A 922,746-nucleotide genomic window follows, 5' to 3' on the forward strand; every position below is an offset into this window, starting at 1 on the left:
GGCAAGACCGAGATCGCCGGTCTGATCGGCCCCAACGGCGCCGGTAAGACCACGGTCTTCAACCTGCTCACCAAGGTGTACCAGCCCACGCACGGCACCATCCTGCTCGATGGCGAGGACACCTCGGGTAAGTCGGTCTATCAGGTCAACCGTATGGGCATCGCCCGTACCTTCCAAAACATTCGCCTGTTCAACACCATGACGGTGGAGGACAACGTCAAGGTCGGCCTGCACAACCAGGAGCGCTACTCCGGTTTTGAGGGCGTGCTGCGCCTGCCGACGTACTGGAAGCACGAGAAGGCCGCCCACGAGCGCGCCATGGAGCTGCTGTCCATCTTTGACATGGAGCACCTGGCAAACGAGCAGGCCGGCTCACTGCCTTACGGCGCCCAGCGTCGTTTGGAGATCGTCCGCGCCCTTGCGACCAATCCCAAGCTGCTGCTGCTTGACGAGCCTGCCGCCGGCATGAACCCGTCCGAGACCGCAGAGCTCATGGAGAACATCGTCAAGATCCGCGACACCTTCGGCATCGCCATCATGCTCATCGAGCACGACATGTCACTCGTCATGAACATTTGCGAGGGCATCTGCGTGCTTAACTTTGGCAAGGTCATCGCCAAGGGCACGGCCGAGGAGATCCAGAACAACGACGCCGTTATCGAGGCGTATCTGGGCAAGCAGGATAAGGGGGAGAACTAAATGGCAGAGCCGATGCTTTCCGTCTACAACATCAACGTCTGGTACGGCGCTATCCACGCCATCAAGGACATCTCCTTTAACGTCAACGAGGGCGAGATCGTGGCCCTGATCGGTGCGAACGGTGCCGGCAAGTCCACAACGCTCAAGACTGTCTCGGGCCTGCTGCGCTCCAAGACCGGCTCCATCAAGTTTATGGGCGAGGACATTACCCATACGCCTGCCGACAAGCTGGTGGGCAAGGGCCTGGCTCAGGTCCCCGAGGGCCGTCGTGCCTTTTTGCAGATGACGGTCGAGGAGAACTTGGAGATGGGCGCCTACACGCAGCCCAAGTCCACGGTGGCTCCGGGCCTGGAGCGCGTCTACGAGCAGTTCCCGCGCCTGAAGGAACGTCGTCGCCAGGTCGCCGGCACCCTTTCAGGCGGCGAGCAGCAGATGCTCGTTATGGGGCGCGCCCTTATGAGTAACCCCAAACTGCTCATGCTCGACGAGCCTTCCATGGGTCTGGCACCGATTCTGATCGAACAGATCTTCCAGATTGTCGAGGACTTGCACAAGGCCGGTACCACGGTGCTTCTGGTCGAGCAAAACGCGCAGATGGCGCTTTCCATCGCCACACGCGGTTACGTGCTCGAGACCGGCAAGATCACCATGACCGGCACTGGTCAAGAGCTGCTGCACGACGATAACGTCCGCAAAGCCTACCTCGGAGGCTAACCCACCTAACAAAAGGGGCGCTGACTATCTCAGTCAGCGCCCCTTTTTATTTGCGGTGAAATAGGGACTGAATACGGGCTCCAGAGGCCAAAAGAGTCCCTATTCCACCGCAACTTCATGGGGATGTGTGACAATGCCCGTCGGAAAACATCTGCTGTCTTTGGGGGTCTATCTATGGTGTACGAGTTTTGTGCCGAGAACTTTGAGCGGGTGCCGGCGGCTATCGATGCCGGTGCAAGGCGTATCGAGCTGTGCGACAACCTTGCCGTTGGTGGCACCACGCCTTCGGCCGGCGTTATCAGCGCTACGACCAACTATGTCCACGAGCACGATGCACGGGTGATGTGCATGATTCGCCCGCGTGGCGGCGACTTTCACTACGACCAGGACGAGCTGCGTATGATGGAGATGGACCTGGGCCTTGCCGTAAGCGCCGGCGTTGACGGCTTGGTCTTTGGCTGCTGCAAGCCCTGCGCTGGCGGATGGGCGCTCGACGAACTTACGCTTGGCGCCCTCGTGATGGCTGCGGGCTGCGCGACCGAGGAATGTAAGCGTGAGCCCATCGACATCACCTTCCACATGGCATTTGACCAGCTCTCGCCCGAGGCTCAGCTCGATGCGATTGATACACTTGCCGACTGCGGCGTTACGCGCATCCTCACGCATGGCGGCGCTGCCGGTACGTCGATCGAGGATAATTTCGATCACCTGGCTCGTTTAATCGAGTATGCGGGTGATCGTTTGACCATCCTTCCCGGCGGCGGCATTTCCACGGCCAACCGCGATACCGTGGCGGCGGCACTGGGCGTCTCCGAGCTCCATGGCACCAAGATTGTGCCGCTGGAGGTATAACCCGTGGCGCTGGTATTTGACGTTCAGCAGGCGAACGGTAAGCCCGACGACAACCGTCGTCCCGGCACCGCGTGCCCTTTTTGCGATACAGAAGGGCTCACCGACATCATTCGCCGTGATGGCGATTGCATTTGGCTCGAGAATAAGTTCAAGACCCTGCGCGCCACCCGTCAAACCGTGCTGATCGAGTCGGCCGATCACGATGCCGACCTGGTGACCTACGAGCCGGATGAACTCCACCATGTGATGCGGTTTGCCCTGGGTTGCTGGCAGCAGATGATCGATTCACAGCAGTATCGAAGCGTGCTCATGTACAAGAACAAGGGTCCGCTCTCGGGCGGTAGTCTCGTGCATCCGCACATGCAGATTGTGGGTTTGGAGCAGGAAGACGGCTACACTTCGCTGACTTCTGCCAATTTCGAAGGCATCAATGTCTGGCAACAGGGGAGGATCTCGGTCAATATCTCAACCGAACCGATCATGGGGTTCTTTGAGATCAACGTTTCAGCCCCGCAGGGAATCGCCGCCAGCGATGACACGAGAGACCAAGCCGAGGCGGATCTCTTCGCCGATGCAATCCAGGTAGCTCTGCGCTATATCTTGCACGAGCACCATGGCGGTCGTGCAGAGTCGTACAACCTGTTCTTCTATCACATGAGCGACCGAACCATTGCCAAGGCGCTTCCACGTTGGGTGGTTTCACCCTACTTTGTCGGGTATCGGCTGGCTCAGGTCAATGCTGAGACCACGCTCGATGTCGATGCGGAGCGACTCCGCGCACATCTGGAGGCGCTCACATCGTAAAGTGAGCGCCCGCACACTGCGGACGGTTTAGCGCGCCATTGCATCGCGGCCGGCCTCGACGCGCTTGCGCTGGGCGGCGCGCTCCTCGCCGGTCAGACGCTCAAAGAAGTGCCCGATAAGCGAGGCGAGCACCTGCTGAAACAACGTTCCACACATGACGGGAAACACAACTTCGCCCGGAAAGTATTGCGTGGCGATGACGGCGCCCGAAGAGATATTGCGCATGCCGCAGGTAAAGCACATGGTGGTCGTTTCGCTATATGGCAGATGCAGCGCGCGGGCGACCAGAATGCCGACGACAAAGCCGCTGATGGCGAAGACCAAAATAAAGAGGGCGACTTCCAAGCGCACCGCGTTCATGTGCAGCACGTACTCGCTCATGGCGGTGGAGTTGGAGGCGATAACGCCCATCATCATGAACTTGCAGGCGGGCGAGAGCGCGGGGGAGAGCTTCTCGTGTCCCCATCCGCGCGTGAGCTCGTTGATCACGATGCCGAGAACGGCGGGGATGGCGATCATAAAGGCCATGTTCTGCATCATACTCGGCACATCGATCGAGACGGTGGCGCCTAGCAGGAGTTTGAGCGTAAGCGGAATCGTCACCGGGGAGATGACCGAGGACGTCAGGATGATGGTGAGCGCGAGCGGGCCGTTGCCGCCGAACATGCTGATCCACATAAAAGCGGTGACTGCCACGGGCACACTGTATTCGAGCACGATGCCGCAGACAAGGTTGGGGTTGGAACCAAAGAACAACGATCCCATGGCATAGGCCGCGATGGGAATAAGCGCCGCCGAGACCAACAATGCCACAATCAGGTGCAGCGGACGGTGGAACACCTCGGCTACCTGGTGAAAGGTGTTGCTGAGCGCACCTTGGAACGTCATAAAGGCAAACAAGGTGGGAACGATGGGCTTGAGAACGCCGATCTGTTGAGGAAAGAGCACGCCGAGCGCCACGCAAATCGGAACGATGATTTGCATGTGCCCCGCGAGAAACTTGCCCAGTCCAACCCATTGCTTCATATGCTCTTGTGACTCCCTTTGCTCGTGAATCCGTTTTGACTGGATATGCTAGACGCTCACATGTGTCCGTGCGGCTGAAACGCTCGATTATTTCGAGGGCATTACCGCCATCGTTTGCCGAAACCGCGGCGCACCGCGGCGTTTTGCGTCCGCGCTGCACGGTATAATAAATCCGTTCAACAGATCTGCCTGCCGAAGCGGGCATACACAGAGGACTCATCGCTATGAACCGTGAGAGGTATCGCGGCGACCTGCCCCTATCGGGGGTGGGTGCCTATGTCATCGCTTAAGACGACGCATCGCTGGGCGGTCGCTCAGCAAAACCCCGAGCTCGAAAAGGAACTTTCGGCTGGTCTGGGCATTCCTGGGCTGGTGGCGCGCATTATGGTCGCGCACGGCATTGGCTCCATCAAAGAGGGCCAATTGTTTTTGACGCCTTCGCTCGATCGCGACTGGGCCGACCCACTCATTATCCCGGGCATGTCGGTCGTTGCCGACCGCGTCGAGCGTGCTATTCGCAACCACGAGCACATTGCAGTCTTTGGCGATTTTGACGTTGACGGTATTACCTCGACCTGCCTGTTGACCGAGGCGCTGCGCACGTTTGGCGCCGATGTCACGCCGTTTATTCCGCATCGCTTTGATGAGGGCTACGGTCTTTCGCGCGCGGCGCTCGACCGCGTTAACGAGCTCGCTCGCCCCCAGCTGATCGTGACCGTCGATAACGGCATTGCCGCCAAGGAAGAGGTTTCCTACCTGGAGAGCCTGGGGATCGATTTGGTGGTCACGGACCATCACGAGTCCTCCGACCAGGTGCCGCAGGGTGTGCCCCTGACTGACCCCAAGCTCGAGGACGAGGGCCCCTCGCGTGAGCTTGCCGGTGCTGGTGTGGCGCTCAAGCTGGTGCAAGTCCTGGGTGAGCGCCTGGGCAAGCCGTCGTATTGGCGTTCGCTAATCGAGGTCGCGGCGCTGGGCACCGTGTCCGACATGATGCCGCTCACGCCCGAGAACCGCGCGCTGGTTGCCGAGGGCATCCAGCAGATGCGCGTAACCGCTCGCCCCGGCTATATCGCGCTTGCCGCGCTCGCCAAGGCGGACCTTTCGAGCATTACGGCGGATGGCCTGTCATTCTCGCTCATTCCCCGCTTAAACGCTGCCGGTCGCATGGCCGATCCCAAGCTGGCGCTCGACCTGCTGCTTGCCCGCGATCCCATCGAAGCAAGCGCACTGGCGGCTGAGCTCGAGGAAATCAACCGCCAGCGCCGTGAGATCGAGGCGGAGCTCACGCGCGATGCCATGGCAAAGGTCGAGGAGACCTATGACGGCGGACGCGCGATCGTCGTGGGCGGCGAAGGCTGGCACGAGGGCGTCAAGGGCATCGTGGCAAGCCGTCTGACCAACCGCTACCACGTGCCGGCGCTGCTGTTCTCGATCGAGGACGGTATCGCGCGCGGCTCTGGTCGCTCGGTGGGCAAAGTTAACCTGTTTGACGCCATCGAGCGCTGTTCCGACCTGATGATTCGTCGCGGCGGACATGCCGGTGCGGTGGGTGTGACCATCGAGGCATCCAAGCTCGATGAGTTCCGCCGTCGCCTTTCAGCCGTGTTGTCCGAGCTTCCCGCCGAGGACTTTGAGGACACCGACGAGGTTGCCGCCACGGTCGACCTTTCCGAATTGAATATCGAGACCATCGAGCAGATTTCCCGCCTTGAGCCGTTTGGCCAGGGTAATAAGGTGCCGCTGCTGGCTGCCGAGGGCGTGACGATGTGTGATCGCGCCGTGGTGGGTAAGACCGGCGAGCACATGCGCTTCGTGGTGACGGATGGCGCCGCAAGTGTGCCGGCCATCATGTTTCGTGTACCGCAGATCGACAAGCTTATCAATTGCGACAGCGCCGTCGACTTGGTGTTCGAGGCCGTTGCCGAGCATTGGCAGGGTCGTGTGAAGCCCAAGCTCATGGTCAAGGATGTTCTGGTCCGCGGTACCACGCTGCCCAGCGTCGACGATCCGGCATGCGAGCTTCGTCGTGGCGTGCAGCCGGCGGATTCCGGCCTGCGCCTGGAGTCGCGCAAGCGCGAGACGCTCGCCCAGCTTTCTTATACCGAGCTGACACGCTCGCTTATCCATAGCTTTATCGGCTCGAACCAGCCGCACCGCGCGCAGGTCGAGGCGCTCGATGCCCTGGCCGATTACCAAAGTGTTCTGGCCGTTATGGGAACGGGGCGCGGCAAGTCGCTCATCTTCCATGTGCATGCCGCGCGTGAGGCGGTGCTTCGCGGACGTGCGAGCATCTTTGTCTATCCGCTGCGTGCGCTTGTTGCCGACCAGGCCTATCACCTCTCGTCGACGATGGCATCGCTTGGCATTGGCGTTGGCGTGCTGACCGGCGAGACCGTGGAGGCCGCACGCGATGACGTGTTCGCCGGCCTAGCTTCGGGCCGCACCGGTATCGTGCTCACGACGCCCGAGTTCCTGTCTATCCACCGTGACCGTTTCGCGCGTTCGGGCCGCATCGGCTTTGTCGTTATCGATGAGGCGCACCACGCCGGCCTTGCCAAGGGCGGCGACCGCAGCGCCTATCTTGACATGCCCGATATCCTCAAAGCCCTGGGCGACCCGGTCGTTATGGCTGCGACGGCCACCGCGACGGCTCCGGTTGTGGCCGAGCTTGCCCGCATGCTGCCGATCACTCGCACGGTGGTCGACGAGACGGTGCGCGAGAACCTGCAGCTCGAGGACGACCGCGATCTTGCAAGTCGCGAGAACCGTTTGGTGTCGATTGTGGCGACGGGGGAAAAGACCGTCATCTACGTCAATTCGCGCGACCAGTCCGTGGCGCTCGCCAAGACGTTGCGCAAGCGTGTGCCCGATTGCGCAACCCATATCGCGTTCTATAACGCGGGGCTTGCGCGTTCCGATCGCCGTCGCGTGGAGGAAGCATTCCGAGACGGCAGCCTCAGCTGCATCGTCTCGACATCTGCCTTTGGCGAGGGCGTCAACCTGCCCGATATCCGCCATGTCGTGCTCTATCACATGCCGTTTGGCGGCATTGAGTTTAACCAGATGAGCGGCCGTGCCGGTCGCGATGGCCAGCCCGCCGTGATCCATCTGCTCTATTCGTCGCGCGACGCCCGCATTAACGAGCGCCTACTCGACTGCTATGCGCCCGAGCGCGACGAGCTCGTCACGCTCTATCGCGCGCTGCAGACCATGTGGCGCTCCAACCGCGGCAAAACCGGGGACGATTCCTTTAGCGCGAGCGATATCGACATCGCGCAGATGTGCCTTGCCATCGATGCTCGCACGCCGGTCGACGAGCGTTCGGTGGAAAGCGGCCTGGGAATCTTCGAAGAGCTTGGTTTTTGTCGAGTTTCGGGGTTTGACGACACCCGTCGCATCGCGATGGCCGAAAACCCCGGCCGCGTGCAATTGAGTAGGTCAATTCGCTATTTGGAGGGCTTGCGCTCGCGCATGGAGTTTTCGGCTTTCCGGAGCTGGGCGCTCGATTCGTGCGCTTCTGATATGCTAGCCAAAGTTAACCGCCCGATCGTACCGCGGGCCTAGGGGAAGGGGACCTCGATGGATGCCGCAGCCCGTACCGCCCATGATTCCACCCTCCAGCCGTTTTCGGAGATGGAGCACTATAAGCATGCCGATGAGCTGCCGCCCGAGATTATGGCGGACAGCTACGACAAGCTGGAGCGCCTGTGCCTCAAATATATGAATGAGGATGACTTCTCCAAGGTGGAGCAGGCCTACTGCTTTGCTGCCGAGAAGCATTGCAACCAAAAGCGGCGCTCGGGCGAGATGTACATTAACCATCCCGTCGAGGTTGCCATCATTTTGGCCGATCTCAAGATGGACTGCGATGTGGTGTGCGCCGCGCTGCTGCACGATACCGTCGAGGATACCGAGACCTCGCTCGCCGATGTTTCCGGCCTGTTTGGCGATACGGTGGCCGAGCTCGTCGATGGCGTGACCAAGCTCACCAATATCGAAGTCGACAGCATGGACGAGAAGCAGGCGCTCACGCTGCGCAAGATGTTCCTCGCCATGTCCAAGGACATTCGCGTCATCATCGTTAAACTTGCCGACCGTCTGCACAACATGCGAACGCTGGCAGCCCTGCGCGAGGATCGTCGCCTGTTTAAGGCTCGCGAGACCATGGACGTGTACGCGCCCTTGGCCGACCGCCTGGGCATGAGCTCTATTAAGTGGGAGCTCGAGGACCTGTCCTTCTTCTACCTGGAGCCCGATGCCTACCAGCGCATTGCGCGCATGGTGGCGGAGTCGCGCGAGGTCCGTGAGCGCTATCTGGCTGAGACCATCAAGACACTCACCGACGAGCTCAACCGCATTGGCCTGGAAGGCTTCCAGATCAACGGCCGTTCCAAGCACTATTGGTCCATCTACCAAAAGATGAAGCGCAAGGGCAAGGAATTCTCCGAGATCTACGACCTGGTGGCACTGCGCGTCATCACGCATTCGGTGCGCGATTGCTACTCCACGCTCGGCGCGGTGCATACGCTGTGGCACCCCATGCCCGGTCGCTTTAAAGACTATATCGCCATGCCCAAGGTCAATAACTACCAGTCGCTCCACACGACGGTTATCGGCCCCACGGCCCGCCCACTCGAGATTCAGATTCGAACCTACGAGATGCATGAGCAGGCCGAGTACGGCATTGCCGCCCACTGGCTATATAAGAAGTCGGGCGGATCGTCTGCTTCCAAGACCAATGACGCTCAACGTTTGGACGACCAGATCAACTGGCTCAAGCATTCGCTCGATTGGGCGGCTTCCGACGAGATCACCGATGCCAAGGAATACCTTCACTCGCTGAAGGTCGATCTGTTCGATCAGGAGATCTTTGTCTTCACGCCCAAAGGCGAGGTCATGGCGCTTCGTGCCGGCTCCACGCCGCTCGACTTTGCCTATGCCGTTCACACCGAGGTGGGAAACCACTGCGTCGGCGCCAAAATCAACGGTGCGGTGGCTCCGCTCACGCACGAGATCAAGACGGGTGACCGTGTCGAGATCCTGACTAACAAGAGTTCCAAGCCGTCGCGCGATTGGCTCAAGATCGTTAAGACACCTTCCGCCAAGTCAAAGATCCGCCGCTATTTTGCCGCTGCGACCAAGGACGACGACGCTGCCGCCGGTCGCGATATGCTGGCCAAGGACCTGCGTAAGCGTGGCTATGGCATTTCTACGCCGCGTTCGACGCGTGCACTCAACGCCGTGGCGGAGCAGTTTAACTTCAAGCAGCTCGAGGACCTGTTTGCCGCCGTCGGCGCCGGCAAGGTTGCCCCGCGCGCTGTGGGCAATAAGGTCGAGCAAATCTTGGACCCCAAGCCCGAGGAACAGCTCACCAAGGCCGAGGCTATCGCCGAGGTCGTGAAGCAGCCCGCTCGTGGCTCCAACCGCAAGCCGCAAAAGCGCGGCAAGAGCGCCAGTAACGGCATTATCGTCAAGGGCGAGAGCAACAGCGGCCTGCTGGTCCGTCTGGCTCATTGCTGCAACCCCGTGACGGGCGACGACATCGTCGGCTTCATCACGCGCGGTCGCGGCGTTTCGGTGCATCGCGCCAACTGCCCTAACGTCAAGGGTCTTATGGAACATCCCGAGCGCATGATCGATGTGGAGTGGGACGGCGCTGCCGACACCCTCTTCCAGGTCGAGATCGTGGTCGAGTGCCTGGACCGCATGGGCCTGCTCAAGGATGTCACCATTGCCATTGGCGATGCGGGCGGTAATATCCTTTCTGCCGCCACATCGACCAACCGCGAGGGTATTGCAACCCTGCGCTTTATGGTCGAAATCTCGGACGCGAGCGGTCTGGATCCGCTGCTGGCTTCCATCAGCAGTGTCGATTCGGTCTACGACGCTCGCCGTCTTATGCCCGGCGAAGGCGGAGCTCAGCTCAAGCGCCGTGTGTAGGTGCGAGAGCCTCTCAGCATCATAGATATTGGTTACGTTCGAGGCATCGTGTGGTGCCTCGAACGTATTTTAGAAGGAGGGTATGCGCATGGGCGATATGACTTTGGACCTGACACCCCGAGGTGCGGCTTCGATTGAGGCGCTCGTCAACGGCCCCATTCAGACCAACAGTTACGCCGTGATTTCGAATGACGAGTGCTTAATCGTCGATCCGGCGTGGGAGGGCGAGCGTCTTGTGGAGCATATCCGCACCGCGCATCCTGAGGTGCGCGTACTCGGCTCTGTCTGCACGCACGGTCATGCCGACCATGTTGGCGGGGTTGCCGGGGTTCGAGCTGTCGTTGGCGACGGCGCGCTATATGAGTTGTGCGCTAAGGACGTGACGGTACCTCGCGCAAATATCGAGGAGCAGCGCACCATGTGGGGTATCGAGACGCCCGATCCGGGTGAGCCGACGCGTTTGCTTGCCGAGGGCGATACAATCGAGGTGGGCGACGTCTGCCTGCAGGTGATCGAGACGCCGGGGCATACGCCGGGCGGCATCGTCCTGTTCGCCGCGACCGAGCAGAGGAACATCGCCTTTGTGGGCGACACGCTTTTCCCGGGCAGCCACGGTCGTACCGATCTTTCCGGCGGTGACGAGGCGGCGATTATGCGCTCGCTCTCCAAACTTGCCAAGACGCTTCCGCCCGATACCGTTTGCTTGACGGGCCATGGCGATTCGACCACGATGGCGCGCGAACTTATGCAGAACCCGTTTATGCAGATGTAGGCTCGAAGCCGTCTTTCGAACCACGAAGACCACTCAATCGTCAAGCTATTTTCCCCAGTGGGTCGATTCTGTGGGGCAAACGGTCAAAATTTGTCCAATCGGATGATATTCGTGAACAAACGAACGTTTATGCTGCGGTATGCCGTGGTAAAATCACAGGCGTTATCGGAGCAACCTTACAGGAGGTTTCTTTTATGCTCGTCAACGCAGCAGACATGCTCAAGAAGGCCGAGGCCGGCAAGTACGCTCTCGGTGCCTTCAACACCAACAACCTCGAGTGGACCCTGGCTATTCTCCAGGCCGCCGAGGAGGCCAAGTCTCCGCTGATCCTTCAGTGCACCGCTGGTGCCGCTAAGTGGATGGGCGGTTTCAAGGTCTGCGCCGACATGGTTAAGGCTGCCGTCGAGGCCACGGGCGTTACCGTTCCCGTCGCGCTTCACCTCGATCACGGTTCTTACGAGGACTGCTTCAAGTGCATCGAGGCCGGCTTCACGTCCATCATGTATGACGGCTCTCACGAGGAGACCTTCCAGCTTAACCTCGACCGCACCAAGGAGCTCGTTGAGCTTGCCCACTCCAAGGGCATGTCCATCGAGGCCGAGGTCGGCGGCATCGGCGGCACCGAGGACGGCGTGACCTCCAGCGGCGAGCTCGCTGATCCTGCTGAGTGCAAGCAGATCGCTGACCTGGGTGTCGACTTCCTCGCCTGCGGCATCGGCAACATCCACGGCGTGTACCCCGCCGACTGGGCTGGTCTTTCCTTCGAGCGTCTGGGCGAGATTAAGGCCCAGACCGGTGACCTGCCCCTCGTTCTGCACGGTGGCACCGGCATCCCCGAGGATCAGATCAAGAAGGCCATCTCCCTGGGCATCTCCAAGATCAACGTCAACACCGACCTGCAGCTCGTCTTCGCCAAGGGCGTCCGCGAGTACATCGAGGCTGGCAAGGATCAGCAGGGCAAGGGCTTTGACCCCCGCAAGCTCCTCAAGCCTGGTCGCGACAACATCGTTGCCCGCACCAAGGAGCTCATGGAGGAGTTTGGCTCCGTCAACAAGGCGTAAGCGTCGCTAAACTTCCCGCCGGAAGCCCCGTCCCCCTACACTGTTTCCTTTGCGCTCACCTGGCTTCGCCAGAAGTCGCGCCAAGGAAACAGTTCCGGGGGACGGGGCTTCCTTCGTTTAACGCCGCAGGGTTACGAGTCTGAATTCATTTTTAGAGGTACCGTTTATCGGTGTTGAGGGTTCCTTTATTGGGGCTTTCTTTTTTATCTCGCTACAATGGGCTTCAAGGGTTTTGATGACTTGGAGTTTGGTATGGCTGTTATTGATGTACTGCCTTCGGATGGGAAGGTTGTTGACGAGGGTCCTGTTGGGTGCTCTGTTGATGTTTGTTGTGATGACTTTCGTCATCTCGATATTGGATTGCCGCCTGAGATTCTTCGTCTCAAGGATGCCGGGTATCTGACGCAGGCTATTGCGGCTTGCGACCGTCTTTTGGAGCAGGACCCTGAGCCTTCTCTTGCTGCTTGTGTCCGTGCCGAGCGGTATCGCATGCTTGAGACGCCGCTTCATTTTTCGGTGTCGCGCGCTCGGGCTATTGCGATGATTCGCGAGGAGTGGCCTGAGTTTACCGAGGAGCAGTTTGACGATTTGATTGACCGTAAGCGTATTGACTGGCGCTTTATCGATGGCGAGCTGTTCGTTCTCGACAACTTCCTCGATTCGCTTCGCGTATATCCCAAAGAGGTCCCCGGCATGCGTCCCGATTCTACGGACGGAATAGCACTGCGCAACGAGATGCTCAAGGAGATGGAGTCGCAAAACGGATTGACTCGCGTTATTACGCTTCAGGCGTCCTTGTCTGTCCCCGGCGCTCTAGAGGGGGAGACCGTTTGCGCTTGGCTTCCCGTCGCGGCTGCCTGCCGTCAGCAGTCTCGGGTCGAGATTCTCGACATGACGCCGGAGGGTACTGTTGCTCCCGCGAACGCTTCGGCGCGTACCGCCTCGTGGTCTTCTTCGAGTGAGCGCTCATTCTCGGTGACCTATCGTTATCACATCGATGCCGCTTATCGCGATATCTATGGGGGTGCGCTTCCGGCGCATCCGTGTATGGACGCGCCGCTGTCCGAGGATATTTCCGAGGACCGTCCGCACATTGCATTCACGCCGTATCTGCAGCAGCTGACGGCCGGTGTTGCTGACGGACTCGAGGATCCGCTCGATCGCGCTCGTGCTATCTATGATTACCTGACACAGCATATCGACTATCGCTATCAGCCACCGTACCTGCTTTTGGGATCTATTGCCGACGACTGTGCGCATTCGCTCCGCGGCGATTGCGGCGTTATGGCGCTCACGTTTATCACCATGTGCCGCATCGCGGGGGTGCCTGCTCGTTGGCAGAGCGGCCTGTATGTTGCGCCCGATTCGGTGGGGCCGCACGATTGGGCTGAGTTCTATACGCCACAGACCGGTTGGCTTAACGCCGACGTATCGTTTGGTTCCTCGGCACGCAGGATGGGGGAGGAGTGGCGTCGTCGTCACTACTTTGGCAATCTCGACCCGTGGCGTATGGTGGCCAACAATCGATTCCAGGCAGAGTTTGAGCCCTCTTTCGACGGCATGCGCGAGGACCCTTACGATAACCAGATGGGTGAGGCTTCGGTCGACGGTCGCGGATGCCGTCAGCGCGAGATGCTCCGCACGGTCGAACTCATCGAAATGCTCGAAGTTCCATTTTCGGACTAATCAACAGAAAGCTGTGATAAACTAACTCACGCATTACGTGCCCGAGTGGCGGAATTGGCAGACGCAGTGGACTCAAAATCCACCGTTGGCAACAACGTGCGAGTTCGAGTCTCGCCTCGGGCACCATACACGCAAGTGAGCGTTCAAGGGGGTCAAGGCCCCCTTTTTCGTGCCGAACTCGCGTGAGCGCGCGGAGCGTTAAGCAAACAGGCCTGTGGCCTGTTTGTAGCGGAGCGTGGCGAGGGCGCCATGCGCCCGAAGCCCGGGGCTTCGCGAAGCGAAGTCCCTTCGAGTCTCGCCTCGGGCACCATACATGCACCTGCGCTTCAAGGGGGTTGCGGCCCCCTTTTTCGTGTACGTAATGTGATAACGCGCTGTACGTGTTATTATTCGCAAGGCGTTGTTTCCGCAATGCCCTAAAGAGGAACCCGAGGGTTCCCACCTTTTGGCGCCAATGAGCAGCTGACTGGTCATACAAATTAGATTCTCTTCCTCAAATCGAGGATGTCTATGTGTACGACCTGGTTGCTGAGAAGCGCCGGGTTATTTTTTTATGAATGGAGGTAGGGAAAATAGCTAAGTCTGATGACACCCGCATCAACGACGAGATTACTGCATCTTCGTGCCGTTTGATTGGCGTCGATGGCTCTCAGCTCGGCCTGTTCGCCATCCGCGATGCTCAGCGTGTCGCCGACGATCAGGGTCTCGACCTGGTCGAGATCGCTCCCAACGCGGAGCCGCCGGTCTGCAAGGTCATGGACTACGGTAAGTTCAAGTACCAGCAGGCCATGAAGGCCAAGGCTGCTCGTAAGAACCAGTCCAAGGTCGAGGTCAAGGAAATGAAGTTCCGACCCAAGATCGACGTTGGCGACTACGAGACCAAGAAGGGCCACGTTCTGCGTTTCCTCAAGAAGGGCGCGCGCGTTAAGATCACCATCATGTTCCGCGGCCGTGAGATGGCTCACCCGGAGCAGGGCCTTAACGTTCTCGAGCGTCTCGCCGAGGATCTCAAGCCTTACGCTACGGTCGAGTCCAAGCCTAAGATGGAAGGCCGTAACATGCTTATGCTGCTCGCCCCGATTAAGGGCGCCTTCGATGAGGATAAAGCGGCAAGCGATACCAAGTAACTAGTGTTCTGTAACCGATTAAGGAGTATTTCATGCCTAAGATGAAGTCCCACAGCGGCACCAAGAAGCGTTTCCGCAAGACTGGTACCGGCAAGCTTATGCGCGCCAAGGCTTTCAAGAGCCACATCCTGAGCAAGAAGTCCACCAAGCGTAAGCGTGGCTTCCGTCAGGAGACCGAGATCGCCGCTGCCGACCGCAAGGTCATCAAGTCGCGTCTCGCCTAAGTTCGCGTTCCCGTTTTTCGTTTTACCGTCTAGGAGTTGATAGAACATGGCACGTATTAAGCGCGCTGTTGCCGCCAAGAAGAAGCGCCGTACCGTTATGCACCGTGCGAAGGGTTACTACGGTGCCGCTTCGCGTACTTACAAGCATGCTAAAGAGCAGGTCCAGCACTCCCTGCAGTATCAGTATCGTGATCGCCGCAACAAGAAGCGCGAGATCCGTTCTCTCTGGATCACTCGTATCAACGCTGCTGCTCGCCTGAACGACATCTCTTACTCTCAGTTCATGCACGGCCTGAAGGTTGCCGGCATCGAGCTCGACCGCAAGGTCCTGGCCCAGATGGCTTACGAGGACATTGAGTCCTTCAACGAGCTGGCTACCATCGCCAAGAAGGCTCTCGAGGCCTAATAGATTCTCTTGAATCGCTAGGGGAGTGTCGCGTTGTGCGCGGCGCTCCCTCTTTTTATCTGAGGCGCGGTTTACATTGCTAAAAGCGCGGGTAGATAAACACTTACAGGTGACCGATCTCTATATATTCCTGAACCAAAGGGTCATCATCTGATACGTGCGGAAGATCCGCACCAGTCTTTCTATTACCTATAGAAAGCAATATGTTGTGTAGGACTTGTGAAGAGTGGAATTGACGTCCCACAGGGCTTCGCGGTCTGGCAATATATCTCCTTGCCGCGCGGCCCGGTCGGACCGGATGGACCGCGGGGCGTGCACCTTGAGAACCGGATACTGCGAGGATGGACACTTACTTCAGTGTCGCATCCGGGCAGACATCGAACCATTTGAAATGGTCTAACTTGGATTTGTTTTTCGCAAGGCCGCCGAGAGGCGGCCCCGAGAAATTCCTTTTCCTATACTAAAACCATATGAATCGAACGGAACCGATCAGCGTAACAGTTGTGAGGACCGGACGGGCTCGAAGCCCATATATTTTGGACGGAGAGTTCGATCCTGGCTCAGGATGAACGCTGGCGGCGCGCCTAACACATGCAAGTCGAACGGCACCTATCTTCGGATAGAAGCGAGTGGCGAACGGCTGAGTAACACGTGGAGAACCTGCCCCCTCCCCCGGGATAGCCGCCCGAAAGGACGGGTAATACCGGATACCCCGGGGTGCCGCATGGCACCCCGGCTAAAGCCCCGACGGGAGGGGATGGCTCCGCGGCCCATCAGGTAGACGGCGGGGTGACGGCCCACCGTGCCGACAACGGGTAGCCGGGTTGAGAGACCGACCGGCCAGATTGGGACTGAGACACGGCCCAGACTCCTACGGGAGGCAGCAGTGGGGAATCTTGCGCAATGGGGGGAACCCTGACGCAGCGACGCCGCGTGCGGGACGGAGGCCTTCGGGTCGTAAACCGCTTTCAGCAGGGAAGAGTCAAGACTGTACCTGCAGAAGAAGCCCCGGCTAACTACGTGCCAGCAGCCGCGGTAATACGTAGGGGGCGAGCGTTATCCGGATTCATTGGGCGTAAAGCGCGCGTAGGCGGCCCGGCAGGCCGGGGGTCGAAGCGGGGGGCTCAACCCCCCGAAGCCCCCGGAACCTCCGCGGCTTGGGTCCGGTAGGGGAGGGTGGAACACCCGGTGTAGCGGTGGAATGCGCAGATATCGGGTGGAACACCGGTGGCGAAGGCGGCCCTCTGGGCCGAGACCGACGCTGAGGCGCGAAAGCTGGGGGAGCGAACAGGATTAGATACCCTGGTAGTCCCAGCCGTAAACGATGGACGCTAGGTGTGGGGGGACGATCCCCCCGTGCCGCAGCCAACGCATTAAGCGTCCCGCCTGGGGAGTACGGCCGCAAGGCTAAAACTCAAAGGAATTGACGGGGGCCCGCACAAGCAGCGGAGCATGTGGCTTAATTCGAAGCAACGCGAAGAACCTTACCAGGGCTTGACATATGGGTGAAGCGGGGGAGACCCCGTGGCCGAGAGGAGCCCATACAGGTGGTGCATGGCTGTCGTCAGCTCGTGTCGTGAGATGTTGGGTTAAGTCCCGCAACGAGCGCAACCCCCGCCGCGTGTTGCCATCGGGTGATGCCGGGAACCCACGCGGGACCGCCGCCGTCAAGGCGGAGGAGGGCGGGGACGACGTCAAGTCATCATGCCCCTTATGCCCTGGGCTGCACACGTGCTACAATGGCCGGTACAGAGGGATGCCACCCCGCGAGGGGGAGCGGATCCCGGAAAGCCGGCCCCAGTTCGGATTGGGGGCTGCAACCCGCCCCCATGAAGTCGGAGTTGCTAGTAATCGCGGATCAGCATGCCGCGGTGAATGCGTTCCCGGGCCTTGTACACACCGCCCGTCACACCACCCGAGTCGTCTGCACCCGAAGTCGCCGGCCCAACCTTATCTGGGGGGAGGCGCCGAAGGTGTGGAGGGTGAGGGGGGTGAAGTCGTAACAAGGTAGCCGTACCGGAAGGTGCGGCTGGATCACCTCCTTTCTAGGGAGATACATTCTTAGAGAGACAAACTTTAACTCGAATGGAGGGCAGGAGCCCGTCCGGTAGATGTCGGCCCGGAGGAAGTCCCCGCAGCACCCGGTCCCCGGGGTCGCACCCGCGTACCTTGAGAGCCGCATAGCGATAGGAGAGAGATGGAAGATCCAAATCTTCCAGACTCGATTCTTTTCTGCGATTAAACAGAAGAATGATAGCAATCATTCATCCGATCCAAACAAGAAGAATTCACTTATAAATGAGTGAGGAGCATCTGATCGCGAGCACAGTCAACTACTGTGCCGCGGTATGAGATACCCGAATTGCGACATACGAGCGCTATTCATGATATCGATTAATTAATTTTAGCGACACGTGGATATCCCGCGGGCCCGAGAGCGGTCCCGCAAGATACCACGGGCGCACGGCGGATGCCTTGGCACAGGGAGCCGATGAAGGACGCGGCAAGCTGCGATAATCCCCGGCGAGGAGCACACATCCTTCGACCCGGGGGTCTCCGAATGGGCGAACCCATCCGTAGCAGTACGGATATCCCGACCCCGAACACATAGGGGCCGGGAGGACAACCCGGGGAACTGAAACATCTAAGTACCCGGAGGAGAGGAAATCAATCTCGAGACTCCCCGAGTAGCGGCGAGCGAAAGGGGACCGATGGCCAAACCGGCGAGCGGGCATACCCGGCAGGGGTTCCGCCGTCGGGGTTGCAGGGCCGCGCATCCGGGGGCTGCCGCCCCCGGGCGCAGGTCCGGCTGGGGAGCGGAACGGCATGGGAGGGCCGGCCGCAGCGGGTGACAGCCCCGTACGCGAACCCAGACCGGACGGCGCGACGCGGTCCCTGAGTAGGGCCGGGCACGTGAAACCCGGTCCGAACCTGGGTGGACCACCATCCAAGCCTGAGTACTACCCTGTGACCGATAGCGCACCAGTACCGTGAGGGAAAGGTGAAAAGCACCCCGGGAGGGGAGTGAAACAGTACCTGAAACCGTGCGCCCACGAGCAGTCGGAGCACCCTTGTGGTGTGACGGCGTGCCTTTTGTAGAATGAGCCAGCGAGTCGCTGGCGCGGGGCGAGGTTAACCGAAAGGGAGCCGGAGCGAAAGCGAGCCTTAACAGGGCGACTTGAGTCCCGCGCCGCGGACGCGAAGCCGGGTGAGCTATCCGTGGGCAGGCTGAAGCGGGGGTAAGACCCCGTGGAGGGCCGAACGCACGTCGGTTGAAAACGGCGGCGATGACCTGCGGATAGGGGTGAAAGGCCAATCAAACCCGGAGATATCTCGTTCTCCCCGAAATAGCTTTAGGGCTAGCGTCGCGCGTTCACCGCCGGAGGTAGAGCACCGGATGGACGAGGGGGCTTCGCCGCCTACCGAATCCAACCGAACTCCGAATGCCGGCGGCCCAGAGCGCGGCAGTCAGAGCATGTGGGCTAAGCTGTGTGCTCGAGAGGGAAACAGCCCGGACCGCCCGCTAAGGTCCCCAAGTTCCAGCCGAGTGGCAAAGGATGTGCGTCCGCCCAGACAACCAGGATGTTGGCTTAGAAGCAGCCATGCATTCAAAGAGTGCGTAACAGCTCACTGGTCGAGTGGACATGCGCCGACAATACACGGGGCTAAGCTGGACACCGAAGCGGCGGGATTTTAATTCATTAGAATCGGTAGGGGAGCTTCCCATGGGCGGCGAAGCCGGAGGGCGACCGACGGTGGAGCGCATGGGAGTGAGAATGCTGGCATGAGTAGCGAGAGACGAGAGAGTAACTCGTCCGCCGTGAACCCGAGGTTTCCTGGGCAAGGCTAATCCTCCCAGGGTCAGTCGGGGGCTAAGGCGAGGCCGGTAGGCGTAGCCGACGCGCAGCAGGCAGACATTCCTGCACCGCGCACGCGGCGCTACGACCGACGGGGCGACGGATGGGGGTGGCTCGGCGGGGTTCTGGACGTCCCCGTGATGGAGCGCGGCCCGCGGACCAGGGAAATCCGGTCCGCAGAAGGGCGAGGCTCCGGACGAAGCGACTGAGCGAAGCGAGTGAGCCCGAGGTCCCTAGAAAAACCCCTAGGCAGGCGCGTGCGCGCCCGTACCGCAAACCGACACAGGTGGGTGGGTAGAACATACCGAGGCGATCGGGTCAACCATGGTCAAGGAACTCGGCACAATGGCCCCGTAACTTCGGGAGAAGGGGTGCCCGCGCGTACGTGAACCGGCTTGCCCGGGGAGCGGAGGCGGGCCGCAGTGGAGAGGCCCAAGCGACTGTTTACCAAAAACACAGGACTCTGCAGAAGCCGCAAGGCGACGTATAGGGTCTGACGCCTGCCCGGTGCCGGAAGGTCACGCGGAGGAGTTAGCCGTTAAGGCGAAGCCCCGAAGCCAAGCCCCGGTAAACGGCGGCCGTAACTATAACGGTCCTAAGGTAGCGAAATTCCTTGTCGGGTAAGTTCCGACCTGCACGAAAGGCGCAACGACTTGGGCGCTGTCTCGACCATGGACCCGGTGAAATTGCACTGGTCGTGAAGATGCGACTTACCCGCGGAAGGACGGAAAGACCCCGTGAACCTTCACTGCAGCTTGGCATTGGCCGCTGGTCCCGCGTGTAGAGGATAGGCAGGAGGCTAAGATCCGGAGGCGCCAGCCCCCGGGGAGCCGCCCTTGGAATACTGCCCTCGCGCGACCGGCGTCCTAACCCGAGGCCGTCAACCGGCTCGGGGACCGTGCCAGGCGGGCAGTTTGACTGGGGCGGTCGCCTCCTAAAGGGTAACGGAGGCGCGCGAAGGTCCGCTCGGGACGGTCGGCAACCGTCCTTTTGAATGCAAGAGTACAAGCGGGCTTGACTGCGAGGCCCACAAGCCGAGCAGGTGCGAAAGCAGGCTCTAGTGATCCGGCGGCCCCGAGTGGGTGGGCCGTCGCTCAACGGATAAAAGGTACTCCGGGGATAACAGGCTGATCTTGCCCAAGAGTCCACATCGACGGCAAGGTTTGGCACCTCGATGTCGGCTCATCGCATCCTGGGGCTGGAGCAGGTCCCAAGGGTACGGCTGTTCGCCGTTTAAAGCGGTACGCGAGCTGGGTTCAGAACGTCGTGAGACAGTTCGGTCCCTATCCTCCGTGGGCGCAGGAGAATCGATGGAGGCTGCCCCCAGTACGAGAGGACCGGGGTGGACGCACCTCCGGTGAACCGGTTGTCGACCAACGGCACGGCCGGGTAGCCGCGTGCGGCGCGGATAACCGCTGAAGGCATCTAAGCGGGAAGCCGTTCCAGGGATTAGTTCTCCTTCCGGTAAGGGCCCAGGTAGACTACCTGGTCGATAGACGGCAGGTGCAAGGCTGGCGACAGCCTCAGCCGAGCCGCACTAATCGCCCGAGCTCTTCCGGAACTGCACCTCGCGGCCCGCGGGACAAGCGCTCACGCGCGGTCCGGGCACGAGGATGCCCCCGAGTCACCTCCCCTATGCGCCATGCGGCCCCCAGGGCACGTAGATGAGACCCAGGACACCGTAACGGTGGGCGCCGCCCACCGGTCAGCGGCCAGAGCATGGGGGGCACGCCCGGTCCCGTTCCGAACCCGGAAGCTAAGCCCCATCGCGCCGAGAGTACTGCGGGGTCAGCCCGTGGGAGGCCAGGGCGCCGCTGACCGGTGGACGGCACCGAGCCGTGCGCTTGAACTGAGAAGGGGGAGGCCTCGCGGCCTCCCCCTTTTTTGCGTTGTATATACGTTGTACTTTGGGACCTAGCTCCCCCGTATGTGCTCTTACTGTTTGGCTGTATTTTGAGTCCATCTAGTGTATTTGAGCGATAATTACTCGCATTGGCGTTAGGGAGGGCTTGATGTTTACCGTATTTGTCTTGGGCAATATTGCTTCGGGTAAGTCAACTGCCTGCCGCTATTTCGAATCTCGTGGCGCTATGCTTATCGATCTGGATGAGCTTGCAAAATCGCTGTATGTGCCGGGCTCTGATATCGTCAATACACTCGCGGATGAATTCGGTTGGGACATTTTGGATGAGGAAGGCGGCATTCGCCGCGGCATCCTCGCTTCTCGAGCTTTCGCTTCTCCTGATTCGGTCGCACGGCTCAATGACATCGTGCATCCCATTCTGATTGAACAGCTTTCGCTTAGGATTCTCGATCCGGTTTGTTGTACGGTTTCATCTCCCCGTTATCCTTTTGCGGTGGTCGAGGTTTCTGCTCCGACTGGTTTTGAGGATGCATTTGGCTTGGCTGATGAAATTTTGGTCATCAGCGCCCCTTTGTCAGTTCGTCGCGAGCGCGCTATTCAACGTGGCATGGAGCCATCTGATTTTGATGCCCGTTCTGCTTGCCAGCCCGAAGAGTCTGCGCTGTGCAATCTCGCTACAACTGTGATTGACAATGCGGCAGACGATAACTCGCTCTTTGAACAACTGGACGCATGGCTTTCGCGCCATGGGTTCGGGGATGTAGTGGATAAGGAGGAGGCCGATGCCTAAGACACGTTTCCTTACGTGGTATCGCCTTATACCGCTGGCTGCCGTTTTTGCCTTCGGCCTTATCTCATTCGTTTACTCATATGCTCCTGCCGCTTTCTTTAAGCCGCTGTATCCGATTGACTACGAGGCGTATGTAAAGCAATCCAGTATTTCGCATAATCTGGATCCGTATCTGGTGTGCGCTGTCATTAAGTCTGAATCGAATTGGGATCCCGAGGCCGAGTCGAATCAGGGTGCTCAGGGATTGATGCAGCTGATGCCCGAGACTGCCCAGGATATGATCGCCAAGGGCCTTGTCGACGGTGGCGAGTATTCGGCCGACAACCTTAACGATCCGGCTACGAATATCGAGTTTGGCTGTGCGTATCTTTCGTATCTTCTAGCGTATTTTAACGGGTCGACTGACAGTGCCATTGCCGCCTATAACGCCGGCATGGGCAATGTCGACGGATGGGCGCAGCAGAGTACGTCGCTTCATAATGCAATCACCTTTCCCGAGACGCAGGCGTATCTGATTCGTGTCAATAATGCCTGGGTTCGCTACAAAACCCTCTATCCCGATCGGTTCGTATAGGACTATGCCTGCCGCCTGCGTATACTGCAGATATATGAGTTAGGAGTATCCATGGCGGAATTTGAAGTAGAACGCGTTGGTGGTGAACTTAAGCGCTTTGGCGTTGAAGGCTCTGACGTGCCGTTTAAGGTCGTGTCTCCCTATGACCCTGCAGGCTCTCAGCCTAAAGCCATTGAGTCGCTTGTGCAGGGTGTGAGGGACGGAGACCGCTATCAGGTTTTGCTGGGCGTGACTGGTTCGGGCAAGACCTTCACGATGGCAAAGACTATTGAGGCCCTGGGAAAGCCGACGCTGGTCATGGCTCCGAATAAAACGCTCGCCGCTCAGCTTGCGAGCGAGCTCAAAGAGTTCTTTCCCAACAACGCTGTGGTCTACTTCGTCTCGTACTACGACTACTATCAGCCCGAGGCGTATGTGCCGCAAAGCGATACATATATCGAGAAAGACTCCTCGATTAACGAAGAGGTCGAGATGCTGCGCCATCAGGCGACCGCGTCACTGCTCTCTCGACGTGATGTGATCGTTGTCGCATCGGTCTCGTGTATCTATGGCATTGGCTCTCCTGAGGACTATGCGGGTCTAGCTCCAAACGTCGACAAGAAGGTGCCGCTCGAGCGCGATGACTTTATCCATGCGCTTATCGACATTCAATATGATCGCAATGACTATGACCTGGCGCGTGGCACGTTCCGCGTGCGCGGCGATGTTGTCGACGTGTATCCGCCTTATGCCGAGCATCCGTTGCGGTTTGAGTTCTTTGGCGACGAGGTCGAGCTGATTGCCGAGATCGATGAGGTCACCGGTGAGATGCTTCGTGAGTACGAGGCCATCCCCGTATGGCCGGCATCACACTACGTGACCGAGAAGCCGAAGGTCAAGGCTGCTCTGAAATCGATCAGCGAAGAGTGCGAGAAGCGCGTGGCGGAGCTCAAGGCGACCGACAAGTTGCTCGAGGCGCAGCGTCTGCAGCAGCGCACCGATTATGATCTTGAGATGCTCGAGACGATGGGCTTTTGCAACGGCATCGAGAACTACTCGCGTCATCTGGACGGTCGCAAGCCGGGTGAGCCGCCGTTTACCCTAATCGATTACTTTCCCAAGGATATGCTCTGCATCATCGATGAGAGCCATGTGACGGTGCCGCAGATTCGCGGCATGCACGAAGGTGACCGCTCGCGTAAGGTGACGCTGGTGGAACACGGTTTTCGCCTGCCCTCGGCGCTCGATAACCGCCCGCTTCGTTTCGATGAGTTTGAGGCAAGGATACCCCAGTTTATCTATGTTTCGGCCACGCCGGGCGACTACGAGCTGCGGGTGAGCCAAAACGATGTGGAGCAGATTATTCGTCCGACTGGCCTGCTCGACCCCAAGATTGACGTGCGTCCAGTTCGCGGCCAGATTGACGATCTTGAGGACGAGATTCGCGAGCGCGTTGCCCGCAAGGAGCGCGTGCTGGTGACCACGTTGACCAAGCGCATGGCCGAGGACCTGACCGACCATCTGCTCGACGCGGGCATTAAGGTCAATTACATGCACTCTGATACGGCGACAATGGACCGTGTCGAGATCCTGCGAACGCTGCGCGAGGGCAAGATCGATGTTCTCGTTGGCATCAACCTGCTTCGCGAGGGCTTGGATCTCCCCGAGGTCTCACTGGTGGCAATTCTCGATGCCGATAAGGAAGGCTTCTTGCGCAACCGCCGTTCGCTGATTCAGACGATTGGCCGTGCGGCCCGTAACGCCGATGGTGAAGTCATCATGTATGCAGACGTTGTGACCGATTCGATGAAAGAGGCCATCGAGGAGACGCAGCGCCGTCGCGAGATTCAGATGGCATATAACGAAGAACATGGCATTGTGCCCAAGACAGTGCGCAAGGCCATCAACGACATCTCAAGTTTTATTGCCGAGGCCGAAAAAACTGTGGGCTCCAAGGGACGCTCGAAGGGCGACTCTCTTGGTCATGGCGCATTCTATACGCCCGATGAGTCGGGCGAGGGCGGCGTGCCGGAAACGGTGGCACCCGAGCAGACACTTGCGGAGCAGTTGGAAGAACTGCCGCATGACGAGCTTGTGCGGATTGTCGAAACCATGGAAGAGGATATGCGTAACGCTTCTGCCGCCATGGACTTTGAGGAGGCGGCGCGCCTGCGCGATGCCGTCGTTCAGATTCGGGCGATGCTCGAGGGTGCGTCTGAGGACGAGACGATCGAGCGCTTGCGTTTGCAGGCCCGCAAGGGTTCCACGTTCGCATCGGGCAGAAAACGCCAGGGTGCACGGTTTAAGAAATAGCGAACAGGCCCCGAGTTCCCTGTGGAGCTCGGGGCCTATGTCTTTTGCGCGCTGGAATTCGTGCGTTAGAGGTCCGCGATCAGGGCTTCGGCACAACGAATGCCGTCGGTGGCCGCGCTCATGATGCCGCCGGCATATCCAGCTCCCTCACCACAAGGGTAGAGGCCCGGGGTCGACACGGCATGGCACGTTCGGTCTCGGGTGACAGTGACCGGTGAGCTCGAACGAGTCTCCACGCCGGTAAGAACGGCATCGGGACGGTCGTAACCTCGTAGCTTTTTTCCGAGTAGGGGAAGTCCCAGGCGGAGCGACTCGACGATATGCTGCGGCAGGGCTTCGTCAATTGCCGTCCAGGTCACACCGAGCGGATAGGTGGGCTTTACCTTTCCGGGCGCCTTGCTGGCGCGTTCTGCGAGGAAATCTCCGACGAGTTGTGCCGGTGCGTTCCAGTTGGAACCGCCCAGGCGATAGGCGGCCGCCTCGCAGGCACGTTGGAGCTCGATGCCGGCGAGCGGGTCATCGTTGGGAAGGTCCTCAGGCGTGACGTTAACGAGCAGGGCGGCGTTTGCGTTGCGTCCGTCGCGGGCATTGAGGCTGGCGCCGTTGACGCACAGGTGGCCCTGCTCGGAAGAGGCGGCGACAACCTGCCCGCCGGGGCACATGCAAAACGAGAACACGCTGCGGCCGTTGGGAAGATGGGCGACGAGCTTGTAGGGGGCTGCTCCGAGGGCAGGATGTCCCGCCAAGGCTCCATATTGGGCTCGGTCGATGTCGCGCTGCGGATGCTCGATGCGAACGCCCATGGCAAAGGTCTTTTGTGCGAGGGCCACGTTGTGGTCCTTAAGGAGCTCAAAAATATCGCGAGCAGAATGCCCGCAGGCGAGGATGAGGTGCTTTGTCTCGATTGGCTCGTAAGTGGCGTCTTGGGACGATTGGACATCAATACCGGTGATGGCGCCAGACGCGTCGATGTGAATGTCGACGAGCTTTGTTCGATAACGGACGATACCTCCGAGCTGCTCGATGCGCTGGGATATAGCGGTGACAACCGTGGGAAGGATGTCGGAGCCAATGTGCGGCTTGGCATCCCACAGAATATCGCGGGGCGCACCCGCCTCGACGAAGGTTTCGAGGATAAGGCGATGGGCGGGATTTTTTGTTCCCGTATTGAGCTTGCCGTCCGAGAAGGTCCCCGCGCCGCCCAGACCAAACTGGATATTACTCTCGGGGTCGAGGATGCGCTCCTTTAGAAAGAGGTCGATCGCATGCGAGCGGCGAAATGCCGGGTCGCCGCGCTCGATGAGCAAGGGCTTAAGACCTGCTTTGGCGAGCGTTAGCGCGGCGAAAAGGCCAGCGCATCCGGCGCCGACAACGACAGGGCGTTCTTGAGGTGCGTCGGAGACGGGGGTGGGGAATGAAGACCCATCGTCTTTTATCGCGCGTACGCGCGAGCGGTCACGCTCGGAAACGCTGTCGACCGCTTCTCGCTCGAGGTGGGGACTGGTCAGCTCAACACGAAAGCTCAGGATAAAATGGACGTCTCGTTTTTTGCGAGCGTCGATTGACTTGCGGTGGAGCTCGATGGACTTGATCTCGGAGTCTTTGCAACGTAGGACGCGCTTGGCGACTCGCTTGCCAACAATGAGGCAGGCATTTTCATCGCCGGCTTCATCGAGCGACGCGTTGACTTGGGTGATTTCAATCATCGAGGTCTCCTTAGAGGCAAGAAAGAGGCCGTCCGGTATCCCAGACGGCCCGAATGCGTTTTTGATTATAGACTGCGCGGCTACAGGCTGCTTGCAGCGCGAATGCCCGAGAGCCATGCCCACGCAAGGTTAAAGCCTCCGCAATCGGCGTCGATGTCGAGCGCTTCGCCGCAGACGTAAAGCGGGGTGTCGACAACGCTGCGCGCGCGTAGACTGGGTGTTGAGATGCTCTCGACAGATACGCCACCACGCGTGACCTGCGCCGAGCGCTCCTCGGCGGTTCCCTTGACGAGCAACTTAAAGTGCTTGAGGATCGAGACCAGGTGGATGACATCGTTGGAGCCTGGATGGCACTGCTCGAACGCTGTGCAGACGACGCGGGAGAGTTGCGGGGCGAGCATGCCGTCGAGCCAACGGGGATCGCGGGGCGAAAAGCCGCCGAGCAGCTTAACGCGCCGGTTAAGCATATCGAGCAACTCGTCTTTAGAGAGGTCGGGGAAAACGTCGAGCAGGATCGTATCGCCGCGCTGGATACGACGGGAGAGGTTGAAGACAGCGACGCCCGAGATACCGAAGGTTCGAAACAGGACTTCACCGTCTTCGTGCCAGAGCTCATTATGATTGCGGGCGAGCGTCAAGCGGGCGCGGACGCGCAGGCCGTCCAACGTCTTGAGTGCCGCCCGATCGCCGACGACCGTTGCCGATACGGGGCAGAGGATGGGGCGCAGCGAAGTGAGGGGGAGGCTAAACGTATCGGCGATACCGGTGGGGTTGCCACCCGTGGCGATAATTACGGCATGTGCCTCCAGGGCCTCGTTCTTGCGAGGGACATCGGCGAGCGCTTTCCGAAGCGAGCGGAGCTCCGATTTTCGGTCGTCGTGCTTTTTTGCCTTGAGCGCCCGCGCTGGACGGTCTATTTGGAGTGTCCAGCCTTCGGAAGCTTTGTGCGCCGAGGCAACGTTGGCTCCGCAGATTAAGGTAATACCTAGGCGGTCGCAAACGTTGAGAAGCGCGTCGCGCACCGATTCTGCGCGAAGGGAGCGCGGGTATAGCCGGCCTTCCTCGGAGGTTGTCATGATGCCCAGCGAGGAGAAGAAACCCATAAGCTCTTGTTCGGGTTGGGGGCCCATAACGGATTCAACGAATGCGGGGTGATTATACCGCTGTGGATCAATCGATTCGTTGGAGAGGTTGCAGCGGCCGTTACCGGTCGCAAGGAGCTTTAGGCCGCAGGCGACATCGCGCTCAACGATGCAGACGCTTTTGCCAGCACGTGCGGCCGTAATGGCGGCGGCGAGGCCTGAAGCCCCGCCGCCGATTACCAGGACGTCATAGAAGGCGCTCGTGTTCACTTAGGCCTCGTCGGTCTCGTGCGGGGTAATAGCCTCGACGGCAGAGACTGCCTTGGGCAACATGCCATCGGGCAGCGCGGTCTCAACCTCGCCCTTATCGCAGGCCTCGGCGAGTGCCGGATTAATGGGAAGCGTGCCCAAGATGTCGAGGTTATAGCGCTCTGCGACCTCGGGGAGCTTGCTTTTGCCAAAGACCTCGATCTTCTTGCCGCAGTCGGGGCACTCGATATAGCTCATGTTCTCGACGATGCCCAGAATGGGGACGTTCATCTTCTCGGCCATGTTGACCGCCTTGGCGACGATCATCGAGACCAGGTCCTGCGGGCTCGTGACGATGACGATGCCGTCGACGGGCAGCGACTGGAAGACGGTGAGCGCGACGTCGCCTGTTCCCGGAGGCATGTCGACCAGCAGGTAGTCGATGGGGCCCCACGAGGTCTCGCTCCAGAACTGCCTAATGGCGCCTGCGATGACCGGACCGCGCCAAAGGACGGGGTCGGTCTCGTTTTGGAGCAGAAGGTTGGAGCTCATGACCTTGACGCCGTGCTCGGAGATTTCGGGCAGCATGAGGTTGCCAAGGGCATGGACGTGGCGTCCGCTCATGCCGAACATCTTGGGGATAGAGGGACCGGTGATGTCGGCATCGAGGACGCCGACCTTGTGGCCGTGACGGGCAAGCTCGGTGGCGATGGCACCGGTGACAAACGACTTGCCGACACCGCCCTTGCCGGAAAGCACGGCGATGACGCGTTTGACCTCGGACAGCGTGTTCTCCTCAAATTGCGACGGCGACGTTTGTCCGCCGGCGGCCTGTGCGTGCTCGCAACCCATGTATGACTCCTTTGTATATGTTGGGGCCGGAGCCCCGTGATGTGACACGAGCGTCATTGTACCCTCGTTTGCGAGCGGGAGTCATTTGCGATGCATTTGGGCCGAGCGTGCTTGCAATACGATGGGCCCAAGCGAATGGGCGGGCTTACTGAACTTTGCTGGCGAACTCGAGGTATTGCATGCGCTGCAGCTTGTCGATCGTCGAGGTGTATGGGCTGTCTTCAGATTCCAAGTTGTAGCGCAGCCCGTCGGCACCGAGATAGCCGGCGACATTGATGGTGGGCACATCTGACCTTGTTGCAAGCAGGGCCTTTTGATAGTCGGTGAGCGGGGCGCCGATCTTATTAAGGGTAATGGCTGCAATCTCGTTTGCCCCGACGGTGTCGTAGACGTTGAGCTCGGTATTGCCGGCGATTTCATAGTTAGCCCAGACGAAATAGGTTGACTGATAGACACGGAAAGCGTGGCTTGCCGTATCTTCCTGAGGGTACAGCTCGTCGTTGAGAGTCGTTGCGGCGCTCGGCTGATGGTCGCCAAAAAAGACAAGAACAACCGGTCTGCCGATATTGCGGAGCTCGTTGATAAAGTACTCGAGGTCCCGGTCGGATGCGTTGATGCAGGTGAGATAGGTGTTGAGCGCGCTATTGGCGCCCTCGCTGGCTCCCTCGACCCAATAGTTTGTCAGCTCTTCGGCGGGAACGGTGCCATAGTCGTAGCCGCCGTGATTTTGCATCGTGACGTCAAAGATGAACTGCGGCGCTTCGTCGGTTCTAAGCAGGTCGAGTATCTTGTCGTAGGTGGCGTAGTCGCATACGCCGGCATGGTAACAGGGCGCACCTTCGAAATCGCCGATTGAAAGAAAGTCTCCAAAGCCCAGCTGCTGATAGATCTTATCTCGATGGTAGTTGACGGGGTTTTGCGGGTGCATAGCGGTAGCGGTATACCCAAGCTCTTTAAGGTCCTTTGCCAGGCTGTTGACGCCATTCATCTGATACAGCTGATAGGGGATCTTGCCTAATCCGACAAAGGCCGTTGTCGCTCCGGTCAAAAATTCGAATTCGGAGTTTGCCGTTCCGCCACCGGTGACCGAAGCGAGCATGGTGCCGCGAACAAGTGTGTCGGGAAGCGAGTTGTAGAATGCGGGGCCGGTGTACCCGGCCGCCTGGAGCTGCTCAAAGCACGAAAGGTCGCTAAAACTCTCGTTCATGACGGCAACAATCGTCGGCTTGATTTCATTGAACTGGGCAACGGCAGCCGCGCGCTGCTCGCTCGAGCCATACGTGCTGTCGTAGGCGGCGGCGAGCTCCTGCTCGATGCTCTGCGCCTCATCGGGCGTATAGCCTTCGGGCTTCTCAATGGGCAACTCGTTGACCATTTCGGTGAACGAAGTGATAAAACCCTGAGACGTATATGTGGTGATGGGCTGCCAACGGTCAAATCCAAAATCCAGCGCCTGCTCCAAGTCGATGCTGGAAAAGCCTGAGAGCCCCACAACGGTCACTAGCAGAAAAGCGCAGAGGTTAGCGGCGATTGCGGGGAAGACATGGGTGGGCGTACGGAGCTTTCGCGGTCGGATAAGCGAAAGAAGCCCCAGGGAAATCTCCAGCAGGGCGAGAGAGGTTACGATTCCGGCGGTAAAGGTAAACTCGTATCCCTCGCTCACTTCCATTGCGGTGCCAAGGGCCAAGATATCGCTTGGCAGGATGGCTTCGCCTTTAAACGTTATGACGAAGTGCTCGGCAATGCCAAGGATGCAACAGGCGACGGGCACGAGGGCCATGACGCCTCCATGACGCTGTCCCAGCAAATAAAGGGAGAGCAGAACCGTCGCGAGCAGCCCGACGGAAAACCCGAATGAGTTGGCGGGAATGCGATAGAACGTTTCGTTACAGGCAATTTCGAGCGAAACGAACGAGAGCGCTGAAACAGCGGCGATGACAAGGATGTCACGGCAAATACAGGCAACCGTTCCCGTCGCAAGATCGGTTTGGTCGATAAGTCCCGAAACCAAGGGCTCGACAAGAAGTATGACGGCGGTAGCACCGAGCGCCGAATAAGAAAGGACCCATAGGGAATTGTCCTCATTTACGAGCAATTGATTCGTAATCCATGCAGCTACCATGCCGAGCGGGATGAGGAGCGTCGCGCACCAAAAGACGCGGGCAATGGGCGGCTTTTCATTGTGTTTGATTGAAAAATACACGCGCACGACGACGGTGGCCACGATAAGGACGGCGATGAATATGGGCAGATTGGCCATGTCGCTCGAAGTGATTTCAAGGGGGATATCTTCGGTCATGGACGTTCCTCTGTTACAGCAAATTAAGTTCAGTAGTAGATTACTGTAACCTTTCCACGGCATTTCGAGAAACAAAGCACCCGATACGCAAAGCTAAAGGTCTGCGAATCTTGTATTACGAACATCTGTGCGCGTCGAGTGCGCTAAACTCATCGACAGTATGATTCGATGCAATAGGAGGCAAGGAGCTTCCATGTCTGATTCTTCTATCGTTATTCGCGGCGCTCGTGAGCACAACCTCCGTGATATCGATGTTTCCATTCCGCGTGACCAACTCGTGGTCATTACCGGTCTTTCTGGCTCGGGCAAGAGTTCGCTGGCATTTGACACTATCTATGCCGAGGGCCAGCGTCGATACGTCGAGAGCCTTTCGAGCTATGCGCGCCAGTTCTTGGGCCAGATGGACAAACCCGACTTGGATTCAATCGACGGCCTTTCGCCGGCGGTGTCGATCGACCAAAAGACGACGTCTAAAAACCCTCGCTCGACGGTTGGCACCGTAACCGAGATTTATGACTATCTGCGCCTGCTGTTCGCCCGTGTGGGCACCCCGCACTGTCCCGAATGCGGCCGCGTCATTGAGCGTCAGACGACCGACCAGGTTGCCGACAAGGTCTTGGCGGCGGGGGAGGGCCGCCGCGCGTTTGTGCTGGCACCGGTGGTGCGCGGGCGAAAAGGCGAGTACACCAAACTGTTTGAGGACCTTCGCGCCGAGGGCTTTAGCCGCGTGCGTGTCGACGGTGAAGTGCGCTCGCTCGACGATCCGATCGATCTGGACAAGAAGTTCAAGCACGATATCGAGGTCGTAGTCGATCGCATCGTGATCCGTGAGAACTCTCTGGGCCGTATCGCCGAGTCTGTTGAGCAGGCGACCGCGCTGGCTCACGGCAATGTAAACGTGTACATGCTGCCCGATCGTGATGCTCCCGAGGGGACCGAGGGCGAGCTGCTGGAGTATTCGTTGGCCTTGGCGTGCCCGGAGCATGGTCACTCCATTGACGATCTTCAGCCGCGTGATTTTTCGTTCAACGCTCCCTATGGCGCATGTCCTGAGTGCGACGGCCTGGGCTTTAAGAAAACCGTTGATGCCGAGGCGCTGATCGAGGACCCCTCGAAGTCCATTGCCGACGGAGTCTTTGGTAGCCTGTTTGGCAACTCGAACTACTATCCGCAGATTTTTGCTGCGGTCTGCAAACACTTTAAGGTGAGCACCGATACGCCGTGGGAGGACTTGCCCCCTCGCGTGCGTCGTGCATTCTTGGATGGCCTGGGCGATACGAAGATCTCGGTCGACTACCAAAAGCTCGACGGACGTCGCAGCCAGTGGGATACCAAGTTTTCGGGCGTTCGCAACATCCTGTACGAACGCTATACCGAGACGACGAACGAGAACACCAAGGCGCGCCTGGAGAAGTACATTCGCGAGGAGCCGTGCTCGAGCTGCCACGGCGCTCGTTTGCGCCCTGAGATGCTCGCCGTCACCGTGGGCGGCAAGTCCATTTACGAGGTTTGTTGCCTGTCGTGCCGTGAATCGCTCGAGTTTTTTGAGGGCCTGGAACTCACCGAGCGCCAACAGTTTATCGGCGGCCGTATCGTCAAGGAAATCCTGGAGCGCTTGCGTTTTCTGGTCGATGTTGGACTCGACTATCTGACGCTCGATCGTGCCTCGGCGACGCTTTCCGGTGGCGAGGCGCAGCGTATTCGCCTGGCAACGCAGATCGGCGCGGGTCTCATGGGCGTGCTCTATATTCTGGACGAGCCCTCGATCGGTCTTCATCAGCGTGACAACGAGCGCTTGATCAAGACGCTCGAGCGCCTGCGCGATATCGGCAATACCGTTATCGTCGTCGAACACGACGAGGATACAATTCGTGCCGCCGATTACGTGATCGACATGGGGCCCGGCGCCGGCGTCAACGGCGGACACGTAGTCGCGGCGGGAACGCCTGCCGATATCATGGCGTGTCCTGAGTCGATGACGGGCGCATATCTGACCGGCAAACGAATGATCCGGGTGCCTGATGAACGGCGCAAGCCCGGTCGCGGCTGCCTTAAAATTACGGGCGCTCGAGCCAACAACCTCAAAAACGTTACTGCCAAGATCGAGTTTGGTACGCTTACGGTTGTTACCGGCGTGTCAGGATCGGGCAAGAGCTCCCTGGTTACCGATACCATTGCGCCTGCCCTTACGAATGCCATTCACCGTTCGACGCGCCCTGTGGGTCCATATAAGAAAATCGAGGGCATCGAGTGTATCGATAAGGTTATCGATATCGACCAGTCGCCGATTGGCCGCACGCCGCGTTCCAACCCTGCTACCTATATCGGCCTGTGGGATGATCTTCGCGCGCTGTTTGCGAGTACGCCGGAGTCGAAGGCGCGCGGCTACTCGCCGGGTCGTTTCTCCTTTAATGTGAGTGGCGGGCGCTGTGAGGCGTGCAAGGGCGACGGGCAGATCAAGATCGAGATGCACTTCCTTCCCGATATCTACGTTCCCTGCGAAGTTTGCGGCGGTAAACGCTACAACCGCGAGACACTCGAGGTCACCTACCGTGGCAAGACCATCTCGGACGTGCTCGAAATGAGTGTCACCGAGGCGCTGGCCTTCTTTGGGAATATCCCGCAGATTAAGCGCAAGCTCCAAACGCTGTACGATGTAGGCTTGGGCTACGTGAGCCTGGGCCAGCCCGCCACGACGCTCTCGGGCGGCGAGGCGCAGCGTGTGAAGCTCGCCAAGGAGCTTCATCGACGCCAGACGGGCAAGACGTTCTATATTTTGGACGAGCCGACGACCGGCCTTCATTTTGAGGACGTCCGCCAGCTGCTCGATGTGCTGCAGCGCTTGGTCGATGCGGGCAACACGGTGCTGGTGATTGAGCACAACCTTGATGTCATCAAGGTTGCCGATCGTCTGATCGATATGGGTCCCGAGGGCGGTAACGGCGGCGGAACCGTTGTGGTTTCGGGCACACCGGAGCAGGTTGCGGACTGTCCGCAGAGTTATACGGGCAAGTTTTTGGCGCCGTTGCTCAGGCGTGACCGGGAGCGTCAGGCTCAACTTGATGCTCAATAAATAGGCGATTCAGTTTATGGGCGCCATCGACTCCTTGTGATTCGATGGCGCTTGCTGTGTCGAAGTGACGTATGCAGCCGAATTGGACATATACTTAATCTTTGCGTCCGAATGCGAGGGAAAGGATATGTCATGGCAAAGGCTGTAAAGACGCCAAAAACCAATGCGATGCGCGAGCTGGAAAGCGCCGGCATTTCCTATGTTCTACATACGTACGAAGACGATGGTGATGAGTCGGTGGGCCTGGGGGTCGCGATTTCGGAGCAGCTTGGCGAGGAGCCCGGTCAAGGATTTAAGACTTTGGTCTGCGTGACACCGTCCAACGACTATGTCGTGTGCTGCATCCCTGTTGCCGACGAGCTCGATCTAAAGTCCGCCGCGCGTGCCGCGGGGGAGAAGTCCTTGGCCATGATGCATGTGAAGGATTTGCTTGCGGCGACTGGCTACGTTCGCGGCGGCTGCAGCCCGGTCGGTATGAAAAAACGCTACCGGACGCTCATTGATGAGACATGCGTCCTTTGGGATACCATTTTTATTTCGGGAGGCAAGCGTGGTTATCAGCTCGAGCTTGCACCCGATGATTTAATTGCATTTTGCGGGGCGACGGTTGCCGCGATTACGAGAGAGGACTGAGCGATGCCGCAGGAAGAATTGAAGCGCGGAGCTCATTTTGCAAAAGAATCTGCGCCTCAGACACCCTCATCCGAAGCTTCTTCGTCGCGAGATGACACTGACGACATGGGCTCGTCGGACTACTCCACGGTTGGTCGTTCTGCCGGGCTTATGACCATCCTGACTATCGTGTCTCGCGTCACCGGTTTTATCCGCACGTGGGCAATGGCGGCCGCTATCGGCATGTCGCTGCTCTCGTCCTCCTATCAGGTCGCCAACAACCTGCCCAATATGCTCTACGAACTCGTGATGGGCGGCATGCTCGTGACGGCGTTTTTGCCCGTGTACATGGGCGTGAGGCGTGAGCAGGGTCGCGAGGCCTCGAACGAGTACGTGGGCAACCTGCTCGGCATTCTGCTTTTAGTGCTGGGTGGCATTTCGTTGCTGGGGACCGTGTTCGCCCCGGGCTTTATCTGGACGCAATCGTTCCTTTCGGGTGACGGTGGCAGCATGGATACCGCTGCGTTCATGTTCCGTTTCTTTGCCATCCAGATTCTGTTTTATGGTTTGGGCTCGGTGTTCTCGGGCGTTCTCAACGCACACCGCGACTACTTCTGGTCGACGTTTGCCCCGGTCCTCAACAATGTGATCGTCATTGCGAGCTTTATGGGTTTTGCGCCCGTGTCCGCACAGTTTGGCGAACGTGCCGGCATCATCTTGATTGCGGCCGGTACGACCCTCGGTGTCTTTGTTCAGATGGCATGTCAGATTCCCGCGCTTGGCAAGCACGGCGTGCATCCCCATATCCATATCGACTTTAAGGACCCCGCGCTGCGCCAGACGATTGCGCTCGGTATCCCGACGCTGCTCGCCACGGTGTGCATGTTTGTCTCGACTTCTATCACCAACGCTGCCGCGCTGGTGGTCCAGCCCGAGACGGGTCCTTCCGTCATCGCCTATGCGCGCCTGTGGTACACGCTGCCCTACGCGCTGATTGCCGCCTCGCTTTCGACGGCGCTCTATACCGAGCTCTCTCATGACGCACAGGAGAAGGATTACGACAGCGTTCGCACGGGCATTTCGCGTGGCGTCGCCCAGATGCTGTTCTTCCTGATTCCGTTCGCACTGTACCTGATTGTCTTCGCACGTCCGCTCAATATGATCTACTGTGCTGGCAAGTTCGATGAATCCGGCGTGGCTCTGGTGTCCGAGTACCTTGTCTACCTGGCGCTCTCGCTGCCGCTCTACGGCGTGGTCGTGTTGATGCAGAAGAGCTTCTCTGCCTTGCTCGACATGAAGCCCTATAGCCGCTATTGCCTGTATTCCGCCATCGGCCAGGCCGGCTCGGTTCTGCTGTTTGGCGTTGTGCTGGGCTTCGGTATGCCGGCAATCGCGCTTTCGTATGTCGTCGACTACGTGATCTTGGTCGGCTGTTCGCTGTGGTGGCTGCGTCGTCGCCTGCGTGGCCTTCAGGTCAAATCTATCCTACATGGCGGTTTCTTTGGCCTTTTGCTCGGTGGCCTAGGTGCTGCCGCAGGCGCCGGCGTCATGTGGGCGCTTGAACACTTTGTCGGGGCACTTGGCGGCTCGATTCTGATTACTCTTGGCTACGTTTGCGTTGCGGGTGTCGCCTCGCTTGTTGTTACCTTTGGCCTTGCCGTCGTCCTTAAGATGCCCGAGGTCTCGGCGCTGCTTCGTCGCAAGTAGGTGCGCGTGGCCGGTCACGACAACATACCAACGCTTGCCGAGCAGGTTTCGCGCGTTCCCACACAGCCCGGATGCTACCTTTGGAAGGATGTCAAGGGCGATGTCATCTACGTGGGCAAGGCGAAAAACCTGCGCGCCCGCATGCGTCAATACGTGACACTGCAGGATGAGCGTCAAAAGATCCCGCTGATGATGCAGCTGGTGGCGAGCTTTGACTACATCGTTGTCGAAACCGAGCATGAGGCGCTTGTACTCGAGCGCAACCTGATCGGCCAGTACCATCCGTACTTTAACGTCGACCTCAAGGATGACAAGAGCTACCCCTTTATCGCCATTACAAAGGGCGACCTGTATCCCGCGATCAAATACACGCGTGAGCGTCATAAGCCGGGAACGCGCTATTTTGGACCCTATACCGATAGCCGTGCGGCACGTGAGACGATAGATACGCTGCGCAAGGTTATCCCCATCTGCTCTGCATCCTGTGCGGAGTGGCGTCGTTGTCGCCGTACCATCGAGTCCCACAAGGGCGAGGAAGACATCGTCAATATGATTTGCGCACAAAACGGGCGTCCCTGCTTTGACTACCATGTCGGGCGCGGCCCGGGTGCGTGTGTCGGCGCGATTTCCCCGGCAGACTATGCCAAGAACGTTAAGCGCGTCGAGCGCTTTTTGTCTGGCCATCGCAAGGATGTCGTCGACGAGCTCACGGCCGAGATGACGGATGCCGCCGAGGCGCTCGACTTTGAGCGCGCGGCACGCGTCAAACGTCGTTTGGAGGTCATCAGGGGTCTGGACGATCGTCAGCAAGTCGTTTTTCCCTCCAGTGTCGATATCGATGTCATCGGGTTCTATCGCGAGGAGACCATCTCCGCCGCTTGCGTCTTCGTCGTTCGCGAGGGCCGAACAGTTCGCACCTGCGAGTTCATTCTCGACAAGGGTCTTGATGTTGACGAGGAAGAGCTCCAGTCGGGCTTTCTTAAGCGCTATTACGACGAGACGGCTGATATTCCAGCTGAGGTCAACCTTTCCGTCGAGCTTGAGGATGCGGAGGCGCTGGGGGAGTGGCTTGCGGGCAAGCGTGAGCGTTCCTGCCATCTCCATAGGCCGCAGCGTGGCGAAAAGCACCGTCTGCTCGATATGGCATCCAAAAATGCGCGCCATGCCCTCATGCGCTACATGATGCGAACGGGGTACGCTGACGACCGCACCAATCAAGCGCTCCTGGAGCTCGAAAGTGCGTTGGCGCTGCCATCGCCGCCGTTGCGTATCGAGTGCTTCGATATCTCTACACTGCATGGCACCTTTACGGTCGCCTCGATGGTGGTGTTTACCAACGGGCGCGCCGACAAGAGTCAGTATCGTCGTTTTAAAATTCAGGCCGAATTGGACGAGGCAAACGACTTCGTGTCGATGTCCGAGGTTTTGGGACGACGTTATGCTCCCGAGCGCATGGCCGACGAGCGCTTTGGTTCGCGCCCCGATTTGCTCGTTGTCGATGGCGGTAAGCCGCAATTGACCGCTGCAATCAAGCAACTTGAGGCTCTTGGGCTCGATATACCAGTTTGTGGCTTGGCAAAGGCCGATGAGGAGGTTTTCGTGCCTTGGGACGAGACTCCCATCGTGCTGCCGACCGGGTCCGCGTCGCTCTATCTAATTAAACAGGTGCGCGATGAATCGCACCGTTTTGCCATCACGTTCCATCGCGAATTGCGCGATAAAGCCATGACGGTTTCGGTACTCGATGACGTTCCAGGCGTGGGACCCACCAGAAAACGTGCCCTTATGCGCCATTTTGGCTCGATGAAGCGTTTGCGCGCGGCGAGCGAGCAAGAGATCGCGGAAGTTCGAGGCGTTCCTGCCGATGTCGCCAAAGCGGTTCACGAGGCGCTCGTTGCATGGAATGCCGAGCGCGCCGAGGCGGCGGCAAAGCAATCCGAAAACTAAACACGCCTCTAAACAACTGATATACATGATTGCGTGATTTTCAATCATTTATTTCACGGCGATTACCAGCCGATTTCGGGTTTAATTAACGCTAAAACGTTTGACTAGCCATGGTGAACAACCCTGCTATCCTGCGGGTTGACGAAGACTGATATCTCACCTCGTCGATACATACTGTCTGGCGAATCGTTTGTCAATGAATTCGGTGAACGGTAGCAAATACCGTTCAAGCGTATGTATGTATCGGTCGCCGAGCGCGGCACCTCAGTTGGGTTCGTCGGTAGGTAAGGTATATATCGTCCGCAAGTTGCGCGGGGGCACGTCTAGGCGCTCCCGGGTAAGATTCTCTATTGATAGGAGAAGACATGGCCATCATCAACAAGGGTATGTCCAGGCGTTCGTTCCTCGGCCTCACCGGCAGCGTCGCTGCTGTCGCAGGGCTTGGTCTCACCGGCTGCGGTGGCAGCTCTAGCGACGAGGGTTCCGCTTCCGGTTCCACCGATTCCGCCAACCGTGGCGGCGGCGTGATCACCGCTGGTTCCGCTTACGCTCCGTCCAGCTTCGATCCCGCCAGCACCGGCTCCGCTGTGGGCCTGGGTGCTAACTGGCACGTCGTCGAGGGCCTCTACGGCATCGATTACCACGACTACAGCACCTTCAAAGAGCTCGCCACCGACGATCCCAAGTCTGTGGACGACACCACTTTCGAGGTCACCATCCGCAAGGGCGCCAAGTTCTCCGATGGCACCGAGGTCACCGCTGACGATGTCGTTGCCTCCTACACCGCTTGCGCCGCTTCCGCTACCTATGCTCCGTTCTTCCAGCCCTTCGAGTCCATCGAGGCCAAGGACGCCAGCACCGTGACGGTCAAGACCAAGGTCCCCAACTTCTCCCTGCTCAAGGATCGTCTGGCCATCGTCCGCGTTACCCCGGCCACCCAGACCGAGGAGGATCGCGCCAAGCAGCCGATCGGCTCCGGCCCCTGGATGTACGACTCTATCTCCGATACCGAGATCACCCTGGTTCCCAACCCCGAGTACAACGGTGAGTATGCTGCCGAGGATAAGAAGATCCAGTACAGCATCCTGACCGACCCCACCGCTCGCGTTACCGCTCAGCAGGAGGGCTCCACGCTCGTTATGGAGCTCGTTACCGCTGACGCCGTCGACCAGCTCGAGAGCGCCGGCTGCAAGATCGATAACGTTCAGGGTTTCGGCACCCGCTTCATCATGTTCAACGTCGCCAAGGAGCCTTGGAACAACGTCAAGGTCCGTCAGGCTGTCATGTATGCGCTCGACACCGAGAAGATGGTCAGCAACACCTTCGCCGGCCTTGCCACCGCTGCCAGCTGCTACCTGCCCAAGAGCTTCACCAACTATCATGAGGCTTCCACGGTGTACAAGACCGACGCCAAGAAGGCTAAGAAGCTCATCGAGGAGTCTGGCATCACCCCGGGTGCCATCACCCTGCGCACCACCGACAACGAGCAGATTAAGGGCATGGCCGCCCAGGTCAAGAATGACCTCGACGCTCTCGGCTTCGATGTGACCATCCAGACCGATACCTCGCCGGCCACCTACGCTGCCATCGACGGCGGCGAGGCCTACGATATCCTCCTTGCCCCTGGCGATCCTTCCTGCTTCGGCGCCGACCCCGACCTGCTGCTCAACTGGTGGTACGGCGACAACGTCTGGATGCAGACCCGTTGCCCGTGGAAGGAGTCCGCTGAGTGGCAGAAGCTCCACGGTCTCATGGACGAGGCTCTTGCCGCTGAGGGCGATGAGCAGCAGAAGAAGTGGAACGAGTGCTTCGACATCATTGCCGACAACGCCGTTCTGTACCCCGTTGTCCACGTCAAGACCGTCTCCGCTTCCTGGGACGATCCGTCCACTGCGCCCAACGGCGAGGCCCTCGATGGCTTCAAGGGCATCGGTACGACGAGCATGTCCTTCAGGGGCGTTGCGACCGTCAAGGCGTAAGACTCGCTTGAGTCTGTATGCAGGATGTCGGTCGTTGGGACCGTATCCTCATAGTTGAAACAAAGACCCGGGCGACTTCGATGTCGCTCGGGTCTTGTAATGAGTATCCGTACTCATATACCAGTTGGTCCTACCGACAAAAGAAAGGGGAGAGAACGTGAACAACTTGCTACGTTTGATTGGAAGGCGTCTTGTGGCGCTGCCGATCATGGCATTGGGCGTCACCGTCCTGGTGTTCTTCCTTATGTCGTTCTCCAAGACCGACCCCGCCTACACGGCGTTGGGTGACGGTGCCTCGCCCGAGGCGGTTGCCGAGTACCATGAGAAGTATGGTCTGGACGACCCCTGGCCTGTGCGCTACGTGCGCTATATGGGCGATTTGATCCATGGTGACATGGGCACCTATGGTGCTGCTCGCAACTCCGTTGCCAAGCGCATCTCCACGGCCCTGCCCGTCACGATGCAGCTGACCTTCATCGGCCTTGCCATCGGTGCGGTCGTTTCGTTTTTACTCGGCGTCATCGCGGCACTGTATCGCGACAAATGGCCGGACCAAGTGATCCGCGTCTTTTCCATCGCCGGCTTGGCAACCCCGTCGTTCTGGCTTGCCGTTCTGTTGATCCTGCTGTTCTCTTCCTACCTTAAGGTGCTTCCGGCATCGGGTGCTCTGCCTCACTTCACCACGAATCCGGCTGGCTATCTGGGACGTATGATCATGCCCGCTATCGCCTTGGCATTTCCGCTGACGGGCCAGATGACTCGTATCGTGCGTACCGCCATGGTCGAGGAGCTCGATAAGGATTATGTCCGTATGGCTCGCGGCGCCGGCGTTCCCGAGAAGGTCGTCGTCGGCATCAACGTTCTTCGCAATGCGCTGATCACCCCGGTCACCACCCTCGGTCTTAAGATCGGTTACCTCATGGGCGGCGCCGTCGTCATCGAGGTTATCTTCAACCTCCCCGGCATGGGCACCGCGATTCTGCAGGGCGTTCAGGGCAACGAGGCGAACCTGGTTCAGGGCGTCGTTATCGTCGTTGCTCTTGCCTTCATCATCATCAACATCGTGGTTGACATGCTCTACCTGCTCATCAACCCGCGCATCAGGACGGTGTAGATTATGGTAAAGATTCGAGAGAAGCAAACCGAGCAGCTCGAGAAGGCTGCCTCCAAGGGGCTCAAGCTCGGTGGCTGGAAGAAGATGACGCTGTCTTCTAAGATTGCCGCCGTCGTGTTGGTGCTGGTCGCCCTGACTGCGATTCTGGCGCCCCTTCTTGCCCCCTATAGCCCGGTCGAGATTTTTACGGCTCGCCAGGCTCCCGGCAACGGATTTATCTTCGGTACCGACGATAAGGGTCGCGACATTCTGTCGCGCATGCTCTACGGTGGTCGTTACTCGCTGATTATCGGCTTTGGCGCCACTGCCATGGCTCTGGTCTGCGGCTCGGTCGTGGGCGCCCTTGCGGCGGTTTCGCGCAAGGCCGTTTCCGAGACGATCATGCGTATCCTGGACATCATCATGTCCATCCCGGGCATCGCCCTCGCGGCCGTCTTCGTCTCCATCCTGGGCAACTCCGTGCCGTCGATCATCTTCGCCATCGGCTTTATGTACACTCCGCAGATTGCCCGTATCGTGCGCGCCAACATCGTGTCCGAGTACGGCGAGGACTATGTCCGCGCGGTCATCGTTTCCGGCGCCAAGGCTCCGTGGATTTTGATCAAGCATGTTCTGCGTAACTGCATCGCCCCGATCATGGTCTTCACCGTTACCCTGGTCGCCGACGCCATCATCTTCGAGGCCTCGCTGACCTTCATCGGCGCTGGTATCCAGGAGCCCACCGCTACCTGGGGCAACATCCTCGCCGACGCCCGCGGCGGCGTGCTCGCCGGCCGTTGGTGGCAGGCGCTGTTCCCGGGCCTGGCCATCATGATCACCTGCCTGGCGCTCAACATCCTCTCCGAGGGCATTACCGACGCCATGGCCGCTGCTCCCTCCGCCGCCCTGGATCCGACCGATTCCTCCAAGCGTCGCGAGGCCGACCTGCTGGTCTCCGACCCCGTTCGCGCCTACAAGGAGCAGGCCCAGTCCCTCTCCGCTCGCCTTGGCGCCCTGCGCGATGTCGAGCTCAAGCGTGACGATCGCCATGTGCCCGACGAGTCTGTCGAACCGATTCTCTCGGTCCGTGACTTCTGCATTCAGTTTGAGCATCACGGCGATATCAACGTCGTCGACCATGTCAACTTTGACGTCCGTCCTGGTCAGACCATGGGCCTGGTGGGCGAGTCCGGTTGCGGTAAGTCCATCACCACGCTGGCCATCATGGGCCTGACCGACGATGACGAGCACCTTTCCGGCGAGGTCCTCTGGGAGGGCCGCGACCTGCTCAAGATGAGCAAGAAGGAGTGGTTCGGCCTGCGCGGTACCGATATCGCTATGGTCTATCAGGACGCCCTGTCCTCGCTCAACCCCTCCATGCTCATCTCTGCCCAGATGAAGCAGCTCACCAAGCGCGGCGGCACCCGCAGCGCCGAGGAACTCCTGGAGCTCGTGGGCCTCGACCCCAAGCGTACGCTCGAGAGCTACCCGCATGAGCTTTCCGGTGGCCAGCGTCAGCGTGTCCTGATCGCTATGGCCCTTACCCGCGACCCCAAGCTGGTCATCTGCGACGAGCCCACGACCGCTCTGGACGTTACCGTCCAGAAGCAGGTCATCAAGCTGCTCAACGACCTTCAGGCCAAGCTCGGCTTTGCCATGATCTTCGTCTCGCATGACTTGGCGCTGGTCGCCGAGGTCGCCCATAACATCACGGTTATGTACGCCGGTCAGGTTATCGAGCAGGCGCCCACCAAGGAGCTGCTCACTAACCCGATCCACGAGTACACCCGCGGTCTTCTGGGCTCCGTTCTGTCCATCGAGAGCGGTTCGGGCCGTCTGCACCAGGTGCCCGGCGCCGTTCCGAGCCCGCGCGATTTCCCCAAGGGCGATCGCTTCGCGCCCCGCTCGAGCCATCCGCGCATTGGCCTGGACACCCGTCCGGTCTTCAAGCGCGTGCCCGGCACCGAGCACTTCTATTCCGAGCTCCCCGACGAGGTGCTCAAGGCAAATGGTTTGACCCCTCACGCGGAGGTGATGTAGATGAGCGAGACCGCAGTCAACGGCGTCGAGCCGATCATCTTCCTTGATGACGTCCACGTCACCTTTAGGACCCGTACCGGCTCGATTCTGCACCCCAACCTGGTTCACGCCGTCCAGGGTGTAACGATTAGGCTCATGCCCGGTCAGACGATCGGCATCGTCGGCGAGTCCGGTTGCGGTAAGTCCACCACCGCCAACGTCATGTGCGGCCTGCAGGCCCCCACGAGCGGCAAGGTCTACTTTAAGGGCAAGGACGTAACCAAGCGTACCGCCGAGGACCGTCGCCACATGGGCCGTGTCATCTCGGTCGTGTTCCAGAATCCGGCTACGGCGCTCAATCCCCGCATGGTCGTTCGCGAGCAGCTGCTCGACCCCATGCGCGTCCATAACCTGGGTACCGAGGCCGAGCAGGAGAAGCGCGTCAAGGAGCTCCTGGAGCTCACCGGTCTGCCCAGCTCCGCCGCCGAGGTTCTTCCCGGCCAGCTTTCGGGTGGCCAGCGCCAGCGCGTCGCAATTGCCCGTGCCCTGTCGTTGAACCCCGATGCCATCATCGCCGACGAGCCCACCTCGGCTCTGGACGTTTCGGTCCGCGCGCAGATTCTGAACCTGCTGACCGACCTTAAGAAGGAGCTCGGCCTGGCCATGGTGTTCATCAGCCATGACATCCAGACGGTCCGCTATATCTCTGACGACATCATCGTTATGAATGGCGGCAAGATCGTCGAGCAGGGCGAGGCCAAGCAGGTCTTCCAGCACCCTCAGGACCCCTACACCAAGATGCTGCTCGGTGCTGCGCCGTCGCTGCTGCATCCCAAGCTCGGCGAGTAGCCTCGCTTTCCCTCCCGTGCGCCCGGTTCCCTTGCCGGGCGCACCTCCGTTGCGATTTCGAAAGGTTGGGTTCACGAGCCATGCCAAGTGCTCAGGAGCTACAACAGCAATTTGGTGGGTATCGGGGCGCCATGCCCCGTCCATCAGATTTCGATCTCTTTTGGAAGGACCGCATGGCCGAGGCCGACGCCGTCGGGCTTGACTATGCGATCGAGACGGCATCGGTCACCGATGCCGTGACCTGCCAGCTTTTCGACCTCTGGTATACCGGCATGTGTGGCGCTCGCCTGCATGCCAAGTACCTTAAACCCGTCTCGGACGAGCCCGTGCCATTGGTACTTCAGTTCCATGGGTATCCGGGTGCAAGCCGCAGCTGGTTTGAGCAGGCGTCGTTTGCGGGCATGGGCATGGCACTCATCGCCCTCGACTGCCCCGGCCAAGGAGGTCCCTCCGAGGACATTGGTGGATTTGAGGGCACAACGGTCGCGGGCCATATCGTCGCCGGTATCGACGGCGATCCGGCCAACCTCTACTATGTCCGCTTGCACCAAGATATTCGCATCCTGTGCCGCATCGTTCGCGAGCTCGAGGGCATCGATCTTGCCCGTGTGTTTGTGAACGGCGCGTCGCAGGGCGGCGGTTTGGGCATTGCGACCTGTGCACTTAACAGCGAGCTTATCAATCGCGCCGCCATCCTCTATCCCTTCCTGTCGGATTTCCGCCTGGTCTGGGATTTGGATGCCGACGACATTGCCTACGAGGGCCTGCGCTATTGGTCTCGCTGGTTTGACGAGGACTCGACTCGTATCGACGAAGCCTATGCCAAGCTGGCGTACTTCGATTCCAAGAACTTTGCCCCTATGGTCAAATGCCCCGTGCTGTTTGGCACCGGCACAGCCGATACCGTCTGTCCGCCAGCGACGCAGTTTGCGGTCTATAACAACCTGACCTGTGAAAAGCGTCATGAGTTCTTTGAAGGCTTTGGCCACGAGGAGATTCAGGATTTTGACGATCTGATCATTCCGTTTTTCTGCAAGGGAGGGGAGGCTCATGTCTAAGTGCGAGAGCAATGTTGACGAGCTGATTGTCCCCGGACTCGTGGGAATTCCTGGAACGGTTTCGTCAAGGCTCGCAGAATATCGGGACTGGCGCGGTGATGTCCAAGCAGATGTTTCTGATTTAGAGATATGCGCTTCGAATCTTAAGATTCAAGGCCTGGCCATTACGGCGATTGACTTTGTTAACCCCTGCGCCCGTTACTCGGAGGTCTCCTTTGAGCTCGGTGACGATGCGATTCACGCTCGTTTGATCGAGCCTGTCGGTCGTGCCCGAGTATCTGAGCGTGTGCCGTTGTGCCTGATGTTCCACGACATCGATCGGCCTGTGCGCGGCTGGCATCACATGACGAGATTTGCCGCCATGGGGTATGCCGTCCTCGCGCTGGATGACGATGTTGCTGGTGCGGACGACCTGCAGCGGGGGATTTCTTCGCCCGCTTTTGTCGAGCGCGTCCGTTGGGGTTGCGCGCTGGCGAAGGTGGCGCGCAATCTTGATGGCATGGACCCCGACCGCATCTTTGCATGGGGCGAGGGTCTTGGCGGCGGAGTCGCGCTGGCGGTTTCTGCTCTGGACGAGCGGGGCCTCGCCTGCACGGCGGTTGCCAATCCGCTTCCTGGCGGCCTCGAGGCGCTGTCGTCTCGGGTGCGCGGATCGGTGCTCATGGGCACATCGCTTATGGATACCGTGAGCGATCCCAAGGATCAGTTTGCCGTATTCAACGGTCTTGAGTGTGACCGGAGGCATATCATCTATGCAAAATACGCTCACGAGCGCATCAATGCGTTCGAAAACGAAGTCGTCGACTTTTTTAACCAAACGTTCTACTCGTGTTCTTTGGCCTAGACGGCCTGGACACTGCCAACAAGAGTGGGTGGCATAGGGTCGCCCGCCAGACAGCTAAGGAGATTCTTGTGGCAACTCAGAAATTCACCGGCGTTATCCCTCCCGTCGTAGTTCCCGATACCGAAGATCACCAGCTCGACGTTGCCTCCTTTGAGCGCAGCATCAACCGCATGATCGACGCCGGCGTCGATGGCCTGTTCTTCTTGGGATCCTCGGGCGAGGTCGTCTTCTCCACCGACGAGCGCCGTCGCCAGATTATCGCCGAGGCCGTTCGTATCGTCGACCACCGTGTGCCTGTTCTGGTCGGCATCATCGATACCGAGACCGAGCGCATGATCGAGCACGGCAAGGTCGCCCAGGAGCTGGGCGCCGATGCCCTCGTCGCCACCTGCCCGTTCTATGCCCTGCAGGGCATGACCGAGGTCGAGGAGCACTTCCGCATCCTGCACGAGGAGCTCGACCTGCCCATCTTTGCCTATGACATTCCCGTCTGCGTTCACACCAAGCTCCCCTGGAAGCTCCTTGCCAAGCTCGGCGCCGAGGGCGTTCTGGCCGGCGTCAAGGATTCCTCGGGTGATGACATCTCGTTCCGCTACCTCGTTCAGGAGAACGAAAAGAACGGCCATCCGATGAGCATTCTCACCGGCCACGAGGTTGTTGTCGACGGCGCCTACCTCGGTGGCGCCGACGGTTCCGTCCCGGGTCTCGCCAACGTTGAGCCCGAGGGCTACGTGCGTCAGTGGAAGGCCGCTCAGGCTGGTGACTGGGCTACCGTCAAGGCCGAGCAGGATCGCCTCAATGAGATTTCGCACATCTGGGATGTCACCTCGGGCGTCCAGGGCTATGCCGGTGGCGTCGGCGCCTTCAAGACCGCTATGAACCTCATGGGTATCTTCGACAGCCCGACCATGCCGCGCCCGGTGAAGGCCATGACCGGCGAGAACGTCGAGGCGATTAAGAAGGTCCTCCAGGACAACGGTCTCCTGTAAAGCTTCCCCGGGCACTCGACCTCGCCGTTCAACCGTGCGGCCATGACCCATTAGGTCAATGGCCACACGGTTTCTCGGCGATCTCGGGCATCTGGAAAACCTTTACCGCGCTGTGACGGCTAGCCTGACGGCGCATTTCCTGTAGTTGTTTTTTATCTCCTAAGGAGAGCGACATGGAGAACAAGTACGTCTGCTCTGTCGATATCGGCGGAACTAAGATCGCGACTGCCATCATGGAGTACCCGGCTGACGGTAGTGTGCCCCATCCCGTTTTTGAGGCCGAGGTTCCTACCGAGGCCCAGGAGGGCGGCGAGGCCGTCTTCCAGCGTATCGAGGCGTCCATCAAGGCTGCTCTCGAGGCGAATCCCGATGTCGAGGTCCTTGGCGTCGGTATCGGTGCCGCCGGCGTCGTCGATCCCAAGACGGGCGCCATCGCGTATGCCAACGAGATCATGCCCGGCTGGTCCGGCGTTCAGTTGGGGCCGCGCCTGCGCGAGGACCTCGGTCTTCCCGTTGCCGTTGTAGGCGACGTGCAGGCTCATGCTCTGGGCGAGGCCCACTGGGGCGTCGGCAAGGGCAAGTTCTCCGTCTTGTGTCTTGGCATCGGTACGGGCATCGGCGGCGCATATGTCGAGAACGGCCGCGTGATGCAGGGTTTCCATGGTGCTGCCGGCCATATGGGCCACATCGAGTGCTCGGCTGCCGCCGGCATTCCCTGCGCCTGCGGGCGTTCCGGCCATCTGGAGTCGGTTGCTTCGGGCACTTCCATTGGTCGAATGTACGATGAGCGTTTTGGCCGCGTCGACCCCAGCCGTCCTTCGGTCGGTCGCGATGTGAACGATTTGTGCCGTGCGGGCGACGCAAAGGCGACCGAGGTCATCCATGACGCCGGCTTTGCGCTGGGGGCCAGCTTGGGCTCGCTCGCTAACATCCTGGACCCTGAGGTCATCGTGCTTTCGGGCGGCGTGATTCACCAAGGTCCCGATTGGCGTTCGCAGACGTGGAAGGATTCGGTGCACGAGGGCTATGCCAGCCAGGCGCTCGATCCGCTTCAGGACACGCCGATCCTCATCGGTTCTCTGGAGGGCGATGCTCCGCTCATCGGTGCCGCCGAGCATCTTCTTGCCTCGTTGAAGTAAAAGTATCTGCTGTAGGAGCCTCCCGAGACAACAGGCCTCGGGAGGCTGTTCTAAGAAAGGTTGCAGCCTTATGACCGTCGATCCTTTGATTCAATCCCTGAAGGGCAAGCTCGTCGTGAGCGTTCAGGCGTATATGGGCGAGCCGCTTCGTACGCCCGAGACCATGGCGCAAATGTCTCGCGCTTGCGAGCTCGGCGGCGCCGCCGCCATTCGCTGCCAGGGCCTTGCCGACATTGCCGCCATTAAGGGTCGCTGTGAGGTTCCCGTCATCGGCCTGTGGAAGGATGGGCACGAGGGCGTTTACATCACGCCGACGCTGCGTCACGCTCGCGCCTGCGTTGCTGCCGGTGCCGATATCGTGGCGATCGACGCCACCGATCGTCCGCGCCCCGATGGCAAGACGGTCGAGGATACCTTCCGCCCGCTGCACGAGGAGGGTGTGCTCCTGATGGCGGATTGTGCCACCATCGAGGATATTCGCCGTGCTGTTGATATGGGCTTTGACCTGGTATCCACCACGCTTTCTCACGGCGTCGCCGCCATCGACTGCACCATGGCCGATGGCCCCGACCTGCCGCTCCTGCGTCAGGCGACTGAGGAATTCCCCGGCCTTCCTATCATTTGCGAGGGTCGCGTGCATACGCCCGAGGAGGCTCGCGCCGCGATCGATGCTGGCGCCTGGGCCGTTGTCGTCGGCACCGCCATCACGCACCCCACGAGTATTACGAGTTGGTTCAAGGCTGCACTTGAGGCGTAAGACAGGCCTCGTATCCGCTCGGGGCGGTATACTCAATATAGGCAATTGACCGCGCGGGATCCGGGTTGCTGGGTCCCGCGCTTGTTTTCGGGAGGCAGCACATGCAAAAGGGAGATGCCATGGATGCGGCGGAGCGCTCGGAGCGCATCCCCGATATCGTCATCATCACCGGAATGTCCGGATCGGGCCGCACACAGGCCATGCACGTGTTCGAGGACATGGGCTATTTTTGCATCGATAACCTGCCTCCGCGTCTCATCGCCCAGCTTGCCGAGCTCGTCGGCATCAATACGGGCGTGGGCAGGCATCTCGCCGTCACCTGTGACCTGCGCAGCCAGGGCTTGTTCGATGAGCTGCTCGATGCCGTTGCCGCACTCGAGGAGCGCGAGATGAGCTGTGACATCGTGTTTCTCGAGGCCTCTGACGAGGTGCTGATCCGTCGTTATAGCGAAAACCGCCGCCGCCATCCCATTGCCAAGCCGGGGGAGACTACGGCCGATGCGATTCAGCGCGAGCGCCTGCAGCTGCAGGGTGTGCGCGACCGAGCCGATATGATCATCGACACGAGCCGCCTGCGTACCTCTGCCCTGCGCAACAAATTGCGCATGGCGTTCTCCGAGTTGTCCGACCAGCAGCTCATGGACGTTCACGTGTTCTCGTTTGGCTTTAAGCACGGTATGCCCGTTGAGGCGGACATTATGATCGACGTTCGCTTCCTGCCCAATCCGTTCTACGATCCCGAGATGCGCACCATGACCGGTCTCGATAAGAAGGTCTCCGACTTTGTTCTGGACCATCCCAAGACCCAGGAGTTCTGGAAAGCTTGGACGCAGCTGCTCGATACGGTGATGCCGGGCTATATCGCGGAGGGCAAGCCACAGCTTTCTATTGCCATCGGCTGCACGGGCGGTCAACACCGCAGCGTTGCCATCGCCGAGGCCACGGCACGTTATTTGGAAGGCGCTCAATATCACGTGAGCATTTCCCACCGCGACCTGTCGCGCGCCAACACGAAAGCATAGGCCTGCATGTCGTTTACCGCCGAGGTGCGTGACGAACTCGCGCGCTGCGAACCCGAATGTGAATACTGCGATTTGTCGACGCTTGCCGCCCTGACGCGTGTGAGCGGTACACTTTCGCTGGCCGGCTCCGGGCGGTATCGTTTGACGGTCGCGACCGAGACGGGCGCCGTCGCGCGCACAATGATCACACTGACGCATCGCATCCTTAAGCTCAAAACGGAATTCACCGTTCGTAAATCTGTATTGCATAAGGTTCGAAACTACCTCATCACCTTGCCTGATCAGCCAGATCTGGATAAGGCTCTGGTGCTGCTGGGCATCCTCGACCGCAGGGGAGGACTTGTCGCCGGCGTGCCCCGACATATCGTTGCCCGTCCCTGCTGCAGGCTTGCCTATATCCGCGGCGCGCTCATCGCGGGCGGCTTCGTGGCCGATCCACGCGGCGATTTTCATTTGGAGATCGCGGTGCAGGGCGAGCAATATGCCAAGGGGCTTTGCGATCTGTTGGAGCAGATTGGGGTCCATGCTCGTGTTAATGCGCGGCGGGGGTCATATGCCGTGTACATTAAGAGCGCCGAGGAGATCGAGCAGCTCCTAAAGCTGGTCGGCGCCAAGCGCAGCGTTGCCGAGATCGAGGAAGCGCGCGCGGTCAAATTGGTTAAGAACGACGTAAACCGTCGCGTGAACGCCGAGCTCGCCAACCAGACCAGAAGCGCCGGTGCCGCCCAGCATCAGCTTGCGTTGATCGATGAGCTCGAGCAGCATGGCCTTCGCGATGCGCTTCCGGATGCCTTGGCGGTCTTTTGCGACCTGCGCGAGCGCTACCCCGATCTGTCACTGCGTGATTTGGGGGAGATGGCTGACCCTCCCTTGTCGAAGTCGGCCCTCTACCATCGTGTTTTACGGCTTGAAAAGCTCATTGAAGCAAACAGGTAGGTTAAAGTATCGACTTATATACGGATTTAGCTGCTATTTTATTCTTTAAAGCGTTTTAACGCAAATTTGATTTTCAATTTCGAGCATTCTCGTGAAATTCAAGTCAAAAAAAAGGTATATTAGGCGAGTGGTTAGTTTGTGGGCCTCAACGGCAGGCGCTGTAGCTTGCGGGGGCCTTACGAAAGGAGACACAATGGCAGTAAAGGTTGCTATTAACGGCTTCGGTCGCATCGGTCGTCTGGCCTTCCGTCAGATGTTCGGTCATGAGGGCTCCGAGATCGTCGCTATCAACGACCTCACCTCTCCCGATATGCTCGCTTACCTGCTGAAGTACGACTCCACGCAGGGCAACTACGCTCGCGATCACGAGGTCGTTGCTGGCGAGGATTCCATCACCGTTGACGGCAAGGAGATCAAGATCTACAAGGAGGCCGACGCCAACAACCTGCCTTGGGGCGACCTCGACGTCGACGTCGTTCTCGAGTGCACCGGCTTCTACACCAGCAAGGCTAAGGCTCAGGCCCACATCAACGCTGGCGCCAAGAAGGTCGTCATCTCCGCTCCGGCCGGCAGCGATCTGCCCACCATCGTGTACAACGTCAACCATGAGACGCTGACCGCTGAGGACAACATCATCTCCGCTGCTTCCTGCACCACCAACTGCCTCGCCCCGATGGCCAAGGGTCTGAACGACTTCGCTCCCATCGTGTCCGGCATCATGACCACCATTCACGCCTGGACTGGCGACCAGATGCCGCTCGACGGCCCGCAGCGCAAGGGCAACAAGCGTCGTAGCCGCGCCTGCGCCGTCAACATCGTCCCCAACACCACCGGTGCTGCCAAGGCTATCGGCCTGGTTCTCCCCGAGCTCAACGGTAAGCTCATCGGTGCCGCCCAGCGCGTCCCGACGCCGACCGGCTCCATCACCAACCTCTACGCTGTCGTTGACAAGAAGGTCACCGTCGACGAGGTCAACGCTGCTATGAAGGCCTACGCTGCCACCATCTCCGAGACCTTCGGTTACAACGAGGACGACATCGTCTCCACCGACATCATCGGCGAGACCCACGGCTCCATCTTCGACGCCACTCAGACCATGTGCTCTGACCTCGGCAACGGCCAGACCCTCGTTCAGGTCACCTCTTGGTACGACAACGAGAACTCCTACACCTCTCAGATGGTCCGCACCATCAAGTACTTCGAGAAGTTCGTTGCTTAATTTAGCTTTTAACGAATAGCTCGTTGAGCGTCTAAAGAAGGGCGCGGCCTTATAGGGCTTACACCCTAGGGTCGCGCCCTTTTTATAAGAAATCGTCTGCCGTAATGGGAGGCAGACACGTACGAAAGGTAGAAGCAAACATGGCCTTTACCAAGAAGACCGTCCGCGACATCGATGTCGACGGCAAGCGCGTTCTCGTCCGCGTTGACTTTAACGTGCCTATCAAGGATGGCGTCGTTGGCGACACCACCCGTATCAAGGCTGCCCTGCCCACCATCAACTATCTCGTTGAGCACAATGCTCGCGTCATCCTCATGAGCCACCTCGGCCGTCCCGATGGCACCGGCTTCCAGCCCGAGCTGTCCCTCGAGCCCGTCGCCAAGAAGCTCGCTGAGCTCTCTGGTCTCGACGTTGCCTTTGTCGCCGACACCTACGGCGAGAAGGCTGCTGAGGCTGTCGCTGCCGTCGAGCCGGGCAAGGTCCTCGTTCTCGAGAACGTCCGTTTTGACAAGCGTGAGAAGAAGAACGATCCCGAGATCGCCAAGAAGCTCGCTTCCTATGGTGACGTCTTCGTTCTCGATGCCTTCGGTACCGCTCATCGCGCCCAGGGTTCCGTCGTGGGCCCCGCCGCTTACCTGCCCGCAGTCGCTGGCTTCCTGCTCGAGAAGGAGGTCGACACGCTGACCGGCATCTTCGCCGAGCCCGAGCGTCCCTTCGTCGCTATCGTCGGCGGTTCCAAGGTTTCCTCCAAGATCGGTGTTCTCGATCACCTCATCGACTCTGCTGATACCCTGATCATCGGTGGCGGCATGGCCTACACCTTCTTCCTGGCTCAGGGCCTGTCCGTTGGTCAGTCCCTCAAGGAAGAGGACTGGGTCGAGCGCGCTGGCGAGATGCTCAAGAAGGCCGAGGAGAAGGGCGTCAAGATCCTGCTCCCCATCGACAACCGTGTTGCCGATCACTTTGGCGAGGACGCTGTCCCCGAGGTTGTCGCTTCCGACGCTATCCCCGACGATCGTGAGGGTATGGACATCGGCCCCAAGACCGAGGAACTCTACGCCGAGGCCGTCAAGGGCGCCAAGACCGTGTTCTGGAATGGCCCCATGGGCGTCTTCGAGTTCGATAACTTCGCTCACGGCACCCAGGCTATCGCCGAGGCTGTCGCCGAGGCCGACTGCACCTCGATCATCGGTGGTGGCGACTCTGTCGCAGCTGTCAACAAGTTCAACCTGGCCGACAAGATGAGCTGGATCTCCACCGGTGGCGGCGCTTCCATGGAGCTCGTCGAGGGTAAGGCCCTGCCCGGAGTGGAGGCGCTTCTCGATGCCTAATCGCACCCTTCTTATCGCTGGTAACTGGAAGATGAACAACGACGTCGCCGAGGCTGCCAAGCTCGCCGACGAGCTGGCCCAGGCTCTGCCCGAGGTTCCGGCTGGCGTCGAGGTGCTCGTCTGCCCTCCGACCATCGACATCACCACGGTTCATGACCGCATTCAGGCTGCCCCCATCGCCCTCGGTGCACAGAACGTGTACTGGGAGGCCAAGGGTGCCTTCACCGGTGAGTCCTCTTGCGACATGCTCAAGTCCGCTGGCTGCACCTACTGCATCATCGGTCACTCCGAGCGTCGCGACTACTTCCACGAGACCGACGAGGACCAGAACAAGAAGGCCAAGGCTCTCGTTGCCGCCGGCCTTGTTCCCGTCTTCTGCTGCGGCGAGTCCCTCGAGGTCCGCGAGGCCGGCACCTATGTCGAGCACGTCGTGAACCAGGTCAAGGCTGGCCTTGCTGGTCTTGAGATCACCTGCCCCAAGCAGGTCGTCGTCGCCTATGAGCCCATCTGGGCCATCGGCACCGGCAAGACCGCTACCGCCGAGGACGCTCAGGAGGTCTGCGGCGCTATCCGTGAGACCCTCAAGGAGATGTTCGGCGAGGAGCTCGCCAACGGCATCCGCGTTCTCTACGGTGGTTCCGCCAAGCCCGGTAACATCGCCGAGCTCGTCGCCAAGCCCGACGTTGACGGCGCCCTCGTGGGCGGCGCTTCGCTCAAGGCTGCCGACTTCGCCTCTATGGTCGTCAAGGCAGGCGAGTAGGACATATGGCACAACGTCATCTTCCTGCGCTCCTGATTATCATGGACGGCTGCGGCCTGGCTCCGGCTGATGGCGAGAACGCCGTCGCCGCTGCCAAGACGCCCTTCCTTGATGGCCTGTACGAGAAGTATCCTCACACCACGCTCGGTGCTTCGGGCGAGGACGTGGGCCTTCCCGACGGCCAGATGGGCAACTCCGAGGTGGGTCACCTCAACATCGGTGCCGGTCGCATCGTGTTCCAGGAGCTTTCGCGCATCAACAATGCCATCAAGGACGGCTCCATCGCCAAGAACGAGGTTTTCGTCAAGGCCATGGACGATGTCAAGGCTGACGGCAAGACTCTCCACCTCATGGGCCTTATGAGCCCTGGCGGCGTTCACTCCCACATGAACCACGTCGAGGCTCTGGTCAAGATGGCTGCCGAGCATGGTGTCAAGACCGTTCGCGTCCACGCCTTCATGGATGGCCGCGACGTTGACCCGCAGTCCGGTGCCGGTTACATGAGTGAGTTCTGCGCCTTCCTGGCCAAGATTTCCGAGGAGACCGGTTGCGACGCTCGCGTTGCCACCGTCTCGGGCCGTTATTGGGCGATGGACCGCGACAACCGTTGGGAGCGCATCCAGCGCGCCTACGACGTCATGGTCAACGCGTCCGATGCTGATACCGACCCCGTTGCCGGTATCAAGGCCTACTACGAGAAGGACCCGCGCGGCGACGAGTTCGTCGAGCCCTTCGCTGCCCACAACGAGGGCATCCACGAGGGCGACGCGGCTATTTTCTTCAACTTCCGTCCCGACCGCGCACGTCAGATGACCCGCGTGTTCACGGACAAGGAGTTCGACGGCTTTGAGCGCGAGCAGATCAAGCTCTCGCACTTTGTGACGATGACCGAGTACGATCCGACGTTTGACGTCGAGGTCGCCTTCCCCAAGACGTTCCCCGAGAACGTCCTGGCCGACGTTATCGCCGCCAATGGCCTGAAGCAGCTGCACACCGCCGAGACCGAGAAGTACGCCCACGTGACGTTCTTCCTCAACGGTGGCATCGAGGAGCCCAAGGAGGGCGAGGAGCGTGTGCTCGTCGCTTCCCCCAAGGTCGCTACCTACGATTTGCAGCCCGAGATGAGCGCTCCCGAGGTTACCGAGAAGCTTGTCGCCGCCATCAACGAGGATCGCGCTGATTTCTACATCGTGAACTTCGCGAACTGCGACATGGTTGGTCACACCGGTGTCTTCGACGCTGCCGTTAAGGCCGTTGAGGCTGTTGACGATGCCCTGTCCAAGGTTGTCCCGGCGATTCTCGCCAAGGGCGGCTTTGCACTGATTACCGCCGATCACGGCAACGCCGATCACATGTTTGACGTTGCTTCCGACGGTTCCAAGCATCCGTTTACGGCGCACACCACCAACCGCGTGCCGTTCATCATCGTTGATGAGAAGGCACAGCTCACCGGTATCGAGGACGGTCGTCTTTCCGATATCGCCCCGACTATGCTCACCATGGCTGGTCTGGAGCCTTCCGCCGAGATGACGGGCCGCGTGCTCGCCACCGAGGCCTAAGAGAAAACAAATACCGTTTTCTAGCAAGGGGGTTGTCCACAATCGGACAATCCCCTTTTTGGTATTTCTGCCATTTCCGCCCCGTCCCCGAGTGGCAGGTAGGGGAGAACGGGGGATTGTGGTACAGTACTGGAGTTTGAACTGTTCTATTAAGGAGCTTATCTATGGGTCCGTTCCAGATTCTTCTGTTTGTCGTTTGGGCTGTTTCTGCCGTGGCGCTGACGATTCTCGTCCTGATGCATTCCGGTAAGGGTACCGGCGTTTCGGATATGATTGCCAGCTCGCTGTATAACTCCAGCTCAGCCACAGGCGTTATGGAGCAGAACCTTGACCGCCTGACCGTCATCATGGCTGTCGTGTTTGCTGCGTGCGTCGTGCTGTGCATGTTCTTCTTCCCGCAGGGCATCGTGGGCTACTAAGCATCGGCGTATATACGTTTGCAATGGGTCTCGCATGTGCGGGACCCTTTTTGTTTACATATTTGTAACAGAGTCAAAATATCCCCACATACTTCGCCCAACTAAAGAAATTCTCGACCGTTAACCGGAATTAGCCCCAAATCGTGCATAAAATGCGCTACTGTATTGCAATACGTTGGTCCGCTTTGTATAACCAGCCAAAACGGCGGACCGCGTTTGAATGGTTCGATTGGGCTGTCTTGACGTTGCCCGACCGAACTTACTTTGTCCTATCTCATAAGGAGGATGGCATGGCTGATTCTATGTTCCACCAGCCCGTTATGGGTCGTCGCGCCTTTGTCGGCGGTACCCTTGCTGCGAGCTCCATGGCTTTTCTTGCCGCATGCGGCAAGAAGGGCGGCGACGCTTCCGGTTCTGAGTCCGGTTCGACGCTGAACTTCTACATCAACAACCCGGTCTGCATCGACCCCTATAACGTCCAGGAGGACCAGGGCACTCAGGTCGAGTACCAGCTCTTTGATGCTCTGACCTCTTATGACGCCGAGAAGGGCGAGATCGTTCCGCTGGCTTGCGAGTCCTTTGAGGCCAACGACGACGCCACCGAGTTCACCTTCAAGATCAAGAAGGCCAAGTTCCACAACGGTGACGACGTTACCTCCAAGTCCTTCAAGCTCGGTTGGGAGCGTCTGGTCAACACCAAGTCGGCCATCGCTACCGAGTACGGCCCTTCCGAGGTCTCCTATCACCTTTCTATGGTCGAGGGCTATGACGACCTGCTTGCCGGTAACGCTACCGAGCTCAGCGGTGTTACTTGCCCCGACGATGAGACCCTCGTCGTCAAGCTGTCTTCCGCTTACGCCGACTTCCCCTTCGTCGCCTCTCACCCGGCTCTGGCCCCGGTTCCCGAGTGCGCCGAGTCCGATGTCAAGAGCTTCTATCTTGCACCGGTCGGTAACGGCCCGTTCATGATGGACGGCAAGTGGGAGGATGGTCAGGAGATCAACCTCAAGAAGTTCGACGATTACTATGGCGACAAGGCCAAGATCGATGGCATCCACTTCCAGGTCATCAAGGACATGGAGACTGCTTACAAGGAGTTCCAGGCCGGTAACCTCGATGTCTGCGACGTTCCCGTTGCTCAGATCGATGCCGCCAAGAAGGATCGCGGCGTGTCCAAGGACGGCTACACCATGGGTGACGGCGAGCGCATGCTGCTCGGCGCCGAGCCTTCCACGTACTATCTGACCTGCAACACCACGGCCGAGCCGTTCAACAACGCCGACCTGCGTAGGGGCATCTCCCTGGCCATCAACCGTGAGGCCATCTGCAAGACCATCTTCAAGGGTACCCGTACCCCTGCCGACGGCATTGTTCCTCCGGGCATCGATGGCTACAAGGAGGGCGCATGGGAGTTCTGCGCCTACGATGTCGACAAGGCTAACGAGTACCTCGACAAGGTTGCTCCCGCTGGCGCTAACGGGGATCGTGGCATTAGCGTGACCCTTTCCTACAACCAGGACGGCGGTCACAAGGAGATCATGGAGTCCATCATCGGCGACCTCGCCAAGGTTGGCGTTACCGCTGTCTCCGATACCCCCGAGTGGTCTGCCCTGCTCGAGCAGTATCAGAACTTTAACTATCAGTTCGGTCGTCTGGGTTGGATTGCCGACTACCCGATCATGGACAACTTCCTGTATCCGCTGTTCCACTCCGACTCCCTCGGTGGCGACAACCGCTCCGGTTACAACAACCCTGAGTTCGACGCCAAGGTCAACGAGGCTCGCACCACGGTTGACGACGAAGAGCGCGTCGCTAAGATGCAGGAGGCCGACGCTATGGTCGCTGCCGACTGCCCGGTCATCCCGGTGATGTTCTACACGCACACCATCGTCGGCTCCGATCGCATCAAGCACCTCTATGTCGATCCGCAGAAGCACGCCGAGCTGGGTACCGCTGAGCTCGCCTAAGAGTTTGCAGCTTCCGTGAGGGTCAAGTATTTACGTAGACCTCATGGGAAACATACAGTTCTCCCTAACCTGGGGTAAACTGGCTGATGGTAATTTTGGGATGCCGGTCTGGCGATCGGCATCCCATTTAGGTTAATCCCTAGATAGGGGAGTGGTATGGGTAAGTACATCGTTAAACGTGTGCTTCAGTTCATCCCGGTATTTTTGGGCGTTACGCTGATTCTGTTCGCCCTCCAGAATATCGTGCCGGGAGATCCGATCAAGCTGATCGGTGGAGACAAGGCTCTGTCCCCCGAGGTGGAGCTTCAGCTTCGCGTCCGCTATCACCTAGTCCAGTCGGACGAGGACGGCAACGCGATCCTTGACGAGAACGGCGATCCCGTTCAAACGTCGCTCGTGGACCGTTACTTGTATTACATGAACGGCCTGCTGCATGGCGATCTGGGCAATTCGTATCAGCGCAAGCTGCCGGTTACGGATATCTTTGCCCAGAAGTATCCGTATACGATCAAACTTGCCGCGTGCGCCATCGTGCTCGAGGCAATTATGGGTATCGGTGCGGGTATCATTTCGGCGGTAAAGCGTTATTCCTTCTGGGATATTTTGGTAACGCTCACCACGTCGATCCTCGTTGCGGTCCCGGCCTTCTGGCTCGGTATGTTGCTGCAGCTGTTCTTTGGCGTCATCCTCAAGGACGCCACGGGCGGTGCAATCTCCATGCCGATCTCGGGTGCCGGCGGTTCCAGCTCTCAGTATCAGGATTGGATGCACTATGTGCTTCCGACCATTACGCTGGCTTCGGTTTCGACCGCTTATGCTGCGCGCATCATGCGCTCGCAGCTGCTTGACGTCATGAACCAGGATTACATCCGTACGGCAAAGGCCAAGGGTCTCTCCAATCGCGCGATCATCGTCAAGCATGCGCTTAAGAATGCACTCATCCCCGTCGTTACCTATATTGGTGTCGACTTTGGCGGCATGCTTTCGGGCGCCATCCTGACCGAGACGGTCTTTAACTGGCCCGGTATCGGCTATGAGGTTTATCGCGCCATTAGCATGCGTGACTGGCCCATCGTTATGGGCGGCGTTACGCTCATTGTCGTCGTCGTCATGGTGATCAACCTGCTCGTCGACATTAGCTATGCATTCCTCGACCCGCGCATCCGCCTTGGCGGTCCGTCGGATAAGGCCTAAGGGAGGTACGTCTCATGCAGGAAACTGATTCTCAGTCTCAGGAGCAGGTTACCGCCACCAAGGCCGCCTCTGCTCCCGCCAAGTCCCGCACGCTGTGGGGCGACGCTTTTAAGCGTCTTCGCAAGAACAAGCTCGCCGTTATCGGTGTCTGCTGGATCATCATCGTCGTTGTGGTTGCCCTGACCGCAGATCTGTGGGCTAAGCCCTGGCTCGGTTCGCCGACGGCTTCCGACTCGACCACCATGGCCGAGACGTCGCTGCTGGCTCCGTGTGCCGAGCACCCGTTTGGCACCGACGCCCTTGGTCGTGACATTCTCGTCCGCGTTATCTACGGTGCGCGCGTTTCGCTGTCCGTCGGAATTATGGCCACCGCGATCTCCACGCTGATTGGTCTGGTCATGGGTGCTCTGGCCGGTTTCTACGGCGGCATCTGGGATACGATCATCATGCGCTGTGCGGACATCTTCCTGGCGTTCCCGTACGTGCTGTTCGTTGTCGCCATGATCGCCGTTATCGGCCGCGGTCTTCAGAACGTCTTTATCGCCATCGGTATTCTCGGCTGGCCTTCGATTGCGCGCGTCTTCCGCTCTGCGATCTTGACCGTCAAGGAAAACGACTATGTTGATGCTGCGCGCGCGATGGGTGCATCTGATGCTCGTATCGTCGTGCGTCACATCTTCCCGAACTCCGTCGCCTCCATCGTGGTCTACGCGACCATGAACATTGGTGGCGCCATCCTGACCGAGTCTGCTCTGTCCTTCCTCGGCATGGGCGTTATTCCGCCTACGCCTTCGTGGGGCTCCATGATTCAGGACGGTCAGCAGTATCTGCTGACTGCTCCCTGGATGATGATCATGCCCGGTCTGGCAATTCTCTCGACGGTGCTCGCCTTCACCCTGCTGGGTGACGGTTTGCGCGACGCCCTCGACGTCAAGATGAAGGACGCATAAGGATGAAGAAGAACAAGAACTATGTGGACCTGAAGGACCAGCCGGTTCCCGAGGGCCAGCATCTGCTCGAGGTCGATGACCTTAAGATGTATTTCCATACCGAGGACGGCGTCGTTCGCGCTGTCGACGGTGTGTCCTACACGCTCGATCGCGGCGAGACCCTGGGTGTCGTCGGTGAGTCCGGCTCCGGTAAGTCCGTGACCGCCATGACCATCATGGGCCTCATCTCGATGCCTCCGGGAAAGATTGAGGGCGGCGACGTTCGCTATCGCGGTCGTTCTATCCTCGAAATGACCGAGGAAGAGATGCAGCACATTCGCGGTAACGATATCGCGATGATCTTCCAGGATCCTATGACCTCCTTGAACCCGGTCTATAAGATCGGCAAGCAGGTGGGCGAGGGCCTTCGTCTGCACCGTGGCTACTCCAAGCAGGAGGCGCTCAAGCGCGCCACCGAGCTTTTGGACCTCGTTGGTATTCCCGAGCCCGAGAAGCGCGTCAATGAGTATCCGCACCAGTTCTCTGGCGGTATGCGTCAGCGCGTCATGATCGCTATGGCTCTTGCCTGCGATCCCGATATCCTGATTGCCGACGAGCCCACGACGGCTCTGGACGTTACCATTCAGGCTCAGATTATCGAGCTCATGCAGGAAATGCAGGAGAAGAACGGCAACGCCATCATCATGATTACCCATGACCTGGGCGTCGTCGCCGACATGGCCGACAAGATCATGGTTATGTACGCCGGCCGTCCCGTCGAGTTCGGTACTGCTGAGGAAATCTTCTACGAGAGCCGCCACCCCTACACCTGGGGCCTTATCCGCTCCATCCCGGAGCAGGCCATCGAAGAGAAGAAGCCGCTTACGCCGATTCACGGCAACCCGCCTTCGCTCATGAACCTGCCCGAGGGCTGCGTGTTCTCGCCTCGTTGTCCCTATGCGACCGATAAGTGCCGCAAGCAGCGCCCCGAGCGCGTTGTCACCGAGTCTGGTCATTACTCTGCGTGCCACTACTCCGGTGACCCCGAGTTTCTCAAGAACGCTCCTGAGACGTCCCGTACGCGCAAGGATTCCAAGAAGGGAGGCGAGGCGTAATGGCAGATACCAACGAGCGTACTCCTCTGCTGAAGGTCGAGCACCTCTCTAAGGAGTTCCCCGCTGAGTCCGGCATGTTCGCCAAGCGTTTTTCCAAGCGTGTCGTCTCTGCTGTAAATGACATCTCTTTTGAGATTTATCCTGGCGAGACCTTTGGTCTGGTTGGTGAGTCTGGTTGCGGTAAGTCCACGACGGGTCGCACCATCATGCGCTTGACCAAGCCGACCGCCGGTAAGGTGTTCTTCCAGGGCAAAGATGTTGCCGAGATGAGCAAGCATGAGATCAAGGACATGCGTCGCGAGATGCAGTTTATCTTCCAGGATCCTTATGCTTCGCTCAATCCTCGTATGACCATCGGCGAGATCGTCTCCGAGCCCATGACCATTCACGGCGTGGGCACCAAGGAGGAGCGCATTGAGCGTGTTCGCGAGCTTCTCGACGTTGTCGGACTGAACCCCGAGCACATCAACCGCTATCCTCATGAGTTCTCCGGCGGTCAGCGCCAGCGTGTCGGCATTGCCCGCGCATTTGCGTTGAAGCCCAAGCTGATTATCTGCGACGAGCCGGTTTCCGCTCTGGATGTGTCCATTCAGGCCCAGGTTCTGAACCTGCTCAAGGAACTCCAGGACAAGTTCGGTACCGCATATCTGTTTATTGCCCACGACCTGTCCGTCGTGCAGCACATCTCCGATCGCGTTGCCGTTATGTATCTGGGCAAGATGGTCGAGGTTTCGGACTGGAAGACGCTCTACAGTGAGCCGCACCACCCGTACACGCAGTCGCTGCTGTCTGCTGTGCCGGTGCCCGATCCTGATATCCAGAAGACCCGTAAGCGCATCATCCTTGCCGGCGACCCGCCGTCACCGCTGGATCCGCCGACCGGTTGCCGTTTCCACACCCGCTGCCCGATTGCGCAGGGCATCTGCTCCGAGAAGCTGCCTGAGTTTAAGGAAGTTGCCCCGGGCCACTGCTGTGCCTGCCACTTCGCGGAGCCGTTCCCGATCAAGGAATCGCACATCGACCTGTAGTCGGTTGTTCTCGTCCGGGCCCGTGCTGGACTTAGTTTTCAGAACGTCCTCGACCATGGAAACCCCCTTATCCTGCTCCTTCGGAGCTGCGGATAAGGGGGTTTCCTGGTCTGCGGAATGTTCTGAAAACTAAGTCCAGCACGGGTCCTGCGGCAACGCGGCAGGGAGGGGTGCGATTCCTTGGTCGCTCACTTAATCTAATAGGAAAGTTAGTGAGGCCGGAGCTTTAGCTCCGGCCTCCTTATATAAGGGCTCGGCAAAGCCGAGCCACAAACTTCTAATCAGCCCCAGAATATGTTTGAGAATCGTACTTGGAGTACGTGGCTGTAGGGGCGGAATGGGGGTAACTTCCCAACGCATTCCGCAGGGGGCGGTACATTTTGTAGCGCGAAGCGCGAATCAAAATGTACCGCATGCCCGAGGACGCGTTGGGAAGTTACCCCCATTCCGACCCGGACGTATAGATCTACCAGCACATTTACAAATTCGTAAACTTTTTTCAAAAAAGTGCTTGCGCAGTTCTCGAATCATAGGTTATTATTTTCCTCGTTGAACGCGCGGGTCTAACAAAGCGAACTGCGAATCAACAACATAGCATGTCGGAGTGGCGGAATTGGCAGACGCGCTAGCTTGAGGTGCTAGTGACCGCTTTTTGGTCATGCGGGTTCAAGTCCCGCCTCCGACACCATCGCATTTGAGAAGCCTCTTTGGAGGCTTTTTTGTTACCGATAGACGGTGGGGTCCACGATGGAAACGCTTGAACGCAACGAGTGGGCAGACGTTGCCCAGCTAGTCGAGATCACGAGCGATGCTGTCATCATTTGCGAGCTCGACGGAACCATTCTGCATGTGAATAATCGCTTACTTGGTTTGATGTGCGAGGAACGCGCCGACGTCATCGGTGGAGATGTTAAAGACGTCCTGTACTCGTCCGCTTTTGAACGTGCGACGGAACATCGTCTGCCATTTGAAACCGATTGCTCCGAGAACGAACTGATGCTCAAGCTGAGTGACGGCTCCTTTATCCCCGTCTTGGTTCGTGCGGGCTCCGTAACGCCTCCACGCATCTTTGGGCGCCGCGCACCACGTGTCCTTGTGGCGCTTCACAGTATCGAGGAACAGTATTCTCACGACCGTCAACTCAAGCGTGCGTTATCGGAGCTTAGAGTGGCGAACAAGCGTCTCTCTGGCACGCTCTCGGTCATTATGAGTACCGTGGGCTCCGATGAGCTACCTAGCCTGCTTGATACCGTTTTGAACCAGCTTGTAGGAACGCTTGGTGCTTCGGGTGCCGCTATCTATTTTTCTGAGAGCGGCGGTTTTAAGCTTCGTGGTGTTTCCAAGGAGCTGTACGACAGCTACCTACCTGAGTTTTTGCCGTATGGCGCTGGCATTCCGACGTATGTTCTTCGTGAGTCGCGTGCCTGTCGCTTGTCGATTCAACAGGACCTTGAGGGCGATAGGGCCGCCTCCGGTATGTTCATGGACCTGGACAATCGTTCTAAGCACCTATTGCGCGTGCAGGATATGCCTCCGTATCGCAGCGAGATCTGTCTTCCCGTTTTTTACGGTACGCAGATCCTTGGCGTGCTGGAAGTTGGTTGGAAACGCCCTCAGGCACCGCTCGCCTATGACGTTAATGTGCTCGAGGTCATTTGCGATTACCTATCTATCCAGCTGGTCGGCATGGCATCGAGTCTTCGCTCCCGTCGCACGGCCGAGCTTGGCCGCTCGCTCAATGTCTTGCGTGATGAGTTGTTTACCTTTCTAGACGATTCCGCCGCGGCTACCCAGGCGGTATCGTCCGAGATCTGCAATATGCTTAACTGCCATTTTTGCCCTGTTGAGTATGACGCCAGTCTGGATTCCTACGTCATAGATTTTGAAGGCGGTAGTCGCGTTGCTTTGCCGGACGATCCCGAGAGGCTTTTCTTTTCCACGACGGCGCCAGCGGCACGTCTGGGGGCTGGCCCTGATGGCTTTGAGGCATCTGTTTTGGGAGGTACGAGTGCCGAGGACCTTAAACACGTCCGTATAACTCGCGTTGATGAATCGATGCCTATGGGAGGCTGGCTTAGGGCGCATGGCCTGCCTTGTCAAGGTCTCTACGTCGACTCCGGCATCGAGGCGGGGCGCCCGCGCTCTGAGGGTGATGGCAAGCACAGTAACGACGCGATTGTTCCTGCTTCTGTTGCGAAGAGCCCGACGACGCGCGCGCTGCTGCTTCGTGATGGTAGCCAAGAGCCGATTGATGATCTTGAATATGACTACTTGGTGCACTTGGCGCATGACTTTGAACTGATCTACGAAGGCGAATCTCAAAAGCGCGAGGAGCGCCATATCGCTCAGACCCTTCAGATCGGCATGAGAAATTCCCTGGGGGATGTTCCGGGTATCGCAACCGATTCGGTGTACCTGTCTGCCACGAACTCGGCGTTGGTCGGCGGCGATTTCTATACGCTCATCCGTCTTCCCGACGACTGCGCCGTCATGATTCTGGGTGATGTGTCTGGCAAAGGCATTGAGGCCGCATCGATGTCCGCGCTCGTCAAGACGGCCCTGACGGCATATGCGTGGGAGGGCGCTGGACCGGCCCGCATGGCACGCTCTCTTAACAGTATGCTCATGGGCTTTTCGAGGGTCGAGACGTTCGTGACGGCCTTTATCGCCAAGATTGACCTTAAAGCCGGACGCGCAACGTATTGTTCGGCGGGCCATCCTCCGACCATGGTCATTAGGCCAGAGTCGATGCCGCTGGGTGGCGGCGAGGCCCGTGGGGGAGAGGTCGAGCTGCTTGGATGCCAATCGGGCGTAATCGGTGCCTTTGAGAGCATGGTGTACGAGACAGGCGTGTTTACGTTCGCTCCTGGCGACATGCTCTTCATGTATACGGACGGAACGATTGAGGCCCGCGACCGCACCGGAGCGTTCTTTGGTGAGCAGCGCCTTCGTGACCTTCTGCTCTCTGTCTCGGGTGAGGGCGTATCGGGAATCTGCGGCAAGGTCTTGGGCGAGCTTGACCGATTTACCGAATCGGCGCTGGACGATGACATTGCATTGGTGTCCCTTGAGTTTTTACGGGGTCGTTCATAGACGACGCTGGGCGGGCTGAATCCGTACGGTTGGGGAAACGAATGCATCGAGTGGGCTTTTTTGGGGAACCATGGTCGTATGAATGAGTGGAATGACATAGCGGTTTTGACGCCACCAGGCGATATCGACATCGCCACGGTGCCTGCGCTGCGTCGGCGGTTGGATGCTTTGATTGGCCGCGGCGTGCGTCGTGTTGTCATCAACTGTCAGGCTGTTAGCTTTATCGATTCGACGGGCTTGGCATTCCTGCTTACGCGCGCTCGTGAGCTCATGAGGCGAGAAGGCCTGCTTTCGCTCGTCAATGCATCGGGTGAAGTTGTTCGCTTTTTGGAGATTGCTCGTCTTGTCGATATCCTTCATGTCGCGGGGCCGGCACGGGAGTCTATTCCCGCCATTCCGGTGGGGGAGCTGCCTCGCTGGAGTAAGAGCGTCGAGGTCCGTCAGGGTATCGAGAATCTTCCATACTACCGACATCGCATCGTCGAACTCCTTGAATCGCTTCCGTTGCGCCGTGACGAGCGCTACGATGTCGCATTGGCGTCGGGGGAGGCGCTGGGTAATGCCTATGACCATGCGGGCGGTATCGGGTGCGTCCTGACGGTTCAGGCCTATGGCGATCGCGTTGTGGTTGAGGTGCTTGATCGAGGTGCCGGCTATTCTATCGATGAAACGAGCGAGCCGGTCGCATCCGAGGAGCGCGGCCGTGGCATCAAGCTTATGCGTATGCTCGTCGATAACGTGGAGGTTGCTCGTCGTACGGACGGCGCCGGCACGCGCGTACAGATGGTGAAGCTGTTTAGCGGAGCGCTGGAATCGTGTGCCTAGCCAATCGCTTTAGCGCGTTTAGCTACTAAGAACATGCGGCAGACAAGTTTTTTGAAAAAAGTACTTGCGTCTTTTGGACAACTCGCGTAAATTAATAACCCGCAAGCGGACATGGCTCAGTTGGTAGAGCACAACCTTGCCAAGGTTGGGGTCGCGGGTTCGAGCCCCGTTGTCCGCTCCATTGCATTTCCGGACCGTTTAGGCGGTCCTTTTTCGGCGAAGTGGCCAAGTGGTAAGGCAGAGGCCTGCAAAGCCTTTACCCCCGGTTCGAATCCGGGCTTCGCCTCCAGGCAACATCCGGGCGCTCCGGCGCCCGTTTTGTTTTACATATGCGGACATGGCTCAGTTGGTAGAGCACAACCTTGCCAAGGTTGGGGTCGCGGGTTCGAGCCCCGTTGTCCGCTCCAAACGCAACAGCCCGACTACTACGGTAGCCGGGCTTTTTTGTACCTATCTCCTAGGCTCGAACCCGAGAGGGGGCGAGCGTTTTGGGGCGTGGCTGTGGCGTTGTTTGTCGCGAATGTCCGCTTTGGGCGTATCATCGTGGGCATCTAGCAAAACCTCGTTGCAAGGGAGACTCATCACATGGCTACAGAAAAGTCCTCTTTGCGCTCATGGATGTCCGACGCTGCGATCTATCAGATCTACCCGCGCTCGTTTAAGGATTCGACTGGTTCGGGTCTGGGCGATATCGCGGGCATTACCCAGAAGATGGACTATCTTGAGCGGCTGGGTATCGAGGCCATCTGGCTGAGCCCGTTTTACCCATCGCCTCTTGTCGATGGTGGCTATGACGTGGCGGACTACTGCGATGTCGACCCACGTCTCGGCTCGCTTGACGACTTCGACGACATGATCGCTGCGGCTCACGCGCGCGGCATCAAGGTCATCGTCGACATCGTGCCCAACCATTCATCCAACCAGCACCCCTGGTTCAAAGCCGCTCTTGCCGCCGGCCCCGGTTCTCCCGAGCGCGCCCGTTATATCTTCCGCGATGGTTGCGGCGAGCATGGCGAGCTGCCTCCCACCAATTGGAATGCCAACTTTGGCGGCCCCGCCTGGACGCGTGTTGCGGACGGTCAGTGGTATCTGCACATGTTTACGCCCGAGCAGCCGGACTTTGACTGGTCATGTCCTGAGGTTCACGCGCTCTTTTGCGACGTCCTGGCGTTTTGGAGCGATCGAGGCGTCGACGGCTTTCGCATTGATGTGGCGCAGGGTCTCGCCAAGGATCTCGACCGCGATGACCTCGACCGGTGGCATCTCGCCGAGGGCGATGACATGGTTGACGACGGCACCCATCCGCTGTGGGACCGCAATGAGGTCCACGAGATCTATCGCGAGTGGCGCCGCGTGTTCGACCGCTATAATCCGCCGCGCAGTGCCGTTGCCGAGGCGTGGGTGCTGCCCGAGCGCCAGTATCTCTACGCGCGTCCCAGCGAGCTTGGCCAGACATTCAACTTTGAGTTTGCCAAGGCCACTTGGACCTATGATGACATGCACACTGCAATCGAGAAGGGCTTGAAGGCAGCCGTCGAATCCGATTCCGCCTCGACCTGGGTACTCTCCAACCACGACGTGCCGCGCGTGGCGACACGCTATGCCCTGCCGCAAATCAAGGCGACGCGCTACCACCAGATTGCGCTCGACTGGCTCTTACGCGACGGGTCGTCTTATGACGAGGACCGTGAACTTGGCGAGCGCCGCGCGCGGGCGGCCCTTTTGCTTGAACTGTCGCTTCCGGGCTCGGCATACGTGTATCAGGGTGAGGAGCTCGGCCTTTTTGAGGTGGCTGATATCCCGTGGGCTGCACTCGAAGACCCTACTGCGACCAATACGCACGGACCGAAGCGTGAGAAGGGGCGCGACGGCTGTCGTGTGCCCCTGCCGTGGGCGGCGGCGGACGATCCCGCGCATGGCGGATCGTTTGGGTTTTCGCCGGCAGACGCCGATGCGGCGCCCCATCTGCCGCAGCCTGCATGGTTTTCCGATTATGCTGCCGATAGGGAAGAAGTGGACCCGACATCGATGCTTGCGCTCTATCGTGACGCCCTCTGGCTGCGGCGCAAGCTGCGCGGGTGCGCCAACGATCTTGCGTGGCTCGATCTTGACGGGCGCACCGGTCTTGCGGATGGTGCCGAGGGCGCTGAGGGCGGCGTCATCGCCTATCGCCGCGATAACGGCTGGGCGTGTGTGACGAACTTCGGTGCAGCACCCGTGGAGCTGCCGGCGGGCAGGGTCCTGCTCACCTCATCACCGCTTGCAGACGGCAGGCTCGCACAGGACAGCTCTGCCTGGATCATGCTCGGTGAGATGTAGGGGCATCTCGCTGCGAGCCTGCGTTTGTCCACGCCTTTCGTGACGACTGATGCCCTCGCGAGAGCGTCGCAAAACTTTTCAAAAAAAGTTCTTGCATAGGATGCGGGCATCACGTAAGATTAATCCTCGTAAGCGGACATGGCTCAGTTGGTAGAGCACAACCTTGCCAAGGTTGGGGTCGCGGGTTCGAGCCCCGTTGTCCGCTCCATTTGGGCGTTTAGCTCAGGGGGAGAGCGCTTCCCTGACACGGAAGAGGTCAGAAGTTCAAATCTTCTAACGCCCACCAAATGATCGCAGCTCAGAGGCTATGTCCTCTGGGCTGTTTTGTTTTGCCACCAAGCACGCCGCCAATATAAGCCACCAAATATTGATCCAAGGTCTGTACGCGATGGTCTTCGCATCCCGTAGAGGTGCCGGCAGATTGCATACGTCCTGGCCGATCGTGACCGCAACATGTTGGTCAAGCATAATCTTTTGGATTCTTTTGGCGCGAACGGCTTGGTTTTGGTAGGATTTGTCGGCAACTTGACCAAGGGTGTTTCAAAACTGCCATGCAGGTAGCCGAGTTGGTAATGGTTTAGCAGGCTACCAAGAACCCCCTCGTTTTTAATGCGTCTGCAAATTGACCAATTGCTTTGACCTGCTGAAACACTATATGTTGTGTTTGACCTAAAAAAAGAATACAGGATATAGATGCATCTTTGTCGTATGATAGATGGCGGACAGAGAACGAGAACCCTACTTACCTCATTCGGATAGACCTTTGGGCCGCCTGATCGGCTATGAAGATTGTCCGCATGAAGACTTATGGTTATCGAGAACACAGATTGCGCAGCGGCGCCGCAAGGCAGGGGCAAGCTCTGTCGGGCATCGTTTGGCTCTAAAGCGCAATGAGGCCATGACGCGAAAGAGGCAAAGGAGAGGCAAGAGGATGAAGATCATCAAGCGCAGCGGTACCGAGGTTACCTTTGACATCGATAAGATCGTCAATGCGATCCGCGCCGCCAACTTGGAGGTCCAGGAGGGCTTTCGCCTTACCGACCGTCAGGTGATTTACGCGGCGCAAAACGTCGCCGAGGCATGCGAGAACGCCGGCCATACCGTTTCGGTCGAGGAGATCCAGGACCTGGTCGAGGACGAGATTATGCGTCTCGACTGCTACGAGGTCGCCCGTCACTACATTATCTACCGTTATGTTCAGAGCCTGAAGCGCCAGAAGAACACGACCGACGACAAGATCCTGTCGCTCATCGAGTGCAACAACGAAGAGGTCAAACAGGAGAACTCCAATAAGAACCCGACCGTCAATTCCGTCCAGCGTGACTACATGGCCGGCGAGATCTCCAAGGACCTGACCCAGCGCGTGCTGCTGCCCCAGGATATCGTGGATGCCCATAACGAGGGTCTCATTCACTTCCACGATTCTGATTACTTTGCCCAGCACATGCACAATTGCGATTTGGTGAACCTGGAGGACATGCTCCAGAACGGCACCGTTATCTCGGGCACGCTGATCGAAAAGCCCCATAGCTTCTCGACGGCCTGCAACATTGCTACGCAGATTATCGCTCAGGTCGCTTCCTCCCAGTACGGCGGCCAGTCCATCTCTCTGACGCATCTTGCTCCGTTTGTCGAGGTAAGCCGTCAGAAAATTCGCGGAGAGGTTGCCCGTGAGCTCGAGGAGCTCGGCGTCTCTGCGTCTGCCGAGAAGGTGCGCGAGGTTGTCGAGGACCGTCTGCGCGATGAGATTCGCCGCGGCGTCCAGACGATTCAGTACCAGGTCGTCACCCTTATGACCACCAACGGACAGGCGCCGTTCGTGACGGTCTTCATGTACCTGAACGAGGCGCGCTCCGCCCAAGAGAAGCACGACCTCGCCATGATTGTGGAGGAGACGCTTCGCCAGCGCTACGAGGGCGTTAAGAACGAGGCCGGCGTGTGGATCACCCCGGCGTTCCCCAAGCTCATCTATGTGCTCGAGGACGATAACGTCCGCGAGGACTCGCCGTACTTCTACCTGACGCAGTTGGCCGCCAAGTGCACCGCAAAGCGCATGGTGCCCGATTACATCTCCGAGAAGAAGATGCGCGAGCTCAAGCTGTCGAAGGGCGAGACCGCGGGCAACGGCGACTGCTATACCTGCATGGGTTGTCGCAGCTTCCTGACGCCCGACCGCTCCGGTAACGGATTTAACAACGTGGCCAACGCGCTGAACTATGACCCAAACAAGCCCAAGTACTACGGTCGCTTTAACCAGGGCGTTGTGACCATCAACCTGCCCGATGTCGCCCTGAGCTCGCATCAGGACATGGACAAGTTCTGGAAGATCTTCGACGAGCGCCTTGAGCTGTGCCACCGCGCCCTGCTGTGCCGTCATGAGCGTCTGATGGGTACGCTTTCGGATGCCGCACCGATTCTTTGGCAGTACGGTGCTCTCGCCCGTCTGAAGAAGGGCGAGACGATCGACAAGCTGCTCGTGGGCGGTTACTCCACCATTAGTCTGGGTTATGCCGGCCTGTATGAGTGCGTCAAGTATATGACGGGCCACAGCCACACCGAGAAGGAGGGCACGCCCTTTGCCATGGCCGTCATGCAGCGCATGAACGACAAGTGCGCCGAGTGGAAGGCCGAAAGCGATATTGACTTCTCGCTGTACGGTACCCCGCTTGAGTCGACGACCTACAAGTTCGCCAAGTGCCTGCAGCGTCGTTTTGGCATCATCCCGGGCGTGACGGACAAGGGCTACATCACCAACAGCTACCACGTCCATGTGTCTGAGGAGATTGATGCTTTCGATAAGCTCAAGTTCGAGGGTATGTTCCAGCAGCTTTCGCCGGGCGGTGCCATCTCCTACGTCGAGGTTCCCAACATGCAGGACAACCTCAAGGCTGTCATTCGCGTGATGCAGTACATCTACGACAACATCATGTACGCCGAGCTCAACACCAAGAGCGACTACTGCCAGGTGTGCGGCTACGACGGCGAGATCAAGATTGTCGAGGATGATGGCAAACTGGTGTGGGAGTGCCCCAACTGCGGCAACCGCGATCAGGAGAAGATGAATGTTGCCCGTCGCACGTGCGGCTACATCGGTACCCAGTTCTGGAACCAGGGCCGAACCGAGGAGATCCGCGACCGCGTGCTGCATCTCTAATAACCATCCCAGGCCGCCCCGTAGCGAGGCCCCGGACCTTTACTCGCTATTTCGGACAGTCCTGGCTCACGACGGAGGCGCCACTGGCGCCTCCTGTTCGTGCGGAACTCATATCGAGCAAAGGTCCGGGGCCTCGCTACGGGGCGGCCAAGTTGACGTAGCTGAGATGCGGCATGCGGTCTGCTCACTCCTCGAAGTTCTTAGCGGAGATAATTCGAGCTGCAGCTGCGATTTACTTGCGATGGCGGTTGAGCCGCAACCCAGTTTTTATTAGATCTCGAACCCTATGCTCGATGTTCGCTTCGTTCATTGAGTTACCCTTTGCATGAGGCCGGGACATATCGTCCCGCCCGCAGTTTCGCAGGCCGCAGGCCGAGAATGTTTGAGGACGGGATGATATGTCCCGGCCTCCCGGGAGAGTTACCTATGAACTACGCGAACATTAAGTATTTCGACATTGCTGATGGGGAAGGTGTTCGTACTTCTCTGTTTGTGAGCGGGTGCCGTCGTGGGTGCAAGAACTGCTTTAACTCTGTCGCGTGGGACTTTGCTGCGGGCGAGCCGTTCGATCGTGCCGTCGAGGACAAGATTATCGAGAGCCTCGATCATCCCTTTATTGACGGCCTGACGATTCTGGGCGGCGAGCCTATGGAACCTGAGAATCAGGCGGGACTCGTTGAGTTTGTCGAGCGCGTTCGTGCCGCGTATCCTGCGGGGTCAGGAAAGACCATTTGGTGTTTTACCGGCGACGTGCTCGAGGAGCTTATGCCGGGCGGTCGCCACCATACCGAGGCGACGGACCGTATCCTTGCCTGCCTCGATATGTTGGTGGATGGCCCGTTTGTTCAGGATCTGTACGATATCTCATTGCGCTTTAGGGGCTCGAGTAACCAGCGCGTGATTGATATGAACGCCACGCGTGCCCGTGCCGAGCGTGAGGGCGTTACGCTTTGTGATGCGGTTGAACTTTGGCGTGATGATCCGGTCTATTCGACCCATACTATGTAGCTTGTGGTCGATGCCGAAGAGCGTGGTACCATAGCGCGAACGTGAAATCGGAAAAGTGAGGCCCAGATGGTCGATCAGGAAAAAGTCGAGGCCGCCATTAAGCTGTTGCTTGAGGGCATAGGCGAGGACCCAACTCGTGAGGGCCTGCTGGAGACCCCGGCGCGCGTTGCCCGTATGTATGGTGAGATCGCCGGCGGTATGGACCAGAGTGCCGAGGAGCACCTGTCCAAAACCTTTGCCGTCGCCTCGAACGACTTGGTTATCGAGCGCGACATCACGTTTTACTCGCTGTGCGAGCATCATCTGCTGCCGTTTTATGGCAAGGCTGCGATCGGCTATATCCCTAACGGTCGCGTGGCGGGTCTGTCTAAGCTCGCTCGCACGGTTGAAGTCTATGCCCGTCGTCTGCAGCTGCAGGAGCAGCTGTGTGCGCAGGTTGCCGACGCCCTCATGGATTATCTCGCTCCCCAGGGAGCGATTGTGCTCATGGAGGCTGAGCATATGTGCATGACCATGCGCGGCGTGCAAAAGCCCGGCACCAAGACCGTGACGCTCACTCGCCGCGGCGTCTTTGAGACCGATCCCGCGCTCGAGGAGCGGTTCTTTAGGATGCTGGGCCGTTAGCATGAGGGTCGTCAACGACTTTACATCGAAGACCGATGAGGGGACGTCGCGTCGCGGCTTTATGGCTTCGGGCCTGGCCCCCTTTGGTGCCATGCCTCGCGTTGATTACATTTGTGCCAACGGGCTTTTCCGGCGGCACCTGGGCAACATTGCACAGTTGGAATCGGGGCGCATCTTCTGCCGCCACGGTATTGACCATCTGCTCGATGTCGCTCGCATTATGTGGATCAAGAATCTCGAGGAGCAGCTCGAATTTGACCGCGAGGTTGTCTACGCCACGGCACTTCTTCACGATATCGGCAAAGATGAACAGTATGAATCGGGTATATCCCATGATGTTGCAAGCGAGCGCGTCGCTGATGCAATTCTCGGCGGCATGCCCGATGACGTGGCGTTTGAGCCGGCCGATGCCGCAGCCATTAAGACGGCCATTCTGGGCCATCGAAAGCTGCGCGTGAACAGCCAACCGCTTGAGCGTCTGCTCTATGCGGCCGACAAGGCCTCGCGCGCCTGCTTCGCATGCCCCGCGCGCAATGCTTGCAACTGGAGCGATGATAAAAAGAACCTGTCGATTCGCGTGTAGTTAGTTTGCGCGGTCGGGGTTCTAAACGAAGGAGACGATCGCGATGAGTAACAAAAAGCTGCCCGAGAATGCAACCAAGACTGAAGGCGCCGAGCTCGCCCGCCGTGGCAGGGGCGAAATATCCACCGCAACGGCGGTGCCCCACGTGAGCTATGACGATCTGCGCCATGCCGACCGTATTGTCATTGACGGGCTTGAGGTTTTTGCCAACCATGGTGTGTATCCCGAGGAGAACGCGCTGGGCCAGAAGTTCATCGTGTCCTTGGTGCTCTATGCCGACCTGCGCGCTGCGGGGGAGCACGATAACCTGGACGCCTCGATTGACTACGGCTCGGTGTGCCACGATGTCGATGGCTATCTGCGCGAGCATACGTTTAAGCTCATCGAGGCGGCGGCTGAGGGTACGGCCCAGATGCTGCTGCGCCGTTATCCCTCGCTGCTTGGTGTGCGCATCAAGCTCGATAAGCCTTGGGCGCCCGTCGGTCTTCCCCTGGCAAGCTGCGGTGTCGAGATCGAGCGCGTGCGCTAGTCGACGCTAGAGCTTGTTGAGGGGTGGCTGCTTGAGCCGCTGCGACAGGGCTCTATTGTTGGGGCAGTACGTGTCGAGCAGGGCGTGAAACCGCTGATTGTGGCTTGGCTCGAGCAAGTGGACGAGCTCGTGGGCGACAACCATGTCGAGGCATTCGACAGGGTAGGCGGCGAGCTCGCGCGCGATGCGAATGGCGCCGGTTTTGGGTGTGCAGGAGCCCCAACGCGTTTTCATGCTGCGCACGGAGACGCGGGCCACGGTGACGCCCATTGCGATTTCGTACGCGTGCACGATGTCGCGTAGCGCTGCGGTGACCTCGGACGCGTAGAGCTGGTCGATGTGGGCTTGGAGCTCGTCGGACGTTAGGCCGTCGAGGATTGCGTGCCGCTTGGCCTGCGGGCCTTCGTCCGATTCATCGGTACCCATAAAGCTTGCGAACGTGGCTTGTTTGGGCCGCGGTGCGGGGGGATCAAAGTTGTGGTCGAGTGCATCCTGTACCGTGATGGGCTTGCCCCAAAGTGCAATGATGGACGAGGGGCTGAGCGACTCCTGTGCCGTCGTCTGACGTTGCTCGCGCTGGGCAAGTCGGCTGATAATCCAGGCGCTGTTGCGCTTCACAAACGCTTCGATATGCTCGCGGCTGGCGCCGAGCGGTGCGCTGGCGTGGACCTCGCCGCTCGATGTGACGCGTAGGTTGAAGTTTTTGACGCGTTTTTTGGTAACGACGACGGAGATGGGCGTCCCATCCGGTCGGGATACAGAAATCGTAAACTGCTGCGTCAAAAGCGGTCCTTCAGATTGGGGACGGGCCGGCATGTCGACCGTTCGGCATGCCGGCCCGCTCAAGGGATGTGAAATTAATAACGCTCAAAGAAGGCAAGCGCGTTGTCGCTGCAGAGCTTCTGCATCACGGTCTTGCCAAAATGCTTGGAAAGCATGTTCTGGAACTCGGGCATCTTGCTGGCATCGGAGAGGAAAGCAGGCACCGTGGCGCCGTCCCAGTCGCCGCCGAGCGCGATGACGTCCTCGCCGCCCAGGTCGAGCCAGTGCTCGATATGTGCCGCTAGCTGGTCGAAGGTGACGTCTGCGGCGGTCTTGTCGGTTGCGTCGTTGGATAGGAACTCGCTGCAGTAGTTGAGGCCGACGATACCGCCCATGTCGCGAATGGTGCGGAACTGGTCGTCGGTGAGGTTGCGCTTGACGCCGCAAACCGCGCGGGAGTTGGAGTGGCTGGCAACGAAGGGGCGCGTGGCGTGGGCGACAACCTCGTCAAAGCACTCATCGTTGAGGTGGGAAACGTCGAGCACCATGCCGGCGTGCTCCATCTGCGTAAGCGCCTCGATACCGGCGGCGGTGAGGCCGGCGTGGGTGTCGTGGCCGCTCGCGAGCGGTCCCTGCGCGTTCCAGCTGAGTGACGACATAAGCACGCCCAGGCTCTTGAGCACCTCGATCAGCGCGGGGTCCTCGGCAAAGAACGTGGCGTTTTCGATGGTGTGGATGCAAGCGACCTTGCCGTCTTTGAGCGCAGGGCGAATGTCTGCGGCGCTGCGTACGTTGACCATGCGGTCGTGGTTGAGCATTGCCTGGCCGCTCATATGCGCCATGATTTGCGCCTGGAAGCGCGCGGCGTGGGCGGTGGGAATCTCGTCGGGGACAAACGTGGCGAAGCACTGTGCCCACGGCGTGTTGCCGATCTTTGCGAGCGAGATGGCGCAGGCGTTGCCCTCGATGAGGTCGAAATCTTGCGGATGCGTTTCGTCGCCGGGGAAATAACCGTCGGTGCCGGCGGTAAAGCGCAGGTCGAGATCGAGCGTGGCCCAGCCGATGCGGTCGGCGGTGTCGCAGTGTAGGTCAAATACGGGATATGCCATGGTTCCTCCGGTTGCAGCGTTTCTTTGCAAACTGTCATTGAATTGTATGACTAGGGTATAGTTAGCGCCATATGTTCACGGCGGCCTGCGTTGTGCGCCGCCCTTATCACGGAGGTTACCATGTCCAACCAGGGCAAGAAGGTCAAGACCCATTATCGCGGCACGCTCGACGACGGCACGCAGTTCGATAGCTCCTACGATCGCGGCGAGCCGCTGGAGTTCACCTGCGGTGCCGGTCAGATGATCAAGGGCTTCGACGCCGCTGTTGTCGACATGCAGGTGGGCGAGAAGAAGACCGTGCACATTCCTGCTGCCGATGCCTACGGCGAGCACAATCCCGAGATGGTTCTGACCTTCCCGGCCGAGCAGGTTCCCAACATCGAGCAGATCGAGAAGGGCATGAAGCTCTTCCTGTCCACGCCGAGCGGTATGCCCGTCCCCGCCGTCGTCATTGACGTGACGCCCGAGGCTGTGACGCTCGACGCCAACCACGAGCTGGCCGGCAAGGACCTCAACTTTGATATCGAGCTCGTCGAGGTCGAGGGTTAGAGTATGCCTGAACGCTTGGTTTCGACGACATGCTTGGGAAATCTCAACGATCCGTCCTATGAACTCCTGCTTCGCCGGAAGTTGGGCGGCGTCTTTGAAGTTGACGAGCTACTGTTCGATTGGGACCGGGCTGATGTATGCGCGTTTGCGGGCGTGACGGAGCTGGGGCGCACGATCGATGTTCGGCTGGATGCTGCCGACGGCGGTCGTCTTGCCGATGGCGACGTGCTCGCCATCGACCGTTCGGGCATGGTGCCCGTGGCGGTTGTCGTGCGCCTGCGCAGCGCCGAGGTTTATTTGGTCGAAGTCGACCGCACGGATCCGATTGCGCTCGCGCATGCGTGCTGGGAGATCGGCAATATGCACGCGCCGCTTTTCCGAGGCGATTCGGACGAGCATACCGTGCGCATGTATACGCCGGTGCAGCCTGTTTTGGGCCGCATGCTCCGGGGCGTCGAGGGTGTTCGGCTCTCGGTGGTTACCCGTGAACTCGATGCGGACCGGCGCTTTGCATCGAGTACGGCGGAGGTCGTCGTGAGCATAGCTCCCGACTTTGCCATCGTAAAAAAGACGCGCGGCTAAGTGCGCGTATGCGCAAGACGGGCTTTGAGGGGCGACCAATCAAAGTCCGTCTTGCTGTTGATAAGAGGCTTTGGGGGAAAGCATATGGGTCTTGAGGGAATCAAGCTGATTGCATGCGATTTGGACGGCACGTTGCTGCATCCGGGGGAGCGCGAGCCGCGTTCCGAGGCCTTTGAGCTTATCGATGAGCTGCATCGTCGCGGTATCGTGTTTATGCCGGCGAGCGGCCGTCAATATGCGAGCTTGCGCTACCTGTTTGCCCCGGTGGCCGATGAGCTCGCCTACGTATGCGAAAACGGAGCCCTGGTGATGAGCGAGGGGCGTGCCGTTGTCAAGCGTTCCATGGAGCGTTGCCTTGCTATGGATATCGCGAATGCCGTGGTTGCGTATCCCCATGCCGACGTGACCCTTTCGTGTGAGGGGCGCCTCTACACCATGAGCGGCAACGACGCGTTTGTTGAACACCTGCGTTATGAGGTCCACTGCGATGTGGCGGTGGTCGACCGTCCCGAGGACATCGACGAGGACGTCATTAAGATTGCCTTCCAGACGCCCGAGGCAGAGCAGCCGGCGGCGCTGGAGTATTTCGAGCGCCACTTTAGCGACTGTGTCGACGTGATGACGTCGGGAACCGAGTGGACGGACTTTATCGGCTTTGATTCGGGTAAGGGTTCCGCGCTTGCCGATTACGGTCGTGCCCTGGGAATTTCGCCCGATGAGATGATGGCGTTTGGCGATAACGAAAACGACCGCGACATGCTCAACGTAGTGGGCCATCCCTATCTAATGGAGAGCTGCAATCCCTCTATGCGTGGCATCAACGACCGCGTCCGTTACGTACGCACGGTCGAAGAGGAGCTGCGTCGCCTGCTCGCCGAGTAGATATTTGGGACATGCCTAGAAATGTACTGTTTGCTGTAGCGGATGGGCAAGTAGATTTGCAGGCATGTCCCAAAGGCTACCGGCAGTCGGGACAGAGACCCTCGAAGATGGTGTAGTGCGACGTGACGTGCCAACCGATTTGCTCGGACGCCTTAGCGTCGAGCTGGGCATCGAAGGGGAGCGGTACGTCGATGACGCGGCTGCACGAGGTGCAGATGATGTGCGCATGAGGCTCGACGGTACGATCGAAGCGGCTGCCGCCCGGCGTCTTGATGGAGAGGATCTCGCCGGCATCGGCCAGGAGGTTGAGGTTGCGGTAGACCGTGCCGCGGCTGATTTTGTCATCCTGCTCGCGCACGACGTTGTAGATCTCATCGGCGGTGGGATGGTTATAGCTTTGGCGCACGGCGTCGAGAACCAGCTTTCGCTGCTTGGTATTTCTTCTTTGCACCGCCATGCGCCTCGCCTCTTCTCTATCAACGGTTCGTAGATAAATGATACCGTATTTAGCACACAATACTAATAACGAGGATTGAAACCGTCTTCATCGGCAAGCGGGGCTCGCGCCTGGGCATCTTTGAGGCGAAAGCGCGTCCCCATGCGCTCGTAGGAGGCATGAAGCGCCTCGAGCTGAGACAGGATGTTTGCCGGCGCCCCCTGTATTTCCATCTCGACTGAGCCGTCTTCCATATTGCGCACCCAGCCGGTGAGCGCGCGTGCCTGAGCGAGGTTGGTGTTGGTAAAGCGAAAGCCAACGCCTTGGACCTGCCCTGTCCAATGCAGGAAATAGCGCAGGGGAGTGTCTTGAGTGGCCTCGTCGCTTGCGAGTACGGTAAGCCTGCGGCGCAGCTCGAGCTCGACGTTTGATGGTTTTTGAGGCTCTCGACTGCCGCCGGTGACGCTGGAGAAGAACGTATCGAAGAGGCCCATCGCTATGCCTGCTTGCCTGCGTCGGCCGGGAAGGTAATGCCGGCCTGCCGGCGCACGGCATCCATGATACGCAGTGAGACGAGCGTGACATCGCGGTAGTGGCCAAGCTCGTGGCGTCCTGCCGGGGTCTCCCAAATTTCTTCCTTAACGTTATCGATGCCGCCGATGGCGGTGATAAAGTCTGTGAGTTCGTATTCCATAGTGTTGCTCGATTTGGGCAGGTCGAGCACGCGGCCGTTCTCGCCCTGTTCGCGCGGTGCCTCGGTCGCCGAGCCGCGTACGACGTCGCCGCGATAGTCGATGCGGACGTTGCGGGGCGTGGACAGATGGTCGATCTGGATAGTGCCACGCTCGCCTTCTATCTGCGAGGGCAGCAGGTCATTCGTAATTTTGGAGTGCGCGAGCTCGACGGAGATGCGGCCACCGCCGTAGCTGGCGAGGATGGAACCGCAGCCGTCGATGGGGCCGTGCGTGAGCTGTCGCGTGGTGGGGTCGAGCAGAGTAGTCATGCTCGTAAGGCCGGAGGGCATGCCGAAAATCTCGACCATGGGCTCGACGGTGTAGACGCCAATGTCCATGAGGGAGCCCGAGGCCATGTGGCAGTCGAAGATATTGGTGGCGCGCCCCGCGAGAACCTCGTTGTAGCGCGAAGAATACTTGCCAAAGCGCAGTGAGGCGCGACGAATGGGCGCAATCTCGCCCAGGGCGTCCTCGACGGCGTGGAAAGCGGGGTCATGGAGCGGGCGCATGGCCTCGAGGGCCACGACACCTGCTGCTTCGGCAGCGCGGAAGACTTCCAGCGCCTGCGCTTCGGTGGCGCAGAAGGGTTTCTCGACGATGACATGCTTGCCACCGGCGATGCAGGCAAGGGCCTGCTCGTGGTGAAGTGCGTTAGGGCTGCCGATATAGACGGCGTCGACGTCGACGGCGGACGCAAGCTCGTCAAGTGCGGTGAAGTTACGCTCGCCGCCGTGTTCGGCGGTAAAGGCGGCGCCGCGCTCGGCATCGCGCGAGAGCGTGCCCACAAACGCGGCTTGGTCGTTGGCGTTGACGACTTGGATAAAGTCGTCGGTGATCATGGATGTGCCGATGGTCGCGATGCGCAGCATACGTCCCCCTTGCGTTGTTTGGTCTACAGGATGAGTGTAGCGCGTGGGGATATAAAGCCGCGCGAAAACGCTATTACAGGTCGCTCTCGTTAAAGCCGGTGTCGATATCGAGGTTGCTGCCGTCGGCCGCCGTGGTGGCGAGCTCATCGCAGCGCTCGTTGAGCTCGTGGCCGGCGTGGCCCTTAACCCAGATGAACTCCACCTTATGCTTGCTCTTTGCGGCAAGCAGGCGCTCCCACAGGTCACGGTTCTTAACGGGCTGCTTGTTGGCAGTTTTCCACCCGCGCTTTTTCCAGCCGTCGATCCAGTGCTTGTTAAAGGCGTTGACGACGTACTGCGAATCGGAATGGACCTCGACCTCGCAGGGGCGGTTGAGCGCCTCGAGCGCCACGATGACCGCCATGAGTTCCATGCGGTTGTTGGTGGTCTTGGCGTAGCCGCGTGAAAGCTCGGAGGTGAAGGTCTTGCCGGCGGGGTTGGTGTATTTGAGTACGGCGCCGTAGCCGCCGCGTCCCGGATTTGATCGGGCCGAGCCGTCGGTATAGATGATGACCTTCACGGGCTTCCTTTCGTTGGGTACGTTTCGTGTGAGTGACCATTGTAGCGCCATGCCCGCCGGGGGCTAGCAATCTACGATTTCTACCCCGTCTTCCGACGGTTAGTTGGCATGGATGATGCGGTTGAGCTCGTCGAGGTATTGCTGCAAGAGGGAAGAGGGCTTGCGCTCATTGTGCATGATATAGCCTACGTGCATCGTTGGGGCGTCTGCTAACGGGATCGATGCCATACCCCATTGCATTTCATTGGAGAGGACACCGGTCGACAGGGTGTAACCGTTCGACGTGATAAGTAAGTTAGTAAGTGTTCCGCGGTCCGAGATTCGTATGTTGCGGTCGCAAGGGATATAGCTAAAAGGTTCCTCGGCGTAATAGAAGGAGTTCGAGGTGCCTTGCTCAAAGCTGTAGCGCGTATAGGGTGTAAGGTCGGCAAGGGACAGCTGAGGGCGGCGTGCGAGCGGGTGGCGCTCGCTAACGAAGACGTGGACCGTCGCGTCGAAGAGGGGATGGAAGCTTGCGCGGGCATCGGCGAAGGCCTTCTGCAGAACGCGGGCGTTAAAGTCATCCAGATACAGAATGCCGATATCGCTGCGAAACGCACGGACGTCATCGATGATCTGCGATGTGGTGGTCTCGCGCATGATGAACTCGAACTTGCTGTCGCGGCAGCGCTCGACTACGTTGACAAAGGCCTCGACCGAAAAGGCGTAGTGCTGGGCGGAAATGGCGAGGCGGGCTTGCGGGGTGCCACCGTCCTCGTAGCGTGCCTCGAGCATGTCGGCCTGCTCTACGACCTGGCGCGCATAGCCCAAAAGCTCGGTGCCGTCGTTGGTGAGCGTGACGCCGCGGCTGGAGCGCGTAAAGATCTCCAGATGGAGCTCTTGTTCTAGGCTTTTGACGGCGTTTGAGATGTTGGACTGAGCGGTATAGAGGCGCTGAGCTGCGGCGTTGATTGAGCCGGACTCTGCCACGGCGATAAGAAAACGAAGCTGCTGGAGTGTCATCGGTGCCCGTCCTTTCGATAGCTATCTAAAAAACCGATAACAGGTTAGCGCTTTTAAGTGATTGACCGAGTGAAACAATGCTCGTACTATTCAAAACACACAAAGGCGGTAGGTAATTAAGCCGACCACGGAACCGGGATGTCAAAAGGAGGACCGCATATGAACTGCTTACCAAGACGAATGCCGGGCTCCTGTTTGCGCCCGTCGGCGTGATCAGGAGACAGCGACTTACTTCTCTCTTATTTATTTACTTTCGTTCGATCAAGGAGATCATCATGAGCCAGTTCATCAACAACCCCGAGCACACCTTTGGTTTCGATACCCTGCAGCTTCATGTTGGCCAGGAGAGCGCCGACCCCGCATCCGACTCCCGCGCCGTGCCTATCTACCAGACCACGAGCTATGTGTTCCGCAACTCCCAGCACGCCGCCGATCGCTTTGGTCTTGCCGACGCCGGTAACATCTACGGCCGTCTGACCAACTCCACCCAGGGCGTCTTTGAGGACCGTATCGCCGCGCTCGAGGGTGGCGTGGCCGGTCTTGCCGTCGCCTCCGGTGCCGCTGCCATCACCTATACCCTGCAGGCTCTTGCCCAGGCTGGTGACCACGTGGTGGCTCAGAAGACCATCTACGGCGGTTCCTACAACCTGCTCGAGCATACGCTCTCCCAGTTTGGCGTCGAGACCACGTTTGTCGATGCTCATAACCTGGAAGAGGTTGAGGGTGCCATCAAGGACAACACCACGGTCATCTATCTCGAGACGCTCGGCAACCCCAACTCTGACATCCCCAACATCGACGTCATCTCCGAGATCGCCAAGAAGCACGGTCTGCCGGTTGTCGTCGACAACACTTTCGGCACCCCGTATCTGTTCCGTCCGCTGGAGCATGGCGCCAACATCGTCGTCCACTCCGCAACCAAGTTCATCGGCGGCCACGGCACCTCGCTGGGCGGTGTGATCGTCGACGGCGGTAACTTCGATTGGAAGGCGAGCGGAAAGTACGCCCAGATCGCTGAGCCCAACCCCTCCTACCATGGCGTCTCGTTTGCCGAGGCTGCCGGTCCCGCCGCCTTCGCAACCTATGTCCGCGCCATCCTGCTGCGTGACGAGGGTGCCTGCATCAGCCCGTTCAACGCCTGGGTCCTGCTCCAGGGCACCGAGACCCTGTCGCTGCGCGTTGACCGTCATGTCGAGAACACCAAGAAGGTCGTTGAGTTCCTTGCCGGCGACAGCCATGTCGCCAAGGTGAACCACCCGAGCCTGCCTGAGCACCCCGATCACGAGCTCTATCAGAAGTACTTCCCCAACGGCGGCGCTTCGATCTTCACCTTTGAGATTAAGGGTGGCCAGGAGGCTGCCTGGAAGTTCATCGATCATCTGCAGGTGTTCTCGCTGCTCGCCAACGTGGCCGATGTCAAGTCGCTCGTCGTGCACCCGGCTACCACCACGCACTCCCAGCTCTCTGCCGAGGAGCTCGCCGAGCAGAACATCACGCCCTCCACGATCCGTCTTTCCATCGGTACCGAGAACGCCGAGGATATCATTTGGGATCTGAAGCAGGCCTTCGCCGTGCTGGACGAGTAAGGCGACTTGTGCAAGGACCCCTTGCGACTCGATAGGTATAACTGCATAAATGCCTGCTCAAGACGCCTGCGCAAGCAATGGTTGCGCAGGCGTCTTTTTTGCATAGGAAGGGCGCTATTACAGGGTTTTTGGCATGCTTTATGCATTTGAGTTGTGGAAAACTCCTGTTGAGAGGATGTGAGTTTTACGCAATTGACGTGCGCCTTTTGAGTAAAACCGCAGGTCGCGATTTGCTCGAGGTACTATGCAGCGCGATCGAATCACACGCAGCTCAAACGCAGCAAAAACGCACTACGGAGGTTTCCAGCTACATGAGGATCGATTCACGAAAACCGAAAGCCGCTGCCCTTTCCGCCGCTCTGACCGTGGCACTTTTGACAGGCGCCGGCGCAACTGATGCCCACGCGGCAACACTGTCCGATACGGTTGGATCTACGCCGTCCGAGGCGACGCTGGTACAGCCCGTTGATTATCGCGGCGATGGTTATGGTTCCATGCAGGAGTGGAACGCCTCGATGGAGGCCAAGCGCGATTCCCTTGAGATGCGCGCTCAGATCATTATGAATATGTATGGCGACTATGCTACCGATGACGAGCGCGCTGTGCTGCAGGGTTGTATCGACGGTGCGGGTAGTCTGTTGACGATGGGGGAGGTCGACACGAAGTCGACCGAGCTCGATGAGCTGCGCACTGCGCTTGAGAATGCCAAGCGCGAAGCGCTCGAGGCCGCCGCAGCCGAGGCCGAGGCCGCCGAGGCCGTTCAGGCTTCGTATTACAACGCCGGCTCCGGCTTGTCTTACACGTCTGCTGCGTATTACGCGAACGGCTCGGGTCTGACGCGCTCGAGCGGCGTCAATAACTATAACGGCCGCCGCGAGACTTATTACAGCAGCAACGTGTTGTATCACCACCGCACGGGCGAATGGACGCAGGATTCCGAGGGCTTTTGGCGCGATTCCGACGGCTACTACGTCGTTGCCGCGGGCGATAAGGCCCAAGGCTCCACGTTTACCGGTTCCAAGGGCGAGTGCAAGGTCTATGACTCCGGCTGTGCTGCCGGAACCACCGACTACTATACCGGTTGGTAATCTGCCATCAGAGCAAAATAGGCACATGATGGGCGGGCGTCTTTGCTGAGCTTTTAGGCAACGTAAAGCCGCCCTTTCTTTATGTGCGTTTGAGTTAACAGAGCCCTTACCGTGGCGGTACGCTGGGCGTATGCATGCGGGGCACACTGGTTCATGAGAAATAAGGTCTTTCTCGTGGAGGAAGTGGTCTCATGAACGCTCGAGATATCGCTATCGCCGCCGTCGCATTGGTACTTGGCTGTCTTGGCCCTACAGCTGCGTTTGTCGCAGGCATGCAGGGCTCGTGCGGGGCTGCTCCTATTGTGGTCGGCGCGCTCATCGCAGCAGCGCTGCTGGGAAGTGCGGGCGTGACCCTTTGCCGCGATGACGAGGACGAGACGCCGCAGGTGCGGCGCTAGCCGTTGTGAAGCTGGTTTTGCCCATAGATGAAGAAGGAAGCCGCCGCAAGGGGAGTGCCCTTTGCGGCGGTTTTTGCTATTGAGACTGTTGGATGCGGTGCGGCGGCGTTACCAGCTGGCCTCGATTTCGCGGATGCGCGAATAGAGCCATTCGTTTTGCGGCACCTGGATACCGTGCTTGGCCGCGAGGCGGCAGATGGTACCCGCAAATTCCTCGACCTCGGTTCTGCGTTGAGCGATGCGGTCTTGCGCCATCGAGGGCATGCCGGCGGGATCGAGCCCTTTTATGAGACGCACCATCTGCGTTAGGTCTGCCTCGGTGAGCTCGATGCCCTCGGCATTGGCGACTGCAAGCGTCTCGCGCATGGCGGAGACAAAACTGCGGAGCTGCTCGGAGCCCTGCTCCGTAGCGCTTCCGTAGGTGCCGCCGTAGGCCATACAGGTCTGGTTGATGCCGTCGTTGAGCATGAGTTTGGCCCACATGCGATGTGCGATGTCGTGCTCGACGGTATGGGCGATGCCGCAACGCGTGTAGAGCTCGTCGATGGCGATAACGGTTGCGGGGTCGGTGCCCGCTGCCGCATCAAAGCGGATCTCGCCGGCATTGGTATAGGTGAGCTCCCCGTTGAGGAATACGGCGTCCATGCCCTGGCAGATACCAAGGACGGTGTGCTCCCAGCCAAAGCGCTCGGCAATCTTCTGCTCGCTCGTGATGCCGTTGCACAGCGACGCGATCAGCGTGTCGGGTCCCACGACGCTTTCCAGAGTTTTGAGCGCCACATCGAGCCCGGTTGTCTTGACCGTGAGGATGACCAGGTCGACGGGCGTCGCCTCGCTCGCGCGGACGGACTTGAGCGCGCAGGGCTTGCCGTTGACGGTGAGCGCATCACCCGCGTGGCGCTCAAAGCGCGCGTCGTCCATAACGTATTTGACGGCGTCGTTGCCGAGTGCCTGGGCGATCATACTGCCGTAGAGTAGCCCGACGCCGCCCTTGCCGATAAAGGTGACCTTGTTGATCTGCATGTGAATTATCTCCCCATATAAAAGGGGCCCGCGTAAGGGGCGCCTGATGGATTGTATGCCGCCAGCGCACCTTGTGCATGCAGGGTGGCGATTTTTAAATGAATGGATGCGTGGAGCTTACGCTGCGGGGCAGACCGCGAAAACGCGTGCGGGGTATCCGACGCCATCGCGGACCTTGGGGAAGGTGCAGAAGATGACCGCGCCTGTGGCGGGAAGCTCGTCCAGATGGTCCATGACCTCGATCTGATAGCGGTCGACCGAGAGGATGTATTGCTCGCCGGGGTAGGGGTAGGCGTCCTCACGCGTGGTCACGCTCGTCTCCTTTCATCGGGCTTTTTGCTGATGTTAAAGCGGTGCCGTGACAGCTCGATTTCTGCTGCGTTACGATACGTTCTCGATTGCGATTCCACGATGTTTCGGCTGCGTGACCATTGTGTTTCGCCTTGCCGGGGTGCTGATAGCGAAGGGAGGGGCCGTGCAATATCGCGTTGACCCCAAAAGCGGCAACCGTATCTCGGCGTTGGGGCTGGGCTGCATGAGGTTTCCCGGTGCGCCGGGACGCCCGGATGCGAAGACCGCCGACGCCATCATCTCCCGTGCGGTGGAGCAGGGGATTAACTACCTGGACACGGCCTATCTCTATCCCGGCAACGAGGCTTGTGTGGGCGCTTCGCTTGAGCGCCTAGGCCTACGCGACCAGGTTTTGCTCGCGACCAAGCTGCCACATGCTTCGTGCAAATGCGCGGAGGATTTCGATCGGTTCTTCGACGAGCAGCTGCGTCGCCTGCAGACCGACCATATCGACTATTACCTTATGCACAACATCACCTCGCCTGCGCAGTGGGAGCGCGTGGTGGCACTGGGCATCGAGGACTGGATTGCGCGCCAAAAGGCTTCGGGGCGCATTCGCCAGATCGGTTTTTCATACCACGGCAGCGCGGCGGACTTCCTCACGATGCTCGATGCGTATGAGTGGGACTTTTGCCAGATCCAGTACAATTACGCTGGAGAGCGCTATCAGGCGGGAACGGCGGGGCTCATGGCCGCCGCCGAGCGCGGGCTCGCGGTGTTTGTGATGGAGCCGCTACTGGGCGGGCGTTTAGCGGGCAAACTGCCGCCACGGGCTCGCGCTGTGCTCGATAGTGCCCGTGACCCGCATTTGCGCACTCCTGCCGCCTGGGGTCTTTCGTGGGTGTGGAACCATCCTCAGGTGACGATGCTGCTTTCGGGTATGACCGATACCGCGCAGGTGGATGAGAACGCGGTGTTGGCCGATCGGGCTCTGCCGGATTCGATGACAGCTACTCAGCTCGATGCCATCGCGCACGTGCTGACGGAGTTTGAGAAATCGAATCGCGTGCCCTGCACGGGATGCGGCTACTGCATGCCATGTCCCAAGGGCATCAATATTCCCGGCTGCTTTGCCGCCTACAACGCGAGCTATGCGCACAGCTGGTTTACGGGTCTATCGCAGTACTTTACGGCGAGCGCGGTGCGCACAAGCGAGGCCAAGCTGGTGAGCAATTGCGTCAAGTGCGGTAAATGCGCGCGCCACTGCCCACAGCATATCGATATTCCCGAGCGTTTCGACGATGTGCGCCGACGTTTCCAGCCTGGCCCCGTAACGGCTGCGCTTAAAGCCTTTTGCAAAACGCGCTCCTCATGACCCTTTTATAACTTGCGGTGGAATAGTTCCTGTTTGCGGCAGAATGGGGCTTAAACAGGAACTATTCCACCGCAACTGAAGGGGGCTGTCGTGGGCCATCGGGATTCATGTGATGATTTGCGCGAGGTTCGTTGGGGCGTTTTGGGCGCTGGGCACATTTCGCATCGATTTGCATCGTCGCTCAAGGAGGTGGACGGGGCGCGGCTTGTGGCTGCCGCCGGTCGCGCCCCTTCGCATGTTGAGGAGTTTTGCGGGGCGTTTTCGATTGATGCCGCGCACAGCTATGCCACGACTGACGATAGCGGCGATGCGGCTTATGATGCGCTGATTGCCGACCCCGATGTCGACGCAATCTACTTGGCTCTTCCGCATGGCATGCATACGCGTTGGGCCTGTCGCGCGCTGCGTGCCGGAAAGGCCGTGCTGTGCGAAAAGCCGGCCGTTTTGAGTGAGGAAGAGGCTCTCTCGATTGCCTCCACCTCTCGCGAGTGCGGCGTGCTGTTTATGGAGGCGATGAAGAATCGGTTTTGCCCGATGCGCACTCGCGTGAAGGACTTGTTTGCGTCGGGTGAGCTTGGCCGTATTGTCTCGATTGAAAGCGTGCAAAAGCTCGATTACGGCGAGTCTCCTTCGGGCTATCTGCTTGATCCGTTGCAGGGCGGCTGTCTATATGACATGGGCTGCTATGCGGTCGGTTGGTTTGAGGATTTGCTCGCGGGCGCTTGCGAGGTTTCGTCCCGTGAAGTTCGCTGGCGTGACGTATCGGGCGGTCGCGTCGATTGGGCCGACGAGATCCATATGAGCGTCGGCGGTATACCCATTCATATGGTGTGCGACGGCGAAGCAACATATGAAAGCCGCTTAACGATTGCCTGTGAGCGGGGCTCGTTGGAAATCGAGCGGCTCCATCGCCCCGAGCTCGCTCATGTGAAGTATTCCGACGGTCGAGTACTCGAAATCGATGCACCATTTGAAGTCGATGATTTTTACGGTGAGGCGTCGCATGCGACGCAGCTCATTCAGGCGGGGAAACTCGAAAGCCCCATCATGTGCCTAGCCGCCACACAGCGCTGTGCGCACATCATCGATGCGATTCGCTTGAAACTTTAGGGCGTGGGGGCATGGCGCCAGCGCTTGGAATGCCTGGAGGCCTTTGCTCTTGATGCCCCTTTTATAACTTGCGGTGGAATACGGTCTGTTTGCGCCAAAATAAGGCACCAATAGACCGTATTTTTCCGCAACTGATGAGGAGGGAGCTGGAGATGCTGACGATCGGGTGCCATCTTTCGACGACGAAGGGCTATCGGGCAATGGGGGAGACAGCGTTGTCCATTGGCGCCAATACCTTTGCATTCTTTACGCGCAACCCGCGCGGCGGCAAGGCGAAAGACCTTGACATGGATGACGTGGCGGCCCTGCGCGAGCTTATGGAGCAAAACGACTTTGGCCAGCTCGTGGCTCATGCCCCGTATACCTATAACCCCTGCTCAGCCAAAGAGCGGGCGCGCGAGTTTGCCCTGGAGGCCATGGCAGAGGACCTGCGGCGCATGGAGGCGCTGCCCGGCAACTACTACAACTTCCATCCCGGTGCGCATGTGGGGCAGGGCTCCGACGCCGGCATTCAGATGATTGTCGACACCCTGTGCCAGGTGATGTTTGAGGGCCAGCAGACGACGGTGCTGCTCGAGACCATGGCCGGCAAGGGTACCGAGGTGGGCCGCAGCTTTGAGGAGCTGGCGTGCATTATCGAGGGCGTTGCCGCCAAGTGCCCAGAGCTGTCCGATAAGCTGGGCGTTTGTTTGGACACCTGCCATGTGAGCGATGCCGGCTACGACATCATCCATGATCTGGACGGCGTACTCGACGAGTTCGACCGCGTGGTGGGTATCGATCGCTTGCATGCCGTACACATCAACGATTCGAAGAACCCTTGTGGCGCCCATAAAGATCGTCACGAGTGCATCGGCAAGGGATATCTTGGCAGCGAGGAATTTGGTGGCGGTATGCAGGTTATGCAGAATATTGTATCGAATGGCCACTTGCGTTCGCTGCCGTTTATTTTGGAGACTCCGAACGAACTTGCAGGTTATGCAGCTGAAATTAGACTATTAAGGTCATTGCAGCAGTAATGACTGTCACAAAGTAGAGTATTCCATTCACGTTATGGGTTTGTTTCAATCAGTTTTCTCATTGCAGATTCGTAATCCCGGGTGCATAATAGCCAACAGTTTTTGCAGACCTCTGAATCAAACGAGGTCACCGGAAGGAGACTGATTATGAAGCTGAAGAAGCTTGGCGCATTTGCCGCCACGGGTGCTATGGCGCTCGCCCTTGCTCTGACGGGCTGCGGTTCGTCCAACGCCACCTCTGGTTCTGATGCCGGTTCCAGCAGCTCTGACGACGCTAAGGTCGAGAAGGTCGACGGCTCCAAGGAGTACGCGCTCGTCAAGGACGGCACGCTGACCGTCGGCACCTCTGCCGAGTACGCGCCGTTTGAGTACAAGGATGACAACGGCGACTACCAGGGCTTTGACCTTGAGCTCATCAAGGCTATCGGTGACAAGCTGGGTCTGGATGTCGAGTACGTCAACAATGACTTTGACACGCTGGTTCCGGGCGTCGCTTCGGGCGCCAAGTATGACGTTTCCATCGCGGCTATCACCGACACGCCCGAGCGTGAGAAGGAAGTCACTTTCTCTGATTCCTACTACATGGACGATCAGGCTATCGTGACCAAGGTCGATAACACCGACATCACGGCCGACAACTACAGCGAGAAGCTCAACAACGCCGACGCTACCATCATCGTCCAGTCTGGCTCGACCGCCGAGGCCTTTGCCCAGGAGAACTTCCCCAAGGCCAAGATCGTCCCCTACAAGGACGCCACCGAGTGCTTCAGCGCCCTGCAGTCCGATAAGGGCGACGCCGTAGTCACCAACCGCTCCGTTGCCAGCCAGCTGACCGCCGAGCAGTTCAACACCTGCCAGACCATCAAGCAGATCAGCACCGGCGAGGAGTACGCCATCGCCATCAACCAGGGCAACACCAAGCTCAAGGACGACATCAACCAGGCTATCAAGGACCTGACCGACGACGGTACCGTCGACGCCCTCATGGCTAAGTACAATATCAAGTAAAATAACTACTTGATTGCGCGCGGGCCCTTTCCGTTTTGGCGGAAAGGGCCTTTGCGCTTCTCTTGACGGAGAGCGTTTCCGTCTCGTTTTGCCGGCAACTTCTACGATAGGAGCCACCTTGTCTCGACTGAACAAAGGGGCCGCGGAGCAGCGTTTTCCACTGCCCTCGATGCTCCAAAAGCTGGCCTGTGCCCTGGCTGTGGCGCTCGCCCTGGTATGCGCGGGGGCCTGCGTGCCCACGACCGCCCAGGCGCTTGAGACCGCAAAGATCACCGCCCGACCCAATACCGGTTCGGGTAGCGATGTGGTCGGCGGCACCGAGACGCGCATCACTTGGGAAGTTCAGGCCGATGCCGACGAGGAGCTGAGCGGTCTTTCGCTGACGTTTGTCGACGGCACGACGTTTGGTACCGATGACACGCGATTGACGATGCTCTCGGGCGAGGACCTCATGGATCGTACGCCCATGAAGCCCACGTGCAAGGCTGACGGCCAGACGCTCAAGATTGACTTTGGCGAGACGGCGCCTGCCGGCGGCTATTTCCGCGTCGAGGTTTACGGTGTGACGTTTCCCGTCGAGGGCGGCGATGAGGCCTTTAGCGGCACCTATACGCTCGCCGACGGTTCGACCAAGAAGATCTCCAAGATTCCGTCGGTGGAGATCAAGGGCGTGACGGCCTTCGATAACTTCCTGGCCGACCTTAAGGAGCAGCCGTGGGTCGAGGCGTGGAACTCCAATATGTTCCTGCGCCTGTTCCTGAACCCGGTCATTTTGGTCCAGAGCCTGCCGATCGTCTTCAAGGGCTTCCTTATGTCGCTTTCGATCGTGCTCGTGGCGTTTCCGCTGGCAATTCCCTTTGGCTTTGCCCTGTCGCTTATGCGCATCTCCAAGTCGCGCATCCTGCGCTGCCTCGCCGGCATCTACGTGAATATCATTCGCGGTACGCCGGCGTTCCTGCAGATCTATATCGCGTTCTTCGGTCTGCCGTTGGCCGGCGTCAAGGTGGACGACTATGTTTTGGGCGTTATCGTCATGGCCATGAACTCGTCTGCGTACCTGTGCGAGATCTTCCGTGCCGGTATTCAATCGATCCCCAAGGGCCAAAACGAGGCTGCTCGCTCTCTGGGCATGAATGCCTTCCAGACGCTGCTCTACGTTATGATTCCGCAGACGTTCCGCAATGTTTTGCCTACGCTGACCAGCGAGTTTATCTTGCTTTACAAGGATACGTCGCTGCTTGCCGCCGTGGGTGTGGTCGAAATCGTCATGAACGCCCGTACCATCGTGGCCACGACGGGCTCCATTACACCGTACGTGGTTGCCGCCCTGTTCTATCTGGTCATCACCCTGCCGCTCGCTCGCTTGGTGAGCGGTCTTGAGGCGAGGCTTTTGGGTACGACCGAGACCAAGAAGAAGCGTCCCGCCAAGAGCGCCGGACAGGTTGTCGCGACGCCTGCCGATCACATCGCCGGTCTGTAAGGAGGTCCTATCATGAGCGAAACCAATAACTCGAACGAGGTCGTCGTCAGCATTAAGAACCTCCAGAAGGCCTTTGGCGATAACGTGGTCCTGCGCGACATCGATCTGGATGTGCACAAGGGTGAGGTCGTTGTGGTCTTGGGCCCCTCGGGCTCGGGCAAGTCGACGATGCTTCGCTGCATCAATCGTCTGGAGCATCCCACGAGCGGCTCGATTGTCGTTGAGGGCGTGGATGTGTGCGCCAAGGGTGTCGACCTCAACAAAGTGCGCACGCACCTGGGCATGGTGTTTCAGCAGTTCAACCTGTTCCCGCACCTGTCGGTCAAAAAGAACGTCATGCTTGCGCAGCAAAAGGTGCTCAAGCGCAGCAAAGAAGAGGCCGAGAAGATCGCCATCGAGGAGCTGACCAAGGTCGGCCTGGCCGAGCGCATCGACTTTATGCCGAGTCAGCTTTCGGGCGGCCAGCAGCAGCGCGTGGCCATCGCCCGCGCCCTGTCGATGAATCCGCACGTGATGCTCTTTGACGAGGCCACGTCAGCGCTTGACCCCGAGCTTGTCCGCGACGTTCTTGGCGTCATGCGCGACCTGGCACGTGACGGTATGACCATGATCGTGGTGACGCACGAGATGGGCTTTGCCCGCGATGTCGCCGACCGCGTGGTCTTTATGGACGGCGGCGTTATCGTGGAAGAGGGTACGCCGAGCGAGGTCTTCGACCACCCCAAGAGCGAGCGCACTAAGGCGTTCTTGGGCAATATCTCGTAGCCGGTTGATGTAACTGCCGTTATAAAAGAGCGGGGGCTGGACTTGAATCCAGCCCCCGCTCTTTTGTAGGGATGAGGATGCGCTTTGATGCAGGCTCTTTTGGAGGCCCTGGGTTCGTTACGCGAGCTCGGCTCCGAGGGCCTTGCAAGCGGTCTCGCCCTCATCATCGGGCGCATCGTAGCAAATGACGGAATCGACGACGTTGACGCCTGCCTCATCGGCATCGGCCTTCCAGTTGTCCATCCACTCGCCCTCGGCCCACGAATAAGAGCCAAAGAGGACGACCTTCTTGTCACCGAGGGTCTCCTTGACCTCGTCCCACATAGGCTGGAACTCGTCATACTCAAGCTCCTCGGAACCCATGGCGGGGCAGCCGAAGGCAATGGCGTCATAGTTGGCGGCCTTGTCTGCGGAGAAGTCGGCGCAGGAGATGACCTCTGCCTCGGCGCCGGCACCGGTTGCGCCCTCGGCAACGAAGTTTGCCATGGCCTCGGTGTTGCCCGTGCCGCTCCAGTAGACGACGGCGATCTTGCTCATGTGTTTTCCTTTCGGTTGTGCGGCGTGCGGCCGCGTTTTGTATGCTCTATCGGGTTGCCTGGACAAGTTGTCCCAGGGTGCAGCCCTGTTGATAGATGTAGGTAAGGTATTGCGTGCATGCGCGATAGGAATCGAAGGTCGTGAGCGCCTGCTCAACGTTTGTGTATACCTTCCATGCGCCAAAGACCTTATAGTTTTCGCCGTGCTGGACGATAAACTGATGGACATCTTCGTAGGGATAGCCCAAAAAATAGCCAATTTCGTGGGGGAACTCGCACATGCACCCCGTATCGCAGTGCCTATTTCGCGCGAGTGCGCAGACGCTGCCGTCATAGGCGCTTTCTGCGGCATTTCTGCTTGCCAGCGTGATGCGCGCGGCGAGATGCACCAGTGATGCGGGCAGGTTGTGGACATCGTAACCTTCGGCGGCAAGCGCCGTCGTGGCGCGGGGGTCGGAGAGGTATCGCATGAGGTCCGCAGGGCGGTACACATAGATGAGCGCTCCGCAGGGGCGCCAGACTAAAACGCTCATATGGATCCCGAGTGGCTGGAGCTCGCGGTTGCATTGGGCTATGACGGCGAGCAGGCGAGAGCGTCGCCCTTCGATATGGGCGGCGCCGGGTTTTCCGTTTTGGTTGGCGTAAACGCCGGGATAGGTAAAGAGCGATGCCGGCTTGATACCTGCGAGCGTAGGGGAGCAGTTGCGCACGACAGCCGTTTGGTATGTTGGGATGTCAATGGTTCGAGTCACGATGCTCCTTTCGGGTCCTCAGTTGTTAGCCTAGGAAAACTTATACACGAAAGTAAGCCATGGTCAACAAAAAAGTTTGAAGAGGGAAACTAATTGACCGAACGGACACGATTTTGGGTTAAGATGAGGACACCCCATGGGGGTATCTAGATAGTGCTACTTGAAAGGGGAACGCATGAGCGACTTGCTCAACCCTGCGAATCTCATCGTGTTGGCCGTCATTGCCGTCGGCATGTTTTTTGGACTGCGTCGCATTGTCGCTTCGACACACGGAAAGAGCTGCTGCAGCGATGGCGCGAGCGGTAAGAAGGCCAAAAAGGTTGTTGTGGTTGATACCGATGCATCGCACTATCCCTATAGCGATGAGCTACTCATCGGCGGCATGAGCTGTGACGGCTGCGCTCAGAACGTAGCCAATGCCCTCAATGCGCTGGATGGCGTGTGGGCAACGGTGACGTATGCGGACCACACAGCGCGCGTGCGCTCCAAGCGGCCGATCGATCGCGGTGTCCTTGAGGCTGCCGTGAGAGATGCGGGTTACTACGTCATGACGCTGTAGGCCTTGCCTTGGATGCGCGTCCTTGTCTAGGCTCGTCCGCGTAGCTCGATGTCCTGGATGTCGTCGAAGTCGATGGCGATATCTTTGAGCTTGAGGAGTTTGAAAGCAGGGAGCGCCTCGTCGAGGATGCCGGTGCGGCTGCGATAGCCGTATGTATCGTAATAGGTGACACGAACCAAGTCGCCGCGCTTGAGGCCCTCGAGCTTTTTCGAAAGTTCGAGGGCTTTTTCTTCTGTGAGTTCGCATTTTGGCTCGGCGGTGATCTCTTGTTTACGCACGAGCTCGTAGTATCCCGTGAGGGCGGCAAAGGGCATAAACTGCGCGGCACGGCCGGCACGGACGGTGCCGTTGGCGGTGAGCCTGGGGTCGGCGGAGCGACGTCTTCCCTCGGGGTCCGCTAGGCGTTCAAAAGGTGTCGGTGGCCGCATCGGCTGTTGTTGGGACTTAGGCACGATGTCCTCCTACCTGATCGTTGCGTTCGCGCGCGGTGGCGCCGGCGGTAAAGCTCAGCCCCTTAACCAGCGCGTTCTTGCCGTATTTGCCTTTCACGGCCAGCACGGCGCGTGCCAGGTCGCGCTCGCGCTCATCGGCCTCGATATCGCTGAACAGATCGATGGTGGCAAATTCCTCGGGCATGAGGTTGCCAAATCCCAGATTGATGCGCTTGACCGGTCGTTTGGGATCGACAGTCTGCGCCCAGAGCTCATCGAAATAGCCCATGATCTTCTTGAACGAATTGGTACGCTCGGGCAGCTTTCGCGAGGCGTTGGAGTGCGCAAAGAGTGCGGCATAGCCACCGCGCGGTTTGCCGCCATGCTCTCCCACAAAGATGCCATCGATTGCCTGCGCTTCGCGCACCAGGCGACGCCGTTCGTCATCGCGCTGGACGGGCTTGGGCGCACGGGGCGCGAGCTCGGGGCCGGCGGTTGCGGTGGGTTCGATACTCGATGTGCTCGAGCGCAGGTGCCCGCATCCGTCCACATACTGCGCTGTACCGCTGGCGTCGAGGCGGCGTATGTCGGCGCGTTCGCTCGCGTAGCCCACAAAGAGCGAGATGCTGTCGCAGACCACGTGCTTATCGACCAAGTCTAAAACGGCGTTGTCGACCATCTCGCGCAAGACGGTATAGGCCTGTTCGTAGGCATAACCCTTCGAGAGCACCTGTCCTGTGGTGGTCGAAGTTGCTTGCGGGCGATAGGCTTGGATATCGGCGATGGTTGTCGGCTCGCGCCCGAAGGCATGGTCGATGAGATATTCGGCATTGACGCCGAGCTCGTCGTAAAGCAGGTTTTCGTCGAGCGCCGCGACGCCCATCAGATCGTAGACGCCGTATTTCTCGAGGCGGGCTGCCACGCCGGGACCGATGCCCCAGATATCGGTGATGGGACGATGGGGCCAGATCTCCTTGCGAAAGGTCTCGTCGTCGAGTATGCCGATGCGGCTGGGTACGTGCTTGGCGGTAATGTCGAGCGCTACCTTGGCCTGGAATAGGTTGGGGCCGGTGCCGACCGTCGCCGTGATGCCGGTGCGCGCGAGGACCTCGTCGCGCAGCGTGCAGGCGAACCCTTCCGCATCGGTGTGATAGAGGTCCAGATAGGGCGTCACGTCGATAAAGCACTCATCGATGGAGTAGACGTGCACGTCCTGGGGGCTGACGTATTCCAGATAGATACCGTAGATTTTCGCCGACACCTCCATGTAATGCTGCATGCGCGGTACGGCCGTGATGTAGTCGATGCCATCGGGAATCTCAAATAGGCGGCAGCGGTTGTGAATCCCTAAGTCCTTCATAGCCTGTGTGATGGCGAGGCAGATGGTCGTGCGCCCGCGCGATTCGTCGGCAACGACCAGGTTGGTGGTGAGCGGATCGAGCCCACGGTCGACGCACTCGACGCTGGCATAAAACGTCTTGAGGTCGATGCAGATATAGGTGTGCTGCTCGTGCGCCATCCGTGTCCTTTCATCAAACACATGTTCTTATCGAATATCTGTTCGATAATACCCGCTCATCTGGACATCGTCAAAACCTGTCAAAAAGGGACTGGTTTGTTTTGGTAGGTATGGTCGTGCGGTTGGATTGGGTTTTAACGCAGCTCTAAAGAGCGCGAAACAGCTCGGAAAACCTCGCTTCGTAGCATGAGCCTAACGATTGATACCGCCTATACGCACGGAAGGGTTGTGGAAAAGATGGTCAATTATGGGTTTGGTATGCCGACGCGCCTTGTTGCGGATGGAGACGTGGCTCGCTGGTGCGGACGATTGGTCGCTCACTACGGTGGCACCAAGGCGCTGGTCGTGTTGGGCGGTGACAAACATACGCACGATGAGCTCGTCTCGGCGGCGCTCGGCTCGCTTGATCGAGCCCTACTCGAGCGTGTGCTTTTCCACTGCGGCTCGTTTGAGGGCGACGGGGGAGACGAGCTGATCGACGAAGCCGTGGCCTTGGCGACCGACGAAGGCGTGGACTTTGTCCTGGCGATTGGCGATGCCGATACTGCTGGCTTTGCGCGCGAGCTCACGCATCGCATGGCGGCGCTCGATGCCGGCGAAGACGGCTTTGTGCCTTATGGATGCATTGTCTCGGAGGGCAAGGTGCCTGCTGCCGTGGGCACCGGCGAGGTTCCCGTTTTTGCCATTATCGCGCCCGAACTGCTGGAGGGCATCGGGTCTCCTCTGCGTGAGTTGCTCGGTAGCGTCTGCGCCGCGGCCTAATATTTGCCATAAAAGGACGGGTTTTTGGTTGGTAAAGCGTTTGACCTGCCAAAATAAGCCTGTCCCTTTTTGATCGGCTGCCGTTTGGGGGCGGATTAGCAACGCTCGCTGATTGTAGTCTTGACCTGCGCTAGAATAGTGGCATCTGAATGTCCGGGCGCATGGAGGCGTGCGCCCGTATGCTGAGGAGGACTCTATGGCAACTGTTGCCGCACCTATCGACGCTACGTCGACCGCCGCTTGGAAGGCGCTCGAGGCCCATCAGGAGAAGCTCGAGGCCGAGGGTATCGACCTTAAGGCATGGTTCGCTGCCGATGCGGAGCGCGTGAACAAGCTGAGCTTTGATGCCGGCGACCTGCACTTCGATCTGTCCAAGAACCTGGTGACCGATGAGACCGTCAAGCTGCTGTGCGATCTTGCCCGCGAGGTGAAGCTCGAGGAGCGCCGTGACGCCATGTTCTCCGGCGAGCACATCAACACCACCGAGGACCGCGCTGTTCTGCACACTGCGCTTCGCCGTCCGGCAAGCGAGAAGGGCCAGCTCATCGTCGACGGTCAGGATGTCGTCGCCGACGTGCACGAGGTCCTCGATCGCATGTATGCCTTCGCCGAGCGCGTGCGCTCCGGTGAGTGGAAGGGCGTTACCGGCAAGAAGATCGAGCACCTGGTGTCCATCGGCATCGGTGGCTCCGATCTGGGCCCGGTCATGGCCTACGAGGCTCTGCGTCCCTATGCCGACGCCGGTATCGACTGCCGCTACATCTCCAACATCGACCCCAACGACCAGGCCGAGAAGCTTAAGGGTCTGGATCCCGAGACCACGCTCGTGATCATCGTCTCCAAGACCTTCACCACGCTCGAGACCCTCACCAACGCTCGCGAGGTCAAGACCTGGATGCTCGAGCAGCTCAAGGCTCAGGGGGCTATCGATGGCTCCGATGAGCAGAACGCCGAGGCCGTGGCAAAGCACTTCGTCGCCGTCTCCACCGCACTCGAGAAGGTTGAGGCCTTCGGTATCGACCCCGCCAACGCCTTCGGTTTCTGGAACTGGGTCGGCGGCCGCTATTCCGTTGACTCCGCCGTGGGCCTGTCGCTGATCGTCGTGCTCGGCCCCGAGCGCTTCCAGCAGTTCCTCGAGGGCTTCCACGCCATCGACGAGTACTTCTGCAACACCCCGCTCGAGAACAATGCCGTCGCGCTGATGGGCCTGCTCAACGTCTGGTACGTCAACTTCTTCGGTTCCAAGAGCCACGCCGTGCTGCCGTACTGCCAGTACCTGCACCGCTTCCCGGCCTACCTGCAGCAGCTCACCATGGAGTCCAACGGCAAGCATGTCCGTTGGGACGGCAGCGCCGTGACCTCCGACACCGGTGAGATCTTCTGGGGCGAGCCCGGCACCAACGGCCAGCATGCCTTCTACCAGCTGCTGCACCAGGGCACCGTGGTGGTCCCGGCCGACTTTATCGCTTTCGCCAACACTGCCAACCCCGCAACCGATAGCGGCCAGGATGTCCACGAGCTGTTCCTGGGCAACTTCCTGGCCCAGACCAAGGCACTCGCCTTTGGCAAGACGGCCGACGAGGTTCGTGCCGAGGGCACGCCCGAGCAGATCGTCCCGGCTCGCTGCTTTGAGGGCAACCGCCCGACGACCTCGATCTTCGGCGACACGCTGACCCCGTTTGCGCTCGGCGAGCTCATTGCCCTGTACGAGCACATCACGTTTGTCGAGGGCACGGTCTGGGGCATCGACTCCTACGACCAGTGGGGCGTCGAGCTGGGCAAGCAGCTTGCCAAGCAGATTACCCCTGCCTTCCACGACGACGCCGCCAAGGCCGAGCAGGACGCTTCGACTCAGGCGCTCATCGAGTTCTATCGCGCGCACCGTAAGTAGTCGCTGCTGTTAACGCATCGCGCCTTATAGTCAGGGGCCCGTATCCTATCGGATGCGGGCCCCTTTGCTTTGCCGTGGTCCCGGGGCGCACGGCCTTTGTGGAACATCGCCGGGGCGTCGCGCGCTGCGAGAACCCTGCGCCTAGATCTCGGCCTCCGCATGGCCTCGCTGCGCCTCGGGCAGCTCCCCGTAGAGCGGATGGTCTTCGAGCCTAAAGCGCTCGACCTGTTCGGGAGTGCGACCGCGTACAAAGAGCCACGAGCGATCAATCGGCGTCGCCATGAGCGTGCTGGGCAGCGCGTCGGCGCGGTCGGAAAACACCCGGGCACTCTCGGGATCCTGGAACGCCAGCACCAGATGCGTGTCGCAGTTGCCCATGATGGAGCGTGCGCGTGCCTCGCCATAGAGCGCATCGAGCTGGTTGGTCGACTGCAGCAGCAGCGTTGCCCAGATGTTGCGGCTTCGGATAATCGAGAGCACGTTGTCGATCTGGGGGATCTGCAGATTTGCGAAGTCATCGAGCATAAAGCGCACGGGCACGGGCAGACTGCCGTCGGGCTGCCTATCGGCCTCACGAATGAGGCCCATAAACGCCTGCGAAATAAAGAGGCCGGTCAGCGGATCGAGATTGCGGTCAATATCGCTCACGGTTACAAACAGGGCGCGGGGGGTGTGTCCCATGGAAGCGAAGTCCACCTGATGGCACTCACGATAGAGCTGTGCCGCACCGTCGAATCCCAGACACATGACCTTTTCGGCAAGGATGCCGACGATGCTCGCGTGCATGCGCTCGGCATTTTGCGTAATGGCGTAGCGCCGCCATAGCGAGAGGGCATAGCTTTGGGGGTCGGTCGTGATCAGGTCGTCGAACAATCGACCCGTGGCACCGTCCTGCAGGTGCTCGATCAGCTTGATGACCGAGCTGATCGTCTGCTCGTCGGCGGGTAGCTGTTCGGTGACGTAGGCGATAAGACACGACAGCAGGTTTGCCGCCGCATGATCCCAAAAAGGCTGGTTGTTGTCCTCGATGGGGCAGATGGCCTTTGCCACCGAGAGGATGTCCTGCTGGTTGGGCCTGCCGTCCGCCTTGCGGCGAATGTGCCTCAGGGGGTTGTAGCCGCAGCGCTCGATGCCGGGCGCAGGGGCCGGGACGGTGTTGAGGTCGGCGAAGTTGAGACATTGCACGCGGTAACCGTGGGCTGCCAGCACGGGTCCCACTTCGCGACAGAGCGTGCCTTTGGTGTCGAGCACGATGTAGCTTGCGTTCATTTGCAGCAGGTTGGGCTTGAGGACGTTTCGGGTCTTGCCGGCTCCCGAGGGGCCGATCACAAGTGCGTTGTTGTTGAGTCCCGTTTGGCGGGTGTCGCAGGAAAGCGTTCGATCCTTGGCGAGGATGGTGGACGATGCGGACTCAGATGCGGCGAGGCGGCTGGCGAGGTTAGACATGGGCGACCTCCTTGGTGGTCGAGAGGATTTCGTGGGCAAAGCCGAGCTCGACGGCGCGCTCGGCCGAAAGGTAGGTGTCTTTTGCAGTGAGGGACTGGATGCGCTTGGGCGTGAGGCCGCTGCGGTCCGAGAGGATTTGCGTGAGGGTCTTGCGGGTCTGCATGAGACGCCGGCTGGTTTCCTGCAGCGCAAGTGCCGAGCCGCCTGCCCCCTGGGGGATCAGCGGGTCGTGAATCATGAGCTCTGCATGGGGCGCCATACGGCGATCGTCGCCGCCCATAAAGATCACGGCGCCCATGGACGCGGCGAATTCCAGGCAGACGGTGCGGATGGGGCACGATGCGAGGCGCATGGCGTCATAGATCGCAAGACCCGATCGCACGCTTCCGCCGACGCTGGCGACAAATATGGTGATGGGGCGGCTGGGGTCGGTGGCATCGAGCAGGCGGATCTGCTGGCATAGGTCGTGGGCCATCGGGGTTTCGATGTTTCCCATGACGGAGAGCTCGCGACGGGCGAGCATCTCATCGTAAATGCTGGTGAGCGTGATACCTCGGGCGGATTCACGCATGGTGAGGGGGCTGATGATGGGGGAATGATTGGTGTCCATGAGGACTCCTTTCTGTTGGTTGTGTTGTGGAATAGGATTGTTGCCCGCGGAGGGGCTGGCGGGCTACAGGGTTCGTCCGAGCCTGAGATCGAGCTCGGTTGTGGGGCAGGCTGCCTGTTCGTGCGGCTCGCAAGCGCCAAGGACTCCAAAGCGATGGAGCGTTGCGACGGGCGTGGTGTAGGCGAGCCGCAGCTGATGCTCGACAGGGGCACATCCGTCATTTTTGTAATGAGCCGCGTAGTACTGCGCGATGCTGGCGTTCATCTCGCTGCCATTGCGATGGCGCTCAAACTGGCGTCTGCAGGTTTCGATGATCTTTGCTACCGACTTGGGTGCCGTCGCGGGAACAAGGGCGAGATAGCCCTCAAATAGCTCGTTGATGCTCAGAAGGCACAGCAGGTCGATCAGCGTCCTTATGGCTGCTCCCTCGGCGGAAAAGTGCGCGGTCATGCGGTTATATCGGTTGCGGTCGACGATGGCCGCATGGGGTCTTGGAGTTTTCTGCCCCGTGGTCCCGGGCTTTTGCCGCGCCTGTGTATTGAGCTCGACGTTGCAGCGCTTGAGGCCGTCCAACGGAAGGAACAGTGCGGTGCGCAGGGTGTTCCGCTTACTTTCGAGTTCATGACGCTCGTCGGGTTCCCATTCGAGCTTGAGTTTCGTGTCGAGCGCCGTAAGCATATGGGCTAGGCAGCCTACGGTAAGAACGTACGAATCGTTGTCGCGTTTTGGGGCATAGGGGTCTGTCAGCTTGCGAATGTCGGGGTCGCCCATGATCTTTGTGCAGCGCTTCAGCAGTTGAGGGTGGTCGGCCAAGATCGTCGCGAGCGGTAGCGACGCGTAGTTCTTTATGGTCGCGGCGGCAAAGGCGGCGTCATATTCGTTTGCATATGCTCGCTCAATGCGGGCATCCAGAATGCTTTTCTTATCGCCGTCTTCAGCGTGGTGGTTTGTCATAGCTTCTCCAATCGGTTGATGTTCGTGCTGTTTGTTGATGTGTTGGTTGTCGTGAGTGATGTGCTTGCCGTGGGTGATGTGCTGACGTTGGGGTGCTATGCGGTTTTCAATGAGCCCGTGAGGCAGTTGCTGCAGGGGCGGGATGGAACGGCCCATGCAAGGCGGAAGGCATCGTGCTCAAAATCGAGACAGCAATGCCCTGGGTGCCTCACATGTGGCAGTTACCTCATTAAGTTGTCATTGCGTTTGGGGTTGTACTTTGCCGATCTTCCTTCTCTTACACGCTGAAAACTGAAACTTCATATGCTCGATCTACTTAAAACCGCAACGGCGGTCTTTTATCAACTTATATGTCGGAACGTGTCTTTGCAAGTACTTTTTTGCGTTTGTTTCAAATGGGGTGGTTTTGCAACCGTCACGCGCCACGCTATGCGAACGTGCCCCGGCTCGGATAAGATGGTGCGATCGAGTTCTACCGCGCTCACTGCAAGTAGTCTTTGTTGCTGAGATAGGTCACGGCCGAAAGGGGCCCGTATCCCAACAGATACGGGCCCCTTGCTATTTAAATGGGCATGAGGGTGTATTGAGGGGGGATGTCTTGCTGTCGGCATCCGCGTGCGGTGCCATTCGCTGTCCGTAAATTATACGTTTACGGCTAATTTCATACCACTTGTCGGAATGCGGACGCTGTCCTTGCATGCCGGGCGTACATTGAACGTGGTTTTTCGCGTGAAGCCACGAATCGGTTGCCAGCCCTGAACAAGGAGGCCCAGCATGACGCTTGCCAAACCCATCAATAAATACATCGACTATATCGATGCCCCCGAGGACACGTTTGAGCAGTATGTCGAGAAGGCGTTAAAGTACAACTTTCGCTGCGTATTTGCGAACCTGCAGGAGTACGAGACGGGCCGCGCCATGCTCGAGGGCTCTGACATCATCCTTGCCGGCGCTATCGACTTTCCCCAGGGCACTATGACGCTTGAGGAGAAGCTTGCGAGGTTTGAGGAATACGCTGCGTGTGGCTTTACCGAGATTGACTACGTTTTGAATCAGGGGTCGATCGAGAACCGCGATTTTGATGCCATCGAGCGCGAGATGACTACCATTGCTGATTTTTGTCGCGCGCATGGCATCACTGACAAGGTAATCGTCGAGATGTGCAAGCTGGACGGCGACGACGCCGCCAAGCGCCGTGTATGCGAGATCGCGCTGGAGGCCAAGCCGGGATTCCTTAAGACATCGACCGGCAGAAGCTTTGGCGGTGCTAAGCTCGAGGACGTGCGGCTGATGCACGAGGTGCTCGGCGATGCCGTGGCAATCAAGGCGGCGGGCGGTATCCATAATTACGAAGAGGCTTGCGCATTCATCGAGGCCGGCGCCAGCGCGTTAGGTGCATCGGCGGGCATCGCGATCGTCGAGGGCGCACCGACGGATGAGCGTCGCTAGCAGACGTATTTGACCTGAGCGATAAAGCTTCACGACCACACGCCGTTCATGTTCGAGACAATATGACTTTTTGCCCGTTGTAAACGGAGTCGCGATGGGTGTTCTGTATGATGGCTCAGACAAGGTTGTTCAATGACAGGGAGGCATATATGGCAATCAAAGCCATCGCGATGGATATCGACGGTACGCTCACCAACGATCAGAAAGTGATTAGCCCGCGTACGCGCGAGAAGCTGCTCGCGGCGCAGGAGTCGGGCATTAAGCTCATTTTGGCTTCGGGCCGTCCCGCATGGGGGCTCCACGCCTTGGCGCAGGAGCTCGACCTCCAAAACCATGACGGTCTGCTAGTTGCCTTTAACGGCGCACACGTCGTCGATGCCCAGACCGACGAGGTACTGTTCGATCAGGCTATGCCTGCCGACGAATTGCATCGCCTGATTGATCACCTGCGTAATTTTGACGTGATCCCTATGATTTCGCTCGGTCGCGATTTGCACGTCGAGGACTCGTACCGCTGCATGATCACGCTGCCTGACGGCTCGCAGAAAAACATCGTCAAATACGAGCGCGATGCGTGCGATCTTAAGATCCGCGAGGTCGAGAGCCTGCATGAGGTCGCTGATGCTTATCCCGTGGACAAGCTGCTGACGGCGGGCGATCCAGCCTACCTGCAGGCGCATTACGAGGAGATGTATGCGCCCTTTAAGCAGACGCTTTCGGGCATGTTTACGGCCGACTGGTACTTTGAGTACACGGCGCCCGGTATCGACAAGGCCCGTGCGCTCGAGGGTGCCCTGCCCAAGCTCGGCATCGATGCCAGCGAGGTCGTTTCGTTTGGCGACGGCCAGAATGACAAGTCCATGATTGAGTGGGCCGGCACCGGTGTTGCCATGGGCAACGCCGTCGATGAGGTTAAGGCAGTTGCCCAGATGGTGACCGCCAATAACAACGAAGACGGTATCGCGGTGGCGCTGGATAAGCTGCTGGGCTAGAATCGCCGATAATGCATAGTTCGGGCGCCTGTTTACAGGCGCCCTTTTGTTAGGGAGAGTGCCGTGTCCGCATTTCCGTTCGACGCCGTTATCTTTGACATGGACGGCGTCATTGTCGATACCGAGTATTACTACCTGGGCGAGACTGCCGCGTTTGCCAAGGAGCTTGGGCTTAACCTAACCCAAGAGGAGCTGAACGGGCAGGTCGGTACCTCGCATCAGTTCTTTCTCCGCATGCTGGTCGATTGGTTTGAGCGTGCCGGTAAGGGGCATTTTACTGGCGAGGAAGCGTTGGCCCGTTGGGATGAGTGGGCGCATAAACGTCCGCGCGACTATCAGGCTTTGATTAACCCAGGCGCCGTGGATACGATTCGAGAGCTGCCGCGCCGCGGCGTTCGCGTGGCGCTTGCCAGCTCGTCGCCCATGGATAGCATCGAGGAAGTGCTCAACGCATGTGGGCTGTCGGATGCCTTTGAGTATGTGGTGAGCGGCGAGCAGTTTAAGGAGAGCAAGCCCGAGCCCGACATCTATCTGCATGCGCTGGACCTGCTGGGGCTGCCCGCGAATCGCTGCTGCTGCGTTGAGGATTCGGTGCCTGGCATCACTGCCGGCAAGCGCGCCGGTCTGACAGTCATCGCTAAGCGCGAGGAGCGCTTTGGCTTTAGCCAGGATGCCGCGGACAAGATTATCGACCAGCTGCCGGAGCTGCTGGAACTCGCGTAGATTCTGGGCGGTACTGCTGTCACAACAGTGGTTCCGTTGGCATAAGAGAGAGGGGCGGCGTCATGGCATTTAACGTGAGCGCACTGGGGTTTGGCGACAACGTCGTCGACTGCTACGAGCATATCCACACAATGTATCCGGGTGGCAATGCGGTGAACTTTGCCGTGTATGCCAAGAAGTGCGGCGCCGCGCGCTCCGCGTATATGGGCATCTTTGGTAATGACGCTGCTGCTGAGCATGTGATTGCGAGTCTTGAGGATGAGGACGTTGAGCTTGCCAAGTGCAAGCAGCTCATCGGCGAGAACGGTGCGGCACGCGTGACCGTCGTTAACGGCGACCGTGTTTTCCTTGGCTCCAATGAGGGCGGCATCCGTGGTGATGCGCGCTATGTGCTCGATCGCTTTGACCTTGCGTACGTGAAGCAGTTCGACGTAGTCCACTCGGGCAACTATTGCTTTACCGAGCGTGAACTTCCCAAGTTGAAGGCCGCGGGCATCACGGTTTCGTTTGACTTCTCGGACGATTCGACCGACGAGTACTACGAGCAGATTGCTCCCTACGTTGACTTCGCGTTCTTTAGCGCGGCAGACGCCGCGAGTGAGGATGAGATTCGCGAGCGTCTGGCATGGGTGAGGAGCCTAGGTCCGCGTTTCGTATCGGCAACGGCTGGCGCTGAGGGCTGCATTGCCTATGATGGCGATCGTTATTACCGCCAACTGGCTAAGCCGGTAACGGATATGAAGGACACCATGGGTGCGGGCGACTCATTCCTGACTTCGTTCCTGATGTGTTATCTCGATTCCGTCAAGCGTGGCGAGGATGGTGCCGAGGCCATCGAGCGTGCACTCGACTTTGCGGCGGGGTTTGCTTCGACCGTATGCGGCATGGAAGGCTCCTGGGGCCATGGAGTGCCGATTTCCGAATAGGTGAGCAGTCCCGGGGAGTCGAATTGTCGCCCCCCGGGACTCCATGGACAAAAAATGCTAAATATGAGTGCTGTCACTAATTTAGTAACAGCGAAATTAAGCTATTGAGGGCCTAGTTGGGTGTCTGCGAGTGATTAAAACCTGCTAAAAATGACTTTAACCACCTTAAAGTGCCTTGATAATGGATAGCTGTACATTATCAAGGCACTATTTTGCCGTAAAATAATGTGACTGGATTTGCAACAGTACTCATATTTGGCATTTTTTGCCCACCGGGGCTAGCGAAGGTCAAAAACAGAGTGCGCATTTGCTAAAACTGCCGACTCGATGCACTCTGCGTCGCGGTTTTTGAGTGAGACGATGCGTTCTGAGGTCCATGTGAGCGATCTGATAAGCGACTGTGCGCTTGTTTCGGTGTTTGCCTCCGCCGGCGCATCGGTCTCGAGCAGTAAACGATCGAGTGGGATCTGTCGGGCGTATTCGCGACCGCGCTTGGTGGCGAGCATCCGCTCGTTCACGGAAAAATAACAGCCCGCATTACGCGCGCGGACGAGTTCGTCCGAAGTACCGCTAAACCAGTGGAAGATGATAGCGGGGGAGTCGGGGTTTGGGATGAGTAGTCCATGCGATTCGAGGACGTCCAGTACGGCTCCTGCCGAACGAACGTCGTGAATTGATATCACACGCCCGGTAAGAGGATGTTGCGCGAGAGCCTCGCAGAGCCGGTCAAGTGCCTGTGTTTGCAGCGGCTCGCTTCCGGCAAAGCGCGCAGAAAAGTCGAGTCCCACCTCGCCGATGTAGCGCTCTTGGGCTGCAACTTCGCAAAGCAGATTGATTTCGGCAGGACCGCAGCGACCGTCGGCAAGCCACCAGGGGTGAAGCCCAATGCCGGCGATGATGCTTGGTTGGCGATGGGCGCGCTCGTTTGCGGCCGAAAAGTCACGTGGATCGACGCCGCAATCAAATAGGCCCAAGCCCAGTGCCGTCGCCTCATCGGCAACGGCGTCCGGGTGAGCCATCAAATCAAGATGGCAGTGTGCATCAAATAACCGGGGCTCCATCTCGGCGCACTCCGCTAGTCCAGGCGTTGGCCGTCGGCGCGCACACGCTCGGTGCCGCGTCCACTGATCTGGCGGATAACCTCGCCGGCAATCATCTGACCCATGATGGGCGGCATAAAACTAGCGGTACCCAACTCGGTACGCTCGTGGATGTTGGACGGGTCGCGGGGTTGGGTCTTAACCGATTCCTCGCAGCTAAACAGCACGTGCAGACTCTTGATTCCGCGCTTCTTACATTCTTTGCGCATGATGCGGCTCATGGGGTCACGTACCGTATCGAAAATGTCGGCAAAGCGGAGGCACTCGGGATGGAGCTTGTTGGCCCCGCCCATGGAGCTAACCAAACGAATGTCGTGGTCCTGAGCATATTTGGCAATGGTGAGCTTGGCCGAGATGGTGTCGATGGCGTCGACGACGTAGTCGAGCTTGCCGTCCGTCTGCTCCAAAACGCTCGCGAAGAACTCGTCGATGTTGTCGCTCAGCAGGTATTCGGTGCGTTTGATAACGGTGGCGGTGGGATTGATGTCGTGGATCATGGCTTCCATAACATCGACCTTGCGCTTGCCGATGGTGCTGTGAAAGGCGATAGCCTGGCGATTGATATTGCTGGGCGCGACGATGTCCTTGTCCAGAATGACGAAATGACCAATGCCGCCGCGGGCGAGTGCCTCGCAGCAGTTGGAGCCCACGCCTCCGCAGCCGAGCACCAACACCGTAGCATCGGCGAGCTTATCGAGTGCCTCGCGGCCCATGATGATCTCGAGCTTGGTGTCGCGTGTCTCGACGAGAGCGGCAGCGGTTTCGGTCATAGACATCCTCCGATGGGGAAGCGAATCGTGTTTTAGCTATCGCCATTATAGGTGTTATCGCGATTCCATTTGAGCCCTTGGGCTTGTTGAAATGGGATCGGGGTTCGCATAAGATTGAAGCAGATGGCACCCGTTGCAGCGGGTTGGCCAACTCCAAAACACGTTTGTAGCGTGAGAAGTGGCCGTCTTCGCATTACGCGGAGGCGGCTATTTTTTTTGAGTACAAGATTAGATAGTTAGACAAACATCTAAATATCGAGTATAGTGTGCGCGTTATGAGAGATGATGAGAGGAGGTCTTATGCCGGGAGAGGGTTTTAAGGCGCTTGCCGATCCAACGCGACGGCGCATTTTGGAGTTGCTGCGCGAGGGCAATTGCACGGCGGGGGAGCTTGCCGAGCATTTCGATATCAGTAAGCCGTCGCTGAGCCATCACTTGGCGACGCTCAAAAACGCCGGGTTGGTGACCGACGAGCGCCATGGCCAAAACATCGTATACAGCTTAAACACCACCGTCATGCAGGATTTGATTGGCTGGTTTATGGGCTTTACAAACACGGAAGGTGATAAGGATGAATAACGAAAACAAGGGCATTCACCCCACGGGGGTATCGTCGCGCGTGTGGATTGCGCTGGTCGCTCTGTGCGTCGCCAATGTCGTAGCGCATCTCATGGTGATGCCGAGCTTGCCTGCGCAGATTCCCACGCACTGGGGCGCGAACGGCGCCGTTGACGGTTGGGGTCCTAGCTGGATGGCCTCCGCGCTCGGCGTGCTGCCTCTGGCGCTTCTCGCAATGTTCTGCGTGGTGCCGCGCATCGACCCCAAAGGTGAGGCATATCGAACCTCGGGCAAGTTCTACCAGGGCTTCGTAATCGCCTTCACCTTGTTCATGTGCGCCATAAGCTGGCTGGGAGAGCTTACGGTCTGGGGCGTGGTGCCGGCGGTCGGTTCGGTCAACGTGCTTATTTCCGGTGTTGTCGGTTTGCTGTTCATCGGCGTAGGCAACTACTTGCCGCGTGTGAAGCAGAACTATACGCTCGGTATCAAGACACCTTGGGCGCTTGCCGATCCCGAGAACTGGCGCCGTACGCAGCGCTTTGGCGGTGCCTGCTTTATGGTGCTGGGTGTCGGCTTGATAGTGATGGGCGTGGCAGGCAGCGTGCTTTCGAGTGAAGTCGTCGCCGCGGTGATTGCGGTCCTGGCGTTTGGTTCGGTCGGAGCCGTCTACGTCTACTCGTATCTGCTGTGGCGCAAATCTCAGCGGGCTGTTCGTTAAGGTTGCGGAAAACTAGCGTACGCAGTTCATAGTGTGTCCCGGGGGACTTTTCCCAGGTAGTATTAGGGGGTGTGGGCAACCATGCCCCTTTTTCGCTAAGTTTCAGAGCCGGTTTCCTCATTTCGTTTCCACTAAAGCGAATCAAGAATAGGGAAACAGCAGGTAGAAAGGATAAAACAGACAAATGGCGGAGTTTATCTACCAGATGTATCAGGCTCGCAAGGCTCATGGCGATAAGGTAATCCTTGACGATGTGACCTTGAGCTTCTACCCCGGTGCCAAGATCGGCGTCGTGGGCCCCAACGGCATGGGTAAGTCGACCCTGCTCAAGATCATGGCCGGCATCGAGGAAGTCTCCAACGGCGATGCCAGGCTCACTCCCGGCTACACCGTGGGCATCCTGCAGCAGGAGCCGCCGCTCGACGACGACAAGACCGTCATCGAGAACGTGCGCATGGCGTTTGGCGATATGATCGCCAAGGTCGATCGCTTCAATAAGATCGGCGAGGAGATGTGCGACCCGGATTGCGACATGGACGCCCTCATGGCCGAGATGGGCAAGCTCCAGGACGAGATTGACGCCGCCGACGGTTGGGATATCGATTCCAAGCTCGGCCAGGCCATGGACGCCCTGCAGCTGCCCGATTCCGACATGCCGGTCAACGTGCTTTCCGGCGGCGAGCGCCGCCGCGTGGCCCTGTGCAAGCTGCTGCTCGAGGCTCCCGACCTGCTGCTGCTCGACGAGCCCACGAACCACCTGGATGCCGAGTCGATCCTGTGGCTCGAGCATTTCCTGCACAACTACCAGGGCGCGGTGCTTGCCGTCACGCACGATCGCTACTTCCTGGATAACGTTGCCGAGTGGATCTGCGAGGTCGACCGCGGTCACCTTTATCCCTACAAGGGCAACTACTCCACGTATCTGGAGACCAAGGCCGCCCGTATCGAGGCTCAGGGTAACCGCGATGCCAAGCTCGCCAAGCGCATGGAGGCCGAGCTCGAGTGGGTGCGCAGCTCGCCCAAGGCTCGCCAAGCCAAGAACAAGGCCCGCCTGGCTCGCTACGAGGAGATGGAGGCCGAGGCCCGCGCAAGCCAGAAGCTCGACTGGACCGACATCCGCATCCCTGTGGGCCCGCGTCTGGGCAACAAGGTGCTCGAGGCCCATCATCTGCACAAGGAGTTCGATGGCCGTGTGCTCATCGACGACCTTTCGTTTACCCTGCCGCGCAACGGCATCGTGGGCGTCATCGGCCCCAACGGTGTCGGTAAGACCACGCTGTTCAAGACGATTGTGGGTCTGGAGCCGCTGACTTCGGGCGAGCTTGAGGTGGGTGAGACCGTCAAGATCTCCTATGTCGACCAGAACCGTTCCGGCATCGACCCCGATAAGAACTTGTGGGAGGTCGTCTCGGACGGCCTGGACCACATGATGGTCGGCGAGACCGAGGTTCCGAGCCGTGCTTATGTGGCGAGCTTTGGCTTTAAGGGCCAGGACCAGCAGAAGCGCGCTGGCGTACTCTCCGGTGGCGAGCGCAACCGTCTGAACTTGGCGCTTACGCTCAAGCAGGGCGGCAACCTGCTGCTCCTCGACGAGCCCACGAACGACCTCGACGTCGAGACGCTGTCCTCGCTCGAGGCGGCGCTGCTCGAGTTCCCGGGCTGCTCGGTGGTCATTAGCCACGATCGTATGTTCCTGGACCGCGTTGCCACGCACATCCTGGCGTGGGAGGGCACCGATGAGAACCCGGGCAACTGGTATTGGTTTGAGGGTAACTTCGAGGCCTATCAGGCCAACCGCATCGAGCGCCTGGGCGAGGACGCAGCCCAGCCGCATCGTATCCACAGGAAACTTACCAGGGACTAGTTTGATGTGGCAAAGGGACAGCCCCTTTGTCACACGAACTTATGCTCAACCTGGGAAAATAAAAAAACGCGGCGAACGTTTTTGTGACGTTCGCCGCGTTTTGCTATTCGTTGGATTCTTCAACCTTGTCGACGGTCCAGGTGGCTCCGAGGCCTCCGGTGGTGTTGCGGCGGATGCGCACGGTGACTTCGTGGCGCTCGCCGGCCTGCGTGTAGCGCAGGGGGAAGATTGCGCGGTTTCGCGCGGCCTCGATGGTGCCGCGTTCGCGGGCGATCCAGTAGTACTCGCCGACGATGCCGAGCGTGTCGGCGCCGTAGGGGAGATAGGTCGACAGCTGGTGTAGCAACGGGCCGGGGCAGAAGACCTCGGTTGCGAAATCGACGGGGAAGTCCTCGGGGATGGCGGGCGTTGCGGGTGCGGGGGCCGGTGCTGCTGCGGGTACCGAAGCCGGTACCGGTGCGGGAATTTGGTCATAGACAGGTGCGGATGCGGACTCGATGACGGGTGCAGACTCGGGCGCCGGTTCTGGCTTAACTGCGAAATCTGTCGGTTCCACGGAGACGGATGTGTCTTCAGTCTCGGTTTTGGCGTCGGCTTGCGGGGCGTCCTCTGCCTCGACAGACGGCTTTGCCTCGATTGGTGTGGAGGCCATGGTGGTGATGCCGGCGTTTGCGTTCTCGGGGTCATAGACGACCGTAAGCGAGATGGCAGGCTGCGGCGTCTCGGGCTCCGGCGCCGACTCGGTAGCGTCTTGATCGTCGGGCTCGTCGGGCTGATTGTCCTCGGCCTCGTCGCCAAAGACATCGCTGTTTTGGAACGCAGACGTCTCGGGTTGGTTAGCGGCTTCTTCGGTTGCCGACTTGGGAGCCTCGTTGAGCTCCGCAGCGGCCTCCTGCTCTGATATGACTTCGGGATCGGACGTGGCGGCGATTTCGGTTTCGGCTTCTGCTGTTACCTCAATAGTGACTTCGATCTCTGTCTCGGGGTCGGGCTCCGGAGCGACTTCGGGCTCGGGCTCGGGACGCTTGACGTGCTTGGGGCGCACGGCCTTGAGGTCCTTCTCGCCGCGCTTTTTCTTTTTGTAGGACTGCTTGGCACCCTTGGTGGCCTTGGGCTTGTCCTCGCCCTTGGCAAGGGCGGCATCCCAGGCATCGTTGGCGATGACAGTGGCATACAGGCGACCGCCCTTAAAGACGGTCAGCTTAATACAGTCGTCGAGTTCCTCGAGCAGCTCGCGCGTGGACTCGAAGCCCAGGTCATAAGCAGTCATATCGCCAGCGGCGAGCGCCTCCTCGACCTGCGTCATAAACGTTTGCTTGCCGCATCCAATCGCATCGCGCAGCAGGCGATACAGATAGATGTGGTTGCCCAGCGAAAGCGTGGGCTTAACTATTGTCTTGCTCATGGCAAATCTCCTCTTTACACACCAAAGCATCTTACCATCGCACAGGCCTTGCCATCTCGTCGCCCAAGGCAAACGGGCGCGAACCGCTGTCGATTCGCGCCCGTTGTACAGGTTGCCTATCTGAGGATGCAGTGCCTAGTTGCCCGATGTCGTGCCTTGGCTTGAACTGTCAGATGTTGTGCCCGATGTGGTGCCGCCCGAGCTGTTAGTGCTGCTGTTGTCGGTAGATCCTGTGCCCGATGTATTGCCGCTCGTCTGGTCGCCCGTGCTCGGCTGCGAGCTGTCAGTCGTTTGGCTTGAGTCGGTCGTGCCGGATTGCGTACCGCTGTTGGCCGTAGAGGAATCGGTGCCCTGCGATTGGTTTTGGGTGTTCGAGGACGAATTGGCAGAGGCAGAACTGTCTTGCGTGTCGTCCGTCTGTGCCTGCTGATCCTGCGACTGGGTGTTGCCATTTGCATCGCTCTCGGTCGTGCGCGACGACAGGATTGGCTCGGGACGCTCGCCCAGACCCTCACCGGCAGTGGTGATAAGGATGGCGCCGGCGCAGGCGATGACCGCGACGATGGCGATGGCGATCGAGAAGACGATGACCTTCTTTTGCGTCTGGCTGCGCTCTGCTGCCGCCTTGGCGCGCAGGCTGTTGGGGGCGACGCGCGCCGTGGTCGCGCGCCCCGCAACCTGGCGCATCTCCTGCGTAGTCGCGGCGCCGCCCAGGTGCTCCTCGGCATTAAGCTCAACGGGCTCATAGGCGCCGGCGGGGTAGTCGACGTCGGCGTGCGTACCTTTGAGGGCTTTGGCGCTGGCAGAGATAAAGTGGCGGTAGACCTGCGAGGACACAACGGTGATGACCGAGCTCACGGCGGCGCCAATTACTGAACCAGCGATGCCAATCTTGGAGGCAAGCGCGACGCTCGTGGCAGCAGCTGCGGCGCCGGCGATGATCTGGGGAATGGAAATGTCATCGAACAGGCCCTTTTTGGGCGCGATGGCCATGGTCTGTCCGATGGAATGGTTCTCGTGCACGCCGTTGTTGAGCGATGCCGGCGTCATGACGCGTGTACGTGGCGCGTCGGTGTACTTGGATGTCATACGGGGTCCTCCCGGTTCGTTTAGTGCTATGACAGGTTGTCTAGCCCCAAGGGTACCCATCTCGTGTGGACCGAAGATGGACTCGCCCGCAACACCACCAACTCACCAAAGCCATGGGGCTTCGTTTCGTCTGCCTTTTTAGCGTTGGGCTCGGTGCCCGTTTCGATATGCGGTAATTTCGCACGGAATCTGACCCAGAAACGTACGAAAAGAGTGTGCAAAGGCGGCCTATTTGTTCTTACGAGAGTTGTGGAGCACTTCGATGACGCATTTTGATCGGGCAATATCATCGATTAATATGTCCTGGTCCGCTCGCGCTATTTCGTCAAGGTTGGCGTCCCACTCATCTAAAAGAACCACGTTGCAGTTCTCTTCTAGATAGCCAGACTCCAAGAGTTTGAGTATTCGAGTGACCGCTTGTCCGCTTGATGCCTCTTGTGTGTCAAGTTCTGTGAAATAAAGCATTGGGTGGGCGGGAAGAAGAAAAGCCCTATCTCCCAATCTTTCTTTGAGCAGTGCTAAGAGTGTGCTTTTCCCGCTGCCATTGGCTCCTCGTAGCGTCGTTCTCCCTGGGGAGAAATTTCGAGTGGCGGTTTCAATATCGGACATATTCTTGGGAACAACGCTGCTCTCTACCCCTTCTGCTGGGATAACCCGTAGCTTGTCCCACTTAATGAGTCCATGTTGGCGTTTTTCTTCGTTGGTGAGAATCAGGTTGTCTCGAACTAATGCTGTCCTCGTTGTCCTTTCGGAGAGCTGGATTGCATATACAACTATTACGTTGATGTTTTGAAGAATCGATACCTGCCTTGGAAGAATGGCTATAAGGGTTGTTAGCGGGGCGGGGCTGCCTGCATGGACCAAACAGTAATGGAAAATCGCAACGATAAACGGGATAGTGCTTGCCACTGTTGCGAGGGTAGAGAGTCCACCTCGAGCGAGCGTAAGGCTGATCTGTGCCCGCTTCGAGGTGTTTTCTCTTGCGAGATAATACGTGCTCCAATCTCTAAAGCAACGGGAGTTTCCGATCCACGAATTCGGGATGCACTTTCGTATTGCAGAAAAAAGGCGCGACCGTGCAATTTGCGATTCTGATGCTGGTTTCCTTACTAAACGAAACGAAATCAGTGCTGTGGATAGAGATATTCCGCCCGACAAAACGATTGCCACGGCAAAGGAGCTGTCCAATACACTGGCTGTCGCCGCTGTATTAAAAATGATATTAATTAAGGTCGTAAATGCATCAGCCGCATAGGCGACGTTATCTGAAATGACGATCCAGAGCTCCGTGTCGATATAGGGCTCCTTTTCCGTTTTAATGCGCTTGTTAAAGAAGGCGCTAGTTGCGCCATAGTTTGAAGTCGCGGCATGACTTACGGCCTTATTGAGAAACCAGTACTTTGACCGTTCTTTTTCGAATTCAATGAACATCTCGGGGATGCTGACGGAAGCCAACAGGACGCAGAACACGATAATCGAGCGAGTGGGGTCAATGCCTGAGGATACGTCGCAGGCAGCACTCGCGATGGCGATGGTGGTAAGAGCGACCATTCCCTGCTGGGCAAGGATACCAATGATACAAAGGACTACCGGCACGGCTGAGAACCTCCAGAGGGATTGCAAAGCAGCTCGTGGATTCGCGGTATGGCTACGCAATCAACGAACTTCAGAAAGTTAGTTAATTCATAGTCACAAATGGCTTCGGCGGATTTGAAGTGCCTTTCAACTTGGCATCCGCCATTGCAGTAACCGCCAATTGGACATTGCAGGCACTTCTCACTACGATGCTCGATGGGGTTGAGCCATGAATGTGACGTGTTGACGGACTGCTCATTTTCAGGAAGCCTGAATTTGTGGTTTCCGACTGTTGTCGTGCAACGATAGCGCTGCATATCGGGGCTTAAGTAGTATCCGCGAATAATGTTTGAGGTGGCCCAGCAGTATGCGAATCGTTCTTTACCGTATTCATTCTGTCCAAAGTCAACTCCGAGAATCTTAGACGGAAATTCGGTTGACTTCATAAATCCCGATATCAACCACTTCGGCCGATAGTTTTCGAAAATTTCGATTAATTTACGCTGTATCTCGTATTCATAGACTTCGTTGTTTCTATTTGTTGCATATCGGTCGTAAACTCGTCCAATTTCAAATTGAAAGAACGGCGATGTAGTCCATCCAGAGTTTTTAACAAAAAGAATCAGCTGTTCAAGTGAATCTATTGAAAGTTTACTGACATTGCTGCACACGCGGATGGGGAGTCGCAGTTCTGTCATGGCATCAACGGAGCGTTTAATTGCTTCGAATGATCCTTTTCCGTTTTTAGTTACACGGGCCGTGTTGTGAATTTGTGCCGTTCCGTCTAGGGTGACGCTAACGCTCTTCAATACGTCCCTAAACAAAACGAACAGATCTAAAAACGAGAGGAGGTCGTAGCCATTCGTAACTATCGAAACTCCAACACTCTCTTCGCGAGCAAGTTTGAGGACATTGGAAACAAAGTTCCTGGTCTTGTGCTGCAACGGTTCTCCGCCGAATAGTTCTATAACGGTTGGGTTGTTTGGGTATAGACGCTTCGCTTCCTGAACGAAAACAGCTGCCTCTTCAAGCATCGACGACATGTTATTTTCGGCGCTTTGTGGTTCTTGCAGGTCGAAGGCGCGTTCGAAGCAATACGTACACGCCAAATTACAAGAGAAGGTCGGACAAAGTGATATGACGTTAATTCCGCGTTGAAGTTCATGGTATTCGGAGTCGAAAGCAATTGACTCTAGCTCGGATTTAGAATCATTTGTTTTCGGAAAATATCGACCCGCTATCCTGCATAGGCGCGTTGAAGGATCGATTGCATCTTTCGGGGCTATATCGATGATATTGTTCCATGAATCTATGACCAGAGAATTATTGTCATCAAATGGTCGAATGAAAATATTGGGGCCAAGATAGAAGGCTTTTGCCTGCTTTTGGACATCGACGCGTTTCGGATGTTCATCAATGAATGTAGTGATTTCCATGGTGTCTTCCCGTAATAGGGGCACGACGACAATAGGCTCAAATCGAATGAATGGCTACTTGGACAGCGGTGTTAGTAGCGGATGGGAATCAAATCCTGTTCAGCCTTATGCTCCTCGGCATAAGATGTTTCAGGAATGCTATTGATGAGAGAATCAGATGCATCGATTCCATATTTAGACAAAATAGAGCGCAAATCATCAGTTGACATAATAAAACCTCCCTGTGGGGGCCTATTATCGCCGTGCCGAATGGACTAGCCTTTTTACGGCTTGAATTGAATTGCCGAATTGTCTAATGGAAAACTACAATGGACTAGTCCAATCTGCGAGAACTAAATCTGAGCATCTTATAGTGCATTTTAGTTTTTAAGCGAGATTCTTCAAGAGAGATTTTCAAATTCTGTCGCCGGTTCACGTCTGTTGTCCAGATTGTCTATCTGGGGATGCGGCACCTAGTTGGCCGATGCCGTGCCAGATGCGGAACCGCTCGAGCTACTGTTGCCGCTGTCGGCTGTGCCCATTTCCGGCGCATTGCTGTTTGCCTTGCCGCCCATGCTCGGCTTCGAGCCATCGGTTGTCTGGCTGGAGTCGGTAACAGATACCATCAACTCATCAAGGGGGGCTTGCTGTCTTTGGCGAAATAGCTTGATGCTAAACTGGACTTACGATTGCGAGGTGGTTTACGTGATGTACCCGTATATGACATTCGAAGACGGTACCGAGGTCATTCATTCTGACCTGATTACAGATGGCGATACCGAAAAGGTTATCGTGCATTTTGAGCGACCGACGGCAGAGGGCTTCGACTCCGCTCGTTGTGAGTTGCCTTCTTACAATTGGACCATGTGGGAGGGGCATTTCACCGACGAGGAGAAGCGGGGATTTGAGACTTTTCTGAGCAATAACGCCCATCTGCTGTATCGCTACGCCGCAAACGGAGGAGCTAAAGTTGCCTAGCCTTTTTCTTATTGGCGGCTATAGGGTCTTCTTTTGGTCCAACGAAGCGGGCGAGCCAATCCATGTCCATGTTTGCAAGGGGGCGCCTTCAGATAACTCGGCCAAAATCTGGCTGACTCGCAGGGGAGGTTGCATTGTCGCTAATAACAAAGCGAAAATCCCTTGGAGCACGCTTGACGACCTCTGTGAAATTATCGCCGCTCAGCATGAATTGATCTGCTCTAAATGGAAGGCATTTTTCCTTGTGGACGAGATCTCGTTCTACTGCTAAACGCCGCCCTTGCTTCCCTTTTTCAGTTTTAAGCATGAGCCCGTCCCATCAGCACTGATTGAACTTGACAGTACAATGGAAGCGGACTTTATCGCCGCCGCTCACCGCGGCTAAACGGATATGTTGGAGCTCGCATGAACGATTTTCTAAATGGTCAAGTTAAGAACGATGGCTTTTTGCGTGTGGTGGCGGCCTCACCGCGGATTCGCGTGGCCGATGTCGAGGGCAATGCCGAGGTTGCGCTGGCGGCTGTTCGCGATGCTGCCGAGCGCGGCGTTCGCGCGCTGGTGTTGCCCGAGCTTAATCTGACTGGCTATACCGCGGCTGATCTGTTCCATAATCGCACGCTGCTGCATGCCTGCGAGGCTGCTCTGGTGCATATCCTCGACGAGACTCGTGAGCTGCCGATTGTCTTTACCATCGGTCTTCCCGTTGCAGTTGCCGAGAATATCTACAACTGCGCCGCCGTGTGCTGCGCGGGCGAGCTTTTGGGCCTTACGGCCAAGAAGTATCTGCCCAACTATGGCGAGTTCTATGAGCGCCGTTGGTTTGCTCCGGCGCCTGCGGATCCCGTGTGGGTTGAATTTGCCGGTCAGGGTCCGGTTCCGCTGGGTTCGGGGCTTGTCTACCGTTGCTGTGATGAGGGCGCCGAGGACCTGGTGCTGGGCGTTGAGGTCTGTGAGGACCTGTGGGTGCCGGCGCCCCCTTCGACCGAGATGGCGCTTGCCGGTGCCACGGTGATTCTCAACCCGTCGGCCTCGGACGAGATTATCGGTAAGGCAGATTACCGCCGCAGCCTAATCTCCAATCAGAGCGCGCGCCTGTACTGCGCCTATGCCTACGCGGACGCGAGCGAGGGCGAGTCCACGACCGACATGGTCTTTGCGGGCGAGAACCTCGTCTACGAAAACGGCTCCAAGCTCGCCGCGACCAAACTGCTTACCTGCGATATGGCCATCGCCGACGTTGACCTTGACCGCCTGGTTGCCGAACGCCGTCGCTCGACGACGTGGACGCGCACCGACGATGCTCCGGAGGCCACGACCGTTGAGTTTTCGTTTGAGGGCGTGCTGGCCGAAGAACCTGTCCTGCGCGATGCCTGCGATATCGACCGCGTTTTCCCGCGCGCGCCCTTTGTGCCGGTCGACCATGGTGACCTGGCCGAGCGTTGCGAGACCATCCTCGACCTGCAGACCGCCGGCCTCAAGACCCGCCTTGCCCATACGGGTACCAAGGCTGCAGTCATTGGTCTTTCGGGCGGCTTGGACTCCACACTAGCGCTGCTTGTGACCGTGCGTGCCTTCGATGCACTGGGGTTGCCGCGCACGGGTATCACGGCCGTGTCCATGCCTGGCTTTGGCACGACGCACCGCACTAAGTCCAATGCCGAGTCGCTCGCTCGTGACTTGGGTGTGAGCTTCCGCGAGGTCTCGATCCATGCTGCCGTGGAGCAGCACTTTAAGGATATCGAGCATGATCCGACCGTGCAGGACGTGACCTACGAGAACAGCCAGGCGCGCGAGCGTACGCAGATTCTGATGGATCTGGCCAACCAGGCTGGCGGCTTTGTCATCGGCACGGGCGACCTGTCGGAGCTGGCGCTCGGCTGGGCTACCTACAACGGCGACCACATGAGCATGTACGCCGTCAACGCGAGCGTGCCCAAGACGCTTGTGCGCCATCTGGTGCGCTATGCCGCCGATGTCTTTGGCGGGCGCATTGCCGAGGTCTTGCTCGATATCCTCGATACGCCGGTGTCCCCCGAGCTTCTGCCGCCCACGGGCGACGGCGAGATTGCGCAGAGGACCGAGGATTTGGTGGGCCCGTATGAGCTTCACGACTACTTCCTCTACTACCTGCTGCGTTTTGGCTTTGAGCCTGGCAAGATTTACCGCATGGCGCTCAAGAGCTTCAAGGGCGTCTACGACGCTAAGACCGTCCACACGTGGCTACGTACGTTCTACCGTCGCTTCTTTGCCCAGCAGTTTAAGCGCAGCTGCCTGCCCGATGGTCCCAAGGTGGGCTCGGTGACGCTCAGCCCGCGCGGCGATTGGCGTATGCCGAGTGACGCTAGCTCGCGTCTGTGGCTTGCGCAGATCGACGCGCTCAATCCAGTTGACTAAGGTTGGCTAAATTGAACCAATACGGGGGTTGCAAGCGTTACACTTTTGCAATCTGATGGCCCGTATCGCGCGGCGCTCTTGTCGGAGCGCCGCGTTTTTTATATCGAAAGGTGGCACCATGCAGGCATCGCAGCGTCTCGACCGCTTTGGCGCGGAGGTCTTCGCCTCGCTCAACAACAAGCTTCTCGCGCTGAAGGCTCAGGGCAAGACCATTTACAACATGAGCGTGGGCACGCCCGATTTTAAGCCGTACGACCATGTGGTCGAGGCGCTCACGCAGGCAGCCCAAGATCCCGAGATGTGGAAGTATGCCCTGCGCGACCTGCCCGAACTCAAGCAAGCCGTGTGCGATTACTATGAGCGCCGCTTTGGCGTTTCGGGCATTACGCCGTCTATGGTGCAGTCGTGCAACGGCACGCAGGAGGGCGTGGGCCATTTGGGCCTGGCCCTGCTCGATCCGGGTGACACCATTCTGGTTCCCGATCCGTGCTACCCGGTCTTTGAGGCGGGTGCCAAGATCGCCGATGCCAAGCTCGAATACTATCCGCTGGTTGCCGAGCACAATTACCTGCCCTATGTGGCGGGTATCGATCCCGAGGTTGCCGATCGTGCCAAGTACATGATCGTGTCGCTGCCCGCGAACCCGGTCGGCTCGGTGGGCACGCCCGAGGTCTACGAGGAGATTATCGCCTTTGCCCGCGAGCATGATCTGTTGATCGTCCATGATAACGCGTACTCCGACATCGTGTTTGACGGCGAGCCCGGCGGCAGCTTCTTGCAGTATCCCGGCGCGCTCGAGGTGGGCGTTGAGTTCTTCTCGCTCTCCAAGTCGTTTAACGTCACCGGTGCCCGCATCGGCTTTTTGGTCGGTCGCGAGGATGTGGTCTCTGCCTTTGCCAAGCTGCGCGGCCAGATCGACTTTGGTATGTTCTTCCCGATTCAGAAGGCCGCCATCGCTTGCCTGAACGGTCCGCGCGATGAGGTCGAGGCGCAGCGTCTGAAGTACCAGGAACGCCGCGATGCCCTGTGCGACGGTCTTGAGGGCCTGGGCTGGGAGCGTCCCAACGCGCATGGCTCTATGTTTGTGTGGGCCAAGCTTCCCGGTGGTCGCACCGATTCCATGGCGTTTTGCGAGGAGCTCATGGAGAAGGCCGGCGTTGTGGTGACGCCGGGCGCGAGCTTTGGCCCTTCGGGCGAGGGGCACGTGCGCATGGCGCTGGTCCTGCCGCCCGATCAGATCGCTTTGGCTGTCGAGGCCATTCGCGAGGCGGGCCTGTATTAGAAACCTATTTCGACTCGTCAATAGCTCGAAACCGATTTCGTGCAGTTATTTTACGAATACTGCAAACAATTTCGGTAAACGGTCGATTTTTGGCTGCGAATAGGAGCATAATCAAAGTCCCGATTGGATGTATTGGGATTACGGCAAGCCGCTCGGGTCGTTCCCGGGCGGCTTGTTTGTGGAGAGAGATGGGAGTTTCTAATGGTTAACGAGAAGAAGGTCGCTATTGTCGGCTGCGGCTTCGTCGGTTCGTCTTCGGCGTTCGCTCTGATGCAGAGCGGTCTGTTCTCCGAGATGGTCCTCATCGACGTGGACAAGAACCGCGCCGAGGGTGAGGCTCTGGATATCGCGCACGGCATGACGTTTGCCGAGCCGATGAAGATCTACGCCGGCGATTATTCCGATGTCGCCGACGCCGCCATGATCGTCGTCACCGCTGGCGCTGCCCAGAAGCCCGGTGAGACCCGCCTGGACCTGGTCAACAAGAACGTAAACATCTTTAAGTCCATTATCCCCGAGATTAAGAAGTCCGGCTTCGACGGCATTCTGCTAATCGTCTCCAACCCGGTCGATGTTCTGACCTACGCTGCCATCAAGATGTCCGGCCTGCCCGAGGGCCACGTCATCGGTTCCGGCACCGTGCTCGACACTGGCCGTCTGCAGCAGATGCTTGGTGCCCACGTCGAGGTTGACCCGCGCGATGTCCAGGCCTATGTCATGGGCGAGCACGGCGACTCCGAGTTTGTCGCTTGGTCCAGCGCTCAGGTTGCTGGCGTTCCGCTGAACACCTTCTGCGAGCTTCACGGTCATCTGGAGCATGAGGCTGCCGAGAAGCGTATCGCCGAGGACGTCAAGAACTCCGCCTACACCATCATCGAGAAGAAGCACGCCACCTACTATGGCGTTGCCATGGCCGTCAAGCGCATCTGCACTGCCGTCATGCGCGATGAGCAGACCGTTCTGCCTGTCTCCTCGCTCATGGTGGGCGAGTATGGCCTGTCCGATCTGGCCATCTCCATGCCGACGGTCGTTGGCCGCGATGGCGTTGTCTGCCGCGTACCCGTGCCGCTGAACGATGACGAGCAGCATGAGCTCACCGCCTCCGCCAAGGCCCTCAAGGACATCATCGACAGCGTCGACTTCTCCTGCTAAATCAAGCTCTTTTGGGCAACAGGCTACAATGAAAGGCGTCCGGGCCACACGGTCCGGGCGCCTTTTTGGTGCGAGGGGGTTAGGTTGCTTTGCACCACCCCAATGCACCATAGTTGATGGGAGGGCCATGTCGGATTCGCCTAATTTTTTGACCTATGCCCAGACGGCGTTTGATCCGTTTGAGGAATGGCCGTTCTGCGCGGTGGATAGCCTGGTCTTTGCGTGGTTGTCCTATTTGCGTTTGCCGGGTGATATGGCGGAGCTGACGAACTGGCAGGGCCTAGACGTACGCGAGCTGCTGCGCGCCGAGTGCTACCAAGACATGATTGGCGACCTGTGGGATCCGGAGGGGAGCCGTGCCCTGTTGGAGGCTGTGGCAGCAAGCCCTCGCTACCGTGGCGTTCGTGTTTGCGGCTATCGTAGCGTGAGTGATGCCGAGACAACGGAGCAGTTTGCAGCCATGGCGTTCCGGTTTCCGGCGGGGTTTAGCTACCTTTCCTTCCGAGGGACCGACAGCACGATTGTGGGCTGGAAAGAGGACTTTAACATGGCGTTCCGGTGTCCTGTGCCGGCCCAGGAATCCGCGGCGCGTTATGTGGACGAGGCGGCGGATGCGATTGACGGGCCGCTTTTGTGCGGAGGTCATTCCAAGGGTGGAAACCTTGCGGTGTACGGTGCGGCGATGTGCTCCGATGTCGCTCGTGAGCGAATCGAACGGGCGTATTCCCATGATGGTCCGGGCTTCGTCGAGGAGTTTCTGAACGGCAACGCCTTTGCCGATTTTTCCGGTAGAATCGACAAGACGCTACCTCGGTCGTCGATTTTTGGCATGATGTTCGAGACACAGGAGGACTATGCCATCGTCGAGAGCACTGAGTTCAGCCTGCTGCAGCACAATCCCTTTAGCTGGGTGGTTGATGGTCGCGACTTCGTGTACTGTGAGCGCCTGTCCGCCGGTGCTCGATACGTTGATGGCTCCATTCGCGAGATGCTGCTTGCGGTGTCGCCTAGCGAGCGCGAGCGTTTTGTAGATGCGTTGTTCTCCGTGTTTGAGGCTACGGGTGCTGAGCGGTTTGCGGATATCGCTGGGAATCTGCGCGAGAGCCTGCCCGTGATGCTCCAGGCTGCGCAAGGCTTTGACAAGGATACGCGACGCTTTGTCTCGCAGACTATCGTTGCGATTCTTAAGTGTGCGCTTCTGCCCAAACGTCCCCAGATCGACATGCCCGCTGCCGGCAAGAGCTTGGCAGAACAGCTCGAGGCTTGGCAGTCCGAGCTCCTGCGCTAACCATTGGTGCAAAGCAACCTGTCCCCGATGCACCAATCTTCGATGCGCCTGGGGCGGGCTCGACAGCTATACTGGTTCGTGCTCAATTCGATCTAGAACGGAATGCCGTATATGAAAATCAATCACGCGATTCTGCATATCCTGGACTTTGACTCTGCCGTCAACGTTATGAGCCAGCGCGAGCTCGATATCGAGAGCCGTACCGTGCGCAATTTCGTAACCACGCATCTGCGCCGCGCACGAACCTCGGCCGACAATAAACGCGCCACGTTTGCCGAGAACTCTGCGTTTGGCGGCGAGCTCAAGGGCTATTTCTTTGGCGAGCGCGAGTTTGTGGACCTGTCGCAGCAGATTGCGGAGTTTATCTCCTCCGAGCTCACCAAAGCCGAGAAAGCCGAGTCCACCGACGTGCTGGTGGCCGATTTTGACGACGATGAGGATGCCCGCTGGTTTGCCGTGATGCTGCTGGGCTCTAAACAGGCTTTTATGCACGAAGTGGGCCGCGAGGAGGGGGAGGTGCGCAACGACATCGCGCGCCATTACGCCATTTTGCCAAATCCCTCGCAGAAGGTGCCGAGCTATGCCATCGTGCGCGCGAGCACCATGGAGATTGGCTATGTGGACAAGAAACGCAAGATTGCCGGTGAGGACCGTATGCTTATCCCCGATGGCCTGCTGCAGTGCGACACGGGCGTGTCGGGCAAGGAAGTCATCGATACCGTGACGCGTGTGGTCGAGGAAGTCGCCGAGGAGCACGGCGCCAACACGGCCGTGGCGCTCGCCAAGGTTAAGGCCGCTGTGGCCGAGAAGGTCGAGGATGACGAGGAGCTGCCGCCTTGGGATATCGTCGACGAGGTCTTTGAGGACGAACCGGTTATCAAGGAGAGCGTGCGCGCGGCACTGACTGAGGAGAAGGTGCCTGAGCTTGTGCCCGTGGAGCGCAAGCAGGTCGAACGCGCGGCGGTGCGCAATCATAAGATCCGTACCGATACGGGTATCGAGATCAGCTTCCCGGCCGAGATGGGTTCGAACTCCGAGTACATCGAGTTTGTCAACGAGCCCAACGGCCTCATCTCCATCGAGCTCAAGAATATCGGCAGCATCGAGAATCGATAGGGCTTTTTTCTTTCGAATAAAAGTCTGGATTATATTTTGAAGTATACTTTGAAATATAATCCAGATTATATTTTGGAGGTCAAAATGTCCCCACTTGTTCTGGAAAAACCGGTGTTTACAAAGGACCAGGTTGTTTCGGCTACCGAAGCAAGCAAGTCTTTATCTGCCATTCGTAAACGCGCAAAACGCGCACCACAGTTCATTGCCGATCATAACGATATCGATACCGTGATTATCGACTATGCCGCCTATGAGGAAATGTACGGCGCGCTGCAGTATCTGCGTGAACTTGAGATAAATCGCATCGCTGCGGATCGAGTCAAGCATGGTCCGCATGAATTTGTTCCGTTTGAGGACGCCCTAACTACCGAGGAGCTCGCGGAGTTTGAATCGATGGATCCGGACGCGATCCCCGATGAGGATCTTTTCGAATGAGTGGGCATTTTGTCGTCGGCTTTTTGAATCGAGACGTCGAGAAGGAATATCAAAAACTAGATGGATCTCAGCGAAGACTCGTCCGTATTGCAGTCGCGAAATTAAAGACGCGCGCTGATGAAATTGGAACGCCGCTTCACGGTGAGCTTGCCGGCTGCAAAAAGATCAAATGGCGGAATGCAGGACTCCGAATGGTTTTTCGAATCCGGGAGGACGGAACGGTTGAGATTGCCGAGATCGTGGCAATAGGGCGGCGCGACCGTTCCGAGGTCTATAAGACGGCCGCAGGGCGCCTGTCAAAGCGACCCGCCATGGTTGAATACGACGGAACCCTGAGATGATGAAGGCCGAAGCCCCGATGGTGCTTCGGCCTTTTTTGTTTTCGGCTTGGTTGCTGACATTGCGCCGGAGGTTGAGCATACGTCAGCGAAAACGCCCCTAAGCGAGCAAGGTGACGTGAAAGAGGAGGGAAGCGTATTTTGTACGCGACCGACGATTGAGCGCCAGATTGCCGCTTAGGGGCGTTTGCAGCGTCGAGCTGTTGCGCGGTTTGGCAAAACCGCGCAACTCTACAGCTGGCGCAGACCTTCCTCGAGGCCGGTCTTGCTGTCGGTCTTCTCGTCGCGCATCTTGATGACGCGGGCGGGGACACCGGCCACGACGGCACCGGCGGGGACGTCCTCGACGCACACGGCGCCGGCGGCAACAACAGCGCCCCTGCCCACGCGCACGCCCTCCAGGACCACGGCGTTGGCGCCAATCATAACGTCGTCCTCGATGATGACGGGCGTGGCGCTGGCGGGCTCCACGACGCCTGCCAGCACGGTGCCGGCGCCGATGTGGCAGTTCTTGCCCACGGTGGCGCGGCCGCCCAGCACGGCGCCCATATCGATCATGGAACCCTCACCAATGACGGAGCCGATGTTGATGATGGCACCCATCATGATGACGGCGCGATCGCCGATCTCGACGCGGTCACGGATGATTGCGCCCGGCTCGATGCGGGCGTTGATGCCCTTAAGGTCGAGCATGGGCACGGCAGAGTTGCGGCAGTCATTCTCGACATCGTAGTAGTCGATGGAGTCGGCATTGGCATCGAGGATGGCCTTGAGCTCATCCCAGTCGCCAAAGACGGTCTTGCCGCGACGGCCGCCGTAGACATGTGCGTCGCCCCAGGCAACCTTCATGCCGGGCTTCTCGCGCACGTACAGCTTGACAGGTGTCTTTTTGGGCGCGGTGGCGATGTAGTTGATAATCTCCTGGGCATCCATCTCGGCTGCGTTACTCATATGCTGTTTCTCCTTTTCGTGGATACGGTTGATACCTGGTTAGGCAAACATGACCTGGTCGAAGGTGTAGAAGCCGGGGTCGCGGGTGACGAGCTTCTGAGCGGCGGCCAGGGCGCCGTTGACGAAGATCTGACGGCTCGTGGCGCGGTGGGTGAGCGTGACCTCCTCGTCCTGGCCAAAGAAACTCACTTCGTGGACGCCGGCGACAGTGCCACCGCGCAGCGAGTGCATGCCGATCTCCTTGGGATCGCGTGCTCCGCACATGCCCTCGCGGCCATAGACGGGGTGGTAGCCTGCCTCGGGCTCGGCTTCGACGACGGCGTCGAGCAACAACTTGGCAGTGCCGCTGGGGGCGTCGACCTTTTGGTTATGGTGCGTCTCGACGATTTCGCAGTCAAAGCCGGGCAGCTCGCGTGTAGCCTGCGCTACCAGATGGCGCAGGGCTGCGATACCGATGGAGTAATTGCCCGAGTGCATAACGCGGGTGTTCTGGCCCAGCTCACGCAGGCGGTCCATCTGCTCGGGGGTGTAGCCTGTGGTGCCTGAGACCAACGCCGCGCCCGTGCGCTCGACATAGGCGACGACGGCGTCGAAGGTCGCGACGTTCGAGAAGTCGATAATCACATCGGCAGCCGGTGCGTTCTCGAGCTCGCTCAAATCGAAGCCAATCTGGGCCACGAAATCAAAAACGGGCTGCCCGGCGGCATCGACAATGCTTTCGGCGGTGGTGCGGATGAGCGAGCCCATGCGGCCCGTTCCCATAATGACGGTCTTAATCAAGCAGACCAGCTCCCTTCAGAGCATCGGTAAGTGCGGATCGCGTGTCGTCTGCCATAGGGCACAGCGGCATACGGTAGTTTGCCTCGATCATGCCCATCTGGGCGAGCGCTTCCTTAACGGGGATGGGGTTGACCTCGCTAAAGAGGGCATTGATGAGCGGCTGACCGGCAATCTGGATATCGCGGGCGCGCTCCACGTCGCCGTCCAGATAGGCGCGGCACATGTCGTGCACGAGCTGCGGCTGAACATCGGCCCACACGCTGATGGTGCCCGAGGCGCCCAGGCTCATGAGCGGCACGGTAAGCGCGTCCTCGCCCGAGTACATGCGGAAGTCATCGGATAGCAGGTGGGCGATCTTGGCCGCGTAGGCGACGTTGCCCGAGGCCTCCTTGATGCCCATGATGTTGGGGTGCGCGGCCAAGCGCTCTACGTTGCGCTCGCTGATGCCGCAGCCACAGCGGCCAGGGATGTTGTACAGAATGCAGGGGATGTCCACGGCGTCGGCGACGGTCTTAAAGTGCTGATAGATACCCTCTTCGTTAGACTTGTTGTAGTAGGGGGTAATGAGCAGCAGACCATCGGCGCCCAAGCCCTGGTAGGTGAGCGACTTGGTGAGCATGGTCTGCGTGGAGTTGGAGCCCGAGCCGGCGATGACGGGGACGCGTCCTGCAACATGCTTGACCACGGCGGCGACGACGGAGTTGTCCTCGTCATCGGTCATCGTGGCACTCTCGCCGGTGGTGCCCAGGGTGAGGATGGCGTCGGTGCCGTTTTGCAGGTGGAAATCGATAAGGCGCTCGAGCGCGTCAAAGTCGACGCTGCCGTCTTTTTTAAACGGCGTAACCAGGGCGACGATTGAGCCCTCGAGATTGCGGATGTCCATGTTCTTCTCCTTCGCCTCCGCGATCTGGATGCGTTTGTTCCATTGAGCTGCGACTGCTAGGCGCTCGTCTTGGGCGCGACGGCGGGCACTTTCGGCGCGCGACTTGGCCAGCAGCTCTCGGCCGCACGGCAGCACGTCGAGCGTGGCAAAGTAATCGCCCGGGCGCTCGGCGCGGCGGATAAGGCCGGCCGAGCCGTCGGGGCGCAGCAGCACCTCGGCGGAGCGCAGGCGGCCGTTGTAGTTGTAGCCCATGGAGTAGCCATGCGCACCGGTATCATGGATTACAAGCAGGTCACCCATGTCGATATGCGGCAGCTCGCGATCGATAGCGAACTTGTCGTTGTTCTCGCACAGATTGCCCGTGATGTCATAGGTGTTCGTGACGGGCGCTGTGGCCTTGTCGGCGCCGCCCGGCTGACCCATCACCGTGATGTGGTGGTAAGCGCCATACATGGCGGGACGAATGAGGTCGACGGCACTGGCGTCTACGCCGATATAGTCCTTGTAGATCTGCTTCTCGTGGATAGCCTTGGTGACCAGGCAGCCGTAGGGACCCATCATAAAGCGGCCCATCTCAGTGCAGATGGCCACATCGCCCATGCCGGCGGGAACCAGGATCTCGTCGTATGCCGCGTGTACTCCCTCGCCGATGGCGCGAATGTCGTTGGCCTGCTGCTCGGGCAGGTAGGGGATGCCGACGCCGCCGGACAGATTGATGAAGGCGACGTGTGCGCCGGTCTCGCGCTCCAGGCGTACGGCAAGCTCAAAGAGGATGCGCGCGAGCTTGGGGTAGTAGTCGTTGGTGACGGTGTTGCTGGCAAGGAATGCGTGGATGCCAAAGTCCTCGGCGCCCTTGGCCTTGAGCATGCGGAAGGCCTCGAAGAGTTGCTCGGTGGTCATGCCATATTTGGAGTCGCCCGGGTTGTCCATGATGCCGTTGGAGAGCTGGAACAGGCCGCCTGGATTAAAGCGGCAGCTGACCGTCTTGGGGATGGGCCCCGCAACGCGCTCAAAGAACCCGATGTGGCTGATGTCGTCAAAGTTGACGATGGCACCCAGCTTGTCGGCGAGCTCAAAGTCGGCAGCCGGTGTGTCGTTGGACGAGAACATGATGTCGTGTCCCGTGATACCCAGTGAGCGGGCGATCATGAGCTCGGTATAGCTCGAGCAATCGCAGCCGCAGCCGTATTCGTTGAGAATGGAGATGAGCGCCGGGTTGGGGTTGGCCTTGACGGCAAAGTATTCCTTAAAGCCCGGGTTCCATGCAAAGGCGTCGCGCACTTCTTGCATGTTGCGGCGGATGCCCGCCTCGTCGTATAGATGAAACGGCGTGGGGAACTGCTCGACGATATGCTCGAGTGTCTCCTTGTCCACAAACGGCTGCTTGGCCGCATATGCCTCGTTGGGGGTCAATGCCATGTCCCGTAAACCTCGCTATCCAGACGGCGCCATCTGCGCATCGAATCCGCATAGCGTGGACCCAATGTCCGGATAGCGCTCCCGCATTGCTGCAGACAGTCCTGTGGGTGTTTCCCACAGGCCCACCAGGTTGTTCGTGCCCGAAAAGCCCAGTTCGGCGGGTTTCGCCTCTCCACGGGGTCAAAGCCTGCCGGCTCGCCCGCGGTTCTTCGTGCCCGCGCCTCTATCAAGTGGTAACGACCCTACCACGTTGCACTTTACCAAACAAGAGTATTCGTATATAACGTTTAAAAAATGCAGGGATATGCTGGAAACATGTGCGCCACAATCCTGTATCACAATAAGTTGCAACAGATGTGCCTCACGAAGGGATCCTCTATGACCGAGCTCCAAGAACTCCGTCGCTATCGCCGCGATCTCCATCGCATTCCGGAGCTCGATTTCGATCTTCCGCAAACCATTGCCTATATCGAGGGCGTGCTGGCACCGCTCACCTGCGAAGTGACCCATCCGTGCCCCAGCTGCGTCTGCGCTTTCTTCGACGCCGGCGTTGATGCCGCGCATGCCACGGCGATTCGCGCCGATATGGATGCGCTGCCCATCGCGGAAGCGACGGGAGCGGCCTTTGCCTCAACCCATCCCGGCAAGATGCACGCTTGCGGACATGACGGACACATGGCCATGGCGCTTGCCGCCGCGACGTATGTCGACCGTACGATTCGCGAGCATCCGGGCGCCATTAGGCGCAATGTTCTCTTTGTGTTCCAGCCGGCCGAGGAAACGACCGGTGGTGCCAAGACGGTATGCGAGAGCGGTGTGTTCGAGCGCTATGGGGCCGACCGCATTTTTGGCTTCCATGTGTGGCCCGATCTGCCCGCCGGCACGTTAGCGAGCTGCCCCGGTCCGCTGCTAGCGCGTTCGAGCGAGACGCATGTGCACATTCACGGGGCGAGCATCCATATCGCCAAGACCTACGGCGTTCCCGTTAGCGAATCGCACGATGCGGCATTGGCGGCTGCCAAGTTCTTGGTTTCCGAGCGCGAACTCATGGACGAGCTGGGCACCGACGAGCCCTGTATCGGTAAGTTTGGTCTGCTGCAGGCCGGTACGGTTTGCAACGCGGTGGCGGGGGAGGCCCATGTGGCCGGCAGCCTGCGTGTGTTTACGGACGACATGTTCGACCGGGCGCGCGAAGGCGTGCGCCGCGTGCTGGACGATGCCTGTGCCGCAACGGGCTGCACGTACGATCTCGACTTTGCCGAGGGTTATCCACCGGTCGATAACGACCCCGAGTTGTTTGCCAACATCACGCCTGCCTTGCCCGGGCTGCAGCTTGTAGAGGAGCCGCTGTTAATTGCCGAGGACTTTGCTTCCTATCAGCGCCATCTGCCGGGCGTGTTCTTCTTGCTGGGCACGGGTATGCCAGAGGACCAAGACAACCCGAGTGATTCGGATGGCTGCCCCGCCTATGCCACGAGCGCTCTGCATACCGATACCATGCTCTTCGACGAGGAAATCCTTCTCAAAGGCCTCGATGTCTACAAACGATTGCTTGTGATGGAGTGACGATGAGGCGACGCCGACAGTCTTCCGTATATAGTCCGGGTGGATGCGGGTGCGGTTTGCTGCTGCTTCCGGTCATCGCTGTGAGCATTGGCGTGATGTTTGCGCTTGCTGGGCTTGCCGCGGCGGCGCTCGTGCTGTTTATCACTGCCATCGGCGTGACGATTTGGCTCTGCCGCAATCGCGAGCAACGCCGTGCCGACGGTAAAACCAATGTCGGCTGGGTCGTCTTCCTGATCATTGCGTACCCGCTGAGTGTCAGCTACCTGGTGTTCTTTGCCCTGTTGATGATCAGTGCCTTTACCGGGAAATCCGTCACGGTGGGTTGATGCGCTGCCAGCAGACGGTCGCGCAAAGTGCGTTTGCTCGGCGTTTGGATAACTGCATTGGTCGTTTACCGCAACCTTAGCTCTCAGCTAATGAATTCAAGTTTAATCCTTTCTACGATGTGCTGTGTGCCGGCGCGGTAGCCGGATCGTAGGAAGGATGCATAATGGAAAAGCTCGAAAACGAAGTGCTGCTGAGCCGTCGCGCTGCACTGGGCGCATTCGCCACCGTCGCCTTGGGGACTGCCGGTCTTCTTGCCGGTTGTGGTAGCGATAAGGCGACCGTCACCGAGGACGCTGGCGATGGCGACAAGAAGGAAGAGGCGAAGAGGGAAGAGCAGTCTACGACTGACCTGGCGGTTGGTGCGACGGTGACCACGGCTGCCGGTCTTTCCGTCGTTGTCGATTCCGTCCAGCCCGGCCTCACAAATTATGACGGTTCGACCATGACGGGCATTCACGTCACGTACGTCAACAATGGCGATGAGGGCGCAGATTACAATATCTACGACTGGAAGGGCGAGGACGCCAACGGCGCTCAACAGAATCAGGGTTACTACAGCGAGGGCTCCGATGAGCTGCAGTCTGGTACCCTTTCCGCCGGTGGCTCCGTGGCGGGCAATATCTACTTTGATGGCGATATCAAGAAGGCACTGTATTTTGCCAACATGTTTGATAAGTCTGCCACTGCAAGCTGGGTGCTGGCCTAGCATGTCGCTACCGTTGCGCCGAATGGGAGGTGAAGCCGTATGCCCGATAAAAAGCTGACCGAGGAGTTGCTCAATGAGCTTCTCGATGCGCCGAACATCGATGGCTATATCAGGGAGCACGACTTTGCCGCCCCGTCGCTTTCGGACTACCTGAAGCAGCTGCTGCAGGAAAAGGGCTTGGAGCGCTCGCGCGTGGTTCGTATGGCCGATCTCAATGAGACCTTTGGCTATCAGATTTTTACCGGTGCGCGGCATCCGAGCCGCAATAAGGTGCTGCAGATTGCCTTTGCGATGGCGCTGACGCTCAAAGAGACTAACCGTGCGCTGACGGCTGCCGGGGTAAGCGTCCTTAACTGCAAGGACCGCCGCGATGCGATTATCATCTTTTGCATCGATCGCGGGTGCAGCCTCCAAAAGGTCAACGAGGAGCTGTATCGCTTTGGCGAGGAGACGGTGAGTTAGCGGCTGATATCTGAGCCGGCGGAGCTGCCGAACAACGATGCAAGCGAACGGGGCGCGGATGCCATGGGGTGTCTGCGCCCTGCGCTATGATGGAGGCTATGGATACTCAGACCCCAACATATTCCGATGACGAGCTGACCGCAGCGCTTGCCGAGCACCTGGCGTCGCTCGATTGCGACGACAGCTATCGCGTGGAGCGTGTACTTAAGCGCTCGACCGTTGAAACAACCGAGCTCGTGTACTTTGAAGGAACCGGCGGTGGCTCGCTCGGCCCCTTTGTCCGTAAACGCATCGATGCTTCGGCTCAAATCGGCGGGGCATACGAGCGTCTGTTTGCCGTTCAGCGGGCAGGCAGGCGTTTTGAGCACCTGCCCAGAATCGTCGATTGTCGTCGTGTGGGCGACGAGCTCAACGTGGTTATGGAATACATCGAAGGGGAGACGCTCGGGGCGCTGGTGGACCGTCTGGGAGCCACCCCCGATTATGCGCGTGAATTGTATCCTGTCCTTTGCGACGCCGTGGGCGAGCTCCATGCCGGTTTTGCAATGGCGGGGGAGACGTCGGCGCCGGTGATCCATCGTGACCTCAAGCCGTCGAATATCATCGTGACAGGTGCCAACTATACGCCTGATGACGGCCTGACGTTTTCATCGCTGGTGATTATCGACCTGGGGATCGCGCGCGTATGGCACGATGGCGCCGATGCCGACACCGTCAAGTTTGGCACGCGACCCTATGCGCCGCCCGAGCAGTATGGGTTTGGGCAGACGAGCGTGCGAAGCGACGTCTACGCACTTGGCGCCCTGTTGTTCTTCTGCTTGACGGGAGTCGACCCTAAGCCAGGGCTCGACATGCGCGAGCAATGCGAGGCGCGCGGCATTCCCACTCCACTTGCCGATGCCGTCTGCATGTCGATGGCGCTCGACCCGGCCAAGCGTTTTGCGAGTGCGGAAGCGTTGGGACGGGCGACGCGCGCGGCATACGATCTGAGTCGCCCCGTGCGGCCTCCTGCGCCGCCTGTCCGAACTCCGGCCTCGGAGACGGTGTTGACGCCCCAAGGGCTCCAGAACCCCGCAGGGCCTCCTGGCCCTGCCGCCTCCGCTGCATGCGGCCTGCTCTCTCGCGTTCCGGAGTCTCTGGGTCGCATTTGGAATACGCTCGTCTGCTTCTCGCTGCTTGTGTTCTTTGCCGGAAGTCACTTTGCCGTCTTTCACCCCACCGGAGCAAACCAAAGCTACCCGACGTGGCTTCTCATAATCGAGTATTTTTTCTTTGTCGATGGCCTTATGGTGCTTATGCATTTCGCACTGCTCGATAAGCGCCGTCTTCGTCGGCGATTCGCACTGCTCGACAGCTATCGCGGCAAGAAACTCGCGAAACTCTGGCTCAAGGCATTGGGTGTGCTGCTCCTATGCATGATTGTCATAGTCGCGGTTGCCAATGCGACCGGCGTCGTCGATACCTCCGCTACCTAAAAGAAAAGGACCCCATTGGGGCCCTTTGCAGTTGCACTTAGATGCGGTTCATCTGAGCGGCGACTTTGTTGTACCAGTCCTGCCACGTGGGCGGGCAGTACTTTTTGGCCGCTGCCGGGGTAAGGGTGGAGCCGTAGTTGGCGCCCAGATAGGCAACGTGAGCGGAGATGCCCTCGCTCCAGCTGCCAAAGCTGCGCCAACCGCCGCCACGTGCACTCCAGCCCCAGGCGTTGTAAGAATTGGCGCAATAAGCACCCTTGGTGCTCTCGATGCAGGCGATGGCGGGGGACCAACGGGGGTCGACACCGGTATTCCAAGCGGCGACGGCAAAGTTATAGCCCTGGCCTGCCATGGGGGAGCTGGCGAGATAATTGTCGATGCGGCCTGTCCACTCATTAATGAACGAATCGTAATCGGAGCTACCAGTATTGGAGCTGTTCACCGTGGTGTCGATGGTGGTGTTGGTGTTGGTGGCCTGGCTGCTGGAATTGCTGCCGCTTACGCCCTCGCCCGAGAGCTTCTCGGCGGCAGCGGCCTTATCGGCCTCAAGCTTGGCAAGCTCGGCGGCATTTTCCTGCTCGGCTTTTGCCTGTGCCTCGCTGCGGAGCTGCTGGGCCTGTGCCAGCGCATCCTCGGCGTTTTTCTGCTCTGCCTCAAGCTGAGACTTGGCCTGCTGGAGCTCAGCCTTGTTCTGCTCGAGTTCGGTTTGCATGTTATTGAGCTGTTCGATCTCGTCGACGCTCGAGCTCGTGATCTGGTTGGTGTATTTGCAGGTCGTGATGAACTCACCCAGGCTCTGTGCGTTGACCAGGAAGCTCACGATGGGATTGGTGCCCTTCTGATACTTGTACAGATCGCGCATGGCGGAGCTTGCCTTGGCCTGCTGCTCGGGAAGCTTGGCCTCGATTTCCTCGATGCTTGCCTCATTGGAGTCAATCTGCTTTTGCAGGTCATCGAGTTTGGTGCGGGCGTCGTTGTAGGCGCTCGTGGCGGCTTCGATCTTCTGCTGGGCTGCGGAAAGCTGGTCCTGCGTTGCCTGCGAGGCGGCATACGCCGCAACGGGGGAGAGCATCGGCGTGGCCGTCAGCGCAACGGCGAGCACGGCGCTCGTGATGATACGAGCCGGCTTCGACGCAATGAACACTGCGGTGCGATGATTCGAATGCTGCATCCAGTCCCTCTGCAATCAATCGTAGGTTATGGTTCGAACGGTATTCTACTACTGCTTTCGACCTCAACTTGAACCTTAAAGGTTCCAAAGGGTCAAGTTGAACTTGAGGCTTTGGCTTTGACCTGCAGTTATGATGAATTGTTGAGAAACCATAGAGTTCAACTTTAACGTTACAGAGCTCTGTTTGAGAGGAGTTTTGGGCTGTAAAAGCCATCTCAACGTGGGGTTTTATAACTACAGCGTGCCCTTCTGGCGAGCCTGCTCAATCTCTTCGAGGGCCTCGGCGGGGGTGAACGAACAGGTGCCGTCGCCGAGCTTGACTACCTGGATTTCGTCACCGGCGTTGACCTCTCCGCCCTTTAGTACCACGCCGAAAACGCCCTCGTGGGGAAAGATGCAGTCGCCGGCGAGATAGTAGATGGCGCAACGGGTGTGGCAGACCTTGCCGATTTGGCTGATTTCGACGAGCACGTCGCTTCCAAGCTTGAGCTGTGTGCCCAAAGGGAGCGAGAGCAGGTTGATGCCCCGGGTTGTGAAGTTCTCCCCAAAGTCACCCTCGTGTACGTCGAGCCCGCGTGCCTGCGCCGTCTGGATGGACTCCGCGGCTAAAAAGGAAACCTGACGGTGCCAATGTCCGGCGTGCGCATCGGTGGCGAGGCCAAATTGCTCTATAACGGTGTCGTGTCCATCGGCGACGGGCGACTTGCGCGTGCCCTTGTGTACCGACGTGTTGATTGAGACGATGCGGGCAGGCCCGTTGTAAGCATCGTTTGCCGTTCGTAGGGGAACGGCCGATTGTGCGCGTTCCTCCAGCTCGCGCTTCGCGGCATTGAGGATGGGATTATCGGTCGGATGGTCTTGGGGCACGTGCGCGCCTTTCGCTCGAGGATGTCAATACACTGAATCCTACAACAATGGTAGGTTCATTGCCCATTGTCATACAACGGTGAGCGCCGTCTTCGTGCTGGACGATTACGTCGATTGCCATAGATACGGTGGAGCTTTGGGCGCCGGCGGCTTGGCACGCTAGAATGAATCAGTTGCGCAAAGACCGCCCGTTGTGTGGGCAGTTCATGATAGGAAGTTTCCATGGCATTGCAGTTTACAGAGCGCGAGTTCATTCCCGTGCTGCTTGGTGGCGACATCAACGCCTATTCGGTGGCGCGCGCCTTCTACGAGGAGTACCAGGTCAAGAGTCTGGTTTTTGGCAAGTACCAGACGGGTCCCGCGTACCGCAGCCAGATTATCGACTACACGCCCAACGTGGATATCGATACCATGCCCGTGATGCTCAAAACCGTCAACGGCATTGCCCAAGCGCATGCCGATAAGACGATTGTCCTTGTGGGCTGTGGCGATAACTATGTCGCTCTCGTGGCTCAAGCCAAGGATGCCCATGAGTTGGCGGATAACATCGTCGCGCCTTACGCTCCCTATAGCATGCTTGAGCAGTGTCAGAAGAAGGAGATCTTCTACGAGCTGTGCGAGAAGCATGGCGTGCCCTATCCACACACGTTTACCTTTACCAAGGCGATGCTCAATGCTCAGGGTGAGGCGCCTGCCGAAGTGCTCGACCAGATCGATTTTCCTTACCCGATGATTCTGAAGCCTTCTGACGGCATCATGTGGTGGCAGCATGAGTTCGAGGGCCAGAAGAAGGCCTATGAGATTGCCGACCGCGCCGAGCTGGAACAGGTCATTCGCGATTCGTATGCCAGCGGCTACACCGACGATCTGATCTTGCAGGATCGCGTGCCCGGCAACGACGAGTACATGCGCGTGCTCACCAGCTATTCCGACCGCAACGGTAAGGTCCGCATGATGTGCCTGGGCCATGTGCTGCTCGAGGAGCATCAGCCCCACGGTGTCGGCAACCATGCCTGTATCATTACCGAGCCCAACGACGAGCTCATGGGCGGCGTGCGCAAGTTGCTCGAGGACCTTCACTTTGTGGGCTATTCCAACTTTGACGTTAAGTACGACGAGCGCGATGGCTCGTTTAAGTTCTTCGATTTCAACACGCGCCAGGGTCGCAGCAACTACTACGTTACCAACAGCGGCTTTAACGTTGCCAAGTATGTGGTGGACGAGTATGTGCTCAACCGCCCGTTTGAGCCGGAGTTTGTGACGGCGCAGGACGAGGCCCTGTGGATGGTCGTCCCCATGGGCGTCGTCGACAAGTACGTCAAGGATCCCGAGCTGCGCGCTAAGGTGCATCGCCTGGACAAGGAGGGCAAGGGCGCCGACCCTTCGTTTATGAAGGGCGACTTTGTCTTTAACCGCTGGCTGCGCATGTGGCACACCAAGCTGCGCCACTTTAAGCTGTTCAAGACGTATTACAAGTAGATGAGCGCGGCGCCCGTCCGGTTTGCATCGGGCGGGCGCGGGTATGATACGCGCAATTGCGCAAGCGTCACCAAGGAGGCGGCGATGGAAAAGCTGGGAGTTATCGGCGGCATGGGCGCCGAGGCCACGTCGTATTACTACGACCAGGTGGTGCGTCATACGGCTGCTGCCTGCGATCAGGAACATATCGACATGGTGGTACTCTCCAAGTCGACCATGCCCGACCGCACGCTGGCCATTAAGACCGGCGAGCATGCCAAACTGCTGGCGACCATGAAAGAGTGCGCCCAGGCACTCGAGTCGCTGGGCTGTGCACACATTGCCATTCCCTGCAACACGTCACACTACTTCTATGACCAGATCCAGTCGTTTACGAAGGTGCCGATTATCCACATGCCGCGTGAGTCGGTGCGCTATGCTCTGGCCGGTGCGGTGATGGGGGAGTGCGAGTTCGACCCCAACCTGAGTATGCCGGCCGAGCCGGTGCATAAGATCGGCATCATGGGAACCGATGGCACCGTGGGCGCGGGCGTCTACGGCCGCGAATGCGAGGCCGCGGGTGTCGAGGTTGTCTATCCCAGCGAGAAACGTCAGAACGATGTGATGTCGCTTATCTACGATGATGTGAAGGCCGGACGTGAGCCCGATATGGATAAGTTCGACCGCGTGATGTGGGAGTTCGCCCGTAGCGGCTGCGACCGCGTCATTCTGGCCTGCACCGAGCTCTCGGTGCTGCAGAAGTACCGAGAGATGCCCGAGATCACCCTCGACGCCATGGATGTCCTGGTGCGCGAATCCATCATCCGCAGCGGCGCCCCCTACCGCCTCTAGCTTCCGACCTGCCAAAAAGGGACAGGTTTATTTTGGTAGGTTTTATCTGGTGAAACAGTAAAGGCCTCGGCTCGTTTGGTGCGAGCCGAAGCCTTTTGCGTTGGGGCGGTTGCTGTCGGTGGTGAACTAGAACAGGAAGCCGATGACGATGAGGGCGATGCTGACGATGAGCACGGCGATGTCCAGGCCCTTGATGGGGTAGCGCTTGTACGAGCTGGCGCGCGTACGCAGATAGAAGCCGCGCTGTTCTGCCGCCAAGGCTGTGGCATCGGTCTTGCCCACACTCGAGATGAGCAGCGGCACGCACAGTGGCAGCATGAGCTTAAGCTTCTTGATGGGGTTCTTGGTGTCGTACTCGACGCCGCGTGCGGTCTGCGCCTCCATGATGGCGTTCATCTCCTGACCAAACACCGGCACAAAGCGCAGCGCCGTGGTAAAGGTGAAGGCATAGCGATACGGTACGTGCAGCACCTCGACGCAGGCGTTGGCAAGGTCGTTGAGCTTGGTCACCATGAGCATGAGGATGAGTGGTAACGCCACACCCAGCAGGCGCAGACAGGCCTTCGATCCCGTGATGAGGCCCGTGTCGGTGATAAAGCTCCACACCACGTTGCCATCGCGCATAAAGGCCAGCTGGAGCACCAGCATGATAAGCGCGAGCGGAGTCAGCAACTTGAGCAGCGAGAACAGACGGTCGACGACGCCGGCATAGGCACCCAGTGCAAGGGTGAGTGCCAAAAAGCCCAGCAGTGCCACGTAGGTGTCGGACAAAAAGATGCCGACGATGATGGCGGCGGCGAGGCCCAGTTTGACGACGGGGTTCAGGCGATGCAGCAGCGTATCGCCCGGCATGTAGTCGATGACGTTAACCACGGTGGACCATCTCCTTGGTAATTCGAACGACATCGGTGACCTCGCTCACCTGCGCAAAAGCGGGCGAGACGGAAGATGCCAGACGGCGCGAGAGTTCAATAACCTGGGGAGGCTCCACGTAGGCACGCCGCATGAGATCGATGTTCGAGAATAGCTCGTGCGTGCGGCCGCGGTCGAGGATGCGACCGTCGGCCATTACCACAATGCGCTCGGCAAAATCCGAGACGACTTCCATATCGTGGCAGACCATGATAACGGCGCAACCGCGCTCGGCCATGGTGCGCACTGTTTCCATGACGGTCATGCACTCGCGGTAATCAAGGCCGCTCGTGGGCTCGTCGAGCACGACGATCTTGGGCTCAACCACTACGACGGAGGCAAGCGCCACCATTTGTCGCTGACCGCGCGAGAGCGAGAAGGGCGCCTCGTCGGCCGGCAAGCCAAAGCGGTCGATGATGAGCTGGGCGCGACGCAGCGCCTCGGCACGGTCGATGCCGGTAAGCTCCAGGCCAAAGGCGACCTCGTCGAGCACGGTGTCCTTGCAGATCTGGCGGTCGGGGTTTTGGAAAAGGGTCGCGACCTCGCGAGCGATGCGGCTCGTGGGAACGGCTGCGGTATCCAGTCCCGTGACGCGCACGCTGCCCGAGGCGGGCTTAAGCAAGCCTGTGAGCAGTTTGGTGAGCGTGGTCTTGCCGGCGCCGTTTTGGCCGACGATGCCCACGAGCTCGCCAGGATAGAGCGTCAGGCTAAGGTCGTGTACGGCGGCTCCGCCATTGGGATAGGCAAACTCAACATGGTCGAAGGTGAGTACGGGTTCGGCGTCCTTGGCATGAGGGCGCAACGACGGTGCATGCGGGGAACCGGCGGGCGTCTGGGCTTCGATGGCCACGTGTGCGGGGTCGACTATGCCCGAAATCAGGCGCTCGGCCTCATCGACATCCAAGCAGGGGGTACCGCTTACCAGGCCATCGGCCTCGAGGCTATTGAAGATGCGCGTGACGCGAGGGCAGTCGACGCCGATGGCACGGAGCTCGTCGGTATGCGCGAAGACCTCGTGTGGCTCGCCCTGCAGCGCAATTTCGCCATGGTTGAGCACGAGCACGCGGTTGCAGTACTCCGAGAGCAGGGCGACCTTTTGCTCAACGACGACGATGGTGATTCCAAGTGTGCGGTTTGCCTCACGCAGCGTCTCGAAGACCAACGTGGAGCTGGCGGGGTCGAGTGCCGCGGTGGGCTCGTCGAGAACCAAGACGCGCGGACGCATGGCGAGGATGGCGGCGATGGCTACCTTTTGCTTCTGTCCGCCCGAGAGGGTGGCGATCTCGCGGTCGCGCAGGTCGCTGATGCCGACGGTCTCGAGCGTTTCGCTCACGCGCTGCTCGATCTGGTCGTGGGGAACGCCAAAGTTCTCGAGGCCAAAGAGCATCTCGTCCTCGACGACCGAAGCGACCATCTGCGTGTCGATATCCTGCAGCACGCTGCCGACGATTTGCGACACGTCGGTCAGCGAGACCTCGCAGGTGTCGTGGCCGTCAACCATGACGGACCCAAAGAACGTGCCGGTGTAGTGGTGGGGCACGGCACCCGACAGGCAGGCAGCAAGCGTGGACTTGCCGGCGCCCGAGGGCCCGATGATGCCGATGAAATCTCCCTTGCTCACGTCGAGCGAGATGTGCTTAAGCGCCTGCTCGGTCTGCGTGCCATAGGAGAACGAGACATCGTCGACGTTGATGATCGTTTTCATGGATACCTTTCATAGTCATTGGACGTTCTTACATGACCAGTCGTTTAAGAACGTCCCCAAAAGCTAGTCGTTTGGGACAGTCTTTGGTGGTGAAGCACGGAGACGGCTTTACGAGGGGCCCCAGGTTGGCGCGAGAAAGAGGAGCGAAGCGTACTTGGGTACGCGAGCGACGAATGAACGCCAAGATGGGGTGGCTCGTAAAGTCGAACGGGCTAGTTGAGCTTCAGGGCCTTCTGGATGGGCAAGTAGAGGGCGCCGACCAGAATGGCGTTAAAGACGGCAGTCATGGCGACGACGGGCAACATGGCGGCGGCGAGCTCGCCGACCACGCCGAGCATGGCCATCTTGATGACCATGAAGATGACGCCGGAGACAAAGGTGGTCAGGAAGGTTGCGACAATGGCGATTGCGGGCTTGACCTGACCGTCCTTGCCGGCGGCGTTGACGATGCCGGCCATGAGCATGGCGGCGATGCCCTCGGCGGCAAAATCGACGAACGGCGAAGTGGTGGTGATCTGGATCACGGCAGCCGAGATGAGGCCAATGACGAGCGCCTGGCCGATGTTGGGGCGAACGACCAGGATGGTGAGGCAGAAGGCCGAGATGATGAACTCGGGGCTGATCATGCCGCCCGAGATGCCTGAGATGGCCTTGCCGACGGTGAAGTTGAGGATGAAGCCGGCGGCGAGCAGGATGGCGAGCAGGACGAGAGCGCGGACGTCGAGTTTGCCGCGGTCGGCGGTCTGGACGGTGCGGGGCTGGGTGGCGGTGGTGTTCTGAGACATGGTGAAAATCCTTTCTGAAGGGAAGCGCAGGGGAAAAGCGGAGGCGCGTGATGCGAATGCGATCGGGCTCGAGATAGAAAAAGGCCCCCGGTCGAAACCGGAGGCCTTCCAATCACCTAGAGCGCAAAAACAGGCGTGAGGGACTCACTGTCGACCGATCGTATTCGCATCACGCCACCACCAGTTGTTGAGAGACTTCATCGTGTTCTTCATCTTGGTGGCTCCTTTCGTGATGCCGTGGCGCGGTCGCACCTTGTTGCTGTTGCGCTGCACTATAGCACAGCAAAGTGTGTGCGGGGAAATCTTTTTTGAAAAGATTTCAGCGGTGTTTCCCGCCGGTCAAAAAGGCGGGCGGGACGAACCGTGCCATCCCGCCCGCACCAGTGAGGGATTACTCCTTGTTGCGGCGATAGAGGATATAACCGCCTGCGGAGATGACGGCAACGCCAGCGATGGCGAATGCGGCCACCATGCGGCCATCAAAACGATCGCCAGTGGTGGGCAGGCCGCCCTTGGTGTTCGTCTTGTTGGTGGTTACCGTGGTCGTGGTATCCGACTTACCAGGCTTCTCGGGCTTAGCGGGCTGCTCAGGCTTGCTGGGCTGATCCGGGGTACCGGGCTGTTCGGGCTTACCGGGCTGCTCGGGAGTGCCGGGCTGATCCGGGGTGACCGGGTCGGTGGCAAGGGCGTCCTTGGCGTAGGTGATGGACTCCTTGAGGCCCTTGGTCTCGGTGTTCAGGTCGCTCGGGGTGAAGCGCTCGTCAAAGTTTCCGGCCTTCTGATAAGCGCGCATCTCCTGGAGCAGGGCCTTGCACTTCTTGTAGGTGTTCTCGGTGGCAGCCTTGCCTGCCTTGTTGGCCAGAGCGGTGCGACCCTCGGTGGTCGTCTCGGCCAGCATAGCGGCGTCAACTTCCTTGTTCTGCTCGATGAGCTCGTTCTGGAGCGCGTCGAGGTAGGTGCGGACACTGGTACCAAGGGTGTCAGGGTTCTCAAAGCAGAGCGAGCTGATGTCCATGAGGACGTAGTTAATGGAGTTCTCGGGCTCCTCGTTGTACACGACGTCTTTCGCATTGCAGTGGTCGAAGGAGACGGTCTGATCGCTGAAGTAGGGGCTAACTTCAGTTATCAGAGCGGAGTACAGCGGGATGGCGACAGAGTACGCGGCACGGGAGAGCATTTCCCACTGGATGGTAGCGACTTCGGGATCATACCCGCGACGAATCTGGAAGAGATTGATCTCGGTGTTGCGCTCGCTGCCGATGCAATAAACGCCATCAGTGTTCGCGTTGAGACCAGGGACGTTCTCTCCGCGGTTGCCGAAGGCACGAATCAGCTCAAAGGTGCTCCAACCAGACTTGCCAGGCTTGAAGAACAGAGGCTGGATTTCGCTGACCATAGCTCCCTTTTGGACGGGTTTTCCATCCTTATCGGTGATAGTTTTAATTTCGTAATCCGTGCCTTCGGTCAGCTGACTAGCAAAATAATGGCGGCCTTGCACATAGCGGGACCATTGGTTAACGCCAGAATCGGCGAGGCTTTCGCCATACGTTTGGGCGACATCGAATTTACCGTCAGCGGAGTATTTGGCGAAACCCTTCTCCACGGGCATGGACTCGATGTCCTTGGAGTGCAGGCAGTTCTCAGTATCGTTCAGGTCGACATCGTAGTTGAGGCTGCCGATGTTGGGGTTGAGTGAGGCGACGTCGTCGGCCAGCTTCATGGCAATCCATTGATGGGCAGAAAGCGTGGCGAACAGCCAGGTCTCGTTGTTGTCGGCGATAATGATCTGGTCGTTAGTGCAAGTGCCCTGCTCGTCGATCAGGCGGCCGAGGAGCTCGACGCCCTCGCGGGCATTGGCGCTCTGGCCCAGGATGACGCTGCCGTAGCTGTACTCGCCGATGCCGGTAGCCTCATCGATTGGGTCTGCTGCTTTGGCATCCTCGTTATAGGAGGTGCTCAGCGTAGCGGAGCAAGAGACACCCTTCTCGTTGATACCGGCTTCGGAGTAGGCGTCGGTGTGGCCCTCCCAATTGGAGGGATGGTCACGTACGTAGCTGTAGCGATATGTAGGCTTATTCGAAGTGTATTCGAAAGCAGACTCATTCGAGCTGTACGTAAAGCCAGCTTCGTGGGCAGGTTCGATGCCGAAGTGTTTGAGGTAACGCGCACCAAAGTCCTCGGCACGGCCGTAGTACGTGTTGCCATCGGCCGTTAGGTTTTTGCCCATGTAGATCTGCGTGCAGGCGAGCGCAGAGGTCGGCATGGACATGATGGTTGCGGCTCCAAAAGCAAGGCCAATGCCAAGCTTTTTGAGCGCGTTGACGGGGTGAGTTTTCCTCATAATCCCTCCCAGCGTGCGAAAGCCCTCTGTCGCCAGAGGGCTTCAGCCAATAAAGACACTCCATTAGCGTAACGAACTGGAAACAATATTCATCTATGAAAATAACTTACTCGATAAGCGTGATGAAATATGCGATGAGCGGCTAAATATACTCAGTTTGTAGCTTTACTTTAATAAAGACTCCCTGCAATTACTGCATCTCAATAAAGCGTCTGGAAATACCGAAATGAAAAATCCCCCGCTGTTTGGCAAATGCATAAACAGCGGGGGAGATGATATTCGGATGAATATCATACCAATGTGGAATTACTTCTTCCGGCGGTGAATCACGTTGATCGCATAGCCGACGAGCATGGCCAAAACGATGACGATAAAGCCGAGCAGGGGATTGTCGTTCATGGGGTCCTCCTATTTACCGAGCGGTGAGAATTCGTCGACGATGAGGTCGAGGCATTGCGGAAGCGCGCGGGCGCCAAAGACGCCGGAGTTGCTGGAGATAATCTCGCCATCGAACTGCATGCCCAGCGACGGTGTACAGGTAATCTTAGCTTCCTTGGTCTGGATGATCTTGAACTGCGGGCGACCGAGCACCTTGCCGGCGGGGTCGAGTGCGGCGGTGATCACGGTGGGCAGCAACTGCACGGTTTTTACGGGCTCGATGACCGCGATGTCGACCATGCCGTCGTTCATGCGGCAGTCTGGGAACAGGTTGATGTCGTTTTGGATGACCGAGGTGTTGCCTGCCATGCAGCAGATGCCGTCGAGCTCCTCGACAATGCCGTCATGCTCAATCGTAAAGCGCGCCACTGTGGGATTGGGCGTGGCAAGCGCCGACAGGAAGTAGGCGATCTCGCCGATGTCGTTTTTGGTGGGGGCGGCCTTCATCATGATCTCGGCGTCGAAGCCCGAGCCGGCGATGATGATAAAGCCGTGGCGCTTCTCGTTGCCGTCCTCGTCGAGCCAAAAGAGCTCACCCATGTCGACCTTGACCGTGCGGCCGGCGCGGCAGGCCTTGGCGAGTGCCGCCGCCTCGGGGGCATTGCCTATGTTGTTGAAGAACAGGCATGCCGTGCCAGAGGGGAAGACGAGTGTGGGGACGCCGCATCCGCGCATCTGGTCGAGCACGTTGGAGACGGTGCCGTCGCCGCCCGAGACCACCACGCGATCGAACTCGCGCACGTCCGCCACGGCGTCCTCGGGCTCCATGCCATCGCCGATAAAGCGCATCACGACCTCGTCGCCGCCCTGCGCGAGGGCGTGCGTGAATGCGAAGATTTCATCTGAGCTGGGGCCCGATGCCGGGTTGTGGATGATAAGGCAGCGCATACTTACGTTCCCGTTCTGTGACTAACCGAGTATAGTTGTAAGGCAATGCCGATATCCTACCCGTGTTTTTCGGGCCTAACCTTATTCGATGGGTTGATATGTACATTTCCACACATCAGGCTCTACTCGACTTTTGCCAGCGCGCCCGCGAGTTCGACGCGATTGCCGTCGATACCGAGTTTTTGCGCGAGCGCACGTTCCATCCGCGTCTGTGCCTGGTTCAGATTGCCACCCCTGCCGAGAGCGTCGCGGTCGACCCCCTGGTGATCGACGACCTGTCGCCGCTCGCCGAGCTTATGGCCGATGAGAGCGTAACCAAGGTGTTCCACGCCTGCTCGCAGGATATGGAGGTCATGCTCCATACTGTGGGCGTGCTGCCGCGTCCTATTTTTGATACGCAGGTGGCCGCCGCCTTTTTGGGTGAGCGCCAGCAGATTTCCTACGGCGCGCTCGTGCAGACGTTTTGCGGCGTCTCGCTGCCCAAGACTGAGTCGCTGACCGATTGGTCGCGCCGCCCGCTGACCGACAAACAAATTGAGTACGCGATCGATGACGTCAAGTACTTAATCGTGGCCTATACCGAGATGATGAGCCGCCTGCGCGAGCTGGGCCGCGTGGACTGGGTGCTCGACGAGCTACGCCCGCTGGCCGACGAGTCGCATTATCGCGCCGACCGTCACGAGGCATTCCGTAAGGTCAAGCGCATCAACTCCTGCAGCCGCCATCAGCTGGGCATCGCGCGCGAGCTCGCCGCCTGGCGCGAGGACCGCGCCGAGCGCCGCAACATCCCGCGCAAGTGGGTCATGTCCGACGATACGCTGCTGGCGCTCGTCAAGCGCAATCCCGTGCGTGTCGAGGAGTTCCGCAGTATCCGCGGCACCGATCAGCTGGGGGAGCGCGACGTGGACGGCGCGCTCATGGCCATCAAGCGCGGCGCGAGTTGCCCGCACGATCGCCTGCCGCTCATGGTGCGCGGACACCGCCAGATCTCGCCGGAGCTGGAGAGCGTGACGGATCTGATGTATGCGCTCATTCGCCTGGTTGCCGAGCGCTCGGGCGTGGCGACCTCGGTCATTGCCTCGCGCGATGACTTGGCCGACTACATTGAGCATCCCGAGCAGAGCTCCCTGCGCGAAGGCTGGCGTTTTGAGCTTGTGGGCTCGCGCCTGGACGATCTGCTTTCCGGCAATATGGGGTTGACGGTGAAGGACGGCAAAATCGAGCTTTTATAGTTACGCGGTTTTACCAAACGCTGCAAACGTTCTAGAGCAGCAATGCCAAAACATCGATGGCGTCTCGTTGGCTGGGCGAGTGGGTAGAATGCCTCCAACGTGTAACTCGATTCGGAGGAATTCGCATGCCCTATTACTATGGATACGGCTTTGGCATTGACCCGCTGTACCTGCTGGTTGTTCTTGTCTGCACGGTGCTTGGCCTTGTCGCACAGAACTATATCAACTCGACGTACAAAACCTGGTCCAAGGTTCGCTCGGACGGCGATACGGGTGCCACGGTCGCTCGCCGCATGCTCGATGCCAACGGTTGTAGCGCCGTGGGTATCAAGGGTGTCGCTGGCGAGCTCACCGATCATTACAACCCGCAGGACAACAACCTGTATCTGTCGGATGCCAACCGTTCGGGCGGGTCGGTCGCAAGCGTTGCCGTCGCCTGTCACGAGGCGGGCCACGCCGCCCAGCGTCAAAGCGGCTACGCCATGATGAAAGTGCGTACCGCCCTGGTTCCGGTTGTCAACTTTACCCAGAACACTTGGACCATCGTGTTGCTCTTGGGCCTGTTTATGAACATTGCCGGGCTCACATCCCTCGCGTTGATCTTCTTCTCGTTTAGTGTACTGTTTCAACTCGTTACGCTGCCTGTCGAGATTGACGCCAGCCGACGCGCCGTGGCGTACATCGAGCAGTCGGGTATGAGTTCCAAGCAGGTCAACGGCGCCAAGAAGGTGCTGACGGCCGCCGCGCTTACCTATGTTGCTGCTGCGCTCACCTCGATTATTCAGCTGCTCTATCTTATGGCTCGCTACAACAGAAACTCCAACCGATAACAAATTGGGTCGCTGGGCGCCGCGGGGATTCGTGTCCCCGCGGCGCTGTACTATGTGTTGGACTTGAATTTGCGCAGGGCCGAAGCCCTTGTGCACGATGACGAAAGGAGGCTGCGTGGCAGGCTGGAATCTAACCGGCAATGCCGTTTCCGCCGAGTTTGACGGTTCGGATGAGCAGGAGCGCAAGGAGCTCAGCGTGAGCCAGGCGGTAGAAATCGCTGCCGGTGCGCTCGATGCCATTCCGCAGCTGAGCGTTTTGGGCGAGGTCACGGGTTTCCGTGGTCCCAACGCCCGAAGCGGCCACTGCTACTTCCAGATTAAAGACGACTCGGCCGCCGTCGACTGCATCATCTGGAAGGGCGCCTATCTCAAGCGTACCTTCGATCTGCGTGACGGCATGCAGGTGAGCTTTAAGGGCAGCTTCAACCTCTATAAGCCCACGGGTCGTATGAGCTTTGTCGCTCGCTCGTTTTCGCTGGCGGGGGAGGGTCTGCTGCGTCAACAAGTGGCGCAACTGGCCGAAAAGCTACGCCGCGAGGGCCTAATGGACGAAGCGCGCAAGCGCCACATCCCGGTGTTCTGCTCCCGCGTGGCGGTCGTCACCTCGCTTTCCGGTGCGGTAATCGACGACGTCAAGCGTACGCTGCGCCGACGCAACCCGCTCGTCGAGCTCGTCTGCGTGGGCGCAAAGGTCCAGGGCGAGGGTGCGCCGGCAGAGCTTATTGAAGGCTTGCGCCGCGCTGCTGCCATTACGCCGGCGCCCGACTGTATTTTGCTGGTGCGCGGCGGCGGCTCCTTTGAGGACCTCATGACCTTTAATGACGAGGAGCTTGCCCGCGCGGTGGCGGCTTGTCCCGTGCCCGTGGTGACCGGCATTGGCCATGAGCCCGATACTTCGATTTGCGACATGGTGAGCGACCGTCGCGCCTCCACGCCTACGGCGGCGGCCGAATCGGTGGCGCCGGCTATGACGGAGTTGGCCGATGTACTCGAGGCGCGCCATCAGCGCCTGGGTGCCGCGATGGCATCGATGATTGGGTCGGCCCAGGTCGACCTGGAGATGCTCGATCAGCGCGGTCGCCGTGCCTGGGATACCTATTCGGCTCGCTTGGGCGATGCACTCGATGCGGCTGCGTGCCGCCCGTGCCTCAACGACCCCACATTTATGGTTGAGCGTCGCGAATCGGAGCTTGCGCTGACTGCTGATCGCCTGTCGGGCGCCATAGTACGCTCGGTCGGGACATTCCGCTCCAACTTTGAGCGCTTGCCCGAGCGTCTGGTTACAAGCACCTCGGGGCTCGATGGCAAGCGCCATGCGCTCACGCTTGCGAGTTCCCGTCTGGAGCATCAGGGACGTTCGATGCTCAGCAAGCCCGCGTCCGACCTGGGCCGAGCTGCCGCGTCGCTTGATGCCCTGTCGCCGCTCAAGGTGCTTGCCCGCGGCTATTCCATCGCGTACAGCGATGATGGGGTGGCCACGAGCGCCAAGACCTTTAAGCCCGGCGACGCCATCCGCGTGCGCATGGCAGACGGTAACGTTGCGGCAACGGTCGATACGGTCGAGTAGACCGCGTTTCATAGCGATAAACCTTTAGGAAAGGAAGCAGATATGGCAGAGAAAACCCCGGTCGAGCAGCTTACGTACAAGCAGGCCTCGCAGGAGTTGGAGCTCATCATTCGCAGCTTGGAGTCGGGCGATATGGAGCTCGAGGAATCGCTCGAGAGCTATACCCGCGGCGTCGAGCTCCTCAAGAGCCTGCGCACCCGCCTGTCCGATGCCGAGCAGAAGGTCTCGGTGCTTCTTAAGGACGTCGACGGCAACGACGTGCTCGCCGACGGCGAAGCCGCCAACACCGACGACAATCTCTCGTTCTAGCCATCCCGACCAAATATAATTACCTTGGTCTGTGAGAAAGGAACCAACTATGTGCGATTGCATCTTCTGCAAAATTGCCAACCACGAGATCCCCTCGACCGTTGTCTATGAGGATGACCAGGTCATCGCCTTCGACGACCTCAATCCCCAGGCGCCGGTCCATACGCTCGTGATCCCCAAGAAGCATTACAGTGACATCGCCGACAACGTACCTGCCGAGACCATGGGCGCCATGGCTCACGCCATCCAGGAGGTCGCTAAGGCCAAGGGCTTGGAGGACGGTTTCCGCGTCATCTCCAACAAGGGCGTCAACGCCGGCCAGACCGTCATGCACTTCCACATGCACGTTCTCGGTGGCAAGAACCTGGGCGAGAACCTCATCTGAGGGCGCGTAGGCCGTCGACTTGGCTGCCTTTGGAGTAATCTATGCAGCTTTCTCAACTCGAATACCTTCAAGCTGTAGCGAACTATGGCGGCGTGCGCAAAGCAGCTCGCGCCGTTCACGTGAGTCCGCAGGCCGTTTCGTCGGCAATAAAAAAGTTGGAATCTGAGTATCAGATTGTTTTGCTCGACCGATCGGCGGGGGAGGCTGTTTTGTCTCCGGCGGGCAGAGAATTTGCGCGTCGTGCACGCGTGATCCTGGCGCAAGTCGACGATCTCAAAAAGTACGCTCAATCGGGGAACGGCGGCGTTTCGCCCGACGGCCATTTCCGTCTTTACGCCCCCTGTCTTCACGGGCGGGGGCTCCTTTTTTCCGAAAACTGGTACGACTCGTTTGAAAGCTCGCGCCCTCAGATTCATCTTGATGTGTGGCATCAGCCAACGGCAACATGCTTTGAATCACTTATACTTAGAATTTCGGACGCGGCTATCTCGTTTGAGGAACCACGGGACAGCGTCCTTTCTTCAAAATATATGGGTGAAAAGGAGCTCAGGGTTCTTTCATGCCCAGCTGGTCATCAATCTGTTGACGCTATGACCATTCGTGAGTTACTGGGCGGCAGGCTCGCTGTTCCCATTAATTTGTCACCCTGTCTCAATGCAATCAATCAATGTCCCGAAGCTCAGCTGGTTAATTTCCGCTTTCGCGATGTCGAATACGGAAGCAGGGCGCAGGCTGAGTTTCTTCAAGCCGGGGGATTGATATTGAGTTTTTCTGGCTCTTCTCTCGCATCAGATGGATTGGAAGTGAGCGAGTGCTCTATTGAAGGCTCGCATGACGTAGCCTTGCCCATCTACTTTTGCTATCGACAAAATGCCTGGACCGATCGACACCAGACGGTATTTCTTCACCTATTGCGTCATCTTGCTTCGTGAGGCCATTTGGCCTCGTGTTGTCAAGTGAATGTTGACGCCTTGTAACACATGACTGACGGCTTTGCCCTCATGCTTTTCCAAGATTCCGATTCAGATTGTTGACTCTTGGAGGGCGGAGCATGAAAAACCGTACGGTTTTGCTTTATATGACGTTCGTTTTTCTGTCGAACTTCAGCACCATTTTGTATTTTCTGACGGTTTACCTTGAATTCGTCGGATTCTCGATAGTGGCGATTTCTAGCATGATGATTGCATATCAAGTGAGCAAGTTCATCCTCGAAGTTCCCACTGGCTATATTGCTGATAGGTTTGGACGAAAGACAAGCGGTCTCGTTGGCGTCGTGGGGATGCTTGGATACTACGCTGCCCTGCTTCTCGTCCGTTTCCCTCTGCTTTTAATCGGTGCGTTCGCTCTCAAAGGTTTTGCCGTTGCATGTCTGAGCGGATCCATAGAAGCGATTTACATTGACAGCGTCTCTCAGGACCAGCTCGTAAGACTTAATGTCGTTGAGCGATTTGTTTTCTATGCCTCTTATGCCATCTCCGCTTGCGTGGGTGGTTTCATTTCGTCTGTCGGTGCATATCTCATTGGTCTTTCGGCAGATATCATCGCAATGGTGTTGACGTTGGTTGTCGTTGTCTGCATTCCTGAGATGCGAAGAGGGGGCACTGCGGGGGCACCTGAGCGTGGAATTAGCCCGAAGATGATCGGTGCCGCTATTGCGTGTAATGGCATTCTTCGTTCAGCGTTCATCATGGACTGTTCTCAGGCATTTGCTTTTGTCGCCCTGGAAGACTTTTTCTCACTGCTGCTTGCGGGCCGCGGAATGAATTCCGTCGCTTCGGGTGTGACCATTGCGGTCCAGCTCCTTGCCTCGGCCTCCATGGGGCTTATTGTGCCCAGTGTGATTGCTCATGTCGACAAGGGCCGTTTTGCGCGTATTTGCGGCATCATTCGCTTAGTATTGACAGCTTTGTTTTTGATCCCCCTTACTCCGGCTAATTTGCTGCCCGTGTTCTATGTGCTGCAGACGGTTGCGTACTCGTTGTTTGCCCCAATCAAATACTCAGTTTTCCAAAATGCTGCCGACTCATTGATGCGCTGTTCACTGATTTCGGTTCAAAGCCAGATGGTAGCGGTAGGTGCTGTTCTTTTCTATCTGCTCAACGCTGTGTTGAGTAGCGTTGCGGGCATTCGAGTCGTATTGCTTGTTGCGCTCGGGATTTCTTCCCTGGTGTATATCCCCGCGCTATTTCGTCTTACAAGTCAAAGGCCATGAGTATTTAGGCACCGATAACTTATATATCAACGCAACAATAAACCTGAGCGCGAGGGCGTTTGGGTTTATTATTGAAGCGTATGTAACCTGGCGGCGCCACACCGCCTGTTAGTAGGGAGACACATGAACGTTCTGGTCGTCAACGCAGGATCTTCGACCCTTAAGTATCAGGTCATCGATACCAAGTCCCACAAGGTGTCCGCAAAGGGCTCCTGCGAGCGCGTCTGCTTTACCGGCGGTACCTTCACCCACGCTGCCAACGGTTCCAAGAAGGTGACCGAGAACATCGAGTTCCCCGACCACAAGGTCGCCATCGAGGTCGTCCTGAAGGACCTCGAGGCCAACGGCGTCAAGATCGAGGGCATCGGCCATCGTATCGTTCAGGGTGGTTGGTACTTTGGCGACTCCTCCCTCGTCGACGAGGACGTCCTCGCCAAGATCCGCGAGGTCGCCCCGCTGGCACCGCTCCACAACAACCCCGAGGCCAACGTTATCGAGTTCTGCCTGGAGCAGTATCCCGACCTGCCTAACGTCACGGTCTACGACACCGCCTTCCACTTCAACATGCCCGAGGTCGCCAAGACCTACGCCCTGCCCAAGGACGTTTGCGACAAGCTTCACATTCGTAAGTACGGCGCCCACGGTACCAGCTACCGCTACATCTCCAAGAAGGTCGCCGAGATGACCAACGGCGAGGCCCGCAAGGTTGTCGTGTGCCACATCGGTTCCGGCGCTTCCTTGTGCGCCATCGAGGACGGCAAGTGCATGGACACCACCATGGGCCTCACCCCGCTCGACGGCGTCATGATGGGCACCCGCTGCGGCTCCATTGACCCGGCTACCGTGTGCTACCTGCAGCGCGAGGGTGGCTACACCTTCGACGAGGTCGACGAGATGATGAACAAGAAGTCCGGTCTTTTGGCTGTGACCGGCGGCAAGACCAACGACTGCCGCAACGTCGAGGAGCTCGCCGCCGCTGGCGACCCCGAGGCTCAGCTCGCCTTCGACATGTTCGTCTACAAGATTGCCGCCAAGGCTGCCGAGATGGCCACTTCCATGTGCGGCATGGACACGCTAGTCTTCACCGCCGGCATCGGTGAGCATGCTCCGGCCGTTCGCGCCGGCGTTGCCGACCGTCTGGCCTTTATGGGCGTCAAGATGGACCATGCCCGTAACGCCCTGCGTGGCGACGGCGCTTGGTGCCTGTCTGCCAAGGATTCCAAGGTCAAGATCTTTGTCATCCCCACGGACGAGGAGTTCATGATCGCTTCCGACGTCGAGCGCATCGTCAACGGCAAGTAATTGCAAGAGGGGAGGGGCTGGACGACCAAGTGCCGTTCAGCCCCTCTTTTGCGCTCGTTGGGCGATATGCCTGATAGTTATTTATTAAGTTGTGATAACTTCTTATTAACATGCGGCCGCCTTAAGGGGTCTGCGTCGACCGTATTGCACTGCAAAGGAGTCTCATGAACGTACTTGTTGTCAACGCCGGCAGCTCAAGCCTTAAATATCAGCTTTTGGATACCGATACCCGCGAGGTTTTCGCCAAGGGCAACTGCGAACGTATCGGTTCGGACATGGGCATCTTTGGCCACTCCGAGAACGGTGGCGCCAAGCAGACCGAGGAGGTCCCTTTCCCCGATCGTCGCTCTGCTATCGCTCGCGTGCTCGAGGAGCTCGAGAAGACCGACTTTACGATTGATGGCATTGGCCATCGTATCGTTCAGGGCGGCTGGCACTTCGATGATTCCGCGGTCGTCGACGATGAGGTCATGGCTAAGATCCTTGAGGTGGCCCCGCTCGCTCCGCTGCACAATTACGGCGAGGCCGCGGCAATCGAATATTGCCGCGAGAAGTATCCGGAGCTGCCCAACGTGGCCGTCTTCGACACCTCGTTCCACATGACCATGCCCGAGGTCGCCTACGCCTACGCGCTGCCCAAGGACGTGTGCGACAAGTACCACGTGCGCAAGTACGGCGCACACGGTACGAGCCACCGCTACGAGTGGATGATGGCCAAGGAGATCCTGGGCTCGCGCTGCCACCGTCTGCTTTCGTGCCATCTGGGCAACGGTGCTTCGCTTGCCGCCATTGAGGACGGCGTGTGCCGCGATACCACGATGGGCCTCACGCCGCTTGACGGCCTGATGATGGGCACCCGTTGTGGTTCCATTGACCCGGCCACCGTGTGCTACCTGCAGCGCGAGGGCGGCTACAGCTACCAGGAAGTCGACGACATGATGAACAAGCAGTCCGGCCTGCTTGCCATTTCGGGCATCTCCAACGACGCCCGCGACATCCGCACGCGCGCCTCCGAGGGAGATGAGCGCTGCCTGCTCGCCTTCGATATGTTTGCCTACAAGGCTATGCAGCAGGCCGGCTCCATGATCGCCTCCATGGCGGGCGTGGATACCATCACCTTTACCGCCGGCATCGGCGAGAACGACTGGTCGATTCGCAAGGCCTTCTGCGACTGCTTTGAGTGGCTGGGCGTACGCATCGACAACAATAAGAACCGCGAGGCCGTGGGCAACGGCCCGCAGGTCATCAGTGCCGCCGGTTCCGCCGTCACGGTCATGGTCATCCCTACCGACGAGGAATACATGATCGCCCGCGACGTCGAGCGCCTGACCAAGAACAACTAACGCGCGCATTTGCAAGTAAACGAAAGGCCTCCAGAGCAACAGCTCCGGAGGCCTTTTTACTATCAGGCGGAAATCCCATCCCATTCCGAGCTCAGAGTGGGACACACTTTCCCAATGAAGTTCTAACGGAAACCGCATCCCACAATCAGGCAAAATTCCGTCCCGCAGTTTCCCAAACAGGCCCCAAACGAAAACCGCATCCCAGAATCCGCCTCCAAACCGGGACAAACTTTCCGGTTGAACAGTCGCAGACCACACAAGCCATTTCAAATCCAAAGTGACCATATCCGCAACGCCCACGCTCTCAACAACGGCACCCAACCATTCAGATTTACAGCCCCAGCTCGTAGCCAAGCCGCCGTCCACCCCAGATTCCCTGAGCATCACGTAGCGGCAGGGCCCCTACAGGGTAAAGCTCTGAAAACATCCCGCAGGACGGAGGAAGCCCCCGCCGCACGTAGTGCGCAGCGGGGGCTCCCGACATGTCCGAGGACGTTTTCAGAGCTTTACCCTGTAGGGGCCCGAAGGGATACGTCCGCTACTCAGCCATCTGAGCCTGGACGGCGGTGATGGCCACGACACCCACGATGTCGTCGGCAGAGCAGCCGCGCGAAAGGTCGTTGACCGGCTTGGCGATGCCCTGCAGGATGGGGCCGTAGGCGTCGGCGCCGGCGAAGCGCTGGACCAGCTTGTAGCCGATGTTGCCGGCCTCGAGGTCGGGGAATACGAGCACGTTGGCCTTGCCGGCGACAGAGGAGCCGGGAGCCTTGAGCTGGGCGACGGTGGGGACGATAGCGGCGTCGAGCTGCAGGTCGCCGTCGATGGCGAGCTCGGGAGCCTTCTCCTTGCAGAACTTCACGGCCTCTTGGACCTTCTTGGCGACCTCGCCGCCAGCGGAGCCCATGGTGGAGTAGGAGAGCATGGCCACGTGCGGCTCAACGTTGCCCATGAAGGTGGACCAGGAGTGAGCGGAGGCGATGGCGATCTCGGAGAGCTCGTCGGAGGACGGGTTGATGTTGAGGCCACAGTCGGCGAAGATCAGCGTGCCGTCGGTGCCGAACTGCGGGGTGTCGGTGCACATCACGAAGAAGGCCGAGACCAGCTTGGTGCCCGGGGCGGTCTTGAGGATCTGAAGCGCGGGGCGCAGGGTGTCGGCGGTGGAGTGGCAGGCGCCGGAGACCAGGCCGTCGGCGTCGCCCATCTTGACCATCATGGTGCCAAAGTAGGTGGCGTCCATCACCTGGGCGCGAGCCTGCTCGATGGTAACGCCCTTCTTGGCGCGGAGCTCGGCAAACTTCTGCGCGTACTCCTCGTGCTTCTCGGCGTTGCGCGGGTCGATGACGGTGGCGCCGGGAACATCGATCTCGTCGGGGTTGCCCAGGATGACGAGCTTTGCCAGGCCCTCCTCGATGATTTTGTTTGCCGCGACGATGGTACGCGGATCCTCGCCCTCGGGCAGGACGATCGTCTTAAGGTCGGCCTTGGCGGCAGACTTCATACGGTTAAGGAAATCGCTCATGTTACTCCTTACAAGCGTTTAACTAAGCTCCAGGCGCCCGGCTGTTCACGAATAAACCCGCTGCTAGCGGGTTTACCTTTCAATAATGTACGCCGCGGTGCTTGAGCTTTCCTTGTGTGGCAAGCTCATTATAGGACGCATTAGCGCTATAATCGCTCTGATAAATATGTCTCGACGTATGTTCGAGAAAAAGCCCAGTTAAAAAGCGTGTGGCTTTTGACAAGGAGTATCGATGCAGATTACCTCAGGCCTGCCTGAAGGCTTTAATGCCGGTGCGTACGACATGATCGTTGTCGGCGCCGGTTATGCCGGTGCCGTTTGCGCCCGCCGTCTTGCCGAAACCATCGGCTATCGTGTTGCCGTTTTGGAGCGCCGTAGCCACATTGCGGGCAATGCCTTCGACTGCACTGACGAGGCGGGAATCCTGGTCCACGAGTATGGTCCGCACATCTACCATACCTTTAACGAGCGCGTCCACAATTTCCTGTCGCGCTTTACCAAGTGGACGGACTACCAGCACAAGGTGCTCGCCAACATCAACGGTACCCTTATGCCCGTGCCCTTTAACCATGCGAGCCTCAAGCTCGCCTTTGGCGATGAGCGCGGCGAGGAACTGTACCAAAAGCTCGTGGAGACCTTTGGCAAGGACGTCAAGGTGCCCATCATGGAGCTGCGCAAGAAGAACGACCCGGATCTTGCCGAGGTCGCCGATTACGTCTATGAGAACGTCTTTTTGCATTACACCATGAAGCAGTGGGGCCAGACGCCCGATCAGATCGACCCTTCGATCACCGGCCGCGTCCCCGTCTTTGTGGGCGATGACGATCGCTACTTCCCGCAGGCTCCTTTCCAGGGCATGCCGCAGGACGGCTATACCGCGCTGTTCGAGCATATGCTCGATCACGATCTGATCGACGTATTCTGCGACGTGGACGCCCGCGACCTCTTCGAGATCGACGAGACTACCGTCAAGATCGACGGCAAGGTCTATGGCGGCGAGATCGTCTACACCGGTCCACTCGACGAACTGTTCAACCTCGATCTGGGCGCGCTGCCGTACCGCACGCTCGACATGAAGTTCGAGACGCTCGATATGGATCAGTTCCAGCCCGTGGGCACCGTCAACTACACCACGAGCGAGGACTATACGCGCATTACCGAGTTCAAGAACATGACTGGTCAGGTCCTGCCCGGCAAGACCACCATCATGAAGGAGTACTCCAAGGCCTATACGCCCGGCTCGGGCGAGACGCCGTACTACGCTATCCTGGAGCCCGAGAACCGTGAGCTCTACGAGCGCTATCTTGAGCGTGTCCAGAACCTGACGAACTTCCACCCGGTGGGTCGTCTGGCCGAGTATCGTTACTACGATATGGACGCCGTGACCAATTCTGCCCTCGATCTTTCGGATGAGATTATCGCCTGCCATGCATAAAGTCATAACATTCGGTATTCCCTCGTATAACGCCGCCAAGGACATGGACCATTGCATCACTTCCATCTTGGAGGGGAGCAATTACGCCACCGATATCGAGATTATTGTGGTGAACGACGGCTCCAAGGACGAGACGGCCGCCAAGGCCGACGAGTGGGAGGCCCGTTATCCTGGAATCATCCGCGCGGTTCACCAGGAGAACGGCGGCCACGGTATTGCCGTCCTTTCGGGTCTGCGTGAGGCGCAGGGCACCTACTACAAGGTTGTCGACTCGGACGACTGGCTCGACGGTGCGGCGCTTTCGACCATGCTGTCGATTCTGCGTGGCTTTGAGGAGCGCGACCAGCGCGTCGACCTGTTTATCTCGAACTACGTGTACGAGAAGGTTTACGAGGGCACGCATACCGCTATTGGCTACAAGTTTGCCCTGCCGCGCAAAAAGATTTTCTCTTGGGACCAGATCGGACACTTCCGTCCCGATCAGAACCTGCTCATGCACAGTCTGTGCTATCGCACCGATGTGCTGCGCGAGTCCAATCTGCCTATGCCGGCACACACGTTCTACGTGGATAATATCTACGCATACGTGCCGCTGCCGCGCTGCAAGACCATGTACTACGCCGACATCGACCTCTATCGCTACTTTATCGGTCGCGAGGGCCAGAGCGTCAATGAGGCCACGATGGTCAAGCGCCTGGGTCAGCAGTTCCGCGTAACGCGCATCATGATGGAATCGTTCCACCTGTACCAGGACGTTGAGTCCTCGCGTCTGCGTTCGTACATGATGGGCTACTTCACCATGATGATGGCGATTTGCTCGGTACTCACCAAGCTTTCCGAGGAAGATTGTGCCGATGAGCGTCTGAAGACGCTGTGGAAGGACCTGAAGGAGTACGACGAGCGCATGTATCGTCGCGCTCGCTACGGCGTGGTCGGATTCTTTACCAACCTGCGTGGACGGGCCGGAGACAAAACCACACTCGGCCTATACCATCTTGCCTCAAAGATCTTCAAATTCAACTAGTGCAGAAACGCTCGGGTAACGGGGACCCCTGGCCCTTAACTTGCTACTTCGAACAGTCCTGCGCAAGACGGAGGCGCCACTGGCGCCTCCTTTGCGTGCGGAACTCGTATCAAGTTAAGGGCCAGGGGTCCTCTGCTATGTCTCGCTTTATGTCAGATAGTCGAATTTGAAGATCTTCGACGCGCGGTACAAAGGTGCCTGGGCTGAAAAGAAATAGGTCGGAAGTCGGTCGGAGGCGGGCGGGCGTTACGTTTGTCGCGAGTTCCGCATGCAAAGAAGGCCACTTAATGTGGCCTTCGTCTTGCATAGGACTGTAGAGCAGCAAACGTAACGCCCGCCCGCCTCCGACCGACGGTCGAGTGAGGCTACTTCGCGGCGCCGGGGATGCCGTGGGAGGTTTTGGCGGTTTTGGCTCCGTTTACGATGGCGGTCTGTAGGGCCCTTACGGCGAGCATGCCCAACAGGTCCAAGGGAACGGCGGCGCTTGTCTGAGCGTCTAGTTTGCCGCTGGCGAGGGTGTAGATGGTGTCGCCGTCGTTGGTGGTGTGCGTGGGGCGAATGGCGTGCGCGTAGGCATCTGCGGCCATTTGGGACACCTTGGTGGCCTGAGCCTTGGTGAGCTCAACGTTGGTGACGATGCAGCTGATGGTGGTGTTGGTGCGGTCGAGCGGCATTTGCATGGAGCCGGCGGCGGCAAAGGCTGCGAGCTCCATGTCGACGATCTGGTCGCTATCTGCTGCAGCGCGCATGCCAGCGACCCATTCACCGGTGAAAGGGTCGACGACATTGCCACAGGCGTTGACCGAAACCACGGCGCCTACCTTAACAGGACCGAGTGCCACGGCGGCAGCGCCTAGGCCGGCCTTCATGCAGGTGGCGGGGCCCATGAGCTTGCCCACGGTGGCACCGGTGCCGGCACCTACATTGCCCTGCTCGAGCATGGTGGGGGTGTTGTCGAGCGCCTCGCGCACGGCGGAGATGCCAGCCTCAATGTCGGGGCGTACGGTGGGGTCGCCAAACGCGAGGTCGAAGATGCAGCTAGAGCACACGATGGGCACCTGAGTGGGGCCGACGGGAAGGCCGATGCCGCGGCTCTCGAGCTCGCGGGCGACGCCGCTTGCGGCCTCCAGACCAAAGGCCGATCCACCCGAAAGGCAGACGGCGTGGACCTTGTCCACGGTGTTCTCGGGACGCAGCAGGTCGGTCTCGCGCGATGCCGGTGCACCGCCGCGAACGTCAACACCGCCGGTGGCGCCCTCGGGTGCCACGATTACGGTGCAACCGGTGCCGGCCTCCTCGTCCGTATAGTTGCCAAAGCAAAAGCCATCGACATCGCAAACGTCAATGGCCTCAAGCAGTGTATCCATGTTTTACTCCTATCGGTTTTCCGCTGGGCCTTATGCCCGGTCGGGATCCGTACGGTACGCCGAAATTGTAGGCGCTGGGGGATACCCAGCGCCAGATGCAATTACGATAGTTTTTGAATCGCGCGTGCGACGCGTGCGATGGGCAGGCCCACCACGTTGTAGAAGTCGCCCGAAATATCATGCACGAGCATGCGCCCGCCTGTGCCCTGGATGCCGTAGGCGCCTGCCTTGTCCATGGGCTCGCCCGAGGCGACGTAGCGCTCAATCTGCTCGTCGGTGAGCTCATAGAACGTCACGTCGGTCACATCGACAAACGACAGGCTCTCGGCGGCGTGCGGGGCTGTTACGTCTCCGGCTCTAACGATGCAGGCGCCGGTTGCGACCTGGTGCGTGCGCCCCGAGAGCTCGTGGAGCATGGTGCGGGCTTCGTCCTCGTTTGCCGGCTTGCCCAAAAGCTTGCCATCGAAGGTGACGATGGTGTCGGCCGCGATGGTCAACTCATTGGGCTCGGCGTGCTCGGTGGCAACGGCGGCAGCCTTAGCGCGAGCTAAGCGCTCGACAAGCGTAAGCGGGGTTTCGTCATCAAAAGGAGTCTCGTCGATGTCAGCGGGAATGACGCGGATGTCGTAGCCCGCTTCGCGCATCAACTCGATGCGGCGCGGTGATTGCGAAGCCAAAATCATAGCTGAATGCCCTCGGCAACCTTCTCGACAGCCTTGTCGCCGGCGAGCGTACGCAGCAACTCAAGCGCAAAGGGGAGCGACTGGGCCATACCGCTGGCGGTGATGATGTTGCCGTCGTGCGTGACCTTGTCGCCGGTATAGGCGCCCTCGGGGAAGCTCTTCTCAAAGCCGGGGAAGCACGTGGCGTGGCGTCCCTCGAGTAGGTCAAGCTCGCCCAGGATAAACGGGGCGGCGCAGATGGCGGCAACATGCTTGGTCGCGGCGAACTCGCAGACTACGTCGCAGACGCGCTGGTCGGCGCGCAGGTTGGTGGCGCCGGGCAGACCGCCGGGCAGCACGACGCAGTCGTACTCGTCAAAGTTAATCTCGTCAAAGAGTGCGTCGCAAGTTACGGGAATCTGCAACGAGCTTACGACCTCGCGCGTGGGCATGATCGAGACGAGCGTGGCACGCACACCGCCGCGACGCATGACATCGACCATGGTCAAGCATTCAATAGTTTCAAAGCCATCGGCGGCGAGAACGGCAACGCTGGGCATGAGGGTTCCTTTCATAGGCGGCATACAATTAGCCGTCTTATACCCCGAAGACCTCCGCTTGCCACGCTCGATTTCCCAATGATTTTTCTGAGCAATGATTAAGTGGCTAGTTGCGCCTGAGGTGGACGACGGTCTCGCAGTGGAAGGTTTGTGGGAACAGGTCGACTGGCGTGATCTTTACGGGGGAGAAGGTGCTTTCTTCGACAAAGCGTTTGAGATCGCGCGCCAGGGTGGCCGGGTCGCAGCTCACGTAGGCGACATCGCGAGCACTCGTGCTGGCGATAAGGTCGATCGCCTCGGGGGCGAGGCCTGCGCGCGGCGGGTCGACCACCAAGACGTCGGCATCCTGGTCGGGGAACTCGCGCACCGCGTCTCCGCCAATGACGTCGACGTTATCAAGCTTGTTGATTTCCAGGTTACGGCGCAGGTCGCGCACGGCGGGGCCGTAGGCCTCGACGGCGGCGACAAAGTCGCAGCGGCGGGCGAGCGGCAGGGTAAAGGTGCCGGCACCACAGTACAGGTCCACGGCAAGCTCGTCTTCCTGCGGGTCGAGCGCTTCCATGACAAGCTCGATCAAAATCTCGGCACCCTTGGTGTTGACCTGGAAAAAAGACGGGGCAGACAAGCGCATCTGGCCGTCAGCGATATTCTCGGTCCATGAGCCCTCTCCGGCGAGCATTTCGACCTTGGAGACACGGCGGGCCTTCTTTTCACCCTTGCTCATCACGCGCACGATGCTCGTGGGATGAGCGGCGTCCGCCAGCACGCGGGAGACCTGCGAGCGCGGAAAAGAGCCCGTGGGCGTCCAGAGTGCGACCTCGAGTGCCTTGGTGCGGCGCGATGCGCGAATGCCCACGCGTTCGAGCCCCAAGTCATGGCTGCCGCTTAGATAGTTGAGTGCGCCGACGACCGATTTGAGCGCCTTCGGGAAGCGCTTATCGAACAGCGGGCACGTATCGACGGTCACGATTTTGCTGGGGTCGACACCGTGCATGCCAAGGCGCACGCGACCGTTGACGACGGTCGGTTCGAGCTCGATTTTATTGCGGTAGCCCCAGTCGTCCTTGGTGTGGCGGATGGGCTGTATCAGCTCATCGACCTGCTCAGGAGCGAACTTGCCGATGCGCTCGAGCGTGGAGCGCAGGTTTTGCTCCTTGGCGGCGAGCTGTGCCGTGCGTGAGAGATTGCCCCACGAGCAGCCGCCGCAGATGCCCACGAAGGGGCAGGGAGGCTGAATGCGATCGGGGCTTGGCTCCAGAATCTCGGTGGTGCGGGCACGCATGAACGACTTGCCGTCCTGTACGACCTCGGCCTCGACGGTGTCGCCTGCCACGGCGCCCTGCACAAAGACGGCCTTGCCGTTGTCGGCATGTGCCAGCCCGTCGGCGCCGTAGGTCATCGATTCTATAGTGAGCTTCATATCCCTGCCTGTCATTCGCGTTGTTATTCGCACCATGGTAGCAGGGAAAAGCGCCCCGCATCTGAGGCTTTCCTCAAATGCGGGGCGCTTCTACAAACTGCTTCTACAAACGACTATTTCGTCTTGCCGGTAATGAGCGTCTTAAGACCCAGGCCGATCAGGCCCAGGCCCATGCGCACGCGGCCGGGGCGATGGCGCTCGATGGCCTTGGTCTTGCCGGCGGGCTTATCGCGACGGGCACTCGTCTCGGGTGCGGGCTTGGTGACCTGCGGCTCGGGCCGAGGTGCAGGTGCAGGCTCGGGCTCAATGACGGTCGCCTGGACCTTCTGAACCTCGGGTGTGGTCGGCTGCGGCTCAGGAGCAGGGGCGGGCTTTGCCTCGGCGGCCTCGGCATTACGATACGCGCGCTCCAACAGGGCTTCCTGCGAGTTGAAGGGCTTCTCGCCTTCCTTGCGCTCCACGGGAACCCAGGTGCCGTCGCTCGTCAGGCTGCGGGCCTTCACGTTGTCGCGCAACTGCATGCCCATGTACTCGTGCACCAGGGCGCGGCAGGTGGGGTCGAGCACGGGGAAGGCGATCTCCACGCGGTGCTCGGTGTTGCGCGTCATCATGTCGGCCGAGCTCAGGTAGATCATGTCCGAGTCCACGCCAAAGGCGTAAACGCGGGCGTGCTCCAAAAAGCGCCCGACGATAGAGCGGACGTGTACGTTCTCGGTCTTGCCCGGAACGCCCGGCTTAAGGCACGAGATGCCGCGGATGATCATGTCCACGCGGACTCCTGCACACGATGCCTCGGCGATCTTGTCGATAACCTCGCGGTCGGTGAGCGAGTTGAGCTTAAAGAACACACGGGCGGGCTCGCCGGCAAGGGCGCGCTGAATCTCGCGATCCAGGCCGCGCATGATGAGCGGCTTGAGGCCTACGGGCGCCACGCCCAGGAAGCGGTAATCGCCGCGCAGATTGCCCAGCGACAGGTTGCGGAAGAACAGGTTGGCGTCCTCACCGATGCCGGGATGGGCGGTCATGAGCATAAAGTCGCTGTAGAGCTTGGCCGTCTTTTCGTTAAAGTTGCCGGTGCCCAAAAGCGTCAGGCGCGTAAGCGCCATGCCCTCGCGATAGGTGAGCTGGCAGATCTTGGAGTGGCACTTAAAGCCCTCAGAGCCGTAGATGACGGTGCAGCCGGCCTCTTCCAGACGCTCGGCCCACTCGATGTTGTTCTGCTCGTCGAAGCGGGCGCGGAGCTCCATGAGCACCGTGACCTCTTTGCCGTTCTCGGCGGCGTCGATGAGCGACTCGCACAGGCGGCTCTGCTTGGCCACGCGGTAGAGCGTGATGCGCAGCGAGATACACTCGGGGTCGTAGGCCGCCTCGTGAACCAGATCCAAGAACGGGTTCATGGCCTCATAGGGATAAAAGAGCAGCTTGTCGTGCTGCAGTACCTGCTCGCGGATGGAGCGGTTCATGTCGATGGTGGGGTTGGGCTGTGGTTTAAACGGCGTAAAGAGCAGCTCGTTGCGCAGATGCTCGGGAATCTTGCCCTCAATGCCAAAGACATAGCCCAGGTTGAGCGGGATATCGCAGGTAAAGACTGAGCGGCGCGAAAGCTCGAGTGCCTTGCGGATGGTCTTGAGCGTTTGCTTCTCGAGCGAACCCGAGACGGCGAGCACTACCGGCTGCAGGCGCAGGCGCTTCTTGAGGATGCGCTTCATGTGCTGGCGGTAGTCCTCTTCCTCCTCGACGCCTTCGCCGTCCGGATCGATGTCGGCGTTGCGGGTGACGCGGATGAGCGCGCGGTCGAGCGGCTTATAGGAGCCAAAGCAGCTGTCTAGGCAGGCGAGGATGACGTCCTCGAGCAGGATGTAGGAGTAGGTGCCGGTGGGCGAGGGGATCTCGACCACGCGGTTCATCGAGGCGGGAATCTCGATAAGGCCCAGCAGACTCTCCTCGTCGGTGACGCCGTCTAGGCCGCAGGCCAGGTAGAGAGCGCCGTTGCGCAGGTTGGGGAAGGGGTGGCGCGGGTCGATCACCAGCGGCGAGATGACCGGCGAAACGTAGGCCTGGAAGTAGCGGGTGACAAAGGTGCGCTCCTCGGGCGTGAGCGATTCGACACGCGCGCGGTGGACGCCCAGGGCGTCGAGCTTGCCCTCGATGCTCTTGAAGATGGACTCCCAGCGGTCGAGGAGCTCGGGCAGCTCCGCTACGACGGCTTCGACCTGCTCGGAGGCGGTCATATTGCTCTTGTTGTCTACGGGTTGTTTTTTGAGCTCGGCCAGGTCGGATAGGCCGCCCACGCGCACCATAAGGAACTCGTCGAGGTTGGACTCGAAGATCGAGACGAACTTGAGGCGCTCGAACAGCGGCACGGACTCATCGAAGGCCTCGTCGAGCACGCGGTTGTCAAAGCGTAGCCAGCTGAGCTCTCGGTTCTGCGTGTACGAGAAGTCGCGCGGCGGTTTGCGCAGCTTTGCGGCGGCTTGCTTCTTTTCGATTTTGCTCGGCATATGCATCTGTCCGTTCAGTCCCCGTAGAGGACGGTAGCCTAACTCTAATTCACTATTGTCTCAATTTAGTCGACCGCTGGCACTGACGTATCGCGTGAACGGTATCTTTACCTACTTCTTACGCTGACAAGTTATAGGACTGACGCCCTGCTCGTCTGCAAGCGGTCTATATCCTCACTCAACTGGTACGTAAGTGTGAATAAGAATGATGGATAGCTGAATATCATTGAATGCAGGCGGAAACGTAAACAAACATCATTTATATACATAAAACCGATTTAGCTATGCAATTTTGAATCAAAAGTTTAGAGATGCAATTGCAAATAGTTTTTAGGAAAAAAGAGCGTTTACCTTAGAAAAGTTACTTTAGAACGCCGAAGTACATTATGGGGGAATCTCATGCGATATACCGTTCATCGCACTTTGTTGACCGTTCGGGGGCGAGGTGGAATTGCGGGTGGAATTTGGATATAACTAGAGCTGTCAGCAAGCAGTGCCCGTTACGGAAGGGCGCTGAGAGATTCGGCCGAAAGGCCCGAAAGAAAGGTAGGAGGCCATGACGAAAGGTCTGCACGTGCCTTCCGAGATCGGCAAGCTCAGGAAGGTCTGCCTGCACCGTCCCGGCGACGAGCTCCTCAACCTGCCGCCCGACGAGCTCGAGCGACTCCTGTTCGACGACGTCCCGTTCCTGGAGGTCGCGCAGCAGGAGCACGACACCTTCGCCCAGATCCTGAGGGACCAGGGCGTGGAGGTCCTCTATCTCGAGAACCTCGTCGCCGAGGTGTTCGACCAGGTCCCCGGCGCCCGCGCCGAGTTCACCGACCAGTACATCGCCGAGGCCGGCATCCGCGGCCAGCACATGCCGCAGATCGTCCGCGAGAAGCTGGACTCCATCGAGGACAACCTCGAGTTCGTCAAGAAGACCATGGCCGGCATGACCAAGTCCGAGATCGACATGCCCCTCACGGCGTCCACGACCCTCGACTCCCTGGTCAACTCCGAGTCCGAGTCCGACCTGATCATCGACCCGATGCCCAACCTCTACTTCACCCGCGACCCGTTCGCGGTCGTCGGCGAGGGCGTCAACCTCAACCGCATGTACTCGGTCACCCGCAACCGCGAGACCCTGTACGGCAAGTACATCTTCAAGTACCACCCCGACTACAAGGACGTCTCGCTGTACTTCCGCCGCGACTGCCAGTTCCACACCGAGGGCGGCGACGTGCTGAACATCAACGAGAAGACCCTCGCCGTCGGCATCTCCCAGCGCACCCAGGCCGCCGCGATCGACGTCATGGCCCAGAACATCTTCTGGAACTCCGACTCCAAGGTCGAGCGCATCCTGGCCTTCGACATCCCGGTCTCGCGCGCCTTCATGCACCTCGACACGGTCTTCACCCAGATCGACGTCGATAAGTTCACGATCCACCCCGCCATCATGGGCACCCTGCGCGTCTACGAGCTGACCGCCGGCAAGAACCCGGGCGACGTGAACATCCGCCTGATCGAGGACACCCTCGAGCACGTCCTGGAGGACGCCACCGGCGTCGACCAGGTCAAGCTGATCCCCTGCGGCGGCGGCGACCCGATCGCGGCCTCCCGCGAGCAGTGGAACGACGGCTCCAACACCCTGTGCGTCGAGCCCGGCAAGATCTGCGTCTACGCCCGCAACACCGTCACCAACGACGTGCTGTACAAGGAGGGCCTGGACCTTCTCGTCGTGCCCTCCGCCGAGCTCTCCCGCGGCCGCGGCGGCCCGCGCTGCATGAGCATGCCCTTCTGGCGCGAGGACCTCTAAGGTCTTCAAGGACCCGTACAGGTCATAATACATACATCTAGCTGCCATTAGATGTCTCCCATTGGGGCGGTGCGGGTTTTCGCACCGCCCCAATCTTGTATGAGGAACGTCAACACGGTTGGATGACTGCTTTTGTAAGGAGCTTGGCCATGGACATCAAGACGATTGGCGTTGAGGAATGGCTCAACGTTTGGGAGAAGAGCGCCACGTGGGACATCGCCCAGTCGACGATCTCGTCGCTCACCATGGGCGAGCTACGCGCGCTCGATGAACAGGACGGCGCCACGTTCTACGAGCGCCTGGACCGCGAGAAGATGAACTACGGCTGGATCGAGGGCTCGCCGGAGTTTAAGGCCGAGGTTGACAAGCTGTATCGTCGCGAGGTCAATCCCGATCACATTCTGCAGACCAATGGCTGCACGGGCGCTAACCTCAACGCCATCATGGCTGTGGTCGAGCCCGGCGACCATGTTATCGCCGAGTGGCCCACCTACGCGCCGCTCTATGAGATCCCACGTACGCTCGGCGCCGAGGTCGAGTATTGGGAGCTTTGCGAGGAACTCGGCTGGAAGCCCGATATCGAGGAACTCAAGCGCTTGGTGCGCCCCAACACCAAGCTTATCTGCATAAACAACGCATCGAACCCCATCGGTACGGTGCTCGATACCGATATGCTCGGCCAGATTGCCGAGATCGCCCGTTCGGTGGGCGCCTACGTGCTGTGCGACGAGGTGTATCTGCCGCTCGAAAACACTGAGTCCTTTATGTCGATGGTCGACGTGTACGAGAGGGCCATTGTCACCAACTCGTTGTCGAAGACCTATTCGACGCCTGCGGCCCGCGTGGGCTGGGTCGTGGCCGACGAAGAGGTGTCCAACCGCATCCGTACCTATCGCGATTACACCATGATCTGCGGCGGTGTGTTCAACGACGCCTTGGCGACCTATGTGCTTGAGCACAAGGACAAGATCCTCGAGCGCAATCGCAAGATCGTGTTTGGCAACCGCGATATCGCGCAGGCTTGGATCGATACGCAGCATCGCGTTTCCTGGACGGCCCCACAGGGCGTGTCTACCTCGTTTATCCAGCTGGATATTCCCGAGGACGACGAGGAGTTCTGCAAGCGCCTGCTGTCCGAGAGGGGAGTGCTGCTGGTACCCGGCAGCCGCTTTGAGCTTCCCTGTGGCGCACGCCTGGGCTACTGCGCGAGCGAGGACGTTCTGCGCGAGGGCCTGAGGCTTTTGGGCGAGGCGCTGGCGGAGTTTGATCGCTAGGATTCCGATGATCTTCGAGGGCGTTATCTAAATTGGCCGAAGATAATCGAAAACGGACCCGTTTCCCTAGTGAAGCGGGTCCGTTTTTCTATACCGAGAAGTCAAGTTGTTACAAATGGGGCCGTAAAGCGAGCCGGTATCCGCTGGGCCTTATACTGAGTTTCCGGTGAACGGTATCAAGCGTCTGGTAAACGGTAATTTATTTACCAGAAATGAATAGGACAAACTTTTTTCTGAATAAAAATGAAAATGGTTGAGACGCGGTATGAACCGCTAATTCTATTCATAGCTTTAGTGGAAATATGCAATTTGAGGATGGTTTAACAAAGTTAAGTTCCATTTGATTTTAGGATTGAAAACGCGTTTAAGCACGTAAATACGCTTTATTAAGATGAAGTGTGCCATGCGTGAAGTATATGTGTATGCCGTTCACCCCCTATAAAAAACCGTTCGGGGGCAAGGTGGAAGTATGGGCTGATTTTGGATATAAATATGTCGTCAGCAATAACGCCTCACACGGAGGGGCGCTAACGAATCGGCCCTGACAAGGGCCCGAAAGAAAGGTAGGAGGCCATGACGAAAGGTCTGCACGTGCCTTCCGAGATCGGCAAGCTCAGGAAGGTCTGCCTGCACCGTCCCGGCGACGAGCTCCTCAACCTGCCGCCCGACGAGCTCGAGCGACTCCTGTTCGACGACGTCCCGTTCCTGGAGGTCGCGCAGCAGGAGCACGACACCTTCGCCCAGATCCTGAGGGACCAGGGCGTGGAGGTCCTCTATCTCGAGAACCTCGTCGCCGAGGTGTTCGACCAGGTCCCCGGCGCCCGCGCCGAGTTCACCGACCAGTACATCGCCGAGGCCGGCATCCGCGGCCAGCACATGCCGCAGATCGTCCGCGAGAAGCTGGACTCCATCGAGGACAACCTCGAGTTCGTCAAGAAGACCATGGCCGGCATGACCAAGTCCGAGATCGACATGCCCCTCACGGCGTCCACGACCCTCGACTCCCTGGTCAACTCCGAGTCCGAGTCCGACCTGATCATCGACCCGATGCCCAACCTCTACTTCACCCGCGACCCGTTCGCGGTCGTCGGCGAGGGCGTCAACCTCAACCGCATGTACTCGGTCACCCGCAACCGCGAGACCCTGTACGGCAAGTACATCTTCAAGTACCACCCCGACTACAAGGACGTCTCGCTGTACTTCCGCCGCGACTGCCAGTTCCACACCGAGGGCGGCGACGTGCTGAACATCAACGAGAAGACCCTCGCCGTCGGCATCTCCCAGCGCACCCAGGCCGCCGCGATCGACGTCATGGCCCAGAACATCTTCTGGAACTCCGACTCCAAGGTCGAGCGCATCCTGGCCTTCGACATCCCGGTCTCGCGCGCCTTCATGCACCTCGACACGGTCTTCACCCAGATCGACGTCGATAAGTTCACGATCCACCCCGCCATCATGGGCACCCTGCGCGTCTACGAGCTGACCGCCGGCAAGAACCCGGGCGACGTGAACATCCGCCTGATCGAGGACACCCTCGAGCACGTCCTGGAGGACGCCACCGGCGTCGACCAGGTCAAGCTGATCCCCTGCGGCGGCGGCGACCCGATCGCGGCCTCCCGCGAGCAGTGGAACGACGGCTCCAACACCCTGTGCGTCGAGCCCGGCAAGATCTGCGTCTACGCCCGCAACACCGTCACCAACGACGTGCTGTACAAGGAGGGCCTGGACCTTCTCGTCGTGCCCTCCGCCGAGCTCTCCCGCGGCCGCGGCGGCCCGCGCTGCATGAGCATGCCCTTCTGGCGCGAGGACCTCTAAGTCTTTCCGTTTCCGGTGCGGTCCCCCTACAACCGCACCGGCTTCGCCCGTTAAACGGGCAACACTAATACTTACGTAATTCATTTCTTCGAAAGGAATCGAACCATGGGTGTTAACCTCTCCGGCCGTAGCTTCCTCAAGCTTCTCGACCTCACCACCGAGGAGATCGAGTACCTGCTCAAGCTTTCCAAGAACTTCAAGGATATGAAGCGCGCTGGCGTTCCGCACCGCTATCTCGAGGGCAAGAACATCGTTCTGCTCTTCCAGAAGACCTCCACTCGTACCCGCTGCGCCTTCGAGGTCGGCGGCATGGATCTGGGCATGGGCGTCACCTACCTCGATCCGGGTTCGTCGCAGATGGGCAAGAAGGAGTCCATCGAGGACACCGCCCGCGTTCTCGGCCGCATGTATGACGGCATCGAGTTCCGTGGCTTTGCCCAGGACGACGTCGAGGAGCTCGCTGCTAAGTCCGGCGTGCCTGTCTGGAACGGCCTGACCACCGAGTGGCATCCCACCCAGATGCTCGCCGACATCCTGACCGTCCAGGAGAACTTCAATTACGACATCAAGGGCAAGACTCTCGTCTTCATGGGCGACTGCAAGAACAACGTTGCTCGCTCCCTCATGGTCGTCTGCTCCAAGCTCGGTATGAACTTCGTGGCCTGCGGCCCCGAGGAGTGCATGCCCGCTGACGACGTCATCGAGGCCTGCAAGCCCATCGCCGAGGCCAACGGCTGCACCATCAAGCTGACCACCGACGTCAAGGACGGCGTCACCGGTGCCGACGTTATCTACACCGACGTGTGGGTCTCCATGGGCGAGCCCGACGAGGTCTGGGCCGAGCGCATCGCTCAGCTTACCCCGTATCGTGTTACCTCCGAGGTCATGGCTATGGCCAACCCGGGTGCCATCTTCCTGCACTGCCTGCCCAGCTTCCACGACACCAACACCACGATTGGCGCAGAGAAGTGCGAGCAGTTCGGCATCACCGAGCAGGAGGTCACCGACGAGGTCTTCGAGAGCCCCGCTTCCAAGGTCTTCGACGAGGCCGAGAACCGCATGCACACCATCAAGGCTGTCATGTACGCCACGCTCAAGTAAGAGCATCTAGCATCTCGCTCGGGGTGTCTTGCTGCACACCCCGAGCGGCTTTGTCTGGTAAATATCTCGCGTCGGGCGGTGGGCACGGCACGGAAGATCCGCTTAGCGCGAGAAAGTTAAATGATTTATGAAGGGGGGATGAGAACCATGACTGAGACCGCTAAGAAAAAGCGCGGTATGCCTTCATCGTTCACCATTCTTCTAGCTCTGCTGGCAATTGTTGCAGTGATTACCGTTATCGTCTCCGGCACGTCCGGCGGCGCGGTTACTGCAGCCCGCTTGAGCGATTTCTGCACCGCCCCGATCCTGGGCTTCGCTGACGCTCTGCCCGTCTGCCTCTTCGTTATGATCCTGGGCGGCTTCCTCGGTATGATGACCGAGACCGGCGCTCTGGACAACGGCATCGCCGTTCTGGTGCAGAAGCTTAAGGGCAACGAGATCATGCTCGTTCCTGTCCTTATGCTCATCTTCTCCCTCGGTGGTACCACCTATGGTATGTGCGAGGAGACCGTTCCCTTCTACGCCCTGCTCGCCGCTACCATGATGGCCGCTGGCTTCGACCCCATGGTCGGCGCCGCTACCGTCCTGCTCGGCGCTGGCTGCGGCTGCCTGGGCTCCACGGTTAACCCGTTCGCCGTCGGCGCTGCCGTCGACGCTCTGACCGGCGTTGGCATTGAGGTCAACCAGTCCATCATCATCGGCCTCGGTGCCGTCCTGTGGATTGTCACTACCGCTATGTCCATCGTTTTCGTGATGAACTATGCCAAGAAGGTCAAGGCTGACAAGGGTTCCACCATCCTGTCGATGCAGGAGCTCAAGGACGCCGAAGAGGCTCACGGCAAGGCTGCTTCCGAGGTCCACAAGGAGGTCAAGCTCACCGGTCGTCAGAAGGGTGTTCTGATCGCCTTCGCCTTCACCTTCGTCGTCATGATCGTCGGCTTCATTCCGCTGGCCGATCTCAACGAGGGCGTCGCCAACTTCTTCGACGCTGGCGCTGTCTACGACGCCGATGGTAACGCCGTCGTCCAGGGCTGGTCTGCCCTGATCACCGGCCTGCCCATTGGCCAGTGGTACTTCGACGAGGCTTCCACCTGGTTCTTCCTCATGGCCGTCCTGATCGGTATCATCGGTGGCCTGTCCGAGAAGCAGATCGTCAACACCTTCATCACCGGCGCTGCCGACATGATGTCCGTTGTTCTCGTTATCGCCCTCGCCCGTGGTATCTCCGTCCTCATGGCTAACACCGGCCTCGACGTCTTCGTCCTCGACGCTGCCGCCAATGCCCTGGCTGGCCTGTCCGGCGTGATCTTCGCTCCCATGAGCTTCCTGGTCTACTTCGGCCTGTCCTTCCTGATCCCCTCGACCTCCGGTATGGCCACCGTCTCCATGCCCATCATGGGACCGCTGGCTGTTAAGCTTGGCTTCTCGCCCGAGGTCATGGTCATGATCTTCTCCGCCGCCATCGGTGTCGTGAACCTGTTCACCCCGACTTCCGGCGCCATCATGGGCGGTCTCGCCCTGGCCAAGATCGAGTGGACGACCTGGCTCAAGTTTGCCCTTAAGCTCATCGTCGCGCTCTCCGTCGTCTGCGCCGTCATCCTGACCGTCGCCTGCGTGCTGCTCTAAGTACCCAACGGGTACCCCACGGAAACCTTGACGATCCTGTAAAGGATCACCTGGTCATCGTCTGTCCGGTGGGGTAAACCCACCGGTAGACTCCTACCTTTAGCCCCCTTCCGTTCCGTGCGCGGGAGGGGGCGCACTTATGTTGCGCGGTTCTACGAACCGCGCAACCAGTCGACGCTGCGCGCCGCCCAGGACGACAATTTGTCATTCAAAAGGCAAGGCATGACCAAAAGGTCTATGCCTCGCCTTTTTCATGCCAACTTGTACGTCCTGGACGGCGCTCGCTGTCCGTCCTCTGCCTGCGGCGCTTTCCATTGTTGGTGCAGAGGGCGCTTTGCCTACTCTGGCGGGCTTTCGCTGGCTTATGCTCAACCTGCGACGTTTCCATTATTGATACAAAGGCCAGGTTTGTTTGAACCAAAAAGGGGAAGTTGCGGTGGAATAGTTCCTGTTTGGCCGTCTTGAGGGGTTAAACGGGAACTATTTCACCGCAACTTATCGATGGCGTGTTTGGTTGGTGCCAGTTGATTGCTTGGGCGTTGGGGAGGGTCTGCTCCGTTATAATCGCCTAGAACATTAATTGGAAACGGGACGGGAGCCATACATGCGCCAGGGTTTCGACAACGCGAAGTATATCGAGCTGCAGGCTGCTCACATTAAGGAGCGCATCTCGCAGTTTGGTGGCAAGCTCTATTTGGAGTTTGGCGGTAAGCTGTTCGATGACTATCATGCGAGCCGCGTGCTGCCGGGTTTTGAACCGGACAGCAAGTTCCGCATGCTCAAGAGCATCGCCGACGATGTCGAGGTTATCATCGCGATCAACGCGAACCACATCGAGAAAAACAAGGCTCGTGGTGACCTTGGCATTACCTATGACGAGGACGTTTTGCGCCTGGTCGATCTGTTCCGAGGGAATGGGTTTGCCGTCGCGGCTGTGGTCATCACCCAGTATGCCGGCCAGCCTGCTGCCGATGTGTTCCGCAACCGCCTGAACGCGCTCGGTATTCCCGCCAAGCTGCACTATCCCATCGAGGGGTATCCGCACGATGTCGATCTGATCGTGTCCGACGATGGCTACGGCAAGAACGAGTTTGTCGAGACCACGCGTCCGCTCGTTGTCGTGACGGCACCCGGCCCCGGCTCGGGCAAGCTCGCTACTTGCCTCTCGCAGCTGTATCACGAGCATAAGCACGGTACCGCCGCCGGCTATGCCAAGTTCGAGACCTTCCCGGTCTGGAATCTTCCTCTGACGCATCCGGTCAATATTGCCTACGAGGCCGCCACGGCTGACCTCGACGACGCCAATATCATCGATTCGTTCCACCTTGAGGCCTACAACAAGACCACGGTCAACTACAACCGCGACGTCGAGGCCTTCCCGGTAGTCCGTGCCCTGATGGAAAAGATCCTGGGCAAGAGCCCCTACCAGAGCCCTACGGACATGGGCGTCAATATGGTCGGCTTTGCCATCACCGATGACGATGCCTGCCGCGACGCTTCCAAGATGGAGATCGTCCGCCGCTACTTTACCGCGGTCGAAAATGTGCGCCGTACTGGCGTGGGCGATGAGCAAGTCGACCGTCTCAAGATTATTATGAAGAAAGCCGGCATCGATAAGAACTACTCACCGGCGCGCTCGGCGGCCCTCACCAGGGAGCAACTGACGGGTGGTCCCGTGGGTGCCATGGTCATGCCAGACGGCTCCGTGGTGACCGGTAAGACCTCCACGCGCCTGGGCGCCGCAAGTTCGCTCATTATGAACGCCCTCAAGCATGTCTCGGGCGTCGACCTTGAGCTCGAGGTCATTAGCGATGAGGCGATCGAGCCCATCAGCAAGCTCAAGACGCATTTCCTGGGAAGCAAAAACCCGCGCCTCCACACCGACGAGACGCTTATGGCGTTGTCGATCACCTCGGCCACGAGTGAGACGGCCGCTCGCGTCCTTTCGGGCCTGGAGCAGCTGCGCGGTTGCGATGCCTTCTTTAGCGTGATCATCTCGCCGACGGACGAGACGGTACTGCGCAAACTGGGTATCAACGTGTGCTGCGAGCCCAAGTTTGAGCGCCGCGGTTTCTTCCATCGCTAAGTTTGAAGCACCGCGGTAATTGCATTGCATTTTGGCCGTATCGGGTTAGCGCCCGGTACGGCTTTTTGATCAATAAAGCGCCTATTTCGGCGAAAAATAGCTGTTTACCTGCCTAGAAACAATTTGAGCGGTATACAATAACCGTAACTGTTTCATCCTTAGCGGGATGCCACATGATGGATATTACCTGCCATCGTGAGGTGTGTCGGTCGCGCACGGCGCGTTAGATGCTCGTGCTCGGTTTGAGGAGGCTGCTATGGCGGGCAAGGGTCGTGCGAGTGTCAACGATATGAAGCGTGTCGAGGTGCTGGTGTTGATGGAGATTGACCAGCAAACCGAAGACAATGGCGGGCCGTATGGTTTCTCGCGCAAAACGCTTGCCGAGCGCGTGGGGGTTTCGCCGTATCGTGCCCGCGCCGCAATCGATCGCTTGGATTCCGAGGGCATGATTGATGTCGTCTCGCGTTATAGCGACGACGGCGGTCAGCTTGCAAATGGCATTTGCCTCACCGAACGTGGCGAGTGGTATCTTGAGGGCGTCCGTACTGGCATGCTCGTTCAAGAAATGCTTGAGGACGCGGTTGCTGATCGATAGCAGCATGTAACCCTTGCCATAGCGACGCCGCCTGGGCAACCGGACGGCGTTTTGTTTCGAGATGGAGAAATGCGATTGCGCGTAAGAAAAAATGCGTGCGGCGCGCGTCGCGAGTATTACAATGAAGACCCGTAAGATGTGTATGGACAACTTCTACGGGAAGCGCAGGTAACTCAATATGACCAAGCATGTGTTCGTGACCGGCGGCGTGGTTTCGTCTCTGGGCAAGGGTATTACCGCGGCCTCGCTGGGCCGTCTGCTCAAGTCGCGCGGCTACAAGGTAACGATGCAAAAGGCCGACCCGTATCTGAACGTCGACCCCGGCACCATGAGCCCGTTCCAGCATGGCGAGGTCTTTGTGACCGAGGACGGCTACGAGTCCGATCTGGACCTGGGCCACTACGAGCGCTTTATTGACGAGAACCTAACCCGCGATTCCAACTTTACGACTGGTGCCATCTATAAGAGCCTGATCGCCCGCGAACGTCGCGGTGACTTTTTGGGCGGCACCGTGCAGGTGATCCCGCACGTCACGAACGCCATTAAGGATAAGTTCCGTCGTATTGAGGAACAGACCGGCTCCGACGTGGTCATCACTGAGTTGGGCGGCACTATCGGTGACATCGAGTCGCAGCCGTTTGTCGAGGCCATCCGCCAGTATCGCAAGGAGGCCGGCCCCGAGAACGTCTGCTACATCCACGTGTCGCTCGTTCCCTATATCGCCGCCGCCCACGAGGTCAAGACCAAGCCGACGCAGCACTCCGTCAAGGAGCTCCGCAGCTTTGGTATCCAGCCCGATATTATCGTTCTGCGCTCCGATCACCATATCGACGATGCCATCCGCGGCAAGATCGCAAGCTTCTGCGACGTCGACACCGACTGCGTCTTTACCAACGAGGACTGCGCGAGCATCTACGATGTTCCGCAGCTGCTCGCCGAGCAGGACTTTGACCTGCGCATTTGCGAGCGTCTGGGTCTGGACCCGCGTGAGCGCGACATGAGTCAGTGGAACGAGTTCCTGCGCAAGCAGAACCATGCCAACCAGCACGCCGACAAGGTGAAGATCGCCGTCGTGGGCAAGTATACGCAGCTGCCCGATGCCTACCTGTCGGTTATCGAGGCCCTGCACCACGCGGGCGTGTTCTACGATCGCCACGTTGACGTGCAGCTGGTCGATGGCGAGAGCCTCGACGAGCAGAACGTCTCCGAGGTCCTGGGTGACGCCTCGGGCATCTTGGTCCCTGGCGGCTTTGGCAAGCGCGCCCTGGAGGGCAAGATCCTCGCGGCCGAGTTCGCCCGCGAGCACAAGATTCCGTATCTGGGCATTTGCCTGGGTATGCAGGTAGCCGTGTGCGAGTTCGCCCGCAACGTGGTCGGCCTTGCCGGCGCCAGCTCTTCCGAGTTCGATCCGGACGGCCCGTATAGTGTCATCGACCTGATGAGCTCGCAGGAGGACGTGACCGAGAAGGGCGGCACCATGCGCCTGGGCGCCTATCCGTGCAAGCTCGCCGCCGATACCCTCGCGCGCGAGGCATACGGCGAGGAGCTCGTCTACGAGCGTCACCGTCACCGTTTTGAGTTCAACAACGCCTTCCGTGACCAGCTCGAGGACGCCGGTCTGGTTATATCGGGTCTTTCGCCTGACGAGCGCCTGGTCGAGATGGTCGAGCTGCCGCGCGACGTGCATCCGTGGTATGTGGCAACCCAGGCTCATCCCGAGTTCAAGAGCCGCCCGACCAACCCGCAGCCGCTGTTCCGCGAGTTCGTACGCGCTTCGATCGGCCAGCACGAGGGTGTCGACCGTCTGCAGGTGACGCCCATGAACCTCGCTACGGACTAAGGGTGCCGGCGAATAAGGAACATACCGAAGCTACTCCCTCGTCGCTCGCCGTGGCGGCGGGGGAGTATCTCGATTACCTCGCGGTCGAGCGGGGTTTGGCGCGCAACACGATTGCGGCCTATCGTCGTGACCTGACGACGTACTGCGCCTATCTGGAGCGGGCGGGTATTGTGTCTTTTGAAGAGGTGACCCGTCGGGTCGTGGAGGGCTTTGTCGCCGACCGTCGCGATGGGGGCTATTCCGATGCCTCGGTGGAGCGTGCGCTTGCGGCCGTGAAGGGCCTGCATGCCTTTTTGGTGCGCGATGGGGCTGTGGCCCAAAATCCAACGGCGGCGTTGCGCCTGCCTAAAAAGGCTGAGCGTTTGCCGGAGTATCTATCGGTGGAGGATGTCTCGGCGCTGCTCGATCAAGACTTCCCCGAGGGCGAGATGGGCTTGCGCGACCATGCCATCTTGGAAGTGCTCTACGGATGCGGCTTACGTGTGAGCGAGTTGGTGGGGCTCGATGTGGGCGATATCCATATCGACGATGGCTTTGTGCTCGTTCGCGGTAAGGGCTCAAAGGAACGCCTGTCACCGCTGGTGGGAAGCGCGGCGCGAGCTCTGACGCTCTATGTAACTGAGGGGCGTTCTCGCTTGGCGGTCCATGCCCGCGGAACCGAGACCTCGGCGGTCTTTTTAAATAAGAACGGCCGCCGTCTGTCGCGCCAGGGCATCCATGCCATCTGTGAGCGCTACGGGCGCCAGGTGGGACTGGTGGGGCTCCATCCCCATACGCTGCGTCACTCCTTTGCCACCCATATGCTTGCGGGCGGTGCCGACCTGCGTGTGCTGCAGGAGATTTTGGGCCATGCCGATATTTCGACCACGCAGGTCTACACGCATGTCGACCGCACGCAACTGACCGAGGTCTATCTGGCGGCGCATCCACTGGCACATCGCTAGCACCTCGTTGACCTGCATATTTATAAATATTAAATGGGACGGGCCCCAGATTGCCGAGACGCACTTTTGCGCGCATGGGCAATCTGGGGCCCCGTCCCATTTTTCGCCAGACACCGACGCGGTGGTGGGCCGTGTGTACCGTGGGTGGGGGAGTCTGGGGGCGATGTGAACGGTGTGTAAAGGGACGTAAAAATCGCCTCAAGGTCAACTTGAAGGTTGAGGTTCGCGGGCGTGGTTCTACAGGTGGCATCCCGCCTTTGCTGTAAACACAACATATTGTGTTTTCGAACATATGCTCGGGGGTGTTTTACAACATATTGGGGGTGAAGTGGTGGGGTGGGGTGGGGGAAGGGGTGGGGAAAGGTGTTGAAAAATGGGGCGGTTCCCCATATTATTGATGACGTCGACAGGCGGGGTGGTTCCCCGCGTACGTGCCATCTGAGTAACCGAGGGGAGGGCGCACATGGGAATGACGGGTGCATACGAGCGCAATCTCGATGCAAAAGGTCGTCTGTCCCTGCCTGCACCCCTTCGCGAGGAGCTTGGAGAGCACGTTCGCGTGTTCAAAGCCCTGGATGTCGATGCTCTGTACGTGTTCTCTGCCGAGGCCTTCGATAAGTGGGTCGAAGGACTCTTCGCGGGTCGTGAGGGCCACGAGGGTTTTAACCCGCGTGACATTAACGACCAGAAGCTCATGAGGGCGATCAACAAGCGCACCACGTCGATGGATGTGGACAGCGCAGGTCGTATCGGTCTTTCTGAGTCTCTCCGCAAGCAGGCGAACCTCGACCGCGAGGTCACGGTTGTGGGCAACTACGACCACCTTGAGGTTTGGGACCGCGCTACGGCCGATGAGGACGATGACGACGAGGCCCTGCTGGACCTCTTCTTCTCGTAAGGGCAAGGCACGAGTAACGGATGGAGCGTGGGATCTTGACACAAGAATATCGGCATGAACCTGTCATGCTCGGCGAAGTGCTTGAGTCGCTGCGGCTAAAGAGCGGCTCCGTTGTCTGCGATTGCACCCTTGGCGGTGCCGGCCATTCGGTAAAGATGGCCGCGCAGGTGGGGGAGACGGGCCTTTTGCTCGGCGTCGATCAGGACGACATGGCCCTCGAGGCCGCTGGCGCCCGTCTGGACCGCGAGGTTCCCGGCGTTCCGCACCAGCTGCTGAAGGGCAACTTCGGCGACTTGGACGAGCTGCTTTGCTCGGCCGAGGTGCCCGGGGTCGATGGCTTCCTGTTCGATTTGGGCGTTTCGTCGCCGCAACTCGATATCCCTGGCAGGGGCTTTTCGTATAACGAGGACGCCCCATTGGACATGCGGATGGATCCGGGTAATAACACCTTAAACGCAGCTGAGGTCATCAACACCTATAACGAACACGACCTCGCCCGGATTCTACGCGTCTACGGCGAAGAGAAGTTCGCCTCGCAGATCGCGCGCGAGATCGTGCGCCGCCGCGAGCAAGAACCGATCGAAACCACCGGCCAATTTGTCGAGATCATCAAGGCGGGTATCCCGGCTGCCGCTCGTCGGCATGGTGGACACCCGGCCAAGAAAAGTTTCCAGGCCATTCGCATCGAGGTCAATCACGAGCTCGATGTGCTCGAACGAGGGCTTGATGCCGCCACCAGGTGGCTCAACCCGGGCGGACGTATCTGCGTCATCTCGTATCACTCGCTCGAGGACCGTATCGTAAAGAACCACTTTAAGGAGATGAGCCAGGGGTGCACGTGTCCGCCGGAGATTCCGGTGTGCGTGTGCGGCAACGTGCCGATACTCAAGGTCATCACCCGCAAACCCTTGGTTGCCCAGCCTGATGAGGTTGAGCGCAACCCTCGGGCGAGATCAGCCAAAATCCGCGTGGCGCAGCGTCTGTAGACGCGACCGCGCGATATTGGACCTCCCGCTCGCACCATAAACGAAGCTTAAACACACTACCAACGTACTCGGGATGGGAGGCGGCATATCATGGGCTACAACACTTCAAGCGCAGCACTCGCCTATGATATGAACGCCATGCCCGCCTATCGTGAGACGCCGCAGGCCCCCGTTGCTCCCCGTGAGCAGCGCGCGCCGCGCTTTGATGTCTACACGGGCGCGGGCCGTCAGGCAAACCAGGTGGTAAGCCCGGTTTTCATGAGCGTTCTTAAAACGTTTTGCATCATTGCGGCTATCTTCATGACGATCGGCGTCGCCCGCGTGGCGCTTGCCGGCGTTACGGCCCAGGTGCTCAACAGCAACGCCGAGCTTACCAACACGCTCGAAAAGGCGACCGATGAGAGCTCCGACCTGGAGGTCATGCATTCGGTCTATGGCGCCGACACGCGCATTCGCGACCTTGCGGGCGCTTATGGCATGGTGGAGCCCAGCGAGAGCGTTACACTTGACTTTTCGCAGGATGCAGCCGCGGGCGCCAACGCGACCGCGACCGCTCAGTAGCAAGACGGTAGCTGAGTATGACAAATGACTATCGCCGCGGTTCCGATGGGGGCCGCGGTTCTGGACGTCCCTCGTCGCGGGGACGTTCTGGTTATCAAGGAACGGGTCGGCAATCTTACAACGCCGGGCAGTCCCGTGGCAACGACCCGGCGTCGCGACTTCGTGGCTCGGGCGGCCCTCAAGTGCATAACACCAGGTCGCGCAAGAGTTCGTCGACCGAATGGCTCACAGGCGCGCCTCTGCCTCGCCGCAAAGCCGTCATGGGATTCATTGGGCTTGGCTTGGGCTCGGGCGTCTTTCGCCTTGCCGACTATCAAATTGTCGAAGCCGATAAACTGCGCGAGCGTGCCGATGCGCGCCGCCTGCTTGCGCAGACCCTCTATGCCAAACGCGGCACCATCTACGACCGCAACGGTAACGTGCTGGCGTCGTCGGTCGAATGTCGCAACATCGCCGTGAACCCGCAGCTTGTCGAGGATGTTGACAAGACGGTGTCGGCGCTGGTCAAGGCAACTGGAATCGATAAAAAGACCTGCCGCAAGCTCGTCGAGTCCGATGGCACCTGGGTGTATATCAAGCGCCAAGTTGACGAAGACGATGCTGCGGTGCTGGAGAAGAAGAACCTGCCCGGCGTGCTTTTTGAGCAGGCCATGAAGCGTGTATATCCATACGGCAATCTGGCATCGCAGGTGCTGGGTGTAGTGAATGTAGACAACGACGGCTTGACGGGTCTCGAAAAGCAATACAACAAGCTTCTGACCGGCACGAACGGTTCTCTCGTACGCGAGCGCGCGAGGGACGGCAGCTATATCGCGGGCGGTGCCTATAAAAAGGTGGCTGCGGTCGACGGCGTTGATATCGTGACGACGCTCGACGTCAATATCCAGCGTGCGGCCGAGGATGCCCTGGCAGAGGCTGTCGAGAAGACAAAGGCCAAGAACGGCTCGGCGCTGGTCACCGATCCTACGACAGGCGAGATCTTGGCAGCCTGCTCGTATCCGACTTACGACCAGACCGATCTGGAAAACGCCAAGACCGAGGATATGAACTTGCGCCTGGTCACCGACGCCTACGAGCCCGGCTCGGTCTTTAAGACGCTCGTGGCGGGCGCCGGCTTCGACTTGGGTGTCGTGCGATCGAGTACGTCGTTTGAGGTGCCGGCGAGCATCAAGGTGGGCGACGATACCGTCACCGATGCCGACAAGCGCGACTACGCCATGACCATGGATGTGCGCGAGATGATGCGCCGTTCGTCCAACGTGGGCTTTGTCCTGGTGGGGCGCAAGATCGGTGCCGACGACTTTGCCACCTATGTGGACAAGTGGGGCATCGGTCACAGCTCTGGTGTAGATTTTCCGGGCGAGAGCCTGGGTATCGTCAAGGAGCGTGACCAGTATGACGGCGCCACGCTGGGCTCGATGAGCTTTGGACAGGCACTGTCTGTCTCGCCGATTGAGATCGCACGTGCCGTGGGCGGCATCGCCAACGGCGGCGTGATGATGACACCGCACTTCTATAAGTCCAGCAAAGGCGACGAGAAGGACTGGGGCGAAGGCGAGCGCGCGATTTCGGAGGACGCCGCATCCCAGGTGACATCGTGCATGCAGACGGTCGTGTCCGAGGGAACGGGCGTTGGCGGCGCGGTTGACGGCTATGACGTGGCGGGTAAGACCGGTACGGCCGAACGTGCCGACGAGAACGGCGGCTACCTCAAGGAGAACTACATGTCGTCCTTTATGGGCTTTGCACCGGCACAATCGCCCAAGGTGCTGTGCTATATCACGCTCGACGGAACGCCGAGCGGCTCAGATGCCGCTGCGGTGCCGTTCCAGTCCATTATGGCCAACGCGCTCGACGTGCTGGGTATCCCGCACACGAAGTAGGGGGTTACAATCTTTGGGGCGTGGTTTGTTGTCCCATATGAGGGTGTTCACATGCCCTGCACCACGCATGCGCGGCGCTGGGATACAATACGCCGATAGCATTATTAGGTTTACAGGGGAGCTGCAATGATAGAGATCGCCGTCAACAACCTCGCGGCCGCAACAGGGGCCCGAACCGTGACGGGAGAAGCCGATCGGGTATGCCGCGGGTGCGTTATCGACTCGCGCCAGGTCGAGGAAGGGACGATTTTCGTCACCTTTCCCGGTGAAAACGTCGACGGCAATGATTTTGCTTCCCGTGCCGTCCAGTCGGGTGCCGGCGCCGTCGTGATGACGCGTGAGCCCGAGGCCGAGCTGGTCTCGCTGGCGCAGGACAAGGGGTGCGCCATCCTGCTGACCGATGATCCCGAGGAGTTTCTGCTGCGTTTGGCGCACACGTATCGCCTGGAGCTTGGCTGCCTGGTCGTTGGCATTACCGGTTCCATCGGCAAGACGACGACCAAGGACGTGCTCGCCGCCGTGCTCGCCAAGCGCTATCGTGTCTGGGCCACCAAGGGCAATTTCAATAACCTGATCGGCATGCCGCTCACGGTGCTTTCCGCTCCGGCCGATACCGAGGTCCTGGTGCTCGAGATGGGTATGAACCATTTCCACGAGATTGAGCGCCTGTCCCAGTCCGCCAATCCCAACCTTGCCATCGTGAGCAAGATTGGTACCTCTCACATCGGCATTTTGGGCAGCCGCGAGAACATCGCCCGCGCTAAGGCCGAGATTGTCCAGGGTATGTGCGCCGCCGGCGACTTCTTGCCGTTGCTGGTTTTGGGCGGCGAGGACGACTTTACACCGTTCATTCGCGATACGTTCGCCCAGCCTGCTGGTATCGACGTGATGCTGGCCGGCGTCTCGGACGATGATGAGGTCCGCGCCCGCGACATTCGTGTTGATGACGAAGGCCGTCCGGTCTTTACGCTCGATTTTGGCCAGGGTGAGACGATCGATACCATGCTTGCCATCCCCGGCGTGCAGTCCGTCCCAAATGCCGTTAAGGCCGCCGCAGTTGCCTATCGCCTGGGCGTGACGCCCGAGCAGATCGATGCTGCCTTTAGAGGCCTCACGATCACCGGTCACCGCCAGGAGATCAAGCGCGCCAAGAGCGGCGCCCGCGTCATCGACGATTCCTATAACGCCAGTGCCGAATCCATGGCTGCTGGCCTCGATCTGCTGTGCTCGCTTTCGTGCACGGGGTCTCGTATGGCGATCCTGGGCGAGATGGGCGAGATGGGCGATGAGGCTCCTCGCATGCATGAGCTCGTGGGCGCCTATGCCGCCGCCAAGAAGCTCGACATGCTGGCGTGCGTGGGTGGTGAGCTGGCCCAGCTTATGGCCGATGCCGCGCGCATGATGGGCATGGACGAGGACCGCATCCAGGTGTTCTCCGATTATCAGCAGGTGCTCGACCGCATGGGCGGCGCGCTTGAAAAACATGATGTTGTACTGGTCAAGGGTTCCCGCTTTGTTGAGCTCGACCGCTTTGTGGAAGGTGTGTGCTAGCCCATGTTCGGAAATCCCTCGTATCCAACGTATCAGGCTTTTTTGGGGCTTGGCATCGCCGCCGCCATTGCGCTGCTGCTCATGCCGTGGTGGATCAAGCTGCTGAAGGTCGAGGGTATCGGCCAGCAGGTTCGTGCCGACGGCCCCAAGCGTCATTTGGTTAAGCAGGGAACGCCCACCATGGGTGGCGTTGTCATCCTCGTCGCGATCTCGCTGACCTGCCTGCTGATGGGCAAGCTCACCACCGAGCTCGTACTCGTGCTGCTCGCCACGCTGGCGACCGGCGTGCTGGGCCTGATCGACGACCTGACCTCCGTTACGCATGGGCGCTCGCTCGGTCTGACGCCCCATGCCAAGATGATCGGCCTAACCATTATCTGTGTCACCTTTACGGTACTTGCCGTCAACTGGTGCGGCGTCGCCCCCGAGATTCGTTTTCCCGGCGGCCTGACGATTGACCTCGGTGTTCTTTCGACCACCATCTGCGGCCTTTCGTTCCCGTGGCTCTACATTGTCTTTTGCTGGCTGATGATCGCCGGTCTTTCTAATGCCGTGAACCTGACCGATGGCCTTGACGGTCTTGCTGGCGGCACCTCCATGATCGCCATGCTCGCCATGGCCGCCATGGCGTTTTTGCACGGAGACGTGAACCTGTCCATCTTCTGCACCGCGTGTGCCGGTGCCTGCTTGGGCTTTCTGTGGTTCAACTGCTATCCGGCGAGCATCTTTATGGGCGATACCGGCTCGCTTGCCCTGGGCGCCGCGTTTGCCTGCACGTCCATCATGACCAACACCGAGGTCGTCTCCCTCATCATCGGTGGCCTGTTTATCGTTGAGACCCTGTCGGTCATGATTCAGGTTGTCTACTTCCACTTTACGCACAAGCGCGTCTTCCTTATGGCGCCCATCCATCATCATTTCGAAAAGAAGGGTTGGGCCGAGACCAAGGTCGTCATCCGTTTTTGGATTATCGCTGCGGCCTTTGGTGCCGTTGGCCTTGCTCTGTTCTTCCAGTTGGGATAGTGGTCTTTCATGTCTCTTGCTGATGTCTTTAGCCTGCTCGTTTTGGGTCAGGGCAAATCCGGTCTCGATGTCGCCCGCTGGGCGCTGGCACATCCCGAGCGCGTAAGTGCCGTTACCGTGTATGGCGGTGGCACCTCTGAGCCCAATGACGCCACGCGTGCGCTCGAGGCTGCTGGTGCGTCGTTTGTCTATGGGACCGAACAGGTCGAGGGCGCCTATGACGTATGCGTGACGTGCCCGGGCATCTCGGAGTTCTCGGGCTTCTTTAAGGCCGGGCGCGAGCATGCCGCCCAGATTATGGGTGAGCCCGAGTTTGCCTATCGCCTGTCGCCCGATAACTGGATTGCCATCACGGGCACCAACGGCAAGACGACCACCACGTCGCTGACTGATTATCTGCTTAAGGCTGCCGGCGAGGCCAGCGTTGCTGTCGGCAACATCGGCGAGCCGCCGGTCAACGAGATTGACGGCCGAGCCCATAACGAGTGGTTTGTGGCTGAGCTCTCGAGCTATCAGATTGCTACGACAACCGAGCTCCACCCCCGCGTGGCGGTGCTGCTCAACATCACTCCCGACCACTTGGGCTGGCATAAGAGCCATAAGAACTATGCGCTTGCCAAGATCAAACTGTTTGACAATATGGCCGATGACGATCTGGTGGTTGTCGACGTCGAAGACGCCGGCATTCACGAGTTCGATGAGTACATCTACACGCCGGGTCGTCGCATCTGCAAGGTTGCCTTTGACGAGCCTGAGGGCGAGGATGCCGCCTTTGTGCGCGATGGCAAGATGATCGTGCGTCTGAAGGGTGTCGAGACCCCGCTCATCGCTATATCCGAGCTCAAGATCTCGGGCCATCACAATGTTATCAATGCCCTATGCGCTGCCACGGCTGCCTTGGCGGTCGGTGCCGATGTCGATGGTGTCTGCCGCGGTCTTGCCTCGTTCCAGCCGCTCGAGCACCGTGTGGAGCCGTGTGGCGAGATTGACGGCGTGCGCTACGTCAACGATTCCAAGGCGACCAACACCGATGCGGTCGAGAAGGCACTGACGGCATTTCCCGATGACGACGTGATCTTGCTGCTCGGCGGCCACGATAAGGGCACGCCGCTCACGGACTTCGCGCGCGTCGTTATGGATAACGTGCGCTCGGTCGTCTGCTTTGGCGATGCGCGCGAGCGCTTCACCGCCGCTATGGACGAGGCTGATGTCGATGGCGATGTGGATATCGCCCAGGCGGATGACCTGCGCGACGCCGTGGACGTTGCCCGTTCGCTTTCGAGCCGTGGTGACGTGATCTTACTTTCTCCTGCCTGCTCTTCGTTCGATGAGTTCTCGGGCTATGAGGAGCGCGGCCGCGTGTTTAAGGACTACGTGGCCCAGCTTGCCGCTACAGCGAAATCACAAATGGAATAGGGGTTGCGGTGAGAGAGGAGAGCCCCCGACAAGGTATGAGGAGGCCCGACTCGGACCGTGCTTCCTCACGTCGCACCACACCGCGTTCCAGCCGCGGCGGGCAGTCGTTTAGCGAACGCTATATTGCCGGCGTTCCCGCCCGTATCATGCGCCCCCGTTTGATATTCATGGCCTGCTTGTTTACCTTGGTATGCTTTGGCCTGCTGATGGTGTACTCGGCGTCTTCGGTCGAGGCGCTGCACGAGAATGGCTCGGCGACGTTTTTTCTGGGTCGACAGGCCGCGTTTGCCGTGGTCGGTGTTCTGGCGCTGATTGCCATCGTGCGCGTTTTGCCGGACAGCTGGTTTGGGGAGGATGTGCTCAGGATCTTCCTCATAGGCATGATAGGGCTACTGTTTCTGGTGTTCTTGGTGGGCAGCGGCAGCCGTGGCGCCACGCGCTGGCTCAACATCGCCGGCATTCAGTTCCAGCCTTCCGAGTTTTTAAAGCCATTTGCCATTGCGTATTCGGCCATCATGCTTGATCGCTTTTTTTCGCCCAGTGGCAACATCAACGAATTCCTTCGCAAGATGGGCATCTACCTGGGCATTTCGCTCTTTCTGATCTTTATCCAGCCCGATTTCGGTACTGTCCTGATCATCCTGTTGACCCTCATGTGCATGGCGTTGTTTGCGGGTCTCGACCCCAGATTTATCATCGGCGTGCTAATCTTCGGCATTCTCGTGATCGTGATTGCGCTTGTCGCAGAGCCGTACCGTATGGTGCGTATTCAGGTTGCCTTGAACCCTTGGGCCGACGAGTATGGTGACGGCTATCAGGCCACGCTTGCCATCATGGCCTTTGCCTCGGGCGGTCTGTTCGGCCGTGGCATTGGCAACTCAACCATGAAGTACTCGTATCTGCCCGAGGCACACAACGACTACATCTTGGCCATCATTGGCGAGGAAGTCGGTTTTGTCGGAACCGTGCTGTTCTTCTTGGTGTTTGCGATGCTGATCTACTCGGCGTTTCGCATTGCCGAGCAGGCGACCGATCGTCGGGGCGCGCTCATGGCGTCTGGCTCCGCGGTCATTCTCGCGGTGCAGTTTTTGATTAACGCGTTGGGCATCCTCAACGTGTTTCCCATGACGGGCAAACCGTTGCCGTTTATTAGCTACGGCGGTTCGTCGATTATTGTGTCGCTCATGCTTGCCGGGTTGATCCTGCGCGTTTCGTACGAGAGCGCCCGCCGCGATGAGTATGACCGCCGCCGTGAGAGCTTTGCCGTTATGGATGAGAGTACCGCCGGCGTGCCCCACGTGCGCGGCGAGCGATCTTCGCGTAACGGTTTTACCGTCCTGGATGGCTCTGCGACCGAGCCGGCAGCCCGCCCGCGTCAGCGAACGGCGCCGCAAGGTCGTCCTCAGCGCCCCACTCCTCGCAATGCGGGCGGCGGATATAATCGAATTGATTTGAACTCGGACCCGTCGGCGCGTCTGCGTACCGACGACCAGGGACCGCGTGTACGAAGGGACTACCATGACCGATAAAATGACCGTTGCTATTGCAGCCGGCGGCACGGCAGGGCACATCAACCCCGCCCTCGCCTTGGCCGAAGAGCTGCGTGACCGTGGCCACCACGTTGTGTTCGTGGGCCAGTCGCGCAAGCTCGAGGGTCGTCTGGTCCCCGAGGCTGGGTTTGATTTTGTGCCCATTACGGTCACGGGCTTCGACCGCTCCCGTCCTTGGACGGCGCTGACCTCGCTGTGGCGCGTCAACAAAGCCAAGCGTGCGCTCGCCAGTCATTTCTCAAAGGTCGGCAAGCCCGATGCCGCCATTGGTTTTGGTGCCTATGTCGAGGTTCCGCTGCTGGGGTGGTGCAAGGGCGCGGGCGTTCCGTATCTGCTGCATGAGCAGAACTCTGTTCCGGGCCTGGCCAACAAGATGATGAACTCCCACGCCGCCCGCGTGTGCATCTCGGTGCCGGCGGCGCGTTCGGTCTTTGAGCGCGAAGGTGACCCTGACCACGTGCTCATGACCGGCAACCCCGTACGTCGCTCGGTGATCGAGGGCGATCGCGCTCGCGGCCGCAAGGCACTTGGCGTTCCCGAGGACGCTACGCTGCTGCTCGTCTTTGGCGGTTCACTTGGCGCCCAGCACCTCAACGAGCGTGTGGCTTCGCTCAAAAACGAGCTGCTTTCGCGCAAGAACCTCTATGTGTTGCATTCGACGGGTGCCGACGGCTTTGAGGAGACCGAGCGCGCTTTGGCGCTGACGCCCGAGGAGGCGAAGCGTTACCGCGTCCAGCCTTACATCGACAACATGGGCGATATGCTGGCTGCTGCCGATTTGGTGCTCTCGCGTTCGGGCGCATCGAGCGTGGCCGAGATCGCTGCACTCGCCGTGCCTTCGGTGCTCGTGCCGTACCCGCATGCGACGGCCGACCACCAAACCACCAATGCCCGTTATCTGGTCGACGCTGGGGCCGGCGTGCTCTGCGCCGATGCCGATATCGACGGTTCTGCCTTTGCCGATGAACTGCTGCACCTGGTCGATGACGCGGCGGCGCGCGACGCCATGCGTCAGGCGGCGCGTGGTCTGGCTCAGGATAGGGCCGCCGCTCTTCTGGCGGATGCGGTAGAGGGTTTGCGTTAGTTAGACGGGATATCGTCGGTCGCCCTCGCGCTGATGCGGTAGGTGCGGTACAGTTAACGGGTTACAGGCAGTGTTTACGCAAGGAGTACACGAGCACATGGCTGATTCCCAGACTGCAACCTCCGCGCCCGAGTTTAAGAGCGCCCACTTTATCGGTATCGGCGGCGCCGGCATGAGCGGCATCGCCCTCGTTCTTCACGAGCGCGGTTATGCCGTTACCGGCTCCGACCTTAAGACGTCACGTTATATCCGCCAGCTTACCCGCGCTGGTGTGAAGGTGCATGTGGGCCATGAGGCCGCCACGATCGACGAGGTCAAGCCCGACGTGGTTGTTGTCTCCACCGCTATTCCGGAGTCCAACCCCGAACTCGTGCGCGCTCGCGAGCTTGGTATTCCCGTGTGGCCCCGTGCCAAGATGCTCTCTGCTTTGGGCCACGGCTACACCACCGTCGCTGTTGCCGGCACGCATGGCAAGACCACCACGTCTTCGATGTGCGCCACCATGCTCGACCGCATGGGTCTGGATCCGAGCTTCTTGATCGGCGGCATCGTCGAGGGCTATGACACGAACGGCAAGAACGGCTCGGGCGACTATTTTGTCGCCGAGGCCGACGAGTCCGACAGCTCCTTCCTGTTCCTGAACCCCAACGTAGTCATTGTGACCAACGTCGAGGCCGATCACCTTGATCACTACTCGGGTATCGAGGAGATCGAGGCAACTTTCGCCAAATTCATGAGCCTGGTGGGCGAGGACGGCACCGTCATCGTCTGCGGTGAGGACCCGCATCTGGTCGAGCTCGCCAAGTCGACGGGCCGTCACGTGCTTTCCTACGGCTTTGCCGAGAGCAACGACATCGTCTGCATGCACCCGGATGTCAAGGGTATCCAGAGTGACTTTATCGTTCGCTTTGAGGATGGCACTGAACATGCCGTGGAGATCAAGAGCAATCCCGGTCGCCACAACATGCTCAACGCCACGGCGGTGCTCACCGTCGCCCATGTCCTGGGCCTTGACATCGACGCCGCCGCCAAGGCGCTCTCGAGCTTTGAGGGCGTTCGCCGCCGCTTTACCCACGTGGGCGATATCGATGGCATCACCGTGGTCGATGATTACGGCCATCACCCCACCGAGATCAAGGCGACGCTTGCTGCCGCTTCGTCGCTGGGCTACAAGCACGTCGACGTCGTGTTCCAGCCGCACCGCTATTCGCGCCTGCAGGCCCTGTGCGACGACTTTGCCGATGCATTTGCCAATGCCGATAAACTGCTGCTGATTGATGTGTTCTCGGCTGGCGAGATGCCCATCCCGGGTGTCACCTCTAAGATGCTCGCCGATACCGTGCGCGCCAAGCATCCTGGCAAGGAGGTCGTGTACTGCTCCAGCCGTCTTGAGCTCAATCAGGAGCTCGAGCAGATGGTGGGCGAGGGCGACCTGCTGCTCACTATGGGTGCCGGTGACGTTACGACCGTCGGCCCCGAGTTTATCGAGTATTTGACTGCCAAGAAAGACGCTTAAGTCTAATGGGTCTGTTTAACGCCGTCATGGCGCTCTCGGGCATGATCGACACGGATGTGATCGAGGACGAGCGCCTTGCGCGTCATACGAGCTATCGTATCGGCGGCAAGGCTGACCTCTTTGTGACGTGCCATAGCTATCATGCCCTCCGCCGCGCCGTGGCGGTGCTCGATCGCGAGCAAGTGCCGTGGGTCATCATCGGCAAGGGCTCCAATCTGCTGGTTGCCGATGGCGGTTATCGCGGCGCCGTCATTTCGCTCGGACGTGAGTTTCAGCGCACGGTTGTTGCCGATGACGGTTGTACGCTGACGGTCGGTGCGGGCGTGATGTTTGCGCGCCTGGTCAACGATGCCCTGTCGCGTAGCCTCTCGGGCCTTGAGTTTGCCGTTGGCATCCCTGGCTCGGTTGGCGGTGCGATATCTATGAATGCCGGCACACGGACCGAGTGGATTGGCTCGCTGGTTGAGGATGTCGTAACGTTTGACCCGGCATCCGGTATCAAGCATTATGCGGGGTCCGAGATCACTTGGGGCTACCGCGAATGTAGCCTTCCCCGCAATGAGATCATCCTCGAGTGCGTGCTCAAGCTTAAACCGGCGCCCAAGGCCGACATTCGCGAGCGCATGGAACGGTACCTGACGAGGCGCAAGCGTACGCAGCCCATGGGTCGCGCATCCTGCGGGTCGGTCTTTCGTAACCCGCCCGATGCGAGTGTGGGCAAGCTTATCGAGGATTGTGGATTAAAGGGTTTTTCGATTGGCGGCGCGGAAGTTTCGCCCGTTCACGCTAATTTTATCGTTAATAACGGAACTGCCTCGGCCGATGACGTTGCCGCGGTTATCAGACATGTGCACGGAAAGGTGAGGGAGGCGTATGGCATCGAGCTCAGACCGGAAGTTAAATTCCTCGGCTTCTAGAGCATCGAAACCCACCTTCCGCCGCGCCGGAGGGCGTTCCGGCGCGCCTGCCAAACCTCAACGCAATACCGTCGCGCACTCTAAGTCTGTCGGGCATGCTCGACAGACCAGTCGTCCGGTTGTCGGCTCGCAGCTCGGTAATCGTCCGGCCGCAAAAAAGTCCTCGCGTCCCTCGGTGACGTCAAAGCCTGTTATGGGCGCCAAGCCTGCCCGTCCTATGGCAACTCCTAAGCCCTCGACGGGAACTAAGGCGGCGCGTCCGGGTCGCACGCTGGGCGCATCGAAACCGCGCTCGCTGACATCGGTGCCGGCTACCGCCAAGAAGCCTTCGGGTAAAAAAGGCGTCAACCCGTTGTCTTCACTTAGGGCGATGGCAAATAAAACATCAGACGCCGCTTCTGTCGTTACAGGCAAAGGCAAAATCGTGGGCGGCGTTTTGGCCGTCTTGGCCGTGCTCGTCGTCGTTGCTATCGTGGTGATTAACTCTGGATTGTTTACCGCCACTGATATTGAGATTCAAGGCAGCGAGCATGTGACGAAGCACGATGCTATCCAGCTGATCGATTTGCCCGAGGGAACGTCGCTTTTTAACGTCGATCCCGACCAGATTACCGAGGACCTCAAGCAGAATCCGTGGGTCTCGGGCGTGGATGTCCAGCGTCAGTTCCCGCATACGCTCATCATTACGCCGATGGAGCGCAAGGTCATCGCAATTGCCTATATCAGTTCCGATGACCTTGCCTGGGCCATCGGGGATGATGACACCTGGATCGCCCCACTGTCGACGTCGGTCGAAGTGGACGACCAAGGCAACGTCATCACGACAGGGCAGGGCTCAAATACCTTGACCGGAATCGATGCCGCGCTGGCGCTCGCTAAGCACTATGGCGCGGTGTTGTTGACTGATGTCTCGGCGGATGTCGCTCCGGTTTCCGGCCAGGCAGTGAGCTCCAAGGCCGTTAAGGCTGGCTTGGATTATGTGCGTGGTTTTTCGAGCGAGTTCTTGGGACAAGTCAAGGATATTTCCACGCCTTCGGTCGAAGCCATCTCGGCAAACCTCAATAACGGCATTGAGGTGTCGCTGGGCGATTCGAACGATATCGTCAAGAAGGAGCGCGTAGTCACCAAGCTGCTTTCGCAGGTAGAGGGCGTAACGTATATCAATGTGCGCTCTCCGGGTAACTATACATTTAGGAACGCTCCGACCTCGTAGCGCTGGTTGATGCTTTGTTGAGGGGCCATACCACGCCGTTTATCTGGTTTGTTTGGTTTTCACGGTCAATTATTTGACTGATACGTTCATAATGTGCAAACATAATACGGTTTACCTTTGCATTTACTTTCAACCTGAAGGTTAATGTGCGCAGGGGTCGACCCATGCTATGGCTATAACCTTTGTTCGGAGGACCGACATGCACGAGACAGAGATCAACAACTACCTTGCCGTCATTAAGGTGGTCGGCGTCGGCGGCGGCGGTACCAACGCGGTCAATCGAATGATCGAAGAGGGCATCCGCGGCGTCGAGTTTGTTGCCATCAACACCGATGCTCAGGCACTCGCGATCTCTGATGCCGATATCAAGGTGCACATCGGCACCGACCTTACCCGCGGCCTGGGCGCCGGCGCCAACCCCGAGGTTGGCCGCAAGGCTGCCGATGAGTCCCGCGACGACATTGCCGAGGCGCTCGCTGGCGCCGATATGGTGTTCATCACCTGCGGCGAGGGCGGTGGCACCGGTACCGGCGCTGCTCCCATCGTTGCCGATATCGCGATGAACGAGGTCGGTGCGCTGACCGTCGCCGTCGTGACCAAGCCCTTCACCTTCGAGGGCCGCAAGCGCAAGAAGAGCGCCGAGGAGGGCATTAAGACCCTCTCCGATTGCGTCGACACCATGATCGTCATCCCTAACGATAAGCTGCTCGACATCGCCGAGAAGAAGACCACCATGCTCGAGGCCTTCGCGATTGCCGATGGCGTCCTTTCCCAGGGCACCCAGGGCATCACCGACCTCATCACCGTCCCCGGTATCATCAACCTGGACTTCGCCGATGTTAAGACCATCATGAAGCAGGCCGGTACCGCCATGATGGGTATCGGTACCTCTTCTGGGGACACCCGTGCCGTCGACGCTGCCCAGCAGGCCATCTCCAGCCCGCTGCTCGAGAGCTCCATCGATGGCGCCACGCGCGTGCTGCTCTCCATCGCCGGTTCCAAGGACCTGGGCATCCAGGAGATCAGCGACGCCGCCGACGTTGTCGCCAACGCCGTCGACCCCGAGGCCAACATCATCTTCGGTACCGTTGTCGACGAGTCCCTGGGCGATCAGGTGCGTATCACCGTCATCGCTACGGGCTTCTCCGACTCCAACGTCAACCGTCAGGACGAGCTCTTTGCTGCTCAGCAGTCTCAGAGCAAGGCCGCTGCCTCCGCTGAGCCGCAGCGCACCGCTCCTGCCACGAGCCCGGCTCAGGCCGCTCCGACCCGCAACGTCGGTGGCACCGAGCTTCCTAACTTCGGCAACGATCAGTTCGAGCTTCCCGACTTCCTGAAGCGCGGTAGCTTCTAAGTCGTTCTTTGCATTGTTGTGCACAGGGGCGTGTCCGTATGGACGCGCCCTTTTTATTTCGACTTTGTAAACTAGAACCTCCAATCTCTTTACGTTCCCTTTACGATTGCCTCCAGCGCAGCAGGTATCCTTTTAGAGAAGTATGACAGCCGTATAAACGCGGGCTGTAGCGGCGATGCCGCGGTACTTGTGTTATTAGGAGGCTTTAGTATGGCAGCACGTGCGGACAAAGTTTCGCGTGTCGACCATGATGGAGTTACGTTGGTGGAGGGCGCGACATCCGATGTTCGCTTTGCCTTCACCGAGCGTGCCGGTGGCGTTTCCGAAGATGCGTACTCCTCACTCAACTTGGGCTCGCATGTTGGCGATGACCCCTTTGCTGTTCAAGAAAATCGTCGTCGTGCGCTCGAGGCTATGGGTGCCGCCGAGTGCGAGCACAACCTGCTCGTTCCCAATCAGGTCCATGGTGATCATATCGTTGCGGTGACCTCGAACGGCGCCGATGACCTTGAGGACGTTCGCGAGCAGATTGCCGAGGGCTGTGATGCCATCGTCTGCACGGCGCATAACGTGCCCGTGCTGCTCTGCTTTGCCGACTGCGTTCCCGTGGTGCTGGTGGCCCCCGGCGGATTTGCCGTGGTGCACTCCGGTTGGAAGGGCACGATTGCACGTATTTCTGCCAAGGCGTGCCAGGCGCTTTGCGATGCTGCCGGCTGCGATGCGAGCGACGTTTCCGCCTATATCGGGCCCCATATCCTGGGTGACGAGTACGAGGTTTCCCAGGAGCTCATGGATCGCTTTGCCGCCGAGTTCTCTTGCATCGATGCGAGTGCCTCTCGCATGCTCGATCTTTCCGCTGCCATTTGCGAGGCGCTGGTAGATGTCGGTGTCGACGCGGATAATATCGTGGATACCCAGCTTTCGACCGTGCGTCAGAACGACCGCTTTTATTCCTACCGTAACGAGGGCGGCACCTGTGGGCGCCATGCCGCGATCGGCGTGATGCTATGAGAAAGATCGTATCGGTCCTGAGCGCCGCTGTGCTTACGCTTACGCTGTGCGCCTGTTCTTCGGGATCTTCTACCTCTTCCATTACCGTGGCCGGCTCCACGACCTGCCTTCCTATCGCCGAAATTGCGGCAGAGGGCTTTAAGGAGGAGACCGGCATCGACGTGCTCGTTTCCGGTTTGGGCTCTTCCGCTGGCATCGAAGCCGTCAGCGCTGGCACGGCCGATATCGCCAGCTCCTCCCGTGGACTCAATGCCGACGAACAGGATCTGGGCCTGACTCCCATCGTCATTGCCCACGACGGTATCGCGGTCATCGTGAACGAAGACAACCCCGTCGATAACCTCTCGACCGAGCAGCTCCGCGATATCTATGCCGGCAAGATCACCAACTGGAAAGAAGTCGGTGGCGAGGACCTGAGGATTCAGGTTATCAACCGAGATGAGGCGTCTGGCACGCGTGAAGCCTTCCGCACCATCGTGATGGACGGCACCCCGTTCGATCGCCGCTCCGCCGTTCTTTCGGGCACGGGCCAGGTGCGCGACGTGGTATCTCGTTCGCGCGGGGCTATCGGCTACATTTCGCTGGGCTTCGTCGATAGCCTCAACGCCAAGACCTCGGTCAAGGCCGTCTCGGTCAATCATGTTGAGGCGTCCGAGAAGACGGTCGCGAGTGGCGGCTATCCCATCTCGCGCGACCTTTACTTCTTTGTGAAGGGTGCGCCTTCGCAGCAGGCGCAGGATTACATCGACTACGTGACGTCCGAAAAGATGGACAAGCAGATTCGCGAGGCGGGCTTTATTCCCGTCACCAACGACGAGAAGGGGAGTGAGTAGCATGGAAGCACAGGAAAACTCCCAGACTGAGCAGAATGCTCAGGCGCCCAAGAAGCGCGAGCTGGCGCTCGTATCGCGCAGCACCTATATCAAGGAGAAGGCGCTGCAGTGGATTTTCTTTGCCTGCGCGTTCTTGGCGGTTGTTACCGTCATCCTGATTTTTGTCTTTACCACGTACTCGGCGCTGCCCGTCTTTACCGACATCGGTCTGGCGGACTTCTTTAGCTTTACGTGGGCGCCCTCTGAGGGCCACTACGGCATCGTGTCGCTGCTTGCCGGCTCGGGTCTGGTGACCGTCGGTGCGCTCGCCATGGGTGTGCCCCTAGGCGTGGGCACGGCCGTGTATCTGGTCGAGATCGCCAGCAAGCGCGTGCGCAAGCTCATCAGCCCTGCCGTTGACCTGTTGGCCGGCATCCCTTCTATCATCTATGGCTTCTTTGGCATGATCATCATCCGTCCGTTTATCGCGCAACTGACCGGTGGTCTTGGTTTTGGTGCGCTGACGGCGTGGTTCGTGCTTGCCATCATGATCGTCCCTACCATCACCACGCTCACCATCGATGCCCTCAATTCCATTCCCATGGGTATTCGCGAGGCATCGTATGCCATGGGTGCTACTAAGTGGCAGACCATCTATAAGGTCGTGCTACCTGCCGCCAAGCTGGGTATCGTGGATGCCATCGTGCTGGGTATGGGCCGTGCCATCGGCGAGACCATGGCCGTGCTCATGGTCGTGGGTAACGCCCCGGTTATTCCCGACAGCATTGCGAGCCCCATCTCGACGCTCACGAGCCAGATTGCGCTCGACATGAGCTATTCCTCGGGTCTGCATCGCTCGGCGCTGTTCGGCATGGGCGTGGTCCTGTTTATCATTTCCGCCACGCTGGTGGGCATCGTCCGCCTGGTTTCCAAGAAGAAGAGGGGGTAGGCTATGTCCGATTCCGTTGACACGACGGTCGATACGACCTCGTCGCGCGAGCGCATCAAGCGTGCCCTTTCCCACGGCAAGAAGGGCCGCATCAACAAGGACCTGTCCAACAAGATCATGCTTGGCGTGTTCCGTGCCGCGGCATACATCACCACGCTGGTGCTGGTCGCTATCATCGCCTACGTGGTCATCAACGGCCTGCCACACATCTCGCTCGACTTTATCTTCGGTTGGCCCCAGGGCGTCAACGCCGAGGGCGGTATTTGGCCCACGATCGTCTCGACCGTCTATGTGACGGCGCTCGCCATGCTTATCTGCACGCCGATCGCTGTGCTGGCAGCCGTCTATCTGGCCGAGTACGCCAAGCAGGGCAAGATCGTTGAGCTCATTCGCTACGCTGCTGACGCTTTGGCCTCGGTGCCCTCCATCGTTATGGGCCTGTTTGGCTACGCCTTGTTTGTCGAGGCTATGGGTCTGGGCCTTTCGATGGTCTCGGCCGCTCTGGCGCTTGCGCTCTTGATGCTTCCCATCGTCATGCGCACCACCGAAGAGGCCATTCGCGCCGTTCCGCGCTATATCCGTTGGGGCGCGTATGGCCTGGGCGCCACCAAGTGGCAGGTTGTCTCCAAGATCGTGCTTCCTTCTGCCTTTGGCCGTATTGCCACGGGCATTGTCCTTGCCATCGGCCGTGCCATTGGCGAGACCGCCGTGGTGCTCTACACCATGGGCCAGGCCATCAATCTACCTATCTCGCCGCTCGATTCCGGCCGCCCCATGACCGTTCACCTGTACCTGCTTGCCAACGACGGCATCAACATGAACGCAGCCTACGGCACCGCGCTATTGCTGATGGTGATCATTCTGGCCTTCAACCTGTTTGCGCGCTTCCTGTCGCGCAAGCGTCGCTAGTTAAGGAGTCCCATGTCCGTTTATCAGTCCGCTCCCACGCTGGAGCAAGCGGCCATTACGGCCAAGGATTTCAACTTTTGGTACGGTGACTTTCATGCGCTGACGGGGCTTGACCTCAACATCGCCAAAAACGCCATCACCTCCTTCATTGGCCCTTCGGGCTGCGGCAAGTCGACGTTTTTGCGCTGCATCAACCGCATGAATGACCTGATTGAGGGCACGCGCGTCGAGGGCACCATGACGCTCGACGGCAACGATATCTATGCCGAGGGTGTCGATCCGGTCGATCTCCGTCGTCGCGTGGGCATGATCTTTCAGCAGCCCAACCCGTTTCCCAAATCCATCTACGAGAATGTCGCCTTTGGCCCTCGTCTGCAGGGCGTGACTAGCAAAAGCGACCTCGATGACATCGTGGAAGAATCGCTCAAGCGCGCCAACCTCTGGAAAGAGGTATCCAATCAGCTCAACAAGGATGGTTTGGCGCTCTCGGGCGGTCAGCAGCAGCGTCTGTGCATCGCGCGCGTGCTTGCGGTGCAACCCGATGTCCTCCTGATGGACGAGCCCTGCTCCGCCATCGACCCCACTTCCGTCTCTAAGGTCGAGGATCTGATGGCCGAGCTGGCGCCCGAGATGACGATTATCATCGTCACGCATTCAATGCAGCAGGCAGCTCGTATCAGTGACTACACCGCGTTCTTCTTGCAGGAAGTTGCCGGCGAGCCCGCTACGCTCATCGAGTATGGTCAAACCGACGCGATCTTCACCAGCCCGGTGGACTCGCGGACGGAAGACTATATCACCGGCCGCTTTGGCTGATCGGTGCGACTAGTCCCAAGCCGATCGGATCTGGTCCGGTGCGTATTCACTGTGCGGGCGGCATGACCGCACCCAACTGATTGGAGTGAACCATGCGCAAACTGTTTTCCCGTCAGCTCATCGAGGCCCGCCACGAGATGCTGAGCATCTACGAGGCCGTCGATCTGGCCCTCCACGATGCCGTGAAGGCCTATGTGACCGACGACCGCAAGCTCGCCACCAAGACCAAGAAGCGTACGCTTTCGATTGACGCACGCTGCGCCAACCTGGAGGCCGTCTGCTACAACCTGATTGCCACGCAGTCACCGGTCGCCTCCGACTTCCGCTTGCTGCAGACGATCATCTACGTCGACTTTAACCTGCAGCGCATGACCGATAAGGTTCGCCAGATCTGCCGCGCCACGCGTCATATGATCAAGGCCGACATCTCGCTGCCCAAGGAGCTTGTCGGCACGGTCGAGGCCGAGGCTGAGGCCGTCTACCAGGTGCTGGGCTCTTCGCTTTCTGCGCTCGTCACCAACGACATGTCCATCATCTGCAACTTGGCCGTCGAGGACGAGCCAGTGCACGCCGCCTACGAGAAGTTCTTCCGCACCTTTAACCGCATGGACACGGGCGATTTTATGGACGACGACAGCAACTATGACGACCTGCGCCGCGCCATCATGGTATCGCGCTATCTCGATCGCATCGCCTCGATTTCCATCGATGCCGCCTGCCGTCTGACCTTCCTGTTGACCGGACAGCGTATGACTGCCGGTGATATCGCCTGCACTGATGAGGATGAGCTCGAGAGCATGCGCGTGCCTTCGGGCGAGGGTGTTATCATGAGGCCCGCCGTCGATGCACGCTACGTTGCCAAGGTGCCCGTTAACGAGGTCAGCGAGGGTCTTCGCTACCTGCTCGATCATCTTGAGGATGAGGACGATGGCGAGGACGACGAGGAGTAAGTAACCCCGTTCGTCGAAAGATTGTAAATACCTAAGTGAGCGCGGCCTTGCACATGCGGGGCCGCGCTCTTGCGTTAGCATGGGACTACTTGTTTGGCTGTCAGCGGAGGCGATTGGCAATGGATAACTATTTGGACTTGATGCGCGCTCGCCGCGAGCAGATTCTGGAACGTTTTTATGCGGCGCTCGATCGCGCGGGCCGTCCCCACGACGCCGCGCGCCTCATTGCCGTGTCCAAGACCGTTGGTGTCGATGAGACCGTTGCCGCCATCCAGGCGGGGTATCGCCATTTTGCCGAGAATCGCCCGCAGGAGCTGGTTCGCAAGCTCACAGGTTTGGCGGAGCATCCGGAGCTGCCCGAGGTGCGCTTCGATATGATCGGCAACCTGCAGACCAATAAGATCAATGCGGTGCTGGGCTCAGCCGAGCTGATTCACTCGGTGGGTTCGCTGCATCTGGCGCAGGCGATCTCGAGCCGTGCTGTCCGCAAGATTGAGGCAGGCGAGCTCGCCGGCCCCCAGCGTATGCTCATCGAGGTCAATGTGAGTGGTGAGGAGTCGAAGGGAGGCTTTTCGCCCGATGAGATTCGCGCCGCCGCGGGTGAGCTTGCGGAACTTGAGGGAATTTGCGTACAGGGGCTTATGACTATGGCGCCCCGGGGGAATAAGGACGTGGCACGCCGCACCTTTGCGGGGCTTCGTGAGCTGAGGGATGAGCTGGAGGCGGCGCATCCCGATTTGAACCTGCCTGAGCTTTCCTGCGGCATGAGCGAGGACTTTGAGCCTGCCCTTGAGGAGGGCTCTACGCTCGTTCGCCTGGGCAGGGTAGTATTTAGCCCGGAGTTTGCAGTAAAATAAGGCTCTGAAGTGCGCACTGATTATCGGGGCGCCTGCACTAAACCGCGAGAGGACACAACCATGGGCTTCCTTGACGAGATTAAAAATAAGATGCACCTGGGCGGCCAGCAGGGTTACGACCAGGGTTATGGCCAGGACGACGACTACGGCTACGATGACGGCTATGACGATAGTTATCAGGGCAACGGCTACAGCGGTGCTTCGGGCGAGGGCTTCTACACCCAAGACGAGCCGAGCAACGGCCTGCTTGGCCAGACGCGCCGCGGTGAAGCTGAGTCGGTTGCCGTGTATACGCGCTCCGGTCAGCTGGTCGGCGATGACTCCCGCCATGCCACGACGTATAACCCGCCTTCGCGCTCGCAGGACAGTGTTGCGAGCGGTTATCGTCCTGGTGCCTATGACACGCCGTCGAGCTACGCCGAGAACACCCGCGCCCGTGCCGCCGCTGCGCCCGCGCCTGCACCGAGCGATGCCTCGGCCTATGCGAGCAATATCATCAACGCCACACCGCAGCTGCCGGCCTATGTCCTGCGCCCCGAGAGCTATGACGACGTGGAGACCGTGGTGCGCCGCGTTCGCACCAAGCAGCCTGTCGCACTGATTTTTGTGGGCGTACGCACCGAAGTTGCCAAGCGCGTCTTGGACTTCTCTTACGGCTTTGCCTGCGGTCTGGGTGCCACGGTCAAGGAGGTGGGCGACCGCGTGTTCATGGTGCTGCCCGCCGGTTGCGAGGTCAAAGATTCCGATCTCAAGAAGCTTCGTGCCGACGGCTACCTTAAGTAAAGACAAGACGAGGAGATTCCCATCAACATCTACACTATCGTCCAGCTGGTCAACACGCTGTTCAACTTCTATTCCACGCTCATTGTCGTCTACTGCTTTATGACGTGGATTCCCATGAAGCAGGGCGGTTTGCTTCAGGATATTGCCGCGGTGCTTGATAGCGTGTGCGGTCCGTGGCTCAACCTGTTCCGTCGTTTCATCCCGCCGATGGGCGGTATCGATTTTTCGCCGGTCGTTGCGATTATTGCGTTGCAGTTGGTGCAGAGGCTGGTTCTGCAGCTTCTTATAGGTATACTCGTGTAGAACTGTCTTAGTAACTTACGTCGGGCGTGTAGCGCCGAGGCGATGAAAAAGGAGACTTGTTATGGCTATTACCCCTGCAGACATCCAGGCTCAGACGTTCTCTGAGGCCAAGCGTGGCTACGATCCTGCTGAGGTCGACGTCTTCTTGGAGACGCTGTCCTCTGAGGTTGACGCTATGCTCGCTAAGATCGTCGACCTTAAGGGTCGTCTGACTGCTACCGAGCAGCAGCTTGCCGATGCGCAGGCTCAGCTTGCCCAGGCTCAGGATGCCCCCGCCCAGGCCGTTCCTGCCGCCCCCGTGGCTGCTCCCGCCCCTGACTTCTCCGCTCAGGAGCGCCAGATTTCCGCTGCCCTGATCGCTGCCCAGCAGACCGCTGAGACCATCGTCAACGATGCCAATGAGAACGCTGAGCGTATTCGCAACGAGGCTGACGCCAAGGCCCGCGAGGTTATCCGCCAGGCTCTGACCGAAAAGCAGGCTGAGCTCGAGGAGATCGATCGTCTCAAGGCTTCTCGTGAGGAGTTCAAGGCCGAGTATCTCAAGCTCATCCAGCACTTCATGGACGATGCCCAGAACTCCTTCCCGGCCGACCTCATGGCCTCCACGCCGGTCGGTTCTGCCGCTTCTCCTGCGGTGACTGTTCCCGCCGAGCCGCTGCCCGTCGCTGACCCGGTTGTCCCCGTGGCCGATCCCTTCGCCCCGATCGACAACTTCGCTGCCGACGACCTGGACTAACATTCGGCCTACAATTTAGTGCCTAGAAAGGACCCGCAGCTTGCGGGTCCTTTTTTATGACTGTACCGGGGCGCGCAACATAAAAAACCGAGCCCTGCACATAGTGGCGCAGAACTCGGCGAACCGGTGAGCGGTCAAGGATAGGTTTTAGGGCATGTCCCAAAATCTACTTGAGGAGGAAGTCGGAGAGGAGAATGGTGCGGGCCTCGCGATGCTCGGAATCGGCGATGTGGTCGGCAGGATATCCGCAGACGAGCATGTGATAGGGATAGACGCCCTCGGGCAGGTTGAACTGCTCCTGTGCCACCTCAGGCTTAAAATGGCATACCCAGCACGTTCCCAGGCCCTGCTCGGTGGCCTCCATCATCATCTGGTCGCACACGATGGACGTATCGATTTCACTGGAATTCATCTGGTCATACGGGCGTACCCAAGCATCATCGGTAACGCTGCAAATAAGGAAGACAAGCGGAGCCCCAAAGATGGACCCATCACGAGCAAACCGAGGCTGACAAGCAGCAGCCTTCTCCAACAGCTCAGGCGTATCCAGCACCATCACACGGGCTGGATGATTATTACAAGCAGAAGGAGCAATACGCCCAGCCTCAACAATGGCATCCACAACAGCTTGCTCAACAGAACGATCCTGAAATTCACGACAAGAATACCGACCCCGAGCCAGATCCAAATAAGACATACAAGCCCTCCAACAATTAAAAATCAAACAAACCCAAAGTAACCCAAAGAGTACCCAAAGCGGCAATCAGCCAATCGCTCATCGAATACCAAAGTAAAACCCCGAGCAATCAAGGGCCATCACAGCAAAGGCCCCACCACGCTCAACCCCTCAGCCAAAGTTCCCAATGGTGGTACGTAAGGGAGCGGGCCCGACCACTAATACCTTTTGAACGACTCTGCTTGCAGCCGGAGTGAAAAAGGTATTAGTGGTCGGGCCCGCGACCGGTGGGATACGTACCCCCAATTAACTGTTCTTCATGACAATCGAATCCACAACATCGGCCACATTCTCACAGCAGTCAGCGCAGTACTCCAGGAAGGCGTACACGTCACGCCAGGCGATGACCTCGAGCGGGTCCTTGCCGTTAACGTGCAGGTTGCGCATGGCGTTGATGTAGAGCTCGTCGGCCTCGGACTCGATGGTGTTGATCTGGATGACGAGTTCGCGCAGCGTTTTGGACTTGCGGTAGTTGGGAAGCTCGACCATCAGGTCTTTCATGGCGCGGCAGGCGTCAGTCACCTTGTGGGCGATGACGATGGCGTCGGGATGGATGCTCTGGATGTTGGTGAAGTAGACGCGCTGCACGACGCCCTCAATACGGTCGAGCACGGTGTCGAGCGCGCAGCTCATCAGATCCAGATCCTCGCGCTCGAGCGGGGTGATAAAGGCGGTGAGCAGGGCGTCTTCGAGCTCGTGGTGCTTCTTGTCTGCCGCATGCTCAATCGCATGCATCTTATTGAGCATGTCGTGAATCTGCGCGGGATCGAAGTTCTCAAAAATCTTGGTGAGCAGCTCTGCGGCCTGGACGGCGAGGTCGGCGCAAGCGACGTAGTTGTCAAAGTAGAACGAATCGGGTTTCTTTGCCATGGGTGGGTCCTTTCGAGGCGAAGACGGGTGGGCGAAGTGTTGCGGTCCGGATGGACGTTCGGTTTGATTAGAGGAACATCATGAACAGCTTGGCCATGACAAAGCTGATGAGTCCGCAGGCGGGGAAGGTGAAGAACCAGGTGAACATCATGTCCTTGACGACTCCGAAGTTGATGGCCGAGAGGCGCTTGACGGCACCGACGCCCATGATGGCGCAGGTCTTGATGTGTGTGGAGGACACGGGGATGCCGGTAAGGGTGGCAAGCAGCAGGTTCGCGGCGCCCGCGAGGTCGGCGGAGAAGCCCTGATACTTCTCGAGCTTAACCATGCTCTGGCCGACGGACTTGATGATGCGCTCACCGCCCACGCTGGTACCGATACCCATAGTGGCCGAGCACAGCAGCATAATCCAGATGGGGATGCCGGCATCGCCGACGCTGGTCTGGCCGTTTGCGAAGGCCACGCCTAAAAAGAGCACGCCGATGAACTTCTGTCCATCCTGCGCGCCGTGCATAAAGCTCATGGCCGCGGCGCTCGCGATCTGAGCGTATTTAAAGAAGACATTGGCACGTCGCCTGTTGGCGGCGGCGAAAAGAATCGAGACGAGTTTGCACAGGACCCAGCCCATGACAAAGCCCAGGCCGATGGAGAGCGCCAGGCCGTAGATGACCTTCATCCACTCGTGGACGTTGACGCTGCTCGCGCCGCCGAGGGCGATAGCGGCACCGGTCAGGCCGGCGATAAGGCTGTGGCTTTGCGAGGTGGGGATGCCAAAACGCGACGCTGTGGCACCGTAGACGACGATGGAGAACAGCGCCGCGCACAGACAGGCGAGCGCCATGGTGCTGTTTCCGCCAAAGTCGACGATATGTGAGATGGTGTTGGCGACGCTCGCATTAAAGTGCGTCATGATGAGCACGCCGAGGAAGTTGAATGCGGCGCTCATGAGAATGGCGGCGCGGGCGGGCATGCAACGCGTAGTGACGCAGGTCGCGATGGCGTTGGGCGCGTCGGTCCATCCATTGACGAAGATGGCGCCCAACGCGAGGATCACGGTGACGGCAAGGACTGGGTTCGACACAATTTGGCCGAGGAAGGTTGAGAACGTTACGTCCATATATGGGCTTTCTCGAAGTTTGCAGACACGTTACAAAAACATGATAAATCGTATCACCTCCTGCGGGTCTCTTTACCGAGTTCTGATGGGAGAAGTGAACTTTTTGGCACTAAAATTGAATATTAGCCCTGTTGACCGCGGGTGTTCTTTTTGCTAGCACGCCATGCGGACACGTGCGATTACTACGACACTCCAAAACCACAGTCTGTTCGCTTTACAACATGCAAACATGCGTTCGATAATAGGAGGCATGGAATATCGACAGACAGACGGCAAAACTCGGCGCGTACACAAGCAGTATGTGGACGTCGTGGCTCGCATCCTCGCGGGAGGACAAGTCGTGCCGGTCACCGTCTGCTGGGTCGACGGCCGTTGTTTTACGATCGACGAAATTATCTCGACCACCGGGTTTGGCCTGATGGTCCACGGCATCCGTACGGCAACATATAAGGTGCGTTTTGGCGGGCACGCGACCGAGTTGTATCTGGAGGACCAGACGCGCGAGCGGGCAGACGGCTCGCAGACACACGTGATGCGTTGGTGGGTCTGGGCCTTTGATCGTACGCTTGAGGGCGAGCGCCGTAGGTAAGGACGTGCGGCATTCGGGTACAATGGCAGGAATCTTGTTACCTACGGCGCTGTCGTGCGCTTTTTGAAAGGACGAAGTATGAACGATATCCAGGGCTATCAGAACGGCCCCGTCGAGAGCGGCGCAAGCCGCGCCAAGGAGATGTCGCCGCGCGCGTACAATCTCGCCATGTCTGCCCTGATCTTCTTGGGCTTTTGCGCCATGGGCGCCGGCGCCTACTTTACGAGCACCATGTCGTTTGCGCGCATGATGATGAGCGGCGCCGCCTTGCCGCTGGTCTTTGGCTCGTTTATTTTGACCATCGTCGGCATGGTCATGATGTCGGCCGCCGCCAGCAAGCAGTCCGTGGGCCTGTCCCTTGTGGGCTACGTAATCTTTGCGAGTACCTTTGGCCTGACCGCGTCGTTTGGCCTTGCCAACTATGACCTGCCCACCATCAACACCGCTTTTATCGCCACGGCCGCCATCACCTTTGTCTTTGGCGCGCTTGGCGTGACCTTCCCCAAGTTTTTCCAGCGTGTGTATGGCATCGGTTTTGGTATTCTGCTCGCCACTATTCTGGTTGAGATCGTGCTGATGTTCATGGGCGTTTCGCAGTCCATCACCGACCTGATCGTGATTGTGGTGTTCGCTGGCTTTATTGGCTACGACACCTATGTTGCCACGACGGTGCCGCCTACGCTGCCCAACGCCGTGCTCATGGCCTCTAACCTGTTCGTGGATATTATCAACGTGTTCCTGCGCATCCTGAACATCCTTGGCCGTCGCGACTAGTGGCGAATTGCGGCGGTGCTTGCCGTGCGTGCAAATCGATGCGAAAGGCGGTCCTTCGGGGCCGTCTTTTTTGTACGCGGCGGGGTATCATGGATGGGAAAAGCCGATAGCGGCAGAGACCGAGAAAGGTGACCACTTATGGCAGACGTCGACAACAGGAACCGTAACCGCAGGTCCAACCGAGCGGGTCAGCCCAATCCCAAGCGCGAGGCCCGTGCCAAGGCCGCCGAGCGTCACGTGTCAACTGTGTCCGAAGCGTGCGCCAAGGATATCGAGCGTTCGCTTGCCGGTGTTCGCGAGTTTGACGGTATGCCTGCCGGCTTTGTCGCGGCGATGAAGGCCAAGGTTCAGACTGCTGTGGCCACCGAAGAACAGGTTGCCGAGGACGTCGAGGGCGCGGAGGCTGCCGAGGTCGAGGCAGCGCTCGAGCCCGTCGAGGAGCCTGCCGAGGAAATCGCCGAAGCTGAGTCCGCGCCTGCTGAGGAGCCCGCTCCGGTTCTGCCCGAGGTCACCGTGCTCGATGCCTCCACCACGCAGGCCATCTTGGACAACGGTCGTGGCTATGCGCAGTTCTGCGACATGGCCGTGCTCGCCTTTGCCTCGTTCACCAATCCGGGCGGTGGCTATATTCAGGGTTATCTGGGCCAGGAGGCCACGCTGTGCGCCGATTCGTATCTGTACAACGTTCTCGATAAGCAGCGCAAATGGTACGGCGAGAACCGTCGCCGCAACATCAACTGCGAGCTTTACCGAAACCGTGCGCTGGTGGTGCCTGCGGTGCGCTTCGACCGCAACCACGTGCATGCATACGCCGACGTGATCGTGGCCGCCGCGCCCAACGTTAAGCGCGCCCGCCAGGAGTATCGCGTGAGCGACGATGCTCTGCTGGACGCCCTGCGCGACCGCATTCGCTTTGTGCTTGCCATCTGCGACGAGCTGGGTCGCGAGAAGCTCGTACTGGGCGCTTGGGGCTGCGACAACAACGGCTTTGACGCCGAGGCCGTGGCCGAGCTCTTCCGCAAGGAGCTCGCGTCGGGCGACTTTAAGGTCAAGCAAGTCTTCTTTGCCGTGCCTTCTACGCGCTGGGATGAGGATTTTGCCAAGTTCGAGCACGTGCTGGCAAACTTCCCCGAGCGCAACGAGGAGTCCTATGCCCAGGTTGCCGCTCGCGCTGCGGCAGCTCGCGCCGCCGAGCAGGCCCAGGCTGCTACCGAGGATGATGAGAACGAGGACGATTGGCGCAAGTACCTGTAATTGGTACGTGCTGACAGATAGGTCGAGCCGGCGGGAGAGGCTGCTTCCGTCGGCTTTTTACTGAGCGAGGGGCTTACGATGAAAAACGTTCTATGCTTTGGCGACAGCAACACCTATGGTTACGATCCGGCGGGCATGCGCGACGGCACCGCGGTGCGCTATGCGCAGGATGTGCGCTGGTGCGGCGTGGCCCAACGTGACTTAGGCGAGGGCTGGCATGTAATTGAAGAAGGCCTCAACGGCCGCACGACGGTACGCGACGACATGTGCCATCTGGACACCAATCTTAACGGCATCCGCGCACTTCCGATGCTGCTCGAGGCCCATAAGCCGCTGGACGCCATTGTGATCATGCTGGGCACCAACGACTGTAAGACGGTCTTTAACGTGACAGCTTCCGATATCGCCCGTGGCGCCATGGCGCTGATTCGCGCCGTCCGCGCGTTTCCGTGGACCGACGCTGCGCCTTGTCCGCGCATTCTGCTGATGGCGCCTATCAAGATTAAGCCGCAGATCGCCGACGTATATATGACCGATTTTGACGAGCATTCCGTAGAAGCCTCGGAACATTTTGGTGAGTACTACGCGCATGTGGCTGAGCAGTTTGGCTGCGACTTTTTGAATGCAGCCGACTTTGCCGAGCCGGGCGATATCGACTATCTGCATATGATGCCCGAAAGCCACGAGAGCCTGGGTCACGCCGTGGCAGCCAAGCTCCAAGAGATGCTCGGTGAGTAGCGCGACCCCAAACCACCGCAAAGGTGCCTGTCCCCTTTGCGGTGGCTTGGGCTGCGAATCTTAATACTGCCACATGTGGTTGACGGGGCCGGAACCTTTGCCCATGTCAAGGCCGGCGGCGAGGGCGCCCGTTAGGTAGGCCTTGCCGGCGTTGACGGCATCGGCAAGATCCATGCCCTGGGCCAGCGCGCAGGCGATGGCGGACGAAAGCGTGCAGCCGGTGCCGTGTGTGTTGTCGGTCTCGATGCGCTTGTGGCGGAACCACGTGGTGAGCGGATCGCCCAGATGGCTGCCCTCGTCATCGAGCGGCGCGGGTTCGGCCAATACATCGTTGGCCTCGTTGACAAGATGCCCACCCTTAACGAGGGATGCGCAACCAAAGCGGCGGGTGAGGAGCATGGCAGCATTTTGCTGTGTGCGCTCGGAGTCGACCTCGTAGTCAAGCAGGGCCATGGCCTCGGGAATATTGGGCGTGATGACGGTTGCCAGTGGGAACAGGCGGCGGGTGAGCGCCTCGGCGGCATCTTCGGCAATCAGCCGTGCGCCCGAGGTGGCTACCATGACGGGGTCGACGACCACGTTTGTCGCGTTCCAGGCGCTCAGGCGGTCGGCGATAACCTCGATAATCTCGGCAGAGGAAACCATGCCGATCTTGACGGCGCTGGGGCGGATATCGTCAAATACGGCGTCGATCTGCGCAGCGACGATATCCGGGGAGATGTTCTGTACGGCGGTGACGCCTAGGGTGTTCTGTGCGGTGATAGCGGTGATGGCCGTCTCGGCATACAGGCGGTGCGCCGTGATGGTCTTGATGTCGGCCTGAATGCCGGCGCCACCGCTGGAATCGGATCCTGCGATGGACAGAACGGCAGGTACCTTACTGCGATCCATGTTTGCTCCCTTGTTCGGTCGGAATCAAATGGGTCTTTAAGCCAGCATTATAAAGATGCCCGGGCCGACTCTATGTCGAACCCGGGCGGGCGATGCAATCTTTACGCAAATGTAAGCAAATGTTCACACGTCAACAATTGACGAACACCATGTTACCGATTGTGGCTCCGGTGACGAGTTAGTCCTCCATGCCGAGGTCGATCGTCGTGCCTTCGAACACCTTGTTAACGGTGCGGACGGCGCACATCTTGCCGCACATGGTGCAGGTGCCCTCGGTGGCGGCGGGGGATTCTTCGTAGCGTTTCTTGCCGGTGACCGGGTCGAGGGCACACTTCCACATGGCATCCCAGTCGAGCTTGCGGCGTGCTTGGCCCATCTTGTCGTCCATGTCGCGGGCGTGCGGCACCTTCTTGGCGATATCGGCGGCGTGCGCGGCAATCTTAGTGGCCATGAGGCCATCGAGCACGTCCTGGGCGTTGGGCAGGCACAGGTGCTCGGCCGGCGTCACGTAGCACAGGAAGTCGGCACCGGAGCTGGCGGAGATGGCGCCGCCGATGGCAGCGGTGATGTGGTCGTAACCCACGCCGATATCGGTCACCAGCGGCCCGAGCACATAGAACGGGGCATTGTGGCACAGGCGCTTCTGCAGTTTCATGTTGGCGGCGATCTCGTCGAGCGCCATGTGACCCGGGCCCTCGACCATGACCTGGACGCCGGCGGCCCAAGCGCGCTTGCACAGCTTGCCCAGCTCGATCATCTCAGCGGTCTCGGTGGCATCGTTGGAGTCGTAGAGGCAGCCCGGGCGGCAGGAGTCGCCGAGCGAAATCGTCACGTCGTACTCGTGGCAAATCTCGAGCAGCTCGTCAAAGTACTCGTAGAACGGGTTCTCGTTACCGGTGACCTCCATCCAGCCAAACAGCAGTGAGCCGCCGCGGCTCACGATGTTCATCAGGCGGCCGGTCTCCTTAAAGGTCTTGGTGACCGACTTGTTGATGCCGCAGTGAATGGTCATAAAGTCCACGCCGTCCTCGGCATGCGCGCGCACGACTTCGAACAGGTCGTCCTTGGTGAGCTTGACCAGCGGCTTTTCCATATAGCCGATGGCGTCGTACATGGGGACGGTGCCTACCATGAGCGGCGTCTCGTCGATGAGCTGCTGGCGGAACTGGCGCGTCTTGCCCGAGTTGGAGAGGTCCATGATGGCGTCGGCGCCAAAGTCCTCGGCGATCTTGACCTTCTTCCATTCCTCGGTGGCATCGGCCTTGTCGCCCGAGATGCCCAAGTTCACGTTGACCTTGGTGGATAGGCCCTCACCGACGCCAAAGGCGCGCATGCCCTTTTTGATGTGCACAATATTGGCGGGAATGGCGATGCGGCCGTCGGCCACGCGCTCGCGGATGTACTCGGGGTCGCGATGCTCGCGCTCGGCGACTTCCTTCATCTGCGGCGTGATCTGCCCGGCACGGGCGAAGTCGATTTGCGTGACGAGCTTGGGCTCGGTCTGTGTGCTCATTGGCACGGCTCCCTTCGTTGGCATTACCCATATCAGGTTTGCGGGTCAGGGCGGGCGCGCCCAATCTCAGCCTGCCGTCTTGTCCCGCAAGCTCCCCGTTATGTCATGGGCTCAAGTATAGCCTGAATGGGTACGATTGGGCCAACGAGCGTGCCTGTGGGGAGGCGTACATGGAAGACAAGCATCTATATCGAGAGACACAATGGGACATATCGGCCGAGGAGGGCCGTGCGCACCATGGGTTGGTCGCGATTGGCTTTGCGGTGCTTGCCGTGCTGGTGATTGCCTTTTGTATTTGGACGTTTGGCGGTCGCGGCGGCGCTGCCTGGGAGTTCGAGGCCGACGATGCCCTGCCGATCATGACGGTGAAGGTCGCTGGCGGTAACACGGTGGCCGCACCGGGCGACTACTGGTATCCGCGCGACGAGTTTGTGCAGCTGCAGTTGAGCGGCGGGTCTATTCCGGGTGAAGAAATCGAACGCGTGACGTTTGATGAGGCACTCAAAACACTCACGGTGAAGCTCAAAGATCAGGGCGATGTGCCTACGACCATGGATATCGCTCTGACGGAGTGGCGTCTGGAACCTCCGTCGGGCGTTACGGTATCCGACGTAGAGCACGTTAAGATTACCTACCAAGATGGCTCGACGAGCGAGATTGCAAAGGCCGATGGCTTGGCGGAGTAATGGGGTGTTTGGAAACGGCGGGCCTATTGTGCCTGCGCGTTCATGAAAACCAGGGTGTTTTTGTCTGAAAGCTCGGGGATGTGCCGATAGCCGATGTTGAATGCGGTAAGTTCGCTTGCATCCTCGAGCTTGTTTTCTGCCATCCACCGCACCATGGAGCCGCGCGCCTTTTTGCTGGCGGTCGACCGTTGGATGGGCTTGCCGTTGCGGATACCCTCGCCAAAGAGGCATGTGACGGCCGTGGCGTCGTCCGCGAGGTGGGGCAGAACGGCTTTGGCATACTCTACGCTGGCGAGGTTGACGATCGTGGTGTTTGAGCCTGCCGGGGCGGTAGCCCGTGCGAGCTTGTCGCCCCAAAACGCGTAGAGGTCTCGGGCATCGTCGACGGCGAGCTTCGCGCCCATCTCCAGCCGATACGGTTCGACGGCATGAAAGGGACGAACGCACCCGTAGAGGCCGGAGAGGATCCACAGGTGGCTTTGCAGCCAGGCGAGCTGTTCGGCATCCATTACCTCGGGTGCCATGCTCTGGTACTGAATGCCGTGATAGGACATGATGGCAGGGGAGAGGTGACGGGCGAGTGCGGGATTGTCGAGATCGCCGTTCCCCAAGATGGGCTCGAACTCATGCAAAATGTCGAGACAAGGGGCCAGCAGCTTGTCGCTGACGTTCCACAGAGCTTGTAGGCCGCTGTCGCCTTCGGTTCGTTCGATGTCCAAGAGCGCATGGTGCAGCTGAGCGGTCTCGCGCGCAAAGGGCGGAATCCCCTGAACTTCAAAAGCATCTTGTGCCGCGCGCATTTGCTTGGCGGGTGAAACGATGACCTGGAGCATGAACTCTCCTCTGCCAAAAAAGTCGCGGCGGAATACGGTCTGCGCGAGCCGGTTGAAGGCCAGGTTAGTCCGTATTCCACCGCAAGTTATAAAGGGCTGGTTTGGTGCGCCTTACAAGGGTTGGTTAGGCGCGCTCGAGGAAGGCTTTGTACCCGCGATAGGCCTCGTAGATATCGGCCTTGTTGGCGACCTCCCACAGGGCGTGCATGGACAGGACGGCAACGCCGGAGTCGATGACGTTCATGCCATACTTGGCCATGATGTAGGCAATGGTGCCGCCGCCGCCCGCGTTGACGCGACCGAGCTCACAGGTCTGGAAGTCCACGCCGGCCTCGTCCATGATGTCGCGGACGAGGGCCACGTACTCGGCATCGGCGTCGTTGGAGCCGCCCTTGCCGCGGCTGCCCGTGTACTTGTTAAAGCACAGGCCGCGACCCATAAAGGCCGCGTTCTTGGTCTCGAACTTGCCGGCATAGCCCGGGTCGAAGCCGGCGGACACGTCGGAGGAGAGCATGCGGCTGCGGGCGAGTGCGCGGCGCAGGGCCAGCGGGCTATCCTCGCCGGCGAGCGTCATGATCTCGGCGACGGTGTTCTCGAAGAAGCGGCTCGTCATACCGGTGGCACCCACGGAGCCGATCTCCTCCTTGTCGACGATGAGCGTGATGCTCGTGCGCTCCACGTTGGCGACGTCGATCTGGGCGAGCATGGAGGGGTAGGCGCAGACGCGATCGTCGTGGCCATAGCCCAAAATCATGGAGCGGTCGAGGCCCATGTCGCGGGCGGGGCCGGCGGGCACGACCTCGATCTCGGCGGAGAGGAAGTCCTCCTCCTCGACGTCGTACTGCTCCTTGAGGATGTCCAGGAACATCTGCTTGACGGGCTCCTTGGGGGCGTCCTTGTCGTCCCCATCGAACTTGACGGGACGACCGCCCACGATCACGTCGAGGATCTCGGCATCGACGGCGTCCTTGGCAGGCTTGGACATCTGCTCGCTCGAGAGGTGGATCAGCAGGTCGGAGATGGTAAAGACCGGGTCGTCCGCCTTGTCGCCGATATTGATGTCGACGGTGGTACCGTCCTTTTTGCAGATGACGCCCACGAGTGCGAGCGGGGAGGCTACCCAGTGGTAGCTCTTGACGCCGCCGTAGTAGTGCGTGTCGAGGTAGGCCATGTCGCCGGCCTCGAAGGCGGGATTCTGCTTAAGGTCCAGGCGCGGCGAGTCCACGTGGGCGCCCAGGATGTTAAAGCCCTGCTCGAGCGGGGCGGTGCCCAGGTTGACGAGCATAAGGTCCTTGCCGTGGTTGGCGGCGTACACCTTGTCGCCTGCCTTGAGCTCGCGGCCCTCGGCGATCACGGTCTCCAGGTCGACGTATCCCGCCTCCTCGGCCATCTTGATGCCGGTCTTGACGCACAGGCGCTCGGTCTTGTTCTCGCTCAAAAACTGCTTATAGCCGCGGCAAAGCTCCTCGAGCTCCTCGACTTGCTGTGGCGTGTACTTTTTCCATGCGCAGGGACGCTCCATGACGCAGGCTCCTTTCGGATCGATCGTGCTGGTTGATGTACCGTGAGCCATCGTATCACGCGCGGGCCCGCGGCGGCAGGGAAGCCTGATGTGCGGTGGCCGCGGGGCGGGGAGCGTGTAAACTGGTGTGAGCAAACCGTGCCCAGCCCAAAGCGAGGTATTCAATATGTCTGACAAGCGCCGCACCTTTGCCGTTATCGACGGCAACTCGCTCATGCACCGCGCCTTCCACGCCGTGCCGCCCACCATGAATGCGCCGGACGGCCGCCCCACCAACGCGATCTTCGGCTTTCTGAACATGTTTCTCAAGATGATCGATGCCTTTAACCCCGACGGTGTGGTCGTGGCGTTTGACAAGGGCAAACCGCGCGTGCGCATGGAGATGCTGCCGCAGTATAAGGCGCAACGCCCGCCCATGGACCCCGATCTGCATGCGCAGTTTCCGATGATCAAGGAGCTGCTCACCGCGCTCAACGTGCCGATTCTGCAGTCCGAGGGCTGGGAAGGCGACGATATCCTGGGAACCATGGCGCGCCTGGGTGAAGAGGCCGGCTGCGACATGCTGCTGGTGACCGGCGACCGCGACATGTATCAACTCGTGACCGAGCACGTCAACGTGGTCTCGACCCGCAAGGGCCTGTCCGACGTGGCGATCATGACGCCCGAGAGCGTGGACGACCTGTATCACGGCATTACGCCGGCGCTCGTGCCCGATTTTTACGGTCTAAAGGGCGATACGTCGGACAACATTCCCGGCGTACCGGGCATCGGCCCCAAAAAGGCGAGCGCGCTCATCGCACAGTACGGCAGCTTGGACGAGGTCATCGCGCATGCCGACGAGGTCAAGGGCAAGATGGGCGAGAACCTGCGTGCGCACATCGACGATGCGCTGCTGAGCCGCAAGGTCGCAACCATTCGCACCGATGCGCCCGTCGAGCTCGACTTTGACGAAACGTCCTTCCCGGCGTTTTCTGCCGACGAAGTGTCCGCGGCGCTGGGCACACTTGGTATCACCGCCATGCAGAACCGTTTCTTGGCGCTGGTCGGCGGCGAGGGCGGGGCTGCTGCTGCCTCCAGTGTGGTTGAGATACCTGCTATGGTTCGCGCAGCCGCCGGCGATGCCGACGCGCTTGGTGCCGTTGCGGCTGAGGTCTCCCGCGCGATTGATGCCGGCGAGTGGGTCGCCGCCGTGGTGGACGACGACAAGGAAGAGGGCGCGCTCTTTGGACTGACGCGCACGCTGTGGTTGGCGACGTCCAAGGGCCTGTTCGCGCTCGAGGAGGGCGACAGCTGTGCGGCGGCTGAGGTTGAGGGCTTCAACTTCGTTCACGGCGTGATTGCCGGCGTGCTCGCGCGTCTGTTTATGGAGGGTCGCGTGGCGAGCCCGGATATGAAGGCGCTGTTGCACGAGCTTTCGCCCGTCGATTCTTCTGAGCCCGAGCTCATGGATCCGCTCGCTACCGATTCCACGCGTATCTTCGATACCGTGGTCGCTGCCTATCTGCTGGATTCCGATCGCTCCGAGTTCGATGAGGCATATCTTGCCGATACGTATCTGCAGATGGCGCTGCCTGCGGCGCGCGGCGCAGAGGGTGCCGGTGAGGACGCTCCGGCGCCTGCCGCCCGTACTGCGGCTCTGACGCTGGCGCTCGTGGCACCGTTGCGCGAGTGCATGGCCCGTGAGAATGCCGCCAACGTGTTCGATGGCATCGAGATGCCGCTCGTTCCGGTACTTGCCAAGATGGAGCGCGCGGGCATGCTCGTGGACCCCGACCGTCTGCACAGTCTGTCCGAGGGTCTGGCGACCCAGATTACCGAGGTTGAGCGCAGTATTCGCGACCTGGCGGGTGATGAGACCTTTAATATTGGCAGTCCCATGCAGCTGTCGCACGTGCTCTTTGATGTGATGGGGCTTCCGACCAAGGGCCTCAAGAAGACTAAGCGCGGCTATTATTCGACCAACGCCAAGGTGCTGAGCGACCTTGCGCGTGACCACGAAATCGTGCGTCTGATCTTGGACTGGCGTGAGAAGTCTAAGATCAAGTCCACCTATCTGGACACGCTGGGCCCGCTACGCCGTGGTGACGGTCGCGTACACACTACGTACAACCAGACCATCACGGCAACGGGGCGTCTGTCCTCGAGCGACCCGAACCTGCAGAACATCCCGACGCGCTCGGAGCTGGGTCGTACCGTCAAGACGGCGTTTTCGGCAGGCGAGGGAAGCGTCTTTTTGGCGGTGGACTACTCGCAGATCGAGCTGCGTCTGCTGGCGCATCTCTCAGGTGACGAGCACTTGGTGCGCGCCTTTAACGAGGGCGAGGACTTCCATGCCGAGACGGCGGCGCGCGTGTTCGGTGTGCCGGTGTCCGAGGTAACGCCCGACCTGCGCAGTCGCGCCAAGGCCGTGAACTTTGGCATCGTGTATGGCCAGCAGGCCTACGGCCTGTCGCAGTCGCTGCATATCTCGATGGCCGAGGCACGCGACATGATCGACCGCTACTACGAGGCCTACCCGGGCGTGCGCACGTTCCTCGACAACGTGGTAGCACGTGCCAAGCAGACGGGCTACGCCGAGACCATGTATGGCCGCAGACGCCATATTCCCGAGCTCAAAGCCAAAAACCCGCAGCTCCGCGGCTTTGGTGAGCGCACGGCCATGAACCACCCCATGCAGGGAACCGCCGCCGACATCATCAAGATCGCCATGGCCCGCGTAAGCCGTCGCCTGGAAGAAGAGGGCTTTGCCGCCCACATGATCTTGCAAGTGCACGACGAACTGGACTTTGAATGTCCCGTCGACGAGGTTGAACGCCTGACCGTGATGGTCCGCGACGTCATGGAGCACGTCGTGGAGCTGCGTGTTCCCCTCATCGCCGAAGCCAGCACCGGCGTAACCTGGGCCGATGCCAAATAAGTTAGAGCCCACAATCCCAAAGTAACCAAAAACAGAGGGGAGCCCCTTGCCAACAAGGAGCTCCCCTCATCCAAAACTATCAGCCAAGTATCTAGGCACTCAAGACGCCATCGAGGCGGTAAGCAAGGCAACCTAGGACCTGGCCGGGCGACGCGGGTGAGTTTTTCGTAGATTCCGCACGAGCCGAAGAGCACTTAATGTGCTCTTCGAGCGAGCCCAGGACCTGACCGAACGAAAAACTCACCCGCGTCGCCCGGCCAGGTCCGACAAGCTGTGTTAACGAGCCGCCAAGATGGCGTCGATGAGCGTCAGTACGCCCCCGTCGTTGTTGCTCGGAATGCGCCACTTGGCATGCGCGTTCATGTGCTCCTCGGCATTGTCCACGATAAAGCTGTGACCGACGCGCTCGAGCATGGGGATGTCGTTGTAGGTGTCGCCCACGGCGGCAGCATCGGCAATATCGATGCCCAGGTGCTCGCACAGGTGAGCGACGCCGGCGCCCTTGTCGACGCCCAGGTTCATAAAGTCGATCCACTCGCGCCCAGCGTTGGTGACGTAGAGCTTGTCCGAGAACTCGGGGCTATAGGTCTCGCGGAAAGCGGGCTCGGCGTCGTAGCCTGGGAAGAAGACCGAAATCTTGTTGGACTCGAAATCGATGCCCTCAAAGCTGTCGACGTAGTTGATTGTGTTGTAGTAGACGCTGATCTCGTCGTGGTATTGATGGTCGCGGGCAAGCACGTAGAACTCGTCGAAGCAGCACAGGACGGGGACAGCGCGAGGATCCTCCGAGGCACGGTTCAAGACCTGCTGATACAGCTCCACGTCAATATTGCTCTTATAGATATAGCTGCCGCGATAGATCACGCAAGCTCCGTTGTCGGGACAAAAGGCGAGGCGGTTCTTGATGCCCTCGAACATCTCCTCGAGCTTGGGGGCGGGACGTCCGCTGGCGGGGCAGAATACGATGCCGGCGTCGGCGAGCTTGTCCAGGCGCTCATCAAGACCCTGGGGCAGCACGCGCTCGTCGGTCAGCAGCGTCTTGTCCATATCGACGGCGAGAATCTTAATGTTTCCGATATTGGCGTCCGATTCGTAAGTTTGCATAAAAATGCGCCTTTCGTTTCGAGATTGTTTCAGACGTTATAACCATCAACTAGTAGTCGAGCGTATTTTCGCAGGAATGGTGCGTATTTGCACCACGCTTCACAAAGTAATGAAAAAACTTTTCAGAAATTTGAATTTGTCGCTTGTGCTGCGGGCACTTTAGCGTAATATAGCGACCATCGAAAACGGAGACGGAAAACAACCGCTTACCGAGTAAAAGGTACCGTTTACGATATTTGAATTGCGCCCGGCGATACGTGAAAGGAGAGGCAGATGCAGTTCGTAAAGATCATCACCACTGCAGATAATGCCATCCGACGCCAGCGCGCAATTTCCCGACGACGATAACAATCGTCTCTGTCCGCATGGGGCGAATTGCCTCAACAGAGTCATTTTGAGGTCGTTGGGTCTTAGCACGACATAGCCGCATGTTTCTAGGGCATGCCTGTGATGCATTCTGCTGAATAACCTGATATTGCACGGTTTTTGACCTCAAGGTGACTTGCAACTGACCGATGTTCTAACTAGCTACCAAGGGCGAAAGGAAACAGCCATGAGCAAGGAAAAAGTCGTTCTCGCATATTCCGGTGGTCTTGATACATCCGTATGTGTCAAGTGGCTCCAGGACGAGAAGAATCTCGATGTCGTTTGTGTCTGCGGCAACGTGGGCCAGGAAGAGACCGGACTGGATGCCAAGAAGCAGAAGGCGCTCGACCTGGGCGTTCTCGATTGCCAGGTGCTCGACCTGCGCGACGAGTTCTCCGATGAGTTCCTGACCAAAGCCATCGCAGCAAACTCCATGTACGAGAACAAGTACCCGCTGCTCTCCGCCCTGTCTCGCCCGCTGCTTGCCAAGAAGCTTGTTGAGGTCGCCCACGAGTTTGGCGCGACCTACGTCGCCCACGGCTGCACCGGCAAGGGTAACGACCAGGTCCGTTTTGAGGCCGCCGTCAAGGCCCTCGACCCCGAGCTCAAGGTTATCGCCCCGGTTCGCGAGTGGGACCTGAAGTGCCGTCCCGACGAGGTCGCCTATGCCCACGCCCACAACGTGCCGGTTCCCGAGGGTGCCAACGACAACCCCTACTCCATCGACGACAACCTGTGGGGTCGCGCCATCGAGTGCGGTCACCTGGAGGACCCTTGGAATGAGCCGCTCGATGACGCTTGGGTTATGACCAAGAACCCCGAGGACACGCCTGACACCCCGACCTATACCGAGATCGAGTTTGAGGCCGGCAAGCCTGTCGCCGTCGACGGCAAGAAGATGAAGCTCTCCGAGATCGTCATCGCCCTCAACAAGATTTCGGGCGACAACGGCTTTGGCCGTCTTGACCTGGTCGAGGATCGTCTGGTGGGCCTCAAGAGCCGCGAGTGCTATGAGGTTCCCGGCGCCCTGACGCTCATCACCGCCCACAAGGCGCTCGAGGACATCTGCGTCGAGGGCGACCTGCTCAAGACCAAGATCAAGCTCGAGCAGGATTGGGCCACCGCCGTGTACAACGGCCAGTGGTACAGCCCGCTCAAGAACGCGCTCGACGCCTTTATGGCCGATACCCAGAAGTTCGTGACCGGCACTGTCCGTCTGAAGTTCTTTAAGGGCAACTGCCATGTCGTCGGCCGCAAGAGTCCCTTCAGCCTCTACGACTACGGCCTGGCTACCTACGACCGCGACACCACGTTTGACGAGAAGGCCAGCGCCGGCTTTATCGAGATCGATACGCTGTCGCTCAAGACGTGGGCAAAGGTCCAGGGCCCCAGCTCTGCTGCCGCCCAGGCCTAGCGCCTCCTTCCCTTGGTATCCGCGCGGCCCATCCGCGTGATACATAACGGGCGCACGGGGTCCCTACCTTTCGTTATGCTTGCTGACACTTCTTAACATCGGTGGCCCCTACGTTCCGCCCGCATATATGATGCCGCGACTGTGGCTGAGTCCGAGCCCCGCCGGGGTTGTCCGGCGGGGCTCCTTCTATCAATTTGGCGGCTCTGCGCCTATATATATGAGGAGTATCCATTATGTTCAATGCTATCGCGCATGCTTTACTTGCCCTCGCGCCCGAGTTCGATGCCGCAAGGGTCGAGGACGTCCCTATGAGCCTGAAGGCCTGGATCGATGGTTCGCAGGGCAACATCCGGAGGGAGACGTTGGGCGCCAAGTGCATGGCGCGTCACTTCTTTGCAAATTAGCTACATGGTTCCGCACACGGTGGGGAATGTGTAAAACTAGCGGTTGAAAAATCGCTTTAGCGATATGGCGCATTGCTTTGGGCGCTTGTTTTGGGATTTGATGAAAGGGGACGGTTCCATGGCTCTTTGGGGCGGTCGTTTTGAGGCAGGCGTGGCCGAGGTCACGCAGGAGTTTGGCGCGTCGCTGCCGGTCGACAAACATCTCTATAAGCAGGATATCGCCGGCTCTAAGGCGCATGCCAAAATGCTGGCGGCCCAGGGCATCATCAGTGCCGAGGACGAGCAGGCGATTGCCAAGGGCCTGACCGAAATCGAACAGGATATCGATGCCGGCAACTTCACCTTCGACATCAACGACGAAGACATTCATATGTCCATCGAGAGCGAGCTGACGCGTCGCATCGGCGAGGCCGGTAAGCGCTTGCATACCGGACGTTCGCGCAACGACCAGGTGGCGACCGACACACGTCTGGGCGTCAAGGCGCTGGCCAAGGAGCTCATGGGGGCCAATCTTGAGCTGCGCCATGTGCTGGTGGATGCGGCTAAGAAGTACGACAAGGTGATTCTGCCGGGCTACACGCACATGCAGCACGCTCAGCCCGTGCTGCTGTCGCATCATCTGCTGGCGTATTCCTGGATGTTCGCGCGCGACTTTACACGCCTGAAGGCAGCCTTTGATGCCGCCGACAACTGTCCGCTGGGCGCTGCCGCGCTTGCCGGCACGAGCTATCCGCTCGATCGTCAGATGACGGCTGCCGAACTTGGCTTTGCGGGCGTGATTCCCAACTCGCTCGATGCGGTTTCCGACCGTGATTTCCTCCTCGACCTGCATTACGCCGGCTCCGTCATGGCGATGCACCTGTCGCGTCTTTCCGAGGAGATCGTGCTGTGGTCGAGCTCCGAATTTGGCTTTATCACGCTTTCCGACTCTTACTCCACCGGTTCGTCCATCATGCCGCAGAAGAAGAACCCCGACTTTGCCGAGCTTATCCGCGGCAAGAGCGGCCGTGTGTATGGCAACCTGGTGCAGCTGCTCGTGACCATGAAGGGCCTGCCGCTTGCTTATAACAAGGACTTGCAGGAGGACAAGGAGGGCGCGCTCGATACCGCCCATACGCTCATGCAGTGTCTGTCGGTTATGGCCGGTATGATTTCGACCTGGACTGTCAACGAGGATGCCATGGCGCGCGAGTGCGGCGTGGGGCACCTTGCCGCTACCGATGTTGCCGATTACCTGGCCAAGCGTGGCCTGCCGTTCCGCGAGGCACACGCCGTGGTGGGCCATTTGGTCCTGATGTGTGAGAAGCGTGGCTGCAATCTTGAGGACCTGCCGTTTGAGGTGTTCCAGGAGGCAAGCCCGCTCTTTGAGCACGACATTACCGAGGCGCTCGACATCCCGTCGATTGTCGCCGCGCGCACGACCGAGGGCGGTACCGCCCCTGCCGCCGTTGCCGTGCAGCTGCAGCGTGCCGAGGCACAACTCGTTGCCGACGAAGGCGTGTTTGGATCGCTGACCAAGGTCGTCGAGATGGGCCACGGGATAAAGTAAGGGTTTGGCCGAAGCCGTTTTTGCCATTTATTGAGGAATCGTTTTTTGCTTTACGGGCGTCTGCTGATGTGGGCGTCCGTATTTTGTTGCTATGGGGGAGAGGCTTGTCGAGAAGTTCTGTAGGACCTTTGGGTAGGTTGTGAAGGGGGTACGTTCGCGGGCGGCAACCGACCGTCTGCTCTGCTCGATGCGGTTGATGGGCAGTCGGATGGTACTCTAATCGAGCTTCGAAACAGAAGTGACACATATGGAACGCTTTAATAAATTGCAACGTTTCAATAAACAGCTTTTTGTTTAACTGCAGCTAAAACTCTGTTACGATGCAGTCCAGGCGGGTGCCGGAATGGGACTTGGGCACGCGCGAACCTACTTGAAAGGCTACCTTATGGCTATCGAGAAGACCTTCATCATGATTAAGCCCGACGCGGTGCGCGATCGCAAGATCGGCGAGATCGTTGCTCGTATTGAGCGTAGCGGCCTTGTCATCGAGCGCATGGAGATGACCACGCTCGAGCGCGCTACCGTCGAGGAGCACTACGCCCATCTGGCCGACAAGCCCTTCTTTGGCGGTCTCTGCGACTTTATGACGAGCGGTCCGGTCGTCAAGATGGTCGTTTCCGGTCTCTCCGCTGTTTCCAAGATGCGCACCCTTATGGGCGCTACCAACCCGCTTGATGCTGCGCCCGGCACCATTCGCGGCGACTTCGCTGTCGATGTCAACGCCAACGTGATCCACGGCTCCGACTGCCTGGAGAACGCCGAGATCGAGATCAAGCGCTTCTTTGGCTAAACCAGCTTTGACTCCTTAAAGCTGTTAGCGTGTGGCTTGGGCGCCGCGGAATTCCAACCGCGGCGCCCTTTTATTCCGGTAGATTTTTGGTAAACGCATAGAAAACTACTAAAGAGCCCCCGTCCGGATGTTTCTTCCGGGCGGGGGCTGGCGCTAGCGTATGGCTTTGTAAGTCTTTAGGCCTCGTCGACGATCTTAAGGCCGCGCGTGTGGTCGATCTCGTTGAGGAGGTTAACGCGACGCTCGTGACGGCCGCCCTCAAACTCGGCGTCGAGCCACTCGTCGACGATCATCTTGGCGAGCTCGGAGCCAACGACGCGGGCGCCAAAGGCGAGCACGTTGGTGTTGTTGTGCATGCGCGAGAGCTTGGCGCTGAAGGGCTCGGAGCACACGACGGCGCGTACGCCCTCGACCTTGTTGGCAGCCAGGCTGATCCCGACGCCGGTGCCGCAGATCAGGATACCCAGGTCAACGTCGCCGTTGGCAACGGCCTTGCCCACTTTGTAACCGGCGATGGGGTAGTCGAAGCTCTCGGAGGTGTCGGTGCCAAAGTTCACGACCTCGCAGCCGCGCTCCTTCAGGTGCTCGGAAATGATGTTCTTGAGCTCGACGGCGGCGTGGTCGTTACCGATACCGATCTTCATGGATGGTTCCTCTCTGGTCTGTGCGGCGCAAATGCTAAAGGTGTTTACCGCGTTCGACTGCATGATAGCGCGACTTTTGCGTAAACGCTCGGGCGTTTTTTGGTCAAACGCTTTAGCAGGCAACAAGACTAGCTTTTCATGAATGAATGCCGTCAGATTGCGCTTGAACGCCGTCCGCCGGAACCGTGGTTGCGGTTTTTGATGCATTGTTATCAAATAAAGGAGCCAACTTTTTTGAGAGTCCAGCCCGTTATGCAAGCAGGAGATACCTATGCCTACCGATTCCATCCGTGATGCCGCGTTTTGCGATGTTTTGAACCGCGAGCTTGTCTGTGCACTCGGCTGCACCGAGCCCATTGCCGTTGCCTATGCAGCGGCGCTGGCGAGCCAGACGCTCGGTTGCGAACCCGATCATATGGATGTTGCCTGCTCGGGCAACATTATCAAGAACGTTAAGAGCGTGACCGTGCCCAACTCGGGCGGTATGCACGGTATTGAAGCCGCGGCCGTGCTGGGTGCCGTGGGCGGCGACGCTAAGAGCGCGCTCGAGGTGCTCGAGAGCGTTAACGATGAAGACCGCGCTCGCGTGGCCGAGCTCCTTGCCGACGCTGGCTACTGCGATGTGTCGCTTGTCGAGGGTGTGCCCAACCTCTACATCAAGGTGACTGCGACGGCCGGGGGCCATACCGCGGTCGTCGAGATTACCGATCACCACACTAATGTCACGTGCCATACACTCGATGGTATTCCGGTATGCGGCAAGTCGGCGGGGGAGTGCGCCGCCTGCGCCGAGCGCGTGGTGGCCGAGCGTGCGGCAGATAACGCCGATACGCCCATGTCCATTGATTCCATCATCGACTTTATCGAGGACGGTGACATTGAGGGCGCCCGCGCTGCCGTTGAGCGTCAGATTGAGCTGAATGGCGCAATCAGTGCCGAGGGCCTTGCGCACGCTTGGGGCGCCGAGGTGGGTCGTACGCTGCTGGGTGCTCGTGCCGATGACGTCGCCTGCCGTGCCCGTGCCCGTGCGGCCGCCGGGTCCGACGCCCGCATGAACGGTTGCGCGCTGCCGGTCGCCATTGTGTGCGGCTCGGGCAATCAAGGCATTACCTGCGCATTGCCCGTCATGGAGTATGCCGAGTACCTGCGTTGCGACCACGAGCGTCTGGTGCGCGCCGTGATGCTGTCCGATCTTATCGCCGTGCATATCAAGAGCTATATTGGTGCGCTTTCGGCGTTTTGCGGTGCTATTTGCGCCGCGTGCGGCGCCGGCGCTGCGATTACCTGGCTGTGCGGTGGCACGCGCGAGCAGATTGGCGCGACGGTCTCGAATACGCTCGGTAACGTGGGCGGCATCGTGTGCGACGGCGCCAAGGCGAGTTGTGCCGCCAAGATTTCGGCTGCCGTCGATGCGGCGATTCTGGGACATGACATGGCCATGCAGGGGCGTGGCTTCCGTGCCGGCGAGGGTTTGATCCAGGATACCGTCGAGCAGACGATTGCCAGCATGGGCTACGTGGGCCGTGTGGGTATGAAGGACACCGACGTCGAGATCCTCAACATCATGATCGGCAAAACCCAGGTTTGTTAGTTACGCGGTTTTACCAAACCGCGTAACCAGTCGACGCTGCAAACGCCCCTAAGCGGCAATCTGCCTTTCAATCGTCGGGCATGGCCAGAAGGCCTATGCCCTCCTCTTTCAAGGCACATTGCTCGCTTAGGGGCGTTTTCGCTGACTTATGCTCAACCTGTGGCGCTTTTTTTGGAGCGAGGGGTCCTACGACAGTTCGTCGGCTACTTGGTGCTCGTAGAAGGCCTCGATTACGGCGTTAAAGTCGCGGGCGAAGCCTTCCATGGTTCCGCGCCAGGTGACTCGGTTGGGCTTGCCCTGGCCTACATAGGCAGTCTGAATGCCGCAGGCGGGTTTAGGGAAGTCGCGTTTGGGATCGTTTCCCACCATAAGGACCTCGTGCGGTTCGAGCCCCATCACCTGAAGCTGCTCTAGATAGTAGGTGGCATCAGGCTTGCAGCGGGTGGCGTTTCCCATGTGCGTGACGAGCTCAAAGGGGGCGTCGGCCAGGTCGCCCCAACCCATGCGGCACTCGATGGCCCCCTGCGGAAAGCTGGGGTTGGTAAAGAGCGCGCAGCGCAGCCCTGCGTCCTGTACGGCCTGAAGCGCGGCGTGTGCGCCCGGCATGGCATGGGCGTTGATGAGTTCGTCATTCTTGTACGGAAGAACTTCGCGGTCGTAGTAGGTAAACGCCTCGTAGATTAGTGGGTCCGAGAGGCAAATGCCGCATCGGCGCTCGACCTCTTCTTGGTAAAACTCAAGATTGGTGCGATTGTCCGTGCTGCTGCGGCGATTGGCGTTGAGGTCGACCAGGATGGTGCCGAGGCGTGCCATCGTGCCACCGCGGCTGCGGCGCCCGATATCCGCGAGCATCGAAGAGACATCCTTAAAATAGCGAAGGATGAACGCGTTGAGGTTGATGCTAAGAAGCGTTTCGTCCATATCGAAAACGACTGCTTTGAGCACGCGGGCACCTTTCTCGAAAAATCGATCTAGAATCGTTGGCTCCGGATACTTTACCCCAAAGCCGAATGCCTGGCTGGTTATCGTCAAGTTGCGGAGACGTGTGTTCATAAGATTACGAAAAAGTCTCCACACGAGTAAAAAATCGCAGTTCACGCTTGAAATCGAACTCATTTCCCCGTAACCTATACGAACGTGATTGCATAAGCGTCACATTAGTATCTGTCGGCTCCCGAGTGTTCCTAAACGTTGTGTGCTTGTCGCACCCTTCTGTAGGTCCTAGCAATCGGGGCCCCGTAGTTCGAAAGGGGTCCACCTTTGAGTGAGATTCAGAACTCGTCCATTTTCTCTCTTGACGATGTCAACGAGGAGGAGATGAACAACCTCATCGACGGTACGATTACCGACTTTGATGAGGGCGATCTCGTTAACGGCACTGTCGTTAAGATCGAGCATGACGAGGTGCTCGTTGACATCGGATTCAAGTCCGAGGGCGTTATCCCGGTCCGCGAGCTGTCCATCCGCAAGGACGCTAACCCTGCAGACATCGTTGCACTCGGTGATCCCATCGAGGCTCTGGTTCTCCAGAAGGAGGACAAGGACGGTCGTCTGGTCCTGTCCAAGAAGCGTGCCGAGTACGAGCGTGCTTGGAACCGTATCGAGGAGAAGTTCAACTCCGGCGAGAACGTCGAGGGCGAGGTTATCGAGGTTGTCAAGGGCGGCCTGATCCTCGACATCGGCCTGCGTGGCTTCCTGCCCGCTTCCCTCGTCGACCTCCGTCGCGTCAAGGACCTCACCTCCTACATGGGCACCCGCATCGAGGCCCGCGTCATCGAGATGGACCGTAACCGCAACAACGTTGTCCTCTCCCGTCGCGTCGTGCTCGAGGAGTCCCGTAAGGCCGAGCGCTCCGAGATCCTGTCCAAGCTCAAGTCTGGCATGCGTCTCCAGGGCACCGTTTCCTCCATCGTCGACTTCGGCGCCTTCGTCGACCTCGGCGGTATCGACGGCCTCATCCACATCTCCGAGCTCTCCTGGAACCACGTCAACCATCCTTCCGAGGTTGTCAAGGTCGGCCAGGAGGTCGAGGTCGAGGTTCTCGACGTCGACCTCAACCGCGAGCGCATCTCCCTGGGTCTCAAGCAGACCACCGAGGATCCGTGGCGCGCACTGGTCAAGAAGTACCCCGTCGGCGCTATCGTCGAGGGCACTGTGACCAAGCTTGTCCCGTTCGGCGCTTTCGTCGACCTGGGCGAGGGCATCGAGGGCCTGGTGCACATCTCCGAGATGGCCAACAAGCACGTGGACCAGCCTTCTCAGGTCACCCACGTTGGCGACAAGGTTCAGGTCAAGGTCATGGAGATCGACCTCGACCGTCGTCGTATCTCCCTGTCCATGAAGTCTGCTGCTGAGACTCTGGGCGTCGAGATCGAGGTTACCCCGCTGCCTTCCGAGAAGAAGGACGAGGAGACCGACGCCGAGTAAATCGGTTTGACGATCACTTGTTTTAAGGGATCCGTCCGTAATGGACGGGTCCCTTTTTGCATTTGGCACCGAGATGCGCAATGCTGCCGGGCTGTCCACAGGCTATTGGATTGTCGGTGCATGAAAAAAGCCGACATCCCGCCTCGGGGAGGAGGCGGGAACACACCGAGTAGACGGAGGGGTGCGGAGCGCGGTCGCGTCTCGACTGACGACGTTGCCCATCGACAGGATCATTGTAACGCATGGCGGTTCTTGGTTTATCGTGTCGAGCGTTTGCGTTGTGCCATTGCCTGCGGTAACGGTGTGTTACACTCTTGCACTGCTGAGTGGGCCAGACGGTCGCGCGATGTGCTGCTTGCAGTACGCGTGAGGAAAGTCCGGGCTCCAGAGGGCGGGATGCCGGCTAACGGCCGGGCGGAGTGATCCGACGGAAAGCGCCGCAGAAAAGAAGACTCCCACCTGCGCCGCAAGGCGTAAAGGGAAAAGCTGAAACGGTGGTGTAAGAGACCACCAGCGTCGTGGCAACATGGCGGCTTGGCAAGCCCCATCCGGAGCAAGCGCGAATAGGAACGCTATGGGCCGGCCCGGTCCGCGTTCGGGTAGCGTGCGTGGAGCTGCACGGTAACGTGCAGACAAGATAAATGACCGTTCACGACAGAACCCGGCTTATAGGCCCACTCAGCACTTTGTTGACGCTGCGAACCCGCCAGCGCGGCAATCTGCCTTTCAAGCCTTCGGGCATGACCAAAAGGTCAATGCCCTCGGCTTTCAAGGCACCTTGCTCGCGCTGACGGGTTCTCGCCTTCGACGGCGTCAGCTGGCCGATTTGGCGCTCATTCGTCGGTCGCCGCCATAAGGCGTGCTCCCTCCTCTTTCGGGCCAAATCGACTCAGCTGACGCCGTCTCGCTGTTTTTGCCTGTTCATCGGCGTTTCCGTTCTATTTAGGCGGTCAACCGATGTGCCCTTTGCCGTATTATTGAGGCTGTTTGTTGCTTTGCTTGTTGTTGAGGGGCTTTGTTGGACAGCTATTTTACTCTGCAATCGAATATTGAGGCTTCGGGCGAGTTTGTGGACCGCAAGAGCCGGTTTATTGCCCAGCTGGTCCATATTGAGTCCGAGGATGAGGCGAATGCCTTTATCGAGATGGTTCGCAAGCGTCATTACGACGCTCGACACAATGTTCCCGCGTGGATTTTGGTCGATGGACGCGAACGCCAGAGCGATGACGGTGAGCCGAGCCGCACGAGCGGTATGCCGACGCTCGAGGTGCTGCGCGGCGCGGGGCTCAAAAATGTTTGCTGCGTGGTGACGCGCTATTTTGGTGGCACGCTGTTGGGGCCTGGTGGCTTGGTACGCGCCTATACCGCGGCGACGCAGGCGGCGGTGGCCGCGGCTCAGGAGGCCGGGCAGATCGTTGAGATGACGAGCGTCGTGCCGGTTGACGTGTATGTTGCCTATCCGCAGTACGAGCAGGTGCTTCGTTTGGCGCAGGATTCGGGTGCCAAGGTTTCGGATACCGATTACGCGGATGCCGTGACGATTCACTTGGTGTTCAAAGCGGGGGAGCAGGAGCCGTTTTGCGCTAAGATGCGCGAGCTTATGGCGGGGCGTGAGGAGATTGAGGTCGGAGCTCCCGAATTTGCCGAGTTCTAACGGCGACGGCCGGCGTGCTTTTGGATGGATTCCAAGCGCACCGGCCGTCGTTTTGCTGTTGCTGTCGATTACTCGGCGAGCTGCTTTAGCACATCACAGGCAATCTCGACGGCATCGTCGATGCAGCCGGGGCAGCTGCGGAGCGGACCCTTATCCGATCCGATGCCCTTGAGCGTGCCGCAGACGGTTGTCGTGTTCTTCTCGCCAAAACGCTTGGCGATTTCGCGCGACAGCTTGTAGGTCTTGCCCTTGGTCTTAGGGTTTTCCATGCCGTCGCTCATTACAAAGCCCATGATGGCCACGGCGCCCGAGATGGCGCCGCAGGTTTCGGTCATGCCGCCCATGCCGGCGCCAAAGCCCTCGGTGAGGGTAAAGGCGACCTGGGGGTCGAGCCCGACGGCGGGCGCGAGCGTGCAGGCGACGGCCTGGGCGCAGTTAAAGCCACGGGCGTGATATTCGGCAGCCTGAGCCTGACAGGCGGTGATGTCGAGCTGGGCCGTATCGATTTGCTTCATCGTTGTCTCCTTGGTCACGGTGTACCCGCCTATGGTACCCGTGACGGGGCATGTAATCATCGAGAGCTTCATGTATGCCTCGTTTTTATCTATCGAGCAAATGCCCAAGGCTTGAGATAAATACCCCTGATCAATTTGTCCCATAACCTACCTTGGGGATGGGTTGAGAGGGGTCCAGGGTAGCGGTATCGTGAACCGAATAAAACTAAAACCCAGGCAAGGGAGCTAGATATGAGCGAGCAGACCATCGGTACTACATGTGTTCAGGGCGGCTATCACCCTGGAGATGCCGAGCCGCGCCAGGTGCCCATCTACCAGTCCACCACGTGGAAGTACGACACGTCGGAGCATATGGGCAAGCTGTTTGACCTGGAGGAGTCGGGCTACTTCTACAGCCGCCTGCAGAACCCCACGTGCGATCTGGTTGCCGCCAAGATCTGCGAGATGGAGGGAGGCACCGCCGCGATGCTCACGAGCTCGGGCATGGCTGCGAATTTCCTCGCGATCTTTAACGTGGCCGGTGCCGGCGATCATGTGGTCGCAAGCTCTGCCATTTACGGCGGTACCTACAACCTGCTCGCCCACACCATGGGCCGCATGGGCGTGACCTGCACGTTCGTCGCCCCCGACTGCACCGATGAGGAGCTCGAGGCAGCCTTTGAGCCCAATACCAAGCTCGTCTTTGGCGAGACGATTGCCAACCCCGCCCTTGCCGTGCTCGATATTGAGCGCTTTGCCAAGGCCGCGCACGACCACGGCGTGCCGCTGATGGTCGACAACACCTTCCCGACGCCCGTGATGTGCCGTCCCTTTGAGTGGGGCGCCGACATCGTTACGCACTCCACCACCAAGTACATGGATGGACATGCGGCCTACCTGGGCGGCGTGATCGTTGACCACGGCCAGTTTGACTGGAGGGCCCATGCGGATAAGTTCCCGGGTCTCACCACGCCCGACGAGAGCTACCACGGCGTGACGTATGCCGAGAAGTTCGGTCGCGAGGGTGCCTTCATTACCAAGGCAACCGCTCAGCTCATGCGCGACCTCGGCCCCATGCAGAACCCTCAGGCGGCTTTCTTCCTGAACAGCTCGCTCGAGAGCCTGCATGTGCGCATGCCGCGTCATTGCGAGAACGGCCTGGCCGTTGCCAAGTTCCTGCAGAGCCATCCCAAGGTGCGCTTCGTGAGCTATCCGGGCCTGGAGGGCGACAAGTACTATGACCTGGCTCAGAAGTACATGCCCAACGGTACCTGCGGCGTCGTGAGCTTTGGCTTTAACGGTGGTCGTGCGGCGGCCGAGACCTTTATGAAGAGCCTTAAGCTCGCCCAGATCGCCACACACGTGGCCGACGCCCGCACTTGCTGCCTGCATCCTGCCAACGCCACGCATCGCCAGATGAACGATGAGGAGCTTATCGCCTGTGGCATCTCCGCCGACATGGTGCGCCTGTCGTGCGGCCTCGAGGACACGGCCGATCTGATTGCCGACCTTGAGCAGGCGCTCGAGCAGTGCTAGGCTAGCGTGCGTGCGAGGCGTGGGACGGCTTTTCGGCTGACGACGTCCTCATAGTTCCGATTCCGTAGGCGGGACCCCGATCGTGTCCGTTTGTAGGCGATTGGGGTCCCGTTTTTGCGTTGCACGATAGAAAGGATATACATGGAGAAAACTGCCGAGCAGCTGCGCCGCGAACACATTGCCCTGGAGGGCGACACCCACGGTAAGAATAAATGGGCGATTCTGTTCACCGTGCTCGTCATGACCTTTATGGCGTGTCTGGATGCGAGCATCGTGACGGTGGCGCTCCCAGTGATGCAAAAGGAGCTGGGGGTGGGTCTCGACCGCATTCAGCTCGTGAGCTCGGTGTATCTGCTCGCGACGTGCGTCGCCATGCTGCCGTTTGGCCGCTTGGGCGATGTGCGCGGCAAGGTCGGCGTGTTCCAGCTGGGCGTCATCGTCTTTTCGGTTGGTTCGCTGCTGTGCGGCCTTTCGGCTTCGCTCGAGGTGCTTATCTTGGCGCGTTTCGTGCAGGGCATTGGCTGTGCCGCCGCGATGGCCAACAATATGGGCATCATCACCGAGTCGTTTCCGGCGCGTGAGCGCGGCCGTGCCATGGGTATTCTGGCGACCTTTGTGGCTCTTGGCATGATGTGCGGCCCCGTGCTCGGCGGCGTGCTGGTGGCGAGCTTTCCCTGGGAGAGCATCTTCCTTATCAATCTGCCCATTGGCGTAATCTCGTTTATCGTGGGACTCTATACGCTGCCGCATGTGAAGCCGGAGGCTGGCGAACGCCCTATGCCGTTGACAGAGGCGGCGCGTCGCTGCTTTGCGAGCTCGGCTTTCACGATTAACCTGGCTTGCATGCTTATCGTGTTCGTGGGTATCGGTGCCTCCGAGTTTGTGCTGCCGTTCTACTTTCAGGATGCCCACGGCTTTAGCTCCGATATCTCCGGCCTGTTGTTTTTGGCGATGCCGGTCATGAATGCCTTTGTGGGCCCGCTTTCGGGCTCGGTGTCCGACCGTGTTGGTTGTGAAGCGCCCACGGCCGTTGGCCTGGGCGTGTACGTGTGCGGTCTCTTTGCGGTGAGCACGCTTGACGAGCACTCTTCCATCTTGATGATCGTGTGCTGCGTTGCGTTTATGTCGTGCGGCACGTCGATCTTCCAGAGTCCCAATAATTCGCTGTATATGGGTTCGGCTCCGCGTGAGGCGCTTGGCTTTGCGGGCAGCTTGAGCAGCTTGGCGCGCTATGCGGGCATAGCGCTGGGTATTACGGCGGCGTCGCGCATCCTGTATGGACAGACGAGCGCGGCGATGGGCAAGACGGTCACGAGCTATGTGGCGGGTCGTCCGGACGTGTTCCTCTTTGGCTTCCGTTTGGTATTCTACGTGCTGATGGCCGTTGCTACCGTGGGCTTTGCGCTCACATTGGTACGTTTGGTGAGGACGCGCGCCCGGCATTAGCGTGTTGGGAGGCTGTCTGCCACGAATCGGGCCTGTCTACTGGTCTTGCAGCTTTATGGTGCGATACGGCTTGTGGGGCGGTCGGGGGTCGGTCCGTGGTAGACTATCGAACAACGTTTATTAATCGCGCGGTATCGTTGCCGCGAGAAGGGGTTGCGCCATGCAGGAGCTTGAGGATCGTATTCGCCATGACGGCATCGTAAAGGCCGGTAACGTCCTTAAGGTTGATGCTTTCCTCAACCACCAGTGCGACGTTGAGCTGTTCGACCACATGGGCGCCGAATGGGCCCGTCTGTTCGAGGGCGTCGAGATCAACAAGATCCTGACGATCGAGGCTTCGGGCATTGGCATGGCTTGCATCGCGGCCCAGCATTTTGGCGGCGTGCCGGTTGTCTTTGCCAAGAAGGCGCAGTCCATCAACCTCGACGGCGAGCAGTATGCCACGACCATCTACTCCTTTACCAAGCAGAAGGAGTACCCGGTCATCGTTGGCAAGCGCTTCCTGTCCGAGGGCGACAAGGTCCTGATTATCGACGACTTTTTGGCCAACGGCTGCGCGCTCGAGGGTCTTATCAAGATCTGCGAGGCTGCGGGTGCCGAGGTATCCGGTATTGGCATTGCGGTGGAGAAGGGCTTCCAGGGCGGTGGCGATAAGCTCCGCGAGCGCGGCTTCCGCGTCGAGAGCCTGGCCCGTATCGCCGATATGGACTGCGAGACCGGCGAGATCACCTTCGCCTAAGTGCGCAACACAAGCGATTGGTATGCGATGTGACAAAGGGACTGTCCCTTTGTCACATTTTTTGTATGAGGGGAGGTGTTGATATGGATGAGAACAAGATGGGATGGCGTGAGTATGCGCACTATGCCGAGATGTCGGTCGAGGAGTTGGCACGCGATTGCGAGGTTCAGGTGTTTCGCGCGTCGGGTCCGGGCGGACAGGGCGTGAACACGACAGACTCTGCTGTGCGCATGAAGCATGGGCCCACGGGGATTACCGTGACGGCGCGCGAGAGCCGCAGCCAGTTCCAAAACCGCAGCAGCTGCCTGCGTAAGCTGCGCGCTGAGCTTGAGCGTCGCGGGCGTCCACCGCGCCGACGCGTAAAGACCAAGGTGCCTCAGCGCTCTCGCCAGCGCAGGCTCAATGATAAGCACTTTAACGCGATTAAAAAGGCCAACCGTCGCAAGCCGGGCGGGGAGGAATGATCTTCTCAATAAGTTGCGGTGAAATAGGGACTGTTTTGCGGCTTTATCTGCATAAACAGTCCCTATTTCACCGCAACTTAGGGATGGCTAGTGGGTGGGGTGCCAGACGTGGAGGGCGCCGGCGAGGATGTCGACCTCGATGCGCGAGGCGACAACGGGCTCGCCGTCGGCCTGGATGGGGTAGTCGGGCTCCTCAAAGGTAAGCTCGGCATGGCGACAGCGGCGCATGCGAACCGGTGGCAGCTTGGTATGGTGGCCATCTTTGGCCGAAAGGAACATGGGAAGCGCGACCGCGCGCGGAACGGGGCCGCAGGCGTAGCAGACGTCGAGTATGCCGTCACAGGGGTCGGCTTCGGGACAGATACGATAGCCCGAGCCATAGGTAGGACCCAGCTGAATCGCCATGACGATCGCCCTTACGCGCTCGGCGGGCGCGCCGTCAAAGCTGACTGTCATGGGGTAGTTGCGATAGCGTAGGCCAAACTGTTCTAGTCCCGAAAGAGTGTAGAGCGGCGCGCCGGTGAGACCCGTCTTTTTGCGCAGCTCGGTGGTGCCCAGGCCGATGGCGGCATCAATACCGACGGAGACCGTCTGGTCGTAATACTCGACGATTGCCTCGCCACTGCCGCTTGCGGGGTTCCATGAGCGAATCCGCCCGATGTCCTGACGCTGCAGCTCGCAGGTAAGCAGCGCACCAAAATCCTTGCCGTAGAAATCTTCGATGCCGAGCGTCTGGGCAAAATCGTTGCCGGAGCCCACGGGCAGGACGGCAAGAGCGGGGCGGGCGTCCGCCTTTTGCGTCATAAGCCCGTTGACGACTTCGTGGATCACGCCGTCGCCGCCGAGTGCGATAACAGTGCGATAGTCCGTTGCCTGGGCGGCAAGCTCCTTGGCGTGTCCCATGCGCTCGGTTAGCACCAAGTCAAACTGGGATGCGCGCGCGGTCATATCCAAAAAGCGCTGCAGGCGCTCGGCAACTTCGCGCGCCGCGCCCGACTGGGCGGCTGGGTTGGCGATGATGAGCGTGCGACCAAAATCAGTTGCGTGCATGGGGCGACTCCCGGCGTGTGACATGGCAGTGCGGTCGCGCTCAGGTCGAATTGCCCCCGATTGTGGCTGCACGGCGATTATTACATCTACTCTATCAGGTCGTTGTGGCGCTCGATAGCATCCGCTACCGTACCGCCCTCATCCACAATAAGCGAACGGCGCTTGGGTGAGATGATGCGCTGGGCGGGGTACACGCCGCGGTGTCCGCCGGTTAGGTAGCTGATAAAGGCCACGATGACAAAGAACCCGGCGGCTGTGCCGTGGAACAGGTCGATGGCCATCATGCAGGTGGTGATGGGTACGTTGAGGCCGGCGCAGAACACGCCGAGCATGCCGAGAGCCGCCAGAAAACTGGGGTCGAGCCCGGTAAGGCAACCGATCCAGCCGCCGAGCGCCGCACCGATGCCAAACAGGGGCGTGACCTCGCCGCCTTGGAAGCCCGCACCCAGGGTAAGCGCTGTGACGACCAACTTGATGACTGCGTCCGCCAGGGTGGTGTTGCCGGCAAATCCGGCGCCGGAAAGCCACGTGGAAAGGCCGGCGTAGTCCCAGGCGTCGAGGAGGGCATAGGCGGCCAAAACCACGAGTGCGCCTATGAGTGCGCGAACGAGGTAATTGGTGATAAAGCGACCGTACAGGCTCTTGACGGTTCGAACTGACCAGGCAAAGAGGCGTGCCGTCAGACCGAAGATAATGGCACTGATAACAACGATGACAACCGTCCGTGGTGTCATGTTGGGAACGCTGGCGATAACATTCGCCTCGTACTCGGTACCTAGGGCGAGTGATGTAAAGTAGCCGGTAAACGAGGCGACCAGGCAGTAGATGCCCGCGGTGTAGTCGATCTTGCCGATAAAGCACATCTCCATGCCAAAGAAAGCTCCGGCAAGGGGCGAACCGAATACGGCGCCAAAGGCCGACGAGATGCCGGCGAGCATGAGGTCGTGGTGGTCATGCTTTTTAAGGTGGGCGAGGCTCGAGATGTTGCTGGCGATGGTGCCGCCAATCTGAACCGCGGCTCCCTCGCGACCGGCCGATCCACCCGTTAGGTGCGTGAGCGTGGAGCAGACGAAGGTGAGGACGGCCATGCGCATATGGATGAGGCGTGTGCCCAGAGCGGAGTCGATGACCAGGTTGTTACCGCGTTTGGCGGCAAGACCGTGGTTTTTGTACACCCATGCGGTGGCAACGCCCACAACGGGAAGCAAGGCGTAGACCCACACATGGTGCTCGCGATAGTCGGTGGCGATATTCAGCGAGGCCAAAAACGCCCAAGCGGCGACGCCCATGGCGAGCGAGACAATGACGACGAGCGCGAGCAACTTGGCGCTCGCGAGTAGGTTGCGGGCGTTGCGGCGCGTGTCGGCAGCCAAGAGATGCTCGGAGCGGGTAAGTTGATGCCTGCCTGCCGTGATGACGTCGTTCAGGGAGAAAAAGCCGCCATCGTCGAGCGGCTGGGAATGATCCTGCGTTTCGTTTGCGCTTTCGGGTTTGTCGTTATGAGCCATACGTTCCTCTTTTAGGTTGCAACGCAAGCATTATAAAACGCGGCAAACGCGACGAGCCGGTGGGTTGGTTTCCATTCTGTTTCGCGGCTTGCGGCCGACAGGTGTATTTACTGGTACAGGCAAAGTCGCGGTCGCGCGTCGGGGGATTATACTGAGACAAGCATAAAGAATCGGCGCCCCTGTTGTGCGCCGTGGCATTAAGAGGTGCATATGGCAGAGAAACTCATTCCGCTGGAGGACGCGCAGTCGATTGTTCTGTCGCATGTTGCTCCGACCGATCTCGTCGAGATTCCCGTGTGGCAGGCCGCCGGCCTTCCCTTGGCCGAGGATGCGGTGGCCGATATCGACATCTCACCGTTTGCCAACAGCGCTATGGACGGATATGCCGTGCGCGCAGCCGATCTTGCTGCGGCCACCGGTGACACTCCGGTGACGCTCTCCGTCGTAGGGCACGAGGCCGCGGGCCATGTGTTTGAGGGCGCTCTTGGCCCGGGCGAGACGGTCCGCATCATGACGGGCGCGCCGGTACCCGAAGGTGCCGATGCCGTGGTGAAGTACGAGATCGTCGAGGTGCTTGACGGTGACGGCAACGAGGGTTCGCACGTGAGCTTCTCGATGCCCGCCAAGGTGGGGGAGAACGTTCGCTCTGCCGCCGAGGAGGCCCATGCCGGCGATGTCGTGATGCACGCCGGCGAGGTCGTGGCTCCGGCGGGCGCGGGTCTGCTGGCAAGTGCCGGATACGCGAGCGTGAAGGTCCATGCCGCTCCGCGCGTGGGCATTATCTCGCTGGGGACGGAACTGGTCGCGCCGAGTGAGCTGCCGGCGCGCGGGCAGATTCGCGACTCCAACTCGTCCGCGTTGATGGCCGAGGCACTCGATGCGGGAGCCGAGCCGGTGTTCTTTGGCATTGCGCCCGATGATGAGCAGACGATTGCCAAGCTGGTGCATCGTGCCGTGCAGGAGTGTGATTTTGTCATTACGAGCGGTGGTGCCTCGGCGGGCGACTACGACTATGTGACGGCTCTGGTCCAGCGCGAGGGTGAGGTGCTCTTCGACCGCATCTCGATGCGTCCCGGCAAGGCCATCACGTTTGGCTTGCTCGGAGGTAAGCCCTACCTGGGGCTTTCAGGCAATCCGGCCGCGGCGTATGTGGGCTTTGAGATGCTCGCCCGTCCGGCGATCCGCAAGATGCGCGGCTTTGCCGAGGGGGCGCGTCCCGTGCAGCAGGCGACGCTCACGCACGGCGTGAAAAAGCGACAGGACCGACGCTTCTTCGATCGCGCGACGGTTTTGCGCGACCCCGAGACCGGTGAGCTGTTGGTGACCGAGGCCAAGACGCAGAATTCGGCGCTGCTTGGAACCATGCAGCGTGCGAACTGCCTGTTGCGTATTCACGAAGGACCGTGCGACCTTGCGGCGGGCGACGTCGTGGATGTCGTGCGTGTCGACCTGCCTGAGGGAACGGTGCTATAGGAGGAACGCTATGGAGTTGAAGATTTCGATCGTGACGTGCTCGGATACGCGCGGCCTTGCCCAGGACGAGGCGGGTGCCGCGCTCGAGGAGCTCATCGAGGCGCAGGGGTGGACGGTCGCCTCACATGTGGTCGTGCGCGACGACGTTAGCGAAATCGGTGATGCCATCGTGGAAGCTGCCGATGCGTGCCACGCCAATGTCGTGCTCACCTGCGGCGGCACGGGTCTTTCGATGCGCGACGTGACACCCGAGGCGACGCGTGCCGTCTGTGACCGCGATGTGCCGGGTATTGCAGAGGCGATTCGCGCGTACTCGATGACCAAGACGCGCCGCGCCATGCTCTCGCGCGCTATTTGCATGCAACGAGGTCATACACTTGTCGTAAACTTTCCCGGTTCTACAAAGGCCGCTCGCGAAAGCTGGGAGGCCATAGCGGACCAGCTGGAGCATGCGGCTCAGATGACAGCGGGCGGCGGACATACCAACTAAGCGGTTTACCTGCGGCGGGGCGACCTGAACGGCTGCTCCGCTTTTGTTTTCCACCGAAGCGACGCCGAGGTGCACGGTAACTCGAAACTATATTCTCTGACGAGAATAATTTCTCACTATCATTATTCGCGCGAAAGTATAATCTGATTGCAGATTATAGCCCGCGGTGGGGTACCCGGGCACAAGGTCCGAAAGGGTTGAATATGTTCGATATGGTTTCTCGCCGCGGATTCGTCTCGCTTTCTGCTGTCGCCGCTGCCAGCCTTGGTCTTGCCGGCTGCTCGGGCAGCAAGACGTCTGAGCCCGCTGGTTCCGATGCCGGCTCCGCCAAGTCTTCCTCTAAGGAGAAAGCTGTCGAGCTGCAAGTCTTTGCTGCCAACTCGCTCGAGAAGGCTTTGCCCGAGGTCCAAGAGCTCTACACCGACCAGACCGGTACTACCTTTGCCGACACGCAGTTTAAGGCGTCTGGCGACCTTGTCGAGCAGATGCGCGCCGGTGCAGCCGTCGACGTGCTCATCACGGCCTCCAAGGGCACCATGGACGACGCCGAGACCGCCGAGCTCGTCGACGCCGATACGCGTGAGGACATGTTCGTCAACGACCTTGTGATCATTGGCGCCGAGGGCTCCGACACCAAGGTCGAGGCCATCGCCGACGTCGCGAATCTGGACGGCAAGATCGCCATTGGCGACGCCAAGACCGTTCCCGCCGGCAAGTATGCCAACCAGGCCCTGGCCTCCGTGGGCCTCTACACCGGCACCGAGGGCGACGATGGCGAGTATGCTCCCGAGATCGCCGACAAGGTCGCTCTGGCCGATAAGGTCGGCACCGCCGCCGCCTATGTCTCTACGGGCGACTGCGTAGCCGGTTTTGTCTACAGCTCCGATATCTTCCGCTACGATGGCATCGAGGAGGCCTTCGTGTGCCCCGAGGATTCGCACAAGCCCATCGTGTACCCGGGTGCCGTTGCCGAGAGCTCCGAGCACGCCGACGAGGCCAAGGCGTTCATCGATTTCTGTCTGACCAACAAGAAAGCTCAGAAGATTTGGGCTAAGTACGGCTTTGAACTTTCCGAGTAGTGCGGCTTGGCGCGATAATTCCATCGTTTTGTGTTTCACTCCGTCCTTGTATTCGCTTGGAGCTTTTCGTGCTTAATAGATTCCGCATGCTTGTCGCCTGTGCTTTGACCTTCGCGCTTTGCTGGGTTCCGGGATTTGCGTTTGCTGGGGACACTGAGGACGGGGCCCAGGTTGCTGCGACCGCTCATGGGCTTTCCTATGGGATCGAGGGTTTTGAGCGGTTGGCCAAGGGTACCGCCCGTACCATGGAGGGCCAGCCTGAGGGCTACCGGTTTCCCGTTGACGAGGACGTGGACCTTGTAGTGGCGCCTGCTGCCGATCGCGTTGTGGTGTGGATATCGCCCAAGGCGGTTGAGAAGTATGGATTGGATCCGCAGGATAACGAGTGCGTATCGGGTCTCAAGGCCCTCGTCTGTGAGCTCGACAGCGCAAACTGCATGGGAGGTGCGCAGCTAGGGGACGTGGATCTTCCTTGGTATGTCACGGCGGAAACAACGTTTGATGCCGGCGGGTATACCTATGGCTTTGACGAGCGCGGTGCGGATGGGGACCGCTATGTGGTGATTGCATCAGCCTCGGGTGATGCCAAGGGCGGCGCGCGTTGGCTTGATAGCGCTCAAATGGTAGAGGCATCGTCTGTCGCGTTGCGGGATGAGCAGGGGCCCTTGACCTTTCTGGCCTCCTTTTTGGGCGACATCGACTATCGCCCGTTTTGGGTGTCCATAAAAACGAGCGGCCTTGCCCTGCTGATCTCCTTTGCGCTGGGCCTGTTCGCCGCGTGGAAGACTATGGGTACCTCGAGCCGCATCAAGGGTCTGCTCGACTCGGTCTTTACCATCCCTATGGTGCTGCCGCCTACGGTCTGCGGCTTTCTACTCCTTATGCTGTTTGGCCGCTCGACCGGGGTCGGTCGGTGGCTTATCGCGCACGGCGTTTCGATCGTCTTTACCTGGCCCGCGGCGGTCATTTCGGCCGTCGTTGTGTCGTTTCCGCTGGTCTACCGCACGGCGCTCGGAGCCTTCGAGAGCCTCGACACGCAGATGCTCGACGCCGCGCGAACCCTGGGCTGGTCCGAGCGCCGCATCTTTACCAGGCTTATGATGCCGCTCGGCTGGCCCTCTATTGCCGCCGGCACGGTGCTCGCCTTCGCGCGTGCAATGGGCGAGTTTGGCTGCACCCTGTTCTTTGCGGGCAACTACGCCGGCATTACGCAGACCATCCCCATCGCCATCTACTTTGAGTGGATGGGCGGCAACACGTCGGTGGCCCTCTTTTGGGTCGTCGTCGTGATCGCGTTCAGTTTCCTGGTCATTCTGTTCATCAATATGTACACGGCGCATTCGCAAAAGTATCGCGAGCGCGGCCTGTCCCGCGCGGAGCGCAAGCAGGCCAAGCAGCTGGGCGGCCAGACCGATTCACTCGACCCAGTCGGCGGCGATGCGCTGCGTATCGATCGCGAGGCGCTGGCCGAGCTCATGCGCGATGACACGGTCGCAAAGGGAGGTCGATAAGCCATGTCGCTTGTTCTGGATATCAAAAAGCGCTATCCGGGGTTCACCCTCGACATGCAGCTTGAGGCCGGCGAGGAGCGTGTGGCGCTGCTGGGCGCCTCGGGTTGCGGCAAGAGCTGCACACTGCGCTGCATCGCCGGTGTGGAGACGCCCGACGAGGGCAAGATCGTCGTCAACGGCGTGACCTTTTTTGACTCGGCGGCGGGCATCAACCTGTCGCCCCAGGAACGAAAATGCGCCCTACTGTTCCAAAACTATCAGCTGTTTCCCAACATGACGGTGGCCGATAACGTATGCGCCGGTGTTAAGGATGCGGGCGACGCCGCCGCGCGTAGGCAACTTGCCGAGCGCTACCTGGGCATTTTCGGTCTGGCCGATTTTGCCGACCGCTACCCCGCGCGACTCTCGGGCGGGCAGCAGCAACGCGTGGCGCTTGCCCGTATGGTGGCGGCGCATCCGGGCATTTTTATATTCGACGAGCCCATGAGCGCACTCGATTCCTATCTTAAGAGCGCGCTCGAGCAGAACATGCTCGACCTGTTCGACGTGTGCAACCGCACCGTGCTCTACGTGAGCCACGACATCGACGAAGCGTGCCGCCTGTGCCAGCGTATCTGCGTGATGCACGACGGGCATGTTGAGGAGATCGGCTCCGTCGAGGACGTGGTCCGCCGTCCGCAGACGCTGGCGGCACTGCGCCTGACGGGCTGCAAGAACACAAGCCGGGCACGAAAGATCGGCGACGAAGAAGTTGAGGCCCTCGACTGGGGCATGACCTTTAACGTGGGCCATGAGGTTCCCGATAACGTGACGTACCTCGGTATTCGTGCGAGCTACTTCCATGTTGACAATCGCGCGGAGCGCGGTCGCAACAGCTACGATTTGCACGTGGCCCGTGTGAGCGATTCGCGCTTTGAGCGGCTGGTGCTGCTGGACGTGCCGCGTGCTGATGCGCCCACGCGTCTGCAGTGGAAGGTGAATAAGGTGAGTGTACCCGTGGAAGAGCTGCCGCAGGCGGGTGAGACTCTGCGCATGCATTTTGATGCAAGCAGGATTCATCTCGTTTGCCGATAATGCGGGTGCGATGCGGTCGAGGAGGTAGTCCTCGACCGCTTTGTTTTCACTTCGCCGTTCGCCGATTTCTACATGACTAAACCTTATCAGTCTGATAATTAATTATCAGACAGCGAGATGCTCACATCCCAACGTTGTCGTACGCGTGTCGACGGTGTTCGTCTTGACGACAACCGTTGATATAGTTACCTTCGACGAGAAAAGGAGGGCGCGCCGATGCTGCAGAAGACATATTCGCGTCGCGTTGCCGCGCGCGCCCTGTATATGGCTCGGAGCCGCATATGAGCAGGTATGTTCACGGCTCCGGGAGAGACGACGCACAACTAAATAATCGACCGCAAAGCGGGTTCCCCAAAATTCCGGGTTTGAGCACGGCTGGGTTTTCGCCACCCACCGTGCAGAAATACCGTAGCTATTCATTTTTGGTTCGAGAGGGGAACCGTCATGGCTGAAGAATTCGATTTCCATCCGATGTGGGAGAGCCTCGGCATGAATCTTGCCGACCACGACATGCTGCTGGGCGCCGTGGGCCAGATGTACGGCGATGTGTTCCTGACGCAGAACAATCGCCCCAAGTCTACGTCCTACCTGAATTTTGTCGCCACCAACATCCACAGCGGCCGTATTAAGGAGATGCTCGACAAGAAGGAGGCCGGCGAGGCCACCAAGATCGTCGGTTCGTTCTGCGTCTACGTGCCCGAGGAGATCGTGCTTGCCTGCGATGGCATCCCCGTGGGCCTGTGCTCGGGTGCCGACTGGGCAACGGACAAGGTCGAGGAGCACTTGCCGCGCAACACCTGTCCGCTCATCAAGAGCTTTGCCGGCTTTAAGCTGGGCGAGGTCTGCCCCTACATTGAGTCGAGTGATCTGGTGGTGGGCGAGAACACCTGCGATGGCAAGAAGAAGGCCTACGAGTTCTTTGCCACGCAAAAGAACATGTACGTCATGGATATCCCCAACGTGCACGACGAGTCGACGCTCGTGACCTGGAAGGCCGAGGTTAAAAAGCTTGCCGCCAAGATCGAGGAAGAGTGCGGCGTCAAGATTACGCCCGAGCGCCTGAAGGCTGCCATCCACGCCGTCAACGAGAAGCGTCGCGCCCTGCAGCGTCTGGCTGCCACGCGCGCTGCCGATCCGGCGCCCATCAGCGGTCTCGACAGCCTGCTGACCGTTCAGGCCGCCTTTATGGACGATACGCCGCGTCTGACCGGAGCCATCAACGAGATGGCCGCCGAGTGCGAGCAGCGCGTTGAGGCCGGCGAGGGCGTGGCGCCCAAGGGGACCAAGCGCATCCTGTACACCGGCACGCCCATGGCCGTGCCCAACTGGAAGCTGTTCAACCTCATCGAGAAGGCCGGCGGCGTTGTGGTAGGCGAGGAGTCCTGCACGGGCTCGCGCTACTACAAGGACCTGGTCGACGAGTCCGGTGAGACGGTCGACGAGATGCTCGACGCCATCGCCGAGCGCTACTTTAAGATTAACTGCGCCGTCTTTACGCCCAACGATCAGCGTATGAAGGACATTGTCCAGATGGCCAAGGACTTGCATGCCGACGGCATCGTCGACGTGGCCCTGCAGTTCTGCACGCTCTACGAGATGGAGTCGTTTGCCGTGGAGAAGGCTGCCGAGGAGGCCGGCATTCCGTTTATGCACATCACGACCGACTACGCCGGCGAGGATGCAGGCCAACTGCAAACCAGGATTGAGGCTTTCTTGGAAACCATTTAGGACTATTCGTCCCGGCGGCTTCCCCAGGCACCCGATCTTGCCGTTCAAACCGTCGCTTGCGTACCAAAGTACGCGACGCTCCTCTTTCACGGCAACCTCGGGCACCTGGGAAAGCCGTTTCCTTGGTTGGTTAAAAGGTTTGTTAAGGAGTTATATGTCGGATAATATTGAGCAGCCGTTGCCGTCCACGTTTGAGGAGTTCAACGAGCAACGCAAGGCGGCGTTTATTCGCGTCAAGGATTATAAGCAGGCGGGTAATCGCCTGGTCGGCTTTTTGTGCAGCTATACGCCGCTCGAGATTATCGATGCCGCGGGCGCCTCGAGCGTGGCTCTGTGTGGTACGTCCGACGAGGTGATTCCCGAGGCCGAGAAGGTGCTGCCGGCAAACCTGTGCCCGCTCATCAAGTCTACGTATGGTTTTGCCTATTCGCAAAAGTGCCCGTTTACGTACTTTAGCGACATGATCATCGGCGAGACCACCTGCGACGGCAAGAAGAAGATGTACGAACTGCTCAACGAGCTCAAGCGCACGCACATTCTGCATCTTCCGCAGGGTCGCGATCGTGCCTACGAGCGTGAAGGCTGGTACGAGGAGTGCCGCCTGCTCAAGGAGGAGCTCGAGGGCTTCTACGGCATCACGATTACCGACGATGACCTGCGCGCTGCCGTCCGTCGTCGCAACCGCTTGCGTGCGGCCCAGCTCGAGATGTTTGCACTGCAAGCCAACCAGCCGGCGGCCATGAGCGGCGTCGACCTGATGAGCACCATGTTTGCCGGTACGTTCAGCTTTGATATCGAGGCCTATACGCAGCAGCTGGAGCAAAAGGTCGCCAAGCTGCGCGAGGCCTACGACGCAGGCGAGCGCCCGGTTGCAGCGGATGCCAAGCGCATTCTGATCACTGGTTGCCCGGTGGGCGGCGTGATCAACAAGATCGGTCGTACCATCGAGTCCAATGGCGGCGTGGTCGTGTGCATGGACGATTGCTCGGGCGAGCGCACGGCGGCCATGATGATCGATCCGGAGGCTCCCGACATCCTGCGTGCCATCGCCGACCGCTACCTGGACATCAACTGCTCGGTCATGACGCCCAACGATGGTCGTATGGAAAACACGCTGGCCATGTGCGAGAAGTATCATGTCGATGGCGTGGTAGAGAGCGTGCTACAGGCCTGCCACACCTTTAACGTGGAGAGTGCGCGCATGCAGGAGGCTGTCGAGGGCGCGGGTATTCCGTATATGAAGATTGAGACCGACTACAGCAACGGTGACATGGGCCAGATCGAGACCCGAATCGCCGCCTTTATCGAGACGCTCTAGCTTCCTCAGGCACCGGATCTTGTCCCTCAAACCGTCGCTTGCGTACCAAAGTACGCTGCGCTCCTCTTTCGGGGCAATCTCCGGCACCTGAGAAACCTAGAGCTAAGGCGCCTGAACGCGCCACTGTCTTTGATGTTTAGATTGGGAGAGAGCCATGATGGGGATCGGGATCGATATCGGGTCTACGGCGGCAAAGGCTGCTGTGGTCGATGGAGAGGGTTCGGTGGCGTGGACGTGTGTGCAGCCAACCGGGTTCTCCTCGGTCGATGCGGCCGAGCGCCTGCGCGCAGAGCTTGCTGCGGCTGGTTATGACGTGGCGGCCGATGACGTGCGCGTGGTCGCGACTGGCTACGGCCGTGTTGCCGTGCCCTATGCGCACAAGGTCGTGACCGAGATCACCTGCCATGGTGCCGGCGCGGTCCGCCTGTTTGGCGAGCAGGGCACGGTGATCGACGTGGGCGGCCAGGATACCAAGGTCATCCAACTCAAGGGCGGCCGCGTGGCCAAGTTCGCCATGAACGACAAGTGTGCCGCCGGCACGGGGCGCTTTCTGGAGATCATGGCCGACCGCCTAGGCATTTCCCAGCAGCAGATGGCCGACCTGGCACGTTCCGGCGAACCCACCAAGATCAGCAGCATGTGCACGGTGTTTGCCGAAAGCGAGGTTATCAGCCTGATTGGTCGCGGTGAGCCGCGCGAGAACATTGCGCGTGGCGTGATCGACAGCGTGGTCTCGCGCGTGGCGACCATGGCCGGGCAGGCCGCGGGCGCCCCGTACTACCTGACCGGCGGCCTGTGCGAGAACGCCTTCGTGGTGGAGCGGTTGGGCGAGCTACTGGGGTCGCCGGTGACCACCTCGCCCCAGGCTCGCTTTGCCGGAGCGATCGGCGCGGCTGTCCGCGCCTCCGCCTTGGCCTAGGGGTGTACCGCGACATGCGCATCCTCAACATCTCGGCCCAAAAACCAGATAGCACCGGCAGCGGCACCTACCTTGCCGCGCTTGTGCGCGAGCAGATCGAGACGGGGCATCGCGCCGCCGTGCTTTGCGGCGCGGCACCGGGTGATACCCAAGGCGAGCTGGATCGGCGTGCTGCCGTGTTTGCCGTACCGTTCGAGTCGCCCGAGCTGCCGTTTCCCATCTGCGGTATGTCCGATGTCATGCCCTATTCCTCTACACGCTATCGTGACCTGACGCCTTCGATGCTCAGGGCATTTGAGCGGGTATTTGCTGCTGCTATCGATCGGGCGGTGGCTGAGTTTCGGCCCGATCTGGTGCTCTGTCATCACCTGTATCTGGTGACCGCATTGGCGCGCGAGTGCGTCCGGGGCGTGCCGGTTGTTGCCGTGTGCCATTCGACCGACCTGCGCCAGCTGCGTTCGCATGCGCTCGAGCGCGATCGCATCGTAAGTGCGGTTCGTCGGCTCGATGCCGTCTTTGCGCTCCATGCTGAGCAGGCTGAGCAGATTGGCCTGGTGTGCGGCGTCGATGTCGATCGCATCCATGTGATCGGGACGGGCTACGACCATCGCGTCTTCTGCCGCGACGCGAGCGTGGCGAGGCAGCCGGGATCGCTTGTGTACGTGGGCAAGATTTGCTTTAAAAAGGGCGTCGAGTCGCTGGTTCGAGCCGTGTCATTGCCGATTGACGATGGCGTCCGCCCATCTGGCTTGGTACTTGTGGGCGGCCGCGGGGACGATGCCGAGTACGCGCGTATCGAGCGCTTGACCGCGGCCTCGGATGTGCCGGTGACGCTGGCGGGGCGCCTGGATAGCGATGGGCTCGTGCGTGCCTACCGCAGTTCCGACGTCTTTGTGCTGCCTTCGTTTTACGAGGGTCTGCCGCTCGTGACGATCGAGGCCCTCGCGTGCGGCTGCAAAGTTGTGGCGACCGATTTGCCCGGCGTTCGTCCCTGGATGGAGGCGATGCTTCCCGGTGCTCCCGTGACGTGGGTGGCGTCGCCGCGTATGACGGATGTCGACACGCCCGTGGCGGCCGACCTTCCGTTGTTTGAGCGCGCACTGGCAGATGCTATCGCGCAGGCGCTTGCGGCGCCGCTTTCGACGTTCGAGCCGTCGGCGGTCTCTTGGAAAGCGTGCCTGGCGCGTATACTTAAAGTCGTTGATTTGTTGGAAGGGGGTTCGTATGGCTAAGGACACCATGAGGCTCACGTCTATGACGGCCGCGAGCGGTTGAGCCGCTAAGTTGGCCCCCGGAGCCCTCGCCCAGGTCCTGGGCGATTTACCCAATGTGCATAACGACAACTTGCTCGTGGGGTTCGATACCTCCGACGATGCGAGCGTCTTCCGCGTAGGGGAGAACCTTGGTCTCGTGCAGTCCATCGACTTCTTCCCGCCGATGGTCGACGACCCGTTCCTGTTTGGCCAGATCGCCGCGGCCAACTCGCTGTCGGACATCTACGCCATGGGCGGGCGGCCGAGCCATGCCATGAACTTGCTGTGCATCCCGAGCTGCCTGGGCATCGAGGTCGCCGGCCAGATTCTGGCGGGCGGCGCCGACAAGTGCGTCGAGGCGGGTTGCTCCATCGCGGGCGGCCATACCATCAACGATGACGAGCCCAAGTACGGCCTGTCCGTGAGTGGTTTTGTCGCGCTCGACCGCATGCTCGCCAACAGCGGCGCACGCGTGGGCGATGTTCTGCTGCTGACCAAGGCGATCGGCTCGGGCATCATCACCACGGCCATTAAGGGCGAGCTCATCGAGCAAGACGAGGCCGCAGCCATGTTTGACTCGATGTGCATCCTCAACGAGGCGCCGATTCGTCTGGCCGAGGGACTTGAGCTTCACGGCTGCACCGACATTACGGGCTTTGGTCTGATCGGGCATGCGTGCGAGATGGCCGAGGGCTCGGGCGTGCAGGTTGAGCTTGCCTCGGGAGCGGTGCCACTCTTTGATCAGGTGCTCGACATGGCGCGTCTGGGCATTATCCCCGCGGGCTCCTATCGCAACCAGGACTTCTTTGGCCCGCGCGTGGCTGCCGACGAGGACCTGGAGCCAGGTATGCTCGACGCGCTGTACGATCCACAGACGTCTGGTGGCCTGCTTATCGCGGCGCCTGCTGCCGATGTGGATGAGCTTGCGTGCCGTCTGCATGCCGAGGGGCGTGTTGCCGCCACAATCGGCCGCGTGTGCGAGCCGGTGCCGGACGGTCCTGCCGTCCACGTTGTCCGTTAACGACACGTTTATTGAGCTATGTACAGTTCTAAAACGATTTATTCGAAAGGAAAAAATATGTCTACCAAGATTGAAGTCAATGCCATGGGCGATGCCTGCCCGCTGCCCGTCGTCAAGACGCTCAAAGCTCTGAAGCAGCTCGATGGCGAGGGCACCGTCGTGACCTCGGTCGATAACGAGACCGCCGTCAAGAACATCTCCAAGATGGCGCAGGAGAAGGGCTGCACGGCCTCGGTCGAGAAGGTTTCTGACGCCGAGTGGCACGTGACCGTGGCGACCTCTGGCGCCGTTGCCGTGGCCGATCCCGAGCAGGATGGCACTGCCTTCTGTGATGCCAGCGCCGGCAAGGGCAAGCTCGTCATCTCCGTCTACACCGACTGCATGGGCCGCGGCGACGACGAGCTGGGCCACAAGCTCATGAAGGCCTTCATCTTTGCCGTGACACAGCAGGAGGAGCTGCCCTCGACCATGCTGTTCTATAACGGCGGCGCCAAGCTCACCGTCGAGGGCTCACCGGTGCTCGACGACCTGAAGGGTCTGGCCGAGCAGGGCGTCGAGATCCTTACCTGCGGCACCTGCCTGGACCACTATGGCATTAAAGACCAGCTTGCGGTGGGCGAGGTCACCAACATGTACGTGATCGTGGAGAAGATGGAGCAGGCCGTGCGCGTCGTGCGCCCGTAGCGTATTGGTTGGAGTTGCCATGAGGGAGAAGCGCCCGGCGCTTGTCATCACGTTTCCCACCACGGCGGCCGCCATGGGCTGCGAGTCCCTGTGCGTCGAGCGCGGCCTTCCCGGGCGAACGATTCCCGTGCCCGGGGAGGTCGCCGCTGGCTGCGGTCTGGCGTGGAAAGCCCTGCCTGCAGATGAGGAACTGCTACGCGGCGAGCTTGCCGCGGCAGGCGTTCCCACCGAGGGCTTTACCGTGATCGATATGTGGGAGGTCGTGCGATGATCTACCTGGATAACGCGGCGACGACCATGCACAAGCCGCAGACGGTCATCGATGCGGTGACGCAGGCGATGTGCTCGCTCGGCAATGCCGGGCGCGGTGCCACGTCGGGTGCCCTCGATGCCGCTCGTACGATTCACGCTTGCCGCGCCAAGCTTGCGCGCCTTTTTGGTTGCCCGAGGGCGGACCATGTGTGTTTTACGCCCAACTCCACGGCGGCGCTCAACACCGCCATCAACGGGGTGGTGCGCCCCGGCGACCGCGTGGTCACGACGGTGCTTGAGCACAATTCCGTGCTGCGTCCGCTCAATCGCTTGGCGACGGAGCAGGGTGTGACGGTTGAGCATGCGGGTTGCGATGCGAGCGGCGTGCTCGACTACGACGAGCTCGAGCGGCTGGTCACGTCCGGTACGCGCGCCGTGGTGGTGACGCACGCCTCCAATGTGACCGGTAACGCGGTCGACATTGCGCGCGTGGTGGCCATCGCGCATGCGGCCGGCGCGCTGTTGATCGTCGATGCCTCTCAGTCTGCCGGCACGGCGCATATCGATATGCAGGCCATGGGGCTCGACGTCGTGTGCTTTACCGGCCACAAGGGGCTCATGGGTCCGCAAGGGACCGGCGGGCTGGCCGTGGCGGAGGGCATTGACGTGGCTCCGTGGGCCATGGGCGGCACGGGTGTGCACAGCTTCGATGCACTGCAGCCGCTTGAGTGGCCCACGCGCCTTGAGGCGGGCACGCTCAACGGTCACGGCATCGCGGGACTTTCTGCCGGCCTCGACTTTATCGACGCCCAGGGTGGGGTCGAGGCGATTGCTGCCCACGAGCGTGCGCTCGCTGATCGCTTCCTTGCCGGTGTGCGCGAAATCCCCGGCATTGCGCTCTACGGTGCGTTTGATCAGCCCGTGCGCTCGGCGATCGTCTCACTCAACGTGGGCGATATCGATTCGGCCGAGATCTCGGACGCGCTCATGCAAGGGTGGGGGATTGCGACGCGCCCCGGCGCCCATTGCGCTCCGCTCATGCACCGCGCGCTGGGAACCGAGCGCCAGGGTGTCGTCCGATTCTCGTTTGGCTATTTCAATACGGCCGAGGAAGTCGACACCGCGATTGACGCTTTGCGCGATTTAGCCTGCTAGAGCGTATATACTTGCGGGACGGGTGTTTTTGCCCGTCCCGTTTTTGTTTCGACCCGAAAGGTGTGCCCATGGCCTCATCCGCCCCGCGCGGCCTGCGCTCCGACCATGTCGTTACCGTCGGCATTGCGCTGTTCTCGATGCTCTTTGGCGCCGGTAACCTCATCATTCCGCCGTTGCTGGCACTTCAGGCCGGTACCGCCACGCCACTTGCCATGATTGGCTTTTTGATTGCTGCCATCGGCCTGCCTGTTATGGGCTTTATCGCCGTGGCGCTCGCCGGAACGGCGCGTGAGCTTGCCGGCCGCGTGCACCCCAAGTTCGGTGAGTTCTTTGTCGCGGCGGTGTATCTGGCCATCGGCCCGTGCCTGGCTATTCCGCGCACGAGCTCCACGGCCTTCGAGATGCTGGTGCCGCTGCTGCCCGAGGGCGTCTCGCTCGGTACGGCTCGCCTGGTGTTTGCCGTTGGCTTCTTTGTCGTCGCGTTTGCGCTCACGCTGCGCCCGGGTGTCATCACACGCGTGCTCGGCCGCATTACGGGCCCCGCGCTCATTGCGCTCATTGTGCTGGTCGTGGGTGCTGCCGTGATCTCGCCGCTGGGACCGGCTGCCGCGCCTCTGGCTCCTTACGATGCAGGCGCCGCCGTGCAGGGCTTTCTGACTGGCTATCAGACCATGGACCTGCTCGCGTCGCTCGCCTTCGGCATCATCATCGCCGAGACCATCCACGAGTTGGGTGTTACCGATGACAAGCGCGTGGCCTTTGAGATTTCGCGCTCCGGTGTGATTGCCGGCGTACTCATGGCCATCATCTACTGCGGCCTGGCGCTTGCCGGCACGCAGCTCGGCACCGTGATGCCCGACGCTACCAACGGCGCCGCCATCCTCGCCCGTTCGGCCTCCATGCACTTTGGCCTTGCCGGCACGGTCGTGGTCTTTGCGATCTTTTTCCTTGCCTGCATGAACGTGTGCATCGGTCTTATTAGCTGCTGCTCGCGTTACTTCTGCGAGACGTACGTGGTTGAAGGGGGAGTGGAGGCCTCCGAGGAGGCCATGCGCCGCCCCTTCGCGATTCTCGCCTTTGTGTTCGCGGCGTTTTCGTGCGTACTCTCCAACGTGGGCCTCGACGTGATCCTTATGTTCTCGGTGCCCATGCTCAACGCCTTGTATCCCGTTGCCATCGTGCTGGTGCTTATGGGCCTGGTGCACGGTTTTTGCGACGCGCATCCGCAGGTGTGGGTTTGGGTCGGCGGCGTTGTCGCGGTGCAGAGCGTGATTACCTCGGTTCGAGACGCGTTCTTTGCGGGTGCGTGGCTGCCGTTCGATGCGCTGCCGCTGGCGGACATTGGAGCCGCGTGGGCGCCGGTTGCCGTGGTGGCGTTTGTGATCGGTCTGCTCCATAGTCGTTTTGTCGCACATTCGAGGAGCTAAGGCATCAATGCTTGCACAGGCGGGGAGTCTCCCCTATAATTTCCTTCGCTTTGGGACACGCAAGGTTTAGACCTTAGCTGCTCAACACCTTCGGGACGTGGCGCAGTTTGGTAGCGCGCCTGCTTTGGGAGCAGGATGTCGCAGGTTCAAATCCTGTCGTCCCGACCATATCTTGCGGGCGTAGTTCAATGGTAGAACCCCAGCCTTCCAAGCTGATGACGCGGGTTCGATTCCCGTCGCCCGCTCCATAAGAATTGTTTTAACGGCTTTGGTTTCCTTTGGGGATCAGAGCTGTTTTTGTTTACGCGCCGGGCGACGGGAATCGAACCCGCTCCGCGCCCACCTAAGTTGCGGTTAAATACGGACTGTCTTTTGGCTTTTGCGAACCCATTGAAGTCCGGGGTAGCTAATTTGGAGCGGGTTTTTGACTGCTCTAGCGATCGGCTGGCAAATGTGGCAAAAAAAGCCCTGCCCCAAAATGACTGGTCTGGTGCTGAGCCACGAAAACGGCCCATTTACTACGTTTGGCCCGCAGGGGTCGACCATAGCAGCATTTTCGGAAAATCAGCAAGCCGTCTACCAGCGGTTTTGATTATTCTGATTTTGGTATGGTCGAGGGCAATCGGTTAAACGTAGTAGATGGGTCCATTTCGTGGCGAACGGTGGCATTCGCGGTCCAAAGCTGCCGGTTTCGGATGGCCAACCTGGAAGTTGCGGTGAATTAATTTCTGAAAAGCTCGAATAAGCCTAAATCCAGGAACTATTTCACCGCAACTTAAGAGGGGATGGGGCTGAGTGGCGGGCGATGCCGTTGCCTGTCGGTTAGTGGCGGGATTGGTGGCGGAGCTTGTCGATGGTGGAGTCGGTGCTTCGGCTGCGGGCTTCGGCGGCGCGGTCGCGGGCGTCGGCGGCGGTTTGGCGCTGGCGGCGGTAGTCGATCATGCCTTGGATGATGGGCTTGCCAAAGCTCACGACATCATCGTTGTAGATGGCGGTTCGGGCTGCGAGGAGGCAGTCGGTAAAGTCCATATGGGTCTTGCCAAAGAGTTTGACGGCAAGGGCGACAACGGTGGGCTCGTCGACCATGACGTCATCGAGCAACCTCTTCATGGCCGCAGTAATCTCAACGCGGGGAACCTTATAGACGTCGCGCAGTGTGACCACGACGCGCGTGATGATTTCGGGGTAGACGCGAGCGGTGCGCGTGGCGATGACCTTGGCGGCGCGCGGTGACAGAACCTCGTCGTCGTCAAGCAGGTAGCGCAGGATGACGGTCTCGTCGATGATGGTGCTACTCATGGATATCTACTTCCTCGGGACCCAAAATCGAATCGTCGCTTTCTGTGGCAAGGTACTCAATCCAGGCATTGCGCTCTTCGGAGCGGCGATTGGGGTCACCATATGCTTTGAGCGATCCATAGGCGGCGGTGCCGTTCTCTGAGCGCACGGCGACCGGCTGAAAGGGGAGCTTGCGCATCAAAATGCTTTGCGCGACAAATAAGCGGACAGCCTCGGCGAGCGATGTGCCCATGGCATCGTAGAGATGCTCGGCATGCTGCTTGTCTTCCTCGCGAATGCGCACCTGCAGGATGGCTCTTTTTTGAGTCGATGACATCACTGGCCCCCTTAATGAGCGTGCAATATAGTCGGTCAAATGCGGCATGTGCCGATACTTGAGCATCTTATAACGATTACTTTATTTCACTCAAGTTGATAACCATAAACACGAATACAAGCGTAGTACATCCAAAATGAGAGCGCATAAAAATCTCTGAGGCGTACGCATGTAATACACTTACCTTTATAGCTTCTAGAGAATAATTCCAACCTGCCAAAACCCCTGCAATACACCCGTATTGCAGGGCCTATGCTCAAGTTTGCCACCTGCAACTGCGTATATTTAACCTGTATATCGTTGGAGGAATTCTATCGAAGTGCCTGTTTCGCCGCATGCACTCGATACGCCGATGCCGGACCACGGGCGGTCCGGGGCAACGTCGACAGGGTCTCTCCGGCATGGGATTCAGGAGGGAGTGAACAACATGGGCAATAAACGAGTCGTAGCCGATTCCTCACGCTGCATTGGGTGCCAAACCTGTATGGCGGCGTGCATCGAGGCGCACGACATCCCCGGCAACATCGCCGCGCCGCGCCTGCGCGTGACGCGTACGTACGAGATCTCCGCACCGGTGGCTTGCCATCACTGCGAGGATGCCCCGTGCGCGAAGGCCTGTCCTACGGGCGCCTTGTTCTTTGATCCAAAGAACCATCGTATCGGCGTCAACGAGGACAACTGCATCGGCTGCAAGAGCTGCGTCATGGCATGCCCCTTTGGCGCCGTGAGCGTGGCGACCACGCAGGTTCCGGTCTTGATGGGCGACGTTCGCGTGGGTTCGCAGACCAAGAGCTTCGTGCTCAAGTGCGACCTGTGCGTGGACCGTCCCGGCGGTCCGGCGTGTGCCGAGGCGTGCCCGACCAAGGGCCTCACCCTGGTAGACGAGGAGCGCCTGGCAGAACTGACTGCCGAGCGTGCCCGCGCCACCATCGAAAACGAGGCGTAAGCGTTGGGGCGACAGGCCCAATGATTGTCAAATAAGTACCGAGTAATCGGTAGCAGAAAAAGGAAGGAGGGTGTCATGGAGAAGCATAAAGTGATCTGCCCGTACTGCGGCGCCGGTTGCCAGTTTAACCTCCTGGTCCAAAACGGCCAGGTCGTGGGCACCGAGCCGCTCAACGGCATCACCAACCAGAGCGAGCTGTGCCTTAAGGGCATGAGCGGCTATGACTTCATCAACGACACCAAGATCTTGACTCCTCGCGTACTGCACCCGATGATCCGCCGCACCAAGGGCGCGGATCTTGAGCGCGTAAGCTGGGACGAGGCACTGGATTTCACCGCATCTAAGATGCAGGCCATAATTGACGAATATGGTCCTAACGCTGTCATGACCACCGGCTCTTCGCGAGGCGGCGCAATGAGGCGAACTACGTCATGCAGAAGTTTACGCGTGCGTGCATCGGCACCCACAGCGTAGACAACTGCGCCCGTACTTGACACGGCCCTACTGTCCTCGGTCTGATGGACACGGTTGGTTCAGGTTGCATGTCATGCTCCATCCCCGGTATGGAGGATGCGGGCTGCATTTTCCTCTTCGGCTATAACCCTGCCGATTCGCACCCCATCGTCGCAAGGCGTATCGTGCGAGCCAAAGAAAAGGGTTGCAAGATCATCGTCGCCGACCCGCGCCATATCGAAACCGCGCGTATCGCCGATCTCTACCTTCCGATCAAGAACGGTTGCAACGTCGCGTTCCTCAACGCCTTTGCCAACTGCTTGGTCAACGATGGCCTCTACGACAAGGAATTCGTCGCCGAGCACACGAACGGCTTTGACGAGTGGTGGGAGACCATCAAGAACTACACTCCCGAATCCGTACAGGACATCACGGGTGTCGAGCCCGCGTTGATCCACCAAGCTGCCGAGATGTACGCCACGGCGAAGCCCTCCGCCATCATTGGCTGGGGCATGGGCGTATGCCAGCAGAAGCAGAACCTGAAGACGGTGCACACCATCGCCTCCATCGCCTGCGTTGCCGGCCAGATCGGCAAACCCAATTCCGGCCTCGCGCCCGTGCGTGGTCAGAACAACGTCCAGGGCTCCTGCGATATGGGCATGCTGCCTAACCTGTACCCTGGCTACCAGAAAGTCACCGACCCCGCCGTGCGCGCCAAGTTTGCAAAGGCTTGGGGCGTGCCCGAGGAAAAGCTCCCGCTCGAGGAGGGCTACAAGCTCACCGACCTGGGCCACCTGGTCGACGAGGGCAAGGTGCACTGCTTCTACAACTACGGCGAGGACCCGGTGCAGACCGAGCCCGATTCGGCCGGTATGCGCAAGACGCTCTCCGAGCTGGATCTGTTCATTTGCCAGGACATCTTTATGACGCAGACGACCATGCTCGCCGACGTCATCCTGCCCGCTACCTCTTGGGGCGAGCACGAGGGTGTCTTTACCGCATCCGACCGTAGCTTCCAGCACTTTGACGCGGCTGTTCCGCCCAAGGGCGAGTGCCGCCACGACTGGGAGATCTTCGCGGACCTGTCCACGCGTATGGGCTATCCCATGCACTACGACAACACCGAGCAGATCTGGAACGAGTGCATTAGCCTGTGCCCCAACTTTGTGGGCGCGACCTACGAGAAGATGGCTCCCGAGGGCGGTTACGCCCAGTGGCCGGTCAAGAGCACCGATGTGAACGACCACGGTACGCCCGACATGTTCGCTGGTGGCAAGTTCACCACCAAGGACGGCCGCGCCAACCTGATGGCGCACGACTGGGAGGCGCCCTCCGAGCTTCCCGACGATGAGTACCCGCTCATTCTGTGCACCGTCCGCGAGGTCGGTCACTACAGCTGCCGCTCGATGACCGGCAACTGCAAGACGCTGGCGCTGCTCGCCGACGAGCCCGGCTTTGTCCGCATGAATCCCGCGGACGCCCAGGCGCGCGGCATCAAGAACGGCGACATCGTCTCGATTCACAGCCGCCGCGGCCAGGTATACAGCCGCGCCGACGTGAGCGATCGCATCAATAAGGGCACGGTCTACATGACCTACCAGTGGTGGATCGGCAAGTGCAACGAGCTGACCATTCACAAGGTCGACCCGGTCTCGCATACGCCCGAGGACAAGTTCTCCGCCTGCCAGGTCGACGCCATTGCCGACCAGGTTTGGGCAGAGGGCGAGGTAGAGCGTCAGTACACCGAGCTCAAGCAGGCTCTGGTGGACGCCGCTGCCCCCCAGGACGTTGAGCCTGGCGCCGCCAAGTTCGACGACGAGACGCACGTGAACCAAATCGTGTAGTCCCGTTCTCGTTGGCTTTTTGGGCCGGGCGTCCCGTACGTTCGGGAGCCCGGCCCGTTATTTTGAAAGGAAGTGGGGATGAACCGCTTCATCGACATCAACCCGGAGAGGTGCATCGGCTGCGGAACATGCCAGTCCGCCTGTGCCGACGCCCACCGGATGCAGGGTCTTCAGGATACGCCGCGCCTGGCGCTCGTGAAGACCGGCGGTATTTCGGCCGCCCTTGCCTGCCACCATTGCGAGGGTGCTCCCTGCGCCGAGGTTTGCCCGGTGAATGCCATCGAGCACGATGGCGATCGCATTCACGTCAAGGAGCAGGAGTGCATCGGGTGCAGGCTGTGCGCCATCGCGTGCCCCTTCGGAGCCATCCATCCCGATGGCACGTCTATCGCCGGTGTCGCAGGCATGTGCGACCCGACGCCTTCGTATCCTAAGTCCCTGAGCAGCCTGCTTACGTGGGCTCCTGGCCAGTACACCTGCGCCGTCAAGTGCGACCTGTGTGCCTTCGATCCGGACGGCCCGCATTGTGTGGCGGCGTGCCCCACCAAGGCGCTGACCGTCATGGGCGGCGCGGCCGATCGCGAGCTCGACGAGGCCAAGCGCCTGCGCTCGATTGAAAACGGTCCGTCCGTTGACGTTACCGCTGTGGCCCAGGGCCTGTCCGAGAAAGCAGAAGGGAGCGTAAACAATGGATAGCATGACGCTGTTTATCGCATCGCTTGCCGTCTCGTGCATCGGTGCGCTCGCCTCGGTTCTGCTGATCAAGGCCGATAACGCCGCCAAGACCGCCGGCTGCCTTATCGGCGCCGTCGCCGCGGTGCTTTCGTTTGTGGCTGGTATCCAGGCCGTGCTGGGCGATGTCACGTCGGTCGACACCATCGTGTTCTTCCCGTTTGCCCATTTCCAGCTGCTGCTCAATCAGCTGTCCGGTCTGTTCGTGGCGCTCATCTCGGTGCTCGCGTTTGCCGGTTCGATCTACGGTCTCAACTACTTTGATGAGTACCCGGGCAAAAAGGGCCGCGCCGGCTTCTTCTTTAACACCTTCGTGGCGTCCATGATGCTCGTCATCACCGCCGACAACGTGTTTTGGTTCTTGGTCGCCTTTGAGCTCATGTCGCTGACCTCGTACTTCCTGGTCGTGATCGAGGAGAACGAGAACTCCATCCACGGCGGTTGGCTCTACTTTGTGATCGCGCATGTGGGCTTTGTGCTCATCATGGCGAGCTTCCTCACCATGACCAACTTCGCCGGTGGCTCGTTTGCCTTTGCGGATTTCCGCGCCACGCAGTTTAGCCCCGCGGTCGCATCCGTGTGCTTCGTGCTCGCCTTCTTTGGCTTTGGCGCCAAGGCCGGTATCATCCCGCTGCACGGCTGGCTGCCCAAGGCACATCCCGAGGCGCCGTCCAACGTGTCTGCCCTCATGTCCGGCGGCATGATCAAGATCGGTATCTTCGGCATCCTCAAGGTTGGTCTCGACCTGCTCTCCGCCTCGGGCGTTCAGGTCTGGTGGGGCCTTATGGTCATGGTCTTCGGTGCGATCTCGTCGGTCCTCGGCGTGGCCTTCGCCCTGCAGGAGCATGACATCAAGCGCCTGCTGGCCTATCACTCCGTCGAGAACATCGGCATCATTCTGCTCGGCGTCGGCGCTTCCATGGCCGCCATGGCGCTCAACTCTGTCGGCATCGCCGTCCTGGCTTTGATGGCCGCCCTCTACCACACGTTTAACCACGCGATGTTTAAGGGCGAGCTGTTCTTGGGCGCCGGTGCGCTGCTGTACTCCACGGGTACGCGCAATATGGAGAAGATGGGCGGCCTGTTCCGTCGTATGCCGGCAACGGCCATCTGCTTCCTTATTGGCGCGCTTGCCATCTCGGCCATCCCGCCCTTCAACGGATTTGTGTCCGAGTGGTTTACCTACCAGTCGCTGTTTAACGCCGCCATGCAGGGCGACAAGGCCGTCATGATCGTGGCCGTGTTCGCTGCCGTCGCGCTCGCAATTACCGGCGCACTGGCCGTCACGTGCTTCGTCAAGGCCTATGGCGTCTCCTTTGCCTCCGCGCCCCGCTCCGAGGCCGCGTCCAATGCCAAGGAGGTTCCTGCCCCCATGGTGTTTGCACAGGGCCTGCTCGCGGCCATCTGCGTCGTGCTGGGCATTGGCGCTCCCGTGATCGCGCCCGTGCTGGTCGATGTCGCCGCGTCCGTGCTGCATCCGTACGGTGGCGTGTTTGCCGCCGAGGGCATGGAGCTCATGAACCAGTACTCCGGCGCTGCCACCTCCACGCCCGCGATCGCCATTGCGCTCGTGGTGCTCGTCGGCCTTGCCTGCGGTTATCGCAAGCTCAAGACCGTCGGCAAGGTGCAGAAGTCCCAGCCGTGGGCATGCGGTTATGCTCCCAACGAGCATATGCCCGTCGTGGCCACGACCTTTGCCTCCGAGGTGTCCTGGTTTATGCAGCCGCTCTACACGCTGCGCGACCGCTGCACGGCCGTCTGCTGGTCCATCGCGCACTTCTTCCAGAAGCTCATCGGTGTGGCCGAGGCTGTGGAGCCCGTACCCGACAAGGTTCTCGTCGATGCCCCGCATAAGGGTGTCGAGAAGCTCGCCGACCTCGCGACTAAGCTCGAAGGCGGCAACTACAGCATCTATATCTGCTACATCGTCGCGGCACTCGTGGTGTTCCTCGTGCTCGCCGTGCAAATGGGTTAAGGAGGGGAGAGCATGAACAACATCGTACTTGCCGTTCTGCAGGGCGTGGTCGTTATGGCCGTCGCGCCGTTCTTCTCCGGTCTCGGCCGCGTGATCCGCGCCAAGATGCACAACCGTCGCGGCCCCAGCATCATGCAGGACTATCGCGACCTGGCCAAGCTCTTTGCGCGCCCCGAGTCCCAGAGCGAGGACGCGAGCTTTGCGCTGCGCATTATGCCGCCGCTGTTCTTCGCCGTCGCCTTTATGCTCGCGATGGGCCTGCCGCTCTTTACGGCACAAAGCCCCATCCCGGTCTTTGGTGACGCCATCACCATCATGTACAGCCTGGCGCTCGCCCGCTTCTTCTTCGCCCTCTGCGGTGTGGATTCGTCCAACGCCTACGCCGGTATCGGCGGCGTCCGCGAGCTGCTCATGAGCGTGCTCATCGAGCCGTCCATGCTACTGGCGCTGTTTGCCGCCGCCCTGGTGTGCGGCTCCACCGACATCGCCACCATGGGTCAGCACATCATGACGGGCGCCGTCGACGCGCCGGTCGCCGTGATCCTCGCCGGCATCGCCTTTGCGATTGCCTGCTACATGGAACTCGGCAAGCTGCCGTTTGATCAGGCCGAGGCCGAGCAAGAGCTTCAGGAAGGTCCGCTCGCCGAGCTTTCCGGCCCGTCGCTCGCCATGGCCAAGCTCGCCATGTCCATGAAGCAGGTCCTGGTCGTCGCCTGGTTCTGCGCGATCTTCGTCCCCTGGGGCGAGCCCGCGACTGTGGGCGCCGCCGCCGTTCTGGGCGCGGTCATCTTCCTGGTGAAGTGCCTTATCGACTTTGTCGTATGCGGCGTGATCGAGAACTCCTGCTCGCGCTCGCGTTTTAAGGTGCTCGGCAATCAGACCTGGGCCGTCGTGGGCATCGCCGTTCTGGCGTTTGTCTTCGTGGTCGTCGGCGTGTAAGAGAAGGGAGAAACAATGTCATTTGCAGTCAGTCTGTCCCTTCTCGGCTTGGTCGCTATCGCGGCCCCGATGGTGGCTTCGGTGCTCGTCGCCCTGTTCCCCCGTCCGTACGCCAAGTGGTTCAGCGTTTTGGGTGCCGCCGTCTCGACGGTCTGCACCATCGCCCTCGCCGCGAATTTCGCTGGCGCCGGCATGCCCGACACGCAGGTCCCCCTGATCTCGTTTGGGCAGACCCTCGTCATGGGATTCACCTTCGATCGCATGAGCACGCTGCTCGCGCCCGCCTTTGTGGGTATCGGCCTGCTTGTCGTGATCTATTCGATTCCCTATATGAGCGAGAATAACCGTGAGCATCCCGACGCGCCGCGTCGTCGCTTCTACGCGTACCTCGCGACCTTCATCGGCGCCATGGCCGGCCTCGTGTACAGCTCGACCCTTTTGGGGCAGCTCGTGTTCTTTGAGATCACGGGTGCGTGCTCTTGGGGCCTCATTAGCTACTACATGACGCCTACGGCCAAGAAGGCCGGCATGAAGGCCCTGATCATTACGCATATCGGTGCGCTCGGCCTGTATCTGGGCGCCGCCATCGTGTTTGCCCACACTGGCACCTTCGCCATTACCGCGATTGCCGGCCTCGACGCCAAGCTCAAGGCTATCGTCCTTTTGCTCGTGCTGTTTGCGGCCTGGGCCAAGTCCGCACAGGTTCCCATGTACATGTGGCTGCCTTCGGCCATGGAGGCGCCGACGCCTGTTTCGGCCTACCTGCATGGTGCCTCGATGGTCAAGGTCGGCGTGTGCGTGTTCGCGCGCGCACTCGTCTCTGCCGGCGAGGTTCCCGAGATCGTTGGCTGGGTTGCCATTATCGACGCCATGGTCACCATGCTCTTTGGTTTCCTTATGTACCTGCCGCAAAAGGACATGAAGCGCCTGCTGGCCTTCTCCACGATCGCCCAGCTCTCCTATGTGTTCTTTGGTCTGGGCCTTTCGGTCTTTGGCAGCCAGCTGGCCTTTGATGGCGCCGTGTGTCACATCTTTAACCACGCTTTCGCCAAGACGCTGTTCTTCCTGATCGCCGGTTCGTTCTCCTTCACGCTCGGCACGCGTATGCTGCCCAAGCTTCGCGGCATCGTAAAGAAGTACCCGATCTCGGGCGTGGGCTTTGGTGTCGCCGCGCTCGCCATTGCCGGCGTGCCGCCCATGAACACGTTCTTCTCGAAGTTCCAGATCATCGCCGGCGGCTTCTCTGTTGGTGCCGGCAACGTTGCGATCCTGGTGCTCGTGTGCATCATGGTTGCCGAGACCGTCGCCACCTTCGCCTGGTTCCTCAAGTGGATGGGCTATTGCCTGCCCGGCGAGCCGAGCGACGAGGTCGCTGCGGGAGCCCCGCTTCCCCGCGCGATGGCGTTCGTGTTCATCGTGCTCATCATCATGGTTATCGTCAGCGGCCCGCTTTCGGCCAGCTGGATCGGTTAGGAGGTAGAACGACATGGGTTATTCGATCGTCAACATCCTTGGCGGCCTTCTGATCGTCACGTCCACCATGGTGGTCGTCTCAAAGAACATCAAGCATGCCATCAGCTGGTATGCGGTGCAGTCGCTGGTGCTCGTGGGACTGCTCGCCACGCTCGGTGCCACTACCGGTGCGCAGGAGCTGCTTATGTGGGCTGGATCTGCCTTTATCACCAAGGTCGTCCTGGTCCCTTATATCCTTAACCGCGCATACAAGAAGATGGGCGAGCCGAGCGACGCATCGCTCAAGGCCGGCCTTAAGCCCGCGTGGGCCATCTGCATCATCGCCGTCGAGGTCGCGATCTGCTTTGCCGTCGTGACGCAGATCAGCCTGCCCACGGCCGAGGTCGCAACGCCTGCGCTCGCTATTAGCTTCGCTCACTTCTTTGTGGGCCTCACCTGCATCATCTCGCAGCGCAACATCATGAAGCAGATCTTTGGATACTGCCTTATGGAAAACGGCAGCCATGTGACGCTCGCGCTTTTGGCCCCCACCGCTCCCGAGATTATCGAGATCGGTATCGCCACCGACGCCATCTTTGCCGTCATCATCATGTCCATCGTCGTGCGTCGCATTTGGGACGACTCCCACTCGCTCGATGCGCGCGACCTGTCCGAGCTGAGGGGGTAGTCCATGGAAACGTTGATTCTCGCCCTGCTCGCGACTCCTTTGGTGTTCTCGCTGGTCATGGCATTTTTGCCCAAGAACACGTCCTATAACGTGTTTGCCGGTCTCAACCTGGTCTCCGTCGCAGCCGTCCTGGTGCTGTCGATTATGACGGCCGGTGACGTCCTTATGAGCGGCGAAACCGCGAGCGCTCTTGGCCTGTGGTTCCACCTCGATTCACTGGGCGCCATCTTTGTGCTGCTCATCGGCTTTATTGGTTTTCTTACGGGGCTGTTCTCGCTGCCCTATGTAAAGGCCGATATCGAGGAGGGCTCCATGCCCGCCGAGCGCGCAAAGCAGTATTTTGCGCTGTTTAGCCTGTTTGTGTTCACCATGCTGCTCGCGTGCCTGTCCAACAACATGATCCTCACGTGGGCCGCCGTGGAGGCAACCACGCTTTCCACCGTGTTCCTCGTGGGTATCTACAAGAACAAGACGGCCCTCGAGGCTTCTTGGAAGTATGCGATGGTCTGCACCGCCGGCGTGGCCTTTGGCTTGTTCGGTACGCTGCTGATCTACGCCAACGCCGCCGACGTGATTCCCAATGCCCACGAGGCCGCATTCCTGTCGTGCGTGCTGCCGTATGCCGACCAGTTCGACCCGACGCTCATGCGCCTCGCCTTTGCGTTTATCGTGATCGGCTTTGGCACCAAGGCCGGTCTGTTCCCCATGCACACTTGGCTGCCCGATGCCCACTCCCAGGCCCCGAGCCCTGTCTCGGCCCTGCTCTCGGGTGTGCTGCTTAAGTGCGCCATGCTCGTGATCATGCGCTTCTACGGCTTTACCATCCAGGCCGTGGGCGCCGAGTATCCGCAACTTTTGCTGCTGATCGTCGGCACGCTGTCCATTTTGGTGGCGGCACTTTCGATGTTTCGCCAGGACGACCTCAAGCGCCGCTTTGCGTACTCGTCTGTGGAGAACGTGGGCGTTATCGCCCTGTGCCTGGGTATCGGTGGCCCGCTGGGTATCGCCGCGGCCCTGCTGCACTGCGTGTTCCACGGCTTTACCAAGACGCTTGCCTTCTGCGTGTCCGGCAACATTCAGCACGCCTTTGGCACGCGTAGCCTGGCTAAGATCCAGGGTGTCGTCGAGGTTGCCCCCGCAACCGCCGCGCTCGCCGTCCTGGCGCTGCTCGGCCTTGGTGCCTTCCCGCCCTTCGGTATGTTTATCTCCGAGTTCCTGACTTTTGTCGCCGGTGTTACCGCCGGTCCCATGTGGCTGGTCGTCGTGGTCGCCCTCGGTCTTACCGTGGCCATCTCCGCGCTCACCCGCATCGCACTCAAGTCGGTATTCGGCCATGCACCCCAGGGCATGGGCAAGCATGAGGCCCCGGCGCTCATGCTTATCCCCGAAATCATCCTGGCTGTCATGATCTTGTGGTTTGGCATCGCCACCCCGCTGCCTCTCGTACACGGTGTGGAGACCGCGACCGGCATCGTGCTCGAGCAGAGCACCGAGGAGCTTCACGCGACGCCGATGTACCGCGCTGTGTTCGGTACCGAGACCGCTCAGAGCGAGGTGGAGTAACGAATGATTGAAACTGAGAACAAGGTGTATGCCCGTCGCTGCGAGAGCCATGTCGAGGCCCTGCGCCGCGCCGTTCCGGGCTGCATCGAGAAGGTCGAGTGGCAGTGTGAGGACCAGCTGACGATTACCGTTAAGCAGGACAAGCTGCCCGAGGCCGTCCACTACCTGTATTACGAGCGCTACGGCTGGATTCCCGTGATCATCGGCAACGACGAGCGCAGTCTGTGCGGCCGTTACGCCGTGTACTACGTCATCTCCATGGAGGGGGAGGACCCCGGCTGGGTGACCGTGCGCACCGAGGTCGATCCCGCCAAGATGACGTTCCCGTCCGTGACGCCGTTCGTCCCCGCCTGCGTGTGGGGCGAGCGCGAGCTGCGCGATATGTTCGGCCTGATTCCCGAGGGCCTTCCCGATCGTCGTCGCCTGGTGCTGCCCGACGATTGGCCAAGCGGCCTGTACCCGCTGCGCAAGGACTCCATGGACTACCGCTTCCGTCCCGCTCCCGCGAGCGACATGGAAAACTACGAGTTCTTGGCCGATACCAAGGGCAAGGAGACGACGCTCGTCCCCATGGGCCCGTTGCACATTACCTCCGACGAGCCCGGCCACTTCCGCCTGTTCGTTGAGGGCGAGACGATCGTGGACGCCGACTACCGTCTGTTCTACGTGCACCGCGGTATGGAGAAGGTCGCCGAGACGCGCCTGAACTATGACGCCGTGACGTTCCTCGCCGACCGCATCTGCGGCATCTGCGGCTGCGCCCACTCGGTGGCCTATGCCGAGGCCGTCGAGCGCGCCCAGGGCATTCATGTCCCGCCGCGCGCCCAGTACATCCGCGCTATCATGCTCGAGGTCGAGCGCCTGCACTCGCATCTGCTCAACATTGGCCTGGCGTCGCACTACACAGGCTTCGACTCCGGCTTCCAGCAGTTCTTCCGCGTCCGCGAGAAGTCCATGGACCTGGCCGAGAAGCTCTCCGGTCACCGCAAGACCTACGGCCTCAACGTGATCGGCGGCGTGCGTCGCGACATTTTGGCCGAGCAGAAGCTCTCCACCCTTACGACCATCCACCAGCTGCGCTCCGAGGTTCAGGAGCTCGTCGACGTCTTGCTCTCCACGCCCAACTTTATTGAGCGTACGAGTGGCATCGGCATCTTGGACCGCAAGATCGCACGCGATTTCTCGCCGGTCGGCCCGCTCATGCGTGGCTCGGGCTATGCCCGCGACGTGCGCTTTGACCATCCCTTCGACGGCTACGCCGATCCGGACGTCCAAAAGATGCACGCCGCCACGGCCGACACCTGCGATGCCTTCGGCCGTACCGCCGTTCGCATCCAGGAGGTCTACGATTCGATCGACATGATCGAGACCATGCTCGAGAACTGCCCGTCGGGCCCCATCCTCACCACGGATTGGGAGTACACCCCGCACAAGTACGCCATCGGCGCCACCGAGGCGCCGCGCGGCGAGGACGTGCACTGGGCCATGCTCGGCAATAACCAGAAGTGCTACCGCTGGCGCGCCAAGGCCGCCACGTACAGCAACTGGCCGGTCCTGCGCTACATGTTCCGCGGCAACACCGTGGGTGACGCGGCGCTGATCGTCGGATCGCTCGACCCGTGCTACTCCTGCACCGACCGCGTGACGGTGACCGATGTCGCCGCCAAGCGCGACCACGTGCTCGACAAGGAGCAGTTCGAGAACGTCTGGCGCGACAAGTCGCCGCTTGCGGGCGAGGGCACCATGGCCGCTCCGCTCGATGAGGAGGCGCTCTAATATGCTGAAGCTTTGGAAGGTTAACGCCAAGGCCGGCGACGCGACGGTCAAGTACCCGTTTGCGCCGTTTCCCACCAACAAGGACATGCGCGGCAAGCCCGAGCATAATGCTGAGCTCTGCATCGCCTGCGGTGCCTGCGGCGTGGCGTGCCCGGCCGATGCCATTCGCATGGACACCGACCTTGCGGCCGATACCATCACCTGGTCGATCGACTACGGTCGCTGCATCTTTTGCGGCCGCTGCGAGGAAGCCTGCCCCATGGAGGCCATCAAGCTCACCGAGGAGTTTGAGCTGGCCGTCATGAGCAAGGACGACCTCACCAGCAAGAGCGTCTATACGCTCGAGCACTGCTCGCGCTGCGGCAAGCCGTTTGCCCCGCACAAGGAGATCGACTACGCCAAGCGCCTGCTGCAAAAGGCCGGCGGCATGGAGGCCATCCAGGCCGCCCGTACCGTCGGTATGTGCCAGGAGTGCAAGCGCGAGCTCGACGCCCTGCGCGCCGCCTCGGCCGTAAAGACCGGCAACGCGCACGGCATGGCTGCCAACGAGACGCTTGCGTCCGGTGAGCCCCAGGGCCCCGGCATGGAGTATCTGGGCGGCCACGGCGTGAACCCGGAGTATATCGACCGCGAGCTCAACCCCGATGCGCCCGAAATTCCCGCCGGTCCGGCGCCGGTCGAGGGCATCATCATGGATTTTGATACGAAGGAGGAGTAACCATGGCCGAACCCACGCTTTTGCCCGAGCGGCTTCAGTACCGCCCGACCAAGATCGAGCTCGACGAGAGCATCGAGAAGGCCAAGGCGACCCTTCTTAAGAAGATTAAGCGCTCGGTGTACGTCTACCGTGTTGACTGCGGCGGCTGCAACGGCTGCGAGATCGAGATCTTCGGTTCCATCACGCCCGTCTTTGACGTCGAGCGCTTTGGCATCAAGGTCGTGCCCTCGCCCCGTCATGCCGATGTGCTGCTGTACACCGGCGCCGTGACGCGTGCCATGCGCATGCCGGCCCTGCGCGCCTTTGAGGCCGCACCCGATCCCAAGATCGTGGTGTCCTATGGCGCGTGCGGCTGCACCGGCGGCATCTTCTACGACAACTACTGCGTCTGGGGCGGCACGGACAAGATTCTGCCGGTCGATGTCTACATCCCCGGCTGCCCGCCCAGCCCCGCGCAGACCATCTACGGCTTTGCCATGGCACTTGGCCTGCTGGACCAAAAGCTCCATGCCGAGACCACGGTGGAGGCCGCCGGCGAGCAGGCCGATATCCTGCACCCCGGCGTGCCGTACAAGCTGCGTGTGGCCATCGAGCGTGAGGCTCGCGCCATGAGCGGCTACCGTTACGGCCGCGACCTGGCCAACGAGTTTATGGACACGCTCGAGGGTGCGCCCAAGGGCGATATCCGCGGTGCCATGGCGCTGCTCATCGACAAGCAGGACGATCCGCGCCGCGTCGAGGTGTACTCGGCGCTGCAGGATCTGGTGCTGGCCGGAGGTCGCTAGATGGAGCTCACGGACCGCTCTGGTTACTTTGCGGGCCCCGGCATGCTCGGCGGCTCCTTTGGCGATGCCTCGCGCGCAAGCGACGAGGCCGCCGAGGGCGTCGCCGACCCCTGCCTGGGCCACGCGCCCGACCAGGTGGTCTTCTACGAGCTCACGCGTAAGTTTGTGGAGACCGAGGAAGACGTTCCCCAGGAGGCCTGCGACGTGCTGTACTACACGCTCGCCGTGGGCCACCACACCGGTGTGCTCGACTGCTTTGAGCCGCGCCTGTCGGTGCCGGTGAACGTCTTCTATTCGCTCGTCGACGCGCTGCCGGAGGGGGAGGCCAAGACCAAGTTCGAGGCCATCCGCTCCTTTGGCGAGTGCCAGCTCGACAAGGCGGCGGTGCCGTCGCTGCTCGAGGCCTGCGATGCGCTGCTCGACGAACGCGGTTTTCGTGGGTCGGCCAAGGCCGGCATCTCGGTGTTCGACGACGACTTTGGCCTGCATGCCCAGCAGGTCGCGTTTCTGATGAAGTTCCGCGATCTGGTTGAGCGCGTGCGCGATGTGTCGGGCGTGTATCTGACGGGGAGGTTGCAGTAATGGGTTGCGTTGTGGATGGACGTGTGAACGGCGCCCCGTTTGCGGGCATTGTGCTCACGGCGGGAAGCGTGCTGCGTGCTGACGATGCCGCCGGCCCCGTGCTCTCCAAAAAGATGGAGGACGCGCCGCTTGCCGGCTGGTACACCATCGATGGCGGTCAGACGCCCGAGGATGACATCATCGAGGTCAAGCGTGAGCGTCCGCCGCGTTTGGTTTTGGTCGATGCCGCCGATATGGCGCTGCCCGTCGGCGCCATTCGCCTGCTCGACAAACGTGATGTGGCCCGCAAGTCGATGTTCACCACGCATTCGCTCCCTTTGTCGATTCTGATCGAAGAGATTGAGCAATCGTGCGAAGATATCGTCTTCGTCGGAATTCAGCCGGGCGATACGGAGTTCTATAACCCCATGTCCCCGGAGGTCTTTGAGGCCGTCGACGCCGTGTACGACGCCGTGGCCGCCAACGACTTTTCCCACTTTGTCCGCTTGGGGCAGGAGCTATAGCAGCGCTTGCCTCTGCTGAATAGGAAAGAAGTGATTGACATGGCAGATTCCAAGGTGGAGTACCCCGCTCCCGATTGCCTGGCGCCCGCCGCGATCGAGGCCAAGACCGAGACCGCCGGCGTGACCAAGGCTAACCTGCCGGTCGCAAAGGCCTTTGTTTTGGCGATGTTCGCCGGTGCGTTTATCGCCTTCGGCGGCCTGTTCTTTACGGTGTTTTTGAGCGACAGCACGCTGGGCTGGGGTGCCCAGCGCGTCGTGGGCGGCCTGTGCTTTTGCCTGGGCCTGGTGCTGGTGCTGGTTTGCGGCGCCGAGCTGTTTACCGGCAATTCGCTTATGGTCTGCGCGCTCAAGAGCAAAAAGATCACTCTGGCCCAGATGCTCAAGGCCTGGGTCGTCGTGTGGGTCGGCAATTTTGTCGGTGCCCTGTTCATCGTCTTTTTGGTGTACATGGCCGGCATCTATAAGCTCAACGGCGAGGCGGTCGCCAACTCCATGGTGAGCGTCGCCGCCGGCAAGGTGACGATCGACTGGGTGACGATTTTCTTCCGCGGCATCCTGTGCAACATCTTTGTGTGCCTGGCCGTGTGGATCGGTACTGCCGGCAAGACCGTGGTCGATAAGGTCGTGGGCATTCTGCTGCCCATCGCAGCCTTTGTGGCCTGCGGTTTTGAGCACTGCGTTGCCAACATGTACTTTTTGCCCATGGGCGCCGTGATGCATGCATGCGGTTATGGTGCCGACGTCGCCGGCGCCGATGCGCTCAACGCCGCGGGCATTGCGTTTAACCTGTCCGCCGCCACGCTGGGCAACATCGTGGGCGGCGCGGTTCTAGTCGCGCTCGGCTACTGGTTTATCTATGCCAAGAAGTCCGAGGCGTAAAGTACCGCCTGTTTGACGTTGGCCTCCCGCGGGGCGTTGCCGTACGGGAGGCTTTTTGGGTCTGGGGCTCGTTGCCGGGCTGTTGGCCTGTTGTGTTTGGCTGATGAAAGGGGTAATCGAGATGGCATCTGCTGTGAAGCGTGACGGTCGCGCCGTGGTGACCACATGCGGGGGATGCTATGCCGATTGTGCCTTTGTAGCCCATGTTGAGGATGGGCGTGTGGTGGCCGAGTTGCCGGTGCCGGGGCATCCGTGCGCGGCGCGTGCCCTGTGCGCCCGCGGGCGCCATCGTCTGGACATGCCGTTTGACGAGCGCGATCGCATTGTGCACCCCATGCGACGCCGCCGGGATGGCTCGGGGTTCGATGCGATTACCTGGGACGAGGCGTTCGCGCAGATCGCTGCGCGCCTTGGGGGGATTGTTGACGGGCATGGTCCGCGCGCGCTGGGCATGACGCTCGGCGTGCCCTCGTTCGACCGCTACTGGGCCTATCGCCTTATGCACGCGCTGGGTTCGCCCAACGTGTACGGCGCCGATGGTGCCTGCGAGGTAAGTCGTCTCACCGGATGGGAGCACAGCCTGGGCTACAGCCCCGCCTCCGACCTAGCGCATACCGACTGCATCATGTATCTGGGGCGTTCCATCGTCGATTCATCGACGATGGGGGCCGTCGATGCGCTCAACGATGCCCGTCGCCGTGGGGCGAAGATTATCGTGGTCGACCCCCGGCGCAGCGGCTCGGCTGCGCTTGCCGACCGCTGGCTGCGCGTGCGCCCGGGCTGCGACCTGGCCTTGCTGCTGGGCATTGCGCATGTGCTCATTGCCGAGGACTTATACGACCACGAGTTTGTTGCCCGCTATACCACGGGTTTTGATGAGCTGGCGCAGGCGGCTGCTGTTTGGACGCCTGAGTGGGCCGAGTCGATGTGCGACGTGCCGGCCGCAGAGATTGTCGCCACGGCGCGCGATCTCGCTGCCGCCGCGCCTGCCGCCGTGGTAGATGCTGGCTTTCATGGCGGCATCGGTATCGCGTATGCCAATAGCACCCAGACCGCGCGCGCTATCTGCTTGGTCGATGTGCTGCTGGGCTGTATTGGACATGCGGGCGGCGCGCTCAATCCACCCACACCGCTTGCGCTGGGCGACCTTGATCCCGCACGCTTTGCGACGCCGCCGGTGCCGCGCATGTCCAAGCTGGGGTCCGAGCGCTATCCACTGGTCGATCCGGTGCGCGGCCTGTGTACGACCATCGGTCAGTCGATTCTTGCCGGCGATTTGCGTGGGCTCATCGTCTATGCTAGTAACCCCGGTGCGGGCTATGGCAATGCACAGGCTTGGTTGAGTATTTTGCAGCAGCTCGACTTGCTCGTGACGATTGATATTCGCTGGTCCGAGACGGCGCGTGCTTCTGACTTCGTACTGCCCGACGTGACGTATCTGGAGGCCGACCGCGGCGTGGGTACGGTCGTGGGCCGCAACGACGCGCGCGTGTTCTACCGCAACGCCGTGCTGCCTGTGCAGCATGACGACACGCGTCCCGGTCGGGAGATTTTTGCTGGTCTGGCGCAGGCGTGTGGCGTGGGCGAGTACTTCCAGTTTACGTCTGACGACCTTGCGGCTGCCCAGGTGGCGCCGTTTGGGATCAATCTGGACGAGCTCAAGGAGCGCGGTTGGGCCGATACGGGCGTGGCGCTGCCGTCGCGTACGGGCGAGCCGGTGATTCCGCTTGCCGGCGGCAAGATCGTGCTGGCAAGCGACGTATGGGAACGAGCCGGCCTGGGTCGTGTACCCAACTGGATCGCGCCCATGGTGGAGCCCGGTCCGCGGATGTTTCGCCTCATTAGCGGCAATCGACCCTTTGAGTCGCATACCTCGCGCAGGCTCGCGGCCCAAGGTGCCGCCGAGGCTGGATCGGACCTGGATGCCGTGCAGATGAATGCTGATGTCGCCGCTCGCATGGGTATCGCCGATGGCGAGGTCGTTGAGCTCGTGAGCGATATGGGCCGCGACCGCGTGCGCGTGGAGACGACGCCGTATCTGCATCCGGCGTGCATCTTCACCTCGGCCGCCCCCGGTGGGCGTTCGTTTGGCCGCGATGCCGGTGACGCTCAAGCCTTGGGCGTGGGCCCGCTCGACCATACGCCGCTGCGCTGGGATCCCATTACGGGCGCCGCACTCACCCAGGAAAACGCCGTTCGCGTGGAAAAGATCGCCGCGCATGGGGATAATGACGAGTAATTGACTCAGCTGATGTATTCGACTGATCCACGTTTCTTTTGAAAGGCCGCACATGAGCGATAGCCAGAACATGTCCGATGAGGTACGCGCCCGCCTGCGCGCCATTCCTTCCGTCAACGAGCTGCTTGCCGAGTGGCCGGTGGTGAAGGCAGCGGGGGAGACCTGCGACGCGGTGGTGCATGCCGCCGTCACGGCCGAGCTCGACGAGGAGCGCGCCGCGATTCGTGCCGGTGCCGATCCGCGCTCCAAGCGCGAGCTGGCATCGGCCATTGAATTTCGCGCACATCGCTCTGCACTGCCGAGCCTGCGCCCTGCCGTTAACGCCACAGGTGTGGTCATCCATACCAACTTGGGTCGCGCCCCGCTCGCGGAGTCGGCCGCCAAGGCCGTGGCCGAGGTTGCGCGCGGCTACAGCACGCTCGAGTACAGCGTCGACACCTGCTCGCGCGGGTCGCGCAAGGAGCATGCCGCGCAGCTGATCCGCTCACTCACCGGTGCCGAGGACGCGCTCGTGGTCAACAACAACGCCGCCGCGGTGCTGCTGGTGCTGGCGACTCATGCCGCGGGCAAAGAGGTTATCGTCAGCCGCGGCGAGCTTGTCGAGATTGGCGGCAGCTTCCGCATCCCCGATGTCATGGCGGCCTCGGGCGCCAAACTCGTCGAGGTCGGCGCCACCAACCGCACACACCTGGGCGACTACGAGCGCGCCATCACGCCCGAAACGGCCATGATCTTGAAGGTCCATCCTTCCAACTATCGCATCGAGGGTTTTCACGAGGAAGTGAGCTCAAGGGAGCTCGCCGCTCTGGCCCATAAGCACGGCCTGCTGTTCTATGAAGACCAGGGGTCGGGCGCGCTGCTGCCCGATGACATCCTGGTGCGCGGCGGCGAGGAGCCCACGCCGGCTTCGGTCGCGGCGGGGCTCGATCTGGTGTCGTGCTCGGGCGATAAATTGCTCGGTGCCGCGCAGGCGGGCATTATCATGGGCCGTCGCGATCTGGTCCAGGCCTGTGGCGCACATCCGCTCATGCGCGCTCTGCGTCCGGGCAAACTGGCTCTGTCGGCGCTCGAGGCCACGCTGCGTATCTACATGGACGGTGCCGACGTGGCCCATCGTGATATTCCGGTGCTCAGCATGCTTACGCTGCCGCAGGCCCATTTGGAGCGACGTGCCCGCAAGCTGCGCGAGCTGATGGTGGCGGGCCTCGATAAGGCTGGCTGCCCGTGTGCCGTGAAGGCGGAAATCGTCGAGGAGTCCTCGACGCCCGGCGGCGGCTCGCTGCCTACCGTGGAGCTGCCCACGATGTGCGTTGCCGTGCGTCTTGTTGACGAGCGCCTGACGGTCGACGCGCTCAAGCGCTCGCTTGTCCAGGACTTCGACACTCCGGTTGTCACGCGAACCTCGCACGATCGCATTTTGTTTGATGTGCGCACGCTCGTGGGCGACCGCGATATCGAGACGGCGGCGTCGACGCTTGCCGCATGCGTTGAGAAGGCGGTGCGCCGATGAGTGGGGCCGAAGCGTTGGTGGAATGCCCCGTTATCGTAGGTACGGCGGGACATGTCGATCACGGTAAGTCGGCGCTCATCGAGGCGCTGACGGGTAAAAACCCCGACCGCCTGGAAGTTGAGCGCCGTCGCGGCATGACCGTTGAGCTTGGCTTTGGCGAGCTGGCGCTGCCGAGTGGCAAGATCGTTGGCCTGGTTGACGTGCCGGGCCATGCGCATTACTTGCGCGCCATGGTGCAGGGTGCCACAGGTATCGACGTGGCCGTGCTGGTGGTTTCGGCCGTCGAGGGCGTGATGCCGCAGACCCGCGAGCACGTGCATGTGCTGGAGCTGCTGGGCGTCACGCATATGGTGGTGGCGCTGACTATGTGTGATCTGGCCGACGCCGAGATGACCGAGCTTGCCGAGCTCGATGTCGATGACTTTTTGTCGGGTACCGTGTTTGCGGACGCGCCGATCGTGCCCGTGTCGTCCAAGACCGGCGCGGGGATCGATGACCTACTGGTTGCGCTTGACGAGCAGGTTGCCGCTTGCTGGGATTCCTGCCGCGACCGTGCTGAGCTCACCGATGCCGCACCGCGTCTGCCAATCGACCGCTGCTTTACGATCAAGGGCGCCGGTACCGTGGTGACGGGAACGTTGCACGATGCGCCCGTCGCGGTGGGGGATGAGCTCGTCGCGCTGCCGTCGCGTACGGTCTGTCGCGTGCGCGGGATTCAGGTGCATGGCGATACGCCGCGAGCACTGCCCGGGCAGCGTGTGGCGCTCAACTTGGTGGGCGATGGTGTCGCGGCGCTTGATCGTGGCGAGATGCTGGGCGTGGCGGACCGCTTTGGTCAGACGTTGCGCTTTATGATGTCGTTTACGTATTTGGGTCGCGAGGGAGCCAAGCCGCGTGTGCTCGAGTCGGGTGCGCGTGTGCACGTGATGGCGGGTACGGCCGAGGTAGTCGGTCGCATCATGTTCATGGAGGGCGAGGTCCCCATGGCGGTGGGCGAGACGCGAGTTGTGCAGGTACGCTTGGAGGAACCGTTGCCGCTGCGCGCCGGCGACCATGTCGTGGTGCTGTCCTATTCACCGGTCATGCTTATTGGCGGCGGGCGCGTGCTGCTTTCGCGCTGCCGTCGCTCGCGCGAGCTTGTTGAAGGGGGGCGTGCGCTGTACGCGGCGCTCGAGTCCGGCGATATCGCGGGCGGTGTGGGCGCTTGGTTGGCGCTGCAGACGCTGCCGGTTGCGGCGATTGATGTTGCCGAGGCTTTGGATCTTGGTATCGGCGAGGTCGATGCCGCACTGCGCGGGTTGGTGGCGAAGGGCGCTGCTCGCGCGCTAGCTGGCTCGGATGGCTCGCTGTATGCAGATGCTTCCGCGCTCGACGCCGCGATGGATGCGCTGGCGGCGACTTTGTCAGCCATGCACGCGGCGGCTCCCAAGGAGACGGGCTTTACGCCCGGCGCCGTTGCCCATGCTGCGTGGCCTGCTGCTGATGAAGACGTTGCCGCGGCTCTGATTGCCGAGGGCTGCTCGCGTGGCGTTTGCGCCGCCGAGGGCGCCGAAGTGTTCGACCTGCACTCCGCTGCCGCCGCGGCGCGCGTGGTGCACGAGGCTTGCGAGCGCATCGTTTCCTTGCTGGATGAAGCCGGCCTCGATGCACCGACGTTGCCCGAGGTGGGCGAGCAATTGCAGCTCGATCGCGACACCATGACGCGTGCCCTGCGCGAGCTTTCGCTCAACCGCGCGATCGTTAAGGTCGAGCGCGACGTTGCCCTGTCTGCTGCTGCCGAGGCCCATGCGCGTGAGCTCGTCGCCGCCGCCATTGAGGCAGCCGGCGGTGCTGCCACCACGAGCGCTCTGCGCGAGGCCCTGGGCGTGTCGCGCAAGCGCGCCATCAGCATCCTTGAGCATCTAGATGCCGTACGCTTCACAGTCCTTGACAAGGATGCCGGCGGCCTGCGCTCCCTGCGCTAGGCCGGTCACCTGCCCCCGTCTCCTCTGTTGCGGTGAAATAGTTCCTAGTTGGGGGCTTTGGCAGCAAAAACAGGAACTATTCCACCGCAACTTCTTGCTCGTCTTTTTGGGATGGAGCCGTTTCGGTTTGGTAAAATACCGGCGCACTTGGGAACGGATGGGCTCCGGTGGGCTCCGCGGTCCTCAAAACCGTTGCGAGGCGTGCAAAACGTCTTGGATGTGTTCGATTCACATACGTTCCCGCCATACGCTACCAGCGCTTTTGTGCTCGCGGTCTTGCTGCGTGCCGCAAAGGCGCTGTTTTGTTTTTGCACGAGCTTTTCGTAGCGCTGCTATTTCGGTGGCTGTATTTAGCTTCGTGCACCGGGTTTCGAGCATGCCGATGGAGGTGTTTTGCCGTATGACTACCGTAAGACGTGCCGATCTTTCTTGTGTCGTCCAAGCGGGCGGGCTGTCCTCGCGCATGGGCTGCGATAAGGCTCGCATGGCGTTTTGCGGCGAGCCGCTCATCGAACGCGTGCTGGGTCGGCTGGCGCCAGTTGCCGGCGAGTTGGTCGTGACGACTTCGCGTCCCAGCGAGCTTGTCTACCTTGAGGAGCGCGCGTTTGGCGGCCTGGTGCCGCGAATAGTGTCGGACCTTGAGGGGCCGGCGGGCGCCATGCGCGGCATCGCGAGCTCGCTGGCTGCGGCTCGGCTTCCTCTCGTGGCGATCGTCGCCTGCGATATGCCGTTTGTCTCGCCGGAACTCATCGGCGCGCTTGCCGATCGTGTTGAGGCCGAGGCACTCGATGTGTCCGTGCCGCGCGAGGAGCGGGGGATTGAGCCGCTTTGCGCCGTCTGGCGCCGTGACGCGTGTGCGCCGGTCGCTCATGAGCTGCTCGCCTGCGACCGCCAGCGCATTCGCTGCCTGATCAATCGCGTTCAGGCTGGTTATATGGATGAGCCGCAGATCGTTAAGGCCGCGGGCTCGACGCTCTGCTTCGAGAACGTCAATACGCCCGAGGAGTTTGCGGCGGCCGAGTTACTCGCCTAGACGATTGGAGTTGCCATGTCTCACGATATTTGCCCCGACACGGGAGAGCCTTGCACTTGCGATGGTTCCGAGCCCTGTACCTGCGGCTGCGGTGGCTGTGGACATACTGCGGAAGAGGAAGCGGCCGCCGCGGCGTATCGTGAGGCGCACCGCGAAGGCCCGTCCGGTGATGCCCTCGACCACGAGCGCAAGATTATCGTGTCGTTCGACAGCACCTTCGATGTGATGGAATGCGAGCAGCTGTGCCTGGATGCCGATGTGCCTGGGCGCATCATGCCGCTGCCCGGCTCCATCACCGCCGGCTGCGGGCTGTGCTGGGCCATGCCGTTCTCCGGCGATGCCCTCGCCGCCTTCCGCGCTGCCACCGAAGGCCGCATAACCCCCGCAGACTACCATCAGCTCGTCCTGTAACCACCAACACCACCACAAAGGTGCCTGTCCCCTTTGTGGTGGTTTGGAACACGTGGACGAAACAGGTTTGAAACACGGGTTTTGCACGTCAGACTCTCAAAAACGCTTCTACCTGCATCGTAATCAAAACGAAACATCTGCTCGTCGGCTTATACGTAACTTTGCTGCAACAGTGCGATATTATTCATACTCGATAAAGCTCGCGGCGCATGGGGCGCCGCGAACGACACCTTTCTTTTCCATCAATTGGAGGAAGCATGAGCTACACGCAGAAAGTTCTCGAAGAGCTCAAGGCCCGCTATCCCGAGCAGCCTGAGTTCATCCAGGCCGCGACCGAGATCCTCGGCACCATTCAGCCGGCGCTCGACGCCCACCCCGAGTACGAGGAGGCCGCCCTGCTGGAGCGCCTCGTCGAGCCCGAGCGCATCGTCATGTTCCGTGTTCCCTGGGTCGACGACCAGGGCAAGGTTCAGGTCAACCGCGGCTACCGCGTCGAGTTCAACTCTGCCATTGGACCCTACAAGGGCGGCCTGCGCTTTAACCCGACGGTCACCCTGGGCATGCTCAAGTTCCTGGGCCTGGAGCAGATTCTCAAGAACAGCCTGACCACCCTTCCCATGGGCGGCGGCAAGGGCGGCTCCGACTTTGACCCCAAGGGCAAGTCCAACAACGAGATCATGCACTTCTGCCAGTCCTTCATGACCGAGCTCTATCGCCACATTGGCCCCAACACCGACGTTCCCGCCGGCGACCTGGGCGTTGGCGGCCGCGAGGTTGCCTACCTGTTCGGTCAGTACAAGCGCCTGACCAACGAGTGGACCGGCGTCCTTACCGGCAAGGGCCTCTCCTTTGGCGGCTCGCTCGCCCGTACCGAGGCCACCGGCTACGGTCTGGTCTACTTTGTGGACGAGTACCTCAAGAGCCGCGGCGACTCCTTCGAGGGCAAGAACGTCGTCGTTCATGGCTCCGGCAACGTCGCTATCTACGCGGTCCAGAAGGTCGCCCAGCTCGGCGGCAAGGTGCTTGCCTGCTCCGACACCCACGGCTGGGTCGAGGATCCCGACGGCATCGACTACACCGTGCTCGAGCACGTCTACAACAAGAAGCGCTCCGGCCACGACAAGGGTGTCACGCTCGCCATGTACGTTGACGAGAAGCCCAACGCCGTGTGGCACGAGGGCGACGGCCGCGGCGTGTGGCAGCTGCCCTGCGACATCGCGCTGCCCTGCGCTCGCGAGAACACGCTGCTGCTCGAGGACGCCCAGGCGCTCGTCGCCAACGGCTGCAAGGTGGTCGGCGAGGGCGCGAACATGCCCACGACCATCGAGGCCACGACCTACTTCCAGGAGAACGGCGTCGCCTTCATGCCCGGTAAGGCTGCTAACGCCGGCGGCGTGCTCGTGTCCGGCCTTGAGATGAGCCAGAACGCCGAGCACCTGTCTTGGACCTTCGAGGAGGTCGACGGCAAGCTCGAGCAGCTCATGCGCGGCATGTTCCACAACGTGGACGACACCGCCAAGGAGTATGGCCAGGAGGGCAACTTTGTCATGGGCGCCAACATCGCCGGCTTCCTGAAGGTCGCCGACGCTATGCTCGCCCAGGGCGTCTGCTAAATCTTCGCTCGACATAGCATGTGATGAGGCTCCCAGCTATTCGGCTGGGAGCCTTTTTCTATGGTGACGATGGCGGCGCCCCCTCGTTTGGTACACTTAAAAGTACTGGACAAGTGGAGAGATGGGGGAGAACGTGCTCAAGTTCGGTACCTACGTCCGTGTTGGAAACGCGGCCGAAGCCTATGAGCTCTTGCAGAAGAACCGCAACAACAAGATTGTGGGCGGCGGCATCTGGATGCGTCTGGGTTCGCGTCGTGTGGCGACGGCGATTGACCTTTCGGCCTGCGGACTCGATCAGATCGAGGAGACCGAGACCGAGTTTCGCATCGGTGCCATGTGTACCCTGCGCCAGCTCGAGCGTCATGCCGGGCTCAACGCGCTTGTCAACAATGTCTTTGAGTTCGCCGTCCACGACATCGTGGGCGTGCAGCTGCGCAATACCGCCACGGTGGGCGGCAGCATCTACGGCCGCTTTGGCTTCTCGGACGTGCTCTCTGCCTTCCTCGCGCTCGATTCCTATGTTGAGCTGACGGGTGCCGGCCGCGTGCCGCTCGCCGAGTTCGTTGACATGGGCTACGTGCGTGACGTGATCGAGCACGTCGTGGTCGTTAAGCACGACTACCGCGCGAGCTATGAGGCCGTGCGCAAGGCCGCGACCGACTTCCCCTCGCTCAATGTCACCGCCGCCTGGTGGGACAACAGCTGGCATGTCACCGTGGGTGCCCGTCCGCTGCGCGCGACCCTGCTGCAGGGCGAGGCATGCGGCTTGGTGAACGAGCAGCCTTCCGAGGATGAGCTGCGTGCCCTTGCCGCGTCCGTGCACGCGCTGAGCTACGGCACCAACCTGTGGGGCTCAGCCGAGTACCGCCGTCGCATCTCGGCGCCGCTTGCCGTGCAGGCCGTGCGCCGCGCCGCCGGCATCGAGCTTTCGGCCGCGCTTGCCCGCGAGCTCGAGACCGTGCAGATTCCCAAGTTTGCCACGGACGAGTATTCCTGCCGCCGCGTGCCCGGCGTCGATTCTAGCGAGGTGCGCTAATGGCTGCCAAACTCATCGATCTTTCCTTTACGCTCAACGGCCGCAAGGTCAAGGTTCAGATTGCCCCCGATACCATGCTCTTTGCTCTGCTGCGCGAGCAGGGTTGCGCGTCGGTGCGCTGCGCCTGCGAGACCACCAACTGCGGCCTGTGCACGGTGTGGCTCGACGGCGACCCGGTGCTGAGCTGCTCGGTTCCCGCCGCCTGTGTTGAGGGACACACCATCACTACGCTTGAGGGCCTTAAGGCCGAGTCCGAGGCTCTCGCCCGTGCGATGGCTGCCGAAGGTGCCGAGCAGTGCGGTTTTTGCGCCCCCGGCCTCATCATGAACGTGCTGGCGCTTGCCCGCGCCGCCAAGGAGGACCCAAGCCTCGTCGCCACGCGCGAGGAGCTCTCGCGCCAGCTCGCCGGCAACCTCTGCCGTTGCAGCGGCTACGAGAGCCAGCTGCGCGCCATCGTCCGCTTCCTTAACGAGTCCGGCGTGCAGGTGGGCTTCGAGATGCCCGAGCTGCCCGTCAACGACACGAGCTCCGACGGTGTCGCGTACAAGCAGATTACCCACAAGCAGCCCAAGAAGGACTCGAAGGCCCTGCTCGAGGGTCGTCCCGTCTACACGGGTGACCTTGTGCCCGCCGGCGCCCTGATCGTCAAGCTCAAGCGCAGCCCCTATGCCCGCGCCAAGATCCGCTCCATCGACACGTCTCGCGCCCTGAAGGTGCCCGGCGTCGTGGGCGTCTATACCTACGAGGACGTGCCCAAGCGTCGCTTCACCATCGCCGGCCAGAGCTATCCGCAGCCGAGTCCCTACGACCGCCTGATCCTCGAGAACCTCGTGCGCTATCAAAACGAGGAGGTGGCGATCGTCGCCGCCGAGACCGAGGAGGCCGCCGACAAGGCACTCAAGCTCATCAAGGTCGACTACGAGGTGCTCGAGCCGCTGCTCGACTTTACCCAGGCACTCGATAACGACATCGTGGTCCACCCCGAGGGCGACGTGACCTTTATGTTCCCGCAGGGCGGCGACGTCCCGCGCAACTTGGTGTGCAGCGGCACGAGCGACTTTGGCGACCTGGACGAGGCCTTCGCCCAGAGCGACATCGTCTTTGAGCGCACTTACACCAGCCAGGCCACGCAGACCGCGCCCATGGAGACCTTCCGTGCCTTCGCGACGACCGACGCGTTCGGCCGCATCTCGGTGACCACCTCTACGCAGGTGCCCTTCCACGTGCGTCGCATGGTCGCGCAGTCGCTCGACATTCCGCAGTCGCAGGTGCAGGTTATTAAGCCGCGCATCGGCGGCGGCTTTGGCTCCAAGCAGACGGGTTGCTGCGAGATCTTCGTGGCGTTCGTGACCCAGCAGACTGGCCGTCCGAGCTATTGCTGCTACACCCGCGAGGAGACCATCACCGCGGGCAACTCGCGCCATCAGATGCAGATGACCGTCAAGCTGGGCGCCATGAACGACGGCACCATCACGGCCATCGACCTGCATACGCTGTCCAACGCCGGCGCCTATGGCGAGCATGCCACCACGACGATCGGCCTTTCGGGCCACAAGAGCCTGCCCATCTACAACCATGTGAAGGCGAGCCGCTTTAGCTGGGACGCCGTCTACACCAACACTAACCGCGGCGGCGCGTATCGCGGCTACGGTGCCACCCAGGGCCAGTTTGCCGTGGAGAGTGCCGTCAACGAGCTCGCCGACATGCTGCACATGGACCCCGCCGACCTGCGCCTTAAGAACATTGTGCGCGAGGGCGAGGTCATGCCACAGTACTACAACGAGAAGCTCAACGCCTGCGCACTCGACCGCTGCCTGCTGCGCGCGATGGACATGATCGGCTGGCGCGACAAGCCGCTGGCCGTGGACTTGGGCGACCGCGTGCGCGCCCTGGGCTGCGCGCTCACCATGCAGGGCTCGGGCATCTCCAACGTGGACATCGCCGGCATCGACATGCGCCTGGAGGAGGACGGCTTCATTACCATCGGCACCGGCGCCACCGATAACGGCATGGGCGTCGATACGATTCTGGCGCAGATTGCTGCCGAGGAGCTGGGCGTGGAGAGCTCGCAGATCGTGGTGCGCGGCGTAGACACCGATGTGTCGCCGTTCGACGCCGGCTCGTACGCGAGCTCCGGTACCTATGTGACGGGCCTTGCCGCCAAGAACGCCGCGACCGAGCTGCGCGAGAAGATTTGCGCCAAGGCCGCCCAGATGTGGGACGTGGACGCCGCCGACGTGGTCTTCGACGGCCAGTACGTGCGCCTGTCCGACGAGCGCGTCGCGCGTGAGCAGAACCGCTACCTTACGCTGCGCGACTTTGCCAACCTGTGTGTCAAGAACATCGAGGGCGGCGACGCGCTGACCTCGCACGCTTCTGCCTGCCTGCCCGTTTCGCCTCCGCCGTTTATGGCCGGTATTGCCGAGGTCGAGGTCGACAAGGCCACCGGCAAGGTGACTGTGGTGGACTACGCGGCGGCCGTCGACTGCGGCACCGTGATCAACGAAGCGCTTGCGCGCGTCCAGGCCGAGGGCGGCATTGCCCAGGGTATCGGTCACGCGCTCTACGAGATCGTCGAGCACGACGACCGTGGCCGCCTGCGCACCGGCAACTTTATGAGCTACAAGCTGCCCACGCGCCTGGATATCGGCAGCATTCGCGTGGCCTTTGAGCCGAGCTACGAGCCGACGGGTCCGTTTGGCGCCAAGTCGATCGGCGAGGTCGTCATCAACACGCCGCTCGCCGCAGTGGCCTCGGCCGTGGCACACGCCACCGGCCATCAGGTTCGCTCGCTGCCCATCACGCCGGAGAAAGCACTGCTGGGGGAGTAGCGGGTCAGCGAACAAGTCGTAATTGGCGGGGCGGGGCAACTCGCTCCGCCTTTTGCACTCGTGGTGAGGTCGTGAGCCTGTAAAACGTGTGCGTGCGCTTGCCGTTCGTATCTGCTATCATTCCTAGTCTGTGCGCTCATGCGGGCGTGGCGGAATTGGTAGACGCGCCAGATTTAGGTTCTGGTGGGATTCCCGTGAAGGTTCGAGTCCTTTCGCCCGCACCAACGCACCTGCGTCGGCTCCCGCCGTCGCGACTCTTTGTTGCATAAAGGTACCAGCACCTCAGATAAGCTGGGCAGTATGAGGAGGAACGTGTTGAACATCACCGCTTCTGACGTCAAGGACGCCAAGCTCACCGCTACGGTCACCATCCCGGCCGCCGACGTCGACGCCGCGATCAAGAAGGCCTACAAGGACACCGCCAAGAAGTACCGCTTCCCGGGCTTCCGCGCCGGCAAGGCTCCCCGTCCGGTCATCGACTCTGCTCTTGGCGCCGAGGCTACCCTCGCTCAGGCCACCAACGACCTGATTGCCGCCAACGAGCCCGTCGTCCTCAACGAGCTGGACATCGTCCCCACCAAGAGCGGTGACTACAAGGAGCTCGACCTCGCCAAGGATCACGAGGACTACACCTACACCGTCGAGTTCTCCCTGCGTCCTGCCGCTGAGCTCTCCTCCTTCGACGCCGTCGAGATCGAGATGCCTCCCGCGGAGGTCACCGATTCCGAGATCAACAACCAGGTCGAGATGCTCCTCAACTACCGTGCCACCTTCGAGGACGTCGAGGGTCGCGCCGTCGAGGCCGAGGACTACGTTACCGTCGACCTCAAGGCCGTCGAGAACGCCGACAACTTCGCCGCCGAGGGCCGCATGCTCATCGCCGGTAGCGACAGCAACCCCAAGGAGTTCAACGAGGCCCTGATCGGCGCTAACGTTGACGACGTCAAGACCGTCACCTGGACCGACGAGGTCGAGGAGGGCGAGGAGGCTGAGACCCACACCGTCGAGGTCACCGTCAAGGGCATCAAGGTCCGCAACACCCCCGAGCTCACCGACGAGCTCGTCAAGTCCGACTTTGGCTTCGACAGCATCGACGCTATGCGCGACGCCATCAAGATTGAGATCGAGCAGGACAAGGCTTCCCGCCTGCCGGCCGAGAAGGAGAACCGTTGCGTCTCCGCTCTCGCTGAGCGTCTGCAGCTCGAGGAGATGGACGCCGACTACGAGCAGTCCGTCTTTGAGGAGCTTGGCCAGAACTTCCTGTCCAACCTTGCTGCCCGCGGCATGACGCTGGACACCTGGCTGCCCGCTTCCGGCCTGACCATGGAGCAGTTCATCGGCGACCTGCACAAGCAGGCCAACGACGTTGCCCGTGAGTCCCTGGCTCTCGACGCCCTCGCCCGTGAGCTAAAGATCGAGGTCACCGAGGACGACATCAACGCCGAGTTCGAGAAGGCCGGCGTCAAGGACGTCGAGGCTTCCAAGGCCGAGTTCATCGCCGATGGCCGCATGCCTGCCGTCCGCGAGTCCATCCGTCGCTCCAAGGCCGTCGATCACCTGGTCGAGAACGCCAAGGTGACCGAGGTCGACGAGACCGCCAAGGACGCTGAGTAATTCTCGCCACCTTTCTTGCGAGCGCATGGATGCGCTCGTGATGGGGTAAAGTTATAAGCCGGTTATCCGGTTGCTTCGTACGGTGCCAGCCAATGCATAGCATGCGGGCACCGTACGTTTGTCTAGAACCACTATTGGTCCGTAAGAGAAATGGAGATGCGTATGATCGCTAAGTTCGATTCCGCCCTCGTGCCATACGTTATCGAGCAGACGCCGCGCGGCGAGCGCAGCTACGATATCTATTCGCGCCTGCTCAACGACCGCATCATCTTTTTGGGCGAGGAGATCAACTCCGTCAGCGCCAACCTGGTCGTTGCCCAGCTGCTGCATCTTGAGAGCCAGGATGCCGAGAAGGATATCTCGCTCTACATCAATTCGCCCGGTGGCGAGGTCTACTCCGGCCTGGCGATTCTGGACACCATGAACTTCATTAAGCCGCAGGTCTCCACCATTTGCGTGGGTATGGCCGCGTCTATGGCTGCCGTGCTGCTTTCGGCCGGCGCCAAGGGCAAGCGCTTCTGCCTGCCGCACTCCAAGGTCATGATTCACCAGCCCAGCGGCGGTGCCCAGGGCCAGCAGACCGAGATCGAGATCGTGGCCGAGGAGATCAAGAAGACCCGCCGCGAGCTCAACCAGATCCTGTCCGACGCGTCGGGCCAGCCCATCGAGAAGGTCCAGGCCGATACCGAGCGCGATAACTACCTGACCGCTGCCGAGGCCCTCGACTACGGCCTGATCGACCGTATCGTCACCTCGCGCGATCTCGCCGCGAAGGACGCCTAGGATGGCAGGTAACATGCAGGACAACTTTGACGAGAACGGCAACCCCATCCGCTGCTCCTTCTGCGGAAAAGAGCAGGGCCAGGTTCGCCGCCTTGTTAAGGGCCCGACCAACATCTTTATCTGCGACGAGTGCGTCGCCGCCTGCTCCGAGATCCTTGAGGAGTCGCTGGCTTCGGACTTTATGGACGCTGCCCGCAACGGCAATCTCCCGGGTTTCCTCAACGACCACGGCCAGGCTGCCTCTCAGCCCGCCGTTGACCCCGAGACGGAGGGTTTTGAGCTTGAGGACGACCGCCAGGTCATCACGCACGTGCCGACGCCGCACGAGATCTATGACGAGCTTTCGGCCTATGTTATGGGCCAAGAGGACGCTAAGCGCGCTATGTCGGTGGCCGTGTACAACCACTACCGTCGCGTGATCGAAGGCGGTGCCGCGGTGTCCGCCCTTGACGAGGCATCGGGCATGGGCGCCCAGTTTGACGACGATATGGACGAGGTGGAGCTCGCCAAGTCCAATATTTTGCTGCTCGGTCCCACCGGTACCGGCAAGACGCTGCTGGCCCAGACGCTCGCACGCATCCTCGAGGTGCCGTTTGCCATCGCCGACGCCACCGCGCTCACCGAGGCCGGTTACGTGGGCGAGGACGTGGAGAACATCCTACTCAAGCTCATCAACGCCGCCGATGGCGATATCGAGCGCGCGCAGGTGGGCATCATCTACGTGGACGAGATCGACAAGATTGCCCGCAAGGCCGAGAATCTCTCTATCACTCGCGATGTTTCGGGCGAGGGCGTTCAGCAGGCACTGCTTAAGATTCTTGAGGGCACGGTGGCCAGTGTTCCGCCCACCGGCGGCCGCAAGCATCCCCAGCAGGAGCTGCTGCAGATTGACACGACCAACATCCTGTTCATCTGCGGCGGTGCCTTTGTGGGTCTGGATAAGATCATCGCCGACCGCGTGGGCAACAAGGGCGTGGGCTTTAACTCCGAGATCGCCGGCCCCACCTCGGTCGACGAGAACGACCTGCTGCGTCAGGTGCTCCCGCAGGACCTCAACGCCTTTGGCATGATTCCCGAGTTCGTGGGCCGTACGCCCGTCGTCACCCAGACGCAGGCGCTCGACGAGGACGACCTGGTGTCGATCCTGACCGAGCCCAAGAACGCTGTGGTGCGTCAGTACCGCAAGATGTTCCAGCTCGAGGACGTCGAGCTTGAGTTTGAGGACGCCGCCCTGCACGAGATCGCCCGCATGGCGCTTGCCCGCAAGACCGGCGCCCGCGGTCTGCGCGCCATCTGCGAGGACGTGCTGCAGCAGACGATGTTCGACCTCCCCAGCGAGGAGGGCGTTGCCAAGGTCGTCGTAACCGAAGCGGCCGTCAAGGGCGAAGAGCAGCCCCAGCGCATCTACGGCTAGACCGGCCTTAAACGTGTTTGCAAATAGCCTCCGACCACCCGCGGTCGGAGGCTATTTTATATATACGCAATAACCCCAACTACCTGTGTTATTCTGTGTGTTTGTTTAAGCCAAAGCGAAGTCAATTCAGACTGAAGTAATCGATACCTAAGGCGCGTCCGCCTGCTTGGTTTTCGTAGATTCCGCACGAGCCGAAGAGCACTTAATGTGCTCTTCGTGCGAGCCAGGACCTGACCGAGCGAAAACCAAGCAGGCGGACGCGCCGGCGGGACAGGGAGAGATATATGGAAGAAATGCCCAAGAACTACGATCCGTCGACCAACGAGCCGGCGATCCTGCAGAAGTGGCTCGACGGCGGCTACTACAAGCGCCGTGAGGGCGTGGGCGACTGCACCGTCACCATTCCGCCTCCCAACGTGACTGGCAAGCTCCACATGGGCCATGCCACCGATGACTCCATCCAGGACGCCATCGTCCGTATGGCCCGCATGCGCGGCAAGTCCACGCGCTGGGTGCTGGGCACCGATCACGCCGGTATCGCCACGCAGACCAAGGTCGACAAGAAGCTCAAGAGCGAGGATATCAGCCGCCTGGAGATCGGTCGCGACAAGTTTGTTGACGCCTGCTGGGACTGGACCCACGAGTACGGCGGCATCATCGTCGAGCAGATCAAGCGCATGGGCTGCTCCGTCGACTTCGACAACGAGCGCTTCACCATGGACGAGGATTACGCCCAGGCCGTGCGTAAGGTCTTCTGCGACTGGTACCACGACGGCCTGATCTACCGTGGCAAGCGTATCGTCAACTGGTGCCCCAACTGCACCACCGCCATCTCGGACGACGAGGCCGAGTATAAGGACGAGAAGGGCCACCTGTGGCACCTGCGCTACCCGCTGACCGAGCCGGTCAACGGCCAGGACTACATCGTCGTCGCCACCACGCGTCCCGAGACCATGCTCGGCGACACGGGCGTCGCCGTCTCCCCGAAGGACCCCGAGAAGGCCGCCTTCGTGGGTAAGACCGTCAAGCTCCCCATCGTCGACCGCGAGATCCCTATCTTTGAGGATTGGCATGTCGACGCCAACTTTGGCTCCGGCTTCGTCAAGGTCACCCCTGCTCACGACCCCAACGACTACGCCATGGGTCAGGCCCACGACCTGCCGCAGATCAACATCTTCGACGAGCACGCGGTGGTCGTCGAGGGCTACGGCGAGTTTACCGGCATGAACCGCGACGAGTGCCGTGAGGCCGTCATCAAGTGGTTCGAGGAGCACGACCTGCTCGATCATGTCGAAGAGCTCGACCACTCCGTCATGCACTGCTACCGTTGCGACTCCGCTCTGGAGCCGTGGCTGTCCGAGCAGTGGTTTGTGGCCGTCGACAAGCTCAAGGGGCCGGCGCTCGAAGCCGTCAACTCCGGCAAGGTCACCTTCCACCCCGCGCGCTGGACGCAGACCTACACCACCTGGATGGAGAACCTCAAGGACTGGTGCATCTCGCGTCAGCTGTGGTGGGGCCACCGCATCCCCGTGTTCTACTGCGAGGACTGCGGCTGGGAGGACGCCCTGACCGAGGACACCGACGTGTGCCCCAAGTGCGGCGGCCATCACGTGCATCAGGACGAGAACGTGCTGGACACCTGGTTCAGCTCGCAGCTGTGGACCTTCGCCACGCAGGGCTGGCCGCAAAAGCCGGAGCTGCTCGAGGGGCATCACCCCACGACGGCGCTCGTCACCGCGCGCGACATCATTGCGCTGTGGGTCGCCCGCATGGTTATGAGCTCGCTGTACTTCTTGGACGAGGTGCCGTTTAAGGACGTCGTCATCTACCCGACGATCCTGGCCAAGGACGGCAGCCGCATGTCCAAGTCCAAGGGCAACGGCGTTGACCCCATGGATCTCATTGGCATGTACGGCGCCGACGCCATGCGTTACAACCTGCTCACGCTGTGCACCAACAACCAGGATGTTAAGTTCGACGCGAACATCGATAAGAAGACCAAGAAGCTCATCGACAGCCCGCGCACCGACCAGGCCAAGTCGTTTGTGACCAAGATCTGGAACGCCAGCCGCTTCCTGCTTATGAACATGGAGGGCTATACGCCCGGCGAGCCCGTCGTGGAGACGCCGGCCGACGCCTGGATGTTCAGCCGCCTGGCCAAGGCCGTGAAGATGGTCACCGAGGGCATCGAGAACTACACCTTTGGTGACATGGCCCGCGGCGTGCAGCAGTTCTTCTGGAACGAGGTCTGCGACTGGTACGTTGAGGTCACCAAGGCCCGCCTGAAGGGCGAGGGCCGTCTGCAGGCTCAGCGCAACCTGATCTTTGTGCTCGATACCTCCATTCGCCTGATGCACCCGCTTATGCCGTTTGTCACCGAGGAGATCTGGGACAACATGCCGGCGAGCGTGCTTGACCTGGACGCCGAGGGCAACGTGAACCGCGCCGAGGCGCTCATGATCGCCAAGTGGCCGGAGCCCGCCGACTACGCCAAGTATGTCGACGAGGACGCCGAGCGCGCGTTTGAGCTGTGCCGTACCGTGGTGTCTGCTGCCCGAGCCACCCGTTCGCGTTATCGCTTGAGCCCCAAGGCCGAGCTCGACGTGGTCGTGCGCGCCGGTGCCGAGGATATTGAGAAGCTCGAGAGTCTGCGCTCGACCATCGAGCCGCTGGCCAACACCGCTTCGCTGGTTATGGGTACCGACGTTGAGAAGCCGGCTGCGAGCATTGCCGTGGTCGATAGCGGCGTCGAGGTCTTTGTGGTGCTCGAGGGCAAGGTTGATCTTTCGGCCGAGAAGGCGCGCCTGGAGAAGGAGATCGCCGCTGCTCAGAAGGAGCTCGCCGGCTGCGAGAAGACGCTGGCCAATGAGGGCTTTGTGGCCAAGGCCGCGCCCGCGGTGGTCCAGAAGAAGAGGGACCGTGCAGCTGAGCTCAAGGAGATCCTGGCGGCGCTGACTGCTCAGGTTGCTGACTTCTCGTAAGGGTTACTCGGGGGCGCGTCCCGACGCTTTGCTCTCCGCTGCGGACAGTCCTGCGCAAGACGGACAGCACATTAAGTGCTGTCCTTTGCGTGCGGAACTTGCGGCGAGCAAAGCGTCGGGCCGCTCCTGGTGCGGTTCCGTGGCGTCCGCTGTCTGCCTGATAGGGCCACATGGCTGATGTCTTGATTCTGCTGCAAGCGGGTAGTGGCTGATATTTTTGAACGCGAGGGGCTCATTCTATTTAATGGGCCTCTTTTTCTGTAATTGGAGACTTTGGTTATGGCGAAGCGTATTGGCTCTTATGTCGTCCCTTTCTCGTTTGATTTGCTTTCGTTTGGTGAGGCTGTTGGGCTGGCTGCTGATACGGGGCGGATTTCTGGGGATGCTGGGCCGTTGTTGGAGACGGTTGTCGACATGCTTGATGAGCTGGGACGTCCGGACGAGTATTTCGATTGCATTCAGGTTGCCGGTACCAATGGCAAGACTTCGACCACGCGTTTTTCGGCTGCCATCCTTCGTGGTGAGGGGTTAAAGACCGCGCTGTATACGTCGCCGCAGCTGGTGCGCTATCCCGAGCGCATGGAGGTTGATGGGCGCGTTGTGAGCGACGAGGCCTTTGCCCGTGGTGTTTCTGCTGCTGTTGAGGCGGGACATCGTGTGAATGCCCGTCGTGTGGCGGCGGGGGAGCGCGCCTATACCATCACGCCGTTTGACCTGCTGACGGCTGCCGCACTGGTGGTGTTTGCCGAGGCCGCGGTGGATGTTGCCGTGCTCGAGGTCGGCATGGGCGGCCGTTGGGACGCTACGAGTGCGACCGATCCCGTCGCCGTTGCCATTACAGGTATCGGACTCGACCATACACGCATTTTGGGCGACACGCTCGAGGCAATTGCGGGGGAGAAGGCTGCGGTTATCAAACCCGGGCGCTTGGTTGTTTTGGGCGAGGGCACACACGAGGCGAGCGTTCAACGCGTGATGGATGCCCGTTGCCGCGAGTGCGGTATCGTGCCGCTTGTGGTGAGCCACGCCACGACTAAGGTGCCGGCGCATGTGGGCGATACCGTGGAGTTTAGCTGTACTACGCCGCGTGCCATCTATACGTCGCGTATGGTTAAGCCGGCGTATCAGCCGCAGAATGCTGCGTGCGCGATTATGCTGTGCGAGGGGTATCTGGGTCGCGAGCTCGATCATGACAAGCTTGATGCATCGCTTATGGGCTGTCCCACGCCGGGCCGTTTTGACGTGCTGGGAACCGACCCGCTCAAGTTGATCGACGCCTGCCATAACCCTCAGAGCTGCGAGAACTTTGTGAGCGCGCTGGACGAGATCGATCCGTGCGTGGAGAATCGCCCCACGCTGCTGTGCGCCGCGCTGGCCGACAAGGACGTGGCAGGTATCGTTGACGTTTTGGTTCCGGCGTTCCCCCGCGTGGTCGTGACCCAGACCGATTCCGATCGCGCCCTGCCGGCAGAGGAACTCGCTGCCCTGGTGGGTGCCGATAAGCTCGCTGGCGTTTACCCGAGCGTGTCCGAGGCCCTCGCTGCCTTCGATGCCGCGGGCGAGCCCTTCGTAGCAGCCGGCACCATCACCCTAGCAGGCGAAGTAGCGGGGCTGCTCCGTTAACCCATCCCCTCATCAGTTGCGGTGAAATACGGACTGCTTTACAACCCAGAAGCCTCAAACGGTCCGTATATTACCGCAACTCAAAAGCAGTCAATTTGGGACAGGGCTATTTTGACTACCCTGCTCCTCGAGTTGACTTGCTCGCCACGAAATGGGCCTATTTACTACGTTTGGCTGGTAACCCTCGACCATACCGAGAATTGCGAAATCAAAATCGCAGGTAAAGGGCTTGCCATTTTTTAAAAAAGACCCGCATGGTCGACCCATGCGGGTTAAACGTAGTAGATAGGCCGTTTTTGTGGCGCGGTGTTGGTGGGATGCGGCAAAGGGACTGTCCCTTTGGCGCATTGCCTAGTCTAGACGGACCGGATCGTGGGGGTAGGCGTTGAGAATCTCGACGCCGTTCTCGGTCACCAGGGCCAGGTCCTCGATGCGGACACCGGTGCGGCCGGGGAGGTAGATGCCCGGTTCGATGGAGAACGTCATGCCTGGCTCTACGACCTGCTCGTTGACCAGCGAGACGTCGCCCGGCTCGTGGTCCTGTAGACCAATCGAGTGGCCCAGGCGATGCGTAAAGTATTTGCCGTAGCCCGCATCCTCAATCACGTCGCGTGCGGCGCGGTCCAGGTCGCACATGCGCACGCCCGGTGCGATGAGAGCCTCGGCGGCCTCGTTGGCGCGGCGCACGATATCGTAGATACGCGCCGTCTCTTCGTCTGGCTCGCCCCAAAAGAACGTGCGCGTCATGTCCGAGCAATAGTTGCAGCGGCGTCCGCCAATGTCGAACAGCACCACGTCGCCGCGTTTAAGCTCGGTATCGTCGGGCTCGTGATGCGGGTCGCCGGCGTTGGCGCCAAAGCTCACGATGGGCGGAAAGCTAAAGCCCTCGCAGCCGTGCTTGCGATACAGACTGAGCATCTGGTCGGCAATTTCGCGCTCCGTTACGCCCTCGTGGACGAGCTTGATGGCGTCGGCCATCACGGCGTCGTTAGCGGCCGAGGACGCGCGCATTAGCTCCTGCTCGGCTTCGTCCTTGTGGGCGCGTGCGACGGTGACGGCAAAGTCGCCCAGGAAGAACTCGCTTGCGGCGTGACGATCCATAAGGGGCATCAAAAAGCCGGAGCGCATAACGGTGTCGATGCCGAGTGGTTTGGTCGGATCGACCTCGCGAGCGATGGCGTCGGTCACGACGTCGGTATCGGTGTGGTACGCGACGCGGGCATTGTCGTACTCGGGCAGCTGATGCAGGGCGTTGACCAAGATCACGGGCTCGCAATTGCGTGCGAGCAGCACGCCACAAAAACGCTCGAACATATCGGCATAAAAGCCGGTCAGGTAGTAAATCGACCACGGATCGTTTACGAGCAGCTGTGCGCCGGGGTGCTGGGTCTCGAGCGTATCGAGCACGCGCGCCACACGCTGGTCATCGACATATGCCATGAAACATCCTTTCGCTAGGGTGCCACCATGGTATCCCAAGCCCGGCAGATAGGGACGTTCCTTTTATGCCGGCACCTTGGGACACTCCTTTGCATATCCCATGCGGCCCTCATAAGTTGCGGTGAAATACGGACTGTTTAGCGGCTTGAAGCCATAAAACAGTCCGTATTTCACCGCAACTGCGGAGGAGGACCGGGCGGATGGTGGAGTAGCTAAAAGAGCCCCGTCCCTAATTAGTTACTTAGGCTGGGTCGATGTCCATGCTGGCGATGAGGTCGATGTTGGTGTCTAGGAGGTTCTCCAGCACGACGTCGCCCATGCGGATGGGGGCGTCGATGACTAGGCCTCGGATGAGGTTCATGGCTTGGGCGTGGAGTGCCAGCGGGATGGCTTCGGCCGTGCGCACAGGCAGAAGCGCTTCGTCGCCGCCGGAGGCGGCCACGGTCGTCGTGAGCACGCGCATGGGGCAGGTGAGCTCCTGATGTGCGAACTTATCGCCGCGCGGGCAGTTGTTGCCGGTTACGGAGCGCACTTCCACCACGGCGCCATTGGCGACGCGCTCCACCTCTACGGTCAGAAGGCATTCGGATGGGCAGGTCGTGCAGTTGAACTGCAGCGTTTCGGTCGCATTGGTGCTCATGAGCTATGCCTCCTCAACGGGGTCGACGGACAGGACAATCTCGCTGACACCCAGGTCGAGTATACGTTGAATCACCTTTGCCGGGAGTGGGAAGCTTTCCATAACGCTTGGCTTAAACGCGCGGACCTTGCCGGTGAACAGTTCCTCGCCGTCGGCCAAGATTCTCACGCGGGCGGCGTCGACGGGTCGGCGCACGCGGAAGTTCAGCTTGGTGAGTGCTACAGCCGTAATGCGTCCCGGCAGCGCGTAGCCCGCAATGCCGGCAGGGGAGACCGTGAGCTGGCAACCCGCGCCCGGAGCGCCCGCCTCGGCATCCGCGCCGCCGCCCAGCGCGTACGCCGCCGCAGCTGCGCCAACTCTCTCGGACTCACACGTCACGTTGTCGGCCAAGTCGTGCACGTGCAGGACGTTGCCGCAGGCAAAGATGCCCGGCACGCCCGTCTGCAGACTCTGGTCCACCACGGCGCCGCGCGTGCGCGGGTCAAGCTCTACGCCCGCGGCAACCGAAAGCTCGTTCTCGGGAATCAAGCCCACCGAAAGCAGCAGTGTGTCACACGGAACAATGCGCTCGGTTCCCGGAATGGGCGCCAGGTGCTCGTCGACCTGGCTCACCTCGACGGCTTCCACGCGGTCGTGCCCGATCACGCGCGTCACCGTGGTGGACAGGTGCAACGGGATGCCAAAGTCGTCCAGGCAGTTCTTTACATTGCGGCGCAGTCCGTTGGCGTACGGCATGAGCTCGTACACGCCCTCGACGGAAATCCCCTCGAGCGCGCAGCGACGTGCCATGATCAGCCCGATATCGCCCGAACCCAAAATGACGGCGCGCGAGCCGGGTTTGAGGTTCTCGATATTGATGTATCGCTGCGCAAGGCCGGCCGTAAACACGCCGGCGGGACGACTGCCGGGGATCTTGATCTCGCTGCGGGTGCGCTCACGGCACCCCATGGCAAGGACGACCGCACGCCCGGTGAGCCGCAGCATGCCTGTACGGCTCATGAGCGTGACGGTATGTGCCGAGGTATCGCTTGCCGCGTCACTTACGCCCGTGCCCGGGCCGCCTTCGCCCTCGCTCGAATCGATCCCAATCACCATGCTGCCCAAGAACAGTGCAATATCGGTCGCGCGGACCTGGTCAATAAAGCGCTGCGCGTACTCGGGACCGGTGAGCTCCTGTTTAAAGTGCGAAAGGCCAAAACCGGGGTGGATGCATTGGCGCAGGATGCCGCCCAGATGCTGCTCGCGCTCCGCGATGGCCACGCGCGCGCCGGCCTTATGCGCGGCAAGTGCGGCAGCCATGCCGGCAGGTCCGCCGCCGATAACGACTACGTCGAACGCCTGCGTCGACACCGAAGCTACAGTTCTGGCCTCCGCGCGTCTTTCGCGTATATCAAACGTCGCCATGCTAGCGCACCCCCTTCAGCGGTCCCTCAACCAGCCAAGATCCGGCATCCTCTAACAGCACCTCGCTGGGGTCGCAGCCTAGCTCGCGCGCCAGGATCGCCACCACGCGGCTCTGGCAAAAGCCACTCTGGCACCGACCCATGCCGGCGCGGCAGCGGCGCTTGACGCCTTCTGCCGAAACCGCGCCCGGGCGGCGTCGGATCGCTGCCACGATCTCGGCCTCGGGTACTGTCTCGCAGCGGCAGACGATCTGTCCCCACGCGGAGTCAGCCTCAATGAGCTCTTCCTTGCGCGTAAGCGGGGCGCGGTCAAAGTCGTCCGGCGCGCGGCGAATCGGGTCCCAATCGTCCCGTTCGCGCAGGGCCACGCCTGCATCGCGCAGCGCCTGCTCCATGCGTTCGGCAATGGCCGGCGCGCTTGCCACGCCCGGCGACTGAATGCCCGCCGCCTGGAACAGCCCCGGCACCACGGCCGACTGTCCGATAAAGAAGTCGTTCGTACCCTGAATGACCGGACGACCGCCGGCAAATGCGCGCACCACGCGGCGCGTATCCAGATCGGGCACCAGCTTGCGCGCGCCGGTCAGCAGCGCGTTCACATCGCTCGCATAGGTCTGCGTGTCACCCGGCTCGCGCACAGCGGCGGTTGCGGTGATCACGGTGTTGCCGTGCACGGTGCCCGTCACGATAACGCCCTTCGACACCGGCGTAGGCACGGGGTAGAGCGGCATGAGCGTGCGCGGCTCCTTGTCCAGCACCACGATGTTGCCCTGACGCCAGACCATCTGGAATTCCTCGGCTCCGGCCATATGCGAGATTTCGGCGGCGCCGTTGCCCGCGGCGTTGATCAGGTAGCGGCAGCGCACGTTGCCAGCGGGGGTCGCCAGCGTAAAGCGTGCGTCACCGTCTGAGCCCGCGACTTGAATCGCTTCTACCGACGCGGACCGCATAAACGTCACGCCGTTGGTCACGGCGTTCTCCAGCGCGGCGATGGCAACCTCAAACGGGTCGACGTAACCGGTCGAAGGGCACCACAACGCGTACGTCGCCTTAGCACTCGCGCGCGGCTCCAGCTTGTGGATGCGCTCGGGGCCAATGATCGCCAGTTCGGGAACGCCGTTGGCCAGGGCATTCTGGCGCAGCTTCTCCAGGTGCGCGCGGTCTTCATCGTTGAAGCCCAGCACCATCGACCCGGTTCGGCAAAACAAAAATCCCAGCTCCTGGGCCCACGTGCCATATAGCTCGCAACCACGGGCGTTGACCTGCGCCTTTACGGTGCCCGGCGCCGGATCGTAGCCTGCGTGCACCAGGCCGCCGTTGGCTTTCGACGCTCCCAGTGCGATGTCGTTGCCCGCCTCGATCGCGCAAATGGACAGGTCATAGCGCGCGAGCTGCCTCGCGATGGCGCATCCCGTGATGCCTGCGCCTACAATCGCGATATCAAACGTTTCTGCCACGGTGCCTCCCAGACAAGTTGACAGGCTGTCAATAGGACTATCCTACGGTCTGCACACCCCCGGTGCGGCGGCAATGCGGCGAACAGCCCCGCTGTATCCGCCAACGGCAGGCGATGGGAGACTCAGGACCATCGGTGACCTTGTCTGTCGCTCCTGGTGTCAGAGGTTTGTCTCGTTCTGTAACAGTAAGCAGAAGAACTGGGTTCTAGATGTTACAGATCGAGATGTTTGCCAGACGGCCCCTCCGTTTGTCTTGATTTGTAACAGTAAGAGGGGGAAATCGGGCCTACGTGTTACAGATTGAGATTCAAAGTCAGGGAGAGATCTTCTGTCTCGATCTGTAACATCTAGGGACCGTTTTGGGGTCTAGATGTTACAGATTTAGATGAACCTATCAGTCGGTTTCGAATGTCTAAATCTGTAACATCTGGGACTGTCTTTGCCGAGTAACTGTTACAGATTGAGACATTCGGCCTGGACGTTTTCTTTTGTCTCAATCTGTAACAGTTAGCCGATGATTTGGGTTGCAGATGTTACAGATCAAGACAAATCTTCCGACGGATTTTGAATGTCTCGATCTGTAACAGTAAGAGGGGTTTTGGGGCCCATGATGTTACAGATCGAGATTGAAATCGGGGAGGGATCCCTGTGTCTCAATCTGTAACAGCAAGATGGGAAATTTGTTCCCAGTTGTTACAGATTGAGACGTTTGCTCGGCGGCCCTCCCGTTCGTCTCGATCTGTAACACCTAGACCCTTATTTGCCGAGTAACTGTTACAGATTGAGATGTTTGTGTCCGCGCCAGCCCCGTACCCAACCGTAGTCCCATATAAACAAACCCCGTGGTAAACTTGACCGGACTGTTAATATTCCGAAAGGTACCCCTAATGTCCAAGTACATCTCCGAGCTCATGTCGCCGCAGCTTATGGGCGTCATCTACGCCTTCATTGGCTTTATCATCGCCCTGTATGTGCTGTCGGTCGTCTATGTGTTCATCGACGCTCGCCGCCGCGGCGCCAGCGCCTACGTTGCATGGGGCATCATCGCACTCATCCCGTTTGTGGGCCTCATCGCGTACCTGGTCCTGCGCCCGCACTCCTACGCGTCCGACCGCGAGGAGCAGGAGCTGGACATGGCCCTGCGCGAGCGCCAGCTTGCCCAGTACGGTACCTGCCCGCAGTGCGGCGCGCCCATCGAGAAAGACTTCGTCGTCTGCCCGGTGTGCGACACCCAGGTTCGCAACGTCTGCCCCAGCTGCCATCGCCCGCTCGATGCGCACTGGAAGGTCTGCCCCTACTGCCGAACTCGCATCCAGTAACGCATCCATCGCAGGGCCGGCCGCAAGCCCCGGGCGCCGCGCATCCCGCGCAAGCGCCCCGCACCCCGCCACCACACGATGAAGCATGCGTAAAAAAACGCCCGCCGTGCCATTAAGGTTCGGCGGGCGCTTGTATACCAAGGCAACCTGCCTATAATGATGCAAGTTAAAACGCCGAGCGCATCGCACGCACTTGCATCAGGCATCCGAGAGGAGAAAACATACCCATGAAGGCACTCTACAATGACGGTTCGGTGGCCGAGCTCCCGCAGGACGAGGTCACGCACGTCATCCGCCACTCCGCCGCGCACATCATGGCGCAGGCCATCAAGCGCCTGTACCCCGAGGCCGACTTTGCCTACGGCCCCGCGACCGACAACGGCTTCTACTACGACGTCGACCTGCCCGAGGGCGTCAAGATCAGCGAGGACGACTTCCCCGCGATCGAGGCCGAGATGAAAAAGATCGTCAAGGAGAACCTCAAGTTCTCCGTGTACGAGAAACCCCGCGCCGAGGCCATCGCCCTTATGGAGGAGCGCGGCGAGAAGTACAAGGTCGAGCACATCGGCGACCTGGACGACGACGCCCGCATCACCTTCTACCAGCAGGGCGACTACATCGACATGTGCGTCGGCCCCCACATCTGCTACACCAAGGCCCTCAAGGCCTTTAAGCTCACCGGCGTCTCGGGCGCCTACTGGAAGGGCGACAAGGACAACAAGATGCTCACCCGCATCAACGGCGTCGCCTTTGCCACCAAGGAAGAGCTCGACGAGCACATGCACATGCTGGAGGAGGCCAAGAAGCGCGACCACCGCAAGATCGGCCGCGAGATGGACCTCTTTATGATGCGTGACGAGGCCCCCGGCTTCCCGTTCTTCCTGCCTAACGGCATGATCCTTAAGAACACGCTGCTGGACTACTGGCGCGAGATCCACCACAAGGCCGGCTACGTGGAGATCTCCACGCCGCTCATCATGAACAAGCAGCTGTGGAAGACCAGTGGCCACTGGGACCACTACAAGGACAACATGTACTCCACCGTCATCGACGACGAAGAGTACTGCATTAAGCCCATGAACTGCCCGGGCGGCGTGCTGGTGTACGCCTCCAAGCCGCACTCTTACCGCGAGTTGCCCATCCGCGCCGGCGAGATTGGCCTGGTACACCGCCACGAGCTGCGCGGCGCTCTGCACGGCCTGTTCCGCGTGCGCTGCTTTAACCAGGACGACGCCCACCTGTTTGTGCGCCCCGACCAGCTGACCGACGAGATCGTGGGCGTGGTCAACCTCATCGACTCCGTGTACCAAAAGTTTGGCTTTAAGTACCACGTTGAGCTTTCCACCCGCCCCGAGGACTCCATGGGTTCCGACGAGGACTGGGCGCGCGCCGAGGAGGGCCTGCGCACCGCTCTGGAGCAGCTGCACATGGACTACGAGGTCAACGAGGGCGACGGCGCCTTCTACGGCCCCAAGATCGACTTCCACCTGGAGGACTCGCTCGGCCGTACCTGGCAGTGCGGTACCGTGCAGCTCGACTTCCAGATGCCGCTTAACTTTGACCTGGAGTACGTGGACGCCGACGGCACCAAGAAGCGCCCCATCATGCTGCACCGCGTATGCTTTGGCTCCATCGAGCGCTTTATCGGCATTTTGATTGAGCACTTTGCGGGTAAGTTCCCCACCTGGCTGGCTCCCGTGCAGGTCAAGGCCCTGCCCGTGTCCGAGAAGAGCCGCGACTACGCCCACGAGGTGTGCGCCAAGCTGGAGGAGGCCGGCATTCGCGTGGTCTGCGACGACCGCGACGAGAAGATCGGCTACAAGATCCGCGAGGCCCGCAGCATCGACCGCGTGCCCTACATGCTCATCCTGGGCGAGAAGGAGGTCGAGGCCGGCAACATCTCCGTCCGCGATCGCTCCAACGAGACCGTCCAGATGGGCGTTGACGAGTTTGTTGCCAAGGTGCTCGAGGAGATCAAGACTCGCGCCTAAGGCAAGCTGCACAACAATTAACAAAGGCGACCGTCCACGAGGGCGGTCGCCTTTTTGTTAGCTATAGAAGAAAAGCCGCTGGTTAGAGCGGCTTTTTTGTTGTGCAAAAAGGTACAGGTTTTTGTATCTTTCGACGGAGTTCATTATACGAGCAAACTGCTCGCGTTTTCCCAGATTGCACAAAATGCGCCGCGAATGGGTGCATCTCCATACGCCTCTACAAAAACCTGTACTTTTGCGACTGCGCCTAGCTGCGAGCGAGAAGCCTGTTCTTAACGCCCCTGCATCCGCGTGCGTCGCGGAGACAAGAAAAGGGGGCTAGAGATGGAACAGACAATGCGGCGCCAAGAGCAGCTGCCCGGTGCCTTTAACGGTGCCACTACCAACAGCCAGCATGGCCGCGTCCGCTGGTATCTGGTTCACACCCCCAACGGTAAAGAGCGCGAGACCTGCGAAAAGGTCCGCCGCATTATCCCGCATGAGCTGATGCAGGACGCTTTTGTGATGCAAAAGGAGTTCTGGTTTAAGCGGGACGGTGCCTGGTCGCTCCAAACCAAACCCATGTACAAGGAATACTTCTTCGTCGCCACGCGCGATGCCGCCCTGCTCGATAAGGCTTTGGCCCAGTTGAGCTTTGGCTGCCGTATTGCCGGCAGCAGGGAGCGCGCCTATGCGCCCATGCCGGACGATGCGCAGGACTGGTACCGCAGCGTACTCGACGACGACGGCGTGGTGCGCAACAGCGTAGCCCGCATAGAAGACGGCGTGCTGCACATAGAGCAAGGCCCGTTGGTGGGTCAAGAGGCTCGCGTGCACAAGATCGATCGTCGCAAACGTTGGTGCTTGGTAGACGTGGGCGAGGGCGATTTCCGCTTTAGGGAAGTTCTTCCGCTCGACGTGCCGATCAAAACGTAAGGGGCGTTGCACCGGCAATTCATTCGCATTTTGAATTCATCGATGGGGGGGGGATCCCTGTAATCAGGGACGTGGATTTGAACTTGACTACTAAAGAGATGACTGAATGCAGTGCTTCTGTGGGGGAGTCGCTAGCCGTTCAGAAGATACAACCGAGCGGTACGCTGGCTTACCGTTTTTTGAAGAGGCTGTTTGATTTTGTTTTTAGCCTTTGCGTGAGCGTTGTGCTGGTAATTCCAGTGGCCATTGTCTGCGCGTTCATTTGTCTTGAATCTCCCGGAAACCCGCTGTATGCACAGGAGCGCGTCGGCAAGGGCGGTAAGGCTATCAGGATCCTTAAGCTTCGCAGTATGGTCGCCGACGCCGGCAACGTGCAGAAGTATCTGAGTCCTGAGCAGCTACATCAGTGGGAAGTCGAGCGCAAGGTCGATGACGATCCTCGCATTACCAAAGTCGGCCAGTTTATCCGTAAGTGCTCGATTGACGAGATGCCGCAGTTCCTGAACGTTCTGAACGGCGACCTTTCCGTCATCGGACCGCGCCCCATTACAAGAGACGAACTTGAACAGCACTTTTCCGATGAGGAAAAGGCTGAACTGCTTTCTGTCCAGCCCGGCATAACGGGCCTGTGGCAGGCGACTGACCGCAACGCTGCGACCTTCGAGAGCGGCCTGCGTCAAAAAATTGAACTTCATTACGTGCGCAACCGATGCTTCCGTATGGACTGGAAATGCTTTACCGGCACCTTTGGTGCCATGTTCGGCAAGAAGAGGACGGGACGATAGATGGCTAATCCTATTCGTGTCGCACAGATAGTTGGAAAAATGAACGGCGGCGGCGTCGAGGCTGTTGTCATGAATTACTACCGCCATATTGACAAAAGCAAGGTGCAGTTCGATTTTCTTATTGATTCAGACTCGACCCTGGTTCCGCGTGAAGAGATTGAATCGCTCGGTGGCAGGGTCTTTGAGATTCCGCCCTATCAGCATGTAATTGAATACCAGCGAGAGCTTCAACGTATCTTTAAACAAGAGGGCTGGAAGATTGTGCACAGTCACATTAATGCACTTTCGGTCTACCCTCTTCGTGCCGCTGCGAAGGCCGGTGTTCCGGTGCGCATCGCCCACAGTCATTCTACGAGTGGTAAGGGTGAGTATGCCAAGAATGCTCTTAAGGCTGTGCTGAAAACGCAATCTAACCGGTATCCGACGCATCGCTTTGCATGTAGCCGGTTTGCCGGTGAGTGGCTTTTCGGCAAAGATGCTAACTTCGAGGTTGTATACAACGCTATTGATTTGAACAGCTTCCGCTTCAATGCAGAGGCTCGCGAACAAGCACGAACCGACCTGGGCCTTGTTGGCGGTCAGTTTGTAATTGGGCATGTTGGTCGGTTTATGGCGCAGAAGAATCATCCGTTCTTGATTGATGTTTTCGCCGAAGTCGCAAAACGCCGCGACGACGCCGTCCTGTTGCTTGTCGGCTCCGGTGAAGACAAGGACTCCATAAAGGCATTGGTGGATGAACACGGCCTTTCAGACTGCGTTAAATTCTTGGGACAGAGAAACGATGTAAATCGACTATACCAGGCATTTGATGTGTTCGTTCTTCCAAGCCTTTATGAAGGTCTGGGCCTCGTTGGTGTCGAGGCTCAGGTGTCTGGTTTGCCATGTCTGCTAAGTGATGTTATTCCGCGTGAGGTGGATGTAACAGGGGAGTGTACGTTTCTGCCCATTGATACTCCTGTCGAATGGGCTGATGCGATTTGCTCTCTTTCAAAAAAGTCTTATGAGGGACGTAAATCCACTTCTCTTGATTCATTTGCAAATTACAACATTGATCAACAGGCTGATTGGCTTTCAAGGCGATATTTGCAGCTAGCAAACGGAGACATAATTTGATGGACAAAAGAGTCAAAAACGTCATTATTGTTGATGACACTGCTGATAATTTTGGTGGAACTGCCCAAATCGCCTATATCACTGCCGTGGTTCTTCGTGACTGCGGATATAACGTTGTTTACTTTGCTGGTTGCGGGCCAATACATAGCCGCCTTAACGGTTTTAGGGTTGTTGTCGCAAATGAGAGGCCGTTTCTCGAATCGGCTAATAAGGTTTCCGGTGCCATTAACGGACTGCACAGCGGTAAAACTTATAAGAAGTTTTGCTCTCTATTAAACGAATTTAATCCTGATGACACTGTCGTGCATGTTCATTCATGGACTCATGCGCTTTCATCTTCAATTTTTGATGCTATTGCCGATTTAGGCTTTAACGTGCTCGTTACGCTCCATGAATATTTTCTTGTATGCCCTAATGGTGGGTTTTATGATTTTAAGAAGCATGAAATCTGCCATTTGAAACCATGTTCCGCAAAGTGCATCCAATGCAATTGTGATAAGAGAAGCTATGGACAGAAGCTGTATCGAGTAGCTCGCATTGCTCTTCAAATTCGCTCAATCAGGCGTGCTCATCCAAAGTTCTGTTACCTTTCGGATTTTACCTACGATATTATGCGCGGGAGTGAATTCGATGATGGTATGCCATGTATTCTTCCAAACCCTATTTCTGTTGAAGGGGAGTTTTCGCCTGGCATACCGTCTGAAAAGTTCGGCTACTTGTTCGTGGGCCGTTTCGATAAGGAGAAGAACCCTGAGTTGTTTTGCAGAGCTCTCACTTCGTTGGGTTTGCCAGGAACGTTATGCGGATCTGGTCCTGAGTTCGAGAGGCTAAGAGACGCTTATCCAAATCTAAATTTTTTGGGTTGGTGTGATAAGGATATTCTCGCTGAACAGTTCAAAACAACTAAAGCCTTGGTGATGACTTCATCTTGGTATGAAGCTTCGCCTTTGGTGTGCCTTGAAGCCATGCTCACCTCTGGTATTCCATCAATCGTTCCGGATACCTGTGGAGCTATTGCATATATCAAGGATGGTGAAAATGGTCTCCTATTTAAAAATGGCGATGTTTCCTCTCTTTGCGAGGCGATTTCCAAGCTAGAAGACAGCAGATACTACGAAATGCTTTGTGAATCAACCAGCCTCTCGGTGCCTTCTCTCCAAGAAGACCGAAGCTATGAGACTTACGCAAAGAGGGTTATCAATCTTTACGAGGGGTTATATGTTTAAGAGGATTATATATATCGTTAAGTCGGACTTAGCGTTCTATCCCCCCTGCATGTCACAAATAAGAATGATTAAAGATTTGGGCGTGCAGATTGAAGTCTGGTTTGGTTCCAGCAAGGATACGGCTAAGGAAATTCTAAAAGGCGAGGGCATTCCTTTTACAGAGCTCGTTGATCCGCATCTGAGCGTTGGCGGAAAACTGGATACGTTGAATAACTGGACTCATTTCCGCAAAGCCGTTCTCGCCCGCCTAAAAAAAGAGCCAATGGATTATCTTATCTGGTTTGGAACTGCTGAATCTGCGCTTCCGCTTTACGGGGCACTTTCCGGTATTCCCTATGTGGCCACGGCGCTTGAGCTGTGTGATGATCAACCGACAAAAGAACGACTATTTGCGGCGGTTTGTCGCAAGGCTCTTGCAGTTACGTGTTGCGAGTTAAATCGTGCCTACTATATGAAAATTAAATGGGGGCTGAATTCGCTTCCCTCAGTTTTCCCGAATAAGCCTTACGGGCTAAAAGCGGGTGAAATCCCCTCTGTTTCGACAAACGTCACAAAGCAGATCTTGGATGAGCTTGACGGAAGAAAGATCCTTCTTTACCAGGGGCTATTCCAGCGTCCTGAATATGTTGCGCCCATCGCTGAGGCTCTTCGTATGATGGAGTCTGATTACGCTTTCGTTCTTATGGGAAAAGATCGCTACGGTACGACTGAACGAATGAAGGAGATTTACCCGGATACTTTTGTGTATGGTTTTGTTCCAGCGCCAAAGCATTTGGAAATTACTGCAAGGTCGCGAATTGGCGTCGTGCTTTATGATGACACATCGCTTAATAAGGCCTTTTGCGCGCCTAATAAAATATATGAGTATGCAGCATTTGGCCTCCCTACGCTTGCCAATCGTTTGCCGGGCTTGGTTACAACTGTTGAGGCCAGCGGCAGCGGTAAGTGCGTTGACTTTGAACCCGAATCAATAGCCGATGCTATTAAGCAAATCGATCATGAATATAGTCAATTTAGATCTTGTGCATATGATTTCTTTAATGGAACAGATAATCTTGCTGTTATGAAATCGCTGCTGCAGAGTCTTGGTGCATTTGATGAGGCGGACGATTAATGGAGCTTTGGCGAGTTGCCCTTGACTGGATGCTGATCCTGCTTTCTTCATTTTATTTGTGCGTAATTTATAATCGATTAATTATGAAGCCGCAGGTTTCTATTGCAAACTATGTATATTTAATTTTATGGGCGTTCTGTTGTCTACCTATTTTGCTCGATTATGCAATTGGTAGGCCAAGTTACCAGACAGTTTACTGGTATAAACCTTTTATAGCCCCAATGGCCAATGACTATGTGTCGGCCATTTATGACCTCTTGCTTATATCGGCCTGCACTTCATTGTTTTTCTACTCAAATTACTATCAAAAAAAGAAGATTAAAGTTCAAAAAAAATGGGGAGGGGTGATATTTGACAATAAAGTTGTAATGTGTTTGTTTATTATCTCTCCATATTTATATATTTTGCTTACCGGCAATGTCAGCTCTTATCTAACTTATGGTGACTCGGTTTCTCGTGGAGTTGCGTCTAGCGGCGTGAGTATGATCGTTGCGGAGCTGCTTCTGCTAAGTGTAATTTCTTTTTGCTCCCTGTTCTTTCGTCAGGACAGGCTGGGGACGGTTGCCAATTTAGTTCTTATTGTCTGTTACTCGATTGTTACTGGTTGGATTTCTGGCAAACGATTCATGCTTGCGATATTAATCGTCCTGTATTTGTTTTTCTATCTAAGAAGAAATCCTGCTCTTGAACAGAGAAAAAAGTTGAGGGTCTTCTTTCCGCTCGTGCTTTGCGCGCTCCTTTTCTTCTCATCCTTTTATCTAATTGTTGTTCGACCGTTGCGGGATACGGGTTTCAATAGCGTCTATGAGATGCTCCGCGTTGATTTTGGCAGAGATGATGTTACAAAATATGTAATCTATCATGAGTTCTTTTTAGGTGATCATATACTCGATTATTACGGTCAGTCGTTTCTCTCGACTCTATTTATTTGGGTCCCTAGATCAATTTGGCCTAGCAAACCATATCAGGATTACCAATACCTAACATCTTCTATTCTAGGATTGCCAATATCCGAGCTTCCGGCTGGCACAACGCCATGCTGGTTCGAGATGTGCATCATTAACTTCTCATATTTTGGTCTTCTCTTGAGCTGTGTGCTGATCGTTGCTCTTTGCCATCTTACGGACTGTGTTAAAAGCGCTTCGACAGAAGCGATGCTATTCGTTGTCATTCTTGCCTTGCTCACGCAGAGCATTGATGTATATCTCGTTTTTGTTTTCCTCATTTTCCTCCAAAAAGTAATTAGTTTCGTTATGCCGACAAACAACACGCGTCTTAGGAGTGGGTATGGACATAAAGGCTGCAGTACTGCCTGCATACAATAAAATTCGAAGAATGTCGTTTGCTGTTAAATCGAATCGCTTGCTTGCTTGCGAAGACTTTAGGTCTTTAGACACCTTGTACAGAGACTCTCTTCTTATTGCTCATTCTTTCGAGAAGGCTCTTTGTATTGAAAGCTGCCGCGATGATTTCGGAACACAAAAGGCCGACCGTCTTCTTGATTATTTAACACTTGCAGCAAAAGATCCTTCTTTTGATAATCATTCGTATGCTTTTGTTGAATCTATGGCGGCACTTGAGAATTGGCTTTCTCGTAGAGCCCGACTTGGACTTGATTGCTCTAAATGGCAGCATGATTTTGAATCGCTAGCTAAGCAGGCTTCATATGAAGTTGGCCGAACTGACATGAGTGATAGGTCTGGAATTGTTTCTGATTCTTTTGCTTCTGTCTCTGATTGCGATAAGAATGCGATCAATTTTATTAACGGGAGACATAGTGTTCGGTCATTTGATTCAACCCCTGTTCCTCAGGAAACGCTGACGCAAGTTGTTGAGCTTGCGCAGAGCGCGCCTTCGGCGTGCAACCGCCAACCAAGCCGCGTGTATTTTTCCGGTCCAAAATCTGCTCAGGTTGTTTCTGCTGCCGTGCGTGGCAATAAAGGGTTTGAGCGATCAATTTTCCAATGGGCCGTTATTACTGCTGACACTTCTCTGTTTTCCTGCGCCGAATATGACCAATGGTTTATCAACGGCGGTATCTATCTCCAGTCCTTCGTTTTGGCCTTAAAGGCCTATGGGATTGGTTCATGTATTTTCCAGTGGGTTGTCGGTGACTTTGGAAAAGAAATGCGTTCGTCCTTAGGCATTTCAGCAAATGAAGTGATCATTGCGGTCGTCGGATTTGGCTATCCAAAAGAAACGTTCGCGAGACCTGTTGCTCGGAGAATGCCTGTTTCCGAAGTCGCGAGTTGGGCTGATTAACGTTGAAATGCTCGCTGGAGTATTATTTGATTGGAAATTAACAAATGAAAATTGGAATCATTACTTACCATTTTGCCCGCAACTACGGTGTGATTTTGCAGTGCTACGCGCTACAAGAGCAGCTTCGCTCTATGGGTCATGATGTTTGGGTGCTTAACTTCCAAAATGATCGTCAGGAGCGCAATAACTCCCTTCATCACAAAAGGGACGGTTTTCTACCTAATTTAGCGGTTAATGTCGCGTTGCTTCCTTTTGAAGGCAAAAGGCGTTCTAAGGAGCGCAAATTTGCTGAATATGAGTCGTCTCACCTTCACTTGACGCCTCGGTTTTACGCTATTGAAGAGATGCGAGACTTTGTTAATAAGGAAGGTTTTGATCTTCTTATCTCTGGCAGTGACCAAGTATTCAATCCTAATATTGCCGATTTCGATGAAGCATTCCTTTTTCCCTTTGAAACATCAGCTCGTAAGGGTAGTTTTGCGGCAAGTCTTGGCAGCGCGACCGAAACCGATCTAATTCCTTTCTCTGACGACTTGACTTCTTTTGATGTCCTCTGTGTAAGAGAGAATACTGATGCGCCCGTGGTTAATCGCTTATGCGGGCGGTCGCCTGAGGTGGTTGACGACCCTGTGTTCCTTTTGGATTCAAAGCGTTGGGCGCAAGCTGTTGATACTTCGGTTGAAGACCGTGGGTATGTTTTGGGCTACTACATTAATAAAGAGGCTTCTGTTCGATATTTAGAGCTTACTGAGCAGGCTGCATCTGAGCTTGGATTGCCATTGAAGGTTATAAATGTGCGTTATGGGCGGGACTCATTTAAGCCCGAGATGATTACTGATGCTGGCCCTGAGGATTTCCTTAAGCTGTTCGCGGGCGCTTCTTTTGTCTGTACGGACTCTTTCCATGGAACGGCGTTTTCGCTGCTATTCGGAAAGCGTTTTGTATCTTTTGAACCCAAATCAAATTCTAGTGACTTCCGCAAGAGGGATCTATTAAGCAAGGTAGGAGAACCTTGGAGAAGCGTTGCGGTCGATTCTACTTCTGCGAGCGCCCTTGTCAGTGAGTTGTGTGGGCGTTCTGCTCCCGCTGCTCAGGAAGGAATCGGGCGTGTTCGCGAGGCACAACTGCTGTTCCTCGAGAAGATGACGAAGGAGAATTAGTTTGGCTTTTAAAGAGAAAAAGCTTCTTCAGAATACTGGCTGGCTGCTTGCGTTACAGGCAATTAACATTGTGTTGCCTTTTGTTACGGTGCCTTACGTTACCCGTGTGTTTGGTGCTGAGCGGTATGGAGTATTCTCTATTGCTCTTAATTGGATAACTTATTTTCAGCTTGTTGTCGAGTTTGGTTTCAACCTGAGCGCAACGAAAAAGGTCGTTGAGGTTAAAGATGGGGAAGAGCTTAACGACCTCGTGTCCGCTGTCGTTATTGCACGACTGGGACTTGTTGTCGCCTGCTTTGTCGTAGTAATAATTCTCGGTATTACGTCGGCTGCAACCGGGGACCAGCTATCCTGTATGCTTGCGTTGTTTTCTATGCTTGTTGGCATTGCTTTACAACTTAACTGGCTTTTTCAGGGTTTGCAGGATATGAAGGTCATCACTATTGCCACGGCGGCTGCGCGAGGGCTTTCTGTCATCCTTATTTTCCTCCTTATAAATAACCCCGGTCAATTGATGCTTTACTCGTTCCTGTATTCAATTACTTTCCTTGCTTCGGGTGTTATTACTCATGTATTTGCTTGGAAGCGCTATGGGATCAAAATGGGTTTTGCGTCTATAAAGCAGATACTATGTGAGATGCGAGACGGAATGCCGATTTTTCTTTCATCTGCCGCCGGCAAGATAATTGGAAATGTTGGCGTTACGGTGCTCGGCGGTTGCCAGCCAAGTGCGGTCGTTGGCTCGTATGCTGCCATTTTGAAGGTGCCGCAAATGGCGAGCCTGATGTTTACTCCTGTTGGCCAAGCGCTGTATCCGCGTGTAAACGAAGAACGAATGAAATCTCGGCGCTCCGCGGCGCGGCTTGTTGCCAAGTTTGGTATTCCCGTGGTCGTATTGTTTGCGGCTGGTTTATTTGGCATGGCGATCCTTCGCAATCCAGTAGTCGAGATTCTCTATGGCAAAGAGTATCTAGTTTGCGCCGATACACTCATTCCGCTTGCCATTTGGGTGTTGCTGGGCATCGTAAACAATTTTCTCGGTGTTCAGCTTCTCATTCCTTTTGGGTATCAATCTCTTTACAGCCTGCTCATGATAGTCGATTCCATCCTTTCCTTGGTGCTCAACGTTTGGCTTGGTCATGGTTGGGGCGCTATGGGCGTGGCATCGGCGATTGCGATATCCGAGGCCGTCCTAACGATAGCCTTGTTTTTAGCTCTTCTTTCTGTAGTGAGGCAATCGTCCGCTGTTTCTTATAGCCCTCATGCCCATAAGGCTCAGCACATGAGAAAGGACCGATAATGAAAAAAATCATGCTCGTCTTCGGCACCCGCCCGGAGGCCATCAAGATGTGCCCGCTCGTCAACGAGCTGAGGGCGCGCAAGGATGAGTTCGAGACCGTCGTGACCGTGACGGGCCAGCACCGCGAGATGCTTGACCAGGTGCTGCGCGTCTTTGACGTAAATCCCGACCACGACCTGGCGATCATGAAGCCGGGCCAGACGCTGTTCGACGTGACGTGCGACGTGCTGCTCAAGCTCAAGGCCGTCCTCGAGGACGAAAAACCCGACGTGGTCCTGGTCCACGGCGACACCACGACCAGTTTCGCGGCGGCGCTCGCGTGCTTCTACCTGCAGATCCCCGTGGGGCATGTGGAGGCCGGCCTTCGCACGCACGACATCTACAGCCCCTGGCCGGAGGAGTTCAACCGTCAGGCGGTTGACATCGTGAGCGAGTACTACTTCGCTCCCACGGAGGCCAGCAAGCAGAACCTGCTCGATGAGGGCAAGCCCGAGTCCAGGATCTGGGTCACCGGCAACACCGGCATCGACGCCCTACGCACCACCGTGCGCGAGGGCTACTCCCACCCTGAGCTCGCTTGGGCCGAGGGCTCCCGCCTCATCCTCATCACGGCGCACCGCCGCGAGAACCTGGGCGAGCCGATGCACCGCATGTTCCGCGCCATCCGCCGCGTGATGGAGGAGCACCCCGACACCAAGGCGATCTACCCCATCCACATGAACCCGCTCGTCCGCAAGGCAGCGCACGAGGAGCTCGACGGCTTCGACAGGCTCCACATCATCGACCCGCTCGAGGTGCTCGACTTCCACAACTTCATGGCCGCGAGCCACCTCATCCTCACCGACTCCGGCGGCATCCAGGAGGAAGCCCCGAGCCTGGGCAAGCCGGTGCTCGTCATGCGAGACACCACCGAGCGCCCCGAGGGCGTGGCCGCTGGCACACTGAAGCTCGTCGGCACCGAGGAGGACGTCATCTACCGCGAGTTCAGCCGCCTGCTCAGCGATCAGGCCGAGTACGAGGCCATGAGTCATGCGTCGAACCCCTATGGTGATGGGCATGCGAGCGAACGCATCGCGGACGTGCTGGCGCAGTAGTTTTCTCTGAGCTGTTTTATGAAGCTGCTTTTTTGGAACATAAATAATAAAGACAATGCCGACCTTGCCCTCGCGTGCATGCGTGAGGATGAGGTCGGCATTGCGGTTTTTGCTGAGTTTTGGAACTGACTTCTCAAATGAGCTGGTAAATAGAACTGCTGTGTTCCAAACAGTTCGATCATCAGACTACCGTTTGGCGGAAAAAAATAGACTGCTGCGCTCTTCTAAAGTGTCGGGGAGTAATATTGTTTCAGGCGTTCACTGCCTGGTGCATGACGTTAACATCCACTTGTTGACCATTGAATTTGGTCGACTGATTAATGAGGGTTGTCATGTTGTTAAACAATAGAGCTATACAAAATACCGGAAGTAATAAGTTGGTTGCCGGCTCGTCCAATTGATTGCGCAGATTGTCACACTTTTTTCTTTTGAAATTGTGGTCCGGCATGCTTGTGCTTTTGAGAGGCGCGTTACTCATATTGTTTGTTTTGCGTTAGGGGATACAATGGCTGATAAAGATTCCAGCACTAGAGAGTCCCGATTTTATGCTAATCATCCGATTATTTTCGGTATATTATTTGCAATAATACCGTGCCTCCTGTCGGCGTATCTTGGTGATTTGCATGGTCAGTCTGCTATGGTCGGCGAGTTGTCTAAGCGCTTTGATTCCGTAGAAGAAAGCATGAGCCTTAACGAGGCTCTTGAAAGCGCGTATAGAGATTATGCTAACGCCGAGGCGGAACTCAATGCCCTCAAGGATGAGGAAGCGGGTAAACAGGTTCTTGCTGACGCTACCGCTGCCTGGGATTCCGGTAAACATGAGGAAGCCTTGACTTCGCTGTCAAAGGCTTCTAAGAAATCTGGAGACTGCGCTGTTGCATTTGCTGAATACTCGTCTACTTACACTGAAGAGGTCTTAGCCAAAGCTAACAAGCTGGTGTCATCTAAAAAGTATGATGATGCGAAAAGTGTTTTGAAAGCTGCTTCGAAGATTGTGAAAGATCCGGCAAGAATCAATGACCTCTTGGATGAACTTGAAGGCGTTTCTGAAGTGGCGTTGACCTCTCTTACGGTTGCTTCTTCCAGCCGTTTTGAGTTGATTGAAGGCTCTCAAAAAGACACTGCTGGCAATAGTTATTCAAGTGACGACACTTGGGTTGGTCGTCCTAATAGTGCTGATTCTCCTTCGGTTATATCATTTTATATCGTCAAGAAGTACCGTTCGTTGAATGGCAAAATTGCTGTTGAATACGTAGAGGACACGAGCATCTTGAAGGACTATGAGGCGAGACTTGAACTAAGGGGCTCTGTCGACGGGTCCGATTCAAAAGTAATTTGGCAAAAGGACCACATTACGATGAATACCGCACCTACTGACATTCCGTCGAATGAAATTGATCTATCTGATTTCGATTGGCTTGAGTTCAGGGTTTACTCCACTAAGGGATATACCGGTAATGGTATTCCGGTTTTGCTTAGTAACGTCAAGCTGATTAAAGAGTGAGTGGCCGCTTGAGCTGGCATTGCGTATTTGTTTATTTAAGGAACGCACGTTATCGGATGCAGCATTGTCGGTATTGCTTATGGGCACTGGGGCTAATGCGGGCCCCAGTGCCCTTTTGTTGTTCTAACTCATTTCGACCATGTCGGCCGTGGTCCTACTTCAGATTATTGAATGGTTCGGTGTGCTCCTGTTCATTATTGTGCTCTAAACGATGGGCAATTCGGGTCAATCAATGGGGCTATATAAATCAGCGCATACGCATGTCCGATTCAATGCTTCGACGCTCCCTTCGCCTGCCGGGCGGACTGATTGAGTACGGCCCCCAAGTCGTTTTTCGACAGTTTGATTTACAGACTACCGTTTGACGAAAAGAGTTAGACCGATGCCCTCTACAAAAGTACCGGGGAGTACTATTACTTCAAACATTCACTGGCTGGTGCATGACGTTTTTCGTAGACACGGGTTCCTTCCTGCCGAGGGGATCAGGACTCGTGTTTGTATCGGCAACGAGTACGGAGTCGCGTACTCATTACCGCTAGATGGTTTAAGCATTGAAGTGGAAATAAAGCTCGGGGTTGATCCGATTTGGTTGTAAGGGGATTTGCGTGATGAAAACTCAGATATTGGTATTTAATAAATCAAATTGCGGTTTTACGGAAACAAGTGACTTGACGATAAAGGAATTCGGTAAAGCAATCGCGTTCGATGCGTTCGAACTTACGGTCATTGACTTGCAGGATAGATATTTATGGAAAAGCGATTTCTCGAACGATAAGATTCTGCAAGATCATGCAGACATTTCCTCTATCCGACAAATGATGCTGCAGTCAAATAGTGCTAAATGCATTGTTGTGCTCCCTCAAAACTACTTGTATTCCTGTTCTTATGGATATAATTCAGAGACTCATAAGATGGGATACAAGAATAAGAAGCCTCTAAAGGATTTTATTAAAGATTTTGCTGTCTCTCCGATAGGCGAGCTGTTTTCCTTCTCACTTCGTATTTGTTTTGGAAAGTCGATAACTCTTGTTTCTAATAAAGAGCTTCACTCTGATTTTTCTTTCAGCATGCCAATTACCTCTCCCCTCAAGCCGCTATTAACTTCGAACGCTTCTACGATCTCAACGGTACAGATATCTGTGACCCTTGCAGCTACAACTCTTGAGATTAACAACAATGAGGATTTATCGGCGGTTATTGATGCTATTTTCCCGTCTGCAGTTCAGCGCGCTCGCATGCCTGTTTGGCTTGATGAGGTTAACTATCATGATGAAGCGGCGCAAAGGGCGCGAATAAGAGAGATAAACGAAGACATGGGTCTTCTGGATAAGGAAAAGAAAGAGATCGAGGGTGTCCTCTCTGATTATCAAGATATTAAATCAGTCCTTTGCTCCAAGGATTTTGAACTTGAAAATATGACTCGCCATCTTTTGGCAAAGATCGTTGAGGTAGATGAGGACTTTGAAGACTGCAAGGAAGAGGATTTTAGGTTCTCATACAATGACACTCTCTATTTAATTGAAATTAAAGGCAGTAAGGGCGGGCTGAAGCGGCAGCATGTTTCGAAGACATACGATCATGTCCAGATAAAAGCGGACGCGATGGAAGACGAAGGCAACACATGCAAGCTAAAAGGTGTCCTTATCTTTGCCTCACAGATCGAATTAAAACCTGAAGAGCGAGATCCTTTCCCTGAATCCCAGATTACCATTGCCCGTAAAAACGACATTGCAGTTCTTTCGACTGAGACGTTGCTTCGTTGCTATGAAGCCTATATAGAGAAACGTTTGACTTCGGCTTCTTTTAAGGAGACCTTGCGTCAAACGTCTGGCCTTGTAAGTTTGGATTTGTTTGGCTTGGATGTTTAGCCTCTTAACTGAAGCCGTAATAGAATGCGGCCTTACGAGCAAAGATGTCCTTGTGACGGCCTTTGCGCGAGTAATAACGTACATCTGTCGGTGTCCGCTTAGCACAACACGGGACGTGTTAGATTGTTGAAAGCCATAAAACCTTAACGGTTGGGAGGCTACATGAGGATCTCTAGACTGAGGATTGAGAACTATCGGAATCTCGATGGCGTAGCGATTAGTTTTGACGAGGACGTGACCTATATTGTCGGCGAAAACAACCTCGGCAAAACGAATGTGCTCGACTTGCTCAATACAATCTTCAATCAAGCGACGATTAGCGAAGAGGATTTCGCTAACATTGAAAAGCGCTCAGGTGCTCTAGTTACTTTAAAGTTGGACGAGGACGAGATCGGAATAACGGGGCTCGACATCGATCCTATGACCGGAAACACTATTACCATCTGCGCTTTTGCTGACGACCCGGATTCTCGAATTGAATTTAAGGTCGAAGGGAGCGGAGAAAGTATTTCACCCTCTCTGATGCGATGCGTTCACGTGTTCAGGTACTCTACTGCATCCTTTAATAGGGGAGACCTGGCGTTTGATGGTACCCGAGGTGTCGGCAAAGTTCTCTCCAAGGGCATCGCTCTTTACCTAGAGAAGGAGGGCAAAGGGGTCTCCGACTTTCTGGATGGGAGCGAGCTTAAAGGTCTGGTTGCAGATCTCGGCTCGATCGTCAGTGACGTTCCCATCTTGTCATCATATGGCGTGAGGCCGGGAGTCGACTCATCGGACGGCGGAACGCTTGGAACCTTGGTTACCTTGCTTGACAAGAGAGGCGTTCATTTTAAAAAGGCAGGTGTGGGCTTGCAGTATCTTGCCATTGCCTCGCTCTCAATAATCGAGAGCATTATGCGTCTTTCGCCTAAACGCCTTCAAGAGAGCCTCTGCTCGGATGACGATGGCAAGTGCGTGCTGCACGCTGTGCTGGCTTATGACGAACCCGAAGCTCATCTTCACCCGTATATGCAGAGGCGCCTCTCGAAGAGCTTGCATAGGATTTGCGATGGGAGGGACGACGGATTCAATGCTCTTCTAAAGGACTATTTCGGGATTGATTCAATCAAAGCTCAGCTAATCATGGTGACGCATTCGCCAAACATTCTGGCTCGCGGCTATAAGAACATTGTGCGATTCGGGCAGGGCGAAGATTCGCCGAAGGTCGTGTGCGGTAGGGATATTGACCTGTCCGACAAGTTTGAAAAGCATCTTATGTTGAATTTTGAGTCAGTACGTGAGGCTTTTTTCGCTCGGTCTGTTTTGGCTTTTGAGGGGCAGACGGAGTCCGGTGCCATTCCGGTGTTCGCCCGCAACCTTGGGATGGATCTGGATGATTATGGAGTTGTGCCAATCAGGGCTGGCGGGAAAAAGAACGTTGAGCCACTCTGTGAACTTCTGGGCAAGTTCGAGATTCCAAATTATTCCATTGTCGACAGGGATGATGAGCTGCAAGAAACTTCTGGAGACCATATAACGACAACCGGACGGGATTTTGAAGCTGAGGTTGTTGACGCGTTCTTCACTAGCGATAACCAGGGTGCGTTTATTGCGCTTCTTGAGTCAATTGACCCTTTTCAGAGGGCAACTAGCATCAAGGGGAATTGCAGAGCCCTGAAAAACGCCCGAACTGTCTACGGCGTTAGCTTGCCGGGCGCTGAGTACGATTTCCGGGGGCCGGAGTTTGACGGGCAATTCGCCGGCAAGCCTGAATCGCGTGCGCTTATGTATGCATGGCTTTCATCGAACAAGGGCGTCGCGTCTGGCGTTGCCCTCGCGGAGGCTCTTGGTGCCGAAGGCGTTCCCGACTGTTACAAAAGTATTATTCGCAAGGCCGTGGGGCTTGAATGCTGATGAGCCAGACTGACTTGCTGGATAGCGTTGGGACCGCGATTGAGGCACGCTGTGGTGTAGATGCGTCGCAGCGCTCCGCGATTTTTTCACCATCGAAGAGAGTGTTCGTGGAGGCGCCGGCAGGCTACGGGAAGACCACGGTGATGACTGGGCGGGCTTGCTGGCTGCTGGCATCCGGCGAAGTCCGGCCGCCAAAAAAGATTTTGGCCCTGACCTTCAGTGTCGCCGCTGCGCGGAGAATGCGAGCGGATTTGGGCGCCACTATGTCGGCGCTTCCGGGTTCCGTGACCAAGCGTTTTGAGGACAGCGTCATGGCGACCAATTTCCACGGCTTTGCTTGGGCCCTGCTTCGCAGGTACTGGAGATCGCTCTCGCTCCCAGTGAACGTTGACGAGCTTTCTATGGTCGATGATAACCACGCCGTTGACGAGCTGGTTTCGCGAGGCGGTAAGCTTTTCTGGGATGAAAAGAATGTTTTCAGCAGCTTCCTCCGCTCCATGAGAAATGGTCAAGACGAAGGCCTGAGACACGGCATACGCCCTTTTAATAGGATAATTAAGGATAGGTTCGCGTCGAACGGTCTCTTACCGTACTCTGGAATGATCTCCCTTGCAATTGAATTGCTTGCCGATTTCTCAAAGTTGAGGTCCTATCTGTCGACGGCGTTTCCTGTCGTACTCGTCGACGAAGCGCAGGACACGAATGCCCTGTGCTACATCTTTTTAAAAGGCCTGCTTTCCGATGAATCAGGAATCTGCATGTTCGGCGATCCTATTCAGCGTGTCTATGGTTTTATTGGCGCAATGGAAGGCTTAAAGACAAGGGCCACTACCGACCTGTGTCTATCGCAGCTGGAGCTCGAACATAATCATAGGTTTTCTAGGGGATCTATTGTCGGGGAGCTCGGTGCTGCGATTCGCTCCAACATGAAGGGTGCCATTGCCGGCGGTACGCCCCGACTTCCCATATATGTTGGCGCTGCACAGCAAGACGAAGCGACTGCCATCGTTTCAAAGGTCGCCACTCTCGCTCAAGGAGGTAGCGGTAGGATTGCGATTCTTGTTCGTAAGCGCGGTGCCCTGGCCAATCTCATCACTGACGAGCTGACTAAAGAGGAGATGCCATACTTCAACGGGCTTTTCTCGGATACAGATCCAGAGTTCGTTGAATTCAATGCATTTGCTTTATCCAGGATTACCGATGCAGCGTCTGGAGAAAAAGGCGTCAGCCGGTCTGCAGCGGACAAAATAATCGGCTCCATCTCTGATGAACTGCTGACTGACTCCAGGAGATTAATGTATGGGCGGTCCTATGCCATGCTTCTTGGAGCGCTGCGGAAACACCTCAAAAATGACTGCGTCTCGATGGGCCCTTCGGAGCGCTTCGACTATATCGTAAGTATCTTTTCCGAGGGCTCCCTGCGGCGTTTCTCTGATTACCTTGATGCAGATATCTCGATCATGACCATTCACTCTGCTAAGGGACTCGAGTGGGACACCGTTTTCATACCGGGCGTTACGCGCTTCGATTGGCCTGGAAGGATTTGCTCTCGGTGCGAAAGTGCTGGCATGTGCTCGCGTTCTGCGCGTGGATGCCGGATTGTGGATGCGAAGAAATTGCCAGACGGGCTTATTGAGGAAATGGGCCTGCTGTACGTCGGTGTCACTCGCGCCCGCAAAGCGGTATATGTCTCCGCCTCTATGCAGCGCAGGACAAATAACGGGAACTATCAGGTTGCTTGCCCCTCTTGCCTAACGTCTCTTCCGGGTATTGAACCTGTGAGCTGGTCGGTCATGGACGGAGAGGGGTGATTTGTGGCGCCGCGTAAGAGGCGGATGCCATCGTTTAATCACGATGAGTTTTGTGGTGCAACTCGTACCCGGTTTGATAATGACGGGCAGTGGGGCAATAGGGGATCGCCTAACATGTTGGTCAAGCAAAATCTTTTGTTAATTTCGAACAGGTATTCGATATGTATGGGCTTTCGCCGTGTGTAAATACGTGGAACCTAGTTTGAATTTATGCAGGCCAACGAAGCTGCCTCTAGGGTGGATTAGACGGCCCACTTATTGCTGTTGATTTATGCTGCAAAAACTTTAATCGTATCTACCTGCTAAAACACAACATGTTGTGTTGAGCTTCAAAAAACAATACAGGATATAGATTGCGTTTGCGGCTACAATTAATTTAACGTGAAACGTCGTTTCCCCACTACAACTTAATTGTTCGAAAGGAGCTGGATGGGATAGCTGTCAAAATCGAGGCCATGTTGATGGCCCACTAAGATTCTTTGGGGGCGCGTGCGCTTATAGATCAACAGCAGTATGCGCCCCCGTATGCTCAAATCATTTCCAAATAGCTTTTCTTCAAGAACCTGTCACTTGTGTGGCAGGGCGGGTTAGTCCGTAAAAAATTCGAGGGATGGCTCTTGGATTCTTGGAGGTGCGTAATTTTTGGCCAATAACTATCTAGATATTCTTCTTGGGAAAATCTCTGCGTACGATCTGTTCAATGTACTCATTCCGGGCGCACTTGTAGGTACCGTCAAGATTCTTTCGCAAATTGATTTAACCGTCCTCGGCCCCGTCCTCTTCTAGCCCTCCGCCTTTCCCCTCAGCTCGTCCATCTCCTCCAGCTTCGACATGTCCAGGTACCTCCTCTTGCCCCACTCGTGCTCCACTATGTACTTCAGCCTCGCCGTCACCAGCATGAGGGCCGAATTGCCGTCCGGGAAGGTCCCGACGACCCTCGTCCTCCTCCTGATCTCGCGGTTGATGCGCTCGATCCCGTTGTTCGTCCTGATCCGGCGCCAGTGCTCAGGCGGGAATTCCGTGTAGGCAAGCGTCTCGGCGAACCCGTCGCGCACCGTCCTCGCGGTCGCCCCGAGCCGCATCGACTCCAGCTTCTCCGCCACCTCCTCGGCCTTTCTGGCGCATGCCTCGCGCGATTCCTGCGCGTGGATTGCCTTCAGCATGCGCGCCGCGGCCTTCCGCCTGGTCACGGGAACCCTTCCCAGCACGTTGCGGTAGAAATGCACCGTGCAGCGCTGGTAGCGGGCCCCGGGGAACACCTCCTCGAGCGCACCGAGCATCCCCGCGCACTTGTCGCCGGTGACGAGCCGCACGCCGGAGAGCCCGCGCCCCTTGAGCCAGGAGAAGAACTCGCGCCAGGACTCCGCGGACTCGGTGTATCCCTCGGAGCAGCCGATGATCTCCCGGTCGCCGGCGGAGTTGACGCCGATGGCGACCAGCACGGCCACGTTCTCGTAGGACCCTCCCCAGCTGCGCTTGAGGTAGATGCCGTCGACGAAGACGTAGGGGTAGCCGCCATCGAGCGGCCTCTGCCGCCAGGCCTCGATGGACGCGAAGGCCCTCTCGTTGAGGTTGGAGACGGTGCCGGAGGACACCGGCGCTCCCCACAGGAGCTCGGAGACGTCCTCGATCCTCCTGGTCGAGACGCCCGCCAGGTACATCTCGACGATGGCCTCCTCGACCGGGGTCTCGCGCCTGCGGTAGCGCTCGATGACGGCCGTCTGGAAGGTCGCCCCGCGGAGCTTCGGCACGCTGAGCTCGACTTCCCCGGCTCCCGTGACGAGCCTCCTCGTGTAATGGCCGCTGCGGTAGGCCTCCCGGCCCGCCGTCCTCTCGTAGCGCCCGGCCCCGACGAGCTCCGACGCCTCCTCGTCGAGCAGCGCGTTGAGCGTCTCCTCTACGGTCTTCCTCACCAGATTCTTTATGTCGTTGCGCAGCGACTCCTCGTCGACTGATACGATGTTCGCAGACACGGCCCGTGCCCCCTTCGTCGGTGATTTGTTGTTTAGTCGCTAGAAATCATATGACGGGGCGCGGGCCGTGTTCCGCTATGCGGTTGTCAATTTGCGAAAGAAATTATGCGTCACCCACTTGTAACATATTCCGTCAGCCAGATGCCGTTAGGCAGTTGTATTGACTGCTCCAACTGGCTGTCACTATTTGTGATGAGTTATGTTCTCGGTCTCATTGCGTCGCGGATTGGCTCTCTCTGTATTGAGCCGTTGGCTCGTAAGCTGAAACCGGCCAGAAAACGAGACTATTCTGCCTTTGCGTATGCTCAGAAACGCGATCCAAAGGTCGAGCAGCTCTTAATGATTTCAAACATGTATCGCAGCCTGTCGGGGGCTGGTGTTCTGCTCGTCATTATCCTGCTTGCGTCATTGTTGCCGGAATCACATCGGCTTCCAGCGGCGCTGTGCTCTTTTATCGCCTTATTTGTCGCTTCCTGGGTCAAGCAAGAGCGGTATGTGGAAAAACGAATCAACTTCAATCTTGAGGAACGTGATAACCATAAGCGAGATTAAGTCTCTGTCCGTTGGTAACGGCGACATGTTTTATATCAATCACAACTCCGATAACTTCAGCATGATCGACTGCAATATCGCCGATGATCGTAAGTCGGAAATCCTTGATGAGGTCAAAAACCTCGCAGGTGATAAGGGTATCGTGCGTTTTATTAGCACACATCCGGACCAAGATCATATTCAGGGTATTGAGTATCTTGATGAGCTTGGGCTTATCCCGAATTTTTATTGCGTCGACAATAATGTCTCCAAGTCCACGGAGACTAAGAGCTTTAAAAAGTATAAGGAGCTGAAGGAGTCGCCGTGTGCTTACAAAATTAGCAAGGGGTGTAAGCGCAAATGGATGAACCTCTCTGATAATGAGCGCGGTCCTGCTGGGATTAGCGTCCTCTGGCCCGACGTGACAAACGAGGCATTCCAGAGTGCTTTGCAGGATGCTGAAAGCTCGGATAATCCCAATAATATTAGCCCCGCGATTGTCTACTCGCTAGAGGAAGGGGTCCGTGCGCTTTGGCTTGGTGACATGGAGAATGACTACATGGTGGCGATCGAAGATGACATTGCGCTTTCGCCTGTGGACATTCTATTTGCGCCGCATCATGGACGGAAGTCCGGTCGCGTTCCTAAGACATGGCTAGATAAGTTGGAGCCTCGGTTGATCGTTGTGGGAGAGGCCCCGTCAGACGAGCTTGAGTATTACTCGAACTACAACACTCTGACGCAAAACAGCGCTGGCGACATTTTGTTCTGTTGCGAGGCCGGTAAGACTCACGTTTACGTTGGATCTCCTTCTTACAGCGTCAATTTCTTAGACCGAGACCCTAATGCTTCGGTTGTGAAGGGTTCGCTGTATTATTTGGGCTCTTTTGATTGCGGTGATCGCTAGTCCTGCTGTTGCCTCGTTCAATCATGGCCTGTCTGTGCGTTTACCTTACAGGCCATGATACGACCTTCAGTCTCCTTGAGATAACGTAGAATGTCGTCCTGATATACAAAAGCTCTTTGGGAGCTTTAAGGGTGACGCTTTCTGTTAGAGAGTGTCGCCCTTTTTTCATGCATGTAATGCGTGACGTGCTAGCAAAACGCCATTCCGGCAAGGGAACGGTCGAGTATGGGCGGTTTGCACCTTGCGCCTGCTGTCATTGGTGTAGCAAGCACTTGATTTAGCCTACATAAAGTCTATAATCAAAGAAAAACTCTGATATATCTTTTCAAAACAATGAAAGGAATGTTGAGTACCATGCTTTGCCAGTTCACCTTTAAGAACTATCGGTCCTATCGCGACGAGGCGGAGCTTTCTATGCAGGCGACGCCGATGAAGGAGTTCGAGCGCTCTCTCATAGCGTGCCCTGATGGGCAGGGCTTTCTCCCGGTGGCCGCGGTGTACGGACCCAACGCTGGCGGTAAGTCTAACCTGCTCGAGGCTCTCGATTACGTTCGCTCGGCTGTAGCCAGACCGATCAGGCTGCTGTCTGCCAGCGCTGATGCGCCAGGGGGTGATCGCCCTTCGATGCCCCGTTGTTCTGCGTTCGGGTTCGATGACGTGTCGGCTACAGAGCCCACCGAGTTCGAGCTCTACTACCGCGCTGGCGACCACGAGTACCGCTATGCCTTGTCCGTACACGCCGACGAGATCGTGTCCGAAGGGTTGTGGCGGCGTAAATTGGGAGCGTCGCGTACGGCGATGCTGTTCGAGCGCGAGGGTGCAAAGGTTGAGCTCGGTCCCACGCTGCGTAAGCTTGTGACGGCCGCGAGATTCAATCCGAGCCTGCCGTATCTATCGTTTCTTTGCATCAACTTCGATGCGCCGGTGGTCCAGGAGGCGGCCAGCTGGTTTCTCGACACTGTGTTTCTCAACTACAACAGTTCCTACCTGGAGCGGATGCTCGAGCAAATGCTCGACGAGGGTGACTCGCGGGAGGTCACGCGTTTCCTGCGCGCCGTTGATGTGCGTATCGATGGCTTCAGAGTGGAGAGGGCGCCGGAATGGCGCGGCCAGCGCGTCTTCGTGAGGCACGAGGTGGGCGGCAAGGCGTACGAGTTGCGTTTATCCGAGGAATCTGCCGGCACCCAGAAGCTCATGGGGTTGGCTGCGTATCTGATGACAGCGCTTGAGCGTGGAGGCACCGTTGTGGTAGACGAGCTCGACGCCAAACTGCACCCGAAGCTTCTTCGCTATGTGATTCTGCTGTTTAAGGATCCTGAGGTCAACAAGAGTGGCGCGCAGCTCATCTTCTCGTCTCAGGACGTGTCAACCATGCGAAACGACGTGTTCCGCCGCGACGAGATATGGTTCGCTGCGCGCGGCGAGGGGGAGGCGAGCCAACTGTGGTCTCTCGCCGACATCCACGAGGCAAACGGTAATCTGGTAAGCAAGAACGCGGCTTTCGACAAGCAATATCTGTCCGGTCGCTACGGCGCCGATCCGTATCTCACCCGCATCGAGGAGTGGGATTAGCATGGTGGCGAAGAAGTCGAAGGGCTGGCGCAGTGGCAAGCGCGAGGGCCGCTCGCGCATGGTTCAGATGACACGTCATCTCGTAGTGAGCGAGGGCAAGGAGACCGAGCCTCGCTACTTTGAGGGTGTGCGCGCGGCGTTGGGCGAGGCGAATGAGCGCAAGGTTGCCATTGTCGTTAAGGGAACCGGCAAACACACGCTTGACCTGTTTGACTTCGCCGTCGAACACTGCCGCTATGCGCCCGAGACGTTCGATCACGTGTGGCTCGTGTATGACAAGGATGACTTCCCTGCGTCCGACTTTGATGCGATGGAGCGCAAGTGCAACGAGCTCTCTGATGGTTCGAGGACTTTCCACGCGTTGTGGTCCAACCCCTGCTTCGAGCTGTGGCCTCTTCTGCACTTTCGCTACACGACCGCGCATATGTCCGCGTCCGACTGCCAGCATGCCCTCGCGCAGGAGATGTTGAAGAACTTGGGTATCGAGTACCGCAAGAACCTGGACGGGATGTTTGGGGCAGTGGATGATAGGCGTGGCGAAGCATTGCAGCGTGCTGGGCGCCTCGTCACATACCATAGGGGGCTGGGTAACGTTAAACCATCTGCGCAAAACCCTGCAACCAAGGTGGGCGAGATATTCGATGTGATTGGGCCGTATCTGGTTGGATAGCCGAGTTCGATCGGGCTCGATAGGACTGGAGATTCATGAAAGATGTTACATGCTGACTTGCTGTCTTGAATTGACCCTTTGGGACACGGGTATTAGAGTGAGGCCGGCGGTACTGACGTAGTCAACCTACGGGCCTGCGTTGTGCGAAGAGGCGGCTATTCCCTTGGATGGTCTTCTCTCTTCATGGTGCTCATGATGAGAGACTTTATTGAGCCAAGGATGGCGGACGTAAATACGTTTATTACATCCTAATGGTCTGGATGCCTGAGCGTTATCTGACTGAGAATGAGTTTAAACGGTGTATTAAGGACTAATGTGAGTACAGAAGACATCAGGCTTACCGGCGAGGATGATGGGAAGAGATGTCGCAATCACCACCTTATAGTGATTGGCAACGGCTTCGATCTTTCCTGCGGTTTGGCGTCTTCGTTTAAAGACTTCTTTGAGCCTCGGATGAGAGTCATCGACTCACTTGTTTCGGAAAAGGGCTCTTGTGATTATGAAGCCATCAAAGCGAGAGGCCTGACTGCCTGGGATCTGATTCTTAGAAGCCGAAAGGACATGGAGGCAAGAGCCTTCAATGTGAATTGGTGCGATGTCGAGACGGCTATTGCCAATGTGTTCGGCATCAACCTGCCCGAGGACGGCATCGACGATGAGGGCGTTATGATATCCGATTATGCCGTCTCGTTCGGTTCTTTGCAGGACTACTTTTATCTAGTAAATGAAGCGAACACCCTCAATGCAAGTGACTACATCGAGAATCGGGTCGACGAAATTGAACGGCTCAGAGACAGCATTTACGCTGGCGATCAAGGGGTTCTATCTGAGCTGGGCATTGAAGATTCAGAGAGTTCGGATGACTCAGAGGCAGATTTCGAGTTATTCAGAGAGGGCTCTCGCCTTTTGGGACATAAGCCCAATCCTTGGACCGAACGTGTTGGGCATTACCTCGCTTCTGGGTTCCCTCGGGTCCTTGAGGATCCCGAGGGGCGGTTATCTTCCATTCTCATGTCAGAACTCGAGCGTATGGAACACTACTTTAATTGCTATCTCAAAGATGAGGTTGCCCGCAAAGATGGCTATTTAGATTGTTCGGACAACTTAATGCGCAAGCTGATTGAGCATACCGTGGTGGCCGATGGTATGCCCGATGATGCGGTGACTGTTCTCAACTTTAACTACACGTCTCCATATCGGTGGCTTAAACAGCGGTTTGGGGATGCCCATCTTGTCAATATCCACGGCACGCTTGATGGTGAATGCATTTTTGGAATCGACGGTTCCGGCAATTTGGATAATCGGGATATCCTCCCATTTACCAAGACATATCGTGTTTTGAAGTCTGCCCGAGGGGTTCCAAGTGGCTCGATTGCTTATCCTTCGCAAAAGGCAGGGGATGGTCTTAAGACATCTTCGATAGTCTTTTTTGGCCATTCGCTTTCGCGAGCCGATTATTCGTACTTTGAGTCCATTTTTAGCACGGTGGATTTGTATAACGGGCATACCAGCCTGGTCTTCTTATACTCAAACTACGCCAAGGGTGTTCGCGAGTCAGAGGTGGCTAAGGTGCTCGCCCTCCTCGATTACTATGGCGCTTCGTTTGGTATTGCTGGACGTAGTAACAACCTCGCGCACAAGCTCATGCTCGAAGGCCGACTTGTCGTTCGGGAGATTTAGGTCGATCTGCTTATGTCGGAAATAGGTCGCCTCTGCTAGCAGCCGCTGCGGCATGATGTCCTAAATGAAAAACGTAAGCCTGCTATAGGCCATCGTTTTGCACGGGGGTTTCTTCCATTCTGAGGGTATCCCCTAGTTTAATTAAGATGGAAATTGGGGACGAACCCTTGCTTCGGCAATCGTCGCCTTGTTTGGTTGATGGACATTACGGTAAGATTTTCTCAGTGATACAGTCGTCGCGGACTCTACGTGAGGCGATGACAAAGAGGGGTCGTTGTTCGGTTTTCCGGCAACGGCCCTTTGATGTTTCCGCGACAACTGGATGTTGTCGCGGAAGCCGTTTTTTGTTGCAAGAAAACATGATGCAGGGCCTCGTTTTCCGGAAGTGCGGAGAAAAGTTGAAAACCGCTGAGCACAACCTGATTTTCGGCAACAAAACCGCAGGTCACAGAACTCCGAAACCTGGGCCTGGTTGGTTGATTTTGGTTCTTCCTCGCACTTCCGGTATCGCTGCGCAGAAGTATACGGCAAATTCTGGAACCCTCGAGCGCACCACCCTTCTCGGGAAAAGACACCGCAGTTGGAAGTCATGCTGCTTTCCGGTCTGGTCAACATGTTTGGAATTTGCCGCATACTTCCGTTTTGAAATCACATCTGGTTGGAATTTATATCTAGTGGGGCTGTGGAATCTAGCTTAAGCGTTGAAGTTCGTATTTAAATAGTTACACTTAACTTACAAGTTAAGTGTAACTAGAAATGGGAGGTGGCGTTTGGTTGATGGATATGATGTTGTCGAATATAGGGATCCCAGGGGCCGTCCGTTTTGGGAGCTAACGACTTCTCCCGACAACTCTCAATTCCAGAAAATGTTGACAGATCCTAAAAGGAAACTTGCCGCCCGTAAAATGATCGACCAGATTTCAAAAATCTATGATTATGGCTTAAAGGTTTCGAGCGGGACCTCAAAGCTACGCTGTATTGATTCCAAGCTTGGTCTCTATGAACTAAAAGGGTTTGACGGGGCAAATCGAGAGATGATTTATGCCATATGTCAGGGCGCAGACAAAATTGTTCTACTGTTTTGGTTTAAAGGGCACCAGGGATCGGGAAATATCAGTAAAGAAATCGAGCGGACCAAGCGATTAGCCGTGATAGCACGTCAGCTTTTGGAATCTGAGCGCTGACTTTTATACTTGGCTTTCGAAACGGAGAAAACAATGAACAAAGTAAATTTATCTGATTTTTACGCCGAAACAGAAAGTAGCGAAACGCGCGCTTATGAACATGCACTAGACATCGAGTTTATTGTTCATCGCGAGATGCTGCATCAGGGTTTGAGCAAAAGCGATTTAGCGAAGCGCATGGGCGTGAGTCTTCAGTCGCTTTCAAAGCTGCTTAATACGCAACCTAATATGACGCTGAAGACGATCGCCAAGTTCGAGCTCGCTTTGGGCATCAAAATCGTTCCGCAGGTTATCGCCAATCATTCCAAAGAGCTTCCGTTTCTTTCATCCGATGATTCCGTGCGAGAGCAATGTGCATTGCCGGCGATCCTTCCTGCAGAGCTTTCGGCCGATTGCGATGTGCCTTTTCAGGGTGAATGAGCCGTCCTTCTTCGCTGCCGAATCGAGTATTACGTCACGCCTCCCCTCTAAAGATGTTCTTAAAACAGCCTTAAAGATTTTGGACATATGCGCTGGCAGCGTACAATACGCATGTTTGGCATGATTGAGTTCTAAAGGGAGGGGAGCGCGCCGTGGAAGTGCTGGTTGTTGGTAATACTTCGTATGTCGATGACGACTTTTGCGTCAAGGCGTTCCCGGGCGACCATGTGCAGGTTGTAGCTGCGAGCGACGTGCAGCGCGACGGATCGTCGGCTCCCTCGTCCTGGAACGAGTTGCTGCAGCATCTGGACCAGGCCTACGAGTTCGATCGCGTGGTCTATCTTTCCACCTACCTCACGCCGCATACCGAGACCTTTGGCGATATCGAGCTGCTGCGCTCGGTGTTTCGCGCGTGCCTGGGCCGCCAGATCCAACTGCTGTTTGTGACGGGGCCGGCGGGCGCCGAAGGCGACGTCGATGCCGCCGGCCAAACCGGCAAGGGCATCATTGCCCACGCGGCCAACGACCTGTGCCGCTACTATGCTGGCCGCGACGGCATTCAAGCCAAGATTCTACGCGTGCCCTATCTCTATACCGCCTCGCCGGCGCTCAATGACCCGTTTTTGGTGCCGTTGTTCCAAGCCTGCTCGCACGGCTCGCTCGTGCTCAAGAACAGCGCGGATGCTCCGCTTCAGGCCCTATGCGCCGAGGAGCTGGCTGTCTTGGTGCGCCGCATCTTCGATAGCTGGGATCCTGCGTTTGAGGAGCTCGGCGTTGCGGATAGCTTTGCGCACACGCTGGGCGATCTGGCCGAGGCCCTAAAGCGCCTGTTCCCGGTGCTCCAGGTAACCTTCGGCGACGACGCGGAAGCTTCCGTGTCGCCGAGCGATGCCGTCCGCAAACGCTATGGCTGGTTCCAGCGCTACGACGTGCTCACCGATCTTTCGACCATACATGCCCGCTGGGAGCAATCCCGCGCGGGAAAGCGTCATCCGCTGCACTATGCCATCGACCGCATGCGCGAGCATACGCTGCCCGTCATGTGCATGGAGACCGCGCTCGCATGGGTGCTCTTTGAGTGTCTGGAGCGGGTGTTTTCGCAATCTGCTCAGCTTAATGTGCTCGACTATCGCCTGCTGTATGTGGTGCTGATCGGCACGCTGTATGGCCTGGATTTTGGCCTGGTCGCGGCGCTGCTGGCCTCGATTGGCCTGGCTGCGAGCTACTTTACCCAGTATGGCTATACCTTCCAGGGCCTGTTCTACGAGCCCTCTAACTGGCTGCCGTTTATCGCCTACTTTGTGGTGGGCGCCGTGTGCGGCTATGTGCAGCTGCGCAACCGCGAGGCGCTCAAGGCCGAGCGCGCCGAGAACGAGCTCGTGCGTAACCGTAACGACTTTTTGGGCCGGCTCTACCACGACGCCATCGAGGATAAACAGGCATACAAGCGCCAGATCGTGGGTCGCCACGACAGCTTTGGCAAGATCTTTGCCGTGACGCAGGAGCTCGACGTGCTCAATCCGCGCGATATCTATCGCAAGTGCTGTGAGCTGCTGGGCGAGATCCTAGAGAACGACTCGGTGACGATCTACCACGTTTCGGGCGGGGCGTTTACGCGCTTGGTCGCCGCGAGCCCGGCAATTTCGGCCGATGCGCTGCGCTCGTTGGCACTCGACGATCTTAAGGCCATGATGGAGGGCGTGGACCATTCTGGCCTGTGGGTGAACCGCAAGCTAGTGCCGGGGCTGCCCATGTTCGCCTACGTGATGGAGCGCGACGGGGCACCGTCGATCTTTATCTTTGTGCGCCACGTGGCCGAGAGCCAAATGACCCTCTATTACCAAAACCTGTTCCGCATTTTGTGCGGCCTGGTAGAAAGCGCGCTGGGTCGCGCCTTCGATTACGAGGCCGTGGCGCAGGATAAGCGCTGTATTGCTGGCACGCGTGTGCTTAAGCGGGATGCTTTCGGCCGCGAGCTTGCCACCGAGCAGGCGCTCGCAGACAGCAAGATGGGGAGCTATTTGCTCCTGCGCGTGGTGCCGGGGATGGAGCCCGTCGGCGAGCTGGTCGGGGCGATTGGATCGGCGATTCGCGAGAGCGATGCCGCGGGCCTGGTCGACGACACGCTGTATTTGCTCATGCGTCAGGCCATCGAGGCCGACCTGCCCGTCATTTTCAAGCGCATGGCCTCCAAGCAGATTACCGTTGAGCATGTCGACGGTGAGGGCGCTGTGGCACTGCTGCGGCAGATAGATCCCGCCGGCTCCGATGGCGAGGGGGATGCTGCTTGATCTCGCTTGTTGTCGCCGTGCTCGTATTGATAATCCACGTGCTGGTGTGCCTGGTGCTCTGGACGCTCATGAAGTTGGGCCTGCTATCGGTCCGCGGGCATATGCTTGCCGTAATAGTGCTCGTTCCGCTGTGGGGCCCGTTGCTGGTGGTGCTGCTCTGCGCGCGCGACCAGGCATGTGGCGATGCGTCTTGTGCCAGCACGTTGGAATCGTTGCGCTTAAAGGACGATATACGTCGCGGCGTGCAGGTTCAGCGCCGCGAGGCCGATGCCGGCGTGGTGCCGCTCGAGGAGGCGCTCATCGTCAATGACGCGGGCGACCGCCGGCGCCTTATGCTTTCTATGCTCACCGAGGACCCGGGCGCTTATCTGGCACAGCTCCAGGCCGCTAAGCTCAACGATGACGTCGAGGTCGCGCACTATGCCGCGACGGCCGTGGCGCAGATCTCCAAGGAGTCCGACCTTAAGCTGCAGCAGTTGGAGCGTACGTTTAAGGCCGATCCCAGCGCGCAAAACCTGGATGAGTACTGTGACTACCTTGGCGACTATTTGGCCTCTGGCCTGGCCGAGGGCCGTGTGGCGCAGATTCAGCGTCAGCAGTATGCTCGCCTGCTCGCGCGTCGTTGCGAGCGCGAAGACGGGACGTCGCTGCGCATTCGCTACGCTACGGCGCTGGCCGATGCCGGCGAGCTGGACGAGGCTGAGGCCGTGACCGCGCAGCTTGTGGCAGATGCGCCGGACGAACAGGGGGCCTGGATGCTCTGCCTGCGTCTTGCTGTGGCACGCCGCGACGGCGAGGGCGTGCAGCAGGTGATCGACGCGATTGACAACCAGCATGTGTATTTGAGCGCCGACAACCGCGAGAAGCTGGCATTTTGGCGCGATGGGGAGGAGGCCCGATGAGCGTGGTGCAACATGTCCGCGACCGTGCGGGCCATTTTCGCTGGATGGGGCTGCTCGTGGTGTGGGCGGTCTTTATCGCCATGGCCGCTGTCCTGTTGATTGAGCGCGCCGGCGTGCAGTATGGCGCCGGGCAGTACAAGCTGGGCATGCTTGCCGCCACCGATGCCACGCCCGCAAGCTCGGCAATCTTTGGCCAAAAGCCTACGTGTCTGGTTATTAGCGACTCGGACCAGGACGGCGTCGAGGACGTCAAGGAGCAGTTCGACCAGATCCTGCTCGATATGAAGATCGCACATCGCGACGTGGATATCGCCACCGATGGCGCGGACGCGATCCCCTCGCTTGCGTCGTTCGACCGCGTGATCGTGCTAATGTCCTCACTCGATGCGCTGGGCTCGCGCCTCGCCGACCTTATGAGCTGGGTGAGCGCCGGCGGTTCGCTCATGCTTGCCATGACCCCGGAGAACTCCGGCTACCTGCAGGCGATTGCGCCCAGGCTTGGTATTGAATCGGCTGGCTATGATTATGTGACGGCCGAGAGCATCGTTCCGAGCGAGGACTTTATGCTGGGCGGGGGCCAACGCTACGTGTTCTCGGATCCTTTTGATTCGTCGCTTTCAGTCTCGTTGCGCGAGACAGCGCACGTGTGGGCTAAAACCGGCGATTCGGAGGCCCCGCTCATTTGGTCCAACGAATTTGGCAGCGGACATACCGTGGTGTGCAACATTGGCATCTACGACAAGGTCATGCGTGGGTTCTATGCTTCGGCCATAAGCCTGCTCGGCGATGCCACGGCCTACCCGGTCATCAACAGTGCCGTGTTCTACTTGGACGACTTTCCCAGCCCCGTGCCTTCGGGCGACGGTACCTACATCAAGCGTGACTACGGCCTTTCCATTGCCGATTTTTATGCCAAGGTATGGTGGCCCGATCTGCAAAAGCTCGCGCAGAAGTACGACATTCGCTTCACGGGCGTGATGATCGAGAACTACGAGGACGTTGTCAACCAGGTCGAGCCGGTGCGTCAGGCGGATACCACGCAGTTCCGCTATTTTGGCGGCATGTTGCTGCAGATGGGTGGCGAGCTGGGCTTTCACGGCTACAACCATCAGCCGCTGGCGCTCTCGGATACCGACTATGGCACGCTGTATGACTACAATACGTGGAAGAACAAGGACACGCTCGTCGCGGCGCTCAACGAGCTCATCGCGTTCCAAGACGAGGTCCTGCCCAATGCGCATGGCTCGGTGTATGTGCCGCCGTCGAATATCCTTTCGGCCCGCGCGCGCAAGATCATCGGCGAAGACGTGCCACGCATCAAAACCATCGCCAGTACGTATTTTGAGGACGGTACCGACCTGCCCTACGTGCAGGAGTTTGGTGTGGCAAGAGATGGCATCGTGGAACAGCCGCGCATTGTCTCGGGCGGCATGGTTGGCGATTCCTACATGCGTCTGGCAGCAGTGTCCGAGCTCAACATGCACTATGTGAGTACGCATTTTATGCACCCGGATGACCTGCTGGATCCCGATCGAGGCGCCAAGGAGGGCTGGGAGGTCTATAAGGGCGGCCTGACCGACTACCTGGACTGGCTGACCACGTCGGCGCCCGACCTGCGCCACCAGACGGGCTCGGAGTGCTCGGGCGCCATCCAGCGTTTTTCGTCCGTGACGGTGAGCGTGGATACGAGCGACGATGCCTGGACGCTCAGCCTGGGCAATTTCCATGACGAGGCATGGCTTATGTTCCGTGCCAATAACGGCGAGCCGGGCAAGGTGACGGGCGGCGAGATAACGCATCTGACGGGCAACCTGTACCTGGTTAAAGCGGCGGACAAGACCGTGACGATCGAGCGCAAGGAAGGTGGCGACCGATGAGAATCTGCTTGGTGCTCGAGGGTTGCTACCCCTATGTGCACGGTGGCGTGTCCACCTGGATGCACGGCTACATCCAATCCATGCCCGAGCACGAGTTTGTGCTGTGGGTGATTGGCGCGCATGCCGCCGATCGCGGTAAGTTTGTCTACGAGCTGCCCAAGAACGTCGTCGAGGTCCACGAGGTATTTCTGGACGACGCCTTGCGTCTTACGGGCGAGCAGCACGAAGCCAGCTTTAACGACCGCGAGCGCGAGGCGTTGCGCCGCCTGGTGTCGCTCTCCAATCCCGACTGGGATGTGCTGTTCGATATCTTCCAACGCCGTCGCGTGCATCCGCTCTCGTTTTTGCAGAGCCGTGCGTTTATGGACATCTTCCGCGACGTGTGCTTGGCCGAGTACCCGTATACGCCTTTCGCCGACGCCTTCCACACCATGCGTTCAATGCTACTGCCCGTGCTCTATCTGCTGGGTAACGAGGTGCCGGTGGCCGATGTGTATCACGCCATCTCGACCGGCTACGGCGGCCTGCTCGCGAGCCTGGGCTCCAGCGTTCACAACGCGCCGGTATTGCTGACCGAGCACGGCATCTATACGCGCGAGCGCGAGGAGGAGATCATTCGCGCCGACTGGGTGGTGCCGTCCTTCAAGGACCGTTGGATTCGCTTTTTCTATTTGCTTTCGGAGGAAATCTATCGCCGCGCCTTCCGCGTGACGAGCTTGTTTCACAATGCGCGCAAGACGCAGATCGACATGGGCTGCGACGCGTCCAAGTGCTTCGTCATCCCCAATGGCATTCAGTTTGATCGCTTTAAGGACATTCCGCTTAAGCCCGACGACGGCTGGGTGGACATTGGCGCGGTGGTGCGCCTGGCGCCCATTAAGGACGTCAAGACCATGATCTACGCCTTCTTTGAGCTGCATGAGCGCCTGCCACAGGTGCGTCTTCACATTATGGGTGGCGTTGACGACGAGGAGTATGGTGCTGAATGCCATGCGCTGTTGGAGACTCTGGGCGTGCGCGACCTGATCTTTACCGGCCGCGTGGACGTGGTCGAGTACATGCAAAAGCTCGACTTCACCATCTTGACGAGTATCTCCGAGGGTCAACCTCTGAGCGTGCTGGAGTCGCTGGCCGCCCGTCGCCCTTGCGTTACGACTGAGGTGGGCTGCTGCCGCGAGCTGCTGGAAGGCGCCCCCGGCGATGACTTTGGCGTGGCCGGTTTTGTGAGTCCGCCCATGTATCGCAAGGGCTTGGCCGATGACATGGAACGCATGTGCGCAAGCCGTGCCCGCCGCCTGGAGATGGGGGAGCGTGGCCAGCGTCGCGTGGCGACCTATTACCTGCACGAGCAGATGCTCGCCAACTACCGTGCACTCTACGACGAGACGGCCCGCGCGTTTGACCTGCCGCGGAAGGAGGTGTAGCCCATGGCCGGAATTGGATTTGAGCTCAAGCGTCTGTTTAAGCGCAAAGGCCTCTTTGCCACCATGCGCGCCTATGGCTACGCCGGCATCGTGTGCACGGGTCCCATGCTGCTGGGCGTGCTGCTGCAGGTGGGCATTCTGGTGCTGTGCGGCCTGTGGGGCGTGGGTCGCGCCAGCCAGGATTTGCTGGTGTGCATGGTGACCTATACGCTGCTGGCGTCGCTCACGCTCACGAGCTTTTTCTCCATGCCCGTCACGCGCTTTTTGGCCGATATGCTGTTTGCCGAGCGCGAGGAGGAGGTTCTGCCTTCGTTTTGGGGCTCCAACGCCATTATGCTTGTTGCGGGTACGGTGTTCTATGGCGTCTTTTTGCTGTTCTCGGGCGCCACGCTGCTGCAGGGGCTGCTGTGCCTGTGGCTGTTCAACATTATGATCGTCAACTGGAACGGCATGAGCTTCCTCACCGCCATCAAAGACTACCGCGGTATTCTGTGCAGCTTTGCGGCTGCCATTGGCGTGGCGTGCGCGTGCGCCCTGTGCGCGCTGGCGCTGGGCCTGCCGCCGGTCGAGGGCCTGCTGGCGTCGATCGCCCTGGGCTACGGCGTCATGCTCGCCTGGGACGTGGTACTGCTGTACCGGTATTTTCCGCAGAGCGATCGCAGCCCCTGGCTCTTTTTGCAGTGGCTCGACCAGTTTATGCCGCTGGCACTCACGGGTCTGTTTACCAACTTGGGACTCTTTGCTCACCTGGTAATTATTTGGGCGGGGCCCATCGGCGTGCAGGTCAAGGGCTTGTTTTACGGTGCGCCCTATCATGATGTGCCGGCGTTGCTTGCGTTTTTGACCATCCTGGTCACGACCGTCAACTTTGTGGTGTCGGTCGAGGTGAACTTCTATCCGCGCTACCGCGACTACTACAGCCTGTTTAACGACGGCGGCGTGGTGGGCGACATCGTGGTGGCCGAGGAGGAAATGCTCGCCACGCTCAACCGGGAGCTGCGGTTTTGTGCGCTCAAGCAGCTGTTTGTGACGGCAGCAGTCATCTCGCTCGAGACCACGGTGCTCTCGGCCCTGCCGCTGGGCTTCAACAACCTGATGCACGGGTATTTCCGCACGCTGTGCGTGGGCTATGGCCTGTATGCCGTGGGCAACACGATTCTGCTGATCTTGCTGTACTTTACCGACTACAAGGGCGCCGTGCTTGCCTCCGGGCTGTTCGCGGGCGTGGCGGGGCTGGCGACCATCGTCTCGCTGTTCTTTCCGCAGCAGTTTTATGGGTTTGGCTTTTTGCTCGGCGCGGCGGTGTTTTTTGTTGTGGCGCTCATGCGGCTCGATACCTATACCGCCAACTTGCCGTATCGTATTCTGAGCCAGCAGCCCATTGTGGCGACCGACAAGACGGGTCGCTTTACGGAGCTGGGCCGCTGGCTCGACCGTGCCGAGCAGCGCTACGAGGAGCTGCGTCTAGAGGGCGAGCCGCATGGTGCGTTTGAGCGCACGGTGGTCCGTGTGTATCGCAATCGTTGGGGAGGTCCTGATGACCGATAGGATGATATCGCGTCGCCGCTTGATTGAGGCGGCTGCCGGCACATTGCTGCTTTCGGGCTGCTCTTCGCAGGACGAATCCTCGGCAAAAAAGACCAAGAAGCAGGGCAAGATTAAAAAGGCCGATGCGTCTAGCGAGACCAAGCACCTTCGCGACAAGGATGAGCTGTACGAGGTCTACGACGACTCGGGCATCGTATGCATGTACCTGACAGTCTCTCGCGGCAACAGCTCCGAGAATACCGACCATAGCTGGGCCGAGATCAATACGTACTCAGTCTACGACTATGCCGACATGGGCGTGACGCGCTATCAGGTTATGGGCCTGCTGCAGCCTGGCGATGATAAGGGGCCCGTTGCTGGCGAGGTCGGCTATGGAGAGGAGGCGCCCAACGCCACGGTGCAGGTGCGCGGTCAGACGTCGAGTACCTATACGCAAAAGAACTACAAGGTGGAGCTCAAAAAGGGCAAGGGCACGTGGCACCAGCAGCGCGCGATTGCGCTTAACAAGCACATGGGCGAGGGCATGCGCTTTCGTAACAAGATGGCTTACGATCTGATCCGCGGCATTCCCCAGATGATGGGCCTGCGCACGCAGTTTGTACACTTGTGGGTGTGCGACCAGACCGAAAAAACTAACGACACCTTTGAGGACTACGGTCTGTTTACGCAGGTCGAGCAGCTCAACAAGACGGCGCTCAAGGCCCACGGTCTGGATAAGAGCGGGCACCTGTATAAGGTTAACAGCTTCGATTTCCATCGCTTTGAGGACACTATTAAGCTCACCGATGACCCCGACTATAACCAGACGGCGTTTGAGGGCATGCTCGAGATTAAGGGCGACTCGGACCATACCAAGTTGATCGAGATGCTCGATGCGCTCAACGACGATTCGCAAAAGATCGACGATGTGCTCGATACCTATTTTGATACCGAGAACCTGGTCTATTGGATGGCGTTTCAGATTTTGACGGGTAATTGCGATACGCAGAACCGTAACTGCTATCTGTACAGCCCACTCAACTCCAAGGTCTGGTATATCTTGGATTGGGACAATGACGGCATGCTGCGCAAGCTTGAGTTGAGCCTGACCGGATTCTCGGATTATGCAAGCTGGGAGCGCGGCGTGAGCAACTACTGGGGCAATGTGCTGTTTAATCGCGCACTGCGCAGCAAGTCGTTCCGCAGTGAACTCGACCGCGCCGTGAAGGACCTGCGCTCGTACCTGACCGAAGAGCGCCTGACCAAAATGATTAAGCACTACCGCGAGGTTACCGAATCGCTGGTGTTTGCGTCGCCCGATATCGATAACCTGCCCGTGACCAAAGACGAATACGAGCAGATTGCGGCGGCGATTCCTTCCGAGATCGAGGAGAACTATAAGAGCTTTCGCGAGAGCTATAAAAAGCCCATGCCGTTCTACATTGGCGTGCCGCAGATCGATAACGGTAAGCTGCGCGTGAATTGGGACGCGTCTTACGACTTTAAGGCGCGTGACATTCGCTATACCGTGGAGCTGGCGCGCGACTATGCCATAAGCGACGTGCTTTTTAAGGCCGAGGACGTGCTACTTCCCGAGGTGACCTGTGATGCGCCCGATGCCGGCCAGTATTTTGTGCGCGTGCGCGCCACCAACTCCGACGGCTATACGCAAGATGCGTTTGACTACTATGTGACCGACGACGGCAAGCACTACGGCATGAAGTGTTTTTACGTGCAGGACGGCGGTAAGGTCGTGGAGGATACGTATGAGGAGGGCTAGCGCGCTGCTTGAGCGCTTGGCAGCTCCGCCTGTGCGTGCCACGCAGGAGCGTTACCGCCACGAGCTCAAATATCTCATTAACGAGGGCGAGCACGCCGCGCTTGCCTGTCGCATGGCGCCTGTGTTTAAGCTGGACAAGCATGCGCAGGCGGGCGGTTATACCATTCGCAGCCTGTACTTTGACGACTACTGCAACTCGGCCTACGAGGAAAAAGACGCCGGTATTCTCATGCGCAAAAAGTATCGCGTGCGCATCTATAACGGCAGCGACAAGGTGATTAAGCTCGAGCGCAAAAAGAAGTACGGCAGCTGGATCTACAAGGAGGACGCGCCGCTCACGCGTGACGAGTTTGAGCAGATCCTGGCCGGCGATTACGACTTTTTGCTGCACAGTCCGCACCAGCTGTGCCGCGAGTTCTACATCGAGTGCATCTGCAATATGATGCGCCCGCGCACCATCGTTGACTATGAGCGCGAACCGTGGGTAATGGACGAGGGCACCGTGCGCATTACGTTTGACATGAACGTTCGTGCCGCGGTGGGTAGCTTCGATATCTTTGATGCGACCTTGCCCGCGCTGCCCGTGCTGGAGCCCGGCAAGCTGGTGATGGAGGTCAAGTTTACCGAGTTTTGTCCGCAGCTGGTGCGCGATATGGTGCCGCCGGGCGCGGCCGAGCTCACGGCGGTCTCCAAGTACTGCCTGTGTTACGAAAAGACCGCCTACCTGCGTGGTTTTAACTACTGGGAATCGGATTTTGAGAACCGAGGGGATATTTAGACCATGAGCACCAGGGACTTTTTTAAGAACTCCGTCTTGGAGGCGTTTGGCCAGGTCGACCCTGCCAAGATTGGCCTCTCGCTGCTCGTGGCGCTCGCCATGGGCATCCTGATCTATCACGTGTACAAGCGCTTTTTTACCGGCGTGGTGTATTCGCGCAGCTTTGCCGTGACGCTCGTGGGCATGTGCGTGCTCACTTGCATGGTTACGCTCGCGATCTCGACGAACGTGGTCATCTCGCTCGGTATGGTCGGTGCCCTGTCCATCGTCCGCTATCGTACGGCGGTCAAGGATCCGCTCGACCTGTTGTATCTGTTTTGGGCCATTACCACGGGCATTACGGCAGGTGCCGGCATGTACGCGCTCGTGGGGCTGACGGCGGTGGTCATCGTGGCGATGATCGCCGGCTTTGCTGCGCACCAGGATAAGGCGCGAGTGTACATGATGGTCATCCACTACACGGGCCAGACCACGGGCGACGACATCGTTCGTGCCTTTGGCCGTACCAAGTTCACGGTGAAGTCCAAGACCATGCGCGGCGATAAGGTCGAGATGGCCGTGGAGGTGTTCTCGGACGGCGTGGATATGCCGTACGCCGATGCCATCCGCGCGCTCGACGGCGTCGAGGACCTCACGCTCATCCAGTACAACGGCGAGTATCACGGTTAGAACCCTAGCGAGCAAATTGCACAAAGAGGGGCGCTCCTGGTCGAGCGTACGTCAGCGAGCGGGCAGCTGCCGTGGCGAGGTGCCACGAAAGAGGAGCGACGCGTACTTCATGTACGCGAGCGGCAGATCGCCCGGCAGATGCCCGCGCAGCGTCGAGCAGTCCGGCGTTCGTCAGAACGCCGGAACGAACAGGTATCATGGTGAAAGCGATTTCAATGACAGGGGTGCTCGTGGTAAAGATGAAAGATGTGGCCGAGCTGGCGGGCGTTTCGAGCGCCGCCGTCTCGCGCTACCTCAACGGCGGATATATCTCGGCGGACAAGGCCGAGCGCATTAAGCAAGCGATTGAGCTGACCGGATACGTGCGGTCCAGCCAGGCTCGCGCGCTGCGCACCGGCTCCACCAAGCTCATCGGCGTCATCGTGCCCAAGATCAACTCGGAATCCGTGAGCCGCATTACCGCCGGCATTGGCCAGGTGCTCGGTCGTCGTGGCTACCAGATGCTGCTTGCCAATACTGACAACGCGCCCGAGCGTGAGCTCGAATATCTCGATTTATTCCAAAACCACCCGGTCGATGGCATTGTGCTGGTGGCAACCATGATCACCGACGAACATCGTGCGGCCATTACGTCTTGCCGTGTGCCCATTGTGCTAATCGGCCAAAACGTCGAGGGCGCGGCTTGCGTCTACCATGACGATTACGAGGCTGCCTTTGAGCTGGGCCAGGCGCTCGCGAAGCATGTTGGGGGCAAGATTGCCTACATTGGAGTTACCGAGGAGGACCGCGCTGCTGGTTATGACCGCCGTCGCGGTTTTGAGGCCGGCCTGCGCGCCGCGGGTAACCCGCTCGATGCCGCCTTGATTCGCCTGGGCTCGTTTACACTCGACTCGGGCTATGGCGCGGCGCGTGAGCTGCTCTCCGTCGCTCCCGATGTTTCGTTTATCGCCTGCGCGACCGACACCATGGCGGCGGGCGCGCTTCGTGCCATCGATGAGGTTCGCGGTATGGGCGAGGGCATACACCGCGTGAGCGGTTTTGGCGACAACGCGTTTTTGCGTGCGCTGACGGGCGGCATTCCCACCGTGCATTATGGGTATCTGACCAGTGGCGTCGAGGCCACCAGCATGCTGCTCGACACGCTCGATGGCGTGGAGGGGAAGCGCGGTCTCAAGACGATCAAGCTCGGCCATCAGCTTATGAATGTCTAGGCTCTGGGCACGTCTGCCTGCCTCTGAGGCCCCTGTTTTTGCCATAAAACTACCATTCGCCGGCTTTTTCCTACCGTTCACCCTACTATGAAAACGATTACAGACATATGAAACTGAAAACGATTACAGTGTAAGTGTCAAAGATGGCCGGGTGCACATGCGCCCGTTGGAGGAAGGGGAAGTCATGGACTACCGCAAATCAGCGCAAGAGGTGCTCGACAACATCGGTGGCGCCGGCAACGTTGTTTCGGCCGCGCACTGCGCCACGCGTCTGCGCCTGGTGATTGCCGATAACGCCAAGGTCGACAAGGAGGCCCTCGAGAATATCGACGGCGCTAAGGGCGTCTTTGAGGCCCAGGGCCAGCTCCAGATTATTTTTGGCACTGGCACCGTCAATAAGGTCTACGAAGAGTTCATCGCGTTCAGCGGCGTCGAGGCTGCCACCAAGGCCGAGGTCAAGGAGGCCGCGGCTCAGCAGCAGAACATCTTTATGCGTGCCATTAAGGTGCTCGGCGACGTCTTTGTCCCCATCATTCCCGCCATCGTGGCCTCGGGCCTGCTGCTGGGCATTATGAGCGCCCTCAACTTTATGGCCTCCAACGGCTTTATCGCGCTCGACACCAATAACTTTATTTATAAGATCGCCGACCTGGTCTCGGGAACGTCCTTTGGCATTCTGCAGATCCTGATCGGTTACTCCGCCGCTAAGGCCTTTGGAGCCAACCCGTATCTGGGCGCCGTCGTCGGTGGTGCGTTCATCAACTCCTCGCTGCAGAGCGCCTATACGGTTGCCTCCGAGGGCGTTCAGACCATGGTCACCGTCATCCCCGGTGTGTACAGCTTTGAGTGGGTTGGCTATCAGGGTCATGTGATCCCCATCGTCATCGCCTGCGCCATTCTGGCCTTCCTCGAGAAGCGTCTGCACAAGATCGTTCCCGAGATGTTCGACCTCTTTGTGACCCCGCTCGTCTCGGTGTTCGTGACCGTGCTCGTGACGCTCGTTGCCGTCGGCCCCATCTTTGTCTGGGCCGAGAACGCCATCCTCGGTCTGATCCAGGCCCTGCTCACCCTGCCCTTCGGCATCGGTTCCTTTATCGTCGGCCTGTTCTATGCCCCCACGGTCGTTACCGGTATCCACCAGATGTACACCGCCATCGATCTGGGCCAGCTCGCCCAGTACGGCATGACCTACTGGCTGCCCATCGCCAGTGCCGCCAACATCGCCCAGGGTGGTGCCGCGCTCGCCGTTGCCTTTAAGACCAGCGATGCCAAGATCAAGGGCCTGGCGCTTCCTTCGGCCCTGTCCGCCTTCATGGGCATTACCGAGCCTGCCATCTTTGGTGTGAACCTGCGCTTCTTTAAGCCCTTCATCGCCGGCTGCATCGGCGGTGGCTGCGGTGCCCTGGTCTGCGCGCTCACTTCGCTTGCCGCTTCTGGCACCGGCGTTACCGGCATCTTCGGTATCCTGCTGTGCCTGGCCCAGCCCGTGCAGTACGCGATCATGTTTGCGGTCGCCGCGCTGGTTTCCTTTGCCGTCTCGTTCGTCCTGTACAAGGACGAGCCCAAGACTTCCGAGCAGGCCTAAGAGCTTTTGATTGAGGGGCGCCCGCGGGCTGTATGCCCGTGGGTGTTTCCCGTATTTGACGCCGATCTCTGGCGCCTTGTAACTTTCGATCCGTTAGGACTTTGATATGTCTAATGCACTTGGTCGCGACCTTGCAAAGCTGGTCGCCGCTGTTGACGCCGCCGCCTCTGAGTGCGGTCATGGCGCGTATGGCCAGCGCTTTCATATTATGCCGCCGGCGGGCTGGCTCAACGACCCCAACGGTCTTTGCCAGGCAGATGGCGTATTTCACGCGTACTTTCAGTATGCCCCGTTTGACGTGAACGGCGGCGTCAAGATGTGGGGCCATGCCACGAGCCGCGACCTTATGAAATGGGAATATGTTGGCGCGCCGCTGCTTCCCGACGAGCCGTTCGACTGCCATGGCGTGTATTCAGGCTCGGCATTGGTCGAGGACGGTCGCATTCGCGTGCTCTATACCGGCAACGTTAAGCTCCCCGATGCTGACGGCGTCTTTGACTATGTCAACTCCGGCCGTCGCGCCGACACCGTGTATGTCGAGAGTGTCGATGGACAGACGTTCAGCCAAAAGCGCGTGGTGCTGGCGTCTGAGGATTATCCCGAGGATTTGACCTGCCACGTGCGTGACCCCAAGGTATGGCGCGATGATGATGGGCGTTACCACATGGTGCTGGGCGCGCGTCGTCGCGTAGACGGGCCGCATGTCGAGAGCCGTTTTTGTGCGATGCACGGCGAGGGTGCCGGGCGCGATGTGGGCGAGATCCTGGTGTATGGCTCGGCCGATATGCTGAGCTGGAAGCTCGAGAGCCGTGTGTCTGCGCCCGAGCGCTTTGGGTTTATGTGGGAGTGCCCGGGATACCTTGAGCTTGAGGCCGATGGCGGTGTACCAGCGAAGTGGCTGTCCTTTTCGCCCCAGGGGCTCGAGGGCGGTCGTTGGGACCGCGGCAATGTGTATGCAGCGGGCTACATGCCTGTAACGGGCGACATTACGGGTGGTGACGGTGCCTATGAGCTGGGCGAGTTCCGCCTGTGGGACGCCGGTTTTGACTTCTATGCTCCGCAGGAGTTTACGTCCGAGGATGGTCGCCACATTCTGATCGGCTGGATGGGCATGCCCGATGAGCCGACCTATGGCAACGCCCCCACCGTGGTGTGCGGCTGGCAGCACTGCATGACGGTACCGCGTGAGCTTACAGCCGGTGCAGGCGGCGTGGTGCTGCAACAGCCGGCGCGCGAGATTGAGCACCATTATGCCTCGGTGCGTGTGGGGGAGGGCTCGTTGGAGGTTGCCGGCGATACCTGCTTTGACGTTGTTGTTGACGGTGTCGACGGCGCGTTTACCGCGATCGTTGATGGCGAGCTGAAGCTGGCGTTTGTGCCCGCCGAGGGCGAACTGCCCGCGCGCTTTGAGATGCGATTTATCGATGAGAGTCGCGCTTCTGCCGGCTGCGGTCGTACTGTGCGCTGGGAGCCCGTCGACGAGGTTCGTAACGTGCGCATTGTTGGCGATGTCTCGTCGGTCGAGGTGTTTGTGAACGATGGCGCGCTCGTGTTTTCGACGCGCATCTATCCCGAGGCCTATGGCGTGACCGTTGACGCTCCGGGTGCGAGCGTGACCTGTCACACGCTCAACATCTAGGTGCGCGATCGCCCATCGGCGCTATACTGCAGCCGTTGCCCACGATGCGGGGAACATCCGCATCGTGGGTTTTTGTTTTGAAGGGACGGTGCCGTATGGGCGTACAGCAGCTAGAAGAGGCCTGGGCTTTGAGGGCCAGCGCGCGTGAGGCGTGTCTTGTTGCGGCCCCGCATGTGCCGGCGGCGCTTTCATTGCTGGGTATTGTGCGTCCCGGTGACCGCCTTGTGGCCTTTGCGGATGACTTTACCGAAGCCTTTGCCCGCGGCTTTGATGGCTGCGATGTTGTGCTGGTGGGGGATTCGTGCGCCGAGGTATTTGTTGCCGCGTCCGAGGGCTTTGATGCCTCGCTTGATGCCGAGGGGCCGCACCTGTGGTGGTTCGTCAATTCTATCGGCGGGTTTGGTCTGCGTGTGCCCGATCTGCGCGCGCTGGGTCGGGCGGCGCGTGAGGCCCATGCACTGCTGGTTGTGGACAACACCGTGGCTGACGTCTTTGGCTGCGATCCGCTGCGGCTGGGTGCCGTGCTGTCGCTCGAGGCACTCGACCGTGCGTGCTCCGGTGAGGCGCCACGCAAGCTCGTGGCGGCGTCGGTCGCGCGCTCGCAGCTTAAGCGCCATCGCGTGGACGCCGCTGCCGAGTGCGCGCATGCCCTGCTCGAGGGGTGCGGATTGGTCGCGCTCGACTTGTCCTCCGATGAGGCTGAGGTTCTAGAGCACGGGCTCGATACGCTCGACGCTCGCATGCAGGCACACTTCGACCGCGCCCGCGCGCTGGCCGAGTATCTGGCCGCCAACGAGATGGTGCGCAACGTGCGCTATCCCGGACTGAGCTCGCATCCCGACCACGCGGTTGCAACGGGAATCCTCGAGCACGGCTTTGGCCCGGCAGTTGAATTTGACCTGATGGACTGCACCGCGGGCGAATTCTTCAGCATACTGCCGGACGAATTCCGCACATCGCCCGCCGGCGGCCCAACAACGCGCCTTTCGGCCCCACGCGGCAAGCAGGGGAGCACCATCCGCCTCTTCGCCGGCACCGACAATCCTCTGGTAGTAGCGTCCACCCTAGACAACGCCCTTCGCAACTAGCTAAATCATCCTCAACTCCATAAGTTGCGGTGAAATAGGGATTGGTTTACGGCTTTATCGGCATAAACAGTCCCTATTTCACCGCAACTTATGAGAAGGGGTTGTGCAGCTAAAAAAGCCCCGTCCCAAATTAGCTACTTTTTGATGCTGGCGATGAGGGCGTCGGCTTCTGTGGCGATGATGTTGTTGATGTCGGCCTGGAGGGTTTCGTAGACTTCGATGGCTCGCTCGCCGGCTTGGGTGAGCGATGATCCGCGGGCTCCGTCGCGCTCGATGAGCTTGCAGCCCAGCTGCCCTTCGGCCTCGTTCACAATGCGCCAGGCCTTGGAATATGCCATGCCCATGCTCTTGGCGGCGCGGTTGAGCGAGTGCTCGCGGGCAATACCCTGCAGCAGCAAGACGCAGCCGTGGCCGAACACGCCCGGCAAATCCTTGTCGCACGCTTGAATGACCAACTTTGCCGTTGTCTTGTACTTCATACGCTCCACGTCTTCCCGCTAAAGTGTTTGCTGGGCAAACGCAAAGCCTGCGTCAAACCCTCGTGTGCTCTTCTTAAATCATGCATTGTAGCAGTCAAAGTGCGTTAAGATACTTCCCCAGTATTGGGCGCCCAAGGTTGGGCTGGGTCCTACGAGGCCTGCAGCCGACCGGTCGCATGGAAAAAGGAGAAACATGGCTACGTTCTTTCCCGGTGAGTCCCACACGTTTTCGGAGTATCTGCTGGTCCCTGGCTACTCGTCCTCGCAGTGCATCCCCAACAACGTCTCTCTTAAGACGCCGCTAACCCGCTTTAAGCGCGGTGAGAAGCCGGCAATCACCCTGAACATCCCCATGGTTTCCGCCATCATGCAGTCCGTCTCGGGCGTCGACATGGGTGTCGCGCTCGCTACCGAGGGTGGCCTGTCCTTCATCTACGGTTCCCAGAGCGCCGAGTCCGAGGCCGCTATGGTCAAGGCCGTCAAGGATCACAAGGCCGGCTTCGTTCAGTCCGATTCCACGCTGACCCCCGACATGACCATGGAGCAGGTCATTGAGCTCAAGGAGAAGACCGGCCACTCCACCATGCCGGTTACCGACGACGGCACTCCCAAGGGCAAGCTCCTGGGCATCGTCACCAGCCGTGACTATCGCCCCAGTCGCGATGACCACCAGACGAAGGTCTCCGAGTTCATGACCCCGCGTGAGCAGCTCATCGTGGGCGACAAGAACATCAGCCTCAAGGTTGCCAACGACGTCATCTGGGATAACAAGCTCAACGCTCTGCCTATTGTCGACGACAACGATCACCTCATGGGCATCGTCTTCCGCAAGGACTACGACAGTCACAAGACCAACCCCAACGAGCTGCTCGATGGTGACAAGCGCTACATGGTCGGCGCCGGTATCAACACCCGCGACTATGCCGAGCGCGTGCCGCTGCTCATCGAGGCTGGTGCCGATGTCCTGTGCATCGACTCTTCCGAGGGCTTCAGCGAGTGGCAGAAGCGCACCATCGAGTGGATCCGTGCCAACTATGGCGAGGACGTCAAGGTCGGTGCCGGTAACGTCGTCGACGCCGAGGGCTTCCGCTTCCTGGCTGACTGTGGTGCCGATTTCATCAAGGTCGGTATCGGCGGCGGTTCCATTTGCATTACCCGTGAGACCAAGGGTATCGGCCGTGGCCAGGCCACTGCGTTGATCGACGTCTGCCGCGCTCGCGACGAGTACTACGAGGAGACCGGCGTCTACGTGCCCGTGTGCTCCGACGGCGGTATCGTCTACGACTACCACATGACGCTTGCCCTTGCCATGGGTGCCGACTTTATGATGCTGGGCCGTTACTTCGCCCGCTTTGACGAGAGCCCGACCGAGCGCGTCAACGTCAATGGCCAGTACATGAAGGAGTACTGGGGCGAGGGTTCTGCGCGTGCCCGCAACTGGCAGCGTTACGACCTGGGCGGCGCCGCAAAGCTCAGCTTCGTCGAGGGCGTCGACTCCTACGTTCCTTACGCCGGCTCCCTCAAGGATGGTGTGGGCGGCACGCTCTACAAGGTCAAGTCCACGATGTGCAACTGCGGTGCCCTCTCGATCCCCGAGCTCCAGGAAAAGGCACGCCTGACCCTGGTAAGCTCCACCTCCATCGTCGAAGGCGGCGCTCACGACGTAGTCGTCAAGGATTCCCAGCAGAGCGTCAGCTACCGCTAAGCGGCTTTCCCAAGCACCGCACCTTGCCGTTCAAACCGTCGCTCGCGTACCAAAGTACGCGTCGCTCCTCTTTCACGGCAATCTGCGGCACTTGGAAAACCCGACCATGCTTGGGCTGGTAACAATTAGCGGTTGATTCACAACCACGTTATTAAGATAAAGCGAGATGCCTGCAAGTTGCAGGCATCTCGCTTGTTGTATTTGCTATCATCATGCGAGTTAACGATGTGGCGGGGCGTTCTTACCTTTGCTCGCTGCAAGTTCCGCACGAGCCGAAGAGCACTTAATGTGCTCTTCGTGCGAGCAGGACTGTCCGCAGCAGCGAGTAAAGGTAAGAACGCCCCGCCCCAACCCAGCTAACAAAGGAGCTGATATGTGCGATTGCACAGATCATAAGGACGAGATCCCTGTCTACGACGCGCAGGCCATTGAGTCCCGATGGATGAAGGCCTGGGAGGACTCCAACCTCTTTGCCGTCGACACCGACGACAGCAAGCCCAAGAAGTATGTGCTCGAGATGTTCCCGTATCCGTCGGGCGACCTGCACATGGGCCACGCGCGCAACTACACCATCGGCGATGCCATGGCCCGTCAGGCCCGCATGCGCGGCTACGACGTGCTGCACCCCATCGGATTTGACGCCTTTGGCCTGCCTGCCGAGAACGCCGCCATCAAGCACAACACGCAGGCTGCTGCCTGGACGTATAAGAACATGGACCAGGCGCTCACCACGATGAAGCGCATGGGCTTCTCCTACGATCTGGATCGCATGGTCAAGACCTGCAGCCCCGACTACTACCGCTGGGGTCAGTGGATCTTTGAGAAGATGTGGGAAAAGGGCCTGGTCTACCGCAAGAAGAACCCGGTCAACTGGTGTCCCACCTGCAAGACCGTTCTGGCCAACGAGCAGGTCACCGAGGGCAAGTGCTGGCGCTGTGGCACCGAGCCCGAGAAGCGCGACCTTGAGCAGTGGTACTACAAGATTACCGAGTACTCTCAGGAGCTGCTCGACGACCTGGAGAAGCTCCCCGGCTGGCCCGAGCGCGTCAAGCAGATGCAGGCCAACTGGATCGGTCGCTCCGAGGGCGCCGAGGTCGACTTTACCCTGTGCGACCAGGATGGCGAGCCCATCGAGGGCGATGAGGGCAAGATCACCGTCTTCACCACGCGTGCCGATACGCTTTTTGGCGTTTCCTTCTTTGTCCTGGCTCCCGAGTACGCCGGCCTGCACGAGCTCGTCGAGGGTACGGAGTACGAGGAGGCCGTCACCAAGATTGTCGAGGACTCCAAGCATATCTCTGCCGTCGAGCGTGCCCAGGGCACCCTCGAGAAGCACGGTGCCTTCACGGGCCGCTATGTGGTAAACCCCGTCAACGGCGAGAAGGTCCCCGTGTGGGTTGCCGATTATGTCGTTGCCGACTACGGTACCGGTGCCGTCATGGCCGTTCCCTGTGGCGACCAGCGCGACTTTGAGTTCGCCCGCAAGTACGACCTGCCGATCGTACCGATCATCCTGGACGATGGCGATCGCGCTGCCGTCGAGGACAGCGGCGAGACCATCGATACCTTCCATGCCGAGACCGTCGACTGGGATTGCGCCCACGCTGCCGAGGGCACGCTCGTCCAATCCGGCAAGTACACCGGCATGCGCGGCGGCAAGCACTCCGAGGGCGAGGCTGCGATCGTGGCCGACCTCGAGGCTATGGGCTGCGGCCGTCGCAAGGTTGAGTTCCGTCTGCGCGACTGGCTTATCTCCCGCCAGCGTTATTGGGGCAACCCCATCCCGGCTATCCACTGCGAGCACTGCGGCATCGTGCCCGTGCCCGAGGACCAGCTGCCGGTGACGCTGCCCGAGAACCTGGACCTGGGTGCCGGCGAGACCCTCGCCGAGTGCAAGGAATTCTACGAGACCACCTGCCCGGTCTGCGGCCGCCCGGCCAAGCGCGAGACCGACACCATGGACACCTTCACCTGCTCCAGCTGGTATTACCTGCGCTATACCGATCCGCACAACACCGAGCTGCCCTTCTCCAAGGAAGCCGCCGACCGTTGGATGCCCGTCGATAACTACATCGGCGGCATCGAGCACGCCATTCTGCACCTGCTCTACAGCCGCTTCTTTACCAAGGCGCTGCGCGACCTGGGCCTGCTGAGCGTGGATGAGCCCTTCACCAACCTGCTGTGCCAGGGCATGGTCAAGGACGAGAACGGCGACACCATGTCCAAGTCCAAGGGCAACGTCGTGCCTCCGAGCTCGGTCATTGAGCCCTACGGCGCCGACACCATGCGTCTGGCGATCCTGTTTATCGCCCCGCCCGAGAAGGACTTCGACTGGGATCCCAAGGCCGTCGAGGGCGCCAACCGCTTTATCAAGCGCGCCTGGCGTATCGTGTGGCAGCTCGTCCAGTCCGGCGACGCCAACGTGGCCTTTGACAAGTCCGTGCTCGACGAGACCGCGATGAAGCTCTATCGCGAGCGTCACCGCACCATCGCCAAGTGCACTGAGGACTTTGACCGCGGTCAGTTCAACACCGCGATCTCGGCCGTCATGGAGCTCGTCAACGCCGCGAGCGCCTACCTCAACGCCACCGACGGTGCATCGCGTGACAAGGCCCTGTGCTACGGCGTGGCCAAGGACATCGTGAGCGTCCTTGCTCCCATCTGCCCGTTCTGGGCCGACGAGCTGTGGCACGAGGCGCTCGGCTGCGAGGGCAACGCCTACACCGCCGCCTGGCCCGAGTTCGACCTGGCCGAGTCCATCGAGGACACGGTTCAGATTGTCGTCCAGGTGCTCGGCAAGGTCCGTGGCCGCATCGACGTCGCCCGCGAAGCCTCCAACGAGGAGATGCAGGCTGCCGCCGAGGAAGCCGTTGCCAAGTGGCTCGAGGGCAAGACGGTCGTCAAGGCCATTTGCGTGCCCGGCAAGCTGGTCAACCTGGTGGTCAAGTAAGCGCTGCGCACATAGCTGACTCGTAAAAGACGAGGGGCGGTCCGGTTGGATCGTCCCTCGTTTTGCGTTGTGTGCCCTGCTCGGCCTATGCCTCGCGTCGCCCCCTACGGAATGTGCACCAGGTCCCTAAAGTAGACGTTGCCCGTTGCCTCCTCGAACATCCAGATGTTGAGGTAGATGTCGTTGAGGTCGTTGTTCACATCAAAGTCCGGATCGTCGAACGTGCCGACGAAGGTGAGCATGGCGCGCGTTTCCTCGCCCGCGGCGACCGGCTGGCGCATGCGCACATCGCGGACCTTGCCGTTGACGTAGGCATAGGCGTCCACATCGCCAAACATCATGTCGACACCGGTGTTGTTGATTACCGAAAAAACCAGCACGGCGTCTCCGTAGCCATCCGTGTCCTTACCAACGCAGGCGACATGGATGTTCTCATCCGCTTCAAGATCGATGGGGAACTGTTCTTGGGGTTCGGAACCCAGGCCCTGTGGATCGACTTCGTCTTCGTTGATGTTGTCGAAGCTCTCCGATGTCGTCGTTTTCTCGATGGCTTCGGTGCTTCCAGGGTCCAGCTCACTTGGCTCTGTTTTGCCGTCCGTATTGCTGCAACCCACGAGGGCGAACGAGCACGCTGCAATGACGAACACGGTTGCGCAGAGGGTGCCGAGACGTTTCATGATGCCTCCTTGTCGTAGAGGTCCTGGTAATGCTTGGCGTTGTACGGGCAATCGACTGGCTAGTTACAGAAATACCCTTAGCGTTAGTCTGATCGATAGGGGCTATGTGAGGAACGCCCTTGAGGCCCGAACGGATCGCCGGATTGGGACGCATGGCCCGTTCTTGCGCTTTGGGACGCGCTCCGCACGGCGCTTTCGGTCCAATTGTCCTATTCTTGTGGAGAACCTGTGCGCACGCTGACCTGCGGATTTGTACGACGCTTGCACGTTTGCGCAGGTATTGCTATAGTTTGCTTGCAAATGAAGTTGTAATTGAAAGAAGTGGGGTTTCGGCCCCGCTTCTTTTTTGTATGGATGGAGGTGCCGCAATGGTCAAGACCAAGACCGAGCAGGCGATCATCGACGCGCTCGAGGCCGTCGCTCCCCAGCATGATGTTGACATCGTCGACGTTGAGCTCGTGGGTGCCACCAAGGCCCCCTGCGTGCGTGTGCGTATCGAGGGTGCCGAGGGTCAGAGCCTGTCGCTCAACGACGTCACGGCCAACACCAAGTGGGTTGGCGACGTGATTGAGGAGCTCGACCCCATCTCTTCGAGCTATACGCTCGAGGTGTCGAGCCCGGGCATGGCGCGTCCGCTGCGCCGCCCGCGCGACTTTGCCCGCTTTGTGGGCGAGAACTGCGAGCTCACCTCCACCGCCACCGAGGGCCGTCGCAAGTACGCCGGCAAGATTGCCGCCGCGACCGAGACGAGCGTGACCCTCGAGTTCGAGGACGGCGAGTCCGTTACCCTCGATTTCTCTGATGTTAAAAAGTGCAAGTTGAAGCCCACCTACGACTTCAAGCCCGCGAAGGAAGGAAAGTAAGATGGCAGCATCCGACATGATGTCCGCCCTGATGGAGCTTTGCCAGGAGAAGCACATCGACCAGCTCTACCTGATCGACCGCCTGGAGCAGTCGCTCGCCAAGAGCTATGCCGAGATCCTGCATCTTGAGTGGGGCGCCAAGGTGACCATCGACCGCACCACCGGCAAGATCTACGTCTACCGCCTGGAGCCGATCGACGATTCCATGGACGAGGAGGGCAACTTCACCGAGTTCGAGGAGATCGACGTCACCCCCAAGAACACGAGCCGTATCGCTGCCCAGCACGCCAAGGCCGAGATCAACGCCATCGTGCGTAACTCCGCCCGCGAGCAGATCTACGAGGAGTTCTCCGGCCGCATCGGTGACCTCATCAGCGGTACCGTGCTGCAGTCCACGCCCGACTTCACGATCGTCAAGATTCGCGAAGGCGTCGAGGCCGAGCTGCCGCACTTCGATCAGCGCCGTTACGAGAACGAGCGCAACGAGCGCCCGATGGGCGAGCGCTACCTGCACAACCAGCATATCAAGGCCGTGATCATCGACGTTCGCGACCCCAACTCCAACCTGCAGCCGGTTCGTGGCGAGCACAGCCGTCCGCCGATTGTCATCTCCCGTACCCACCCCGAGCTCATGCGTCGTCTGTTTGAGCAGGAGGTGCCCGAGATCTATGAGGGCACCGTCCAGATCAAGTCGATCGCCCGCGAGCCTGGCCAGCGCTCCAAGGTCGCCGTCCACTCGCTCGACGACCGTCTGGATCCCGTGGGCGCCTGCGTCGGCCCCAAGGGCAGCCGTGTTCGCGCTGTCGTGGGCGAGCTCCGTGGCGAGCGCGTCGACGTCATCCTGTGGGATGCCGATCCTGCCGTCTACGTCGCCAACGCCCTGTCGCCCGCTAAGGTCACCCGCGTCCTCATCGACGAGGAGAAGGCCTACGCCGGCGTCATCGTGCCCGACGACCAGCTGTCCCTCGCCATCGGCAAGGAGGGCCAGAACGCCCGCCTCGCCGCGCGCCTGACCGGCTGGCACATCGACATCAAGTCCGAGACGCTTGCCGCCGACATCCTCAAGAACGTTCCCGTTCACGAGGAGCCCGCCGCCGACCTGATCGGTGACGAGGAGGACGAGGACGTCCGTCGCTGCGAGTACGTGTCCGAGGACGGCATCCAGTGCCGCAACCAGGCTCGTCCCGGCTCCCGTTTCTGCGGTGTCCACGACACCGACGCCTTCGATGATGCGGAGGACCTGATCTAGCGCGCGGTCGCGCCGGGCGGGTCCCGGCGCGTCTCCCACGCTCGTTCAGTCTCTAGGCACCTAAGGTGCCAGAAAGGGTAGGTGAAGTCATATGGCAAAAGTCCGTGTGTCCACCCTGGCCAAAGAGTTCGGCATGACCTCCAAGGAACTGATGGGTCATCTCGCCGATATGAAGATTCCCGCTAAGTCCGCTTCCTCCACTTTGGAGGACGCTTATGTCGCCATGGTCCGCAAGCAGCTCGCCTCGGTGATCGAGGCCCGCGCTCAGGAAGTCGAGGCCGCCAAGCAGGCCGAGGAGCAGGCAGCTGCCGCCGAGGAAGCCGCTCGCGCCGCCGAGGCCGAGCGCGAGCGCATCGCCGCCGAGAAGGCGCGCGAGGAGGAGCGCCGCCAGTTTGCCGCAGCCCAGGCTGCCGAGGAGGCCGCCCGCGCCGAGGCTGAGGCCAAGAAGAAAGCCGAGCAGGAGCGCCTTGCCCGCGAGAAGGAGGAGGCTGCCCGCGAGGCCCAGCGCCGCGCCGTTCCCGCTTCCGACTCCGGTTCGCGCTTCCGTTCGCTGCTCGACCAGATCGCCGCACAGGAGACCGTGCTCAAGGAGAAGAAGGACGCCGAGGACAAGGCCAAGGCCGAGCGCGCCGCCGAGCGCGGTAACCGTCGTGGCGGCAACAACGACCGCCGCGGTGGCCGTCGTAACGATCGCAACGCTTCCGACAACAACTCCGAGCGCAACGCCTCCGAGAGCCGTCCGCACAGCCATCGCACCAACGCCAGCAACAACGTCGCTGCCGGCATGGACTTCCCCAACCCCGATAAGCAGGGCAAGGGCAAGAAACGCAAGGGCGGTCACAACAACGAAGAGGACCACTATAGCCGCATGGCTCGCGAGGCCGAGGAGTACAGCCGCGAGAAGGTACTCGAGGAGGCTCGTGCCGCCGTCGAGGAGGCCTCTCGCGAGTCCACCGGTCGCCGCAAGAAGCGCAAGGAGAAGCGCGAGCGCGAGGCTGCCAAGGCTCAGGAGGAGCGCAAGATAGAGGAGGCGTTGGCCCAGGGTGTGAACCCCGAGGAGCTCGACGCCATCAAGGTCTCCCAGGGCGTTACCGTCCAGGAGCTTGCTGAGGCCCTCGACGTTCCGGCCAACGACATCATCAAGCGCCTGTTCCTGCTGGGCACGCCGCTCACTATGACGCAGTCCATGTCCGACGACCTCGTCGAGCTCGTTGCCGACGACCTGGGCCGTCAGATCAAGATCATCACCCCCGAGGAGGAGAACACCTTCTCGTTCTACGACGATCCCGCCGACCTTAAGCCGCGCGCCCCGGTCGTCACCGTCATGGGCCACGTCGACCACGGCAAGACGAGCCTCCTCGACGCCATCCGTCACACCGGTGTCGCTGCCGGCGAGGCTGGCGGCATTACGCAGGCCATCGGTGCTTCGCAGGTCATGATCAACGACCGAAAGATCACCTTCATCGATACCCCGGGTCACGCTACCTTTACGGCTATGCGTGCCCGTGGTGCCAAGGTGACCGATATCGTCATTCTAATCGTGGCTGCCGACGACGGCGTCATGCCACAGACCGTCGAGTCGATTAACCACGCCAAGGCCGCCGGCGTACCCATCGTCGTCGCCGTCAACAAGATCGATAAGCCGGGTGCCAACCCCGACCGCGTGCGCCAGGAGCTCACCGAGTACGGTGTCATCCCCGAGGAGTGGGGCGGACAGAACATGTTCGTCAACATCTCGGCGAAGCAGAAGATCGGTATCGACGATCTGCTCGAGACCGTGCTGCTCCAGGCCGATGTACTCGAGCTCAAGGCCAACCCCGACACCTTTGCCTCCGGCAACGTCCTCGAGGCCAAGCTCGACAAGGGCCGCGGCTCGGTCGCTACCGTGCTCGTGACCCGCGGTACCCTGCATGTAGGCGATACACTGGTCGCCGGCCTTACCTACGGTCGCGTCCGCGCCATGCTCGACCCCAAGGGCCGCGCCGTCACCGAGGCCGGTCCCTCCGACGCCGTCGAGATCCTGGGCCTGCAGTCCGTGCCCAACGCCGGTGACGAGTTCCGCGTGTTCGAGGACGAGCGCGAGGCTCGCGCCTTGGCCGACGAGCGTTCGCTCAAGGCTCGTATCGAGGAGCAGAGCCGCGTGAAGCACGTCACGCTCGAGAACCTCTTCGAGACCATTGCCGACGCCGAGGTCAAGGAGCTCAACCTGATCATCAAGGCCGACGTCCAGGGTTCCATCGAGGCCCTTCAGGACTCGCTCGACAAGATGGATCAGTCCGAGGTTCGTATCAACACGATCCACTCCGCCGTTGGTGCCATCAACGAGACCGACGTCGTCCTGGCCGACGCTTCCAACGCCATCATCATCGGCTTTGGCGTCCGTCCCGACGGTAAGGCGCGCTCCGCCGCCGAGCGCGAGGGCGTCGAGATCCGTTGCTACGACGTCATCTACAAGTGCCTCGAGGAGCTCGACGCTGCCCGTATCGGCATGCTCAAGCCCACCGAGGTCGAGGTCTCCACGGGTACCGCGACCGTCCTGGACACCTTCAAGGTGCCCAAAGTCGGTATCGCCGCCGGTGTCCGCGTCGAAGAGGGCGAGATCGCCGCGACCGATTCCGTGCGTCTGGTGCGCGACGGTATCGTGGTCTTCAACGGCAAGATCGCCTCGATGCGCCACTACAAGGACGAGGCCAAGAGCCTCAAGAGCGGTTCCGAGGGCGGCATTGGTCTGGAGAACTTCCAGGACATCAAGCCCGGCGACCAGATCGAGGGTTACCGCATCGACCAGGTTGCCCGTACCGAGTAGGGGGTAGCGCTATGAAGCAAACGCAGGCAACCCGCCGTCTGGGCGAGCAGCTTCGCGAGAAGCTTGGTTATATCCTGCTCTTTGAGGTTTCCGATCCGCGTCTCGACCTGGTTACTTTGACCGCGGTCGAGGTCGCGGTGGACCGTTCGTTCGCGCGCGTGTACGTGTCGTGCGATGCGAGCCGCTACGACGAGGTCATGGAGGCGCTCGCAAGCGCCAAGGGCCGTATTCGCAGCCTGTTGGCTCGCTCGCTCGATTGGCGTGTCACGCCCGAGCTCGATTTTCGCATCGATCGCTCGACCGATGAGGCCGAGCGCATCACGCGTGCGCTGGAAAACGTTCCCGCCACGCTTGCGATCGAAAAGGACGAGGACGGCTATCCGATAGCGGATGCCGCCCAGGAGGCAGCTTTAGATGACTAATTCCGCCGACCTCGCCTCGTGCGAGTCTGCAGATATTCAGCGACGCATCCTCGAGCTCATCGAGGGTGCGTCCTCCATTGCGATTTCGGGACATACTTCTCCCGATGGTGATGCCTTGGGCTCCGTGTTGGGTCTGGGCCTTTCGCTCATGAAGTTTTTCCCCAACAAGGACATTGCGCTGCTGCTGGCAGACGATGACCCGGTTCCGCGCATCTACCGCTTTATGGAAGGCTCCGATCGCCTGGTACCGGCATCTGCGTATACCGGCAATCCGGACCTGTTCATCTCGGTGGACGTGCCGGTCGTCGAGCGTCTCAATAATTCCGCCGAGGTGCTTCGTCGCTCCAAGCATGTGGTGTGCTTCGATCACCATCCGGCGCGCGAGGAGTTTGCCGAGCTCAGCCTGAGGCGCGTCGAAGCTGCAGCCTGTGCCATGATCATCGACCGCTTCTTGGACAATTGCGGCATTGTCGCACGTGATGGCGTTGCGACCTGCCTGCTGTGTGGCTTGGTTACCGATACCGGCCGTTTCCAGTACCAAAACGCCGATGCCGCCGCATTCCATGCAGCCTCGCGTCTGGTTGCCCACGGTGCCGATCCGGCGCGTGTGGCACTCGAGGTCTACCAGAGCATGCGCGTTGAATTTTTACACCTCAAGTCCATCGTTATGGGCCGCATCAAGACGGTGGCCCACGGGCGCGTTGCGTATAGTTACGCGTACCAGAGTGACCTTGAGGCTTGCGGTGTCACCTCGGATGAGTGCGACGGCCTAGTCGATGTGGTGCGCTCGGTGATGGGCGTCGAGGTCTGCCTGTTCCTGAAGGGCATTGAGGGCGATACCAAGGTGCGCGGCAACCTGCGCTCCAAGGGCGACCTCAACGTGTCCGAGATCGCTGCTGCTTTTGGCGGAGGCGGACATCCCGCCGCCGCCGGTTTCTCCAACAACGGAACGATTCTCGAGACGCTCACCGTGGCACTTCCCATGCTGGCCGAACTGGTAGGGGAGGATCCCGCTTCGGTGACCGTCGAGCTTTAACTTTTTGGATGGTACATGGCTCGTCGTACGCCTTCTCAACTGAATATGCTGCTCGCCGTCGATAAGCCGGTGGGCTGCACGTCCCACGACGTGGTTTCGCAATGCCGACGCGCCCTCCATGAGCGGCGCGTCGGCCATGCCGGCACGCTCGACCCCATGGCATCGGGTGTCATGGTGGTGGGTGTTGGCCAGGCCACCCGTCTGCTGGGCATGCTAACCCTCGATACCAAAAGCTATGTCGCCGACATCTCGTTTGGCGCCGAGACCAATACCGATGATTCGGAGGGCGAAGCCGTCCGCACGGTTGCCGTTGCTCCCGAGTTGCGCGATCCCGCCTATGCCCGCGAGCGCTTGGCTGCCATGCTTGGCCCACAGATGCAGGTGCCGCCGGCGTTTTCGGCCATCTCGGTCAACGGCGTTCGCGCGTACAAGTCTGCTCGCGAGGGCAATGCTGTTGAGTTGCCCGCGCGCCCCGTCGAGGTCTATGCCGCCGACCTGATCGCCGTGGGAGGCGAAGGTGATACGTGTGTGTGGACCGTGGCGTTCTCGGTGAGCAAGGGCACCTATATCCGTGCACTCGCTCGCGACTTGGGCCGCGCCTGCGAGAGCGCCGCGCACATTTCCGCGCTGCGCCGCACGGCCTCCGGTGTTGTTTCTATTGGCGCATGTCATGCGGTCGAGGAGCTTTCTCCCGATTCCGCGGCTGGCTTTGCTCTGGATCCCATTGCAGCCCTGGGCGCCACGCGTGTTGACGTGCCTGGCAATCTTGCCGACGATCTGCTCTGCGGCCGACGCATTCCCGTTGAGCGTGCGCTTGCCGATTTCGATACCTCGAAGTCGCCTTTTGCGTTGGTGCTCGATGGGGGACTCAAGGCGCTAGCCCGCATTGAGAGTGGCCGCTTTGTCATGGAGCACGTGTTTCCGCAGGCAATCGGCGGTGTTCGATGATGTTGTCCGCTCGCGAGCTCGCGCGTATCTTTTTCGCGGGCGAGTCGGACGAGGCTCGCATCGTTACTGCCGATGCGTTTGATGAGTGCGAGCACTTGGGTGCCGCATCGATTGCCATCGGCGTGTTCGATGGTGTGCACCGTGGACACCAGGAACTCATCGAAGCGCTTGTCCGTGATGCCCGTGCCCATGGCTGCAAGGCGGTCGTGGTCACTTTCGATCCCGACCCGGACGTTGTGGTGAGCCCTTCGCCCGCTCAAAAATTGATGACGACGGCCGACCGTCTACATGCCTTGGCTCAGACCGGGGTCGATACGGTGGTGGCCGTTCCCTTTACGCCTGAGGTTGCGGCACTCGACCATGTCGGTTTTCTCGCACTGCTGTCACGCGTGGTCGACATTCGTTCGATTCGCGTTGGCAGCGACTTTAGGCTGGGTCGCGGCGGTGCTTCTGGTGTTGCCGAGATGCGCGCCTGGGGTTCCGAGCACGGCGTTGACGTGTATGGTCACGACCTGCTTTGCGAGGGCGGTGAGGCCATTTGCGCCACCCGCATTCGTCATGAGCTGGGACAGGGCCATGTGGAGCTTGCTGCTGAGTTGCTCGGCCGCCCGTATATGCTGCGTGGCGGTGTTGTTCGCGGCCGTCATGAGGGTTCTGGCATGGGCTTTCCCACGGCAAACCTGCAGGTTCCCGACGGCATTCAGGTGCCTGCCGATGGCGTGTATGAGGGCCTGGTGCTCGTCGATGACACCGTATGGCCTGCTGCCGTTAACGTCGGCCTGCCGCCGACGTACGCCGATGATGCCGCTTCATCGCATCTCGAGGCTAACTTAATTGGTTATACGGGCGACCTGTACGGCGCTTCCGTTTCGCTGGCGTTTACGCGCTGGCTGCGTCCCTCGCGTGTGTTCGAATCGCTGGATGAGTTGATTGCGACCGTCGAGGGGAATATCGAGGACATTCGTCACAACTTGGGTGAGCAAGGGGTGGGCATCCGTGATTAGCGATGAGGAAAAAGATCAGGTACGCGCTGCGTCCGACCTGGTTGCCATCGTGCAGGAAACGGTTGAGCTCAAGCCCCGCGGCCATGAGTTTTGGGGCTGCTGCCCGTTTCATGGCGAAAAGACTCCGTCCTTCCACATTATTCCCGCCACGCAGGTGTGGCATTGCTTTGGCTGCGGCGAGGGTGGCGACGTCTTCACCTATATCATGAAGCGCGAGAACCTGAGCTTTCCCGAGTCAATCCGTTACTTGGCCGATCGCGCGGGTATTGAGCTGCATGACACCGGAGATCGCCGCGAGCGCGGTACCAAGCGTGCCCGCATCTACGATCTGTGCGCCGAGACCGCCCTGTTCTATCACACCATGCTTATGCGCGGTAAGGACGGTCGTCCGCGCGAGTACTTTGCCAGCCGCGGCATGGGTGGCGACGTCTGCCGCCGCTACTGCCTGGGCTTTGCTCCGGGTCGTAACATGCTGGTAGCTCATCTGTCGCAGGCGGGCTTTACTCCGCAGGAGATGATCGACGCCAACGTGGCTGTGAGCCGCGGGCGCGGGCAGCTTGCCGACCGCTTCTACGACCGCGTGATGTTTCCCATCTTTGATGAGCAGGGTCACAACATCGCCTTTGGCGGTCGTATCATGGGAGACGGCCAACCCAAGTACCTCAACACCGCCGAGACGAGCGTGTTTCATAAAAAGCGAAACCTCTATGGCTTTAATTGGGCCAAGGAGTATATCGTCGCGCAGGATACCGCCATCGTGGTGGAGGGCTATACCGACTGCATCGCTTGTTGGGAGGCGGGGATTAAAAACGTCGTCGCTACGTTGGGCACCGCGCTCACGGAGCATCACGTCAAGACGCTCACCCGCTTTGCCAAGCGCATCGTGTATATGTTCGACGGCGATGCCGCGGGCCAGAAGGCCGCCCGTCGCGCGATTCAGTTTATCGAGCAGGATTCGATGGACCTTCGCTGCGTGGTGCTGCCCGACGGCAACGATCCCATGGAGTTCATCACGGCGCATGGTGGACAGGAGCTGCAGGCGCGCATCGACGCTGCCGAGCCCCTCATGGACTTTGTCTACCGTTCGCTGCAGGAGTCGAGCGACATCACCACGCCGGGCGGTCGCGCCAAGGCGCTGGAAGATGCACTGACGCTTATCTATCCGCTGCGCGATAGCTATATGATCGATACGTACTTTATCCAGATTGCCGATCTGCTGGGTTTGGATCTGGAGACAGTGCGTGCGAGCTCGGGCCGCGTGTTTCGCGATGTCGCCAAGCGCGAGGATGCGGAGCGTCGCCGTGAGCAGAACTATGAGCGTCAGCGGGCACAGGCTGAGCGGTCCGGCGGGACGGGCAGTCGGGCGTCGAGTTCTCGCGATGCCGGTCGCGGTGCTTGGGCATCGGGCGCGACGCCGCCGGTGTCCGCGCCGGTCGAAGAAGAGCCGTACGACTACGTCCCGCTCGATGTCTACGGTGCCGCGCCCGTGGAGGTCGTCGACGATCTGCCGCCGATCGATGTGCCTGATGGTATGGGTGCTGTGCCTGTGGCTGACGGTTCGGGCGCACCGGCTGCCATGGCGCCGATGGTTCTTACTGATCTTGAACGCAAGTCCTTGGCAGGGGAGCGCGAGCTGTTGACGATGCTTACGAGCTACCCCGACCTGTTCCGAACGTATGCCGACCGCATCTGCTCTATCGAGTGGGTTGATCCACGTCACGAGTCCATCGCATGGGCCGTGCTGGCAACGCCGCCGGGAACCGATCCTGCAGCCTGCATGGATGCGGCGCGCTCGGTGTGTCCCGAGGCGGCAACGCTTGTGAGTGCCGGGCGCATCTCGGCGACGAGCAAGCACCCCACCGAGACAAACATCGTGTTCATGCTCGATACGCTCGAGCTCTACACCATCAAGCGCCGCATGCGTGCCGCACAGGCCAAGCTGCGCCAGGACCGTTCGCTCGATGATGAGGCCCGTCACGCGCTGACCGTGCAGGCCGCGCAGGATTCGCAGCGTCAACGCGAGCTGCAAAAGTCTATCGGCGGCGTGGCGGACCCGTTCCGTTTGATCGGTCTGGAGGCCGTAGGCACCGAACAGGCCTAGATGTTGTGGTCAACCAGCGTATTCTCGCCTATATCCAGTCCTCTTTTTGGGTATAGACGCCTATGTGTGTGCTAAAGTATTGAGTCCTGTGGACTATGAAGGGAGAATCTGTGCCAAAAAAGACTGAGAGCACGGGTACTGGGCTGGAATCCTACGTTGCAAAGCTCATGGGCAACGGCTCAAACAGGACTTCGGTAACCGAGGACGAGATTCAGGTCGCCCTGAAGGATATCGATGTTTCTGACGAGCAGCTCACCGCGGTGTATTCCGCGCTGCGCAATAGTGGCATCCAGATTATCTCCGCGAGCGGAAACGACGACGCCCCCATGGACGTCGACGATGACGACACCGATAACGATACTGACGATTTCGATGACGACGACGAGCACGATTCCGGCTCGCTCGACGATCACGAGCTCAAGATGGCCCGTCAGGCCGACGCCGAGATGGGTTCTTCCAAGAGCAAGAAGAAGCGCACCGTGCGCACGTCCCGTTCACGCTCGCGCGTGCGTGGCATCGATGCCTCCACGGTGATGCTGACCGGCGATCCGGTTCGTATGTACCTCAAGGAGATCGGCAAGGTCGACCTGCTGACCGCTTCCGAAGAGGTCGATTTGGCTATGAAGATCGAGGCCGGTCTTGAGGCCACCGAGAAGCTCGAGGCCGCCGAGGCGGGCGAGATCGAGCTTACCCGCGCCGAGATACGTCGCCTGACCCGTATCGAGAACGTGGGTCTCGAGGCCAAGCAGGCGCTCATCAGCGCCAACCTGCGTCTGGTCGTCTCCATCGCCAAGCGCTACGTCGGTCGCGGCATGCTGTTCCTGGACCTGATCCAGGAGGGCAACCTCGGTCTGATTCGCGCAGTCGAGAAGTTCGACTACCAGAAGGGCTTCAAGTTCTCCACGTACGCCACGTGGTGGATCCGTCAGGCCATTACGCGCGCCATTGCCGACCAGGCCCGTACCATCCGTATTCCCGTACACATGGTCGAGACCATCAACAAGCTCGTCCGCGTGCAGCGCCAGCTCCTTCAGGACCTGGGCCGCGACCCGACCCCCGAGGAGATCGGTGCCGAGATGGACATGAGCGCCGACCGCGTCCGCGAGATCCAGAAGATCTCGCAGGAGCCCGTGTCGCTCGAGACCCCCATCGGCGAGGAAGAGGATTCCCAGCTGGGCGACTTCATCGAGGACTCCCAGGCCATCGTTCCGCCCGATGCTGCCAGCTTCTCCATGCTGCAGGAGCAGCTCACCCAGGTGCTCGACTCGCTTGCCGATCGTGAGCGCAAGGTTATCGAGCTGCGCTTTGGTCTTGTCGACGGACATCCCCGTACGCTCGAGGAAGTCGGCCGCGAGTTTGGCGTCACGCGCGAGCGTATCCGCCAGATCGAGTCCAAGACCTTGGCCAAGCTCCGCCACCCCAGCCGCAGTAGCAAGCTGAAGGACTACATCGAAAGCTAGTCAAGCAATAAGCGCCCTCAAGCACATTCGCTCGGGGGCGCTTTCATGTAGTCGTTGGGGACGTTCTTAAACGACTAGGTCGGAAAAATTCTCAAAAAAGTTCTTGCCCTGAGCTGATTCGTCCGTATAATAAATTTCGTTGCTTGAGAGCACGCACCTATTCCTCGGTAGCTCAATGGTAGAGCACGCGGCTGTTAACCGCGCTGTTGTAGGTTCGAGTCCTACCCGGGGAGCCAGAATTTCTCAGCCCATTCCGCTGGGCTTTTTAATTCCTCGGTAGCTCAATGGTAGAGCACGCGGCTGTTAACCGCGCTGTTGTAGGTTCGAGTCCTACCCGGGGAGCCAGGTTGTAAAACCCGTCGCTTATGCGGCGGGTTTTTTCATGCCGCGATCGCCGTTCGCGAACGTTGCCATATCAACATTTCGTGTCGAGGATGTAATCCCGCGACCCATCACCTCAACATGGCGCGGTCGTTGTAGAATATTGCAATGATTGCTCCCACGACATGGTGCCGTGAGCACCAGATAAGGAGATTCTTGTGTCTGAGACCATCAACGGCAGCCTGAGCGTCTCGAACGACGTTATTGCCGATATTGCCGGTTATGCCGCGATGACGTGCTATGGCGTCGTCGGTATGGCTGAGCAGCTCCAGGGCGCCGAGAGCGTGCGCCTGCTTGCCGGTCAGCGCCTCCGCAAGGGCGTGCTTGTCTCCGCCGACGAGAACGGCCTTACGGTCGATCTTCACGTCGTGCTCGAGAACGGCGTCAACATGAAGTCCGTCTGCCACAATCTTTCGAGCTCCGTTGCCTTCACCCTGCAGGAGATCGCCCAGATCGATCCCGCCAGCCTTAAGATCGGCATTCACATCGACGCGCTCAAGAGCCGTCTGAACTAGCATCCGAAAACGGAGATTCAAATACCCATGATTGCAAAGACCATTCGCACCTGTTTTCCGATCGCTGCGGCTGCCGTTTCCGACAAGGCCGAGGAGATCAACAAGCTCAACGTCTTCCCCGTACCCGATGGCGATACCGGCACCAATATGTCGCTCACGCTCGCCTCGGTGACCAAGGAGCTTTCCGCCCTTCCCGCCGATGCCGATATGGAGGCCATCGCCGGCGCCATCACCCACGGCTCCCTGATGGGTGCCCGCGGCAACTCCGGCGTCATCACCTCTCAGATCCTGCGCGGCGTGGCCGAGGGTCTCGTCTCTGCTGATGAGCCCATCACGTCCGCCAACATCGCCTATGCGTTCCGCCGCGCCGTCAAGGTTGCCTTCCAGGCCGTCCGTAAGCCCATCGAGGGCACGATTCTCACGGTGCTGCGCGATGTCTCGACCAAGGCCGACGAGTGCGAAAAGAAGAAGTTCTCGGCCGAGGACGCGCTCGACGCTATCGTCGTCGAGGCATATCAGTCTGTCGCTCGCACGCCCGACCTTCTGCCCGTTCTGAAGGAGAACGGCGTGGTCGACTCCGGCGCCTTTGGCTTTGCCATCTTCCTGGAGAACTTTGTTGCCGCCGCGCTTGGCCGCAGCACCGTTGTCGAGGATTTCTCCGCCACGTTTGATTCCGCTGGCTCTGCCCGCGACGCGGCCCTCAATCGCGTTGAGATCGAGGCCAACGACGACTGGGAGGGCTCGGAGTTCCGCTACTGCAACGAGTTCCTCTTTAAGGCTGACGCTCCCTTTGACGAGGATGAGTGCCTTAAGTTCCTGGGTTCCATGGGCGACTGTGAGCTACTCGTGGGCGCCTACCCCGATTACAAGATCCACGTGCACTCCAACACCCCCAACCTGGTGCTCGAGCACATGCTTCAGCTTGGTCAGATCTACGAGGTCTTTATCCACAACATGGAGATGGAGGCCCACGACCGTACCGCCAAGATTCATGAGGACCAGGAAAAGGCCGCCGAGCCCGCCAAGGCGCTGGGCTTTGTCGCCGTTGCCGCTGGGTCCGGCGAGGCAGACATCCTCAAGTCCCTCGGCGTCGACGTGATCGTGTCGGGTGGTCAGACCATGAACCCCTCGACTGCAGACCTGCTGGGCGCTGTTGACCAGGTCAACGCGACCTCGATCATCATTCTGCCCAACAACGGCAACATCCGCATGGCCGCTGAGGCCGCTGCCTCAGCCTGCACCGACAAGAAGGTCGCCGTCGTTCCCACCAAGACCGTTCCGCAGGCCTTCTCCGCGCTGTTCGCGGTCCTGCCCGATTCCGAGCTCGAGGATGCCGTCGCCGCTATGGTCGACGCCATCAGCGAGGTCCGCGATGGCGAGGTCACCCGCGCCGTGCGCGACTCCAGCGCCTCCGACGGTTCGCCAATTCACTCCGGTGACGTCATGGGCATCATTGCCGGCTCCATCGATGTCGTCGGCTCCGACGTGAAGCAGGTCACGCTCGATTGCATCAACCGCATGCAGGAGGAAGAGGAGGGCGACGCGCTGACGATTCTGGCCGGCGAGGAGCTGTCCGATGAAGCCTTCCAGGAGATCGTCGACGCTATCGAGGAGGCTCAGCCCGACCTGGAGATCGACGCCCATCGTGGCGAGCAGCCGCTCTATCCCGTGATCTTCTCGATCGAGTAGGCATCTGCCTATGTCCGAGCTCTGCTCCGTGCCGCGCGTCTCGGATCGCTTTGCCCAGAGCAATGCGCTCGACGAGGATATCGCGCGACTCAAATATGTTTCGGGTAAACGTGAGGAGGCCCTTCGCCGTCTGGGAATTCGGACGGTGGGGGACCTCCTTCTCCATATCCCTCATCGATACCTGGACTTTACGCGCTCCTGGTCCATCGAGATGGCGCCCATCGGTACCGTGTGCACCATCATCGCCACGGTCGACCGTATCGTTCAAAAGAAGCCGCGTCCGCGCATGCAGGTGACCGAGGTCTCACTCGTTGATGAGACGGGCGTGCTGCAGGTCGCCTTTTTCCGTCAGCCTTGGATTGCCCAGCAGCTTAAGCAGGGCGACCGCCTGGCCGTGATGGGCAAGGTTGAGTTTGCCTACGGTTTTAAGCAGATGGCCTCGCCGCACTTTGAAAAGCTCGATGAGGGGCGTGCTGCGGGCACCATTTTGCCGGTCCATTATGTGAGTGACGGCGTGAGCCAGGCGTGGATGCGCCGCATCGTAAGTGGCGCGCTCGAGGTCGTCGGCAATCCCTTCGATCCGATTCCCGCACGCTTGCGCGTCAAGCGCCGCCTGATGAGCAATGCCCGTGCGCTTCGATCGATCCATTTTCCCTCGAGCATGGCTGAGCGCGATATCGCGCGCGCACGGCTTGCCTACGAGGAGTGCCTCTACCTGCAGCTGGCGCTGCGCCTGCGCAACGACGGCGGCCTGGTCGATGTGGTACCCTATGCCCACGCCGCGGGCGAGCACCTGGCCGCGCTTAAGCAGGCCCTGCCGTTTTCGCTGAGCGACGAGCAACAGGCCGCGTTCCAAGATATCCTGCGCGATATGTGCGATGGCGGGCGCGTGATGAACCGCCTGCTGCTGGGCGATGTCGGTACCGGCAAGACCGCTGTTGCCGCCTGCGCGCTGGCTGTGGCTGCCGATAGCGGCACGCAGGCCTGCGTTATGGCGCCCACGGGCGTGCTGGCGCGTCAATATGCCGATAAGACCGGCCCCTTGCTCTCGCAGGCTGGTATGACCTGGGCGCTCCTGACGGGCGCCACGCCGGCCGCAGAGCGCGAGCGGATCCATGCCCAGCTGGAATCGGGCGAGCTCGACGTGCTCTTTGGCACCCACGCGGTGCTTTCGGATAATGTGGCGTTTAAGCATCTGTCGCTCGTGGTCATCGATGAGCAGCACCGGTTTGGCGTCGGCCAACGCAATGCCTTGCGCGCGAAGGGCCCCGGTGCCGATCTGCTCGTTATGACGGCAACGCCCATCCCGCGTACGCTGGCGCTTTCGGTCTACGGCGATCTGGACACGAGTATCATCCGCCATCGGCCCGTCCCTGGCGCTGGCGTGACGACACGCGTGCTTACCGAGTCGAGTCGCGACCTTGCCTATGGCGCCATCCGCGAGGCGCATGAAAAGGGTCAGCAGGCCTACGTGATTTGCCCGCTCGTGGAGCCGAGTGACTCGGCCGATGATCTGGAGGACGTGCCCGGTATCGCCCGCGACGACGAGGGCCGCGTGACGGTCCCCGTGCCGCTGCACGATACGGCGACCGAGCTCGATCGCCTGCGTCTGGCGTTGCCGGGTCTTGCCATCGAGCGCCTTCACGGCCGCATGCCAGCGGGGGAGAAGGACCAGGTTATCGATGCCTTTAAGCGTGGCGAGATTGACGTGCTCGTCTCGACTACGGTGGTCGAGGTGGGCGTCGACGTGCCTAACGCCACCGTCATGGTCATCGAGAACGGGGAGCGCTTTGGGTTGGCTGCTCTGCACCAGCTGCGCGGTCGCGTGGGCCGTGGCAGTGTGTCGGGCACGTGCCTGGTCATGACGCACTCCAAGGGCAACGGCGGCGCTTCGGCAGCACAAGATCGCCTGCAATCGCTCGAAAAAACCTCGGATGGCTTTACGCTCGCCCAGATGGACCTGCGTCTGCGCCACGAGGGCGAAATCCTGGGGTACCGCCAGCATGGCGGAGTGACCCTGCGCTTTGTCGACCTGGATGCCGACGAGGAGCTGATCGAGTGGGCCCATTTGGACGCGGTCGAGCTCTTGCGGTATGCTTGCAACCTTGACTCCGTGGCGACGCGCCCCCTGCGCGATGCGGTCGCCATGCGATATCGACACATTTTTAAGGAGGTCAGCGGAGGATGAGAATCATCGGCGGCGAATGGCGCGGTCGTAAGATCGAGGAGCCCCGTGGTCGCGATGTCACCCGCCCCACGACCGATCGCGTGCGCGAGGCATGCGCATCTATGGTCATGTCGGCATTCGACTTCGATCTGGACGAGGTCCGCGTCCTGGACGCCTTTGGCGGCTCCGGTGCCTTAGGGTTAGAGATGCTCTCACGTGGTGCCCGCTCGCTCACGACGTTCGAGATCGATCGGAATGCCGCGCGGCTCATTACCAAGAATATCGAGTCGCTCTGCCGTGACCGTGCGCGTTGGCGCGTGATAACGGGCGACATGCTGGCGAGTGCCTCGCGCGGTCGTGTGCCGGGCGGCCCCTTTGATCTGGTCCTGCTCGACCCGCCCTATGCTTTTGGTGCCGAGCCGGTCGAGGAGCTGCTGCAGAAGCTGGCTCAGCAGGGTCTGCTTGCACCTGGCGCTTATGCCCTGTTTGAGCATGCCGCCGCCGATGCGGGCGCGCATCCGGCAGGCTTTGAGATCGTGCGCGAGAAGCGCTACGGCATTACCTCGGTCGACCTGCTTCGTTGGGTCGGCGATAACGATGGTGAGGAAGATTGCGCTGGCACCGATGCTCACAACAACGATGCCACGACGTTTCAGGAGGACGACCATGAATGACACCATCAACCGCGTGATCGTCCCGGGCACCTTCGATCCCATCACGTTTGGCCATATCGACGTCATCCGCCGCGCCCGCCGCATCTTTCCCAGTGTGATCGTCGCTGTTGCCGAGTCGCAGGGTAAAAACGGTGTGGGTACCACGTTTATGCTCGATGAGCGCGTGGCGCTGGCCCGCGAGGCGCTCGGTGATATCGACGGCGTCGAGGTCCTGCCCTTTACCGGCCTCTTGGTCGACTTCGCTCGCGAGCAGGGGGCGGGGGCCGTGGTCAAGGGCCTGCGCGCCATGACCGACTTTGAGTACGAGCTGCAGCAGGCAGATCTCAACTATCGCTTGGATAACGAGCTGGAGTCCATCTTTGTCATGAGTGCGCCGCAGTACGGCTATATCTCGAGCTCGGTCGTTCGCCAGATCGCCTCACTCGGCAGCGATGTATCGACGTTTGTCCCGCCCAACGTGGTCGAAGCGCTCAGACATCGCTTTTCGTGACGTTTTTTATTGCCTGGTGGCATGTGGTAAACTAGCACGATGATATGTTACCTATGAAAGGAGACCGGATGCCGGGCGAGAATTTTCCTGGCGATAGGATCGTCAGCTTGGTCGATGAGCTCGAAGGGCTGATCGAGGAAGCCAAGCCGCCTTTCGGCAAGAACGCTCAGTTCAAGGTCATCGACGCCGACGTGTTCTTCAACATCCTCGACGAGATCCGCATGAGCTATCCCGAGGAGTGGCAGAAGTCCCGCCGTATCCTTAAGGAGCGCGAGGAGCTTATGGCTTCCGCCGCCGCTCAGGCCGATTCCATCATCGCCGACGCTCAGCAGCAGGCCCTCACCATTGCCGGTGAGCAGGAGATCGTCCGCTTAGCGCAGCAGCAGGCCGACGACATCCGTGATCGTGCCCAGCAGTACGAGCGCGAGACGCGTTATGCTGCCGAGGACTACGCAGAGCAGGTCTTTACGCACCTGGAGGAGAACCTCAAGAGCCTGACTGGCACCGTTACCCGTTGCCGTCAGCAGCTCAACGAGGGTGCCGCCCAACAGAATGGTCAGTGGTAATGGCTGAGTTCCCGAGCGTTACCGTCGATCTTTCCGAGCAGCTTGAGTTTCCCGGAGATTCGTATCCGCTGACCGGCAAGGTCGATGTCGCCACCTACACGGTGGGCGAGAAGGAGTACCAGCTACAGGACGGCATCGACTACGACGTTGTCTTTACCAATGCCGGTACCGGTGTCTTGCTCACGGGCATGGTCCGCGCGCACGCCACCGGCGAGTGCGACCGTTGCCTGGAGCCCGCTTCGTTTGATATCGCCGGCGAGATCGAGGAGTTCTACCTCTTCGAGGAGCCCGAGGATCCCGAGGCCTTCGAGGACGGCTACGAGCTCCTGGGTGAGGACCGCATCGTCGATCTGGGTGAGCCCATCAACGACGCGGTCGTCATGGACACGCCGTTTGTGGTGCTCTGCAAGCCCGATTGCCGCGGTCTGTGTCCCACTTGCGGTTGCAATCTCAACGTCGAGCAATGCGATTGCGCCGCACAGGCAGAGGCAGAATGGGCCGCTGCCACGGAAAATCCATTTGCAGCATTGAAGAATCTCAAGCTCGATGAGTAAAACTGTGGTAGTATCGCTACTTGCGCGTAATCGCCACACTGGATAGTTCATAAGGAAGGTCACTATGCCCGTACCTAAACAAAAGCAGGGTCGTATCCGCACTCACACCCGTCGTTCCGCCAACATGAAGATTTCGGCTGCGGCTCAGTCCACGTGCCCCCGTTGCGGCGCTGTCAAGCTTCCGCACCACGTGTGCCCCAGCTGCGGTTTCTACAAGGACCGCGAGGTTATCGTTACCGAGTAACGGTATACTCTGGATGCGATGCCGTTCCAAATGGAACCACAATGGCCGGCTCAATGAGTCGGCCATTTTTGTATAAGGAGCATGTATATGAGTAACGTTCGCGTTTGTGTAGACGTTGTGGGCGGAGACGAGAAACCTCAGGTTGTTCTCGATGGTATCGAGGCTGCGCTTGCCGCCGATCCCGATATCGAGGTCTTGGCAGCTGGCCCCGCTGAAATCGTCAATCCCTTTGCTGCTTCCCATGCACGTGTTGAGGCTCTTGAGGCACCCGACGTTATCGCCATGGATGACGATCCCATTCGCGCCGTGATGACCAAGCGTAAATCGTCGATCGTGCTTGCCTGCCGCGCCATCAAAAAGGGCAACGCGGACGCGTTCTTCTCCGCCGGCTCGACCGGTGCCATGACCGCTGCCGCCACCGCCTATGTGACGCCGTTTAGATATATGGCCGAAGGCAAGAAGCAGCCGGTGCGTCCCTGTCTGACCAATGCGCTGCCCAATCGCGCCGGCGGTCTGACGGTGCTGTGCGATATGGGCGCCAACCCCGATGTCGAGGTCGATGACATGGTGCGTTTTGCCCAGATGGGTAGCGCCTATGCCCGCGTCGTCCTGGGCATCGAGCATCCCCGCGTGGGCCTGCTTGCCAATGGCACCGAGGACGAGAAGGGTTCCAACTTTACCAAGGCCTGCTTCCCGGCCATGAAAGCCGCCGTTCCCGGCTTTGTGGGCAACTGCGAAGGCACCGACCTCACCTCGGGCAATTTCGATGTCGTCGTTGCCGATGGCATGTCGGGCAACATCGCGCTCAAGGCCACCGAGGGCGCTGCCAAGTTTTTGCTGCAGGAACTCAAGGGTGCCTTTATGGCCTCGCTCGGCACCAAGATCGCCGCGCTGCTCATCAAAAAGCAGATGCGCGAGATTAAGGCCAAGCTCTCTGGTGATGCCAAGGGCGGTGCGATTCTTTTGGGCCTGCGTGGCGTGGTCCTAATCGGCCATGGCGCCACCTCGGTCGAGGCTGTTAAAAACGGTACGCTCGCGGCGGCCGAAGCCGTGCGCGCGGGGCTGGTCGAGAACGTCGCCAACTCCATGGACGGCATCGTTTTGTAAGAGCGAGTTAGAGCGCTGTTATGTGCCTCGCGGCCTGCTTCGTGGGGTAGAATCAGAACCGTGTCTTGGTACCGCCCGGGCGGTACCATTCTTTTGGTATTCATTCACTATGAGAGGAAGCGCTATGGACCGCTCCGAAATCTTCGACAAGATCGCCGAGGTCGCTGCTGACGTTCTGGGCGTCGATGTTGCCGAAATTAGCGATGAGGCCACCTTTGACGATCTCGATGCCAACTCGCTCGAGCGCCTGCAGCTGGTTACGGCTATCGAGGACGAGTTCAACCTCGAGATCGATGACGAGACTCTGCTCTCGCTCAACTCTGTCGCCGACGCCGTCGACGCGATCGAACACGCCAGGGAGGCCTAGGTCTTGGCTTTGTCTGAACGACTTACGCGTGCCCAGGAAATCCTGGGCCACGAGTTCAATAATAAGGTACTGCTGCGCGCGGCGCTTACGCATCCCTCGGCAGTCGAGGGCCAGCCGGTTTCTGCCAGCTATGAGCGCCTTGAGTTCTTGGGCGATTCCATTTTGGGCGCCGTCGTCGCCCGTTCGCTCTTTGAGTCCTATCCGGAGTTTGACGAGGGCAAGCTCACGCGCCTGAAGGTGTCGCTTGTCTCGGGCGCCACGCTGTCCGAGGTTTCTCACGAGTTGGGCATCGACGACATCATCATCTTTGGTGCCTCCGAGACAGGTACCGGTGCGCGCGGCCTGCATTCGGCGCTCGAGAACGTCTACGAGTCGCTCGTGGGCGCGCTGTACCTGGACGCCGGCTGGGATGCCGCAGCGGAGTTTATCCACCGTACGCTTAAGCCGCATTTGGCTTCCGAGCGTGCCGAGCACCCCGCGAACCCCAAATCGTTCTTGCAGGAGTGCGTGCAAGCCGACGGTCACGAACCCCCGGCGTATAAGCTCGTTGGCTCCGAGGGCCCGGCGCATGCGCCCACCTTTACCGCCGTGGTGTTGATCGATGGTATTCGCCAGGGTCGCGGCTCCGGCTCCTCAAAGAAGGAAGCCGAGGGAGCCGCTGCACTCGAGGCACTTGACCGCATGGGCTACACCACCAACGGCGTGATTCTCAACAAGAAGCCTGTTTAAGCGAGGAACCGTGTATCTCAAGTCCCTCACGCTCAAAGGGTTCAAGTCGTTTGCCGACCGCGCCCATATGACGTTTGAGCCGGGCCTGACCGTCATCGTCGGTCCCAACGGCTCGGGAAAATCGAACATCTCTGACTCGATTCTGTGGGTCCTGGGCGAGCAGAGCGCCAAGCAGCTGCGCGGCCAGGCCATGGAGGATGTCATCTTCTCGGGCTCGTCAGCGCGCAAGCCGGTGGGTGTCGCCGAGGTCACGCTGGTGCTCGATAACTCGGACCATATGCTGCCCGTCGACTTTGACGAGGTCGCCATCACCCGTCGTATGTATCGCTCGGGCGAAAGCGAGTACCTCATCAACTCGAGCCCGTGCCGCCTGATGGACATTCAGGACATCCTGCACGATTCGGGCCTGGGTAAGGATACGCATTCCATCATCAGCCAGGGCAAGCTCGACGCCATTTTGCAGAGCCGCCCCGAGGAGCGCCGTGCCCTCATCGAGGAGGCCGCCGGCATCTCCAAGCACAAACGCCGCAAGGAGCGTGCGCTCAAAAAGATTAAATCGATGGACGAGCACTTGACCCGTGCCCGCGACATCAATAAGGAAATCGCCCGTCAGCTGCGGCCGCTGGAGCGTCAGGTCGATCGCGCGCGCAAGTACAAAGAGCTGTCCTCGCGCGCGAACGAACTTACGCAGATGCTGGCCGTCGACGAGCTTCGTTCGCTGCAGTCGCAGTGGAACGACTTGGAGAGCCGCTCCAAGGAAGGCGCCGCCGAGCTGGAGCTTGCGCAGTACCGCATGGGCGAAAAGGAGCGCGAGCTCGAGAAGCTCCAGGTTATGCTCGAGGAAAAGGGCCTGTTTGTGGGCGACCTGGGCGAGCAGCGCCGCCATATGCAAGACGTGGTCGGCCGCATTAACTCCGATATGCGCCTGCTCGAGGAAAAGGGCCACAACATGGTGTCGCGCCTGTCCGACATGCGTGGCCAGATCTCGAGCTCCGAGCATCAGCGTCGTCGCGTGGTCGAGGAGCTCGAGGACGCGCGTGCACAGCTTGAGGAAGTGACCGGCGCGCACATGCAGGCCCAGGAGGACGTTGACGCCGCTGGTCCTGCCGCCGCTGAGCTCCACGAGCGGCGCGTGGCGCTCGACAATCAGATTTCGCAGCTTACGCGTGAGCAACGCGATGTGCAGCGTGTGGCCGATAACGCGGCGCTCGAACTCGCCAAGGTGAAGGACTCGCTGAGCAACGCCGAGGTCGAGGACAACATGTACGCCTCGCGCCTGGAGCAGATTGATGAACAGCTCGAGGAGGTTACAGCATCGCTTGATAGCCGTCGCGACCGTGCTGAGGAGCTTGAGAGTGCCCTTGAGGCGGCTCGTCAGGCCCAGAACGATGCGCGCGAGGCCACCGAGGTCGCCCGTGCAGCCCTGAAGGACTTGCGTAATCGTGAGAGCGAGGCGCGCAACAAGCTGTCCGAGGTGCGCTCGGAGCTTGCCAGCCAAAAGAAGCTTGATGCCCGCATGGCCGACAGCTCGCCGTTGGTGAGCCGTCTGGTGGGCGCGCTGGGCGACAATGTTGCTGGTCGTCTGGGTGATGTGCTCGAGGCTCCGCGTGAGCTCGAGGGTCTGGTTGAGCAGCTGCTCGCCGGCGATATCGATGCCCTGCTGTTCGATGATGCCGCCGCACTGGAGCGCGCCGGTCGCGCCGCTCTGGACCAGAAGAAGGCCTCGGGCGAGGCACTGTTGGTGGCGCGTGGCGTGAGCGGATCTACTGCGGCCGAGGGTGCTGCCGGCACCCGTCTGGTCGACCGCCTGTCCGTGCGCGCGGACTATGGTCCGGTCGTCGAGGCCCTGCTCGGCGGCTATTACGTTGTCGATGATTTGGCTGCTGCGCTGGCGGGTCCGGTCGTGGACGGCGTGACCTATGTGACTCCCGATGGCGCCCGTGTTTCCTGCGGCGGCCTGGTGCGCGTAGGGCTCGATGCCGGCGAGGCATCGGGTGCCTTGGAGCGCAAACGCCGCATTCGCGAGCTCGAGGGCCTGGAGCCCGATCTAGCGGCTGCGTTCGAGCATGTTTCGGATCAGGTCATCGAGGCCAATGCTGCCGTCGAGGAGGCGCGTGCCGCCGAGGGCGATGCCGCCGGCGAGATTGCCCGCCTTGAGGGCGAGCGCCGCTCGCTGCTCTCCGAGATCGGCCGTCTTGAGCAGAGTGCCAACAACGCTGAGGTCGAGCGCGTGCGCATTTCCAAGCGCCGTGAGCAGGCTGCCGAGGCCGTTCGCGCTGCGCGTCCGCGCGTGGACGAGCTTACTCGCTCTCGTGATGAGGCTCGCGCTCAGGCAAGTGACCTGGGCCTGCAGATTGCCGAGGCCAATGACGAACTCGATCGCGTGCGTCGCGACGACTCCGAGGCCGCCGGCAAGCTCGCCGATGCCAAGGTGCGCCTGGCCCAGACGAGCGAGCGCCTGCGTTCGCTGAAGGGCCGTGTGCCCGATTTGGAGCATCGCTTGGAGGGCATCGATCGCCGCATCCGCGGAACGCGTCAGGCCTCGCGCTCGCTTGAGCTGCTGCGCCTGCGCGTCGATCCCATGCACGAGCGTTATTCGGCCCTGCTCGAGCGTGCCTCGGATTGGGCGGCACGCCTGCGCGACCAGGCCTCTCTGGAGGAGGCGGACTCGGCTTCGCTCAAGAAGACCATCGAGGACGCCAAGGCCGAGGTCGCCCGTGCCAAAGAGAGGGTCGATGCTGCCACCGCAACGCAAAATGAGTTCAAGGTGGCCCGCGGCAAGCTCGAGGTGCAGGTGGAGGCCGCGATCAAGGCCATCACCGCCGACGGCACCACGGTGCTCGAGGAGGCACTCATGCTTCCCGCGCCTACCGACCGTGACGCCGCCGAGCGCGAGCTCAACCAGCTTGTGCGCCAGATCAACAACCTGGGCCCTGTGAACCAGGTGGCCATGGAGGAGTACGAGCAGCTCAAGCGCCGTGCCGACTACATCGAGGAGCAGCTGGCCGATCTGGAGAGCGCGCGCAAGGCGCTCACCAAGATCACCGTGGCGATCGACCGCAAGATGCGCAAGGCGTTCCTCGTGACCTTTGAGAAGGTCGATGCGAACTTCCGCGAGATCTTCGCCATGCTCTTCCCGGGCGGTCAGGCTCATCTTGAGATGACCGACCCCGAGCATCCGGCCGAGACGGGCATCGAGGTCGTGGCGCAGCCGCGCGGCAAGCGCATCACCAAGATGATGCTCATGTCGGGTGGCGAGAAGAGCCTGACGGCGCTCGCCCTGCTCTTTGCCGTGTACCGCACGCGCACGGTGCCGTTCTATGTGCTGGACGAGGTCGAGGCGGCGCTCGACGACGCCAACCTGTCCAAGCTTATCGGCGCCCTCGATGTCCTGCGTTCCGATACGCAGCTCTTGGTCATTTCGCATCAGCGCCGTACTATGGAGGACGCTGACGTCCTCTATGGCGTCTCGATGCAAGCCGACGGCGTCAGTCGCGTCGTCTCGCAAAAACTCGATCGCGAAACCGGAAAGGTCGTGAATGCATAATGGGATTCTTTGACGCTCTCTCGCGCGGACTTGAGCGCAGTCGCGAGGCCCTCAACGAGGTCTTTTACTTTGGCGGCGAGGTCGACGAGGATTTTTGGGAGGACCTGGAGGACACCCTCGTTATGGGTGACATGGGTGCCGAGGTCGCCATCAAGGTCTCCGATGACCTGCGCGAGACGGCCGCCAAGAAGAACCTCAAGACCGCCCCGCAACTCCGTCGCGCCCTGGCCGAGCAGCTTGAGCAGCACTTTGTGCCCATCGAGCGCGATCCGTTCTCCGATACGCCGAGCTGCGTGCTGTTTGTGGGCATTAACGGTGCCGGCAAGACCACGACGGTCGGTAAGATCGCGAGCGCCATGGCCGCCCGCGGCAAGAACGTGGTGATCGGTTCGGCCGATACCTTCCGTGCCGCCGCCATCGAGCAACTCGATGTGTGGGGCCAACGCGCCGGCGTTCCGGTCATTAAGCGCGACCGCGGCTCCGATCCGGCGAGCGTGTGCTATGACGTGCTCGACGAGGCCGACAAGCGCGGCAGCGACCTGGTGCTCATCGATACCGCCGGTCGTCTGCATACGAGCCCCGAGCTCATGCGCGAGCTCGCCAAGGTGGTCAACGTGACCCGTAAGCGCGCCGCCAATATGGCCGCAGGCCCCATGCCGGTCTCGGTCGTGCTCGTGATCGATGCCGCCACCGGTCAGAACGGCCTGAATCAGGCGCTCGAGTTTAACGAGGCGCTGGGTCTGGACGGTATTATCATGACTAAGCTCGATGGCACGGCGAAGGGCGGTATCGCCATGGCCGTGGCCGAGAAGCTCAAGCTCCCGATCCTGCGCATCGGCGTGGGTGAGCAGGTCGATGACCTGCAGGAGTTTAACGCCAAAGATTTCTGCCGCGCCCTGGTGGGCGAGTCCAACTAAGGAGTAGCTAGTGTTTGATTCCCTGAGCGATCGCCTCAACGACACATTTGACCGCCTGCGCGGCAAGGGCAAGCTGACCGAGGCCGATATCACCTCGGCCATGCGTGACATTCGCATGGCGCTGCTCGAGGCCGACGTCAACTTTAAGGTCGTCAAGGAGTTCGTTGCCAAGACGAAGGAGCGCTGCATGACCGCCGAGGTCATGGAGTCGCTCTCGCCGGCGCAAAACGTCGTCAAGATCGTGCTCGACGAGCTCACCGAGATGCTCGGCTCCACCGAGAGCAAGCTCGTCTTTAGCAACCGCATTCCCAACGTCATCATGCTTGTGGGCCTGCAGGGCTCCGGTAAGACCACGGCGGCCGTAAAGCTGGCCTACCTGCTTAAGAAGCAGGGCCGCTCGCCACTGCTCGCCGCGTGCGACGTCTACCGTCCCGCCGCAGCCGACCAGTTGGCCACGCTCGGTGGCGAGATCGGCGTGCCGGTCTTCCGCGGCGACGGCGTGCATCCGGTCGACATCGCCAAGGGCGCTATCCAGGAAGCCGTCGACCACCTGCGCGACGTGGTCATCGTCGATACCGCCGGTCGTCTGCAGATCGATGAGCAGATGATGCAGGAGGCCGTCGACATCAAGAAGGCCGTCAAGCCCGACCAGGTGCTGATGGTCGTCGACGCCATGACCGGCCAGGATATCGTCAACGTCGTTTCGACCTTTGCCGAGCGCACCGACTTTGACGGCGTGATCATCTCCAAGCTCGACGGTGACGCCCGTGGCGGCGGCGCGCTTTCGGTGCGTCAGGTGACCGGCAAGCCCATCAAGTTCGTGAGCATGGGCGAGAAGCCCGATTCGCTCGAGCCGTTTTATCCCGACCGCATGGCCAAGCGCATTCTGGGTATGGGCGACGTCGTCGGCATCATCGAGAAGGCCCAGGAGGCGGCCGATGCCGAGCAGCTCGAGGCTGCCGAGCGTATGCTGCGCGAGGGCTTCACCATGAACGACATGCTCGACCAGATGAAGGCCGTCAAAAAGATGGGCGGTATGAAGGGCATCCTGGGCATGCTTCCCGGCGGCCAGCGCGCGCTCAACCAGATGGGCGGCAACCTGGACGAGGGCATCTTCGATAAGAACGAGGCCATCATCATGTCGATGACCAAGGAGGAACGCCTGCGTCCCTCCATCATCAACGGCCAGCGCCGTGCCCGCATTGCCAAGGGCGCCGGCGTTACCCCCACCGAGGTCAATAGCCTTATGAAGCAGTGGGGCGAGATGAACAAGATGATGGGCCGCATGCGCACGATGGCCAATCAGGCACAGGCCGGCGGCAAGAAGGGCAAAAAGGGTAAGAAGGGCAAGAAGCTGCGCATGCCCAATATCCCTGGTCTTGACGCTATGGGTCTGGGCGGCATGGGTGGCCTGGGTACGGGCGGCCCCAAGTCCGATATGGACCTGCTGCGCCAGATGGAAGCGCAGATGCGCAATAAAAAGTAACAGCTCATTGAGTCGTGTATGGCGAAGGCCGCCCGGATTGAGTTCCGGGCGGCCTTCGCTGCTTTTATTTGATTGAGCGGCCTGAGATTGCGGTGCCGTGTCGTTAGTGGCAGCCACAGCCCTCGTGGCCCTCGTGGTCGTGATGGCCGTGGCAGCCGCAGGGCTCGCCGTGTTCGTGGGTGTGATCGTGGTCGTGGCCATGGCAGCCACACGTGGCCTCGCCATTCTGCGCGAGCGTGCCGGCGATGAGGGCCTCGACGCAGGCGTCGCAGCTGCCCTGGGCGCCGGCATAGACGGTGACGGCGGCCTGGGCGAGCGCGTTGATGGCGCCGCCGCCGATGCCGCCGCAGATGAGCGTGTCCACGCCGCCGTTGGCGAGCAGGCCCGCCAGGGCGCCGTGACCGGTGCCACCGGTGCCCACGACCTGCTCGTTGAGCACCTTGCCATCCTGGATGTCGTAGATCTTAAATTGCTCGCTGCGGCCAAAGTGCATAAAGATGTTGCCGTTGTCGTACGTCGTTGCCACCCTCATGGTGCCGACCTCCTTTGCTGGCCATGCGGCCGTCGTTGTAGTGATGGGGGAGTACGCGATATTGCCGCCCTCGATGACGAGTGCCCGCCCGTTAATCAGTGCGTTTGCCACCTTACGATGTGCGCGGCTGCAAATGGCCGCCACGGTGGCGCGGGCGATGCCCATCTGCTGGGCGACCGCCTCTTGGTTGAGTCCTTCGAGGTCGCAGAGGCGCAGCACCTCGAGCTCGTCGACGGTCATGTCGATGGCGTCTCCGCTGGCTAGGCCGTCGGGGGTAAAGCCGCGGTATTCGGGGATGATTCCGACGCGGCGAAGTTTTTCGCGTCTTCCTGCCATGCACACTCCTTATCTGGCATATGTCAACAATAGGATAACTCGTTAATCGATGGACGCAAGGTATTTTGGGCATATGTCAGAAATGGCGGCTTATGTTAGGGCTGTGGGGTCGAGCGCGCCTGGGCTACAATAAATCTCGCTTATAGGCGACTGACAGGAGGGTCAATGAGCAAAGCTGATCAACAGTTTGTAACCATGTGCCGCGATATCTTGGACCATGGCACCACTACCGAGGGTCAAAAGGTCCGTCCGGTGTGGGAGGACGGCACCCCTGCCTATACCATTAAAAACTTCGGCGTCACGGCGCGCTACGACCTGCGTGAGGAGTTCCCCGCGCTCACCCTGCGTCGTACGGCGCTTAAGTCTGCCATGGACGAGATCCTGTGGATCTATCAGAAGAAGTCCAATAACGTGCATGACCTCAACAGCCATATCTGGGATGAGTGGGCCGACGAGACCGGTTCGATCGGCAAGGCCTACGGTTATCAGATTGGCCAGAAGAGCCATTATGCCGAGGGTGACTTCGATCAGATGGACCGCGTGCTGTACGACCTTAAGCACACGCCCTATAGCCGCCGCATTATGACGAACACGTACGTGTTCAGTGATCTGTCCGAGATGCACCTGTATCCGTGCGCCTACAGCGTGACCTATAACGTGACGCAGCGTCCGCAGGACGATAAGCCGACGCTCAACATGATTCTCAACCAGCGCAGCCAGGATATTTTGGCCGCGAACAACTGGAATGTGTGCCAGTATGCCATTTTGCTGATGATGGTCGCGCAGTCGGTGGATATGATTCCCGGCGAGCTGCTGCATGTGATTGCCGATGCCCACATTTACGACCGTCATGTCAATATCGTCCGTGAGCTTATCGAGCGTCCGCAGTTTGCGGCGCCTAAGGTAACGCTCAACCCCGACGTCCATGACTTCTATGCGTTTACGACTGACGACCTGATCGTCGAGGGCTACGAGCACGGCCCGCAGGTCAAGAACATTCCCATCGCGGTGTAGGTGATCTGGTTGGCTTGCAAACTTTCCGCCATCGTCGCCGTGTGCGATGACTGGGGTATTGGCTGCGAGGGCGACATGGTGGTGTCCAATCGCGCGGATATGCGCCATTTCGTGGCGTGCACCAAAGGCTGTCCGGTCATCATGGGGCGCAAGACGCTGTTGAGTTTTCCGGGCGGGCGTCCGCTCAAGAACCGCCGCAACATCGTGCTCACGCGTGACGAGGACTTTGCGCCCGAGGGTGTCGATGTGGTGCATAGTGTTGACGAGGCGCTGACTGCTGTGGCCGATGAACCCGTTGCGTGGGTGATCGGCGGCGGCGAGGTGTATCGGCAGTTTTTGCCGTATTGCACCGAGGCCGAGGTTACGCATGACCACTGTGTGCACGCCGTGGATACGTACTTTCCCGATCTGGATGCCGATCCTGCGTGGGAGATTGCGCGGCGTGGCGGTGTTGCCACGATTGCCGCGGGCGAGGGTGACGAGGGTCTCGATTATGAGTTCGTGACGTATCGTCGCGTTGAGGCGTAAATCGTCTGGCGTGAACGGTATCATCGGGTTATTTGAATGCATGGGGCGGCGCTTAGCGTCGCCTCGTTTGGTATAGATGTGCTGTAAAGAAAGGTGCGGGCAGGCTGCTATGACTGATGCCGTTGAGGTGCTGCGAATTGATTCGCTCGAGGACGAGCGGCTCGATGCCTATCTGCGACTGACCGAGCGCGAGCTGCGCTGCGTGCTGGAGCCGCAAAAGGGCATCTTTATCGCCGAGAGTGCCAAGGTCATCGAGCGTGCCGTGCGCGCCGGATATGAGCCGGTGAGCTTTCTTCTGGGCGAGCGCTGGCTCGACCAGATGATGCCGCTGTTTGACCAGCTTGTCGTGCGCGAGGGAGCGGGTCCGGTTCCCGTGTTCGTGGCCTCCATGGAGCTCATGGAGCAGTTGACGGGCTTTAACGTGACGCGCGGCGCGCTGGCGGCGTTCCGTCGCCCGCGTCAGATTCCGGTTGATGAGTTCTTGGGCGGCGTCGTCGAGGCGGCGGGGGAGCGCCCGGTGCGCGTGTGCGTGCTCGAGGGCATTGTCGACCACACCAACGTCGGCGCGATTTTCCGCTCGGCGGCTGCGCTGAACGTCGATGGCATTTTGGTGAGTTCTACGTGCTGCGACCCGCTGTACCGTCGCTCGGCCCGCGTGAGCATGGGCACCGTGTTTCAGGTGCCGTGGACGCGCATTGGCAGCGAGGCTCGTGTGTGGCCGCATGATGGTCTGAGCGCGTTGCACGATGCCGGTTTTTCGTGTGCCGCTATGGCGTTGACGGACGATTCCGTATCGCTGGACGATCACGTGCTGCAGGAGATTGACCGCTTGGCAATCTTTATGGGTACCGAGGGTGCCGGCTTGGGCGCCAAGACCATTGCCGGCTGTGACCACGCGGTGCGCATTCCGATGGCGCACGGGGTCGATTCGCTTAACGTGGCCGCGGCGAGCGCCGTCGCCTTTTGGCAGCTGTGCCCGCACGTGAGCAATGAGTATCACTACCAGCCGGGTTTGTATCACTAGGCAGATATTTCGCACCTGGCTCTGATTCGGGGTGTTTCGGTCGACGCCAGTCGGTGCTAAGCTGATATTGGCTTTGGTCTTAAATTGCCGTTTTGTTGTTTAACATACGTTGGCGGGGAGGGCGTGTGGCTAAGAAATCTACGGCTATCGATGTAACGCAGGGTGTCATTTGGCAACAGCTGCTGTCGCTGTGCGTCCCCATCTTCTTTAGTTCGTTTTTTCAACAGGCTTACACGCTTATCGGTACGTATATCGTTGGCCAGTTTGGCGGCAAGCTCGCGCTGGGCGGCATTCAGGCCACGATGGTCCTCACCGAGCTCTGTATTGGCTTTTGCGTTGGTGTTGGCGCCGGCTGCGCGGTCATTACCGGTCAGTATTTTGGCCAGCACGATGATGAGCGACTGAGTCGTTCGGTCCATACAGCCATGACGCTCGCGCTGGTGGGCGGTATCGCTTTCTCGATTCTTGGCATAGTGTTCGTTGAGCCCATGCTGGTGCTTATGAACACGCCGCATGAACTATTGGCCGAGGGTGTGGCCTATGCTCGCTGTTATTTTGCCGCGATGGTTGCGGCACTGCTGCTGAATATGGGAACCGCACTGCTGCGTGCCGTGGGCGACACGCGCGGGCCCGCCGTGATCATTGCCTCTGGCTGCCTTGTTAACGTGGTGCTGGATATCATCTTTGTCGCTGTGTTGCATATGGAGGCGCTGGGCTGCGGCATCGCAGTGGCGCTGACCATTTGCTCCAATGCAACGATGATCGTGTTGCGCATGATGCGCGCTCCGGGTGCATGGCGTCTTTCGCTGTCTAAGCTCGGTATCGATCGCGGTATTTGCAAGAGTATGATCTCGTGTGGTCTGCCACTCGGTTTTCAATCGGCTGCCTATTCGATCTCGAACGTGCTGATCCAGGTGTCGGTTAATTCGTTTGGCGCCGATGTCACGACTGCTTGGGGTCTATCTGGGCGCCTGGATGGCATTATCTGGATGGTGACCGAGGCGCTCGGCGTATCGATCACTACGTTCTCGGCGCAGAACTTTGGCGCGCGCAACTACGAGCGCATGCGCAAGGGCTACCATACGTCGCTCGTGCTGTCGTTTATGCTCATTGGTGGCCTGTCTGCCGTGCTGCTGGTGTTCTCGAGCCCGCTGTCGCGTTTGTTTGTCGACGATGCTTCGATTTCGGCGTACACCACGACTATCCTCCATTTCATTGCGCCGTTCTATGCGATTTTCTCGATTATCGAGAACGCCTCGGGTTCCATCCGCGGCGCCGGCGTGAGTTTGCAGCCTATGATGCTCACCATCTTTGGCACCGTTGTCTTGAGGGTGATCTGGGTGTTTGCGATCATGCCCTTCGATCCGTCGCTCGAGCATCTACTGCTGGTCTACCCCGTAACCTGGCTCATTACGGCCACGATGTTCACCATCTACCACCACAGCGGCAACTGGCTAGGCCGCGCCACCGCCTAATGATCCCTTGGGGTGGAGGAAAACGGATCATTGCTCTCCGTCGTGATGTCGACGATCCGTTTCTCTTCGTCCCCTTCGGATCAATTAGTATTCGATGCCTTGGCGGGCTAGGAGACCTTCATCGTAGTAGTGTTTGACGGGGCGCATTTCGGTTACTAGGTCGGCAAGGTCGGCGAGGGGTAGCAAGCCGCGGCCGGTGAGCACGAGCTCCGTGGTGGCGGGCTTTATCGCAATCAGTTCCTCGACATTCTCTCGCGCCCCAAAGCAGCCGTCGTCTTGCCCTTGCCGTCGCCTGTATAGATTTGAACCTTGCCGACTTCCAGTGATGCCATCTATGTCCTTTCGTGCCCGGCGTCGGTTTATCGCCGGCCGGGTTGGGTATTCTAGTTAGCATTATCAACCCCAGTAGATGGAGTTCAAGCAGATGGAGATGGATGACAACAAACGTAGACGGAATATGATTCTCTACGTGCTCATCGCCTTCGTCGTCTACCTCGTGCTCTCGACCGTTCTGTTCCCTAACATCGGTCACACGCAGCAGATTACGAAGACCGATTACTCGACGTTTGTCAAAGCGCTCGATAAGAAGAGTGTCGACAAGGTCGAGTACAACACGGACGATTACTCGATTTATTACACCAAGAAGGGCGAGGACGAGAACATCGCCTATAAGACGACCGGTGTGCCGAACGATGCGGGCTTTACCGATCGCGTGCTTGAGTCTGGCGCTTCGCTGGAGTCGGTCGTTCCCGATAAAAACTCGGGTTTGATGACCTACTACCTGCTTACGCTCATCCTTCCCATGGCGATTTTCTTCCTGATCGGCTGGTGGCTCAACCGCCGCATGAAGAAGGCCATGGGTGATGACGGCCCGTCGATGAACTTTGGCGGCGGCGGTTTTGGCGGCGGCGGACTGGGTAAGTCCGGCGCGCGTGTGATCGCCTCCAAGGACGTGGGCGTGACCTTTAAGGATGTCGCCGGCCAGGAAGAGGCAAAGGAGTCCCTCAAGGAGGTCGTCGACTTTCTGGAGAAGCCGCAGCGCTACGAGGAAATCGGCGCAAAGCTGCCGCGCGGTGCTCTCCTTGTCGGCCCTCCGGGTACCGGTAAAACCCTGCTTGCCAAGGCTGTTGCCGGCGAGGCCGGTGTTCCGTTCTTTAGCATTTCGGGCTCTGAGTTCGTTGAGATGTTCGTCGGTCGCGGCGCTGCAAAGGTTCGTGACCTGTTTAAGCAGGCCAAGGAAAAGGCCCCGTGTATCGTCTTTATCGATGAGATCGATACCATCGGTAAGAAGCGCGATGGCGGCGGCTTTAGCGGCAACGACGAGCGCGAGCAGACGCTCAATCAGTTGCTGACCGAGATGGACGGTTTCGACAACCATAAGGGTATCGTCGTCCTCGCCGCAACCAACCGCCCCGACAGCCTCGACCCGGCCCTGCTGCGCCCCGGTCGTTTTGACCGCCGTATTCCCGTCGAGCTGCCCGACCTGACCGGCCGTAAGAACATTCTCGAACTGCATGCCAAGAGCGTGAAGACACAGCCGCCGATTGACCTGACCGCTATTGCCCGCGCCACTCCCGGTGCCTCGGGTGCCGACCTGGCCAATATCATCAACGAGGGCGCTCTGCGCGCTGTCCGCGAGGGTCGCAAGCGTGCCACGCAGGACGACTTTGAGGAGTCGGTGGAGGTCGTCATCGCCGGCCAGCAGCGTAAGTCCACGGTGCTTTCTGACCACGAGAAGCAGGTCGTTTCCTATCATGAGATCGGCCACGCCATCGTTGCCGCCCGCCAGAAGGGCTCCGCTCCGGTTACGAAGATCACCATCGTGCCGCGCACGAGCGGTGCTCTTGGCTACACCATGCAGGTCGAGGAGGACGAGCGCTTCCTGACCACGCGCCAGGAGGTCCTGGACAAGCTCGCCGTCTACTGCGGCGGCCGTGCAGCCGAGGAGCTCATCTTTGGCGAGATGACGACCGGTGCCGCCAACGATATCGAGCAGGCCACCAAGCTCGCCCGTAACATGGTGACGCGCTTTGGTATGTCCGACGAGTTTGGCATGATGGCGCTCGGTACCGTTCAGAATGCGTATCTCAACCAGGACACGTCGCTTACCTGCGCTCCCGGTACGGCCGAGCGCGTAGACGCAATTGTCGCCAAGCTGATCGAGGACGCGCACGATCGCGCCCTGCAGATCCTGAAGGAGAACAAGTTCAAGCTCCATGAGCTTGCCCGTTATCTGTACAAGAAGGAGACCATCACGGGCGAGGAGTTCATGAACCTCCTCATGCGCGAGAATCCGCTGATGCCCAAGCAACAGTAAAGCCGCGGTCGAGCCAGTAAACGCCGACGCCCCATTTGAGCAGCTTTCTCAAATGGGGCGTTTTGCTTGAGAGGGATGGAAATGAAGATCGTGGTGAGCGCCTGCTTGATGGGCGAGAGCTGCAAGTATAACGGGCTCGACAACTACCACCGCGCGTTGGTCGAGGCCTGCGAACGCACGGGGACTGAGGTCTTGTTGGTGTGCCCCGAGGTCTTTGGCGGCCTGCCCACGCAGCGAAAGCCGTCTGAGATTGTGAGCGGCGAGGTCCGTACCTGCGAGGGCATCTCGGTCGATCGCGAGTTTCGCCTGGGTGCCCAACGTGCGCTTGAAATGTGCGAGCAGGCGGGCGGCCCGTCCGAGATCGCTGCGTGCGTCTTGCAGGATCGTAGCCCCTCGTGCGGTGCGGGTCGCGTCTACGATGGCACCTTTAGCGGTACGCTCACCGCGGGCAACGGTATTTTTGTCGATCTGCTGCTGCGTCACGGGTACCGCGTGATTCCGGCTAGCGAGTTCGATCCCAGCATGTTGGAACATTGTCCACAGCACTCGAACCGAACACTTCCTCACGGGTGACCGTTTTGGCATCATCTGTGAAGTCGATATTGAGTACGACCCGGTCATCAAAGACGTAGACCGAGTTGACAGGCGCCGTACCCAGGCAGTCCCTCCCCGCGGCCCTCGCGCAGGAACGCGTACAAGGCCCTCCCGTCTCTTGCGCCCCTCCTGCCCCAAACCCTGCCAGGAGCGAGTGCAGCAAACTGGAAGTTTAAATTAGTCTTTGCCAATAACCTTTGAACCTTCACCATCAATTACAATTCCCTGACGATTGTTAATTGGGCATAGATTCAAATCCGAAAACTCAGTTATTATTTTCTCGGTAACTTTCTTAAATGGTGCTGTAAGAAAATGCGGAAGAACATAGAAATCAATCAAATTAAGCCCTGCATCATCTTCTTGTGAGTAGTCCTCCGGCTTTTCATCCATTTGCTCGATATATTGGATGCTTGGAGCGCATACAATCGCACCTGCCGATTCACCAATCATCAGTTTTCCCTTTGCCAATTCTTTCTTCAGCAGCTCATCCGTTCCCGTTTTACGGAGCTGGTCTATAAGGAAAAAAGAATTTCCGCCGGTAAAATAGATCACATCCGCATCTTCAAAAAGAGACTGTATCGTTGAATAAGCCTCCGTTGAAATATCAATTTCAGTTACGATTGCTCCCAACTTTTTGAATAATTTTCGAGCCGAGCCGACATAACCGGTGTAGCCTTCACGCAGCGAAGCTGTTGGAATAAATGCGACTTTTTTATCTTCAATTTCTTCCTTTATCAGACTTCCTACACTTGAAAAGTGCGAACATAAAAACAGTTTCATCAATATTCTCCTTTATATATAAATTCTAATTTGTTGAACTAAGCCGTGTATACCATACGTTCCAATGAAAGAACGCCCTGATATAGCGTAATTTGCTGTTTTCCTGCGTATGTGCGTACACGCTCCACAGGAATTCTAAGGGCCCTGCCCCCTTAGCACACGGACTTTGGAACAAAGTCTAGTGTGTTACGCCTTGCCAGAGGTGTACAGGCTCCCGGTACGCACGTACGCAGCAATTGCCATCAATGCGCCATATAAGTGGCGATTAAGTTCGCATAAAGCGACCTTGGTTCCGCAAAACAAAAGGCAGGATACCATCACCACGATGATACCCTGCCTCTGTTCGTTCCTGTTTACCGTTCCGAGTAGTCCTTCCGCAGAATTACCGATAAACAAAAAACGTACCCGAACCCTTTCTCGTAAAGAATCGGGTTCGAGTACGAACAGAATGCTGGAGCAATAAAAAACCACCACAAAGGTGCCTGTCCCCTTTGTGGTGGTTTTGGGCTAGACCTAGAGGGTGTGGCCGTAAGCGTCGGCGGCCTTGATGGCGGCGGCGAATTTTTCGTCCGTGAAGGGCTCGGGGTTTCCCTGCTTCCACTCGTTGGTGGCGTGCGCGTACTCGCACAGGGCCGGGATGTCGGCCCCGGAAAGCCCGACCTGCTCCAGCGTCACGGGCAGCCCCATCTGCTTGTTAAAGGCGGCGTAGCGCTCAAGGTTCTCGGTATCGCCCGTATAGGCAAACAGCACCAGCACGCCCAGGCTCACGACCTCGCCGTGTAGGTAGGAGCCCTCGCGCGGAATGCTGCAGGTGGCGTTGTAGAACGCGTGCGCCACGCTCGAGTTGTAGTAGTAATCGTTTTGGTTGGTCAGGTTGGAGACGTAGCCCGTGTTGACCACGATATCGAGCGCGATCTGCTTGACGGCCTCGCTTGACAGGTCCTGGCGCACGTCCTCAAGACCCTGCACGCCGTAGGTAAACAGCGGCTCGGAGCAGGTGTGGGCGAGTGCCAGACCAAGGCCTGCCGTGTGCTCCAAATTACCGGCGCTCGTGGCGTACTCGACCTCGGGCTGCTTAGACAGGGCATCGCCTACGCCGGCCCAGAAATACTCTGCCGGTGCCTCGGCGATGATCTTGGGGTTGATGAAGATGTGCGCCGGTCGGTTGGGGTACGAATAGCCCTCGAGTGAGCCGTCGTCGTTGTACACGACGGCAATGGCGGTCGCGGCGGAGCAGTTGGAACAGATCGTCGGGACCGTAAAGACGATCTTCTTGAGCTCGATAGCTGCGGTCTTCACGGTGTCGAGCGCCTTGCCGCCGCCGCATGCGATAAGCACGTCAGCTTCCTGGCAGGCAGGGGAGTTCACGACCTTGGCGATATTGGCACGCGTACTGTTGGTGCCGTAGACGCGCGTCTCTAGAATCTCGACGTCGGTACCTTCAAGCGCCGCCTCGATGCCCGGCAGCGCCGCAGCCAGGGCTCGCTTGCCACCGATGATCGCGACCTTCTTCGCGCCGTACTCGGCCAGCGCGCCGGGCAGCTCGTCAAAGCAATCCTCGCCAACGGTGTAGTCGCTCATTCCAATCGTGCGCATAGCAACCTTCTTTCGTTCGATAAAGTGCTTTCAGGTATTTTGCTCCAAGAGAAGGTCCACAGCCGCGAGAAATTTCGAACGTATAAAACCAGTGTTGAGGGTTTTTCGCCGGCGCTGAACGTGCTAGCATACTCCGCATAAGCGTTGATGGGGACGAGTAGTCGGCCGTCCGCATGCTACAGAGAGCGGGGATCGCTGAGAACCCGCGCATGCGACCGATGAAAATCACCCCGGAGCTGCGGTCCCAACGGATATGCTGCACAGGCACGTCTTAGTAGATATCGCCGAGATGGTCGTCGATACAGGCCAGCCGAGTAACGGATGCGAGCGCGCGAATACGCGGGCGAGGGCATCTAAGCTGGGTGGTTAAGCGAAGAGCTTTTGCGGGCGTACAGCCCGTTTTTGTGGCGCTTCGTCCCAGCTTGCAGGGACGGGCGCCTTTTTGGTGCCCAACGGGCGTGCGCGCCCACGACATGAAAGGGGTACCGTGGCAAACGAGTACAAGCAGACGATGAATCTGCCCAAGACCGGTTTTCCCATGCGTGCCGGTCTTTCCAAGTCTGAGCCCAAGCGACTCAAGGACTGGCAGGACAACAAGGTCTACGAGCAGGTTCTGAAGAAGAACGAGGGTCACAAGAAGTTCGTGCTGCACGATGGCCCTCCGTACGCCAACGGCCCGATCCACATCGGCCACGCCATGAATAAGATCTCTAAGGACATGATCAACCGCTACTGGATGATGCAGGGCTATGAGGTTCCCTATGTCCCCGGTTGGGACTGCCACGGTCAGCCGATTGAGCATAAGGTCGAGGAGAAGCTCGGCACCGAGAAGTTCAACCAGACCCCCACGGCCAAGATTCGTGAGCTCTGCAACGAGTTCGCTGTCGAGAACATCGAGCTGCAGAAGGCCGGCTTCCGTCGTCTGGGCGTGCTCGGCGACTGGGACAACCCCTATCTGACGCTCTATCACCAGCATGACGCCGCCGACATCGAGGTCTTCAAGGCCATGTTCGACAAGGGCATGATCTATCGCGGTCACAAGCCCGTCCACTGGTGCAAGCACTGCCACACCGCACTCGCCGAGGCCGAGATTGAGTACTCCGATGAGACGAGCCCGTCCATTTTCGTGCGCTTTGAGATGACCTCCAAGCCCGCCGGCCTCGAGAACTTCGACGGCCCGGTCGACTTTATCATCTGGACGACTACGCCGTGGACCATCCCCTCCGACCAGGCTGTTTCCCTCAAGCCCGGCGCCGCCTATGTCGCCGTCGAGCACGATGGCCGCGCCGAGGTCATGCTCGAGGACCTGGCTCCCAAGTGCTGCGAGGAGTTTGGCTGGGAGTACACCCCGGTCATGGTCGACGGCAAGCCCTACGTGGTTCCCGCCGAGACCTTCCACCACATCCACTACAAGCAGCCGATCTTTGACGGCGTTGAGGGCGTGGCGCTGCTGGCCGATTACGTCGGTGTCGATGACGGTACCGGTATCGTCCACAACTCGCCCGGCCACGGCGTCGACGACTACTTTGCCTGCCTCAAGGAGGGCATCACTGACATCTGCATGCCGGTCGATGACGACGGCAAGTTCTACACCGGTGAGGAGTTTGGCACCGGTGGCCCCTTCAGCGGTATGGATACCGATGAGGCCAACCCGCACATCATCGAGTTCCTGCGCGAGCGCGGCACCCTGGTCCTCGAGAAGAAGATCACGCACAGCTATCCGCACTGCTGGCGCTGCAAACATCCGGTGCTCTTCCGTGCTACCGACCAGTGGTTTGTCTCGATGGACAAGACCGGTTTGCGCGAGCAGGCTGGCAAAGAGGTCCGCGAGAACGTCAAGTGGTATCCGGCCCACGCGGCTAACCGCATCGGTGCCATGGTCGAGCAGCGTCCCGACTGGTGCATCAGCCGTCAGCGCAACTGGGGCGTGCCTATCCCGAGCTACACTTGCGCCGACTGCGGCGAGAAGGTTATGAACGACGCCACGCTCGACGCCGTCATCAAGCTCTTCCACGAGAAGGGCTCCGACGCCTGGTTCACCGACGCTCCCGAGAGCTACCTGGGCGAGGCCTGCGTTTGCCCCAAGTGCGGCGGCCATCACCTCAAGGCCGATAAGGACATCCTCGACGTGTGGTGGGACTCCGGCGTGTCCTGGAAGGCCGTCTGCGAGTACCGTCCCGAGCTGGAGTATCCGGCGGATGTGTATCTCGAGGGCTCCGACCAGCACCGCGGTTGGTTCCAGAGCTCGCTGCTCACTTCGGTGGGCGCCAATGGCCATGCTCCGTACAAGGCGGTCGTCTCGCAGGGCTTCACGCTCGACGGCCAGGGTCGCAAGATGTCCAAGTCGCTCGGCAACGTCATCGACCCCAATAAGGTCTGCGACGAGATGGGCGCCGACATCATCCGTCTGTGGGTCGCCTCGGTCGACACCAGCTCCGACGTGTCCATCGACCACGAGATCCTTGCTCGTACGTCCGATGCCTACCGTCGTTTCCGCAACACGCTGCGCTTCCTGCTCTCCGAGCTCGAGGGTCAGTTTGAGCCCGAGACCGACGGCGTCGCCTTTGCCGACCTGCTGCCGCTCGACAAGCTCATGGTTGCCCGTCTGACCCAGGTCCAGGCCGAGGTCGACGATGCCTACGCCAGCTACGAGTTCCCGCGCGCCTACCGTGCGCTCTACGACTTCGTGGTTACCGAGCTCTCCAACGTGTACCTCGACGCCCTGAAGGACCGTCTGTACTGCGACAAGCCCGGCTCGCTCGAGCGCCGCAGCGCCCAGACCGTGCTGGCCGAGCTCTTCTCGATGCTCATGCGCGACCTGCAGCCGATCCTGTCCTACACGGTCGACGAGGCCATGGCCTATGCACCCGCCGGCTGCGTCGATCACCAGAAGTACGCCGCGCTGCTCGATTGGTACAAGTCGCCCATCACGGTCGACGAGGCCAATGAGTTTGAGGGCGTGCTCGAGGCTTCGCTCGAGCTCCGTAGCGCCGTGACCAAGGCCCTTGAGGATGCCCGTTCTGCCGGCACCTTCACCAAGAGCCAGCAGGTTCGCGTCAAGGCGGTCGTTCCTGTCGAGATGTACGCGCTGCTGACCGGCGACAAGGCCGTCGACCTGGCCGAGTTCTACATCGTCTCCGATGTTGAGCTGACCCAGGGCGAGGAGCTTTCCGTTGCCATCGAGGCTGCCGAGGGCGAGTGCTGCGATCGTTGCTGGAACTACCGCACCACCGTCGGCGAGTACAACGGCCACGCGCATATTTGCAAGCGCTGCGCCGGTGCTTTGTAGGTTACGGCGTTCGTAGAACGCCGTAACCTACCGACGCTGCAAACGCCCCTAAGCGGCAATCTGACGTTCAATCGTCGGTCGTGTACCAAAGTACGCTTCCCTCCTCTTTCACGTCACCTTGCTCGCTTAGGGACGTTTTCGCTGTTGGTGACGATAGCGTGGCGTTTCCATTGCTGGAGCTAAAGGCTTTCTTTCGCTTTCGCTCTTTGTCGAAAGCTATCAAGCGACATTCCGTTATTCGGAATGTCGCTTTTGTTTTGTGCTGGTTATTTCGCTAGCGTTGGTGAATATGCTGCGGGTTTGGCGTTTGTCACTATAAGATGATTACTTGCGTTAAATGTAATTCGATGTTCTTGAGGGTAGGGGATTGATTTGGGCCGTGCTGGGGATATGACGCCGCCTTTGCGTTGGCGGTTGGGTGTTGCTGGTGGGGTGGCGCTGGCTGTGTTGCTTGTTGACCAGCTGACCAAGCTTGCGGTTCGTGCCGTGGGCGAAGCTTTGCATGTGACTGTCATCCCCGGTGTCATCGACTTTATGTTTGTCCGCAATATCGGTGCTGCCTTTAGCATGGGCGAGGGGCATGGCATCGCGTTTGCCGTGCTGGCGTTGGCGGTCATTATCGCTATTGCCGTGTACCTCGTTCGTGCACCCCAGCTCGCCCATCTTGAGGTTGTGGGCATGGCGATGGTTGCGGGCGGTGCTATCGGCAACGCTATCGATCGTTTGGCCTTTGGCTTTGTGACCGATTTTATTGCCACCACTTTCATCGACTTCCCTGTCTTTAACGTGGCCGATATCGGCATTACCGCGGGCGTCGTGCTCGCCCTCATCGGCTACATGTTCTTGAGCCCTGCGGCCCGCGAAGTTGATGCGACTGCCGAGCTCAATGCCCGTGATGAGGCACGCGCCAAGCGCAAAGCCAAGCAGCGTGGGGAGCGTGCCCGTAAGATTCGCGAAAGGAATGAGCGTTAATGGCCGACATCCATATTCTTGTTGCCGACGATTGCTCTAGTCAGCGTCTCGACGCCTTTCTTGGTGCCAACGACGGCTGCCCCACGCGCTCTGCCTGTGCGCATCTGATCGAGGGCGGTGCCGTTGCCGTCAACGGCGAGACTTGCCTGTCCAAAAAGTATGCCGTGCGCTCCGGTGACCGCATCTCGGTCGACTTGCCCGAGCCACATGATCCGACCGACGTAATTCCCGAGGCCATTCCCCTCGATATCCGCTACGAGGACGACTACCTCATCGTGCTCTCCAAACAGCGCGGCCTGGTGTGCCATCCCGCCCACGGCCACGAGAGCGGCACCCTTGCGAACGCTCTGGTCTACCACTGCGGTATCGACCATCTTGGTACCGTGCAGGGTGAGGACCGCCCCGGCATCGTGCATCGCCTGGATCGCGATACCTCGGGCCTTATGCTCGCGGCAAAAGACGACGACACCCAGCGCGCGCTTCAAAATCTTATCCGCACGCGCACGCTCGACCGTCGCTATATCACGCTCGTTCACGGTCACATCGCTATGGATGAGGGCACCATTAACACCGGCATTGCCCGCTCTACGCGTGACCGTGTCAAGATGGCGGTTTCGGACGATCCCTTTGCCCGTCAGGCCATTACGACCTTTAAAGTCCTCGAGCGCTTTGATTCCACGCGCTTTGACGATGGTTATACGCTCGTTGAGTGCCATCTGTTTACCGGTCGCACGCACCAGATTCGCGTGCATATGCGTCATATCAACCACGCCTGCGTGGGCGATCCACTCTACGGCAAGTGCGATGCGCGCGCCGACCAGGGCCTGACCAGGCAGTTCCTTCATTCCTGGCGCGTGGCGTTCGACCATCCCGTGACGGGGGAGCGCATTGAGTGCCGCGACGAGTTGCCGTGGGATCTCGCTGCGGTTCTCGACGATCTGGCCCCGCGTTCACTCGGTCGCACTGCCGTTGGAGATGAAATCGTTCCGCAGCTCGGTCTTCTCGAAGCCTAGCCAGTATTAGGTGGTTTCTTGAACTCGGTAAGCCTGCGGTAAGATATACGATTGTTTACGTTACGCGTTGCTGGGAGCCTGCATGCTCGCCTTTTTACAAACCAACACACCCATCGTGATCTTCAACCAGATTGTCGTCACGCTGCTCACGGTCTGCTTTCTGTACCAGGTGGTCTTCTTTGTCATTGGCGCTCTTCGTGGCGAGGTCGCGCCTCCCAAGGCCAAAAAACTCCATCGCTATGCCTTTTTTATCGCGGCGCATAATGAGGAGGCCGTGATCGCCAACCTCGTTCGCTCCATCAAGGACCAGGATTATCCGTCCGAGCTCATCGAGGTTTTCGTGGTCGCCGATGCCTGCACCGACAACACGGCGCAGCTCGCGCGCGAGGCCGGTGCCATTGTTTACGAGCGCAATGACCTGGCCCGCAAGGGCAAAAGCTGGGTCATGGACTTTGGCTTCGACCGCATTCTCAACGAGTATCCCGACACGTTTGAGGGCTACTTTATCTTCGATGCCGATAACGTTATCTCCCGCGATTACGTTTCCAAGATGAATGATGCCTTTGACCAGGGCTTCCATGTGGTCACGAGCTATCGCAATTCCAAGAACTTCGGCAGCTCGTGGATCTCGGCTGCTAATGCCACGTGGTATCTACGCGAGGCGCGCTTCCTCAACAACGCGCGTAATATCTGCAAGACGTCCTGCGCTGTTTCGGGTTCGGGTTACCTTATCTCGTCAAGCGTTATCGAGGGCATGCACGGTTGGCAGTTCCACACGCTGACCGAGGACATTCAGTTCACTACGTTCTGCGCTATTCACGGTATTCGCATTGGCTATGCGCCGGCGGAGTTCTTTGACGAACAACCCGTGACGTTTAAGGCGTCCTGGAAACAGCGCATGCGTTGGACCAAGGGCTTCTACCAGGTGTTCTTTACTTACGGTAAGCACCTGATCAAGTCGGCCTTCCGCTACCATCGCTTTGCCGCCTACGACATGTTCATGACGATCGCCCCGGGTATGCTGCTGTCGCTCATCTCGATGCTCGCCAATGCGACGTTCCTGATCGTGGGTGGACTCTCGCACGGCTTTTTGGCTACCGAAGTCGAGATGCAGGCCTGTGCCGCGTCGCTCATTATGACCTTCGCCATGATGTACCAGACCTTCTTTATCCTGGCGCTGCTCACGACTATCTTTGAGTACAAGCATATTCACTGCGCGCAAAAGTGGCGTCTGGTGACTAACCTGTTTACCTTCCCGATCTTTATGTTCAGCTATATCCCTATCACGGTGGCCGCGCTGTTCCTGAAGGTCGACTGGGTTCCTACCCAGCATGCCGTAAACGTCACCCTCGACGAGGTCATGCAAGGTGCCAAATAACCACCACCAAAACCACTGCAAAGGGGACAGGCACCTTTGTGGTGGTTTTTGCTTTTGCGATGCAGCTCGAGGAGGCGTCCGATGGTCTATATCCCGTTTTGGATTTGCATCTTTGCCGGCGTGGCAATTGATGCCCGAGAGCGACGGTTTCCCAATGGGCTTGCCGGCGCATGTGCCGTGGCGGCGTTGGCGGGTGTTTGGCTCGACCTCGGTTTGAACACTGCGCTTGACCACGCGGGTCTTGCCGTCATTGTGTATCTTGCTCTCGTGCTGACTGAGTCCCTCTGGCGTCGTCTTCGCCAAATCCCGGGCATCGGCATGGGGGATGCCAAGGCGCTCTTCGCGCTTTGCACGCTCGACCCTATGGGTGGCATCGTGGCATTTGCCGTCGCACTCCTGGCCCTGGCCCTCTCCTGCCTCTTCACAAAATCACGCTCCCTGCCATTGCTCCCGTTTTTGGTGCCGATTTTTGCCATAATCGAGGTCGTGGGCTGCACTTTGTAACCGATTGCGCATCCTTCTTAAGGAGCATGCCATGGCAACTAATCAAGAAACGGCCGTCATTAAGGCGCGCATGGACCGTATTCCCTCGGCGTTGTCGCCCGAGCTTGTCGAGCGCATTGCCGCCGATCGTGCTTCGGGCTATGTCAACCCGTATCGTTGCAACGACGATCAGGTCATTCGTCGTATTGATCGCGCCGCCGACAAAGGCACGCTTATGCGTCCGGCGTTTATGCGCGATACCGAAAAGATACTTCATCTTCCGGCGTACGCCCGTTATGCAGGCAAAACGCAGGTCTTTAGCTTCCGTAGCAATGACGATCTGTCACGCCGCGGTTTGCACGTGCAGCTCGTCTCCCGCATTGCGCGCGATATCGGTCGCGCCCTGGGGCTCAATTGCGATCTGATCGAGGCGATTGGCCTGGGTCACGACTTGGGACACACGCCTTTCGGCCATGCCGGCGAGCGCTTCCTCAACGATATCTATCATGAGCGTACGGGGCGTTATTTTTTCCATAACGTGCAGTCGGTCCGCGTGCTCGACGCACTGTACGGCCGCAACGTGTCGCTCCAGACGCTCGACGGCGTGCTATGCCATAACGGCGAGTACGAGCAACGTGTGTTTGAGCTCTCGGACATGAGCTCCTTTGACCAGTTTGACCAGACGGTTGAGGATTGCATTGCCGCGGGTTACGGCGCAATTGAGCACCTGCGTCCCATGACGCTCGAAGGCTGCGTGGTCCGCATCTCGGATATCCTTGCCTACGTGGGGCGCGATCGCCAAGACGCCATTGCAGCGGGCCTGCTGTCACCCGACGCCTTTGACGATGACCTTGGCGGTGCCTACAACAGTTGGATCCTCACGCACGCTTCCATCGATATCGTGGAGCATAGCTATGGTAAGCCGCGCATCGAGATGAGCGAGGACCTGTTTGAGGAGATCCGCCGGGCCAAGCGCGAGAACTACGAGAAGATCTATAGCAAGGGCGGTATCGAAGGCGACTCCGAGGCGGAGCTGCGCGAAGCCTTCGAAAAGCTTTACGACCGTTGCCTGCAGGATATAAACGAAGGTGACGAGTCCTCGTATATCTTTAAACACCACATTTCTCGCATCGAGCAGCAGCTTTCCTACTACGATCGCGCCTATGCCTGGCAGGACGACAAGGATCAAGCCGTGGTGGATTATATCGCGAGCATGACGGACGGTTATTTCTGCGAACTGACGAGCAAGCTGTTCCCGGGTCTAAAGTTTCCGCATCGTACCTATATTAACGAACGGTAGTTCGTATTAATTCGGTATACTGTTAGTGGAAAACGTTTTTGATTGATACACGGGATGGCTATGGACGACCTTTTTTCTGCTTCGACGCGCGAGCGTTCCTTTCAGAATGCGCCGCTTGCGGTGCGCATGCGCCCCAATTCGCTCGACGAGTACGTGGGCCAGCAAAAGGCCGTCGGTAAGGGTTCATGGCTGCGTGCCGCGATCGAGCACGACGTGCTTTCGAGCGTGATTCTGTACGGGCCTGCCGGTACGGGCAAGACGACGCTGGCCCACATTATCGCCAACCATACCAAGAGCGAGTTTGTTGAGGTCAGCGCCGTCACGGGTACCGTGAAGGACCTGCGTCGTGTGATTGATGAGGCCAAGACGCGCCTGAATACGTACGACCGCCGCACCATTCTATTCATCGATGAGATTCACCGCTTCTCTAAGTCGCAGCAGGATGCCTTGCTGCATGCAGTTGAGAACCGTACCGTCATTATGATTGGCGCTACGACAGAGAACCCGTACTTCGAGGTCAACTCGGCACTGCTCTCACGTGGTCGCGTCGTGGAGCTTGAGCATCTGAAGGATGAGGATATCGCCACGCTTATTGAACGTGCGCTTGAGGCACCGCAGGGTTTGAACGGTAAGTTCTCGGCCGATGAGGATACGGTCAAGACCATTTGCACGCTGGCAGCGGGTGACGCTCGCTCGGCGCTCACGACGCTTGAGCTTGCGAGCGAGATTGCCGTCACGCGTCCCGATACCGAGGGAACGCCAGCGCCTGCGGCGGGGGAGCGCTATCCCATCACCGTGGATGACGTGAAGATCGCCAACCCGCGTCGCGGCTTTACGTATGACAAAAACGGCGACATGCACTACGACATCATCAGTGCGTTTATTAAGTCTATGCGCGGTAGCGACCCCGATGCCACGATCTATTGGCTCGCGCGCATGATCGATGCTGGGGAGGATCCTAAGTTTATCGCTCGCCGCATTATGATTCACGCTTCTGAGGATGTTGGCAACGCCGACCCGCAGGCGCTTTTGGTGGCGCATGCTGCCTTTAAATCTGCTGAAGTTATTGGCTATCCTGAATGTCGCATTAACCTTGCACAAGCTGCGCTCTATGTGTGCTTGGCGCCCAAGTCCAATGCGTGCGAGGCCTCGATCGATGCGGCGCTAGCCGATATCCACAGCAGTGGTCTTCGCGAGGTGCCCAGCTACCTGCGCGATCGCCATCGCCCGGGCAGCGATGAATACGGTGTGTATAAGTATCCGCACGATTATCCCGAAGGCTGGGTCGATCAGCGCTATTTGCCCGAAGGCTTGGAACGCGGTGCATTTTGGCAGCCTGCCGGCCGCGGTTGGGAAGAATGGCGCGTAGAGCAAAGTGAACGCGACCGCAGCGGGAATGCACCGAAGTAGCTGCTGATTATTTTGTCCCACGTTGCTGCTCATGGCATGTTCGGTCCCCTTTGGGGTACCATGGAAACCGTCTGTATATCGATTCCTTTGGGAGGCTTGTATGAGTCCCATTCAAATCGCCCTGCTGCTGCTCGCTGTTGCCGGCGTGTGGGCCATCGTTGAGCTCGCGCTTACCCTGCGCAAGACCCGCACCGTTGTCGACTCGCTCGATAAGACCGTTAACGACCTCAACAACACCATCGCCGAGGCTCAGCCTGTGGTGGCAAAGCTCGATGGCGCTGTCGATGAGCTCACCCCCGCGCTGGCACAGGTTGAGCCGCTCCTCAAGTCGAGCAAGACTGCCGTTGATGCTCTGACGTCTAACCTCGTTGAGGTTGAGGCGGTCGTTCGCGACATTTCTGAGGTCACCGGTAGCATGGCCGAGGCCAGCAATGCTGTGTCGAGCGTGACTGATTCTGCGGCAGGTGCCGTGCAGAAACTCTTTAACAAGGTGAAGGCTCCCGCGGCCGACGCTGAGTGCAAGCTTTCCGCTGCCGAAGAAGCCGAGCAGCCGACCGAGCGTGTCCTGATTGGCGAAGCCGGGGACGATGTCGCTGCTGGTGACAATGATGCACAGAAGCCTGCTGCTAAAGCAGCCCAGTATTACACCTACACGCCCGCCGAGACCTCTGAGGAGTCCTGCGATGAGTAGCGAAGCAACTTGCCCCATTACGCTGACCGTTGCCGGCGACCCGCGTCTGGCGCGCCTTGTGCGCATGACGGCGGCAAATGTCGGTGCGCTCTGCTCCATGTCCGTCGATCGCATCGAGGACATTCGTATGGCTGCCGAGGAAGCATTTATTTTCGGCTGCACGGCTGTTGATTCCGATGACATCTCAATCAAATTCGATGTCGACGAATCTCACGTTGGCATGACCTTTACCTTTGGCGACCAGGCCACCGTCGACGAGGATGACCAGGCCGCTGTGTATGCCGAGCTCATTTTGGCGAGCGTGTGCGACTCCTACGAAAAGACTGCGGCGCCCCTGACGCTTTCCCTCGACCTCAAGGCGGATATCTAATATGACCGAACGTTCCCGGAGCGGTAAGACCGCTTGGGACAAGGAGAAAACCCGCGAGCTGTTTCGTCGCTATAAAGAGACCGGTGACCCGGACGCACGCGAGCAGCTCGTCATGTCCCACATGAACCTGGTAAGGTTTCTTGCCAACAAGTTTAAGAACCGCGGCGAGCCGCTCGATGACCTGATGCAGGTTGGTTATTTGGGCCTGCTCAAGGCTATTGACCGCTTTGACCCTGAGCGCGGACTCGAGTTCACCACGTTTGCCACGCCTACCATCTTGGGCGAGATTAAGCGTCACTTCCGCGACAAGGGCTGGAGCGTGCGCGTGCCCCGTCGCTTGCAGGAGCTCTCGGCCAAGGTCAACCAGGCTACCGATAAGCTCACCAACGAGCTACAGCGCTCGCCTAAGGTTGAGGAAATCGCTGAGTACTTGGACGTGACGGTCGATGAGGTGCTGGAGGCCATGGAATCGTCTTCGGCCTATACCTCGGTGCCCATCGAGGCTCCTGGTGCGTCCGATTCGGACGATGCCCCCTCGATTCTCGACCGTTACGCCGACGACGACAACGAGCTCGACTTTACCGATGACCGCCTAGTGATCGAGGAAGCCATCCGTGATTTCTCGCCGCGCGAGCGCGAGGTGATTGAGCTGCGCTTTGTGAAGGGCATGACCCAGATCGAGATCGCCAAGAAGCTGGGTATTTCTCAGGTACAGGTTTCGCGTCTGCTGCGACGCACGCTTAAGAAGATTCAGGACAAGATCGACCCCGACGGAGTGATGATTCGTTCATGAGTGAGCACCCCCAACAAACCGATCGCGTGCTGCGCGACACCCGCATTCTGACGCTGCGCATTTGGGCTGTTGTCGGCTGCATTGTTATTGCTGCTGTCATCTTTAACCTTATGGGCATCCTGGCACCGGTTATTGAGTTTCTCGCCGTCGGCTCCATCATTGCTTTTGTGACGTCCCCGATCACCAACTGGCTCGAGCACCATGGCGTGAATCGCGGCATCGGTTCGCTTATCGCGCTTATTGTTGTTGTTGCCGTGCTCGTCGGTGTCGTTTGCATCTTGTCGCCGATTCTCTTTGGTCAGATCATGGAAGTCCTGAGCCGCCTGCCCGAGCAGCTTCGTGTTGCGGGTGGCGATCTCAATGAGATGATCTCGCATGCCAAGACGCTCAACAACACGCCGCTCAAGGAGTATTTGGACGATAATCTTTCGTCCCTGGTTACCGTGGCATCGAAGTATGTGTCTCAGATTGCTGCCGAGCTTGGTCGCGGTGTGTTCCCGCTCATCACCAATACGGCCTCGCAGTTGTTCGTGATCTTCCTTGGTCTGGTGCTTGCCTACTGGATGGCCTGCGACTACCCTCGCATGCATCACGAGATTTGCACCATCATCGGTCAGGAGAAGGAGACCTCGTACCGCTTTATGGTCGCCATCCTTTCTCGCTCTGTCGGCGGCTACATGCGCGGTATGGTCGTGACGTCCATCTGCGGTGGTTTCCTCGCCTTTATCGGTTTTTTGATCATCGGTCATCCGTATGCGGCGCTCATGGCTATCTTTACCGGCATCATGCATTTGGTTCCGGTCGTCGGTCCCTGGGTGAGCGCAGCAATCGCCACGGTACTCGGCTTCATGTTCAGTCCCATGTTGGCGTTATGGACGCTCATCGTGACGATGGTCGCGCAAAACGTCACCGATAACGTGATTTCGCCTAAGGTTATGCAGAGCTCGGTGCAGGTGCATCCCATCATGAGCCTCACGGCGCTCGTTATTGGCTCGGCACTCATGGGCCCCACCGGCATGATTATTGCCATCCCGCTATGTGCGGCCCTCAAGGGTATCTTCGTGTACTACTTCGAGAATGAGACCGGCCGCCAGCTTGTGGCCTATGACGGCGCCGTGTTTAAGGGCACACCGTACCGCGATGCCGATGGCAACCCGGTCGCCGCCTACGACGCGCTCGGCGACGACACCTTCATCTACGAGTCCGAGCTCATCGGCAACGAGACCGCGCCCGAGGCCCAGGCCATGCCCAAACCCGAGCTCGATAATCCCTGGATGAAGCTCTCGGGCCTTCAGCCCGATGCCACGGGCTTCTTCAAGAATCCCTTCGCCAAAGACGACGATTTCAATATGAACGACGAAACCAAAACCGGCATCGACGGCTCCATGGACGATTCGGATTCTAAATAGGTTCTATTAACGTTTCTTGAAGTTGTAAATGACAAGAAACGCGACCAAAGCGATTGATAAGGGGCCGGCTACATAGAAAAAGAGAACGTCAATTGCGCGTAGAGTGTAATAAGCCTTATCGCCGGACATTACTGTATACAATACGTATCCAAATGATGGTTGGTTTGCGTACCAGCATGAGAAGGCTAAGAGCGCTAAAAGTGCTACAACCAGAAGTGCATTCAGGACAAATCGTTTGCTTTTCATCGATCGCTCCTTCCGGGTGAATCTTATATGCAATTATACAGCAGTCCTTTTTCAAAGGATCGCGCAGTACTAAATAACGTGCACTTTCGCTGGAGGGTCGCTGTTTGGCGACCCTCTTTTTTGCACAGGCGCGGCGGGATGGTAATATCGTTACGTTTGAACTGTTTCGATGTGAAACCGAGGAGATTCCCTCTATGAGTGCTGACTACCCGTCAATGACTACGGCCGAGATTCGCTCCAAGTTCCTCAACTTCTTTGAGGAGCGCGGTCTTAAGCTCTATCCTTCTTCGTCCCTCGTCCCTGACGATCCTTCGCTGCTGCTTGCCAACGCCGGCATGAACCAGTTTAAGGAGTACTACCAGGGCAAGAAGACCATGAAGGAGATCGGCGCTATCTCCTGCCAGAAGTGCGTCCGCACCAACGACATCGATTGCATCGGCGAGGACGGCCGTCACCTGTCCTTCTTTGAGATGCTCGGCGACTTCTCCTTTGGCGGCGTCTCCAAGCAGCAGGCTTGCGCCTGGGCCTTTGAGCTCATCACCAAGGAGTTCAAGCTGCCGCTCGACCGCCTGTACTTCACCGTCTTTACCGAGGACGACGAGACCCACGACGTGTGGCGTTCTTTGGGTGTTGCTGAGGACCACATCTCCCGCCTGGGCGAGGACGACAACTTCTGGGCCGCTGGCCCCACTGGCCCCTGCGGCCCGTGCTCCGAGATTTACTTTGACATGGGCGAGGAGGTCGGCTGCGGCAGCCCCGACTGCAAGCCTGGCTGCGACTGCGACCGCTTCCTGGAGTTCTGGAACCTCGTCTTTACCCAGTACGACCGCCAGGAGGACGGCTCCATGCCGGAGCTGCCGCACCGTAACCTCGATACGGGCATGGGCCTTGAGCGCATGGCCGCCATCATGCAGCACAAGACCGCTAACTACGACGGCGATCTGATGCAGCACCTCATCAAGCTCGGTGAGGAGATCAGCGGCAAGACCTATGACGCCGACGATTACTCCGGCGCCAGCCGCTCCCTGCGCATCATCGCCGACCACTCCCGTGCCGTCGACTTTATGATCTCGGACGGCATCCTGCCCGGTAACGAGGGCCGCGAGTACGTCCTGCGCCGCCTGCTCCGCCGCGCCGTGTTCCACGGCCGCCTGCTGGGCATCGAGGGCGCCTTCCTGACCAAGTTCATCGACGAGGTTAACGCTCAGATGGGCGAGGCCTATCCCGAGCTGCTCAAGAACGTCGCGCTCGTTAAGGGTATTGTCGCCTCCGAGGAGGAGCGCTTCTCCACGACGCTCGACAACGGCCGCGTCTACCTGGATGAGGCCCTGGCAGCGCTTGCCGAGGGTGCTGTGCTTCCGGGCGATGTTGCCTTTAAGCTGCACGACACCTTTGGTTTCCCCATCGACCTGACCGTCGAGATCGCGGGCACCGCTGGCCACGATGTCGACATGGACGGCTTTACCGCCTGCATGGAGGACCAGAAGGCCCGCGCTCGTGCCAACGTCAAGGGCGATGCCTGGGGCAGCTTCAACGACGTGTGGGTCGAGCTTTCCGACAAGGTCGCCGCGACCGAATTCGACGGCTATGACAACGATGCGATCGAGGGTGCCAAGGTTGTCGCCATCGTTCGCAACGGCGAGTCCGTCGAGTCCGCTGCCGCCGGCGAGAACGTCGAGGTCGTGCTCGACCGCACCCCGTTCTACGCCGAGATGGGCGGCCAGCAGGGTGACGCCGGCGAGCTTTCCGCCGAGGGCGTTTCGCTGACCGTTTCCGATACCAAGAACCACAACGGCCTGTATGCTCACGTCGCCCACGTTGCCGAGGGCACGCTGACCGTCGGTGCTACCGTGACCGCCGCGCTCGACGCCGAGCGCCGTGGTTTCCTGCGCCGCAACCACACCGCCACCCACCTGCTCGACGCCGCCCTTAAGCAGGTCCTGGGCGAGCATGTCTCCCAGGCCGGTTCGCTGGTGACGCCCGAGCACCTGCGCTTTGACTTCACGCACTTCGAGGCCCTGTCCTCCGAGCAGCTCAAGGCTGTCGAGGACCTGGTCAACCAGCAGATCTTCGCTTCCAAGCCGGTTGTGACCCGTGTCATGGGCATCGACGAGGCTAAGGCTACCGGCGCTGTCGCTCTGTTTGGAGAGAAGTACGGCGATGTTGTCCGCGTCGTCTCCGTGGGCGCCGAGGACCAGCCGTTCTCCCGCGAGCTCTGTGGTGGCACTCATGCCGCCAATACCGCCGAGATTGGCCTGTTCAAGATCATTTCCGAGTCCTCCACGGGCTCCAATGTCCGCCGTATCGAGGCCGTGACCTCTAAGGGTGCCCTCGACTACATGGCCGACCGCCTGGCGCTCGTTGACGCCGCCGCCGCTGCGCTCAAGTGCCGCGTCGACGAGGTTCCCGCCCGCGTGGAGAACCTGCAGGCCGAGCTGCGCGAGACGTCCAACAAGCTCAAGAAGGCGCTCACTGGTGGCTCCTCCGATGCGATCTCCAGCGCCATCGAGGGTGCTGTCGAGCTGAATGGCTACAAGCTCGTTGTTGCTGAGCTCCAGGGCCTTGAGGCTGCCGACCTGCGCAACGTATGGGATACCGTGCACCAGAAGGTCGCCGGCCCTGTCGCTTGTGTCGTCGCCAGCGTGACTGAGAAGGGCACTCCGGCCCTGCTCGCTGCCGGCTCCGATGACGCCGTGAAGGCCGGGTTCCACGCCGGTAATGTGATCAAGCAGATCGCGGGTCTGGTCGACGGTCGCGGTGGTGGCCGTCCCAACATGGCCCAGGCCGGTGGCAAGAATGCTGCCGGCATCGCCGATGCCCTCGCGGCCGCCAAGACCGCGCTCGGCGCCTAAGAATCTAAGAAGTCACTGTGGTCGCGCTTGCGCTGGACATAGGGGAGACCAGGATTGGCATCGCCGTCTCGAGCCGTGATGGCAAGATGGCGATGCCCGTCAAGGTGCTCCCGGCCGCCGAGGTCACCGGTATGGCCAAGACGTTCCGCTACCTGGTCGAAGACTATGAGCCCGACATCCTGGTAAGCGGACGTCCCCTGACCATGGCCGGTGAGCCCGGCCCCCAAGCCGAGCGCGTTGCCGCCGTGGCGCAAAAGATTGCCGACGAGCTCGATCTTCCGCTGGAGTTTGAGGACGAGCGTCTGTCCTCGCAAGAGGCCAAGCATATCCTGCGCGAGCAGGGCCTCAACGAAAAGCAGATGAGGGGCAAGATCGACATGATTGCCGCCAGCCTTTTTTTGCAGACGTGGCTCGATCGTAAAAACGAGGAGGTTTCGCATGCCTAGTGCTTCCGATCCGCGCCAGCCGAATCGTACACGTCAGCCGGCGTCGCGCCCTGCCCAGCCTGGCCAGCGTCCGGCACAGCCGACGCAGCGCGCAGCTCAGCCTGCCGCGCGCCCGGTGCAGTCCTTCTCTCGTTCGGCCCAACCTGTTCAACGGACGGGTCAGCAGCCTTCTGCTCGTTCGGTTCAGCATCCGGCTTCTCACGCGGCTCAGCAGCCCACTGCTCGTACGGCCCAGCCTGCAGGCGGTACCCGCTTTAAGCAGCAGGCACCTACCCAGCGAACGCAGGCCCCCCAATCGCATTCTCATCACGCCCGCGGTTCGCATGGCGTTGCTCCGGCGACCCGCTCGAGCTACAACACGCATACTCGTCGCGGTGCTCAAAAGAAGAGCTCTCCGGTTCCCATGATCATCGGCGTTGTGGTGGCGGTGCTTGCGCTTGTCGCGATCGTTTTCTTTGTCGTGCCGGCCGTCAAGGGCTTCTTTGCCGGTGAGGATACGAAGGTCACGGCTGGTCAGCAGGTTACGGTAACCATTCCCGACGGTGCTTCGGGCGATACGATCGCCTCGATTCTCTCCGAGAACCATATCGTCGAGAATCCCAAGGATTACTATGCGGCGGTGAAAAAGCTCAACGCCGATATGTCGCTCAAGCCTGGTACCTATTTGTTCACCACACTCATGGACGCGACCAAGGTTGTTCAGCAGCTCATGGAAGGTCCCAACGCGGGCTCCAATGCGCTGACTATCCCTGAGGGCCTGACGGTCGATCAAGTCGCCGACCGTGTGGCCCAGGCCTACGATGGCATCTCTAAGGAAGACTTCCTCAACCAGGCTAAGGCCTCCAACTACGTGGATGACTATAGCTTCCTTAAGGGCGCCGCTAACGACTCGCTTGAGGGTTTCTTGTTCCCCAAGACTTATTCGTTGGGCGATTCGCCGACGGTCGATGACGTGATTCGCGCTATGCTCGATCAGTTTAAGACCGAGTACAAGTCGCTTGACTTTGCGAGCTGCGAAGCCAAGATCAAGGAGCGCTATGGTGTGGAGATGTCCGACTACGACATCGTCAACTTGGCCTCTATCGTTGAGCGCGAGGGCCTCAACGCCGATCAACGTGCGCACGTGGCCTCGGTCTTCTACAACCGCCTTGCCGGCAAGCTCGACGGTCTGCGCTATCTCAACAGCGATGCGACCATGATGTATGTCACCGGTGGCGAGGTTACCGCCGACGACCTGCAGAGCGATAGCCCGTATAACACCTATAAGCATGAGGGCCTGCCGCCCACGCCCATCTGCTCTCCGTCGCTCGAGGCGCTCAAGGCCACCCTTGAGCCGACCGACTCCGATGACCTGTATTTCTACATTACGCAGGACGAGGAGTACTTCTCGCAAACCTACGAAGAGCATCAACAGTCTTGGAATTAGCATGAGGATTTTTAGCCCCAAACGTTACGTTGCCTCGGTCGATCGCATCGACCTTAATACCCTGTGGGCCGACGGCAAGCGCGCCATTCTGCTCGATCGCGATAACACCTTGGTGCCGCGCGACACCGAGCAGGTTCCCGCCGCGGTTTCCGCTTGGCTCGACGCCGCCCGCGCCAAAGGCTTTAAGCTGTGCATGGTGTCCAACAACTGGCATCGCGACCAGGTCATGAGCTCTGCACGTGAGCTGGGACTCGAGGCCATCAGCCACGCCATGAAGCCGGCGCCGTTTGCCCTCAAGGCGGGTCTTAAGCGCCTCGGCGCCACGGCCGAAGAGGCGGTGCTGATCGGTGATCAGCTCTACACTGACGTGTGGAGCGGTAATTTCGCCGGCGTCGATACCATCCTGGTAAAGCCGCAGGCGACGCAGGACCTGTGGTATACGCAGATCTTCCGTATCTTTGAGCGCCGGGCCCTGCGCGACCTTCCCTGCGAGGAATAGGTCTCGCTATGTCCCAGCACACCAAACACGGCTGCGACCATATCTTCTTTATCGGCTTTTTGGGCGCGGGCAAGTCGACGCTCGCGCGCAACGTCGGCACCATGTTCAAGAGGCGTTTTATCGATACCGACCGCCTGGTCGTGCGCCGTTGCGGCAAGTCGGTAACCGAGATTTTTGAGACCGAGGGCGAGGATCGTTTTCGCGAGCTCGAGACCTCGGCGCTCCGTTCGCTCCAAAGTGAGCGCAGCCTGTTGGTTTCGTGCGGGGGCGGTATCGTCGAGACGCCGGTGAATATTGAGCTGATGCACGAAATGGGTACGTGCGTGTACCTCGAGGGCGACTTCGAGGATTCGATTCGCCAGATTCGTCGGTCCGACACGCGCCCCGATTTCCGTTCGCCCGAGCATGCCGCGCGCCTGTTTGAGCATCGTCGTCCGCTGTATCGCCAGGCCGCCGATATTACCCTTGATATTCGCAACAAGTCCTTCGAGGACGTTTCCTACCTTTGTGCCGAGATGCTTTTGGAGCGTGGACTGCTATGATTCGCCGTCAACTGATCAATTTCCAAAACCGCAGTGTCGATGTCCGCGTCGGATTGGGCGCGTTCGATGAGCTGCCGCGCATGTTTGCCTCGGCCGTGGGCAAGCCTAAGCGCGCGATGGTGGTTTGGAACGACGCCACATCCGAGCGTTTTGGTGAGGTCGTCGAGCATGCGCTGGTCGACGCCGGTTTTGCCGTGTCGCTGCTCGTCCTCGAGGTTTCGCCTGCTGGTGCCACGCTGGCCGACGCCGATGCTATCTTTGGCGCCCTGTCTGCCAACCGCATCACCTGCGACGATCTCGTTGTCGCTGTCGGCGACACGGCGACCTGCTCGGTCGTTTGCTGGTGTGCCAACCAGTGGTGCGGTCGCACCGAGTGCGCCTTGCTTCCGACGACCTTCGACGCCATGCTCACGGTCGCGACGACCATGAAGCCGCTCGTCGCCTCGTTGGCCAATGCGCTTCCCGCTATCGCGTTCCGTCCCGAACCGGGCTTGGTTGTGTGTGATCTCTACCTTGTTCGCGAGGCGGAACCCGAGGACCTCAAGTTCGGCTATGCGGTACTTGTTGGCACCATGCTTTCGAGCAGCAAGTCCCGCTGGAATCAGTTTACTGAGACCGTCCCCGAGATTCTCGCGGGCGAGGAGGTCGCACTCGTCAATGCCGTTCAATGGTCTCAGACTGCCCGCAAGGACGTGCTGACGGCCACGAACCCGAGCGCTCGCCATGCGCTCGATTTTGGCAAGACGGGGGAGCGCACCCTGCGCGCTTGCTTGGGCGATGCCGCTTCGCAGGTCCCTGCCTACCAGCTGTTGTCCGAGGGCATGCGCTTTGAGGCGCGCCTAGCACACGATGCCTGCGACTTCGATATCGACTATGTGTTTGATCTCGATGACTGCCTGGAGGACTTTGGCATCGAGGAGCTTGCCTTCGACTTGGAGCCTGCCGCATATATCGAGGAGTTCCGCAGACAGCAGTTTGTCCGCTCGAACCGCAGCATGCTGCCGCTGCCCGCGGCGCTCGGCGCCATTCGCCTAACGAGCGTCGAGGACGAGGTTCTTGAGCGCCATGCTCACGCCTACTTGGCTTCTCGTAAAGAACTTCTCTAAGATTTATTGACTTCCATCGTCTTTCGTATCATGTTGAGGGGCGGGTTTTCAATCGGTTGCGGATCGCATGCGATTCCGTCGTTCGGTTGAGACCCGTCCCGTCTATATTGAGACAACAAGAAAGGAATCTGCATGTCTGAGTTTGCTGCCGGTCCTGCCGGTCGTATCGAGCGTGTCCGTGCCCTGATGGTTGAGCGCGGCTACGACGCTATCGTCGTGCGCGATGAGGCCAACCTTCGTTGGCTTACGGGCGTGAAGGGCGTCTTTGACTACACCTTCGAGTTCCCGCACGCTGCGTTTATTACGGCCGACCAGTGCCTGTTCCACACCGACTCGCGCTACCTCAACAGCTTTGAGGAGAACACGCCCGCCGGCAGCCCCTGGGTTTACGACATGGATGAGGGCACCATCCCCGGTTGGGTCGCCGGCAAGATCGCGGCCAACAAGTGCCGCGTCTGCGCTGTCGAGGACGACATGCAGATCAACTTCTACCAGGGCATTCAGCGTGGTCTGGAGGACCGCTCCGTCGCCTGCATGTTGCCACTGATGCACGACGACATCCGTAAGATGCGCGCCATCAAGGATGCCGAGGAGATTGAGCTCATGCGCCATGCACAGTCGATCACTGACGCCGCCTTCCAGCACATGCTCGGCTTTATTAAGCCCGGTATGACCGAGAAGCAGGTTCGCAACGAGCTCGAGAACTTTATGTTCGCCAACGGCGCTGACAGCCTTGCCTTTGGCTCCATCGTAGCGAGCGGTCCCAACACCGCCAACCCGCATGCCGTGCCGAGCGACCGTGTGATCGAGAAGGGCGACTTTGTCCTCATGGATTACGGCGCGGGCTACTGCGATTATCGTTCCGATATGACGCGCACCGTCGTGATGGGCGAGCCCACGCAGGAGCAGCTCGACCTGTATGCGCTCGTGCGCCGCACGCATGAGGAGTGCGTCGCTGCCATCCATCCGGGCGTTGAGGGCAACGACATTTTCAAGCTTTCCAAGAAGATCATCGGCGATGCCGGCTATGGCGATTACTACAACCATGGTCTGGGCCACGGCGTGGGCATCGACATCCACGAGCTGCCCAACTTCAACCGCAGCAAGAACACCATCGAGATCGGCTCGGTTGTCACCATGGAGCCCGGCGTCTACCTGCCCGGCGTGGGCGGCGTGCGCCTTGAGGACTACGGCGTGGTCACCGAGAACGGCTACGAGCCCTTCACCAAGACCCCGCACGACCTGCACGTTATCGACTGCTAGTCTACTTCGGTAGACAGTTTGGGGCGGGGCGTTCGGATCGATTCGGACGCCCCGCGTTCTCTTTTTATGCGCTCGCCGCAGGCGCCGTCTGCAAGTGTATAATTTCTGTCGTATGTAATTTGGACGCTTGTGCGTTCTGCCCATAACAAGAAAGGTCGCTATGCCTACCATTTCTACCGCCGACTTCAAGAACGGCCTCGGTCTCCGCATCAAGGACAAGGTCTACACCATCGTTGAGTTCCAGCATGTCAAGCCGGGCAAGGGCGGCGCGTTTGTGCGCTACAAGACCCGCGACATCAAGAGCGGCCGCGTCGTCGAGAACACCTGCAACGCCGGCACCAAGTTCGAGAGCGTCATGCTTACCACCCGTGAGTTCCAGTATCTCTACAACGATGGCACCGACTACATCTTCATGGACAACGAGTCCTATGAGCAGGTTCCCGTTCCCGAGGACATGGTGGGCGAGAACTCCAAGTGGCTGCGCGAGAACGACGTTTGCCAGCTGCTCTTCGCCGACGATGAGCTCATGGGCGTGACCCCGCCGATGTTCATCGAGACCACCATTGTCCAAACCGACCCGGGCTTTAAGGGCGACACCGTCCAGGGTTCCACCAAGCCGGCCACGATCGACACCGGCGCTGTCATCCAGGTCCCCATGTACCTCAACGAGGGCGAGGTCATCAAGGTTGACACCCGCGACGGCAAGTTCGTCTCCCGCGTCTAGCAACCAAATCTTCTAGGAGGATTCATGCCCCAGGAAATCAAAATTGACGGCATCGGCATTTCGCCCGATGTTCTGACCGCCATCGTCTCGCGCGCCGTGTCCGATGTCGAGGGCATCGCCTCCGTTGGCGTCAAGGACCTTGCCACCAACCTTGTCTCCATGATGCTCTCGTCCAAGGCCCCGGCTTCCGAGCCGGCGGTCGAGGCCGAGGTCGTCGGCGACAAGCTCGCACTCACCGTGCGTGTCGTGGTGTTCTTTGGCTATCCGTTCAAGAAACTCGCCGAGGCCGTTCGCGCTGCCGTGGTCGCCGCCATCGATGCCCAGGTTGGCGTTGAGGTCGAGCGCGTTGACGTTTGCATCGACGGCCTCGTTTTCCCCAAGGAGTAACCTTTGAGCCTTAAGGTTTATCGCGGGCGTACGCTTGCCCGCAGTCAGGCGCTGCAGCTGCTGTTCCAGGCCGAGGCCACGGACAGCCCGCTCGAGCGCGTCCTCGAGGGTGATTTCCTGATCTCGAAGGGTCCCCTCGATCCCTATGCTCTGGAGCTGTGCCGAGGTGCCTACGAGCATATCGACCGCATCGACTGTGCTCTGCGCTCCGTTGCCAAGAACTGGGATCTTATGCGCATGCCCGGCGCCGACCGCAACCTGCTGCGTATCGCCGTTTACGAGATGCGTTTCCTCACCGACGAGGAGGTCTCGGACGCCATCGTGATCAACGAGGCCGTTGAGCTTGCCAAGGCCTATGGCACCGACCAGTCCGCGTCGTTCGTCAACGGCGTGCTGGGTAAGATCGCTCGCAGCGAGGAGCTGCCGGGCGAGGACCTATACCAGGAGCTGCTGGCCGAGGATCGCGCTCGCGAGGAGGCACAGGCTGCCGAGGCTGCCGCAAAGGTTGCGGTTGCTCAGGCCGAGGCCGGCGTTCTCGACGAGGACGCTGAGGTCGCCGAGGCCGAGACCGGTACCGTCGAGGAGTAGCCATGCCAGAGGGTTCCGTCCGCAACTTCGACGAGATTTCGGACCGCTTGGACCAGATCATAGCTACCGTTCGCTCTAAGGATACGTCCTTGGAGCGTTCGCTCGATCTGTTTGACGAGGCGATTGAGCTGGGCTCCCGTGCGGTCGACATGGTCGACAAGTTTGAGCTGACGCCGCGTGAGGCCGACAAGCTCGAGCAGGAATACGATGAGGATGCGGCAAACGAATCCCAGGATAGCTAGGCCGCATCTCCGGATACGAATGGTTGATGGCATTCATGAAACGCGTGCGTCTTGATGACGAACTGATTTCACAGGGCATCTGCGCCGATCGCGCGGATGCCCTTCGCACTCTTATGGCTGGCTTGGTCTCGAGTGGCGGCGAGCGCTTGACTTCGCCGGGCCTTAAGGTGACCCCGGGCCTGCCGTTGCACGTGAAGGGGCGCATTCCCTATGTTGGCCGCGGCGGTCTTAAGCTCGAAGGCGCGCTTGATACGTTTGGTATCAATCCGACGGGCCTTGCCTGTCTGGATGTGGGCTGCTCTACCGGCGGCTTTACCGATTGCCTGCTCAAGCGCGGAGCTGCGACCGTTGTCTCGGTGGACGTTGGTCGCGCCCAGTTCGATTGGTCGTTACGTCAGGACGATCGCGTGACGCTGCATGAGCGCACAAACGTGACGCAGCTGCCTGAGCTTGGCTATGCCGGCGCCATCGACCTGGCTGTGTGTGATGTCTCGTTTACCAGCATCGCGAACATTATCGATGCGGTGCTGGCGTGCCTGGCGCCTACGGGTGCATTCTGCACGCTTGTAAAGCCGCAGTTTGAGGCTCCGGCGGCGCTGGTGGGTGAGGGCGGCATTGTGACCGATCCCGCCGTGCGCCGCGATACACTCGTTGCGGCAGTTGAACTCTTTGCTGCCAAGGGGCTGTTCCCGGTCGATGTGTGCGTGTCGCCCATTCATGGTGCCAAGGGAAACGTTGAGTTTTTCCTGTACGGCACGAGATTTGACCCCGGCGACCGCACGCAAGACGAGCTGCAATTCCAGGTATCGGTTTTGAGCGAGAAAGCTGCAACGCTATGAAGGTCTTTCTGGTTCCCAATTACTACAAGCAAGAGGCGGTTGAGAGCGGCCTGATGCTCGAGCTTTGGCTGACGCGCCAGGGCTATGAGGTCGCATGGGCTGCCGACCAGCGATCGAAGATTCAAAGCACGCCTGATATTGACGGCTCCGATCTGGTCATTACGCTCGGCGGCGACGGTACGTTGCTGCGCGCTGCCCGCATCCTCAACCATCGCGAGATTCCTATCCTCGGTCTTTCCTATGGTCACCTGGGCTTTTTAACTGCTGCGAGCCCCGAGGAGCGCGACATTCTGCAGGTCGTGAGCGACGCCCTTTCCGGCGAGCTGCACGTGAGCCGTCGCGCCACCATCGCCGCGGATATCGTGTCCGTGCGCGACGATGGCACGAAGGATGTCGTGCGCACGTTCGCCCTCAACGACATGGCGCTCACGCGCGGCCCCCTGTCCGATATGGTTGAGTTCGACATCACGGTGTCGGGCCACCATATCGATCGACTGCGTGGCGACGGCGTGGTCGTGTCCACGGCGACTGGTTCTACGGGGTACGCGCTCAGTGCAGGTGGCCCCATTGTGAGCCCCGACTATACGGGTATGGTCTGCGTACCCATTGCGCCGCACACCATTCAGGCCCGTGCCTTCTTGACTTCGCCGAGTGATGTCGTCGAAATCTTTATGTCCGATGATCGCCCGAGCGTTCCGGCGATCGCTATCGATGGACAGTTTATTACCTGCGACGGCACGGTCGAGAGCGTGGCCGTGCGCCGAGGCCCCGGCGATGTGCTGCTGCTCGACTACGGCCCCGAGAGTTTTTACAACTCGGTGAGCCGCGTATTCTACGGAGTGCGTCATGATCGATGAGCTGCAGGTTTCCAACATTGCACTCATTCGCGAGGCGACGTTGGTTCCGAGCGCGGGCCTAACGGTTCTGACTGGAGAAACCGGCGCCGGTAAGACCGCGCTGCTCTCGGCCCTCAAGCTTATTTTGGGCGAGCGTGCGGATTCTTCGACGGTGCGCGAGGGCGAGGCGCTTGCTAGCGTTGAGGCGCGGCTGTTCGACGGTCCACACGACACGGAGGGTTTCACGGTCCAGCGTAGCCTTTCTGCCGAGGGCCGCAGCCGCGTGAAGATTGACGGCCGCATCGCCAGCGTGCGCGAGCTTTCGGAGCGCGTTGGCGTGATGATGGATCTGTGCGGCCAGCACGAGCACCAGCGCTTGCTCGATCCGGCGCATCACGTTGCGATGGTCGATGCGTGGGCGGGACGTTCTGCGCTCGAGGCGCTCGAGCACTACCGTGCTTGCTTTAAAGCCTCGCGCGCGGCTGCCAAGGAGGTTCGTCGCGTCGAGGAGGCCTCGCGTGCGCAGGGGAGTCGTGTCGAGGAGGCGCGCTTCGCCCTGGAGCGCATTGCCGAGGTCGACCCCAGGCCGGGCGAGTATGAGGAACTCGAGGAACTGCTGCCGCGCTCCGAACATGCCGAGGTACTGGTTGCCACTGCTAGCGATGCCCATGCATCGCTTGTCGCCGAAGGGGGAGCGCTCGATGCCGTGAACAACGCCGTGGCAGAGCTTTCCCGTATGGCTACCGTCGATCGCAAACTGGGCGACATTGCCGATGCGCTTTCGGATGCCTGTATCTCCCTTGAGGATTGCGCGAACGAGCTTCGTGCCTATCGCGATGGGGTCGCCTTCGACCCGCGCGAGCTCGCCCGCATGCGTGAGCGGTATTCCGACCTCAAGGGGCTGTTGCGTCAGTGGGGCCCCACCATGGACGATGTTTTTGCCATGCGCGATCGCTCGCAAGAGCTGCTGTCCCTGGTCGATGATGGCGATGAACAGATCAAAAAGGCGCGTGAGGCACTCGGGAGCGCCGAGCGCGAGTTGTTTGCCGCTGCCAAGGCACTTAAGCGCGCTCGCAATACGGCGGCCCCGCGCTTCTGCCACGAGGTTGGCCGCCAGATGGCGCGCTTGGAGATGGGTAGTGCCGAGCTCGTCTGGGAGTCGCGCGATCTTCCCCGTGCTGAGTGGACGCCCGTTGGTCCTTCGAGCTACGAGCTGCTATACCGCAGCGGTGCCGGTTTGACGCCGCGCCCCCTGCGTCGAATTGCGTCGGGCGGCGAGCTCAGCCGCGTCATGCTGGCAAGCAAGGTTGTCCTCGGTAACGCGGACGGTGTCGATACGCTGGTGTTTGACGAGGTCGATGCTGGTGTCGGTGGCTCCACGGCGCGTGCGCTCGCGGGCGTGCTGGCAAATCTCGCCGCTACGCATCAGGTGATTGTCGTAACCCACTTGGCGCAGGTCGCCGTCATGGCTGACAAGCATTATGTTGTCAGCAAGGAACCGGGCGATGTTCCCCAGACGCATTTGGACGAGGTAACCGGCGAAGCGCGTACCGCCGAGATCGCCCGCATGTTGAGCGGCGATCAATCGGAGGCAAGCTTGGCCCACGCAAAGCAGATGCTCAAAGAAGCTCGAGGTTAGGTCGTATCAGCGGTGTTGATGGGACAAAATAGACTGAAATTTTTGTCCCACTACGCGTTTTACTCAACGACCTTATCCGGCTGGATGAGCTCCTCGTAGTAGCTGATATGTTCGCGAGCGTCTTCAATCTCGGGCAGCAGGAAGTTGTAGATGACTTCGATGATCATCGTGGCACTGATCTTAGAGAACGCAAAGTCGCCTGTCGTCAGCAGCGCTTCGTGGTTGACGGTATTAAAAGTGTAGTCTGCCAGACGCGCGAGCGGGGATTTGCTGTCGCTGCTGATGACGACTACGGTTGCGCCGCAGTTGCGAGCCGCTTTTGCCATGCGATTCAGTCGGCGCGATTTGCCGGAGTTTGAGATTAGCACGATGACGTCACCCGGGCGCAACGTGAGCGCAAAGCCGATTGATGTCTCGCTAATGGTGCTCGCCATGCAGCGCAGGCCCAGCTGCGAAAACTTAAACGTCGCATCGAGCGCGACCGCGTTCGTATTGCCCACAGCTGCAAACTCAATAACCCCTGCATGCTTAAGGGCATGCACAACAGCCGCCAGCGTATCGTGGTCGATCCCGTCGATGGTCGCATTAAGCTCGCTCACCTTGGCAGCCAGGATGTTCTTAAGGCTCTGCTCCATGTTGTCGAGCGATACCTCGTCGGTCAGGCCCTCGTTGCGCTGACTCTCCAAGTCGCGCGCCAACGAAAACTGAAAGCTGCGGAAGCTGCCAAAGCCAAGCTTGCGGCAGAAGCGCGAAACGGTCGCCTCGGACGTGGCGGCGGCGCGCGAGAGCTGAGCCGCCGTGAGGCGTGGCGCCTCGGACTGGTGCTCCAATATATAGTCGACAATGCGCTGCTCGGACTCGCTGTATCCCTGATGGGTACTAATGAGGGAAAGTGCGCTCTTGCTACTATCGGTCATGGATGGCTCCTGGTTGGCATGAAAATCGGACTCGTTTTGTAATGTCATAGTATAGGGGGATTTTCAATTACAAGATACACCTTGCCGTTTCAAGTGTTGATGGTAAACTTTCACTTACCGTTTACGGTTATGAAAGAACCTTTCACCGGAGAATTGCGCCTTGTCTCTTCTCACGCGGACGGTAGGTTGGTATCTTTCAGTTGTGGAAAAGCGCGCAAGGACGCGCGTGTAGGGGAGCGCCTGCGGGCGCAAAACTTAAAAAGGAGGGACACATGGCTAAGTTTGACATCATCGCCGCCACCGGTTGCCCGACCGGCATTGCGCACACCTTCATGGCGAAGGAGGCGCTGGAGAAGGCAGCTGCCGAGCGAGGTCTGACTATTAAGGTCGAGACCCATGGCCAGGTCGGTGTCGAGAACGAACTCACCAAGAGCGAGATCGCTGGTGCCAAGGCCGTCGTCGTCGCGGCCGATAAGGATGTCCAGGCGGAGCGTTTCGCCGGCAAGCGCATGGTTTCCGTTGGTGTTTCCAAAGCCCTGTCCGTCGAGGCCGCCGGTAAGCTGATCGACCGCGCGCTCGCCGCCAAGGGTGACGACTCGGTTGCGGCTGCTGCCGATGTCGAGGATGAGGTCGAGGAGAAGGAGTCCATCGGCCACATCATCTACAAGCACCTCATGAACGGCGTCAGCCACATGCTGGTCTTCGTCGTCGCTGGTGGTGTCCTGACCGCCGTCTCGTTCCTGTGGGGCATCACGTCCTTCGATTCGACGGCGTCTGACTACAACAGCTTTGCCGCTATGCTCAAGATCATCGGCGGCATCGCCATGAACCTCATGGTTCCCGTGCTTTCCGCCTACATCGCCGAGTCCATCGGCAAGCGCCCGGCGCTCGTCCCCGGTTTTGTTGCCGGTATGATCGCCATCCAGGGCCTGCCCGTTAACGCCGAGACCGGCATGATCGACGCCGGCGGCGCCGGCGTGGGCTTCGGCTTCCTGGGCGGCATCGTCGGCGGTTTCCTCGCTGGCTATGTCATCTTGCTGCTCGAGAAGGTCTTCTCCAAGCTGCCCAAGAATCTGGACGGCCTCAAGGCTATCTTCCTGTACCCGCTGTTCTCGACTGCTATCGTCGGCCTGGTCATGCTCGGCATCTCCGGCCCCATGGCTGCCATCAACACCGCCATGATGGACTTCCTCAAGGGTCTGTCTGCCTCTGGCGCCATTGTTCTGGGCCTTGCCATCGGCTGCATGTGCGCCGTTGACATGGGCGGCCCGGTCAACAAGGCTGCTTACGTCACCGGTACCGCTATGCTCACCGAGGCCCTGGCCGCCGGTGTCGGCACCGACACCTACAACTTCGGCACCAACTTCATGGCTGCCGTCTCCGCAGCTTGCATCGTTCCGCCGCTGATCACCACCTTCGCCGTCGTTGTCGGCAAGAAGTACTTCAGCCAGGAGGATCACGACGCCGGTATCGTCAACCTCATCCTTGGTTGCACCCACATCACCGAGGGCGCCATTCCGTTCATGACCAAGAACATCTGGCCCGTCATGCCCATCATGATGCTCGGTTCCTCTATCGCCTCGATCCTGACCATTATGTTCAACGTTCACGATCCGGCGCCTCATGGTGGCTTCCTGGTCCTGCCCGTTGTCGAGAATGGTCCGCTGTGGGTCCTCGCGATCCTCATCGGCGCTGTGGTCGGTGGCATCCTGTTCGTGGCCTTCAAGAAGTACGACTTCGAGAAGAACCAGAAGGCAGCTCCCGCCGCCGCTGCTCAGCCGGTCGAGGCCCCCAAGGCCGCTGCCGTCGAGGCCCCCAAGGCCGAGGCTGCCGACTTCGTGAAGGTCGAGAACGTCTTTGTCGCCGAGGACTTCGCTTCTCGTGACGAGGCTCTGAGCTTTGTCTCCAACCAGGCCGTCAAGGCCGGTGTCGCGAGCGACGCCGATGCCGTGATGAACGCCTTCCTGGCCCGCGAGGCCGAGGGTACCACGGGCATGATGGAGGGCTTCGCCATTCCGCATGCCAAGTCCGATGCCATTACCGAGGCTGCCGTCATCGTCGTCAAGGACGAGTCCGGCGTGACCGGTTGGGATACCATGGACGGCGCTCCCGTTAACGTGACCATCGCTCTGCTCATCCCGGGTGCACAGGCTGGCACCACGCACCTCAAGATCCTTTCCAAGGTCGCCGAGGCGCTCATGGACGAGGACTTCCGTGCCACCGTCAAGGGTTCCACCGACGCCGTCGAGATCGCCAAGACGATCAACGCCCGCCTGGTCTAATTCCACGGTACGGGAATAACATCGCCCCCTGTATATAAGGCGGAGTCCCTCTCCAGGGTCTCCGCCTTTTTCGGTAACAGAGAACGCACCGGTTGATCCCATCAGCCAGAATTCCTTTCAGCCGACATTACTCTGGATCGACCGAGTTTCCGCAGCTTGCTCGCCGGGCGGGCGCGGGTTAAGTTTGTCGCGAGTTCCGCATGCAAAGGAAAGCACTTAATGTGCTTTCCGTCTTGCGCAGGACTGTAGAGCAGCAAACTTAACCCGCGCCCGCCCGGCGAGCAAGCGGACGACAAACACATCTGTCCAATAATTCGTCTGAAACATAATGAAAAACCGTTTGATGTGAGTTAATATAAACAACGTCGTGAATCTGACTCCTGCCACATGCATGACAGGGGTTAAACACAAAAAGGAGTCAATTATGGTTTCTGAGAAGGCTACCCTCGTTAATCCTCAGGGTCTGCACATGCGTCCGGCTGGTCTGTTCGCCTCCACCATGGGCAAGTACGCCTGTGACGTGACGGTCGTCACCCCCGAGAAGGAGGTCAACGGCAAGTCCCCGATGGCCCTCATGGCTGCTGGTATCCCCTGCGGTACTGAGGTCGAGGTCAAGTGCGACGGCGCCGACGAGGCCGAGGCTCTGGCTGCTGCCATCGAGCTCATCAAGAGCGGTCTTGGCGAGTAGAACTCAAACGGGTCGCATGTTGAACAACTAAGTTCATATTTGGGGGCGCAGTGACCTGTTGTAAGGTAGCTGCGCTCTTTTGTCATGGATATGGCAAAACGCTTTATCACATGACACGGAGAGAGGAATGGGAATGTATCAGGGAGTCAACGCTTCCGAGGGCATCGGTATCGGCACCGTCATGGTCGCCGTCGATCCCGACTTGACGTTTGAGCCGCACGAGGTTGCTGATTCGGCAGCAGAGAAGGAGCGCTATCAGTCCGCTCTTTCGGTCTTCTGCGAGAAGACCCAGGCTCAGGCCGACCACATGAAGGAGACGGTGGGCGAGGCCGAGGCCGAGATCATGAGCGGACACATTGTCCTGGCTCAGGACCCGGGCATGACCGACGCCATCAACGCCGCCATTGACGGCGGCACCTGCGCCGAGCAGGCGCTCATGGACACCTCGACCATGTTCGAGAACATGTTCCTGTCCATGGACGACGAGATGTTTCGTCTGCGCGCGGCCGACATCGCCGACATCCGCACCGGTATTCTGGCCGAGCTGCTGGGCAAGGAGGTCGTCGACCTCTCCGTCCTGCCCGAGAATACTGTCGTTGTCGTTCACGACCTCACGCCGTCCATGACCGCCACGATCGATAAGGCCCACGTTGCCGGTATCGTCACCGAGACCGGTGGCCGCACGTCGCACTCCGCGATTATTGCGCGCGCCCTCGAGATCCCGGCTGTCCTTTCGGTTTCCAATAGCTGCACCGCGCTGCGCAACGGTATGACCGTTGTCGTCGACGGTGGCAAGGGTATCGTTGAGGCCGATCCCGACGAGGAGACGCTCGCCGCATACACCGCCAAGGCCGAGGCCTTCGCTGCCGAGAAGGCAGCCCTCGAGGCCTTCCGCGGCAAGCCGTCCGTGACTGCCGATGGCATCAAGAAGATCATCGCCTGCAACATCGGTAACCCCGATGACGTGCCCAACGCGCTCGATCACGACGCCGAGGCCATCGGTCTGTTCCGCTCCGAGTTCCTGTTCATGGACTCTGCTGAGCTTCCTTCCGAGGAGGAGCAGTTCAACGCCTACCGTAAGGTCGCCAGCGCGCTCAAGGGTGCTCCGGTCATCATCCGCACGCTCGATGTTGGCGGCGACAAGGAGATTCCGTATCTGCACATGGTCAAGGAAGATAACCCCTTCATGGGCTTCCGCGCCGTGCGTTACTGCCTGGCCAATCCCGACCAGTACAAGGTCCAGCTCCGCGCTCTGCTGCGCGCTAGCGCCTTCGGTGACGTCAAGATCATGATCCCGCTCGTCACCTGCGTCGAGGAGGTCTTGGCTGTCAAGGAGCTCGTCGAGCAGTGCAAGGCCGAGCTGACCGAAGAGGGTCGCAAGTTCAACGAGAACATCGAGGTCGGCATCATGGTCGAGACGCCCGCCGCTTCGCTGCTCGCAGACCGTCTTGCCGAGGTCGCCGACTTCTTCTCCATCGGCACCAACGACCTGATCGGTTACACCATGTGCGCCGACCGTGGTAACGACACCATCTCCAACCTGTACCAGGTTTACTATCCCGCCGTGCTCCGCTCGCTCAAGAACATCATCGAGAGCGGCGTGAAGGCCGGCATCATGGTCGGTATGTGCGGCGAAGCCGCTGCCGATCCGCTGCTCGAGCCGCTGCTGATCAGCTGGGGCCTGGAGGAGTTCTCGATGAGCGCTCCTTCTATCCTGCGCGCCCGCAAGACCATCAGCCAGTGGACCAAGGCCGAGTGCGACGAGCTCGCCGAGAAGGCGCTCGCCTGCAACACCGCAGCCGAGGTCAAGGCACTGCTCGAGTCCGCAGCTCGCTAATTTGGTATCAGAGGTAACCGCGTGGTTGGAATGGGCCGGCCACGCGGCCCTCACATATACAGGGGGTACTGTAAATGTTCTACACGCTAACCGCTAACCCGGCTGTCGACATGACGGTTTCGAGCTCTCCGCTCGAGCCCGACGAGAACGTCCGCACCGGCTCGGCCAGCTACACGGCTAACGGCAAGGGCCTCGACGTGTCCTTCGCCTTTAAGAAGATGGGCGTCGACACCGTCGCGCTCGGCTTCTTCGCCGGCTTCACGGGCAAGTTCATCGTCGAGGAGGTCATGAACCTGGGTTGCCTCTGCCGCCCGGTCTGGACCGACGGTATCACGCGCATCAACACCTACGTCAACGATGGTCAGCACGAGTACGGCATCCTGAACCCGGGTGCTCCGATCACGCCGCAGCACCAGGAGGAGCTCTACAACATCCTGGACACCGCGGGAGACCTTGAGTGCCTGATCGTCTCCGGCTCCGTGCCTCCCAAAGCTACGCCCGACTTCCTGGCTCAGGTCATGGAGCACGCTCAGGCTCGTGGCGCCGACGTCGTCCTGGACCTGTCCTCCGACAAGCTCAAGGAGCTCGCTCACAAGAAGCCGCTGCTCATCAAGCCGAACCATCACGAGATGAAGGCCATCTTCGGCGTGCCGGTCGACACCGACGACGAGGTCCGCGTTGCCATGAAGATGGCTCACGACGCTGGCGTCCAGAACGTGCTGCTCACCCGTGGTAGCCGCGGTGACGCTTACTTCTCCAACGGCGAGGACATCTGGTATGCCAAGCGTGAGTTCAACATCAAGCTGGTCTCTTCCGTCTGCGCCGGCGACTGCACCCTCGCTGCGTTCCTGCACAAGTGGTACAGGGATCGCGACAACGTCGAGGAGGCCATGAAGCTCGCTATGGCCACCGGCGCCAACGTTGCCGAGTCCGTCGGCATCGGCGACTTCGGCCACGTCGATGAGTACAGCAAGCGCGTTGCTGTCCGCAAGCTCGATCGTCAGTAATCGAAACGCGACATATTCGTGCGCATGCGGCGCCCCGGTTTCGGCTGGGGCGCCTTTTTGTTCCGCCATGGGGGAGAGGTGTCCTGCCGTACTTCATCGCTTCCACACCGTTCGCCGAGTTGTCCTAGCCTTTTACCGATACGTGGAATATACTTTCATTAACACGTTGCTTCGTGAAAGGAACATTCATGATTTATACGCTCACTGCAAATCCCGCCATTGACTACAACATCGCCTGCGACGGCCTTTCGGCCAACACCGTCACCCGCACGCGCAACGCGGTCTATACGCCCAACGGCAAGGGCCTCAATGTCTCGTTCACGCTCGATCACTACGGCGTCGACACCACGATCCTGGGCTTCTTCGCTGGCTTCTCGGGTGAGTTCATCGTCAAGGGCGCCGAGGCCCTGGGCGTGCCCGTCAAGCCCGTGTGGACCGACGGCATCACGCGCGTCAACGTCTTCCTCAACGCCGGCCCCGACACCGAGTACAACATGGTCAACGCCGGTGCTGCCATCAACGAGGCCAACGAGCAGGAGATGTTTGAGCTTATCGATTCGCTCGCAGACATGACGTGCCTGGTCATCAGCGGCTCGCTGCCCCCCAACACCTCCGAGGGTTTCCTTGCCGAGGTGCTTCGCCGCGTTAAGGCAAAGGGCGCCGAGTTCGTCCTCGACATCTCAAGCCATCAGCTGGCAGACCTCATTGCCATGGAGCCGCTGCTCATTAAGCCCAACGACGACGAGCTGCTCGACATCTTTGGCATTAAGGTGAGCGGTGGTGACGACGAGTCTGTCAAGGGCGCGATGGCCGAGCTTCATGCCAAGGGTGCCAAGAACGTCCTGCTGACCCTTGGTGGCGACGGCGCGTACTTCTCCAACGGCGAGCACATCTGGTTTGCCAACCGCACCTTTGAGGTCAAGCTGCTGTCGACGGTCTGCGCCGGCGATTCCTCGCTCGCTGCCTTCCTGTCCGTGTGGCACGATGCCCCCGAGCGTGTTGAGGACGCTCTGCGCCTCTCGATGGCCACCGGCGCCAACGTGGTCGAGTGCCCGGGTTTGGGCGATTTTGCTAAGGTCGATGAGTATCAGAAGGGCATCGCCATCCGTCGGGTCTGCTAACGCAGCGCACGGACCTTGCATCCTTGCTTTGTAGAGCACCCGTCTCGGATTGCCGAGGCGGGTGCTTTTTCATGTTTGTAGTCGATACCTTGGGATCCAATCGTGCTTGAAGCGCGTTCGCGTGTGCGCCCGCTCTCGTTTCTTGCTAGACTTCTTGGAAACCATCAATCGATATGCCCGCAAGTGCAGGAGGCCACAGGAATGTGCAATGTTTCGCTCAACGCTTCGCAGCCGTCAGCCGCCTCTTTGCGTGTGTTGCGCGCTCTCGAGGATGCTGGTCTTGAGGCCTGGTACGTGGGCGGTTGGGTACGTGACGCCCTGATGGGACGTCCCAGCCACGATGTCGACATGTGCTGCAGCGGCCTGTGGCAGGAGTCCAAGGCGGCACTCGAGGCCGCCGGTATTGCAGTAGTTGAGTCGGGCATTAAATTTGGCGGCATTACGGCTATTTGCGATGGCGAGCGCATTGAGGTCACCACCTATCGCCTAGACGGCTTCTATACCGACGGTCGTCATCCTCAGAGTGTGGAACGTGCCGCCTCGCTTGAGGACGATCTGGCGCGCCGCGACTTTACCGTCAACGCTATGGCCTGGCATCCCGAGCGCGGGCTTGTCGACCGCTACGACGGCCAGGGTGACTTGGAGCGCAAGCTGATTCGCGCTGTCGGCGATCCCAAGCGTCGCTTTAACGAGGACGCCCTGCGCATGTTGCGTGCGGTGCGCTTTGCCTGCCGCCTGGACTTTATGATTGAGCCCGAGACTAAGCGCGCGCTTGCCGAGTGCGCGCCGCTGCTCGACGCCGTGGCGCGCGAGCGTGTGGGTATTGAGCTTGAGGGCATTCTTTCGACCGGTCATGGGGGAGACGCGATGCTGCGCTACCCCGAGCTCATCTGTGCCTCTGTGCCTGAGCTGGCAGCGGGTCGCGGCTTTGATCAGCGAAGTGTCTATCATGCGTTTAACGTTTACGAGCATATCGCCCGTGTGCTGACGGTGGCAGGGGAGCTTGCGCTGTGCGACGGCGTCGCGCCCTCGTCGAGCCTGATGTGGGCGGCGTTTTTGCACGATGTGTCCAAGCCCGAGTGTTTCACGGTCGATCACGCCGGCAGCGGACACTTCTACGGTCATCCCGAGCTCGGCGCCAAGAAAGCGCGCGTCATTATGGATCGCCTGGCGCTCTCGCACGACCTGGTGCGCGACGTGTGCCTGCTCATCAAATATCACGACAAGCCGCTGCGCCCCGAGCGCTCCTGCCTGCTCAATATGATGCGCGCGCTTTCGGGTGAGGGCGTCGACACGGCCCGCCTGATTGACGAGCTCATGGACCTTAAGCGTGCCGACACACTTGGCAAGGCCCCGTCGTGCTTCTATTATGTTGAGACGATTGAGGAGATGCGCGCGCTGGCGCACGAGCTGCTGAAGGCAGGGGAGCCCTATACGCTCAAGATGCTCGCCATCAACGGCGGCGACCTGATCCGTGCCGGAGTCAAGCCCGGGCCGGAACTGGGTCAGCTTCTCAACTCCGCCCTCGACGCCGTGATCGAAGACGATATTCCCAACGAGCGCGAAGCTCTTTTGGTTCATCTCAACTTGAATTAGCTACCAAGTTTACCTGCGTATTCCATAACCTGCCGACAATTTTTCGGCAATTTGGAATTTCTTCTTGCGCTGACGTTTTTTGTCCCGTAATATATTTCCTTGCAGCACGGCAGTGCAGATGTCATGTGGCCCGTTCGTCTAGCGGTTTAGGACGCCGCCCTCTCAAGGCGGAGATCACCAGTTCGAATCTGGTACGGGCTACCACTTCTTTTCTGCTGAGGCTTATGGCCCGTTCGTCTAGCGGTTTAGGACGCCGCCCTCTCAAGGCGGAGATCACCAGTTCGAATCTGGTACGGGCTACCACGCATCTGATACCCGGTCTTCCTATGGAAGGCCGGTTTTTTTTATTTTCAAACAACCGTCTGCAATTCCCGTTTGAACCAGAGCTTTGCGTTCTGCCTATGGCCCTTACGGGTACAATATCCAAGATATTTTGACTGTTAGAAGGAGTCTCATGACGGAGTCCTCTCAGCATACGTCTAAGCCCCAGGTCGAGGTTGAGGCCTCGGGCGGAGATGACAATAAGAGCGCACGCCGCGGCGCCATCTTTATCGGCGTCGTGCTGGTAGGTTATATCGTCTATCTGGTGGTAACCGGGCAGATGGGGCAGTTCTGGGCCGCTATGTCGAGCGTCCAGGCGTCATGGCTCGTTGTCGCGTGTCTTTGCATGTTCATGTACCTGTTCTTTGGCATTGTGGCCTATGCGATCGCCGTCTGGCTCGATCCCAATTCGCCTGTCGGCATCCGCGACCTGATCTCGGTCGAGGCGAGCGGCATCTTCTTTGGCAACCTGACGCCCATGATGATGGGCTCCACCCCGGCTCAAATCTATCGCCTGACCAAGGCCGGCCAAAACGTGGGCGAGGCCGGCGCCACGCAATTCACGCGTTTTATCGTGTACCAGTTTGGCCTCGTTGCCTGGGGCGCTATCCTACTGCTTGCTCGCATGCCGTTTTTTGCCGAGCGCTATGGCGACATGACGCTGCTGTGCGTCTTTAGCTTTGGTGGGCACTGCTGCATCTTGCTTGGCATCTTCGCCGTCGCGCTCATGCCTAAGACCGTCACGCGCGTCGCCCATTGCATCATCAATTGGCTGGAGCGCATAGGTGTCTCGGCCACTAAGATCGAGGGATGGCGCACGTTTGTCGATGGCGAGATCTACTCCTTCTCCGAGAAGTTCAAGCTTTCGGCCGGACATTTTTCTTCCATGCTGCTCACCGTGTTTATCACCATGCTGCAACTCGCGTTTTTCTATCTGGTTCCGTATTTCCTGATGCTTGCCTTTGGCCACCACGAGGTCGACTTTTTCTCGGTCATGGCCGCGAGCGCCTTTGTCCAGCTGTTAAGCTCTGCGGTTCCCTTGCCCGGTGGAACTGGTGGCGCTGAGGGCGGCTTTGCATTGTTCTTGGGTCATTTCTTCGGTTCGGCTTCGACCGCCGGCTATCTGCTGTGGCGTCTCATTACGTTTATTGCGCCTACCATTTTGGCTGCGCCCCTGCTGGGACTTAAGAGCGCCCACAACGAGAGCATCCATGCGCGCTGGGATCGCGTGATGCGCAAGCTCGGCCGCACGCCTCAGACGCCCTCTGCGCCCACTAAGCCGCACCCCACGAATGCTGTTACCGTTGATCCCAAGAAGCACGCTCAGAAGGCTTCTGGGACCGCAAAGCCGGCTCATAAGGCCTATGTGCGTCAGACAGGAGACGGTATTCGCGTATCTCCGTCGGCACTCAATAAGAAGAAGCACCCTAAGTCGCAGTAGGGCAGTCGTGCGTTCTTCATGATGCGAGGCATATTTGTGCTGTATGGGGGATAATCCTCTTACGTAGATTATCTCTCATCTGTTGATGAATGCTCGCATATCGAAGGGACACGCCCATGGCAACCAGCAAACCGCGTCTTGATCGTCGCATCGTTCGCAGCCGTAATGCCATCCTTTCGGCTTTCGAGCGCCTGCTCATGGAAAAGCCGCTGGCAGACATTACGGTGAGTGCCATCGCGCGCGAGGCCAATGTCGACCGCAAGACCTTTTACGTTCACTTTGGCACGGTTGACGGCCTGCTCGATGCCATTGCCGTCGATGTGGTGGAGATGATTGTCGACTCGGTCGAGAAAACGCTTGCTTCCATGGACGGCGACACCAACGAGCGCGCCCTGAGCGCGGCGGCGACCTTCTTTAAAACCGTTAACGAGGCACTGTGCAACAACTTGGTGCTCAATCGTCAGCTGATCGAGAATATTCCGCTCGATGATTTCATGGCTCGTCTTCGTGCGCCGCTCGAGCACGAGATTGCCGAGCGCGATCTGCTACCCCAAGGTCTCAAGGACGAAATGTTCGACTACTATCTGGCGTTTTTGCTGTCGGGTATTATCGGTATCTATCGCACGTGGGCGCTGTCTGACGGCTCGGTTCCTATCGAGCGTGTCTCGGAGGTTGCTAACGACCTCACGCTCAACGGCCTGTCGAGTCTGGAATCTCGCTTCGAATAGCATCGATAATTCAACAACTTAAAGAAGTTGCGGTGGAATAGGGATTGTTTTGGTTATTGGAAGGCCGATATAGTCCCTATTTCACCGCAACTTAGTAAAACTGTTTTGATGGTAAGGCGGAACAGCCTCGAAGATGTGCCTCGAGACTGCTCCGCTTCATTTCTGATCGTTTGTCGTGTAGGGCAGCATTAATCGCCGTTTTTGAGTGTGCGGCCCTGTTTTTCGAACTTGTGCATGTCGCTATCGGCCATGCCTTGTGACTTATCCTCGTGACGCTTGGCGTATAGCGGATCGTCGGAGTCGTTCCAGATGCGGTCGGCGACAGGTGACCATGCCTCGGCGGTAGCCTGGGTCTTTTCGCGCAGCTGCTCGGGTGACTCCTTCTCGATTAGGTCGGTGCTCATTGCGCCACTCTCGGCAACCATTTTGGGCAGCACGTCGGGATTCTCGAGCATGGGGCATGGTTTGAGGTAGTTGTCGTTGAACGGCATGTTTTCGTAGTACTTCATAAAGAGGGGAGAGCGCAGTGCGTCGAGTAAGCTCACATCGTGGATGTTGGCGTTTGAGTAGTGGATGAACACGCACGGCTCCACGTCTCCGGCGGCGTTGATGTGCAGGTAGCGGCGACCTCCGGCGATACACCCGCCTACAAACTCGCCGTCGTTTTGAAAGTCGAGCGTAAACAGCTGCTTCTTCTCGCGCATTTCGCGGATAAAGTGATACATGTGCTCGCGCTGCTCGGGCGTGGGCATGAGCTCGGGGGTTGCATTGCGGCCAACCGGCATAAAGTGGAAGTACCAGCAGAAGAGTGCTCCCTCGCCGATCATCCAGTCCATGTTCTCCTCGGTAGCTACCGTATCGGCATTGGCGCTGGTCCAACAGGTGGAGATACCAAACGGCAAGTCGCGCTCGCGCAGGAGTTTCATGGCGTGCTCGATCTTTGCGTAGGTACCCTCGCCGCGACGGGCGTCGGTGGTGCGCTCATTGCCCTCGGCGCTGATGGCGGGGACAAAATTACCTACGCGAATCATATCGTCGCAGAAGGCCTCGTCGATCAGCGTGGAGTTGGTAAAGCAGAGAAACACGCAGTCCTGATGTTTTTCGCAAATTCTGATCAGGTCGTGCTTGCGGACGAGCGGCTCGCCGCCGGTATAGATGTAGATATGCGTACCGAGCCCTTTGCCCTGCGTAACGATAGAGTCGATGTCTTCGAACGAGAGATTCTGCTTGTAGCCGTACTCGGCGGCCCAGCAGCCCGTACAATGCAGGTTGCAGGCGCTCGTGGGATCGAGCAGGATGGCCCACGGAACGTTGCACTGGTACTTTTCGCGGTTCTTTTCCTGCTCTGGCCAAGCTAGCAGGTTGGCGTCGACAATGAGGGTCTTAAGCAGTTTGGTTCGCATCTGGGGATTAAGGCTGAACACGCGCATGATCAGGTCATACCAATTGCCGCGGCTCTTGATGACATTGGTGAATGCCTCTCGCTGTACAGGAAATACGCGATTGGGGACCAGCTTGTTCACGAGGTCAATGATTTTGTCGATGTTTTCTTGCGGGTTGTCGTCGAGATAATCGATGAGCTTGTTGAGCGCTGCACGCTCTGCTGACCGTGTAAGCGACATGGGTATATCCTTTCACGTGTGCTTAATGTGTGATAATACCCACTTGTGGATTAAACGAAGTCTAAAGATTTGTAGTGTGTCTATTCAACGAATCAATTTAATTTGGGGTGAAGCGTTATACGCCGACACCTTCTAAGTTGCGGTGAAATAGTGTCAGATGGGGATGCGGACGATTTCTTGGACCGCGCCTAGGCGTATCCATTGGAATCCTCCGATGCGCCTTCGCACGCTCGCATGACCTCGATACCATGCGAGCGTGCAAACTCGACGAGCTCTGCGTTGCGGGCGTTTATGGTGCCGAAGGCGGCGGGGCACACGATAAGGCGCGCGCAGTGGACGAGGAGCTCTTTGGCGCGGGCTATGGTTTTATCCCCGATCGGCTCGAAGGCGCGCTCGGCCACGCATTCCGTCGCCAGGTCGCGCGCGAGCTCGCAGTCGATGTCCCCTTCGTGCAGAATGCCCGCGTAGAACGCCTTGCCCTGCCGGATGAGCTGGCGAAACACAGCTGACCCCGTACCTGCGCCGGCGATGACGAACGTGTGCGCATCGCCGTGTGGGCGCCCAATTTCCACGCTGCCGAAGCGCTCGTTGAAGGTGCCATGTTGAAGGCCGTAGAGCTCGCCAATCGTCTCGCGCGTGAATATGTCCTCGGGTGCGCCGGCGCGGAAGACCCGGCCGTCCTTCACGCAAATCACCTTGTCGGCGCTTTTCTGCGCGAGCTCGAGTTCGTGGATGGACATGATGACAGCCACATTCCGCGATTTCGCAAGGTGGCGAAGTATTCGTAGCAGGTCGATCTGGTAGCGGATATCGAGATACGACGTGGGCTCGTCGAGAACGAGCACACGCGGATCCTGCGCGATGGCGCGCGCGAGCATGACGCGCTGGCGTTGCCCGTCGCTTATCTGCATGAAGTCGCGCTCGGCGAGCTCTTCCACATGTGCGGTTTTCATGGCCTCATCGACCCGACTATGGTCGTCGGGCGAGAGTGTGCCCATTCGCCCGGTGTAGGGATGCCTTCCCGCCTCTACGATATCGCGGCAGGTGAGGAGCTCGGTCCGGGGGCGATCTGTCAGCATAACGGCAAGGTTCCTTGCGAACTCCGCCGTCTTCCATCGGGAAATCTCCCGCCCGTCGAGCTCGACCGCGCCGGCAAGCGGTGCCAGATGGCGTGTGATGGTTTTCAAGATGGTCGACTTGCCAGAGCCGTTCGGCCCGATGAGCGCCACGACGTCGCCCGCGCGAACCTCCAGATCGACGCCTTCGACTACGACCTTCTTGTCGTAGCCCGCCGACAGGTCACTTATGCGGAAAAGCGGCGCTCCGTCAGCCTGCGTTTCGACCGGGGTTTCGAGGTTCGACTCCGCTCGGAGCGTTTTGGGCCGCGGCACAAATTTCCCCATCTACCTCACCCGCTTCTTCAACATGAGCGCGATAACCACCGGCGCGCCGAAGATGGCGGTGACGGCGCTGATGGAAAGCTCGACGGGGGAGAACAGCGTGCGCGCGATTAAATCGCAGCCCGCGCAGAAGATGGCGCCTCCCAAGAAGCACGCAGGAATCACGCGGATGGGCTTCGACGACTTTAGCGCCGACTTAACGAGATGCGGAACCGCGATGCCTACGAACGACACCGGACCAGCGAACGCGGTCACGCAGGCGGAGAGCATGCTCGCTAGAAGGACGAGCACCACGCGGAAGCATGAGACGTTCACGCCGACGCTTTTCGCGTAGGCTTCTCCCAGCTGGAAGGCGGAAAGGGGCTTCGATATCGCGAATACGCATGCGCTCACGGTGATCACCACGACCGCGATGACCGCGACGTCGTCCCAGCTCGAACCCGAGAAGCTACCCAAGGACCAGTTGTGCAGGTTCACGATGGACTGGTCGTCGGCGAAGGCGATGAGGAAGTTCGTCGCCGCCGAGCAGATGTATCCCACCATGACGCCCGCCACGATGAGCATGGCCATAGAGCTTATGCGCCGTGCTATGAGGAGCACGAAGCCGATGGTGATAAGCGAGCCCAGAAATGCTGCGGCCACCATGGCCGGCGAGGACATGGCCTGGTTCGCGCCCAGAAGTACGATCATCGTAAGCGCGACGACGAACTTTGCGCCCGAGGAGACGCCCAAGATGAACGGGTCGGCGATGGGGTTGTTGAAAAACGTCTGCAGCAGGAACCCGGAGAGCGAAAGTGCCCCGCCGAGAAGCACGGCTGAAAGCACGCGCGGCAGACGAATCTCCCAGATGATCTGGATTTCCATGGAATTGGCCGCGCCTCCCGAAAGGATGCCGGGGATGTGGTCTGCGGGCACGAGCACGCTCCCGATGCACAGGTTGGCCCCGACGAGCACGATGAGGGCAACAGCGAGCAGCGCCGTCACGACGCGACACCGCGCGGCGCGCCCCGATTCGTCGTATGTCATGGAAAGCCGGCTTCTCATGGCGCTAGCTGAGCTTCCTCAGATAATGGAAGTTGCTCGCGTCATCGCCGGTGAACGCCCCGTGCAGCTCGTCGATAATGTCGGCGGTAGAGGTCATCTGCTGGTACATGTCGGCGCTTGTGACCCAGACGTTGCCGTTCTTCACGGCTTTGAACTGCGACAATAGCGCGTTTTTGCCTACGAAGTCGTTCAAGGTGGCAACCGATTCGTCGATGGTGCCGTTGTAGACGATGATGTCGGCATCCTTCGCCGTCGCGTAGAAGCGCTCCATTTCGAGCGTTACCGACGAACCTGACGTCGACGCTGTCTGCGCGTCATCGAGCGCGTAGCTGCCGCCTGCAAGCTCGATCATCTGCGCCACGTAGTCGCCCGCCCGCCGCGTGACGGCGGCCCCATTCGAGTTAATGTAGAAATACGCCACGGTTTTACCTGACGACGCGAGCCCCGACGTTTGCTCGACGCGGGCCTTCTGCTCGTTGAACAGGTGCGTGGCCTCGTCTTCCTTGTCGAACAGGACGCCGAAAAGCTTAATCCACTCGACGCGCCCGAGTGCTTCGGGCTCGCTCGACGACTGTTCGGTGAGCACGACGAGCCCGAGCTTCTGCAGCTTTTCCTTCACATCGGGCGTGTGGTTGATCATGGTGTTCTCGATGGCGAGCGTGCAGCCCGAGGCCGATATTCGCTCGTAGTCGGGCGCGCTGTACTTGCCGCCGTAGGCGATTGCCCCACTTTCGAGCGCGCTTTTGAAGCCCGCGACCGAGCAATCGTCGGCCTTCGTGCCCGACATTAAGATATTGTCGTTCGCATCGAGCGCGTCGACCAGGCACATCGTTGCCGACGACACGAGGTACACCTTGTCGGCGGGGCGCCTTATGACCGCGATGCCGGAGCTCAACCCATCAGGTACCTTCGCATCTTGCGGCACCACGAGGAAGCGCTCCCCGTTCGAAATGCAGATAAGCCGCAGGCCGCCTTCGTACTCGTCGACAGTGAAGTGCTTGGCGTATTCAAGCTGAAGCGTCCCCGTCGGCTTCCAGCCGCAGCCCAAATCGGCGTTGTGGAAGTCGGCCGCGGCGCTTGAAGCCGTTCTCGCAGGGGAGCCGCCGCTTGCTTCGTCGCCCGATTTCTCCTTCATGGTGGATGAGTCGAAGTGGAGCGTGTAGTCGATGGTGTGCGGCGTCGACATGGCGACGGTCTCGGCCGACACGGCGATGTCCTCGTCGAGCGTGACGGGTATCTCGAACGTGGAGTTGCCGCCGTCGTTTGCGGGCGCGTAGTCCACGCCGTTGACGGTCATTTTGTCGTAGTTCGAACTCGACCAGGTGATGGTCGCGGTGTAGGTGTCGCCATCCTTCACAATTGTGGTGGGTGAGGCGATGCTTGCGCGCCCTGACCCGCCGGAGAGCGAGACGCTCACAGTGTATTCCTGAGAGCCCGCCGTGGCATCGGTCGCGTTCGGGCTCGCACTGCACCCCGCGAAGGGAAGCGCGAGCAGGGCGACGAGAACGCAGGCGATCGCGCGCGCCGCGATGCTGTGGCGCTTCCTGTTTTCCCCCTTGGGAAGAATCGACCGCATGGCGTTACTTCAGTGCGTCGGCGCGCAGATCGACGCCGGCGGATTCGAACACGAGCGTGCGGTCGTACCACCGCTCTTTTCTAATACTCCACGCGGCACAGGCGGTGTCCTCGTCGAGTGCATCAACGGGCACGTCGTAGGTGTACTTGCCTTCCGCGTTTTCCACATAGGGGATGAAGTCGGCCTCGCTCGCGGCGGCAGCCTCGTCGCCCGTGCCCATGAAGAGCTTGCCGTAGCCCGTGCCGGAAAGCGTCATCACGCAGTGCATGGAGCCGTTTTCCACGATGAGCTGGGCGTCCACAATCCTGAACATGTTCGAGCTGGAATCTACGGTGATCGGATAGGTGCCGTCGGCCACCTTGTCGGCGGTGATGGGGGCAGCGCTTGCGTCCTCGGGCGCATCGGCCGCCTGTTCGGTTTTTTCCTGGGAATCGGCATCGCTTGCCTTTGCGCTGTCGATTGAATTTCCGCCGCAGCCGGCGAGCGAGAACGCGAAAAGCGCCGCCGACAGGGCGAAGGCGAGGGTTTTCTTCAACATGAAGGGGTTCCTTTCAATCGCTTCGACCGCCCGCGCCGTGCGGTGGGCGGGCGGGATGCGAATGCAACGGGCATGCGCCGTCAGTCGGGGAAGGCGCATGCCCGTTGCGCGGGGACGCGACCGGCGCCCCCGTGCGCGGCGAGTTTACAGCTTGGCGATGGCGTCGTCCACGTGCGAGACGTAGATGTCGTCGACCGCGACGTTCTGTCCCAGACCCTGGAGCAGGCACGTCACTTCGAAGCCGGCGGCCACGAACTTCGCAGCCCAGCTGTCGGGGTCGGTCTCGTCTGCCATGTCGTTGTTCGCGTGGTCGCCCGCGACCACCATGAACGGCGCGAGCACGGCCTTCTTGTAGCCTGCGGCGCTCGCGGCGGCGATAACATCCTCGCAGGTCGGTTCAGCCTCGACGGTGCCGACGAAGAACTGCGTCAAGCCCTCGTTCTTAAACACTTCCTGCATCTTGGCATAGTCGGCGTTGGAATCGGCTTCGGTGCCGTGACCCATGAGGCACAGCGCCGTCTTGCCGTCGTCGAAGGACGCCATGTTCTCCTTAATGGCTGCGGCCACCTTCTTGTAGTCGTCGTCGGAGGTGAGCAGCGGGTCGCCGAGCGAGATTTTGTCGAACTTGTCGGCGTACTTGTCGAGCTCGTCTTTCACGTCGGTGTATTCCAGGCCACCCATGAGATGCGTCGGCTGCACGACGATTTCCTTCACGCCGTCTTCCACGCAGCGGTCGAGCGCCTCGGTCATGTTGTCGATCGTGATGCCGTCGCGCTTCTTCAGCTTGTCGATGATGATCTGCGCGGTGAAGGCGCGGCGGATGTCGTAGTCCTGCCAGTACTTCTCGCGGATAGCGTCTTCGATGGCGCCGATGGTGATGTGGCGCGAGTCGTTGTAGCTCGTGCCGAAGCTCGTGACGAGGATGACCGGCTTCACGGCCTTCTCCTTTTCACTCGATTTCTCGGAACTCGCGGAGGTGTTGGAGCAGCCCGCGAGCGCGACTCCGGCGAGCGCGACGGCTCCGGTTGCTGCGGCGCTCATGAAGCCGCGGCGTGACATCTGGTCGGACATGGTTTTTCCTTTCCTCGGTTTGCCGGTCCCCCGGCGACAGTTGCTTGTCGGCACAAGCGAAAGAAAAGCGCACCCCTCGGGGTTCACAAGGAGCTAACGCCACGGCGATGCCGTGAGGAAAAGGCGAAGCAGTCTGGCTTGGGGCGCGAGGCGGTTCGCCCGCGCGTCCTATACAGTAATGTCCCTTGCCCAGGATTCCCACCTGGTTCCCTCCGCAAGCCAGCGCGGGCTGTGCGGGGCGCCGCGCCGGTCATTTCCTTTTATCCGATTGTCATATGCTCGTTGCCGAAACTTTTACTATGATAGTGGGCACTTGTGAACGTGTCAAAGCCAGGACGGGCGGCATTGCGCCTCCTGCCTGCGTATTTGCGCCGATTGCCGCCGCAGGCGCCGTGTTTTGCCCGCCGCGCGAAGGGCGGCGTAAACGGTTGCGATGAGAAACGGGAAGGGAAGGCTCGGATGATTCATATCGTTGGCGCAGGCTCGGGCGCCGCCGACCTTATCACGCTGCGCGGGGCGCGCCTTCTGCGCGCGGCCGACGTGGTCGTTTGGGCGGGAAGCCTTGTGAACCCCGAGCTGCTCGCTGAGTGCAAGGAATCCTGCATCGTCTACGACAGCGCGCACATGACCTTGGAGGAAGTGCTCGACGTGATGTGCGCGGCAGATGCGCGGGGCGAGGAAGTGGTGCGCCTGCACACGGGCGACCCGTGCCTGTACGGCGCCATCCAGGAGCAGATGGACGCGCTCGGCGCGCGCGGCGTGGACTACGAGGTGGTGCCCGGCGTGTCGAGCTTTTGCGGTGCCGCGGCGGCGCTTCGCCAGGAATACACGCTGCCGGGAATCAGCCAGTCGGTCGTGATCACGCGGCTTTCCGGGCGCACCCCCATGCCCGCGGGCGAGGGCATGCGCACCATGGCGGAAAGCGGCTCGACTATGGTCATCTTCCTGAGCTCGGGTATGCTCGCCGAGCTTTCCGCCGAGCTTTTGGCCGCGGGCCGCAGCTCCGACGAGCCGGCGGCGCTCGTGTACAAGGCGACCTGGCCTGAGGAGCGCGTGGTGCGCTGCACAGTGGGCACGCTCGCCGATGCGGGCGCGCGAGAGGGCATCGACCGCACGGCGCTCGTGGTGGTGGGCCGCGTGCTCGGAGCTCTCGGCGGGCTTGCGCACGATGGCGCGCAAGCGGAGTCGTACGAGCGCAGCAAGCTTTACGACCCTTCGTTTGCCACGGGGTATCGGAAGGCGAGAAGCTAGCGTGGCCTTCGAGCACTACATATATACCGGGACGACCCGCCTGCGCTGCGGCTATACCACGGGGAGCTGCGCCACGCTCGCGGCGAAGGCGGCCTGCGAGATGCTCTTGTCACGAAAGCCCGTCGGCTGCGTGTCGATCGTCACCCCCGGCGGGCTGCCCGTCGAGACGGACGTGGTCGACGCATGTATCGGCGAGGGGTGCGCCCAGTGCGCCGTGCGAAAGGACGCAGGCGACGATGCCGATGTGACCGACGGCGTGCTCGTGTACGCGCGCGTGGAACATGCGGGGTCGGGCACGGGCGCTGCGGGCAGCAAGGGCGTGCCCACGCGCGAATCGGAAGTTTCCGTCGATGGCGGCGTGGGCGTGGGGCGCGTGACGTTGCCCGGGCTCGAGCAGCCGGTGGGGGCGGCCGCCATCAACGCGACGCCGCGCGCGATGATCACTTCGGCGGTGCGCGAGGTGTGCGCCGCGCACGGCTTTTCTGGAAATATTGCTGTGACGATTTCGGTACCCGAGGGCGTTTCCCTTGCCGAAAAGACCTTCAACCCGCACCTGGGAATAGAGGGCGGCATCTCCATCCTGGGCACGACGGGCATCGTCGAGCCGCGCAGCCTCGCTGCCTTGCGCGACAGCATCGAGCTCGAGATCCGGCAGCATGCGGCTATGGGGCGGCGCGGAGTCGTGCTCACGCCCGGCAACTACGGCGGGCAGTTCATCTCGGGGCATTTCCACCTAAACGGTGTGCCGGTGGTCTTCATCTCCAACTTCGTGGGCGATGCGATTGATTGCTGCGTTCGTGAAGGGTTTACCAATGCCCTTCTTGTGGGACACATCGGCAAGCTGGTGAAGGTCGCGGGCGGCATCATGGACACCCATTCGCGTACTGCCGACTGCCGCGCGGAGATTCTGGCCGCCCACGCGGCCTTGGCCGGCGCGGGCGCGAAGACCGTGCGCGAGATCATGTCTTCGGTCACGACCACGGCGGCGCTCGAGGTAATCGAGGCCGCCGGCGTGGGGGACGCTGCGCGCGCCTCGCTCGCTGCGGCAACCGAGGACAGGTTGCGCCGCCGCGCGGCGGGTGCATGCGATATCGCCGCGGTCGTGTTCGACGCCGGGCGCCGCGAGCTTTTCCGCACGTCGGGCGCCGATGCAGTTATCGGGGAATTGGGGGCGACGTATGAGTAAAGGCGTGCTGTACGGGGTGCGCCGCGCAATCGGCTGGTCGGGGACGAAGGTGGTCATGAAGGCGCGCCGCTCGCTTGCGGACACGAAGCGCATCCTTCACGAGGAGGGCGCCTTCGACGGTGCCGAGCTCGTTGAGGACTGTGGGCTTCCGGGCGAGCGCGTGTACCGCTCGCTCGTCGATGTGCCCGATCGGGGCAGCTACTTCTCGACGATGGTGGTGCGCTAGATGAGGATTTCCTGCATAGCGTTCACTGAGAGGGGGTATGCGTTGGCGGAGCGCACCGCACGCGCGCTTTCCGACTGCGCGCAGACAGGTGAAGATGACCCTGGCTGGGACGTTTCCGTTTCGCGCGGGTTCGGCGAGGGGAAGGCCGACCTGCGCGCATGGACGGCGCTCGCGTGGGAAGCGTCGGACGCGCTTCTGTTCGTGGGCGCGGCGGGCATCGCCGTGCGGGCGATCGCGCCGCATGTCGCCTCGAAGGCAAAAGATCCCGCGGTTGTGGTGATCGACGAGGCGGGGCGCTTTGCCGTCCCGCTTTTGTCGGGGCATTTGGGCGGTGCGAACGAGCTTGCGCAAACTGTGGCACGCGCGGCAGGGGCCATCCCCGTCATCACAACGGCGACCGACGTCCGCGGCGTGTGGGCGGTGGATACGTGGGCGCGCTGTGAGGGGCTCGCCGTTTCGAATCCCGAGGCTATCAAGCGAGTGTCGGCGAGGCTGCTTTCGGGCGGGCGCGTGGCGCTCTATTCCGACATGCCGATTTCGGGACAGCCGCCTGAGGGGGTTGACATTGCGTCCGACCGCGCTCGGGCCGATATCGTCGTGTCGCCGTTCGCTGGCGCGAACGCAGGTGCGTCCGTTTGCGCGGCGGAGACAACGGGCGAGGTCGTGCCCGCCGGAGAGACGGGGAAGCCGGCGGGCGTGCGGGCGCAGGCGCCTGCGCCCGAACCGCTTCGCCTTGTCGTGCCCTGCATCGTTGCGGGCATAGGGTGCCGTCGCGGTGCGTGCGCCGAAGCGATCGGGGAGGCGTTTCTTCTCGCGTGCGGGCAGGCGGGTATCTCGCCTTCGGCCGTGCGCAAGGCGGCGACGATCGACGTGAAGGCGCACGAGGAGGGTCTGCTCGCCTTCTGCCGCGCGCGCAATATTCCGCTTGCGACGTATTCCGCAGATGAGTTGTCGCAAGTCGATGGCAGCGTTTCGCCATCTGATTTCGTGCGCGCGACGGTGGGGGTCGACAACGTGTGCGAGCGCGCGGCGCTCGCGGACGGGGGCAAACTTATCTTCCCGAAGCTCGCTCACAGCGGCGTGACCGTCGCGTTTTCCAAGGTAACTATCGAACTTTCGTTTAAGGAGCGGTGATGGGAAAGCTCTTCGTGGTGGGGATCGGCCCGGGCGGCCCCGACGGTATGACGATTGCGGCTCGGCGCGCGCTCGAGGCGGTCGACATCGTTGTGGGGTACACGAAATACGTGGAGCTCGCGCTCGCCGCCGTGCCCGACGCGGCGCATCTCGCGACGCCGATGATGCACGAGGTCGAACGGTGCCGCCTGGCGCTTTCGCGCGCGCAGAGCGGAGAAGCCGTGGCGCTCGTGTGCAGCGGTGACGCGGGCGTGTACGGCATGGCGAGCCCCGTGCTGGAGCTTGCGGAGGACTACCCCGATGTAGACGTGGAAGTTATCGCCGGGGCCACCGCGGCTCAGAGCGGGTCGGCGGTGCTCGGCGCCCCGCTTGCCCACGACTTCGCGGTCGTGTCGCTCTCCGACCTGCTCACGCCGTGGGAGGTCATCGAGCGCAGGCTCGCCGCCGTGGCGAGCGCCGACTTCTGCATCTGTTTGTACAACCCGCGCAGTAGAAAGCGCGCCGACAGACTCTCGCGCGCGGCGAAGATTATGCTCGAATGGAAGGCCCCCGATACGCTCTGCGGCTGGGTACGCAACATCGGGCGCGAGGGGCAGCAGTCGGGCATGTGCAGGCTCTCCGAGCTGGGGGAGTTCGACGCCGACATGTTCACCACCGTGTTCGTCGGCAACGCGGACACGAAGCGCGTAGGCGGCCGTATGGTCACGCCGCGCGGGTATCGGGAGATTCCATGCGAAAGGTAACAATCATCGGGGTGGGGCCCGGAAACCCCGACTTGCTCTCGCGCGCCGCGCTCGACGCGATCGGCTTCGCCGACGTGATCATCGGCGCTCATCGCGCGCTTGTCGGCATCGACGTGCCGCCCGACGTGGTGAGATGCGAGCTCGTGAAGACGGCGGACATCGTCGCCGCGCTCACCGATGCGGCGTCGTGGCAGCGCGCCGTGGTCGTTATGACGGGCGATGTGGGGCTGTTCAGCGGCGCGCGCCGCCTGGTGGAGGCGCTCTCCGGCGACGCGCAGGTGGACGTGCGCGTCATTCCCGGCATAAGCTCAGCGTCGTATCTCGCCGCGCGCCTCGGGCGTCCATGGCAGGATTGGCGCTTCGCGAGCGCTCACGGCGTGGCGTGCGACATCGTGGCCGAGGCCGAGCGCGCAGGTGAGCTCTTCCTCGTCACGTCGGGCGGGGAAGATCCCTCGCGGCTTTCGGGCGAGCTTGTGCAGGCGGGCTTCGGGGACGCGCGCGTGACGGTGGCCGAGCGCCTGTCGTACCCCGACGAGCGCATCACCTGCGCGACCGCAAGTGAAATCGCAGGTCAGACGTTCGACGACTTGAACGTGATGCTTATCGAGTTCGCAGGCTGCGCCGGTTCGCCTGCGGGCTCTAGCGCAGCCTCCGAGGCGCCGGCCGGCGCGTCTGCGCCCGCGGCGGCTTCTTTCGCGGCGGACTCTGCGGGCGCATCCCGCGCCGCGAGCTCCCGCTGGCCGTACGCTTCCTCGGGCATTCCCGACGAGCTCTTCATCCGCGGCGACGTTCCCATGACCAAGCAGGAGGTGCGCGCCGTCGCGCTCGCGAAGCTGCGCCTTACCGCGACCGACACCGTGTGGGATGTCGGCGCCGGCACGGGGAGCGTTTCGATCGAGGCGGCGCTCGTCGCGCGAGCGGGGTCGGTATGGGCGGTCGAGCGCAACGCGGCCGGCGTGCGGCTCATCCGAGAGAACGCGGATGCATTCGGGTGCGGCAACGTGCATGCCGTTCCCGGTGTCGCCCCCGAAGCGCTCGCGAAACTGCCCGTCCCCGACGCCGTGTTCGTCGGCGGGAGCGCGGGCGAGCTTCCCTCCATCGTGGAGGCGGCGCTCGAGAAGAACTCGCAGGTTCGCCTGTGCGTGCCATGCGTCACCGTTGAGACGCTCACCGAGGCGTTCGCGCTCCTCTCGGGTTCGCGCTTTAAGGGGTTCGAGGCGTGCCAGGTGTCGGCCGCCCGTGCCGAGGCTGTAGGCTCGCACCATCTTATGAAGGCGCAAAACCCCGTGTTCCTCGTCAGCGCACGTGGTGCAGGTGGGGAAGGCGGCGCCCGGTGAGCACGTCCATCCCGCGCTTCATGGTCACTGCGCCCTCGAGCGGGAGCGGCAAGACGGTCTTAACGTGCGCGCTCCTGCGCGCGCTCGCGCGCCGCGGCCTTGCATGCGCGGCCTTCAAATGCGGCCCCGACTACATCGACCCGCTCTTTCATCGCCGCGTCGTGGGTGCGCGCTCGGGCAACTTAGACGGCTTCTTCACCGACGCCCCGACGCTGCGCGCCCTGCTCGCACGCGGCGCCGCAGGCGCGGATGTCGCGGTACTCGAGGGGGTTATGGGCTTCTACGACGGCATGGCGCCCGGCGTGGCCGACGCGAGTAGCTACCAGGTTGCGCGCGACACGGAAACGCCGGTCGTTTTAGTGGTGAACGGGCGCGGGGCGTCTTTATCGCTCGCCGCCGTAATCCATGGCATCGCCGAGTTCCTGCCTTGTGCGAACGTGCGCGGCGTCGTGCTGAACAAGACGAGCGCCGCTGCCTGCGCCTACGCGGCGCCTGCGATCGAGAAGCACACGGGCGTCACAGTTTTGGGGAATATCCCCGCCGACGAGGCGTTCTCGCTCGAAAGCCGGCATCTGGGGCTTGTGACCGCCGACGAGGTCGAGCAGCTCTCCGCGCGCATCGACAAGATGGCCGAGCTGGTGGAAAAGAGCGTCGACGTCGATCGCTTGCTCGAAATAGCGGCGACGGCACCCGATATCCGCGAGGAACCTTACCGGTTGGAGCTGATCGCGGGAGCGCGGCCCATCGTCGCCGTCGCACGTGACGAGGCGTTCTCGTTCTACTACGAGGAGAACCTGCGCGCGCTCGAGGACCTTGGTTGCGAGCTGGCCTTTTTCAGCCCCCTGTGTGATAGCGAGTTGCCCCGGGGGACAAGCGCCCTCTATCTGGGGGGCGGCTACCCGGAGCTCCATGCGCGGCAGCTCTCCGAGAACGCGCCGATGCGCGAAGCGGTGCGGCGCGCGGTGGAATCCGGCATGCCGACGGTCGCCGAATGCGGTGGGTTTCTGTACCTGCAGCGCGAAATCGCCGATAGCGAGGGGCGGCGCTGGCCTGTTGCGGGCGCCCTTGAGGGCGCAAGCGAGAACGGGGGAAGGCTGTCCCATTTCGGGTACGTGGAGCTCACTTCCCAACGCGACGGGCTCTACGGGCCGCGCGGCACACGCATCCGCGCGCACGAATTCCATTACTGGCAGTCCACCTGCCCGGGCGGCGACTTCTGGGCGCAGAAGCCCCGGCGCGACAAGGGCTGGCCGTGCATGACGGCCACCCCGTCCCTGGTGGCGGGCTTTCCGCATGTGTACTATCCCGCGAACCCCGACGTTGCGCGCGCGTTCGCATCTGCCGCAGCGTCGTTCGCAGAGAGGAGACGGCATGGCTGAAACAACCGAAACCGCGCTTGCCTGCATTCGCGAGGAAGTCGAGCGCGCGTTCTCGTCGGCGCCGGGCGCCGTGCTCGAAGCCGCGCTCTCCCGGATCGCGCCCGCAGACGAATGCGCCCGCGCCGCCGCGTACGCCGCGTGGGACTCCATCGCGCACCCCTTGGGGGGATTGGGCGACTTTGAAGACGCCGTCGCGTGTATCGCTGCAGCTCAGGGGAGCGCCGAGGTGGCCGAGTTTCCCCGTGCGCTCGCGGTATTCTTCTCCGACAACGGGGTCGTTGCCGAAGGCGTGTCGCAAAGCGGGCAAGACGTGACGCGAGCCGTCGCGCGCAACATGTGCGAGGGGGCCACGAGCGCCTGCCGCATGGCGGCGTTCGCGGATGCCGAGGTCGTGCCCGTCGACGTGGGTATGGCCCGGGGCATAGAAGACGCGCGCATGGTGCGCGCGAACGTGCGGCGGGGGAGTGGCAACATCGCGCACGGCTCCGCTATGTCTCGAGATGGGGCCGTGCGCGCGATCGAGGTCGGAATTGCCGTCGCGTGCGGGCTTGCCCGCGCCGGCGTGCGCCTTCTCGCCGCGGGCGAGATGGGCATCGGCAACACGACCACCTCGGCGGCGGTGGCCGCAGTGCTCATCCGGGCGGACGCGCGGAGCCTCGTCGGGCGCGGCGCGGGGCTCTCGGACGCCTCGCTCGCGCGCAAGCGCGACGTGGTCGAGCGCGCTATCGACGCGAACTCGCCCGATCCCGCCGACCCAATCGACGTGCTCTCGAAGGTGGGCGGCTTCGACATCGCGGCGATGTGCGGCTTCTACCTGGGGGCCGCGGCCTCGAAGGCGCCGGCGCTCCTCGACGGGGTCATATCCTGCACGGCGGCCCTGTGCGCGGCGCGCCTGTGCCCCAACGCCTTGGGCTACCTCGTGGGTACCCACGCATCAAGCGAACCCGCAAGCCAGGAGCTCCTTCGCGAGCTCGGCATAAAGGCACCCCTCGACGCAGGCATGCACTTGGGTGAGGGCGCGGGCGCCATGGCGTATCTGCCCCTTCTGGATTCGGCGCTGCGCGTGTACCGGGATGGGAAGACGTTCACGGCGACTGGCATGGCTGCTTACGAGCATTTCGAGGCCGGGAAATGACGGTGACGCTCGTCATCGGCGCCGCCGCGAGCGGCAAGAGCGCCTACGCCGAGTCCCTGTGCCTCGGGCACGACGGCCCTCGCGTGTACCTGGCAACGATGGAGCCCTTCGGGGAAGATGGCGCCCGCCGCATCGCGCGCCATCGGGCGCTGCGCGAAGGCAAAGGGTTTTCCACCCTCGAGTGCTCGCGTGACGTGGGCGCCGCAGCGCCCGGGCTTCCGCGCGGCTGCACACTTCTTTTGGAGGACGTGGGCAACCTGGTTGCGAACGAGCTCTTCGCGGAAGGCGGCTTGTCCCCGCGTGACCCCGACGCTGCGGCGCGCGAGGTACTCGGAGGCATCGAACGGCTCGCTCAGGCCGCTGCGTATACGGTGGTGGTCACCGTCGACGTGTTCGCCGATGGGATGCGCTACGATGAAGGGACCGAGGCATGGAGGCGCGCGCTCGCGCGCGTGAACGCGGGCGTGGCGGCGCTGGCCGACCATGCAGTCGAAGTGGTATGCGGGATTCCCGTGTGGATGAAAGGCGAAGGACCTACAAGGTGAAGATAGCAGAGGCAATCGGCGCGGCGTTCGGAACGTTCTCGCGCATCCCCGTCCCGAAATCGGCCTGGACCGATTTCGGGTCAACCCATGCACTTGCCGCGTTTCCCCTGGTGGGCCTTGCGGAAGGCTTCCTCATGACGGCGTGGGGGCACGTGGCGAACCTGCTCGGCGTGCCCGCGACCATCGTCGCGGCCGTGCTCGCGGCGCTGCCTGTGGCAGTGACGGGAGGCATCCACCTAGACGGGCTCTGCGACACCTCCGATGCGCTTGCAAGTTGGGCCCCGCGCGAGCGAAAGCTCGAGATCATGCACGATCCGCGGGCGGGCGCCTTCGGGGTCATCGGTGTTGTTGTGTACCTTATTCTGCAGTTTTCCCTGTTCACCGCGCTGCCGCTTACGGCGGGGGCGTTCCTCGCGCTTCTGTGCTCGCTCGTGTTCTCCCGCGCGCTTTCGGGACTCGCCGTTGAATGCTGGCCTGCCGCGCGGGCGGACGGCATGGCCGCGGGGCTCTCGCCTGCGAAGAAGCGCGCGGCGATCGTCGTGCCGCTTTGCGCTTTCGCTGCGGCTTCGGCTGCAGGGATGGTCGCGTGCGCTCAGGCCGTCGGCGCCTTTATGGCGGTGGCGGGGCTTTTGGTGCTCGCGTGGTACCGCCATGTTGCCCTGTCCCGCTTCGGCGGGGTGACGGGGGATTTGGCCGGATGGTTTCTGCAATGGGCCGAGCTCGCGATGCTTGCCATGCTGGTGGTGGGGGGCATGCTCCTATGATGCTCGTGGTAGGTGGCGCGCATTCGGGGAAGAGGACCTTCGTGCGCGAAAAACTCGGGTTCGCGGCGGACGATTTCGTCGACGCGGCGCAGCTTGCGGAGGGCGGCGTGCCCGCGGCTTTTGCCGGCCGCGTCGCATACCGTGCTGAGGAACTCGTACGCGCGCTCGACGCTGACCGGGCGCTCGAGCGGCTGATCGGCTTCGACGCAGTGATTCTGCCCTTGGTCGGCTCGGGGGTCGTCCCCATGAGTGCGGAAGACGCCCAATGGCGCGAGCGCGCGGGGCGCCTGGGATGCGCGCTCGCTGCGCGCGCCGACGTCGTCGTGCGCATGACGTGCGGGATTCCCCAGGTCATCAAAGGAAACCTTGCCGATGCACCTCGAGGGACGCAGGGCGCGGGTGCGCTTTTGGAAGTCGTCTTCGTGCGCCATGGTGCCACGGCGGGTACGGAAGACCATCGCTACAGCGGGGCGGGCACCGACGAGCCCCTGTCGAGTGCGGGCGAGCGCGCTTTGCGCGACCTCGCGTGCGATCGTGACGTGTTCCGTGTTATCACGAGCGGCATGGCCCGCACCGACCAGACGGCGCGCATCCTCTTCCCGAACGCGGAGCTTATGGCGTGCCCCGGTCTGCGCGAGATGGATTTCGGCGACTTCGAGGGGCGAAGCGCCGCCGAGCTTAAAGAGGATGCGCGCTATCGCGCCTGGGTAGACTCCTGGTGCGAGACGCGCTGCCCGCATGGCGAGGGCAAGAGCGATTTCACCCGCCGCGTCATCGCGGCGTTTCGGGAGGCGTGCGAATCGGAGCGCGCCCAGGGGAGTGGGCGCGCCGTCTTCGTCGTTCACGCGGGTACCGTGAAAGCGCTGCTCTCCGAGCTAGCTGTCCCGAAAATGGGATACTTCGACGTGCATACCGAGCCGGGCGGCGCATGGGCCGCCACTTGGGATGGGCGCTGCCTTCGCGACGTTCGCCCCGCTTCGGGGGGCGATGCCCGGTGATGACGATTCTTGCCGTCGCCGCCGGGTTCGCGGCCGACCTTGCCTTCGGCGACCCGCGCTGGCTTCCCCATCCCGTCGTCGCCATGGGGCGCGCGATCACGTGGGCCGAAGGCCGCCTGCGGGGCGCATTCCCGCAAACGTCCGCGGGCACGCGCACCGCAGGGCTTGTGCTCGCCGTGGCGCTTCCGCTTGCGTGTGGGCTTTTGACCTGGGGAATCCTGCATCTTTGCGGCATGGTTCACTCCGGCTTGCGCTTCGTGGCCGAGGCATGGGCGAGCTATCAGATTCTCGCGGCATGCGAGCTGCGCCGCCAGAGCCTGGCCGTTGCCCGCGCGTTCTCGAAGGGCGGACTTGTCGCGGCGCGCGAAGCCGTCGGGCTCATCGTGGGACGTGACACGTCTGTTCTCGACGAGCAGGGCGTCGCGCGCGCCGCCGTGGAAACGGTGGCGGAGAACGCGAGCGACGGTGTCATCGCGCCGCTTTTCTACCTTATGATCGGGGGTGCGCCCTTGGGCATGGCGTACAAGGCGGTGAACACGCTCGACAGCATGGTGGGCTACAAAAACGAGCGCTACATCGACTTCGGCTGCGCCTCGGCGCGCCTCGACGATGCGGTGAACTGGATTCCCTCGCGGTTATCGGCCCTGCTCATGATCGCCGTGTGCCCGATCGTCGGGCTCGACGCGCGCGGGGCGGCGCGCATCTGGCGCCGCGACAGGCGTCGCCATGCGAGCCCGAACGCGGCGCAGACCGAGTCGGCGTGCGCGGGTGCGCTCGGACTGCGCCTGGCAGGACCCGCGGTGTATTTCGGCAAGCTCGTTGAGAAACCGACGATAGGCGACGCGTCCTGCGAAATCGAGTGGGGCGACATCGCCCGGGCGACAAGGCTCATGCTCGCCGCGTCCGTATGCGCGCTCGTCGTCTTCGGCGCCGCGCGCGCGGCGGTCGTGCTCGCCGTGGGGGCGATGGCATGAGGAAAGACCACGCCGCGCCCCGGGCTGCCGGGGGAATCCTGCGCGCCCGCACGCATGGGGGCAGCGCGCAATCGCTCGGCATCGCTTGCGAAGGGGGTGCCTCCGACCTCATTGACTTCTCGGTGAACGTGAATCCGGCAGGCCCCTCGCCGCGCGCCGTCGCCGCAGCTTGCAAGGCGCTTTCTCGAATCGACGCCTACCCCGATAGGGAAAGCCTCGCCCTCGTTCGCGCCCTAGCGCGCGACCAGGGCATTCCCGAAGATACTATCGTCTGCGGCGCGGGCGCGTCCGACATCATCTGGCGGCTCGCCGCGGCGGTGCGCCCGAAACGCATCGTCGTGTGCGCGCCGACGTTCTCTGAATATGCGGAGGCGGCATCGTACTACGGCGCATGCGTGCAGGAGTTCCCGCTCTCCGAAGCGGACGACTTCGACGTGCCCGCCTCCTTCGCCCGCGCGATCGAGGGGCCGGGAGACGTGGCGTACCTCTGCAATCCGAACAACCCGACGGGGCGCCTCGTCGACCCCCGTGTGATCGATGCCGCGGCTTGCCGCTGCGAGCAGGTGGGCGCGCTGCTCGTCGTGGACGAGTGCTTCCTCGGATTTGCGCCCGACGCCCGCGAAAGGAGCGTGGCCGCACGCGCCGCGTGTTCGCGCCATGTGGCCGTGCTCTCCGCGTTCACCAAGCTCTACGGAATGGCGGGGTTGCGGTTGGGATATCTGATCAGCGGAAACGCCCAACTCATCGAGGGGATTCGCCGGGCGGGGCAGGCGTGGCCCGTCTCTTCGGTCGCCGAGGCCGCGGGTATCGCCGCCCTGGAAGACGTCGAATACGTCTCGCGCACGCGCGATGTATTGGAGGGCGAGCGAGCGTGGCTTTCCCACGAGCTCTCCTCGCTCGGGCTTTCCGTCGTGCCGTCGGATGCGAACTTCCTTTTAGTCCGCACGCCGGCGAAAGACATCCCCGAGCGCCTGTATGATCAGGGGGTTTTGGTCCGCACGTGCGACTCGTTTTCGGTACTGTCCCGTTTCTGGTGCCGCGTCGCGGTGCGCACGCGCAAGGAGAACGCCCGGCTTGCGATGGCGTTCGGCCGTGCGCTTCGGGCGGAAGACGCATCGGGCGAAGGCGAACCCGACGAACGGGGCGGCGCTTCTTTCAGCGGCGCTATGGCGGGCGCGGATGGCCGAGGCTTGGCGAAGGAGGTCGATACCCGTGGGTAGGGCCAAGCCCATCATGATCCAGGGCACCATGTCGAACGCGGGGAAGAGCCTGCTCGCGGCGGGGCTGTGCCGCGTACTTTCGCAGGACGGCCTGCGCGTGACTCCCTTCAAGAGCCAGAACATGGCACTCAACAGCGGCGTCACGGCCGACGGGCTCGAGATGGGGCGCGCCCAGATCATGCAGGCCGAGGCGTGCGGCATCGCGCCCGACGTGCGCATGAACCCCATCCTGCTCAAGCCCGAAAGCGGCCACCGAAGCCAGCTCATCGTGGCCGGCAAGGCGCAGGGAGCCTTCGCTGCGAGGGACTACTTCGCGCGAAAGAAGGCGCTCATGCCGCAGATTTTGGAGGCGTTCGATTCGCTCGCGGAGGAAAACGACGTCATCGTCATCGAGGGCGCCGGCAGCCCCGCCGAAATCAACCTTGCCGAAAATGACATCGTCAACATGGGGCTCGCGCGCGCCGTGTCCTCCCCCGTGCTGCTTGCGGGCGACATCGACCCGGGCGGGGTATTTGCCCAGCTCTACGGCACGGTCGCGCTCCTTGCGCCCGAGGACCGCGCGCTTTTGCGGGGGCTTGTGGTGAACAAGTTCCGCGGCGATGTGGAAATCCTGCGCCCGGGTTTGGCCCCGCTCGAGAAGATGTGCGGGGTTCCCGTCGTGGGGGTCGTGCCGTATCTCACGCTTGACCTGGACGACGAGGACTCGCTCGCGCCGCGCCTATCTGCCCGCGAGGCGCGCGGCGTCATCGACGTCGCCGTCGTGCGTCTTCCGCATCTGTCGAACTTCACCGACTTCGACCCGCTTTCGCGCGTGCCCGGCGTGGGCGTGCGCTACGTTTCCTCGACGACCGATCTGGGCCGACCCGACCTGGTGGTGCTTCCCGGCTCGAAGACTACGCTCGACGACGCGCGTTGGCTTGCGGCTAGCGGCATCGGAGCCTGTGTACGCGCGCTTTCGGGCGCGGGCACGCCGGTGCTCGGCATATGCGGAGGCTACCAGCTTTTGGGAGACGAGCTTTCCGACCCGCACGGCAGGGAAGGCGCTGGCACCGCGCGCGGGCTCGGGCTCATCCCTGCAAGTACGGTTTTCAAGGAGGAAAAGCGCCTCGCCCAGTCGGAGCTGCGCATCACGGGCGCCCAAGGCGCGTTCTCGGTGTGGAACGGCATGATGGCGCGCGGGTACGAGATTCACGACGGCGAAACGACCGTCTCCTGCGCCCCTGCGGGCACGATTGGCGGCAAACCGGAAGGCGCGGCCTGCGGTAACGTGTTCGGAACCTATCTCCACGGCCTGTTCGACGAACCGGGGGTGGCGCTCGCCCTCGCGCGCTCACTCGCGCGCATGCGCGGCCTGCCCGAGAACGTCGTGGGTGCTGCGGGCGCGGCGTCCGCGGCCGATCACCGTGCGCGCGAGTTCGACCGCCTGGCCGACGTCGTGCGCGGGGCGCTCGACATGGAGTATGTCTACCGCATTATCGAGGAGGGCGTATGATCCACGTGTATCATGGCGACGGCAAAGGCAAGACCACGGCGGCGATGGGCCTCGCCCTTCGCATGCTCGCTGCAGGCCGCCGCGTCGTCGTCGTGCAGTTCCTGAAAGACGGCGAAAGCGGGGAGGTGTGCCTGCTCGCCGAGCATTTCGGCGTGCCCGTGTTCGCGGGGAAGGCGTCGGACAAGTTTAGCTGGTCGATGACGTCGGAAGAACTTGCCGCGACGTGCGAGCTGCACGATGGGAACCTCGCTTCCGCGCTCGCCGAGCTCGAGGGCGCGCAAGAGGGACTGCTCGTGCTCGACGAGGCACTCGACGCGCTTTCGAAGGGGCTTGTCGACGAGGCGCTCGTGGACCGCGCGCTCGATATGTCCGCGCGCGGCGTCGAAGTAGCGCTCACCGGGCGCGCGCCTTCCCGCAAGATCGTGGAGAAGGCCGACTACATAACCGAGATGCGGTGCGAGAAACATCCCTACGAGCAGGGGATATGTGCAAGGGAAGGAGTGGAGTACTAGATGGATTCCAAGGAGATGGCGCCCGGCGACATCGAGCGGCGCAGCTTCGAGATCATCACCGAAGAGCTCGGCGGCCGCACGTTCCCGCCGCTCGAAGAGCCCGTCGTGAAGCGCGTCATCCACACCACTGCCGACTTCTCGTACGCCGATTCCCTCGTGTTCACCCATGACGCCGCGCACTGTGCGCTCGACGCACTGCGCGCAGGGGCCACGGTGCTCACCGACACGAACATGGCGCTCGCAGGCATAAGCAAGCCCGCGCTCGCGAAGCTCGGCTGCAAGGCCGTGTGCTACATGGCCGACCCTGATGTCGCCGCGGCTGCGCGCGCCGCGGGCACGACTCGCGCCGTTGCGAGCATGGACAAAGCTTGCGGCATCGAGGGTCCGCTCATCGTGGCCGTCGGCAACGCTCCCACAGCACTTCTGCGCCTCGCCGAGCTCATGGACGCGGGGAAGATCGCGCCCGCGCTCGTCGTTGGGGTGCCGGTCGGGTTTGTGAACGTGGTCGAGGCGAAAGAGGAGCTACTCGCGCGACGCGTGCCGGCCATCGTCGCGAGGGGTCGCAAGGGCGGCTCGACCGTGGCGGCCGCCATTATGAACGCGCTGCTCTACCAGATCACGCGCACAGGCGGCCCGAAGTGACGGCGCCCGCATCCGCGCCGGCGCTGCGCATCTTCGCCGGCACCACCGAGGGCCGCCTTCTGTGCGAATGGGCGAGCGGGGCGGGAATCCCCGCCCGTGCCTACGCGGCAACCGAGTACGGAGGCGAGCTTTTGGGCGAGCTTCCGGGCATCGAGGTGCATGCGGGTAGGCTCGACGAGGCCGACATGGAGCGTGAGCTTTCCGGCGCGCGCATCGTCGTCGACGCCACGCACCCCTTCGCTACGCTCGCAAGCGGCAACATCCGGGCCGCTTCGCTCGCTGTGGGCGCACAATGCCTGCGCCTTGCGCGCCCGGTCGAGGCGCTGCCCAAAGGCATCGTCTCGGTCGCGTCGATCGCCTGCGCGGCGCGCTTTCTCTCCGAGAACCCGGGTCGCGCTCTTCTCACGACGGGGAGCAAGGAGCTTGCTCCCTACACGAGCGTCGCCGATTTCGCGGAGCGCTTCTTCGTGCGTGTGCTCCCGCTGCCCGGTGCTATAACGAAGTGCATCGACGCGGGGTTTTCGCCGTCGCACGTCATCGGCATGCAGGGGCCCTTCACCCGCGAGCTCAACGAGGCGATGCTTCGGCAGGTGGGCGCCCAGTGGCTTGTGACCAAGGACTCGGGAACCGTAGGCGGCACGGCCGAGAAGATCGCCTCCGCGCGCGACGTGGGAGCGCGCTGCATCGTGGTCGCCCGTCCCGCCGAGGGAGGCGGGGCCCTTTCGCTTCGGGAAGTGGAAGACGCGCTCTTACGGGAGTTCGCGCGCTAGGCGCTCGCCGCGCCTGCGCGCCCTCTCGCCCGCGAGGAGGAGCGCCCCGAGCAAGCTCGACCCGTACAAGCCCGTCATCCATCAATAGCTCGAGGACGACGCCCAGAACTGGCGCAAACAGCCCTTCAATAAGTTGCGGTGAAATAGTGCCTGTTTTTGCGGCTAGATAGCATATTCAGTCCCTAATTCACCGCAACTTGTTGGTGGTGGCTTACTGGTAGCTGGTGGTGGCTTACTGGTAGCGTAGGCACTCCACCGGGTTGAGCTTTGCCGCGCGGCGAGCGGGGTAGAAGCCAAAGATTACGCCGATGCCGACGGAGACGCCGAAGGCCAGCAGCACCGTGGCGATTGAAAAGCTCGGTGTGATCTGCCCACTGGCACCGAGCTCGTTGAGAACCCCTGATCCTGCGGCAAACACCGCGAGGCCCCAGGCCAGCAGATAGCCAATCAGGACACCCAGCAGGCCACCGATGACGCACAGCGCCGAGGACTCGGTCAAAAACTGCGCGGTGATATCGCAACGACTGGCGCCCAGGGCACGGCGAATACCGATCTCGCGGATGCGCTCAGTCACGTTGGTGAGCATCATATTCATAATGCCGATTCCGCCGACAAGCAGTGAGATACTGGCGACAGCGCCCATGATGAGCGAGAAGGCGCCCATAAACGAGTTGAGTGCATCGATGGCGCTTTTCATGGAGGTCGCCGATACGCTGTCGTACTCATCATCCTCCGAGATGCCCTTCATCGCGCGCACCTTAGACTCGATGGTCTTGCAGAGCTCGTCCATGTCTGTGCCCTCGGCGGCAAGTGCCGTCACGCTGGGGAATGAAGGATTCTCGTCGCCAAACAGGCCGGAGATGGTTTCGCGTGGCATATACAGCGTGAGCGAGCCCATGGAGTCGCTGCCGCCATCAATCACGCCTACAATCTGCACCTCGCCGTTGGACACCTTGATGGTTTTCCCCAGCGCATCCTGTTCGTTGCCGTAAAGCTGATCGGCGCCGCCGCGGCTGATGAGCGCCACGCGCGAGCCTGATTGAGACTCTGCCTGTGAATAGACACGTCCTGCAACGAGCTTGCTGGCACCCACGGCGTCGAGCATGTCGCTGTCGACACCCTGTGCCATGACGGTATAGCTTTTATCGCCAGACTTGTACTCGGTATACGCGCTGTCGACAATCCCGATCTGCTCTATCTGCGGCACCAGTTTTTGAAGCTTCTGGACGTCAGAATCAGTGAGTTCTTGGGACGAATAGATCTGCACCATGCGGGCTGCATTGAGCCCCAAGCTGTTGACCAGGCTGTTTTGTATGCCGCCGATGAGCGAAGTCATGGCGATGACCGATGCGATGCCGATGACAATGCCCAGGATGGTGAGCAGGCTGCGCCCCTTGTTGGCCTCGAGCGAGTGAAGTGCTTCCTGGATGAGATCGCGGGCGCTCATGCCTTCGCTCCTTTCGGCTGATTGGTGGTTGCAGAAATCTCGGGCAGGTTTTTGACGGCCCCGCGTAACGTATTCGGTGTATGCGCGACATATGCGCCGTCATGGATTCGCCCGTCACGGATGGTTACGGCTCGATCGGCCTCGGCGGCGATGCCGGGGTCATGCGTGATGAGTACGATGGTCTTGCCGCGTTTCTGGAGCTTGTGGAAGGTTTCCATGACGAGCGCCCCGGTTGTCGAGTCTAGATTTCCCGTTGGCTCGTCGGCCAAAATGATGGGCGGGTCGTTGACGAGGGCGCGCGCGATAGCGACGCGCTGCATCTGTCCGCCCGAGAGTTCCGATATGCGGTGGTCCCAATGGTCGACCGGCAGTGTGACGGCTTGCAGCGCGTGCACGGCGCGCATCTCGCGCTGGCTACGCGGCACATTGGTGTAGGACAGCGGCAGCATGACGTTTTCGATCACCGTCAGACGCGGCAGCAAGTTAAAACTCTGAAAGACAAAGCCGATGCTCAGCGCGCGCACCTCGGTGAGCTCATCATCGTCGAGCTCGGCGACGTTGAGCCCTTGCAGGAAATAATCACCCGCCGTCGGCTTGTCCAGGCAGCCCAGGATGTTCATGAGCGTCGACTTGCCCGAGCCCGAGGGGCCGGTGATTGCGACGAACTCACCGGGGTTCACCGCCAGGCTCACGTTGTGCAGGATGTGGGCGCAACCGGCTTCGCTCTCAAAGATGCGGTGCACGTTGCGGATGTCGATGACGGGACGCATTACTTGCCCTCGTCGGCAGACATATTGTCGCCGCCGTCTGCCGTCATGCCTGTGCCGGTATCCGTCACGATGGTGTCGCCGTCGCGTAACTTGGTAACCGGGACGTCTGGGTTGATCTCGTTGCCCTGGTCGTCGCGCTTGACCTGTGTCTTGCCGACTACAGCCTCGTTGTCGTTTTGCGTCACGACGGTCACCTTGACGCGGCGGGTTTGCTTGCCCTCGTCATCGGTTGCCACGTTGACGTAATAGTGTTCGCCGTCTTCGGTCATCAGCGCCATGGTCGGCACCATAACCACGTCGTCGAGCTTCTCGGTCACTACCGAGACCTCGGCAGTCATACCCGGCTTAAGGCGACTGTCGGGTGCTTCGATGAGGATGTCGACGTTAAAGGTCACGCTGCCGCCGCTACCGGAGCCGGAGTCAGAGTTTGCCACCGAGGCGATAGCCGTGACGGTGCCCTGGCTCACGATATCGGGAAACGCGGGATAGGTCACGTTGGCGCTTTGGCCCACGGCAATTTTGGCGATATCCTTTTCGCCCACCTGAACCGTCACCTTCATCTTGGACAGGTCGGCGATTTGCATGCACTGCTTGCCGCCGCTCGTGTCGCTTTCACCCATGATCATGCCGCCTGTTACCGTAGCGCCCACCTTGGCGTTGAGCTCCACGATGCTGCCCGAGCTGGGGGCCTTTACGGTGCGCTCGGCCGCCTTTGCAGTTGCCTGTTCCAGCGCTGCCTGGGCCGAGGCGAGGTTGCGCTGGGCGGTCGAGACGGCATTTGCGTTGGCGTTTGCGTCCGATGGACCGGTCGATCCGTCACTGTCCGTTGTCGGTGCGGCCTGTGCGGCCGCGAGTGCCACCTTTGCATTGTTCAGGTCTTCCTGGGCGGCCGCGACCGCGCGCTGCGCCTCGGAAACAGCGCTATCGAGCGCGTCGTTCTTAATGGTCATGAGTACGTCGCCCTCGTTGACGCTCTGTCCGGCCTGCACGTTGATCTTTTCAACCGTACCGTCGACAGAAGGGGAGACGACCGATGCCGAGATGGGCTTAAGCTGCCCCTTGGCTTCGACTGTGGTGGTAAACGTGCCTTCGGTGACCATGTCGGTCACCGGTCCGTTGGTGCCTGCGGGTTGCGCGTTGATGACCAGCGTTGCGATGATGGCAATGAGCGCGATGGCAACAACGACACCGACGGCGATACCGCGTCGGATGAGCTTTTTGCGCCGACGCTCGGCACGCTTTGCCTTGAGCTTTGCATAGGCTTCTTCATCGGAGATATCGGTCGAATCGTCGAGACTCGTTTGGGGCTGCTTGGTGTCTGCAGCGCTGATAATCGGCAGGGTCTCGGTGGCATCTTGGGGCATGCGATCGGAATCGTCAGGACCCGGATTGATCGTGGGGACCTTGGACATAGCGTCTCCTTTATCGATATGGCTCCGATAAGTATATACGCCCGTCGCGATAGGCGGGCGTATAGAAGTTGCGGATGACGGTACTGTAAGTTTTGTCGCCGTGCTGTTTACTTGTTGTAGACGTTAGCTGCGTTACGAGTGCACAACCACGCAGAGGCCGACTTTGATGCGCTCGTGGAGCGACTTGGCATCGGCCAGACGCAGGTTGATACAACCGTGGCTACCGCACCACTTGTACGATTCGGCGTTATCGAAACTCGAATCGTTTTGCCAGGTGGCGTCGTGGAATCCGACCATATTGCCCTCGAACGGCATCCAGTAGCTTACCGGGCTCTCGTATTTGGGCTTGCCGGTCTCGGGGTCCTTGGCACCGATGAGTTTGCTGGCGCCATCGTTGCTGTTGATCTGCCATACGCCCTCGGGGGTGGCGTCTTCGCCCGGTTTGCCAGAAATAAAGTTGGCCTCCCACACGATGTTGCCGCTCTCGTCGTAGTAGCGCGCATGCTGCTCGGACAGGTCGACGTCGATATAGGCCTTCCAGTCGGGCTCGCCCTTGGCGGTAAATGTGTCGGCCTTCTGGGAGTACTTGATCTCGATTTCGCCGGTCTGCTTGTTGTTGATGGCGTCCTCGACCTGCTTGGCGAGCGAGCTGCTGTCGATGGACCAACCAAAGTCGCCGCCTTCGACGGCGCACTGCTTGCCATCGGCGCGCGTCCACCAGCGAGTGGAGCCCACGGTATTAAAGCCGTTGGCGAGCTCGGCTGCCCAGCTGCTGATCTGCGACGTTTCGAGCGTGGGGTTGGCCGGATCGGCAAAGCTGATCCACTGCAGCACGGAGCTGCCATCAACCTTGCCGGCATCCTCGCCGTTGAGCTTGAGGGTCACGTTGACGCCCAAGAAGTTGTTGGCGGCATCGCATGCAGACTGAATCTGATCATCGGTCAGCGTTCCATTGAGCGGCTCATAGGCATCGTTGCCGAGCTTGGAAAGATCTACGGTCTCGGCCAGCGAGGCAAGCTCGAGCTCGGCATACTTAATGACATGCTCGCGGTTGAGTTTTTCGTTGGAGCGCGCCTTCTCGACGGTAAACTTGCCGGCCTGCTCGTCATAGGAGCTATTGGCCTCGAACGCGCCCGAACGCCCCTCGTTAAACTCGTCGATGGCGGCGCCCAGATCCTTCTCAAACTGCTTTTGGTCAAAGGTGTCGGAGAGCATGGACAGGTCGACGTCTTGATCAAGATCGACTTCGTTGGAGCTAGCGGTTGTTTTGGTCTTGCCGCTTAAGGATTCTACAAGGCGAACCGGCCATACAATGGCTTCGTTGCGGCTGATAATCTCTTTTGCGGCAGCTTCGCCGTCGACAATGGGCTCATCGGACTCGGGCTGATAGGTCCAGCTAAAGTCATCGCCTGTCACGGTGAGCTTATAGTGCTTCCAAGCCGAGTTGACCTTGGTGGCGGCAGACGAAGCGTTGGAGAACGAGACATCGACGCCGGCGATAGTGGTGTTGGGGTAGGCTACCTGCGAAAACGCTACGATGCCTACGATATAGACAATGACGATTAGACCCAGGACGACAAAGAGCGTCGTCTTTTTGCCCGACTTATTGTTGCCGGCGGACTTGCGCGCGGGGCCACGATCGCCTCGAGCGTTCGTCGGGGGCTGCTTGGGCGCATTGCCGTTTGCCTGGCGCTGCTGACGTTGTTGACGCTGCTGTCGCTGTTGGTTCGGGCGTTGGGAAGCGTTTGCTGCACTACGCTGCTGACCGTGGCTCGGCGCGATAGGACGCGGCGACTGAACGCCGCCGGTGTGCCTGCTCGGCTGCTGCGGATCGGGAATCAGTTGAGTTCGATCGTTTTGCGACATCGTATGCATATCCTTCGATTTTCGCCTTGCGGTTCATCGTGTTTTTACTGGGCTTGCATTATAGCGATTGCCCTGCTGTTTGTGGTACGGAAACGGTGGCATTCAAAAGAGGTGGGACATTTGTCCCACCTTTGAGTCGTTCTTTGCCGCTATCCGCACACACCGCATTTTGCACAGGCCGAAAGTGCGGCCGGAGCCTGCGCGATGCCGCCCTTTGCCGTCTCGCGCAGCGTGGCCGGCAACGCGTGGCCCACCGAAAGCATGACATGTGCCATCTGGTCAAACGGCACCAAGCTCTTAATGCCTGCGAGGGCGAGTTGTGCCGAGCTAAAGGCCGCTGCCACGCCAATGGCGTTGCGGTTTTGGCAGGGCACCTCCACGAGGCCACCGACGGGGTCACAAACGAGGCCCAGCAGGTTACTCAGCGCGATGGAACTGGCGTCGAGCGCCTGCTCGGGCGTGCCGCCGAGCATCTGCACCAGCGCGGCGGCTGCCATGGCAGCGGCGCTTCCAACCTCGGCCTGGCATCCGCCCTCGGCGCCGGCGACGCAGGCACTCGTGGTGAGGTTGAGGCCGATGGCGGCGGCGCAGTAGAGGGCATCCATGACCTGTTCGTCGTCGAGCTGGAGGTGATCGGCGAGCGCCAGCACGCAGCCGGGTACGACGCCCGCGGAGCCGGCCGTGGGGGCGGCGACGATCACACCCATGGTGGCGGAGCGCTCGAGCACGGCCATCGCTCGGGACACGGCATCGGTCTGAACGGGGCCCATTAGGCTTGTGCTCAAATCGTTGCGGCAGGTGGCATCGACGAGTTTGGCTTCGCCGCCGATAAGCCCGCCGAGCGATTGCTGCGGATTGGCGATGGGGGCCGTGGTCTCTTCGCGCATGACGTCGAGCACGCGGCGCATGGCTGCGATAGCATGGGCCTCGCCGGTCAGACGCGCCTCACGCATGGCCATAACGGCGCCAATATTCAGGCCGAGCTCGGCGCACGCATCGAGCAGCTGCTCGCCGTCGTCGAAGATCTCTTTGGCCGAGACGCCGGGGGAGAGCGATGAGGCTGAGCCGGGAAGCTCAATAAAGGTCGCGTAGTCGACGTTATCGAGCTTGCGCAGCATGGGGATGACGGTGTCGTCTGGCGCGCCGTCGGTCTCAAAGACGGAGTAGGCCTGGCCGCCCACCTCGGTGCGGTAGGTGCGGCAGAAAGCGATGTTCACGTGGGCATAGGCGAGCAGGTTGGTGAGCGCGGCGAGCACGCCGGGAACGTCGTAGTGCGCCACAAAGAGCGTGGAGTACATGCCCGAGATGTCGACGCCGACGCCGTTGATACGGCTGATGCGCATCTTGCCGCCGCCCAGACTCTCGCCGCGGACCTGCGCCGTGGCGCTCGTGTCGTCGACCATGTCGATGTCGACGGTGTTGGGGTGGATGGAGGCGTCGTCGCCCTTGATGTCAAAGTGATATTCGAGTCCCTGCTCGCGTGCGAGGTCGAAGGCCTGCTTGATGTTCTCGTCGTCGGTATCGAGGCCCAGGATGCCCGCGACGAGCGCGCGGTCGGTGCCGTGGCCGCGGTAGGTGTGGGCGAAGGAGTTCCATAGGCCAAAGGTGACCTTGGTTATGCGGCCCTCGAGCAGACTTGCGGCCACCTGGGCGCACCGCAGGGCGCCGGCGGTGTGTGATGAGCTGGGGCCGACCATGACGGGGCCCAAGATCTCGAATGCCGAGGTCGTAGCTAGTGTTTGCGGCTTGCCTGCCATGGTTGCTCCTTTTCTATCCCGTCGTCCCGAGGGACGGGGCATAAGGTCGCCTGCTCGGACAGTCCTGCTCGCACGGAGAGCACATTAAGTGCTCTCCGGCTCGTGCGGAACTCGCGATCGACCTTATGCCCCGCCCCTCGGGACTTAGGATACATGGTTGGGGCGGCTGTGCTGCAAAATTCATCGGCTGGTGACTTATTCCGCGTCCCGTGTTGGCTCATCTTCGCCACCGGTTGATAAAAAAGAAGTACCGGTTGGGACCGGTACTTCTTTTTTGAGGGCGTTTGTGTTGTTGCGACCTTAGCGGTTCTTAATTAGAGGCCGCAGGCTGCTTTGAGTTCTTCGACTCGGTCGGTGTTTTCCCAGGTGAAGTCGGCGTCTTCGCGGCCGAAGTGGCCATAGGCTGCTGTCTTTTCGTAGATCGGGCGACGCAGGTCCAGGTCGCGGATGATTGCGCCCGGACGCAGGTCGAAGGTCTTCTCCACGGCCTCGACGATCTTGTTCTCGGCTACATGCGCGGTACCGAAGGTGTCGACCATGATTGAGAGGGGTTTGGAAACGCCGATGGCGTAGGCAAGCTCGACTTCGCAGCGGTCGGCCAGGCCGGCGGCAACCACGTTCTTGGCTACCCAGCGTGCGGCGTATGCGGCCGAGCGGTCGACCTTGGTGCAGTCCTTGCCGCTAAAGGCGCCGCCGCCGTGACGGCCGTAGCCGCCGTAGGTATCGACGATAATTTTGCGGCCGGTCAGGCCCGTGTCGCCCATGGGGCCGCCTACAACGAAGCGACCGGTGGGGTTCACATAGATGTCGGCGTTGTCCCACGGCATGTTCTCGGCGGCCATGACCGGGGTGATGACGTGCTCGATGAGGTCGGCCTTGATCTTGCCCATGTCCTCGATCTCGGCGGCGTGCTGCGTGGAGATGACGATGGTCGTGACCTCGACGGGCTTGCCTTCCTCATAGCGCACGGTGACCTGGGTCTTGCCATCGGGACGCAGATAGGCGAGGGTACCGTCGTGGCGCACGGCTGCCAGGCGCTCGGCCAGGCGGCTTGCCAGGTAGTGTGGCATGGGCATGAGGGTCTTGGTCTCGTTGGAGGCATAACCGAACATCATGCCCTGGTCGCCGGCACCGATCAGGTCGATCGGGTCGGTGGTAGCGCCGGTCTGGGTCTCGAAGGACTCGTCGACGCCCTGGGCGATATCGGGCGACTGCTCGTGGATGAGGCTCATAACGCCGCAGGTGTCGCAGTCAAAACCGAACTTGGCACGGTTGTAGCCAATGCGGCGGATAACGCCGCGGGCGATTTCCTGTACGTCGACGTAGGCCTGGGTGCGAATCTCGCCGGCGACGATGACGGTGCCGGTGGTCACGAGGGTCTCGCAGGCGCAGCGGACGTTCTCCACGTTGGCCGGCACGCCGTTGGGGGCGATGTAGCCCTGCTCCTGCAGCTCTATTTCTTTGGCGAGAATTGCGTCGAGGACGGCGTCGCTGATCTGGTCAGCGATCTTATCGGGATGACCTTCGGTCACCGACTCCGACGTAAAAACAAAGGACCCGTGTTGGGGTGGGATGGAACGAAGTTCTTCTGACATGATTGTCCTTTCAATAACGTGTCCCGGCGACCGTTACCATTCCGCCGGGCTCTCTATGCAAGGGCACATCATAGCGCGTAAATCAAACATTCACACCCTTTCCGCACCTTCTCATTGGGGACAGACTTAAATGATCAGTCTTAAACTAAGAACGTTCCCAAAGACTGATCATTTAAGTCTGTCCCCAATGAGTAGGTCGGTGCCCTTTGTGCGGAGGTTGCTTTGATGCTTTATACTGGTGCGGTTAGACATCCATCCTGCAATCGAGGAGATTTCCATGGCATCAGACGTTCGCGTCCGCTTTGCACCCTCACCGACGGGCAAGCTGCACATCGGCGGCGCCCGCACCGCTATCTATAACTGGGCTTTCGCCCGCTCAAACGGCGGCACGTTCATCCTGCGTATCGACGACACCGACCCCACCCGCTCCACCGACGAGAACACGCAGATCATTCTGCGCGCCATGCGTTGGCTGGGCCTGGACTGGGACGAGGGCCCCGAGGTGGGCGGCGACTTTGGCCCCTACGCGCAGACCGAGCGCCTGGACCTGTACAAGCAGGCCGCCCAGAAGCTCTGGGACGAGGGTAAGGCCTATCCGTGCTTCTGCACCAAGGAGCAGCTCGACGCCGACCGCAAGGCCGCGCAGGAGCGCAAGGACCCCTTCCAGGGCTATCAGCGCCGCTGCCGCGATCTTGATCCCGAGGAGGCCCGCCGCCGCATCGAGGCTGGCGAGTCCTACGTCCTGCGCATCAAGGTGCCCGAGGACCGCGGCGACGTCGTCATCCACGACGCCGTCCACGGCGAGGTGACCTTCGATGCCAAGGAGCTCGACGACTTTGTCATCTTCCGCTCCGACGGCACACCCACGTACAACTTCGCGACCGTCGTCGACGACGCCATGATGAAGATCACCCACGTCATCCGAGGCGACGACCACCTGTCCAATACTCCGCGCCAGGTCATGGTGTACGAGGCCCTCGGCGCGCCCGTGCCCACGTTCGCCCACATCTCCATGATCCTGGGTGCCGACGGCAAGAAGCTCTCCAAGCGCCACGGCGCCACCTCGGTGGAGGAGTACCGCGACGCCGGCTACCTGTCCGACGCCTTCGTCAACTACTTGGCGCTGCTCGGCTGGTCCCTCGACGGCGAGACCACGATCATCCCGCGCGACGTCCTGGCCAGCAAGTTCTCGCTCGACCGCATCTCCAAGAATCCGGCGACCTTCGACCCCAAGAAGCTCGACTGGGTCAATGCCGAGTACATCAACGGCATGTCCGATGCTCAGTTTGCCGACGAGATCATGGTCCCCGAGCTGCATGAGGCGGGTCTCATCGAGGGTAATGTCGAGTACGGCGAGGATTGGATCGACGCGCTTGCCGCCATTGTCAAGCCGCGCACCAAGATGCCGGCCGACGCCGTGACCGTCGCCGCTCCCATCTTCGCTACGGCCGAGACGCTCGAGTATGACGAGAAATCCGTCAACAAGGGCCTGGCCAAGGAGGGCATGGGTGCCATTCTTGATGCCGCCAAGGCCGCGCTCGAGGGTGTGAACGAGTGGACGGCTGCCAACATCGACGCCGCGCTTGAGCCGCTGCCTGAGCAGATGGACCTCAAGAAGCGCGTGGTGTTCCAGGCCGTGCGCGTCGCCGTCTGCGGCAACATGGTGAGCCCTCCGCTGGGCGAGACCATGGCGCTCGTCGGTCGCGACGACTGCCTGGCGCGCATCGACCGCGCCCGCACGATGGCGCTGTAATCGCTGCGCAAACGTATGTATCCGAGCCCCGCTCACCATGAGTGGGGCTCTTGTTTCTGTTGACGTATGGGATGGGAGGTATAGGGGCCATGGCCGAGCAACTGTCGCTGTTTGGTTCGCCGGAACCGGAGGAGGCTCCGAAGTCCGCGGCTCCTGCCGCCGCCCCGGCGCAGCCCGAGCCCGTACCCGAACCCGTCGTCGCCTATGCGAGCGTAGTCCTCGACATCCCGACGCGTGCGCTGTCCGAGCCGTTTGCTTACGGCATTCCCCGGTCCCTTGCTAACGAGGCGCAGATCGGATCCACGGTCCTGGTTAACTTTGGCAACCGTGCGGCCGCGGGCTATATCGTCGACATCGCGCCTGAGCTGGGCGACCTACAGGGCAACAACGCCCTCGACCCCGCGCGCATTAAAGCCATCGAGGCTATCCTCAGCAAACCGCTCTTTACCGCCGAGGCTGCCCGTATCGCACGCTGGATGAGCCGCGAGTATGTCGCGACACTTTCCGAGTGCCTGCGCCTTTTCTTGCCACCGGGTGGAAGTCCGCGTGTGGTCAAGGGCGAAGATGGCGTGTGGACGGTTGAACGTCCCGCCGTCAAGCCTATCCAAAACCGCTGGGTCATGCTCACGCCCGAGGGATTTGACTATACGCCGCCCAAGACCGCCGTTCGCCAGCGTCAGCTCATCGAGGCGCTCCAGTGCGGACCGGTCACGACGCGCGACCTCAACCTTCTCTATAACAGCATGTCGGCGACTATCAAGGCGCTCGAAAAGCGCGGCGTCGTGGTGGTGGAGGAGCGCCGTGCGTGGCGTGGCTGCAGCGAGCAGACCACGCTGTCCTCGGCAAGCGGCAAGGCGCCGGTCGCACTTACCAACGGCCAGCAGCAGGCACTCGCGCAGATTGAGCGCGCTCGCCTGGATGCGCACGGCGACGTGGTGCTCGTGGACGGTGTTACGGGCTCCGGCAAAACTGAGGTCTACCTCTCAGCTATCGAGCGCGTGCTGGCTGCCGGCCGTTCGGCCTGCGTGCTGGTGCCCGAGATTTCGCTGACGGCCCAGACCGTCGGCCGCTTCCGCTCGCGCTTTGGCGAGACGGTCGCTGTGTTCCATTCGCGCCTTTCGGCCGGCGAGCGCCTGGACCAGTGGGATATGGTATCCAGCGGTGCGGCCCGCGTGGTCGTCGGCGCCCGTTCAGCGCTCTTTTGCCCGCTCAGCGACTTGGGCCTTATCATCATCGACGAGGAGCACGAGACCAGTTACAAGCAAGGCTCCAGCCCGCGCTACCATGCTCGCGAGGTGGCTGCCGAGATGGCTCGCCGCTATCGCTGCCCGCTTGTGTTGGGCTCGGCCACGCCTTCTGCCGAGGCCCTCGACCGCTGCCGCCGTGGCACGTACAACGGTGTTACCTGGACGCGTGTGGAGATGCCCGAGCGCCCGGGACACGCCGTGCTGCCCACGGTCCGCATTGCCGACCTGCGCCGCGAGTTCTCGCACGGCAGTCGTTCCATGTTCTCAAAACCGCTGATGGAGGGCCTGGAGCGTGTGGTCGAGCGCCGCGAGAAGGCCGTGCTGCTGCATAACCGCCGTGGCTTTGCGCCGTTTCTGATGTGCCGCGAATGCGGCTGCGTGCCCACCTGCAACCACTGCTCCACCGCGCTTACGTATCACGAGCGCACACACACGCTGCAATGTCACACATGCGGATCCTCCTGGCGCGTGCAGCCGTATCCCGCGCCCACGAGTCGTTGCCCCAAATGTGGTAGTCGCTACCTTGCAAAAATGGGTCTGGGCACGCAGCAGATCGAGGACGCACTGCACCAGATGCTGCCCGAGGACGTCGCCATCATCCGCATGGATGCCGATTCCACGCGCGGCAAGGATGCGCACAAAAAGCTGCTCGAGCAGTTCGATGCCGCCGATTGCGCGGTGCTGCTGGGCACCCAGATGATTGCCAAGGGCCTCGACTTTCCCGAGGTCACGCTTGTGGGCGTGGTCAATGCAGACTTTGCGTTAAAGCTGCCCGATTTTAGAGCAGGGGAGCGCGCCTACGATCTGCTGGAGCAGGTCGCGGGCCGTGCCGGTCGCGGCGATCGTCCCGGCGAGGTCATCATCCAGACCTACCTGCCCGAGGATCCGGTCATTCGTGCCGTCGCTGAGCACGACCGTTCGATCTTTACCGACTACGATCTGGACCAGCGCCGCGACGCGCTGTACCCGCCGTTTGTTCGCCTGGTCAACATCTTGGTGTGGTCGGCGAATCGAGACGATGCGCAGGACTACATCGGACGCATTGCGAAGCTCCTCAAGCGCCGCTGGCATGCCCCCGCGCCCGACTTTTTGCGGGCGGGGAGCGCCGTGCCCCAGGTACTGGGCCCGGCTTCGTGTGTAATCGAGAGAGCCAAGGACCGTTACCGCTTCCATCTGCTTGTGAAGTCGCCCGTGGGGTACCATGTCTCTGATGATATCGACGCCTGCCTCAAAGAGGTGGGCTCCGTGCGCGGCGTGAGCGTGAGCGTTGACGTCGACGCCTATGATTTGATGTAACAACCCGAAAGGATGGCCATGGAAGCCAACGGAATCGTACTGTCGCCCGACCCTCGTCTGCGCCAGGAGTGCGCCGTCATCGAAGAGATCACTCCGACGATCGAGGCGCTTGCCGAGAAGATGAAGAAGATGATGTTCGACAACGGCGGTTGCGGCCTGGCCGCCCCGCAGATCGGTGAGCTCATTCAGCTCGTCACCATCGATTGCGACTACAGCGACAAGAACGACTACGACCCGTACGTGCTCATCAACCCCGTCATTGTTGAGCAGAGCGACCATCTCGTTCCGTTTAGCGAGGGCTGCCTGTCCATCCCTGGCATTAGCTGCGAGATCGAGCGTCCCGATCATGTCGTCGTCGAGGCGTATGACCTGGACGCCAACCTGATTCGCTATGAGGCCTCGGGCGACCTGTTCTGCGTGTGCCTGCAGCACGAGATCGATCACCTGCACGGCAACACCATGTTTGAGCGACTGAAGCCGATGCAGAGGATCAAGGCAGTCAAGGAGTACCAGGACGCCCTGGCCCGCGGCGCTCGACCGGGCGAGACCGAATAGGTTTTGCCGTCCCTGGGGCGCCCGCCTATATCATCCCGTGCTCAAACATTCTCGCTGCGCTGCGAAACTGCGCGCGGGATGATATAGGCGGGCGCCCCAGGGACTACGTTGACGCTCTTATTCTCGCCCGGGTGCCGGCGGGCCAGGGAGGGGCGTCTTCGCTGATAATTGCTTTGTTGAGAGGGCTGCTTTTGATGCGGTCCTCTCTTTGTTTTTGGGTATATTTGAACGTGTTGAATTGATCTGGCGTCTTGGTTGGGACTTGGCCTGGCGCTGTTATTTGTAGCCTTCTTGGCTCTGGGTTTGAGGGGTTTGTTTTATGCGTATTGTGTTTATGGGTACGCCGGATTTTGCTGTGCCTTCGTTGACTTCGCTTGTTGCGGCTGGGAATGAGATCGCGCTTATTATTACTCGTCCTGATGCTGTTCGTGGGCGTGGTAAGAAGTTGGAGCCGTCTCCTGTTAAGGCTAAGGCGCTTGAGCTGGGGTTGCCGGTTGTTGAGGCTAATCGCATGACGCCGGAGGTTGTTGAGGCGCTCCAGGCTGCGCAGGCTGATATTTTCTGTGTGGCTGCCTATGGCTGTATTTTGCCTGATGAGGTGCTGCATATGGCGCCGCTTGGTATTGTGAATGTTCATGCTTCGCTGTTGCCTCGCTGGCGTGGTGCTGCTCCAATTCAGCGTGCCATTCTTGCTGGTGATGAGATTGCCGGCGTTTCCATTATGCGTATTGGGCATGGTGTGGATACTGGCGCTTATTGTGCCCAGGCTTTCACTTCGGTTGCCGGTAAGCATGCCGAGGCGCTCACGATGGAGCTTGGCGAGCTGGGTGGCAAGCTGCTTGCCGATGCGCTTCCTTCGCTTGCCGACGGCAATGCAGTTTGGACTGAGCAGGATGAGTCGCTTGTTACCCATGCTGCGAAGATTTCCAAGCAGGAGATGCGTCTGGATCCGCAGATGATGGCGCTCGATTGCGTGCGCCATGTGTTGGCTTCGTCCGATACGGCGCCTGCTCGTTGCGTTATTGCTGGTAAGACCGTGCGTGTACTCGATGCTGTGCCGGCCGACGAGTCGCTCGCAGAGGGCCAGGTGCTTGTCAAGGCCAAGCGCGTTTACCTGGGGCTTTCCGATGGTGCGGTTGAGCTGCTTGAGGTTAAGCCCGATGGCAAGCGCGCCATGGCTGCTTCTGCCTGGGCTGCTGGTCTGCAGGGTGCCGACCTTACGTGGGGTGCTCTGTCATGAGCAAGCTGTCTCCCGCGCGCAAGCTTGCGCTCGATGTGTTGATGGAGGCAGATCGCCGCGGCATGTACGCGCGCGACGTGCTGTCCTCCCGTGCTTCTGCCAAGGCCATTGACCAGCGTGATTCCGCGTTTGCCGCTCGTCTGGCGCTCGGCGTTGCTGCCACACAGGGCATTTTGGATGAGCTGCTCGACCAGTTTCTGGATAAGCCCAAAAAGGTCGCGCCGCGTGTGCGCATGGCGCTTCGTATCTCTGCCTTCGAGATGCTCTACCTGCATACTCCGGGTCGCGTTGCCGTAAGCCAAGGTGTTGAGCTGGTCCGTAGCGGCGCTAAGTCTGCCGCGGGCCTTGCCAACGCCGTGCTCCATAAGGTTGCGGATAACGTTGAGGATTTTGCCACCGCCTCCGATGCCGATGAGTCCGAGCGCCGTTTGGTGCGCCTGTCGCGTCTGATGGGTCTGCCGCGTTGGTTGTGCGCCCGCATTATGGCGTCGTTCGATACGCCCGAGGGTGCGCTCAACTTTGCTGGCAATCTGGCGCCTGCGCCGCTTGCTCTGCACGAGAATGCCTTCGCGACCAAGGCCGATCCGTATATCTCGCAGCTCGTGGCTCCTGTCTTCCCGGGCTGCCATGCGCCGGTCGATGCGCAGGCCACGGTTGCGTCTGGCGTGTTTGAGCGTGCTGCTGCGGTGGCATCTGACCTCAACGCGCAGCTTATCGCAACGGCGGCTACGCGCCCCGGAAGCTGCCTTGAGATCGGCGCCGGTCGTGGCACCAAGACCTATGTGATGATGTGCCAGGCCAAGCGTGCCGGATATGAGCGTCAACATACCGCGCTCGACCTTCACGACCGCAAGTGCGATCTCAATCTCGCGCGCCTGCATAAGGCGGGCATCAAGGGCGTGCGAACCGTCTCGGGCGATGCCTGTGAGCTCAACGAGGTGCTGACTTCTTTTGACGCCATGCGCGGCGTGCAGGTCAAGTTCGATACCGTGTTTATCGATGCGCCATGCTCGGGTACCGGAACCATGCGTCGCCACCCCGAGATCCCGTGGCGACTGACCGAGAGCGATGTGACGACCGAGCTGCCTAAGCTTCAGTTGACGATGCTCAAGGAAGCAGCCGCGCGCGTGGCTACCGGCGGTGAGCTTATCTATGCGACGTGCTCTGTCTTTGACGAGGAGAACGCGCAGGTCGTTGATGCCTTCCTGGCTTCTCCCGAGGGCGAGGGCTTTGCCGTGGCGCCGCTCAGCGAAGCCCAGATTCTGCAGCTTCCCGAATTTGAGCAGGCCAAGAAGCTCGTATCCGTCCGCCAAAACGACCGAGGCCTCTTCCAAAGTGTCCCCGTAAACGCCGACTCCTACGACGGCCACTTCTGCGCCCGCCTGGTCCGCAAGTAACTTCTAAGTTGCGGTGAAATAGGGACCGAATATCGGCATCTACCCGCCAAATAGTCCTTATTTCGCCGCAACGCACGAAGGCGGCCCTGCGACCGATTGTTTGGTCGCAGGGCCGCCTTCGTGCGTTTTGTTGTGGCAAGCTCTTAGTGGCTATGCGGGCAGTTGGCGCAGCAGCCGCTGGTGGCGCTGGTGCTGGAACCGCCGCTGCGCTGGTCGGTGTTGTAGAAACCACTGCCCTCAAACTTGATGCCGCTGGCCGAGAACGTTTTGGCGGCCGGAGCGCCGCAGCTTGGGCACACGACCTCGGGGGTCTCGGACATGGGATGCTCAACCTCAAACACGTTGCCGCAGCTCGAGCACTTGTAATCGTAGCGCGCCATAATACTTCCTTTTCAGCACAAAGCGGGCAGATCGCTCTGCCCGCATAAATTCAAACGTCTGTAACTGTACCCTATATCGGGGGTTTTATCACGCTTCGCCCCAGAATCTATGGGTGTTGCGCAGGAGCTGTGCAGTTTTGTCCTCGGCAGCCTCGATGTCCGCCTCGTCAGCCTGCCAGGTCCAGTTGCCCGTAGCGACACCCGGCACGTTCATGCGGGCATCGTCGCCCAGTCCCAGCACATCCTGCAGCGGCATCATTACCAGTGGAGCGTCGCTTGCGAGTGCGTCGCCCATCAGCTTGCCCGCAAACTCCTTGCCGCTCGGCTCGTCGCCGCCCGTAAAGGAGCGCGTGCACCAACCGGCAAGCGTCGACGTGTCGTGCGTAGAGGTGTACAGGATCTTTCCCGGCGTGGGATTAATTCCGTTTCGAACGTCGTAGTCGCTAAACTCCAGTACGTCCATGCCAGGGAAGCCGCAGGTCGAGGCCATCGCGCGAACGCCGGGCGTCAGGTAGCCCAGGTCCTCGGCGATAAAGTTGAGCGGCCCCAGCTCGTCGTAGGCGGTCTGGAACAGATCCTTGCCCGGACCCGCCAACCAGCGGCCGTCAGCGCAAGCCTTGCCCGCGGGAATACTAAAGTAGCTGTGGAAGCCCAGGAAGTGATCAAGGCGTACACGGTCGTACAGCGAGAACGCACGGCGTAGACGGTCCATCCACCAGCGGTAGCCGTTCTCCTTCATGTGATCCCAGCGGAAGGTGGGGTTGCCCCATACCTGGCCCTCGGGCGCAAAGTTGTCGGGCGGCGCGCCGGAAATCTCAATCGCCTTGCCGGTATCGGAAAGCCAGAAATTCTCGGGCTCGCTCCACGCGTCAGCCGAATCGTCCGAGACGTACATCGGAATGTCGCCGATAACCTCGATGCCCTTCTTGTGCGCGTAGTTCATGAGCTCGCACCAGGCCAGGTCAAAGCGATACTGCATGTATGCCTGCAGTTCCGCCTCGTCGTGGAAGCGCTTGTCGTCAATCAGATGCTCGTTGTAGCGCGCGACATCGGCCGGCCAATCGTGGCGCGACTCGCCCTCAAAGTGCTTTTTGACGGCCATGTAGACGCAGTACTTCTCGAGCCAGTCGGCATTGCGATGTTTAAACGCGGTGTAGAGCGGGTCAGCATCCTCGCCGCCGTGGGCCTTCCAGGTCTTAAAGTCTGCCGCCAGCTCCTCATGGCTCTCTGGCAGCAGGTTGATATTGCCGGCAAAGGCCGAAGGGCCAGCGTAAGGGGAGCGGAAGAAATCCGTCGGGTTGACGGGCAGGACCTGCCAGTAGCGCATGCCCATGGCGGCCAGGTGGTCGATAAAGCGACGCGTGGGCGCGCCGATCGTGCCGGGCTTGCCGTCGTCGGTCGGCACTGAGGTGATGTGACACACGACGCCCGCACCGTGATCGAGCGGCTCCTGCAGGCGCTGCTCGGCGTGGTGATAGATAATCGATGAGCCCAGCGGGTACAGGTCGAGCGTGACCGTGCCGTTGTGGATCACGCACTCGTGGCCGCTAATGACGTCGCTTGCGCATTCGCCGAGCGCCGGGATCGTCACGCGATGCGAATTGCGCAGGCTGCGGTTGATAATGACGGTCGCGGACTCGCCGTCCTTGCCCGTACGGTTGTAGGCAAGCACCTCGTCATTGAGCGCGAAGGCCTTGATTTCGCCGTCGACCATAAACGGCAGCGCACGGCGTACGGCCGAGGCGTTCTTAACGATAGCCAGCGTGTCAAAGTCGTGCAGCTGGTCCTTGGTCGGCATGGTGCGGCGGTTGCCCGGGTCGGTAAGACCCTCCAGGCCGTACTCGTCGCCATAGTAGATCGAAGGCACGCCGGGGAAGGTCATTTGCATGAGCGTCGCGAGCCAAAAACGGCTCTTGGCCAGGCCCATCGCGCCTTCGTCCAAACGCCATTTGCTGCGCTCGCACTCGGGCAGCTGCGACTCGTCGGGGCCGCCGCCAAGAACCGAAATAATGCGCGGACGGTCGTGGCTCGAGAGCAGATTGAGCGCGCAGGACAATGCCTCGCTCGGGTAGTTCTCGCGCAGGGTCTCAATATCCTCGGCCGCCTGGTAGGCGTTCTTGTAGCCCATCAAAAATCCGATGACCATGTCGCGGAAGGGGTAGTCCATGGCGGAATCAAGCTCGGAGCCCTGCAGGTAGCGGCGCAGATGACCGTAGCTAATCTTGTTGGAGGCGTCCTCCCAGACCTCGCCGAGCAGCAGCGCGTCGGGCTTTTCGGCGAGTACTGCCTTCTTGATCTCGGCCAGGAAGTCGTCAGAAAGCTCGTCAGCGACGTCCAGACGCCAGCCGTGAGCGCCGGCACGCAGCCATTTGCGAATCACGCCATCCTTGCCCAGGAGCCTCTCGCGCACCAGCTCGGAGTTCTCGTTGATGGCGGGCATATTGCCCACGCCCCACCAGCAGTCGTACGAGCCGTCCTCGTGGAAGGTAAACGCATCGCGCCACGGCGAATCCTCGCTCTGCCAGGCGCCCACACCGGGGTAGTTACCATAGCGGTTAAAGTAGATCGAGTCGTCGCCCGTGTGGTTGAAGACGCCGTCCAGAATAATGGAAATGCCCAGCTTCTCGGCTGCCTGGCACAGCTCGGTAAAGTCCTGCTCGGTGCCCAGGATCGGATCGATCTTGGTGTAGTCGGCCGTATCGTAGCGGTGGTTGCTCGCGGCCTCGAAGATGGGGTTGAGGTAGATGGCCGTAAAGCCCAACTCTGCAATGCGAGGAAGATCCTCTTGGATGCCCTTGAGCGAGCCGCCATAGAAGTCCCAGGTCTTAATGGAGCCGTCCTCGGCGCGCTCGTAGACGGGCGGCTCGTTCCAATCCTCGACCATGCGACGCTGAATGCCCTTACGCGGCTTTTCGAGCTCTGTCATTGTGCGCTCACGCCAATGCTCGTCACGTGCATAGCGGTCGGGGAAGATCTGGTAGACCATGCCGCGCTCGTACCAGGTGGGACGGTTCTCGCGGTGCTTGTAGACGGTAATCTGGAAGGACGGCACCTCGGCGTAGTCGTAGGTTACGCCCTCGCCGCCGGTGCGACCCTGCGGTGCGCCCAAGCGGACCTCGGGCTGGCCCTCGATATTACATATAAAGCTGTACCAGACAAGACAGGGCTCGGCGCATTCCAGTTCGACGGTAAAGATGCCATCGCCCTCGTGCGTCATGGGATACAGAGATTCCCCGATCTCGTCGACCCAGGTGCGCAGCTTAAGCGTTGCCTGGTTGGGATCGGCGTCCTCCAAAATCACGGAGAGCGTAACGGAAGTTCCAGTGGTCACAGCACCAAATGGAGTGCGAAACTGCGGCAGGCGGCTGTTGTGAATCAATCTCATAGTACGGTCCAGTTCTATACAGTCATGGCCAACGGGTCATGGGTTTAACGCACAGTTTTTAAGTATATCGTTGTACTTTAGTTGTCTAAACCACAGCCGTTCACTATCGGCGAACGGTTGTCCTAGAAAATCGTTTTACCAAATTTCTAGAAGAAGGGGGTGTCGCGGTTAACGACACCCCCTTGTCTATTGAGGATTGAGTTTTGGATCGTCCGAATTAGCGGCGCTTGCGGGTGGCCGTTGCTTTGCGGACGGAAGTCTTCTTAGACGGTGCCTTTTCCTCAGCCGGAGCGGCGGGGGAGACCGGGGTCTCCTTAGCAGGCTCGGGCTTTACCTCGGGCTTAGCCTCTACCTTGGGCTCTGCCTTGGTCGCGGTCTTCTTGGTCGTCGTCGTGGCGCGCTTGCGCGTGGTGGTCTTGGCGGCCGGCTTGGCATCGACGGTTGCCTCGGCCTTGGGCTCGGCGGGCGGCTCCTCAATCTTGGCAGCCGGCTTTGCGGCAGCCTTCGTTGCGGCGGTCTTGGTGGTCGTCGACTTGGTTGCCGTAGCCTTCTTGGCAGTCGTGGCCTTAGCCGCGGTCGTCTTCTTGGCAGCGGTCTTTGCCGGAGCCTTGGCAGCCGGCTTTGTCTCGGTGGCAGGAGCCTCAGCTGTGGCCTCGGCCTTTGCCTCAGGAGCTACCTCGGCCTCGGCAGCCTTCTTGGTAGCGGCAGTGGTGCGCTTGCGCGTCGTCGTTGCCTTGGCAGCGGTCGTCTTGGCTGCGGCAGTCTTGGTAGCAGCAGCCTTGGTCGTCGTAGCCTTCTTGGCCGTCGTAGTCTTCTTGGCCGTTGTCTTGCGCGTCGTGGTCTTTTTGGCGGCAGGCTTCGCAGCCGGCTTGGCCTCGGGTTCGGGAACAGCCTCTGCCTTGGGCTCAGCCTTCACCTCAGGCTCAGCCTCAACCTGCTTCTCCTCAACCTTGGGTTCCTCAACAGCAACGGGCGCCTCAACAACCGGCTCGGTCTTGGGCTCCTCAACAGCGGCAAGCTCCTCGACAGGCGCAGCCTCCTCAACTACAGCCGCCGGCCTCTCGATCTCCGGATGCATAAAGAAGTACAGGTCCAGATACTTGTCGGCAGAGCGCGTCCAGCTAAAGTCCTGGCTCATGGCCTGCGTGACCAGCTGGTTCCACGCCTCGCGGTTATCCCAGAACAGGCGTGCCGCGCGGAACACGGCGTCGCCCATCTCGTCGCCGTTAAAGTTGCTAAACGAGAAGCCCGTGCCCTCGCCGGTAAACTCGTTATACGGGATCACCGTGTCCTTCAGACCACCGGTCTCGCGCACGATGGGCAGCGTGCCGTAGCGCATGGCGATGATCTGCGACAGCCCGCAGGGCTCAAACTTCGAAGGCATCAGGAACATATCGGCAGCGGCATACATACGCTGCGACAGCGCAGGATCGAACTCGATGCGCGCAGCCATAGTGCCGGGGTACTTGTCTTGGAAGTAGCGCAGGCCGTCCTCGTAGTCGCGGTCGCCGGTGCCCAGCACCGCCACCTGCACGCCGCCGGCCAAAATGCGGTCGAGCGCGTACATGACCAAGTCCAAGCCCTTCTGGCGCGTCAGACGGGTGACCATCACCATAAGCGGGCGGTCGTCGCGAACCTCGAGCCCCAGCTCTTCCTGCAGCTTTGCCTTGCACACAGCCTTGCCGGAACGGTCATCAACCGTGTAGTTGGCGGCAATGCGCTTGTCGGTCGCCGGGTCAAAGCCCGCCACGTCAATGCCGTTCAAAATGCCCTGCAGCGCATAGGAGCGCTCGCGCAGCACACCGTCCAGGCCCTCGCCAAACTCGGGCGTCTGAATCTCGTTGGCATAGGTGGGGCTCACTGTGGTGATGGCATCGGCATAGCGCAGCGCGCCCAGCATGTAGTTGATACTGCAGGCGTCGCAACGCAGCTGCGAGGCGGCCGCGGGAATATGTGCCACACCCAGGATGTCCTCCATCACGGTGTCGCTAAACTGGCCCTGGAACGCCACGTTGTGAATCGAGAACACGGTCTTGACGCGGTCGTACAGCGGCAGGCCCTGGTAGAACTCGCGCAAGAACACGGGCGCCAGCGCCGTCTGCCAGTCATTGCAGTGCAGGATGTCGCACTCAAAGCCGGCCGGCAGGTGCTGCAGGCTCTCGGTGATGGCCTTGGAGAAGAATGCAAAACGCTCGCCGTCATCAAAGAAGCCGTACGGATAGTCGCGCGCAAAGTAGCGCTCGTTGTCGATGAACATATAGGTGACGCCGTCGTGCTCGAGCTTCTCGAGCCCACAGTACTCGTTGCGCCAGCCCAGGCTCACGTAAAAATCGGAGAAGTGCTCCATCTGCGCCTTGTACTCGTCCTTGATGGTGGCGTACTTGGGCACCATCACGATGACCTCGGCGCCGGCGCGCACGAGCGCCGCAGGCAGCGAGCCCGCCACGTCGCCCAGGCCACCGGTCTTTACAAACGGTGCGCACTCGGCCGAGGCAAACACGATCTGCATCTTTTTGCTGGAATCTGCCATATTGTCTCCCATGTTGCAATTCGAGAATAGCCGCCTGGCGCAAACCGGGCGGCTATTCTACATGTTACGAGCGATGTTGCGGTGCCTACGTTAATGCACGATGGTGGTATCGGGAGTTAACGGGGCCTTGCCCAGCACCAGGATGTTCTCGGGCGTACCGCGAAGCTCGGTGTTGGTGGGAACCACGTTGTTCTTGTCCAGGATGGCGTTTTCAACGCGGGCGCCGCTCTTGATAATGCAGCTCTGGTTGATGATCGAGTTGGTAACCGAAGCGCCTTCCTCGACCACAACGCCGCGCGACAGGATCGAGTTGCGCACGGTGCCCTTGATGATGCAGCCGGCCGAGATGATCGAGTTGCACGCGTGGCTACCGGTCGCATAGCGCGAAGGCGGCACGTCGTGAGCCTTGGTCAGGATCGGGCGCTCGGGGTCAAAGAGCTGGTCGGCTACGGTCTGGTCGAGCAGGTCCATGCTGCGGCGATAGAGCGACTTCTCGCTAAACACGCCCACGACCTCGCCCTTGTACTCGTAGCTGCACACATCGATGTTTCCAAAGTCGCCCTGAAGTGCCTCGAGCAGGTCCAGATAGTCGGCGGCCTGGTAGTGATCGATAATCTCGAGCAGCGTCTCGCGGTTGACGATGCAGCAGTCCATAGAGGCATTGTCGCCATACACGACGCCGGCGCTCACGCCCGTCAGGCGGCCGTTCTCGTTAATCTCGAGCTTGGTCTCGTCATCGACGTTGCGCGTGGCCTTGCAGTACACCACGGTCATCTGGGCGCCGGAGTTCTCGTGCGCGTCGATGATGGTGTTGAGGTCCATGTTAAAGATGATGTTGGTGCCCATCATCACAACGTAGGGCTTGTCCGAGCGCTGGAACAGCGTCTTGTTGGAGATGATGTCGCGCAGCAGGAAGCGCATGCCGCCCTTGGTGGTGCCATACGCGTTGCCGGGCACCATGAACAGGCCGCCCTTCTTGCGGTCCAGGCCCCAGTCCTTGCCCGAGCCCACGTGGTCGATCAGCGAGCGGTAGTTGCCCGGCATGACGACGCCGACGGTCTTAATGCCGGCATTCATCATGTTGGACAGCGGAAAGTCGATCAGGCGGTAGCGGCCCAAAAACGGGACGGACGCGATGGGGCGGTCCTTGAGCAGCACGCTGCCGTAGGTCGAAGAGTAGTTAGCGGTGATATAACCGATGGCCTTGCGATTGATCATCGGATCATTCCCCCTTCCCGATAACGACGTCATTTCCAACGACGGCCGTATCCTTGGTGGTATCGACAGAGCCGAGCTTCACGCCCTCTTCGACCGTGGAGTTCTCGCCCAAAATAGCGCGGCAGATGTGCGCGCCGCTCTTAACGTGCGCACCCGGCAGCAGCACGGAGTCCTCGACCACGGCGCGCTCCTCGATGATGACATCGGTCGAAAGGATCGAGTGGCGAGCAGTGCCGTAGATCTTGCAGCCGTTGGAGACCAGGCAGTCATCCAGGCGCCCGTCCGGGCCAATGTAGTGCGGCGGACGCGTAGTGATGTTGGACATGATGGGGAAGTTCTTATCAAACAGATCGAACTCGGGGTTGTTGCCCAGCAGGTCCATCGAGGTCTCATGGAAGCTGGCGATGGTGCCGACGTCCTTCCAAAAGCCGTGGAACTCGTAGCTGTACAGGCGCTTGCCCTCGCCGAGCAGCTTGGGGATGATGTCCTTGCCAAAGTCGTGGCTCGAGCGCTGGTCCAAGGCGTCCGCCTCGAGTGCCTCGATCAGCACGTCGGCCGAGAAGATGTAGATGCCCATGGACGCGAGGTTCGAATCGGGCTTCTCGGGCTTCTCGGTAAACTTGGTGATGCGGCCGTCCTCGGGGTCGGTGGTCAGGATGCCAAAGCGGCTGGCCTCCTCCCACGGCACGGGCATAACGCTCACCGTGAGGTCGGCGTTGTTCTCAATGTGCGTCTTGAGCATCTTGCGGTAGTCCATGCGATACAGGTGATCGCCCGAAAGGATCAGGACGTACTTGGGGTCGTTGGCCTTGATGTAGTCGAGGTTCTGCGTAATGGCGTCGGCCGTGCCCGCATACCAGGCGCCGCCGGTCTGCGTCTCGTACGGCGGCAGGATCGACACGCCGCCGTCACGGCTGTCCAGATCCCACGCCTCGCCGGAGCCCACGTAGGCATGCAGCAGGTAGGGACGGTACTGCGTCAGAACGCCCACCGTGTCGATGCCCGAGTTGGAGCAGTTGGACAGCGAAAAGTCGATAATGCGGAACTTGCCACCAAAGCTAACCGCCGGCTTAGCGATCTTTTGGGTGAGTGCCCCCAATCGGCTGCCCTGTCCTCCTGCGAGGAGCATCGCGATGCATTCTTTCTTACTCATCGATTTCTCCTTCTGTCATCGATGTTCTTAAACCCATTAGCGACGGGCGCGGCGCTCGGTCGCGCCCGTCGAGTAATGCCGTGCTGGCATAAGGGAGCTCGCGCGCCTTTACGCGTGCCAGATCTCGTCGCGGTACTCGCGAATGGTGCGGTCGCTCGAGAACCAGCCGGAGGAGGCGGTATTGAGCAGTGCCTTGCGGTTCCACGTTTCGTGGTCGCCATAGCTGCCGGTAAGCTTCTCCCACGCATCCACGTAGCTGCGGAAGTCTGCCATGACTAGATCGGGGTCGTTGTTGTTCATGAGCTCGTTGTAGATGCTCTCGAAGTTGCCCGAAAGACCCGCAAAGGTGTTGTCCTTGAGCTCATCCATCACGCGGCCCAGACGCTCGCGGTCGCCGTTGAGCGTATCCCACGCAAAGTAGCTGTTGGATGCCCAGAGCTTCTCGACCTCGGGAGCAGTCAGGCCAAAGATGGCCTCGTTCTCGCGGCCGGCCAGGTCGGCGATCTCGATGTTGGCGCCGTCGAGGGTGCCCAGCGTAATGGCGCCGTTCATCATGAGCTTCATGTTGGACGTACCCGAGGCCTCCTTGCCGGCGGTCGAAATCTGCTCAGAGATCTCGGCGGCAGGGTAGATGAGCTGGGCGTTGCTCACGCGGAAGTTGGGGATAAAGCAGACCTTCATGACCTCGTTCACACGCGGGTCGTTGTTGACGACCTCGGCAACGGAGTTGATGAGGCGGATGGTCTCCTTGGCGAAGGTGTAGCTCGAGGCAGCCTTGCCGCTAAAGATGAAGGTCGTCGGCGTCACGTGGAAGTTGGGGTCGGCGATGCGACGGTTGTAGATGTCCATCACCTTCATGATGTTCATGAGCTGGCGCTTGTAGGCGTGGAAGCGCTTCACCTGAACATCAAAGACGGTGTTGGGGTCGATAACCAGACCGGTCTCGGCCTTAACGTAGGCGGCCAGACGCTCCTTGTTGGCACGCTTAGAGGCACCCACGGCCTTCAGGAACTCGGTGTCGTCCTTAAACTCTTTGAGCTTCTCCAGCTCAAAGGCGTCCTTGAGCCAGCCGTCGCCAATGGCCTCGGTCACGAGCTTGGCGTAGGTGGGGTTGGCCTCGGCAAAGAAGCGACGGTGCGAGATGCCGTTGGTCTTGTTGTTGAACTTCTCGGGCGTGAGGGCATAGAAGTCCTTGAGCACGATGTTCTTGATGATATCGGAGTGAATCTTTGCCACGCCGTTGACGCTGTGGCTGCAGATCACGGACAGGTTGGCCATGCGGATCTCGCCGTCCCACAGAATGGCGGTCTGGCGCAGACGCTCCTGCCAGCCCTCCTGCGTGGTGTCGAACGACTCGTGCCAACGACGGCTGATCTCGTCGATAATCTGGTACACGCGGGGGAGGAGCTTGGAGAACGTGCCGATGGGCCACTTCTCCAGAGCCTCGGGCAGGATGGTGTGGTTGGTGTAGCTCACGACCTGCGTCACGATGTTCCAGGCGTCGTCCCACTCGAGCTTCTTCTCGTCGATGAGGATACGCATGAGCTCGGGGCCGCACATGGCGGGGTGCGTGTCGTTGGTGTGGATGGCCACAAACTGCGGCAGCAGCTCCCAGTTCTCGCCGTGCTCCTTTTCAAAGGTGTCGAGCAGGCTGTAGATGCCGGCCGAAACAAACAGGTACTCCTGCTTCAGGCGCAGCAGACGGCCGTGCTCGCCGGCGTCGTTGGGGTAGAGGATGGCGCTGATGGCCTCGGCCTCGGCGCGCTCGGCATCGGCCTGGGCGTAGTCGCCGCGGTTGAAGGCCTCCAGGTCAAAGTGCTCCTCGACCGGCTCGGCGGCCCAGACGCGCAGCTTGTTGACGGTCTCGCCGGCATAGCCCACAACGGGGATGTCATAAGGGACGGCCAGGATGTCCTGCGTGTCCACCGTGCGGTAGAACGTGCGGCCGTCCTCCTCAAAGCCCTCAACGCGGCCACCAAACTTAATGGTCACGGCCTTGTCCTGACGACGGACCTCCCAGGGATAGCCGTGGGTGAGCCACTCGTCGGTGGCCTCCACCTGGCTTCCGTTGACGATCTCCTGCTTAAACAGGCCGTAGCGGTAGCGCATGCCGTTGCCGTAGCCGGCGATGCCCTCGGCTGCCATGGAATCCAGGAAGCACGCGGCCAGACGGCCCAGGCCACCGTTGCCCAGAGCCGGATCGGGCTCCTGGTTCTCGATGACGGAAAGGTCGAAGCCCATGTCGTCGAGCGCCTCGGCGACCATGTCGCGCACGCCAAAGTTGAGCAGGTAGTTGTCGAGCAGGCGGCCGATCAAAAACTCGATCGAAAAGTAGTACACGCGCTTCTTGCCCTCTGCGGTGACGCGGGCGTCGCTGGAGGTGGCAACGGTGCGGGCCTTCTCGGCCACGAGCTTGGCCAGGGCGTTAAAGCGATCGAGGTCGCTGGCGGCCTCGACGCTCTTGCCGCTGATGCTCATGACGGCATCGCGATAGAGCTCGGTAAACTCCTGCTTGTTGTCGAAGATCTTATTCATACGTTCCTTTCCCCCGGGGATATCTCCCGGAACGGTTATGACTTACATCCTACGCCCCGGCGGGGCGGGTAATTACAGCTGTAACGGCTTTGTTACGCATCCTTGGCAGCCGGCTTAACAGAAGCAGACTTGGCCTTGATAGCGGCCTTTTTGGCAGCCGACTTCTTGGCCGCGGTAGCCTTAGCAGCAGGCTTTGCGGCGGACTTGGTTTTAGTCGCGGTCTTGGCCTTCGCCTTGGCCGGGGCCTTCTTAGCGGCCGCAGGCTTGGGCATCACCGAGGACGTGCGCTTACGCGTCGCCTTCTTGGGCTCCTCAACCACCGGCGGCTTGTAGCTGCTGGGACCGCGGCGCTTAAGCACCACGCCTGCAAGGCCGGGCACCTTGATCTCGATGGAGTCCATCTGCCCGTTCCAGGGATAGGGCTCGCTTGAGCAGGTGTAGGGCTCTTTGCCGGCATAGCCGCTGCCGCCAAACTCGGGACGGTCGGAATCGAAGATGACCTCCCAGTCACCCTCGCGCGGCACGCCCACACGGAAGCTCTCGTAGCTCGCCGGATCAAAGTTGATCAGGATCACCAGGTCGTCTTCGATGTCCTCGCCCTGGCGCACAAAGCTCACGATGGACTGCTTGGAGTTGTCCGCATCGATCCAGGTAAAGCCATCGTCGGTGTAGCCGCGCTCGTACAGGGCGGGCTCGGCGGTGTATAGGTGATTGAGCGCCTTGATAAACGCCTGATGATGCTTGTGAGTCTCGTACTCCTCGGTCAGGAACCACTGGATGGACTCGTAGTAGCGCCACTCAATAAACTGGCCGATCTCGTTGCCCATAAAGTTGAGCTTGGCACCGGGGTGCGTCATCTGATAGAAGGCAAGCGTGCGCAGACCGGCAAACTGGCGCCACCAGTCGCCCGGCATGCGGCCGATGAGCGAGCACTTGCCGTGTACGACCTCGTCGTGGCTCAGCGGACAGATAAAGTTCTCGGTAAAGGCGTACATGATGGAGAACGTGAGTAGCCCGTGGTTGCCGGGGCGCCACGGAAAATCGGTCTGCATGTAGTGCAGGGTGTCGTTCATCCAGCCCATGTCCCACTTGTAGTGGAAGCCCAGGCCTCCGTCCTGCGGCGGGTAGGTCACGAGCGGCCACGCGGTGGACTCCTCGGCCATCATCATCACGTCGGGATAGTGCGCCTCTACAGCGCAGTTGACCTGACGGATAAACGCGCTGGCGTCCAGGTCCTCCTCGGTACCGTACTTGTTGAACTTCTTTTGGCCCGGATCGTCGATGCCAAAGTTGAGGTACAGCATGCTGGACACGCCGTCCATGCGGATGCCGTCCACGTGGAAGTTCTCGAGCCAGTACAGCACGTTGGAGACCAGGAAGGAGCGGACCTCGCCGCGGGCGAAGTCGAACTTGTGCGTGCCCCAGTTGGGGTGAATCTCGTGCTCAAACAGCATGTGGCCGTTAAAGGTGGCAAGGCCGTGGGAGTCGGCGCAAAAACCGCCGGGTACCCAGTCCATGATCACGCCGATGCCCGCCTCGTGGCATGCATCGATAAAGTGCATGAGCTGCTGCGGGTTGCCATAGCGCGACGTGGCGGCATAGTAGCCGGTCGTCTGGTAGCCCCAGGAGCCATCGAAGGGATGCTCCATGAGCGGCATGACCTCAATGTGCGTATAGCCCATGTCGCGTACGTAGTCCACGAGCTCCACCGACAGGTCGTCGTAGGTGTAGAACTCACCGCGCTGCGCGGGGAAGGGATCCATGGGGCCGGGGTAGTTGCCGTACTCGTCCGGCTCGCCCTGCGGCGCGTCGCCGTGGCGCTTCCACGAACCAATATGCACCTCGTAGATGTTAAGGGGCTGCGACATATGATTGTGGCCGGCGCGGCGCTTGAGCCACGCGGCGTCGTTCCACTTATAGCCGTCCAGGCTCCACAGCACGCTTGCCGTACCCGGAGGGCACTCGGCCTTAAAAGCGTACGGATCGGCCTTGTAGAGCTTTTCGCCCTCGTTGGTCTCGATAAGATACTTATAGAGCTGGCCCTGCTCAGCGCCAGGAATAAAGCCTTCCCAGATAGCGCTCGTATGCACGGGCACCAGCGGGTTGGCTTCCTCATCCCAGTCGTTAAATTCGCCAATAACGTGGACGCTCTTTACATCGGGCGCCCAAACGCAAAAACGCCAGCCGCGCGTGCGGTTCTGCGTATCGGGGTGCGCGCCCATCTTTTCCCAGCTGCGCTCCCACATGCCAATGCCAAATAGGTAGACATCGTCCTTGGTGAGCTCCGGTGCATGCGGGGCGGCTTTACGGGTAGCGGGCTTTTTGGTTGCTGGCTTTAGCTTTGTATCGCTCACGTTTGATCCCATCATGACGCGGCAGCGTGTTGCCTTGGTGACTAGATGCGAAAGGTCCAAGGCTGCACGAATCGAAGGGACGGCGATAGTTCTATGATTCGTTCCACCTCGCGTGCTCGGTGGAACTTTCGGCAGAAACTACCATAACACCTGTACATTACTTTTATGGAGGAAAGTGGTTTTGCGGCAGCTTTTAATCGGTGAGCGCCATGTTTAGACCACTGACAGAATTGCGATGGTAAAACTCTTGACAGTTTTACCAATTAGGGTTTTTAGATTGTTAGTTTGACGTTTAGTAAAACGTTTTTAGCAGGATGTTTACCATTTGACATCGAAAGGTTCGTTTATGTCCCAGACCGCCGCCCCCAACGTTGCTTTTATTTTCGATTGCGACGGCACGTTGGTGAACAGCACCCCCGTTTGGGCCTATGCCCAGCCAGAGTTATTGCACCGCCACGGGGTAGATGTGAAGCCCGAGGACTTTGCCGATTTTGGCCCCTTGTCGCTGGAAGACGAGTGCCAGGCATACCACGATCTGTGGGGTGTTAAGGAAGAAGGCCCCGAGCTGTATGAAGAGCTGTGTGGCATTTTGCTTGAGGGCTATTCCAAGGTGTCGCCGATTGCGGGTCTGCTGCCGTTTTTGAAGCAGGCCCAGGATGCCGGTGTTGCCATGTGTGTGGCCACGTCCACCACGGCCGAGCTGGTGCAGGCAGCGCTGGATGGCTCCGGAGTAGCGCCGTACATGGACTTTATTACCACCACGGGCGAGGCAGGCCGCTCCAAGCATTTTCCGGATGTGTATGAGCTAGCACTGCGTCGTCTGGAGGAGCGCCACGGGCATGCGTTTGACACCGCTTGGGTTTTTGAGGACGCTGCCTTTGGCCTTATGAGCTCCGGGACCGCCGGCTTTAAGCGTGTGGGAATTTACGGCCCGCTGGGGCACACAGATCGAGATGACGTTCGCGACAACTGTGAGATCTTCATCGACAACTACGAAGAGCTGGACCTTGCTCGCGTGCTTACGTTTGAGGGCTAGGCGAGAACTGTGGCTTGTAAAGTATTAGTTGTCTGCGGCTCGCCCGTGGTGACAAGCGCGGAGTTGTTGCGCCAGCTGGCAGGGGAGTGCGATCACATCGTCGCCGTGGACTGCGGACTCGATGCGCTTTTGGGCGCCGGCTTGAGCTGCGACGTCTACGTCGGTGACGCCGACACGGTGAGCGATGGGGGCCGAGCCCTAGTCGATGCCGCCAAAGACTTCGAAGTCGAACGCCACAACCCCTACAAGGACTACACTGACCTAGCCCTAGCCCTAGAAACCATCCGTCGCCGCTGGCCGTCCGCCGAGGTGGTCGCAACCTGCTCCACGGGCGGCCGCCCCGACATGGCCCTCTCCGTCCTAGGTCTACTAGCCAACTACAAAGACGCCTCCGTCTGGATCTGCGAAGACGAGACCACGGCCCGAATCCTCCACGCAGGCGAGTCCTGGACCATCAAGGGCGCCGAAGGCAAAACCTTCTCCATCATCGCAATCGCCCCAAACACCGAAGTGAGCGAACAAGGCCTAGAATGGGAACTAGACCACAGCCCGTTAGGTCTATTGGCCGACACCGGCATCAGCAACATAATAAGAACGACCGCCAGGATTCAAGTGCACTCCGGCACCGCCATCGCTTACCTCTACAAGTAAAGGCCGTCCCAGGAAAACCCGTATGTGAGATGAACAAGCCCAAAAAACTTCTTGCACAACAAGAAACATTCCCCTATAGTATCTCCTCGTCACGGGGGCGTAGCTCAGTTGGGAGAGCGCTTGACTGGCAGTCAAGAGGTCAGGGGTTCGATCCCCCTCGTCTCCACCATCGTGAATGCTAGGCCACTCAATCGAGTGGCCTTTTTATTTGCAATATCTTTTGATCCCCATTTAGGGAATGACCCCAAATGGGGATGTTCCAAAACCGCCAGATTGAAACCTGTCCCTTAATACGAGGTTGTCCGCCAGCCTCTTCATCTACTCCAAAAAGTTCATAACCAGAGAGACCATAGATTCCTTTTCTTCAGGTCTCGACTCAGCAATCATGAGCGCGACAGCAACAAGCGTGCTGTCTGCGATTCGTTTGTCTAGGCCTCGAAAAAGCAGTCTGTAGCGATCTAGATAGTAGAGAAAGAGACTGCATCCGATGCGCTTGTTTCCGTCGAGAAATGAATGGTTTTTGATGATGAAGTACAACAGATTTGCTGCCTTTTCCTGTACGGATGGGTAGAGGTCTTGGCCTCCAAACGACTGATTGATTACCGAGATGCTGCTGCGGAAGGACTCGTCTTTTTCTAGGCCAAACAGGTCGCTCGCAAAACGTCCGCGCATTTGGGAGATTAAATTCATGCACAGCTCGTATTCAAGTGTATATATCCCCGTTTGCCCTTTGGGTCGATCGATAGATTCACGGTCGTATTCATCGAGCAGTTTAAAGACATCTATATAGCTCTCAACGATATCGAGTATCTCACGAGAGCCGAGGTCCTCGGGCAGACGTTCGATAATCTGAGCGACTGTCCCTAGTTGCTCGAGTCTACGTTCGTTTTCAACGTGTCCTTCAATAATTAACTTGTGGAGCACATTGGTTGCCCAGCGACGGAATTCAACACCGCGTTGAGATTTAACGCGGTATCCAATGGACAATATCATGTCTAAGCTGTAATGATCAGTTTGATATCTTTTGCCGTCAGCAGCAGTTGTCGCAAATTTTGCGACAACTGAATCATCGTCGCTTAATTCCTCCTTTAAAGCGTTGTTGATATGCTTGCCGATTGTTTTGACATCCCTATCAAACAGCGCTGCCATCTCATTTCGGGTCAGCCATACAGTTTCGCTTCCTTTGTCAATTACAACAGGAATCGTGACCTCTCGGTCGTTGGATTCAAAGAGAACAATCTGATTGCCATTCATCTTCGCGCTCCACATCAATCCATTGGGCACATGCATGTCCAATTCGATACTCGATTGTCTGCCGAACTTTATGGGTGTCGGCCAGCAGGGGCGCATACCTGCCTAAGGGCTCTGAGTGACGGTTGCTGTGAATAAAGCATCCATCTCGCCGATACGTACCATTGGGGGCCTCCGTACCGGCTCACGTTGCCCATATACCTTTGATTCTATTCTATCAGATATAGAACGCATGTTCTATATGTATTATCTTCCATTTCGGTGAACCTCGCACTGGGAGACGGGATTGTCAACCTCGCCCGATAAACCTTACGCCTAAATCTATCTGCATCCCAAAAGATGTCCAACAAACCGCCTTAAAATGCGTTGACTCTGTAGCCAGGCGCGCCTATTGTGCGATGAGCATCTTCGCAGTGCGACGCCCACGCCAACACCCGCAAAAAGTTGCACAATTTATTTCCCATGTCTGTTCATAGTTTGTTAGTCAAACGTGAATATCAGTGCAGATCGCTGCTTCATTTGGGCTTCAGGAACGCCCCTAATCACTGCCAGCGCCCCAATAACCTGCGCCAACGTGAACAACATCCCAAAACAACCCCCTTGAGCACGCTAAATGAACGAAATGTTGTTAGCCGCTACTCAAATTAGTTTCACTAACAGCTTGTGCTATGATACCTAACGTTACATGAGTTCAACTGCGCTCGCGGTTCCAGCAAACCTCAAAGCGCAGGGTCAATCAGCATCCGGCCGTAACGGCGGTGCCAGAAACACCACGAGCTCCAATAAAGAAGTCATGCGACTTTAATTATTTGCATTGAATTAATCAAAAGATGCAAATGAATAAGTGTTGTATGTCAACACGTTGCAGTTCTTCAGCTGTTTGCGTGCGGTCCAGTTTTGTACCCGCTTGACTGGCTCGCACGCAGTCAGCTGAGGCTGTAGGCTCATTTGCGATACATGCCTACAGCCTCAGTGCTGCACTCGTACATACCGTTCACGGTGGGGCAGAGCCACGTGCTTGTCTAACTGGGCTCAGGGTTTGAATATGGAGCGCCTTCGCGCACAAGCGCCCTGGCGTAGCCATACCCAAACCCCGTGAGCCATACGTAAGACAGCAAGGGGGTGGTGCTCGTGTGGTATGTGATCCAAGTCACTAACGGTCGCGAAGACGTTATGCGCGAGCGCATCGAGCGCATGGTGCCGTCTGGCGTCATGCAGGAGCTCTTTTATCCCCAATATCAAACCGAGATCAAGCTACACCGCGAATGGGTCAGCACGACCAAGCCGCTCTTTCCCGCTTATCTCATTTGCGATACGGCGGATCCGCGCACCGTGCAACAGTATTTGCTGCGCATGGACGACTTTGCCCGGGTGCTTTCCCAGGACGGTCGGTTTGTGCCGCTGGCAAAAGAAGAGACCCAGCTCATTGGCAGCTTTACCAACAGGGGAGATCGTGTAGTGCCCATGAGCGAGGCCCTAAAAGACGGCGACCAGGTCGTAGTTACGGCTGGTCCGCTGCTGGGACACGAAGGCCTTATCAAAACCATTAACAGACGCAAGAGCACTGCCTATTTGGAGCTCGATCTGTGCGGCCGACGCGTAACCACCCGCGTGGGTCTCGCAGTGCTTTCAAGCGAGCAGCGCGCAATGCGAAACCTTAAAAAGGCAATCGCCTAACTGCGGGCGGCTGCTCAAAGGGGCAAAGGGGATCCCCGGGCGGGGATAACGGGATTAATAGGGAGAGAGAAGAGCGGATCTTGAACACCGAATCTAAGAGCGCAAAGCAAAAGGGGAAGCTGAGCGCCTTCGAGCCGTATGCGTTGATGGCATATGACATTGCGGCAACTTTTATTGCAGTGTTTGTCGCATCGTGGGGAACGCAGCATTGGGCGACGCTCAGCGGAGCAGCCGGCGCATGCCCGGCTATTCTTGTGCTTGCGCTTGTTAACGTTGTCGTCTTTTGGTTCTTCCACATGTATAGCAGCTTATGGCGCTATGCGAGCATTTCTGAGGCTGGACGTATTGTTGCTGCTGTAACGGTAGGCTCAGTCATTGGCGACGTTATCTTTAACGTGTTATTCGGCAAGGGCATGTCGCTCCGCGAGGATGTTATGGCATGGGCCGTTGTGCTCATCATTTGCGGTGGCGGACGCTTTGCCATTCGCGCCATTTATGGTAGCCAGCTCTGGCGATTTAAAAGCAATTCCGATGGGCATCTCCCGCGCACGCTCATCGTAGGAGCAGGGGAGACCGGCTCTCTCTCCATCAAACGTATGCTCAACGGAGACCCTGATATGATCGGTGATCCGGTTGCCGTTGTTGACGATGACCCCAATAAACAAAACCAGCGTATTCATGACGTTAAGGTCTGCGGTACTTGCGCCGATATCCCTACTATTGCGCACGATTGTGAAGCGGAGCGGATTGTCGTGGCAATTCCGAGCGCCACGCATGAAGAGCGTCAGCGTATCTATGACCTATGCATGAAGACAGGCCTTAGGGTCCTCACGCTCCCCAATGTCCGCGATATTCCGCAGGATGGTATAGGCAGGGTTGCCCTTCGTGAGGTCGAAATCAGTGACTTGCTTTCTCGCGAGGAGAAGTCGCTTGACCTTAACCAGATGGGCTATGTTACCGGTAAGCGCATTTTGGTCACGGGCGGCGGCGGATCTATTGGCTCAGAGCTTGTACGTCAGTTGCTTCCGGCAAAACCTGCGCAAATCGTGTTGTTCGACATTTACGAGAACACTACCTACGAGCTATATCACGACATCATCAAGACCGCTCATGATCAAGGCACTGATATTCAAGTCTATATCGGCTCCATTACGCATCTCCCAGCGATTACCAAGGTCTTTGAGAAGTACCATCCTCAAGTTGTTTTCCACGCTGCAGCCCACAAGCACGTTCCTCTTATGGAACACAACGCTCGCGAGGCAATCGAGAATAACGTTTTTGGCACGCTCAACGTCGTGCGTCTTGCCGACAAGTATCAGTGCAGCCATTATGTGCAGATTTCTACCGATAAGGCGGTTAATCCCACTAACGTAATGGGTGCCACCAAGCGTATGGACGAGATGATCGTTCAGTATTACGCGGCAAACAGTAAGACCATCTTTACGGCTGTTCGCTTTGGCAATGTTCTGGGTAGTCATGGATCGGTTATTCCGTTGTTTAAGCGCCAGCTTCGTGAGGGTGGCCCTATCACCATTACGCACAAGGACATCACGCGTTACTTCATGACCATCCCCGAGGCTAGTAAGTTGGTCATTACTGCTGGCGCACTTGCTCATGGCGGCGAGATCTTTGTTCTGGACATGGGTGAGCCGGTCAAGATCTATGACCTTGCCATCAACCTTATTACGCTGAGCGGTCTTAAGCCTGGCAAAGATATCCAGATCAAAGAAGTCGGCCTGCGTCCTGGCGAAAAGATGTACGAGGAGCTCCTTATGGACAATGAGCAGCTCCTGCCTACCAAGCATTCCGAGATTCGCATCTCCACAGCCGAGGCCGACAAGATGGAAGAGATTAAAGACAAGCTTGAGAAGCTTCATGACTGCCTCGACAAGGATAACGACACGGTTAAGTCCGTGCTCGCTGAGGTTGTACCTACATATCATCCGCAGTTTAACGATTAGGGATAAGGAGTCACGATGGACATTAAGCCCTTTGAGAACAACGTTTGGCTAAGCTCGCCTACCATGCACGGCGATGAGCTCAAATACATTACCGAGGCATATGAGACCAACTGGATGTCGACGGTAGGCGATAATATCAACGAAATCGAACGCCAAATGGCCGAAAAGATTGGTTGCGGCTATGCCGTTGCCCTTTCTTGCGGTACTTCTGCCTTGCATCTTGCCATGAAGCTCGCTGGAATTAAGCCCGGTGATGAGGTCCTTTGCAGCGATATGACGTTCGACGCAACGGTGAACCCAGTTGTTTACGAGGGCGGTGTCCCTGTATTTATCGATACTGAGCGAGACACTTGGAATATGGATCCCGTCGCTCTTGAAAAGGCTTTCGAACTGCATCCGACTGCAAAGGTCGTTGTGGCGGCGCATCTTTACGGAACGCCTGGCAAAGTCGAAGAGCTTCGTTCAATTTGCGATGCGCACGGGGCTGTCCTTGTTGAGGATGCTGCTGAGTCACTTGGCGCCACGTATAAGGGTCGTCAGACTGGTACGTTTGGTGACATCAGCGCCATTAGCTTTAACGGCAATAAGATCATTACCGGTTCCGCTGGTGGCATGCTTTTAACTGATAGCAAAGAGGCAGCCGATAAAACGCGCAAATGGTCGACCCAGTCGCGTGAAGCCGCTCCCTGGTACCAGCATGAGGAGCTTGGTTATAACTATCGCATGAGCAATGTAATTGCCGGTGTTGTGCGTGGCCAGATTCCGTATCTGGAGGAGCATATTGCCCAAAAGAAGGCTATTTACATGCGTTACAAAGAGGGCTTTAAGGGTCTGCCGGTGAGCATGAACCCCTATGACCCTAACGTTTGTGAGCCGAACTTCTGGCTTTCTTGCCTACTAATAGACCCTGACGCAATGTGCAAACAGGTTCGAGGCGAGAGTGAGGCACTTTACGTAAGCGAGCCTGGCAAGAGCTGTCCTACCGAGATTCTTGAGGCTATTGCTGCCTTTAACGCCGAGGGTCGTCCAATCTGGAAGCCTATGCACATGCAGCCTATTTATCGCATGAATGCTTTCGTAACGCGCGAGGGCAATGGTCGAGCTAAGACCAACGCGTATATTTCCGGCGGTGCAACGGGTACAGATGGCTTGCCTTTGGATGTGGGCGCCGATATCTTCCATCGTGGTCTCTGTCTGCCCTCCGACAACAAGATGACGCCCGAACAACAGGACGTGATCATCGAAGTGATTAGGCGTTGTTTTGAGTAGGTCGGGTAACGAAACTTTCTACCAACGTTATGGTAAACGGGTCATTGACCTGTGCCTGTCTCTTGTCCTGCTTATTCTCTTCTGGTGGGTACTGGCAATCGTGGCAATTCTGGTGCGTGTGAAATTGGGCGGCCCTGTGCTGTTCAAACAGCCTCGCCCGGGCAAGGATGAAAAGATATTCAAGCTGTATAAGTTTCGTACTATGACAGACGAGCGCGACGAAAAGGGGAATCTTTTGCCCGACGAGGTGCGCTTGACAAGGTTTGGCAAGGCTTTGCGTGCGACGAGCTTGGATGAGCTGCCAGAGGTGCTCAACATCGTGCGAGGCGAGATGGCTATTATCGGGCCGCGTCCGCAGCTGGTGCGCGATATGGTGTTCATGACGCCCGAACAGCGCAAGCGCCATTTTGTGCGGCCGGGTCTTTCTGGGTTGGCCCAGGTGAACGGGCGTAACGCCATTGCCTGGGATGACAAGCTTGCCTACGACCTGGACTATATCGAGCACATTACATTCGCGGGTGATGCCGCCATTTTCTTTAAGACCCTCGCCAAAGCCTTCTTGAAACATGAAGGCATTACCGAGGACGGCATGGCCACCTCCGCCGACTACGGCGACTATTTGCTTGCCGAGGGCCGCGTGACGTGCGAAGAGTACTACGACCTGCAAGAGCAGGCGAAGAAACTATTGAACGAAACGGTCGTGATTCAGTGAGGGAAAACGCTCAGGAGTTCGGCCTTGTATCCGTCGTAATGCCATCCTACAACTCTGAAGACTTTATTGCGGAAAGCATAAAGAGCGTACAGTCGCAGACATACGGCGACTGGGAGCTGCTGATCGTTGACGATTGCTCGACGGACGGCACCGTCGCTGTTGCTGAGGCGATAGCCATGGATGACTCGCGCGTCCACGTTTTCTCAAACGAGCGCAACTCGGGCGCGGCATGCTCGCGTAACCGCGCGCTTCGAGAGGCAAAGGGCGACTGGATCGCCTTTCTGGACAGCGATGACCTTTGGGGGCCGGACAAGCTGGAGAGGCAGCTCGCGTTCATGCGCAAAAGCGGCTGCAGTTTTTCGTACACGGAGTATGAGACGATGGACGAGGGCGGAGAGCCCCAAGGGCGTCGCTTCTCGGGGCCTGCGCTTATTACACACTCAGGCATGCGCCGTTATTGCTGGCCAGGGTGTTTGACCGTAATGTACGATGCGCATGAGGTCGGCATGGTGCAGATAGCCGACCTGAAAAAGCACAACGACTATGCCATGTGGCTGAAGGCGGCCAAGAAAGCTGACTGCATGCTGTTGCCTGAGGTGCTCGGGCGATATCGGGTGAGAACGTCTTCTGTCTCGCACGGAGTTGGACTCAGGGGCCAGGTCGCTCATCTCTACGTTCTCTGGCACGAGGGCGAGGGTATGTCGGCTCCGCTCGCTTGCTGGAGGACATTCATAAATCTGGTTTTTGGTGCGTACAAGAAGATGAAGTACGTCAGCAACTGTGACTGAACATGCGAGGCAAGGCTTTCTATAGATGGAAATTACTAAACAGATAAAGACGGTCGGCATTATCGGGCACTTTGCTGAGGGGCTCGACATGGCGGATGGTCAGGTCGTGAAGACTCGAACTGTCCGTGAGTTGTTGCGCGATGTCTGCGGGAATGAGAATGTCAGATCTGTCGACACGCGTGGGTGGCAGAAGCACCCGATTGCACTTATTCGTGAGTGTACCGAACTCGCGAAGTTCTCTGATGTCCTCATTATGCTTCCGGCCCATAACGGACTGAAAGTCTTTGCGCCTTTGCTCATTAACTTGCGGAAGCGACATGGCTGTAAAGTCGTGTATTCAGTTATCGGCGGGTGGCTCGCCGAATTTATAGCCGGAAAGTCTTTGCTCACGAAGAAGCTCAAATCGTTCGATGCGATACTGGTTGAGTCCCAACGAGTTAAGGCTCTGCTCACCGATCAAGGCTTCGAAAACGTGCTCGTCGCATATAACTACAAGCGCCTGCCACTTCTCGAATCCTCCGAACTTGAGAAGCCATCCGGTGAGCCATGGCCTTTAGCGGTCTTCTCCCGCATCTACGAGGACAAAGGCATTGACGACATCGTGTGGGCTGTGCGCAAGGCGAACAGCCAGCTTGGTCGTCGCGCCTTCAGGCTCGACATTTACGGAAACGTCCTAGCCGAGTACAAGGAGCACTTCCACGCGCTCATGGCAGACTGCGACGTCTCCGAGGTCGCCTACAAGGGCGTGGCGCCCGCGGGCGAGAGCACTTCGGTCCTCAACGGGTACCTTGCCCTGACCTTTCCAACGAGGTGCCCGGGCGAAGGCGTCCCAGGCACCGTGGTCGATGCTTACTGTGCCGGTATCCCCGTAATTGCGTCGCAATGGCCAAGTTATGCCGAGATGGTCCAAGAAGGCGAAACGGGCTTGACGTATGAATTCTGCAATCGTGAGGCGTTGCTGGATATCCTACTTAATCCCAGGCTGCCCAAGCAGCTGCTTGAAATGAAAAAATCTTGCCTTCACAAGGGGCACGACTACTCGTACGAAACGGGCTTGAGGACATTCAAGCTTCTTGTTGAAAGCAATTTCGATGTGCACAAACAATAAACCTCAGCGACTGCTCTGCATTGTGTCGAATATGGACACAGGTGGTGCTGAAACATTCTTAATGAAGATGTATCGACAGCTAGATCGAACGCGTTATCAGATGGACTTTGTTGTTTCCGGCGATAAGCGAGGCTATTACGAAGACGAAATCGAACGCCTTGGAGGCAGAGTTTTTAGAATCACTCGTAAAACGAAAGATTTTTCTGCCTACCGACGCGAGCTCACACTTGCAGTTCGTGATGATGGATGCCCCAACGTGCTTCGTATTGGATCGGATGCACTTTCAGCAATAGATCTCTGGGTTGCCAAGAAAGCGGGTGCATCTCGACTTTTTATGCGTTCAAGTAACGCCAGTGACGGCAAGGGTGTTATTGGTCAGTTTATTCAGAAAGCTATTCGCCGCCCTTTGACTTCAATTGCAGATGTAAAGATTGCGCCTTCTGACCTTGCTGCCGAATATGCTTTTGGTCCTAAAGCAATTAGGCGAGGTGAAGTTCGTTATCTTCACAATGCTCTTGATCTTAATCAATATCAGTTTTCTCTTGAAATGCGTAGGTCAATTCGCAATGAACTCGGTTTAAACGACAATTCTCTTGTTGTTGGACATGTTGGGCGCTTTACTGCTCAGAAGAACCATGAATTCCTTCTTAAAGTATTTGCTGAATTACTAAAACAAAGATCTGACGCCCGTCTCGTGTTGGTGGGCATGGGAGAGCTTGAGCACAATATTCGTGAGAAAGCAAAAGTTTTGGGAGTACTTTCTAATATCATTTTTACTGGCCTGCGCTCTGATATCCCGGCTTTATTGTCTGCATTCGATGTTTTCGTTCTGCCATCATTATATGAGGGCATGCCAAATGTCGTAATTGAAGCTCAGGCCGCAGGCCTTCATTGCGTCGTTTCTGACACGGTAACGAGAGAAGTAAATGTCACAGGCGATGTTGCGTTCCTGCCCTTTACTGATACTGATCTTTGGGTTAATTCGGTGTTGTGTGCTGGCGAAGCAGCAAGAGTTGATAAACGAAATCAGATGGCAGATGCCGGTTATGACATCAATGAAGAAGTCAAGCGATTCGTTACCCTGGTCTATGGAGCCGACGATAACGCTCGGGAGTTACAGTAAATGATTCCATATTTAACCTTTATCATCATTGCTGGAATCGTTGCCCTTATCTATAGGGGCGTTTGCGAGGGAGGAGATATCCGAAAGAGCGATGGGCTAAAGGATGTTAACTGGACGCCTTACGCCGCCTGCCTTTGCGTCGCCCTTATCTGTTTTGTGGCTGTCCGCGATATTACAGTCGGAGCGGATAATCCAAATTACCTCGGATCCTTACATTACTATGCGGGCATCTCGTGGGGTGAGGTGTTTACCGCTAAGCTCGTATGGCCATACGATTATGAACCGCTTTACTTCCTGCTTACGAAAATTTGCGCTCATTTCTTTTTATCTGACCATGCATTCTTTTTTATTATCGGTATTTTGATTTATCCACTGGTATTTGATTTTTTTATACGCTATAGCGAATCTCCCTATGTCAGCTTTCTCATCTACTGCGCTTTAAGCCTCTTTGCATATAGCCTAGGTGTTTACCGCCAGATGATTGCTCTTTCGATTTGTTTATTTTCAACTCGTTGGATCGACTCTAATAAACCAATTCCATTTGTTCTCACCATAGTTCTTGCCATGGCCTTCCATTCATCATCGATATGCTTCGCTCTTCTCTGGTTTTACAAAAAAATAGATGTAATGCACTTACTTAAGATTGCGATTCCTGTCTCCTTTCTCTTCCTTGCTCTTGGGCGCGCTTTGGCAATGGTGGCTGTAAAGATTTTTCCGCAGTATGCTCATTTTGTTGGTTCTAAATATGATGTTGAAGGCGGAAGCTTTAGCATGCTCGTCATTCTCTTATTTGTGGCGGTTGTTGTTCTTTACGCGCTTCGGGATACGAATGATTTCGAAAAAAGTCCTCAAATGGTGAAGGTCTCTATTTTTGCGCTGAGTCTAGCGCTGTGTCTCCAGGCTGCATCATATTCAATGGTCATCATGGGACGTGTTCTCTCTTATTATTCTATTTTCTTAGCCATTCTTATTCCTTATTTGATGATGCATTGTTTTGGCAGACATGGACGAGTGCTGAGTTTTTATTTCGTAGTACCTATCTCCATCGCTTTATTTGCCAACAGTATGTCAACTTTAATTTAGTCATCCACTGTAATTCAGGAGTTTCAAGTGAACAAGCTTTCAAAGTTTATTAATAACCCTTGGATAGCATACGTTTTCGCTGCTGGATATGGGCTCACCAATTGGGTCCCCGATGAGCCCCATCTAAAGGCAATGTTTAGGGGGACGGTTGGTGAAAAGCTCGATCTTAAAAATCCAAAGACATTCAATGAAAAGCTTCAGTGGCTTAAATTGCATGATAAGAACCCCCTTTATAACACTCTAGTGGATAAGTATCGAGTGAAACCTTGGGTCGCGGAGCGTATCGGCGTGGAGCATGTCACCAAGACCTACGCGATGTGGGAGGAAGTTGAGGATATCGATATCACGGATCTTCCTGACCGGTTCGTACTCAAGACAAATCACGATTGCGGAGGCGTTGCCATCTGCAGCGACCGAAGCACCTTTGATCTCGATGCTGCGAAGAAGAAATTGGCGAAGCACCTTAAGACCAATTACTTCTGGCGTACCCGAGAGTGGCCATATAAGGATGTCAAACCATGTGTTTTCGCCGAGGAGTATCTTGATCCTGCTGAGGGCAAAAGCGATCTGACTGATTACAAGATTATGTGTTTTGATGGAAAGGCCTGCTGCGAGTTCACTTGCACCGATCGATCCGAGGGCGACTTGCGCGTTGATTTCTTCGACCCCGAATGGAACCATCTGCCGTTTACCAGGCATTATCCCAACGCGGACATTCCTCCGAAAGCACCTGCGAGCTTGAAACAAATGGTTTCTGACGCTGAGCTGCTATCAAAGGAGATTCCGTTCGTTCGGGCCGACTTTTATGAGGTTGCCGGTCAGTATTACTTCGGAGAACTGACATTCTTCCCAGGCGGTGGTTTTGAGGAGTTCGACCCTTCCTTGTGGGATGAAAAGCTCGGCTCCTGGATACAACTCCCCGATAGTATCGGGGGGGGGGTGCTTCCAAAATGAAACAACGATATTGTGGGTCCATGGCATTGTGAAACGTGATAACTCTCCGGCAGGCTATAAGGTCAGCTGTTTTAATGGCGTACCAAAGCTCATCGAAGTTCATCGCGGGCGTTTTTCCAACCATACGTGCGACTATTTCACTCCAAGTTGGGATTCCCTGCCTGATCTCGAATGGGGCGACATACCCAAGTCCAATTATAAGATCCCTGCTCCTTCGAGACTCAACGAGATGCTCAATTACAGCTCAGTTCTTACCGAAGGGTTCCCAGAAATGCGCGCTGATTGGTATTTAGCGGGGGATAGACTCATCTTCGGCGAGCTTACGCTTTTCAACGATGGCGGGTTCGGCGCTATAGATGATGCGGACGACTCTCTTCTTGGTTCCTTTATTGATCTTGACTTAGCTTTTGGGAAAAAATGATTGAAGGAAGATGACTGACGAATTAACTCAAAAGGCTTCTTCGGCTACCAAATGGTCCCTTGTGACCGAGGTGGTCGTTAAGCTAATATCACCGCTTACCCAGATCGCCCTTGCGCATATTCTTGCGCCAGAGGCTTTCGGTGTTGTGGCTACCGTTACCATGGTAACGAGCTTCGCGGACATGCTTTCGGATGCGGGTTTTCAGAAGTACCTCATCCAGCACGAGTTCAGGGACAAGTCCCATCTCTTCCGAAGTGCTAACGTCGCCTTTGTGACGAACTTGTTCGTCTCCTTAGCACTCTGGTCTCTCGTAGCTTTATTCAACGAGCCTCTTGCTGCCCTTGTGGGCAACGATGGCCTTGGAATTGTCCTCATCGTCGCTTGTGCTTCTCTTCCCCTTACCGCCTTGAGCAGCATCCAGCTTGCGCTGTTTCACAGGGCCTTCTCCTTTAAGGAGTTATTTGTCGTCAGGGTCGCAGTGGCCCTCGTCCCTATGTTTGTTACTGTACCCTTAGCGCTTCTCGGTTTCGACTTCTGGTCGCTTGTGATCGGCACTATTATCGGCAACTTAGTGAATTCTCTAGTCTTGACCCTTAAGTCGGATTGGAAGCCTTCCCTTTTTTACTCATTTGCCGAATTGAAGGAGATGCTGTCATTCAGTTCATGGACGCTTCTCGAGCAGTTTTCCATTTGGCTTACGTCTTGGATGGGAACTTTCATCGTAGGCTCCCTGTTAACTCCGTACTACCTTGGTCTTTACAAGACATCAATTTCAATGGTTAATACCGGCATGGGCATCATCACGAGTGCGACAACTCCCGTGCTATTTGCTGAACTATCTCGAAGGCAGAGTGACGATGAATCGTTTCAGCTCGCCTTTTTCCACATGCAGGAAAAGGTCGCCTTGTTCGTCGTTCCTCTGGGTTTCGGGATTTTTCTTTACCGTGACTTCGTGACTAGCCTCGTGCTTGGACCGCAGTGGTCTGAGGGCTCTTTGATGTTTGGTCTATGGGCCTTAAGCAGTGCCGTAGTGATACCGATCGGCTATTATGCAAGCGAGGTCTTCAGAGCTAAGGGCAGACCAAAGCTATCCTTTGCCTCGCAGGTCTCCTATCTCCTAGTCATGGTTCCAGTAACTTACTATGCCGCATCCCTCGACTTTAATGAGTTTGCGCTCTATAGCTCACTTTTACGTCTGGTAGCCATCGGAATCGACGTCTTCATCCTCAAAGCCTTTATTAAATTCCCTGTTGGCAAAATGATTGCTCGCTTGCTTCCGATTTTTGCTTGCTCCGTCGTGATGTTCACCTCTGGCTGGGTTCTTGATAGCATCTGTCTCCCGACCATCCCTGGGATAATCATGTGTGTGATTGTTTACGCACTGTGCTGCGAGATTTTCCCGTCGACTCGCAAACAACTTAATTCGCTTTATTCGAGATTTCTCTAATAGATTGGCTATGTAACTTATGTTTGGTAAACAAAAACGGGGGGGGTGCCCCGATTGGCAGCGTTATGGAGAAGACACTTCACTTATGACTGACCACGCCCTCAGATTTCTATGGGTGCTCCGAAAGACCCAGCGCTCCTCCAATCCTATCTGGAGGTTGATGTTGCAGCATATGCGCGAAAGGTATGGACTCGAGATATCCCGCTCAACTGATATCGGACCGGGCCTTTATCTGGGCCACGCATACAATATCACGGTGAACCCGGCTGCCATCATCGGCTCGAATTGCAACCTGCATAAGGGCGTGACTATTGGCCAAGAGAACCGAGGGAAGCGTGAGGGTGCTCCGGTAATTGGGGATTGCGTCTGGATAGGCGTCAATGCGACCTTGGTCGGCAGAATCTCGGTGGGAAACGATGTCCTTATTGCCCCTGGGGCGTACGTGAACTGCGACGTTCCTAGCCACTCGATTGTGCTAGGCAATCCTTGTCGCGTGATTCCTCGAGTTGGCGCAACGGGTGGATATATTAACCGCAAGGTGCAAATTTAGAACTCTAACCTACCTAACGAAAGAGATTATATGACAACTAGAAAAGTGCTCGTCACCGGGGCCGCGGGCTTCATCGGTGCATTTCTCGTCAAGAAGCTGCTCGAAGAGACCGATGATGCCATCGTCGGCCTCGACAATCTCAACAGCTATTATGATCCTGGCATCAAGGACGCGCGCCTTCGCATGCTTGCCGAGGCCGATATCAACGGCTGCTTCACCTTCGTGCGCGGCGATTTGTGCGATGCCACCCTCATCGAGCGCCTGTTCGCACAGAACGGCTTCGACGTCGTTGTGAACCTCGCCGCCCAGGCGGGCGTCCGCTACTCCATCGAGAACCCGCGCGCCTACCTGGAGAGCAACCTCGTCGGCTTCTTCAACGTGCTCGAGGCCTGCCGCCACCACCCGGTCAAGCACCTGGTCTACGCCAGCTCCAGCTCGGTCTACGGCGGCAACAAGAAGGTGCCGTTCTCGGAGGAGGACCGCGTCGACTCGCCGGTGTCGCTCTACGCCGCCACCAAGAAGTCTAATGAGCTCATGGCCGCGGCTTACTCCAAGCTCTACTCCATCCCGGCCACCGGCCTGCGCTTCTTTACGGTGTACGGCCCCATGGGCAGGCCCGACATGGCCTACTTCGGCTTCACCGAGAAGCTGCGCCGCGGGGACACCATCAAGATCTTCAACATGGGCGACTGCCGCCGCGACTTCACCTACGTCGACGACATCGTAGAGGGCGTGAAACGTGTAATGGACGCCGCGCCCGAGGTGAAGATGGGCGAGGACGGGCTGCCCCTCGCCGCGCACCGCGTCTACAACATCGGCAACTCTCATCCCGAGAACCTGCTCGACTTCGTCGACACGCTGCAACGCGTGCTGGTGGAGGAGGGCGTGCTGCCTGCGGACTACGACTTCGAGGCCCACAAGCAACTCGTGCCGATGCAGCCCGGCGACGTGCCCGTCACCTACGCCGACACCACGGCGCTCCAGCGCGACCTGGGCTACAAGCCCGCGACACCGCTTGAGGACGGCCTGAGGGCCTTTGCCAAGTGGTATAAGCGCTACTACAACATTTAGGAAATCATGGCCCTGTAACAGGGGCCATTTTTCATGCGAATTATTGTTCTTTGACAATTGGAGAATGACATGAAGATCGCTGTCGCCGGTACCGGCTACGTCGGCCTGTCCCTCGCCGTCCTGCTCTCGCAGCACAACGAGGTTCACGCGCTGGATATCGTGCCCGAAAAGGTCGAGAAGATCAACAACTACCAGTCGCCCATCCAGGACGACGAGATCGAGCGCTTCCTGGCGGAGGCCAAGGCGGGGGAGCGCCAGCTCGACCTGCACGCCACCGTCGACGTGGCCGAGGCCTATACGGGCGCCGACTACGCCGTCATCGCCACGCCCACCAACTATGACTCGGACAGGAACTTCTTCGACACGAGCTCCGTCGAGGCCGCCATCGCCGCCGTGCGCTCGGTGAACCCGGACGCCTGGATCGTCATCAAGTCCACGATCCCGGTGGGCTACACCGCCGGCCTGCGCGAGAGGCTGGGCGACAGCAAGATCTTCTTCAGCCCCGAGTTCCTGCGCGAGAGCAAGGCGCTCTACGACAATCTGCATCCCAGCCGCATCGTGGTGGGTGCGCCGAAGGAGGACGCCCAGGCCGTCGCCGCGGCCGAGAAGTTTGCCCGCCTGCTCGCGCAGAGCGCCGACCCTGCCGAGCTGGAGCGCGTGAACGCCGACGGCACCGTGGGCATCCCGGAGCTCGTGCTGGGCACCACCGAGGCCGAAGCCGTGAAGCTCTTCGCCAACACCTACCTGGCGCTGCGCGTCGCCTACTTCAACGAGCTCGACACCTACTGCGAGGTCCGCGGCCTCAACACCCGCGACGTAATCGACGGCGTGTGCCTGGAGCCGCGCATCGGCTCCCACTACAACAACCCCAGCTTCGGCTACGGCGGCTACTGCCTGCCCAAGGACACCAAGCAGCTGCTGGCCAACTACAAGGACGTGCCGCAGAACCTGATCGAGGCCATCGTCGAGGCCAACCGCACCCGCAAGGACTTTGTCGCCGACGAGGTGCTGCAGATGGTGTGGGATCGCGTCTACGAGGGCAAGCCGAAGCCGGTCGTGGGCGTCTACCGCCTGACGATGAAGTCCAACTCGGACAACTTCCGCGCGAGCTCCATCCAGGGCGTCATGAAGCGCGTGAAGGCCAAGGGCGTGCCCGTGGTGGTCTACGAGCCCACGCTGGACGCGCCGGAGTTCTTCGGCTCCGAGGTGACCCACGACCTGGAGGCCTTCAAGGCCGGCTGCGACGTAATCGTTGCTAACCGCTGGAGCGACGAGCTCGATGACGTGGCGGACAAGGTATACACGAGGGATCTGTTTAAGCGGGACTAGGGGAGAGGGGTTTCCACTGCGACTTCAGCTTTTGTCCACAAGTCGTAATTTCAAGAAAGAGGTCTTATCGGCTAACGCCGATAAGACCTCGATTGGTTTAAGCCTAATTTCTTAACAGTTGAAGAACATAGCGAGTTGCTCAGCTTATTAACCCACGATCCATCCGTCTCTGCGTCTAGTCCCTATCTAACCCTGAGCATCGGTGTTTCGATTTCTTCTGGCGAGGCGAAATATATCGCGGTGCAGGCCTGATTGAATACGGCTTGTGGATCGGTATCGTAGAACACCCAATGAAGCTAAACCGTTTCGCATCGAGTCATATTCATGTCCGTGCTGGTCATGCCCGACTCGTAGACACATTTCGCGGGCTGGGGCAGGGACTTTTGTGTCTCGTTCGTATTGTTTATCGGATGAAAATACTGGAGTCTGGGCTTATCGCTTACTCAGATTGTATGGGGTTTCGCCTCGGTTATTAATCTATTTTGTTGTTCATGGGCATTGGGGTGGAATACGGTAAACGCCGACTTTACTGCTTGGGTTTAAGTGGGATATTGCAAAAAAGTATGAGTTGATAGGTGTTCGAAAAATGCAACTACGGTTTTGCTTGATAGACTACTGTTCTAGTGAGGCCAAGATTCTTAGTCATTTAGCATTGCAATACAAGTAGATACAGATTCGAGTGTTAATGCTGCGAGGTTGGGACGAAAGGACGACATATTGGAGGAATATACTAAGCTATCAATACACAACCATTTCGGCGGTAGATCCGCCGATTTAACCATAAACCGTCCGATTGGGGATCAATCCCAATTCGACCTTATTAAGGGTTTTAAGGAACTACGGTCAGCAAAGGCAGAGGATTTTCAGCTTCTTGCCCAGACGAATTCGAACAACCTCGATGTCGCGTCTTATCTGCTTATGCGCAAGATGGCCTCGCTTGATTCGATTGAGCTGCTTCCTGGAATCGAGATAAACCTCGTCAACTGGGATGATGAAACGCGCGTCCTCCATATTGTCGTAGTGGTCGACCCCTGTTCCAACCTGTTGGTTTTCACGAAGGCTTTGAAGGAAGCCTTCGTCGCCAATGGAAGATTCGCGCTTAAGATTGATCAGTTCTGTGAGGTTCTCTCTGATCGGCGTGCGGTTATTTGCGTTCATGGGCTAAAACAAGACGACCGCGGGCTTGCCGGGAATCCTCAGATGGCGCAAGAGCTGCTAAGCATGAACAGATATTTCCCTGTCGCCGTTGAGGACAACAGGTCATTCCACAAACTTTCTCTTCAGCAACAAATTAAGGAATTTCTTTCCGAAGAGACGAGTGCTTGGTTCGATGCTGCAGCTGACATTTCGTCCGTTGACAGGCAACATTTTGATAGCGTTTTATCGCCAACCTACATGTGGGCGGGTGCCACCTTCGATGATCTTTTCTATTCTGTGCTTGCTGGTGATAGTCGTATGGTACGCGGGGAGGATATCGTTAAGAGAGTCTCCTATGTGGCGCGTATAGTGATCGACGAGGGCAACGGCATGCAACGGTCGGATATTAATTGTTCCCAGGGGCTCAATTGTGTGATTGGGCCATCGGGTAGCGGCAAGACTCTGCTGCTTGATATTCTAAATATGAAGTTGAAGGGCAAGCATCTTATTGCTGGAGCCTCTAACATTGGAGACTACAACGGCCTTTATGACCTTTCACAGGTGCACCTTTATGGGCCCGATGGTAAGGAAATTGATGTTGCGGACGGCTTCGAAGTAATTGAGGGAGAGAACCTTTACAATAAGGTTATCAAGGCTTATAGCAGTGAAAAGGGCGAGCTCGTCAAGGATATGGGTCTTGAAATCAATTCGCAGGGGTTTACAGATCTCATTGTTCGCTTTACGACAGATATGAACCGTTATCTGAGAGGCAGGGCTAAAGCGGATGAATCTAGAACTGCCGCATCCGGCGCTTTGGCGCAGGCGAAAAGCGCGGCACGCTTCATTGCTGCGAACCAGGTACAGGGTGTCGATACTATAGCCTATATCCAAAACCCAAATGCCGGCTCCGCTATTATTGAGTTCGATGAGAGAATTGCGGCGTGCGCAGATGGATTCGAGGAGGCTAAGAGACATTTTGACGGGCTTATCTCAATTGCCGATAAAAACGGTCTTTCCGAGGGGCTTAAGAGGCGTCTTGCCCGATTGCGTGCTGAATTTCTGACTGCGCTTGCAATTAAGAAGCTTGACCTGGAGTCCAAGCGTTTTTCCAAACAGTTTAATAAGGATAAATCTAAACTCATCTTCGAAGCCGTCCAGGCTTATAACGCGAAGGTTAGTGGCCAATATCATCAACTCAATCAGAAGAAGCAGGTTCTGACCGATAAACTCTCCGAGCTCGCGACGGAGCTTCTGTCTGCCAAGAGATCTGAGCTTGACTTGGCAATTCCAGTCCTTACAAGCGCGGAAGTCGAAGCCTCTGTCAAGCTTACCAGCAAGAGCGAGGTCGCCCGATTGAGCATTGAAAAAATAGACTTGGGGATTGGTGACGAGGCTCGTATTAAAGGGCTTTTCCAGGATAACGTATGCACTAGAGCAAGCAAGGGTAAGGCCAAGGCTAAATCGTCATCGTTTTCGTTTCCGATAGACTTGACATCAAAAAAGTCTGTGGGGTCCATGCTTGAAGTCTTTTTCCAATCGGGCGTAAAAGACGGTCTTTCCATGTCATTCCCCCTTGATGAGGCAGCGACATACTCAATCGAGCTTAAGGACGAAAAAGGGAAATACCGCCCTATCGAGGAGTTTTCTGCTGGGATGCTCAGTAAGATTTATGTCGCTTATTTCCTGGACCGTACGATTCAGAACGAGGGAAGTAATACAATTCTTCTCTACGATCAGCCCGAATCGAACATGGAGAAGGAGTTCTTGCTTCGAACGCTTGGCGACAAGCTGAGGGAGCTGAGGAAAGTGCATCAGATTTTTGTGGCAACGCACGAACCTCTGCTTGTTGTCAATGCCGATGCGAATGAAATCATTTTGGCGGCGAATGACAAGCGAGTTGACGAGCCGAACCACGTGGTCTATGAAAATCGGTCATTCGTGGGCGCTCATGGCAAGCGCGATCTTGTAGAAGGTGTTGCGCGTTTGATTGATGGCGGAACAGACGCAGTCAAACGCAGAAGCGGTATTTATGAAGGGATGACCCACAGATGACAATAATTTCTGTAGATGCGAGAGGCGAGCTGAGGGTCGACGGCGAGCCAAAGAAGGTAGCTGACCTGACGCAGGAATTTTTGGAGAAACTCGTGGACGACTCACTCGAATCTAAGGTCGAATACGAAATAGAAGGCGACATGCCGCTTGCCGGATTCTTCGAGAAACTTCGCGACGGGACGAAAGAAGGCTCCGAGCTTAGAAAAGCCAAGGAGGAGTGCGAAAAGAGGGCAGGAGATGCCGTCGCGGCTGGCAAGAGGTACATCGAGGAGCATGGAGATGTTCCGTTAAGCGATGTCAAGAAGTGATCTATTCAAAAACCTAACAGTTTAGATAACGGGCGATGCCGTACCTACCCCAAGCTGCGGTAAGTCGCGTCGGCCATCAGGATATGGCGCACCACCCTTGCAGTCGGGTCACATCTATAGCGTGACTGATTGGTCTGGAAGAGGTAGGCATACCAGTCGAGGTAGGCCTGCAGGTTCCTGGGCAACATCCCCGTGAAGCGCCAAAGATAGCGCTTGAGCCAGGAGCACAGGTCGTTCACCATCTCCATCCGCTCCAGTTAGACCGGGTCGTTCACATCGGCCCTGTGCGCCTCGCTCTCGAGCCCGCCCTCCCTGACCAGCGCGCCGTGTGCCTGCTCGAGGTCGTGGATGGGCAGCGGCCCGGGCGCTATCCTGCCGCCCATGGCCTTCTTCACGCGCGCCGAGCTGGGCTTCCCGTGGCCGCAGACGACCGCGACGGGGTTCTTGTGGATGTCGATGGCGACGCAGATGCACAATTTCTGGCGGGGCAGGCCGCGCTTCCCGGCCTGCCCGTAGCCCTTGGAGAGGCCGGTGTCATTGACGTAGATCTCGTCAACCCAGACGGTGTCGCGCAGCACAATCCGGTCCTGGTAGCCGGATACCGTGGCAAGCACGCGGTGCCGTCACTCGAAGGCCGTCTTGTGGGTGACGCTGCACAGCTCGGCCGCGCACTCGACGGGAATCTTGTGACATATGAGCCTGAGGGAGGAGACCCAGGCGGGGAGCGGCTTGCGGCAGCGTCTCTTACCAACGGCCCTTCTGAGTAGCAAGAACTCGTCGCCGGTGAGTCCCGACACGAGCCCCCGAAGGGGTTCGCTCTTCCCATATAGAACTGTCCCATCCGCCCGAACGCCCGCCCGAGGGGATGGTCGCCAAACAAAGATCCGGGTGGACGATCGGGCAAATTCTCTGTTTGGCTGGGAAGGGCATAGCTTTCGGGGAGCTTACGGTCCCCGAACCATCACCTGTTATCTAAGATGTTAGAAAGTCAATAATGACGAATTAATCGACCACTGGGGACAATATTAGTTCCCCAGGGGTCGATTTCAATTGCTGCGCTAATTATCGTAGTTGAAGCATCGGTACATTTGTAACTAGAAGCAAATATCACTTCTAATGCACTATCTATTTCATATGTTTAGCATGACAATTGGTACAAACAATCGAACGTAAAAGAGGACATGAAGATGGAGAAGGGGAATGGTTATTACGAACATGACATCAAGGTTAGGTTTACAGAAGAACGGATAAACAAATCATCGAATTGGCAGTGGCTAATTGAATGCACTGAAGAGCGATTCTCTACACCCAAAGAAATCACTTCAGTAAATGAATTTCTAGGCGTATTGACAGCGCTTCATGAACCCTTTGCTTTTCTTGCTACCGTTGTCGATTTGGTTGGCGATTTCAAACCAGATATTTCATCAATGTGGTTGGTGAAGTTGTACGATTGCGTTCTCCTTAGAAGCGGAATGACCAAGCCAGAAGATTATGACGAATACGCTGGGTTTTTCGGCATGCTTGGCGTAGCGTCATATGCAACTTTCCTTTTCAATAAATTAACTGGTAGAAATGCCCTTATTGATACCCGTCCCATTTTTTATTCAAATCTCCACCAGCTGTATGACTTTACCGCGGTAAACGATGAATGGCCAAAGCTTGAATACTTAACCGGGAGAATCAATTTAACGGGAATTGAACTAGTCGCCGCAACGCTTCGGCACAATTTTAAGTGCGTCGATGCACCGATCAATTGCGATAGCGTTATTAAACTGATGGATGACAACTTTGATGCTGATTTCCTCAGTTTTAGAAACGTTGATCGAGATCTATTTCAAACATGGCAGGAGGCTCTTCTTTGCGATGCTTTTAGGAGTTCTTACCAAAATGGAAAACTTATTCCATTGATTGGCCTTGCTGAAGGTGAAGAATCGTCATATAGCTCTGCATGGACAGAAGGCATGTTCCAAAAAGCAAAGGATGTCTTTGAAGATGATCGTGCGATTTGCTTACTTGAGTCTATAGAATTTGCGAAATGGAATGAGATTCCTTCGACCCGTAGCCAAACCATTCTGGTTGAACTAACCATAAATAATGCCAAGCGAATAATAAAAAATAGTGAACCGTTGTACCGTATTCAGTGCACAGCGATTGATATTGTCACTCAGCTAAAAAGGGAATCGAAATTATGCAAAGAAGCTCAGACAGCTTATTTTCGAAGCATGAATGAACTTCTAAAAGACCGTACTGATTACGACGATCTTCGTTATATGTCGGAACATTCAATTCCGATGACAAGGGAACAAAAAGGTCTTTTAAAAACGAAATGCCAAGCTTTCTTTGCCGAAAACTTAAAGAAGGTCAATACTACACACGACTTGGTAGCCCTATTTGAAAACCCTCTAAGTGCAAAGTACTGCAATCAGAAGGATGCGGCGTACGCATTCGATTTGTTCTATAAGCACGCAGAACATAGCGACATTGAAACTGCGGAGCTGTTCTATTCCGCAATGATGTTTTTATTAGATGTTTTGAGCAACCCTGAAGTAAATAACAATTGGGCTAAAAATGTAATTATTGCTCTTAGACATACTTGGCAAGATAAATACTACAGTCAAGTTGTATCAGGAATGCATTGTTTTACGCGAGAATTCTCCATCCCAAACACTGAAATCAAAATGCTAAATAAGCAGTTCCTAGAATCACCCCACGGATTTGCACAATCTTTATTACAACTTTCCGATGATTCAATTTCATCCAGCTTAGAGGACATGTCTAAGAAGATAATTGTTTACCTTTTTGGCAAGACAACAGTCAGTGAATTCTATCCCAATCACGTTCACGTAATGATAGAAGATGATGCGCGCTCGATCGACAAAATGATTGCAGATGAAGTCAAACGGGTTTACAAGGAGCGTTCTTATCGCTTCATCAATCGTCTTGGCGAGCAAGTTATGCTTGACGGTTTCTTTGAAAAGCTCAACAAGAATATCCAGTTGGTTTGCAGCATGGTTGTCATAGAGCCCGTTTATGACAAGGTGATTACACTTGCTCCAAGTCAATACGAGCTTTTGCCCAATCCTGGCAACAGGCCGACCCTCGGTCATCTTACGCAGCTATTTCCTATTCTTGAAAATACTATTAGAAACATAGGAGAGATGTTTTCCATTGTTCCCTTCCAAGCAAATAGGGATTCCTTTAACAAGCTTAGGGAAGTATCAGGAGTCTTGGCTGACCTCATAGGAAGCGTTCGTGAACTTACGGGAACTATCCAAGGATGCGGAGAGTTCCTATTTGTCTACTTAGTTATGTACTCTTCTAACGGATATAACATCAGAAACGATTGCATCCATGGTCGTCAATACCAAGGTTCCGCAGCTGTCGCTTTCGCCTACAGACTTACCGTGATCTGCACCTATATGATGCTAAAAAGGCTGCAGGGGCTTGAAACAATTGTAGAGAATGAGGTAGACAGCAAAGACCAGGAGGAGATCGTATGTCACGGTCGACGATTTTTTGGATGGGCAGCTTTTAAAGCGATATGCTCTTCTCTCAAAAAATTCATGAGCCACCTCAGGATTCCGAAAACTTCAGAACGGTAATTGCCTCGAGAGTATCCATAACATAATCTACTCGATACTGACCTTCGTTTTCTTCGATCATCCGATATTGTTGGTCAGAGTAAAACGCACGGTCTTTTTTTGATGAGTTTTGGCTGGGTTGCTTCAGTGAAGACGGCGATTTTAGCAGGAGCGCCGGGACGATGTTGATCCTCCTGCATAAGGAAGATTGTAACAGTTTAGATAATGGTTGATGCCGCACCTACCCCAAGTCGCGGTAAGTCGCGTCGGTCATTAGGATATGGCGCACCACCCTTGCAGTCGGGCCCCGCCCGTAGCTCGCCTGGTTGACCGGAAGAGGTAGACGTTCCGGTCGAGGTAGGCCTGCGGGTTCCTGGGCGACATCCCCGTGAAGCGCCAAAGGTAGCGCTTGAGCCAGGAGCACAGGTCGTTCGCCATCTTCATACGCTCCAGGTGGACCGGGTCGTTCACGTCGGCCCTGTGTGCCTCGCTCTCGTGCCCGCTGTCCCTGACCGGCACGCCGTGGGCCCGCTCCGGGTCGTGGATGAGCAACGACCCGGGCGCTATCCTGCCTCAATGGCTTTCCTCACGCGCGCGAGCTGGGCTTCCCGTGGCCGCAGACGACCGTGACCGGGCCTTATGGACGTCTGCGGCCACGCGGATGCACAGCTTCTGGCGGGACAGGCCGCGCTTGCGCGTCAGTCCGTAGCCCTTGGAGAGGTCGGTGTCGGTGACGTAGGCCTCGTCTACCCAGACGGTGTCACGCAGCCCGATACGGTCCTGGTGGCCGGGTACCGTGGCGAGCATGCGGTGCCGCTACTCGAAGGCCATCTTGTGGGTGACACCGCGCAGCTCGGCCGCGCACTCCACGGAGACGTTGTGGCGCATGGGCCTGATGAAAGAGACCTCGGTGGCAAGCGGCTTGCGGTAGTGCTCAAGGACGGCGCCAGTGAGGAAGGTGAGCAACCTGCCGCAGCGGCAGCGCCACTTCGGGACGCCGGCGGCGGTCGATCCGTCCCTCCAGGCGCCACGCGCGCCGCATTCCGGACACCCCGGGTCCGGCTGGTAGGCTGCGACGGCCTCGGCGAGAGTGCCGCGACCCCGACCTCGTCGCGGCAGCGCCTCTCGTCGGCGGTCAGGCCCGCCACGAGCGCTTAAAGGGGTTCACTCTTCCGATATGTATCTGTCCCATCCGCCCGAGCGCCCACCCGGAAGGATTGTCGCCAAACAAAGATCCGGGTGGGCGCTCGGGCAAATTCTCTGTTTGGCTGGGAAGAGTATGGCATTCCGAGGGCCTTCCGGTCACAGAATCATCAGCTGTTATCTAAACTGTTAGAAAATGATATTTAGTGATGGAGGAGACAATGGATCTAACAAATCTACCTGAGTACATCTCAGCAATTGTGGCAATCATCGCATTGTTCATTTCTTGTTACCAAGCTCGTCTCAGCAATAAACAGTCTCTATTCAATCGACGTTTAAATATATGGATAACCGTCGATAAACTCATGGGCGTTTACGCAAAAAACGCGAAGAACTTGAAACAGGATGACGAACCGCAAATGGCTATCGACCTACTATTTGTATGGCTGACTAACACCACGTACCTGCAATCAGTTTCAGCCTCAATAAATCATGTGTTAGATGCCGAACATCAACTCAAATTGCATTTAAAGCTTGATGAAATGAGATCACTCGCCATGGAGGCGAGGTTTTGCTTCAAAGGAAAGAGTGGAGAAGCAATTGCCGAATTCATAGAAGCTTATCAATCCCTTTTGTTTTCAATGTATCAGTATCAGATTCTATTAAATAAAATGTCTCGGAGTACAAAGGTATATCAATGGACGCTTGAACGGGCTTCTGAACAGTTACATGAGCCTGATCGACGGAAAGATCTCTTTGAAAAAGAAAGCGCTCTTGCCGCTTCATACAAGACTCTATGTCAGCAAAACAAGCGGGGAACAATTCAGCGGCAATTTCAACTAGCTGGTCCTATATGGCGATGAATGAATTGATGGATTACGGGATGATTAGTAATGCAACGGTTTAGATAACGCGACTTACCGCATCTATCTCAAGCTGCGGTAAGTCGCGTCGGCCATCAAAATAGGGCACACCACCCTTGCGGTCGGGTCCAATCTGTCCCTGGCCTGGTTGACCCTGAAGAGGTAAACGTACAAGTCGAGGTAGGCCTGTAGGTTCCTGGGCGACATCCACGTGAAGCGCCAAAGGTAGCGCTTGAGCCAGGAGCACAGGTCGTTCACCACCTCCATCCGCTCCAGGTAGACCGGTTCGTAGACGTCCGCACTGTGCGCCTCGCTCTCGAACCCGCCGTCCCCGACCAGTACGGCGTGGGCTCGCTCGAGGTCGTGGATGAGCAGCGGCCCGGGCGCTATCCTGCCTCCTATGGCCTTCCTTATCCGCGCCGAGCCGGGCTCCCCGTGGCCGCAGGCGACCGGGACTGGGTTCTTGTGGACGTCGATGGCGACGCAGATGTTCAGCTTCTGGCGGGATAGGCCGCGCTTGCGCGCCTGCCCGTGGCCCTTGGAGAGGTCCGAGTCGTTGACGTAGGTCTCGTCGACCCAGACGGTGTCGCGCAGCACGATTCGGTCCTGGTAGCCGGATACCGTGGCGAGCACGCGGTGCCGCCACTCGAAGGCCGTCTTGTGGGTGACGTCGCACAGCTCGGCCGCGCACTCGACGGGGACGTTGTGGCGCAAGAGCCTGATGAAGGAGACCCAGGTGGCGAGCGGCTTGCGGCAGTGCTCGAGGACGGTACCGGTGGGGGAGGTGGCGCTGCTGCAGGAGCGCCACCTCGAGACCCCAGAGTGCGGTGGAGCTGTCCCTCCGGAAGCCGCGAGCGCCGCAACCCGGGCACTCCGGCTCGGGCCTGTAGGTCTCTGCGGCCGCGGCGAGCGTGCCGACCCCGAGCTCGTCGCGGCAGCGCCTCTCGTCGACGGCTTCTCTGGGCGGCAAGAACTCGTCGGCTGTCAGGCCCGCAACGAACTCCCCGAAGGGATTCGCTTTCCCATATGGATCTGTACCATCCGCCCGAACGCCCACCCGGAGGGAGTGTCGCCAAACAAAGAACCGGGTGGGCGCTCGGGCAAATTATCTGTTTGGCTGGGAAGAGCACAGCATTCGGGGTCCTTCCGGTCCCCGAATCATCGCCTGTTATCTAAACTGTTAGATTGGGATATTAAGAATGAACGAATGGAATTGCCCAAAGAGGTCGTCGACAAGGCATATGCGAGAGACTTACTCCTCTTTTCGATAGAGATTTTCGACGACCGATTGGTTGGATATACCAATTATTCCATGGAAGTCTCCAGAACTACGGACAAGCTATTCCAGGAAATTGCTGACCAATGATTGATACCCTAGGATAGGCAGCCGTATCGTGCTGGGCCTGAATGCTTTGGAGCGCTTGTTGGAACAAATCCTTCAAAGCACATGCTAATATGTGGTTTATAACGTATTGGCCCCTTAGATTTCTTCGAGCTGTTTTATGAAGCTGCTCTTTTGGAACATAAACAAGAAAGACAATGCCGACCTTGCCCTCACGTGCATGCGAGAGGAGGAGGTCGGCATTGCTGCTTTTGCTGAGTTTTTTGGTACAGACTTTTCAGATGACTTGTTAATTGATTCTGGATATCGCCCGATGGGCCGCGGTGGGTGTGACAAAGTCAGAGTTTTTGCTCGAGAGTCCATTGAGATTCTTGATTGCTTTGAGGAATCAAGGTTTACCGTATTGCCGATGAAAATAGGCGAGATCTACTTTGTTGTTGCCGCGGCCCATCTTGTTGATCGTATGTCTTCGGCTGACCCTGAACCCAGGCTGGCGGATATCCGCAGGATGATGGATGTTGTTCACGGGTATGAAAACAAGGCATCGATTAATAAGACGATTGTTATGGGTGATTTAAACGCAAATCCTTACGACAAAGAAATGCTTCTCCCCAACGCGTTTAACGCAATGTTATTTAAGGGAATACTAAGGAATAAAGATACAAGAAAGTGGTGTGGAGACGAATACCCCTTTCTGTATAACCCAACAATCCATTGGTTGTCGGAGGAGTCGGAAAACTATGGCTCCTTTTACTATTCTGGGGATTGCACCAGTCCTGTTTGGAACTGTTATGACCAAGCGCTAGTGAGCCCTGAATTGATGGACCGTATTAATTCTTACAGCTATCTAAAGAGGATAGGGGATAGGGACTTGATTGCAAAAGTTCGCCCCGATAGCAAGATAAGCGATCATTTGCCGTTATTAGTTGATATCGATTTGAGTTAGGCGGGTTATTTATGGCTGTTAATGAAAACCCTTGGGTAGAGGTGCTCTCTCAGCCCCAGCAAAAATCAACCAAGGGAATTGTCCCGTATTTCAACGAGCAGGCCAATTTGTTGTCGCAGGCGTCCAACGGTAAGGTTAACGGTATTTTTTCTCAACCTTCTGACATAAACAGAACGTTGTCTCCCACACTGGAAGCCCTTAGCGCTATGTCTAAGGTATTCCAAGACGTAGCGTCCGCCAGTGCTGTAGATCAAACTCCAAAAGTCAATCTTTTGAATGCAAACGACCTGTACAAGAAGAATTCCTATTGCTTCGAGATTCGTTCGGATAGATATCGATTCAGGGTACTCACCATTGAATTCGATCCGTCGTACCCTGCCGTCATGACCATCGACCGAGGCGTGTCTAATGATTTAGCAAAATTCTACGACCGTTATAAGTTTGAAGAGGCTGAGCCGTGCAATATCACAATTCAAGACGATGAGGATCTCGACCGTGTTTTCAATCAAATTCTAAAGAGTGAAAAGCTGATTTACATCTGCAATAGGCTGGTGAATGAGGCTAACGAGACGGTTTAGCATCTTTACCTTTCTTTGAGTTGCATACTCGAAGGCATAATTTGTCAAACATCCGCAATATGAACCGTATTTCATGGCGCGAACCTTAAGCCTATATGAACTAAAATATTGCGCGGGAACAGTAGTTTCCGCGCAATATTTGTTATTTAAGGGATGCAAATGGACGAAGTGAAAAAACTAAGTATCGCTAATTTCAACATTACATATGGGCCAGAAAATGAGCCCATGTTGACTCACTTCCAAGACATTTTGTATCCAGCGTTCTGCAATGAGCAGAAAGTTCATACCTCAAATAATGTCAGCTATTTCTCTGATGTTGAGTTGAAGCTAATTGATTCGGAATATGTTCTCACGGGAAATCTGATCCGTGAAACTCATTATAGGGTGCGAACTATCGTTGTCGATAATGAGCTCGTTCCCTCTCCAAGCTCCATCCCAACTGCTCCATACTCTCGATTTATTATCTATCTCAAGAGCCATAGAATGATCCTCGTCAAGAATGAAGGCCAAAGCCCCAATCTCAAGAGTTTTCAAGCCGTTTTGAGGAAAGTTGTTGACCGCTACACTCGCAAGGCTAATCGGGAAAGAGCCAAAGCAGACTTGCCTCTATTTCCTAATGCTGTAATCAATATCGTTAATATGCCTCTACCCGATAGCATCGATGAGACTATCAAGGAATTTGCGAAAATTAAGTCAATTAATCTTCGCTTTTTCCCTTTAAACAATGATATTGATCCGGCACCGATGCTGGCGTACGTACGTTCAACAATGGATTCGGTTGACTCAAAAACGGGAAACTTAACATTCAATTCTCCTAAATCAGCCAACGGAATCTCCGATCTTTTTCAAGATAGCATTGCTTCTGGCGTTGCATCAGCAACGGTAACTGGAGAAAAACAAGATGGCACAAAAATTAAAATTACTGACAATCAACTTGGTTCTGAACTTCAGATTCCAAGTGCTGGAAATTTAAGTGCTGACGATGACGAAAGAATTGCAAGTTACTGCAAGAAGCGCAATTATTTACCTGAAGCAAGTGTGGACAACACAGCCCTGTATGGCAAAGCGCTCAATATCCTCGAATTGCTTGTTAATAAAATTTAGAAGGGTTTCTTAATGCCTGACGGTCTTTCCCAAATTGCCGTAGTAAGAAGCGCTGGCGAACTAATCAGAGACGCACTTCGCGAGTTGAAGCCCGTAAAAGGAAACCTGCCAATCTCCATTGGAGTTTCAGCTATTTCCCTGGTTCTTTCGCTAAACATGCTTAAGGCCCCGAATACCGTTGAGTTAATTGTGAACTTATCCACGACATTAACTGACGTATTCTTGGGTTTATTCGGAGTAGCGCTCTCAATTTTTGCGATTTTTTTCAGCTTGCTTAATGGTGAGTATGTTCGTGGGTTAGCTTCACAAGAAGGTAACCCACTATTGAAATACCTTCGCTACTACGAGAATGTACTTGTTTTATTTGCAGTCGCCTTTACATTGAGTCTTTTGATCTCTCTACTCGACCAAGCTACGATTTATAAAATGACGGCTATGATTTGCTGCGATTATTATGTCGAAGCGGTCATCTGTTTTATGTATCTGGCCCTCTCGTTTCGAATAGTGGGTGAAACAAAATCGCTCCTGTTTAATACTTTTGCATTCACGAGAGCATATATTTGTCTAAAGGGATGTGAAGGAATACCCAAGATTCAATCCGACGCGGCATCGAAACTATAATTTGACCGTGAGGTTATCGTCGGCGTATAAATCGAGTCGCTATTTAGCGGATCATGGTAAGCGTAGCATCAATTGATGTGGCGAGACTCCTTCCATTCACCGACTGGCAAAACGATTTACACCTAATTCTTGGTGCTGCTCAGGGGCATTTTCTTTGTTTTCAGCTTGATCCCGCTAAACTAAATAATTGCTGCTACCAGGGCATTTTCTGGTGCACATTCTATTGGCTCCTCGAAGATCGGAGCGGGTATGTTTGCTGCAGAGTCCTACACCAGCCGTCATTACATTGCGATTGTTGCCATGGCCTGCCTATGCGTTTTGCTGGGCGGGCCTTCTTATGCCGCGGGCGCGGAGAGCCTCATTATCGCGGGCGCGACGTACTACGAGCCGGGCGTGTCGGGCCCCGGCTGGGCCTGGACCGATGCCGACCACCTGGAGCTTAACGGCTACGCGGGCGAGGCCATCGGCGCCGAAGGCGACCTGGCGCTGACGCTTGCCGGGCAAAACTCCGTGACGGAGTCGCATGCGCCCGATGCGGACATCACGCTGTGTGGCATGGAGGTGTGGGGCAACCTGACGCTTCGCGGCGCCGGGACCCTGACGGCGACGGGCTCGCAGTACGGGATCCACGTCTCGCAGGCGCTCGTGGTGGACGGCTGCACCGTCGATGCCCGGGCAGACGGGGCCGATATTACGGACGAGGCCGTTGCCGGCGTGATCGCAGGAGACATGGCCGTGCGCGGCGGCGGGCGCGTCGTTGCCGCGGGCGCAGGGTCCGGAGCGGGCGTGCGCGCCTATGGCGTGTATCTGCAGGATGCGGGCATTGGCGATGGAGCGATTAGCTGTCGGCTTTCTGTCGACACCTCGTGGCTCGATGCGGCCGGTGCCGACGGCGGTGTTGCGTGCGCGGGCGGGTCGCTTGTGTCCGCGCGGTTTATGTCGCCCGCTGGCGGGGTCTATGGTGCTGGTAGCGTGGTGGATGCCTCCGGTGCGGTGGCACCACATGTGGTGGTTGAGCCCGATGTGGCCACGCCTCCGTCGGGGGAGACCGATGGGGTCGTTGTGCCTAGCGATAGCGTGGATAAGTCTCCCATCGATGCTAACCCCGCTGCCGGAGAGCCCACCACGGGGCCCACGGCAAATCCCTCGCTGAAACCCGCGGCCGCGACAACCAAGACAACAACGACAATAACCAAGACCACGGTCGCCAAAGTCCCCAAGCCCAAGGCTGCCACCGCAACAACTGCGGCGCTCCCCAAGACCGGCGACAACAACTGGTTCGTCGCCTCTGTGGCGCTTTTCCTACTGGGGACAGTGCTCCTGACTGTCGCATATCACTGCTGAAATAGCTGCCATTTTGAAGATAGGGACATCCGCAAGGTATAGTTATTTACTTGTTTGTTTATAGGCGCCCAATTATTGAAGACTGGGACCATACGGACGCGACCATGGACTGAATCGTGACAATGAGACCCAGGTTGATATACGGGAGAAAAGAATTAAACAATAAGGTGGGACAGAGCACAAACAGCAAAAAGGGCACCGGGACCTATGTGGGTTCCGGTGCCCAAACGCAATATCAGCAGCACACGGAGTACCGCAATACGACGATCAGGTCGAGCACAAGGCGGATTTATATTCGCTGAGTTCATTTATAGCGCAAGCAGTATGGTCTAACCCCTCTTTTGCGTATATCCAGCTGTTGCGGTCGAGGCCTACGTCCCATGCGTAGAATTACTTGGTATATAGAATTGCAACACCATTAAGTATTGTGGGAGCATCTTGTGAAGTGTAACGAATGGGCTGAATTAATATGCGCGTTCATCTCTTTATTTGTAGCAGTCATCATTGGTAAGAAACAGTCTTGCCAGAGTAAGCGCATGGAAGAATTCGAGCGTCGCCAGGACGAAAGAGACGAACGCAGACACGCCGAAGGGAATAAGGCACGAGCGATTGAGTTCATCTCGAAGCATTACGCCGACAGAGGCCTGATTCCGCTTTGCGCCGTTGCCGCCATGCACAATGATCTTTTCCATTATTCACGTAAGATGTATTGGGAATTCTGCTGCCTTGTGCCGGAGGTGCAGAATCTGATTCTTAAATACTGCGATCTCGACTTGCGGGTCAGGGGAGAGGATGACCTGTTCGTCCGTTGCATCGCCGCAGTCGAAGCCGTCCTCCGTGACCGCTTCCCAGAAGATGAATCTGTTCTTTATGATGATGGGAAATACGTGCTTCGCAGCCTCGAAAGGTATGCGGGGGAGAGACTGCCAGAACCTCGGGTTAACCTTCTTCCTGAGTGCCTGGACTCTTCGTTCCTGCCCCCTGATAGCTGTACCCCGGGGTACGATTACCTTATCCGTAAGGTCCTTTCCGAGGCCTTCGAATCGAGGGACGCTTCCTTCGCCCCCATTTCCTATCTAAAAAATGACTATCAATTCGAATCGAGCCCCGAGATAGAGGCCTGCCGATTCGCGTCGACCGTTGCATTCTACGCGGCAACCTACGGCTCTGGTGACGAGGCCAACAATAGGTACTACGGATGCCCCGGCGGTTTCGATGGCGAGAGAATCGAGACCATGGAAGACCTATTTCTTCTTACTGTCTTCCAGATATATACCAAGCTTCTGCTTCCGAACAAAGGGTAAGAAATAACACGAGGCATTCGTTATTTGACTCTGCCTAATTCTGCCAAACTCATTTTCGAAATCTCACTCATTTCCTTCATTACCTGAACATGCTTAAAATCAGAAATTGGTCGTAGGGCGCGACCAACGGAATCAAAAGAAAGCCCACTGAGAAGATGCCTTCAATCTCTTTGGGTTGGAGGCATCTTCTTTTTCGGAGGGTCTGCATAAATTCTAAAAATGTCTTTTTGACAAACTCGTTCTACAAAGAACATCCAAACCATCTAGTTTGCTCATTATACTCGGATGTAAACATAAGGAGGCAAACATGCTTTGGAGCTATGTTCAGCTTGATGACGGCACTCAGTTTGCCTACTCAGAGACAAGAAATGACGGGACCGTTCGCGTAGCCGTCGAGCGTCCGGTTGACCTTGGCATTGACCATGCGGAATGCTTCTTGCCTGTGACCAAATGGTTCAACGTCGAAGGATTTTCTACCGACGATCTGGATTTTTTGACCGAGTTCGCTAGATCAAACGCTCCGTTTATCTTCGAGCTTGCAGAACGGCAAAAGCCAGACCGGCGGTTTCGGCGCTGGCCCTCGGACGTTCTACTGTTAATCGCCCAATTGAGACATGATTTCATTTGATTACATATCATCCGCGGTATCCCGCGTGCTGGCTCAATACGACGTCAGCGAAGCATATTTATTTGGTTCGTTTGCCCGAGGCGAACAAACGCCCGATAGCGATATTGACTTGCGCCTAGTCTGCGGCAACACCATGACGTTCAGCACGCTTTACGAACTCTCCCATGAGCTCGAGAGGGAACTTGGGCGAAAGGTTGATATCGTCACCAACCCGCCAGAGCACATGCGCCCGGCATTCCACAAAAGTATCGAGCAAGATGAGGTGCGTGTCTATGAAGCTCTGTAAGCAGGACGAGGCGTTAGTGTGCTCCGGCATGATCAGCAAGTCTGAATTTTGTCGCATACTTCCGAACTCGGCGAGCCTTAGAAGCAAGTATTGAACTCAAACTCGGTTCCAGACACCCTCTTGCTATTTGAATACAGGTATCGCCCTAGCGATAGTATGTTATACTATCGCTAGGGCGATACCTGTTAGGAGACTCGCGTGGAACTATGGCATGGTTCTCAGAAAATCATTAAGGCTCCCCAGCTTGGTCTGGGGAAAGTCCATAACGACTATGGACAGGGATTCTATTGCACAGAGAACCTCAACCTTGCAAAGGAATGGGCATGCTCTCGGGATGTCGATGGTTTTGCAAATAGATATGAACTCGATATGACCGATCTTAATATCCTCGACCTGCTATCGCCGCAATATAGCGTCATGCATTGGATAGCGTTGCTCATAGAGCATCGGTCTTTTCGTAAAGATACTGCCGTTGCCGTAGGGGCGTGCGAATATCTCCACGATCAGTTTTTACCGGATACTGAAGCCTATGATGTGATTAGAGGATGGCGTGCGGACGACTCGTACTTTAGCTATGCCAGGGCATTTGTGAACAATACGATCACCGTTGAGCAACTTGGTCGATCTATGAGGCTTGGCAACCTGGGGGAGCAGATCATGCTCAAAAGCGAGCGAGCGTTTAAGAGCATTCGTTTTGCTGGATTTGATCGTGCGCCGCAAGCTCTGTATGGTCCATTGGCCAAGGAGCGAGATGAAGCGGCAAGGGCGCAGTATCGGGAGCTTCTTGCCGAAAACCCGTTTGAGGGAATCCGTATCGTCGATATCATTCGAAAGGGGATGACGGGCGATGACCCACGCCTACAGTGAGATGTATCTCGAGGATGCAATGAGAACGCTGGGCGAGGCGGTCGATTTTGCTCTCTGTGACCAAGGGCTGACTCCAGCCGAGTTGACGGCGATCCTGTCGAACGCTCTTGAGATGAAACAGTTTGAGCGCGGTATGCCTCGCGTCGTCTGCGGCATGGCGGGCGACGAGCTCGCGCGCGATATTATCGCCCATGCGGGACTGACCCCCGTCAAATGCAGGGAGACCTATCCTTTCGACCGTTCGCCTCAGTATTGGGCGGGGTGGGTTATGGCCTATACGCAATGGATGAGCAGCTTGGGCTTTAATAAGCTACTCGAAGTCGCTCCGCTCGATTGGATCATCGGCTCGTACCATCCACTCCACGAGGCCTCAGAAGATAAATTCGCCCAGATTGTCATCGAAAAATGGAACAACGCCCAGGCAGACAAAAAAGGCCTCAAGGCGGCACGAAAGGCTGCCGGACTAACGCAAAAACAGCTCGCCGCCCAATCGGGGGTTAAGCTTCGCGCCATACAACTCTACGAGCAGAACCAGCTCGACCTACGCCGCGCCTCGGTTTCCTCGGCATTGGCGCTTGCAGACACCCTAAACTGCACCATCGAAGACCTCGTCTGGCAACCGATTGCTCTGGAGTACGACTCGCAGGCTATTTCGTCTGTAAAGCTATAGAGGAGTCAGACATGCCTTGGAGCTATGTTCAACAAGATGACGGCGCTGATTGCGTTGCTCAAGATGATCATTCAACTGCGCACGTGGCAAATTCAGCATCACCGATTTTGCTCGGCGGCACCACGTCAATCGACGAAGCTATTCGGCTAACCATTTCGTACATGCCCAACGCGCTCAGGCTCTTGGAGAACTCATGATGGCGGACACGAAGCGGGGAGCGCAACCGTTCGCGCCGCTCGTGCTCGATGATGCCGGTTCGCTCGAAGATATGGCCGCGGCCGTGATGCGCCTGCACAGCACGCTGATGACGGTCGGGCGCTGCTATACAACCGACGCCACAGGCGACCGGGCCGCGCTTGAGCTTGGACGAGTCGAGTCCGTGCTTGCGGGTGCATTCTGTACGATATTCGGTCAATCGCCGGCCGATCGCTTCGCAGACATCTTTGACCAGGTCACCTACGTGGCCGAGCACATGGTCAAGGACCACATCTTTGAAGACGGTAACAAACGAACCAGCCTTGTCTTTGCGTTGTCCGTCTTAAGGTTCGCAGGCACTCCGGTCGTGCTGTCTGACAGCCCCGAACCAAAAGACAACCAGTACTACGCCTGGATCCAGGACCTCGTTTCCAGTCGCCGCACGAACAGCGAGCTAGCCGAAGAGCTGCGCTGCGGATTCGTTGCGGGCACGGGCGATCTGTCGCTCGTATAGAATCTAAGCATCCGCATGCCGGTTATTGAATGGATTGGACGCCACATGGAACTCCCTAGCACCCTGTGCAGCAATGTCTACGACTTTGCGTTTTGCCCCGAGCCCTGCTACGACCGTCTGGTCGATCTCGCCGACCCCGAGGACTGGGGTCCCAGTAACCGCATCCTCAAAAACTACCTGTCGTTCTCGTTTAGCCGCGCGGTGTTCCTGACCGAGCGTGACGTAGACCAGACCGCGCCGTCCATCCTGCCTCTGGTGTTCGACGATGATCGCTGCCTATTCAACACCGGCCTGTACACGCGCCGCTACGAGACCATCTACGGTCTGTTTGAGCCCAACACCAAGCCCGATGCGCGCCAGCGCTGGTTTTTGAAGGGCTTCTTTAAGGAGAGCGACCCCATGCTGGTCTCGTTTGAGTACCTGCCGTGCCGCGTGCGCTTTGCCGAGGACCCCTCCGAGCTGGTCTTTGACTACCGCCTGCCCATCCACTCCAACATCGACCACATTCTGGGCGATGAGGAGAACCTCACGCGTATTCCCGCTAGCCTGATGGGGGAGGGCAACTCGCTGTTGCTGCGCCGCGCCTTTGAGGGAGCCGTCGTCGAGGCCGCCCGCCGCGCTGCAGCCATCTACACGCTCGCGGTGCCGCAGTTCTACGGCGGCCGGATCCAACTGTTGCTGCCGCTGTGTCTGACCGGCGACAAGCCCGAGCTGGCGCTAACCATCCAGCGCGAGGACGGTTTCTACGCCGCGCGCACCTGCCTCACGCTCGACATGGCCTACAACAATGCTCGACTTATCTGCCGTCCCGAGACCTCGTGGATAAAGCGGTAAATGGATGATTAAGCTGCGGTTTTGCCGATTGCTTTGGCTGTTTTCGCTTGGCTAGCACCCACGAATTTAAAATCGAGGCCAAAAAGTTCTTGGTAAACCACGCGCGGCTATGATAGTATCTCTTTTGCCGAAAGGCGACGGGCGATTGGCTCAGGGGTAGAGCATATCCTTCACACGGATGGGGTCACAAGTTCGAATCTTGTATCGCCCACCATCTAAAGCACAGGTCAGAGGTGTTGTGCCTCTGACCTTTTTCTTTTTGACACCAAGGCCGACACCAAAATCGAATCGAAGTCGTATAAGGCGTCTTTTTTTCGCGCCCTTTTTGATGACGCCATTGCATGTTTTGTATAAAACACATCCGTATTTTCATTGAACTCCCCATGTGATTCGAGCGCAAATGTGGAGACAGGGACCGCATGCCCAGAGCGCCTTCCAGCGGATTTCTATCACACGACGGTTTTTCGGCAGAACTCGTCAAGCTTTTGGTCAGCGTTTGGTCAGCTTCCGGTACTTACCCGCATGATGCCCCAGTAGATAATCGTCCACGACCACAACCGCATGGCCGACGGCCGATACCAGGGGAGGCGCAAATGGACGAAATCGTCTGCGCAAACACTGCATTCCGCTATTGGCGCTGCCCACCGCAGGTGCGCGACCTCTACCCGCGCCTACCCAACTCCGAAGAAGGCTGGCGAGCTCTATCCCAAGCCCCTTTCGTAACCGACGTCCTCAAGACCCCAGTCATCACAGCAGCATCAACTCGAAGCAACCTACATTCCGAGACAAGACGGACCATCCGATGGAACAGCGCCTATACAGAGAAGGTCTCGATCGACACGGGCATGGGCTTTAGCGTCACAGACCCTCTTCGTACGCTATTCACCATGACTCGAAGCGTTTCTTCATGCGACCTGGTTCTGGCCATGTACGAGCTCTGCGGATGGTTTTCGGTTTTTAAACCATCGCCCGCGGTCGACATGGCACTTGAGCAAGCAAAATCAGAAGAAGAGCAGTACACCACAGAAAGTCTTTTTGAACTAGATGAAACCCAAGACGAGGCCCCATGGAAGCGAGTCTATGCTCGGGCGAGCCAGAAGGACAGCGAGAATGATCAAAGTGGGCAGCAGAATGACGGATCCGGAAATAAAGCAAACGGAAAAGGCACATCGCTCTGGATGAGAAAGCCTCTTATTGAAATAGAAGAACTGCACAGATTTGTAGCGAAGGTTAAGGGCGAGATGTGGGGAAAACAATTCTACGAAGCCGCACGGCAGGTAATGGGTATTGCGGCTTCCCCGCTAGAAGTTGCTGGAATCATGTTGCTAAGTCTTCCGAGGCGTACTGGCGGAGCGGAGTTTAAAAACATATACGTCAACGACTTAACACCGCTGTCGAATTCAGCTCGAAAAATCGCAGGTCAGAAAATCTGTTACGGCGATATCGTCATCGTAAACCCAATAATAATGAAAGCTGTGATTAACGAACTTCAGGGAGAGGTTATCCATGGTTCAGGCGCCGTGCTGGACCACGATGCCGCACGAATGACAGCATTACAAAGCATGGGATACGACGTATTTCTTGTAACCCATGACATGCTCAATGATCACGATCAGCTTGATGCCATCATTCACAGTGTGTGTGAGCGATTGGAGTTGCGCTACAAACCAAAAACCGAGGCGATGAGATGCGCTGAGACCAGATTGCGAGCCAACGTTCTGTGCAATTGGCTTGGTATTGGTAAGTAATAATGTTCAAGTGAGCATTATTACAACTTTATATGCTGCCAGTAATTAAGTGCCATTTTAAAACCACGCCGGTTTACTACGTTGGATTGGGAGTAGCTGAGCACACCGAATTCGTCGCTCGTAAAACCGCAGGTAGAATGCCTGCCCGTTTTGCGAATGTAGGCGTGTGTCGGAAATCCGGGAATCGTCGTAGTAAACCGGTCCGTTTATGAAGCGACCAGCTGGCGCGAGCTGCGCACGGTTCAGTAAATTGACCCGAAGGCGCGGAGAGGGGCTCAGACGAAACCCTCCCGCGGAAGCACCGCGGATTGCTTTGTTCTGGCCGGCGGCACCTGGGGCGACATGCGCGCCCCGGGAAGGAGGGCGGCGGGCTTGCCGCTGCCCGCGGGGCGCGCCCCGCGGGCTATTTCGGGCATCGTGTGTCCCTTCGGCCCCGCGCCTTTCCACGCACCGTAAAATCTTTTCCAAAATTGTCCTTGCATCGGCGGGGGAGTTCCCGTATAGTACTTTCTCGAAAGGGGGCGTAGCTCAGCTGGGAGAGCGCTTGACTGGCAGTCAAGAGGTCAGGGGTTCGATCCCCCTCGTCTCCACCCGAGCATTGAATGAGGCTCCAATGCAAGTTGGAGCCTTTTTTCATATCTATCGATTTACACCATGTGTTGACTGGGCAGCATCTTGGCGACATACCCATTGTTAATTACGAATATGAATGTTAATAACTTTACGTTTCTGGATAGCAAACCTAGTCTGCAGCGCCAATAACAAAGAGGCCGGGCGTAATGCCCGGCCTCGAAATACTCTGGTGGGCCCTCCGGGATTCGAACCCAGAACCCAGGGATTATGAGTCCCCTGCGCTAACCGTTGCGCCAAGAGCCCTTATGAACGGTGAATGCAATTCTAGCAAAGGCAACTCAGGCCTAATTTCTTCGCTTCACGTCGTGATATACTACCATGCACGAGCAAGTCGCACAACGCAAGATCAAGTTCGATGCTAAACAACAGCTAATCTAGGCCCGTCGCAGATAAGAAGTGTTTTATAAAAAGTTAAGGCCTTAAAATCAGGGCTTCAAGACATTTCAGTGTGAAATCAACCTGATGCCATTTCAAAACCATGCTGGTTTACTACGACGGATTGGCGACCTTCGACCACCGCGTGTTCTCAGTTTGCAAAACCGCAGGTAGAGAGTCCGACGGTTACACGAAAAGGCGTGCGTGGTCGAACATTCAAGATACATCGTAGTAAACCGGCATAGTTCTGAGGCGCAGATGAGGAACGGTTCGCAATCGGACCCGATAATGGGACTGGCGACGCATAGGAAATCCGGTTGCGCGGAGAGGGTCGCGTTCCGCGCGCCAAGTCGGCCGGCGTAGGGGCCGTGCGGGGGCCAGGCGCTCCGCAGGCTGGCCCGACCCCGCGGGACTCCGGCGCCCGCGCACCCGGAAAGTTTTTCCAAAATTGCCCTTGCATCGCCGTGAGAGTTCCCGTATAGTACTTCTTCGCACGGGGGCGTAGCTCAGCTGGGAGAGCGCTTGACTGGCAGTCAAGAGGTCAGGGGTTCGATCCCCCTCGTCTCCACCCGAGCATTGAATGAGGCTCCAACGCAAGTTGGGGCCTTTTTTCATATAGGCACACAAGGTCAAAGGCGGCACCATGATCCTCCTGGTCGACAAGATCGAAAAAAGCTTCGGCGCGCGCGTCCTCTTTAGCGGCGCGTCCTTCCAGATCAACCCCGGCGAGCGCTTCGCGCTCGTGGGCCCCAACGGCGCCGGCAAAACCACCATGCTCAAGATCATCATGGGCATCGACAGCCCCGACGCAGGCCAGGTCCAGTACGCCAAGGACTGCCAGGTGGGCTACCTAGAGCAGGAAACCAACCTGGAGCAAAAGGACACCACCATCCTCGCCGAGGTCATGGCAGCCGCCAAGGAAATCCGTCGCATGGGCGAGCGCACCAACGAGCTGCAGGCCCAGATCACCGAGCTCTCTGAGCAGGGCAAGGACGTCGACGCGCTCCTTAACGAGTACGGCCAGGTCCAGGACCGCTTTGAGCACCTGGGCGGCTACGAGCTCGAGAGCAACGCCCGCAAGATCCTATCTGGCCTGGGCTTTAAGGTCACCGACTTTGAGCGCCCGTGCTCCGAGTTCTCGGGCGGCTGGCAGATGCGCATCGCGCTTGCCAAGCTCTTCCTGCGCCACCCCGATTTGCTGCTTCTGGACGAGCCCACCAACCACTTGGACCTCGAAAGCGTCCAGTGGCTGCGCGGCTTTATCGCCAACTACGACGGCGCCGTGCTCATCGTCAGCCACGACCGCGCCTTCATGGACGCCTGCGTCGACCACGTCGCCGCCCTCGAAAACCGTCGCGTAACCACCTACACCGGCAACTACAGCAGCTACCTCAAGCAGCGCGAGGACAACCTGGAGCAGATGCGCGCCAAGCGCGCCGCCCAGGAGCGCGACATCGCCCACATGCAGGTCTTCGTCGATAAGTTCCGCTACAAGCCCACCAAGGCAGCCCAGGCCCAGGAGCGCATCCGCAAAATCGAGCAGATCAAAAAGGAGCTCGTCATCCTGCCCGAGGGCCACAAGCATATCGACTTTAAGTTCCCCGACCCGCCGCGCTCGGGCGATATGGTCGTGGGCCTCGAGGGCGTCTCCAAGTCATACGGCGACAAGCACATCTACAGTGACATCGACCTCAAGCTCTACCGCGGCGAGCACGTGGCACTCGTCGGCCCCAACGGCGCCGGCAAGTCCACGCTCATGAAGATCCTCGCCGGCCTGGAGCCTCCCACCACCGGCACCCGCGACCTGGGCACCAACGTGGGTGTGGCCTACTACGCCCAGCACGCGCTCGAGGGCATGACCGAGTCCAACACCGTCCTGCAAGAGATCGACACCGTCACGCCCAAGTGGACCGTGCCGCAGCAGCGCAGCCTGCTGGGCGCCTTCCTATTTAGCGACAACGACTCCATCGAGAAGCAGGTCCGTGTCCTCTCCGGCGGCGAAAAGGCGCGTCTGGCGCTTGCCAAGATGCTCGTGGCCCCCGAGGCGCTCCTGTGCCTGGACGAGCCCACCAACCACCTGGACATCGACTCGGTAGACATGCTCGAGAACGCCCTGCAAAACTTCCCCGGCACCATCGTGCTGATCAGCCACGACGAGCACCTGGTACGCGCTGTGGCCAACCGCATCATTGACATCCGCGATGGCAAGGTCACGGTCTACGACGGCGACTACGACTACTACCTCTACAAGCGCGAGGACCTCGCAGCCCGCGCCGCGGCCGATGCGGCAGGGGAGAGCGCACCGGCCGCGACCAAGTCCGCTAAGGTCACCGCGGCCCAGCCCGACACCCCCGCGACCGCCTCCAAGCCCGCCGAGGGCAAAAAGACCAAGGAGCAAAAGCGCGCCGAGGCCCAGGCCCGCGCCGCGCTCAACAAAAAGCTCAAGGGCGTGCGCAACCAGCTCAAGAAGATCGAGGCCGAGCTCGACAAAAAGCGCGCCCGCTATGACGAGCTTATGGAATTGATGGCGAGCGAAGAGCTTTATGCCGATCAGGACAAGTTCAACGCCGCGCTGGGGGAATATAACGGCCTTAAGCAAGAGCTGCCCAAGCTCGAGGATGAATGGCTGGAGCTTTCCACCCAGATCGAAGAGGAGACCGCGCGTGAACTCTCGTAAGGCCACCGCCGTGGCGATGAGCATCATCGCCACCGCCTGTCGCATCTGCGGCATCTTTATGAGCGCGATGACCGTGCTGCTGTGTTTTAGCGGCCTCACCGCCAAGCTGCAGATCGTGGGCTTTGTCGTTGAGCTTTCGCGCGCACTGCCGAGCGCCATTGCAGGCTACGGCGTTATCACCTCGCCCTTTGGCGGCGTGTTCCGCCTGGATTATGCCATCGTCGCCGTCATTCTGTTTGTGGCCGACTACCTGCTCACGCGCACCTCGCGCCGCGTCCGCTAGGGGAGCACCATGTCCAGCAGCTACCTCATGAACCTGCTCGCCAGCGCGATTGCCGTCATCGTGGGCATCGTTATCCACGAGAGCGCGCACGCAGCCGCGGCCTGGGCACTCGGCGATAAGACGGCCCGTTCGCGCGGACGCGTCTCGCTCAACCCGCTCAACCATATCGACCCGTTTGGCACCATCATCCTGCCGCTGCTCATGCTCGCAGCCGGTGGCCCGGTGTTTGCCTTCGCCAAGCCCGTGCCCGTCTACCTCAACAACCTCAAGCACCCCAAGCGCGACGAGGTCCTGGTGAGCGTAGCCGGCCCCGCATCGAACATCGCACTCGCGTGTCTTGCTGCCGCCCTCATGCGCCTGACCTATGGCAACCTCTACACCAGCATGTCATTTGCCCTGGCGTCGCAAATTATGAACTTCGGCGCCACGTTTATCGTGGTCAACTTGTCGCTCGCGTTCTTTAACCTCATCCCGATCCCGCCGCTCGACGGCTCATCGATTATCGTGCCGTTCCTCAAGGGCAAGGCGCTCGCCAACTACTACCGCCTGCAGCAATACGCCATGCCCATCCTCATCCTGGTTCTGTACCTGTTGCCCATGTGGACCGGCATCGATGTGATCGGCCGCTATTTCGACGTTACCGTGTATCCACTTGCTGAGCAGCTGCTTAACTTCGCAATCGCCGGTATCTAAGGTAAACTAACAGGTCGACCGTGCAAAACGGTCGCAACATGCACCCAAACCGCGCCGCGAAGGCGCCGTCAAAGGAGGTCGAAGATGTCGTATCGCGTGTCGACGCAGGTCTACAGCGGACCGTTCGACCTGCTGCTGCAGCTGGTAACCCGCCAAAAAGTAGATATCGGCGCCATCTCCATCAGCGAGGTGGCCGAGCAGTACCTTGCCGAGGCCGAGCGCATCGAGGCGCTGGACCTGGACGTGGCGAGCGACTTTTTGCTGGTCGCGGCGACCCTTTTGGATATCAAGGCCGCTTCGCTGGTGCCACAGGAGGCCCCGCGCAAAGCCGACGACGATGACGAGCTCGACGATGACCTCGAGGAGCTCAGCGCGCTCGACGGCGACGCCCTGCGCGAGGTCCTGATTCAGCGCTTGATCGCCTACAAGCAGTTTAAGGGCGCGGCGGCAGCCCTTGGCGCGCGCATGCAGGCCGAAAGCCGAATGCACCCGCGCGTGGCCGGCCCCGACCCTGAGTTCTTGGGCCTGATGCCCGACTATCTGGCCGGCATCACCCTGCGCGGCCTGGCCGTCATCTGTGCCGACCTGGACGGCAAGCGCCAGACCTTCCTGCTGGAAGCCGAGCACGTGGCGCCGCATCGCGTGCCGCTCGACCTGACCGTGGCCTCGGTCGACCGCTTTACTATGGCGCACCAAACCTGCACCTTCCGCGAGCTGCTGGACGGCGACGCCACCACCGAGCAGCTCGTCGTCACCTTCCTGGCCATGCTGGAGCTCGCCAAGCGCGGCTCGCTCACGCTGAGCCAGGACGAGATCTTTGGAACCATCCGCATCAACCGCGTCGAGGGCGCCGAGGCCTATGTGCCCGGTGAGGGCCCCGAGCTCACTGAATAGGAGCGGCAACCATGTCAACCCTTTCCACGCTGGAGGTAAACAGCCTCAAAGGCGCCTTGGAGGCGCTCCTGCTGGTGTCGAGCGATCCGGTGAGCGCCCCCGCGCTGGCCGGTGCGCTGGATATCGCCCCCGGCGAATGCGCATCGCTGCTCGCCGAGCTCAAAGTTGAGTACGAGGAGGCCAACCGCGGCTTTCAGCTGCGCGAGGTCGCCGGCGGCTGGCGCCTGTTTACGCATCCTGCCTACCACGACGTGGTCGAGGCCTATGTGCTGAGCTGGGACACGCAAAAGCTGTCGCAGGCGGCGCTCGAGACCCTGGCCGTCATCGCCTACCACCAGCCCGTCACGCGCGAGGTCGTCAAGGGCATCCGCGGCGTCAACTCCGACGGCGTCATCGCGTCGCTCGTGGATAAGGGTCTGGTGCGCGAACTCGGCCGCGACCCCGAGCGCGGTCAGGCCATCATCTACGGCACGACCAACGCCTTCTTGGAAAAGTTCGGCCTGCGCTCCACTCGCGACCTGCCCGATCTGGAGCAGTTTGCCCCCGACGAGCAATCGCGCCAGTTTATCCGAGAGCGTCTGAGCGGCCGCAGCATTCAGTCGACGCTCGAGGAGCAGGCCGAGGACCTGGACGAAGAGCGTGAGCTGCTCGATTCCGTTATTGATGATGTCGAGGCAGTCGGCAGCGAGGAATCGCTAGCCACCGACGACACTGCGGAGGATACGCATGACGAGGACTAACGAAGTAGGGGAGACGCACGCCATGGGCAACGCAGTACCCGCAACCGACGCCCAGCCCGTCTACCCGCATACCATGCGCCTGCAGCGCTTTTTGGCGCGCGCGGGCGTGGCGAGCCGCCGCGGGTCGGAGGACCTGATGACCGCCGGCCGCGTGACCGTAAACGGCGAGGTCGCGACCGAGCTGGGCACCAAGGTCGATGTCGACTGTGACCACATCGAGGTCGACGGCATGCCCGTTAAGCTCGACCAGGGCGCCGTGTACCTGATGCTCTACAAGCCGACCGGCTACCTCACCACCATGAGCGACCCGCAGGAGCGTCCCTGTGTGGCGGACCTGGTTCCCCGCGACCGATTTCCGAGCCTGTTCCCGGTGGGCCGTCTGGACCGCGACACCACGGGCCTTTTGCTCTTTACCACCGACGGCGACCTGTCGCAGGACCTGCTGCACCCCAGCAAGCATGTCTACAAGACCTACCAGGCACTCGTTGACGGCGAACTGTCCGACCTCGACCTCACGCCGCTGCGTCGTGGCATCGAGCTCGATGACGGTCTGTGCCAGCCGGCAATCTGCCGCGTCATTAACGCACGCGAGGCCGAGGCCGTGGCTCCGCAGGGTGTCAAGCCCGGCACCACCGCCGTGGAGGTCATCATCCGCGAGGGTCGTAAGAACCAGGTCAAGCGCATGCTGGGCAAGATTCACCATCCCGTGATCCGCCTGCATCGCTGTAACTTTGCCGGCCTGGAGCTCAAGGACGTGGCAAAGGGCTCGTGGCGAGAGCTCACCGACCGCGAGGTGCAGATCCTCAAGGCCGGCGGCATCCCGCCTAAGCAGGCCAGCTCCAAGCGCGACAGCGGCAAGCCCCAGGGCACGCCCGCGGCACGCACGCGTCACCACGGCAGCCACGGCTCCGCGCCCAAGCGCAACACCTTCCGCGAGCGCTACACCGGCTAGGCAGACCGCCAACCTAAACAGCTCCCGCGTCCCATACCAGCACGTTAATCACCGAAAGGAAGCATTGCATGATCGTCGCCATCGACGGCCCCGCCGGTTCCGGCAAGTCCACTATCGCCAAGGAGATCGCCCGCCAGTTGGGCTTTAACAAGCTCGACACGGGCGCTATGTATCGCGCCGTCACCTTCGCCGCGCTCGACCGTGGCATCGACCTGGACGACGAGGCGGCCATAGACGCCCTCGCCGAGCAGATCGAAATCCGCTTTACCAACGGCACTGGCGAAGACACACGCCTGACCATTGACGGCCAGGACGCTTCGGCCGCCATCCGCACCCCGCAGGTGGACGCCAACGTGTCCAAGGTCTCGGCCTACCCGGGCGTGCGCGCGGCCATGCTCATCCATCAGCGCCGCGCCGCCGAGGACCGCGATATCGTGGCCGAGGGTCGCGACATCGGCACCGTCGTATTCCCCAACGCGCAAGTCAAGGTCTTCCTGACCGCCGACCCGCGCGAGCGCGCCCGTCGCCGCGTGCTTCAGCGTCACCAGAACGATACGCAGCCGCTCACCACCGAGCAGCTCGAGGCCGAAGTCGACGAGACCCTCGACGCCCTCAAGCAGCGCGACAAGCTCGACAGCAGCCGCGAGGTCGCGCCGCTCGTTCCCGCCGAGGACGCCGTGCATGTCGACTCCACCGCCCACACCATCGACGAGGTCGTCCGCATTATCGAGGACCTCATCAACCAAAGGAGGTAGCCCATGCGCCTGTTTAAACAGACGCCCGAGGATTACTACAACGCCCCTTATGCCGAGTTCCCCGCGCTTATCCGCGGCACCGTCGCCGTAGTCATGGCAATCCTTTGGGCCTTCTCCAAGCTCATGTGGCGCTGGAAGGTCGAGGATGCCGATCTGTTGTTTGAGCGCCAGGAAGGCCGCGGCAGCGTGGTTATCTGCAACCACACCTCGATGGCTGAGCTCCTGGCTGTAGAGACGGCGCTGTTCTTTGGCGGCCGCCGCATTCGCCCCATTTTTAAGTCCGAGTTTGCCAAGAGCAAGATCGTGCGCTGGGCCTTTAGCCGCGTGGGCGGTATTCCCGTCGAGCGCGGTACCGCCGACATGAAGTGCCTGCGTGCCGCCCAGCATGCGCTGCAGCGCGGCGAAGACGTCTTGATCTTCCCCGAGGGCACGCGCATCCGCTCGCGCGAGATCAAGCCCGAGGTCCACGGCGGTTTTGCGCTCATCGCCCAGATGGGCAAGGCACCCGTGAACCCGCTCGCCATCTGCGGCTGGTCCGACATCACGCCTGCGGGCAAAAAGTTCATGCGTCCCAAAAAATGTTGGATCCGCGCCGGCAAGGCCGTCTCGCTTTCCGACGCGCCGGCCGGGCTTAAGCGCACGGAGCGTCTGACCTGGTTTGAGTCCGAGGCAATGGGCCGAGTCTATAAGATGCGCGACGAGCTGTGCGCCGAGCACCCGGGCAGGTTCTAGCCATGGACGAGAACGTTATGGGCACCACCGCGACTGCATCCGACCAGGACGGCGCACCCACCATCGAGATCGCGGCCCACGCCGGCACCTGCTACGGCGTGCAGCGCGCGCTCGACATGGCGCTGGCCGCCGCGCCCCAGGCAGGGGAGAGCGCTCAGGTCCACACCCTGGGGCCGCTCATCCACAACCCCATCGTCGTGCGCGAGCTCGCCGAGGCCGGCATTGGCTTGGCCGACACCCTGGACGACGCGGCATCGGGCACCGTAATCATCCGCGCCCACGGCGTGGTGCCGCAGGTGATCGATGCGGCTCACGATCGCGGTCTTACCGTGGTCGACGCCACCTGCCCCTACGTGAAAAAGGTCCACGTGGCGGCGGAGCGCTTGGTACGCGAGGGCTATCACGTGGTAGTCGTGGGCGAGCCGGGCCACCCCGAAGTCGAGGGCATCCTGGGCCACGCCGGCGATGATGCGCAAGTCGTAAGCTGTGCCGCTGACGCCGACGAGCTGTCGCTCAAGGGCAAGGTGGGCCTCGTTGTGCAGACCACCCAAACCGCGCAGAACCTCGCCGAGGTCGTAGCTGCCATCACCCCGCGTGTGCAGGAACTGCGCGTGATCAACACGATCTGCGCCGCTACGAGCGAGCGCCAGCAGGCCGCCGCCGCACTTGCCAACCGCTGCGACTGCATGGTCGTCGTGGGCGGCAAAAACTCCGGCAACACCCGCCGTCTGGCGCAGATCTGCGCGGACGCCTGCGAGCGCACGCATCATATCGAGGAGGCAAGCGAGCTCGAGGCCGCGTGGTTTGTCGACGCGCGCCACATCGGTATTACCGCCGGCGCTTCCACCCCGCAAGAACACATCGAACGCGCCGTCGCGCGCATCAAGGAGCTTTGCCGCTAATCATGGACCAGACCGTACCCGCATACGCCGCCGAGGTGGCCGATTACGGGCGCAGCCGCGACCCCGAGCCGGGTGAGGGCGCGCTCGTAAAGAGCGTGCGTCCCGAATCGCCCGCATGGGATGTGGGTATCGAGCCGGGCATGCGCGTGCTCACGGTCAACGGCGAGGCACTGACCGACATGATTGTGTGGCTCTGGGAGTCCGATGACGATACCGTCGAGTTGGAGGTTTTCGACCCGCGCGACGACACCGTCACCCCCGTCGAGCTCGACCGCTTCCCAGGAGAGGACTGGGGCTTGGAGTTCGATGGGCCCATCTTCGACGGCATGCGCACCTGCGTGAACGCCTGCGTGTTCTGCTTTATGACCATGCTGCCCAAGGGCGGCCGCTCAACGCTCTATATTCGCGACGACGACTACCGCCTGAGCTTTTTGCAGGGCAACTTCGTCACGCTCACGAACCTCACCGACGAGGACGTGCAAAACGTCATCGACCGCAACATGAGCCCCATGAACGTGTCGGTCCACGCCGTGAGCCCCGACGTCCGCCGCCGCATGATGGGACGCAACGCCCAGCGCGGCATGGACGTGCTCGAGGCCATCATGGCCGCCGGCATCGAGATCCACGCGCAGATCGTGTTGTGCCCCGGCATGAACGACGGTGAGGAGCTGGAGAAAACGCTGCGTTACTGCGAGGAGCACGAACAAATTACGAGCCTGGGTATCGTGCCGCTCGGCTTTACCAAGCACCAGAACCGCTTTAGCTGGTCCTACAGCGACAAGCCCGAGCTCGCGCGCGAGACCATTGCCATGATCCGGCCCTTCCAGGATCGTGCCTACGAGCGCTTTGGCCGCCACACCTTCCAGATGAGCGACGAGTTCTACCTGGACGCCGGCATCGAGCCTCCCGAGGCCGATTTCTACGACGGCTACCCGCAGTACTACGACGGCATCGGCATGATCCGCTCGTATCTGGACGAGACGGACGATGTGCTCGCCGCCGATGCCGAGCGCCTGGCCCGCGTTCGCGAAGCCATTACCGCCCGCGACCAGCGCCTGCTGTGCCTCTCGGGTGCCAGCGCACGCGACACTGTGGCGCGCTTCGTGGAGTCGCCGCGGGGCCTCGCCGGCACCGTCACGGCTATCAAGAACCGCTACTTTGGCGGCAATGTGGACGTAACCGGCCTCATCGTCGCGAGCGATATCCTGGAGCAGCTGCCGCAAGACCTGTCGGGGGTTATGCTCTTTGTGCCTAAGCTCATGTTCAACGCTGACGGCATGACGCTTGACGAGTATCATCGTGACGATTTACTCGCAAGCCTTATCAGTCGCGGCGCCGAGGTTCATGTGGTGTCGACCATGCCGCATGAGCTGCTCGATACCCTAGAGCACATCCTTAGCATTGTGCCTGCCGACTCTACTAATTCCGCTGACCCTACCCATTAAAGGAGAGCAGATGAAACCTATCGTCGCCGTCGTCGGACGCCCCAACGTGGGCAAGTCCACGCTCGTCAACCGCCTGGCCCAGACCTCGGACGCCATCGTCCACGAGTCCCGCGGTGTCACGCGCGACCGCTCGTATCACACGGCCGATTGGAACGGCCGCGAGTTCACCATCGTCGACACGGGCGGTATCGAGCCGCTCAAGAGCGACGACGTCTTTGCCACGTCCATCCGCGACCAGGCGCTCGCCGCCGCCGAGGAAGCCGCCGTCATCCTGTTTGTGGTCGATGGCCGCACCGGCGTCACCGAGGAGGACGAGTCGGTCGCCCGCATGCTCAAGCGCTGCGACAAGCCGGTCTTTCTGCTGGTGAACAAGCTCGACAACCCCGATCGCGAGAACGACAGCATCTGGGAGTTCTATTCCCTCGGCGTCGGCGAGCCCACGCCGCTCTCGGCCCTGCATGGTCATGGCACGGGCGACCTGCTCGACGATATTGTGGCCCTGCTTCCGGAGGAAGAGGACGACGTCGCCGATGAGTTCCCCGACGCGCTGAACGTCGCCATCATCGGCCGCCCCAACGCCGGTAAGTCTTCGCTGTTCAACCGCATCCTGGGCGCCGACCGCTCTATCGTGTCCAACATTGCCGGCACCACGCGCGACGCCATCGACACCGTCGTGGAGCGCAACGGCAAGCACTACCGCATGGTCGACACCGCGGGCATCCGCAAGAAGAGCACCGTGTACGAGAACATCGAGTACTACTCGATGGTCCGCGGCCTGCGCGCCATCGACCGCGCCGACGTGGCGCTGCTCGTCGTCGACGCCTCCGTGGGCGTTACCGAACAGGACCAGAAGGTCATGGGTCTTGCCATCGAGCGCGGCTGTGCCATCGTTGTGCTGCTCAACAAGTGGGACCTGCTCGACGATGACCGCAAGCGCGAGGCCTGCATGGAGACCGTCGACCGCCGTCTGGGCGTCATGGCTCCCTGGGCCCAGTACCTGCGCATCTCAGCCCTGACCGGCCGCAGCGTCGAGAAGATCTGGGCAATGGTAGACGCCGCCGAAAAGACGCGCTCGCAGAAGATCAGCACCTCGCGCCTCAACACGTTCCTCACCGACCTGCGCGAGTTCGGTCATACCGTGGTGGACGGCAAGCGCCGCCTGCGCATGCACTACGTGACCCAGACGGGCGTCAACCCGCCGACGTTTACGTTCTTCGTCAACCACAGCGACCTGGTCAACGACACCTACCAGCGCTACGTGGAGAATCGCATGCGCTCGACCTTCGACTTTGCCGGCACGCCCATTCGACTCTTCTTTAGGAAGAAGGAGCAAAAGGATGCATAATCCGATTCTGCTGACCGCCATCTGCGCCGTGGTCTCGTTCTTTATCGGGGCGATTCCGTTTGGCCTGATCTTGGGACGCGTGTTCAACCACACCGACATTCGCAAGGCGGGTTCCGGCAACATCGGCACCACCAACGCCCTGCGCGTGGCCGGCCCCAAGGTGGCCGCACTCACCCTGCTGCTCGACTGCCTTAAGGGCGCCATCTGTGTCCTTATCGCCCGTCCGCTCATCGCGGGCGTGGGCTATGGCTTCCCCGTAAGCATCATGGCGCCCGGAGCCCCCGGCGATTGGATGCTCGGCGTCATTTGCCTGGCAGCGGTGTGGGGCCATATCTTCTCGCCCTACCTCAACTTCCATGGCGGCAAGGGTATCGCGGTTGGTCTGGGCGTCATCCTCGCCTGGTGCTGGCCCATTGGCCTGTCGCTGCTGGGCATGTTTATCGTGGCCGTCGCCATCACCAAGATTGTGTCGGTGGGCTCGCTTGCCGCGGCCATCGGTCTTCCCATCGCCGCCTGCGCGGTCTTTCCGTACAGCAGCCTGGGACTTAAGTTTTGCATGGCGCTAATCGGCATCACCGTGGTGTGGGCCCATCGTGCGAACATCAAAAAGCTCATGACGGGTAAGGAGTCCAAGCTCTCGTTTACCAAGCGCGTCACCGAGCCCGACGATAAGTAGGAGAGAGTCATGAATGTTGCGCTGATTGGCTCCGGCTCCTGGGGAACCGCCGTCGCCGGCCTTGCCGCCGCGCGAACCGAGCGCGTGACCATGTGGGCCCATAGCGAGCAGACGGCCGCCGGCATCAATGGCGAGCACTGCAACCCCCGGTATCTGGTGGATTACGTGCTGCCGGAAAACGTCGTCGCCACGACGGATCTGGCCCAGGCGCTCGACGGCGTCGAGGCCATCATCTTTGCCGTGCCCTCCACGCACCTGCGCAGCGTATGCCATCAGGCGGCACCTTGTATCGCCACCGACACCCCGGTGCTCTGCCTCACCAAGGGCATTGAGCCCGAGTCCGGCCTGCTCATGAGCGAGGTCATTGCCAGCGAGATCGGCAACGAGCGGCGTGTGGCGGCCCTCTCGGGCCCCAACCATGCCGAGGAGATTTGCCGCGGTGGGCTCTCTGCCGCCGTCATCGCCAGCAAAGATACGCAGGTAGGGGAGACCTTTAAGGAGCTGCTGCTGTCCACGGCCTTCCGCATCTACCTGTCGCAGGATATGACCGGCGTCGAGGTTTGCGGCGCCATGAAAAACGTCATCGCCATCGTATGCGGCATCTCCGCCGGTTCTGGTGCGGGCGACAACACACTTGCCCTTATCATGACGCGCGGCCTGGCCGAGATCAGCCGTCTGGTGCACGCCCGCGGCGGTCAAGCTATGACCTGCATGGGTCTTGCCGGCATGGGTGACCTCATTGCCACCTGCACCTCCGAGCATTCGCGCAACCGCACCTTTGGCTACGAGTTTGCCCACGGCGTCTCGCTCGACGAGTACCAGGCACGTACGCATATGGTGGTCGAGGGCGCCGTCGCGGCCCGCAGCGTCAGTGAGCTTGCCCGTTCACTGGGCGTAGACATTCCGCTCACCTTTGCCGTGGAGCAAACGCTCTACAACGGTGTTACTTTGGATAGGGCGCTCGAGATTCTTACCGATCGCGTCCCTTCTCAAGAGTTCTACGGACTTACCGACTAGTGCAGAAAGGCTACTACCATGGGTTCCATTAAAATCGCTCCGTCCGTCCTCTCGGCCGACATGGCCAACCTCAAGGGCGAACTCGACAAGATCGCCGGTGCCGACTACGTGCACTTCGACGTAATGGACGGCCACTTTACCGGCAACCTCACCTTTGGCGTTGACATCCTCAAGGCCGTCAAGCGCTCCACCGACGTGCCGGTCGACGCGCACCTGATGGTGTCGAACCCCGACGAGACGGTCGATTGGTACGCCGACGCCGGTGCCGACATGATCACCGTGCACTACGAGGCTTCCACGCACCTGCACCGCACGCTCACGCATCTGCAGCAGCGCGGCGTCAAGGCCGGCGTGGTGCTCAACCCCGCCACCCCCGTGTGCGTGCTCGAGAGCATCATCGACGTCGTCGATATGGTGCTGCTCATGAGTGTGAACCCGGGCTTTGGCGGCCAGAGCTTTATCCCGGGCACCATCGCAAAGCTTCACGAGCTCAAGGCCATGTGCGAGCGTCACGGCGTTTCGCCCCTCATCGAGGTCGACGGCGGTATTTCTTCCAAGAACATTGCCGAGGTCGTCAAGGCCGGCGCCAACGTGCTCGTAGCCGGCTCCGCCGTTTTTAAGTCCGAAGATCCCGCCGCCGAGGTTGCGCTGCTGCAGAAGCTGGGCAATGAGGCCGCACAGGAGGCATAAACCCTTATGACCGCAGGTCAAAACCGCATACCCGTGAATCTTGACTATGCCGCCTCGACGCCCATGCGCGCCGAGGCGCTCCTTGTGCAGCGTGAGTACGATGATAGCGAGCTCGCCGGCGTCAACCCCAACTCGCTGCACTCACTTGGCCGCAAGGCCGCCGCACGCCTGGAAGTCGCCCGTCGCGAGATCGCCCGCAGCTTTGGCGCACGCGTTCGCCCGTCCGAGATCATCCTTACCAACGGCGGCACCGAGGCCAACCAGCTGGCGCTGCTCGGTCTTGCCGAGGGCGCTCGTCAGCGCGATCGCAAGCGTAACCGTGTGATCGTATCTGCCATCGAGCACGATTCGATTCTGGACAACCTGCCGCTGCTTCGTGCCGCCGGCTTTACCGTCGATCTGGTGCAACCCTGCCGCGCGGGCTACGTTGAGCCTGCCACGCTTGTCGAGCTGCTCGGCGACGACGTGGCGCTCGTAAGCATCATGGCCGCCAACAACGAGACCGGCGTGGTACAACCTATCCGCGAGCTTGCCTCGGCCGCGCATACCGCAGGCGCCCTGTTCCACACCGATGCCATCCAGGGCTACTTGCATATTCCGCTCGATGTCACCGAGCTGGGCGTCGACGCCATGTCCGTCGCAGCCCACAAGATTGGCGGTCCCGTGGCATCTGGCGCACTCTACCTTAAGAGCCGCACGCCGCTGCGCCCGCGCATCTTTGGCGGCGGACAGGAGGCCGGTCGTCGTGCCGGCACGCAAGACCTGCGAACGCAGCTCGCCTTTGCCGCTGCCGCCTCGTCTCTGACGCCCCATGTGGCTCAGGAGCGCGCGAAGCTGCAAGCCCTTTCCGACAAGCTCTACGCCACGCTTACGGCCCACCCGCGCATTCACGCCACCATGGGTGACTACGCGCAAGCCGACCGTCTGCCCGGCATGGTATCGATCTACATTGATGGCATGGACTCCGAGGAACTCATCATTAAGCTCGACGCCGCCGGCTTTGAGGTTTCGGCCGGCTCGGCGTGCTCGAGCGGCAGCATGGACCCGAGCCATGTTTTAAGCGCGATGGGCATCGGTCGCGAGCAGGCATTGGGCGCACTGCGCATTTCCTTTGACGACCGCGTGAATCCGGACGATCTGGACGAGTTTGCCCAGACGCTGCTCTCGATCGTAGGCGCCGCATGATCGTCGCCGAGCTTGAGCGCGCGCTGCTGGCACGCTATCCCAAGACCAATGCCGAGAGTTGGGACCATGTAGGACTTTCCGTCGGCGACCCTGCCGCGGAGATTACCGGTTTTGCCTGCGCACTCGATGCGACCGAAGCCAATGTGCACCGCGCCCAGGAGGCCGGCGCCAACGTGCTGCTAACGCATCATCCCATCTATATCAAGGCGCCCGAGGCGTTTTGCCCGCCCGGTGCGACGCGCCCCCAATGCAGCGCGGCGCTCTACGAGGCAGCCCGTTGCGGCGTGAGCATTATCTCGCTCCACACCAACCTGGACCGCTCGCACGAGGCACGTATCTGCCTAAGTAGGCTTTTGGACGCCGCGCCCGCAAGCTCGTTGGAGCACGTGGACGACCCCGAGGCCTGCGGACTGGGCGTACTCGCGACCCTCCACGACCCCTGCAGCCTGCGCAACCTTGCCGCACGCGCCGCAGCGGCGTTTGGCAGCGACCCGCGCGTGTGGGGCGAGGCCGATCACCCGTGCCGAACCATCGCAATTTTGGGCGGTTCGCTGGGTGACTTTGGCGAGCTTGCCATCGCCGCCGGTGCGGATGTCATCGTGACGGGCGAGGCGGGCTACCACGCGGCACAGGACCTCACTCTGCGCGGTCTGCCGGTGATCTTGCTCGGCCACGACCGCTCCGAGGAGCCGTTCGTTGATATATTGATGAACTCTGCAGTTGACGCCGGAGTTGACCCCCGTCATGCGATTAAAATACTGAACCCTTGCCAATGGTGGACTGTGACAAAAGGAGAGAACTTATGAGCGCCGGCGCTACGCTACTCAAGCTGCAACAGATCGATTTGGAGCTCGCCCGCAACAAGAGCGAACTTGCCAATATGCCGGAGCTCAAGGAGCTCGCTTCCAAGCGCAAGACCTATGTAAAGCTCAAGGCCGAAATGACCAAGCTCTACGCTCAGCGCAAGGACCTGGATATTGAGCTCGACGATCTCAACACCACCGAGATTCAGACCAACAACGCCATCGAGGCTGCCAAGAAGCGCCATGTCGACGGCTCCGACTACCGCGAGGTTCAGGACCTAGAGAACGAGCTCGCCACCCTGGCCAAGCGTCTGGACAAGATCGAGCACACCCGCAAGGACGTCGTCGTCGCCCACAAGGAGGCGCTCGACCGCGAGGCTCGCGCGCAGGCCATCATCGCCAAGTTCGAGGAGGGCGTGAAGGCCGATACCAAGGCCGCCCGCGCCAAGGCTGCCGACCTGCAGGCTCAGATCGAAGCCGCCACTAAGGAGCGCACCGCGCTTGCCGCCACGCTGCCGACCGACGTGCTCACCGACTACGAGCGTCTGCTGAAGCAGTTCCGCGGCCTGGCCGTCGAGACCATCCAGGGCAACATTCCCACGGTCTGCCACACCGCGCTGCAGGCATCGTCCATGAGCGACCTCAACCACGACGGCAGCGAGATTACGCACTGCCCGTACTGCCACCGCCTCCTGGTACTCCCGAGCAAGGAAGCCTAGCGATGACGGCGGCATCCAACAATTCAATGCAACTTGAGGGAAAAACGATCCTGCTGGGCATTACCGGCGGGATCGCCGCCTATAAGTCGTGCAATATCGTGCGCCAGCTCCAAAAGCGCGGCGCGCGCGTCAAGGTCGTTATGAGCGAGCATGCCACCGAGTTTGTCGGCCCGCTCACCTTCCGTGCGCTCACCAACGAGCCCGTCGCCGTAGGCCTGTTCGACGACCCCTCCGACCCCATCCATCACATTTCGCTGGCGCAAGAGCCCGATCTGGTGGTCGTGGCGCCCGCGACGGCCAATATCATCGCCAAGATGGCCAACGGCATCGCCGACGACCTCATCTCCACCACGCTACTTGCGACGCCGCGACCCATCGCGATCGCACCCGCTATGAACAACGGCATGTGGAAGGCGCCGGCGACACAGGCCAACATGTCCACGCTGCGCGAGCGCGGTGTCCATGTGGTGGGACCCGGCAGCGGCTACCTTGCCTGCGGCGACGTGGACACGGGACGCATGAGCGAGCCCGAGGACATCGTCGAGGCTGTCTGCGAGGTGCTCAACCCCGCGCCTCAGGACCTGGCAGGTAAGCGCATCGTGATTACCGCCGGCCCCACGCACGAGCCGATCGATCCCGTGCGCTTTATTGGCAACCGGTCGTCGGGCAAGATGGGCATCGCCCTGGCGGGGGAGGCCACTCGCCGCGGTGCCGCCGTCACGCTCGTGCTGGGACCGACATCGCTTGATGTTCCCCGCGGCGTGGAGTGCGTGCGTGTGCAAACCGCCACAGAGATGCTGCAGGCGGCTCTGAGCGCCTTTCAGACGGCCGATGCGGCCATTTGTGCGGCTGCCGTCGCTGACTACACACCCGCCGCTCCAGCCGACCATAAACTCAAAAAATCCAACGAGCGTTTGGATCGCATTGAACTGGTCGAGACCGTTGACATCTTGGCCGAGCTTTCGCGTCAAAAGGGAGTGCGGCGCGTAATCGGCTTTGCGGCCGAGACCGATAACGTCGTGGAGTACGCGCAGCGTAAGCTCGCCCGCAAGGGTTGTGATGCCATTATCGCTAACGATGTCTCACGCGCCGATTCGGGCTTTGGAACCGACACTAACAAGGCCTGGATCGTAAGCACAACGGGCACGCAAGAACTTCCCGTGCTAACAAAACCCCAGCTCGCAGATACAATTTTGAACTTGCTTCAAAATTTATAAAAAAGTTCTTGCACAAGTCTAAAGTTTCGGGTTAATATACTCCCTGTTGCGAGCGAGAGCAGAGCAACAAACAAAAGCTTCGGGACGTGGCGCAGCTTGGTAGCGCACTTGACTGGGGGTCAAGGGGTCGCTGGTTCGAATCCAGTCGTCCCGACCAGAAGTTTCAGGTCAGGCACCTAGTGCCTGACCTTTTTTGTTTTAAGCAATTGCTTAATTTTCAGTAAGCAACAGGGTGCCAGAAATCTACCTGCGCGATAATCGCCTTTTGCGGCTACTTGCGCGTTTTGCACACGCTTGAGCCGATTTATTAACGCGATATGAATCTACATACGCGTAGCTGGTATGCAGCCGAGTACGGGCTGTATTTATCACGGCGATTAACACAGATATAGCGACTAAAACGGACAAGCGTGTCGCTGTATTTATTCCAGCAGTTCGCTTGATCGGTGGACAAGTGGGCTGTTGCAACGAAACGCCAAGCAGGATGGGCTCTATACGAGGACGCCGCAGGGTAATGGCGGGGGAGTGCGGCGGGCGCTCTGAGAGCCGCTGTGTGACCCCATGTCTCCTTAACTCGATAATTTGTGTTTCAAGCCACGAATCGGTCGAGCAATTGCCAAAAGAACGGCCCATGCAGGATTGCACGAGCCTTACATCAGATCAAATTTGAGCTAGAAGCACCAAGCGGGGCAGACGCAACACCATCTCGTCGCGGCCTCGACGAGCGACATATCGCAGTCGAGGTAGACATCGAGGAAGTCGTCAGATCCCGCACAGGGGGACCGCGATGGTGACCACCGCGCCGCCCGAGGGGCTGTTGGCGAGCGAGACGGAGCCCCCGTGGGCGCTCGCGGCCTCGGAGGCGACGTGGAGGCCGAGCCCGTAGTGGCGGCCTCCGTCGCGCGAGGAGCGGGACGAGTCGTCTGTGAAGAGGCGCTCGCAGCCGCGTTCGAGGGCGGCGGGAGAGAAGCCCGGTCCGTCGTCGGCCACCTCGATGACGAGGTGTCCGCCCGCGACGTCGCAGGAGACCGCCACGCGCGAGCGCGCGTGCTCGGCGGCGTTGGCCACGAGGTTCGCGGCGGCTCGCGCCAGGGCGGTTCGGTCGAGCGGGGCCTCGGGCGCGCCCGCGACAGCGGGGCCCGTGGCCGCGTCGAGCGTCACACCTCGCGCCCGGGCGATCTGGGCGGCCTCGGCGAGGACCTGTTCGCAGAGCTCGGCCGGCCGCATGGGGGCCCTCTCCGCCCCGCCGGACCCGCGCGAGGCCTCGATGAGCAGGCGCACGTAGCCGTCGAGCCTTTCGACACCGCCGGCTATGTCGCGCGCGGCGGCCGCGAGGTCGGCGTCTTTCTCGTCTTCCAGCTCCTCCGCCACGAAGTCGGCGTTGGCGCGCAGCACGGTGAGCGGCGTCTTGAGGTCGTGGGCGAGCGACGCCATCTGCTCGCGCTGCCCCCGCTCCGCGGCCCAGCGGGCCTCGAGCGACTCGGCGAGGGAAGCCCGCATGGCGTCCATCGCGGCGAGGACGTCGTTCACCTCACGCACGTTGGTGCTGCCGACCGCGAAGTCGAGCTCCCCCGCGCCGACGCGCCCCGCCGCCTCCGCGAGCGGCGCCATCTTGCGCGAGATCACGCGGCTCGCACGGCGCGCCACGAGCGCGAGCGCGAGCGCGCTTCCCACAGCGGCACCGACGAGCATGAGGTTCTGCGGGTTGGGAAGCAGGCTGGCGAGATCGCGCGAGACCCACTGCGGCAGGTACTCGCTGACGAGTGCGCAGGCCCCGCCGCCCTTGAGCGGGAACGCAGCGTAGGTGAGGCCCGAGCCCCCGCCCTCGATCTCCACTGTGCCCGGATCCGCGGCGAGTGCCGCACGGGCCATTTCCGTCGCGTCCTCGAGCCGCGTGCCATCGAGGTCTGTCATCAGCACGTATCCGTCCTTATTCAGGATGAGGTAGCGGTACGCCGTCGGCACGTCCTGCTGTCCGCAGACGCCGTCGCGTGCCAGGCCCTCCGCGACCTCGCGCACATTGGCCGGCCCCCAGCTTGCCTCGTAGACGAAGCCCGCGTTGATCGCCACGGAGAGTACCATGAACGAGGCGAGCCACGCCGTGGCGACAGCCGCGAACGCGTAGGCGAAGTAGCGCGCGATGACGAAGGAGAGCGGCATGCCCCCGCGACCTCGCGCCCCGGTCCTTAGAGCTGCCACTTGTACCCCATCCCCCAGACGGTCGCGATCGGATCGGCGCCGGCCTCGGAGAGTTTCCTCCGGGCGCGGCTGACCTGCATGGATATGGCCGCGTCGTCGGCGTCGCTCTCCCAGCCGAGCACCGCCTCGCGGATCTGCGCGCGGCTCATGACCTGCCCAGGGTGGCGCGCGAGGTACTCGCAGATGGCGTACTCGGTGGGCGTGAGCAGCACGGTCTCGCCACCCACGGCGAGGTCGCGCGCCCCGAGGTCGATCCGCACCTCCCCGAAGGAGAGGGCGTGCGAGCGCGGCCGGCGCTCACGGCGTAGATGGGCCGCGACCTTGGCGCGCAGTTCCGCGGCCCCGAAGGGCTTGCGGACGTAGTCGTCGGCGCCCAGGCCGTAGCCGGCCACGGCATCCTCCTCGGCCACGCGCGCGGTCAGGAAGACGATGGGCCCGTCGAAGTCCGGGCGGATCTGCCGCACGAGCTCGAAGCCGTCGAGCCCCGGCATCATGACGTCGCAGAGCACGAGGTCGAAGCGCGAGAGGTCCATCCCCGGGACCGCCGTCGGGTCCGCCGCCCTGACGACCTCATGGCCGTCGCGGCCGAGGACGCGCGCGAGCGCGTCGAGGATCGCCCGTTCATCATCCACTGCCAGTATCCTCGCCATGTTCGACCTCCTGAAACTCTCGTCGGAATTGTACTAGCGCCGCGCTCAGCGGTCCAGAGCCCCGCGCGCAGCCGCGGGCGCCAACATGACGATCTCAGGGTTGGGCAGCACGCAGTCGGCGATCGAGCGCAGCGCCGAACCCCAGCCGGCGTCGAGCAGGGCATTCCCGCCCAGGACAAACGCTGCGGAGAGGGGGACGAGCACGGCGGCGAGCGGCTTCCTATGCATCTGCCCTCCCGTCCTCGAAGCGGCAGAACCAGGCGAGAAGGACGGCGGCGGCTGCCAGGGTGAGCACGAGGCCAGCGAGCGCAGTCGTGAGGAGTGGGCCCGCCGCGCGTACGGCGTCGATGAAGGCCTCCACCCCGAGCGACCCCAAGCGCGCGGGCCAGGCGAGCGGCACCCAGCTCAGGGGCGTCGCCAGGGCACCGGTGAGCTCGCCGGTCATGAGACCGTGCGCAAGTCCGCCCACCGAGAAGAACGCGAGGAGCATCCCCGCCGCGCCGGCGCCGATGACGGCGTTGCGGCCGAGGCGCAGGGCCACGCCGAGCCCCAGCGCGTAGAGGGGCAGGCTGCCCAGCACGATGCCCGCCCAGGCGGCCGCAAGCGGAGTGGGCCCGAGCGGCAGGCGCCCGGCGACGGCGAGCACGGCCCCGAACACGCCGAGCGCCACGGCCAGCGCGCCCGCGCCGAGCGCCGCAAGGGCGAGCAGCTTCGCCGCGACGGCGCGCCCGCGCGAGGGGACCGCCGTGAGGTTGGCGAGGCGCCCGGCAGCGCGCTCCTCGTCCACAGCGAGCCCGCAGACGATGGCGGACATGAGGGCATGAGAGCGCCGAGGAGCTGGGCGTAGGCGTCCGCGCCCAGCGCCGGGTCCCATCGGGTTACGGAGAAGTACTCGCCGCAGGCAAGACCGGCTGCCAAGCCGCAGACGAGGTGTACCGCCGTGAGCGGGGAGCGCGCCAGGCGCAGGGCCTCGGAGAGCAGGGCCCGCGGGAGAGTCATGCGCGGCATCGGGTCGGAGAGTCGTGTCATGGCCATCACCTCTCCTCGGAGCGCGCGAACCAGGCCGCGCCCGCCGCCGTGAGCGCGGCGAACGCGAGCGCGCAGACCGCAAGGCCCGCCAGTGTGAGCATGCCGTCCGACGCGAGCGCCTCGCCGAGCGCCATGTCCGCCGCGAGCGGCTCGCCGCTCGGCAGCACGGGGATGAAGCTCGTGGGGATGACCATGTTCGCCGACGGCGGAAAGAGCTGCGGCAGCGGCACCAACGACCAGGCGAACCCACCTACGAGTTGCGCGGCGAGCGGGCAGAAGATGCCCGCGAGCATGCCGAGCCGCGCCGTGAGGAAGAGCCCTGCGGGGATCATCCACGCCGCGGTCACCGTGTTGGCGAGCGCGCAGAGGAGCATCGTGAGCGTGCCCGCGGCCGTGAGGCCCTGCGAGGAGAACGCCGATCCCGCGAGGTAGATGCCGAAGACCACGAGGTTCGAGAGCGTGCAGAGCGCGAGGCACCAGAGCGCCTTGGCCCACCAGGCGCGCCCGAGCGGGAAGCCCAGGCCCAGAAGCCCCCGCATCCGCGTGCGAGCATCAGCCCGCGCGACGCACGCCACCACGAGCGAGAGACACACGGGCAGGAAGAGCGCGTACCAGTAGTTCCACGCGCTGAAGATCTGCACGCCCCGGTAGGGTATCGCGCCGAGCAGCGGCATCGGCAGCGCCATGAGCACGGCCAGGCGGACCGGTGCCGCGTGGCGCGACTTCAGGGCCTCGGCGCGCAGGGCCGCGAACAGGCCGCCTTTCTCGCCCGTCATGCCGCCACCTCCCCGCGTGCTCGTCGCCCTTCCCGGCAGAAGCTCATGAAGAGTTCCTCGAGGTCCTGCCCGGGCCGAAGCGCATCCTCGTAGGCGAGGTGCCCCTCGCAGATGATGCCGATGGTGTCCGCCATCTGCTGCACCTCGGAGAGGATGTGGCTCGAAACGATCACCGTCGTACCCGCCGCCGCGAAGCCGCGGATCTGGTCGCGCAGCTCCTCGATGCCGATGGGGTCGAGGCCGTTGGTGGGCTCGTCGAGCACGAGCAGGCGTGGCCGGGCGATCAGCGCCAGCGCGAGCCCCAGGCGCTGCCGCATGCCCATCGAGAAGCGCCCGGCGCGCTTCTTCCCGGTGTCCGCGAGGTCCACGGCGGCGAGCACCTCATCTATGCGGCTCTCGGGAAGGCCCAGCAGCGTGGTGCGCACGCGCAGGTTCTCGCGCGCGGTGAGGTTGGGGTAGAGCGGCGCCTCCTCGATGAGGCTGCCGATTGCGTAGAGGTCCTCGCGGCGCCAAGCGTGCCCGGCAAAGAGGATCTCCCCGGCCGTCGGCCGCAGCATCCCGCAGATCATCTTGAGCGTTGTCGACTTGCCGGCGCCGTTGGGACCGAGCAGCCCGTACACCTCGCCCTCGCGGATATGAAGGCTCACATCGGCCACGGCGTCCAGCGCCTGGTCGCCGCGGCCGAAGCGCTTGGTGAGCCCACGCGTCTCGAGCATGTAACCCATGGGTTTATCCTTTCTCTTCCGGGAGCGCGGGCCGAGTCACCGTGCCCGCGCGCCTTACCTTTCGGGTTCACCATCCATGGTGGGGCGCGTTTCTAACGAAGCCATAACGGCCGTTGAGTTCTTTTGGCGCCAACCCTTCTCGACCCGCACATCATGATTAATTTGCTTAAAGCAACAACTTTCCCGATCGATGTAATCACCGAATCAAAACGTGTACATCAGCCATCAAAGATGCCGAAAAATGTCATATTTGGAGGCTGATGTACACAAATGCAGAATCCCGCACAACCCAGTAGCATCCTCCATATGTCTGGACTCTCTATGCTTACGCTGGATAGACATCGCCGGAACGGGTATAGTAGCAAAAGTTTTGTCGTTAACCAGCGGGGGAGTCCTGTGGGCATCAAAAAGAAGATCAAAAAGGAGCTTATCGGCACTTCCGATTACCCGTCGAATAAGATCTTTACGATCTCCAATTTCATCACCTTTACGCGCCTGATCCTCACCCTGGTATTTCTGTACCTGTTTGTGACGGATAACAACCGCGTCATCGCCATCGTTATCTACGCCGTTGCCGCCTCTACCGACTGGATGGACGGTCAGATCGCCCGCATGACCAAGACGGTCTCGTGGCTCGGCAAGGTCATGGATCCCATCTGCGACCGTGCGCTGCTGTTCACCGGCGTACTTGGGCTGGTGGTCCGCGGAGAGCTGCCCATCTGGGTCTGCGTGCTCATTATTGGCCGCGACATCTATCTGGGCATCGGCACGCTTATCGTGCGTCATTATCACCGTCGCCCCATCGATGTCGTCTTTCCCGGAAAGATTGCCACTGCACTGCTCATGACCGGCTTCTCACTCATGCTGCTCGGGTTCCCCGTTATTGACGGCCTGCATCTTTTACCTGCAACCCTTACGGCCTTCCCGGGCCTCAACGGAAGCTCGGTGCCCCTCGGCATCTTCTTTGTGTACGGCGGCGTGATCTTCTCCATGCTCACGGCTGTCATCTATTCCATTAAGGGCGGAGTGGCCATTAAACAGGCTCTCGCGCATCCCGAGGACGAGGACATCGACTTTCTGAACCCTGAAATCGAAGACTGATTCGTTGGGGTATGATTACGTACGGTTCATTATTTGCGGCACGTCCGCGATAAGTTAGGGGTTGTCATGGACAACATGGTTAACAATATGCCTCAGAATGATAAGACTGCTGACGCTACCTGCGTATTCCGCGTGCCTTCAAGCGACGTCACCGTTCCCGACCTCATGGCCAACGTGCGCATCACCGCCCCCGTTCTGTCCATCGTCAAGGGTCCGCAGACTGGTGCCGCCTTTGAGCTCGAGGACGACGTGACCACCATCGGCCGCGATCCTGCAAACGGCATCTTCCTCAATGACATGACCGTTTCGCGCAGCCACGCGCGCATTATTCGCGAGGGCCTCGGCGCTCGCATCGAGGATCTGGGTTCGCTCAATGGCACCTGGGTCGACGGTGCCATCGTCAACGCGGCCCCGCTGCACGACGGTTCTTCCGTCCAGATCGGTACGTTTACGCTCATCTACCACGAGAGCACGCCGGAGCGCATCGAAACCGGTGAGTAGGGCATGGCCGAACGCAACTATCTGAGTATCGGCCAAGTCGTCAACCTACTTCGAGGCGCATACCCCGATCTTTCGAACTCAAAAATTAGATTTCTAGAGGATGAGGGGCTCATTACCCCTCATCGTACGCCTAAGGGATACCGTCAGTACTCTAAGGAGGACGTTGATCGCCTGGAGGTCATCCTGCATTTGCAGAAGACCCGCTACATGCCGCTCAACGTGATTAAGCAGCGCTTGGAAAACGCCACGGACCTGTCAACGCTCGCTTACGAGGTGGGCTTACTGTCCGATGTTCCGCTCAAGACGGAGCCCAAGGAGACTAAGCAAAAGCTGCATCCCATTGAGACCATTCCCGATATGCTGGGCGTCGAGATTTCGTTTATCCGCTCGCTCGCCGAGAACGACCTCATTCGCATCATCAAGAGTCCGCAGAATCGTGAGCTCGTCGATGGTCGCGATTTTCCAATCATCCGCTACTGCTCCGAGCTGTCACGCTTCCATATCGAGCCCCGCAACCTGCGTCAGTACGTGTCTTCCGCCAACCGCGAGTCCTCGATGTTTGAGCAGGTGCTCGTGAGCATGCTCGGAATGGATACCTCCGATGACGAGCGCGACGCCAAGCTCGAGCGTGCGTTTAAGAAGCTTCACGACCTGACCGAGGGTGTGCACACTGCGCTGCTCAAGAACCGCGTTTTTGAGTCGCTCAACGCCGTGGTCGAGGACGCCGACATTGATGCACTCGATGAGGAAATCGCTCGCTCCGAGTCCACCAAGGCCAAAAACGAAGAAACTGCCGCGCCGGCTTCGCACGAGGATTCTCTCGTAAAGCCGCTCAAGGTCGTCGCCCCTTCGCAATCCGGCACCGTCACCGCGGGCAAATAACCGCTGCTGATATTTCGGCAACCCATTGAAAGGTCATGCAATGTACGACTTCGAATCTCAAATCGTCGACATCCCCGACTATCCCGAGCCCGGAGTCATCTTTAAAGACATCACGCCGCTCTTTGGCAATCCCGAGGCGCTCAAAGCCATGACCGATACCCTCGCCGAGCACTTTGCCGGCATGGGAATCACCAAGGTCGTGGGTCCCGAGGCTCGCGGCTTTATGGTTGGCGTACCGGTGGCTGTAGCCCTTGGCGCCGGCTTTGTTCCCGCACGTAAACCGGGCAAGCTGCCTCGCAAGACGGTGAGCGAGAGCTACGAGCTCGAATATGGCACCGACTCTATCGAGATCCACGCCGATGCCATTACCTCTAAAGATACCGTGTTGATTCTGGACGACTTGGTCGCGACGGGCGGAACCGTCGAGGCAACAGGTAAACTGGTGCGAGATATGGGCGCAAAGCTTGTGGGCTACGGTTGTATCCTTGAGCTTGCGTTTCTCAACCCGCGCAAGAAGCTCACGCCTTCTAACGAGGACGTTGAGCTCTTTAGCCTGGTAACGGTGGACTAGCCGCTACCATTAGATACCGGAAAGGAAGCTACATGCGCACAGCAAATACGCACAAAAACATGGCACGCTGCGCTGCTACGGCAACCCTCGCTTGTGTTTTGGGCCTGGGCCTCCTGGCTCCGGCCTACGCCGATACCGCATCCGACCTTGCCGCTGCCCGTACCAAGCTCGAGCAGATTGGCACCCAAACCCAGCAAATTCATGAAGAACTCTCCGCACAGACGCAGGAGCTTGATCAGACTGCAGGCGAGATCACGCAAAAGCAGCAAGAGATTGCGGAGGGTCAGGCAAAGCTTTCGAGCTATGTTGCCGGTGAGTACAAGACCGGCGGTCTGAGTCTCCTTCAGGTTCTGACGGGCGTCGACGATCTGGGCGATATGCTCAATCGTCTGTTCTACTACGGCAAGGTTTCCGACAAGCAGGCCCAGACCATTCAGGAGGTCAAGGACCTTAAGCAGCAGCTCACCGATAAGCAGACCGAGCAGGAGAAGAACGTCGCCGCGACACAGAAGAAGGTCGACGAACTCAATGCCCAGCAGGCTGAGGCTCAAAGTGTCGTGAACTCCCTGGATTCACAGCTGCAGGCCGAGCTTGCTGCCGAGGCCGAGGCCAACGCCGCGCTGCAGGCCGGTATCAACGCCAGCACTGCCGAAAAGGCCACGGTGAGCAACGACACCGCCGGTACAACCGAGAACACCAACAATGGTGGCGGTACGACCAACAACGGCGGCGGCAACACGCCTGCGCCCACGCCCGCTCCTGCTCCCACGCCGCAGCCCTCGACGCCCGCTCCGGCTCCGACGCCTTCCGCACCGAGCCAGTCCGTTGACGGCGGCTCCGTTGTTTCGCGCGCCTACAGCAAGCTCGGTTGTGCTTATTCTTGGGGCGGCATTGGACCGAACAGCTTTGACTGCTCTGGTTTTGTAAGCTACTGCCTCACCGGCCGTTATTGCCGTCTTGGTACCACGGGCACCTTCATGGGCTGGACCCGCGTGTCCGATCCCCAGCCTGGTGATGTCGTGGTTAACTCTTACCACACCGGCATCTACATTGGTAACGGCCAGATGATCCATGCTTCCGACTACAAGACGGGCGTCATCATCAGCTCCGTTGCCGCTGGCATGAACAACAATTACATTTTCGTTCGCTACTAATTTGGTACTACAGCGAACGAACGTGGGCCTCGCGATCTTGAATCACGAGGCCCATTCTTTTTGCCCCTACCGTTTGCCATAAGATCAGTACGGCTATCTAGTATTCAAAACTAGATAGCCGTCCAAACAATCAAAAAGATGGCTATAATTGTTGGGGAACAATTAGAAAGGACCCTCAATGAGCTGGGCACTCATCTCCGATTCGAGCTGCAATCTTCGCGATTGGCAACCAACCGCACCTCATACCACCTTTGCATTTGCACCCCTTAAGATCCGAGTGGGGGAGCGTGAATTCGTTGACGACCTCTCGCTCGATGTTCACGAGCTTAATGTTGCCATTCAATCGGAAACCGGCGCATCATCGAGCGCCTGCCCAAGCGTAGGGGAGTGGGCTGAGCTCTTTAAGCTCGCCGACAAGACGATTTGCATGCCCATCTCCGAGGGCGTCTCGGGTAGCTACAATGCCGCGGCCACCGCGCGTGACATGGTGCTTGCCGAAGAGCCCAACCGTCAGATTCATTTGGTTAACTCGCGAGCCGCAGGTGGCAAAATGGATCTGATCTTCCTACTGTTCGACCGCTATCTTGCAAGCAACCCGGATACCTCCTTTGAGGACGCCTGTGCCTACTTCGATAGCTTGGAGCAGAACAGCAAGATTCTCTTTAGTTTGTGCAATTATGAAAACCTTGCGAAGGCCGGACGTATCTCTAAGGCGGCCGGAGTTATTGCCAACAAGCTTAATATCCGCATTTTAGGCACGGCGAGCGAAGCGGGCGAAATTGAACTCGTTGGGCATACGCGCGGCGAAAAGAAGATGTTCACCAAGATTATTAACACCATGGAGGCCGAGGGCTTTACTGGCGGCGAGGTCATCATCGATCACGTTGAGAACGAAGCTGGAGCCCAGGCGCTTGCCGACCGCATTGTGGAGCACTGGCCAGGCTCCAAGACTATCATCATGCCCTGTAACGGGCTAGATTCCTATTACGCTGAGATGCACGGTCTCATCATCGGTTACGGCATGGGCGTAGCTTCGGGCCGATAATGTCCAACTAGTCAAACGCGCGGGCGGGATAAGGGGCCAGTGGCTCTTTATCCCGCCCGTCTTATACCTCAGTTAGCTATTAAACCCATTGAACTTAAGATAGCTCATCAGGTATGCCTTCGAAACAAAGGACGATACCGCACTGCGTACGAGCAGCGACTCGCGCGTAACTTGATGTGCGGTATCGGGCACGGGAGTCTGCTCGACGGAAAACGCCGCACGAATCGATGCCTCAAGCTGATCGACAACATAATCAAAGGCGGTCGGAGCGTCGTAGCTCAAGCGCTGAATATTAAAAAGCGCCTGAACGGCAGCGATGGGTAGCACCTGCTTAAAGATACAAATGGCGATGAGACGCGCAATCTGCTCACGGCCATACTGTTTTTTAACCGGAGCAGGAACGAGGCCGACCTTCACGTAGTTATTGATCATCGATGGCGTGATAACGGGCTGCTCTACGCAAATCGAAAGCGGCTCCATCCACAGCGCAACATATTCAATAACCTGATCGCGATAGAGCGTTACGTTGGGCAGCTGGTCATAGCGTGGCAAGCTCAACGCGTTGAGTCTTCCCACCATATCGGACTGAATAAATGCATCCGGCAGCACCGTCGGCTGAATATCCTCGGGCTTAATGCTGACCGATGTATCGGACATCGGGATAACATGTTTAGCGTGGTTCATAAGAGGCCTCCGTTCGTTTTCTATATTGTATTCTAGGTCATCTAGTTTTGAATACCACATAGCCGTTAAGTAAAAGTGGTTGGACAGCACATTGAAGCACCGTTCAACCACTTTGTTTAAAGATAGCAACCTTACATAAGATATATTATCGTACTTATCCACGTAAGAAAACGTATGCGCTGGTAGCCGCTATGGCTCCGTCCGAAACGGCGGTCACAACTTGGCGTAAACGCTTGGAGCGGATATCGCCGGCAGCAAATAAGCCAGGCGTGCGGGTTGCCATCGATTCGTCGGTCACAATACCGCCGTCGGGCGCCAGATCCACCAGATGCTCTACAAGCTCGGTATGGGGCTGCGTGCCAGCAAAGACAAAGATGCCAAACGAACCAGGATCAAAGGACTCGGAATAGGTGTCACCGGTAGTGTTGTCCTTAAACGTGACAGTCGTAGGCATCGCCTCACCCGATAGTTCCACGATACTAGTTTGGTACCTAACTGAAATATTATCTTTTGCGAGCACCTTTTGAACCACGCCATCGGGGGCACGGAACTGATCGCGGCGTAAGACGATGGTCACGCTGCTGGCGATTTCTGACAAGAACAGGGCTTCCTCGCAGGCAGCATTGCCGCCGCCGATGACAAAAACCTGCTTGCCACGAAAGAACATGCCGTCGCACGTCGCGCAATACGAAACGCCACGACCGCGATACGTATCCTCGCCAATAAAACCAGCAGATCGCGGTGTGGCACCCATGCAAGCGATAACGCTCAAGGCCAGTGTATCGCCCGTATCATGATGCACCGTAAACAGCGCTGTATCGGCATCGTAATCGATGCCCGTCACCATGCTCCATGTAACTTGCGCTCCCAGGCCCTCTGCATGCTGCTGAAAACGCTCGCCGAGTTCGGCACCGCTCAAGAGCGGAATACCCGGATAGTTCTCGACCTCATTGGTTGTGGCAATTTGGCCTCCCGACATGCCTTGCTCAATCACAGTCGTCGTGAGGTTGGCGCGCGCCGCATAAATGGCTGCAGCATAACCCGCAGGGCCGCCGCCGATAATCGCAACATCAATCGGCTGATCGGTAGTCATAAAGCTTCCTCTCGTCGAAACATTGTCGTTCTTTGCGCTCATACCCAAATTCAGACGAACATGACACTCATGCACTACAATGATTCTTTGCGACACAAAGATGAAGGGGAGTTTTCGATGGATCAAACGCAGACGAGCGACGACGCTCCCCTGCTCACGCACAGCACTCCCCAATCGGAGCAAACCACGCTCTTGGCTCAGCAAAAACCTCTCGTGACCATCGTGCACGCCTCGGTCGGCTCAGGCCACAAGGCCGCCGCAAATGCGATTGCGCAGGCATTCGACCTCATCCGCGGCACCAATGGCATCCCCGAGGATGTTGAGATTGAAGTGCTCGATATCCTTGATTTTGGACGCATAAAATTCGATGGCAACAAAACGGCCGCCTCGTTTACCGGCGCCACGCGCCCAATTTATGACTTGACCTGGCGTTATACCCTTACCGGACACCTGCTTTGGGGCGGTGGCACGGCATGGTCGCGCATTATGTTTCCCGCATTTAGCGAATACGTTCGGACTCGCAGGCCCATTGCCGTGGTAGCCACACATATCACGGCAGCCAACGTTGCTGTCGGCGCGCGCGTCATTACGGGCATCGACTATCCCGTCATTTGCGTACCGACCGATTACGAGGTCGAGGGTTGGTGGCCCCATAAGGATACCGACCTATTCTGCGTGGCAAACGAGTTTATGGCCGAGACACTTCGCCCCCGTAAGGTTCCCGAGACCAAGATCCGCATTACGGGCATCCCCATTCGCGCCGGGTTTGATACGGATTACAATCGCGAGGAAGAACTCAAGAAGTTCAATCTCCCCACAGACAAGCTCGTAGTGCTGGTGATGGCCGGCGCTAGTTTGCCTCAACCGTACGTTCGCTTTCGCGCGGAGATGGGCCGCACCCTCCCCTTCCTGCGCAGTTTCGAGGACATGCACTTTGTCTTTTTGCCGGGCAAGGATGCCGAATATGCCACCCGTCTCAAAACGCTCTTCGACGCCATGAAACTCGAGAACGTCACGGTTCTTGACTATGTCGATGACATGGCAGCGCTCATGCACGGCTGCGACCTGGCAATTCTCAAATCGGGCGGACTCACCGTTACCGAATGCCTGTGCGCACACTTGCCAATGATTCTGCTGGGAAAGTCCTACGGTCAGGAAAAGGCCAACACCACCATGCTCACCGGCATGGGCGCCAGCATGCATGTCACCACCGCACGCGAGCTCATCGTGACACTACGCCATCTCCACGATCATCCCGAGTCGCTCAAGGCACTGCTCATTAACGGCGAAGTGCTGCGACGTCCACGCGCAGCCGAAGACATCGCCATCGCAACCATGGAGCTTGCAGGCAAACCCCAAAAGCGCAAACGAGCCTTCTGTCGCTTCTACTGGGGCGGGAAGCCTGCTCATATCAGGTAGCGCCTTAATGTCCGCTCACCTTTGGGATGCCCCTATATATCATCCCGTGCTCAAACATTCTCGCTTCGCTGCGAAACTGCGCGCGGGACGATATATAGGGGCATCCCAAAGGTGAGCTGCGTTAACGTACTAGCAGCTATACCAGATTCCCCACCACTAGAACCTGCAAAGACGAAACCGGAAAATATAAAAACAGTTAGCCGATGCGACAAGGGGACGACCCCTTTGTCGCATCGGCTAACTAGAAAGATAAATATTGTTTCAAGCGAGTAGCCTCCCGCCCGCCTCTCACACATATCGTTCCACGCGCAGTTTCGCAGCGAGCGAAGCGAAGCGAGAATGTTTGAGCATGGAATGATATGTGTGAGAGGCGGGCGGGAGGGATACGAGCGCCCCGCGAGAATGTTTGAGCACGGGATGATATATAGGGCTCCCCCACGGGTAGGCGAACGTAAGAGGCGCTGCGACTAAGCTACGCCGCTGGAGCCGAAGCCTCCGTTGCCTCGGTCGGTTTCGTCTAGTTCGTCTACTTCTACGAGATTGACCGTGGGGACTTCTTGGATGACGAGTTGGGCGATGCGGTCACCTTTGTTGATCTGGATGTCGTTGGTGGGATCCAGGTTGATGAGGATGACTTTAAGTTCTCCTCGATAGTGGGCATCGATGAGACCAGGCGTGTTGACTATAGACAGGCCCTGCTTAATGGCCAGGCCGCTGCGGGGCTGGACAAAGCCGGCGTAGCCATCGGGCAGCGCAATGGCCAAGCCAGTGGAGACCAATCGGCGCTCAAAGGGCTTGAGGGTACAGTCTTCGTTGGCACGGAGGTCAAGACCGGCATCTGTGGGATGAGCGTATTTGGGAAGCTCGACCGTGGGATCGAGACGCTTAATGTTAACGGTAATGTTGGACATGAAATCACCTTAGCTTGTCGAGCTCTTGCAAAAACTCGTCGACGTCTTTGAAATCGCGATAGACCGAGGCAAAGCGAATGTAGGCCACCTTGTCGATCTTAGCCAAGCGTTTGAGCACCATATTGCCCAGTTCGTGGGACGTTACAGCCGTCAGCGTACGGGAACGCAGCTCCACCTCGATGTCATCGATGATCTCGTTGAGCTTTTTCGTGTCGATATCGCGCTTAATCGTGGCGCGCATCAGACCGACCAGCAGCTTGTTGCGATCGAACCGCTGCTTTGATCCGTCGGATTTGATGACCTCGATGGGATCTTCGCAGCGCTCGAACGTCGTAAAACGATAATTGCACGAACAACATTCACGACGACGCTTGATAGTGTTGTTCGACTCCTGCATACGGGAATCGACAACGCGGGTATGTGCCTTGCCGCATTTGGGACAGCGCATGGTACCTCCTCCTAAACGATAACAAGGGTACCATGCGACCGAGCCGAAATCTTACGAACGAGTCGGAACTTTCAGAACTGCACCAGCATCAAGAGAGCCGCGATCGAGGTGATTGACGCTACGAATCATGTCGGAAGTCTCCTGTGTGGAAAGGCCATCGATGGGATGCTCCTGGGCAAGCGACCACAGGGAATCACCGGACTGCACACGAACCGTCTCGTAGGTAACGTTGGCTACGGAATCGGCATATGCTGCGTGACGAGCAGAAAAAACTGACGCGGCGAGCACGAAGAACAGGGTGAACGCTACGGCAACAGCAACAATCGTCGAGGCCTTCAGGGCGACAGGGGCCAAAGCAACGGACGCACGCTGGGTGCGAACGGGCTTAGTGGCCACGGCCTGAAATTGAGAGCGTCCGCCCTTCACGACCGTAAAGGCAGGCGAGGCAGGCGCCTCGAGCTTAAGGGCGAGGTTTCCCTGGACCATATTCGTTACGTTCATCATGTTCTCCTCTCGCGTGTTTTGCTGAGAACAGTTTTATCAAGCCGCGCGGACAAAAATGTCTAGCGCGAGAACGAATGTTCGGTTATTATTATCTTCGAACAGTTGTTCCTGTCAAGCAAAATTCGAACATTTGTTTGACATGGGTAGAGAGGATGCCCTGATGGCTCGCAAAATTACCAAGCGTCAGCAGCAAATTTACGACTTCATCAAGGAATATCAGCAGGAGAAGGGTTATCCGCCCAGCGTGCGCGAGATGGCTTCTGCCGTGGGCCTTTCCTCCCCCAGCACCGTGCACGCCCATCTCTCTGCCCTGGAGGCGCGCGGGCTACTCAAGCGCGATGCCACCAAACCGCGCGCCCTGGAACTCTTTAACGAGGATGGTTCCTCTGTCTCAATTTCTAAATCTGACGAGCCCACCGCACCTCGCGGAACGGTCTCGCTACCGCTCGTTGGTCGCGTCGCGGCTGGGATCCCCATTCTGGCCGAGCAGAATATCGAAGACACTTTTACTATCCCGACCGAAATCGCGACTGATCAGGGTTCCTTTATCCTTGAGGTGCATGGGAGCTCAATGATCAATGTCGGCATCTTCAATGGAGATTACATCATCGTCCGTGAACAAAAGAGTGCCATGAACGGCGAAATTGTTGTGGCCATGATTGATGGTTCGGCGACCGTCAAGACGTTCTACAAGGAGCAGGGGCGTGTGCGCTTGCAGCCCGAGAACGACACTATGGAGCCTATCTATGCAACGAATCCCGTTATCCTGGGCAAAGTCGTCGGCTTGATGCGCCGGTTCTCGTAATGCAAAAACGCATCACCATCTTTGATACCGCCCGCGGGTTTACGATGATTTCTATGGCAGGCTTTCACGCTTGCTACGATCTCGCCTACCTGTACGGCTGGGATATGCCCTGGTTTACCCAGTCAGTCTTTCAAGACATCTGGCGCGCCAGCATCAGCTGGGTATTTTTGTTTATCGCGGGTTGGATGTGCACCCTTTCGCGCAACAATATCAAACGTGCCGCCAAATACGCCTTAGCAGCACTCGTCGTCTGGTTGGCAACAACGCTTGTCTCAGTCGACGATTCGGTTAATTTTGGCATCATCTACTGCATGGCCGCATGTACCGGCATCGTGGCGTTGACCGATCCCGTCCTTAAGAAGATATCGGCGAGATGGGGCATGCCCCTATGCCTTGTGTTGTTCGCCCTCACCTGGAGCATCCCCAAAACGATCTACCCTGTCCCCTACCTGGCGTGGCTGGGATTTCCGAGCCCTGGGTTTGTCTCAGGGGATTACTACCCCATCATCCCGTTTATCTTTATGTATCTTGCAGGATACTTCGCCGCACACATAGCGCAGGGAATCGATAAGACCGTCCCTAGCTGGGCCTACGCCAACCCCCCTGCCGGCGCTCGCCAACCTTGGACGTCACGCACTCCCCTTTTATCTGCTGCATCAGCCCATCATTCTGGGCATTTTGGAGCTCGTCTACTCGGTGCGATAACGCTCGAGCCGCGGTGCAATACGAGCCGGCAACTTCGCCACAATACGAACGCCGTCCTCGAGATATTCCTCGTGCAAAAGGGTTCCCTGCTCATGCACGAGTGTGATGAGCGCACCTTCACGATATGGAATGTCGGCTGAAAGCAGTACATCGGTGGCAGCAGCCTCGCGAGCAATGCGATCGACGAGATCGCCGAGCCCCTCGCCCGTTTGGGCCGAGAACAGAACGGCTTCGGGATAACGACGACGGAAACTCAATCGATCGACGCTATCGAGTAGGTCGATTTTATTGAAAACCGTAAGCGTTAAACGCTCTCCGGCGTCGATCTCATCAAGCACGCGGTCGACAGCCTCCAGCTGCCGCTCATAGTCCTCGTCAGACGCATCTACGACTTTGAGAATTAGATCGGCACCCAACACCTCGGACAGCGTCGATTTAAAGGCATCGACCAGACCATGCGGCAGCTTTTGAATAAAGCCGACGGTATCGGTAATCGTCATGCCGCGACCGCCGGGCAGGCGATACGAACGCGTCGTAGGGTCGAGCGTAGCAAACAGCTTGTCCTGCGAAAGTACCGTAGAGCCGGTCAGACGATTGAGCAACGTCGATTTACCGGCATTGGTATAACCGGCTAACGCGACGCGAAACGCCGGTGACTCAATGCGGCTCTTGGATTGAACATCGCGACGCTGTTCAACCTGCTTGAGCTCACGACGAAGCGCAGCGATCTTATTACGAATGAGGCGACGGTCGACCTCGAGCTGACTTTCGCCCTGACCAAAACGTGAGCCGATGCCGCCGCGCGTCTGCTCCTTGGCGAGATGGCTCCACATGCCACGCAGGCGAGGCAACAAATATTGAAGCTGTGCCAGCTGTACCTGCAGGCGTCCCTCACGCGTCTGAGCATGCAGGCCAAAGATATCCAGGATCAGTGCTGTACGATCGATAATCTTTACCGGCTCGCCCACGGCTTTCTCCAAATAGGATTGCTGCGAGGGGGTCAGGTCGTCGTCAAAAATAACGACATCGGCATCCATGCGATACACCAGGCCGCACAGCTCTTCAACCTTACCGGAACCGATAAACGATTTAGGATACGGCTTTACCAAACGCTGCGACAAACGTGCCACGCACTGGGCACCAGCTGTGTGGGCAAGACGCTCCAGCTCATCAAGCGAGCGATCGAGCGGCCATGCATTGTCGCGCCACTCAACACCAACTAAAATGGCACGCTCGGGCTCGGGTGCCGTGGGAACAAGGGGGAAACGGGCCATTAGGCAGCCTCAATACGATGCACGATATCCTCAACGACTTCATCGATCGTACATTCATCCATATCAAACCACACGATACGGTCATCGCGCTTAAACCACGAAAGCTGACGCTTGGCATAACGACGCGAACGCATCTTAATGAGTTCGCGAGCCTCATCCATGCTCATCACGCCATTGAAAGCATCGATGATCTCTTTATAACCAATTGCCTGCATCGACGTCAGGGCATCCCCCAACCCCTGGTCCATAAGACCGCGGACCTCATCGACAAGACCCTGCTCAAACATCAGATCGACGCGCTGGTTAATGCGCTCGTAGAGCACCTCGCGATTACGCGTCAGGCCAAACCATAGGGCATGATAATGCTCGCGCGGAACACTAAACTGACTTTTTTGCTGTGCATAGGAGATACCATCATCATGCATCTCGAGCGCACGAATCACACGGCGCACGTTATGGGGATGAATAACAGCAGCCGATTCTGGATCGCGCTCGGCAAGCAGGGCATGCAGTTCTTCCTCGCCAATACGTTCGGCAAGCTCCTGATAGCCCGCACGGCGATCGTCCTCAAGTTCACCAGAGGGAAAGTCCATCTCATCGAGGGCTGCCTTGAGATATAGCCCCGTACCTCCGCAAAAAACCGGCAGGCAACCCAAACCAAGAAGACGTTCAACATGCGCGCGAGCGTCAGCCTGATAAAGCGCAGCAGAATATGCCACACCCGGCTCTACAATGTCGACGAGACGCAGCGGCGCCGTACACTCATCGGGCGCCATCTTTGCGGTACCGATGTCCATGCCGCGATAGATTTGCATCGCATCGCACGACAGCACTTCGGACGAAAGACGAGCTGCCAAACGGTCGGCAACATCACTCTTACCAACCGCCGTCGGACCGACGATCGCAACGGCGGAAAGACCTGCCCCGGGAGAAACCATTAGCGCGGCTCGCCCACAACGGAACCGGACAAATACCAGGTCTTGGCAACGTCAACGTCAACATCAACGATCTTGCCAACAAGCTGATCGATGCTGTAACCCACTGGGATAGGCGCATGCACGGTCTGATTCTTGGGACTCTTGCCCAGCAGGACCGCATCGTTCTTTTTGCTCGTTCCCTCAATGAGCGCAGGAACCACAGTATGAAGCTCGCCCTGGTTATACTCGTGTGCCGTGGTCTCGATAACCTTAACCAGGCGATTGAAACGCTCGAGAATAACCTCATGCGGCGTAGGATCGTCAATCTCGGCGGCCGGGGTACCGGCGCGCTTGGAATAGATGAAGGTATAGGCCTGAGCATAGCGGACCGTCTCGGCAAGTGAGAGCGTCTGCTCAAAGTCTTCTTCAGTCTCACCCGGGAAGCCAACGATAATGTCGGTCGAGAGCGCGATATCGGGCATGCGGTTGCGAATGCGATCGACAAGGCCCAGATAGTCCTCGCGTGTATAACGGCGATTCATCTCTTTGAGGATGCGCGTCGAACCCGACTGAACGGCCAGGTGCAGCTGCGGCATAACGGCAGGCGTCTCGGCCATGGCGTCGATGGTCTCGGGCAGCAGATCCTTAGGATGAGAAGAGGTAAAGAAGATGCGCTCGACGCCCGTATCGCCCACCGCGCGCAGCAAATCGGCAAAACGCGGCTTGCCAAACAGATCGCGACCATATGAGTTAACGTTTTGGCCCAACAGTGTGATCTCGCGCACGCCCTGGCGCACCAAACCGGTCACCTCGTCGACAATCTCCTCGAAGGAGCGGCTCTTTTCGCGACCGCGCACGTACGGCACGATGCAATAGGTGCAGAAATTATTGCAGCCTGTCATGATGGGCACCCAGGCGTGATACTGGGTCTCACGATGCCACGGCATGCTCATGGCATCCGTATCCTCATGCTCGTTGGTGCGGATATGACGCTTACCATCAAGGAACGCCTCGGCAATGAGCTCGGCCACATGTGCGATAGAATGCGTGCCAAAGATGACATTGACGTTATCGACGTTGGTGAGCAGGCCCTCGCCATCACGCTGCGCGATGCAGCCGCCCACGGCAACCACACGCTTGCCCGAAGGCGAAGGCGGCAGGCTTTTGCAGGAATTGCACTGACCGTACAGGCGAGTATCGGCGGCCTCACGCACACAGCATGTCATGAAGACAACGATATCGGCATGCTCGGGATCGAGCGCCATGAGGCAACCATACGAATCGAGCAGACCGCTCACGCGCTCAGAGTCGTGCTGATTCATCTGGCAGCCAAAGGTGCGGATAAAGTAGGTTTTACCGGCAAGAATATCGCGTACGGAACGCTGGTCCATGTGCATAAGTCCTAACGATGGGGAGAGGGGGGCGAATCGAGGCAAGCAGAAGCTATGCCACAGGCTTAACATCATCCATGACGACGTTATCCATAGCAGCTCGATTGATCTGGTGAACGTAAATAGAAAGACGGATGGCCGTGCGCGACTCCCCGTTAATAAGGATGTCAGAGAACACGGGCGCGCAGGAAATATCAAATCCGGTTGGAATCAAAAAACCGCGCGCAATAGCCACGGCCTTTATGGCCTGGTTGACCGCACCGGCGCCAACACACTGGATGTTGACGGGTACACCATCCTTGACCATGCCGGCGATGGCGCCGGCAACGGACGCGGGCGATGATTTGCTTGATACCTTCAGGCAATCCATGAAGAAACTCCTGCGTTTAAAAGTACGTTTTAACTGCAATAACTTTATCGTACCGAGTGGACTCGGTAAAGGCACTATTCCTCTTTGGCAAGATCGAAGGTCACAGTGATTCGATCACGCGAAACACGGATCTTTGGGTCGCCGCAAAGATTGAGATAGTACCGGGCGGCAAGATCATTAAAGTCGCGCTCCACAGCACGCGAAAACTGTGCCATGTCATCCTTGGCAATACGCAGCCCACGACGATCCTTCGCGAGATCGACAGGAGCCGGCGCATGCGAGGATGAGTCACGCTCGCGCAGCAGACGCGCAGTCACACCGCGAACGGGCTTAATCTGCCCTGCCAAAATGCGATGGGCCGTGCGCTCGGACATCTCAAGACCCAAACCCGAACAGATACGGATAAAGTCCTCGGCATCAGAGGCAAGGCCTAAACGATCGACAACCGGAAGCTCACTCTCGTCATCAATGAACAGGAGACGAGACGTATCGAGCCGACTTGACGCTTGAGCATAAAGGGTCGCGGCAATCTCAGACGGAGAACCAAGATAGACATCGCAACCACGCAACTCCTCGAGCGCAAACTCACAAGCAGCGCGAATAATATTATGTGGGCCGCGAGCGCAGACATAACGTCCGTCCTCATCCTTGACGGCCTGGGGCCAGCTGGACTGATCGGCACGCTCACTGAGGCGGTCGGCCGCAACGCTCACCTTAAAGGCTGAACCAAGATCGACGCCGGACGTGACCACACGGGCCTCGTCGGTGTTCTGCTTGATCGAAAACAATGCCATGCCACGACCGTGAACGCCCCAACGGTCCATCTTCATGCTCTCGAGCTTGGAGGTAACGCGGGCATCAAAGATTCGCTCTTGCATATCCTGCGGAACGCCAGAACCGTTATCCAGAAAGACAAGCGTGCGGACGCCATCTTCCTTGGTCGTGGCGAGATAGACCTTGTCGGCGCCGGCATCGCGAGCATTACGGAGCATTTCGATGACGATGTCCTCGACATGCTGAATGTCGTGCTTAGCCTGGCGCCGCTCGGCCTCCGAAACGCGGAGGCGGACATACCCCTCGCCAAGGTTCTCCTCGACGCGAAGGTTGCCCTCCCCCGACATCGACGCGATAAATGAGATGAGCTCGTTCGCGTCGCTCATGTTATTTAGCGATATCGACAGCGCGGCTCTCGCGAATCACGACGACGCGCACCTGACCGGGATACTCCATCTCTTCCTCGATCTGATGGGCGATATCGTGAGCCAGAACCGTGGACTGGGCATCGGAAATCTTGTCCGGCTGGACCATGACGTGGACCTCGCGACCAGCCTGCATGGCATAGGTACGTTCGACGCCGTCATGAGAGTTGGCGATCTCCTCGAGCTTCTCAAGACGCTTGATGTAGTTCTCGGCAGACTCGCGACGGGCACCGGGGCGAGAGGCAGAGACAGCATCGGCGGCCTGCACCAGGACATCGAGCACCGTGTTGGGATCGACATCGGCATGGTGAGCCTCAATAGCGTGGACGATAACGGGCTTCTCGCCATAACGGCGGGCAAGCTCGGCGCCGATGACGGCATGCGGGCCCTCGACGTCGTGGTCGATTGCCTTGCCCAGGTCATGAAGCAGGCCGGCGCGCTTGGCGGTCACAACGTCCAGGCCAAGCTCGGAAGCCATCACGCCGCACAGATCAGAGACCTCGAGGGAATGCTGAAGCACGTTCTGACCAAACGAGGTACGGTAGCGCAGGGCACCAAGGGTCTTGACGATCTCGGGGTGCAGATCGTGGATGCCGGTATCGAAGGCAGCCTGCTCGCCAGCCTCGCGCACGCGCTGCTGAACCAGGTCGGCGGCCTTGTGATACATCTCCTCGATACGGGCAGGGTGAATGCGGCCGTCGGCGATGAGGTTCTCGAGGGCGACACGGGCGGTCTCACGACGGACCGGGTCGAAGCTCGAAAGAACGACGGTCTCGGGCGTGTCGTCGATCACGAGGTTGACGCCGGAAACCTGCTCGAAGGTCCGGATGTTGCGACCCTCGCGACCGATGATACGGCCCTTGAGGTCATCAGAGGGAATGTGCACGGAGGTAACGGTGACCTCGGCAGTGTGATCGGCAGCGCAGCGCTGAATCGCCAGAGACAGAATCTCCTGGGCGGTCTTGTGGCACTCGGCGCGAACCTGCTGCTCGGACTCGCGAATGATCGTGGCGGCCTCGTGGGTGACCTCGCCGCGAACCTTATCGAGGAGCTCCTTGTGGGCGTCCTCGCGGGTAAGGTCGGCGATACGCTCGAGCTCGGAGGTCTGCTTTGCGCAGAGCTCCTCGAGCTCACGGGAGCGCTTCTCGACCTGACCGGCCTGGCTGGACAGCTGATGCTCGCGCTTGTCGAGAGCGTCGTTGCGGCGATCGAGGGATTCCTCGCGCTGCATCACGCGGTTCTCGAGCGTACGAATCTCGTTCTTACGCTGCTTGTCCTCAGCCTCAGCGGCCTGCTTGTTCTTGATGATCTCCTCTTTAGCCTCGAGCAGAGCCTCTTTTTTGAGGGTCTCGGCCTGACGCTTAGCATCACCGATCAGGGACTCAGCCTGTGCGTGTGCCGACTGGATTTTTTCGTCGGCCTCGTGAAGACTACCCTGCTTGGCGGTGCGCATGTAGGCAATGGCGGCGATGGCACCCAAAATGATGCCAACGAGCGCTGCGATGATAGGCATGCTCACTCCTTTTTATGGATTCGTTACACAACAAAGCGAACCGTCCTTACGAACGGCTCGCGACATTTGAGTAATATGGGCGCAGCTTATGCGGGTCGGATACAGATAAACATATAAACAAACTCATCACAGATGAGCACATATCACAAAGCAAATGACAGTATTTATCGTACGTTGAACCACAACAACTGTCAAATAAATGGCCCCAGCACGGCGGCTAAAACGCGGTGAACGGCAGGGCCACAAAACGCATACGCCTAAACCGCACATTCCTCACGTTCGGCATCGAGACGTGCCTTAACGGCATCGGCGGCGATGTGATACGAGAAGCCCTTGCCCATCAAAAACCGAACCAGTTTTTCGAATCCGCGCGTCTCTGGAACACGCCGCTTGGCGAGCAGGGCTGACGCACGCGCCAAATCGTCTTCGACGGCAAAATAATCCTCGGGATAACCGGGAATGTCATCGAGCACGACATGACGGCGCTTGAGCTCGGTCTCGATTTTACGCTGTCCCCAACCGCGCCGCTTGCGTTCCTCGATAAAGTACGAGCAAAAGCGGTTCTCGTCTAAAAAGCGATACTCGGTGGCGCGCTCGACGGCGAAATCGATCGCGGGCTGGCGAAAGCCGTAGCGTGCCAACTTGTCACGGACCTCACCCGTCGCATGGTCGCGTCGCGATAGCATCTCGGTCACCATGGTAAGTGCACATTTACGCTCGATGAGCTGCACCGCTTCACGAAAGTTATCCCAATCACAGGGAAGATCGGGGCGATTTTTGACATACAGGCGCGCGACCCGCACGGGAATCCAAATGGACCGCTCAAAACCGCCCTCAAGCTCACAATCGATATGTGCGCAAGGCTTTTTGGACGCATACCCGCTCGAGAACGAGGAGGCCGCCTTCTTATCGGGAAAGACGACCGTGGCCTCGGTCACCGTATACGACATGAGCGTAACCGCTACTCGTCGTCATCATCGAGCATGGCGGAACCATCGATGGCGTAAAGCTCGTCAAACTCCTCAGGCGCAGGCTGATCGGTCAGCTCGACCTCGGATGGAGCATCGTCGTCAAACTCAAGCCCGCAGGCAAGGCGGACCTTATGCTCAATCTCGTCGGCGCAATCAGGGTGTTCGCGCAGGAACGCCTTGGCGGCCTCGCGACCGTTGCCGAGCTTGTCCTCGCCATAGGCAAACCAGGAGCCCATCTTCTTGCAGATGCCGCACTCGACAGCCATGTCCAGAATCGAGCCCTCCTTAGAGATGCCCGTACCGTACATGATGTCGAACTCAGCAGAACGGAACGGAGCTGCCACCTTGTTCTTAACGACCTTGGCGCGCACGCGGTTACCGATAACCTCATCCTTAAGCTTAATGCTGTCGATGCGGCGAATGTCGATACGCACCGAAGAGAAGAACTTAAGGGCGCGGCCGCCCGTCGTGGTCTCGGGGTTGCCGAACATGACGCCGATCTTCTCTCGCAGCTGGTTAATGAAGATGCATGTCGTGTTGGACTTGGACAGCGAGCCGGCGAGCTTGCGGAGCGCCTGACTCATCAGGCGAGCTTGCAAACCGACCGTGGTATCGCCGATCTCTCCCTCGATCTCGGCACGCGGGGTCAGCGCGGCGACGGAGTCGACGACGATGGCATCGATGGCGCCGGAACGCACGAGCATGTCAACAATCTCGAGCGCCTGCTCACCCGTATCAGGCTGGGAAATCAGTACCTCGTCGATATCCACGCCAATGCGCGCGGCATACGTGGGATCGAGCGCGTGCTCGGCATCGATAAATGCCACCACGCCACCCATTGCCTGGGCCTCGGCCAGGATCTCAAGCGAAAGCGTCGTCTTACCGGAGGACTCAGGACCGTAAATCTCGACGATGCGGCCGCGCGGCACACCGCCGATACCCAGAGCGGCATCGAGTGCCAGAGCGCCCGTAGGGATGGCCTCGACCTCGAGCTCGGGGCCACCGTCGCCGTACCTCATGATGGAACCCTGGCCGAATTTCTTCTCGATCTCGGCCTTGGTGGTGGCGATCATCTCATCGCGCTCTTTACCCGTCGTGCGAGCATGAACGGTACGTACGGGACCTGAATTCTTGGCCATGAAAAGCCCTCCTCTTAACAACCTGCATCGATAATAAACGAACGGCTGTTCGTGGTCAACCGTTCAGATAAATCATATGCAGGCAGTCTTTCCAAAACCCAACCAAACGCCGACCAAACACTGACCAAATGCTTGACCACAAAGGGCCGAATAAGAACAAGGAAGGCAAGAATACACCTATAACCAGCGCAAACGCTAAATTCGTCAGGGGTCCCTATCTCCACAATTAAGGGGCCCTAAGGCCCCTGAAAACACGTCTATTCCATAGAGTTGAGCACAAGGGCAATGCGTCCCAATGCCTCCGCGACCGCATGGGCACGAACACACGAACGGTCGCCCTCATAGTGGCAGCGCACAGAGTCCACGACCGGCACTTCCCCATCAGCCGCGCGATACGCCCAGCCAATATAGAAAGTGCCAGCCGGATCGTCCTCAGTGCCGCCGCCGGGGCCGGCATAACCCGTTGCGCTCACTGCAATATCGCTCTGGTACAGCTCCAGCGAACCCGCCGCCATCTCGCGCGCGGTCTGATGCGACACCGCGGTATAGCGGTCGAGCGTCTCCTGATCAACACCCAAAACGCGATGCTTGATCTCATCGCAGTAGGTCACCGCACCGCCACGCAGCACCGCCGAGGCGCCCGGGATATCGGCAATCGTCGAGGCGATCATACCCGCTGTCAGCGACTCAGCCGTCGAAACCGTCACGCCCCGAGCGCTCGCGCGCTCGACAATATGACGCGCCAGCTCCTCGTTATGTGCGGAAATCTGATCAAAAGAGTCCGTCATACCCACCAGGACCTAGACCGAAAAGACGATCTTGCGGCAGTTCCAGAAGTATTGGGCGCCCGAGATAACGGTCAGGACAACGGCAACGGCGTACAGGAAGCGCGACACCGAGTAGATGCCGAGCGTCAGCACCAGCGGGCCAAGGTGCAAGCCGGCCATCGCAAAGACACACAGGTAACCGCAAATGGAGACCATCGTGGTCGCCGTCTTGTACTTGCCAAGCTTATCGGCGGCAACGACCACGCCGGCGGCACTCGCAACCATGCGCAGGGCGCTTACCAACAGCTCGCGGAACAAGATGATGAACACGGACCAAACCGACACGGCGCCAAAGTCCAAGAACAGCAGCAAGGCCGAGAACACGAGCAGCTTGTCGGCGATGGGATCCAAGAATTTACCGAAGTCGGTAATCTCGTTGCGCGAGCGCGCCAGATAGCCGTCAACCTTATCGGTGCACGACAGGATGACGTACAGAATGAAGGCAGCGGCGGCGAGCGGGCCGTCGAAGGTGCTCCAATCTGTACCGGCAACACTCGTGTGAGAAAGCGCCGACACGATCATGAACACCGGGATAAAGACGATGCGAACGCACGTCACGATGTTGGCGGGCGTCCAAACACTCGTCAGTTCCTTATTGCTCTCGTTTGCCACGACGCTCTCCTACTCCACAACATGGCCGATAAGCTCATAGCAGAAGCTATCGGTAAACTCGACCGTCAGAATATCGCCCACAGATGCCTCGCTGGCATCCAGATGCACCGCGCCATCGGAATCAGGCGCCTGGAACCAGGCATGTCCGATCAGCTCGGCGCCGTCCTCGGTCTCTTCGATACCGTCGACGATCACCTGGGCGCGCTCGCCCACATGTGCGGCGGTGGCGGCAAAACCGAGCGACTCGGCCAGGTCCATGGCCTCCTGGGCGCGCTCGAGCTTGACCTCTTCGTCGACCTGGCCCTCCATCTTGGCGGCCAGGCTGCCCTCCTCCTGCGAGTAGGCAAAGACGCTCGTGTAGTCAAAGCCGACGGTGTCCATAAAGTCGATAAGGTCGCGGAACTCGTCGTCGGTCTCGGTCGGGAAGCCAACCATGGCCGTGGAACGGATCACGATGTCGGGGATGCGCTCACGTAGATCGTGGAACAGGTCCTCGAGCTCCTGGCGCGAACCGGAGCGACGCATGGCCTTAAGGATGCGTGCGTCGCAGTGCTGCACGGGGATATCGATATAGGGTAGCACCTCGGGGGTATCGCGAATCGTCTCGATAAGCTCGTCGGTCATGCCCTCGGGCTGCAGGTAGAGAACACGGACCCAGACGTTCTGCGGACGCACGGCCTCGGCGACGGCACGCAGCAGCTGCGCCAGATTGCGCGGCGAGCCCTCGGCGACGTCCTCGTCGGCAAAGTCGTTACCCCAAATACCCGTGTCCTGGCCGATCAGCACGATCTCGCGCACACCGCCGGCAACCAGGTCGCGCACCTCGGAGATAATGCTCTCGGCATTACGCGAGTGATAGCGACCGCGGATGTAGGGGATCATGCAGAAGCTGCAGAAACGGTTGCAGCCATCGGAAATCTTGACGTAGGCAACGGCACCCTCGACGGTACGCTTGACCTGCGGAATATAGGCTGCGATCTCACGCTCGACACCCAGTACGCCATCGATGACCGCTACGATGCCGTCCTCCTCGTCGGCCTTCACAAAGGCAGCGACCTCGGGCAGCTCGTCAGGCAGGTCGTCGCCATAGCGCGACGGCACACAGCCGCACATGACGATGGGGCAAGAACGAACGCCGTCCTGAACCTCGTTGGCGAGCTCGAGCGTGGTCTCGATGCTCTCGGACGTTGCGGAGGCGAGGAACGAGCATGTATTGACGATGGCGATATCGGCATCCTGCGGGTCGAATGCCTCTTCGTAGCCTGCGGCGGTCAAAAGAGAACGCATGCGGTCGGTGTCAACCTCGTTCTTAGCGCAGCCGAGGGTGATGTAGAGCACGGAGCCCAACGGTGTATCCATGTTGGAGAGCGGTCCTTTCGAATGATATTAGCGGTAGTTGGTGAACTGCAGCGGCTGGCCGTAGTCCTGGTCGCGCAGAAACTGGATCACGGTCTGCAACGCGTCCTTCGAAGCAGAGGAAACACGCAGCTTGTCGGCCTCGATGGTCACCTTGACCTTGAGCTTTTGGTCCTTGATGTCCTTGTTGATCTTCTTGGCGGTCGTCTGGTCGATACCCTCGACGATATGGCCGAGCACGCGCACGGTGCCGCCCGATGCCGCCTGCGGAGCATCCCACGAGACAGCCTTGAGGTCGATGCCGCGCTTGATGAGCTTGGAGCTCAGCACGTCGACAATCTGCTTGGAGACAAAGTCGGCCGGGGCGTTGATCGTAAAGAGCTTGTCGCCCTTCGAAAGCTCGATCGTGGCGCCGGAATCCTTAAGGTCATAGCGCTGAGAAATCTCGCGCGTGGTCTGCTGAAAGGCGTTGTCGACCTCTTGCATGTTGACCTCGGACACGACGTCGAAGCTGGAATCTTTAGCCATGATGTTTCCTTTCGCGTACGAGCGGCTTAGTAGCTATCGTACGAATAGTCGGTAGAATCGGCGGGCGTCTGACCGTCAGTTGCGGTATCGGCGCCATCCGTGGACTGGGCATCGGTACCGTCGGTGGTATCGGTGCCATCGGTGGTGTCGGTACCATCAGAACTTTCACCATTCTCGGAATCAGTCGTCTCCTTCTTGGGAACGGTGATCGTCACACGCGCCACGCCGGAAGTCTTGGTATCGTAACGGACCTTTTCACCGTTCTTGGTAACGGTGACATCGGAAGGCTTTGACGTGGTGATCTCGATCGAGGACTCGGGCGTGTACTCCCGCTCAAAGGGACCAGTCGCCTGGGCGCCATAGACCGACTTGCCGTCGACCTTGACCTCAATCCACGCGGTCTTTCCCTTGGCAACGGAGACCTTGACCTTCGTTACCTCGTTCTCTTCCTTTTTAGCCGTCGTCTTGGTGGCGTCCGAATCGGTCGACCCATCCGTCGCCTCATCGGTGTCTTCGTCCTCGTCGACCGTTTCGGTCTTCTTGGAAGACTTCTTAGTCGTTGTCTTGGTGGCAGCGGGCGGCTCAGGCGTCGCCTCGGGCGCCGAGGAGCCGCAGCCGCGCAGAAGCACCACGATGAGCACAATCAACAGCAGCGCAACGGCACCGATGCCGGCGTAGACGATACGCGGATCGAGCCCGTTGTTTTGAGGAGTACGGGATCCGCCGCGTCCACGACCGGAACTGCTGCGGCCGCCTCCCTGAGGCATACGACCACGATTGCTATCGGAACGGCCGCGATAGCCGCCCTGGCCCTGAAGGCTGCGCTGACCCGAGCGGGGCGCAAGTTCACCGCGGCCTTGATAGCCACGTTGGCCCGAACGCGGAGCCGAAGAGCGCTGGCCATACGACTGTGATTGAGAGCGAAGACGCGGCGTCACCTGCGTGGTATCGGCATCCGCATAGCCACCGCGAGAGCGTCCCGTAGAGGCACCACGGAAACCGCGATCGGAATAGCCGCCGTCGCCGTAGCCGGCACGAGGGTCACGCGCCACGCCGCGGGCAGCGGGAAGTGCACGGTCCTCGGGCATCGGCGTACTGCGGAACCGGTCACGCTGTGAGCGAATCTCCTCGCCCGAACCCGTCTCGGTAATATAACCGGCCTGCTGAGGACGCTGTCCATAGCGGGTCGAACGACCGCCCTGAACCATCAGGAAGCGCCCGTTATCGACCGAGGAGCGCGAATTGACGTAGCCGGCGGCGTCCTGAAAACGACCGCCCTGCTGCGACGTCTCGCGTTCGTATGCCATCAGGTCGTCAAAGTAGGCATTGACGACCTCGCGCGGATTGAGGCCCAAAAAGCGAGCATAGCTCGAAATCATGCCCTGCGCATAGCCGCGCGGCGGCATCGAAGCAAAGTTACCGGTCTCGAAAAACTCGATGATCTGCGGCCTGATTTTGATGGTGTTGGCGACTTGCTGAATGGAAAGGCCCATTCGGCGACGCTGCTCAAGCAGCATGTCACCAAAGCGTGCAGCCATCAGAATCCTCCAAACTCACGATCTTCACGTGCCATCTCGGCGTCGACAGACTCCAGCGCGGCAAGCCCCTCCTCGTCCAACAGGACCTCGCGCGGCTTGGAACCGTCGGGCGGGCCGACGACACCCTTTTCTTCCAGCATATCCATAATACGCCCGGCACGCGCATAGCCAACCTTCAGACGACGTTGCAGGCCAGATGTGGAGCCAAGCTGCGATTCCACCACAATATGGGCGGCTTCCCAAATGAGCGGATCATCGTCTTGCGGCTCGGCGACTCCGGTACGGACAATGCCGCCGCCACCCGCCATGGACATGGAAGCGGGCGCCACGGCAGACAGGATCTCCTCGTGGTAGTCGGGCTCGCTCTGCGACTTGACGAACTCGACGATCTCATTGATTTCATCATCCGAGACAAAGCAGCCCTGAATACGGCGGGGCTTGCCCCAGTCGACCTTAGAGAACAGCATGTCACCCAAACCGGTGAGCTTTTCGGCACCCATCTGGTCGATGATGACGCGCGAGTCGATGCCCGTGGCGACGTTAAAGGCGATACGGTTGGTGATGTTGGCCTTGATGAGGCCCGTCACCACGTTGGAGCTGGGGCGCTGCGTGGCAACGATAAGGTGAATACCGGCGGCACGGCCCAGCTGTGCAATACGCACGATCGAGGCCTCGACATCCTTACCGGCGACCATCATCAGGTCAGAGAGCTCGTCAATGATAATGACCAGGTAGGGCATCTTTTGCGGCGGGTTGTCGTAATGCTCAAACTCGCCGGCGGCCTGCTTTTCGTTATAGGTCGAAATCTTACGGACGTTGAGGCGTTCGAATACCTTCAGGCGACGCTCCATTTCGGACACGGCCCACTGCAGGGCGCTCGCGGCCTGCTTGGGCTCGGTCACCACGGGCACATAGAGATGCGGCAGACCGTTATAGCCCGCAAGCTCGACGCGCTTGGGGTCGACCATGATCAGGCGAACGTCCTCGGGAAGGGCGCGCATGAGCAAGGTCGTGATGATGGAATTGATCATCACCGACTTACCAGAACCGGTCGTACCGGCGATCAACAGGTGAGGCATCTTGGCGAGGTCGGCGACGACCGGCGTGCCCTCGGCGTCGCGGCCGATGGCAAGCTCGAGCGGACCGCCCTTCACATAGGGCAGCACGTCGCCCAGATTGACGTTCTGGCGCTTGCGGTTGGGAATCTCGATGCCCACGAGCGAGGTGCCGGGGATCGGGGCAAAGATACGAACCGACTGGGCGGCGAGCGAAAGCGCAATATCGTCCTCGAGGCTCGAAATCTTGCTCACGCGCTCGCCCTCGCCAGGTTGCAGCTTAAAGGTCGTCACCGTGGGGCCGGCGATCCAGCCGACCACGCGGGCACTGCGGCCAAACTCAAGCAAGGTGGATTGCAGTGACTCAGCGGTCTGCTCCAGCTCCTTATCCGAAGACGCGGCAGAAGCCGACTGCGGGTTGGCATGTAGGATTTCGAGCGGCGGAAGCTTGAGGCCGTCCTCTTCTTCGCCCTCGTTATCTGCGGCGCCGCCGTCCGCTCCCCCATCACGAGCCGCAGCCGATTCGACAGCACTCGTGGCAGGCGCATCGGCAACCTTGGGATGCTTTAAGAAGTCGGGAATCTGAGGTGCGGCCGAAACAGGGTTCACGGCAAACGGCGGCTCGGACTCGTCAACCTTGTCCGGATCGTCTTCCATCGAAAGCTGTCCAGCGACCTGCCCGCGCTTGGCGTGGCGACGCGGCAGCAAGGTTGTCTTGGCGGTCTCGAGCGGAGCCTCGTCGTCCTCGTCGTCACCCTCGGTGAGCTCAATCTCGCTATCGGACCAAGACGGGTCGGGCTCGCTTGTGTTGAGCTTGGGCGCAGCCTTGCCCTTCTTGGCATGGCGGCGCGGCAGCAGCGTGGTCTTGGCGCGCTCGGCTTCAACCGACTCGGATACGTCGACAAATGGGTCATCGTCCTCGTCGTCATCCAAAACCAAGTCGACATCGCCACCCATGACCGTGGTCACCGCGGCGTCAGTCCCCTTCTGGCGCAGAATGCTCAGGTGCGGACGAGCGACGCCGGGAACAGACAGGGCCTCTTCATCGCCCCACGGGCTCGCATTGACATCGGCACGTCGACGCTCGGCAAAATCGGCAGCGCGATCGCGTGCGGAGCGCAAAACGCCACCCACCGAAAAGCCGATAATGACCAAACCAACGACGACAAGCCCCAGCAAGACAACCATGGCGATAGGTTTACCCAGGGCGTTTTGCAAGGCACTTGCGATAAAGGCGCCAATGTAGCCGCCCGACACGGAAAGGTTCTGCGGCGTAAACATAAGGTCGCACGAATCGCTCGTGCCCGGCACCATCAGCGAAAGAATGGAGACGACGGCGATAAAGACCAAGGCGCCGCCCGCAACAGAGCGCACGTTGAGCGGCGAGTCCTCACCCAAAAAGAGCGTGGCGGCAAACAGCAAGATGACGATCGGCAGCACGTAGGCGCCCAGACCAAAGCCCAGGTGGTAGAAACCGGCAACCGCAGCCGTCACGGGCGCTGTTGCCGGAGAGATCACGGCAATGAAGGACGCGATCGCCAAAACGGCGATGACCACACCGGCGATATCGCGATTGGCCGAAGGCTCGACCAAGGGCTCAAAATCGTCGAAGTCTGCCTCATGGCCCTTATTGGCACGAAGATGGGAACCGGCACCCTTAGCAGATGCCGGTTGGTTGTTGGCCTTATTGCCTTTGGCGTTTTGTGCAGATCCGCGCGCCAAACTAAACCTCCATGACGACCGGGATGATCATCGGGCGAGTGCGCGTACGGCTCCAGATAAAGTTGGAGAGCGAGTCGCGCACGGCCTTGCGAATGGCGTCGGAACCGCTGCTGGTAAAGCTGAACTTGCCCTTCTCGATCGTCTTCATGATGGACGCGGAGGCATCCTCGGAGAACTGGTCGTCGATGGCAAACGAAACGCCGCGGCCCGAGAACTCGATGGCCTCGATCTTCTTGTGCTTGAGCGAGACGATGGCGACAGCCGTAACCATACCGTCGTTGGCGAGCTTCTGGCGATCGCGCAGGACGATGGGGTCGGTATCGCCGATGCGCAGACCGTCGACGTAGACGACGCCGGACTCGACGGGCGTGCCGCGCTTGACGATGCCGCCACGCATCTCGAGCGTGTCACCGTTATCGAGGATAAAGATATGATCGTCCTTGAGACCCATCTTACGGGCCAGCTGGGCATGGGCGCGAAGATGCACGGCCTCACCGTGAACCGGCATAAAGTACGTGGGCTTGGCCATGGCAATCAGGAGCTTGAGCTCCTCCTGGCTACCGTGACCGGAGACGTGAACGAGAGCGCGGTTCTTATCCCACACGTCGCAGCCGAGCTTGGCAAGGCTGTTGACGACCTGCTGGACGGCTTTCTCATTGCCGGGAACAGGAGTTGCCGAGAGGATAACGGTATCGCCCTCATGGATGGAGAGCGTCTTGTGCTCGCCATTGGCCATGCGGGACAGGGCCGACAGCGGCTCGCCCTGCGAACCGGTGCACATGACGACAATCTTGTCGTCGGGCAGGTTATCAATGTCGAAGGCATCGATGATATCAGCGTCATCGATGTTGAGGTAGCCCAGCTCGCGCGCCACGCGGGTGTTCGTGAGCATGGAGCGACCGGTCACGACGACCTTACGGCCGCACTTGCGGGCGGCATCGCAGATCTGCTGCAAACGATGGATGTGGCTCGAGAACGACGCGACGAACACGCGACCCGGGGCGTTCTTGATGGCGTGCAGCAGGTTGGGACCAACCTCGGCCTCGGACTTGGTAAAGCCGGGAACCGTGGCGTTGGTAGAGTCGGAAAGCAGCAGGTCGATGCCCTGCTTGGCAAAGCGGCTGATAGCGGCATAGTCGGGCGTGACGCCGTCGATGGGCGTCTGGTCAAGCTTAAAGTCACCCGTGTGCATAACGGTGCCCTGATTGGTGCGGATGAACACGCCCAGAGCGCCGGGGATGGAGTGCGTCATCGAGAAGAAGTCGAGCGAGATGCCGCCGAGGTTGACATGGCTGCCGCCCTTGACCTCGCGGAACTTAGGCGCGCGGATGCGGAACTCAGAAAGCTTGCCCTCGATAAAGCCAAGCGTCAGCTTGCTCGAGAAGATGGGCACCTTATTGTTGAGGTCCTGCAGCAGATACGGAAGCGAACCGGTGTGGTCCTCGTGGCCGTGGGTGACGACGATACCGCGGAGCTTCTCCTCGTTCTCTAGAACATAGGTGTAGTCGGGAAGCACCAGGTCGATACCGGGCTGGGAGTCGTCGGGGAACATAAGACCGGCGTCGACGAGCACCATGTCGTCGCCGCACTCGAAGACCGTCATGTTCTTGCCGATGCCGTCAAGACCGCCGAGCGGGATGATCTTCAAGGGAGATGATTTTTTAGCTGCCATAGGTTAGTGTGGTTTCCTTTCTTCGAAACGGGTCTGGAACAACCGACGGGGCGCTTCTGGCAAACCGACCGCCGGGAACGTACAAACACGCATCGCAGAGTCGATGCAATAACCACAGTATGATACCCATTTGCACAACAACAGACCACCCATGCATCAAAGCCCCATCTGAACCGGTCTATCCCGCCGGTCTGGGGCCATCGGGGGCCGGGGCGGGTTAAGTTTGCTGCTCTACAGTCCTGCGCAAGACGGAAAGCACATTAAGTGCTTTCCTTTGCGTGCGGAACTCGCGACAAACTTAACCCGCCCCGGCCCCCGATGGCCCCAGACCTGCCAAAAAGGGACAAATTTATTTTGGACGGTTTTATCTGGGGATATGCCGGCTGTGCAGCTATCGACAATTCAGAAAAAAGGAAAACTGAATTGAACATCTGACAAAATCGCAACCCACATCCACCAGCCCTTTTGCTATTCCCAGCGGGGGCCGCGGGTAAAGTTTATCGCGAGTTCCGCACGAGCCGGAGAGCACTTAATGTGCTCTCCGTGCGAGCAGGACTGTAGAGCAGGAAACTTTACCCGCGGACCCCGCCGGGAATAGCAAAAGGGCGACCCCTGTCCGGAGTCGCCCTTGTTGAGCTGCTTATGTACGGCTGTTACTCGGCGTCGTGGTGACGGCGGGGCTTGCGGCCTCCGTTGTCGCCGGGACGGCGCGGACGGTCGCTGCGCTCGGAGCGCTCGCGACGCGGACGCCCACGACGCTGGAAGTGCTCGCCGTCGCCCTCGGAGGCACCCTCGGCGCGAGCCGGGGCCTCGGGCTTGTCAAGACGATCGAGCGAGATCTTGCCACGATCGTCGACCTCGATGACGACGACCTTGACCTCGTCGCCAACATTGAGGACGTCCTCGACCTTCTCCACGCGGCCCTTGGCGACGCGGGAGATGTGCAGCAGGCCGTCCTTACCGGGCAGCAGGTTGACGAAGGCGCCGAAGGGCTGGATGGAGACCACACGACCGGTGTACTCCTCGCCCGGCTCGGGAACCTTGATGATGAGCTTGATACGCTCGACGGCCTGGTCGACGGACTCGCCGGTGCCGCCGACAAAGACGGTGCCGTCCTCCTGGATGTCGACCGAGGCGCCGGTCTCGTCCTGGATACCGCGGATGACCTTACCGCCGGAACCGATGACGTCGCGGATCTTGTCGGTCGGAACCTGGATGGAAACGATGCGCGGAGCAGTGCTGCGCGTGGTGTGGCGCGGCTCGGGGATCACATCGAGCATCTTCTGAAGGATGAAGGCGCGACCCTCCTTGGCCTGCTGCAGGGCGCGGGCCAAGATGTCGAAGGTAAGGCCGGTGGCCTTGTTGTCCATCTGCAGGGCGGTAATGCCCTCGGTGGTGCCGGTGACCTTAAAGTCCATGTCGCCAAGGAAGTCCTCGAGACCCTGGATGTCGGACAGGACCACGGTCTTGCCCTCCTCCTGGATCAGGCCCATGGCGATACCGGAGACCGGGCGCTTAATGGGCACGCCGCCGTCCATAAGGGCGAGCGTGGAGCCGCAGGTCGAAGCCATCGAAGAGGAGCCGTTGGACTCCATGACCTCGGAGACGACGCGGATGGCGTAGGGGAACTCGTTCTCATCGGGAAGCACCGGAAGCAGAGCGCGCTCGGCCAGATTGCCATGGCCGATCTCGCGGCGCTTGGGGCTGCCCATGCGGCCGGTCTCGCCGGTGCAGAAAGGCGGGAAGTTGTAGTGGTGCATGTAGCGCTTGCCCTCGGTGGGCTCGATGGTATCCAGACGCTGGCCCTCATTGAGCATGCCGAGCGACAGGACGGAGAGCACCTGGGTCTGGCCACGCTGGAACAGGCCGGAGCCGTGAACGAGCGGCAGGTAGTTGTCCTTCACCATGATGGGACGGATCTCGTCGGCAGCACGGCCGTCGACGCGCTCGCCGGTCTCGACGACCATGGTGCGCATGGCCTTCTTCTCGAGCTTCTTGAGCGCCACGGGGATCTCGCGCTCCCAAGCGGCCTGCTCCTCCTCGGTGAACTCGGCACGGATGGACTCCTTCAGAGCCTCGACCTTACCGATGCGGGAAAGCTTGTCGGCGTCGCGCAGGGCAGCAGCCATCTCGTCGTAGTGGGCAAAGATGCGCTCCTGGACCTCCTCGACGGGCTGGTCGAGCGGGTACTCCTTCTTGACGATGGCACCGTTAACCTGCTCCCACTCGGCGACGAACTCGTCCTGGGCCTGGCAGAAGGCAGCGAGGGCCTCCTGGCCAAACTTCATAGCGGCGAGCATGTCGTCCTCGGAGATCTCCTCGGCACCGGCCTCGACCATCGAGATAAAGTCGGCAGAACCGCCCAGCTCAAGGTCCAAGTCGGAGTTCTCGCGCTCCTCATAGGTGGGGTTGACGATAAACTCGCCAGTCTCCACGTTGCGGCCGATACGCACGCAGGCGAGTGGGCCCTCGAAGGGCACGCCGCCGAGCGTCATGGCCAGGGAGGCGCCCATGACGTTGATGACGTCGAAGGGGTTGACCTGGTCGGCAACGAGCGAGGTGGCAACGATGTGCACCTCGTTGCGGAAACCGTCCGGGAAGCTCGGGCGAATCGGGCGGTCGATCATGCGGGCCGTGAGCGTGGCCTTCTCGCTGGGACGGCCCTCACGCTTGAGGTAGCCACCCGGGATGCGACCGGCAGCGTACATCTTCTCGTTGAAGTCGACGGTCAGCGGGAAGAAGTCGTAGTTCTTACGCTCCTTGGAGACGACCACGGTGTCGAGCATCGTGGTGTCACCCTGCTTGACCAGGCAGGCGCCGGTAGCCTGCTTGGCAAGCTCGCCGGACTCGAAGGTGTAGGTCTTGCCGTACAGCTCAAAGGTCTTGGATACGAGTGTCATTGTTCTCCTTTACCCCACAGGCCCCTTGCCTGCGGGCTTCTCATGTGACGCGGGCCCCCTGCCCCCGCCACGCTTCAGAGCGTGATTGTTCACGCCCTTACACAAAAAGAGCGCCCCGCTGCGCAGGACGCTCTTAGCATGTACAAATCCTACTGGATGTTGTCGCGGATGCCCAGAGCCTTGATGAGCTCACGGTACTCGACGATGTCGTTCTTCTTGATGTAGGAGAGAAGACGACGACGACGGCCGACGAGCATGAGCAGGCCACGACGGGTGTGGAAGTCCTTCTGGTGGGACTTCATGTGCTCGGTCAGCTCCTTGATGCGCTCGGACAGGATGGCGACCTGAACCTTGGGGTTACCGGTGTCGACCGGGGAGTTACCGAACTGGGCGGTCAGCTCCGCCTTGCGCTCTTTGGAAACAGTCATTGTTTCACCTTTCGTTTCGCGTCGCCCGCGGGCGACTCTATTCGCCTCGGACTGGGAAGCCGCCGGTGGAGCGAGCATCCAAGATCGAGGTACCAACAGGTCGGTATGTTACCACAAGCGGCCCGCGCCTGCGCATCATCACCGACCCAACATGAATTCCATCGCACGGAGGCGCTGGTCGGTGTGCGTGGCGGCCCAAACATGCGAAAGCCCCAGCAAAAACGCCGCCGTATGCGGATCGATCTGCTCGGCCATAAGGGCATCGAACGTCATGGACATAAGGGCGCGCAGCCATGCGACCTCGCCGACCGATACCAACTCGGCGCCAGGCACGCTCGAGGCGCACGACCCGCACAGAAGCCCGCCCGCCTGGGCCGAGAAATACGAGAGCATGGGGTCGCCGCACGAGACACAAGCCGAGAAATCGGGGCGATAGCCAATGTGCGATAGCAGCTTAAAGACAAACGCCGCCACGAGCAGGTCCATATGCGCCGAATCGAGCCCGCTGCCAACAAGCGTGAGCGCTCGCTGCGTGATGGCAAAAGTAAAGGGGTCCTCGGCATCTTCGAACGAGCACACGCGAGCGACCTCGGCAATGGCGCTGGCGGCGCAGGTCGTCTCGTAATCGGGGGTGGCCCCAAGCGGCGCCTCCATAAGCTCCGCCTGAGAAACTACGTCTAGCGAGCGGCCGTGCGCCAGCAGCATATCCACGGTACAGAACAGCTCGCAGCGAGCCGCCAGGCGACCGCCGGGCTTACGCGCGCCCTTAGCCACGGCACGCACCTGACGCCCCCGCTCGTCGAGCATCGTCAAGATCAGGTCAGTTTCCTTGAGCTTGGTCTTGTCGAGGACGAGCACCTTCGTGCGATATGTGCGAGAGCCTGCCATTGACGCGGACTAGTCCTCCGCGTTGTAGCCGAAGCGGCGGATCTGCGCCTCGTCGTCGCGCCAGCCGGCCTTGACCTTCACGTCCAGCTCCAAAAAGACCTGGGTGCCAAAGATACGCTCAAGGTCACGACGCGCGTCGATGCCGATATGCTTGATCATCTCGCCGCCCTTGCCGATGATGATACCCTTCTGGCCCTCGCGCTCCACGTAAATCGTGGCGTGTACGCGCAGAACCTTCTTAGTCTGTTCGAGCGCGTCGCAGATAACACCAACGGAGTGCGGGATCTCGTCGCGGGTGCGACGAAGGACCTTCTCGCGCACAAACTCGGCAACGAGCGTCTCGTCGGAGGCGTCGGTGCCCATATCCTCGGGGAACCAGCGCGGGCCCTCGGGCAAAAAGTGCGCGACAGTCTCGATAAACGCATCGACGTTGAAGTTCTTGACCGACGACGTCACGATCTCGTCGTCATACTCCATGAGCTCATGGGCGGCCTTGAGCTGCTCCATGACCTGGACGGGATCGGCCTCGTCGGCCTTGGTGAGCACCAGGACCTTCTTGCTGCGGGCATTCTTGACACGCTCGGCGACCCAGGCGTCTCCCCTGCCGATGGGCTTGGTGGCATCGATCAAAAACGCGACGACGTCGACGTCGTTGAGCTCGAACAGGGCGCTCTTGTTAAGCTCGGAGCCCAGGCCGTCCTTGGGCTTATGAATACCCGGGGTATCAACGAAGACCAGCTGGTAGCCGGGACGATTGACCACGGCACGCATGCGGCGGCGGGTCGTCTGGGCCACCGGAGAGGTGATGGCGACCTTCTTGCCGTAGCAGGCGTTGAGCAGCGTGGACTTGCCGGCGTTGGGACGACCGACCAGGGCAACAAAGCCGCTGCGGAAGCCGGGTTCCACGTCGCCAAAGCCCATGGGCACCTCATCCGCGTCACAAAGAGCGTCGAGCTCCTCATCGCTCATACCCTCAAACGGGTCGAATTCCTCAACCTCGCCAAAAGAATCGGTATCCTCAACCTCGTCCAGGACCTCGTCGTTCAGAATCTCATCGGCAGGCTGCATATTGTCGGACATGGGAATCCCTTTCTAAATAAAGCCGAGCGCGTGGGCAAACACCAGCAAGCCCACAATCGCGGCGGTAATGGAAAGAACGTAGACAGAAGCGGCGGCGATATCCTTCGCACGCTTGGCCAACGGATGGAGCTCCTGGGTTGCCAGGTCGACAATCGCCTCCATGGCGGTATTGCACAGCTCGCCGTGAATCACCAGGCCGCAGCAGATGATGACCGTACCCCACTCGGCAATGTCGAGTCCCACGATGCACCCGGCAATGACGGTACACACACCGGCCACGAGCATGACCTTAATGTTGCGCTCGGTCTTGACGGCGGTGACGAAGCCCTCCATGGCGTAGGAGAACGACTTTAAAAAGGACGGATGGTCCTTGTTCGATCCGGGAATCATAGACGGCTCCTAGTCGTGGGCATGGTTGGTGATGGGACCGACGTGAACAAGCTTAGGATCCTCGCCGCGATCGAGCGCCAGATCGCGCAGGATGGCGTCTTCGCGCGCCTCCATGGCCTCGGCCTCGTCGTCCTCGATATGATCGTAGCCTATCAGGTGCAGCATGCCGTGCACGAGCATCAGGCGGCACTCGTCGGCGGGGCTGTTGCCAAAACCGGGGGCTTGGCGGGCAATGACCTGTGGGGCCAGGATAATATCGCCGAGTTCGAGCGTCTCATCGGCAGGGATATCCTCGTCAAAAGCCGAGTCGCACTCAAACGAGAGTACGTCGGTCGTGCGATCGATACCGCGCCATTCGTGGTTGAGCTCATGCATCTCGTCCTCATCGACATACGAAAGGGAGATCTCGACCTCACGTTCAACGCCCTCGGCGGCAAGCACAACCTCGCAGATGTGCTCCACTTCCTGCACGTCGAGCAGCGTATCGAGCTCGGCATCGTTGCTGATCAATACACTCAACGGGACTCCTTTCGGTCGCGCGAGCGCTGCTCACGCACGTCATCATAAGCATCGTATGCCTCGACGATACGACCCACCAGGGCATGGCGCACCACATCGGCGCGCTCCAGGTGTGCAAACGCCACATCGTCGACACAGCCCAAAATCTTCTCGACATCCGCCAAGCCACCACGACGACCCACCAGGTCGCGCTGGCTCAGGTCGCCGGTAATCACGAACTTGGAGTTGAAGCCAAGGCGTGTCAGGAACATCTTCATCTGCTCGGGCGTGGTATTTTGCGCCTCGTCGAGTACCACGAAGGCATCGCTCAGCGTACGACCGCGCATATAGGCAAGCGGGGCGATCTCGATCACGCCGCGCTCCATAAGCTCATCGGTTCGCTCGCGATCCATCATGTCAAAAAGGGCGTCGTAGAGCGGACGCATGTACGGATCGATCTTTTCCTCGAGGGTGCCGGGCAAAAAGCCCAGGTTCTCCCCCGCCTCGACAACCGGACGCGTCAAGATCAAACGGCCCACCTCGTGGCGCTTGAGCGCGGCAACGGCGAGCGCCATGGCCAGATAGGTCTTACCGGTACCGGCAGGACCCAAGCCAAAGGTGATGGTATGCGAGCGGATGGCATCCACATAGCGCTTTTGCCCAAGCGTCTTGGGACGAATGACACGACCGCGGTATGAAAGCAGCACGTCATCGCGAAGCGATGTGGCCTCATGCTCGCCGTCGCGCAAGACGGCCAGGCAACGCGAGACATCGTCGGCAGACAGCGTGCGCCCGGCGGCCGCCTCACGGAAAGTATGTTCGAAAAAACGCGCCACGAGTTCGACCTCGTCCGGGTCACCGCTCACGGCGATGCTATCGCCACGGGCGACCACGTGAGCGCGAACCAAACTCTCGAGCGCACGAAGGACGCCGTCGCCGGCGCCCAAAACGCGCGAGGGATCAATTCCCTCGGGAACGGTAAGTCTAATCTTCGAGGCTTCCATGGACCTCCCTGCGCGCATGGACCAAGCCGGAATCATCGACTCCGATGATAGCAACATCGAGCAGGCACGGGGCTGTAAGTCCACAGGTATCGTCAAGACGGGCATGATGGAACGAACCGAGCGTTAAATTGTCACCGTACTCAAGCACGGCACGCTCGACAGTGCCCACGCGACGACGAGCATCGGCAATAGCGAGCTCCTGCGCCGCGTCTCGCATACGGCGGCTGCGCTCGGCCATAACCTCAGGCGGCACCTGGTCGGGCATGTCGGCAGCAAGGGTACCGGGACGCTTGCTGTAGCGGAACACGTGCATACGCGAGAACCCCACGCGGCGGCACAGTGCCAGCGACTCCTCGAACTCCTCGTCCGTCTCACCAGGAAAACCGACGATGACATCGCACGAAAGAGACGCCTGGGGCAAGTTGGCGCGAATCATGCGCACCGTGTCCTCAAAGGCCTCGGCACTATAGGGACGACCCATGCGATGCAGGGTCGCCGTACAGCCGGACTGCACGGGCAGGTGCAAAAACGGGGCGATACGCTGCGGATAGCGCGCCATAACCTTAAGCAGGCGCTCAGAGATATCCATGGGTTCGACCGAGGAAATGCGCACATGCGCAATAGTCGTGCGCTCCATGATGGCCTCGAGCAGCTCATCGATTTCGACATGCTCGTCGGTCGCGCTCTTGCCATCGTAGGCACCCAGGTTCACACCGGTCAGCACCACCTCGGGCACGCCGGCCTCCTGGGCCTCGCGAACTTGCTCAAGCACGGACTCGACGGGCACGGAGCGCTCGGGGCCGCGCGCCTTCCACACAATGCAATAGGTGCAGCGATGGTTGCAGCCGTCCTGGATCTTCACGCCCAGGCGAGAGCGACCGAGCGCATCGACCACCTCGTCATCGCTGCAGGCGGGAACGCTATCGGACTCAACGCCCAGCACCTCGCAGACACGTTCGGCGACATCGATCTTGGACGGCTCGGCGATCACGCGATCCGAAAGCTCCAACAGCTCCTCGGGATGCAAATTGACCACGCATCCGGTCACGACCACATAGGGCTCGTTTGGATGGGCCAGCGCATGACGGACGGCCTTACGGGTCTTGGCCTCGGCCTCGCCCGTAACGGCACAGGTGTTAATGACGATCAGATCGGCATCGTGGGGCTCCACCATAGCAAAGCCCAGGCGCATAAGATCGGCAGTGATACGGTCAGACTCAACCCGGTTGACACGGCAGCCGAGGTTGACGACGGAAATATGGGGTGCGAGCACGCGGGCTCCTTAATCGAGGATATCGTCGAGGGCACTCTTGATACGGTCGGTCACCGACTTCTTACCGGAAGCGACGTCATCGCCCATCTCATCGGCAAAAGCACGGAGCAGCTCGCGTTGCTTATTGGAAAGATTGGTGGGAACGACCACGCGCAGTTGCACGATCAGGCGGCCACGCGAACCGCCACCGCCAATGCGCGGCATTCCGTAATTATTGACGCTCACGGTGTCGCCGTACTGGGCACCGGCGGGAACCGTCACCTTAACGACCTCGTCGGGCATAATGCCCTCGACCTCGATCTCGCAGCCGAGCGCAGCCTGCGCAATCGAGATATCGCTCACCAGGTACAGATCGTCACCGTTGCGCTTAAAACGCTCGTGGTCGGCGACGCGCACGTTGACAATCAAGTCGCCCGAAGGCTCGCCGCGAAGGCCGGCCTCGCCAAAGCCGCTCACACGCAGCTGGCGACCGGTAGAAACGCCGGCGGGAATATCGATGTCGATCTTTTCATGCGAAGGCGTGCGGCCCTGACCGTCGCAGGTCTCGCAGGGATGGTCGATAACCGTGCCCTCGCCATGGCAGTCGGGGCAAGGCGAGGAAGACTGAACCTGGCCCAGGAACGAACGCTGAACCGTCGTGACGTAGCCCGTACCGTGGCAACGGCCGCACTGCTTTTCCTGTGCGCCCTCTGCCCTACCGGTGCCATTGCAGTCCTCGCAAGGAGCAAGGCGGTCATAGCTGATCGTCTTTTTGCAGCCGAGCGCCGCCTCCTCGAGCGTCACCGAAAGCGAGATGGCCATGTCACGTCCGCGACGACGCTCACGACGGCTGCGGGCGCCTCCGCCGGCACCGCCGCCAAAGAACGACGAGAACAAGTCGTCCATGCCCATGCCACCAAAGATATCGTTGATATCGACGTAGCCCGAACCACCAGGGCCGTCGGCAGTGCCGTAACGGTCGTAGTTAGCACGTTTCTGTTCATCGGAAAGAACGGAATAGGCCTCGTTGAGCTCCTTGAACTTGGCCTCGGCCTCGGGGTCGTCCGAAACATCCGGATGTACGGTACGGGCCTTCTTTAGAAACGCACGCTTAATCGTCCGCGCGTCGGCATCCTTGTCGACGCCAAGCACCTCGTAGTAATCCCTATTTTCCGACACGACAGAATCCTTCCGACTTTCATTATTGTCACAGTGCGTCCTATACCCAAGCCGGGCCGACCGCAAACAGAGGGTTTGATGTTATTGCATTTGGTACGGCGAAAGCATGGCCCGTTGCGAGCAACTTGCGAACCAAACCGACACGAGCGCGAACATGAAGCCGTTGGCAAAACCGTTGGCAAACTGCATCGCGCCGCGCTTCCACCACAGCAGGCTGCGATGAAGCACACCGTCCGAAAGCACCATGAACATGCCCATGGTAAACGGAATAAAGCACATCACGGCGAAGGCCGAGAACACGCCCGAGATGGCCGACAGCACCAAAAATGGCGCCACGATGCCCATCAGGTAAAAACCGGTACGGGCCTTGCCTTCCAGGCGCTCGGCCTCAACATGGGCGCGGCCGACAAGATCGCCACCCGAGGCACCGTTGGTGCCGGCGTGACCCATACCGCTAATGCGGACCTCGTCGCCGTCATGCGTGCCGGCAGGAAACTCAATCGTCTGCTCGGAGGTCACACGGGTTCGCCCGCTGCCACCGCAATCGGGGCAGGGGTCGGCCACGACCTTACCGGAACCGCCGCACTCGGGGCAGACCGACTGGAACGTGCCCGCACCAAACAGGAAGGACAGGTCGACGTCGATGTGGCCGCGGCCACCGCAGCTCGGGCAGGTATGTGCATGCTCGGACGAAACGGAGCCCGAGCCGCCGCAGTGACCACAGGTATCGAAGCGCGTGTAGCGGACGGTCTTGCGGGCACCGCCCTTGGCCTCCTTGGCGTCGAGTTTGATATCGACGACCACGTTGGCGCCGTTCTCGGGATTGTAGGCAGCCTGGCCGCGACGCTGCTGGCCCCAGGCGCCACCAAAGGGAAAGCCGCCCTCAAAGGGATTGCCATAGCCCGTGTTGCCGGCGTAGCCGCCACCATAGGGCGAAGCCGTAGGAGCACCGGCAAATGGATTGCCAGAACGCATGGCGTCGTAGCGCGCACGTTTTTGCTCATCCGAAAGCACGGCATAGGCCTCGGAAACCTCTTTAAACTTTTCCTCGGCATCCGGCTCTTTGTTGACGTCCGGATGGAGCTTGCGGGCCTTTTGCTGGAAGGCCTTTTGAATATCACGCGAGGTGGCGTCCTTGGAGACACCCAGAATCTCGTAGTAATCTTTTTCGTTCATCGTCGCCATGCGCGGCAACCTCCTGCTCACAGCAGCGTATATATTCCGGTAATTCTACCCGAGCGGCCTAAGCTAGATCCCAAAACAGCTCGAACAGAACATTTCCATCGAGCCAGCCCAGGTGGGTCGGCGCCAGACGAGCTCGAACATGGCCCGCGACGACATCTGCCGAAGTGAAGGGTCCCTCATGAACCCCGAGCGTCTCGGGCACCCAAGTGGCAAGACCCAATTCGAGCGCGCGATCGCAGGCAGCTGTCAGCCCATCGGCCGGGATGACACGAGCCGCGCGAACCAACAGGTCGGACGCGACACCGCGCGTCATGCGACAAGCAAGCATCAAGTCTTCGGCGACAGCCTCGCGCTGCGACAGAAATTCGGCCTCGAACGCCGTCGCGTCATCGTCACGTTGCACCAGACGCACGCGGTACGCATCGCCTCGAGAAGACACGCCGGGGAACAAACCTGCAAGACGGTCGAAGTCCTCGTCGTCGAGCATGCCCGCGGCAGAACGACCCAGGCCCAGGTAGCCCCGTCCGGTCCAGTAGGCAATGTTATGGGCGCACTCATGGCCGTAGAGCGCGTAGCTCGCCACCTCATACGGATGATAGCCGGCCGCACTCAGGCGCTCACGCGCCGCGTCCATGCACGAAGCCTGAAAATCCTCGTCGGGCTCGAGCGACTCGTCACGGCATGCCATGCGATAGAGTGGCGTGCCCTCCTCGAGCGTGAGCGGGTACACCGATACATGATGCGGCGCCGCCGCCAGCACGCCATCGAGCGTGCTCCGCCAGCTTGCGGCCGTCTGCCCGGGAAGGCCGCACATCAGGTCGCACGACACATCGAGGCCAGCGTCCTTCACCGTCGCGATAGCCGCAAGTGCCCGATTGGCATCGTGAATGCGGCCAATAGCAGCCAGCTCGGTATTGTCGAGTGTTTGCACGCCCAGAGAGATGCGCGTGACACCCGCCCCGGCAAGCGCGGTGGCGAGCTCAGCGGTCAGGGATTCAGGATTGGCTTCGCAAGTAAATTCAGCGGGTTTGCACCACATGGAGATACGACGGGCAAGTTCCACCAGGCGCTCCCCAGCAAGTGACGGCGTGCCGCCGCCAGTATAGACCGTGCGGACCTGCGCAAGCGCCCCGGCGTCGCCGAAGGAATCGAGGCGCGCATACAGCTGCTCAAAATAGGAATCGAGCGCAGCATCCAAATCACACGCAGCAAAGCTGCGCGAGTCAAAGTCGCAATAGCGGCATTTTTGAGCGCAAAACGGCACGTGCACGTACAGCGCGGTAACGGCCACCCTTAAGCCTCCAGCGGATGAGCGGGCACCGACTCACCGGCGGCAAGCGCGGCCTCGCAGGCCACCACGTCGCGCTCGATATCATCGACCAGCGCCATAAACTCCTCGTACGTAGAGCAACGCACCACCTGAGCGCGCCAGGCGGCGGCATGGGGCATGCCCTTTAAGTACCAGCTTGCGTACGTGCGAGCACGCGACATGAGCGGCAGAAGCTCATGCGTCAACGTCAGGTGCTCGCGCAGAGCCTCCAGGCGCTCGACCGAGGAGCGAGAAGGAACCGGCGTGCCATCGAGTGCAAGGACTCGGGCATCGCCGAACACCCACGGATTGCCGTAGATGCCGCGCGCGATAAACACCGCGCTGGCACCCGAGCCGTGCAGATGCTCAGCAGCGTCCTCGGCCGAGAACACATCGCCCGAACCAATCACGGGAATCTCGACAGCGTCGGCAACCTCATCGACGACTGACCAATCAGCCTGGCCCGTGTAGAGCTGCGTGGCGCAACGACCATGCACGGCGACTGCGGCAGCCCCTGCGCCCTCAAGCATCTGGGCAAACGTCGCGGCATTACGGTCCTCGGCATAAAAGCCCTTGCGGATCTTGACGGTCACGGGCACGTGCGCCGCGCCCACCGTGGCCTCGACGATCTTCTCCGCCAGATCGGGCGTGCGCATGAGCGCCGAACCCTCGCCCTTGGTAACAACCTTGCGGGCGGGGCATGCCATATTGATATCGATGAGCGACAGGCGATCGCCAACGCGCTCCTCGACGGCGGCGACGGCGCTCGCAAACTGATCGGGCTTGGAGCCAAAGAGCTGCACGCAAATCTGCGGCTCCTCGTCGGCCGGCAGCACCAGGCGCCACGTTTTGTTGCTGGCATAGGCAAGGCCTGCCACGCTCACCATCTCGCTGTAGGCAAGGTTGGCACCGCGTCGGCGACACATGATGCGATAGGCGGGGTCGGTCACGCCCGCCATGGGAGCCATAAGGAACGGCTGCTCGGCATAGGCGCCCAGCAGCCGCTTGCTGTATTCAGAAAGCGCCATGGACCTACTCGTCCACCTTGAGGATCGCCATAAACGCCTCCTGCGGGACCTCGACCGAGCCGATAGCCTTCATGCGCTTCTTGCCCTCTTTCTGCTTCTCAAGCAGTTTGCGCTTACGCGAGATATCGCCGCCGTAGCACTTCGCAAGAACGTCCTTGCGACGCGCCTTGACGGTGGAACGGGCGATGATCTTGTTGCCGATAGCACCCTGGATGGGCACCTCGAAAAGCTGACGCGGGATGATCTCCTTGAGCTTGTCGCACAGGCCACGGGCCAGGCCATATGCCTTGTCCTTATGGACGATAAACGAAAGCGCGTCCACCTCGTCGCCCGAAAGCAAAATATCGAGCTTCACGAGCTCGGAGGGGCGATATTCGTTGAACTCGTAGTCGAGCGAGGCGTAACCCTTGGTGCGACTCTTGAGCTGATCAAAGAAGTCCAAGATGAGCTCGGCGAGCGGCATATCGAAGCGCATCTCGACCGATTTGCTCGTCAGGTGGATCATATCGGTCGTGACGCCGCGGTGCTCGATAGCGAGCTGCATGACGGCACCCGTATACTCGGGCGGGCAGATGATCTTTGCCTTGAGGTAGGGCTCTTCGATACGCTCGATGCGCGTGGCCTCGGGCAGATCCTGCGGGCTGCGGACATCGATCATTTCGCCGTCGGTCTTGTAGACGTGATAGTCGACCGAGGGACTCGTGGCAATGAGGTCCAGGTTGAACTCGCGCTCCAGGCGTTCCTTGACGACTTCCATGTGCAGCAGGCCCAGGAAGCCCACGCGGAAGCCAAAGCCGAGCGCCACCGAGGTCTCGGGCTCCCACACCAACGACGGGTCGTTGACGTGCAGCTTATCGAGCGCGTCACGCAGGTTCTCGTAGTCCTTATTATCGATCGGGAACAGGCCCGTATAGACCATGGGCTTGGCCTCGCGATAACCGGGCAGCGGCTCGGGGCAGGGGTTCGACGCCCACGTAAGGGTATCGCCCACGCGCACAGCCTCGGGGTCCTTCAGGCCCGTGACCACGTATCCGACCTCGCCGACCGTCAGCACGTCGACCGGGGTCTCGGCGGGACGCTTGACGCCCACGCCATCGACCAAAAAGTCGCCCTTTGCCTGCATCATGCGCAGGGTATCGCCCTTTTTGATGGAACCGTCAAAGATGCGCACCGTGGCGACGACACCACGATACTCGTCGAAGTACGAATCCAGGATGAGTGCCTTGAGCGGCGCGTTCGCATCGCCCTTGGGCGGAGAGATCAAAAAGACAATGGACTCCAGCAGATCGTGGATGCCCTCGCCGGTCTTGCCCGAGACACACACGGCATCATCGGCAGGGATCGCCAAGTCATCCTCGATCTCGGTCTTGACCTCATCGGGATGGGCCGAGGGCAGGTCGATCTTGTTGATGGCCGGCACAATGTCCAGATTGGCGTTCATGGCGAGCGTCGCATTGGAAACGGTCTGCGCCTCGACGCCCTGCGTGGCGTCGACAACGAGTACCGCGCCCTCACAGGCTGCCAGCGAGCGCGAGACCTCATAGGTAAAGTCCACGTGGCCCGGCGTATCGATCAGATTGAACTGATACGTCTCACCATCGTCGGCGTCATAGGAAACGCGGACGGCATTGGACTTGATCGTAATGCCGCGCTCGCGCTCGATATCCATGGTGTCGAGCAGCTGCGACTCCATGTCGCGTTCGTCGACGGTATGGGTGAGCTCGAGGATGCGGTCGCTGATCGTGGACTTGCCATGGTCGATATGCGCAACGATCGAGAAGTTGCGGATGTGGGAAATGTCAATTGAAGTATTCATGCGGACTATCTTACCCGAGCGGTACAAAAAATGGAGCCTGTTCCATAAAACAGGCTCCATTTATGCGCGTAATCTGTGTGGTGTGAAATTTACAACTTAGGCGTTGATGCTGTTCACGAGCTTGGCAAGACCGGACTTGCGGTTGGAAGCCTGGTTCTTGTGGATAACATGCTTGGCGGCAGCCATGTCGAGACGCTTGGTGACGGTCTTGAGGGCAGCCTGGGCCTTCTCGGCGTCGCCCTCGGCGACGGCGGACTGGACGTGCTTGGTCAGCGTCTTGAGCTCGGACTTGACAGCCTTGTTACGCATGCGAGCTGCCTCATTGGTGCGGATACGCTTCTTCTGAGACTTGATGTTTGCCACTTCTGGAGTTCCTTTCGAGTTCCTTGCAAAAAATGTATGACACCTCTGAGACACGGTGAGGTCATGCAAGCGCCTACTATAGCACGCTCCCTCTCAAAGGGATAGAACGAATTTGTCAAATAGGCAGGTATCATCACGATTTTCTCAAGATGTTCGTAATCCAGAGCAAAAGCGCCGTCTGAGAATCGGCCGAACCCTTGAGCGCGAGCTCCACATCGACCGCACCCTCGAGCGCTGCGACGAGCTCGGTCATCGAAAAACGACGCGCCCAGGTAAGGTGATTCTTGACCTGCCAGGACTGGAGCTTGAGCGTTGCGGCCAGCTCGCGACCCTGCCCACGCGCGTCGAGCGCCTTGGCGACGATAAGCTCGCGAATGCGACCGCACAGCAATGTGTAAGTCCACACGTAGCTCTTGGAGGGCAGGAGCTTAAAGAGCTCGAGCGAACGCCGCATATCGCGAGCCGAGACGGCGTTGAGGAAGTCCCAGGGTTGGATCTCGGCCGTACGTACAATCCAGCGCTCAACATCGGCAAGTTCAATCTGGGGCGACTCGACCATCTGAGCAAGCTTAGCCAAGTCGTTATCGAGCATGCGCGTGTTTTCGCCCGAACGCGAGACGAGCTCCTCGGCGGCCGCCGTCGAAATCGACTTACCGCGCTGCGTCGCCATCTGCTGAACACGGCGCGGCAGTTCCCAGCGCTTGGTACCCGAGCAATCGACGATAGCCTTCTTGTCGATCTTGGCGATTGCCTTATACAGGCGCGTATTCTTGGCAAGTGAGTCGGCGATGATGAGGCAGACCGTTGTTGGGCTGGGACTCGCCAGATACCCAACGAGCGGCTCCGAGACCGCCTTGGCGAGCTTTGAGCAGCCATCGAGGATTACCAGACGAAACTCGCTGCCCATCGGAAAGGTGTTAAGCGATCCGATAATGGACTCGATATCGGGGTCCTTGGTCATGTCTCGCTCGTCGAGGTTGAACTCGACCATACCCGATTTTTCCAGACGCGCTTTCATACGCGAGACGGCGTGGTCGCGCTTAACTCCGTCGGTACCGACGATCAGATATGCCGGCAGCAAACCGGTTTCGGACATTGCGCTCCCCTCCCGCAGGCCTTCGTATTCGTTCCGTGCCATTCTAGCCCAGGGGCCCACCACACGCCAACGACGTCGTCACGGTCGCTGGCATCGCATCGCAAAGCCATTCGCAGTCGGTGTGACGGTGATGTCGCCGTGTTCGATGGTACACGCGAACACACCACCCGCTTCCTTAACGGCATCGATGCAGGCATCGGACGGATGGCCGTATCGATTCCCCTCACCGGCGCTTGCGAGGGAAAGCTCGGGCTTCAGGACGTCCAGCAACTCGCCATCGACTGAAACCTTGGAGCCGTGATGCCCAAGTTTAAGGACATCGATATCCCCCACCTCCTGCACGAATTCCCGCTCTTGGTCGAGCTCGGCATCACCGGTGAGAAGTATTCGCAGGCCCTTGCCTTCCTGAACATAAGAGAGCAGCAGGACAAGCGAGTCTTCATTTCCCTCGCCATCCACGAACTCGAATGGCCACATCACGCGAGCGCAAAATGAGCCGATGTCGACCGTATCCCCACGGCGCACCTGCCGATACTCCACGCCAGGTCGGTTCAATACCTCGGCAGGAGCATCCTCCAGCGCATCCGCCGCCACGGCAATCGTTCCGACCGAAAACTGTTCGAGCACGGCAGGCAAACCACCCCAGTGGTCCTCATCCCAATGCGTCACAAAGACGGCATCGATATGGTGCACGTTATTGCGAACCAACGCCGCAACCACACGCTCGTCGAGCCCGCAGTCGACGAGAGCTACTGCGCCGCCTTGGCGGATAAGAATCGCATCGGCCTGGCCCACATCGAGCACCGTCACCGAAGGCGGAGCGAATCGATCCCAATAGACGTACGGAATCGCAGCCAAGAGCATCAGGCATGCAAGCCCCACCGCCATAGGACGTGCACGGGGACGCGGCCACCAGACCAGCAGAACCGCCAGAAAACACGGCACTAGGTAAATCCACATGCTATCGGGCGGCACGCTCACGTATGCACCCGGCACGGCGGCAAACAGCTGCTCGAAGAACAGCGCACAACGGGCGGCAATCATGGGCACAACGAGCGCCCAAGTCCGCAACGGTTCCACGAGCGAAAAGGGAACTAGCACGATCGACACAGCAAGCAGTACGCTCACCACCGGACCGATGCCCGCATTTGCCAACGGAGCAATGAGCGAGAATGTACCGAAGGCAGGAATGGTAATGGGAAGTGTCGCCAACTGCGAGCACAGCGTGACGGAAAGCATGCCGGCAACGCCCGATGGCACACCCAGCTCACCCAAAGCGTAGGTCGCATAGGGGCAAAAGCACAGAATGGCTAAGACGCTGGCACACGAGAGTTGAAAGCCCATCTCGAACAGCACCGTCGGCCGCAGTAGCAAAAAGATGGACATGGTTACGAAGAGTGCCGAAAGGCCGTGCCGACGACGCCCCGCGCCGTTTACGACAAGCGTCACGAACACCATGCAGCACGCGCGCACGGCCGAGGGAGACGCGCCCGTAAAGGCAGCGTAGCCCACAAGCGTTATCGCCAATATTGCCCGCTGAAGACCACGTGAGCACCGAGTCTTTTGCAATACACCCTCGATTACAAACCCCACGATAGCCAAATGGCTGCCCGAGACTGCGATAAGATGCGCCGTTCCCGTCACCGAAAACCAGTCGCCCGCCGGCTGGGCGCGCAGCTCGGCCGAACGACCGCAGACGACTCCAGCTATGAGCGCACGCGCCGGGTCGGTCGCAGGCGAGATGGACGCAAGCAGCCCATTTCGCAGTCGAAGCAGCGGCCCCGGAGAGCCCTCGTCGACCGACACCAACCGGATGACCTTCACTTTTCGGAGCTCGCCTCGAAGCACGCGTGAGCGCCCATACGCATCGTTCTCAAAACGTAAAACGCGACCTATAACACGCACGTGCACCCCGACCTTGAGCTCACGATCACACGATAGGCGAACCGTTGCCAAGTTCTTGCCGTCCGCGCGTGCCTCGCAGGTATAGGAATACACGTCGTCGTTTATGGATGGGTCACCCTGCACGACAAACTCGAGACTGCTTGCCGCTCGACCGTCGAGCGTCTTCGCGGCACTGAGCACACCCACGGCCCACCACTCCGAGACGACCGCTCCCGCCACGAGGCCGACGGACACGGCATACAACCACCGCTTCAAAGGGACAAGCCGCGCACAAGATTGAGCCAGCACAACGAATACCGCCGCCGCAACGGAAATGGCCCATAGCGGCCCGACCGCCGTCGCCCGCTCTGTCAGCAGCGCATCAGCGGCCATGTTGAGCACCAAGGCGCAGCTCATGCACATGCCGGCACACAGGGCCATCGTCCACGGAATCAGGGGTCGCGGAGGCATCACGTGCTCGCGCTCGGTCGCGCTCATACGCAGATGCAATCTTTGATTTTGGCAAGCTTCTTCTCGCCGATTCCCGGCACACGCATCAGATCGTCAACCGAAGCAAAAGCACCGTTCTTTGTCCGCTCATCGATAATCGACTGTGCCATTGAGGGACCGATTCCCGAGAGCGTCTGCAGCTCTGCCGAGCTTGCCGTATTAATGTTTACTAGGCCTGTTGCGCCACCGACGCCTGATGATGCGGAAGTCCCACCATCAACACCGGCTTCCGCAATGGACGCCTGCTGCTCCCCTACCGTTGGAACGTGAATTTTTTGTCCATCAGTGACCTTGGATGCACGATTAAGCCCCGTAACGTCTGCTTCGGGCGCCAGCCCGCCGGCGGCATCAATCGCCTGAGCCACCCGCGCCCCGTCTTTGAGGCGATATACACCGGGTGACACCACGGCGCCATCAACATCGACATAGACCTCTGCCGCGGCAGACGCCTTAGGCGAAGAGACTTCGGATGTCTTTCCGCTCGAAGCATCGCCGGATCCCGGCTCCACTAACGTGCCCGAACCATCAGTGCGCTCAAACGACACACCGCCGGCACCGCCGCCAAGGTTCGCCATCGCCAGCCCACTCGCCATCGCAATGACGACCAGTATCGCCATCACCACTGCCTTATGACCGAGCAGTTTGCCCGCCCAGCGGTCCATCTTTTTGACTCGTTCGTGTTGTTCGCGCTGCGCCATAGCAAAACCTCCCAACACCATCGTGTCAGGAAAGGAGCTCCGCAACAGCCACGCCCCAAAACCGGTTTTCGCGGTCAAACCAAAAGCTGACCAAAACCTTGCGAAATAATGTCCATTTATTCAGGCACACGTCAGCAAATGAACACTTAGCCGCAAAATGCCCAGATAGCAATAGACCGACGATGCAGGCGCATCGTCGGACTATGCACAAATTTACTCGTGATCTTGGTAAATCTCACGCGGAGCAAGCTCAGAATGTTTGCGTTTTAAGGTCTTAGGGGCCTTATACGTGTTGCTCTCGAAGTCGATGTACTCGGTCTGCTTGAGCAGACGCTCAATCATCTCCTCGTGATCAAACAGTTCCCAGGCCTCATGCACGGCATCGAGTTTAGCGTGCGTCTCGGGACGGCGCGGCATAAACAGCGTGCAGCAGTCGGGAGCGGCCTCAGTCGAGATATCGAACGTACCGATCTCCTCGGCGCGTGCGATGATCTCCTGTTTGTCCGAACCGATGAGAGGACGGAACACGGGAATCTTCACGGCTTCGTTGACGGCCATGATGTTCTCAAGCGTTTGGGAGGCAACCTGCCCAAGCGATTCGCCCGTAACGATGGCCCTGGCACCCTCAATGTGTGCAATGTGCTCGGCAACCGAATACATAATGCGGCGATACATGATCACGCGCAGGTTACTGGGACAGGTGACCGAAATCTCACGCTGGCAGTCGCCAAACGGCACCACGTACAGGCGGCCGATCTGGACACCCGGCTCAAGCGCACGGATGATATCCTGCACCAAATACTCGCTCGTATCGGGCGTCTGCGGACGACCGGAAAAATGCACCGGCACGCAGACCGCGCCGCGACGCGCGAGCATCCAAGTCGCCACCGGAGAATCGATACCCGACGACAGCAGCGTCACGACCTTGCCGGCAGAACCCACCGGCAGACCGCCCACGCCGCGCTCGGAGCGCGCGTACACATAAACGCTACCCTGGACCACCAGTACGTGCACCATCGCATCGGGGTCGTGCATTTGAACCTTTTTATCGGGAAAGGCCTCACATAGCACCTCGCCCACCTGACGATTGATATCGATCGAGGTGAGCTCATAGTCGGTATTGGAGCGCTTGGCGTGCACCTTAAACGAATCAAAGGAACCAAACTCGCGCAGCGCCTTCACAGCGGCGGCGCAGTACTCCTGCGGGTCGCGGTTGGTGTGATACGCCAAAGACACACGGGCAACGCCGGGGACGGTGCGGATGACACGCGCCGCCTCGTCGGCCTGATGCTCGTTAAAGGTCACGAGGATATAACCGGAAATTCGAGACACGGCATTCACGGAAAAGGCGGCCAAGGCCGCCTTGATGTTATCCATGAGGATATGCTCAAAATGTGCGCGGTTCTTGCCCTTCAGCCCAACCTCGTGATAGTGGACTAGGCAGACGCGAGCCGCCATTTAGGCTTCAGCAACCTTGTGGCCGAGCGCCTTCTCGTAACGGGCCTCGTCGTAAGAGATGTCGCCGTCGACAATCTCGTCCATAGCCATCGAGATGGTATCGGCACCGGAAAGCCCGATGGTGATGTCATCGACATCCTGGACGGCAAGCACGCGGTTGTGCTGGCCACGCAGCATGCTATTGATGTCGCAGGCGCGCTTGGAGGCAAGCGAAGCGAGCAGGAAGCGGTTGTGATCGGTCTTCTCCAGAAGATCGTCAATGCAAGGCTTTACAACGGACACGGACCTCAGATCCTTTCATGCATATCGAGAACGCGAACGAGCTCATCGGTCGCGCGGTCGAGATCGTCATTCACCACGACGTCGTCGTAGCGGTCGGCAAGGGCAAGCTCATCGGCGGCGTTTGCCATACGCAGCTCAATCGTCTCAGGCGTCTCGGTACCGCGACCGACTAGACGCTCGCGGAGCACCTCAAGCGAAGGCGGCTTGATAAAGATCAGCACGGCCTCGGGAAAACGCTCCTTCACCTGCAGGGCGCCCTGGACATCGATCTCCAAAATCAGAGACGAGCCCGAGGCGAGCTTGGATGTGACCTCGCTCACCAACGTGCCGTAGCAGTTACCGTGGACCTCAGCCCACTCAACAAACTCACCGTTTGCCACGCGGCGGTCGAACTCCTCGCGCGTCAGAAAAAAGTAGTTGACGCCGTCGACCTCACCTTTGCGTGGTGCTCGCGTGGTAGCCGAAACCGTCAGACCCAGGTTCGAGCGGCGCTCGCGCACACGAGTGACGAGCGTACCCTTGCCTGCGCCTGACGGTCCAGAAATCACAAAGAGCTTGGAATCCTGAGCGCTCACTTATTTGGTCAGCTGCTCGAGGAGCTGCTCGCGCTGACGGACGCCGAGGCCCTGGACGCGACGAGTAGCGGAGATACCGAGCTCCTCCATGATCTTGGCGGCCTTGGCCTTGCCATAACCGGGGAGAGACTCGATGAGGGTGGAAACCTTCATGCGGGAAGCGATGGGGTCATCGGAGTTGAGCACGGACTCGAGGGACTTCTCGCCCTTCTTGATCTGCTCGCGAAGCTCAGCGCGGGCGTGACGTGCGGCAGCAGCCTTCTCAAGAGCCTGCTTGCGCTGCTCGTCGGTAAGCTGAGGGAGTGCCATTCGTACCTCCAAATAGTTGGGTTATATCTGATTCAATAATTGGCATTTTAGCACGTAGAACGTACAAAATGCCTAATCGCGGGTCCATAGGTTAGACGATACCCGCAAAAAGTGCAATATACTGCGCCCAAAGTTAAGCCCCTGACCTGCGATTCCACACAAAGGATGGGAAAGTTTACGCAGGCACAGGGGCTATTTTGTGCTAATGAGACCCAAAAGTGGTGACTTAGGGGAATCTTTTACGCGACGTTTTCGACCAGCTCGGCGACGATGGCGTCAAAGGCGGCAACCGGATCGTCGGCACCGGTGATGGGACGGCCCACCACAATGTGGCTTGCGCCACGCTCGATAGCCTGGGAAGGCGTCGCCACGCGGGACTGGTCACCAAGGGCGGCACCCACCGGACGCACACCCGGAGTCACGATCAGGGCATCAGGACCCAGCAGCTCACGCATGTCGTGAGCCTCCATCGGTGAGCACACGATGCCATCGATGCCGTTGGCCTGAGCAAGCTTTGCCAAGCGGGCGGCCTCCTCGGCCACGGGAGACTCGACGCCGATCTCGCTCAAGGCATCCTGATTCATGCTCGTGAGCACGGTGATGGCGACGAGCTTGGCGCGGTCCTCACGCGCCTCCTCGGCACCCTCGCGGCAGGCAGCGAGCATAGCACCCGAGCCCAGGCCGTGGACCGAAAGCAGGTCGGCACCGGCAAGCGAGGCCGAGCGGGCAGCGCCGCGCACCTGATGCGGAATGTCATGGAACTTAAGGTCGAGGAAGACCTTAAAGCCAAGGTCCTTAAAGGTCTTGACGATCTGGGGACCCTCAGCGTAATAGAGCGTCATGCCGACCTTGAGCCAGGCGGCATGGCCCGAAAGCTCGTGGGCGAGCTCGAGCGCGCGCTCACGGTCGCAGTCGAGGGCGACGATAACACGGTCGCGGGCATCATTCTCTAGCATTCGAAAGCACCCACCAGCTCGTTGATGTCCTTTACGCCCTGGGACTCGGCCCAGGCCTCGAGCTCATGCGCGATCTTAAGCGAAGCGCACGGATCGACGAAGTTGGCCATGCCGACCGACACGCAGGTGGCGCCGGCCAGGATAAACTCAGCCGCATCCTCGCCAGTCATGACACCGCCGACACCGTTGATGGGGATATCGACGGCCTGGGCAACCTCCCAGACCATGCGCACGGCGATGTGGTGGCACAGCGGGCCCGAAAGGCCGCCCTTGGGCTTGGCCACGCGGGACTTGCGGGTATGGACGTCGATGGCCATGCCCTGGATGGAGTTGATGACCGAAAGGCCGTCGGCGCCGGCAGCCTCGAGGGCCTTGGCGATCTCGGCGACGTTGACCGGCGCCATCTTCACGAACAGCGGCTTATCGGTCACCTTGCGGCAAGCAGCCATAACGGAAGAGGCGCCCTCGGGCGTGGAGCCCATGGCGGCACCGCCGGCGGCGATATTAGGGCAGCTCACGTTGATCTCGTAGCCGGCAGCCCAGGGGCACAGCTCGACATACATCTCGAGCGCGCGGACAAACTCGTCAACGGAGTGACCGGCAACCTGACAGATGACCTGGCAGCCGTCCTTGGACAGCTGTTCGAGCCACGGACCGGACTCGCGGGCAAAGGCGGCCACGCCGGGGTTCTGAAGACCCACGGAGTTGATCATACCGCCGGGAATCTCGGCCATGCGGGGCGCGGGATTGCCGGGCCAGGGCTCGGCAGCGCAACCCTTGGTGGTGATGGCGCCCAGCTGGGAAACATCAAAGAAGTTCTGGAACTGCCAACCGTAGCCAAAGGTACCGGCTGCGGTGTTAATGGGGTTCTGCATCTTGACGCCGCCGAAATCGACGGCCATGTTCACGGTACCCACTAGAAGACCACCACCTTGGAAGCATCGAACACGGGGCCGCACATACAAGCACCCTTCATACCGTCGACCGTCTCGACATTGCAGGTGTTGCAGGCGCCAAAGCCACAGCTCATCATGCGCTCGAGCGACACCTCGCAGTACGCACCGGCCTCGGCGGCAGCGGCGGCAACTTTCTTCATCATGACAGCGGGGCCGCAGCTGGCCACATAGTCGTAGCCGCCCTCTCCAAGCAGCTCGGCTGCCGGGTCGGTGCAAAAACCGTGCGTGCCGAGCGAGCCGTCGTCGGTGCACACGTTGACCGTGGCGCCCAGCGCGCGGAACTCATCGACGCCCACGGCCTTGGACGCGGTGCCAAAGCCCAGGCACACGTCGACGGCCACACCCTGCTCGACGAGCATGCCGGCAAGGCACAGCACGGGCGGAACACCGATGCCGCCCGCAACGAGCAGCGCCTTCCTGGTGCCCTCGGGCACAAGCCAGCCGCGGCCGCCAGGGCCCAGCAGATTAGAGGTGGAACCGGGGGCCATCTGCGACAGACGACGGGTGTCGTCGCCCACGACGGCGTACCACAGCTCGACGGTGCCGGCCTGGGCGTCGGCGCGATAGAAGCTCAGGGGCACGCGAAGCAGCGAGGACGCATCGCCAGGCACGGCAATGTTCACAAACTGACCGGGCTTGAGCGCACTTGCAAGCTTGGGGGCCGAGATAACGAGCGAGAAGATGCCGTCGGCGATCTCCTGGTTCGAGACGACCTCGAAGTCGTGCATGCGTGCAGTGGAAGGTGTGGGCATAGACGCTCCAATCCCCCATGCGGTTGCATGGTTCAGGCGAACAGAAAGCGCGGCACCGCAAGGGCGCCGCGCACAAAAGCGATAAGGCTATGCTAGCAGATGCAGCCGTCGGCAAGCGTCTGTTTACCGCCGACAAACACATCGGTGGCACGACCGGTGAGCGTGCGGCCGGCAAAACCGGAGTTCTCGGCACGCGACTCGTAGCCGTCCTCGCCGACCGTCCAGGTGGCGGACGCGTCGAAGACGGTCAGGTCGGCAACGGAGCCCGCCTTGACCTGAACCTGGTCGAGGCCCAGGATCTCACGCGGCTTGATGGCCATGAGCTCGACCATGCGGCCCATGCTCATCTTGCCCGTGTTGACCAGCTCGGTGAGTACGAGCGACAGCGAGGTCTCGAGGCCGATCATGCCGAAGGGCGCAAGCTCGAACTCACGGGCCTTCTCCCACGGGGTGTGGGGAGCGTGATCGGTGACGATAGCGTCGACGGTGCCGTCGATGACGCCCTGGCGGATGGCCTCGGCATCCTCCTCGGTACGCAGCGGCGGATTGACCTTGAGCGAGGTGTTGTAGGTCTCGTCCAGATCGTTCTCGGTCAGGAACATGTGGTGCGGGGTGGCCTCGCAGGTAACCTGAACGCCAGCGGCCTTACCGGCACGCACGATCTCCAGGCCATGGGCGGTGGAGATGTGCTGGATGTGCAGCTTGGCACCGGTCAGCTTGGCGATCTCGATGTCGCGGGCGATCTGGAGCTCCTCGCCGGCAGCCGGCCAGCCCTCGAGAGCCAGACGGGTCGAGACCTTGCCCTCGTTGATCTGGCCGTGACCGACCAGGTCCTCGTCCTGGCAGTGGCTCATAAAGACCTTGCCGAACATCTTGCCGTAGTCCATGCAGCGACGGAGCATGCCCGCGCCCTGCACGCCGCGACCGTCGTCGGTGAAGGCGACGGCGCCGTGGGCGACCATATCGCCCATCTCGGACATGGCCTCGCCCTTAAGACCGCGGGTCATGGCGCCCGACGGATAGACGCGGCAGTGACCGACCTCGGCAGCGCGGGACTTGACGAACTCCACGACGGTGCCGTTATCGGTGACGGGATCGGTGTTGGGCATGGCGCACACACCGGTGAAGCCGCCCTTGGCAGCAGCGCGGGTACCACTCTCGATGTCCTCTTTGACCTCGTAGCCGGGCTCGCGCAGATGCACGTGCATATCCACCAGGCCGGGGACGAGGTACTTGCCGGAAAGGTCGCGGACCTCGGCTCCCTCGACGGCGAGATTCTCGCCGACCTCGGCGATCTTATCGCCGTCAATCAGGACGTCAACGACACCGTCAAGCTCGACGGACGGGTCGACGACGTGGGCATTCTTAAGAAGCAAGGCCATTATCGGCACCTCCAAGCAGCAGATACAGGATAGCCATACGCACGCAGATACCGGCGTAGACCTGCTCCAGGATGACGGAGCGTTGCGGGTGGTCGGCCATATAGGAGTCGAACTCGACGCCGCGGTTGATGGGGCCCGGGTGACAGATGATCGCGTCGGGCTTCATGAGCTTCTCGCGGTCCTTGGTCAGGCCGAAGAGCTTGTGGTACTCACGAATGGTCGGGAACGGAGCGCCCTCGAGGCGCTCCTGCTGCACGCGCAGCATGTAGACGACGTCCAGCTCGGGCAGGACGGAATCGAGGTCGCTCGTCACGTGGTCGCAGCCCAGGACCTCGGGCGCCGGCGGCAGCAGCGTGCCGGGGGCGACGGCGTAGGTCTCGCAGCCCATGATCTTAAGGGCGGGGATCAGCGAGCCGCAGACACGGGAGTGCGCGATATCGCCGACGACGGCGACCTTCAGACCGTGGAAGTCGCCCTTGTGCTCCCAGATGGTGTACAGGTCGAGCAGGGCCTGCGTGGGGTGGTTGTGCTTGCCGTCGCCGGCGCAGATGACGCTCGCGGGCGAGTTCTGCGTGACGATGTAGGGCGCGCCGGCGTGCTTGTCGCGCACGACGATGCAGTCGATCTTATAGGCGTTGAGGGTCTCGACGGTATCGACGAGGCTCTCGCCCTTGACCGTGGAGGTCGAGGAGCCGCCAAAGTTGAGGCTGTCGGCCGAAAGACGCTTCTCGGCAAGCTCGAAGGAGCTGCGCGTGCGCGTCGAGGGCTCGTTAAACATGTTGACGATGGTCTTGCCCTTGAGCGTGGGGACCTTTTTGATCGCACGCTCGTTGACCTCGGAGAACGCCTTGGCGGTCTCGAGGATGAGCTTGATGTCCTCTTCGGAGTACTCGGTAATGTCGATCAGGTGCTTATGGTTGAACGCCACGGTACTACTCACCTCCCAGCGGCGCGGAGCCCACATGGGAACCCGGCGCGACGTCGTTAATCTCGACAGCGGTGTGGCCGTCGACTTCCTTCATATATAGGTGCACGTTCTCCTCATGCGACGAGGGAACGTTCTTGCCGACAAAGTCCGGCGAGATGGGGAGCTCACGGTGGCCGCGGTCAACGAGGACCGCCAGCTCGATGCGGCTCGGACGGCCCAGGTCCATGACGGCGTCCAGAGCGGCGCGAATGGTACGACCCGTATACAGGATGTCGTCCACCAGCACGACGCGCTTGCCGTCGACGCTGAAGGGAATGTTGGTGGCGTGGATCGCGGGAGCGAAATTGGTCGCATAGTCATCGCGATAGAAGCTGATGTCGAGGCTGCCGAGCGGAACGTCGACGCCCTCGATCTCCTTGATCTCCTCGGCGAGCTTCTTTGCCAGAAGGTCGCCGCGCGTGACGATGCCGACCAGAGCGAGGTCTTCACAGCCCTCGTTGCGCTCGAGAATCTCGTGCGCGATGCGGGTCATCGCTCGATTGACGGCGGTCTCGTCCATGATGACCGCCTTGGGGGAAGTCGTGCCCATCGATCTCCTTCCTCACATGTCTTGACTGCTGACACAGTCAAAAAAATAGATGCCCGACCGCTCAAAGCGGACCAGACACCCACAGGAAGGGCTGCTCTTTGGCAGCTATGTAATTCCATGTGGGTATCTCGTACCCCTTTAATGGTCAAGGGATAGTGTAGCCAACCTTGAGCTTAATTGCGAGCATAAATACAGAGCAATCCGTAAACGGAGCCCTACGCTCAATAAACCTATATATATTTGTGGGACGAGCTTGAAAACGCACGCACGAGCTGGCATAATCCCCCCTGCTGCACGCAAATCGGATCTACGTCCAGGGCCGTGGCGTGGGCACTATCGCCAAAAGAGGAATATCTCTGTGTAGATTGCGCACAGGGAGTGACTTCTGTGCTATAGTTCAGGCTTGTTTGTTAACGCGACATGTTCGTTTGTCGCCCAAGGAGGGTCAGTTATGTCCAAAGTTTGCGAAGTTTGCGGTAAGCACCCCGTTGCCGGTCGCTCCATCAGCCACTCTCACCGCGTCACCAACCGTAAGTTCCGCCCCAACATCCAGCGCGTCTACGTCGTCGTCGATGGTCACCGTCGCAAGATGAACGTTTGCTCCACCTGCCTCAAGTCTGGCAAGGTTGCGCGCTCCTAAATAAGGTCTTACCAACAAGTACCTCGGACTCTCCGGGTCAAAGACCTCGCGTTCATATAGAACTTACCAAAGGCGCCCTCCCCTACGGAGGGCGCCTTTTTGCACTCATTGGGGACAGACTTATATGAGCGAAAACACCCGTGTAAGCCTGTCCCCAATGAGCGGGGCGATGCACTGGTAGACAGTTTAGTTAAAACGCTTCAGTTTATTGAAGCGTTTTAGTGTGCCTTTTAGAGGAATCTGACCGTTCGCCGAATAATTTCTTGCTATCATGCAAGGCGTAGGGTAAATCTCCGATCGCAAGGAGACACAAATGGTGAAAAAGTCACCGGAAAACACTACTCCCGCAATTGTGGACAACGTAGAGGCGCTTGAGGCTAAGCTCGCTCAGATGCGAGAGGCCCAGGCGCTTTTTGCTACGTACACGCAGGAGCAGGTCGACAAGATCTTCTATGAGGCCGCCATGGCCGCCAACAAGGCTCGTATCCCGTTGGCGAAGATGGCCATCGAGGAGACCGGCCGCGGCGTTCTTGAGGACAAGGTCATCAAGAACCACTACGCCGCAGAGTACATCTACAACGCTTACAAGAACACCAAGACCTGTGGTGTCCTGGAGCGCGACGAGGCTTATGGCATCACCAAGATCGCCGAGCCCATCGGTATCGTGGGCGCCGTCATCCCGACGACCAACCCCACCTCCACTGCGATCTTCAAGACGCTGATCAGCCTGAAGACCCGCAACGGCATCATCATCTCCCCGCACCCGGCTGCCGCCAAGTGCACCATCGCCGCCGCCAAGCTCGTGCTTGACGCCGCCGTCAAGGCCGGCGCCCCCGAGGGTATCATCGGCTGGGTCGATGTCCCCTCCATCGAGCTGACCAACATGGTCATGCGCGACGTCGACATCATCCTCGCCACCGGTGGCCCGGGCATGGTCAAGGCCGCCTACTCCTCGGGCAAGCCCGCCCTGGGCGTTGGCGCCGGTAACACCCCGGTCGTCATCGACGACACCGCCGACGTGCTGCTCGCCGTCAACTCCATCATCCACTCCAAGACCTTCGACAACGGCATGATCTGCGCTTCCGAGCAGTCCGTGACCGTCATCGACACCATCTATGACCAGGTTAAGGCCGAGTTCCAGAAGCGCGGCTGCTATTTCGTCAAGCAGGGTGCCGAGATGGAGGCCCTGCGTGCCGCCATGTTCAAGAATGGCGCCCTCGATCACCGCATCCCCGGCATGGCTGCTGCCAAGATCGCTGAGCTCGCCGGCATCGAGGTTCCCGCCAAGACCAAGATCCTGATCGCCGAGGTCACCTCCACCGACCCCGCCAAGGAGGAGTTCTCCCACGAGAAGCTCTCCCCGGTCCTGGCCATGTATCACGCCAAGGACTTCCAGGAGGCCGTCGACAAGGCCGAGCACCTGGTGCTCGCCGGTGGCCCGGGCCACACCGCCTCTCTGTACGTGCACCCCGCCCAGGCCGAGAAGATCAGCCTGTTCGAGCACGTCATGAAGGCCTGCCGTATCGTCATCAACACCCCGTCCTCGCACGGCGGCATCGGTGACCTGTACAACTTTGGCATGAAGCCGTCTCTGACCCTGGGCTGCGGCTCCTGGGGCGGCAACTCCGTCTCCGAGAACGTTGGGGTGAAGCACTTGATCAACGTTAAGACTGTGGCCGAGCGCCGTGAGAACATGCTGTGGTTCCGCGCTCCCGAGAAGGTCTACTTCAAGAAGGGTTCCACGCCCGTCGCCCTCGACGAGCTCGGTACCGTCATGGGCAAGAAGCGCGCCTTCATCGTCACCGACCAGTTCCTCTTCAAGAATGGCAACACCCGCGCCATCGAGGCCAAGCTCGACGAGATGGGCATCGCCCACGACTGCTTCTACGACGTCGAGCCCGATCCGTCGCTGCAGTGCGCACGTCGCGGCGCCAAGCAGATGGCTCTCTTTGAGCCGGACGTCATCATCGCCGTCGGCGGTGGCTCCGCTATGGACGCCGGCAAGATCATGTGGATGATGTACGAGCACCCCGAGTGCAAGTTTGAGGACATGGCCATGGACTTCATGGACATCCGCAAGCGTATCTTCACTTTCCCCGAGATGGGCAAGAAGGCCTACTTCGTCGCCGTCCCGACCTCTTCGGGTACCGGCTCCGAGTGCACGCCGTTCGCCATCATCACCGACAAGGAGACCGGCATCAAGTGGCCGCTCGCCGACTACGCGCTGCTCCCCAACATGGCTATCGTTGACGCCGACAACTGCATGACCGCCCCGCGCGGCCTGACCGCTGCCTCCGGCATCGACGTCATGACCCACGCCATCGAGTCCTACGTCTCCATCATGGCTTCCGACTACACCAAGGGCCTCTCCGAGCGCGCTGCTAAGCTCGTCTTCGAGAACCTGCCCTCCAGCTTCACGAACGGCGCCAAGGACCCGCATGCCCGCGAGGAGATGCACAACGCCTCCTGCATGGCCGGTATGGCCTTCGCCAACGCCTTCCTGGGCCTCAACCACTCCATGGCTCACAAGCTCGGCGCTTTCCATCACCTGCCCCACGGCCTCGCCAACGCCGTCATCCTGACCCGCGTCATGCGCTACAACGCCGCCGAGGCTCCCGTCAAGATGGGTACCTTCTCCCAGTATCCTTACCCCAACGCACTGCACAACTACGCCGAGATGGCCAAGTACTGCGGCATCGAGGGCAAGGACGACAAGGAGGTCTTCGAGAACTTCATCACGAAGCTCGAGGAGCTCAAGGACTTCATCGGCGTCAAGAAGACCATCGCCGACTACGGTGTTGACGAGCAGTACTTCCTCGACACCCTCGACGAGATGACCGAGCAGGCATTCAACGACCAGTGCACCGGCGCCAACCCGCGCTACCCGCTCATGAGCGAGATCAAGGAGCTCTACCTGGACGCCTACTACGGCCGCGAGCCTCAGGACTACGCCGTCTGCTAGTTTTAGCACGGTTTTTAACGGCGGGGGTGCACGGGTGTTTCACACACCCCCGCCGTCGCTTCTATCGCATCGTTGAAAGGATGCAACCATGCTGCTACCCGATTCCAAGACCGAGCTCGTCCGCCGTGGCAACAAGGTCGTTTACGACCTGGGCGACAAGATCGTCAAGGTCTTTAACGAGACCAAGCCTGTCTCCGACGTGTTCAACGAGGCTTTGAATCTTGCCCGCATCAATGAGTGCGGCATCCGCAGCCCCAAGGCTCTCGAGGTTTCCCAGCTCGAGAACGCCAACGGCTGGGCGCTCGTGACCGAGAAGGTTCCGGGCACCACCCTTGCCGAGAAGATGACTGCCGAGCCCCAGCGCTTTGGTGAGTACCTCGAGATGTTCGTCGACCTTCAGATTGAAATCCACGGCTACACCTCCCCGCTGCTCAACCGTCAGCGCGACAAGTTCGCCCGTATGATCGACAGCCTTGATCAGCTCAATGCCACCACGCGCTACAACCTTCAGGAGCGTCTGGACGGCATGACCAAGGAGTTCAAGGTCTGCCACGGCGACTTCAACCCCTCCAACGTCATCGTCGGCGACGACGGCCAGCTCTATGTGTGCGACTGGGCACACGCCACCCAGGGCTCCCCTGCTGCCGACGTTGCCACCACCTACCTGCTCTTCGCCCTCAACAGCAAGGACCAGGCTGAGGCCTACCTGGAGCTCTACTGCGACCGCGCCGACATGCCCATGCAGGTCGTGCGTCAGTGGACGAGCATCGTCGCCGCTTCCGAGCTCGCTCGTAAGCGCAACGTGAACGATGAGTTCCTGAAGAACTGGATCGACGTCGTCGATTATCAGTAATATCTGAGCGATTTATTTCGCATCGGAGGCACAAGGAAAAACCCCGCAGCTCATATGGGCTGTGGGGTTTCCTTTTGGCGATTGAGCACGCCGACAAGATAAAAGGACGGCCCTGCATCTCCCCAATCTGGATAAATGCAAGGCCGTCCCACATATCGAACTACAAGCGAAATCGTCGATTAGCGGCGGGCTGCCTTCACGAGCTCGGCGACCTTGGCGACGACCTCGTCGATCGCCACGTCCTCGCGCTCGCCCGTGGCACGGTCCTTGAGCTCAACGGTGCCATTCTTAAGGCCGCGCTTGCCCAGAACCACCTGATACGGGAAGCCCATGAGGTCGTTATCGGCAAACTTAAAACCGGGACGCTCATCGCGGTCGTCGACGACGACCTCGATACCCTCGGCGCACAGGCCATCAACAATCTGCTCGCAGACGGAAGCGCACTCCTCCTTCTTGGGGTCGAGCGGAATCACCGCAACCTCGTACGGGGCAACGGAGACCGGCCAGACGATGCCGTGCTCGTCGTTGTGCTGCTCCACGACGGCAGCGAGCGAGCGAGAAACGCCCACGCCGTAGCAACCCATGATAAGCGGCTTTTCCTTGCCGTCCTCGTCCATAAAGGTGGCACCCATGGCCTCGGAGTACTTGGTGCCCAGCTGGAACACCTGAGAGACCTCGATGCCGCGGGCAGCAGAGAGCGGCTTGCCGCAGTGCGGGCAGGGATCGCCGGCAACGACGGTGACCAGATCTGCCCACTCATCGACGGTAAAGTCGCGCTCGGGGCAGGCACCGGTAAAGTGATAATCGACCTCGTTGGCACCGCAGGCCCACTGCTTGGACTCGCGCAGGCTCTCGTCGCACACCAGACGGATGCCCTCGGGCAAGTTAACCGGTCCGATAAAGCCCTTGTGCAGACCGTAGGTCTGGAGCTCCTCGTCGGTCATCATGCGATAGCCCTTGCCAAAGACGTGCTCGGCCTTGCAGTCATTGAGCTCGTGGTCGCCCGGGACAATGGCCACGACTGGCTTGCCCTCGGCATCGATCAACGCCAGCGACTTTCGCGTACCGTTCTCGGGGAAGCCAAAGAACTTGGCAACGGCCTCGATGGTACCCATGCCCGGAGTCTCGACCTTGGTGAGCGTACCGTCGCCGGGACCCTCGGTCACGACGACCTTGGTGCTTGCCGCCTCGTCATCGGCAGCAAAGCCGCAATCGTCGCAGTAGACCAGCGAAGCCTCGCCGGCGTCGGCCAAAGCCATGTACTCGACGGAGGTATCGCCACCGATCTCGCCGGAGTCGGCGACAACGGGCAGAGCCTTGATGTAGCAGCGCTCGCAAATGTTGGCATAGGCCTGCTTCATCTTGTCGTACTCCTCCTGCAGGCTCTCCTGCGTAGCAGAGAAGCTGTAGGCGTCCTTCATGATGAACTCGCGACCGCGCATCAGGCCAAAACGGGGACGGAACTCGTCGCGGAACTTATCCTGGATGTGATAGAGGTTCACTGGCAGCTGCTTGTAGGAACGCAACTCATTGCGCACCAGGGCAGTCACAGTCTCCTCGTGCGTGGGTCCGAGCACAAACTCGCGGCCGTGGCGGTCATCAAAGCGCACAAGCTCCTTGCCATAGGCATCGATACGGCCGGACTCACGCCACAGCTCGGCATCGACCATGATGGGCATCATAAGCTCCTGGGCGCCGGCAGCGTCCATCTCGTCGCGCACGATGTTCTCAATCTTGCGGATCGAGCGCCAAGCAAGCGGCAGATAGGAATACAGGCCGGCGGCCTCCTTGCGGATCATGCCGGCACGGAGCAACAGGCGGTGGCTGGCGAGCTCAGCGTCCGCCGGATCCTCTTTAAGCGTCGGCGCATAGAGCTTAGACATATACATTGCTCGAGTCATTTACTTCTCCTCAATAAGCTTGTCGACCTCGGCCATAAGCGCGTCGACAATTTGGTCCTCAGCTACTTTACCAATGATCTGGCCATGCGAAAAGAGCAAGGCCTGACCACGTCCGCAAGCAACGCCCAGGTCGGCATCAGAAGCCTCACCGGGGCCATTAACGGCACATCCCATGACGGCAATCGAAAGCGGCGCGGCATAGTTCTTAAGCCGCTCGGTTACTTCCTCGGCGATGGGAATCAGGTTAACCTGGCAGCGGGCGCACGTGGGGCAAGAGACAATCTCGGGACCACGGCGACGCAGGCCCAGTGACTGCAAAATTCCCCAGGCGACCGGCGGCTCCTCAACCGGATCGGCCGTGAGCGACACACGCATGGTGTCGCCGATGCCTTCGGAAAGCAAGATACCCAAGCCTACAGAGCTCTTGATGGTGCCCTGAAGCTTGGTCCCCGCCTCCGTCACGCCCAGGTGGAGCGGAACATGCGGTATCTCGCGCGACAGGGCGCGATAGGTATCAAGCGTCGTCTGTACGCTATGGGCCTTGGCGGATAGCACGATGTTGGTAAACCCACGGTCCTCAAAGTGCCGCACAAAGCGCTCGCTCGACATCACGAGCTTTTCGGGCTGCGTGAGGTCGTCGCGCTCGGCAATATCTTGCTCAAGCGAGCCCGCGTTCACGCCAATGCGAATCGCGCAGCCCGCGGCACCCGCGGCATCGATGACAGCGTCAACCTTGGCCCAATCGCCGATATTGCCGGGGTTGATGCGCAGCTTGGAGGCACCAGCCTCGACAGCGCCAATGGCGAGCTTATGGTTAAAGTGGATATCGGCGACAATCGGCACCGGAGACTCGGAACAAATCGTGCGAAAGCCCTCGAGCGCAGCCTCGGTAGGCACGCTCACGCGCACGATATCGCAGCCAGCCTGCGCCAACGCGCACACTTGCGCAAGCGTTGCCTGGGCATCAGCGGTATCGGTGCAGGTCATAGACTGAACCACGACCGGAGCGCCACCACCGATCTGCACGCCGCCCACATGCACGGGGCGCGTCAACTCGCGAGGCAAAGGATGGGATAAAGACAATCCAAACACTCCCCTACAGAATAAATCGAAGGATGTCGGAACGAAGCATATAGACAAACAGAAGCGCAAAGAGCGCGATGCCCACATAGCTCACAATCGTCTGGACCTTGAGTGGCAGCTCGCGGCCCGCAATCTTTTGAATGATCTCGATGACCAGCTTGCCGCCATCGAGTGGTGGGATGGGCAGCAGGTTCATAAAGCCAAGCGAGAACGAAATGAGGGCGGCAAACGAAAGGAACGCGGCAGGGCCGGCAGCAGCAGCCTGTGAGGACATAACGCTAATACCCACGACCGAAGAAGACTGATCGAGAATCTCCATCGTATGCTGCGGCTGGAGCAGGCGCATCACGCCCTCCGCTGTCTGCACGACGTAGGAGAACGACAGGCGAGCCGACGTGATGGGGTCTAAACGGACCACCTGCGTAGAGGCATACACACCTAGGCGCTCGTCCTCTTTGAGCGCAACCGTGGTCGAATGCTGCTTGCCGTCACGCTCGTACTCGATGGCGATATCGTCCTTACCGGCAGCCTTGCCGATGGCATCGTAAACGTCAATCCAGGTAGAGCACGATACTCCGTCAACCGAAAGAATCGCGTCACCGCCCTCGATACCCGCTTTGGCGGCAATAGACCCCTCGTCAACCTGACCGATCACGTTGGTATCCATCGGCACGGTGACACCCGCAATGGAATAGATGCTCATAAGGAGCAAAAAACCCGTCAAGATATTGACGATAATGCCCGCGAGCAGCATAAAGGCGCGCTTGAGAAAGCCTTGGCCAAGATAGGTGTGCGAGCGCTCTTGCGCAAGGAACTCGGCCTCGCCGCACGGCAGCTCCCACACATCGCCCTCGGCAGTCGCATGTTCGCGATCGAAACGGCGACCATCAAAGGTGGTATAGCCTGCCGTGTCTCGCGGCAACGTCTGATATTTGGTGGGATAGTAGCTCGGCGAGGGCTTCTCCCCTTCCTCATACCAGGGCGCGATGGAGCCCCAGCCCAGCAAAAGGGCGCATGCCTCGAGCACATCCTCCTCGGAAAGCTCGAGCTCGACAGCAAGGTCGGCCACGGTCACGCGACCATGACGATAGATAGCCGCGAGCACGCGATCGGCGCACGAGACATCGGTCGGATCCATACCGCAGATGGCAGCGTAGCCACCCAGCAGCAGCGGGGTCACGCCAAACTTGGTTCCAATGCGACGCGACGTGTAATGGATGTCAAAGCGGCACGGCAGACCCAAAAAGAACTCGGTCACACGGACGCCGCAGGCACGCGCCGCCAAAAAGTGGCCGCCCTCGTGCAAAAACACGAGGACGGAAAGCATCAGCAGGCCCCAAAAGACCGATGAGAGAACGCTCAGAACAGTATCCATAAAACGAAAAAGCAATCCTTATGGGTTAGGAACGGGTTGCGGCGAGCGCCTGCGCAGCCTTTTCACGCGCCCACGCATCGATGTCGCGAAGCTGCTCAAACGAATCGACCGCCTGCATATCGTGGGCGTCCATGCAGGATTCCACAATGCGATCGATATCGGTAAAGCTGCAGCCATCGTGCAGGAAGGCATCGACGGCAACCTCGTTGGCGGCATTGAGCACGCACGGCATGGTGCCACCCGTCTTGCCGGCACGCTCGGCCAATGCCAGACAGCGGAAGGTATCCATGTCGGCAGCATCAAACGTGAGCTGCCCCAGCTCGCGGAAATCGATACGAGGCGCCGGGGTATCCCAACGCTCGGGATACGAGAACGCGAACTGGATGGGAATACGCATGTCGGATGCACCGAGATGCGCCATCACGGAGCCGTCGGCGAACTCGACCATAGAGTGAATCTTGGACTGACGCTGCACGACCACGTTAATGAAATCGAGGTCGCAGTTAAACAGATGCATGGCCTCAATGCGCTCCAGGCCCTTGTTCATGAGGGTGGCGGAGTCAATGGTGATCTTGGCACCCATGGCCCACGTGGGATGCGCGAGGGCATCGGCACGCGTCACGCGATCGAGCTCGTCGCGCGTGCGGCCAAAGAACGGACCGCCCGAGCAGGTGAGCCAAATGCAGTGGGCCTCGCGCGGGTTCTCCCCCAGATAGCACTGGTAGATGGCGGAATGCTCAGAGTCGACCGGAATAAGCTGGCCCGGTTGTGCCAACGGCATAAGCAAGTCGCCACCGACGACGAGGGACTCCTTGTTGGCAAGGGCAAGGCGCTTATTCGAGGTCAAGGCCGCATGGCTCGCCTCGAGACCGGCGGCGCCCACAATAGCGACGAGCACGCAGTCGACATCGTCGCGACGCGCGAGCTCGCAAACCGCCTGCGCGCCAACGCCGAGCTTCGTTCCCTCGGGCAACTCCTGCAGCACGGCGTCATCGCCATGAGCGGCATCGGCCACGGCAACCGCCGGAACCGAGAACTCACGGGCAGCGGCAACGAGCTCGGAGGTACTGGAGTTAACGGACAGCGCCGTCACCTGCAGGCGATCGGCTTGCTGGCGGCACACATCGAGCGCCTGGGTGCCGATAGAGCCTGTACAGCCCAGGATGGCAACGCGGAGACGTCCATCGGAGCCATACGTCGTCTGGAAGGACATTACAGCACGCCTCCGATCATCAGCAACAGCTGCGCGGTGATGCAGCCGAAGATAAGCGAATCGCTACGATCGAGCATGCCGCCGTGGCCCGGGATAAGGTTGCCGGAATCCTTGACGCCCACACCGCGCTTGATGCGCGACTCGATAAGGTCGCCGATAACGCCCAGAATGGACACGACCACGCCGCACAGCAGCGCATAGGACAGGCTGAGCTTGTAGAAGTGCGTCGCCCACAGGATGAGCCAAATCAAAACCGAGCCCAGGATGCCGCCGACAAACCCCTCCCAGCTCTTTTTGGGAGAAATCTTAGGAACCATCTTGTGCTTGCCGATACGGCTGCCCACGATGTAGGCAAACGAATCGGAGACCCAAAGGGACGCGCAAACGCCCACTGAAAGCAGGGCACCGGCAAAACCGGGCACGGCATCGCGCAGCAGCACGATAGCCGACAGCATAAAGCCAGTGTAGATGGGACCCATGAGCGTCACTGCCACATCAGAGATGCGGGTACGCGGCGACCAGACATACCAAATGCCCACAGCGAGCATCAGGGCAAAAAGCAGGGCATTCAGCAACATCGAATCGCCCAACGCCGACAGCGGAAAGAGTACGGCGGCAGCGATACCCATGCGCTCGTTAGCCATCTTGCCATCGAGCCTTGTCATACGGAAAAACTCATAGCAGCACAGACCGCTCATGACAGAAACAAAGATGGCCGTGGGCACGATACCCAAAACCAGGCACAGGATAAAGACAACGGCGTAGACGATACCGGCGGCGGCACGGGTAATAAAGCCCGCCAGCCACGAACCGGTGCCGCTCTTCGCTGCAGGCGCTCCCGCAGTGGCAGCTTTGCGCGCAGGCGTCTTGGGAGCAGATGCCTTGGGACGATCGGACACGATTAAGCCTCCTCGGTCTTGCTCAGTCCACCAAACCTACGGTCACGGCCCTGATAGGCCAAAATGGCGTCGACAAGGCCCCAACGATCAAAGTCGGGCCAATAGGTATCGGTGACGTAGAATTCGGAATAAGCCACCTGCCACAGCAGATAGTTCGAAAGGCGCAGCTCACCAGAGGTGCGAATCACAAGCTCAGGATCGGGAAGGCCGGCAGTATAGAGGTGGGAAGCCACCATGTCGTCATCAATTGCGGCAGGATCGATCTTACCGGCGGCAGCGTCGAGTGCAATCTGACGGACAGCGCGGGTAATCTCGGCACGCGCGCCGTAGTTGACGGCAAGCGCCAGCGTCATACCGGTGTGATCGGCGCACTCGGCAAGACCGCGTTCAAAAACGTCGCGGGTCTTCTTGGGCAGTGCGGAAATGTCACCCAAAAAAACAACGCGCACGTTTTCGCGCTTCAGAAGAGGCAGCTCGTCGATAAACGTCTTGGCAAACAGATGCATCAAGACGTTGACCTCATGCTGCGGACGGTTCCAGTTTTCGGTAGAAAACGCATAGGCAGAAAGCACGTCGACGCCCAGGCGCACGCAGGCGGTAATGATCTCGCGAAGGGAGACGATACCCGCCTTGTGGCCCTCAGTGCGCGCAAGACCGCGCGACGTGGCCCAACGACCGTTGCCGTCCATGATGCACGAGATATGGTGCGGAATGTTATTGAGGTCAAGGTCGGAAAAACCGACGCCCGCAGGGGCGTCGGCAAAGTACTCGACCAGTTTATGCTCGTCGTATTGCACCTTAGATCTCCATGACCTCGGCTTCTTTTTCCTTCAGAAGCTCCTCGACCTTGGCGACATACTCATCGGTGTGCTTCTGGACCTTGGCCTGCTCGCGACGGACATCGTCCTCGGTGAGCTCCTCATCGCGCTCGAGCTTGTTGTTAAAGTCGCGACGGATGTTACGGATAGACACCTTGGCCTGCTCGGCGTACTCGCGGCACTCCTTGACGAGCTCGCGACGGCGCTCCTCAGTGGGAGCCGGGAACGGAAGACGAACGACGGTGCCATCGGAGTTGGGGGTAATACCCAGATCGGAAGCGCCGATGGCCTTGACGATAGCGTTGATGAGGGCCTTGTCCCACGGCTCGATGAGCAGCATGTGAGCCTCGGGGGTCTTGACGGCGGCAACCTGCGTGACCGGCGTGGGGACACCGTAATAATCGACGGTGATGTCGGACAGAATGTTGGCGTTGGCGCGACCGGTACGGACCTTGGAGAAGTTATGCTTGAGGGACTCGAGCGACTTGTCCATATGGGCGGTGATGTTCTCTGCCATGCTTAATCCTCCTGATAGACGAGCGTGCCGACGGGCTCACCCGCGAGCGCGCGTTTGACGGTGTCCTCGCCATCGATGTTGAGGACCAAAATAGGCATACGGTTATCCTGGCACAGGGCCGTAGCTGTGGAATCCATAACCTGCAGGCCGCGAACGAGAACCTCGTGATAGGTAATCTTGTCAAAACGGACGGCATCGGCGCACTTGACGGGATCCTTGTCGTAGATGCCGTCAACCTTGGTGGCTTTAATCAGAATCTCGGCGCCGATCTCGCACGCACGAAGAGCCGCGGCGGTGTCGGTCGTAAAGTACGGATTACCCGAACCGGCGGCAAAAATAACAACGTTGCCCTTGGAAAGGTGGTTGATAGCGCGACGGCGAATATAGGGCTCGCAGATCTCGTTCATCTGGATAGCGCTCATCACGCGGCAGGGAACATCGTTATGCTCGAAGGCATCCTGCAGGGCGAGCGCGTTCATAACGGTTGCCAGCATGCCCATGTAGTCGGCCTGAGCACGCTCCATGCCACCGGCAGCGCCTGCCATGCCGCGGAAAATATTGCCGCCGCCGACAACGACGCCGACCTCATGGCCAACGGCGAGCAGCTCCTTGACCTGCTTGGCAAGATGGTCGGTAACCTTGGGGTCAATGCCATATTGGCCGTCGCCCATCAGTGCTTCGCCGGAAAGCTTAAGAAGCACGCGTTTATATCGGATGTCGGACAAAGCGATCCTCCTTTAATTAGACTCTCAATATGATATCAAAGGCTCTGATAAGAGCCATGAAAAAGCAGGCTGTGAGTAAAACCCACAGCCTGCTCATTACCAGCTACAAGAGCTTATTTACTCGCCACGGACCAGACGGTCAAAGGCAACGACGGTAATGGTGTCGCCGAGCTCCTTGGAGACCTGCTCAGCGTACTTCTTGATGGTGAGGGAGCTGTCCTTGATGAACTCCTGCTCGGTGAGCACGGACTGCTTGTAGAACTTCTCCAGACGGCCGACAGCCATCTTCTCCTGGATAGCCTCGGGCTTGCCGGACTCGGCAGCCTGAGCCATGTAGATCTGCTTCTCGTGCTCGACGGTCTCGGCCGGAACCTGATCGCGGGTAGCGCAGATCGGGGCGACGGCGGCAACCTGAAGGGCAACGTCGTGAGCGAAGGTCTTGAAGGACTCAGCCTGAGCGGTCTCGGCCTTCTCGAAGGCGAACTCGACGAGGACGCCGATCTTACCACCCATGTGGATGTAAGAAGCGAGCGCGCCGTTCTCGGCCTTGCGGGCAGCGAAGCGGGAGATCTTCATGTTCTCGCCCATGATGTGAATCATCTCGGTGAGCTCGGAGGAAACGGTCTCCTCGCCCATCGGCTTCTCGAGCAGAGCGTCGACGTCAGCAGGCTCGGTGGTAGCGACAACCTCAGCGACCTTGGAAGCAAAGCCAGTGAACTTGGCGTTGGAGCCAACGAAGTCGGTCTCGCAGGAGAGCTCAAGCAGAGCGCCGGTCTTGCCATCCTCGGAGACGAACGCGGCTACAGCGCCCTCGTTGGTCTCGCGGCCAGCCTTCTTAGCAGCCTTGGCGAGGCCGTTCTTGCGCAGAACGTCGACAGCGGCGTCCATGTCGCCGTCAGCCTCGACGAGAGCCTTCTTGCACTCCATCATCGGGGAGTCGGTCATCTCGCGGAGCTGCTTGACCATAGCGGCGGTAATCTGGGCCATTGTGGTTCCTTTCAAAGAGATGAAAAAGAATTAACTAAGACTGATTTACTCGGCCTTGGGCTCAGCGGCCATCTCGGCCTCGGAGACCTGCTCCTTACCGGAGCCAGCGAGGCAGGCGTCAGCCATGAGCTCGCACATAAGGGTGACAGCGGAGATAGCGTCATCGTTGCAGGGGATGCCGTACTCGACCTCGTCGGGATCGGAGTTGGTGTCGATCAGAGCGACGACGGGGATGTTCAGGCGCTGAGCCTCCTTGATGGCGTTCTCCTCGCGCTTAGTGTCGATGACGAAGAGAGCCTGGGGCAGACCCTTCATGTCGCGGGCGCCACCGAGGTTGGTCTGGAGCTTGGTGAGCTCCTTACCGAGAACAGCCTGCTCCTTCTTGGGGAGCACTGCCATGCGGCCGTCCTCGACCATGGCCTCGAGCTCCTCCATGCGGTTGATGCGGGAGCGGATGGTAACGAAGTTGGTCAGCATACCGCCGAGCCAACGCTGGTTGATGTAAGGCATGTTGGCGCGCTCAGCAGCGTTCTTGACGGCCTCCTGAGCCTGCTTCTTGGTGCCGACGAACAGCACGTTGCCGCCCTTGGCGACGTTCTTGACGAAAGTATAGGCCTGGTCGGCGTCGAGGATGGTCTGCTTGAGGTCAAGGATGTAGATGCCGTTGCGCTCACCGAAGATGAACGGCTTCATCTTGGGGTTCCAGCGACGGGTCTGGTGACCGAAGTGGCAGCCGGCCTCGAGCAGGGTGCGGATATTAATCTTGGTAGCCATGTTAAACCTCCTGTGGTTTGCCTCCGCGCGGGGTCATCCTCCAAAACCAACCCGGACATGTGCTACCAAAGCCCGGGCACCACGGTATGAAGTAGCCGCGCGTGCGTGATAAAAACATGTTGCCGTGAAGCAACCCGATGAATGATAGCAGGAATGCTTCTTCATGCCAACCCGCAATCAAAACCACACACCTTAGTGCGGCGCGGGACGTCCCAGCCACTATTCGCCTCGGGGATGGGCTTGAGCCACGGCACGTTTGAGCCGATCGGGTGTGAGATGCGTGTAGATCTGCGTCGTGGACAGGCTCGCATGACCCAGCAGCTCTTGAACCGAGCGCAGGTCCGCGCCGCCCTCGAGCAAGTCGGTCGCAAAGGTATGGCGCATCGCATGCGGGGCGATGTCGGCCGGAATGCCGGCGAGCGTCGCCAACATATGAAACCGCCGCCTGAGTATGGCGGCACTCATGCGATTACCGCGCGCCGATATAAGCAGCGGATGCGGCCCGGTAGCGGGGTCACGACGCTTTGCCTGAGCGAGCAACTCCGGCCTCCCCTCCTCAATATAGAGACGCGTCGCCTCGAGCGCACGACGATACAGAGGGACGATACGTTCTTTGCTCCCCTTGCCCCACAGGCGCAGCGTGCGTTCGGACCTCGCAATGGACTCCACATTGAGTGCTGCGAGCTCAGAGATACGGGCGCCCGAGGCATAGAGCAGCTCGAGCATCGCCGCATCGCGCAGTCCCGCGGGTGTTGAGGTATCAGGCGTCTTGAGCAGCGCCTCCACCTGTTGGGTCGTCAGCACACCGGGTAGATCGCGCGGGAGCTTGGGCGAGGAAATTGCCGAGACCACATCGCCCTCCACGACCCCCTCGGCAGCCATCCATCGATAGAGCGATCGGATAGCCGACAGATGCGCCGCAAGCGTTCGGGGAGCCACCTGCTCACGCGAAAGCTCGGCAAGATAGCGGCGAATGGTGCGCACGTCGGCAGCGAAAGCATCGATATCCTCGCGCTCGCACCAGGCAGCAAAGCGCTCCAGCCTCGAGCCGTAGGCCGTCACCGTGTTGGGAGAAAGTCCCTCGACACGTGAGATATAGGCGATAAACGAGTCGACGGTGTCGTACAGGTCAAAGGCTATGACCGGTCGCCTCCAAACAGATCAGGACGAGTGGCCAGATAGGCATCAAGGGCCTCGAGCGCACGGTCCGCATAGGCCTGGTAGCGGTCGCGCTTGCTGCGGCGCTTACCATCCTCGAGTGGCGGCACCAGGCCAAAGTTGACATGCATAGGCTGATAGCCCACGGTGGCAGGATCGGTCGCATAGCCCACGAGCGCACCCAGGGCGCCCACGCGCGGCAACTCGACGCCCGCGACACCGATAGCCTCGGCATAGGTGTTGAGCGCCGCGAGCAGACCGGTCGCCACGGCTTCCATGTACCCCTCGGTGCCGGTGATCTGACCGGCCAGGCGCACGCCGGTACCGGGCACGGCAAAGGTGCCATCGAGCACGTGCGGGGCGTCGACAAAGGTATTGCGGTGCATGACACCGTAGCGGAAGAACTCAGCGTTCTCCAGGCCCGGCACCATATGGAAGACGCGCTTCTGCTCGCCAAAGGTCAGGTTGGTCTGGAAGCCCACCAGGTTATAGGCGGTCTTCTCCTTGTTCTCGGCACGCAGCTGAATCGCCGCCCAGGGGCGACGTCCGGTACGCGGGTCGGTGAGGCCGACGGGCTTCATGGCGCCAAAGCGAATGGCGTCCTTGCCGGTACGCGCAACTTCCTCGGCAGGTTGGCAGGCCTGGAACAGATCGCCGCCCTCAAAGTCTTTGAGCACCACGCGGTCGGCCGTGGTAAGTGCCTCGATAAAGGCCTCGTACTCCTCCTTGTTGAGCGGAGCGTTGAGATAGTCGCCGCTCCCCTGCTCCTCGTAGCGCGACTGCGAAAACAGCACGTCCATATCGAGCGTGGAGGCATCGACGATCGGCGCCGCGGCATCGAAGAACGCAAGGGCGTCGCCACCGACGAGCTTCATGACCTCTTCGCTCAGCGCCGGTGAACACAGCGGGCCCGCGGCAATGACCACGTGTCCCTCGGGAATCTGCGTGACCTCGCCGTGCGCGACCTCGATATTGGGACGGGCGGCAACCTCGGCCTCGACAAGCTCGGAAAACTTGACGCGGTCGACCGCCAGGGCACCGCCGGCGGGAACAGCCGCGCGATGGGCGCAATCGAGCAGGACTGAACCCATGCGCTTAAGCTCGGCCTTCAGCAAACCAGCCGCGGAATCCGGACGGGTCGACTTAAACGAATTGGAGCAGACGAGCTCTGCCAAGTGATCGGTATGGTGAGCCGGGGAGCTAACCTGGGGGCGCATCTCGCACAGCTTTACGGCAAAACCGCGGTCTGCCAGCTGGATCGCGCATTCCGAACCCGCCAGACCGCCACCGATAACCGTCACCTGATCGAACTGCATCTGCAAACACCTTTCTAATTGACACGTTTTCCATTGTGACCGAAGGGCGTCTGGGCGTGAAGGGCAAACTTGGAGGGCGCATACCTTCCATCCATCATGCGCTCGATAAGGCCCTCGAGTTCAAGCGAACCCAAGAGTTTGAGTACGCCGACAGCATCGAGCGAGACGAGCGCCGCGATGTCGTCGACCTTGAGCGGAGAGGCGATGAGCGCATGCATCACGGTCTGCTGTGTTGGATCCAGGTCGGCAATGCCGGGAGCATCGGGGCGCGAGTAGCGCAGGGTGCCGTAGATGCGTGAGATAGCCATCTCGATAGATTCCTCGTCGATGATGCAGCAGGCACCGTTCGCAATGAGGTAATTCGTGCCACGCGACTCGGGCGATAGGATCGACCCCGGCACGACAAGAAGTTCGCGCCCCAAATCCATAGCAGCCTCGGCTGTAGAAAACGTCCCGGAAGGCATACCCGCCTCGGAAACAAAGAGGGCTTGCGACAGGGCCGCGATCACGCGATTGCGGCGCGGAAAGGCAAACTTGCGCGGACCCATGCCCCACGGAGAGATCGACACGACCGCGCCACCCGTATCGAGCGTGCGCATAATAAGCCCCGCGCTCGAACGCGGGTAGACCACGTCGGCGCCCGTCCCCAGCACCACGACGTGTTTGCCGCCGGCGTTGACCGCAGCCCAACCCGAGGCCTGGTCACAACCGACCGCGCCGCCCGAAACTACCGTCACTCCCGCCTCGACCGCCACCTTTGCCGCAAGCTCTGCCACGGCAAGACCATACGGCGAGGCCTTGCGCGCGCCGATGATGGAGAGCGCGGGTGTCGAAAGCACCTCGGGATTGCCACGCACATAAAGCGTCTGGGGTACATCAGAAAGCTCCAATACGGTCTCGGGATACAACGTATCACCTGGATGCAGCTCAAAGGTCCCCTCGGCTATCATTGGTCCCTCCTTCCCTGGTACATCGCCGCCTCGAGCACATGGTCCTGCGTCACCTGCTCGCTCTCGGCGACGTCAGCGATTGTACGCGCGATACGCACCAGGCGCACGATGCCGCGGCCCGTGAGATGCGTGCGTTTGGACAGGCCGAGCACACACTTCTCCGCCGCACCATCGAGCTCAAAGGTCGAAACGACGCCGTCAATGGACCGTGTCTCGTCATCCTCGGCCTCGGCATCCGCATCGTCCATACGGGATTCGCGCCAAGCGCGAAAAGCGCGACCGCACACAACGTAGTCACGTAACTCAGCTGACGACATACCCTCCGCGCCCTCGATAATCACCTGAGGGTCGGGACGGGTCACATCGATCATCATGTCGATACGGTCGGCCAAAGGACCGCGCAGTTTAGACCGATAGCGCTCGACCATCGCCGCCGAGCAGCGGCACGGTACCTCACGATCGCCCAAAAAGCCGCAGGGGCAGGGATTGCTCGCAGCCAGCAGCTGAAAGCGCGACGGGAAGGTAAAGGCCCCGTCGACGCGCACGATCCTCACATAGCCGCGCTCGATGGGCTGACGCAGCGTCTGCAGCACACCCGTGGGAAACTCAGCAAGCTCGTCCAAAAAGAGCACGCCGCCATGAGCAAGGCTGATCTCACCCGGGTGCACCGGGCGCCCACCGCCGATAAGACCTGCGGTCGAAATACTGTGATGGGGACTGCGGAAGGGCCGGTGCCCCGCCAACAAGCCATCAATGTTCTCACCCAAAACCGAATGGATGCACAGCGCCTCCTGTTGATCCTCAACGGAAAGCTCGGGCAGGATGCCGGTCATACGACGCGCGAGCATCGTCTTGCCCGATCCCGGGGACCCGATCATAAGCAAACCGAGCTCACCCGCTGCCGCCAGTGCCATGCCGCGCTTGGCGACCTCCTGCCCCAGTACGTCGGCATAGTCGAGTTCGGGCTCAAAGGTCGCCTCGAGCACTTCAGAATCCAAGTAGTGCCGCGCGGCATCGCCCATGCCATGGGCAAGCTGAGACAAATGATCGATAAATCCGCAATCCACGCCCGCAAGCGGCACATGCTGATCGGACCTGCCGGCGATAAAGGACAGCCCCATATCACGCGCCAATAGCTGAAACGCCACCTCGCCCTTGACGGGAAGCACCGTACCGTCCAAGCCGAGCTCGCCGGCGATAAGGCAGCGATCGAGGTTGTCACGGGGAATCTGCCCATCGGCCGCCAGAACCGCGATGGCGATGGGCAGATCAAAGCCGCTACCGGTCTTGCGAATATCGCCAGGCGCCAGATTGACCGTAATGCCCGAGCGCGGGATTTCGAACCCGGCGGAGCGCATCGCGCAGCGAATACGACCGCGTGACTCCATCACCTCCATACTCGGAATGCCGAGCATTTGGATGCCCGGAACACCACCGGCAAGCGAGACCTCGACCGTGACGTGAATCGCCTCGACGCCACGGATGCAGGCCGCGTGAACGGCAAACGTCTCGAACGCCATCACGACACCTGCCAATCGAACGCGTTGTACTGATGCTCGATCTCGGCGATATGCCCGCCGCGAATGGTGACACCCACGGCATCGAAGCGAATCGCCTTGAGCGGATAATGCTCCATGAGATAGCAACTTGCGATGCGGCGGTAGCGGCGTTGCTTTTGGGCGTCCACGGCCTCCTCGGGAAAGACCCGCGTGCTGCAATCCAGTGCGACGCGTCTGGTCTTGACCTCGGCCATCACCACGACATCGTCGAGCTCATCGAGCAGCACCAGATCGGCCTCGCCCTCGGTGCAACGATAACCCTGCTCCAGCAAGGTGTAGCCGCGCTCGTTAAAGTAGTCGATGGTGATCAGCTCGCCCAGCATGCCCAGCTCGCGGGGACTGAGTCCCTTGATAAACTCGGGCGTCATCGCCCCGCAGTCGAGCTCGCCGTTTTCCCAACGCTCCTTGAGCTGCTGCGTCTTGCTCTTTTTGCTTGCGGCACTCATGGGGTCTCCTTTCCCGCACGCTGCATTGCCCCGATGATGAGGGCACCTTTCATGCGGGTAAGTACCGGAAGCAAACCAAAAGCTGACCAAATGCCGTCAAAAAACGGGCCGTACGCAGCAATGGTGTTGCATACGGCCCGCTACCAGCAGGTTTATAAAACCCCTGAGGTCCCTGTCTCCACAATTGACCTAGAAAAGGCGCTCAGTCTGCAGAAAGTTTCCGCAAAAGCTCACGCGGTGCAGTGGACAAAGTCCATGTTTGCGAATGGCCTCGATATGCTCGGGGCTTGCATAGCCCTTCGACTCGGCCAGATGGTACTCGGGATACTCGGCGTCGTACTCGACCATCATCTCGTCACGCGTGACCTTGGCCATGATGGACGCCGCGGCGATGCAGGCGATTTTGGCATCACCCTTCACCACGTCGCGCTCGTTGGGAACGGCGCCCAAGGGGTTACCGTCCATAAGCACGCAATCGGGCTCGAGCCCCGTATCGGCCACGGCGCCCGCGACAGCGGCTCGAATGGCGCGGGCCATGCCCATCTCATCGATATCCTTAGGCGCGATATGGCAAAAACCAATTGCCGTCGCCACCTCGGCAATCTTCACTGAGAGCAACTCGCGGCGCGCCGGCGTGAGCTTTTTGGAATCGTTGATGCCCCAGACGCGCGGCTCCATAGGAAGGCAGACAGCGCATACCGTCAAAGGACCGGCCACCGATCCGCGACCCACCTCGTCGACACCAACGACTACCCCATCGCCGCCAAGCTCATGCATAAGCTCGTACATGTCATTGACGCGCTCGCGCTCGGCAAGTTCCTTGGCATGGCGCTTAAGAGCACGCTCGCAAGCCTTGATCACCTGTTGGCGCGGGTCCTCGCGATAATGCTCCACGAGGGCGGGGATCTCCTCAAACGTAGCGCTCGCCAACTCACCGGCAACCTGCGATGCCGAAACCGAGCTCGTCATATTGGCCATACCAGGCCCTCCTTGCATGCAAATCAGATAAAAAGAAGGGCCACCCGAAGGTGACCCTTGTGTCCAAACGAGTGGACAGACGCTGCGATCTTCTTAGCGCTTCTCGGGGATGCGAGCAGCCTTGCCCACCTTGTCGCGGAGGTAGTACAGCTTGGCGCGACGGACGCGACCATGACGGACGACCTCGAGCTTGGCGATCTTGGGGCTGTGAAGCGGGAAGGTACGCTCAACACCGACACCGAAGGACATCTTGCGGACGGTGAAGGTCTCGCGGGCACCGGCGCCGGCCATGCGGATGACGTCGCCCTGGAAGACCTGAATGCGCTCGCGGTCGCCTTCCTTAATGCGGTAGTGAACCTTGACGTTGTCGGCGACGCGAACCTGAGGAATGTCCTCGCGGATCTGCTGACGCTCGATTGCGCGGATGTAATCCATGTGCAATTCCTTACTCTTCTAGAGGTGCCGTACCACCTTGGCCGGCACGTAGTTGAACAAACGTATTCGAGTATACACGCGCGGGTTTCTGCTGCAAGAACATTTTTTTACGCAGACAAAAAGACAAAACCCGCACATGATAACCGCCCGCCTCACGAATGAGACGGGCGGTATGAAGGGGCGCTACGCTAGGCGTCGATGCGCAGGGGGCTAGGCGGAACGCTTGGCCTCGAGCTTGGCCTGAGCGGCAGCCAGGCGCGCGAGGGGCACGCGATAGGGCGAGCAGGACACGTAGTCCACGTCGGCCACGTTAAACAGGCCCTTGATGGACTTGGGGTCGCCGCCGTGCTCGCCGCACACGCCAAAGTGCATGTCGGGATTGGTGGCGCGGCCCTTCTCGACGGCCAAGCGCACGAGCTCCAGCACCGCCGCGTCGATGGTCTCGAAGGGGTTGTCTTTCAGGATCTTTTTATGCATGTACAGCGGGATGAACTTGGCCTCGGCGTCATCGCGCGAGAAGCCAAAGGTCGTCTGGGTGAGGTCGTTGGTGCCAAAGCAGAAGAAGTCGGCATGATGGGCGATCTCGTCAGCGACCATGCAGGCACGCGGCAGCTCGAGCATCGTGCCCACGGGAATATTGAGCTCGACGCCTTCCTCGGCGGAAACCTCGGCGATCACGCGCTCGATAACCTCGCGGGTCTGGACATGCTCGGCCGTGATGGAAACGAGCGGAACCATGATCTCGGGGCGCGGGTCGACACCCTCCTTGATAAGGCGGGCAGCGGCCGTGGCGACGGCGCGAACCTGCATGAGCGGCAGATCGCCAAAGACGACGGACAGGCGCACGCCGCGCAAGCCCAGCATGGGGTTGGACTCGACCATGCCGTCAATGCGACGCAGGCGGGCGCGCAGGACGGCAAGCTCTTCCTCGCTGGCGCCAGCGGCTTCCTTCTTGGTGATGGCGACCTCGAGCTCGCGAGGATTATCCAGGAACTCATGAAGCGGCGGATCGAGCAGGCGGACGACCACATCGCGACCGGACATGGTCTTGAACATCGCCAGGAAGTCCTCGGTCTGAACCTTGAGCAAGTCGGCCAGGGCCTGCTGCTTCACGGCCTCATCGTCAGACAGGATAAAGCTCTGGATGATGTTCTTGCGATCGCCCAGGAACATGTGCTCGGTGCGGCACAGACCGATGGCCTCGGCGCCAAACTCGAGCGCGAGCTCGGCATCCTCGGGGTTGTCGGCGTTGACGCGCACGTGGTTGGCGTGACCGTCGGTCTCGTCCAAACGGATCTCATCGGCCCAAGACAGGATGGTGTCCAGGTCGCCGGTGAGCTCTGCAGAGACCAGGTCGACCGCGCCGTCGACGACGATACCCTGGGTGCCGTCGATGGAGATGACATCGCCCTCGCGCAGCACGCGGTCGCTGCCCTCGATGCGCACGACCTTCTCTGCCGCGTCAATGTGGAAGCGCTCAACGCCGCAAACGCAGGGCGTACCCATGCCGCGGGCGATAACAGCGGCATGGCTCGTCTTGCCACCGTGGCTGGTCAGGATGCCCTCGGCGGCGACCATGCCCTTCAGGTCGTCGGGGTTGGTCTCCCAGCGGACCAGAATGACCTTGTGGCCCTCGGCGGAACGCGCGACGGCGTCATCACTCGAGAACACGACCTCGCCCACGGCGGCACCAGGGCTGGCGTTAAGGCCGCTGGCCAGGGCCTCGTACTTCTTGGAGGCGTCGAACTGCGGGTGCAGGAGCTGGTCGAGCTGTGCGGGGTCGATGCGGCTCACGGCCTCCTCGCGGGTGATGAGGCCCTCCTCGACCATCTCGATGGCGATGCGCAGGGCGGCGGTGGCGGTGCGCTTGCCCACGCGGGTCTGGAGCATCCAGAGCTTACCCTGCTCGATGGTGAACTCGATATCGCACATATCGCGGTAATGATCCTCGAGCGTCAGGAACACGCGCTCGAGCTCCTCGCCTGCGGACTCGAGGCCCGAGGTGGTCTTGAGGTCGGCGATGGGCTCGGCGTTTCGGATGCCGGCGACGACGTCCTCGCCCTGGGCATTCACCAAAAAGTCGCCATAGAACTCCTTGGTGCCGTCGGCCGGGTTGCGCGTAAAGGCGACGCCGGTCGCAGAGGTCTCGCCCTTATTGCCAAAGGCCATGGCCTGGACGTTGACGGCGGTGCCGAGCTCGTCGGAAATGCCGTGCTGCTTGCGGTAGATGCAGGCGCGCTCGTTCATCCAGCTGCCAAAGACGGCCTGGATGGCAAGGCGCAGCTGGAGCTCCGGATCGTGCGGGAAAACGGGCTTACCGTCGGCGACCTCGAGCTCGGGATACAGGGTCGCCTCGACGTTCTCGAGGAAGATGCCCTTAAAGGTCTCGACGAGCTCCTGCAGGTCCTCGGCCGAAAGCTCGGAATCGACACGAACGCCGGCGACCAGGCGGGCCTGGGTCAGGGCGTTCTCGAATAGGTCGGCGTCGACGCCCATGACGACGTTGGAGAACATCTGGATAAAGCGACGGTAGCTGTCCCAGGCAAAGCGCGGGTTCTGCGTCTGCGCGATAAGGCCCTGGACGGAATCGTCGTTGAGGCCCAGGTTGAGGACCGTGTCCATCATGCCGGGCATGGAGAACGGAGCGCCCGAGCGAACCGACACGAGCAGCGGATCGGAGGCATCGCCGAGTTTCTTGCCGCAACGGGCCTCGAGGTCCGCCTCGGCGGCAACGATCTCATCGAGTGCGCCTTCGGGCCAGACGTTGCCGGCACCGGAGTACTCGACACAGGTCTGGCAGGTAATGGTAAAGCCACCGGGAACCGGCAGACCGATGCGGCTCATCTCGGCAAGGTTTGCGCCTTTGCCGCCAAGCACGAAGTTCATGGATTTGTCGCCCTCAGTGACACAGGTGCCCTGGGCGTCGGTTCCAAAACGGTAAACCCTCTTGCAATCGCTCACGATACTTCCCCTTCCATGCGCTTACGCGCACGACCGTGGTAACGAATCGACCCGCCGGATGCGGGCCGTGAGGGTACTATACGGCGGGCATTGAGCGGGCTTGCGCAGAGGGCGCGGGGGTTGGTAAACGTGATAAATATGGCGGTAAACGGTAGGTAAAGGTGGTTACCTTATGAAGATACCAATGCAAGATGCTTGCAGGTCAGATGCTAGTTTATTGCTAAATCGCTTTACCAATATCGTGCATTATTTTTAGGTAGTCTTTTAGAGACGGGCATTTTTAGCTACCCCAATAAGCTAGCTTTGCTGGGCTCGGCGGGCGGCGCGGCGGGCACGGGCTTCTTGGATTTCCTCCAAGTGACTAATGATCTCGGAGGCGCTCTCCTCGATCGCCTTACCGTCGGTACGCACAACAAAGCAGCCTAAGCGCTTCATGAGTGCACGGGCTTCCTCAAGCTCGCTGCGCACGCTCTCGGGCTCGGCATAGGAGCCGGCAACGGCACGGGCGTAGTCATCGCCCAAGCGGCTATCGCGAATCTCAGAAATAACGTCGACGGTCGAAATCAGGCCGAACAGGTGCATCGGGTCAACCTCGTAAATCGACTTGGGCGGCTCCATGCCATGGGCCAACGGAACATTGGCGACCTTGTAGCCCTGATAGGCTAAATACATCGACAGCGGCGTCTTGGATGTACGCGACACACCCAGCAGCACGATATCGGCACCCGACAGATCGTCGCAACCACGACCGTCATCGTGCTCAACGAAATACTCCATGGCCTCGATACGATGGAAATAGCGGTCATCGGTCTTGTGAATCACGCCCGCAACGCACTTGGGCGGCACACCGATGAGCGACGACAGCACGGCAAGCGTCGGGCCGATCAGGTCGACCGAACGGATATGCAGCATACCCAGGTAATCGAGCACGCGAGCGCGAAGCGCCGGATCGACAATGGTGTGGAACACGGCAATATCGCGATGGTCGGCATCGACGCGCGGCCCCACAAATGACTTGACCTGCTCCACGGAGGTCACCTTGGGCAGGCGCAAAACGCGAAAAGCCCCTTCATCAAATTGCCCGGACGCCGCAAGCACCACCTCACAAGCGGTATCGCCGAGCGAGTCGGAGATAACGATAACGGTGGGACGAGCGGTGACCGGGCAATCCATGCGGGGCTCCTTTTGCGCTTATGCGCAGGCTGGCTTACTTTTTGCGGGCAAGCTCACCGATGTTGGCGATGCCGGAGAAAACGGCCTCGAAGCGGTTGAGCAGCTTAAGGCGATTATCGCGAAGCTGCTCGTCCTTGTCCATGACCATAACCTCGTCGAAGAAGCGGTCGATGGGCGCGCGCAGGGCGGCGAGGGCGGCAAATGCGGCCGGGTAGTCCTCGGCAGCAAGGGCGGCATCGACGGCGGTCTGAGCAGCCTCGGAGGCGTCGGCGAGCGCAAGCTCGACCTCGCCCATCAGGCTGCGGTCATACTCCGCACCCAGCTCGGGCTTGGAGATATGCGCGGCGCGGGCATAGGCGGTCGCCAGGTTGTCGAACGTCTCAGCGTCGTTCTTGCGGGCCTCGTCGAGGGCGGCGCAGCGGGCGAAGAAGACGGACGGGGCGATAATGTGCACCGCGGAGACGGCGGCGACGGTATCGGCCGGAATCTTTTCGTCACGGGCCATGCTCACCAGGCGGCCATGGAAGAAGTCACGAACCTGATGGGCGACCTCGGCGGCGTCGAACTCAATGCCCTGCTCACTGTAGAGTTCGAGGGCAAAGTCGATGAACGACGTGGGGTCGATCGGCAGACGGTCGCGCAGGATGTTGATAATGCCGATAGCGGCACGACGCAGCGCGTAGGGGTCGGAGGAGCCGGTCGGGGGCTCGCCGATGGCAAAGATACCGGCGATGGTATCGAGCTTGTCGGCGCAGGCCACGATGCAGCCAGCGGTGCCCTCGGGCAGCTCGTCACCGGCAAAACGGGGACGATAGTGATCGCGAATAGCATGGGCGACCTCGTCGTTCTCCCCCATCGCGGTCGCGTAATAACCGCCCATCACGCCCTGCTGGCTCGTGAACTCGACGACGGCGTTGGACACCAGGTCTGCCTTGCACAGGTGCGCGGCGCGAGCGGCGTCGGCGGCAAGATGGGCGCCCAGATGAGCCTCGCGGGCAATAGCGAGCGCGAGCTGCTCGATGCGCTCGGACTTGGCGAGCACGCTGCCGAGCTTCTCCTGGAAGGCGACCTTGGACAGACGCTCACGGAACTCGTCGAGGGAGATCTTCAGGTCCTCCTCGTAGAAGAACTTAGCGTCGTCCAGACGGGCGCGCACGACGCGCTCGTTGCCGTCGATCACGCGCTCGGCGTTCTCGGGCTTGCTGTTGGAGACGACCACGAACTCACGCGTCAGCTTGCCCTCGCCGTCATAGATCGGGAAGTAGCGCTGGTTGGTGAGCATGGACTCGCAGATAATCTCGTGCGGGACCTTGAGGAACTCCTCGTCGAAAGTACCGACGAGCACCGTCGGCCACTCGCAGAGGTTAATGACCTCCTCAAAGACCTTCTTGGGCGTATCGACATGGCAGCCGGGGCGAGCGGCCTCGACCTCGGCGATACCGGCGAGAATCGCCTCGCGACGGCGCTCGGCAGAAAGCACGCCGGCATCCTCGAGCACCTGCTCGTAAACAGCGGGGCTGGCGACCACATGGTCACCGGGGCCAAGCACGCGATGGCCACGCGTGGTGTTGCCACTCGTCACGTCGGCAAACGACACGGGCACAACATCCTCGCCCAGAAGGCAGCAGATCCAACGGACCGGACGAACAAAGGTCGCGTGCTCGTGGCCCCAGCGCTGGGAGCGGTAGTTGGGCCACTGCAGGCCGGCGATGGTCTTCTCGCACAGAGCGGTCAGAATCGGCGTAGCCGGTGCGGAAGGGATGTTCTTCTCGGCAAAGACGTACTCACGGCCGTCGGTGTCCTCGCGACGGACCAGATCCTCGGCAGCCACACCGCACTTGCGGGCGAAGCCCTGGGCGGCCTTGGTGGCGTTACCGTCAGCGTCGAAGGCGATGTTTGCCGCGGGGCCACGCTTGACCTCGTGAACCTCATCGGTCGCGGTGGCAACGTCGGCAACGAGCGCAGCCAGGCGACGCGGGCTCGAGATCACGCGGACCTCGCCGTGGGCCAGACCGGCCTCGTCGAGACCCTTGGCGATCATGGTACCAAGCTGCTTGACGGCATTGTTCAGCGGTGCAGAGGGCATTTCCTCCGTACCGATCTCAAACAGGAAATCCTTAGCGTCTGCCATGGCTTACGCCACCTCGCCTTCCTGGTCGGCATTCTCGTTGACTCCGGCGACCTCGGCCATGTAGGCCTCGCAGCACGCCTTGGCGACGGCGCGGACGCGCAGGATGTAGTTGGCACGCTCGACCGCGGACAGGGCGCCGCGGGCATCGAGCAGGTTGAAGGCGTGGCTGCACTTCATGACACAGTCGTACGCCGGCAACGGCAGCTTGCGCTCCAGGCAGGAATGGCACTCGGCCTCGTAGTCGTCAAACTTCTGACGCATCATCTCGACGTTGGCGACCTCAAAGTTGTAGGCGCTGAACTCGCGCTCGTTCTCGAGGAACACGTCGCCATAGGTCATGGGCGTGCCGTCGGGCAGGTAGCTCCACACCAAGTCGTAGACGGAATTGACGCCCTGCGCATACATGGCGATGCGCTCCAGGCCATAGGTGATCTCGACGGGCACGGGGTCGACCTCGATACCGCCCACCTGCTGGAAGTACGTAAACTGCGTGACCTCCATGCCATTGAGCCAGACCTCCCAGCCAAGGCCCCAGGCGCCGAGCGTCGGGCTCTCCCAGTCGTCCTCGACAAAGCGGACGTCATGGTCGTTGGGGTCCAGACCGATAGCGGCAAGAGACCCCAGGTAAAGCTCCTGGGCGTTGACCGGAGAGGGCTTGATGAGCACCTGGAACTGATAGTAGTGCTGCATGCGGTTGGGGTTCTCGCCGTAGCGGCCGTCGGCGGGACGGCGGCAAGGCTGCGCATAGCAGGTGCGCCACTCGGCGGGACCGAGCGAGCGCAGCGTGGTCGCGGTATGGAAGGTACCGGCACCGACCTCGGAGTCATAGGGCTGCATAATGACGCAGCCCTGCTCGCCCCAGTACTGCTGGAGACGCAAGATGATGTCTTGGAAGGAAAGCGATGAAGCGTTCATGCCTCTAATATCCCCTCGTCGAAACGATTACACGGTTAGGTACTGTACTATAGCGGTTTTTAGTCGATAGCGCCGATGCGGTTGAGCGGCCAGTAGCGCACAAGCGCCACAGCGATCAAATCAGAGCGATCGACGGGACCAAAGTAGCGTGAGTCGGCAGAGTTTTCGCGGTTGTCGCCCATCACCCACACGCACCCGTCGGGAACGGTGTAGGGATAGCTTACCTGAGCACCGGGCGCTTGGACCGAAAGTGGCCAGCTCATGCCCGTCGTATAGTCCTCGTCGAGCGCTTGGCCGTCAACGACCACCTTGCCATCCTGCAGGTCGACCGTCTGGCCGGCCGTGGCAATAACACGCTTGACAAGAACATCATGCTCGGAGGTGCCATCGGGGTTGTGAAACACCACGATATCGCCCTGCTTGACGGGCTGACCGAGCTCGAGGCTCACCTTTTGTGCCAGGATCTGGTCGCCAATCTCGATCGTGGACTCCATGGAGCCGGTGGGCACCACAAAGGGCTCGACCACAAACGAGCGAATCAAGAAGGTGGCGACCAGTGCAATCGCGATGACCGCGACCCACTCAAAAGCGCCCCTCAACGCGGAATGCTGCGATGGAACCATTCTCACTCCTCGCTCTGCGAATACGAAGCGTCCAAAATCTCCTGCGCGTACGCACGCTCCTGGGGCGTAAGGCGCGCCGTCTCGATCAAGTCGGGACGCCAGCGACAGGTGCGCTCGATGGCGTTCTTGCGGCGCCAAGCGTCAACCTTGGCGTGATCGCCACTCACGAGCACCGGCGGCACGCCCTCGCCGTTGAACTCGGCGGGGCGGGTGTACTGCGCGTACTCGAGCAGGCCTCCGTCCTCGGCGGTCGAGAACGACTCGTCGACGTTGCTCATCTCGTCACCAAGGGCGCCGGGAATGAGGCGCACGACGGCGTCGGCAACGACCATAGCGGGAAGTTCGCCGCCCGTAAGCACGTAGTCGCCGATCGACAGACGCTCATCGGCATACGCATACGCGCGCTCGTCGACGCCCTCGTAGCGACTGCACACAAACAGCAGGCGCTCACTTTTGAGCAGGCACTCGGCCACATGCTGCGTAAAAGGCTCGCCACAGGGGGTAAAGAACACCACAGTGGGCTTGGGACCCTCTGCGCTAATGGCCTCGATGGCCTCTGCGATAGGCTCGACCTTCATGAGCATGCCCTGCCCGCCGCCGTACGGCTCGTCATCAACGGTACGATGACGGTCGTGCGTCCAGTCACGCAGGTTATAGGCCTTAAAATCAAAAAGGCCGGCCTTGCGGGCGCGGCCCAAAATCGATGTGGACATGACGGGCTCAAACATCTCGGGAAAGACCGAAAGGGTCTCAATCAGCATGTTGTCCTCCCTACTTGTCCATATCGATCAGGCCGTCCATAACATGGACGGAAATTGTTCCTGTGTCGGGAAGATCGAGCACAACCTGCTCGATCACGGGAATCAGTACCTCGCCGTACCGATCACCCTCGACAACCCAAACATCGTTAGCGGGCGTCGACATGATCTCGACAATCGTGCCGAGCGAACCGAAGCGCTCGTCGACCACCTCGCGACCCATCAGGTCGGTATAGGCAGCGTCGAGCGAATCGAGCTCAAAATCGTCACGATTTGCCAGCACGTAGCATCCCGTGATACCCTCGGCGGCCGTCAAGTCGTCAATGCCCTCAAACGAGACCAGATCGCCATCGCCCGTATCGGTGACGGACACGACCGTGCAAAAGCGGTCGCGCTTGAGCGCCGGCGGCGTCAGGGCGACGCGCATACCCGGCTCTAATACAGAAGGAAGCCCCCGCAGCGGCTGCGCGAGGACCTCCCCCTTCCTTCCGTGCGGCTTGACCACACGGGCGATGTTTTTGTACTGGGACCTCAAGGTCCTAGCCCAGAACCTCTACCTCGACAGCAGTGTCGAGGCGAGCGGCCAGTGCACGGGCGAGCGTGCGAATGGCCTTGATGGTACGGCCACGACGGCCGATGACCTTAGCGACGTCATCCTCGGCGACCGAAACCTCAATCGTAGAGGCGTCGTCACCATCGATGACCTCAAGGCTCACGGAATCCGGGTCGTCGACGATCTGAACAACGAGATATTCGACGAGATCGGCGATGCGATCTGAGAGCATTGCCTCACCCTCGAGCTGTGCAGCGTCAACCTCAGGCACGATTTACTCCTCGGCGCCCTCAGCGGCCTCAGCGGCAGCCTTAGCGGCCTCGGCCTCTTTGGCGAGCTGCTTCTTGGACTTCTTGACGACGGTCTCGGTCTTCTCGCCCTCGTTGGCGGCCTTGACCAGAGCGGCGACGGCGTCGGTGAGCTGAGCGCCCTTGGACTGCCAGTCGGCGATCTTCTCGAGGTCGAGGTTGATGGTCTTGGGGGCGGTCATCGGGTTGTAGCGGCCAACCTCCTCGATGATACGACCGTCACGCGGGGCGCGGGAATCGGCGACGACGACACGGTAGTACGGACGCTTCTTAGCGCCGTGACGAGCAAGGCGAATCTTGACTGCCAAAGGAAACTCCTCCAACCAAGCAGCTTTAGGCTGCAACTACAAACAAACAGTTGAACATAATACGCCATCGACGCGGGCAGGTGAAGTCCGTGAGACCAACTTCTTCGGTGTAGTCGAGGGCAAATCCATATCTTAGACAAGAATTCGGGATTTGCAAGCACATACACGCACCCCACATGAGCTGCGCGGTATACTCATGACATGGAAAGACGCGAACATACATACGGTTATGAGGATGCCACAGACGTCACGCCGCCTCCCTGGACGGGTCCGGCGGTGGGCCTGATGGACCTCGATGCGTTTTTTGCGAGCGTGGAGATGCTCGATCATCCCGAATGGCGCGGCAAGCCGCTCATCGTGGGCGGAGACGCCGATTCGCGTGGCGTCGTGTCCACGTGTTCGTATGAGGCACGTCGCTTTGGCGTGCACTCTGCCATGGCCTCGGCCGAAGCGCGGCGCTTGTGCCCGCAAGCCATTTGGACGCACGGGCACTTTGATCGCTACCGCGAGGTGAGCGCGCAGGTCATGGCGATTCTCGCCGACGAGACCCCGCGCGTCGAGCGCGTATCCATCGACGAAGCCTTTATCGATATCACACCGGGTCGCTTTGCGCCCGAAGACCCGCTGCTGGTTGCGCGGCGTATAAGCGACCGCGTGACAGGGCTGGGAGTGACCTGCTCCATTGGCGTTGGCTGCAACAAGACGGTCGCAAAAATCGCAAGCGAGCGGGATAAGCCGTTTGGGCTGACCATCGTGCGCCCCGGAACCGAGCAGCGCTTTTTGGCCGCGCTGCCGGTATCTGCCATGAGTGGCATCGGGCGCTCGGCCGAGGAGCGACTGCGCCGCATGCGCATCTACACCCTCGGCGAGCTATCACGTGCACCGGAATCCACCTTGGCCTCTATTTTTGGCGTCAACGGCGAGCACATGCGCCAGCGTGCGCTGGGACTCGAAATCTCTGAAGTCACGAGCCTCGATGAAGAGCGCGAGGTCAAGTCGGTCAGCAATGAACGCACCTTTGCTAAAGATTTGACTGAGCGTGGGGATATTGAGGCGGCGATTGCGCTGTTGGGAGAGTCAGTGGGACGCCGTCTGCGCCGTCAGGGGCTGACGGGTGCCACGGTAACGCTCAAGCTTAAGTATTCGTATGGCAGCGGGCGTACGGCACAGCGCCGGCTGCCTCATCCGACCGACGATGAGAACATCTTCGTGGCGGTTGCACTCGATCTGCTCGACAACATCTGGCAGGAAGGAATGCACGTTCGCTTAGCAGGCATCGGCATGAGCGACTTTGACCATCGGGGCGGCATCCAGACCGACCTGTTCTGCGAAGTCGACGACCGTGGAGCCCAATCCAGCGACCGCCGCGGCCTCTCCGTCGCCATCGACGCCGTCCGAGACAAATTCGGCGACACCGCCCTATCCTTCGGCCGCCAATCCCGCTTCAACGATTAGTCCCTGAGGCAAAATGAAAGCCGGGTAGCTGCGAATGATTATTCTAGGACGGGGATTTTTTAATCATTTGGAGCGTCATTTCGCCCTTTGAATGATATTGGTCCCAATTCCCGTCAGACGCGAAATCTGGTCAATCGTAAACCCCCGATGCCTCAACACTGCCAGAAGACGATTTCGCTCTGATTTCGGCAAAGTTTTAAGCTGATAAGGCTCATGCGGAGCCAAAAGAGCCCGGGCAACTTCCAGCGCATCCATATCGGAGATATGCTTACCTTCGGGCATAAAATAGGGATTAGGCTTGCCGTCGGTACTCGAAAGATAAAACGCTTCCGTACCCCCAAACAGATTGAGAATACCTTCACAATCACAAATTTCGGGATGAGAGAAATACTCATGGAAGCTGCTCCAGCGATACAGAGGAGCAGAAGAAATACCTGCTTTTGCAGGATTGTCGTGTATGTATCGGACGCAACGGAGCAGCTGTTTGTCGTCAGAAATGATCACACTCTTGAATCGTTCCTGGAACACCGGTCCGCGGCGGCCGGTTTTTTGATTGAAGTGTTTCGCATATGCCGTATCAATCGCATGCATAGCAACGCTCATCTGATTATCGAGATCATCAAATAGCAGGTGAACATGATTGTCCATGAGGCACCAGGCAAGAAGACGAATATGAGCGGACGTAAATCGTCTGTTCAATAGATTGAGAAAATAAAGGCGATCGTCATCGTCTTCGAAGATCAGCTGGCCAGCACAGCCCTTGAGCATGACGTGATAATGGCCGAGTTCGGACAACGCACGGGCAACACGAGTCATCGAAACCCTCCCTTCCAAGGATGCAGTAGTCACAGCATACAAAAGGAAAGGAAGAAAAAGGCCGAACCGCCCAACAAAGGTGAGCGGTTCGGCAAACGGTAGCAATGATTATTTTATCCCCGTCCCAGAAAAATCATTTAGAGGAGGTTGAGGGGGAGCTGGGGGGCGTCTCCCCAGAGTTTATCGAGGCGGTAGAAGTCGCGGGCTTCGGGAGTGAAGACGTGGACGACAACCGAACCGTAGTCCATGAGCATCCAAGTCTTCTGCTCGCGGCCCTCGATGGAGAACGGATGCTCGCCGCAAGCCTCGGCGACCTTCTCCTCAATTTCATCGACGATCGAATCAACCTGGCGGTTGTTGGTGCCGGTAGCAAGGACAAAGTAGTCGCACACGTCGGAGAGCTCGGTCAGGTCGAGCACCTGAACGTCCTCGCCCTTCTTGTCGTAGGCGGCTTGTGCGGCAGCGCGGGCGACATCCTCGGCGGCGACACCGCTCGCGGACAGCGAGGCGGCAGTACGGTCGGACGTGGCAACGAAACTCTTGTGCTCCACAGCCTTAAGAATCTGCTCGTCGGTCATGGTCTCATCGGCCATGGAATACCTCTTTCTAGACAGCCCAAGCTAGCGCAGCTGGGCGTAATGGTTGTAAATCGTAATAGCCGTGGGATAAAGATAACGCCCGGACTGGATCACATAGACCAGACCCTGCGCAAAACAGGAGAAGAACAACTCGTCGAGCGAGGACTTCCCCACCATCTTGCGCAGCGCATGGGCATAGTCACCGTGGCGGTTGGGTTCGATGGCATCGGCAACAAAGACCACCATATCGAGCGGCGTCATGTCGCAAGCGCCCACGGTGTGACGGTCGACAGCCTGAAAGACTGCCGGAGACAGATCGGGAAAAAGCTGCGGAAGCTCATAGGCGGCAACCGGGCCATGCAAAAGCGGCGTCGCGGCAGACGGAGAGCCGGCAATCTTAATGCCGTAATGCAGAGCGCGCGTGACCAGCTCGTCGTCGGAGAGCACCTTGTCCCAGTCATGGATCAGGCCGGCGGCAGCGGCATCAAAGCGGTCAACGCCGTAGACCTCGGCCAGATGAAGTGCGGTCTCGGCAACACCCAGCGAATGCACATAGCGCTTGCGCTTATCCTTCATGCGAACATCGAGCAGCTCTTGAATGCGCTTGAGCAGCGCGCGCTCATCGCCCTCAAACTGATCCTCTACCGACAACGTAGACCCCCATCACTCAAAATCTTCTTGGCCCAAATCGGCATATAGCCTTCGTTTGCGAATGTAGCCGAGCACGGACTCGCTCGTAAGATAGCGCACGCTCATACCGCGGGCAACTCGCTTACGAATGTTCGTCGAGCTGATCGCCAACGCTGGAATCTGAATATAGCGCACGTCGAACGGCAGCCCCGACTCTTTGATTCGGGCACGCGCCGTATCGATATCAAAGCCCGGTCGTGTCGCCGCAATAAAGGTAGCAAGCTCAGCGATTCGTTCGGCATCATGCCAGGTCACGATATCGATGATCGCGTCGGCGCCCGTAATAAAGTAGAGCTTTACCTGCGGCGGGTAAAAGTCGCGAAGGGCATGAAGCGTATCGGCCGTATAGGTTACGCCCGGGCGGTCGATCTCGAACCGGCTCGCCAAAAAAGCCGGGTTCGCGGCGGTGGCGAGGACCGTCATGGCATAACGGTCCTCGGCAGGCGTCACCGGCTTGTCAAGCTTAAAGGCAGGAGAACCCGCCGGCATAAAGAGCACAGCGTCCAAGTCGAGCGACTCGCGCGCCTGCTCGGCGGTCACCAGGTGCCCGTAATGGATGGGATCAAAGGTGCCACCCATAATGCCGAGCCTAAACTCCTGCCCGTCCTCTAGAGGAAGCTCGGGCAGACCGATTCCACCGCGCAGCGACATGGCTTACTCGCCCTCCGGTGTCTCGGTATCGCCCGCGGCATCCGCTGCATCCGTCGCATCGACAACCTCGACGCCCTCATCCGCAGCATCGGCCACGTCAATGGCTTCAACGGCAACGTCCTCGCCAGCATCCTCGAGCTCCTCGTACTCCGAGAAGTCCTCGGCGCCCTCAAAGTCAAAGGCGCGCTGGCAAATGCGGACCTCGTCGCCCGCACGGCAACCGGCCTTCTCGAGCGCATCGTCAACACCCATACGCGCAAACTTATGCTGCAGGTAAATGACGGCTTCCTCATTTTCCCAGTCGGTCTGAATGACCATGCGCTCGATGGCACGACCGACCACGCGGAAGGCACCGGGCTCTTCCTGGACAATGCGGAAACGCTTCTCTCGCTGCAGGCGACGGCGCTCCCATTCATCGTCGCGCAGGTCGACCGGCTCATCGGAGACCGCCAGCTCGGCGCGGAGCTTGGCCACCTGCTCACCCACGGCAAGCATCAGCGTGTTGAGGCCGGCGCCCGTCACGGCAGACACGGCAAAGAACATATGGCCATCGTCGAGCGCTGCACGCTTGAGGTCGGCAATCTTATCGGCCGTGCCCGGCGCGTCGCACTTGTTGGCAACGACAATCTGCGGACGCTCCGAAAGCTCGGCGCCATACTGCTCGAGCTCGCGGTTGATGATGCGATAGTCCTCGACCGGATCGCGATCCTCAAAACCACCCGTCATGTCGATGACATGCATGATTAGGGCCGTACGCTCAATGTGGCGCAGGAACTGGTGACCCAGGCCCTTGCCCTCGCTCGCGCCCTCGATGAGACCGGGGACGTCGGCAACGACGTAAGAATATTCGCCGGCACGCACCATGCCGAGATTCGGCACGAGCGTGGTAAACGGGTAGTCAGCAATCTTGGGGCGGGCGGCACTCATGCGCGCGATGAGCGATGACTTACCGACCGAGGGGAAGCCCACGAGCGCGGCATCGGCCATGAGCTTCATCTCGAGCTCAATCCAGTGCTCCTCGGCCGGCTCGCCCAGCTGGGCGAACGCGGGCGCGCGGCGCACCGACGTCACAAAGTGAGTATTGCCCAGACCTCCGGCACCACCGGGCGCCACGACAACGTGCTCGCCATCATGCACCAGATCGGCAATCTCGAACATCGGGGTCTGCGTCTCGGGGTCGAGCTCGCGCACCACGGTACCCATAGGGACCTTGAGAATCAGGTCCTCGCCGCTCTTACCGTTACGACGGGCACCCTGCCCGTGCGTGCCGCGCTCGGCGCGGAAGTGATGCTTAAAGCGGTAATCGATCAGCGAAGACAGCTGAGCATCGGCCTGGATGACGACATTGCCGCCACGACCGCCGTCGCCGCCATCGGGGCCGCCCTTGGGGACAAATGCCTCGCGCCTAAACGACATGCATCCGGCTCCGCCGTCGCCGCCGCACACGTTAATGCGGCTGATATCGGTGAACTGTGACAACAGAATCGCCTCCTACAAAAAAGAGGGAGACCCTTGAATCCTAAAACTCAAGTGCCTCCCACATATGTGCTCTATGAAGGGTGAATTACGCGTTCGCGAGCGGGCGTACGCTGACCCTGTGCTTGATACCCTTGTGGAACTCAACGGTACCGTCGACCAGCGCGAACAGCGTGTCGTCCTTACCACGGCCAACGTTCTCACCCGGGTGGATGTGCGTGCCGTGCTGACGGACGAGAATCGTGCCCGTGGTTACCGTCTGGCCGGCATAGCGCTTCGTGCCAAGGCGCTGACCGCGGGAGTCACGGCCATTACGGGAGGAACCGAGTCCTTTTTTGTGTGCCATTGTGTATACCTACTCTTTCGTTACGAGTGTAATCTACTCGGCGACGGGAGCCTCGGCAACAGCCTCGGCCTCTGCCTTGACAGCCTTCTTGGCGCGGGAGGTAGCCTGAACCTTCACGATCTTCAGCTTGGTGAGCTGCTGACGGTGACCCTTCAGACGACGATAGCGCTTGCGCTTGTGGAACTTGAAGACCAGCTGCTTCTCGCCCTTGAACTGCTCAACGATCTGAGCGGTAACCTTGGCCTTGGCCAGCTTGTCGGGATCGGTGACGATCTTCTTACCATCGTTGAGGAAGATAACCGGCAGGGTGACCTTGTCGCCCTCATTGCCCTCGATCTTCTCGACGGTGATGACATCGTCGGTGGCGACCTTGTACTGCTTGCCGCCCGTGTTAACGATTGCGTACATGTTTACTTGCCCTTCATGCATCAGTTAGTGCAACAGCCGAATATAGTAGCAGGCGAAAATACCCCCGTCAACGAGTATGTGGAGCAAATCCACAAGTTCGCACAGGTATGGGGCTGACGAGTCGGCCCTCGTCGTCCTCGCATGCTTGATTCTGACGCTCGACATCGTAGGAGCAGATGGTCACGAGGTCTTGCATACCGGTGGAAACAATAGGTGCATCCACGCCCGGGGTCAAGCCCTGCAACAAAACATCAGCAGCGGAAAGCAAAATTTCCGGACGCATGGAGCCCTCGTTGTCGGCATGGGTGTCGAGCATGAGCACCAAATGGTCCGGGCGCTCCCCCGCCGTGAGCTCATAGCCCACGAGCGTGTGATCCAAATCCAAGCGCTTGCTCTTTTTGCCGCGCGCGTAGTCGATGCCGTGGCCCGCGCGCAGCGTGTCGATCGCACGACGCACCTCGTCGGCGCTTACGGGCGCCTCGGGATCCAAGTGCAGGTCGATGCGATACGACAGGCGCGTGAGCTGCGCCGTCAACGCCGGCGTGCGCACGTCGATGTACGCCGCCTCGATGGGCGCCAGATCGGCCGGAGACGCCGCAGCCAGGCGCCCAAACGCCTCGTCGAGCGCCACGAACTCGGTCATAAACAGGTCATACCACTCGCAGGTCGACGACGTACCCACCGGCAGCGCCGAAGAGAAGCCCACGCGCATGTGCGGAGAGAAGCCCTGCGTGACGGCATAGGGAAGTCCCGCACGGCGCACGATGCGCTCAATGGTATGGATTACTTCGAGATGGCCCAGGTACTTAAGGCGATCGCGCTTGCCATAACGAACACGAAGCCTAAAGAGCGAGGGGTTGTCGGTCAGGCGTTCACTCATGCGCGATCACCCATCAATACATTCTTGGCGTGGAGCGTGGGGCAGATCCCGCAGCCGGTGCACGACGTGCGGGTACAGTCGGGAGTCGTGACGCCCTCGAGCGAGCGACGGTACTCGCGCTCGAGGAAGCCGTGCGTGCAGCCGGGGCTCACGTGCTCCCACGGCAGGCGCCAGTCCAACTCGTAGGGCAGGTGCACGAGCTCATTGAGGTCGATGCCGTTTTTGGCAGCAGCTTCCTTCCAGTTATCGAGCGAGAAATGCTCCACCCAGGCGTCAAAGCGAGAGCCCGAGCGCCAAGCATCGATGATGACGGGCGTCATGTCACGACCGGCGCGGGAAAGCGCGGCCTCGATGAGCGAGGTCTCGGCATCGTGGTAATGCACGCGGACGGCACGGTTGCGAACGCTCGTGATAAGCAACTTCTGGCGACGCTTGACGTCGTCGTAGTCGAGCTGCGGGCACCACTGGAACGGCGTGGCAGCCTTGGGGATAAAGACCGAAACCGAGATGGACACCGAGATCGAGCCGCGACGAGCCTTGGGCACCACGGAACGACCGAGCTCCAGCACGTGATCGGCCAGATTGGCGATGGCCACGATGTCCTCATCGCGCTCGCCGGGAAGGCCCATCATAAAGTAGAGCTTCATGCGGTTCCAGCCGGCCTCGAAGGCCGCCTTGGCCGCACGGTCCAGGTCCTCCTCGGTCACGTTCTTGTTAATGATGTCGCGCATGCGCTGGCTGCCGGCCTCGGGCGCGAACGTCAGGCCGCCCTTCTTTTCGCCGGCGACCGACTCGGCCATATCCACGCCAAACGAATCCAGGCGCTGCGACGGAATAGACACGCGTATACCCGTATCCTCCAGGCGACGGTTGAGCCTGCCGAGCACGTCGCGAATGCAGGAGTGGTCGGTCGTGGAAAGCGAGGTCAGCGACACCTCGTCATAGCCGGTCTTTTCCAGACCCTGAATCACCGACGAGACGATCTGGTCGGCCGAGCGCTCGCGCACCGGGCGATACGTCATGCCGGCCTGGCAAAAACGACAGCCGCGGGCGCAGCCGCGCAGAATCTCGATAGACAGGCGGTCGTGGACCAGCTGCGCATAGGGTACGCACGACTGCGACAGCGGATTCGTGGCGCCGAAATCCTCGACGACGCGCTTGTAGACCACGGTCGGCGCATCCTTGCCCTCACGCGGCACGGTGTAGCCATGCGGCGAGCAGGGCTCGTCATGGCGCACCTCATAGAGCGACGGCACGTAGTTGCCGGCAATGGATGCAAGCTGCTCAACAATCTGCGCGCGCGGGACTCCTTCGTCGCGCAGGCGGCGATGCAGCTGGCAGGTCTCGAGCAGCGATTCCTCACCCTCGCCGATGAGGACGGCATCGAAGAAGGCCGCGTACGGCTCGGGGTTGTACACCGAGGGACCGCCGGCGATGATGATGGGGTCGTCTTCGCCTCGGTCGGCCGCCAACAGCGGAATGCCAGCGAGGTCGAGAGCCTCGAGGAAGTTCGTCACCGCCATCTCGTGCGGCACATGCAGACCGACGATATCAAACGAAGCGACGGGGGCAGCGCCTTCGAGCGACAGCAGGGGAATACCCGCCTCGCGCATGGCGTCACCCATATCGGGCCACGGCACATAGCCACGCTCGCAGGAGATGCCCTCGGCCTGGTTAAGGATGTTGTAGAGGATGGCGATGCCCTGGTTGGGCAAACCAACCTCGTACACATCCGGATAGATCAGGCAGCAACGATAGTCGGCATCGGCCTTTGAAAGCGTGCCCCACTCGTGATCGATATAGCGACTCGGCTTTTCGACCTTGGCGAGCAGCGGCTCAATTAAATGAAAACAGTCTTGATACGGAACGCGCAACAGAAAACCCCTAAGCAGCGAGATCGGATGCGTCCTCATAGGACGCCATAGGACGGGTAGCGCCCGCGACCGTGGTCACCAGATCGCGAACGCGGGAGAACGTGGCAGTGACCACCTCGTTGGCACGGCTGTAGTCGACATCGCGCTCGTAGAGCGAAACGAGCGCACGGCCCATGCCATAGGTGCCCGCGGCAGCAGTGAGCGCCTTGACGGCAAACCCAATATGCGGCGTCTGCTTGACGAGCGCACGGGTGACCGCGCGGATCACAAGACCGCCGGCAAGCACGCCCGCGACCTCGTAGCCGCGCTCAGGCTTAATGCCGCGTCCAAAGACGGCAGCGAGCTCAAAGAGCATGCCCACCTGAGCCAGCGCCATAACGGGATAATCGGCGCCCGGCAAAAACACCAGCGCACCGGTCGCCATATTGGTGAGCGCGCACGAGGTAATGATACGATTGGCCGCCGCGATGCGCATGAAGGCAAAGTTCGCCGCAAAAGCCGTTTCCTTTTCGGTGCGATCGAGAATCCAGCGGGCAAGCGTCTCGAGCAGATACGTCTTATCGGTTGCCGCCACCACGCCGAGCATGGGCGTGGACTCCTCGATAAACGGCACCTCCACAGCAGACTCGGCAAGCACGCACACGGGCGCGCCGGCGATCACGAGCTCCTGCACGGCACTCTCCAAGCGGTCGGAACCGCACGAGAGCACCAGTACCACATCGGTATCGGTCTTTGGAGCAATTCGCTCCTCCCCCAGACGCTCGACGCGCACAATGCCCGAGGTCGTCTGCGGCACAAAGGCGTCACGCACCGTCTCGGCCAGAAAGCGCGAGGCGGACGAATCCAAATAGACCGAGACGCGCACCGGCGTATCGGAATCCTTCTTAACGGACGCGCCCATCTTAAAAGCGCGGGTCAGCTTATCTACGGGAATTTTCATAGCAAACCCCTCCAGCGGTTACGCGGCGCCCGAACGATGCCGCCATATGGATTGTACGATACCCACCGTCAGCAGCTGAATCATCATCGAAGACGAACCGAAGCTAATAAACGGTAGCGGAATACCGGTAATCGGCATCATGCCAATGCACATGCCGATGTTTTCGAAGGTCTGGAACGCCCACATGCCAACGATGCCCACACACGATAGGCGCAAGAACAGCGACTCACACTTAAAGGCGACGCGAATCGTCGAAAAGATCAGCAGCACGTAGAGGCACAGGAGCAAAAAGGAACCGCAAAAGCCAAAGGTCTCGGATAGGAAGGCGAAGACGAAGTCGGTGTGGAACTCAGGAAGAAAGCCGCCGGCCGACTGCGTCGCATGGCCCAAACCCTTACCAAAGAAGCCGCCCGAGCCAACGGCGATAAGCGACTGCTGCAGGTTGTAGGCATCGTCCGAATCGGCATTATCGGGGTCGATAAAGACCGTCAGGCGGTTCATCTGATACTGCTTGATGAGCACATCGTGGCCGAGCAACGAATCAAAGACCGAATCGAGCGCCAGGACGAGGGCCACCAGGCCCACAAGCAGGGCCAGGGTCGACAGCACCCATTCGCGGCGCGCACCGCTCATGCAGATGACGATGGCGCCCGAGACCAGCACGACCAGGCCCGAGCCCAGGTCGCCCATGGCAACGACGGCCAAAAACGGGATGGACAGCATGCCGCAGAGCTTAACGTAGTCGCGAACGGTATCGATGCGGCCGTTATACTGCGAGCCAAGCGTGGCGATAAAGAAGATGGTGATGAGCTTGGCAAGCTCGACCGGCTGGAATGTCAAGCCGATACCGGGAATCTTGATCCAGCCTGTCATGCCCAGACCGCCCGTATAGGACAGACCCGGAATCTTGGGCGAGAAGATCACGATCAGGTCGATGACGAGCAACGCCGTCGAAAAATTGGAAATACCGCGCAGATCGGTACGCCAGACGAGCACCGCAAGCACCGCGCCAATGCCAATGCCCAGCAGGTGGCGCGAGAATGAGGCGTCGGCCTTAAACTGTGACGCCGACCAAATAATGATGGCGCCATAGGCAACGAGCGCGACGGTAGCCAGCAGCACACCGATATGCACCTTTTGGCGAAACGTACCGCGCGAGGCCGAAAGTTGCTTGTTGACGCGGTCCAGGCTGCTGCGAGAGCCGGTCTTGGTTGAACGGAACAGATCCGCCGGAGAAAAATCCATCGCAACCTCCTATCGAACCGAAGAATCGCCCGAGGCCGAAGAGGTATCGGGCTCGTCATAAATCACGCCGAGCACGTCGCGCACGACATGCATCGCGGTATCCGAACCACCGCCGCCCTGCTCCAGGACAGTAGCGATGACATACTTGGGATCATCGGCCGGTGCATAGGCGCAAAACCACGCGTATTCGTCCTCGCCGCTTTTCTCGCCCGTGCCCGACTTGCCGTACACCTGCGGCGTCAGGGTGCCAAAGTGAGCCGCCAGGGACGTCGATGCCGTGTAAATCACGTCGTGCATGCCGTTGCGAACAAGAGTCAAATCCGAATCGCTGTTGATCTTGGCCTCCAGGCGCTTCTTCTTGCCCTTGCCGTTGTACTTATAGGCATCGCCGTCGCCATCGCGCGACACGGCAGACAAAAACACGTGAGGCACGTACTGTTTGCCGCCGTTGGCAAGACCCATATAGGCGCACGCCATCTGCAGGGGCGTCACCAGGATGTCGCCTTGGCCGATGGCAATGTTGGTCATATCGCCGGCATTCCACTTGCGGTCCTCGGCAGAGGCGTCGGTAAAGTACGACTCTTTCCACTCGGCATCGGGAATACGGCCCGCGCCCTCACTCGGCAGATCGATACCGCAGGTCTTGCCTAGGCCCCAGCGACGAAAGACCTCCTGCAGGCCCTCGGAATGTTGCTCGTCATAAAAGAAGGCCTTGCCCATGTCGTAGAAGACGGGGTCGCACGAGTTGGCGATACCCGACTGCAGCGTCATGGTGCCGTGGCCAGACGTCAGCCAGCAGCGCTTGCCCCAAGCCTTGCCCAGGCCCGTCCAATAGCCCGTGCAGTTGGTTGTCTGCGTTGAAGTGTAGGTTCCAAACTCAAGACCGGCCAGTGCCGAGAGCGGCTTGATGGTCGAGGCCGACATGTACTGTCCGCTAATGGCGCGGTTGAGCAGCGGGTGCGAACCCTTGTCATCATTGAGCTCGGTCCACACGTCATTTGAGACGCCGCCGATAAAGACGGACGGATCGAACTTGGGCTCGCTCGCCATGCCCAGGATCTCGCCATTGTTGGGATCGAGACACACCACAGCGCCGTTGCCGGCATTGCTGTAGCCAGTGGTCTTGGCAAGCTCGATGGCGCTCGCCAGCGCCGTCTCACAGGCCTGTTGGATCTTAAGATCGAGCGTGAGCTTAATGTCGGAGCCGGCCTTGGCGGGCACGGCGCCGGCCTGACCGGTCACATTGCCCGAGGCATCGACCTTGACGGTCTGCTCGCCACGAATACCCTGCAGCAGGTTTTCGTAGTAGCTCTCAACACCCGCCTGGCCCACGATATCGCCCGACTGGTACGTAATCCGGCCAGCAGAAGCATCATCATCACCAGAGGTTTTCTTATTCTGGGCCTCGAGCTGCTCGGAGGTAATGGTGCCGGTATAGCCCAAGATATGGCATGCCGTCTCGCCATATGGATACTGGCGCTCGGTACGCTCGGCAATCTTGACGCCCGGGAACTCGCCGGCGTGCTCCTGAATATAGGCAACCGTGGAGCGACGGACGTCCGTCGCGATGGTATGCAGGCTCTGAGCGCCCTCGGAATTGTCCTGAATATTGCGCAGCACCGCCACGTAGGGCATACCGAGCACGTTGGCAAGATGGCGAACCAGAACCTCATCCTCGGCAAGGTCGCGGTAGGCCACGACAGCAAGTGAGGGACGGTTCTGGACAAGCGCCACGCCATTGCGGTCGAGGATGCGGCCGCGCACAGCGGGTGTGGTAACGGTGCGCGTCTGATTGCTATTAGCCTGCTTTTCGTAATAGTCCGACGAGACCATCTGCATGCCCCACAGCTTGACGGCAAGCGCCGCGAACATCGCGCCCACACCCGTGGTGAGGATGGAGAAGCGGCCCTTAAAGGCGGTCGCCGCGGTATTGCCCTCGCCCTCGGTGGCGCGCGGGGCCGTCCCATGCTGCGTATCGTAGGTAAAACGAGAATCGCCGCGACGCATGATGACCAGTGCGACCACGATGGCCACAACCAGCACGATACCGGCGATAATAACCGTCATCTGGGAAGACATCTGCGAGCCTCCCCTATTTGAGCTTACGGGTCTTGGGCTTAAAGCGCATGCCCGTCTGGCGTCCGCCACGTGCGGAGAATCCATAACCGGACTGCGGCACGACGCCGGACATCAAAAACGGAATGGCAACCAGACCCGTCAGGATCGAAGACGGCAGCGCATGGCCGAAGATCGCCACGACAAAGCTCGTCTCCAAACCCATAAACAGCAAGATGATGCTGTAGATCACATTAATGACGAACGCGAAGGCGCCCACCGTGATGCCGCGCGCACTCGGGGCACCGCCCGTCTGACCGGCAGCGCTATGCACCAGGGCAAAAGAACCCACGGTCAGCAGGAGCGACATAACGCCCACCGGCACGGCAGCGGAAAGGTCATAGAACAAGCCACTGCAAAAACCGCACACGACGGCACGGGTCGGGTCGCCCGAGAACACGCTTAGGCACACCAGGATAATCATAAAGTTGACGCGACCGCCCGCAATGGAGATCTGCGGTGCCAGGCCTGCCTGCAGCAGCACGCACACGATGGCGGCGATTACAAACGTGCGGGAGCTCATCCCCTGCTCGTGTAGATCCATGGACATGCCCCCTATTCGCTCGAGCCGGAATCGGTCGTCTCGGACGTGTCGGAACTGTCATCCGGGCTCTCGTCCTTCGTCTTGGTCGCAGCATCGCGCGACGTTCCCTGCGGCGTGCTGTTGGCCGTGTTCACGTCCTCATCCGAGGCCGACTGTTCGTCGGTCATCGAGGTGATGACCAGCACTTCCTCGTTGTTCTCGGCCGTCGTCTGGGCGCGCACCACAATGGTGTAGTACACGTCATTTGCCGATTTCTCAACCGACGAGACGGTGCCGAGCGGAAGACCCTTGGGGAACACACCGCCAATGCCCGAGGTCACGATGATGTCGCCAACCTTAACGTCGGAATCGACGCTCACGTACTCAAGACGCAGCGTGCCGTCAGCCTGACCCTGCAGCATGCCCTGGGCGCGCGTGTCCTGTACCATGGCGGACACACCCGAGTTCTCGTCGCCAATAAGGCGCACGGTAGAGGTCTTGGCCGATACCTCGATAATCTGACCGATAACACCGGCAGAACTCGTCACGGGCATGTTGATGGTAAGGCCGTCGGCAGAGCCCTTGTCGATGGTTACGGTCGAGGTCCAGGCATCGCCCGAGGCACCAACGATACGAGCAGCGGTCGATTTGAGGTTGTAGGTCGACTGCAGGCCGACCAGCCCCTCCAGACGCTCGGCGGTCTTTTGAGCCTCGGAGAGCTCAGCAACCTTAGAGGTCAGCTCCTCGTTTTGCTTCTTAAGCTCGTCAAGCGTGTCCTGCGACGCCGTAAGGTTAGAGAACACGTTGCCGATGGCATTGAAAGGAGCCGCCACAGCCGAACCCACAAAGCGCACCGGCGAGGTAATCGTCGTTACGCCCGAACGCACGGCATGAATCGGTCCTGCCTCGCCCTCGCGGATGTAAAACGTGAGCAGCAACACCGAAATCAGGCTGAAAACAATCAACGGGCGCATACCCGTTGATTGTCGCTTGGTATTCAGATTTGTGGAGAAACCCGAAGATCGTGCCAAATGGAATCCACCTTTTGGAAATTAAGCATTGGTCTGGACGAAGCCGCCATCAAACGCATTGGCCTCGAGCACGCGGGCACAGCCGTTAACAACGTTATCGAGCGCCGTGGGGCTGACGTTGACCGAAACGCCGGTCTCATCGCGCAGGCGCACATCGAGACCGCGCAGCAGCGCGCCGCCACCGGTCAGCAAAATGCCATAGTACATAAGGTCCGAGGCAAGATCGGGAGGCGTAGCGTCGAGTGCGTCCTTGACGGCCTTGGCCATCTCGTCGAGCGGCTTGTTGAGTGCGCGACGAATCTCCTCGCTCTCGATGCGCACGGTCTTGGGCAGACCGGTGATCACGTCGCGGCCGTTGACCTCGACGTCGAGCTCATCCTTGAGCGGCACGGCGGAGCCGACCTTGATCTTGATGTCCTCTGCCGTACGCTCGCCGATGGCCAGGTTGTAGGCATCACGAACGTGCGTGAGGATGGCCTGATCGAACTCGTCGCCGGCAATACGGATGGACTGCGAGACGACGATGCCGCCCATAGCGATAACGGCAACCTCGGTGGTACCGCCACCGATGTCGATGACCATGGAGCCGGTGGGTTCCTCGACGGGCAGGTCGGCGCCGATGGCAGCCGCCATGGGCTCTTCGATCAGATAGGCCTGGCGGGCACCGGCCTGGATCGTGGCCTCAAAGACAGCGCGCTTCTCGACCGACGTGACACCGGAGGGAACGCAGACGACAACACGCGGACGCGGAGTCCACGGATAGCGCTTCTCGGACGCCTTGTCGATAAAGTAGCGAAGCATGGCCTCGGTAACATCGAAGTCGGCGATGACGCCGTCCTTCAGGGGACGAACGGCCACGATGTTGCCGGGCGTACGGCCGAGCATGCGCTTCGCCTCGATACCGACCGCCAAGATGCGCTCGTCGTTCTTGTCGATGGCGACAACAGAGGGCTCGCGAATGACGATGCCCTTGCCGCGCACGGAGACAAGCGTATTGGCGGTGCCGAGGTCGATGGCAAGATCGCCCGCATAGCTACCGAAGAACATATCCATCAAAGAAAACAACGCAACTCCTGATGTGTTGGATGATTGCTGGAAAACTACTAGCTCATCATACTAGCGCAAGCCCGGCGCCTCACTTGCGGTGAAGCGCCGGGCAAAGCTAAATCCCATAAGGTCACTACTGGTTGTCAGCAGCCGAGAAATCCATATCAAGCGAAGAAACGGCCCAGCCGATATGGTTGTCGGAGCGCACGAATTTGACGGTGTACTCCTGCTCGCCGCCCTTGGACAGCGATGCCTTCACCTTGGCGGTCGTCTCGGTCATGGACTGATCCATGCCCTCGACGGACGCGGTGGCACCCTGCGGAATCGAGGAGATGATCATCGACTTAGCGTCCTCGGACAGGCTCGAGGCCAGGCAAGACTCGGCCTTTGCGGCGTCACCGTCGCCGGCAGCCTGGAACAGATCGGTAACGACAGACTCCTGAGACGGGAAGCCAAAGCCGCGCGTGTAGGCAAAGCCCAGACCGCCCGCGGCGATCAAAATGAGCAGAAGCAGCACGATGAAGACTTTGAGACCCGTGTGGCGATGGCGACGACGGACCTTGGCCTGCTTACGATCCTGACGGTCCTGCTGGACCATCTCGGACTCGGACAGCGTAAAGAAGCCGGTGTCCGAGGGATCGGGCATAAACTGACCGGTCGCGCCGGTAGGATCGAGCGGATCGACGGCAGAAGCGTCCATCGCGGGCGCCGGAGCCGTGGCCATGGCCGTCTGGGCAGACAGCGCGGCAAGCGAATCGTGCACGCGGGCAAGCTCGTCGGCCTGCTCGGAGGTGAGCTGGTAGATGCCATCGGCAGTAGCGGCGTTAAAGGCATCGAGTGCGTCGGAGGGACGGCCGGCGGCAGAAAGCGCCTGACCCATGCCGGCGTTGAGCGCACGCGTGTCGTCGCGGGGGCCGGCAAAGTCGATAGCCGTGCGGTAGGTCTCCACGGCATCCGCCGGACGGCCGAGCTTAATGAAGCAACGACCGAGCTCGCCGAGTGCGGCGGCAGGAGCCGGATTGGCGCCGTCGATGGCAGCCTGACGGAAGGCGGTTCCCGCGTTGGCATAGTCGCCCGACTGGAACAGCGCATTGCCTAGACCCAGATAGGCCTTGAACGGCGTGGCATAGGAAGCATCCTGCGTAGCGGCAGAGAAAGCCTGAGCGGCCGTTGTGTAGTCGCCCACGGCAGCGAGTGCCTTGCCGCGATTGGTGAGCAGCGCGCCGCGCTTGCCGTAGGTACCGTCGTTGAGGGCGGCGGCATAGGCCTCGGCGGCCTCGGCATACATGCCCAGGTGCATCAAGGCGTTGCCACGAAGGTGATCTGCCTCGCCCATAATCTCATCGGGAGTCTTTGCCGCCCCAAGCATCTGGGCTGCAGCGGAAAAATCACCCGCGCGGTAAGCGGCGCGGCCCTGTTGGATCAGCTGGCTATTCAAGGAAGCCCCCTTTACTCGTGAACGATCTCGACATGAACGATCTCGTCGCCGGCACGCAGCTGCGAAATCACATCGAGACCCTCGACCGTGGTACCAAAGACGGTGTAACCGGAATCGAGGTTATGCTGGGCACCCAGGCAGAAGTAGAACTGCGAACCCGCGGAATCGGGGTCCATGGAGCGTGCCATGGCAAGGGCGCCATCGACATGGCTGTTGCGCGGATTGGTGGCAAACTCGCCCTTGATGCAGTAGCCGGGGCCACCGGTACCGGGCATGCCGTCGGGGCCCTCAAGACCGGCAGCGACGTCGGCGCCGGACATGTCGCGGGTATTGGGGTCCCCGCCCTGGATAACAAAACCGGGCACATAGCGATGGAACTTAAGGCCATCATAGAAGCCCATCGTGGAAAGCTCGCAGAAGTTCGCGACATGAATGGGAGCGCCCTCGCCGTCAAACTTGACCTTGATGGTACCCTTCGACGTCTCGATAACGGCGCACTCGTCGCCGACAAGCTGATACTCGGGCGTATAGAGCTCTTTCTTAAACCCAAACATGTGGTTCCTTCCTCGTGCGTTTAAAGCATATTTGTACGAATTGTAGCAATAAGCACGGGCTTACATCAATTGCGCACGTAGGTTATGCCGACTATGGCGAACTAATTTTAGGAACGCTGCTGCGGCTTCCAGGAACCCACATTGGCGTCGTACTGGTTCAGCGCGCTGTTGCCACCCTGCGCGATGGGCGCCAGGATCTCGCTTTGGTGGGAACTCATCGACTCGCCATCGGGAATGGCCAGCGAGATATCCCAGCTCTGGCAGATCACGTCAACGCGCTCATACATCCACTCGGCAAGCTGCTTTAAGTGGGCGATGTCGTCCGCATAGACCGTATCGTCCTGATACTTAAGATTGTTGAGCTCATCTTGCGTCTTTTTAATCTGGTCGCGCAGGGCGTAGGCACTCTGTGACAGCTCCTGACGGGTGGACAGCGGCGTTCGGAGATAGCCGTTGTTAAAAGAATCGATGACCTCGCCAATCTGGTCCTCGTCAGCATAGGACACGATGGTCTGATACAGACCGTCCAGCCTGGTATAGAGCTGATCATCGGTGAGCACGGTTTCTTCCTGGACCACCTCCGCAGAATCGTCCTGCTTGGCATCGTCCTCAGTGGCCTCGCCCTTTTGGCGCGTGGGGAAGGTGGTCTGTGCAGCTTGGCCAAACTGGTCGTAGAAGCCGGGCATAACACCCATGGGATCGGTCGTCACGAACCAATAGGCACCGCCGCAAACGACGGCAAGGACCGCGGTTACGATAAGCGGCTTGGGAATATGACGCTTGTGCTTGTGATAGGCGTCCTCGTCGGGGTGCACCTTGCGCTTGGGTTTTTGAGCATCGTCATGCAGGGAAACGGGCATGGGAATATCGACCTTGGGAATACCGAAATCCTTATCGAAAGCCGGCAGCACGCAGGTCTCATTGGGGTCGGCGGCGTCCGAAAGCACCGCAGCGGCAGAGGCCGGCGCATGCGGCACCTCGGTGTCGATCTGCTCTTGCGTTAGGCGCGGAAAGCCCGCCGTGCGGCCCGCTGCCAGGTCGGATGCGGCCGCGTCCTCGGAGAGGATACCCGGAGCAGGGCGTCCGCATTTGGGGCACGTACGATCATGCGGGGAAAGACGGGCACCGCAGCCCTCACAGAACACGAACTCGGTGTGCTCGGGACCATCGCCCGGACCCACATAGGCGTTGCAGTAGGGGCAGAACGAGGCGCCGTCCTCGAAAGTCTTAAGGCAATGCGGGCAGATCACGGCATCCTCTTTTCGAAGCAATTCAAACAATCGAGGTTAGAGCATAACATCGCCACGGCCCCACAGGAGCAAGGCACCAATTCAACATCGCCAGGGCGCGTAGTTACTTCTTCTTTTTGCTTGGCATCGAAACTTTGATGCCTTGGGCGGACTTGGTTACGCGGGAGCGCTTGGCGCCCGTGGGCTTCTTTTTCTTGGGCTGGACCTGGGCCACGCCCTCGAGTGCGCGGGCCTCGGCCTCGCGAGCGGTGCGATCTTCGCGGCGCTGCGCCATGTCGGCGGCGACGCGCTTGGCAAAACGCTCCGCCGTCGAACCCGTCGAGCTCACCTTGCCGCCACCGCGACCCAGGTGGACGCGCACACCGCGTCCAAAACCAGTTGCGGCATGACGACGACGCGGCTTGAGCGAATCCATCATCGTGGCGAGCTTAAAGAACACCGAGCAGGTAAAGACCACGATGACAGCCAAGATAACCATCTGGCCCATCGACAGGTTGGCAATAGACAGCAGCTCCGGGAATCCGATAACGCCCACCAAGATGCCAGCGACTACAAACACAAAGAGCACCACGCGCAAGGGCGTGAGAGGCTGCGAGATGCGCCAGATCAGGCTGACGCTCGCCGCGCACGACGTAAGCAGGCACATCGTAGACAGCGTGAGCTGGCTAAAGCCAAACACGCGCGCCACAAAGATATCGAGCGCCGCAGCCAAAATGACCGCAATCGACGCCGGCAGTGCACGCTTGAGCACGTTGGTCAAAAACGCACCCTTCACGCGAGCATTGTTGGGCTCCAGGCCCAACACAAAGCCCGGCGCGCCGATGCAGAAGAAGTTGATGAGCGTCATCTGAATCGGCTCGAAAGGGTACGGCGGCAGCGCGATGCACAGCGCCGCCAGGCCCATCGAGAACAGCGTCTTGGTCAAGAACAGCGAAGCCGAACGCTGCAGGTTGTTGATGGAGCGACGGCCTTCGGCCACCACGGCGGGCATCGAGGCAAAGTCGTTGTCGACGAGCACGATCTCGGCCACGTTGCGCGCGGCATCGGAACCGGCCGCCATGGCGACGGAGCAGTCGGCCTCCTTGAGCGCCAACACGTCGTTGACGCCGTCGCCCGTCATGGCCACGGTGTGCTCGCGGCGCTTGAGCGCCTGCACGAGCTCGCGCTTCTGCTGCGGGGTCACACGACCAAAGACATGGTAGCGGTCCACTGCGGCATCGAGCTTGGCCGGCGTATCGAGCGTCGTGGCGTCCACATAAGCGTCCGCCCCCGGCACGCCCACCACGCGTGCGATCGACGACACCGTACGCGGGTCGTCGCCACTGATCACGTTGAGGGTCACGCCCTGCTCGTTAAAGTAGCCGATGGTCTCGGCCGCCGAGGTACGGATCTCGTCGCGTATGGTCACAAAGCCCACGGGCTCGGCCTCGCCCACCATATCGCCATCGGGCGTAAAGCCGTCAACGCGCGCCACCACGAGCACGCGGCAGGTATCGGCAAGCTCGGCGACACGGTTCTCGACCTGGGCAAACGCACGATCAGAGAGCACAAACTGCGCCGCACCCATCACATATGAGCCCTGTGCAAACGACGCGCCGCTCCACTTTTTGGAAGACGAGAACGGAATGACCGACAGCGGCTCGGACACCTCGACCGGACGGTCGGCGTAATAGTTGAGCAGCGCCTGACAGGTCTCGTTGGCATCGGCCGAGGTCGCACGTGCGACGTTAGCCAGCGCAAAATCGAGCACCGTGGTATCGACGGGAACGGCGGCGTCGCCCTCCCCCGCACCCATACCCTCGACCGGCAGCGGATAGGTACCCTCGACCTCCATGCGACCCGACGTGATGGTGCCCGTCTTGTCCAGGCACAGCACGTCGACGCGAGCGAGCGTCTCGATGCAGTAAAGCTGCTGCGCCAGCACCTTGCGGCGGGCCAGGCGCACCGTGGCGATGGCGAGCACCGACGAGGTCAGCAGCACCAGGCCTTGCGGGATCATGCCCAGCAGGGCGCCCACCGTGGACAGCAGCGCCGACGAAGGCACATGACCAGCCAACAGCTCGGAGAAGCACCACGAAAGCGCGCTATCGCCCGGGGTTCCCGCGGCATCCCACAGCTCGCTCACACTCGAGGCAAACAACGCCAAACCGAGCGGGATCATGATGATGCTCGCAAAGCGCACGATGGCGTTAAGCGCGTTCATGATCTCGGAATTGACCTTTTTGACGTACTTCGCCTCGTTATTAATTTTGGCCACGTAGTTGTCGGCGCCGACATGGATCACGCGGGCGCGCAGCAAGCCCGAGTCGATAAAGCTGCCGCTCATGAGCTCGGAACCGGGCTGTTTCTTAATGAGGTCGCTCTCACCCGTCAGCAGGCTCTCGTTCACGAGCGCCTCGCCCGAAACCACCACGGCGTCAGCGGGAATCTGGTCGCCGCGCCCCAGGCGGATGATATCGTCGAGCACGATCTGGTCCAGGTCGAGCTCCACCTCGGCGCCGTCGCGCACCGCAATGGCCTTCTTGGAGGTCAGCAGCGTGAGCTTATCGACCATCTTCTTGGAACGCATGGACTGGATGACGCCAATAGCAGTATTGAGGAACACTACGAACAGGAACGTCAGATTCTTAAACGAACCGGTCAAAATGACTAGGAACGCCAAAATCACGTTGATCAAATTGAACAGCGTGCAGAGGTTCTCGATGATGAGCTCTTTGACCGACTTGGTCTTGAGCTCCATGTTACGGTTGATCTTACCGGCGGCGATGCGCTCCTCGACCTCGGCGGTCGAGAGTCCACGCTCGATATCCGTTGCTGCCATACCACGTCCCATCACGTCGCGTCGGTATAAGAAAAACCGCCCGGACCATGCGAGGTTCGGACGGTCTTACGTTCGATGGTGCCCCATGTTGGATTCGAACCAACGGCCTTCTGCTCCGGAGGCAGACGCTCTAATCCCCTGAGCTAATAGGGCGAACAAAAGGCATTATACCCAAGTGCACCACGGGCTATCAAAATAAAAGAAAAAGCTTTGCAATTCCGAGGAAGACCTTGATTATCAACTTCATCCGAACACCTCCCACATTCATCCGTACATGTGCGGATGAATGTGGGAACCCGATACCCTGAGGGCCGGACCGGCCGGCCCCGGGAGATCGGAGGACGGCATGTCCGGAAAGAGGAAGAAGGGTCCCGAGAAGGCGGCCCCGAGGGCCTACGGCAGGCTCACCAGGCACGAGCGGGACACGGTCCAGAGGATGCTGGAACGCGGGGCCTCGTGCAGGGAGATCGCGAGGGAGCTGGGCAGGTCGCCCTCGACGGTGAGCGCCGAGGTGTCGTCGCACAGGTTCGTGACGGCGCCGAAGGCCAGGCGCGGCGAGCGCGTCGACGCCGGCACCGACCTGTCGGCGGCCTGCCCGCGCCTGGCGGCGTGGCCGCGCTGCTGCAACGGCTGCGGCCGCTACCGCGCGGTGGGCTGCAAGCGCCGCCCGCACGTCTTCTACGAGGCCCGCGCCGCGCAGCTGTGCGCGGACTCGGTGCTCGTCTCGTCCAGGCGCGGGATCGATGCCGACGAGCCGGCCGCGGCGGCCAGGCTGGAGGCCATAAGGGGCTGCCTGCGCCGGGGGCTGTCCCCCGAGCAGATGGCGGCGTGCAACGGCGGGCCGGTGGACCTGTCGCCGTCGACCATCTACCGCTGGGTCGCGGCGGGCTACGACGGCATGACCAACATGGAGCTCAGGCGCAAGGTCGGCTACAGGCCGCGCAAGCGCGCCGCCGGCCGGGCGGCCACGCGCCACTCCGCCCGCAGGTCGCACGCCGCGTTCCTCGCCCTCGGGGAGGACGCGTGCGCCGCGGCCTGGGAGATGGACACCGTCGAGGGCGCCAGGGAGGACTCGGCCTGCCTGCTCACGCTGCTCCACCGCCCCAGCAGGCTCCAGCTGGCGCTCCTGCTCGAGGCGAAGGACTCGGCGAGCGTGGAGGCGGCGCTGGAGGGCGTGCGCTCGGTGCTGGGCGCCGACGGCATGGGGAGGGTCTTCCGCGCCGTGCTCACCGACAACGGCGCGGAGTTCTCCGACGAGGGCGCGATCGCGGCGCTCCTCGGCGAGGGGCCGGGCGAGACGAGGCTGTTCTACTGCGACCCCAGGCGCAGCGACCAGAAGGGCGCCTGCGAGCGAAACCACGTCGAGATAAGGAAGCTGCTTCCCAAGGGCGCGTGCCTCAGGTTCGACCGGCTCGCCCCGGCGGACCTGGCGCTGGCCATGTCGCACGTGAACTCCGAGCCCCGCGGCGCGCTCGGCTTCTCGACGCCCGCCCGCGCCTTCAGGGCGATGCTCGGCGGCGACGCGGCGGCGCTGCTGGACGCCTACGGCGTGGAGGAGGTGCCCATCGGCGAACTCGACCTGACGCCGGGCCTCATCGAGAGGGCGCGCGCCGAGAGGGGCGATGCCCCGCTGGCCTAGTCTGAAGGCAAAACGGAATAGACGGACCGACCGTCCGGCTGAGTCTGGGAAGAGGTGCCGGGCGGAGGGCGGAGCATGGCCACCGGACCCATCGAAACACATCTCCACCGTTCCTTCAACTGGGAAAACGGCGCCCCCGGGGCCCGTGAGGGGCCTCGGGGGCGTTCGGCTAGCTGCGGGAACGGCCTATCCGCTCAATGTGTTCGGCTGAGATCGGAAATCAACCATTCCGAGGAAGACGCGGCGCAGAGGCTCACTTTAGAACGCAAAAGTGAAACAATTAGTATAAACTCACATGCACCATATATACACGGCTCGCGATGCGGGCCGTTTTTGCAAGGGTTATCCACCGAGATGAGAGGCGCACCATGATTGCAATTTTAAAGCAGAGCGCCAGCGACGAGGCCGTCAGCCATATCGTCAGCTGGATTGAGAAAAAGGGCCTGAAGACCGACGTCTCGCGCGGCGAGAACGAGACGATCATCGGCCTGGTGGGCGATACGACCAAGATCGACCCGTTCCTGCTCGAGTCCATGGACGTCGTCGAGCGCGTGCAGCGCGTCTCCGAGCCGTTCAAGCGCGCCAATCGCAAGTTCCACCCCGAGGACTCCGTCATCGACTGCGGCCACGGCGTCAAGATCGGCGGCGATCAGTTCCAGGTCATCGCCGGCCCGTGCTCCGTCGAGGGCGAGAACCTCATCCGCATCGCCCGCCGCGTGAAGGCCGCCGGTGCCACGATGCTGCGCGGCGGTGCCTACAAGCCCCGCACTTCCCCGTACGCCTACCAGGGCATGGGCCCCGCCGGCCTGGACCTGCTGTGCGAGGCGTCCGCCGAGCTCGACATGCCGATCGTCACCGAGATCATGGATCCGCGCGACGTGCAGGTCTTCTTGGACAAGAAGATCGACGTCATGCAGATCGGCGCGCGCAACGCCCAGAACTTCCCCCTGCTCAAAGAGGTGGGCAAGACCAAGACTCCGATCTTGCTTAAGCGCGGCATGTCCGGCACGATCGATGAGCTGCTCATGGCCGCCGAGTACATCATGAGCGAGGGCAACGACAACGTCATCCTGTGCGAGCGCGGCATCCGCACCTTCGAGACCCGCACCCGCAACACCTTCGACCTCAATGCCGTGCCGGTGCTGCACCACCTGTCGCACCTGCCCGTCGTCGCCGACCCCAGCCACGCCACCGGCTACACCCGCTACGTTGAACCCATGGCGCTCGCCGCGACCGCCTGCGGTGCCAACGGCCTGGAGATCGAGGTCCACGACGAGCCCAGCCGCGCATGGTCCGACGGCGCTCAGGCCCTCACCCCCGATCAGTTCGACGACACCATGCGCCGCATCCGAGCCATCCGCGAGGTTGTCTGCCAAGAGACCATGGAGTAGCCCATGGGTACAGTGAGAAACGCGCGCGTTAACCAGGGCGGCCCCAAGTGCGCCGGCATCGTCGGCCTTGGCCTCATCGGCGGCAGCTTTGCCCGCGGCTATGCGCAGGCGGGCGTCCGCGTGCTGGCCTGGGATCCCGATGACGATGTCATGACGGCCGCCAGCATGGGCACCGTCGCCGGCGAGCTCAACGACGAGACGCTCGGCGAATGCGACATCATCGTCTTGGCTTGCTACCCCGAGGCTTGCATCGAGTGGCTCGAGGCGCACGCCCAGGCGCTCGCCGACGCCACCGATACCGAGGCCATCATGGGCCCCGTGGTGATCGACACGGTGGGCGTCAAGGGCATCGTGTGCGAGCGCGCTTTTGAGCTTGCCCGCGAGCACGGCTTTTACTTTGTGGGCGCGCACCCCATGGCGGGCACCCAGTTCTCGGGCTACGCTCACTCCCGCGCCGACCTGTTCCAGGGCGCTCCCCTGGTGCTCGTTCCACCCGCGGTAGACGATGCCCTTAAGCTCGAGCTCTTGGGCCAGGTGCGCGAGATGGTGCGCCCCTTGGGCTTTGGCAAGTTCAGCGTGACCAGCGCCGCCGAGCACGACCGCGTCATCGCCTTTACGAGCCAGCTCGCGCATGTCGTCTCAAACGCCTATGTTAAGAGCCCGACCGCTCAGGTTCACCACGGTTTTTCTGCCGGCAGCTACCGCGACCTCACCCGCGTGGCACACCTCAACCCCCAGATGTGGTCCGAGCTCATGATCGACGACGCCGACGCGCTCGCCTTCGAGATCGACCATCTGATCGAATCGCTCGGCGCCTACAGCCGCGCCCTTAAAGACCGCGACCAGCGCTATCTGGAGAATCTCCTTGCCGAGGGCGACCGAATTAAGCGCGCACTCGACGACGAGGCCTCCCACTAGACCACCCATCACGCCAGGTCGAAAGGACCGAAGCTTATGGCGATTACCATCGATATCGACACCGCACGCCCCTACCAGGTGCATGTTGGCACGTTTTTGCTGGAGCAGGCGGGACCGCTCGTGCGCGCCACTGCCGGCGGCACCAAGGCCGTCATCGTTACGGACACCAACGTGGGCCCCCTCTACCAGATGCCCGTTAAGCAGAGCCTGGAAGCGTCAGGCTACGAGGTGAGCATCTGCACCTTCGAAGCCGGCGAGGCCCATAAGCGCGCCGAAACCTATGTTGCCATTTTGGAGTTTGTGGCCGAGCACGAGCTTTCGCGCTCCGACGTGATCGTGGCACTCGGCGGCGGTGTCGTGGGCGACGTGACGGGCTTTGTGGCCGCCACCTACATGCGCGGCTGCAAGTTTGTGCAGATCCCCACGAGCCTGCTCGCCATGGTGGATTCGTCGGTGGGAGGCAAGACCGCCATCGACCTGGCTGCCGGCAAGAACTTGGCCGGCGCCTTTTGGCAGCCGAGCGTGGTTATCGCCGACGTGGGGTGCCTGGCCACCCTCACTCCCGAGCAGTTCGCCGACGGCTGCGGCGAGGTCGTCAAGCACGCCGTGATCGCCGACCCGGAGCTCTTCGCCGAGCTGGAGAAGACCCCGCTCACGCTGGAGCTGCTCAACCGCGATGTGGCCCGCGTAGCGCTCATCATCGCCCGCAATATCGACATCAAGCGCGCCGTGGTCGTCGCCGACGAGTGCGAAACCAACCAGCGCAAGCTCCTCAACTTTGGACACAGCGCCGGACACGCCGTCGAGGCCTGCGAGCACTTTGAGCTGGGACACGGCAACTGCGTGTCGATCGGCATGGGTATCATCACGCGCGCCGCGGCCCTGCACGGCGTCTGCGATGCTGCGCTGCCCGGTCGTATTGAGGAACTCTGTGCCCGCCATGGCCTCAAGACCCGCTGCGACCTAGATGCCGATGCCGTCTTTGCCGAGGCGCTCCACGACAAGAAGCGCGCGGGCGACACCATCGACCTGGTGATTCCGCACGGCATTGGCCGCTGCAGCATCGACCGTACGCCGCTTTCCACTTTCCACGAACTCATTGCCGAGGGCCTCGGCCAGAAGGGAGACGCATCCGCATGCTAGCCCGCATCACCCCGTCCCCGCTCAAGGGCACCGTTCCCGCCATCGCGTCCAAGTCGATGGCGCATCGCCTGATCATCTGCGCTGCGCTTGCCAACGGCGAGACACACGTCACCTGCAACACCACCTGCGCCGACATAGAGGCCACGGTGCGCTGCCTTACGGCACTGGGTGCTCGCATCGAGACCGTCGAGGACGGCTTCCAGGTCCACCCCACCATGAAGAGTGTTGAGTTTGGCCTGCTCAAGGCCCTTGCCGGCAGCACGCTTGACTGCGGTGAGAGCGGCTCCACGCTGCGCTTTATGCTGCCCGTCGCCTGCGCGCTGGGTGCGGAGGCCACCTTCGTGGGCCAGGGCCGTCTGGGCGCCCGCCCGCTCTCCCCGCTCTCGGACGAGATCATCGCCGCCGGCTGCGACCTGCAGGGTCTGGGCGGCTTTCCGCTCAAGACGAGCGGCCGCATGCGCCCTGGCACCTTTGTGCTGCCGGGCAATGTGAGCTCGCAGTACATCTCGGGCCTGCTGCTGGCAGCCCCGCTGCTGGCCCAGCCCTCCTGCGTGCAGGTAACCGGCCTCATCGAGAGCCGCCCCTACATCAACCTGACGATACAGGCCATGAAGGCCTTTGGCGTCGAGGTCAACGTCGAGCGCATTCCGGCCAAGGACGGCCAGCCCGAGGTCACAAACTTCCGCGTGAGCAGTGGCTCGTACCGCACGCCCGGCAGCGTAGCCGTCGAGGGCGACTGGTCCAACGCCGCCTTTTGGCTGTGCGCCGGCGCCATCGGCACCGACCCAATCACCGTCGAGGGCGTGTCGCTAAGCTCCGCACAGGGCGACCGTAACGTGCTTGCCGCGCTTTCGCGCTTTGGCGCCCGCATCGTGCGCTCCACCAACGCCGCCACCGTGCAGTCCGACAAACTCGCCGGCTTTGAGATGAGTGCCCACGACATTCCGGACCTGGTGCCCGTCATCTCAGCCGTGGCCTCGCTGGCACAGGGCCGCACCTTTATCCGCGATTGCGCCCGTCTGCGCATCAAGGAATCCGACCGTCTGGTCACCACCACCCGCGAGCTCACCGCGCTGGGCGCGCAGGTGCGCATTGCCGGCGATGACCTCATCATCAAGGGTGTCGATGCCTTCACCGGCGGCGAGGTCGATTCGCACAACGACCACCGCATCGCCATGATGGCCGCTATCGCCGCGAGCCGCGCCACCGGCGAGGTCGTGATCCACGGCGCCGAGGCCGTCAACAAGTCCTATCCCGATTTCTTCGACCACTACCGCCTGCTGGGCGGCAAGGTCACGCTCGAGGAGGAATAGCATGTCCTCGACCTTTGGCAACGTCTTGCACTTAAGCATCTTCGGCCAGTCGCACTCCCCCGCCATCGGCTGCTCACTCGATGGCATCCCGGCGGGCATCGCCGTGGACCAGGAGCAGCTGCAGGCCTTCCTTGACCGTCGCGCCCCCGGTCGCGACGAGACCGCAACCAAGCGCCGCGAGGCCGACGCCGCGCACATCATCGCCGGTGTTGTCGATGGACATACCACCGGCGCGCCCATCGCCGCGATTATCGAGAACACCAACACGCGCTCCAAGGATTACTCCGAGCTGCGCCGCAAGCCCCGTCCGGGACATGCGGACTTCCCTGCGCGCGTGAAGTATCACAACATGCACGATGTCGCCGGTGGCGGGCACTTCTCCGGCCGCCTAACGGCACCCCTGTGCATCGCCGGCGGCATTGCGCTGCAGGCACTCGAGGCCCGCGGCATTAAAGTAATGGCGCACGTCGCGCAGATCGGCGGCATCTCCGACCTGCCGATGGACGATATGGTCTATCGCGAGGCCGACCGCAAAGCGATCCTAACGAACGATCTTCCTTGCATTGACGCCGCCGCAGCCGGCCGCATGCGCGAGGAGATCCTAGCCGCACGCGACGAACTCGACAGCATCGGCGGCATCGTGGAGTGCGGCATTTATGGGCTTCCCGCGGGCATCGGCGACCCCATGTTCGACGGCATCGAGAACCGCATCGCGCAAATCGCGTTTGGCATTCCCGCCGTAAAGGGCGTGGAGTTTGGCATGGGCTTTGCCGTGGCCGCCATGCGCGGCAGCGAGAACAATGATCCGTATCGCATCGATGCCGAGACCGGCGAGATCGAGGTCGAGTCCAACAACGCCGGCGGCATCCTGGGCGGTATTTCGACCGGCGCGCCCGTCATGTGGCGCATGGCCGTAAAGCCGACGCCCTCCATTGGCCGCGAGCAGCAGACGGTGGACATGGACGCTATGGAAAATGCCGGGCTCTCGGTCCACGGCCGTCACGATCCCTGCATCGTCCCCCGAGCCGTCCCCGTAGCCGAAGCAGCCGCCGCCCTCGCCATCTGGGACGCTCTCCTCGAGGACGCAGGCCAGCTCTAACCCGACTCACCTGAGTTGCCTGTCAACTCAGCCGTTACGCGAAAGGGACTTCCATGGACCTTGCCGATATTCGCCAGACCATCGATGGCATCGACACCGCGCTCCTCAACAGCTTTGTCGAGCGCATGGACATTGCCACCGAGGTCGCCAAGTCAAAAATCGAGATGGGCAAGGCCGTCTTCGACCCCGCCCGTGAGCGCTCCAAGCTCAACAACCTCGCCAGCCGCGCGCCCGAGCGCTACGAGGCGCAGACCATCACCCTGTTCCGTCTCCTCATGAGCATGAGCAAGGCCGAGCAGCAGCGCTACATCAACGAGCTCAAGGGCATCACCGTCTCGCAAAAGGCCCACGCCACGGCTGCAGCCTCCGACACGCCCTTCCCTCAAACGGCCACCGTCGCCTGCCAGGGCGTCGAGGGCGCTTACAGCCAAATCGCCGCGTGCAAGCTCTTCGACGTGCCCGACATCGCGTTTTTCGAGACCTTCGAGGGCGTCATGCGCGCCGTGCGCGACGGCTTCTGCGAGTTTGGCGTGCTGCCCATCGAGAACTCCACCGCCGGTTCGGTCAACGCCGTCTACGACCTGCTCGCCCAGTTCGACTTCCATATCGTGCGCTCGCTTCGCCTCAAAATCGACCACAACCTGCTCGTCAAGCCCGGCACCAAGCTTGCGGACGTGCACGAGGTCTACAGCCACGGCCAGGCCATTGCCCAATGCGCCGGCTTTATCGAGGCGCACGACCTGCACGCCAACAAGTACCCCAACACGGCCATGTCGGCCGAGATGGTCGCCAGCTCCGAGCGCACCGATGTTGCCGCCATCGCATCGCGCAGCTGCGCGGCACTCTATGGCCTGGAGGTGCTGGAGCCCAACATCCAGGACTCGGACAACAACTACACGCGCTTTGTCGTCATCAGCCGCGAGCCACGCGTCTACCCCGGCGCCAACCGCACCTCGCTCATGATTACCACGGCCAACGAGCCGGGCGCACTCTATCGCGTACTCGAGCGCTTCTACGCACTCAGCATCAACCTCATCAAGCTCGAGAGCCGCCCCATCCCCGGTCGCGACTTTGAGTTTATGTTCTACTTTGACCTGGACTGCCCCTTTGGCAGCAAGGCCCTCGATGATCTGCTCGATTCCATCGACGACGTGTGCGAGAGCTTCACCTACTTTGGCAGTTACACGGAGGTGCTCTAGATGACCGATGTCGCCGCAACCCGCCCCTACGGCGTGCTGGGCCGCGTGCTGGGCCACAGCTACACCCCGACCATCTACAAGGAGCTGGCGGGGCTTGAGTACGTGCGTTTTGAGCGCGAGCCCGAGGAGCTCGCGGCCTTTATGACGGGCGACGAGTGGGAGGGCACCAATGTTACCATCCCCTACAAGCGCACCGTCATGGAATACCTGGACGAGCTGAGTCCACTCGCCGAACGCATGGGCAACGTCAACACCATCACGCGCCTGCCCGACGGCCGCCTGCGCGGCGACAACACTGACTACTTTGGTTTTCAGTGTCTAGTCGAGGAGCTGGGCGTTGAAGTTGCCGACAAGAAGGTCCTTGTGCTCGGCGCCACCGGTGGCGCAGGTACCACTGCCAGCATGGTGCTCGGCGACCTGGGCGCCACCGTCGTGCCTGCCGGACGCACGAGCGAGGTCAACTATGGCAACATCGCGCAGCAATCCGATGCCGCGCTGCTCGTCAACTGCACGCCTGCCGGCATGTTCCCCCACTGCCCCGACGCTCCCTGCACGCTCGAAGGCCTCGATGCGCTCGAGGGCGTCATCGACATTGTCTACAACCCCGCCCGCACGGGCCTGATGCTCGAGGCCGAGCGCCGCGGCATCCCCTGCATCGGCGGTCTGCTTATGCTTGTGGCACAAGCAGCACGGGCTGTTGAGCGCTACACCGGCAAAGCCACCCCGCGCGAGCGCATCCTGGACGTAACGGAGCGCCTGTCTCACCGCGAGCAGAACATCGCCCTGATTGGCATGCCAGGTTCGGGCAAGACCCGCGTGGGCGAGCGGATCGCCCTGCTCACGGATCGCGAGCACATCGACTTGGATCGCGCGCTCGAGGAGCGTCTGGGCATGCCCTGCGCCGACTTTATCGTCAAGCACGGCGAGGCGGCCTTCCGCGAGCAGGAGACGGCGGTGCTGGCCGACATCTCCAAGCGCAGCGGCCTGGTGCTTTCCACGGGTGGCGGCGTGGTCACGCGCGACGAAAACTATCCGCTGCTGCACCAGAACAGCCAGATCGTGATGCTCAACCGCAAGCTCGACGAGCTCGCCCACAAGGGGCGCCCCATCACCGCCCGCGACGGCATCGACAAGCTCGCCGAGCAGCGTATGCCGCGCTACCGCGCCTGGGCCGACCACATCATCGACTCACGCGACTGCGCCGCCAACACCGCCCGTGCCGTCCTCGACACCCTCCCACCCGCTCTCTAACAAAAACCACCACAAAGGGGACAGGCAACTTTGTGGTGGTTTTTCATTCCGCCTCACCGCCCGCCCAACCGCAAAGGAAGCAACCATGAAAGCACTCGTCATCAACGGGCCCAACCTCAACATGCTCGGCATTCGCGAGCCGGGCATCTACGGCAGCGACAACTACGACCGCTTAGTGCAGATCTGCCAGGAAGCGGGCGCCGCACAGGGCTTCGAAGAAGTCGAGGTCTTCCAGTCTAACCACGAGGGCACCATCGTCGACAAGATCCAGGAGGCCTACGGCAAGGCCGACGGCATCGTCATCAACCCGGCGGCTTACACGCACACGAGCGTCGCGATCCTCGATGCCCTCAAGGCCGTCGCCATCCCTGCCGTCGAGGTACACATCAGCGCCGTAGAGACACGCGAGGACTTCCGCCAGGTGAGCTACGCCCGCCTGGCCTGCTTCGCCACCATCACCGGCGAGGGCCTGCAGGGCTACGCACACGCGCTGGAGCTGTTGAAAGGGCATCTGCTACACTAATCCCTGGGACAAAGACACCAGATATGTTTGTCCCTAAACTAAAGTAACTGTCCAATCGACATACAAAGGAGCTTATCCATGTCCCAGTACGATTACCTCGTCGTCGGTGCCGGCCTCTCGGGCGCCGTCTTTGCCAATGCCGCCAGGCGCGCCGGCAAGTCGGTCCTGGTCATCGACCGCCGCGACCATATCGCCGGCAACATCTACACCGAGGACGTCGAGGGCATCCAGGTGCACCGCTACGGCGCGCATATCTTCCACACTTCCATGAAGGATGTCTGGGACTACGTCAACCGCTTCGCCGAGTTCAACAACTACGTCAACTCGCCGGTAGCCAACTTCCACGGCAACATGTACAACATGCCCTTCAACATGAACACCTTCGCCAAGATGTGGCCGGGCGTCGTCACGCCGGCGGACGCCCGCGCCAAGATCGCCGAGCAGGTGGCCGCCGAGAACATCGGCGAGCCGCAGAACCTCGAGGAGCAGGCACTGTCGCTCGTCGGCCGCGACATCTTCGAGACGCTCGTGAAGGGCTACACCGAGAAGCAGTGGGGCCGCGACTGCCGCGACCTGCCCGCGAGCATCATCAAGCGCCTCCCCTGCCGCTTCACCTACGACAACAACTATTTCAACGACCGCTACCAGGGCATCCCCATGGGCGGCTACACCAAGATGGTCGCCAACATGCTCGAGGGCGTCGAGGTGCGCTGCGGCGTGGAATACAAGGAGCTGGTCGCCGCCGAGCCCGATATCGCCGCCAGGACGATCTACTGCGGCCCCATCGACGCTTTCTACGACTTCAAGCTGGGCACGCTCGAGTACCGCAGCCTGCGCTTCGAGACCGAGACCCTCGACGAGGCCGACCACCAGGGCGTGGCCGTGGTCAACTACACCGAGCGCGAGGTCCCCTACACACGCATCATCGAGCACAAGCACTTCGAGTTCGGCACGCAGGACAAGACCGTCATCACGCGCGAGTACCCAGCCGACTGGAAGCCCGGCGACGAGCCCTACTACCCCATCAACGACACCAAGAACGAGGCCCTGTACAGGCAGTACGAGGAGCTGGCGGCGCAGGAGGGCGACGTGATCTTCGCCGGTCGCCTGGGCGGCTACAAGTACTACGACATGGACAAGGCCATCGTCGCCGCCTTCGAGCTCGTCCGCAACGAGCTGGGCGTGGAGCCGACTGAGGCGTAGGGAGCTCAACGACAAAGGTAGACAGCCATTCAGGGATGTAGAAAGTCCGGTGCAGCATCGCTGCATCGGACTTTTTGTTGAGGGAGCACTGCACGCCCACGTGCCAAAAAGCAAAGACCCGGCATTAAACCGGGTCTTCAAAAACTCTATTGGTGCTCCATGGCGGATTCGAACCGTCGACCTTGGGATTAGAAGTCCCCTGCTCTATCCAACTGAGCTAATGGAGCATAAAAGCCGCACGTCCAAGCGGATACAAGTTCGCGCGACTAAAAGATTATAACCTACTTGAACTGGTCGTGGTACGCCTTGCAGACCTCGTCCACGGGGCCATCCATACGCAGGTCACCCTTCTCGATCCATACGGCACGCTGGCAAATGCGCTCAACCTGCTCCATGGAGTGAGAAACGAACAAGACCGTGACGTCGCCGCTCTCGATAAAGTGCTGAATGCGGCGCTCGCACTTCTGCTGGAAAAAGACATCGCCAACAGAAAGCGTCTCATCAACGATGAGGATATCGGGCTCGGTAATCGTAGCGATAGCAAAGGCAATGCGTGCAACCATACCCGAAGAGAAGTTCTTCAGCGGCATGTCGACAAAGTCTTTGAGCTCGGCGAACTCAATGATCTCATCAAAACTAGCATCGATAAACTCCTTGGTATAGCCAAGCAGCGCACCGTTAAGGTAGATATTTTCACGCGCGGTAAGCTCCGGGTCAAAGCCGGCACCAAGCTCAATCAGCGGTGCAATATTGCCGTGAACCTTAACCTCACCTTCGCTGGGCTCCAAAACGCCAGCGATAATCTTGAGCATCGTAGACTTGCCGGAACCGTTAGTACCAACAAGGCCAACGACCTCGCCGCGATGCACATCAAACGAAATGTGCTTAAGCGCACGGAACTCCTCAAAGAACAGCTCGTGCTTGGCGAGCTTAATAAAGTACTCCTTGAGGTTCGTAAGCGACTCGGACGCCATATTAAAGATCATGGTGACGTCTTTGACCTCAACAGCAAGGGGCTGCTTGCTGTAATCAATAGCAGATTCAGTCATAAACAGCACTCCTTAGATGTAGAGAATAAACTTGTGCTCAGTCTTATGAAACACGGTGTAGCCAATAGCAAGAGCAAGAACAGCCCAAACAACACACAGCCCAAAGGTAAGCGCAGAAGGCACGGTATTAAACAGGAAGATATCACGCATAAACTGGAGGTAGTTGTACATGGGGTTCACAACCACAAGGACCTGGATCCAATGTGACATTTGGCTGATAAAGTCTGTCGTCCAGAAAATCGGCGTCAAATACATCCAAGCAGTAATAACAACGCTCCACAGATGCATAACGTCACGGAAGAAGACTGCCAATGCTGACAGCATCATGCCCAAACCCATACAGAAGCACATGAGCAACAGCAGGCAAACCGGCAGAAGAATTAAATGCCAAGTAGGAGCCACGCGGAAAAAGAGCATAACAAGGGCGACGGCAACCAAAGAGAAGGAAAAGTTGACGAGTGAGAACAACACCTTCTGCACCGGGAACACCCAACGATGCACTTTGACCTTCTTCAGCAACGAGGACGCCCAAATGATGGACATAAGCGCTTGGTTCGTCGACTCGGACATGACAGAGAACGTCACGTTACCGACGATCAAGTAAAGCGGATACATTTCGGGCGTAATAGAACCATTGCGACCTTGCGCGAAGATTGTCGAAAACACGATCGACATAACAATCATCATCAGCAGCGGGTTAAGCACGGACCATGCCACACCCAGAACACTGCGACGATATTTAATCTTAAAATCTTTGGTGACAAGCTGCTTAAGAATGAACTTGTCCTTTTCAAAATCATTTTTAGCGTGAGAGGCCGGTTTAGCCACCGCTTTCTGACTCTCTACGTTGTCAGCCACGGACCATCTCCTTGTCTCGTAAAACATAACAGTGGAAAGTATAGCCCTCCCACGTTGACGATAACTCACCGCAACAAATCTGGAGAACTAACCCATATCTAATCAAAGGGGCAGACGATAGGTATACTTTCGACCCGTTGATTCATTAAAGGAGGTCCTACATGGACTATTCGAATACCGCCGTCATAATCCCCTGCTACAACGAAGCGCTGACGATTGGCAAAGTTGTCGACGATTTTCATCGAGAGTTACCCGGTGCAACCGTCTTTGTATATGACAACAACTCGTCTGATGGCACTTCGCAAATCGCCAAGCAGCACGGTGCCACGGTGCGCCACGAGCCCAGACAGGGCAAAGGCAACGTGTGCCGCCAAATGTTCCGTGATGTCGACGCCGAATGCTATCTAATGGTTGATGGAGACGACACTTACCCCGCCGAGGCGGCAAAGGCGCTTTGCGAGCCCATCCTTAACGGCGAAGCCGATATGACCGTTGGCGATCGCCTGTCAAACGGCACCTATGCCGAAGAGAACAAGAGGGCCTTCCACGGCTTTGGCAACAATCTTGTTCGCGCCATGATCAAGTGGATTTACGGCTACAGCTTTGACGACGTGATGACCGGCTACCGAGCCATGAGCAGACCCTTCGTCAAGACCTTCCCCGTTTTGAGCGAGGGCTTCCAGATTGAGACCGAGCTCTCCATCCATGCTGTCGATCACCGCTGGCGAATTAAAGACGTGCCGGTGGAGTATCGCGATCGGCCCGCAGGCTCCGAGTCCAAGCTCAACACCGTTAGCGACGGCATCAAGGTCATCGCAATGATTGGAACGCTCTTTAAAGACTATCGTCCGCTCAAGTTCTTTACCCTTATAGCGCTCATCTTCGCCATCATAGGCCTTGCCCTCGGAATTCCAATTGTTGTGGAGTACTTCCAAACCGGCTTAGTCCCCCGCTTCCCCACGGCCATACTTGCGGCCTCATTCATGTTCCTGTTTGGGTTGAGCCTAGCAACGGGACTAATCCTCGACTCAGTTGCAAAAGTCGAAAGAAAACAATGGGAGTTACAAGCCTATAAAACCTATTCAAAATAAGAAGAGGTCCGGGCTTAATCCGGACCTCTTCTTATTTCAGACCTAAATACTGTTCCCAAAACTCTCGCGAAGTCATGTACGGCATGGCATCTTTCCATGCCCCCCTGGCACTCTTGCCCTCTTTACGATAGCGCGCCATCAGTTCGTGCTCTCGGCGGCGAATACTCTTGAACCGCGCCCGATCCATCGTGCGGACCGACCCCTTCTCGCGGGTCGGATCAAGAAATACCAGCGTCTTGCAACGCGTCGAATTGCCTTCAAGCGTACAGCTGCCATTCTTAACTGCATAGCCGGGCTTTCCGCGCAACAGCGCATCGGGAAGATAGTGTTTGTCGTAAGGAATAGATCTCCAATACTTCATAAATTTCGAAGGATGGAATTCCAGATTAACATTAGCGAGCACTTGCTCCGTAACCCCAGCCTTGCGAAGAAGCTCTGGATCCATTTCGGAAACAGGAATCAGCTTTTCGTTTAACTTACCCTTACCAATCATCGTCGCGGCGCCATCAAGCTTCTGGAGATACTCAGGGCCGCGCAGATAGTCCTCAAAGCCATCAAGGATAAACTCAGCAGCCTGATAATCCATATCGCGCAAGTTCTGACGTACCCCTCGCTGAATACGAAGGACAAACATTTTCTCATCAGCACAATCATCGAGTGAAATCATGGCAAAGAAGTTGCGGAAGTACTGGTAGCAGTCAACCGAAGCGCGGAAACGCCCCTCAAAGCTTGCATGCCACACGCAAATGCAATTCATGGTCATGTAGACAGGCTTATTGCGCATGCCAAACTCAACATCGTCACAGCGGATGAAGAAAGGCATGGGAAGACCGTTCTTTTCGATAGCCTTCACCGGAATGCAGCTATACCACCAAGCTCCATAGGCCTGGTCAACCTCAACACTCGTACGCTCGTTTTCGAGAATGTCAGCCAGCTTGCCAACATTCAGATCTTCTTTTACTCGACGATAGGCACCAGTAGTCGTCACATACGAGACATCCTCAAACTGACGAGTGGGATCCTCCATCGAAAGCATGGCGCCGTTAATAAAGGCATCCTTATATTTGCCCCTAGCAAGAGAGAGCAGGTTGAACGTACGAATCAAACTCTCGGGCATGATAGAGACATCGTCATCCATCAAGATGATATGGGTGAACCGATCAGGAGTTTCAGTAGCCGCCATCATTCCACGCGCGAATCCCCCCGAACCGCCCGTATTGGGATTCGGGAGCACGGTGACTAGCCCATCGGAAAGTGATGCAGAATCGAGCGTCTGCCCATTGTCGACGACAAACATGTGGAAGTGGTCGCGAATCGGACCGTCCTCTTTGGAGATGCCTGCTTTAACGAGTTCAATATTCGGAAGAATGTACTGCTCATTCTTAAATGTAGTAGTAGAAAGAGCAAGATTGATCTGGTTAATTGAGTCCTCAGGAACATCAGTCAGATAAGAGGCGTTCAAGAGGTCTACGGAATAGCTCTCATCACTCTCAATCCTAAAACCGATCAAGTCGTAGCCGGTTGTATCGATATCGATATCGAGAACGCAAGGATCAACTTTATCGCCATCAAAAGGATAAGATTTAAGCTCGACGGGATTCAGTTCGCAAGATCTCACTCCATGAACGACAACCCGGCCCCTGCCAAATAAAGCCATATGCAAGACGACGCCGCCAACAGACGCATATTGTTGCCATTTGCCAGCAGATAAGCCATTCACATACGTCAAAAAGTCAACGTTTCCATTGATATGAAGTGAATGAATGTCGTCATCATACGAAGCATCACCAGAGAGCACGCGATAGTAGAGTTCGGGAAAATCCTTTGCATGCTTTTCAACTTTAAGTACAACATTCGCAAGTTTAAACTGCATTTCAAATACCTTAATCAAAGCTGTTGTAACTACTAATTACATTCGACGACAAACTTTGCCATCGCGGAGCGAACATCAGGATCAGACAAAACATCCTTTGCAAAATGATCATGCCCGCAGATGTCCATAGGCATGTAAGGCCATCCAGGATAACAGGCGTCAGCGACCTTTTCCGCTTTCGCAGGAACCGAAAAAGAGAAACCGCCAAACGGATGCTTTCTTACGGGAAGAATATCGTTGCGATCCCAAATTATTTTTCGCTTAGGGGCATCAAAAACGTTATCGATCGCGTATGCAAAATCGCCATGAGGCTCATCGGTCAACAAACCAAGTGCATGAGCCTTTTCGTTAAACGAATCGAATACGCTCTGGACAAGATCAATCTCCGCAGAAGAAACAACTGTTCTCTGAGCTTCCAAGTCAACATCCCCGCACTGCACGCTAAGACCACTGTCGGGATGAAACATCCAAGGATTATCTTTCCAAAAACTAAACTCATGTTCATTTTTGTCAAAGAAATCCATAAGCTCAATTCTGAGTTGCCTAAGTCGATCGTTCGCGCGCTTGGAATTCTCGGCCGCACGGTCGTAAATCGAAATGTCCACAAAACAAGGTATAAGCGAATTAGTTGAACAAAAGCGAACTTGACGGCACTTTACAAACCAGTCATATACAAGAGTGATTTGATATTCAGGGTCGTCTTTTAAAGCGGCAGTGAGCTTATCCACATCGGACCTAAGCATGCAGATATCAATATCGTCGTCCCAAGGAATAAAACCCGATCGAGACAAGGTGCCAACAAGAGAACCATAAGAAAGCCAGTATTGAATATTATCGGCAGCACAAATCGCGTCTAGCTTACTCATCAACGCCGCGTTTGCCTGCTGCATCAATCGAATATCACCCTCGGCGTCGGGCAATGCATCAAAGATTTTGCAACGGAGCTCAAAAGGGGTGAGATCGGGGTACGCACGTCGCGCTAACAATTCAAAGCGAAGCCTCATTTGTTCTGACAGACTTTGTTGGCGTTGCTTGAGCAATTCAATTTCTGGAAATAGCCGAGTATCGAATTTGTAATTGATATTCATATTGATACCGTTATCGGCCTGCTCAATACGGGCGAAAACCTCGTCAAAACGACGGTCCATATCCTCATGCATAGCATGCAACGATCGGGATGAGCCAGGGAGGATCTTTTTAATAGTAGAAAGCAAGGACATGGCTTAACCTTCGCAACAACAAACAATGAACGAAGCACAATTACTCATATGATACAAAAGAATGAGTGGGTCCCACCTTGAAACCCACTCACATGAAGACTACTCCGACGCCTCTTTCAAATACTGTTTCCAGAAATCGATCGAAGTAAAGACATCTCTATACGAAGCGTATTCGGTATAAATCTTATCTTTGTTTCGCTTGAATTCCTTCTCGGCTTTACGAAAACGACTCCAAACCTCTTTGAATCGCTTCTTATCCATACGTCTAATGGCACCCTTTTTATTAGGCATATCTACCACAATAAGCGTGTCAACATCCCTGATTTTACCTGCGGGATAAACCCATCCCGCAGCATCAATAACAGCAACCCTACCGTTACGTTTAGCGGAGTCGTTAACAAAACGGTGGCCATTAATGGTCAGATAATCCTTAAATGCCTGCAGCCTAGACCTGTCGCCCCCAAGGCTCAAATTGCCAAAAGTCAGTTGCGTCAAGTCGACACCCAATTCTTGTGCCTGAGGGATGAGCTGCTCGATGGGAATCAATTGTTCCCTTTCACGATTTGCCGCCATAAAACGGGATTCAGCGACAGGATGAGAAATCCACTCCGGACCTCTCAAAAAATCTTCAAGACCTTTTACGGCAAGAGCAGCTTCATCGTAATTAAATTTCTTCAAGTCGAGCTCAACTTCACGACGAATCTCATAAAGAAAATCAGAGAGAGGCGCAGCGCCAGTTGTCGCCTGACTGATTAGCGTATTTCGGCTTACCTGATAACGCTCCACGGCAGCACTATACTTAAACTTAAAGGAATTATGCCAAACGCAAATACCATTCATGGACATGAACTTGGGTTTGCAACGAAGCGCATACTCAGCATCATCAGAACGAACAAATAAGGGCAAGGGCAACCCCTCACGTTCAATCGTTGCGGTAGGTATAACGCAATACCACCAGCCAGCATACTGTTGGGCAGTGTCCTCATAAAGGCCAGTTGGGGCCTTATATATCTCGGTCTCAACGACATCATGAAGTGAGGTCATATAGCCTGCAGGCTTAAGGGGAGAAAAAGTTCCCTTAGCAGTAAAGAACCCTAAATCCTCGGTACGCAAATTGGGCTCTTCCAAGCTCATCATGGCACCCGATAAAAAGGCCTCAGCATATTCTTCTTTGAGAAGAGAGAGCAGGTTGAAAGTGCGGATAAAACTCTCGGGAAGAACCTCGACATCATCGTCCATCAGGAGAACATGAGTCGCTTTAGGATTCTGCTCAAGTGACTCAATCATCCCCCGAGCAAAACCACCAGACCCGCCGACATTAGGATTTGGATGAACAGTAACACGCGATGAATCCAGGTTTGCACTATTCAGCGAACGGCCATTATCAATAATGTGTACGTGGAAATGATCAGCAATCTCTTCATCAGAATCAATAATGTTCTTTTGTAAAAGAGATACGTTACGGACAATATAGTCTTCTTTTTTAAACGTAGTAGTTGCAAGCGCTAGCTCAACTGGATGAATATCCAGTTCTTCACAATCGCAATAATAATACGCATTCCGAATATTAACAGGGCCTTCAGTACTGATATTAAAAGCGTGCAGAATCTCTCCCTCACAAAGGGAGAGTTCGATTTCAGCCGTACTCCATTCATCGGATCGTTGCAAACTAACCGCAGAGCCATCAATTGTAGAAGGAATCCAAGAATAATTATTTGCATACGTCTGCTGAAGCGTTAAGGCGGAGCCGCAATACTCGATATGAAGATAAAACGCCTTTGCAGTAGTGTATTTTCGCCACTTATAAATGGATAGCGCATTAAAATATGTTGTGAAATCAACATTGGTCGATTTCATGATTTCAATAGCGCCATTCGAAGTTGGAATAACAAGACCCTCCGTTGCCCTATAGCAAAGCAATGGATACTGCAACATCGCATCAGATCCGTTAAAAATCAAATTTGCAAGTTTAAAATGCATTGAAAACCATCCAAAAAATTCCTGGTGCAACTTGGCAAAATGGCATAAATGCCCATGGCATTGTTTGCATTCTCACTGATTTTAAGAATGCAAACAATGTACTAAAGGCATCTAATCAAAATGAAGTTTTAGCTCTTCCTCCCAGTCGGGCATGTGGAAGCCGACCGACTCGAGCCTGGACAGGTCGAGAGCGGAGTGGACCGGGCGCGGGGCGATGGGGCCCGCGGCGTTCGCGTAGTAGTCGGCGGTCGAAACCGGCAAGACCTTCTCGCCGTTGCCGTTGGCCGCCTCGAAGACGGCGCGGGCGATGTCGGCCCAGGACTTGACGGCGCCGGAGCCCGTGCAGTCGTAGGTGCCGTAGGGGGCGTGCGTCCCCAGCACGTGGAAGATGGCCTCGGCCATGTCGCGCGTGAAGGTCAGGCGTCCCAGCTGGTCGTCCACGACGGTGACCTGCGTGAGCCCGTCCTCGGGGTCGGCCACGCGGTCGGAGAGCCCCTTCATGGTCTTCACGAAGTTGTGGCCCTCGCCGATGACCCAGCTGGAGCGCATGATGTAGTGGCGGGGGCACCCGGCCACGGCGATGTCGCCCGCGGCCTTGGTCTGGCCGTAGACGGAAAGCGGGCTGAGGGGCTCGACCTCGGTGTGGACCTCGGCGGTGCCGTCAAAGACGTAGTCGGAGGAGACGTGCACGAGCGTGATGCCGTGCTCGGCGCAGGTGCGGGCGAGGAGCGCCGGGCCGGTCGCGTTGGCCTTCCAGGCGATGACACGGCCCTCGGGGGTCTCCGCTTTATCCACGGCCGTGTAGGCGCCGCAGTTGATCACGGTGCCGTAGAGCGACCAGTCGTACTGTGTGTAGGCGTCCGGGTCGGACATGTCGAAGGTGTCGATGTCGCAGAAGTCGAAGTCCTTGGCGACGCCGCGCTCCTCCGCCAGCGCGCGGACCGCGTGGCCCAGCTGGCCGTTGCAGCCGGTGACGAGGGTGCGCCTGGGAGCCATGGGGACGACGTCCTTCAGCATCGGGTGGTTGAGGTCGGCCTCGGAGACGGTGGCCTCGGCCAGCGGGATCGGCCACTCGATGGCGAGCTCGGGGTCGGCGAGGTTCACGAAGGTGTAGGTCCTCTTGAGCTCCAGCGACCAGTGGGCGTCCACCAGGTAGGTGTAGGCGGTGCCGTCTTCGAGCGCCTGGAAGGAGTTACCCACGCCGCGCGGGACGTAGATGGCCTTGGACGGGTCGAGCGTGCAGGTGTAGACCTTGCCGAAGGTCTCGCTGCCCTCGCGCAGGTCCACCCAGGCGCCGAAGACCGAGCCGCGGGCCACGGAGATGAACTTGTCCCAGGGCTCCGCGTGGATGCCGCGGGTGACGCCGCGGCTGTCGTTATAGGAGATGTTGTTCTGGACGACCCTGAGATCGGGGATGCCCAGGGCGGTCATCTTGGCGCGCTGCCAGTTCTCCTTGAACCAGCCGCGCGAGTCGCCGTGGACGGCGAGGTCGACTACCTTGAGGCCCTCGATGCCGGTCTCGGCGACGGAGAGGTCCTTCTCGAATGCGATGTCAGCCATGTGGGAAAAGCTCCTATCGAAGAGGTTGGGAAACCGGGGCGCCCGCGCGGGGACGCAGGATCATCCCCATGCCCTGCGGCCCCGCGCGGGCGCCCCGCGGTGCGGTTCGCCGGGGTGCGGCCTACTGGCCCTGCGCCTTATACCTGGCCTCGGTGGCCTCCTTGGCCGGGCGCCACCAGGACTCGTTGGCGACGTACCAGTCGATGGTGGCCTTGAGGCCCCCGGCGAAGTCGGTGTGCGCCGGCCTCCAGCCCAGCTCGCGCTGGAGCTTCGTGCTGTCGATGGCGTAGCGGCGGTCGTGGCCGGGGCGGTCGGCGACCCAGTCGAAGTCCTCGGGGTCGCGTCCCATCGCCTCCAGGATCATGCGCAGGACCGTGATGTTGTTCTTCTCGCCGTCGGCGCCGATGAGGTAGGTCTCCCCCATGCGGCCCTTCGTGAGGATGTCCCAGACGGCAGAGGAGTGGTCCTCGGTGTGGATCCAGTCGCGGACGTTCTCGCCCTTCCCGTAGAGCTTGGGGCGGACGCCGTCGATGATGTTCGTTATCTGCCTGGGGATGAACTTCTCCACGTGCTGGTAGGGGCCGTAGTTGTTGGAGCAGTTGGAGATCGTGGTGCGCAGGCCGTAGGTGCGGGTCCAGGCGCGGACCAGCATGTCAGAGGACGCCTTGGTGCTCGAGTACGGGCTGCTCGGGTGATACGGCGTCTCCTCGGTGAACTTCGCCGGGTCGTCGAGCGCCAGGTCGCCGTAGACCTCGTCGGTGGAGACGTGGTGGTAGCGGATGCCGTACTTGCGGACGGCCTCCAGCAGGCGGAAGGTGCCCTCCACGTTGGTGCGCAGGAACGGCTCCGGGTCGGCGATGGAGTTGTCGTTGTGGCTCTCTGCGGCGTAGTGCACGATCGCGTCGTGGCCCGGGACGATGCGGTCCAGCAGCCCGGCGTCGCAGATGTCGCCCACGACGAGCTCCACGCGGTCCGAGGGCAGCCCGGCGATGTTCTCGGGGTTGCCGGCGTAGGTCAGCTTGTCCAGGACGGTCACGTGGACGCCCGGGTGGTTGTTGACCACGTAGTGCACGAAGTTGCTGCCGATGAAGCCGCAGCCGCCCGTGACGATGATGTTCTTGGGGGAGAAGGTCTCCTCTGCCATGTTCGAATCTCCTTGTTCCTAGTACTCGCGCGGGCTGTTGACGATCTCGCCGGCGGCGACCTTCTTCAGGTGCTGGCCGTAGACCGACTTGCCGTAGGCCTCGGCGGCCTGCTTGAGCCCCTCGGTGGTGATCCAGCCGTTCTCCCAGGCGATCTCCTCGGGGACGGACACGGGCAGGTCCTGGGAGTGCTCCACGGCGCGGACGAACTCGGCGGCCTCGTGCAGGCTCTCCATGGTGCCGGTGTCCAGCCAGGCGTAGCCGCGGCCGAGGGTCACGACGGACAGCGTCCCCTCCTCCAGGTACATCCGGTTGAGGTCGGTGATCTCCAGCTCGCCGCGGGCCGAGGGCCTCACCTCGTGCGCCTTGGCGGCCACGTCGCCCGGGTAGAAGTACAGGCCGGTGACGGCGTAGGAGCTCTTGGGCTCGGCGGGCTTCTCCTCGATGGAGACGGCCCTCCCCTCGCGGTCGAACTCCACGACGCCGAAGCGCTCGGGGTCGTCCACGTGGTAGCCGAAGACCGTGGCGCGGCCCGACTCGGCGTTCTGCACGGCTCGCGTCAGGTGGCGCGACAGGCCGTTGCCGTAGAAGATGTTGTCGCCGAGCACCAGGGCGCACGGCTCCCCGGCGATGAAGTCCTCGCCGATGGTGAACGCCTGCGCGAGGCCGTCGGGGCTCGGCTGCTCGGCGTAGGAGAGGTTCACGCCGTAGCGCGAGCCGTCCCCGAGCAGGCGCTCGAAGTTGGGCAGGTCCGTCGGCGTGGAGATGACCAGGATGTCCCGGATTCCCGCCAGCATGAGGGTGGACAGCGGGTAGTAGATCATGGGCTTGTCGTAGACCGGCAGCAGCTGCTTGGAGGTCACGAGCGTGAGCGGGTACAGGCGCGTGCCGGACCCGCCTGCGAGGATGATGCCTTTCATTCAATCACTTCCAAAGTCAGTGAACGGAAAAATAAATCCGTTTAGCAATGTTCCTGATTGAGAGCGACAATTTACGAGCGGTTAAATCAACCGACGATATATTGATACCATCGAGTGAACAAATTGCGCGCACAAAATCAAACTCATCGCGTTTCAATTGCTCTTTTTTATCCTTAAAAAGTGAGTTCGTAGTAGATTCGTTGCACACTCTAAAATAGGAATAAATTGAGTCTAGATAGCAGACATCACCATTCAGTGATAGACGAATCCAATACTCCCAATCAGGGGAGTAACACAAAGAATCATTAAAGGGTCCAACCTTTTGCCAGCAATCTCTACGAAACATAACATTAGAAGGCTCTCCATAGATATTATGAGTTCGAAATGTCTTGCGGGCAAAATTAGAGCCGTCTAAAACCATATCCCGCTTAAAAGGTCTCCTCTTCATTGTAATGACACCATTCGAGTCAATAACACATGAAGCGCTGAAGCAGAGGGAGCACTTTGGATTAGCATCCAGTGCTGCAACCTCAGACTCAAGAGCCCCGGGTAACAAAATATCATCCTGGAAGAGGAAATGAATATACTCGCCAGAAGATTTCTCAATGGCATTATTCCAGTTTCCAACAAGACCGAGATTACTGGCGTTTCTAAATACCTTAATTCGAGAATCCATTAGCTTGGAAACAATCTCAAATGTTCCATCAGTTGACTGATCATCGAAAATTAATAATTCGAAATCGCTGAAAGACTGGCTTAATACCGAATCAATTGCCTTCAAAATGTACTTAGCACCATTAAAACATGGCATCAACACACTAACTTTAGGCATCCTTGTCCTCCTTATCGGACAAAAATTCCTCAATAAAATAGCGAGGACGATGCTTCGTCTCCATATAAGTCTTTCCAACGTACTCGCCGATGACACCCAAAGCCAAAAGTTGAAGTCCGCCAAGACACCAAATTGACATAATAATGCTTGTCCAGCCAACTTGTACATCGCCAATAAAATGACCAATTAAAAGATATACAAGTGCAAATAAACTAAAAATAGAAATGATTAAACCGGTGAGAGTAATTATCCTAATCGGTTTAGTACTAAAAGACGTTATACCCTCAAAAGCAAATGACAACATTTTACCGAGCGTGTATTTAGATTCGCCGGCAAACCGTTTCCCTCGCGAATAATACACGCAGCAAGATTTGAAGCCAACTAAAGGAACCAAACCACGAAGGAATAGATTAACCTCACGGAATTGAGACAATGCAAGAACAGCACGCTTGGACATCAATCTATAGTCAGCATGGTTATAAACAGCATCGACGCCCAACGAAGACTGTAAGCGATAAAAAGATTGTGCGGTAAAACGTTTTAGAAAGGAATCGCTAGAACGATCATTTCGTACACCATATACAACTTCATAGCCTTCGCGAGCTCTTGAAACCATTTCATCAAGCGCATTGATATCATCTTGTAAATCCGCATCCATCGATGCTATTAAATCAGCAAACTCAGCTGCCTTATGCAACCCAGAAAGTAAAGCCTTCTGATGGCCACAATTCCTAGAGAGCTTAAGTCCACAGAATAAGGAATTAGATTGATGAAGACATTCGATGATCTCCCAAGTCTTATCGGATGACCCATCGTCAACAAACAAAACCTTACTGTTCGCATTAATTTGAGACAATTTTACTAAAGTGGAAAACTTCTCCAAAAGCCTTTTAGAGGTTTCCCGCAAAACACTCTCCTCGTTGTAACAAGGAACCACGAGATAGAGAATCGGCAATATGTCCATCTTTGTCATGCAAGCACCTATCACTTAAATGCCCAATACTTACTTAAAATATAATTAAGAGGATAAGTTACAAACAAGTTAAGCAGTGGACCAAGAATAGAAGAAATTCCAAGCACACTAACCCAAAAGTACAAAAGGATGTTGTTGATAATCAATCCAGTAAAAGCACTCGAAGCAAGCAGCTTGGAAAAACTTGAAATAAGTGAACTCAAATCTGATCTCTCATTATCAAAAACAAATTTATTGTTCCAATAGAAGGAATTGATGACACCAGCAAAATATGAAACTATATTGGCGACAATATAGTTCACTCCAATAAAAAGGAGTGCCGCGTAGACTAAGTAAGAAACGATTGTATTTGAAAGTCCAACAATCGAAAACTTCAGAAATTGAATCACCGAATCTCGTTTCACTAAAGACCCTTTTCCCACTGTTATCTATAAAGGACATATACAAAACAAGACGTTCCATCATCGATTTGAGTATATCCGGGCAGTTTTTTAAAACCACTATATCCTAGTTCATCTTTCAGTTGAGAAAGAACCTCTTCTTCGCAGTCGTGATTATTCATGTAAACAACCAGATCATCAGAATCAATATTATTTCTATCGCAAAAACTGCTAATTGCTTTCTGATCAGGAATCAGTGCATGAATGCGAGACAATTTGGCAACTTCTAATAGCTTCGCAGTAAGCTGATAATAATCATAAGAGACAAAGAGCCCCGTTGAACCCGCGTACTTCTCTACTGCGGCTTCATTGTCAGCAGATTTCGGATATAAATACAAAGCATTGGAAGAAAAGAAAACAGAATCTGCAACAATAATTGCGAAAACAAATACTACAGAAACTAAAATACTGCCCTGAAAATTAAAATCAGTATTTTTTCTATAGCGAATTTGCAAATATCTAAATAGATACAAGATCATTCCAAATCCGAATAACAGTAATCCTGGATATGCCAGGCATATGTATCTTGACGAAGTAAAAGGAGATACATAGCAAGCTGTGACGTAAAAAACAAGGGATGAATTAAATAATAAAACTATATAAATCGACTCAGGATGCTCACGATTAATTTTTTTATTCCATAGCAAGTAGAAACAAAGGGCAATTGACAAACAGAAGCAGGCAATCAAAAGAAGCCTTGATCCGAAGAACAAATCAACGGACGACGACCCTAGAAATTGCCAAATTCGTCTAAGTAATACCATTACCCCTGATTGTGATGAGGCCGATTCGACATAGTGATTCCCAAACATGTTGCTTAATGCTGGAGGAAATATGATAAATGACAGACAAACCGATAAGACAATCGTGGCTCCATATTTAAAGGAGAACATCCACCCTTTTCTTGCCCAAAAATAAATAGTAAAAAAACAGGAAACAAAAAAGAGATAAATATAGAAATAGAAGTGAGTTAAAAACCCCAATAAAGAAATAACAAATAGGCGGAAATAAACCGATCGATTGGCGAAGGAAGCATTAAACAAATCGAATAACGCATCAAGAAATGCTAGGGCAAGTGTCACCAATAACAGATACATTCGAATGTAGGTCACTAGATTTAACGCTATGGGACAGAAAGCCCATAGTGCCATTAAAATTAGAGCGACTGGCTTACTCTGAAACACTTTGTAAGAAAGCTTAAATAAAAATACCAAACTGAGTGAATAGAAACATAGATTAGGAACCAAGCCAAACCATTTGCTAAATTCATTCGGAAACAGTGAGCAAACGGTATGAATAATGAAAAAATAGAGAGGAGGATGTGCGTCATTACTCAGATTATATAAAACCGAATCAAACCGAAACACATGCCCTGTATCAACTGTCAAATAAGACTGAATGAACGTAGGATCCATCCAGTTGGCATTCATATTGTTTTCCCAAAAAATACATGGAAAATAAAAACTATTCGAGAGGCCGAAAGTCCACAGCTCGTCAACATGAAACCCTGTTTTCAAATTGCAATAATAAATTGCGACTAATAACGCAGCCACAAACATTACAGCAAATAAAACGCCATAAGACTTGCATCGTTTTGCACATGAATTCATAAACGAGTCCCTATAATTAATTGGTAGCTAAACTAAAGGAGTTTACGAAAAATCATAAACTCCTTCAAGATTAAACTCATACAGTAGGACTAAACCACTGAATTACTGCAATAGCGAATAGATGATAGACTTGCATCACTTACTATTTATCAACCAACTTAACCTCAATCGCTTCCATATGTAGGGCCTCTCCAGTTGTACCGGCGCACTCGCCCGACTTAACCCAATCGAGCCAACCCTTGTTTTGCACATGAGCTCTATAGACGACGTCATAATACTTGACGAGATCTCCCGTCAGTTTTATTTCAACGGCCTCAACAGCAAGAGACTTTCCCGTAGTGCCAGCAACTTTGCCGTTCTTGACCCACTTTTGCCAGCCGATATTCTGAACGTGAGCTCGATATTCGATGTTGCCTGAATACCCAAGATCGGGTCTGCTGATCTTCAACGCCTCAACAGCTAAATTACGACCAGTTGTACCAGCGGTCGTGCCTTCGTAAACCGGCTGCTGCCAGCCAAGGTTTGAGACATGCGCCTTGATTGAAAACGACCTCTGAATAGAAGGTTGACTTGTATCCCCAGGAGCGGGCGAGCCCTTTTCAACTAAAACGACCTGATATGCCTCGAGCCTCAAACCAAAACCGGTCGTTCCGGCAACTTGGTCATTGCAGGCCCAGCCGAGCCATCCCTTATCCTGAACATGGGCTCGGTAGTAAACGTCATAGCGATTTGCCATCTCGCCAGTCAGGCGAATCTGAATAGCCTGGACGGACTTGCTCTGCCCCGTAGTACCGGAGACTTCCCCCTCTTTCGCATAATCTTGCCAACCGTAATCGGAAACATGCGTCCTGTACTCCAAGCCACCATCGTAGGGAGCATTCTGCAGGTTAAGAGTAATGGCCTCGACAGCTTTTGACTGACCAACGGTACCGGAAGCATTTCCACCCTTGGAGGCCGATTGCCAGCCGTCATTCGAAACATGCGAAGTTGCCAAGACGTCAAGAGACCCTCGTGACACCTTAACAACATCGTAGCCCGACTCGCCCTTCTTGAAATAAGTCAAAGCACCGCTATTGTGCGAATAGATAGCAAAGTCGTAATTTGCCGAAGCAAGTATGGAATCCGAAAACTCTACGAGATAACAAGAGTCACCCTGTTTGCAAAGGGACCTGATTGCAGCATCCGTGTCTTCGGTAACCGGAGAAGCAAACCAATCCATAATCGAATAATCGATGACGGCACCAGGCTTCAAGGCCTCGGCCTTCGTGGAATTCCAAAGTCCACCAGCAGCATCGGCACTGGCCGAGTTATACGTACTAGACCCATAACCAGACAGGCCGATCTCCGGATTAAAGAAGAGGATCAGCTCTGCAGCAACGGAAGAATCGACATCGGTAATGCCAAGACGGTCAAGCTGTTCCTGCTTTTGGGGGTACATACCCGTCGGCGTGTTTGGATGCCCCTTGTAATAATACAAATAGTCATCGCCATAGATAACTTCGGTCAAATTGGCATAGTCGTCAAAATTCTGCTCGTAAGAAACGTACGTTCCAAGCAGCATCATCACCTTTTTGCCCTGTTGAGTCGCTGCATCAAAATAACCATCGTTAAAGTTGTACAGGGCCTTAAACGCTTGGACTGTATCCTCTCCCCTATTCTGCAAGCTCGTAAGCATGCTCGAAACATTCACCTTCTTAACATTAGGATCGGATGCGATCTTGTTAGCAAAGGCATTATCGTCACCACTCGTAAACAGATTCGTTCGAGTCATCCACCACTGAGTGCCAGGCTCAATACTCAGCACGGCATACATAGAATCCCAGTGATCGTGATAATCGCTATACGACTTTGAAACCTCACCGGTTTCGTATTCCTTATTCTTGGCAGCGTTCCATAAAGCAATCAGCTCCGCTTGCTTAGAATCCGGATCCTTAACGTCGAAGGCCTCGTTGGTAAAGACATATGTGGCAGATCCATCGGACAACAGCCGAATGGAGTATTGACCAGCGGGAATCTTATTGGCGTAAATCATCCTATGGATCAACGAGCAAGTGATGTCATTGATATACAGATTGAACTTTGCCTTTGGGTTGATCTTGTAGAGAGCAGCGACATAATCCGCGAACGCCTGATAGCTCGAACTAGAAGCATTCTCCTCATGAGTCAGGTACGGAAGACCATACATCCCGGATGGAAGCGAGTTCCAGTTATAGGCACTTGGACGATCGAGCATCACAATTGACGGAATGGTCGTTCCAGCAGAAGAGGTGCTGATATCCCAGAAAGATAGCGAATAGAGAACAACGGGGAAAGAAGCACTCAAAGGGGCAAGGTTGTACTCGCTCGCAGAAATACCAATTGACTGATGATCCTCATGAACAATATTTCCGTTCTTCAAATACTGCAACGTAACGTCAAACGGACCATAATCGCTAAATTCAATTTCACTGGAGCTAGAGCCCAGATCTCCGAGTGCAATCGTGCTGGAAACAGAACGGGTAACCTTCCCTCCATACGACATGGAGCCAGACAACTTTATTGAATCGGCGATACCGAGTCGTTTTATATCCTCGATCTGCGGAATATTTAGGGTTACTTTAGTCGTCTCCCCAACCTGAGAAAGAGAGCAATTAAAGACATACGGGACATAGGCGCCAGCGGTATCGCCGGGCGCCGCATCACCCTTCTTTACAATGACGATCTGTATTGCTTCAACGGCATAAGACCAACCGGAGGTTCCCGCAGTCGACCCATTTGAGGTCCATCCAAGCCAGCCGAAATTAGAAGCATGAACGCGATAATACAGGTCATAAGAAGCTGCCCTGTCACCCGTCAGCTTGAGCTCGACGGCTTCAATCTGAAGGCCCTTTCCCGTCGTGCCGGAGACAGCTCCATTAGAAACCCAATCCTGCCAGCCTTCATTTTGAACATGAGAGCGGTATTCGATACCAAGGTCCTCTGAATTAGGGAGGGAAACCCTGAGCGCCTCAAGCCTACGAGACTGGCCTGTTGTGCCAGAGATCGAGCCATTCGATGTAAACGTCGGCTCCCAGCCAATGCCTGAAATGTGAGATTTATAGTTGACATCCGGGACCGCCTCTTTGGGCTCCATGGCAACATCAATCGAAGGCGCCGTTTCATCGGCTACAGCAGCAGTTTGATCCGAGGGGTCGGATTGGGTCTCTGGGACGGATTCATATTCGTTGGATCCAACATTTTGATCTGCCCAACAAGCCAAAGGGCTCAAAAGCAGCATCGACATGAAGCAGGAAATCAGAACAATAAATGCTCTAAATTGCCTTTTCAAAAGAATCGCCTCCTAGATAGACAGTCTTCAATAACCATACTATCGGGAGTTAGCTTCATTAATGCCACCAATTAGGTGAACGAAGAAAAAGGAGCCTTGTCCAACGGCAAGGGCCCTTTTTTGTTGCCAAGACTACGGCAACAAGAAAAGGCCCTATAACAAGCACTCGCCGCTTACGGGAATAGCTAGTAGATTACCACCTTGGTAGCAAGGGGCACGTTATCCCAAATCCATTTAGCGCGATCGATGGGCAAACGCACGCAGCCTTGTGAAATATGCATTCCCATTCGGCTGTCCATGGGTTTAAAAGTTCCCTGGTAGTACGGTATTGAATGGAACAGGTAGTCCCCATAAAACTGCGTGTAGTAGTAGCAGGTATACCCATGTCCAAACGAGTAGCCCTTGCCGGTGACGGTATACTCACCCGTAGGCGTTGGAGTACTAGGGGCGCCGGTAGAGCAAGTCCAGTATTGAGCGTAACTCCACGACCCGCGCTGGCCACGAAAAACTCCAAGGCGGCATGCTTGCCTGTCAACCATAATGAGCCAGCTTGTATTGCTCGAATATCTATTAGCCCGATTAAGCATAGTCATCATATCTGCCGGCAACAAAGGCTGGTCAGTAAACGGACGCGCAGTAGAGCCGGGAGCACCAGCGCCCTTGGGAACAATTTTCACTTGAACAGACTCGACTCTGCAGCCTATCCTAGACGTACCCGCAGGCTGCCCATTTGAGGTCCAGTCGAGCCACCCAAAGTCTTGGCAATATGCTCGATACCAAACATCAAAGTAGTTCGATAAATCACCGGTTAACCTAATCTTTAGAGCCTCGATACGCTTTGCACAGCCAACTGTGCCAGCGACATTCCCATTAGAAGTCCAGCCTTGCCAGCCCACATCCTGCACATGGGCGGAGTACTCAATACCGCCCGATACACTACTTGAGACATTCGACTTCAGTGCCTCAATAGCAAGCGATCTACCAGTTGTGCCAGCAACACCACCGTTGCCAACGGGATTCATCCAACCGAGCGTGGCGACATGCGCCTGGAGCGTTAGAGCTGGAGCCGAGATAAATGCGGGCGCAGACGATGCACCAGGATTTCCGCCCTTCACTACAAGCTTTATTTGGACAGCCTCTATCTGGATATTTAACCCGGTAGTTCCAGCGGAATCGCCGTTTTTGGCCCAACCCAACCAACCATAACCAGCCGAATGAACTCGATAGAAAATGTCATACTGATTCGCCAGGGGACCATTTATGCGCAGTTCAAGAGCCTGAATGGCCAACCCTTGTCCAACGGTCCCAACATAACCGGCAGACCGCCATTCCTGCCAACCAATATTGGCAACATGGGCTCGTGCCTCAATAAGAGAGCCATCATCCACACCGGCCAGCGACACATTCAGAGCTTGAAGCGAAAGCGATTTTCCCGTTGTGCCGGCATCCTGCCCATCTAAAACAGATGGAGACCACCCACGATTAGCGGAATGGGCCTGATAAACAACATGAGTGCAATCGGCGGAAGTATCGGAAACAAACGCTCCGTCCGTTACTCCGGGCGCGCCACTGCCTTTACCGATAATCTTTACTTCGACAGCCTTAAGAAATGAACCCGGTATCGTTGCTCCCGCATCCGCGCCATTACACGCCCAACCAAGCCATCCTTTTTTGGAGTCAAAACACCGATACCAAACGTCATAGGCATTAGACAAATCACCAGTAAGAGTCAATCTCACAGCCTTTAAAACACGCCCATCGTTTTTAGAGGTAAGCGCAGCACCGTCAGAAACAACGCCGCTCCATCCATTAAATTCATAGCAGCCTGAATAACCGATTGAACCTGAAGTCTCTTGATTATCAAACGAGATAGAAAGCGAGGTCAAAGGTTCAGAGCCACTCTCAGAACCCATTAAAATCGTTTTACCCTGCACAGTGCCCAAGCTATTGCCATTAAGGCTATACGAACTGCCACTCAGAACATCCGTAGCTCCAATGAAATGGTTCAACGTATCGCCGGGAGCAGAGCCGCCCTTTTCAACCAACAAAACCTGAATACCCTGAATGGCAGCACCTTTCCCCACCGAGCCCGCAGGAGACCCATTGGACGTCCAGCCCAGCCATCCGCCCAATTTGGGAGCATACACACGGTACCAAATGTCGTAAGTTGCAGATATCTCGTCATTCAGCTTAAACTGAACGGCCTCAATGGACCGAGACTGCCCGGTCGTGCCAACAGTACCTGAAGACCAGCTTTGCCAACCAATGCCAGAGACGTGCGCGCGAGAGGAAATAGAGCCTCCGTGGCCATACCAATTAACACTAAGCGACAGTCCCTCAATTGCATTTGTTGAGTCAATGACCCCCGATGTCTTTCCGTTCGCGACAACACCCATCCATCCAACATTGGAGACATGAGATCGATAGGAAACGGTAGGCGGTTCCTGGGAATGGTCCCTAAAGGCATCGCCTCGCGCTGGCGCATCTTGAGCATTTTTTGGAAGCACCTTTATCTGAATAGCTTCGACCTGATAAGCATAGCCCTGTGTTCCAGCAGGCTCACCATTCGAGGCCCAGCCAAGCCAACCAACATTTGCAGAATGAACGCGATACCAAATGTCATACGATTCAGAAAGACCGCCCGACAAAGATAGCTTGATCGCCTCGATGGCTCGCGACTGTCCAACTGTTCCAGATGTCTGCCCGTTACCCACCGGCTGAGACTCCCAGCCGATCCCGGAAATATGAGATTGGACCGAAATGCTGTCACTCCCCAAAGGGGTGCCATCTTGTGAAAGCAGATTGATCTTTAGGGCTTCGACGCGCTTAGCACGACCTGTTGTACCAGCCGTCATTCCATTTGAAACGGGAGTTTGCCAGCCAATATCCTGTACATGAGTCTGGTATGAAACAGAGCCAAAGACAGCGGATACATCATTTTCGGGTTTCGGCGAATCAGTCGCATTGGAAGCAGACTCGCTAGAAACGGATGAGGGTGAATCATTGTCTGGCACAGTCGACTGCTCGACTTCAGCCCCCTGTTGTTCGTCATTTAAGACGAAGTCCTCGTCTTCTGAGCTGCCGGCGGCATTAACGGAATAATCAGTAGATTTCGGCTGTACCGGTAAAGAATCAGCCCAGACAGAAAGGGGCGTCAGAAGACACTGAAGAATCAGTAATGGCGTCATTGCCGTTGCTAGCAGTCGTTGCGTCTTTTTCATTCGACTCCCCCATCAATCGACCATCTTTAGCATCATTATTTATCGTTTCGGCAATTGCTTAAATAACGAAAACGTGAATGGCACTTAAATAGAAACGAACGGACCGTTGCAAAACGGCCCGTTCGTTTTAACCAGAGTAACTGCTAAAACCCGTGCGAAAACATGACTTTCGATCAGCTATGCAAGCGGCACGTTGTCATACCAACCCCACTTTGGCTTATATGAGGTGGAATAATAATCCAACCAGTACGCCATATCGAGCGTCCTGATCTGACCGACATTATCCATAACCTGGTTATTGCCAATATAGAGACAAACGTGACCGTAAATGCTGCCCATGCGGGTATGCGTATGCGAAGGAACGGCAATGACCATTCCGACTTTCAGCTGAGAATAGTCGGTGAATTTACAATAATCCCAGTAGTAATCGCAGGCATCTGTATGGACGTTCCTAAATCCGGCACGCTCGTAGATATCTGCAATCCACTCGGAGCACAATCCCGGGCCAGGAGACGGTACCTGTCGGGCAAAATCTACAATCTTCTTCTGCATGGGATTTGCAAATGCAGAAGGCTGCCCAAGCAAACACGGCGAAACGGTGCTCCCGGGGGCATTGGCGCCCTTCCTTGTAAGTCGAACTTGGACAGCTTGGACATGCATCCCATAGCCAGTGCTACCGGCAACGGCACCATTTTTAGTCCAACCAAGCCAACCGACATTATCAACATGGACCCTATACCAAACATCAAAATAGGTTGCCAAGTCACCAGAAAGAGAAATTTTAATAGCCTCAACCGAATTAGTTTCAGCAGTAGACGAAAGCTGCTCCCCGTTTGTCTTGCCAGAAGTCCAGCCAACATTCGAAAGATGCAGTTGATATTTAATCCCGCCGGCAACAGATGAAGTAGTTTTAGCCGAAAACCCGGTGATGGAAATTCCCTGACCAGTTGTACCGGACACCTCTCCGGCCGAGACAGAATTCTGCCAAGCGCCTTTCACCTGAGAGGAATATGTCACCGAAGGTATTTCAAGATGGGAATATCCCGATGTATCAGGATGGGAAGCACCCTTCTTAATGAGCTTAATCTGAACAGCCTCGAGAGAGCACGACATACCGGTGGTGCCGGCCTCCTCGCCGTCCTTGGCCCAGGCCATCCAGCCGATGTTGGAGGCGTGCACGCGGTAGTAGACGTCGTAGTCCTTGGCGAGGGAGCCCGTGAGCCTCAGGCGCACGGCCTCGACGGCGCGGCCCTGGCCGGTGGTGCCGCCCTCGGAGGCCGAGGGGGTGTCCCAGCCCTGCCAGCCGATGCCCGAGACGTGGGCGTCGATCTGGACGGACGAGCCGTCTGAGTAATCGGAGCTGTCGAGCGAGAGCTTGAGGTCCTCGAGGGCGAGGCCGCGGCCGGTGGTGCCGGCGGTCGCCCCGTCGGACACGGCGCCCTGCCAGCCAACGTTGGAGACGTGGGCGCGGTAGGTCAGGGACATGGGCTTCTTCTTGAAGGCGTAGTCGACGTTGGCCCCGTCGGACGAGGGGGCGGCGTCGCCCTTCTTGACGAGCCTGATCTGGACGGCCTCGACGCTCCTGCCGAAGCCGGTGGTGCCGGCCTCCTCGCCGTCCTTGGCCCAGGCCATCCAGCCGATGTTGGAGGCGTGCACGCGGTAGTAGACGTCGTAGTCCTTGGCGAGGGAGCCCGTGAGCCTCAGGCGCACGGCCTCGACGGCGCGGCCCTGGCCGGTGGTGCCGCCCTCGGAGGCCGAGGGGGTGTCCCAGCCCTGCCAGCCGATGCCCGAGACGTGGGCGTCGATCTGGACGGACGAGCCGTCTGAGTAATCGGAGCTGTCGAGCGAGAGCTTGAGGTCCTCGAGGGCGAGGCCGCGGCCGGTGGTGCCGGCGGTCGCCCCGTCGGACACGGCGCCCTGCCAGCCAACGTTGGAGACGTGGGCGCGGTAGGTCAGGGACATGGGCTTCTTCTTGAAGGCGTAGTCGACGTTGGCCCCGTCGGACGAGGGGGCGGCGTCGCCCTTCTTGACGAGCCTGATCTGGACGGCCTCGACGCTCCTGCCGAAGCCGGTGGTGCCGGCCTCCTCGCCGTCCTTGGCCCAGGCCATCCAGCCGATGTTGGAGGCGTGCACGCGGTAGTAGACGTCGTAGTCCTTGGCGAGGGAGCCCGTGAGCCTCAGGCGCACGGCCTCGACGGCGCGGCCCTGGCCGGTGGTGCCGCCCTCGGAGGCCGAGGGGGTGTCCCAGCCCTGCCAGCCGATGCCACTTACATTGGCGTTAATTTGCACAGAGCCGTCTTCAACAGGATTCAAGATGCTGACCTTAAGATCCTCCACTGATTTAGACTGCCCCGTTGTGCCAGCCGTAGATCCATCGCGCTTGCTGCTCATCCATCCAATATTCGAGACATGCGCCTCATACTGAATATGCATCTTGCTGTCATCTACGTTCAGAAGAGAACCGTTGAAGCAGTAGTTCATGTCACAGCGTCCGTTAACGCCCGGGACATTGCCACTGCTTGAATACTGCCAGAAACTGTAGCTGCCAGCATAATCGCAACGCCAATTATATTGAGCGACCCAATGGTCATAACCGCTCAACGACGGAGAATTCAGGTAGTTGTTAAGCCAGTTAAGGTTCGCATAGATACCCGACTTAAAGCCAACGGCCTCCATACGGTTGCAAAAAGCCTGCGCAATCTGAGTAAGCTTATCCTTGCTGAAATCCGGATCTTGCAAGATATAGCTGTCCTCAAGGTCATAATAAACGGGAAGCGACGGATGATGGCCACCGAGCCAAGCAAGTGTCCTGTCGGCCTCTTTATTTGCATCCTCTACAGAACGGGCATAGGAGTAGTAATACACGCCATAAGGAATGCCGAGACGTTCACATTCAACAGCGTTTCTTTCAAAAGAACCGTCAGGTTTTCCGTAAACCGGACCGACCTTGAGAATGGCAAAATCAATCCCCGCGGCCTTAACCTTATTCCAATCAACAGTTCCTTGATGATTGCTGACGTCGATGCCGCGTGCAACAGCGCCATTGGGCAAAGGATCGTCAGTTAAAGACTGCGCATCGATGTCGCCATTGTCCGAATCGATAAGCACGCCGTTTTCGAAACGCCAAGAGTTCGGTTCCAAAGAGTCCGCTTCGCAGGAATTCATCTCAGTGGAATCATCGGTTGGAGCTTCACCGTTTGACTCGTCAACACCAGATTCTTCAACGCCAATTCCAGGCTGTTCGCCTGAATCAGAGTCTGCATTCCCATCAGGACGAGCAGCATTTGCATCGTCACCATACCATTCGGTTACACCCTGAGAACCCGAGGCATCGTCCTGCGCTCCCTGAGAACTTGCACCTTGAGATTCGTACTCGATCGATGTTTGCGAGACCGACTGCGAGGCAGCGGCGGCCTGGACTGACAGCGCATACGCGCTGTAAGGCTGAATGATTTGCGACCAGCCCATCAATAGCGTACAAACCAAAGCCGCAGACGCTTTGAGACGTTTCATGTATATCCCCCGAGACATTGACCACATGTAAAGACCGAATAGCTGCTATATTACCGCACTTCCATACGGGCATTTAAAGCTTAGAAAAGCAACGTTAAGCATACAGTCAAAAAGAGGCGCTCCTACAACGGAGCGCCTCAACAGACTCTATGCGAAAGGCCTAGCGGCACCGATTACACGACCTGGAGCATTGACCGAACGCTCGGTCACACCGATCCCCGGCCACGAATCGATAATTCGACCGTTTCCGATATAGATTCCAATATGGCCCTGGTAGTAGACCACATCTCCCCTCTGCATAGCAGAGGTGCTAACTGGCATAAACGTGTTGTTGCGATACCAGTTCATGGAATTGTATGTCTGCTCGGGCAACCAACGATGGTTATAGGGGTTATACCAACCCATATCCATGCCTGTCGCATACAGACATTGCAGTACCAAACCTGAGCAATCAACCGCATCCCCCGGCCAAGAAGACCAAGGCTCGATATAACGCGTTCCGATATATTCACGAGCACGCTGGACGAATGCGTTGATGCAATCCAGTCGCGAAGCATTGTAAGGAATTCGAGAAGGCGTGACATACGTGAAGTAACCGGTGCAATACGAAGGAAGCTGCACGCTATTGCAACTAACCTTTGGATAAGATCCCGGGGTCTGATACCCCATATAACGATAGGTCTCAAAATACGAATCAGACATAGAGCCTGGTGCGGAAGCGCCCCTGGGGACAATCTTTACCTGTAAAGCCTGAACAGGAATGGCAAGCTTTGTGGTGCCCGCCGGTGATCCATTTTTGGTCCAGCCAAGCCATCCGTAATTTGACACATGGACGCGATACCAAACATCAAAGTAATTCGAAACGTCGCCAGTCAAGTTAATCTTAACGGCCTGGATTTGCTGCCCTTGGCCAACAGTTCCCGATGTAGCCCCGTCCGCAACAGCAGACTGCCAACCGATATTGGATACATGGGCAGAATACGAAATGCCGCCACTCATGGAACTATCAGAAAGGGACAGTTGCATTGCCTCCATGGCACGGTTCTGCCCAACCGTTCCAGCAACACCGCCATTGCCAACAGATGCTTGCCAGCCAAGACCGGAGCAATTTGCCTTAGCAGATAGACCGGGAAGCTGGATCAACGCAGCATGATCTTGAACGGGAGCGTCGGACGAACCCTTGGCAACCAACTTAATTTGAATTGCCTCGGCCTGCTTAGACAACCCAACGGTGCCAGCTGCGGCGTCATTTTTAGCCCAACCAAGCCAGCCATAATCCGCCGCATGAACACGGTAGTAAATATCGTATTTTGAAGCGTCTTTGCCAGATAGCCTTAATTTAACCGCCTGAATTGCGAGACCCTTGCCAACAGTGCCAGCGTAGGAAGCACCCGAGACGTATGGTTGCCAACCGATATTCGCAACGTGTGCCGACACTTCGACGGAGGCATCAATACCCTGCGTCGAAACATACAACGCCTGCAGAGAACGAGACATACCTGTCTGACCTGCAGTTTCGCCATTGCCAACGGGAGCCAACCAGCCTGCAGAAGCAACGTGCGCTTGAGAAATAAGACCGATTCCGGACGCCTCGATAAATGCATTGGCAGTGGAGCCAGGCGAAGACTGACCCTTACCTACAAGTACAACATCGATACCGCACAAACCGGAAGAACCACCAGAGACGCCACATGCCTGACCATTTGACGTCCAGCCCGTCCAGCCATTACCGGAATCGTATACTCGATACCAGATGTCATAATTGGCAGCGAGCTGGCCGCTCAGCGACATTTTTATCGCTTTTATGGGTGCACCGGATACCGCCTTGGCAGCACCGCCATCCGATACAGAAGCACCCCAGCCTGAATATGCATCCATAACGGCATAGGAAATTGATCCGTCATCAGTCTGGCCAGCAACGCTTAAGGCAATAGAGCTCAGCAGTTTAGCGCCCTTGCCCCCGATCGTGGCCTTTTGACCAGAAGAGGAGCCAAGACCCTCCCCAGAAACGGCCGATCCGGAAACCGTAACAGCATCTGGATCGCCGATAAAAACCTTGTCCGAAGAGCCGGGAGCTGCTCCGCCTTTCTCCACAAGGATTACCTTAACCGCTTCGATAGCCCTGCCTTTACCGGCAGAACCAGCGGCAGCTCCATTGCAAGCCCAATCAAGCCAGCCTATACCCGAGACATGAGCACAGTACCAAATATCATATTTTTCAGCTGCCTCACCGGTTAGACGAATCTGGACGGCTTCGAGACGCTGGGACTTACCAGTCGTTCCACAGCGCCCCTCAGACCACTGCTGCCAGCCAACATTAGAAACATGGCCACGAAGCTCAATGGAGCCCGAGTGACCATACCAGCCAAGCTGAGCCTCAAGAGCCTCCATGGGAAGGCCCCTACCAGTTGTCCCGGCAACAGATCCGCCACCTACGGGCGACATCCACCCAATATTCGACGTATGTGAGCGAACAGTGATTGAGGCAGGTTCATCGCTACGGCTCTTAAAAGGACAGGTGGTGTCGCCCGGGGCGGGGTCGCCCTTGGGCAGGACCGCGACCTGGACGGCCTGGACGGCGCGGCCGTAGCCCGCCGAGCCGGCGTCGGCGCCGTCGCACGCCCAGCCCAGCCAGCCGAACTCGGCGGAGTGGACGCGGTACCAGACGGTGTAGCGGGCCGACAGCTCCCCGGACAGCCTGACCCTCAGGGCCTCGACGGCGCGGGACTGGCCGGTCGTGCCGGCGGTGCCGCCGTTGCCGACGGCGGGCTGCCAGCCGACGTTGGAGACGTGGGCCTCGACGGACACGGCGTTTGCAATCTGTTCTTGAGAGGTGGCTCCATCCACTTCAAGTGAGATTTTCAGCGCCTCAAGATTCAAGCCCCTACCCGTCGTTCCGGCAACCTTGCCCGAACCAACCGGATCCATCCAGCCAATATTCTGCACATGGGCAGAAACACTAACGTTTTTGACGGTGAGCTGATCGCTAGAGGCAGAGTCAGCGGCAGCGGCTTCGTTAGTCTCCCCCGATAAAACCTGCTGCGCGTCTTGAGGCTCGCAATCTACGGAGCCAGCATCCGATTCTTGCCCCTCAGAGATCGGCTCAACTTGATTGGAAGAAGAGCCTTCAAGATGAAAGCTGCTTGAATCATCAGATCCGTCAATTGAATAATCGGCATATGCAGCAGTCACGGCCCATGATTGACTCATGAACAGCGCAACAACCACAAGTATAGAAACGGACACATCTAAGAGACGCTTCACGATTCCACCTTCCTTCGACTTCGACGGCGCTTATTTTATGACGACCGCCTGAGCTCCTCGTTGCGAGTATAGCGAAGCAATGCGCTGAGCTGAGTTAGAGACATAGCCAGCGAGTGAATCGGCAATGTAAACGGTACCTAGGGAGCGATTAAAGCCTCTTAAGACAACGGTGTGAGAGTTGGTATAGGTTCGATAAACCCTTCCGCCGTAAGCCTGGGTCGCATAGCAACTTCCCAGGTTTTGCATACCTATCGTTGACCAAATAATAACGGGATGTCCAGCTTCCAAGTACGAATAAAGGTCATAGAAACCAGTACCGGTCACATCGTAGGCTCGCAAACTACTGCCACTACTAATCAAGAAAGAATTAGCGGTATTGGTCAGTCCGGGAGCAGATATGCAGTTCCCATTCGAAGCGCTATGAGGATTGCCCCAAAACGCCGTAACAAAATCCCAACTGCTCTTAGGCATATACGCGTCTGCAATGACGGTTTTACCCAAACCAAATCCGTAATAGTTAAGCGCATTGGTCAATGCAACGGACTCGCAGCCAGTCGGAAGCTCGGGGTTCTGCATTGTACAAGGGACGTTGAGAACAACCGAATTCGGATGCAGCGGGCGGTCCCTGTACGCGCCGTCCGTCGGGCCCGGGGCCGCCGAGCCCTTCGCGAGGACGCGGACCTGGAGCGCCTCTACGCGGTAGCCGATGCCGGTCGTGCCGGCGCGGGCCCCGTCGCTGGCCCAGCCGAGCCAGCCGTAGTCCTGCACGTAGGCGCGGTACCACACGTCGTAGTACTCGGAGAGGTCGCCGGTCAGGCGCATCTTCACGCACTCGACCGCCCTGCCCTGGCCGGTGGTGCCCGCCACGGCGCCGCCCGAGACCTCGTCCTGCCAGCCGACGCCGGAGACGTGGGCGCTGTAGGACAGGCCGCCGGAGACCGGCGAGGAGACCTCGGCGGCGATCGCCTCGACGGCGCGGGACTGGCCGGTCGTGCCGGCGGTGCCGCCGTTGCCGACGGCGGGCTGCCAGCCGACGCCGGAGACGTGGGCCCTGAGGCTGAGCGAGGGGACGGAGAGCTCGGCGGGGTCGCCCGTCGAGGGGGCGTCGCCGCCCTTCTCGACGAGGACGGCCTGGAGGGCCTCTGCCTGGACGCCGAGCCCCTCGGTGCCCGCGGCCTCGCCGTCCTTGGCCCAGCCGAGCCAGCCGTAGCCGGCCGCGTGGACGCGGTACCAGACGTCGTAGCGCTCGGAGACGGGGCCGGAGAGGGACACCCTCACGGCCTGCACGGCGCGGCCCTGCCCCACCGTGCCGGCGTAGGAGGGGGCGGAGGCGGCGTCCTGCCAGCCGATGCCGGCCACGTGGGCCGCGACGGAGACGGAGCTCCCCTCGCCCGCCCCCTCGAGGGAGGCGCGCACGGCCTGGAGCGCGAGGCCCCTGCCGGTCGTGCCGACGTCCTCGCCGCCGCCCACCGCGGGCAGCCAGCCGCGCTCGGCGACATGGCCCTGCAGGACGAGCGACGGGCCGGAGGCGGCGCCGGAGACGTAGGCCCCCTCGGCCGGGCCGGGGGCGCCGGAGCCCTTCGCGACGAGGGCGACCTGGACGGCGGTGAGGCCCGACGCGCCGGACTCGACGCCGGAGGGCTCGCCGGCGCTCGCCCAGCCGAGCCAGCCGCGCGCGGAGTCACAGGAGCGGTACCAGACGTCGTAGCGCTCCGCGAGGCCGCCGGACAGCTCGAAGCGGACGGCCTTGAGCTGGAGCCCGCCGCCCGAGGCGCCGAGCTGCGCCCCGTCGGAGCTGGCCTCCCCCTGCCAGCCGGAGCCCAGCAGCAGGCCGCGGTAGCAGACCGACCCGTCGGACTCGAGGTTGTCGACGGTCGCGGCGACGGAGCCCAGCACGGGCCCCCTCTCGGAGCCGAGCGTCAGGACCCCGCCCGAGAACGACGAGCCCGCCGGCGAGCCGGAGACGGAGAGGGACGACCCGGACAGGCGCTCGCCGGCGCCGCGGAAGGCCCCGCCGGCCGGCCCCGGCGCGGCGCCGCCCTTGGGGACGAGCACGACCTGGACGGCCTGGACGGCCTTCGACAGGCCGACCGTGCCCGCGGACGCGCCGCCCTTGGCCCAGCCGAGCCAGCCGTAGTCGGAGCAGTGAACGCGGTACCAGACGTCGTAGGACGAGGCGGCCTCGCCGGAGAGCCTGAACTGGAGCGCCTCGACCGCCAGGGAGCGCCCGGTGGTGCCGGCGGTCCCCGAGGTCCAGCCCTGCCAGCCGACGTTCGAGACGTGGGCCCTCACCTCGAGGGAGGAGGATCCGTGCCCGTACCAGGAGACGGAGCCCGAGAGGGCCTCGAGGGCGCGGCCCTGCCCGGTGGTGCCGGCCACGGCGCCGTCCGAGACGGCGCCCTGCCAGCCGATGCCGGCGACGTGGGCGCGGTAGGAGACCGAGGGGGGCTCGGAGGACCTGTCGACGAAAGGCGTGGAGGTGTCGCCCGGGGCGGGGTCGCCCTTGGGCAGGACCGCGACCTGGACGGCCTGGACGGCGCGGCCGTAGCCCGCCGAGCCGGCGTCGGCGCCGTCGCACGCCCAGCCCAGCCAGCCGAACTCGGCGGAGTGGACGCGGTACCAGACGGTGTAGCGGGCCGACAGCTCCCCGGACAGCCTGACCCTCAGGGCCTCGACGGCGCGGGACTGGCCGGTCGTGCCGGCGGTGCCGCCGTTGCCGACGGCGGGCTGCCAGCCGACGTTGGAGACGTGGGCCTCGACGGACACGGCGTCGGCGCCGAGGGGCTCGCCGGTCGAGGCGTCGGACAGGACGAGGCGCAGCGCCTCGAGGGGGAGCCCCCTGCCGGTCGTGCCGGCGACCCCGCCGCCGGCGACGGCGCCCATCCAGCCGATATTGGAGACGTGGGCCGAGTATGAGAGCGAGACGGGCGCGGCCGCCTCGGACCGGGCGGGCTCCGCCTGGGCGCCGTCGGCCTGCGAGGCCTCGGGCTGGGAGGCGTCGGCCTGCGCGGGCTGGGCGGCGTCGGCCTGGGCGCCGGGGCCCCCGTCGGCGGGCTGGGCCCCGGCGGCCGGGGCCTGCGCGTCGCCCGGGGCGGCGGGGGCGGCGTAGGCCGCGGGCCCGCACAGGGCCAGGGCGGCCGCGACCGCCAGCGCGGCGGCGGCACCGGAAATTCGTTTCGTGGAGCGTCTCATGGAAAATCCCCCTAATCTAGCAACGGTTTCCAAGTCTACTAGATTGGGGGGACGGGAGCCAAGCCGAAGAGGCTATTTAACCAGCAGCTATTTAATCAGACAAACGTGCTGGTTAATTTCAGCCGGGTTCGAATAGTTATAAATGGACGAGATCTGATTAGCGGGCGACGAAGAGTGCCACATCTTATTGTCCCGAGGATTGTCACCCCAGAAAAATCCGATATGACAATCGACGTTAGGAGCAGTCTTGAAGAAAATGACATCGCCCTTTCTTGCCAACCCACTATTCAGTAGATCCTGCACTTTGTTGAACTCATAAACCTTTGAACCGGAATCGATCGCATAGCCGTAAAAACGCCACGCGTTGATATAACCACCTCCACCGGGGCCTCCGGCCCAAGGCGAATGGCTGTTATTTGCAGCAACTGCCGCGAGATTACCGCCGCACTTCGACCACGCATGAGCGACAAAGCCAGTGCAGTTCATACCAGAATATCCATCCCAGCGTCTCTCCCCGTTGGGATAGGTGCAAGTAGGAATAGAGAATCCAGTGGAATATGGAGTCCCGAGGTAGTAACCGTCATATTGATGCTGGGTAAGCCAAGTAACGAGCCTAATCCGCGGAACGCCAATCACCTTCTCGTCGGCTACATCCCTGTACGCGCCGTCCGTCGGGCCCGGGGCCGCCGAGCCCTTCGCGAGGACGCGGACCTGGAGCGCCTCTACGCGGTAGCCGATGCCGGTCGTGCCGGCGCGGGCCCCGTCGCTGGCCCAGCCGAGCCAGCCGTAGTCCTGCACGTAGGCGCGGTACCACACGTCGTAGTACTCGGAGAGGTCGCCGGTCAGGCGCATCTTCACGCACTCGACCGCCCTGCCCTGGCCGGTGGTGCCCGCCACGGCGCCGCCCGAGACCTCGTCCTGCCAGCCGACGCCGGAGACGTGGGCGCTGTAGGACAGGCCGCCGGAGACCGGCGAGGAGACCTCGGCGGCGATCGCCTCGACGGCGCGGGACTGGCCGGTCGTGCCGGCGGTGCCGCCGTTGCCGACGGCGGGCTGCCAGCCGACGCCGGAGACGTGGGCCCTGAGGCTGAGCGAGGGGACGGAGAGCTCGGCGGGGTCGCCCGTCGAGGGGGCGTCGCCGCCCTTCTCGACGAGGACGGCCTGGAGGGCCTCTGCCTGGACGCCGAGCCCCTCGGTGCCCGCGGCCTCGCCGTCCTTGGCCCAGCCGAGCCAGCCGTAGCCGGCCGCGTGGACGCGGTACCAGACGTCGTAGCGCTCGGAGACGGGGCCGGAGAGGGACACCCTCACGGCCTGCACGGCGCGGCCCTGCCCCACCGTGCCGGCGTAGGAGGGGGCGGAGGCGGCGTCCTGCCAGCCGATGCCGGCCACGTGGGCCGCGACGGAGACGGAGCTCCCCTCGCCCGCCCCCTCGAGGGAGGCGCGCACGGCCTGGAGCGCGAGGCCCCTGCCGGTCGTGCCGACGTCCTCGCCGCCGCCCACCGCGGGCAGCCAGCCGCGCTCGGCGACATGGCCCTGCAGGACGAGCGACGGGCCGGAGGCGGCGCCGGAGACGTAGGCCCCCTCGGCCGGGCCGGGGGCGCCGGAGCCCTTCGCGACGAGGGCGACCTGGACGGCGGTGAGGCCCGACGCGCCGGACTCGACGCCGGAGGGCTCGCCGGCGCTCGCCCAGCCGAGCCAGCCGCGCGCGGAGTCACAGGAGCGGTACCAGACGTCGTAGCGCTCCGCGAGGCCGCCGGACAGCTCGAAGCGGACGGCCTTGAGCTGGAGCCCGCCGCCCGAGGCGCCGAGCTGCGCCCCGTCGGAGCTGGCCTCCCCCTGCCAGCCGGAGCCCAGCAGCAGGCCGCGGTAGCAGACCGACCCGTCGGACTCGAGGTTGTCGACGGTCGCGGCGACGGAGCCCAGCACGGGCCCCCTCTCGGAGCCGAGCGTCAGGACCCCGCCCGAGAACGACGAGCCCGCCGGCGAGCCGGAGACGGAGAGGGACGACCCGGACAGGCGCTCGCCGGCGCCGCGGAAGGCCCCGCCGGCCGGCCCCGGCGCGGCGCCGCCCTTGGGGACGAGCACGACCTGGACGGCCTGGACGGCCTTCGACAGGCCGACCGTGCCCGCGGACGCGCCGCCCTTGGCCCAGCCGAGCCAGCCGTAGTCGGAGCAGTGAACGCGGTACCAGACGTCGTAGGACGAGGCGGCCTCGCCGGAGAGCCTGAACTGGAGCGCCTCGACCGCCAGGGAGCGCCCGGTGGTGCCGGCGGTCCCCGAGGTCCAGCCCTGCCAGCCGACGTTCGAGACGTGGGCCCTCACCTCGAGGGAGGAGGATCCGTGCCCGTACCAGGAGACGGAGCCCGAGAGGGCCTCGAGGGCGCGGCCCTGCCCGGTGGTGCCGGCCACGGCGCCGTCCGAGACGGCGCCCTGCCAGCCGATGCCGGCGACGTGGGCGCGGTAGGAGACCGAGGGGGGCTCGGAGGACCTGTCGACGAAAGGCGTGGAGGTGTCGCCCGGGGCGGGGTCGCCCTTGGGCAGGACCGCGACCTGGACGGCCTGGACGGCGCGGCCGTAGCCCGCCGAGCCGGCGTCGGCGCCGTCGCACGCCCAGCCCAGCCAGCCGAACTCGGCGGAGTGGACGCGGTACCAGACGGTGTAGCGGGCCGACAGCTCCCCGGACAGCCTGACCCTCAGGGCCTCGACGGCGCGGGACTGGCCGGTCGTGCCGGCGGTGCCGCCGTTGCCGACGGCGGGCTGCCAGCCGACGTTGGAGACGTGGGCCTCGACGGACACGGCGTCGGCGCCGAGGGGCTCGCCGGTCGAGGCGTCGGACAGGACGAGGCGCAGCGCCTCGAGGGGGAGCCCCCTGCCGGTCGTGCCGGCGACCCCGCCGCCGGCGACGGCGCCCATCCAGCCGATATTGGAGACGTGGGCGGAATAAGAGAGCGAGACGGCCGCGGCCCCATCGGACTGCGCGGCCTCCGCATGGCCCCCGTCGGCCTGGGCGGTTTCGTCCTGGGCGGCCTCATCCTGGGCGCCGGACTCCCCGCCGGCGGGCTGCGCCTCGCCGGGGAGCGGCTGCGTGTCCCCCGCCGCGGCGGGGGCGGCGTAGGCCGCGGGCCCGCACAGGGCCAGGGCGGCCGCGACCGCGAGGACGGCGGCGGCCCCGGAAACTCGTTTCATGGAGCGTTTCATGGAAAATCCCCCTAATCTAGCAACGGTTTAGAGTCTACTAGATTGGGGGGACGCGAGCCAAGCCAGCACAGTTAGCGTCGGCGTGACGTCCTTCGTCTACGGCACAGTTAAACGCATCGAACAACCGAACCGCCTTCTCGGGGCGCGAGGAAGCATCTAAAACAGCGTTGAGAATATCTCCCGCATCACGTCCGTGCGTCTCCGTCGCAGGAACCGACGTGGCCTCGCCGTCAAGAATGCGAATATTGCCACGAGGCACTGATGCCACGACAACCGGCGAATGCGTGGTCACAATAAACTGCACGTTGGGGAAGATGCAAACGAGGTCCTCCAGAATTCGTACCTGCCAACGAGGGTGCAAATGAAGATCAATCTCGTCAATCATTACCACGCCCGGCGTCTCGAGCACACGATCGCCTAGTGCGGGGTTCAATATCGCTATACGATATGCGATGTCCGTAAAAAGGCTTAACGTGCCACGATGTCCGTCGCTCATTGAATGATCCCTATCGCGATGGTAACTACCATCGGCAGTGCTACATGTAAACACCAGCTGGCCGAGTTCGGCATCAAAATCAACCATCGCGTCCACAGTAGAAGAAGCGGCATCAAAACATGAGGCCAGTGCCTTTTTAACCGCAGAGAACAGTGGCGGCCACGCCTATTCTGCCACTCCCAAATGGATTGAGATTTAAACAATGCATTCATACGTGCATCGTTCGAAGATGCCTGTAGAGCGCCTTCGTACCCACGCGTACTGTTGGGCAACGATTGGTCTTTATGTTCAGTCCGCGTCCACAATCGATCGGTCCCATAACGAGCAAGAGTGGGAAGGACAACCGTCTCGCCACTGCCGACAAGTTTTTGCAGCCGAGCGCTGGCATCCACTACAGCCGCAGCATCAGCAATAGGCGTGCGGCCCTTGGCAGCATTAAGCGAACGCGACCAGTGCTCGTTCTCGCCAAAAACAATTCCGTCAGCACCTATCGTCACCGAAAACCGCAACTGAACGTCAAACATATCTCCTTGCTTAATAACGGCACCGCGGGCATCGTCAGGCGTAATATCAGACGCTTTTGCATTCTCAATCTTTTGAAATAAAGTGCCAAGAGCAATGCTTACGACATCAATAAGAGAGCTTTTTCCCACGCCATTATTGCCGATCAGAACCGTAAGTTGACGTTCCAGATTAGCTGAGATGATTCAAGCTTGCGAATGTTGCAGGCTTCGAGCTTGTTAATCAAAAAGTATTATTAAAACCACACAACAGTCTCCTCAAATTGTATATCAACAGGAAAACCGATACGTTTACTACCTTACTTAAAGAACTCTATTCCGATGAAATCAAATCGAGTTGGACGAATATCCCGCTAAGCCGCAACACAGCCGTTTGAGCTCTTCCGAAAATCATCATGCATTGATTAGCGGCCCTTACCGTTGCCTCCACCCAAACGCAACTAAAACCGTTGCAAACGCAATTAGGTATAATTCTTCCAAATCGCCTAGAGAAAGTGTTTGAATGCTGACCGTAATCGTGCCCACCTACAATGCCGAGCCGTATCTTTCTCAGGCTACAGGCAGCCTATTAAGCGAAAAGAATATCGAACTGGAAATCCTCGCCATCAACGACGGATCCACCGACAACTCGCTCGTCATTATGCAAGATTTCGCTGCGCGCGACTCACGCGTTCGAGTGATCAATAAGGCAAACCAGGGTTACGGCGCAACCTGCAATCTGGGCATTCGCGAGGCAAAGGGCGACTGGATTGCCATCCTCGAGCCCGATGACTGGATCGAGCCCGGAATGTACTCCGACACGCTTGCCTTTGCCAAGCGCGAATTTGGCGATCCGAACAAGCTCGATATTATTGAGACCCCGTATTGGATCATTCGCAACCCCGATACCCCCCAAGAGGTCAAACTACATTGCGCATATCGCGGTCGCATCAAACCGCCTCGGCAACCGTTCACCATTCACGACGCTCCACACCTGCTGGCCCATCATCCGTCCATTTGGTCGGCAATCTATCGTCGCGACTTCCTGTTGCAAAACAATATCTGGTTTAAGGAAATCCCCGGTGCGGGCTGGGCAGATAATCCATTCCTTGTCGAAACGCTATGCCAGGCAAAGGCGATCGCTTACTGGCCCAAGCCGTATTACTGCTATCGCGAGGAAACACCCGAAAAGGCGGCCGCTCTGGCCAAGCGTGACCCCTTGATGCCGTTTAATCGCTGGAACGATATGGTCGATATTCTTGAGCGGCTCAACGTCACCGACTCCGCCGTCTGGACACCGCAAATCACACGCGGCTTCACCTATATGGGCATCATGATTGAGCACACCGGAATTGAGGGGCATCCCGAAATCGAGCGGGCGATCCACAGGATGTTCGAACGCATGCCACAAGAGCTGGTATTTGCCAATCCCCGCGTTACCCCTGCGGCCAAAAAGCTCTATGCCGAGTATATGGGCATCGCCAATCCTAAAATCAGCTACAGCGCATACGCCAAGGACCTCGTGGGCGAGGGCTTGTATAACGTATGGAACAAGGGGCCCAAGCAAACTCTAAAAATGATTACATCCCACTTTGGCTCATACAACGCACGCGTTGGAAAATAAACAAATGGGGGCAAAAGCAGAAAGAATCATATCCACCGAAGCGCTGCGTTTGGTCGCGGTCGCCGGCATCGCGGTGTTCCACACCTTTCAGTGGACCTTCCAAGCCGTCTGCGTCGGCGCCGTGGAATATGCCCCACTTGCGATGTTCCCCTATTCCGGCGTACTCGGTTTTATTAACTTGCTTGGCTGCTGGGCCAACGAGGTCTTCTTTATGATCTCGGGCTATTTTCTCATCGCTTCGGCCGCGCGTGCTTGGGACGGTGGAGCAACGTGGAAGTCGCAAATGCAACGGACGGCGCAGCGCCTTGGCAAGGTCATTATGCCCACTGCGTTTTATTGCCTCGTGGCGCTCGCGTGGTCCACGGTCGTCTCACCCATTCCCGATGTTACCCTCAATACGCACTATTGGTACACGCTTGGGCTTGAGTTTATCTGGGTCTATGCCGCCACAGTTTTCATGGCGCCATGGTTTGGACTGGCCAAGAGCCGACTCTCCCAGAAAACCTACACGACGACGGTCATCGCCGTTGGCATCCTCGCATTTGTTGTTAACGGGTATTTGGCCGCCATGAGTACGACAAGCGCCGGCGAGTTTTCTTGGCTCCAGAAGCTCATGAGCGCTGCCACGTACGTAATCGCGTTTTTGATCGGCGGGCTGCTCCGCGACATTACCGACGCCATGGATTCGGACAGGGCGGACGCCTTGGGCATGCGGTCACTCACAGCGGTTTTGGCGCTCGCCACCATCCTGGAAGGAGCACTCTCCTTCACCGGCAACCTCACGGCGATGGCAGTCCTCTCCTACAAATCAACCTCGTTGATCTCGTTTGCCCTCGCTGCCGCCTCCCTGCTCTTTGCGGCGACCCGGCGCAGTGCGTCAGGCAATCCGCGGACTGCAGGCGTCATTGTCACCTTATCGACCGCCACGCTCGGTTTCTATGTGATGCAGTCGCTCACCAGTAGCCTGTGGCGTCCCGTCTTCAATACGTTGCTTGCAAACATACTGGTCAGCGAAAACAGCCCGGCAGCTATATGTATCATCACGGGTACCATCATTAGCATCGTCTTTGCTCTGGCGCTCCTCATCATCGATGCAGCTAGAAGCCTTATCGTTCGCAAGCTCAAACGGCAATAGACACGCTGCCGTCAGACGCCAAAGCCGCTACAGCCGTGGCAGGTTCCTGCGTTTTATTCAAAGCTTGCCGCCAAGGTGCGCCGAGCCTTTACAATAGGACAGTCCCAAGGACGTATTCGATAGCTTCCGCGCTGCACTCACCCGCCGCGCGTGAAAGGATATATTGCCCCATGCCTTCAACCCTTCCCGCTCCCATCGATAAGCTCGCCATTGTCGTCGTTACGTACAAGCGCCAGGAACTCCTGGCCAACTTGTTCGACTCCATGACCGAGCTTACGGCAGCGCCCTGGCGCATCGTGATCGTCGATAACGAGAATTCGCGTGAGACCGAGGCCATGTGCACCGCATTCAACGAGCGCCTGGCCAACCTGTGGGGCATCGACACCGAGCAGCCCGACGCGCAGGGCGGCACCGACCGCGTCATCTACGCCCCGCAGCTCGAAAACGGCGGCGGTGCAGGTGGCTTCTCCGCCGGCACCAAATGCGCCTACGACCTGGGCGCCCAGTGGTTCTGGGTGATGGACGACGACGTGCTCGTCATCCCCGAAGGCATCGAGCGTCTTGCCAAGTGGACCGACCGCTACGATGTTATCCAGGGTTCGCGCCTGGACTTTGACGGCGGCGCCTTCTTTTGGCAATACCAACTCATCCTTTCGCTCGGCATTCCCAACCCTGTCGCCAAGTGGGACTTGGGCCCCGAGGGCTACCGCACCATGAACCAGCTGTGCTTTGAGGGCGGCATGTTCTCGCGCCGCGTGGTCGACAAGATCGGCCTGCCCGATGCGCGATTCTTCATCTACGGCGACGATGCCTGCTATGGCTACGTGGCCAGCCAGCACTTCCCCGCCGCCGTTGTTGCCGACGTGGTGCTCAAGCGCGCCCGCGCCGTCTCTAACTGGGACATCGCCGGCAAGCGCCAGCTCAACTCTACGAGCGACACCAACCGCTACTACATCATGCGCAACCGCGGTTATCTGGCACGCTACATGCAGATCTACGGCGACTACCACCCCGTGCTGTTCCGTCTGGGCAACGCCGCGACCTTCTGCAAGGAATTCATTCGCCTGGCCGCCGTTGACAAGTGCTTTAAGACCGGTATTCCGGCGCTGCGCCGTGGCATGAAGGACGCTCGCAAGATCGTTAAGGATCCCAACTGGAAGCCCATGCCGCCCATGAAGGACGCGGAGTAACGGAAGCCGGAAACACCTCGGCGCTTAGAGCCGCTGGCACACCGTAGCCACATGCTGCCCATCAAAACCGAACCCCCAGCGCATGCGACCCACGCCGGGGCGCGGCACACGGATTTCGTCGATGCCGTCGCGCTCTATGTCGAGTAGCGCCTGCACGGCAAGCAATTCCAGGCCCAGCGCATCCGCGCCGGGGTCATACATCATGTTGATCGTTATCAGCGGACGTTCATCGAGCATACCGATCGTATCGGCTATGTCGGACACAGCGCCCGTAGGAAAAACCTGGATGTCCCAGCGATCCGCGCCACACTTTCGCCTCGAGGCAGGATTGGCATAGCCCGGCAATCCAAAGCAGAGTCCTTGCAAGAGTAGGTGATATGGCAGCGGTGTATCTGGGTCGGTCGCACCGATTCCCGCATCTCCCAAGATGCGGCTTAGCGCCCGCCTCACGGTATCCTCGTTCCCATGGCACAGCCCGTCGCGAAACGCATCGACGTCTCGAATGTCTTCTGCAGCGCACTCAAACCACTCAATAATCACTAGACGCAAGGCCTGGCGAAGCTCGTTATTGGGCAATCGCAAAGCACGGAGGCGATCGCCATGCTCTGGCTCCTCAGTCATATCCGTCGTGAGAAAACCGGACAGATACAGCGCTGTCCACATGCCATCGTCAGACGAGGCCTCTGCCCCTGCAGCGCCCAAACAAAGCGGGACCTCAGCGCACCCATGGGCCTCGAGCAAATCAAACAAGACCGAAAGGCGGTCGAGATTCCACCCGGCAACTACCCTACTCAGGCAATCCGCATACCCATACAGATCGGCGCGCACAGGCGCCGTGCAACCTCGGTCCAGAAACCCGATCACACGCGCTGGACTCGAGCAATAGACCCTACCAAACCGATATCCCTCGAGCCATTCACGCGCATCATCCAGGTATCCCTCGCGCCCAGCATGATTCAACAGAGCCTGGACCTCGGCATCCGAAAAGCCGAACCAACGGTCACACCACGTCGAAAGCGGCGTCGACAGACAATACGAGCAGCCATGCAAAGAAAGCGCCGCTTCGGCAGGGCCGGAATACTCCCCCATCAGACACGTCAGCCGCAACGAATCGCGCGCAGTGGCAATGGCGTCGAACAGCACGCGATCGAATAGCCCTGCCGGATCGGCGCCGGAAGCGTCCCTCGCGCTCGCACGGCCCAACCACGCCGCGTCGTACCCATCAACGAGCAATACAACCTGCTCATCGCAGGCCATCTCCAGCAGCTCAATGAGCACGCCAAGCACCGAGGCGACCTCATCCTCGCTCGCCGCGCCACGCGCAACGCGTTCGATGTGACGCACCTTGTCTCGAGCTAAATCCGGAGCCTCCAAAAGCGCCAGCAGGCGGACGCACTCGCCCGAAAGAGCATCGCGCACGACGTCGGCAATAGCGGCGCCACGCCTCGCAGCGCCAGAAAAGTCCAGCGATATCACCGGATAGCAAGCGTACTCATCCCGATAGCGCCCGCCGTCTGCATCCCAAATCTGAGCATCGGCAAACAAACGCTGACCAGCGCGACTGACCGCTGGACGCTCCAGAAAAGCCCTGAGCATCGACAAGTTCATGCTCTTGCCAAAACCCTCGGGTCGACAGCACACCACAACGGACGCTTCGCAGTCCAACACATCTGCAATAAACATGGTCTTGTCAACCAGCGTGCAACGACCAATGGCATCGGCAAAATCATGCACACCGACCGGCAAAACCGCATCATCGACATGGTTGACAAGCCGTACGCCAAAAGTATCGTCACTGTTGCAATACTCCTGTTCAGACACCGTAACTTCTCCCTAAAACGCAGCACGAAGCCCATTGTAGCGAGCAGTTCAATTGCAACGCTGGATCCGTGCAAAGGCATCGGGCAACGGTAGGAACAAAGGCCTTGAGGGAGCATAACAAATCGTTGTGCAACAAAATGGTGCCCGATGCAACTGCACCGGCCCCCATTGCGAATCTTTAGTTGTCGGGCAACCGAAAGGGACTACTCCTCGGAGTCGTTCTGCCCAGCAGCCTTCTTTTGCTGATCGAGCTTATGCTTGCCACTCACAATAGACGTGGCACCCAGCGTGGCCAAGCTTGCACTGGCAAGGCTCGCCATAACGATAAGGTCGCCCGTCTTGGGCATGTTACCGCCAGATGACTTGGTCGTTGTAGTCGTCGTGGTTGTAGTGGTCACCGTCTTGGAGTCATTTTGCTCTTGGACCTGGTTGTCAGTACCGCTCTTGTCGTCGTCTTCGGGCTGTTTCTTTTCGCCCTCGGTCTTACCCTCGTCCTTCTTCTGAGTGGACTTGTCGTCCTTCTCCTCAGAGCTAGAACCCTTATCAGATTCGGTCTTCTCGGAAGCCTTGTCCTTGGAGTCGCCCTTTGCGGCCTCGGTCTTTTCCGTGGAAACCTGATCAGAGTTGTCCTTGTTCTGGGTCGAGCCATTATTGACTCCAGCCATCAGCGAAGAGCCCAGCGTAGAACCAAGCTGCTCGGAGAAAGAAGGCTTCTTGTCCGGCGAAGCAACGGGAGCGTCCGGCGCCTTATTCGAGTCGTCCTTGGAAGCATCGGAATCAGGGGCTGCGTCAGAGCCGGAGCCGTTGTTAGAGCCGGTGTCAACGGACGAATCGCTCGAGCCGGTAGATGAGTTAGAGGTGTCAGCGCCAGTCGAACCAGAAGCGTCGCTGTCCGTATTGCCGGCAGAGCTTGAAGGCGAATCGCCCGCAGCAGAGCCGTTCAAATTGGAGCCGTTCGGGGTAGAGCCGTCGTTGGTAGTGCCACCAGCAGAGCCATTACCGTCAGCATCGGTCGAGGGCGCATCCATCCTGTCATCGTTGGCGTCGTCACTCGAGTCGTCATTCGAATCAGGTGTCGGCGAGGGCACCGGCGTAGGCTCGGGCTGCACGGGCGTCGCAGCGGCAGCCTCATCCTCGGCGATAAAAACCAAGCAGTCCTTCAGCTCGTTGCGGTAGCGGATCTTCCAGCCCTCATGATACTGGGGCTGACTTGAAAACTTGGTGGCGACATTGTTGACCACGCTATTGGAGAGCACCGTCACAAACTCGCGGTCGGACATATCGTTGGAAAGATTCGCCCAGCGGAAGAAGTCTCTGCAGCCACCGGTACCGCACATGTTGGTGATGCTCCACACCATGCCCTTGACGCAATCGGCGCGGCCGGAGATGTCAATGCCAAGAGCGCTCTTAAGCCACGCCTCGGTCACCGCATAGTACGAGTTGTACGCATAGGCATCTTGAAGTGCTGAGAACTCAACAGGATCGGTGTTATAAGCACCTTGGAAGGCATCCTGCGCGATATGGCCCAGCTCGGTGAGCTGGCCGTTCTCGTACATGGCATTGCTCGTGTTGGAAATCTCGCTGCCGCGATCAATCGCATCCTTGAGCATGCTGTATTTTTCGGGGTTGTAGTTGTAGGCCTGCTTCATAAACGGAATGAGCGACCAACGGCGGTCGAACTGGTAATAGCCCAGCGCGTTGTAGCCGTCACCATACGAAAAGCCCTGGTTATAGTTGCCGTGGCTCTCGTATTTGGTGAAGTACTTCATCTCGGCGGTCACGTTGACAAACGAAACGCCCTGAACCGACCTCAGCACGCCCGAGAAGGATTGCTGGGTGTAAAGGCCCTTATCGATATCGGTGGCATCCGAGGCTACGCCCGGCGTGGGCTCCTCGGCAGCGGCGGGTGCCGGCGCGGAAACGGCGCCAAACGAAAGCGCCAGCGTCAGGCCCGCGACAATCGCGGAATGCTTGGGCTGCATAAGATCCTCCCTGCATTGGTGTAGTTAAAGTTCAGTTTGCAAAGATAAAAATAAGTATTGCAGCTCGCCCGTTGTTACACAACAACCCCTCGGTAAACGGCAACAACCCTCCGCGAAATCTTAAGGAATTAGACAAACTGGTCATCGGGCGCCAACAGAAGCTCGCCGTAACGTTTCGTCAGCCCGTCTCTCAACTGACAGAAAGCGGGAATATAGACGTTCAAGATGCGCTGAATCAAATCTTGAGCGAGCTTGTTGTCGTAGATATGGACGTTCGTATTGCGGTCTCTGAGCATATCCAGCCAGGCTGCCTCATCAATAAAGTCGTAGAATCGGTAGGACTCCTTCAAGATGGCACGAGGAGACCCCGACGCGGCAAGTGTGGCGCCCTCATACTCGAGCAGACGCTTAAGGAGCTTCCAGCTCAGTTCAAATTGAAGATTGAACTTATTAATCAATCCACTCTGAACAAAATCATTGTTGAGATCCTGATTGGGCGCATCCTCAAGATTCGCCAAGGCGCTGGCAAAGTTCTCATATTTTTTCATACAGAATCACACCATCCCTGGCAATTTCATCGAGCAATTGCTGCGATAAGGGCTCATCGAGATTGACGACATCTACATCTAAAAGAGTATCAAGATGTTCCTCGATCAAATATGACAACCGGCCGAAATCCCGGCAACCTGCTACGGCGATGTCAATATCGCTCTTAGGCAAGTTGTCACCTCGAGCGCGGGAGCCAAACAGCACAACCTTCTCGGCGTCACATTCCCGAGCAAAAACTTCAATTTGCTTATACACCTTGTCGAGAGATGCCATTTGCAGCCCTACAGCTTAATGTCGAAGTTGATTTCGGGGACGGCGGCCAGGTCGGCCAACGTCACGCCGTCGACATAGTTCTCGATGACCTTGTCAAGGCCACGCCAGAACTTGACGGTGGAACACAAGTCACTGCGGGCGCAGCTGTTGTCGATGCCATCGCACGCCACCGGAGCCGTGCTGCCCTCAACGGCACGCAAGATGTCGCCGGCACGCACCTCGGCCGGGTCCTTGGCCATCATGTAGCCGCCGCCCTTGCCACGCACGCTCTTAAGCAGGTCCGCCTTCATAAGCGGACGCACCAGCTGCTCCAAATACTTTTGCGAGATATGCTCGCGGTCGGCAACCTCGCGCAAGGCAATCTTGCCCTCGGCGTCGCCCAGCGCCGCGATATAGATCATCAGTCGGAGGGCATAGCGGCCCTTGGAAGAAATGAGCATACCTACCCTCCCATCGCATCTGGGACAACATAACCAGGTTTGTTTGTCCCAAATTTAAAGTAAGTGGGACAAACACAACAGGTTATTTTGTCCCAGAATTTGAAAAGTCGAGTGGATTAGTCGGGTTTTCCCTTGACTAACGCCGAACCCATAGTAACTTTATTCCGAGAAGATTCCTAGGGTTTAGTACACCTATGAGTACACCATATACAGAGAGGGACAGCATGAGCGCAAATCCGCTGCTTTCCATCGAAGGTCTGACCGCCTCCGTGGACGAAAAGACCATCCTCCACAACGTCAACCTCAACGTCGCCGCCGGCGAGACCCACGTTCTGATGGGACCCAACGGCGCCGGCAAGTCCACCCTCGGCCACCTGGTCATGGGCGACCCCGTTTACACGGTCAACAACGGCCGCATCGTCTTTGACGGCCAGGACATCACCGAGCTCACCACCGACAAGCGCTCGCGCGCCGGCCTGTTCCTGAGCTTCCAGGCCCCGGTCGAGATTCCGGGCGTGCCGCTGTCGAGCTTTTTGCGCGCCAGCATCGCCGGCCGCCCCGGCCTGGAGATGAAGGGCAAGGAGTTCCGCCGTCGCGTAAAGGAGCTCGCGGCCGAGCTCAACATGGATACCGCCTACCTCAACCGCGAGCTGGGCGTGGGCTTCTCGGGCGGCGAGAAGAAGAAGGTCGAAATGCTCCAACTTCTGCTGCTGCAGCCCAAACTCGCCATCCTGGACGAAACCGACTCCGGCCTGGACGTCGACGCGCTTTCCACCGTCAGCCACGGCATGGACGCGTACCGCAAGAGCTGCGACGGCTCCATGCTCATCATCACGCACAACACACGCATCTTGGAGCACCTGAATGTCGACCGCGTCCACGTTATGGTCAAGGGCCACATCGTGCGCGAGGACGACGCTTCGCTCATCCCCTGGATCGACAAGAACGGTTTTGAGACCTTCGAGCGCGAGGCCGCCGAGCAGCGCGCCCAGGCCGAGGCCGCCGCTGCCGAGCAGCAGGCGTAAAGGGGCGACGCAATGACCAAGAACCGCACCGAGGTCGCGGACATCGACCGCAGCCTCTACGACTTCACCTATGGCGAGGAGGGATTCGAGCGCCTCGACGCCGGCATCACGCCCGACATCGTGCGCGAGATTAGCGCCAAAAAGGACGAGCCGCAGTGGATGCTCGACCTGCGCTTAAAGTCCCTCGAGATCTTCAACCGTTTTCCCGACCCGACGTGGGGCCCCTCCATCGAGGGCCTGGACATGGACAACATCGTCACCTACGTCAAGCCCAACACCGACCAAAAGCACGACTGGGAGTCGGTGCCCGACGACATCAAAAACACCTTTGAGCGCCTGGGCATCCCCGAGGCCGAGCGCAGCTACCTGGCGGGCGTCGGCGCGCAGTACGACTCTGAGCTGGTCTACCACAACATGCAGGACACCGCGTCCAAGATGGGCATCGTCTACTCTGGCATCGAGGAGGCCCTGCACGACCCGCAGTGGGAGCCGCTCATCCACGAGAAGTTTATGACGCTCATCCCGCCCACCGACCACAAGTTTGCGGCCCTGCACGGCGCCGTGTGGTCGGGCGGCTCGTTTGTCTACGTGCCCAAGGGCACCAAGCTCGATTTTCCGCTGCAGAGCTACTTCCGTCTTAACGCCAAGGGCGCCGGTCAGTTTGAGCACACGCTCATCATCGTCGAAGACGATGCCGATCTGCACTTCATTGAGGGTTGCTCCGCGCCTAAGTACAACGTGGCAAACCTCCACGCCGGCGCCGTCGAGCTCTTTGTGGGCAAGCGCGCGCACCTGCGTTACTCGACCATCGAGAACTGGTCCAAGAACATGTACAACCTCAACACCAAGCGTGCACGCGTGGACGAGGACGGCGACATCGAGTGGATCAGTGGCTCCTTCGGCAGCCACGTGGGCTACCTCTACCCCATGAGCGTGCTCAACGGCCGCCGCGCCCGTTCGAGCTTTACCGGCATCACCTTTGCCGGCGCCGGCCAGAACCTCGACACCGGCTGCAAGGTCGTGCTCAACGCGCCCGAGACCTCGGCGACCGTCGAGACCAAGGGCATCTCCAAGAGCGGCGGCATCCAGACCTTCCGCAGCTCCATCGTGGCCACGCCCAAGGCCGAGGGCTCCAAGGCAACCGTGAGCTGCCAGTCGCTGATGCTCGACGACCAGAGCCGCTCCGACACCATCCCCGCCATGGACATCCGCGCCAAGAACGTCGACATCGGCCACGAGGCCACCATCGGCCGCATCGGCGATGACAAGGTGTTCTACCTGATGAGCCGCGGTATCTCGGAGGAAGAGGCACGCACCATGATCGTCAACGGCTTTGCCAACCCGGTCTCCAAGGAGCTGCCGCTTGAGTACGCCGTCGAGATGAACAACCTGATCAAGCTCGAGATGGAAGGAGCGATCGGATAATGAAACAGACCACGAACACCGCTGCTACCACGCTTGAGCAGGTCAACGCGATGCCCGCAGCAACCTGGGGCTGGTTGAAAATGAACCAGACCAAGCTCGAGCTTTCCGACGAGCTTGCCGCCGCTCCTGCCGAGGCCGTTGAGGTCGAGGACCTGGAGGAGCAGTTCCTCGGCGCGGACGACGCGTTCGACACCGCTATGGATGCCATGGCCGAGCGCTTCCCCGAGCGCCGTGCCTCTGCCCCAGGTGATGCCGCCGATCGCGCCCGCATCACGCCCGAGACCGAGCTCGACGTGCCCGCCACCTCCGTCTACCAGGCCGGCGCCATCAAGCTGGAGGAGGAGCTCTCCCCCGCCGAGGCTTTCGAGACCGGCATGGGCGAGGCCGCCTACACTTATCTGACCGACCACGCAACCAAGCGCATCGTCATCGATGTGTCCGCATACAAGCACGCCACGGTTATCGTGCGTGTTAGCGGTGTCGATGCCGCCGCGGCCATCGCCGCCATCGACGTCGTCGCCCGTCCGCAGGCAACGCTCGACCTGCAGATCGCCCTGGACTCCCCCGTTGCCGGCGAGGGCGTCGTGGGATCCGTGCTGCGCGTGTGCGCCCACGAGTACGCCACCGTCAACGTGGCCTGCACGCAGACGCTCGACGACAGCTGGATCGCACTCGACGACACCGGCCTGTTCCTGGACGAGGGCGCGCGCATCAACGTGCAGCACACCGTCCTGGGTGCCGGTGCCAGCGCCACCGGCCTTGCCGGCGACCTGCTGGGCGATACCGCCAAGGTCACCATCGATACTGACTACCTGGGCGCCCGCGAGCAGGTGCGCGACTTTAACTACGAGCTGCGCCACCGCGGTCGCAAGACCGAGTGCGAGATCGACGCCAACGGCGTACTGACCGGCACGTCCAAGAAGGTCTACCGCGGCACCATCGACCTCGTGCACGGCTGCAAGGGTGCAACCGGCACTGAGCACGAGACGGTGCTTTTAGCCAACAAGGGCGTCGACAACAAGACCGTTCCCGTCATTCTCTGCGACGAGGACGACGTAGCCGGCAACCACGGCGCCACCATCGGTCACGTCCGCGACGAGCAGCTGTTCTACCTCGCCTGCCGCGGCCTTGACCAAAACGCCGCCGAGGACCTGTTCATCCGCGCCAAGCTGGAGGACGCCGCGCTTTCCGCCACCGACGAGCGCACTCGCGCAGCCGTCGTCCGCCTGGGCAACAACCTGATCGACAACTTTGAAGAGGAGCTCGCATGATCGACACCGAGCACGTTAAATGCGATACCTGTACCGCACCGGAGCCTATGGAGCTCGACGCCAGCGACGAGGCCTCGCGCGGCTGGCCTACCGTCGACATCGAGACCAATCCCTACAAGGCACAGTTCCCGCTGTTCCAGCAGCACCCCGAGATTGCCTTCCTCGATAGTGCCGCCACCGCGCAGCGCCCTGCCTGTGTGCTCGACGCCGAGCGTGACTTCTATCAGCGCATGAACGCCAACCCCCTGCGCGGCCTGTACTCGCTGTCCGTCGAGGCCACCGACGCCATCGCGAAGGTCCGCCAGCAGATCGCCGACCTCATCGGCGCCGCCCAGGCCAACGAGGTCGTCTTCACCCGCAACACGAGCGAGTCGCTCAACCTGATCGCCAAGAGCTTTGCACCCACGGTGCTCGAGCCCGGTGACGAGGTCGTCATCACCATCATGGAGCACCACTCCAACCTGATTCCGTGGCAGCAGGTCTGCCGCGAGACCGGCGCCAAGCTCGTCTACCTCTACCCCACCAAGACCGGCCAGCTCACCACCGAGGAGGTTCTTGCCAAGGTGGGCCCCAAGACCAAGATCCTGGCCGTGGGACAGGTCTCCAACGTGCTGGGCGTCGAGAACCCGGTCAAGAACCTCGGCAAGCTCGTGCACAAGTACGGCGGCTATCTGGTCGTCGACGGCGCACAGTCGCTGCCGCACATGCCGGTCGATGTGGCCGACCTGGGCGCCGACTTCTTCGCCTTTAGCGCGCACAAGGCCATGGGCCCCATGGGCATCGGCGTGCTGTGGGGCAAGATGGACCTGCTCAACGCCATGCCGCCCATGCTCACCGGCGGCGAGATGATCGACTCTGTCACCGAGCAGGACGCCGTCTGGGCGCCCGTCCCCGAGAAGTTCGAGGCCGGCACGCAGGACGCCGCCGGCATCTTCGCCACGGGTGCGGCACTCGACTACCTGGTCAACACGGTGGGCTACGAGAACATCCAGGCACGCGAGCAGGCACTCGTCCACTACCTGATGGGTGAGCTCATGCAGCTCGACTTTGTCCAGATCATCGGTTCCATCTACTGGGACAACCACCACGGCGTTGTGAGCTTTAACGTCAAGGGCATCCACCCGCACGACGTCGCGAGCATCATGGACATGGACGGCGTCTGCATCCGCGCCGGCCACCACTGCGCGCAGCCGCTGCTCACCTGGCTGGGCGTCGAGAACCTTGCCTGCTGCCGCGCCAGCGTGGCCTTCTACAACGACAAGGCCGACATCGACAAGTTCATCGCCGGCCTGCATCACGTTTGGAGCACGTTCAATGGGTAATTTGTACACCTCCACCACGTTTATGGAGCACAACTCGCACCCCGACTATAAGTACGAGATGGATGCTCCCACGCACGAGCACGACGGTATCAACCCCAGCTGCGGAGACGAGCTCACCTTGCAGCTGCGCGTCGAGAACAACGTGATCGAGGAGGCCTCCTTTACCGGCCACGGCTGTGCCATCAGCCAGGCCAGTGCCGACATCATGGCCGACCTCATCACCGGCGAGACCGTCGAGGAGGCACGTCGCTTGGCGGGACTCTTCCTCGCCATGATCCGCGGCGAGAAGCTCTCCGAGGACGACCTGGAAGACCTGGACGAAGCCGCCCAGCTCCAGGACATCTCGCACATGCCCGCCCGCGTCAAATGCGCCGAGCTCGCCTGGCGCACCCTCGACGGCATGCTCGAGGGGCAAAATAATCAGTAATATTTGTCTCAAATCTGAAGAATTCTGTTGGCCGAATCGCTTAACTTTCAAGATTCGGCCATTTTCTTTTCTGCCTCTATTTCGATCCCTCAGCCTGCGCGTCCACCTGCGCATAAGCGCGCACAATACGAGAGGCGGTACTTTTGCCAATCCCGGTATACCGCTCAATCTGGCGCACCGTAAAGCCGGCATTGTTCAATCCAACAATAACAGTATCGCGCTGCGCCGGCGGTGCAGTTTTAACCCCGTTGAGCGGAACCCCGAGGCTCTTCGCCAACTTGCCGGCAAAGGCGTGGCGTTCCCATTCCGTCTCTTTCATATCGCACAGCGCTGGTTCACTGACGTCGGGCGTCGAAAGCGAATAGGCAATAAAGCCCTCGGCAGAACCAAAGAGCTCAAGCACGCAAGAAGGATCGGAAAATCCCCTCGCGACATCAGCCGCGTCACCGTCGTAAGCGCATAAATACTCCGCAAAGCTACTCCAGGGATAACGCTCGATTAGGCCAACGCCCGCCTCCTGCGGATCGGCGTGTACGGAGCGAATAGCCTCCATCACCTGCCAGTCGGTATCGAGCGAGCGCCGGTCAAAACGGTTCTGGAACAGATGGCCTGTGCGCCCCGCGCGTTTATTAAACCGCCGCGCGTGCGTCAAAAGCAGCCGGTGCATCGCCGCGCTCATCCTGTCCTCGTAATCTGCAAGCACCAAATGCACGTGATTGCCCATAAGGCACCAGGCGATAACCGTCACGCCCTCCTCGCGGCAGCACGCGCGCATCAGCTCCAAAAACTCCCACCGGTCCTCATCGCCCTCAAAGATGAGCTGCTTACCCGTACCGCGGGCACAGACATGGTAAAAGCCGGTAACCGTTCTCCAAACGCGCTGCATGGCGCTCCCTTCGCCGGGATCTGTCTGCCATCCAATACAGCACGATTGAAGCGTGCCATCATTACATTCACGCAAAACAATACACTCGCGCGGCCAAAGGCAGCAAACAGGCGGCGAACGGCACCGTTGCAACAGGTCAACCCCTGCAACGCTTACAAGAGCCGACCAAAAGCTTGCCCAAGAAGGACCCCCTCTACGGAAGTTCACGACCACAGAACATAGAGTTAAACCGTTTCAATTAAAACTTCCGGACTTCTCGCTACGAAAACTGAGCCGTTCGCCGAATATTCCGTGCATTTCGCGGTATTATAGGGGCTGCATGTCATGTCCCTTTCGAAGGGTCGCCCGGCAATCGCCAGCCACGACCCCCAAACGGGACGCCAACACGATAGAGAGGAGAGGCATGCAGTACTCACAGGAAGTGGAGAACATGTGCCCCGTTGCCAAGGGTGCATACCACGGCCCCGCACCCATCCCCGAGGAGGGCAAGTGGGTCCAGGCTAAGGAGATTTCCGACATCTCCGGTCTTACGCACGGTGTGGGTTGGTGCGCACCTCAGCAGGGCGCCTGCAAGCTCACGCTGAACGTCAAGGACGGCATCATCGAGGAGGCCCTCGTTGAGACCATCGGCTGCTCGGGCATGACCCACTCTGCCGCCATGGCTTCCGAGATCCTTCCCGGTAAGACCATCCTCGAGGCCCTCAACACCGACCTCGTCTGCGACGCCATCAACGTTGCTATGCGCGAGATCTTCCTGCAGATCGTTTACGGCCGCAGCCAGACCGCGTTCTCCGAGGGCGGCCTGCCCGTGGGCGCCTCCCTCGACGACCTCGGCAAGGGCCTTCGCTCTCAGGTCGGCACCATGTTCGGCACCAAGGCCAAGGGCGCTCGTTACCTCGAGCTCGCTCAGGGCTACGTCACCCGCATGGCTCTCAACGACAAGAACGAGATCATCGCATTCGAGTTCCTGAACCTCGGCAAGTTTACCGACGCCGTCAAGGCCGGCAAGACCCCCGAGGAGGCCATCGCTGGCGCTATGGGCCACTATGGTCAGTGGGAGAACGCTGCCAAGTACATCGACCCGCGCACCGACGAGGAGACTCACTCCGTCGCCAGCGTGTTCCCGGTTCACGAGTAGAAAGGGAGGGAAATAACTATGACTGTTACGTTCGAAGGTTACGAGCGCCGCGCTGACAAGATCAACAAGTGCCTCGCCGACAACGGCATCGCCTCCCTCGAGGAAGCTCTGCAGATCTGCACCGACAAGGGCTTCAACCCGCGTGAGATCGTCAACAACACCCAGTCCATCGCCTTCCAGAACGCCGAGTGGGCCTACACCCTCGGTTGCGCTCTCGCTGTCAAGCGTGGCGCCAAGTCCGCTTCTGAGGCTGCCGCCATCATCGGCGAGGGCATCCAGGCCTTCACCGTTCCCGGCTCCGTCGCCGAGGACCGCAAGGTCGGTCTGGGCCACGGCAACCTGGGCGCTATGCTGCTCTCCGACGACACCGAGTGCTTCGCCTTCCTGGCCGGCCACGAGTCCTTCGCTGCCGCCGAGGGCGCTATCGGTCTTGCTCTGAACGCCAACAAGGCTCGCAAGAAGCCGCTGCGCGTTATCCTCAACGGTCTGGGCAAGGACGCCGCCCAGATTATCGCCCGCATCAACGGCTTCACCTATGTGAAGACCCAGTTCGACTACTATACGGGCGAGCTCAAGGTCGTCGAGACCATCCCCTACTCCGATGGTCCCCGCGCTGCCGTTAACTGCTACGGCTCCGACGACGTCCGCGAGGGCGTTGCCATCATGTGGCACGAGAACGTCGACATCTCGATCACCGGTAACTCCACCAACCCCACGCGCTTCCAGCACCCCGTCGCTGGCACCTACAAGAAGGAGCGCATCGAGGCTGGCAAGAAGTACTTCTCCGTCGCTTCTGGTGGCGGCACTGGCCGTACCCTGCACCCGGACAACATGGGCGCCGGCCCTGCCTCTTACGGCATGACCGACACCATGGGCCGCATGCACTCCGACGCCCAGTTCGCCGGTTCTTCCTCCGTGCCTGCGCACGTTGACATGATGGGTCTCATCGGCATGGGCAACAACCCCATGGTCGGTGCCACCGTCGCTTGCGCTGTCGCCGTCGAGGAGGCCCTCAAGGCCTAATCGCGCCCGCGCGATGCTCATATAGTTGAACTTTGGAGCCGCTACCTTTCGAGGTAGCGGCTCTTTTTCTTTGCGTTGTCGCAGGGAAGCTGTTGCCGATATATCAGTTGGAGTGAAATACGAGATGTGATAAGACGGAGCGCCAGAGCGTCCATGACGCCCACCCGCCATATTTGCCCTTTACCGATTTGCCGAGTCTTTGCGGTACCATTGCCGATCACCCGTGCGACAATGCGCCGGACGAGAAAGGAATCCGATGGAATCGACTGATGTACTGGTAATTGGATCTGGCATTGCGGGCCTTTGCGCCGCCATCGAAGCGGCACGCACGGGTGCAACCGTCACTGTGGCAAGCGCCGGCAAGACTATGAGTGGATCGAGCTTCTTCCCCGGAACCTGGGGCCTGGGGCTTATCGGACCCGTAGACGAAGACGATGAGCAAGACCTCATCGACACCATCCAGACCGTCGGCGGCGGTGTCGCCGACCCTACGCTCGTCCAGACGTTTGTCCACGGCATTCCTCAGGCAATCCAATGGCTCGAGCAGGATCTGGGTGTTGAACTCCAGCGTCCGCAAAGCGCCGAGAGCGCCCAGCAAAAGCAATTTATCCCCTGCTTTGACCATAAGACACGCAAATGGCGCGGCCTCACTCGCAAGCCCCTTGAGGACGCGTGTGCGGCCCAGATCGAGTCTCTCGGCATTCGCCTGCTTCCCCGCCACGAGCTTATCGACCTTATTGAGGACACGCCCGGAAAGATTGTCGGCGCCACGCTCTACGACCGCACAAACAAGCATCTCATACCTATGGCAGCCAAGGCCACCATCATCGCTGCGGGCGGCACGGGTGGCCTGTTCGAGCGAAGCCTCACTTCCGCCGACGTGCTCAGCTCATCACAGGCCATCGCACTGGCGCACGGCGCATCGCTTACTAATATAGAGTTCATGCAGATGATGCCCGGCTTCATCGAGCCCAAGCGCAACCTGGTCTTCAACGAGAAAACCTGGCGCTACGTACATGTAGACCAGCCGGTAGATATTGCCGACGACAAGCTGGACGACCTGCTCGAGCAGCGCTCTGGATATGGTCCCTTCACGTCACGCTTGGCCTCCCGCGCTATCGATCTCGTCATCGATCAGGCAGGTGTCGAAGGCCTGGCACTCCACTACGACTTTCCCCGCGAGGATGCCCCAGAGTTTGTGCAGACCTTTGCCACCTGGCTGCAAGACGAGCACGGCATCGCCCCGACTGACGAGATGCGCGTTGCGATGTATGCCCACGCCGCTAACGGCGGCATCAAGATCGATAAGACCGCGCAAACGGGCGTTGAGGGTCTCTACGCTTGCGGCGAGGCGACAGGCGGCATGCACGGCGCCGACCGCATTGGTGGCTTGTCAAGCGCCAACGGCATCGTGTTCGGGCGCATCGCAGGCGCATCGGCAGCCCAAGCAGCACAGAAAGAGCCCGAGACAGCCCTGAAGGCGGATATCGCCCTCCCCCAGTACGGCATAGCCGCAACAGATGCCGAACGCCTGACACACAGCCTTAGGCACACGATGAGCACCCATTGCATGATCAACAGGACCGAAACAGGCCTATCCGAGGCACTATACGAGCTTGAGGGCTTGAAGGCGGAGGCAACGACCTTGAGCACACAGAAAGCCCAGGACAGCGAAGTCGCAGCCCTCGCCCGCCTGCAATCGCAGATTCAACTAGCACAGGAAATGATCAAAGCCATGCGTAAGCGAACCGAAAGCCTCGGATCGCACTATCGAGCGGACTAATTCGAACACCCATCTAAAGCAGAACACAACTAATCGATATCTATGGGCCCCGTGAGCTCGAAGTGACATGGGGCCCATTCGTGTCCGTACGGCAGCGTATCCTTATTCTGAATACGGAGCGGGCAAAGCCCGCATAGACAATAGGCCAGCGAGGAGGAGATATGGACAGTAGAGATATCGAGAAGTGGCGTGTCGAACTTGATAGCTACGCCAATGTAGAAGACGGCGTTGAGTATTGGCTCGCACGAGATTTAATGGAACCCATGGGGTACACGCGATGGGAAAACTTCGCCGAAGTTGTTAAGAGGGCAAAAGTCTCGTGCGAAACAAACAAAACTCCAGTTGATTCCCATTTTCGTGACACCACGAAAATGGTAATTGCCGGTGTCGCCGCTCGCGCGGTTAAAGACTACAAACTTACGCGCTATGCATGCTATTTAATCGCCCAGAACGGAGATTCAAACAAGCCAGAGATTGCACTCGCCCAAGCATACTTTGCCGTGCAGACGCGCCGCCAAGAGCTCATAGAGCAGCGCTTCGCAGAGATTCAGCGCTTACAGGCGCGCCACTCGCTATCCGATTCAGAGAAACAGCTCTCGGGTATTGCATTCAAACGCGGCGTGGACTCCAAAGGATTCGCGATCATCAAGTCGAAGGGCGATGAAGCGTTATTCGGCGGCAGAAGCACGGCGGAAATGAAGCAGCAGCTCGGCATACCCAAGAGCGCGGCATTGGCGGACAGGTTAGCCGATGTCCTCATCAAAGCAAAGGACCTTACGAACTCGATGACGGCCTTCAACGCCGAGGAACACGACCTGTACGGTCTGGACCAGATCAAGCAAGAGCACGTCGAGAACAACACCAGCGTGCGTGGCAGCCTCATCGACCGCGGAATTGTACCCGAGAACCTACCGCCTGCCGAAGATACAAAGAAGCTCGAACGTCGCGTGAAAGCAGACGAGAAAAAGCTCAAGGAGGGTACAGACGGATTCACCGACCCCCAGGGCAGGCTCGACTTGTAAAGCGTCTGTGCCCTTACGGGTTCGGCCCCATGCGAGGTTAATAAAAAAGACGGCCAACCGAAGTTGACCGTCTTAACAATCTTTGGTGGGCCGTCAGGGGGTCGAACCCTGGACCTTGGGATTAAGAGTCCCCTGCTCTACCAACTGAGCTAACGACCCAAAGTTAAAGTCCGTCGTAGCGGACTTTAGAGGAGATATCGTGTGGTGGGCCGTCAGGGGGTCGAACCCTGGACCTTGGGATTAAGAGTCCCCTGCTCTACCAACTGAGCTAACGACCCGATATCAACACGAAGCAAGAACTGGGGTGGGTAAAGGGACTCGAACCCTCGACCTACGGGACCACAACCCGTCGCTCTAGCCAACTGAGCTACACCCACCGTGTCCTGTGCGCTTCGCGCTCGACTATTATTGCAAGGAACGCCACGCGATGCAAGCCCCAATTTTCAAGAATTTTGAAAAGAGTTTTTCGAGACCATTTCGAGCATTTCCCACCGGTTTCATAGGAGTAAACTTGCCCCACTGCAAATGCTCGAAAGGACCGGCATGAAAGAACTCTCCAACCGCACGGCAACGTTTACCGATTCCGTCATCCGTCGCATGACGCGCATCTCCAACAAGTATGGCGCCGTCAACCTGTCACAGGGCTTCCCCGACTTTGATCCCCCGGCGCAGCTGCTCGATAGCCTCAGCACCATCGCCACCGAGCCCAAGCCGCTCTACCACCAGTACTCCATCACCTGGGGCTCTCAGGCCATGCGCGAGGCGCTTGCCGCCAAGCAGGAGCACTTTATGGGCATGCCGATCAACCCCAACGAGAATATTGTAGTCACCTGCGGCTCCACCGAGGCCATGATGGCCGCCATGATGACGGTCACAAACCCCGGCGACAAAGTCGTCATTTTCTCGCCGTTCTACGAGAACTACGGCGCTGACACCATTCTCTCGGGGGCCGAGCCCATCTATGTGCCGCTCAACCCGCCCACCTTTGACTTTGACCGTGAGGTCCTGGAGGCGGCCTTCCGCGACAACGATCCCAAGGCGATCGTCCTATGCAACCCGTCCAACCCCTGTGGCAAGGTCTTTACGCGCGAGGAGCTCACTTTTATTGCCGACCTGTGCAAGAAGTACGACGCCTACTGCATCACCGACGAGGTGTACGAGCACATCGTCTACGCGCCCCACGAGCACGTGTACATGGCCACGCTGCCCGGCATGTTTGAGCGCACCATCAGCTGCAGCTCGCTGTCCAAGACCTACTCCATCACCGGCTGGCGCCTAGGCTACACCATCGCTCCCGCCGAAATCACCGAGCGCATCAAAAAGGTCCACGACTTCCTCACCGTAGGCGCCGCCGCTCCCCTGCAAGAGGCCGTCGTCACCGCCCTCAACTTCGACGACAGTTATTACCAGGAGGTCCTCGACCTCTACACCGCCAAGCGCGACCTATTCTGTCAGGGACTCGACAGCATCGGCCTCACGCACAACGTGCCGCAGGGCGCCTACTACGTGATGATGGACATCTCTGAGTTTTGCTATGACAGCGACCTCGACTTCTGCGAGGACCTGGCCTCAAAGGTGGGCGTGGGCGCCGTGCCCGGCTCGAGCTTCTTCCGCGAGCCCGTCAACCATCTGATTCGTTTCCACTTTGCCAAGCGAGACGAGACGCTTAACGCGGCGCTTGAGAACCTCAAGTCGCTACGTGATAAAATCAACCCGCGCGGGTAAGGACGGTCAGTAACTAAAGGCACTAAAGAAACCTCGTGAACCCGTTGGGCCATGAGGTTTCTTTTTATAGCGACCTCATTTATTTTTTAGAGCGCTATACTTTAGTCACGGAGCAACTCGTCCAGAGAGGAATACTATGGCAGAGCAGCAGCTTATCGGAGCGCTCGAGGCCGGCGGCACCAAGATGGTCTGCGCCACGGGCTATGCAGACGGCACGGTCCTGGAACGCGAGCAGATTGCGACCACGACCCCGCAGGAGACCGTTGAGGCCGTCAACGCATGGTTTGCCGACAAGGACATCGCCGCGCTGGGCATCGGCGCCTTTGGCCCCACCGCAGTCAACCCTGCCTCGTCCCAATACGGCAAGATCCTGGAGACGCCCAAAACGGCATGGCGCTACTTTGACCTGCTGGGCACCATCCAAAACGAGCTCAATATTCCCTGCGGCTACGACACCGACGTCAACGTCGCCTGCCTGGGCGAGGTCACCTTTGGTTGCGCCCAGGGCCTCACTGACGTGGTGTATCTGACCATCGGTACCGGCGTGGGCGCCGGCGTGCTCTCGGGCGGTAAGCTCGTGCACGGCATGATGCATCCCGAGGCCGGCCACATCCTGGTCACGCGCGACCCGCGCGACACCATTGGCGAGCACAGCGGCTGCCCCTTCCACGACAACTGCCTCGAGGGCCTCATCGCCGGTCCCGGCGTCAAAAAGCGCTGGGGTGGCAAGAGCGCCGGAGAGATGGCCGATGACCCGGAGGCCATGGACCTGCTCGCCGGCTATCTGGCGCAGGCGCTCATGACCTACATCCTGTGCTACGCACCGCAAAAGATCGTCATCGGTGGCGGCGTGGCCGACCACACCCCCATCGTGCCGCTCGCGCGCAAGAAGTGCGCCGAGATGCTCAACGGCTACATCGTCACGCCCGAGATGGCCGACATTGATAGCTATATCGTCAACAACAGCCTCGAGGGCAAACAGGGCATTATGGGCTGCTTGGCCCTGGGCGCTCAGGCGCTTCAGTAGCAGACGCACCCACAGGGCGTGGCGCGCCCGGCAAATCCGACCTACGGAACGACGCCACCACGCCTCATATAAGCCCTCAAATAAAAAAGGCCGCCTAGGACCAAACAATACGTCCTAGGCGGCTTTTTTGGCGCGCATCAGCGGCCGTAAGAGATATCGGAGCACAACGCCCGTTGCCGCACCACAGCAGTCGATCATCACATCGGTGATCATGCCGGCGCGTCCCGGCACAAAGAGCTGAATCGTCTCGTCGATCGAGGGAATCAGCAGCAGGAACACCGCCGTGGGCAGCAGCACGTCAAAGGTGCGCCGGCCCTCAAAATCAAACGCATGCGTTGCCAGGATGCCGAGCACCATATACTCGGTAAAATGTGCGCACTTGCGAACAACAAAGTTGGTCACCCATGCATATGGAAGTCCCACGCCGTGCAGGAAACCGCGGATAGCTTCCATGACCGTCAGGCTCAGCGAGCCCGACCCCGAGCCGGGAACCAGCGAATTGCCCCAGATCAAGAGTGCCATCAGGCAGGTCACGACCGCCCATTTTCGATTGATCTTAACCATGCAGAAGTTATGCCTCCGCGCGGAGCGGCGCGAAGCTGGCGGTACCGCCCTCGATAACGCTCAGATAGGCACGGCCCGTACGCTTGGCAGTAGAGGACTGCAGGCGCTCGATCTCTTCTTCGAGGATCTGATTGACGCGCTCGTGACGACGATTTTCCATAATGCCGGCGGCAATAGCCTCGGCTCGCTCGATGCCCTCGCGCGAGATACGGGCGGTATCCTCGGGGAACACAGCGCTGTGACGGCCGACATAGGCGGGTGCGGCAGGCTGAGGGGCAGCGACGGGAGCGGGAGCTGCAACAGGAGCAGGCTCGTCGATCTCGTCCAGAATCGCGGTGGCAGCGGCCCACATGTCCTCGTGGCCCGAGTAATCGGCCATGGGGACATCAACCTCGAGCGAGGCATCCGGAAGGTCGCCGGTGTCGATGCGATCTTGGGCATCAATCGATGCGGTGATGGCTGCAGGCTCATCGAGGTCATCGAGATCGATGTCCGCGGCACCGGAAATGATAGGCATGCTGGCGAGGTTTGCGTTGTACGGCGCAGCCTCGGCCGCCTGCTGCTGGGCAGGAGCGCCCCACAGCGAGCTTTCGGCGGCACGGCGGGCGGCAACGGCCTCCTCGTCCGCGGTCATGGCTTCATCAACGTACGAATTATCGGCAGAAGCGTTCACGTCCGCCGAGGTGGCGCTGCAGGCGTTATTGGCTGCCGCGTTGGCAACGAGTGCCACAAAAGCCGCCGTGCTGCCCGCAGGGGCGGCCTGGGAGCCAGACACGGCGCGTGCCGCGGCGGCGATGTCGTCGCGATTGAAGGAGCCGGTCTGCCCGCCGTTGGTGAGCTCGTCGATGGCGACTTGATAGACGTCGCGCGAGCGCGCAGGGTCGCAGCTCACCGGCGAATCGTCGTCGAGCATACTGTCGATCATGGACCAAGCCTCGGCCTCGTCCATGGCATCTGCGGCTCGAGCGATGGTAGGGACACCATCATCGGCATGACGGCGCTGGAACGCACCAGTCAGGCCGGAAAGGAATGCCGAGGTAGACTGCTCCGACTGAGCCTGAGAAGCAGAAGCGGCAGCATATGGAGTCGCATCCTGCTGCTGAGCTGGAATCGAGGCGGTCTTGAACTCGCTTTGATGCTGATTGAGATTGGCGGCACCGCCCATGGCATCGGGCTGGAACAGACGCTCTTCACGCTGCGCACGGTACTCGAAGATACCCAGCGAGGCGGCATAGATGCCCACGCCCGCCACCGCACCGACGGCAAAGGGAACAGCGCCCGCGACAACCGTCTCGTTGACCGACGAGAACGGCAGCGTCGCGGCATACATAAACACGGGAGCGGCAAGGCCGATCCCGCAGGAAAGTCCGGCAAGGACTGCTCGTTGTGTTGCATCAGAAGAAGCCATGAGCTCTCCCCATCTTCCTGCACCCAAATCGCATCATTAAGTTGGCTGCGCGAGAGAAGATGAAGCGGGGCTATGCCCCAAAGCAACGGTATATGGTTCGTTTCATCTGCGTTTTCCGTCGCGAAGCTTAAAAGCTATTATGCGAAACCGCCCTGCCGATTGCAAGCGACGATGTCGGATTGAAACGGGAAACCTGCTGCTCGTCGGTCTTACGGTCAAAAATAAGCGCGGAGCGGCGCTATGGAAAAGGGCCGAAGCTCAAAGCCCCGACCCTCTATCGCATTGATGACTATCGTTGCGTGTGGATGACAACCTAGAACGTCTGCTCGTAGTCGCTGTGTTTTTTGGCCGAACGCACCAGGAACTCCTGGTTGGTGTTGGTGCCCTTAAGACCCTTAATAAACGATGCGGCCGCGCGCTCGGTGTTGTTCATGCCGGCAAGAATGCGACGCAGACCAAAGACAAACGGACGCATCTGCTCGTCGACCAACAGATCCTCGTTACGCGTACCGGAGGCAACGGGGTCGATAGCCGGGAAGATGCGGCGGTCGGCCAGGTCGCGGTCGAGCTTAAGCTCCATGTTGCCGGTGCCCTTGAACTCCTCAAAGATGACCTCGTCCATCTTGGAACCGGTGTCGATGAGGGCAGAGGCCAGGATGGTGAGCGAGCCACCGTTCTCGATATTGCGGGCTGCGCCCAGGAAGCGCTTGGGCGGATATAGGGCCGCCGAATCGACGCCGCCCGAAAGGATGCGGCCCGAGGCGGGCGCCGCCAAGTTGTAGGCGCGGGCGAGGCGCGTGATGGAGTCGAGCACCACCACGACGTCGCCACCCAGCTCTACGATGCGCTTGGCGCGCTCGATGACGAGCTCTGCCACGCGGGTGTGGTTGTCGGCAGGCATATCGAAGGTCGACGCCACAACCTCACCCTTGATGGAACGCTGCATATCGGTGACCTCTTCGGGGCGCTCGTCGACGAGCAGGCAGATGAGGTGCACCTCGGGGTTGTTAATCGAGATAGACTGGCAGATCTTCTTGAGGATCGTGGTCTTGCCGGCCTTGGGCGGGGACACGATCAGGCCGCGCTGGCCCTTGCCGATCGGTGACACGATGTCGATGGCGCGACCGGTAATAGAGTCCTTGCCGTGCTCCATGCGCAGCGGCTCGTTGGGATAGACCGGGGTGAGGTCGCCGAACTTGGGACGGTTGCGAATCTGCTCGGGGTCCAGACCGTTGACGGTCGTGATTTTGGCGAGGCCGGCGCGCTTGTCGCCGCCGCGCGAAGGACGCAGCGAGCCCTCGATGACGTCGCCCGTGCGCAGGCGCGCGGAGCGGATGAGGTAGGCGGGCACGAAGGCGTCGTCGTTGGACTTCATGTAGCCATGGGCGTGGATGATGCCGGAGCTGTCCGGGCGAATCTGCAGAATGCCCTTGATGTCGCGGAAGCCCTCGGCCTTCGCGGCGGTGACGTAGATCTCCTCGACGAGCTCGGCTTTCTTCTTGCCGGTCGTCTCGATCTCGAACTCCTTGGCCTTCTCGCGAAGTTCGGCGACCTTCATGGCAGCGAGCTCCTCGCGCGAAAGCGTGGGCTCGGTGGGAGCGGCATTACGCTCCTTGTTGCGTTGCTTGCGATCGCGCTGGCGGTTGCGACGGTCGTTGTTGCGCTCGTCCTTGCGCTCGTTGCGCTCCTCGTTGCGCTTGTGCTGGCGACGGTTGGGGCGAGCGCCGTCTTCGCCCTCGGCGGGGGCGGCACCATCGGTTGCGGCGGTGTCAACATTGGCCGCAGCGGCGTCATTGGCCTCGGCGCCAGAATCAACCTGCGCTTCGACATCAACCTGCTGCTCGGCGGCCTTGGCCTTAACGGACTTCTTGCGACCGCGCTTGGGCTTCTCGGATGCAGGCCGTTCGACGTCCTGGGGCTCGACGGCATCAGTCGATGCATCGGCGGTCGTCTCGGCGGAATCCTCGGACGCACCCTTCTTGGCAGCCTTAGCCTTGGACGTGCGCTTAGCAGCAGTGCGACGGCTGCGACCGGGACGGACGTCGGCGGGCTCGGCATCGGCAGAAACGGCCTTGGAAGTCGTAGCATCCTGGACGGGTGCATCGGCAGCAGTTGAGGACTTGGCGGTCGCCGCAGCATCCCGAGCGGCGGCGGCTGCGGCTGCGGCCTTCTCGGCCTCGACAAAGGCCTTGGGCTTGCGACCGCGACGGTGCGGGCGCAAAGCCGGATCGACAACGGGAACTTCGCTGGCCTCGACAGGCGCAGCGGGCTCAACAGGCGATGTGCCCTCCCCTGCCGCGGAACGGACCGAAGCCTCAGTGAGCTCGGGGGTTACCTGTTCAGCAACCTGCTCGGCCTTAGCAGCCGTGCGACGGCGTGTGCGCGGTACCGGCTTCTCGGTCGGCTGGTCGGCGACAGGAGTCTCGATGGCGGCAGGCGTCTCGGGCACAGACGGAGCTGCAAGCTCGGTCAGAGCCGCGGCCTCGCGCTCGGCGGCACGACGGCGGGCGCGCACCACCTGAGCCTCGCTAATCTGCGCCAACGCACGTGCCTGCGCGACCTCATCGGAAATCGGCGCCGAGGAGTCAGCTGCAACGGTGAGCTTGGCGCGCGTCGTGCGCGTGGTACGGCGCTTTGGCTTGGTGGCCTCCTCGCCGTCAGCGGCAGGCTTGGCCGTGCGGCGCGTGCGCTTGGGCTTTGCCGGAGCAGCCTCCTCACCAGTTGCAGGCACGGCCTTCTCAGCCGCTACAGGCATAGGCGTCGAAGCAGCCTTAGGCGTCTCAGGAGCCGAGGCTTGCGCGGGCGCCGCGACCTGGTCCGACGCAACCGGTGCAGCGGGAGCGGCCTGCGTCGTCGTTATTTCGTTTTCTTGCTGTTGATCAGACACAGTGTTTGCTCAACTTTCTTTTCAAGCCCTGTGATCACATGCTCCCTGCATAAACCTTCAGGGCGGCTAAACAGTCTAGTTCCGTTCAAAACGACGGACATCATTGATCTGTATCGAGATGATTGCGTCAACTACGCAGCGTTAGTGTAACACAACCGCCGCCACCTACAACTTAGTCATTGGGGGGACGTTCTTAAACGACTAGTCAAAAGGGACACTCTTTGTTTGCCACCCACAAATCTGACTGCCTCCGCCAAAACTATGGCGGTTTACTACGATGAATCGCTCAACCGCGACCACTCCGAAACTTGTTGAACTAAAACCGCAGGTAGATGCCTTGCACTTTTTAGCAAAAAGCCGGCGTGGTTAGAATTCCTCAATTCATCGTAGTAAACCGGCATAGTTTCGTATTTCCAGCAGTTCCAAATTCATCAATACATCGGCGTTTGCGAAAAAAGCCCGACCTCCGTAGGAGATCGGGCTTATAGGGCTCAGTTAAACCAAACCTACACGGTCAAATGACCCGCAGATTACATCTGCTCGGGCGCGGAAACGCCAACGAGGGTGAGCACCAGGGCGAGCGTCACACGGACGGCATCACAAGCGGCCAGACGGGCACGCGAAAGCTCGGGGTCGACGGGACGACCCTCGCTCGGCAGCACCTGGCAGGCAGCGTAAAAGCTGTGGAAGTCGCCGGCGAGTTCCTCGGCAAAGTGGGTCAGACGGAACGGAGCGCGATCGCGAGCACAGCTGGCGATCAGGTCGGTAAGCTCGTTAAGCTTGCGCGAAAGGGCGAGCTCGGTCGGGTCGGTCAGCAGCGAGTAATCGACGTTCTCACCGATGGCCTTGGCGGCAACGGCCTTCATGCCCATCTCGTCGGCCTGCTCAGGCGTTACGTCAGCGGCACGGCGCAGGATGGAGCAGACGCGAGCGTGAGCGTACTGCACGTAATAGACCGGGTTGGAGTTGTCGCGCTTCTTAACGGCCTCAATGTCGAAGTCGACCATCTGGTTGGAGCTCTTGGAGATGAGCGTGTAGCGAGCGGCATCGGAGCCGACCTCGTCGACGAGCTCCTGCAGGGTCACCATGGTGCCCTTGCGCTTGGACATACGGACGGGCTTGCCGTTACGCAGCAGGTTGACGAGCTGGCCCAGTAGAACCTCGAACTTGCCGGGGTAACCCAGAGCGTCGCAGACGCAGCGGACGCGCTCGATGTAACCGTGGTGGTCGGCGCCCCAGATGTCGATGACGTGATCGACGCGCTGGAACTTATCCCAGTGATAGGCGACGTCGGAGGCGAAGTAGGTGTACTCGCCGTCGGACTTGATCAGGACGCGGTCCTTGTCGTCGCCCAAATCGGTGGAGCGGAACCACAGGGCGCCGTCCTTGGTGTAGAGGTAGCCCATCTTGTCGAGCTTCTCAAAAGCGCGGTCGACGGCGGAGGTGCCGGCGGTCTCGCCCTCGGTGTCCTTCACATACAGCGAGCGCTCGGAGTACCAACGATCGAAGTCGCAGTTGACGGCGTGGCAGAGGTCGCGCATGTTGTCGACCATCTTCACGTAGCCGCGCTCACGGAAGCTCTCCATACGCTCCTGCGGATCGGCGTCGACCCACTTGTCGCCGTCGGTGCGCCAGAACTCGGCGGCCTCGTCGATGATGTAGTCGCCGCCGTAAGAGTCCTTGCCCAAGGTCTCGGCAAAGTTGTCCTGATACGGATGGGTCTCGGGGTGCTCGTCGTTCTCGTCGGCAACAAAGGCGTCACGGTCGGCGATCAGCAGCTTGTGAGCCTCGTCGATATCAACGCCCTGCTTGGCGATGATGTCGGCAAGCTGCATATAGCGCGTGCTGATGGAGTTGCCGAAGGTGTTCATCTGAGAGCCATGGTCATTGATGTAGAACTCACGCTGGATGTCGTAACCGGCGTGGTCCATGACGCGGCAAAGGGAGTCGCCCAGAGCGGCCCAGCGGCCGTGACCAATGTGCATGGGGCCGACGGGGTTGGCGGAAACGAACTCGACCTGGGTCTTCAGGCCACCACCGACGTTGGACTTAGCGAAGTCCATGCCCTTCTCGCGAGCCTCGCCAAAGATGGCATTCTTGACGGCAACGGAGAGGTAGAAGTTGATGAAACCGGGGCCTGCGATCTCAACCTTCTCGATCGCGGGATCCTCGGGCATATGGGCAACGATGGCCTCGGCGATCTTGCGCGGGGCGCAGTGGGCCAGCTTGGCGGACTTCAGGGCCATGGTAGAGGTCCACTCGCCATGAGAAGTGTCAGCCGGTCGCTCGATAGCGCAATCGTCAAGTTCAAATGCGGAAAGGTCGCCGGCCTCCTGGGCCGCAGCAAGCGCAGCGCGTACCAGCTCTTCAATCTTCTCGGGCATAGATCCTCCTTGTGTTAAAGCCCCCGAGCTCTTGGTCACTCGTAGGGCAAAAGCCAGAGTTTGTAGCACTCTATCACAAGCGACGGGCACTGTCGCAGGGTAAAGCCAATCGAAATTGCATATGCACAAAATTGACTACAGCTTGTATGGAGTCACTCAAAGATGCCGGTCTGCCTGCAGATTATGCACGCGTTGAAAATGCATAAAGGTGTGAATGAGCTGTCTCTTTTGTCGAATACTCTTACCTATCAGAGTTGTGTGCTTTTCCTGCATAAAGCGAGGATTTGCGCACGTCAGCGTGTTATTCTAGACATACGTAAATTCGTATAAGTTGGAGGTAGCATGTTCTCAATCGGTCAACACGTCATTCATCCGGGTCAGGGAGTCTGCACCGTCGTCGGTTTTAGGGACGACACGCCGCAGCCCATGTTGTTGCTCGAGGCCAAGCAGGGGCATGCGCAGACGATCCTTATGTACCCCGTGGCGCAGGCCGACCGTCTGCATGCCGCCATCTCTCAGCAAGATGCCGAGCATCTGCTGAGCCACTATGACGAGCTGGAGTGCGACACCTTTACCGAGCGCAACAGCTCGCTTGAAGAGACACACTTTAAGCAGCAGCTCAAGCTGGGCGCGCCCGAGACGGTCCGCGTGGCAAAGACCATGATGCACCGCATTCGCCAGGCCGAGGAAGCCGATAAAAAGCCCAGCTCTTACTATATGCGTGTACTCAAGGAAGCCAAGCGCCGCTCCATCGAGGAGTTCGCCGTGGCATTGGGCGTCACCGAGGAGGCCGCCGAAGCCCGCCTAGCCCAAGCCGCCCTTAACTAACCTGCCAAAAAGGGACAGGTTTATTTTGGCAGGTTTTATCTGGCCAAACGTCGATGAACAATTAGTAAATGGCCGGGCGCTCCGTTTTATTTTGAGCGCCCGGCCATTTTTCTATCTACGTAGAAATGCGTGAAGCCCATTTGCGACGTCTTCACACAAGAACAATCCAGCTCGACGCTGGCAACGTCCGCATCCGCATCGAGGGCTCTCACCCCGCTCAATTACCATTAAAAAGCATCAATTTGAAAACGCAATAACATTTCGGCAGGTAGCAGCTATAGTCGGTGAACTGAATCTCGACAACCAATACCTCCCAATAAGGTATCTTCAGCCCATCCGAGCTAAAAGGAGGGGCCATGCCGAGAAAACCTCGTTCAAAGTCACCGACTGGTTTTTTCCACGTCACATTGCGCGGGAACGGAGGGCAATTGCTGTTTGACGGTGACGAGGACCGAATCGCCTTGCTTCAAATCCTCGATGCGATCCTCCCCAAACACAATATTGAGCTTATCGCTTGGTGCCTTATGGGAAATCACATTCATCTGCTCGTCGACGATCCGGACGACCGCAAGAGCGACGCGATGCACGCGATAGCCGTATCGTATGCGGGCAGGTACAATGCACGCGCGGGTCATATCGGCCACGTATTTCAGGAGCGCTTCTGGGATTCGCCGATTAAATCGGAGGAGTATCTGCTCGAAGCAATTCGATATATTCATTTGAATCCTCAAAAAGCAGGACTGGCGACATATGACGACTATCCATGGAGCAGCCATCGTGAGTACCTAATGGGAGCAAGGTCTCGGCCGCATGTCACCGGGGACGTTGTCGACGCACTTTTTCCGACGCCGCGCTCATATCTCAAGTTCATGAAAAGTGTACCCACGCTGCCCTATCGTCCGAGCGCAACGGCAAAAGTGCGAGAGGAAGATCTAAGTGAATTTGGTGCGGCAGTCGTGCAAAACGTCGCGGGATGTGCGCCCACAGAACTCAAATCCATCTCCAAGGCACTTCGCAACGAAGCGATACTGGCCCTTCGAAAAGAAGGGCTGACGATCAAACAGGTTCAGTTATTAACCGGGTTGGGAACGTGGATTATAAAGAATGCCGCATAGTCACCTGCCGGCAACGACAGAATAGTCCCGAGGCGTCACAAGAAAACGGAAACGCCTCCGCAGCTAAGAACTACAACGGAGGCGTTTCCGCAGATAAAACATGCCAAAATAAACCTGTCCCTTTTTGGCAGGTTAGGCCTGGAAGGTGTCGCGGTCGGGCGCGAAGGACTGCATGGCCGCGATGGTGCGGTCAAAGAGCTCGGGGAGCTCCCAGCCCAGCATCTCGGCGCCCTGCGAAATCACGTCGCGCGAGCAGCCGGCGGCAAAGCGTTTGTCCTTGAACTTCTTCTTGAGCGACTTGGTCGTAAAGTCCATGACACTCTTGCTTGGGCGCATGATGACGGCGGCACCGATCAAGCCGGTGAGCTCGTCGCAGGCAAACAGAATCTTCTCCATCTGCAGTTCGGGCTTAGGCAGTGAAGCATTGAAATCGGACGTGTGCGTCTGGATAGCGCGGATGAGCTCGGGCGATGCGCCCTCGCCTTCAAGGATCTCGGCCGCATAGATGGTGTGGTTCATGGGGTCGTCCTCATGCTCCTCCCAATCCAAGTCGTGCAGCAGGCCGACGATGCCCCAGAACTCCTCGTTCTCGGGGTCGAACTCGCGCGCAAAATAGCGCATGGTGCCCTCGACGGTCTCACCGTGGGTGATGTGGAACGGGTCCTTGTTGTGCTCGTTGAGCAGTTCGAACGCGCGGTCGCGGGTGATTCCGGCGGAAAGCGTCTGGGACATGGCAATACCTCCTGGTGATTCGGTGCTAGGACACGGTGTCACTATCGTATATCGCCGCGGCTCAAGCCGAAAGGCAGAAAAGGTTTGAGGAGAAAAAAGCCGGGCGAACGTGTGCCCGGCAAAACCGCAGATAAAACCTGCCAAAATAAACCTGTCCCTTTTTGGTAGGTTTAGGGACGGACCTGGCCGGTGCCGCGGAGCTTGTATTTGTAGGTGGTGAGGGCCTCGGCGGCAAAGGGTCCGCGGGCGTGGAGCTTTTGGGTCGAGATGCCAATCTCGGCGCCCAGGCCAAACTCGCCGCCGTCGGTGAAGCGCGTGCTGGCGTTGGCATACACGGCCGAGGCATCGACCGCATCCAGGAAGCGCTCGCAGGCATCCACGTCCTCGGCGATGATGGCCTCGGAATGCATGGTGCCATAGCGGTTGATGTGCGCGATGGCCTCGTCCTCGTTTGCCACGACCTTCACGCTCATCTCGAGCGCCAGGTACTCGCGGCCCCAGTCCTCCTCAGTCGCGACGACGTAGTCATCGCCCTCCACAAAGCCGGCGCCGGCGCATGCGGCGCACGTGGCCTCGTCGCCGTGAATGAGTACGCCGTGGTCATGCAGCACGGCAACGACAGCGGGCAAGAACGTATCGGCCACAGCACGGTCGACCAGCAACGACTCGGCGGCATTGCACACGCCCACGCGCTGCGTCTTAGCGTTGACGATAATATTGAGCGCTTTATCGAAGTCGGCGGATTCATGCACGTAGATGTGGCAGTTACCCGTGCCCGTCTCGATCACCGGCACAAGCGACTCGCGCACGCAGCGCCGGATCAGGCCTGCACCGCCGCGCGGAATGAGCACATCGACGATGCCGCGGAACTTCATGAGCTCGCCGGTTGCCTCGCGGTCGGTAGACTCGATCATCGAGACGGCCTCGCGCGGGAAGCCCTTGGCCTCGAGCGCATCGGCCAGCAGCTCGGCGATCATGGCACACGAGTGATAGGCCAGCGAACCACCGCGCAGAATGCAGGCGTTGCCGGTGCGGATGCAGATGCCCGCGGCGTCGGCCGTCACGTTGGGGCGCGCCTCGTACACCATGGCGACAAGGCCCAACGGCACGCTCACACGGGTGAGGTCCACGCCGCTTGCGAGCACGCGGTGATCGAGCACGCGGCCCACGGGATCGGGCAGCTCGGCAAGCTTCTCCAGACCGGTGGCCATGCCCTCAACGCGCTCGGGCGTCAGCAGCAGACGGTCGAGGAGCCCCGCCGAGGTCCCCGCATCGCGCGCGGCGGACATATCGAGCTCGTTGGCGGCGACGATGGAGTCGACACCGTTGCGCAGTGCTACGGCCATGGCGCGCACGGCCTCCTGGCGCTGCTCGTCGCTCGCCGTGGCAAGCGAGGCCGACGCTGCCTTGGCGGCAACGGCAAGATCGTGGACATACGTGGCTATATCGACCGACATGGGCGGCCCTTTCTCCTAGAAGTTTGCAACCATGGTAGCCGATTTGCGCATGGCCTCGCCCGCGGCGGTAGAATTGGTCAACCCGAAACACCGCAACGAACGGAAGACTCACATGGCCCTCATCACTTCGTACCACGTCCCCGGCCTGTATGTCGAGGACCACAGCATCGACGTCCCCCTCGACTGGCGCGGCCTGGAGCCGATGCTCCTGGCCGTCGGCAGCATCATGCGCCGCGGCGCTATACCGACACCCATCGCCGGCGCGCCCGAGAGCATCAAGCTCTTCTACCGTGTGGTTTGCGCACCCGACCGCATCAACGACGACCTGCCGCTCCTTCTCTTTTTGCAGGGTGGCCCCGGTGGCGAGAGCCCGCGTCCGCTGTCGCCCACAAGCGATGGCTGGATCGAAGAGGCCGTCAAGCATTTCCGCGTCGTGCTGCCCGACCAGCGCGGTACCGGGCGCAGCAGCTGTGTAGACGGGCGCACGATTGCCGCACTGGGCGAGCGCGCCGAGGCGGCAGGCTCCGATGCGGCCCGCTCGCAGGCGGACTTCCTCAAGCGTCACCTCGCCAGCTCCATCGTGCGCGATTTTGAGTACCTGCGCCTGGTGGGCTTTGGCGGCAGGCCCTGGGTCACGCTCGGGCAGAGCTACGGCGGCTTTTTGACGCTGAGCTACCTGTCGCTCTTCCCCGAGGGCGTGGCGGCAAGCTTTACCTGCGGCGGCATCCCCCACGTACCGGCGAGCGCAAGCGAGGTCTACGCGCACACCTTCCCGCGCATGGCCGCCAAGACGCAGCAGTATTACAACCGCTACCCCGCCGACGTCGAGCGCGTGGCGGCCCTGGCAGATGCCATCGAGGAGCAAAAGCCCGTGCTACCCGACGGCTCGCCGATGACGGTCGAACGCCTACAGCTCATGGGCAGCGACTTTGGCATGAAGCCGAGCTTTGAGCGCATGCATTGGATTATCGATCATGCGTTTGCTGATGGCGACGGTACGCCGAGCTGCGGTTCCTCGGTATCCGACAGCTTTTTGATGCGTGCCTTCGAGCGTACCAACACGCGCACGAATCCGCTGTACTGGACGCTGCAGGAGTTCATCTACGCCGACGGCGACACCATGCCCATTCAGTGGGCAGCGGCAGAAGAGAAAGCTCATCGTGCCGAGTTCGACACGCTAGCGCGCCCGCTCATGTTTACCGGCGAGGCCATGTTCCCGTGGATGTTCGAGCAGATGCCCGAGCTCAAGCCCTTCAAGCCCGCCATGGACCTGCTGATGGAAGACACCAGCTGGGACAAGATCTACGACCCGCAGCGACTGGCGTGCAACGAGGTGCCCCTGCAGGCCGCGGTGTATTTCGACGACATGTACGTCGATTCGGGCATGCAGCTCGACACGCTCAGCCGCGTGGGCAACTCGCATGCCTGGGTGACCAACGAGTTCGAGCACGACGGCTTGCACGGCAGCGTGGTGTTCAAGCACCTCTTCGACGAAGCCCTCAACCGAGGAGACCTGCGCCAGATCTTCTAGCAAAGGAGTGTCCCCACCTGCCGGCACAAAAAGAACGTCCCCAAGTGCCGAACAAGTGCCGGCAACGACAATGCCGCAGGTAGAGAACGGAAAGCGAAAACGCCCCTAAGCGAGCAAGGTGACGTGAAAGAGGAGGGCATTGACCTTTTGGTCATGCCCGACGATTGAACGTCAGATTGCCGCTTAGGGGCGTTTGCAGCGTCAATTGGTTATGCGAAGACGATTAAATTATCCCTGTGTATCGCGGGCTTCTCGGCCAGGTCTGCGAGCAGGCGGTTGCTGGCAATCTGGTCCTGGCGGCGGCCGGCGGCAAGCTCCAGCACGTCCGAATCGGCCTCGGCGATACCGCGGGCGACAACCATGCCGCTCGGGTCGCACACGTCGAGCACATCGCCCTCGGCAAACTGGCCATCGACCTCGCGAATACCCACCGCGAGCAGCGACGATCCGCGGCTGACCAGCGCCTTCGCGGCGCCGTCATCGACCGTCACCGAGCCGTGCGCCTTGTCGCCCAGTGCAATCCACAACTTGCGCGGCGCAATGTCCAGGCGCTCCGCCGGCGGATCGAACAGCGTACCCACGCTCTCGCCGCGGGCCAGACGCACGAGCGCATCGGGCTCCTCGCCCGAGCAAATCACGCTTTGAATGCCCGCCGTCATGAGAATGCGGCTCGCGCGAATCTTGGTGATCATGCCGCCCGTACCCACCGATGTGGAAGAATCGCCCGCCGAGGCGATAATCTTGGCATCGATCTTATGCACGACCGGGATAAACTCGGCCGTCGGATCCTCATGCGGATTGGCGGTGTAGAGGCCATCGATGTCCGAGAGCGTCACGCACAGATCGGCAGAAACCAGGCAGCTCACAAGCGCCGCCAGCGTGTCGTTGTCGCCAAACTTGATCTCATCGACGGTGACGGTATCGTTCTCGTTGACGACCGGCACCACGCCGAGCTCCACCAGGCGAAGCAGGGCGTCGCGCGCGTGCAGGTAGGACGTGCGGCGCGCCGTGTCGTGACGCGTGAGCAGCACGAGCGAGGTGAGCAGGTCGCGCGCATGGAACTCCTCGTCGTAGGCCGACGAGATGATGCACTGACCGGCCGAGGCGCAGGCCTGCAGGCTCGGCAGGTCGCCGACCGGCTTACGGCCGAAGCCCAGCACGGGATAGCCGCAGGCAATGGCGCCCGAGCTCACCATGATCAGGCGCCAGCCAAGCTCGCGCAGCGCTGCGGCCTGGTCGGCAAGCCCGCCGATAAAGGCGCGGTTGACCTTGCCGTCGGCGCCCACCACCGTGGACGAACCGATCTTTACCACCATCGTTTTATAAGAAGTCGTCATACGTCAAACCAATCAACTGTTCAGCGAACGGCCGAGGCGGCGGCCAGGGAAGCGTGACTCGCCCCTACCGCCCAAGGAATTAGTGAGCCCAGGGAAAGGCAGAGGCCGCGGCCATGTTCTTACGCACGAGCTCGTCGCGCACCTGAGCCAGGCCCTGCTCCATACCCACCACATAGGTCTGCGGGTACAGGAAGCGCTTGAAAGCTGCGTCCAGATGGTCGAGCGCCCAAGCACAGCGCTCGCGCGCGTCCTGGATGCTCTCACGCGGAGCCACCGCACTGCCATCGCGCACGATCGGCACCAGCAGCTCGCGATACTCGAGTTCGGACACGTCGGTCACCAGGGCGGCATCGTTCACGGCCACAAGGGTATTGCCGCGCGCGGCGCCCTCCCCCGCCAGATGGTCCTCGTCGTAGATCATGTCGCAGACCGGGCCGCCAAAGCCGTCGTAATAACGGCGCACGCGTTGCACACCCGGGATCGTGCGCTTGTATGGCTGCTCAGAGAGCTTGACCACCGGCGTCCATGGATCTGCCTCGCTCGCACGGCGGGCGGAAAGCTTGTACACGCCGCCCAGCGCCGGCTGGTCATAGCAGGTCGCAAGCTTGGTACCCACGCCAAAGCTGTCGATGGGCGCGCCCTGGTCGAGCAGCGACTGAATCGTGTACTCATCCAAATCGTTAGAAACCGAGATCCCCACATAGGGCAGGCCCTCGGCATCAAAACGGCCGCGCACATACTTGGAGAGCTTGGCGAGGTCGCCGGAGTCGATGCGAATGGCCGACAGGCGCTCGCCCACCGCTTCCATCTCCTTGGCAACCGTAATGGCATGTTCACAGCCCTCGCGCACGTCATAGGTGTCGATGAGCAGCGTACAGTTCTTGGGGCTCGACTTGGCAAAGGCGCGGAAGGCCTCAAGCTCGGAATCGAAGCTCATCACCCAGCTGTGCGCATGCGTGCCAAAGACGGGAATACCGTAGCGGCGGCCGGCGAGCACATTGGACGTAGAGGAGCAGCCGGCAACGTAGCTCGCGCGCGCGACGGCCAAGCCGCCATCGGGACCCTGAGCGCGGCGCAGGCCAAACTCGGCAACGGGACGGCCGTCCGCCGCCAGCACCACGCGCGCCGTCTTGGTGGCGACAAGCGTCTGGAACCCAACGATGTTGAGCAGCGCCGTTTCGAGCAGCTGGCACTCCAGCGCGGGACCGGTGACGCGAACCATGGGTTCGCGCGGAAAGACGAGCTCGCCCTCGGGGACGGCGTCGATGTTTACATGTGCACGAAAATCGCGCAGGTAGTCGAGGAATGCAGGCTTGAACATCGCGCCGCCGGCCGGGGCCTGGAGTGAGGCGAGGTAGTCGATATCCTCGGGCGTAAAGCGCAGGTTCTCGACCAGCTCGGGCAGCTCGGCGGTGCCGCACATGACGGCATAGGCGCTGCCAAAGGGATGGTCGCGGTAAAACGCGGTAAAACAACCCTGCTCATTGGCCTTGCCGCTCTCCCACAGGCCCTGGGCCATAGTGAGCTCGTACAGATCGGTGAGCATTGCAATGTCGGTGGGATGAGAGATATCGGTCAAAGCCATGGGGCGACCTTTCGGATGCGTTGTGCAGAGGTTGAGGGTTGGCGAGGCGGGCGTGCGGGCATGGAGCCCAGCGCGAACAGGCTAGTGCAGAACCATGCTGGTCAGGATCGCGTAGCCCATAAAGATGACAAACGCGATGAGGGCAAGGACAATGATGATTTTTTGAGCCGGCGCCATGCCAGGGATCTCGTTCTCGCCCGTAGGCTCCTTGGAGGTAACCATGCGCTGGGCAAAGGTCATCTCGTCACGGCTCGGCTTGGGCTCGACGGGCTTGGAACGAGCGACCTTTTTAGGCTGAGGTTTAGGTGCGGTGGGCGCGGGCTTCGCGGCGGCGGGCTTGGGCGCGGGGGCGACGTTCGCGGCGGCCTCCTCGGCCTTCGCACGCTCGGCACGCAGGGCGGCCAGCTCCTCACGCTCGCGGCGTGCCTCTTCCTGGGCCTCGCGACGAGCTTTCTCGGCGCGGAGCTCTTCCAACTCGGCGCGTTCCTCGGCAGACAGTGGTTGGGACTCAAGCTTGGCCATGGTACAGCCCTTTCTTTTAAAAAAAGCCGCCGACACAATGTCAGCGGCTTATCAAATCCAAGGGTGGAGACGAAGGGAGTCGAACCCTCGGCCTCTGCCATGCGACGGCAGCGCTCTCCCAACTGAGCTACGTCCCCAAGACAAGTTGATATTTTACCTACGGCTCGCCAACTGTCAACGCCCAATACCCAGTCTTTTTGGGACGCGGCTATTTTGACAACTTTTCGAGCAGGCGATCCTCTCGATGATTTTTTAATCCCCGTCCCAGAAAAATCATCGGCGAGCGCACTACTTTGCGCTGGTGAGGACGCCGGTGGTGTCGAACGCCGGGGTGAAGCTCTCGTCTACCGCTCCGCCTTCTTGCCAAAACATCGTCGTAAAGCCCAGGTCGTCGGCATGGTCGAGCACCTGCTCGTACTCCTCGCGCGTCACGGCGCGCGCCAGGTCGCCGCCTTGTTCGCGCATGAGGGCATTGGGCGTGTACTGGTTCATGACCGAGATCGGCACGTCGCCCACCGTCTGCCACACCAGGTCCAACACGCGGCACGAATCGTCCGCATGCCCCGGCAGCACCAGATGACGCACGATTATGCCGCGCTTCATGAGCCCGTCCCCGTCTACCAGCTCTCCCCCGCGGCGCTCAATTTCGCGCGCCATCTGGGCCAGACCCGACACAGCCACGCGCGGGTAGTCCTTAATATGAGAGAGTGACTGCGCAAGCGCCGCATTGGCATACTTAAAGTCGGTAAGCCACACGTCGACCAAATCGCCGAGCGCCGCCACGGCACTCGCACGCTCATAACCGCTCGTGTTGTAGACGATTGGAATGACCAGTCCGCGCTCCCGAGCTGCGGCAATCGCGGCCGGCAGCAGGTGAGCATAATGCGTCGCCGTCACCAGATTGATGTTATTGGCACCTTGGTCCTGCAGCTCCAGCATAATCTCGACCAGGCGCTCGGGCGAAATCTCAAGCCCAAAATTGCCCGTCGAGATCTCGTGGTTCTGGCAATAGATACATTTGAGCGAGCAGCCGCTAAAGAAGATCGTGCCCGAACCGGCCTCGCCCGAGATAGGCGGCTCCTCCCACATATGAAGCGCCGCGCGGGCCACCTTGAGCGTGTCATCGGCGCCGCACACGCCACGCGCGCCCTCGTCGCGCGCCGCACCGCAACGGCGCGGACACAAATGACAGGCGGGCGAAAAAAGTTCGGTCAACGACGTCGGCATAAAAACATGCTCCAAAACAACGATTCAGCAGGTCAAACGTAAAGGGCCAGACCGCGTAGACGGCTCCGTCCCTAAGGCGCCGTAATCGTCCGACACGATTTTTGTAATGTCAAGACTGGAATCGACAAAGTGCCGCTTTATGATGTAGGTATTCCGCCCCCCGCGGAGCAACTGGGTGAACCGTCGCGTTTATTTAGGGAGCCCACACAGTCGTACCTAGTACAGGTATCCTTCGTTGTTAAGGACGCTGGAACAGTCGATGAGGGCACCCACCTGTTTTAGGTGGGTTCATTTTCGTAACGTGGGGGGTGGTTTTCTTTTGCCGAAAATCACCATTACAGTCCACATGGATCCCCGCCGGCATCCCGACAAGCCATCGACAACATCCCAATATCTGGTAAGCGCGTGATTATCGCTGCGTGCAATTCCATGCACCCCCCTTGGTCGAGTATCATGATTCGGCTATGCCCTTTGCGCATGGCGTTCTTCTGACCTTTCCCTTCGACGCTTGGCGGTTTTTAGATTCATGGCTTCATCCCCGAGCTACATACCGTACCTATGCGTGGCAGCGGCGGCCTTTATCACGACCTTCCTCACGGTGCCCCTGGTCAAGCGCTTGGCAATTAAGCTCGACGCCGTCGACTATCCTTCTAAGCGCCGCATCAACACCAAGCCCATCCCGCGTTTGGGCGGAACGGCGGTGTTTTTGGGCCTGGTCGTTGCCTGCATTGTGCAAATCCTAGGCACCTGGCACCTAGGCTGGCCGCCCGTCCTGGTGCCGCATCCGCGCCTTCACATTAGCTATCCCATGCTGGCGCTCTCCTTTACCGTCATCTTTGCGACCGGCGCTATCGACGACGTCATCCAGCTCAAGCCCAAGCAAAAGCTGGCCGGACAGGTCCTCGCTGCGCTCATCGCCTGCGTGGGTGGCCTGCGCATCGGCGTCATCGTCAACCCGTTTGCCCCCGGCGAAATCATGCTCGGATGGCTCGCCTACCCCATCACCGTGATCTATCTGGTGGCATTCACCAACATCATTAACCTCATCGACGGCCTCGACGGCTTGGCCACGGGCATCTGCGGCATCGCGTCGTTCACCATGTTTTCGATGGCCGTTCTCTCGGGCCGCATCGACGCCGCCGCGCTCTCCATTGCGCTCTTTGGCGCCTGTCTGGCCTTTTTGCGCTACAACTTCAACCCCGCAAGCATCTTCTTGGGCGACTCGGGGTCGCTGCTTCTGGGCTTTGCGCTGGGCTCCATCTCGCTACTCAACGTGAGCCGCACCGCCGCGCTCACCTCGCTTATCATCCCGCTCATCGTTGCCGGCGTGCCCATCATCGACACGTTTAGCGCCATCGTGCGCCGCAAGCGCGCCCACATTAGCATCGGGCAGGCCGACAAGGGCCACATCCACCACCGCCTGATCCAAGAGGGCTACAACCAAAAACAGGCAGTGCTCCTCATCTATGCCTGGTGCATCATGCTTTCGGCCGGCGCCGCCGCGATTAACCAGGTCGAGGTGCCCATGCGCGTGCTCATCTTTACCGTACTCGCCATTGGCTCGGCGGCCTTTGCCAAGCACCTGCACCTGTTTGAGCCCGTGCTGCGCCACCATTACAACAAGCGCACGCACGAGGACGAGCTCGTCACCCCCGACGATCCCGCCTTTAAGCAGGAGGAGCAGGCGGCAGAAGAACGCAGGGAGGAGCGCCACCACAGGCGCTAGGGTAAGCTGCCGAGGCTGCGCCCAGGCGCCGCCGGCCAAACGCGCAGCCACGCCGCGCCCATCGCACATGCCGCCGCTCTCCCGCCCCTCGCGTACTTACGCCCCGACCCTCCAATAAACGCGTTATCATCTTGACCCATGAACATACGTTAGGAGCAATCATGCCAAACGAGAACAGCTACGAAGTCGCGCTGCAAAAGAGCAACGCCATTCGCGAGGGCCTGGCCAAAACGCCCGAGAAGTTCACCATGCTCACCGGCGACCGCCCCACCGGCCGTCTGCACCTGGGTCACTACTTCGGCACCCTCAAGGGCCGTGTTGAGCTGCAGAACATGGGCGCCAAGACCAACGTGCTCATCGCCGACTACCAAGTCATCACTGACCGCGATACGACCGAGCACATCCAGGACAACGTGTACAACATGGTCATGGACTACCTTGCCTGCGGCATCGACCCCGACAAGACCATGATCTACGCGCACTCCGCCGTACCCGCCGCAAACCAGCTCATGCTGCCGTTCCTGTCGCTGGTCTCCGAGGCCGAGCTGGCGCGCAACCCCACGGTCAAGGCCGAGATGGAGGCCTCGGGCCACGAGCTCACCGGCCTTCTGCTCACCTACCCGGTGCACCAGGCCTGCGACATCCTGTTCTGCAAGGGCAATGTGGTGCCCGTCGGTCGCGACCAACTGCCGCACATCGAGCTCACCCGCACCATCGCCCGCCGCTTTAACAACCGTTACGGCAAGGTGTTCCCCGAGGTCGACGCGCTGCTGTCCGAGACCCCGCTGCTGCCCGGCCTGGACGGGCGCAAGATGAGCAAGAGCTACGGCAACGCCATTAACATCTCGATGACCGCCGAGGAGACGGCCAAGCGCATCAAGAAGAGCCAGACCGACTCCGAGCGCATGATCACGTTCGATCCCGAGAATCGCCCCGGCGTGTCCGGCCTGCTTTCAACCGCCGCCATCTGCACCGGCCGTTCCGAGGTCGAGATTGCCGAGGAGATTGGCATGGGCGGCTCCGGCCAGCTCAAGAAGTACGTGACCGAGGCCGTCAACGAGTACTTCGCGCCGATCCGCGAGCGTCGTCAGCGCTATGAGAACGATCTGGACTATGTGAAGGACGTGCTGCACGAGGGCAACCGTCGCGCCAACGAGATTGCCGAGCAGACCCTGGCCGAGGTTCAGGACGCCATGGGCATGGTGTACTAGGCAAAGCGCCTTCGCACAACATAGACGGTGAGGCTGAATCCTCACCGAAACAGGAACAGGCCCGCTGGCAGATAGTTGCCAGCGGGCCTGTTCCCGAAGTACACCGTTGAATCGCACAGAGGGGAGGAATGCGAATCAAACTCAACAGGGCAGGCTTTTTCATCGCCTATTGCCTGCTCCGTTGCTGAAAACAATATAGTTCACCGTGGTTTACTTTCTGACGGCAAAGTACGCCATCACACCTTCTCCATAAGTTAGCTCAGGTAAACTAAACCAACCACAAAGGGGACAGGCACATTTGTGGTGGGTTTGGCCACGGAAGAGCCGTTAGAGCCCTGCTGGCCAGCGACAGATGGCCAAGTCGACGTGCACGGGATCGGTAAATGCCACGCCCTCCCCCATTAAGAGCTCACGCTGAGCATCGGGTCCGCCAAAGGCGAAGCCCTCGCAAATGCGGCCATCGGCAAACACCACGCGATGACAGGGAATCTCGCCGGGGCGCGGATTGCTGTGCAGGGCATACCCCACGTACCGCGCACTTCGTGGACGACCGGCAAGCAGCGCCACCTGACCGTAGGTGGCGACCATCCCCTCGGGAATCTGCTCGACCACCTCGTACACCCGATCAAAAAAGCCCTCAGACGCCATTGCTCACTCCCTTCCACCCGGAATAGCATAAACCACCACAAAGGTGCCCGCCCTTTGTGGTGGTTTTGGCAGGTGGGCTAGTTAACGGGCTGGAAGAAGGCTACGGCTACGGCGCCGGGGCCTACATGGGTGCCGATGGTGGCGCCGATGGTGTGAACGGGCAGTTCGCCCTCGGTGTGGCCAGCCCACAGTGCCGCGCTGTCCTCGATATACTTCTTGAGCACCGCATCCGAAAGGCCCGTATAGCCGAGCGCCAGCGGCATGGAAAAGTCGATGCCGCCTGCCTTTTCGACCTTCTGGTTGAGCAGGTTACGGCCGTTCTTGGAACCGCGCGCCTTGCCCAGCTGCACGATCAGACCGTCCTCGGCAGCTACAACGGGCTTTACGTTGAGCAGCGTGCCCACGGCGCCGGCAGCAGCAGACAGGCGACCGCCGCGCACCAGGTACTCCAGCGTCTCGAGCAGACCAATAACCACCACGCGGTCACGGACGGCCTCGACAGCCGCCGCGATCTGGGCCGCGCCCTGGCCCTCGTCCACTAGGCGTAGGGCATACTCGACCAGCACGCGCTCACCCAGGGTAACGTTATTGCTATCAACCACATACACGTCGCCGCCCGGCGCCTCGGCAAGTGCGGTACGGGCGCTCTGATTGGTCCCCGAAAGTTTGGCACCCACGGTAATAATCACCGCCTCGTCGCCGGCCTCACGCGCCTCGGCAATCGCCTGCGAAAACGCGTACGGGTTGACCTGGCCGGTCTTGGGCAGCTCATCGCGCTCCACAAGCATCTCGTAAAAGCGCTGGTGATCGATGTCGATGCCATCCATATACACATCGGTGCCAAAGGTAACGGACAGCGGCAAAACACGCAGAGCGGGGTGCTCCGCCGGCGACATATCGCTTGCGGAATCGGTAATAATGCGGACGGACATAACAAATCCTTTCTTGCACAGGTCCCGCGTAGGGAATTTTGACAGCAATGCCCCGGCACGGCATACGCGCTCAAACGGGACGATGCAGTTTTTAATGGGAAGCAAATGCCTTGGCGGCCTTAGATCTCGCGCAGGGTGTTGAGAATCGTGCGCAGCGACGCATACATCTGCTCGCGCTGCTCCACACCCATAGCCTTACCGGTGGTATCGAGCACCTCGCGAATGATGCGGTCCGCCTCGCTCATGCTCTCGCCGCCTAGAGCGGTCAGGCGCACCGGAGCACGATACTTAACGGCGGCATCGCCCGAATCATCGACCTCGACGTAGCCGCCCTCCTCCAGATGCGCGAGCGTGCGCGAGACGGCAGCACGGGTCACGCCTGCCATGCGAGCCAGGTCAGCACCAGTCAGGCCGTCCTTGCTGCGCTCAAGATAGTACAGGCACATAACGTCGGAGCCCTTGAGGCCCAGCCTTGCGCCCTCGGATGTCTTAATGCGCTGGATCTCCTTGTAGAGCCCGCTGATCAGTCCGACAAAGTCCTCGAAACGTGTCTCGTCGTTCTGCTGCATGGGAGACGACCGCCTTTCGCTTGCATGATGCTAACGGGTAAACATCTTAGCCGCACAAGGCAACACCCATACCCAAATATCCCATTTGTTAACCCATCAACATAAAAACCACCACAAAGGGGACAGGCACCTTTGTGGTGGTTTGGGGCATCGAGTTTGATCCGCAGACTTCGCTACAGCTCCACGCAAGGATTGTCGCGGGTCACAAGCGTCTTAACGACAACCGTCGCTCCCAGATAGCGCTCGAGCAACTCAGCCAAGCGATCGATCGCGGCCTGGCAATCCCCCATCCGCTCGGGCTCCACACACTCAATCGCCAGGAACGCATCGGCCGAATCGTCGGACAGCGCCGTGCGAACGCCGTCGCGCCAGTTCCAGCAGCGGCACACGGCGCCCGCATCATCGATGTAGGCGAGCTCGCCGGGAAGCGTCGGGTCATCTGTCTCCTCGCCAAGCGGCAGAAATGAATCGCCACCGTCGGTCACCGCCAACCGCAGATCGCCCTCGATAGCATGTAGATCCTCGCCGCCAACGGGCAGCGCGTAGGTCAGCGACACCGTGTTGTAGATGTCCACCGCGGGCGTAATGTGGCCCACCGGTTTGCCCTTGAGCACGCGCTTGAGCAAGTTCTCGATCGAGCAGCGGGCGCCCTTTTTGGTCTTGAACAGCCGATAAGCCTCGCGCCATGCCTTGACCGGTGCGTTCTCGCTGATAGCATCGCTGGTCAGATGACGCTCCGCATCGATATTGGCGCGGTCGAGCAACGCCGCAATCGCACCCACGTCCTCTTGAGGAATCTGAGCCGCGGGCTTCATGCCCTTTACGACCACAACACCGACAGCCGCCTGCGGAAATAGCTCCCAAAACGAATCCTCGGCAACGAAACTCTTCATGTGCTCTCCCTTCATAGCATGCGCCCGAGCCCGGGTGCCTAAACAAAAAGCGCCCTTACGACGGCCACCTTCAAAGTCCTACGGTGCCGCCACAAGAGCGCTTACGCTGCCCCCATCCGGAGAAGGGAGCGATATGTCAGGCGTATTGTAACCCGAGTCATCCGCGCGAGTAAAACCACCACAAAGGCGCCTGTCCCCTTTATGGTGGTTTTGGGTCTGAAGCAACGTTAGTGTCGGAGTCCCAGCAGGCCGCGGCCGCGATGACGGACGTCGGCGTGCACCTGAGCGTGCGGACCGGCGGCCTTGACGGACTCGGGCAGGTGCGAGTACTTCTTCTCGAAGTTCTCCTCGAACATCACCGCCAGATTGTGCGCGGCCTCGTCATAGCGCGCGGTGCTCTGCCAGTACTGGCGCGGCACCAGGATGCCGTCGGGCACACCGTGGCACGTCGTGGGAATGTCGACGTTAAAGATATCGTCGTGGACGAACTCGCTGTCCTCGATGGTGCCGTCGAGGGCGCGCGCGACCAGGGCGCGCGTGTAGGCCAGCTCAATGCGATGGCCAACGCCGTAGCCGCCGCCGATCCAGCCGGTGTTGACAAGGTACACACGCGTGCGGCCGTCGGCGATGCGCTCACCGAGCATCTTAGCGTAGACCATGGGGTCGAGCGGCATAAACGGCTCGCCGAACAGCGAAGAGAACGTGGGCGTGGGCTCGGTGACGCCGACCTCGGTGCCGGGGATCTTGGCCGTAAAGCCCGTCACAAAGTGATACATGGCGGCGTCGGCCGTCAGGCGCGAGATGGGCGGCAGCACGCCAAAGGCATCGCAGGTCAGGAAGAGCACGACGCTTGGAGTGGTGCCCATGCCCTTGGTCCACGCGTTGGGAATGTGCTCCACAGGGTATGCCACGCGCGTGTTGTGCGTGATCGAGATGTCGTCGTAGTTGGGCTTGCGGTTCTCGTCGAGCACCACGTTTTCGCAGATCGCGCCAAAGCGGACAGCGTTGAAGATCTCGGGCTCGTGGAACGCGTCCAGGCCCTCGCATTTGGCGTAGCAGCCACCTTCGATGTTGAAGATGCCCATGTCGGACCAACCGTGCTCGTCGTCGCCGATCAGCAGGCGCGTGGGGTTGGCCGAAAGCGTGGTCTTGCCGGTGCCGGAGAGGCCAAAGAACACGGCGGTCTCATGCGTGACGGGGTCCATACTGGCCGAGCAATGCATGGGCAGCACGTCGTCCTCGACGGGCAGCAGGTAATTCATGACGCTGAAAATGGACTTTTTGATCTCGCCGGAGTAGCCGGTGCCGGCGACCAGAATCACGCGCTCCTGGAAGTTAATGACCACGGCGGCGCTGGAGTTGAGGCCCTTGATGGCGGGATCGCACTGGTAGCCCGGCGCGGCGAGCACGCAGAAGTCCGGCTCACCGGTGCGCGCGATTTCGCGGGCGAGCGGGCGAGCGAGCATCTGCTTAATAAAGAGTGCCTGGCTGGCACGCTCGCAGGCAACGAGCAGTCGACGCGTGTGGTTGCGGTCGGCGCCGGCCATGCCGCGGGTGACGAACACATCGCGCTCGTTGAGATAGTCGACGATGCCGGCCTTGATGGCCTCGTAGCTCTCGACAGACAGCGGGCGGTTGACGGCACCCCAGGCAATCTTGTCGTGAACATCGGGGGTGTCAACGATAAAGCGGTCATTAGGCGAGCGGCCAGTGCGCTCCCCCGTCTCGATCACCAGCGCGCCGTTGGAGGCCATACGACCTTCGTTGCGACGGATGGCGTGCTCGACGAGCTCGGCTGCCGGCAGGTCGACCAGCAGGCGGGGCTGGTTCTCGGCAGGATCTTCGACCAGCGTAATGCCAAAGTTGGACAGAACTTCTGCAGGGGTAACACCTGGCATGGGGCCTCCTTTAAAAGCGCGACACGTGGACGAGGCGCGCACTTTACTCACGTAAAGCCCGTTGTACCCGATATGCAAAAACGTTTTTGCGGCAACGGCGAAGCGCCCGCCCAACGGTCAAAAATCGCACGCAAGCGGCCTAGTCGTTAGGGACACTCTTGAACAGGCAACAACCAAGGAGCGACCCCGGATGCCGGCACTTAGGGACGTTCCCAAAGTGCCGGCACATAAGGAACGTCCCCAAATGCCGTCTACTGAATGGCGCCGCCGAAATTATCGAACAACCTGTTCAAAAACACGAACGAACACCGTCGCGTCTATACTAGAGCGCAGCAATAGAAAGGACTCCGCTTTGAGCATCACGCCCATCGATAGCATTCGCCGCGCCATCGCCCGCCGCAATGGCGTCGCCGACCCCACCGTATCGGACGGGGCGCACGGGCAGGGCGGACGCATCGAGAACGGCCTGTTCCCCGCATCGCACACCGCCGAGGAGCTCGCACGAATCCAAGAGCTAAGCCAGCGTAACGCCGGCGGTCCCGACAGCAGCCAGGCCACACGCCGTCGCCGCGAGCGCAATCGCCAGCCCGGCCCCATCCACCGCATGGTCAATGCCTGGTGGAACCGCCTGCTCGGAGCCGTCTACGGCGGCGGCTTCTCCACGCAAGAAGCCGAGTACGAAGATCACGCCACCCGTCGCGACTACCTTTGGAATACCCTGGGCACCGCCGTGTGGGGCATGGCGTTTCCGTTGCTCACCATCGTGTCCACACAGCTCGTGGGCGCCGAGGAAGCCGGTAAGTTCTCCATCGCCTTTGTCACCGGCACGCTCATCATGATCGCGTGCAACTACGGCGTGCGCAATTTCCAGGTCTCGGACATCGACGAAAAGACGTCCTTTGCCTCTTACCAGCTCAACCGCTGGATCTGCGGAGCGCTCGCGCTGGCATGCGGCCTGGTATACAGCAGCGCCCGCGGCTACGATGCGCAGATGGCCACAATCGGCCTGGGCGTCTACCTGTATAAGGTGATCGACGGCATTGCCGACGTGTACGAGGGCCGCCTGCAGCAGGCCGACAAACTCTACCTGGCCGGCATGAGCCAAACGCTACGATCCGTCGGCGTCATCGCGGTCTTTAGCGTGGCACTGTTCCTCACGCGCAGCATGCCCATCGCCGCCATGGCCATGGGCATCGCCGCGATCGCCTCGCTCGTGCTGGTCACCGCGCCGCTCGCCCTGCTCGAAACCGAAAAATCGCGCCGTATGAGTCTGCGCGAGGCTGGTCACCTGTTTATCCAGTGCGCCCCGCTCTTTGGCGCGCTGTTCCTGTTCAACCTCATCGAGAGCATGCCCAAGTTTGTGATGGAGGGCACGCTGGCCTACAAGTATCAGCTGTACTTTAATGCCCTGTTCTTTCCGGCGCAGGCCATTTTGTTGAGCATTGGATTTATCTATAAACCGCAGCTCCTGCGTTTGTCGAGCATTTGGGCTAATCCTCGCAAGCGTCGTCGCTTTGACCTGATTATTGTTGCCGTTATGGCACTGATCGTGGTCATCACCAGCGTGTGCGCCGCATTTATGGCAGGTCCCGGTATTCCCCTCATGAGCTTCATGTACGGCCTCAATTTTGAGCGCTACCGCACGCTGGCACTGCTGATGGTTGTCGCCGGCGGCGTCACCGCGGCCATCGACTTTCTCTACGCCATCATCACGGTGCTGTGCCATGCCGGCGACGTCACCAAAATCTACCTGATCTGCTTCGCCGTAAGCGTAGTGCTGCCGGTGATCCTGATCAACCTGCTGGGTCTGATGGGCGCCGTGGTGAGCTACCTAGCCATCATGGCCCTACTCCTGGTGCTACTGATTATCGAGTACCGCCGCATCCGCCAACGCATCGAACGCGACCGCAACCCATACGGCGTATAACGCCCACCTTGGTACATTGGGGAAAGAAACGTCGATGTTTTGGCGCCAACCTCTTGCGCCGTTATTCCCCGGGGCGAATATTCGCGTAGAACTCCGCCCCATCATCGAGCCGCAGGATACCGACGCGGCCGAACTCGGAGCCGGTGGCGGCGGCGCAGTCGATATCGATGCGATCGGGCACGCCGGCGGTATCCTCGCCACCCAGGCGCACAATCTGCCCGCGGCCCGACTCCTCATCGAGCCCCGCAAGACCACCGACCTCGCAATAGCGCCCAAGCGACACCGTTGGCGTGTGACCGCTCACCACGACCGGACCCTTGCCCTCGGCAGAAAGCAGCCCGGTCGGCGCATCCCAATAGCCGTGACGAATCCACAGCAGGTCATCGGCCGACTGCACCGCGAGCATCTGCTGCAGCAGCTCGCGATCGGCACCCACCGCTCCAACGCCATCGGCACAATCGACGCCATGCTCAAGCAAAAATGCGCGCGCCGCCTTCATCTCGATTCCAGCATGTACCAGCAGATACGGGCGCTCCTCGGTCTCGGCCACCGCGTAGAGCGGCAGCGCGGCCATCCATCGCACGAGCTCCTCGTATGCCTCAAATTCCATGTCGTTGAGCTGCTCGCGCGTCGTCCAGCCACCGTTGATATCCCAGGTCTCGGCATCGAGCGGATCCTGGCCAATGATGGCATCGAGCATGATCTGTTCGTGATTGCCCTTGAGCACGCGGGCGTTGGGCAGCGAGCGCACGAGCTTAATAACACCGACAGGATCGGGCCCGCGATCGATCATGTCGCCCAGCACGTACAGCGTGTCGTCGGACGTCAACGAGATCTTAGACAGGGCCTCGTCAAGCGCACGCACGTGCCCGTGAGCATCAGATGTCACATAGATCGCCATGGTACGCCTCTCCTTGCATTGCGGTCTAAGCCCGGCGCCGCAACTAAAACTTCAAGTTGAACTTAAACGTTACCCATTGTACTCCGTTGCAATAAAGCTGGAAAGGGTTTCCGAGCAGAGGCAAAGACGGAAGCCGTCTATGACGATATCGCGCACGCCCGCAATCCAACCCCATAAACCCACCATCTTTGGGTACAAATAACCGCAGACAACTGACCGTGCCACGCCAACCACCCAGGAGCGGACACCATCCATGAACCAGATACTTCTCTTTATCGGCCTCGTCATCATTTTGTGCCTGACCATTAAACCCGTCGGCAAAAAGCTCCCCTTCCCCACCCTGCTCATCTTTATCGCACTCGGCATGCTGCTGGGCGTCAACGGCCCGGCTCACATCGACTTTAGCGACTACGCGCTCACCGAAACCGTCTGCAGCACGGCGCTGCTGTTCATCATGTTCTACGGCGGTTTTAACACCAACATCGACCGTGCCAAGCCCGTCGCCGCGCCTGCGGTGCTGCTGAGCACGCTCGGCGTCGTCATCACCGCAGGCATCACCGGCGTGTTCGCCCACTTTGTGCTGGGCTTCGACTGGATCGGCGGCCTGCTGCTGGGATCGGTCGTGGCGTCCACCGACGCGGCCAGCGTCTTTAGCGTTCTGCGCGAGCACAGCCTTTCGCTGAGGGGCGGCACCGACTCGCTGCTCGAGGTCGAATCGGGCTCCAACGACCCCGTCGCCTACATGCTCACTGCCGTGCTCGCGACCCTCGCGGCGGGCGGCGACATTAACATTCCCGTGCTGCTGACCAAGCAGATCATCCTGGGCGTGGGGTTGGGCCTTGCCATCGGCTGGACATCCAGCCGTCTGATTGAGCGCGCACACGCAACGGCCGAAGGCGCGCAGACCATCTTCTTGTTCGCCGTGGCCATCGTCGCCTACGCGCTGCCGAGCTACCTGGGCGGCAATGGCTTTTTGGCCGTATACCTTGCAGGCATTGTGCTGGGCGCAAGCGACATCACCGGTAAGGTCGAGATGGCGCACTTCTTCGACACCCTCACCGAGATGGCAGAGATGACCATCTTCTTCTTGCTCGGCCTGCTCGTAACGCCCGCACGCCTGCCGCAGATGCTGCTGCCGGGCCTGGCGCTCATGGCGTTCATGCTCTTCGTGAGCCGCCCCATCGCCGTCGGCGTGCTCCTAGCGCCCTTTAAGACGAATCCCAGCCAGGTCGCGCTCGTAAGCTGGGCGGGCCTGCGCGGAGCAGCTTCGGTCGTCTTTAGTCTCTTTGCCGTGGTGGCCGGCGTTCCCGGCGGACACGACCTATTTGACCTGGTGTTTGTGATTGCCGCGTCGAGCATCGTGGTGCAGGGCTCGCTGCTGCCGGCGGTGGCGAAGAAACTCGATATGATCGATGCGACCGGCGACGTGCGCCGCACCTTTAACGACTACCGCGACGAGGACGGCATGTCGTTTGTAAAGCTCAAGGTGGGCGCTGGCCATCCGTTTGCCGGACGCTCGCTCGCGGACATTGGCAGCGCGACGGACATGCTCGTGGTCCTGGTGCTGCGCGACGGGGCGCATCCGGTACTGCCCAATGGCGACACCGTGATCCAGGAAGGCGATCTGCTGGTGATGGCCGCCCCAACGTTCGAAGAGCGTGCCGAGGTTACGCTGCGCGAGGTCACCGTGACTCCCCACGGTCGCCTGGCCGGTCAGCGCCTGCGCGATGTGCCGCAAGGCAAGCATCCGTTTATTGTAGTGATGCTCAAGCGCGACGGCCAAACGATCATTCCCGACGGCGACACCCTCATATACGCCGGCGACGAAGCCGTCATCGCCACGCTCGCGTCGTAGCGGCCAGGGGTTAGCTAATTTGCGACGAAGAAATCAAGCGCCTAGAGAACCTCATGCCTTCGCTCGCAGATTTGGATTTGCCCGAGGAGTAAAGCACCCCTCCCCCATGTAACCATCCTGTAAATCATAGCGGCGCACTCGGGTTTTGCTGTGATTCGGTCGCGCCTGACGCTCCACTGTGCTAAAGTATCCCGAACGTTCAAACGACTACGAGGGGGAACTAGAAGATGGCACGTGTGCACAACTTCTCAGCTGGCCCGGCCGCGCTGCCTACAAGCGTGCTCGCCGAGATCGCCGACGAGATGATGGACTACCGCGGTTGCGGCATGTCCGTGCTCGAGATGAGCCATCGATCTAGCATGTACCAGCAGATCATCGACGACGCCGAGGCAACCCTGCGCCGCCTGCTGAGCATCCCCGACAACTACCGTGTCCTGTTTTTGCAAGGCGGCGCCACGCTGCAGTTTGCGGGCATCCCCATGAACCTCATGCGCCGCGGCCGCGCCGGCTACGTCGTGACCGGCAACTTTGCCAACAAGGCGTACAAGGAGGCCGCCAAGTACGGCGAGGCCGTGCTGCTCGCGAGCTCCGAGGACACCAACTTCGACCGCATTCCCACCATGGCCGACATCAACGTGCGCATTGCCGCCGAGGCCGCGGGCGACGGGCTCGACTACGTCTACATCTGCCAGAACAACACTATCTTTGGCACCATGTACCACGAGCTGCCCGATTGCGGCGACGTACCGCTGGTCGCCGATGTCTCGAGCTGCTTTCTGTCGCAGCCGCTCGACGTTGAGCGCTACGGGCTCATTTACGCCGGCGCGCAAAAAAACGCCGGCGCCGCGGGCGTGACCGTGGTCATCGTGCGCGAAGACCTCATCGCCGAAGGCCCCGCCTTTGCGCAGACGCCGCAGTACCTGAACCTCAAGACCCAAGCCGCCAAGGGCTCCATGCTCAACACGCCCAACACCTTTGGCATCTACGTGTGCGGCAAGGTGTTCCACTGGGTCGAGCAAAGCGGCGGACTTGCCGCCATGGCCGAGCGCAACTGGGCCAAGGCCAACCTGCTCTACGACCTGCTCGAGCACAGCGAGCTGTTCCATGGCACCACGCAGGCCGACAGCCGCTCCATCGCCAACGTCACCTTCCGCACCGGCGACGCCGAGCTCGATGCGACCTTTGTTGCAGGCGCGGCCGAGCACCAGATTCAAAACGTCAAGGGCCATCGCCTGGTGGGCGGCATGCGCGCCAGCGTCTACAACGCCGTAACCATGGAAGACGTGCAGGCCCTGGCCTCGTACATGAAGGACTTCGAAGCGCAGCATAGTTTGAGTCCGCGATCTAACTAGCCCGCAACCCGCGGGCCGACCAGCCACTTCAAACCACCCTGCTTAGATCAAAACCTGCTAAGGAGTTTTTCCATGCGTAAGATTAAGACCATCGACGACATCACTAAAGACGGCAAAGTCGAGTTTGGCGAGGGCTACGAGTTTGTGGGCACCGCCGAGGAGGCCGACGCTATCCTGATGCGCTCCACCGACCTGCACGGCTACGAGCTGCCCGAGGGCATCCGCGCCATCGCCCGCTGCGGCGCCGGCGTCAACAACATCCCCGTCGAGGAGTACGCCAGAAAGGGCGTCGTCGTCTTTAACTCTCCCGGTGCCAACAGCAACGCCGTCAAGGAGCTCGTCCTGGGCATGCTGGTGCTTTCGAGCCGCGGCGTCGTGCAGTCGATGAACTGGGTGCGCAACAACGCCGACGACCCCGAGATCCAGGTCGATGCCGAGAAGGCCAAGAAGGCCTTTGTGGGCCGCGAGCTCAAGGGCAAGCGCATCGGTGTCATCGGTCTGGGCAACGTGGGATCCAAGGTCGCCAACGCCTGCGTCGATTTGGGCATGGACGTCTACGGCTACGACCCGTTCATTTCCGTCGAACACGCTTGGGTGCTGAGCCGCGAGGTGCAGCGCGTGGGCACGCTCGAGGACCTGTGCCGCGGCTGCGACTACCTCACCGTGCACGTGCCCAGCAAGGCAGACACCATCGGCATGATCAGCACCGAGCAGATTGACCTGCTGGCCCCCAACGCCGTGCTGATCAACTACGCGCGCGAGACCATCATTGACGAGAACGCCGTCGACGCCGCCCTGCGCGAGGGCAAGCTGAGCTGGTTTAGCTGCGACTTTGCCACACCCAAGACCGTCAAGATGCCCAACACGTTTATCACCACGCACTCGGGCGCCGGCACCGGCGAGGCCGAGGCCAACTGCGCCGATATGGCCATTAGCGAGCTCAAGGATTACCTGGAGAACGGCAACATCGCGCACAGCGTCAACTACCCCGCCTGCAGCATGGGCAAGGCGCGCGCCGCAAGCCGCATCGCCTGCCTGCACGCCAACGTGCCCAACATGATCGGCCAGATCACGGCCATCCTTGCTAAGGACAACGCCAACGTGCAGCGCATGACCAACGAGTCCGCCGGCGAGAACGCCTACACCATGTTCGACACCGACGAGCACCTGGACGGCAGCACCATCGAGGCGCTCAAGCAGATTCCCTCGATGTATCGCGTGCGCGTGATTAAGTAGCGCCGGCACCAAACCTGCCAAACGGACCACGAAGCCCATTCGGCCCCCGTTTTCACAAAACGGGGGCCGATTTCGTTGCTTACGGGCGGCTTTAAAATGCTACCCAAAACAAGTTTTTTCGGATAATCGACAGTGGAACCCAAGTCGCTAAGCACAATCGCCTTGACAACCAGATTTATCATAGGTTTTAGCAGGTAAAAATCGATCTCTATATGCCACATTCAAGTTGACTGTCGATTTTCCGAAACAACTTGTTCTGGGCAGCATTTTTCTAAGCCCCTCCAAGGCGAAATTGAAGCCTTTTCGCGACCGAAACTCCAGTTCCTGCGACCGTTTTCGCCCGCGGGACTACATTCTCGCCCAATCAATGAAAATCTCCTCACGAAGCCGCCGTTCGAGCCCCTGCTGCCGCGGCGTCTTGTCTTTCAACGGCGCATCGAGATAGGACATGATAAGCTCCATCACCACGCGGAAGGCATCAGAGTCGGCCAGCTGACCATAGGTCAACAGAACGACAGGATATCCCATCGCTTGCAGGGCCGTCGTTCGATCGGAATCCGAGATCTTGGATTCTATGGATCCGTGAATGGCCTTACCTTGACATTCAACCAGGCACTCTCGGCTGCCGTCCTTATTTGACAGCAGAATGTCGACATAGCGCCTATCAAGCCCCGAAATCAGGCGGGCACTGCGCGTCATACGAATCTCAACGTTATTGGTAAGGCGCAGCCCTTCGCCGCCGCGCAACCTCGAAAGACCAAACAGCATCGAAGCCTGGACCTCGAGCGGCGATGCCGCCATCCCCGTAATGCATTTCGCGGCACGTGTGAACGATTTGGCACCGCGGAGCCCCCGGATCTTATCGACGTACTCTGCAAGTTCAGAGAGTTCGATCAAGGGAGGTCGTTTCCATAAGTCCGTTGGATTCCCGGAGGCATCCCTTACGTTTTCCCAGCCCAGCTGCGCGTCGCCCCACTGATCACCATACGCCTGCACAAGTGCCGACTTTACCTGGGGCGCAATCTTGCACACGGCAAAGGTGCCGCACATCTCATACATGCACATGATCAGACGTTCGTTTGAGACCGAGGAAGCGAGGGTCAGCAGGGTAAAGAGCGGAGACGTAACATCAAGGCCAAACTCCGTCTGCTGCACGGAGCCAAACGGCCTCGCCCCGTTCCACACATGCCTGACAATGCGATCGCCCTTACGCCCGCAGCCGCCCTGCGCTAACACGTGTAACGGGGTGCACAGGAAATGCGTGACGAGTGGATGCTCGCAAAGGCGCTCTCTGCGCGGATCGTCCACAGAATCGGGCAGGTCCGGCATTATCGCCAAGACCTGTGGAGGCATCCGATGATACCGAAAGGCGGATATGTCGCAAAGCATGTCGTCCATGAAGGGTACGTACCCACCGCGTCGTTTGTGAACCCACTCGGGCGGCAAACGCGATGGCTCGGCCTGCGAACGGTAAATACCGCTGCGCGCACGTCGCCGATCTCTCAGGAGGCTTACAATCGGTTTGGAAAGCAAACTGATTGTGAGGTTGCATATGGTTGATGAGGACTTTGCCTGGCGGCTTGCGCAGGAGCTTGTTCGGATCGATAGCTCAGATCCAGGCGCGTATGAGAGCGATATCGAGAGGCATATCAAGGGGCTGATCGAGTCGCAGGTTATGGGGCTCGATTGTCCTGCGCTGGATGCGGTGCTGGTCGAGGAGCTCGAGGTGCTTCCCGGGCGCCGCAATCTTATGGTCACCGTGCCCGGTTTGAGCGACGAGCCGCGACTTGTCTACATCTGCCACATGGATACCGTCACCTTGGGCGACGGGTGGGATGCGGACATCCCGCCGCTCGGGGCGACCGTGCGCGACGACAAGCTCTACGGCCGCGGCGCTTGCGACATGAAGGGCGGCCTGGCCTGCGCCATTGCTGCGCTCGTCCATACGCTCGAGCGCGTGGCGGTGTGCGGCGAGCTGCCCCGCCGCGGCTTTTCGCTCATCTGCTCGGTCGACGAGGAGGACTTTATGCGGGGCTCCGAGGCCGCCATCGATGCCGGCTGGGTTGGCTCGCGCGAATGGGTGCTGGACACCGAGCCCACCGATGGACAGATTCAGGTGGCGCACAAGGGGCGCACGTGGTTCGAGATCGAGATGTCCGGTGTGACGGCGCACGCAAGCCAGCCATGGAAGGGCGCGGATGCCGTCGCCGCAATGGCCGAGGTCGTGTGCGCGCTTCGTCACGCGTTTGCGGAGTTACCTGCACATGATGAGCTGGGGCCCTCAACCATCACGTTTGGCCAGATCGAGGGCGGGTATCGCCCCTACGTCGTACCCGACCGCGCCAAGGTCTGGGTCGACATGCGCTTGACGCCGCCGACCGACACGGCGGCCGCGACTCGCATGGCGGAGCAGGCCATTGCCACAGCGGAGGCGGCAGTCCCCGGCTGTCATGGCAGCTACACCGTGACGGGCGACCGCCCCGCTATCGAGCGCGACCCGGGCTCTCCCCTTCTGGCAGCGCTCAAGCATGCGGCAGATGACGTGACGGACGTAGATACGACCGTCGGCTTCTTTACCGGCTACACCGACACCGCCGTTATTGCCGGCAAGACGGGCAACCGCAACTGCATGAGTTACGGCCCCGGGTCACTTGCGCTCGCCCACAAGCCCAACGAGTACGTACCCCATGCCGACATCGTTCGCTGTCAGCAGGTGCTGGTCGCACTCGCCGATAACGCGCTCTGGGACGCGAGCGGCCAAGTTGGGGCATAATAAGCCGCGAACAAACCGACTCACACGTTAGGACCGCCCATGAAAGCACTTCCGTTTCCCTGCATCCGTCCGGCTCAGGACCGCGTGCTCGAGGCGCTGCCGCAGATGGGCAGCATCCTGGGCGGCAACGATACCCTGCGCGGCACCATTGCCGATGGCCTGATGCTCAAGGACCCAGGCGCGGCGTATTACGTGTACGAATGCTCGGGCGAGCCGGGGCGTGTGACGGGCGTCGTGGCGATTTGCCCGATCGGCGTGATTGCAGGCGGCGAGGCCGATGCCAGCGCCGACGCGACCGCCGCCGCACGCGCAATCGCCGAGCTCAAAGTTCAGCCCCGTCCCGTGTCGCTCGCCTACGAAGCCTCGCCCGTTATGGATATCATCCTGGGCGCCGCCAAAGAGGGCGCGTCGCTCTACGCCGTCACCGACCCCGCGGGCATTACGCACCGCGTGTGGGAGGTCAAGCGCGAGGACGCCGTCGGGGCCATCCGCGCCATGCTCGATCAGGCGCCCGAGCCGGTACTGGCCGACGACCCCGCCTACGCCGCCGCGCTGGCCGGAGCCTCGCAGCTCCTAGCCGACGAGGCCCGCGCCGACGGCACATATACGGGCAAGGAGCCGTTCAACTTCACCGTGGCCGCGCTCTTCCCTGCCGCGCAGGTCAGCGGCGCCGCACCGCAGGTCCCGACGGGCCTGCTCACCCACCAAGTCGCGCGGTTCTAGAGGGCTCAAGCGCTCAGTACAAAACTCGGCACCCAAACGAACAAGGGGCGGGGATGCAATGCCAACGCATGCATCCCCGCCCCCTTCGCATCGAGCAAGTATGCCGGCGACCCATGCACCGCGCTCGCGCTACCCGCGCTGCGGGCCCGCTGCCGCCACGAGCGGCTCCAACCCCAGCTCGCGCGCGTAGTCTTCCTGCGTAAAGATCTCGACCAGTTCAAACATATCCGTCGCATCGTCAAACGCAAAATGCAGCACGGAGCAATTGCCCGGCACGCGGTCGCGCTCATCGGCCGCCGCGCCCTTCACGTGGTCCATAAACTCTTTGATGGCCGACCCGTGGCTCACCGCCAGCACGCACGTATGGTCCGGACGCTGCATGAGCTCGGTTAGCGTCGCGACCATGCGCTCGCGCACCTGCATCTGACCCTCGCCGCCAAACTGGCGATAGAAGTCGCGCCATGGGCGCTCGGGCATCAGCATCACGCGCTCGGCCTCAAAGTCGCCAAAGAACCATTCGCGCAGGCCGTCCAGGCGCTCGTACGCCAGGCCCGGCCACAAGTTGGCGATGGTCTGCTCGGTGCGATGTAGTGTGGAGGTGTAGGCGTGATCGGGCTCAATGCCGCGCGCACGCAAGAACATGCCGGCGCGCGCCGCTTGGCCGCAACCAAGCTGCGTGAGCGGCGAGTCGCTCCAGCCCTGAATAATGCGCTTGAGGTTAAATATTGTCTGCCCGTGACGGACCAGATACAGGTCTTTATTCATAGGGGTCCTTTCGTTCGTTACCAATCAAGGAGCGAAAACGCCCCGTCGCGATAGCCAAAATGAAGCACGGCACCGTTGTCGGGCATCTCTCCCCCGCCGGCCACATACTCAAGAAACTCCCGGCAGGCAGAGCCGTGGGAGACTACCAGCACACAGTTATGCTGCGGCCGGTCCATGATACGGGACAGCGCCGCGACCATGCGCGACCGAAGTTGCGCTTCCGACTCGCCACCAAAGGCAACCGGATAATCGCCCAAGGGCTGCGGCGGCATCTCGCGGTTTGATGTACCCTCCAGCGAGCCCAAATGCCACTCACGCAGGTCGTCGACCAGCTCTATGGAACAGCCTTCGCCAGCAATAAGCTCTGCCGTATGCCGCGCCCGGCCCAGCGGAGAGGAATACACGTGATCGAAGGTCACGCCACGCACCTCAAACGCCGTGCGCGTCGCAAGCGCCTGCTCGCGCCCACGCGCCGTCAACGGCGAATCATGCCAGCCCTGCAAAATGTTCCGCACATTGAACTCAGTCTGCCCATGCCGCACCAAATACAAATCGGCCACATGCCCTCCCCTCGAACCACCGCAATGGGGACAGGCACCTTTGTGGTGGTTTTACAGCCATCGAACCGCGCCGCACAACTACACCAGCACGTCGGCCAGCGGGCGCTTGGGCACGTGATGCACCTGCGCCTCGTCGCGCCAATAATTGATAGAACCGTCGGGGTTGGAATCGATCGCATCGATCACCTGCATCTCGGCCGGAACGCCAAACGCCATGATCAGTTTGAGCTCATACTTGTCGTTATCGAGCCCCATGGCATCGATCGCGTGGGGCGTAAAGGCCTTGAACATGCAGGCTGCCACCTCGGGCGTTGCGCTGCGGGCGGCGAGCATCATCGTCTGGGCGGCAATGCCGGTGTCGACCTCGGTGATGGGCGCGGCCGGCTTGCCCGGAACGGCGCGCTCGGCAAGAATCGCGATATAGCCGGTCGGCCGCTCGCCCTCATCGGGACCCGGCCAATCCTTGAGCGCGCCGGCCCACGCGAGCTCGTCAAACACGCGTGCGCAGTCCTCGGCACCGCTCACCACATGAAAGCGCAGGCGCTGGGCATTGGCGCCGCACGGGGCCAGGTGCGCCAGCTCCGCCAGCTCGAGCAAAAATTCGCGCGGCACGCGCATGGACTCGTCAAAGCGACGGCACGTGCGGGCGCGGCGGACCAGTGCGTCAAACGCGTCCAGGCCAAGCTTCTCGCAACCCTGCTTTGCCATCGACTCGGCGCTCACCGGCGCCGCGGGAACTGCTTCGTTCATAGAGACCCCCAATAAAAGCCAATTGTCCTTAGGAAAATCTAACCTAAAACGTAGGCAATAACGCTCGGCGGCGCAATGTTCCACAACTGTTGAATAGTCCCCACCAAAACGGGGATAAAGGTAACAATTCGGGATTGTGGGGCGGCAATTCACCCTTCCCGCCCCATGCAGTGGCGCCCTTGGGCGATACTTGTTGCAGTAATTTTGGCGTACGCCGCACGGAAAGCAATGAACGCGACGTGCACCGCACGGAAAGGAGACATCATGGGCATCTTTAAGAACGATGACCAAAAATCGAGTCAGTTTGGATTTGACGAGAAAAGCATGGCGGGCAAGGCCGTCAAGGCCGTGCGCTGGATCTACGCCATCACCGGCGTCGTCGCGCTCCTCGCCGGCATCGCACTGCTTTTTGCACCTGCCAAATCCCTCGTCTTTTTGACGACTGTCCTGGGCTTTTACTTTGTAATCACGGCGGCCATCAGGCTGTTTACCGCCATTTTTGAGCCGTTGCTGCCCACCGGTTGGCGCGTGACGAGCATCATCTCCAACCTGCTCATCATTTTGGGCGGCGTAATAATCCTGCGCAATCAGGCGTTCTCGACCGCGACCCTCACCACGCTCGTGGTGGTCGTTGCCGGCTTTGGCTGGATCGTTGAGGGCGTCATGTCGATTCTGGAGTCCGAACTTTCGTCCAACCGCGCCCTCGCCATCCTGAGCGGTGCGCTCTCCATCATCGCGGGCATGTTCGTGTTTATCTATCCGCTGTGGTCGGCCAAGATGCTCGTCATCTTTAGCGGCGCTGCACTGTTGGTGTTTGGCGTGACGCTGATTGTTCGCGCCATTCAATTTGGCAAAATGGTGCACTAGATGCCGCGAACCCTTTTTATTGACGCTGACGCCTGCCCGGTCACGCGCGAGTCAATCGACTGCGCGCGACGGGCGGGCGTCGCCGTTGTTATCGCCGGCAACAGCACGCAGAACTTGGAACGCCACATTCGCCGCGACGACCCGCGCGATGCCCAGCACGCGCGACGCGGCTTTTGGGTCTCGACGCTCGACGTGAGCGTGGGCGCCGATAGCGCCGACTTTGCCATTGTCGAGCGCCTGCAGGCGGGCGACGTGGTCGTGACGCAGGACATTGGCCTGGCGAGCATGGTGCTCGGGCGCGATGCCGCCGCCATCGGCGTGCGCGGGCGCGTCTACGACAAGGCGACCATCGATATGCAGCTGTTTATCCGCCACGAGGAAAAGAAGGTGCGCCGCGCAGGAGGACGCACCCGCGGACCGGCAGCCTTCACCGGCGAAGACCGCGCCCGCTTTAAACGCAACCTCACCGAGCTGTTGCGCTAACAAAGGTAGATTTTTGGGACATGCCCGGAAATCTACCTTTTTTCGTTTAGGGGCAGCAGACGCACCCTGGAACCATAGCTCAACAAATAACGGACTTCAAAATGCCGCCCCACCGCATGCGCGGGTATTGAGGATGGCAGTTTTGAAGTCCGTTTTGTTTGGCTTGCTTAGAGCCCAAAGGCGGAGAGAACAAGGCCCCAGCCGGCGCCGATGACGTACATCATGACTAGGAACAGGGCGTTTTCACGGGCGCTGCGGTTGGTGCGGAACAGCACCAGGTAGCCCACGCCGGCAGAAATGAGCGTGCCGGCGAGCATCGGGGCCAGTTGCAGTGCGCCTTCGAGGTACAGCTGCGTAATGACGACGCTGGCAGAGCAGTTGGGAATTAGGCCGACGAGCGCCGAGCCCAGGACGGCGAGCGTCTCGTTGCCGCGCAGGAACTGCTCAATCGCGGATTCGCCAAAGGTCTCGAGCACGGCGACCAGAATCAACGTTACCAGGAAAATGAACACCGACACCTGCACGGTGTGCGAGATCGCGCTGCGGATAATCGACAGGACGGGCGCGCCCTCGTGGGAGTGACCATGGTCGTGACCGTGGTGATGCTCGTGCTCGCCCGCGTGGTCGTGGTCATGGTGGCGGCCGTGGTTGTGGTCGTGCCCGTGGCCGTCCTCATCGTCGTCGCATCCGCAATGGTCGCGCTCGCACAGCTCGTGGATGTGGTCGGCGCTCACGCCCGCCTCGGCCACCTCATCGATGATGTCGCCGCCGGTGTGGTCATCGTGCGCACAGTTCACATGGGCCGGATTTGCCGCGGTTCCCAGCACGGTGCGACGGATCGCAGCATGCGCGCGGGCATTACGGCGCAGCCCGCGAATAGCAGCGTCCACGATAAAGCCCGTGACCAGCGCGATCAGCGCCTTCGACGCCAGCAGCATCGCCATGGTCTGCACGGGAACCTGCTCGGCGAGTAAGAGCGGCAGCATCTCGTCGGAGGTCGAAAGGAACACCGCCACCAGCGTGCCCAGTGTCACGACGCGGCCGGCGTACAGCGTAGCCGCCATGGCCGAAAAACCGCACTGCGGCACGATGCCCAGCAGCGAACCGACAACCGGACCCGCGGCGCCAGCGCGCTTGATGGCTCCGTTGACGCGGTCGCCCGCAACATGTTCGAGCGTCTCGAGTGCAAGATATGTCACTAACAAAAACGGCACCAGCGACAGCGTGTCCTTGCCGGCGTCGAGCAGGATATCAATCAGCAAATCCATGACGGATGGAACCTTTCGTGTCTTTCGGCAGCATTGTAAAAGTCCTAGCGGTCAACTAGGGTATTGTAGTTGTCCTAGGCGCGGTGCCAATAGTTGCCCATGGTAAACTATCATCTCGCCATAACTCAGTAACCACGAGCCGCGCGACGCGGCCCGTCCAAGGAGCAGCATATGAACGTTTCGCAAGCACTCGAATACGAGCGCCAGCCGTTTATCCCCATGTTTATCTACGGCGACCACGGCGCCATGGAGTCCGAGCGCCAGAAAGGCGAGGAAGCCCTTAAGGTGCTCGAGACCGAGTACTTTACCGCCGAGGGCGACCCCGGCTTCGACTTTGCCACCGTGCGCGACCTGGCCGACCGCAACCGCGACCTTTGCGACCAGATTGGCGAGGCACGCCTGCGCAATGTGACGCCCGCGACGCTCTCGCGCGGTCTGTCCGACGCCGACACCTGCGCCGCCATCGGCAAGATGCAAAAGCGCACAGCCGCGTCCGTCATGCGCGAGATCCGCGGCGACCGCGACGCGCTCGGTGTGGCGTACGCCCGCAAGCCTATCCAAGGCACAGTGCTCGGCATCGACATCGAGACCACCGGCCGTGCACCCGAGCGCGGCTACATCATCAACGTGGGCTGGGAGATCATGGAGCTCACCAGCGACGCCGTCCCGCACGACGCCGAGGCACACTACTGCGGCCTGCCCGATATCTACCGCGGCGAGGATGTGCCGCTGTCGAATATCCACCACATCACCTGGGACGACATCGACGGCAAAACGCCCTTCCGCGAGAACAAAGAGCTGCAAAAGCAGCTGCTCAAGCTTATGAAGAAGTACCCGTACATGGCACACAACGCCGCCTTTGAGGACAGCTGGTTCAAGATCCACCTGGACGGCTACGCCGAGGCACGCCGCGCCGGCAAGATCATCGTCATCGACTCGCGCCAGATCTGCCGCAGCCTGGATGCCGACGTCCGCTCGCTCCCCCGCGAGTCCGCCCCCGCCGCGCTCGAGAACTGGGCGCGCCGCCGCGGCACCCTCGCCGCCGACGCCAACGAGCAGCACCTGGGCCTCGACGACACCGATCTCATGCTCCGAACCGTCCAAGCCGAGTTCAACCTCAAGAACCTGTTCGCGAAGTAGTGAAGTCGGTCGCAATAACACTCATAACGGCACAGCACAAACAGCAGCAAGCCAGACGAACGCAAAGAAAACGGGGCACGGCCTTTCGACCGCGCCCCGCCTTGCATTCTCGCGGCAAAGAACGCTGCCTGCCACTCATTTTGAAATACGCCCATCTACATTTTTTGAGTTGCGCGGTTTACTCAGCTCATCGCCGAAGCCTTTTTCGCCGTTGCGGAGCCAAAACCCATTCTGAAACCGACTGGTCTGGCGCCCTAACACCTGGTTCCGGTCATAAATTGCACGACAGACGCAGCTCCATCGACTTTTTTACATGAGTCAAAACCGCCTAACTCGAAAAATGCAGATGACATCTACGGAAATTCGCCCAAATGAGGCCAAGTGACAGAAAACTCTCCATTGGCGCCAACCGTTCAACCGCGCATCGGGTGAAAACTACCGTTCACAGAAGATGCGCCGCGTTTCGGCGCCGTTGCCCGATGCCCTCAGTGTGCAGAACACAAGCTATGTCATGATGCGCATATGGGAATCGTTCTGTCACATGCCACGGCACGGGCCGTATACCAAGCAGCCGAGTCGGTCGCGCTATTCACGACCGATCACATACCCATGGAAAAGATCAGGGCATCCATCCCAACCGAGCCCGACCTGCAGACGGCCCAATCGTGGCTGAACGGAAAAGGCATCGAGTCCAAGACCATCCACGTCCTGACGTACTCCAATAACGCCCGAAGGCATTGCGATAGATGCGTTTGCCATCGTACACGCTATACCTTCGACTCGGAAAGCTACCTTGGGCTCGAGGCTGGCGTCTATATCGTTGACATCAAACTATGCGCCCTGCAAGCCGCAAACGATCTCAGCCTTCGGGAACTTGTTGAATACTACTTTGAAATCTGTGGCTCCTACGCACTCGACGCATCCAACGAAACAGGATATCGTGAGCGCCCCGCCCTAACCAATACCGAAGCGCTCAGGAACTTCTTTTCCCAGGCATCGGGCTATCGCGGCTCAAACAATGCAATCAAGGCGCTTGGATATGTGCGCGACGGCTGCCGCTCTCCGCTCGAAACGGCTTTCGTCATGATGCTCACAATGCCCAAATCCGTGGGCGGCTTTGGTATTCGCGCCATCAAAACTGACTTTCCGGTCCCAGTTCCCAAAAGGTACTCTGCCCTTACGAGGCGCACCGTATTCTACTTCGACGCGCTGCTCGAAAAATCGATGACCGACATCGAGTACAACGGATTTTTCCATGATGAGCCCGAGCAACAGGCGATTGATGAGGAGCGTCGAAACACGCTTCGAAACATGGGGTATGCCGTTATCACTATCAGTCGCCATTCATTTTTCAAACAGTCCGCCTTTAGACGGGTTATGGAAGCGATTCGCATTCGCGAGAAGATCTGCCCCGGGCGTCTCCCGGATGACTTCCCAGCCCTCCAGGAGGATCTTCGCCAATTTGTCTTGCGGCGGTACTTCGAATATGGTCGCCGAATCCTCGAAGAGCGCAGAGAGGCACAGGCAACAGAGCAAGAAATTGCGAGCCAGTATCCGCAGGTTGACGACCCGAGCATCAACGAGACCCCCGAACCCGATGACATGCAGCATGTTGGCGAACTAGCTGAGGAGATGAACCTGGTTGACGATGCTAGCCCGCACGCGAAATCTGTCGGCCCGCGCACTGAAGACGACATGATTGTCGATTTGATCGAGGGCCTGCTGTTCTAAAACCTGTTTCCGCATTTGCCCGACTGCAATTTTCGAGTTGCGCGGTAACAGTTGCGCACAACTCATCCTCAAATGGCTCGAGCCAGCTCTCCAAATACATGGATAGCGCGCTTAAAAAATTTCGATTGAACAATTTATTGCATTTTTGACCAGATATTTACATCAAAAATAACCAAATACGCACTTTCAGAGAATCCGCGAATAGCCTATCGACCGCGCAACTCGATTTTTGCAGATGAACGATGAACCGAGCCATACGCAACTAGAAAAATCCCACTTCGGCGGCAAGCGATTATCAAATAACGCCACAAATAGCATTGACATATGAACATGCGCTCATATACTCGGAAGTAAGTTATATGAGCGCATGTTCATATGAAAGGATGTTGCAATGGGCGACCACGCTGATGAAACAAAGGCAAGCCTCGAACCCGTCGTTCCCACCACCTGCTCGCCCGAGGACCTGCCCGACGAGGAGCTGCTCTACGACCTGGCCGATCTGTTCAAGGTCTTCAGCGACACCACGCGCATCAAGATCCTCTATGCCCTCATGGGCCGCGAGCTGTGTGTGGCAGACATCGCCGAAGCGACCGAGACGTCGCAATCTGCGGTTTCGCACCAGCTGCGCACGCTCAAGCAATCGCACCTGGTCAAATTCCGCCGCGACGGGCGCAATATCCTCTACTCGCTTGCCGACGACCATGTCTACACCATGCTCAACCAAGGCATGAGCCACATCTGCGAATAGCGACCAACCACGGTACCAACGCGGCCTGCACCCAAGCCGCAAAAACAGAGAAAGGAACCCACCATGAAAAAGCAGTTCAAGCTCGACGAGATCGACTGCGCCAACTGCGCGCGCAAGCTTCAGGACGAGCTGGCTAAGCTCGAGGGCGTCAAGTCCGTTTCGGTCAACTTTATGACTCAGAAGTTGACGCTCGAGGCCGACGACGCCGAGTTCGACGAGGTCCTCGACCGCGTCGTGGAGTTTACCGCCGACGCCGAGCCGGACTGCGAGATCATTCTCTAGTCTGCGTATACGCTGACCCGCAAGGCCGCGCTTGCCGCGGCCTTTGCTCGCGAAATTATATGAGCGAGTGTTCATACATTCAAATGGGAGGTTTGAATCATGGCAGCCGCCGATCCCACAAAGAAAAAGAAGAAGCGCAAGAAGAAAGAGTCACTTGAGCACAAGCGAAATCGAATCCTGCTAGCACTGGGTATTTTTGCCGTTGTTTATGCCCTCGACGAGCTCGGCGCCCTCACTATCGCATTTGGGGAGCCCGGCAACGTCTACGCCAGCTTCGCACTGTTCCTCGTGCCGTTTTTGATTGCCGGCTACGACGTGCTCCAGAAGGCATTCAACAACATCCGCCGCGGCAAGGCCTTCGACGAGAGTTTCCTTATGGCAGTCGCAACCATCGGCGCGTTTGCCATGGTGCTCTTCCCCGATACCGACCCGCACATGGCCGAAGGCGCCGCCGTCATGCTGTTCTACCAGGTCGGCGAGCTGTTCCAGGCATACGCCGTGGGCAAGAGCCGCAAGTCGATCAGCGCCATGATGGACATCGCGCCCGACTACGCCAACGTCGAGCAACCCGACGGCACACTCGAACAGGTCTTCCCCGATGACATCGCGGTCGGCACCGTGATCGTGGTCAAGCCGGGCGAGCGCGTGCCTATCGACGGCGTCATCGTCGAGGGCGAAACCCAGCTCGACACCGCCGCGCTCACGGGCGAATCAGTCCCCCGCCCCGCCAAGTCCGGCGACGACATCATCAGCGGCTGCATCAACATGACGGGCCTCATCCACGTACGCACCACCAAGCCCTTTGGCGAGTCCACCGTCGCACGCGTCCTGGAGCTCGTGGAAAATGCCAGCGAAAAGAAGGCGCGCACTGAGAACTTCATCACGCGCTTCGCCCGCGTCTACACGCCCGCCGTCACCGGCGCTGCCGCGGTGCTCGCGCTTGGCGGCGGCTTGGTCACCGGCGCCTGGTCCGACTGGATCCTGCGCGGCCTGACCTTCCTGGTCGTCAGCTGCCCGTGCGCATTGGTGATCAGCGTGCCGCTCAGTTTCTTTGGCGGCATCGGCGGCGCCTCCAAGCTGGGCGTTCTCATCAAGGGTTCTAACTATCTCGAGACGCTCGCCGATGTGGACACCGTCGTCTTTGACAAGACAGGCACCCTCACCAACGGCACGTTCTCGGTGGTCGCGGTAGACCCCGAGGCTGGCTACACCGAGCAGTCGTTGCTTGAAGTCGCAGCCCTTGCGGAGTCGTTCTCCGATCACCCCATCGCGCAGTCCGTGCGTGTCGCCTACCAGAGCGAGGTCGACCCCAAGCGCGTTAGCAACTCCACCAACGACGCGGGCCACGGCGTGACGGCAACCATCGACGGCAAGCACGTCGTCGTTGGCAATGCCAAGATGCTTGCTGCGGCCGGTATCGACGCTCCCAATTGCGAGGTTGTCGGCACGATCCTCCATGTGCTCGTTGACGGCGTTTACGCCGGCCACATCGTGATTGCAGACACCGTTAAGGCCGACGCCGAGCAGACGATCCGCGACCTGCACGCCGCCGGCGTCAAGCGCACCGTCATGCTCACGGGCGACCGCGAGGAGGTTGCGGCGTCTGTGGCTAAGCAGCTGGGGCTCGACGAGTTCCACGCGCAGCTGCTGCCGGGCGACAAGGTCGAGCGCGTCGAGGCATTGCTCGCGGGCGAAAGCGGCAAGGGCAAGCTCGCTTTTGTCGGCGACGGTATCAACGACGCACCCGTGCTTACCCGCGCAGACGTTGGCATCGCCATGGGCGCTATGGGCTCGGACGCCGCAATTGAGGCGGCGGACGTCGTGCTCATGGATGACAAGCCGTCCAACATCTCCCGCGCGATCCGCGTGGCGCGCAAGACCATGTCGATTGTTTGGCAGAACATCATCTTTGCGCTGGGCATTAAGTTGCTGATTCTGGTGCTTGCGGCACTGGGCATCGCCAACATGTGGCTTGCCGTGTTCGGCGACGTAGGCGTGGCGATTATCGCCATCCTGAATGCCATGCGCGCGATGGGTGTCAAGAACCTGTAGCGCTGTCCGGCCGGGGCCGGGCTTGGTTTTGAAAACGTCCTCGCGCATGAGGCCCGTCTTTCCTGCTCCTGCGGAGCTGCGGAAAGGCGGGCCTCGCGCTGCGGAGTGTTTTCAAAACCAAGCCCGGACCCGGCCTGCGGTGACACAGCTGGCGGTTCTTGGGCATCACTTGCTGGCGAGGTTCCTTTGCTGGAATGGACTCGGCTGTTAGAGCCCCGTTTGTTCCGTCCATTTGTTTTTCTAGAAACCCCCAAGGGCAGCTGTGGATCCCTAGCGGATATAGTTATCTCAGCCGCAACGAAAGGATCGTACATCTCCGACCGCAAATACCTGTTCTTCGACATTGACGGTACGCTCGCCTCGGGGATGCCTGACAAGCAGCATGTCCCTGCCTCCACCGAGCTTGCGCTCAAAAAGCTCCGCGACGCGGGCCACTTCCTGTCCATCGCGACGGGCCGCACGCACGCGATGGCCGTAGACTACATGCACGAGCTCGGATTTGAGAACATGGTGAGCGACGGCGGCTGGGGTACAACCATTAATGGCGAGTTCCAGGGCGTGCGCCCGCTCGACCACGATGCCTGCGTTGACCTCGTCGACGAATGCAGCGCAAAGGACTTTATCTGGGGTATTCAGGTTGAGGATTCCGACGTGCGCTTCGTGCCCGACGGTCGTTTCTACGAAGCCACACATGACATTTACATGCGCACGCGGATCGTACCTGGGCTCGACCCGCGCAGCTACCCCAAGATTTACAAGGTCTATATCGCCTGCCTGGAGCCGCACGAGCAGGAGCTCGACAACCTCGAGCGTCTCCCCTGGTGCCGTTTCCATCGCGAGTATCTCTTTGTGGAACCGGCGGATAAGGCCTACGGCATCAAGAAAATCGTCGACGCGCAGGGCGGCAACTACGAGGACGTTATCGTCTTTGGCGACGGCAAAAACGACCTGTCGATGTTTATCCCCACGTGGACAAGCGTGGCCATGGGCAATGCCGTACCCGAGCTCAAGCAGCGCGCGAGCATGGTGACCGCCGATATCGATGACGACGGCATCTATAAGGCTTGCGAGCAGTTGGGTCTGTTCTAGCAGATTGTTGACACGACGCCGTGGGCACGGCTGTCACGGCGCCCACGGCAGAGGCACTATTCCAGCATCGCCCTCAGCTTCTCAAAGCTCTCCTCGCTCAGGCAATGCTCCATGTGACAGCCCTCTTGCGATGCAACCTCGGCCGACACGCCCGCATCCTCAAGCAGCTGCACAAAAAAGCAGTGGCGCTCCCACATTTGGCGGGCGACCTCTAGCCCACGCTCCGTCAGATGAACGTCGCGTTTGCCCATTTCGACATAGCCGTTACTCTCCAACGTCGCCATGGCTTTGGACACGCTCGCCTTGGTCACGCCGAGATACTCTGCAACATCAATCGAACGCACGATGCCCTGGCGTTGTGACAGAACGTAGATCGATTCGAGGTAGTCTTCTCCGGATTCACGTAGGGCCATGGGCCGCCTTTCACGATGATTGCCAGTTAGCCTTTGGATACTTTCTTTGGCTTACTTTACCGCAAAAGTTGCCCATGTCTTACTACATTGACTAAAAAGTTAGCCGTGTTTCACAAAACGCGCGTGTGAGGCGCAACACCCCGGCGCGTGGCGCGCGCCCCGCAAGGAGTGTCCCCCGCTGCCGGCCGAAAAGGAACGTCCCCAAGTGCCGGGTGCCGGCCCGTAACTAGATCAGGCCGAAGTGCTTGGCGGCGTTGTAGATGCCGTCGTCGTCTACGGCGGTCGTAACGTAGGTCGCTGCGGCCTTCACCGTATCCTGCGCGTTGCCCATGGCAACACTTGTGCCCACGGCCGAGAACATCGACAGGTCGTTCTCGCCGTCGCCAAAGGCAATCGCCTCGCTCGCGTCGATATCCAGCCGCTCCAGCGTCGCCGCCACGCCCAGGTCCTTGCCGCCTTTAGCGGGAATAATGTCGCAGAACAAATCGCACCAGCGCGTGGTAAGCGAATGCGCCACCGCGTCGGTCACGATATGCTCGTCGGCCGGGTCCACAAAGGCGCAGAACTGGTAAACCGGCGCATCGAAGGCGTGCTCAAACGGCTCCTCGTGGTAGACGATTCCCGCGTTGCTACCGGCCGTCACCACACGCTCGGACAGGCGGTTCACAAACGAGTTCTCGCCCTGCATGCACAGCGAGTCGTAGCGCCCCTGCGCCACCTGGTCCACAATCACCGCGACGTCGTCCGGATCGATCGGGCAGCTGCGGTAGACGCCCTCAGCATCAAAACAGTGCTGGCCCGAAAGCGTAATGTATGCATCCCAACCAAGGTCGAACAGCCAATCCGGCATCTGATAGGTCGGGCGACCCGTGGCGATCACGCACGCAATCCCCTGCTCGCGAAAGCTGTCGAGCACCTGCTGAGCCGACGCCGGAATCCGGTGGGTCTTAAAGCTCAGCAGCGTGCCGTCGATATCGAAAAACGCAGCTTTGATCATCCTGGTCTACTCCTCGCCCTCGAGCTTTTCGCTCGCCTCGAGCCACGCCATCTCCAGCTCGTCCATGGCGGCGTGGGCCTCGTCGATCTTTGCCTGCTGCACGCCCAGCGCCGTGTAGTTGGTGGGATCGACCTGGGCCATGGCGGCCTCGGCCTCCTCCACGCGAGCGCGCTGCGTCTCCATCTTGCGCTCGAGCGAGCTCACCTCGCGGCGGAGCTTCTGGCGTTCGGCGTTGGAAAGGCCATTGGGCTGCCCGCTCGTCTTAGGCTTTTCGGCCGCAACCGCTGCGGCACCGGTGTCGAACGTGCCGGTCTTGGCACTCGGCGAGCCCACGGGCTCGCCCTCGGCGGTGGCGTTGCACAGGCGCAGGTACTGATCGACGCCGCCGGGCATATGCGTCAGGTGGCCGTCAAGCAGTGCCCACTGTTGGTCGGTCACGCGCTCCATGAGGAAACGGTCGTGCGTCACCAGGATCAGCGTGCCGGGCCAGCCGTCGAGCAGATCCTCGACAATCGCGAGCATATCGGTATCCAGGTCGTTACCGGGCTCGTCCAGGATGAGCACGTTGGGCTCGTCCAGGATCGTCAGCAACAGCGACAGGCGACGGCGCTGGCCGCCCGAAAGATCGCCGATGCGACTCCAGAGCTGCTGGGTCGTAAAGCCCAGGCGCTCGCAGAGCTTCTCGGGAGAGGTCTCCTTGCCGTCGATGACGTAATACTTCTTATAGTTGCCGAGCACCTCGCGGATCGTGTCGCCCATGTAGGGCTCGAGCTCCTCGAGCTGCTGCGACAGCACGCCAAAGCGCACCGTCTGGCCGATCTTCACGCGGCCGCGCAGGGGCGCGATCTTGCCCTGGATCACGTCGAGCAGCGTCGACTTGCCGGCGCCGTTCTCGCCCAAAAGACCATAGCGGTCGCCCGCGCCGATAAGCCAGGTCACGTCGGAGAGCACCTGCTTGGGCGCGCCGTCGGAATCCGCATAGCCGGCATCAACGTCGATCACGTCGATGACCTGCTTGCCTAGGCGGCTCACGGCGAGGCGCTTGAGCTCCAGCTCGTCACGCACGGGCGGTACGTCGGCGATCAGCTCGCGAGCAGCCTCAACGCGAAACTTGGGCTTGGTGGAACGCGCCTGGGCGCCGCGGCTTAGCCACGCGAGCTCCTTGCGCGCCATGTTGCGACGGCGCTCCTCGGTAACGGCGGCCATGCGGTCGCGCTCCACGCGCTGCAGGATATATGCCGAGTAGCCGCCCTCGAAGGGATCTACCTGGCCGTCGTGGACCTCCCACATGCTGGTGCAGACCTCGTCCAAGAACCAGCGGTCGTGCGTGACCACGAGCATGGCGCCCTGGCCGCGCTGCCAGCGGGCCTTTAAGTGACGCGCAAGCCAGTTGATGGTGCGCATGTCCAGGTGGTTGGTGGGCTCGTCGAGCATGAGCACATCGTAGTCGCCAATCAGCAGGCGCGCGAGGTCCACGCGACGGCGCTGACCGCCCGAGAGCTCGCCCACCATGCCCTCCCAGGGCACATCGCTAATAAGACCGGCCAGAATCTGGCGCGTACGCGGGCTCGACGCCCACTCGTACTCAGGCGTGTCGCCCACAACGGCATGATGCACGGTATCGGTGTCGACAAGCTGGTCCTTTTGGCCGAGCAATCCGATCGTCGTGCCGCGGCGGTGCGTCACGCGGCCGTCGTCGGGTTCCAGCGTGCCGGCGAGTACACTCAGCAGCGTCGACTTGCCGTCGCCGTTTTTACCGACGATACCAATGCGGTCGCCCTCGCCCACGCCGAGCGTCACGCTATCGAAAATATGCTTGGTGGGAAACTCTAGGCTGATGGAATCGCATCCCAAAAGAATCGCCATATGCCCTGCTCCTTCGTAGAAATTCAACGTTGTCCATGATAGCAGCGAAAAGGCGGGCCGCACACGACACAAAAAGGCGGGCCATCTCCCAAAAGAGATGACCCGCCTCTCCAATCAGTCCCGTGGCAACCGTGGCCGCCGCGGGCCTCAAGCATGTCCCGGACTAGGAGAACATGCCGGTGAGGTAATCATTCAGCCGCTTATCCTTGGGCCGTTGGAAAATCTCGTCAGTCTCGTCGTACTCGACCATATCGCCCATGTAGAAGAACGCCGTGCGGTTGGACACACGCGACGCCTGCTCCATGTTGTGCGTCACGATGACGATGGCGCGGTCGGCAACGATCGATGACATCAGGTCCTCGATCGCCAGCGTCGAGATGGGGTCGAGCGCCGAGCAGGGCTCGTCGAACAAGATCACGTCGGGGTTGAGCGCCAGCGTGCGCGCGATGCACAGGCGCTGCTGCTGACCGCCCGAAAGCGCGTAAGCACTCTTGTCGAGCTTGTCCTTGACCTCGTCCCACAGCGCCGCGCCGCGCAGGCTCTCCTCGACCATGCGGTCGAGTTCGTCGCGGTCGGTGATGCCGTGGCGCCTAGGCGCAAACGTGATGTTGTCGCGAATGGACTTGCGAAACGGGTTGGGCTGCTGGAACACCATGCCAATGGAGCGACGCAACTCGTAGGTGTTCTCGGTCTTGGTGTTCACGTTGCGCCCGCGATAGTTGATCTCGCCCTCCACGCGGCAGCCGCGAATCTCGCGATTCATAAGGTTGAGGCTACGCAAGAAGGTCGACTTACCGCAGCCCGAAGGCCCGATGAGCGCCGTGATCTCGCCCTTGTGAAAGTCGAGCGACGTGTCGTGCAGGGCATGGTGGTCGCCATAGTACACGTTGACGTCCTTGGTGGAGAGCACGACCTCGTCGCTCACGGCCTTGCCGCTCACGCGCACGCGCTTCTCGCTCTCCCCCACGCTCGACAAGAAGTCCTGGGCGTCGGACGATGCTGCTTCGGTTGCGGGCGTTACATTCATCTCGCTCATTCGGCCGTCATCTTCCTTGCCAGTTGCTTGCCCACAATGCGGGCGATTACGTTAAACAGCAGCACGCAAATCATCAGCAGTGCAGCGGTGCCCCAGACGATCTGCTGGGCCTCGGGGCTGCCCTCGCCATAGATCTTGTAGATATGCACGGCAAGCGACTCGCCGGGGCGGAACACGTTCCAGGCGCAGGTAGGGCTCGACAGGTTAAAGCTCAAGAAGTTCAGGCGAACCGGCGAGCTCATGCCCGAGGTAAAGAGCAGCGCCGCGGCCTCGCCAAAGACGCGGCCGGCCGAAAGCACGATGCCGGTCACGATAGCGGGCATGGCCTCGGGGATCAGGATGTGCAGCGTGGCCTCCCAGCGGGTGAGGCCCATAGCCAGACACGCATCGCGCTGGGCCTGTGGCACGTCCTCGAGCGCCTGTTGGATCACGCGCACCAGGATGGGGATGTTGAACATGGTGAGCGCGACAGCGCCGGAGATGATGGAGTACTTCCAGCCCAGCTGCACCGAGAACACCAGAAAACCGAACATGCCGACGACGATGGAAGGCAGCGAGGACAACGTCTCGATGGCGGTGGAGGCGATGTCGCGGATGGGTCCGTCCGGCGCGTACTCAACCAAAAAGACCGCTCCGCCCAGGCTGATGGGCACCGAGATGATCAGGGTGATCAGCAGCAGGTAGAACGAGTCGAACAGCTGGTAGAGCACGCCGCCCTGCGTTCCGTTGGCGCGCGACGGCTCCGTGAGAAAGCCCGGCTGGAACAGCGTCGAGATGCCCTCGAACAGGATATAGGCCACCATGGAGACGACGATGAGCATGACGATGGCGACGATCGCCGTCAACACGCCCGTGGCGATGCGGTCCTGCTTTTGGACACGCCCGAGTCTCGCCTCGTCGATGTGGATGCGCGTGCTAGCCACGAGCCTTCGCCCCCTTGCGGCCAATGAGATGGATAATCAGGATGAAGATGAGGCTCATGCCCATCAGCAGCAGACCGAGTGCCCACAGAACGTCGTCCTGGGCCGTGCCCTCGGCATAGACCGCCATGGACGTGGTGAGCGTGGTCGTGATGGTCGAAGCCGGCGACAACAGCGACGTCGGCATGGCCTCGATACCGCCGATGACCATGCGCACGGCGAGCGTCTCGCCAAAGGCGCGCGTCATGCCCAGGATGACCGCGGTCATGAGCGACGGCATGGCGGACTTGAGCACCACGTGCCAGATGGTCTGCCAGCGGGTGTAGCCCAGCGCGAGCGAACCCTGACGGTAGCTGTCGGGCACGGCGCGCAGGCCATCAACCGAAAGCGTGGTCATAGTCGGCAGGATCATGACGGCCAGCACGATGGCGCCGGGAAGGATGCCCAGGCCCGTGCTCACGTGGAAAACGCTCTTCATGAGGCCGACGACTACGTGAAAGCCGATCAGGCCAAAGACGACCGAGGGAATGCCGGTCAAAAGCTCAATAAGCGGCTGAAAGACCTTGGAGCCAAACTTAGGCTGGATCTCGATCGCAAAGATGGCAGAGCCGATGGCAATGGGCAGCGCGATGAGCGTGGAGAGCACCATGACCGCAAACGAGGTGACGATCAGGGGCAGGGCGCCGGTATAGGGCAGACCGTTTTCGGCCGTGTTGGCCAGGTCCCACTTGGTACCGGTGAAAAACTCGACGACCGAGACGCCGTCCTTTACGAAAGCCGAGAGGCCCTTTTGGGCGACCATGAAGATGAGCGCGGCAACAACAAGCGTCACGAGCGCTACGCACGCGCCCGTGACGCCCAGGCCCACGTTCTCAAGGTCGCGCTTTGGCAGCTGTTTTGCCATTGCAAACCTTTCCGGGGGCGATTACTTATTTAGCGGAAACCTTGCCGCTGGCGTCCTTGACGACCTTCATGGCAGAGACGGGGATGAAGCCCTGCTCTTCGACGAGCTTGCCCTGGACGTCGTCGGAAAGCATAAAGTCCAGGAAGGCCTTGGTGGCCTCGTCGGCATCCTTGGAGCAGTACATGTGCTCGGTCGCCCAAATCTTGAAGGAGTCGTCGGTGACGTTCTTGCTCTTGGGCTCGACGCCCTCGACCTTGACGGCGTTGAACTTGGAGTCATCGAAGTGCGAGAAGTCGAGGTAGGAGATGGCATTGTCAGTGCTGGCGATCTGAGTCTGGACGTCGCCGGACTTGTCGAGCTCGGCGTCGCCCTTAAAGTCGACGGCCTCGTCGCCAAAGACGACGGCCTCGAAGGTGGCGCGGGTGCCGGAGCCGGCCTTGCGGTTGAGGACGACGATGGTGGCGTCGTCGCCGCCGACCTCCTTCCAGTTGGTGATCTGGCCGGAGAAGATGCCCTTGAGCTGCTCGAGGGACAGGTCGTCGACCTTGACGTTCTTGGAGACGACGGGGCCCATGCCCACGACGGCGACCTCGTGGTCAACGAGGTTCTTGACCTGGTCGGCCTCGAGCTTGGTCTCGGCAAAGACGTCGGAGTTACCGATGGTGACGGTGCCGGCGGCGACGGCGGTCAGGCCCTTGCCCGAACCGTTACCCGAACCGGAAACGGAGACGTCCGGGTTGGCATCCATGAACTTCTCGGCAGCAGCCTCGACGAGAGCCTGGAACGAAGAGGCGCCGTCGTAGGTCACCTCGCCGGAGACGGACTCGGCAGCAGCGGCGGCGCTACCCTTGTCGGCGGCATCGGAAGCGTTGGAACCACCGCAGCCAACGAGACCGAGACCGACGATGCTGGCAAGACCACCAGCGAGGCCGAGGAACTGACGACGAGAATAAGCCTGATCGAGCATGATCTTCCTTTCATACATGCGACTCGCGGGCACCCTGCCCGCTTTGCTGTTTGGAAAGATACGACCTCGATCAGGCGACAGCCGCGCCAGCTGCGGTTTCTTACGGGCATCTGATAGACCCTTACCGCAAGCGCTGCCCAGCCTTTACAAACGAATAACAATCCCGGCATTTAGCGTGGCGCGCCTTTTACACCGATAAAAAAAGTTGCGGTGAAATAGTTCCTGTTTGGCTGTCAGGCAGCCGATTCTAGGAACTATTCCACCGCAACTTAGATTGGCAAAACGCCGTAACCCTAAAGCTCCAACTCGTTGAGCTTTAAGATTGCCACGATATAGATCTTGAGCGCCTGCTTGAGCTGGACTTCGTTGGCACACTCGTTGGGGCCGTGCATCTGGCCGCCCCACGCGGGCAGCTCAAGGCCGGTCTCCTCGGGGCCAAACGACACGGCGCGGGCAAAGTTGCGCGCGTACGTGCCGCCGCCCATGGCGAAGGGCTCGGCATGCTTGTCCGTAAACTCGTTATAGGTATCGATGAGCGCCTTCACGGCCGGATCGTCGGCCGAAACCGAGAACGGCACCTTGGCGCGACCCACGCGATACGTCACGCCAAAGCGGCCCACGAGCGGCTCGAGCTGCTCGCACATGGTATCGGCACTCGTGCTATCGGGAAAACGCACGTCGATGACCTGCTCAATGTGGCCATCTGCCACGCGGATGACGCCGGGGTTGCACGTGAGCGGGCCAAACGCCGCACTCGTCGCATCAATCCCCAGGCCGCGGCCATAGGCATCCGCGTGCACAAAGGCCAGGAACTTGACGAACTCGTGCTCGGCAGGCGTCAGTAGGCGCTCGCCGCGGGCGCCAAACGCGTCCTCGGCCTCGCGCAGATACGTCACGATCAGGCCGACGGCATTGATCGTGCCCTCGGGCATCGAGGCATGGCCACCGATGCCGTGAGCGAAAATCTGCGCATGACCGTTGTCGAGCGCCGTAATCTCCAGAAGGTCGGCGTTCTCGACCGGCGCCGGCAGCTCGTCGACGGCAATCGCAAGCTCGCAGATAGACTGCGACGGGATAGCATTGGTCGCCTCGGCACCGCTCCACGACACGATGCGCCCGCCGTCGATCCTGGGGCTCACGAACGTTGCCTCAAACTGGCCCTTCTCGGCATTGCAAACCGGGAACTCGGCATCGGGCGTAAACAAAAAGTCGGGATCTGCGTAGTTCTCCAGATAATGGTGAACGTCGGACATGCCCACTTCCTCATCGCAGCCCAGCAGCGCGCGGAAGGTATAGCGCGGGGTGATGCCGTGCTTGAGCAGGTAGGCGCCGGCGTAGAGCGACAGCACGGCCGGGCCCTTGTCGTCGATCACGCCGCGGCCGAGCAGCCAGCCGTCGCGACGCTCCATCACAAACGGATCGGTATTCCAACCGGGGCCGGCGGGAACCACGTCCACGTGGCAGATGGTCGCGAGCTGCTTGTCACCGCGGCCCGGGATATCGGCGATGCCCACATAACCCTGATCGTCGCTCGTCTGGTAGCCGAGCTTTTGCGCGATGCCGAGCGCGCAGTCGAGCGCGTCACGGACCGGGCGGCCAAACGGCGCGCCGGGCTCCGCATCGGCGGCAACGGCGACAGACGGATAACTCACCAGCTGCTCGATATCGGCGACGACATCCTCCCAGACCTCGTCGACATACTCGGCGACGCTCTGCTCCACCTGATTCATGGACTACCTCCCAACCAATGAGGGGCGAGCGCGCCCGCCCCTCACATCAAACACTTATATTGCGAAAAGTTTAGCAAGCTCGGCCACCGAGTGCACCACCGCATCGGCGCCCGCGGCCTCGTGCTCCCCCGGCGCCGCCGCACCCGAATAGATGCCGATGCACGGCACGCCCATCGCGTGCGCGCCCTCCACATCGTTAAAGCGATCGCCGATCATCACGGCCTCGTCCGCAGTCGCGCCCAGGGCAGCCAGCGCGTCGCGGACCGAATCCGCCTTGGTCTCGCGGCCCTGCGGCGGATTCATGCCAGCCACGGCTTCGAACTGGCAAAGTCCCAGCTCGCGCACCATATCGATGCACTTCGCCTCCATACGCGACGTCGCGACCGCCATGCGATGCCCCTGCGCCGCGAGCCCATCGAGCAGCTCGGGGATTCCGTCGAACACGGGATACTCCTCTGGCCCCAGCTCGTCAAAAAAGGCGCGGTACTCGTCGGCCACCACGAGCGATTCCTCACGCGTAAAGCCGTAAAAGTCGTGGAAGCTCTTCCACAGAGGAGGCCCGATCATGCGGCGCAGGTCGCCCATCCGCGCTTCCGAAAACCCGCGCGCAGCCAGCGTCTTGCGTGTCGAGGTCATCACCGCCCGTCCCGTGTCGGCCACCGTGCCGTCAAAATCGAACAGCACGATCGGCCGCTCACATAGATGTAATGCCGCCATGGGCATCCCTCTTCCCCAGTTGACGATTTCCACACCGACGCTTCAAACCGTTGACTATTCAACAATTAAAGCTGGCAATGTGGAACAACTCCACTATACTTGACGCACTTTGCTCTCAATCGGCGGCGCGCAGGCGCCCCATCGAAAGGTGCAATTATGTCTTTTGCCATCATAACCGACTCCACATCGGACATCTCCCCCACCCGCGCCCAAGAGCTCGGCATCTACGTGATTCCGCTGCATGTGATTATCGAAGGCGAGGACCTGCTCGACCAGGTGCAGATCACCGCCGAGGAGTATGTCGCCCGCATGGCCGGCTCCGAGCAGCTGCCGCACACCTCGCAGCCGAGCGCCGGCGAGTTCAAGGAGCTCTTCGATCGTGTGCGCGCCGACGGCCACGACAGCGCCATCTTTATCTCACTATGCAGTGAGTGGTCGGCCTGCTACGCCAACGCGTGCCAGGTGGCCGATACCCACGAGCTCGACGTACGCTGCATCGATTCGCGCACCGGCTCGGGCGCCGAGGGCCTGCTAGTGGAGTACGCGCTCGCCATGCGCGAGGACGGTCGCAGCCTAGACGAGACCGAGGCGCAGATCCGCGCGACGCTGCCCGACGCCCATCTGCTGCTGATTCCGCGCACGCTCGAGAACCTCGTTAAGAACGGCCGCGCCCCCAAACTCGCCGGCCAGCTCACGCAGATGCTCAACATTCGCCTGGCCGTTTCGCCAGAGTGGCAGTCGGGCGAGATCAAAGCCATCAAGAAGGGCCGCGGCGCCAAGCGCATCGTCGCCAACACCATGGCCGATTGCCTCGCGTTTTTGGCCGATCACCCAGGTTCGAGCGTGCGCGTACTCACGACCGGCGCCGCCGAGGAGCAAGAGCTCGTCAATCAGGCGCTCGCGGGCCAGGACTACGTCGACGCTGGCACCGGCCCCATCGGCTGCACCATCGCCACCCACGTAGGCGTCGACGCCATCGCCATCAGCTACTGCCCCCGCTACCAACCCACCCACTAGGAGCACCTTCATCACTTGCGGTGAAATAGGGACTGTTTTTAGCTTATCAGCCGCAAATCAATCCCTATTCCACCGCAACTTTATTGCCGCGCGTCACCCACAAACAAGATATTGCTGGCGATCGGCGCGTTCCCAGCTGTTTGGGGAGCTTTGATTGGCCCCGACGATACCCAGTGGGCAAAAAATGGCGAATATGAGTACTGTCACAATTTTAGTAACAGCAAAATTTCGCTGAAATTGCCCACTTCCACCGATTTTCAAGCTCCATAAAGCACCGAATCGTCGTGTTTAGGGGGTTGATATATGCAATCGCAGCCAATTGGTCTTAAATACTTTCCAAATGATATGATTCTATCCTAGCAACAGTACTCATATTTGCCATTTTTTGACCACGGGGTCTCCTGGTGGCTTGACCCCCACGCCTCCAGCCCATCTCATGACCGCTAAAGCCATTTAAGACCAGCAGCCACACGTTCCGGCGCGGGCCAGGCACCGTTCACGGAGCGACAACCCACCGTTGCCGAACCAAAATCGATGTCGAGTATCCCAAAAAAACGAAATGCCGTACTCTCATCTCAATAAACTCCTTTAAGACGAGAGTACGGCATTCGAATGTCCAAGCCTTTACATCAATACGCCCTCTTTGGGACCGCACAATTTAAATACGATCAGACGATCGCGCACACCTCGGACCCACACCGACAAATCGTCATTTGCAACAACGGTTCAGACGTACGCTACGCCACACTTGAAGAGTGGGAAGAAGCTGGCGCTTTGTTCGATGAACGAGCGCGAATCGAGGGCATCGTCACCAGCGCGAGCCCAGCACGTGACAAACTCGAGCTCTTTCGCAGTCTCTTTACCGGACGTAAAGATGTTTACGCTCATGGATATCGCAGAAAAGACGGAGGTATCGGCTATACGCCCGCTTGCGCAAACGAGTGGAAGCCGGAAATTTGCCCCAAAGCAGCCCATCAAAGAGTCAAATGCGCAGAATGCGGCAATCGCATCTTCCCCGAATTAAGCGATGCCGCAATCATTGCTCACTTTAAAGGCAAGGACGACCGATTCCGCGATGTCCTTGGGCAATATGTGCTCGACAGGAACTGCAACACGAGAGTTCTCGTCATCGATTTTGACAAAGCGGACTGGAAAGAGGCAACAAATGCCGTACGGCTTGTTGCAAAACGACGGGGCATTAACGCCGCCGTTGAGCGCTCAAGATCCGGCAACGGCGCACACATCTGGTTTTTCTTTCTCGAGCCAATCAGTGCAAAGGCCGCCAGAGAGTTTGGAAGTTGCCTCATAACCGAAGCTGCGGCGCTCAATAAAACAATCACGTTCGAGGCCTTTGATCGAATGCTACCCGCTCAGGTCACTATCCCCGATGGAGGCTTTGGAAACCTCATCGCACTTCCCTTTCAAGGCAAGGCACAACGTGAAGGAAACAGCGTATTTGTAGACGAACAATTCGAGCCCTTTCCCGACCAATGGCTTTATCTGTCGCAAGTCCAGCTGATTCCGCGCTCGACAGTGCAAAATCTGATCGAAACCACTGGGGACAACCCACACGGGCTAGCAACAGTTACGGTGGCAAACAAGACCAAACGGTATGCCCAAACGCCCCGCAAACGGCTACCGCTCACATCGCGGGACTTTCCTTCATCGCTGCCCGTCACACAAGCCGATATGCTGTACATCCCCGAGAAGTCTCTGAGTCCAGCGGCTCAAATGGAAATCCGCGGGCTCGCAACATTCGCCAACCCGGAATTCTTCCGCGCGCAATCTATGCATCAATCAGTATTCGGTAAACCGCGGCTCATAGACCTCAGCGAGCTTAGAGGCGGCTGCGTCGCGATTCCCAGAGGCTGCAAAGCTCAACTTGAGCGACTGCTCCAAGAAACCGGCGTCTCTGTCCACTATTCAGACGAACGCAAATCTGACAATCAAATTGTGATGACATTTAAAGGCGCCCTTCGCCCTGAGCAGCAAATCGCCGCTGATCAGATGCTCATATACGAAGACGGAATCATGTCCGCTCCGACAGGCTTCGGTAAAACCGTCACCGGAGCTTACCTTATTGCCGCCATTGGTCTTCCAACGCTCGTCATCGTTCCCAAGACCGCGCTCATAACCCAATGGAAATCCCAGCTCGAGCGATTTGTCGACATTACGGACAACAGGGAGCCCGTCCGAACCCCAAAAGGACGAATCAGCAAAAAGCAGCCTCCGCTCATCGGGCAAATTGGAGGAGGCAAGACCGCCGTAAGTGGCCTCATCGACGTCGCTTCATTTCAATCGCTGTCTGGCAAAGACCGCCAAACCAGAGAGCCAATAGTTAAGGACCTTGTTCGCAATTACGGCCTCATTATCTGCGACGAATGTCACCATGCCGCCGCGCCGCAGCTCGAGCTTGTTCTCAAGTCTGCCCCGGCCAAATACGTATACGGCCTTTCCGCAACGCCCGAGCGCTCCGACGGTCTTACGCGGGCACTCTCCATGCTCTGCGGCCCGCTTCGCTATGTCATCGATCCAAAAACGCAAGCGATCCAGCAGGGCATCCAGCGCATCGTACGGCCTCGTTTTACCGGAATTCGACTACCGGCCTACGAGCCCGGTGCAAGCTTCAATCAGATTCTCGACCTTCTGTGCGCGCATACGGCAAGAAATGAATTGATTGTCGACGACGCCCTCGAAGCCGCATCAAGCGGTCGACATCCACTTGTGCTTTCAAAAAGGAAAAAGCATGCCGAGGAGCTGTTCAGGCTGCTTAAAGACCGAGGACACGAACCCATTCTCCTGACCGGGGAAATCGACGCCAAAGAAAGAAAAGCGATACTGAACAGTCTTCCCTGCTTCGAACACGAACATCGAATCATCGTCGCCACCGAAAGCCTTCTGGGCGAGGGCTTCGATCTGTCCTACCTTGACACTCTCCTCATTGCCACGCCGATATCGTGGGACGGCAGCATCACGCAGCAGGCGGGCAGACTGCATAGAAGTCACGAGGGCAAGCGGCGGGTTGAGATATACGACTACGTTGACCTGTCGATACCCATGCTCGCCCGAATGTACCAGAAAAGACTCAAGACCTACGCCAAGCTCGGGTACGAGGTTTATGTAGCGAAAGACGCCAGCCAAGCCGAGGCAAACATTCTAATTGACTCTTCGCATTTCCTTGAGACCCTAAACAAAGATATCGTCAATGCCACGAAGAACGTTTTCATCGCCGCCCCCTATGCATCTTCCGCATGCCTTACGAAACTCAAGGATTCACTCACCAGCTCCATGACTCGAGGAATTAGCATTGAGATAATCGTTGCCTCAACTCCGCGCGATGACGCGAAGGCGGTCTTTGCCGAAATGGGCATCGACTATTCCGTCAAAACTGAAGGGCGTTTGTGCGCGGCAGTGATTGACGAGGAAACCGTCTGGTACGGAACCATTCCATTACTGGCTTTTCCCAAGAATGAGGATTGCAGCATTCGTTTCAAAAGCAGCGAAGTTGCCGCCGAGCTTTTGGACGAAATCCAGCGAAGAGGAGAACCGAAAGCTGCATCAACAAGCGGGACATCCCCATCACTTGCGGTGAAATAGGGACTGTTTTTGGCTTATCAGCCGCCAATCAGTCCCTATTTCACCGCAACTTAGAAATCGGCAATCAGCCCTGCGGGCCCTGGAATAATTCCTCATGCGAGCCCATTCTGACCAGCCGGATCACAGGATTAGTCTTATGCGGCAAGTAAAGAACGACCACATCGACCAAGCCATCGGATAGATGGAAATCGATGTGGCCGTTGTAATTGCCGCCCGGGTTTGAAAGCTCGTGGGCACCATATTCCGCGGGAAGCGAGCCATGAGCTGCAAGCTCTGCGACTGCCGCCTTAAACTCGGTTTTTAGTTGCGGATGGATGCGCATCGTCCGTTTGTAATCCGCCTTAAACTGAGCCTCGACTTTAATCTCGAACATCGCTAGTCCTCATCGAGGAATGATATGAGCTCATCAGCGTTATTGAATGACGGGCTGTCGTCTGGCAGAATCCCCAACTCATGAGCCTCGGCAATCACCATGGCGCGTCTCGTCGCTTCGTTGGGCACCTCCACCCTTCCTACGATCTCAAAAGGAATCTTTCGTTGATTTACCAGCTGTCGAACAGCAAGGTTGAGATACGAATTGAGACTCAGGCCAACCGTATCCAAGAACTCAGTCGCCTGTTCCTTGAGCCCTTCTTCGATGCGAACCGTCGTAGGCTTAACCGTTGCAGTAGACATACGCGACCTCCTCGCCCTCGTCTTTTACACCAGTATACCCAATATAAATGGCAATCTGATGTTAGATAACATCAGATTGCCATGCGTATTCATGTCGCGTGGGCACGATTGATCTACATCAGCCCGCTGAGCGCAATGTCAACGGCCTCGTTGAGGTCGTCGGTAATGTGTACCAGATCCGGATCGAGCGGGCTGATCATACCGGTGCTCATCACCGGGCCGTTGAGCCAGTCGAATAGGCCCTGCCAGTACTCGGTGCCCACCAGCACGAGCGGCATGCGCTTGACCTTGTGCGTCTGCACCAGCGTGAGAACCTCGAACATCTCGTCGAACGTGCCAAAGCCGCCGGGAAATACGATGGCGCCCGAGCTGTACTTAACGAACATGGTTTTGCGCACAAAGAAGTAGCGGAAGTCCATGCCGAGGTTCACGTATTTATTGAGCCCCTGCTCGTGCGGCAATTCAATGCCTAGGCCAACTGACTTGCCGTTGACACTCGCCGCTCCCCTGTTGGCCGCTTCCATGATGCCGGGGCCGCCACCGGTGATGACCGCCACGCCACGTTGCGCAATCTTGCGCCCGACGGTACGCGCCGCCTTGTAGAGCGGATCGGTCTTGGGCGTGCGGGCGCTGCCGAAGATGGTCACCGCGGGCCCGAGCTCGGCAAGCGCGCCAAAGCCGTCGACAAACTCTGCCTGAATGCGCAGCACACGCCACGGATCAGCATGCAGCCAGTCGGTCGACTCCTCGGGCGCCAGCAGGTTGGCGTACGTATTGTCCTTAGGAATCATGGGGCCGCGCATGACCACGGGGCCGCGGCGGTACGTCTCGTCGTAGGCCGGCTCGCCCTCAACATTCTCGTTCTTAATCATGGGTACTCCTATCGAGAAAAAGAAAACGGGCGGGGTCGACGCCATGCGCCAAACACCCGCCCGAACATCAACTATTCGGTATGGTACCCACGATGCATCAAGTGCTTGCAAGCTATCGGTCAGCGGTCGCGCAGACGGTCTTAGCGAACGCGATGACCGGCCGGCGCTCGCCCTTGCCGTTGCCCGCGCTCTGCAAGCGCCCACGCCGCTCTTAGTAATCCACCGCCGCAGGGCTGTTCATCCAGTCGCTCACAAACGCGCCGTAGCGGCCCTCAATAATGGCCTGGCGGGCACGCTGCATAAGGTTGAGCAGGTAGTAGATATTGTGCATCGACAGCAGAATACCGCCGAGCATCTCCTTCTGCGTGACCATGTGGCGGATGAGCGCGCGGCTGTAGCCGCCCGTGCACACCGGGCAGGTGCAGGTGGGGTCGATGGGGCCGTCGTCGTGCGCAAAGCGCGCGTTGCGGAAGTTAAGGCGACCCTCACTGGAGAACGCCGTACCCATGCGGCCGGTGCGCGTCGGCAGCACGCAGTCGAACATGTCGATGCCCACGCCAACGCCGCGCACGAGCGTGGTAGGGTTGCCGACGCCCATGAGGTAGCGCGGCTTGTGCTTAGGCATGTACTCGGAAACCAGCGGCGCCAGCGTCTCGAACATGGTCTCGTGGTCCTCGCCCACCGAGTAGCCGCCGATGCCGTAGCCGGGGAAGTCGCCGCACTCCTCCAGGTGGCGCAGCGATCGAAGGCGCAGGTCCAGATGCATGCCGCCCTGGACGATGCCAAAGAGTGCCTGGTCATCGCGGGTGTGAGCCTTGTAGCAGCGCTCGGCCCACATGCTTGACAGCTCCACGGCGCGCTCGACGTAGGCGCGCGTGGCAGGATAGCCGGGGCACTGATCGAGCTGCATGCAGATGTCGGAGCCGAGCTTCATGGCGATTTCCATGTTGTCCTCGGGCGTCCAGAACACGTGGCGGCCGTCGTAGTCGTTGACGATAAAGCGCACGCCCTCGTCAGTGAGCTTGACGGCGTCGTTGTGGCTGAAGACCTGGAAACCGCCCGAATCGGTGAGGATGGGGCCGTGCCAGTTCATAAACTTGTGCAGTCCGCCCAGCTCGGCGATGGTGTCCTCGCCGGGACGCATGGACAGGTGGTAGGTATTGGCAAGCACGATCTGGGCGCCGAGCTGCTTGACGGTCTCGGTAGGAATACCCTTGACGTTTGCCTTGGTGCCCACGGGCATAAAGATCGGCGTCTCGATGTCGCCGTGCGGGGTGTGCAGCACGCCAGCGCGCGCGTGCGTCGTCGGGTCCTCGGCGATCAGGTCGAATTTAAAAAGGCTCTGGTCCATAAACTGGAACTCCTTGGTTGCGGTTCATACGCAAACCATTATACGGGCAACCCGCAAGAAGCACCGACTCGACAGAAACTGGTGCGAGGAGGATACGGCAGGGACACGGCAAATGAGCGTGGATTTTTGGACGCTTACCGGATGAGCGTGGATAATCTCCCACTTTTGCCCAAAGCACAGCCCAAAAACGGGAGATTATCCACTTTCATTCTGCGGGCACTCATTTAAGTACGTCCCCGATGAGTGGAGCTATTTACCAGCCACGGCAACGCCGATATTTTGGCAACGTCAGCGAGCGGGTCGCATTTGAGACAAGGTGCCGTGAAATGAAAGGGCGCTGACCTTCTGGTCGCGCCCTTGAAATTGAACGGCAGATTGTCCAAATGCGGCCCGCACAGCGTCGGCCGGTCCGCCGTTCGGTAGAACGGCGGAACCCCTAAGGACGCTGGCCCATGCCACCCTCGAGGGTGACGGTCTCGCCGTTCATATACTTAAAGTCGGGACCGCAGAGCTGAACGACAACGCGGCCGATTTCCTTCTCGACGTCGCCGTAGTGACCCGCCGGCGGCATGTGGACGTTGGCCTTGAACGCCTCGGGATAGGCATCCTGGAAGTTCTCGAGCGCGGCGGTCCAAGCAAGCGGGCAAACGATATTGACGTTGATGCCGTCCTTGCCCCACTCGTTGGCAGCGACGCGGGTCAGACCGCGGATGCCCTCCTTGGCAGCGGCGTAGCTGCACTGGCCATAGTTGCCAAACAGGCCGGCGCCCGAAGCAAAGTTGACCACGGAGCCCTTGGTCTCCTTCAGGTGCGGGTAGGCCTTCTGCATGTACAGGTAGGTGGCATACAGACCGGAGTAAATGGCGAGGTTGAACTGGTCCATGGTGTGATCGGCAATGGTCACGCCCGAGGCGCTGGCCTGAGCATTGTTGACGACGGCGTCGATGCGGCCGAACTCCTCAATAGCCTTGTCGATGACGTTCTGGACGACGGCCTCGTTGTCCTGACCAGCCGAGACATCGGCCTGAACAGGCAGAACCTTGACACCGTACTCGGCCTCGAGAGACTCCTTGGCGGCCTCGAGCTTGGCGACGTTGCGGCCAGTGATGACAAGGTTCGCGCCCTCCTTGGCAAATGCGATATCGATGCCGTAGCCGATGGAGCCAGCGGAGCCGTCCTTAAGCGTGGCCTTGCCGCCGCCGGTAACGATCACGGTCTTACCAGTGAAAAGTCCCATATAAAGTCCTTTCAAATCGCGACGGGCCTGCCCGTCGACTGCGCGCATCCAACTTCACGCGCCAAAAGCTGAAATGCAACTTTAGCGGGTTCAAGTGAAAAATAAAGCCCATGGCAGGCGAACGGCGCAACGTCTTTCGGCGAAGGGAATGTCAAGTACAAACTGGATAAAGTGGCCGAGTTTTTGCTATCGACGCGAGCCATCGAACACGTTTTGAAACTTTGCTGCAGTGCGCGGGATGTCGGCGCGAGACTTTATCATAGGGTGACAAACAACGATGAGGAGCACATGCCTATGACAGACGAGCTGGACCCCCAGACTCAACAGCATATTGATGATTCCGCAGACGTCACTGCAGATGCCGACGCTGTGACCTGCGATGATATTGACCTCGACGACCCCATCTTGGACGAAAGCGCTACGGCGGAAACCCCCGGCGCCGAAGATGCCGGCGAGCAAAACGACGATGCGCCCGCTCAGGACGACGACCCCGTACAGGATGCCGCTTCGCAAGCTGCGGGCCCTATCGAGGTTTCTTCGGAAGAAGAGCTCGACGCCGTCATGGACTCCATGATGGATGCCGTCAAAGCGATGAAAGACGCCGTGGCCGACGCTGACGTTGACGCCGAGGAAGAGGAGGCCGCCGAGGCAGCCTCGACCTTCGTACCCGGCGAGACTCCGGTTGCCGACCAGGGCAGCGCCATGCCCTCGTTTCTGCAGCTCGAGCATCCCACGATTGGCGCTGATGCGGTCGACCCGCACGCAGCAGGCTTTTCTGTGGTCGAGGGCGGCACCGGCAATATCGCCGCGCCGCAGGCTACCGATGCGGACGCTGCCGACACCGCTCGCCCGACCGCCCCGCACTCCCCTGCCGCGAACCGCGATCTGGGGACCGCTGTCTCGAACACCGCGAACGCCGTGGGCACCTTTATCGCCCAGGGCGCCTCGGCCATGCGCGAGATGAACGCCGCGAAAAAGGCACTTGCCGATGCCCGTGCCCACTTGGCCGAACTTGAGCAGCGCATTGCCGATCAGGCCGAGGAACTCGAGACGCGCCAGGATATCGCAGGCCGCTACGACCAGATCGTCGCCGACCAGCGCCAGGCGATTGCCACGGCCCAAAAGACTGCAGCGGCCGCCGAGATTGATCGTGATGCCCACGCCTCCAAAGCGACAGAGCTCAAGGGTCAGCTCGAACAAATGAAGACAGAGGATGACGCGACTGAGCTCCGTCTGAAGGCCGCGCTCGACGCCGTGGAGGCCCGCGAGGCGAGCTCACGCGAGACCGGCAACCGCCTCGTTCGACGTCTTGAGGATTCCAAGCGCATCCGCGACAAGGTGAAGGCAGAGCGAGACGCCGGCATTGCCGCCGCACAACAAACCGTCGACGCCACGCGCGCCCAGCTCGAGACGCTGCGTCATGAGTATGCCGAGCTGCAACGCAATCCCTCGGCAAATCCCGCCAACTATACGGTGCGCACCAGCGAGCTCTCGATGCAGATTTCCGACACGGCAGATGCCCTGCGTAAAGCCGAAGAAGATGTCCCGCGCATCACCGCCGACCTTGAGCACTCGCTTGCCGCAGCCGAGCAGGCCGTCGAGCAGGCTCAAGCCCCTATCGCCGACGCAAAACGCGCGCACCAAGCCGTGACGACCGAAGCCGATGCCGCGCGCGACGAGCTGCAGACGGCGAAGACAGCCGCCGCGACTCGTCAGCGCGAACTGCGCGAGAAGATCACTGCCGAGGACAAGGCACGCCGCGACCAGGAGCAGAGCATCGCCAACGCCCAAGCAGATGCCGCACATGCGCAGTCGATCATCGGACAGGCGACCGAAGTGCACGACCACCCAGAGATCACTGAGTCGCTTGCAGGATCCTTGGCCCGAGACAAAGCCGAACACGCCGAGACCGAGCGAGAAGTCGCCCAGCTCGAGGCCACCGAGGACGCGGTGCGCGAACGTACCCGCGACTCACGCATCAAATTCACCGGCGCCATCGTCTGCATCGTCGCCGCAATCCTGGCGATCATCCTAGTCTGGCTGTTCGCAAGCAAGTAGTCATTGGGGACGTTCTTAAACGACTAGTCAAACAAGAACGTCCCCAACGACTAGCCCAATGACGAGAGTGGATAATCTCCCACTTTGAGCCCCCAAGCAGGCCAAAAACGGGAGATTATCCACTCTCATTCTGCAGGCACTCATTTAAGTACGTCCATTACAGTCGAAATTGTCAGCCCGGGACCGTCTCGGGCTACGATTGAGGCGCGCCCAGAACGGGCCGCCGACCGGGCGCCCGCGCACGGCCGAACGTCCCTGCCCCCGAGAGGGCCCGTTGGGTGCTGCCGGCGCGGGACGCGCCGCCCCCGACGGCTGATAGGAAAGTGCCGGGCAGGCGCCGCGGCTGGTAATGTGAGTGCCGAGGGGGAGGCCATCCGGTCGAACGACTACCGGAAGGATACCACCGTGAAAGCGCCATCCACCAGGCCCGCGGCCGTGCTCGGCCTGGACGTCGGCAAGTCATCGCACTGGGCCTGCCTGATCGACCGCGACGGGGAGGTGCTGGCCAGCGCCCCCGTCCGCAACAGGGAGGCCGAGCTCGACGCGCTGTTCGCCTCCGCGCCCGCCGGCACGCTCGTCGTCGTCGACCAGTTCCGCAACATAGGGTCCCTCGCCGTGAGGCGGGCCCGCGCCGCGGGGCTCGGGGTCGCCCACCTGCCCGGGCTCGCCGCCAGCCGCGCCGCGGGCCTGTTCGCCGGCGAGGCCAAGACCGACGAGCGCGACGCCGCGGTGATCGCGCGGACCGCCCTGGGCGTGCCGGACTCCCTGTCGGGGGTCCCGGGCCGCGGCGAGGCCCTCGAGGCCGCCCGCGCCCTCTCGTCGCAGCGCGACCACGTCGTCGCCTGCGCGACCAGGGACAAGAACCGCCTGCGCGCGGTGCTGCTCGAGTCCTGCCCGGCCCTCGAGGCCGCGGTCGACCTGTCGGACCGGCGGTGGCTGGAGCTGCTCGCCGGGTTCGGCGGGGCGTGGGGGATCGCCCGCTCCGGGGCCGGGGGCCCGCGGGCCGAGGCCGCCGGGGAGGCCGCGGCCGCCTCCACCGCGCCCCCGCCTGCGCTCGTCGAGGCCGAGAACAGGCAGGTCAGGTTCCTGGCCGCCCGGATATCGGAGGCCCTCGACGAGGCCGGGGCCCTCGAGGCCGAGACGGCGGCGCTGCTCGAGGGCGACGAGACCTACGCGTGCCTGCTCACCGTGCCCGGCATCGGCCCGAGGACCGCGGCGCAGCTCGCGGTGTCGGTCGACATCGGGAGGTTCCCGGACCACGACCACCTGGCCTCGTACTGCGGCATAGCCCCGAGGGTGAGGAGCTCCGGAACGTCGGTGAGGTCGGTCAGGGCGTCCAGGCGCGGCGACGCGAGGCTCAAGTCCCTGCTGATCTTCTCGTGCAACAGCCTGGTGAGGTCCTCGGGGCGCTACGGCGAGTACTACCGGGCCTGCAGGGCGCGGGGCATGGGGCACGGGCGGGCGCTCAAGGCCGTCGCGAGGAAGCGGCTCAGGGCGATATACGGGCTCAGGGCGATATACGCCGTGATGCGCGACCGGGTGCCCTACCGGGAGTAGCCCCGACGGTTGACAAAACTATAGGAACACCCAATGAGTACCTGCCGATGCTTTGGCAAAGTCAGCGAAAACGCCCCTAAGCGAGCAAGGTGACGTGAAAGAGGGGGGGCATTGACCTTCTGGTCATGCCCGACGATTGAACATCAGATTGCCGCTTAGGGGGGTTTGCAGCGTCGGCCGGTTACGGCGTTTGTAAAACGCCGTAACCTACAGAATGAGCATCGCGTCGCCAAAGCTGAAGAAGCGGTAGCGCTCTTCGATAGCAGCGGCGTAGGCATCCATGATCTGGTCGCGGGTGGCAAGCGCGCTTACGAGCATCATGAGCGTGGAGCGCGGCACGTGGAAGTTCGTGATCAGCGCGTCGACCACGTGATAGGTCGAGCCGGGCATGAGGTAAAGCTGCGTCGTGGCGTTCTCGCGCGCCACGATGTCGCCGCGGCCGAGCGTGTCGGCACCGTCCTCGCGGCCTTCAAAATAGCGCGCCGTCACAGCCGGATCGGACACCGGCGCGTCCGCGTCAAACGCACTCTCGAGCGAGCGCACCGCGGTGGTGCCGACGGCGATCACACGATGACCCTCGGCCTTCGCCTTATGCACGGCGTCGACAACCTCCTGCGACACGTGGTAGCGCTCGGTGTGCATGACGTGCTGCGTAGGGTCGTCCTCCTCCACCAAGCGGAAGGTATCGATGCCCACCTCGAGCTCGACGGCGGCAAACTTCGCGCCCTTGGCCTCGATAGCGGCCATGAGCTCGGGAGTAAAGTGCAGACCCGCCGTAGGAGCGGCAGCCGAGTGCTCCTCCTTCATGGCGTAGACGGTCTGGTACTTCTCGGGGTCGCCCTCGTAATCGGTAATGTAGGGCGGCAGCGGCACGTGGCCGGCCGCATGGATGGCCTCGTCGAGCGTGCGCGGGTCGCCGGCGGCATTGCAACCGACCGGCTCAAAGCGCACCAGACGGCCACCACGGCTATCGGTGACAAAGTCGATGACCTCGGCCGTCAGCACCACGGGAGCCCCCTCGGGCGCATGGGCGCCACCGGCGCGATACTCAATCTGGGCACCGGGCTTCAGGCGCTTGCCCGGCTTGACCAAGCACTCCCAAACATGGCCCAGCGGGTCAACATCCTCGCGGCGCTTGAGCAGCAGCGTCTCGACCACGCCACCCGAGCCGGCTTTGCGACCGATCAGGCGGGCCGGCATCACACGCGTCTTGTTGATGACGAGCACGTCGCCCGGCTCGATATAGTCGATGATGTCGCGGAAGATGCAGTGCTCAACGGTGCCGCCATGCTCCAGCGGCGTTCCCGCCTGGGAGCCCTTGCGATCCACCACCAGCAGGCGGCAGGAGTCGCGCGGCTCGGCGGGAGCCTGGGCGATCAGTTCCTCGGGAAGGTTGTAGTCAAAATCATCGGTACGCATAGACACGTCGGATTCTCCTTATATAGCTAAAGTCCGCCCTACATCCTAGCAGGCTGACGTCCCAAATGAACTACTTTTTGGCAGCCTTGCGCTCGTCGCGAATGCGAGCGCGGTCCATGGCCGCCTCGACGGCAGAAAAGCGGCAGCCGCAGTAGTTCTGTCGATACATGCCCAGTTCGCGCGAACGGCGCGTAGCCTCGGGATAATACGGGCGAAAATCGCGGATCACCGGGGTAAGCCCACGTGCCGCCGCCAGGCGCTCGAGTACGTCATTGCAGGTGTCGAACAGCTGGTACGGCGAGACGGCGAGCGTCGTACCCACATATTCAAACCCGCGCTCCTGGGCAACGCGGCATGCCTCGGCCAAGCGCAAGGCATAGCACACGCGACAGCGACGGGGACGATCGGCACCCAACGGGGCCACGCCGGTCTCCCAGCGTTCGCGGTCCTCCCCGGCCTCGATGAGCTCGATGTCGCCGTCGGCACACCACCGGCGCAGCTCGTCCAAACGACGCTGCCATTCATCGCGCGGCTGAATATTGGGATTGGTCCAGCAAATCGTGGGCTCAAACCCCTCCTCGCGCAGCAGGCGAACCGGCTCAAGCGAGCATGGCGCGCAACAAGCATGCAGCAACAACGGCTTCATCGACATCTCCTCACCCGAAAAAGCGCACGCCAAAGGACGTATCCTCGCAGGCGACAATGCGGCGGTCGCGCAGGATGGTCCGCACGTAATACCAATCGCCCACGCAGCCAGACAAGTGCAGACCAGCCGCCAGGTAGCACAGCAGCGGATAGCCCGAGAACGCAAACCCCAGGGCAAACGCCACCGTCAAAGCAACCGTGGGCGCCAGGCAAATGGCCATGTACCGCCGACGCGAATACACAACGCCCTCGGCGCAGGCATAGATCATCGCCGTCTCGCGATTCGCCCCAAAGGTCACCTGCGCGCCCGCAGGCGCCAGCAGCTTAAAAAACACCGCATGCACCAGCTCGTGCACAGCAAACGACGCTGCAGAAACCGCAGCCACACCGACTATCCAGCCCACGACGGTGGTCCAGCCGCCCGCCTCAGCCGCGTCCAAGTCTGCAGGCCCGCCCAGCAGCATAAACACCGGCACCAAGCACACGGCAAACACGCCGACTACGACCATCCCCCACACGAAGCAAGCGTGCAGAAAATCCTCGTCCTCAAACGCATGTATGTTGGAAATCTCATTCATAGCATCTTAGGATAGCGCCCCTGCCACGTACCCGTCCGCATGTGCGATAATGTCGAACGATATGCACGAATTGACCACCGCGTCGCCAGGCCTTGCGCCCGGCCGCGCTCCCACCATATGCGAAGGAGTCCCATGGCATCCAAATATTCCATGAACGACCGTCCCAGCTGGCCGCGCCGCGCCATCGTTACCGCCGGCGAGCCCTACGGCAACAAGGGCCTTCACTTTGGCCACGTTGGCGGCGTCTTTGTCCCTGCCGACTTCTTCGCCCGCTTCCTGCGCGACCGCCTGGGCCGCGAGAACGTCATCTTCACCTCGGGCACTGACTGCTACGGCTCGCCCATCATGGAGAGCTACCGCAAGCTCAAGGAGAACGAAGGCTACGATAAGTCCATCGGCGAGTATGTCGAGTCCAATCACTCCCGCCAGGCCGCGACCCTCAACAACTACAACATCAGCTGCGATATCTACGGCGGCTCGGGCCTTGAGCCGGCCGCGCAGATCCACAACGAGGTAACCGCCGAGATTATCAAGCGCCTGCACGAGCAGGGCACCATCTCCAAGCGCTCCACGCTGCAGTTCTACGATGCCAAGGCCGGCACGTTCCTCAACGGCCGCCAGGTGATCGGCCGCTGCCCCATCCAGGGCTGCAAGTCCGAGAAAGCCTACGCCGACGAGTGCGATCTGGGTCACCAGTTTGAGCCCGAGGAGCTCATCGCGCCCAAGAGCCAGCTCACCGGCGAGGTGCCCGAGCTGCGCCCGGTCGACAATCTCTACTTTGACCTGCCGGCCTACCTCGACTTTATGAAGACCTACACCGCCAAGCTCGCCCAGAACCCGCAGGTTCGCTCCGTGGTCTCCAAGACCATGGAAGAGTGGCTGCTGCCGGCTCAGCTCTACATCCAGAACAAGTTCCGCGAGGCCTTCGATGCCGTCGAGGACCAGCTCCCCGAGCACACCGTGCTGGAACCCGAGGGCAACAAGAGCAGCTTTACCGTCACCTTCCCCAGCTGGAAGGAGCGCGACGACGCCCACGCGGTGCTCGCCAACGGCGGCGTGCGCTTCCGCAGCGGCAAAGCGCTCGTGCCCTTCCGCATCACCGGCAACATCGACTGGGGCGTTCCGGTACCCGAGGTCGACGGCGTCTCCGACGTCACCTGCTGGTGCTGGCCCGAGAGCCTATGGGCGCCCATCAGCTATACGCGTACCGTACTCGCCCGCGACGCCCGCGCCGCCGGCGTGACCGAGGGCGTCGCCGCCCAGGATGCCGCCCTTATGGGCGAGCCCGCTGCCGACTCCACGCAGGTGCCCGCGCCCACCTACCAGCACAGCTCGCTCGACTGGCGCGACTGGTGGTGCTCAGACGACGCACAGATCTACCAGTTTATCGGTCAGGACAACATCTACTTCTACTGCATCGCGCAGACCGCCATGTGGGAGGCCCTGGGCTGGGACCTCACGCAGAGCACCGTCAGCGCCTGCTACCACCTGCTCTACATGGGCAAAAAGGCCAGCTCGTCCTCGCAGACGCCTCCCCCGCCGGCAGACGACCTGCTCAACCACTACACCTGCGAGCAGATGCGCGCGCACTGGCTGTCGCTCGGCCTGTCCGAAAAGCCGGTGAGCTTTAGCCCCAAGGCATACGACACCCGCGTGACCGGCAAGGACAAGGACGGCAACGAGGTGCGCGCCTGCGACGACAAGCGCGTCATCGATCCGGCCCTTAAGGAGAGCGCCCTTTTGACCGGCGTGTTCAACCGTCTGGCCCGCAGCTGCTTCTACGGCGTCGCCGTCAAGGAAGGCGACGAGAGCCCCTATCGCAGAGGCTGCATCCCCGCCGGTGCGGCCTCTGCCGCCGTGGTCGAAGCCGCCGAGCAGGCAGCTCTCGCCTTTGAGCAGGCTATGTACAAGTTCGAGACGCACCGCGCGCTTGCCGTGTGCGACGACTACCTGCGCGCCGCCAACAAGCGCTGGAGCGACGCTTCCAAGGCCGCCAACAAGCTCGAAGGCAAGCCAGCAAACGCCGCGATGACGCAGGCCCTCGTCGACGCCTTTGCCGAGCTGCGCGTGGCGACCGTGCTCATGCACGGCATCGTCCCTGCCGGCTGCGAGCTCATCTGCGAGTACTTCGACATCGACCCGGTCGCCTTCTTTAGCTGGGATAACATCTTCGCCTCCACGGATGAGTTTGTGGAGAGCCTGGGCGAGAAGCCCGGCGAGCACCGCGTAAAGCCGCTGCCCCCGCGCTTCGACTTCTTTAGCAAGCACGAGAGCCAGTACTAAACACTCGACATGTAATGGAATGGGAAGGAAAGACGGATGTCCAAGCCGCGTCGTCGTAAGCAGAAAAAGCAGGTCAAGGCCGAGCTCAAGCGCAGGCAGTTTGCCGCCACCGAGCTTTCCGACCAGCTTGCCGCCCTTCCTTGCGCCGCCGACCTGCCGCGCTTTATGGTCGACACGGTCGCCGGCGCCTATGCGCCCGCCGATGCCGAGCTCATGATCGAGGGCTTCGGCGCCGCGGCCACACGCCCGGTCACGCTGCGCGCCAACACGCTCAAGGCAACCGCCGAGGACATCGCTGCGGCGCTCGATGCCGCCGGCATCGCCCACAACCCCGTCACCTGGTACCCAGACGCCTTTATCCTGCCCGAGGCCCAGGTTTCCGATCTGTGGGATCTCGGCATCTACCGCGACGGCAAGATCTACCTGCAGAGCCTGTCGTCCATGATGCCGCCGCTGGTCCTGGGCGCTCAGGTAGGCGAGGACATCCTGGACATGTGCGCAGCCCCTGGCGGCAAGACGACGCAGATCGCCGCCCTCACCCAGGGGCAGGCGCACCTTACCGCCTGCGAGATGAGCATTCCCCGCGCCGAGAAGCTCGAAGCCAACCTCCACCGCCAAGGCGCAAAAAACGTGCCCGTCATGCGCACCGACGCACGCGAGCTCGACGAGTTCTTCCGCTTTGACCGCATCCTGCTCGACGCTCCCTGCACCGGCACGGGCACCGTTATCAGCGGCAACGAGAAAACCCTGCGCGGCCTGACCGAGCAGCTGCTCGTCAAATGCGCCCGCTCGCAGCGTGCGCTTCTGGACCGCGCCATGGGAACCCTCAAACCGGGCGGCACGCTCGTCTATTCGACTTGTTCGATCTTGCCGCAGGAAAACGAGGACGCCCTGCAAGAGGCCCTCGACAAGCATATGGACTGCGAGCTCATCCCCCTCGACGGCACGCCAAGCGAAAGTGAGGCACGCCGCGCCCAGGAAGCTGGCGAGGAGCCGCGCATCGAGTCCAACGCCCTAACCGAGGCCATTGCCGCGGGTCAGGTATCGGCCATCGCCAACGGCCTGTCCGGCACGCTCACCATTCCGCCCAGCCGCGACTTTGAGGGCTTCTACATTGCCCTGATCCGAAAACGCAGCTAGCGCACGGATCCAAAACTCAACAAGCTATCTCCGTGCGCGTTTGCTCTGCTGGTCGCGATGCTGTTTAAGCGTCGCGCGCTCTTTGCGTTCGGCCCTTTTGCCCTTAATGGCCGTGACCACAAAGTAGATGACCGCGGCGGCTACGATTGCGCCCACGCATAGGCCAATCGAGCCCAACATTGCCGAAAATTCCATACCGCGTCACCTCTCTTGAAAACGGGACTTTCAAGATAGCACCTCGATCCCCGCCACCACAGCTCCTTCACGTTCGCCTGCTCTTCGGTCTAACGGATGGCGCGGCGGGGAAAAATCAACTCGTCAAACGATTTAGCATTCGCAATTCCGGCTGCATCGCGCCGGCCGTCATCACATAGAATCGAGCTTCCATGGATACCCTCAACGATCTAAATGAGCGCGTCGACGCCTTCGTCGGCACCAGCTCTTTCGACACGCCTGCCGCGGCAAACGACCAAGCTCCCATCGATGTGCCCGCCGAGGTTCACGAGGACATCGTCGCCTCGGTCGATTTCTCCGAGGTCGAGCTCGCAGACGAGTTCACCGAGCCCCAGGTAGCCGTGACCCCCAACGGACTGCTCCCCATGGAACCGCTGCCCATCGACGGGCGTTTGCGCAAGGCGGCCCTTCGCATGCCCGACGAGATCGAGGAGGCCAGCGGCTTTACGCTCTTCGGTCGACGCATCAAGTCGCTCATTTACACCACCGACGTGGCCGTCATCCGCAACTCCAATGCCGATGCTGTCTTTGCCGTTTACCCCTTCACGCCGCAGCCGGCCATTACGCAGGCGCTGTTGACCGTCGCCGAGTGCCCGGTCTTTGTGGGCGTAGGCGGCGGAACTACGACCGGTAAGCGCTCCGTGCAGATGGCAGCTGTCTCCGAGATGCAGGGCGCAGCGGGCTGCGTGGTCAACTCCCCCGCCACTGCCGAGATGGTCGAGCACATCACCAATATCGCCGACATCCCCGTCATCGCCACGGTCGTTCGCTGTGACGACGATGCTCACGCCAAGGTGCGCGCCGGAGCCAAGATTCTCAACATCGCCGCCGGCAAAAACACGCCCCAGGTCCTGCGCGAGCTGCGCGAGCACTATCCCAACCTGCCGCTCATCGCACCGGGCGGCAAGACGCCCGAGAGCATCCGCGAAACCATCGCCGCCGGCGCCAACGCCATCATCTGGACACCGCCTTCGGCCCAGCAGCTACAGACCGACATGATGCAGCGTTATCGCAAGATGAAGGAAGACGCCACACCTGTCATCTCGCGCGACGATGTGCCCATTATCGACCAGGTCGCCGCCGCCGAGGTCAGCCAGGTCGAGAACATGAATCCCGATGTGCCAATTCCCGACGAAGTCATCGAGCGCGTCGCTTCGATCCACGAGCGCGTCGAGGAGCATCGCGCCAACCGCGGCCTCAAGCCGTCACTGCACGGCTTCTTCTTCCGCGGAAAGAAACGCTAGCCGCAACAGCAAGGCCCGCCCCACAAACGTGAGGCGGGCCGTTTTCGTTTGAGCAATCACGCAGCGACGTGATGAGCCAAGTTAATCCACGCGCTTGTCGCCCATAAAGAAGAGCGCCACCGTACCAGGTCCGGTATGCGAGCCAATCAGAGTACCGATATCATTGATCTCAATCTTGCCTTTAAGCTGCGGAACCTGTTCCTCAATCAGCGCCGCAACTGCCTCGGCATCCTCGCGGCACGCCGAGTGCGACATGATGCACTTACCCGAATAATCCGCACCGTCCTGCACGTGTGCCATCATGGTCTTGGCCATCTCGGAAATCGCGCGCTTCTTAGTGCGAATCTTCTCACGTGGCGACAGCTTGCCGTCGCAATCGACCGTCATAAGCGGGCAAATCTTAAGCGCCGTGCCGATGATCGCACTCGCAGCCGAAATGCGACCGCCTCGTAGGTAGCTCGACAGATCGGTCGAGAAGAACCAGTGATGCAGGTTGAGTTTGTGCTCCTCGATCCAGGCAGCCGTCTCGTCGAGTGAAGCCCCACTATCGCGCACGTCGGCGGCATATTCCACCAGCAGGCCAAAGCCCGAAGCCGCGGCCAGCGAATCGATAACGCGCACCTTGCCGCCCTGGGGATAGCGATCCGCGAGCATCTGCGCCGCAACGCAGGCCGATCCATACGTGCCCGAAATACCCGACGACAACGTCAGGTGCAGCACGTCTTTACCCTCGGCAACAAACGGCTCCCAAAACTCCTCGTACTCACCCACGCTCACCTGAGACGTCTTGGGCATGGCGCCCGCGGCAATCTGGGCAAAAAACTTGTCCGGCGTAATCGACTGATACAGATCGTCCGTATAGACAACATCGTCGATCTCGTAATGAAAACACACGACAGGAATATTGCGCGACGCAAAGAACTCACGGGTTCGGTCGGCGGCGGATTCACAGGTCAGGACAAAATCACTCATATGAGGCTCCTTACTCATTGCTGCGCAAATTATCGCACAGTGAGCCTACATACGGTACATATGTCCACTATTTACCAAATCGAACCAAAAATAGCGAACATCTTTACCACCATCGTCTCCACCGGCTCCACGCATAATTATCTGAGAAAACACCTTCTGTCGTCTCCACCCGACCAACACATCTACCTCAACTAAATCGATTTACCAAACCGTTCGGCCAACAATTCGACCTCCCACCCCCAATCGAAACAAAAGCGGCGCATACTGATAAACGTTTGACGCTGTTTATCAGTTTTACCAACCCCATCGGAAGGTGTTTCATGGTCGCATTCGATCGCAATCCGCAAGACTTTAAGTATCTGCGCCTGCTGTCGAGACAGTTCCCCACCGAACAATCCGCATTTACCGAAATTATCAACCTCTCGGCCATCCTCAACCTACCCAAGGGCACCGAGCATTTTATGAGCGACGTGCATGGCGAGTACGAAGCCTTTATGCACATCCTCAACAACTGCTCGGGCGTCGTGCGCGAACATGTCGACGAGATCTTTGGCGACACGCTCTCCTTTGACGAAAAGGGCGAGCTGTGTACGCTCATCTACTACCCGCGCGAGAAGATCGACCTGGTCCGCAGCCGGCGCGAGGACTCGCCCACCTGGTACAAGACGATGCTTGACCAGCTCATCATGGTCGCTCGCTCACTTTCAAGCCGCTACACGCGCTCCAAGGTGCGTAAGGCCATCCCGCGCGACTACGCCTATATCATCGACGAGTTGTTGCACACGCACCCGGACGAGAATAACTATCGCGTGCGCTATCACGAGCGCATCGTGGAGTCCATCCTGGAGACCGCCAGCGCCGACGACTTTATCGAGTCGCTCGCCTCGCTCATCAAGCGGCTGGCCGTCGACCACCTGCACCTGGTGGGCGACATCTTCGACCGCGGCGGCGGCGCGGCCAAGATTATGGACCGTCTGCTCACCTACCATTCGCTCGACATCCAGTGGGGCAACCACGACCTGCTGTGGATGGGCGCTGCGGCCGGTGAGCCCGCCTGCATCGCCACGGTGCTGCGCAACAACCTACGCTACGACAATTACGAGATTCTCGAGAACGACTACGGCATCTCGCTGCGCGAGCTCGTCGCCTTTGCCGATGCCACCTACACCGCCGGTGAGCCCATCACCCCGCTGATCAAGGCCATCAACGTGCTGCTCTTTAAGCTCGAGGGCCAGATTATCCAGCGCCACCCCGAGTTCGACATGACCGACCGCCTGCTGCTCGACAAGATCGACCGCGACACCGGCACGGTCACGCTCGCCGACGGCAGCGTGTGGCCGCTCACGACCAACGACTTCCCCACCGTCGACCCGGCGGACCCCTATACGCTCACGCCCCAGGAGCAGCACATCATCGACAAGCTCGTGTCCGAGTTTGTCACCGCCGATCACCTGCATCGCCATATCGATTTCCTCTATTCCCATGGCTCGATGTACAAGGTCGCCAACGGCAACCTGCTCTTCCACGGCTGCGTTCCGCTCAACGAAGACGGCACCTTTAGCAGCATGAACTGCTTGGGCACCTGGCACGCTGGCCGCGATTATCTCGATTTTTGCGACCACATCGCCCGCCGCGCCTGGCGCGTGGGCGACCGCGACGCTCTCGACTGGATGTGGTACCTGTGGATTGGCTTTAACTCACCCGCCAGCGGACGCCTGGTGCGTACCTTTGAGCGCGCCTATATCGCCGATAAGAGCACCTGGGTCGAGCCGATGGACCCGTACTTTACGCTTACCAAGTCGCCCTCGGTCTGCGATGACATCATGCGCGAGTTTGGCGTCGCGCCCATGGCATGTTCGCCGACCGGCCACATCATCAACGGCCACACGCCCGTTAAAACCACCAAGGGCGAGCAGCCCATCCGCGCCGAGGGCAAGCTGCTGGTCATCGATGGCGGCTTCTGCCGCGCTTACCATCCCAAGACGGGTATCGCCGGCTATACGCTCATCTCGAGCTCGCGCGGCTGCCGCCTCAAGTCGCACCGGGCCTTTACGACGGTTGCCGAGGCACTCACGCGCAACGTGGACATCGAAAGCGAGACCAACCGTTTTGACCAAGCGGACCGTCGCCGCATGGTGAGCGACACCGATACTGGCGCCAAGATCCGCAGCCAAATCCAAGACCTGCGTCAGCTGCTCGATGCATATAGAAACGGTGCTATCGAGGAGCGCGCCTAGCACCACCCGCGGGGATTGGCTAAACTTGCTGAGTTTGTCATCCCCGCGGCGCTTCGGCGCCAGCTTAAGGCAGGTACCATGCAAAAGCTCCTTGCGCAGATCATGAAATTTGGCGTCGTCGGTGTCATTGCCACGGTTATCGACTTTGGCATTATGAATCTGCTCCACTACGGTCTCGGCCTCAACATCCTAATCGCCAACACCAGCGGCTTTATCATCTCACTCATCTTTAACTACCTCGCAAGCATGAAGTACGTGTTTGCGCACAAGGAAGGCATGAGCCGCCGCCGCGAGTTCATCATCTTTGTCGTGCTGTCCGTAATCGGTTTGGTGCTCAACGACGGCATCGTGCTGGCGCTCAACGCCGGCCTGGGACTCGAGGCCAATATCGCCAAGATCTGCGCCACCGCGCTTGTCATGGTCTACAACTTTGTGACCCGAAAAATCTTCCTGGAGGGCGACGAGACAAAATAGCTCGAAACCCCTGCAGCATTACGGCGCCCACGGACGACGCGCACTCAGCGCAGTATCGTCCGTGGGTGTCGCTCGTTTACGGGCAAATTTTCAACGTTTGCGGATTAGCTCTTGAAAATTTGGCGAGTTCATATAGTTCTTGGCAAAGACCTTACGTTTCCCTTGTAAAAGCTCTAAAGTATCCTCTGCTCGATTCATCAACGCATTGGATGTGATTACGTGCGCAAGGCGCTGGCACAACCTCATACCAAGCAGTTCCTCAAGTTTGCTGTCGTGGGTCTTATCTCCTTTGGCATCGACTGGGGCATGCTCATTGCGCTCGTCGAGCTGTTCCACCTCGACTTTTTGATGAGCACCACGGTTTCGTTTATCACGTCCGTCGTGGTCAACTACTGGCTCAGCATGAAGTACGTGTTCGACCACCGCGAAGGCATGAGCCGCAAGCGCGAGTTCACGATTTTCACCATCCTGTCGGTGATCGGTCTGGGCCTCAACGACCTGTACATGTTTGTGGGCGTCACGTTTTTGAGCATCGGCTACCAAGCCATGAAGGCCATCGCCACGTTCCTCGTCACCTGGTACAACTACTTCAGCCGCCGCTTCTTCCTCGAGGGCGCACGGTCGTAGTCGATTCACTATTTGCTTGAATGTATAACCGGTTGGAATTCCCATTCCAACCGGTTTTTTGTTTGCCGAGAGACCCGGCGACCCAGTCCTCTACGCATGAAAAACGGACGGCCCGGATGTTTGTCCGAACCGCCCGTCTGGCGCGCTATGTCGAGGCCTCTAGCCTGTCACGTAATACCAGACCACGTTGTCACCATTGGAGAGAACGTAGTTGCTGCAGGCCGTCATGGGCGTTGTGCCGTTGACGGAGTACATCCAGCCGCTCGTGCCGCCGTGCTGTTTCTCGGCCAAACCACCAATCGCGGAGACATACGTGCCGTACGACGAGCCATGTGCGTTGACAGAAAGGCCCAGCGCGCACAGGGCATCGTAGACAGTAGCGCCTTCGTTAAAGGTAAAGGTGCCACCAGAGGACACAGGATTGCCCACAGCGCTCGATGTGACCGAAACCGTCACCGTAACGTAGTTAGACTCCTGTGAGCCGCTCTGGCCGCCCGAGGAGGCGTTTCCACCATTAGAGGATGAGGCTCCATTAGACGACTGGCCACCGCCCGAAGAAGCACCGCCAGACACATTGGAAGTATCACCGGCTCCCGTATTTTGGGCAGCAGATTTATCGCCAGACTTCTTGCCGTCCTGGTCCTCAGACTTCTTGCTATCCGAGCTTTTATCCGATTCCTTGTGCGAAGACTCGGAATCGTCCTTGGACTTGGACTCATCTTTTGCGTCATTCGATGACTTGGAATCCTTGGAACTGGCCTCGCCCGAAGCGGCAGACGAGCCAGACGCCTTGGTGTCCTTGGTGACGACGCTCTCCCCCGTCACAGTCTGAACGATCCAGTCAATGGACCAGGCGCCGCTCTCGGAAGGATGGACGAAGCCCAGCGATATGACAATCAGCGCAACGCACGCGGCGGTCAGGACGCCAGTAAGCGCCTTCCGTCGAGGGGCGGACGCCGTCGAAGCGGCGCCCTGTTGCTTTGAATCGTCGAACTGAATGAACGAGGAATCTGGTTGCTTGGGGTCAGCGTCCTTGGATTTATTGGACACAGCCCTCACCTACCGACGTTTGGTGAACACGAACACGCCGACGATGGCGAGACCGATGACGCCGGCGGCAACGCCGACGATGGCGAGCGGATTGGTGCCAGTCTCCTGCTCGGAAGCACCAGAGGACTTCTTAGCAGTGGTCGTGGAAGCAGCACCCGTATCGGACTTGGAATCGGACTTGGAATTGGACTTGGAATCGGACTTCTTGTCAGACTTCTTGTCAGACTTCTTCTCGTCCTTCTTGTCGGACTTATCGGAGTCCTTCTTGTTGGACTTGTTGTCCTTGGCCTCGGTCTTAGTCGACACCGTCGTCTTGGTCACCGGCTTCTGGCCCGGGGCAATAGCGCCGCCCTTCGAGCCGGAGCCAGAACCCGCGCCAGCGCCAGTGCCGGAACCAGCACCGGTACCAGAACCGCCGCCATTCGAACCAGCGCCGCCATTACCGCCAGGCTTAACGGCATTCTTGGTCCACTTGGCATACAGCGTCAGATCGGCCGTTACCGGCGTACTGAAGTCATACGCCTGCGTGCAAGCCTCATCGGTATACCAACCGCCGAAAGTGTAGCCATCGCGCGTCGGATCGGCCGGCTTGACCAGCTTGCCATCGGCCGTAGCAACAAACTTAGTGTCGCAAGCAGACCCGCCGTTGGAGTTAAAGGCAACCGTCCAAGACTCGACAGCTCCAAGTTTAAACAGCGTGCCCGAATCATTAATGTAGTAGAGATTGCCAGAAGCATCGGCAATGACCGGAGAGTCACAGTACTGGTAATGGCCAGCCGCATCATAAATCTGCGTCGCCTCTGCATCGCCGAGCGTATAGCGATACACGCCACCACCAGAAGAGTAGTTGACGTAATCCTTGCTATCCGCGCTGTTAACGGTGAAGTACACATAGGTCTTGCCGCCCTGAACACTCACCAGCGGAGTAGCAGCAATACCGTTGAGGCCAGCCGGCAGCGCCTTGCCGTCGGCAGCAGCGACCATCGTGGTCTTACCCGTCTTCAGGTTATAGAGAACCAGAGCAGAGCCAGTAGCCGTCTGTCCGCCGACAATCAGATTGTCACCAGACACCGCAGGGGCACTCAGATTATTCGTAAGGCCCAGATCAACCGTCTTCTGTTCACTCAGCACGCCCTTCGCCGAAAGCGAAATCACATGGAGCTTTCCGTCGTGCGTCATCTGATAGAAGGTCGAACCATTGGACGGATCGGCAATGCAATCGGCATTTGCGACAGCGCCGAGCTTCATGGTCGAAACGACATCGCCCGTCGTCTTATCAATGCACTTAAGCGTACCCGCGCTCGTAGGAACGATGGCATACTTATCCGTCAAAGCCGCACCAGTCCAGTAATAGCCCTCGGCAGGGTCGATGTTCTGCCAAGAAACTTCGCCCGTGGCAATCTTAATGCGCGCAAAGGAGCCGTTGCCGTAGGTCGCGTTGTAATTCTCGTCATACGAAATATCGACCGAGCCTACATAGACGTACTCGCCGTCCGAAACGACGGTGCAGGAGCTCTGCGTCAAGTCCGTCAAACCAGGCGTCAGCCACTTGCAGATCAGCTTGTCTGCAGTAATCGCCTGGACCGCACCGCCGTTGAGCGGAACGATGATAAGGCCGTTGGTATAGATCGGACGAGAGGTATAGCTCACCTTGGAGGCAAGCGGCGCAGAGGCAACCTTTTTGCCCGTGGACGAATCGATCTTAATGAGCTCGTTCTCGGTCGCGATGTACACAAAGCCGTTAGCGATGACAGGCTCGCTGCAGTTGGCATACTGCTGACCAGACTCGGCCTTCCAATCGAAGGCCCACTTAAGACCGGCGGCCTGCGCAGGCGTCTTGGCATCCGTTACGGTCGAACCGTTGCCACTGTTGCCGTAGCCGGCCCACTCGGCATCCCAATCAGGAGTCGTCGCGCTCGGATCCACGACAATCTTGTCGGGATCGGGCATGGGCGAATTATCGGTGGCATAGGCAAGCGTGACCTTATCGCCGCTCTTGAGCGTAATCTGGTTGGCACAGAGAGATGAGGACTCTCCGTTGATATACAGATGCCAGTATTTACCGGTCGCACCATCATAGCCGTAAGACTTGTCTTCGAACGGCGAAGTAATGGACCAGTATGCACCACTCTGGGAGGCCTTGTAATCAATGCCCTTCGCCTTCAGAACCGTCTCAATAAGGTCCTGGGCCGTAGAGCCTTCGGGCAGGGAAACATTGCCTGCCGAGCCCCAGCGAGTATTGTTGCCGTTGACATCGGGGCCGATGATATCGGCGGATCCAAGCACCTGACCAGGGAGGGCATCGCTGTCGCCAGCATACATAAAGGTGACGGCGTCACCCTCATGGAGCTCGTAGGCACCAGCGCCAACGTCGGCGAACTTGTACTTTGCGTCGGACTTGCCCTTTACGTAGAAGCGCCAATAGCTATTGGTCGCAGCATCAGAGCCACAATAGGTCTTACCGTCAAGCGGCGAGGTAATGCCCCTAAGGTACCAACCCCAAGACTCTTCTGTAGCTTTGAGTTTAAGACCAGTCTGCTCCAACAGGTCCTTAGCAGTAGAGCCCGCCTTGAGACCCGTCTGGCCCGTCGAAGCCCAAACCTGCTGCTTGCCGTCCTTGTCCTTGCCAAGCACCTGAACGGAAGCATGGACAGAATCGGACGGCAACTGGTCGCCCCAGCCACCGTAGAACCACGTGACGGCATCGCCAGCATGGATGGTGACATTGTCCGCCGTATAGTCACTCGACTTGCCGTTGATAAACAGCTGCCAATAGGTCGAATAATCTTGGGGCGTACCCAGCTCAACACCGTTGTACTTAAGGCTCAGAATGAAGGAGCCCGCAGCAACGGCGTCAATGTCGTTCGCCTCGAGCGCGACCTTCGTAAGATCAAGCGCGCTCGAACCGGACGTCACCACATACTGCGCGTTGTCGACCCAGGTCTGAGTCTTGCCCTGGGCATCGCGACCAATGACGGTCACATTCGCAGCAAGCTGGTCCTTAACGACAGGGGACGCGCTACCACCCGTAAAGGCAAACTCAATCTTCTGCCCCTGGGTGAGTTTGACGCTGCTCGCGCCAACCGAGGAAGACGCGCCGTCGACGAACAGCTGCCAGTAGGCATGAGTCGTCGGATCGTAGGCAAGCGTGCGGCCATCGCTCGGGGAGGTGATGCTTTCGAGGTAGAAACCGTATGCCGTGTTCGGATCGTACTTCGCCTTGAAGCCCGTCTTCTCCTGCAGCTTAATGAAGGCATCCGCAGCCGTCGCGCCCTCGTCGAGCTTGAGCTGCGTAGGCGCCACCCAGGTCTGAGCCTTGCCGTCGGCATCGGTGCCGATAATCGAGAACGAGACCTCGATTTGCTTCTTGACGACATCGCCAGTTTCTGTCGGGTTCTCTGTCTGGACGGCAGCCGCGGCGGCAGATCCTGCTTGGCCAGCGGATGCCGTCGAAGACTGCTCGCTCGTGGCAGGGCTCTCCCCCGTCGCCGAGCCTTCGTCGCCAGTTGCTGCCTCTGTAGTGGCGGCACTAGCTGCAGGCGCGCTCCCGGAATCCGAAACCTCGGCGCCGCTCTGCTCAGCGGTACCGCCCGCAAGCGCTGCGTCCTCGCCTGGCGTCGTAGCCTGAGCCACAGCGTCGGTAATGCCCTCGGCACCCTCGGCCCACAGCTGAGCCGGCGTGGTGCTGAAGGCCATCGCGAAGGCCAGGAATGCCACCAGGCAGCGCTTTGCCACGCCGCGCGCGATTACGCCACGGCGACGAAGCGAGGCACGCTGGCACTCGTCCTCAAACATATCCATTTGTCTCCTACTGTCTGTACTTGGAGCGTTGCCTTGAAGCTGCCCCACGTCATCGCGCATGTTGCGCTCGAGTTCCCCCATCGGGGTCCCCCTTCCCTCCAGAGCCCTATGCACACCGGCGGCATACGCCGCAGCCGCATGCAAGATGGGAGGCGATCCGACTTAACCTTAACGACTCGGGCGCGCCGTCCGATCTGCGACGCGAACATCCCGAGCCAAGAGGAATTACGGTTACTGGTACAGCCGGGGACTTGCACCCCGATTCTCCCAAACGCGCAGGAAAACCGCGCATTCGTGCGTCTCCGCACCACCATCTAGGCCATCGATTAAAACCGTCAATATGCTATCACGCAAAAGGGCCTCGCACGCAGGCGAAGCCCAAGGTAAAAGCTATTGTTTGCGATAGGAAAATGCGGTGACGGCCGCAGCCTCTAGTGCTTGCCGCCGTGACTGTTGAGCCAGATATTGCGACCCAGCATAAGCGCCAGCACCAGCGCGCTCACGTAGCCCATAAAGCCAATGACTGGGATACCAAACACAACCGGCTCGATGCGTGCGTAGTACACCACCGACGAACCGATAAACAGGCCGGCGATAACGATAGCCATCGACATGCGGTCGATAATTCCGCCCAGCTGTCGCAGCGCCTTATCGCTGCTCATGATCTGCGTGTTTACCTTAAGCTGGCCGCGCGTAAGCATACGCGAAGCCAAGCCCAGATACTCGGCCGCCTCGAGCGAGCCTTTTGCCGCGCGATAGCTGCTCGCGGCAAGATCGCGGCTCATCTCGCGCATGCGGGCGTAGGTGCTCTTCTCGTTTTTGATGTGCGTCTGGATGATCTGGATCATGTTGACGTTGGGCATGTACTCGGTCAACAGGCCCTCGAGCGTCACCATGCCGCGGGCGAACATCGTCACCACGCTCGGCAGCTCAACGTCATTTTTGCGCGCGAGGTTTAACAGCGAAGTCAAAAACTCGCCGATATCCAGGTCTTTAAGGTCGAGCCCGGCAAAGTCGGCAACAATAAAGTCCAAGTCGGACAAAAAGGCCGAATGGTCAAGCTCGGCCGAATCGCCGCGCGTCACGGCAAAGCGCATGAGCGAATCCTTGAGCTTGGGCACGTCACCCTCGGCCACGGCGAAAATCATGTCTTTGACGATACCGCGGTCATGGCTCGACATACGTCCGACCATACCCAAGTCGATAAAGTAGACAATACCGTCCTTGAGGATGATGTTTCCCGCATGCGGGTCGGCATGGAAAAAGCCGTCGTCGAGCACCTGCGTCGAGTAGTCCTCGACAATCGCGGCACCGATCTTTTCCAAGTCATAGCCCTCGACCACCAAGCGTTCAGGATCGGCGATCGAAATGCCGTCGACGTAGTCCATAACCACCACGTGCTCGGTGCACAGGTCCAGATAGGATTTAGGGCACGTCACGCCATGAACGCTCTTATGGAACTCGTAGAAGTCGTTGAGGTTTTTGGCCTCGGCCAAAAAGTTGGTCTCCTCGCGAAACGAGGTCCACAGCTCCTCGACTACGCCGTGCAGGTCAACGAATTGATCGGTGTTGACGAACTTGGAAACGATACGCACCACCGAGCGGATGATATCGATGTCCTGTGCCATAACCTGCTGCGCACCGGGGCGCTGAACCTTGACGGCCACGTCCTCGCCCGTCACCAGACGAGCGCGATGTACCTGTGCGAGCGATGCGCTACCAAGCGGATTGGGGTCGATCGCATCGAACATCTCCCCCAAGCGCAGGCCGTATTCCTCTTCCAGACAGCGGAGCACCACCTCATACGGCACCGGCTCCACGTCGGAGCGCAGACGACGCAGCTCGTCGCAAAAGCGTTGCGGCAGAATCTCGGACCGGTTGGCCAGAATCTGCCCCATCTTGACGAACATGGGGCCGAGTTCCTCGAGCAGGCGGCGCAAACGAACCGGCGTGAGGTTATCCCACACGCGGTACTTTTTGACCAGGCGAACAATCTGTCCGATGCGCTCGCGGCGACCCGCCGGCGTGAGCTGGTATTCCTCGTCCGGCGCCATCGCGTCGGGCTCCTCGGGGACCATATCGACAGCGCGCGGCTTCTTGCGAGCGCCCGAGACGACGGCATCGACCTCATCGACAACCGCCGCCTCGTCACCCAAGGGATCTAGATTGTTGTAATCGGTGGTGGGATCTGCCATCTGCGCTGCTACTCGGCCTCTTCGGTATCCTTCGCATCGTCGGGCTCAACGGACTCGACGGGCACCGAGGTCACGTTGTCCTCGACCGAATCGACGATGTCGCGCACATGGGTCAGGAAAGCCGTGCGCTCGGGGGCGGTCATAACGCGGACGCGGGCAAGGATGAGCTCGTCGAGCACGCGCTGGGCCGCGGTCTCGCCCTGCATGCCCAAGCGCTCGGTCAGATCGGAGATGGTACCGCCGGCCTGCTCGAACATGTCGGACACACTGCGGGCGATATCGGGGGTATCAGCGTCCTTGCGCACCTGCTCGCCCTTGGCGTTGAGGTCGTCGAGGACCTTCTTGCCTCCCTCGACGGCAACGGCAGCAGCGCCAAAGCCTACGTTGATGGCGCCGTTAACAAGCTGATCGAATTTCATAACCATGGTTGGCTCCAATCATGAACAACTGCATTGGCCTTCTTGTACCCAAGATTGCGCGAAAGCGACAAAGCGTTTTACCTGATGTTATCGTTCATCGCGAAGGAGTTCTTCATGGCGCAGCTCGTGGTGTAGAGCACCTTGCCTAGCAGGGCATCGGTCTCCGCGCGCACAAGCTCGGCGAAGGCCTCGTTGGCGCGTGCGAGCTCGGCAGGTACCTCGGCCTCGGGCAAGGTGGCTACAGCAGTGTCAACGTCATGGAGCTGCTTGTGGCCCATGCCGCCGACCTTCTCCTGGTAGTCCTCGACGGCGCGACCGCACTCATGGAAGCGAACATCGGCCAGGGCGCCGATCAGGCGGTTGGCCCAATAGAAGTTCTCGGACGTCACGCGTGCCTGGGTGTCGGCATAGTACTCGGGCATGGTCTCGACGTTGGCGTACAGCGGGACCAGCGCGTTAAACGAGTTGGAGCCAAAGGCCATCCACTGCACGGCGCGGTAGGCCGGATGCGCATAGGGGCGCAGCTGCAGCACAGCGAGCTGGCTGTTGCGGTTGATGCCGATGGGGCGATAGGCGCCACGCGTGGCGGGCGTGCCCTTGCTGCCGTAGCAGTCGTACTCCGTGCCCTGGTAGTGGCTCGAGAGTACGTACTTGATGTCCTCGATGGTCACCTTGCGCTCGGGCACGCGGCTCCAGGGAATATCGTCGCTCTCGGGCGTGTAGTCGGCCTCGGGACCGTCCCACACATCGCTGGGGTTAAGGCAGCGCTGCATATACCAGGCGCGCGGCGTGTTGTAGACGTGGTCGCTGTCGCTGTGCGAGCCAAAGGCCTCGCGCGGGTTGAAGACCGCGGCCGGACCGTCGCCCTCGACGCCCAGCGTCAGGTCCAGATGCCACTCGGCCATCCAGGAGCGCAGGTCGGCGGAGCACATGTGGTCGACCTGGACGCCCTCGGCGTCATCCAGGTCAAAGCTGTCGATACCCAGCTGGTTGGGCATGGTCACATAGGCGTCGTCAGGCACGCGCTTGGCGATCCAGTGGTGACCGCCGATGGTCTCGAGCCACCAGATCTCGTCCACATCACTAAAGGCGATGCCGTTGTTCTCGTAGGTGCCGTAGCGCTCGAGCAGGTTGCCCAGGATACGCACGCCGTCGCGGGCGGACTTGGCATACGGCAGCACCAGGGTCACCATGTCCTCCTCGCCCAGGCCACCGGGCTGCGCCGGAACGTATCCGTCCTCGCCCTCGTTGCCCTTGGCGGGCACGTAGTCCACGAGCGGGTCGGCGCCGCGGACGCGCTCGTTGGTGGTGAGCGTCTCGGTTGCAGACATGCCGACATTGAGCTCGTTGAAGCCAGCCTCGGCCCAGATGCCATGGCCCGGAACAACATCGGGGACGCTCGTGTAGCGCATGGGATTGTCGGGCAGCTCAACGGTCAGGTGGCTCAGGACACTCGTGTAGACACGCGGCTGCTCGTCGGGATGCACCACGCGCATGCGCTTGGGCTCAAACACCCCGTTGGACGAGTCCTCGTTGCGGGCAACCAACGTCGACCCGTCGTAGCTCGCGTTCTTACCAACCAAAATCGTTGTGCACGGCATGCGCATCCTCCTTGAGCGAAGAAATCAAACGGCAACAGTGTATCGCTTCGGCGCAGAAAGGGCGAAACCGCGGCGCTGGCAACCCCTGTGGTCAAAAAATGCCAAATGTGAGTACTGTCACCAATTTAGTAACATCAATTTTGCTACGTATGGGTGCCAAAAGTCTACATTTGTTCAAAAATTAGATGATGTAATTCCTCATAGGTCCAATAAAATAGGCTCTTTATCGATAATAAATATCGTTAGAGAGCCTATTTGACCTAAAGAATATGTGACTATCTTGGCAACAGTACTCATATTTGGCATTTTTTGTCCACGGGGTATAGAGCTAACCCCTCAAACAGCCCAAAACGCCTATTTCGATGCGCGCTCGGCCGCCTCGATCACGTGTTTGGCGAGGATCGCCGTCGTCACAGCGCCCACGCCGCCCGGCACGGGCGTGATGGCGTTAACGACCGGCTCCGCAGCATCAGAATCGACGTCACCCACCAACTTGCCAGCGGCCTCGTCCCAATTAATGCCCACATCGATGATCGTCTGGCCCTCTCGAACCGCATCCACGTCAATCGTACGCGCGCGTCCAACGGCGGCAACCACAATGTCGGCAGCACGGCACTCGGCAGCAAGGTCGTGCGTATGCGTATGGCACGTCGTCACTGTGGCATTGCGAGCCGTAAGCATGGCGGCAACGGGACGGCCAATCACCAGCGACCGACCAACGACCGCGACCTTGGCCCCATCCAGCTCAACGCCGTAATGATCCAGCAAAGCAAGCACGGCTTCGGCTGTGCAGGGGGCAAAACCCTCGCCGCGCCCCGAAAGCGTGGTGAGCAGCGAAGCCGGCGTCATGGAGTCAACGTCCTTGGCAGGATCGAGTGCCGCGGCAACCGCGTCCTCGTCAAGGCCGGCGGGCAGCGGGCGGAACATCAGGCAGCCATGAACAGACGAATCGGTATTGATGTCCTCGATGGCCGCCAACAGCTCGTCCTGCGAAACATCGGCGGGAAGCAAAACGCGGCGAGCCTCAATGCCAACCTTTTCGCAGCGCTTGAGCGCACCGCGCTCGTAGGATAGGTCGTCCTCGCGTTCACCCACGCGCACGATAGCCAGCGTCGGCACAACGCCGCGCTCGCGCAAAGCCACGCAGCGAGCAGCAAGTTCCTCAGTCAAAGCGCGAGCAACGGGGGCACCCTTCAGCAGTTCAGCCATGGCTATCCCCTCTTCCTTGCGGCGTCGGCGGCGCGGCGCGCCAGCGCATCGGCGCGCGGCAACCACATGTCGAGCAACTCATCACACGCCGTCTCGAGCTCCTCAGCACGAGCGCGATCCTTCATAGACGTGGTGTTCGCAAAGAGCGTCAAGCTCGCGCCCTGCATAGCGGAACGGCAGAACACGGCGCCGCACGCCACATCGGACAGCAGCTGACGCGAACCCTTGTCGGCCATGTCCTCGAGCAGCGCCAGTGCACGCCCGCAGGCATCCATAATGCGATACGGCGGCATAGCGGCCACATGCAGCGCATCCTGAATCGCGGTCGCTCGAGCCGGATCGCCACGCGGAATACCGTACGCCGCGGACACCTGCCCATATGCACGAACGTCCTCGGCAACCAACTCGACAAGCTCCTGGGCCAACTCATCTGCCTGGGCAAATGCGCGCGTCAGGTCATCCGCGCGATCGGCAAGCGCAGGATTGGTCGCACCATAACGAGCGACCATTCCACAAAGCGAGGCGCCCAGCGCGCCCACAAAGGCGCTCGCGCTGCCACCGCCGGGAACCGGCTCGCGTGCGGCAAGTGCCTCGGCAAACTCTCGACAGGTTTTATCCATCATCTCTTGGCTCATACGCACGCACCTTCAAGTCATATACATCGGTCAGGCGGCAACCGCCGACCGACCGCATCGAACACGTAATGGTGCTAAGTCTAGCCCATAAGCACATGGGCGTCAGCGCACCTGGCCATCGCGGATTTCTATGACGAACGATAGGCCATGCCAACGCAAACATGGGACACATGGCCCACGTTTCGAGACTCCCGGGCAGCGGCAACTGGGGCATACATATAGGTAAGGAGCCCCATGTTGGGGCAACGCTCATCACGGCACCGGACGACGAATGGAGGAATCACCGCACAGCAAACAAAGTCATCATGTGCACGCGCAACCGCCGCCCCAGCGATCCGCGGCACACGATGTCCCTGGCAGACAAGGAGGACACCACCATGAAGAAAAAGACCCTATCGATCCTTTCCCTTTGCGTCGCCCTCTTTGCCGCATTTGCCCTTGTCGGCTGCGGCGGGAGCGCATCGGGCGGAGGCGGCAGCACCGCCAAGAGCGAAAGCAAGGAAAAGGCCCCCGTCGCCAAGAAGACCGACTTTATCTGGTTTAAGGTCGAGATGCCCGAGGGCGTCGGCGTAAGCGACTCCGCCGGCAAGAATGCCGACAGGGTCCAGCTCACCTTCCCCGAAGACGAGAACGCCTCGGCCGATCGTTTTATCCCCGTTTGGAAAAAAGCGCTGACTGCCGAGGAATCCCACTCCGACCAGGCGGAAAAGAAGGGGGATACGTTCCAGTGGAAGGATGGCGGGTCCGTCGAGTATAACGGCAGGACGTGGCTCGTCGGAACGTACGAGGACAACAGTGGCATCACAACCCTCCTCTTTACCGACGTTGAGCCGGGAAGCGTCTACGTCCTCATCTCGAACTTCGACCAGCACAAGAAAGAAGCCGAGGCGCTCCTCAACTCCATCGAGTTCCCCGATGACATGGCAGAGGCAGTTTCCGAGGCACGCGAAGTCGAGATTTCGAGCATCGAGATCAAGTAACGGGACACCCGCACGCGCCTACGCGCACCAGCGCGCATGCGCCCATTAAAACAACGGGCGCCCAACCCGGGGAGGGCCGACAGCATCGGCCCTCCCCTCTTTTGGACCCGCGCATATTGCCACTTGTCGGCGCAATTCCAGCCCTCAGAATGGGACACATGGCCCACCCTAGCGAGCCGTCCACGCGTACAGTAAAGGCAGGTAATCCATGGGCGGTTACAGATCGAGGAGGACACGACCATGAAAAAGAAGGCCTTTGCGATTCTCACCCTCTGCATCAGTCTCTTTGCCGCGGTTGCCCTGGTGGGTTGCGGCGGAAGCGGCGGCGCTACCGGCAGTGGCGGTGGCGGCGGCGCAGAAAAGCCAGCCGTGGATATGAGGACCGACTTCATCTGGTTTAAGGTCGAGGTGCCCGAGGGCGTCGAAATCACGGACGTCGCAGGCGACACGGCCGATAGGGCCCAGTTTAAGTTCACCGAGAGCGAGCACGCCAGCGACCGCTTCATCCCCGTCTTCGACTCTGACAAGAACGCTGACGAGCTGTTCGACTACGAGGCCAAATGGAAGGCCAACTTTGAGTGGACCGAGAATGATCCCGTCAAGTACAACGGCAAGACCTGGCGCAACGCTTCCTATACACACTCGGGCGGCGTGACGACTGAGTACTTCACCGAAGCAGGCGGCGGCAGCGTATACGCGAGCATCGACAACGTCGAGGAGCACAAGGACGCCGTCGAGACCATGATGAAGTCTCTGGAATTTGCCGACGACATCGCCGAAGCCAAGACCGAGGCCATGGACGTCAAGCTCGACGATATCGAGATCAAGCGCTAAGCAACTGGCGAGCGCAGCGGGAAACACGGGCGCAGTGCAAACAAGCGACGGTGCCCCAGCGTTTCGTACTAAGGGAGGGCCGGTAAACCGACCCTCCCTTTCTTATGCCGGCACCTGACGAACGCGAGGATGCCGGACGCCGGAACCACCCCAAATGTGGCAACGGTACGAAAACGGCAAGCACCCAAACACGTCCGCCCGCCGATTTATAGCGCCGCGCAGACAATTAAACCAGCATCTTTAAACATCTGGGCAGTATAGTGACCAAAACTATCGCATAACCGCACTCTGCGAATGGAGAAGTTATGACCGAACACCATGCCATCAGCCGCCGAGCGTTTACGCTGGGCCTAGGGCTTGCGGCGTTGTCACCACTTGCAAGCCTGCCCGAAACCGCAGCGCCGGGCATTCCCCTGCGAGCGGCATTTGCAGACAACACACCCGCACCGTCGGACAGCCTCGACAATTTCGTCATTCGCCTTCGCCCCGCGGGCTATTTTCGCACCGCGAGCGTCAACCAAGACGGCAACGTTCGCGGCAACGTCTGCCACCTGTTTAACGACGGCACGTCCAGCAAGCTCATCCTTGAGAACGTAACGACCAAGAATGACGATACAAACTGGTATGCTATCCGCACCTTGCTCAATTTCGAAGAGCATAAAAAGACGGGCTACAGCATTTGGTCGGTCGACGACGACTCTGACAAAGATGGAAAGGTCATCCACGTATGGGGCGGCGAGTATGACAACAAGCCCAGCCGCGCTTTTGCGTTCGAGCGTCAATCAAACGGAACCTATATCATCCGAGACCGCACGGTCGAGAAAGAAACCGAGAAAAAAGACATTAAGTACCTGGCAATAGAATCGAACGGCGAAGACCAGGACAACAATAAGATCTGCCATAAGAGTAAGAGCATTCCGTGGGAGCTCGAACTTATCGGTTACGACATGAAAAAGAACGATGCCACGGTTAGCAGCCTCGACTGGATCACGTACAGCAGCTACGTCGATGGGCCATGTTGGATGAAATACGTCGACGACAACAAGTTCCTCGACGAGCTGAGCATCCCGGGTACGCACGATTCGGGCACCTGCAGCGTGGACAACGACACTGAGCCCCAATCCTCGCAAGTAAAATGCCAGCAGGATTACATTCCCACGCAGTTGCTCGAAGGCATTCGCTATTTTGATATCCGGCTCGGAAAGGGCGACGACCCCGGTATCGACCACGGGGATTACTACCTACTCAAAAAAGACGCGTACTTTATGCATCTTTCCGATGTCATAGGCTACTTCAAAACGTTTTTGAACGAAAACCCGACAGAAGCGCTCATCATGCTTGTATCACGAGGCAACGACGAGGCTACCGACGAAAGTGTTACGACGGCTTTCGCCAAGGTTTTGGACGACAACCCCAAACTGTTCTATACGTCGAGCCGAATCCCCACGCTACACGAGGTGCGCGGAAAGATCGTTCTGCTGCGTCGATTTAGGCTCGCCGGCAACAGTGTAAGCGGCCACACGTGGGGCCTCGACCTTACCGAATGGGATGACAAGATCAAGGCTCACTCCGACAGCGCCACTATGTGTCTCGTCCAAGACGCGCGGGGCTTTGAAGCCGCGGGGGAAACAGGCGACAAAGAGCCCTATTGCACCAAGGTATACGCCCAGGACAAGTACAAACTCACGGGAACCGACAAGCTCAGCTGGGTCGATAATGCGCTGAAGGAAACGACCGGGCGCACGCGCAACGAGGTAGATGTCGAGGACGATAACGGGGCCAAGGAGCAAGTCCTGGAGCGCTGCTGGTCTATCAACTACACCAGCTGCACGGGCTTGTCGCACGGAGGCAATCCTTTTACCTCGGCACGAGTAGTCAACGAGCATCTGTATAAGAGCCCGTACATCAACCCCAGCGGCACCGAGGATACAAAGTCAGATTACCTCAAGCACATTGGCATCATCGCATCCGACTTTGTTGATGCGGCGCTGGCCCGGAGCATCTACCAGCGCAATTACGATACGGAGCACAAGCCGACAGTTTCGTGCTACCTCCCGGACCGCATGCGCATGACGTACGGCGGCTCGCTGAGCGAAGCTTCGCTCCAAGGCGGTAAGACCGTTGGCGACGGCTATTTCCGCCTGGCCGACAGCAACAACGTTCTTAACGTGGCAGCCTCGGGCCGCGCATTTGCCATCGAATACGTGGATGTCGACGCCCTAGGCAACGAGACCGTTACGGAACTGCAGGGTTCCGTGCCTATCGATATCGACCCGCGCGCGCTGACGCCCCACTTTGAGGGGCTCGAAGGCTTTAAGGCCGGCGAGGACGTGCGTGCTAAGATTACGGCATCGCTTGAGGGCAAGCTCGAAAACGATGCCTGCGCGGCGCAGTTGGAGTTTATGCACGATGCAAACGGCGCGCCGGACACGGCAATGGCTGAGGGCGAAACATTTGCCGCAGGAACGTACTGGGTGCGCGCGAATGGGCTTTCGGGCGACGCGGCGCAAAACTACACGCTTGCCAGCGACGGGGCCGCGAGCTTTACCGTAGCGGCCTCGGGCAGTGCAGGCGGCACCGGCGCCGGCAGCGGCACGGGTTCCAACGCAGGCAGCGCTGATAAGAACGGTAAGGGCGACCAGGGCAAGAACTCGGGCGGAAAAACTCGCCGACACGGGCGACGGCTCCGGCATTGCCGCCGGACTCGCCGCTGCCGCCGTGGCGACAACAGTCGCCGGCGCGGCGATGCTTGCCAGTGACGGTGAAAACAACGAGGACGTTGTCGAATAGGCTTGCTGAACCTTTTGGACGCATCAACTCAATCGGGGCGCAGAATACCGTTCTGCACCCCGATTTTTACCTTGGCCCGAACGCCGCTATAGGCTACATCACCATATTCAGCGCATTAACAAATTCCTGGGCCTTCGCACGGCTGCTCAGGCTAAAAACGCAAGCGGTTAACAGTCGATTGCGCAGAAAAACATCGCGGCCTTTGATTCTATTGACGCCCGTGATGTCCTTAAGGTAAACGATCTCGGTGTGCTTGCCACCGAACGTGCCTTTCTTGAGCACCTCGATACGGTTGGGGAAGATCTTGACGTCTTTAAACCTGCCCGAACCTTTGTCCTGGAACAGCAGCGTGTTGTTGTCCATGCGCGTCACTCCCGTGAGGTTCGCTAAAACTGCCTCTATGGTCACATTTTAACCACCACAAATCCTTTTCGCGGTCGTGCGCAGAGCACTAAATCGTGTCCGCACGAGCAAATAAACTAACTACCGCAAGGAATATTTGCAGATATCCAAGAATGGCGACACAAAACAAAGGATTAGCAATGGCTAAGATTTAAGCCTAAAAACCTTAGGAAGTGCTAATATATAGTTATTGAAAGAGGCTGAGATGCAGAGACGCGAATTGATCCGTATCCTCGAAGAAGCCGGCTTCATCTCGAAAGGAGGCACTAATCACGAGAAGTTCGTCAAAGGAGATAAACTCGTGCTCGTGAAACGCCACCGAGAGATTGAGGATCAAATTGCCAAAAGAATCCTAAGGCAGGCAGGGCTTCGATAGCTCATCCTCATCACATTTCGCATCGCTTTTTAGAGGAGGTCTTACATGGTTTACGTATGGGAATTTGAGTTCTTTGATTCGGACGGCATGATCGATGCCGTGCCATGTGGCTCGCTAGGCGGAGGAGGAACGTTTGGCTCCGACTTAAACGACGCTGTCGAAAGCGCCGCCGATTTTCTCGCATGCATGGTCGACGATCACCTTATGGGCGGTGTCGATCTTCCCGCGCCGGACTTTGGACACCAGCCACAACACGGCGGCAAGATTATCGCCGTGGCCGTCAGCCGCGAGCTCGGCGACATCCCCGCCGTCACCGCAGCGGACGCCGCTCGCATGCTTGGCGTTAGCACGGCAAGGGTATCGCAGCTGATAAATGCTGGGCTGTTGGATTCTTGGAAGGACGGCACCAAGCGCATGGTGTCCAAAGCTTCCATCGAGGCACGACTCGCCGACGCGCCAAAGGCGGGGCGCCCGAAAGAGACACCTGTTGCTGTGTAAAGTGATATCAACGATTGCCTTTGTTATTTGACACGTCTAACAGCTGGGTTCTCTCAATTTGGGACTCATTGCGCCCCGAATTGAGCTGACTCATTATCGCAGGCCATGCGCAACCCCAACCCCGATGGCATCTCACACCACCTGGCATAAGAGGAGTTTTTCATGACAGACAGACCGAAAGCCACAGTGCGCGACTGCGTCTATGGGCTCGCCGTTGGCGATGCATTGGGCGTCCCTTATGAGTTCAGGCCCCGCGGCACGTTCGAATGCACCGACATGGTCGGCTACGGCACGCACGGGCAGCCCGCGGGCACCTGGAGCGACGATACATCCATGACGCTTGCCATTTGCGATTCGATTAGGGAGCTTGGGTGCATCGACACCGCGGACATGCGCGATAAGTTCGTGAGCTGGATTGACCGCGGCGAGTATACGATAGACGGCGTCTTCGATTACGGCGGCACGACCGCCCGCGCACTTCGCTCTGGCAAGGGTGGCTCCGGCGAGCGCGACAACGGCAACGGCTCGCTCATGCGCATCGCACCCCTAACGTTCACCGACGCGACGGACGAAGAGATCTGCGAGGTCTCCGCGATTACGCACGCCCATAGAACGTCAACCGACGCATGCGTCATATTTGTCGAGCTGATGAGGGGCGTGATGAACGGCGAGCTTCCCTCGTGGGTGCTCCACCTGAAAGACGCACCCGAGCACGAAATCAGGTCTGGCGGCTTCGTGCTTGACACGCTTAAGGCCGCTACCTGGTGCTTCGTCAACACTAAAAGCTACGAGCAATGCGTGCTCGCCGCCGTTAACCTAGGCGACGACACCGACACCACCGCAGCCGTCGCCGGCGCCCTCGCGGGTACGGCCTATGGCATGGACGCAATTCCGCAAGAGTGGGTCGACACCCTGCGCGGTAAAGAGCTGATTGAGAGATGTCTGTTTTAGGGCGCCCCTCAAACTAAATCTCGAGAAGCATCCGTATCGCACAAAAACGGGGCAGCCCGCACTCCTGCAAACTGCCCCGTAGCCCCGGCTTTCACGTCGCAGCGCCAACCGGCACCACTCCCCTACTTCCCAAAAATCGCAGCGAGCAAGCCCTTGCGTTTGGGCTTTTCTTCTCGGTAGGAACCCTCGGCAACCGCTGCAACCTGGCGCGGTTGCTCGCCGCCTCCACGGCGCACGATCTGGTACAGAAACGGCGACTTAACGTATTTGACCTCGATGGGCGTGGCATGCACGGTGCTCTCACCGGACAGATGCAGGCTCGGATTGAGCGGCGCCACGACGTGCGTTTCGCGCTTGTCACTAAACACCACCGCGGCCGCGCGGCCCGTCTGTCCGTTTACGGCAATGCGCACCTGCTCGTCATCGCGGCCGTCCGTCGCCGGACGATCGACAAAGTAGACCGGCACCATCACCAGGCCATCCTTATGCTTGCGGGCCTTGCGCGCCCAGGTTCGGATGCTCTTTTTATTGAGCCCCAGTACGGCCTCGGCATCGTTGCCCGCAACGTCGAGCGCCAACTTATCAATGACAACCTGGTCCTTGGTAGATGCATCGACGGAGACGACGCGGAAGTCGCCTTCCTGCATGGCGGGATCGAACGGACCGACCTTGGCAAAGTCCCACGGCTCCAAAATGCCCATGAGGCGAACGTCCAGGTAGTTTGCCCTGGGGTATGCCCAGTCGAGCACCTCGTAGTACACCAGGGTTTCCTTGCTCAGGCCCTTGCCCGGGAAGCTCGCCATCATGCGCAGGTCCGCCAGCGCCATGGGGAAATAGAAGAGCATCATGTCGTTTTGGATCGCATCTTCCACGTCGTGCCCGGCAAAGGCATCCGGGTACTGGCGCACCAGCTGCAGCGCGTTGGCACGTGCCTGCTGCGGCGAGATTTCGCAGGGAATACCCTGATCCGGCACATACTCCGCACCCACGCCCATGGTCAGACGCTTGCTAAATGTCCCCGGCTTGAGCAGGTCGGCAATGCCGATCTTGTTGCCGCAGGACGGGCACTCAAACACGCGCTGGGTCGACTCGCCCTCAAAGGACGCACCACAGAAGGGGCAAGGAATACTCACATGCGTGGCCTCTTGGAACTCCTGCGCCGTGCCGCGATCCTCCCACAGCAGATGTTCCAGGACCGACTGATTGCGCCAGTGCGAATTGAAGAAATACCAGTCCGGGTCCTCCGGGCGCTCGAGTTGCGACACATGCGTGAGCTTGAGCAGTCCATCCACCACCGTCAGCGGCGTATGGCGAATGCCCAGAGCGCTCTTGGGCTCCCCCGCATCAGCCTGCCACGGAACGACCGTGCCGCAATAGGCGCACTCAAAGCTGCGCTTAGCCTGGTGCGAGTACATAGGGCCGCCGCAGTTTTGACATTTAATGGCAAACATCTCGTCCATGGAAACGTCCTCCTTTGCACAGGGGCTGTCGACATTAAGTATGTCGAGCAAGCAGGCACATGCCCATACCCATGTGGCCCAAAATGGACCACCCATGCAGACGAGAAGGCTCGCTCGTTAGCACCGGCAGACTATTGCTGCATTTTCTGAGCATCGGTGCACGGCGCCCCCGCGCGAGCTACACTATCCCCTTAAACATGATTGTGAGGACGACCGCTATGCTATTTGTAAATCGGCTGGTACATACGCTTGTTCCCGGCAGCGAGAGCGAGCCGGTCGATGCATCTTGCCGCACCAACGCGGGCTTTTCCGCAAGCCTCGTCTGCATTGGCCTCAACATCACCCTGTGCCTGGCCAAGGGCATCGCGGGCCTGCTCGCCGGCTCCGTCTCCCTCATCGCCGACGCTTTCAACAACCTCTCCGATGCCTCGAGCAACATCGTGAGTCTGCTCGGGTTCCGCCTTGCCAGCCGCCCGGCAGACGAAGGCCACCCCTATGGCCACGGTCGCTATGAGTACCTAGCCGGCCTGTTCGTCGCCGTCCTGGTTTGCGCCGTCGGCATCAATCTGATCCTCGAGTCGGTCACTAAGATCATCAAGCCTTCCCCCACTGCATATTCGGTGCTCTCCTTAGCCGCCCTCGTCTTGTCCATGCTCGTTAAGCTCTGGATGGCAGCGTTCAACCGCACGCTGGGCGATCGCATCGACTCGGAGACGCTCATCGCCACAGCACAGGACTCCAAAAACGACGTCATCACCTCGGGCTCGGTCTTGGTGGCGGCGCTTATTTCGCAGACGACCGGCTTCGACCTCGATGGCTGGGCAGGCCTGGGTGTGGGCATCTTCATCTGCATCAGCGGCATGGGTCTAGTGCGCGACGCCATCAGCCCGTTGCTGGGGCAAGCGCCCGACCCCAAGCTCGTCCAGGCAATCCGCGACAAGATCATGTCCTATCCACAGGTCTTGGGCACACACGACCTGATGGTGCATGACTACGGCCCCGGTCGTCAGTTTGCCAGCGCCCACGTGGAGATGCCCGGCGAGGGCGACGCATTTGAGCACCACGAGATCCTGGACACCATCGAGCACGACATCAAGCGCCAGATGGGCATTGGCATCACGCTGCACTGCGACCCCATCGCCACCACCGGCGACGACCTGCGCGGCTGGGTCAAGCGCGGCGTCATGCAGATCGATCCCGCGCTCTCCATCCACGACCTGCACGAGCACGACGGGTTCGTTTCGTTTGACCTGGTGCGTCCCGACGGCTTTGACATATCCGACGAGGAGCTGCTGGAGCTCGTCACGCGCATCGTGCACGAGCGCCGGCCCGACGTCTCGTGCGTCGTCACATTTGACTCGGGCTTCAGCTCGCCCGAGCGTCCGGCCGAGCAGCTGTAGCCCGCTTAACAGCTAGTTTCCCTGCGCGCCCGAAATGCCGTTTTGCAGGGCATCCCAGGCGTTCGTTGCCATATCGCCCAGGCTCTGCGCGGTATCGCCGAGATTCTGAGCCGTGTCACCCAGCTCTTGGGCCTTATCCCCAAGCTCCTGTGCCTTGTTGCTCAAGTCCTCCAGCGTATTGGAACTCGAGCTGTCGGTACCGCTTTGGCCGTCGGACGAGTTGCCCGAGCTATTCTTGTGCGTGAGTTGAATTTCGAGGTTGCCGTTGTCGTTATAGTAGGCAGAAGTAACGACCCAGTTGGAATCGACGACGGGCGTTGAGCCATCATCAGTCAGGACCACGGCATTCGAAAGATCGGCGCCGCGCGACTTGAGGAGCTTCTTGGCGTTGGACCAGTACTGCCCCGGGATATCGCTCAGATCGACGGTGCTAGACGAGGCGGATTCGGTTTGCTCGGCAGCGGTATCGGCCGTTGAACTCCCTCGCTTGTTGAGCATGCCCGACACGATGGCAAACACAATCGAGAGGGCAAAGAAGATCGCCAGCACAATCAGGATCTTCTTGATCACGCTCGACGAACGCGACGGCTTCTTCTCCTCGTCCTCGCCATATTGCGGAATCGACTTGGGGTACTCGCGATACGGCTCGCGCGACTCATAGCGAGGCTGCGCCGTGCGAGGCATATACGTCGTCTGCTGAGGCTGCGGAATGGGATTCTGCGGCAGGTCATCATAGGGATTCGGTGTCGAGGCGGCATAAGAATCCTGCGGCGCATAATCAAACGGGTCCGGAGCTGCGTTGCCATAGGGGCCTTGCGAAGATGCAGCATAAGAATCCTGCGCCGTGTCGCCATAGCCCATAACCCGGGTGGGCTCGGCAGAAGGCTGCGTCGCGGCGGGGTCGGTATAACCGCGGTTGGGAACAACGCGGGTCGCATCGGCGCTATCGCCAGCCTGCGCGGAACCGTAGCCGCCCATCACGGTTGTCTTGTCCTGATCCATGCAACGATTCCTTTCCGTCGCGCGTGAGCATCACGTTATCCATGCATTCTACCCGCGCAAAAGCCTATGATGGGCAGAGCCCGTCGGTATCTACAAGACATGCGCGGGCCTAAGGATAAAAAGCCCCGCCGGGCCTTGTGGGCACGGCGGGGCGGACAAGCAGCTATGGGCAGCAGGCTTAGAACAGGCCGGTGATGTTGCCGTCGTTGTCGACGTCGATGTTCTCGGCCGCGGGAACCTTGGGCAGGCCCGGCATGGTCAGAACACTGCCAGTCAGTGCGACCACAAAGTGGGCACCGGCGGAAACCTTGAGCTCGCGCACCGTGATGCGGAAGTTCTCGGGAGCGCCCAGGGCCTTGGCGTTGTCGCTAAAGCTGTACTGCGTCTTGGCCACGCACACCGGCAGGTTGCCAAAGCCGTTCTCGCGCAGCTCGGCGAGCTGGCGCTTGGCGGCCGGCGTAAAGTCAACGCCGTCGGCGCGGTAGACCTTGGTGGCAATGGCCTCAAGAGCGTCGGCCACATCGGCGCCGTCCTCATAGGCAAACTTGAGCTCGCTCGGCTGCTCAATCAGACGCATGACCTCATCGGCAAGCTCGAGCGCGCCCTCGCCGCCCTTGGCCCAGACCTCGGAAAGCTTAACGTTGACGCCGAGCTTCTGGCACTCGGACTCGATGAGTGCAAGCTCGGCCTCGGTGTCCGTCGGGAAGCGGTTGATGGCGACCACGCAGGGCAGACCATAAACGTTCTGGATGTTGTCGACGTGACGCAGCAGGTTGGGCATGCCGGCCTTGAGTGCCTCGAGGTTCTCCTCGTTGAGGTCGGCCTTGGCGACGCCACCGTTGTACTTCAGCGCACGAGCGGTCGCGACGACCACGACGGCGCTGGGGCGAACGCCCGTCATACGGCACTTGATGTCGAGGAACTTCTCGGCACCCAGATCGGCACCGAAGCCGGCCTCGGTAATGGCAACATCGCCAAAGCGCATCGCCATACGCGTGGCCATGATAGAGTTGCAGCCGTGGGCGATGTTGGCGAAGGGGCCGCCGTGGACAAACGCGGGCGTGCCCTCGAGCGTTTGCACCAGGTTGGGCTTGAGCGCGTCCTTAAGCAACGCGGCCATGGCACCCTGGGCCTTAAGGTCGCGGGCACGGACGGGCTCGCCGGCATAGCTGTAGCCGACAACGATCTCGCCCAGGCGCTCCTTGAGGTCATTGATGCTCGTGGACAGGCACAGGATTGCCATGACCTCGGAGGCAACAGTGATGTCGAAGCCATCCTCGCGCGGCACTCCCTGGGCCTTGCCGCCAATGCCGTCAATAACATGGCGCAGCTGACGGTCGTTCATGTCGACAACACGCTTCCAGGTGATGCGCTTAACGTCGATGCCGAGCTGGTTGCCCTGCTGAATATGGTTGTCGAGCATGGCAGCCAGCAGGTTGTTGGCGGCACCAATAGCATGGAAGTCGCCGGTAAAGTGCAGGTTGATATCCTCCATGGGGATCACCTGAGCCCAGCCGCCGCCGGCAGCACCGCCCTTAACACCAAAGACGGGGCCGAGCGAAGGCTCGCGCAGGGCCACGGCACACTTGACGCCGCGACGACGCAGGCCATCGGCCAGACCGATGGTCGTGGTGGTCTTGCCCTCGCCCGCAGGCGTTGGGTTGATAGCGGTCACGAGGACGAGCTTGGCCTGGTGATCGGTCGGCTCGTTGAGCAGCGAATAGTCGACCTTAGCCTTGTCGAAGCCGTACGGAATAAGGTGCTTAACGTCGACGCCGGCGTTCTTGGCCACCTCGGTAATAGGCAGCGGCGTGACAGAACGTGCGATTTCGATGTCAGTAGGCATGGGCGGTCCTTTCGTTACCGAATGAGAAAAAGACCAATTCAGCATAGCACGGGCGCGCAATAGTAAAACACCCATAACCGATGAACGGCGATATGTTTACCCGATGCCCAGCGATAGCCCAACAGCCCGCCAAAACAAAGCGCCCTAAACGGTAGGTTCAATCCCCAGGTGCTCAAAGGTGCGAAGGGTTGCCTGACGGCCCTGCGGCGTACGAATCATCAACCCGCACTGCAGCAGATACGGCTCATAGACATCCTCGAGCGTGCCCGGGTCCTCGCCCACCGCGCTGGCAAGGGTCGTAAGTCCCACGGCACGACCGGAGAACGTCTTAGCGAGCGTCTCCAAAATGCGAATATCCATCCAGTCCAGACCGAGCTCATCGATCTCGAAGAACTCGAGCGCCTGGCGACAGATATCGAGCTCGATGGGGCCGTTGCCGCGCACCTGTGCGTAATCGCGCACGCGCTTGAGCAGGCGGTTGGCAAGACGTGGCGTGCCGCGCGAACGCGAGCCGATCTCGAGTGCACTGGGATGGTCGATCGTCACGCCCAGGATAGTCGCCGAGCGCGTAACAATCTGCGCGAGTTCCTCGACCGTGTAGTAATCCAGGCGATATGAAATGCCAAAGCGGTCGCGCAACGGGCCGGTCAACATGCCTGAGCGGGTCGTTGCCGCCACCAGCGTAAACTTGGGAATATCCAGGCGAATCGAGCGCGCCGCCGGACCCTTGCCAATCACGATATCGAGGGCAAAGTCCTCCATCGCGGGGTACAGGACCTCCTCGACCGAACGGTTGAGGCGGTGGATCTCGTCGATAAACAGCACATCACCCGGCTGCAAGTTAGTAAGGATGGCTGCCAGGTCGCCGGTGCGCGCGATGGCAGGGCCACTCGTGGTCTTGATCTGAGCGCCCAGCTCGTTGGCGATAACCGTAGCCAGCGTGGTCTTGCCCAGACCCGGAGGGCCCGAGAAGATCACGTGGTCGAGCGTCTCGCCACGGCTCTGCGCCGCTTCGATCAACACGCGCAGGCTCTGCTTGATATGCTCCTGGCCGCAGTAATCGTCCAGGCGCTGGGGGCGCAAAGTGCGATCGACATCGAGGTCCTCGGCCGTCAGCTCCGAGCCCACCATGCGCTCGCCGTGCGCCATGGATGCCGCCGGCGAGTTGCCGGGCGTCGCCCACAGGTCCTGAGAGTCATCGGCTTCCCACATCACGCATCCATTCCGAGTCGCTTAAGCGCCGCGCCGAGCAAATCCTCGACACGCATATCCTGCCCATCATACCCGCTCAGAGCGACATCGGTCTCCTGCGGGCTAAAGCCCATGGAAAGGAGTGCCGCACGGGCGTCATCGATCGCCGAAGGAGCGGCGGCGGGCACGGGCATCGCAACCTGACCGGGGATCGCATCGACCGGCACAAAGCCCTTGTCCTTGGCAAAGGTGCTCTTGAGCTCCAAGATGAGGCGCTGGGCGGTCTTTTTGCCCACGCCGGGCACCTTGGCCATGCCCTTGTCGTCCTCGGCCATCACCAGGGAATACAGCTGTCCCACGGTATAGGTGGAAAGTACGGCGAGCGCCAAGCGCGGGCCAACGCCCGAGACGGACACGAGCCGGTCGAACATCGTGCGCTCATCCTTTGAAGAAAAACCGAAAAGTGTCATGGCGTCCTCGCGCACCTGCATACGCGTGTAGAGGCGGACCTCGCCGCCGGGCGTCGGCAACGTGGCCGCAGTGCCGCCAGAAATGCCGAGTTCAAAGCCAACGCCCGACACGTCGACGACGGCCGAGCTCATCGTGGCCTCGACAAGCGTTCCATGGAGCTGGGAAATCATCAGTATCCGGTTCCTCTCTGTTGATAGAACTCGCCACCGGTAAGGGCACGGGTGCGGCTGAGGTTTACGTGGCAGATGGCGCAAGCCAGGGCATCGGCGGCATGGTCGGGATGCGGGTCGTGGTCGAGCTGCGTGAGCGTACGAACCATATACGCGACCTGCCGTTTGTCCGCGGCTCCGGTGCCCACAACAGCCTGTTTAATCTGCATAGGCGTGTACTCGCCAATCTCGAGCGCGCATTCCGAAAGCGCCACGAGCGCGGCACCGCGGGCATGCGCCGTAGGGATGGCCGAGCGAACGTTGGCGCCAAAGTAAATGCTCTCGATGGCAGCGGTATCGGGTCGATAACGCTCCACGACGCCCTTGAGGTCGCGGGCGATATGCGACAGGCGCACCGCGAGCGGACTACCCGCGCTGGTCTCGATGCAGCCATAGGCACGGCAGCGAACCTCGCCACGCCGCTCCTCGATAATCCCCCAACCCGTATGAGCCAAACCGGGGTCAATGCCCAAGATAACCAAGCCAACCTCCCCTCGCCACAAGCGCAGCGCAAGACAAGGCCCCGCGCATCATTCACGAACGTCTGTTCTAGAATAACACAACGGGGGCAAAGTGCTTAAAGCAAGATAGATTCGGCAGAAGCAATGTGTGTAAGAGAATCTCTCCCGCAATGTTTCCGTCTGCCCTAGTTCTGGCTAAAGAACGGGAACTGCCTCGGATCCACCGGCGGATGCGGCATCGGCGTGCCCTGGGGTCCACCCTGCGGGCCACCCTGGCCGCCCATCATCTTATCGATGGCGTCCTGAACCTCGCCCTCGAACTTTTTCATGCCCTCGTGCAAACGACGCTGACCGTCCTCAGAGCGCAGCTCCTCCATCTGCTCGGGCGAAATACCCAGCAGCTCACCCAAAATGCCCATCATCTCACCGCGCATACGGTCACTCGTATCCTCGTCAGCAAAACGGCGCACCTCGGCGCGCGCCAGCGAATCGACCGTCATACGCTCCTTGCCGTTAAGCCCCAGGTCGGACCACGCGAGCATGTACGGCCAGGAGCGCTCGGCAAACGAACGGGACGAAACGATCGGCGCCATCGGCAACATACGGCGGGCAGCCTCGCCCTGTCGAACGAGCATCAGCAGCAGCGAGCAGGCCTCAGGCTTGCCAGCGGCCATCGGGATATCGTCGAAAGATCGATTGCGGTCCACGTGCGCCTCGAGCGCGCCATCGACCTCACCCGGCTCGAGCCCGCCGAGCAGCTGTGCCGCGCGGTCGAGCATATCGACCGGACCGTCGAGCGTCGAGAGCGCCTGCGCCAGCACGCGCTCCATACAATCTTCCACCGCGTTGAGCGTCACGAGCTCTTGGGGCACCACGGCAGACGTGCGGTTGCGCACGCGCGCCACAAACTCAAGCGTCGACAGGTACACATCGCCAAAGGGCGCGTAATCGCCCTGGTAGCCGCCGCAAAGCGCCGGCGCCGCCAGCGCGTACTCGGTTTTGGACAGCGGACTCAACGCCATCGCACCCAGCTCGAGCGCCGTGTCCTCCAGCATGAGGCCCAGCGTGCGAGAGCGCAGGCGCTCGGCGTCGCCCGCCGACACATCGCGGTCGAGCACACGCGCCGCATCCGGTGCATCGCGCTCGACGGTGCGAATGTGCAGACGCTCGGCGATGGCGCGGACGGCGGCACAGCGAGCAGCCTCGGCCTCCTCCTGCGCCGGCGTAAAGATGCGGTTGCGCCCCAGCACCAGGCCAATCACATTACGTGGGCCCAGAGCGTCGACGGCCAGCGCCGCCAGCAGGGACGACGGCAAGTCGCCCTCGAGTGCCACCACGGCGCGCGACGCACCGTGGGCCCGGGCGTTGTCGCGCACGGCGAGCACCAGCGCCTGCCACAGCCACTCCTCGGAACGGAACTCGGGCAGTTCGTGATCTTCCAGGGCATCGAGCATCACGCCGCGCTGAATCTCCTGAACCAGCAGGCTCTCCTCAAAACACGGCGCCTGGGCCACCACGCGACCACAGTCGTCGAGCACAAACGAACCGCCGGTATACACCGACTCGTCATAGGCACCGACCGGCGCCATACAGGCAAACCACACGCTGCGCTTGGATGCGATCTTGCGGTAGGCGCCGCTGCGAACGGCGGCAATGGCGGCAGTCTCGCGGTCGGTCATGTCAAACGCATTGAATTGGAAATACGCAATGAGGTCAACACCGGTCGGCAACATCTCGAGTTCGCGGTCCAAGTCAAAAATCACGGCGATGCGCACGCCGTCCACGTCGAACACCGGCGGCGCCCAACGCGTGTCGTTGTTCTCGCCACGCTGCAGGGCAATGCTCGAACGCGCCGGCACCACATGACCGTCCTTGAGCATCATGTAGTCGAGCAGCGGCTGACCCTCAAACGAAACCGCCGCGGGCACGATGCAGATCATGTCAAGCTCCTGGATGCGCTCAGCGACACCAGTCAAGCCGGCAAGCATGTCGTGCTCAAAGTCGGCAGCGCCCACCAGGCCACCGGGCATGGCGCCCATAAAGAGCGGAGCCGGAACGCACAGCACGCGCGCCCCGCGCTCGTGGGCCAGACGAGCCTGGTCCTCGATGCGGCCGCAAATGCCCTCAATATCACCCAGGCGCATATCGATCTGTGCAAGCGCGAGCTTCATGGCTCAGCCCTTTCCGTCGTAAACCATCGAAATCGTAGTAAAAGCGCCGGCCGCATGATGCAGTCGGCGCTCGCATGTGCATATGCTAGCTATGATACCCCGAGCGGGGGCGCGCTCCTAGAACGTCGCGGACCACAGCCCGTGCAGGTTGCAGTAGGCATAGACGGTACCGGTCTTGGAACCGCCGGCAAAAAACGTCGCGGGCTTCATGCCGGGCTCAAGGTAATGGACCTCTAAGCGGCCCTCGGCCTCAAGGGCGATCCACTCAATATAGTGCTCGGGCAGGCTGGGGTGCTCGACCGAGCCAACGCGTGCGCGAATCACGTGACCGTCGCGCTCGGTCTCGACAACAGGCACGTGCTTCTCGTGCGCCGCGTCCTCAGTGTTTGCGGTCAGTTCCGTGCAACCGGCAGGGGTTGCAACGTCGTTGCCAAGGGCGGCAATGAGCTTACCGTCGGGGTCCTTAAAGAATTTCGCCATGATGTTCTCCTTTGCTGACGTGCCAATGTTCTTGATGGTTCTTATGCCCAAAGGCAGACAAACCATCCACGGCATTGCAAATGAACACATAACGGGCGGGGACGATGGGGCAGCGTGCGCTATCCGCCCTGGCGGCCCCACCCGAGCGGGTTAGCGCCCGTCGCCGCCCAGCAGCGCCAGAACATCTTCGCGGGTAAACAGCGCCGACGAGATGCCGTCGCCGCCGAGCACGCTGTTGACCAGGTCGCGCTTGGACTCCTGCATCTGCATAATGCGCTCCTCGATCGTGTCCTTGGCGATGAGCTTGTACACGGTCACGGTATGTTGCTGGCCAATACGGTGCGCGCGGTCGGTCGCCTGGTCCTGCGCTGCCACGTTCCACCACGGGTCGTAGTGGATGACCACGTCGGCCGCCGTCAGGTTAAGGCCCACGCCGCCCGCCTTGAGCGAAATCAAAAAGACCGGAACCTCGCCCGCTTGGAACTGCGCGACCATCTTGGCGCGGCTCTCCTTAGACGAAGCGCCCGTGAGCTTAAGGAAGGCGATGTCCTCCTTGGCCAAGCGCTTACCGATGATATCGAGCATACCCGTAAACTGGCTGAACAACAGGATGCGATGCCCGCCGTCGAGTGCGCCGTGCACGAGCTCCATGCACATATCGAGCTTGGCGCTCCCCGCCTTGTAATCCTCGTAGTGTAGACGCGGGTCGCAGCAGATCTGGCGCAGCTTGGTGAGCTCGGCGAGCACCTTGAGTTTGTCCTTCTTAAACTCCCCAGCCTCGCGGTGCTGCACCTGCTGGGCGATGCGGTCCTGGTTGGCCAGGTAGAGCTTGCGCTGCTCGCCGGTAAGCTGCGCCATGACGGTGTCTTCGATCTTCTCGGGCAGGTCGGCCACCACGTCTTCCTTAACACGGCGCAGCACAAACGGCGACACGAGCGCCTGCAGGCGAGCGGCGCTATCGCCCTCGGCATGCTCGACGAGGCTCTCAAAGCGCTTGGCAAACGACTCGCGCGTCCCCAAAAGGCCCGGCATCAAAAAGTCGAAGATGCTCCAGAGCTCGGACAGGCGGTTTTCGATGGGCGTGCCCGTCAGGGCAAAGCGCACGCCGGCAGGCAGGCGCTTGGCGGCGCGCGCCACCTGCGTGAGCGGATTTTTAATGTACTGTGCCTCATCGAGCACCACGCGGGCAAAATCCTGCTCGACGTACTCGTCGATATCGCGCCGCATAAGGTCATACGACGTCACGACCACGCTATGCTCGGCCACGCCGGCGATCTGCACGCGGCGTTGAGCCTTGGCGCCCACAATGGCGCACACATCGAGCGACGGGGCAAAGCGCTCCAGCTCGGCAGTCCAGTTGTACACGAGTGAGGCCGGGCATACCACGAGCGTGGGCTTGGTGTCCCCCGCCTCCACGCGCGCCAGGATATGCGCAATCATCTGGAGCGTTTTGCCCAGGCCCATGTCGTCGGCCAAGATGCCGCCAAGGCCCAGGTGTTCGAGCGAGCCGAGCCACTGGTATCCGTCGACCTGGTAGCCGCGCATCGTTGCCTTGAGCGATGCCGGCACCGTAAAGTCCATCTTGCCGAGCGTGTCCAGGCGCTCGACGGTACGGCGGAACGCAGCGTCGCGATCGGCCTCGAGCGCGGGCGTGCGTGCAAGCATGCTATCGACAAACAGGGTACTCGACACGGGAAGCGACACGCCGTCGAGCAAGTCGACCGCATCGACGCCCAGGTCCTCGGCAAGACCAAACGCGGCACGGGCACTCTCGTCCAGGCGTACGATGTCGCCGGACGTCAGGCGCGCAAACGTCTGGTGGCGCTTGTAGGAGTCCAGATAGATGGCAAGGTCTGCCGCCGAAAGGCCGCTCGCGCCCAGTTCGACGTCGAGCAGGTTACTCTTGACGGTTGCACGCACCGAAAGCTTGGGCGCGGGACGCACCGAAATCTGGCGCAGACGGTCGCTGAGCATGACCTCACCCAGCTCGGACAGGGCGGACAGACCCTCGGTCAGCAGGCAGAACAAGCGGGCGTCATCGCGCTCCTCAAACGCCAGGCCGCCCTCGTAAAAGTCGAAATACAGGGCCGCCATGTCCATAACGCGAAACTCCGCCACCACGTCGCGGGGCGGCACGCCGGGGCGCTGCTCTTCAAAGGGACTGCCCGGAGCGCCCAGGCTAAAGAGATCCGCCGACCAATCGCCGTAGGTAACCGTAATTTTGCAGGTCACGAGCCCATCGTCGACGCCGATCGCCATGGCAAAGCTCGGCTCGGGTGCCACGGTATCGAGCGCGGCGGGCGCGGTGAGGTCGGTGTAGTCGCGCAAAATGGGCAGCGCCATACGGCAGAACTCACCCACCTGCTCGGCGGCAATATGGGCGGGCGTGCGGCACGGCAGCAAGCGCGACAAAAAAGGTGCGGCATGCTGAGCAAATGCAGCGTCGGTACGGCGCGCGCGGTGCGTGTCAACCAAGTAGGCGGCATCGCCCGACGCAAAGCAGTACATATCGGCGGGCAGGCGCAGGTCATAGCTACCACCAGCCGCCGGCGCGATTTTGGCGGCAAGGAGTGGTGGGTGCTTAGCGGACGCCTCGTCCTCCCCTTGCGGAGATAGCTCAACCGCCACGTCGTAGGTGCGATGCGTCGTCGTCCCCCGCGACCAGGCGGGCTCAAAGGAGATGGTCTGGCCGCGCAGCAGGTCCAGCACATATACGATGCTATGCTCGGACAGCGGCAACTGACGCTCGGCAACAAAACCACTGCGGGCAAAGTCGTACGACGCCGAACGCGAGCTTGTGATGTCATCGAGATAGGCAACTGTCGTCGCAACAAGGTTGAGCAGCTTTGCCGATGTTTCGTCAAAGGCCTCAGGTGAATGGACAAACGTGAGCTTCTTGCCATAGGAGAACGTGCCGCCGCGCACGTAGGCATCGGCCATGCCGTCGATGTCCTTGACCACGTAGGAGACCGATCCACAGCGAATGCGGAACTCGAGCGCCCAGCTAAAGCGGTCAGCGAACAGCGGATTGTAGTACGGCACCAACGAGGGCTCCAACGCCGCTTTGGGGGCGTCGGGATCAACGGCACCGGCAAGCTTGCGGCGCATGCTCGCCAGCTCATCCATGCGCGCGTCCGAAAGATCGGAAAGCGCCGCCACAAGGCTCGGGCTCGTGGGGACGGGCGCCGGGAAGGGAAAGTTGGGGTTGACGGCCGGCGCGGCGGACGCGGCGCGCGCGGGCTGTTTCGGCTGCGCCGTAAACGTGCGAACCGGCGTGCGCAAACCTTCGACGGGCTCGGCGCCGCTGGCATCCAAATACGCCAGCGCCGTGGCAATAGCGTGCTTACACATACCGGGGTAACGATAGGCGGCGGGACAATCGCAGTCGTAGTCGATCACCTCGTGCTCGTCCATGTCGAGCGCCACGTGCGTCTTGTACAGGTCGCCGCGCGAGCCGCGCACCGAGCCCTCAACCGTCACGTTTTTGGAGAAGCGCGAGCCGCTGTCCTCGATCGACAGCACGGCGCCGTTGAGCATGAGCGAACGCCCCTTCATAAAGGTGCCGCTCAACGCCGCCTCTTTGCGAAGCGCCTGCACAAACGTCCCCTGCGCCATCACTTCCTCCAATCTCACCCGGGGTAGCTTAGATCACCGTCACGCGGCCCTGGTTACCCACAATGGCCTTGGCCTCGGCCAGCAGCGGAATCGAACGCGCGTTGACCTTGGCAGGTACCTCGGCACGCAGCACGCGCCCGTCCACCTGCTCGATAAAGATCTCCACGCGGTCGCCGCCCGGGTTAGCGGTGAGCACCGTGGCCAGGCGCGCCATATTGCCCTGGCTAAAGCGGCTGTTGGGCACCATGACCTCAAACACCTTGGGCTTGTTGTTCTCTTCGTTGAGCTCGAGCGGCACGATCTCCTGCGCGATGATCTGGTCGCCGCGGTCCGAGCGCTCGAGTTTGCCCTTAATGCGCACAAAGGCATCGGACAGCTGCGCGCCGGTCTCGGGATCGACCTCGCCGTACAGGTACCCCTCGGCCTCTTTATAGGTCTTGGGGAACACGACGACGGTGGCCTCGCCTTCCATGTCCTCGAGCTGCACGATGCCCATGGGGTCGCCGTTTTTGGTCACGCGCTTGGATACGCTCGAGACCATACCGGCCCACCACAGAGCCTTGCCCTCGGGAATCTCCTGGTTGATGGTACCGCCCGTGGGGTTTTGCACCTCGTAGCCAGTGTCGATCTGCGAGAACGAGAAGTCGCGCGCTTTGCTGAGCGCATACTCAAACGGGCGCAGCGGGTGGTCCGAGACATAGATGCCCAGAACCTCCTTCTCCTGGCTCAGCTTGAGGTGGCGGTCCCATTCCTGGCCATCCGGATCGGGCACGCTGACCTCGAAGCCCGAGCCCTCAACGTCACCAAACATGTCGAAGAACGACGTCTGGCCGCTCGCACGGTCCTTTTGGCGCTTCACCGCGGCGTCGATGATGTTCTCGGGGTTGTTCTTGTCCACAAAGTGCATCATCTGACGGCGCGGATAGCCCGTGGAGTCGAAGGCACCTGCCTTGATCAGCGATTCGATCACGCGGCGGTTGGCCTGGCTCGAGTCCACGCGATCGACAAAGTCGTGCAGCGTCTTAAACGGGCCGCCCGCCTCGCGCTCGGCGATAATCGCCTGCGCCACGCCGGTGCCCACGCCGCGGATGCCGGCCAGACCAAAGCGCACGCCTTCCTTGGTAGCCGTGAACTCGGTGCCGGACTCGTTGACGTCTGGCGACAGCACGGGGATGCCGTCGTGACGGCACGCCGAGACGTAGTGCACGATCTTGTCGGTCTTGCCCGTGTAGGACGTCAGAACGGCCGCCATGTACTCGTGCGGATAGTGCGCCTTGAGCCACGCCGTCTGCATAACCAGAATGGCATAGCCGGCGGAGTGCGACTTGTTAAAGGCGTAGGACGCGAACTCAAGAACATCGTCCCAAATCTTCTGGGCGACCTCACGCGTGTAGTTGTTCTTGATGGCGCCGTTCATCCAGTGGTCGTAGGTGGTCTCGTCCGAGCCATCCTCCCAGTGCAGCACCGTCGACGTGAGCAGCTTGATCTTTTTCTTAGCCACGGGCTTACGGATACGCGAGTCCGATTCGCCCTTGGAGAAGCCGCACATCTCGACGGAGATGAGCATAACCTGCTCCTGGTAGACCATGGTGCCGTAGGTTTCGCCCAGGATGTCGTCCAAGCGGTCGTCGTAGGAGACCGCCGGCTCCTTGCCGTTCATACGGTTGATGTAGGACGAGACCATGCCGGCGCCCAGCGGGCCCGGGCGGTACAGGGCGATCAATGCTACGACGTGCTTGTACTCGGTGGGCTTCATGTTCTTGATCGTGGCCGTCATGCCGGCGGACTCGACCTGGAAGACGCCGGCAGTGTGACCGGAGCCCATGAGCTTAAAGATCTCGGGATCGTCAAAGGGAATCTCTTCCTCTTTGATGTCGATGCCGAAGTTCTTTTTGATGTTGGCCTTGGCCTTGGAGATAACCGTCAGCGTACGCAGGCCCAGGAAGTCCATCTTGAGCAGGCCCATGTCGGCGACGGTATGGCCCTCGTACTGGGTGATCTCGACGCCGCCCTTGGTGTCGAGCTTGGTGGGCACGTGCTCGTTGACGGGGTCACGGCAGATCAGAACGGCGCACGCGTGCACGCCCTCGCCACGGGTGAGGCCCTCGATAGAGAGCGCCGTGTCGATGATGCGGCGGGCGTCGTCGTCCTTTTTATAGGCCTCGGCAAAATCGGGGTTAAAGAGGTCCTCTTTGCCGGGTTGTTTGTCGAGCACCTGCTTGAGCTTGACCTTGGGGTCGCTCGAGACCATCTTGGACAGACGCTGGCCCATGTAGACCGGGTAGTCCAGGACGCGCGCGGCATCGTTGATGGCCTGCTTGGCCTTGATGGTCGAGTAGGTGATGACGTGGGTGACCTTCTCGGGGCCGTAGAGCTGGCGAACGTGCTCCACGACCTCGAGACGCCGCTCATCGTCGAAGTCCATATCGATATCGGGCATCTCGGTACGTTGCGGGGACAGGAACCTCTCGAACATCAGGCCGTTCTCGAGCGGGTCGAACGCGGTGATGTTCATGGCGTAGGCGACGATAGCGCCGGCGGCCGAGCCACGGCCGGGGCCGACGCCGATGCCGTTGTCCTTAGCCCATTGCACGTACTCGGCAACGATCAAGAAGTAGGCGGCAAAGCCCTTGTCGCAGATGACCTTGTATTCGTACTCAAAGCGCTCTTTGATGTTGACGCCGCCGATCTCGCGCGTGGCCCAGTCGTCGCCGTAGTGCTGGCGCAGGCCTTTCTCGCACTCGCGGCGGAACTGGCTCTCGTGCGTCTCGCCGGGATCGAGCAGCGGGAAGCGCGGCAGGATGATGGAGTCCCAGTCCAGCTCCACGTAGCACTTGTCGGCGATCTCGAGCGTGTTGTCGCAGGCCTCGGGGCAATACGGGAACATCGCCCGCATCTCCTCCTCGGTCTTCATGTAAAACTCCGAGCCGGTCATGCGCATGCGGTTGGGGTCGTCGACCTTGGCATTCATGCCAATACACATGATGACGTCCTGCACGGGCGCGTCCTCGCGGCGCAGGTAGTGGAAGTCGTTGGTGGCGATAACCTTGACGCCCACCTGCTTGGCGATGTCGATGAGCGTGCGGTCCATCTGCTCGTCGGTCAGGCCGTTATCGGTGGTAATGCCGTGTTCCTGGATCTCGATATAAAAGTCCCCGGGCTCGAAGGTATCACGGAAGGTCTCGGCCCACTTGATGGCGCCTTCCATGTCGCCGCGGTCGATGTATTTGGGGATAATGCCGGCGATACAGGCGCTCGTGCAGATCATGCCCTTGGCATGGCGACGCAGGTTGTCGAGCGTCACGCGCGGCTTGTAGTAAAAGCCCTGCACGGCGGCCTCGGAGACCGTCTGCATCAGGTTGACGTAACCCTCCTGGTCCTTGGCCAGAAGGATCATATGGTAGAGCTCGGGCTTGTGGTCGCGGGCGAGCGTCTCGTCCGGTGTAAAGTAGACCTCGCAGCCAAAGATGGGCTTGATGACCAGCGGCGGCTTGAGCTCGTCGATATTGCCCTTCTCGTCCCACATGGCCATGTCCTTGACGTACTGGGCATGCTCGCGCGGGTTTGCCTCGGGGTCGGGCTCCACCAGCTCGTCGCGGCGGTCCTTTTCCAAGAAGGCCTTGTCGTGGCTCCACGTCTTGTACTCGGGCGTGTTGTGGTTGACGGCGTCGCAGGCCAGCGCCAGATCGGGCACGCCGTACATGTAGCCGTGGTCGGTAATGGCCACGGCAGGCATGCCCAGCTCAACGGCACGGTTGACCATATCCTGGATACGGGTTGCGCCGTCGAGCATGGAGAAAACAGTGTGATTGTGCAGATGGACGAATGCCATGTGATGAGCTCCGATGCGGGTTCGTGTTCTGACTGAACGATTTTACCGCACGGCGCGGACGCCACCCGAACCTAGCCAAACCAACACGGGTAGTCTTTTTGGGACCTTTAAAAAGGGGAATGAGGGCATCCAGATATATCGAGTATTACTGGAACCCCGGCGATGCGCGGAATGATTTGTGACGAATAGTCATGTCCATCAAGAAGGCTCGACGCTTCGGGCAGCTCGTCAATCGATATATCAATTCTTGGAGACCTGTATTCCTACCATTTTTAATGAAACAACGGCGGTAATTGTTATCGCGATTGCACCAATAATACCGAGCGCTATCTGAATGGGATATAACCCCAACACATGTCCAAATATGGAGAAAAACATTGCGGAAAAGAGAGCCCTTACCAGAGACGCGACGGAAAGGATCGTCGCGCGGAGATCGTCCGCTATCGCGTCTTGGATTAAGTTTTCCGAAGTGATGTACACCACTTCTGGGAGAAAACAAAGCACCATGCTAAGGCCAAACAAACACAGCGGATTTGAAGCGAACCACGGAAGAATCATGAAAAGGCCAGCCTCGATTAGCATCGAGCCGAGCATGGTATTTCTTTTCCCGAAACGCGATGAGAAGAAATCTGCTGCAATGTAGGCCATCGCATTTACTGCATAGGATGCACCGAAAAAGATTCCTATTATGGAGACGGGAGCATCAAATGCGTCGAATACCAACTGATTCAAGTTGTAATAACTCCCATAGAATCCATCGAGCATGCTTGTGCCGATTAGAAGAAGCAATACCGCAAAAGCGGATTCTCCAATGCACCAGGTTTCGCGTCTGAAGATCTTGGCTACGTCAAACCTTTCCTCCCCAGAGTTTTTGGAATGGGTCGCTTCCATCCTCTCAATGGGATACAGAAGGAAAAGCTGCAGAAGATAGAAAACGGAAACGCATACGTAGAGTGCACTCCAAGATATTTGGGCAATGAATGATCCAAGTACGATTGCCACTCCCGTCGCGATTGATTGCGCGGCGAGCAGCTGAGCGTTGATGGTGAGGAAGCGCTCTCCTTGACCGGCATTTCGGGCAATTTCATATAAAAGTGCTTGTTCGGATCCCGATTGAAGGGAGTAGGCGAGTGCCTCAACAAGGGAAAGCGCGACGAGAAAGGGGCCTGAGAGCAGCAGCATGCCAGCCGTATGGAAGAAAAGAAGCAGAACGCCCACTTGAATCGAGAACTTCTTTCCAAAGAAATCGCCTACCAGCCCTGTTGGTAGCTCGAGGGCGACCGTTGCAATGTTGTACAGGGCTTGATAAAGCGCGATTTCCGTGACAGACATTCCTTTATCCGCAAGGAAAAGTAGAAACACTCCCCGATTTAAAACAAATCCCGCGAGAACGAAAAAGGCGGAATAGATGTGCAGCTGCGCAGTGGCATTCTTATTCATTTGGCACTTCCATCAACTAATTTTGTCAGGTCGCTCGCTACTGACTCGAAGTCTGAAGTGTTTACAGTTGATGTGAAGAGCGGTAAAGCTTTTGCACAGGGTATCACTGGAATACATCCGAAGCGTTTTCGGCAGTATCATCGGCGAAGGCGGGATTAGCCTTTACGCGGTGCTCACCCTCGATGTATTTGACGATTTGATCAATCGTCTGGTTGGCGTGGCTCTTGAGCTTGCGCTCATAGAAGAAGAGGCCGAGCTTGCCGCGCGTGCCAGACGTGTTGCCACCCACACCCTGAAAATCCTCGGTATAGGTGAGCTCGCAGGCACCATCGCCAGCAGGTGCAGCCTCATAGCGCATGGTATTGATGCCCGCCGCATACTGAAAACGGACCTCATAGAGACACGGGTAGTCAAAGTGCTTAATCTTAACCTTGATCGCCGTGCCCTTGGCCTTGCCTTTTGCGGACTGGGCGCGCTTCTCGTACTTATAGCCGTTGAGCTTGTTGCGGCTGGGACGCTTGCCCGTGGCGTTCTCGATATCCTGCATGATGGACCCCGCCAGAGCGTCAAAAAGCTCCTCCGGCGTCACCTTAAGCGTTTTGGTGAGCTGCATGATGGCTCCTTATTCGTTTGAACCGTTCGAGCCATTGTACCGCCCCAGGCTCTCCCATGCGTTGCGGTGAAATGCGGACTGTTTGGCGGCTTTTTTGGCCAAAACAGTCCGTATTCCACCGCAAGTTATCTGAGGGCTAAAGGTTGTAGGTGACTACTTGAGGTTCGGCGGGTTCGACGAAGATGGTTGGATCCGGCTGCTCCACGCGGACGAACTTGACGGTCACGGCCTCAAAGCCCGCCTTGTGTAGAACATCAGCGTAGACGCGCGCCTGCAGGACGTGCTTCTCCTGCAACTGTTCCGGCGTCTCGTCCGGTGTGCCGCCCGTCTTGTAGTCGATGACCAGCGCGCGTGACGAATCCGCCGGGTTCGTCGCCAAAGCGTCGATGGCGCCCTCGGCATAGGCACCGTAGCGAGCGATGTCCTCGTCCTCGCAGCCCAGCGAAAAGAACGGCACCTCGGCGCGAACGCACGGCCACGCAAGCAGGTCGGCACGAACAGCCGACTTGAGCCAGCGGTCCAGGGCAACGTCGAAGCGTTCGCGCTGCTCCGGCGTCAGGCGCCACTGGCGCGCCAGTGCATCGGCACGCGCGGCGGGCAGCGCATCGGCACCCATCTCGATGAGCCACTGGCAGGCGGCATGGAACGCCGAGCCCAGCGCCATGGGATTGCCGGCGGGCTCGACAGCGGCCACGTCTGCATCCGTCATCTCGGAACCATCCGACTCTGCATCATCGCCTGCCTCGTCCATGGGCACGCGCGCCTCGGCGGCACGGTCCTCGGACTCGGCATGCAGCGCCGCGGCGATTGACGAGTAGCTGTACGAATCGCGCGCCGGATACGGGCAGGTGCCCATGCGCACGCCCACCGCCCGGGGATACACGAGCTCAAACGCATCGGGCTCGGGGTCAGCAGGACCGGGAACGGCGGCGCGGGTATCTGCACCGGCACCCTCCGGCTCCGCATCGCCGCGGACAAGCCTGCCCTCGGCATCCAGTGAAGCGTTGGCCTCAAACGCCTGCTCGCCAAAGGTAAAGTCCGCGAGCGAAATGAGCTCGTAGTCGCCCGACTGAGAGTTGTCGAACACCAGGCGGTCGGCATCGAGCTGCGGCATGTCCAGAGCGTCGGTCGGCAAAATACGGCGCAGCACGTCGTAGGTCAGATCGGTCTCGACGTCGAAGGTCGGCGCCGTCACCTTGCCACGGCTCACGCCGGCATCCATCGCCAGAATGACCAGCTCTCGCGCACGCGTCATGGCGACATAGAGCAAACGAGCCCGCTCTTCGAGCGAGAGCCGCAGGTCGTCGTTGCGCAGGCGAGCAAATGCCTCAGCGGGAGAACCCGTCGCGCAGACGTCCTCCATGAGCTCCGGCGGCAGCCATAGCGACGTGCCCTTGCCCTTAAACGCATGCTCAAACTGCTTTTTAACGTCGTCGCCCTTCACAAAAGTTCCGTCCGCGAGTTTAACGCCGTCGAAGCGTGCCGGCAGTGCCACGACCTGCGCTCCACCCTTGACGCGACCCATCTGTGCCGCACCCGAGGACTTACGCACGCCAAAGCACTCCGCGACCGCCACGACCGGATATTCCAGACCCTTGGAGGCATGCACCGTCATGATGCGCACCGCGCCGTCACCCTCCTCGTTGAGCGCGCCCGGCGCCTCCTTGCCCGCCAAGAAGCGATCGAAGGCGAGCGCGATGGAGCGCGGCGAGTTGCCAAACTCGGCCTCTGCCTCGGCCACGGCATCGAGCGCCTTGAGCACGTTAGCGGCGATGGCCTTGCCCTCGGGGCCACGCTGCGCCAGGCGCACGAACCAGCCCGAGGCGTTAACCACATCGCGAGCGATAACGGCAAACGAATCACGGCCTACGCGACGGAACGCATAGCGCAGCACCTCGCGGGCGCGCGTCAGCAGCGGTAGATCCTGCAGGCCGGGCACGTCGCAGTCGCTCATAATACCCGCATCGATATTGCGGCGCGAGGTCTCCCCCGTCTGCTCGTCGAGCTTGGTCGCCAGCGCCAAAAACTCCTGGGCACCGAGCGCAAACATCGGCGAGGCCAGCAGCGGCATGAGTCCCTGTGCCGTGTCCGCCGGATTGGCAAGCGCGCACACCAGGGCGCGAATCGTCTGTACCTCGGCAGCCTGGGCAAAGACCGAGCCGCCCGCGATGACGCAGTCGAGTCCCTGGTCGCGAAAAGCCTGGGCGTAGACATCGGCGTTGGTCATACGGCCCAGCAGCAACACCATATCGCCCTGAGGCTGTTTTTTATCGGCAAGCGCACGGAAACGCTCGGCAATCGCACGAGCTTTCGCCTGCGTTCGCTCCTGGGTGTTGCCGCCGACAACGAGCAACGCCTGCCGACGCGATGCCTCTGCCCTGAGCTTGTCTTCGCGCTCATCGCTCGGCTCAAGATCCAAAAAGCCCTGCATAAGGCCGCCGGTATCGCCGTCAAAGACACGCGCCACGTAGCGCAGGACCTCGTCGTGACTGCGGAAGTTGCGCACGAGTTTGACGAGCTCGCCGGCTGGTGCCCCGGACGAAGCCGGCACCCCGGACGAAGCGAGAACGGAACCCGGGGTGCCGGCAGCCACCGCCGCGCCCGAAGCGCCCACCTTGCGCTCCTGGCGGCGGAAGACCTCGACCTCGGCACCACGGAAGCGATAGATCGACTGCTGCGCGTCGCCCACCGTGCACAGCGCGCGCTCGCCCGCACCCGTCAGGTAGCGAATCAGATCGACCTGCATCTGATCGGTGTCCTGGAACTCATCGATCATGACCATCTTAAAGCGGCCCTCGTAGGCAGCTCGGATGGCGGGATAATCGCGCAGTGCCTCATATGCCATGCGCAGCAGATCGTTATTATCGAGCGCGGACTGGTCGGCCTTGAGCGCGCGGTACTCCGCCTCCACGGCACGGGCGAGCCCCGTCAGCGCATCGAGCGCCGGACCGCCGCAGGCAAGCACGATATTGATAAATGCATCGGCGGCCTCGGCCTTGAGCAGCTCCACCTGCTCCTTAGGAAACGCCTTGCTCGCCCGAGGCATGCTGCACGACATCATGAGTCGCGCCGCATCCTCCATGGTTTTGCCGCTCGCCTCAAACGCGTCGATGGCATCGAGTGCCACCTGCGCTTTCTCGGTCGCGGCCTTGCTCGCACCCAACGCTGCGCGATAGGCGTCGGCAAGCGCAGAGGTGTCGGCCTGGCCGCGCGCCACGCACACATCGTCCATGCCGCCCGGCAGCTGGCTCGATAGCTCCAGCAGGTCGCGCACCAGACCTTTGATGGTGGTACCGGCGCCAAACGGCCCGCCCTCGCCCGCCATGGGATACCAAGCGTAGAGGGCCTTAAGCGAGGCGGCGAGCTCAGGCGCGGCATCGGGCGCCGTCGCGCGCCCCAGCACATGCTCGACAGCCTGATCCATAAGCTCGTCGGTATCGGTGAGCACCGTAAACTCGGGATCGATGCCCAGCTCCAGCGCGTGCGCGCGCAGGATACGCGAGCACATGCCATGAATGGTCGAGATCCAAGCGTCGTCGACGGTCAGGGCCTCTTCGTCCATACCCTCGTCGATAAGCGCACGACGCACGCGGTCACGGATCTCGGCCGCGGCATCTTTGGTAAAGGTAATGGCGAGCACCTGATCCAGATGCTCGACAAACGGACCGGATTCGGGCGAGAGCGCGTAGACGATGCGGCGCGTGAGGGTAAAGGTCTTGCCCGAACCGGCACCCGCCGAGACAAATAGCGGACGGTCGAGCGTTTTGACGACTTGCAGCTGTTGCGGCATCAAAGTCGAAAGATCCATGGCCTACACGCCCCTCCTTACAAACGTTCCTTGGTGGTTATACGAGCAGCGCGCATGCGCGGCCTGAGCCGACGTCGGGTCGACGGCGGCAACGTTGCCTGCCTCGAGCTCGCGCAGACGCTCGGCAATGCCGGTCTCCACGCGATCGAGCAGCGCATCGAAGTCCATGTTGCCGCCCTCGCCGGGAAAGCCCTTCTTAAGGCCCGGGATGCGGCCGTCGCCGCGCTCTTCCTCAAGCAACTCGGCGCTCGCCGCACCGCGCAGCGCGGGCTTGCCGCCCTTGGTCGAAAAATAGAGCGCAGCGCGGGTATCCAGATCCAGCGCCCGGCGCATGGCCTGCGCGTAGATGAGTGTCTGGGTATGGGGCGGCAACCAGCGCGGGTCGTCGATGGGGGCCTCGCCCGACCCCTCGTCGCGCACCGTGGGATCGGTGAGCTTAAACTCCTCGACACCCGAACGGTGCTTGTAGTCGATTACCACGGCGCGATTCTCGGCATCCACATCCACGCGGTCGATGCGCCCGCCGAGCGGCCAGCCGGCATACTCGACCTGAAGCTCGTTGAACGCAAACTCCAGGTAGCGCGGCGCGAAGGGCGCGAGTGCCTCGGACTCGTAGGCAAGAACGCCCTCCAGCTGCGGCAAAATCTCGGCCACCTGGCGCTCCTCCACTGGAGAGAGCGGCACCAGCGGGCCCTCGGTACCGCGCTTGCCGGCGTGCTCGGCCAGGGTCTCGGCAAAAACCTCGTGCAGCAGCTCCTTCGCGCGCGGCAGGTTCTCGGGCGTCACGCGCTCCATGCCCTCCTGGGGCAGACGGGCGTGCAGGTGTTCCAGCACGTCGTGGACAAAGTTGCCCTTCTCCATGTTGCCAAAGCCGGCGTCGATCGACTGGGGCTTCACGCGGTACGAGACGAACCAGCATAACGGGCAGGCGGAATAGGCCTCGATCTGCGAGGCGGACGTCAGGCGCGGCACGAGTGGCGCGTCCTCGCCCTCGCCATCGTGACGACGCAGGACCAAATACGGCACGGCCTCGGCACTCAGATGCTGAGGGGCTTCACAGGCCACGCGCTCGCGCTTGAGACCTTCGCCTGCCGCGGGATCGAAGTCCCTTACGATATCACCCTCACCCACGCACTTCGCCTTGTCGGCGCCAGCGGCCTTAGCGTCGTCAACAGTCTTGTCGGCGTCAGCGGCCTTGGCGTCGGCGGCCTTGGCGTCGGCGGCCTTGGCGTGCGCACGCAACTCAGTCCACACGGCCGCCGGATAGCACTCGCGCGCCTGACGATCGTGGGTCACACGAGCGAGCGCAACCGGACCGCGTGCCGCTTGCATCGCGCGGCCAAAGCGTGCGCGCAGCAAAGCCGCAGGCTCAAGCGTCACGCCGCTGCGATCTAACTCTGCCGTCAGCGTGGCCAGCGGGCCCTCCTCATGTGAGAGCGGATAACTGTCCAGGTCGACGTCGGCAAACAGCACGGCATCGTAGCTATCGGGGCGCAGGCCTGCCGCATCGGCAAGCGAAGCAAAGCGCACTTGGGCGCGTGGCGCACGGTCAACCTCGTAGGTCTCGTAATCGTAGGCGGTGCTACGCTTGTCCACCTTGGTGCGAATGCCATCGAGCACGGGCACGGTCGCGGCCTGCGACACGTCGAGCGCGCGAGCATCGTTCATAAGGATGTCGATGACGTGGCGCAGCAGAGCCACCTCCGCCTGGCGACGGGCTTGGCCATCCAAGCTGCCCAGCGAGCGATCGGGCAACGCCTCGGCAACGGCAAGCATGGCCTTGAGCGCCGTCACGGGTTTGTCGCGCCACAGCGCTTGGAACACGTCCGAAACCACACACGGCACGTTCTTAAACCAGTTCTCGTCGCTCGCCGCCTTGCGCGCGCCCCTCACCTGGCCTTGGACGCTCTGAAGTAGGCTCTTAACGCCCGCGGTAGTCTTGCTGCGCGAGAGACGCATGTTCTTATCGAAGGTACGGGCATTGACGGCATCAGCGCCCGAAAGCGGACTGTAGATCCAGTCGGTAAGCTCCGGCGCGGGCCACCATTCGGTCTTTGACGCCATGCCCTCATCGGCGGCCTTCATGCGCTCGATCAGGCTGGCAAGCGCCGCAAACTGCCTGCCCGCAATGGATTGGGAAAACGCCGTGAACTCAGTCGTCTCGGCCGCAATGTGGCGCGCCGCCAAACGGGCAGCGAGTTCGCCGAACAGCTGGGGTGCCCGGGCGGAAACAACGAGCACGCGCGTGGGGTCGGAGTTTGTCGCGGCGCCGTCGCGCGACACGGACTCCTCACATGCCGCGACCAGGTTCTCAAGAGCATCCACATAAGCGCGGGCGCGGGCATGGGGGCCGGCCACCTCTATAAAAATAGGCTGAGCAGCAGGCGCAGAAGCGGTCTCGGACGCGCCGGCGTTCTCCCCCAACGGGGCGGCCTCAAACAGCACACCGCGGGCATCAAAGGCGGCAGCCAGGTCCTCGCGCATCGCCGCCTGCTCGCGGGCAAGCAGCACGACGACCTCTCCCCCGTTGTTCGCCACGGCAGACAGTAACTCGAGCAGGCCGTGCGTAAACGACGTGATACCGCGCACGCATACGGCGCGGGTGCACGCCGGCAGGTTATCGGCCAGGGCACCGGCCATAATGTCAGCCGCCTCGCAGGGCTCGACCATGTCTCGACGGTCCAAGCCGCTCGCATAGGCGCACAAAAGTTCAAACACGCGAGCCTCGGCGTCGCTTCTGGGCTTGGGCTTGCAAACGTTGTCGCAGCAACGCTCGGCACCTATCCCTGCCACACCCGGCAGCACATCGCGAGCCATACGCGCGAGCATACGCACCGTGCCCTGGCTGCGCGAAAGCGGCTGCAGGTCGGCGTCGTCGAGACGCGCTACCATGTCCGAAAACAGCATCTGGCGCTGCAGGTTGTCGACGAAACCGCGCCCGTCGCCCAAAAGCTCCCAAAGCGAGCGAAGCCACGATGTAGGCGTCTTGTAGTCAATACCCAGCGAAACGCCGGCTTCCGCCGCATCATGACGGCACAGGTCGAGCTCGGCAAACGCTGGCGCCAGCAGCACGGCGCGCCCATGGCGGGCAACAAGGTCGGCGAGCAGCGCCGCCTCGGCATCGCTCAAATCCGTGCCGGCATTGGTGGTATAGATTCGAACAGGCATGGTCCTCCGCTCAAACTGTTCGCAATAATCAATGCATCCATCCTACCCGCCCACGCGGACAGATTTGCCCCACGCCAACAGATTTCCTCCGTCCCCAAGGGATCAAAAAACCGCCCCCGGAGGGACGGTTCTTCGTAATTCATTGTTGCCGCTGACCTACTCGCCATCCTCCAGCTTGATGAGGATCTTGCGATAGCCACCGTACTCGCCGTTCAGCGCCTTTGAAACGCGGCTCACCGTAGTGGACGAAGCGCCGGTGCGGGCCTGAACCTCAACATAAGGCTCGCCCTCATCCAGATAGCGCGCAACCTGCAGACGTTGCGAAAGATCGCAGATCTCGCGCGGCGTGCAGATATCGGTCAAAAACGCTTGGATATCCTTCTCGTCATCCAAAAGACTAAATGCGTGGACCAGCTGCTTGACATCAGGCTTGTCAAACATGCTCTCGATATTCATCGATCACCGCCAAACCCGCCAAAAGGCATCGAAGTTGATACTGACATCGGGCATCGTTCGCCCGTTCTATGCAATAGGGCAACGCCTGTGGCTTTTGCCCGTAGCAGTTTAGCACACCACCAAACTAAAGCGGCAAAACTCTCTGCCAGCGGCGCGTTTTCTAGGACGAACGCCGTTTTGAAACCGAATGCGCACGCAAGCTCCACGAATATCTGAGACAATGGGCGCCCAAACAGGACCGTGCCCCGCACCCATCCAAGTTGCAAAGGCATGTGCCCCTTACGCTCCCTCACCACGCCATGCGCAAGAAAGGATTCACACCATGCGCTTTATGCTTAACTGGCTCTTTACCTCGATCGCCATTGCGATTGCCACGTTCCTCGTCCCCGGCATCCAGCCCTTCGGTTTTGCCGAGGCCTGGGTCTGTTTCGCCTTCGTGGGACTGTTCCTCAACATCGTCGATTCGCTCGTCAAGCCGTTCCTGACGGTCATCTCGCTGCCGCTCACGATCATTACGCTGGGTATTTTTCAGCTTGTAGTCAACAGCTTTATGCTCGAGCTGGCCAGCTACCTGTCGGTCAATCTGCTGGGCGCGGGTATCTCCATCGCCAGCTTTGGATCGGCCTTTATGGGCAGCATCCTGGTATCCATCATGCGCAGCATCCTCGACAGCATCGCCGAGGGCTAAAACGGCCATTCCGGCCGCGCCCGTCTCAACAGCCCAAAACGAAGGCCGCCCATCGCAAAAAATGGGCGGCCTTCTTATTTGCCAAGTCTCAAAGGGCGAGAGGATCTGCCATTTCCACCCCGTCCCCACATGGCAGGTGGGGCTAGATCACGTAGTCGTAGCCCTCGTTGGGGGCGACAAGCGCATCGAGCGTCACGCCGTCGAGGTAGTCGTTGATGAGCTTGTCCAGATTCTTCCACACGTCGAGCGTGGGGCACTCATCAGATCGCGAGCAACCCTTGCAGTCGCCATCCAGACAGGCGACCGGCGCCAGGCTGCCCTCGGTCAGGCGCAAGATCTCGCCCACCGTGTACTGCTCGGGCGGGCGTGTGAGCACATAGCCGCCGCCCTTGCCGCGCATGCCCGAGAGCATATTGGCGCGCACGAGCGTCGCCAGAATATTCTCGAGGTACTTCTCCGAGATACCCTGACGTGCCGCAATCTCTTTAAGCGGGATGCGACCGGCCGCCTGGTGCTCGGCCAGATCGACCATAACGCGCAGGGCATATCTGCCCTTAGTAGAAACCAACATATATAGTGCTGCCTTTCGGTCTTTTAGTCCGTTGAAATTCTAGCCGAAAAATTGGCTTTGAAAATACCCGTTCCGGTCAAGATGGTTAATCAACTTGCAATAAACTCCTATTTCCTATTGCATTACTAGGCTTTAGTGTCTAGTATGCTTCCCAACAGCAAAACGAACAACCTATAAGGTTTGTGGGTTTCGCTGCTACACACACCGTAAAACCACACGGTATCCAGTCATTTGAACACTTTGGAGGTTCACCATGAGCAATGTTTACACGTCCATCGATCAGCTTATCGGCCACACCCCGCTCCTGGAGCTCACGCACTTTGAGGCCGACGAGGACCTCAAAGCCCACGTGCTCGTCAAGTTGGAATACTTCAACCCCGCCGGGTCCGTTAAAGACCGCGTCGCCAAGAACATGATTGACGAGGCCGAGAAGGCCGGCAAGCTCGTGCGTGGCGGCGACTACACCATCATCGAGCCCACGAGCGGCAACACCGGCGTCGGCATCGCCTCGGTGGCGGCGGCCCGCGGCTACAAGGTGATCATCACCATGCCCGAGACCATGTCCGTCGAGCGCCGCAAGCTCATGCAGGCATACGGTGCGCAGCTCGTGCTCACCGACGGCTCCAAGGGCATGAAGGGCGCTATCGCCAAGGCGGAGGAGCTGCAGAAGGAGACTCCCAACAGCATCATCGCCGGCCAGTTTGTGAACCCCGCGAACCCGGCCATTCACAAGGCCACGACCGGCCCCGAGATCTGGGACGACACCGACGGCAAGGTCGACATCTTCGTCGCCGGCGTCGGCACCGGCGGCACCGTGACCGGCGTGGGCGAGTTCCTCAGGGAGCAAAACCCCGAGATCCAGGTCGTCGCCGTCGAGCCCGCCACCTCCCCGGTGCTCTCCAAGGGCCAGGCCGGCCCGCACAAGATCCAGGGTATCGGTGCCGGCTTTGTGCCCGACGTCCTCGACACCCAGGTCTACGACGAGATCATCCCCGTCGAGAACGACGACGCCTTTGCCACCGGCCGCGCCGTGGGCCACAAGGAGGGCGTGCTCGTGGGCATTTCGTCCGGCGCCGCCGTGTGGGCCGCACTGCAGCTGGCCAAGCGCCCCGAGAACGAGGGCAAGACCATCGTGGCGCTGCTCGCCGACACCGGCGAGCGCTACCTGTCCACGGCACTCTTCCAGGACTAGAGCTCTCGTTCTTAGAACGAGTCCAAGGCACGCCGGTCTCCCCTCTCTTCTGGCAGCCTGAGCTTATCCCAACAGGGTGTCCCACAGGACGCCCGAACTTGCTACAATGTCTGCGGCGCGGAACCAGCCTCCCGCGCCGCTTTTCTTTTTTGGCCACATGCCACCAAGGAGAACCTCCCCATGCACAACAAGCGCGTGCTCGTCGCCATGAGCGGCGGCGTCGATTCCAGCGTGACCGCGTATCTGCTCAAAAGTCAGGGTTACGAATGTGTCGGTGCCACCATGCGCCTCACCTGCCCCGCGCCCGACCCCGCAACAGGTATGAGCAAAGTCGATCGCGACATCGCTGACGCGAAGGCCGTCGCCGAGCGCCTAGGGATACCCCATCACGTGCTCGACCTGCAGCAAACCTTCGACCGCAACGTTGTCGAGCGTTTTATGAACGCCTACCAGGAGGGGCTGACACCCAATCCGTGCATCATCTGCAACCGCCATATTAAGTTTGGCGCGTTGCTGGATGCGGCGCTGGATATGGGCTGCGACTACATCGCCACAGGCCACTATGCCAAAACGAGCCAGGCGCCCGACGGCACCTGGCAGCTGCATCGCGGCGAGGACCCCAAAAAGGACCAGAGTTACTTTTTGTATTCGCTCACGCAGGAGCGCCTGGCGCACACGATCTTTCCGCTGGCAGGCCTAGACAAAGAGCGCGATGTGCGCCGCATTGCCGCCGAGCAGGGCTTTACCAACGCTCAGAAGGCCGAAAGCGAGGACATCTGCTTTATTCCAGACGGTGACTACGCGGGCTATATCGAGCGCCGCTGCGGACATCCCGCTGCACCGGGCGACATTGTGTGGCGCGACGGCAGCGTGGTCGGGCGCCACAACGGCGCGCTGCGCTACACCATCGGCCAGCGCAAGGGCCTGGGCGTCGCGATGGCGCATCCCGTGTATGTGACGGGCGTCGACGCCGCCAACAACACCGTGTATTTGGGCGAGGCCGAGGACCTGGCGGCCACAGCGCTCACGGCAAACGACTGGATCTGGAGCGCTCCGGCAGAGCGCATGGAGGCGGAACTCGACGCCGGCGGCATTCGCGTAGGTGCCAAGTACCGCTACCGTCAGAAAGACCAGGCAGCGACCCTTACGCGTGATGAAGACGGGCAAATGCTGCTAACTTTTGACGAGCCGCAACGAGCCATCGCCCCCGGCCAAGCCGTTGTAGTCTATCGCGGCGACATCGTCCTGGGCGGCGGTACCGTGACCGGCGCCATCAAGTAGTCACATCCCCTTCATAAGTTGCGGTGAAATAGGGACTGTTTAAGCGTTTAAAACCGCCAAACAGTCCCTATTTCACCGCAACTTAGAGAGGACGGCCTCGGTCGGTACTGCTGTGCCAGCCGAGGCCGCTGCATCGTTAGCGCTGAACGTAGGCGCGAACCAGCTCATAGGTATTGCGCACGCCGTCGATGTGGCTGCGCTCGTAGTTGTGGCTCGCGTACACGCCGGGGCCGATCAGGCCGTGGCGAATGTCGTAGCCGGCCGAAAGCGTGGCCTCGACATCAGAGCCGTAATGCGGGTACACGTCGATCGCATAGTCGAGCTCCAGCTCGCGCGCGATGTTGGACAGCGTGGTTACCAGGTCGTAGTTGTACGGACCGCCCGAATCCTTGGCGCAAATCGAAACCATGCGCTCGGTGCAGCCCAGATCGTCGCCCACGCAGCCCATGTCCACGCTGATCATCTCGCGCGTGTCGGCCGGCACAAAGGCACCGCCGTGGCCGACCTCCTCGTACACGGTAAAGAGCAGCGACACCTTGCGCGAAAGCGTCACCTCGCCATTTGCGACGGCGCGGGCCAAACCCAGCAGAATCGCCGCAGACAGCTTGTCGTCCAGGAAGCGGCTCTTAATGTAGCCGCTCTCCGTCACCGTGGTGCGCGGATCCATGGCGATAATGTCGCCGGTCTGAATACCCAGTTCGAGCACGTCGTCCTTGCTGTCGACGTTCTCATCGAGCAGGATCTCCATGTTCTTCTCGACGGTCTTGACCGGTTCGTCGGCCACATGCGCCGAAGGCTCGGTGTTGAGGACCACACCCGTATAGACATTGCCGTCGCGCGTGTAGACAGTGCAGTTCTCGCCATCGGCCGTAGACCACTGATGCCCACCAAGGGTCGTGGGGCGCAGACGACCATTGTCCTTAATGGAGCGCACCATAGCACCCAGGGTATCGACATGGCTCGTCAACACGAGCGGCTCGCCCTCGCCGCCAAGCTCCACCAGCACATTACCCTTATTAGAACGCTCAGGCCCAAACCCCATATCGCGAAGCGTCTCCATCAGATAATCGGTCGCCGCACGAGTAAACCCCGTAGGCGAAGCAATCGAAGTAAGCGCCTTAAGCTGATCAGTAATAAAGCCAAGCGTAGAATCCATCTGGGACACCATCCACAACTCCAAAGTCAACATCCCGTAATCAGTAAAAGTCCCAACAACGATAACACTACGGACTATCTTTTACTCAGCGAGACAACCCATCGAGCACCCCAAAACAGCGCCCGCCACGACAACGAGCCGGCGGGCCCCGCCCGTTAGCCCCAGAATCTTTCCGCAGGACAGAAGGAGGCCCCGCCGCACGTAGTGCGCAGCGGGGCCTCCGACATGTCCGAGGACGATTCTGGGGCTAACGGGCGGGGCCCGCCGAACCAGTTTAAGCAGCCGGGCAGATCTTCTTGAAGAGCTCGATGACGTCGTCGAGCGTCGCCTCGCGCGGGTTACCCGGGAAGCAGGCGTCGGCCATGGCGTCCTTGGCCAGGACCTCGATCTCATCAGCCTTCATGGCCTCGCAGACGTGCGGGATGTTCACGTCAGCGGAGAGCTGCTTGACGGCGGCGATGGCAGCGTCGGCGGCCTCGTCGGTGCTCATGCCCGTGGTGTCAACGCCCATGGCGACGGCGACCTTGGCCAGGCGCTCGGCGCAAACCGGCTTGTTGAACTCCATGGCGATCGGCAGCAGCATGGCGCAAGCGACGCCGTGCGGGGTGTCGTAGTGAGCGGACAGGGTGTGAGCCATAGCGTGGTCGATGCCCAGGCCAACGTTGGAGAAGCCCATGCCGGCGACATACTGGCCAAGAGCCATGCCCTCGCGGCCGGAGCCGGGCTGGCCGGACTTGGCCTCGGCGACGGAGTCGCGCAGGTTCTCGCTGATCAGCTTGATGGCCTCAAAGTGGAACATGTCGGAAAGCTCCCAAGCACCCTTGGTGGTGTAGCCCTCGATGGCGTGGGTCAGGGCGTCCATACCGGTGGAGGCGGTGAGGCCGGCGGGCATGGAAGCCATCATGTCGGGGTCGACGACGGCGACCTCGGGGGCGTCGTTGGTATCGACGCACACGAACTTGCGGACCTTCTCGGGGTCGGTGATGACGTAGTTGATGGTCACCTCAGCGGCGGTACCGGCGGTCGTCGGCACGGCGATGGTGAACACAGCGTGGTTCTTGGTCGGAGCGACGCCCTCGAGGCTGCGGACATCAGCGAACTCGGGGTTGTTGATGATGATGCCGATAGCCTTAGCGGTGTCCATGGAGGAGCCGCCACCGATGGTCACGATAGCATCAGCCTCGGCGGCCTTGAAGGCCTCGACGCCGTCCTTGACGTTCTGGATGGTAGGGTTGGGCTTAATCTCGGAGTAGAGGCTCCAAGCGATGCCGGCGGCGTCGAGCTCGTCGGTCACCTTGGCGGTAACGCCAAACTTAACCAGATCGGGGTCAGAGCAGACGAAGATCTTCTTGTAGCCGCGACGCTGGAGCTCACCGGGGATCTCCTTGATGGCGCCGGAACCATGATAAGAAATGGTGTTGAGAACGAAACGATTAGCCATTGATAGCCTCCCATCGTGTGCGGGGCACCCATTACGCCCCACGCTATGAGTCCCATCCTAACGCTTTTGAAACAAAAAACACGTGAGAACGTCAAATGGTTTAAAGCGTTTCAACAGATGATGAAAAATATTGCGGCAAAGGGACAGCCCCTTTGCCGCATTCGGTTACTTTCGACAGCCCTCTTTCCAAGCCTCGGCCGCAACCTTCCAGCGTAAGCGCAAGTCGCGCTCGCGGTCGATGAACATGATGGCAAACGCGACAAACAGCAGCAAGCTCGCCACGACGATGGCGTGCAGGCCCATGCGCTCAATACACCAGTTGCCCAACACGGCGCCAAACACAAAGGTAAAGATCACGCCAAAGTACAGCAGGCCGTTTTCCAAAAAGCCGCGCCTGTGGGTGATGATGTAATCGTCCACGTTTTGCAGCGCGTTGCGCAAGTTGCCGATGCACATGGTCGTAGCGATGCCGTGACCGTGGATCTTGCGGAAGCTCTCGACCTGCATGCCGCAGGCAAACGAAGTGAGGCAGTTGGCGAGCAGGTTGTAACCGCCACCGGGGATAAAGCTCACGCCCAGCAAGATGACGGCTTCAAAGAACACCGTCACTTGGCGCCAGTGAATCACGCTGCCAAACCGTTCGTGTACCAGGTCGGCAAGCATAATGCCCACGGCAAACGACACCACAGGGAAGAAGTAGCGCCCCGCAAGTGCCCAATTGCCCTCCGAGATGCTCACGCCCACAAGCAGGATGTTGCCCGTCTGCGCGTTTGCGAAAACATGGTCGCGCCCAATGTACGAATACACATCCATAAAGCCGCCGGCGAGCGCCAGGATAATGCCCAGTTCGATGGACTCCGATATCTGTTTGGCACGCTGCATCGTCGTGCATCCTCCTTGTTGACGACCCTCTCGTGCGTTGGCGGAAACATAGCCGCCGTTCATACTGTAACCCATTGACAACATGGCGTGCGCGCGAGACGGCTCCTTCGACACGGGGATACACAGTCTGGAAACAAACGACTGGCTCAGCAACGCTCTCACTCACCAGCTCATGTACTCCACCAGTCTTTTTAGCCCCGTCCCAAAAAGACTGGTTACAATTACGTGCAGCATACAAACACCGGGAGGGATCGTGGCAAAAAAGCCTCAGCACGCTCAGAACAACCAGCGCAGTCAGCAGGGCAAACAGGGCCAGCAGCAAAAGCGCGGCGGCAAGGCGCAGGCCACGGTCGCCCGCACCAAGCATTCCCAAGCGACGCCCACCCGCCCCTGGCGTCCGGGCCGCGACAAGTTCCTCCCCGTCAGTCGCGCCGACATGGATGCGCGCGGTTGGGACCAGTGCGACTTTGTCTACATCTGCGGCGACGCCTACGTGGACCATCCCAGCTTTGGTATGGCCATCGTCAGCCGCGTGCTCGACGCGCACGGCTACAAAGTGGGCATCATCTGCCAGCCCGACTGGACCGACCCCGCCAGCATCACGGTGCTCGGCGAGCCACGCCTGGGCTTTCTCGTCAGTGCCGGCAACATGGACTCCATGGTCAACCACTATTCGGTGACCAAGCACCGCCGCCACACCGACGCCTACACTCCCGGCGGCGAGGAGGGTCACCGTCCCAACCGAGCCGTCACGGTCTACGGCAACCTTATCCGCCAGACGTTCAAGGACGCCCCCATCATCATCGGCGGCATCGAGGCGAGCCTGCGCCGCCTGGCCCACTACGACTATTGGCAGGACAAGCTCAAGCGCTCGGTGCTGCTCGATTCGGGCGCCGACATCCTCATCTACGGCATGGGCGAGCACGCGATCGTCGAGATCGCCGATGCGCTCGACGCCGGGCTGCCCGTCGACCAGATCACCTACATCAACGGCACCGTCTACCGCACGGGCTCGCTCGACGAGGTCTACGACTACGACCTGCTGCCCAGCTGGGACGACCTGACCGCCGATAAGCTCAACTACGCACGCAGCTTTAACGTGCAGCAGCAGAACATGGACCCCATCACCGGTCATCGCCTGGTGGAGCCCTATCCCAACAGCGTGTACGTGGTGCAAAATCCGCCATCGGCAACGCTCACCACCGACGAGATGGACGAGGTCGCCGAACTCCCCTACGCGCGCGACTGGCACCCCGACTACGATGCCGCAGGCGGCGTGCCGGCCTTTTCCGAGATCAAGTTTTCCATCAGCTCCAACCGCGGGTGCTTTGGCGAGTGCTCGTTTTGCGCGCTCACCTTCCACCAGGGCCGCGTGCTGCAGATGCGCAGCCACGACTCGATCATGCGCGAGGCCGAACTGCTCACGCGCGACCCGGAGTTTAAGGGCTACATCAACGACGTGGGCGGACCGACGGCCAACTTTAGCCGTCCGGCCTGCGACAAGCAGCTCAAGCACGGCGTGTGCAAGAACAAGCGCTGCCTGTGGCCGAGCGTATGCAAGAACATGGTGGTCGACGAGAGCGGCTACACGCAGCTGCTGCGCGACCTGCGCCAGCTGCCGGGCGTCAAGAAGGTCTTTGTGCGCAGCGGCATCCGCTTCGATTACACCATGGCCGATGCCTCGGACGAGTTTTTGCGCGAGCTGCTCGAGCACCATGTCTCGGGCCAGCTGCGCGTGGCGCCCGAGCACGTGAGCGACGCGGTGCTGTCCGTGATGGGCAAGCCGAGCCGCGCCGTCTACGACGCATTCTGCCGAAAATTTGAGCGCCTGAACCGCGAGTACGGACTCAAGCAGTACGTGGTGCCGTATCTGATCTCGAGCCATCCCGGCTCGACGATGAAGGAAGCCGTGGACCTTGCCGAGGCCGTGCGCGACATGGGCTACATGCCCGAGCAGGTGCAGGACTTCTACCCCACCCCGTCGACCATGTCGACCTGCATGTACTACACCGGCGTGGACCCGCGTACCATGCAACCGATCTACGTGGCACGCGACCCGCACGAGAAGGCCATGCAGCGCGCGCTGATTCAGTATCGCAAGCCCGAGAACTACAAGCTCGTGCGCGAGGCACTGGAGAAGGCCGGCCGTCGCGACCTGATCGGCTACACCAAGCATTGCCTGATCCGCCCCGTACCGCCGCGCCCGGGCGAGACGTCTGCCAGCGGCGGGCACGGGACTGGCAAGAAGGGTGGCAAGCCGCACGGCGGCAACGGTACCGGCAAGGGTCCCAAGGGCAGCAAGGGCCGCGGCGGTATGTCCCGCGCGCAGAACACCGCGGGGCGTAACCGCGCGGCCCAGGGACGCCAGGGCGCCAACGGAGGCGGACGCCGCAACTAGCGCAAGGGCGCGCTCACCGCACCCGGCTGGCACGCATGGCGCAGCGAGCGCATGGCCTCCACGAGGATGACGCCGGCGATAGCAACCGTGATGACCACGTCGAGCGGCGTATTCACAAACCAGAGCAACGCCATGAGATACGACCCGGCGTTAAAGGCAAAGTGCAGCAGGATGGCGTAGCGGAGCTTTCCGGTCGTCACGAGCACCCAGCCAAAGATGAGGCCGGCGGCGCCGGCGTAGCAGCCCTGGACCCAGTTCATATGCATAAAGCCAAAGACCGCCGCCTGCAGCACGATTGCCGCGGCGACGCCCCAGGTACTCGGGGCCGCCCAGGGCACCATGGCGCCATCTTGCGGTCGCACGTGACGCCGGCGCTTCCAGAGCGGACGGCACTGTGGATTAAACGCACGCAATGAGAACTCAAAAATGATACCGCGCACCAGCAGTTCCTCGCAAAACGGCGCGCCGAGCACCGTGGTCAGGACGGCCAGATAGCTCGTGTCGCCCATGCCTGTTTCCTCGACAAGCTCGCTATAGTCTGCCGCAACCTCGGGCAGCAGCGACAGCACGCCATCGCATAGGTAGCTAATGACCACCTGCATGGACAGGCCGATCACGACAACGCATACGATGCGCTTCCATACAGCATTTGCTCCCCCGCTAAGCGAGCGCACGCCCTGCCAGCGCGCCATAAACGAGCGCGGCCACAGATAACGCCACCACAGCAGCGCCATCAAAAACGACGCCGTCTGAGCGGCTGCCTGGAACCATTGGATATCGAGATTGTCAATCGGATAGCCCGTCAGCACCGATACGGCATCGAGAACAGAAAATAGAACCACGCTCAGGGCTATATCGGCAGCGACAACACCAAAACAGGCAAGCGCCCACGCTATCGCATTGAGCATGCCAACCTCCTCAAAACCTGGCACTTGGGGACGTTCCTTAACTGCCGGCAGAAAAGGAACGTCCCCAAGTGCCGGCAGTTTGGAACAGTCATTGTTGATGAGAATCGGGTTCAGTGCCAAAAGCCCCGCTCGGCGAGATGTCGAACGGAAAGGTGCCGCAGCGATTGAAGGCGGCGATAAACATGCGGATGGCGTTGGACGGCGTGGTGCCCACGAGCTGGGTTGCCGCCGCGAAGGCCGCCTTTTCCTCGGGCAAGACCTTCGCGACTACAGGGGTCATGTGTTCTGCCATGGCGCTTCCTTTTTGAAACGACGGTGGTGCGGATAGATGCGGGCCATGCGGCTGGGCGACGGGCTGTGAAGGCAACCCGATTGGCCCGCATCCGGAGTTTGTTTCTGCGGCGTTGGTATTACTTGGTATTCCTAAGTATTACCCCGCAGATAGAATAACACATCTGCCCCCGTAGGGGCAGATGAAAACGGATCATTCTGTTGTTGAATTTGAGCTTGAATTTGGGTTTGGACGAGCCTCTACAGCGTGATGACGTCCGAGATGTTGAGCGCATGAACGTCGGTAGCGTCGTGCGTGGCGAGCAAGAGCATGCGGCCATCGAGCAGGTCAAGAACAACCTCGGCCGCCACATCGCGCGCACTGGCATCCAGGCCGGTAAAAGGCTCGTCCAGAATCACCACACCGCCGGGGCACAGCAGAGCACGGGCGATCTCAACGCGCCGTCGCTGCCCACCCGAAAGCTCAGCCACGCAGGCATGTACATCGATACCCGGCACCAGCAGGCGCAGCAAGGCCGCGGCGCTCGAAGCATCCACGCGCGCATCGGCGCACACCAGCACGTTATCGAGCGCCGAGGCGTCCTCGACCAAACGCGCATCCTGAAACACCATCGAACACGGCGCGCACTCCCCCGCCGCCAGCGCGAGCAGCGTCGTCTTGCCAGCACCCGAAGCGCCCATCACGCAAGCACGCCCGCCCGCAGGCACGTTGAGCACCAGACCGTCCAACGTCGGCGCCCAGGGCGCGCGATCGCCCACGGCAAGCGAGATCTCCGCCGCCGCGCCATCGCCCGCAGCGCCCGCATGCCCGCGCAGCCCATGCCCATGCGTCCGCACGGCCGCACGCCACGCCACAGGACCCGAAGCCTGCAGAAGCCACACCAGCACGCGCTCACACGCCCACGAGGCGGCAACGACCAGCACGGTCCACGCCAGCAGATCGGCCGTCTCAATCAAAAGTTTTGCCTGATAGATACGCTCGCCCACGGTACCCACTGCCATGCCGATAAGCTCGGCCGCCACGCCAGCTTTCCAGCCCATGCCAATCACGGCCCGGGCGCAGGAAAGCACAAACGGCAGCGCCTCGCGCCAGGTATGGGCGCAAAACAGGCGCCAGCCCCGCACGCCATGCAGGCGGAACATCTGCTCCAACGACCCATTAACCTGTGCCAGGCCCTCTGCCAGCGAAAAATACACGCCTGGCAGCGCCATCAAAAACACCGCAGCGATGCTCACGCGCGCCGACCCCAGCCAAATGAGCAGCAGGACCACCACGCAGGCGACCGGCGTCGCCTTCACAAACGACAGCGCCGGCGCCACCAGGCGCGCAAACGCCCGCGACCGTGACGAGACCCCAGCAAGCACGCCGCCGCACACCGCGGCAAGCGCCAGCCCGCCCAGAATCCACGCGCCCGAGCCCGCCAAAATCGCCCAGGTACCGCCATCGCACACAAGGTGCAGCAATGCCACAACGACAGCGCCCGGCCCCGGCAAGATCAACGGCTGCGCCACCAGCGCCGCCACCAGCATCCACGCGGCAAGCCAAAAGGCGGCGACGGCACCTGCTGCCGCCACCGCCTTCACACGCTCTGTCATTTGTCGAGCAAACGCACGCACGGGCTACTCCATGTAGTAGAAATCGTCAGCCGGAAGTTTACCACCCACGGCGCTCGCGTCCGCGTCGGCCAGCACCTGCAGGTACCCGCTAAGTGCCGCCTTCATATCCTTGCCCGTCTGGCACACGAGCATGCACCCGGGAATCGCCTTCTCAGCAATCTTGGCGTTGTCCACGATGCCGGCATCGACCACGGCCTGCGCCCAGTCCGCCGGCGCCGCGTTCACGGCCTTCACGCTCGCCTCATGGCAGCGCAAGAATTCCGCCACGGCCTCGGGATGCTCCTCGGCAAAGGCACGGCGCACCACGGTCACGCCCGTCAGCAGGCGCGAACCCGTGTCACCCGCTAGCTCATCCCACACATCGGTCAGGCTCACCGGCGCCGACAGCTTGCCTTCGCTCTTGGCGATGGCAGCGGTCTTGAACGGCTCCGGCAGCACGCCCACGGCGGACGGGTCGACAAGCAACGCCGACAGCACCTCGGTGGGCTCGCTCTTAAACTCAAGCGCCACCTGGCCGGTCAGGCCCGCGCGCTCCAACAGGTAGTTCATGACGTACTCCGGCGTGGTGCCCTTGCCCGTCATGTAGACGGTATGGCCCGCCAGATCGCCAAACGAAGTAACGTCCGCGTTACCCGTCACCACGTTCAGCACGCCCAGCGTGTTGATATCGATGACCTGCACCGCACCCTCGGTCTTGTTGTAGAGTACGCTCGCCACGTTGGCGGGCACCAGGGCGATATCGATATCGCCCTGAATGACCTTGGGCACGATCTCATCGGCGGCAGTATTCATCGCAAAGTCGAACTCATTGTCCGTCTCGCCATCGGCCGCCCGGTCCATAAACTGCACCAGACCAATCGAGGTCGGCCCCTTGAGCGAGGCGACGTGCACCTCGACCGGCTCGGCAGTGGCACCGTCGGCGGCAGGCCCGGCAGCCGAACCCGCGGCGGACCCGGCACCGGCAGCCCCGCCGCCACAGCCCGCGAGCGCAAGCGACAGGGCGCCCGCGGCGAGCGCCGAGGCAAACCCCCGGCGCGACAGCTCAACATCAAACGCACGCATGGCTAGCACGCCCCCTCGTTGGGCATCGACCAGGCGTGATGGTCGGTATGCAGCAACTCCTCGGCCAGTGGCGAGAGCGGCGCGCCCAAGAACTCGCGATAGCACGCCTGGACATCGGGATTCTCGTGCGAGAAGCGAATGTCCGCAGCGGCATCCAGACCCCACAGCACCTGACCGCGCTCGGCTGCCAGCTCGCAGCCGTCGTGGATGGGCTGACCGCCGCCACCGACGCACCCGCCCGGGCATGCCATGACCTCAACGAAGTCATAGCTCGCACGGCCGTCGCGAATCGCGTCGAGTAGGCGGGCGGCGTTGCCCAGCCCGTGCGCCACGGCGACGCGCACCTTGGTGCCATCGATATCGGCCACGGCCTCCTTCCAGCCGTCCAGGCCGCGCACATCGGTAAAGAAGTCGGCGTCGGGGTTCTTGCCCGTCACCAGGTAATATGCCGAGCGCACGGCGGCCTCCATCACGCCGCCCGTGGCGCCAAAGATCACGCCCGCGCCCGTGCCGAAGCCCAGCGGCGTGTCGAGCGGCTCCTCAACCAGCGTGTCGACGCTCACGTGGCTCGCGCGGATCATGCGCACCATCTCGCGCACCGTCAGCGCAACGTCCACATCGGGCGTGCCGTCCTCGCCCACCATGCTCGGCAGCGCGCACTCGGCCTTCTTGGCCGTGCACGGCATAACGGACACCACGAACAGGCGCTCGGGCTCCACGCCCAGCACCTTGGCGTAGTAGGTCTTGGCGATGGCGCCGAACATCTGCTGCGGCGACTTGGACGTGGACAGGCTGTCGACAAACTCCGGATAGCGCGCCTTCACAAAGCGCACCCAGCCCGGGCAGCAGCTCGTAAACATGGGCCAGCCGCGGCTATCGTCCTCGCCCTTGGCGGCCTTCCCTAGGCGCTCGAGCAGTTCGGAGCCCTCCTCCATAATGGTGAGGTCGGCCGAGAAATCGGTGTCGAACACGTACTCAAAGCCAACGCGGCGCAGCGCGCAAGCCAGGCGCTCAACGGTGGCCTCCTCGCGCGGAATGCCGAGTTCCTCGCCCCAGGCGCTGCGCACGGCAGGTGCGATCTGCACCAGCACGATCTTGTCGGGATTAGCGAGCGCGTCAAACACGGTCTCGGTATCGTCGCGCTCGCGCAGCGCCCCCGTCGGGCAATGCGTAATGCACTGGCCGCACGCGACGCAATCGGTCTTGCCGATCGGCGCGCGCCCGCGGGTACCCACGGCGGTATGCGTGGCGCGGTTGGTCAGGTCCCAAATCCCCAGGCCCTGCACGCTCTCGCACACCTTGATGCAGCGCATACATTTAATGCACTTGTCGTTTTCGCGGATGATGGGAAAATCGAAGTCCCAGCCCTCGCCCGCCAAATGCCTTTGATACGGCAGATAGAAAATGCCCAGGTCGTTGGCGATGGTCTGTAGGTTGCAGTTGCCGCTGCGCACGCAGCTCGTGCACTGCGAATCGTGCTGGGACAGCAGCAGCTGCACGTTGGTGCGACGGGCCTCGCGGGCCTTGGGGCTGTTGGTGTGGACCACCATGCCATCGAGCACGTAGTTGTTGCAGGCGGCAACCAGCTGGTCGCAGCCCTCAACCTCGACCACGCACACGCGGCAGCCGCCGATCTCGTTCAGATCGCGCAGGTAGCACAGGGTGGGAATCTGGATACCGACGGACTTGGCCGCGTCCAGGATCGTGGTGTGCTCGGGTACCACGACCTCGCAATTATCGATAGTGAGCTTGACCATATTGAGTGCTCCGCTTTCGGTGTTGTCGCTGACAGTGGGGTTGTTGAGCTCTACCATTCCAAGTTCCTCCCTCCGCGGAACGCGCCAAAGCCAAAGTGATCGCAACGCAGGCAGCGGCTCGCCTCCTGGCGCGCCTCCTGCTCGGTGAGACCCTGCTCGACCAGATCCCAATCGTGAATACGCTCGCCGGCCTCGCGCTCGCCCAGCTCGCAGCGGCCGCACTCATGCTTGCCCTTAAACTGGACGGTCGGCAGCTCCACGTCGAGCTTGATCTTGTGGTCAAAGCCCAGGTAGCGGTCGATATTTGCCGAAGCCACGCGGCCGGCGTTGATGGCACGGATGACGGTGGCGGGACCGGTCTGGCAGTCACCGCCGCTAAAGAGGCCATCGAAGTTGGGCACGGCGCCATCCGAATCGGTGACCACGCAGCCCCACTTACAAGCGATGCCCATGTCCTCAAACGGCTTGGAATCGATGTCCTGGCCAATGGCCACGAACACGCGCTCGCAGGGAATGACGCGCTCGGGCGTGGCGGCGGCACGCGGGGCCGGACGCCCACGACGGGGCTCGCCGATAATCTGCGGCTGCACGCGCAGGCCACTCACGCGACCTTCCTCGCCCGTCTCGATAGCGAGCGGGGCGGTCAACTCCAGCACCTCGCAGCCCTCGGCCTGGGCGCCGGCGATCTCGGCGTCCTGGGCCGTCATGTCGCAGATGCGACGGCGGTAGACGATGCTCACCTTTTCGGCACCGCAGCGCACGGCGGAGCGCGCCACGTCCATGGCCACGTTACCGCCGCCGATGACGCACACGCGCTGGCCGCTCAGGTCGGGCAGCTCGTCATCGCCGATGGCGCGCAGCATCTTGACGGCCGACTCCACGCCGGGAGCCTCTTCGCCCGGAAGGCCGAGCTTCTTATCGCTGTGGGCGCCAATGGCCAGGTAGACGGCATCGAACTCGTCGCGCAGACGGGCAAGCTCCTCGCCGTTGACGGAGTGGTCGAGCTCCACGTCGATGCCGGCGCTCAAGATCCAGTCGATCTCGGCCTGCAGGCGCTCGCGCGGCAGACGATAGCTGGGGATGCCGTAGCGCAGCATGCCGCCCAGGTGGTGGCGCTGCTCCAAGATGGTCACCTTGTGGCCCATCACGGCCAGGTAGTAAGCGCAAGAAAGACCGGCCGGGCCGCCGCCGATCACGGCGACGCGCTTCCCGGTGTTGTCCACCACATGCGGCTTGTGGTCGTTGAGGTCGCTATGCTCAACGGCAAAACGCTTGAGGGCGAGGATGTTCATGGGATCGTCGACCATGCCGCGACGGCAGTGCATCTCGCAGGGATGCTCGCACACCAGGCCACAAACGAGCGGCAGCGGGTTGTTCTTGCGGATGACCTTGACGGCATCGGCATAGCGGCCGGCCTCGACCAGCGAAATGTAACCGGGAATGTCGACGTGCGCCGGGCAGCCCGAGACGCACGGGACGCGGGCCTCGCGGTCAAAGCCACAGGAGTGCTCGCGGATGTGGTGCTCAAAGTCGTCGCGGAAACCGCGGATAGCCGTAAGCGCCATGGCGCCGGCCTCGTAACCGATGGCGCAGTCGCTCGAAAGATAGATGGTGCGGGCGGTGCGCTCAATCAGATTGAGCGTGGACTCGTCGGCGCGGCCTTCGAGCACATCGGCGAGCAGGTCGCTCAGCGCGCTCAGGCCCACACGGCAGGGCGTGCACTTGCCGCAGCTCTGGGTGGAGCACAGGTTGACGAGCGCTGCCGTAAACTCAACGGGACACGGGGCGAGCGAACTCACCGCCAGACGACGTCCGAGCGCATCGTGCAGGTCGTCCATGACAGCCTGAGCGTGGCTGCGTTCCATTACGTGCAGTCGTGCCATAAGATCCCCTCTCATGCGGCAGCCCGGAGGCGAGGCCGGGCGAAGTTGCTACACGCACAACACTGACCTATAAAGTTGTTAGGCCTCCACGCAGTTCGGCAGGCGGTATGAAATGTCACCCTCGGCGGTGAAATAGAACATTACCGCAGATAAATGCCATATTTGATAAAACGCGTTACCAAACGACAATGCCCCGCCCACGCAATCACGTGGGCGGGGCATTGCTTCAGGTATGCGGTCAGCGACCCTGTTGCTTTTACTTAAGCTCGGGCCAGTAACCCTTGTTGGCCTCGATCATGTCGTCGAGAACCTCCTTGGCGACCTTCATCGAAGGCACGGTCTTGTTGAGCGTAAAGGCCTTGAGCGCCTTCTCGTACGAACCCTCAATCGTAGCCTCGACCACGAGCTTCTCAGAGTTCAGCTGCTGCATCATGAGACCCTGCTGGAACAGAGGAATGTTGTCACGGCTGATGACCTCGGGGCCGTTCTTGCCAATGTAGGCAGGCAGCTCGACCATAGCGTCGTAGGGCATGTTGGGGATAGCGCCCTTGTTCTCGCAAATGACCAGGAAGCGCTGCTTGGTGTCGTTCTTCAGAGCGATGGCCAGATCGGCAATCCAGTCGCCGTGGCTGCCCGCATAGAACGTGCTCTCGTCGATCTCGCCCGTCTTCTCGTAGTGGTCGATGCCGTCGAAGAGGTTCTTCTCGCGCGTCTCCTCAACCTCGTTCGCACGGGTGCGCTCGGGGTTTGAGTGCTCGACGAATTCCTTCTGCTGCAGGTAGTAGTTCAGATACGTGTTGGGCAGGTACTCCGGGAAGCACTCCATGATCTCGTACTCGCCCTTCCAGACGTAGTACCAGCTGCCCTTGGTGTGACGGTTCTGCTCGGGATGCTCGTCGGTGGCCTCCTCGGGCTTCTTTGCCATGAGCGAGCCCATGCCCTTGAGGTAGGAGTCGGGCAGCAGGATCTGGTGCTCCTTGATGTACTCGCGCAGCTGCGGGAGCACCTCCTCGCCCTTGTGGCGGATCGAGGTGAACCAACCAAAGTGGTTGAGGCCAAAGTAATCGTACTCGACATCCTTCTTGTCGATATCGAGCGCGGCGCAAACCACGTCGATGATCGCGATCGGCATGTCGCAGATGTTGATGATGCGAGCGTTGGGACGCAGCACACGGCAGCCCTCGGAGACGATGGCAGCAGGGTTGGAGTAGTTGAGAATCCAGTAATCCTTCTTGGCGTACTTCTCAACGTCATCGATCAGCTCGACCATGGGGAAGATGGTGCGCATGCCGTAGGCAAGGCCGCCGCAACCGCAAGTCTCCTGGCCCACGCAGCCGTGACGCAGCGGAATCTTCTCGTCCTGCTCGCGCATGGCGTAGCCGCCCACGCGCATCTGGGCAAACACGAAGCTCGCGTCGGTAAAAGCCGTCTTTTTGTCGGTGGTCACCGTGAGCTTGATGTCCAGGCCGAGGTCCTCGTGCAAAATCCAGTCCACGAGCACGCCGATCTTGCGCTGGCGCTCCTCGTTGATGTCGTACAGACGAATCTCGTCAACGTCGAGCTCGTCCTTGCGCAGGGCGATGGACTTGACGATGCCGGGGGTAAAGGTGGATCCGCCACCACACAGAGTAATGATCATTGTTTACTGCTCCTTCTCAATTGCGTTTTCGACCTTGTCGCGCATCTCGGCGACCTTCATGCCAAAGATGATCTGGATATTATTGCCGTTGCGGTTGATGCCGCTGTTGGGCACGTGGTTGATGAGGTCCTCATTGATGAGGTCCGGGTTCTTAACGTTCACGCGGAGACGCGTAAAGCAGTTCTCGAGCTCCTCGATGTTGTCCTTGCCACCAAGACCTGCGACCAGGTCGGCAATACCTGCATCGACGCCCTCTGCGGGAGCCGCGGCAACAGCGCCCTGCTTCACCGCGACAGACGCGGCGGCCTCGCCCTCGGCAACGGACTCGGCAAGCTCGGACTCTTCCTCGCGACCAGGCGTGTGGAGGTTGAGCTTCTTGATAAGGAAGGTGAAGAGGAAGAAGTACAGAGCGGCGTTGACGACTCCAAGCACCAGCATAACCGGCCAGTTGGTCTTATCGACACCGAGGACCAGGTTGGAAACCACGATGTTGATGATGCCGCCTGCAGTCGAAGCGGGCACGGAGAGGACCTTGAGCAGGACCAGGAAGATGCCGGAAAGAACCGAGTGAACGACAAAGAGCACGGGAGCGGCAAAGACAAAGAGGAAGTCCATGGGCTCGGTCACGCAGGAGAGCACGGCGGTGATGATCAGCGGGATAATAACGGCCTTGGTCTTATCCTTGTTCCCCTTGTAAGCGGTGACGATAAAGGCGAGACCGATACCGATGTAGGGCCACAGGTTGTTGAAGGTGTAGCTGTTGAAATACGTACTATCGGAGAAGGGCTGACCCGTCATTGCCATCTCGGCAACACGGATGGGATAGGCGCCGGCAATAACCTGATCACCCAGCGTCAGGGTGCCACCCACATCGGAGAACTGGAACGGGGTGTAGATGAGGTGGTGCAGACCGGTGGGAACGAGCAGCTTGTTGAGCATGCCGTAGATAAACAGACCGATGTTGCCCGACTCCTTAATGATGCCGGCAACGGAGGAGATGGCACCCTGAACCGGAGGCCAAACGATGCAGAAGCCAGCGCCCATGATCCAGGAAATGATGATCATAATCAGGAACGGGAAGCGGACGCCCGAGAACATCGAAAGGGCAATGGGGAACTGCTTGTTCGAGTACTTGTTGAACACGGCACCGGTGATGCAACCAAGGATGATGCCGCCGAACACGCCGGTATCGAGCACCTGAATGCCCATAACGGTGCTCTGGCCGGTTCCGGTAAGACCGAGCATGCCGCTCGCTTCGGCAAGAGAGCCGGTGGCGTTGAGCACGATGTTGTTAGCCTGCAGGAACAGGAAGAACGACATCAGGGCAATCAGCGAAGCATGGCCCTTGTTCTTCTTTGCCATGGCGCCGGCGATGCCCACGCAGAACAGAATCGAGAGGTTGTTGATGATAAACATCAGCGACTGATAGACAACGGCGCCCACAAGCTGGAACGGACCGGAGCCCAGTACGGGGATCAAGGCGCAAATGGTCTTGTTGGTCAGAATAATGCCCACGATGAGCAGAATGCCGGCAACCGAGAGATACATCATCGGCTGGACGATTGACTTCGCGAACACCTCCAACGGCGCTTTGAAATTGAACTTCTTTTTTGCGGTCATAGCGGTACTCCCCTTCCTTTTCCGCAAATTAAGACAGATGTGCCCTAGACAAGACCGTGAGCCCTGCCTTATATCAATCGATGTGTGGGCACGTTATGCCTAGAGACCAGGTTCTCCAAGCAGGTTAACAATGTGATATGCGAGATAACTCTTCTCGGCATCGGTAACGACAACGTTATAGGTAGACGACAAGTGGGCGGCTATGGCGTCCGCGCACGAGAACGCGCACGGATACTTTGTTTCATCGATTCGGAACAGTGCATCGTCATTGATCTGCCCGGCCGCGGGGTCAAGCGCCCGCTGTGCGAAAAACTGCAGGTAGCGGACGAAACGCTCATAGGGCAGCGAGGTGTCATCGAGGGTCGTAGCATAGCGCTCGGAAACAATCGCGAGCACGTCGCGAACAAGCTGGACCGAGATGATGAGACGGTCGGAGCGTTGCGGCATGGTGGCGTTGACGATATGCAGCGTAATAAAACCCTGCTCTTCTTCGCTCATCTGGATGCCCATATACTCCTTGACAATCTGCAGCGCACGGCCCGCAAGCGCATACTCCTTGCGATAGAACTGCTGGATCTCGAGCAGCAACGGATTCTCGCAGGGGACGCCCTTGCGCTCGCGCTCCAAAGCAAGGCTGATATGGTCTGCGAGAGCAATGAGAATCTTGTCGTTGATATCAACATTGAGCTCTCGACGGAGCATCTGAACAATGTCCTCGGCAATCACGAGGTTGACGGTGGGGATGGACTCCAAAAGATGTGCCAAGCGGTCAATCGTACGCGAATCCTGAGAAGTTCCCTCCTGCAACGCGTAGGTCTTTTCGATCGACGCCTCGTCGATGGCATCGCCGGCATGACGGCCAAAGCAGAGGCCTCGACCGATGACGATGAGCTCGGAGCCATCGTCCGAAGTGACCATTGCGACGTTGTTGTTAAAAACTCGCTTGATAACCACGGTACCCACCACAAGAATTTACTCGGAAAGCCAGACGACAGGCTCTTTAACAGCAACAGGGCCGGAAGCGTGCTCACGAAGAGTCGAGTTCTCCGAACGCTCGCACACGATAACGAAGACCGTGGGATCGAAGCCGGCGGCGCGGACCGCGTCGAAATCGACCTCGACGAGGGCCTGGCCCGCGTCGACATGGTCACCCTGGGCAACAAGCGCATGGAAGCCCTTGCCCTCAAGTTTAACAGTGTCGATTCCGATATGCAGCATCACCTGAGCAGAGCTGTCGTCGGACATGATGCCCAGTGCATGCTCGGTCGGGAACAGCGCCGCGACGGTACCGGAAACAGGAGCGCACACCGTTCCCTCTTGGGGAACCACGGCAACGCCATCGCCCACGGCACGGCTGCTAAAAGCGGGGTCATTGGTATTTTCTAGATGAACAAGCTCGCCGGAAACAGGAGCGAGGATTTCGAACTCGGAAGTTGCAGTCTTCTGCTCATCCGAACCGCCCATCAGGCGAGAAAAGAAACCCATGGTGGCATGTCCCTTCATAAATATAGCCCAACCAAAATCAAGCGAATGCGTCCATAGAGACACATCCGTTCAAAGACTTTGGTTAGGCCCACGTCCGAGGGACTCGGTAACCTTCCGCATTTCTTTTTACGCGAACTATTGTAGACAAGCCCAAAGCCGGAACAATCATTATGACCGGCGAACGGTATTTTTTCTTCGATAAACGGTATTTAGGCAGCACTTGGGGACGTTCCTTTTCTGCCGGCACCCAGGGACACTCCTTGCTCTGACCCCTTTGAACCAATTTCGTATGCGCTAGATGAAGAGTTCGCATTCCTTCCGCACGACGCAAACCTTGCTCAGCATCTGGGAAACAGCGGATAGCTTGTTGGGATCAAGCTTGCGAGCGCCTCGCGGACATACGGCAATGCAGCGCATGCAGGAGATGCACGCCTCGCCAGCCGCTCGTTTGGGGTCACCCTTGTCGATAGCACAAACGGGGCACGCCGCGGCGCATGCACCGCAGGAGACGCAATCCTCTGTTGCCTCGGGTGCCATGCGGTGACCTCCGGCTTGTTTATAAGGACGGTTGCCGGGAATAGAGGGCTCGGACGCATCCTCAGCCAACAGCTTTTGCTGAATTTGCTGCGCAAACTCTGCGAGCTGCGCCTCATCCTGCGCATCCGGACGACCGGCAGCAAACTGTCGCGCAATGGAATGTTCTGCAATGGCCGCAACTGCCGCGATCACCCGGAATCCCGCATGCTTCGCAACGTCCTCCAGCTCTACGAGCGTGTCCTCAAACGCGCGGTTTCCGTATACACAAACCAAAACAGCCCGAGCCCCGTTGCCGCGCACCATGCCCAACCGGTCAGCCACCACAGCCGGGATTCTACCGGCATACGCCGGCACAGAGATTACGGCCACGTCGTCCTCAGTCATCGAGACAGCGCTGAAATCTAGCCCGCTATCGGTCAGATCGACGGTAACGGTATTCTTGCCCAGTGCCCCGGCCACAAGGCCAGACACCTTCCGCGTTCCACCCGTCGGACTAAACACAATTTCGAATACGCTCATCGAGACACCCTCCCCTACGCCTGGCAACGCGTCAAGCCGCTTTCACATTCAGACAGAGTATACGGCGCATGGGGGGGGAGCTCCCCGTTTTGGTGCGCTAGGCAGCCCGATACACCAACCCATACTGCCCGCCTTTTCGGTTTGCATAATTCCCGGTACAGATTGCATATATTTACTGGATACCGCCGCGTTCTCCTGAGGTACCCCATCCTGGCCCGTGCAAAAAACGGAGTATTCTGCAACGTGACCGCGCCAGCACCGCCGCGGGTGGGCAAAACTGTAGGGCGCCGTATCATTTTAAGTCCCGACATGGCGAGAATGACGCGCCCCTGCTCCGGAAAACGGCGAAATCTGACTCGGAACGCTCGCTAGGGATATCCGAAGGCCACCGTTGGCGACGTCGAATCATATGCAGACAACTCGAACTGCAGAATACTCCAAAAAATGCACGGCGCACCCCATAGGACCCATTGCTGCATGGCGGAAAATAGGTCCTCAGCATCCCCCAGATGCATTCCCGAGAACATCACGTTTGAATTAGCGATGGACACGGCAAACAAAAGGGCCCGAGCGTTATTTGCTCGGGCCCTTAGCTTGTCTCACGCTAGCGCGCGATGCGCATCTTACTTGCGCTTGCCGCCGCCGTCGCCGGGGCGACGGGAGCTGCCACCGCGCTTGCCGCCACGGCTGTTGCCGTAGCTGCCACGGTTATCGCGACCGCCGGCACGGCCGCCACGGGAGCCGGCCTGGTTGCCGCCACGACCACCACGATAGCCGCCGCGACGCTCTTCGCGGGTATCGTCGTAGTTGCGCCAGTCATCGCGACGATCACGGCTGGCACGCGGGTCACGACGATCGCGCGACTCGTTAGAACGACCAGCGCCGCCGCGGCCGCCATTGCCGCGAGCACCCTCGCGACGCTCGCCGCCGCGGCTACCGCGCTCTTCAAAGCGCTTGCCGCCACGGGACTCACCGCCACGGGCACCTCGCTCACCGCGACCCTCGCCGCCGCGACGCTCATCACGGCCACCGCGCTCGTCATCACGACCGGAACGACGGCGGTCGCCCGCACCGCGCTTGCCACCGCGCGGACCGCGGCCCTCGTCCTCGCGCTCGACACGACGACGGCCGCCACGGTCCTCGTCCTCACGACGACGGCGGTGTGCCTCGCCCTGGAACTGCTTGGCACGACGCTCGGCACGGTTACCGCGCGGGGCCTGCTCGACGGCAGCGGCACCGCCGCGCTCCTCGGCAGCTACCTCGCGGGCCACGCTCTCAACAGCCTCGTCTACGCGAGCCTGAACGCCCTCGCGCACGCGGGTCTTGCCGCCGCGCTTAGGACGGCTCGGACGCTCGCCGTCGCCGCGACGCTCGTCACGACCGCGGTTGGAACGACCGGCCACATCACCGTAATCGTCGCCGTTGCGCTTGCCGTCGCGACGCGCCTGCTCAAGCTTCTTCTTGCTCTTGGACTTGCCTCGCTTGGTCTTCTTCTTCACCTTAAAGGCCGCAGGGTCGCGCTCGGGATCAACCGCGGGCGGATTGGGACCCACGTGCAGGTCGTCGGCCTCATAGATGTCGGCGGTCTTGTCCATGAGCTTCTCAATCTCGTAGAACTCATCGACGTCCTGCTCGGTCACAAACGTAATGGCCCAGCCCAGCTCGCCGGCGCGGCCCGTGCGGCCAATGCGGTGGATGTAGTCGGTCGGCTCGGCCGGCACGTCAAAGTTCACGACGTAGCGCACGTCGCTAATGTCGATGCCGCGGGCAAGCACGTCGGTTGCCACCAACACGTCGACGGTACCGTCGCGGAAGGCCGAAAGCGCGCGCTCGCGCTGGGCCTGGCTGCGGTTGCCGTGAATCGCGGCGGCCTTGATGCCCTTACGCTCCAGACGACGGCAGCAGCTGTCGGCGCGATGCTTGGTACGCATAAAGACGATGGTGCGCTCCGGACCCTCCTTCTTGAGGAACTCGGGCAACAGGTTGTTCTTGGCCTCGATGGACACCGGGAACACAAACTGGTCGACGGTGTCGGCGGTCGACGTGGCCGGTGCGATCTCCACGCGAGCCGGGTCGCTCACCAGGTCGGTGATCTCGCCCACAGCCTCCTCGTCAAGTGTGGCCGAGAACAGCAGCGTCTGGCGCTCGGCCGGCGTCTCGCGCACAATGCGGCGGACGGCGGGCAAAAAGCCCATGTCGAGCATGCGGTCGGCCTCGTCGAGCACCAGCACCTTGACCTCGTCCAGGTGGCAGGCGCCCTGCTCGATCAGATCGACCAGACGGCCCGGCGTGGCGACCAGGATGTCGCAGCCGTACTTGAGGGCAGCGGTCTGCGGCTTGTAGCTCACGCCGCCCACGACGGTCACGGCGACATGACCGGTGACGTCGGCGATCTTGCTCGCGACCTCGTCGATCTGCTGGGCAAGCTCGCGCGTGGGGGTGATGACGAGCATCACGGGGCCGCGGCCGTTGCCCTCGGGCTTTTTAGCGCCGCGACGGCGGTTGCGGCCGCTGCGCTCGCGCACAGGCTTGGGCGGAGCGATGTGCTCCAGGTTGTTCATGGTCGGCAGCAAGAAGGCGGCCGTCTTGCCGGTGCCGGTCTGAGCGGCGGCAAGCAGGTCGCGGCCCTCGAGCACCACGGGGATCGAGCCGGCCTGCACGGGCGTCGGCGCCGTGTAGCCCAGGTTCTCGATAGCGCGAAGCATCTCGTCGGAGAGGCCCAGCTCGTCAAAGGCGGGCAGGCTCTCGGTAGCGGACTCGACGGCCTGGGCAGCATTTGCCTCATCGGCGGCATCGAAGGCAGCCTGGGTCATGGCCTCGCGGGCCTCGTCCAGGATCTCGGCGTCGGTGACGTCGGACACAGAATTACGCATATGTTGTTGTTCCTTATCTGCACGCGCAATGGGCACGGCATGCGGCCGCGCGGGCGTGCTTGGTAGTGCGCTAATACATACAAAAACGGGTGCGCACAGAGAGGACGTTGCTCAGCACGCTGGCGATCGCTTTGGCAGCCCTATCACGCGCCGTCCAGACGCAGCAGCTCTAAGCGATGGAGCAGATTCGCCGTGGGTTAGTATACCCGCGCTTTGCATGCCCCCACGTAAACCACAGATGACGAGGCGGACGAGGCGGGCCCGGCTGATTGTCTCAATCTGTAACAGTTACGGGGCAAATCTTCCTCTACGTGTTACAGATCGAGACAAACGGTCGACACGGTTCACAAACGTCTCAATCTGTAACAGTTACCGAGTAAAATCGGTCCTTATTGTTATAGATCAAGACAGAGGGGGATTTCCGTCCAGTCCAAACCAAATCTCTCGGTCTTCCTGCAATTTCGAACATGTGGCCTATAATGTTGCTTTGGTTACGCTACATATTGCGCAGCCATTTAATACGTCGCCCACCGGGGGCCATTAATTCCTATCGCCTTATTGGCTAGGAAGCAATCAAAGGAGGTATCCGTGGCAGCAGAGACACCTTGCTCGGTCCTCTATAACGATATTCGCTCGTTCGGCGGTCTTAGACATCTCGAGATCGCCCGAATGCTCATCAATGGAAACTCTTATCTCGGCAGTACCCTGCTCGAGAAATGCTCTTCCAACCGCTCGTATCTCACCCGTTACATCGTCCATCGCGAGCCTGACCAGTGCGCGCCCGCCATCTACAGCGACTTTGCCGTCACCACGCTCAATCTTTCCGCGGCAATCTGCAGCAAGCTCGGCGGCGGCGAGTCCGCCTATCAGGCAATCGCCGAGCACTATCGCGGCCCGGCCGCCAACGAAATGATGTCGGCTCTCGCCAGCTACAAGTTGGACAGCCGCCTATATGCAAATGCCCTCAATCACATCGACAACTTTGACGGCAATGCCGTGCGCGAGAAGAGTACGCTTTACCTTATGCTCTTTGTGGCAACGGGGGCGCTCGCCGATCCCGTTCAGGGCGTGGCCACCGTCGAGCGCTTTTGCGACAGCAAGACGGGCGGGCACTTTGGCACCACCGAAACTACCGTCGGACGTGGCTTTATGAGCAGCCTGGAGCAGCCGCACACCGTCGCTCCCAACCTCGGTCTGCTCAGAACCCATGCCGACAACTGCGCCGACATGCAAATCCATCCCCTCACACGCGATCCGCGCGGCACCGTGATTGGTTCTTTGCCCAAAACCTCGCCCAGCATCACCGATGTAGGCGCCGACGCCTCGCGCGAGCATCTTCGCATTTGGCTCGAGGGTGAGCACTGGTACGCCCAGGGCCTTGGATCGACCAACGGCACAGTGCTCGAATCGGGCGCGGGCGACGGCGATATTGTGATTGAGCCGCCGCGCGACCAACGCGAACCCGGCAAAGTCTATCCCCCGTGGAAATCGCCAACAGCGACAGGCTCCATCTGGGTCTCTACACGACATTCCTTGTCATTGTGGACTAGCACGGACAGCGATCAGAAGACGGTCGCCGTCCGTCTTTCGTCTTCTACCTTCTGCGTCGTAAACGACAATACTCAGCGGTACACGTGAGCAGTGCGGCTATCATGGTACTTTACCGATATCCGCACTGCTCACGTGTACGCGCGGCAACCCATGCCAGACAAAGGAACGCCATGGATACTACCGATAGCGCCTATGGCGACAAACTCATCCGTCTCGATACGTTCGATACCGCCGTGGCGGTCGACCCCAGCGCCGAGGACGACGCCAAGCGTCGGTTTATGACGCTTATTCTCCAGACGGCCCACCGCAACAACGGCAACATCGGGCACGTGCTGCGCGCGACCAACACGAGCGGCGAGGTCTTTGCCGTCAAGCTACTCAAGGACAACGCCATCCTTTCCGGCCAAGCCCCCGACCGCTCCGCCGAGCAATCGGCCGCGCACCTGGCCAACACCGCTGCGCTGTTTGAGGAGTACCGTCATCTGTGTACCGTCTCGTACCTGCGCGGATTTCCGCGCGTCTATGGCTACGGTTCATGCGAGGACGACCCGCTCATCCTCATGGAGTGGGTCGAGGGCACCTCACTCAAGCAGGCGCTGCCCCTGCTTCCGCACGACGCCTCGGGCGGGCTGACCACCCAGATGGTCGCCGCCGTCGGAAACGCCGTGCTTCGTGCGCTCTTGATGGCCCAAGGCCTCGTGAATCCGGTCATCCATCGCGACCTGTCGCCTGCCAATATCATGTTCCGCACCACCAGCCGAACGCTCGAGCAGCAGATTGCTGATTGTTCCTTTGACCCCTGCCTCATCGACATGGGCTCCGCGACCATGGCTCTCGGCGACGACACGATCACCCGGCGCGCCGACATCTGGCGCTTTGCCACGCCCGCATACGCCGCGCCCGAAATGCTCACGCAGGATATCGAAGGCATCGCGGCCCTTCGCCGCTCGCCCGCGATCGACGTCTATGCGCTTTCGAGCATTCTGTACCAGCTCTACAGCGGTCGCAAACCGTTCGATGTCGAGTCGACGGGTGCCGCGGCGACCGGCTCGTTCTACCTCATAAAGACCAAGACCAAGCCGGCGCCGCTCGAGCCGCGCTGCGAGGGCGACAAAGCGCTCGTCCAGATCATCATGAAAGGCATCTCGGTCGAACAGGGCGATCGCCCTACCGAGCAGCAGATGCTCGAGGTGCTCTCGACATACCTCCCCGCTGCAGAATCTGAGGACCGCGAGGGTGCAGGAGACGAGGCCGCAATTGATATCGATTCTGGCACGCACCTTAAGGTCGACGTCGCCGGCGAGCGCGCACGAGAGATCCTGGAGCAGGCCCGGCACGACGCCATGACCCGCCGTCGCTTTATTATCGGCGGCGTCGTTGCGGTCGTTGCGGGGCTCGGTGTCGTTGGCGCGGCAACCCATGGCTTCGGCATCCCCGACTACCTGGACGGCATCCGCGGTTCGCTTGACGACTACACTTGGGACCAGCTGCAGGAGATTTCGCTCAAGATTAAGGCCGCCGAGACCCGTAGCGAGGCACGCGAGATTGCCAAGCGCTACCACCTGCTCGACGCTGATGGGCATATCCCCTATCCGTGCACCAAGCGTGTCACGCTCACCAACGGACTACAGGTCGGCGCGCAGCTTGTGGGCATCCGTCACGATGAGCTTCTGGACGGGACGGGCAAGGCCGGGCTGACGTTTATGTTCGACGCGGGTATTGCCGAGCGCAACGCTGCGGCTGAACCGCCGAGCGCCGGCTGGGCAGATTGCGAGCTGCGGGAATGGCTCGACAGCGACGGCCTTAAGCTGCTGCCCAACGAGTTGCGCGCGCTCATCAAGTCTGTCAAGAAGACCTCGAATAACGTTGGCGCCGCCAACAGTGCATCGTGTCTGAGCGAGTTGCCCGCAACCCTTTGGCTGCCCGCCATGGTCGAGCTGTGCGGTACGCAACCGCCCAATTCGTTTGCCAAGGACTTTCACTACCTGGCCGACATCTATAACGGCGAGGGCAAGGAGTACCAACTCTTCCGCGAGCTCAAGGTAAGTCCGTATACCACGAACGAGACGTTGGTTCGCCAGTGGAAGGGCAAGGACACCTGCTGGTGGGAACGAACGGTGAGTCCCGACACATCGGAGAGCGAAGGCACGCTCTATATGAACCGCGTGGGGCACGACGGCGACGTCTTTACGTACGCAACGCCTGCGGAAAAGCCAAACAAGCTAACCTGTGTGATCCCCGGGTTCTGTATCTAGGCGGCGGGCGTCTTGCCGTGACGGGACCCCTCCCCGGCAATTGTCTCGATCTGTAACACTAGCTCGGCAGATACAGGTCTAGATGTTACAGAACGAGACAAAACCCCAACCCTGCGAGACAACATCTCAATCTGTAACAGTAAGGGGTCAAAAACCGGTCCAGATGTTACAGATCGAGATGTTTGAGTTGACCGCGGACGGTCTGTCTCGATCTGTAACATCTAGCAGGCAAAACGGTCCCCAGATGTTACAGATTGAGACATTAGACTGGCTACGGTCCGCCGAACTGGCTGTCACCTCGACCAATAACAGAATGTCATACATTTTCATCTCCATTAGACACCCCCAGGGGGTATGGGTGTATAGTATCGGTTGGTTAACATTTCCGACACTACGTCACAGAAAGGAGAAGCCATGGCTCAAGATAAATTCGATGTGGACGGCATGACGTGCGCCGCATGCCAAGCGCACGTGGACCGTGCCGTGAGCAAACTCGACGGCGTCCAAAGCGTCGCGGTCAACCTGCTCGCCGGTTCCATGATGGTCGACTACGACCCCGCGCAGGTCTCCCCCGACGACATCTGCACCGCCGTCGACCGCGCAGGCTACTCGGCCTCACCCGTCGACGCGGGCACTGTCGGCACAGGCGGCAGCGCGCAGGCCAGGTCTGGCGCCGCCCATATGGAGTCGCCGACCAAAAAGCTGGAGGCCGCCGCCTCCGCCATGCGCACCCGCCTCATCGTCTCGATCGTCTTCCTCATCCCGCTGTTCTATATAGGCATGGGGCACATGCTCGGCTGGCCGCTGCCCGGCGTCTTCACCGACCACACCCACAGCATGACGCTTGCCCTCACCGAGCTCGTCCTGCTCATCCCCATCGTCTACGTCAACGACGCGTACTTTATCAACGGGTTTAAATCGCTCGCGCACGGCGCGCCCACCATGGACGCCCTCATCGCCGTCGGCGCCACCGCGTCCATCGCCTGGTCGCTCTACGCCATGTTCATCATGGCCGACCAACTAGCCGCAGGACAGGTCCACGAGGCCATGATGACAGCCATGGACAACCTGTATTTTGAGAGTGCGGGCACGATCCTGTCGCTCGTCACCGTAGGCAAATATCTCGAGACACGCAGCAAATCCAAGACCGGCGGCGCCATCGAGGCGCTCATCGACTTGGCACCCAAGACTGCGACCGTCGTTGCCGACGACGGCACCGAAACCACCGTCGACGTCGACAGTATCCTTCCCGGCCAGGTCCTGCGCGTGCGCCCTGGAGAGTCCATCCCCGTTGACGGCGTGGTGCTCGAGGGCAGCTCGGCCGTGGACGAGAGTGCGCTCACCGGCGAGTCTATCCCCGTGGAAAAGACCGCCGGTGCCACCGTCAACGCGGCCACGGTCAACCGCACGGGCTCGTTTACCTTCCGCGCCACGCGTGTGGGCGCCGACACGTCGCTCGCCAAGATTATCCAGCTCGTCGAGGACGCCAACGCCACCAAGGCGCCCATCGCCCGCATGGCCGACAAGGTCGCCGGCGTGTTCGTGCCCGTGGTGTTTGTAATCTCTGCCGTAACTTTTGTGGCGTGGATGGTGCTGACCGGAAGCATCAACGAAGCGCTTACCTCCGCCGTGGCTGTGCTGGTGATCAGTTGTCCGTGCGCGCTGGGCCTGGCCACGCCCGTCGCCATTATGGTTGGCACCGGCAAGGGCGCCGAGATGGGCATTCTGTTTAAGAGCGCCGAGGCGCTGGAGAACCTGCGCAGCGTGGGCACCGTGGTGCTCGATAAGACGGGCACCGTCACCCGCGGCAAGCCGGCTGTAACCGACATTGAGGTGGCCACGCGCACCGACGGCTCGCCCGCCATGAGCGAAAAGGCGCTGCTCAAGCTGGCCGCCGCGCTGGAGCGCTCGAGCGAGCACCCGCTGGCCGAGGCGATTATGGCCGAGTGCGAGGCGCGCGGAATTGTCGCGCGCATGGTCGAGGACTTTGCCGCCGTGCCCGGACGAGGCGTTACGGCACGCGAGGGGCAGAATGTCATCGCAGCCGGCAACGTGCGCCTGATGGACGAGTTGGGCGTTACCGTGCCCGCGGGTCTTGCCGAGCAGTTTGCCGCCGAGGGCAAGACACCGCTGTTCTTTGCCAAGAACGGCGAGCTTGTCGGTATCATCGCCGTGGCTGACGAGGTCAAAGAAACGAGCGCCGAGGCCATCGCTGCGCTCCGCAAGCTCGGCGTCGACGTGCGCATGCTCACCGGCGACAACCGCGTGACGGCCGAGGCCATCGCCCGCCGCGTGGGGCTGAGCAGCGAGCAGGTCATCGCCGACGTCCTCCCCGCCGACAAGGAGCGCCATGTGCGCGAGCTGCAGGACGCGGGCGGCAAGGTCGCCATGGTGGGCGACGGCATCAACGACTCCCCCGCCCTGGCGCGCGCCGACGTGGGCCTTGCGATCGGCACCGGCGCCGACATCGCCAAGGAGGGCGCCGACGTGGTACTCATGCGCAGCAATCTCATGGACGTCGCCCGTGCCATCGAGCTGTCACGTGCCACAATCCGCAACATCAAGCAGGACCTGTTCTGGGCGCTGTTCTACAACGGCATCGGCATTCCGCTGGCGGCGGGCGCGTTCTCCCCCCTCACCGGTTGGCAGCTCTCGCCGATGTTCGGCGCCGCGGCCATGAGCCTGTCGAGCGTGTGCGTCGTAAGCAATGCTCTGCGCCTACGAACCTTTAAGCCTAAAGTGGCAAAATAGGCTCACCATTACGTCCATTTAGAACGGGTTTTCCAGGTGCCAGAGATTGACCTGAAAGAGGAGCGACGCGCACTTTGGTACGCGAGCGACGGCTTGAAGGTCAAGGTCGGGTACCTGGGAAAGCCGACACAACAGAGAGGAATACCCATGCGATACACAATCAAGACTTCCGGCCTCATGTGCGGCCACTGCGACGCCACCGTCGAGACGGCGTTGCTCAACGTGGCCGGCGTGACCGACGCCGACGCGGATCACGAGACTCAGACCGTCCAGGTGGAGTGCGCCGACACCGTGACCGCCGAGCAGCTCGCCGCCGCTGTCGAGGGCGCCGGCGAGAAGTTCCACGCCCTGTCCGTGACCGCCGCGTAGCAGCTACCAGAAGCATTCGACCCCATCGACCAGAAACGAGGACCCGCCATGATGGCAGACCATAAATCGGTGACCCGCATGCTCAAGACGGCACGCGGTCAGATCGACGGCATCCTGCGGATGGTCGAGGAGGACCGCTACTGCGTCGATATTTCCACGCAGCTCATGGCAACGCAGGCGCTCATTGCGCGCATCAACGCCGACGTGCTCAAGGCGCATATCGAGGGCTGCGTGACTTCGGCAATCGAATCGGGCGACGAAGACCTCAAAGCCGCCAAGCTCGCCGAGATCGAACGCGTCGTCGACAAGCTCTCCAAGTAATTGGGGCATTGGGGACAGACTGCTTTGCACCATCTTGGTGTATCGGGGATAGGTACGTTTGCACCACCTTGGTGCAGATTAACCTGTCCCCCTTGCTCTAAATCGGGTATAAAGGCGAGCAGCATATCGAACGAAAGGCAATTTGCATGAATGACTTTATGAAGGGTCGCAATGGTGCCGATGAACTCACCATCGTTATGGGCTTTGCGGGCATCGTCATCGCGATGATCGGTTCGATGGCTCGTATCCAGTGGCTCAGTTGGATCGCCATCGCCGTGATCGTGATTGGCGTGCTGCGCGGCCTGTCCAAAAACATCGACGCACGTCGCAAGGAAAACGCGGCCTTTGTCGCCGCGACCGCGAACGTCCCCGGCTTGGGCAAGTTCGTCGCCAGCTTGGGCGGTGGAACTGCAGCGGCCAGCACCTCGCGCGCAGCTGGAACGAGCAAGGAAGACTTTGAGCGTGCCAAGCGCACGGCCAAGAAGATGTGGAAGGGTCGCAAGACCACGGCATACCTCAAGTGCCCCAACTGCGGCCAGATGCTCTCCGTCCCCAAGGGCAAGGGCAAGATCCGCGTCACCTGCCCCAAGTGCCACGCTAAGATGGAAACCCGCTCCTAGCGCCCGCACGCGGGACAAATTAATCAGGTTTGTTTGTCCCAAATCTTAAGTATTTGTTCGATAAAAAAGCCGAGGCCTCGTGTTGAGACCTCGGCTTTTTACATGCGGCAACGGAGCTACACCTTTGTCACACCTATGCCACACCGTCGCGGGCGAGCTCCTCGGCCAGCGCCTCGGCCGGCATGGCCATAATCGCGTCGAGCTCGGCGTCCACCTCGGGAATACGCTTTACCTTGAGCTTGCGTACCAGATCACCGCGACACATCACATGTATCGGCTCACGCAGAGCGCACAGGTCATCGAGCGGATTCTTGCGCGTCACCAGGATATCGGCGGCCTTGCCGCACTCGATCGCACCGGTCTCGCCGCCCAGCCCCAGGAGCTCGGCATTGACCTGCGTAGCCGTATGCAGCGCAAAGGCGTTGCTCACGCCGACATACTTGGCAAAATAGGCCACCTCACGCCACATGTCGTACTGTGTCACGAACGGGCAGCTCGAATCTGTGCCAAGGCCCACCTTAACGCCAGCTTCCAGCGCCGCACGAGCACTCTCGATAATGCCCGAGCACACGATGTCGCCGTTCTTCTTTTGCGTGTCAGTCGAATGGGTCTTCCCCGGATCGAGCAACACAAACGGCAGCGCCGGGCTGATCGTGCAGATAACGCTGGGCGCACGTCCCTCGAGCTGCGTGCCCGCGGCGCCACGGTACAGCTCCAGGATCTCGGGCGTCATCGGGGCACCGTGCTCGATCGTGTCGACCCCGGCCTCAAGCGCGGCCTTCACGCCCTCGGTGCTCTCGACATGAGCCATAACCGGCAGGCCCACCTCGTGCGCCGCCTTGCACGCCGCCGCGGCAACCTCCACCGGCATACGCAGCACGCCCGGCTCGCCCACCTCGGTCGCATCGAACACACCGCCCGTTACGAACAGCTTAATGACGTCGGCGCCGCGCGCATACAGGTCTCGCACCTGCTCGACTGCCTCAACGGGGCTGTTGGCCACCTGGGCGAACAAGCCCGCGCCATGGCCGCCCGGCACCGTGACGCCCGTTCCCGGCGCTACCAGGCGCGGACCCTGATACTTGCCGGCATCGATAGCATCGCGCACGGCAATGTCGGCAAACAACGGGTCGCCCGCGCCGCGCACCGTGGTCACGCCGCTTGCCAGCTGCTGCTGGGCGCTGCCTTTGAGGATGTGGCGAACGATGGCGCGGCCCACGGGATTGTCGAGCTTCTTCATCAGCGCGCCCGCATCACCCGCCGAGACCGGCTTGCCCGAACCGCACAGATGCACGTGCATATTGATGAGGCCCGGCATGAGATACGCACCACCCAGGTCGATAACCTCGGCGCCCGCGGGCGCCTGCGCCACAGCACTCGGCCCCATCCAGGTGATGATGCCGCGCTCAACAGTAACGGCCATATCGGGCTGCGGCTCCATATGCTCCGAACCATCCAGAATGGTCGCATTGATAAACAACGTGGAACGATCGGCAGATGCCATATCGAGCTCCTCCCTCACGATTAACTTGAACATTTGTCCATTATCACCTAGTCCCGCTGGATTGCTGCAGACGCATCGGTTAACGGAAGGAAGAGGGGATGTGGGGAGACGGAACACGTTGCAGTCCCACCCCAGCGACACCAGGGAAATGTCTCGATCTGTAACAGGTACAGGGTTATTAGGCCCCTTGTTGTTACAGATCGAGACATTCGGTCGACGTTTCACCGGCTTGTCTCGATCTGTAACAATTACGAGCTCAAACAGCCTCTAAACGTTACAGATCGAGACAAAACCTCTCAGCGCCCATACCACTGGCATCTCCACTCCTCAGCCAATTCAACCTGCCGAGGAATACCCGCCAGCCTCATTTTCTCGACCAGCTTCCCCGGGTCTTTGAGTTCGTTAAACGTAAACCGAAGCACCTTATGCCCGAGCATTGTCAGATGAGATTCCCGCTGACGCTCTGCCACGAATGGGTCAACCGACTCCCGACCCTCGCCGCTCTGCAAGGTGTACTTCCCCTTTCCGTCGAGCTCGCCGATGACACACGTCCCGTCCTCGAGCCGCCAAAAATAGTCGACGCGAAACACCTGGCTCGGATCGAGCGGGTCGCGAAACTCCACCTGCAGCTCCGGAACCGGAAAGCCGTACGCAATAAAGAATGCTCGGAACCGAGACTCGCCGCCGTTTTCAGACAGCCCGTCCGCATACGACGCAATCACCTGTGCCCTGCGATACCCTCGCCTGCCCTCGCAATCGGCGCGGAGGCGCTCGCACAAATCCCCACGTGATACGCCTTTCGCCCGCAGTGCAGAATCGGCAATCGCCAACCCGTAGGAGAACGGCGCACGCAGTAGGCAATCCTCCACCGTGCGCCAAAACGACGTCACCCGCACGCCATCAACATGCTCGAGTGCGCCCGCCATCTGCGGACGCAACAACCTGCACCCGCCGCTCAACGTCACCGAACAACCCGTCTTAACAAGAAAACGCGACCCAAGCAGATCATTCGGCACCTCCAGACCCCACAAAAGCGCCGCGTCATAGCCCCAAAACGCCCAATCGGGATGAAACTCTGCAAGCCCTTTGATGGTACGCAGCGTTCGCTCCGCCGGCGTCAGTACACCCCAATCATGTTGAAAGCAGAACAAATACGGCTCGGGTTCCGCGATATCGTCGGTTCCAACATGACGCCGCAGCCACATGAGCTCGGCATTGTCATGCGTTGCGAGCAGCGCACCTTGCTCGGTCGCCTCCGTGAGTCGCGCGAGCATCCTATTCCGCGCCAACGTGTTGCGAGTCGTATGTTTGTGTTTGAGAACGGTATTAGGCACTTCCATCACCACCACATCGGACAAATGGACCATCGTCACCGTTGCCTCCGCCGATAAATGTCTTGATCTGTAACAGGAAGACAGTCTTTGAGCCTCTAGTTGTTACAGAACAAGATCTTTCGGCAGCCGCCAACCTTCCGTCTCAATCTGTAACAGGTAGGTCGAATTTGGGTCTGTAGATGTTACAGATTGAGACATTCCCCCAACCAGGTGCCAAACGTCTCGTTCTGTAACAGTTAGACGTTCTCCAGCCCCCCAAACGTTACAGATTTAGACAAACCAGCGGCGCCCAAGCATTCGTCTCGTTCTGTAACAGGTAGACCGGTTTTTTGTCCCCAAACGTTACAGATCGAGACAAAAAGGCAAAAGGCAGGGCAGGCGACAACTACCCATCCCCTACTCCCACTCCTGCTCGTAGATGTTGAGCGACTTTACGTACCGCCCCTGGGCACCCATGATGTCGCGGACCAGACGCAAGAAGAAGCTGATGCACGAGGTGTCAAAGCCATCCTGCAGGTCCTCGGGATGCACCGCGCCCGGTCCATCGACCGCCGTGTCACTCAGGCGCGCGATGTCATACAGATAGAGCTGTCCCGCCGCCAGCCAGACATCGTCGACGCAGGCGAGGCGCACCGCAATCGCGCCGTCGCTCCAATGCTCCTTTTGCACGATATGCGGGTTGTAGACATCAAAGCGATGATCGGTGCGCGTGTCCTTCAGCACGACCATGCCGGACGCAGGATCCTTGTCCAAAATGCCAAAGCGCGAGAAATACTGCGTGTCGCGTACCTGCTCGAGCCGCTTGAGCGAGGCAGGCGAAAGCGATGCCGGCGGCTCGTCAACATATAGCTCGAGCAGCGTTTTGCCATGGCGATAGGGGCGCTCGAAGAGCAGCCAATCGGTAAATGCCATGTTGTAGGCCATGCTTTCGTTTTGCGAAGGCTCGGTGCAATAGCTGAGCCACGGGTCGACAATGACCTCGAACTGTTCGCGCGCCGGCTCCAGGAATTGAAACTTCCGCAGCATCCAAAAATGGGCCATGTCGGCAATATCGTTGCCGACGGCTTCGGCTAGCTGCGCTCGGTCTAAAGCGTGGTCAGTCATGGCATCCTCCTCAAACTGATGGACCTCAATTTGAGCTTACGAGGAGGGTGGGCAGCCACGGCCAGCGCGGGCAAAATAGGCCTCCGGCTGCAAACCAAATGCTGACCAAACACTTGACGAAAAGCTTGACCGAAAATGCGCGCCGCAACAAAACCGCAGGTAAACATAGACGGCCAACCCGCCTTTTTGAGCCAGATGCCCGCAGCCGCCACAGAAACAACAGGTGACCACAGCCCAAGAAGTCGACAAATGAACACCCGCACATCGACAAACGAGCAAATTGCTCGCAAAGAGTGTCCCCAACGACTAGACAAAAAAGGCTAGTCATTGGGGACGTTCTTAAATGACTACTTTACAGCTCCAGCGCCTCGGCGACTTCGGCAGCGCAGGCCAGGGCATCGGCCATGGCACTCACCACGAGCGAGCTGCCGTTGCGGGCATCACCGGCAACATACACCGGCGCGGCATCCGCGGCGACGCCGTCGACACGCGCCGCAAGATGCGAGCCCTCGGCGGCCATCACAGGCAGCGGACGACCAGCAGTGGCAACGGGCACGCCAACGGCGTCGAACACACCGTGCTCCGGACCCGTAAAGCCGCAGGCGATGAGCACCAGCTGCGTCGGCACCTCGTGCTCGGAGCCCGCGATGCGCTCGGGCTTTCCCGCCGACCAGTCCAGATCGACCACGCGCAGGCCCGCGGCAGCGCCCTTCTTATCCAGCAGCACCTCGAGCGTATCCACGCCCCAAGCGCGCATCTCGCCGCCCATGGCAGCGATGGCCTCCTGCTGGCCGTAGTCGGTCTTCTTAACGTTTGGCCACTGCGGCCAGGGGTTGCTCGCCGCGCGCGCATCAGGCGCCGCCGGCAAGAACTCAAACTGGCGCACGCTGCGCGCGCCCTGACGCACCGCGGTACCCACGCAGTCGTTGCCGGTATCGCCGCCGCCAACGACCACAACGTCCAGGCCGCGCGCGTTCACCGCGGGCTCGCCGCCATCGAGCACCGAGATGGTCGAAGCCGTCAGGTAGTCCACGGCATACACCACGCCGGGCGCATCGATGTTCGCAGCAGAAAGCCCACGCGGGGCGCGGGCGCCGGCAGCCACCACGACGGCGTCAAAGCCATCGAGCTTGGCCGCCACCGCAGGGTTCGTAACGTCAGCGCCCAGCTCAAAGACGATACCCAGCTCGCGCATAAGTGCCACGCGACGCTCGACCACGGACTTCTCGAGCTTCATGTTGGGAATGCCGTACATGAGCAGGCCGCCCGGGCGGTCGTCACGCTCAAACACCGTCACGCGGGCACCGCGACGCGCAAGCTCCCATGCTGCCACCAGGCCAGCCGGGCCGGAACCCACCACGGCAACCGTGGGCGCGCCCTCCCCTGCCGGCTCAAAGCGGCGCGGACCGCCATTTGCCCACTCATGGTCGCTGATCGCGCGCTCGTTGTCGTGAATCGTCGTGGGCTGGCCGTCGACCGAGCCCAGGTTACACGCGGCCTCGCACAGCGCCGGGCACACGCGGCTCGTGAACTCGGGCATAGGCGAGGTGAGTGACAGACGCTCGGCAGCCTCGTCCCAGCGGCCGCGATACACTAGCTCGTTCCACTCGGGAATCAGATTGTGCAGCGGGCAGCCACTCGGACGCGCCTTGCCAAAGCTCGCGCCCATCTGGCAAAACGCCACACCACACATCATGCAGCGGCTCGCCTGGGCACGGCGCGCATCGTCGTCGAGCTCCACGTACAGCGGATCGAAATCGCGGCTGCGCTCCTCCACGGGGCGCAGCTCGTGGGTCACGCGATCGATATCAAGAAAAGCACCGGGCTTACCCATGGCACTTACGCCTCCTTTTTGGTCGAAGCAACAGAGCTGGCGGTGGTGGGCGCAGCGCCAGCGACACCACCCGCCACATCAAAGCGAGCGACATCGGCGGCGTCGGCGCGACCGGTCACAATGTCAAACGCCAGCTCCTCGGCCTGCGCATGCGTCTTACCGATGGCCTCGGCGGCGGCGACAATCGCCAACACGCGCTCGTACTCGGTCGGAATGACCTTCACAAAGTGCTTGCTCATCGAGTCGAAGCTGTAGAGCAGCTTAATGCCGCGCGGGCTCTGCGTCGCGTCCACGTGCTCCTGGATGAGCTCGCGAATCTGCGCCAGCTCGCCGGCCGTCGGGGCCTTGAGCTCCACGCTCTCGTGGTTCACGCGAGCACTGAGCGTGCCGTACTGATCAAAGACATAGGCCACGCCGCCTGTCATGCCGGCGGCAAAATTCTGCCCGACTTCGCCCAAGATGAGCGCCAGACCTCCCGTCATGTACTCGCAGCCATGGTTGCCGCAGCCCTCGACCACCACCGTGGCACCGGAGTTGCGTACGCCAAAGCGCTGGCCGGCCAGGCCGTTAATGAAGCCGCGACCGCTCGTGGCGCCAAAGAACGCAACGTTGCCCACGATGATGTTCTCGTCGAACTTGTAGGTCGCATGCGGGTTGGGGCGCACCGACACCTCGCCGCCCGAAAGGCCCTTGCCAAAGTAGTCGTTGGCGTCGCCGCACACGTTGAGCGTAATGCCGCGCGGCAGGAAAGCGCCAAAGCTCTGACCGGCCGAACCATCGCAATCGATGGTGATGGAGCCGGCGGGCAGGCCCTCGGGATGCGCCTTGGTCACCGCGTTGCCCAAGATGGTGCCCACGCAACGGTTGACGTTGGCGATGTCGGCGCGGAAGCGAATCGGGCGCAGGTGCGCACGGGCATCGGCCGTATAGGGCACAAACAACGTGGAGTCGAGCGTCTTGTCGAGCTCGCTGTCCGCAGCCATCTGGGGCAGGAAGTGACGGCCGTCGGCGCCCGGGATATGGGCACCAAACTCACAGGTCGCGCTTGCCAGCACGGGCGACAGAACGAGCAGGTTGGCCTTGCGGTTGCCCGGGACCTCGATCTGGCGCAGGCACTCGGGATGGCCGATCATCTCGTCGACGGTGCGGAAGCCCAGGCTCGCCATGACCTCGCGCAGCTGCTCGGCAACAAAGAGCATAAAGTGCTCGACGTGCTCTGGCTTGCCGCGGAAGCCGCGACGCAGGCGGCAGTTTTGCGTAGCGATGCCGGCCGGGCAGGTATCCTGCTGGCAGTCGCGCTGCATGAGGCAGCCCATAGAGATGAGCGGCATGGTCGCAAAGCCAAACTCCTCGGCACCCAGCAGGCAGGCGACGGCGACATCGGTGCCGTCCATGAGCTTGCCGTCGGCTTCGAGTACCACGCGCGAGCGCAGGCCGTTTTGCAGCAGCGTCTGCTGGGCCTCGGCAAGACCGAGCTCCAGCGGCAGACCGGCGTGCCAGATCGAATCGCGCGCCGCGGCACCCGAGCCGCCATTGTGGCCGCTGATCAAAATCTTGTCGGCAGCGCCCTTGGCCACGCCGGTGGCGATGGTGCCGACGCCGGCCTCGCTGACCAGCTTGACCGACACGCGCGCGCCGGGGTTGGCGTTCTTAAGATCGAAGATCAGCTCTGCCAAGTCCTCGATGGAGTAGATGTCGTGGTGCGGCGGAGGCGAAATCAGGCCGATGCCGGGCGTGGACTGACGGACCTCGGCAATCCAGGGGTAGACCTTCTTGCCGGGCAGGTGACCGCCCTCACCGGGCTTGGCGCCCTGGGCCATCTTGATCTGAATCTCGAAGGCGCTGCAAAGATAGCGGCTCGTCACGCCAAAGCGCGCGCTTGCCACCTGCTTGATGGCGGAATTCTTGGAGTCACCGTTGGCCAGCGGGGTCTCGCGACGCGGATCCTCGCCGCCCTCGCCCGAGTTGGAACGACCGTGCAGGCGGTTCATGGCGATGGCCATGCACTCGTGTGCCTCTTTGCTGATGGAACCGTACGACATGGCGCCGGTGTTAAAGCGACGGACGATGTTGAGCGCGGGCTCCACCTCGTCGAGCGAAACCGGCGTGCGACCGTTGGCATTAAAGTCCAGCAGGTCACGCAGGCGCACGGCACGGCCGGTGCGGTGCAGGCGGGCGCTGTACTCCTTAAAGGTGTCGTAGCTGTCCTCGCGGCAGGCGGTCTGCAGCAGGTAGACGGTCTGCGGGTCGATAAGGTGATCCTCGCCGCCGAGCGGGCGCCACTTGGTCAGACCCAGCGTGGGCAGCTGATCGGGAGCCGGGCTCTTAAGGATAGCGAGCGCGGCGTCGTAGCGCTCATTCTGCTCGCGCTCGACGTCCTCGACACCCATACCGCCCACACGGCTCACCGTGCCGGCGAAGTACGCGTTGACGAACTCCGGCGTAAAGCCCACGGCCTCGAAGATCTGCGCCGAATGGTAGCTCTGCACCGTGGAGATGCCCATCTTGGACATGATGGAAACGATGCCGGCGGTCGCAGCCTTGTTGTAGTTGGCGATGCCCTGCTCGGCCGTCACGTCCAGGTCGCTGCGTGCCGCCAGATCGCGGATGCACGCATGTGCGTTGTACGGATAGATGCCGCTCGCGGAGTAGCCCACCAGTGCCGCAAAGTCGTGCGGAGACACGGCGTCGCCGCACTCCACCACGATGTCGGCAAAGGTACGCACGCCGGCGCGGATCAGGTGGTTGTGCACGCAGCCCACGGCGAGCAGCGACGGCACGGGCACCTCACCCGCAGCGGCGCGATCGCTCAACACCACGATGTTCACGCCGTCGCGGACCGCAGCCTCAATATCCTCTGCAAGCTGCTTGAGCGCAGCCTGCAGCGCGCCCTCGCCGGCGTCGCGGCGGTAGACGGCACGGAAACGGCGGGTCTTAAAGCCCACGCGGTCGATGGCGCAGATACGCTCGAACTCCTCCTCGCTCAGCAGCGGACGCTCCAAGCGCACCAGCTGGCAGGCCGTGCGGGAATCCTCGAGCAGGTTGCCGTGGTTGCCCAGGTAGAGCGTGGTCGAAGTCACCATGTGCTCGCGCAGGGCATCGATCGGCGGGTTCGTGACCTGGGCGAACAGCTGATAGAAGTAGTCGAAGAACGAACGCGTCTTCTTGGACAGGCAGGCCAGCGGCGCATCGATGCCCATCGAGGCGAGCGGGGCCTTGCCCTGCTGGGCCATGGGACGCACGACCTCGTCAACATCATCCCAGTGATACCCGAGCTTGGCCATGCGCACGGCGGCGGGCACCTCGGTATCCTCGGCGGGCGTGGGCGCGACGGGCTTGTCGAGCGCGTCGACGGTCAGCGTCTCCTCGGCGATCCAGTCGCGATAGGGCTTTTCCTTGGCGTAACGGGCGCGCAGCTCGTCGTTGTAGATGACGCGGCCGCGGGCAAAATCGACCTCGAGCATCTGGCCCGGTCCCAGACAGCCGCTCGTCAGGATGTTCTCGGGGCTCACCTCGATGGTGCCCACCTCGCTTGCCAGCATAAAACGACCGTCGCGCGTCACATAGTAGCGAGCCGGGCGCAGGCCGTTGCGGTCGAGAGCGGCACCCAGGGTACGGCCGTCGGTAAAGGCGATGGCGGCCGGGCCGTCCCAGGGCTCCATGAGCATGGACTGGTAGGCGTCGTAGGCGCGGCGCTCCTCGCTCAGGCTGTCGTTGTGGTCCCACGGCTCGGGCAGCAGCATGGACGCGGCACGCGTAAGCGGGCGACCGTTCATGACCAGGAACTCGAGCACGTTGTCCAGAATCGCGGAGTCGGAACCCTCGCGGTTGATGATGGGCATCACGCGCTCAAGATCATGCTGCAGCACGGGGCTATACAGGTTGGGTTCGCGGGCGCGAATCCAGTTGACGTTGCCCTTGAGGGTGTTGATCTCGCCGTTGTGGATGATAAAGCGGTTGGGGTGCGCGCGCTCCCAGCTGGGCGTGGTGTTGGTGGAGTAGCGCGAGTGAACGAGCGCCACGGCCGTCTTGACGGCGGCGTCGTTGAGGTCGATGAAGAAGCGGCGCATCTGCGTGGCGACCAGCATGCCCTTGTACACGATGGTGCGCGAGCTCATGGAGCACACGTAGAAGATCTTGTCGCGCAGGGCGAACTCGGCGTCGGCCTTTTTCTCGATGGTGCGGCGACACACGTACAGGCGGCGCTCGAAGGCATCGCCGGCAGGCGTGTCGTCCGGACGGCCCAGGAAGGCCTGCAGGATGGTGGGCATGCAGGCGCGGGCCGTCTCGCCCAGGTCGTGCGGGTCGACCGGCACCTCGCGCCAAAAGAGCAGCGGCACGCCGGCCTCGGCGCAGCCCTCCTCAAACACGCGACGGGCATCCTCTACGCCCTTGTCGTCCTGTGGGAAGAACAGCATGGCCACGCCATAGTCGCCCTCTGCCGGCAGAATCTGGCCGCACTTTTGGGCCTCTTTGCGGAAAAAATGATGCGGAACCTGGAACAGGATGCCAGCGCCGTCGCCGGTGTTCTTCTCGAGTCCGGTGCCGCCGCGGTGCTCCAAGTTGACCAGAATGGACAGTGCGTCGTCCAGAATCTGGTGATGGCGCTCGCCGTTGATATCGGCAAGCGCGCCGATGCCACATGCATCGTGGTCGAATTCGGGGCGATAAAGGCCCTGCTGCTGAGCGGAATCTGCCTGCATCGCGATCCTCCCCTAGGTGTTAGACAGTCAGTTGACTAGGCATACTAGGAGCATCGCCGGCCCGTTGTGTTTCCCGCCCGTTTCGAAACAATCGCGTAACGCGCGCCTTACGAGTGGACACCGCCGACCTCAAGGACGACGACAAGGGCCCCAAGTTCGGCCCGTATGCTCACCGCTTCAAACATCTCAATCCGTAACAGGAAGACCCAATTTTGGCGCCTAGATGTTACAGATTGAGATTTTCTGCAGGACGGTTTTGGTTTGTCTCAATCTGTAACACGAAGGGCCGGTTTTTGCAGCCAACTGTTACAGATCGAGATTTTCCATAGGACCATTTCTTCCTGTCTCGATCTGTAACACCTGGGTCCAATTTCCATCCCTAGTTGTTACAGATCAAGACATTTCGGCAACTCCTTTCCCCATCCTATTCAAATACAACAATTTTGTTAGTCTCGGTTAACCTTTAAGCCTAAAACGGGTACCCTTTACGGCGTCAAACAAACGGCACGCAGGAGTGCACCATGCTCAACCATCTCAAACAACACTTTGGTTCCCGGCGCACCGGTGGTCACGGAGGCCTAGACATTGCGCGGCATATCGGCCCCGGGTTGCTCGTCACCGTCGGCTTTATCGACCCGGGCAACTGGGCCTCCAATATGGCCGCGGGCTCGCAGTTTGGCTACGCGCTGCTGTGGATCGTCACGCTGTCCACGATCATGCTCATCGTGCTGCAGCACAACGCGGCGCACTTGGGCATCGCCACGGGCACCTGTCTTGCCGAGGCCACGACACGCTACCTCCCCCGCATCGTGGGACGCGCGGTACTCGCCAGCGCCTATCTCGCGACCATCGCCACCGCCATGGCCGAAGTCCTGGGCGGTGCGATCGCGCTTCAAATGCTCTTTGGCCTGCCCGTACGCGCCGGCTGCGTCATCGTCGCGGCGGCATCGATGGCGATGCTCATGACGAGCTCCTACAAGCGTGCCGAACGCTGGATCATCGCCTTCGTCGGCGTGGTAGGACTCTCGTTTTTGGCTGAGCTTACGCTAGTCAAGGTCGACTGGCCGCAAGCCGCCGCAAGCTGGATCACGCCCAGTATGCCCACTGGCTCTGCCGCGATTATCGTGAGTGTCCTGGGTGCGGTCGTTATGCCCCACAACCTCTTTCTACACTCCGAGGTCATCCAATCCATGCACTTCGAAGGCCAAGGCGAGCAAGTTATCGAGGAACGTCTGCGCTACGAGCTCTTCGACACGCTCTTTTCGATGGGCGTGGGCTGGGCAATCAACTCGGCCATGGTCATCCTGGCCGCAACGACCTTCTTTGCGCACAGCATTGTCGTAGACGACCTCGCCGTCGCAGCGGCCACGCTCTCCCCCATCTTGGGCCCGGCGAGCTCGACCATCTTTGCGGTAGCGCTGCTGTTCGCGGGACTATCGAGCAGCGTGACAGCGGGCATGGCGGCGGGAACCATCACCGCGGGCATGTTCGACGAGGAATACGACATCCACGACCGACATTCCTCGATCGGGGTAGCGGCCTGTTTCGCCGGCGCAGTGGCGGCGTGTCTGGTCATCCCAAATCCTTTTGAAGGTCTCATCTGGAGTCAGGCACTGCTGTCGCTTCAACTGCCGATTACGGTCTTTGTGCTCATACGGCTCACCAGCTCAGCCCGCGTTATGGGCAAATACGCCAACTCGCGCCCGCTCAACGCGCTGCTCGTAGGGATCGGCGTCATCGTGACGATTCTCGACATCGTGCTGCTAACGGGGATGTAATTGGGATGGCGTAGCTGTCCAGATATAACGTCTCAATCTGTAACACGTAAGGCCGTTTTAAACCGTCAGATTAATCAAAAGGATCCCGGCCGATAATTCGACCGGGACCCTTGGACAGAGCTATGTGTTGCTGCAAGTCGTGTGTCTACGAGCTACTCCTCGACAAGCTCAAACTCATCGGGGCCGACGCCGCACACCGGACACACGTAATCCTCGGGCAGCTCGGGCGTGTCGACCTCAACCTCGTAACCGCAAACGGTGCACACGAACTTATACGTCTTCTTCTCCTCAGCCATGATGTTCTCCTCTCGAACGTGACTGCTGGTGTACTTACTTATTAGTATATATTCTCAATAATATAATGCAAGTATTTTTAGAACATTTCTAGCCTTGATACGACGAGGCTTTGGGCGGCGTCTTGCCCTTTAGCACCTTGTGATAGTAGTCGTACGTTAGCGGCGTCTCGTCGCTCAGGCGCTCGGCATCCTCGACTTCGCCAATAAACAGCAGATGCGTGCCCACATCCACAGTGTCGATCAAACGGCAGCTAAACAGGGCCGCCGCGTGCTCGGGCACATAGGGCATGCCCAGAGCCGTCTCGCGGGTCTCGTACTTGGCAAACTTGTCATAATCGCTGCTGGTGCGGAACCCAAAGTTACCGATGTAGAGCATGTCGGCGGTCTGATCGATCACGGTCAGCGCGAACGCTTTGGCCGATGCGATGACGCCCGAGGTGACATTGTCCTTGTTCACGGCAACCGAAATACGCGGCGGCATGGACGTCACCTGCACCGCTGTGTTGATAACGCAGCCGGCACGCAGCCCGTCGGCCGCGGCACTCACCACATACAGGCCACTCGGCATCGTAAAGAACGCAGTTTTGTCCATAACGACCACTCCCCTAGCTCGGGTTGGAACCTCATGAATGTATGTACCCACAAAAAAGGCGGCACCCATAACGGACGCCGCCTTTGAGACATATGTGTCAGAACAGTAAGAAAGATGAGACGCCCGCAGTTGCGGTGAAATAGGGACTGAATAGCCCCTCAAACAGGCAAAACAGTCCGTATTCCACCGCAACTTATGAAGGACGGTCAGCGGTTGCGTTCCTTGAGGGCGCGGTCGATCTCGCGTTGGACATCACGCTTGGCCATGTCCTCGCGCTTGTCGTAGAGCTTCTTGCCGCGACCCAGGCCCAGCAGCAGTTTTACGCGACCGTCGGTATTAAAGTAGAGCTCCAACGGAACCAGCGCATAACCACGGTTGCGAAGTTTGCCGTCAAGAAAGTCAATCTCCTTGCGGTGCAGCAGCAGACGGCGCCGACGGTCGGGATCGCGATTCCACACGCCACCATGGCTATAAGGGTGGATATGCAGGCCGACGAGCCAGCACTCACCACCACGAATCAATGCAAAGGTATCGGTGATCTGGCAGGCGCGCTCGCGAATCGACTTGACCTCGGTGCCGCTCAGCTCAATACCGCACTCAAACGTCTCATCGATAAAGTACTCGTGATGTGCCAAGCGATTCTTGGAAATGAGCTTGCGCTCGCGCTTACTGGGCATCGCCGACCTCCTTGGCGCCATCGGCGTTTGAGCCCGCGGCGTCGCGCTTTGCCTTGCGCTCAGCATTGAGCTCGGCGTCGCTCTCGCGCACCAGTTTGATAATCGCCGCGCAGGCCTCCTCGCCTACCAAGTCGCGAGCACGCACCGTCAGGCGCGTCGCCTCCTGCTTGTCGCCGTCGCTTGCAGCATCGGTCGCGCACATGATCAGGCAGATGGCGATCTCGGCCGAAGGCGAGGTCGGCACGCCCTGCAGGGCGAGCTCACCCATCGCATGGTCGTCACTCTCGTCCGCGGCATCCGGATAGGTGGTATGGATCTTGTTGAGCAGGCGCGTCGTATGCGCATCATTGGGCGCCAGGCGCAGCGCCAGACGCGCGCAGCCCACGGCAGCCGAAATGTTCTCGGTCTCGGGCTCCAAGAAGTACTGACCCAAATTGGTGTAGGCGCGTGCGGCGCACTTACCGTCGCTCGCGCGCTCCAGCACCGAGAACGAGAGCGATGCCCACTCCTGCTTGTCCTCGAGCGCGCGGAACAGCTCGGCCAAGTCCAAGCGATAGTTGCAGTTCATGGGATCCCAACGCACGGCCTGCATCAGGGCATTCCGAGCACTCACATAATCCTGCTGGCGAATGTAGGCAAACGCCATGTCGGAGTACAGGCGGTCAAAGGGAACCTCGACCTGCACCAGCTCGCGCGGATCCTTCTCCACGCGGCGATAGGCCAGGCGCTCAAACTTGCTGTCGAAGCTAAAGTACTGGCGCTTCTCCTCCGTCTTGCACTCAGCATCGATATACTCCTCGGCGAGCTCCACCAAGCGCTCCAGCAGCGGCGTCGCCGTAGCCAGGTCGCCCTGCGCCAGATAGTTCTCGGCATACGTGATGTCTTCCAAGCTGATAGGCAGGTCCATGACAACTCCTCGGTCCGGGCGGCAGACTCAACGCGCGCCTTAAATATCGGTCAATACACAAAACCCGGGTCTCTTACGAGGCCCGGGCGTTCAATTTTGGTAGCCCGTACCAGATTCGAACTGGTGATCTCCGCCTTGAGAGGGCGGCGTCCTAAACCGCTAGACGAACGGGCCATATGTAGCAAATGCAATGGCTGGGATGGAGGGAGTCGAACCCCCATTGACGGAACCAGAATCCGCTGTCCTGCCATTAGACGACATCCCAATGACTGCATCGCTGCGCTCGGCTGTGCCTTTGCGCAAGAAAGAAATATACGGGAAGTCCCGCCGTGACGCAAGCCCTAATTTTGACTTTTTTGAAATTCAGTCAAATACGGCCAACACGTGAAGGACCTGTGAAGTCGACCGCTGCACACGAAGGGCAAAACGCCGCGAGCGGTAGCCGTCAACCGTTGGCAGATTCTACCGCGAAAACGATAGCACCAGGCAACACAATCGAAGTATCAATGATCACGTAGATATCGAGGCGCCATGGACGAAGAGCTTGATTACCTATGGGAGACCCTGGGCCTCGAGATCACTGCTGACCTTTGGCCCGAACGGGACAAAATCCATCCCACTCTGCGCCCCGCCATCACGGTGATGCAGGCAAAATACCGCCGTGCATCCTTTTTGATCATGCGGATGTCATGGCACGCGGGACTCCCCGACCTTAAGCGAATCCAGGCAAGCCTCGTCGAGCTGTCCGGTATGCCGACCGTCATATCCGAGGCACACCTGGAGCAGCGCCAACGCGAGCGACTGCAACAGCAGCGGATCCCCTTTATCTGCCCCGGCGTTCAGGCATATCTGCCCTTTATGGACGAGGAGTACTGGAGCGGCAAGCCCAACAAGCACGTAAAGGTCTACGATCCGCACGAATGGGCACAGCTCGAGGATTGAGCCGAGCGAGCCCGCCGATGGAAAACACGTCCCACCCTGAGCACTCAAAACGGGTCGCACTTTCCGCAGCCGCTACAGCAACGCCTCGACCCAAGCCGATTCCCTAAAGCCGGGAATCGCAAAGTCGTCGCCCACCAACAGCGGACGCTTAACCAGCATGCCGTCGGTCGCCAGCAGCTCGTAGCACTCCCGATCCGTCATGCCCGCATCTAGACGCGCCTTCAGGCCCAGCTCTCGATATTTCATGCCCGACGAATTAAAGAAGCGCCGCACCGGCAGCCCCGAACGAGCAATCCAGGTCGCAAGCTCATCAGCCGTGGGATTGTCCAAAACGATATCGCGGTCGATATACTCTACCCCGTGTTCGTCCAGCCATGCCTTGGCCTTCTTACAGGTCGAGCACTTGGGATATTCAACAAACAGTACGGTCATGGGAATCCTCCGAATATAGATCGGCCAACGCAGGCACACGCCACACGAGGCGCCTTCGCATGATGGGCCAATTGTAGCCCACGGGTCACACGCTAAACGAACCGTACCCCGAATCCGCGTTTGACGAACGGCAGCAGCTCCATTGCCTCGGGCGTGATATGACCCGCAACGTTCATGCGCTCGTCACCGGGAAGATCGACCCGCGCAATCTCAAGCTCGCCTTCGTAGCGCCCATAGCCGCTATTGCTCACAGCGATCGACCCCGTCTTTCGCGGCAGGCCGGCTCCGGCATCCGTCGGCACGGAATCCGGCTTAAGCTTCGTACGTGACTCCTGAGACCTAAAGATGAGGACACTCGAGTCGGGCCGGTCGTGATGAATCTGCCCGCGCACATAGGCATAACCGGGCTCAAGCTCGCATTGCAGGTCCACGTATCCGGCGGAAACTTGAGCAAACTGCGCCCAGCCCGCATCGGAAAGATCGGGGTCGCCGACCAACACAATGTCGCAATCGGCGCCATGTGCAAGCTCAAGCATATTGAGGGCAACCTTTGACGCGCGACCGCGCTGCGCCTCGACCGTCGGCAGTCCCTCGAATACCGGCCCGCGAACGTTGGCATCGCCCGGCACAAAAGCCATGATTTCGAATCCAAGCGCCGCAAGACGAAGATTCACTCGAGCAATGTCCTCCAGAGCTAAACCGGTATAAGGCTTGGGGTAAAAATTGTGGCAGGCGGCAAAACGAGTCACATCGGCACCGGCCTCACGCCACGATGCGATTTCATCAGAACTCACCGTCGATGCATTGACCACTATGCGAAATACACCGGACAGCTCCGCGACCCGCTGGGCGCTAAAGCCATAGTCCAAACGAAGGTATTCCAACCCCAGATCGCGCAGGTCCTCGATGCGCTCAAGCCCGAGCAAATCGCACGTGCGAGGCCCCACATCGGCAATGAGCGCAATGCCGCGGGCGGAAAGCAGCGACAGCACATGACGGACCTTATCGGCATACGCCGCTCCCCCATCCTCGGGAATATGCAGTGAGGTAAACGCATAGCGCGCACCCGCCGCGGCACCACGCTCAATCGTCCGCTCAATATCCTGCAAAGGGCTGGAAAGATAAATCGAAATACCCGTTTTCACGCTACAACGCTCCTTTAAAAAAGGCCGGCGGAGCAGTTAGCCCCGCCGGCACAACCATAGCATCAAGAAATCTGCCGCGCGCCGCGAACCCCGAGCAACACGGCTCGCGATATCAAACTACTCGCCAAAGAACTCATTGATCTTCTGCTCGTCGACGCCAAAGAACCACGTCAGGACAAAGCCGGCGGCATAGGCAAGCAGCATAGCGGCAACGTAGCCGAGCTGCTGGCCAGGAACGACGATCAGCAGGCCAAACAGACCGGAAACGCCCTGAGAAACCGTGCCGATGTGAAGCAGCGCCGCAAGCGCGCCGCCAAATCCGGCACCCAGGCAGGCCGTCACAAACGGACGAACGAGCGGCAGCGTAACGGCATACATCAGAGGCTCGCCCACACCGAGGATTCCAACGGGAATGGACTCTGCGACGTACTTCTTGAGCTTGGCGTTCTTGGTCTTAAAGTACAGCGCCAGACCGGCACCGACCTGACCGCCGCCAGCCATCATAAGGATGGGGAGCAGGTAATTGATGCCCTTGGTAGCGCCTTCGGGATCGTTGAGCATAGCGTGGATCGGCGTGAGCGCCTGATGCAGGCCGACGGAAACCAGCGGCAAGAAGCCTGCCGACAGGATATAGCCGCCCAGGACGCCCAGCTTCTCGAAGATAAAGGTCAAAACGCTAAAGATGGCAGTCGTCAGCCATGCGCCAACCGGCTGGATGACGAGCATCAGAGCAAAGGCGCCGATGATGAGCACCAGCAGCGGGGACAAGAACGTGTCGAGCGCGTTGGGCATAACCTTGCGAATCTGACGCTCCATCCAGGCAAAAAATGCGCCAGCGATAAGAGCCGCGATCATGCCGCCCGCTGCGGGGTTGTACTGCGCATTGGTGAGCGGCAGCAGAATGGCAGTGGCAGGATCGGCCGCGCCAGGCGCAAGCAGGGGCATGGCACTGTTGGCGATACACATCATGCCGGCGATGCCGCCCAGCGCAGCGGAGCCACCAAACTCACGTGCCGCGTTATAGCCCACCAAGATGGGCAGATAGGCAAACAGGGCCCAGCCCATGGAACGAATGCCCTGGTACCACCACTCGCCTGCAAGCGCGCCTGCCGTCGAGACGTTAATGACGTTGCAGATACCGTTAATGAGGCCAGCCGCAATGATGCCGGGAAGCAGGGCGACGAAGACATTGGAAATCTTCTTGAGGAAGGCCTGAACCGGCTTGGACTCGTACTTGGCCTTCTGCGCGGCCTTGTTTGTGGCCGCAGCGTCGACCACGCTCTCGTCGGCAACGCCTTTCGCAAGGCCGGTGAGCTTGGAGAACTCCTCGAGCACCTTATTCACCTTGCCCGGCCCCAGCACGATCTGCATCGTGTCGTCCTCGACCAGGCCCATCACGCCGTCGAGTGCCTTAATACCCTCCGTGTCGACGTTGCCCGTGTCTTTGACGGTCACGCGCAGGCGCGTCATGCACGCCGCGTTTGCCAGCACGTTGTCTTTACCGCCCAAAAGGTCCAGCAGCTTTTGAGCCAGCTCTTTGTTCGTCATAACTCCTCCTTGTATTGGGTATCTCGTCTGGATGTCATATCAGCTCACGCCGCGCACCTATTGGGCATCGGCATCGCTCTTCTCATGGCCACTCACCGCAGCACGGACACGGCCTCGCGCTCGCTCAAGAGCTACCGCAGCCTGCTCGGCATCGCAGTCCAGCAGTACCGAGACAATAGCGGTTTTTACGTGGCCGCCGGCATCTGCAAGCGCCTGAATAGCGCACTCGCGCGTGCAGCCGGTCGCCTCCATCACGATGTTCTGGCCGCGCACCACCAACTTCTCGTTCGTCTGCTGCACATCGACCATCAGGTTTTGGTATACCTTGCCGATCTTGACCATGGCACCGGTCGAAATCATGTTGAGAATGAGCTTTTGAACCGTTCCCGCTTTGAGCCTCGTTGAGCCGGTCAGCACCTCGGGACCGGGCACGGGTTCAATGGCAAGATCTGCGCTCTCCCCGATCTTTGACCCTTGGTTGCAGGCAATTGCAATGGTCTTGCACCCAGTTGCCTTGGCGTACACAAGGCCGCCCACCACATAGGGAGTACGGCCGCTTGCCGCCAGGCCAACGACAAGATCCTTGTCCGAGAGTCCACGCTCCCGCAGGTCGCTCGCGCCAAGTTCCTCGCTGTCTTCGGCACCTTCGACAGCCTTGATAAACGCCGTCTCGCCTCCGGCAATGAGCCCGACAATCAGATCGGGTGACACGCCAAACGTGGGCGGACACTCCGAAGCGTCGAGTACGCCCAGACGACCGCTGGTGCCTGCGCCCATGTAAAAGACGCGCCCGCCGCGCTCGAGTGCCTCAGCAGCCCAGTCGATTGCTGTGGCAACCTGGGGCAGCACTTTTGTGACCGACTGGACGGCACGAAGATCCTCATCATTCATCGTCGTGACGATTTGCAGCGATGTCATCGTATCGAGGTCCATAGACCTTTGATTACGCTGTTCGGTCGTGAATTTTGTTAAATCGAGCATTTCATTCACCTCATCTTTCCTGTTTCTCGATGTAGTTTTGCTTAATGGCATGCGTCGCCCGTTCGTAGTCGCTGGCAACGTAAGCAGCGTACAGGGCATCGACAACCATAAGCTGGGCCATACGCGAAGCCATGGCACCGCTGCGGACCAAGGGCTCACTCGCAGCGACGCCGAGCACGGCATCGGCCATGGTGGCAAGCTTGGATGATCCATCTACTTTGGTCACGGCCACAACGGGACAGTTGTGACGTTGGGCCTCGGCGGCGCAGTCCAGCACCTCTTGCGTCAAGCCCGAGTAGCTAAAGGCGATTGCCATATCGCCCTCATGCATGTTCTTGGCACACAAGAGCTGATCATGCCAGTCGTCGTACAGATGGCACTCTTTGTCGACACGCATGAGCTTTTGCGCCAGATCGTGCGCGACCAAACGAGAGGCACCGATACCGAACAGATTGACCGCGCGTGCCCGCTTAAGATAGGCCGCACATCGCTCCAAGACGGTGTAATCGAGCGTTCGCGCCGTCGCTTCGATCGTGCGCACGTTGCTTTTCATCACCTTCCCCACGATACGTTCGACGCTGTCATCCATGGAGATGTCCTCGAGGGCAACGTCTTTCTTGTCACCCAAGAGCGCCAGCTCGGCAATCAGTTCGCGCTGGAACTCCTTGTAGCCCGCAAAACCCAAGCGCTTGCAAAAGCGCAAAATGCTCGAGGGCGAGGAGAACGTGGCATCGGCAAGACCGCGGACGGACAGCCCGACCACCTCGTGCGGATGAGCGCTTACATATGCGATGACATTGCGTTCCGCCGGGCTCGCGCTGAGCTCACGCTCGCGAAGCCGCAAAAGCAATCCGTTTGCCATCTCAAACACCTCCGTTGAGAAGAATTAAAGACCAACGAATGATTCGTACCGGATACAAACAGCTTTTACGGTACATTGTGCCGCATCGTGGCGCACAAAGGGCGAGCGTTCTACCGCTCGCCCCTCAAATCCGACCGCTCGGAAATACGCGCGACACAAAATAATTCAACAAGGTCGCATGATCAGAAACGGGTTTGTTACCGGCTAGCGCCTCGCATGGGCGCCGATCGGCCGAGTCGCATAGCGCACCAACGCCGCTGCCAGCAATACCAACAGCATCGCGGTAACATAGCCCGCAGCATCGAATCCTAAATCGATAACGTCGAAATGCCTGCCGGGAACAAAGATCTTATGTACCTGATCGCCAACGGAGCAGACGGCGCAAAAGAGCAACACGGGCACGCAACGGGAGCATACGCTCCACGGACGCCTGGAAAAGCAAACCACGACCACCGAGGCGAACAATCCGACGAAGAAAAACTCTACGGTATGGGCAACGCGACGGACGTTCGCGCCCACCCACATGCGAATGGAAGCAAGTCGGCCAGACCGGACATTCGAAGCAGCCGAATCGGTGCCCCCGGTCATCCCGTTCTCGGTCTGAGCTTCACCCGTGGCATCGGCAGCCTGTACGCCCGTAGCCTGACCCTCCACCACACGCGCGGTGGACTCGCTCAGCAACGACGTCTGCACCGCGTTTTGCTCCGTCAGCACCCAGATGCCCGCCAGCGTTGCGACGAACAGAGCGATCGCGGTCCATCCGATTATTTGTTTTACGCGTGCCAAAGGCCAACCTCCGTTTTTTGAATATCAGCGAGTGTAGTCCAAAATGGCATCGTCACCGTATCAAAATTTGAATCGCAACAGGAAGCAACAAAGCGACGCAAACTCCTACCCCGCCTCGCGCATCCAGCGATCGAACGTCCCCACGCACACGCCCAGGCACTTTGCTGCCTGGCTGCGGGTAATATCGCCTGCCTCATAGCTATCGCGCACCAGCTCAAACTGAGGAGGGCACGGCTTGCGAGGTCGACCGAAACGAACCCCTCGCGCCCGCGCCGCTGCAATTCCCTCCGCCTGGCGCCGATGGATATTCTCGCGCTCCACCTGCGCCACGTAGCTCAGCAGTTGCAGCACAATATCGGCAATCAGGGTGTTGGTCACATCCGGCGTGCCGCTGGCCCTGGCGCGCGTGTCAAGCAATGGCATGTCCAACACCACAATGGCAACCCCGAGCTCCTTGGTAATGCGTCGCCATTCCTCAAGAATCTCGGAGTAATTACGACCAAGTCGGTCGATAGAAAGCACCACTAGCACGTCCCCGTCTCCCAGGACGTGCAGCAGCTCGCGATAACGCGGTCGATCGAAGTCCTTGCCGCTCGCATGGTCGGCATAAATATTCGCCGAGCCCACGCCATAGGCGCCCAGCGCATCCAGCTGCCGATTAAGATTCTGATCGCGCGAACTCACCCGCGCATAACCATACACCGTCGCCATCTCATCCCCGCTTTCTTGTAAACCTGCCAAAAAGGGACAGGTTTATTTTGGTAGGTTTTACCTCTCCAATAGCAGGCAAGCAGGCGGCCGAGCAGACGGCAAGATAGCCACGATTCAAATGCGAAGGGCGGTCCCGAAAGGCCGCTCTCCGCCCCCACACCATGAGTCGGAATTTGGCTAATGGATAAGCTTAAAGTCCAAGTGCCCGCGCGTGGTATTGACGCGTGAGACCTCGATGATCACACGCTGCCCCAGTTCATAGCGGGTCCCCGTGTCGACACCTGTGAGCGTGAGCGCGTCCTCGTCAAACTCGAACCACTCGTTGCCCAGGCTCTTGATCGAAACCAAGCCTTCGACCTGTGTCAGGTCCAAGCGTACGAACAGGCCCATACTGCTGACCCATGAGACCGTTCCGGCATAGCGCTCGCCCAGGCGATCCTCATAGTACTGGGCAATCTTAATCTTTTGCGTCGCATGGCTGGCGGCATCGGCCGCACGCTCCGCATCGCTGCACGCACGGCAAATCTGCGGCAGAATGCGCGGCAGCGACTCGCGACCTTTGCCGATGAGCCGCGGCGTGCGCACCAAGGCGTCCTTGCCGCCGAGCTGCTCATAGGCCAACTGCAGTTTGAGCACGCGGTGCACCACCAGATCGGGATAGCGACGGATGGGACTCGTAAAGTGACAGTAGCACGACGCGGCGAGCGCAAAGTGGCCCTCGTTGCGCGGCTTGTACAGCGCACGCTGCATGCTGCGCAGAAGCAGCGTGTTGACGAGCGGTGCGCTTGCCGTACCGGCGGCAGCATCAACTGCAGCCTGCAGCTCATCGGGACTCCCCAGGGCAATACCGGCAGCACGGCGATCGTCGATGATGCCCAGCTGCGCCAGCGCAACGGCGGCACCGTGCAGGCTATCGGGGCTCGGATCCTCATGCACGCGATAGCAGGCCTCGATATCACGGTCTGCCAGCCACTCTGCAACGCACTCGTTGGCGAGCAGCATGGCTTCCTCGATAAGCGACGTGGCACACGAACGCTCACGCGCCACAATCTGCACGGGTACTCCGTCCTCGTCCAATAGAGCGCGAATCTCGGCCGTGTCAAAATCGACTGAGCCGCGGACGCGACGAATACGACGGCGAAGTTCGGCGAGTTCGTTGGCGGCGACAAGGAAATCGCCGAGGTCGACGTTATAGCCGCGAGCAGTTTCCTCGCACGCAAGACCGCGCTCAAGCGCCTCCTCGCGCGAGGCCTCAGCAGCCGCAACATCCTCAGCGGCGCCTTCCAGCACCGAATACTCAACCGCGTCGGCACGCACCAGCAGCGCCTCGGCGCCGTCATAGTCCATACGCACACGCGAGCGAATCACGCTGGGGTAAGGATCGTAATGCCGCACGCGACCCTGCGCATCGAGCTCAATGTCAACGGTAAACGCAAGACGGTCCTCGTCAGGGCGAAGCGAGCATAGGTCATTAGACAGGCGCTCGGGCAGCATGGGAAGCACGCGATCGGCCAGATACACCGATGTCGTACGATGGCGAGCCTCAAGATCGATATGCCCGCCCCAAGCCACATAGTGAGAAACGTCAGCGATATGCACACCCAGCTTGTAGCCACCCTCGGGCGTGCGCTCAAGCGAAATGGCATCGTCAAAGTCGCGCGCGTCGACCGGGTCGATCGTGATGACAAAGCGGTCGCGCAGATCGCGGCGGAGCGGGTCCTTAAGCGCCGCGGACACATCGAGCGAAAGCCCCTCGGCCTCGTCCAGCGCGGCCTCGGGATAGCTATCGGTATAGCCGTAACGCGCCATCACGTATTGAACGCCCAAATCGGGCGCGTCATCTCCGCCAATGCGGCGTTCGATCGTCACGGTGCCCGATTCCAGGCGCGTCGGGTAGGTCAAAATGCGCGCGACAACGGCATCACCCGGGTGGACGCCCAGACGATCCGCCGAGGTATCCTCGGGCAGAATGAAGAAGTCGGCCTTCAGGCGCGAATCGAGCGGCTCGATCACACCGAGCGGACCAGCGGTCTGGTACGTACCCACCACGCTTATGGCTGCGCGCTCAACCACGCCTTCGATCACGGCGCGCCGCTCACCGTGCGGGCTGTTCTTAATGCTCACGGCAACGGTATCGCCATCCATGATCTCGCGCTTACCGCGGCCCATAACCTTGTAGTCGCCGCTCTCGGTTATGACATAGGCGCCATGCTCATGGAGCTGCACGCGCCCGGTCAGGCTCGGACGGCGTTCGCTGCGCACCGGCCCACGCTTATTGCGAGCACCGCGCTTATGCTTGTTATTGCGCCCCATGGCGCCTCCTTGCTATCGATGACGAACTCCAAAGAGTCTACCCAAATGATTCGCTTTCCTGCCGTCCCCTAGAGATCAAAAAACGGGCCGCCCCATAAGAGACGACCCGTTGGAAGGGATGAATTCCAGACATGCCTACACGCGCAGGTAGCGGCGCATGGCTATGGCAGAACCAAAGAGACCGATAATCACACCGACCAGAATCAGCGCAGCATAGGTCACCAGGTAGTACTGCATCGGCAGGGCAAACGACATCCAGCCGATGCTCTCCTGCAAACGCGGAATCATCAGATTGCGCAGCAGCTCCAGAACGCCGATGGAAAGCAGCGAGCCCAAAATGGCCTGCAGTACGCCCTCGGTGATAAACGGGCCGCGAATGAAGCCGTTGCTGGCGCCGACCAGACGCATAATCGCAATCTCACGACGACGCGCCGTGATGGACAGGCGAATCGTGTTGTTGATGAAGATGAATGCGATAAAGGTCAAAAGGCCAACGAGCACCACGGCGGCGATGCGGATGTAGTTGGTCACCTGGAACAGGCGGCTCACTTCCTCCTGGCCGTACAGCACGCTCGCGTTGACGTCGCCGTCATCCGCGATCTTCTGGAAGTCGGCGTTCTTCTTGAGCTTCTGGGCCGTGCTTTCGACCTTGGACGGATCGTCCATCTCAATTGCAAACGAAGCCGGCAGCGGGTTCTGGCCATCGAGCGCGCTCATGGTGGCGTCGGCGTTGCCCGACATCTTGCTCGTATACTCGGCCAGCGCGTCGTCCTTGTCCTTATAGGTCACGGACTTGACGTTATTCCACGTCTTAAGCTCGGCCTCAAAAGCCTGGACATCGGCCTGATCGGCGTCATCGCTAATGAACGCGTTGATGACAACCTGATCCTCGACGGTGCCGATCACGGAGTTCAGCATCGCGGAGCCCATGATGAACAGGCCGATGATAAACAGCGAAAGGAAGATCGTGATGACGGCGCCGAGCGAGGTAGTCCAGTTACGGAAGAAGTGACTGATTGCCTCTTTGAAGGAGTAGCCCACGTTAGTTGGTGCCATAGTTGCCGTAACCTCCCCTCTCCTGGTCGCGGATAACGTGGCCGCCCTCGAGGGCGATCACGCGACGGTGCATGCTATCGACCATCTCGCGGTCGTGCGTGGCGACGATCACGGTAGTGCCGGTGCGGTTAATACGCTCGAGCAGCTTCATGATGCCCAGCGAGATCGCCGGGTCGAGGTTACCCGTGGGCTCGTCGCAGATCAGCAGCGGCGGACGGTTGACCATAGCGCGGGCAACGGCCACGCGCTGTTGCTCGCCACCGGAAAGCTGATCGGGCAGCGAGTCCATCTGATCGGCCAGACCGACCAGACGCAGCACCTCGGGCACCTGGCTGCGGATGACGCCCTTGGGCTTGCCGATGCACTGCAGGGCAAACGCCACGTTTTCGTAGGCGGTCTTTTGCGGCAGGAGCTTAAAGTCCTGGAACACGGCACCAATCTGACGACGCAGGAATGGGACCTTGCGGTTCTTGATCTTCATGAGGTCCTGGCCGGCGACCAAAATACGACCGCTTGTGGGCTTGACGTCGCGGTTGAGCGTCGACAGCAGCGTGGTCTTGCCCGAGCCGGAGTGACCGACCAAAAAGACGAACTCGCCCGGATAGATCTCGATGTTAATGTCGTCGAGCGCGGGCTTGTTGGGCTGCGCCGGGTAGATCTTGGTGACGTGCTCCATAAGGATGACGGGCTCGACACCGGCCTGCTTGGCCATCTTCTTGCGGCTAGCCTGCGGATCGATGGGCGCAAACACCGACGTAAAATCGGGGTTGTTGAGCGCGTTATCGAGGCTTGCGACCTCGGCGGCCTGATCGCTCTCGACCACCGGGGCAACAGGCTGCGTGGGATCGGGAATAGCGGCAAAGAGACCGGACTGCGCAGGCTGAGGAACCGGCGTCGCAGGGGCCATGGGGTCGGGAATGCCGGCCATGGTAGGCTGCGGCGTGGCGGCGCCAGCCTGAGGCTGCTCCACGCGAGCGGTCACGGCCTGAACGGGCTCAAAACCCGCCGTGCCGGAAAGCGCGACATCGCTGGTGGGATTGTAGGCAAAGGGATCGGATGCCGGCTGTGCCTGATCTGCCGGCTGAGCGGGGGCCTGAGCAACAGGCCGGCCCTCTGAATCCGGAGTGGCGAAACGACTGCCCTGGACGCCCGTCTGCGTCTTGGGGGCATCATCGCCCGCACCGGAGGTACGGAAGTGGTTACCCACTGGTGCTCCTTATCGTCGTGCGTTTAAACTACATGAGCGCTTTACATTTTAGCAGCATTAGCTTTGCTGCACATAAGAAGCATGGCGGGCTTTGGGATCCCACCGGCCGGGCGCAGGGTTACCTCCCAAATCGTCCTCGCGCATGGCCGGCATTTGTCCTGCTCCTGCGGAGCTGCGGACAAACGCCGGCCTGCGCTGCGGAAAGATTTGGGAGGTAACCCTGCGCCCGGCCTGCGGCTACTATGGGACCGACGCACCAACTTGAAATGCTGCGCATACAAAGTTGGAAGGGTCTGAATTGCACTTTGTTGGGATGGGCCCGTTTCCCCATGGGACCTTTGCTTGGCAGGACTCTAATTTAAATTCAACAAAAACAGGGGCGCCCTCTTTGGGGATGCCCCTGTTCTGGCTTGGATGTGGTTGTTGAGACGATACTTTGCCTCGTCTTGCCTTATGCCAAGAACTCCTTGGTGGTCACCACGATGTTGGCGGCGTCCAGGCCGTACTTGTGCAGGAGCTCGGCACCCGGGCCAGACTCACCGAAGGTGTCGTTGACGCCGATCTTCTTGAGCGGCGTCGGGCACTGCTCGCACAGGACGTCGGCAACGGCGCTGCCCAGGCCACCGATCACAGAGTGCTCCTCGACGGTCACGACGTGGCCGGTCTTGGTGGCGCTCTTAACGATCAGGTCGGCATCGATGGGCTTGATGGTGTGCATGTTGATGACCTCGGCATCGATGCCCTCGGCAGCAAGCTGCTCGGCGGCCTCGAGAGCCTCGCCGACCATCAGACCACAGGCAATGATGGTAACGTCGGCGCCCTCGCGCATAACGATGCCGCGACCCAGCTCAAACTTGTAGGTCTCGGGGTCGTTGATAACCGGCGAGGCCAGACGGGCAAAGCGCATGTACACGGGACCGTCGCACTCGTAGGCGGCGCGCGTCACGGCGCGGGCCTCGACGTCGTCGGCAGGAACGATCACAGTCATGCCGGGGATGACGCGCATCAGGGCGATATCCTCGCAGCACTGGTGTGTGGCACCGTCCTCGCCCACCGAGATACCGGCGTGCGTGGCACCGATCTTAACGTTGAGGTGCGGGTAGCCGATGGAGTTACGGACCTGCTCAAAGGCGCGGCCGGCGGCGAACATGGCAAAGGTGCTCGCGAAGGCAACGCGACCGGTGGTTGCGATACCGGCGGCAACACCCATCAGGTTGCTCTCGGCGATACCCACATCGAAGAAACGATCAGGGCAGGCGGCCTTAAACTTACCGGTCTGCGTGGCGGCGGCCAGGTCGGCGTCGAGGACCACAAAGTCATCGTGCTCGTTGGCGAGCTCGACGAGGGCCTCGCCGTAGCTTACGCGCGTGGCGATTTTCTTGACGTCTGCCATCCTAGAGCTCCTCTCCGGCGGCCGTGAGCTCTGCCATGGCCTGCTCAAACTGTTCATCATTGGGGGCCTTGCCGTGCCAACCAACCTGGTTCTCCATAAAGGACACGCCCTTGCCCTTCAGGGTCTCGGCGATAATGGCGGTCGGCTGGCCCTTGGTAGCGCGAGCCTCGGCAAAGGCGGCGCGGATCTGATCGAAATCGTTGCCGTCGGCAAGCTCCACCACGTGGAACTTAAAGGCGCGGAACTTGTCGGCGAGCGGCATGGGGTCGTTGACCTCCTCGACGGGACCGTCGATCTGCAGGCCGTTGTGGTCGACGATCACACAGAGGTTGTCGAGCTGCTGGTTGCCGGCAAACATGGCGGCCTCCCAGACCTGGCCCTCCTCGCTCTCGCCATCGCCCAGCAGGGCGTACGTGCGATAAGTATCGCCCCAGTGCTTGGCGGCAACGGCCATGCCCACGGCGGCGGAGATGCCCTGGCCCAGTGAGCCGGTGGACATATCGACGCCCGGAGTGTCGTTCATGTTGGGATGACCCTGCAGGTGGCTGCCGATGTGGCGCAGCGTCTCAAGATCCTCCTTGGGGAAGAACCCACGCTCGGCGAGCACAGCGTACAGACCAGGTGCACAGTGGCCCTTGGAAAGCACAAAGCGATCGCGGTCGGCCTTGCGGGGATGGGCCGGGTCGACGTTCATTTCCTCAAAGTACAGATAGGTCATGATGTCGGCAGCGCCGAGCGAACCGCCCGGATGGCCGGACTTGGCAGCGTGCACGCCGGTGACGATGCCCTTCCTTACCTCGTTGGCAACCTTTTTGAGCTCTTCGTCGCTCATTGTGCCTTCCTTTCATCCTCATTAGACAAAATGCGCACGGCACCGAAGGTAATCCCAACACAGCCGCAATGCACGTACGTCATTCATTATGCTGGAAATTGATGGCTTTACCAGAGTTTTTATCATTATTTGAACAATTTAGCAGGCAGAACCGCTGATGAAACGGTTTATCAATGTGAACGTCTTTTGGATGGGACGCGGTCGGCCCTACGCGCTAATGTCCTTGAATCCCTCGCCGAAAGCTTCCGTAACGTCGGCGACCGTCACAATGGCGTGAGGATCGCGCTCGCGCACGATCGTCTTGAGGGTATTGAGCTCTCGACGGTTCACGATGACCATGATCACCGGCTTCTCGGCACCCGAATACATGCCAGTCGCCTTAAACTTGGTACAACCACGACCCAGGCCATACATGATATCGGCAGCGATATCAGGGAACTTGTCCGAGATGATGAGTACCATACGGCGTTTGTTGCCACCATCGACCACGGCATCGATCACGTAGCCGCTAATGACCATCGAAAGGCCTGCATATAGTGCATTTTCGATTGAAAAGACCGGAGCCGACAGCGCGCATACGGCAACATCGATCGCCATGACGGTCGAGCCCACGGGCAGCGAGGTATTACGCGAGATGATTTGGCCAATCGTGTCCGAGCCGCCGGTGTTGGCGCCGGCGCGCAGCACCATGCCGTAACCGATGCCTGTAATAATGCCGCCCCACATGGCAGGGAGCATCAGGTCCGCATCCGCCAGAGGTGCTACAAACGGGGCGAACAGATCGGTAAAGAAGCCCAGCAGCACAAAGCCCGTCGCGGTCTGCACCACGTAGAACATGCCGCCCTCGCGCATAACGACCAGCAACAGCAAGGCGTTCATCACGATCGTCTGAATACCAACGGGAAGCGATATGCCGCGCGATGCGCCGACCGCCTGGATAATGGTGGCAAGGCCCGTAACACCACCGGCAGCAAGGCCGTTGGGAATCAAAAACAGGTCGGTCGCAATAGCGGCCAGAGCGCACCCCAACATAATCTGGGGCAGGTCGTGAAAGAAGTTCATCGATAAAATGCGCTTGATGTCCAGACGATATGCCATGCTACCTCCCTCAAAAAAGCGCACCCAAACGGATGCGCTTCGAACTTCTTGCTGTATTCGATTCTACCGATTCGCCGAACAAAAACCACCCCTGCGCAGGGTTTGCTTTGGATACAAAACCACCCTGCTCGGAGGGTTTTATCCATTTCCACATAAACCGGGCGGTTTATGCAGATGGGATCTCTGCGTCAGCGTTGCCAGTGGCCCAGCGATGGTAGCCAATAACAAACGGGTCCAGGTCGCCATCGTCAAGAACGGCCTCGACATTGCTGGTCTCAACGCCCGTGCGTAGGTCCTTAACCATCTGATACGGGTAGAGCACGTAGCTGCGGATCTGGTTGCCAAAACCAATCGTGGTTTTGGGTCCGCGAATCTCATCCAGGGCCTCGGCGCGCTTCTCGAGCTCAATCTCGTACAGGCGAGCCTTGAGGATCTGCATGCACGCGGCCTTGTTCTGGATCTGGCTGCGCTCGTTTTGGCAGGTGACCACAATGCCGCTGGGAAAATGCGTCACGCGCACGGCGGAGTCGGTGGTGTTGACGCCCTGACCGCCCGGGCCGCTCGCGTGGTACACGTCCACGCGGATGTCATCGGGACTGATTTCGATGTCGATATCATCGGGTAGCACGGGGATGACCTCGACGCCGGCAAACGTGGTCTGGCGGCGCTTCTTGTCGTCGGTGGGGCTAATGCGAACCAAGCGGTGGACGCCGGCCTCGGCGCGCAGCATGCCAAATGCGTCCTTGCCCTCGACGGTAAAGGTCGCGCGGTCGATGCCGATGACCTCGGCCGCGGGACAGTCGTTGATGGTGACCTTCCAGCCGCGACGCTGGCAGTACTTCATGTACATCTTAAAGAGCATGAAGGTCCAGTCCTGGGCCTCCAGACCACCCTGTCCGGGCTTGATGGTCACGATGGCATCGCCGTGATCGAACTCACCGGTAAACCAGCTCGAAAGCTCAAGCTCATCGATGGCACGGGCCAGGCGCTCAGCCGTGGCTGCAGCCTCCTCGCGAAGGGCGGCGGCGTCGGGGTCATCCCCCATCTCCTCGGCAAGCTCCAGCGCGGCGCGGGCATCGGAAAGCTCGCCGCGCGCGGTGTCCACGGCAGCGATATCTTCCTTGGTGCGCGCGATCTCCTCCATGGTGGCACGGGCGGCGTCGGCGTCATCCCAAAAGCCAGGGGCAACACTTTTGGCCTCGAGCTCGAACACGCGGGTACGCTTCTCGTCCAGGTGGAGATACGACTCGACCTCACCGAGCCGGTCCGCGAACGCGTCCAGCTCGGCGGGCGTTACCTCTAAAGCCTCAGCCATTAACGATTCCTGCCGTGGCAGTACTTAAACTTCTTGCCGCTACCGCAGGGGCACGGGTCGTTGCGGCCCACGTTGACGTACGGATCGTCGCTCTCGGACTTGCGATAGGTGGTCACCTTGCCACCGTTGTTGACGGCAGCCGGACCACCCTGGACAGCCGTGCGGGCCTGCACCTGCGCCTGCTTGCGCAGCACCGAGTCGCCGTTGTCACCATCGACCTCGGCAGGACCGGAGAAGCGCGCACCCTCGAGCGCGGGCTCCTCCTTGTGCTCCACGGCACGCGGGGCAGCCTTAATCTCGATGCGCAGAACCGTGCGCAGGTAATCCTCATACATGGTATCGACGAGTATCTGGAACGCGCCGTAGGCCTCGGTCTTGTACTCAACCAGCGGGTCGCGCTGGCCAAAGCCGCGCAGGCCGATGCCGGTCTTGAGGTAGTCCATCTCCTGCAGGTAGTTCATCCAGCGGGTATCGATGACGCGCAGCATGACCTGGGTGTTGAGCTCGCGCATCAGGTCCTCGCCCAAGCGCTCGGCCTTCATGTTGTAGCACTTCTCTACGTAAGCCAGGACATCGGCAGCCAGGGCCTCATAATCCTCGTCGGGGAACTTCGGCGTATCGATGTGGCCGGTGAGCTCCACAACCCACTTGCGCAGGCCCTCCAGGTCGCGCTCGCCATCGTGACTGTCCTTGGTGCAGAACTCCTGAACGCAGCGGTACACGGTGTCGTGCATGACCTCGGTGATGTGGTCGGTCAGGTCCTTGCCGTCCAGAATCTTATTGCGCTCAGCGTAGATGACCTGGCGCTGCTTGTTCATGACGTCGTCGTACTCAAGGACGCTCTTGCGCATGGAGAAGTTGATGCTCTCGACCTTGTGCTGGGCGCTCTCGACGGCCTTTGAGATGATCTTGTGCTGGATGGGCATGTCGTCGCCCATGTCGGCCGTGACCATCATCTTGGAGACGCGGTCCATCTTGTCGCCGCCGAACAGGCGCATGAGGTCGTCCTCGAGCGACAGGTAGAACTGGGTCTCGCCCGGATCGCCCTGACGGCCGGAGCGGCCGCGCAGCTGGTTGTCGATACGACGGGACTCGTGGCGCTCGGTGCCGATGACGGTCAGGCCGCCGGCGGCAAGCACGCGCTCGCGCTCGGCCTTGCAGGTCTCCTTGGCCTCGGCGTTAAACTGCTCGAGCTGCTCGGGCGTCACGTCCTCCATGGTCAGGCCCTCGTACTCAAGGCGCTCGCGCACCAGCTCGTCGGGGTTGCCGCCCAGCAGGATGTCGGTACCACGACCGGCCATGTTAGTAGCGATGGTCACGGCGCCGTAGCGTCCGGCCTGGGCAACGATATGAGCCTCGCGCTCGTGATGCTTAGCGTTGAGGACCTCGTGCGCGATGCCGCGCTTGGTAAGGGCGGCCGACAGCTTCTCGGAGCTTTCGATGGAGACGGTGCCCACCAGGACCGGCTGGCCCTTGGCGTGACGTCGCTCGACGTCATCGGCAACGGCGTTGTACTTGGCCTGGATGGTGCGGTACACCAGGTCCTCATGGTCAACACGCTGAACGGGCTTGTTGGAGGGGATGACCTCAACGGGCAGCTTGTAGATCTCGCGGAACTCGGCATCCTCGGTGAGTGCCGTACCGGTCATGCCGGAGAGCTTGTCATACAGACGGAAGTAGTTCTGCAAGGTGATAGTGGCCAGCGTCTGGTTCTCCTCGCGTACAAGCACGCCCTCTTTGGCCTCGATGGCCTGGTGCAGGCCCTCGGAGTAACGGCGGCCTTCCATAATGCGGCCGGTGAACTCGTCGACGATCTTGACCTCGCCGTTGGTGACCACATACTGCTTGTCGCGGTGGAACATGTACTGGGCCTTCAGCGCCTGCTGCAGGTGGTTGACCAGCTGGCCGGAGAGATCGGCATAGATGTCATCGATACCCAGGCGGCGCTCGATCTTCTTAAGACCGCGCTCGGTGGCAGCGATGGTGTGCTTGGCCTCGTCCATGACGTAGTCGCCCGTGGGTTCAACATCCTCGGTGGCGGTAAGCATATCGTGCGACACGTCCTCGCCGCGCTCAAGGCCACGCACGGCACGCGCGAAGTCCTTGTAGGTACTGGCGGACTTGGTGCCAGCGCCCGAGATGATCAGCGGGGTGCGAGCCTCATCGATCAGGATGGAGTCAACCTCGTCGACGATGGCGTAGTTGTGGCCGCGCTGCACGCGCTGCTCGGGACGGGTAACCATGTTGTCGCGCAGGTAATCAAAGCCGAACTCGGAGTTGGTGCCATAGGTGACGTCGGCCTGGTAGGCCGGGCGCTTGAGCTCGAGCGGCATGTTGTTCTGGAGCAGACCGACGGTCATGCCCAGGTACTTATAGATGCGGCCCATCCACTCGGAGTCGCGCTTGGCCAGGTAATCATTGACAGTAACGACGTGCACGCCCTTGCCGGCAATAGCGTTGAGATAGCCGGCCAACGTGGAGACGAGGGTCTTACCTTCGCCGGTCTTCATCTCGGCGATGTGGCCCTCGTGCAGTGCCATGGCGCCGATGAGCTGCACGTCAAAGTGACGCATGCCCGTGATGCGCTTGGAAGCCTCGCGCACGGTGGCAAAGGCCTCGGGGAGCATGTCGTCGAGCGACTCACCGTTGGCGTAACGCTCGCGGAACTTATCGGTCTGGCCGCGGAGTTCCTCCTCGGTCATCTTCTCAAACTGGGGCTCAAGACCGTTGATCTGGTCGACGATCTTGTAGTAGCGCTTAAGGTCCTTATCGGATCCAAAGGACAGCAGCTTTGACATGAATCCCATGTGGTTTTCCTTTTTGGCCATCGCCCACGCCGTGCAGCTGCGGGCGAGTTAAACACAGATGATTGTACTTTAGCCAAACAAGGCGCGGCCTATACGGTCGACCTCGACCGCCACGTAATAACTATGACCAACCTGCCGCAATGGAACGGGTTTATTTTGGCAGGTTTTATCTGAGCAAACGCCGTCTCTCTGCCATTTGGTGCCACGGGGACAGGTTAGCTTGCACCAATAAAAAGAAAAGGGCCGCGCACCCAAATGGATGCACGGCCCTCATGCCATGAATGCGAGTGATTCCGCGGCGAGCTATTTACTCAGCAGCCTCGGTGGTCTCGGCCTCGGCAGCGGCCTCCTCGACGGGAGCCTCTGCGGGAGCCTCGGCGGCCTGCTTGGCAGCCTCCTCGGCGAACTTAGCGGCACGCTTAGCCTTCTCGGCAGCCTTAGCCTCAGCGGCGGCCTTGCGAGCGGCCTCGGCCTCAGCAGCCTTGGCGGCCTTGGCAGCCTTGGCCTCCTCAGCCTTCTTGAGCTGGGCGGCAGCGGCGCCACCGAACTTGTCGGCGAAGCGCTGGACGCGTCCACCGGTGTCGACGAACTTCTGCTGGCCGGTGTAGAACGGGTGGCACTCGTTGCAAAGCTCGACCTTCATCTCAGACACGGTAGCGTGCGTCTTGAAGGTGTTGCCGCAGGAGCACGTCACCGTGCACTCGACATACTGGGGATGGATACCCTGCTTCATGGTAGGACTCCTTATTGGTCAGGCGCTGGTTACCGATCAGCGCATAAGGCGTCTTGGTTTCCGACCAAGACAACAAACTCGGCTATGGTACCACGGCACCGCACGTCCCACAAAAGGTTCACGGTCTTTTCGGCACAACACGAGCTGGACCTTAAATATCAACTTCATCCGAACACTCCCCCACATTCATCTCTCGTATGTATCGAGGTATTCCTGCTTGAGCGTCTGCGAGGACGACTCGATCTTTTCCACGAGTGTGCCGGCCTCGATGAAGTAGAACGAGTTGGTGAGGTCTGCCAGGTCGTCGAGTAGATGGCTTGAAATGAGCACGCTGCGTCCCCGCGCCACTTCGCTGCGCATCGCGTCGCAGGAGGTTTTCCGTTTTCCCGGATCGAGGCCGTTCAGCGGTTCATCGAGGATGAGGTACGGGCAATCGGTCGCTATCGCCATGGCAAGCTTTACCTGCTGCTTCATTCCTGTCGAGAGTTTACGGGTCGGCTTGTCGAGATATGGGGAGATTCCGAGGGAGTTGCAGAGCGGGTCGATGTCGGCAGCCGATTTCCACGCCTCCCTAACGAAAGCAAGGTGCTCGAGGGCCGATAGCGTGGGGTAGAGATCCGTACCGCCCGAAGAGCTCAGGTAGACGAGTTCTGCGAATTCGGCTGATCGACGCTGGCAGATTCCGTCTGCCAACAGGCTTCCCGAGCGGATGCGGGTGGGAAATTGGCCCGACAGCGCTTCAAGAAGGGTGGTTTTCCCCGAGCCGTTGGGGGCGACGAGCCCAGCCGCCGTTCCCGGGCTCAGGAAAAGCGGTCCGATTGAAAGTATCGTCGTGCTTCCGTATCCCACGCTCACGTCCAGAAGCTCGAGCCCATGGTGCTTTTTCGCGGGTCCAGGCTGTTTGGGCGAACGTGTCGCAACGGCGCCGACCGCAAAAAGGACCGCGGCGTATATCAGGGCCACGGCAAGCATCGATGCACCGCCCGAACCGGAGCCAGTGAATTCCGTCGGGAAGCATCCCACGTAACCCGTTGCCTCGATAGGCGAGAACACGGCCAGCGGCAGAAGCCCGAGCACGGCATTATGCTCCAGCGCCGAATCGGACAGTAACGGGAATGCCGGGGCCGCGACAAGCAGCGCGGAGGCAAGGGGGCCTGCGAGGACGCGCCTCGTTGCGGTCGATAGGACGACGGAGCAAACGGATATCAAGGTTCCGCCCGCAAGAAGCGCGATAAGCAGGGTCGTGAAGACGTTTCCCGCGATCGTGGTGGCAAGCGCGCCGTCATGGAAGAAGGCGATCGGGTACCCAATTTGCCCGAAGCCGTTTAGGGCCAAGGCGTAAATGCCCCCGGGCGCGAGGCCGGCGAGGAGCATCGCGGTCCCCGCGGCGATTATCGAAAACACGGTCTGGATAAGGCGCCGGAATTTGGGCACGGGCGCCTTCGCCGCCAGGGTCGCAGGCCTTGTGGCCCCGAGCAGGAGTATCGACGAGAGAAGGAAGGGGATGAAGGGAAGGAAAGACGGCGCCGTGGCAATGGCGTAAGGCAGGAAGGAAAGGAATGGCAGGTCGCTTGCGGAGGCCGGGATATCCGTGATGCCGGAGCTGCTCAGGGCACGGCAATATGCGAGCTCCGCGTCATTGGTCTCTCGGTCTCCCACGATGGACCCGGATTGGAAGCCTTCGCCCATGAGCGCGTAGTAGCTCTCGGCAGAATCGAGAAAGGCGGCGTCGGTTTGAGCGGCGAGGGCGGCGTTCGCGTATCTTGCAAGCTCCGCGTCATTTTGCTGCTCTGGAGATAGGTCTGTGCCGCTGGCCTGGGGCGCGCGCGTATTGAATGCGTCGACAAAGCCCTGCATGCCCTGCTTCATAAAGAAGGGCCCGTAGATGGGTGAATTGAACGCAATGGGGACGGAAAAGGCTGCAGCGAGAACGAGCGTACAAATCCATACGGCCTTGTCTCTTAGGATTAGTTTGAGAAGAAGTCGACAGTACATTTAGAAGCACCTACGTTCCTCAAAGAATTGTTAGATTAAAAGTAACAGACCGGATGAAGATACGTGCGACGGGGGCGAGGCGAATGCCTGAGCGGTATCGATACGCGGGTTCAACGGCATCATATTGACCGCATAGATTATTAACTCGCATTTCTACCCGCCCTTTTCGTAGAGTCGCCGATACGTGCTTAGCGCACCCTCGGCGCGTCCGGCAGGCTTTGCGAAATGGGATCCAGGAGACTTCGGCGCAGCATCATCTTGCGGAATGCTTCTAATGAGCCTCCCATCCTTCAAAAACAGAATCTCATCGCACAGCCTATCGACCGAATCCAAGATGTGGGATGACATGATGATGCACGTACCAGAATCGGCCAGCTTCCTGAGAATCTCGGAATGCAAGTCCACCCTGCTGGGGTCGAGCGCGTTCATGGGCTCATCTAATAGA

766 protein-coding genes, 29 tRNA genes, 3 rRNA genes, 1 other RNA gene, 3 pseudogenes and 2 riboswitches (2 of these 804 only partly in view) are annotated in these 922,746 nt (G+C 59.7%); of the genes and pseudogenes, 467 read left to right on the plus strand and 335 right to left on the minus strand.

The window, feature by feature from the left end; translation table 11 throughout:
• From OIL88_04535 to OIL88_04550, 4 genes are all read left to right on the plus strand, one after another.
• Window positions 1-699, plus strand: partial view of an ABC transporter ATP-binding protein gene (locus tag OIL88_04535; protein ID HJI71640.1) — the 3' portion only. It extends 162 nt beyond the left edge of the window; only the last 699 of its 861 coding nucleotides appear in the window; its start codon lies off the left edge, out of view; its stop codon occupies window positions 697-699.
• Complete coding sequence (locus OIL88_04540) at window positions 700-1,413, plus strand: ABC transporter ATP-binding protein (protein ID HJI71641.1); 714 nt, start codon at window positions 700-702, stop codon at window positions 1,411-1,413.
• Window positions 1,414-1,587: 174 nt separating this feature from the next.
• Window positions 1,588-2,265, plus strand: coding sequence for a copper homeostasis protein CutC (locus OIL88_04545; GenBank protein HJI71642.1), 678 nt, complete (start codon window positions 1,588-1,590; stop codon window positions 2,263-2,265).
• Window positions 2,266-2,268: 3 nt separating this feature from the next.
• Window positions 2,269-3,069, plus strand: a complete 801-nt coding sequence (locus OIL88_04550; GenBank protein ID HJI71643.1) for a DUF4931 domain-containing protein — start codon at window positions 2,269-2,271, stop codon at window positions 3,067-3,069.
• A gap of 27 nt (window positions 3,070-3,096) precedes the next feature.
• Here the strand turns inward: OIL88_04550 and OIL88_04555 are convergent, their stop codons facing one another.
• Window positions 3,097-4,095, minus strand: a complete 999-nt coding sequence (locus tag OIL88_04555) for a bile acid:sodium symporter family protein (GenBank protein HJI71644.1) — start codon at window positions 4,093-4,095, stop codon at window positions 3,097-3,099.
• 276 nt (window positions 4,096-4,371) lie between these two features.
• Here OIL88_04555 and recJ point away from each other — a divergent pair, with 276 nt between their 5' ends.
• The 15 genes from recJ (at window position 4,372) to uvrB (ending at window position 24,688) form a co-directional block, all read left to right on the plus strand.
• Window positions 4,372-7,659 (plus strand): single-stranded-DNA-specific exonuclease RecJ, encoded by a 3,288-nt coding sequence (recJ, locus tag OIL88_04560; GenBank protein HJI71645.1) that lies wholly within the window; start codon window positions 4,372-4,374, stop codon window positions 7,657-7,659.
• A gap of 15 nt (window positions 7,660-7,674) precedes the next feature.
• Window positions 7,675-10,035: a bifunctional (p)ppGpp synthetase/guanosine-3',5'-bis(diphosphate) 3'-pyrophosphohydrolase gene (locus OIL88_04565; protein ID HJI71646.1), complete on the plus strand. Its 2,361-nt coding sequence runs from the start codon at window positions 7,675-7,677 to the stop codon at window positions 10,033-10,035.
• 82 nt (window positions 10,036-10,117) lie between these two features.
• On the plus strand, window positions 10,118-10,807 hold the full coding sequence (locus OIL88_04570; GenBank protein HJI71647.1) for an MBL fold metallo-hydrolase: 690 nt from the start codon (window positions 10,118-10,120) through the stop codon (window positions 10,805-10,807).
• Between the two features lie 194 nt (window positions 10,808-11,001).
• Window positions 11,002-11,868: a class II fructose-1,6-bisphosphate aldolase gene (fba, locus tag OIL88_04575; GenBank protein ID HJI71648.1), complete on the plus strand. Its 867-nt coding sequence runs from the start codon at window positions 11,002-11,004 to the stop codon at window positions 11,866-11,868.
• Window positions 11,869-12,120: 252 nt separating this feature from the next.
• The gene (locus OIL88_04580) at window positions 12,121-13,554 is read left to right on the plus strand and encodes a transglutaminase-like domain-containing protein (GenBank protein HJI71649.1); all 1,434 of its coding nucleotides are present in this window, start codon (window positions 12,121-12,123) and stop codon (window positions 13,552-13,554) included.
• Between the two features lie 39 nt (window positions 13,555-13,593).
• A tRNA-Leu gene (locus OIL88_04585) sits at window positions 13,594-13,680 on the plus strand.
• Window positions 13,681-14,111: 431 nt separating this feature from the next.
• Window positions 14,112-14,681 (plus strand): translation initiation factor IF-3, encoded by a 570-nt coding sequence (gene infC / locus OIL88_04590; protein ID HJI71650.1) that lies wholly within the window; start codon window positions 14,112-14,114, stop codon window positions 14,679-14,681.
• Window positions 14,682-14,713: 32 nt separating this feature from the next.
• On the plus strand, window positions 14,714-14,905 hold the full coding sequence (gene rpmI, locus OIL88_04595) for a 50S ribosomal protein L35 (GenBank protein HJI71651.1): 192 nt from the start codon (window positions 14,714-14,716) through the stop codon (window positions 14,903-14,905).
• A gap of 46 nt (window positions 14,906-14,951) precedes the next feature.
• Window positions 14,952-15,311, plus strand: a complete 360-nt coding sequence (rplT, locus tag OIL88_04600) for a 50S ribosomal protein L20 (protein HJI71652.1) — start codon at window positions 14,952-14,954, stop codon at window positions 15,309-15,311.
• Window positions 15,312-15,848: 537 nt separating this feature from the next.
• Window positions 15,849-17,356: ribosomal RNA gene (locus OIL88_04605) — 16S ribosomal RNA — on the plus strand.
• Window positions 17,357-17,754: 398 nt separating this feature from the next.
• Window positions 17,755-20,729 (plus strand): 23S ribosomal RNA (locus OIL88_04610).
• Window positions 20,730-20,872: 143 nt separating this feature from the next.
• A 5S ribosomal RNA gene (gene rrf, locus OIL88_04615) occupies window positions 20,873-20,988 on the plus strand.
• The 16S, 23S and 5S rRNA genes sit together here, the layout of an rRNA operon.
• Before the next feature lie 192 nt (window positions 20,989-21,180).
• Window positions 21,181-21,822, plus strand: a complete 642-nt coding sequence (coaE, locus tag OIL88_04620) for a dephospho-CoA kinase (protein ID HJI71653.1) — start codon at window positions 21,181-21,183, stop codon at window positions 21,820-21,822.
• A complete protein-coding gene (locus tag OIL88_04625) occupies window positions 21,815-22,396 on the plus strand; it encodes a lytic transglycosylase domain-containing protein (GenBank protein ID HJI71654.1) in 582 nt (193 codons plus the stop codon). Before coaE ends, OIL88_04625 begins: the two co-directional genes overlap by 8 nt.
• 51 nt (window positions 22,397-22,447) lie before the next feature.
• On the plus strand, window positions 22,448-24,688 hold the full coding sequence (gene uvrB, locus OIL88_04630) for an excinuclease ABC subunit UvrB (GenBank protein HJI71655.1): 2,241 nt from the start codon (window positions 22,448-22,450) through the stop codon (window positions 24,686-24,688).
• 65 nt (window positions 24,689-24,753) lie between these two features.
• On the opposite strand, the gene OIL88_04635 is transcribed toward uvrB, so the two are convergent.
• The 4 genes from OIL88_04635 to OIL88_04650 form a co-directional block, all read right to left on the minus strand.
• Window positions 24,754-26,394 (minus strand): FAD-binding protein, encoded by a 1,641-nt coding sequence (locus OIL88_04635; protein HJI71656.1) that lies wholly within the window; start codon window positions 26,392-26,394, stop codon window positions 24,754-24,756.
• Window positions 26,395-26,474: 80 nt separating this feature from the next.
• Window positions 26,475-27,746, minus strand: a complete 1,272-nt coding sequence (locus tag OIL88_04640; GenBank protein HJI71657.1) for an NAD(P)/FAD-dependent oxidoreductase — start codon at window positions 27,744-27,746, stop codon at window positions 26,475-26,477.
• Entirely contained in the window at window positions 27,747-28,577 is an 831-nt protein-coding gene (locus OIL88_04645; protein HJI71658.1) for an Mrp/NBP35 family ATP-binding protein, read from the minus strand. It lies immediately after the preceding gene.
• Between the two features lie 145 nt (window positions 28,578-28,722).
• Entirely contained in the window at window positions 28,723-30,951 is a 2,229-nt protein-coding gene (locus OIL88_04650; protein HJI71659.1) for an LTA synthase family protein, read from the minus strand.
• 118 nt (window positions 30,952-31,069) lie between these two features.
• On the opposite strand from OIL88_04650, the gene uvrA reads away from it, so the two are divergent.
• The 39 genes from uvrA to folB all read left to right on the plus strand — a co-directional run bounded on the left by uvrA (window position 31,070) and on the right by folB (window position 74,556).
• Window positions 31,070-33,949 carry an excinuclease ABC subunit UvrA gene (gene uvrA, locus OIL88_04655; GenBank protein HJI71660.1) on the plus strand — a complete coding sequence of 960 codons (2,880 nt, stop codon included), beginning with the start codon at window positions 31,070-31,072 and terminating at the stop codon, window positions 33,947-33,949.
• A gap of 132 nt (window positions 33,950-34,081) precedes the next feature.
• Window positions 34,082-34,582 (plus strand): Cys-tRNA(Pro) deacylase, encoded by a 501-nt coding sequence (gene ybaK, locus OIL88_04660; protein HJI71661.1) that lies wholly within the window; start codon window positions 34,082-34,084, stop codon window positions 34,580-34,582.
• A gap of 105 nt (window positions 34,583-34,687) precedes the next feature.
• A complete protein-coding gene (murJ, locus tag OIL88_04665) occupies window positions 34,688-36,268 on the plus strand; it encodes a murein biosynthesis integral membrane protein MurJ (protein HJI71662.1) in 1,581 nt (526 codons plus the stop codon).
• Complete coding sequence (uvrC, locus tag OIL88_04670; GenBank protein ID HJI71663.1) at window positions 36,269-38,215, plus strand: excinuclease ABC subunit UvrC; 1,947 nt, start codon at window positions 36,269-36,271, stop codon at window positions 38,213-38,215.
• A gap of 365 nt (window positions 38,216-38,580) precedes the next feature.
• Window positions 38,581-40,194: an ABC transporter substrate-binding protein gene (locus OIL88_04675; GenBank protein ID HJI71664.1), complete on the plus strand. Its 1,614-nt coding sequence runs from the start codon at window positions 38,581-38,583 to the stop codon at window positions 40,192-40,194.
• Window positions 40,195-40,351: 157 nt separating this feature from the next.
• On the plus strand, window positions 40,352-41,308 hold the full coding sequence (locus OIL88_04680; protein ID HJI71665.1) for an ABC transporter permease: 957 nt from the start codon (window positions 40,352-40,354) through the stop codon (window positions 41,306-41,308).
• Window positions 41,309-41,311: 3 nt separating this feature from the next.
• Window positions 41,312-43,327 (plus strand): dipeptide/oligopeptide/nickel ABC transporter permease/ATP-binding protein, encoded by a 2,016-nt coding sequence (locus tag OIL88_04685; GenBank protein ID HJI71666.1) that lies wholly within the window; start codon window positions 41,312-41,314, stop codon window positions 43,325-43,327.
• Window positions 43,328-44,155 carry an ATP-binding cassette domain-containing protein gene (locus OIL88_04690; GenBank protein HJI71667.1) on the plus strand — a complete coding sequence of 276 codons (828 nt, stop codon included), beginning with the start codon at window positions 43,328-43,330 and terminating at the stop codon, window positions 44,153-44,155.
• Window positions 44,156-44,235: 80 nt separating this feature from the next.
• On the plus strand, window positions 44,236-45,213 hold the full coding sequence (locus OIL88_04695; GenBank protein ID HJI71668.1) for an acetylxylan esterase: 978 nt from the start codon (window positions 44,236-44,238) through the stop codon (window positions 45,211-45,213).
• Window positions 45,206-46,057: an acetylxylan esterase gene (locus tag OIL88_04700; GenBank protein HJI71669.1), complete on the plus strand. Its 852-nt coding sequence runs from the start codon at window positions 45,206-45,208 to the stop codon at window positions 46,055-46,057. The genes OIL88_04695 and OIL88_04700 overlap by 8 nt, the downstream gene beginning before the upstream one ends.
• Window positions 46,058-46,125: 68 nt before the next feature.
• Window positions 46,126-47,046 carry a dihydrodipicolinate synthase family protein gene (locus OIL88_04705; protein HJI71670.1) on the plus strand — a complete coding sequence of 307 codons (921 nt, stop codon included), beginning with the start codon at window positions 46,126-46,128 and terminating at the stop codon, window positions 47,044-47,046.
• 173 nt (window positions 47,047-47,219) lie between these two features.
• A complete protein-coding gene (locus OIL88_04710; protein HJI71671.1) occupies window positions 47,220-48,185 on the plus strand; it encodes an ROK family protein in 966 nt (321 codons plus the stop codon).
• A gap of 70 nt (window positions 48,186-48,255) precedes the next feature.
• On the plus strand, window positions 48,256-48,942 hold the full coding sequence (locus tag OIL88_04715) for an N-acetylmannosamine-6-phosphate 2-epimerase (GenBank protein ID HJI71672.1): 687 nt from the start codon (window positions 48,256-48,258) through the stop codon (window positions 48,940-48,942).
• A 101-nt stretch (window positions 48,943-49,043) separates the two neighbouring features.
• Window positions 49,044-49,964 (plus strand): RNase adapter RapZ, encoded by a 921-nt coding sequence (gene rapZ / locus OIL88_04720; GenBank protein ID HJI71673.1) that lies wholly within the window; start codon window positions 49,044-49,046, stop codon window positions 49,962-49,964.
• A gap of 6 nt (window positions 49,965-49,970) precedes the next feature.
• Complete coding sequence (gene whiA / locus OIL88_04725; protein HJI71674.1) at window positions 49,971-50,900, plus strand: DNA-binding protein WhiA; 930 nt, start codon at window positions 49,971-49,973, stop codon at window positions 50,898-50,900.
• A 193-nt stretch (window positions 50,901-51,093) separates the two neighbouring features.
• On the plus strand, window positions 51,094-52,119 hold the full coding sequence (gene gap / locus OIL88_04730; protein ID HJI71675.1) for a type I glyceraldehyde-3-phosphate dehydrogenase: 1,026 nt from the start codon (window positions 51,094-51,096) through the stop codon (window positions 52,117-52,119).
• A 140-nt stretch (window positions 52,120-52,259) separates the two neighbouring features.
• Window positions 52,260-53,450 (plus strand): phosphoglycerate kinase, encoded by a 1,191-nt coding sequence (locus OIL88_04735; GenBank protein HJI71676.1) that lies wholly within the window; start codon window positions 52,260-52,262, stop codon window positions 53,448-53,450.
• Complete coding sequence (gene tpiA, locus OIL88_04740) at window positions 53,443-54,210, plus strand: triose-phosphate isomerase (GenBank protein ID HJI71677.1); 768 nt, start codon at window positions 53,443-53,445, stop codon at window positions 54,208-54,210. The genes OIL88_04735 and tpiA overlap by 8 nt, the downstream gene beginning before the upstream one ends.
• A gap of 5 nt (window positions 54,211-54,215) precedes the next feature.
• Complete coding sequence (gpmI, locus tag OIL88_04745; GenBank protein ID HJI71678.1) at window positions 54,216-55,769, plus strand: 2,3-bisphosphoglycerate-independent phosphoglycerate mutase; 1,554 nt, start codon at window positions 54,216-54,218, stop codon at window positions 55,767-55,769.
• A gap of 164 nt (window positions 55,770-55,933) precedes the next feature.
• On the plus strand, window positions 55,934-56,188 hold the full coding sequence (gene secG / locus OIL88_04750) for a preprotein translocase subunit SecG (GenBank protein ID HJI71679.1): 255 nt from the start codon (window positions 55,934-55,936) through the stop codon (window positions 56,186-56,188).
• Between the two features lie 290 nt (window positions 56,189-56,478).
• Window positions 56,479-58,155 (plus strand): ABC transporter substrate-binding protein, encoded by a 1,677-nt coding sequence (locus OIL88_04755; protein HJI71680.1) that lies wholly within the window; start codon window positions 56,479-56,481, stop codon window positions 58,153-58,155.
• Between the two features lie 156 nt (window positions 58,156-58,311).
• On the plus strand, window positions 58,312-59,349 hold the full coding sequence (locus OIL88_04760; GenBank protein ID HJI71681.1) for an ABC transporter permease: 1,038 nt from the start codon (window positions 58,312-58,314) through the stop codon (window positions 59,347-59,349).
• Between the two features lie 14 nt (window positions 59,350-59,363).
• Window positions 59,364-60,299 carry an ABC transporter permease gene (locus tag OIL88_04765; protein ID HJI71682.1) on the plus strand — a complete coding sequence of 312 codons (936 nt, stop codon included), beginning with the start codon at window positions 59,364-59,366 and terminating at the stop codon, window positions 60,297-60,299.
• Between the two features lie 2 nt (window positions 60,300-60,301).
• Window positions 60,302-61,393 (plus strand): ABC transporter ATP-binding protein, encoded by a 1,092-nt coding sequence (locus OIL88_04770; GenBank protein HJI71683.1) that lies wholly within the window; start codon window positions 60,302-60,304, stop codon window positions 61,391-61,393.
• A complete protein-coding gene (locus tag OIL88_04775; GenBank protein HJI71684.1) occupies window positions 61,393-62,421 on the plus strand; it encodes a dipeptide ABC transporter ATP-binding protein in 1,029 nt (342 codons plus the stop codon). Before OIL88_04770 ends, OIL88_04775 begins: the two co-directional genes overlap by 1 nt.
• A 598-nt stretch (window positions 62,422-63,019) precedes the next feature.
• Window positions 63,020-63,109: transfer RNA gene (locus OIL88_04780), tRNA-Leu, on the plus strand.
• 59 nt (window positions 63,110-63,168) lie between these two features.
• Window positions 63,169-65,514 carry a SpoIIE family protein phosphatase gene (locus tag OIL88_04785; protein HJI71685.1) on the plus strand — a complete coding sequence of 782 codons (2,346 nt, stop codon included), beginning with the start codon at window positions 63,169-63,171 and terminating at the stop codon, window positions 65,512-65,514.
• A gap of 78 nt (window positions 65,515-65,592) precedes the next feature.
• Entirely contained in the window at window positions 65,593-66,339 is a 747-nt protein-coding gene (locus OIL88_04790) for an anti-sigma factor antagonist (GenBank protein ID HJI71686.1), read from the plus strand.
• Between the two features lie 105 nt (window positions 66,340-66,444).
• A tRNA-Gly gene (locus tag OIL88_04795) sits at window positions 66,445-66,520 on the plus strand.
• Window positions 66,521-66,554: 34 nt separating this feature from the next.
• Window positions 66,555-66,628, plus strand: a tRNA-Cys gene (locus OIL88_04800).
• A gap of 42 nt (window positions 66,629-66,670) precedes the next feature.
• Window positions 66,671-66,746 (plus strand) — tRNA-Gly (locus tag OIL88_04805).
• A 178-nt stretch (window positions 66,747-66,924) separates the two neighbouring features.
• Entirely contained in the window at window positions 66,925-68,658 is a 1,734-nt protein-coding gene (locus OIL88_04810) for a glycoside hydrolase family 13 protein (GenBank protein ID HJI71687.1), read from the plus strand.
• 132 nt (window positions 68,659-68,790) lie between these two features.
• A tRNA-Gly gene (locus OIL88_04815) sits at window positions 68,791-68,866 on the plus strand.
• Between the two features lie 3 nt (window positions 68,867-68,869).
• Window positions 68,870-68,944, plus strand: a tRNA-Val gene (locus OIL88_04820).
• Between the two features lie 645 nt (window positions 68,945-69,589).
• A complete protein-coding gene (gene nrdD, locus OIL88_04825; protein HJI71688.1) occupies window positions 69,590-71,812 on the plus strand; it encodes an anaerobic ribonucleoside-triphosphate reductase in 2,223 nt (740 codons plus the stop codon).
• A gap of 426 nt (window positions 71,813-72,238) precedes the next feature.
• Complete coding sequence (nrdG, locus tag OIL88_04830) at window positions 72,239-72,820, plus strand: anaerobic ribonucleoside-triphosphate reductase activating protein (protein ID HJI71689.1); 582 nt, start codon at window positions 72,239-72,241, stop codon at window positions 72,818-72,820.
• A gap of 66 nt (window positions 72,821-72,886) precedes the next feature.
• Entirely contained in the window at window positions 72,887-73,444 is a 558-nt protein-coding gene (gene folE / locus OIL88_04835) for a GTP cyclohydrolase I FolE (protein HJI71690.1), read from the plus strand.
• Window position 73,445: 1 nt separating this feature from the next.
• Window positions 73,446-74,027, plus strand: a complete 582-nt coding sequence (locus OIL88_04840; protein ID HJI71691.1) for an HD domain-containing protein — start codon at window positions 73,446-73,448, stop codon at window positions 74,025-74,027.
• A 43-nt stretch (window positions 74,028-74,070) separates the two neighbouring features.
• Window positions 74,071-74,556 carry a dihydroneopterin aldolase gene (gene folB / locus OIL88_04845; GenBank protein ID HJI71692.1) on the plus strand — a complete coding sequence of 162 codons (486 nt, stop codon included), beginning with the start codon at window positions 74,071-74,073 and terminating at the stop codon, window positions 74,554-74,556.
• Between the two features lie 6 nt (window positions 74,557-74,562).
• Here the strand turns inward: folB and OIL88_04850 are convergent, their stop codons facing one another.
• Together OIL88_04850 and OIL88_04855 are read right to left on the minus strand one after the other, a co-directional pair.
• Window positions 74,563-75,339, minus strand: coding sequence for a M48 family metallopeptidase (locus OIL88_04850; GenBank protein ID HJI71693.1), 777 nt, complete (start codon window positions 75,337-75,339; stop codon window positions 74,563-74,565).
• Between the two features lie 74 nt (window positions 75,340-75,413).
• Complete coding sequence (locus OIL88_04855; GenBank protein ID HJI71694.1) at window positions 75,414-76,427, minus strand: membrane dipeptidase; 1,014 nt, start codon at window positions 76,425-76,427, stop codon at window positions 75,414-75,416.
• 120 nt (window positions 76,428-76,547) lie between these two features.
• Here OIL88_04855 and OIL88_04860 point away from each other — a divergent pair, with 120 nt between their 5' ends.
• The 3 genes from OIL88_04860 (at window position 76,548) to OIL88_04870 (ending at window position 78,440) form a co-directional block, all read left to right on the plus strand.
• A complete protein-coding gene (locus OIL88_04860; protein HJI71695.1) occupies window positions 76,548-76,976 on the plus strand; it encodes a peptidylprolyl isomerase in 429 nt (142 codons plus the stop codon).
• A 3-nt stretch (window positions 76,977-76,979) separates the two neighbouring features.
• Entirely contained in the window at window positions 76,980-77,558 is a 579-nt protein-coding gene (locus OIL88_04865; protein ID HJI71696.1) for a hypothetical protein, read from the plus strand.
• An 84-nt stretch (window positions 77,559-77,642) separates the two neighbouring features.
• A complete protein-coding gene (locus tag OIL88_04870; GenBank protein HJI71697.1) occupies window positions 77,643-78,440 on the plus strand; it encodes an HAD family hydrolase in 798 nt (265 codons plus the stop codon).
• Window positions 78,441-78,516: 76 nt separating this feature from the next.
• Here OIL88_04870 and OIL88_04875 read toward each other — a convergent pair whose 3' ends face one another.
• From OIL88_04875 to OIL88_04895, 5 genes are all read right to left on the minus strand, one after another.
• A complete protein-coding gene (locus tag OIL88_04875) occupies window positions 78,517-78,897 on the minus strand; it encodes a transcriptional repressor (GenBank protein ID HJI71698.1) in 381 nt (126 codons plus the stop codon).
• A 62-nt stretch (window positions 78,898-78,959) separates the two neighbouring features.
• A complete protein-coding gene (locus OIL88_04880) occupies window positions 78,960-79,370 on the minus strand; it encodes an acylphosphatase (protein ID HJI71699.1) in 411 nt (136 codons plus the stop codon).
• A gap of 2 nt (window positions 79,371-79,372) precedes the next feature.
• A complete protein-coding gene (locus OIL88_04885; GenBank protein HJI71700.1) occupies window positions 79,373-80,479 on the minus strand; it encodes a Gfo/Idh/MocA family oxidoreductase in 1,107 nt (368 codons plus the stop codon).
• A gap of 73 nt (window positions 80,480-80,552) precedes the next feature.
• Complete coding sequence (gene rnhA, locus OIL88_04890) at window positions 80,553-81,089, minus strand: ribonuclease HI (GenBank protein HJI71701.1); 537 nt, start codon at window positions 81,087-81,089, stop codon at window positions 80,553-80,555.
• A 48-nt stretch (window positions 81,090-81,137) separates the two neighbouring features.
• A complete protein-coding gene (locus OIL88_04895; GenBank protein HJI71702.1) occupies window positions 81,138-82,040 on the minus strand; it encodes a LysR family transcriptional regulator in 903 nt (300 codons plus the stop codon).
• A gap of 275 nt (window positions 82,041-82,315) precedes the next feature.
• Between OIL88_04895 and OIL88_04900 the strand changes: the two genes are divergently transcribed.
• The 3 genes from OIL88_04900 (at window position 82,316) to OIL88_04910 (ending at window position 85,112) form a co-directional block, all read left to right on the plus strand.
• Window positions 82,316-83,626: an O-acetylhomoserine aminocarboxypropyltransferase/cysteine synthase gene (locus tag OIL88_04900; GenBank protein ID HJI71703.1), complete on the plus strand. Its 1,311-nt coding sequence runs from the start codon at window positions 82,316-82,318 to the stop codon at window positions 83,624-83,626.
• A gap of 311 nt (window positions 83,627-83,937) precedes the next feature.
• Window positions 83,938-84,714 (plus strand): hypothetical protein, encoded by a 777-nt coding sequence (locus OIL88_04905; GenBank protein HJI71704.1) that lies wholly within the window; start codon window positions 83,938-83,940, stop codon window positions 84,712-84,714.
• A 191-nt stretch (window positions 84,715-84,905) separates the two neighbouring features.
• Window positions 84,906-85,112, plus strand: coding sequence for a hypothetical protein (locus OIL88_04910; protein HJI71705.1), 207 nt, complete (start codon window positions 84,906-84,908; stop codon window positions 85,110-85,112).
• A gap of 108 nt (window positions 85,113-85,220) precedes the next feature.
• Here the strand turns inward: OIL88_04910 and OIL88_04915 are convergent, their stop codons facing one another.
• Entirely contained in the window at window positions 85,221-86,135 is a 915-nt protein-coding gene (locus OIL88_04915) for a 2-dehydropantoate 2-reductase (protein ID HJI71706.1), read from the minus strand.
• 117 nt (window positions 86,136-86,252) lie between these two features.
• The gene (locus OIL88_04920) at window positions 86,253-86,447 is read right to left on the minus strand and encodes a hypothetical protein (GenBank protein HJI71707.1); all 195 of its coding nucleotides are present in this window, start codon (window positions 86,445-86,447) and stop codon (window positions 86,253-86,255) included.
• Window positions 86,448-86,610: 163 nt separating this feature from the next.
• Between OIL88_04920 and OIL88_04925 the strand changes: the two genes are divergently transcribed.
• The 6 genes from OIL88_04925 to OIL88_04950 all read left to right on the plus strand — a co-directional run bounded on the left by OIL88_04925 (window position 86,611) and on the right by OIL88_04950 (window position 93,183).
• Window positions 86,611-87,801: an aldo/keto reductase gene (locus tag OIL88_04925; protein HJI71708.1), complete on the plus strand. Its 1,191-nt coding sequence runs from the start codon at window positions 86,611-86,613 to the stop codon at window positions 87,799-87,801.
• A gap of 90 nt (window positions 87,802-87,891) precedes the next feature.
• The gene (locus tag OIL88_04930; protein ID HJI71709.1) at window positions 87,892-88,911 is read left to right on the plus strand and encodes a Gfo/Idh/MocA family oxidoreductase; all 1,020 of its coding nucleotides are present in this window, start codon (window positions 87,892-87,894) and stop codon (window positions 88,909-88,911) included.
• Window positions 88,912-89,063: 152 nt separating this feature from the next.
• Entirely contained in the window at window positions 89,064-89,930 is an 867-nt protein-coding gene (locus tag OIL88_04935) for a deoxyribonuclease IV (protein HJI71710.1), read from the plus strand.
• A gap of 147 nt (window positions 89,931-90,077) precedes the next feature.
• On the plus strand, window positions 90,078-90,938 hold the full coding sequence (locus tag OIL88_04940) for an ABC transporter substrate-binding protein (GenBank protein HJI71711.1): 861 nt from the start codon (window positions 90,078-90,080) through the stop codon (window positions 90,936-90,938).
• Between the two features lie 118 nt (window positions 90,939-91,056).
• Entirely contained in the window at window positions 91,057-92,418 is a 1,362-nt protein-coding gene (locus OIL88_04945; GenBank protein HJI71712.1) for an ABC transporter permease subunit, read from the plus strand.
• 12 nt (window positions 92,419-92,430) lie between these two features.
• Window positions 92,431-93,183 (plus strand): amino acid ABC transporter ATP-binding protein, encoded by a 753-nt coding sequence (locus OIL88_04950; protein HJI71713.1) that lies wholly within the window; start codon window positions 92,431-92,433, stop codon window positions 93,181-93,183.
• A 117-nt stretch (window positions 93,184-93,300) separates the two neighbouring features.
• On the opposite strand, the gene OIL88_04955 is transcribed toward OIL88_04950, so the two are convergent.
• A complete protein-coding gene (locus tag OIL88_04955) occupies window positions 93,301-93,720 on the minus strand; it encodes a flavodoxin (protein ID HJI71714.1) in 420 nt (139 codons plus the stop codon).
• A gap of 46 nt (window positions 93,721-93,766) precedes the next feature.
• Window positions 93,767-94,471 (minus strand): DUF3793 family protein, encoded by a 705-nt coding sequence (locus tag OIL88_04960; protein HJI71715.1) that lies wholly within the window; start codon window positions 94,469-94,471, stop codon window positions 93,767-93,769.
• Between the two features lie 175 nt (window positions 94,472-94,646).
• Between OIL88_04960 and OIL88_04965 the strand changes: the two genes are divergently transcribed.
• A complete protein-coding gene (locus OIL88_04965; protein HJI71716.1) occupies window positions 94,647-95,030 on the plus strand; it encodes a heavy-metal-associated domain-containing protein in 384 nt (127 codons plus the stop codon).
• Window positions 95,031-95,056: 26 nt separating this feature from the next.
• On the opposite strand, the gene OIL88_04970 is transcribed toward OIL88_04965, so the two are convergent.
• Entirely contained in the window at window positions 95,057-95,482 is a 426-nt protein-coding gene (locus OIL88_04970) for a hypothetical protein (GenBank protein ID HJI71717.1), read from the minus strand.
• Entirely contained in the window at window positions 95,475-96,980 is a 1,506-nt protein-coding gene (locus tag OIL88_04975) for a DNA repair protein (protein ID HJI71718.1), read from the minus strand. The genes OIL88_04970 and OIL88_04975 overlap by 8 nt, the downstream gene beginning before the upstream one ends.
• 237 nt (window positions 96,981-97,217) lie before the next feature.
• On the opposite strand from OIL88_04975, the gene OIL88_04980 reads away from it, so the two are divergent.
• Both OIL88_04980 and pgi read left to right on the plus strand, forming a co-directional pair.
• Window positions 97,218-97,742, plus strand: coding sequence for an iron-containing alcohol dehydrogenase (locus OIL88_04980; protein HJI71719.1), 525 nt, complete (start codon window positions 97,218-97,220; stop codon window positions 97,740-97,742).
• A gap of 196 nt (window positions 97,743-97,938) precedes the next feature.
• Window positions 97,939-99,633, plus strand: coding sequence for a glucose-6-phosphate isomerase (pgi, locus tag OIL88_04985; protein HJI71720.1), 1,695 nt, complete (start codon window positions 97,939-97,941; stop codon window positions 99,631-99,633).
• 141 nt (window positions 99,634-99,774) lie between these two features.
• Here pgi and OIL88_04990 read toward each other — a convergent pair whose 3' ends face one another.
• From OIL88_04990 to OIL88_05000, 3 genes are all read right to left on the minus strand, one after another.
• Window positions 99,775-101,079 carry a type IV secretory system conjugative DNA transfer family protein gene (locus OIL88_04990; protein ID HJI71721.1) on the minus strand — a complete coding sequence of 435 codons (1,305 nt, stop codon included), beginning with the start codon at window positions 101,077-101,079 and terminating at the stop codon, window positions 99,775-99,777.
• Window positions 101,072-101,689 carry an ATP-dependent Clp protease proteolytic subunit gene (locus OIL88_04995; GenBank protein HJI71722.1) on the minus strand — a complete coding sequence of 206 codons (618 nt, stop codon included), beginning with the start codon at window positions 101,687-101,689 and terminating at the stop codon, window positions 101,072-101,074. Before OIL88_04995 ends, OIL88_04990 begins: the two co-directional genes overlap by 8 nt.
• A 63-nt stretch (window positions 101,690-101,752) precedes the next feature.
• Entirely contained in the window at window positions 101,753-102,799 is a 1,047-nt protein-coding gene (locus OIL88_05000; protein ID HJI71723.1) for a hypothetical protein, read from the minus strand.
• Window positions 102,800-103,417: 618 nt separating this feature from the next.
• Between OIL88_05000 and deoC the strand changes: the two genes are divergently transcribed.
• The 4 genes from deoC (at window position 103,418) to OIL88_05020 (ending at window position 106,733) form a co-directional block, all read left to right on the plus strand.
• The gene (gene deoC / locus OIL88_05005; protein ID HJI71724.1) at window positions 103,418-104,092 is read left to right on the plus strand and encodes a deoxyribose-phosphate aldolase; all 675 of its coding nucleotides are present in this window, start codon (window positions 103,418-103,420) and stop codon (window positions 104,090-104,092) included.
• A gap of 149 nt (window positions 104,093-104,241) precedes the next feature.
• On the plus strand, window positions 104,242-105,084 hold the full coding sequence (locus OIL88_05010; GenBank protein HJI71725.1) for a Cof-type HAD-IIB family hydrolase: 843 nt from the start codon (window positions 104,242-104,244) through the stop codon (window positions 105,082-105,084).
• A gap of 63 nt (window positions 105,085-105,147) precedes the next feature.
• On the plus strand, window positions 105,148-105,807 hold the full coding sequence (locus OIL88_05015) for an HAD family phosphatase (GenBank protein HJI71726.1): 660 nt from the start codon (window positions 105,148-105,150) through the stop codon (window positions 105,805-105,807).
• Window positions 105,808-105,869: 62 nt separating this feature from the next.
• Window positions 105,870-106,733 (plus strand): PfkB family carbohydrate kinase, encoded by an 864-nt coding sequence (locus OIL88_05020; GenBank protein ID HJI71727.1) that lies wholly within the window; start codon window positions 105,870-105,872, stop codon window positions 106,731-106,733.
• A gap of 278 nt (window positions 106,734-107,011) precedes the next feature.
• Here OIL88_05020 and OIL88_05025 read toward each other — a convergent pair whose 3' ends face one another.
• Together OIL88_05025 and OIL88_05030 are read right to left on the minus strand one after the other, a co-directional pair.
• Entirely contained in the window at window positions 107,012-107,794 is a 783-nt protein-coding gene (locus OIL88_05025; GenBank protein HJI71728.1) for a TatD family hydrolase, read from the minus strand.
• A gap of 14 nt (window positions 107,795-107,808) precedes the next feature.
• Entirely contained in the window at window positions 107,809-108,603 is a 795-nt protein-coding gene (locus OIL88_05030; GenBank protein ID HJI71729.1) for a tRNA threonylcarbamoyladenosine dehydratase, read from the minus strand.
• A gap of 300 nt (window positions 108,604-108,903) precedes the next feature.
• Between OIL88_05030 and OIL88_05035 the strand changes: the two genes are divergently transcribed.
• The 3 genes from OIL88_05035 (at window position 108,904) to ettA (ending at window position 111,743) form a co-directional block, all read left to right on the plus strand.
• The gene (locus OIL88_05035; protein ID HJI71730.1) at window positions 108,904-109,182 is read left to right on the plus strand and encodes an autorepressor SdpR family transcription factor; all 279 of its coding nucleotides are present in this window, start codon (window positions 108,904-108,906) and stop codon (window positions 109,180-109,182) included.
• Entirely contained in the window at window positions 109,175-109,879 is a 705-nt protein-coding gene (locus tag OIL88_05040; GenBank protein ID HJI71731.1) for an SdpI family protein, read from the plus strand. The genes OIL88_05035 and OIL88_05040 overlap by 8 nt, the downstream gene beginning before the upstream one ends.
• 184 nt (window positions 109,880-110,063) lie before the next feature.
• Window positions 110,064-111,743 carry an energy-dependent translational throttle protein EttA gene (gene ettA / locus OIL88_05045; GenBank protein HJI71732.1) on the plus strand — a complete coding sequence of 560 codons (1,680 nt, stop codon included), beginning with the start codon at window positions 110,064-110,066 and terminating at the stop codon, window positions 111,741-111,743.
• Between the two features lie 103 nt (window positions 111,744-111,846).
• Here ettA and OIL88_05050 read toward each other — a convergent pair whose 3' ends face one another.
• From OIL88_05050 to OIL88_05070, 5 genes are all read right to left on the minus strand, one after another.
• Window positions 111,847-113,148 (minus strand): hypothetical protein, encoded by a 1,302-nt coding sequence (locus tag OIL88_05050; GenBank protein ID HJI71733.1) that lies wholly within the window; start codon window positions 113,146-113,148, stop codon window positions 111,847-111,849.
• 135 nt (window positions 113,149-113,283) lie between these two features.
• Complete coding sequence (locus OIL88_05055; GenBank protein ID HJI71734.1) at window positions 113,284-114,237, minus strand: hypothetical protein; 954 nt, start codon at window positions 114,235-114,237, stop codon at window positions 113,284-113,286.
• A 228-nt stretch (window positions 114,238-114,465) separates the two neighbouring features.
• Window positions 114,466-115,833 carry an ABC transporter ATP-binding protein gene (locus OIL88_05060; GenBank protein HJI71735.1) on the minus strand — a complete coding sequence of 456 codons (1,368 nt, stop codon included), beginning with the start codon at window positions 115,831-115,833 and terminating at the stop codon, window positions 114,466-114,468.
• Window positions 115,824-117,248 (minus strand): radical SAM protein, encoded by a 1,425-nt coding sequence (locus OIL88_05065; GenBank protein ID HJI71736.1) that lies wholly within the window; start codon window positions 117,246-117,248, stop codon window positions 115,824-115,826. Before OIL88_05065 ends, OIL88_05060 begins: the two co-directional genes overlap by 10 nt.
• Window positions 117,249-117,319: 71 nt before the next feature.
• Window positions 117,320-117,457, minus strand: coding sequence for a hypothetical protein (locus tag OIL88_05070; protein ID HJI71737.1), 138 nt, complete (start codon window positions 117,455-117,457; stop codon window positions 117,320-117,322).
• A 247-nt stretch (window positions 117,458-117,704) separates the two neighbouring features.
• Between OIL88_05070 and OIL88_05075 the strand changes: the two genes are divergently transcribed.
• The gene (locus OIL88_05075) at window positions 117,705-118,205 is read left to right on the plus strand and encodes a hypothetical protein (protein ID HJI71738.1); all 501 of its coding nucleotides are present in this window, start codon (window positions 117,705-117,707) and stop codon (window positions 118,203-118,205) included.
• Window positions 118,206-118,293: 88 nt separating this feature from the next.
• On the opposite strand, the gene OIL88_05080 is transcribed toward OIL88_05075, so the two are convergent.
• Entirely contained in the window at window positions 118,294-118,512 is a 219-nt protein-coding gene (locus OIL88_05080; protein ID HJI71739.1) for a hypothetical protein, read from the minus strand.
• A gap of 98 nt (window positions 118,513-118,610) precedes the next feature.
• On the opposite strand from OIL88_05080, the gene OIL88_05085 reads away from it, so the two are divergent.
• From OIL88_05085 to OIL88_05115, 7 genes are all read left to right on the plus strand, one after another.
• Window positions 118,611-120,599 (plus strand): NAD(+) synthase, encoded by a 1,989-nt coding sequence (locus tag OIL88_05085; GenBank protein ID HJI71740.1) that lies wholly within the window; start codon window positions 118,611-118,613, stop codon window positions 120,597-120,599.
• 118 nt (window positions 120,600-120,717) lie between these two features.
• Complete coding sequence (locus OIL88_05090; GenBank protein HJI71741.1) at window positions 120,718-121,881, plus strand: aminotransferase class I/II-fold pyridoxal phosphate-dependent enzyme; 1,164 nt, start codon at window positions 120,718-120,720, stop codon at window positions 121,879-121,881.
• A gap of 201 nt (window positions 121,882-122,082) precedes the next feature.
• Entirely contained in the window at window positions 122,083-123,033 is a 951-nt protein-coding gene (locus OIL88_05095; protein HJI71742.1) for an L-lactate dehydrogenase, read from the plus strand.
• A 127-nt stretch (window positions 123,034-123,160) separates the two neighbouring features.
• Window positions 123,161-124,321: a DUF2974 domain-containing protein gene (locus OIL88_05100; GenBank protein ID HJI71743.1), complete on the plus strand. Its 1,161-nt coding sequence runs from the start codon at window positions 123,161-123,163 to the stop codon at window positions 124,319-124,321.
• 111 nt (window positions 124,322-124,432) lie between these two features.
• Entirely contained in the window at window positions 124,433-125,437 is a 1,005-nt protein-coding gene (locus OIL88_05105) for a nucleoid-associated protein (protein HJI71744.1), read from the plus strand.
• Window positions 125,438-125,521: 84 nt separating this feature from the next.
• Window positions 125,522-125,872 carry a hypothetical protein gene (locus OIL88_05110; GenBank protein ID HJI71745.1) on the plus strand — a complete coding sequence of 117 codons (351 nt, stop codon included), beginning with the start codon at window positions 125,522-125,524 and terminating at the stop codon, window positions 125,870-125,872.
• Window positions 125,869-126,213, plus strand: coding sequence for a hypothetical protein (locus OIL88_05115; protein HJI71746.1), 345 nt, complete (start codon window positions 125,869-125,871; stop codon window positions 126,211-126,213). Before OIL88_05110 ends, OIL88_05115 begins: the two co-directional genes overlap by 4 nt.
• A gap of 228 nt (window positions 126,214-126,441) precedes the next feature.
• On the opposite strand, the gene dapD is transcribed toward OIL88_05115, so the two are convergent.
• Genes dapD through dapA form a run of 3 tightly spaced genes read right to left on the minus strand, consistent with a single transcriptional unit; the run spans window position 126,442 to window position 130,243 of the window.
• The gene (dapD, locus tag OIL88_05120; GenBank protein HJI71747.1) at window positions 126,442-127,161 is read right to left on the minus strand and encodes a 2,3,4,5-tetrahydropyridine-2,6-dicarboxylate N-acetyltransferase; all 720 of its coding nucleotides are present in this window, start codon (window positions 127,159-127,161) and stop codon (window positions 126,442-126,444) included.
• A 39-nt stretch (window positions 127,162-127,200) separates the two neighbouring features.
• Complete coding sequence (dapB, locus tag OIL88_05125; protein HJI71748.1) at window positions 127,201-127,941, minus strand: 4-hydroxy-tetrahydrodipicolinate reductase; 741 nt, start codon at window positions 127,939-127,941, stop codon at window positions 127,201-127,203.
• Window positions 127,934-130,243 carry a 4-hydroxy-tetrahydrodipicolinate synthase gene (dapA, locus tag OIL88_05130; GenBank protein HJI71749.1) on the minus strand — a complete coding sequence of 770 codons (2,310 nt, stop codon included), beginning with the start codon at window positions 130,241-130,243 and terminating at the stop codon, window positions 127,934-127,936. The genes dapB and dapA overlap by 8 nt, the downstream gene beginning before the upstream one ends.
• Before the next feature lie 65 nt (window positions 130,244-130,308).
• Window positions 130,309-130,477: riboswitch (Lysine riboswitch) on the minus strand.
• Between the two features lie 144 nt (window positions 130,478-130,621).
• On the opposite strand from dapA, the gene OIL88_05135 reads away from it, so the two are divergent.
• The 5 genes from OIL88_05135 to OIL88_05155 all read left to right on the plus strand — a co-directional run bounded on the left by OIL88_05135 (window position 130,622) and on the right by OIL88_05155 (window position 134,779).
• On the plus strand, window positions 130,622-131,809 hold the full coding sequence (locus OIL88_05135) for an N-acetyldiaminopimelate deacetylase (protein ID HJI71750.1): 1,188 nt from the start codon (window positions 130,622-130,624) through the stop codon (window positions 131,807-131,809).
• Window positions 131,810-131,865: 56 nt separating this feature from the next.
• Entirely contained in the window at window positions 131,866-132,135 is a 270-nt protein-coding gene (locus OIL88_05140; protein ID HJI71751.1) for a hypothetical protein, read from the plus strand.
• Window positions 132,136-132,299: 164 nt separating this feature from the next.
• Window positions 132,300-132,842, plus strand: coding sequence for a DUF4352 domain-containing protein (locus OIL88_05145; GenBank protein HJI71752.1), 543 nt, complete (start codon window positions 132,300-132,302; stop codon window positions 132,840-132,842).
• 39 nt (window positions 132,843-132,881) lie between these two features.
• Window positions 132,882-133,304, plus strand: coding sequence for an XRE family transcriptional regulator (locus OIL88_05150; GenBank protein HJI71753.1), 423 nt, complete (start codon window positions 132,882-132,884; stop codon window positions 133,302-133,304).
• Between the two features lie 98 nt (window positions 133,305-133,402).
• Window positions 133,403-134,779 carry a protein kinase gene (locus OIL88_05155; protein HJI71754.1) on the plus strand — a complete coding sequence of 459 codons (1,377 nt, stop codon included), beginning with the start codon at window positions 133,403-133,405 and terminating at the stop codon, window positions 134,777-134,779.
• Window positions 134,780-134,816: 37 nt separating this feature from the next.
• Here the strand turns inward: OIL88_05155 and OIL88_05160 are convergent, their stop codons facing one another.
• A complete protein-coding gene (locus OIL88_05160; GenBank protein HJI71755.1) occupies window positions 134,817-135,950 on the minus strand; it encodes a hypothetical protein in 1,134 nt (377 codons plus the stop codon).
• A gap of 234 nt (window positions 135,951-136,184) precedes the next feature.
• Window positions 136,185-136,817, minus strand: coding sequence for an MOSC domain-containing protein (locus tag OIL88_05165; protein HJI71756.1), 633 nt, complete (start codon window positions 136,815-136,817; stop codon window positions 136,185-136,187).
• Between the two features lie 222 nt (window positions 136,818-137,039).
• Here OIL88_05165 and OIL88_05170 point away from each other — a divergent pair, with 222 nt between their 5' ends.
• Window positions 137,040-138,296, plus strand: coding sequence for an ATP-grasp domain-containing protein (locus OIL88_05170; protein ID HJI71757.1), 1,257 nt, complete (start codon window positions 137,040-137,042; stop codon window positions 138,294-138,296).
• A gap of 84 nt (window positions 138,297-138,380) precedes the next feature.
• On the plus strand, window positions 138,381-139,127 hold the full coding sequence (locus OIL88_05175) for an aspartate/glutamate racemase family protein (GenBank protein HJI71758.1): 747 nt from the start codon (window positions 138,381-138,383) through the stop codon (window positions 139,125-139,127).
• A gap of 126 nt (window positions 139,128-139,253) precedes the next feature.
• On the opposite strand, the gene OIL88_05180 is transcribed toward OIL88_05175, so the two are convergent.
• The 5 genes from OIL88_05180 to OIL88_05200 form a co-directional block, all read right to left on the minus strand.
• A complete protein-coding gene (locus OIL88_05180) occupies window positions 139,254-140,000 on the minus strand; it encodes an energy-coupling factor transporter transmembrane protein EcfT (GenBank protein ID HJI71759.1) in 747 nt (248 codons plus the stop codon).
• On the minus strand, window positions 139,993-141,744 hold the full coding sequence (locus tag OIL88_05185; protein HJI71760.1) for an energy-coupling factor transporter ATPase: 1,752 nt from the start codon (window positions 141,742-141,744) through the stop codon (window positions 139,993-139,995). Before OIL88_05185 ends, OIL88_05180 begins: the two co-directional genes overlap by 8 nt.
• A gap of 212 nt (window positions 141,745-141,956) precedes the next feature.
• Window positions 141,957-142,529 carry a hypothetical protein gene (locus OIL88_05190; protein HJI71761.1) on the minus strand — a complete coding sequence of 191 codons (573 nt, stop codon included), beginning with the start codon at window positions 142,527-142,529 and terminating at the stop codon, window positions 141,957-141,959.
• A 391-nt stretch (window positions 142,530-142,920) separates the two neighbouring features.
• Window positions 142,921-144,870 (minus strand): C69 family dipeptidase, encoded by a 1,950-nt coding sequence (locus OIL88_05195; GenBank protein ID HJI71762.1) that lies wholly within the window; start codon window positions 144,868-144,870, stop codon window positions 142,921-142,923.
• 408 nt (window positions 144,871-145,278) lie between these two features.
• Entirely contained in the window at window positions 145,279-146,196 is a 918-nt protein-coding gene (locus OIL88_05200) for a diacylglycerol kinase family protein (protein HJI71763.1), read from the minus strand.
• 98 nt (window positions 146,197-146,294) lie between these two features.
• Here OIL88_05200 and rnd point away from each other — a divergent pair, with 98 nt between their 5' ends.
• The 9 genes from rnd to OIL88_05245 all read left to right on the plus strand — a co-directional run bounded on the left by rnd (window position 146,295) and on the right by OIL88_05245 (window position 155,376).
• Window positions 146,295-147,428 carry a ribonuclease D gene (gene rnd, locus OIL88_05205; GenBank protein ID HJI71764.1) on the plus strand — a complete coding sequence of 378 codons (1,134 nt, stop codon included), beginning with the start codon at window positions 146,295-146,297 and terminating at the stop codon, window positions 147,426-147,428.
• A 125-nt stretch (window positions 147,429-147,553) separates the two neighbouring features.
• Window positions 147,554-148,258 (plus strand): zinc metallopeptidase, encoded by a 705-nt coding sequence (locus OIL88_05210; GenBank protein ID HJI71765.1) that lies wholly within the window; start codon window positions 147,554-147,556, stop codon window positions 148,256-148,258.
• A gap of 196 nt (window positions 148,259-148,454) precedes the next feature.
• Window positions 148,455-149,825, plus strand: coding sequence for an exodeoxyribonuclease VII large subunit (gene xseA, locus OIL88_05215; protein ID HJI71766.1), 1,371 nt, complete (start codon window positions 148,455-148,457; stop codon window positions 149,823-149,825).
• Between the two features lie 42 nt (window positions 149,826-149,867).
• Window positions 149,868-150,134, plus strand: a complete 267-nt coding sequence (xseB, locus tag OIL88_05220) for an exodeoxyribonuclease VII small subunit (protein HJI71767.1) — start codon at window positions 149,868-149,870, stop codon at window positions 150,132-150,134.
• Between the two features lie 49 nt (window positions 150,135-150,183).
• Complete coding sequence (locus OIL88_05225; GenBank protein HJI71768.1) at window positions 150,184-150,519, plus strand: histidine triad nucleotide-binding protein; 336 nt, start codon at window positions 150,184-150,186, stop codon at window positions 150,517-150,519.
• 41 nt (window positions 150,520-150,560) lie between these two features.
• The gene (locus OIL88_05230) at window positions 150,561-151,451 is read left to right on the plus strand and encodes a LysR family transcriptional regulator (GenBank protein ID HJI71769.1); all 891 of its coding nucleotides are present in this window, start codon (window positions 150,561-150,563) and stop codon (window positions 151,449-151,451) included.
• 119 nt (window positions 151,452-151,570) lie between these two features.
• On the plus strand, window positions 151,571-152,731 hold the full coding sequence (locus tag OIL88_05235) for an MFS transporter (protein HJI71770.1): 1,161 nt from the start codon (window positions 151,571-151,573) through the stop codon (window positions 152,729-152,731).
• 123 nt (window positions 152,732-152,854) lie between these two features.
• Window positions 152,855-154,033, plus strand: a complete 1,179-nt coding sequence (locus tag OIL88_05240; GenBank protein HJI71771.1) for an acetate kinase — start codon at window positions 152,855-152,857, stop codon at window positions 154,031-154,033.
• A gap of 164 nt (window positions 154,034-154,197) precedes the next feature.
• Window positions 154,198-155,376, plus strand: a complete 1,179-nt coding sequence (locus OIL88_05245) for an acetate kinase (GenBank protein ID HJI71772.1) — start codon at window positions 154,198-154,200, stop codon at window positions 155,374-155,376.
• Window positions 155,377-155,914: 538 nt separating this feature from the next.
• Here OIL88_05245 and pta read toward each other — a convergent pair.
• Window positions 155,915-156,895: a phosphate acetyltransferase gene (gene pta, locus OIL88_05250; protein HJI71773.1), complete on the minus strand. Its 981-nt coding sequence runs from the start codon at window positions 156,893-156,895 to the stop codon at window positions 155,915-155,917.
• A 232-nt stretch (window positions 156,896-157,127) separates the two neighbouring features.
• Here pta and glf (OIL88_05255) point away from each other — a divergent pair, with 232 nt between their 5' ends.
• Entirely contained in the window at window positions 157,128-158,330 is a 1,203-nt protein-coding gene (glf, locus tag OIL88_05255; protein HJI71774.1) for a UDP-galactopyranose mutase, read from the plus strand.
• On the plus strand, window positions 158,323-159,354 hold the full coding sequence (locus OIL88_05260) for a glycosyltransferase (GenBank protein HJI71775.1): 1,032 nt from the start codon (window positions 158,323-158,325) through the stop codon (window positions 159,352-159,354). Before glf (OIL88_05255) ends, OIL88_05260 begins: the two co-directional genes overlap by 8 nt.
• Window positions 159,355-159,719: 365 nt before the next feature.
• Here OIL88_05260 and OIL88_05265 read toward each other — a convergent pair whose 3' ends face one another.
• The 5 genes from OIL88_05265 to ppk1 form a co-directional block, all read right to left on the minus strand.
• Window positions 159,720-160,721: a P1 family peptidase gene (locus OIL88_05265; protein ID HJI71776.1), complete on the minus strand. Its 1,002-nt coding sequence runs from the start codon at window positions 160,719-160,721 to the stop codon at window positions 159,720-159,722.
• Window positions 160,722-160,822: 101 nt separating this feature from the next.
• Window positions 160,823-161,404: a Maf family protein gene (locus tag OIL88_05270; protein HJI71777.1), complete on the minus strand. Its 582-nt coding sequence runs from the start codon at window positions 161,402-161,404 to the stop codon at window positions 160,823-160,825.
• On the minus strand, window positions 161,401-161,943 hold the full coding sequence (locus OIL88_05275; GenBank protein ID HJI71778.1) for a DJ-1/PfpI family protein: 543 nt from the start codon (window positions 161,941-161,943) through the stop codon (window positions 161,401-161,403). Before OIL88_05275 ends, OIL88_05270 begins: the two co-directional genes overlap by 4 nt.
• A 106-nt stretch (window positions 161,944-162,049) precedes the next feature.
• Window positions 162,050-163,378 (minus strand): 23S rRNA (uracil(1939)-C(5))-methyltransferase RlmD, encoded by a 1,329-nt coding sequence (gene rlmD / locus OIL88_05280; protein HJI71779.1) that lies wholly within the window; start codon window positions 163,376-163,378, stop codon window positions 162,050-162,052.
• A gap of 98 nt (window positions 163,379-163,476) precedes the next feature.
• Window positions 163,477-165,864: a polyphosphate kinase 1 gene (gene ppk1, locus OIL88_05285; protein ID HJI71780.1), complete on the minus strand. Its 2,388-nt coding sequence runs from the start codon at window positions 165,862-165,864 to the stop codon at window positions 163,477-163,479.
• Between the two features lie 556 nt (window positions 165,865-166,420).
• On the opposite strand from ppk1, the gene arcA (OIL88_05290) reads away from it, so the two are divergent.
• From arcA (OIL88_05290) to OIL88_05445, 32 genes are all read left to right on the plus strand, one after another.
• On the plus strand, window positions 166,421-167,662 hold the full coding sequence (arcA, locus tag OIL88_05290; GenBank protein HJI71781.1) for an arginine deiminase: 1,242 nt from the start codon (window positions 166,421-166,423) through the stop codon (window positions 167,660-167,662).
• Window positions 167,663-167,811: 149 nt separating this feature from the next.
• Window positions 167,812-168,936, plus strand: a complete 1,125-nt coding sequence (locus OIL88_05295; protein HJI71782.1) for an aminotransferase — start codon at window positions 167,812-167,814, stop codon at window positions 168,934-168,936.
• Between the two features lie 573 nt (window positions 168,937-169,509).
• A complete protein-coding gene (arcA, locus tag OIL88_05300) occupies window positions 169,510-170,751 on the plus strand; it encodes an arginine deiminase (protein ID HJI71783.1) in 1,242 nt (413 codons plus the stop codon).
• A gap of 105 nt (window positions 170,752-170,856) precedes the next feature.
• Window positions 170,857-171,852, plus strand: coding sequence for an ornithine carbamoyltransferase (argF, locus tag OIL88_05305; protein HJI71784.1), 996 nt, complete (start codon window positions 170,857-170,859; stop codon window positions 171,850-171,852).
• A gap of 147 nt (window positions 171,853-171,999) precedes the next feature.
• Window positions 172,000-173,478, plus strand: a complete 1,479-nt coding sequence (locus OIL88_05310) for a YfcC family protein (GenBank protein HJI71785.1) — start codon at window positions 172,000-172,002, stop codon at window positions 173,476-173,478.
• A 604-nt stretch (window positions 173,479-174,082) separates the two neighbouring features.
• Complete coding sequence (locus OIL88_05315) at window positions 174,083-175,564, plus strand: DUF1846 domain-containing protein (protein HJI71786.1); 1,482 nt, start codon at window positions 174,083-174,085, stop codon at window positions 175,562-175,564.
• A gap of 256 nt (window positions 175,565-175,820) precedes the next feature.
• A complete protein-coding gene (locus OIL88_05320) occupies window positions 175,821-176,159 on the plus strand; it encodes a hypothetical protein (GenBank protein HJI71787.1) in 339 nt (112 codons plus the stop codon).
• 178 nt (window positions 176,160-176,337) lie between these two features.
• A complete protein-coding gene (locus OIL88_05325) occupies window positions 176,338-177,999 on the plus strand; it encodes a CTP synthase (protein ID HJI71788.1) in 1,662 nt (553 codons plus the stop codon).
• Between the two features lie 2 nt (window positions 178,000-178,001).
• A complete protein-coding gene (gene xerD / locus OIL88_05330) occupies window positions 178,002-178,943 on the plus strand; it encodes a site-specific tyrosine recombinase XerD (protein HJI71789.1) in 942 nt (313 codons plus the stop codon).
• Between the two features lie 463 nt (window positions 178,944-179,406).
• A complete protein-coding gene (locus tag OIL88_05335) occupies window positions 179,407-179,841 on the plus strand; it encodes a division/cell wall cluster transcriptional repressor MraZ (protein ID HJI71790.1) in 435 nt (144 codons plus the stop codon).
• A 20-nt stretch (window positions 179,842-179,861) separates the two neighbouring features.
• A complete protein-coding gene (rsmH, locus tag OIL88_05340) occupies window positions 179,862-180,827 on the plus strand; it encodes a 16S rRNA (cytosine(1402)-N(4))-methyltransferase RsmH (protein ID HJI71791.1) in 966 nt (321 codons plus the stop codon).
• Window positions 180,828-180,917: 90 nt separating this feature from the next.
• A complete protein-coding gene (locus tag OIL88_05345; GenBank protein HJI71792.1) occupies window positions 180,918-181,388 on the plus strand; it encodes a hypothetical protein in 471 nt (156 codons plus the stop codon).
• A 260-nt stretch (window positions 181,389-181,648) separates the two neighbouring features.
• Window positions 181,649-183,271, plus strand: coding sequence for a penicillin-binding protein 2 (locus tag OIL88_05350; protein ID HJI71793.1), 1,623 nt, complete (start codon window positions 181,649-181,651; stop codon window positions 183,269-183,271).
• 126 nt (window positions 183,272-183,397) lie between these two features.
• Window positions 183,398-184,822 (plus strand): UDP-N-acetylmuramoyl-tripeptide--D-alanyl-D-alanine ligase, encoded by a 1,425-nt coding sequence (locus OIL88_05355; protein HJI71794.1) that lies wholly within the window; start codon window positions 183,398-183,400, stop codon window positions 184,820-184,822.
• Window positions 184,823-184,825: 3 nt separating this feature from the next.
• Window positions 184,826-185,845: a phospho-N-acetylmuramoyl-pentapeptide-transferase gene (gene mraY, locus OIL88_05360; protein ID HJI71795.1), complete on the plus strand. Its 1,020-nt coding sequence runs from the start codon at window positions 184,826-184,828 to the stop codon at window positions 185,843-185,845.
• Between the two features lie 9 nt (window positions 185,846-185,854).
• On the plus strand, window positions 185,855-187,261 hold the full coding sequence (murD, locus tag OIL88_05365) for a UDP-N-acetylmuramoyl-L-alanine--D-glutamate ligase (GenBank protein ID HJI71796.1): 1,407 nt from the start codon (window positions 185,855-185,857) through the stop codon (window positions 187,259-187,261).
• A 35-nt stretch (window positions 187,262-187,296) separates the two neighbouring features.
• Window positions 187,297-188,790, plus strand: coding sequence for a putative lipid II flippase FtsW (ftsW, locus tag OIL88_05370; GenBank protein HJI71797.1), 1,494 nt, complete (start codon window positions 187,297-187,299; stop codon window positions 188,788-188,790).
• Window positions 188,780-189,895: an undecaprenyldiphospho-muramoylpentapeptide beta-N-acetylglucosaminyltransferase gene (murG, locus tag OIL88_05375; GenBank protein ID HJI71798.1), complete on the plus strand. Its 1,116-nt coding sequence runs from the start codon at window positions 188,780-188,782 to the stop codon at window positions 189,893-189,895. The genes ftsW and murG overlap by 11 nt, the downstream gene beginning before the upstream one ends.
• Before the next feature lie 97 nt (window positions 189,896-189,992).
• The gene (gene murC / locus OIL88_05380) at window positions 189,993-191,411 is read left to right on the plus strand and encodes a UDP-N-acetylmuramate--L-alanine ligase (protein HJI71799.1); all 1,419 of its coding nucleotides are present in this window, start codon (window positions 189,993-189,995) and stop codon (window positions 191,409-191,411) included.
• Between the two features lie 5 nt (window positions 191,412-191,416).
• The gene (gene murB, locus OIL88_05385) at window positions 191,417-192,328 is read left to right on the plus strand and encodes a UDP-N-acetylmuramate dehydrogenase (GenBank protein ID HJI71800.1); all 912 of its coding nucleotides are present in this window, start codon (window positions 191,417-191,419) and stop codon (window positions 192,326-192,328) included.
• A gap of 217 nt (window positions 192,329-192,545) precedes the next feature.
• Window positions 192,546-193,541: an FtsQ-type POTRA domain-containing protein gene (locus tag OIL88_05390; protein HJI71801.1), complete on the plus strand. Its 996-nt coding sequence runs from the start codon at window positions 192,546-192,548 to the stop codon at window positions 193,539-193,541.
• Window positions 193,542-193,740: 199 nt separating this feature from the next.
• Window positions 193,741-194,895 (plus strand): cell division protein FtsZ, encoded by a 1,155-nt coding sequence (gene ftsZ / locus OIL88_05395; protein HJI71802.1) that lies wholly within the window; start codon window positions 193,741-193,743, stop codon window positions 194,893-194,895.
• Between the two features lie 210 nt (window positions 194,896-195,105).
• Window positions 195,106-195,906, plus strand: coding sequence for a polyphenol oxidase family protein (locus OIL88_05400; protein ID HJI71803.1), 801 nt, complete (start codon window positions 195,106-195,108; stop codon window positions 195,904-195,906).
• Window positions 195,903-196,739 carry a phosphate ABC transporter substrate-binding protein gene (locus OIL88_05405; protein HJI71804.1) on the plus strand — a complete coding sequence of 279 codons (837 nt, stop codon included), beginning with the start codon at window positions 195,903-195,905 and terminating at the stop codon, window positions 196,737-196,739. The genes OIL88_05400 and OIL88_05405 overlap by 4 nt, the downstream gene beginning before the upstream one ends.
• Window position 196,740: 1 nt before the next feature.
• Window positions 196,741-197,667 (plus strand): phosphate ABC transporter permease subunit PstC, encoded by a 927-nt coding sequence (pstC, locus tag OIL88_05410; GenBank protein HJI71805.1) that lies wholly within the window; start codon window positions 196,741-196,743, stop codon window positions 197,665-197,667.
• 3 nt (window positions 197,668-197,670) lie between these two features.
• Window positions 197,671-198,576, plus strand: a complete 906-nt coding sequence (gene pstA, locus OIL88_05415; GenBank protein ID HJI71806.1) for a phosphate ABC transporter permease PstA — start codon at window positions 197,671-197,673, stop codon at window positions 198,574-198,576.
• Window positions 198,577-198,588: 12 nt separating this feature from the next.
• Window positions 198,589-199,392, plus strand: coding sequence for a phosphate ABC transporter ATP-binding protein PstB (gene pstB, locus OIL88_05420; GenBank protein HJI71807.1), 804 nt, complete (start codon window positions 198,589-198,591; stop codon window positions 199,390-199,392).
• 92 nt (window positions 199,393-199,484) lie between these two features.
• Complete coding sequence (locus OIL88_05425) at window positions 199,485-200,342, plus strand: phosphate uptake regulator PhoU (protein HJI71808.1); 858 nt, start codon at window positions 199,485-199,487, stop codon at window positions 200,340-200,342.
• 119 nt (window positions 200,343-200,461) lie between these two features.
• On the plus strand, window positions 200,462-201,199 hold the full coding sequence (locus OIL88_05430; protein HJI71809.1) for a YggS family pyridoxal phosphate-dependent enzyme: 738 nt from the start codon (window positions 200,462-200,464) through the stop codon (window positions 201,197-201,199).
• A gap of 60 nt (window positions 201,200-201,259) precedes the next feature.
• Entirely contained in the window at window positions 201,260-201,982 is a 723-nt protein-coding gene (locus tag OIL88_05435) for a cell division protein SepF (GenBank protein HJI71810.1), read from the plus strand.
• A gap of 57 nt (window positions 201,983-202,039) precedes the next feature.
• On the plus strand, window positions 202,040-202,285 hold the full coding sequence (locus tag OIL88_05440; GenBank protein HJI71811.1) for a YggT family protein: 246 nt from the start codon (window positions 202,040-202,042) through the stop codon (window positions 202,283-202,285).
• 61 nt (window positions 202,286-202,346) lie between these two features.
• Entirely contained in the window at window positions 202,347-203,021 is a 675-nt protein-coding gene (locus OIL88_05445; GenBank protein ID HJI71812.1) for a DivIVA domain-containing protein, read from the plus strand.
• Window positions 203,022-203,187: 166 nt separating this feature from the next.
• Here the strand turns inward: OIL88_05445 and OIL88_05450 are convergent, their stop codons facing one another.
• From OIL88_05450 to OIL88_05460, 3 genes are all read right to left on the minus strand, one after another.
• Window positions 203,188-203,718 carry a nitroreductase family protein gene (locus OIL88_05450; protein HJI71813.1) on the minus strand — a complete coding sequence of 177 codons (531 nt, stop codon included), beginning with the start codon at window positions 203,716-203,718 and terminating at the stop codon, window positions 203,188-203,190.
• 285 nt (window positions 203,719-204,003) lie between these two features.
• Entirely contained in the window at window positions 204,004-204,627 is a 624-nt protein-coding gene (locus tag OIL88_05455) for a DUF47 family protein (GenBank protein ID HJI71814.1), read from the minus strand.
• A gap of 67 nt (window positions 204,628-204,694) precedes the next feature.
• Window positions 204,695-205,744: an inorganic phosphate transporter gene (locus OIL88_05460; GenBank protein ID HJI71815.1), complete on the minus strand. Its 1,050-nt coding sequence runs from the start codon at window positions 205,742-205,744 to the stop codon at window positions 204,695-204,697.
• A 250-nt stretch (window positions 205,745-205,994) separates the two neighbouring features.
• Between OIL88_05460 and OIL88_05465 the strand changes: the two genes are divergently transcribed.
• From OIL88_05465 to OIL88_05480, 4 genes are all read left to right on the plus strand, one after another.
• Complete coding sequence (locus OIL88_05465; protein ID HJI71816.1) at window positions 205,995-206,333, plus strand: hypothetical protein; 339 nt, start codon at window positions 205,995-205,997, stop codon at window positions 206,331-206,333.
• Between the two features lie 78 nt (window positions 206,334-206,411).
• On the plus strand, window positions 206,412-207,107 hold the full coding sequence (locus OIL88_05470) for a Bax inhibitor-1 family protein (protein ID HJI71817.1): 696 nt from the start codon (window positions 206,412-206,414) through the stop codon (window positions 207,105-207,107).
• A gap of 138 nt (window positions 207,108-207,245) precedes the next feature.
• Window positions 207,246-208,361: a TIGR02452 family protein gene (locus tag OIL88_05475; GenBank protein HJI71818.1), complete on the plus strand. Its 1,116-nt coding sequence runs from the start codon at window positions 207,246-207,248 to the stop codon at window positions 208,359-208,361.
• Between the two features lie 78 nt (window positions 208,362-208,439).
• On the plus strand, window positions 208,440-209,099 hold the full coding sequence (locus OIL88_05480) for an SGNH/GDSL hydrolase family protein (GenBank protein HJI71819.1): 660 nt from the start codon (window positions 208,440-208,442) through the stop codon (window positions 209,097-209,099).
• A 60-nt stretch (window positions 209,100-209,159) separates the two neighbouring features.
• Here the strand turns inward: OIL88_05480 and thiD are convergent, their stop codons facing one another.
• Both thiD and thiC read right to left on the minus strand, forming a co-directional pair.
• On the minus strand, window positions 209,160-209,990 hold the full coding sequence (thiD, locus tag OIL88_05485; GenBank protein HJI71820.1) for a bifunctional hydroxymethylpyrimidine kinase/phosphomethylpyrimidine kinase: 831 nt from the start codon (window positions 209,988-209,990) through the stop codon (window positions 209,160-209,162).
• A 178-nt stretch (window positions 209,991-210,168) separates the two neighbouring features.
• On the minus strand, window positions 210,169-211,503 hold the full coding sequence (thiC, locus tag OIL88_05490; protein HJI71821.1) for a phosphomethylpyrimidine synthase ThiC: 1,335 nt from the start codon (window positions 211,501-211,503) through the stop codon (window positions 210,169-210,171).
• A riboswitch (TPP riboswitch) is annotated at window positions 211,495-211,611 on the minus strand. Its footprint overlaps the gene before it by 9 nt.
• Window positions 211,612-211,673: 62 nt before the next feature.
• Here thiC and OIL88_05495 point away from each other — a divergent pair.
• The gene (locus OIL88_05495; GenBank protein ID HJI71822.1) at window positions 211,674-212,189 is read left to right on the plus strand and encodes a hypothetical protein; all 516 of its coding nucleotides are present in this window, start codon (window positions 211,674-211,676) and stop codon (window positions 212,187-212,189) included.
• A 23-nt stretch (window positions 212,190-212,212) separates the two neighbouring features.
• Here the strand turns inward: OIL88_05495 and OIL88_05500 are convergent, their stop codons facing one another.
• Window positions 212,213-213,022, minus strand: a complete 810-nt coding sequence (locus tag OIL88_05500) for a YaaA family protein (protein HJI71823.1) — start codon at window positions 213,020-213,022, stop codon at window positions 212,213-212,215.
• Between the two features lie 124 nt (window positions 213,023-213,146).
• Window positions 213,147-214,544 (minus strand): aminopeptidase, encoded by a 1,398-nt coding sequence (locus tag OIL88_05505; protein ID HJI71824.1) that lies wholly within the window; start codon window positions 214,542-214,544, stop codon window positions 213,147-213,149.
• A 166-nt stretch (window positions 214,545-214,710) separates the two neighbouring features.
• Between OIL88_05505 and polA the strand changes: the two genes are divergently transcribed.
• Window positions 214,711-217,461 carry a DNA polymerase I gene (polA, locus tag OIL88_05510; protein HJI71825.1) on the plus strand — a complete coding sequence of 917 codons (2,751 nt, stop codon included), beginning with the start codon at window positions 214,711-214,713 and terminating at the stop codon, window positions 217,459-217,461.
• Window positions 217,462-217,737: 276 nt separating this feature from the next.
• Here the strand turns inward: polA and OIL88_05515 are convergent, their stop codons facing one another.
• The gene (locus tag OIL88_05515; GenBank protein HJI71826.1) at window positions 217,738-218,565 is read right to left on the minus strand and encodes a Cof-type HAD-IIB family hydrolase; all 828 of its coding nucleotides are present in this window, start codon (window positions 218,563-218,565) and stop codon (window positions 217,738-217,740) included.
• Window positions 218,566-219,118: 553 nt separating this feature from the next.
• Here OIL88_05515 and OIL88_05520 point away from each other — a divergent pair.
• The 4 genes from OIL88_05520 (at window position 219,119) to ndk (ending at window position 223,088) form a co-directional block, all read left to right on the plus strand.
• Window positions 219,119-220,345 (plus strand): argininosuccinate synthase, encoded by a 1,227-nt coding sequence (locus OIL88_05520; GenBank protein HJI71827.1) that lies wholly within the window; start codon window positions 219,119-219,121, stop codon window positions 220,343-220,345.
• A 233-nt stretch (window positions 220,346-220,578) separates the two neighbouring features.
• A complete protein-coding gene (locus OIL88_05525) occupies window positions 220,579-220,749 on the plus strand; it encodes a hypothetical protein (GenBank protein ID HJI71828.1) in 171 nt (56 codons plus the stop codon).
• A gap of 118 nt (window positions 220,750-220,867) precedes the next feature.
• Window positions 220,868-222,298 carry an argininosuccinate lyase gene (argH, locus tag OIL88_05530; protein ID HJI71829.1) on the plus strand — a complete coding sequence of 477 codons (1,431 nt, stop codon included), beginning with the start codon at window positions 220,868-220,870 and terminating at the stop codon, window positions 222,296-222,298.
• Between the two features lie 385 nt (window positions 222,299-222,683).
• A complete protein-coding gene (ndk, locus tag OIL88_05535) occupies window positions 222,684-223,088 on the plus strand; it encodes a nucleoside-diphosphate kinase (GenBank protein HJI71830.1) in 405 nt (134 codons plus the stop codon).
• Window positions 223,089-223,264: 176 nt separating this feature from the next.
• Here ndk and rpiB read toward each other — a convergent pair whose 3' ends face one another.
• On the minus strand, window positions 223,265-223,732 hold the full coding sequence (gene rpiB / locus OIL88_05540) for a ribose 5-phosphate isomerase B (GenBank protein ID HJI71831.1): 468 nt from the start codon (window positions 223,730-223,732) through the stop codon (window positions 223,265-223,267).
• Window positions 223,733-224,003: 271 nt separating this feature from the next.
• On the opposite strand from rpiB, the gene OIL88_05545 reads away from it, so the two are divergent.
• On the plus strand, window positions 224,004-225,323 hold the full coding sequence (locus tag OIL88_05545; protein HJI71832.1) for an L-serine ammonia-lyase, iron-sulfur-dependent, subunit alpha: 1,320 nt from the start codon (window positions 224,004-224,006) through the stop codon (window positions 225,321-225,323).
• 186 nt (window positions 225,324-225,509) lie between these two features.
• On the opposite strand, the gene OIL88_05550 is transcribed toward OIL88_05545, so the two are convergent.
• A complete protein-coding gene (locus OIL88_05550) occupies window positions 225,510-226,268 on the minus strand; it encodes an HAD family hydrolase (protein ID HJI71833.1) in 759 nt (252 codons plus the stop codon).
• Between the two features lie 315 nt (window positions 226,269-226,583).
• Between OIL88_05550 and rpsA the strand changes: the two genes are divergently transcribed.
• From rpsA to OIL88_05565, 3 genes are all read left to right on the plus strand, one after another.
• Entirely contained in the window at window positions 226,584-227,750 is a 1,167-nt protein-coding gene (gene rpsA / locus OIL88_05555; GenBank protein ID HJI71834.1) for a 30S ribosomal protein S1, read from the plus strand.
• 323 nt (window positions 227,751-228,073) lie between these two features.
• Window positions 228,074-228,435, plus strand: an RNA gene (gene rnpB, locus OIL88_05560) — RNase P RNA component class A.
• Between the two features lie 330 nt (window positions 228,436-228,765).
• On the plus strand, window positions 228,766-229,404 hold the full coding sequence (locus OIL88_05565; protein HJI71835.1) for a YigZ family protein: 639 nt from the start codon (window positions 228,766-228,768) through the stop codon (window positions 229,402-229,404).
• 68 nt (window positions 229,405-229,472) lie between these two features.
• Here OIL88_05565 and OIL88_05570 read toward each other — a convergent pair whose 3' ends face one another.
• Entirely contained in the window at window positions 229,473-229,919 is a 447-nt protein-coding gene (locus OIL88_05570; protein HJI71836.1) for a C-GCAxxG-C-C family protein, read from the minus strand.
• 231 nt (window positions 229,920-230,150) lie between these two features.
• On the opposite strand from OIL88_05570, the gene OIL88_05575 reads away from it, so the two are divergent.
• The 4 genes from OIL88_05575 (at window position 230,151) to OIL88_05590 (ending at window position 234,083) form a co-directional block, all read left to right on the plus strand.
• Window positions 230,151-231,434: an O-acetylhomoserine aminocarboxypropyltransferase/cysteine synthase gene (locus tag OIL88_05575; GenBank protein HJI71837.1), complete on the plus strand. Its 1,284-nt coding sequence runs from the start codon at window positions 230,151-230,153 to the stop codon at window positions 231,432-231,434.
• Between the two features lie 141 nt (window positions 231,435-231,575).
• Entirely contained in the window at window positions 231,576-232,880 is a 1,305-nt protein-coding gene (locus tag OIL88_05580; GenBank protein HJI71838.1) for an MFS transporter, read from the plus strand.
• A 160-nt stretch (window positions 232,881-233,040) separates the two neighbouring features.
• The gene (locus tag OIL88_05585) at window positions 233,041-233,619 is read left to right on the plus strand and encodes a xanthine phosphoribosyltransferase (protein HJI71839.1); all 579 of its coding nucleotides are present in this window, start codon (window positions 233,041-233,043) and stop codon (window positions 233,617-233,619) included.
• 98 nt (window positions 233,620-233,717) lie between these two features.
• Window positions 233,718-234,083, plus strand: a complete 366-nt coding sequence (locus tag OIL88_05590; protein HJI71840.1) for a peptide chain release factor-like protein — start codon at window positions 233,718-233,720, stop codon at window positions 234,081-234,083.
• Window positions 234,084-234,170: 87 nt separating this feature from the next.
• Here the strand turns inward: OIL88_05590 and OIL88_05595 are convergent, their stop codons facing one another.
• Complete coding sequence (locus OIL88_05595) at window positions 234,171-235,133, minus strand: diacylglycerol kinase family protein (protein ID HJI71841.1); 963 nt, start codon at window positions 235,131-235,133, stop codon at window positions 234,171-234,173.
• Window positions 235,134-235,219: 86 nt separating this feature from the next.
• The gene (locus OIL88_05600; GenBank protein ID HJI71842.1) at window positions 235,220-236,641 is read right to left on the minus strand and encodes a chloride channel protein; all 1,422 of its coding nucleotides are present in this window, start codon (window positions 236,639-236,641) and stop codon (window positions 235,220-235,222) included.
• 210 nt (window positions 236,642-236,851) lie between these two features.
• Between OIL88_05600 and OIL88_05605 the strand changes: the two genes are divergently transcribed.
• From OIL88_05605 to OIL88_05680, 16 genes are all read left to right on the plus strand, one after another.
• Window positions 236,852-238,114 (plus strand): molybdopterin molybdotransferase MoeA, encoded by a 1,263-nt coding sequence (locus tag OIL88_05605; GenBank protein HJI71843.1) that lies wholly within the window; start codon window positions 236,852-236,854, stop codon window positions 238,112-238,114.
• 10 nt (window positions 238,115-238,124) lie between these two features.
• Window positions 238,125-238,604 carry a MogA/MoaB family molybdenum cofactor biosynthesis protein gene (locus OIL88_05610; protein HJI71844.1) on the plus strand — a complete coding sequence of 160 codons (480 nt, stop codon included), beginning with the start codon at window positions 238,125-238,127 and terminating at the stop codon, window positions 238,602-238,604.
• Window positions 238,605-238,807: 203 nt separating this feature from the next.
• Window positions 238,808-239,683, plus strand: coding sequence for a molybdate ABC transporter substrate-binding protein (gene modA / locus OIL88_05615; GenBank protein HJI71845.1), 876 nt, complete (start codon window positions 238,808-238,810; stop codon window positions 239,681-239,683).
• A 68-nt stretch (window positions 239,684-239,751) separates the two neighbouring features.
• The gene (gene modB / locus OIL88_05620) at window positions 239,752-241,194 is read left to right on the plus strand and encodes a molybdate ABC transporter permease subunit (protein ID HJI71846.1); all 1,443 of its coding nucleotides are present in this window, start codon (window positions 239,752-239,754) and stop codon (window positions 241,192-241,194) included.
• A 3-nt stretch (window positions 241,195-241,197) separates the two neighbouring features.
• Window positions 241,198-242,268 carry an ATP-binding cassette domain-containing protein gene (locus OIL88_05625; GenBank protein ID HJI71847.1) on the plus strand — a complete coding sequence of 357 codons (1,071 nt, stop codon included), beginning with the start codon at window positions 241,198-241,200 and terminating at the stop codon, window positions 242,266-242,268.
• Window positions 242,269-242,712: 444 nt separating this feature from the next.
• Window positions 242,713-243,996 (plus strand): double-cubane-cluster-containing anaerobic reductase, encoded by a 1,284-nt coding sequence (locus OIL88_05630; protein HJI71848.1) that lies wholly within the window; start codon window positions 242,713-242,715, stop codon window positions 243,994-243,996.
• Between the two features lie 154 nt (window positions 243,997-244,150).
• On the plus strand, window positions 244,151-245,314 hold the full coding sequence (locus OIL88_05635) for a double-cubane-cluster-containing anaerobic reductase (GenBank protein HJI71849.1): 1,164 nt from the start codon (window positions 244,151-244,153) through the stop codon (window positions 245,312-245,314).
• A gap of 154 nt (window positions 245,315-245,468) precedes the next feature.
• On the plus strand, window positions 245,469-246,233 hold the full coding sequence (locus OIL88_05640; GenBank protein ID HJI71850.1) for an acyl-CoA dehydratase activase: 765 nt from the start codon (window positions 245,469-245,471) through the stop codon (window positions 246,231-246,233).
• A 14-nt stretch (window positions 246,234-246,247) separates the two neighbouring features.
• Window positions 246,248-247,465, plus strand: coding sequence for a glycosyltransferase family 4 protein (locus tag OIL88_05645; protein HJI71851.1), 1,218 nt, complete (start codon window positions 246,248-246,250; stop codon window positions 247,463-247,465).
• Window positions 247,458-248,507, plus strand: coding sequence for a selenide, water dikinase SelD (selD, locus tag OIL88_05650; GenBank protein HJI71852.1), 1,050 nt, complete (start codon window positions 247,458-247,460; stop codon window positions 248,505-248,507). The genes OIL88_05645 and selD overlap by 8 nt, the downstream gene beginning before the upstream one ends.
• Window positions 248,508-248,564: 57 nt before the next feature.
• Window positions 248,565-249,191, plus strand: a complete 627-nt coding sequence (gene yedF / locus OIL88_05655; protein HJI71853.1) for a sulfurtransferase-like selenium metabolism protein YedF — start codon at window positions 248,565-248,567, stop codon at window positions 249,189-249,191.
• A 19-nt stretch (window positions 249,192-249,210) separates the two neighbouring features.
• Window positions 249,211-249,462 carry a DUF3343 domain-containing protein gene (locus OIL88_05660; protein HJI71854.1) on the plus strand — a complete coding sequence of 84 codons (252 nt, stop codon included), beginning with the start codon at window positions 249,211-249,213 and terminating at the stop codon, window positions 249,460-249,462.
• Window positions 249,459-250,598 (plus strand): aminotransferase class V-fold PLP-dependent enzyme, encoded by a 1,140-nt coding sequence (locus tag OIL88_05665; protein ID HJI71855.1) that lies wholly within the window; start codon window positions 249,459-249,461, stop codon window positions 250,596-250,598. Before OIL88_05660 ends, OIL88_05665 begins: the two co-directional genes overlap by 4 nt.
• A 68-nt stretch (window positions 250,599-250,666) precedes the next feature.
• On the plus strand, window positions 250,667-252,025 hold the full coding sequence (gene brnQ / locus OIL88_05670) for a branched-chain amino acid transport system II carrier protein (GenBank protein HJI71856.1): 1,359 nt from the start codon (window positions 250,667-250,669) through the stop codon (window positions 252,023-252,025).
• A 91-nt stretch (window positions 252,026-252,116) separates the two neighbouring features.
• Window positions 252,117-252,193, plus strand: a tRNA-Pro gene (locus tag OIL88_05675).
• 6 nt (window positions 252,194-252,199) lie between these two features.
• A tRNA-Gly gene (locus tag OIL88_05680) sits at window positions 252,200-252,273 on the plus strand.
• Window positions 252,274-252,847: 574 nt separating this feature from the next.
• Here OIL88_05680 and OIL88_05685 read toward each other — a convergent pair.
• Together OIL88_05685 and OIL88_05690 are read right to left on the minus strand one after the other, a co-directional pair.
• The gene (locus OIL88_05685; GenBank protein HJI71857.1) at window positions 252,848-253,324 is read right to left on the minus strand and encodes a hypothetical protein; all 477 of its coding nucleotides are present in this window, start codon (window positions 253,322-253,324) and stop codon (window positions 252,848-252,850) included.
• Entirely contained in the window at window positions 253,317-253,640 is a 324-nt protein-coding gene (locus tag OIL88_05690; GenBank protein ID HJI71858.1) for a type II toxin-antitoxin system RelB/DinJ family antitoxin, read from the minus strand. The genes OIL88_05685 and OIL88_05690 overlap by 8 nt, the downstream gene beginning before the upstream one ends.
• Before the next feature lie 427 nt (window positions 253,641-254,067).
• Between OIL88_05690 and OIL88_05695 the strand changes: the two genes are divergently transcribed.
• The 29 genes and pseudogenes from OIL88_05695 to OIL88_05835 all read left to right on the plus strand — a co-directional run bounded on the left by OIL88_05695 (window position 254,068) and on the right by OIL88_05835 (window position 290,527).
• The gene (locus OIL88_05695; GenBank protein ID HJI71859.1) at window positions 254,068-254,586 is read left to right on the plus strand and encodes a 4Fe-4S dicluster domain-containing protein; all 519 of its coding nucleotides are present in this window, start codon (window positions 254,068-254,070) and stop codon (window positions 254,584-254,586) included.
• A gap of 75 nt (window positions 254,587-254,661) precedes the next feature.
• A pseudogene (gene fdhF, locus OIL88_05700) lies at window positions 254,662-256,883 on the plus strand (formate dehydrogenase subunit alpha).
• Window positions 256,884-256,961: 78 nt separating this feature from the next.
• Window positions 256,962-257,579 carry a 4Fe-4S dicluster domain-containing protein gene (locus OIL88_05705; protein HJI71860.1) on the plus strand — a complete coding sequence of 206 codons (618 nt, stop codon included), beginning with the start codon at window positions 256,962-256,964 and terminating at the stop codon, window positions 257,577-257,579.
• Complete coding sequence (gene hyfB, locus OIL88_05710) at window positions 257,572-259,590, plus strand: hydrogenase 4 subunit B (protein ID HJI71861.1); 2,019 nt, start codon at window positions 257,572-257,574, stop codon at window positions 259,588-259,590. Before OIL88_05705 ends, hyfB begins: the two co-directional genes overlap by 8 nt.
• A 12-nt stretch (window positions 259,591-259,602) precedes the next feature.
• The gene (locus OIL88_05715; GenBank protein ID HJI71862.1) at window positions 259,603-260,529 is read left to right on the plus strand and encodes an NADH-quinone oxidoreductase subunit H; all 927 of its coding nucleotides are present in this window, start codon (window positions 259,603-259,605) and stop codon (window positions 260,527-260,529) included.
• A 15-nt stretch (window positions 260,530-260,544) separates the two neighbouring features.
• The gene (locus OIL88_05720; protein HJI71863.1) at window positions 260,545-262,002 is read left to right on the plus strand and encodes a hydrogenase 4 subunit D; all 1,458 of its coding nucleotides are present in this window, start codon (window positions 260,545-260,547) and stop codon (window positions 262,000-262,002) included.
• A 13-nt stretch (window positions 262,003-262,015) separates the two neighbouring features.
• Window positions 262,016-262,669 (plus strand): hydrogenase 4 membrane subunit, encoded by a 654-nt coding sequence (gene hyfE / locus OIL88_05725; protein ID HJI71864.1) that lies wholly within the window; start codon window positions 262,016-262,018, stop codon window positions 262,667-262,669.
• 3 nt (window positions 262,670-262,672) lie between these two features.
• On the plus strand, window positions 262,673-264,232 hold the full coding sequence (locus OIL88_05730; protein ID HJI71865.1) for a hydrogenase 4 subunit F: 1,560 nt from the start codon (window positions 262,673-262,675) through the stop codon (window positions 264,230-264,232).
• A gap of 3 nt (window positions 264,233-264,235) precedes the next feature.
• Complete coding sequence (locus tag OIL88_05735; GenBank protein ID HJI71866.1) at window positions 264,236-266,008, plus strand: hydrogenase large subunit; 1,773 nt, start codon at window positions 264,236-264,238, stop codon at window positions 266,006-266,008.
• Between the two features lies 1 nt (window position 266,009).
• A complete protein-coding gene (locus OIL88_05740; GenBank protein ID HJI71867.1) occupies window positions 266,010-266,726 on the plus strand; it encodes a formate hydrogenlyase complex iron-sulfur subunit in 717 nt (238 codons plus the stop codon).
• Window positions 266,727-266,728: 2 nt separating this feature from the next.
• A complete protein-coding gene (locus OIL88_05745; protein ID HJI71868.1) occupies window positions 266,729-267,511 on the plus strand; it encodes an NADH-quinone oxidoreductase subunit B family protein in 783 nt (260 codons plus the stop codon).
• Window positions 267,512-268,093, plus strand: coding sequence for a formate hydrogenlyase maturation HycH family protein (locus OIL88_05750; protein ID HJI71869.1), 582 nt, complete (start codon window positions 267,512-267,514; stop codon window positions 268,091-268,093).
• Window positions 268,093-268,596, plus strand: a complete 504-nt coding sequence (gene hycI / locus OIL88_05755) for a hydrogenase maturation peptidase HycI (protein HJI71870.1) — start codon at window positions 268,093-268,095, stop codon at window positions 268,594-268,596. Before OIL88_05750 ends, hycI begins: the two co-directional genes overlap by 1 nt.
• 39 nt (window positions 268,597-268,635) lie before the next feature.
• Entirely contained in the window at window positions 268,636-269,475 is an 840-nt protein-coding gene (locus tag OIL88_05760; GenBank protein HJI71871.1) for a formate/nitrite transporter family protein, read from the plus strand.
• 121 nt (window positions 269,476-269,596) lie between these two features.
• Complete coding sequence (locus OIL88_05765; GenBank protein ID HJI71872.1) at window positions 269,597-271,714, plus strand: molybdopterin-dependent oxidoreductase; 2,118 nt, start codon at window positions 269,597-269,599, stop codon at window positions 271,712-271,714.
• A gap of 52 nt (window positions 271,715-271,766) precedes the next feature.
• Window positions 271,767-273,224 carry an L-seryl-tRNA(Sec) selenium transferase gene (gene selA / locus OIL88_05770; protein HJI71873.1) on the plus strand — a complete coding sequence of 486 codons (1,458 nt, stop codon included), beginning with the start codon at window positions 271,767-271,769 and terminating at the stop codon, window positions 273,222-273,224.
• Entirely contained in the window at window positions 273,221-275,188 is a 1,968-nt protein-coding gene (gene selB / locus OIL88_05775; protein ID HJI71874.1) for a selenocysteine-specific translation elongation factor, read from the plus strand. Before selA ends, selB begins: the two co-directional genes overlap by 4 nt.
• Window positions 275,189-275,337: 149 nt before the next feature.
• Window positions 275,338-275,434 (plus strand) — tRNA-Sec (locus OIL88_05780).
• A gap of 154 nt (window positions 275,435-275,588) precedes the next feature.
• Window positions 275,589-276,221, plus strand: coding sequence for a molybdenum cofactor guanylyltransferase (locus tag OIL88_05785; GenBank protein HJI71875.1), 633 nt, complete (start codon window positions 275,589-275,591; stop codon window positions 276,219-276,221).
• Between the two features lie 15 nt (window positions 276,222-276,236).
• Window positions 276,237-276,632, plus strand: a complete 396-nt coding sequence (locus OIL88_05790) for a DUF3343 domain-containing protein (protein ID HJI71876.1) — start codon at window positions 276,237-276,239, stop codon at window positions 276,630-276,632.
• Between the two features lie 257 nt (window positions 276,633-276,889).
• Window positions 276,890-278,245 (plus strand): NADP-specific glutamate dehydrogenase, encoded by a 1,356-nt coding sequence (gdhA, locus tag OIL88_05795; GenBank protein ID HJI71877.1) that lies wholly within the window; start codon window positions 276,890-276,892, stop codon window positions 278,243-278,245.
• Between the two features lie 133 nt (window positions 278,246-278,378).
• Window positions 278,379-279,281 carry an FAD binding domain-containing protein gene (locus tag OIL88_05800; protein HJI71878.1) on the plus strand — a complete coding sequence of 301 codons (903 nt, stop codon included), beginning with the start codon at window positions 278,379-278,381 and terminating at the stop codon, window positions 279,279-279,281.
• A complete protein-coding gene (locus OIL88_05805) occupies window positions 279,281-282,112 on the plus strand; it encodes a molybdopterin-dependent oxidoreductase (GenBank protein ID HJI71879.1) in 2,832 nt (943 codons plus the stop codon). The genes OIL88_05800 and OIL88_05805 overlap by 1 nt, the downstream gene beginning before the upstream one ends.
• Window positions 282,113-282,252: 140 nt before the next feature.
• A tRNA-Leu gene (locus OIL88_05810) sits at window positions 282,253-282,336 on the plus strand.
• 88 nt (window positions 282,337-282,424) lie between these two features.
• Window positions 282,425-283,726, plus strand: a complete 1,302-nt coding sequence (gene tig, locus OIL88_05815) for a trigger factor (protein ID HJI71880.1) — start codon at window positions 282,425-282,427, stop codon at window positions 283,724-283,726.
• Between the two features lie 162 nt (window positions 283,727-283,888).
• Window positions 283,889-284,509, plus strand: a complete 621-nt coding sequence (locus OIL88_05820; protein ID HJI71881.1) for an ATP-dependent Clp protease proteolytic subunit — start codon at window positions 283,889-283,891, stop codon at window positions 284,507-284,509.
• Between the two features lies 1 nt (window position 284,510).
• Window positions 284,511-285,923 (plus strand): ATP-dependent Clp protease ATP-binding subunit ClpX, encoded by a 1,413-nt coding sequence (clpX, locus tag OIL88_05825; protein HJI71882.1) that lies wholly within the window; start codon window positions 284,511-284,513, stop codon window positions 285,921-285,923.
• Between the two features lie 284 nt (window positions 285,924-286,207).
• Window positions 286,208-288,904 (plus strand): valine--tRNA ligase, encoded by a 2,697-nt coding sequence (locus OIL88_05830; protein ID HJI71883.1) that lies wholly within the window; start codon window positions 286,208-286,210, stop codon window positions 288,902-288,904.
• Between the two features lie 279 nt (window positions 288,905-289,183).
• Window positions 289,184-290,527, plus strand: a complete 1,344-nt coding sequence (locus OIL88_05835; protein HJI71884.1) for a Mur ligase family protein — start codon at window positions 289,184-289,186, stop codon at window positions 290,525-290,527.
• A 351-nt stretch (window positions 290,528-290,878) separates the two neighbouring features.
• Here OIL88_05835 and OIL88_05840 read toward each other — a convergent pair whose 3' ends face one another.
• The 4 genes from OIL88_05840 to OIL88_05855 form a co-directional block, all read right to left on the minus strand.
• Entirely contained in the window at window positions 290,879-291,967 is a 1,089-nt protein-coding gene (locus OIL88_05840) for an aminopeptidase P family protein (GenBank protein ID HJI71885.1), read from the minus strand.
• Window positions 291,968-292,208: 241 nt separating this feature from the next.
• Window positions 292,209-292,607 carry a DUF1667 domain-containing protein gene (locus OIL88_05845; protein ID HJI71886.1) on the minus strand — a complete coding sequence of 133 codons (399 nt, stop codon included), beginning with the start codon at window positions 292,605-292,607 and terminating at the stop codon, window positions 292,209-292,211.
• 3 nt (window positions 292,608-292,610) lie between these two features.
• Complete coding sequence (locus OIL88_05850) at window positions 292,611-294,011, minus strand: NAD(P)/FAD-dependent oxidoreductase (protein ID HJI71887.1); 1,401 nt, start codon at window positions 294,009-294,011, stop codon at window positions 292,611-292,613.
• Between the two features lies 1 nt (window position 294,012).
• Window positions 294,013-295,467, minus strand: coding sequence for an FAD-dependent oxidoreductase (locus OIL88_05855; protein ID HJI71888.1), 1,455 nt, complete (start codon window positions 295,465-295,467; stop codon window positions 294,013-294,015).
• Between the two features lie 887 nt (window positions 295,468-296,354).
• Between OIL88_05855 and OIL88_05860 the strand changes: the two genes are divergently transcribed.
• From OIL88_05860 to OIL88_05935, 16 genes are all read left to right on the plus strand, one after another.
• On the plus strand, window positions 296,355-296,786 hold the full coding sequence (locus tag OIL88_05860; protein HJI71889.1) for a zinc ribbon domain-containing protein: 432 nt from the start codon (window positions 296,355-296,357) through the stop codon (window positions 296,784-296,786).
• Between the two features lie 227 nt (window positions 296,787-297,013).
• Window positions 297,014-298,777, plus strand: coding sequence for a threonine--tRNA ligase (gene thrS / locus OIL88_05865; protein HJI71890.1), 1,764 nt, complete (start codon window positions 297,014-297,016; stop codon window positions 298,775-298,777).
• Between the two features lie 324 nt (window positions 298,778-299,101).
• On the plus strand, window positions 299,102-299,692 hold the full coding sequence (locus OIL88_05870) for a hypothetical protein (GenBank protein ID HJI71891.1): 591 nt from the start codon (window positions 299,102-299,104) through the stop codon (window positions 299,690-299,692).
• An 83-nt stretch (window positions 299,693-299,775) separates the two neighbouring features.
• On the plus strand, window positions 299,776-300,477 hold the full coding sequence (locus OIL88_05875; protein ID HJI71892.1) for a sugar transferase: 702 nt from the start codon (window positions 299,776-299,778) through the stop codon (window positions 300,475-300,477).
• Window positions 300,478-301,590: a glycosyltransferase family 1 protein gene (locus OIL88_05880; protein ID HJI71893.1), complete on the plus strand. Its 1,113-nt coding sequence runs from the start codon at window positions 300,478-300,480 to the stop codon at window positions 301,588-301,590.
• A complete protein-coding gene (locus tag OIL88_05885; GenBank protein HJI71894.1) occupies window positions 301,590-302,816 on the plus strand; it encodes a glycosyltransferase family 4 protein in 1,227 nt (408 codons plus the stop codon). The genes OIL88_05880 and OIL88_05885 overlap by 1 nt, the downstream gene beginning before the upstream one ends.
• Window positions 302,809-303,930 (plus strand): glycosyltransferase, encoded by a 1,122-nt coding sequence (locus OIL88_05890; protein HJI71895.1) that lies wholly within the window; start codon window positions 302,809-302,811, stop codon window positions 303,928-303,930. Before OIL88_05885 ends, OIL88_05890 begins: the two co-directional genes overlap by 8 nt.
• Window positions 303,930-305,255 carry a hypothetical protein gene (locus OIL88_05895; protein HJI71896.1) on the plus strand — a complete coding sequence of 442 codons (1,326 nt, stop codon included), beginning with the start codon at window positions 303,930-303,932 and terminating at the stop codon, window positions 305,253-305,255. Before OIL88_05890 ends, OIL88_05895 begins: the two co-directional genes overlap by 1 nt.
• Window positions 305,218-306,192 (plus strand): nitroreductase, encoded by a 975-nt coding sequence (locus OIL88_05900; GenBank protein ID HJI71897.1) that lies wholly within the window; start codon window positions 305,218-305,220, stop codon window positions 306,190-306,192. Before OIL88_05895 ends, OIL88_05900 begins: the two co-directional genes overlap by 38 nt.
• A 44-nt stretch (window positions 306,193-306,236) precedes the next feature.
• Window positions 306,237-307,352, plus strand: coding sequence for a polysaccharide pyruvyl transferase family protein (locus OIL88_05905; GenBank protein HJI71898.1), 1,116 nt, complete (start codon window positions 306,237-306,239; stop codon window positions 307,350-307,352).
• A gap of 1 nt (window position 307,353) precedes the next feature.
• Window positions 307,354-308,652 (plus strand): flippase, encoded by a 1,299-nt coding sequence (locus OIL88_05910; protein ID HJI71899.1) that lies wholly within the window; start codon window positions 307,354-307,356, stop codon window positions 308,650-308,652.
• Window positions 308,652-309,746, plus strand: a complete 1,095-nt coding sequence (gene wecB, locus OIL88_05915; GenBank protein HJI71900.1) for a UDP-N-acetylglucosamine 2-epimerase (non-hydrolyzing) — start codon at window positions 308,652-308,654, stop codon at window positions 309,744-309,746. Before OIL88_05910 ends, wecB begins: the two co-directional genes overlap by 1 nt.
• A 505-nt stretch (window positions 309,747-310,251) precedes the next feature.
• Entirely contained in the window at window positions 310,252-311,250 is a 999-nt protein-coding gene (locus OIL88_05920) for a hypothetical protein (protein ID HJI71901.1), read from the plus strand.
• Between the two features lie 605 nt (window positions 311,251-311,855).
• Entirely contained in the window at window positions 311,856-313,118 is a 1,263-nt protein-coding gene (locus OIL88_05925; protein ID HJI71902.1) for a hypothetical protein, read from the plus strand.
• 162 nt (window positions 313,119-313,280) lie between these two features.
• Window positions 313,281-315,011, plus strand: coding sequence for an AAA family ATPase (locus OIL88_05930; protein HJI71903.1), 1,731 nt, complete (start codon window positions 313,281-313,283; stop codon window positions 315,009-315,011).
• A complete protein-coding gene (locus OIL88_05935; protein HJI71904.1) occupies window positions 315,005-316,822 on the plus strand; it encodes an ATP-dependent helicase in 1,818 nt (605 codons plus the stop codon). Before OIL88_05930 ends, OIL88_05935 begins: the two co-directional genes overlap by 7 nt.
• A gap of 782 nt (window positions 316,823-317,604) precedes the next feature.
• Here OIL88_05935 and OIL88_05940 read toward each other — a convergent pair.
• Window positions 317,605-318,795, minus strand: coding sequence for an IS256 family transposase (locus OIL88_05940; protein HJI71905.1), 1,191 nt, complete (start codon window positions 318,793-318,795; stop codon window positions 317,605-317,607).
• 105 nt (window positions 318,796-318,900) lie between these two features.
• Between OIL88_05940 and OIL88_05945 the strand changes: the two genes are divergently transcribed.
• The 19 genes from OIL88_05945 (at window position 318,901) to OIL88_06035 (ending at window position 342,530) form a co-directional block, all read left to right on the plus strand.
• Window positions 318,901-319,347, plus strand: coding sequence for a hypothetical protein (locus OIL88_05945; GenBank protein ID HJI71906.1), 447 nt, complete (start codon window positions 318,901-318,903; stop codon window positions 319,345-319,347).
• 25 nt (window positions 319,348-319,372) lie between these two features.
• A complete protein-coding gene (locus OIL88_05950) occupies window positions 319,373-320,233 on the plus strand; it encodes a hypothetical protein (GenBank protein ID HJI71907.1) in 861 nt (286 codons plus the stop codon).
• A gap of 354 nt (window positions 320,234-320,587) precedes the next feature.
• Window positions 320,588-321,805 (plus strand): ATP-binding protein, encoded by a 1,218-nt coding sequence (locus OIL88_05955; protein HJI71908.1) that lies wholly within the window; start codon window positions 320,588-320,590, stop codon window positions 321,803-321,805.
• 1 nt (window position 321,806) lies between these two features.
• Window positions 321,807-322,475 carry an RloB family protein gene (locus OIL88_05960; protein ID HJI71909.1) on the plus strand — a complete coding sequence of 223 codons (669 nt, stop codon included), beginning with the start codon at window positions 321,807-321,809 and terminating at the stop codon, window positions 322,473-322,475.
• Window positions 322,476-322,790: 315 nt separating this feature from the next.
• Window positions 322,791-324,155, plus strand: a complete 1,365-nt coding sequence (locus tag OIL88_05965; protein ID HJI71910.1) for a bacteriophage abortive infection AbiH family protein — start codon at window positions 322,791-322,793, stop codon at window positions 324,153-324,155.
• A gap of 770 nt (window positions 324,156-324,925) precedes the next feature.
• Window positions 324,926-325,339 carry a hypothetical protein gene (locus OIL88_05970; GenBank protein HJI71911.1) on the plus strand — a complete coding sequence of 138 codons (414 nt, stop codon included), beginning with the start codon at window positions 324,926-324,928 and terminating at the stop codon, window positions 325,337-325,339.
• A gap of 33 nt (window positions 325,340-325,372) precedes the next feature.
• Complete coding sequence (locus OIL88_05975; GenBank protein ID HJI71912.1) at window positions 325,373-325,759, plus strand: helix-turn-helix transcriptional regulator; 387 nt, start codon at window positions 325,373-325,375, stop codon at window positions 325,757-325,759.
• A gap of 152 nt (window positions 325,760-325,911) precedes the next feature.
• Window positions 325,912-328,050, plus strand: a complete 2,139-nt coding sequence (locus tag OIL88_05980) for a DUF4118 domain-containing protein (protein HJI71913.1) — start codon at window positions 325,912-325,914, stop codon at window positions 328,048-328,050.
• A complete protein-coding gene (locus OIL88_05985; GenBank protein HJI71914.1) occupies window positions 328,047-328,952 on the plus strand; it encodes a hypothetical protein in 906 nt (301 codons plus the stop codon). Before OIL88_05980 ends, OIL88_05985 begins: the two co-directional genes overlap by 4 nt.
• A complete protein-coding gene (locus OIL88_05990; GenBank protein ID HJI71915.1) occupies window positions 328,949-330,829 on the plus strand; it encodes a DUF2194 domain-containing protein in 1,881 nt (626 codons plus the stop codon). Before OIL88_05985 ends, OIL88_05990 begins: the two co-directional genes overlap by 4 nt.
• Window positions 330,826-332,253 (plus strand): GT4 family glycosyltransferase PelF, encoded by a 1,428-nt coding sequence (gene pelF, locus OIL88_05995; GenBank protein ID HJI71916.1) that lies wholly within the window; start codon window positions 330,826-330,828, stop codon window positions 332,251-332,253. Before OIL88_05990 ends, pelF begins: the two co-directional genes overlap by 4 nt.
• Before the next feature lie 3 nt (window positions 332,254-332,256).
• Window positions 332,257-333,801, plus strand: coding sequence for an exopolysaccharide Pel transporter PelG (gene pelG, locus OIL88_06000; protein ID HJI71917.1), 1,545 nt, complete (start codon window positions 332,257-332,259; stop codon window positions 333,799-333,801).
• The gene (locus tag OIL88_06005; GenBank protein HJI71918.1) at window positions 333,791-335,560 is read left to right on the plus strand and encodes a CotH kinase family protein; all 1,770 of its coding nucleotides are present in this window, start codon (window positions 333,791-333,793) and stop codon (window positions 335,558-335,560) included. The genes pelG and OIL88_06005 overlap by 11 nt, the downstream gene beginning before the upstream one ends.
• Window positions 335,547-336,338 carry a polyphosphate polymerase domain-containing protein gene (locus OIL88_06010; protein ID HJI71919.1) on the plus strand — a complete coding sequence of 264 codons (792 nt, stop codon included), beginning with the start codon at window positions 335,547-335,549 and terminating at the stop codon, window positions 336,336-336,338. Before OIL88_06005 ends, OIL88_06010 begins: the two co-directional genes overlap by 14 nt.
• A 3-nt stretch (window positions 336,339-336,341) precedes the next feature.
• Window positions 336,342-337,007: a DUF4956 domain-containing protein gene (locus OIL88_06015; GenBank protein HJI71920.1), complete on the plus strand. Its 666-nt coding sequence runs from the start codon at window positions 336,342-336,344 to the stop codon at window positions 337,005-337,007.
• A 239-nt stretch (window positions 337,008-337,246) separates the two neighbouring features.
• Window positions 337,247-338,218: a LacI family DNA-binding transcriptional regulator gene (locus OIL88_06020; GenBank protein HJI71921.1), complete on the plus strand. Its 972-nt coding sequence runs from the start codon at window positions 337,247-337,249 to the stop codon at window positions 338,216-338,218.
• A gap of 184 nt (window positions 338,219-338,402) precedes the next feature.
• Window positions 338,403-339,803: a PTS transporter subunit EIIC gene (locus OIL88_06025; GenBank protein ID HJI71922.1), complete on the plus strand. Its 1,401-nt coding sequence runs from the start codon at window positions 338,403-338,405 to the stop codon at window positions 339,801-339,803.
• Between the two features lie 106 nt (window positions 339,804-339,909).
• Window positions 339,910-341,442 carry a glycoside hydrolase family 32 protein gene (locus tag OIL88_06030; protein HJI71923.1) on the plus strand — a complete coding sequence of 511 codons (1,533 nt, stop codon included), beginning with the start codon at window positions 339,910-339,912 and terminating at the stop codon, window positions 341,440-341,442.
• Window positions 341,443-341,537: 95 nt separating this feature from the next.
• The gene (locus OIL88_06035) at window positions 341,538-342,530 is read left to right on the plus strand and encodes a PLP-dependent transferase (GenBank protein HJI71924.1); all 993 of its coding nucleotides are present in this window, start codon (window positions 341,538-341,540) and stop codon (window positions 342,528-342,530) included.
• A 134-nt stretch (window positions 342,531-342,664) separates the two neighbouring features.
• Here the strand turns inward: OIL88_06035 and OIL88_06040 are convergent, their stop codons facing one another.
• Window positions 342,665-343,009, minus strand: a complete 345-nt coding sequence (locus OIL88_06040; GenBank protein ID HJI71925.1) for a LysR family transcriptional regulator — start codon at window positions 343,007-343,009, stop codon at window positions 342,665-342,667.
• Between the two features lie 193 nt (window positions 343,010-343,202).
• Here OIL88_06040 and OIL88_06045 point away from each other — a divergent pair, with 193 nt between their 5' ends.
• Both OIL88_06045 and leuS read left to right on the plus strand, forming a co-directional pair.
• Window positions 343,203-344,714, plus strand: coding sequence for an IMP dehydrogenase (locus OIL88_06045; protein HJI71926.1), 1,512 nt, complete (start codon window positions 343,203-343,205; stop codon window positions 344,712-344,714).
• 373 nt (window positions 344,715-345,087) lie between these two features.
• On the plus strand, window positions 345,088-347,664 hold the full coding sequence (gene leuS, locus OIL88_06050; GenBank protein HJI71927.1) for a leucine--tRNA ligase: 2,577 nt from the start codon (window positions 345,088-345,090) through the stop codon (window positions 347,662-347,664).
• Window positions 347,665-347,768: 104 nt separating this feature from the next.
• Here the strand turns inward: leuS and OIL88_06055 are convergent, their stop codons facing one another.
• Complete coding sequence (locus OIL88_06055) at window positions 347,769-348,341, minus strand: hypothetical protein (protein ID HJI71928.1); 573 nt, start codon at window positions 348,339-348,341, stop codon at window positions 347,769-347,771.
• 368 nt (window positions 348,342-348,709) lie between these two features.
• On the opposite strand from OIL88_06055, the gene OIL88_06060 reads away from it, so the two are divergent.
• From OIL88_06060 to ffh, 25 genes are all read left to right on the plus strand, one after another.
• The gene (locus tag OIL88_06060) at window positions 348,710-349,204 is read left to right on the plus strand and encodes a ribosome maturation factor RimP (protein HJI71929.1); all 495 of its coding nucleotides are present in this window, start codon (window positions 348,710-348,712) and stop codon (window positions 349,202-349,204) included.
• 1 nt (window position 349,205) lies between these two features.
• Window positions 349,206-350,453: a transcription termination factor NusA gene (gene nusA / locus OIL88_06065; protein HJI71930.1), complete on the plus strand. Its 1,248-nt coding sequence runs from the start codon at window positions 349,206-349,208 to the stop codon at window positions 350,451-350,453.
• 91 nt (window positions 350,454-350,544) lie between these two features.
• Window positions 350,545-353,259 (plus strand): translation initiation factor IF-2, encoded by a 2,715-nt coding sequence (gene infB / locus OIL88_06070; protein HJI71931.1) that lies wholly within the window; start codon window positions 350,545-350,547, stop codon window positions 353,257-353,259.
• Window positions 353,260-353,270: 11 nt separating this feature from the next.
• Window positions 353,271-353,681, plus strand: coding sequence for a 30S ribosome-binding factor RbfA (gene rbfA, locus OIL88_06075; protein ID HJI71932.1), 411 nt, complete (start codon window positions 353,271-353,273; stop codon window positions 353,679-353,681).
• The gene (locus OIL88_06080; GenBank protein HJI71933.1) at window positions 353,674-354,717 is read left to right on the plus strand and encodes a DHHA1 domain-containing protein; all 1,044 of its coding nucleotides are present in this window, start codon (window positions 353,674-353,676) and stop codon (window positions 354,715-354,717) included. Before rbfA ends, OIL88_06080 begins: the two co-directional genes overlap by 8 nt.
• Window positions 354,718-354,732: 15 nt before the next feature.
• Window positions 354,733-355,665, plus strand: coding sequence for a tRNA pseudouridine(55) synthase TruB (truB, locus tag OIL88_06085; GenBank protein HJI71934.1), 933 nt, complete (start codon window positions 354,733-354,735; stop codon window positions 355,663-355,665).
• The gene (gene ribF / locus OIL88_06090; GenBank protein ID HJI71935.1) at window positions 355,662-356,669 is read left to right on the plus strand and encodes a riboflavin biosynthesis protein RibF; all 1,008 of its coding nucleotides are present in this window, start codon (window positions 355,662-355,664) and stop codon (window positions 356,667-356,669) included. The genes truB and ribF overlap by 4 nt, the downstream gene beginning before the upstream one ends.
• Complete coding sequence (gene dnaG / locus OIL88_06095) at window positions 356,662-358,770, plus strand: DNA primase (protein ID HJI71936.1); 2,109 nt, start codon at window positions 356,662-356,664, stop codon at window positions 358,768-358,770. The genes ribF and dnaG overlap by 8 nt, the downstream gene beginning before the upstream one ends.
• 110 nt (window positions 358,771-358,880) lie before the next feature.
• Complete coding sequence (rpoD, locus tag OIL88_06100) at window positions 358,881-360,230, plus strand: RNA polymerase sigma factor RpoD (protein HJI71937.1); 1,350 nt, start codon at window positions 358,881-358,883, stop codon at window positions 360,228-360,230.
• 161 nt (window positions 360,231-360,391) lie between these two features.
• Window positions 360,392-360,466 (plus strand) — tRNA-Asn (locus OIL88_06105).
• A 34-nt stretch (window positions 360,467-360,500) separates the two neighbouring features.
• Window positions 360,501-360,575 (plus strand) — tRNA-Asn (locus tag OIL88_06110).
• Between the two features lie 194 nt (window positions 360,576-360,769).
• Window positions 360,770-361,126 (plus strand): Asp23/Gls24 family envelope stress response protein, encoded by a 357-nt coding sequence (locus OIL88_06115; protein ID HJI71938.1) that lies wholly within the window; start codon window positions 360,770-360,772, stop codon window positions 361,124-361,126.
• A gap of 27 nt (window positions 361,127-361,153) precedes the next feature.
• Window positions 361,154-362,815, plus strand: a complete 1,662-nt coding sequence (locus OIL88_06120) for a DAK2 domain-containing protein (GenBank protein HJI71939.1) — start codon at window positions 361,154-361,156, stop codon at window positions 362,813-362,815.
• Between the two features lie 10 nt (window positions 362,816-362,825).
• The gene (gene recG / locus OIL88_06125; protein ID HJI71940.1) at window positions 362,826-365,003 is read left to right on the plus strand and encodes an ATP-dependent DNA helicase RecG; all 2,178 of its coding nucleotides are present in this window, start codon (window positions 362,826-362,828) and stop codon (window positions 365,001-365,003) included.
• The gene (gene rsmD / locus OIL88_06130; protein HJI71941.1) at window positions 365,000-365,656 is read left to right on the plus strand and encodes a 16S rRNA (guanine(966)-N(2))-methyltransferase RsmD; all 657 of its coding nucleotides are present in this window, start codon (window positions 365,000-365,002) and stop codon (window positions 365,654-365,656) included. Before recG ends, rsmD begins: the two co-directional genes overlap by 4 nt.
• On the plus strand, window positions 365,649-366,146 hold the full coding sequence (coaD, locus tag OIL88_06135; GenBank protein ID HJI71942.1) for a pantetheine-phosphate adenylyltransferase: 498 nt from the start codon (window positions 365,649-365,651) through the stop codon (window positions 366,144-366,146). The genes rsmD and coaD overlap by 8 nt, the downstream gene beginning before the upstream one ends.
• Window positions 366,147-366,214: 68 nt before the next feature.
• A complete protein-coding gene (locus tag OIL88_06140) occupies window positions 366,215-366,712 on the plus strand; it encodes an ATPase (GenBank protein ID HJI71943.1) in 498 nt (165 codons plus the stop codon).
• A complete protein-coding gene (locus OIL88_06145; protein HJI71944.1) occupies window positions 366,712-367,266 on the plus strand; it encodes a DUF177 domain-containing protein in 555 nt (184 codons plus the stop codon). The genes OIL88_06140 and OIL88_06145 overlap by 1 nt, the downstream gene beginning before the upstream one ends.
• Before the next feature lie 64 nt (window positions 367,267-367,330).
• Complete coding sequence (gene rpmF / locus OIL88_06150; GenBank protein ID HJI71945.1) at window positions 367,331-367,510, plus strand: 50S ribosomal protein L32; 180 nt, start codon at window positions 367,331-367,333, stop codon at window positions 367,508-367,510.
• A gap of 87 nt (window positions 367,511-367,597) precedes the next feature.
• Window positions 367,598-368,617 (plus strand): phosphate acyltransferase PlsX, encoded by a 1,020-nt coding sequence (gene plsX / locus OIL88_06155; protein HJI71946.1) that lies wholly within the window; start codon window positions 367,598-367,600, stop codon window positions 368,615-368,617.
• A gap of 124 nt (window positions 368,618-368,741) precedes the next feature.
• A complete protein-coding gene (locus OIL88_06160) occupies window positions 368,742-368,984 on the plus strand; it encodes an acyl carrier protein (protein ID HJI71947.1) in 243 nt (80 codons plus the stop codon).
• Window positions 368,985-368,987: 3 nt separating this feature from the next.
• Complete coding sequence (rnc, locus tag OIL88_06165) at window positions 368,988-369,713, plus strand: ribonuclease III (protein HJI71948.1); 726 nt, start codon at window positions 368,988-368,990, stop codon at window positions 369,711-369,713.
• A 10-nt stretch (window positions 369,714-369,723) separates the two neighbouring features.
• Entirely contained in the window at window positions 369,724-373,260 is a 3,537-nt protein-coding gene (smc, locus tag OIL88_06170; protein HJI71949.1) for a chromosome segregation protein SMC, read from the plus strand.
• Window positions 373,260-374,177 carry a signal recognition particle-docking protein FtsY gene (gene ftsY, locus OIL88_06175; GenBank protein ID HJI71950.1) on the plus strand — a complete coding sequence of 306 codons (918 nt, stop codon included), beginning with the start codon at window positions 373,260-373,262 and terminating at the stop codon, window positions 374,175-374,177. Before smc ends, ftsY begins: the two co-directional genes overlap by 1 nt.
• Window positions 374,178-374,187: 10 nt before the next feature.
• Window positions 374,188-375,663 carry a signal recognition particle protein gene (gene ffh / locus OIL88_06180; GenBank protein HJI71951.1) on the plus strand — a complete coding sequence of 492 codons (1,476 nt, stop codon included), beginning with the start codon at window positions 374,188-374,190 and terminating at the stop codon, window positions 375,661-375,663.
• Between the two features lie 103 nt (window positions 375,664-375,766).
• On the opposite strand, the gene OIL88_06185 is transcribed toward ffh, so the two are convergent.
• A complete protein-coding gene (locus tag OIL88_06185; protein HJI71952.1) occupies window positions 375,767-376,531 on the minus strand; it encodes a DUF134 domain-containing protein in 765 nt (254 codons plus the stop codon).
• A gap of 165 nt (window positions 376,532-376,696) precedes the next feature.
• Here OIL88_06185 and thyA point away from each other — a divergent pair, with 165 nt between their 5' ends.
• The 4 genes from thyA to OIL88_06205 all read left to right on the plus strand — a co-directional run bounded on the left by thyA (window position 376,697) and on the right by OIL88_06205 (window position 380,572).
• Window positions 376,697-377,545 (plus strand): thymidylate synthase, encoded by an 849-nt coding sequence (gene thyA / locus OIL88_06190; protein ID HJI71953.1) that lies wholly within the window; start codon window positions 376,697-376,699, stop codon window positions 377,543-377,545.
• Window positions 377,546-377,554: 9 nt separating this feature from the next.
• Window positions 377,555-378,073, plus strand: coding sequence for a dihydrofolate reductase (locus OIL88_06195; GenBank protein ID HJI71954.1), 519 nt, complete (start codon window positions 377,555-377,557; stop codon window positions 378,071-378,073).
• Window positions 378,074-378,182: 109 nt separating this feature from the next.
• Entirely contained in the window at window positions 378,183-379,097 is a 915-nt protein-coding gene (locus OIL88_06200; protein HJI71955.1) for an RNA methyltransferase, read from the plus strand.
• Window positions 379,098-379,222: 125 nt separating this feature from the next.
• Window positions 379,223-380,572 carry an MATE family efflux transporter gene (locus tag OIL88_06205; GenBank protein HJI71956.1) on the plus strand — a complete coding sequence of 450 codons (1,350 nt, stop codon included), beginning with the start codon at window positions 379,223-379,225 and terminating at the stop codon, window positions 380,570-380,572.
• A gap of 84 nt (window positions 380,573-380,656) precedes the next feature.
• Here the strand turns inward: OIL88_06205 and OIL88_06210 are convergent, their stop codons facing one another.
• On the minus strand, window positions 380,657-380,776 hold the full coding sequence (locus OIL88_06210; GenBank protein HJI71957.1) for a cob(I)yrinic acid a,c-diamide adenosyltransferase: 120 nt from the start codon (window positions 380,774-380,776) through the stop codon (window positions 380,657-380,659).
• Between the two features lie 220 nt (window positions 380,777-380,996).
• Here OIL88_06210 and ftsH point away from each other — a divergent pair, with 220 nt between their 5' ends.
• Window positions 380,997-382,889, plus strand: a complete 1,893-nt coding sequence (gene ftsH / locus OIL88_06215; protein HJI71958.1) for an ATP-dependent zinc metalloprotease FtsH — start codon at window positions 380,997-380,999, stop codon at window positions 382,887-382,889.
• An 81-nt stretch (window positions 382,890-382,970) separates the two neighbouring features.
• Entirely contained in the window at window positions 382,971-383,462 is a 492-nt protein-coding gene (locus OIL88_06220; protein ID HJI71959.1) for a DUF523 domain-containing protein, read from the plus strand.
• Window positions 383,463-383,660: 198 nt separating this feature from the next.
• On the opposite strand, the gene OIL88_06225 is transcribed toward OIL88_06220, so the two are convergent.
• Window positions 383,661-384,263 carry a peptidase E gene (locus OIL88_06225; GenBank protein HJI71960.1) on the minus strand — a complete coding sequence of 201 codons (603 nt, stop codon included), beginning with the start codon at window positions 384,261-384,263 and terminating at the stop codon, window positions 383,661-383,663.
• Between the two features lie 513 nt (window positions 384,264-384,776).
• Window positions 384,777-385,859: an iron-containing alcohol dehydrogenase family protein gene (locus tag OIL88_06230; GenBank protein HJI71961.1), complete on the minus strand. Its 1,083-nt coding sequence runs from the start codon at window positions 385,857-385,859 to the stop codon at window positions 384,777-384,779.
• Between the two features lie 487 nt (window positions 385,860-386,346).
• Between OIL88_06230 and ileS the strand changes: the two genes are divergently transcribed.
• From ileS to OIL88_06355, 25 genes are all read left to right on the plus strand, one after another.
• Entirely contained in the window at window positions 386,347-389,148 is a 2,802-nt protein-coding gene (ileS, locus tag OIL88_06235) for an isoleucine--tRNA ligase (GenBank protein ID HJI71962.1), read from the plus strand.
• Between the two features lie 444 nt (window positions 389,149-389,592).
• Window positions 389,593-390,120, plus strand: a complete 528-nt coding sequence (lspA, locus tag OIL88_06240; protein ID HJI71963.1) for a signal peptidase II — start codon at window positions 389,593-389,595, stop codon at window positions 390,118-390,120.
• Window positions 390,120-391,133, plus strand: coding sequence for an RluA family pseudouridine synthase (locus OIL88_06245; GenBank protein HJI71964.1), 1,014 nt, complete (start codon window positions 390,120-390,122; stop codon window positions 391,131-391,133). The genes lspA and OIL88_06245 overlap by 1 nt, the downstream gene beginning before the upstream one ends.
• An 82-nt stretch (window positions 391,134-391,215) precedes the next feature.
• Window positions 391,216-392,511 carry a glycosyltransferase family 2 protein gene (locus OIL88_06250; GenBank protein ID HJI71965.1) on the plus strand — a complete coding sequence of 432 codons (1,296 nt, stop codon included), beginning with the start codon at window positions 391,216-391,218 and terminating at the stop codon, window positions 392,509-392,511.
• 81 nt (window positions 392,512-392,592) lie between these two features.
• Window positions 392,593-393,015 carry a prepilin peptidase gene (locus OIL88_06255; protein HJI71966.1) on the plus strand — a complete coding sequence of 141 codons (423 nt, stop codon included), beginning with the start codon at window positions 392,593-392,595 and terminating at the stop codon, window positions 393,013-393,015.
• A gap of 31 nt (window positions 393,016-393,046) precedes the next feature.
• Entirely contained in the window at window positions 393,047-394,294 is a 1,248-nt protein-coding gene (locus OIL88_06260; GenBank protein HJI71967.1) for an HD domain-containing protein, read from the plus strand.
• A 60-nt stretch (window positions 394,295-394,354) separates the two neighbouring features.
• Window positions 394,355-395,704: a replication-associated recombination protein A gene (locus OIL88_06265; GenBank protein ID HJI71968.1), complete on the plus strand. Its 1,350-nt coding sequence runs from the start codon at window positions 394,355-394,357 to the stop codon at window positions 395,702-395,704.
• A 100-nt stretch (window positions 395,705-395,804) separates the two neighbouring features.
• Entirely contained in the window at window positions 395,805-396,395 is a 591-nt protein-coding gene (locus OIL88_06270) for a hypothetical protein (protein ID HJI71969.1), read from the plus strand.
• The gene (locus tag OIL88_06275) at window positions 396,388-396,765 is read left to right on the plus strand and encodes an ATP-binding protein (GenBank protein ID HJI71970.1); all 378 of its coding nucleotides are present in this window, start codon (window positions 396,388-396,390) and stop codon (window positions 396,763-396,765) included. Before OIL88_06270 ends, OIL88_06275 begins: the two co-directional genes overlap by 8 nt.
• Window position 396,766: 1 nt before the next feature.
• Window positions 396,767-397,558 (plus strand): RNA polymerase sigma factor SigF, encoded by a 792-nt coding sequence (locus tag OIL88_06280; GenBank protein HJI71971.1) that lies wholly within the window; start codon window positions 396,767-396,769, stop codon window positions 397,556-397,558.
• Complete coding sequence (locus OIL88_06285; GenBank protein HJI71972.1) at window positions 397,555-398,967, plus strand: AI-2E family transporter; 1,413 nt, start codon at window positions 397,555-397,557, stop codon at window positions 398,965-398,967. The genes OIL88_06280 and OIL88_06285 overlap by 4 nt, the downstream gene beginning before the upstream one ends.
• Before the next feature lie 440 nt (window positions 398,968-399,407).
• Window positions 399,408-402,065 carry an alanine--tRNA ligase gene (gene alaS, locus OIL88_06290; GenBank protein ID HJI71973.1) on the plus strand — a complete coding sequence of 886 codons (2,658 nt, stop codon included), beginning with the start codon at window positions 399,408-399,410 and terminating at the stop codon, window positions 402,063-402,065.
• A 17-nt stretch (window positions 402,066-402,082) separates the two neighbouring features.
• Window positions 402,083-402,511, plus strand: coding sequence for a Holliday junction resolvase RuvX (gene ruvX, locus OIL88_06295; protein HJI71974.1), 429 nt, complete (start codon window positions 402,083-402,085; stop codon window positions 402,509-402,511).
• The gene (gene mltG / locus OIL88_06300) at window positions 402,504-403,937 is read left to right on the plus strand and encodes an endolytic transglycosylase MltG (GenBank protein HJI71975.1); all 1,434 of its coding nucleotides are present in this window, start codon (window positions 402,504-402,506) and stop codon (window positions 403,935-403,937) included. The genes ruvX and mltG overlap by 8 nt, the downstream gene beginning before the upstream one ends.
• Before the next feature lies 1 nt (window position 403,938).
• Window positions 403,939-404,436 (plus strand): YqeG family HAD IIIA-type phosphatase, encoded by a 498-nt coding sequence (locus OIL88_06305; protein ID HJI71976.1) that lies wholly within the window; start codon window positions 403,939-403,941, stop codon window positions 404,434-404,436.
• Between the two features lie 8 nt (window positions 404,437-404,444).
• On the plus strand, window positions 404,445-404,978 hold the full coding sequence (locus tag OIL88_06310; GenBank protein HJI71977.1) for a shikimate kinase: 534 nt from the start codon (window positions 404,445-404,447) through the stop codon (window positions 404,976-404,978).
• A complete protein-coding gene (locus tag OIL88_06315; protein ID HJI71978.1) occupies window positions 404,975-406,084 on the plus strand; it encodes a hypothetical protein in 1,110 nt (369 codons plus the stop codon). Before OIL88_06310 ends, OIL88_06315 begins: the two co-directional genes overlap by 4 nt.
• A 132-nt stretch (window positions 406,085-406,216) precedes the next feature.
• Window positions 406,217-407,347, plus strand: a complete 1,131-nt coding sequence (locus OIL88_06320) for a Xaa-Pro peptidase family protein (GenBank protein HJI71979.1) — start codon at window positions 406,217-406,219, stop codon at window positions 407,345-407,347.
• A 160-nt stretch (window positions 407,348-407,507) separates the two neighbouring features.
• Window positions 407,508-408,071 (plus strand): elongation factor P, encoded by a 564-nt coding sequence (efp, locus tag OIL88_06325; protein HJI71980.1) that lies wholly within the window; start codon window positions 407,508-407,510, stop codon window positions 408,069-408,071.
• Window positions 408,072-408,095: 24 nt separating this feature from the next.
• Complete coding sequence (locus OIL88_06330; GenBank protein ID HJI71981.1) at window positions 408,096-408,458, plus strand: Asp23/Gls24 family envelope stress response protein; 363 nt, start codon at window positions 408,096-408,098, stop codon at window positions 408,456-408,458.
• Between the two features lie 3 nt (window positions 408,459-408,461).
• Window positions 408,462-409,046 (plus strand): transcription antitermination factor NusB, encoded by a 585-nt coding sequence (nusB, locus tag OIL88_06335; protein ID HJI71982.1) that lies wholly within the window; start codon window positions 408,462-408,464, stop codon window positions 409,044-409,046.
• 2 nt (window positions 409,047-409,048) lie between these two features.
• Window positions 409,049-409,288: an exodeoxyribonuclease VII small subunit gene (locus tag OIL88_06340; GenBank protein ID HJI71983.1), complete on the plus strand. Its 240-nt coding sequence runs from the start codon at window positions 409,049-409,051 to the stop codon at window positions 409,286-409,288.
• 35 nt (window positions 409,289-409,323) lie between these two features.
• Window positions 409,324-410,127 carry a TlyA family RNA methyltransferase gene (locus OIL88_06345; protein ID HJI71984.1) on the plus strand — a complete coding sequence of 268 codons (804 nt, stop codon included), beginning with the start codon at window positions 409,324-409,326 and terminating at the stop codon, window positions 410,125-410,127.
• On the plus strand, window positions 410,124-410,984 hold the full coding sequence (locus tag OIL88_06350) for an NAD(+)/NADH kinase (GenBank protein ID HJI71985.1): 861 nt from the start codon (window positions 410,124-410,126) through the stop codon (window positions 410,982-410,984). Before OIL88_06345 ends, OIL88_06350 begins: the two co-directional genes overlap by 4 nt.
• Window positions 410,974-412,602 (plus strand): DNA repair protein RecN, encoded by a 1,629-nt coding sequence (locus OIL88_06355; protein HJI71986.1) that lies wholly within the window; start codon window positions 410,974-410,976, stop codon window positions 412,600-412,602. The genes OIL88_06350 and OIL88_06355 overlap by 11 nt, the downstream gene beginning before the upstream one ends.
• Window positions 412,603-412,661: 59 nt before the next feature.
• Here OIL88_06355 and OIL88_06360 read toward each other — a convergent pair whose 3' ends face one another.
• Complete coding sequence (locus OIL88_06360) at window positions 412,662-413,519, minus strand: MurR/RpiR family transcriptional regulator (protein HJI71987.1); 858 nt, start codon at window positions 413,517-413,519, stop codon at window positions 412,662-412,664.
• A gap of 272 nt (window positions 413,520-413,791) precedes the next feature.
• Between OIL88_06360 and OIL88_06365 the strand changes: the two genes are divergently transcribed.
• The 10 genes from OIL88_06365 to OIL88_06410 all read left to right on the plus strand — a co-directional run bounded on the left by OIL88_06365 (window position 413,792) and on the right by OIL88_06410 (window position 424,540).
• On the plus strand, window positions 413,792-415,801 hold the full coding sequence (locus OIL88_06365) for a fructose-specific PTS transporter subunit EIIC (protein HJI71988.1): 2,010 nt from the start codon (window positions 413,792-413,794) through the stop codon (window positions 415,799-415,801).
• A gap of 424 nt (window positions 415,802-416,225) precedes the next feature.
• Window positions 416,226-416,489, plus strand: a complete 264-nt coding sequence (locus OIL88_06370; GenBank protein HJI71989.1) for an HPr family phosphocarrier protein — start codon at window positions 416,226-416,228, stop codon at window positions 416,487-416,489.
• Between the two features lie 133 nt (window positions 416,490-416,622).
• Window positions 416,623-418,326 (plus strand): phosphoenolpyruvate--protein phosphotransferase, encoded by a 1,704-nt coding sequence (ptsP, locus tag OIL88_06375; GenBank protein ID HJI71990.1) that lies wholly within the window; start codon window positions 416,623-416,625, stop codon window positions 418,324-418,326.
• A gap of 74 nt (window positions 418,327-418,400) precedes the next feature.
• Complete coding sequence (locus tag OIL88_06380; GenBank protein HJI71991.1) at window positions 418,401-419,333, plus strand: 1-phosphofructokinase family hexose kinase; 933 nt, start codon at window positions 418,401-418,403, stop codon at window positions 419,331-419,333.
• Between the two features lie 188 nt (window positions 419,334-419,521).
• The gene (locus OIL88_06385; GenBank protein ID HJI71992.1) at window positions 419,522-420,454 is read left to right on the plus strand and encodes a 1-phosphofructokinase; all 933 of its coding nucleotides are present in this window, start codon (window positions 419,522-419,524) and stop codon (window positions 420,452-420,454) included.
• A 201-nt stretch (window positions 420,455-420,655) separates the two neighbouring features.
• Window positions 420,656-422,050, plus strand: coding sequence for an HD domain-containing protein (locus OIL88_06390; GenBank protein HJI71993.1), 1,395 nt, complete (start codon window positions 420,656-420,658; stop codon window positions 422,048-422,050).
• Between the two features lie 127 nt (window positions 422,051-422,177).
• Window positions 422,178-422,254 (plus strand) — tRNA-Glu (locus tag OIL88_06395).
• A gap of 22 nt (window positions 422,255-422,276) precedes the next feature.
• Window positions 422,277-422,353 (plus strand) — tRNA-Glu (locus tag OIL88_06400).
• Between the two features lie 151 nt (window positions 422,354-422,504).
• On the plus strand, window positions 422,505-423,812 hold the full coding sequence (locus OIL88_06405) for a flippase-like domain-containing protein (GenBank protein HJI71994.1): 1,308 nt from the start codon (window positions 422,505-422,507) through the stop codon (window positions 423,810-423,812).
• Window positions 423,813-423,928: 116 nt separating this feature from the next.
• A complete protein-coding gene (locus OIL88_06410) occupies window positions 423,929-424,540 on the plus strand; it encodes a TetR/AcrR family transcriptional regulator (protein ID HJI71995.1) in 612 nt (203 codons plus the stop codon).
• Window positions 424,541-424,728: 188 nt separating this feature from the next.
• On the opposite strand, the gene OIL88_06415 is transcribed toward OIL88_06410, so the two are convergent.
• The 6 genes from OIL88_06415 to OIL88_06440 form a co-directional block, all read right to left on the minus strand.
• Window positions 424,729-426,162, minus strand: a complete 1,434-nt coding sequence (locus OIL88_06415; GenBank protein HJI71996.1) for a radical SAM protein — start codon at window positions 426,160-426,162, stop codon at window positions 424,729-424,731.
• A 188-nt stretch (window positions 426,163-426,350) separates the two neighbouring features.
• Complete coding sequence (locus tag OIL88_06420) at window positions 426,351-427,553, minus strand: ABC transporter ATP-binding protein (protein ID HJI71997.1); 1,203 nt, start codon at window positions 427,551-427,553, stop codon at window positions 426,351-426,353.
• A gap of 12 nt (window positions 427,554-427,565) precedes the next feature.
• Entirely contained in the window at window positions 427,566-428,588 is a 1,023-nt protein-coding gene (locus OIL88_06425; protein ID HJI71998.1) for an iron ABC transporter permease, read from the minus strand.
• A gap of 22 nt (window positions 428,589-428,610) precedes the next feature.
• The gene (locus OIL88_06430; protein ID HJI71999.1) at window positions 428,611-430,182 is read right to left on the minus strand and encodes an ABC transporter substrate-binding protein; all 1,572 of its coding nucleotides are present in this window, start codon (window positions 430,180-430,182) and stop codon (window positions 428,611-428,613) included.
• A 4-nt stretch (window positions 430,183-430,186) separates the two neighbouring features.
• Window positions 430,187-430,720: a hypothetical protein gene (locus OIL88_06435; protein HJI72000.1), complete on the minus strand. Its 534-nt coding sequence runs from the start codon at window positions 430,718-430,720 to the stop codon at window positions 430,187-430,189.
• Window positions 430,721-430,864: 144 nt separating this feature from the next.
• Complete coding sequence (locus OIL88_06440) at window positions 430,865-431,791, minus strand: sirohydrochlorin cobaltochelatase (GenBank protein HJI72001.1); 927 nt, start codon at window positions 431,789-431,791, stop codon at window positions 430,865-430,867.
• 459 nt (window positions 431,792-432,250) lie between these two features.
• On the opposite strand from OIL88_06440, the gene cobM reads away from it, so the two are divergent.
• The 17 genes from cobM to cobK are packed head-to-tail and all read left to right on the plus strand — an operon-like array spanning window position 432,251 to window position 448,099.
• The gene (gene cobM / locus OIL88_06445; GenBank protein HJI72002.1) at window positions 432,251-433,042 is read left to right on the plus strand and encodes a precorrin-4 C(11)-methyltransferase; all 792 of its coding nucleotides are present in this window, start codon (window positions 432,251-432,253) and stop codon (window positions 433,040-433,042) included.
• Between the two features lies 1 nt (window position 433,043).
• Entirely contained in the window at window positions 433,044-434,228 is a 1,185-nt protein-coding gene (cbiD, locus tag OIL88_06450) for a cobalt-precorrin-5B (C(1))-methyltransferase CbiD (GenBank protein ID HJI72003.1), read from the plus strand.
• The gene (locus OIL88_06455) at window positions 434,221-434,454 is read left to right on the plus strand and encodes a hypothetical protein (GenBank protein ID HJI72004.1); all 234 of its coding nucleotides are present in this window, start codon (window positions 434,221-434,223) and stop codon (window positions 434,452-434,454) included. Before cbiD ends, OIL88_06455 begins: the two co-directional genes overlap by 8 nt.
• Window positions 434,455-434,496: 42 nt before the next feature.
• Window positions 434,497-435,588 carry a cobalamin biosynthesis protein gene (locus OIL88_06460; GenBank protein ID HJI72005.1) on the plus strand — a complete coding sequence of 364 codons (1,092 nt, stop codon included), beginning with the start codon at window positions 434,497-434,499 and terminating at the stop codon, window positions 435,586-435,588.
• Complete coding sequence (gene cobJ / locus OIL88_06465) at window positions 435,588-436,331, plus strand: precorrin-3B C(17)-methyltransferase (GenBank protein ID HJI72006.1); 744 nt, start codon at window positions 435,588-435,590, stop codon at window positions 436,329-436,331. Before OIL88_06460 ends, cobJ begins: the two co-directional genes overlap by 1 nt.
• Complete coding sequence (gene cbiE, locus OIL88_06470) at window positions 436,319-437,668, plus strand: precorrin-6y C5,15-methyltransferase (decarboxylating) subunit CbiE (protein HJI72007.1); 1,350 nt, start codon at window positions 436,319-436,321, stop codon at window positions 437,666-437,668. The genes cobJ and cbiE overlap by 13 nt, the downstream gene beginning before the upstream one ends.
• Window positions 437,665-439,047, plus strand: coding sequence for a cobyrinate a,c-diamide synthase (locus tag OIL88_06475; protein HJI72008.1), 1,383 nt, complete (start codon window positions 437,665-437,667; stop codon window positions 439,045-439,047). Before cbiE ends, OIL88_06475 begins: the two co-directional genes overlap by 4 nt.
• Window positions 439,040-440,182, plus strand: coding sequence for a nicotinate-nucleotide--dimethylbenzimidazole phosphoribosyltransferase (locus OIL88_06480; protein HJI72009.1), 1,143 nt, complete (start codon window positions 439,040-439,042; stop codon window positions 440,180-440,182). The genes OIL88_06475 and OIL88_06480 overlap by 8 nt, the downstream gene beginning before the upstream one ends.
• Complete coding sequence (locus tag OIL88_06485; GenBank protein ID HJI72010.1) at window positions 440,179-440,727, plus strand: bifunctional adenosylcobinamide kinase/adenosylcobinamide-phosphate guanylyltransferase; 549 nt, start codon at window positions 440,179-440,181, stop codon at window positions 440,725-440,727. The genes OIL88_06480 and OIL88_06485 overlap by 4 nt, the downstream gene beginning before the upstream one ends.
• The gene (locus OIL88_06490; protein ID HJI72011.1) at window positions 440,724-441,491 is read left to right on the plus strand and encodes an adenosylcobinamide-GDP ribazoletransferase; all 768 of its coding nucleotides are present in this window, start codon (window positions 440,724-440,726) and stop codon (window positions 441,489-441,491) included. The genes OIL88_06485 and OIL88_06490 overlap by 4 nt, the downstream gene beginning before the upstream one ends.
• The gene (locus OIL88_06495; protein ID HJI72012.1) at window positions 441,488-442,489 is read left to right on the plus strand and encodes a bifunctional adenosylcobinamide kinase/adenosylcobinamide-phosphate guanylyltransferase; all 1,002 of its coding nucleotides are present in this window, start codon (window positions 441,488-441,490) and stop codon (window positions 442,487-442,489) included. The genes OIL88_06490 and OIL88_06495 overlap by 4 nt, the downstream gene beginning before the upstream one ends.
• A complete protein-coding gene (gene cbiB, locus OIL88_06500) occupies window positions 442,489-443,463 on the plus strand; it encodes an adenosylcobinamide-phosphate synthase CbiB (GenBank protein HJI72013.1) in 975 nt (324 codons plus the stop codon). The genes OIL88_06495 and cbiB overlap by 1 nt, the downstream gene beginning before the upstream one ends.
• Window positions 443,460-444,683 carry an aminotransferase class I/II-fold pyridoxal phosphate-dependent enzyme gene (locus OIL88_06505; protein HJI72014.1) on the plus strand — a complete coding sequence of 408 codons (1,224 nt, stop codon included), beginning with the start codon at window positions 443,460-443,462 and terminating at the stop codon, window positions 444,681-444,683. Before cbiB ends, OIL88_06505 begins: the two co-directional genes overlap by 4 nt.
• Window positions 444,676-446,175: a cobyric acid synthase gene (locus OIL88_06510; GenBank protein HJI72015.1), complete on the plus strand. Its 1,500-nt coding sequence runs from the start codon at window positions 444,676-444,678 to the stop codon at window positions 446,173-446,175. The genes OIL88_06505 and OIL88_06510 overlap by 8 nt, the downstream gene beginning before the upstream one ends.
• Window positions 446,172-446,687: a cob(I)yrinic acid a,c-diamide adenosyltransferase gene (locus OIL88_06515; GenBank protein ID HJI72016.1), complete on the plus strand. Its 516-nt coding sequence runs from the start codon at window positions 446,172-446,174 to the stop codon at window positions 446,685-446,687. The genes OIL88_06510 and OIL88_06515 overlap by 4 nt, the downstream gene beginning before the upstream one ends.
• Window positions 446,688-447,329, plus strand: a complete 642-nt coding sequence (locus OIL88_06520; GenBank protein ID HJI72017.1) for a precorrin-8X methylmutase — start codon at window positions 446,688-446,690, stop codon at window positions 447,327-447,329.
• Complete coding sequence (cobK, locus tag OIL88_06525; protein HJI72018.1) at window positions 447,326-448,099, plus strand: precorrin-6A reductase; 774 nt, start codon at window positions 447,326-447,328, stop codon at window positions 448,097-448,099. The genes OIL88_06520 and cobK overlap by 4 nt, the downstream gene beginning before the upstream one ends.
• A 232-nt stretch (window positions 448,100-448,331) precedes the next feature.
• Here the strand turns inward: cobK and OIL88_06530 are convergent, their stop codons facing one another.
• From OIL88_06530 to metK, 6 genes are all read right to left on the minus strand, one after another.
• Window positions 448,332-449,546 carry an ABC transporter permease gene (locus OIL88_06530; GenBank protein HJI72019.1) on the minus strand — a complete coding sequence of 405 codons (1,215 nt, stop codon included), beginning with the start codon at window positions 449,544-449,546 and terminating at the stop codon, window positions 448,332-448,334.
• Window positions 449,543-450,316, minus strand: a complete 774-nt coding sequence (locus tag OIL88_06535) for an ABC transporter ATP-binding protein (GenBank protein ID HJI72020.1) — start codon at window positions 450,314-450,316, stop codon at window positions 449,543-449,545. Before OIL88_06535 ends, OIL88_06530 begins: the two co-directional genes overlap by 4 nt.
• Window positions 450,316-451,728, minus strand: a complete 1,413-nt coding sequence (locus OIL88_06540; protein HJI72021.1) for an efflux RND transporter periplasmic adaptor subunit — start codon at window positions 451,726-451,728, stop codon at window positions 450,316-450,318. The genes OIL88_06535 and OIL88_06540 overlap by 1 nt, the downstream gene beginning before the upstream one ends.
• A 132-nt stretch (window positions 451,729-451,860) precedes the next feature.
• A complete protein-coding gene (locus tag OIL88_06545; GenBank protein HJI72022.1) occupies window positions 451,861-453,594 on the minus strand; it encodes a L,D-transpeptidase in 1,734 nt (577 codons plus the stop codon).
• Window positions 453,595-453,743: 149 nt separating this feature from the next.
• Window positions 453,744-455,351 carry an L-serine ammonia-lyase, iron-sulfur-dependent, subunit alpha gene (gene sdaAA / locus OIL88_06550; GenBank protein ID HJI72023.1) on the minus strand — a complete coding sequence of 536 codons (1,608 nt, stop codon included), beginning with the start codon at window positions 455,349-455,351 and terminating at the stop codon, window positions 453,744-453,746.
• A 314-nt stretch (window positions 455,352-455,665) separates the two neighbouring features.
• Window positions 455,666-456,946 (minus strand): methionine adenosyltransferase, encoded by a 1,281-nt coding sequence (gene metK, locus OIL88_06555; GenBank protein ID HJI72024.1) that lies wholly within the window; start codon window positions 456,944-456,946, stop codon window positions 455,666-455,668.
• A 277-nt stretch (window positions 456,947-457,223) separates the two neighbouring features.
• On the opposite strand from metK, the gene gltX reads away from it, so the two are divergent.
• From gltX to OIL88_06580, 5 genes are all read left to right on the plus strand, one after another.
• Window positions 457,224-458,699 (plus strand): glutamate--tRNA ligase, encoded by a 1,476-nt coding sequence (gene gltX / locus OIL88_06560; protein HJI72025.1) that lies wholly within the window; start codon window positions 457,224-457,226, stop codon window positions 458,697-458,699.
• Between the two features lie 89 nt (window positions 458,700-458,788).
• On the plus strand, window positions 458,789-461,242 hold the full coding sequence (gene priA / locus OIL88_06565; protein HJI72026.1) for a primosomal protein N': 2,454 nt from the start codon (window positions 458,789-458,791) through the stop codon (window positions 461,240-461,242).
• An 18-nt stretch (window positions 461,243-461,260) separates the two neighbouring features.
• Complete coding sequence (gene def / locus OIL88_06570) at window positions 461,261-461,797, plus strand: peptide deformylase (GenBank protein ID HJI72027.1); 537 nt, start codon at window positions 461,261-461,263, stop codon at window positions 461,795-461,797.
• Between the two features lie 319 nt (window positions 461,798-462,116).
• Window positions 462,117-463,037: a methionyl-tRNA formyltransferase gene (gene fmt, locus OIL88_06575; GenBank protein ID HJI72028.1), complete on the plus strand. Its 921-nt coding sequence runs from the start codon at window positions 462,117-462,119 to the stop codon at window positions 463,035-463,037.
• Window positions 463,034-464,434 carry a hypothetical protein gene (locus OIL88_06580; GenBank protein HJI72029.1) on the plus strand — a complete coding sequence of 467 codons (1,401 nt, stop codon included), beginning with the start codon at window positions 463,034-463,036 and terminating at the stop codon, window positions 464,432-464,434. The genes fmt and OIL88_06580 overlap by 4 nt, the downstream gene beginning before the upstream one ends.
• A gap of 143 nt (window positions 464,435-464,577) precedes the next feature.
• On the opposite strand, the gene OIL88_06585 is transcribed toward OIL88_06580, so the two are convergent.
• The 7 genes from OIL88_06585 to glgB all read right to left on the minus strand — a co-directional run bounded on the left by OIL88_06585 (window position 464,578) and on the right by glgB (window position 478,004).
• The gene (locus tag OIL88_06585; protein ID HJI72030.1) at window positions 464,578-464,814 is read right to left on the minus strand and encodes an FmdB family transcriptional regulator; all 237 of its coding nucleotides are present in this window, start codon (window positions 464,812-464,814) and stop codon (window positions 464,578-464,580) included.
• An 88-nt stretch (window positions 464,815-464,902) separates the two neighbouring features.
• Window positions 464,903-468,199 (minus strand): 4-alpha-glucanotransferase, encoded by a 3,297-nt coding sequence (locus OIL88_06590; GenBank protein ID HJI72031.1) that lies wholly within the window; start codon window positions 468,197-468,199, stop codon window positions 464,903-464,905.
• A gap of 217 nt (window positions 468,200-468,416) precedes the next feature.
• Window positions 468,417-470,729 (minus strand): glycogen synthase GlgA, encoded by a 2,313-nt coding sequence (glgA, locus tag OIL88_06595; GenBank protein ID HJI72032.1) that lies wholly within the window; start codon window positions 470,727-470,729, stop codon window positions 468,417-468,419.
• 90 nt (window positions 470,730-470,819) lie between these two features.
• Window positions 470,820-471,947: a glucose-1-phosphate adenylyltransferase subunit GlgD gene (gene glgD / locus OIL88_06600; protein ID HJI72033.1), complete on the minus strand. Its 1,128-nt coding sequence runs from the start codon at window positions 471,945-471,947 to the stop codon at window positions 470,820-470,822.
• A gap of 4 nt (window positions 471,948-471,951) precedes the next feature.
• Complete coding sequence (locus OIL88_06605) at window positions 471,952-473,100, minus strand: glucose-1-phosphate adenylyltransferase (protein ID HJI72034.1); 1,149 nt, start codon at window positions 473,098-473,100, stop codon at window positions 471,952-471,954.
• Window positions 473,101-473,208: 108 nt separating this feature from the next.
• On the minus strand, window positions 473,209-475,635 hold the full coding sequence (locus tag OIL88_06610; GenBank protein ID HJI72035.1) for a glycogen/starch/alpha-glucan phosphorylase: 2,427 nt from the start codon (window positions 475,633-475,635) through the stop codon (window positions 473,209-473,211).
• 92 nt (window positions 475,636-475,727) lie between these two features.
• On the minus strand, window positions 475,728-478,004 hold the full coding sequence (gene glgB, locus OIL88_06615; GenBank protein ID HJI72036.1) for a 1,4-alpha-glucan branching protein GlgB: 2,277 nt from the start codon (window positions 478,002-478,004) through the stop codon (window positions 475,728-475,730).
• Window positions 478,005-478,335: 331 nt separating this feature from the next.
• On the opposite strand from glgB, the gene OIL88_06620 reads away from it, so the two are divergent.
• From OIL88_06620 to OIL88_06630, 3 genes are all read left to right on the plus strand, one after another.
• Window positions 478,336-479,025 carry an HAD family phosphatase gene (locus OIL88_06620; GenBank protein ID HJI72037.1) on the plus strand — a complete coding sequence of 230 codons (690 nt, stop codon included), beginning with the start codon at window positions 478,336-478,338 and terminating at the stop codon, window positions 479,023-479,025.
• Between the two features lie 9 nt (window positions 479,026-479,034).
• On the plus strand, window positions 479,035-479,676 hold the full coding sequence (locus OIL88_06625) for a thiamine diphosphokinase (protein ID HJI72038.1): 642 nt from the start codon (window positions 479,035-479,037) through the stop codon (window positions 479,674-479,676).
• 93 nt (window positions 479,677-479,769) lie between these two features.
• Window positions 479,770-479,845, plus strand: a tRNA-Ala gene (locus OIL88_06630).
• Between the two features lie 149 nt (window positions 479,846-479,994).
• Here OIL88_06630 and OIL88_06635 read toward each other — a convergent pair.
• Window positions 479,995-480,930, minus strand: coding sequence for a virulence RhuM family protein (locus tag OIL88_06635; protein ID HJI72039.1), 936 nt, complete (start codon window positions 480,928-480,930; stop codon window positions 479,995-479,997).
• A gap of 1,128 nt (window positions 480,931-482,058) precedes the next feature.
• Here OIL88_06635 and loaP point away from each other — a divergent pair.
• The 15 genes and pseudogenes from loaP (at window position 482,059) to OIL88_06710 (ending at window position 499,917) form a co-directional block, all read left to right on the plus strand.
• Entirely contained in the window at window positions 482,059-482,604 is a 546-nt protein-coding gene (gene loaP / locus OIL88_06640; protein ID HJI72040.1) for an antiterminator LoaP, read from the plus strand.
• 80 nt (window positions 482,605-482,684) lie between these two features.
• Complete coding sequence (locus OIL88_06645; GenBank protein HJI72041.1) at window positions 482,685-484,565, plus strand: polysaccharide biosynthesis protein; 1,881 nt, start codon at window positions 482,685-482,687, stop codon at window positions 484,563-484,565.
• A 63-nt stretch (window positions 484,566-484,628) separates the two neighbouring features.
• Window positions 484,629-485,834: an aminotransferase class V-fold PLP-dependent enzyme gene (locus OIL88_06650; protein ID HJI72042.1), complete on the plus strand. Its 1,206-nt coding sequence runs from the start codon at window positions 484,629-484,631 to the stop codon at window positions 485,832-485,834.
• Window positions 485,827-486,435, plus strand: a pseudogene (locus OIL88_06655) (sugar transferase). Before OIL88_06650 ends, OIL88_06655 begins: the two are co-directional and overlap by 8 nt.
• A gap of 107 nt (window positions 486,436-486,542) precedes the next feature.
• Window positions 486,543-487,334: a glycosyltransferase gene (locus OIL88_06660; GenBank protein HJI72043.1), complete on the plus strand. Its 792-nt coding sequence runs from the start codon at window positions 486,543-486,545 to the stop codon at window positions 487,332-487,334.
• Between the two features lie 25 nt (window positions 487,335-487,359).
• Window positions 487,360-488,442 (plus strand): glycosyltransferase, encoded by a 1,083-nt coding sequence (locus OIL88_06665; GenBank protein HJI72044.1) that lies wholly within the window; start codon window positions 487,360-487,362, stop codon window positions 488,440-488,442.
• The gene (locus OIL88_06670) at window positions 488,408-489,565 is read left to right on the plus strand and encodes a glycosyltransferase family 1 protein (GenBank protein HJI72045.1); all 1,158 of its coding nucleotides are present in this window, start codon (window positions 488,408-488,410) and stop codon (window positions 489,563-489,565) included. Before OIL88_06665 ends, OIL88_06670 begins: the two co-directional genes overlap by 35 nt.
• A complete protein-coding gene (locus tag OIL88_06675) occupies window positions 489,566-490,648 on the plus strand; it encodes an EpsG family protein (protein HJI72046.1) in 1,083 nt (360 codons plus the stop codon).
• A 27-nt stretch (window positions 490,649-490,675) separates the two neighbouring features.
• Window positions 490,676-491,602: a hypothetical protein gene (locus tag OIL88_06680; protein HJI72047.1), complete on the plus strand. Its 927-nt coding sequence runs from the start codon at window positions 490,676-490,678 to the stop codon at window positions 491,600-491,602.
• Between the two features lie 28 nt (window positions 491,603-491,630).
• Window positions 491,631-492,023 (plus strand): hypothetical protein, encoded by a 393-nt coding sequence (locus OIL88_06685; protein ID HJI72048.1) that lies wholly within the window; start codon window positions 491,631-491,633, stop codon window positions 492,021-492,023.
• A gap of 10 nt (window positions 492,024-492,033) precedes the next feature.
• A complete protein-coding gene (locus OIL88_06690) occupies window positions 492,034-493,470 on the plus strand; it encodes a lipopolysaccharide biosynthesis protein (GenBank protein HJI72049.1) in 1,437 nt (478 codons plus the stop codon).
• A gap of 580 nt (window positions 493,471-494,050) precedes the next feature.
• Window positions 494,051-495,091: a GDP-mannose 4,6-dehydratase gene (locus tag OIL88_06695; GenBank protein ID HJI72050.1), complete on the plus strand. Its 1,041-nt coding sequence runs from the start codon at window positions 494,051-494,053 to the stop codon at window positions 495,089-495,091.
• Window positions 495,092-495,160: 69 nt separating this feature from the next.
• Complete coding sequence (locus OIL88_06700; protein HJI72051.1) at window positions 495,161-496,420, plus strand: nucleotide sugar dehydrogenase; 1,260 nt, start codon at window positions 495,161-495,163, stop codon at window positions 496,418-496,420.
• A 717-nt stretch (window positions 496,421-497,137) separates the two neighbouring features.
• Window positions 497,138-499,609: an ATP-binding protein gene (locus OIL88_06705; GenBank protein HJI72052.1), complete on the plus strand. Its 2,472-nt coding sequence runs from the start codon at window positions 497,138-497,140 to the stop codon at window positions 499,607-499,609.
• The gene (locus OIL88_06710) at window positions 499,606-499,917 is read left to right on the plus strand and encodes a hypothetical protein (GenBank protein ID HJI72053.1); all 312 of its coding nucleotides are present in this window, start codon (window positions 499,606-499,608) and stop codon (window positions 499,915-499,917) included. The genes OIL88_06705 and OIL88_06710 overlap by 4 nt, the downstream gene beginning before the upstream one ends.
• A 44-nt stretch (window positions 499,918-499,961) precedes the next feature.
• Here OIL88_06710 and OIL88_06715 read toward each other — a convergent pair whose 3' ends face one another.
• Both OIL88_06715 and OIL88_06720 read right to left on the minus strand, forming a co-directional pair.
• A complete protein-coding gene (locus OIL88_06715) occupies window positions 499,962-500,159 on the minus strand; it encodes a hypothetical protein (GenBank protein HJI72054.1) in 198 nt (65 codons plus the stop codon).
• A gap of 15 nt (window positions 500,160-500,174) precedes the next feature.
• Entirely contained in the window at window positions 500,175-500,495 is a 321-nt protein-coding gene (locus tag OIL88_06720) for a hypothetical protein (protein ID HJI72055.1), read from the minus strand.
• Between the two features lie 609 nt (window positions 500,496-501,104).
• Here OIL88_06720 and OIL88_06725 point away from each other — a divergent pair.
• Window positions 501,105-503,519, plus strand: a complete 2,415-nt coding sequence (locus OIL88_06725; protein HJI72056.1) for a hypothetical protein — start codon at window positions 501,105-501,107, stop codon at window positions 503,517-503,519.
• Window positions 503,520-504,071: 552 nt separating this feature from the next.
• Here the strand turns inward: OIL88_06725 and OIL88_06730 are convergent.
• The gene (locus OIL88_06730; GenBank protein HJI72057.1) at window positions 504,072-504,305 is read right to left on the minus strand and encodes a hypothetical protein; all 234 of its coding nucleotides are present in this window, start codon (window positions 504,303-504,305) and stop codon (window positions 504,072-504,074) included.
• Window positions 504,306-504,314: 9 nt separating this feature from the next.
• Window positions 504,315-504,464 carry a hypothetical protein gene (locus OIL88_06735; GenBank protein ID HJI72058.1) on the minus strand — a complete coding sequence of 50 codons (150 nt, stop codon included), beginning with the start codon at window positions 504,462-504,464 and terminating at the stop codon, window positions 504,315-504,317.
• Window positions 504,465-504,862: 398 nt separating this feature from the next.
• Between OIL88_06735 and OIL88_06740 the strand changes: the two genes are divergently transcribed.
• The gene (locus OIL88_06740) at window positions 504,863-505,504 is read left to right on the plus strand and encodes a hypothetical protein (protein HJI72059.1); all 642 of its coding nucleotides are present in this window, start codon (window positions 504,863-504,865) and stop codon (window positions 505,502-505,504) included.
• Between the two features lie 63 nt (window positions 505,505-505,567).
• On the opposite strand, the gene OIL88_06745 is transcribed toward OIL88_06740, so the two are convergent.
• Window positions 505,568-506,218 (minus strand): IS1595 family transposase, encoded by a 651-nt coding sequence (locus OIL88_06745; GenBank protein ID HJI72060.1) that lies wholly within the window; start codon window positions 506,216-506,218, stop codon window positions 505,568-505,570.
• A gap of 7 nt (window positions 506,219-506,225) precedes the next feature.
• Between OIL88_06745 and OIL88_06750 the strand changes: the two genes are divergently transcribed.
• From OIL88_06750 to OIL88_06825, 16 genes are all read left to right on the plus strand, one after another.
• Complete coding sequence (locus tag OIL88_06750; GenBank protein HJI72061.1) at window positions 506,226-506,870, plus strand: hypothetical protein; 645 nt, start codon at window positions 506,226-506,228, stop codon at window positions 506,868-506,870.
• 136 nt (window positions 506,871-507,006) lie between these two features.
• Window positions 507,007-507,792 (plus strand): hypothetical protein, encoded by a 786-nt coding sequence (locus OIL88_06755; protein ID HJI72062.1) that lies wholly within the window; start codon window positions 507,007-507,009, stop codon window positions 507,790-507,792.
• Window positions 507,793-507,803: 11 nt separating this feature from the next.
• Entirely contained in the window at window positions 507,804-508,370 is a 567-nt protein-coding gene (locus OIL88_06760) for a hypothetical protein (GenBank protein HJI72063.1), read from the plus strand.
• Window positions 508,371-508,529: 159 nt separating this feature from the next.
• Window positions 508,530-509,474 (plus strand): hypothetical protein, encoded by a 945-nt coding sequence (locus OIL88_06765; protein HJI72064.1) that lies wholly within the window; start codon window positions 508,530-508,532, stop codon window positions 509,472-509,474.
• Between the two features lie 12 nt (window positions 509,475-509,486).
• Window positions 509,487-510,095, plus strand: coding sequence for a hypothetical protein (locus tag OIL88_06770; protein HJI72065.1), 609 nt, complete (start codon window positions 509,487-509,489; stop codon window positions 510,093-510,095).
• A 249-nt stretch (window positions 510,096-510,344) separates the two neighbouring features.
• Complete coding sequence (locus OIL88_06775) at window positions 510,345-511,439, plus strand: hypothetical protein (GenBank protein HJI72066.1); 1,095 nt, start codon at window positions 510,345-510,347, stop codon at window positions 511,437-511,439.
• A gap of 536 nt (window positions 511,440-511,975) precedes the next feature.
• Complete coding sequence (locus OIL88_06780) at window positions 511,976-512,743, plus strand: hypothetical protein (protein ID HJI72067.1); 768 nt, start codon at window positions 511,976-511,978, stop codon at window positions 512,741-512,743.
• A gap of 307 nt (window positions 512,744-513,050) precedes the next feature.
• Window positions 513,051-513,371, plus strand: a complete 321-nt coding sequence (locus OIL88_06785) for a hypothetical protein (protein HJI72068.1) — start codon at window positions 513,051-513,053, stop codon at window positions 513,369-513,371.
• Window positions 513,358-513,657 carry a nucleotidyltransferase domain-containing protein gene (locus OIL88_06790; protein HJI72069.1) on the plus strand — a complete coding sequence of 100 codons (300 nt, stop codon included), beginning with the start codon at window positions 513,358-513,360 and terminating at the stop codon, window positions 513,655-513,657. Before OIL88_06785 ends, OIL88_06790 begins: the two co-directional genes overlap by 14 nt.
• Window positions 513,658-513,855: 198 nt before the next feature.
• The gene (locus tag OIL88_06795; GenBank protein HJI72070.1) at window positions 513,856-514,524 is read left to right on the plus strand and encodes a DUF3990 domain-containing protein; all 669 of its coding nucleotides are present in this window, start codon (window positions 513,856-513,858) and stop codon (window positions 514,522-514,524) included.
• On the plus strand, window positions 514,505-515,194 hold the full coding sequence (locus tag OIL88_06800) for a helix-turn-helix domain-containing protein (GenBank protein ID HJI72071.1): 690 nt from the start codon (window positions 514,505-514,507) through the stop codon (window positions 515,192-515,194). Before OIL88_06795 ends, OIL88_06800 begins: the two co-directional genes overlap by 20 nt.
• Window positions 515,195-515,390: 196 nt before the next feature.
• A complete protein-coding gene (locus OIL88_06805) occupies window positions 515,391-515,903 on the plus strand; it encodes a Fic family protein (protein ID HJI72072.1) in 513 nt (170 codons plus the stop codon).
• Window positions 515,904-515,948: 45 nt separating this feature from the next.
• Window positions 515,949-516,737, plus strand: coding sequence for a DUF3825 domain-containing protein (locus OIL88_06810; protein HJI72073.1), 789 nt, complete (start codon window positions 515,949-515,951; stop codon window positions 516,735-516,737).
• Window positions 516,738-516,876: 139 nt separating this feature from the next.
• Window positions 516,877-516,951: transfer RNA gene (locus OIL88_06815), tRNA-Val, on the plus strand.
• Window positions 516,952-517,330: 379 nt separating this feature from the next.
• The gene (locus tag OIL88_06820) at window positions 517,331-518,485 is read left to right on the plus strand and encodes a hypothetical protein (protein HJI72074.1); all 1,155 of its coding nucleotides are present in this window, start codon (window positions 517,331-517,333) and stop codon (window positions 518,483-518,485) included.
• A 517-nt stretch (window positions 518,486-519,002) separates the two neighbouring features.
• A tRNA-Ala gene (locus OIL88_06825) sits at window positions 519,003-519,075 on the plus strand.
• Between the two features lie 210 nt (window positions 519,076-519,285).
• Here OIL88_06825 and OIL88_06830 read toward each other — a convergent pair.
• Window positions 519,286-519,361, minus strand: a tRNA-Ile gene (locus OIL88_06830).
• 627 nt (window positions 519,362-519,988) lie between these two features.
• Here OIL88_06830 and OIL88_06835 point away from each other — a divergent pair.
• The 20 genes from OIL88_06835 to OIL88_06930 all read left to right on the plus strand — a co-directional run bounded on the left by OIL88_06835 (window position 519,989) and on the right by OIL88_06930 (window position 537,375).
• Window positions 519,989-520,061: transfer RNA gene (locus OIL88_06835), tRNA-Ala, on the plus strand.
• Between the two features lie 75 nt (window positions 520,062-520,136).
• Window positions 520,137-522,170, plus strand: coding sequence for an ABC-F family ATP-binding cassette domain-containing protein (locus tag OIL88_06840; protein ID HJI72075.1), 2,034 nt, complete (start codon window positions 520,137-520,139; stop codon window positions 522,168-522,170).
• The gene (locus OIL88_06845) at window positions 522,157-522,453 is read left to right on the plus strand and encodes a hypothetical protein (GenBank protein ID HJI72076.1); all 297 of its coding nucleotides are present in this window, start codon (window positions 522,157-522,159) and stop codon (window positions 522,451-522,453) included. Before OIL88_06840 ends, OIL88_06845 begins: the two co-directional genes overlap by 14 nt.
• A gap of 9 nt (window positions 522,454-522,462) precedes the next feature.
• Window positions 522,463-523,146: a site-2 protease family protein gene (locus OIL88_06850; GenBank protein HJI72077.1), complete on the plus strand. Its 684-nt coding sequence runs from the start codon at window positions 522,463-522,465 to the stop codon at window positions 523,144-523,146.
• 84 nt (window positions 523,147-523,230) lie between these two features.
• Complete coding sequence (locus OIL88_06855; GenBank protein HJI72078.1) at window positions 523,231-524,040, plus strand: segregation/condensation protein A; 810 nt, start codon at window positions 523,231-523,233, stop codon at window positions 524,038-524,040.
• Window positions 524,041-524,051: 11 nt separating this feature from the next.
• On the plus strand, window positions 524,052-524,780 hold the full coding sequence (gene scpB, locus OIL88_06860; GenBank protein ID HJI72079.1) for an SMC-Scp complex subunit ScpB: 729 nt from the start codon (window positions 524,052-524,054) through the stop codon (window positions 524,778-524,780).
• Window positions 524,781-524,802: 22 nt separating this feature from the next.
• Window positions 524,803-525,732, plus strand: a complete 930-nt coding sequence (locus OIL88_06865) for an rRNA pseudouridine synthase (protein HJI72080.1) — start codon at window positions 524,803-524,805, stop codon at window positions 525,730-525,732.
• 68 nt (window positions 525,733-525,800) lie between these two features.
• A complete protein-coding gene (gene cmk / locus OIL88_06870; protein HJI72081.1) occupies window positions 525,801-526,487 on the plus strand; it encodes a (d)CMP kinase in 687 nt (228 codons plus the stop codon).
• Window positions 526,488-526,490: 3 nt separating this feature from the next.
• Window positions 526,491-527,219, plus strand: coding sequence for a 1-acyl-sn-glycerol-3-phosphate acyltransferase (locus OIL88_06875; GenBank protein HJI72082.1), 729 nt, complete (start codon window positions 526,491-526,493; stop codon window positions 527,217-527,219).
• 2 nt (window positions 527,220-527,221) lie between these two features.
• Window positions 527,222-528,121, plus strand: a complete 900-nt coding sequence (locus OIL88_06880) for a 4-hydroxy-3-methylbut-2-enyl diphosphate reductase (GenBank protein HJI72083.1) — start codon at window positions 527,222-527,224, stop codon at window positions 528,119-528,121.
• 2 nt (window positions 528,122-528,123) lie between these two features.
• Window positions 528,124-529,566: a DUF512 domain-containing protein gene (locus OIL88_06885; GenBank protein ID HJI72084.1), complete on the plus strand. Its 1,443-nt coding sequence runs from the start codon at window positions 528,124-528,126 to the stop codon at window positions 529,564-529,566.
• A 10-nt stretch (window positions 529,567-529,576) separates the two neighbouring features.
• Window positions 529,577-530,911, plus strand: coding sequence for a ribosome biogenesis GTPase Der (der, locus tag OIL88_06890; protein ID HJI72085.1), 1,335 nt, complete (start codon window positions 529,577-529,579; stop codon window positions 530,909-530,911).
• A complete protein-coding gene (gene plsY / locus OIL88_06895) occupies window positions 530,904-531,587 on the plus strand; it encodes a glycerol-3-phosphate 1-O-acyltransferase PlsY (GenBank protein ID HJI72086.1) in 684 nt (227 codons plus the stop codon). The genes der and plsY overlap by 8 nt, the downstream gene beginning before the upstream one ends.
• A 9-nt stretch (window positions 531,588-531,596) precedes the next feature.
• Entirely contained in the window at window positions 531,597-532,604 is a 1,008-nt protein-coding gene (locus OIL88_06900) for an NAD(P)-dependent glycerol-3-phosphate dehydrogenase (GenBank protein HJI72087.1), read from the plus strand.
• 18 nt (window positions 532,605-532,622) lie between these two features.
• A complete protein-coding gene (rpe, locus tag OIL88_06905; GenBank protein ID HJI72088.1) occupies window positions 532,623-533,294 on the plus strand; it encodes a ribulose-phosphate 3-epimerase in 672 nt (223 codons plus the stop codon).
• Window positions 533,295-533,300: 6 nt separating this feature from the next.
• Window positions 533,301-534,479: a cysteine desulfurase gene (locus tag OIL88_06910; GenBank protein HJI72089.1), complete on the plus strand. Its 1,179-nt coding sequence runs from the start codon at window positions 533,301-533,303 to the stop codon at window positions 534,477-534,479.
• Complete coding sequence (locus OIL88_06915; protein ID HJI72090.1) at window positions 534,476-535,285, plus strand: Nif3-like dinuclear metal center hexameric protein; 810 nt, start codon at window positions 534,476-534,478, stop codon at window positions 535,283-535,285. The genes OIL88_06910 and OIL88_06915 overlap by 4 nt, the downstream gene beginning before the upstream one ends.
• On the plus strand, window positions 535,282-536,001 hold the full coding sequence (locus tag OIL88_06920; GenBank protein HJI72091.1) for a hypothetical protein: 720 nt from the start codon (window positions 535,282-535,284) through the stop codon (window positions 535,999-536,001). Before OIL88_06915 ends, OIL88_06920 begins: the two co-directional genes overlap by 4 nt.
• 2 nt (window positions 536,002-536,003) lie before the next feature.
• A complete protein-coding gene (gene coaBC, locus OIL88_06925) occupies window positions 536,004-537,218 on the plus strand; it encodes a bifunctional phosphopantothenoylcysteine decarboxylase/phosphopantothenate--cysteine ligase CoaBC (protein HJI72092.1) in 1,215 nt (404 codons plus the stop codon).
• Between the two features lie 80 nt (window positions 537,219-537,298).
• Window positions 537,299-537,375, plus strand: a tRNA-Pro gene (locus tag OIL88_06930).
• A gap of 605 nt (window positions 537,376-537,980) precedes the next feature.
• Here OIL88_06930 and OIL88_06935 read toward each other — a convergent pair.
• From OIL88_06935 to OIL88_06960, 6 genes are all read right to left on the minus strand, one after another.
• A complete protein-coding gene (locus tag OIL88_06935; protein HJI72093.1) occupies window positions 537,981-539,378 on the minus strand; it encodes a HAMP domain-containing histidine kinase in 1,398 nt (465 codons plus the stop codon).
• 26 nt (window positions 539,379-539,404) lie between these two features.
• Window positions 539,405-540,067 (minus strand): response regulator transcription factor, encoded by a 663-nt coding sequence (locus OIL88_06940; protein ID HJI72094.1) that lies wholly within the window; start codon window positions 540,065-540,067, stop codon window positions 539,405-539,407.
• Window positions 540,068-540,112: 45 nt separating this feature from the next.
• The gene (locus tag OIL88_06945) at window positions 540,113-540,295 is read right to left on the minus strand and encodes a hypothetical protein (GenBank protein ID HJI72095.1); all 183 of its coding nucleotides are present in this window, start codon (window positions 540,293-540,295) and stop codon (window positions 540,113-540,115) included.
• Window positions 540,288-540,881, minus strand: a complete 594-nt coding sequence (locus OIL88_06950) for a hypothetical protein (GenBank protein ID HJI72096.1) — start codon at window positions 540,879-540,881, stop codon at window positions 540,288-540,290. Before OIL88_06950 ends, OIL88_06945 begins: the two co-directional genes overlap by 8 nt.
• Window positions 540,882-541,101: 220 nt before the next feature.
• A complete protein-coding gene (locus tag OIL88_06955; GenBank protein HJI72097.1) occupies window positions 541,102-541,872 on the minus strand; it encodes a hypothetical protein in 771 nt (256 codons plus the stop codon).
• A complete protein-coding gene (locus OIL88_06960; protein HJI72098.1) occupies window positions 541,869-542,597 on the minus strand; it encodes a lantibiotic protection ABC transporter ATP-binding protein in 729 nt (242 codons plus the stop codon). Before OIL88_06960 ends, OIL88_06955 begins: the two co-directional genes overlap by 4 nt.
• A 396-nt stretch (window positions 542,598-542,993) precedes the next feature.
• On the opposite strand from OIL88_06960, the gene OIL88_06965 reads away from it, so the two are divergent.
• From OIL88_06965 to OIL88_06990, 6 genes are all read left to right on the plus strand, one after another.
• Window positions 542,994-543,698, plus strand: a complete 705-nt coding sequence (locus tag OIL88_06965; GenBank protein HJI72099.1) for a CDP-alcohol phosphatidyltransferase family protein — start codon at window positions 542,994-542,996, stop codon at window positions 543,696-543,698.
• 66 nt (window positions 543,699-543,764) lie between these two features.
• The gene (locus OIL88_06970; GenBank protein ID HJI72100.1) at window positions 543,765-544,199 is read left to right on the plus strand and encodes an FHA domain-containing protein; all 435 of its coding nucleotides are present in this window, start codon (window positions 543,765-543,767) and stop codon (window positions 544,197-544,199) included.
• Between the two features lie 3 nt (window positions 544,200-544,202).
• Window positions 544,203-545,081, plus strand: a complete 879-nt coding sequence (locus OIL88_06975) for a MerR family transcriptional regulator (protein ID HJI72101.1) — start codon at window positions 544,203-544,205, stop codon at window positions 545,079-545,081.
• Window positions 545,082-545,121: 40 nt separating this feature from the next.
• Window positions 545,122-545,652, plus strand: coding sequence for an adenine phosphoribosyltransferase (locus OIL88_06980; protein HJI72102.1), 531 nt, complete (start codon window positions 545,122-545,124; stop codon window positions 545,650-545,652).
• A 32-nt stretch (window positions 545,653-545,684) separates the two neighbouring features.
• Window positions 545,685-546,806: an NlpC/P60 family protein gene (locus tag OIL88_06985; protein HJI72103.1), complete on the plus strand. Its 1,122-nt coding sequence runs from the start codon at window positions 545,685-545,687 to the stop codon at window positions 546,804-546,806.
• A 178-nt stretch (window positions 546,807-546,984) separates the two neighbouring features.
• Window positions 546,985-547,851, plus strand: a complete 867-nt coding sequence (locus OIL88_06990) for a DegV family protein (GenBank protein HJI72104.1) — start codon at window positions 546,985-546,987, stop codon at window positions 547,849-547,851.
• Window positions 547,852-547,923: 72 nt separating this feature from the next.
• Here the strand turns inward: OIL88_06990 and OIL88_06995 are convergent, their stop codons facing one another.
• Window positions 547,924-548,535, minus strand: a complete 612-nt coding sequence (locus OIL88_06995; protein HJI72105.1) for a DUF1836 domain-containing protein — start codon at window positions 548,533-548,535, stop codon at window positions 547,924-547,926.
• 154 nt (window positions 548,536-548,689) lie between these two features.
• Window positions 548,690-549,628 carry an FAD-dependent oxidoreductase gene (locus OIL88_07000; protein HJI72106.1) on the minus strand — a complete coding sequence of 313 codons (939 nt, stop codon included), beginning with the start codon at window positions 549,626-549,628 and terminating at the stop codon, window positions 548,690-548,692.
• A 117-nt stretch (window positions 549,629-549,745) separates the two neighbouring features.
• On the opposite strand from OIL88_07000, the gene OIL88_07005 reads away from it, so the two are divergent.
• On the plus strand, window positions 549,746-551,047 hold the full coding sequence (locus tag OIL88_07005) for a UDP-N-acetylglucosamine--LPS N-acetylglucosamine transferase (GenBank protein ID HJI72107.1): 1,302 nt from the start codon (window positions 549,746-549,748) through the stop codon (window positions 551,045-551,047).
• A 467-nt stretch (window positions 551,048-551,514) separates the two neighbouring features.
• Here OIL88_07005 and dut read toward each other — a convergent pair whose 3' ends face one another.
• From dut to OIL88_07020, 3 genes are read right to left on the minus strand one after another with little or no spacing between them, the layout of a single operon-like run.
• The gene (dut, locus tag OIL88_07010) at window positions 551,515-551,958 is read right to left on the minus strand and encodes a dUTP diphosphatase (GenBank protein HJI72108.1); all 444 of its coding nucleotides are present in this window, start codon (window positions 551,956-551,958) and stop codon (window positions 551,515-551,517) included.
• Window positions 551,959-551,962: 4 nt separating this feature from the next.
• The gene (gene nrdR, locus OIL88_07015; protein ID HJI72109.1) at window positions 551,963-552,406 is read right to left on the minus strand and encodes a transcriptional regulator NrdR; all 444 of its coding nucleotides are present in this window, start codon (window positions 552,404-552,406) and stop codon (window positions 551,963-551,965) included.
• 51 nt (window positions 552,407-552,457) lie between these two features.
• Window positions 552,458-552,907 carry a LysM peptidoglycan-binding domain-containing protein gene (locus OIL88_07020; protein ID HJI72110.1) on the minus strand — a complete coding sequence of 150 codons (450 nt, stop codon included), beginning with the start codon at window positions 552,905-552,907 and terminating at the stop codon, window positions 552,458-552,460.
• Window positions 552,908-553,070: 163 nt separating this feature from the next.
• On the opposite strand from OIL88_07020, the gene lexA reads away from it, so the two are divergent.
• Window positions 553,071-553,715, plus strand: a complete 645-nt coding sequence (gene lexA, locus OIL88_07025; protein HJI72111.1) for a transcriptional repressor LexA — start codon at window positions 553,071-553,073, stop codon at window positions 553,713-553,715.
• 53 nt (window positions 553,716-553,768) lie between these two features.
• Window positions 553,769-554,239, plus strand: a pseudogene (locus OIL88_07030) (DUF1624 domain-containing protein).
• A 165-nt stretch (window positions 554,240-554,404) separates the two neighbouring features.
• Here the strand turns inward: OIL88_07030 and hflX are convergent.
• The 42 genes from hflX to pyrR all read right to left on the minus strand — a co-directional run bounded on the left by hflX (window position 554,405) and on the right by pyrR (window position 600,199).
• Window positions 554,405-555,694 (minus strand): GTPase HflX, encoded by a 1,290-nt coding sequence (gene hflX / locus OIL88_07035; GenBank protein HJI72112.1) that lies wholly within the window; start codon window positions 555,692-555,694, stop codon window positions 554,405-554,407.
• Window positions 555,694-556,632 (minus strand): tRNA (adenosine(37)-N6)-dimethylallyltransferase MiaA, encoded by a 939-nt coding sequence (gene miaA / locus OIL88_07040; GenBank protein HJI72113.1) that lies wholly within the window; start codon window positions 556,630-556,632, stop codon window positions 555,694-555,696. Before miaA ends, hflX begins: the two co-directional genes overlap by 1 nt.
• Window positions 556,632-558,002 carry a tRNA (N6-isopentenyl adenosine(37)-C2)-methylthiotransferase MiaB gene (gene miaB, locus OIL88_07045; GenBank protein ID HJI72114.1) on the minus strand — a complete coding sequence of 457 codons (1,371 nt, stop codon included), beginning with the start codon at window positions 558,000-558,002 and terminating at the stop codon, window positions 556,632-556,634. The genes miaA and miaB overlap by 1 nt, the downstream gene beginning before the upstream one ends.
• Window positions 558,003-558,054: 52 nt before the next feature.
• Window positions 558,055-558,372: a stage V sporulation protein S gene (locus tag OIL88_07050; protein ID HJI72115.1), complete on the minus strand. Its 318-nt coding sequence runs from the start codon at window positions 558,370-558,372 to the stop codon at window positions 558,055-558,057.
• Between the two features lie 74 nt (window positions 558,373-558,446).
• A complete protein-coding gene (locus tag OIL88_07055) occupies window positions 558,447-559,532 on the minus strand; it encodes an ATP-binding protein (protein ID HJI72116.1) in 1,086 nt (361 codons plus the stop codon).
• A 1-nt stretch (window position 559,533) separates the two neighbouring features.
• A complete protein-coding gene (rny, locus tag OIL88_07060) occupies window positions 559,534-561,084 on the minus strand; it encodes a ribonuclease Y (protein ID HJI72117.1) in 1,551 nt (516 codons plus the stop codon).
• Between the two features lie 257 nt (window positions 561,085-561,341).
• Complete coding sequence (locus tag OIL88_07065; GenBank protein HJI72118.1) at window positions 561,342-562,034, minus strand: recombination regulator RecX; 693 nt, start codon at window positions 562,032-562,034, stop codon at window positions 561,342-561,344.
• Between the two features lie 11 nt (window positions 562,035-562,045).
• Window positions 562,046-563,128 carry a recombinase RecA gene (gene recA, locus OIL88_07070; GenBank protein ID HJI72119.1) on the minus strand — a complete coding sequence of 361 codons (1,083 nt, stop codon included), beginning with the start codon at window positions 563,126-563,128 and terminating at the stop codon, window positions 562,046-562,048.
• Window positions 563,129-563,451: 323 nt separating this feature from the next.
• On the minus strand, window positions 563,452-563,982 hold the full coding sequence (locus OIL88_07075; GenBank protein HJI72120.1) for a CinA family protein: 531 nt from the start codon (window positions 563,980-563,982) through the stop codon (window positions 563,452-563,454).
• A gap of 12 nt (window positions 563,983-563,994) precedes the next feature.
• A complete protein-coding gene (gene pgsA, locus OIL88_07080; GenBank protein HJI72121.1) occupies window positions 563,995-564,633 on the minus strand; it encodes a CDP-diacylglycerol--glycerol-3-phosphate 3-phosphatidyltransferase in 639 nt (212 codons plus the stop codon).
• A gap of 9 nt (window positions 564,634-564,642) precedes the next feature.
• A complete protein-coding gene (rimO, locus tag OIL88_07085) occupies window positions 564,643-565,992 on the minus strand; it encodes a 30S ribosomal protein S12 methylthiotransferase RimO (protein ID HJI72122.1) in 1,350 nt (449 codons plus the stop codon).
• A 27-nt stretch (window positions 565,993-566,019) separates the two neighbouring features.
• Window positions 566,020-566,517, minus strand: a complete 498-nt coding sequence (locus OIL88_07090; GenBank protein HJI72123.1) for a YajQ family cyclic di-GMP-binding protein — start codon at window positions 566,515-566,517, stop codon at window positions 566,020-566,022.
• A 26-nt stretch (window positions 566,518-566,543) separates the two neighbouring features.
• On the minus strand, window positions 566,544-568,055 hold the full coding sequence (locus OIL88_07095; protein ID HJI72124.1) for a helix-turn-helix domain-containing protein: 1,512 nt from the start codon (window positions 568,053-568,055) through the stop codon (window positions 566,544-566,546).
• On the minus strand, window positions 568,055-570,832 hold the full coding sequence (locus OIL88_07100; GenBank protein ID HJI72125.1) for a DNA translocase FtsK: 2,778 nt from the start codon (window positions 570,830-570,832) through the stop codon (window positions 568,055-568,057). The genes OIL88_07095 and OIL88_07100 overlap by 1 nt, the downstream gene beginning before the upstream one ends.
• A 1-nt stretch (window position 570,833) precedes the next feature.
• Window positions 570,834-572,504 carry a ribonuclease J gene (locus OIL88_07105; GenBank protein HJI72126.1) on the minus strand — a complete coding sequence of 557 codons (1,671 nt, stop codon included), beginning with the start codon at window positions 572,502-572,504 and terminating at the stop codon, window positions 570,834-570,836.
• A 653-nt stretch (window positions 572,505-573,157) separates the two neighbouring features.
• Window positions 573,158-575,404, minus strand: coding sequence for a polyribonucleotide nucleotidyltransferase (locus OIL88_07110; protein HJI72127.1), 2,247 nt, complete (start codon window positions 575,402-575,404; stop codon window positions 573,158-573,160).
• 149 nt (window positions 575,405-575,553) lie between these two features.
• A complete protein-coding gene (rpsO, locus tag OIL88_07115; protein HJI72128.1) occupies window positions 575,554-575,832 on the minus strand; it encodes a 30S ribosomal protein S15 in 279 nt (92 codons plus the stop codon).
• Between the two features lie 138 nt (window positions 575,833-575,970).
• Complete coding sequence (gene recO, locus OIL88_07120) at window positions 575,971-576,720, minus strand: DNA repair protein RecO (protein ID HJI72129.1); 750 nt, start codon at window positions 576,718-576,720, stop codon at window positions 575,971-575,973.
• Between the two features lie 9 nt (window positions 576,721-576,729).
• Window positions 576,730-577,800 carry a GTPase Era gene (era, locus tag OIL88_07125; GenBank protein HJI72130.1) on the minus strand — a complete coding sequence of 357 codons (1,071 nt, stop codon included), beginning with the start codon at window positions 577,798-577,800 and terminating at the stop codon, window positions 576,730-576,732.
• Between the two features lie 12 nt (window positions 577,801-577,812).
• Entirely contained in the window at window positions 577,813-578,190 is a 378-nt protein-coding gene (locus OIL88_07130) for a diacylglycerol kinase family protein (GenBank protein HJI72131.1), read from the minus strand.
• Window positions 578,191-578,199: 9 nt separating this feature from the next.
• The gene (gene ybeY / locus OIL88_07135; GenBank protein ID HJI72132.1) at window positions 578,200-578,709 is read right to left on the minus strand and encodes an rRNA maturation RNase YbeY; all 510 of its coding nucleotides are present in this window, start codon (window positions 578,707-578,709) and stop codon (window positions 578,200-578,202) included.
• Window positions 578,706-579,692 (minus strand): PhoH family protein, encoded by a 987-nt coding sequence (locus OIL88_07140; protein HJI72133.1) that lies wholly within the window; start codon window positions 579,690-579,692, stop codon window positions 578,706-578,708. The genes ybeY and OIL88_07140 overlap by 4 nt, the downstream gene beginning before the upstream one ends.
• Window positions 579,673-580,965, minus strand: a complete 1,293-nt coding sequence (locus OIL88_07145) for a MiaB/RimO family radical SAM methylthiotransferase (protein HJI72134.1) — start codon at window positions 580,963-580,965, stop codon at window positions 579,673-579,675. Before OIL88_07145 ends, OIL88_07140 begins: the two co-directional genes overlap by 20 nt.
• 9 nt (window positions 580,966-580,974) lie before the next feature.
• The gene (dnaJ, locus tag OIL88_07150) at window positions 580,975-582,123 is read right to left on the minus strand and encodes a molecular chaperone DnaJ (protein ID HJI72135.1); all 1,149 of its coding nucleotides are present in this window, start codon (window positions 582,121-582,123) and stop codon (window positions 580,975-580,977) included.
• Between the two features lie 81 nt (window positions 582,124-582,204).
• Window positions 582,205-583,308: a DnaJ domain-containing protein gene (locus OIL88_07155; protein ID HJI72136.1), complete on the minus strand. Its 1,104-nt coding sequence runs from the start codon at window positions 583,306-583,308 to the stop codon at window positions 582,205-582,207.
• A gap of 58 nt (window positions 583,309-583,366) precedes the next feature.
• Complete coding sequence (gene hemW / locus OIL88_07160) at window positions 583,367-584,599, minus strand: radical SAM family heme chaperone HemW (GenBank protein ID HJI72137.1); 1,233 nt, start codon at window positions 584,597-584,599, stop codon at window positions 583,367-583,369.
• A gap of 2 nt (window positions 584,600-584,601) precedes the next feature.
• Window positions 584,602-585,645, minus strand: coding sequence for a tRNA dihydrouridine synthase DusB (gene dusB / locus OIL88_07165; GenBank protein HJI72138.1), 1,044 nt, complete (start codon window positions 585,643-585,645; stop codon window positions 584,602-584,604).
• 4 nt (window positions 585,646-585,649) lie between these two features.
• Window positions 585,650-587,461 carry a translation elongation factor 4 gene (gene lepA, locus OIL88_07170; GenBank protein ID HJI72139.1) on the minus strand — a complete coding sequence of 604 codons (1,812 nt, stop codon included), beginning with the start codon at window positions 587,459-587,461 and terminating at the stop codon, window positions 585,650-585,652.
• 96 nt (window positions 587,462-587,557) lie between these two features.
• Window positions 587,558-587,824: a 30S ribosomal protein S20 gene (gene rpsT / locus OIL88_07175; GenBank protein ID HJI72140.1), complete on the minus strand. Its 267-nt coding sequence runs from the start codon at window positions 587,822-587,824 to the stop codon at window positions 587,558-587,560.
• Between the two features lie 133 nt (window positions 587,825-587,957).
• Window positions 587,958-588,920, minus strand: coding sequence for a DNA polymerase III subunit delta (holA, locus tag OIL88_07180; GenBank protein ID HJI72141.1), 963 nt, complete (start codon window positions 588,918-588,920; stop codon window positions 587,958-587,960).
• A gap of 78 nt (window positions 588,921-588,998) precedes the next feature.
• Window positions 588,999-591,302: a DNA internalization-related competence protein ComEC/Rec2 gene (locus tag OIL88_07185; protein ID HJI72142.1), complete on the minus strand. Its 2,304-nt coding sequence runs from the start codon at window positions 591,300-591,302 to the stop codon at window positions 588,999-589,001.
• Window positions 591,299-592,012, minus strand: a complete 714-nt coding sequence (locus OIL88_07190) for a ComEA family DNA-binding protein (protein ID HJI72143.1) — start codon at window positions 592,010-592,012, stop codon at window positions 591,299-591,301. The genes OIL88_07185 and OIL88_07190 overlap by 4 nt, the downstream gene beginning before the upstream one ends.
• A 213-nt stretch (window positions 592,013-592,225) precedes the next feature.
• Window positions 592,226-593,470 (minus strand): tRNA 4-thiouridine(8) synthase ThiI, encoded by a 1,245-nt coding sequence (thiI, locus tag OIL88_07195; protein HJI72144.1) that lies wholly within the window; start codon window positions 593,468-593,470, stop codon window positions 592,226-592,228.
• Window positions 593,471-593,752 carry a DNA-directed RNA polymerase subunit omega gene (locus OIL88_07200; GenBank protein HJI72145.1) on the minus strand — a complete coding sequence of 94 codons (282 nt, stop codon included), beginning with the start codon at window positions 593,750-593,752 and terminating at the stop codon, window positions 593,471-593,473. It abuts the gene before it with no gap.
• Between the two features lie 5 nt (window positions 593,753-593,757).
• Window positions 593,758-594,327: a guanylate kinase gene (gene gmk / locus OIL88_07205; protein ID HJI72146.1), complete on the minus strand. Its 570-nt coding sequence runs from the start codon at window positions 594,325-594,327 to the stop codon at window positions 593,758-593,760.
• Window positions 594,328-594,636, minus strand: coding sequence for an integration host factor (locus OIL88_07210; protein ID HJI72147.1), 309 nt, complete (start codon window positions 594,634-594,636; stop codon window positions 594,328-594,330).
• 239 nt (window positions 594,637-594,875) lie between these two features.
• Entirely contained in the window at window positions 594,876-595,592 is a 717-nt protein-coding gene (pyrF, locus tag OIL88_07215) for an orotidine-5'-phosphate decarboxylase (protein HJI72148.1), read from the minus strand.
• Window positions 595,586-596,509, minus strand: a complete 924-nt coding sequence (locus OIL88_07220) for a dihydroorotate dehydrogenase (protein HJI72149.1) — start codon at window positions 596,507-596,509, stop codon at window positions 595,586-595,588. Before OIL88_07220 ends, pyrF begins: the two co-directional genes overlap by 7 nt.
• Window positions 596,509-597,276 carry a dihydroorotate dehydrogenase electron transfer subunit gene (locus tag OIL88_07225; GenBank protein ID HJI72150.1) on the minus strand — a complete coding sequence of 256 codons (768 nt, stop codon included), beginning with the start codon at window positions 597,274-597,276 and terminating at the stop codon, window positions 596,509-596,511. The genes OIL88_07220 and OIL88_07225 overlap by 1 nt, the downstream gene beginning before the upstream one ends.
• A gap of 116 nt (window positions 597,277-597,392) precedes the next feature.
• The gene (locus OIL88_07230; protein ID HJI72151.1) at window positions 597,393-598,682 is read right to left on the minus strand and encodes a dihydroorotase; all 1,290 of its coding nucleotides are present in this window, start codon (window positions 598,680-598,682) and stop codon (window positions 597,393-597,395) included.
• Complete coding sequence (locus OIL88_07235) at window positions 598,666-599,610, minus strand: aspartate carbamoyltransferase catalytic subunit (GenBank protein ID HJI72152.1); 945 nt, start codon at window positions 599,608-599,610, stop codon at window positions 598,666-598,668. Before OIL88_07235 ends, OIL88_07230 begins: the two co-directional genes overlap by 17 nt.
• Window positions 599,611-599,614: 4 nt before the next feature.
• Window positions 599,615-600,199, minus strand: coding sequence for a bifunctional pyr operon transcriptional regulator/uracil phosphoribosyltransferase PyrR (gene pyrR / locus OIL88_07240; protein ID HJI72153.1), 585 nt, complete (start codon window positions 600,197-600,199; stop codon window positions 599,615-599,617).
• A 451-nt stretch (window positions 600,200-600,650) separates the two neighbouring features.
• Here pyrR and rpmB point away from each other — a divergent pair, with 451 nt between their 5' ends.
• From rpmB to OIL88_07255, 3 genes are all read left to right on the plus strand, one after another.
• Window positions 600,651-600,839, plus strand: coding sequence for a 50S ribosomal protein L28 (gene rpmB / locus OIL88_07245; protein HJI72154.1), 189 nt, complete (start codon window positions 600,651-600,653; stop codon window positions 600,837-600,839).
• A 313-nt stretch (window positions 600,840-601,152) separates the two neighbouring features.
• Window positions 601,153-603,801, plus strand: coding sequence for a bifunctional acetaldehyde-CoA/alcohol dehydrogenase (gene adhE, locus OIL88_07250; protein ID HJI72155.1), 2,649 nt, complete (start codon window positions 601,153-601,155; stop codon window positions 603,799-603,801).
• Window positions 603,802-603,889: 88 nt separating this feature from the next.
• Window positions 603,890-604,654 (plus strand): aminoglycoside phosphotransferase family protein, encoded by a 765-nt coding sequence (locus OIL88_07255; GenBank protein HJI72156.1) that lies wholly within the window; start codon window positions 603,890-603,892, stop codon window positions 604,652-604,654.
• A 179-nt stretch (window positions 604,655-604,833) separates the two neighbouring features.
• Here the strand turns inward: OIL88_07255 and OIL88_07260 are convergent, their stop codons facing one another.
• The 26 genes from OIL88_07260 to rpsP form a co-directional block, all read right to left on the minus strand.
• Window positions 604,834-606,555 carry a proline--tRNA ligase gene (locus tag OIL88_07260; GenBank protein HJI72157.1) on the minus strand — a complete coding sequence of 574 codons (1,722 nt, stop codon included), beginning with the start codon at window positions 606,553-606,555 and terminating at the stop codon, window positions 604,834-604,836.
• On the minus strand, window positions 606,556-607,638 hold the full coding sequence (gene ispG, locus OIL88_07265; protein ID HJI72158.1) for a flavodoxin-dependent (E)-4-hydroxy-3-methylbut-2-enyl-diphosphate synthase: 1,083 nt from the start codon (window positions 607,636-607,638) through the stop codon (window positions 606,556-606,558).
• Window positions 607,639-607,651: 13 nt separating this feature from the next.
• Window positions 607,652-609,013: a site-2 protease family protein gene (locus tag OIL88_07270; GenBank protein ID HJI72159.1), complete on the minus strand. Its 1,362-nt coding sequence runs from the start codon at window positions 609,011-609,013 to the stop codon at window positions 607,652-607,654.
• A 25-nt stretch (window positions 609,014-609,038) separates the two neighbouring features.
• On the minus strand, window positions 609,039-610,226 hold the full coding sequence (gene dxr / locus OIL88_07275; GenBank protein ID HJI72160.1) for a 1-deoxy-D-xylulose-5-phosphate reductoisomerase: 1,188 nt from the start codon (window positions 610,224-610,226) through the stop codon (window positions 609,039-609,041).
• The gene (locus tag OIL88_07280; GenBank protein ID HJI72161.1) at window positions 610,226-611,125 is read right to left on the minus strand and encodes a phosphatidate cytidylyltransferase; all 900 of its coding nucleotides are present in this window, start codon (window positions 611,123-611,125) and stop codon (window positions 610,226-610,228) included. Before OIL88_07280 ends, dxr begins: the two co-directional genes overlap by 1 nt.
• Before the next feature lie 2 nt (window positions 611,126-611,127).
• Entirely contained in the window at window positions 611,128-611,922 is a 795-nt protein-coding gene (locus OIL88_07285) for an isoprenyl transferase (protein ID HJI72162.1), read from the minus strand.
• A 1-nt stretch (window position 611,923) separates the two neighbouring features.
• Entirely contained in the window at window positions 611,924-612,460 is a 537-nt protein-coding gene (gene frr, locus OIL88_07290; protein ID HJI72163.1) for a ribosome recycling factor, read from the minus strand.
• A gap of 2 nt (window positions 612,461-612,462) precedes the next feature.
• Entirely contained in the window at window positions 612,463-613,185 is a 723-nt protein-coding gene (gene pyrH / locus OIL88_07295; protein HJI72164.1) for a UMP kinase, read from the minus strand.
• Between the two features lie 117 nt (window positions 613,186-613,302).
• Window positions 613,303-614,172, minus strand: coding sequence for a translation elongation factor Ts (tsf, locus tag OIL88_07300; protein ID HJI72165.1), 870 nt, complete (start codon window positions 614,170-614,172; stop codon window positions 613,303-613,305).
• Window positions 614,173-614,217: 45 nt separating this feature from the next.
• Complete coding sequence (rpsB, locus tag OIL88_07305; GenBank protein ID HJI72166.1) at window positions 614,218-614,946, minus strand: 30S ribosomal protein S2; 729 nt, start codon at window positions 614,944-614,946, stop codon at window positions 614,218-614,220.
• A 219-nt stretch (window positions 614,947-615,165) separates the two neighbouring features.
• The gene (locus OIL88_07310) at window positions 615,166-616,086 is read right to left on the minus strand and encodes a tyrosine recombinase (protein HJI72167.1); all 921 of its coding nucleotides are present in this window, start codon (window positions 616,084-616,086) and stop codon (window positions 615,166-615,168) included.
• On the minus strand, window positions 616,083-617,420 hold the full coding sequence (gene trmFO / locus OIL88_07315) for a methylenetetrahydrofolate--tRNA-(uracil(54)-C(5))-methyltransferase (FADH(2)-oxidizing) TrmFO (GenBank protein HJI72168.1): 1,338 nt from the start codon (window positions 617,418-617,420) through the stop codon (window positions 616,083-616,085). The genes OIL88_07310 and trmFO overlap by 4 nt, the downstream gene beginning before the upstream one ends.
• A 14-nt stretch (window positions 617,421-617,434) precedes the next feature.
• Entirely contained in the window at window positions 617,435-618,370 is a 936-nt protein-coding gene (locus tag OIL88_07320; protein HJI72169.1) for a DNA-protecting protein DprA, read from the minus strand.
• Window positions 618,367-619,890, minus strand: a complete 1,524-nt coding sequence (locus tag OIL88_07325) for a YifB family Mg chelatase-like AAA ATPase (protein HJI72170.1) — start codon at window positions 619,888-619,890, stop codon at window positions 618,367-618,369. The genes OIL88_07320 and OIL88_07325 overlap by 4 nt, the downstream gene beginning before the upstream one ends.
• On the minus strand, window positions 619,890-620,375 hold the full coding sequence (locus OIL88_07330; GenBank protein ID HJI72171.1) for a YraN family protein: 486 nt from the start codon (window positions 620,373-620,375) through the stop codon (window positions 619,890-619,892). The genes OIL88_07325 and OIL88_07330 overlap by 1 nt, the downstream gene beginning before the upstream one ends.
• 189 nt (window positions 620,376-620,564) lie before the next feature.
• Complete coding sequence (locus OIL88_07335; GenBank protein ID HJI72172.1) at window positions 620,565-621,353, minus strand: ribonuclease HII; 789 nt, start codon at window positions 621,351-621,353, stop codon at window positions 620,565-620,567.
• A gap of 93 nt (window positions 621,354-621,446) precedes the next feature.
• Entirely contained in the window at window positions 621,447-621,788 is a 342-nt protein-coding gene (gene rplS / locus OIL88_07340) for a 50S ribosomal protein L19 (GenBank protein HJI72173.1), read from the minus strand.
• Between the two features lie 210 nt (window positions 621,789-621,998).
• Complete coding sequence (gene ppdK / locus OIL88_07345; GenBank protein ID HJI72174.1) at window positions 621,999-624,749, minus strand: pyruvate, phosphate dikinase; 2,751 nt, start codon at window positions 624,747-624,749, stop codon at window positions 621,999-622,001.
• A 297-nt stretch (window positions 624,750-625,046) separates the two neighbouring features.
• Window positions 625,047-625,922, minus strand: a complete 876-nt coding sequence (locus OIL88_07350; GenBank protein HJI72175.1) for a kinase/pyrophosphorylase — start codon at window positions 625,920-625,922, stop codon at window positions 625,047-625,049.
• Between the two features lie 34 nt (window positions 625,923-625,956).
• Window positions 625,957-628,053 (minus strand): glycine--tRNA ligase subunit beta, encoded by a 2,097-nt coding sequence (glyS, locus tag OIL88_07355; GenBank protein HJI72176.1) that lies wholly within the window; start codon window positions 628,051-628,053, stop codon window positions 625,957-625,959.
• 3 nt (window positions 628,054-628,056) lie between these two features.
• Window positions 628,057-628,968, minus strand: a complete 912-nt coding sequence (locus OIL88_07360) for a glycine--tRNA ligase subunit alpha (GenBank protein HJI72177.1) — start codon at window positions 628,966-628,968, stop codon at window positions 628,057-628,059.
• 59 nt (window positions 628,969-629,027) lie between these two features.
• Window positions 629,028-629,591, minus strand: coding sequence for a signal peptidase I (gene lepB / locus OIL88_07365; GenBank protein ID HJI72178.1), 564 nt, complete (start codon window positions 629,589-629,591; stop codon window positions 629,028-629,030).
• Between the two features lie 2 nt (window positions 629,592-629,593).
• Entirely contained in the window at window positions 629,594-630,352 is a 759-nt protein-coding gene (gene trmD, locus OIL88_07370) for a tRNA (guanosine(37)-N1)-methyltransferase TrmD (protein HJI72179.1), read from the minus strand.
• Between the two features lie 10 nt (window positions 630,353-630,362).
• Complete coding sequence (gene rimM / locus OIL88_07375; GenBank protein ID HJI72180.1) at window positions 630,363-630,854, minus strand: ribosome maturation factor RimM; 492 nt, start codon at window positions 630,852-630,854, stop codon at window positions 630,363-630,365.
• A gap of 34 nt (window positions 630,855-630,888) precedes the next feature.
• Window positions 630,889-631,134: a KH domain-containing protein gene (locus OIL88_07380; GenBank protein ID HJI72181.1), complete on the minus strand. Its 246-nt coding sequence runs from the start codon at window positions 631,132-631,134 to the stop codon at window positions 630,889-630,891.
• A 42-nt stretch (window positions 631,135-631,176) separates the two neighbouring features.
• Complete coding sequence (gene rpsP, locus OIL88_07385) at window positions 631,177-631,518, minus strand: 30S ribosomal protein S16 (GenBank protein HJI72182.1); 342 nt, start codon at window positions 631,516-631,518, stop codon at window positions 631,177-631,179.
• A gap of 201 nt (window positions 631,519-631,719) precedes the next feature.
• Here rpsP and dinB point away from each other — a divergent pair, with 201 nt between their 5' ends.
• Window positions 631,720-632,973 carry a DNA polymerase IV gene (dinB, locus tag OIL88_07390; protein HJI72183.1) on the plus strand — a complete coding sequence of 418 codons (1,254 nt, stop codon included), beginning with the start codon at window positions 631,720-631,722 and terminating at the stop codon, window positions 632,971-632,973.
• A gap of 75 nt (window positions 632,974-633,048) precedes the next feature.
• Here dinB and OIL88_07395 read toward each other — a convergent pair whose 3' ends face one another.
• The 20 genes from OIL88_07395 to OIL88_07490 all read right to left on the minus strand — a co-directional run bounded on the left by OIL88_07395 (window position 633,049) and on the right by OIL88_07490 (window position 653,809).
• The gene (locus OIL88_07395; GenBank protein ID HJI72184.1) at window positions 633,049-633,789 is read right to left on the minus strand and encodes a transposase; all 741 of its coding nucleotides are present in this window, start codon (window positions 633,787-633,789) and stop codon (window positions 633,049-633,051) included.
• 137 nt (window positions 633,790-633,926) lie between these two features.
• Window positions 633,927-634,382: a ribosome silencing factor gene (rsfS, locus tag OIL88_07400; protein ID HJI72185.1), complete on the minus strand. Its 456-nt coding sequence runs from the start codon at window positions 634,380-634,382 to the stop codon at window positions 633,927-633,929.
• Between the two features lie 27 nt (window positions 634,383-634,409).
• Window positions 634,410-634,943, minus strand: a complete 534-nt coding sequence (yqeK, locus tag OIL88_07405; protein ID HJI72186.1) for a bis(5'-nucleosyl)-tetraphosphatase (symmetrical) YqeK — start codon at window positions 634,941-634,943, stop codon at window positions 634,410-634,412.
• An 87-nt stretch (window positions 634,944-635,030) separates the two neighbouring features.
• Window positions 635,031-635,708, minus strand: a complete 678-nt coding sequence (gene nadD / locus OIL88_07410) for a nicotinate-nucleotide adenylyltransferase (GenBank protein ID HJI72187.1) — start codon at window positions 635,706-635,708, stop codon at window positions 635,031-635,033.
• A gap of 3 nt (window positions 635,709-635,711) precedes the next feature.
• Entirely contained in the window at window positions 635,712-637,187 is a 1,476-nt protein-coding gene (gene obgE / locus OIL88_07415; GenBank protein HJI72188.1) for a GTPase ObgE, read from the minus strand.
• 85 nt (window positions 637,188-637,272) lie between these two features.
• Complete coding sequence (gene rpmA / locus OIL88_07420) at window positions 637,273-637,530, minus strand: 50S ribosomal protein L27 (protein ID HJI72189.1); 258 nt, start codon at window positions 637,528-637,530, stop codon at window positions 637,273-637,275.
• A 33-nt stretch (window positions 637,531-637,563) separates the two neighbouring features.
• Entirely contained in the window at window positions 637,564-637,938 is a 375-nt protein-coding gene (rplU, locus tag OIL88_07425; GenBank protein HJI72190.1) for a 50S ribosomal protein L21, read from the minus strand.
• Between the two features lie 67 nt (window positions 637,939-638,005).
• Entirely contained in the window at window positions 638,006-638,818 is an 813-nt protein-coding gene (locus OIL88_07430; protein HJI72191.1) for a TIGR03936 family radical SAM-associated protein, read from the minus strand.
• Window positions 638,815-640,692 carry a TIGR03960 family B12-binding radical SAM protein gene (locus OIL88_07435; GenBank protein ID HJI72192.1) on the minus strand — a complete coding sequence of 626 codons (1,878 nt, stop codon included), beginning with the start codon at window positions 640,690-640,692 and terminating at the stop codon, window positions 638,815-638,817. Before OIL88_07435 ends, OIL88_07430 begins: the two co-directional genes overlap by 4 nt.
• Before the next feature lie 10 nt (window positions 640,693-640,702).
• Complete coding sequence (locus tag OIL88_07440) at window positions 640,703-641,632, minus strand: hypothetical protein (GenBank protein HJI72193.1); 930 nt, start codon at window positions 641,630-641,632, stop codon at window positions 640,703-640,705.
• 18 nt (window positions 641,633-641,650) lie between these two features.
• Window positions 641,651-642,877 (minus strand): rod shape-determining protein RodA, encoded by a 1,227-nt coding sequence (locus OIL88_07445; GenBank protein HJI72194.1) that lies wholly within the window; start codon window positions 642,875-642,877, stop codon window positions 641,651-641,653.
• Between the two features lie 9 nt (window positions 642,878-642,886).
• Window positions 642,887-644,956: a penicillin-binding protein 2 gene (mrdA, locus tag OIL88_07450; GenBank protein HJI72195.1), complete on the minus strand. Its 2,070-nt coding sequence runs from the start codon at window positions 644,954-644,956 to the stop codon at window positions 642,887-642,889.
• 13 nt (window positions 644,957-644,969) lie between these two features.
• Window positions 644,970-645,536 carry a hypothetical protein gene (locus OIL88_07455; protein HJI72196.1) on the minus strand — a complete coding sequence of 189 codons (567 nt, stop codon included), beginning with the start codon at window positions 645,534-645,536 and terminating at the stop codon, window positions 644,970-644,972.
• Between the two features lie 11 nt (window positions 645,537-645,547).
• Window positions 645,548-646,489: a rod shape-determining protein MreC gene (gene mreC / locus OIL88_07460; GenBank protein ID HJI72197.1), complete on the minus strand. Its 942-nt coding sequence runs from the start codon at window positions 646,487-646,489 to the stop codon at window positions 645,548-645,550.
• A gap of 78 nt (window positions 646,490-646,567) precedes the next feature.
• Entirely contained in the window at window positions 646,568-647,599 is a 1,032-nt protein-coding gene (locus tag OIL88_07465; protein ID HJI72198.1) for a rod shape-determining protein, read from the minus strand.
• A gap of 127 nt (window positions 647,600-647,726) precedes the next feature.
• Window positions 647,727-649,031, minus strand: a complete 1,305-nt coding sequence (locus tag OIL88_07470) for a tetratricopeptide repeat protein (GenBank protein ID HJI72199.1) — start codon at window positions 649,029-649,031, stop codon at window positions 647,727-647,729.
• Between the two features lie 11 nt (window positions 649,032-649,042).
• Window positions 649,043-649,585, minus strand: a complete 543-nt coding sequence (locus tag OIL88_07475) for a peptidylprolyl isomerase (GenBank protein HJI72200.1) — start codon at window positions 649,583-649,585, stop codon at window positions 649,043-649,045.
• 107 nt (window positions 649,586-649,692) lie between these two features.
• Complete coding sequence (locus OIL88_07480) at window positions 649,693-650,835, minus strand: zinc ribbon domain-containing protein (protein HJI72201.1); 1,143 nt, start codon at window positions 650,833-650,835, stop codon at window positions 649,693-649,695.
• Between the two features lie 103 nt (window positions 650,836-650,938).
• The gene (locus OIL88_07485) at window positions 650,939-653,656 is read right to left on the minus strand and encodes an HAD-IC family P-type ATPase (protein ID HJI72202.1); all 2,718 of its coding nucleotides are present in this window, start codon (window positions 653,654-653,656) and stop codon (window positions 650,939-650,941) included.
• A 76-nt stretch (window positions 653,657-653,732) separates the two neighbouring features.
• Window positions 653,733-653,809 (minus strand) — tRNA-Arg (locus OIL88_07490).
• A gap of 193 nt (window positions 653,810-654,002) precedes the next feature.
• On the opposite strand from OIL88_07490, the gene OIL88_07495 reads away from it, so the two are divergent.
• From OIL88_07495 to glf (OIL88_07540), 10 genes are all read left to right on the plus strand, one after another.
• Entirely contained in the window at window positions 654,003-655,295 is a 1,293-nt protein-coding gene (locus tag OIL88_07495; protein HJI72203.1) for an IS30 family transposase, read from the plus strand.
• A 368-nt stretch (window positions 655,296-655,663) separates the two neighbouring features.
• Entirely contained in the window at window positions 655,664-656,686 is a 1,023-nt protein-coding gene (gene aroF / locus OIL88_07500; protein HJI72204.1) for a 3-deoxy-7-phosphoheptulonate synthase, read from the plus strand.
• A gap of 3 nt (window positions 656,687-656,689) precedes the next feature.
• Window positions 656,690-657,604: a prephenate dehydrogenase/arogenate dehydrogenase family protein gene (locus tag OIL88_07505; protein HJI72205.1), complete on the plus strand. Its 915-nt coding sequence runs from the start codon at window positions 656,690-656,692 to the stop codon at window positions 657,602-657,604.
• Window positions 657,605-657,640: 36 nt separating this feature from the next.
• On the plus strand, window positions 657,641-658,747 hold the full coding sequence (gene aroB / locus OIL88_07510) for a 3-dehydroquinate synthase (GenBank protein HJI72206.1): 1,107 nt from the start codon (window positions 657,641-657,643) through the stop codon (window positions 658,745-658,747).
• Complete coding sequence (gene aroA, locus OIL88_07515; protein HJI72207.1) at window positions 658,741-660,060, plus strand: 3-phosphoshikimate 1-carboxyvinyltransferase; 1,320 nt, start codon at window positions 658,741-658,743, stop codon at window positions 660,058-660,060. The genes aroB and aroA overlap by 7 nt, the downstream gene beginning before the upstream one ends.
• 1 nt (window position 660,061) lies before the next feature.
• Entirely contained in the window at window positions 660,062-661,159 is a 1,098-nt protein-coding gene (aroC, locus tag OIL88_07520) for a chorismate synthase (protein HJI72208.1), read from the plus strand.
• Window positions 661,160-661,212: 53 nt separating this feature from the next.
• Entirely contained in the window at window positions 661,213-662,358 is a 1,146-nt protein-coding gene (gene pheA / locus OIL88_07525; protein HJI72209.1) for a prephenate dehydratase, read from the plus strand.
• Entirely contained in the window at window positions 662,359-663,609 is a 1,251-nt protein-coding gene (locus OIL88_07530; protein ID HJI72210.1) for a hypothetical protein, read from the plus strand.
• An 85-nt stretch (window positions 663,610-663,694) separates the two neighbouring features.
• Window positions 663,695-664,132, plus strand: a complete 438-nt coding sequence (gene aroQ / locus OIL88_07535; protein HJI72211.1) for a type II 3-dehydroquinate dehydratase — start codon at window positions 663,695-663,697, stop codon at window positions 664,130-664,132.
• Window positions 664,133-664,210: 78 nt separating this feature from the next.
• Window positions 664,211-665,335 carry a UDP-galactopyranose mutase gene (gene glf / locus OIL88_07540; GenBank protein HJI72212.1) on the plus strand — a complete coding sequence of 375 codons (1,125 nt, stop codon included), beginning with the start codon at window positions 664,211-664,213 and terminating at the stop codon, window positions 665,333-665,335.
• Window positions 665,336-665,485: 150 nt separating this feature from the next.
• Here glf (OIL88_07540) and OIL88_07545 read toward each other — a convergent pair.
• The 3 genes from OIL88_07545 to OIL88_07555 form a co-directional block, all read right to left on the minus strand.
• Window positions 665,486-665,562, minus strand: a tRNA-Arg gene (locus tag OIL88_07545).
• Between the two features lie 54 nt (window positions 665,563-665,616).
• Window positions 665,617-666,384 (minus strand): ABC transporter ATP-binding protein, encoded by a 768-nt coding sequence (locus tag OIL88_07550; GenBank protein ID HJI72213.1) that lies wholly within the window; start codon window positions 666,382-666,384, stop codon window positions 665,617-665,619.
• Between the two features lie 12 nt (window positions 666,385-666,396).
• The gene (locus tag OIL88_07555) at window positions 666,397-667,242 is read right to left on the minus strand and encodes an ABC transporter permease (GenBank protein ID HJI72214.1); all 846 of its coding nucleotides are present in this window, start codon (window positions 667,240-667,242) and stop codon (window positions 666,397-666,399) included.
• A gap of 161 nt (window positions 667,243-667,403) precedes the next feature.
• On the opposite strand from OIL88_07555, the gene OIL88_07560 reads away from it, so the two are divergent.
• Entirely contained in the window at window positions 667,404-668,333 is a 930-nt protein-coding gene (locus OIL88_07560) for a glycosyltransferase (protein HJI72215.1), read from the plus strand.
• A gap of 31 nt (window positions 668,334-668,364) precedes the next feature.
• Here the strand turns inward: OIL88_07560 and OIL88_07565 are convergent, their stop codons facing one another.
• The 17 genes from OIL88_07565 to OIL88_07645 form a co-directional block, all read right to left on the minus strand.
• Entirely contained in the window at window positions 668,365-670,206 is a 1,842-nt protein-coding gene (locus OIL88_07565) for a glycosyltransferase (GenBank protein ID HJI72216.1), read from the minus strand.
• 32 nt (window positions 670,207-670,238) lie between these two features.
• On the minus strand, window positions 670,239-671,426 hold the full coding sequence (locus OIL88_07570; protein HJI72217.1) for a LicD family protein: 1,188 nt from the start codon (window positions 671,424-671,426) through the stop codon (window positions 670,239-670,241).
• 99 nt (window positions 671,427-671,525) lie between these two features.
• A complete protein-coding gene (locus tag OIL88_07575) occupies window positions 671,526-673,406 on the minus strand; it encodes a glycosyltransferase (GenBank protein ID HJI72218.1) in 1,881 nt (626 codons plus the stop codon).
• Window positions 673,407-673,517: 111 nt separating this feature from the next.
• Window positions 673,518-674,966 (minus strand): sugar nucleotide-binding protein, encoded by a 1,449-nt coding sequence (locus OIL88_07580; protein HJI72219.1) that lies wholly within the window; start codon window positions 674,964-674,966, stop codon window positions 673,518-673,520.
• 121 nt (window positions 674,967-675,087) lie between these two features.
• On the minus strand, window positions 675,088-676,110 hold the full coding sequence (rfbB, locus tag OIL88_07585; GenBank protein HJI72220.1) for a dTDP-glucose 4,6-dehydratase: 1,023 nt from the start codon (window positions 676,108-676,110) through the stop codon (window positions 675,088-675,090).
• An 18-nt stretch (window positions 676,111-676,128) separates the two neighbouring features.
• Window positions 676,129-677,028: a glucose-1-phosphate thymidylyltransferase RfbA gene (rfbA, locus tag OIL88_07590; protein ID HJI72221.1), complete on the minus strand. Its 900-nt coding sequence runs from the start codon at window positions 677,026-677,028 to the stop codon at window positions 676,129-676,131.
• 16 nt (window positions 677,029-677,044) lie between these two features.
• A complete protein-coding gene (locus OIL88_07595) occupies window positions 677,045-677,860 on the minus strand; it encodes a glycosyltransferase (GenBank protein ID HJI72222.1) in 816 nt (271 codons plus the stop codon).
• Entirely contained in the window at window positions 677,853-678,833 is a 981-nt protein-coding gene (locus tag OIL88_07600) for a glycosyltransferase family 2 protein (GenBank protein ID HJI72223.1), read from the minus strand. Before OIL88_07600 ends, OIL88_07595 begins: the two co-directional genes overlap by 8 nt.
• A gap of 424 nt (window positions 678,834-679,257) precedes the next feature.
• On the minus strand, window positions 679,258-680,883 hold the full coding sequence (locus tag OIL88_07605; protein ID HJI72224.1) for a glycosyltransferase family 39 protein: 1,626 nt from the start codon (window positions 680,881-680,883) through the stop codon (window positions 679,258-679,260).
• 142 nt (window positions 680,884-681,025) lie between these two features.
• A complete protein-coding gene (locus tag OIL88_07610) occupies window positions 681,026-684,190 on the minus strand; it encodes a hypothetical protein (protein HJI72225.1) in 3,165 nt (1,054 codons plus the stop codon).
• A 185-nt stretch (window positions 684,191-684,375) separates the two neighbouring features.
• Window positions 684,376-687,411, minus strand: coding sequence for a L,D-transpeptidase family protein (locus OIL88_07615; protein ID HJI72226.1), 3,036 nt, complete (start codon window positions 687,409-687,411; stop codon window positions 684,376-684,378).
• A gap of 177 nt (window positions 687,412-687,588) precedes the next feature.
• Window positions 687,589-690,552 (minus strand): GH25 family lysozyme, encoded by a 2,964-nt coding sequence (locus tag OIL88_07620; protein ID HJI72227.1) that lies wholly within the window; start codon window positions 690,550-690,552, stop codon window positions 687,589-687,591.
• Window positions 690,553-691,071: 519 nt separating this feature from the next.
• Window positions 691,072-694,188, minus strand: a complete 3,117-nt coding sequence (locus OIL88_07625; protein HJI72228.1) for an NlpC/P60 family protein — start codon at window positions 694,186-694,188, stop codon at window positions 691,072-691,074.
• Between the two features lie 30 nt (window positions 694,189-694,218).
• Window positions 694,219-697,380 (minus strand): C39 family peptidase, encoded by a 3,162-nt coding sequence (locus OIL88_07630; protein HJI72229.1) that lies wholly within the window; start codon window positions 697,378-697,380, stop codon window positions 694,219-694,221.
• Window positions 697,381-697,467: 87 nt separating this feature from the next.
• Window positions 697,468-700,578, minus strand: coding sequence for a hypothetical protein (locus tag OIL88_07635; GenBank protein HJI72230.1), 3,111 nt, complete (start codon window positions 700,576-700,578; stop codon window positions 697,468-697,470).
• 37 nt (window positions 700,579-700,615) lie between these two features.
• The gene (locus OIL88_07640; protein ID HJI72231.1) at window positions 700,616-701,074 is read right to left on the minus strand and encodes an AAA family ATPase; all 459 of its coding nucleotides are present in this window, start codon (window positions 701,072-701,074) and stop codon (window positions 700,616-700,618) included.
• Window positions 701,071-701,766, minus strand: coding sequence for an AAA family ATPase (locus OIL88_07645; protein HJI72232.1), 696 nt, complete (start codon window positions 701,764-701,766; stop codon window positions 701,071-701,073). Before OIL88_07645 ends, OIL88_07640 begins: the two co-directional genes overlap by 4 nt.
• A gap of 331 nt (window positions 701,767-702,097) precedes the next feature.
• On the opposite strand from OIL88_07645, the gene OIL88_07650 reads away from it, so the two are divergent.
• The 3 genes from OIL88_07650 (at window position 702,098) to OIL88_07660 (ending at window position 705,523) form a co-directional block, all read left to right on the plus strand.
• Window positions 702,098-703,198 carry a glycosyltransferase gene (locus OIL88_07650; GenBank protein ID HJI72233.1) on the plus strand — a complete coding sequence of 367 codons (1,101 nt, stop codon included), beginning with the start codon at window positions 702,098-702,100 and terminating at the stop codon, window positions 703,196-703,198.
• Between the two features lie 4 nt (window positions 703,199-703,202).
• Entirely contained in the window at window positions 703,203-704,333 is a 1,131-nt protein-coding gene (locus OIL88_07655; GenBank protein ID HJI72234.1) for an acyltransferase, read from the plus strand.
• Between the two features lie 170 nt (window positions 704,334-704,503).
• Complete coding sequence (locus OIL88_07660) at window positions 704,504-705,523, plus strand: glycosyltransferase (protein HJI72235.1); 1,020 nt, start codon at window positions 704,504-704,506, stop codon at window positions 705,521-705,523.
• Between the two features lie 24 nt (window positions 705,524-705,547).
• On the opposite strand, the gene OIL88_07665 is transcribed toward OIL88_07660, so the two are convergent.
• From OIL88_07665 to OIL88_07685, 5 genes are all read right to left on the minus strand, one after another.
• The gene (locus OIL88_07665; protein HJI72236.1) at window positions 705,548-707,344 is read right to left on the minus strand and encodes an AAA family ATPase; all 1,797 of its coding nucleotides are present in this window, start codon (window positions 707,342-707,344) and stop codon (window positions 705,548-705,550) included.
• Between the two features lie 203 nt (window positions 707,345-707,547).
• A complete protein-coding gene (locus OIL88_07670; protein ID HJI72237.1) occupies window positions 707,548-709,326 on the minus strand; it encodes a hypothetical protein in 1,779 nt (592 codons plus the stop codon).
• Window positions 709,327-709,454: 128 nt separating this feature from the next.
• Window positions 709,455-709,874 (minus strand): HI0074 family nucleotidyltransferase substrate-binding subunit, encoded by a 420-nt coding sequence (locus OIL88_07675; GenBank protein HJI72238.1) that lies wholly within the window; start codon window positions 709,872-709,874, stop codon window positions 709,455-709,457.
• Window positions 709,861-710,148 carry a nucleotidyltransferase domain-containing protein gene (locus OIL88_07680; protein ID HJI72239.1) on the minus strand — a complete coding sequence of 96 codons (288 nt, stop codon included), beginning with the start codon at window positions 710,146-710,148 and terminating at the stop codon, window positions 709,861-709,863. Before OIL88_07680 ends, OIL88_07675 begins: the two co-directional genes overlap by 14 nt.
• An 8-nt stretch (window positions 710,149-710,156) precedes the next feature.
• Window positions 710,157-710,588, minus strand: coding sequence for an Rrf2 family transcriptional regulator (locus tag OIL88_07685; protein HJI72240.1), 432 nt, complete (start codon window positions 710,586-710,588; stop codon window positions 710,157-710,159).
• Window positions 710,589-710,812: 224 nt separating this feature from the next.
• Between OIL88_07685 and sufC the strand changes: the two genes are divergently transcribed.
• From sufC to OIL88_07710, 5 genes are read left to right on the plus strand one after another with little or no spacing between them, the layout of a single operon-like run.
• Window positions 710,813-711,613 (plus strand): Fe-S cluster assembly ATPase SufC, encoded by an 801-nt coding sequence (sufC, locus tag OIL88_07690; protein ID HJI72241.1) that lies wholly within the window; start codon window positions 710,813-710,815, stop codon window positions 711,611-711,613.
• A 12-nt stretch (window positions 711,614-711,625) separates the two neighbouring features.
• Window positions 711,626-713,038 carry a Fe-S cluster assembly protein SufB gene (sufB, locus tag OIL88_07695; protein HJI72242.1) on the plus strand — a complete coding sequence of 471 codons (1,413 nt, stop codon included), beginning with the start codon at window positions 711,626-711,628 and terminating at the stop codon, window positions 713,036-713,038.
• Entirely contained in the window at window positions 713,038-714,309 is a 1,272-nt protein-coding gene (locus tag OIL88_07700) for a SufD family Fe-S cluster assembly protein (GenBank protein ID HJI72243.1), read from the plus strand. The genes sufB and OIL88_07700 overlap by 1 nt, the downstream gene beginning before the upstream one ends.
• The gene (locus OIL88_07705; protein HJI72244.1) at window positions 714,306-715,631 is read left to right on the plus strand and encodes a SufS family cysteine desulfurase; all 1,326 of its coding nucleotides are present in this window, start codon (window positions 714,306-714,308) and stop codon (window positions 715,629-715,631) included. The genes OIL88_07700 and OIL88_07705 overlap by 4 nt, the downstream gene beginning before the upstream one ends.
• Window positions 715,624-716,058 (plus strand): SUF system NifU family Fe-S cluster assembly protein, encoded by a 435-nt coding sequence (locus tag OIL88_07710; protein HJI72245.1) that lies wholly within the window; start codon window positions 715,624-715,626, stop codon window positions 716,056-716,058. The genes OIL88_07705 and OIL88_07710 overlap by 8 nt, the downstream gene beginning before the upstream one ends.
• Before the next feature lie 76 nt (window positions 716,059-716,134).
• Here OIL88_07710 and OIL88_07715 read toward each other — a convergent pair whose 3' ends face one another.
• Window positions 716,135-716,944, minus strand: coding sequence for a transposase (locus OIL88_07715; GenBank protein HJI72246.1), 810 nt, complete (start codon window positions 716,942-716,944; stop codon window positions 716,135-716,137).
• Between the two features lie 403 nt (window positions 716,945-717,347).
• On the opposite strand from OIL88_07715, the gene OIL88_07720 reads away from it, so the two are divergent.
• From OIL88_07720 to dinD, 4 genes are all read left to right on the plus strand, one after another.
• A complete protein-coding gene (locus tag OIL88_07720; GenBank protein HJI72247.1) occupies window positions 717,348-718,082 on the plus strand; it encodes a hypothetical protein in 735 nt (244 codons plus the stop codon).
• Window positions 718,083-718,100: 18 nt separating this feature from the next.
• Window positions 718,101-719,105 carry a GGGtGRT protein gene (locus tag OIL88_07725; GenBank protein ID HJI72248.1) on the plus strand — a complete coding sequence of 335 codons (1,005 nt, stop codon included), beginning with the start codon at window positions 718,101-718,103 and terminating at the stop codon, window positions 719,103-719,105.
• Window positions 719,106-719,361: 256 nt separating this feature from the next.
• Complete coding sequence (locus OIL88_07730) at window positions 719,362-720,888, plus strand: FAD-binding protein (GenBank protein ID HJI72249.1); 1,527 nt, start codon at window positions 719,362-719,364, stop codon at window positions 720,886-720,888.
• A 161-nt stretch (window positions 720,889-721,049) separates the two neighbouring features.
• A complete protein-coding gene (dinD, locus tag OIL88_07735) occupies window positions 721,050-721,910 on the plus strand; it encodes a DNA damage-inducible protein D (protein ID HJI72250.1) in 861 nt (286 codons plus the stop codon).
• An 83-nt stretch (window positions 721,911-721,993) separates the two neighbouring features.
• Here the strand turns inward: dinD and OIL88_07740 are convergent.
• The 3 genes from OIL88_07740 to OIL88_07750 all read right to left on the minus strand — a co-directional run bounded on the left by OIL88_07740 (window position 721,994) and on the right by OIL88_07750 (window position 722,287).
• Window positions 721,994-722,069, minus strand: a tRNA-Lys gene (locus OIL88_07740).
• Between the two features lie 43 nt (window positions 722,070-722,112).
• Window positions 722,113-722,188 (minus strand) — tRNA-Lys (locus OIL88_07745).
• Window positions 722,189-722,210: 22 nt separating this feature from the next.
• A tRNA-His gene (locus OIL88_07750) sits at window positions 722,211-722,287 on the minus strand.
• 166 nt (window positions 722,288-722,453) lie between these two features.
• Between OIL88_07750 and OIL88_07755 the strand changes: the two genes are divergently transcribed.
• Window positions 722,454-723,635: an aminotransferase class I/II-fold pyridoxal phosphate-dependent enzyme gene (locus OIL88_07755; protein ID HJI72251.1), complete on the plus strand. Its 1,182-nt coding sequence runs from the start codon at window positions 722,454-722,456 to the stop codon at window positions 723,633-723,635.
• A gap of 136 nt (window positions 723,636-723,771) precedes the next feature.
• Window positions 723,772-724,662, plus strand: a complete 891-nt coding sequence (locus OIL88_07760) for an ROK family protein (protein HJI72252.1) — start codon at window positions 723,772-723,774, stop codon at window positions 724,660-724,662.
• Between the two features lie 114 nt (window positions 724,663-724,776).
• On the opposite strand, the gene OIL88_07765 is transcribed toward OIL88_07760, so the two are convergent.
• The 4 genes from OIL88_07765 to argS all read right to left on the minus strand — a co-directional run bounded on the left by OIL88_07765 (window position 724,777) and on the right by argS (window position 731,905).
• A complete protein-coding gene (locus OIL88_07765) occupies window positions 724,777-725,226 on the minus strand; it encodes a VanZ family protein (GenBank protein ID HJI72253.1) in 450 nt (149 codons plus the stop codon).
• A gap of 7 nt (window positions 725,227-725,233) precedes the next feature.
• Window positions 725,234-726,634, minus strand: a complete 1,401-nt coding sequence (locus OIL88_07770; protein HJI72254.1) for a hypothetical protein — start codon at window positions 726,632-726,634, stop codon at window positions 725,234-725,236.
• Window positions 726,635-726,947: 313 nt separating this feature from the next.
• Window positions 726,948-729,389 (minus strand): transcription termination factor Rho, encoded by a 2,442-nt coding sequence (gene rho, locus OIL88_07775; protein ID HJI72255.1) that lies wholly within the window; start codon window positions 729,387-729,389, stop codon window positions 726,948-726,950.
• Window positions 729,390-730,051: 662 nt separating this feature from the next.
• Window positions 730,052-731,905: an arginine--tRNA ligase gene (gene argS, locus OIL88_07780; GenBank protein HJI72256.1), complete on the minus strand. Its 1,854-nt coding sequence runs from the start codon at window positions 731,903-731,905 to the stop codon at window positions 730,052-730,054.
• A gap of 342 nt (window positions 731,906-732,247) precedes the next feature.
• On the opposite strand from argS, the gene OIL88_07785 reads away from it, so the two are divergent.
• Together OIL88_07785 and OIL88_07790 are read left to right on the plus strand one after the other, a co-directional pair.
• Complete coding sequence (locus OIL88_07785; GenBank protein ID HJI72257.1) at window positions 732,248-732,733, plus strand: CarD family transcriptional regulator; 486 nt, start codon at window positions 732,248-732,250, stop codon at window positions 732,731-732,733.
• Window positions 732,734-733,089: 356 nt separating this feature from the next.
• Window positions 733,090-733,848 carry a transposase gene (locus OIL88_07790; protein ID HJI72258.1) on the plus strand — a complete coding sequence of 253 codons (759 nt, stop codon included), beginning with the start codon at window positions 733,090-733,092 and terminating at the stop codon, window positions 733,846-733,848.
• A 132-nt stretch (window positions 733,849-733,980) separates the two neighbouring features.
• Here OIL88_07790 and OIL88_07795 read toward each other — a convergent pair whose 3' ends face one another.
• Both OIL88_07795 and OIL88_07800 read right to left on the minus strand, forming a co-directional pair.
• Complete coding sequence (locus tag OIL88_07795; protein ID HJI72259.1) at window positions 733,981-734,580, minus strand: HD family phosphohydrolase; 600 nt, start codon at window positions 734,578-734,580, stop codon at window positions 733,981-733,983.
• Window positions 734,581-734,750: 170 nt separating this feature from the next.
• Window positions 734,751-736,037: a glutamate-5-semialdehyde dehydrogenase gene (locus OIL88_07800; protein ID HJI72260.1), complete on the minus strand. Its 1,287-nt coding sequence runs from the start codon at window positions 736,035-736,037 to the stop codon at window positions 734,751-734,753.
• A gap of 112 nt (window positions 736,038-736,149) precedes the next feature.
• Here OIL88_07800 and OIL88_07805 point away from each other — a divergent pair, with 112 nt between their 5' ends.
• Entirely contained in the window at window positions 736,150-737,568 is a 1,419-nt protein-coding gene (locus OIL88_07805) for an alpha/beta hydrolase (protein HJI72261.1), read from the plus strand.
• Window positions 737,569-737,777: 209 nt separating this feature from the next.
• Here the strand turns inward: OIL88_07805 and proB are convergent, their stop codons facing one another.
• From proB to OIL88_07830, 5 genes are all read right to left on the minus strand, one after another.
• Window positions 737,778-738,905 carry a glutamate 5-kinase gene (proB, locus tag OIL88_07810; GenBank protein HJI72262.1) on the minus strand — a complete coding sequence of 376 codons (1,128 nt, stop codon included), beginning with the start codon at window positions 738,903-738,905 and terminating at the stop codon, window positions 737,778-737,780.
• Between the two features lie 79 nt (window positions 738,906-738,984).
• A complete protein-coding gene (locus OIL88_07815; protein ID HJI72263.1) occupies window positions 738,985-740,490 on the minus strand; it encodes a nicotinate phosphoribosyltransferase in 1,506 nt (501 codons plus the stop codon).
• A gap of 81 nt (window positions 740,491-740,571) precedes the next feature.
• A complete protein-coding gene (locus OIL88_07820; GenBank protein ID HJI72264.1) occupies window positions 740,572-741,012 on the minus strand; it encodes a hypothetical protein in 441 nt (146 codons plus the stop codon).
• 64 nt (window positions 741,013-741,076) lie between these two features.
• Window positions 741,077-741,149: transfer RNA gene (locus OIL88_07825), tRNA-Ala, on the minus strand.
• A gap of 151 nt (window positions 741,150-741,300) precedes the next feature.
• On the minus strand, window positions 741,301-742,239 hold the full coding sequence (locus tag OIL88_07830; GenBank protein HJI72265.1) for a radical SAM protein: 939 nt from the start codon (window positions 742,237-742,239) through the stop codon (window positions 741,301-741,303).
• 526 nt (window positions 742,240-742,765) lie between these two features.
• Between OIL88_07830 and OIL88_07835 the strand changes: the two genes are divergently transcribed.
• Both OIL88_07835 and trpS read left to right on the plus strand, forming a co-directional pair.
• Window positions 742,766-743,965 (plus strand): undecaprenyl/decaprenyl-phosphate alpha-N-acetylglucosaminyl 1-phosphate transferase, encoded by a 1,200-nt coding sequence (locus OIL88_07835; GenBank protein HJI72266.1) that lies wholly within the window; start codon window positions 742,766-742,768, stop codon window positions 743,963-743,965.
• Between the two features lie 161 nt (window positions 743,966-744,126).
• Window positions 744,127-745,176, plus strand: a complete 1,050-nt coding sequence (gene trpS, locus OIL88_07840; GenBank protein HJI72267.1) for a tryptophan--tRNA ligase — start codon at window positions 744,127-744,129, stop codon at window positions 745,174-745,176.
• A 327-nt stretch (window positions 745,177-745,503) separates the two neighbouring features.
• On the opposite strand, the gene OIL88_07845 is transcribed toward trpS, so the two are convergent.
• From OIL88_07845 to pckA, 5 genes are all read right to left on the minus strand, one after another.
• Complete coding sequence (locus OIL88_07845; GenBank protein HJI72268.1) at window positions 745,504-745,824, minus strand: MGMT family protein; 321 nt, start codon at window positions 745,822-745,824, stop codon at window positions 745,504-745,506.
• A 77-nt stretch (window positions 745,825-745,901) separates the two neighbouring features.
• Window positions 745,902-746,756, minus strand: coding sequence for a DegV family protein (locus OIL88_07850; GenBank protein HJI72269.1), 855 nt, complete (start codon window positions 746,754-746,756; stop codon window positions 745,902-745,904).
• A gap of 119 nt (window positions 746,757-746,875) precedes the next feature.
• Window positions 746,876-747,325 carry a MarR family transcriptional regulator gene (locus OIL88_07855; GenBank protein HJI72270.1) on the minus strand — a complete coding sequence of 150 codons (450 nt, stop codon included), beginning with the start codon at window positions 747,323-747,325 and terminating at the stop codon, window positions 746,876-746,878.
• Window positions 747,326-747,498: 173 nt separating this feature from the next.
• The gene (locus OIL88_07860; GenBank protein HJI72271.1) at window positions 747,499-748,218 is read right to left on the minus strand and encodes a phenylalanine--tRNA ligase beta subunit-related protein; all 720 of its coding nucleotides are present in this window, start codon (window positions 748,216-748,218) and stop codon (window positions 747,499-747,501) included.
• Between the two features lie 227 nt (window positions 748,219-748,445).
• Window positions 748,446-750,116: a phosphoenolpyruvate carboxykinase (ATP) gene (pckA, locus tag OIL88_07865; protein HJI72272.1), complete on the minus strand. Its 1,671-nt coding sequence runs from the start codon at window positions 750,114-750,116 to the stop codon at window positions 748,446-748,448.
• Window positions 750,117-750,468: 352 nt separating this feature from the next.
• Here pckA and OIL88_07870 point away from each other — a divergent pair, with 352 nt between their 5' ends.
• Window positions 750,469-752,043, plus strand: a complete 1,575-nt coding sequence (locus OIL88_07870) for a lipopolysaccharide biosynthesis protein (protein ID HJI72273.1) — start codon at window positions 750,469-750,471, stop codon at window positions 752,041-752,043.
• A 61-nt stretch (window positions 752,044-752,104) separates the two neighbouring features.
• Here the strand turns inward: OIL88_07870 and OIL88_07875 are convergent, their stop codons facing one another.
• A complete protein-coding gene (locus OIL88_07875; GenBank protein HJI72274.1) occupies window positions 752,105-752,944 on the minus strand; it encodes a serine/threonine protein phosphatase in 840 nt (279 codons plus the stop codon).
• Window positions 752,945-753,197: 253 nt separating this feature from the next.
• Here OIL88_07875 and OIL88_07880 point away from each other — a divergent pair, with 253 nt between their 5' ends.
• From OIL88_07880 to OIL88_07890, 3 genes are all read left to right on the plus strand, one after another.
• A complete protein-coding gene (locus OIL88_07880; GenBank protein ID HJI72275.1) occupies window positions 753,198-754,799 on the plus strand; it encodes a potassium/proton antiporter in 1,602 nt (533 codons plus the stop codon).
• A gap of 227 nt (window positions 754,800-755,026) precedes the next feature.
• Complete coding sequence (serC, locus tag OIL88_07885) at window positions 755,027-756,151, plus strand: 3-phosphoserine/phosphohydroxythreonine transaminase (GenBank protein ID HJI72276.1); 1,125 nt, start codon at window positions 755,027-755,029, stop codon at window positions 756,149-756,151.
• A 72-nt stretch (window positions 756,152-756,223) separates the two neighbouring features.
• Entirely contained in the window at window positions 756,224-757,387 is a 1,164-nt protein-coding gene (locus tag OIL88_07890; GenBank protein ID HJI72277.1) for a phosphoglycerate dehydrogenase, read from the plus strand.
• 348 nt (window positions 757,388-757,735) lie between these two features.
• Here the strand turns inward: OIL88_07890 and OIL88_07895 are convergent, their stop codons facing one another.
• The gene (locus tag OIL88_07895; GenBank protein ID HJI72278.1) at window positions 757,736-758,785 is read right to left on the minus strand and encodes a hypothetical protein; all 1,050 of its coding nucleotides are present in this window, start codon (window positions 758,783-758,785) and stop codon (window positions 757,736-757,738) included.
• Window positions 758,786-758,939: 154 nt separating this feature from the next.
• On the opposite strand from OIL88_07895, the gene OIL88_07900 reads away from it, so the two are divergent.
• Window positions 758,940-760,160, plus strand: a complete 1,221-nt coding sequence (locus OIL88_07900) for a M20 family metallopeptidase (protein HJI72279.1) — start codon at window positions 758,940-758,942, stop codon at window positions 760,158-760,160.
• Window positions 760,161-760,199: 39 nt separating this feature from the next.
• Window positions 760,200-760,883 (plus strand): DUF1015 domain-containing protein, encoded by a 684-nt coding sequence (locus tag OIL88_07905; GenBank protein HJI72280.1) that lies wholly within the window; start codon window positions 760,200-760,202, stop codon window positions 760,881-760,883.
• A 129-nt stretch (window positions 760,884-761,012) separates the two neighbouring features.
• On the opposite strand, the gene OIL88_07910 is transcribed toward OIL88_07905, so the two are convergent.
• From OIL88_07910 to OIL88_07920, 3 genes are all read right to left on the minus strand, one after another.
• Window positions 761,013-761,648, minus strand: a complete 636-nt coding sequence (locus OIL88_07910) for a histidine phosphatase family protein (GenBank protein HJI72281.1) — start codon at window positions 761,646-761,648, stop codon at window positions 761,013-761,015.
• 17 nt (window positions 761,649-761,665) lie between these two features.
• Window positions 761,666-762,208 (minus strand): histidine phosphatase family protein, encoded by a 543-nt coding sequence (locus OIL88_07915; GenBank protein ID HJI72282.1) that lies wholly within the window; start codon window positions 762,206-762,208, stop codon window positions 761,666-761,668.
• Between the two features lie 78 nt (window positions 762,209-762,286).
• Complete coding sequence (locus OIL88_07920) at window positions 762,287-762,958, minus strand: nitroreductase family protein (GenBank protein HJI72283.1); 672 nt, start codon at window positions 762,956-762,958, stop codon at window positions 762,287-762,289.
• Between the two features lie 264 nt (window positions 762,959-763,222).
• On the opposite strand from OIL88_07920, the gene OIL88_07925 reads away from it, so the two are divergent.
• Window positions 763,223-763,825, plus strand: a complete 603-nt coding sequence (locus OIL88_07925) for a DUF308 domain-containing protein (GenBank protein HJI72284.1) — start codon at window positions 763,223-763,225, stop codon at window positions 763,823-763,825.
• Window positions 763,826-764,308: a DUF188 domain-containing protein gene (locus OIL88_07930; GenBank protein HJI72285.1), complete on the plus strand. Its 483-nt coding sequence runs from the start codon at window positions 763,826-763,828 to the stop codon at window positions 764,306-764,308.
• Window positions 764,309-764,475: 167 nt separating this feature from the next.
• On the opposite strand, the gene OIL88_07935 is transcribed toward OIL88_07930, so the two are convergent.
• Window positions 764,476-765,576: an arsenic efflux protein gene (locus OIL88_07935; protein ID HJI72286.1), complete on the minus strand. Its 1,101-nt coding sequence runs from the start codon at window positions 765,574-765,576 to the stop codon at window positions 764,476-764,478.
• Window positions 765,577-765,747: 171 nt separating this feature from the next.
• Between OIL88_07935 and OIL88_07940 the strand changes: the two genes are divergently transcribed.
• From OIL88_07940 to OIL88_07965, 6 genes are all read left to right on the plus strand, one after another.
• On the plus strand, window positions 765,748-766,716 hold the full coding sequence (locus OIL88_07940; GenBank protein ID HJI72287.1) for a 3'-5' exonuclease: 969 nt from the start codon (window positions 765,748-765,750) through the stop codon (window positions 766,714-766,716).
• Window positions 766,717-767,238: 522 nt separating this feature from the next.
• The gene (locus OIL88_07945; GenBank protein HJI72288.1) at window positions 767,239-768,447 is read left to right on the plus strand and encodes an endonuclease domain-containing protein; all 1,209 of its coding nucleotides are present in this window, start codon (window positions 767,239-767,241) and stop codon (window positions 768,445-768,447) included.
• Window positions 768,448-768,838: 391 nt separating this feature from the next.
• Window positions 768,839-769,195 (plus strand): metalloregulator ArsR/SmtB family transcription factor, encoded by a 357-nt coding sequence (locus OIL88_07950; protein ID HJI72289.1) that lies wholly within the window; start codon window positions 768,839-768,841, stop codon window positions 769,193-769,195.
• Between the two features lie 63 nt (window positions 769,196-769,258).
• Window positions 769,259-769,477: a heavy-metal-associated domain-containing protein gene (locus tag OIL88_07955; protein HJI72290.1), complete on the plus strand. Its 219-nt coding sequence runs from the start codon at window positions 769,259-769,261 to the stop codon at window positions 769,475-769,477.
• Window positions 769,478-769,576: 99 nt separating this feature from the next.
• A complete protein-coding gene (locus OIL88_07960; protein HJI72291.1) occupies window positions 769,577-771,529 on the plus strand; it encodes a heavy metal translocating P-type ATPase in 1,953 nt (650 codons plus the stop codon).
• Window positions 771,530-771,634: 105 nt separating this feature from the next.
• A complete protein-coding gene (locus OIL88_07965) occupies window positions 771,635-772,618 on the plus strand; it encodes a Cof-type HAD-IIB family hydrolase (GenBank protein HJI72292.1) in 984 nt (327 codons plus the stop codon).
• Between the two features lie 56 nt (window positions 772,619-772,674).
• On the opposite strand, the gene OIL88_07970 is transcribed toward OIL88_07965, so the two are convergent.
• The 9 genes from OIL88_07970 to OIL88_08010 form a co-directional block, all read right to left on the minus strand.
• Window positions 772,675-773,031 carry a metal-dependent transcriptional regulator gene (locus OIL88_07970; protein HJI72293.1) on the minus strand — a complete coding sequence of 119 codons (357 nt, stop codon included), beginning with the start codon at window positions 773,029-773,031 and terminating at the stop codon, window positions 772,675-772,677.
• Between the two features lie 226 nt (window positions 773,032-773,257).
• Window positions 773,258-774,028: a Cof-type HAD-IIB family hydrolase gene (locus tag OIL88_07975; protein HJI72294.1), complete on the minus strand. Its 771-nt coding sequence runs from the start codon at window positions 774,026-774,028 to the stop codon at window positions 773,258-773,260.
• A gap of 6 nt (window positions 774,029-774,034) precedes the next feature.
• Entirely contained in the window at window positions 774,035-775,894 is a 1,860-nt protein-coding gene (locus OIL88_07980) for an ATP-binding cassette domain-containing protein (GenBank protein ID HJI72295.1), read from the minus strand.
• A gap of 163 nt (window positions 775,895-776,057) precedes the next feature.
• A complete protein-coding gene (pstB, locus tag OIL88_07985; protein ID HJI72296.1) occupies window positions 776,058-776,930 on the minus strand; it encodes a phosphate ABC transporter ATP-binding protein PstB in 873 nt (290 codons plus the stop codon).
• Window positions 776,927-777,853: a phosphate ABC transporter permease PstA gene (pstA, locus tag OIL88_07990; protein HJI72297.1), complete on the minus strand. Its 927-nt coding sequence runs from the start codon at window positions 777,851-777,853 to the stop codon at window positions 776,927-776,929. The genes pstB (OIL88_07985) and pstA (OIL88_07990) overlap by 4 nt, the downstream gene beginning before the upstream one ends.
• Entirely contained in the window at window positions 777,846-778,754 is a 909-nt protein-coding gene (gene pstC, locus OIL88_07995) for a phosphate ABC transporter permease subunit PstC (GenBank protein ID HJI72298.1), read from the minus strand. Before pstC (OIL88_07995) ends, pstA (OIL88_07990) begins: the two co-directional genes overlap by 8 nt.
• Window positions 778,755-778,779: 25 nt before the next feature.
• Window positions 778,780-779,721 (minus strand): phosphate ABC transporter substrate-binding protein, encoded by a 942-nt coding sequence (locus OIL88_08000; protein HJI72299.1) that lies wholly within the window; start codon window positions 779,719-779,721, stop codon window positions 778,780-778,782.
• A 293-nt stretch (window positions 779,722-780,014) separates the two neighbouring features.
• On the minus strand, window positions 780,015-781,451 hold the full coding sequence (locus tag OIL88_08005; GenBank protein ID HJI72300.1) for a M20 family metallopeptidase: 1,437 nt from the start codon (window positions 781,449-781,451) through the stop codon (window positions 780,015-780,017).
• 54 nt (window positions 781,452-781,505) lie between these two features.
• Window positions 781,506-782,201 carry an HAD hydrolase-like protein gene (locus tag OIL88_08010; protein ID HJI72301.1) on the minus strand — a complete coding sequence of 232 codons (696 nt, stop codon included), beginning with the start codon at window positions 782,199-782,201 and terminating at the stop codon, window positions 781,506-781,508.
• 123 nt (window positions 782,202-782,324) lie between these two features.
• Here OIL88_08010 and OIL88_08015 point away from each other — a divergent pair, with 123 nt between their 5' ends.
• On the plus strand, window positions 782,325-783,185 hold the full coding sequence (locus OIL88_08015; GenBank protein HJI72302.1) for a DegV family protein: 861 nt from the start codon (window positions 782,325-782,327) through the stop codon (window positions 783,183-783,185).
• A 612-nt stretch (window positions 783,186-783,797) separates the two neighbouring features.
• Window positions 783,798-786,782: a DEAD/DEAH box helicase family protein gene (locus OIL88_08020; GenBank protein ID HJI72303.1), complete on the plus strand. Its 2,985-nt coding sequence runs from the start codon at window positions 783,798-783,800 to the stop codon at window positions 786,780-786,782.
• A 64-nt stretch (window positions 786,783-786,846) separates the two neighbouring features.
• Here OIL88_08020 and OIL88_08025 read toward each other — a convergent pair whose 3' ends face one another.
• The 5 genes from OIL88_08025 to OIL88_08045 form a co-directional block, all read right to left on the minus strand.
• Entirely contained in the window at window positions 786,847-787,155 is a 309-nt protein-coding gene (locus tag OIL88_08025) for a type II toxin-antitoxin system YafQ family toxin (GenBank protein HJI72304.1), read from the minus strand.
• A gap of 2 nt (window positions 787,156-787,157) precedes the next feature.
• Window positions 787,158-787,457 (minus strand): type II toxin-antitoxin system RelB/DinJ family antitoxin, encoded by a 300-nt coding sequence (locus tag OIL88_08030; protein ID HJI72305.1) that lies wholly within the window; start codon window positions 787,455-787,457, stop codon window positions 787,158-787,160.
• A gap of 113 nt (window positions 787,458-787,570) precedes the next feature.
• A complete protein-coding gene (locus OIL88_08035; GenBank protein ID HJI72306.1) occupies window positions 787,571-788,329 on the minus strand; it encodes a TIGR00730 family Rossman fold protein in 759 nt (252 codons plus the stop codon).
• A 211-nt stretch (window positions 788,330-788,540) separates the two neighbouring features.
• Window positions 788,541-789,680, minus strand: a complete 1,140-nt coding sequence (gene tgt, locus OIL88_08040) for a tRNA guanosine(34) transglycosylase Tgt (protein HJI72307.1) — start codon at window positions 789,678-789,680, stop codon at window positions 788,541-788,543.
• A gap of 436 nt (window positions 789,681-790,116) precedes the next feature.
• The gene (locus tag OIL88_08045) at window positions 790,117-790,917 is read right to left on the minus strand and encodes an SDR family oxidoreductase (GenBank protein ID HJI72308.1); all 801 of its coding nucleotides are present in this window, start codon (window positions 790,915-790,917) and stop codon (window positions 790,117-790,119) included.
• A gap of 294 nt (window positions 790,918-791,211) precedes the next feature.
• Here OIL88_08045 and OIL88_08050 point away from each other — a divergent pair, with 294 nt between their 5' ends.
• Window positions 791,212-792,975, plus strand: a complete 1,764-nt coding sequence (locus OIL88_08050) for a hypothetical protein (protein ID HJI72309.1) — start codon at window positions 791,212-791,214, stop codon at window positions 792,973-792,975.
• 405 nt (window positions 792,976-793,380) lie between these two features.
• Window positions 793,381-794,532, plus strand: coding sequence for an IS110 family transposase (locus tag OIL88_08055; protein HJI72310.1), 1,152 nt, complete (start codon window positions 793,381-793,383; stop codon window positions 794,530-794,532).
• 207 nt (window positions 794,533-794,739) lie between these two features.
• Here OIL88_08055 and queA read toward each other — a convergent pair whose 3' ends face one another.
• The 3 genes from queA to OIL88_08070 all read right to left on the minus strand — a co-directional run bounded on the left by queA (window position 794,740) and on the right by OIL88_08070 (window position 797,174).
• Window positions 794,740-795,951 (minus strand): tRNA preQ1(34) S-adenosylmethionine ribosyltransferase-isomerase QueA, encoded by a 1,212-nt coding sequence (gene queA, locus OIL88_08060; GenBank protein HJI72311.1) that lies wholly within the window; start codon window positions 795,949-795,951, stop codon window positions 794,740-794,742.
• A 70-nt stretch (window positions 795,952-796,021) separates the two neighbouring features.
• On the minus strand, window positions 796,022-796,597 hold the full coding sequence (locus OIL88_08065) for an epoxyqueuosine reductase QueH (protein ID HJI72312.1): 576 nt from the start codon (window positions 796,595-796,597) through the stop codon (window positions 796,022-796,024).
• Between the two features lie 10 nt (window positions 796,598-796,607).
• A complete protein-coding gene (locus OIL88_08070) occupies window positions 796,608-797,174 on the minus strand; it encodes a DUF3267 domain-containing protein (protein HJI72313.1) in 567 nt (188 codons plus the stop codon).
• 132 nt (window positions 797,175-797,306) lie between these two features.
• On the opposite strand from OIL88_08070, the gene OIL88_08075 reads away from it, so the two are divergent.
• Together OIL88_08075 and OIL88_08080 are read left to right on the plus strand one after the other, a co-directional pair.
• Window positions 797,307-799,457, plus strand: coding sequence for a class I tRNA ligase family protein (locus OIL88_08075; protein ID HJI72314.1), 2,151 nt, complete (start codon window positions 797,307-797,309; stop codon window positions 799,455-799,457).
• A gap of 36 nt (window positions 799,458-799,493) precedes the next feature.
• Window positions 799,494-800,597 (plus strand): RsmB/NOP family class I SAM-dependent RNA methyltransferase, encoded by a 1,104-nt coding sequence (locus OIL88_08080; protein HJI72315.1) that lies wholly within the window; start codon window positions 799,494-799,496, stop codon window positions 800,595-800,597.
• Between the two features lie 24 nt (window positions 800,598-800,621).
• Here OIL88_08080 and OIL88_08085 read toward each other — a convergent pair whose 3' ends face one another.
• Complete coding sequence (locus tag OIL88_08085; GenBank protein ID HJI72316.1) at window positions 800,622-800,792, minus strand: hypothetical protein; 171 nt, start codon at window positions 800,790-800,792, stop codon at window positions 800,622-800,624.
• Between the two features lie 191 nt (window positions 800,793-800,983).
• Here OIL88_08085 and OIL88_08090 point away from each other — a divergent pair, with 191 nt between their 5' ends.
• Window positions 800,984-802,075 carry a hypothetical protein gene (locus tag OIL88_08090; GenBank protein HJI72317.1) on the plus strand — a complete coding sequence of 364 codons (1,092 nt, stop codon included), beginning with the start codon at window positions 800,984-800,986 and terminating at the stop codon, window positions 802,073-802,075.
• A gap of 81 nt (window positions 802,076-802,156) precedes the next feature.
• Here the strand turns inward: OIL88_08090 and OIL88_08095 are convergent, their stop codons facing one another.
• Window positions 802,157-803,047 (minus strand): DegV family protein, encoded by an 891-nt coding sequence (locus tag OIL88_08095; GenBank protein HJI72318.1) that lies wholly within the window; start codon window positions 803,045-803,047, stop codon window positions 802,157-802,159.
• Window positions 803,048-803,367: 320 nt separating this feature from the next.
• Between OIL88_08095 and OIL88_08100 the strand changes: the two genes are divergently transcribed.
• The 3 genes from OIL88_08100 to OIL88_08110 all read left to right on the plus strand — a co-directional run bounded on the left by OIL88_08100 (window position 803,368) and on the right by OIL88_08110 (window position 806,385).
• Window positions 803,368-805,284, plus strand: coding sequence for a fructose-1,6-bisphosphatase (locus tag OIL88_08100; protein ID HJI72319.1), 1,917 nt, complete (start codon window positions 803,368-803,370; stop codon window positions 805,282-805,284).
• A 78-nt stretch (window positions 805,285-805,362) separates the two neighbouring features.
• Entirely contained in the window at window positions 805,363-805,758 is a 396-nt protein-coding gene (locus tag OIL88_08105; GenBank protein ID HJI72320.1) for a GtrA family protein, read from the plus strand.
• A gap of 219 nt (window positions 805,759-805,977) precedes the next feature.
• Window positions 805,978-806,385 carry a GtrA family protein gene (locus OIL88_08110; GenBank protein ID HJI72321.1) on the plus strand — a complete coding sequence of 136 codons (408 nt, stop codon included), beginning with the start codon at window positions 805,978-805,980 and terminating at the stop codon, window positions 806,383-806,385.
• Between the two features lie 159 nt (window positions 806,386-806,544).
• On the opposite strand, the gene OIL88_08115 is transcribed toward OIL88_08110, so the two are convergent.
• The 7 genes from OIL88_08115 to OIL88_08145 form a co-directional block, all read right to left on the minus strand.
• On the minus strand, window positions 806,545-807,435 hold the full coding sequence (locus OIL88_08115) for a DUF4430 domain-containing protein (GenBank protein HJI72322.1): 891 nt from the start codon (window positions 807,433-807,435) through the stop codon (window positions 806,545-806,547).
• Window positions 807,436-807,444: 9 nt separating this feature from the next.
• Window positions 807,445-811,236, minus strand: coding sequence for a DUF4430 domain-containing protein (locus tag OIL88_08120; protein ID HJI72323.1), 3,792 nt, complete (start codon window positions 811,234-811,236; stop codon window positions 807,445-807,447).
• A 431-nt stretch (window positions 811,237-811,667) separates the two neighbouring features.
• Window positions 811,668-813,431, minus strand: coding sequence for an AarF/UbiB family protein (locus tag OIL88_08125; GenBank protein HJI72324.1), 1,764 nt, complete (start codon window positions 813,429-813,431; stop codon window positions 811,668-811,670).
• Window positions 813,432-813,439: 8 nt separating this feature from the next.
• On the minus strand, window positions 813,440-813,856 hold the full coding sequence (locus OIL88_08130; GenBank protein HJI72325.1) for a hypothetical protein: 417 nt from the start codon (window positions 813,854-813,856) through the stop codon (window positions 813,440-813,442).
• Window positions 813,857-813,927: 71 nt separating this feature from the next.
• Entirely contained in the window at window positions 813,928-815,451 is a 1,524-nt protein-coding gene (locus tag OIL88_08135) for a C69 family dipeptidase (protein ID HJI72326.1), read from the minus strand.
• Window positions 815,452-815,805: 354 nt separating this feature from the next.
• Window positions 815,806-816,660, minus strand: coding sequence for a bifunctional 5,10-methylene-tetrahydrofolate dehydrogenase/5,10-methylene-tetrahydrofolate cyclohydrolase (locus tag OIL88_08140; protein HJI72327.1), 855 nt, complete (start codon window positions 816,658-816,660; stop codon window positions 815,806-815,808).
• Window positions 816,661-816,662: 2 nt separating this feature from the next.
• Window positions 816,663-817,295, minus strand: a complete 633-nt coding sequence (locus tag OIL88_08145) for a cyclodeaminase/cyclohydrolase family protein (GenBank protein HJI72328.1) — start codon at window positions 817,293-817,295, stop codon at window positions 816,663-816,665.
• Between the two features lie 377 nt (window positions 817,296-817,672).
• On the opposite strand from OIL88_08145, the gene OIL88_08150 reads away from it, so the two are divergent.
• The 3 genes from OIL88_08150 to OIL88_08160 all read left to right on the plus strand — a co-directional run bounded on the left by OIL88_08150 (window position 817,673) and on the right by OIL88_08160 (window position 821,868).
• The gene (locus tag OIL88_08150) at window positions 817,673-818,275 is read left to right on the plus strand and encodes a hypothetical protein (protein ID HJI72329.1); all 603 of its coding nucleotides are present in this window, start codon (window positions 817,673-817,675) and stop codon (window positions 818,273-818,275) included.
• A gap of 240 nt (window positions 818,276-818,515) precedes the next feature.
• Window positions 818,516-819,109 carry a hypothetical protein gene (locus tag OIL88_08155; GenBank protein ID HJI72330.1) on the plus strand — a complete coding sequence of 198 codons (594 nt, stop codon included), beginning with the start codon at window positions 818,516-818,518 and terminating at the stop codon, window positions 819,107-819,109.
• Window positions 819,110-819,414: 305 nt separating this feature from the next.
• Complete coding sequence (locus OIL88_08160) at window positions 819,415-821,868, plus strand: phosphatidylinositol-specific phospholipase C (GenBank protein ID HJI72331.1); 2,454 nt, start codon at window positions 819,415-819,417, stop codon at window positions 821,866-821,868.
• Window positions 821,869-821,992: 124 nt separating this feature from the next.
• Here OIL88_08160 and OIL88_08165 read toward each other — a convergent pair whose 3' ends face one another.
• Entirely contained in the window at window positions 821,993-822,262 is a 270-nt protein-coding gene (locus tag OIL88_08165; GenBank protein ID HJI72332.1) for a hypothetical protein, read from the minus strand.
• 460 nt (window positions 822,263-822,722) lie between these two features.
• Between OIL88_08165 and OIL88_08170 the strand changes: the two genes are divergently transcribed.
• Together OIL88_08170 and OIL88_08175 are read left to right on the plus strand one after the other, a co-directional pair.
• On the plus strand, window positions 822,723-823,175 hold the full coding sequence (locus OIL88_08170; protein ID HJI72333.1) for a helix-turn-helix domain-containing protein: 453 nt from the start codon (window positions 822,723-822,725) through the stop codon (window positions 823,173-823,175).
• A 162-nt stretch (window positions 823,176-823,337) separates the two neighbouring features.
• Window positions 823,338-824,126: an ADP-ribosylglycohydrolase family protein gene (locus tag OIL88_08175; protein HJI72334.1), complete on the plus strand. Its 789-nt coding sequence runs from the start codon at window positions 823,338-823,340 to the stop codon at window positions 824,124-824,126.
• A gap of 122 nt (window positions 824,127-824,248) precedes the next feature.
• On the opposite strand, the gene OIL88_08180 is transcribed toward OIL88_08175, so the two are convergent.
• Entirely contained in the window at window positions 824,249-825,586 is a 1,338-nt protein-coding gene (locus OIL88_08180; GenBank protein ID HJI72335.1) for a hypothetical protein, read from the minus strand.
• Window positions 825,587-825,804: 218 nt separating this feature from the next.
• Here OIL88_08180 and OIL88_08185 point away from each other — a divergent pair, with 218 nt between their 5' ends.
• Complete coding sequence (locus OIL88_08185) at window positions 825,805-826,986, plus strand: cation diffusion facilitator family transporter (protein HJI72336.1); 1,182 nt, start codon at window positions 825,805-825,807, stop codon at window positions 826,984-826,986.
• 12 nt (window positions 826,987-826,998) lie between these two features.
• Here the strand turns inward: OIL88_08185 and OIL88_08190 are convergent, their stop codons facing one another.
• From OIL88_08190 to OIL88_08255, 14 genes are all read right to left on the minus strand, one after another.
• On the minus strand, window positions 826,999-827,988 hold the full coding sequence (locus OIL88_08190) for a hypothetical protein (GenBank protein HJI72337.1): 990 nt from the start codon (window positions 827,986-827,988) through the stop codon (window positions 826,999-827,001).
• A 178-nt stretch (window positions 827,989-828,166) separates the two neighbouring features.
• A complete protein-coding gene (locus OIL88_08195) occupies window positions 828,167-829,834 on the minus strand; it encodes a formate--tetrahydrofolate ligase (protein ID HJI72338.1) in 1,668 nt (555 codons plus the stop codon).
• Window positions 829,835-829,978: 144 nt separating this feature from the next.
• Window positions 829,979-831,046, minus strand: a complete 1,068-nt coding sequence (gene ruvB / locus OIL88_08200) for a Holliday junction branch migration DNA helicase RuvB (GenBank protein HJI72339.1) — start codon at window positions 831,044-831,046, stop codon at window positions 829,979-829,981.
• Entirely contained in the window at window positions 831,046-831,666 is a 621-nt protein-coding gene (gene ruvA / locus OIL88_08205; GenBank protein ID HJI72340.1) for a Holliday junction branch migration protein RuvA, read from the minus strand. Before ruvA ends, ruvB begins: the two co-directional genes overlap by 1 nt.
• The gene (gene ruvC / locus OIL88_08210; protein HJI72341.1) at window positions 831,666-832,187 is read right to left on the minus strand and encodes a crossover junction endodeoxyribonuclease RuvC; all 522 of its coding nucleotides are present in this window, start codon (window positions 832,185-832,187) and stop codon (window positions 831,666-831,668) included. The genes ruvA and ruvC overlap by 1 nt, the downstream gene beginning before the upstream one ends.
• A 164-nt stretch (window positions 832,188-832,351) precedes the next feature.
• Complete coding sequence (locus tag OIL88_08215; GenBank protein ID HJI72342.1) at window positions 832,352-834,337, minus strand: hypothetical protein; 1,986 nt, start codon at window positions 834,335-834,337, stop codon at window positions 832,352-832,354.
• Window positions 834,338-834,454: 117 nt separating this feature from the next.
• On the minus strand, window positions 834,455-834,817 hold the full coding sequence (locus tag OIL88_08220) for a desulfoferrodoxin family protein (GenBank protein ID HJI72343.1): 363 nt from the start codon (window positions 834,815-834,817) through the stop codon (window positions 834,455-834,457).
• Between the two features lie 150 nt (window positions 834,818-834,967).
• Window positions 834,968-838,432 (minus strand): DEAD/DEAH box helicase, encoded by a 3,465-nt coding sequence (locus OIL88_08225; protein HJI72344.1) that lies wholly within the window; start codon window positions 838,430-838,432, stop codon window positions 834,968-834,970.
• Between the two features lie 28 nt (window positions 838,433-838,460).
• The gene (gene dnaE, locus OIL88_08230) at window positions 838,461-842,264 is read right to left on the minus strand and encodes a DNA polymerase III subunit alpha (protein HJI72345.1); all 3,804 of its coding nucleotides are present in this window, start codon (window positions 842,262-842,264) and stop codon (window positions 838,461-838,463) included.
• Between the two features lie 240 nt (window positions 842,265-842,504).
• On the minus strand, window positions 842,505-843,704 hold the full coding sequence (locus tag OIL88_08235) for an MFS transporter (GenBank protein HJI72346.1): 1,200 nt from the start codon (window positions 843,702-843,704) through the stop codon (window positions 842,505-842,507).
• Window positions 843,705-843,807: 103 nt separating this feature from the next.
• Window positions 843,808-844,317 (minus strand): DUF3284 domain-containing protein, encoded by a 510-nt coding sequence (locus OIL88_08240; protein ID HJI72347.1) that lies wholly within the window; start codon window positions 844,315-844,317, stop codon window positions 843,808-843,810.
• 136 nt (window positions 844,318-844,453) lie between these two features.
• Entirely contained in the window at window positions 844,454-848,125 is a 3,672-nt protein-coding gene (locus OIL88_08245; protein HJI72348.1) for a UvrD-helicase domain-containing protein, read from the minus strand.
• Window positions 848,126-848,128: 3 nt separating this feature from the next.
• Window positions 848,129-851,293, minus strand: coding sequence for a PD-(D/E)XK nuclease family protein (locus OIL88_08250; protein ID HJI72349.1), 3,165 nt, complete (start codon window positions 851,291-851,293; stop codon window positions 848,129-848,131).
• 156 nt (window positions 851,294-851,449) lie between these two features.
• A complete protein-coding gene (locus OIL88_08255) occupies window positions 851,450-851,749 on the minus strand; it encodes a YerC/YecD family TrpR-related protein (protein ID HJI72350.1) in 300 nt (99 codons plus the stop codon).
• A 322-nt stretch (window positions 851,750-852,071) separates the two neighbouring features.
• Between OIL88_08255 and OIL88_08260 the strand changes: the two genes are divergently transcribed.
• Window positions 852,072-852,437, plus strand: a complete 366-nt coding sequence (locus tag OIL88_08260; GenBank protein HJI72351.1) for a phage holin family protein — start codon at window positions 852,072-852,074, stop codon at window positions 852,435-852,437.
• A 142-nt stretch (window positions 852,438-852,579) separates the two neighbouring features.
• Here the strand turns inward: OIL88_08260 and OIL88_08265 are convergent, their stop codons facing one another.
• Complete coding sequence (locus tag OIL88_08265) at window positions 852,580-853,008, minus strand: Rrf2 family transcriptional regulator (protein ID HJI72352.1); 429 nt, start codon at window positions 853,006-853,008, stop codon at window positions 852,580-852,582.
• A gap of 253 nt (window positions 853,009-853,261) precedes the next feature.
• Here OIL88_08265 and cysK point away from each other — a divergent pair, with 253 nt between their 5' ends.
• Together cysK and mnmA are read left to right on the plus strand one after the other, a co-directional pair.
• Window positions 853,262-854,200 (plus strand): cysteine synthase A, encoded by a 939-nt coding sequence (gene cysK, locus OIL88_08270; protein HJI72353.1) that lies wholly within the window; start codon window positions 853,262-853,264, stop codon window positions 854,198-854,200.
• Between the two features lie 57 nt (window positions 854,201-854,257).
• Window positions 854,258-855,481, plus strand: coding sequence for a tRNA 2-thiouridine(34) synthase MnmA (gene mnmA / locus OIL88_08275; protein ID HJI72354.1), 1,224 nt, complete (start codon window positions 854,258-854,260; stop codon window positions 855,479-855,481).
• 136 nt (window positions 855,482-855,617) lie between these two features.
• Here the strand turns inward: mnmA and OIL88_08280 are convergent, their stop codons facing one another.
• From OIL88_08280 to OIL88_08290, 3 genes are all read right to left on the minus strand, one after another.
• Entirely contained in the window at window positions 855,618-856,637 is a 1,020-nt protein-coding gene (locus OIL88_08280; protein ID HJI72355.1) for a M42 family metallopeptidase, read from the minus strand.
• A gap of 274 nt (window positions 856,638-856,911) precedes the next feature.
• The gene (gene fucO, locus OIL88_08285; GenBank protein ID HJI72356.1) at window positions 856,912-858,078 is read right to left on the minus strand and encodes a lactaldehyde reductase; all 1,167 of its coding nucleotides are present in this window, start codon (window positions 858,076-858,078) and stop codon (window positions 856,912-856,914) included.
• A gap of 165 nt (window positions 858,079-858,243) precedes the next feature.
• Window positions 858,244-858,960 carry a DUF1275 domain-containing protein gene (locus tag OIL88_08290; protein HJI72357.1) on the minus strand — a complete coding sequence of 239 codons (717 nt, stop codon included), beginning with the start codon at window positions 858,958-858,960 and terminating at the stop codon, window positions 858,244-858,246.
• 253 nt (window positions 858,961-859,213) lie between these two features.
• On the opposite strand from OIL88_08290, the gene OIL88_08295 reads away from it, so the two are divergent.
• A complete protein-coding gene (locus tag OIL88_08295; protein ID HJI72358.1) occupies window positions 859,214-861,358 on the plus strand; it encodes a YgiQ family radical SAM protein in 2,145 nt (714 codons plus the stop codon).
• Here the strand turns inward: OIL88_08295 and OIL88_08300 are convergent.
• The 12 genes from OIL88_08300 to OIL88_08355 form a co-directional block, all read right to left on the minus strand.
• The gene (locus tag OIL88_08300) at window positions 861,355-862,266 is read right to left on the minus strand and encodes a CPBP family intramembrane metalloprotease (protein ID HJI72359.1); all 912 of its coding nucleotides are present in this window, start codon (window positions 862,264-862,266) and stop codon (window positions 861,355-861,357) included. The two genes, OIL88_08295 and OIL88_08300, sit on opposite strands and share 4 nt — an antisense overlap.
• Window positions 862,267-862,354: 88 nt before the next feature.
• Window positions 862,355-862,558 carry a type II toxin-antitoxin system RelB/DinJ family antitoxin gene (locus OIL88_08305; GenBank protein HJI72360.1) on the minus strand — a complete coding sequence of 68 codons (204 nt, stop codon included), beginning with the start codon at window positions 862,556-862,558 and terminating at the stop codon, window positions 862,355-862,357.
• A 239-nt stretch (window positions 862,559-862,797) separates the two neighbouring features.
• Complete coding sequence (locus OIL88_08310; protein HJI72361.1) at window positions 862,798-864,174, minus strand: ATP-binding cassette domain-containing protein; 1,377 nt, start codon at window positions 864,172-864,174, stop codon at window positions 862,798-862,800.
• A gap of 3 nt (window positions 864,175-864,177) precedes the next feature.
• A complete protein-coding gene (locus OIL88_08315) occupies window positions 864,178-865,236 on the minus strand; it encodes an ABC transporter substrate-binding protein (protein HJI72362.1) in 1,059 nt (352 codons plus the stop codon).
• Between the two features lie 2 nt (window positions 865,237-865,238).
• Complete coding sequence (locus tag OIL88_08320; protein HJI72363.1) at window positions 865,239-867,050, minus strand: [FeFe] hydrogenase, group A; 1,812 nt, start codon at window positions 867,048-867,050, stop codon at window positions 865,239-865,241.
• On the minus strand, window positions 867,044-868,876 hold the full coding sequence (locus OIL88_08325; GenBank protein HJI72364.1) for an NAD(P)-binding protein: 1,833 nt from the start codon (window positions 868,874-868,876) through the stop codon (window positions 867,044-867,046). Before OIL88_08325 ends, OIL88_08320 begins: the two co-directional genes overlap by 7 nt.
• A gap of 256 nt (window positions 868,877-869,132) precedes the next feature.
• Complete coding sequence (locus OIL88_08330) at window positions 869,133-870,515, minus strand: 6-phospho-alpha-glucosidase (protein HJI72365.1); 1,383 nt, start codon at window positions 870,513-870,515, stop codon at window positions 869,133-869,135.
• Window positions 870,516-870,518: 3 nt separating this feature from the next.
• Window positions 870,519-872,135 (minus strand): PTS transporter subunit EIIC, encoded by a 1,617-nt coding sequence (locus OIL88_08335; GenBank protein ID HJI72366.1) that lies wholly within the window; start codon window positions 872,133-872,135, stop codon window positions 870,519-870,521.
• A 99-nt stretch (window positions 872,136-872,234) separates the two neighbouring features.
• Window positions 872,235-873,089 (minus strand): PRD domain-containing protein, encoded by an 855-nt coding sequence (locus OIL88_08340; GenBank protein ID HJI72367.1) that lies wholly within the window; start codon window positions 873,087-873,089, stop codon window positions 872,235-872,237.
• Between the two features lie 18 nt (window positions 873,090-873,107).
• Window positions 873,108-873,620, minus strand: coding sequence for a PTS glucose transporter subunit IIA (locus OIL88_08345; protein HJI72368.1), 513 nt, complete (start codon window positions 873,618-873,620; stop codon window positions 873,108-873,110).
• A gap of 294 nt (window positions 873,621-873,914) precedes the next feature.
• The gene (locus OIL88_08350; protein ID HJI72369.1) at window positions 873,915-874,616 is read right to left on the minus strand and encodes a 4Fe-4S ferredoxin; all 702 of its coding nucleotides are present in this window, start codon (window positions 874,614-874,616) and stop codon (window positions 873,915-873,917) included.
• A gap of 683 nt (window positions 874,617-875,299) precedes the next feature.
• Complete coding sequence (locus OIL88_08355; GenBank protein ID HJI72370.1) at window positions 875,300-877,549, minus strand: DEAD/DEAH box helicase; 2,250 nt, start codon at window positions 877,547-877,549, stop codon at window positions 875,300-875,302.
• Between the two features lie 588 nt (window positions 877,550-878,137).
• Here OIL88_08355 and OIL88_08360 point away from each other — a divergent pair.
• From OIL88_08360 to OIL88_08385, 6 genes are all read left to right on the plus strand, one after another.
• Entirely contained in the window at window positions 878,138-879,187 is a 1,050-nt protein-coding gene (locus OIL88_08360) for an FHA domain-containing protein (GenBank protein HJI72371.1), read from the plus strand.
• 83 nt (window positions 879,188-879,270) lie between these two features.
• The gene (locus tag OIL88_08365; GenBank protein ID HJI72372.1) at window positions 879,271-881,355 is read left to right on the plus strand and encodes a DUF6273 domain-containing protein; all 2,085 of its coding nucleotides are present in this window, start codon (window positions 879,271-879,273) and stop codon (window positions 881,353-881,355) included.
• Window positions 881,356-881,769: 414 nt separating this feature from the next.
• Window positions 881,770-884,106, plus strand: coding sequence for a heavy metal translocating P-type ATPase (locus tag OIL88_08370; protein HJI72373.1), 2,337 nt, complete (start codon window positions 881,770-881,772; stop codon window positions 884,104-884,106).
• A 147-nt stretch (window positions 884,107-884,253) separates the two neighbouring features.
• A complete protein-coding gene (locus tag OIL88_08375; GenBank protein HJI72374.1) occupies window positions 884,254-884,475 on the plus strand; it encodes a heavy-metal-associated domain-containing protein in 222 nt (73 codons plus the stop codon).
• A 51-nt stretch (window positions 884,476-884,526) separates the two neighbouring features.
• Window positions 884,527-884,796: a metal-sensing transcriptional repressor gene (locus OIL88_08380; protein HJI72375.1), complete on the plus strand. Its 270-nt coding sequence runs from the start codon at window positions 884,527-884,529 to the stop codon at window positions 884,794-884,796.
• 146 nt (window positions 884,797-884,942) lie between these two features.
• Complete coding sequence (locus OIL88_08385; GenBank protein HJI72376.1) at window positions 884,943-885,416, plus strand: hypothetical protein; 474 nt, start codon at window positions 884,943-884,945, stop codon at window positions 885,414-885,416.
• Between the two features lie 133 nt (window positions 885,417-885,549).
• Here OIL88_08385 and OIL88_08390 read toward each other — a convergent pair whose 3' ends face one another.
• The 5 genes from OIL88_08390 to gltB all read right to left on the minus strand — a co-directional run bounded on the left by OIL88_08390 (window position 885,550) and on the right by gltB (window position 895,895).
• Window positions 885,550-886,920: an amidohydrolase family protein gene (locus OIL88_08390; protein HJI72377.1), complete on the minus strand. Its 1,371-nt coding sequence runs from the start codon at window positions 886,918-886,920 to the stop codon at window positions 885,550-885,552.
• Between the two features lie 296 nt (window positions 886,921-887,216).
• A complete protein-coding gene (locus OIL88_08395) occupies window positions 887,217-888,293 on the minus strand; it encodes a hypothetical protein (protein ID HJI72378.1) in 1,077 nt (358 codons plus the stop codon).
• A gap of 357 nt (window positions 888,294-888,650) precedes the next feature.
• The gene (locus OIL88_08400) at window positions 888,651-889,358 is read right to left on the minus strand and encodes a hypothetical protein (GenBank protein ID HJI72379.1); all 708 of its coding nucleotides are present in this window, start codon (window positions 889,356-889,358) and stop codon (window positions 888,651-888,653) included.
• Between the two features lie 352 nt (window positions 889,359-889,710).
• Entirely contained in the window at window positions 889,711-891,192 is a 1,482-nt protein-coding gene (locus tag OIL88_08405; GenBank protein HJI72380.1) for a glutamate synthase subunit beta, read from the minus strand.
• Window positions 891,193-891,197: 5 nt separating this feature from the next.
• Complete coding sequence (gene gltB, locus OIL88_08410; protein ID HJI72381.1) at window positions 891,198-895,895, minus strand: glutamate synthase large subunit; 4,698 nt, start codon at window positions 895,893-895,895, stop codon at window positions 891,198-891,200.
• Window positions 895,896-896,416: 521 nt separating this feature from the next.
• Between gltB and OIL88_08415 the strand changes: the two genes are divergently transcribed.
• The gene (locus tag OIL88_08415) at window positions 896,417-897,673 is read left to right on the plus strand and encodes an Nramp family divalent metal transporter (GenBank protein HJI72382.1); all 1,257 of its coding nucleotides are present in this window, start codon (window positions 896,417-896,419) and stop codon (window positions 897,671-897,673) included.
• A 152-nt stretch (window positions 897,674-897,825) separates the two neighbouring features.
• Here OIL88_08415 and OIL88_08420 read toward each other — a convergent pair whose 3' ends face one another.
• The 6 genes from OIL88_08420 to OIL88_08445 form a co-directional block, all read right to left on the minus strand.
• Entirely contained in the window at window positions 897,826-897,969 is a 144-nt protein-coding gene (locus OIL88_08420; protein HJI72383.1) for a rubredoxin, read from the minus strand.
• Between the two features lie 88 nt (window positions 897,970-898,057).
• The gene (locus OIL88_08425) at window positions 898,058-898,561 is read right to left on the minus strand and encodes a flavin reductase family protein (protein HJI72384.1); all 504 of its coding nucleotides are present in this window, start codon (window positions 898,559-898,561) and stop codon (window positions 898,058-898,060) included.
• 206 nt (window positions 898,562-898,767) lie between these two features.
• The gene (smpB, locus tag OIL88_08430) at window positions 898,768-899,238 is read right to left on the minus strand and encodes an SsrA-binding protein SmpB (protein ID HJI72385.1); all 471 of its coding nucleotides are present in this window, start codon (window positions 899,236-899,238) and stop codon (window positions 898,768-898,770) included.
• Window positions 899,228-900,145, minus strand: coding sequence for a hypothetical protein (locus tag OIL88_08435; GenBank protein ID HJI72386.1), 918 nt, complete (start codon window positions 900,143-900,145; stop codon window positions 899,228-899,230). The genes smpB and OIL88_08435 overlap by 11 nt, the downstream gene beginning before the upstream one ends.
• A 97-nt stretch (window positions 900,146-900,242) precedes the next feature.
• Window positions 900,243-900,319, minus strand: a tRNA-Glu gene (locus OIL88_08440).
• Window positions 900,320-900,336: 17 nt separating this feature from the next.
• Window positions 900,337-900,410, minus strand: a tRNA-Gln gene (locus OIL88_08445).
• 266 nt (window positions 900,411-900,676) lie between these two features.
• On the opposite strand from OIL88_08445, the gene OIL88_08450 reads away from it, so the two are divergent.
• Window positions 900,677-901,087 (plus strand): hypothetical protein, encoded by a 411-nt coding sequence (locus OIL88_08450; GenBank protein ID HJI72387.1) that lies wholly within the window; start codon window positions 900,677-900,679, stop codon window positions 901,085-901,087.
• Between the two features lie 72 nt (window positions 901,088-901,159).
• Here the strand turns inward: OIL88_08450 and OIL88_08455 are convergent, their stop codons facing one another.
• The 18 genes from OIL88_08455 to OIL88_08540 form a co-directional block, all read right to left on the minus strand.
• Window positions 901,160-901,519: an arsenate reductase family protein gene (locus OIL88_08455; protein HJI72388.1), complete on the minus strand. Its 360-nt coding sequence runs from the start codon at window positions 901,517-901,519 to the stop codon at window positions 901,160-901,162.
• A gap of 92 nt (window positions 901,520-901,611) precedes the next feature.
• Window positions 901,612-902,664, minus strand: a complete 1,053-nt coding sequence (locus OIL88_08460; protein ID HJI72389.1) for a MupG family TIM beta-alpha barrel fold protein — start codon at window positions 902,662-902,664, stop codon at window positions 901,612-901,614.
• A 117-nt stretch (window positions 902,665-902,781) separates the two neighbouring features.
• Complete coding sequence (locus OIL88_08465; GenBank protein ID HJI72390.1) at window positions 902,782-904,212, minus strand: PTS transporter subunit EIIC; 1,431 nt, start codon at window positions 904,210-904,212, stop codon at window positions 902,782-902,784.
• A 57-nt stretch (window positions 904,213-904,269) separates the two neighbouring features.
• The gene (gene murQ / locus OIL88_08470) at window positions 904,270-905,193 is read right to left on the minus strand and encodes an N-acetylmuramic acid 6-phosphate etherase (protein HJI72391.1); all 924 of its coding nucleotides are present in this window, start codon (window positions 905,191-905,193) and stop codon (window positions 904,270-904,272) included.
• 10 nt (window positions 905,194-905,203) lie between these two features.
• On the minus strand, window positions 905,204-906,055 hold the full coding sequence (locus tag OIL88_08475; GenBank protein ID HJI72392.1) for a MurR/RpiR family transcriptional regulator: 852 nt from the start codon (window positions 906,053-906,055) through the stop codon (window positions 905,204-905,206).
• Between the two features lie 204 nt (window positions 906,056-906,259).
• Window positions 906,260-906,841 (minus strand): VanZ family protein, encoded by a 582-nt coding sequence (locus tag OIL88_08480; GenBank protein HJI72393.1) that lies wholly within the window; start codon window positions 906,839-906,841, stop codon window positions 906,260-906,262.
• A 105-nt stretch (window positions 906,842-906,946) separates the two neighbouring features.
• Window positions 906,947-907,552: a recombinase family protein gene (locus tag OIL88_08485; protein HJI72394.1), complete on the minus strand. Its 606-nt coding sequence runs from the start codon at window positions 907,550-907,552 to the stop codon at window positions 906,947-906,949.
• Window positions 907,553-907,729: 177 nt separating this feature from the next.
• On the minus strand, window positions 907,730-909,865 hold the full coding sequence (locus OIL88_08490) for an RNB domain-containing ribonuclease (GenBank protein HJI72395.1): 2,136 nt from the start codon (window positions 909,863-909,865) through the stop codon (window positions 907,730-907,732).
• A gap of 135 nt (window positions 909,866-910,000) precedes the next feature.
• Window positions 910,001-910,921, minus strand: coding sequence for a permease-like cell division protein FtsX (gene ftsX / locus OIL88_08495; protein ID HJI72396.1), 921 nt, complete (start codon window positions 910,919-910,921; stop codon window positions 910,001-910,003).
• Window positions 910,908-912,128 (minus strand): cell division ATP-binding protein FtsE, encoded by a 1,221-nt coding sequence (ftsE, locus tag OIL88_08500; protein HJI72397.1) that lies wholly within the window; start codon window positions 912,126-912,128, stop codon window positions 910,908-910,910. Before ftsE ends, ftsX begins: the two co-directional genes overlap by 14 nt.
• Window positions 912,129-912,579: 451 nt before the next feature.
• On the minus strand, window positions 912,580-913,521 hold the full coding sequence (locus tag OIL88_08505) for a transketolase family protein (protein ID HJI72398.1): 942 nt from the start codon (window positions 913,519-913,521) through the stop codon (window positions 912,580-912,582).
• Window position 913,522: 1 nt separating this feature from the next.
• A complete protein-coding gene (locus tag OIL88_08510; GenBank protein HJI72399.1) occupies window positions 913,523-914,353 on the minus strand; it encodes a transketolase in 831 nt (276 codons plus the stop codon).
• Between the two features lie 207 nt (window positions 914,354-914,560).
• Window positions 914,561-915,451: a YitT family protein gene (locus OIL88_08515; protein HJI72400.1), complete on the minus strand. Its 891-nt coding sequence runs from the start codon at window positions 915,449-915,451 to the stop codon at window positions 914,561-914,563.
• A gap of 166 nt (window positions 915,452-915,617) precedes the next feature.
• Complete coding sequence (gene prfB / locus OIL88_08520; GenBank protein ID HJI72401.1) at window positions 915,618-916,766, minus strand: peptide chain release factor 2; 1,149 nt, start codon at window positions 916,764-916,766, stop codon at window positions 915,618-915,620.
• Window positions 916,766-919,573: a preprotein translocase subunit SecA gene (secA, locus tag OIL88_08525; GenBank protein HJI72402.1), complete on the minus strand. Its 2,808-nt coding sequence runs from the start codon at window positions 919,571-919,573 to the stop codon at window positions 916,766-916,768. The genes prfB and secA overlap by 1 nt, the downstream gene beginning before the upstream one ends.
• Window positions 919,574-919,880: 307 nt before the next feature.
• Window positions 919,881-920,306 carry a 50S ribosomal protein L31 gene (gene rpmE / locus OIL88_08530; protein ID HJI72403.1) on the minus strand — a complete coding sequence of 142 codons (426 nt, stop codon included), beginning with the start codon at window positions 920,304-920,306 and terminating at the stop codon, window positions 919,881-919,883.
• A gap of 186 nt (window positions 920,307-920,492) precedes the next feature.
• Window positions 920,493-922,175, minus strand: coding sequence for an ATP-binding cassette domain-containing protein (locus OIL88_08535; protein HJI72404.1), 1,683 nt, complete (start codon window positions 922,173-922,175; stop codon window positions 920,493-920,495).
• 279 nt (window positions 922,176-922,454) lie between these two features.
• Window positions 922,455-922,746 carry the 3' portion of an ABC transporter ATP-binding protein gene (locus tag OIL88_08540; protein ID HJI72405.1) on the minus strand. The gene runs 449 nt beyond the window's last position, so 292 of the gene's 741 nt are visible here — the last part of the coding sequence; its start codon lies beyond the right edge, outside the window — the gene reads right to left on this strand; its stop codon occupies window positions 922,455-922,457.

The sequence above is a fragment of the Coriobacteriaceae bacterium genome, assembly GCA_025992855.1.
Classification (GTDB): domain Bacteria; phylum Actinomycetota; class Coriobacteriia; order Coriobacteriales; family Coriobacteriaceae; genus Collinsella.

Excerpts from the sequence above, each read along its gene's own strand:
- arcA (HJI71783.1), top strand. The coding sequence starts at position 169,510 with ATGACGAAAGGTCTGCACGTGCCTTCCGAGATCGGCAAGCTCAGGAAG.
- OIL88_05245 (HJI71772.1), top strand. The coding sequence starts at position 154,198 with ATGAACGTACTTGTTGTCAACGCCGGCAGCTCAAGCCTTAAATATCAG.
- OIL88_06280 (HJI71971.1), top strand. The coding sequence starts at position 396,767 with ATGACCGAACGTTCCCGGAGCGGTAAGACCGCTTGGGACAAGGAGAAA.
- OIL88_07905 (HJI72280.1), top strand. The coding sequence starts at position 760,200 with ATGAAAGCACTTCCGTTTCCCTGCATCCGTCCGGCTCAGGACCGCGTG.
- OIL88_05945 (HJI71906.1), top strand. The coding sequence starts at position 318,901 with ATGCGTCACCCACTTGTAACATATTCCGTCAGCCAGATGCCGTTAGGC.
- OIL88_05690 (HJI71858.1), bottom strand. The coding sequence starts at position 253,640 with ATGTCATCGACTCAAAAAAGAGCCATCCTGCAGGTGCGCATTCGCGAG.
- rpmB (HJI72154.1), top strand. The coding sequence starts at position 600,651 with ATGTCCAAAGTTTGCGAAGTTTGCGGTAAGCACCCCGTTGCCGGTCGC.
- OIL88_07575 (HJI72218.1), bottom strand. The coding sequence starts at position 673,406 with ATGCATTTTAAACTTGCAAATTTGATTTTTAACGGATCTGATGCGATG.
- OIL88_08120 (HJI72323.1), bottom strand. The coding sequence starts at position 811,236 with ATGGATATGTTTGAGGACGAGTGCCAGCGTGCCTCGCTTCGTCGCCGT.
- OIL88_08390 (HJI72377.1), bottom strand. The coding sequence starts at position 886,920 with ATGGCATCTGCCGATCGTTCCACGTTGTTTATCAATGCGACCATTCTG.
- folE (HJI71690.1), top strand. The coding sequence starts at position 72,887 with ATGGTCGATCAGGAAAAAGTCGAGGCCGCCATTAAGCTGTTGCTTGAG.
- sdaAA (HJI72023.1), bottom strand. The coding sequence starts at position 455,351 with ATGGCAGGCAAGCCGCAAACACTAGCTACGACCTCGGCATTCGAGATC.
- OIL88_05200 (HJI71763.1), bottom strand. The coding sequence starts at position 146,196 with ATGCGCTGCCTTATCATCCACAACCCGGCATCGGGCCCCAGCTCAGAT.
- OIL88_07940 (HJI72287.1), top strand. The coding sequence starts at position 765,748 with ATGAACGTTTCGCAAGCACTCGAATACGAGCGCCAGCCGTTTATCCCC.
- OIL88_07670 (HJI72237.1), bottom strand. The coding sequence starts at position 709,326 with ATGCAGCCCAAGCATTCCGCGATTGTCGCGGGCCTGACGCTGGCGCTT.
- rpe (HJI72088.1), top strand. The coding sequence starts at position 532,623 with ATGGGTTCCATTAAAATCGCTCCGTCCGTCCTCTCGGCCGACATGGCC.
- pgi (HJI71720.1), top strand. The coding sequence starts at position 97,939 with ATGGCAACTGTTGCCGCACCTATCGACGCTACGTCGACCGCCGCTTGG.
- OIL88_06730 (HJI72057.1), bottom strand. The coding sequence starts at position 504,305 with ATGCTCGCCACGGTACCCGGCCACCAGGACCGTATCGGGCTGCGTGAC.
- miaB (HJI72114.1), bottom strand. The coding sequence starts at position 558,002 with ATGGACCAGCGTTCCGTACGCGATATTCTTGCCGGTAAAACCTACTTT.
- OIL88_06545 (HJI72022.1), bottom strand. The coding sequence starts at position 453,594 with ATGTCGCAAAACGATCGAACTCAACTGATTCCCGATCCGCAGCAGCCG.
- OIL88_07635 (HJI72230.1), bottom strand. The coding sequence starts at position 700,578 with ATGAAACGCTCCATGAAACGAGTTTCCGGGGCCGCCGCCGTCCTCGCG.
- OIL88_06585 (HJI72030.1), bottom strand. The coding sequence starts at position 464,814 with ATGGCGCGCTACGATTACAAGTGCTCGAGCTGCGGCAACGTGTTTGAG.
- cobM (HJI72002.1), top strand. The coding sequence starts at position 432,251 with ATGATTCATATCGTTGGCGCAGGCTCGGGCGCCGCCGACCTTATCACG.
- ftsY (HJI71950.1), top strand. The coding sequence starts at position 373,260 with ATGGGATTCTTTGACGCTCTCTCGCGCGGACTTGAGCGCAGTCGCGAG.
- OIL88_05115 (HJI71746.1), top strand. The coding sequence starts at position 125,869 with ATGAGTGGGCATTTTGTCGTCGGCTTTTTGAATCGAGACGTCGAGAAG.
- OIL88_04915 (HJI71706.1), bottom strand. The coding sequence starts at position 86,135 with ATGCAGATCAACAAGGTCACCTTTATCGGCAAGGGCGGCGTCGGGCTA.
- OIL88_08175 (HJI72334.1), top strand. The coding sequence starts at position 823,338 with ATGACAGACAGACCGAAAGCCACAGTGCGCGACTGCGTCTATGGGCTC.
- trmFO (HJI72168.1), bottom strand. The coding sequence starts at position 617,420 with ATGCAGTTCGATCAGGTGACGGTTATCGGTGGCGGTCTGGCGGGTTCG.
- nrdG (HJI71689.1), top strand. The coding sequence starts at position 72,239 with ATGAACTACGCGAACATTAAGTATTTCGACATTGCTGATGGGGAAGGT.
- OIL88_07485 (HJI72202.1), bottom strand. The coding sequence starts at position 653,656 with ATGGCAGCAACGGATATCGAGCGTGGACTCTCGACCGCCGAGGTCGAG.
- rplU (HJI72190.1), bottom strand. The coding sequence starts at position 637,938 with ATGTACGCAATCGTTAACACGGGCGGCAAGCAGTACAAGGTCGCCACC.
- smpB (HJI72385.1), bottom strand. The coding sequence starts at position 899,238 with ATGCCCAGTAAGCGCGAGCGCAAGCTCATTTCCAAGAATCGCTTGGCA.
- xseB (HJI71767.1), top strand. The coding sequence starts at position 149,868 with ATGGCAGAGAAAACCCCGGTCGAGCAGCTTACGTACAAGCAGGCCTCG.
- OIL88_05275 (HJI71778.1), bottom strand. The coding sequence starts at position 161,943 with ATGCCCAGCGTTGCCGTTCTCGCCGCCGATGGCTTTGAAACTATTGAA.
- OIL88_05500 (HJI71823.1), bottom strand. The coding sequence starts at position 213,022 with ATGCTCCAGGTCATCGTTTCACCCGCCAAGCAAATGCGCGCGGCACAA.
- OIL88_06480 (HJI72009.1), top strand. The coding sequence starts at position 439,040 with ATGGCTGAAACAACCGAAACCGCGCTTGCCTGCATTCGCGAGGAAGTC.
- OIL88_06505 (HJI72014.1), top strand. The coding sequence starts at position 443,460 with ATGAGGAAAGACCACGCCGCGCCCCGGGCTGCCGGGGGAATCCTGCGC.
- murC (HJI71799.1), top strand. The coding sequence starts at position 189,993 with ATGGCTGATTCCCAGACTGCAACCTCCGCGCCCGAGTTTAAGAGCGCC.
- nrdD (HJI71688.1), top strand. The coding sequence starts at position 69,590 with ATGAAGATCATCAAGCGCAGCGGTACCGAGGTTACCTTTGACATCGAT.
- OIL88_06990 (HJI72104.1), top strand. The coding sequence starts at position 546,985 with ATGAGCTGGGCACTCATCTCCGATTCGAGCTGCAATCTTCGCGATTGG.
- OIL88_06260 (HJI71967.1), top strand. The coding sequence starts at position 393,047 with ATGGCAACTAATCAAGAAACGGCCGTCATTAAGGCGCGCATGGACCGT.
- OIL88_05465 (HJI71816.1), top strand. The coding sequence starts at position 205,995 with ATGGAATATCGACAGACAGACGGCAAAACTCGGCGCGTACACAAGCAG.
- OIL88_07020 (HJI72110.1), bottom strand. The coding sequence starts at position 552,907 with ATGAACGTAACGAATATGGTCCAGGGAAACCTCGCCCTTAAGCTCGAG.
- OIL88_05185 (HJI71760.1), bottom strand. The coding sequence starts at position 141,744 with ATGAAAACGATCATCAACGTCGACGATGTCTCGTTCTCCTATGGCACG.
- OIL88_05235 (HJI71770.1), top strand. The coding sequence starts at position 151,571 with ATGAAAAACCGTACGGTTTTGCTTTATATGACGTTCGTTTTTCTGTCG.
- OIL88_05350 (HJI71793.1), top strand. The coding sequence starts at position 181,649 with ATGGGATTCATTGGGCTTGGCTTGGGCTCGGGCGTCTTTCGCCTTGCC.
- OIL88_05900 (HJI71897.1), top strand. The coding sequence starts at position 305,218 with ATGGACATAAAGGCTGCAGTACTGCCTGCATACAATAAAATTCGAAGA.
- OIL88_06270 (HJI71969.1), top strand. The coding sequence starts at position 395,805 with ATGAGTCCCATTCAAATCGCCCTGCTGCTGCTCGCTGTTGCCGGCGTG.
- OIL88_06765 (HJI72064.1), top strand. The coding sequence starts at position 508,530 with ATGGACGAAGTGAAAAAACTAAGTATCGCTAATTTCAACATTACATAT.
- OIL88_05110 (HJI71745.1), top strand. The coding sequence starts at position 125,522 with ATGTCCCCACTTGTTCTGGAAAAACCGGTGTTTACAAAGGACCAGGTT.
- pyrF (HJI72148.1), bottom strand. The coding sequence starts at position 595,592 with ATGCTAGAGAATGATGCCCGCGACCGTGTTATCGTCGCCCTCGACTGC.
- murQ (HJI72391.1), bottom strand. The coding sequence starts at position 905,193 with ATGCTCGATTTAACAAAATTCACGACCGAACAGCGTAATCAAAGGTCT.
- OIL88_05195 (HJI71762.1), bottom strand. The coding sequence starts at position 144,870 with ATGAGGAAAACTCACCCCGTCAACGCGCTCAAAAAGCTTGGCATTGGC.
- cysK (HJI72353.1), top strand. The coding sequence starts at position 853,262 with ATGAGCAATGTTTACACGTCCATCGATCAGCTTATCGGCCACACCCCG.
- OIL88_04990 (HJI71721.1), bottom strand. The coding sequence starts at position 101,079 with ATGTCTAACCTCGCCAGCCGCCTCGCCGCATCTGAGTCCGCATCGTCC.
- OIL88_08515 (HJI72400.1), bottom strand. The coding sequence starts at position 915,451 with ATGGCATATCGTCTGGACATCAAGCGCATTTTATCGATGAACTTCTTT.
- OIL88_08300 (HJI72359.1), bottom strand. The coding sequence starts at position 862,266 with ATGCTCAATGCGATAGCGTGGGCGCTTGCCTGTTTTGGTGTTGTCGCT.
- OIL88_06385 (HJI71992.1), top strand. The coding sequence starts at position 419,522 with ATGATTTATACGCTCACTGCAAATCCCGCCATTGACTACAACATCGCC.
- selB (HJI71874.1), top strand. The coding sequence starts at position 273,221 with ATGAGTGGGGCCGAAGCGTTGGTGGAATGCCCCGTTATCGTAGGTACG.
- OIL88_06955 (HJI72097.1), bottom strand. The coding sequence starts at position 541,872 with ATGACGGGCGAGAAAGGCGGCCTGTTCGCGGCCCTGCGCGCCGAGGCC.
- OIL88_07890 (HJI72277.1), top strand. The coding sequence starts at position 756,224 with ATGCGTAAGATTAAGACCATCGACGACATCACTAAAGACGGCAAAGTC.
- OIL88_08260 (HJI72351.1), top strand. The coding sequence starts at position 852,072 with ATGCGCTTTATGCTTAACTGGCTCTTTACCTCGATCGCCATTGCGATT.
- adhE (HJI72155.1), top strand. The coding sequence starts at position 601,153 with ATGGTGAAAAAGTCACCGGAAAACACTACTCCCGCAATTGTGGACAAC.
- cmk (HJI72081.1), top strand. The coding sequence starts at position 525,801 with ATGATCGTCGCCATCGACGGCCCCGCCGGTTCCGGCAAGTCCACTATC.
- OIL88_08385 (HJI72376.1), top strand. The coding sequence starts at position 884,943 with ATGAATGACTTTATGAAGGGTCGCAATGGTGCCGATGAACTCACCATC.
- OIL88_08220 (HJI72343.1), bottom strand. The coding sequence starts at position 834,817 with ATGGCGAAATTCTTTAAGGACCCCGACGGTAAGCTCATTGCCGCCCTT.
- OIL88_08180 (HJI72335.1), bottom strand. The coding sequence starts at position 825,586 with ATGGACGAGATGTTTGCCATTAAATGTCAAAACTGCGGCGGCCCTATG.
- OIL88_05145 (HJI71752.1), top strand. The coding sequence starts at position 132,300 with ATGGAAAAGCTCGAAAACGAAGTGCTGCTGAGCCGTCGCGCTGCACTG.
- OIL88_06185 (HJI71952.1), bottom strand. The coding sequence starts at position 376,531 with ATGGCAGGAAGACGCGAAAAACTTCGCCGCGTCGGAATCATCCCCGAA.
- hycI (HJI71870.1), top strand. The coding sequence starts at position 268,093 with ATGGGTTGCGTTGTGGATGGACGTGTGAACGGCGCCCCGTTTGCGGGC.
- OIL88_08095 (HJI72318.1), bottom strand. The coding sequence starts at position 803,047 with ATGAGTGATTTTGTCCTGACCTGTGAATCCGCCGCCGACCGAACCCGT.
- OIL88_07065 (HJI72118.1), bottom strand. The coding sequence starts at position 562,034 with ATGTCGTATACGGTGACCGAGGCCACGGTCGTCTTTCCCGATAAGAAG.
- OIL88_07050 (HJI72115.1), bottom strand. The coding sequence starts at position 558,372 with ATGGATTGCCTGAAGGTATCAAGCAAATCATCGCCCGCGTCCGTTGCC.
- gltB (HJI72381.1), bottom strand. The coding sequence starts at position 895,895 with ATGCAGGCAGATTCCGCTCAGCAGCAGGGCCTTTATCGCCCCGAATTC.
- OIL88_05505 (HJI71824.1), bottom strand. The coding sequence starts at position 214,544 with ATGGAGCGTCCCTGCGCATGGAAAAAGTACACGCCACAGCAAGTCGAG.
- ndk (HJI71830.1), top strand. The coding sequence starts at position 222,684 with ATGGCTATCGAGAAGACCTTCATCATGATTAAGCCCGACGCGGTGCGC.
- OIL88_07560 (HJI72215.1), top strand. The coding sequence starts at position 667,404 with ATGGACTATTCGAATACCGCCGTCATAATCCCCTGCTACAACGAAGCG.
- glgB (HJI72036.1), bottom strand. The coding sequence starts at position 478,004 with ATGATGGGATCAAACGTGAGCGATACAAAGCTAAAGCCAGCAACCAAA.
- OIL88_06230 (HJI71961.1), bottom strand. The coding sequence starts at position 385,859 with ATGCGCACGATTGGAATGAGCGACTACACCGTTGGCGAGGATTGCTTT.
- OIL88_05820 (HJI71881.1), top strand. The coding sequence starts at position 283,889 with ATGATCGCTAAGTTCGATTCCGCCCTCGTGCCATACGTTATCGAGCAG.
- OIL88_06020 (HJI71921.1), top strand. The coding sequence starts at position 337,247 with ATGAAAGATGTGGCCGAGCTGGCGGGCGTTTCGAGCGCCGCCGTCTCG.
- OIL88_04770 (HJI71683.1), top strand. The coding sequence starts at position 60,302 with ATGAAGAAGAACAAGAACTATGTGGACCTGAAGGACCAGCCGGTTCCC.
- OIL88_06220 (HJI71959.1), top strand. The coding sequence starts at position 382,971 with ATGAAGATCGTGGTGAGCGCCTGCTTGATGGGCGAGAGCTGCAAGTAT.
- OIL88_08365 (HJI72372.1), top strand. The coding sequence starts at position 879,271 with ATGGATACTACCGATAGCGCCTATGGCGACAAACTCATCCGTCTCGAT.
- ruvA (HJI72340.1), bottom strand. The coding sequence starts at position 831,666 with ATGATTTCCCAGCTCCATGGAACGCTTGTCGAGGCCACGATGAGCTCG.
- OIL88_05885 (HJI71894.1), top strand. The coding sequence starts at position 301,590 with ATGGACAAAAGAGTCAAAAACGTCATTATTGTTGATGACACTGCTGAT.
- OIL88_04900 (HJI71703.1), top strand. The coding sequence starts at position 82,316 with ATGAGCCAGTTCATCAACAACCCCGAGCACACCTTTGGTTTCGATACC.
- OIL88_07805 (HJI72261.1), top strand. The coding sequence starts at position 736,150 with ATGGCCCTCATCACTTCGTACCACGTCCCCGGCCTGTATGTCGAGGAC.
- OIL88_05160 (HJI71755.1), bottom strand. The coding sequence starts at position 135,950 with ATGCAGCATTCGAATCATCGCACCGCAGTGTTCATTGCGTCGAAGCCG.
- OIL88_04935 (HJI71710.1), top strand. The coding sequence starts at position 89,064 with ATGCTGACGATCGGGTGCCATCTTTCGACGACGAAGGGCTATCGGGCA.
- rsfS (HJI72185.1), bottom strand. The coding sequence starts at position 634,382 with ATGGCCGATGAGACCATGACCGACGAGCAGATTCTTAAGGCTGTGGAG.
- murD (HJI71796.1), top strand. The coding sequence starts at position 185,855 with ATGTCTCTTGCTGATGTCTTTAGCCTGCTCGTTTTGGGTCAGGGCAAA.
- OIL88_06080 (HJI71933.1), top strand. The coding sequence starts at position 353,674 with ATGACTAATTCCGCCGACCTCGCCTCGTGCGAGTCTGCAGATATTCAG.
- OIL88_04555 (HJI71644.1), bottom strand. The coding sequence starts at position 4,095 with ATGAAGCAATGGGTTGGACTGGGCAAGTTTCTCGCGGGGCACATGCAA.
- OIL88_04570 (HJI71647.1), top strand. The coding sequence starts at position 10,118 with ATGCGCATGGGCGATATGACTTTGGACCTGACACCCCGAGGTGCGGCT.
- recA (HJI72119.1), bottom strand. The coding sequence starts at position 563,128 with ATGATCGCCACCACCAAGGCCGAGATCGAGAAGAAATTCGGCCAGGGT.
- OIL88_06010 (HJI71919.1), top strand. The coding sequence starts at position 335,547 with ATGAGGAGGGCTAGCGCGCTGCTTGAGCGCTTGGCAGCTCCGCCTGTG.
- OIL88_06435 (HJI72000.1), bottom strand. The coding sequence starts at position 430,720 with ATGTTGAAGAAAACCCTCGCCTTCGCCCTGTCGGCGGCGCTTTTCGCG.
- OIL88_05355 (HJI71794.1), top strand. The coding sequence starts at position 183,398 with ATGATAGAGATCGCCGTCAACAACCTCGCGGCCGCAACAGGGGCCCGA.
- OIL88_05335 (HJI71790.1), top strand. The coding sequence starts at position 179,407 with ATGGGAATGACGGGTGCATACGAGCGCAATCTCGATGCAAAAGGTCGT.
- OIL88_05630 (HJI71848.1), top strand. The coding sequence starts at position 242,713 with ATGGCTGAAGAATTCGATTTCCATCCGATGTGGGAGAGCCTCGGCATG.
- OIL88_08065 (HJI72312.1), bottom strand. The coding sequence starts at position 796,597 with ATGAAGCCGTTGTTGCTGCATGCTTGTTGCGCGCCATGCTCGCTTGAG.
- OIL88_08195 (HJI72338.1), bottom strand. The coding sequence starts at position 829,834 with ATGCCTACTGACATCGAAATCGCACGTTCTGTCACGCCGCTGCCTATT.
- OIL88_05955 (HJI71908.1), top strand. The coding sequence starts at position 320,588 with ATGCTTTGCCAGTTCACCTTTAAGAACTATCGGTCCTATCGCGACGAG.
- era (HJI72130.1), bottom strand. The coding sequence starts at position 577,800 with ATGTCCGACAATATGCAGCCTGCCGATGAGATTCTGAACGACGAGGTC.
- OIL88_05930 (HJI71903.1), top strand. The coding sequence starts at position 313,281 with ATGAGGATCTCTAGACTGAGGATTGAGAACTATCGGAATCTCGATGGC.
- OIL88_07755 (HJI72251.1), top strand. The coding sequence starts at position 722,454 with ATGAAAGAACTCTCCAACCGCACGGCAACGTTTACCGATTCCGTCATC.
- fucO (HJI72356.1), bottom strand. The coding sequence starts at position 858,078 with ATGGCTAATCGTTTCGTTCTCAACACCATTTCTTATCATGGTTCCGGC.
- OIL88_08225 (HJI72344.1), bottom strand. The coding sequence starts at position 838,432 with ATGGCGCAGGGGACGTTTGTGCAGGCGCTTCGCAAAGAGGCGGCGTTG.
- OIL88_07970 (HJI72293.1), bottom strand. The coding sequence starts at position 773,031 with ATGGCCCTACGTGAATCCGGAGAAGACTACCTCGAATCGATCTACGTT.
- OIL88_06320 (HJI71979.1), top strand. The coding sequence starts at position 406,217 with ATGTCTGAGTTTGCTGCCGGTCCTGCCGGTCGTATCGAGCGTGTCCGT.
- OIL88_08455 (HJI72388.1), bottom strand. The coding sequence starts at position 901,519 with ATGACCGTACTGTTTGTTGAATATCCCAAGTGCTCGACCTGTAAGAAG.
- OIL88_07800 (HJI72260.1), bottom strand. The coding sequence starts at position 736,037 with ATGTCGGTCGATATAGCCACGTATGTCCACGATCTTGCCGTTGCCGCC.
- OIL88_05450 (HJI71813.1), bottom strand. The coding sequence starts at position 203,718 with ATGTCTTATTTGGATCTGGCTCGGGGTCGGTATTCTTGTCGTGAATTT.
- OIL88_05460 (HJI71815.1), bottom strand. The coding sequence starts at position 205,744 with ATGGACGTAACGTTCTCAACCTTCCTCGGCCAAATTGTGTCGAACCCA.
- OIL88_07730 (HJI72249.1), top strand. The coding sequence starts at position 719,362 with ATGGAATCGACTGATGTACTGGTAATTGGATCTGGCATTGCGGGCCTT.
- OIL88_04995 (HJI71722.1), bottom strand. The coding sequence starts at position 101,689 with ATGGACACCAATCATTCCCCCATCATCAGCCCCCTCACCATGCGTGAA.
- OIL88_06635 (HJI72039.1), bottom strand. The coding sequence starts at position 480,930 with ATGAATGGCAATCAGATTGTTCTCTTTGAATCCAACGACCGAGAGGTC.
- trmD (HJI72179.1), bottom strand. The coding sequence starts at position 630,352 with ATGCTGATTGAGACCCTTTCGGTCTTTCCCGAGATGTTTGAGCCCGTC.
- OIL88_07210 (HJI72147.1), bottom strand. The coding sequence starts at position 594,636 with ATGGCACTCCCTCAGCTTACCGACGAGCAGCGCAAGCAGGCTCTTGAG.
- OIL88_07700 (HJI72243.1), top strand. The coding sequence starts at position 713,038 with ATGAAACAGACCACGAACACCGCTGCTACCACGCTTGAGCAGGTCAAC.
- OIL88_05765 (HJI71872.1), top strand. The coding sequence starts at position 269,597 with ATGGCATCTGCTGTGAAGCGTGACGGTCGCGCCGTGGTGACCACATGC.
- OIL88_04875 (HJI71698.1), bottom strand. The coding sequence starts at position 78,897 with ATGGCGGTGCAAAGAAGAAATACCAAGCAGCGAAAGCTGGTTCTCGAC.
- OIL88_06980 (HJI72102.1), top strand. The coding sequence starts at position 545,122 with ATGTACGACTTCGAATCTCAAATCGTCGACATCCCCGACTATCCCGAG.
- OIL88_06945 (HJI72095.1), bottom strand. The coding sequence starts at position 540,295 with ATGCATAGGAAGCCGCTCGCCGCCGTGCTCGTCCCCCTCTCCGCAGCG.
- ettA (HJI71732.1), top strand. The coding sequence starts at position 110,064 with ATGGCGGAGTTTATCTACCAGATGTATCAGGCTCGCAAGGCTCATGGC.
- tgt (HJI72307.1), bottom strand. The coding sequence starts at position 789,680 with ATGGACCAGAGCCTTTTTAAATTCGACCTGATCGCCGAGGACCCGACG.
- OIL88_07615 (HJI72226.1), bottom strand. The coding sequence starts at position 687,411 with ATGAAAAAGACGCAACGACTGCTAGCAACGGCAATGACGCCATTACTG.
- secA (HJI72402.1), bottom strand. The coding sequence starts at position 919,573 with ATGGGATTCATGTCAAAGCTGCTGTCCTTTGGATCCGATAAGGACCTT.
- OIL88_04775 (HJI71684.1), top strand. The coding sequence starts at position 61,393 with ATGGCAGATACCAACGAGCGTACTCCTCTGCTGAAGGTCGAGCACCTC.
- modA (HJI71845.1), top strand. The coding sequence starts at position 238,808 with ATGTTCGATATGGTTTCTCGCCGCGGATTCGTCTCGCTTTCTGCTGTC.
- thrS (HJI71890.1), top strand. The coding sequence starts at position 297,014 with ATGAAGGCACTCTACAATGACGGTTCGGTGGCCGAGCTCCCGCAGGAC.
- OIL88_06675 (HJI72046.1), top strand. The coding sequence starts at position 489,566 with ATGATTCCATATTTAACCTTTATCATCATTGCTGGAATCGTTGCCCTT.
- miaA (HJI72113.1), bottom strand. The coding sequence starts at position 556,632 with ATGGTTTCTCCCGGGGCAGGTCTTTCCGCCGTTGCGATCGTCGGTCCG.
- rlmD (HJI71779.1), bottom strand. The coding sequence starts at position 163,378 with ATGACAGGCAGGGATATGAAGCTCACTATAGAATCGATGACCTACGGC.
- OIL88_06350 (HJI71985.1), top strand. The coding sequence starts at position 410,124 with ATGAAGGTCTTTCTGGTTCCCAATTACTACAAGCAAGAGGCGGTTGAG.
- uvrA (HJI71660.1), top strand. The coding sequence starts at position 31,070 with ATGTCTGATTCTTCTATCGTTATTCGCGGCGCTCGTGAGCACAACCTC.
- OIL88_07455 (HJI72196.1), bottom strand. The coding sequence starts at position 645,536 with ATGGATCTACACGAGCAGGGGATGAGCTCCCGCACGTTTGTAATCGCC.
- OIL88_05515 (HJI71826.1), bottom strand. The coding sequence starts at position 218,565 with ATGCAAACTTACGAATCGGACGCCAATATCGGAAACATTAAGATTCTC.
- lepB (HJI72178.1), bottom strand. The coding sequence starts at position 629,591 with ATGGTTCCATCGCAGCATTCCGCGTTGAGGGGCGCTTTTGAGTGGGTC.
- OIL88_07600 (HJI72223.1), bottom strand. The coding sequence starts at position 678,833 with ATGACAAAGATGGACATATTGCCGATTCTCTATCTCGTGGTTCCTTGT.
- OIL88_05845 (HJI71886.1), bottom strand. The coding sequence starts at position 292,607 with ATGAGCACCAATGCGACCGAAACGCTGCAGTTCAACTGCACGACCTGC.
- OIL88_05660 (HJI71854.1), top strand. The coding sequence starts at position 249,211 with ATGAGGGAGAAGCGCCCGGCGCTTGTCATCACGTTTCCCACCACGGCG.
- OIL88_07110 (HJI72127.1), bottom strand. The coding sequence starts at position 575,404 with ATGACACTCGTATCCAAGACCTTTGAGCTGTACGGCAAGACCTACACC.
- OIL88_06740 (HJI72059.1), top strand. The coding sequence starts at position 504,863 with ATGGATCTAACAAATCTACCTGAGTACATCTCAGCAATTGTGGCAATC.
- OIL88_07875 (HJI72274.1), bottom strand. The coding sequence starts at position 752,944 with ATGGCGATCTATGTGACATCTGATGCTCACGGGCACGTGCGTGCGCTT.
- OIL88_05425 (HJI71808.1), top strand. The coding sequence starts at position 199,485 with ATGCGCAAACTGTTTTCCCGTCAGCTCATCGAGGCCCGCCACGAGATG.
- OIL88_08090 (HJI72317.1), top strand. The coding sequence starts at position 800,984 with ATGGATACCCTCAACGATCTAAATGAGCGCGTCGACGCCTTCGTCGGC.
- OIL88_05580 (HJI71838.1), top strand. The coding sequence starts at position 231,576 with ATGGAGAAAACTGCCGAGCAGCTGCGCCGCGAACACATTGCCCTGGAG.
- OIL88_04625 (HJI71654.1), top strand. The coding sequence starts at position 21,815 with ATGCCTAAGACACGTTTCCTTACGTGGTATCGCCTTATACCGCTGGCT.
- pyrR (HJI72153.1), bottom strand. The coding sequence starts at position 600,199 with ATGGGCACGACTTCCCCCAAGGCGGTCATCATGGACGAGACCGCCGTC.
- OIL88_06225 (HJI71960.1), bottom strand. The coding sequence starts at position 384,263 with ATGAAACTGTTTTTATGTTCGCACTTTTCAAGTGTAGGAAGTCTGATA.
- OIL88_05735 (HJI71866.1), top strand. The coding sequence starts at position 264,236 with ATGATTGAAACTGAGAACAAGGTGTATGCCCGTCGCTGCGAGAGCCAT.
- OIL88_06695 (HJI72050.1), top strand. The coding sequence starts at position 494,051 with ATGACAACTAGAAAAGTGCTCGTCACCGGGGCCGCGGGCTTCATCGGT.
- rny (HJI72117.1), bottom strand. The coding sequence starts at position 561,084 with ATGCCTATCATCGCAGCGCTCGTTGGCATCATTTTGGGTGCCATCGCC.
- OIL88_07910 (HJI72281.1), bottom strand. The coding sequence starts at position 761,648 with ATGAATAAAGACCTGTATCTGGTCCGTCACGGGCAGACAATATTTAAC.
- rpmA (HJI72189.1), bottom strand. The coding sequence starts at position 637,530 with ATGGCACACAAAAAAGGACTCGGTTCCTCCCGTAATGGCCGTGACTCC.
- infB (HJI71931.1), top strand. The coding sequence starts at position 350,545 with ATGGCAAAAGTCCGTGTGTCCACCCTGGCCAAAGAGTTCGGCATGACC.
- OIL88_06060 (HJI71929.1), top strand. The coding sequence starts at position 348,710 with ATGGTCAAGACCAAGACCGAGCAGGCGATCATCGACGCGCTCGAGGCC.
- rpmE (HJI72403.1), bottom strand. The coding sequence starts at position 920,306 with ATGAAGCAGGGTATCCATCCCCAGTATGTCGAGTGCACGGTGACGTGC.
- OIL88_06700 (HJI72051.1), top strand. The coding sequence starts at position 495,161 with ATGAAGATCGCTGTCGCCGGTACCGGCTACGTCGGCCTGTCCCTCGCC.
- OIL88_07580 (HJI72219.1), bottom strand. The coding sequence starts at position 674,966 with ATGGCTGACATCGCATTCGAGAAGGACCTCTCCGTCGCCGAGACCGGC.
- OIL88_07570 (HJI72217.1), bottom strand. The coding sequence starts at position 671,426 with ATGTCCTTGCTTTCTACTATTAAAAAGATCCTCCCTGGCTCATCCCGA.
- OIL88_06580 (HJI72029.1), top strand. The coding sequence starts at position 463,034 with ATGAGCAAGCTGTCTCCCGCGCGCAAGCTTGCGCTCGATGTGTTGATG.
- OIL88_07640 (HJI72231.1), bottom strand. The coding sequence starts at position 701,074 with ATGAGCGACGGACATCGTGGCACGTTAAGCCTTTTTACGGACATCGCA.
- OIL88_07465 (HJI72198.1), bottom strand. The coding sequence starts at position 647,599 with ATGGATATGTTCTTCGGTAGCTATGCGGGCGATCTTGCCATCGACCTC.
- yedF (HJI71853.1), top strand. The coding sequence starts at position 248,565 with ATGTCTACCAAGATTGAAGTCAATGCCATGGGCGATGCCTGCCCGCTG.
- gltX (HJI72025.1), top strand. The coding sequence starts at position 457,224 with ATGGCATCAGACGTTCGCGTCCGCTTTGCACCCTCACCGACGGGCAAG.
- leuS (HJI71927.1), top strand. The coding sequence starts at position 345,088 with ATGTGCGATTGCACAGATCATAAGGACGAGATCCCTGTCTACGACGCG.
- OIL88_05430 (HJI71809.1), top strand. The coding sequence starts at position 200,462 with ATGGATAACTATTTGGACTTGATGCGCGCTCGCCGCGAGCAGATTCTG.
- OIL88_05760 (HJI71871.1), top strand. The coding sequence starts at position 268,636 with ATGGCAGATTCCAAGGTGGAGTACCCCGCTCCCGATTGCCTGGCGCCC.
- OIL88_05435 (HJI71810.1), top strand. The coding sequence starts at position 201,260 with ATGGGCTTCCTTGACGAGATTAAAAATAAGATGCACCTGGGCGGCCAG.
- OIL88_06650 (HJI72042.1), top strand. The coding sequence starts at position 484,629 with ATGCACGGCGATGAGCTCAAATACATTACCGAGGCATATGAGACCAAC.
- OIL88_04910 (HJI71705.1), top strand. The coding sequence starts at position 84,906 with ATGAACGCTCGAGATATCGCTATCGCCGCCGTCGCATTGGTACTTGGC.
- OIL88_08045 (HJI72308.1), bottom strand. The coding sequence starts at position 790,917 with ATGGGACTTTTCACTGGTAAGACCGTGATCGTTACCGGCGGCGGCAAG.
- OIL88_07330 (HJI72171.1), bottom strand. The coding sequence starts at position 620,375 with ATGAGTGCCGCAAGCAAAAAGAGCAAGACGCAGCAGCTCAAGGAGCGT.
- OIL88_06485 (HJI72010.1), top strand. The coding sequence starts at position 440,179 with ATGACGGTGACGCTCGTCATCGGCGCCGCCGCGAGCGGCAAGAGCGCC.
- OIL88_06440 (HJI72001.1), bottom strand. The coding sequence starts at position 431,791 with ATGTCCGACCAGATGTCACGCCGCGGCTTCATGAGCGCCGCAGCAACC.
- plsY (HJI72086.1), top strand. The coding sequence starts at position 530,904 with ATGCATAATCCGATTCTGCTGACCGCCATCTGCGCCGTGGTCTCGTTC.
- OIL88_05785 (HJI71875.1), top strand. The coding sequence starts at position 275,589 with ATGACTACCGTAAGACGTGCCGATCTTTCTTGTGTCGTCCAAGCGGGC.
- OIL88_07140 (HJI72133.1), bottom strand. The coding sequence starts at position 579,692 with ATGGAAGCCTCGAAGATTAGACTTACCGTTCCCGAGGGAATTGATCCC.
- arcA (HJI71781.1), top strand. The coding sequence starts at position 166,421 with ATGACGAAAGGTCTGCACGTGCCTTCCGAGATCGGCAAGCTCAGGAAG.
- OIL88_07105 (HJI72126.1), bottom strand. The coding sequence starts at position 572,504 with ATGGCAGCTAAAAAATCATCTCCCTTGAAGATCATCCCGCTCGGCGGT.
- pstC (HJI71805.1), top strand. The coding sequence starts at position 196,741 with ATGGAAGCACAGGAAAACTCCCAGACTGAGCAGAATGCTCAGGCGCCC.
- OIL88_06360 (HJI71987.1), bottom strand. The coding sequence starts at position 413,519 with ATGACCGATAGTAGCAAGAGCGCACTTTCCCTCATTAGTACCCATCAG.
- OIL88_07955 (HJI72290.1), top strand. The coding sequence starts at position 769,259 with ATGAAAAAGCAGTTCAAGCTCGACGAGATCGACTGCGCCAACTGCGCG.
- OIL88_05050 (HJI71733.1), bottom strand. The coding sequence starts at position 113,148 with ATGAGCAAGACAATAGTTAAGCCCACGCTTTCGCTGGGCAACCACATC.
- mltG (HJI71975.1), top strand. The coding sequence starts at position 402,504 with ATGCCTAGTGCTTCCGATCCGCGCCAGCCGAATCGTACACGTCAGCCG.
- ftsZ (HJI71802.1), top strand. The coding sequence starts at position 193,741 with ATGCACGAGACAGAGATCAACAACTACCTTGCCGTCATTAAGGTGGTC.
- OIL88_06055 (HJI71928.1), bottom strand. The coding sequence starts at position 348,341 with ATGAAACGTCTCGGCACCCTCTGCGCAACCGTGTTCGTCATTGCAGCG.
- OIL88_06970 (HJI72100.1), top strand. The coding sequence starts at position 543,765 with ATGGACAACATGGTTAACAATATGCCTCAGAATGATAAGACTGCTGAC.
- OIL88_07000 (HJI72106.1), bottom strand. The coding sequence starts at position 549,628 with ATGACTACCGATCAGCCGATTGATGTTGCGATTATCGGCGGCGGCCCT.
- OIL88_07960 (HJI72291.1), top strand. The coding sequence starts at position 769,577 with ATGGCAGCCGCCGATCCCACAAAGAAAAAGAAGAAGCGCAAGAAGAAA.
- OIL88_08005 (HJI72300.1), bottom strand. The coding sequence starts at position 781,451 with ATGAATCAGGTGGAGCAGAGCGTCGCCGAGTATGTCGACGAGGTCTGG.
- hyfE (HJI71864.1), top strand. The coding sequence starts at position 262,016 with ATGGGTTATTCGATCGTCAACATCCTTGGCGGCCTTCTGATCGTCACG.
- ftsX (HJI72396.1), bottom strand. The coding sequence starts at position 910,921 with ATGGCACCAACTAACGTGGGCTACTCCTTCAAAGAGGCAATCAGTCAC.
- hflX (HJI72112.1), bottom strand. The coding sequence starts at position 555,694 with ATGGCCCGTTTCCCCCTTGTTCCCACGGCACCCGAGCCCGAGCGTGCC.
- OIL88_07445 (HJI72194.1), bottom strand. The coding sequence starts at position 642,877 with ATGGATTTTTCTCCGGCGGATCTGTTCCGTTCAACCAAGACCGGCTCT.
- dinD (HJI72250.1), top strand. The coding sequence starts at position 721,050 with ATGGACAGTAGAGATATCGAGAAGTGGCGTGTCGAACTTGATAGCTAC.
- OIL88_07595 (HJI72222.1), bottom strand. The coding sequence starts at position 677,860 with ATGCCTAAAGTTAGTGTGTTGATGCCATGTTTTAATGGTGCTAAGTAC.
- aroA (HJI72207.1), top strand. The coding sequence starts at position 658,741 with ATGCTAGCCCGCATCACCCCGTCCCCGCTCAAGGGCACCGTTCCCGCC.
- OIL88_05685 (HJI71857.1), bottom strand. The coding sequence starts at position 253,324 with ATGAGTAGCACCATCATCGACGAGACCGTCATCCTGCGCTACCTGCTT.
- OIL88_06855 (HJI72078.1), top strand. The coding sequence starts at position 523,231 with ATGTCGTATCGCGTGTCGACGCAGGTCTACAGCGGACCGTTCGACCTG.
- OIL88_04880 (HJI71699.1), bottom strand. The coding sequence starts at position 79,370 with ATGGGCCTCTTCGATACGTTCTTCTCCAGCGTCACCGGCGGCAGTCGA.
- OIL88_06370 (HJI71989.1), top strand. The coding sequence starts at position 416,226 with ATGGTTTCTGAGAAGGCTACCCTCGTTAATCCTCAGGGTCTGCACATG.
- murB (HJI71800.1), top strand. The coding sequence starts at position 191,417 with ATGGGTCTGTTTAACGCCGTCATGGCGCTCTCGGGCATGATCGACACG.
- OIL88_05265 (HJI71776.1), bottom strand. The coding sequence starts at position 160,721 with ATGGATACACTGCTTGAGGCCATTGACGTTTGCGATGTCGATGGCTTT.
- OIL88_05960 (HJI71909.1), top strand. The coding sequence starts at position 321,807 with ATGGTGGCGAAGAAGTCGAAGGGCTGGCGCAGTGGCAAGCGCGAGGGC.
- OIL88_06535 (HJI72020.1), bottom strand. The coding sequence starts at position 450,316 with ATGCGTCCCGTCATCGACATCCGCAACGTGCACCGCATCTTTGAGAGC.
- OIL88_08255 (HJI72350.1), bottom strand. The coding sequence starts at position 851,749 with ATGAATATCGAGAGCATGTTTGACAAGCCTGATGTCAAGCAGCTGGTC.
- OIL88_05135 (HJI71750.1), top strand. The coding sequence starts at position 130,622 with ATGACCGAGCTCCAAGAACTCCGTCGCTATCGCCGCGATCTCCATCGC.
- OIL88_05740 (HJI71867.1), top strand. The coding sequence starts at position 266,010 with ATGCTGAAGCTTTGGAAGGTTAACGCCAAGGCCGGCGACGCGACGGTC.
- OIL88_05100 (HJI71743.1), top strand. The coding sequence starts at position 123,161 with ATGTCGGATTCGCCTAATTTTTTGACCTATGCCCAGACGGCGTTTGAT.
- OIL88_06285 (HJI71972.1), top strand. The coding sequence starts at position 397,555 with ATGAGTGAGCACCCCCAACAAACCGATCGCGTGCTGCGCGACACCCGC.
- OIL88_06885 (HJI72084.1), top strand. The coding sequence starts at position 528,124 with ATGGACCAGACCGTACCCGCATACGCCGCCGAGGTGGCCGATTACGGG.
- OIL88_08080 (HJI72315.1), top strand. The coding sequence starts at position 799,494 with ATGTCCAAGCCGCGTCGTCGTAAGCAGAAAAAGCAGGTCAAGGCCGAG.
- pstC (HJI72298.1), bottom strand. The coding sequence starts at position 778,754 with ATGGCAAAACAGCTGCCAAAGCGCGACCTTGAGAACGTGGGCCTGGGC.
- trpS (HJI72267.1), top strand. The coding sequence starts at position 744,127 with ATGCCAAACGAGAACAGCTACGAAGTCGCGCTGCAAAAGAGCAACGCC.
- rpsB (HJI72166.1), bottom strand. The coding sequence starts at position 614,946 with ATGGCTACCAAGATTAATATCCGCACCCTGCTCGAGGCCGGCTGCCAC.
- gdhA (HJI71877.1), top strand. The coding sequence starts at position 276,890 with ATGAGCTACACGCAGAAAGTTCTCGAAGAGCTCAAGGCCCGCTATCCC.
- secG (HJI71679.1), top strand. The coding sequence starts at position 55,934 with ATGGGTCCGTTCCAGATTCTTCTGTTTGTCGTTTGGGCTGTTTCTGCC.
- OIL88_08145 (HJI72328.1), bottom strand. The coding sequence starts at position 817,295 with ATGAGCCAAGAGATGATGGATAAAACCTGTCGAGAGTTTGCCGAGGCA.
- OIL88_05000 (HJI71723.1), bottom strand. The coding sequence starts at position 102,799 with ATGGGCCGTTCCATCCCGCCCCTGCAGCAACTGCCTCACGGGCTCATT.
- OIL88_06810 (HJI72073.1), top strand. The coding sequence starts at position 515,949 with ATGGAACTCCCTAGCACCCTGTGCAGCAATGTCTACGACTTTGCGTTT.
- OIL88_05170 (HJI71757.1), top strand. The coding sequence starts at position 137,040 with ATGGCATTGCAGTTTACAGAGCGCGAGTTCATTCCCGTGCTGCTTGGT.
- OIL88_04940 (HJI71711.1), top strand. The coding sequence starts at position 90,078 with ATGAAGCTGAAGAAGCTTGGCGCATTTGCCGCCACGGGTGCTATGGCG.
- OIL88_07270 (HJI72159.1), bottom strand. The coding sequence starts at position 609,013 with ATGGATACTGTTCTGAGCGTTCTCTCATCGGTCTTTTGGGGCCTGCTG.
- argH (HJI71829.1), top strand. The coding sequence starts at position 220,868 with ATGGCTCTTTGGGGCGGTCGTTTTGAGGCAGGCGTGGCCGAGGTCACG.
- OIL88_08380 (HJI72375.1), top strand. The coding sequence starts at position 884,527 with ATGGCAGACCATAAATCGGTGACCCGCATGCTCAAGACGGCACGCGGT.
- OIL88_04895 (HJI71702.1), bottom strand. The coding sequence starts at position 82,040 with ATGACACTCCAGCAGCTTCGTTTTCTTATCGCCGTGGCAGAGTCCGGC.
- scpB (HJI72079.1), top strand. The coding sequence starts at position 524,052 with ATGTCAACCCTTTCCACGCTGGAGGTAAACAGCCTCAAAGGCGCCTTG.
- OIL88_05525 (HJI71828.1), top strand. The coding sequence starts at position 220,579 with ATGTTCAATGCTATCGCGCATGCTTTACTTGCCCTCGCGCCCGAGTTC.
- priA (HJI72026.1), top strand. The coding sequence starts at position 458,789 with ATGGCCGAGCAACTGTCGCTGTTTGGTTCGCCGGAACCGGAGGAGGCT.
- mrdA (HJI72195.1), bottom strand. The coding sequence starts at position 644,956 with ATGTCTTCCCAGATGACGGTTATTATCGCCGGTATCGTGCTGGTTGTG.
- OIL88_08070 (HJI72313.1), bottom strand. The coding sequence starts at position 797,174 with ATGAATGAGATTTCCAACATACATGCGTTTGAGGACGAGGATTTTCTG.
- pta (HJI71773.1), bottom strand. The coding sequence starts at position 156,895 with ATGAGCGATTTCCTTAACCGTATGAAGTCTGCCGCCAAGGCCGACCTT.
- hyfB (HJI71861.1), top strand. The coding sequence starts at position 257,572 with ATGGATAGCATGACGCTGTTTATCGCATCGCTTGCCGTCTCGTGCATC.
- aroB (HJI72206.1), top strand. The coding sequence starts at position 657,641 with ATGGCGATTACCATCGATATCGACACCGCACGCCCCTACCAGGTGCAT.
- OIL88_06775 (HJI72066.1), top strand. The coding sequence starts at position 510,345 with ATGTTTGCTGCAGAGTCCTACACCAGCCGTCATTACATTGCGATTGTT.
- OIL88_07795 (HJI72259.1), bottom strand. The coding sequence starts at position 734,580 with ATGTCCCAGACGCTTTCCGCCGGAATCACCCGCGACCGCGCGTTCGAA.
- OIL88_06940 (HJI72094.1), bottom strand. The coding sequence starts at position 540,067 with ATGGCGAGGATACTGGCAGTGGATGATGAACGGGCGATCCTCGACGCG.
- OIL88_07715 (HJI72246.1), bottom strand. The coding sequence starts at position 716,944 with ATGCAGCGCGTTTGGAGAACGGTTACCGGCTTTTACCATGTCTGTGCC.
- OIL88_06405 (HJI71994.1), top strand. The coding sequence starts at position 422,505 with ATGACGGAGTCCTCTCAGCATACGTCTAAGCCCCAGGTCGAGGTTGAG.
- OIL88_07565 (HJI72216.1), bottom strand. The coding sequence starts at position 670,206 with ATGCAGTTTAAACTTGCGAATGTTGTACTTAAAGTTGAAAAGCATGCA.
- OIL88_06430 (HJI71999.1), bottom strand. The coding sequence starts at position 430,182 with ATGCGGTCGATTCTTCCCAAGGGGGAAAACAGGAAGCGCCACAGCATC.
- rnhA (HJI71701.1), bottom strand. The coding sequence starts at position 81,089 with ATGGCGCTACAATGGTCACTCACACGAAACGTACCCAACGAAAGGAAG.
- OIL88_06345 (HJI71984.1), top strand. The coding sequence starts at position 409,324 with ATGAAACGCGTGCGTCTTGATGACGAACTGATTTCACAGGGCATCTGC.
- OIL88_06310 (HJI71977.1), top strand. The coding sequence starts at position 404,445 with ATGTCCCAGCACACCAAACACGGCTGCGACCATATCTTCTTTATCGGC.
- OIL88_04975 (HJI71718.1), bottom strand. The coding sequence starts at position 96,980 with ATGGCGCACGAGCAGCACACCTATATCTGCATCGACCTCAAGACGTTT.
- OIL88_04955 (HJI71714.1), bottom strand. The coding sequence starts at position 93,720 with ATGAGCAAGATCGCCGTCGTCTACTGGAGCGGCACGGGCAACACCGAG.
- OIL88_05790 (HJI71876.1), top strand. The coding sequence starts at position 276,237 with ATGTCTCACGATATTTGCCCCGACACGGGAGAGCCTTGCACTTGCGAT.
- yqeK (HJI72186.1), bottom strand. The coding sequence starts at position 634,943 with ATGAAGGATAAGCGCAAGCGCTATGTGCATTCGCTGGGTGTTGCCGAG.
- OIL88_07820 (HJI72264.1), bottom strand. The coding sequence starts at position 741,012 with ATGGCCAAGCTTGAGTCCCAACCACTGTCTGCCGAGGAACGCGCCGAG.
- OIL88_08125 (HJI72324.1), bottom strand. The coding sequence starts at position 813,431 with ATGGCAGATCCCACCACCGATTACAACAATCTAGATCCCTTGGGTGAC.
- OIL88_08280 (HJI72355.1), bottom strand. The coding sequence starts at position 856,637 with ATGGATTCTACGCTTGGCTTTATTACTGATCAGCTTAAGGCGCTTACT.
- OIL88_08355 (HJI72370.1), bottom strand. The coding sequence starts at position 877,549 with ATGCGTAATTCTGTGTCCGACGTCACCGACGCCGAGATCCTGGACGAG.
- OIL88_08325 (HJI72364.1), bottom strand. The coding sequence starts at position 868,876 with ATGGCACGACTGCACGTAATGGAACGCAGCCACGCTCAGGCTGTCATG.
- metK (HJI72024.1), bottom strand. The coding sequence starts at position 456,946 with ATGTCAGAAGAACTTCGTTCCATCCCACCCCAACACGGGTCCTTTGTT.
- OIL88_06865 (HJI72080.1), top strand. The coding sequence starts at position 524,803 with ATGGGCAACGCAGTACCCGCAACCGACGCCCAGCCCGTCTACCCGCAT.
- OIL88_05010 (HJI71725.1), top strand. The coding sequence starts at position 104,242 with ATGGCAATCAAAGCCATCGCGATGGATATCGACGGTACGCTCACCAAC.
- OIL88_04965 (HJI71716.1), top strand. The coding sequence starts at position 94,647 with ATGAGCGACTTGCTCAACCCTGCGAATCTCATCGTGTTGGCCGTCATT.
- serC (HJI72276.1), top strand. The coding sequence starts at position 755,027 with ATGGCACGTGTGCACAACTTCTCAGCTGGCCCGGCCGCGCTGCCTACA.
- OIL88_08435 (HJI72386.1), bottom strand. The coding sequence starts at position 900,145 with ATGGACCTGCCTATCAGCTTGGAAGACATCACGTATGCCGAGAACTAT.
- OIL88_04635 (HJI71656.1), bottom strand. The coding sequence starts at position 26,394 with ATGATTGAAATCACCCAAGTCAACGCGTCGCTCGATGAAGCCGGCGAT.
- OIL88_04870 (HJI71697.1), top strand. The coding sequence starts at position 77,643 with ATGGGTCTTGAGGGAATCAAGCTGATTGCATGCGATTTGGACGGCACG.
- OIL88_06790 (HJI72069.1), top strand. The coding sequence starts at position 513,358 with ATGATTTCATTTGATTACATATCATCCGCGGTATCCCGCGTGCTGGCT.
- OIL88_05745 (HJI71868.1), top strand. The coding sequence starts at position 266,729 with ATGGCCGAACCCACGCTTTTGCCCGAGCGGCTTCAGTACCGCCCGACC.
- OIL88_06390 (HJI71993.1), top strand. The coding sequence starts at position 420,656 with ATGTGCAATGTTTCGCTCAACGCTTCGCAGCCGTCAGCCGCCTCTTTG.
- OIL88_08015 (HJI72302.1), top strand. The coding sequence starts at position 782,325 with ATGTCTTTTGCCATCATAACCGACTCCACATCGGACATCTCCCCCACC.
- OIL88_08485 (HJI72394.1), bottom strand. The coding sequence starts at position 907,552 with ATGGCGACGGTGTATGGTTATGCGCGGGTGAGTTCGCGCGATCAGAAT.
- OIL88_07395 (HJI72184.1), bottom strand. The coding sequence starts at position 633,789 with ATGACTCGTGTTGCCCGTGCGTTGTCCGAACTCGGCCATTATCACGTC.
- OIL88_04810 (HJI71687.1), top strand. The coding sequence starts at position 66,925 with ATGGCTACAGAAAAGTCCTCTTTGCGCTCATGGATGTCCGACGCTGCG.
- pckA (HJI72272.1), bottom strand. The coding sequence starts at position 750,116 with ATGCCAGGTGTTACCCCTGCAGAAGTTCTGTCCAACTTTGGCATTACG.
- OIL88_06915 (HJI72090.1), top strand. The coding sequence starts at position 534,476 with ATGATCGTCGCCGAGCTTGAGCGCGCGCTGCTGGCACGCTATCCCAAG.
- glgA (HJI72032.1), bottom strand. The coding sequence starts at position 470,729 with ATGGCAGATTCCAGCAAAAAGATGCAGATCGTGTTTGCCTCGGCCGAG.
- OIL88_06035 (HJI71924.1), top strand. The coding sequence starts at position 341,538 with ATGGGCGTACAGCAGCTAGAAGAGGCCTGGGCTTTGAGGGCCAGCGCG.
- sufB (HJI72242.1), top strand. The coding sequence starts at position 711,626 with ATGACCAAGAACCGCACCGAGGTCGCGGACATCGACCGCAGCCTCTAC.
- OIL88_05210 (HJI71765.1), top strand. The coding sequence starts at position 147,554 with ATGCCCTATTACTATGGATACGGCTTTGGCATTGACCCGCTGTACCTG.
- OIL88_05920 (HJI71901.1), top strand. The coding sequence starts at position 310,252 with ATGGCTGATAAAGATTCCAGCACTAGAGAGTCCCGATTTTATGCTAAT.
- OIL88_07900 (HJI72279.1), top strand. The coding sequence starts at position 758,940 with ATGGTTGATGAGGACTTTGCCTGGCGGCTTGCGCAGGAGCTTGTTCGG.
- OIL88_05345 (HJI71792.1), top strand. The coding sequence starts at position 180,918 with ATGGGCTACAACACTTCAAGCGCAGCACTCGCCTATGATATGAACGCC.
- OIL88_07630 (HJI72229.1), bottom strand. The coding sequence starts at position 697,380 with ATGAGACGCTCCACGAAACGAATTTCCGGTGCCGCCGCCGCGCTGGCG.
- OIL88_07350 (HJI72175.1), bottom strand. The coding sequence starts at position 625,922 with ATGGATTGCCCGGTCACCGCTCGTCCCACCGTTATCGTTATCTCCGAC.
- OIL88_08155 (HJI72330.1), top strand. The coding sequence starts at position 818,516 with ATGAAAAAGAAGGCCTTTGCGATTCTCACCCTCTGCATCAGTCTCTTT.
- OIL88_07550 (HJI72213.1), bottom strand. The coding sequence starts at position 666,384 with ATGACTGAATCTGCTATTGATTACAGCAAGCAGCCCCTTGCTGTTGAG.
- aroQ (HJI72211.1), top strand. The coding sequence starts at position 663,695 with ATGAAAGCACTCGTCATCAACGGGCCCAACCTCAACATGCTCGGCATT.
- OIL88_06755 (HJI72062.1), top strand. The coding sequence starts at position 507,007 with ATGAAGCTGCTCTTTTGGAACATAAACAAGAAAGACAATGCCGACCTT.
- OIL88_06960 (HJI72098.1), bottom strand. The coding sequence starts at position 542,597 with ATGGGTTACATGCTCGAGACGCGTGGGCTCACCAAGCGCTTCGGCCGC.
- OIL88_07660 (HJI72235.1), top strand. The coding sequence starts at position 704,504 with ATGCCTTCAACCCTTCCCGCTCCCATCGATAAGCTCGCCATTGTCGTC.
- OIL88_07530 (HJI72210.1), top strand. The coding sequence starts at position 662,359 with ATGACCGATGTCGCCGCAACCCGCCCCTACGGCGTGCTGGGCCGCGTG.
- OIL88_07075 (HJI72120.1), bottom strand. The coding sequence starts at position 563,982 with ATGACGGACTCTTTTGATCAGATTTCCGCACATAACGAGGAGCTGGCG.
- OIL88_05080 (HJI71739.1), bottom strand. The coding sequence starts at position 118,512 with ATGCTTAAAACTGAAAAAGGGAAGCAAGGGCGGCGTTTAGCAGTAGAA.
- OIL88_05025 (HJI71728.1), bottom strand. The coding sequence starts at position 107,794 with ATGGAGCCCCGGTTATTTGATGCACACTGCCATCTTGATTTGATGGCT.
- OIL88_04840 (HJI71691.1), top strand. The coding sequence starts at position 73,446 with ATGAGGGTCGTCAACGACTTTACATCGAAGACCGATGAGGGGACGTCG.
- OIL88_08315 (HJI72362.1), bottom strand. The coding sequence starts at position 865,236 with ATGCGTGCGTTTGATGTTGAGCTGTCGCGCCGGGGGTTTGCCTCGGCG.
- OIL88_07725 (HJI72248.1), top strand. The coding sequence starts at position 718,101 with ATGACTGTTACGTTCGAAGGTTACGAGCGCCGCGCTGACAAGATCAAC.
- OIL88_07380 (HJI72181.1), bottom strand. The coding sequence starts at position 631,134 with ATGCTCTCAGATCGCATCGCCGATCTCGTCGAATATCTCGTTGTTCAG.
- OIL88_07675 (HJI72238.1), bottom strand. The coding sequence starts at position 709,874 with ATGAAAAAATATGAGAACTTTGCCAGCGCCTTGGCGAATCTTGAGGAT.
- OIL88_07945 (HJI72288.1), top strand. The coding sequence starts at position 767,239 with ATGGGAATCGTTCTGTCACATGCCACGGCACGGGCCGTATACCAAGCA.
- alaS (HJI71973.1), top strand. The coding sequence starts at position 399,408 with ATGAGTGCTGACTACCCGTCAATGACTACGGCCGAGATTCGCTCCAAG.
- uvrB (HJI71655.1), top strand. The coding sequence starts at position 22,448 with ATGGCGGAATTTGAAGTAGAACGCGTTGGTGGTGAACTTAAGCGCTTT.
- OIL88_08510 (HJI72399.1), bottom strand. The coding sequence starts at position 914,353 with ATGAGCGACGAAGAGCTCAAAAAGGTTGCCAACGAGGTAAGGAAGGGC.
- lepA (HJI72139.1), bottom strand. The coding sequence starts at position 587,461 with ATGAATACTTCAATTGACATTTCCCACATCCGCAACTTCTCGATCGTT.
- glyS (HJI72176.1), bottom strand. The coding sequence starts at position 628,053 with ATGGCAGACGCTAAGGATTTCCTGTTTGAGATCGGTACGGAGGAAATG.
- OIL88_05175 (HJI71758.1), top strand. The coding sequence starts at position 138,381 with ATGGAAAAGCTGGGAGTTATCGGCGGCATGGGCGCCGAGGCCACGTCG.
- recO (HJI72129.1), bottom strand. The coding sequence starts at position 576,720 with ATGGCAGGCTCTCGCACATATCGCACGAAGGTGCTCGTCCTCGACAAG.
- OIL88_04950 (HJI71713.1), top strand. The coding sequence starts at position 92,431 with ATGAGCGAAACCAATAACTCGAACGAGGTCGTCGTCAGCATTAAGAAC.
- OIL88_08375 (HJI72374.1), top strand. The coding sequence starts at position 884,254 with ATGCGATACACAATCAAGACTTCCGGCCTCATGTGCGGCCACTGCGAC.
- OIL88_07190 (HJI72143.1), bottom strand. The coding sequence starts at position 592,012 with ATGGCGCAGCGCGAACAACACGAACGAGTCAAAAAGATGGACCGCTGG.
- OIL88_07225 (HJI72150.1), bottom strand. The coding sequence starts at position 597,276 with ATGCACGACTTCGAGGTCGTCTCGAACCAGGAGATCGCCGACGGCATC.
- OIL88_05150 (HJI71753.1), top strand. The coding sequence starts at position 132,882 with ATGCCCGATAAAAAGCTGACCGAGGAGTTGCTCAATGAGCTTCTCGAT.
- OIL88_08450 (HJI72387.1), top strand. The coding sequence starts at position 900,677 with ATGGACGAAGAGCTTGATTACCTATGGGAGACCCTGGGCCTCGAGATC.
- aroF (HJI72204.1), top strand. The coding sequence starts at position 655,664 with ATGATTGCAATTTTAAAGCAGAGCGCCAGCGACGAGGCCGTCAGCCAT.
- OIL88_08035 (HJI72306.1), bottom strand. The coding sequence starts at position 788,329 with ATGATTAAGAACGAGAATGTTGAGGGCGAGCCGGCCTACGACGAGACG.
- OIL88_07230 (HJI72151.1), bottom strand. The coding sequence starts at position 598,682 with ATGGCCTTGCTTCTTAAGAATGCCCACGTCGTCGACCCGTCCGTCGAG.
- OIL88_05325 (HJI71788.1), top strand. The coding sequence starts at position 176,338 with ATGACCAAGCATGTGTTCGTGACCGGCGGCGTGGTTTCGTCTCTGGGC.
- OIL88_06935 (HJI72093.1), bottom strand. The coding sequence starts at position 539,378 with ATGCCGCTCTCCTTCGTCATCGCGCGCTACTTCGCCTACGCGTTCGCG.
- OIL88_05895 (HJI71896.1), top strand. The coding sequence starts at position 303,930 with ATGGAGCTTTGGCGAGTTGCCCTTGACTGGATGCTGATCCTGCTTTCT.
- glgD (HJI72033.1), bottom strand. The coding sequence starts at position 471,947 with ATGATCAATCGCAAGGCCATCGGTTATATCACCGCTAACTACTCTTCG.
- OIL88_06140 (HJI71943.1), top strand. The coding sequence starts at position 366,215 with ATGCCGGGCGAGAATTTTCCTGGCGATAGGATCGTCAGCTTGGTCGAT.
- OIL88_07090 (HJI72123.1), bottom strand. The coding sequence starts at position 566,517 with ATGGCTAAAGATTCCAGCTTCGACGTCGTGTCCGAGGTCAACATGCAA.
- OIL88_07920 (HJI72283.1), bottom strand. The coding sequence starts at position 762,958 with ATGAACGAAGCAGTTCCCGCGGCGCCGGTGAGCGCCGAGTCGATGGCA.
- OIL88_04545 (HJI71642.1), top strand. The coding sequence starts at position 1,588 with ATGGTGTACGAGTTTTGTGCCGAGAACTTTGAGCGGGTGCCGGCGGCT.
- OIL88_05715 (HJI71862.1), top strand. The coding sequence starts at position 259,603 with ATGAACAACATCGTACTTGCCGTTCTGCAGGGCGTGGTCGTTATGGCC.
- OIL88_06245 (HJI71964.1), top strand. The coding sequence starts at position 390,120 with ATGGCCGACATCCATATTCTTGTTGCCGACGATTGCTCTAGTCAGCGT.
- holA (HJI72141.1), bottom strand. The coding sequence starts at position 588,920 with ATGTCCGAAACCGGTTTGCTGCCGGCATATCTGATCGTCGGTACCGAC.
- OIL88_08085 (HJI72316.1), bottom strand. The coding sequence starts at position 800,792 with ATGGAATTTTCGGCAATGTTGGGCTCGATTGGCCTATGCGTGGGCGCA.
- dapD (HJI71747.1), bottom strand. The coding sequence starts at position 127,161 with ATGAGTAACGCAGCCGAGATGGATGCCCAGGAGATTATCAACTACATC.
- OIL88_07655 (HJI72234.1), top strand. The coding sequence starts at position 703,203 with ATGGGGGCAAAAGCAGAAAGAATCATATCCACCGAAGCGCTGCGTTTG.
- OIL88_08075 (HJI72314.1), top strand. The coding sequence starts at position 797,307 with ATGGCATCCAAATATTCCATGAACGACCGTCCCAGCTGGCCGCGCCGC.
- OIL88_04695 (HJI71668.1), top strand. The coding sequence starts at position 44,236 with ATGCCAAGTGCTCAGGAGCTACAACAGCAATTTGGTGGGTATCGGGGC.
- deoC (HJI71724.1), top strand. The coding sequence starts at position 103,418 with ATGACGCTTGCCAAACCCATCAATAAATACATCGACTATATCGATGCC.
- OIL88_04885 (HJI71700.1), bottom strand. The coding sequence starts at position 80,479 with ATGCTGCGCATCGCGACCATCGGCACATCCATGATCACCGACGACTTT.
- OIL88_05545 (HJI71832.1), top strand. The coding sequence starts at position 224,004 with ATGCCTACCGATTCCATCCGTGATGCCGCGTTTTGCGATGTTTTGAAC.
- OIL88_05455 (HJI71814.1), bottom strand. The coding sequence starts at position 204,627 with ATGGCAAAGAAACCCGATTCGTTCTACTTTGACAACTACGTCGCTTGC.
- OIL88_06820 (HJI72074.1), top strand. The coding sequence starts at position 517,331 with ATGGACGAAATCGTCTGCGCAAACACTGCATTCCGCTATTGGCGCTGC.
- OIL88_06495 (HJI72012.1), top strand. The coding sequence starts at position 441,488 with ATGATGCTCGTGGTAGGTGGCGCGCATTCGGGGAAGAGGACCTTCGTG.
- OIL88_05840 (HJI71885.1), bottom strand. The coding sequence starts at position 291,967 with ATGGCATATGTCGATGACCAGCGTGTGGCGCGCGTGCTCGATACGCTC.
- OIL88_06610 (HJI72035.1), bottom strand. The coding sequence starts at position 475,635 with ATGAATAAGATCTTCGACAACAAGCAGGAGTTTACCGAGCTCTATCGC.
- OIL88_04690 (HJI71667.1), top strand. The coding sequence starts at position 43,328 with ATGAGCGAGACCGCAGTCAACGGCGTCGAGCCGATCATCTTCCTTGAT.
- OIL88_06005 (HJI71918.1), top strand. The coding sequence starts at position 333,791 with ATGACCGATAGGATGATATCGCGTCGCCGCTTGATTGAGGCGGCTGCC.
- OIL88_05705 (HJI71860.1), top strand. The coding sequence starts at position 256,962 with ATGAACCGCTTCATCGACATCAACCCGGAGAGGTGCATCGGCTGCGGA.
- rbfA (HJI71932.1), top strand. The coding sequence starts at position 353,271 with ATGAAGCAAACGCAGGCAACCCGCCGTCTGGGCGAGCAGCTTCGCGAG.
- OIL88_06315 (HJI71978.1), top strand. The coding sequence starts at position 404,975 with ATGATTCGCCGTCAACTGATCAATTTCCAAAACCGCAGTGTCGATGTC.
- OIL88_04710 (HJI71671.1), top strand. The coding sequence starts at position 47,220 with ATGGAGAACAAGTACGTCTGCTCTGTCGATATCGGCGGAACTAAGATC.
- selA (HJI71873.1), top strand. The coding sequence starts at position 271,767 with ATGAGCGATAGCCAGAACATGTCCGATGAGGTACGCGCCCGCCTGCGC.
- OIL88_06120 (HJI71939.1), top strand. The coding sequence starts at position 361,154 with ATGATTGCAAAGACCATTCGCACCTGTTTTCCGATCGCTGCGGCTGCC.
- OIL88_06785 (HJI72068.1), top strand. The coding sequence starts at position 513,051 with ATGCTTTGGAGCTATGTTCAGCTTGATGACGGCACTCAGTTTGCCTAC.
- rfbB (HJI72220.1), bottom strand. The coding sequence starts at position 676,110 with ATGGCAGAGGAGACCTTCTCCCCCAAGAACATCATCGTCACGGGCGGC.
- OIL88_07325 (HJI72170.1), bottom strand. The coding sequence starts at position 619,890 with ATGGCGTTCGAGACGTTTGCCGTTCACGCGGCCTGCATCCGTGGCGTC.
- OIL88_07005 (HJI72107.1), top strand. The coding sequence starts at position 549,746 with ATGGATCAAACGCAGACGAGCGACGACGCTCCCCTGCTCACGCACAGC.
- coaBC (HJI72092.1), top strand. The coding sequence starts at position 536,004 with ATGACGGCGGCATCCAACAATTCAATGCAACTTGAGGGAAAAACGATC.
- cobJ (HJI72006.1), top strand. The coding sequence starts at position 435,588 with ATGGGAAAGCTCTTCGTGGTGGGGATCGGCCCGGGCGGCCCCGACGGT.
- thiD (HJI71820.1), bottom strand. The coding sequence starts at position 209,990 with ATGGATCGCAGTAAGGTACCTGCCGTTCTGTCCATCGCAGGATCCGAT.
- OIL88_05260 (HJI71775.1), top strand. The coding sequence starts at position 158,323 with ATGCATAAAGTCATAACATTCGGTATTCCCTCGTATAACGCCGCCAAG.
- OIL88_05480 (HJI71819.1), top strand. The coding sequence starts at position 208,440 with ATGAAAAACGTTCTATGCTTTGGCGACAGCAACACCTATGGTTACGAT.
- lexA (HJI72111.1), top strand. The coding sequence starts at position 553,071 with ATGGCTCGCAAAATTACCAAGCGTCAGCAGCAAATTTACGACTTCATC.
- OIL88_08105 (HJI72320.1), top strand. The coding sequence starts at position 805,363 with ATGCAAAAGCTCCTTGCGCAGATCATGAAATTTGGCGTCGTCGGTGTC.
- OIL88_08405 (HJI72380.1), bottom strand. The coding sequence starts at position 891,192 with ATGGGTAAGCCCGGTGCTTTTCTTGATATCGATCGCGTGACCCACGAG.
- OIL88_05570 (HJI71836.1), bottom strand. The coding sequence starts at position 229,919 with ATGAAGCAAATCGATACGGCCCAGCTCGACATCACCGCCTGTCAGGCT.
- OIL88_05445 (HJI71812.1), top strand. The coding sequence starts at position 202,347 with ATGGCTATTACCCCTGCAGACATCCAGGCTCAGACGTTCTCTGAGGCC.
- OIL88_05055 (HJI71734.1), bottom strand. The coding sequence starts at position 114,237 with ATGACATCCAAGTACACCGACGCGCCACGTACACGCGTCATGACGCCG.
- OIL88_05155 (HJI71754.1), top strand. The coding sequence starts at position 133,403 with ATGGATACTCAGACCCCAACATATTCCGATGACGAGCTGACCGCAGCG.
- ptsP (HJI71990.1), top strand. The coding sequence starts at position 416,623 with ATGTATCAGGGAGTCAACGCTTCCGAGGGCATCGGTATCGGCACCGTC.
- OIL88_08150 (HJI72329.1), top strand. The coding sequence starts at position 817,673 with ATGAAGAAAAAGACCCTATCGATCCTTTCCCTTTGCGTCGCCCTCTTT.
- OIL88_05470 (HJI71817.1), top strand. The coding sequence starts at position 206,412 with ATGAACGATATCCAGGGCTATCAGAACGGCCCCGTCGAGAGCGGCGCA.
- brnQ (HJI71856.1), top strand. The coding sequence starts at position 250,667 with ATGGCCTCATCCGCCCCGCGCGGCCTGCGCTCCGACCATGTCGTTACC.
- OIL88_07720 (HJI72247.1), top strand. The coding sequence starts at position 717,348 with ATGCAGTACTCACAGGAAGTGGAGAACATGTGCCCCGTTGCCAAGGGT.
- OIL88_05095 (HJI71742.1), top strand. The coding sequence starts at position 122,083 with ATGGTTAACGAGAAGAAGGTCGCTATTGTCGGCTGCGGCTTCGTCGGT.
- OIL88_04580 (HJI71649.1), top strand. The coding sequence starts at position 12,121 with ATGGCTGTTATTGATGTACTGCCTTCGGATGGGAAGGTTGTTGACGAG.
- OIL88_08505 (HJI72398.1), bottom strand. The coding sequence starts at position 913,521 with ATGGCAGACGTCAAGAAAATCGCCACGCGCGTAAGCTACGGCGAGGCC.
- murG (HJI71798.1), top strand. The coding sequence starts at position 188,780 with ATGACCGATAAAATGACCGTTGCTATTGCAGCCGGCGGCACGGCAGGG.
- pelF (HJI71916.1), top strand. The coding sequence starts at position 330,826 with ATGAGAATCTGCTTGGTGCTCGAGGGTTGCTACCCCTATGTGCACGGT.
- glf (HJI72212.1), top strand. The coding sequence starts at position 664,211 with ATGTCCCAGTACGATTACCTCGTCGTCGGTGCCGGCCTCTCGGGCGCC.
- OIL88_08420 (HJI72383.1), bottom strand. The coding sequence starts at position 897,969 with ATGGCTGAGGAGAAGAAGACGTATAAGTTCGTGTGCACCGTTTGCGGT.
- OIL88_06540 (HJI72021.1), bottom strand. The coding sequence starts at position 451,728 with ATGTCCAAGGTCCCCACGATCAATCCGGGTCCTGACGATTCCGATCGC.
- ruvB (HJI72339.1), bottom strand. The coding sequence starts at position 831,046 with ATGTGGGAAGCCGATGACTCTCAGGACCTGTGGGCGACGCCCGGCAAC.
- rho (HJI72255.1), bottom strand. The coding sequence starts at position 729,389 with ATGCCTGTAGCGGCTGAGAAGGCCGTGCCTGCAACTGGTGAGGAGGCT.
- fmt (HJI72028.1), top strand. The coding sequence starts at position 462,117 with ATGCGTATTGTGTTTATGGGTACGCCGGATTTTGCTGTGCCTTCGTTG.
- OIL88_05880 (HJI71893.1), top strand. The coding sequence starts at position 300,478 with ATGGCTAATCCTATTCGTGTCGCACAGATAGTTGGAAAAATGAACGGC.
- dnaE (HJI72345.1), bottom strand. The coding sequence starts at position 842,264 with ATGGCATTCGTCCATCTGCACAATCACACTGTTTTCTCCATGCTCGAC.
- OIL88_06950 (HJI72096.1), bottom strand. The coding sequence starts at position 540,881 with ATGTCCGCCATCGTCTGCGGGCTCGCTGTGGACGAGGAGCGCGCTGCC.
- OIL88_05640 (HJI71850.1), top strand. The coding sequence starts at position 245,469 with ATGATGGGGATCGGGATCGATATCGGGTCTACGGCGGCAAAGGCTGCT.
- OIL88_05240 (HJI71771.1), top strand. The coding sequence starts at position 152,855 with ATGAACGTTCTGGTCGTCAACGCAGGATCTTCGACCCTTAAGTATCAG.
- frr (HJI72163.1), bottom strand. The coding sequence starts at position 612,460 with ATGGCAGAGAACATCACCGCCCATATGGACAAGTCGCTCGAGTCCCTC.
- OIL88_07935 (HJI72286.1), bottom strand. The coding sequence starts at position 765,576 with ATGGATTTGCTGATTGATATCCTGCTCGACGCCGGCAAGGACACGCTG.
- proB (HJI72262.1), bottom strand. The coding sequence starts at position 738,905 with ATGACGACTTCTTATAAAACGATGGTGGTAAAGATCGGTTCGTCCACG.
- OIL88_07950 (HJI72289.1), top strand. The coding sequence starts at position 768,839 with ATGGGCGACCACGCTGATGAAACAAAGGCAAGCCTCGAACCCGTCGTT.
- OIL88_07855 (HJI72270.1), bottom strand. The coding sequence starts at position 747,325 with ATGCAGCAGAACGACGAGACACGTTTCGAGGACTTTGTCGGACTGATC.
- OIL88_06780 (HJI72067.1), top strand. The coding sequence starts at position 511,976 with ATGGAAGAATTCGAGCGTCGCCAGGACGAAAGAGACGAACGCAGACAC.
- coaD (HJI71942.1), top strand. The coding sequence starts at position 365,649 with ATGAATGACACCATCAACCGCGTGATCGTCCCGGGCACCTTCGATCCC.
- sufC (HJI72241.1), top strand. The coding sequence starts at position 710,813 with ATGAGCGCAAATCCGCTGCTTTCCATCGAAGGTCTGACCGCCTCCGTG.
- OIL88_04685 (HJI71666.1), top strand. The coding sequence starts at position 41,312 with ATGGTAAAGATTCGAGAGAAGCAAACCGAGCAGCTCGAGAAGGCTGCC.
- folB (HJI71692.1), top strand. The coding sequence starts at position 74,071 with ATGAGTAACAAAAAGCTGCCCGAGAATGCAACCAAGACTGAAGGCGCC.
- OIL88_04765 (HJI71682.1), top strand. The coding sequence starts at position 59,364 with ATGCAGGAAACTGATTCTCAGTCTCAGGAGCAGGTTACCGCCACCAAG.
- OIL88_08140 (HJI72327.1), bottom strand. The coding sequence starts at position 816,660 with ATGGCTGAACTGCTGAAGGGTGCCCCCGTTGCTCGCGCTTTGACTGAG.
- OIL88_05975 (HJI71912.1), top strand. The coding sequence starts at position 325,373 with ATGAACAAAGTAAATTTATCTGATTTTTACGCCGAAACAGAAAGTAGC.
- OIL88_04790 (HJI71686.1), top strand. The coding sequence starts at position 65,593 with ATGAATGAGTGGAATGACATAGCGGTTTTGACGCCACCAGGCGATATC.
- rpmF (HJI71945.1), top strand. The coding sequence starts at position 367,331 with ATGCCCGTACCTAAACAAAAGCAGGGTCGTATCCGCACTCACACCCGT.
- OIL88_04905 (HJI71704.1), top strand. The coding sequence starts at position 83,938 with ATGAGGATCGATTCACGAAAACCGAAAGCCGCTGCCCTTTCCGCCGCT.
- OIL88_05030 (HJI71729.1), bottom strand. The coding sequence starts at position 108,603 with ATGACCGAAACCGCTGCCGCTCTCGTCGAGACACGCGACACCAAGCTC.
- rsmH (HJI71791.1), top strand. The coding sequence starts at position 179,862 with ATGGAGCGTGGGATCTTGACACAAGAATATCGGCATGAACCTGTCATG.
- OIL88_08345 (HJI72368.1), bottom strand. The coding sequence starts at position 873,620 with ATGGGTTTCTTTTCTCGCCTGATGGGCGGTTCGGATGAGCAGAAGACT.
- OIL88_04980 (HJI71719.1), top strand. The coding sequence starts at position 97,218 with ATGGTCAATTATGGGTTTGGTATGCCGACGCGCCTTGTTGCGGATGGA.
- rfbA (HJI72221.1), bottom strand. The coding sequence starts at position 677,028 with ATGAAAGGCATCATCCTCGCAGGCGGGTCCGGCACGCGCCTGTACCCG.
- OIL88_05870 (HJI71891.1), top strand. The coding sequence starts at position 299,102 with ATGGAACAGACAATGCGGCGCCAAGAGCAGCTGCCCGGTGCCTTTAAC.
- OIL88_05035 (HJI71730.1), top strand. The coding sequence starts at position 108,904 with ATGCCGGGAGAGGGTTTTAAGGCGCTTGCCGATCCAACGCGACGGCGC.
- OIL88_05750 (HJI71869.1), top strand. The coding sequence starts at position 267,512 with ATGGAGCTCACGGACCGCTCTGGTTACTTTGCGGGCCCCGGCATGCTC.
- OIL88_06840 (HJI72075.1), top strand. The coding sequence starts at position 520,137 with ATGATCCTCCTGGTCGACAAGATCGAAAAAAGCTTCGGCGCGCGCGTC.
- OIL88_07835 (HJI72266.1), top strand. The coding sequence starts at position 742,766 with ATGGCTTCATCCCCGAGCTACATACCGTACCTATGCGTGGCAGCGGCG.
- argF (HJI71784.1), top strand. The coding sequence starts at position 170,857 with ATGGGTGTTAACCTCTCCGGCCGTAGCTTCCTCAAGCTTCTCGACCTC.
- OIL88_05315 (HJI71786.1), top strand. The coding sequence starts at position 174,083 with ATGCGCCAGGGTTTCGACAACGCGAAGTATATCGAGCTGCAGGCTGCT.
- OIL88_06355 (HJI71986.1), top strand. The coding sequence starts at position 410,974 with ATGATCGATGAGCTGCAGGTTTCCAACATTGCACTCATTCGCGAGGCG.
- thiI (HJI72144.1), bottom strand. The coding sequence starts at position 593,470 with ATGGCGGCTCGCGTCTGCCTAGTCCACTATCACGAGGTTGGGCTGAAG.
- OIL88_07095 (HJI72124.1), bottom strand. The coding sequence starts at position 568,055 with ATGGCTGCACGCTTTGGTGACATGCTGCTTGAGCAGCGTCGCCGAATG.
- OIL88_07705 (HJI72244.1), top strand. The coding sequence starts at position 714,306 with ATGATCGACACCGAGCACGTTAAATGCGATACCTGTACCGCACCGGAG.
- OIL88_06415 (HJI71996.1), bottom strand. The coding sequence starts at position 426,162 with ATGTCGCTTACACGGTCAGCAGAGCGTGCAGCGCTCAACAAGCTCATC.
- OIL88_05595 (HJI71841.1), bottom strand. The coding sequence starts at position 235,133 with ATGCACGCAACTGATTTTGGTCGCACGCTCATCATCGCCAACCCAGCC.
- polA (HJI71825.1), top strand. The coding sequence starts at position 214,711 with ATGTCTGACAAGCGCCGCACCTTTGCCGTTATCGACGGCAACTCGCTC.
- OIL88_08185 (HJI72336.1), top strand. The coding sequence starts at position 825,805 with ATGCTATTTGTAAATCGGCTGGTACATACGCTTGTTCCCGGCAGCGAG.
- OIL88_08245 (HJI72348.1), bottom strand. The coding sequence starts at position 848,125 with ATGGATCTTTCGACTTTGATGCCGCAACAGCTGCAAGTCGTCAAAACG.
- dut (HJI72108.1), bottom strand. The coding sequence starts at position 551,958 with ATGTCCAACATTACCGTTAACATTAAGCGTCTCGATCCCACGGTCGAG.
- OIL88_04700 (HJI71669.1), top strand. The coding sequence starts at position 45,206 with ATGTCTAAGTGCGAGAGCAATGTTGACGAGCTGATTGTCCCCGGACTC.
- OIL88_05190 (HJI71761.1), bottom strand. The coding sequence starts at position 142,529 with ATGTCTCAGAACACCACCGCCACCCAGCCCCGCACCGTCCAGACCGCC.
- OIL88_07815 (HJI72263.1), bottom strand. The coding sequence starts at position 740,490 with ATGGCTTTGACCGATATCTCTCATCCCACCGACATTGCAATGCTCACC.
- pstA (HJI71806.1), top strand. The coding sequence starts at position 197,671 with ATGTCCGATTCCGTTGACACGACGGTCGATACGACCTCGTCGCGCGAG.
- OIL88_06850 (HJI72077.1), top strand. The coding sequence starts at position 522,463 with ATGTCCAGCAGCTACCTCATGAACCTGCTCGCCAGCGCGATTGCCGTC.
- OIL88_07185 (HJI72142.1), bottom strand. The coding sequence starts at position 591,302 with ATGAGCGCGACCGAGCGCGAGCACGTGATGCCTCCGCGACCCCTGATT.
- whiA (HJI71674.1), top strand. The coding sequence starts at position 49,971 with ATGTCGTTTACCGCCGAGGTGCGTGACGAACTCGCGCGCTGCGAACCC.
- OIL88_05230 (HJI71769.1), top strand. The coding sequence starts at position 150,561 with ATGCAGCTTTCTCAACTCGAATACCTTCAAGCTGTAGCGAACTATGGC.
- dinB (HJI72183.1), top strand. The coding sequence starts at position 631,720 with ATGGAAAGACGCGAACATACATACGGTTATGAGGATGCCACAGACGTC.
- glf (HJI71774.1), top strand. The coding sequence starts at position 157,128 with ATGCAGATTACCTCAGGCCTGCCTGAAGGCTTTAATGCCGGTGCGTAC.
- OIL88_07155 (HJI72136.1), bottom strand. The coding sequence starts at position 583,308 with ATGGCGACGATGAACGAAAAAGATTACTACGAGATTCTGGGTGTCTCC.
- OIL88_06265 (HJI71968.1), top strand. The coding sequence starts at position 394,355 with ATGGACGACCTTTTTTCTGCTTCGACGCGCGAGCGTTCCTTTCAGAAT.
- OIL88_08030 (HJI72305.1), bottom strand. The coding sequence starts at position 787,457 with ATGTCTACTGCAACGGTTAAGCCTACGACGGTTCGCATCGAAGAAGGG.
- OIL88_07360 (HJI72177.1), bottom strand. The coding sequence starts at position 628,968 with ATGAACGCTTCATCGCTTTCCTTCCAAGACATCATCTTGCGTCTCCAG.
- cbiB (HJI72013.1), top strand. The coding sequence starts at position 442,489 with ATGACGATTCTTGCCGTCGCCGCCGGGTTCGCGGCCGACCTTGCCTTC.
- OIL88_06760 (HJI72063.1), top strand. The coding sequence starts at position 507,804 with ATGGCTGTTAATGAAAACCCTTGGGTAGAGGTGCTCTCTCAGCCCCAG.
- OIL88_06715 (HJI72054.1), bottom strand. The coding sequence starts at position 500,159 with ATGGTGAACGACCTGTGCTCCTGGCTCAAGCGCTATCTTTGGCGCTTC.
- OIL88_08135 (HJI72326.1), bottom strand. The coding sequence starts at position 815,451 with ATGCCGTGCACAACGATTTTGGTTGGTAAGAACGCGAGCTACGACGGG.
- OIL88_06750 (HJI72061.1), top strand. The coding sequence starts at position 506,226 with ATGAAGGAGACCCAGGTGGCGAGCGGCTTGCGGCAGTGCTCGAGGACG.
- OIL88_06875 (HJI72082.1), top strand. The coding sequence starts at position 526,491 with ATGCGCCTGTTTAAACAGACGCCCGAGGATTACTACAACGCCCCTTAT.
- OIL88_06665 (HJI72044.1), top strand. The coding sequence starts at position 487,360 with ATGGAAATTACTAAACAGATAAAGACGGTCGGCATTATCGGGCACTTT.
- OIL88_06145 (HJI71944.1), top strand. The coding sequence starts at position 366,712 with ATGGCTGAGTTCCCGAGCGTTACCGTCGATCTTTCCGAGCAGCTTGAG.
- gap (HJI71675.1), top strand. The coding sequence starts at position 51,094 with ATGGCAGTAAAGGTTGCTATTAACGGCTTCGGTCGCATCGGTCGTCTG.
- OIL88_06620 (HJI72037.1), top strand. The coding sequence starts at position 478,336 with ATGTCCCAGACCGCCGCCCCCAACGTTGCTTTTATTTTCGATTGCGAC.
- OIL88_06015 (HJI71920.1), top strand. The coding sequence starts at position 336,342 with ATGAGCACCAGGGACTTTTTTAAGAACTCCGTCTTGGAGGCGTTTGGC.
- OIL88_05105 (HJI71744.1), top strand. The coding sequence starts at position 124,433 with ATGAAAATCAATCACGCGATTCTGCATATCCTGGACTTTGACTCTGCC.
- OIL88_05605 (HJI71843.1), top strand. The coding sequence starts at position 236,852 with ATGGCAGAGAAACTCATTCCGCTGGAGGACGCGCAGTCGATTGTTCTG.
- OIL88_06330 (HJI71981.1), top strand. The coding sequence starts at position 408,096 with ATGCCCCAGGAAATCAAAATTGACGGCATCGGCATTTCGCCCGATGTT.
- rimO (HJI72122.1), bottom strand. The coding sequence starts at position 565,992 with ATGGATACACCGTTGGGCTCCGTGCTCTACATCACCCTCGGCTGCGCT.
- OIL88_05600 (HJI71842.1), bottom strand. The coding sequence starts at position 236,641 with ATGGCTCATAACGACAAACCCGAAAGCGCAAACGAAACGCAGGATCAT.
- plsX (HJI71946.1), top strand. The coding sequence starts at position 367,598 with ATGAGTAACGTTCGCGTTTGTGTAGACGTTGTGGGCGGAGACGAGAAA.
- OIL88_07830 (HJI72265.1), bottom strand. The coding sequence starts at position 742,239 with ATGCCGACGTCGTTGACCGAACTTTTTTCGCCCGCCTGTCATTTGTGT.
- OIL88_04565 (HJI71646.1), top strand. The coding sequence starts at position 7,675 with ATGGATGCCGCAGCCCGTACCGCCCATGATTCCACCCTCCAGCCGTTT.
- pheA (HJI72209.1), top strand. The coding sequence starts at position 661,213 with ATGGACCTTGCCGATATTCGCCAGACCATCGATGGCATCGACACCGCG.
- OIL88_05990 (HJI71915.1), top strand. The coding sequence starts at position 328,949 with ATGAGCGTGGTGCAACATGTCCGCGACCGTGCGGGCCATTTTCGCTGG.
- rsmD (HJI71941.1), top strand. The coding sequence starts at position 365,000 with ATGAGAATCATCGGCGGCGAATGGCGCGGTCGTAAGATCGAGGAGCCC.
- fba (HJI71648.1), top strand. The coding sequence starts at position 11,002 with ATGCTCGTCAACGCAGCAGACATGCTCAAGAAGGCCGAGGCCGGCAAG.
- OIL88_08425 (HJI72384.1), bottom strand. The coding sequence starts at position 898,561 with ATGGACAAAACTGCGTTCTTTACGATGCCGAGTGGCCTGTATGTGGTG.
- rplT (HJI71652.1), top strand. The coding sequence starts at position 14,952 with ATGGCACGTATTAAGCGCGCTGTTGCCGCCAAGAAGAAGCGCCGTACC.
- OIL88_05890 (HJI71895.1), top strand. The coding sequence starts at position 302,809 with ATGTTTAAGAGGATTATATATATCGTTAAGTCGGACTTAGCGTTCTAT.
- OIL88_08415 (HJI72382.1), top strand. The coding sequence starts at position 896,417 with ATGCTCAACCATCTCAAACAACACTTTGGTTCCCGGCGCACCGGTGGT.
- OIL88_06900 (HJI72087.1), top strand. The coding sequence starts at position 531,597 with ATGAATGTTGCGCTGATTGGCTCCGGCTCCTGGGGAACCGCCGTCGCC.
- OIL88_08465 (HJI72390.1), bottom strand. The coding sequence starts at position 904,212 with ATGACGAACAAAGAGCTGGCTCAAAAGCTGCTGGACCTTTTGGGCGGT.
- ftsW (HJI71797.1), top strand. The coding sequence starts at position 187,297 with ATGAGGAGGCCCGACTCGGACCGTGCTTCCTCACGTCGCACCACACCG.
- aroC (HJI72208.1), top strand. The coding sequence starts at position 660,062 with ATGTCCTCGACCTTTGGCAACGTCTTGCACTTAAGCATCTTCGGCCAG.
- OIL88_06770 (HJI72065.1), top strand. The coding sequence starts at position 509,487 with ATGCCTGACGGTCTTTCCCAAATTGCCGTAGTAAGAAGCGCTGGCGAA.
- OIL88_06985 (HJI72103.1), top strand. The coding sequence starts at position 545,685 with ATGCGCACAGCAAATACGCACAAAAACATGGCACGCTGCGCTGCTACG.
- OIL88_06520 (HJI72017.1), top strand. The coding sequence starts at position 446,688 with ATGGATTCCAAGGAGATGGCGCCCGGCGACATCGAGCGGCGCAGCTTC.
- OIL88_06590 (HJI72031.1), bottom strand. The coding sequence starts at position 468,199 with ATGAGATTGATTCACAACAGCCGCCTGCCGCAGTTTCGCACTCCATTT.
- OIL88_08100 (HJI72319.1), top strand. The coding sequence starts at position 803,368 with ATGGTCGCATTCGATCGCAATCCGCAAGACTTTAAGTATCTGCGCCTG.
- OIL88_06605 (HJI72034.1), bottom strand. The coding sequence starts at position 473,100 with ATGAGTAAGAAAGAATGCATCGCGATGCTCCTCGCAGGAGGACAGGGC.
- rpsO (HJI72128.1), bottom strand. The coding sequence starts at position 575,832 with ATGACTGTTTCCAAAGAGCGCAAGGCGGAGCTGACCGCCCAGTTCGGT.
- OIL88_05730 (HJI71865.1), top strand. The coding sequence starts at position 262,673 with ATGGAAACGTTGATTCTCGCCCTGCTCGCGACTCCTTTGGTGTTCTCG.
- OIL88_08240 (HJI72347.1), bottom strand. The coding sequence starts at position 844,317 with ATGCAGCTCACCAAAACGCTTAAGGTGACGCCGGAGGAGCTTTTTGAC.
- OIL88_07680 (HJI72239.1), bottom strand. The coding sequence starts at position 710,148 with ATGGCATCTCTCGACAAGGTGTATAAGCAAATTGAAGTTTTTGCTCGG.
- ftsH (HJI71958.1), top strand. The coding sequence starts at position 380,997 with ATGGAGATGGATGACAACAAACGTAGACGGAATATGATTCTCTACGTG.
- OIL88_08305 (HJI72360.1), bottom strand. The coding sequence starts at position 862,558 with ATGGCAGAACACATGACCCCTGTAGTCGCGAAGGTCTTGCCCGAGGAA.
- OIL88_07650 (HJI72233.1), top strand. The coding sequence starts at position 702,098 with ATGCTGACCGTAATCGTGCCCACCTACAATGCCGAGCCGTATCTTTCT.
- OIL88_06160 (HJI71947.1), top strand. The coding sequence starts at position 368,742 with ATGGACCGCTCCGAAATCTTCGACAAGATCGCCGAGGTCGCTGCTGAC.
- OIL88_06275 (HJI71970.1), top strand. The coding sequence starts at position 396,388 with ATGAGTAGCGAAGCAACTTGCCCCATTACGCTGACCGTTGCCGGCGAC.
- OIL88_05835 (HJI71884.1), top strand. The coding sequence starts at position 289,184 with ATGGCGAAGCGTATTGGCTCTTATGTCGTCCCTTTCTCGTTTGATTTG.
- OIL88_07130 (HJI72131.1), bottom strand. The coding sequence starts at position 578,190 with ATGATTCCCGGATCGAACAAGGACCATCCGTCCTTTTTAAAGTCGTTC.
- OIL88_05905 (HJI71898.1), top strand. The coding sequence starts at position 306,237 with ATGAAAATTGGAATCATTACTTACCATTTTGCCCGCAACTACGGTGTG.
- OIL88_05295 (HJI71782.1), top strand. The coding sequence starts at position 167,812 with ATGGACATCAAGACGATTGGCGTTGAGGAATGGCTCAACGTTTGGGAG.
- OIL88_05610 (HJI71844.1), top strand. The coding sequence starts at position 238,125 with ATGGAGTTGAAGATTTCGATCGTGACGTGCTCGGATACGCGCGGCCTT.
- OIL88_07925 (HJI72284.1), top strand. The coding sequence starts at position 763,223 with ATGGGCATCTTTAAGAACGATGACCAAAAATCGAGTCAGTTTGGATTT.
- OIL88_06340 (HJI71983.1), top strand. The coding sequence starts at position 409,049 with ATGCCAGAGGGTTCCGTCCGCAACTTCGACGAGATTTCGGACCGCTTG.
- OIL88_07975 (HJI72294.1), bottom strand. The coding sequence starts at position 774,028 with ATGATCAAAGCTGCGTTTTTCGATATCGACGGCACGCTGCTGAGCTTT.
- OIL88_08160 (HJI72331.1), top strand. The coding sequence starts at position 819,415 with ATGACCGAACACCATGCCATCAGCCGCCGAGCGTTTACGCTGGGCCTA.
- OIL88_06410 (HJI71995.1), top strand. The coding sequence starts at position 423,929 with ATGGCAACCAGCAAACCGCGTCTTGATCGTCGCATCGTTCGCAGCCGT.
- OIL88_04715 (HJI71672.1), top strand. The coding sequence starts at position 48,256 with ATGACCGTCGATCCTTTGATTCAATCCCTGAAGGGCAAGCTCGTCGTG.
- gpmI (HJI71678.1), top strand. The coding sequence starts at position 54,216 with ATGGCACAACGTCATCTTCCTGCGCTCCTGATTATCATGGACGGCTGC.
- dapA (HJI71749.1), bottom strand. The coding sequence starts at position 130,243 with ATGGCATTGACCCCCAACGAGGCATATGCGGCCAAGCAGCCGTTTGTG.
- OIL88_05720 (HJI71863.1), top strand. The coding sequence starts at position 260,545 with ATGTCATTTGCAGTCAGTCTGTCCCTTCTCGGCTTGGTCGCTATCGCG.
- OIL88_06910 (HJI72089.1), top strand. The coding sequence starts at position 533,301 with ATGACCGCAGGTCAAAACCGCATACCCGTGAATCTTGACTATGCCGCC.
- OIL88_07495 (HJI72203.1), top strand. The coding sequence starts at position 654,003 with ATGTCCGGAAAGAGGAAGAAGGGTCCCGAGAAGGCGGCCCCGAGGGCC.
- OIL88_08170 (HJI72333.1), top strand. The coding sequence starts at position 822,723 with ATGGTTTACGTATGGGAATTTGAGTTCTTTGATTCGGACGGCATGATC.
- OIL88_08535 (HJI72404.1), bottom strand. The coding sequence starts at position 922,175 with ATGAAGCAGGGCATGCAGGGCTTTGTCGACGCATTCAATACGCGCGCG.
- OIL88_06250 (HJI71965.1), top strand. The coding sequence starts at position 391,216 with ATGCTCGCCTTTTTACAAACCAACACACCCATCGTGATCTTCAACCAG.
- OIL88_08320 (HJI72363.1), bottom strand. The coding sequence starts at position 867,050 with ATGGTAGAGCTCAACAACCCCACTGTCAGCGACAACACCGAAAGCGGA.
- OIL88_08020 (HJI72303.1), top strand. The coding sequence starts at position 783,798 with ATGTCCAAGCCTTTACATCAATACGCCCTCTTTGGGACCGCACAATTT.
- OIL88_06880 (HJI72083.1), top strand. The coding sequence starts at position 527,222 with ATGGACGAGAACGTTATGGGCACCACCGCGACTGCATCCGACCAGGAC.
- mreC (HJI72197.1), bottom strand. The coding sequence starts at position 646,489 with ATGCGCCCGTTGATTGTTTTCAGCCTGATTTCGGTGTTGCTGCTCACG.
- OIL88_04785 (HJI71685.1), top strand. The coding sequence starts at position 63,169 with ATGGAAACGCTTGAACGCAACGAGTGGGCAGACGTTGCCCAGCTAGTC.
- thiC (HJI71821.1), bottom strand. The coding sequence starts at position 211,503 with ATGAGCACACAGACCGAGCCCAAGCTCGTCACGCAAATCGACTTCGCC.
- OIL88_06725 (HJI72056.1), top strand. The coding sequence starts at position 501,105 with ATGGAGAAGGGGAATGGTTATTACGAACATGACATCAAGGTTAGGTTT.
- OIL88_05085 (HJI71740.1), top strand. The coding sequence starts at position 118,611 with ATGAACGATTTTCTAAATGGTCAAGTTAAGAACGATGGCTTTTTGCGT.
- rpmI (HJI71651.1), top strand. The coding sequence starts at position 14,714 with ATGCCTAAGATGAAGTCCCACAGCGGCACCAAGAAGCGTTTCCGCAAG.
- queA (HJI72311.1), bottom strand. The coding sequence starts at position 795,951 with ATGCGTACCGATGATTTTGACTACAACCTTCCCGAGGAACTGATCGCC.
- OIL88_07055 (HJI72116.1), bottom strand. The coding sequence starts at position 559,532 with ATGAGCGACGCGAACGAGCTCATCTCATTTATCGCGTCGATGTCGGGG.
- OIL88_05070 (HJI71737.1), bottom strand. The coding sequence starts at position 117,457 with ATGTCAACTGATGATTTGCGCTCTATTTTGTCTAAATATGGAATCGAT.
- OIL88_05860 (HJI71889.1), top strand. The coding sequence starts at position 296,355 with ATGTCCAAGTACATCTCCGAGCTCATGTCGCCGCAGCTTATGGGCGTC.
- argS (HJI72256.1), bottom strand. The coding sequence starts at position 731,905 with ATGCCCGAGAAGATTGAAGAGCTGGTACGCGCTGCGCTTGCTGCGGCC.
- OIL88_08250 (HJI72349.1), bottom strand. The coding sequence starts at position 851,293 with ATGCCTGTTCGAATCTATACCACCAATGCCGGCACGGATTTGAGCGAT.
- OIL88_08215 (HJI72342.1), bottom strand. The coding sequence starts at position 834,337 with ATGAAGCTCGCGCTTGCACAGATCGATATGCGCCTGGGTGATATTGAG.
- OIL88_07335 (HJI72172.1), bottom strand. The coding sequence starts at position 621,353 with ATGGCCAATATGACGAGCTCGGTTTCGGCATCGCAGGTTGCCGGTGAG.
- OIL88_07430 (HJI72191.1), bottom strand. The coding sequence starts at position 638,818 with ATGAGTGAACGCCTGACCGACAACCCCTCGCTCTTTAGGCTTCGTGTT.
- OIL88_06255 (HJI71966.1), top strand. The coding sequence starts at position 392,593 with ATGGTCTATATCCCGTTTTGGATTTGCATCTTTGCCGGCGTGGCAATT.
- OIL88_06045 (HJI71926.1), top strand. The coding sequence starts at position 343,203 with ATGGCTACGTTCTTTCCCGGTGAGTCCCACACGTTTTCGGAGTATCTG.
- OIL88_05805 (HJI71879.1), top strand. The coding sequence starts at position 279,281 with ATGGCTGCCAAACTCATCGATCTTTCCTTTACGCTCAACGGCCGCAAG.
- nrdR (HJI72109.1), bottom strand. The coding sequence starts at position 552,406 with ATGCGCTGTCCCAAATGCGGCAAGGCACATACCCGCGTTGTCGATTCC.
- OIL88_07785 (HJI72257.1), top strand. The coding sequence starts at position 732,248 with ATGTTCTCAATCGGTCAACACGTCATTCATCCGGGTCAGGGAGTCTGC.
- mraY (HJI71795.1), top strand. The coding sequence starts at position 184,826 with ATGTTCGGAAATCCCTCGTATCCAACGTATCAGGCTTTTTTGGGGCTT.
- tpiA (HJI71677.1), top strand. The coding sequence starts at position 53,443 with ATGCCTAATCGCACCCTTCTTATCGCTGGTAACTGGAAGATGAACAAC.
- OIL88_04540 (HJI71641.1), top strand. The coding sequence starts at position 700 with ATGGCAGAGCCGATGCTTTCCGTCTACAACATCAACGTCTGGTACGGC.
- OIL88_07930 (HJI72285.1), top strand. The coding sequence starts at position 763,826 with ATGCCGCGAACCCTTTTTATTGACGCTGACGCCTGCCCGGTCACGCGC.
- OIL88_04855 (HJI71694.1), bottom strand. The coding sequence starts at position 76,427 with ATGGCATATCCCGTATTTGACCTACACTGCGACACCGCCGACCGCATC.
- rnd (HJI71764.1), top strand. The coding sequence starts at position 146,295 with ATGTACATTTCCACACATCAGGCTCTACTCGACTTTTGCCAGCGCGCC.
- OIL88_04755 (HJI71680.1), top strand. The coding sequence starts at position 56,479 with ATGGCTGATTCTATGTTCCACCAGCCCGTTATGGGTCGTCGCGCCTTT.
- OIL88_08265 (HJI72352.1), bottom strand. The coding sequence starts at position 853,008 with ATGTTGGTTTCTACTAAGGGCAGATATGCCCTGCGCGTTATGGTCGAT.
- OIL88_04860 (HJI71695.1), top strand. The coding sequence starts at position 76,548 with ATGTCCAACCAGGGCAAGAAGGTCAAGACCCATTATCGCGGCACGCTC.
- OIL88_06455 (HJI72004.1), top strand. The coding sequence starts at position 434,221 with ATGAGTAAAGGCGTGCTGTACGGGGTGCGCCGCGCAATCGGCTGGTCG.
- coaE (HJI71653.1), top strand. The coding sequence starts at position 21,181 with ATGTTTACCGTATTTGTCTTGGGCAATATTGCTTCGGGTAAGTCAACT.
- def (HJI72027.1), top strand. The coding sequence starts at position 461,261 with ATGGAAGCCAACGGAATCGTACTGTCGCCCGACCCTCGTCTGCGCCAG.
- OIL88_07710 (HJI72245.1), top strand. The coding sequence starts at position 715,624 with ATGGGTAATTTGTACACCTCCACCACGTTTATGGAGCACAACTCGCAC.
- OIL88_05935 (HJI71904.1), top strand. The coding sequence starts at position 315,005 with ATGCTGATGAGCCAGACTGACTTGCTGGATAGCGTTGGGACCGCGATT.
- OIL88_04645 (HJI71658.1), bottom strand. The coding sequence starts at position 28,577 with ATGGGTTGCGAGCACGCACAGGCCGCCGGCGGACAAACGTCGCCGTCG.
- OIL88_04735 (HJI71676.1), top strand. The coding sequence starts at position 52,260 with ATGGCCTTTACCAAGAAGACCGTCCGCGACATCGATGTCGACGGCAAG.
- OIL88_06025 (HJI71922.1), top strand. The coding sequence starts at position 338,403 with ATGGACTACCGCAAATCAGCGCAAGAGGTGCTCGACAACATCGGTGGC.
- OIL88_06805 (HJI72072.1), top strand. The coding sequence starts at position 515,391 with ATGGCGGACACGAAGCGGGGAGCGCAACCGTTCGCGCCGCTCGTGCTC.
- clpX (HJI71882.1), top strand. The coding sequence starts at position 284,511 with ATGGCAGGTAACATGCAGGACAACTTTGACGAGAACGGCAACCCCATC.
- OIL88_07895 (HJI72278.1), bottom strand. The coding sequence starts at position 758,785 with ATGGACGACATGCTTTGCGACATATCCGCCTTTCGGTATCATCGGATG.
- recG (HJI71940.1), top strand. The coding sequence starts at position 362,826 with ATGTCCGAGCTCTGCTCCGTGCCGCGCGTCTCGGATCGCTTTGCCCAG.
- OIL88_06305 (HJI71976.1), top strand. The coding sequence starts at position 403,939 with ATGAGGATTTTTAGCCCCAAACGTTACGTTGCCTCGGTCGATCGCATC.
- OIL88_06920 (HJI72091.1), top strand. The coding sequence starts at position 535,282 with ATGAGCGCCGGCGCTACGCTACTCAAGCTGCAACAGATCGATTTGGAG.
- truB (HJI71934.1), top strand. The coding sequence starts at position 354,733 with ATGGCTCGTCGTACGCCTTCTCAACTGAATATGCTGCTCGCCGTCGAT.
- OIL88_08475 (HJI72392.1), bottom strand. The coding sequence starts at position 906,055 with ATGGCAAACGGATTGCTTTTGCGGCTTCGCGAGCGTGAGCTCAGCGCG.
- OIL88_06365 (HJI71988.1), top strand. The coding sequence starts at position 413,792 with ATGGCTAAGTTTGACATCATCGCCGCCACCGGTTGCCCGACCGGCATT.
- OIL88_05040 (HJI71731.1), top strand. The coding sequence starts at position 109,175 with ATGAATAACGAAAACAAGGGCATTCACCCCACGGGGGTATCGTCGCGC.
- ribF (HJI71935.1), top strand. The coding sequence starts at position 355,662 with ATGATGTTGTCCGCTCGCGAGCTCGCGCGTATCTTTTTCGCGGGCGAG.
- recJ (HJI71645.1), top strand. The coding sequence starts at position 4,372 with ATGTCATCGCTTAAGACGACGCATCGCTGGGCGGTCGCTCAGCAAAAC.
- OIL88_07440 (HJI72193.1), bottom strand. The coding sequence starts at position 641,632 with ATGAAAATTCCCGTAGATAAGCTGACCCGCGCTTTTAAGATGGGCGCG.
- OIL88_08130 (HJI72325.1), bottom strand. The coding sequence starts at position 813,856 with ATGGTTATGAAATTCGATCAGCTTGTTAACGGCGCCATCAACGTAGGC.
- nadD (HJI72187.1), bottom strand. The coding sequence starts at position 635,708 with ATGTCGCTGCGCGGTGGAATCGGTCTGCCCGAGCTTCCTCTAGAGGAC.
- rapZ (HJI71673.1), top strand. The coding sequence starts at position 49,044 with ATGCAAAAGGGAGATGCCATGGATGCGGCGGAGCGCTCGGAGCGCATC.
- OIL88_07845 (HJI72268.1), bottom strand. The coding sequence starts at position 745,824 with ATGGCGTCTGAGGGCTTTTTTGATCGGGTGTACGAGGTGGTCGAGCAG.
- pstB (HJI71807.1), top strand. The coding sequence starts at position 198,589 with ATGTCCGTTTATCAGTCCGCTCCCACGCTGGAGCAAGCGGCCATTACG.
- OIL88_05625 (HJI71847.1), top strand. The coding sequence starts at position 241,198 with ATGTCGCTTGTTCTGGATATCAAAAAGCGCTATCCGGGGTTCACCCTC.
- OIL88_05575 (HJI71837.1), top strand. The coding sequence starts at position 230,151 with ATGAGCGAGCAGACCATCGGTACTACATGTGTTCAGGGCGGCTATCAC.
- OIL88_05950 (HJI71907.1), top strand. The coding sequence starts at position 319,373 with ATGTTTTATATCAATCACAACTCCGATAACTTCAGCATGATCGACTGC.
- dxr (HJI72160.1), bottom strand. The coding sequence starts at position 610,226 with ATGTCCTTCCAGACGACGTATGGCTCCGATGGACGTCTCCGCGTTGCC.
- OIL88_05635 (HJI71849.1), top strand. The coding sequence starts at position 244,151 with ATGTCGGATAATATTGAGCAGCCGTTGCCGTCCACGTTTGAGGAGTTC.
- OIL88_06040 (HJI71925.1), bottom strand. The coding sequence starts at position 343,009 with ATGAAGTACAAGACAACGGCAAAGTTGGTCATTCAAGCGTGCGACAAG.
- dusB (HJI72138.1), bottom strand. The coding sequence starts at position 585,645 with ATGGCGCTTTCTGAATACAGCAAGCGGCTGCTGGGCGCCTATGCCGAG.
- thyA (HJI71953.1), top strand. The coding sequence starts at position 376,697 with ATGAGCAAAGCTGATCAACAGTTTGTAACCATGTGCCGCGATATCTTG.
- murJ (HJI71662.1), top strand. The coding sequence starts at position 34,688 with ATGGGCTCGTCGGACTACTCCACGGTTGGTCGTTCTGCCGGGCTTATG.
- OIL88_08330 (HJI72365.1), bottom strand. The coding sequence starts at position 870,515 with ATGATCATTACTCTGTGTGGTGGCGGATCCACCTTTACCCCCGGCATC.
- OIL88_07505 (HJI72205.1), top strand. The coding sequence starts at position 656,690 with ATGGGTACAGTGAGAAACGCGCGCGTTAACCAGGGCGGCCCCAAGTGC.
- OIL88_07765 (HJI72253.1), bottom strand. The coding sequence starts at position 725,226 with ATGGTTAAGATCAATCGAAAATGGGCGGTCGTGACCTGCCTGATGGCA.
- OIL88_05645 (HJI71851.1), top strand. The coding sequence starts at position 246,248 with ATGCGCATCCTCAACATCTCGGCCCAAAAACCAGATAGCACCGGCAGC.
- OIL88_08400 (HJI72379.1), bottom strand. The coding sequence starts at position 889,358 with ATGACTGACCACGCTTTAGACCGAGCGCAGCTAGCCGAAGCCGTCGGC.
- OIL88_06995 (HJI72105.1), bottom strand. The coding sequence starts at position 548,535 with ATGAACCACGCTAAACATGTTATCCCGATGTCCGATACATCGGTCAGC.
- OIL88_05695 (HJI71859.1), top strand. The coding sequence starts at position 254,068 with ATGGGCAATAAACGAGTCGTAGCCGATTCCTCACGCTGCATTGGGTGC.
- pelG (HJI71917.1), top strand. The coding sequence starts at position 332,257 with ATGGCCGGAATTGGATTTGAGCTCAAGCGTCTGTTTAAGCGCAAAGGC.
- OIL88_07605 (HJI72224.1), bottom strand. The coding sequence starts at position 680,883 with ATGAATTCATGTGCAAAACGATGCAAGTCTTATGGCGTTTTATTTGCT.
- prfB (HJI72401.1), bottom strand. The coding sequence starts at position 916,766 with ATGGCTGAGGCTTTAGAGGTAACGCCCGCCGAGCTGGACGCGTTCGCG.
- tsf (HJI72165.1), bottom strand. The coding sequence starts at position 614,172 with ATGGCCCAGATTACCGCCGCTATGGTCAAGCAGCTCCGCGAGATGACC.
- OIL88_05390 (HJI71801.1), top strand. The coding sequence starts at position 192,546 with ATGGCAACTCCTAAGCCCTCGACGGGAACTAAGGCGGCGCGTCCGGGT.
- OIL88_08190 (HJI72337.1), bottom strand. The coding sequence starts at position 827,988 with ATGGATCAGGACAAGACAACCGTGATGGGCGGCTACGGTTCCGCGCAG.
- OIL88_08050 (HJI72309.1), top strand. The coding sequence starts at position 791,212 with ATGACAGACGAGCTGGACCCCCAGACTCAACAGCATATTGATGATTCC.
- OIL88_06380 (HJI71991.1), top strand. The coding sequence starts at position 418,401 with ATGTTCTACACGCTAACCGCTAACCCGGCTGTCGACATGACGGTTTCG.
- OIL88_07475 (HJI72200.1), bottom strand. The coding sequence starts at position 649,585 with ATGTTTGGGTTTAAGAAAGAGCTCTATACGCCCGAGTATCAGCTTGTC.
- efp (HJI71980.1), top strand. The coding sequence starts at position 407,508 with ATGCCTACCATTTCTACCGCCGACTTCAAGAACGGCCTCGGTCTCCGC.
- OIL88_07860 (HJI72271.1), bottom strand. The coding sequence starts at position 748,218 with ATGAAGAGTTTCGTTGCCGAGGATTCGTTTTGGGAGCTATTTCCGCAG.
- OIL88_05830 (HJI71883.1), top strand. The coding sequence starts at position 286,208 with ATGGAAGAAATGCCCAAGAACTACGATCCGTCGACCAACGAGCCGGCG.
- OIL88_06800 (HJI72071.1), top strand. The coding sequence starts at position 514,505 with ATGACCCACGCCTACAGTGAGATGTATCTCGAGGATGCAATGAGAACG.
- OIL88_07850 (HJI72269.1), bottom strand. The coding sequence starts at position 746,756 with ATGTCCGTCCGCATTATTACCGATTCCGCAAGCGATATGTCGCCGGCG.
- OIL88_08370 (HJI72373.1), top strand. The coding sequence starts at position 881,770 with ATGGCTCAAGATAAATTCGATGTGGACGGCATGACGTGCGCCGCATGC.
- OIL88_05850 (HJI71887.1), bottom strand. The coding sequence starts at position 294,011 with ATGGCGACGTTTGATATACGCGAAAGACGCGCGGAGGCCAGAACTGTA.
- OIL88_07880 (HJI72275.1), top strand. The coding sequence starts at position 753,198 with ATGAACCAGATACTTCTCTTTATCGGCCTCGTCATCATTTTGTGCCTG.
- OIL88_08025 (HJI72304.1), bottom strand. The coding sequence starts at position 787,155 with ATGTTCGAGATTAAAGTCGAGGCTCAGTTTAAGGCGGATTACAAACGG.
- OIL88_05400 (HJI71803.1), top strand. The coding sequence starts at position 195,106 with ATGGCAGCACGTGCGGACAAAGTTTCGCGTGTCGACCATGATGGAGTT.
- OIL88_07255 (HJI72156.1), top strand. The coding sequence starts at position 603,890 with ATGCTGCTACCCGATTCCAAGACCGAGCTCGTCCGCCGTGGCAACAAG.
- OIL88_08235 (HJI72346.1), bottom strand. The coding sequence starts at position 843,704 with ATGAATAAGAATGCCACTGCGCAGCTGCACATCTATTCCGCCTTTTTC.
- der (HJI72085.1), top strand. The coding sequence starts at position 529,577 with ATGAAACCTATCGTCGCCGTCGTCGGACGCCCCAACGTGGGCAAGTCC.
- OIL88_06710 (HJI72053.1), top strand. The coding sequence starts at position 499,606 with ATGACAATAATTTCTGTAGATGCGAGAGGCGAGCTGAGGGTCGACGGC.
- OIL88_05320 (HJI71787.1), top strand. The coding sequence starts at position 175,821 with ATGGCGGGCAAGGGTCGTGCGAGTGTCAACGATATGAAGCGTGTCGAG.
- OIL88_06530 (HJI72019.1), bottom strand. The coding sequence starts at position 449,546 with ATGAGCGCCCGCGATCTCATCCAGGAAGCACTTCACTCGCTCGAGGCC.
- ybaK (HJI71661.1), top strand. The coding sequence starts at position 34,082 with ATGGCAAAGGCTGTAAAGACGCCAAAAACCAATGCGATGCGCGAGCTG.
- rpiB (HJI71831.1), bottom strand. The coding sequence starts at position 223,732 with ATGAAGATCGGTATCGGTAACGACCACGCCGCCGTCGAGCTCAAGAAC.
- OIL88_07980 (HJI72295.1), bottom strand. The coding sequence starts at position 775,894 with ATGGCGATTCTTTTGGGATGCGATTCCATCAGCCTAGAGTTTCCCACC.
- OIL88_06030 (HJI71923.1), top strand. The coding sequence starts at position 339,910 with ATGTCTAATGCACTTGGTCGCGACCTTGCAAAGCTGGTCGCCGCTGTT.
- OIL88_05495 (HJI71822.1), top strand. The coding sequence starts at position 211,674 with ATGGAAGACAAGCATCTATATCGAGAGACACAATGGGACATATCGGCC.
- OIL88_05020 (HJI71727.1), top strand. The coding sequence starts at position 105,870 with ATGGCATTTAACGTGAGCGCACTGGGGTTTGGCGACAACGTCGTCGAC.
- OIL88_04865 (HJI71696.1), top strand. The coding sequence starts at position 76,980 with ATGCCTGAACGCTTGGTTTCGACGACATGCTTGGGAAATCTCAACGAT.
- OIL88_07685 (HJI72240.1), bottom strand. The coding sequence starts at position 710,588 with ATGCTCATTTCTTCCAAGGGCCGCTATGCCCTCCGACTGATGATCTAT.
- OIL88_08000 (HJI72299.1), bottom strand. The coding sequence starts at position 779,721 with ATGCTCGATCAGGCTTATTCTCGTCGTCAGTTCCTCGGCCTCGCTGGT.
- OIL88_05475 (HJI71818.1), top strand. The coding sequence starts at position 207,246 with ATGGCAGACGTCGACAACAGGAACCGTAACCGCAGGTCCAACCGAGCG.
- rplS (HJI72173.1), bottom strand. The coding sequence starts at position 621,788 with ATGGATTACATCCGCGCAATCGAGCGTCAGCAGATCCGCGAGGACATT.
- ppk1 (HJI71780.1), bottom strand. The coding sequence starts at position 165,864 with ATGCCGAGCAAAATCGAAAAGAAGCAAGCCGCCGCAAAGCTGCGCAAA.
- OIL88_05310 (HJI71785.1), top strand. The coding sequence starts at position 172,000 with ATGACTGAGACCGCTAAGAAAAAGCGCGGTATGCCTTCATCGTTCACC.
- OIL88_07260 (HJI72157.1), bottom strand. The coding sequence starts at position 606,555 with ATGACTCGAGCAATGTATATGTCTAAGCTCTATGCGCCGACGCTTAAA.
- OIL88_07320 (HJI72169.1), bottom strand. The coding sequence starts at position 618,370 with ATGATAGCCGAGGGGACCTTTGAGCTGCATCCAGGTGATACGTTGTAT.
- OIL88_06425 (HJI71998.1), bottom strand. The coding sequence starts at position 428,588 with ATGACATACGACGAATCGGGGCGCGCCGCGCGGTGTCGCGTCGTGACG.
- OIL88_06975 (HJI72101.1), top strand. The coding sequence starts at position 544,203 with ATGGCCGAACGCAACTATCTGAGTATCGGCCAAGTCGTCAACCTACTT.
- OIL88_06515 (HJI72016.1), top strand. The coding sequence starts at position 446,172 with ATGATCCACGTGTATCATGGCGACGGCAAAGGCAAGACCACGGCGGCG.
- nusA (HJI71930.1), top strand. The coding sequence starts at position 349,206 with ATGGCAGCATCCGACATGATGTCCGCCCTGATGGAGCTTTGCCAGGAG.
- OIL88_05590 (HJI71840.1), top strand. The coding sequence starts at position 233,718 with ATGGGATGGCGTGAGTATGCGCACTATGCCGAGATGTCGGTCGAGGAG.
- OIL88_05090 (HJI71741.1), top strand. The coding sequence starts at position 120,718 with ATGCAGGCATCGCAGCGTCTCGACCGCTTTGGCGCGGAGGTCTTCGCC.
- OIL88_07760 (HJI72252.1), top strand. The coding sequence starts at position 723,772 with ATGGCAGAGCAGCAGCTTATCGGAGCGCTCGAGGCCGGCGGCACCAAG.
- OIL88_05405 (HJI71804.1), top strand. The coding sequence starts at position 195,903 with ATGAGAAAGATCGTATCGGTCCTGAGCGCCGCTGTGCTTACGCTTACG.
- pstB (HJI72296.1), bottom strand. The coding sequence starts at position 776,930 with ATGAGCGAGATGAATGTAACGCCCGCAACCGAAGCAGCATCGTCCGAC.
- wecB (HJI71900.1), top strand. The coding sequence starts at position 308,652 with ATGAAAAAAATCATGCTCGTCTTCGGCACCCGCCCGGAGGCCATCAAG.
- OIL88_08490 (HJI72395.1), bottom strand. The coding sequence starts at position 909,865 with ATGGGGCGCAATAACAAGCATAAGCGCGGTGCTCGCAATAAGCGTGGG.
- OIL88_05225 (HJI71768.1), top strand. The coding sequence starts at position 150,184 with ATGTGCGATTGCATCTTCTGCAAAATTGCCAACCACGAGATCCCCTCG.
- OIL88_04675 (HJI71664.1), top strand. The coding sequence starts at position 38,581 with ATGGCCATCATCAACAAGGGTATGTCCAGGCGTTCGTTCCTCGGCCTC.
- OIL88_08165 (HJI72332.1), bottom strand. The coding sequence starts at position 822,262 with ATGGACAACAACACGCTGCTGTTCCAGGACAAAGGTTCGGGCAGGTTT.
- OIL88_05270 (HJI71777.1), bottom strand. The coding sequence starts at position 161,404 with ATGATTTTGGCTTCGCAATCACCGCGCCGCATCGAGTTGATGCGCGAA.
- OIL88_07790 (HJI72258.1), top strand. The coding sequence starts at position 733,090 with ATGCCGAGAAAACCTCGTTCAAAGTCACCGACTGGTTTTTTCCACGTC.
- OIL88_07770 (HJI72254.1), bottom strand. The coding sequence starts at position 726,634 with ATGGCTTCTTCTGATGCAACACAACGAGCAGTCCTTGCCGGACTTTCC.
- OIL88_05065 (HJI71736.1), bottom strand. The coding sequence starts at position 117,248 with ATGGAAATCACTACATTCATTGATGAACATCCGAAACGCGTCGATGTC.
- OIL88_08290 (HJI72357.1), bottom strand. The coding sequence starts at position 858,960 with ATGCAGCGTGCCAAACAGATATCGGAGTCCATCGAACTGGGCATTATC.
- OIL88_05520 (HJI71827.1), top strand. The coding sequence starts at position 219,119 with ATGAGCAAGGAAAAAGTCGTTCTCGCATATTCCGGTGGTCTTGATACA.
- infC (HJI71650.1), top strand. The coding sequence starts at position 14,112 with ATGGAGGTAGGGAAAATAGCTAAGTCTGATGACACCCGCATCAACGAC.
- OIL88_05665 (HJI71855.1), top strand. The coding sequence starts at position 249,459 with ATGATCTACCTGGATAACGCGGCGACGACCATGCACAAGCCGCAGACG.
- cbiE (HJI72007.1), top strand. The coding sequence starts at position 436,319 with ATGCGAAAGGTAACAATCATCGGGGTGGGGCCCGGAAACCCCGACTTG.
- OIL88_08335 (HJI72366.1), bottom strand. The coding sequence starts at position 872,135 with ATGACCGCAAAAAAGAAGTTCAATTTCAAAGCGCCGTTGGAGGTGTTC.
- OIL88_06200 (HJI71955.1), top strand. The coding sequence starts at position 378,183 with ATGACTGATGCCGTTGAGGTGCTGCGAATTGATTCGCTCGAGGACGAG.
- OIL88_04760 (HJI71681.1), top strand. The coding sequence starts at position 58,312 with ATGGGTAAGTACATCGTTAAACGTGTGCTTCAGTTCATCCCGGTATTT.
- OIL88_05585 (HJI71839.1), top strand. The coding sequence starts at position 233,041 with ATGCAGGAGCTTGAGGATCGTATTCGCCATGACGGCATCGTAAAGGCC.
- OIL88_06690 (HJI72049.1), top strand. The coding sequence starts at position 492,034 with ATGACTGACGAATTAACTCAAAAGGCTTCTTCGGCTACCAAATGGTCC.